At 54.5% G+C, this 706,127-nt stretch carries 642 protein-coding genes, 11 tRNA genes, 2 rRNA genes, 1 other RNA gene and 1 riboswitch (2 of these 657 only partly in view); of the genes, 330 read left to right on the plus strand and 326 right to left on the minus strand.

Annotated features, from left to right (window positions below; genetic code table 11):
* From SAMA_RS15650 to SAMA_RS15660, 3 genes are all read left to right on the plus strand, one after another.
* Positions 1–656, plus strand: the 3' portion of a protein-coding gene (locus SAMA_RS15650) for a hydrolase (RefSeq protein ID WP_011761107.1). The gene continues 322 nt to the left of window position 1, outside the view; the window shows 656 of its 978 coding nt (coding positions 323–978); the start codon falls outside the window, past its left edge; its stop codon occupies positions 654–656.
* A gap of 9 nt (positions 657–665) precedes the next feature.
* Positions 666–917 carry a YheU family protein gene (locus SAMA_RS15655; RefSeq protein ID WP_011761108.1) on the plus strand — a complete coding sequence of 84 codons (252 nt, stop codon included), beginning with the start codon at positions 666–668 and terminating at the stop codon, positions 915–917.
* A gap of 89 nt (positions 918–1,006) precedes the next feature.
* Positions 1,007–1,894 (plus strand): phosphoribulokinase, encoded by an 888-nt coding sequence (locus tag SAMA_RS15660; protein WP_011761109.1) that lies wholly within the window; start codon positions 1,007–1,009, stop codon positions 1,892–1,894.
* 285 nt (positions 1,895–2,179) lie between these two features.
* On the opposite strand, the gene SAMA_RS15665 is transcribed toward SAMA_RS15660, so the two are convergent.
* Complete coding sequence (locus SAMA_RS15665; protein WP_011761110.1) at positions 2,180–2,956, minus strand: tetratricopeptide repeat protein; 777 nt, start codon at positions 2,954–2,956, stop codon at positions 2,180–2,182.
* A 393-nt stretch (positions 2,957–3,349) separates the two neighbouring features.
* On the opposite strand from SAMA_RS15665, the gene crp reads away from it, so the two are divergent.
* From crp to SAMA_RS15685, 4 genes are all read left to right on the plus strand, one after another.
* Complete coding sequence (gene crp, locus SAMA_RS15670; protein ID WP_011761111.1) at positions 3,350–3,985, plus strand: cAMP-activated global transcriptional regulator CRP; 636 nt, start codon at positions 3,350–3,352, stop codon at positions 3,983–3,985.
* Between the two features lie 84 nt (positions 3,986–4,069).
* A complete protein-coding gene (locus tag SAMA_RS19435; protein WP_011761112.1) occupies positions 4,070–4,414 on the plus strand; it encodes a PepSY domain-containing protein in 345 nt (114 codons plus the stop codon).
* The gene (locus SAMA_RS15680) at positions 4,395–5,069 is read left to right on the plus strand and encodes a response regulator transcription factor (protein WP_011761113.1); all 675 of its coding nucleotides are present in this window, start codon (positions 4,395–4,397) and stop codon (positions 5,067–5,069) included. The genes SAMA_RS19435 and SAMA_RS15680 overlap by 20 nt, the downstream gene beginning before the upstream one ends.
* Positions 5,066–6,403 (plus strand): ATP-binding protein, encoded by a 1,338-nt coding sequence (locus tag SAMA_RS15685; protein WP_011761114.1) that lies wholly within the window; start codon positions 5,066–5,068, stop codon positions 6,401–6,403. Before SAMA_RS15680 ends, SAMA_RS15685 begins: the two co-directional genes overlap by 4 nt.
* A gap of 76 nt (positions 6,404–6,479) precedes the next feature.
* On the opposite strand, the gene SAMA_RS15690 is transcribed toward SAMA_RS15685, so the two are convergent.
* The 8 genes from SAMA_RS15690 to SAMA_RS15725 form a co-directional block, all read right to left on the minus strand.
* Complete coding sequence (locus tag SAMA_RS15690; RefSeq protein ID WP_011761115.1) at positions 6,480–7,277, minus strand: DUF1338 domain-containing protein; 798 nt, start codon at positions 7,275–7,277, stop codon at positions 6,480–6,482.
* A 144-nt stretch (positions 7,278–7,421) separates the two neighbouring features.
* A complete protein-coding gene (gene astD, locus SAMA_RS15695) occupies positions 7,422–8,882 on the minus strand; it encodes a succinylglutamate-semialdehyde dehydrogenase (protein WP_011761116.1) in 1,461 nt (486 codons plus the stop codon).
* A gap of 9 nt (positions 8,883–8,891) precedes the next feature.
* Positions 8,892–9,911 carry an arginine N-succinyltransferase gene (astA, locus tag SAMA_RS15700; RefSeq protein WP_011761117.1) on the minus strand — a complete coding sequence of 340 codons (1,020 nt, stop codon included), beginning with the start codon at positions 9,909–9,911 and terminating at the stop codon, positions 8,892–8,894.
* A gap of 163 nt (positions 9,912–10,074) precedes the next feature.
* Positions 10,075–11,289 carry an aspartate aminotransferase family protein gene (locus SAMA_RS15705; RefSeq protein WP_011761118.1) on the minus strand — a complete coding sequence of 405 codons (1,215 nt, stop codon included), beginning with the start codon at positions 11,287–11,289 and terminating at the stop codon, positions 10,075–10,077.
* A gap of 312 nt (positions 11,290–11,601) precedes the next feature.
* Complete coding sequence (locus SAMA_RS15710) at positions 11,602–12,513, minus strand: alpha/beta hydrolase (protein WP_011761119.1); 912 nt, start codon at positions 12,511–12,513, stop codon at positions 11,602–11,604.
* Positions 12,514–12,573: 60 nt separating this feature from the next.
* Entirely contained in the window at positions 12,574–13,716 is a 1,143-nt protein-coding gene (locus tag SAMA_RS15715) for an HDOD domain-containing protein (RefSeq protein WP_041410567.1), read from the minus strand.
* Between the two features lie 162 nt (positions 13,717–13,878).
* Complete coding sequence (locus tag SAMA_RS15720; protein ID WP_011761121.1) at positions 13,879–16,353, minus strand: S9 family peptidase; 2,475 nt, start codon at positions 16,351–16,353, stop codon at positions 13,879–13,881.
* A 132-nt stretch (positions 16,354–16,485) separates the two neighbouring features.
* Complete coding sequence (locus SAMA_RS15725; RefSeq protein ID WP_041409907.1) at positions 16,486–17,061, minus strand: anthranilate synthase component II; 576 nt, start codon at positions 17,059–17,061, stop codon at positions 16,486–16,488.
* Between the two features lie 137 nt (positions 17,062–17,198).
* Between SAMA_RS15725 and SAMA_RS19215 the strand changes: the two genes are divergently transcribed.
* Positions 17,199–18,326, plus strand: a complete 1,128-nt coding sequence (locus SAMA_RS19215; RefSeq protein ID WP_049757937.1) for a GGDEF domain-containing protein — start codon at positions 17,199–17,201, stop codon at positions 18,324–18,326.
* A 45-nt stretch (positions 18,327–18,371) separates the two neighbouring features.
* Here the strand turns inward: SAMA_RS19215 and SAMA_RS15735 are convergent, their stop codons facing one another.
* The 14 genes from SAMA_RS15735 to SAMA_RS15800 form a co-directional block, all read right to left on the minus strand.
* Positions 18,372–18,830 (minus strand): ClpXP protease specificity-enhancing factor, encoded by a 459-nt coding sequence (locus SAMA_RS15735; RefSeq protein ID WP_011761124.1) that lies wholly within the window; start codon positions 18,828–18,830, stop codon positions 18,372–18,374.
* Complete coding sequence (sspA, locus tag SAMA_RS15740; protein ID WP_011761125.1) at positions 18,830–19,459, minus strand: stringent starvation protein SspA; 630 nt, start codon at positions 19,457–19,459, stop codon at positions 18,830–18,832. The genes SAMA_RS15735 and sspA overlap by 1 nt, the downstream gene beginning before the upstream one ends.
* A gap of 94 nt (positions 19,460–19,553) precedes the next feature.
* Positions 19,554–20,252 carry a cytochrome c1 gene (locus SAMA_RS15745; protein WP_011761126.1) on the minus strand — a complete coding sequence of 233 codons (699 nt, stop codon included), beginning with the start codon at positions 20,250–20,252 and terminating at the stop codon, positions 19,554–19,556.
* On the minus strand, positions 20,252–21,466 hold the full coding sequence (locus SAMA_RS15750; protein WP_011761127.1) for a cytochrome b: 1,215 nt from the start codon (positions 21,464–21,466) through the stop codon (positions 20,252–20,254). Before SAMA_RS15750 ends, SAMA_RS15745 begins: the two co-directional genes overlap by 1 nt.
* Positions 21,466–22,056 (minus strand): ubiquinol-cytochrome c reductase iron-sulfur subunit, encoded by a 591-nt coding sequence (gene petA, locus SAMA_RS15755; RefSeq protein WP_011761128.1) that lies wholly within the window; start codon positions 22,054–22,056, stop codon positions 21,466–21,468. The genes SAMA_RS15750 and petA overlap by 1 nt, the downstream gene beginning before the upstream one ends.
* A gap of 326 nt (positions 22,057–22,382) precedes the next feature.
* Positions 22,383–23,309 (minus strand): protease modulator HflC, encoded by a 927-nt coding sequence (gene hflC / locus SAMA_RS15760; protein WP_011761129.1) that lies wholly within the window; start codon positions 23,307–23,309, stop codon positions 22,383–22,385.
* A gap of 3 nt (positions 23,310–23,312) precedes the next feature.
* On the minus strand, positions 23,313–24,446 hold the full coding sequence (gene hflK / locus SAMA_RS15765; RefSeq protein WP_011761130.1) for an FtsH protease activity modulator HflK: 1,134 nt from the start codon (positions 24,444–24,446) through the stop codon (positions 23,313–23,315).
* A 31-nt stretch (positions 24,447–24,477) separates the two neighbouring features.
* Positions 24,478–25,785: a ribosome rescue GTPase HflX gene (gene hflX, locus SAMA_RS15770; RefSeq protein ID WP_011761131.1), complete on the minus strand. Its 1,308-nt coding sequence runs from the start codon at positions 25,783–25,785 to the stop codon at positions 24,478–24,480.
* A gap of 32 nt (positions 25,786–25,817) precedes the next feature.
* The gene (gene hfq, locus SAMA_RS15775; RefSeq protein WP_011761132.1) at positions 25,818–26,093 is read right to left on the minus strand and encodes an RNA chaperone Hfq; all 276 of its coding nucleotides are present in this window, start codon (positions 26,091–26,093) and stop codon (positions 25,818–25,820) included.
* An 83-nt stretch (positions 26,094–26,176) separates the two neighbouring features.
* Positions 26,177–27,097 (minus strand): tRNA (adenosine(37)-N6)-dimethylallyltransferase MiaA, encoded by a 921-nt coding sequence (miaA, locus tag SAMA_RS15780; protein ID WP_011761133.1) that lies wholly within the window; start codon positions 27,095–27,097, stop codon positions 26,177–26,179.
* Between the two features lies 1 nt (position 27,098).
* Positions 27,099–29,051, minus strand: a complete 1,953-nt coding sequence (gene mutL / locus SAMA_RS15785; RefSeq protein ID WP_011761134.1) for a DNA mismatch repair endonuclease MutL — start codon at positions 29,049–29,051, stop codon at positions 27,099–27,101.
* A 14-nt stretch (positions 29,052–29,065) separates the two neighbouring features.
* The gene (locus tag SAMA_RS15790) at positions 29,066–30,373 is read right to left on the minus strand and encodes an N-acetylmuramoyl-L-alanine amidase (protein ID WP_011761135.1); all 1,308 of its coding nucleotides are present in this window, start codon (positions 30,371–30,373) and stop codon (positions 29,066–29,068) included.
* Complete coding sequence (gene tsaE, locus SAMA_RS15795; RefSeq protein WP_011761136.1) at positions 30,370–30,831, minus strand: tRNA (adenosine(37)-N6)-threonylcarbamoyltransferase complex ATPase subunit type 1 TsaE; 462 nt, start codon at positions 30,829–30,831, stop codon at positions 30,370–30,372. Before tsaE ends, SAMA_RS15790 begins: the two co-directional genes overlap by 4 nt.
* A gap of 66 nt (positions 30,832–30,897) precedes the next feature.
* Positions 30,898–32,388 carry a bifunctional ADP-dependent NAD(P)H-hydrate dehydratase/NAD(P)H-hydrate epimerase gene (locus SAMA_RS15800; protein WP_011761137.1) on the minus strand — a complete coding sequence of 497 codons (1,491 nt, stop codon included), beginning with the start codon at positions 32,386–32,388 and terminating at the stop codon, positions 30,898–30,900.
* 126 nt (positions 32,389–32,514) lie between these two features.
* Between SAMA_RS15800 and SAMA_RS19635 the strand changes: the two genes are divergently transcribed.
* On the plus strand, positions 32,515–32,703 hold the full coding sequence (locus SAMA_RS19635; protein WP_157608355.1) for a hypothetical protein: 189 nt from the start codon (positions 32,515–32,517) through the stop codon (positions 32,701–32,703).
* Positions 32,704–32,839: 136 nt separating this feature from the next.
* On the opposite strand, the gene SAMA_RS15805 is transcribed toward SAMA_RS19635, so the two are convergent.
* From SAMA_RS15805 to orn, 7 genes are all read right to left on the minus strand, one after another.
* Positions 32,840–33,295, minus strand: a complete 456-nt coding sequence (locus SAMA_RS15805) for a ferritin family protein (protein WP_011761138.1) — start codon at positions 33,293–33,295, stop codon at positions 32,840–32,842.
* Between the two features lie 279 nt (positions 33,296–33,574).
* A tRNA-Gly gene (locus tag SAMA_RS15810) sits at positions 33,575–33,650 on the minus strand.
* 33 nt (positions 33,651–33,683) lie between these two features.
* A tRNA-Gly gene (locus SAMA_RS15815) sits at positions 33,684–33,759 on the minus strand.
* A 33-nt stretch (positions 33,760–33,792) separates the two neighbouring features.
* Positions 33,793–33,868 (minus strand) — tRNA-Gly (locus SAMA_RS15820).
* A 33-nt stretch (positions 33,869–33,901) separates the two neighbouring features.
* Positions 33,902–33,977 (minus strand) — tRNA-Gly (locus SAMA_RS15825).
* Between the two features lie 33 nt (positions 33,978–34,010).
* A tRNA-Gly gene (locus tag SAMA_RS15830) sits at positions 34,011–34,086 on the minus strand.
* A gap of 170 nt (positions 34,087–34,256) precedes the next feature.
* Complete coding sequence (gene orn / locus SAMA_RS15835; RefSeq protein WP_011761139.1) at positions 34,257–34,802, minus strand: oligoribonuclease; 546 nt, start codon at positions 34,800–34,802, stop codon at positions 34,257–34,259.
* Between the two features lie 110 nt (positions 34,803–34,912).
* On the opposite strand from orn, the gene rsgA reads away from it, so the two are divergent.
* From rsgA to SAMA_RS15860, 5 genes are all read left to right on the plus strand, one after another.
* Positions 34,913–35,968, plus strand: a complete 1,056-nt coding sequence (gene rsgA, locus SAMA_RS15840) for a small ribosomal subunit biogenesis GTPase RsgA (RefSeq protein ID WP_011761140.1) — start codon at positions 34,913–34,915, stop codon at positions 35,966–35,968.
* Positions 35,969–36,004: 36 nt separating this feature from the next.
* Positions 36,005–36,868 (plus strand): archaetidylserine decarboxylase, encoded by an 864-nt coding sequence (gene asd, locus SAMA_RS15845; protein ID WP_011761141.1) that lies wholly within the window; start codon positions 36,005–36,007, stop codon positions 36,866–36,868.
* Positions 36,868–37,749: a DMT family transporter gene (locus SAMA_RS15850; protein WP_011761142.1), complete on the plus strand. Its 882-nt coding sequence runs from the start codon at positions 36,868–36,870 to the stop codon at positions 37,747–37,749. The genes asd and SAMA_RS15850 overlap by 1 nt, the downstream gene beginning before the upstream one ends.
* A 67-nt stretch (positions 37,750–37,816) precedes the next feature.
* Entirely contained in the window at positions 37,817–41,020 is a 3,204-nt protein-coding gene (locus tag SAMA_RS15855) for a mechanosensitive ion channel domain-containing protein (RefSeq protein WP_041410573.1), read from the plus strand.
* A gap of 14 nt (positions 41,021–41,034) precedes the next feature.
* Complete coding sequence (locus tag SAMA_RS15860) at positions 41,035–41,757, plus strand: glycerophosphodiester phosphodiesterase (protein WP_011761144.1); 723 nt, start codon at positions 41,035–41,037, stop codon at positions 41,755–41,757.
* Between the two features lie 30 nt (positions 41,758–41,787).
* Here the strand turns inward: SAMA_RS15860 and SAMA_RS15865 are convergent, their stop codons facing one another.
* Positions 41,788–42,120 (minus strand): DUF3392 domain-containing protein, encoded by a 333-nt coding sequence (locus SAMA_RS15865; protein ID WP_011761145.1) that lies wholly within the window; start codon positions 42,118–42,120, stop codon positions 41,788–41,790.
* Between the two features lie 54 nt (positions 42,121–42,174).
* Between SAMA_RS15865 and SAMA_RS15870 the strand changes: the two genes are divergently transcribed.
* Together SAMA_RS15870 and SAMA_RS15875 are read left to right on the plus strand one after the other, a co-directional pair.
* Positions 42,175–43,101 (plus strand): D-2-hydroxyacid dehydrogenase, encoded by a 927-nt coding sequence (locus SAMA_RS15870; RefSeq protein WP_011761146.1) that lies wholly within the window; start codon positions 42,175–42,177, stop codon positions 43,099–43,101.
* A gap of 277 nt (positions 43,102–43,378) precedes the next feature.
* Positions 43,379–43,570, plus strand: coding sequence for a (2Fe-2S)-binding protein (locus SAMA_RS15875; protein ID WP_011761147.1), 192 nt, complete (start codon positions 43,379–43,381; stop codon positions 43,568–43,570).
* 149 nt (positions 43,571–43,719) lie between these two features.
* Here the strand turns inward: SAMA_RS15875 and parC are convergent, their stop codons facing one another.
* The 7 genes from parC to nudF all read right to left on the minus strand — a co-directional run bounded on the left by parC (position 43,720) and on the right by nudF (position 51,608).
* Positions 43,720–45,990 (minus strand): DNA topoisomerase IV subunit A, encoded by a 2,271-nt coding sequence (gene parC, locus SAMA_RS15880; RefSeq protein ID WP_011761148.1) that lies wholly within the window; start codon positions 45,988–45,990, stop codon positions 43,720–43,722.
* On the minus strand, positions 45,987–47,096 hold the full coding sequence (locus SAMA_RS15885) for a PQQ-dependent sugar dehydrogenase (protein WP_157608404.1): 1,110 nt from the start codon (positions 47,094–47,096) through the stop codon (positions 45,987–45,989). The genes parC and SAMA_RS15885 overlap by 4 nt, the downstream gene beginning before the upstream one ends.
* 65 nt (positions 47,097–47,161) lie before the next feature.
* Positions 47,162–49,048: a DNA topoisomerase IV subunit B gene (gene parE / locus SAMA_RS15890; RefSeq protein ID WP_011761150.1), complete on the minus strand. Its 1,887-nt coding sequence runs from the start codon at positions 49,046–49,048 to the stop codon at positions 47,162–47,164.
* Positions 49,049–49,103: 55 nt separating this feature from the next.
* Positions 49,104–49,679 (minus strand): YqiA/YcfP family alpha/beta fold hydrolase, encoded by a 576-nt coding sequence (locus tag SAMA_RS15895; RefSeq protein ID WP_011761151.1) that lies wholly within the window; start codon positions 49,677–49,679, stop codon positions 49,104–49,106.
* A 28-nt stretch (positions 49,680–49,707) separates the two neighbouring features.
* Positions 49,708–50,547 carry a 3',5'-cyclic-AMP phosphodiesterase gene (gene cpdA, locus SAMA_RS15900; RefSeq protein ID WP_011761152.1) on the minus strand — a complete coding sequence of 280 codons (840 nt, stop codon included), beginning with the start codon at positions 50,545–50,547 and terminating at the stop codon, positions 49,708–49,710.
* A gap of 15 nt (positions 50,548–50,562) precedes the next feature.
* The gene (locus SAMA_RS15905; protein ID WP_041409908.1) at positions 50,563–50,997 is read right to left on the minus strand and encodes a DUF1249 domain-containing protein; all 435 of its coding nucleotides are present in this window, start codon (positions 50,995–50,997) and stop codon (positions 50,563–50,565) included.
* Positions 50,994–51,608, minus strand: coding sequence for an ADP-ribose diphosphatase (gene nudF / locus SAMA_RS15910; protein WP_011761154.1), 615 nt, complete (start codon positions 51,606–51,608; stop codon positions 50,994–50,996). Before nudF ends, SAMA_RS15905 begins: the two co-directional genes overlap by 4 nt.
* Positions 51,609–51,845: 237 nt before the next feature.
* Between nudF and tolC the strand changes: the two genes are divergently transcribed.
* Positions 51,846–53,144 carry an outer membrane channel protein TolC gene (tolC, locus tag SAMA_RS15915; protein WP_011761155.1) on the plus strand — a complete coding sequence of 433 codons (1,299 nt, stop codon included), beginning with the start codon at positions 51,846–51,848 and terminating at the stop codon, positions 53,142–53,144.
* A gap of 58 nt (positions 53,145–53,202) precedes the next feature.
* Here tolC and SAMA_RS15920 read toward each other — a convergent pair whose 3' ends face one another.
* Genes SAMA_RS15920 through SAMA_RS15930 form a run of 3 tightly spaced genes read right to left on the minus strand, consistent with a single transcriptional unit; the run spans position 53,203 to position 55,411 of the window.
* On the minus strand, positions 53,203–53,943 hold the full coding sequence (locus SAMA_RS15920) for a TIGR04219 family outer membrane beta-barrel protein (RefSeq protein ID WP_011761156.1): 741 nt from the start codon (positions 53,941–53,943) through the stop codon (positions 53,203–53,205).
* 2 nt (positions 53,944–53,945) lie between these two features.
* The gene (locus SAMA_RS15925) at positions 53,946–54,917 is read right to left on the minus strand and encodes a DUF2333 family protein (RefSeq protein ID WP_011761157.1); all 972 of its coding nucleotides are present in this window, start codon (positions 54,915–54,917) and stop codon (positions 53,946–53,948) included.
* Positions 54,918–54,931: 14 nt separating this feature from the next.
* The gene (locus SAMA_RS15930; RefSeq protein WP_011761158.1) at positions 54,932–55,411 is read right to left on the minus strand and encodes a copper chaperone PCu(A)C; all 480 of its coding nucleotides are present in this window, start codon (positions 55,409–55,411) and stop codon (positions 54,932–54,934) included.
* Between the two features lie 31 nt (positions 55,412–55,442).
* Between SAMA_RS15930 and SAMA_RS15935 the strand changes: the two genes are divergently transcribed.
* Positions 55,443–56,183, plus strand: coding sequence for an enoyl-CoA hydratase (locus tag SAMA_RS15935; protein ID WP_011761159.1), 741 nt, complete (start codon positions 55,443–55,445; stop codon positions 56,181–56,183).
* Positions 56,184–56,257: 74 nt separating this feature from the next.
* On the opposite strand, the gene SAMA_RS15940 is transcribed toward SAMA_RS15935, so the two are convergent.
* From SAMA_RS15940 to dusA, 3 genes are all read right to left on the minus strand, one after another.
* Positions 56,258–56,455: a PspC domain-containing protein gene (locus SAMA_RS15940; protein WP_011761160.1), complete on the minus strand. Its 198-nt coding sequence runs from the start codon at positions 56,453–56,455 to the stop codon at positions 56,258–56,260.
* A gap of 136 nt (positions 56,456–56,591) precedes the next feature.
* Positions 56,592–56,861 carry a hypothetical protein gene (locus SAMA_RS15945; protein ID WP_011761161.1) on the minus strand — a complete coding sequence of 90 codons (270 nt, stop codon included), beginning with the start codon at positions 56,859–56,861 and terminating at the stop codon, positions 56,592–56,594.
* Between the two features lie 205 nt (positions 56,862–57,066).
* The gene (gene dusA, locus SAMA_RS15950) at positions 57,067–58,047 is read right to left on the minus strand and encodes a tRNA dihydrouridine(20/20a) synthase DusA (protein WP_011761162.1); all 981 of its coding nucleotides are present in this window, start codon (positions 58,045–58,047) and stop codon (positions 57,067–57,069) included.
* 191 nt (positions 58,048–58,238) lie between these two features.
* On the opposite strand from dusA, the gene SAMA_RS15955 reads away from it, so the two are divergent.
* Positions 58,239–58,703 carry a chemotaxis protein CheX gene (locus tag SAMA_RS15955; RefSeq protein ID WP_011761163.1) on the plus strand — a complete coding sequence of 155 codons (465 nt, stop codon included), beginning with the start codon at positions 58,239–58,241 and terminating at the stop codon, positions 58,701–58,703.
* Between the two features lie 47 nt (positions 58,704–58,750).
* Here the strand turns inward: SAMA_RS15955 and alr are convergent, their stop codons facing one another.
* Both alr and dnaB read right to left on the minus strand, forming a co-directional pair.
* Entirely contained in the window at positions 58,751–59,845 is a 1,095-nt protein-coding gene (gene alr / locus SAMA_RS15960) for an alanine racemase (protein ID WP_011761164.1), read from the minus strand.
* Positions 59,846–59,875: 30 nt separating this feature from the next.
* Complete coding sequence (dnaB, locus tag SAMA_RS15965; protein WP_011761165.1) at positions 59,876–61,282, minus strand: replicative DNA helicase; 1,407 nt, start codon at positions 61,280–61,282, stop codon at positions 59,876–59,878.
* A gap of 121 nt (positions 61,283–61,403) precedes the next feature.
* Between dnaB and SAMA_RS15970 the strand changes: the two genes are divergently transcribed.
* Together SAMA_RS15970 and SAMA_RS15975 are read left to right on the plus strand one after the other, a co-directional pair.
* Positions 61,404–63,593: a S46 family peptidase gene (locus SAMA_RS15970; protein WP_011761166.1), complete on the plus strand. Its 2,190-nt coding sequence runs from the start codon at positions 61,404–61,406 to the stop codon at positions 63,591–63,593.
* A 202-nt stretch (positions 63,594–63,795) separates the two neighbouring features.
* Positions 63,796–66,714 (plus strand): TonB-dependent receptor, encoded by a 2,919-nt coding sequence (locus SAMA_RS15975; RefSeq protein WP_011761167.1) that lies wholly within the window; start codon positions 63,796–63,798, stop codon positions 66,712–66,714.
* A 244-nt stretch (positions 66,715–66,958) separates the two neighbouring features.
* Here SAMA_RS15975 and rplI read toward each other — a convergent pair whose 3' ends face one another.
* Genes rplI through rpsF form a run of 4 tightly spaced genes read right to left on the minus strand, consistent with a single transcriptional unit; the run spans position 66,959 to position 68,410 of the window.
* Positions 66,959–67,408 carry a 50S ribosomal protein L9 gene (gene rplI, locus SAMA_RS15980; protein WP_011761168.1) on the minus strand — a complete coding sequence of 150 codons (450 nt, stop codon included), beginning with the start codon at positions 67,406–67,408 and terminating at the stop codon, positions 66,959–66,961.
* Between the two features lie 40 nt (positions 67,409–67,448).
* Positions 67,449–67,676, minus strand: coding sequence for a 30S ribosomal protein S18 (rpsR, locus tag SAMA_RS15985; RefSeq protein WP_011761169.1), 228 nt, complete (start codon positions 67,674–67,676; stop codon positions 67,449–67,451).
* Positions 67,677–67,687: 11 nt separating this feature from the next.
* Positions 67,688–67,993, minus strand: coding sequence for a primosomal replication protein N (priB, locus tag SAMA_RS19440; RefSeq protein ID WP_083766423.1), 306 nt, complete (start codon positions 67,991–67,993; stop codon positions 67,688–67,690).
* Between the two features lie 9 nt (positions 67,994–68,002).
* Entirely contained in the window at positions 68,003–68,410 is a 408-nt protein-coding gene (gene rpsF / locus SAMA_RS15990; protein ID WP_011761171.1) for a 30S ribosomal protein S6, read from the minus strand.
* Between the two features lie 223 nt (positions 68,411–68,633).
* Here rpsF and SAMA_RS15995 point away from each other — a divergent pair, with 223 nt between their 5' ends.
* Positions 68,634–69,380 carry a DUF481 domain-containing protein gene (locus tag SAMA_RS15995; RefSeq protein WP_011761172.1) on the plus strand — a complete coding sequence of 249 codons (747 nt, stop codon included), beginning with the start codon at positions 68,634–68,636 and terminating at the stop codon, positions 69,378–69,380.
* A gap of 86 nt (positions 69,381–69,466) precedes the next feature.
* On the opposite strand, the gene rlmB is transcribed toward SAMA_RS15995, so the two are convergent.
* The 7 genes from rlmB to zapE all read right to left on the minus strand — a co-directional run bounded on the left by rlmB (position 69,467) and on the right by zapE (position 77,275).
* Positions 69,467–70,207: a 23S rRNA (guanosine(2251)-2'-O)-methyltransferase RlmB gene (gene rlmB, locus SAMA_RS16000; RefSeq protein ID WP_041409909.1), complete on the minus strand. Its 741-nt coding sequence runs from the start codon at positions 70,205–70,207 to the stop codon at positions 69,467–69,469.
* A complete protein-coding gene (rnr, locus tag SAMA_RS16005; RefSeq protein ID WP_011761174.1) occupies positions 70,208–72,634 on the minus strand; it encodes a ribonuclease R in 2,427 nt (808 codons plus the stop codon).
* A gap of 39 nt (positions 72,635–72,673) precedes the next feature.
* Positions 72,674–73,288: a tetratricopeptide repeat protein gene (locus SAMA_RS16010; RefSeq protein WP_011761175.1), complete on the minus strand. Its 615-nt coding sequence runs from the start codon at positions 73,286–73,288 to the stop codon at positions 72,674–72,676.
* A gap of 117 nt (positions 73,289–73,405) precedes the next feature.
* Entirely contained in the window at positions 73,406–74,701 is a 1,296-nt protein-coding gene (locus tag SAMA_RS16015; protein ID WP_011761176.1) for an adenylosuccinate synthase, read from the minus strand.
* 348 nt (positions 74,702–75,049) lie between these two features.
* Entirely contained in the window at positions 75,050–75,442 is a 393-nt protein-coding gene (gene rpsI / locus SAMA_RS16020) for a 30S ribosomal protein S9 (protein ID WP_011761177.1), read from the minus strand.
* Between the two features lie 14 nt (positions 75,443–75,456).
* The gene (gene rplM, locus SAMA_RS16025; RefSeq protein WP_011761178.1) at positions 75,457–75,885 is read right to left on the minus strand and encodes a 50S ribosomal protein L13; all 429 of its coding nucleotides are present in this window, start codon (positions 75,883–75,885) and stop codon (positions 75,457–75,459) included.
* 280 nt (positions 75,886–76,165) lie between these two features.
* Entirely contained in the window at positions 76,166–77,275 is a 1,110-nt protein-coding gene (gene zapE, locus SAMA_RS16030) for a cell division protein ZapE (RefSeq protein ID WP_011761179.1), read from the minus strand.
* Positions 77,276–77,517: 242 nt separating this feature from the next.
* On the opposite strand from zapE, the gene SAMA_RS16035 reads away from it, so the two are divergent.
* Both SAMA_RS16035 and degS read left to right on the plus strand, forming a co-directional pair.
* Positions 77,518–78,867 (plus strand): DegQ family serine endoprotease, encoded by a 1,350-nt coding sequence (locus SAMA_RS16035; protein ID WP_011761180.1) that lies wholly within the window; start codon positions 77,518–77,520, stop codon positions 78,865–78,867.
* Between the two features lie 95 nt (positions 78,868–78,962).
* Entirely contained in the window at positions 78,963–80,033 is a 1,071-nt protein-coding gene (gene degS, locus SAMA_RS16040; protein ID WP_011761181.1) for an outer membrane-stress sensor serine endopeptidase DegS, read from the plus strand.
* 104 nt (positions 80,034–80,137) lie between these two features.
* Here degS and SAMA_RS19535 read toward each other — a convergent pair whose 3' ends face one another.
* From SAMA_RS19535 to mlaF, 8 genes are all read right to left on the minus strand, one after another.
* The gene (locus SAMA_RS19535; RefSeq protein ID WP_157608356.1) at positions 80,138–80,311 is read right to left on the minus strand and encodes a hypothetical protein; all 174 of its coding nucleotides are present in this window, start codon (positions 80,309–80,311) and stop codon (positions 80,138–80,140) included.
* 89 nt (positions 80,312–80,400) lie between these two features.
* The gene (gene murA, locus SAMA_RS16045; protein WP_011761182.1) at positions 80,401–81,657 is read right to left on the minus strand and encodes a UDP-N-acetylglucosamine 1-carboxyvinyltransferase; all 1,257 of its coding nucleotides are present in this window, start codon (positions 81,655–81,657) and stop codon (positions 80,401–80,403) included.
* 14 nt (positions 81,658–81,671) lie between these two features.
* Positions 81,672–81,929 carry a BolA family protein gene (locus SAMA_RS16050; RefSeq protein WP_011761183.1) on the minus strand — a complete coding sequence of 86 codons (258 nt, stop codon included), beginning with the start codon at positions 81,927–81,929 and terminating at the stop codon, positions 81,672–81,674.
* Positions 81,930–81,952: 23 nt separating this feature from the next.
* Entirely contained in the window at positions 81,953–82,243 is a 291-nt protein-coding gene (locus SAMA_RS16055; RefSeq protein WP_011761184.1) for an STAS domain-containing protein, read from the minus strand.
* Positions 82,240–82,878 (minus strand): MlaC/ttg2D family ABC transporter substrate-binding protein, encoded by a 639-nt coding sequence (locus SAMA_RS16060; protein WP_011761185.1) that lies wholly within the window; start codon positions 82,876–82,878, stop codon positions 82,240–82,242. Before SAMA_RS16060 ends, SAMA_RS16055 begins: the two co-directional genes overlap by 4 nt.
* A 14-nt stretch (positions 82,879–82,892) precedes the next feature.
* Entirely contained in the window at positions 82,893–83,363 is a 471-nt protein-coding gene (mlaD, locus tag SAMA_RS16065) for an outer membrane lipid asymmetry maintenance protein MlaD (RefSeq protein WP_011761186.1), read from the minus strand.
* 40 nt (positions 83,364–83,403) lie between these two features.
* On the minus strand, positions 83,404–84,186 hold the full coding sequence (mlaE, locus tag SAMA_RS16070) for a lipid asymmetry maintenance ABC transporter permease subunit MlaE (protein WP_011761187.1): 783 nt from the start codon (positions 84,184–84,186) through the stop codon (positions 83,404–83,406).
* Positions 84,173–84,985 (minus strand): phospholipid ABC transporter ATP-binding protein MlaF, encoded by an 813-nt coding sequence (mlaF, locus tag SAMA_RS16075; RefSeq protein WP_011761188.1) that lies wholly within the window; start codon positions 84,983–84,985, stop codon positions 84,173–84,175. The genes mlaE and mlaF overlap by 14 nt, the downstream gene beginning before the upstream one ends.
* 182 nt (positions 84,986–85,167) lie before the next feature.
* On the opposite strand from mlaF, the gene SAMA_RS16080 reads away from it, so the two are divergent.
* The 12 genes from SAMA_RS16080 to mgtE all read left to right on the plus strand — a co-directional run bounded on the left by SAMA_RS16080 (position 85,168) and on the right by mgtE (position 94,424).
* Positions 85,168–86,130, plus strand: coding sequence for a calcium/sodium antiporter (locus SAMA_RS16080; RefSeq protein WP_011761189.1), 963 nt, complete (start codon positions 85,168–85,170; stop codon positions 86,128–86,130).
* Between the two features lie 43 nt (positions 86,131–86,173).
* On the plus strand, positions 86,174–87,151 hold the full coding sequence (locus tag SAMA_RS16085; RefSeq protein ID WP_011761190.1) for a KpsF/GutQ family sugar-phosphate isomerase: 978 nt from the start codon (positions 86,174–86,176) through the stop codon (positions 87,149–87,151).
* Positions 87,151–87,699 carry a 3-deoxy-manno-octulosonate-8-phosphatase KdsC gene (gene kdsC, locus SAMA_RS16090; protein WP_011761191.1) on the plus strand — a complete coding sequence of 183 codons (549 nt, stop codon included), beginning with the start codon at positions 87,151–87,153 and terminating at the stop codon, positions 87,697–87,699. The genes SAMA_RS16085 and kdsC overlap by 1 nt, the downstream gene beginning before the upstream one ends.
* Positions 87,696–88,253, plus strand: a complete 558-nt coding sequence (lptC, locus tag SAMA_RS16095) for an LPS export ABC transporter periplasmic protein LptC (protein ID WP_011761192.1) — start codon at positions 87,696–87,698, stop codon at positions 88,251–88,253. The genes kdsC and lptC overlap by 4 nt, the downstream gene beginning before the upstream one ends.
* Positions 88,240–88,794 (plus strand): lipopolysaccharide transport periplasmic protein LptA, encoded by a 555-nt coding sequence (gene lptA / locus SAMA_RS16100; RefSeq protein ID WP_011761193.1) that lies wholly within the window; start codon positions 88,240–88,242, stop codon positions 88,792–88,794. The genes lptC and lptA overlap by 14 nt, the downstream gene beginning before the upstream one ends.
* A complete protein-coding gene (lptB, locus tag SAMA_RS16105; protein ID WP_011761194.1) occupies positions 88,791–89,522 on the plus strand; it encodes an LPS export ABC transporter ATP-binding protein in 732 nt (243 codons plus the stop codon). Before lptA ends, lptB begins: the two co-directional genes overlap by 4 nt.
* 111 nt (positions 89,523–89,633) lie before the next feature.
* The gene (locus tag SAMA_RS16110) at positions 89,634–91,115 is read left to right on the plus strand and encodes an RNA polymerase factor sigma-54 (RefSeq protein ID WP_011761195.1); all 1,482 of its coding nucleotides are present in this window, start codon (positions 89,634–89,636) and stop codon (positions 91,113–91,115) included.
* A gap of 30 nt (positions 91,116–91,145) precedes the next feature.
* Positions 91,146–91,433 carry a ribosome hibernation promoting factor gene (hpf, locus tag SAMA_RS16115; protein WP_011761196.1) on the plus strand — a complete coding sequence of 96 codons (288 nt, stop codon included), beginning with the start codon at positions 91,146–91,148 and terminating at the stop codon, positions 91,431–91,433.
* 2 nt (positions 91,434–91,435) lie between these two features.
* Positions 91,436–91,879 carry a PTS IIA-like nitrogen regulatory protein PtsN gene (ptsN, locus tag SAMA_RS16120; RefSeq protein ID WP_011761197.1) on the plus strand — a complete coding sequence of 148 codons (444 nt, stop codon included), beginning with the start codon at positions 91,436–91,438 and terminating at the stop codon, positions 91,877–91,879.
* Entirely contained in the window at positions 91,876–92,727 is an 852-nt protein-coding gene (gene rapZ / locus SAMA_RS16125; RefSeq protein WP_011761198.1) for an RNase adapter RapZ, read from the plus strand. Before ptsN ends, rapZ begins: the two co-directional genes overlap by 4 nt.
* Complete coding sequence (locus tag SAMA_RS16130) at positions 92,714–92,989, plus strand: HPr family phosphocarrier protein (protein WP_011761199.1); 276 nt, start codon at positions 92,714–92,716, stop codon at positions 92,987–92,989. The genes rapZ and SAMA_RS16130 overlap by 14 nt, the downstream gene beginning before the upstream one ends.
* A gap of 70 nt (positions 92,990–93,059) precedes the next feature.
* Positions 93,060–94,424 carry a magnesium transporter gene (mgtE, locus tag SAMA_RS16135; protein ID WP_011761200.1) on the plus strand — a complete coding sequence of 455 codons (1,365 nt, stop codon included), beginning with the start codon at positions 93,060–93,062 and terminating at the stop codon, positions 94,422–94,424.
* Here the strand turns inward: mgtE and SAMA_RS19220 are convergent.
* From SAMA_RS19220 to SAMA_RS16150, 3 genes are all read right to left on the minus strand, one after another.
* Positions 94,413–94,844: a hypothetical protein gene (locus SAMA_RS19220; RefSeq protein ID WP_157608357.1), complete on the minus strand. Its 432-nt coding sequence runs from the start codon at positions 94,842–94,844 to the stop codon at positions 94,413–94,415. The genes mgtE and SAMA_RS19220 overlap by 12 nt on opposite strands.
* A 76-nt stretch (positions 94,845–94,920) precedes the next feature.
* Entirely contained in the window at positions 94,921–95,703 is a 783-nt protein-coding gene (locus tag SAMA_RS16145; RefSeq protein WP_041409911.1) for a molybdate ABC transporter substrate-binding protein, read from the minus strand.
* Positions 95,704–95,913: 210 nt separating this feature from the next.
* Complete coding sequence (locus SAMA_RS16150) at positions 95,914–96,582, minus strand: OmpA family protein (protein ID WP_011761203.1); 669 nt, start codon at positions 96,580–96,582, stop codon at positions 95,914–95,916.
* A 376-nt stretch (positions 96,583–96,958) separates the two neighbouring features.
* Here SAMA_RS16150 and SAMA_RS16155 point away from each other — a divergent pair, with 376 nt between their 5' ends.
* Positions 96,959–97,204: a transposase gene (locus SAMA_RS16155; protein ID WP_083766450.1), complete on the plus strand. Its 246-nt coding sequence runs from the start codon at positions 96,959–96,961 to the stop codon at positions 97,202–97,204.
* 354 nt (positions 97,205–97,558) lie between these two features.
* Positions 97,559–99,439, plus strand: coding sequence for a sensor domain-containing phosphodiesterase (locus tag SAMA_RS16160; RefSeq protein ID WP_041409913.1), 1,881 nt, complete (start codon positions 97,559–97,561; stop codon positions 99,437–99,439).
* A gap of 18 nt (positions 99,440–99,457) precedes the next feature.
* Here SAMA_RS16160 and mnmD read toward each other — a convergent pair whose 3' ends face one another.
* The 4 genes from mnmD to SAMA_RS16180 form a co-directional block, all read right to left on the minus strand.
* On the minus strand, positions 99,458–100,150 hold the full coding sequence (gene mnmD, locus SAMA_RS16165) for a tRNA (5-methylaminomethyl-2-thiouridine)(34)-methyltransferase MnmD (protein ID WP_011761206.1): 693 nt from the start codon (positions 100,148–100,150) through the stop codon (positions 99,458–99,460).
* A gap of 85 nt (positions 100,151–100,235) precedes the next feature.
* Positions 100,236–100,766, minus strand: a complete 531-nt coding sequence (locus tag SAMA_RS16170; RefSeq protein WP_232280559.1) for a hypothetical protein — start codon at positions 100,764–100,766, stop codon at positions 100,236–100,238.
* Between the two features lie 164 nt (positions 100,767–100,930).
* Positions 100,931–102,115 (minus strand): winged helix-turn-helix domain-containing protein, encoded by a 1,185-nt coding sequence (locus SAMA_RS16175; RefSeq protein WP_011761208.1) that lies wholly within the window; start codon positions 102,113–102,115, stop codon positions 100,931–100,933.
* A gap of 141 nt (positions 102,116–102,256) precedes the next feature.
* Positions 102,257–103,024 carry an MBL fold metallo-hydrolase gene (locus SAMA_RS16180; protein ID WP_011761209.1) on the minus strand — a complete coding sequence of 256 codons (768 nt, stop codon included), beginning with the start codon at positions 103,022–103,024 and terminating at the stop codon, positions 102,257–102,259.
* A 324-nt stretch (positions 103,025–103,348) separates the two neighbouring features.
* Here SAMA_RS16180 and SAMA_RS16185 point away from each other — a divergent pair, with 324 nt between their 5' ends.
* On the plus strand, positions 103,349–103,909 hold the full coding sequence (locus SAMA_RS16185; protein WP_011761210.1) for an excalibur calcium-binding domain-containing protein: 561 nt from the start codon (positions 103,349–103,351) through the stop codon (positions 103,907–103,909).
* On the opposite strand, the gene SAMA_RS16190 is transcribed toward SAMA_RS16185, so the two are convergent.
* Complete coding sequence (locus SAMA_RS16190) at positions 103,903–104,148, minus strand: DUF3624 domain-containing protein (protein ID WP_041409915.1); 246 nt, start codon at positions 104,146–104,148, stop codon at positions 103,903–103,905. The genes SAMA_RS16185 and SAMA_RS16190 overlap by 7 nt on opposite strands.
* Positions 104,149–104,254: 106 nt before the next feature.
* Between SAMA_RS16190 and SAMA_RS16195 the strand changes: the two genes are divergently transcribed.
* The gene (locus SAMA_RS16195) at positions 104,255–104,905 is read left to right on the plus strand and encodes a glutathione S-transferase (RefSeq protein WP_011761212.1); all 651 of its coding nucleotides are present in this window, start codon (positions 104,255–104,257) and stop codon (positions 104,903–104,905) included.
* A 90-nt stretch (positions 104,906–104,995) separates the two neighbouring features.
* Positions 104,996–105,283 (plus strand): hypothetical protein, encoded by a 288-nt coding sequence (locus SAMA_RS16200; RefSeq protein WP_011761213.1) that lies wholly within the window; start codon positions 104,996–104,998, stop codon positions 105,281–105,283.
* Between the two features lie 7 nt (positions 105,284–105,290).
* On the opposite strand, the gene SAMA_RS16205 is transcribed toward SAMA_RS16200, so the two are convergent.
* The 3 genes from SAMA_RS16205 to SAMA_RS16215 all read right to left on the minus strand — a co-directional run bounded on the left by SAMA_RS16205 (position 105,291) and on the right by SAMA_RS16215 (position 108,962).
* A complete protein-coding gene (locus tag SAMA_RS16205; protein ID WP_049757938.1) occupies positions 105,291–105,803 on the minus strand; it encodes a SixA phosphatase family protein in 513 nt (170 codons plus the stop codon).
* Between the two features lie 94 nt (positions 105,804–105,897).
* On the minus strand, positions 105,898–108,039 hold the full coding sequence (locus SAMA_RS16210; protein ID WP_011761215.1) for a VIT and vWA domain-containing protein: 2,142 nt from the start codon (positions 108,037–108,039) through the stop codon (positions 105,898–105,900).
* A 182-nt stretch (positions 108,040–108,221) separates the two neighbouring features.
* On the minus strand, positions 108,222–108,962 hold the full coding sequence (locus SAMA_RS16215) for a helix-turn-helix domain-containing protein (RefSeq protein ID WP_011761216.1): 741 nt from the start codon (positions 108,960–108,962) through the stop codon (positions 108,222–108,224).
* A 317-nt stretch (positions 108,963–109,279) separates the two neighbouring features.
* On the opposite strand from SAMA_RS16215, the gene SAMA_RS16220 reads away from it, so the two are divergent.
* From SAMA_RS16220 to SAMA_RS16230, 3 genes are all read left to right on the plus strand, one after another.
* Positions 109,280–112,705, plus strand: a complete 3,426-nt coding sequence (locus SAMA_RS16220; RefSeq protein WP_011761217.1) for an MHYT domain-containing protein — start codon at positions 109,280–109,282, stop codon at positions 112,703–112,705.
* A complete protein-coding gene (locus tag SAMA_RS16225) occupies positions 112,705–113,691 on the plus strand; it encodes a response regulator (protein WP_011761218.1) in 987 nt (328 codons plus the stop codon). The genes SAMA_RS16220 and SAMA_RS16225 overlap by 1 nt, the downstream gene beginning before the upstream one ends.
* Before the next feature lie 187 nt (positions 113,692–113,878).
* Positions 113,879–115,441: an MFS transporter gene (locus SAMA_RS16230; RefSeq protein WP_011761219.1), complete on the plus strand. Its 1,563-nt coding sequence runs from the start codon at positions 113,879–113,881 to the stop codon at positions 115,439–115,441.
* A gap of 70 nt (positions 115,442–115,511) precedes the next feature.
* On the opposite strand, the gene SAMA_RS16235 is transcribed toward SAMA_RS16230, so the two are convergent.
* Entirely contained in the window at positions 115,512–117,785 is a 2,274-nt protein-coding gene (locus tag SAMA_RS16235) for a carboxypeptidase-like regulatory domain-containing protein (RefSeq protein WP_011761220.1), read from the minus strand.
* 674 nt (positions 117,786–118,459) lie between these two features.
* Here SAMA_RS16235 and SAMA_RS16240 point away from each other — a divergent pair.
* The 4 genes from SAMA_RS16240 (at position 118,460) to SAMA_RS16255 (ending at position 122,840) form a co-directional block, all read left to right on the plus strand.
* Entirely contained in the window at positions 118,460–119,116 is a 657-nt protein-coding gene (locus SAMA_RS16240) for a methylamine utilization protein (protein WP_011761221.1), read from the plus strand.
* The gene (locus SAMA_RS16245) at positions 119,106–121,412 is read left to right on the plus strand and encodes a bifunctional diguanylate cyclase/phosphodiesterase (RefSeq protein ID WP_011761222.1); all 2,307 of its coding nucleotides are present in this window, start codon (positions 119,106–119,108) and stop codon (positions 121,410–121,412) included. The genes SAMA_RS16240 and SAMA_RS16245 overlap by 11 nt, the downstream gene beginning before the upstream one ends.
* A 76-nt stretch (positions 121,413–121,488) precedes the next feature.
* A complete protein-coding gene (locus tag SAMA_RS16250) occupies positions 121,489–122,367 on the plus strand; it encodes a DUF3034 family protein (RefSeq protein ID WP_011761223.1) in 879 nt (292 codons plus the stop codon).
* Complete coding sequence (locus SAMA_RS16255) at positions 122,364–122,840, plus strand: group I truncated hemoglobin (protein ID WP_011761224.1); 477 nt, start codon at positions 122,364–122,366, stop codon at positions 122,838–122,840. The genes SAMA_RS16250 and SAMA_RS16255 overlap by 4 nt, the downstream gene beginning before the upstream one ends.
* An 89-nt stretch (positions 122,841–122,929) precedes the next feature.
* On the opposite strand, the gene SAMA_RS16260 is transcribed toward SAMA_RS16255, so the two are convergent.
* Complete coding sequence (locus SAMA_RS16260) at positions 122,930–123,403, minus strand: LabA-like NYN domain-containing protein (protein WP_011761225.1); 474 nt, start codon at positions 123,401–123,403, stop codon at positions 122,930–122,932.
* An 888-nt stretch (positions 123,404–124,291) separates the two neighbouring features.
* On the opposite strand from SAMA_RS16260, the gene SAMA_RS16265 reads away from it, so the two are divergent.
* The 3 genes from SAMA_RS16265 (at position 124,292) to SAMA_RS16280 (ending at position 128,334) form a co-directional block, all read left to right on the plus strand.
* Positions 124,292–125,179: a Tim44 domain-containing protein gene (locus tag SAMA_RS16265; RefSeq protein ID WP_011761226.1), complete on the plus strand. Its 888-nt coding sequence runs from the start codon at positions 124,292–124,294 to the stop codon at positions 125,177–125,179.
* Between the two features lie 1,002 nt (positions 125,180–126,181).
* The gene (locus SAMA_RS16275) at positions 126,182–126,721 is read left to right on the plus strand and encodes a HEPN domain-containing protein (protein ID WP_011761227.1); all 540 of its coding nucleotides are present in this window, start codon (positions 126,182–126,184) and stop codon (positions 126,719–126,721) included.
* 302 nt (positions 126,722–127,023) lie between these two features.
* On the plus strand, positions 127,024–128,334 hold the full coding sequence (locus SAMA_RS16280) for an STAS-like domain-containing protein (protein WP_011761228.1): 1,311 nt from the start codon (positions 127,024–127,026) through the stop codon (positions 128,332–128,334).
* A gap of 59 nt (positions 128,335–128,393) precedes the next feature.
* Here the strand turns inward: SAMA_RS16280 and SAMA_RS16285 are convergent, their stop codons facing one another.
* Positions 128,394–129,089, minus strand: coding sequence for a transposase (locus tag SAMA_RS16285; RefSeq protein WP_011761229.1), 696 nt, complete (start codon positions 129,087–129,089; stop codon positions 128,394–128,396).
* A 254-nt stretch (positions 129,090–129,343) separates the two neighbouring features.
* On the opposite strand from SAMA_RS16285, the gene SAMA_RS16290 reads away from it, so the two are divergent.
* On the plus strand, positions 129,344–130,093 hold the full coding sequence (locus SAMA_RS16290) for a hypothetical protein (protein WP_011761230.1): 750 nt from the start codon (positions 129,344–129,346) through the stop codon (positions 130,091–130,093).
* A gap of 537 nt (positions 130,094–130,630) precedes the next feature.
* On the opposite strand, the gene groL is transcribed toward SAMA_RS16290, so the two are convergent.
* Together groL and SAMA_RS16300 are read right to left on the minus strand one after the other, a co-directional pair.
* Positions 130,631–132,268, minus strand: coding sequence for a chaperonin GroEL (gene groL / locus SAMA_RS16295; protein ID WP_011761231.1), 1,638 nt, complete (start codon positions 132,266–132,268; stop codon positions 130,631–130,633).
* A gap of 55 nt (positions 132,269–132,323) precedes the next feature.
* Positions 132,324–132,614 (minus strand): co-chaperone GroES, encoded by a 291-nt coding sequence (locus tag SAMA_RS16300; RefSeq protein WP_011761232.1) that lies wholly within the window; start codon positions 132,612–132,614, stop codon positions 132,324–132,326.
* A gap of 228 nt (positions 132,615–132,842) precedes the next feature.
* On the opposite strand from SAMA_RS16300, the gene SAMA_RS16305 reads away from it, so the two are divergent.
* Positions 132,843–134,210, plus strand: a complete 1,368-nt coding sequence (locus SAMA_RS16305) for an MATE family efflux transporter (protein WP_011761233.1) — start codon at positions 132,843–132,845, stop codon at positions 134,208–134,210.
* 114 nt (positions 134,211–134,324) lie between these two features.
* Here SAMA_RS16305 and SAMA_RS16310 read toward each other — a convergent pair whose 3' ends face one another.
* The 4 genes from SAMA_RS16310 to SAMA_RS16325 form a co-directional block, all read right to left on the minus strand.
* Positions 134,325–134,864: a hypothetical protein gene (locus SAMA_RS16310; protein ID WP_011761234.1), complete on the minus strand. Its 540-nt coding sequence runs from the start codon at positions 134,862–134,864 to the stop codon at positions 134,325–134,327.
* 196 nt (positions 134,865–135,060) lie between these two features.
* Positions 135,061–137,445 carry a zinc-dependent metalloprotease gene (locus SAMA_RS16315; protein ID WP_011761235.1) on the minus strand — a complete coding sequence of 795 codons (2,385 nt, stop codon included), beginning with the start codon at positions 137,443–137,445 and terminating at the stop codon, positions 135,061–135,063.
* A 20-nt stretch (positions 137,446–137,465) separates the two neighbouring features.
* A complete protein-coding gene (locus SAMA_RS16320) occupies positions 137,466–141,176 on the minus strand; it encodes a response regulator (RefSeq protein ID WP_011761236.1) in 3,711 nt (1,236 codons plus the stop codon).
* Between the two features lie 195 nt (positions 141,177–141,371).
* The gene (locus SAMA_RS16325; protein ID WP_011761237.1) at positions 141,372–142,763 is read right to left on the minus strand and encodes a PhoH family protein; all 1,392 of its coding nucleotides are present in this window, start codon (positions 142,761–142,763) and stop codon (positions 141,372–141,374) included.
* A 318-nt stretch (positions 142,764–143,081) separates the two neighbouring features.
* On the opposite strand from SAMA_RS16325, the gene rapA reads away from it, so the two are divergent.
* From rapA to SAMA_RS16340, 3 genes are all read left to right on the plus strand, one after another.
* Positions 143,082–145,985 (plus strand): RNA polymerase-associated protein RapA, encoded by a 2,904-nt coding sequence (gene rapA / locus SAMA_RS16330; RefSeq protein WP_011761238.1) that lies wholly within the window; start codon positions 143,082–143,084, stop codon positions 145,983–145,985.
* Between the two features lie 148 nt (positions 145,986–146,133).
* A complete protein-coding gene (locus SAMA_RS16335) occupies positions 146,134–147,831 on the plus strand; it encodes an amidohydrolase (protein WP_011761239.1) in 1,698 nt (565 codons plus the stop codon).
* 84 nt (positions 147,832–147,915) lie between these two features.
* Positions 147,916–148,827: a DUF3530 family protein gene (locus SAMA_RS16340; protein WP_011761240.1), complete on the plus strand. Its 912-nt coding sequence runs from the start codon at positions 147,916–147,918 to the stop codon at positions 148,825–148,827.
* A 1-nt stretch (position 148,828) separates the two neighbouring features.
* Here the strand turns inward: SAMA_RS16340 and SAMA_RS16345 are convergent, their stop codons facing one another.
* Together SAMA_RS16345 and SAMA_RS16350 are read right to left on the minus strand one after the other, a co-directional pair.
* The gene (locus SAMA_RS16345; RefSeq protein WP_011761241.1) at positions 148,829–149,329 is read right to left on the minus strand and encodes a YqhA family protein; all 501 of its coding nucleotides are present in this window, start codon (positions 149,327–149,329) and stop codon (positions 148,829–148,831) included.
* 96 nt (positions 149,330–149,425) lie between these two features.
* Positions 149,426–150,232, minus strand: coding sequence for a crotonase/enoyl-CoA hydratase family protein (locus SAMA_RS16350; protein ID WP_011761242.1), 807 nt, complete (start codon positions 150,230–150,232; stop codon positions 149,426–149,428).
* 286 nt (positions 150,233–150,518) lie between these two features.
* Between SAMA_RS16350 and SAMA_RS16355 the strand changes: the two genes are divergently transcribed.
* Both SAMA_RS16355 and SAMA_RS16360 read left to right on the plus strand, forming a co-directional pair.
* Positions 150,519–151,526 (plus strand): response regulator, encoded by a 1,008-nt coding sequence (locus SAMA_RS16355; protein WP_011761243.1) that lies wholly within the window; start codon positions 150,519–150,521, stop codon positions 151,524–151,526.
* A gap of 13 nt (positions 151,527–151,539) precedes the next feature.
* Entirely contained in the window at positions 151,540–152,499 is a 960-nt protein-coding gene (locus SAMA_RS16360; protein ID WP_011761244.1) for a sensor domain-containing diguanylate cyclase, read from the plus strand.
* Positions 152,500–152,549: 50 nt separating this feature from the next.
* Here the strand turns inward: SAMA_RS16360 and rraB are convergent, their stop codons facing one another.
* The 6 genes from rraB to SAMA_RS19795 all read right to left on the minus strand — a co-directional run bounded on the left by rraB (position 152,550) and on the right by SAMA_RS19795 (position 157,156).
* Complete coding sequence (gene rraB / locus SAMA_RS16365) at positions 152,550–152,975, minus strand: ribonuclease E inhibitor RraB (protein ID WP_011761245.1); 426 nt, start codon at positions 152,973–152,975, stop codon at positions 152,550–152,552.
* 85 nt (positions 152,976–153,060) lie between these two features.
* Entirely contained in the window at positions 153,061–153,798 is a 738-nt protein-coding gene (locus SAMA_RS16370; RefSeq protein WP_011761246.1) for a 1-acylglycerol-3-phosphate O-acyltransferase, read from the minus strand.
* A 144-nt stretch (positions 153,799–153,942) separates the two neighbouring features.
* Entirely contained in the window at positions 153,943–154,698 is a 756-nt protein-coding gene (locus SAMA_RS16375; protein WP_011761247.1) for a metal ABC transporter permease, read from the minus strand.
* Positions 154,699–154,701: 3 nt separating this feature from the next.
* The gene (locus SAMA_RS16380; protein WP_041410592.1) at positions 154,702–155,607 is read right to left on the minus strand and encodes a metal ABC transporter solute-binding protein, Zn/Mn family; all 906 of its coding nucleotides are present in this window, start codon (positions 155,605–155,607) and stop codon (positions 154,702–154,704) included.
* Complete coding sequence (locus SAMA_RS16385; RefSeq protein ID WP_011761249.1) at positions 155,591–156,784, minus strand: hypothetical protein; 1,194 nt, start codon at positions 156,782–156,784, stop codon at positions 155,591–155,593. Before SAMA_RS16385 ends, SAMA_RS16380 begins: the two co-directional genes overlap by 17 nt.
* 78 nt (positions 156,785–156,862) lie before the next feature.
* Complete coding sequence (locus SAMA_RS19795; protein ID WP_011761250.1) at positions 156,863–157,156, minus strand: hypothetical protein; 294 nt, start codon at positions 157,154–157,156, stop codon at positions 156,863–156,865.
* A 205-nt stretch (positions 157,157–157,361) separates the two neighbouring features.
* Between SAMA_RS19795 and SAMA_RS19865 the strand changes: the two genes are divergently transcribed.
* Positions 157,362–157,484 (plus strand): hypothetical protein, encoded by a 123-nt coding sequence (locus tag SAMA_RS19865; protein WP_269571895.1) that lies wholly within the window; start codon positions 157,362–157,364, stop codon positions 157,482–157,484.
* Here the strand turns inward: SAMA_RS19865 and SAMA_RS16390 are convergent.
* The gene (locus SAMA_RS16390; RefSeq protein ID WP_011761251.1) at positions 157,481–157,810 is read right to left on the minus strand and encodes a hypothetical protein; all 330 of its coding nucleotides are present in this window, start codon (positions 157,808–157,810) and stop codon (positions 157,481–157,483) included. The two genes, SAMA_RS19865 and SAMA_RS16390, sit on opposite strands and share 4 nt — an antisense overlap.
* Positions 157,811–157,955: 145 nt before the next feature.
* On the opposite strand from SAMA_RS16390, the gene SAMA_RS16395 reads away from it, so the two are divergent.
* The gene (locus SAMA_RS16395; protein WP_041410594.1) at positions 157,956–159,557 is read left to right on the plus strand and encodes a mechanosensitive ion channel domain-containing protein; all 1,602 of its coding nucleotides are present in this window, start codon (positions 157,956–157,958) and stop codon (positions 159,555–159,557) included.
* A 66-nt stretch (positions 159,558–159,623) separates the two neighbouring features.
* Here the strand turns inward: SAMA_RS16395 and SAMA_RS16400 are convergent, their stop codons facing one another.
* Entirely contained in the window at positions 159,624–161,306 is a 1,683-nt protein-coding gene (locus tag SAMA_RS16400) for a formate--tetrahydrofolate ligase (RefSeq protein WP_011761253.1), read from the minus strand.
* 170 nt (positions 161,307–161,476) lie between these two features.
* Here SAMA_RS16400 and SAMA_RS16405 point away from each other — a divergent pair, with 170 nt between their 5' ends.
* On the plus strand, positions 161,477–162,367 hold the full coding sequence (locus tag SAMA_RS16405; protein ID WP_011761254.1) for an aldo/keto reductase: 891 nt from the start codon (positions 161,477–161,479) through the stop codon (positions 162,365–162,367).
* Positions 162,368–162,492: 125 nt separating this feature from the next.
* On the opposite strand, the gene SAMA_RS16410 is transcribed toward SAMA_RS16405, so the two are convergent.
* The gene (locus SAMA_RS16410; protein ID WP_041410596.1) at positions 162,493–163,329 is read right to left on the minus strand and encodes a MaoC family dehydratase; all 837 of its coding nucleotides are present in this window, start codon (positions 163,327–163,329) and stop codon (positions 162,493–162,495) included.
* A 243-nt stretch (positions 163,330–163,572) separates the two neighbouring features.
* On the opposite strand from SAMA_RS16410, the gene SAMA_RS16415 reads away from it, so the two are divergent.
* Positions 163,573–164,343 carry a methyltransferase domain-containing protein gene (locus SAMA_RS16415; protein ID WP_011761256.1) on the plus strand — a complete coding sequence of 257 codons (771 nt, stop codon included), beginning with the start codon at positions 163,573–163,575 and terminating at the stop codon, positions 164,341–164,343.
* Positions 164,344–164,359: 16 nt separating this feature from the next.
* On the opposite strand, the gene SAMA_RS16420 is transcribed toward SAMA_RS16415, so the two are convergent.
* Together SAMA_RS16420 and SAMA_RS16425 are read right to left on the minus strand one after the other, a co-directional pair.
* Positions 164,360–164,992 (minus strand): hypothetical protein, encoded by a 633-nt coding sequence (locus tag SAMA_RS16420; RefSeq protein ID WP_011761257.1) that lies wholly within the window; start codon positions 164,990–164,992, stop codon positions 164,360–164,362.
* A gap of 119 nt (positions 164,993–165,111) precedes the next feature.
* The gene (locus SAMA_RS16425; protein WP_011761258.1) at positions 165,112–166,023 is read right to left on the minus strand and encodes a TraB/GumN family protein; all 912 of its coding nucleotides are present in this window, start codon (positions 166,021–166,023) and stop codon (positions 165,112–165,114) included.
* A 42-nt stretch (positions 166,024–166,065) separates the two neighbouring features.
* Between SAMA_RS16425 and SAMA_RS16430 the strand changes: the two genes are divergently transcribed.
* A complete protein-coding gene (locus SAMA_RS16430) occupies positions 166,066–166,374 on the plus strand; it encodes a hypothetical protein (protein ID WP_011761259.1) in 309 nt (102 codons plus the stop codon).
* A 64-nt stretch (positions 166,375–166,438) separates the two neighbouring features.
* On the plus strand, positions 166,439–168,190 hold the full coding sequence (locus SAMA_RS16435) for a bifunctional diguanylate cyclase/phosphodiesterase (protein ID WP_041410600.1): 1,752 nt from the start codon (positions 166,439–166,441) through the stop codon (positions 168,188–168,190).
* A 9-nt stretch (positions 168,191–168,199) separates the two neighbouring features.
* On the opposite strand, the gene SAMA_RS16440 is transcribed toward SAMA_RS16435, so the two are convergent.
* Both SAMA_RS16440 and SAMA_RS16445 read right to left on the minus strand, forming a co-directional pair.
* Entirely contained in the window at positions 168,200–168,724 is a 525-nt protein-coding gene (locus tag SAMA_RS16440; protein WP_011761261.1) for a DUF3016 domain-containing protein, read from the minus strand.
* A gap of 245 nt (positions 168,725–168,969) precedes the next feature.
* Positions 168,970–169,479 (minus strand): DUF4240 domain-containing protein, encoded by a 510-nt coding sequence (locus SAMA_RS16445; RefSeq protein WP_011761262.1) that lies wholly within the window; start codon positions 169,477–169,479, stop codon positions 168,970–168,972.
* A gap of 96 nt (positions 169,480–169,575) precedes the next feature.
* Between SAMA_RS16445 and SAMA_RS16450 the strand changes: the two genes are divergently transcribed.
* The 4 genes from SAMA_RS16450 to SAMA_RS16465 all read left to right on the plus strand — a co-directional run bounded on the left by SAMA_RS16450 (position 169,576) and on the right by SAMA_RS16465 (position 172,212).
* Positions 169,576–169,986 carry a hypothetical protein gene (locus SAMA_RS16450; protein ID WP_011761263.1) on the plus strand — a complete coding sequence of 137 codons (411 nt, stop codon included), beginning with the start codon at positions 169,576–169,578 and terminating at the stop codon, positions 169,984–169,986.
* A 111-nt stretch (positions 169,987–170,097) separates the two neighbouring features.
* Positions 170,098–170,898 (plus strand): response regulator, encoded by an 801-nt coding sequence (locus SAMA_RS16455; RefSeq protein WP_011761264.1) that lies wholly within the window; start codon positions 170,098–170,100, stop codon positions 170,896–170,898.
* 131 nt (positions 170,899–171,029) lie between these two features.
* The gene (locus SAMA_RS16460) at positions 171,030–171,302 is read left to right on the plus strand and encodes an HU family DNA-binding protein (RefSeq protein ID WP_011761265.1); all 273 of its coding nucleotides are present in this window, start codon (positions 171,030–171,032) and stop codon (positions 171,300–171,302) included.
* A 220-nt stretch (positions 171,303–171,522) separates the two neighbouring features.
* A complete protein-coding gene (locus SAMA_RS16465) occupies positions 171,523–172,212 on the plus strand; it encodes a TorF family putative porin (RefSeq protein ID WP_011761266.1) in 690 nt (229 codons plus the stop codon).
* 20 nt (positions 172,213–172,232) lie between these two features.
* Here SAMA_RS16465 and rimK read toward each other — a convergent pair whose 3' ends face one another.
* The 4 genes from rimK to SAMA_RS16485 all read right to left on the minus strand — a co-directional run bounded on the left by rimK (position 172,233) and on the right by SAMA_RS16485 (position 177,500).
* The gene (rimK, locus tag SAMA_RS16470) at positions 172,233–173,138 is read right to left on the minus strand and encodes a 30S ribosomal protein S6--L-glutamate ligase (RefSeq protein WP_011761267.1); all 906 of its coding nucleotides are present in this window, start codon (positions 173,136–173,138) and stop codon (positions 172,233–172,235) included.
* A gap of 78 nt (positions 173,139–173,216) precedes the next feature.
* Entirely contained in the window at positions 173,217–174,947 is a 1,731-nt protein-coding gene (locus SAMA_RS16475; RefSeq protein WP_011761268.1) for an EAL domain-containing response regulator, read from the minus strand.
* Positions 174,948–174,957: 10 nt separating this feature from the next.
* Positions 174,958–175,386, minus strand: coding sequence for a response regulator (locus SAMA_RS16480; RefSeq protein ID WP_011761269.1), 429 nt, complete (start codon positions 175,384–175,386; stop codon positions 174,958–174,960).
* Positions 175,383–177,500: a CHASE domain-containing sensor histidine kinase gene (locus SAMA_RS16485; protein ID WP_157608358.1), complete on the minus strand. Its 2,118-nt coding sequence runs from the start codon at positions 177,498–177,500 to the stop codon at positions 175,383–175,385. The genes SAMA_RS16480 and SAMA_RS16485 overlap by 4 nt, the downstream gene beginning before the upstream one ends.
* Positions 177,501–177,773: 273 nt before the next feature.
* On the opposite strand from SAMA_RS16485, the gene SAMA_RS16490 reads away from it, so the two are divergent.
* Both SAMA_RS16490 and SAMA_RS16495 read left to right on the plus strand, forming a co-directional pair.
* Positions 177,774–177,956, plus strand: a complete 183-nt coding sequence (locus SAMA_RS16490) for a hypothetical protein (protein ID WP_011761271.1) — start codon at positions 177,774–177,776, stop codon at positions 177,954–177,956.
* Between the two features lie 122 nt (positions 177,957–178,078).
* Positions 178,079–179,434, plus strand: a complete 1,356-nt coding sequence (locus SAMA_RS16495) for a flavohemoglobin expression-modulating QEGLA motif protein (RefSeq protein ID WP_011761272.1) — start codon at positions 178,079–178,081, stop codon at positions 179,432–179,434.
* Positions 179,435–179,708: 274 nt separating this feature from the next.
* Here the strand turns inward: SAMA_RS16495 and SAMA_RS16500 are convergent, their stop codons facing one another.
* The 6 genes from SAMA_RS16500 to metB form a co-directional block, all read right to left on the minus strand.
* Entirely contained in the window at positions 179,709–181,088 is a 1,380-nt protein-coding gene (locus SAMA_RS16500; RefSeq protein WP_011761273.1) for an alanine/glycine:cation symporter family protein, read from the minus strand.
* A gap of 112 nt (positions 181,089–181,200) precedes the next feature.
* Positions 181,201–181,755: an SRPBCC family protein gene (locus SAMA_RS16505; RefSeq protein ID WP_011761274.1), complete on the minus strand. Its 555-nt coding sequence runs from the start codon at positions 181,753–181,755 to the stop codon at positions 181,201–181,203.
* A gap of 41 nt (positions 181,756–181,796) precedes the next feature.
* Positions 181,797–181,997 (minus strand): cysteine-rich CWC family protein, encoded by a 201-nt coding sequence (locus SAMA_RS19450; RefSeq protein WP_011761275.1) that lies wholly within the window; start codon positions 181,995–181,997, stop codon positions 181,797–181,799.
* Positions 181,998–182,345: 348 nt separating this feature from the next.
* Positions 182,346–183,236: a methylenetetrahydrofolate reductase gene (gene metF, locus SAMA_RS16515; protein WP_011761276.1), complete on the minus strand. Its 891-nt coding sequence runs from the start codon at positions 183,234–183,236 to the stop codon at positions 182,346–182,348.
* A 174-nt stretch (positions 183,237–183,410) separates the two neighbouring features.
* Positions 183,411–185,804 carry a bifunctional aspartate kinase/homoserine dehydrogenase II gene (locus SAMA_RS16520; RefSeq protein WP_011761277.1) on the minus strand — a complete coding sequence of 798 codons (2,394 nt, stop codon included), beginning with the start codon at positions 185,802–185,804 and terminating at the stop codon, positions 183,411–183,413.
* 13 nt (positions 185,805–185,817) lie between these two features.
* The gene (metB, locus tag SAMA_RS16525; protein ID WP_011761278.1) at positions 185,818–186,978 is read right to left on the minus strand and encodes a cystathionine gamma-synthase; all 1,161 of its coding nucleotides are present in this window, start codon (positions 186,976–186,978) and stop codon (positions 185,818–185,820) included.
* A gap of 214 nt (positions 186,979–187,192) precedes the next feature.
* On the opposite strand from metB, the gene metJ reads away from it, so the two are divergent.
* Both metJ and SAMA_RS16535 read left to right on the plus strand, forming a co-directional pair.
* Positions 187,193–187,507, plus strand: coding sequence for a met regulon transcriptional regulator MetJ (gene metJ, locus SAMA_RS16530; protein WP_011761279.1), 315 nt, complete (start codon positions 187,193–187,195; stop codon positions 187,505–187,507).
* A gap of 64 nt (positions 187,508–187,571) precedes the next feature.
* Complete coding sequence (locus SAMA_RS16535; protein ID WP_011761280.1) at positions 187,572–188,309, plus strand: sulfite exporter TauE/SafE family protein; 738 nt, start codon at positions 187,572–187,574, stop codon at positions 188,307–188,309.
* 21 nt (positions 188,310–188,330) lie between these two features.
* On the opposite strand, the gene SAMA_RS16540 is transcribed toward SAMA_RS16535, so the two are convergent.
* The 4 genes from SAMA_RS16540 to phsA all read right to left on the minus strand — a co-directional run bounded on the left by SAMA_RS16540 (position 188,331) and on the right by phsA (position 193,514).
* Positions 188,331–189,524 carry a conjugal transfer protein TraF gene (locus SAMA_RS16540; RefSeq protein WP_011761281.1) on the minus strand — a complete coding sequence of 398 codons (1,194 nt, stop codon included), beginning with the start codon at positions 189,522–189,524 and terminating at the stop codon, positions 188,331–188,333.
* A 138-nt stretch (positions 189,525–189,662) separates the two neighbouring features.
* Positions 189,663–190,649, minus strand: a complete 987-nt coding sequence (gene nrfD, locus SAMA_RS16545; protein WP_011761282.1) for an NrfD/PsrC family molybdoenzyme membrane anchor subunit — start codon at positions 190,647–190,649, stop codon at positions 189,663–189,665.
* A gap of 2 nt (positions 190,650–190,651) precedes the next feature.
* Positions 190,652–191,218 (minus strand): 4Fe-4S dicluster domain-containing protein, encoded by a 567-nt coding sequence (locus SAMA_RS16550; protein ID WP_011761283.1) that lies wholly within the window; start codon positions 191,216–191,218, stop codon positions 190,652–190,654.
* Between the two features lie 13 nt (positions 191,219–191,231).
* Positions 191,232–193,514, minus strand: coding sequence for a thiosulfate reductase PhsA (phsA, locus tag SAMA_RS16555; RefSeq protein ID WP_011761284.1), 2,283 nt, complete (start codon positions 193,512–193,514; stop codon positions 191,232–191,234).
* Positions 193,515–194,136: 622 nt separating this feature from the next.
* On the opposite strand from phsA, the gene SAMA_RS16560 reads away from it, so the two are divergent.
* The 4 genes from SAMA_RS16560 to SAMA_RS16575 all read left to right on the plus strand — a co-directional run bounded on the left by SAMA_RS16560 (position 194,137) and on the right by SAMA_RS16575 (position 199,266).
* A complete protein-coding gene (locus SAMA_RS16560) occupies positions 194,137–194,466 on the plus strand; it encodes a c-type cytochrome (RefSeq protein ID WP_011761285.1) in 330 nt (109 codons plus the stop codon).
* A 137-nt stretch (positions 194,467–194,603) separates the two neighbouring features.
* Entirely contained in the window at positions 194,604–196,343 is a 1,740-nt protein-coding gene (locus tag SAMA_RS16565) for a DUF3373 family protein (RefSeq protein ID WP_041409925.1), read from the plus strand.
* A gap of 88 nt (positions 196,344–196,431) precedes the next feature.
* Entirely contained in the window at positions 196,432–197,799 is a 1,368-nt protein-coding gene (locus SAMA_RS16570; RefSeq protein ID WP_041410604.1) for a tetrathionate reductase family octaheme c-type cytochrome, read from the plus strand.
* A 345-nt stretch (positions 197,800–198,144) separates the two neighbouring features.
* Positions 198,145–199,266 carry a putative sulfate/molybdate transporter gene (locus tag SAMA_RS16575; protein WP_011761288.1) on the plus strand — a complete coding sequence of 374 codons (1,122 nt, stop codon included), beginning with the start codon at positions 198,145–198,147 and terminating at the stop codon, positions 199,264–199,266.
* A 15-nt stretch (positions 199,267–199,281) separates the two neighbouring features.
* Here SAMA_RS16575 and SAMA_RS16580 read toward each other — a convergent pair whose 3' ends face one another.
* Positions 199,282–201,111, minus strand: coding sequence for a sensor histidine kinase (locus SAMA_RS16580; protein ID WP_011761289.1), 1,830 nt, complete (start codon positions 201,109–201,111; stop codon positions 199,282–199,284).
* Between the two features lie 162 nt (positions 201,112–201,273).
* Between SAMA_RS16580 and SAMA_RS16585 the strand changes: the two genes are divergently transcribed.
* On the plus strand, positions 201,274–201,849 hold the full coding sequence (locus SAMA_RS16585; RefSeq protein ID WP_011761290.1) for a response regulator transcription factor: 576 nt from the start codon (positions 201,274–201,276) through the stop codon (positions 201,847–201,849).
* A gap of 418 nt (positions 201,850–202,267) precedes the next feature.
* A complete protein-coding gene (locus SAMA_RS16590) occupies positions 202,268–202,756 on the plus strand; it encodes a cupin domain-containing protein (RefSeq protein ID WP_011761291.1) in 489 nt (162 codons plus the stop codon).
* A gap of 203 nt (positions 202,757–202,959) precedes the next feature.
* On the opposite strand, the gene SAMA_RS19870 is transcribed toward SAMA_RS16590, so the two are convergent.
* The 9 genes from SAMA_RS19870 to SAMA_RS16630 all read right to left on the minus strand — a co-directional run bounded on the left by SAMA_RS19870 (position 202,960) and on the right by SAMA_RS16630 (position 212,316).
* On the minus strand, positions 202,960–204,042 hold the full coding sequence (locus SAMA_RS19870) for a methyl-accepting chemotaxis protein (protein ID WP_011761292.1): 1,083 nt from the start codon (positions 204,040–204,042) through the stop codon (positions 202,960–202,962).
* A gap of 417 nt (positions 204,043–204,459) precedes the next feature.
* Positions 204,460–204,987, minus strand: coding sequence for a response regulator transcription factor (locus tag SAMA_RS16600; protein ID WP_041410606.1), 528 nt, complete (start codon positions 204,985–204,987; stop codon positions 204,460–204,462).
* A gap of 5 nt (positions 204,988–204,992) precedes the next feature.
* Complete coding sequence (locus SAMA_RS16605) at positions 204,993–206,264, minus strand: sensor histidine kinase (protein WP_011761294.1); 1,272 nt, start codon at positions 206,262–206,264, stop codon at positions 204,993–204,995.
* 124 nt (positions 206,265–206,388) lie between these two features.
* Positions 206,389–209,589 (minus strand): efflux RND transporter permease subunit, encoded by a 3,201-nt coding sequence (locus SAMA_RS16610; RefSeq protein ID WP_011761295.1) that lies wholly within the window; start codon positions 209,587–209,589, stop codon positions 206,389–206,391.
* 14 nt (positions 209,590–209,603) lie between these two features.
* The gene (locus SAMA_RS16615) at positions 209,604–210,761 is read right to left on the minus strand and encodes an efflux RND transporter periplasmic adaptor subunit (protein WP_232280499.1); all 1,158 of its coding nucleotides are present in this window, start codon (positions 210,759–210,761) and stop codon (positions 209,604–209,606) included.
* Between the two features lie 44 nt (positions 210,762–210,805).
* Complete coding sequence (locus SAMA_RS19640) at positions 210,806–210,955, minus strand: hypothetical protein (RefSeq protein ID WP_157608359.1); 150 nt, start codon at positions 210,953–210,955, stop codon at positions 210,806–210,808.
* Positions 210,956–211,220: 265 nt separating this feature from the next.
* Positions 211,221–211,646, minus strand: a complete 426-nt coding sequence (locus SAMA_RS16620; RefSeq protein WP_011761297.1) for a hypothetical protein — start codon at positions 211,644–211,646, stop codon at positions 211,221–211,223.
* A gap of 91 nt (positions 211,647–211,737) precedes the next feature.
* Positions 211,738–211,914 (minus strand): DUF3012 domain-containing protein, encoded by a 177-nt coding sequence (locus tag SAMA_RS19455; protein ID WP_011761298.1) that lies wholly within the window; start codon positions 211,912–211,914, stop codon positions 211,738–211,740.
* A gap of 30 nt (positions 211,915–211,944) precedes the next feature.
* Positions 211,945–212,316, minus strand: coding sequence for a SpoIIAA family protein (locus SAMA_RS16630; RefSeq protein WP_011761299.1), 372 nt, complete (start codon positions 212,314–212,316; stop codon positions 211,945–211,947).
* A 90-nt stretch (positions 212,317–212,406) separates the two neighbouring features.
* On the opposite strand from SAMA_RS16630, the gene arfB reads away from it, so the two are divergent.
* From arfB to SAMA_RS16650, 4 genes are all read left to right on the plus strand, one after another.
* On the plus strand, positions 212,407–212,820 hold the full coding sequence (arfB, locus tag SAMA_RS16635; RefSeq protein WP_011761300.1) for an alternative ribosome rescue aminoacyl-tRNA hydrolase ArfB: 414 nt from the start codon (positions 212,407–212,409) through the stop codon (positions 212,818–212,820).
* A 110-nt stretch (positions 212,821–212,930) separates the two neighbouring features.
* A complete protein-coding gene (gene aroQ, locus SAMA_RS16640; RefSeq protein WP_011761301.1) occupies positions 212,931–213,386 on the plus strand; it encodes a type II 3-dehydroquinate dehydratase in 456 nt (151 codons plus the stop codon).
* Between the two features lie 5 nt (positions 213,387–213,391).
* Positions 213,392–213,814 (plus strand): acetyl-CoA carboxylase biotin carboxyl carrier protein, encoded by a 423-nt coding sequence (accB, locus tag SAMA_RS16645; RefSeq protein ID WP_041410608.1) that lies wholly within the window; start codon positions 213,392–213,394, stop codon positions 213,812–213,814.
* Entirely contained in the window at positions 213,804–215,168 is a 1,365-nt protein-coding gene (locus SAMA_RS16650; protein ID WP_011761303.1) for an acetyl-CoA carboxylase biotin carboxylase subunit, read from the plus strand. The genes accB and SAMA_RS16650 overlap by 11 nt, the downstream gene beginning before the upstream one ends.
* On the opposite strand, the gene SAMA_RS16655 is transcribed toward SAMA_RS16650, so the two are convergent.
* The 3 genes from SAMA_RS16655 to SAMA_RS16665 all read right to left on the minus strand — a co-directional run bounded on the left by SAMA_RS16655 (position 215,136) and on the right by SAMA_RS16665 (position 217,062).
* Positions 215,136–216,176, minus strand: a complete 1,041-nt coding sequence (locus SAMA_RS16655) for an MJ1255/VC2487 family glycosyltransferase (protein ID WP_011761304.1) — start codon at positions 216,174–216,176, stop codon at positions 215,136–215,138. The two genes, SAMA_RS16650 and SAMA_RS16655, sit on opposite strands and share 33 nt — an antisense overlap.
* A gap of 19 nt (positions 216,177–216,195) precedes the next feature.
* Positions 216,196–216,708, minus strand: coding sequence for a phosphatase PAP2 family protein (locus SAMA_RS16660; RefSeq protein ID WP_011761305.1), 513 nt, complete (start codon positions 216,706–216,708; stop codon positions 216,196–216,198).
* Between the two features lie 105 nt (positions 216,709–216,813).
* Positions 216,814–217,062, minus strand: a complete 249-nt coding sequence (locus SAMA_RS16665; protein ID WP_011761306.1) for a YgjV family protein — start codon at positions 217,060–217,062, stop codon at positions 216,814–216,816.
* A 340-nt stretch (positions 217,063–217,402) separates the two neighbouring features.
* On the opposite strand from SAMA_RS16665, the gene rraA reads away from it, so the two are divergent.
* The 13 genes from rraA to SAMA_RS16730 all read left to right on the plus strand — a co-directional run bounded on the left by rraA (position 217,403) and on the right by SAMA_RS16730 (position 228,831).
* Entirely contained in the window at positions 217,403–217,888 is a 486-nt protein-coding gene (gene rraA, locus SAMA_RS16670; RefSeq protein WP_011761307.1) for a ribonuclease E activity regulator RraA, read from the plus strand.
* Positions 217,889–218,051: 163 nt separating this feature from the next.
* A complete protein-coding gene (locus SAMA_RS16675; protein ID WP_011761308.1) occupies positions 218,052–219,089 on the plus strand; it encodes a formimidoylglutamase in 1,038 nt (345 codons plus the stop codon).
* Positions 219,090–219,319: 230 nt separating this feature from the next.
* Entirely contained in the window at positions 219,320–220,075 is a 756-nt protein-coding gene (gene ubiE, locus SAMA_RS16680) for a bifunctional demethylmenaquinone methyltransferase/2-methoxy-6-polyprenyl-1,4-benzoquinol methylase UbiE (protein WP_011761309.1), read from the plus strand.
* On the plus strand, positions 220,075–220,692 hold the full coding sequence (locus tag SAMA_RS16685; RefSeq protein WP_011761310.1) for a ubiquinone biosynthesis accessory factor UbiJ: 618 nt from the start codon (positions 220,075–220,077) through the stop codon (positions 220,690–220,692). The genes ubiE and SAMA_RS16685 overlap by 1 nt, the downstream gene beginning before the upstream one ends.
* Complete coding sequence (ubiB, locus tag SAMA_RS16690) at positions 220,689–222,338, plus strand: ubiquinone biosynthesis regulatory protein kinase UbiB (RefSeq protein WP_011761311.1); 1,650 nt, start codon at positions 220,689–220,691, stop codon at positions 222,336–222,338. Before SAMA_RS16685 ends, ubiB begins: the two co-directional genes overlap by 4 nt.
* Before the next feature lie 62 nt (positions 222,339–222,400).
* Positions 222,401–222,634 (plus strand): Sec-independent protein translocase subunit TatA, encoded by a 234-nt coding sequence (tatA, locus tag SAMA_RS16695; protein ID WP_011761312.1) that lies wholly within the window; start codon positions 222,401–222,403, stop codon positions 222,632–222,634.
* A gap of 6 nt (positions 222,635–222,640) precedes the next feature.
* Positions 222,641–223,018 (plus strand): Sec-independent protein translocase protein TatB, encoded by a 378-nt coding sequence (gene tatB, locus SAMA_RS16700; protein ID WP_011761313.1) that lies wholly within the window; start codon positions 222,641–222,643, stop codon positions 223,016–223,018.
* 3 nt (positions 223,019–223,021) lie between these two features.
* A complete protein-coding gene (tatC, locus tag SAMA_RS16705) occupies positions 223,022–223,774 on the plus strand; it encodes a twin-arginine translocase subunit TatC (protein WP_011761314.1) in 753 nt (250 codons plus the stop codon).
* A 94-nt stretch (positions 223,775–223,868) separates the two neighbouring features.
* The gene (locus tag SAMA_RS16710) at positions 223,869–224,405 is read left to right on the plus strand and encodes a hypothetical protein (protein ID WP_011761315.1); all 537 of its coding nucleotides are present in this window, start codon (positions 223,869–223,871) and stop codon (positions 224,403–224,405) included.
* A gap of 23 nt (positions 224,406–224,428) precedes the next feature.
* The gene (locus SAMA_RS16715; RefSeq protein ID WP_011761316.1) at positions 224,429–225,232 is read left to right on the plus strand and encodes a TatD family hydrolase; all 804 of its coding nucleotides are present in this window, start codon (positions 224,429–224,431) and stop codon (positions 225,230–225,232) included.
* The gene (locus SAMA_RS16720; protein WP_011761317.1) at positions 225,225–227,099 is read left to right on the plus strand and encodes a diguanylate cyclase; all 1,875 of its coding nucleotides are present in this window, start codon (positions 225,225–225,227) and stop codon (positions 227,097–227,099) included. Before SAMA_RS16715 ends, SAMA_RS16720 begins: the two co-directional genes overlap by 8 nt.
* A 14-nt stretch (positions 227,100–227,113) precedes the next feature.
* Positions 227,114–228,124: a porphobilinogen synthase gene (gene hemB / locus SAMA_RS16725; RefSeq protein ID WP_011761318.1), complete on the plus strand. Its 1,011-nt coding sequence runs from the start codon at positions 227,114–227,116 to the stop codon at positions 228,122–228,124.
* Positions 228,125–228,294: 170 nt separating this feature from the next.
* Positions 228,295–228,831, plus strand: coding sequence for a thioredoxin family protein (locus tag SAMA_RS16730; RefSeq protein WP_011761319.1), 537 nt, complete (start codon positions 228,295–228,297; stop codon positions 228,829–228,831).
* A 71-nt stretch (positions 228,832–228,902) separates the two neighbouring features.
* Here SAMA_RS16730 and SAMA_RS16735 read toward each other — a convergent pair whose 3' ends face one another.
* The 3 genes from SAMA_RS16735 to rhlB all read right to left on the minus strand — a co-directional run bounded on the left by SAMA_RS16735 (position 228,903) and on the right by rhlB (position 234,372).
* Entirely contained in the window at positions 228,903–231,908 is a 3,006-nt protein-coding gene (locus tag SAMA_RS16735) for a TonB-dependent receptor (RefSeq protein WP_011761320.1), read from the minus strand.
* Between the two features lie 215 nt (positions 231,909–232,123).
* The gene (locus SAMA_RS16740) at positions 232,124–233,041 is read right to left on the minus strand and encodes a Ppx/GppA phosphatase family protein (protein ID WP_011761321.1); all 918 of its coding nucleotides are present in this window, start codon (positions 233,039–233,041) and stop codon (positions 232,124–232,126) included.
* Between the two features lie 11 nt (positions 233,042–233,052).
* A complete protein-coding gene (gene rhlB / locus SAMA_RS16745; RefSeq protein ID WP_011761322.1) occupies positions 233,053–234,372 on the minus strand; it encodes an ATP-dependent RNA helicase RhlB in 1,320 nt (439 codons plus the stop codon).
* A 151-nt stretch (positions 234,373–234,523) separates the two neighbouring features.
* Between rhlB and trxA the strand changes: the two genes are divergently transcribed.
* Complete coding sequence (gene trxA, locus SAMA_RS16750) at positions 234,524–234,850, plus strand: thioredoxin TrxA (protein WP_011761323.1); 327 nt, start codon at positions 234,524–234,526, stop codon at positions 234,848–234,850.
* Positions 234,851–235,066: 216 nt separating this feature from the next.
* Positions 235,067–236,329 carry a transcription termination factor Rho gene (rho, locus tag SAMA_RS16755; RefSeq protein WP_011761324.1) on the plus strand — a complete coding sequence of 421 codons (1,263 nt, stop codon included), beginning with the start codon at positions 235,067–235,069 and terminating at the stop codon, positions 236,327–236,329.
* 94 nt (positions 236,330–236,423) lie between these two features.
* Here rho and SAMA_RS16760 read toward each other — a convergent pair whose 3' ends face one another.
* From SAMA_RS16760 to SAMA_RS16780, 5 genes are all read right to left on the minus strand, one after another.
* Positions 236,424–237,383, minus strand: a complete 960-nt coding sequence (locus tag SAMA_RS16760; protein WP_011761325.1) for a LysR family transcriptional regulator — start codon at positions 237,381–237,383, stop codon at positions 236,424–236,426.
* Positions 237,384–237,489: 106 nt separating this feature from the next.
* Entirely contained in the window at positions 237,490–238,218 is a 729-nt protein-coding gene (locus SAMA_RS16765) for a fumarate reductase iron-sulfur subunit (protein ID WP_011761326.1), read from the minus strand.
* Positions 238,215–240,254, minus strand: a complete 2,040-nt coding sequence (locus tag SAMA_RS16770) for a fumarate reductase flavoprotein subunit (RefSeq protein ID WP_011761327.1) — start codon at positions 240,252–240,254, stop codon at positions 238,215–238,217. The genes SAMA_RS16765 and SAMA_RS16770 overlap by 4 nt, the downstream gene beginning before the upstream one ends.
* 80 nt (positions 240,255–240,334) lie before the next feature.
* Complete coding sequence (locus tag SAMA_RS16775) at positions 240,335–241,009, minus strand: fumarate reductase cytochrome b subunit (protein WP_011761328.1); 675 nt, start codon at positions 241,007–241,009, stop codon at positions 240,335–240,337.
* Between the two features lie 164 nt (positions 241,010–241,173).
* Positions 241,174–241,905, minus strand: a complete 732-nt coding sequence (locus SAMA_RS16780) for a fumarate reductase cytochrome b subunit (RefSeq protein ID WP_011761329.1) — start codon at positions 241,903–241,905, stop codon at positions 241,174–241,176.
* A 339-nt stretch (positions 241,906–242,244) separates the two neighbouring features.
* Between SAMA_RS16780 and SAMA_RS16785 the strand changes: the two genes are divergently transcribed.
* The 4 genes from SAMA_RS16785 to fis all read left to right on the plus strand — a co-directional run bounded on the left by SAMA_RS16785 (position 242,245) and on the right by fis (position 246,101).
* Complete coding sequence (locus SAMA_RS16785; protein WP_011761330.1) at positions 242,245–243,654, plus strand: DUF4397 domain-containing protein; 1,410 nt, start codon at positions 242,245–242,247, stop codon at positions 243,652–243,654.
* 120 nt (positions 243,655–243,774) lie between these two features.
* Positions 243,775–244,662 carry a 50S ribosomal protein L11 methyltransferase gene (prmA, locus tag SAMA_RS16790; RefSeq protein WP_011761331.1) on the plus strand — a complete coding sequence of 296 codons (888 nt, stop codon included), beginning with the start codon at positions 243,775–243,777 and terminating at the stop codon, positions 244,660–244,662.
* Between the two features lie 147 nt (positions 244,663–244,809).
* Complete coding sequence (dusB, locus tag SAMA_RS16795; protein ID WP_011761332.1) at positions 244,810–245,781, plus strand: tRNA dihydrouridine synthase DusB; 972 nt, start codon at positions 244,810–244,812, stop codon at positions 245,779–245,781.
* 14 nt (positions 245,782–245,795) lie between these two features.
* Positions 245,796–246,101 (plus strand): DNA-binding transcriptional regulator Fis, encoded by a 306-nt coding sequence (gene fis / locus SAMA_RS16800; RefSeq protein WP_011761333.1) that lies wholly within the window; start codon positions 245,796–245,798, stop codon positions 246,099–246,101.
* A gap of 186 nt (positions 246,102–246,287) precedes the next feature.
* On the opposite strand, the gene SAMA_RS16805 is transcribed toward fis, so the two are convergent.
* A complete protein-coding gene (locus SAMA_RS16805) occupies positions 246,288–246,683 on the minus strand; it encodes a c-type cytochrome domain-containing protein (protein ID WP_011761334.1) in 396 nt (131 codons plus the stop codon).
* Between the two features lie 260 nt (positions 246,684–246,943).
* Entirely contained in the window at positions 246,944–248,098 is a 1,155-nt protein-coding gene (locus SAMA_RS16810) for a glycerate kinase (RefSeq protein ID WP_011761335.1), read from the minus strand.
* 738 nt (positions 248,099–248,836) lie between these two features.
* Here SAMA_RS16810 and SAMA_RS16815 point away from each other — a divergent pair.
* Together SAMA_RS16815 and SAMA_RS16820 are read left to right on the plus strand one after the other, a co-directional pair.
* Positions 248,837–249,838 (plus strand): hypothetical protein, encoded by a 1,002-nt coding sequence (locus SAMA_RS16815; RefSeq protein ID WP_011761336.1) that lies wholly within the window; start codon positions 248,837–248,839, stop codon positions 249,836–249,838.
* A gap of 189 nt (positions 249,839–250,027) precedes the next feature.
* Positions 250,028–250,528: a hypothetical protein gene (locus SAMA_RS16820; RefSeq protein ID WP_011761337.1), complete on the plus strand. Its 501-nt coding sequence runs from the start codon at positions 250,028–250,030 to the stop codon at positions 250,526–250,528.
* A 25-nt stretch (positions 250,529–250,553) separates the two neighbouring features.
* Here SAMA_RS16820 and SAMA_RS16825 read toward each other — a convergent pair whose 3' ends face one another.
* Positions 250,554–250,835, minus strand: a complete 282-nt coding sequence (locus SAMA_RS16825) for a hypothetical protein (protein ID WP_011761338.1) — start codon at positions 250,833–250,835, stop codon at positions 250,554–250,556.
* 192 nt (positions 250,836–251,027) lie between these two features.
* Positions 251,028–251,537: a hypothetical protein gene (locus tag SAMA_RS16830; RefSeq protein WP_011761339.1), complete on the minus strand. Its 510-nt coding sequence runs from the start codon at positions 251,535–251,537 to the stop codon at positions 251,028–251,030.
* 360 nt (positions 251,538–251,897) lie between these two features.
* On the opposite strand from SAMA_RS16830, the gene SAMA_RS16835 reads away from it, so the two are divergent.
* The 4 genes from SAMA_RS16835 (at position 251,898) to ric (ending at position 256,749) form a co-directional block, all read left to right on the plus strand.
* On the plus strand, positions 251,898–254,003 hold the full coding sequence (locus tag SAMA_RS16835) for a TonB-dependent receptor plug domain-containing protein (protein WP_011761340.1): 2,106 nt from the start codon (positions 251,898–251,900) through the stop codon (positions 254,001–254,003).
* A gap of 142 nt (positions 254,004–254,145) precedes the next feature.
* On the plus strand, positions 254,146–254,934 hold the full coding sequence (locus SAMA_RS16840; protein ID WP_011761341.1) for a hypothetical protein: 789 nt from the start codon (positions 254,146–254,148) through the stop codon (positions 254,932–254,934).
* Between the two features lie 330 nt (positions 254,935–255,264).
* Complete coding sequence (locus SAMA_RS16845) at positions 255,265–255,651, plus strand: DUF3718 domain-containing protein (RefSeq protein WP_011761342.1); 387 nt, start codon at positions 255,265–255,267, stop codon at positions 255,649–255,651.
* A gap of 393 nt (positions 255,652–256,044) precedes the next feature.
* Positions 256,045–256,749 carry an iron-sulfur cluster repair di-iron protein gene (ric, locus tag SAMA_RS16850; RefSeq protein WP_011761343.1) on the plus strand — a complete coding sequence of 235 codons (705 nt, stop codon included), beginning with the start codon at positions 256,045–256,047 and terminating at the stop codon, positions 256,747–256,749.
* Between the two features lie 23 nt (positions 256,750–256,772).
* Here ric and SAMA_RS16855 read toward each other — a convergent pair whose 3' ends face one another.
* The 4 genes from SAMA_RS16855 to SAMA_RS16870 form a co-directional block, all read right to left on the minus strand.
* Complete coding sequence (locus SAMA_RS16855) at positions 256,773–257,237, minus strand: Sbal_3080 family lipoprotein (protein WP_011761344.1); 465 nt, start codon at positions 257,235–257,237, stop codon at positions 256,773–256,775.
* Positions 257,238–257,351: 114 nt separating this feature from the next.
* Complete coding sequence (locus SAMA_RS16860; RefSeq protein WP_049758041.1) at positions 257,352–258,251, minus strand: DUF72 domain-containing protein; 900 nt, start codon at positions 258,249–258,251, stop codon at positions 257,352–257,354.
* 254 nt (positions 258,252–258,505) lie between these two features.
* Positions 258,506–259,522, minus strand: coding sequence for a porin (locus SAMA_RS16865; protein ID WP_011761346.1), 1,017 nt, complete (start codon positions 259,520–259,522; stop codon positions 258,506–258,508).
* Positions 259,523–259,581: 59 nt separating this feature from the next.
* Positions 259,582–260,919, minus strand: a complete 1,338-nt coding sequence (locus SAMA_RS16870) for an MFS transporter (protein WP_011761347.1) — start codon at positions 260,917–260,919, stop codon at positions 259,582–259,584.
* A 258-nt stretch (positions 260,920–261,177) separates the two neighbouring features.
* Here SAMA_RS16870 and SAMA_RS16875 point away from each other — a divergent pair, with 258 nt between their 5' ends.
* The 4 genes from SAMA_RS16875 to SAMA_RS16890 all read left to right on the plus strand — a co-directional run bounded on the left by SAMA_RS16875 (position 261,178) and on the right by SAMA_RS16890 (position 266,629).
* On the plus strand, positions 261,178–262,437 hold the full coding sequence (locus tag SAMA_RS16875; protein ID WP_011761348.1) for an ABC transporter substrate-binding protein: 1,260 nt from the start codon (positions 261,178–261,180) through the stop codon (positions 262,435–262,437).
* Positions 262,437–264,800 (plus strand): ATP-binding protein, encoded by a 2,364-nt coding sequence (locus tag SAMA_RS16880; protein ID WP_011761349.1) that lies wholly within the window; start codon positions 262,437–262,439, stop codon positions 264,798–264,800. The genes SAMA_RS16875 and SAMA_RS16880 overlap by 1 nt, the downstream gene beginning before the upstream one ends.
* Positions 264,784–266,073 (plus strand): sigma-54-dependent transcriptional regulator, encoded by a 1,290-nt coding sequence (locus SAMA_RS16885; RefSeq protein ID WP_011761350.1) that lies wholly within the window; start codon positions 264,784–264,786, stop codon positions 266,071–266,073. Before SAMA_RS16880 ends, SAMA_RS16885 begins: the two co-directional genes overlap by 17 nt.
* Before the next feature lie 64 nt (positions 266,074–266,137).
* Positions 266,138–266,629 (plus strand): AlbA family DNA-binding domain-containing protein, encoded by a 492-nt coding sequence (locus SAMA_RS16890; RefSeq protein WP_011761351.1) that lies wholly within the window; start codon positions 266,138–266,140, stop codon positions 266,627–266,629.
* A gap of 17 nt (positions 266,630–266,646) precedes the next feature.
* On the opposite strand, the gene SAMA_RS16895 is transcribed toward SAMA_RS16890, so the two are convergent.
* From SAMA_RS16895 to lptM, 7 genes are all read right to left on the minus strand, one after another.
* Complete coding sequence (locus tag SAMA_RS16895; RefSeq protein ID WP_011761352.1) at positions 266,647–267,234, minus strand: HupE/UreJ family protein; 588 nt, start codon at positions 267,232–267,234, stop codon at positions 266,647–266,649.
* Positions 267,235–267,342: 108 nt separating this feature from the next.
* Entirely contained in the window at positions 267,343–268,059 is a 717-nt protein-coding gene (locus SAMA_RS16900; protein WP_011761353.1) for an HAD-IA family hydrolase, read from the minus strand.
* A complete protein-coding gene (gene xerC / locus SAMA_RS16905; RefSeq protein ID WP_011761354.1) occupies positions 268,059–268,949 on the minus strand; it encodes a tyrosine recombinase XerC in 891 nt (296 codons plus the stop codon). Before xerC ends, SAMA_RS16900 begins: the two co-directional genes overlap by 1 nt.
* A 2-nt stretch (positions 268,950–268,951) precedes the next feature.
* Positions 268,952–269,587, minus strand: coding sequence for a DUF484 family protein (locus SAMA_RS16910; RefSeq protein ID WP_011761355.1), 636 nt, complete (start codon positions 269,585–269,587; stop codon positions 268,952–268,954).
* Entirely contained in the window at positions 269,584–270,411 is an 828-nt protein-coding gene (dapF, locus tag SAMA_RS16915; RefSeq protein WP_011761356.1) for a diaminopimelate epimerase, read from the minus strand. The genes SAMA_RS16910 and dapF overlap by 4 nt, the downstream gene beginning before the upstream one ends.
* A gap of 62 nt (positions 270,412–270,473) precedes the next feature.
* The gene (lysA, locus tag SAMA_RS16920; RefSeq protein WP_011761357.1) at positions 270,474–271,718 is read right to left on the minus strand and encodes a diaminopimelate decarboxylase; all 1,245 of its coding nucleotides are present in this window, start codon (positions 271,716–271,718) and stop codon (positions 270,474–270,476) included.
* A gap of 11 nt (positions 271,719–271,729) precedes the next feature.
* Complete coding sequence (lptM, locus tag SAMA_RS19810; RefSeq protein ID WP_086015277.1) at positions 271,730–271,891, minus strand: LPS translocon maturation chaperone LptM; 162 nt, start codon at positions 271,889–271,891, stop codon at positions 271,730–271,732.
* A gap of 80 nt (positions 271,892–271,971) precedes the next feature.
* On the opposite strand from lptM, the gene cyaY reads away from it, so the two are divergent.
* Positions 271,972–272,304, plus strand: a complete 333-nt coding sequence (gene cyaY, locus SAMA_RS16930; RefSeq protein WP_011761359.1) for an iron donor protein CyaY — start codon at positions 271,972–271,974, stop codon at positions 272,302–272,304.
* A gap of 24 nt (positions 272,305–272,328) precedes the next feature.
* Here the strand turns inward: cyaY and SAMA_RS16935 are convergent, their stop codons facing one another.
* A complete protein-coding gene (locus SAMA_RS16935; protein ID WP_011761360.1) occupies positions 272,329–274,758 on the minus strand; it encodes a class I adenylate cyclase in 2,430 nt (809 codons plus the stop codon).
* A 205-nt stretch (positions 274,759–274,963) separates the two neighbouring features.
* Between SAMA_RS16935 and hemC the strand changes: the two genes are divergently transcribed.
* The 11 genes from hemC (at position 274,964) to SAMA_RS16990 (ending at position 300,328) form a co-directional block, all read left to right on the plus strand.
* Positions 274,964–275,896 (plus strand): hydroxymethylbilane synthase, encoded by a 933-nt coding sequence (gene hemC / locus SAMA_RS16940; protein WP_041409926.1) that lies wholly within the window; start codon positions 274,964–274,966, stop codon positions 275,894–275,896.
* A 2-nt stretch (positions 275,897–275,898) separates the two neighbouring features.
* Entirely contained in the window at positions 275,899–276,618 is a 720-nt protein-coding gene (locus SAMA_RS16945) for a uroporphyrinogen-III synthase (RefSeq protein ID WP_011761362.1), read from the plus strand.
* A gap of 57 nt (positions 276,619–276,675) precedes the next feature.
* Complete coding sequence (locus SAMA_RS16950) at positions 276,676–277,866, plus strand: uroporphyrinogen-III C-methyltransferase (protein ID WP_011761363.1); 1,191 nt, start codon at positions 276,676–276,678, stop codon at positions 277,864–277,866.
* A complete protein-coding gene (locus tag SAMA_RS16955; RefSeq protein WP_011761364.1) occupies positions 277,863–279,029 on the plus strand; it encodes a heme biosynthesis HemY N-terminal domain-containing protein in 1,167 nt (388 codons plus the stop codon). The genes SAMA_RS16950 and SAMA_RS16955 overlap by 4 nt, the downstream gene beginning before the upstream one ends.
* Before the next feature lie 316 nt (positions 279,030–279,345).
* The gene (locus tag SAMA_RS16960) at positions 279,346–291,990 is read left to right on the plus strand and encodes an Ig-like domain-containing protein (RefSeq protein ID WP_011761365.1); all 12,645 of its coding nucleotides are present in this window, start codon (positions 279,346–279,348) and stop codon (positions 291,988–291,990) included.
* Positions 291,991–292,084: 94 nt separating this feature from the next.
* Complete coding sequence (locus tag SAMA_RS16965) at positions 292,085–294,256, plus strand: type I secretion system permease/ATPase (RefSeq protein ID WP_011761366.1); 2,172 nt, start codon at positions 292,085–292,087, stop codon at positions 294,254–294,256.
* Positions 294,253–295,635, plus strand: a complete 1,383-nt coding sequence (locus SAMA_RS16970; RefSeq protein WP_011761367.1) for an HlyD family type I secretion periplasmic adaptor subunit — start codon at positions 294,253–294,255, stop codon at positions 295,633–295,635. Before SAMA_RS16965 ends, SAMA_RS16970 begins: the two co-directional genes overlap by 4 nt.
* Positions 295,636–295,664: 29 nt before the next feature.
* Positions 295,665–297,074, plus strand: coding sequence for a TolC family outer membrane protein (locus SAMA_RS16975; protein ID WP_011761368.1), 1,410 nt, complete (start codon positions 295,665–295,667; stop codon positions 297,072–297,074).
* Entirely contained in the window at positions 297,071–297,676 is a 606-nt protein-coding gene (locus SAMA_RS16980; RefSeq protein ID WP_011761369.1) for an OmpA family protein, read from the plus strand. Before SAMA_RS16975 ends, SAMA_RS16980 begins: the two co-directional genes overlap by 4 nt.
* Before the next feature lie 16 nt (positions 297,677–297,692).
* On the plus strand, positions 297,693–298,400 hold the full coding sequence (locus SAMA_RS16985; RefSeq protein ID WP_011761370.1) for a transglutaminase-like cysteine peptidase: 708 nt from the start codon (positions 297,693–297,695) through the stop codon (positions 298,398–298,400).
* 8 nt (positions 298,401–298,408) lie between these two features.
* Positions 298,409–300,328 (plus strand): bifunctional diguanylate cyclase/phosphodiesterase, encoded by a 1,920-nt coding sequence (locus tag SAMA_RS16990; protein WP_011761371.1) that lies wholly within the window; start codon positions 298,409–298,411, stop codon positions 300,326–300,328.
* Between the two features lie 194 nt (positions 300,329–300,522).
* On the opposite strand, the gene SAMA_RS16995 is transcribed toward SAMA_RS16990, so the two are convergent.
* From SAMA_RS16995 to SAMA_RS17010, 4 genes are all read right to left on the minus strand, one after another.
* Positions 300,523–300,599: transfer RNA gene (locus SAMA_RS16995), tRNA-Pro, on the minus strand.
* Positions 300,600–300,676: 77 nt separating this feature from the next.
* Positions 300,677–300,753 (minus strand) — tRNA-Pro (locus SAMA_RS17000).
* A 23-nt stretch (positions 300,754–300,776) separates the two neighbouring features.
* Positions 300,777–300,852 (minus strand) — tRNA-His (locus SAMA_RS17005).
* 35 nt (positions 300,853–300,887) lie between these two features.
* Positions 300,888–300,964: transfer RNA gene (locus SAMA_RS17010), tRNA-Arg, on the minus strand.
* Between the two features lie 216 nt (positions 300,965–301,180).
* On the opposite strand from SAMA_RS17010, the gene SAMA_RS17015 reads away from it, so the two are divergent.
* A complete protein-coding gene (locus SAMA_RS17015; protein WP_011761372.1) occupies positions 301,181–303,769 on the plus strand; it encodes a sensor domain-containing phosphodiesterase in 2,589 nt (862 codons plus the stop codon).
* 12 nt (positions 303,770–303,781) lie between these two features.
* Here SAMA_RS17015 and rep read toward each other — a convergent pair whose 3' ends face one another.
* Positions 303,782–305,794 carry a DNA helicase Rep gene (gene rep, locus SAMA_RS17020; protein WP_011761373.1) on the minus strand — a complete coding sequence of 671 codons (2,013 nt, stop codon included), beginning with the start codon at positions 305,792–305,794 and terminating at the stop codon, positions 303,782–303,784.
* A 144-nt stretch (positions 305,795–305,938) separates the two neighbouring features.
* On the opposite strand from rep, the gene SAMA_RS17025 reads away from it, so the two are divergent.
* The 5 genes from SAMA_RS17025 (at position 305,939) to ubiK (ending at position 313,545) form a co-directional block, all read left to right on the plus strand.
* On the plus strand, positions 305,939–306,505 hold the full coding sequence (locus SAMA_RS17025) for a TetR/AcrR family transcriptional regulator (protein WP_011761374.1): 567 nt from the start codon (positions 305,939–305,941) through the stop codon (positions 306,503–306,505).
* Positions 306,506–306,521: 16 nt separating this feature from the next.
* Entirely contained in the window at positions 306,522–307,640 is a 1,119-nt protein-coding gene (locus SAMA_RS17030) for an efflux RND transporter periplasmic adaptor subunit (RefSeq protein WP_011761375.1), read from the plus strand.
* A 12-nt stretch (positions 307,641–307,652) separates the two neighbouring features.
* Positions 307,653–310,724 carry a multidrug efflux RND transporter permease subunit gene (locus tag SAMA_RS17035; RefSeq protein WP_011761376.1) on the plus strand — a complete coding sequence of 1,024 codons (3,072 nt, stop codon included), beginning with the start codon at positions 307,653–307,655 and terminating at the stop codon, positions 310,722–310,724.
* Positions 310,725–311,004: 280 nt separating this feature from the next.
* The gene (gene katG / locus SAMA_RS17040) at positions 311,005–313,161 is read left to right on the plus strand and encodes a catalase/peroxidase HPI (RefSeq protein ID WP_011761377.1); all 2,157 of its coding nucleotides are present in this window, start codon (positions 311,005–311,007) and stop codon (positions 313,159–313,161) included.
* Between the two features lie 126 nt (positions 313,162–313,287).
* Complete coding sequence (ubiK, locus tag SAMA_RS17045; RefSeq protein ID WP_011761378.1) at positions 313,288–313,545, plus strand: ubiquinone biosynthesis accessory factor UbiK; 258 nt, start codon at positions 313,288–313,290, stop codon at positions 313,543–313,545.
* A gap of 66 nt (positions 313,546–313,611) precedes the next feature.
* Here ubiK and SAMA_RS17050 read toward each other — a convergent pair whose 3' ends face one another.
* Entirely contained in the window at positions 313,612–314,196 is a 585-nt protein-coding gene (locus SAMA_RS17050; protein ID WP_011761379.1) for a HupE/UreJ family protein, read from the minus strand.
* A 28-nt stretch (positions 314,197–314,224) separates the two neighbouring features.
* Positions 314,225–314,533, minus strand: coding sequence for a hypothetical protein (locus SAMA_RS17055; protein ID WP_011761380.1), 309 nt, complete (start codon positions 314,531–314,533; stop codon positions 314,225–314,227).
* Positions 314,534–314,813: 280 nt separating this feature from the next.
* Here SAMA_RS17055 and creD point away from each other — a divergent pair, with 280 nt between their 5' ends.
* Together creD and SAMA_RS17065 are read left to right on the plus strand one after the other, a co-directional pair.
* Positions 314,814–316,253, plus strand: a complete 1,440-nt coding sequence (gene creD, locus SAMA_RS17060) for a cell envelope integrity protein CreD (RefSeq protein WP_011761381.1) — start codon at positions 314,814–314,816, stop codon at positions 316,251–316,253.
* 148 nt (positions 316,254–316,401) lie between these two features.
* Positions 316,402–317,184 (plus strand): phosphatase PAP2 family protein, encoded by a 783-nt coding sequence (locus SAMA_RS17065; protein WP_011761382.1) that lies wholly within the window; start codon positions 316,402–316,404, stop codon positions 317,182–317,184.
* Here the strand turns inward: SAMA_RS17065 and SAMA_RS17070 are convergent.
* From SAMA_RS17070 to ilvC, 7 genes are all read right to left on the minus strand, one after another.
* Positions 317,181–317,897, minus strand: coding sequence for a substrate-binding periplasmic protein (locus SAMA_RS17070; protein ID WP_041409931.1), 717 nt, complete (start codon positions 317,895–317,897; stop codon positions 317,181–317,183). The genes SAMA_RS17065 and SAMA_RS17070 overlap by 4 nt on opposite strands.
* A gap of 85 nt (positions 317,898–317,982) precedes the next feature.
* Positions 317,983–319,113 (minus strand): pyridoxal-phosphate-dependent aminotransferase family protein, encoded by a 1,131-nt coding sequence (locus SAMA_RS17075; RefSeq protein ID WP_011761384.1) that lies wholly within the window; start codon positions 319,111–319,113, stop codon positions 317,983–317,985.
* 133 nt (positions 319,114–319,246) lie between these two features.
* Positions 319,247–320,842, minus strand: coding sequence for a threonine ammonia-lyase, biosynthetic (ilvA, locus tag SAMA_RS17080; RefSeq protein WP_011761385.1), 1,596 nt, complete (start codon positions 320,840–320,842; stop codon positions 319,247–319,249).
* Between the two features lies 1 nt (position 320,843).
* Positions 320,844–322,700: a dihydroxy-acid dehydratase gene (gene ilvD / locus SAMA_RS17085; RefSeq protein WP_011761386.1), complete on the minus strand. Its 1,857-nt coding sequence runs from the start codon at positions 322,698–322,700 to the stop codon at positions 320,844–320,846.
* An 89-nt stretch (positions 322,701–322,789) separates the two neighbouring features.
* Positions 322,790–323,041 (minus strand): acetolactate synthase 2 small subunit, encoded by a 252-nt coding sequence (gene ilvM, locus SAMA_RS17090; RefSeq protein WP_011761387.1) that lies wholly within the window; start codon positions 323,039–323,041, stop codon positions 322,790–322,792.
* Positions 323,038–324,708, minus strand: a complete 1,671-nt coding sequence (gene ilvG / locus SAMA_RS17095) for an acetolactate synthase 2 catalytic subunit (RefSeq protein WP_011761388.1) — start codon at positions 324,706–324,708, stop codon at positions 323,038–323,040. The genes ilvM and ilvG overlap by 4 nt, the downstream gene beginning before the upstream one ends.
* Before the next feature lie 497 nt (positions 324,709–325,205).
* A complete protein-coding gene (gene ilvC, locus SAMA_RS17100; RefSeq protein WP_011761389.1) occupies positions 325,206–326,687 on the minus strand; it encodes a ketol-acid reductoisomerase in 1,482 nt (493 codons plus the stop codon).
* A gap of 215 nt (positions 326,688–326,902) precedes the next feature.
* On the opposite strand from ilvC, the gene ilvY reads away from it, so the two are divergent.
* A complete protein-coding gene (gene ilvY / locus SAMA_RS17105) occupies positions 326,903–327,781 on the plus strand; it encodes an HTH-type transcriptional activator IlvY (RefSeq protein ID WP_011761390.1) in 879 nt (292 codons plus the stop codon).
* Between the two features lie 53 nt (positions 327,782–327,834).
* On the opposite strand, the gene SAMA_RS17110 is transcribed toward ilvY, so the two are convergent.
* Entirely contained in the window at positions 327,835–329,145 is a 1,311-nt protein-coding gene (locus SAMA_RS17110; protein ID WP_011761391.1) for a hemolysin family protein, read from the minus strand.
* Positions 329,146–329,225: 80 nt separating this feature from the next.
* Between SAMA_RS17110 and SAMA_RS17115 the strand changes: the two genes are divergently transcribed.
* The gene (locus SAMA_RS17115) at positions 329,226–330,029 is read left to right on the plus strand and encodes a substrate-binding periplasmic protein (protein ID WP_011761392.1); all 804 of its coding nucleotides are present in this window, start codon (positions 329,226–329,228) and stop codon (positions 330,027–330,029) included.
* Positions 330,030–330,112: 83 nt separating this feature from the next.
* Here SAMA_RS17115 and SAMA_RS17120 read toward each other — a convergent pair whose 3' ends face one another.
* Positions 330,113–331,942: a sensor domain-containing diguanylate cyclase gene (locus tag SAMA_RS17120; protein ID WP_157608360.1), complete on the minus strand. Its 1,830-nt coding sequence runs from the start codon at positions 331,940–331,942 to the stop codon at positions 330,113–330,115.
* A 42-nt stretch (positions 331,943–331,984) separates the two neighbouring features.
* The gene (locus SAMA_RS17125; RefSeq protein WP_011761394.1) at positions 331,985–332,998 is read right to left on the minus strand and encodes an ABC transporter substrate-binding protein; all 1,014 of its coding nucleotides are present in this window, start codon (positions 332,996–332,998) and stop codon (positions 331,985–331,987) included.
* Between the two features lie 219 nt (positions 332,999–333,217).
* Here SAMA_RS17125 and SAMA_RS17130 point away from each other — a divergent pair, with 219 nt between their 5' ends.
* Positions 333,218–334,744: a YifB family Mg chelatase-like AAA ATPase gene (locus SAMA_RS17130; RefSeq protein WP_011761395.1), complete on the plus strand. Its 1,527-nt coding sequence runs from the start codon at positions 333,218–333,220 to the stop codon at positions 334,742–334,744.
* Between the two features lie 260 nt (positions 334,745–335,004).
* Here SAMA_RS17130 and SAMA_RS17135 read toward each other — a convergent pair whose 3' ends face one another.
* Complete coding sequence (locus SAMA_RS17135; protein WP_011761396.1) at positions 335,005–335,865, minus strand: substrate-binding periplasmic protein; 861 nt, start codon at positions 335,863–335,865, stop codon at positions 335,005–335,007.
* 185 nt (positions 335,866–336,050) lie between these two features.
* On the opposite strand from SAMA_RS17135, the gene SAMA_RS17140 reads away from it, so the two are divergent.
* The 3 genes from SAMA_RS17140 to SAMA_RS17150 all read left to right on the plus strand — a co-directional run bounded on the left by SAMA_RS17140 (position 336,051) and on the right by SAMA_RS17150 (position 338,684).
* Positions 336,051–336,971: an acyltransferase gene (locus SAMA_RS17140; RefSeq protein WP_011761397.1), complete on the plus strand. Its 921-nt coding sequence runs from the start codon at positions 336,051–336,053 to the stop codon at positions 336,969–336,971.
* A complete protein-coding gene (locus SAMA_RS17145; RefSeq protein WP_011761398.1) occupies positions 336,964–337,905 on the plus strand; it encodes an acyltransferase in 942 nt (313 codons plus the stop codon). The genes SAMA_RS17140 and SAMA_RS17145 overlap by 8 nt, the downstream gene beginning before the upstream one ends.
* 197 nt (positions 337,906–338,102) lie before the next feature.
* Positions 338,103–338,684 carry a hypothetical protein gene (locus SAMA_RS17150; protein ID WP_041409932.1) on the plus strand — a complete coding sequence of 194 codons (582 nt, stop codon included), beginning with the start codon at positions 338,103–338,105 and terminating at the stop codon, positions 338,682–338,684.
* Here the strand turns inward: SAMA_RS17150 and SAMA_RS17155 are convergent.
* Positions 338,629–339,108, minus strand: coding sequence for a DUF523 domain-containing protein (locus SAMA_RS17155; RefSeq protein WP_011761399.1), 480 nt, complete (start codon positions 339,106–339,108; stop codon positions 338,629–338,631). The genes SAMA_RS17150 and SAMA_RS17155 overlap by 56 nt on opposite strands.
* Positions 339,109–339,454: 346 nt before the next feature.
* Between SAMA_RS17155 and SAMA_RS17160 the strand changes: the two genes are divergently transcribed.
* From SAMA_RS17160 to SAMA_RS17185, 6 genes are all read left to right on the plus strand, one after another.
* Positions 339,455–340,225 (plus strand): GntR family transcriptional regulator, encoded by a 771-nt coding sequence (locus SAMA_RS17160; protein ID WP_011761400.1) that lies wholly within the window; start codon positions 339,455–339,457, stop codon positions 340,223–340,225.
* Positions 340,222–341,106, plus strand: coding sequence for a methylisocitrate lyase (gene prpB, locus SAMA_RS17165; protein WP_011761401.1), 885 nt, complete (start codon positions 340,222–340,224; stop codon positions 341,104–341,106). The genes SAMA_RS17160 and prpB overlap by 4 nt, the downstream gene beginning before the upstream one ends.
* Before the next feature lie 189 nt (positions 341,107–341,295).
* Entirely contained in the window at positions 341,296–342,432 is a 1,137-nt protein-coding gene (gene prpC, locus SAMA_RS17170; protein WP_011761402.1) for a bifunctional 2-methylcitrate synthase/citrate synthase, read from the plus strand.
* 100 nt (positions 342,433–342,532) lie between these two features.
* Positions 342,533–345,118: a Fe/S-dependent 2-methylisocitrate dehydratase AcnD gene (gene acnD / locus SAMA_RS17175; protein WP_011761403.1), complete on the plus strand. Its 2,586-nt coding sequence runs from the start codon at positions 342,533–342,535 to the stop codon at positions 345,116–345,118.
* 363 nt (positions 345,119–345,481) lie between these two features.
* Positions 345,482–346,672 (plus strand): 2-methylaconitate cis-trans isomerase PrpF, encoded by a 1,191-nt coding sequence (prpF, locus tag SAMA_RS17180; protein ID WP_011761404.1) that lies wholly within the window; start codon positions 345,482–345,484, stop codon positions 346,670–346,672.
* A gap of 262 nt (positions 346,673–346,934) precedes the next feature.
* Positions 346,935–351,419, plus strand: coding sequence for an EAL domain-containing protein (locus tag SAMA_RS17185; protein ID WP_011761405.1), 4,485 nt, complete (start codon positions 346,935–346,937; stop codon positions 351,417–351,419).
* 206 nt (positions 351,420–351,625) lie between these two features.
* On the opposite strand, the gene SAMA_RS17190 is transcribed toward SAMA_RS17185, so the two are convergent.
* Positions 351,626–352,711: a branched-chain amino acid aminotransferase gene (locus tag SAMA_RS17190; protein WP_011761406.1), complete on the minus strand. Its 1,086-nt coding sequence runs from the start codon at positions 352,709–352,711 to the stop codon at positions 351,626–351,628.
* Positions 352,712–352,819: 108 nt separating this feature from the next.
* On the opposite strand from SAMA_RS17190, the gene SAMA_RS17195 reads away from it, so the two are divergent.
* Complete coding sequence (locus SAMA_RS17195) at positions 352,820–353,989, plus strand: CaiB/BaiF CoA transferase family protein (RefSeq protein WP_011761407.1); 1,170 nt, start codon at positions 352,820–352,822, stop codon at positions 353,987–353,989.
* 33 nt (positions 353,990–354,022) lie between these two features.
* Here the strand turns inward: SAMA_RS17195 and SAMA_RS17200 are convergent, their stop codons facing one another.
* A complete protein-coding gene (locus SAMA_RS17200; protein WP_041409934.1) occupies positions 354,023–354,847 on the minus strand; it encodes a choice-of-anchor H family protein in 825 nt (274 codons plus the stop codon).
* 260 nt (positions 354,848–355,107) lie between these two features.
* On the opposite strand from SAMA_RS17200, the gene SAMA_RS17205 reads away from it, so the two are divergent.
* From SAMA_RS17205 to SAMA_RS17215, 3 genes are read left to right on the plus strand one after another with little or no spacing between them, the layout of a single operon-like run.
* A complete protein-coding gene (locus tag SAMA_RS17205) occupies positions 355,108–355,410 on the plus strand; it encodes a PepSY domain-containing protein (RefSeq protein ID WP_011761409.1) in 303 nt (100 codons plus the stop codon).
* Positions 355,411–355,412: 2 nt separating this feature from the next.
* The gene (locus tag SAMA_RS17210; RefSeq protein ID WP_011761410.1) at positions 355,413–356,087 is read left to right on the plus strand and encodes a response regulator transcription factor; all 675 of its coding nucleotides are present in this window, start codon (positions 355,413–355,415) and stop codon (positions 356,085–356,087) included.
* Positions 356,087–357,487, plus strand: coding sequence for an ATP-binding protein (locus SAMA_RS17215; RefSeq protein WP_011761411.1), 1,401 nt, complete (start codon positions 356,087–356,089; stop codon positions 357,485–357,487). Before SAMA_RS17210 ends, SAMA_RS17215 begins: the two co-directional genes overlap by 1 nt.
* Positions 357,488–358,024: 537 nt before the next feature.
* Here SAMA_RS17215 and SAMA_RS17220 read toward each other — a convergent pair.
* The 3 genes from SAMA_RS17220 to SAMA_RS17230 form a co-directional block, all read right to left on the minus strand.
* Positions 358,025–358,672 (minus strand): hypothetical protein, encoded by a 648-nt coding sequence (locus tag SAMA_RS17220; RefSeq protein ID WP_011761412.1) that lies wholly within the window; start codon positions 358,670–358,672, stop codon positions 358,025–358,027.
* Positions 358,669–360,657 carry a DEAD/DEAH box helicase gene (locus SAMA_RS17225; protein ID WP_011761413.1) on the minus strand — a complete coding sequence of 663 codons (1,989 nt, stop codon included), beginning with the start codon at positions 360,655–360,657 and terminating at the stop codon, positions 358,669–358,671. The genes SAMA_RS17220 and SAMA_RS17225 overlap by 4 nt, the downstream gene beginning before the upstream one ends.
* 1,314 nt (positions 360,658–361,971) lie before the next feature.
* Entirely contained in the window at positions 361,972–363,117 is a 1,146-nt protein-coding gene (locus SAMA_RS17230; protein ID WP_011761414.1) for an MFS transporter, read from the minus strand.
* A gap of 99 nt (positions 363,118–363,216) precedes the next feature.
* Between SAMA_RS17230 and SAMA_RS17235 the strand changes: the two genes are divergently transcribed.
* Positions 363,217–363,984, plus strand: a complete 768-nt coding sequence (locus SAMA_RS17235) for an AraC family transcriptional regulator (RefSeq protein WP_011761415.1) — start codon at positions 363,217–363,219, stop codon at positions 363,982–363,984.
* A gap of 355 nt (positions 363,985–364,339) precedes the next feature.
* On the plus strand, positions 364,340–365,419 hold the full coding sequence (locus SAMA_RS19225; RefSeq protein WP_049757943.1) for a GGDEF domain-containing protein: 1,080 nt from the start codon (positions 364,340–364,342) through the stop codon (positions 365,417–365,419).
* A 12-nt stretch (positions 365,420–365,431) separates the two neighbouring features.
* Here the strand turns inward: SAMA_RS19225 and SAMA_RS17245 are convergent, their stop codons facing one another.
* Entirely contained in the window at positions 365,432–366,097 is a 666-nt protein-coding gene (locus tag SAMA_RS17245; protein WP_232280500.1) for an SIMPL domain-containing protein, read from the minus strand.
* Positions 366,098–366,651: 554 nt separating this feature from the next.
* On the opposite strand from SAMA_RS17245, the gene SAMA_RS17250 reads away from it, so the two are divergent.
* On the plus strand, positions 366,652–368,103 hold the full coding sequence (locus SAMA_RS17250; protein WP_011761418.1) for a DUF3300 domain-containing protein: 1,452 nt from the start codon (positions 366,652–366,654) through the stop codon (positions 368,101–368,103).
* 160 nt (positions 368,104–368,263) lie between these two features.
* A complete protein-coding gene (locus SAMA_RS19230) occupies positions 368,264–368,899 on the plus strand; it encodes a class I SAM-dependent DNA methyltransferase (RefSeq protein ID WP_011761419.1) in 636 nt (211 codons plus the stop codon).
* A 45-nt stretch (positions 368,900–368,944) separates the two neighbouring features.
* Here SAMA_RS19230 and SAMA_RS17260 read toward each other — a convergent pair whose 3' ends face one another.
* The 3 genes from SAMA_RS17260 to SAMA_RS17270 all read right to left on the minus strand — a co-directional run bounded on the left by SAMA_RS17260 (position 368,945) and on the right by SAMA_RS17270 (position 372,801).
* Positions 368,945–370,489 carry a S8 family serine peptidase gene (locus SAMA_RS17260; protein WP_011761420.1) on the minus strand — a complete coding sequence of 515 codons (1,545 nt, stop codon included), beginning with the start codon at positions 370,487–370,489 and terminating at the stop codon, positions 368,945–368,947.
* A 182-nt stretch (positions 370,490–370,671) separates the two neighbouring features.
* A complete protein-coding gene (locus tag SAMA_RS17265) occupies positions 370,672–372,021 on the minus strand; it encodes an esterase/lipase family protein (protein ID WP_011761421.1) in 1,350 nt (449 codons plus the stop codon).
* A 72-nt stretch (positions 372,022–372,093) separates the two neighbouring features.
* Positions 372,094–372,801 (minus strand): DUF1223 domain-containing protein, encoded by a 708-nt coding sequence (locus tag SAMA_RS17270; protein WP_232280562.1) that lies wholly within the window; start codon positions 372,799–372,801, stop codon positions 372,094–372,096.
* A gap of 150 nt (positions 372,802–372,951) precedes the next feature.
* Between SAMA_RS17270 and SAMA_RS17275 the strand changes: the two genes are divergently transcribed.
* Positions 372,952–373,212, plus strand: a complete 261-nt coding sequence (locus SAMA_RS17275) for a Rho-binding antiterminator (RefSeq protein ID WP_011761423.1) — start codon at positions 372,952–372,954, stop codon at positions 373,210–373,212.
* A 2-nt stretch (positions 373,213–373,214) separates the two neighbouring features.
* Here the strand turns inward: SAMA_RS17275 and SAMA_RS17280 are convergent, their stop codons facing one another.
* Entirely contained in the window at positions 373,215–373,568 is a 354-nt protein-coding gene (locus SAMA_RS17280; protein WP_011761424.1) for a RidA family protein, read from the minus strand.
* A gap of 51 nt (positions 373,569–373,619) precedes the next feature.
* Complete coding sequence (locus SAMA_RS17285; protein WP_011761425.1) at positions 373,620–375,146, minus strand: Na+/H+ antiporter NhaC family protein; 1,527 nt, start codon at positions 375,144–375,146, stop codon at positions 373,620–373,622.
* 172 nt (positions 375,147–375,318) lie between these two features.
* Here SAMA_RS17285 and SAMA_RS17290 point away from each other — a divergent pair, with 172 nt between their 5' ends.
* Positions 375,319–375,522, plus strand: coding sequence for a cell division protein ZapB (locus tag SAMA_RS17290; RefSeq protein WP_011761426.1), 204 nt, complete (start codon positions 375,319–375,321; stop codon positions 375,520–375,522).
* A gap of 4 nt (positions 375,523–375,526) precedes the next feature.
* Here the strand turns inward: SAMA_RS17290 and SAMA_RS17295 are convergent, their stop codons facing one another.
* The 6 genes from SAMA_RS17295 to SAMA_RS19645 form a co-directional block, all read right to left on the minus strand.
* Positions 375,527–375,739: a DUF1107 domain-containing protein gene (locus tag SAMA_RS17295; protein ID WP_041409936.1), complete on the minus strand. Its 213-nt coding sequence runs from the start codon at positions 375,737–375,739 to the stop codon at positions 375,527–375,529.
* Between the two features lie 386 nt (positions 375,740–376,125).
* Entirely contained in the window at positions 376,126–376,740 is a 615-nt protein-coding gene (locus tag SAMA_RS17300; protein ID WP_011761428.1) for a thiol:disulfide interchange protein DsbA/DsbL, read from the minus strand.
* A 115-nt stretch (positions 376,741–376,855) separates the two neighbouring features.
* Positions 376,856–377,833 carry a serine/threonine protein kinase gene (locus tag SAMA_RS17305; protein ID WP_011761429.1) on the minus strand — a complete coding sequence of 326 codons (978 nt, stop codon included), beginning with the start codon at positions 377,831–377,833 and terminating at the stop codon, positions 376,856–376,858.
* A complete protein-coding gene (locus SAMA_RS17310) occupies positions 377,830–378,138 on the minus strand; it encodes a DUF3630 family protein (protein WP_011761430.1) in 309 nt (102 codons plus the stop codon). Before SAMA_RS17310 ends, SAMA_RS17305 begins: the two co-directional genes overlap by 4 nt.
* On the minus strand, positions 378,135–378,434 hold the full coding sequence (locus SAMA_RS19470) for a hypothetical protein (RefSeq protein ID WP_198134288.1): 300 nt from the start codon (positions 378,432–378,434) through the stop codon (positions 378,135–378,137). The genes SAMA_RS17310 and SAMA_RS19470 overlap by 4 nt, the downstream gene beginning before the upstream one ends.
* Before the next feature lie 72 nt (positions 378,435–378,506).
* Positions 378,507–379,307: a hypothetical protein gene (locus SAMA_RS19645; RefSeq protein WP_011761432.1), complete on the minus strand. Its 801-nt coding sequence runs from the start codon at positions 379,305–379,307 to the stop codon at positions 378,507–378,509.
* Positions 379,308–379,572: 265 nt separating this feature from the next.
* Here SAMA_RS19645 and SAMA_RS17325 point away from each other — a divergent pair, with 265 nt between their 5' ends.
* From SAMA_RS17325 to SAMA_RS17340, 4 genes are all read left to right on the plus strand, one after another.
* On the plus strand, positions 379,573–379,962 hold the full coding sequence (locus tag SAMA_RS17325) for a nitrous oxide-stimulated promoter family protein (protein WP_011761433.1): 390 nt from the start codon (positions 379,573–379,575) through the stop codon (positions 379,960–379,962).
* A gap of 80 nt (positions 379,963–380,042) precedes the next feature.
* Positions 380,043–380,894: a hypothetical protein gene (locus tag SAMA_RS17330; protein ID WP_011761434.1), complete on the plus strand. Its 852-nt coding sequence runs from the start codon at positions 380,043–380,045 to the stop codon at positions 380,892–380,894.
* A gap of 68 nt (positions 380,895–380,962) precedes the next feature.
* Positions 380,963–383,005, plus strand: coding sequence for an alpha/beta hydrolase family protein (locus SAMA_RS17335; protein ID WP_011761435.1), 2,043 nt, complete (start codon positions 380,963–380,965; stop codon positions 383,003–383,005).
* Positions 383,006–383,172: 167 nt separating this feature from the next.
* Entirely contained in the window at positions 383,173–383,748 is a 576-nt protein-coding gene (locus tag SAMA_RS17340; protein ID WP_011761436.1) for a YSC84-related protein, read from the plus strand.
* A gap of 90 nt (positions 383,749–383,838) precedes the next feature.
* Here SAMA_RS17340 and SAMA_RS17345 read toward each other — a convergent pair whose 3' ends face one another.
* The 3 genes from SAMA_RS17345 to SAMA_RS17355 all read right to left on the minus strand — a co-directional run bounded on the left by SAMA_RS17345 (position 383,839) and on the right by SAMA_RS17355 (position 386,054).
* Positions 383,839–384,414, minus strand: a complete 576-nt coding sequence (locus tag SAMA_RS17345) for a hypothetical protein (RefSeq protein WP_011761437.1) — start codon at positions 384,412–384,414, stop codon at positions 383,839–383,841.
* Between the two features lie 61 nt (positions 384,415–384,475).
* Positions 384,476–385,525, minus strand: a complete 1,050-nt coding sequence (locus SAMA_RS17350; RefSeq protein ID WP_011761438.1) for an acyltransferase family protein — start codon at positions 385,523–385,525, stop codon at positions 384,476–384,478.
* A 181-nt stretch (positions 385,526–385,706) separates the two neighbouring features.
* Entirely contained in the window at positions 385,707–386,054 is a 348-nt protein-coding gene (locus tag SAMA_RS17355; RefSeq protein WP_011761439.1) for a YkvA family protein, read from the minus strand.
* Between the two features lie 367 nt (positions 386,055–386,421).
* Between SAMA_RS17355 and speFL the strand changes: the two genes are divergently transcribed.
* From speFL to SAMA_RS17370, 4 genes are all read left to right on the plus strand, one after another.
* The gene (speFL, locus tag SAMA_RS19475; RefSeq protein WP_011761440.1) at positions 386,422–386,526 is read left to right on the plus strand and encodes a leader peptide SpeFL; all 105 of its coding nucleotides are present in this window, start codon (positions 386,422–386,424) and stop codon (positions 386,524–386,526) included.
* 225 nt (positions 386,527–386,751) lie between these two features.
* Positions 386,752–388,914: an ornithine decarboxylase SpeF gene (gene speF / locus SAMA_RS17360; RefSeq protein ID WP_011761441.1), complete on the plus strand. Its 2,163-nt coding sequence runs from the start codon at positions 386,752–386,754 to the stop codon at positions 388,912–388,914.
* A 60-nt stretch (positions 388,915–388,974) separates the two neighbouring features.
* Positions 388,975–390,291 (plus strand): putrescine-ornithine antiporter, encoded by a 1,317-nt coding sequence (gene potE / locus SAMA_RS17365; protein WP_011761442.1) that lies wholly within the window; start codon positions 388,975–388,977, stop codon positions 390,289–390,291.
* Between the two features lie 64 nt (positions 390,292–390,355).
* The gene (locus SAMA_RS17370) at positions 390,356–391,510 is read left to right on the plus strand and encodes a porin (RefSeq protein ID WP_011761443.1); all 1,155 of its coding nucleotides are present in this window, start codon (positions 390,356–390,358) and stop codon (positions 391,508–391,510) included.
* Here SAMA_RS17370 and SAMA_RS19650 read toward each other — a convergent pair.
* From SAMA_RS19650 to SAMA_RS17380, 3 genes are all read right to left on the minus strand, one after another.
* Positions 391,498–391,644 carry a hypothetical protein gene (locus tag SAMA_RS19650; protein ID WP_157608363.1) on the minus strand — a complete coding sequence of 49 codons (147 nt, stop codon included), beginning with the start codon at positions 391,642–391,644 and terminating at the stop codon, positions 391,498–391,500. The genes SAMA_RS17370 and SAMA_RS19650 overlap by 13 nt on opposite strands.
* A gap of 35 nt (positions 391,645–391,679) precedes the next feature.
* Positions 391,680–393,095, minus strand: a complete 1,416-nt coding sequence (locus SAMA_RS17375) for a homospermidine synthase (RefSeq protein ID WP_011761444.1) — start codon at positions 393,093–393,095, stop codon at positions 391,680–391,682.
* Positions 393,096–393,206: 111 nt separating this feature from the next.
* Positions 393,207–393,671, minus strand: a complete 465-nt coding sequence (locus SAMA_RS17380; protein ID WP_011761445.1) for a methyltransferase family protein — start codon at positions 393,669–393,671, stop codon at positions 393,207–393,209.
* A 95-nt stretch (positions 393,672–393,766) separates the two neighbouring features.
* On the opposite strand from SAMA_RS17380, the gene SAMA_RS17385 reads away from it, so the two are divergent.
* Positions 393,767–394,360 carry a GNAT family N-acetyltransferase gene (locus SAMA_RS17385; RefSeq protein WP_011761446.1) on the plus strand — a complete coding sequence of 198 codons (594 nt, stop codon included), beginning with the start codon at positions 393,767–393,769 and terminating at the stop codon, positions 394,358–394,360.
* Here SAMA_RS17385 and SAMA_RS17390 read toward each other — a convergent pair.
* Positions 394,349–395,317, minus strand: a complete 969-nt coding sequence (locus SAMA_RS17390) for a hypothetical protein (RefSeq protein ID WP_011761447.1) — start codon at positions 395,315–395,317, stop codon at positions 394,349–394,351. The two genes, SAMA_RS17385 and SAMA_RS17390, sit on opposite strands and share 12 nt — an antisense overlap.
* Before the next feature lie 206 nt (positions 395,318–395,523).
* On the opposite strand from SAMA_RS17390, the gene SAMA_RS17395 reads away from it, so the two are divergent.
* From SAMA_RS17395 to SAMA_RS17420, 6 genes are all read left to right on the plus strand, one after another.
* Entirely contained in the window at positions 395,524–395,919 is a 396-nt protein-coding gene (locus tag SAMA_RS17395; RefSeq protein WP_011761448.1) for a BlaI/MecI/CopY family transcriptional regulator, read from the plus strand.
* Positions 395,912–397,123, plus strand: a complete 1,212-nt coding sequence (locus tag SAMA_RS17400) for a M56 family metallopeptidase (protein WP_011761449.1) — start codon at positions 395,912–395,914, stop codon at positions 397,121–397,123. The genes SAMA_RS17395 and SAMA_RS17400 overlap by 8 nt, the downstream gene beginning before the upstream one ends.
* 293 nt (positions 397,124–397,416) lie before the next feature.
* Complete coding sequence (locus SAMA_RS17405; protein ID WP_011761450.1) at positions 397,417–397,956, plus strand: peptide-methionine (S)-S-oxide reductase; 540 nt, start codon at positions 397,417–397,419, stop codon at positions 397,954–397,956.
* Between the two features lie 20 nt (positions 397,957–397,976).
* A complete protein-coding gene (locus tag SAMA_RS17410) occupies positions 397,977–398,477 on the plus strand; it encodes a hypothetical protein (protein ID WP_011761451.1) in 501 nt (166 codons plus the stop codon).
* Entirely contained in the window at positions 398,477–398,779 is a 303-nt protein-coding gene (locus SAMA_RS17415; protein ID WP_011761452.1) for a hypothetical protein, read from the plus strand. Before SAMA_RS17410 ends, SAMA_RS17415 begins: the two co-directional genes overlap by 1 nt.
* Before the next feature lie 303 nt (positions 398,780–399,082).
* Entirely contained in the window at positions 399,083–399,631 is a 549-nt protein-coding gene (locus SAMA_RS17420; RefSeq protein ID WP_011761453.1) for an HPP family protein, read from the plus strand.
* 54 nt (positions 399,632–399,685) lie between these two features.
* On the opposite strand, the gene SAMA_RS17425 is transcribed toward SAMA_RS17420, so the two are convergent.
* Complete coding sequence (locus SAMA_RS17425) at positions 399,686–400,120, minus strand: helix-turn-helix domain-containing protein (protein WP_011761454.1); 435 nt, start codon at positions 400,118–400,120, stop codon at positions 399,686–399,688.
* A 74-nt stretch (positions 400,121–400,194) separates the two neighbouring features.
* Here SAMA_RS17425 and SAMA_RS17430 point away from each other — a divergent pair, with 74 nt between their 5' ends.
* Entirely contained in the window at positions 400,195–400,686 is a 492-nt protein-coding gene (locus tag SAMA_RS17430; RefSeq protein ID WP_011761455.1) for a DUF2938 domain-containing protein, read from the plus strand.
* Between the two features lie 56 nt (positions 400,687–400,742).
* On the opposite strand, the gene SAMA_RS17435 is transcribed toward SAMA_RS17430, so the two are convergent.
* Together SAMA_RS17435 and SAMA_RS17440 are read right to left on the minus strand one after the other, a co-directional pair.
* Complete coding sequence (locus SAMA_RS17435) at positions 400,743–403,163, minus strand: YgiQ family radical SAM protein (protein WP_011761456.1); 2,421 nt, start codon at positions 403,161–403,163, stop codon at positions 400,743–400,745.
* Positions 403,164–403,307: 144 nt separating this feature from the next.
* Positions 403,308–403,712, minus strand: coding sequence for an MAPEG family protein (locus SAMA_RS17440; RefSeq protein WP_011761457.1), 405 nt, complete (start codon positions 403,710–403,712; stop codon positions 403,308–403,310).
* Positions 403,713–403,859: 147 nt separating this feature from the next.
* On the opposite strand from SAMA_RS17440, the gene SAMA_RS17445 reads away from it, so the two are divergent.
* On the plus strand, positions 403,860–405,080 hold the full coding sequence (locus SAMA_RS17445) for a threonine/serine exporter family protein (protein WP_041410642.1): 1,221 nt from the start codon (positions 403,860–403,862) through the stop codon (positions 405,078–405,080).
* Positions 405,081–405,239: 159 nt separating this feature from the next.
* Entirely contained in the window at positions 405,240–406,874 is a 1,635-nt protein-coding gene (locus tag SAMA_RS17450) for a BamA/TamA family outer membrane protein (RefSeq protein WP_408640217.1), read from the plus strand.
* Positions 406,875–406,969: 95 nt separating this feature from the next.
* Here the strand turns inward: SAMA_RS17450 and rnpB are convergent.
* Both rnpB and rsmI read right to left on the minus strand, forming a co-directional pair.
* An RNA gene (gene rnpB, locus SAMA_RS19275) (RNase P RNA component class A) lies at positions 406,970–407,327 on the minus strand.
* Between the two features lie 65 nt (positions 407,328–407,392).
* On the minus strand, positions 407,393–408,238 hold the full coding sequence (gene rsmI / locus SAMA_RS17455) for a 16S rRNA (cytidine(1402)-2'-O)-methyltransferase (RefSeq protein ID WP_011761460.1): 846 nt from the start codon (positions 408,236–408,238) through the stop codon (positions 407,393–407,395).
* Positions 408,239–408,326: 88 nt separating this feature from the next.
* On the opposite strand from rsmI, the gene SAMA_RS17460 reads away from it, so the two are divergent.
* From SAMA_RS17460 to SAMA_RS17475, 4 genes are all read left to right on the plus strand, one after another.
* A complete protein-coding gene (locus tag SAMA_RS17460; protein WP_041409938.1) occupies positions 408,327–410,156 on the plus strand; it encodes a penicillin-binding protein activator in 1,830 nt (609 codons plus the stop codon).
* The gene (locus SAMA_RS17465) at positions 410,153–410,479 is read left to right on the plus strand and encodes a YraN family protein (RefSeq protein ID WP_011761462.1); all 327 of its coding nucleotides are present in this window, start codon (positions 410,153–410,155) and stop codon (positions 410,477–410,479) included. The genes SAMA_RS17460 and SAMA_RS17465 overlap by 4 nt, the downstream gene beginning before the upstream one ends.
* A gap of 106 nt (positions 410,480–410,585) precedes the next feature.
* On the plus strand, positions 410,586–411,179 hold the full coding sequence (locus SAMA_RS17470; protein ID WP_011761463.1) for a phosphoheptose isomerase: 594 nt from the start codon (positions 410,586–410,588) through the stop codon (positions 411,177–411,179).
* The gene (locus SAMA_RS17475) at positions 411,176–411,742 is read left to right on the plus strand and encodes a BON domain-containing protein (RefSeq protein ID WP_011761464.1); all 567 of its coding nucleotides are present in this window, start codon (positions 411,176–411,178) and stop codon (positions 411,740–411,742) included. The genes SAMA_RS17470 and SAMA_RS17475 overlap by 4 nt, the downstream gene beginning before the upstream one ends.
* On the opposite strand, the gene SAMA_RS17480 is transcribed toward SAMA_RS17475, so the two are convergent.
* On the minus strand, positions 411,732–412,604 hold the full coding sequence (locus tag SAMA_RS17480) for a DMT family transporter (protein WP_011761465.1): 873 nt from the start codon (positions 412,602–412,604) through the stop codon (positions 411,732–411,734). The genes SAMA_RS17475 and SAMA_RS17480 overlap by 11 nt on opposite strands.
* Positions 412,605–412,729: 125 nt before the next feature.
* Here SAMA_RS17480 and SAMA_RS17485 point away from each other — a divergent pair, with 125 nt between their 5' ends.
* Complete coding sequence (locus SAMA_RS17485) at positions 412,730–413,620, plus strand: LysR substrate-binding domain-containing protein (protein WP_011761466.1); 891 nt, start codon at positions 412,730–412,732, stop codon at positions 413,618–413,620.
* Between the two features lie 54 nt (positions 413,621–413,674).
* Here the strand turns inward: SAMA_RS17485 and trpS are convergent, their stop codons facing one another.
* From trpS to rpe, 3 genes are read right to left on the minus strand one after another with little or no spacing between them, the layout of a single operon-like run.
* Positions 413,675–414,673 (minus strand): tryptophan--tRNA ligase, encoded by a 999-nt coding sequence (gene trpS / locus SAMA_RS17490; RefSeq protein WP_011761467.1) that lies wholly within the window; start codon positions 414,671–414,673, stop codon positions 413,675–413,677.
* 12 nt (positions 414,674–414,685) lie between these two features.
* Entirely contained in the window at positions 414,686–415,369 is a 684-nt protein-coding gene (locus SAMA_RS17495; RefSeq protein ID WP_011761468.1) for a phosphoglycolate phosphatase, read from the minus strand.
* Positions 415,369–416,043: a ribulose-phosphate 3-epimerase gene (gene rpe / locus SAMA_RS17500; protein WP_041409939.1), complete on the minus strand. Its 675-nt coding sequence runs from the start codon at positions 416,041–416,043 to the stop codon at positions 415,369–415,371. The genes SAMA_RS17495 and rpe overlap by 1 nt, the downstream gene beginning before the upstream one ends.
* A 231-nt stretch (positions 416,044–416,274) precedes the next feature.
* Here rpe and SAMA_RS17505 point away from each other — a divergent pair, with 231 nt between their 5' ends.
* Together SAMA_RS17505 and SAMA_RS17510 are read left to right on the plus strand one after the other, a co-directional pair.
* Positions 416,275–416,622 carry a hypothetical protein gene (locus SAMA_RS17505; protein ID WP_041409940.1) on the plus strand — a complete coding sequence of 116 codons (348 nt, stop codon included), beginning with the start codon at positions 416,275–416,277 and terminating at the stop codon, positions 416,620–416,622.
* Between the two features lie 32 nt (positions 416,623–416,654).
* Positions 416,655–416,816 (plus strand): DUF2970 domain-containing protein, encoded by a 162-nt coding sequence (locus SAMA_RS17510; RefSeq protein ID WP_232280501.1) that lies wholly within the window; start codon positions 416,655–416,657, stop codon positions 416,814–416,816.
* 28 nt (positions 416,817–416,844) lie between these two features.
* Here the strand turns inward: SAMA_RS17510 and SAMA_RS17515 are convergent, their stop codons facing one another.
* The 9 genes from SAMA_RS17515 to SAMA_RS17555 all read right to left on the minus strand — a co-directional run bounded on the left by SAMA_RS17515 (position 416,845) and on the right by SAMA_RS17555 (position 425,986).
* Positions 416,845–417,687, minus strand: a complete 843-nt coding sequence (locus tag SAMA_RS17515; RefSeq protein ID WP_011761472.1) for a Dam family site-specific DNA-(adenine-N6)-methyltransferase — start codon at positions 417,685–417,687, stop codon at positions 416,845–416,847.
* 51 nt (positions 417,688–417,738) lie between these two features.
* Entirely contained in the window at positions 417,739–419,277 is a 1,539-nt protein-coding gene (locus SAMA_RS19235; RefSeq protein ID WP_011761473.1) for an AAA family ATPase, read from the minus strand.
* A gap of 13 nt (positions 419,278–419,290) precedes the next feature.
* Positions 419,291–420,370, minus strand: a complete 1,080-nt coding sequence (gene aroB / locus SAMA_RS17525) for a 3-dehydroquinate synthase (protein WP_011761474.1) — start codon at positions 420,368–420,370, stop codon at positions 419,291–419,293.
* A 6-nt stretch (positions 420,371–420,376) separates the two neighbouring features.
* Positions 420,377–420,892: a shikimate kinase AroK gene (aroK, locus tag SAMA_RS17530; RefSeq protein ID WP_011761475.1), complete on the minus strand. Its 516-nt coding sequence runs from the start codon at positions 420,890–420,892 to the stop codon at positions 420,377–420,379.
* Positions 420,893–421,102: 210 nt separating this feature from the next.
* Positions 421,103–423,160: a type IV pilus secretin PilQ gene (locus SAMA_RS17535; RefSeq protein ID WP_011761476.1), complete on the minus strand. Its 2,058-nt coding sequence runs from the start codon at positions 423,158–423,160 to the stop codon at positions 421,103–421,105.
* 21 nt (positions 423,161–423,181) lie between these two features.
* Positions 423,182–423,700, minus strand: coding sequence for a pilus assembly protein PilP (locus tag SAMA_RS17540; RefSeq protein ID WP_011761477.1), 519 nt, complete (start codon positions 423,698–423,700; stop codon positions 423,182–423,184).
* A complete protein-coding gene (locus tag SAMA_RS17545) occupies positions 423,697–424,329 on the minus strand; it encodes a type IV pilus inner membrane component PilO (protein WP_011761478.1) in 633 nt (210 codons plus the stop codon). The genes SAMA_RS17540 and SAMA_RS17545 overlap by 4 nt, the downstream gene beginning before the upstream one ends.
* Entirely contained in the window at positions 424,326–424,919 is a 594-nt protein-coding gene (locus SAMA_RS17550) for a PilN domain-containing protein (RefSeq protein WP_011761479.1), read from the minus strand. Before SAMA_RS17550 ends, SAMA_RS17545 begins: the two co-directional genes overlap by 4 nt.
* Entirely contained in the window at positions 424,907–425,986 is a 1,080-nt protein-coding gene (locus SAMA_RS17555) for a pilus assembly protein PilM (protein ID WP_011761480.1), read from the minus strand. Before SAMA_RS17555 ends, SAMA_RS17550 begins: the two co-directional genes overlap by 13 nt.
* Positions 425,987–426,170: 184 nt before the next feature.
* Here SAMA_RS17555 and SAMA_RS17560 point away from each other — a divergent pair, with 184 nt between their 5' ends.
* From SAMA_RS17560 to SAMA_RS17665, 22 genes are all read left to right on the plus strand, one after another.
* Complete coding sequence (locus tag SAMA_RS17560) at positions 426,171–428,711, plus strand: penicillin-binding protein 1A (protein WP_011761481.1); 2,541 nt, start codon at positions 426,171–426,173, stop codon at positions 428,709–428,711.
* 315 nt (positions 428,712–429,026) lie between these two features.
* Positions 429,027–431,102: an ATP-dependent DNA helicase RecG gene (recG, locus tag SAMA_RS17565; protein WP_011761482.1), complete on the plus strand. Its 2,076-nt coding sequence runs from the start codon at positions 429,027–429,029 to the stop codon at positions 431,100–431,102.
* A 101-nt stretch (positions 431,103–431,203) separates the two neighbouring features.
* Positions 431,204–432,091: a DUF3014 domain-containing protein gene (locus SAMA_RS17570; RefSeq protein WP_011761483.1), complete on the plus strand. Its 888-nt coding sequence runs from the start codon at positions 431,204–431,206 to the stop codon at positions 432,089–432,091.
* A 208-nt stretch (positions 432,092–432,299) separates the two neighbouring features.
* Complete coding sequence (locus SAMA_RS17575; RefSeq protein WP_041409942.1) at positions 432,300–433,004, plus strand: beta-ketoacyl synthase chain length factor; 705 nt, start codon at positions 432,300–432,302, stop codon at positions 433,002–433,004.
* Positions 432,997–433,824 (plus strand): lysophospholipid acyltransferase family protein, encoded by an 828-nt coding sequence (locus SAMA_RS17580; protein WP_011761485.1) that lies wholly within the window; start codon positions 432,997–432,999, stop codon positions 433,822–433,824. The genes SAMA_RS17575 and SAMA_RS17580 overlap by 8 nt, the downstream gene beginning before the upstream one ends.
* The gene (locus tag SAMA_RS17585; protein WP_011761486.1) at positions 433,821–434,081 is read left to right on the plus strand and encodes a phosphopantetheine-binding protein; all 261 of its coding nucleotides are present in this window, start codon (positions 433,821–433,823) and stop codon (positions 434,079–434,081) included. The genes SAMA_RS17580 and SAMA_RS17585 overlap by 4 nt, the downstream gene beginning before the upstream one ends.
* Before the next feature lie 4 nt (positions 434,082–434,085).
* Positions 434,086–434,334 (plus strand): acyl carrier protein, encoded by a 249-nt coding sequence (locus SAMA_RS17590; RefSeq protein ID WP_011761487.1) that lies wholly within the window; start codon positions 434,086–434,088, stop codon positions 434,332–434,334.
* The gene (locus SAMA_RS17595) at positions 434,334–434,882 is read left to right on the plus strand and encodes a COG4648 family protein (RefSeq protein ID WP_011761488.1); all 549 of its coding nucleotides are present in this window, start codon (positions 434,334–434,336) and stop codon (positions 434,880–434,882) included. Before SAMA_RS17590 ends, SAMA_RS17595 begins: the two co-directional genes overlap by 1 nt.
* 18 nt (positions 434,883–434,900) lie before the next feature.
* Positions 434,901–436,265: an AMP-binding protein gene (locus tag SAMA_RS17600; RefSeq protein WP_041409944.1), complete on the plus strand. Its 1,365-nt coding sequence runs from the start codon at positions 434,901–434,903 to the stop codon at positions 436,263–436,265.
* Positions 436,258–436,620 carry an ApeI family dehydratase gene (locus tag SAMA_RS17605; protein WP_011761490.1) on the plus strand — a complete coding sequence of 121 codons (363 nt, stop codon included), beginning with the start codon at positions 436,258–436,260 and terminating at the stop codon, positions 436,618–436,620. The genes SAMA_RS17600 and SAMA_RS17605 overlap by 8 nt, the downstream gene beginning before the upstream one ends.
* Positions 436,620–438,278, plus strand: a complete 1,659-nt coding sequence (locus tag SAMA_RS17610) for a glycosyltransferase family 2 protein (protein WP_011761491.1) — start codon at positions 436,620–436,622, stop codon at positions 438,276–438,278. Before SAMA_RS17605 ends, SAMA_RS17610 begins: the two co-directional genes overlap by 1 nt.
* A gap of 37 nt (positions 438,279–438,315) precedes the next feature.
* The gene (locus tag SAMA_RS17615) at positions 438,316–439,872 is read left to right on the plus strand and encodes an HAL/PAL/TAL family ammonia-lyase (protein WP_011761492.1); all 1,557 of its coding nucleotides are present in this window, start codon (positions 438,316–438,318) and stop codon (positions 439,870–439,872) included.
* A complete protein-coding gene (locus SAMA_RS17620; RefSeq protein WP_011761493.1) occupies positions 439,869–440,300 on the plus strand; it encodes an acyl-CoA thioesterase in 432 nt (143 codons plus the stop codon). Before SAMA_RS17615 ends, SAMA_RS17620 begins: the two co-directional genes overlap by 4 nt.
* A gap of 54 nt (positions 440,301–440,354) precedes the next feature.
* Positions 440,355–441,086, plus strand: a complete 732-nt coding sequence (locus SAMA_RS17625; protein ID WP_011761494.1) for an outer membrane lipoprotein carrier protein LolA — start codon at positions 440,355–440,357, stop codon at positions 441,084–441,086.
* Between the two features lie 5 nt (positions 441,087–441,091).
* Entirely contained in the window at positions 441,092–443,491 is a 2,400-nt protein-coding gene (locus SAMA_RS17630; RefSeq protein ID WP_011761495.1) for an MMPL family transporter, read from the plus strand.
* Positions 443,492–444,766 (plus strand): NAD(P)/FAD-dependent oxidoreductase, encoded by a 1,275-nt coding sequence (locus SAMA_RS17635; protein ID WP_011761496.1) that lies wholly within the window; start codon positions 443,492–443,494, stop codon positions 444,764–444,766.
* Entirely contained in the window at positions 444,766–445,434 is a 669-nt protein-coding gene (locus SAMA_RS17640; RefSeq protein WP_011761497.1) for a DUF3261 domain-containing protein, read from the plus strand. Before SAMA_RS17635 ends, SAMA_RS17640 begins: the two co-directional genes overlap by 1 nt.
* Before the next feature lie 45 nt (positions 445,435–445,479).
* The gene (locus SAMA_RS17645) at positions 445,480–446,685 is read left to right on the plus strand and encodes a beta-ketoacyl-[acyl-carrier-protein] synthase family protein (protein ID WP_011761498.1); all 1,206 of its coding nucleotides are present in this window, start codon (positions 445,480–445,482) and stop codon (positions 446,683–446,685) included.
* Positions 446,678–447,181, plus strand: coding sequence for an ApeP family dehydratase (locus tag SAMA_RS17650; RefSeq protein ID WP_011761499.1), 504 nt, complete (start codon positions 446,678–446,680; stop codon positions 447,179–447,181). The genes SAMA_RS17645 and SAMA_RS17650 overlap by 8 nt, the downstream gene beginning before the upstream one ends.
* A gap of 15 nt (positions 447,182–447,196) precedes the next feature.
* A complete protein-coding gene (locus SAMA_RS17655) occupies positions 447,197–447,922 on the plus strand; it encodes a 3-ketoacyl-ACP reductase FabG2 (protein ID WP_011761500.1) in 726 nt (241 codons plus the stop codon).
* A complete protein-coding gene (locus tag SAMA_RS17660) occupies positions 447,919–449,151 on the plus strand; it encodes a beta-ketoacyl-ACP synthase (protein WP_011761501.1) in 1,233 nt (410 codons plus the stop codon). Before SAMA_RS17655 ends, SAMA_RS17660 begins: the two co-directional genes overlap by 4 nt.
* 34 nt (positions 449,152–449,185) lie before the next feature.
* On the plus strand, positions 449,186–449,926 hold the full coding sequence (locus SAMA_RS17665; protein WP_011761502.1) for a hypothetical protein: 741 nt from the start codon (positions 449,186–449,188) through the stop codon (positions 449,924–449,926).
* A 6-nt stretch (positions 449,927–449,932) separates the two neighbouring features.
* Here the strand turns inward: SAMA_RS17665 and SAMA_RS17670 are convergent, their stop codons facing one another.
* Complete coding sequence (locus SAMA_RS17670; RefSeq protein WP_011761503.1) at positions 449,933–451,063, minus strand: HD domain-containing phosphohydrolase; 1,131 nt, start codon at positions 451,061–451,063, stop codon at positions 449,933–449,935.
* Between the two features lie 162 nt (positions 451,064–451,225).
* Between SAMA_RS17670 and SAMA_RS17675 the strand changes: the two genes are divergently transcribed.
* Positions 451,226–451,543: a rhodanese-like domain-containing protein gene (locus tag SAMA_RS17675; RefSeq protein WP_011761504.1), complete on the plus strand. Its 318-nt coding sequence runs from the start codon at positions 451,226–451,228 to the stop codon at positions 451,541–451,543.
* Positions 451,544–451,546: 3 nt separating this feature from the next.
* Complete coding sequence (locus SAMA_RS17680) at positions 451,547–451,753, plus strand: hypothetical protein (protein WP_041409947.1); 207 nt, start codon at positions 451,547–451,549, stop codon at positions 451,751–451,753.
* Here SAMA_RS17680 and SAMA_RS17685 read toward each other — a convergent pair.
* The 7 genes from SAMA_RS17685 to SAMA_RS17715 form a co-directional block, all read right to left on the minus strand.
* Positions 451,750–452,340 carry an FMN-dependent NADH-azoreductase gene (locus tag SAMA_RS17685; RefSeq protein WP_011761505.1) on the minus strand — a complete coding sequence of 197 codons (591 nt, stop codon included), beginning with the start codon at positions 452,338–452,340 and terminating at the stop codon, positions 451,750–451,752. The two genes, SAMA_RS17680 and SAMA_RS17685, sit on opposite strands and share 4 nt — an antisense overlap.
* A gap of 157 nt (positions 452,341–452,497) precedes the next feature.
* Positions 452,498–453,073, minus strand: a complete 576-nt coding sequence (locus tag SAMA_RS17690) for a hypothetical protein (RefSeq protein WP_011761506.1) — start codon at positions 453,071–453,073, stop codon at positions 452,498–452,500.
* A 12-nt stretch (positions 453,074–453,085) separates the two neighbouring features.
* Entirely contained in the window at positions 453,086–454,306 is a 1,221-nt protein-coding gene (locus SAMA_RS17695; RefSeq protein WP_011761507.1) for a S1 family peptidase, read from the minus strand.
* A 144-nt stretch (positions 454,307–454,450) separates the two neighbouring features.
* Positions 454,451–454,894: a thioesterase domain-containing protein gene (locus tag SAMA_RS17700; RefSeq protein ID WP_011761508.1), complete on the minus strand. Its 444-nt coding sequence runs from the start codon at positions 454,892–454,894 to the stop codon at positions 454,451–454,453.
* Between the two features lies 1 nt (position 454,895).
* Positions 454,896–455,333 carry a D-aminoacyl-tRNA deacylase gene (gene dtd / locus SAMA_RS17705; RefSeq protein ID WP_011761509.1) on the minus strand — a complete coding sequence of 146 codons (438 nt, stop codon included), beginning with the start codon at positions 455,331–455,333 and terminating at the stop codon, positions 454,896–454,898.
* A gap of 71 nt (positions 455,334–455,404) precedes the next feature.
* Positions 455,405–456,370, minus strand: coding sequence for an alpha/beta fold hydrolase (locus SAMA_RS17710; RefSeq protein ID WP_049757946.1), 966 nt, complete (start codon positions 456,368–456,370; stop codon positions 455,405–455,407).
* Positions 456,357–457,328 carry a virulence factor BrkB family protein gene (locus SAMA_RS17715; RefSeq protein ID WP_041409949.1) on the minus strand — a complete coding sequence of 324 codons (972 nt, stop codon included), beginning with the start codon at positions 457,326–457,328 and terminating at the stop codon, positions 456,357–456,359. Before SAMA_RS17715 ends, SAMA_RS17710 begins: the two co-directional genes overlap by 14 nt.
* 92 nt (positions 457,329–457,420) lie before the next feature.
* On the opposite strand from SAMA_RS17715, the gene SAMA_RS17720 reads away from it, so the two are divergent.
* Positions 457,421–457,642, plus strand: a complete 222-nt coding sequence (locus tag SAMA_RS17720; protein WP_011761512.1) for a hypothetical protein — start codon at positions 457,421–457,423, stop codon at positions 457,640–457,642.
* Positions 457,643–457,659: 17 nt separating this feature from the next.
* Positions 457,660–458,313, plus strand: a complete 654-nt coding sequence (locus tag SAMA_RS17725) for a DUF2959 domain-containing protein (RefSeq protein ID WP_011761513.1) — start codon at positions 457,660–457,662, stop codon at positions 458,311–458,313.
* A 61-nt stretch (positions 458,314–458,374) separates the two neighbouring features.
* Here SAMA_RS17725 and SAMA_RS17730 read toward each other — a convergent pair whose 3' ends face one another.
* On the minus strand, positions 458,375–459,268 hold the full coding sequence (locus SAMA_RS17730; RefSeq protein WP_011761514.1) for a hypothetical protein: 894 nt from the start codon (positions 459,266–459,268) through the stop codon (positions 458,375–458,377).
* On the minus strand, positions 459,265–460,614 hold the full coding sequence (locus tag SAMA_RS17735; protein WP_011761515.1) for a diguanylate cyclase domain-containing protein: 1,350 nt from the start codon (positions 460,612–460,614) through the stop codon (positions 459,265–459,267). Before SAMA_RS17735 ends, SAMA_RS17730 begins: the two co-directional genes overlap by 4 nt.
* 200 nt (positions 460,615–460,814) lie before the next feature.
* On the opposite strand from SAMA_RS17735, the gene SAMA_RS17740 reads away from it, so the two are divergent.
* The 6 genes from SAMA_RS17740 (at position 460,815) to SAMA_RS17765 (ending at position 468,537) form a co-directional block, all read left to right on the plus strand.
* Positions 460,815–461,114, plus strand: coding sequence for a hypothetical protein (locus SAMA_RS17740; protein WP_011761516.1), 300 nt, complete (start codon positions 460,815–460,817; stop codon positions 461,112–461,114).
* A complete protein-coding gene (locus SAMA_RS17745) occupies positions 461,111–462,670 on the plus strand; it encodes a PepSY-associated TM helix domain-containing protein (protein WP_011761517.1) in 1,560 nt (519 codons plus the stop codon). Before SAMA_RS17740 ends, SAMA_RS17745 begins: the two co-directional genes overlap by 4 nt.
* On the plus strand, positions 462,667–462,996 hold the full coding sequence (locus SAMA_RS17750) for a DUF3325 domain-containing protein (RefSeq protein ID WP_011761518.1): 330 nt from the start codon (positions 462,667–462,669) through the stop codon (positions 462,994–462,996). The genes SAMA_RS17745 and SAMA_RS17750 overlap by 4 nt, the downstream gene beginning before the upstream one ends.
* Positions 462,997–463,109: 113 nt before the next feature.
* Positions 463,110–465,185: a TonB-dependent siderophore receptor gene (locus SAMA_RS17755; RefSeq protein WP_011761519.1), complete on the plus strand. Its 2,076-nt coding sequence runs from the start codon at positions 463,110–463,112 to the stop codon at positions 465,183–465,185.
* 4 nt (positions 465,186–465,189) lie between these two features.
* Entirely contained in the window at positions 465,190–466,260 is a 1,071-nt protein-coding gene (locus SAMA_RS17760; RefSeq protein WP_011761520.1) for a PepSY-associated TM helix domain-containing protein, read from the plus strand.
* 243 nt (positions 466,261–466,503) lie between these two features.
* Complete coding sequence (locus SAMA_RS17765; RefSeq protein WP_011761521.1) at positions 466,504–468,537, plus strand: M20/M25/M40 family metallo-hydrolase; 2,034 nt, start codon at positions 466,504–466,506, stop codon at positions 468,535–468,537.
* A gap of 51 nt (positions 468,538–468,588) precedes the next feature.
* On the opposite strand, the gene typA is transcribed toward SAMA_RS17765, so the two are convergent.
* Positions 468,589–470,403 (minus strand): translational GTPase TypA, encoded by a 1,815-nt coding sequence (gene typA, locus SAMA_RS17770; protein WP_011761522.1) that lies wholly within the window; start codon positions 470,401–470,403, stop codon positions 468,589–468,591.
* A 458-nt stretch (positions 470,404–470,861) separates the two neighbouring features.
* Here typA and glnA point away from each other — a divergent pair, with 458 nt between their 5' ends.
* A complete protein-coding gene (gene glnA, locus SAMA_RS17775; RefSeq protein ID WP_011761523.1) occupies positions 470,862–472,271 on the plus strand; it encodes a glutamate--ammonia ligase in 1,410 nt (469 codons plus the stop codon).
* 145 nt (positions 472,272–472,416) lie between these two features.
* Here the strand turns inward: glnA and SAMA_RS17780 are convergent, their stop codons facing one another.
* The gene (locus tag SAMA_RS17780; RefSeq protein ID WP_011761524.1) at positions 472,417–473,532 is read right to left on the minus strand and encodes an aminotransferase class V-fold PLP-dependent enzyme; all 1,116 of its coding nucleotides are present in this window, start codon (positions 473,530–473,532) and stop codon (positions 472,417–472,419) included.
* The gene (locus SAMA_RS17785; protein ID WP_011761525.1) at positions 473,529–474,707 is read right to left on the minus strand and encodes a PrnB family protein; all 1,179 of its coding nucleotides are present in this window, start codon (positions 474,705–474,707) and stop codon (positions 473,529–473,531) included. The genes SAMA_RS17780 and SAMA_RS17785 overlap by 4 nt, the downstream gene beginning before the upstream one ends.
* A gap of 152 nt (positions 474,708–474,859) precedes the next feature.
* On the opposite strand from SAMA_RS17785, the gene SAMA_RS17790 reads away from it, so the two are divergent.
* The 4 genes from SAMA_RS17790 to ovoA all read left to right on the plus strand — a co-directional run bounded on the left by SAMA_RS17790 (position 474,860) and on the right by ovoA (position 478,975).
* Positions 474,860–475,324, plus strand: coding sequence for an Lrp/AsnC family transcriptional regulator (locus SAMA_RS17790; RefSeq protein WP_011761526.1), 465 nt, complete (start codon positions 474,860–474,862; stop codon positions 475,322–475,324).
* Positions 475,325–475,425: 101 nt separating this feature from the next.
* Complete coding sequence (locus SAMA_RS17795; RefSeq protein WP_232280502.1) at positions 475,426–475,980, plus strand: TFIIB-type zinc ribbon-containing protein; 555 nt, start codon at positions 475,426–475,428, stop codon at positions 475,978–475,980.
* A gap of 18 nt (positions 475,981–475,998) precedes the next feature.
* Complete coding sequence (locus SAMA_RS17800) at positions 475,999–476,625, plus strand: Type 1 glutamine amidotransferase-like domain-containing protein (protein WP_011761528.1); 627 nt, start codon at positions 475,999–476,001, stop codon at positions 476,623–476,625.
* A 220-nt stretch (positions 476,626–476,845) separates the two neighbouring features.
* Entirely contained in the window at positions 476,846–478,975 is a 2,130-nt protein-coding gene (gene ovoA, locus SAMA_RS17805) for a 5-histidylcysteine sulfoxide synthase (protein ID WP_011761529.1), read from the plus strand.
* Positions 478,976–479,284: 309 nt separating this feature from the next.
* On the opposite strand, the gene SAMA_RS17810 is transcribed toward ovoA, so the two are convergent.
* On the minus strand, positions 479,285–480,832 hold the full coding sequence (locus tag SAMA_RS17810) for an AbgT family transporter (RefSeq protein ID WP_011761530.1): 1,548 nt from the start codon (positions 480,830–480,832) through the stop codon (positions 479,285–479,287).
* Between the two features lie 216 nt (positions 480,833–481,048).
* On the opposite strand from SAMA_RS17810, the gene ppnP reads away from it, so the two are divergent.
* From ppnP to glnG, 4 genes are all read left to right on the plus strand, one after another.
* Positions 481,049–481,357 (plus strand): pyrimidine/purine nucleoside phosphorylase, encoded by a 309-nt coding sequence (gene ppnP / locus SAMA_RS17815; protein ID WP_011761531.1) that lies wholly within the window; start codon positions 481,049–481,051, stop codon positions 481,355–481,357.
* Positions 481,358–481,458: 101 nt separating this feature from the next.
* Positions 481,459–481,995: a DUF4124 domain-containing protein gene (locus tag SAMA_RS17820; RefSeq protein WP_011761532.1), complete on the plus strand. Its 537-nt coding sequence runs from the start codon at positions 481,459–481,461 to the stop codon at positions 481,993–481,995.
* A gap of 126 nt (positions 481,996–482,121) precedes the next feature.
* Positions 482,122–483,168, plus strand: coding sequence for a nitrogen regulation protein NR(II) (gene glnL, locus SAMA_RS17825; protein ID WP_011761533.1), 1,047 nt, complete (start codon positions 482,122–482,124; stop codon positions 483,166–483,168).
* Positions 483,169–483,186: 18 nt separating this feature from the next.
* Positions 483,187–484,599 (plus strand): nitrogen regulation protein NR(I), encoded by a 1,413-nt coding sequence (gene glnG, locus SAMA_RS17830; protein ID WP_011761534.1) that lies wholly within the window; start codon positions 483,187–483,189, stop codon positions 484,597–484,599.
* Between the two features lie 65 nt (positions 484,600–484,664).
* On the opposite strand, the gene SAMA_RS19240 is transcribed toward glnG, so the two are convergent.
* The 4 genes from SAMA_RS19240 to SAMA_RS17850 all read right to left on the minus strand — a co-directional run bounded on the left by SAMA_RS19240 (position 484,665) and on the right by SAMA_RS17850 (position 487,701).
* On the minus strand, positions 484,665–485,210 hold the full coding sequence (locus SAMA_RS19240) for a porin family protein (RefSeq protein ID WP_011761535.1): 546 nt from the start codon (positions 485,208–485,210) through the stop codon (positions 484,665–484,667).
* Positions 485,211–485,465: 255 nt separating this feature from the next.
* Positions 485,466–486,035: a porin family protein gene (locus SAMA_RS17840; protein ID WP_011761536.1), complete on the minus strand. Its 570-nt coding sequence runs from the start codon at positions 486,033–486,035 to the stop codon at positions 485,466–485,468.
* Positions 486,036–486,216: 181 nt separating this feature from the next.
* On the minus strand, positions 486,217–487,086 hold the full coding sequence (gene fieF / locus SAMA_RS17845; RefSeq protein ID WP_011761537.1) for a cation efflux pump FieF: 870 nt from the start codon (positions 487,084–487,086) through the stop codon (positions 486,217–486,219).
* A gap of 123 nt (positions 487,087–487,209) precedes the next feature.
* Positions 487,210–487,701: a Spy/CpxP family protein refolding chaperone gene (locus tag SAMA_RS17850; protein ID WP_011761538.1), complete on the minus strand. Its 492-nt coding sequence runs from the start codon at positions 487,699–487,701 to the stop codon at positions 487,210–487,212.
* A gap of 197 nt (positions 487,702–487,898) precedes the next feature.
* On the opposite strand from SAMA_RS17850, the gene SAMA_RS17855 reads away from it, so the two are divergent.
* Positions 487,899–488,585, plus strand: coding sequence for a response regulator (locus SAMA_RS17855; protein WP_011761539.1), 687 nt, complete (start codon positions 487,899–487,901; stop codon positions 488,583–488,585).
* Entirely contained in the window at positions 488,582–489,943 is a 1,362-nt protein-coding gene (locus tag SAMA_RS17860) for an ATP-binding protein (protein ID WP_011761540.1), read from the plus strand. Before SAMA_RS17855 ends, SAMA_RS17860 begins: the two co-directional genes overlap by 4 nt.
* Positions 489,944–489,990: 47 nt before the next feature.
* On the opposite strand, the gene SAMA_RS17865 is transcribed toward SAMA_RS17860, so the two are convergent.
* Positions 489,991–491,799, minus strand: a complete 1,809-nt coding sequence (locus SAMA_RS17865; protein WP_011761541.1) for a sigma-54-dependent Fis family transcriptional regulator — start codon at positions 491,797–491,799, stop codon at positions 489,991–489,993.
* A gap of 275 nt (positions 491,800–492,074) precedes the next feature.
* Between SAMA_RS17865 and exaC the strand changes: the two genes are divergently transcribed.
* From exaC to trmL, 6 genes are all read left to right on the plus strand, one after another.
* Positions 492,075–493,595 carry an acetaldehyde dehydrogenase ExaC gene (exaC, locus tag SAMA_RS17870; protein WP_011761542.1) on the plus strand — a complete coding sequence of 507 codons (1,521 nt, stop codon included), beginning with the start codon at positions 492,075–492,077 and terminating at the stop codon, positions 493,593–493,595.
* 149 nt (positions 493,596–493,744) lie between these two features.
* Entirely contained in the window at positions 493,745–494,788 is a 1,044-nt protein-coding gene (locus SAMA_RS17875; protein WP_011761543.1) for an XdhC family protein, read from the plus strand.
* Positions 494,785–495,396, plus strand: coding sequence for a nucleotidyltransferase family protein (locus tag SAMA_RS17880; RefSeq protein ID WP_011761544.1), 612 nt, complete (start codon positions 494,785–494,787; stop codon positions 495,394–495,396). The genes SAMA_RS17875 and SAMA_RS17880 overlap by 4 nt, the downstream gene beginning before the upstream one ends.
* Positions 495,397–495,399: 3 nt before the next feature.
* Positions 495,400–495,855, plus strand: coding sequence for a (2Fe-2S)-binding protein (locus SAMA_RS17885; RefSeq protein ID WP_011761545.1), 456 nt, complete (start codon positions 495,400–495,402; stop codon positions 495,853–495,855).
* Complete coding sequence (locus tag SAMA_RS17890) at positions 495,852–498,104, plus strand: xanthine dehydrogenase family protein molybdopterin-binding subunit (RefSeq protein WP_011761546.1); 2,253 nt, start codon at positions 495,852–495,854, stop codon at positions 498,102–498,104. The genes SAMA_RS17885 and SAMA_RS17890 overlap by 4 nt, the downstream gene beginning before the upstream one ends.
* 110 nt (positions 498,105–498,214) lie before the next feature.
* Positions 498,215–498,679: a tRNA (uridine(34)/cytosine(34)/5-carboxymethylaminomethyluridine(34)-2'-O)-methyltransferase TrmL gene (gene trmL, locus SAMA_RS17895; protein ID WP_041409952.1), complete on the plus strand. Its 465-nt coding sequence runs from the start codon at positions 498,215–498,217 to the stop codon at positions 498,677–498,679.
* Positions 498,680–498,685: 6 nt separating this feature from the next.
* On the opposite strand, the gene SAMA_RS17900 is transcribed toward trmL, so the two are convergent.
* From SAMA_RS17900 to SAMA_RS17935, 8 genes are all read right to left on the minus strand, one after another.
* Positions 498,686–499,189, minus strand: a complete 504-nt coding sequence (locus SAMA_RS17900) for a hypothetical protein (protein ID WP_011761548.1) — start codon at positions 499,187–499,189, stop codon at positions 498,686–498,688.
* A gap of 16 nt (positions 499,190–499,205) precedes the next feature.
* Entirely contained in the window at positions 499,206–499,781 is a 576-nt protein-coding gene (locus SAMA_RS17905) for a hypothetical protein (RefSeq protein WP_011761549.1), read from the minus strand.
* Positions 499,782–499,946: 165 nt separating this feature from the next.
* A complete protein-coding gene (locus SAMA_RS17910) occupies positions 499,947–501,368 on the minus strand; it encodes a M16 family metallopeptidase (protein WP_011761550.1) in 1,422 nt (473 codons plus the stop codon).
* The gene (locus tag SAMA_RS17915; RefSeq protein ID WP_011761551.1) at positions 501,365–502,696 is read right to left on the minus strand and encodes a M16 family metallopeptidase; all 1,332 of its coding nucleotides are present in this window, start codon (positions 502,694–502,696) and stop codon (positions 501,365–501,367) included. The genes SAMA_RS17910 and SAMA_RS17915 overlap by 4 nt, the downstream gene beginning before the upstream one ends.
* A gap of 201 nt (positions 502,697–502,897) precedes the next feature.
* On the minus strand, positions 502,898–503,539 hold the full coding sequence (locus SAMA_RS17920) for a class I SAM-dependent methyltransferase (RefSeq protein WP_011761552.1): 642 nt from the start codon (positions 503,537–503,539) through the stop codon (positions 502,898–502,900).
* Positions 503,536–503,886, minus strand: a complete 351-nt coding sequence (locus SAMA_RS17925; RefSeq protein WP_011761553.1) for a hypothetical protein — start codon at positions 503,884–503,886, stop codon at positions 503,536–503,538. Before SAMA_RS17925 ends, SAMA_RS17920 begins: the two co-directional genes overlap by 4 nt.
* Before the next feature lie 95 nt (positions 503,887–503,981).
* A complete protein-coding gene (locus SAMA_RS17930; RefSeq protein WP_332249017.1) occupies positions 503,982–504,614 on the minus strand; it encodes a tRNA-uridine aminocarboxypropyltransferase in 633 nt (210 codons plus the stop codon).
* Positions 504,615–504,701: 87 nt separating this feature from the next.
* Positions 504,702–505,904, minus strand: a complete 1,203-nt coding sequence (locus tag SAMA_RS17935) for a multidrug effflux MFS transporter (protein ID WP_011761555.1) — start codon at positions 505,902–505,904, stop codon at positions 504,702–504,704.
* Positions 505,905–506,013: 109 nt separating this feature from the next.
* On the opposite strand from SAMA_RS17935, the gene SAMA_RS17940 reads away from it, so the two are divergent.
* Positions 506,014–506,994 (plus strand): LysR family transcriptional regulator, encoded by a 981-nt coding sequence (locus SAMA_RS17940; RefSeq protein WP_011761556.1) that lies wholly within the window; start codon positions 506,014–506,016, stop codon positions 506,992–506,994.
* Between the two features lie 69 nt (positions 506,995–507,063).
* Positions 507,064–507,399: a hypothetical protein gene (locus SAMA_RS17945; protein WP_011761557.1), complete on the plus strand. Its 336-nt coding sequence runs from the start codon at positions 507,064–507,066 to the stop codon at positions 507,397–507,399.
* A gap of 15 nt (positions 507,400–507,414) precedes the next feature.
* On the opposite strand, the gene SAMA_RS17950 is transcribed toward SAMA_RS17945, so the two are convergent.
* Positions 507,415–508,842 carry a DUF4145 domain-containing protein gene (locus SAMA_RS17950; protein ID WP_011761558.1) on the minus strand — a complete coding sequence of 476 codons (1,428 nt, stop codon included), beginning with the start codon at positions 508,840–508,842 and terminating at the stop codon, positions 507,415–507,417.
* A gap of 12 nt (positions 508,843–508,854) precedes the next feature.
* The gene (locus tag SAMA_RS17955) at positions 508,855–509,556 is read right to left on the minus strand and encodes a hypothetical protein (RefSeq protein WP_011761559.1); all 702 of its coding nucleotides are present in this window, start codon (positions 509,554–509,556) and stop codon (positions 508,855–508,857) included.
* 230 nt (positions 509,557–509,786) lie between these two features.
* On the opposite strand from SAMA_RS17955, the gene SAMA_RS17960 reads away from it, so the two are divergent.
* Positions 509,787–510,329 (plus strand): DUF2780 domain-containing protein, encoded by a 543-nt coding sequence (locus SAMA_RS17960; protein WP_011761560.1) that lies wholly within the window; start codon positions 509,787–509,789, stop codon positions 510,327–510,329.
* A 22-nt stretch (positions 510,330–510,351) separates the two neighbouring features.
* Positions 510,352–510,792 (plus strand): tellurite resistance TerB family protein, encoded by a 441-nt coding sequence (locus SAMA_RS17965; RefSeq protein ID WP_157608365.1) that lies wholly within the window; start codon positions 510,352–510,354, stop codon positions 510,790–510,792.
* On the opposite strand, the gene SAMA_RS17970 is transcribed toward SAMA_RS17965, so the two are convergent.
* Both SAMA_RS17970 and SAMA_RS17975 read right to left on the minus strand, forming a co-directional pair.
* A complete protein-coding gene (locus tag SAMA_RS17970) occupies positions 510,789–511,613 on the minus strand; it encodes an HDOD domain-containing protein (RefSeq protein ID WP_011761562.1) in 825 nt (274 codons plus the stop codon). The genes SAMA_RS17965 and SAMA_RS17970 overlap by 4 nt on opposite strands.
* Before the next feature lie 62 nt (positions 511,614–511,675).
* Complete coding sequence (locus tag SAMA_RS17975; RefSeq protein WP_011761563.1) at positions 511,676–512,431, minus strand: class I SAM-dependent methyltransferase; 756 nt, start codon at positions 512,429–512,431, stop codon at positions 511,676–511,678.
* A gap of 174 nt (positions 512,432–512,605) precedes the next feature.
* Here SAMA_RS17975 and SAMA_RS17980 point away from each other — a divergent pair, with 174 nt between their 5' ends.
* Entirely contained in the window at positions 512,606–513,214 is a 609-nt protein-coding gene (locus tag SAMA_RS17980; RefSeq protein ID WP_011761564.1) for an energy transducer TonB, read from the plus strand.
* Here the strand turns inward: SAMA_RS17980 and yjeH are convergent.
* Complete coding sequence (gene yjeH / locus SAMA_RS17985; protein WP_011761565.1) at positions 513,211–514,467, minus strand: L-methionine/branched-chain amino acid transporter; 1,257 nt, start codon at positions 514,465–514,467, stop codon at positions 513,211–513,213. The two genes, SAMA_RS17980 and yjeH, sit on opposite strands and share 4 nt — an antisense overlap.
* Before the next feature lie 166 nt (positions 514,468–514,633).
* Between yjeH and SAMA_RS17990 the strand changes: the two genes are divergently transcribed.
* The 5 genes from SAMA_RS17990 to menE all read left to right on the plus strand — a co-directional run bounded on the left by SAMA_RS17990 (position 514,634) and on the right by menE (position 520,407).
* Positions 514,634–515,065, plus strand: a complete 432-nt coding sequence (locus SAMA_RS17990) for an Lrp/AsnC family transcriptional regulator (RefSeq protein ID WP_011761566.1) — start codon at positions 514,634–514,636, stop codon at positions 515,063–515,065.
* A gap of 282 nt (positions 515,066–515,347) precedes the next feature.
* Positions 515,348–517,066 carry a 2-succinyl-5-enolpyruvyl-6-hydroxy-3-cyclohexene-1-carboxylic-acid synthase gene (gene menD, locus SAMA_RS17995; protein WP_011761567.1) on the plus strand — a complete coding sequence of 573 codons (1,719 nt, stop codon included), beginning with the start codon at positions 515,348–515,350 and terminating at the stop codon, positions 517,064–517,066.
* Complete coding sequence (gene menH, locus SAMA_RS18000) at positions 517,048–517,881, plus strand: 2-succinyl-6-hydroxy-2,4-cyclohexadiene-1-carboxylate synthase (protein WP_011761568.1); 834 nt, start codon at positions 517,048–517,050, stop codon at positions 517,879–517,881. Before menD ends, menH begins: the two co-directional genes overlap by 19 nt.
* Positions 517,874–518,977 (plus strand): o-succinylbenzoate synthase, encoded by a 1,104-nt coding sequence (gene menC, locus SAMA_RS18005; protein WP_011761569.1) that lies wholly within the window; start codon positions 517,874–517,876, stop codon positions 518,975–518,977. Before menH ends, menC begins: the two co-directional genes overlap by 8 nt.
* Positions 518,974–520,407, plus strand: a complete 1,434-nt coding sequence (menE, locus tag SAMA_RS18010) for an o-succinylbenzoate--CoA ligase (RefSeq protein WP_011761570.1) — start codon at positions 518,974–518,976, stop codon at positions 520,405–520,407. The genes menC and menE overlap by 4 nt, the downstream gene beginning before the upstream one ends.
* Positions 520,408–520,523: 116 nt before the next feature.
* On the opposite strand, the gene tnpA is transcribed toward menE, so the two are convergent.
* The 5 genes from tnpA to ftsY all read right to left on the minus strand — a co-directional run bounded on the left by tnpA (position 520,524) and on the right by ftsY (position 525,496).
* A complete protein-coding gene (gene tnpA / locus SAMA_RS18015) occupies positions 520,524–520,970 on the minus strand; it encodes an IS200/IS605-like element ISSham1 family transposase (RefSeq protein ID WP_011758714.1) in 447 nt (148 codons plus the stop codon).
* Positions 520,971–521,133: 163 nt separating this feature from the next.
* Positions 521,134–521,991: an RNA polymerase sigma factor RpoH gene (gene rpoH, locus SAMA_RS18020; RefSeq protein ID WP_011761571.1), complete on the minus strand. Its 858-nt coding sequence runs from the start codon at positions 521,989–521,991 to the stop codon at positions 521,134–521,136.
* Positions 521,992–522,203: 212 nt separating this feature from the next.
* A complete protein-coding gene (gene ftsX, locus SAMA_RS18025) occupies positions 522,204–523,169 on the minus strand; it encodes a permease-like cell division protein FtsX (protein WP_011761572.1) in 966 nt (321 codons plus the stop codon).
* Between the two features lie 9 nt (positions 523,170–523,178).
* Positions 523,179–523,868, minus strand: a complete 690-nt coding sequence (gene ftsE / locus SAMA_RS18030) for a cell division ATP-binding protein FtsE (RefSeq protein WP_011761573.1) — start codon at positions 523,866–523,868, stop codon at positions 523,179–523,181.
* Positions 523,865–525,496: a signal recognition particle-docking protein FtsY gene (gene ftsY / locus SAMA_RS18035; RefSeq protein ID WP_041410675.1), complete on the minus strand. Its 1,632-nt coding sequence runs from the start codon at positions 525,494–525,496 to the stop codon at positions 523,865–523,867. Before ftsY ends, ftsE begins: the two co-directional genes overlap by 4 nt.
* Positions 525,497–525,670: 174 nt before the next feature.
* Between ftsY and rsmD the strand changes: the two genes are divergently transcribed.
* Entirely contained in the window at positions 525,671–526,300 is a 630-nt protein-coding gene (gene rsmD / locus SAMA_RS18040) for a 16S rRNA (guanine(966)-N(2))-methyltransferase RsmD (RefSeq protein ID WP_011761575.1), read from the plus strand.
* On the plus strand, positions 526,300–526,593 hold the full coding sequence (locus tag SAMA_RS18045; protein ID WP_011761576.1) for a DUF1145 domain-containing protein: 294 nt from the start codon (positions 526,300–526,302) through the stop codon (positions 526,591–526,593). The genes rsmD and SAMA_RS18045 overlap by 1 nt, the downstream gene beginning before the upstream one ends.
* Positions 526,594–526,679: 86 nt before the next feature.
* On the opposite strand, the gene SAMA_RS18050 is transcribed toward SAMA_RS18045, so the two are convergent.
* Positions 526,680–527,243 carry a NapC/NirT family cytochrome c gene (locus SAMA_RS18050; RefSeq protein WP_011761577.1) on the minus strand — a complete coding sequence of 188 codons (564 nt, stop codon included), beginning with the start codon at positions 527,241–527,243 and terminating at the stop codon, positions 526,680–526,682.
* A 475-nt stretch (positions 527,244–527,718) separates the two neighbouring features.
* Between SAMA_RS18050 and SAMA_RS18055 the strand changes: the two genes are divergently transcribed.
* The 5 genes from SAMA_RS18055 to SAMA_RS18075 all read left to right on the plus strand — a co-directional run bounded on the left by SAMA_RS18055 (position 527,719) and on the right by SAMA_RS18075 (position 534,401).
* Positions 527,719–528,168: a hypothetical protein gene (locus SAMA_RS18055; RefSeq protein WP_011761578.1), complete on the plus strand. Its 450-nt coding sequence runs from the start codon at positions 527,719–527,721 to the stop codon at positions 528,166–528,168.
* Positions 528,169–528,224: 56 nt separating this feature from the next.
* Positions 528,225–528,575 (plus strand): heavy metal-binding domain-containing protein, encoded by a 351-nt coding sequence (locus tag SAMA_RS19480; RefSeq protein WP_011761579.1) that lies wholly within the window; start codon positions 528,225–528,227, stop codon positions 528,573–528,575.
* A 103-nt stretch (positions 528,576–528,678) separates the two neighbouring features.
* Positions 528,679–530,184 carry an efflux RND transporter periplasmic adaptor subunit gene (locus tag SAMA_RS18065; protein ID WP_232280565.1) on the plus strand — a complete coding sequence of 502 codons (1,506 nt, stop codon included), beginning with the start codon at positions 528,679–528,681 and terminating at the stop codon, positions 530,182–530,184.
* Between the two features lie 9 nt (positions 530,185–530,193).
* Complete coding sequence (locus SAMA_RS18070; RefSeq protein WP_011761581.1) at positions 530,194–533,340, plus strand: efflux RND transporter permease subunit; 3,147 nt, start codon at positions 530,194–530,196, stop codon at positions 533,338–533,340.
* A gap of 89 nt (positions 533,341–533,429) precedes the next feature.
* Positions 533,430–534,401 carry a ribonuclease T2 family protein gene (locus SAMA_RS18075; protein ID WP_011761582.1) on the plus strand — a complete coding sequence of 324 codons (972 nt, stop codon included), beginning with the start codon at positions 533,430–533,432 and terminating at the stop codon, positions 534,399–534,401.
* A 20-nt stretch (positions 534,402–534,421) separates the two neighbouring features.
* On the opposite strand, the gene SAMA_RS18080 is transcribed toward SAMA_RS18075, so the two are convergent.
* Positions 534,422–535,198 (minus strand): VOC family protein, encoded by a 777-nt coding sequence (locus SAMA_RS18080; protein ID WP_011761583.1) that lies wholly within the window; start codon positions 535,196–535,198, stop codon positions 534,422–534,424.
* A gap of 98 nt (positions 535,199–535,296) precedes the next feature.
* On the opposite strand from SAMA_RS18080, the gene SAMA_RS18085 reads away from it, so the two are divergent.
* Complete coding sequence (locus SAMA_RS18085) at positions 535,297–535,722, plus strand: globin family protein (RefSeq protein ID WP_011761584.1); 426 nt, start codon at positions 535,297–535,299, stop codon at positions 535,720–535,722.
* A gap of 33 nt (positions 535,723–535,755) precedes the next feature.
* On the opposite strand, the gene SAMA_RS18090 is transcribed toward SAMA_RS18085, so the two are convergent.
* The 3 genes from SAMA_RS18090 to plsB all read right to left on the minus strand — a co-directional run bounded on the left by SAMA_RS18090 (position 535,756) and on the right by plsB (position 539,572).
* A tRNA-Gly gene (locus SAMA_RS18090) sits at positions 535,756–535,829 on the minus strand.
* A 63-nt stretch (positions 535,830–535,892) separates the two neighbouring features.
* Positions 535,893–537,149, minus strand: coding sequence for a tryptophan permease (gene mtr / locus SAMA_RS18095; protein ID WP_011761585.1), 1,257 nt, complete (start codon positions 537,147–537,149; stop codon positions 535,893–535,895).
* Positions 537,149–539,572, minus strand: coding sequence for a glycerol-3-phosphate 1-O-acyltransferase PlsB (gene plsB, locus SAMA_RS18100; RefSeq protein ID WP_011761586.1), 2,424 nt, complete (start codon positions 539,570–539,572; stop codon positions 537,149–537,151). The genes mtr and plsB overlap by 1 nt, the downstream gene beginning before the upstream one ends.
* A 151-nt stretch (positions 539,573–539,723) precedes the next feature.
* Between plsB and lexA the strand changes: the two genes are divergently transcribed.
* The 6 genes from lexA (at position 539,724) to SAMA_RS18130 (ending at position 545,847) form a co-directional block, all read left to right on the plus strand.
* Positions 539,724–540,347 (plus strand): transcriptional repressor LexA, encoded by a 624-nt coding sequence (lexA, locus tag SAMA_RS18105; protein ID WP_011761587.1) that lies wholly within the window; start codon positions 539,724–539,726, stop codon positions 540,345–540,347.
* Positions 540,344–540,850, plus strand: coding sequence for a cell division inhibitor SulA (locus SAMA_RS18110; protein WP_011761588.1), 507 nt, complete (start codon positions 540,344–540,346; stop codon positions 540,848–540,850). Before lexA ends, SAMA_RS18110 begins: the two co-directional genes overlap by 4 nt.
* Positions 540,851–541,238: 388 nt before the next feature.
* The gene (gene coxB / locus SAMA_RS18115) at positions 541,239–542,801 is read left to right on the plus strand and encodes a cytochrome c oxidase subunit II (RefSeq protein ID WP_011761589.1); all 1,563 of its coding nucleotides are present in this window, start codon (positions 541,239–541,241) and stop codon (positions 542,799–542,801) included.
* A gap of 10 nt (positions 542,802–542,811) precedes the next feature.
* Positions 542,812–544,407 (plus strand): cytochrome c oxidase subunit I, encoded by a 1,596-nt coding sequence (ctaD, locus tag SAMA_RS18120; RefSeq protein ID WP_011761590.1) that lies wholly within the window; start codon positions 542,812–542,814, stop codon positions 544,405–544,407.
* Between the two features lies 1 nt (position 544,408).
* Positions 544,409–544,975 (plus strand): cytochrome c oxidase assembly protein, encoded by a 567-nt coding sequence (locus tag SAMA_RS18125; RefSeq protein ID WP_011761591.1) that lies wholly within the window; start codon positions 544,409–544,411, stop codon positions 544,973–544,975.
* Positions 544,972–545,847 (plus strand): cytochrome c oxidase subunit 3, encoded by an 876-nt coding sequence (locus tag SAMA_RS18130; RefSeq protein WP_011761592.1) that lies wholly within the window; start codon positions 544,972–544,974, stop codon positions 545,845–545,847. The genes SAMA_RS18125 and SAMA_RS18130 overlap by 4 nt, the downstream gene beginning before the upstream one ends.
* A gap of 2 nt (positions 545,848–545,849) precedes the next feature.
* Here the strand turns inward: SAMA_RS18130 and SAMA_RS18135 are convergent, their stop codons facing one another.
* Positions 545,850–546,065: a DUF2909 family protein gene (locus SAMA_RS18135; protein ID WP_011761593.1), complete on the minus strand. Its 216-nt coding sequence runs from the start codon at positions 546,063–546,065 to the stop codon at positions 545,850–545,852.
* On the opposite strand from SAMA_RS18135, the gene SAMA_RS18140 reads away from it, so the two are divergent.
* The 12 genes from SAMA_RS18140 to SAMA_RS18195 all read left to right on the plus strand — a co-directional run bounded on the left by SAMA_RS18140 (position 546,064) and on the right by SAMA_RS18195 (position 557,964).
* A complete protein-coding gene (locus SAMA_RS18140; protein ID WP_049757948.1) occupies positions 546,064–546,813 on the plus strand; it encodes an SURF1 family protein in 750 nt (249 codons plus the stop codon). The two genes, SAMA_RS18135 and SAMA_RS18140, sit on opposite strands and share 2 nt — an antisense overlap.
* 28 nt (positions 546,814–546,841) lie before the next feature.
* Complete coding sequence (locus SAMA_RS18145) at positions 546,842–547,384, plus strand: hypothetical protein (protein WP_011761595.1); 543 nt, start codon at positions 546,842–546,844, stop codon at positions 547,382–547,384.
* Positions 547,384–548,367 (plus strand): COX15/CtaA family protein, encoded by a 984-nt coding sequence (locus tag SAMA_RS18150; RefSeq protein WP_011761596.1) that lies wholly within the window; start codon positions 547,384–547,386, stop codon positions 548,365–548,367. Before SAMA_RS18145 ends, SAMA_RS18150 begins: the two co-directional genes overlap by 1 nt.
* A 14-nt stretch (positions 548,368–548,381) precedes the next feature.
* Positions 548,382–549,281 (plus strand): heme o synthase, encoded by a 900-nt coding sequence (gene cyoE / locus SAMA_RS18155; protein ID WP_011761597.1) that lies wholly within the window; start codon positions 548,382–548,384, stop codon positions 549,279–549,281.
* Between the two features lie 8 nt (positions 549,282–549,289).
* Positions 549,290–549,925, plus strand: coding sequence for an SCO family protein (locus tag SAMA_RS18160; protein WP_011761598.1), 636 nt, complete (start codon positions 549,290–549,292; stop codon positions 549,923–549,925).
* 168 nt (positions 549,926–550,093) lie between these two features.
* On the plus strand, positions 550,094–550,375 hold the full coding sequence (locus SAMA_RS18165) for an STAS domain-containing protein (RefSeq protein ID WP_011761599.1): 282 nt from the start codon (positions 550,094–550,096) through the stop codon (positions 550,373–550,375).
* Positions 550,376–550,389: 14 nt separating this feature from the next.
* Complete coding sequence (locus tag SAMA_RS18170; protein ID WP_011761600.1) at positions 550,390–550,752, plus strand: response regulator; 363 nt, start codon at positions 550,390–550,392, stop codon at positions 550,750–550,752.
* Positions 550,753–550,771: 19 nt separating this feature from the next.
* Positions 550,772–552,859, plus strand: a complete 2,088-nt coding sequence (locus tag SAMA_RS18175) for a chemotaxis protein CheA (protein ID WP_011761601.1) — start codon at positions 550,772–550,774, stop codon at positions 552,857–552,859.
* Between the two features lie 15 nt (positions 552,860–552,874).
* Entirely contained in the window at positions 552,875–553,414 is a 540-nt protein-coding gene (locus SAMA_RS18180; protein WP_011761602.1) for a chemotaxis protein CheW, read from the plus strand.
* Positions 553,415–553,442: 28 nt separating this feature from the next.
* Positions 553,443–556,025: a methyl-accepting chemotaxis protein gene (locus SAMA_RS19875; RefSeq protein WP_011761603.1), complete on the plus strand. Its 2,583-nt coding sequence runs from the start codon at positions 553,443–553,445 to the stop codon at positions 556,023–556,025.
* Positions 556,026–556,126: 101 nt separating this feature from the next.
* Complete coding sequence (locus SAMA_RS18190) at positions 556,127–556,948, plus strand: CheR family methyltransferase (protein ID WP_011761604.1); 822 nt, start codon at positions 556,127–556,129, stop codon at positions 556,946–556,948.
* Positions 556,945–557,964, plus strand: a complete 1,020-nt coding sequence (locus SAMA_RS18195; protein ID WP_011761605.1) for a protein-glutamate methylesterase/protein-glutamine glutaminase — start codon at positions 556,945–556,947, stop codon at positions 557,962–557,964. Before SAMA_RS18190 ends, SAMA_RS18195 begins: the two co-directional genes overlap by 4 nt.
* Here SAMA_RS18195 and SAMA_RS18200 read toward each other — a convergent pair.
* Positions 557,961–559,010, minus strand: coding sequence for a polysaccharide deacetylase family protein (locus SAMA_RS18200; protein ID WP_011761606.1), 1,050 nt, complete (start codon positions 559,008–559,010; stop codon positions 557,961–557,963). The two genes, SAMA_RS18195 and SAMA_RS18200, sit on opposite strands and share 4 nt — an antisense overlap.
* Before the next feature lie 85 nt (positions 559,011–559,095).
* Here SAMA_RS18200 and SAMA_RS18205 point away from each other — a divergent pair, with 85 nt between their 5' ends.
* Positions 559,096–560,358 (plus strand): MATE family efflux transporter, encoded by a 1,263-nt coding sequence (locus SAMA_RS18205; RefSeq protein ID WP_083766428.1) that lies wholly within the window; start codon positions 559,096–559,098, stop codon positions 560,356–560,358.
* 92 nt (positions 560,359–560,450) lie between these two features.
* Here the strand turns inward: SAMA_RS18205 and nfuA are convergent, their stop codons facing one another.
* Positions 560,451–561,029 carry a Fe-S biogenesis protein NfuA gene (gene nfuA / locus SAMA_RS18210; protein ID WP_011761608.1) on the minus strand — a complete coding sequence of 193 codons (579 nt, stop codon included), beginning with the start codon at positions 561,027–561,029 and terminating at the stop codon, positions 560,451–560,453.
* A 220-nt stretch (positions 561,030–561,249) separates the two neighbouring features.
* Between nfuA and SAMA_RS18215 the strand changes: the two genes are divergently transcribed.
* On the plus strand, positions 561,250–563,745 hold the full coding sequence (locus SAMA_RS18215; RefSeq protein WP_011761609.1) for a M14 family zinc carboxypeptidase: 2,496 nt from the start codon (positions 561,250–561,252) through the stop codon (positions 563,743–563,745).
* On the opposite strand, the gene SAMA_RS18220 is transcribed toward SAMA_RS18215, so the two are convergent.
* Positions 563,742–564,494 carry a ComF family protein gene (locus SAMA_RS18220; protein ID WP_011761610.1) on the minus strand — a complete coding sequence of 251 codons (753 nt, stop codon included), beginning with the start codon at positions 564,492–564,494 and terminating at the stop codon, positions 563,742–563,744. The genes SAMA_RS18215 and SAMA_RS18220 overlap by 4 nt on opposite strands.
* A 26-nt stretch (positions 564,495–564,520) precedes the next feature.
* On the opposite strand from SAMA_RS18220, the gene bioH reads away from it, so the two are divergent.
* Both bioH and SAMA_RS18230 read left to right on the plus strand, forming a co-directional pair.
* A complete protein-coding gene (bioH, locus tag SAMA_RS18225) occupies positions 564,521–565,303 on the plus strand; it encodes a pimeloyl-ACP methyl ester esterase BioH (RefSeq protein ID WP_011761611.1) in 783 nt (260 codons plus the stop codon).
* A 51-nt stretch (positions 565,304–565,354) separates the two neighbouring features.
* Complete coding sequence (locus SAMA_RS18230; protein WP_011761612.1) at positions 565,355–565,855, plus strand: hypothetical protein; 501 nt, start codon at positions 565,355–565,357, stop codon at positions 565,853–565,855.
* Here the strand turns inward: SAMA_RS18230 and SAMA_RS18235 are convergent, their stop codons facing one another.
* From SAMA_RS18235 to greB, 3 genes are all read right to left on the minus strand, one after another.
* On the minus strand, positions 565,856–567,796 hold the full coding sequence (locus tag SAMA_RS18235; protein WP_011761613.1) for an LTA synthase family protein: 1,941 nt from the start codon (positions 567,794–567,796) through the stop codon (positions 565,856–565,858).
* A gap of 165 nt (positions 567,797–567,961) precedes the next feature.
* Complete coding sequence (locus SAMA_RS18240) at positions 567,962–570,298, minus strand: Tex family protein (RefSeq protein WP_011761614.1); 2,337 nt, start codon at positions 570,296–570,298, stop codon at positions 567,962–567,964.
* Between the two features lie 124 nt (positions 570,299–570,422).
* Positions 570,423–570,920, minus strand: coding sequence for a transcription elongation factor GreB (gene greB, locus SAMA_RS18245; RefSeq protein ID WP_011761615.1), 498 nt, complete (start codon positions 570,918–570,920; stop codon positions 570,423–570,425).
* 202 nt (positions 570,921–571,122) lie between these two features.
* Here greB and ompR point away from each other — a divergent pair, with 202 nt between their 5' ends.
* From ompR to SAMA_RS19825, 3 genes are all read left to right on the plus strand, one after another.
* Entirely contained in the window at positions 571,123–571,848 is a 726-nt protein-coding gene (ompR, locus tag SAMA_RS18250; RefSeq protein ID WP_011761616.1) for an osmolarity response regulator transcription factor OmpR, read from the plus strand.
* Positions 571,849–571,863: 15 nt separating this feature from the next.
* Entirely contained in the window at positions 571,864–573,180 is a 1,317-nt protein-coding gene (gene envZ / locus SAMA_RS18255) for a two-component system sensor histidine kinase EnvZ (RefSeq protein ID WP_011761617.1), read from the plus strand.
* 68 nt (positions 573,181–573,248) lie between these two features.
* Positions 573,249–575,192 (plus strand): methyl-accepting chemotaxis protein, encoded by a 1,944-nt coding sequence (locus SAMA_RS19825; RefSeq protein WP_011761618.1) that lies wholly within the window; start codon positions 573,249–573,251, stop codon positions 575,190–575,192.
* A gap of 12 nt (positions 575,193–575,204) precedes the next feature.
* On the opposite strand, the gene SAMA_RS18265 is transcribed toward SAMA_RS19825, so the two are convergent.
* Together SAMA_RS18265 and SAMA_RS18270 are read right to left on the minus strand one after the other, a co-directional pair.
* Positions 575,205–575,678: a peroxiredoxin gene (locus tag SAMA_RS18265; protein ID WP_011761619.1), complete on the minus strand. Its 474-nt coding sequence runs from the start codon at positions 575,676–575,678 to the stop codon at positions 575,205–575,207.
* Between the two features lie 135 nt (positions 575,679–575,813).
* Positions 575,814–576,059, minus strand: a complete 246-nt coding sequence (locus SAMA_RS18270) for a hypothetical protein (protein WP_011761620.1) — start codon at positions 576,057–576,059, stop codon at positions 575,814–575,816.
* A 325-nt stretch (positions 576,060–576,384) separates the two neighbouring features.
* Here SAMA_RS18270 and SAMA_RS18275 point away from each other — a divergent pair, with 325 nt between their 5' ends.
* The 6 genes from SAMA_RS18275 to SAMA_RS18300 all read left to right on the plus strand — a co-directional run bounded on the left by SAMA_RS18275 (position 576,385) and on the right by SAMA_RS18300 (position 580,619).
* Positions 576,385–576,750 carry a nuclear transport factor 2 family protein gene (locus SAMA_RS18275; RefSeq protein WP_041409961.1) on the plus strand — a complete coding sequence of 122 codons (366 nt, stop codon included), beginning with the start codon at positions 576,385–576,387 and terminating at the stop codon, positions 576,748–576,750.
* The gene (locus SAMA_RS18280) at positions 576,743–577,165 is read left to right on the plus strand and encodes a GNAT family N-acetyltransferase (protein WP_011761622.1); all 423 of its coding nucleotides are present in this window, start codon (positions 576,743–576,745) and stop codon (positions 577,163–577,165) included. The genes SAMA_RS18275 and SAMA_RS18280 overlap by 8 nt, the downstream gene beginning before the upstream one ends.
* 420 nt (positions 577,166–577,585) lie before the next feature.
* Positions 577,586–578,146: a GNAT family N-acetyltransferase gene (locus tag SAMA_RS18285; protein WP_011761623.1), complete on the plus strand. Its 561-nt coding sequence runs from the start codon at positions 577,586–577,588 to the stop codon at positions 578,144–578,146.
* A 120-nt stretch (positions 578,147–578,266) separates the two neighbouring features.
* Positions 578,267–579,145, plus strand: a complete 879-nt coding sequence (locus SAMA_RS18290) for a PfkB family carbohydrate kinase (RefSeq protein ID WP_011761624.1) — start codon at positions 578,267–578,269, stop codon at positions 579,143–579,145.
* Positions 579,146–579,302: 157 nt separating this feature from the next.
* Positions 579,303–579,893: a GNAT family N-acetyltransferase gene (locus SAMA_RS18295; protein ID WP_049757949.1), complete on the plus strand. Its 591-nt coding sequence runs from the start codon at positions 579,303–579,305 to the stop codon at positions 579,891–579,893.
* Positions 579,894–579,929: 36 nt separating this feature from the next.
* Positions 579,930–580,619, plus strand: coding sequence for an MOSC domain-containing protein (locus tag SAMA_RS18300; protein WP_011761626.1), 690 nt, complete (start codon positions 579,930–579,932; stop codon positions 580,617–580,619).
* Between the two features lie 113 nt (positions 580,620–580,732).
* Here the strand turns inward: SAMA_RS18300 and SAMA_RS18305 are convergent, their stop codons facing one another.
* The 3 genes from SAMA_RS18305 to SAMA_RS18315 form a co-directional block, all read right to left on the minus strand.
* On the minus strand, positions 580,733–581,110 hold the full coding sequence (locus SAMA_RS18305; protein WP_011761627.1) for a hypothetical protein: 378 nt from the start codon (positions 581,108–581,110) through the stop codon (positions 580,733–580,735).
* Positions 581,111–581,237: 127 nt separating this feature from the next.
* On the minus strand, positions 581,238–583,148 hold the full coding sequence (locus SAMA_RS18310; protein ID WP_011761628.1) for a methyl-accepting chemotaxis protein: 1,911 nt from the start codon (positions 583,146–583,148) through the stop codon (positions 581,238–581,240).
* A gap of 279 nt (positions 583,149–583,427) precedes the next feature.
* Positions 583,428–585,080, minus strand: a complete 1,653-nt coding sequence (locus SAMA_RS18315) for an electron transfer flavoprotein-ubiquinone oxidoreductase (RefSeq protein WP_011761629.1) — start codon at positions 585,078–585,080, stop codon at positions 583,428–583,430.
* 235 nt (positions 585,081–585,315) lie between these two features.
* A riboswitch (molybdenum cofactor riboswitch) is annotated at positions 585,316–585,450 on the plus strand.
* On the opposite strand from SAMA_RS18315, the gene moaA reads away from it, so the two are divergent.
* The 13 genes from moaA to SAMA_RS18380 all read left to right on the plus strand — a co-directional run bounded on the left by moaA (position 585,438) and on the right by SAMA_RS18380 (position 594,462).
* The gene (gene moaA, locus SAMA_RS18320) at positions 585,438–586,418 is read left to right on the plus strand and encodes a GTP 3',8-cyclase MoaA (protein WP_041409962.1); all 981 of its coding nucleotides are present in this window, start codon (positions 585,438–585,440) and stop codon (positions 586,416–586,418) included. (Overlaps the previous riboswitch by 13 nt.)
* Positions 586,419–586,472: 54 nt before the next feature.
* Positions 586,473–587,009: a molybdenum cofactor biosynthesis protein B gene (gene moaB, locus SAMA_RS18325; RefSeq protein ID WP_011761631.1), complete on the plus strand. Its 537-nt coding sequence runs from the start codon at positions 586,473–586,475 to the stop codon at positions 587,007–587,009.
* Entirely contained in the window at positions 587,003–587,479 is a 477-nt protein-coding gene (gene moaC / locus SAMA_RS18330; RefSeq protein WP_041409963.1) for a cyclic pyranopterin monophosphate synthase MoaC, read from the plus strand. The genes moaB and moaC overlap by 7 nt, the downstream gene beginning before the upstream one ends.
* 5 nt (positions 587,480–587,484) lie before the next feature.
* Positions 587,485–587,736: a molybdopterin synthase sulfur carrier subunit gene (gene moaD / locus SAMA_RS18335; protein ID WP_011761633.1), complete on the plus strand. Its 252-nt coding sequence runs from the start codon at positions 587,485–587,487 to the stop codon at positions 587,734–587,736.
* A gap of 1 nt (position 587,737) precedes the next feature.
* Positions 587,738–588,196 carry a molybdopterin synthase catalytic subunit MoaE gene (moaE, locus tag SAMA_RS18340; protein WP_011761634.1) on the plus strand — a complete coding sequence of 153 codons (459 nt, stop codon included), beginning with the start codon at positions 587,738–587,740 and terminating at the stop codon, positions 588,194–588,196.
* Between the two features lie 23 nt (positions 588,197–588,219).
* Positions 588,220–589,008 carry a molybdate ABC transporter substrate-binding protein gene (gene modA / locus SAMA_RS18345; RefSeq protein ID WP_011761635.1) on the plus strand — a complete coding sequence of 263 codons (789 nt, stop codon included), beginning with the start codon at positions 588,220–588,222 and terminating at the stop codon, positions 589,006–589,008.
* Positions 589,008–589,685, plus strand: a complete 678-nt coding sequence (gene modB / locus SAMA_RS18350) for a molybdate ABC transporter permease subunit (protein WP_011761636.1) — start codon at positions 589,008–589,010, stop codon at positions 589,683–589,685. Before modA ends, modB begins: the two co-directional genes overlap by 1 nt.
* Positions 589,669–590,781: an ABC transporter ATP-binding protein gene (locus SAMA_RS18355; RefSeq protein WP_011761637.1), complete on the plus strand. Its 1,113-nt coding sequence runs from the start codon at positions 589,669–589,671 to the stop codon at positions 590,779–590,781. The genes modB and SAMA_RS18355 overlap by 17 nt, the downstream gene beginning before the upstream one ends.
* A gap of 69 nt (positions 590,782–590,850) precedes the next feature.
* Positions 590,851–591,213 (plus strand): YgiW/YdeI family stress tolerance OB fold protein, encoded by a 363-nt coding sequence (locus SAMA_RS18360; protein WP_011761638.1) that lies wholly within the window; start codon positions 590,851–590,853, stop codon positions 591,211–591,213.
* Positions 591,214–591,253: 40 nt separating this feature from the next.
* Positions 591,254–591,778 (plus strand): PepSY domain-containing protein, encoded by a 525-nt coding sequence (locus tag SAMA_RS18365; RefSeq protein WP_011761639.1) that lies wholly within the window; start codon positions 591,254–591,256, stop codon positions 591,776–591,778.
* 19 nt (positions 591,779–591,797) lie between these two features.
* The gene (locus SAMA_RS18370; protein WP_011761640.1) at positions 591,798–592,475 is read left to right on the plus strand and encodes a response regulator transcription factor; all 678 of its coding nucleotides are present in this window, start codon (positions 591,798–591,800) and stop codon (positions 592,473–592,475) included.
* Positions 592,476–592,524: 49 nt separating this feature from the next.
* Positions 592,525–593,784, plus strand: a complete 1,260-nt coding sequence (locus SAMA_RS18375) for a sensor histidine kinase (RefSeq protein WP_011761641.1) — start codon at positions 592,525–592,527, stop codon at positions 593,782–593,784.
* Between the two features lie 3 nt (positions 593,785–593,787).
* A complete protein-coding gene (locus SAMA_RS18380) occupies positions 593,788–594,462 on the plus strand; it encodes a TIGR01621 family pseudouridine synthase (protein ID WP_011761642.1) in 675 nt (224 codons plus the stop codon).
* On the opposite strand, the gene SAMA_RS18385 is transcribed toward SAMA_RS18380, so the two are convergent.
* Positions 594,436–595,617: a GGDEF domain-containing protein gene (locus SAMA_RS18385; RefSeq protein ID WP_011761643.1), complete on the minus strand. Its 1,182-nt coding sequence runs from the start codon at positions 595,615–595,617 to the stop codon at positions 594,436–594,438. The genes SAMA_RS18380 and SAMA_RS18385 overlap by 27 nt on opposite strands.
* Positions 595,618–595,760: 143 nt before the next feature.
* On the opposite strand from SAMA_RS18385, the gene SAMA_RS19485 reads away from it, so the two are divergent.
* The 4 genes from SAMA_RS19485 to SAMA_RS18405 all read left to right on the plus strand — a co-directional run bounded on the left by SAMA_RS19485 (position 595,761) and on the right by SAMA_RS18405 (position 600,256).
* The gene (locus SAMA_RS19485) at positions 595,761–595,928 is read left to right on the plus strand and encodes a YqaE/Pmp3 family membrane protein (RefSeq protein WP_011761644.1); all 168 of its coding nucleotides are present in this window, start codon (positions 595,761–595,763) and stop codon (positions 595,926–595,928) included.
* 141 nt (positions 595,929–596,069) lie between these two features.
* Positions 596,070–596,924 (plus strand): LysR family transcriptional regulator, encoded by an 855-nt coding sequence (locus SAMA_RS18395; RefSeq protein ID WP_011761645.1) that lies wholly within the window; start codon positions 596,070–596,072, stop codon positions 596,922–596,924.
* 33 nt (positions 596,925–596,957) lie between these two features.
* Entirely contained in the window at positions 596,958–599,264 is a 2,307-nt protein-coding gene (locus tag SAMA_RS18400; protein ID WP_011761646.1) for a penicillin acylase family protein, read from the plus strand.
* A 98-nt stretch (positions 599,265–599,362) separates the two neighbouring features.
* The gene (locus tag SAMA_RS18405) at positions 599,363–600,256 is read left to right on the plus strand and encodes a pirin family protein (RefSeq protein ID WP_011761647.1); all 894 of its coding nucleotides are present in this window, start codon (positions 599,363–599,365) and stop codon (positions 600,254–600,256) included.
* 66 nt (positions 600,257–600,322) lie between these two features.
* Here SAMA_RS18405 and SAMA_RS18410 read toward each other — a convergent pair whose 3' ends face one another.
* The 4 genes from SAMA_RS18410 to SAMA_RS18425 all read right to left on the minus strand — a co-directional run bounded on the left by SAMA_RS18410 (position 600,323) and on the right by SAMA_RS18425 (position 603,700).
* Positions 600,323–600,718: a VOC family protein gene (locus tag SAMA_RS18410; protein ID WP_011761648.1), complete on the minus strand. Its 396-nt coding sequence runs from the start codon at positions 600,716–600,718 to the stop codon at positions 600,323–600,325.
* 98 nt (positions 600,719–600,816) lie between these two features.
* A complete protein-coding gene (gene gorA / locus SAMA_RS18415) occupies positions 600,817–602,172 on the minus strand; it encodes a glutathione-disulfide reductase (RefSeq protein ID WP_011761649.1) in 1,356 nt (451 codons plus the stop codon).
* Positions 602,173–602,291: 119 nt separating this feature from the next.
* Positions 602,292–602,897: a hypothetical protein gene (locus tag SAMA_RS19250; RefSeq protein ID WP_011761650.1), complete on the minus strand. Its 606-nt coding sequence runs from the start codon at positions 602,895–602,897 to the stop codon at positions 602,292–602,294.
* 110 nt (positions 602,898–603,007) lie between these two features.
* A complete protein-coding gene (locus tag SAMA_RS18425; RefSeq protein WP_011761651.1) occupies positions 603,008–603,700 on the minus strand; it encodes a hypothetical protein in 693 nt (230 codons plus the stop codon).
* Positions 603,701–604,003: 303 nt separating this feature from the next.
* On the opposite strand from SAMA_RS18425, the gene prlC reads away from it, so the two are divergent.
* Both prlC and SAMA_RS18435 read left to right on the plus strand, forming a co-directional pair.
* A complete protein-coding gene (gene prlC / locus SAMA_RS18430) occupies positions 604,004–606,040 on the plus strand; it encodes an oligopeptidase A (RefSeq protein WP_011761652.1) in 2,037 nt (678 codons plus the stop codon).
* A 139-nt stretch (positions 606,041–606,179) separates the two neighbouring features.
* Positions 606,180–606,710: a thioesterase family protein gene (locus SAMA_RS18435; RefSeq protein WP_041409965.1), complete on the plus strand. Its 531-nt coding sequence runs from the start codon at positions 606,180–606,182 to the stop codon at positions 606,708–606,710.
* Here SAMA_RS18435 and SAMA_RS18440 read toward each other — a convergent pair.
* Positions 606,707–607,360, minus strand: a complete 654-nt coding sequence (locus tag SAMA_RS18440; protein ID WP_011761654.1) for a glutathione S-transferase family protein — start codon at positions 607,358–607,360, stop codon at positions 606,707–606,709. The two genes, SAMA_RS18435 and SAMA_RS18440, sit on opposite strands and share 4 nt — an antisense overlap.
* Before the next feature lie 46 nt (positions 607,361–607,406).
* Positions 607,407–608,306, minus strand: a complete 900-nt coding sequence (locus tag SAMA_RS18445; RefSeq protein ID WP_011761655.1) for a LysR family transcriptional regulator — start codon at positions 608,304–608,306, stop codon at positions 607,407–607,409.
* 115 nt (positions 608,307–608,421) lie between these two features.
* On the opposite strand from SAMA_RS18445, the gene SAMA_RS18450 reads away from it, so the two are divergent.
* Positions 608,422–609,276: an NAD(P)H-binding protein gene (locus tag SAMA_RS18450; protein ID WP_011761656.1), complete on the plus strand. Its 855-nt coding sequence runs from the start codon at positions 608,422–608,424 to the stop codon at positions 609,274–609,276.
* A gap of 46 nt (positions 609,277–609,322) precedes the next feature.
* A complete protein-coding gene (locus SAMA_RS18455; protein ID WP_011761657.1) occupies positions 609,323–610,009 on the plus strand; it encodes a DNA-3-methyladenine glycosylase I in 687 nt (228 codons plus the stop codon).
* Here the strand turns inward: SAMA_RS18455 and SAMA_RS18460 are convergent.
* Positions 610,006–610,740, minus strand: coding sequence for a TorF family putative porin (locus tag SAMA_RS18460; protein ID WP_011761658.1), 735 nt, complete (start codon positions 610,738–610,740; stop codon positions 610,006–610,008). The two genes, SAMA_RS18455 and SAMA_RS18460, sit on opposite strands and share 4 nt — an antisense overlap.
* Positions 610,741–611,102: 362 nt before the next feature.
* Between SAMA_RS18460 and SAMA_RS18465 the strand changes: the two genes are divergently transcribed.
* Positions 611,103–612,239, plus strand: coding sequence for an efflux RND transporter periplasmic adaptor subunit (locus tag SAMA_RS18465; protein ID WP_011761659.1), 1,137 nt, complete (start codon positions 611,103–611,105; stop codon positions 612,237–612,239).
* A gap of 43 nt (positions 612,240–612,282) precedes the next feature.
* Positions 612,283–615,423: an efflux RND transporter permease subunit gene (locus SAMA_RS18470; RefSeq protein WP_011761660.1), complete on the plus strand. Its 3,141-nt coding sequence runs from the start codon at positions 612,283–612,285 to the stop codon at positions 615,421–615,423.
* Between the two features lie 87 nt (positions 615,424–615,510).
* On the opposite strand, the gene SAMA_RS18475 is transcribed toward SAMA_RS18470, so the two are convergent.
* From SAMA_RS18475 to SAMA_RS18485, 4 genes are all read right to left on the minus strand, one after another.
* Complete coding sequence (locus tag SAMA_RS18475; RefSeq protein ID WP_011761661.1) at positions 615,511–615,807, minus strand: DUF6482 family protein; 297 nt, start codon at positions 615,805–615,807, stop codon at positions 615,511–615,513.
* 102 nt (positions 615,808–615,909) lie between these two features.
* Positions 615,910–616,086 (minus strand): hypothetical protein, encoded by a 177-nt coding sequence (locus tag SAMA_RS19655; protein WP_157608366.1) that lies wholly within the window; start codon positions 616,084–616,086, stop codon positions 615,910–615,912.
* A gap of 279 nt (positions 616,087–616,365) precedes the next feature.
* Entirely contained in the window at positions 616,366–617,364 is a 999-nt protein-coding gene (locus SAMA_RS18480; protein ID WP_011761662.1) for a DUF3137 domain-containing protein, read from the minus strand.
* A gap of 53 nt (positions 617,365–617,417) precedes the next feature.
* Positions 617,418–617,867 (minus strand): YaiI/YqxD family protein, encoded by a 450-nt coding sequence (locus tag SAMA_RS18485; RefSeq protein ID WP_011761663.1) that lies wholly within the window; start codon positions 617,865–617,867, stop codon positions 617,418–617,420.
* A gap of 264 nt (positions 617,868–618,131) precedes the next feature.
* Between SAMA_RS18485 and SAMA_RS18490 the strand changes: the two genes are divergently transcribed.
* Positions 618,132–619,484 carry a S8 family peptidase gene (locus SAMA_RS18490; RefSeq protein ID WP_011761664.1) on the plus strand — a complete coding sequence of 451 codons (1,353 nt, stop codon included), beginning with the start codon at positions 618,132–618,134 and terminating at the stop codon, positions 619,482–619,484.
* Between the two features lie 66 nt (positions 619,485–619,550).
* Here SAMA_RS18490 and SAMA_RS18495 read toward each other — a convergent pair whose 3' ends face one another.
* Positions 619,551–621,158 carry an AbgT family transporter gene (locus SAMA_RS18495; protein WP_011761665.1) on the minus strand — a complete coding sequence of 536 codons (1,608 nt, stop codon included), beginning with the start codon at positions 621,156–621,158 and terminating at the stop codon, positions 619,551–619,553.
* A 636-nt stretch (positions 621,159–621,794) separates the two neighbouring features.
* On the opposite strand from SAMA_RS18495, the gene SAMA_RS18500 reads away from it, so the two are divergent.
* From SAMA_RS18500 to SAMA_RS18510, 3 genes are read left to right on the plus strand one after another with little or no spacing between them, the layout of a single operon-like run.
* On the plus strand, positions 621,795–622,364 hold the full coding sequence (locus tag SAMA_RS18500; RefSeq protein WP_011761666.1) for a LemA family protein: 570 nt from the start codon (positions 621,795–621,797) through the stop codon (positions 622,362–622,364).
* Positions 622,365–622,368: 4 nt separating this feature from the next.
* Complete coding sequence (locus tag SAMA_RS18505) at positions 622,369–623,385, plus strand: DUF3137 domain-containing protein (RefSeq protein ID WP_011761667.1); 1,017 nt, start codon at positions 622,369–622,371, stop codon at positions 623,383–623,385.
* The gene (locus tag SAMA_RS18510; protein ID WP_011761668.1) at positions 623,385–624,065 is read left to right on the plus strand and encodes a lytic transglycosylase domain-containing protein; all 681 of its coding nucleotides are present in this window, start codon (positions 623,385–623,387) and stop codon (positions 624,063–624,065) included. The genes SAMA_RS18505 and SAMA_RS18510 overlap by 1 nt, the downstream gene beginning before the upstream one ends.
* A gap of 108 nt (positions 624,066–624,173) precedes the next feature.
* On the opposite strand, the gene SAMA_RS18515 is transcribed toward SAMA_RS18510, so the two are convergent.
* Entirely contained in the window at positions 624,174–625,028 is an 855-nt protein-coding gene (locus tag SAMA_RS18515; RefSeq protein WP_011761669.1) for a 23S rRNA (adenine(2030)-N(6))-methyltransferase RlmJ, read from the minus strand.
* Between the two features lie 134 nt (positions 625,029–625,162).
* Here SAMA_RS18515 and SAMA_RS18520 point away from each other — a divergent pair, with 134 nt between their 5' ends.
* Positions 625,163–625,909 (plus strand): class I SAM-dependent methyltransferase, encoded by a 747-nt coding sequence (locus SAMA_RS18520; RefSeq protein WP_011761670.1) that lies wholly within the window; start codon positions 625,163–625,165, stop codon positions 625,907–625,909.
* 5 nt (positions 625,910–625,914) lie between these two features.
* On the opposite strand, the gene SAMA_RS18525 is transcribed toward SAMA_RS18520, so the two are convergent.
* Positions 625,915–626,790, minus strand: coding sequence for a DMT family transporter (locus tag SAMA_RS18525; RefSeq protein WP_011761671.1), 876 nt, complete (start codon positions 626,788–626,790; stop codon positions 625,915–625,917).
* A gap of 109 nt (positions 626,791–626,899) precedes the next feature.
* Between SAMA_RS18525 and SAMA_RS18530 the strand changes: the two genes are divergently transcribed.
* Positions 626,900–627,382: a MarR family winged helix-turn-helix transcriptional regulator gene (locus tag SAMA_RS18530; protein WP_041409968.1), complete on the plus strand. Its 483-nt coding sequence runs from the start codon at positions 626,900–626,902 to the stop codon at positions 627,380–627,382.
* A 1,003-nt stretch (positions 627,383–628,385) separates the two neighbouring features.
* Here SAMA_RS18530 and SAMA_RS18535 read toward each other — a convergent pair.
* Both SAMA_RS18535 and SAMA_RS18540 read right to left on the minus strand, forming a co-directional pair.
* Complete coding sequence (locus SAMA_RS18535; RefSeq protein ID WP_011761673.1) at positions 628,386–628,688, minus strand: hypothetical protein; 303 nt, start codon at positions 628,686–628,688, stop codon at positions 628,386–628,388.
* 82 nt (positions 628,689–628,770) lie between these two features.
* Positions 628,771–629,517 (minus strand): type 2 periplasmic-binding domain-containing protein, encoded by a 747-nt coding sequence (locus tag SAMA_RS18540; protein WP_011761674.1) that lies wholly within the window; start codon positions 629,515–629,517, stop codon positions 628,771–628,773.
* Positions 629,518–629,764: 247 nt separating this feature from the next.
* On the opposite strand from SAMA_RS18540, the gene SAMA_RS18545 reads away from it, so the two are divergent.
* The gene (locus SAMA_RS18545) at positions 629,765–631,948 is read left to right on the plus strand and encodes an OsmC domain/YcaO domain-containing protein (protein ID WP_011761675.1); all 2,184 of its coding nucleotides are present in this window, start codon (positions 629,765–629,767) and stop codon (positions 631,946–631,948) included.
* Between the two features lie 140 nt (positions 631,949–632,088).
* On the opposite strand, the gene SAMA_RS18550 is transcribed toward SAMA_RS18545, so the two are convergent.
* The 5 genes from SAMA_RS18550 to SAMA_RS18570 form a co-directional block, all read right to left on the minus strand.
* Positions 632,089–632,487, minus strand: coding sequence for an acyl-CoA thioesterase (locus SAMA_RS18550; protein ID WP_011761676.1), 399 nt, complete (start codon positions 632,485–632,487; stop codon positions 632,089–632,091).
* Positions 632,488–632,602: 115 nt separating this feature from the next.
* The gene (locus tag SAMA_RS18555; RefSeq protein WP_011761677.1) at positions 632,603–634,396 is read right to left on the minus strand and encodes an AMP-dependent synthetase/ligase; all 1,794 of its coding nucleotides are present in this window, start codon (positions 634,394–634,396) and stop codon (positions 632,603–632,605) included.
* Between the two features lie 179 nt (positions 634,397–634,575).
* A complete protein-coding gene (locus tag SAMA_RS18560) occupies positions 634,576–635,817 on the minus strand; it encodes a hypothetical protein (RefSeq protein ID WP_011761678.1) in 1,242 nt (413 codons plus the stop codon).
* On the minus strand, positions 635,814–636,668 hold the full coding sequence (locus SAMA_RS18565) for an ABC transporter ATP-binding protein (protein WP_011761679.1): 855 nt from the start codon (positions 636,666–636,668) through the stop codon (positions 635,814–635,816). The genes SAMA_RS18560 and SAMA_RS18565 overlap by 4 nt, the downstream gene beginning before the upstream one ends.
* 10 nt (positions 636,669–636,678) lie before the next feature.
* Positions 636,679–637,050: a GntR family transcriptional regulator gene (locus SAMA_RS18570; RefSeq protein WP_011761680.1), complete on the minus strand. Its 372-nt coding sequence runs from the start codon at positions 637,048–637,050 to the stop codon at positions 636,679–636,681.
* A gap of 89 nt (positions 637,051–637,139) precedes the next feature.
* Here SAMA_RS18570 and SAMA_RS18575 point away from each other — a divergent pair, with 89 nt between their 5' ends.
* From SAMA_RS18575 to SAMA_RS18605, 7 genes are all read left to right on the plus strand, one after another.
* On the plus strand, positions 637,140–638,663 hold the full coding sequence (locus SAMA_RS18575; protein WP_011761681.1) for an alpha/beta hydrolase: 1,524 nt from the start codon (positions 637,140–637,142) through the stop codon (positions 638,661–638,663).
* Positions 638,664–638,666: 3 nt separating this feature from the next.
* Positions 638,667–639,401 (plus strand): ABC transporter ATP-binding protein, encoded by a 735-nt coding sequence (locus SAMA_RS18580; protein ID WP_011761682.1) that lies wholly within the window; start codon positions 638,667–638,669, stop codon positions 639,399–639,401.
* Entirely contained in the window at positions 639,398–640,534 is a 1,137-nt protein-coding gene (locus tag SAMA_RS18585; protein ID WP_011761683.1) for an ABC transporter permease, read from the plus strand. The genes SAMA_RS18580 and SAMA_RS18585 overlap by 4 nt, the downstream gene beginning before the upstream one ends.
* 78 nt (positions 640,535–640,612) lie before the next feature.
* Positions 640,613–640,825 carry a hypothetical protein gene (locus tag SAMA_RS18590; RefSeq protein WP_011761684.1) on the plus strand — a complete coding sequence of 71 codons (213 nt, stop codon included), beginning with the start codon at positions 640,613–640,615 and terminating at the stop codon, positions 640,823–640,825.
* A gap of 194 nt (positions 640,826–641,019) precedes the next feature.
* Positions 641,020–641,190: a hypothetical protein gene (locus tag SAMA_RS19700; protein WP_198134289.1), complete on the plus strand. Its 171-nt coding sequence runs from the start codon at positions 641,020–641,022 to the stop codon at positions 641,188–641,190.
* Positions 641,191–641,351: 161 nt separating this feature from the next.
* Positions 641,352–641,777, plus strand: coding sequence for an Hsp20/alpha crystallin family protein (locus SAMA_RS18600; protein WP_011761686.1), 426 nt, complete (start codon positions 641,352–641,354; stop codon positions 641,775–641,777).
* 511 nt (positions 641,778–642,288) lie between these two features.
* Positions 642,289–643,227 (plus strand): sensor domain-containing diguanylate cyclase, encoded by a 939-nt coding sequence (locus SAMA_RS18605; protein ID WP_011761687.1) that lies wholly within the window; start codon positions 642,289–642,291, stop codon positions 643,225–643,227.
* Positions 643,228–643,245: 18 nt separating this feature from the next.
* Here the strand turns inward: SAMA_RS18605 and SAMA_RS18610 are convergent, their stop codons facing one another.
* Positions 643,246–643,683 carry a DUF6491 family protein gene (locus SAMA_RS18610; RefSeq protein WP_041410698.1) on the minus strand — a complete coding sequence of 146 codons (438 nt, stop codon included), beginning with the start codon at positions 643,681–643,683 and terminating at the stop codon, positions 643,246–643,248.
* Between the two features lie 157 nt (positions 643,684–643,840).
* Here SAMA_RS18610 and SAMA_RS18615 point away from each other — a divergent pair, with 157 nt between their 5' ends.
* The gene (locus SAMA_RS18615) at positions 643,841–644,173 is read left to right on the plus strand and encodes a thioredoxin family protein (protein ID WP_011761689.1); all 333 of its coding nucleotides are present in this window, start codon (positions 643,841–643,843) and stop codon (positions 644,171–644,173) included.
* A gap of 70 nt (positions 644,174–644,243) precedes the next feature.
* Here SAMA_RS18615 and SAMA_RS18620 read toward each other — a convergent pair whose 3' ends face one another.
* A complete protein-coding gene (locus SAMA_RS18620; RefSeq protein ID WP_011761690.1) occupies positions 644,244–644,570 on the minus strand; it encodes a hypothetical protein in 327 nt (108 codons plus the stop codon).
* A gap of 282 nt (positions 644,571–644,852) precedes the next feature.
* Between SAMA_RS18620 and SAMA_RS18625 the strand changes: the two genes are divergently transcribed.
* Positions 644,853–645,092 (plus strand): hypothetical protein, encoded by a 240-nt coding sequence (locus SAMA_RS18625; protein WP_041409970.1) that lies wholly within the window; start codon positions 644,853–644,855, stop codon positions 645,090–645,092.
* Positions 645,093–645,141: 49 nt separating this feature from the next.
* Here the strand turns inward: SAMA_RS18625 and SAMA_RS18630 are convergent, their stop codons facing one another.
* From SAMA_RS18630 to SAMA_RS18650, 5 genes are all read right to left on the minus strand, one after another.
* Entirely contained in the window at positions 645,142–645,747 is a 606-nt protein-coding gene (locus SAMA_RS18630; RefSeq protein ID WP_011761692.1) for a DUF2238 domain-containing protein, read from the minus strand.
* Between the two features lie 78 nt (positions 645,748–645,825).
* Complete coding sequence (locus SAMA_RS18635; RefSeq protein WP_011761693.1) at positions 645,826–646,953, minus strand: ABC transporter permease; 1,128 nt, start codon at positions 646,951–646,953, stop codon at positions 645,826–645,828.
* Complete coding sequence (locus SAMA_RS18640; protein WP_011761694.1) at positions 646,943–647,911, minus strand: ABC transporter ATP-binding protein; 969 nt, start codon at positions 647,909–647,911, stop codon at positions 646,943–646,945. Before SAMA_RS18640 ends, SAMA_RS18635 begins: the two co-directional genes overlap by 11 nt.
* Positions 647,904–648,866: an HlyD family secretion protein gene (locus SAMA_RS18645; RefSeq protein WP_011761695.1), complete on the minus strand. Its 963-nt coding sequence runs from the start codon at positions 648,864–648,866 to the stop codon at positions 647,904–647,906. Before SAMA_RS18645 ends, SAMA_RS18640 begins: the two co-directional genes overlap by 8 nt.
* Positions 648,863–649,504 carry a TetR/AcrR family transcriptional regulator gene (locus SAMA_RS18650; RefSeq protein WP_011761696.1) on the minus strand — a complete coding sequence of 214 codons (642 nt, stop codon included), beginning with the start codon at positions 649,502–649,504 and terminating at the stop codon, positions 648,863–648,865. Before SAMA_RS18650 ends, SAMA_RS18645 begins: the two co-directional genes overlap by 4 nt.
* A gap of 209 nt (positions 649,505–649,713) precedes the next feature.
* Here SAMA_RS18650 and SAMA_RS18655 point away from each other — a divergent pair, with 209 nt between their 5' ends.
* Positions 649,714–650,013 carry a hypothetical protein gene (locus SAMA_RS18655; protein ID WP_011761697.1) on the plus strand — a complete coding sequence of 100 codons (300 nt, stop codon included), beginning with the start codon at positions 649,714–649,716 and terminating at the stop codon, positions 650,011–650,013.
* Between the two features lie 38 nt (positions 650,014–650,051).
* Here the strand turns inward: SAMA_RS18655 and SAMA_RS18660 are convergent, their stop codons facing one another.
* Both SAMA_RS18660 and SAMA_RS18665 read right to left on the minus strand, forming a co-directional pair.
* A complete protein-coding gene (locus SAMA_RS18660; protein ID WP_011761698.1) occupies positions 650,052–650,804 on the minus strand; it encodes a phosphatase PAP2 family protein in 753 nt (250 codons plus the stop codon).
* A gap of 157 nt (positions 650,805–650,961) precedes the next feature.
* The gene (locus SAMA_RS18665; protein WP_049757953.1) at positions 650,962–652,008 is read right to left on the minus strand and encodes a GlxA family transcriptional regulator; all 1,047 of its coding nucleotides are present in this window, start codon (positions 652,006–652,008) and stop codon (positions 650,962–650,964) included.
* A gap of 78 nt (positions 652,009–652,086) precedes the next feature.
* On the opposite strand from SAMA_RS18665, the gene SAMA_RS18670 reads away from it, so the two are divergent.
* A complete protein-coding gene (locus SAMA_RS18670) occupies positions 652,087–652,281 on the plus strand; it encodes a hypothetical protein (protein ID WP_041409971.1) in 195 nt (64 codons plus the stop codon).
* On the opposite strand, the gene SAMA_RS18675 is transcribed toward SAMA_RS18670, so the two are convergent.
* Positions 652,278–653,408, minus strand: a complete 1,131-nt coding sequence (locus SAMA_RS18675) for a response regulator (protein WP_011761700.1) — start codon at positions 653,406–653,408, stop codon at positions 652,278–652,280. The two genes, SAMA_RS18670 and SAMA_RS18675, sit on opposite strands and share 4 nt — an antisense overlap.
* Positions 653,408–654,004, minus strand: a complete 597-nt coding sequence (locus SAMA_RS18680) for an Hpt domain-containing protein (RefSeq protein WP_011761701.1) — start codon at positions 654,002–654,004, stop codon at positions 653,408–653,410. The genes SAMA_RS18675 and SAMA_RS18680 overlap by 1 nt, the downstream gene beginning before the upstream one ends.
* Positions 654,005–654,230: 226 nt before the next feature.
* Between SAMA_RS18680 and SAMA_RS18685 the strand changes: the two genes are divergently transcribed.
* Entirely contained in the window at positions 654,231–656,969 is a 2,739-nt protein-coding gene (locus SAMA_RS18685) for a M16 family metallopeptidase (protein ID WP_011761702.1), read from the plus strand.
* 201 nt (positions 656,970–657,170) lie between these two features.
* Positions 657,171–657,584, plus strand: coding sequence for a GFA family protein (locus tag SAMA_RS18690; RefSeq protein ID WP_011761703.1), 414 nt, complete (start codon positions 657,171–657,173; stop codon positions 657,582–657,584).
* A 16-nt stretch (positions 657,585–657,600) separates the two neighbouring features.
* Here the strand turns inward: SAMA_RS18690 and SAMA_RS18695 are convergent, their stop codons facing one another.
* The gene (locus SAMA_RS18695; RefSeq protein WP_011761704.1) at positions 657,601–658,839 is read right to left on the minus strand and encodes a methyl-accepting chemotaxis protein; all 1,239 of its coding nucleotides are present in this window, start codon (positions 658,837–658,839) and stop codon (positions 657,601–657,603) included.
* Positions 658,840–658,978: 139 nt separating this feature from the next.
* On the opposite strand from SAMA_RS18695, the gene SAMA_RS18700 reads away from it, so the two are divergent.
* Positions 658,979–659,617: a CPBP family intramembrane glutamic endopeptidase gene (locus tag SAMA_RS18700; protein WP_011761705.1), complete on the plus strand. Its 639-nt coding sequence runs from the start codon at positions 658,979–658,981 to the stop codon at positions 659,615–659,617.
* Here SAMA_RS18700 and SAMA_RS18705 read toward each other — a convergent pair.
* Together SAMA_RS18705 and SAMA_RS18710 are read right to left on the minus strand one after the other, a co-directional pair.
* Positions 659,611–661,119, minus strand: a complete 1,509-nt coding sequence (locus tag SAMA_RS18705) for a putative bifunctional diguanylate cyclase/phosphodiesterase (RefSeq protein WP_011761706.1) — start codon at positions 661,117–661,119, stop codon at positions 659,611–659,613. The two genes, SAMA_RS18700 and SAMA_RS18705, sit on opposite strands and share 7 nt — an antisense overlap.
* 216 nt (positions 661,120–661,335) lie before the next feature.
* Positions 661,336–661,935, minus strand: coding sequence for a pentapeptide repeat-containing protein (locus SAMA_RS18710; RefSeq protein WP_011761707.1), 600 nt, complete (start codon positions 661,933–661,935; stop codon positions 661,336–661,338).
* A 295-nt stretch (positions 661,936–662,230) separates the two neighbouring features.
* Here SAMA_RS18710 and SAMA_RS18715 point away from each other — a divergent pair, with 295 nt between their 5' ends.
* Together SAMA_RS18715 and SAMA_RS19255 are read left to right on the plus strand one after the other, a co-directional pair.
* Positions 662,231–664,147, plus strand: a complete 1,917-nt coding sequence (locus tag SAMA_RS18715; RefSeq protein ID WP_011761708.1) for a hypothetical protein — start codon at positions 662,231–662,233, stop codon at positions 664,145–664,147.
* A 279-nt stretch (positions 664,148–664,426) separates the two neighbouring features.
* Complete coding sequence (locus tag SAMA_RS19255; RefSeq protein ID WP_049757954.1) at positions 664,427–666,421, plus strand: GGDEF domain-containing protein; 1,995 nt, start codon at positions 664,427–664,429, stop codon at positions 666,419–666,421.
* Between the two features lie 48 nt (positions 666,422–666,469).
* Here the strand turns inward: SAMA_RS19255 and SAMA_RS18725 are convergent, their stop codons facing one another.
* A complete protein-coding gene (locus tag SAMA_RS18725) occupies positions 666,470–667,804 on the minus strand; it encodes a coproporphyrinogen III oxidase family protein (RefSeq protein WP_011761710.1) in 1,335 nt (444 codons plus the stop codon).
* A gap of 377 nt (positions 667,805–668,181) precedes the next feature.
* A complete protein-coding gene (locus SAMA_RS18730; protein WP_011761711.1) occupies positions 668,182–669,120 on the minus strand; it encodes a LysR substrate-binding domain-containing protein in 939 nt (312 codons plus the stop codon).
* Positions 669,121–669,242: 122 nt separating this feature from the next.
* Here SAMA_RS18730 and SAMA_RS18735 point away from each other — a divergent pair, with 122 nt between their 5' ends.
* Positions 669,243–670,661, plus strand: a complete 1,419-nt coding sequence (locus SAMA_RS18735) for an aspartate aminotransferase family protein (protein WP_011761712.1) — start codon at positions 669,243–669,245, stop codon at positions 670,659–670,661.
* Positions 670,662–671,261: 600 nt separating this feature from the next.
* On the opposite strand, the gene SAMA_RS18740 is transcribed toward SAMA_RS18735, so the two are convergent.
* The 12 genes from SAMA_RS18740 to SAMA_RS18795 all read right to left on the minus strand — a co-directional run bounded on the left by SAMA_RS18740 (position 671,262) and on the right by SAMA_RS18795 (position 685,196).
* The gene (locus tag SAMA_RS18740; RefSeq protein ID WP_011761713.1) at positions 671,262–672,233 is read right to left on the minus strand and encodes a formate dehydrogenase subunit gamma; all 972 of its coding nucleotides are present in this window, start codon (positions 672,231–672,233) and stop codon (positions 671,262–671,264) included.
* Between the two features lie 44 nt (positions 672,234–672,277).
* Positions 672,278–672,847 (minus strand): formate dehydrogenase FDH3 subunit beta, encoded by a 570-nt coding sequence (gene fdh3B / locus SAMA_RS18745; RefSeq protein ID WP_011761714.1) that lies wholly within the window; start codon positions 672,845–672,847, stop codon positions 672,278–672,280.
* 27 nt (positions 672,848–672,874) lie between these two features.
* Positions 672,875–675,727, minus strand: a complete 2,853-nt coding sequence (locus SAMA_RS18750; protein ID WP_011761715.1) for a molybdopterin-dependent oxidoreductase — start codon at positions 675,725–675,727, stop codon at positions 672,875–672,877.
* Positions 675,728–675,739: 12 nt separating this feature from the next.
* Positions 675,740–675,934 (minus strand): hypothetical protein, encoded by a 195-nt coding sequence (locus tag SAMA_RS18755; RefSeq protein WP_011761716.1) that lies wholly within the window; start codon positions 675,932–675,934, stop codon positions 675,740–675,742.
* Between the two features lie 821 nt (positions 675,935–676,755).
* A complete protein-coding gene (locus SAMA_RS18760) occupies positions 676,756–677,772 on the minus strand; it encodes a formate dehydrogenase subunit gamma (protein ID WP_011761717.1) in 1,017 nt (338 codons plus the stop codon).
* A gap of 59 nt (positions 677,773–677,831) precedes the next feature.
* Positions 677,832–678,428: a formate dehydrogenase FDH3 subunit beta gene (fdh3B, locus tag SAMA_RS18765; protein WP_011761718.1), complete on the minus strand. Its 597-nt coding sequence runs from the start codon at positions 678,426–678,428 to the stop codon at positions 677,832–677,834.
* Between the two features lie 27 nt (positions 678,429–678,455).
* On the minus strand, positions 678,456–681,305 hold the full coding sequence (locus SAMA_RS18770; protein WP_011761719.1) for a formate dehydrogenase subunit alpha: 2,850 nt from the start codon (positions 681,303–681,305) through the stop codon (positions 678,456–678,458).
* A 30-nt stretch (positions 681,306–681,335) separates the two neighbouring features.
* Complete coding sequence (locus SAMA_RS18775) at positions 681,336–681,530, minus strand: hypothetical protein (RefSeq protein WP_011761720.1); 195 nt, start codon at positions 681,528–681,530, stop codon at positions 681,336–681,338.
* Positions 681,531–681,619: 89 nt separating this feature from the next.
* Positions 681,620–682,285 (minus strand): TorD/DmsD family molecular chaperone, encoded by a 666-nt coding sequence (locus tag SAMA_RS18780; RefSeq protein WP_011761721.1) that lies wholly within the window; start codon positions 682,283–682,285, stop codon positions 681,620–681,622.
* A gap of 10 nt (positions 682,286–682,295) precedes the next feature.
* Complete coding sequence (locus SAMA_RS18785) at positions 682,296–683,960, minus strand: 4Fe-4S binding protein (protein WP_041409972.1); 1,665 nt, start codon at positions 683,958–683,960, stop codon at positions 682,296–682,298.
* Between the two features lie 133 nt (positions 683,961–684,093).
* A complete protein-coding gene (locus tag SAMA_RS18790) occupies positions 684,094–684,738 on the minus strand; it encodes a DUF3306 domain-containing protein (RefSeq protein WP_011761723.1) in 645 nt (214 codons plus the stop codon).
* A complete protein-coding gene (locus SAMA_RS18795; RefSeq protein WP_011761724.1) occupies positions 684,738–685,196 on the minus strand; it encodes a DUF3305 domain-containing protein in 459 nt (152 codons plus the stop codon). Before SAMA_RS18795 ends, SAMA_RS18790 begins: the two co-directional genes overlap by 1 nt.
* Before the next feature lie 277 nt (positions 685,197–685,473).
* Here SAMA_RS18795 and SAMA_RS18800 point away from each other — a divergent pair, with 277 nt between their 5' ends.
* Together SAMA_RS18800 and SAMA_RS18805 are read left to right on the plus strand one after the other, a co-directional pair.
* Complete coding sequence (locus SAMA_RS18800; protein ID WP_011761725.1) at positions 685,474–686,322, plus strand: formate dehydrogenase accessory sulfurtransferase FdhD; 849 nt, start codon at positions 685,474–685,476, stop codon at positions 686,320–686,322.
* Positions 686,322–687,230 (plus strand): helix-turn-helix transcriptional regulator, encoded by a 909-nt coding sequence (locus SAMA_RS18805; protein WP_011761726.1) that lies wholly within the window; start codon positions 686,322–686,324, stop codon positions 687,228–687,230. Before SAMA_RS18800 ends, SAMA_RS18805 begins: the two co-directional genes overlap by 1 nt.
* Here SAMA_RS18805 and rlmF read toward each other — a convergent pair whose 3' ends face one another.
* Positions 687,231–688,190: a 23S rRNA (adenine(1618)-N(6))-methyltransferase RlmF gene (rlmF, locus tag SAMA_RS18810; protein WP_011761727.1), complete on the minus strand. Its 960-nt coding sequence runs from the start codon at positions 688,188–688,190 to the stop codon at positions 687,231–687,233.
* A 19-nt stretch (positions 688,191–688,209) separates the two neighbouring features.
* On the minus strand, positions 688,210–688,578 hold the full coding sequence (locus SAMA_RS18815) for a flagellar basal body-associated protein FliL (protein ID WP_408640227.1): 369 nt from the start codon (positions 688,576–688,578) through the stop codon (positions 688,210–688,212).
* A gap of 143 nt (positions 688,579–688,721) precedes the next feature.
* Between SAMA_RS18815 and SAMA_RS18820 the strand changes: the two genes are divergently transcribed.
* The gene (locus SAMA_RS18820) at positions 688,722–689,285 is read left to right on the plus strand and encodes a chorismate--pyruvate lyase family protein (RefSeq protein ID WP_011761729.1); all 564 of its coding nucleotides are present in this window, start codon (positions 688,722–688,724) and stop codon (positions 689,283–689,285) included.
* Positions 689,286–689,314: 29 nt separating this feature from the next.
* Here SAMA_RS18820 and SAMA_RS18825 read toward each other — a convergent pair whose 3' ends face one another.
* The 4 genes from SAMA_RS18825 to SAMA_RS18840 all read right to left on the minus strand — a co-directional run bounded on the left by SAMA_RS18825 (position 689,315) and on the right by SAMA_RS18840 (position 697,398).
* Positions 689,315–692,131, minus strand: a complete 2,817-nt coding sequence (locus SAMA_RS18825) for an immune inhibitor A domain-containing protein (RefSeq protein ID WP_011761730.1) — start codon at positions 692,129–692,131, stop codon at positions 689,315–689,317.
* A gap of 235 nt (positions 692,132–692,366) precedes the next feature.
* Entirely contained in the window at positions 692,367–694,520 is a 2,154-nt protein-coding gene (locus SAMA_RS18830; protein WP_011761731.1) for an MGH1-like glycoside hydrolase domain-containing protein, read from the minus strand.
* A 68-nt stretch (positions 694,521–694,588) separates the two neighbouring features.
* Positions 694,589–695,185 carry a YhgN family NAAT transporter gene (locus SAMA_RS18835; RefSeq protein ID WP_011761732.1) on the minus strand — a complete coding sequence of 199 codons (597 nt, stop codon included), beginning with the start codon at positions 695,183–695,185 and terminating at the stop codon, positions 694,589–694,591.
* A gap of 83 nt (positions 695,186–695,268) precedes the next feature.
* Entirely contained in the window at positions 695,269–697,398 is a 2,130-nt protein-coding gene (locus tag SAMA_RS18840; RefSeq protein WP_011761733.1) for a sensor domain-containing protein, read from the minus strand.
* Positions 697,399–697,784: 386 nt separating this feature from the next.
* Between SAMA_RS18840 and SAMA_RS18845 the strand changes: the two genes are divergently transcribed.
* The 4 genes from SAMA_RS18845 to SAMA_RS18860 all read left to right on the plus strand — a co-directional run bounded on the left by SAMA_RS18845 (position 697,785) and on the right by SAMA_RS18860 (position 701,450).
* Positions 697,785–699,311, plus strand: a complete 1,527-nt coding sequence (locus tag SAMA_RS18845) for a ZIP family metal transporter (protein WP_041409973.1) — start codon at positions 697,785–697,787, stop codon at positions 699,309–699,311.
* 72 nt (positions 699,312–699,383) lie between these two features.
* Positions 699,384–700,145, plus strand: coding sequence for an NRDE family protein (locus tag SAMA_RS18850; RefSeq protein ID WP_011761735.1), 762 nt, complete (start codon positions 699,384–699,386; stop codon positions 700,143–700,145).
* A gap of 43 nt (positions 700,146–700,188) precedes the next feature.
* Complete coding sequence (locus SAMA_RS18855; protein WP_011761736.1) at positions 700,189–700,740, plus strand: lysophospholipid acyltransferase family protein; 552 nt, start codon at positions 700,189–700,191, stop codon at positions 700,738–700,740.
* Between the two features lie 86 nt (positions 700,741–700,826).
* Entirely contained in the window at positions 700,827–701,450 is a 624-nt protein-coding gene (locus SAMA_RS18860) for a LysE family translocator (protein ID WP_011761737.1), read from the plus strand.
* Here SAMA_RS18860 and SAMA_RS18865 read toward each other — a convergent pair.
* The 4 genes from SAMA_RS18865 to SAMA_RS18880 all read right to left on the minus strand — a co-directional run.
* Entirely contained in the window at positions 701,440–702,702 is a 1,263-nt protein-coding gene (locus SAMA_RS18865) for a mechanosensitive ion channel family protein (protein ID WP_041409974.1), read from the minus strand. The genes SAMA_RS18860 and SAMA_RS18865 overlap by 11 nt on opposite strands.
* A gap of 450 nt (positions 702,703–703,152) precedes the next feature.
* A tRNA-Asp gene (locus tag SAMA_RS18870) sits at positions 703,153–703,229 on the minus strand.
* A gap of 23 nt (positions 703,230–703,252) precedes the next feature.
* Positions 703,253–703,368: ribosomal RNA gene (rrf, locus tag SAMA_RS18875) — 5S ribosomal RNA — on the minus strand.
* Between the two features lie 191 nt (positions 703,369–703,559).
* A 23S ribosomal RNA gene (locus SAMA_RS18880) occupies positions 703,560–706,127 on the minus strand (it continues 326 nt past the right edge of the window).

A 706,127-nucleotide genomic window follows, 5' to 3' on the forward strand; every position in this document is an offset into this window, starting at 1 on the left:
ACAGTGGCGATACCCAGGACGTGGCCCACAGCATTAACCACATTCGTGCCCGTTATCCAAACAGCCCCATACTGGCCGTGGGTTACAGCCTGGGCGGCAATGTCCTCGGCAAGTTTTTGGGTGAGCAACAAAGTGATAGCCCCATCGCCCGCGCCGTGGTGGTGTCGGCGCCGCTGCGCCTGGCGGCCTGTGCCAAACGCCTGGAAAAAGGCTTCTCCCGGGTGTATCAGTCATATCTCATTCGTCAGCTTCAGGCCAAGCTTGCCTTTAAAGTCACAGACACTCGCCTGGGGCCCGCGATGCCGGTTCACGCCCATGAAGTGGCACAACTCTCGACCTTTTATGACTTCGATGACAAGGTCACGGCGCCACTGCACGGTTTCACCGATGTGCACGACTACTATGACAGGGCCAGTGGCCTGCCATTTCTGCGACGTATCACCACGCCCACCCTGGTACTCCATGCCGCGGATGACCCCTTTATGACCGACGCGGTCATCCCCCGCGCCGATGAGCTTTCCAGCGCCGTGGAATATGAGCTTAACCGCTACGGCGGCCACGTGGGCTTTATCAATGGTGGCAGCCCGTGGCGGCCACAGTTTTACCTCGAGCGGCGTATCCTGGATTTTTTGCAGGCCGTGCCTGCTGCAAAATAAGGACCGCAGATGCTCATTCCCTACGACGCCTTAAGCCAATTGCCATCCGATACCCTGAATAACCTTATCCGTGAATACCTGCTGACTCAGGTGGAAGATGGCGGATTTGACAGTTTGGCAGAAGGTCATCTCGACGAGGCGATTGCCCGCTGCAAAGTGCTGCTAAAGCGCGGTGAGTTGGTGGTGGAGTATTCCGAAGACAACGACAGCGTTGGGATTCGTCATAAAAGCAGCCTGCCGTCACAGCAATCCCAAGACTGACAGCCGACTATTGACCCGAAGCAGTCCGAGCCCGTATAACTAACGGGCCCGCATTTTTATCAAAATTTTTTAACATTTCAGGAAGTGCCATGTCTGCCAAGTATCCCATCATTGCTGTTACCGGGTCATCCGGCGCCGGGACCACGACGACAACCACGGCGTTTAACCATATCTTCCGCCAACTTGATATCAATGCGGCCTATGTGGAAGGCGACAGCTTTCACCGCTACACCCGGGCAGAAATGGAAGTGATGATCCGCAAGGCCAAGGCCGAGAATCGTGACATCAGTTATTTTGGCCCCGAGGCCAATGATTTTGGCCGCCTGGAAAAGTGTTTTGCCGATTACAGTGCCACCGGCCAGGGTGAGACCCGCAGTTACCTGCACACCTTCGATGAAGCCGTGCCCTTTAACCAAATGCCCGGCACCTTCACCCAGTGGCGTCCATTGCCCGCCGACACCGACATGCTGTTTTATGAAGGCCTGCACGGTGGTGTGGTAACCAACGAGCACAATGTAGCCGAGCACGTTGACCTGCTGATTGGCATGGTGCCCATTGTCAACCTGGAGTGGATCCAAAAAATCATTCGCGACACCTCAGAGCGAGGCCACAGCCGCGAGAAAGTGATGAACTCCATCGTGCGTTCCATGGATGATTACATCAACCATATGACGCCACAGTTTTCCCGCACCCACATCAACTTTCAGCGGGTACCCACGGTGGATACCTCCAACCCCTTTTCGGCCAAAGCCATTCCGAGCCTCGACGAAAGTTTTGTGGTGATCCGTTTTCGCGGCATTAACAATGTGGACTTTCCGTATTACCTGTCGATGTTGCAGGGCAGCTTTATGTCGCGTATGAACACCATGGTGGTTCCCGGCGGCAAGATGTCGCTGGCCATGGAACTTATCCTGACACCGCTTATCAAGGCGCTGAAAGAAAAGCGCGAAGCCCTGCATAACGGTGATAATTGTTAACCGGCAGCATGAACGTAAAAATTTTACTTTTAACCGTGATTTCAGTTTCTATTAAGTGACACCAATTATTCTGTGTCTCGTCGGAATTTCAGGCGAAATAACGATAGTTGACATACTCTTGGGAGTGGATTCCCCCATCTTGATCTGTTCGCTCCCTTGAGTATGTCAGCGACCCTAACCAATCTTTTTCCGTTGCTCACCCTTCTTTTTTACGTGTCTGGCACCTTGCCCTGACCCAATAAAAAACCCGGACTTTGCCGGGCTTTCTTTTATCTACTGATTGCTTCAGGGCTGAAGCGGGATCACTTCACGGTAGGGCTTGCCCTGCTGATAATGTTGCAGTCGCTGATGAAACTCCTCTGCCTTGATGTCGGCCTGCTTTTTCAGCTCCAATGCCGAGATGGCTTTCTCCTGCACGGCAACGGCCCGGTTGAAGTCGCCCTGCTCTGCGTAAGCGGCCGCCAGGTTATCCAGATTGGTTGGGTCATTGGCATCGTTTTCCAACAGTTTCAGCGCCAGAGTCACGGCCTTGTTGCCATCACGGTACCGGGCTTCAGGACAGGTCGCCAATATCCAGGCCACGTTGCCAAGAGACACCTCGTCTCCCACCAGCTGGAACTGCTCGACCGCACGGCCGCAATTGCGCTCTACTCCGTCACCGCCGGCAGCATAAATAAAACCGAGGCGAAAATTGGCCCAGCGCTCACCACGCAGGCTCATTTGCAAATACCAATGTTCGGCTTCGGCAAGATTGCGCGCTACCAGCTGGCCTTCAAAGCGCAAGTCGGCCAGTGTCTGTTGCGCCTTGGCGTGTCCCTGACTGGCTGCACGGCCAATCCACTCCAATCCCAGTTCAGGCGCCTTATCCACGTAACGACCGGAGACATACATGAGCCCCAGCAAAAACTGGGCATCGGCATCATCCTGCACTGCACGCATCTCAATGTGCAACAACTTACCAGCAGCCTGGTCACTATCGGGTCTGGGCAATGAAAACGCCTGTGCCGATCCCATATTCAATAACAGCACGGTGGCCGCAGTCACAACTTGCCAGTACTTCACAACTTGGCTCCTTATGCAATTTCCCATGAGTTAGCCAGAAAACCCCCGTTATGTCGAGTATCAAAAGGTACCGCCAAGCTGACCAGCCCGCCATGATATCGGGCTGTTGACCTCTATTCATGATGACGTATGTTAAAAACAATAAGCAGCTCACAAAGCGGCAACAGCAGATGTGACCTGGTCGGCAGACTGGCCGATTATCCAAAGGTCCCATGCGGTATTTGTTGACATGACCGAGTAAACCACCAAAATAAACCATTAATTTTGATGTGTAATTGCGTACATTCGGTTGTTCTGAATTTCGATCTGCATCATGGTTTGACCAGATGCATTGACGTAGAATGTTTATTTAGAACGACCTTACTTAAGTTTTTTCATGCGAGGAACACGGGCATGGCACTGATTGGCAAACCGAAACCCGATCCAACTCTGGAATGGTTTTTATCCCACTGTCATATTCACAAGTATCCGGCCAAGAGCACTCTGATCCACGCCGGTGAAGACTCAGACACCCTCTACTACATAGTAAAAGGTTCTGTCGCAGTTCTTATCAAGGACGAGGAAGGCAAGGAAATGATCCTCTCCTACCTTAACCAAGGCGACTTTATCGGCGAACTGGGCCTGTTTGAAGAACAAGCAGAGCGTACCGCCTGGGTTCGCGCCAAGCAGGCTTGTGAAATTGCTGAAATTTCTTACAAGAAATTCAAGCAACTGATCCAGGTTAACCCAGAGATCCTGATGAAGCTTGCAGCACAGATGTCCGTCCGTTTGCAAAGCACCAGCCAGAAAGTAGGCGATTTGGCCTTCCTGGATGTGGCTGGTCGTATCGCCCAGACACTGCTGCATCTGGCCCGTCAGCCAGACGCCATGACCCACCCCGACGGCATGCAAATCAAAATCACCCGTCAGGAAATTGGTCAGATCGTTGGCTGCTCCCGCGAAACCGTGGGTCGCATCCTAAAAATGCTTGAAGAACAAAATCTTATTCAGGCACACGGCAAAACCATCGTGGTGTACGGCACCCGCTAACTCTGCCTTCAGCTTGTCTTAAGTCAGCTCCGGTAAAGTGGCTCCCGATCTATCCGGAGCCACTTTTTCTTATGAGGAGCATGTATGTCGCGCTGGCTGCCATTAGGCATCATCCTTACATCCATGCTTCACCAGGGAGAGGTGGCTGCTTCGGTTGTCGAGCTTGAGCATTATCAGGCCACGCAATTGGTCAGTTCGGGCCAGATCCTTTCTCTCGACGCTACCCTGCAGCGGGTCGCCGCACATTGCCAGGGTAACCTCCTTGATGCCCATCTGTTTCAAGAGGGTGACAAGTGGCGCTACGATTTGCAGTTTGGCCTCCAACGTGGTCAGATAATCCATCTGAGCGTGGATGCCGCCAGCGGTGAGCTCAATCCTGATTCCACTTTGCCGGACGAATGCAAAAACCATGAAACTGCTACTCGTTGAAGACAATGCCATGCTGGTCAAGGAGCTGCAAAAACAGCTCAAACAGGCCGGCTTTGTCACCGATGTAACCGATAAGGTCGTTGACGCCGATTATCTCATCAAAGAAACCCAATACGACTGCGTGATTCTGGACATCGGCCTTCCCGATGGCAACGGTCTGACACTACTGGAAAAATGGCGTACCGAGGGTATTCATACCCCCGTGATCATGCTCACCGCCCGCAGCCAATGGCATGAGAAGGTGGAAGGCTTTAACGCCGGTGCCGATGACTACCTTGGTAAACCGTTCCACGCCCAGGAGTTGCTCGCCCGAATTCATGCGCTGATAAACCGCGCCCATGGCCGCCCTGCCAGCCCGGGAAAGCAGCTCAGCTACTCAGGCGTCGTACTGGATGAATCGCAGCAAACGGTGCAGGTGGGTGAGCAGGTCCATGAGCTGACTGCCATGGAATTCAGACTGCTGAAGATTTTCCTGCTATCGCCGAAAAAGCTGCTGTCCAAGGCGCAGCTTACCGACAAGCTCTATCAGTTTGACGATGAGAAAGAGAGCAATGTGGTGGAGGTTTACGTGACCCACCTGCGTAAAAAACTGGGCAAGACCGCCATCGAAACCCGCCGCGGTCAGGGATATATCTTCCACGGCCTGGACGCATGATCTCCATTCGGGCCAAGCTGAGCCTGTGGTTAACCGGCCTGGTGATAGTCAGCACTATCATCGGGCTGTTTTTGTTTGAGTCCATGCTCAGACAAGCCTTTCACGACTCCATCATTAATCGTCTCGAAGAAGATCTGGAACACGTGATCCTTGCCACCCACATGCAGGATGGCGACATCGGCATAGACTCCTCCATGCTGTCCGGCTTCTATCGCCCCGCTTACTCAGGCCGTTACTACCAGCTGAACCTGCCCGATGAGGTCATCCGCTCACGCTCCCTGTGGGACCAGCAACTGGCCATTACGCCACTGGCACCGAGTGAAACCCGGGTCTGGCAAGCCCGCGGCCCCAAAAACCACGACATGCAGCTGCTCAGTGTGGGGCTAAAGTCCCAGAATGGCAAGATTCAGGCCACCCTTACCGTGGCCCAAGACTTGAGTATTGGCCGTAGGGTATTCAGCGAGATTTATGGCACCAAGCTGATGGTCAATCTCGGCATGCTGCTTGCCATGATAACGGGTATCTTTCTGGTATTGCGCCAGTCCTTCAAGCCGCTGCGTAAGATTAAAGAAGCCCTGTCACGCTTAAGAGATGGCGACATCGATCGGCTGGCACTGGATAGCATTCCGGCCGAGCTGCATCCCCTCGCAGCCACCTACAACGAGCTATTGGAATACACAGGCAAACAGATTGCCCGTAGCCGCAACAACCTGGGTAACTTAAGCCATGGTCTGAAAACGCCATTGGCGGTGATGCAACAACAAGTGGAAGCCCTGGGGCTCAGCGACCCTGAAATGGCAGACGCCATGCAGCAACAGCTGGATCTCATCCGCAAGATGATCGAGCGCAAGCTCGCGGCGGCCCGGGTCACCGGTGATATGCTGCCTGCGGCGCAAATGCAGATCCCAAGGGATCTGGATAGCCTGACCAACACCCTGAACAAGGTGCATCGCCACAAAGATATCCACTTCAGTATCGACATCGCCCGCGGCCTGCATCGACTGCCCATTCACCGGGAAGACGGCATGGAACTGATTGGCAACCTGCTGGATAACGCCTGTAAGTGGGCAAAAGGGGAAGTCTCCCTGCGCCTCTACCCGCTGGATAATCGCCTATGGCTGGATATTGAGGACGATGGTCCCGGCGTTGCCGACGATGCACTGTCGCAGCTTACAGAGCGTGGCAAACGCCTCGATGAGGCCGTGATGGGCCATGGCATTGGCCTGTCCATCGTGAAAGAAATCTGCGAGCAATATGAGCTGAAATTGGATTTCAGCCGTGGTGTGCGCCTTGGTGGCCTCAAGGTCAGTATAGGATTTGCGCTGACGTCCTGATGGTTCGACTGAGCTCACAACAAAAATCCCGGCCAGGCCGGGATTTTTTATGGCTGACATAGGCCGCAGAAGCCGGTCAGTTTACGTTGGTACTCTCGAAAATCTTGTCGGCAGAGGCCGCCACAAAGCCGGTGTAAAGCTCGCCATCGGCCTTGGGATACCGCAGGGCAAACTCGTAAAAGCAGCTCGGCAGCTCAACGGTTTTATCATCAAACGTCACCGCAATACGGTCGGCCATGGTGGATGACTGCTCAAGCAGCTCGGCAGGTGAGCCTTTCACTTCACCACCGACGGCGTTCAGTACAAAGTCTCCCTGCTTAAGGGTGTCATTCACCTCAAGAATACTGGTGTAACCGGGCAGGTGATTAATCGACACGGTAAAGTGGTTGGCGCGATAACCAAAGGCCGCCACCCAAGCCGCATACTCACTCTCGGCCAAAAGCTTCTCGTAGGTGACAAAGTCCAGTTTCCAGTGACGACCTGAGTAGAGGAAATTCTCAGCCTTGGTCGCCGCCGCATCCACCTGCTCAACCATGTCTTTGACTATGACCTGCAACTGGGGGCTGAACTCTTCCACCAGGAGCTCAGAAATGAAGACCTTTGGCTGTGTGCTGTCGGGATGCTCGAAGTGCTTGGCACGCAGCTTTTTCTTGTCAAAGTTGTAATCGGCACAGGCAACATAGCCAAGCGCCTCAAAGTGTGCAGCCAGCACCTCCAGATTCACCTTGGCAAGGTTAAAGGTACGCAGGGCGATATGGTCGTTGATGATGGCTTCGCCCTTGCCAAGCAGTTTGTGCACCTTGGCCGCAGACGGGGTCATTTCGATATAGTCCTGCCAGAGAGCGGCAAACAAAGCATTTACGTCAGTGTGCATCTATCACTCCTAAACCTAATCACTGAGGGCCATGACATGAAGCCCTGGGTGTCCGGCATTCCGGATGTTCAGTACGTCAGTGGTTTCAACAAATACTCGGTGAACAAAAACGGCGTGTTCCCGAAGGAGCACGCCGCTGATTTTTTATAACGTCAGACCAGGACTCAGGCTGGCGGGCAGCGTGACACTGTCTGCCTCCATGGATGCCACCGGATAGGCACAGTAGTCGGCCGCATAGAAGGCGCTGGCTCTGTGGTTACCCGAGGCGCCCACGCCACCGAAAGGTGCCGCGCCTGATGCGCCTGTGATCTGCTTGTTCCAGTTCACAATGCCGGCGCGAATACGGGCCAGGAAGTACTCATAATCGGCTTTATCATCGGCCAGAATGCCGGCAGACAGGCCATAGCGGGTGTCGTTGGCCAGACGGATAGCCTCGTCGAAACTGGTGTAACGCACCACCTGCAATAAGGGGCCAAAGTATTCTTCGTCAGGCAGTTCAATTACTTCGGTCACATCAATCAAACCGGGAGACACCAGGCCGGTACCGGCTTGCAGATGTGTCATCTCCACCAGGGATTTGGCTCCGAGGTTGAGCAGGTTACGTTGAGCGTCCAGCATGCCTTTGGCTGCGGTTTCCGAAATCATTGAGCCCATAAAAGGCTGAGGGTCAGCATTCCAGGGGCCTACCTTGATTGCTTTAACGGCTTCGACCAAACCGGCCAGCAATTTGTCACCCTCGGCGCCTTTTTCAACGTACAGGCGACGGGCACAGGTACAGCGCTGACCGGAAGAGATAAAGGCTGATTGAATGATGTCGTGGATGGCAGCGCGGGTATCGCTCACACCTTTAACGATGAGTGGATTGTTACCCCCCATCTCAAGCGCCAGAATCTTACCCGGATGCCCGGCATACTGCTGATGCAGCAAGTGACCGGTGCGGGAGCTGCCGGTGAAGAAAAGGCCGTCGAGCTGTGGATGTGACGCCAGCGCCTTGCCGGTTTCCACCTCGCCCTGCACCAGGTTGATAACACCGGCTGGCAGGCCAGCCTTCTCCCATAGCTTCAACATCAACTCGGCCACTTTTGGCGTCAGCTCTGAGGGTTTGAACACTACTGTATTGCCCGCCAGCAGCGCGGGCACTATGTGACCGTTGGGCAGGTGACCGGGGAAGTTGTAGGGACCAAACACCGCCACCACACCGTGGGGCTTATGGCGCAGCACAGCGCGGCCTGCAGCGCCCTCGTTCACTTCGGTGCCGGTACGCTTGTGATAGGCACTGACAGACAAGCCGATTTTGCCAATCATGGCAGCGGCCTCGGTGGCGGTTTCCCAGCGTGGCTTACCGGTTTCCTGGGCTATCACCTCGGCAAGCTCTGCCTTGTTGGCCTCAAGTTCATTGCGGTAGGCTTCAACGATGGCCTGACGGCCTTCAAAGCCCAGCATAAACCATTCAAACTGAGCATCGCGGGCCGCCATCACAGCCGCTTGTACCTGAGCAGGCACAGCGGCCTTACCCTGCCAAATCACCTCGCCGTTGGCGGGGTTTTTTGACTGCATCTCTTTGCCTTCGCCAGCGAGCCACTGGCCATTGATAAATTGCGTCATGTCGAATTCCTATATTGCCAGTACCCGCACCTGCTCGCCGTCACTGACCAGAAGGCCAGCCGCCAGCTCAGGGCTGAGTATCACTTCATCTGAATCGGAGGAAACCATCAGCTCGACCGAGGTTGCACGGTAATCCACAAGCTGGGTGTTGGAGAGAATAAAACTGTCATCTGAGGCGGGCATCTCACCGATGCGAACCGTCAGCAGGCGGCTTTCGCGCACGCCGCGGATATCCTGCAGATTGCACTCCACCGTTGGGCCACCGTCGAATATGTCCACATATCCGCGGCAGCGGAAACCTTCGGCCCGCAGCAAACTCAAGGCCGGACGGGTGTTTGTATGCACTTCGCCAATCACCTTCTGGGCTTCTTCGGGGAGCAAACACACATATACCGGGTTTCTGGGCATCATCTCGGCCATAAAGGCTTTGCGTCCCAAACCAGAGAGATAGTCGGCTTCGACAAAGTCGATACCGAGGAAGTGCTTTTGCAGCCAGCCATAAAACGGGGAATTGCCGTTTTCATCGCTGACACCACGCATTTCGGCAATCACGGTTTCCCCGAAACGATTGGCGTGCTGGGCCAAAAACAGAAAACGGCTGCGGGAGAGCATGCGACCATTGTTGTCTTTGCGATACGCCCCACGCAAAAACAGGGTGCAAAGCTCGGCGGCGCCTGTGTAGTCGTGACAGAGGGTGAGGGTCTCAACTTCGTTGCGCACATTGATTTGCTGCGAATGATATACCTCGGTGCCGAGACGATAATGGTAGAAGGCATCTTCCATCCCCACGGCGGCCTCGAGTGCACAGGTGCCCACCACTTCCTGGGTCTGTGTGTCTTCGAGCACCATCAGGTAGCCTTCATCGTAAGGGGTTTCCACGACCTTTTGAAAAGAGGCTTCAGAGCGCGCTATTTTGCGACGCAACAAGTCTTCGTTAACCGGCAGTGAAGTGAAGCCGTGGCCCGACTCCACCGCAATGCGGTACAGGGCATCAAAATCGCTGGCCCGGATTGGACGAATGATCAACATTTGAGTATCTCCTCTCTGTCCTGCCCGCTGTTTTTTTAAGCGTTTTGACCTTTCCGGCGTGCACCAAGCCTCACCGGCTGGTTCGGTGAAATCGGATGTCGGAGGTTGGGAGCAGGACGTCGCTGGATCGTCAGGGGCGGCAACCGGTGCCGCCCCCGTTATATCAGCCGGCTACCTTGGCAACGGCACGTTCGAAACGGGCCAGACCTTCGACAATATCTGCCTCAGGAATTACCAGAGATGGAGTAAAGCGGACTACGTTGGCACCGGCCATCAGAGTCAACAGCCCCTCGGCAACAGAGGCATTAAGGAAATCGCGGCTACGGCCGGCAAACTGCTCGTTGAGTACGGCGCCAAGCAGCAGACCCTTGCCACGGATTTCGGAGAATACATGATACTTTTCATTAATTTGGGCCAGACCATCGCGGAACAGCTGCTCGCGATGCTTCACGCCGTCAAGCACTTCAGGGGTATTAACAACGTCCATCACAGCGTTACCAATGGCACAGGCCAGCGGGTTGCCACCGTAGGTGGAACCATGGGTGCCCACCTTGAGGTGTGAGGCGATGTCGGCAGTGGTCAGCATGGCTGCGATGGGGAAACCACCGCCCAACGCCTTGGCGGTGGTCAGGATATCCGGCACGATTTCGGTGCCCATATAGGCATAGAGGTCGCCGGTACGGCCTACGCCGGTTTGGACTTCGTCGAAGATCACCAGCGCATTGTGCTTGTCGGCCAATCGACGAACGGCACGCAGGAATTCAGGGTCGCCGTTGATGATACCGCCCTCGCCCTGCAGTGGCTCGAGCATGATGGCGCAGGTATTGTCGGACACAGCCGCTTCCAGCGCAGCGATATCATTGAATGGCAAATGGGTAATAGCGGCAGGCTTTGGACCGAAACCGTCTGAGTAAGCGGCCTGGCCACCCACAGACACGGTGAAGAAAGTACGACCGTGGAAAGCCTTGTCGAACGCAATCACTTCAACCTTGTGTTCACCGAACTTTTCGATTGCATAGCGGCGTGCAAGCTTGAGTGCCGCTTCGTTGGCCTCGGCGCCTGAGTTGGCAAAATACACCCGGTCGGCAAAGGTTGCTTCAACCAGTTTGGTAGCCAGTGCCAGCGCTGGCTCGTTGGTCATGGTGTTGGACAGGTGCCAGAGTTTCTCGCCCTGCTCTTTCAGTGCGCCAACGAGGGCGGGATGACAATGACCAAGACAGTTCACCGCGATGCCACCGGCAAAGTCCACATACTCGGTACCTTGCTGATCCCAGACACGGCTGCCTTCACCGCGGACAGGGATAACCGCAGCTGGTGCATAGTTAGGCACCATTACTTCATCAAATTGGGCACGTGTCAGATTCATCTTGTCAGTCATTCCTGTTCATCCTTTGTTCGTTGCGTGACTTGCGAAGCCACCGGTTTGCCGCTGCGTTTTCTTTTTTGCTGAGGCTTATTGCAGCATGTGCTTGTGTCGGCTGGATGTCATTATTAGCGAAATTGTGATCGAAATACCAGTTTTTCACAATCAGTTGCCGCAAAACGGCGCCTGAAGCTGCATAAAGATTTGCGCTTTGACATTAGAAAAGCGCTATATGCGGGGGATAATGGCATATTTAGTCAGAAAAAATCTTATTTACCGGCAAATTTTCAGACAATGCATAGAATATTGGATAAATAGACATATTATTCACATCAGGCGCCGCCGGATAAATTCGAGGATGAGTTCCCTCGCTTCCCTGGCTTCGGGCAGCATTTCAAACAGCGGAAACACATGGGGCATGTGCGCCAGAAAGTGATGTTCCACATGGGTTCCCGCTTCCTTCAGCCTTTGTGCAAGGCGCTGTGAATCCTCCAAAAGGAGCTCCCGCGTGCCCGCAAGCAGCAGCATGGACGGAAGGCCCCGTAAATCACCATGCAATGGACTTGCCCGGACATCCATGGGATTGGCGCCCTGAAGATAGGCCCCCCTAAGCCTGAGCAGGGAGTCGATACTGAAGAAGGGATCGTCTGCACTGAGCAGCCGTTCACTGTCACCTGTGATCCCAAGGTCCAGCGCGGGGCTGAGCAGCACCGCACATTCGGGCAATCTGAGCCCCATATCTTTGACTTGCAGCAGCAAAGCCATGGCAAGATTACCACCGGCGCTGTCACCCATCACCACAAAGGGGTCTGACCAAAGCGACAGAAATTGCTGATACCCGTCCAGCACATCTTCCAGGGGGGCAGGAAACGGGTGTTCTGGTGCCAGCCGATAATCGGGGACATAGGCATCGGCATCCAGCTCACGACACAGATCTGCGATAAAGCGGCCATGGGCGTTGGGGGTTTTAAAACAAAATCCCCCTCCACGCACGTAAAAGATGGCGAGCCGGGGGCGTTGTGCCGCAGCGGATTCCAGATGATTATGGATTAAGGCGCTGTGGGAGAGGGGCAAATTGTCACTGATAAGCCCTTTGGGCCAGCTAAGATAGCGGCTGTCCAGGGCTTCAAGCCGCCTGCGAATATCGGCCAGTGACAAACGGGCGCCCCGGGCGTGCATTCCGGGTTTGGCAATGTAAGAAAGCACACTGTTAAGCACCTTTGCCTGCCAACTAGCCATACTGAGCTCCTGCTTGTACTGCTTTGCCGGATGTTCGGCTAACGCCCCGAACAACGCGTTTCAGAAGAGTTCCATTCTGCGGTAATTTTGCGCCTTCAAGCGCAGTATTTCCTGCTCACTGAGACCATAGTAACGGTACATTTCCCGAGCCTCCTGGGGTTCGAGCAAATTGCTCTCTTCCAGCGTCATCACCCTGACGAAACACGTGGCCTTGGCCAGAATTTGGGCATCCATGGGCATATCGGTGACAGTGAGGGATTCATCCAACGCCTTGAGATTCAGCGTCAGAGCATGGTCGGCAAAGTTCAGCCTGGCCGGAATTTCCCAGGCGAGCCTGCTGGAATGGAGCAGCACCTCTTCCAGTACCTTTTCCGCGGGAAACTCGGTGGCCATGACCGCATCATAGAGTTCCTTGTCCCGACTGGCACTGGCCTCCCGGAGCCAATTGCCCCAATTTTTTTCATAAATGGCAGATGCAGTACCGAGCACCATGGTAATACCAAACTGCTCGAGGAAGGCGCTGATAAATGCCAGAGTTTCATTGGATTCATGGAGTTTGGCCAGGGCTTTGGCGGCAGTGGCACAGGCCAGCGCATATTGCCATAGCTTGCGATTGGGCCACAGCAGACAGGAATGGCCCGAGGGCAACCAGTTGCGCATGCTGTAATAAGGCACCAACTGACGCAGGTTTTCCACCCCGATAAAGTTGAGCACCAGCTTGATATCGGTCACCCGTACATCGGCGCGCTGGGGATGACGCTGGCGAAATGCGGTGCTGTTGACCACATTGGTCAAGTCACGGGATAACCAGCCAATACCGCTCATGAGCAGGCGAATACGGCCAAGTTCCGGGTTAGCTTTGCAGAGTTGTTCAAACAGCGCGAGCTGAGTCTCGGTCAGACTGGAACGCTGCAGCAATCTGTCCATATCGCCGAGTGTCAGCTTTATCTCATCCATGATGGTATCGGTGAGCTGTTTGGATACGGCTTCGAACACTTCACGGGCCTTTTGCTGCCGCTCGATGCGCTCAAAAACGGCGGCACGCTCGATATCCAGCTTGAAGACAACGGATTCGAGTTCCCGATCCAACTCATCCTGAATTCTGGGCATTTTCTGCTTACCGACAATCAACTGCCGGTATAAACGCCGCTCCAATGCCAGAATACTGCCGGGCTTAACTCCGCCCGTTGCGCCAATAGCCACCTCTGTATACTCCCGCTGGTGTATAAAGCCGATTTCACCTGTCATTTTTAGCATAAATCGGCCAAGGAGAGAGACTGATATTTTGCCAACTTACTGACAGGCGACCAATTTTCAATAAAAAACAGGGCCCGCAGGCCCTGAGTTTAACGACCGTTTGGCCGGTTACTTGAGCTCGGCTTCAAACAGCTTATAAATGCGGCGGTATTCATCGAGCCAACTGGACGGCTCTCGGAAACCATGGGGCTCCACCGGGTAGATAGCGGTTTCGAACATGGGCTTTTCAAGCTCAATCAAACGCTGTACCAGGCGCACACTGTCCTGGAAGAACACGTTATCATCCAGCACACCGCTCATGATAAGCAGCGGTTTGTTCAGCCCCTCGGCATGATAGATGGGTGAGCTGCGTTCAAAGGCAATGGGGTCCACATCCGGTGTATTGAGGATGTTGGAGGTATAAGGCGCATTATAATGTGCCCAGTCGGTTACCGGACGCAGCGCTGCACCAGCCTGGAAGAGCTCAGGCTCGCGGAACAACGCCATAAAGGTGAGGAAGCCACCATAGGATCCGCCGTAAGTGCCCACACGTTTGCTGTCCACATTGGCATTTTTCACCATCCAGGCCACGCCGTCTTTGAGATCCTCCACCTCAGGGTGACCCATCTGACGATAGATGGCGGTGCGCCAGTCACGGCCATACCCCTTGGAGCCACGATAGTCCATGTCCATCACCACATAACCTTGCTGGGCCAGCAGGTTGTGGAACATAAACTCGCGGAAATAGCCGGAGAAACCAAAGTGCGCGTTTTGCAGATACCCGGCACCATGGTTAAAAATCACCGCTGGATACTTGTCTGCCTTGGCAGCATCGTACCCCTCGGGCAGATACACTCTGGCGTAAACAACACCGGCACCATGATTGGACGGCACGGCCACCACGTTGGGCGCTTGCCAGGTATACTTGGCAAAGACCTCTGAGGTGTAGTGGGTCAGGCGCTTGAGTTCGCCACCAATCTCCTGCACATAAAGCTCTTCAGGCTGAATACGGCTGGAGGCAGTCAGCAGCAAGCGTTTACCATCCGGGCTCAAACTGTAATCCAGCGTGCCTTCCCAATGGGTCAATTGCTCGTCTTTGCCATCGGCCAGAGCGACGCGGTACACATTGTAAACGCCGGGATGATCTTTATTGGCCTTGTAATACAGATGCTTGCCATCGGGGCTTAAGGTGACATCACTGACCACGAATTGACCCGATGTCAGTGCCGTTGCAGCCTTGCCCGGCGCCTTGATGTACAGCTGGGAATAGCCAGTCTCTTCTGACAGGAAAAAGAAACGCCCATCTTCGAGCCAACCAAACTGGTTGTAGTCGTAGTTCACCCAGGCGTCGTCATGGAGACGATGCTCTGTGGTTAGCTTGCCGGAGTCCAGATTCACAGATGCAATCCAGCGGTCTTTATTATCCACCGCTTCGAGCATAACCAGCAGCTTGCCATCATCACTCCACTGGATGGCACTCTGGCTCCAGCCCCAATCCTGCATCAGCTGCACTTTGCGGGGCGCTTTCTCGCTTTGATAGCTTTCGCCCCGGGCTTTGGCGTTGTCGGCCTTCACCGCGGCGAGCACATCCTCATCAAAGCCCTGCAGACCTTCGATACTGATGTCATGCTTTTGTTTGTCTTTAAGATCAATCAATACCAGACGCTGACCCGGTGGATTATCTTCCGCTACCCGCGCGCGGGCAGGCACCGCATCCACATAGCCATCCTTACCCAGATAGTTGGGCATGATGTCGTGCTCACTGCGGCCCTGATAACTCTTATCCTGAAGGCTGACGAGCACATAACGACCATCGGCTGACAGAGACAGTTCGACGACAACCTCACTCTCCCCCAAATACCAGGGCTGTGCCGTCATGGTGGTATCGGCTTCAGCCAGCGCCTTTTTATAGTCCTCGCGGGCTTTGGCTTTGTCATGCTGGGCAGCAACATACTGGATGAGCTTTGCCTGCTCTTTAGCCAAATAGGCCTCTGGGGCCTTAACGCCCTTGGGCGCATTGCTCATTCGGATATCGGCAAGCTGCTCTACCATGCCGTTGGCATGCAGGCGGAATACGGCGTTCCCCTGCCAGAAGGCCAGGTCACCATTATCCAAGAAACGCACACCATCCACTGGGGTATTGGTACGGGTCAGCTGTGCGACTTCACCGGTGGACAGCTCTTTAACGAAGAGGTTGCCCTGATAGATGTAGGCCTTGCGCTTTTTCGCCTTATCCAGCACACCACTGCGCTGGGAGACCTGATGTAACTCGCCCAAAGACAACTCACGGGCTTCACCATCCAGCGCCTGAACATAGTAGGACTTAAGCGCCGATGCACTTGGCTGACGCTCAAACAGTACGCTGCCGGCGTCATCGCTCCAGTATGGATTGCGGGCGAATATGCCCATCCAGTCTGGATTGGCCATAATTTGCTTCATGGTCAGGTGTTCGGAGGCAACAGGCGGTGTTGCCAGCTCCACTTGTGACACAGGTGTCTGATTGGCAGCTGATGGAGCAGTTGCGGCGTGTTCGGTGGCAGCGCAGCCGGACAGGATAGCCAGCGCCAACGCACTGACAGCAAAGTGACGGTAAACCGGGTTCATTGTCCTTCCTTTTAGTTTTACGGCCGGGGGCCTTTTTGGAATGGCGCAGTTATACCATATTTGCGCCTGTCACACTGGCGTGGTCACAAAAGGTAAACGAGAAAACTTGTAACAGAAAATCAAGACACGGTGTCAGACGGGGATTTTAAGGAAATTACCAAGCAATTCGAGCCCTTGCTCGGTAAGGATGGATTCGGGATGGAACTGCACCCCATACAGCGGTAAGGACTTATGGCTGATGGCCATGATTTCACGTCCATGGACAGGATCGTCAAACCAGGCATCCATCACAAAGCCTTCGGGTACGGACTCCACCAACAGCGAGTGATAACGGGTGACCCTCAGCGGGTTATTGAGGCCACGAAACAGGCGCTGATTGTTATGGCTGATGTCACTGGTTTTGCCATGCATCACCCTTCCGGCACGGATCACTTTAGCGCCAAATACCTGGGCCATCGCCTGATGCCCCAGGCACACCCCCAGAATGGGCAACTTACCGGCAAAATGAGTGATGGCGTCCAGGGAAACACCCGCGTCATCCGGGGTACAGGGGCCGGGTGAAATCACCAAATAGTCCGGTGCCAGCGCAGCGATTTCCTCCAGCGTAATATCGTCATGGCGACGGACAACCACCTCTTCCCCCAGCTGCTGAAAATACTGCACCAGGTTAAAGGTAAAAGAGTCGTAGTTGTCTATCATGAGCAACATGCTTTTATTCGTCCGCGCGTTGAAATCCAAACAGAACAGGCCGCGAATCCTAGCACAGAGCGGCCTGCGGATCATCCAATGGCCGGAACTATGTCTATGCTTAAGGGATGATTATCAAACCTTCGTCAGTAAACTCTATGGCATTTTGGGGGAAACGGCTGCTCAGTTACGCCAAAACGGGTATAGAGCATTGTCACGGCAAAACGCAGGAACGCCGGCTCATCCAAACAAATATCAGTGTGTTTATTGCGGTCATCACCATATTGGTGTTTAACCTTGCCTTTGTGCTGCTTGGCAATCCGGGGTTGATGTATTCAGGGCTGGTGCAACTCCCATTTTTACTGTTATTACCGCTGGTGCTTTGGTTCAACCGCAAAGGGCGAAGACACGAGGCGACTCTGACCCTGTTTTTATTGGTGATGCTGGATGCGGTTAGCGCGCTTATGCTCGCTCAAGGGGTGACACTTGGACTTCAGTACTATTTTCTGATGTTTGCGGTGTTACCGGCATCCTATCTGGACGCCAAACATTGGCCGACCACCTTACTGCTGTTTTTAAGTAACATTCTGCTATTTGGCTATTTCGAAGTGTATGGCTGGCAAGCTCACCCCAGCATTGCCGAAGTGCCGACATTCACCATCACACTGCTCAGAATAATAATGGTGGGTTCATGCGCAACCACGGTATTGGTGGTTATCCTGATAAGTGAGTACTACGCTGCACAAAATGAACAGGAACTGCAATATCTTGCGGATACGGACTCGCTGACCGGGCTGCCAAACCGGCGTGCTTTCATGGGGCGCCTGGAACGAACCATCAAAGACAGACGATCCTTTAGCCTGCTGATTATCGATGTTGACCATTTCAAGCAGATTAACGACACCACGGGGCACCAGACTGGCGACGCTGCACTGCAATTTTTGGCTAACCAGCTTAATGCGTGCATTCAGGGGGAAGACTTTGCCGGGCGGATTGGCGGCGAAGAGTTTGCTATGGTGCAGTTTTGCGCTTCGCCACTTGAGCATCTGGTCCGTGCCGAAAGTCTGCGAAAAACCATTGCCTCGGCACATCCAGACCTGGGCGTTGGCCCCGTATATTTAACGGTTTCCATCGGTGTGTGCATGGCAACACCGCCGGTGTCACTTATCACACTGATGGCCATGGCAGACAATGCACTCTATGAGGCCAAACGCAGTGGTCGCAACTGCGTCCAGGTAGCCGCCGCAAAATCTGAATCCGTGCCGCCATGGCAGGCAGTTACATGATGGGGATGCCAAAACGAAAAAACCAGCCGATGGCTGGTTTTTGTATTATTTGACCACAGTTAAATGGCCGCGGCGTTTGGGACTGGGATCGTCCGGCCCATCCGGCTCCTCTGTAGTCAGGGCCTCTTCCGGCTCTGACTCAACCACAGACAGCAGCTCGTCTTCACCTTCATCGAGCAGATAGGCATCTTCGGCATCAAATACAGTACCGGCCCCATTTTCACGGGCATAAATGGCCACGATTGAGGCCATGGGTAATACCACCTGATGGGGCACACCGCCGAAACGCGCATTAAACTCGACAGCATCATTGCCCAGTTGCAAGTGCCCCACAGCCGACTCGGCGATGTTCAGCACAATCTGGCCATCACGCACATACTGCTGGGGCACCTGAGTGCCTTTGACATAGGCGTCTACTACTACGTGGGGCGTAAGCTGGTTATCCATCAACCAGTCATAGTACGCCCGCAGCAAATAGGGACGGCTTGGAGTCAAAGGTTTCATTACATACCCATGCGCATTTCGCGCTCGGCTTCAGTCAGTGACGCCTTGAACGACTCGCGATCGAAGATGCGGGTCATGTACGCCTTGATATCTTTGGCCACGCCTGTGTCCAGGTGAATACCCAGAGCAGGCAAACGCCACAGCAAGGGGCCGAGGTAGCAATCAGCCAGGCCGAACTCTTCGCTCATAAAGTAAGGCATTTCACCAAACAGTGGTGAAATGGCGATCAGGCCTTCACGGAGCTCTTTACGGGCGGCATCGGCACGGTCACCTTTCTTGATGCGATCAACCAGCACGTACCAATCGGTATCGATACGGTGCATCATCAAACGGCTTTGGCCGCGGGAAACCGGATAAACCGGCATCAGCGGTGGGTGTGGGAAACGCTCATCCAGGTATTCCATGATGATGCGTGACTCATACAACACCAGCTCGCGATCCACCAGCGTCGGCACAGAGTTATAAGGATTCAGCTCGAGCAAATCCTCTGGCATGTCGTTGGGATCGACCTGTAAAACATCAACGGTGACGCCTTTTTCAGCCAGCACAATACGCACTTGATGGCTGTAGAGATCGTCGGCGCCAGAAAACAGAGTCATGATAGAGCGTTTGTTGGCAGCAAGAGCCATTGATACCCTCCAGAATCGAAACAAATAAAATAAACGAGGGGCTGACGCCCCCCGTTTCAATACGCGGATAGAGTATTTTACCCGCTATTGGCTATCAGTGTACATCCTTCCAGTATTCTTTCTTCAGGAAGTAGGCCACAACAAAGAAGATAAACAGGAAGCCGAGCACCCAAATACCCAGAGCCTGACGCTCCAGTTTGATAGGTTCTGCTGAGTACACCAGGAAACCTGTGATGTCACGGGCAGCCTGATCGTACTCTTCAGCACTCAACTTACCGCCGGTGGCAACCAGACTGCCGTCTGCCTGCTTAACCGCGATACCCTGCAAACCTTCCAACACATGCGGCATACCCACAGAAGGGAATACAGTGTTGTTCACGCCGAAAGGACGGCTTGGGTCTTTATAGAAACCCTTGAGGTAAGAGTAAACCCAGTCTTCGCCACGCACACGGGCGGCCAACGTCAGATCCGGTGGCGCAGCACCGAACCATTTGGCAGCGTCTTTCTCAGGAATGGCGTTTTCCATCAGTTCACCGACTTTGGCACCGGTGAACACGAACTTGGTACGCATCTCATCAATAGAGACGCCCAGGTCGTTGGCAACACGCTCATAGCGCTGATACTGAGTGCTGTGACAGCCTGAGCAGTAGTGCTGGAACAAGTCCAGACCACGAACCAGAGACTCTTTATCGTTCAGATCGATATTGGCCTTTTCCAGGTGCACGTTGTGGCCGCCAGCGGCGAAGCCAAGAGTGGGCACCAGAGCAACCAAAGCAATGAGTAACTTTTTCATTATTTAGTCAACCTCGCTGGAACTGGCTTGGTCTTCTCATTCTTGCTGTACACCCACAGGGCTACGAAGAAGCCAAAATAGGTGATGGTGAACACTTGAGCAGCAATGGTCAGTGCTGGTGAAGCTGGCACGGCACCGAGGTAGCCCAGTACGACGAAAGACACAGAGAACTGAGCAATGTTCAGCTTGTGGATCATGCTGCGATAGCGAACTGACTTCACCTTACAACGATCCAGCCATGGCAGCAGGAACAGTACGGCAATCGACAGACCCATCATGATCACGCCACCCAGCTTGTGCGGAACCGCACGCAGAATCGCGTAGAAGGGGGTGAAGTACCATACAGGTGCAATGTGCTCAGGGGTCTTCATTGGGTTAGCAGCTTCGAAGTTAGGCTTCTCGAGGAAGTAACCACCACCTTCTGGCATGAAGAACAACACGTAGCAGAACACTATCAGGAAGCCCGCCACACCCATGATGTCTTTCACGGTGTAGTAAGGGTGGAAAGGAATACCGTCAACGGGCCAGCCGTTTTCGTCCTTGTTCTTCTTGATTTCGATACCGTCGGGGTTGTTTGAACCCACTTCGTGCAGGGCAATCAGGTGCAGGAACACCAGAACAACCAGCACCAACGGCAGTGCAATCACGTGCAGGGCGAAGAAGCGGTTCAGGGTCGCGCCTGATACCACGTAGTCACCACGGATCCACAGAGTCAGATCATCACCAATAACAGGGATGGCACCAAACAGAGAGATAATTACCTGCGCACCCCAGTATGACATCTGGCCCCATGGCAGCAGATAGCCCATGAAGGCTTCGGCCATCAGCACGAGGAAAATCAGCATACCGAACAGCCACAGCAGTTCACGTGGTTTCTGGTATGAACCGTAGATAAGACCACGGAACATGTGCAGATATACCACCACGAAGAATGCAGAGGCCCCTGTGGAGTGCATATAACGCAACAACCAACCATATTCCACATCGCGCATGATGTATTCAATGGAGGCGAAGGCGCCTTCTGCGGTAGGTACGTAGTTCATGGTCAGCCAGATACCGGTGAGGATCTGGTTTACCAGCACCAACAGTGCCAGCGAACCGAAGAAGTACCAGAAGTTAAAGTTCTTTGGGGTCGCGTACTGACCAACATGACGATTATAGGTCGCCGTCATTGGGATACGGGCATCGATCCAATCGATAATGTTCTTAACCATTATGCAGTCTCCCCGTCGACACCGATGATCACATTCGCATCGTCAAGATACTGGTGTGGAGGGATCACCAGGTTCAGTGGTGCAGGAACACCCTGGAATACGCGGCCGGCCATGTCAAACTTGGAGCCGTGGCAAGGACAGAAGAAGCCAGAGCTTACACCTTCAACCTGCTCGCCAAATGAATCTGGCAGATAGGTAGGAGAACAGCCCAGGTGAGTACAGATACCAACAGCGATAAAGTACTCTGGCTTGATAGAACGTACGCCGTTTTGGGCATACACGGGTTGCTGTAGTTCATCAGACGCAGGATCACGCAGCTGCCCATCGAGCTCGGGAAGTTGCTTAAGCACTTCCTCGGTGCGGCGTACAACCCAAACGGGTTTACCGCGCCACTCTACACGGATCAACTGACCTGGTTCCAGCTTGCTGATATTAACTTCTACCGGCGCACCTGCAGCTTTCGCCTTGGCGCTCGGATTCCATGACTTGATAAAAGGAACCGCTACAGCGACGGCACCAGCACCGCCAACTACAGCGGTTGCGGCTGTCAGGAATCTGCGACGTCCGGAATCGACTGGCGCATTGCTCATCCACATATCTCCCAGCGGGGGTTGGAATTTTTTGTTTTTCAAGAAGTTGCTTTGAGATAGGCCATCCCGAAGCAAAATCAAAGTTTGAGGCGGGGCTCATTATAGCCAAAAAGTGGAGGCGGATCATAGTCAAAAGACACAACTAAGTTGGGGAGATAATGTTTTTTTGATTTGAACGGGGCTTACTGAAACATAATGCCCCACCGAACGGGAAGTTTATACGAACAAAATTGCAGCGATTGGCCGTTTAACCTTGGCTTTCACAAAGCAAAATTCATAAAAAAAGCCCAACTATCAGAGTTGGGCTTTTTTAGTACTGATGATGATTATTTTGGTTTGGATTCTTTCATATAGCGGAAGAATTCACTATCCGGTTCAAGCACCATCATGTTGCCGCTACCAGAGAAGCTCGCCTTGTAGGCATCAAGACTTCTCAGGAAGGCATAGAACTCAGGGTCCTTCTTGTAAGCGTCGGCATAAATCTTGGCCGCTACTGCATCACCATCACCGCGGATCACCTGGGCGTTACGCTGGGCGTTGGAGAGGCGAACCACGACGTTGGCATCGGCGGTTGCACGGATCTTTTCGGCTTCCTCACGACCTTTGGCGCGATGTTCTTTCGCCACGGCCTGACGCTCGGCACGCATACGTTGGAAGATGGAAGAGCTCACATTGGTTGGCAGGTTAATCTGCTTCACCCGTACGTCGACCACTTCAATCCCGAGGTCTTCGGCACTCTTGCGGACATTTTCCAGAGCGTTGCGTTGCAGCTCGTCACGACCGGAGTTTTCCTTGTCGATGGCTTCGCCAGCACGTACGCCGGATACAATTTCCTTAATGGTGCGCTGACCAAACTCGGTACGCAGGTCGCTGTTCACCTTGCGCTGCAGCAGAGCTTCAGCATTGGACTTGATACCACCGTTGGTAGACAGGTAGTACTTTTCGAAGTCCTGGATGCGCCACTTCACGTAAGAATCCACCATCAGGTCTTTCTTCTCGGAAGTCACGAAACGGTCTGCAGCCCCATCCAGGGTTTGCACCCGGGCATCGAGATTACGCACTGTATCGATAAAGGGCATCTTGAAATGCAAACCAGGTTCGAACACCTTGGTGCGCTCGGTACCGTCAACGTTTTCTTTTACGATGGCGTTAAAGCGCGACACGATGGCACGTTCACCCTCGTTGACTACCATGAGAGACGAACTCATCACAGCAATCACCACCACCAGAATAACCAATATTAAACGACTCATAACTTACTCCCTCCCCTGGCGAACACGATCTTCACGGGAAGGACGGCCGCTTACCGGCAGTCCGGTACTGCGCTGTAAGGCGCCGGTATCCAGATGCGTGGTTGACGTGATACCACTGTCGTCTGACGTGGGCACAGCAGCAGAAGGCGTGATCATCTTATCCAATGGCAGATACAGAAGATTACCGTTGTTCTTGGCATCGATAAGCACCTTGTTGTTACCTGAAAGCACTTCTTCCATGGCCTCGATATACATGCGCTGGCGAGTCACCTCAGGCGCTGCCTTGTATTCAGGCAGCAGCTTTTCAAAGCGTGCAACGGCACCCTGTGCCTGCTGAACCACCTGCTCTTTGTAGGCGCGGGCATCTTCAGCAATACGCTGTTCCTGACCACGGGCACGGGGCTCAACTTCACGCTGATAAGCTTCAGCTTCACGGATAAAGCGCTGCTCATCTTCCTGTGCGGCAATGGCATCATCGAAGGCATCTTTCACTTCTTCCGGCGGACGTGCCGGCAGGAAGTTAACGTCCATGATGGTCAGACCCAGCTTGTAAGGCTCAATAATACGCTCAAGCTCGGCCCAGGTATCGGTACGGATTTTGTCGCGGCCAGTGGTGAGAATGTCATCCATCTTAGAGTGGCCCACCACATAACGCAGTGCGCTGTCGGTGGCTTCACGCAGGGAGGAATTGGCATCCACAGCACTGAACATGTACTGGTATGCATCAGTCACCTTGTACTGCACAGCCAGCTCGACCAGCACCACGTTCTCATCGGAAGTCAGAATGCTGCCAGAAGCCGGGATGGTACGACGGGCTTCCACATCGACCGGATACACTTCATCAATAAAGGTGGCTTTCCAGCGCAGACCGGGACCAACTTCACCAATGTACTCACCAAAGCGCAGATGTACACCGCGCTCTGCGGTTTTGATGGTGTAAAAACCGGAGAGGAACCATACAGCAGCACCAAGCGCGATAATTAACCCCAGGCCACCAAAGCCCAGGCCATTGCCCTTGCCGCCAAAACGTTTGGAAATATTGCGAAAGACTTCGTCCAGATCCGGCGGCCCTTTATCGTTGCCGCCTTTGTTTCCCCAAGGGTCCTGCCCCTTGTTACCGGGCTCGTTCCAAGCCATTTAATACTCCATAAGTGGATGATATTAATAGTTAACAAACTACCCTATCAGTCGCTGTATCGACAATAAAGGTTTCCAACTCACCTTGACTCTGTTTAGCCAGCCTGCGCCAATCGGCATCAGGCAAACGAACAGACAAGATACAGTTCCCCAGATCGTCATACTCTTTCTGCTGTATCGCATCCAGTCGATAAAACTGGCCAAGATAATGCCCGGCGGTTGCCGGGATTTTCAGGGTTAGCTCGGCAATGACATTGCCAACCAACTCCTGAACCGCCTGCCGGAGCAAATCCAAGCCTTGGTTTTGCTGGGCAGACAACCAGACCCGGAAAGGCTTTCCGGTATCATCCCGATCGATGGCGGGTTTAATGCCTTCAACCAGGTCAATCTTGTTGCACACGATGAGTTGAGGTATCTCATCGGCGTCGATTTCCTTCAGTACCGCCTGCACTTGCTCTATATTGTCGCGCATCTTTTCATCTGCACAATCAATTACATGTAACAAAAGATCCGCTTCGCGGGTCTCTTGCAGCGTGGCCTTGAAGGCGGCAACCAGGTCATGTGGAAGGTGACGGATGAATCCTACTGTGTCTGCGAGAATCGCGGCACCGTCAGGCAACTCGAGTTTTCGCAGCGTGGGATCCAGAGTCGCAAACAGTTGATCGGCGGCGTACACCTCAGCGCTGGTCAACGTATTGAACAAGGTGGACTTTCCTGCGTTGGTATAACCAACCAGAGAAACCGCTGCCATGTCACTGCGTTGCCTTGCCCTGCGGCTTTGCTCCCGCTGTTTGTCTACCTTCTCCAGACGGCGGTTAATATTCTTGATCCGTCCCCGCAGCAAGCGGCGGTCGGTTTCCAACTGAGTTTCACCTGGACCACGCAGACCAATACCGCCCTTCTGGCGCTCAAGGTGAGTCCAGCCCCGCACGAGGCGCGTTGACATGTGGCGCAATTGCGCTAGCTCCACCTGCAACTTACCTTCGTGGGTCCGGGCACGTTGAGCGAAAATATCCAGGATCAGGGTTGTCCTGTCGAGCACCCGACAACGACACAGGTGCTCCAGATTCCGCTCCTGAGCCGGACTCAGGGCATGGTTAAAAATCACTACATTTGCATCGGTCGCGGCCACCATGGCAGCCAGCTCTTCAGCCTTGCCTGTACCCACAAAAAACTTGCGGTCAGGCGCGCGACGGCTTCCTGTAATAACACCAACGGAGCGTGCACCCGCCGATTCCACCAATAACTGCAATTCGGCGAGATCTTCCCGACTGCCTTCGTCGGTAAAATCGATATGGACAAGAACCGCTGTTTCTCCCGCCTCATAACGATCAAACAAGAAGCAAACCTCTCAAAAATAGACGTCCGGAATTACTGTTCGCCGGCACTGTCGTCTTGTTGGGCATTGTAGTTGCTGCTGCCACCCTGATGACTGCCCACATTGAATGGACGGGATGGAACAACGGTAGAAATGGCGTGCTTGTAAACCATCTGGCTTACAGTGTTTTTCAACAGGATCACGAACTGGTCGAAAGACTCAACCTGTCCCTGAAGCTTGATGCCGTTAACCAAATAGATAGAAACGGGAACACGCTCACGGCGCAGTGCGTTCAAAAATGGGTCTTGTAAAGATTGCCCCTTAGCCATTTGTTATTTCCTTTTTAAATTATAAAAGTCCAATGCAAACGTTTTCTGTTTGAATTGAGTAGTATACAGCAAAAGCAGATTCACTACCGGGATTGCTGCACAAGTTTGTCTAAATTCCCTTCGTCGCCGCTGGCCAACCAGTGTAACTCAGGCCATCCCCGCAACCATGTTAATTGACGCTTTGCCAATTGCCTAGTGGCGGCCACAGCTTTTTCGACCATGGTAGCATGGTCAAATTCACCATCCAGATACTGCCATGCCTGCCTGTAACCTACGCAGCGCATTGAGGGCAGTTCAAGGTGCAGATCCCCGCGAGCCTTCAGGGTTTCCACTTCACCGATAAAGCCTTCGGCGAGCATCTGCTGAAATCGCTTTGCGATAAGACCGTGCAGCACGGTTCTGTCTTGCGGTGCAATGGCAAACTGCACCATATGGTAAGGCAAAGACTCGGCTTTAATTTTAGTCAGCTCTGTCAGTGTCTTGCCACTTATTCGGTACACTTCAATGGCCCGCGACAAGCGCTGGGGATCATTGGGATGAATACGCTCGGCAGAGACAGGATCTATGTTGCGTAATTCGTCATGGAGCGCCTGCCATCCCCGCGCCTCAACCTCGGCAGCAATTTGAGCCCTCACGGCGTCATCTGCACTGGGTAAAGGTGATAAACCATCGAGTAACGTCTTGAAATACATCATGGTCCCCCCAACAAGCAGCGGGGTTTTACCACGGGATAGCGTCTCTTCTATCTCCCTGACAGCATCGGCTCTGAAATCTGCCGCCGAGTAACTCTCGAGCGGGTCCAGGATATCTATCAGCTTGTGGGGCGCCCTCGCCAGCTCCGAAGCTGTGGGTTTGGCGGTCCCTATATCCATGCCACGATAGATAAGCGCCGAGTCGACCGAAATAATCTCACAGTTGTGATGTTCAGCCATGTCCAGCGCCAGCGCCGTCTTGCCTGAAGCCGTTGGCCCCATTAGAAACAGCACCTTGGGCAGGGAAGTCATGTCAGTGTTTGTATTCATCTAGCCATGTCTGCCAGGGCAAATCTCTGGCACTCTCTAAAATCTTATTCCGCTCAGTCGCTTCAAGGGACTGAATACGCTGCCACACCTTGGGGGCCGCATCAAAACCTGTCACGTACTGAGCCAGCCAGTGACACAGGGCTTCGTCGGCTGGCACCTCTAACTTTATCCATTCCAGAAACTCAGGGATAAGCTTTGCCAGCTGACTGTCCCTCAGATATGGGGGCACTTTTTTGATTATCAACTGCTGATACCGAATTGTCAGTTCAAGACCAAGACGCCTGAGCAACGACTCCCGTTCGGCCAATATCATCGTCCAATCCGCATCGGCGGCAACCGCGACCGGCATCAGCAGAGGCTGCCCCACCAATCCCGTTGGCAGCTTGGATAATATTTCCTGTACGACAAGCGCTTTAGCGGCATCGCTAATGGACAACAGGCGAAGATGCTCATCCTGTGCCAACACCCAATAGCGGCCCGCCAGCAAGGGCGGCATGGGCAGACCTGCCTGAAGACTGCCGCTGGTGCTTACCACCTCGGGAGTGTGCAACAGCTCGGCATAATACTGGGCCGCCTGACGCTGTTGCCCGGACAATTGGTCCCGGACATAACGCTGTCCCTGGCCTGCGCCCGAATAGCCACTTCCATGGCGTTCAGATGTTTCAAATGTGGCAGCGTTTCCCGACTGCCCCAATCCGGTTTGAGACGCGCGATGGGCCGATGAACCTTGAGAAAGGCCAGCATCAACGCTACTGCGCTGCCCAGATGCAGCCTTCTCGGGTTGGCGCTGACTTCGTTGAGTGTCCGGCAAACTACTGAGAACACCGGCGGCTTCAGTCGCAGCGTCACGGTTAAAGGTATAGGGCGCGTATCCTGCCGTATGTTCTCTCACCGACGCAGGGGACTCTTGAGCCCTTGGCAGCTCCTCAGCCAAGGGCAAGTCCTGCATCTGGCTTAATGCCGATTGCAACACCTGCAAAATAAAGTCATGCACATATCGGGCTTGGTGAAAACGCACCTCGTGCTTGGCCGGATGCACATTGACATCCACCTGATGGGGATCGAGTGTCAGACTCAGCACGAAGGCAGGCTGTTCAAAGGTCCCGAGCTCACCGAAGGCCTGACGTACCGCGTGATTGACCAATCGGTCGCGGATCAGGCGGCCGTTAACATAAAAGTAATGGCAATCCACCATGTCAGAGAGCGCTGGTGACTGTAGATAGCCACTCAAACCCATGCCATCATGCTGACAGTCGACCTTGATGGCGCTGTCGGCAAACGCCCTGCCTGCCACCTGAGCCAGCCTCTGCAAGTACTGAGTATCAGTCGCAGCGCAACGATACTGGCGCACAGGCTTTCCATTGTGGCTCAGGGAAAAATGCACGTCAGAGCGTATCAGAGCGATACGCTTCAGCCATTCATCAATATGGGTAAACTCGGTTTTGTCACTCTTGAGAAATCGCCGCCGTGCCGGGGTATTAAAGAAGAGATCGGCCACCTCAATGGTGGTACCAACAGGGTGCGCCGCAGGCATCACCCGGATAGCCACCTCCGAGCCCTCGGCATAGGCCTGCCAGGCTTCTGCTTGCTCTGTGGTGCGCGACGTCAGTGTCAGTCGTGACACAGAACTGATACTCGCCAATGCCTCCCCGCGAAAGCCAAAACTCAGAATCGCTTCAAGATCTTCGAGGGTTTGCACCTTGGAAGTCGCATGGCGCGCCAGTGCCAGCGCCAATTCCGCTTTCGGAATACCGCCACCATTGTCGCGAATACGGATAAGCTTGCTGCCGCCCTTATCGATATCAATATCGACCCGGGTAGCGCCCGCATCCAAACTGTTTTCCACCAGCTCTTTTATCACCGAGGCTGGGCGCTCTACCACCTCACCAGCCGCAATCTGGTTTGCCAACTGAGGTGGCAATACCTGAATTGCCATGGGGTATTCCTTGTTTATCCTTTGGGGATCACCAGCTTTTGGCCCACACGCAGGGTGTCGGACTTAAGGTTATTCGCCTGTTTGAGACTGATGACAGAAATGCCATATTGGGCTGCAATCACAGATAAAGACTCGCCGCGACTGACCTTGTGCTGGCTGTTGGCGCGGCTGGCGATAAGCGAGTCACTGGGCGGGTTGGTCTCAAAATACCTCAGCACACCCGTGTGTATCGCTTTGGCAAGGCGTTCCTGATGTGAACTGCTCTTTAGCAGGCTTTCCTCTTTGGGGTTAGAGATAAATCCGGTCTCCACCAGAATAGAGGGTATATCTGGGGATTTCAGCGCTGCCAAGCTCGCTGATTCGGGCAAGTTCTTATGCAGGTCTGTCACCTTGCCCAGCTCTTTGAGCACATCGCCCGCAATGCTGTGACTGATAGCCATGGATCTGTCCATGGACATATCCAGCAATGTCATGGCCAGATACTGCTCGTTATCGGCATTCTGAATAATTTCACCGGCCCCCCCCAAAAGCTCTGAGTGCTTTTCTTTTTGCTCAAGCCAGCGACCAATTTCGCTGTTGGCTCGGCGCATAGACAGCACCCACACTGACGCACCGCGTGGATTGGGCGACGTGAACGCATCGGCGTGAATGGATACCAGCAGATCGGCGCGGTGTTTGCGGGCCAGCTCCGAGCGCTTGTTCGGATGAATGTAGTAATCACCGGTACGGGTTAATACCGCTTTCATACCCGGGGTGGCATCTATCTTGGCCTGCACCCGTTTGGCAATTTCAAAGGCGATTTTTTTCTCATACAGACCTGAGGGGCCGATAGAGCCCGGGTCGTCACCGCCGTGTCCTGCATCAATGGCAACGATAATGTCACGCAAAGACGAAGGCGGTGCTACTATCGCCTTGCTTTCACTTGTTTTTTCTTCAAGGTCTACCACAAGACGGTTGCCATAGGGGGCCGTTGGCGGTAACGAAAACAGGTTGGCATTCACCGGCCGGTTAAGGTCGATAACGAGCCGCAGAATACCTTTGGCAGGCGGTTTGCTCAGGCGAACCCGCTTCACCAACTTGGAATTATTGGCGATTTTGCCGAGCGCCACCTTGGATTGGGTATCGCTCAAATCCAACACCAGTCGGTCCGGGCCCACCAGAGTAGAATGGGTGTAACTGGGTTTGGCAGTGAGATCAAACACTACCCGGGTCGATTCCGGTGCGGCCCATATCCTGACACCATCCAGCTGATTCGCAGCTAAGGCGCCAACGGAAAACAGCAGGGTTAAAACGAAAAAAAGTCTGCTTATTATTCTATTCATTCGCTGAGATTTTCTATCACTGCTCTTCCGGCTGCAGAACCAGCCTGGATACTGAGCTCTCGTCCAGTGCCCGCATATACCAAATGCAGGTGTAAATCGGCTTCAGGCAATAAGCCGAACCCTCTGTCAGGCCACTCTACTATACAAAGGCTTTTGTCGGAAAAATAATCTCTGATCCCCATAAACTCCAACTCTTCGGGGTCTGAGAGACGATAAAGGTCGAAATGGTAAATTTCGACATTCTCAAGCTCGTAAGGTTCCACCAGGGTATAAGTTGGGCTTTTCACCGCGCCCTGATGCCCAAGTGCCTGAATAATGCCGCGGCTGAGCGTCGTTTTACCCGCACCCAGTTCACCGGTGAGGTACAGCGTTAGCGGGGGATGGATATGTTTTGCGAGTTGTTGACCGATGGCAATGGTTTGCTCGTCGGTCTCGAGAAAAATCTTAACGTCTGTCATCTCGGCTCTTGAATAGTCAGCAACAGCGCCAACACCCTTTGCTGGCACTGGCTATATCAATGTTGCCTAGATTAAATCACTATTGACCAATTGGCGAATAAAAGGCATCAGGTCACTGGCGAGCATGCCCCGCTCCCCGGCGAGTGCTGCGAGGTCTGCCGCCTCACCGTGGACCACCACACCAGCGATAGTCGCCGTCATGGTATCGAGCCCCTGAGCCATAAGGGCGGCGATTATACCAGATAAAACATCTCCGCACCCACCACTGGCCAGGCCCGGGTTGCCAACGGGAGCCACCACCAGACTATCGCCGTCATAGATAAGCGTACCTGCACCTTTGAGCAAGACAACGCCCCCGAATCTCTCCTGTAACTGCCTGACAGCAGCAAACCTGTCGACCTCTATCTGGGCAGTGGACACCCCCAGCAGCCTTGCCGCTTCGCCGGGGTGGGGCGTCAAAACGCGATTGACCTGACGACAGGGCTCTTTTGATAACAGGTTCAGCGCATCGGCATCGAGCACACAGGGTTTATCCGATAAACCAACCGCCTTGTACAGGTTATATCCCCAGTCATCCTTGCCAAGGCCGGGGCCAAGCACCAGCACATCAGCCCAACCCAAACGCAGATACACCTCCATGTCCACCAATTCGCACCCCCAAAACATCAGCTCTGGCCGGTTGGCATTCACGGTCAGCTGATGTTCCGGTCGGCTGATAACCGTTACCAACCCCGCACCGGCGCGAAGACAGGCCTCCCCAGCCAACCGCACAGCACCGGCCATGCCATAGTTGCCCCCCATGATGGTAACCTTGCCGGATTTCCCCTTGTGGCTGTCGCGTGGACGACGTCCGAGCAGATCCTTCAGATACCCTGCATCAACCCGCAGGGCCTCTGCCGGGAGCTGGGCGAGAAAATCAGTAAGTCCGAGGGATGCGTAGCGAATAAGCCCAGCAAAATGCCGTGCTCTGGAAGTAAACAACCCTTGCTTTAGCCCGCCAAAACACAGGGTGACATCGGCTTGAATCGCAACCGGATTCACGTTGCCGGTATCCGCATTCACACCGGAAGGCATATCCAGGCTGAGCACCCAGGCTGGCGTCGCGTTTACCGCGTTGAAACACTGCTGCAAGTCATCGCTCAGTTCGCCGCAGCTTCCGGTACCCAGTACCCCATCAATGATGACGTCAGCACCTTCCAGGGCAGATTCGGTAAATGCTTCTGAGACACCACCAGCCTCGACAAAGGCGGCCATGGCTGTGACATATTCCTGGGTTTTGCCTTGCCCAAGCAGCAGCACCCGGGCACGATTGCCCTTGGTCAGCAGCAACCTGGCGACCACCAGCGCATCAGCGCCATTATTCCCCTTGCCCACCAAAATCACTGTGGGGAGATTACAGTGCTCGGACGACTCTAAAATCGCCATAGCAGCACTGCCAGCCTGCTCGACCAGCTCGTACAGGCTACAAGCCCCTGAATTGACTGCATTGACTTCAGCAGCCTTCACCTGGGCGGCCGAATACAGTGTTTGAGGCAAGGACAGGCAAGAATCACTCATACCTTCAACTCCATTTCACATCGGATGCAATCAAATAACGGTGTCTACTGGCGGCGCTGCGGATGACTTTATACACTTACACAGTGAACACCCTTGCGGGTTTTAGCCACTTTTTGGAGTACAAGTATGACTGGCACAAGGACGATGCTGCTCACCTTGTTGATCCTGGTGCTTTCAGTACTCTTGATCAGCTTACCTTTGTCGTCCAACATCCTGATCCAGGCACTGCTGCTGTTGTGCGTGCTTCTGGTGGCCCTTGGGCTATATAAGGCCATCACTCTGCCGGTACAGGATAAAGATAACGATAAAACCTAGAGACAGACCGCTTCACACGATAACAGCATGGCAGTTAAGAAAACTTTGACGTAAATCATGCAAAGTGATTGACCCTTCTGGCGTTATCCATAAAAAAACCGGCCTATGAGGCCGGTCTTTTAAGATGGAATCATCACTAGATATCATCCATCCGGATGGTACTGTGGACGAGTCTTTGCTGCTGAATCTTTTCTACCCTGACCAAATCGGCCAAGGCACTGCGAATTTCTTCGGTTTGCGATGTTTCAGCGGTTTTTTCCAGCAATGCAATCAAACGGTTTTCCAAATCCAGGTGCAGACTCAGCACATCGTCTTCCTGCATATTGGCTGGCAACATAGTGCTTTGACAACGTTTAATAAAGTCTTCAAAAATAAGGTCTTTATACCAAGTATCCAGAAGTCTTGATGGCGCATCGTCCACATAGTCTTCCAGTTTTTTTGCAATATGCTTTTGTTGCTGCTGAAAGTACTCAAGCATCAATTTCACCCTGGAAGAGTCAGCTTGGGCATGCAGCCTTTTGTAAAGTTGAGCCATTTCCAGCCGGCATGTTGCCAGGTACTCCAGAAGCTCACGCAATTGTTGAATACGCATAGGACTGCCTCCATCATCAATGACCCTGTTAAGGCCAATTTCAATTCTGTCTGGTGCCATTATGGAAGCATTTATCGGTGGATTATTTGAATTGCATCATAATTCAGTAAATGCGAAATTCCGCATCTGCGGGCTTTTGATGGTTCTTTGCAGAGGATCACTCTATTAAGGCACTCTGTGCCTGTGCTCACAGCAAGGAGACAAAATGCCCATTCAAAGCCAAGGGAATAATCCGGCATCTGAATTACATATTTATTGAAGGAATACAAGGAAGGAAATTGGAGCGACATATCGGGTTCGAACCGATGACCTATACCTTGGCAAGGTATCGCTCTACCAACTGAGCTAATGTCGCATTCGCTGTTTTATGACTGGCGAAGTCAGAATTTGGAGCGACATATCGGGTTCGAACCGATGACCTATACCTTGGCAAGGTATCGCTCTACCAACTGAGCTAATGTCGCATTTTCGTTTTAAGGCCGAAACGCCTGAGAATTTGGAGCGACATATCGGGTTCGAACCGATGACCTATACCTTGGCAAGGTATCGCTCTACCAACTGAGCTAATGTCGCATTCGCTGTTTTATGACTGGCGAAGTCAGAATTTGGAGCGACATATCGGGTTCGAACCGATGACCTATACCTTGGCAAGGTATCGCTCTACCAACTGAGCTAATGTCGCATTTTCGTTTTAAGGCCGAAACGCCTGAGAATTTGGAGCGACATATCGGGTTCGAACCGATGACCTATACCTTGGCAAGGTATCGCTCTACCAACTGAGCTAATGTCGCATTTTGCGTTCTATGTCAGCTAACTGTAATCGAGGTATTGCCCTTTCTTACTGCAACTGAGCTAATGTCGCGAATTCACCTTCACAGCGTACCACTGCAAAGGTGAGGCCGCATTATATGAAAATTTCCATGGCCTGCAACCCCCCGCCACAGATTTATCTATCGTTTGCTCAAATTTTAAATACTTTGTCGCGATAGAACTGCAGTTCGGCGATGGACTCCTGAATATCAAGCAGCGCCTGGTGGGTACCTTGCTTTTTGAAGCCTTTCATCACTTCTGGATCCCAGCGTTTTACCAACTCTTTGATAGTGCTGACATCGATATTTCTGTAGTGGAAAAAATCTTCCAGTTCGCGCATGTACTTGTTCAGGAAACGTCTGTCCTGCCCTACGCTGTTACCACACATAGGTGAAACGCCCTTGGGGACATGCAACGACAGGAAATCAATTGTCTGGGCAATGGCGTCGGCTTCGGTGTATTGACTGCTTCGTACACGTTCGATCAGACCCGAGGCACCGTGGTGCTGCTGATTCCAATCATCCATGGCCGCCAGCACCTCGTCAGACTGATGAATGGCTATCACAGGCCCCTGGGCCAGGATGTTCAGATCCTGATCGGTTACCAGGGTGGCAATCTCCAGGATCCGGTCCACTTCGGGCTCCAATCCTGTCATCTCAAGATCAATCCAAATCAGATTTTTTGCGTCTGCAGCCATATACCTGCCTTTTGGTTCCCGTGCCGTATTTTCAGGCTTTTTTGTCAAAGACCGTGTATCATAATGCTTTTTATCCCCAACCACATCAGATTATTGACGAAGATAGCTTTGTGAGTAAAAAGAAACCTCTCAGTCATGGCCAATTGCGCCGTATGCGCGCCAATCATGAAAAGCGGCTCAGCCGCGGCAAGCTCGACAACCAAGCACCTGAATTACAGGATAGTTCACTCGGTCAGGAAGAACCCGCGGTGGTCATTTCCCGCTTCGGTCAGCATGCCGATGTGGAGATCAGCAGTGGTGAAATCATTCGCTGCAACATTCGCAGAACCATACAAAGCTTGGTTACCGGAGATAAGGTGATTATCCGTCAGGCGCTGGAAGATGGCAGCGCCATTGGTGGCGTGGTGGAAGCCGTGCATCCCCGCACCTCGTCACTGACCCGACCGGATTTGTATGACGGCGTAAAAATCATTGCCGCCAATATCGACCAGATCCTGATTGTTTCCTCCGTTGTGCCAGCCTTTACTACGCAGATAATTGACCGATATTTGGTTGCCTCGGAAGACACGGGGATTTCGCCCGTTATCATCCTCAATAAAATCGACCTGATGAATGATGAGGACAGAGCCGATATCGAAGCCGCGCTCGGCAGATACCGCTCGCTGGGATACCCGGTATACGAAGTCAGCAGTAAATCAAAAGCCGGTATCGACACGGTAAAAGCATTACTTAACGACAAAATCAGTGTGTTTGTCGGCCAGTCCGGCGTGGGTAAGTCTTCCATGATCAATGCCTTGCTGCCCGATGCAGAACTGCTGACCGGCGAAGTATCCGAAGGCTCGGGCCTTGGCCAACACACCACCACCACCGCCAGATTGTTGCACTTGCCAAGCGGTGGCGATCTGATAGATTCCCCCGGCGTACGCGAATTCGCCCTCTGGCATCTTCCCCCAGACCGAGTCAGCTGGTGCTTCACTGAATTTCGCGACTACCTCGGCACCTGTAAATTCCGTGATTGTAAACACCTGGATGATCCGGGCTGCAGTCTTCGCGAAGCACTGGAAGCCGGCAAAATCCATCAGGACAGATTCAATAATTATCACAGGATCATCGCCAGTCTGGATGAACAGCGTCACGCACGTCATTTCAGACACAACGAAGAATGATCCGGCAACAAATTGAAAGCAAAAGGACAACGACAAGTGGATAAAGTGAAAATCGCCCTTCAATACCTGATGCCCAAACATTTGGTATCACGCATCGTGGGTAAATTTGCCGCTGCCGAGGCGGGTTTTGTCACCACCGCCTTTATCAAATGGTTTATCAAGCAGTACGGCATCAACATGAGTGAAGCCCTGCATTCCAATCCCGAGGCCTACAAAACCTTCAACGACTTCTTTACCCGTGAACTGAAACCCGGTCTGCGCCCTATAGACCAGGCTGAAGACATCATGGTACATCCCGTTGATGGCGCGGTAAGCCAGCTGGGCCCCATCGAGGATGGCCGCATTTTCCAGGCCAAGGGGCACCACTACTCGGCGCTGGCGCTTTTAGGTGGTCAGGCCGATGATGCAGCCCGTTTTGAAGAAGGTGATTTTGCCACCATTTACCTGGCGCCGAAGGATTACCATCGTATCCACATGCCCATCAAAGGCACACTGTCAAAAATGACCTATGTGCCCGGAGAGCTCTTTTCGGTTAACCCACTGACAGCCCGCAATGTGCCTGGTCTGTTTGCTCGCAACGAGCGTGTTGTGGCGATTTTCGAGACCGACAAAGGCCCGCTGGCCATGGTACTTGTGGGTGCTACCATAGTCGCCAGCATTGAAACCGTCTGGGCAGGCACTGTCACGCCGCCAACCGGTAAAAAGGTCTTTACCTGGGACTACCCCACCGAAGGCCCAGAAGCCCTTACACTGGAGAAAGGCGCCGAAATGGGCCGCTTCAAGCTTGGCAGTACAGTGGTGATGCTGTTTGCCAAAGATGCCATCGATGACTTCGCTGACGGCGTAAAGCCTGAAGCGGTTACCCGCATGGGTCAGCCTTTCGCCAAACTGGAGGACTGATGTCCAAGGCCTCGTCGGGACTGCTTGAGTTACACTCTGCCGTATTGCTGTTTGGCGGTACCGCGCTTTTCTCCAAGCTTATCCCGCTCGGGGCACTCGATATCACCGTCTATCGCTGCGCCATCGCCGCCCTGGTGTTGGCGCTCATTGTCAAAGCCACCCGCCATTCTCTCCGGCTTGGCAACAAAAGAGACTATGGCATTGCACTGGCCCTTGGTGTCATCGTCAGCCTCCACTGGGTCACCTATTTTGCCTCTATGCAAATGTCCTCGGTCGCCATAGGCATGATTGCCTTTTTCACCTACCCGGTGATGACTGTGTTGGTAGAACCCCTCATCAACGGCACCCGTCCCCACCTGCGTGATCTTGTCTGTGGCGTGGCCGTACTCACTGGCGTGGCGCTGCTTATTCCCGAGGCCAGTTTGGGCAACGATATTACCCTGGGGATTTTGGTTGGCGTGCTGTCAGCAGCGCTCTTTACCGCCCGCAATTTGCTGCACAAACGCTATTTTGCCCAGTACACAGGCCCCCAGGCCATGTTCTATCAAACCCTCGTTGCCGTACTCTTTCTGGGCAGTTTTGTTGAATCCACACCACCGGAAGTAACCAGTGATGTTTGGCAGTTGCTGATTTTGCTCGGCGTTATCTTTACCGCCACGCCCCATGCACTTTTCACCTCGGCGCTGCGGCATTTAAGCGCCAAAACGGTAGGTTTGGTGTCTTGTCTTCAGCCCTTTTACGGGACCGTGCTGGCACTGCTGCTGCTTGGTGAAACCGTTAACCTCAGCACCCTGCTAGGTGGCCTGTTGGTGGTATCCACCGCCGTGTATGAAACCGCACAGAGTCACCGCCAGCAAAGGCAAAAAAAGGCCTTAGACTGACATACCAATTCCTGCTGGCTTTGATAACATGGCTGAGTTGATTTCACTTCAGCCCAAGTTTGGTGCCATGTTACGTTTTTTGCTGATTGCGTTCTTTTTTTTCCCACTTTTCTCCCTCGCCAACCCCTCTTTGCAGTTGGAAAAACGGCTGGGCTTCTCCCAGGGAACCAACACACCTCAGCCGAGTGTTTCTCAGCAAACACTGGAGCTGACAGAAACCGCCGAACTCCTTGCCCAACAGGCCGCTGAATATCAACAGCAGCTGCTGGGCTTTGTCGATGAAAAAGCCCGTTTGCAAAAGGCGCTGGCGGCGACACAAAAAGACTTGCCATTGGCCAGACGGCAGGATTTGAATCAGCAGGCATCGGCAGCCTATTTACAGCTGTCGACCTTAAAGGAAGAAGAAACCCAACTCATACAGCAGCACAGTACGCTGCTGCAACGTCATAATCAGTTGCCCACCGCGGTGGCAAATGCCAGACAAGCCCTTATCCAGCATCAAAAGGCTCCCCAAGCCCCATTGGACAGCCCCAACGGGGCTTTGCAATTGGCCCAGCGACGCTATTACGAGCAGAACCTGGCCACACTCGAGGCTGAACAGGCATCCAGCCAGAAACGTATAGAACTGGCGCAATTCAAATTGCAGTTGGTACGGGCACAGTTGCGGCAACAGGAACTCTTCATCGAAAAGCTGAACCGCGCCATTAGCAGCCAGCGTCAGGCCGTTACAGACGCGACGCTGGCCAACAACGTCTCCACAGACACAGAGCCCCAGGATGCCCTCTCCCAGCAGCTGCAAACCAACAATGCCCTGCTTGGGCAAAAACTGCAGACCCTGACCCTGCAGATAGACAACGTGGTCGACATGCAGGAAGTGGCCGAAAAGCGCTATCAGGAACAGTCACTGCAAGTCTCCAGCGTTCAGGAACAAATCTCCTGGGTGAAAACCAATTCCGCCTTTGGCGAACGCTTTTTACAGATGTTGCAAAGCCTGCCAAAGCCCCCCAATCCAGAACATTTACAAAATCAAATCGCCGATGCACGTCTGGCCCGTTACCAGATGGAGCAGGAGCTGGCGCGTAATCAGGAACAACTGGATCAAAAATCCCTCTACAGCGAAGCACAGTACAGCCTGCTCCAGGCCGAGCAAAAACTACTGAAGCAGATGCTGCAGGGTTTTGACTTGCTGCTGAGCGAGTTGGCAAAACTCAAGGTGAGCCACACTGAGCTCAATGCCCAATATGTCACCTTGAAAAATACCCTCAGTGAGCACCTGTTTTGGGTACCCAACGCCGCTCCCATCGGCAAGCTCTGGCTGACAGATTTGCATCGCAGCCTGATCTGGCTTGTTCAACAGGCACCATGGCAGCAATTGTCGATGGCACTGGATGAACAGAGTGATTACTGGTCGTGGTGGCTGATTTTACTGGTGCTCTGCTGGGTGATTCAGGATGTGATACGCCCTCGATTTGATAAGGCCATGAATCACTTTTTACAGCCCGTCGGCAACGTGACCCAGGATGATTTCAAGTACACCTTCGAAACCCTGCTGCTGACCCTGGGTTACGCCTTGCTTCGCCCTGCCCCCATTGTTCTGGCCGGCGGCTTTTTCATGCTTAGTCAGTACAATCTGGTGCAGGCCGTGGGTGCCGGTATCCTGGTGTCCGGTTGTGTCTATCTGGTTTACCGCTTTATGTTTCTGCTGTCTATTGAGAAAGGCCTGCTGATAGGCCATTTCCGTAGGCCCAGGGAGGTAATCGAGCATGGTAAGCAGCGCCTTAAGGCGGCGATGCTACTGGCTCTGCCCCTGGTGGCCGTAGTCAGTTTCACCGAAATTCTGGATGTCTCTCTGGTCAGAAACAGTCTCGGCCGGGGCGCCTTTATTTTGCTGTGCCTGCAACTGCTGTGGTTCTATCGCGATATCCTCAAATACGCCAAAGGCTACCGTCAAAGCCACGAGCCCCAGGGAAAGAACCGCCGTCTGCTGCAGCGCTTTTTATGGTTGATGTTGCTGCTGACTCCCGCTATTTGTACCTTGCTGGCGCTGCGCGGTTTTTACTTCACTTCGTTCCAGCTTATGTTGCAGCTGCAGATATCCCTGTTGCTGGCACTGGGCTTTTTGCTGCTGTATCAACTTATCAAGCGTTGGATGCTGATTGAGAGGCGCCGAATCGCTTTTGACCGCGCCAAGGCAAAACGGGCTGAAAAGCTGGCACAGCGGGAGCGGGGTGAAACTGTATCCGCAGACAGCCAGGATGTGTATGAAGAGCCAAAAGTAGATCTCGAAACCATTTCCAGTCAGTCACTTGGACTGGTTCGTTCCTTGTTGATTCTAGCGTTTCTGGCCAGCTTGATTGGCCTGTGGACGCAAACCCACTCGGCGCTGTTTTCCTTCCTCGACGGCATCAACCTCTGGACCAGTACCGCCATTATTGACGGTGGCGAACAGCTGGTGCCCATTACCCTGAAGTCGGTGCTGTTTGGGGTGCTTATCATGGTGTTCTCGCTGATGATAGCCACCAATTTGCCCGGCCTGCTGGAGCTGGTTATTCTGCAGCGACTGGACTTAACCCCGGGCACAGGTTTTGCCATTACCACGGTCAGCCGCTACCTGGTGGTGATGGTGGGCACCCTCGTGGGCTTCTCCACGCTGGGGATGGAGTGGTCCAAGTTACAGTGGCTGATTGCCGCTCTGTCGGTGGGCTTGGGTTTTGGTTTGCAGGAGATTTTTGCCAACTTTATTTCGGGTCTTATCATACTGTTTGAAAAACCAGTGCGTATCGGCGATACGGTGACCATTCGCGATCTCACCGGCACCGTCAGTAAAATTCAGATTCGAGCCACCACCATCATAGATTGGGACAGAAAAGAAATTATCGTCCCCAATAAGGCCTTTATCACCGAGCAGCTGATCAACTGGTCGCTGTCCGACCCGATAACCCGGGTGATCATCAAGGTGGGCGTGGCCAGAGATTCCGATCCCGCCAAGGTCGAAGCCAGCCTTTATCAGGCCATCAAAGAATGCCAGCATGCACTGCACACTCCTGAGCCCGAAGTCTGGTTCGCTGGCTTTGGTCAGCACACCCAGGATTATGAAGTAAGAGCTTATGCCAAGGATATGGGCAGCCGCTGGCCGCTGCGACACGATCTGCACAAACGTATCAGTACCAAGCTGAAAGAAAACAATCTGGAGCTGGCCTATCCCCAGATGGAAATCACCATCAATCAAGGGGGTGTGCCGAGCCGTGACGCCCAAATCCAACTGCGCTGAGCCAAGGAGAACCCATGTTAATTTTTGCTCATCGGGGTGCCAGCGGTTATGCCCCGGAAAATACCCTCAAAGCCATGGCATTGGCACTTGAGCTGGAGGCAGAAGCGGTGGAACTTGACGTGCATAACGTCGAAGGTGAATTAGTGGTATTTCACGATCGGCGTTTGGAAGGCAAAAGCAATGGCAAAGGACTCATCCACCGCCACACGCTGGCCGAACTGGAAAAGCTGTCGGTTCGCGGTGAGCCTATCCCAACCTTGTGGCAGGTGCTCGAACTCCTCAATGCCCGATGCATAGTGAATATCGAATTAAAGGGCATTCATACCGGTGAGCCCATGAAGGCCCTTTACCACAGAGCCGTCGCCGAGCTTGGTTATTCACCCGAGCAGCTGCTGATTTCCTCGTTCAACCATCCTGAGCTGGCCGATTTCAAGGCAGATGTGCCCGAAGCACGGATTGCACCGCTGCTGGGTTCGCTGCCTTTGGATGGTGCTGCCATCGCAGGGCAAATGCAGGCCTGGTCATTGCATCTTGATGTCAGTTTTATCAGCCAGACGATAGTGGACCAGGCACACGCCATGGGCGTGAAAGTGTACGTTTACACCGTGGATGATGGCGATGATATCCGCGCGCTTGCTGCCATGGGGGTAGACGGGGTATTTGCCAATTACCCCGACCTGGCACGAAAGGCCCTTGGCGAGCCGTCAAGCTGCGATTATCGGCACTGGTTTGGCTGACAGTACACAACCCCAGTGCACAGCCTGAGTTTACAACTGACGCTGGCGCTGTGCCCAAACCCCGATAAAGATAAAACTTAATACCAGCACAGGCACCAACCAGGTGCCTGTCAGCCCTCTGAGTCCGGAAGCCAGCTGCGGCGCAAGCCAAACGATGAGTATGCCAAAGCCAAAAGCATTGATAAGAATAAACAGGCTCGTGCGCACCACAAAGTGACGCGCACCCACCAGTCGTTGCAGTGCTCGATTGATATCCGGGGCCAAGACGATGAGCACACACGCCACCAGTGCCGTGGCTATTTCCGACATCCAGGGGTGAAGGGATGCCGCCAACTTATTACAGAGTACTTGAATTGTTTCCATACGACTAAAGTAGTTATGATAGCGCGATAACTACAAGAATAAGGGGAACATACCTTGAGACACAAGCTACTGCTTCTGACCCGCGAAAATGAGCGTTACCGCAGCTTGCTCGCGTCCTGCCATCTGCCGGAGCTTGAGCTGTTGGATGACAATCCGGCCAATATCCGACTGGCTGACATCTGGCTGGCCGAGCCTGGGCTGGCCGCCCCCCTTGTAAACCACGCCTCCGGGCTGCGCTGGATGCAGTCCACCTTCGCCGGAGTCGATCTGTTGGTTAAACCCCGCCAACGTCGAGACTATTTGCTCACCAACGTGCGGGGCATTTTCGGTCCTCTGATGAGTGAGTACCTCTTTGGCTACCTGCTCGCCCGCCAACGGGAACACGACCTCTATAAGAGCCAACAACAACAAAAACTGTGGCTGCCGGGCAGTTACAAGACCCTGCAAGGGTCAGAGCTGTTATTGCTTGGTACAGGCTCCATCGCCAAGCATCTGGCACAAACCGCAAAACACTTCGGCATGAAAGTGGCTGGCATCAATCGCAGCGCCAAGGCCACTGAGGGCTTTGATGAAGTGGCCACCCTGGAGGCCTTGCCGACACTCATGGCAAGGGCCGATGCCATTGCCAGCATTTTGCCGAGTACCGAGGCCACCCGGGGAATTTTAAATGAAAACATTCTGGCCCGGATGAAACCCGATGCTGTGCTGTTCAATCTCGGCCGGGGGGATGTGCTGGATTTGGATGCACTTGAGCGTCAGCTCAGGCAACATCCACAGCAGCAGGCGGTGTTGGATGTGTTCAATCAGGAGCCACTGCCGGAAGATCATCCTATCTGGGGTCTTGGCAACGTCATAGTCACTCCACATATCGCGGCGCCGAGCTTTCCTGAGCAAGTTGCGGAAATCTTCAGCAGCAATTACCACAAGTTTCTGCTCGGAGAGACCCTGTCTCACCGTGTGAATTTCGAGCGGGGCTATTAAGCCAACCCGCTGAACGAAAGCAAGGTTTTGATTTGATATGTTGTAAAAAGGCGCCAATTGCGCTTTTTTGTTTTTGACCAACTTTAAGAGCGAGAAGCGTAAAACCTTACTAACGCCACCACTCATAGCGTTTCTGGCGGTTTTGGGGATTGGGTTAGTCCATTTTCAGATAACCACTAAGTGAGAAATAGCTCACCTATATAAAAAAGCGTTATTGATGATGAGAACGGTTTTTATTTATAATCCACATCATTCAACCGCCGGAGCATTTTTCACCATGTATGTCTGTGTTTGTTATGCCGTGACAGATACCCAAATCCAGGAAGCCGTTCATCAGGGCGATATTACCTTGGCCGCGGTGAAAAAACGCCTGGGTGTTGGCAGCCAGTGTGGTAAATGCATTCAAACGACCCTCGAAGTGATTCAGCGCCAGCTGGACGTCGAGCCCAATTACTACGAAGTCGCCTGATACGGCATACTTTTCTCTCACTCAAGCAGCTGACCCCAAACGGCGCAAGGTAAGGTTTAGCTGCGCAGTCTGCGACTCAGATTCAAATAAAAAAGCACTGCCAGGCAGTGCTTTTTTATTATTGTGTGTCAAACACACGTTTGCAGCGCTTACAAGGCGGGGGTATCCCCTTCCCCCAGCTCGACACTGTCAACCCGCTGCAGGCCCCTTGGCAGCTTGGCACCGCGTCGGCCACGCTCACCCCGGTAATGCTCGAGATCGGAACTCTTCAGCGTCAGCTTACGTTTGCCAGCCCACAGGGTCACGGCCGAGTCGGCTGGCACCAGGTGCAGGTGTATCAACAGCTCTTCTCGGTTTTTGGCCCGTTCACTGGGGATACCGATAATCTTATTGCCCTTACCTTTCGCCAGCTGCGGCAGCGCATCCAGTCCAAAGACCAGCATGCGGCCTTCATTGGTGATGGCCAAAATGGAGGGATTGGCGTCTTTGTCAACCCGACGGGGGGCCAACGCCTTGGCGCCGGATGGCAAACTGAGCAGCGCCTTACCCGCCTTGTTACGGGAAATCATATCGGCAAAAGAGCAGACAAAACCATAACCTGCGTCACTGGCGAGCAGGTAGTGGTGCTGCTCTTCACCCAGGAGCACATGCTCCATGGTTTCGCCAGGCGCCAGATTAAAGCGAGTGGTAATGGGCTCGCCCTGACTTCTCGCCGACGGCAGGGTGTGGGTATCGGTTGAGAAGGCTCGGCCAGAGCTGTCGATAAACACACTCTGCTGGTTGCTGCGCCCTTGCGCCGCACACAGGAAGCCATCGCCCGCTTTATAAGACAGAGCACCTGCGTCTATATCGTGGCCCTTTGCACAGCGTACCCAACCCTTTTCAGAAAGCACAACTGTCACAGGCTCGGTGGGCAGCAACTCCTGTTCGGTAAGGGCGCGGGACTCGCCACGCACGACCAGAGGCGAGCGGCGATCGTCACCGTAGGTTTCGGCATCCTTTTCCAGTTCTTTCTTGATCAGGGTCTTGAGACGACGCTCCGACCCCAGGATCTGCTCCAGCTTATTGCGCTCTTCTTCAAGCTCGCTTTGCTCGGCTTTGATTTTCATCTCTTCGAGCTTGGCCAAATGGCGCAACTTGAGTTCCAAAATGGCCTCGGCCTGACGGTCCGACAGCCCGAAACGCGCCATCAGCTCAGCCTTGGGCTCATCGTGGAAGCGAATGATTTCAATCACTTCATCGATGTTAAGGAAGGCAATCATCAGGGCTTCGAGGATGTGCAGCCTTGCCAGCACCTTGTCCAGACGGAATTGCAGACGGCGACGTACAGTTTCGGTACGGAAAACCAGCCACTCGGCCAGCATGTCCTTCAGGCCTTTTACCTTGGGACGGCCATCCAGGCCAATCACATTCAGGTTAACCCGGTAGCTCTTTTCAAGCTCGGTGGTCGCAAACAGGTGGGCCATCAGCTGTTCCACATCCACCCGATTAGAACGTGGTACCAACACCAGTCGCACCGGATTTTCGTGGTCGGATTCGTCGCGCAAATCCGTCACCATCGGCAGCTTTTTCGCCTGCATCTGAGCCGCAATTTGCTCGAGGATCTTACTGGAGCTGGCCTGATGCGGCAGCGCAGAAATCACCACCTCACCGTTTTCCATCTCGTAAACAGCGCGCATCCTGATGGAGCCACGGCCGGACTCATAAATCTTGGCGATTTCATCGGCGGGGGTAATGATTTCCGCCTCTGTGGGATAATCAGGACCCGGTACGAGCTCCATCAAGCGCTTAAGCTCAGTGGCGGGATTATCAATTAACTCGATACAGGCTCGCGTCAGTTCCCGGGCGTTGTGGGGCGGTATATCCGTCGCCATACCCACAGCAATACCGGTTACCCCGTTAAGCAGAATGTGGGGCAAGCGGGCCGGCAACACCTTGGGCTCTTTCATGGTGCCGTCAAAGTTGACGCCCCAATCCACAGTGCCCTGGCCGAGCTCAGAGAGCAGTACCTCAGAGAAGCGCGACAGCCGCGCTTCTGTATATCGCATGGCCGCGAAGGACTTAGGATCGTCAGGAGCACCCCAGTTACCCTGACCATCCACCAGCGGATAGCGGTAGGAAAACGGCTGCGCCATCAGCACCATGGCTTCGTAACAGGCACTGTCACCGTGGGGGTGATATTTACCCAGCACGTCACCCACCGTACGGGCAGATTTCTTGTGCTTCGACTGGGCATTAAGGCCCAGTTCACTCATGGCATAGACGATACGTCTTTGCACCGGTTTGAGGCCATCACCAATATGGGGAAGGGCCCGGTCCATGATTACGTACATGGAATAGTTGAGATAGGCCTCTTCGGTGAAGCGCCTCAAGGGCATTTGCTCCACACCATCCAGGCTTAAGTCAATGGCGTCACTCATGGTTGCTCTTCCTGCGTTGGCGCCTCTTCTTCGGCTTCATGCCTGTAGAAGAACCGGTAAACGTTGCCTTTCAAATCGTCTGAGATAAACAGTGAACCGTCGGCGCCCAATGCCATGCCATAGGGGCGGGCAACCGGAAACTCACCATCCAGAAAGCTTATCAGTGTCTCGCGGCGCTTTACTTCGCCCTTATCCAGGGTCAGGACGACTATCTGGTAGCCAATTTTGCTCGAGCGGTTCCAGGAGCCGTTTTCTGCCACCAGCAACTGGTTATGATATTCCGCCGGGAATTGCTCGCCGCGATAAAACAGCATCCCCATGGGAGACACGTGAGCTGGCAGCTCATAAACCGGGCTCACAACCTTGAGGTTTTCAGGCTTTTCGTAGGCAGGCTCAATCACATCGCTGGCATGCACATAGGGAAACCCATAGTGCATACCCTTGATATCGATTCGGTTTATTTCATCCGGAGGCAGGTTGTCACCCATCCAGTCGCGGCCTATATCGGCAAACCACAGCTTGCCATCTTGCGGATCCCAGTCCATACCGCGCACGGTTCGTACCCCGGTCGCTATCTGCTCACTGGCACCGGTATCCACATCGATGGCAATAACAGAGCCAAACGGTGATTCAGACTCACACACGTTACAGGGTGAGCCTATGGCGATATAAAGTCTGCCATCGGGACCAAACGCCATATAGCGGGCACTCTTTTTGGTATCGCCGGGGAGTTTGGAGTAAATCTCTTTGGGGCGGCCAGGGCGGCGAAGGCGCTGCTCAATTTCTTCATAACGCAGGATTTTTTCATCCAACGCCACATAAAGATGACCCTTGTGAAAAGCGATGGCCTCAGGATTATCCAGGCCTTTACCCACAACATAGCGGCGATCCACTCGCCCGTCGTTGTTGCTGTCGACCAGGGCCGTGATGGTGCCGCCTTTGCCGGAGCCCACAAACAGGGTGCCATTATCACCGACGGCAAGCTGCTTGGCATCCTCAAGCTCCGAGGCATATTGGGTGATACCAAAGCCCTTGGTGACGGTAATTGTCATCGTTTGCTCGGCCTGGGTCTGCGTCGCTATACAGGCGAGGCAGGCAATCAGCATGCGGCCGAGGTGTGTATTACTCAACATTCTCTTTAGCCTGTTATCGTTATCATGGGCAGGCAACATCAGATGATTGCCAGATCGCCTTTGGTTTCAAGCCAAGTTTTTCTGTCGCCGGAGCGCTTTTTCGCCAGCAACATGTCCATCAGCGCGACGGTATCGTCACTGTCGTCTATGGTCAGCTGCACCAGGCGACGGGTGTTAGGGTCCATGGTGGTCTCACGCAGCTGTAACGGGTTCATTTCACCCAGTCCTTTAAAGCGCGTTACCTGAGGTTTGCCTTTTTTGCCTTCGGCGGCGATCCTGTCGAGGATCCCCTGCTTTTCCGACTCATCGAGGGCGTAGTATACCTCTTTACCTATATCGATACGGAACAGCGGCGGCATGGCGATGTACACATGGCCACGCTCCACGAGTACCCGGTAGTGCTTGAGGAAGAGTGCACACAACAAGGTAGCAATGTGCAATCCATCCGAGTCGGCGTCGGCCAGAATACACACCTTACCGTAACGCAGCTCAGAAATATCATCGCTGTCAGGGTCGCAGCCGATGGCCACGGAGATATCGTGTACTTCCTGAGATGCCAATACCTGTGAAGCCTCAACCTCCCAGGTATTCAAAATCTTGCCCCGCAGCGGCATGATGGCCTGAAACTCGCGATCCCGTGCCTGTTTGGCACTGCCACCTGCCGAATCCCCTTCCACCAAAAAGAGTTCTGAGGTCATGGGGTCCTGACCACTGCAGTCGGTTAGCTTGCCGGGCAAGGCTGGCCCTGCCGTGACCTTTTTACGGGCGACTTTCTTGGCCGCCTTCATACGCTTCTGGGCGTTGGAGATACACATCTCCGCCAGCATTTCCGCCAAATCCGTATGGGAGTTCAGGTACAGGGAAAACGCGTCGCGAACGATGCCGGACACAAAGGCCGCGCTCTGACGGCTGGAGAGTTTTTCCTTGGTCTGACCGGCAAACTGGGGATCCTGCATCTTGATGGATAAAATGAACGCCGTTTTATCCCAGATATCTTCAGGACTGAGTTTTATTCCGCGGGGAATGAGGTTTCGAAACTCACAAAACTCCCGCATGGATTCCAGCAGCCCCTGACGGAAGCCATTCACGTGGGTGCCACCCAGCGGGGTGGGGATCAGGTTTACATAACTTTCGGCAAGATATTCGCCGCCCTCGGGTAACCAGGTAATAGCCCAGTCTGCAGCCTCATTATTACCGGCAAAACTGCCCACAAAGGGCTCTTGAGGCAGCATGGGGGCATCGCCCACGGCACTCTTTAAGTAATCCGTCAGCCCGGCCTCGAAGTACCATTCATGCACTTCACCGGTTTGCTTGTTGGTAAATTTGATTCTGAGCCCGGGGCAGAGTACTGCCTTGGCTTTAAGCAGATGGATCAGCTTGGTAATGGAGAAATTGGGTGAATCGAAATAGCTTGGCTCCGGCCAGAAATGCACACGGGTACCCGTATTACGCCGGCCGCAGGTACCGGTCACGGTCAGGCTTTCCACCTTATCACCGTGCTCGAAGGCCATGTCGTAGACCTGAGCATCCCGACGCACTGTGATTTCAACCCGGCGCGACAGGGCGTTTACTACCGAAATGCCCACACCGTGTAAACCACCGGAAAACTGGTAGTTTTTATTGGAAAATTTACCACCGGCGTGGAGTTTGGTGAGAATGAGTTCAACCCCGGGAATGCCCTCTTCCGGGTGGATATCCACCGGCATACCCCGACCGTCGTCGATGACCTCGAGGGAATTGTCCGTTTGCAGAATAACATCAATACGACTTGCGTGTCCCGCCAGCGCCTCGTCCACACTGTTGTCTATGACTTCCTGTCCCAGGTGATTGGGACGTGTGGTATCGGTGTACATACCGGGACGGCGCTTTACCGGCTCAAGGCCGTTCAGCACCTCAATGGCATCAGAATTGTATAGGTTGGTCATGGCGCACGTTATTCTTCGTTATTCAGGCCATGGTGCGGCCCTGCGAGTCGGTTTGTCAAGGTAACTCTAAAAAAGCGGCGATATCCGGTAATTGCCGCTCAAAACCCACAAAACTGTGGTCTCCACCGGGTTCTATCAACATCCGGCAGCAATAGTATTTGCCAAGGGCCAGTCGGTAATCCAGCACCTCGTCACCGGTTTGTAATAATACAAAAAAACGGTCCGGATTGGCTATGGCAGCAACATCATAGCGCTTGAGGGCTTCGCGGTGAGATGGCAACACCAGATAGTCTTCACCGGTGTAAGGATTATGCTGTGGCCCCAGAAAGGCTTCAAAGAGATCGTAAGGCGAGACCGCAGGATTGATCAGTGCCGCCTTGCCACCGTAGGTTTCAGCAAGATAAGTGGCAAAAAAGCCGCCGAGAGACGAGCCGATAAATCTCAGTGGTTCCCCCCTTGCCTTGGCCTCTTCTGTTATCTCACACAAAAGCGCGACAGCCCGCTCAATATCAGTGGGTAATTGGGGCTGCACCAAGCGAACACCGGGATGGTTCGCGGCAATAAAGTTGGCACTCTGTAGGCCTTTGTCAGACTGCGGGGAGCTGTTGAATCCGTGAATATAAAGCAGCATACATCCTCAGGCTGCGGTTTGCTGAACCTCAGTAACCGCTGGAGCTGTGGTCCGGCGCAAAGCGATTACCCGGCACACGGTAAACATGTGTATGAATGCTACCATCGCTCAAAAGCTCCAGCAAACGGTAGCCAGGCTGCAGATGATCGAGGGCAAAGTAAGGTGACTTGGGTTTGAATTGAATACAGGTAGATGGGGTGGCCATCAGTGGTAGCTGGCCATTGGCCGTGGCATACACTTCATCCACGGCCTGATGCACATGGCCCCAGAGAATGCCCTTCACCTGAGGGTATGCAGACACCCTGGCGAGAAAGTCACTGCCGTTATCCATACAGTGCTGATCGAGCCAGGCGCAATCCATCAGAATGGGATTATGGTGCATCACAAGCAGCGTATGGTGGTTCGGGTATGCTGCGATGGCCTGGTCGATGAGGGAGAATTGCAGCTCCCCCATATGGCCTCCGGGCTTTCCCCGCACGGTACTGTCCAGCATCAGAATATGCCAGTTCCCAATCAGAATTCGCTGCTGCCCGAAGACCCTGGGACCCTGCATATGCAGGTTCATGACCCTTGGATCGTCATGGTTTCCGGGCAAATAATGGCAAGGTAGACCAAGAAATTCGATGGCCTGAACGAAGTTACGGTAAGAATCCGGAGTGTAATCCTGACTGATGTCACCGGTGGCGAGCATCAGGTGCGCGGGATAATGGGTGGCATTCAGGGTATTGAGCACAGCCGCCAGGCTCTGACTGGTGTTCACGCCCAGCAGTTGTCCGTCGTTGCTGGCAAATAAATGTGGATCGGTGATCTGCACCAGACGCGCAGCTTCCCCTTCTGCCAACGAATATTCAACAGCCTCTTTCAGCACTATGTTTACCCACAATTAAGACCGGACAACCGACTGATATCGACAACCAATCTTCAATAACTCTTCCAGGAATGCATTGACCTGGTACTTTTCATCACTTTGGTACATTCGCAAATTGGGGTAATCATACACCGCACTGAGAAGTGAAAACTGCCGACCAGTTAACACTTCTGCTAATTTAGCATCATGATAAATCCGAACCAATACCTTAGGGTCTTCAATTAGTGGTGTTTTTCCAAGTGGGCGGGAAATTTCGACCAATTGGGTGTAGCGGGTATTTTCCACCAGCGTGATTTTAAGGATGCCGTTGCTGCCACGGACACTGGCGGGAGCATCCATGGCCAGCGCTGAGGGTAGCCAGCGCAGCAACAAGGCATAGTTTCGGCCACACAAGGCCAAAAAGCCGTTGAGATCCGGCTGATATCGCGCTTTCACTCCCTTGCCCTTCAAAGGTCACTCCGCATCAGCTTATGTCGGTTTAACTCAAGCCACTGCAGACCAAGCACAGTTGAACCATTATCGATTTCGCCACTTTCCACCATGGCATAGGCGGCTTCGCGGCTCATCACGTGCACCCGAATATCTTCATGCTCATGGGCAAGGCCATGGAGGCCTTCCGCCTGACTGGCATCGACTTCAGCCAGAAAACAATAAAAGCGCTCGCTGCAGCCCCCGGGACTGGAGAGATAACTGCCAATGGGCAGCATCCGCGATGCAGTAAGCCCCGCCTCTTCCATTAACTCTCTGCGTGCCACGTCTTCGGCCGACTCCCCGTCCTCCATCATGCCAGCCACCAACTCCAGCAACCAAGGGAATTCAGAGGTTTCCAGTGCCGGAAACCTGACCTGTTCAATCAGGACCACCTGGTCAGTCACCGGATCATAGGGCAACACCACAACAGCGTGACCACGTTCAAACACTTCCCGCGAGACGACCTCACTCCAGCCGCCGGCAAACAGACGATGGCGAAACTGATACCTGACCATCTTGAAAAAACCCTGATACAGGGTGCTCGAGCCCAGTACTTCAATGTCTTCACGACTGAAGAGTCTGTTAAACATTCGCTGCTCCTTGACGAGGTGATTCACTTATTATCATGGGATTCGCACAAAGATTTAAAATAAAATCTGTTACACTTCGGGTTTGACTCAAAAATGGTTGATTTTTTAGTATTTCAACCATTAACTTTTAGCTGTTTCGGGAAGCGTCGGGAAGCGCGAACCGCCCGGGTATAAGGGCATACCAGTTTAACCCAGTTATTACCCCCCTCGGGGAGAATGTCTCAATAAGGACAGCCAATGAAATTCAAGTTCAGCTCTCTGTGTGCCGCCATCGCTCTGGCAGCCAGTGCATCCAGCGTTCAAGCCGACGACTTGCTGCAAATCTATCAGCAAGCTCTGACCAATGACCCTCTGGTGCTGCAGGCTCAGGCTCAGCGAAATGCGTTATACGCGCAAATCGAAGAAAACCGCGCTCCCCTGCTGCCCACCATCAGTGCCAATGTCGGTTACGATAAGGCCTGGAAAGACCCATCCGAAGACTCCGATGGCTTTACCGGTGGCGTCAAATTAACTCAGGTGATTTATGACCACAGCGCCTGGGTTGGCCTGTCGCTGGCAGAAAAAGCCGCAGCGCAAGCCGATGCCGCCTATGCATCCGCACTGCAAAACCTCATCACCCGTGTGACCAAGGCCTACTTTGACGTGCTCAAGGCCAAGGATAACTATGAGTTCCAGGGCGCCGAGAAGCGCGCTATCGAGCGCCAGCTTGAGCAGACCAAACAGCGTTTTGCCGTAGGTTTGACCGCCATGACGGATGTACACGAAGCACAGGCGCAATATGACCTGGCTTCAGCCACCGAAATTCTGGCTGAAAATACCCTGTCAAACAGCTATGAGGCGCTGCGTGAAATCACAGGTATCGACCATAAGTCTATCAACGTTCTGGACACCAATCGTTTCAGTGCTGCCGCCCCAGCGCCTGCCGCTCCCAATGAGTGGATCAAGATGGCAGAGAACAACAGTACAGACCTGCTGACTCAGCGCATTGGTAAAGACATCGCCGAAGAGACCATTTCCCTCTACAAAGCGGGTCACTACCCATCGTTAAGCTTGAGCGCAGGTTACACCAAGGGCTTTGAGCAGACCCCTGGTCCTGACTATGACAACAGCTCTATCGGCGTGACTCTGTCTATCCCTATCTTTGAAGGCTTCAAAGTTACCTCCAAAGTAGAACAGGCCCAGTATAAGTATGTGGAAGCCAGTGAGAAGCTAGAGCAGACTTATCGCCGCGTGGTGAAGGATGTACGTAACAACTTCAACAACGTTGGTGCCTCCATAAGCTCTATCCGTGCTTACGAGCAATCCGTGCTGTCTTCAGAAAGTGCGCTCGGTGCCACTCAGTCTGGTTTCGAAGTGGGCACCCGTACCATAGTTGACGTGCTCAACCGTACCCGTGACCTCTACGACTCCAAACGTAAGCTGTCTGACGCGCGTTACAGCTACATCAGCTCGGTGCTGGCCCTGAAGCAAGCCGCAGGCACCCTGAACGAAGATGATGTGATTGCCATCAACAACGGTTTGAAGGCTGCAGAGTAATCACAACCAGTATAAAAAAACCGCCTGATGGCGGTTTTTTTATTGCGCTGATACTGACTTAGAAAAGCAGTTCCACACCGGCAAAATAGCCTTTGAAGCTACTGTCAGTGCTAATGCCATCGAAGCCATTCACATCGAAACTGAACTCACGGTAGCCAGCGCGGATACGGGTATCCAGTGCAATACCGTCAAACTCCCAGCCCAGACCCACACTGTAATCGTACACCTGGCTTTCATCCAACCCCGCCATCAGGTCGGCAAAGCCATAGAGACCCAGACCAGGCATACCCACCACGGCACTGGCGTAACCCATGATAATGCCATCGGTAAAGTCCTTTTGCGCAGCAACGCCCGAGGCATTGCTGATGCGCAGTGAACCGTTCATCTTTTTGTAGGCACCGCCCACATCCAGCGACACTATATCGTTGTCCAGCAGCTCGTAGTAAAGCACAAAGTCGGTATTGCTCAGATCCATGGTGCTATAGAGTTCACCATTGAAAGGAATACCACCGAAGGCCAGAGTTGCATCGGCGTTAAAGCCATCTTCTTCGAGGCGATTTTCACGGATCAGCAGGTTAGGCAGCAAGGGCACTGGATGCTCAACGGCAAACCAAACACTTGTCTGACCCGATGTGTCGTAATCAAACCCGTGCAGGTTACCAGCATCGTCAGGCACATTGCCTTTGGCATCAGCATGCCAGTAATCGGCACCGACTTTAAAACCAACAACAGTGGCCGCGTTGGCCGAAAACGCAGCCAACGCTGAAAGCAGTGAGGCAGCCAGAATGGTTTTTTTCATAATTAACCCTGTGAAAGCAAATTGGTTAAATCAATGAGCGCCGCATTGGCGCGGGAGACGTAATTGGCCATGACCAGAGAGTGGTTAGCCACATAGCCAAAGCCTGAACCGTTAAGGACCAGCGGACTCCATACGGTCTGCTGGGTAGATTCCAGCTCACGTATGATCTGCTTTAAACTGACTTCGGCATTCTTCTTCTTGAGCACATCGGCAAAATCGACCTCGACGGCTTTCATGAAGTTAAGCAAGGCCCAGCAAGAACCGCGGGTCTCATAGAAGACATCATCAATTTGCCACCAGCTGGTTTTGATTTGCTGTGCCGCTAAATTGGGTGTGGATTGACGCGCCGAATTATCACCGGCCAGATCCGTATTAAGCCTTTCCTGACCGACACTGGCCGACAGCCTCTGCGACATGCTGCCAAGACGTTTTTGCACCTCTTTCAGCCATTCGTTCAGATTATCAGCCCGGGCGTAAAACTGTGCATCCCTGTTACTGGTGTCTGCAATGCGGGCACGGTAGAGTTTCAGCAATTTAACCGCATCGCTGTACTCACTTTCGGCGCTGGGCACCAACCAGGAGGTGTGATCGATATTGAGCTTGGAGTGCGCCTCCAGCAGGTCGTTATCGGCAGTCGATTGTGATTGAGATCGGCTGAACTCTTTACGCATTACCAGCGCCAGGTCCCGCGCCTGTTCAAGGGCACCAAACTCAAACGCCGGCATATTATCCATAAACACCGACGGTGGCGTAGTATCGTTCGATAACCAGCCGCCTTGTTTGTTGAGCAGGGCTTCAACGGTATTGATCAGAGAGGAAGTCGTGGCATAACCCACTACCTGCTGGCCATTTTCCGCGTTGAGCACTTCCGGCTCAAGCACATCAGGTTCAACACTCCACCAGACACTGACGCCGTACATGATGACAACTATCACAGCCGCCACGCCAGCGACCTTTTTCCATGTCACTTGCATCTTGAATTACTCCTTTAATGATGATGGTGATGATGTTCATCGGCCTGTGCATTGCCAGCCTTGGCGACTGGCAGTTGTATCTCAAGCGTCTGGCCATCTTTGAATGTAAGCAGCAGTGTCACCATGTTGCCTTCGGCCAGCGGTGATGCAAGGCCAAGCAGCATGACATGGTCACCCTGTTCACCCAGTTTCAAGGTACCGTGCGATGGCAGGTCAAACCCTTCAACCTGGCGCATTTTAACTATGTCATTTTCGGTCAGCAGGGTGTGCAGCTGCGCTTCTTTGGCGATGCTGCTCTCAACGGCAACCAACTCGGTGGCCGGACCGTGATTTTCGAGGGTGAAATAGGCTGCGGTATTAGGGGCAGATGGCGGCATGGCACGCACAAAACCATCTTTTACTATAATCTCAGCCATGGCGGGCATGGACAGCAGGCCAATCAGGCCTAAATTAAACATGTGTTTGAATATCGATTTCAATGTCATACACTCCATGTCAAGCCAAGCTATTTTTGAGGACAACCCCATGAGTAAAATACTCGTCAAGGATCTGGATGGCGTAAGGGTAATCAGCTTTAATCGCCCGGAAAAACGCAATGCTTTAGACCTTGATATGTACAGGCAGCTCACAGAATACCTTATGCAAGGTGAGAGCGACAATGACATTCGAGCCTTCTTACTGACCGGTGAAGCCAATTGTTTCACCTCGGGGAATGATGTTGCTGACTTTTTGCAAAACAGTGAATTAGGTCCAAATCACCCTGCCGTGCGTTTCCTGTATTGCTTGCTGGAGCTTAGAAAACCCCTGGTGGCAGCTGTGAGTGGCAGCGCGGTTGGTATTGGCACTACCTTACTGCTTCACTGCGATCTGGTGTATGCCGATAACAGCGCTAAATTCCAACTGCCCTTTGTGAATTTGGCATTGGTGCCCGAAGCAGGTGCCAGTATCTTGCTACCCGAATTGGTTGGCTATCAAAAGGCAGCTGAACTCCTATTGCTGGCAGAGCCCTTCGACGCCGAGACGGCATTGTCATTAAAGCTTATCAATGCCTTGTGTTCCAAAGAGGAATTGCAACAAACGGCGCTGGATAAGGCCCGTAAACTGGCAAGTCAACCGCCGCAGGCTTTGCAGCAAACCCGGCAATTAATGCGCCCCCACAAACACAGGGTGCAGCACCAGATGCATCTCGAACTGGAAGCCTTTGGGGAAAGATTAAAAAGCGATGAGGCCAAGGCCCGCTTTCAGGCATTTCTTACAAAATCCTGAAACCTCTGCCCCTTGCTAACGACACTGCAGCAATACCGTTAACAAGGGGCAGATTCACTCAGCATTTAGCCCCATCAAGCCTCCCACTTATCCATTACCAGCGCCAGGGCGAAGTAAATCAACAGTGTGATAGCCGGATTAATGAGTGTCGACACCATCCAGGCAAGCCGCGTCCACATGCAAGACCAGCCAAACTTGGTTGCCATTTGGGCGGCCACACCACACACCAGACGACGGGGGTTTTTAAGACGCATTTCAATACCCATATTCATGCTTTTCCTTTCACTGAAGTTAAATCCTGTGCCAGCGCATCAGGTAGGTCACCAGGGTACAGGCCAGAAAGCTTGCTACGGGTAACATCAATACCAATGCGGTTTTCATCGAGAGTCCCAGTGTTAACCACATGTCTTACTCCTTGACGGCTACCAGCGCTTTTTTCTGTTCCTCATCTTTGGCCGATGCGGTTTCAGTCAGAGTTCCCCAGGTCTTGGTCAGCTCAGCTTTAAGCTCCAACTCCAGGTCCAAAGCGGCGTTTTGCAGCATTTCCTTGGTTTGGCTCATCACGCTCATTTCGACAGAGCGCAGTACATCAGTAGTTGAAAATTCAGTAGCTTGAGCGTTGTTTGCCATTCCCAGAGTAACCATCAGGGCCAGGGCGGTCAGTGTGCGATTAAACATGGTGTTCACTCCTGTTGTTAACCTATGTCACATCAGGTATTACAAGTGTCGTGCCAAGTTTAATAATATTTTTATGGCAATGTTTTAAAAGGAATTTTTTGAAAAGCTAAAAAGAGGATGAGGTCTGAGGTGGGCGGTAAGATTGGAGACAGGTGAAATTAACCACAGTTGTGGTTAATTTCACCAAATGACGCCCTGGAGAGTCTTAATTGGTGGTAAGCTCCATGGCTTTTATGGCATTTTCAATCACTTCGATACCTGCTCCCGGCTTATGGGCATTTTCACTGAGGTGTCGCCTCCAGGCGCGAGAGCCAGGCAAGCCCTGATACAAGCCAATGATGTGCCGACTGATATGGTTCAGGCGTCCGCCATCGGCAAGGTGTTTCCCGATATAAGGAAGCAACTTCCCGATAACCTCCTCACGGCTGCTTACAACAGCGGGCTTGCCGCAAAGCTCGGTGTCCACCGAGGCTAAAATATAGGGGTTCTGATACGCTTCACGACCCACCATGACACCATCGAGCTGTGCCAAATGGGTTTTAGCCTGCTCTATACTTGTCACGCCACCATTGATACTGATGGAAAGTTGGGGGTAGTCCCGTTTCAGCTGATACACCCGCTCGTAATCCAGGGGAGGAATTTCACGGTTCTCTTTCGGACTCAATCCCTGCAGCCAGGCCTTACGGGCATGAATAATAAAGGTATCGCAACCAGCCGCTGAGACGGTCTCGACAAAGTCGGTGAGAAAACCGTAAGAGTCCTGCTCATCAATGCCAATTCGGGTCTTCACTGTGACAGGTACAGACACCTGCTGGCGCATAGCGTCTACACACTCAGCAACCAACTTAGGCTCGGCCATCAAACAGGCGCCAAAGCGACCATTCTGTACCCGATCCGAAGGGCAACCTACGTTGATATTCACTTCATCATAACCTCGGGCCTCAGCGAGCTTGGCACAGGTCGCCAAATCCTTCGGGTCCGAACCGCCCAGCTGCAATGCCAGGGGGTGTTCTTCTTGGTTGTAGGCCAGATAATCGCCTTTGCCATGGAGAATTGCGCCCGTCGTCACCATTTCGGTATAAAGCAGCGCCTCTTTGGACATCAGGCGTGCAAAATAGCGGTAGTGTCTGTCGGTCCAATCCAGCATGGGAGCGACAGAGAAGGTGCGGTTGAGTGGCGATGGCATGAGCTTTCCCCATCCTGTAGACTGCGTAAAAGGGCGGCTATTTTACACTCGCACAATAAAAAACGACACCCATAATAGCCGCTGTCAGTCGGGGTAAAAGTTCACTCCGGTGCATAAATTCATCTACGCTTATGGGTATGTGGTCACCATCAGGGGGTCGCTCCCAGGCTATCAGCGAGGAATCGCCAAGCATGAATGTCGAATTTATCAATCCGTTTCTACAATCTCTGCTCAATGTTGTCTCAACTATGGCGTCGATGCAGCTCACTCCGGGTAAGCCCCGGCTGAAAACCGATAATCTTGCCAAGGGGGATGTATCAGGGCTGATTGGCATGGTAGGCCCTCAGACCAAGGGCTCTATGTCCATCACGTTTGAGCAAAGTCTGGCGCTGCAGATAATGCAAAATATGCTGGGCGAAAATCCGGGGACCATCAATGATGAGGTCACAGATATGGTGGGTGAAATCACCAATATGGTCACAGGCGGCGCCAAAAATCTCTTGAGTGACAAAGGATACGATTTTGAAATGGCAACCCCTGTGGTGGTCGCTGGTACGGGTCATAGAATTTCCCACAAGGCCGATGGCACCAAAATTATCATGCCATTCACCAGCCCCTATGGCACTGCGTACATTGAGATTTGTTTTGAAAATTAGTGCTGTACTGAAGTAAAACAGGCGCTCACATGAGCGCCTGTTTTATTTTAATCGAGGCAAACTGCCACTCGCGGGGTTAACTTGGTCACCAGCTCATAGGCAATGGTGCCAATTCGTTCAGCCACTTCTTCCACGGGCAATTCCTTGCCCCAGAGAAGTGCCCTGTCACCCACTTTATCTGCGGCGTCAGGCCCCAGATCCACCGTCAGCATATCCATGGAGACCCGACCAACAATGGGTACCCGTCTGCCATTAACCAGCACTGGCGTGCCCTCGGGGGCATTGCGGGGGTATCCGTCACCATAACCTATGGCCACAACACCGAGGCGAGTATCACGACTGGCCGTCCAGTATGCGCCATAACCCACACTCTCCCCGGCGCTGTGCTCCCGCACGGCAATCAATTGCGAGACCAACTCCATCGCAGGTTCAAGACCGTGGTTGCTGCCAAGGTCACCCGCCACTGGAGAAACTCCGTAAAGCGCGATACCCGGACGAATCCAATCGGCCTGGCTTTGTGGCCAGTACAGCACCCCTGCGGAGTTTGCCAGGGTTCTGTCCCCGGGTAACCCCTGGGTCAGAGCGTTGAAATGGGCCATCTGTGTAGCGGTAAAGTCTTTTTGAGGCTCATCGGCGCAGCTGAAATGGGTCATCAGATGCACGGGTTTTGCCACATTGGGGTTTTGCTGAAGCCTCTGGTAAACGTCCTTGAACTCACTGGCATGAAACCCCAGCCGATGCATACCGGAATCAATTTTTAGCCACACGGTGACCGGCTTAGACAGACTGACCGACTCCAGCATGTCCAGCTGGGAGACATGGTGAACGACCGTATCTATGTCATGCTCCACCAACAGGGGCAAATCTTCACTGCGGAAAAAGCCTTCCAGTAATAAGAGTCTGGCAGACACACCACCGGCCCTGACCTCCAGAGCTTCCTCAAGCCTTGCCAGTCCGAAGCCATCTGCGTCAGCATTTGAATGGGCATCGGTTAGCACCTCGGCCACATTGAGCAGCCCATGACCGTAACCGTTGGCTTTCACCACGGCCATGACCTTGCTGCCCGGGGCAATTTGGCGCAGCCTTTTAAGGTTGGCCTTCAGCGCGCGACTGCTGATTTCTGCGCGGGGAAAAGGTTTCAATACATCTGCCTTGTGAGATTCGAGCGATGATCAGTCTTCTTCAAACTGAGGGCCGGCATAATTGTCAAAGCGGGAGAATTGCCCCTGAAAGGTCAGACGCACCCGGCCAATGGGGCCGTTACGCTGCTTACCGATAATGATTTCGGCCGTGCCTTTATCCTGGGAATCGTTATTGTATACCTCGTCCCGGTAGATAAACATGATAAGGTCCGCATCCTGCTCGATAGAGCCGGATTCACGCAGATCCGAGTTCACAGGGCGTTTGTCGGCCCTTTGTTCCAGCGAGCGGTTAAGCTGTGACAGGGCAATCACAGGGATTTCCAGTTCTTTGGCAAGTGCCTTGAGCGAGCGGGAAATTTCGGCAATTTCCAGGGTACGGTTATCGGCCAGCGCCGGTACCTGCATCAGCTGCAGGTAGTCCACCATGATCATCGACAGACCACCCCATTCACGGGCCACCCTGCGGGCGCGGCTGCGTACCTCGGTTGGGGTCAGGCCAGAACTGTCATCGATGTACATCTTGCCCTGCTCGAGCATCAACCCCATGGTGGAAGACACCCGCGCCCAATCCTCATCATCCAGCTGACCGGTACGTACCTTGGTTTGATCAACGCGGCCAAGGGACGCCAGCATACGCATCATGATCTGTTCTGAGGGCATCTCGAGACTGAAAATCAGTACCGGTTTGTCTTCGTTCATGGCGGCGTATTCGCAGAGATTCATGGCGAAGGTGGTTTTCCCCATGGACGGACGTGCCGCCACAATCACAAGGTCACCGCTTTGAAAACCTGCGGTCATACGGTCGAGATCCGAAAAGCCGCTGGATACCCCGGTCACGCCATTGTGGGGGTTGTTATAAAGCTGCTCGATTTTATCGACGGTTTTTTCGAGGATTGCCTTGATATCTTCGGGCCCTTCGTTGGCATTGGCCCGCTGCTCGGCAATCTTGAACACCTTGGTTTCCGCCAGATCCAACAAGGCACTGGAGTCACGACCTTCGGGGTTGTAACCCGCGTCGGCAATCTCATGGGCAACCCGAATCATTTCCCGCACCACGGCGCGCTCACGTACAATTTCGGCGTAAGACAATATGTTACCGGCGCTGGGAGTGTTTTTGGCAATCTCACCTAAATAGGCAAAACCGCCGGCATCGTCCAGCTCGTTATTCAGTTCGAGCTGTTCCGACACAGTAATCAAATCCAGGGGCTGGCCCTGCTCCACCAGCTTTTGCATGGCAGAGAAAATCAATCGGTGAGAGCGGGAATAAAAGTCTTCACGAACCACGGCTTCGGCCACTTTGTCCCAAGCCTCAGCATCCAACATCAGGCCGCCAAGCACCGATTGCTCGGCCTCTATCGAATGCGGCGGCATTTTGATGGCTTCAACCTGGGCATCTTTTAACTTGCCCTTTGGTTTAAAGGCGGCTTCCTGTGACATTCAGTCTCCCAATATCCAACGGATTTGCAAAATATGGTATAAAACTCACCGACTTTGGCATCACCAAAGCCAAACGCATCCCATCCACGATGGACTCACGAACAATAATTAAGGAATCAACATGCGCAACCTAGTGGCAGCGGCTCTGGTGCTTTCTTCCGGAGTGGCACTCGCCGACGAAGGCCAGTGGCAACCTTATCAAATGCCTTCCATCGCAGACAAACTCAAAGCCCGCGGTATAGACATCCCAGCAGAGCAGTTGGCCGACTTAAGCCGCTATCCCATGAACGCCGTGGTGGGGCTGGGCTATTGTACCGCCAGTTTTGTATCCCCCCAAGGGCTGGCGGTGACAAATCATCACTGCGCATTCAGAGCCATTCAATATAACAGCAGTAAAGAGAAAAACTATCTTGCCGATGGCTTCCTGGCGACCAGCATGGATAAAGAGCCTTCCGCTGGCCCCAACGAGCGCCTGTACGTGACCGAAGCCGTGACAGATGTCAGCGCGCAAATCCGTGACGCCCTGCCGGAAGAGCCGCTGGCCCGTGTTGAAGCCATTGAAAATCGTCAAAAAGCGCTCATCAAAGAGTGTGAGAGTGACGATAACTACCGCTGCTCGGTCAGAAGCTTCCACAACGGGCTGGAATACTACCTTATCAAGCAGTTGATGATCCGCGATGTACGCCTCGTCTACGCGCCTCCTGAAAGTGTTGGTGGCTACGGCGGCGATATCGACAACTACGAATACCCTCGCCACAGCGGCGATTTCACCTTCCTGCGTGCCTATGTTGGTAAAGATGGCAAACCGGCACCTTACGCTGAAGACAACGTGCCATATCAGCCAAAAAGCTTCCTCAAAATTAACGCCAGCGGCGTGAAGGCCGGTGATGGTGTATTTGCAGCAGGCTATCCAGGCTCAACCAGCCGCTACCGTTTGACCACCGAACTTGAGTTTGCCAGCGACTGGCTCTACCCCACCCAGGCCAAACGCTTCCAGGCCCGCATCGATACCATCGAAGCCATGGGCGCTGCCGACACTGAATTGGCCATCAAGTACGCAGGTACCGTGGCAGGCATGGCCAACCGCATGAAGAAGCTTAACGGTCTGCTCGACGGCTTTAAGGCCACCGACATTGCCGCCATCAAGCAGCAACGTGAAGATGCCTTTATGACCTGGTATGCCAGCCATGGCGATGCCAAGCAGATGGATGAGCTCAAGGCACTGATTAAAGAAGGCCAAACTCAGTATCAGACCACCTACTACTTCAACAATGCTCAATCGAGCGATCTGCTCACTGCAGCAAACAGCCTGTATCGCCTGGCCAAAGAGAAACAAAAAGCCGATGCCGACCGTGAGCTGGGCTATCAGGAACGGGACATGAAGATGTTCGCCGATCGCCTGAAACGTATCGATTCAAGCTTCGACGTTAAAGTCGACAAGGTGCTGTGGCAGGCGGATATCGAAGAGTATCTCGGTCAAAACCAGCGCGTCGATGTGTTGGATAAGATGCTGACAGTTAAAGAAGGACAGGATCTGTCATCCATGCTGGATGGACTCTATGCAGCCACCGGCCTCACCGACCAGGCCACGCGCCTTGGGTGGATGGACAAAACCCCGGCGGACTTTGAAGCCAGTGACGATCCTTTTATCAAACTGGCAGTGGCGCTCTACGACACCCGTATGGCCCAGGAAAAAGCGGAAAAAACGCTGGATGGTAAGCTCAGTATTGCCCGCCCGGCGATGATGCAGGCCGTGATTGCCTACAACAAGGATAAAGGCTGGCCAGTATACCCGGATGCCAACGGCACTCTGCGTATCACCTACGGTATGGTAGATGGCTATCAGTCACGTGATGCACTCTACAAGCAGCCCTTCACCCGTCTGGAAGGCATAGTAGCCAAACACACTGGCGTAGAGCCATTTAACGCGCCACAAAAGGTGCTGGATGCCATCAAGCGTGGTGACATGGGCAAACATAATGTGGATGACCTCTACCCAGACGCCCGCAGTTTTATGTGTAAGCTGTTCTCTTGCCTGGATAAACCCGAAGCCTTTAATTCGGTACCGGTCAACTTCCTGTCCAGCGTAGACACCACGGGCGGCAACTCAGGCTCTCCGGTATTCAATGGTCGTGGTGAATTGGTGGGGCTCAACTTTGATTCCACCTATGAAGCCATCACCAAAGACTGGTTCTTCAACCCTGAAATCACCCGTGCAGTCCATGTGGATGTTCGCTATATCCTGTGGATGATGGACAAGGTGGATAACGCGCAGAATTTGTTACAGGAACTCACCCTGGTAACTAATTGATAATTAAAATTATAAAAAAAGGCCGCCTTCTAAAGTGGCCTTTTTTATTTCCAAATACACAACCTGAATCATAAATTAACATTGATATAACTTTTAAGTACACTTTATATACATAATGTGAGAAGATTTTCCAGCCAACCTGCATCCATAAGCAGGTAAGCGTATGAATCTAAAATAACAAACGTTCAAAGGAATGCTTCTCATGACTAGAACCAACTTCCGCCGCTCTATGGTGGCAGCATCAGTCTCAGCACTGTTCGCAATCTCTGTTCCAACGTTTGCAGCAAACAATACTTCTGGCTCGATGAAGGGACAGATTGTTGATTCTGTAAGTAACAGTGCGCTCGCAGGTGCTACCGTCACGATTACAAATAAAGCCAATGGCGCAACGACAACAGTAACCGTCAGTCAAAATGGTACTTTCCGTATTCCCTCTTTAGATATCGGTGAGTACAAAATCACCATCAGCAAAGAGGGATACCAAACACAAGTAATTGAAACAGCTAAAGTTTCAATTGGTAGCGAAGTCTCTATCGAAGTGCCAATGGTCGGTGGTGATGTAGAGCGCATTTCTGTTACTGGTGCCCGAGTGGCCATGGTAGATACTGCGACCCCTGAAATTGCTCTGACTATCAGTGCCGATGAGGTTGCCCGCCTGCCTATTTCTCAGGATGTGGTGTCTGTTGCGCTTCTCGCTCCAGGTACAACTAAAGGTGACTCTGCATTCGGCAATCTCGCATCATTTGGTGGTGCATCTGTTGCTGAAAACACCTTTATCATTAACGGCGTTAACGTAACGGGTTTCCGTCGCGGTACCTCTATTGCTGATATTCCATTCAGCGCATATCAAGAATTCCAAGTAAAAACCGGTGGCTATTCAGCTCAGTTTGGCCGTTCTACTGGTGGGGTAGTTAACGCAGTAACCAAGCGCGGTAACAACAACTGGGAATTCGGCGTGGCCGCACGCTGGGAACCAGATGCTCTACGTGAACAGCGTCCTTCTGTTGTTTATCCTGTAGGAGATAGCGCTGGCAGTATCCAACCGTTTGACATGTTTTGGGATAACAGCATGGATAAAACGGATGACTTCGAGGCCGAGTTTTCAGCATCTGGCGCTATTATCGAAGACACATTGTTCGTTTATGGTCTGATCCAACCGCAGAAGTATGAGACCCGAAATGCTGCGGCAAGTGGTAGTGAATACACTGTGAGTGAAAATGACGACCCTCTGTGGCTTGCCCGTGTTGACTGGCAAATCAGCGAAGACCACTCTCTGATGGTGTGGGGATTCTCCGACGGTGAAGACTATGTGGATACAACCTACGACCGTGAAACCAATGAAGTAAGTCGGATATCAGTTCTTAACACCGGTGGTACCACATGGTCAGCCCAATACAAAGGACGATTTACTGATTGGCTTTCTATGGATGCGCTGTATGGCGAAGTTGAATTTAACAGTACTCGCCAAGCCCCTGAAGATGAAAGCTGTCCAGCCATCTACGATAGCAGAAATGGCGGATTGGTAGCCCTGGGTTGCTGGCAAAACTTTACCGCGAGCGCAGAATCCGATAAGCGCGAACAGACCAACCTGAACTTCAACCTCGATTTGTTTGACGATCATGCTATCCGATTTGGTGTGGACTATGAAAATAACACCTCATTGGAAAGCAGCTTCTACTCTGGTCACTCATACTACCGTTACTACAAAGGTGCTGCTGGTCGTATTCTCGACAATGGTCATGTACTGGCTCAAGATACTGAATTCGTCCGTACACGTGTGTATGAAAACGGCGGTGAATTTACCAGCAAATCGTTGGCGTGGTATCTGGAAGATACTTGGAACATCCTGCCAAACCTGACTGCACGTATCGGTCTGCGCTCAGAATCTTTTGAAAACCTGAACGCCAATGATCAAGCATTTATCAAGATTGATAACCAATTAGCTCCCCGTATTGGCCTGTCGTGGGATCCATTTGACGACGGCACATCAAAAGTGTTCGTCAACTGGGGTCGCTATCATATTCCTGTCGCCTCTAACACCAACGTACGTATGGCCGGTGCAGAGCTTTACTATGAAGACTTCCATGTTCTGGATGGCGTAGCAGCAGATGGCACCCCAACTATCGGCGCAGCATTGGGCGATCGTAACGTGTTTGGTAATGGCGAAGCAGCTGACCCTGCAGAAATCCTTGATACCTCAATCGAACCAATGTACCAAGACGAACTCATCTTGGGCTATGAAATGAATCTGGATGAAGACTGGACCACAGGTATTAAATTTACCCACCGTGATCTTAAGCGCATCATTGATGACATCACCATCGATAAAGGTATTGTCGCCAACGGTTGGGAGTATGACCCTAGCCATGGTGGTTACTATGTGTTGACTAACCCTAACACTGACGTGACTGTATATTACGATACTGATGGCGATGGCACCCTTGAACAAGTAGTCATCGGTGCTGATCAAATGGGCTATCCAGATCCTGAGCGTATGTACAACTCGGTTGAACTGACACTGACCCGTCGTTGGAATGATGACTGGACCGTGAACGCGTCTTATACCTGGGCACAAAGCTATGGTAACGCCGAAGGCTATGTGAAGTCAGACAACGGTCAAGATGATGCCGGCTTAACCACCGACTGGGACTTCCCATACCTTATGGATGGTGCTGACGGCTATCTGCCTAACGACCGTCGCCACACCATTAAAGTCTATGGTGCATACAAGGTAGCTGAAGACTTTACCGTTGGTGCAAATATGACGGCTCAGTCAGGCCGTCCTAAGAATGCCTTTGGTGATCACCTGCCTGCGGATTATCCAGATCCATACGAGTATGGCGACACCTACTACCCATTTGGACAGTTGTGCGCTCGTGGTTGTATGGGTCGTGAGGATTGGCGCTTTACCGTTAACCTGAGTGCGACTTACAACCTGAGCTTTATTGATGCCGTTGATGCTGATATTCGTTTAGATGTATTTAACGTCTTTAACTCGCAAAACGTTATCAAGACCAATGAATATCTGGACATTGGTGGTGAGTACAACCCAGCTTATGGCTTGCCAGAAGAGTTTGAAGAACCTCGTTACATTCGTCTGAGTGCGAATATCAAGTTCTGATAGCTCTTAAAAGTGCTAAAAACACCGCCTTCTGGCGGTGTTTTTTTATCGGCTAAACTTACAGCCCGGAACGAGTTGGCCACCACAGGTGACTTATTTCGGGTTAGCCCGCAAATGTCATCATCTTTTGATACCCTATGAGAAATTGAGGGCTGAAGTCGCCAATACAAAATCATAGAGCCGCAAAATCAAAGCATAAAAAAACACCGCCCGGAGGCGGTGTTTTCTTTGAATTCAAATCTGATTATTCAGCAACAACAGTTACTTTAACAACAGACTTAACTTCAGTGTGCAGCTGTACTTCAACTTCGAAGTCACCAGTGGTGCGCAGAGCGCCCAGTGGCAGACGAACTTCGGCTTTAGCCAGTTCAACGCCAGCAGCAGTCACGGCATCAGCGATGTCGCGAGTACCAACTGAACCGAACAGCTTGCCTTCGTCACCGGCTTTAGAAGCGATAACAACAGCTTCCAGAGCAGCGATCTTCTCGGCGCGGTCAGCAGCAGCAGCCAGGTCGGCAGCCAGTTTGGCTTCCAGCTCAGCGCGGCGGGCTTCGAAAACTTTTACGTTTTCAGCGTTGGCAACAACGGCCTTGCCCTGAGGCAGCAGGAAGTTACGAGCGTAACCAGCCTTTACAGACACCTGGTCACCCAGGTTGCCCAGGTTTGCGATTTTATCAAGCAGAATAACGTTCATTATCAAATCCTCTCTATACGATTAGGCTTCAATGCTGGAATTACTGATGCAGATCAGTGTATGGCAGCAGAGAAAGATAACGAGCGCGCTTGATGGCGCGAGCCAGTTGGCGCTGGTACTTAGCGCTGGTACCGGTGATACGGCTAGGAACGATTTTGCCGCTCTCAGTGATGTAGTTCTTCAGAGTAGCAATATCTTTGTAATCGATCTCTGCAACACCTTCAGCGGTGAAACGGCAGAACTTGCGACGACGGAAATAACGTGCCATGTGACAGTCTCCTAAGATTTCAATTCGACATTTTCGGCATGCAGTACCAAGCGACTTTGTCCACTCCGACTCTGTTGAGTCGATAGGAAACCTGTTACCTGGATCTCCATGCCTGCCTGCAATTTATCTGTGATGCACTCAAAGTGCTGACCGCTCATGATTGCCTGAATTTGGCAATATACGTTTCTGGGCAAATCGGCTTCGAAACGTTGGCTTCGGTGCTCTAGCTGAACCACACAGTGTGGGATCCCGGCTGGGCTTTTAAAGCGTCTGACTCTCAATACAGAGCCAGTCAGCACCAAAGAGTTTGCGGTCACAAACAGAAATTACTCGGCAGATTCTTCAGCGTTTTCTTCGACTTCATCAGCCTCAGAAGAGCGCTCACTGATGGCAGCACGACGAGCATCACGCTCATCTTTAGCTTTAGCCATTGGAGAGGCTTCGGTGATGGCACCCTTGGTGCGCATTACCATGCTACGCAGAACAGCGTCGTTGAAACGGAAAGCTGTCTCCAGCTCTTCAACAGACTCAGCAGTGGCTTCAACGTTCATCAGAACGTAGTGAGCCTTGTGCAGATCCTGGATTGGGTAAGCCAGTTGACGACGACCCCAGTCTTCCAAGCGGTGGATCTTGCCGTTAGCGTCGGTGATAACACCAGTGTAACGCTCGATCATACCAGCTACTTGTTCACTCTGATCAGGGTGAACCATAAATACGATTTCGTAATGACGCATTTATTGCTCCTTACGGGTTTGTAGCCTCGTTATTGGCTCAGCCGGACCAAGTTAGAGGCAAGGAACGAATTCAATCGGGCTGATAAGGCGCGAAATATTACATAATGACGGCCGAAAACTCAAGCAATAACTTTGTTCTGGCCACCATCAAAGGTATGATTGCCCGTCGCATCTTCGCCCGGGAGTCCGGGCCTGTAGTCAAACCGGGAATACAGGCTGAATAATGATAAACAAACGCATCCTCTCCATCGGCTGCCTGCTGTTAAGCTTCCAGACGCAGGCACTTGTACCGCCCCAGTATCAGGAACCCGCCACAGGGCTGACCGCAGAAGTGGAAGCTGGCCTCCAGCTCAATACGGGTAACACGCAGTCCACCAGTTTTAACGGTCGCACCAGGCTGATATACGACACCAAAAAAGCCAAACAGGAAGCTTTGTTGAAGGCCTATTTTGCGTCCGATTCAGAAAAAACCACCGCAGAGAAGTACGACGTCCAATTGCAGTCAAACTACAAGGTCGATTCCGGTTACTTCTTTGGCCGCGGTGAAGGTACCTGGGATGAGTTTGGCTCATACACCCGCCTGTACACGGGTTCTGTGGGTTACGGTTTTGATGCTATCAGCAGCTACGCCACCAAACTTAAACTCGAAATCGGCCCCGGTTATCAATACAGCCTGGCGAAAGCCACAACCACCGAACCAGACCCGGATGCCAACACAGATGTCATTGTACGGGCCGCCGCCAAGTTTGAGCAGCGAATTCATGAGTACAGCAGCTTTACGGCCGACCTCACCGCAGAGACTGGGCAAAACAATAGCGCGGTGACACTCGATATGGGTTACAAGAATATCCTGTTTCAGGACTTGGCCTTTAAAGTGGGCATGAACGTGAAATACACAGAAGTGGTGCCCGATGGCACAGAGCAGGTCGATACGGTCACCACCTTTAACCTGCTCTATACCTTCCAGTAAGCAATAATCACCCACAGTTTCCATCAATAAAAAAGGATTGCCTGGGCAATCCTTTTTTATTTGATAAACACCTTGCGGCGGGAAGGTTATCCCAACCGCTGACGCACGGCCTCAAACAAACAGATTCCGGTCGCCACAGAGACGTTGAGGCTGGAAACACTGCCTGCCATAGGGATGGAAATCAGGGTATCGCAACCTTCACGGCTTAAGCGTCTGAGGCCCTTGCCTTCCGCGCCCATGGCAATGGCAAGCGGCCCTTTGAGATTGGCCTCATACAGAGTCGAGTCAGCTTCACCGGCGGTACCGGCAATCCACACGCCGCGCTCCTGAATGCGCTTCATGGTGCGGGCAAGGTTGGTCACTTGAAACAGAGGCACGGTTTCCGCCGCGCCGCAGGCCACTTTACTCACGGTTGGCGTCAAACCGGCTGAGTTGTCCTTAGGCACTATCACCCCATGCACGCCAGCCGCATCGGCATTACGCAAACACGCGCCCAGATTGTGAGGGTCTGTCACCCCATCGAGGATCAGTAAAAACGGGGTTTCGGTGGCATCGAGCAAAGCTTCGAGATCGTTTTCAGTCAACACCTTAGCCGGACGCACCCGAATGATAATGCCCTGATGCTGTGTGCTTTCGGCTTTTTCGTCAAGGGTTTTGCGTGCTGCCTGCTGGGCCTTGATGCCCCAGTTTTGCGCTATTTCCAAGAGTGGCAGCACCCGTTCGTCCTGACGGCCGGTCATCAGCCACAACTCGAGCACGCGCTCGGGGGCATGCTTTAGCACAGACTCGACCGCATGAATGCCAAACACCAATTCCTGTTTTTTCATTTATTTCTTTCTCTTAACTCGTTTAGCGGCCTTGGGCTTGGCTTCTGCCGCCTTTTTGGGTTTCTTACCGTCTTTGGCCTTGGCGTCTCTTTTTTTGGTCTCAGAGCCCCCCAATTTGCCGCCGGCCAACTGGCTGCGCACGCTACCGCCTTTACCGGGCTTGCCGTTACCAGTGCGGGCACCTTCAAGATTGGCTCTGTCACGGGCGGTCGTTGGCTTCTTGCCAGCCTTTTTGCGGCCCGGGCGCTCACCTTCCATCTGCAAATCAATCTGTCTGTCGTCCAGATTAACCGAGGCAACTTTCACGGCCACCGGATCGCCAATCTGGTAGATCTGACCAGAGTTTTCACCGATCAGACGCTGACGCTGAGGGTCGTACTGGAAGTAATCGCTACCCAAACTGGAGATGTGCACCAGACCATCGATAAAGAGCTCATCCAGACGCACAAACAGACCAAAACTGGTCACAGAGGCAATCACACCACTGAAGCTGTCACCCACGTGGTCCTGCATAAACTCACACTTAAGCCAGTCGGACACATCCCGGGTCGCTTCATCGGCACGGCGCTCGGTATTGGAGCACTCTTCACCGAGGAGGTCCAACTCTTCCAGCTGATAGTGGTAGCCACCATCGGCGGTCCACTTCTCACTGGCTTCACCCCGCTCTTTGGCGAGCAGATAACGGATAACCCTGTGCAGCACCAAGTCGGGGTAGCGGCGAATGGGCGAGGTAAAGTGGCTGTAAGCTTCCAGCGCCAGGCCAAAGTGACCTTCGTTATCCGGGGTGTAAACGGCCTGACGCATCGAGCGCAGCAGCATCACCTGAATAAGCTCGGCATCAGGTCTGCCGGCCAACTGAGCCATCAGAGCCAAATAGTCGGCAGGCTCGGGCTCGAGGCCGCCGGTCATGGACAAACCGCGCTCGGCAAGGAAGTCTTTAAACTGGGTCAGCTTTTGCTCTGACGGCTTCTCGTGCACCCGATAAAGCACATGGCCCTTATGTTTAATCACAAACTTGGCGGCGGCCACGTTGGCCAAAATCATGCACTCTTCAATGATCTTGTGGGCCTGATTACGGGCACGGGGCACAATGCGGTCAATCTTGCGCTGCTCATTGAAAATAAACTGGGTTTCCAGTGTCTCAAAGGCAATAGCGCCGCGCTCAGCACGCTGCTCATCCAGACACAGATACAACTCTTGAAGCACCTTAAGGTGCGGGAACAAGGCCTTGTGCTCGTCTTTCACCTCGCCACCTTCCAGCATGGCCGCCACCTGGGTATAGGTGAAGCGGGCATGGGAGTGCATCACCGCTGGGTAGAACTTGTAACCCGACAGACCACCCTTGGCGGAGATTGTCATCTCTGCCACCATACAGAGGCGGTCAACACCCGGGTTCAATGAGCACAGACCGTTGGAGAGCTTTTCCGGCAGCATGGGGATCACCTGCGACGGGAAGTACACGGAGTTCCCCCGGGCGCGGGCTTCTTTATCCAGTGCTGAATCGGTGCGCACATAATGGCTCACGTCGGCAATGGCAACCCACAGGCGCCAGCCGCCACCACGCTTACGCTCGGCATAGACAGCATCGTCAAAGTCGCGGGCATCTTCACCGTCTATGGTAACCAGTGGCAGCTCTCGCAGATCGACCCTGCCTTCCTTGTCTTCATCGGTGACATAATCCGGGATGCGGCGCAGCTTCTTTTCAATCACCGCTGACCACTGGTGTGGCAGGTCGTAATTGCGCAGGGCAATCTCGATCTCCATCCCAGGTGCCATCTGTTTGCCCAGCACCTCAGTCACCTTGCCACCGGCACGCACGTAACGTCCCGGGCGGCGGGTCAGCTCGATCACCACCACATCGCCGTGGCGGGCGCCATTTTTATCTTCGTTGGCAATGAGGATTTCGTGGGGAATACGCTTGTCATCCGCGACCACAAAGGCCATACCGGCATCAACATAGAAGCGGCCCACCAGGGCAGCGCTGCGCTCTGACAAGAGCCTCACAATGCGCGCATCGCGACGACCACGGCGGTCAACGCCGGCTTTTTGCGCCAGCACCTTATCGCCATGGAAGTAGAGCTGCATATCGCGCTCGTTGATAAAAAGATCGTCGCCACCGTTATCGGGGCGGAAAAAGCCAAAGCCATCTTTGTGGCCAAGGACAGTACCACTCATCAAGTCCATGCGTTCGGGCAGGCCGTAACATTGGCCACGGGTAAACACCAGCTCGCCATCACGCTCCATGGCGCGCAGTCGGCGGCGCAGGGCTTCCAAGCGCTCTTCATCATGGATTTTCAGGGCCTCGGCAATACTGTCGCGAGGCTGAGGAGAAGTTTGAGACCTCAAATATTCGAGGATAAATTCCCGGCTGGGGATGGGGTTGTCGTATTTTTCCTGTTCACGCTCAAAATGCGGATCGTTAATCATTCAGTTTCCATTGAGTTCACCCAGGCCCCTGCCCGGGTGTCAGTAATTCCAAAGATGCTCACCCCGGGCTCTGGCCACGGCACTGGCGGGCATCATAGATTCGAGTTTTTGCAGCAGTCCCCAGGCTTGATCTTTAGTTTTTTGATCATTAAATGCCTCGTTGTACAGCCAATGGTAGGCCATCTCATAGTCTCTTGGACTGCCAAATCCTTCGTTGTAAAGACGCACCAGCATCATGCGCGCCTTTTGGTCGCCGTTGGCGGCGGCGGGGTACAGGTATTGTACCGACCTGTGCTTATTTTTTAGCACATACTTGCCATCTTCATAATAGCGGGCCACCTGCAACATGGCTTCTGTGCTGCCCTGCCCTGCGGCATCTTTGAGCAACTGCAGCCCACGGGGCACATCCTTTTTGATGCATACCCCATGGATAAACATCTCGCCCCATAAAAATTGATAGAGGGGCTGCTTGAGCACCTCGGCATGAGCCTCGATGTCCTGCACCAATTGGCAGTCGTCCTGTTTGACCCGGACCAGATGCTGCTCAGAACGAATGAGTGACAGCAATTGCTCCTGAGTGTAGACATCTACAGCCTCGGTAGCCATCAGAGCGGGCGAGACGAGCATTAACAAGACTGAGAAAAGGCGCAACATAAGGAAATCCCGAGGACTGGCAGATAACCAATTTATCGGCAGTATAACTCAAATCTTGAGTCTGTCCCCTCAAGAGACAGACATAAAAAAGGCCGCTAATCGCGGCCTCTTCTTACATCAGTTAAACGGACTGACCCGGATAAAGGTCTCGTTCCTATCCGGACCGGTAGAGATGATGTCGATTGGCGTCTCCAAAATCTCTTCGATACGTTTGATGTAATTAACGGCCGCCTGTGGCAGCTGATCCATGGAAGTCACACCGAAGGTGTTCTCGCTCCAACCTGGCAGGGTTTCATAAACTGGGGTTACCAGCTCATAACCTTCAGCGGCAAGAGGAGTCACAGTGGTAACAGTGCCATCTGGCTGCTGATAACCCACACAGATCTTCACTTCTTCCAGGCCGTCCAGCACGTCCAACTTGGTCAAACAGATACCTGTCAGACTGTTGATCTGGATAGCACGCTTCATGGCAACAGCATCGAGCCAACCTGGACGACGCTTACGGCCAGTGGTGGCACCAAACTCGTGGCCCTTGGTACCCAGATGGTCACCAATTTCACACTCGAGTTCAGTTGGGAAAGGACCGGCACCCACGCGAGTGGTGTAGGCCTTCATGATACCCAGCACATAGTCCAGATGACATGGACCAAAACCGCTTCCGGTTGCAACGCCGCCAGCAGTGGTGTTGGACGAAGTCACGAACGGATAAGTACCGTGGTCGATGTCCAGCAGTGTACCCTGAGCACCTTCGAACAGTATGTTTTCACCGGCTTTGCGGGCCTGATCCAGCATTTCTGTCACGTCAACGCACATAGACTTGAGGTAGTCGGCCATTGCCAGTGCATCGTCGAGGGTTGTCTGATAGTCAACGGCTTCGGCGCCATAGTACTCAGTCAGCATGAAGTTGTGATACTTCATCACTTCTTTGAGTTTCTCGGCGAAGAGTTCAGCATTGAACAGATCTCCCACGCGCAGACCGCGACGTGACACCTTGTCCTCATAGGCAGGGCCAATACCACGACCAGTGGTACCGATAGCCTTGTTGCCGCGCGCCTTTTCACGGGCGATATCCACTGCACAGTGGAACGGCAGGATAAGTGGACAAGCTTCGGAGATCAGCAGGCGATCTTCAACGGGTACGCCACGCTCTTTGAGCATGCTGATTTCTTTCATCAGCGCGTCTGGAGCCAGCACAACACCGTTACCGATAATACATTTCACATTATCGCGCAGGATGCCTGAGGGGATCAGATGGAGAACGGTTTTAACACCATCGATTACCAGAGTGTGACCAGCGTTGTGGCCGCCCTGATAACGAACTACGTATTTTGCCTGTTCAGTGAGAAGGTCGACAATCTTACCTTTTCCCTCGTCACCCCATTGGGTGCCGAGAACAACTACGTTTTTGCCCATTGTTTGCTGCAAGGTTGCGGTTAAAGCAGAATTTTAGCAGATTTCAGGGGGGGATGGGCAAGGGATTTATGAAAAAATAATCAATTGCCGCCTGACGCCTTGGTGTTTTGATAAAGACCATAGCCATTCAACACATTGATAAGAAGACATTATTCCATGTTCAGCTCGCTCACATTGAGCAATACCATAATCTTCGCGAACTGCGACTGACACGACCGGTTTTTTACATTGCCGTTACTTTAACTCGGTCAAAAGGAGCCCTTTGTGCAGGGTTTAACTGACGTAAATAACCGACAGATAATAAAAAACCCGGCCAAGGCCGGGTTTTTTGCAGACTCGAAGCGAAAATTAACGCTTGGAGAACTGTGGTCTACGACGTGCTTTGCGCAGACCAACTTTCTTACGCTCAACCTGACGGGCATCACGGGTAACGAAACCAGCGGCACGCAGAGTAGGACGCAGAGACTCGTCCAGCTCCATCAGAGCGCGGGTGATACCGTGACGGATGGCACCGGCTTGGCCAGTGATACCACCGCCCTTAACAGTCACATAGATGTCCAGCTTTTCAGTCATTTCAACCAGCTCGAGCGGCTGACGAACAACCATACGAGCAGTCTCACGACCGAAATAAACATCCAGAGGACGCTTGTTAACGATGATGTTACCGCTGCCTACTTTAGCGAATACGCGAGCGGTAGAAGTTTTGCGACGGCCAGTGCCGTAGTACTGAGTAGCAGCCATTTACTTAATCCCGTTTAGATATCAAGAACTTGAGGTTGTTGTGCAGCGTGGTTGTGCTCGGCGCCAGCGTATACTTTCAGCTTGCGGAACATAGCACGACCCAGCGGGCCTTTTGGCAACATACCCTTGACTGCTTTCTCGATGATCATTTCTGGCTTGTGAGCCTGCAGCTTTTCAAAGTTGATTTCTTTGATGCCGCCTGGGAAACCAGAGTGAGAGTAGTACATCTTGCCTGCAGCTTTGTTGCCAGTCACAGTCACTTTCTCAGCATTGATAACGATGATGTAGTCACCGGTGTCAACGTGAGGAGTGTACTCAGGCTTGTGCTTACCGCGCAGACGGCTAGCAATTTCAGTAGCGATGCGACCCAGAGTCTTACCTTCGGCGTCAACAACGTACCAGTCACGAGATACAGTTTCTGGCTTGGCAGTAAAAGTCTTCATTATTACAAAAACCCAAAGTTAAATTCTGTCACACATATTATCCGAACCCCGGATAACACATTTGCCTTTTCCAGTACCCCTTCGAGTAGGGAAATCGGCTTTGATTTCCGCCTCTTCGGCGGAGGTAACGTGGGCAGGTCGCGAATTATATCCAAGGCTGGGTTAAAAATCACCTGCTTTTTCAAATCAAAATCAAAAAAGATCGCGAGGATCCGGCGCTTGGCGCTTTACAGCGGCGGGATCGGCCGCGCCTTCGGTGCCCTTTGCTCGCTTTTCTTTTCTAGGGCAGATGCTCCAGCGCCAGGTAGTCGTGAGACTGCATTTCAATTAACCGGGAACGGCAGCGACGAAACTCGAAACTGAGCAGGCCTTCACTATAGATATCTTCCAGGGCAACCTCGGCAGAAATGATGAGTTTCACGTGGCGTTCGTAAAACTCATCCACCAACGCCAGGAATCGGCGAGCTATGTCATCTCCGGTTTCCCGGGCACCCATCTGCTCGACGCCCGACAGCAATACCGTGTGATACAGCCTTGCAAGCTCCATATAGTCACGCTGGCTACGCGGCCCATCGCACAGTGCTCGAAAGTCTGCGAGGAGAACTCCCTGGGCCTGTTTACGAATGCTCAGCTGACGGCCTTCCACTTCAATGGGAGCCGTCTGCACCTCAGACTCAGGGGTCAGCTGGTCAAAATATTTAAGCAGGTTGGTCTCGGACTGGGCATCCAGGGGAAAATGGTAAATCTCGGCCTGCTCAAGCGTACGCAGGCGATAGTCGATGCCGGAGTCCACATTCAGCACGGCGCAGTGGCGGTTAATCAGTGCTATGGCCGGCAAAAAGCGCGCCCGCTGTAGCCCGTTTCGATACAGGTCATCTGGGATGATGTTGGAAGTGGCAACCAGTACTACGCCTTCATCAAACAGGGCTTCAAACAGGGTGCCAAGCAACATGGCATCTGTGATATCCGAGACGAAAAACTCATCAAAGCAAATCACCCGAACCTTGGCAGCCATCTCTTTGGCAATCACCACTAAAGGATCGCGGGTGCCCTTGAGGCGATCGAGATCCAGATGCACCTGATGCATAAAACGGTGGAAGTGCGCCCTGAGCTTGGCGTCAAAGGGCAAGGCTTCGTAAAAGGTGTCCATCAGGTAGGTTTTACCACGGCCAACGCCGCCCCACAGATAGAGCCCCCTGACATGGCGCTTTTTACCGAATCCCAGTTTACTGCCAAGGCGACCAAAAAGTCCGGCGGCCGGTGCACTGGCAATAAGCTCTTCGTACACTTTTTGCAACGCCTTTACTGCCTGCTCTTGGGCCGGATCGTGGGAAAAGCCTTCTTTTAACAAGTCCTGTTGATAATGCTGCCAGGGGGTCAGTTGTGACACTTGAATTATTCTCTGGGGGACATATATGAAATTGGGTGAATGTTAACATGCCGGGGCGACCAAGGTAATAGCCGACGTACCCGACAAACGTCGCCTGAATACTCCCTCGAAAGAGCAGATGAAAGGCGTATTAACCTTTGTTAATCGTGACGAACTTTGTTGTTACACCCGGGTCGGAAGGGTTATACAAGTGCCAAGCCTGTCACTTTGAAACCGATCCCCGAATTGGAGCAATGACTAAGATGAAAGCAAAACTCTCCCTCGTATCCGCCGCTATTTTAGGTGCAACCCTGACCCTTGGCACCCTGCCCGCTTATGCCTCTTTGCCGGTAGCCGTTGACGGACAGCAGCTGCCAAGCCTTGCGCCCATGTTGGAAAAAACCACTCCGGCTGTGGTCTCGGTTGCTGTGTCGGGTACCCATGTCTCCAAGCAGCGGGTCCCCGATGTATTCCGCTATTTTTTTGGTCCCAACGCGCCTCAGGAGCAGGTTCGTGAACGCCCCTTTCGCGGACTGGGCTCGGGCGTCATTATCGATGCAGACAAGGGCTATATAGTCACCAACAACCACGTTATTGATGGCGCAGACACCATACAGATTGGTTTGCTCGATGGGCGCGAATTTGAAGCCAAGCTCATCGGCAGCGACAGTGAATCCGATATTGCGTTGCTGCAAATCAAGGCGGATAAACTGACCGAGATTAAGTCGGCCGACTCAGATGCCATCCACGTGGGCGACTTCGCCGTAGCCATAGGCAACCCCTTTGGTCTGGGCCAAACAGTGACCTCAGGCATAGTCTCTGCCTTGGGCCGCAGTGGTCTGGGTATCGAGATGCTGGAAAACTTTATCCAAACCGACGCGGCTATCAATAGCGGTAACTCAGGCGGCGCACTGGTGAATCTTCGTGGCGAGCTGATTGGTATCAATACCGCCATCGTTGCTCCCGGCGGCGGCAACGTGGGTATAGGTTTTGCCATTCCCGCCAACATGATGCATTCACTGGTGGATCAGATTATCGAACATGGTGAAGTGCGCCGCGGTGTACTCGGCATCTCCGGACGTGAGCTCGACAGTAAACTGGCCGAAGGCTTTGGTCTGGACTCCCAGCACGGTGCCTTTGTGAATGAAGTCATGCCAGACAGCGCAGCCGACGACGCTGGCATCAAAGCCGGTGACATCATCATCAGCGTTGATGGCCGTAAGATTAAGAGCTTCCAGGAACTGCGCGCCAAAATAGGCACTCTGGGCGCCGGTGCCAAGGTGGAACTGGGCATCATCCGCGACGGCAAAAACAAGACAGTGAAGGTCACGTTGGGCGAAGCGTCCAATCAAACAGCCTCCGCTGATGAGTTGCACCCTCAGCTGGCCGGTGCAAATCTCGAAAGCACCTCCAAAGGGGTTGAAATCATGGAAGTACAGGAAGGCTCCCCTGCCGCTCTGAGCGGTCTGCGCAAGGGTGATATCATAGTGGGTGTCAATCGCACTGCCGTGAAAGACCTGAAAGAGCTCAGAGAGCAACTGAAAGAACAGGATGGCGCTGCCGCCCTGAAAGTACTGCGAGGAAAGAGCATCCGTTATCTCGTACTGAGATAAGCTGCTACCCCGGTCATAAGCCCAGCCTCCCGCTGGGCTTATTGTTTTGAAACGTGATAATCTAGTTCAACTTTTTTACAATTCGAATCACCCCAATGAAAAGCGCTTTACTCTATTTAGGCAAAGCCGTGCTCTTTGGCTTAGTGATGGCCGCCGTGTTTCTTCTCGCGCAAAACTACCTGGGTAACGACCATGGCAACCTGTTCCGGGATCGTGGCAATGGTGGCAGCGAACTTTCTTTTGCCAAGGCGGTCAGACGTGCCGCACCCGCGGTCGCCAACATATACAACATCAGCATAGATCAGCGCCAACCGCTCAACAGTGGCGCACTCCAGGGGCTTGGCTCGGGGGTGATCATCAGCAAGGAAGGCTACATACTCACCAACTACCACGTTATCAAGAAGGCAGATGAAATTGTCATCGCCCTGCAGGATGGCCGGCGTTTCAGCGCCGAAGTGGTTGGCTCGGATCCGGAAACAGACCTGAGCGTACTCAAAATTGAAGGGGATAAGCTGCCTGTGGTGCCACTTAACCTCACCACCCCGCCCCAGGTAGGTGACGTGGTGCTGGCCATCGGCAATCCCTATAACCTGGGTCAAACCATTACCCAGGGCATTATCAGTGCCACAGGTCGTAACGGTTTGAGCTCCGGTTATCAGGACTTCCTGCAGACCGATGCGGCCATTAACGCGGGCAACTCGGGTGGTGCCCTGATAGATACCAATGGCGATGTGATAGGCATCAACACCGCCGCCTACCAGATAGGTGATGAAGGCGGTGGACACGGCATCAGCTTTGCGATTCCCATCCGCCTCGCCTACTCCATCATGGGTAAACTCATCGAACACGGCCGGGTGATCCGCGGTGCCCTTGGGATTTCCGGCGAGGCGCTGACACCCTTTATGGCGCAGGTGCTAAAAATGCAGGAAGTTCGCGGCGTACTGGTGACAGGCGTGGATCGCAACGGACCGGCAGCCGATGCCCAGATGCAACCCAGGGATGTGATTATTGAATATGGCGGTGAAAGTGTGGTCAGTGCTGAAATGCTGATGGACCGCATTGCAGAAACCAAACCCGGTACCGAAGTGCAGATGACCATCATTCGCCAGGGCAAGGCTTACACCTTACCCGTGATTATCGGCGAGAAGGCAACCGAGTATAACTAACCGCAGAATACTTGACCTCAGGCAAAAATCCCGGCCACTGGCCGGGATTTTTATTTAATCAATACATGGACATTCACACTCAGACTTGGAGGCATTGCCTGAGCTCAAGGCTCCTTTGAAGGGCTGGCAACATCCACTAACCTTACCCAGAAAGCCATTTCCAGACACACACCCAGCGCCAGCAACACCATGGATGGCAGCGTGGCACCGGCAAGATAGCTCAGCAGCGCCGCAACCAATAAAAGTGCCGGTACCGCCCACCTTGCGATTTTCATCATTTCCCTGACTCCGACCAAAAACAAATATGCAACCATCATATAACAAAAAACCGCCGGTCAAGGCGGTTTTTATTGCTTAGAGATGCAGTTTACTTCACCCGAACGACCTTGCCACCGAGGCCTTCGAACTTGGTCTCAATGTGTTCGTAGCCACGGTCGAGGTGATAGATACGGTCCACCAGCGTAGTACCGTCGGCCATCAAACCAGCAATCACCAGGCTCGCAGAGGCACGCAAATCGGTGGCCATGACCTGGGCACCGCTCAAGCGCTCAACACCGTGTACTATGCAGGTGTGACCTTCCAGCTCCATGTTGGCGCCCATACGCATCAGCTCAGGCACGTGCATAAAGCGGTTTTCGAAGATAGTCTCTGTGATTGTGCCAGTACCTTCGGCCAAACAGTTGAGCACACAAAACTGAGCCTGCATGTCGGTGGGAAACGCCGGATAAGGTGCGGTTTTGATGTTTACCGCTTTGGGGCGCTTTCCATGCATGTCCAGCTCAATCCAATCGTCGCCGGTGTTGATTTCGGCGCCGGCATCTTCGAGCTTGGCGAGCACTGACTCCAGAGAAGATGGGTCGGCATTTTCGCAGCGGATGCGACCACGGGTCACGGCGGCGGCCACCAGGAAAGTACCGGTTTCGATACGATCCGGCATCACGCGGTAATCACATCCATTCAAACGCTCAACGCCGGTAATTTTCAACGTGGCGGTGCCTATACCGCTGATTTGAGCGCCCATGGCAACCAGACAATTGGCAAGGTCGATAACCTCAGGCTCTCGGGCCGCGTTTTCAATCACGGTGACGCCATCAGCCAGCGCTGCAGCCATGAGCAAGTTTTCGGTAGCACCTACGCTTACCATATCCATAAAGATATGGGCGCCCTTGAGACGACCGTCTACCCGGGCCTTGATATAACCTTCCTTCACCTCGATTTTGGCACCCATCTGCTCCAGGCCGTGCAGGTGCAGGTTTACGGGGCGGGCACCAATGGCGCAGCCACCCGGCAGAGACACATCAGCAGTGCCGAAGCGGGCGAGCAGAGGTCCCAAAATCAAAATTGAAGCGCGCATGGTTTTCACCAACTCGTAAGGCGCAACGAAATGATCGATACGCGACGAATCAATGGTGATGCGATCGCCATCCTGAGTGACTTCAGCCCCCAGGCAACGCAGCAGCTTACAGCTGGTATCCACGTCGCGCAGGCTTGGTACATTGGTCAATACAAATGGGGACTCGGCCAGTACCCCTGCCATCAAAATGGGCAGCGCGGCATTTTTGGCACCGGAAATAACCACAGTCCCGGCAAGAGGACCGCCGGACTGAATAGAAAGCTTATCCACGATATCTCTCTTGCTTAGAGCGGCATGTTGAAGATTTTTTCACGCTTCCATTGGGTTGGCGTGAAAGTTTTGATGCTGAGTGCATGCAGGGCACCACTGGTGATGTGATCCATCAGGGGTGCGTATATGGCCTGCTGTTGTTTGATGCGGCTCATACCGTCAAAACACTCACCTACCGCCACGACCTGATAGTGGCTGCCATCGGAAGTCACATGCACTTCCTCGAGACCCAAAGCCTGGGTCAAAATCTCTTCAATCTGTTTGCAATCCATGAATGAACTGAACCTTAGTTGCGCTAGGCTTCTTCCACGAAGAAGGCTTCTAAATCATAAAGGGCGATGAGTTTACCAAGCTGAGGCGATGGAGACATCAGGGTAATACTCTGGCCACGGCTATGGGCACGTTGCCATAATTCCAGCAAAAATGCGACACCGGCACTGTCACTGTAGGACAATTGCCGCAAATCCAAACAGGATGTGTCGGCTGGCACTAAAGTGGCTACCTCCGGCCACAGCTGTTTGACGACAGCCGCATCCAATCGACCGGCCACCGACAGCGTGTTCCCTTGCGGGGTCAGGGTAATCAATTGGCGGCCGCCTTGGTGCCCTTGGTCACAGACGTGGCGGCCTTTTCGTTGAGCATGACTATCACCTGCTCTATGCCTTTCTGGCGAATCAGCCCCGTGATTTCCGACTGTTTCGACTGCAGCAGGCTCACGCCTTCTGCCACCAGGTCGAAGGCTTTCCAGCTGTCGTCTTTGAGGCGACGAGCTTTGAACAGCAGTTTGATTGGTGGACGGCCCGACTCAATGATGCGCACGTTCACGTCCACAATCTTTTCGTCTTTGAAGTCCACTGCCGGGGCATATTCCACCGTTTGATTGGTGTACTCGGTAAACGCCTGGGCATAGGTAGTCACCAGATAACCTTCAAAGGCCTCAACAAAGCGGTTACGTTCGTCCTCGCTGGTCTCTTTCAGATACTGTCCCAGTACCTTGTAAGAAGCATATTTGTAATCCACGTAGGGCATCAACTCTTCGCGCACTATCACCTTGAGGTGATTGGCATCGGCATCGATTTTGGCCTTATCGGCATGAAATCGCTTGAAGGTTTTATCAGCCACAACCTGGATCATGTTGTAGGGGTTTTTACTGTCCACGGTTTCAGCCTGAACCTGAATACAAAAGAGGCTGACAATTAACGTGAGTACTGCTCTAAACATCGTGATTCTCCCGATTAATCCTTGGAACCCATGCTGTAAAGGAATTGCCCTATCAGATCTTCCAATACCAGCGCCGACTTGGTATCAGCAATCCGGTCTCCGTCTTTCAACATGGCAATATCGTCATCGACAAACCCTGGGGTTAAGCCCAGGAATTGCTCACCCAGCAAGCCGGATGTGAGGATAGACAGGCTGCTGGTTTCCGGAAAATTGCGATAGCGGCCGTCCATGGACAGACTGACCACAGCAACCAGCCGCTCGGGGTCGAGTTCAATCTTACTGACCCGCCCCACGACCACACCGCCAACCTTCACCGGCGAACGCACCTTCAGACCGCCCACATTGGCAAATCTGGCATAGAGGGTGTAGCTGCTGTTTCCCGCCTGCACCTCAACATTAGCCACCTTAAAGACCAACACCAAAAAGGCGGCGATGCCCGCAAGCAGGAACAAACCAACCCAAATCTCAACTTTCCGTGACAACATGCTAAAGTTTCACTCCTTGCAGCAAGCTGAACGCCTGGCATTAGCCAAACATGAGGGCGGTCAGCAAAAAATCCAATGCCAGTACGGCAAGACTCGATTGCACCACGGTAGAAGTAGTGGCCTTACTTATCCCTTCCGGGTTGGGCACCACTTCGTAACCGCGGTACAGAGCAATCCAGGTCACCACTACGGCAAACACCAGGCTTTTAATCAAACAGTTTACTATGTCCTGACGCCACTCAACCGACGCCTGTAAAATCGACCAGAAGGCGCCATTGTCGATGCCTTTCCACTCTACGCCCACGATATGACCGCCCCAAATACCCACAGCGGTAAACATCAGCGCCAACAGCGGCATACTGATAACACCGGCCCAGAATCGGGGAGCGATAATTTGCCGCAGCGGATCAACGGCCATCATTTCAAGGCTTGAGAGCTGCTCTGTGCTCTTCATCAGGCCAATCTCAGCAGTCAGCGCCGACCCTGCCCTTCCGGCAAACAGCAATGCTGTGACCACAGGCCCCAGCTCCCGCAGCAAACTCAGCGCCACCATAGGGCCCAGACTTTCTTCGGTACCAAAATCCACCAGAATGGTATAACCCTGCAGCGCCAATACCATGCCGATAAAGAGGCCTGACACCAGAATAATGATCAGCGACTGCACACCGACCACATAAAGCTGCTTTACCAGCAGCGGAAAACCTTTTTGGGGTTTGGGGACGGAAAAGATGGCGCCCCACAACATCACGCCCGCCCGGCCCATGCCGGCCACCTGATTTATGGCGCCACGCCCCAGGCGTGCAACTGCATCAATTAGCGCCACCGGTTAACTCCTTCATATAATCGTTGGCAGGATAATGAAAAGGCACAGGACCATCGGGTTCGCCGCCGATAAACTGCCGCAATCTGGGGTCATGGGATGACTTAAGCTGTGCCGGAGTGCCTTGAGCGATAATGCGCTTTTCCGCAATCACATAGACATAGTCAGCAATACCCAGCACCTCACCCACGTCGTGGGACACCACCACCGATGTCAGATTCAAGGCATCTGACAGTTCACGGATAAGCTTGACCAGTACCCCCATGGAAATGGGATCCTGTCCGGCAAAGGGCTCGTCATACATCACCATTTCCGGCTCGAGGGCAATGGCACGGGCCAAGGCAACACGTCTCTGCATACCGCCGGACAGTTCGCTCGGCATCAACATGGCCGCGCCCCTGAGGCCGACGGCTTCGAGTTTCATCAGCACGATGCGTCGAATAATGGCTTCATCAAGCCCCGAATGTTCACGCAGCGCGAAGGCGATATTGTCAAACACGTTCATGTCGGTGAACAGCGCACCGCTTTGAAACAACATGCTCATACGTTTACGCAGTTCAAAGAGTTCACTTCGGCTGATGTCGTGAATATTCACCCCGTCGAAGAGGACCTCACCGTGATCCGGTACCAATTGCCCGGCAATGAGTTTCAACAAGGTGGTTTTGCCAATACCGCTGGGGCCCATGATGGCAGTGACCTTGCCCTTGGGAATCGACAGACTGATATCTTCATAGATGACACGTTCGCCGCGGCTGAAACCCAAATTACGGACTTCGACCAATACGTCGGACTCATGATTCATTGTGGATCCCTGCGCTTGAGATGAAGTGACATTCGGCCATCCTGGCACCAGATTGAAGAGGGCAAATTGTACGGAATTGCCGGGATTGCGACAACCGCTTACACACTTACAGCCCCGGATACTTTTAATTTGCCCGATTTCCAGCGAAAATGCGCCTTGGTATTCATGGATTTTGTCAATAAATGTTACTCAACATCTTAATGCTTGTTGCAGGTCTGGCGGTTTTGGTATGGAGCGCCGACAAATTTGTTTACGGTGCCGCAGCCTTCGCCCGTAATCTGGGCCTGCCCCCTATGCTCATTGGTCTGACGATTGTTGCCATGGGCAGTTCCGCCCCTGAAATGTTTGTGGCCGCCACTGCGTCTATGGATGGCATGCGCGATACCGCCGTGGGCAACGTGCTTGGCTCCAATGTCGCCAACATCACCCTGATTTTGGGCTTGACCGCCATGATAGGCGCCATCGCCGTCAGCTCTCAAACCCTCAAGCGGGAAATTCCCATGATGCTGGCCGCCACGGCGCTGGCAGGTTATTTTCTCCATGATGGCTTCCTCACCCGCACCGAAGGTTGGGTCCTTATGGGAGCCTTTTTACTGCTGATGCTGTATCTCATCTGGCATGCGCTGACCAACAAGGACCCGGACCCGCTGGCCGCTGAAGCCGATGAAGAGATCCCAAGAGATGTGCCTACTTCCAAGGCCCTGATTTGGCTGGTTGTCGGCATAATACTTTTGCCGCTCTCTGCCGATTGGATGGTGGATGGCGCCGTGGGCATCGCCAAATACTATGGCCTGTCGGATCTGGTTATTGGTCTCACCATTATTGCCGTGGGCACCAGTCTGCCTGAGCTTGCCGCCTGTGTGGCCAGCGCACTGAAGAAAGAAGATGACCTGGCAATAGGCAATATTGTCGGCTCCAACATGTTTAACATCCTGGCTGTTCTCGCTCTGCCCGGCATCATCGCCCCCGGCGTAGTCGATGCACAGGCTGTCAGCCGTGACTTTTACATGGTAATGGCCACCAGCATCGCACTGGCGCTCTTTGTGCTTTTGAGCGGCAAAGATCGCGAACTCAAACGCTGGCACGGCGGTTTATTCCTTGTGGTATTTATCGGTTATCAGTTCGTGCTGTTCCAGGCACACTGACCCTGATCTGTCGGTTTAATCCGGCACAGACAGAGAGACAGATATGGTAGACAGAAAACAACTGCGCCAATGGGGCAGCAAGGTTATCGATATCGAAAAAGCTGCACTGGACAACCTGTACCAGTTTGTCGACAGTGATGCCTTTGCCGACGCCTGCGAGCTTATCCTGCGCTGCACTGGCAAGGTTATCGTGATGGGTATGGGTAAATCCGGCCACATTGGCAACAAGATTTCCGCTACTCTGGCAAGCACAGGTACGCCGGCGTTTTTTGTTCATCCGGGGGAAGCGAGCCACGGTGATTTGGGCGTGCTCAGTGACAACGACATAGTGCTGGCCATCTCCAACTCCGGTGAGTCCAGTGAGATCCTCACCCTGATGCCAGTGATTAAACGCCGTGGTATTCCTATCATCTCCATGACTGGCAAGCCTGAGTCCACCATGGCCAAGCATTCCCTTTTGCACCTGTGTATCAAGGTGCCGGAAGAAGCCTGTCCCCTGGGGCTTGCCCCGACCTCATCCACCACAGCAACCCTGGTGATGGGTGATGCCCTGGCGGTCGCGCTGCTGCAGGCCAAAGGCTTTACCAAGGACGACTTTGCCATGTCACATCCCGGTGGTGCCCTGGGCCGCAAGTTACTGCTGCACGTCAGTGATGTCATGCATAAAGGAGACGAGCTGCCACTGGTACAGGATGATATCTGCATTACCGATGCCCTCTATGAAATCTCCAAGAAAGGCTTGGGAATGACGGCTATTGTGAACGCTTCTGGTGCCCTGGAAGGCATCTTTACCGACGGTGACCTGCGCCGGGTGATTGATGCGCAAATTAACCTGCGTCAAACCAGTATTGCCGATGTGATGACCCGCAACTGCATTACCATTGGTGAGCACATACTGGCTGCCGAAGCACTTAAACTGATGGACGAAAAAAATATCAACGGCCTGATTGTGATTGACGCCGAGCGACGCCCAATCGGCGCGCTCAACATGCTGGATATGGTTAAAGCAGGGGTGATCTGATGCGCGAAGGACTCTACGGCCCCATTGATGATGCCATCTGGAACAAGGCCAAAGATATCAAGCTGCTCATTTGCGACGTAGATGGGGTCTTTTCCGACGGCCGTATTTACCTTGGCAATCAAGGGGAAGAACTTAAGGCATTTCATACCCGTGACGGCTATGGCGTCAAAGCCCTTCAGGGTGCTGGTATCGCGGTAGCGGTGATCACCGGGCGCAAATCCCAGATTGTGGAAAACCGCATGACGGCACTCGGGGTCGCCCATATCTATCAGGGCGTCGATAACAAGTTCGTGCCCTATGAAGAGTTACTTGGCCTCTACGGAGTCAATGGGGCCGAAGTGGCATACATTGGTGATGATATGGTGGATTTGCCTGTGATGAAGGCGGTGGGACTCGGCGTATGCGTCGCGGATGGCCACCCCTTTGTTCGCCAACACGCCGACATGGTCACTACGCTGCCCGGTGGGCATGGTGCCCTCAGAGAACTTGCCGATCTCCTACTGATGAGCCAGGGTAAGTTCGATTCGGCCCACGGGATGAGCGTATGAATCGGGTCACACTCGCCATCATTTTGCTGTTCGGCACCGCCCTGACGCTTTACTGGCAGGTGCAAAGCAAAAAGGCCAGTCAACCTCAGCTCACTGACAGTGTGCAAAAACCTGATTACGTGGCAACCGACCTTCGCAGCATCAGCTACAACGCCGAGGGAAAATTAGAAAGCCGCGTCAGTGCCGCCTACATGGAACACTTCGATGGCGATGCACAAACCCTGTTTACCCAACCTGTCTACACCCTGTTCCCTGAAGATGGTCAGGGTGAATGGCGCCTCACCGCCAAAACCGGCAGACTGGACAAGGCCAGTGACAAAGTCATGCTCGAAGACGAAGTACTGATCGAAGCTCTGACCATAGACGAGCCTTTGCAGCAGCTCAATACCAGTTATCTGGAGTTGGATCTCAAGACGATGATCCTCACCTCCGACAAAGAAATTATAATCAGCGGCAATAACTTCCACTTGAGCGGCCATGGTCTCTATGCTGATCTCAATGCCAAAGAAGTTAAGCTCTTAAGCAAGATTAAGGGAACCTATGAACCTAAATAAGTCGCTCATTCTGGTGCTGCTTTGCACCTGCAGCGCTGTGGCTTTGGCCAACACCAAGTTTGATTTGAGCCAGGAAGTCAAAATTGCCGCAGCCAACAGTTATGCCGATCTGAAAAACAAGCGCATTGTATACGAAGGCCCGGTGACCCTGACCCAGGGCAGCCTGGTGCTTAAGGCGGGTGAACTGAGCTCTTTCACCGACGAGAAAAGCGGTAAACGCATTCTGCTCGCCAAGGGTAACCCTGCCACTTACAGTCAGCAGGTGGAAGATGGCCGCACAGTGCATGCCAGTGCTACGGAAATCAGCTACAACATCGACAGCCGTGTAATGAGCCTCAAAGGCAACGCCAAGGTCGAGCAGGATGGCAGCCAGGTGAGCGCCGACTCCATCGTTTACGATATCGAAAAGCAGCAGCTCACGTCCCAAAGCAGCGGTAAAAAAGACGACCGGGTTATCACCATCATCAAGCCCGAAAATTACCAGCAGGATCTGCAGGATAAAGTTAAGACAGAGCAACCCCAGCAAGAGAAGCAGCAATGACCCAACTGACCCTGAAGGCCAGTAACCTCGCCAAGAGTTACAAAAACCGCCAGGTTGTCAAAAACGTCAGCCTCACCGTCAATACCGGCCAGGTGGTCGGCTTGTTGGGCCCCAATGGTGCCGGTAAAACCACCACCTTTTATATGGTGGTGGGTCTGGTACAGAGTGACAAGGGCAGCATACACATCAATGATGATGACCTGACGCTGGATCCCATGCATCTGCGGGCACGCAAGGGCATTGGCTATCTGCCACAGGAAGCCAGCATCTTTCGCAAGCTGTCGGTGCGCGACAACATCATGGCCGTGTTGCAGATGCGTAAAGAGCTGAACACCGATGAGCGTGAAGAGGCCTTGGAGCAACTGCTGGAAGAGTTTCACATCACCCACATTCGTGACAATCTGGGCATGTCACTCTCAGGTGGCGAACGTCGCCGGGTCGAGATAGCCCGGGCGCTCGCCGCAAACCCCAGATTTATCCTGTTGGATGAACCTTTTGCCGGGGTAGACCCCATTTCCGTTATCGACATCAAAAAGATCATCGAGCAATTGAAGAATCGTGGCCTTGGTGTGCTTATCACCGACCACAACGTGAGAGAAACCCTCGATGTGTGCGAAAAAGCCTATATCGTCAGCCATGGCGATTTGATTGCCGAAGGCACTCCTGCCGAAATCCTCGACAATCAGCAGGTGCGTGCAGTGTACTTGGGTGAGCAATTCAGGCTATAGTTAATTAACAAAGCCCCCTTCTCATATCCGGATAATCAGGGTGGTAAATCACCGGATAACCTGATAGAAAAGCTTTCTACCTGAATAATTTAGTGAAGGATTCGCAGTACAATGAAAGCGTCGCTCCAGCTAAAACTGGGACAACAACTCACAATGACGCCACAGTTGCAGCAGGCCATTCGTCTGCTTCAACTCTCTTCGCTTGAACTGCAACAGGAAATTCAGCAAGCCCTCGACGCCAACCCACTGTTGGAGCTGGACGACGAACTGGGCAGCGATCAGTTTGATGCCGACGGCGGCGATAAAGAATTTGATGACCAGTTCAGCCAGGAGTCCGTCTCAAACGACACCACGGACAGTGCCTCGCTGGAAACCTCAGACGCCATCAATCAGCAGTCCATGCCGGACGAGCTCCCGATGGATACCACCTGGGATGAAGTCTTTACGGCTGCCCCCGTGTCTGGCCCCGGGATCCGTGGCGAAGATGATATGCCGTTTCAGGGCGAAACCAGCGAAGGCCTCTACGAACATCTCGAATGGCAAAAAAATCTCACCCCTTTTTCCGATACCGATCTGGCCATTGCCACTGCCATCATAGATGCCATCGATGACAAAGGTTACTTGACCCAAAGCCTGGAGGAAATTCTCGAGGCCGTGGGCGATGACGAAGTGGAGCTTGACGAAGTTGAGGCCGTGCTCAAACGCATTCAACACTTCGACCCAATCGGGGTGGCTGCCCGTGATTTGGCAGAGTGCCTGCTCATTCAACTTGGGCAGTTTCCGGCGGATACCCCCCACCTGGACAACGCCAAGCTGCTTATCCGTGACCATTTGGACTTGATTGCCAACCGCGACTTCCGCACCCTGATGCGAAAAACACGCCTCAAGGAAGAAGAACTCAGAGACGCAATCGTCCTTATTCAGGGGCTGAATCCCCGTCCCGGTGAGTCGGTGACCAGCACCAAGGACGAGTATGTTATTCCGGATGTCTCGGTCAGTAAAAAAAATGGCCGTTGGGTTGTAGAGCTTAATCCCGATTGTATGCCTAAACTGAGTGTGAACCAGCAATATGCCGCCATGGCGCGCACCAGTCGCAACCAGGCTGACAGCCAGTTTATCCGCGGGCATTTGCAAGAGGCCAAGTGGTTTATCAAGAGCCTGGAGAGCCGCAACGACACCCTGCTGAAAGTCGCCAATTGCATAGTGCAGTTCCAGCAGGGCTTTTTTGAGTATGGTGAAGAAGCCATGAAACCCATGGTGCTCAACGATATCGCCGAAGCGGTAGAGATGCACGAATCCACCATCTCACGGGTCACTACCCAAAAATACATGCATACCCCAAGGGGTATCTTTGAACTCAAGTATTTTTTCTCCAGCCACGTCGGGACCGAAGATGGCGGAGAATGCTCATCTACTGCCATCCGCGCCTTTATCAAGAAACTGGTGGCAGCAGAAAATCAGAAGAAACCATTGAGCGACAGCAAAATGGCGGAACTTCTGGCAGAACAAGGAATCAACGTTGCTAGACGCACCATCGCCAAATACCGAGAGGCGATGTTGATCCCACCGTCAAACCAACGTAAGAGTTTATAACCCACCCAAGGTCTTTGGAGGAAAGTGTCTATGCAAATCAATCTGACTGGGCATCATATCGAAATCACTGATTCACTGCGTAACTACGTAGAGAGCAAGTTCTCCAAGCTTGAACGTCATTTCGAACAGATCAATAATGTCCACGTTGTTCTCAATGTTCAGAAATTGCAGCAAATCGCAGAAGCCAAGCTTCACCTCAACGGTGGCGAGGTATTCGCCACTTCAGAACATGAAGACATGTACGCCGCCATTGACGCCCTAATTGATAAATTGGACCGTCAGGTTATTAAACACAAAGAGAAACTGACCAAACATTAACGATGGAACTAAGTACCATCCTGGCGCCGGAGTGCACTAGCTGTGCCACTCCGGGCAGCAAGAAAAAGGTGCTGGAGCTGATTAGCGATCTCGCTGCTGCCCAGAATCCCTCCCTCTCGTCTCAAGAGATATTCGAAAGCCTGCTGGCCCGTGAAAAAATGGGTAGCACAGGTATTGGTAATGGTATTGCCATTCCCCATGGACGCCTTGGCACTATAGATAAGCCCTTAGCTGTGCTGATCAAGTGTGAAGAAGCCATTGGTTATGACGCCATTGACAAGCAACCTGTGGACATTCTGTTTGCCTTGCTGGTGCCGTCGGACCAGTGTCAGCAACATCTCAGCACCCTGGCCGCTATGGCCGAAAAGCTGAATGACAAGCAGATCCTCAAGCAGCTGCGTAAAAGCCACGATGAAAAGGAACTTTACCAGGTAATCATCGGATGAAACTCGTTATAGTCTCCGGGCGCTCTGGCTCCGGAAAGTCGGTAGCCCTCAGGGTACTGGAAGACTTGGGCTACTACTGCGTCGATAATTTGCCATTACAGCTGATTGGGCCCTTGCTTGCCCAGCTTAAGGGTAATAACGACAAGGTCGCCATCAGCATCGATATCCGCAATATGCCGGAGCAGGAAAAGGCCCTCGAAAAAGAGCTGGCAAGGCTCCCCGAAGGCGTCGAACTCACCAGCTTTTTCCTCAATTCCAGCGACAAGGTGCTGCTCAAACGCTACAGTGAAACCCGCCGTTTGCACCCCCTGTCCCGCAGCAAGGTCTCATTGCAGGAAGCTATCAAGCTCGAAGGCAAAATGCTGGCGCCCATTTCCAATATGGTCGACCACTTCATCGATACCTCCAATCTGAATGTCTATGAACTGGCTGATGCTGTCAGGCAGATACTACTTGGTCGCACAGACAAAGAGCTGGTGATCATCTTCGAATCCTTTGGTTTCAAGCACGGCATGCCCACAGAAGCAGACTTCATGTTTGATGCCCGCTTCTTGCCCAATCCCCATTGGGAACCCGAGCTGAGGCCCCTCACTGGCCTCGATGAGCCGGTTAAGCTGTTTTTGGAACGTCAGGTGCTGGTCAACAAGTACATCTGGCAAATCGAAAACCTGCTGGAAACCTGGTTGCCCCACCTGGAGCGTAACAATCGCAGCTACCTCACCATTGCCATTGGCTGCACCGGTGGTCAACACCGTTCTGTGTATATTGCCGAGCAGCTTGCCAAGCGCTTCGCCAACTCTCACCACAAGGTTGAGGCCCGCCATCGGGAACTGAATGCCAAAGCTTGAACGTGACGTCACCATAGTCAATAAACTGGGCCTGCATGCCCGCGCTGCCACCAAGCTGGCGGTATTGGCGTCGGAATTCAAGGCCAGCGTGACGCTGGTTCAGGGCGCCAAACAGGCTTCGGCCGCCAGCGTGCTGGGTCTCCTGATGCTCGAATCCGGAATGGGCAAAACCATCCATATTATCGCCGAAGGGGAAGACGCCGAGCAGGCCATGGATGCCGTGTGTAACCTTATCAACGCCCGCTTCGACGAAGACTGCTGACCCGGCTTCACTTCGTCCATCCCATTAAATTTGCTAATATATCCCCCAATTCATCTCTTGGGGGAAAGCGATGGCTGTCGAACTTCTGGATAACGAGCAAACCGAGCTGTTGCTGAATCAGCTCAATGAGGCCCTGGGCAGCGGTATGTTTGTGCATGTGCGCCAGATGCTGCTGAACATGGCCGCATCCGATATCGCACTGGTGCTCGAATCCTCTCCTCCCCGTACCCGTCAGGTATTGTGGCAACTTATCGACCCCGAGCTTGCCGGTGAGGTCCTCGAAGAGCTCGGCGAAGAGATGAAAGACAAGTTTATCCGCCAGATGAGCCCCGAGCGCCTCGCCCGCGCTGCCGCAGGCCTGGACACCGACGATCTGGCCTACATACTGCGCTCCCTGCCCGACAGCCTCTACAAGCAGGTGCTGCAATCCATGTCGATTCAAGACCGCAGTCGCGCCGAGCAGGCACTCTCCTACCCGGAAGAAACCGCCGGCGGCATCATGAATACCGACACTGTGACCATACGCCCCGACGTGAATGTGGATGTGATACTGCGCTACCTGCGCCAGCTCGGCTCGCTGCCCGAGGCCACCGATATGCTCTATGTGGTAGACAGACACGATGTGCTGCTCGGGGCGGTAAAGCTCACCGCCTTGCTCACCTGCAGCCCCTCCACACCCATTCGTGAGCTTATCGATGCCGACATTGAGGGGATTCCCGCGACCATGTCGGATACCGAGGCTGCGGCCCTGTTTGAGCGCCACGACTGGGTGTCAGCGCCCGTGATAGACGCAGAGGGCAAGCTGCTGGGGCGAATCACCATCGACGATGTGGTGGATGTCATCCGGGAAGATGCCGAACACTCAATGATGGGGATGGCCGGTATGGACGACGATGAAGACACCTTTGGTCCCGTCCTCAAAAGCAGTTTCCGGCGCTCATTGTGGCTCACTGTTAATCTGTTCGCCGCCCTGCTGGCTGCGTCGGTCAGCAACCTGTTTGAATCGACCCTGGAGCAGTTCGCCACCATCGCCATCCTGATGACCATAGTGCCCAGCATGGGTGGCGTGGCCGGCAATCAGACCCTGGCATTGGTGATTAGGGGTATGGCGCTGGGCCACATAGGCCAGAGTAACTCCCGCTGGCTTATCGGCAAGGAGCTTGCCATCGGTTTTCTCAACGGCCTGCTTTGGTCAGTTCTGGTGTTTGTCGCTATCTGGCTGTGGAAAGGGGATCTGGCCCTGGGGGCACTGATAGGTGGGGCCATGTTGATCAATATGACGGTGGCAGGACTCGCCGGTGCCAGCATTCCCTTGCTGCTTAAACGATTGAAAATAGACCCGGCATTGGCCGGTGGTATGGTGCTGACCACTGTCACCGACGTGATAGGGCTGTTTGCCTTTCTGGGCCTGGCGACGGCATTTTTAATGCGTTGAAGTGTCACTGGGCAGTGGGGTGTACTCCATGGCTTGCTGGCAATCACACCAGCACACCTGAGGCTGCAGCGCCAGGGTGAGCACTGAGATACACTCCTTCTCGGTCACCACCAAAAACTCCCGCGGAGCATGATGGCTGCTGGCCATAAAGCCACTTCGCAGGCTTTCCTGCTCCAGCCAGCCCCCTTCAGACACCTCATACAACCAACCGTTGGACAGGCTCAGCTCTGCCCAGTACTCAAGCAGATCGCCCTCATCCAACATTCTGAATCCCAATAATTTTTCAAATGTCAGCTCACAGCATTGGCCTTCGATATTGAGCGAAAGCTTCAAGGCGTGATCCTGGTATTGCAACGACAGCAAGCGTACATTGTCACCAAGACGCTCAACCGCCATTGCGACTCCACGAGGATGACCCATAGCGCCGGACTCCTGGATAAAAAGTTACTTTTCATTTAAATGATTTATTTTTTATCTTGCAAGTCCGGCAACACAATCAGCGTGGTGGGGCAAACCCATAATCGCCAAGAATGGCCTGTCCGGCCGGTGACAAAATGTAGTCGGCGAGCGGCCTTGCGCGCTCATCTATTACCAAAAGCCCATAATCTGCCCCCACGGCCAGGTTTTCCGGTAAATGCACCAGTTGCAGCTCGGCGTACTCTTTGCGGGCAAGACGACCATTGGTGCAGTAGGTCAGGAAGATATCCGCCTGACGGGTCTTCATCACATGGGCATAGGGATTGACGCCCTTGGGCGGTTTGGCGCTGTTTGGTCCTCCCGTGAGCTGCAGTGCCTTGGTTTTGAGCCTTGTCTCGGCGCCAGGCTCAATCGTTTCGGCCAACTCGAAGACCCGAAACGCGTAGTCGCCTGAGGGGTCTGCCTTGGGCGTGGAAGTCCCCACACGCACGTCCGCTGACAACATGCGCTCCAGCAGGGTGGCCGGGGTCAACACAATCTCGGGCTGCGCCAGCGCACAAAGCTGGTTACGGGCAAACGCTTGTACCTTGTCTCCCATACCTTTTGCCTGCAGGGTTTGCGGGTGTTTCATATTGGCTGAGGCGAACAGGTCAACGTTTTCACCGGACTCGATACGCTCCCGAAGCAGTCCGGAAGGACCAAACTGGGCCACAACAGCCTGCCCCATGTCTTTCTCAAAGGCCTGCACTATGTCGCCCATGGCGGCTTTGAGGCTGCCGGCGGCACGAAGTTCCAGAGGTTCCGCGGCCATGACACTGCCGATGGAAACCAGTATGGATATGAGCAGTATGGATTTTTTCATTTTCTTCCGTGATATAGGTGAGGAGGAAGGCCAGGGTGGCCTTCGCAGAGCTGATAACAGACGCTCAAGCAAACCCCAGTAGCGCTTCACTGGCAAGGAGAAGGATCACAGCCTGTGACCTATCAAACTTTGGGTTGACCCTGTACGCATGGGAAGATACCAATAAAAAAAGGAGACAGAGCCTCCCTTTTTAATTATTCGCTTACCGTATTAGCCAATAGGCGTGAGGATAATTTCTACGCGGCGGTTTTGGGCACGGCCCTCTGCGGTGGCGTTAGACGCGATGGGGCTGGCCTCGCCCATGCCCTGAGTGGATACACGCGCGGCAGCAACCCCCTTGCTCAGCAGGTAATTGCCCACTTCCGAAGCCCGTACCTGAGACAGACGCAGGTTGTAGCTGTCTGCGCCACTTGAATCGGTATAACCCAGTACATTCAAACGGGTCTTGCTGTACTCTTTCGCCACCAGAGCAACCGAGTCCAATACCTGCATGGCGCGTGGGCTCAGATCAGTCTTGTCCACGGCAAAGGTCACGTCGTTTGGCATATTCAGAATGATGTTGTCACCATTGCGGGTCACGCTGACGCCGCTGGCCTGCAGCTGCTGACGCAGTTTGGTTTCCTGCACATCCATGTAATAACCGATACCGCCACCGACTGCCGCTCCCGATGCAGCGCCAATCAGCGCACCTTTACCGCGGTCGCTCTTACTGGAAGAGGCTACGCCCACGGCAGCACCTGCAACAGCACCTATGATGGCGCCAGTGGTGGCATTGGCAGTTTGCTGTTCATTGGTATAGGGGTTCACTGTGCTGCAACCAGTGCCCATAGCAGCCAGGGCAAATACGCCAGTCAGGGTAAGAATTGCTTTCTTGTTCATGGAAATACCTCTTGTCATTTTTGTGGCCAGTATAACGACTGCAAGATGACAGGCAACTGAACGCCGTGCGATTGCCCAATGCTTATACGCTCTACCTCCACCGGGCACCAACTTGGGGCAATTTGCCCCCAAATCAGGCAAATCCACCCTCGATGCTGACATAAATAAATCATAAATATTTGATATTAATACCATTAGCAAATTGACATCAAAGTTGCATACCTCTTTGTGGGTGTTGAATAAAGGAGTCGAACATGAAGTACCTGACATCTGTATTTAACCACTTGAAATCAGAGTGGCACTACATTGGGTCTGCTGGCGTCAGTCAGTGGGAATTAGGACGAGAGGTCAAATTCAGGAGGACAGGGTTATGATCATGTCCGCCACATACGAGACCCGGCGTCAGGAAGCCGTTATGGCCGTACTCGAAGGTGGCCGTTTGCCATCTGAAGTCGCCAGGGATCACGGGATTGCCAGCAAGACCCTGCTCAAATGGATCCGGGAGTCCCATCAATCCCGCAGTAGCCGTCGCTGCAAGCTCGAGCAGGAAATAGAAGCTCTTGAGATGAAATTGTCCGGACTGCGACAGGAAATCTCCAAACTACAAACGTTCAACGCTTGATTGATCTGTCTAAACCCACTGAGCGGTGAGGCAAGATAGCACCTCCGCGCCGTGTCAATCAGAGCAATCATCGCCCCGATTCCGTCGAGTCGGGGTTATCTTTTCTCACCCCGGCCAGTTCTTACACAGGTTTGCCGTGCTTCAGCCGGGTATTTCACTAACCTTGGTTCAACCCACCAGTCTTACGCCCGCCAGTACCACATCAGACGATTAAACCTGCAGTCCTTTCACCTGCAACGCCTTTGGGGTAACGCGTTACTGCAACCGCTGTGGGTGAACTACACTCAATGAGACTGGCGCGGGCACGCCCCGCGATACATGACTTCAACACCATCAGGGATAAACACACTGCCAATGCCACAGATAAATACCAAAACCATCAGTGTGCCCGATGCCATGCTGTGCGGCTGGCAGGAGATTGTTGATTTGGTGGCTGATATCACCGAATGCCCTTCCGCGCTTATCATGCGTATCCATGAAGACGACATTGAGGTATTCGCCAGCAGCCGCTCGGCAGGCAATCCCTATGTTCCCCACGCCCGGGACGCATTGGGTCACGGCCTTTATTGCGAAACCGTGATCCGTGAGCGGCAGCAACTGGAGGTGCCCAACGCCCTCAAAGACCCCGAATGGGCCAATAACCCGGATATCAAACTGGGGATGATTTGCTACTGTGGCCTGCCTATCTTCTGGCCCGATAACACCCCCTTCGGCACCATCTGCATCCTGGACAACAAAGAAAGACACTTCAACGACAGGGTTCACGCTCTGCTGGGGCGCTTCCAATCTGCCCTGGAAGGACATTTGCAGATCCTTTACCACAAGTCCGAGTTGAAAGTGCTTAATGAGGAGCTGGAGCATAAGGTGCAGGAGCGCACCCAGCGGCTTGCCGAGCTAAGCGCCCGATTGCTCAAAGAGATTGAACAGCGCACCGCCGCCGAAGGACATTTGGAGTTTCACCGTACCTTTGACCCCTTAACCCATTTGCCCAATCGTGCAACCCTCACCGAAAGGCTGCAAACGTTGCTGCCGAAACTGAAAAAAGATGAACACCTGACACTTATCTACTTTGGGCTGCGCAATTTCAAATCGGTCAACGACAGCTACGGCTACCTCACCGGCGACTCAATTCTGGTGAGTCTGAGTCAACGACTGAGCCTTAAGCTGCCCGACAACTGGCTGCTGGCACGTATCGCAGGGTCGGAGTTTGTTCTGGCAGCACTGCACAACGCCAGCACAGAGATGACAGAGCAGGTCATTGCACGGGTACTGAGCGACTGCTCAGTACCTTTCACCGTGAACACCAACAGCATTACGGTCCAAACCAACCTGGGTGTGGCCATTGCGCCGGTGGACGCCACCGACTCGGTCAGCCTGCTGCAACGCGCCAGTGCTGCCATGAGCATTGCCAAAAAAGAAGGCGCTGTGGTGTCTTTTTTCGGTCAGGAAACCCAAAAAGCGGCCCACGAGCGATTGCTGCTGGAGTCACATCTGCTGGATGCGCTGCATCAGGGCGAACTCGCGGTGTATTTTCAGCCTCTGGTGTCCGTTCGGGATAAGAAGCGCCTGGTTGGCGCCGAAGCACTGCTGCGCTGGCACAGCCCTGAACTGGGGAATGTTGGCCCGGACCGCTTTATTCCACTGGCCGAAAGTAATGGGCAAATTATTGAAATAGGTAACTTTGTTCTGCACGAGGCGATGAAACATGCCGCCCACTGGTGCAAGCGGAGCAATAATCCCTTCAAGATAGCCATCAATATTTCACCGCTGCAGTTTCGTGAGCGACAGTTTGTCGAGCATATCGAAGATCTGCTCGATTTGTATGAATTGCCCCCCGGCACGTTGGAGCTTGAAATCACTGAAGGCATTTTGCTGCAGGATGAACACCATGCCAGGGCAAGTCTGGCGCGACTGCGTCATCTGGGGGTGCAGATATCTCTGGATGACTTTGGCACCGGCTATTCATCACTGAGCTATCTGCAAAAGTATGCCTTCGATACTCTGAAAATCGATCGCAGCTTTATCAGTAATCTTGAGTTCAACGAACAAAATCGTGAGCTGACCCGGGCCATTATTGCCATGGCGCACAAGCTGAAGCTAAACGTGGTTGCTGAAGGGGTTGAGAATGCCTTTCAGGAGGCCTTTATCCAGGCCGAGGAATGTGATTTTGCCCAGGGCTATCTGTATGGTAAGGCCATACCCGCAGAGAAGTTTGCGGAAAAGTTCACCCATTAATGTCGCAGTGTTCCCCCGTTACAGTCCCTTCCAGGCCCGGGTCATGTGCCTGCGTCCCATAGGGCCTGGGTAACTCTCGACCCTGAACCCTGCCGCTTTCAAATCCCGCTTGAACTGACCATTGGCACAGTAGCTGACCAAAAGGCCCTCGGGTGCCAGTGCATTAAACAGCTTGGTGAAGTTTTCAGCCGCCCACAGTTCGGGTTGCTTCGCGGGGGCGAAGGCATCGAAATAAATCAGATCAAAGCGTTCGGGAGAAAATACCTGCTCCTCAAGCCTGCCCTGAATTTTATGAAGTGTGCTTCCCTGTAATGCCACGTCCTGCCCCCACGGGGCCCGATGCAGCTCGCGGAAGCATTTGGCAAGGGTATCGCGATCACCATAGCCGCCCAGCTCAGCCAGACAGTCCACATAATTCAGTGCCGAGACAATTTCATCATTCAGGGGGAAGGGCTCCAGGGTCGTGAGATGGATATCCAGGCCCATCGCACAGGCCTTTTGCCGGGTCAGGAGCACATTCAGCCCGGTACCAAAACCCACTTCAAGGATTCTCAGCGAGGGCTTTAGTGCGGCCATCGGTATCAGACCCGCATCTATGTAAACATACACAGACTCGGTCAGCGCCCCTTTGAAAACATGATAGCTTTCATCCAGTACGCTGTTGACCAGGGTGTGAGAGCCGTCTCCAGTGAGTGCTAACGTGATATTCATGGAAAGGAATACTGGGTTATTGACGATAAAAACCAGGGGATTTTAGGCAATCGCGCCACCAATTTCCATGGCGTAATGGCTGAAATCAGAGGCTACGCAAGTGGCTTTGCAGCTGGAAACACAGCTCAACATACAAAATAGCCTCGGCCTTTCCCACCTGGAAATCCCGGGCATGGGCAACCTTGTTTCGCAGCCTGCGCAGTTCGGTAAAAAGCTTGCCCTTGGCAGTGTCGAGCCTTTGCCCCATCACCAACAGTTCGCCCATGTGTTTGTACGGCGTATCCGGGCTAAGCGACAGGTCAGGATTATCACGACGCAGCAAGGTCTCGGCAGCATCTTCCACTTCAGCCCATGCGCCCAAAATCGCTGAATTGGGCAGATTTTCCACGGCGGCAATCAACTGCGCCTTGCGGTCAGACACCAGTTCGGGGAATGCCTGGCGCGCATCACGGCTGGCGACTTTGAGTTCTTCACCAAACTCCATTTCGAAGTCTTTGTACTTGAGTTTGCGCGCCTGGGGGAGCAGGGCAACCAGCGGTGCTCTGAGTAAGGCGCAGAGGATAAGCACTATCATTGGCCAGATAAGAGTATCCAGCAGTGACAGGGTAAATTGCATCCAGTTCAAGGGGGCTCTCCATGCAGGTGTTCAGGGCGCTGGCGATAACGGCCAATATGCCCTTGGGACGCGCAACATGATGCCAGCGACGGCTCCCGGCTGCAAAGGCCTTATGCAAAGCTAAGTTAAAAGCACTTTTAAAAGCTAAGGTAAAAGCTCTTGGGTCAGATCCACACCTGACGGGCATAATGGCGTTTTAGCTGCTTATCGCTGGCGGCTTCCAGTTTCCAGCGGGCCAGGCCGTTGAAACGGCAAAACTCAGCCAATGCCTGCTCCATGGGCGCTAAAAAGGGCTGCAGCGACCCTGACTTATCATAGGCGGCATCCTCCAATGTCAGTCGCCTTAAGCGCAGCAATCCCTTCTCCCGGTCGGCCTTCACATCCACCCGTCCAACGAAGGTATCCCGCCAGAGAATGCCCAGACTGTAATAACCAAACCGCCGTTTGGGCTCGGGCACATAGACCTCTATCTGGTAATCAAAGTCGAACCACTGTTTCAGGCGATTTCGCTGAATAAGCAGGTTATCGAAGGGATTGAGCAACCAAACCCTTGAAGGCAGTGGCACAGGCGCAATATTGCGTCTGTAATATCTGGGTTTGCCGTCGCTGATAAAACTCGACAGTTCGCCGTTTTCGAGCATGTCGGCAATGACTCTTTTCACGAGCGGCTTCACATTGCGGCGCAAATAGCAGATTTCGGCCAGGCTGCCATGGCCATGGGCACGCAAAAAGCTCTGCACCAGATAACGACCGTATTCATCGTCGCTGGGCACCCTGTCATCCACGCCCCTGGGCAGCACCCGTTCCGTCAAGTCGTAGACCTTTTGAAACCCGTCACGGCGAGCCACCATCAGATCGCCTTCCATAAAAAGCTGTTCAAGTGCTTTCTTGGCAGGCTTCCAGTCCCACCAGGCACCGGCCTTACCCGGCGGCGCTTCAAAGTCCGATGCCTTTAGCGGCCCTTCGGCCCGAATCCGGCTGAGTACTTCGCGCATTTCCCGGCTGTCACGCTCGAACCAGTGGCGCTCACCGTTTCGAAGTGCCAGCTTCCTTGGCAGACTGAACCTGTAGTCACGCATGGGCAGATACGCCGCCGCATGGGACCAGTATTCAAATATGGACTTGTCGGCAACGGCTCCAGCCAGTGCCTCGGGGCGAAAATCGGCCAGACGGCTGTGAAGCACATGGTCATGAGCCCGGGCAGCTACCTGGATAGAATCAATCTGCACATACCCCAGGCGGGCAATGCACTCGGTCACATCCCCTGGCGCATCAATCAGCCCCTGTGCGGCAATATTGATGGCGCGCCACTCGTCGGCTGAAAAGGGAGAAACGTTTTTGTTGGTCATGGCGCTGGCTATGGGGCTGGCAATAGGGCAGAGATGAACCCATCTTGCCGACGAATGCAGGCCTTCGCAAGGGGAGCTATCTGGGTATCAGCATACCCGGGGTCTCAACGCAAAAGGCGCCACCCGGTATAAAACCTTGCATCATACCGAAGGTGGCTCAGGGCGATTGAGGATTTGCCTGAGTTTGGTTTTCACCGAGCGCCAGTGGGTCATGGGCACGGTGGGAGACTCGGCCAGCACCCGGTCCAAATCTATCTCTGCCAGACTGACCTCGCCGCCGTGTGCCAGCATTACCCGCGCAGGTGCCAGACACTTGAGCTTCATCAGGGAGCTCTTGTAACGGTTGGGATAAAACAGCGGAAAAGGTGGAATGAACCTGCCTTTCACCTTCACCAGCAGATCGGCCACATAGGCACAGCCTTCTTCTTCATGAAGCAACACCAGATCCCGATCAGTATGGCCGGGGCAATGAAACACCCGCCACTCGGGAAACTCAGGCAGACGGCTATCGTCTCCCAGCAAGATATCGGCTCTGAGTTTACGGGAATACCATAGCCAACGCATCGGCTTGCCAAGCCGCTTGGCAACCCAGGCAGCGAGCGCCATATCGGTGAGGTGCATAGCCATACCATCCAGCCCCCGGTACCAGTGGCCGGGTACGTCGGCGGCAACAATACGGGCACCGGTTTTAGCCCGCAGGGCATGGGCGCCACCGGCATGATCCGGATGCATATGGGTCACCACCACCAGCTTAAGTTCAGCCAGGGAACGTTTGAGCTTGTGGCGAATAAAATGGCACACCAGGGCAACATCGGCACGGCAACAGCCATCCAGCAGCACCAGCCCCTGGGGGTGCTCGGCAAGATAGATGGTCTGGATATGGCCCTTGAGGCGATGAAGCTTGTACATAATCGTTCCCTGAATCATGGAAAGATGATTATGGCCAAACTCATCAGACCACTCAAGTCTACTCAGGGCGTGGGAAGCTGCTTCTTTAGTCGAAGCTCCTCTCTCTCTGTGCCAACATTCATACAGGGATTTGTTTTTCGGCTAACTCCACCTATGCCATAACGGTGTCTGAGCACTGGCGATAACGCTTGTCTCCCCCCAGTCCGAACGATAAAGTAAGCGGCACAGCACAGCCCTCAAGACACACCATAGTATTTACCCAGTGCATTCAGGGATGGCGGGTGAATGGCCCGAATCGCTCACACGCATTAACAGGGAAGCAAAATGCAACGCGGCAAATTAATCAGATGGAACGATGAACGAGGTTTTGGTTTTATCAAACCAGAGCAGGACGGCGCTGACGATGTGTTTATTCACATCTCGTCACTGAAACAGATGAGTCGGGCGCCACGTATTGGCGACATCATAGTGTTTCAATTGCAAACCTCATCAGACGGCAAACAGCAAGCCGGTCTTGCCCGTATCGAAGGGGTGGCTATCAAACCCGGCTCACCAATCAAAGCCCGCAAAACCTCAACGACATTTCCATTGGGTAAACTGCTGAAGGGCATGGTACTGATAGCCTTGATAGCCTTTGCGGTGCCTAAATTAGCCCCGCTGGTGGAAGGCTTTATCTCTAAGGATACCCGCTATTCAGTGCCACCCATGGAGAGCGAGACCATAGTGCCATACCCAGAACCAGTATTTCGCTGCGAAGGTAAAACCTATTGCAGTGAAATGCGCTCCTGTGCCGAAGCCACCTTCTATCAAAACAATTGTCCGGGCACGAAAATGGACGGTGACAACGACGGCATCCCCTGTGAATCCCAATGGTGTGGTCACTGATGTTCACGGCCCCAAAGCGTCCGCCATGCCCACACAAGCAGGTGCAGCGCCAGCAGGCCAGTCCAGGCGAAACAAAATAGCAGCAGCGCCAGGGACGCCACACTGGTGATTTGCTCCGAAAAGAGCAGATACCAAAGCGGCCAGCCCAGAATGCAAAGCGCCGTCAGCATCAGCATGCAGCGCTTGCATCGGCCAATCTTCTGGCGAAAAACGGAAGAGTCACAATCATTGCAAGCCATGGGAAGACTCCAAAATACGCTGTAGAAAGCGATAAAAAACGGCAAAGCACCGCCGCAACCATGACCCGTGTTAAAGTGGGGCCAGATTCATTGCCAGCGTTTAAACATGACAGACTCCGCCCTGCTATACAGCTTTCGTCGCTGCCCCTACGCCATGCGCGCCCGTATGGCGCTGATATTATGCCAATTGCCCGTCAGGGTAAGAGAGGTCGCCCTCAAAGATAAGCCCGCCGAGTTACTGGCACTCAATCCCAGGGGCACGGTCCCTGTATTGGTCAGCGGCGACACCCTGCTAACAGAAAGTCTCGATATTATGTTGTGGGCCACTGCGCAGTCCAGCCACCCTTATGCGTCCAGACTCAAACAGCAAGTCCCCGCAGCACTGGCCCTGATAACAGTGAACGACGAGGGCTTTAAACCCTGGCTCGACAAATACAAATACTTCGACCGCTATCCGCAATTCGACCAGAGCTACTACCGTGACAACGCCTGTGAATTTATTGCTGATCTCGATAACAGGCTGCGTCACAGCAGTATGTTGCTGGGTGAAGAGCCAAGCCTCGCGGACGTGGCAATTTTCCCCTTTGTGCGGCAGTTTGCCGGTGTCGAGCCGGGCTGGCTCGCGGCCCGGTACCCCAAGGTCGCGCGCTGGCTGGATAAGCACTTGGCATCAAAGGCATTCTCAGCTTGTATGTACAAGTATCCCCTGTACCAGCAGCAGGGCAACACTCTGCCTTTGGTGCTGGCACAGGATTGAGTGGCGGTGTCACCGGCAGCAGCTGTAGCGGCGTTGCCATAGGCGAGTACATCAGGACAGGTAAAACAGACAGAGCAGATAAGAAGGCAGATGAAAACCGAATTGGAAGCCGAGCTGAAAGCCACCCAAAAATCCATGGCAAAGCTGCAGCTAATTGGTGCTATTGGCAATATCATGCTGGGGCTTGGCCTCTACGGAATCTTTACCGGGGAGGCCGCGTTTCACGCATTTTTAAGTGACCCCTTACACTGCTATGTCCTGCTAAGCATTGGCGGCATGATTGCCCTCTGGGAAGGGCTGAAGATGATTCAACTGGCAAAACGCAGGCAATCACTTAAGACGCAGATAAGGCAAATAACTGACCAGACCAAGGCTTAAGCAAGGATCAGTGCTCAGACGTATCCGATGACAGCTCCTGCAGGATAAAGCCTTGTGCAGCAGGCACAAGATGATAGAGCACATCAAATCTGTCTTCGGGAATGTCGCGTTCAATGCCGGTCAGGTGTTTGAGTAGTTCTGGCGTGGTGTTGCTGTGACCGGCCACGACGACTGTGCCATCGAGCACCCTGATCTTGGCTGCCAACTGTGCCATGTCGGCAGGGTCGTAACTCTGCACCTTCACCCCTGTCGCCTCGGCCAGCGGTGCTATGGTTTCCTGGGTGCGGCGATAATCGGTGGAATAGAGGAGGATGTTATCGCCGGTCGATGGCGCCCTGAGAATAAGCCCGGCAATACGCTGTGCCCGGGCCTGCCCCGCTTCGGTCAGCGCAGGATCCTTTCCCGGCGCCTTTTCACCGTGGCGAAACAACCAGATATCGGCGGCCCAGCCGGGGCTGGCGAGCACGCTCAAAAGCAGACCCAGACCGGCAACTATGACTGCCATTTTATTTTTCAACACTAACCCCCCTCCCACATCGCCACTCCAAGCCGTGTTCGACCCATCCCAAGCCTAAAAACAAGGCTGCCCTCGTCAGTGAGTGCAGCCTCGAAGCTTAACGGCTTGGCCTAACGTCCACAAGCCGCACTCTGCCCAGCAGCAAGAGGACCAGCAGCGTCCACAGGCCCATACTGCCTCCGCCTCCGCCACCGCCAGAGTGGGTTGGCTGAGGCTGCGAGAACATGGGCTGGTGCTTGTCGGCGCGGGTTGGTGCCGGGGGTTGCGTTTCCCTTGTTTTGCGCGCAGCCTGCTCTGTACTGACCCGGCGCCGATTATCCCGCTCGATACCGAGTTGACGGAAGACATCCTCTTCTACCACCAGCAAGGAGGTGTAGTCGGTCAGCAGCCCATACTCGATGGCGATGTCCTCAATGGCTTTTTCCTTGTCGCTGTCTTTTTGCTCCAGGTAGTCCATCTGTTCCTGCAGACCGTTAATGGCAGAGAACGCCCACATCCGCTCAAGTTCTGGGTAGTCCAGAGCAGCCTCAGGCAGCATCACCTTGGTGCTGTATTCGCGGGACTCTGCGCCTATGTCCATGGTGAGGGTGAGTTTGGCCTCACCGGCAGCAAAATAATGGCCGAACAGCACCAATTGCTCGCCCCGATATAGACTCGCTATCTCCTGCGGGGTCAGATCGTTAATCTTCACACCATCCATATCGAGGCGAATATTGCGATAGGCCTGATGAGTCAGCTTGCTGGTGATATTCATCAGATGACCCACGATATCATCGGCGTTGGAGACTGAGGTTGCCACACCGTTGGACAAGCGGGTCATGGGTACCAACAGGGGCGTATTGGCACTGTTGCCCATGATGAAGGTGAACAGGCGAACATCCTGTTGCTGCATCAACTCTAAGAAGCGCCGTTTTTCAGTCACGCCCACATTCGCCACCCCATCGGTTATCAACACCACCCCTGTGGAACGGTCGGCATCCAGTGGAGTCAGAGCACGCTTCAGCCCCTGATACAGATCGGTGCCATTTCCGGGGCTGATGCCCTCAACCCAGGCCAGCGCTTGGTTGATGTTGTTGCTGTCAACCGGCACAAAGCCCTTGCTGAATTCCTGAGTGCTTTCATCGAACAGAATGATCCTGAATCTGTCCTGCGCTGGCAGTTTACCCAGCCCCTGGCGCACACCTTCCACCAGGGTGGCATACTTGCCATTCATGGAGCCGGACTTATCCAGCACAAACACCCAGTCCCGGCCCTGAGTCACGGGCCCTAAATCATCACCGGGTGTAAAGGTCAGCTTTACCGTGCCCTTGGTCGAGACTTTGGGATCGCGATAGGTCACCATGTCCACCCGGCCCGGCAAACCTTCCTGCAGACGCCAGTAAAAAACGATGTCCTTATCGAGCCCCATGGCCCTGGGCTGATGCGAAGCCTTCCCTTCCCCTGCAGCACCACTTTCCGCACCCTGACTGGTATCTTCATTAGCACTCACGCTTTCAATGGCGCCAGTATGGAGGCTCTCAGGCTGACTCGTCAGGCTGGCGCGCCACAGAGCAGCGCCTGCCTGCATCTCCTGATGTATCTCAGCCTCCGGATGGGACGGCAACCTCACACCGTCCACCGGATAAGCCGAGCGCAGGGTGACATTAAAGGAGAAGTCCTGTTCGACCACGGCATTGCGCTGCCAAAAGCTGTCCCGGGCCTCATCCACACCGCCCTCCTCCAAAGGGTAGAGATAACGGCCAACGCCGTGGTCCAGCAAGGCATCCTGCATATACACCAGCCGAACCTTTACCGACTGTTGCGGCTGCACCGGAAATACCCGCATATCAAAGCGCTTGTAGTCGTCCTTTTCAGTCAGAGCTGTGGCATTGCCCTGTGCTTTCTGGTCCTCGTAAATCTCGCGGGCCTTTTGCCGGGGCACAGCTTCGGCAACCACAGGCACATCATTAATCCAATAGATAAACTCGCCGACCACGGCTTGCTGTGGCACCGGGAAGGAGTAGAGCGCCTCCAGTGTATCGGGGTTGGGGTTATAAAAAGTTTGTTCGATGGCGGTGGTGGCATGGCCATCCTGGATAACCACCTCCACATGATGGGATTGAATTTGCATATCTCGGTATTGACTGCCGACGGGTTTCAACAGCCCGGCCGCATCGGCAACAGGGCTAATCCAAATCAGCCCAACAAGGGCAGATCCCAGACACATGGTACGAAACATTTGCGTTAATGGATGACCCATTTTTGCCTCCTTCGTCCTGAGGAAGAGAGTGACCGTCACTCCCGAAAAGGAGCTTGCACTCAGAGGCAAAAGCAAAAAAGTGAGATGACGAGAGTGGCATCATGTGAGCCGTCTGGTATCGCTGAATACCACTTTTGTGACGATCACACACTTGGGGATAGGGCAGAATGCAACTGTTTACCCTATTCCCGGGTGCTGAACTCTTCAAAAAGTGGAAAACGCCAGCGGCGGATGGCGATGATCATCGAGGTGCCATGACGCTCCTGCATCGCCAGACTGTCATCGTTGTCGCAAGCCTGATAAAACTCGTGCACCAATTGCTGCATCCGCTGCTGAAATTTGTGATTACTCGGCAGTGACATCAGGCCCGTGCTCATCATGAGTTTTTCATCATCGGCGGCAAAGTCGGAGCGGAAAAAAGTACGTATCACCTGCTGCTGAAAAAACTGCTGAATGGGCCCACCCGGTATCCAGGCAAAAGACGGGGCCAGCTTCAGCTTTATCCGGTTTTCAGGCAAAAGCTCAATTACCTTAAGTCTGTCCAGCTGGGCCAGCTTTTGAATGACCTGAAATTCGCTAAGGTTGTACTGGCTGAGAATATGTTCAAAGCGGTAACCATTGGTCACACATACGGCCACCAGCAGCAAGGCCTTATCGGCCACCAACTGCTCTTCCTGAGCCCATGTCAGCACGCTGAGTTGGTCGCGTTCATCCGCCACCAGCCTGAAGAGAGCGGGCAAATCCATCTCAAGCAATCGGCAAACCATCGCCAATCGCGCAAGGCTCAGACGGCCACCGTTGGCAAACAGCCGCTTGACTGAGGCTTCGCTCAGACCAAGGGCTGTAGCCACCTGCTGATAGTGAATACCTCTTGCCCTGAGCTGCTTTTTCAGCACCTGAACAACCCTGTCAGACTCCGTCATGTCCTCTCCTCCCTGATGCCTCGGCCTTACTTTTCAACCGCGATTGCTACCAACGCCTGCCCATGGAACATAAGACATAGGGGTGCCGACACGCAATGTGAGCCGCAATGTCGTCAACCGGCGATGGGTGAATATACTGCCTTGTCGTTGCCTGTTTTGTCATTAATGGCTAATGTAAGCAATTGATGCATTTATTTATCAACACCCCGCCAGGACGGCAGGACTATGCCGGCCACCTCTGAGAAACTGCAGCCAAAGTTGCACTCTTGCTGCCGCCAAACTCTGATTGAAGTAACCCACAGACACATGAATTCCCTATGCTGAATTGGATAGTCACCCAGTTTAATATTCCGGAGCAGAGCACCCTCATCTACGGCAATTACAGTGTGCCCATGGTGATCACCTCAGTGCTGATTGCCATTTTTGCCTCCTTTATGGCACTGCATGTGGCCTATCAGGCGGGGCTCACCCGCTCCAGCGCACGCAAACACATATTGCTGTTTATCGGCAGTCTGGCGTTGGGTGTTGGCATCTGGTCGATGCATTTTGTCGGCATGCTGGCATTCGACTTATGCACTCCGGTGCAATACGGAAAGACCCTGACACTGGTGTCCATGCTTCCCGGTATCGCCGCGTCCTGGGTGGCACTGCATCATATCCACCGCCACACAAAAGGCCTTAAACCTCTGATTATTGCTGGCATTCTTGTCGGTGCGGGTATAGGCACCATGCACTACAGCGGTATGGCGGCCATGGAAATGGCACCGTCTTTGCGCTATAGCCTGCCCATGTTTGGACTGTCGATTGTGGTGGCAGTGAGTCTGGCCATGTTATCGCTCTGGGTACGCTGCGGCCTTATCAGCCGGGGCAGCATTCCTTTGTGGTGCGCCAATCTACTCGCCAGCATAGTCATGGGCAGTGCCATTACCGGTATGCATTACACAGGCATGGCGGCAGCTCGCTTTGTTAAACCACCGGGGCTTGAACTGAGCCCCCAGCCGCCGGAAATGTCCTTTTATCTGGCACTTGGGGTGACCACGGCGACCCTGGTAATGACCAGTCTGGTGCTGGGCCTTAGCCTGATTTACAAGTACAAGGATATTTCCCTGCGCGCCTCAGAGAGTAAGCGCAGGGTGCAGGCCATCATGGAAACGGCCATCGACGGCATAGTCACCATCGACAGCCACGGCATTATCACAGACGTTAACCAGGCCACAGAAAAGCTGCTGGGCTGGCGCGCCGATGAGCTGATTGGCCAGAACGTCAAGATACTGATGCCAGACCCCTTTCACTCCGAGCACGATGGTTACCTCGCCCGCTATCTCGCCACTGGCGAGGCACGCATCATTGGCAAGGGGCGCGAAGTCGAAGCCATACACAAAAACGGCCACAAGATTGCTATCCGCCTCGGGATTGGCCATGTCAAAATGGCGGAAGACGACTTCTTTGTGGCCTTTATCTCCGACATTCGCCAGCGCCTGAGCATGGAAATGGCACTGCGGGAAAACGAGCAAAAGTTCCGCTCGCTCATCGGCAATATTCCCGGTATCGCCTATCGCTGTAAAAACGATGAACAATGGTCGATGATTTTTATCAGCAACGCGGTAGAGAAAATCACAGGTTACCCAGCCAGCGACTTTATGTTGCCAAGCCCCAAACGCAGTTTCAGCGACCTGTTCCACCCCGATGATTTAGAGCACATCAATAATGCCGTGCCGCCGGTGGGCGCTTTCAACCTTGAATACCGCATTCTTCATCGCAATGGCGACATCCGCTGGATGATGGAGTACGGCAACCATGTTCGCGATCAGCAAAGCGGCGAGATGTACCTCGATGGTTTCATCATGGACATCACTGAGCGGCGTCAGATGGAGCAGGAACTGCTGGAGGCCAAAGATATCGCCGAGGCCGCCGCCACCGCACGCGCCGCCTTCCTGGCGAATATGAGCCACGAAATCCGCACCCCGATGAACGCCATCATAGGCTTCAGCGACATACTGCTGGAAAGTCAGTTTGAACCCGAAAAACACCGGCATCTGAAAACCATCAACCATGCCGCCAAGTCGCTCCTGCACCTGCTAAACGACGTGCTTGACAGCGCCAAGCTCGACAAGGGCAAGCTGGAGCTTGAAGTCCGCGACTTCTCACTGGTGCAGGAGCTGGATGAAGTGATTTCCACCCTCTGGTTGCAGGCCCGCCGCAAAGGGTTGCAGCTTACGATGGAGGTATCACCCAAGCTGCTGCCCTGTTACGCGGGTTCGCCCGAGCGTATCCGTCAGGTGCTCACCAATCTGGTCAGTAACGCAGTCAAGTTTACCGAAAAGGGCCAGGTCAGGCTCACTGTCAACCCGGGCCAAGGCAACCATGTGGACTTTGTGGTGGAAGACACGGGCATAGGCATGAGCCCAGAACAGCTCGATAAGATATTCGACCCCTTTACCCAGGCCGACGCCTCCATGAGCCGCCGCTTTGGCGGCACTGGCCTTGGCACCACCATCAGTAAACAACTGGTTGAGCTGATGGGCGGCCACATCAGCGCCGGGAGCGAGCTTGGCAAGGGCAGTCGTTTCTGTTTCAGTCTGCCGCTTAACCCGGGTGTGTGCGACGAGCTGGTACCGCTTGAGAACCATGTCAGCCTGCCGCCAATGACGGTACTGGTAGTGGACGATATCGCCCAGAATCTGGAGCTGCTTTCCACCCTGCTGGGGCGCGATGGCCACAGGGTTATTACCGAAAGCGACGGCCAGCAGGCACTGGCACGCATGGCCAGTGAACCCGCGATTGATCTGGTGCTGATGGACGTGCAAATGCCGGTGATGGATGGTTTAAGCGCCTCCAGGGCGCGGCGTGACAAAGAGCAACGCGAAGGGCTGACGCATCTGCCCATCATCGCCCTTACCGCCAGCGTACTGGAAGACGATCGCACCGCCGCCCGTCAGGCGGGCATGGATGGCTTTGCCAACAAGCCCATCGATTATCCGCTGCTGTGCGCAGAAATTGCCCGGGTACTGGGGCTCAAACATGCCCCCATTGAAGCAGCCACACCCCAAAGCCAACCCGGTAAACTCATCGATGAGAAAAAAGGAATGGATCTCTGGGGCTCCCGCGACAGCTACTACCGTCAACTGGCGTTGTTTGTCGAGGAGCAGGCCGAGCAGTTTGAGCGCCTGTCGTCCCAGTGCCATGCCTGCGACTGGCCCGCGTTAAAGCAAACGGCCCACGGCCTCAAGGGGGTGAGCGCCAACCTGTCCCTCACCCGTTTAAGCCGCAATCTCGAAAAGCTCGAGTCGCTGCTGGCAAGCCACCCTGAGCAATGTGCCCTCTTTGTGGCACCCATTCAGCAGGTGTTTGCCGCCGTAAAAGCCGAGGTACAGTCCAGTGGTTATGGTGAAGCCGCCTCCTCAGGGTGCAGCGCTTTGGGCGAGCCTCTAACAGCCCCCGAAAAATACAGCGCTGAGCTTATGCCACTGCTTACCAGCCTCAGGCAACAAGCCGGAGACAACGCCCTCGACGAGCCGCTGCTGGAAAAGCTGTTAAGCTTTGAAGAAGGCGCCTGTGGCAGTCAGATACGGGCCATCTATCAGGCCTTGAACGACTTTGAATTCAGCGAGGCCGAACAGCGTATCGACGCACTACAGCGTGAAATTTCGGCATCCTTGTCCTCATATCAGACAACAGCACAGTCAGCCAATAATCCGGCACAAGACGCGGCGCAATCGAATAACGGCACAAAGGAGCAATAATGCAGGACCTCAAGCCCCTCATTCTGGTGGTAGACGACGAAGCGGCCAACTTAAGGGTGCTCAAACAGATACTGCAGGATGAGTATCAGCTGAGCTTTGCCAAAAGTGGCCAGGAGGCGCTGCGCCTGGTGGGGCAAAAGCGGCCTGATCTTATCCTGCTTGATATCATGATGCCCGATATGACAGGGCTGGATCTGTGCAAACTGCTCAAGGCCAATCCCCAGAGCGCCGGTATTCCGGTGATTTTTGTCACCGCCCTCAACGACGAGGCCGACGAGGCCACGGGCTTTGCCGCCGGTGCAGTGGATTACATCACCAAGCCGGTGTCCAGCGCCATTGTCAGGGCACGGGTGCGGACTCACCTGTCGCTGGTGCAGGCCGAAGAGCTAAAGGTTACCCGGCTTAAAATCATCCAGCGCCTCGGCCGCGCTGCCGAATTCAAAGATAATGAAACCGGCATGCACGTCATGCGCATGAGCCACTATGCCAAGGTGCTCGCCCGTGCCTATGGCCTTGGCGAAAGTCATGCCGACATGTTGCTGCACGCAGCACCCATGCACGATATAGGTAAAATCGGCATCGCAGACCACATACTGCTCAAGCCCGGCAAACTCACCGAAGAAGAGTTCGAGGTGATGAAAACCCATCCGCAAATCGGCGCGGATATCATAGGGGAAGATGACTCACTGCTGATGCAAATGGCCCGCACCGTGGCCCTCACCCACCACGAAAAATGGGACGGCAGCGGCTACCCCAGGGGTATTGCCGGTGAGGCCATTCCGGTAGAGGGGCGCATTGTTGCCATCGCCGATGTGTTCGATGCCCTCACCAGCGACCGCCCCTACAAAAAGGCCTGGAGCATAGAAGACACACTACGCCTGATGCGGGAGCAAAAAGGCCGCCACTTCGAGCCCCTGCTGGTGGAGCTGCTGGAGCAAAACCTCGACAAGATCCTCGACATCAAACAAACCTTTGTGGACGAATAGCCCGGCCCCCCATCAGCCAAGGCGCAGCCCCTTAGTCTCAGTCGATTGGTGCAATGACTTTTACTGCTAGTCTGGGTTAAAAATCCCACTCAAGATGGAGACCCAGCTCCCTTTTCTGTATGGATTCCAACAACCTGATGGGTCATTGTTGTTATACTCTCGTTGGCATTGTGACAAGGAGTAGTAGATGACCAACCCATTGCGGACCTTTGCGTCCCTGTACAGCACCACCCTCTTGACTGTGCTGGCCGGGGGCCTGTTGACCACCTATCTGGGCCTGAAACTGTCGGCCATGCAGGTGCCCCAGATTTGGATTGGTGCCATGATGTCGGCCTACTACGCCGGTCTGGTGGCGGGCTCCAAGATTGGCCACCGGCTTATTGCCCGGGTGGGCCATATCCGCGCCTTTGTAGCCAGTGCCGGTATAGTCACCGCCTCCGCCCTTGGGCATGCCCTGGTCGACGACCTCTCGATTTGGATAGTGCTGCGCCTCTTGGTGGGACTTGGCATGATGTGTCAGTACATGGTGCTGGAAAGCTGGCTCAACGAGCAGGCCGACAACAGCCAGCGCGGCACTGTCTTCGCAAGTTATATGATTGTCTCTTATTTGGCGCTGATTTTGGGTCAGGGTGCCATCAGCCTCTATCCGGATTTGGGGCTGGAGCCACTCCTGCTAATCGCCATCTGTTTTGCCCTGTGCATAGTACCCATTGCCCTCACCCGCCGCATTCACCCGGCGCCCCTGGTACCCGCGCCCCTTAACGTGACTCATTTTTTCAAAAAGGCGCCACAGGCACTCACCACGGTCGCCATTGGCAGCATGATAGTGGGCTCCTTTTACGGCTTGGCGCCCGCCTATGCCAGTAATCTGGGGTTGGATCCGCAGCAAGTGGCGAGCTTTATGACAGCCACCATAGCCGCTGGCCTGCTGGCCCAGTGGCCCATGGGCAAGCTGTCGGACCGGATGTCCCGCAGCCGATTGATTCGAACCAACTGCCTGCTGCTTGGGGTGCTCACCCTGGGCATCGCCATCACCCCTTACCAGCCCACGGTGGCGCTGGTGATGACCTTCCTGTTCGGCATACTCGGTTTTACCCTGTACCCGCTGGCCACGGCACTGGCCAACTCGCGGGTGGAGCAAAGCGAGCGGGTGGGGCTGTCTGCCACTATTTTGCTTACCTTCGGCCTTGGCGCCTGTATCGGCCCCCTGATTGCCTCGACCCTAATGCAGTGGCTGGGCAACAGCATGCTCTACGGCTTTATGTCGGCCTGCACCCTGGTACTCTTTGCCGGGCTTAACTACATCAATGCCCGTCAGAAAGCGGAAGAGCCCTCCACCAATGACTACATCATGGCCACCGGCGACCTGGTATCGTCACCTCTGGCCGCCGCCCTCGACCCCCGTGTGGATATCGAATCAGTTCAGGAGCAGATGACCCCAACTGCCGGTGACGACATTGCCGATGCCAATGCCTACATAGATGAGGATGACTATGTCGATGAGGGTGACAGCGCAGATAACGACATCAGCGACAATGATGAGCCAACCGGCGATATAGACAACGCCACCGACCAGCCCGACGCCTTTATCAACGAACAGGACTTTATCGCCGAACCCGAGCCTGCGATGGTTCAGGAGAAAGCACCTCCAGCGAATAGAGGGACGTCAACCGAAACTGAGCCAGAGGAGGTCCAGCCGGACGATTCAGCCGAATCGAACTGGACTGCTGGCCCGAAGAGTAAAAGCTGACAAACAGCTGATTTCGCAATTAATAAAAAAACAACCTCGCATCGGCGAGGTTGTTTTTTATACAGGACTGTCAGCGGGCCACGTTGGTGTAATCCGCCATATTCCGCTCGCGCTCTATGTTAATCCGCGCCGGAATAAAGGTGCGATAGCCCGGGGCACGGCCATAGGCCTCGCCATTCCGCTCCTCTCGCTCCACCACGTAAAACACTCTATCGCCATCAATCACCTGGCTGTTGATGGGATACCAATAGCGCTCGGCAAAAGGAAAACGCGAGATACTCACATAGTCTGCGGTCACTGCGTAAGGAACAGGTGCATCCTGAACAAAGGGCATACTGCTGAGACCATCGCCATCGGGCGCACTCCAGTCGCCAGCGGCATAGGTGTTTTGCACCTCGGTTGCCCCAAACTGCCAACCCCATAAACGCTCGTAACTGAGCAGCCCCATAGCATCCACCGAACCCGGTATCCAGCTGTTGATTTCCCCCACCCAGAAATGGCTGGCGGAACTTGGCTGCAACTCGTTCGCACCCAGTTGTAAGTTGGCATCGCCTTTCACCCAGATATCGTAGGCTGCAAATCGCTCACCGGCATTTTCAAACACCGAGAAGACCCCCAGCTCAATGCCGAGCTTATCGAGGATCTGGCTGGTTTGGGTCATGCCATCGGGGTAAGTGATCACCAACCTGCCCTCGCCGTCCACCGTCCAGTTGGCGTTCACATTGGAGATTTTGCCACTCACTGTGCCATCCGCCACAAACTGCATGGCTTCGGCATAGGCGGTATTGGGGAGCACATAGTCGTCATACACCCGCGTGCCTTCGGAATAATGATATTGCCCCGCCCACAGGCCGGAGACACAGGTATCCCCCGCGCTGCAATTGCTGACAAAGGGAATATTGCTGATGTCATAATTGGCGCGGAAATTTACGTTCGCGGTTTCCAGCACCAGCTTCGGTTGGGCAATGGTGAGGAATGTGCCATCACTGAGGGGAATGGGCGGTGTGGAGAGCTCGCTTCGCGATTCCACCGACACCACATCCACCAAACTGCCATCCACCACCCTGGTGTAGGCTCTTTGGGTAAGGGTGCGATGGGTAATAAAATTCTCAGTCGCGCCGCCACCTGCATAATAGGCATCGATTTCCGCTTGATTGTCAGTCACATACTCGATGCTGTCCGATAGCTCTTCGGTCATCAGTGGCGCACTGTAACTCACCTCAATGCGACCACTTACTACGGCCCAGCTGAAGTCCTGATTAATGGGCTGGCCGTTCCACTGCAGAAAACTCAGCGCCGTGCCTGTCATGCCCACGTTGTCAAACTCCAGCGCAGAGCCGCTGCGGGACAGATAACCGGGGCTGGTGGTGCTGATGGCGTAATAGAGGCTGGGCACATCGGCAGCGCTGAAGCCTGCCACCAGATTGCTGTCGGCCAGAATATCCGCAAGCGCCTGCTCCAGCGCCTCAGGCGGGGTGCTGGCTACAAAGGTGTCCACCGCGCCCTCATCGGCAATAAAGTCGAGAATGCTGTCATAGCCCTCTGGCAGTTGATAACCGGGATCATCCACAATCAGCTTGATGATGGCCGCCAACTGAAACAGCTCAGTGGCATCCACCGCGGTTTCGGCCTGCTCCAGCTCAGCCAGTGTGGTTGGCTGCTCGCCGCCATTGGCTTCCAGCACCAGGCTGTATTTGGCGGTGGTCAGGTTGGTCACATTGATGGGGTCATCTTCACTGAGCACCTTGGCAAAACTGCCCACCAGATTGACAAAGTCGATGCTATCGCCGGTCTCGCTATTGGTGGCCGAGGATTCAATCAGCAGCAGCTGCTCTATGTTGGTGGTGAGCACATCCAGACTGTAGGCGCCGTTTTCATCCGCCACCGTGGTAAAGGTGTTGCCGTTGAGCGTAACCGACACCGTGGCGTAAGGAATGGGTTCATCGGTGATAAGCCCCCTAATGGTTACTGCAAAACCGCCGCAGCTGCCCGGCACATTTTTCACATCGGCGATGGCCATATTGTCCATGTCGCCGTTCACCACTATGCCTACCTGACAGGGCATGAACGCCAGGCTCGCGGCATCGATTTTACTGTGGATCTGTTTTGGCGTTTGAAAGGCGCTCAATACAAACCCCGGATTGGCGGCATCCACTATCTCGACATAGGCATCACCGGCACCGTCCTGCCCATGGTGGTGACCATCGATTTTGGCCTTCACCATCAGCTGATTGCTGTCGGCATCAAAGTGCACATTCTGAATTTTAATTTGTTCGGCATAAGCCGAGGGAGAGAGCGCCAGCGCACCGAACAGCGCTGCCAACGCAAGTGATTGGAGTTGCATGATAATATCCCTTTTCGTCTTAGAGTAACCTCCTGTCAACCAGACGCATGCCACTGAGAATTTCGCAAACGCATCCTGCGACAACAACCCCTCACAGCCTTGGTCAAGGAGAACGGATAAGGGTAGCCAACATGGGTGGAAATGCCACTTTAGGATTATGCACCAGTTCTTTCTTCTTATTGGGAGCGCCAGCATGTGTCGACTGCGCCGCAGGAGGACCCGCTAAAAGCAACGCCAACCAAGGACCGCAAACGAGAAAGCCAGTGGTCAAAGCTATCTGAGCTTAAAGGTGAAACTGCCGGGCAGGGTTTGTACTCCGCCAAGATGCGTTCTCCTACCCGGCGCTGCATGAGCCTGAAATGAGGCGACAATAAATACTTTAATCCGGCCAGAACGAGTCGTGATGAAACAACCTGCTCGGATGGGTTTTTATGTTATTGTTCTTTAAGTCAATGCGTTAGCTGCCTTTTCGGTGTTATGTTTCCACCATTATGGCTGTCTTTCGAGCGTGATGACGATTGTGCGAGTATAGTTACTACTGTTTTTCGTACTCCAATGTTTGGATTGCATTTTAGATAGATGAGTGATTTCCAACACCACAGTTCCAAATCGTATATTGATGTCGTACGGCTAAGGTATTCATGTATCTTGCGACACTCAACTTGAGGTAATCGATGATCTTAAATCGCGTTTTATTGACATCCGTACTCAGCATCGCAATGTATTTTACGCCGCTATCCCAGGCCGCTGACCTTCGTATTCGCGTGGTGGACTCACAACAACTGGCCATAACAGATGCGGCGGTAGAATTGATTTCAGATGCGATACCCGCCACAACAGCAGCTGGTGAACATTATGAAATGTCGCAAAAAAACCGTACGTTTACTCCCTTTGTGCTGGCGATCCCCAAAGGGGCCAGGGTAGATTTTCCCAATCTGGATCGCACCCGCCACCATGTGTATTCCTTTTCCGAAGCCAAGCCGTTTGAGTTGAAACTCTATGTGGGCAAGGCCGAAGCCCCTATCCTGTTTGATAAACCCGGTCTGGTCGCACTTGGCTGCAATATTCACGACTATATGCAAGCCTTTATTTATGTCGCCGACAGCCCAATGGTGGCTGTGACCGACGAAAAAGGGGAAATCCACTTTACCGATGTGCCCTCCGGCCAATATCGCATCAAGCTCTGGCATCCATGGCAGAGGGAGGTTTCTGAGCCGAGTGAACTCAGCATAACCACAGCGGCACAGACGCTCACGCTGGCCATGGATATCGAACGTCAGGCTAAACCCTCAGCCCCACCATCGGGATTTGGTCAATTCGATGTTAAATAGTTTTCGTGCCCGGCTGATTTTGGTTTTCTTTACCGTGCTGACTTTGGTGCAGTTTGCCACGGCATTTTCGGTGCTGACGGCAACCCAGAGAGATAACTTTTTACAGCAACAAAAGAGCCTTGAAATCGGCGCGAATGTGTTTCGTGAAGTGCTGTCCAATCGCGGTATTCAGCTCAGTCAAAGCCTGTCGGTGCTCAGTGCCGACTTTGGCTTTAAGCGTGCCATTGCAACGAGAGAGCAAGAAACCATTGAGTCGGTATTGTCCAATCATGGTGCCCGTATCGGGGCTGATGCGGCCGTCTTGTTGTCACCCAAGGGAGAACTGTTAACCTCAAGCCTGCCGGGGCTGACGCAGGATGATATACAGTCGCTGTTCCAATTGACCATCAACAACGCCAATGCCCTGGCGATTCTCGAGTTTGACCATGCCAGTTATCAATTCGTGCAGCAGCCCGTGAAAGCCCCAACCCTGATAGCCTGGGTTGGCATGGGCTTTCTGCTCGATGAAAAAGTGGCCAGCCAAGCCAAAGCCATTACCGGAATTGATGTCAGCTTTGTTAATCAAACCAAGGGCCGGACAGAAATAGCCTCCACCTTATCCAGCAGCGAAAAACAGACAGTGATTGCACAGGCAAACCAATTCCCAAGCCTGTTAACGCTGCCCAGCGAGACCATTCCTGCGGACCATTTATCCATGGCAATCAAGCTGTATGAGCATAATGGCAACCAGTTGGCGCTGCTGCACCAGTCAAACCTCAAGTGGCAACAAAGTTATCAGCAGCTGCGCAATAACATGCTCGCTATCTTTGCCCTGACACTGGCGCTGGCGATTGCCGTGGCCATTTGGTTGTCGGGCAGTTTGACTGAGCCAGTTCATCGATTGGTGCTATATGCCCGTCAAATTGGTCAGGGTAAGCAGCCGGAAAGCATTCAGGGTGCCCCAGCGGAATTACGTGTCTTGGCCAAAAGCTTGTCTTTGATGCGGGATGATATTGAGGCGCGCGAAAAAGACTTGGTATACCAGTCTCGCCACGACAGTTTGACAGGCTTGCTGAATCGTTTCGCGGCAAAACAGTATTTAACCGACCTTAAACAGCATCTGTCCGGCACCATAGTATTGCTGGATATCAAGCATTTTCGCCATATCAACGACATTATTGGGTTTGCCAACGCCGATGCCTTATTGCTGCTGTTTGCCCGCCGTCTGGAGCAGCTGGCACCCAAAGCGGATATGCTGGCCCGGTTGGATGGCGATTCGTTTTTACTCCTTTACCGCCAGAGTATTTCGCACGACCTCTTACTCAAATCCCTGGATATGTTGGAGGCGCCCTTTCCTATTCAGGGTTCCAATATCTCCCTTGGGGTGCGGGCAGGATTGCTCGAAATCGATGGCAATGGTGCCGACATTGATGTGTTAATGCGCCGCGCCGAAATTGCCCTCAATCAGGCCTGTCTTCAGGAGCAGCGTATCGTCAGTTATCGTGCAGGCGACGATGAAAAGTACCAGCGAGAACTTACGCTTATCCGTGATTTACCCATAGGGCTGGCCCAGGACCAACTCTATCTGGTGTTTCAGCCCAAAATTGACCTGCGCCTCAATCGCTGCACGGGTGCCGAGGCATTAATTCGATGGCAACACCCAACGCTGGGTTTTATTCCCCCCGATGAATTTATTCAGCTCGCCGAAAACTCGGGCAACATTGATATCATCAGCCAATGGGTATTGAAGCAAGCCATCAAGCAGTTGGTTGCATGGCAGCAGCGGGGGGTGGCGCTGAAATTAGCCATTAACCTCTCGGCCCATGATTTGAGTGATACCCGCTTGCCAAACCAGATTTCCACCCTCTTAAAAGACAATCATCTGCCAAGCGGCGTGCTCTGTATTGAAGTTACCGAAGGCGCTGTGATGACAGACGCGCAAACCGTAGTGGGTGTATTGCAGCAATTCCGCGACATGGGTGTGTCGGTTGCTATTGATGATTTTGGTACCGGGCATTCATCGTTGGCGTATTTGAAAATGTTGCCCGTCGATGAAGTGAAAATTGACCGCAGCTTCATCCAACATATCCACAGCAACAGCCAGGACGCCATGATAGTCAATACCAGTATTCAGCTGATCCACGGCCTGGGTTTCAGCGTGGTGGCCGAGGGCGTCGAAGATGAGGCAGGGGTTGACATGCTTCGCAAGCTTAACTGCGACATCATCCAGGGCTACGTATTTTCCAAGCCCTTGAAAGCGGCCGAATTTGACCAGTGGTTTGACGCCTTTCATGGAAAAGGCACCGGAGAGATTTGAGCGTTTGCGCCTGAAGGCGTTAAACACGGTATTCGCCTTCGAATGCAAGCTAATCGCGTATTGAGTGAGTATACCCATGAACACAATGAAGTTGAGCTTATCGGCCCGGCGCTATATCAGGGCGCTGCTTTGCCTGCTGTGCCCGCTTGGGATAGGGGCCATTGCGCCTGCCATGGCTGAGGACAGCCGCGTGATTGCCACTGGCGGCGCCTCTATGATTGAGGGCAGTGCCGGTGGTGGCATAGTGCCCTGGGCCGTGATCAATGGTTATGGCAGCAGCGAAGAGTGGTCGGCTACCGCCATGGCAACCGGCGTTTATGTGGATGATTTTACGCTGAAAGTAATGGGCGCCTCCGTCAGCTATGACAATCGGTTTGAGCTGAGTGTCGCAAGGCAAACCTTTGATTTGGACACACTGGGCGGCGAGCTTGGCCAGGATATCCTGGGGGTCAAATACAAACTTGCCGGCGAGCTGTTATATACCGCCATGCCACAAATTACCCTGGGCGCCCAGTATAAAAAAGTGGATGACTTTACCCTTCCTCAGGCCGTTGGCGCCCGCAGTGACTGGGGCATTGATGTTTACCTTGCCGCCAGTAAAGTATTTTTTGATGTGGTCGCGGGACGAAACATCCTCATCAACGGCACCTTGCGTGCAACAAAAGCAAACCAAACGGGCCTGCTGGGGTTCGGCACTGAATCCAACAACGATTATCACCTTATGCTGGAAGCGTCTGCAGCGATACTGCTCACCGACAATTTGGCGCTGGGCATTGAATATCGTCAAAAACCGAGTGAACTGGGGTTTGCCCGTGAAGATGATTGGCAGGACATATTTTTAGCCTGGTTTATCAATAAACATCTGTCGGTGGTCACCGCCTATGCTGATTTAGGCAGCATCGCGGGTTTTGATAATCAGCAAGGCTGGTATCTGTCGCTGGAGGGCGCGCTATGAGCCATGTATTACGCAAGTTTCTCCCATTAACCACAGCCCTTTCACTCACGACCGTTTTGCTTGCTGGCTGCACCCTGCCTGATGCCAACACCACAACACCCGGTGAAAACGCCAGCCCTCCAACCCTTTATCAGGCCCTCGGGGGCGAGACCGGCGTAGCGGCTGTCGTCGATGGCTTACTTGCACGTATCGCACGGGATCCCCGCATTGTGCAGCACTTCGAAGAAACGGATATTGCGATATTTCGCGAGCGCCTTATCGAACATCTGTGCGCGGTCACAGATGGCGGCTGCGTCTATCAAGGCGAAAGCATGGCAGACAGCCACAAGGGTTTGAATATCACTCAGGCCGACTTTGATGCCCTGGTGGGGCATTTGATTGAATCCCTGAAGGCACAGCAAATTCCAACATCAACCCGTAATGCGCTGCTGAAGCGCCTTGCGCCCATGTATTCCGACGTAACCTATCAGTAACGGCTATCCATGTTGTCACTGCAACTGATAACTCTGCGGTGGCTCTGCAGCTAAATGTGAGGGGCGGGCTGCCGTTAGCGCAGCCATTTCTAGAGAAGCAAAGACTCATCTATCGGATGAAAGCGGCTGGCGGCCTCCATCAGGGATTTGGCGGTCAGCGATGGCACGCCATACACCTCGGCCTCGACGGCATATTTTTGTCTTATCTTGTCAAGCAACAGGGCAAAATCCCCATCGCCGGAAAGCAGGATAACGGTATCTACCTCGGGCGCCGTCTCCAGCACATCTATGGTGATGCCCACATCCCAATCGCCCTTGGCCGAACCATCGCTGCGCTGAATAAAGGGCTTAAGCTTAAGCTCAAAGCCGATATGCCTAAGGGCATCCTGAAACTTTAACTGACCATCGTCACTCCGATGAATGGCGTAAGCAGTAGCGCTGACTATCTCCCCCTCACTGCAGAGCTGCTGCCAGAGTTTGCGATAGTTAAACTGGCGCTGATAGGCCTCACGGCAGGTGTAATAGATGTTTTGTACATCGACAAAGAGGGCGATTTTTTTCACGGGCGATTCTTATAACAGGCCGATTCATATAAAAGACGAGTAGGCTTTCAGCATTCGGCTGTCAGCGGCAAGACTCTGCGCACTGTAGCACAGGCAGAAGCTAATGGCGCGCACCGGACAAGCTGCACCTGCTTTAAGGAAGGTGCGAATCAGTCCCGTGCTTGCTCTGCGTGTGCGTAGAGTGGATAGATGCAAGGCACAGTTCGCAGCGAATGGCCCTAGTCCTTCGCACCTCTTTGATTTTAAAAAGCAGGTAACGCAGCAGATACCGCTGTAAGCCACGCCCTACGCCTGTGGCTTGCTAATAAGCACTTGCTTTTACTGGTGTCACAGTTTTATTGAGGCGCGCCTTTATATTTTGCTGGCTCATTTACCACGCATTCATCCAGGTTTAATTTAATAACCCAGGCAAGACGTTTTATAATCACAACGCTGACTAAAATGAAACCAACTTAATACACAACGTGAATACATAACACCTTAATAGCACAATAAAAGTTCAATACGCCATACAGAGCCTGGCGACCCACAGTCCTTACTAATTTAAAATATAAAAATCCGATACCATCAATTAATAACAACTTAATAAAAAAACACTGTGCAATATCGATATCACACTGATATCAGGTGGTTTACTTCATTGAGTTCACTCTAAATTAACGCACATCAAATACCTGTAAACTTGATAACTGAAAAACAGATACAATACGACTCAGGCACTTTAGCTAACGGGTTTGAACACGATAAAACTTAAATTAACCTTAAATTAAACTGCAGGCTTTTTAATATTCAGCACTTTCTTATTCATGCGGTTTTTATCACCATTGACATGAACCAACATGACGCTATGATGCCTGCCATTCGGTGTTTAAAATAGAGATGGAATAAATGAAAAAGTTATTCATTATGCTGGCGATGTTTTTTGCCGTCAGCCTGGCAACCAGCCCCGTGGTGGAAGCAAAGAAATTCGGCGGCAATAAGTCTGCCGGTAAAACTCAGCAAACGGCGCAGTCGCAGCCTGCGGCCACCAATACCACGGCCACCAATACCACTGCAGCGCCTGCCACGGCAGCACCTGCGGCGAAAAAAGGCATGATGGGCGGTATGCTTGGCGGCCTGCTGGCAGGTGGCTTACTGGCGGCTCTCTTTATGGGTGAAGGTTTTGAAAACATCCAGATCATGGACATAGTGATCATCGCCTTGCTGGCCTTCGTGCTGTTTAAAGTCATCCGCATGCTGATGGCCTCCAAAGCACAGGCGCAGCCAAGACCAGCCTACTCAGGTGCAGGGCAAGCCAGCACCGCGCCGGGGCAGGACCTTTATCGCCAGCAGGCCGAACCCGCCGCCTTTGGAGGTCTCGGCGGCAACAGCGGCTTCGCCCAGCCCCAGAGCACAGTACCGTTTCAATTACCACCGGGGTTCGATTTAGCCGCCTTTTTGGAAGGCGCCCGCGGCCACTATAAAACCCTGCAACAGGCCTGGAATGAGGGCGACCTGAACAAAATTCAGGAATACGTGTCGATTGAGCTCTTTAACGAACTCAGCCAGCAACGCCGTGAACTCGAAGGCCAGCAGCACACCGAAGTGATGTTCCTCGATGCCGAACTGGTGCGCGCCACCTACAACAACGAGCTTGCCGAAGTGAGCGTAAAATTCAGCGGCCGCTACCGCGACGCCGCTGAAGGCGTAGAGGAAGACATCAAGGAAGTCTGGCATCTGGAGCGTAACCTGCTGCAAGCCAACTCCCCCTGGCTGATTGTGGGCATCCAGCAATAAAAGCGCGCATTAGCATGCTCTTTGCCACGCAGTAACACCAAACAAAACCCCGGCACAGACCGGGGTTTTATTTTTATGGTCCGAAAGTCGATAGCAGCCGTTTGCAGAGCCGCCCTATCTCAAGAAGCAAAGAAACATAGAGAGAAACAAAGAAGCAAGCACTAACCAGCCCCGTATCTGCTTCGTGATTTGCCGCAGCCAAGGCTTGTCTGTTAAAACACCATACGGTAGTCTGGCTTAGCTGTTTGATTGGCGTACTTTCAGCCGATAAGCGTATGATTATCAACGCCAAGCTTAAGCAGTTGCTGAATCACGGCGCAAGCCACACTGGCAGTGCAAAACAGCGCACAGCACTGCGGCACACAAAACAGCAGTACAAAAAACAACAATGTGGATCAGGGAAGAGACGCAACACCGTTAAGACGGCGCAGCAAGGAAGGCTTTCAGTTACTTAATTCCTCCTCGTTTCCCCTCCAATTTAACGCTACCGGCATCGGTGTATTTTTTGACCTTTACCAAGGTTTCGCCTTAGCCAAGCTGTTAGCTTTGATGTTGTTTTAAAAATAGTTTTTTTTGAAGTTGCGTTTCACAGACGGAACGCGCAGTGCGGTAGCCATGTCTGGAGATAAGGGTTACCGCCCTAACAGCGGTTTAAGGGTTAACGCCAAGCTGCGCTTGGCGAAAGTCGTGAGCTCCGCTCACACTGGGCAAGAGGGAATCAGCAGCAATTCCCTCTTGCATCTCCCTTGCCGCCCCAGACGAAGCCGAGCACTTTGGCCTTATGGGCTGAAAACGACCACCGCGTCAGACGCTCATCCCTGATTCGACTGACGCTGCCTCGGCATCCATGCCTCGGCTTGGCCGTTTCACTCAGCCCAACTGCCAAAGCGGCTTCGATGGGGAAAGAAACCAAGCAGAACGCTCCCCCTAAGCGTACCGATGCTGTAAGCCACACCCCTACAACCATAAGTAATGAATAATAAACTCCCTGAGAGATAGACCATGTCAGAATCCATAAAAACCTTTGAACGAGCGTTAAGCGATGCAGAGGCACTGCTCAAATGCTATGACGACTTAAATGAGGTCAAAGACAAATCCTCACCGCCACCGGAAGCCTTAAAGAGAGCATCACTGATCATGATACTCACCGCTTGGGAAACCTATGTGGAAGACATTGCTATGGAGCTGTTCGACAAAAAGTTTAGCTCTATCAGAGGTTGTCAGATTGGCACTTTCATGGAACAGCAGTTTTCCAATAAACTCAAATCCTTCCACAATCCCGACTCGCAAAAAACCAAGCAACTGTTCTCGGAATTTTTCGGCGCAGACGTCGCATCTTGTTGGGTGTTCAATAACTATCCCACCTCTAAAGAAGTGAGCACTCAACTCAATCTATGGATCAGTAAACGTGGCGATGCTGTACATAGAGCACACACAGATAAGCAAGCAACACACATAGTCAAACGCACAGACCTTGATAAGTGCCTGTTCTTCTTCAGAACGCTGGTTAAAGCAACTGACAACTATCTGGCTAAGATATAGACATCTTGGGTATTCAGCCCAGCCGCCAAAGTGGTATCGATAGGACTGCAAGGAAGTGAAATCTTTGGGCGCGGGTTTAAGAAAAGGTGTGGGTGTCCTCACTCTTTTGCAATTATGGGTGTCTCAGTTATTGTAGATAGGCTTCAGACACTACAAGAGTTATGGGTGCCCTCACTCTTTGTTGTGCTTTTTGTGTTAAGTGAAAGAGTTGTGGGTGTCCTCACTCTTTCTAATAGATATCTAATTCTGTAAAGATAACTATAGTCGCACCAAAAATTTTGAAAAAACTAGGAATTAAATAGATGGATTATAACGACACACTAAAAACATTGAAAAATGATATAGAGAAAAATAACAGCGTCAAAATTATAATCCCTAAGAAATTCATTTTTATAGATAATGGCATATACAACTTCAACAACATAACAAAATTTTTAAACTGGGAATTAGAAAACGTTCACGTTGAAATAGACCTTACTCAATGCATAACCACTAATTATCAAGCAGTATCTATCATTATCCTTTATGCATGGAAACTTAAATCACAAAGATGCAGAGTAGTATTCAAAGAATCAGACAATATAAATGGAGCAAGTGAACTTTATAGAAGACTTGGAGGAAGAGGCCTTTTCACAGTATTCACCCATGAAAACATTAACTTTAAAAGCGACAAGTACAAGCCGCTTTTTGCAGTGAGAAATACCAATGACTTCAAAAAGGTAATTGAAGAATCAGAATCATACACCGACGGATTCAACGTAGAGTTCACAAAAACTTTGAGGTATATATTAAGTGAGCTACTTTATAACACACTAGAACACGGTTCGGCCTATTACAAATTTGGACAATCTGATTATAGAATCCCATCCATTTGCCAATTCACATGGTATTCAAAAAGAAATGAGTTAAGCTTTATTATTGGTGATGTCGGCATCGGCATTAAAAGACATTTGGAGCAAACCTACCCAGGGCAAGAGTCTCACCAGTCAGCAATATTGAAAGCAATGGAGCCTAGAGTATCTGGAACTTTTGGCGTTACAGATATATACAAACAGAAAAACAACGCAGGAATTGGACTATTTCTATCAACAAACATTGTACGAAGATTAAATGCAAATATGCATATTATCTCAGGCAATGGTGTTGTTCATATTTCACCAAGAGATATAACGGCAAAAGAAGTTGAGTTAGGGTGGCCAGGAACTCTAATTCTCGTGACAATAAAACTAGGAAAAGAAAGGCTAAAAGAGTCTCTGCATCAAATGATGCAAGAATTCAGAGAATCCGCGTTAAGGGAACAGAAAAAAGCGGATAGAGAAGAGTCAGGAGATTCTTTTTACTTGAGCATCAGAAATTACTTTGGAACATATGCCGAAGATAAAGAAGCCGCAATTAAATTTAGAGATAACAAATTGTTTCAAGCTGTAAAGGATGGGAAAAGAATTGTTATTGACTTTGATGGTGTAGAAAGTGCTCCACATAGTTTTTTAAGTGCACTTTTAGCCTCACCGATAAAATCAATTGGAATGTTTGCTTATAAGCAATTAAAGATTGTTAATTCAAATCAAGAAATTAGGGAAACTATAGATTTCATTTTAGATGAAAACACATAGTAACAATGCAAACATTAGTAATTTTTTGTGCGATAAAGGGGTCGGAGTGAATTAAAAACTCATTCGTTTTTACCAGGCCAAGGTCGCCCGGGTTTTAGATAACCAAGTTTTCGATTGAGCGCGGCTTCAATGTCGGATTTAAAGCGTTCATTGCCCATTAGATAATTGTGGTTAAGGCAGTCGCGAAGGATATGCAGTTGTTCGCTGGAAATGTTGCAGTTAAACAGCTCGCGATAGGCATGTTGGCGTTCGGTATGGGTATTGCCCAGGGATAGGTAAGTTGGGTGGGGAGTCAGGCAGCGAATTGCTTTGCCTGCGCCATTAGCTTGATAGCTAGACCAACGGTATTCGGATGGGTGATCCACCATCCCGGCACGCACTGGATTGAGTTCAATATAGCGCTGACAAATCAGCAGGTACTCTTCACTGTTGATGGGACTGGCCTTGTGCCGACCTTCCCAAAGTGTTCCGGTACGTCGGTAAAGACCATTAATAGCGCGGACATAGGTGCGACCAACGCTTTGCATAACCTTTGAAATGCCTTGAGAATCGCTGGGCGTCATCAATAAATGTACGTGATTGGTCATCAGTACAAAGGCGTGTAGCTGGACGTGGAATGTTTGCAGGGCATCGGTTAGTGCATTGATGTAGATGCCAAAGTCGCTTGATGAAAAGAAGCAGGCGGTGCGGTTATTACTTCGCTGGACAATATGGTATGGGATGTCGGGTAGGTAAAAGCGGGGTTTTCTAGGCATGGTCCTTCCTTGGGCATTGGCTAGGTTGAAGAAGTGTAGCACCTGATTGGGTGTAATTAACTCCGACCCCTTTACGTTGACCCTTTACGTTATCGGACTCCTTTATCGCTTTATCGACCCTTTTATCGCTTTATTAATTAACTCCGACCCCTTTATACAGAGGAAAGTCATTAGAAAATTATAATTAATTTCAATAAATCGTAACAACCTTAATCCACCATGTTAATTAATAACACCACTCATGGAATTTAGCTATGAAATATAAAGGATACTGGATTTTAGTATTTATTATTGCCTTATTGATATCTCTTGCATTTGGTTTGGCCCCATACATACTTTACAGCCTAGGTTTTATCAATCCAGACCATCAAAACGTAATCAAGATTGTAGAGCCTGTAGGTGGAATGTTCGGGCCCGCAAGCGCTTTTTTTTCTGGCTTCGCACTCATAGCAGTGATTATTAGCATTCAGCAGCAGCGAGAAGCGTTGAAAATACAAGCGGAAGAGTTAGAGCTAACCAGGAAAGAAATTGGAGAGTCTACAGAAGCTCAACAAGAAATGGCAAAGCATCAAAAGAATGCTATTAGTCTGCAGGTTATTATGCCATTCATGAATGAGATATCGTCTGCTGAAATGAGAAAAGCAATTATCGAGCTATCTAAGTTTGGAAGAATGGAAAATTTTGATGCCATATACTATGGTTTGCTCCACAGGAATAAGTCAGGGTCACTTGAAGGTGCTGATTTAGAGTTTTTCGAAACTGTTGATAACGCTAGAAGAAAATTTGTTGGACTGTTTCATAAAATGCAAAGACTGTCTGCTACAGGTGTAGTAGACAATGAGATAGTGCGGGTTGTTTTAGGTCCAGACAGTTGCTGGCTTTTGCTAAATATTGTAGAACCTCTCGATGCGAAGATTCGTCCGAATTACTCTACGGTTACTTTTGATTTTGCAAGAGGGCTCTATAGCGCTGAAACTGTTGACGTCAAAGGGAGACATGACTGAAAGATTACTCAAGCGCATCACGATATGCATCAAACGAAAGCTAAAATGACCCTCCTATAGCTGATCCAATAAGTTTTAAGGTCAACTCTGGCATGCTTGCCAGAGTTGATTCGATATGAATGCATCCGTGAAGTGCCGTGAAGCCAAGTTCACATAGATGAACCGAAAGTATTGAATTACATTCACAGCACCTCCCAACAAGATTCCACTCGACCTGCAACCCCAAAAGTCCTGTTTTTAAGTTTAACGCCAGACTTCAAATTTATCAGGAATGCATCCTGCCAATGCACGGCGTTATGAGTAAAGCAGCAATACCGTATGTAGCAGTTTGTCGCGCCGCACAAATTCTCTATAACCGAAAACAAAAACCCCGGACAAGTCCGGGGTTTTCAGTTTTACAGGCTTAAATGAGCCAGCAATACATGTTGCATCTAGCGCAGGAAAAATCGTTTTAGAGCAAGGCATCCTGCCGCGACGTTTAGCTGTCTAAACGAGCGGCAGGATAACGCCGCTATAAACGATTTTAACCAGCTAGAGTTACATCATGCCCATGCCGCCCATACCACCACCCATACCACCCATATCAGGGGCATCAGCCTTCGGCAGCTCGGCTACCATGGCTTCGGTGGTGATCATCAGACCTGCTACAGAGGCGGCGAACTGCAGTGCAGAGCGGGTTACCTTGGTTGGATCCAGGATACCCATTTCCAGCATGTCGCCGTAGCTGTCGTTACCGGCGTTGTAACCGAAGTTACCAGAGCCGTTCTTCACAGTGTTGGCCACTACAGAGGCTTCTTCACCGGCGTTGGTGGCGATTTGGCGCAGTGGGGCTTCCATGGCGCGCAGAGCGATAACTACACCGTGCTTCTGATCTTCGTTGGCAACGTCTACGTTGGCAATCTTGGAAGCAACACGTACCAGGGCTACACCGCCGCCTGGAACCACGCCTTCTTCAACGGCGGCGCGGGTGGCGTGCAGGGCGTCTTCAACGCGGGCTTTCTTCTCTTTCATTTCCACTTCGGTGGCAGCGCCAACCTTGATAACGGCAACACCGCCGGCCAGCTTGGCCATACGCTCCTGCAGTTTTTCACGGTCGTAATCGGAAGTGGTTTCTTCGATTTGCTGTTTGATCTGACCTACGCGAGCCTTGATCTGCTCTTCAGCACCGTTGCCATCGATGATGGTGGTGTTGTCTTTGGTGATCACTACGCGCTTGGCAGTACCCAGATCTTCCAGAGTGGCTTTTTCCAGCTCCAGACCGATTTCTTCAGCGATAACAGTACCACCGGTGAGGATGGCGATATCCTGCAGCATGGCCTTGCGACGGTCACCAAAGCCTGGGGCTTTAACGGCAGCAACCTTCACGATACCGCGCATGTTGTTCACTACCAGAGTCGCCAGGGCTTCGCCTTCCACGTCTTCGGCAACGATCAGCAGTGGCTTGCCGGTCTTGGCCAGACCTTCGAGGATAGGCAGCAGTTCGCGGATGTTGGAGATCTTCTTGTCAACCAGCAGTACGAATGGGTTGTCCAGTTCAACAGCGCCGGTTTCTGGCTTGTTGATGAAGTAAGGAGACAGGTAGCCGCGGTCGAACTGCATACCTTCTACTACGTCCAGTTCGTTTTCCAGCGCCTGGCCTTCTTCAACGGTGATAACGCCTTCTTTGCCTACTTTTTCCATGGCGGTGGCAATGATGTCACCGATGGACTCGTCTGAGTTGGCAGAGATGGTACCTACCTGAGCAATGGCCTTGGAGTCGGCACATTCCTGAGACAGGGCTTTGAGTTCAACCACAGCGGCGGCAACGGCTTTGTCGATACCGCGCTTCAGATCCATTGGGTTCATGCCAGCGGCAACGGCTTTCAGACCTTCGTTAACAATGGCCTGAGCCAGTACGGTGGCGGTGGTGGTGCCATCACCGGCAGCGTCGTTGGCCTTGGAAGCCACTTCCTTCACCATCTGGGCGCCCATGTTCTCGAACTTGTCTTCCAGTTCGATTTCTTTGGCTACAGAGACACCGTCTTTGGTGATGAGCGGCGCGCCGAAGCTCTTTTCCAGAACCACGTTACGGCCTTTGGGGCCCAGGGTGACTTTAACGGCGTTGGCCAGAATGTTTACACCGGCCAGCATTTTTACGCGGGCGTCGTTACCAAATACTACTTCTTTAGCTGCCATGTTCGATTTCCTTTAAATACTTTGAGTTAGACTGAAATTTCACAATTTGAGTGGATTAGTCCACTACAGCCATCAGATCCATTTCCGACAGGATCAGTACTTCCTGACCGTCGATTTTTTCTTTCTTCACGCCGTAACCTTCGTTGAAGATCACCACGTCACCCACTTTCACGTCCAGAGGACGCACGGTGCCGTTTTCAAGGATCCGGCCATTGCCTACCGCCAGCACTTCGCCACGGGTAGACTTTTCAGCCGCGCTGCCGGTCAGCACGATGCCACCAGCTGAAGTGGATTCCACTTCCAGACGCTTAACGATTACGCGGTCATGTAATGGACGAATATTCATCTATGGATTCTCCTAAAGATTTTTTGCCCAGCAATGAGGCGGTTTTGTTGAAGTCGCAGAGTCCCTCACGGGCACGCCGCTTGATGGAACCTATATGGGGACAGGGATGTGTGGTCTCAAGGGGGATTTACAAAATTTTTTGGATTTTTTTGGCCCGGATTTCCATCCCCGGGCGTCATTCCTGCTAGAATCGCGCCTCGAACCGCAAGAAGAGATGACCCGGCCCCGATGAAAGACAGACACGGCCTTTTAACAGCACCCATAGCAGGCGTGCTTTTAAAAATGACCCTGCCCAACATGCTGGGGATTTTAACCATTCTGGGGTTCAGTCTGGTCGATACCTTTTTTGTGAGCCAGCTGGGCACAGAGGCCCTGGCCGCCATCAGCTTTACCTTTCCTGTTACCCTGGTGTTGTCCAGCATTGCCGTGGGCATAGGCGCCGGGGTGTCCACCAATCTGGGCCGTTTGATTGGCTCGGGCCATGCCCCCGATGCCAAAGTATTTTTGCACGACGCCCTGCTGCTGACCTTTGCCATAGTAGGCACACTGGCCTCGCTGGGGCTGATGTTTATCGACCCCCTCTTCAGCCTGCTGGGTGCCAACGAACAAAGCCTGCCGCTTATCCATGAATACATGCTGGTATGGTACCTGGGCAGCCCGCTGTTGGTGCTGCTCATGGTGGGCAATCAGGGGCTGCGCTCCACCGGCGACACCAAGTCACCGGCCAAAATCATGGCGCTGGCGGCCATCATCAACCTCATTCTCGACCCCTTGCTGATTTTTGGTTTGGGCCCTTTCCCCCGGCTGGAAATTCAGGGCGCGGCCATCGCCTCTGTGATTTCATGGGTGCTGGCGATGTCGCTTTCAAGCTACCTGCTGATTGTGAAACGGCATATGCTGGCGCTCACCGAAATCGCCTGGCCCAGACTTAAGGACAACTGGCGCAAACTGGCCCATATCGCCCAGCCTGCGGCGCTAATGAACCTGATGAACCCCATCGCCAATGCCGTGATCATGGCCATGCTGGCCCGCATCGACCATGGCGCCGTGGCCGCCTTTGGCGCAGGCACAAGGCTTGAGTCTGTGCTCTTGATTGTGGTGATGGCGCTGTCGTCCAGCCTGATGCCCTTTGTGGCGCAAAACCTCGGCGCCGGGCAGCACCAAAGGGCGCGGGACGCTTTGATGATGTCGCTGCGCTTTGTGCTCCTGTTTCAGTTTTTGCTGTATCTGCCCTTGCTGCTGCTGGCGGGCCCTATTGCGGGCCTCTTCAGCGATGAGCCCAAGGTGGTGGAATGGCTGACCTTTTACATTATCGCCCTGCCCGCCGCCTACGGGCCGCTGGGGGTGGTGATCATCACCGCCACCGCCCTCAATGCCTTCCACCGGCCACTGGCGTCGCTGATTATCAACGTGTGCCGCCTGTTTTTACTGATGTTGCCCCTGTGCGCCCTGGGCTCCTTCCTTTACGGCGTAAAAGGCCTGATGGTGGCGCTGCCGGTCACCAACGCCCTGATGGGCATTGCCTGTTATTACCTCGCCAGCCGGGTGACCGAGCCTGATACTGTACCGGGCGCGGGCGAGAAGGCGAGGGGCTAGGCCCTCGTCTACCGTCTACCGTCTACCGTCTACCGTCTACCGTTTACCGTCTACCGTTTACCGTTTACCGTTTACCGTTTACCGTTTACCGTTTACCGGCTCCCGCTCAGCGCCTTACAAAAACTCCAGTGAGTCGAGAAACGCCATGGCGGTTTTCCGCTCTCTGGCATCGGAGGCGTAACTGGCCATCAACATCAGCAGATGGTTGTCGTGGGTGTAGATGCGCTGCACCATTTCGCCCTTGTCCCGCCCCAGATTGACCACCAGCTCATAGCCCTTCTTGCCCTGATGTTCGATAAAGCCGCGCCGTACCAGCGCCGCATCCAATCCGGTGTCGGTGCCGAAACGGCGGCTTAAACTGCTCAAGTCTTCACGGGACAAGGCATTGATATCCCGCTCATCAAACACCTCGTAGGCGGTGCCCATGGCCAGCACCAGCAGTGTCATGTCGGCATGGGGCGAACTGGCACTGACAACCTGCTCAACGCTGATGTCACCCGTGACTTTGGAGGCGGTATTGGGCTGGGGCAACATGCGCACCTTAACGGGCACACTGGCCAGAAAATGGCTTTCAAGCGGCAGGGGGGCAAAGAGCTCACGGTAAGCGAAAAACGCGCCCACCAGGGATAACAGCAAAATGACCAGTCGTGTCATGGTTCAATCCTTTGAAGCCGACAGGGAGGTGTGGCCGACCATAGTAACAGCCAAGGCTGTGACACGCGTGAGGCAAAAGGCTGACTTATCCGGCCAACCCCTGATGGACATCATGGCTTGAGAGCCGGGCCACAATGGCGCCGGACAAGAAAAAAGCCCGCAAATGGCGGGCCTCTTTGTTTACAGCGCTTGCGGCTTAAATGGGTGAGCCGGGTGGCATGGGCAATGGTTTGGTGATAATCCGCACCTTGGCGTCATCCAGCCCCCTGGCAACGCCCAGCGCCAAATACTTGAAGTGGGCGGCATCAGCCTCGCTGGAGCGGCTGGCTTTACGCTCCAGCTGCTTGATGGTGTAAGCCAGTTTGGCTCCCAGTACCGCCTTGACCTCGGCACTGGTGTCCTCGTGGTGGAAGGTCTCAAGCAAGGTATCTATCACCACCGCATTGAGGCGCATCCAGACGCCACGCTCAAGGCCTGTTTTGCCTTCCTGATACAGGGTCACGGCCATCAGCTTGTCCAGCAGCTCATTGACCGACAGCTGCTCGCTGTCGCTCTGGAATCCCTGCTCGACACGGTTAAGGCGCTTGGGTGCCAGCAGCGCTTTGAGGGTATGGCGCGACAGCACCTCGGCCATGCCAAGTGGGTCGGCCACTATCCCCAGGCCCGAGGCAAAGCTCTCGCGGCCAGCGCTGTAGTTACCCTGTTTGGGCAGCAGCGACTCCACCAGCTCACGGGACAGGGTCAGCTCGGCGGTATCCAGGGTGACCAACAGGGTGCCCAGCGCCTGTTTTTGCAGCTCGGGGGCCACATAATGCCAGCTGTATACACCATCGTAGCCATAGTCGGTGCCGCCAATCAGCTTGGCCGCCGCCTCGATTTGATAGCGGCTCAGGAGATAAATGGGCACCAGGCTGTCGGCCAGCTCCCCCTGTGGCTCGCCGGGGAGCAAGGCCTCGGGATTAAAATCGGCCAGCGCCTTTTGCCGCACCTGTTGCAGGCGGGCAAGCTCGGCGACCGGATCGGCGCCATTGTCCCACAGGCTGGCGTAGGCGTGGCTGGCATCCGGGCTTCGGGAATCGCTCTCGCCAATGTATCTAAGGCCCTTGGTCTGCACCTCGGCAAGGAGTGTGGACAGGCCTTCGGCCTCGTTATCACCAAAGTCGCCGTAGCCGTAAGCAATGGCAAACTTGTCCCAGGCACCCACGCCAGGCACATAGGGCTGACTGATGTCGATTTTGCCATTGCTGAGGGTCACCATGGGATGGGGGTAATCCATCACGGAGGCATTGTTGTTGCTGGACGCGGCGAAGTTATGGTCCAGGCCCAGGGTGTGGCCAATCTCGTGGGCCGACAGCTGGCGAATCCGCTCCAGCGCGAGGTGCTCTGCGGCCTTGGCGGCGGCGTCTCTGTCTTCCCAGCCTGCGGTGAGGCCACGGGCAATCAGGTGGTCCTGCCTGACCCGCAGGCTTCCCAGGGTCACGTGGCCCTTGATGATTTCGCCGGTGCGCGGGTCGGCAATGGCCGAGCCGTAAGACCAGCCACGGCTGGCACGGTGCACCCACTGCACTACGTTGTAGCGTACATCCTGGGGGTCGGCATCGTCGGGCAAGAGCTCCATCTTAAAGCCATTGATAAAACCGGCGGCGTTAAAGGCCTCTTCCCACCAGCGGCCGCCATCCAGCAGCGCACTGCGGATGGGCTCGGGCACGCCCGGGTCGAGGTAATAGATGATGGGCTCCACCACCTCAGAGGGGGCAGCGCCGGGCGTTTGCTTTTGCAGGCGATGGCGCAGCAGGTGGCGTTTTACCACCGGGGTGTCGATAGCGCTGGCATAATCCAGATATTCATCAGACAGATAGCCACTCTGGGGGTGGTAATTGCGCGCGGTGTAACCTGCCTCTGGCAGGGCAATAAACGAGAAGCGCATGCGGATGGAGATGGCCTTGGGATCCGGCGTGACCTGGGCCACATAGGCGCCGGGCTCGGCGCTGGCAAAGGTCAGCTGCACGTCCAAATCGCTGTTATTGGGGAAGGATTTCACATACTCGGGGATGATAAGCGAGCGTGATTTATCCAGACTGAAACTGCCCTGCCCCGACGCCTTGAGGGCGTCACTCACGCCGTGCAGGTCATTGATGATCAGTGCGCTCAGGGGGGCCAGCGGCGTTTTGCCATCCAGCAGCGAGGCACGCCACAAAATAGAATCGGCAAAGGCCTCTTTGACCGCCCGCTGCTCGGGGGCATAGTCGCTGCCGGCACGATAGCGGGTATTGAGCTCACGCAGGATAAGATCCGGACCTATGCGCTCAAACTGCACCATGCGGGTGCGACCCAGCTGGCCGCGATCGAGACCGATATCGTTGGACCCCACGCCCTGAGGCAGGCTGGTCACCAGCAAGAATGGCTGGTTGAGCCGGTTAGCCTCAACAAAGACCTCGCCCTTGTTGTCGTAGTGGAAATTCAGAAACCCTCTGGCCGATTGGCTCTGTTTGATAATGGCGGCCGGGTTATCGGCGGCCCAGACTGACATGGCCGGTGTGCTCGCAAGCATTAGCGCCAGGGCGAGAGTCGAGGGTTTCATCTTATCTCCTTGTTATGGGGCTAGGGGTTGCCCCTGTGTTTTTCTTTATGTCCTATCCAGTGGCTCAGGGTTTCAAAGAGTTCGTTGAGCACTATGGGCTTGGTAATGTGGGCATTCATGCCAGCGGCGAGGCTCTTTTCCCGGTCGCCGGACATGGCGTGGGCTGTCATGGCGATAATCGGCAGCTCATCGAAGCTGTAGCGCTTACGCAGCTCAGTTGCCGCCGTGAGGCCATCCATCACAGGCATTTGAATATCCATGAGTATCGCATCGTAACTGCGCTTGCCCACCATCTCCAGCGATATCTGGCCGTTGTCGGCCACATCCACTTCATAACCGGCGCTCTTCAAAAGCTCGGTGGCCACCTGTTGGTTGATAAAGTTATCTTCCACCAAGAGCACCACGCCCTGATGTTCACCCTCATCCTCCACCGGCGGTGCGGGCAGCGCTTTGGGGGCGGGCGGGGCAAAGGCGCGGATGATTTCATCGAACAGGCTGGATGCCTTGAACGGCTTTTGCAGCATGGCAAACACGCGATCACTGTCGAGATCCACCTTCAGCGGCTCGGCTGCGTAGGCGGTCATGATGATAATCACCGGCCGGGCAGCAAGCTTGCCTTCGGCCACCATCTCATCGATGGCATCTATCACCTGAATGCCGTCCATCTCGGGCATCATCCAGTCGAGCAGCACCAGATCCACCTGCTGTTTGCAGAGCTTGTACAGGGCCTCGGCGCCGGTGGAGGCGGTTTCCACTTCAAAGTGGAAGTCGCGCATCACACTGGAATAAATCTGCAGCGCCGTGGGGTTATCGTCCACCACCAGGGTACGCAGGCTCGCCAGACGCTCGGGCACCACCATGGGGACGACCTTGGCCTCTTCGGCGATTTCAAAACTCACGGTAAAGCTGAAGGTGGAACCCACGCCGGGCTCACTCTCCACCTGCATGGTACCGCCCATCATGGACACCAGATGTTTACTGATGGACAGGCCAAGGCCCGTACCGCCGTACTTGCGGGTGGTGGAACCATCGGCCTGGGCAAAGGCATCGAACAGCTTGTCCTGCTGCTCGCGGCTGATGCCGATACCGGTATCCCGCACCCAGAACTTGAGGGTGATGCGGTGGTCGCGCTCGCCCACATCTTCACAGCCGAGTTCAATTTCACCGTTTTGGGTAAACTTCACGGCGTTGGACAGGAGGTTAATCAGCACCTGCCCCAAACGCAGCGGGTCGCCCTTGAGCATGATGCCCGCCGATACAGGGGCGTACAGCAGGAGTTCAATACCCTTTTCCTGCGCCCGCAGGGCGTTGAGATCCAGTGAGTGGTCCAGCACCTTGTCCAGCGGGAAGGCGACTTTTTCCAGCTCCAGCTTACCGGCTTCAATCTTGGAGAAGTCGAGGATGTCGTTGATGATGCGCAGCAGCGACTGGGCCGAGAAGCTCGCCTTATCCAGGTAATCCTTTTGCTGCTCGGTCAGGCTGGTGCGCCCCGCCAGTTGCAACATACCTATGATGGCGTTCATTGGGGTGCGGATTTCATGGCTCATATTGGCCAGGAATTCACTCTTGTAGAGGTTGGCCAGCTCCGCATCCTGCTTGGCCTCAAGCAGCGCCACTTCGTTACTCTTGTGACGGGTAATATCTTTGTGGGTACCCACCATCCGCTTGGGCTGGGCATCCTGGGTAAATTCCACTACCCGGCCACGGCTCAGCATCCAATGGTACTGGCCCGTTTTGGCGCGCATCCGGAACTCAATCTCGTAGGCGCCAATGGGGTCTTTCAGGTACTGCTCGCGGTATTCCTGCACCCGGATGCGGTCGTCCGGATGGATCAGGCTGTCGATGGTGGAGAGCAGTGCCGGGAACTCGTTGGTCTTGTAACCCAGCATGGAGTAATAGGCCGGGTTGCAGATGATTTGCTCTGAGTCGAGATACCAGTCCCACAGGCCATCTTCCACCGCGTCCATGGCGAGGTGGTATCGCTCTTCCGACAGCCGTAATTGCTCGGCAGATTCGTATTCTCGGGTAACATCACGCCACACTGCAATCAGGCCCATCAGCTCACCACGGCGATTGTAGAAGGGCAGTTTGAGGGTATCGAGCAGCACAGGTTTGCCAGCCAGTTCGATTTTTTCCTGATAGCGCAGCGGCTTGCGTTCTGTCAGTACCTGCTCGTCTTCGGCACGGATGCGGCTGCCCTGCTCCGGTGATGTCAGCTCCTCGCTGGACAGGCCAATCATCTCGGCCTCGCTGAAGCCCAACATACGCTCGGCGGCCTTGTTACAGCCAAGGTAATGGCCTTCCTTGTCTTTGAAGACAATGGCCTCGGGGATGGAGTCGAGCAAAGAGCGCAGCAACGCGTATTCGCGCTCGCGGCGCTCTGTGGTTTCTTTTAGACGCTCGGTGCGGCGCGCCACCAGCTTGTCGAGGCGCTTATTCTGCTCGGCCAGGTGTTTGGTATATTGCTGGTTTTCTTCAAAAATACGACTTACCAGCTGGAACCATGGCTCCCAGCCCGGGGTGATTTTTTCCGGTACTGCACGGGGTTGCTGGGAGCAGCCTTCGAGGTGTGACAGCAGCCTTGATGCAGGGCTTACGAAGGAGCGGCGGGTCTGCCAGTGCACTATGGTCACCAGCACTGAGAGCGCCAGAACCACCAGAATGAAAGTCAGCTGCAGCTTGTCCCAGCTCTCCTGAAAGAGGTCGTCCACATCCTGTATGTACAGCAGACGCCAGGGCGCATTGTGCAGTGCCACCGAGTGAATGTAGTAACCGTTACGGATAATGCCGCCCTGGGCATCGAAGAGTTCTGACTCCGGCAGCGAGTGCAGCTCAGAGGGGATTTTCTGGCTGATGTGCAGCACCCGTTTGAGGTCGTTGCCCGCCATGTCGGAGTGGGACAGTATGTTGTTGCTCTGGTCGAGCAGGATGACCGTGCCCGGCATCTTGAAGTAGAGACGGATTTGCCGCGCAAGCGACGCCAGGGTCATGTCCAGATTGATGGAGCCAATAAACTCATCTTCGAGGTAAATGGGCACACCCAGGGTGGTCAGCAGCCCCTTGTCGGTGGAGTCGAGATAGGCCTCACTCCAGAACACGCTGCGCTGGGGGTTCATGGCCGGGGTCGCCAACTGGAACTGTTTCTTGTTCAGCAGTTCGTCGCGAAAGCGCTGCTCGTCCAACGGCCAGGGGAAATACGACATCATCCGCCGTTTGGAAATGTAGTAAATGGCCGATGCCTTGGGGGCAGCCTCTTTGGCCACCGGGAAAGACAAAGACAGCTCGAACAGCATTTCCAGTTCCTGATAGAACTTGTCACTTCTGTCCTTAAGGGAACCAATGCCCGTGATGCGGCCCATGTTATTAAAGGGTTTATTGCCCTGGGCATAGTGGGGCTCGAGGGTGAAGTACTGGCCGTCTTCGTTGAATTTTTCGTACTGGGGCAAGCGGTCTTTACGCACCAGCTCGCCAAGGCGCAAATGGTCTACGGCCACATCACGCAAACTCTTTACCGCCCGTATGCTGGACTCCAGCAAGAGGTCGATTTGCAGTACATGGCGGTCAATTTGCTCTTCGCGCTGGGCCAGCTGCTGGGTCTTTTCCCGGTCGAAGAAAAACCAGGCGGTCAGGCACGCCATCACAATTACACCTATGTAGGTGTAAAACACGGCGCGGTTGTAATTGCGCTGAATAGGCGATTTGAGCTGCAAATCCGGCTCAGTCGATTTCATCAAAAACCCTTTGGCATCCCCTGTCGCGAGTCCCTGCACCCGCAAAACTTAACGGATTATAGTAACAGGAACCCATGGGCAGTCACATCAAATAATTGTCATTGAATTTGTTTCAAAGTCGCTGTTTTTGCATCGCATTAAGGATAAAAAACGGACCCGGCGGGTCCGTTTGTCTGCCACACCACCAAGGCTGACTTACAGGTGCTCCTCGGCGAATTCGGCAAGCCGGGATCTGACCACACCATTGAGGTAGACATTGGCACTGCCTTCGAAGTTCTTGAACCTTTCCACAATGTAGGTCAGGCCCGAGGTTACGGCGGTCAGATAATTGGAGTCTATCTGGGCCAGGTTACCCGAGCAGATAAGCTTGGTGCCTTCGCCCATGCGGGTGATCATGGTTTTGATTTGCGATGCTGTGAGGTTTTGACATTCATCCAAAAGCACTATGGCATTCTGGATGGAGCGGCCACGCATAAAGTTGATGGATTTGAACTGGATATTGGCTTTTTCCATGATGTAGTTCATCGAGCCATGGGGGTTTACATCGTTTTTGTGCAGCACTTCCAGGGTGTCAGTGATGGCCGCAAGCCAGGGGGCCATTTTCTCTTCTTCTGTGCCGGGCAAAAAGCCAATGGACTCGGCAATTTCCGGCGTGTTGCGGGTCACTATCACCTTGTCGTACTGATTGCGTTCCACGACAAGCTCCAGTGCAGCCGCCATGGCCAGCAGGGTTTTACCGCACCCAGCGGGCCCCGTAAGGATAACCATGTCGATATCGGGGTCGAGCAGCGCCTGCAGGGCCATGCCCTGATACACATTTTTCGGCCGTATGCCCCAGGCTTCCAGGTTCAGCAGGCGGCTGCGGCCCAGATCCACTATGTGCAGATGGGTATCATCCTTTGAAATCACCCGGCCACAGAAATCGGATTCTTCGTCGATAAGATATTGGTTGATATAGAGATGATCGTCTTCCAGGTCTTTAAGGGGCACTTCATGGATAGTCTGGCGGCCATGGCGGGTAGTGGACACCTTTTCCAGATGCTCCCAGAAGTTACCTTCAAACTGATGAAAACCCTTGGTTAAGAAGCGAATATCATCGATAAGCTGGTCGGTACGGTAGTCTTCTACCAGCTTGATACCGGCGCCCTTGGCCTTAAGGCGCATATTGATGTCTTTGGTTACCAGTACCACGGGGCGTGGCGCGTGAAGTTTTTGTAAGTGCAGCGCAGTATTGATAATGCGATTGTCGTTATGGTCGCCGGGCAGGCCGCCGGTGGACATTTCAAGCTGATGGTCGGGAAAAATGGCGAGTGTGCCTGTGGCTTCGTGGCCTTCGCGGGCCGGCAGGGGCACGCCTGCGATAATTTGTTCCGGGGTGGTTTCGCCGCCGAGGGTATCTTCCAGTGCCCTGATGGCGACCCGGGCGTCACGGCTGACATCCCGCTTACGATCTTTAATCTGGTCCAGCTCTTCGAGGACTGTCATAGGCACTATGACATCGTGTTCTTTGAAGGAATAAATCGCTAAGGGTTCGTGCAATAAAACATTGGTATCCAGTACAAACAACTTTCTGTCGTCTTGTTCCATGGCGCCTCCGGTTTTAGTGACATAGGGCGATGATATTGTGATTGCGCTGGGGGTGTGTCGCTGGGGCGGGTTCCTCCTTGGATGGCTGGAACGGATAGGACAAAGTCACATCCTGTCATTGAGTTAATACTGACACCCTTCCCGGGAAAGCTCAACACTCCATTAACACTCAACCCCATTCAAAGACAAATGTATGACAAGCCCGTGACAGCAGGAAAGTTGTCAGGTGCACGAAGGGGATCTAGGCTGATTCAAATATCCGGGCCGTTGGTATAACATACGCGCCCTTTAAGTTCCCCCTTGAGTTGAGAGAGTAAGATGTCGTTTGCGGTTGGGCAGCGCTGGATCAGTGATACAGAATCGGAATTGGGTTTGGGCACAGTGGTGCAGATAGAGGGCCGCATGGTTACTCTGCTGTTTCCTGCCACCGGTGAAAACCGCATGTTTGCCATGGCCGAAGCGCCCCTTACCCGGGTGATTTATAACCCCGGAGACACCATCGACAGCGCCGAAGGCTGGGGCATGACGGTGGACAAGGTCGAAGAATTAAACGGCCTGGTATTTTATTTGGGCAAGCGCACCGACACCGGTGAAGACACCATGCTGCGCGAGACCCTGCTTGAGCACAATATTCGCTTCAACAAGCCCCAGGATCGCCTGTACGCCGGCCAGATTGACCGTATCGAGCGCTTTGGCGTGCGTTACAAGGCGCAGTTGCTGCGCCACAAGCAAGCCACCTCGCCACTGCTGGGTCTGCAGGGTCCACGGGTTGGCCTTATTCCGCATCAGTTGTGGATTGCCCATGAAGTGGGCCGCCGCCATGCCCCACGGGTATTGCTCGCCGACGAAGTGGGTCTGGGTAAAACCATCGAAGCGGGTCTGATTATCCACCAGCAGCTGATGACAGGCCGCGCCGAGCGCGTACTGGTGATAGTACCGGACACCCTGCGCCACCAATGGCTGGTTGAAATGCTGCGCCGCTTTAACCTGCGCTTCTCCGTGTTTGATGAAGACCGCTGCGTAGAGGCCTTTGCCGATCACGACAACCCCTTCTACACAGAGCAGCTGGTGATTTGCTCGCTGGAGCTGCTGCGCAAGAAACGCCGTTTGGAGCAGGCGCTGGATGCCGATTGGGATCTGATGGTGGTGGACGAAGCGCACCATCTGGAGTGGAGCGAAGACGAACCCAGCCGCGCCTACCAGGTGGTTGAGGCCCTCGCCGAAGTGGTGCCCGGTGTCCTGCTGCTTACCGCCACCCCGGATCAACTGGGCCACCAGAGCCACTTTGCCCGTTTGCGCCTGCTCGACCCTGACCGTTTTTACGACTATCAGGCTTTCCTCGATGAAGAGAAAGGCTACCAGGCCGTGGCCGAAGCCGCCGATGCCCTTGCCAGCGGCATCAAGCTTTCCGATGAGGCCATCAACGGCCTGACTGAGCTGTTGTCAGAGAAAGACATAGCCCCGGCTATTCGCCAGATCCAGGCCGAAAATCTTGACGAAGAACTGCGCCAGGCCGCCCGGGACGAGCTGCTGCAGGAGCTTCTGGACCGCCACGGCACCGGCCGCGTGCTGTTCCGCAACAGCCGCGCCTCGGTCAAAGGCTTCCCCAAGCGCGAATTCCACAGCCACGGCTTCGAACTGCCGGAGCAATACGTAACCGCCATGCGGGTAAACGCCATGATGGGCGGCGCCCGCACTCAGGAAGCCCGGGTGGCACAGGCTCTGAGCCCCGAGCGTATCTATCAGGAATTCGATGACAATAACGCCAGTTGGTGGAAGTTCGACCCAAGGGTCGACTGGCTTATCGACTTTTTGAAATCCCACCGCTCCAAGAAGGTGCTGGTGATTGCCAGCCGCGCCGAAACAGCACTGGCGCTGGAAGAAGCCCTGCGTACCCGCGAAGGCATACAGGCCACCGTATTCCACGAAGGCATGTCCATCATTGAACGCGACAAGGCCGGGGCTTACTTTGCCCAGGAAGAGGGCGGCGCCCAGGCACTTATCTGCTCTGAAATCGGCTCTGAAGGCCGTAACTTCCAGTTCGCCAGCCAGCTGGTGCTGTTCGACCTGCCCCTGAATCCGGATCTGCTGGAGCAGCGTATCGGCCGTCTGGACCGTATCGGTCAGCGCCACGATGTACAGATCCACCTGCCATTCCTCAAGCACACTGCTCAGGAACAGCTGATGCACTGGTACCACGAAGGCCTGTGCGCCTTCGAACTCACCTGCCCCGGTGGCCATGTGCTCTTTGGCGAGTTTAAAGAGCGCCTGCTCAGTGTACTGACCGGCGAGAGCGATGAACTGGACGAACTGATGGCAGACACCAAGGCCCGCTACAAGGCGCTGAAAGCCGCCATGGAGCAGGGTCGCGACAAGCTGCTGGAACTCAACAGCCACGGTGGTGCCAAGGCCGAAGCCATCACAGCAAGCCTCAGCGACGCCGACGAGGATACCGACCTTATCGCCTCAGTTATCCGCCTGTGGGACGTGATAGGCATAGATCAGGACGACAAGGGTGAAAACTCCATAGTGCTGCGCACCACGGAGCACATGATGTATCCCACCTACCCCGGTCTCAACGAGGATGGGGTGACTGTGACCTTCGATCGCAACACGGCACTGTCGCGGGACGATATCGCCCTTATCACTCTGGAGCACCCACTGGTGCAAACCGGGCTTGATCTCATCACAGGCTCAGATACAGGCACCACCTGTGTGGCACTGCTGAAAAACAAGGCGCTGCCGGCGGGCACGATTTTCCTCGAGCTGATTTACCTCGCCGAAACCACCGCGCCCAAGGCCAGCCAGCTGTACCGCTATCTGCCGCCCACGCCGGTGCGGGTGCTGCTGGATAAGAACGGCAATAACCTGTCTGACAAGGTGGACTACGACAGCTTCGATAAGCAGCTCTCCGGGGTGAATCGCCATATTGCCAGCAAGCTGGTTAACGCCTCACAGACCATGCTGCACCCGCTGTTTGCCAAAGGTGAAGAGTTCGCCGGTGAGGCACTTGAAACCCTGACCCAGGATGCCAGGGCGCGCATGGAAAGCCAGCTGGGCGCCGAGCTGTCAAGGCTTGAGGCTCTCAAGGCCGTCAACCCCAGCATCCGCGAAGAGGAGCTGGAGCACCTGCGCAATATGATGCAGGAGTTGTCGGGTTACCTTGGCAACACCCAGTTGAAGCTGGATGCCATCCGCCTGGTACTGGTGAGCCATAACTAAGGCAAACCAGCCAGGATGCCAAGCCAATTCAAAGGCCCGCAGTTGCGGGCCTTTTTTATGCCATGAATGGGGTGACTCTGACGAAGGAGCAATGCTATAACCTTAAAAAATAACAAACTTTAAACATCTTACTGCACAAGGACTCCCCATGGTTGCTCGCCTTTCCTTGCACTCTGCTTACCCCAGTACCCTGCCACGCCGCACCCTGCTCGCTTCCCTGTTGCTGGTTTGCTGTCAGGGCGTCGCCACTGCAGCCACCGTCAAACTGGAAAATATTCGCGGTTACGGTTTTGATGATGAACGTCAGTTGGTCACCTTCGACACCCTCGCCTATGACGATGTCACCGGCAAGGTGCTGGCACGGGGCAAGGAGGCGCAGTCGCTGACCACAGACCAGGTGCACAATGGTGCGGGGAAGACGCTGTTGCCGGGGCTTATCGACGGTCACGGCCATGTGCTGGGACTGGGCCAGGGCCTGAGCCAGGTTGAACTGCGGGAGACTCGCACCGAAGCCGCTGCTGCCAGTCTGGTAAGCAGCTTTGCCCAGGCTCATCGCGAGCAGCGCTGGATATTGGGGCGGGGCTGGAATCAGGAACTCTGGGACAGCCGCGCCTATCCAACCAAGGCCTCGCTGGATGCCCTGATAAACGACAGACCCGTTTGGCTACGCCGTGTTGACGGCCACGCAGGTTGGGCCAACAGCAAGGCCCTTGCCCTGGCGGGCATAGGCCGGGACACACTGGACCCGGATGGGGGTCAAATCATCAAGGATGCCAAGGGTGAACCCACGGGCGTGTTGGTGGATAACGCCATGGCGCTGCTGGAAAACCAGATCCCCGAGCCCGCAAAAGCAGAACGACTTGCCGCCTTTACCACCGCCTTTGACCACCTGCTCTCCCTCGGTATCACAGCCACCCATGATGCGGGCATCAGCGCCGCCGAGCTGGCCGATTATCAGGATTTGCGCCAACAACAGCGGTTACCGGTGCGGATATATGCCATGCTGTCCGCCGCCGATCCGGCGCTGGATTCCTGGCTGAAGCAGGGCCCGATTCTGGATGAAGACGAGCGACTGGTGGCCCGCTCGGTGAAAATTTACAGCGATGGCGCACTTGGCAGCCGCGGAGCGGCGCTGCTGGCCCCATACAGTGACAGACCCGGTGAAACCGGGCTGCTGGTCACGCCGGAGCCTGAGCTGGGAAGCCTGATAAAAGCCACGGTTGCCGCTGGCTTTCAGGCCAATGTGCATGCCATTGGTGACAGGGCCAATCGCATGGTGCTGGATAAATTTGCCCAGCTGGATGACAAAACCCGCGAGGCCGGGCGTCATCGCATCGAACACGCCCAAATCATCGACCCCAAGGATTTGCCCCGCTTCGCCACGCTCAAGGTATTGCCCTCCATGCAACCCACCCATGCCACCTCCGACATGAACATGGCCGGAGATCGCCTCGGTGAGCAGCGTCTGCGCGGTGCCTATGCCTGGCGTACCCTGGTGGATATGGGCAGTCCCATCGTTGGCGGCTCCGACTTCCCGGTGGAGCTGGCCAATCCTTTCCACGGCCTCCATGCCGCCGTGACCCGCCAGGATCAACGCAATCTGCCCGAAGGTGGCTGGCGCCCGGCAGAAAAGCTGACCCTGGCAGAGGCTCTGCGCGCCTTTACCCGGGATGCGGCCTATGGCGCCTTTCAGGAGCAAAAAATGGGCAGCCTGACACCGGGCAGCTTTGCCGATTTTATTCTGGTGGACAGAGATATATTCGCCATCGTGCCTGAGCAGCTATGGCAAACCCGGGTGCTTGAGACCCATGTGGCGGGTAAACAGGTCTATGCTTTGGGACAATAAGACAAAGGCCCGGCACGCTTATGCCGGGCTCAACCTCAAATGTCGGTTTCAGCACTGAGTTATGGGTTCTTTGGGAGGCGCAGTGTGGGTTATCATCAACAGAAACATAGCCTGAAACACGGAAATTCCATGCGCGCCTTCTTCTCCTTCAGCCTCAGTTTTCTGCTGAGCCTGAGTCTGCTGTGGCCCACAACCCAGGCCGCCGAAGACCCGGCATACGATTACCTCAAGAGCCGCCAGATGCGCGCCATCACGGTGGAAGACGCCGAGCTGCCGGTGTTGGTTCGCCCCTGGGAAGGTAAAAATCAGCATGGCGCTGCGCTGATATTTGCCGATACCGGTTTTGGCGCCGATGCCCCGGGACTGGTGGCCTTTTTGCGGGATGGTTTAAGCCCACTCGGTTGGGCCAGTATCAGTATGACGCCCCCCAGTAACCCACCCCACCCGAGTTTTGCCACCGCCCCCGAAGAAGTGGCCAAGGCTGGCGACAAGCAGCTCTCATTGCCTCCCGGCAAGGCCATGGACAAATTCAGCCAAGAGGAATGGCAACAGCATGTGGATACCCAACTGGGCTTTGTGGAAGCAAGCCTTGGACAGCTTGATCAAATAGGCGCGGCGTATCCCGGTAAACGTATCCTGGTGAGCATGGATCGCAGCGCGGCCCTGTTGCTGCAGCTGCTGGCCGATGGCAAGGTGGCGCCACCGGATCTGTTGGTGATCATCAACCCCTACAGCGAATCCCCCGACTTTGACGAACGCCTTCCGGGGCTGGTGGCCATGCAGGAAGTGCCTGTGCTGGATATTCAGTCGCCGGATGGCAACAGAGCAAGCCTCTCGACCGCCTCACTGCGCCGAGCCAACTCGGCCATGAAAGATGCCATGGCCTATCGTCAATTGCCCTTGGCACTCAATATCAGCGAGCCCGATGCCTGGGCCGATGTGCTCAGCGCCATCCGTGGCTTTGCCGCCAGCGTCAAGGCCGCGCCCGGTAACTGATTCAGGCCTGCTTGTCCTTGGTGAGCATAAGCGCGAGGGCAACCAACACCACCACGCCGGCCATATACAGCAGCTCCAGCGCACTCTGTGGCTTAAGCTCGCTGAAAAAAGAAAACAGCTTGATAACCAGCATCATGAGGATGACCTTGCCAAGCTTGCTCTTGAGCGAGTCTATGCTGCTGATAATCAATATTTTACCGCCCACCTGCGATTCGGATGCCGGTTTGATGTCACGGATAAAGAGCTCGTAAAGACCAAAAGCAAAAATCAGCAGTACGGCGCCCAACAAGAAGGTATCCAAAATCTCAATGACCACCATCACCAGGTCGTTACGCACCTCAAGGCTGCCGCTGGCAAGGTAATCCCACAGCAGGTGGAACATGTGCAGCATGTCCTTGGCGCCCATGATAAAAACCACCAGGGCCGCCACAATACAGGCCACCACCCCAAAAATCACCGACAGACGGCTGCTCCACAGCAAACGTTCCAGTTGATTCTTCATTTTTCAGCTCCTTGAAAATACACCTAAAAATAAAGCGCCGATTGTGGGCGCTTTGGTTGGGTACACGCAAGTGCAATCCCGGGGATTGTGAGTGGATTACCAGAATTTTTGCCGTGGTTTGTAGTCTCTGTCGGTTTTACCCTGCTGACGCCGGGCGGCGATGGCAAAGTTTTTCCCCAGCAGCAGACGCACCTGATACCATGACTCCCGCGCCAGCAAACGGCGAATACTGCCACTCCAACTACGATGAATCGAGCCCTTGATGGCAGCCAGAGCATCAGGCGAACGTGTCATTAACTCCCCGGCAAAGGCGAGGGCGTCATCCATAGGCGCAGCCGTGACCCTTGTTACCAAGCCAAGGGAAGCTGCCTCATCGGCCTCGATTACCCTGGCAGTCATCGACAATTCCAGCGCCTTGTCTTTTGGCAGTATCCCTCTGAGGCTCACCAGTCCAGCCATGTCGGGCACAAGCCCCCACTTGGCTTCCATAATGGACAGCTCGGCGTTTTCAGCCGCAAAGCGAAAATCGGCCCCCAGCGCAATCTGCATGCCACCGCCATAACAATAGCCTTCGATGACAGCAATAACGGGGACTGGCAAACGGCTCCAGCCGATGGAGACCCGCTGAGCCAGATTGGCATTACCGGGCAGCCACTTGGCCAGCAGCCCCAGTGGCTGCAGCGGCTTACGGGTGACACTCTTGATATCAAGCCCAGAGGAGAAGTGCCCCTGGGCGCCTTGCAGTATCACCACCCGCACCTGTCTGTTTCGTGCCAGCAGCTTCTGCACCCTGCAGATCGCTGAAAACATCTCATAATTCAACGCATTGAATTTTTCTGGTCGATTTAATGTCACAAAGGCTATGCCATCCTTTATGACCAGAGTGACTGGGGGTTGAGTCATGCCGCATCCTAACTGGTCTGTCCAGAAGAGATGTTAACATATTTGGCATAAATGGCTATTCAACGTAACATAGCCAGACTTTTTGACATCCGTCAGTATTTTGACATCAGGAATTTATTACCGGTTGCACCCCAAACACAGCGGGGTATGATTCGGCCATGGGAAATGCCAACTTCAGGAATCACCATGGGATCCAGCCAGGAAAGGCGCCACGACCCAAAGCAGGATGACAGCAGAAATTGGTGTTATCTTGAATAAGAAGAACAATCGAGGACCTTATTCCAGCATGGCACTTCCAGTATTGATATGTGACGACTCCGCCATGGCTCGAAAGCAGATGGCGCGCACCCTGCCAAAGGATTGGGATGTGGACATTACCTTTGCCACCAATGGTGCAGAAGGCCTGGAGGCCATCCGGGCCGGCAAGGGCGAGGTGGTGTTTCTTGACCTCAATATGCCGGTGATGGATGGCTATGAGGTATTGCAAACCATTCAGCAACAGGACTTACCCGCACTGGTCATAGTGGTGTCGGGTGACATTCAAATTAAAGCGCACGAACGGGTTAAAGCCTTGGGTGCACTCGATTTTATCCAAAAGCCCGTCAGCGCCGAGGCCATAGCCGGCATCCTCCAGGAATACGGTATTCTGGTGCCCGGCGAGGGCGAGGGCGACGAAGCCGAAGACAACCCCCTGTTAAAAGTCGACATGCGCGATGCCTGCCAGGAAATCGCCAACGTCGCCATGGGCCGGGCGGCAGATCTACTGGCCAAGCTGCTTGATGTGTTTGTGGTTTTGCCCATTCCCAACGTCAATGTGCTGGAAGTGAGCGAGCTAACCATGGCGCTTAAGGCCACAGAAACTTCTGCCAAGGTTACCGCACTGTGCCAAGGCTTTATCGGTGCAGGGGTGGCTGGAGAGGCGCTGCTGCTATTCCATGATTCCAGTTTTCAGGACATGGCCAAGCTGATGAAACTCGATGGTCCCGGCGATGAGGCCACCGAAGTGGAAGTGTTGATAGACACAGGCAATGTGCTTATCGGCGCCTTTTTGAATGGCATCGCCGAGCAACTGGACATGCATTTCAGTCAGGCACATCCGGTGGTGCTGGGCCGTCATTGCACGGTCAACGACTTAATCCACGACAATGCCGAGAAATGGCACCGCACCCTGGCGATGGAAATCAACTACCGTATCGAAGATCACAACATTGAGTGCGATCTTCTGCTTCTTTTTACCGAAGACTCGCTGCCGACCCTGAACTACAAGCTCGGCTATATGTTGGATACCGATTGAGGCCAAATCCCTGATGTCCAATGACGCAGACCTGATGAACGAACTCCACTGGCTTATCGATATGGTGCAAACCATAGAGGTGGGTCTGGTGGTGCTGGACAGAAACTTCAATATCGCCCTGTGGAATGGCTTTATGGAAAACCACAGTGGCGTTTCCCCCAACGCCATCAAGGGCAAAAACCTGTTCGAAGAGTTTCCCGAGCTCCCGGCCGCCTGGCTGAAAAAGAAAATGGAGTCCGTGTACCTGCTGAAGAACCGCGCCTTTATCAGCTGGGAGCAGCGCCCTTTTGTATTTCAGTTTAAAAACTACCGCCCCATTACCGGCCGCGCGGAGTTTATGTACCAGAACGTCACCCTGCTGCCACTGGCATCGCTCACCGGGCAAATTACCCATATCAGCATCATTGTGTATGACGTTACCGACGTGGCGGTGAATAAACTGCAGCTGAAAAATGCCAATGAACGCCTGGAGCACCTGAGCCAAACCGACGGCCTTACGCAACTGCACAATCGTCGCCACTGGCAGGAGTGCATGAACCGGGAGTACGAGCGTTTTAACCGCTATGGCGATCCTGTCAGTCTGGTGATGTTTGATATTGACCGCTTCAAGCAGGTGAACGATGAACACGGCCATGTAGCCGGTGACAAGGTTATCCAGCACATAGCCCACCTGCTGAGCCAGTCGCTGCGGGAAACCGACTGCGCCGGTCGCTACGGCGGCGAAGAGTTTGCTGTGGTCCTCACCGGCACCACCGCCGAAGAGGCGTATCACTTTACCGAGCGCCTGCGGGAGAAAGTGGCCTCCTCTGCCATCCAGTTTGGCGGCAAGAGCATTCAGGTCACCATCAGCCTGGGCATTTGCGGTATGGACGACTTTGTCGACAACGAATCCCAGTGGCTTGCGTGCGCCGATCAGGCTCTGTATCAGGCTAAACAGCAGGGACGCAACCGCACAGTGATCTACAGCGAATAAGCCGGTTTACAGGCACAAAAAAGCCCGTCGTGAGACGGGCTTTTTTGTTATCAGTGACGCTCGATGGGGAAGCCATCCTTGTCGTAGTCTTCGTCGTCATCTTCGTCGTCGAAGTCTTCATCGTCACCCATAAAATAGGTGCCCCAGCCGTCGTAATCCACCTTTTGCTTGGCAGCAAGGTTGATCAGCTGTTCACAGGCCTTGTCTATCAGGTCCACGTCCAGAGCATGGTTGGCAATGGCGTCAAAGCAGAGGATCACACTGCCGTCATCCAGTTCCAACTCTTCGGCGTCAGTCACTTCGAAGCCCAGTTTGAAGGCGTCTACCGCAGCTTTTTCAAGGCGATCGAAATTGGTGCTCGAAAAATGATGTTCAATCATGTACTCGGCATCCGGGTCGGAACCATCATCCAGCAGCGACTGAACGATATCACGGGTCTCTTCCTGTTGGGCCTTAAGCAGGCGCTCAATAGACATGGGCTGACTCCAATAAACAAAGCAAGCGCCTGCCCACCACGGGAGGCGCAATCAGGGCGCAGTATAACAGAGATTAAAAAAGGCGTCAGTTGGCCAGACGGGCTCGGCCCATCAGGGCGTCGGCCTCGCGGTTAAGCTGCTCAAGCCTGGCCGACATGGCGGCGTGGATGCGCTCAGACAGTTCCTTGACCTGACTCTTGTCCAGCCCCTTGGTCTCAAAGGGTTCCATCTGCTCGATGATCACCACGCCATTATTCCAGCGATTGAGTTTGATGTGGCACTGGTTGGAGGCCAGCACTGGCACCATGGGCACACCGGCGGCGATCGCCGTGTGGAAAGCCCCGGCCTTGAATGGCAGGAGCCCCCGGCCACGACTGCGGGTACCTTCGGGGAAAATCCACACCGACAGGCACTTATCTTTGATTTTTCTGGCGGTGTTGGCCATGGTCTCAAAGGCGCGGTTACGGTTTTTACGATCAATAAGGATATTGCCCGACAACCAGTATATTTGGCCGAAGAATGGCATCCAGGCGATGCTCTTTTTCCCCAGGCTCACAGTACCTTTAGGCACGGCAGCGGTATGGGTGAACATGTCAAAGTTGTTTTGATGGTTGGCAAGGTAGACGCAAGGCTCACTGCTGGCGGCCTGGGGACGACGCACTATCACCTTAATTCCCAATACCGGCGCGACGGCAGAGAACCATTTGGCGAACATATGTACATTGTCACGGTGCCTTGGGCGCAACAAACAGGCAATGGAACCCACGATGAATGCCATCAGCAGCAATATAGCCAACAGCAAGGATCTGACGATTAACAGCACGACATACTCCCGGTAAAAACTCCTGCGCAGTATAACGACAGAGTATGACGGGAACAATATTTTGTTTACACGTGTGCGCTGATTTATTAATTAATCATTAAATTCATAAAGTTAAAGCCCGCCTAACGGCGGGCTTTTCAGGGTTTATCGCTTGGCTGACACCAGTCGGAATACCATGGCCGATAGCGCCAGGGTTGCCACTATCATGGCGCCACTCGGCAAGTCGAACATGGCCGACAGCAACAGCCCGGCGAGGTAACCGCAAAGACCTACCAGATAAGCCCAGCCCAAGGCTTTGGCGCAGTTGAGTTTATTCACCGCCAGCGCGGGCAAAATCAGGGTACTGAACACCAGATACACCCCCACCAGCTCAACCGACAGGGTGATCACCAGGGCAAACACCAGGTAGAAACCCGCCCCATCGAGTACGGTTGGCCGCGCCACGATAAGCGCCAACACCGCAGCAGATACCAGCGCCGGCAGATAAAGCTGCTCCCAGCTTACCCAGAGGATCTGACCGGACATCAGCTGTTTGAGGAGCTCCGCACCATGGGGGTCATTGGCGAGCAGCAGCATGGCGCCCACGGCCGCCAGCACATACAGGCAACCGATCATGGCCTCCAACTCATCGGCCATGCGCCGCGAGAGCCAGGCAATCCCCCCGGCACCGGCCAGAGCAAAGAGCGCAGGCATCCAGACTCCCGAAAATGGCGCGTCCTCCAGCACAGGGTGCATGTGAGCCACAATGGCCCCCAACGCCGCCACCTGAGCAATGGCCAAATCGATAAAGATGATGCCACGCTTAAGTACCTGGCGCCCCAGCAGCACATGGGTAGATAGCACCAATACCCCGGCGGCCAACGCCGGCAGCAATATGTCCAGCAGATCCCAGTCAAACATAGATCAGTTCGCCCCTTTCAAAAGGTTAATCACGCTGTCGTAGAGACTGAACAGATCCTGGCTTTCATCATTGCCTCCCACAGACATGGGCAGCACCAGCACCGGCAGTCCGGCTTTTTCGGCCAGCCAGTTGGCACCGCGGGTGTCTTGATAGGAGGCCACCACAATCGCCGAAACATCCCCCTTGCGGGCACGCTCCAACAGGCCGGCGAGGTGTCCACTGGAAGGCGGCAGACCCGGTTTGGGCTCCAAATCGGCAACCTGCTCTATGCCAAGCCAATCGAAGAGATAACGAAAGCTGGTGTGATAGGCAATCACCTTGCGGCCGGCGAGCTCCTGCGCTGATGTTTCCCAGCCCGGAATGGCGGTTTGCCAGCGCTCGCTGAAGCGGACAAAGGCGGCATCATAAGCTGCGCTATTGTCCGCATCCAGGCGTTTAAGCCTCTCGGTAACTGCTTCGGCCACCTGCAAAAAGCGGCGTGGCGAAAAGTGCAGATGCGGGTTGCCCTTGGCATGTACATCGCCCATGGAGCGGTCGACCTTATCCAGCTTATCCAGAGTCTCAATGACTTCGGCGGCGTAGAGCATGCCGTCGCTGCCGTCTCTCACGTTGGCATTGGCGGATTTCATCTGCAGCATCGGCAGCCAGCCAATTTCAAGGTCAGCGCCTGCGCACAGGGCCAGATCGGCCTGACGCATCTTGGCTATCAAGCTGGGTCTTGCCTGCACCTGATGAGGGTCCTGCATGGCCGTGGTCGCCGAGTAAATGCTGGCGTCCGGCGCCAGCTCCTTGGCCAGTGCCGCGTATTCGGGCTCACAGGCAAAGATATTCAAACCGGCCACGGCACTGGCGCTGTGGCCCAGAGTGAGGGCCAGCAGGCCCCCGAGCAACTTAGAATTGATGCGCACCATGGGCCCCCAGAGTCATAACATATTGCAGGGTGAACAGATTATCGTCGCTGATGCCGTCAAAGTTGGTTCCCTGTTGACGGGTGTACTGCAAACGCACGGTGGAGAAATGGCTATGATGCCAGTTGAGGCTGACTTCGGTCTCTTTCAGCTTCTGGGCATCATAGTGGTCATCGTGGGCCAGTTGGGTATCCAGCTCGCCATAACGCAAACCGGCAGACCAGCTGGGGCTGAACTGATACACACCACTCAGGTACCAGCCCTGATGGTAGTCCTTGTCATGGGCATGCTCGTGGCCTTCTTCTTCCTCGTGTTCCTCTTCATGCAGCTCTGGCGCCTTGAAATCGTTCACGCGGAAAAACTCGCCGCTCAGGGTGAGGTGTTGATACTTGTAATTGCCGTTTGGCGCCCATTTATAAACAAAGTCAGCCACATAGGTGTTCTCGCCCGTGTAGGCGGCACTATGGCTGTGGTCATGGGCGTGTTCATCTTCCTCATGAACCTCTTCCCCTTCTTCATGGGGGGTGAGGCGGCCATTCTGGTTTTTCATGTAGGCCAGTCCCAGCTGCCATGAACTGTTGTCACCTATATCACCGCCCAACTTGGTGAAGGCGTTGTAAACCCCAACGGTATCGAATTCACGCTCGCCATGCTCGTCTTCGGCACGCATCTTGTCGCCTTTGAAGCCTTCAACGCCGAAGGTCCAATAGAGATCCGTCGGTGCAACCCAGCTCAGACGCAGACCATCATCAAAGTAATGACTGCCAAGAAAAGCGCGGTACACCGCAGGGCGACCGGCAAAGGCATCGCTGTGGAGGTGCTGGTTGTTCAGGTAACCCACATCAGACAGGAAACGGCCCGCGCGCACAGACAGGCCCCCAGGCAATGCCAGAGTCTGGACAAAGGCTTCTTCAAGCTCCAGCTCGGTTTCACCATCGTGCGCCTCAATCACTGCGGTTAACTTGCCATAGAAGAGGTCATCGATATTGGCACTGATGGCCAGCTCACTCTCACCCAGGCCAAAGCCTTCTTCACGGCCACCAAGGGCACGATCGCCACTCTGGTAGTAGCCATCCAATACGGCACTGATGGCGGGGTTACCCAGAGTAGGGGTTTCAGCGGCTGCCGCAGCAGAAATCAAGGCAGATGCCAATACAGACAAACGAAAGGTGTTCATAAATTCTCCAAAAATACAGCAAGACCCCGACGGCGGTTGACCATCGGGAAATAGTTAACTTTTCAATGCAATATGTATTTAAGGAGCGAGTGGTGGACCACGGGCCTGGGGCTGTGGACGGACCGACTCCACTGAAGTAAACAGCGGAGTCTGGGGTTGCTCGAACACCTGTAGCAGGGGCACCTTGGGCAGGTTCACCCCGGGCAGGAGCTTGTTCAGCTGATGCTGATGGAAGCAGAGGGTACAGTGATTGTACCCTCCTTCATCGAGGTGGGTCGTGGCGTGGGCGGCAGCAATAAACGACAAAAGCACCAGTACGGCAGAAAGCCATACAGCGATAAGTCGATGAATTTTGCGCCTTGGAAATTGCACGCACCCTACTCCGGTGATTTGTGAAGCGGCTCAAGTTTACGGCAGCCCAAATAGGCTGGCAACCGTGATCGCAGTAGAAAAGTTACAGAATGTTATTCATTGGGCATCGCACAGGTTTTCGCCTTAATCTTGTGTTAAGCCGCCTGACATACCATGGCGCCACTATTCAGGTACCAGCTTGCTTACTCAATCAGGAGAATGCGTTATGGGTCAATTTTTCAAAGAAAACATCAAACTCATCTTGGTTGCAGCCCTGGTGATCGGCGGTATTCTCGGGGGGATCTGGTGGGTTGAAGCCTCACTCGCCGCTCAGGAAACCGTGCTCTAACGGTACTTTTGCCGCTCATGGCTCTTGTCTTCCACTTCAGGAGCCTCCACCACGATAAGCTGGTCCATCAGGTGCGATATGAGCAGCAGCGCCAGGCACATGGACGCCACCAGCACAGCGACACCCCGCCATGGCGCGTGCAACCACGCCAGCAGCAGCGCCGCCACGCCCAGATAAAATCCCACTAATTTCAACTTCACCAGCACACCGCTGCGTGCCAGCCAGGCATCACAGTGCGGGCACTGGATCTGGGCGTTCAATCCCTTGCCACGCTGGGCCTTTACGGCTGTCACTTTAAAGTTTTTGTGGCAATGACTACAGATCATGATAGGTCCTCAACACCTCGGGGCTGCAGATTCTACCAGAGCCTGACAGGTTTGGGATAAGAGTTCCGCTCCTGACTGCACTGATTGTACGCCCGCGCCATCAGGGGCTATGATGCTTACATCTTACAGCAACAGGATGTTGAATATGCGTCTGTTAATCCCTTTCCTCTTGGGCATGAGTCTGCTGGTTCCCACGGCAGCACTGGCCGTCAGTGATGAGTTTCGCAGTAATGTTGAGCAGCTCGAGCACACAATAGCGCAGGATCTCAAGGCCCTGTCTCAGGCCAAAGGCGAACTGGTTGCCATCAGTGAGTATCGGATAAACCAAAAAACGGCCGAATTGAGGCAGCTTATCAACGCCGAAATTGAAGCCCCGAACACAGACACCGCCTATCTGCAAACGCTGGTGGAAAATCAGCTGAGTTTTATTCAGCAGACCCAAGCCTACCTGGGCAAAGACATTCAAAGGCTTAAAAATGCACTCGGCAGCAGCAATGATGCCGAGCTACTGCTGGCACTGTCCAACCGGGAACGGGAGCGCGACACCAACTTCAAAAAAGAACTGCAAACCCTGGACTGGGGCAGCAAGCTGGGCATGGACACACAGCCACGCCGCACCGAGCTGAAGCAGGCGCTGGCCGAACGGGCTGATCGCCTGGCAAGCCTTGTGAGTTACACCCAGGAACAACTCAAACAGGCAGTGGATGAAGCCCGCACCGCGGGTAAAGATGTCAGTGCCGAGCAAACCGCCAGGGTCAGTGAGCTCAAGGCCCGGCTGGAGCAAAACAGCGTTAGCCTGAGCACAGTGGTCGGCTTGCTCGAAGAGCTGGGAGCCGATACCACGGCGCTGAAACAGGTGCTCTTTACCGTGTCGGGTGATATTACCCAGGATGTGCTGGATATCGACCTGGTGGGCAGTCTGCTGGGTAAGTGGCTCAGCGTCGCCGAATCGCAGGCCATAGAAAATGGTCCACGGATGCTGTTTAAGGTGTTTATCTTCCTGCTTATTCTCTTTGTCGCCAGTCTGGTTGCCAAACTGGTAAAGAGCGTGGTGAAAAAGGCCGTCAGTAACTCCAAACTCAAATTCAGCAAGTTACTGCAGGATTTCTTTGTCTCTCTTTCCGCCAAGGGCGTGTACACCCTGGGGTTACTGATTGCCCTGTCGCAACTGGGTTTTGAACTTGGGCCCCTGCTGGCCGGTTTCGGTATTGCCGGTGTGATTATCGGTTTTGCGCTGCAGGACACGCTGTCGAACTTTGCCTCCGGCATGATGATCCTGATTTACCGCCCCTATGATGTGGGAGACCTAATCAGCGCGGCAGGCGTCACGGGCCGTGTCAGCCATATGAGCCTGGTATCGACCACCATCAAAACATTGGATAATCAGCGCCTTATCATTCCAAACAATAAGATTTGGGGTGATACCATCAACAACATCACCGCCGAGCACCATCGCCGGGTCGATATGACCTTTGGTATCAGCTATGCCGATAATGTCGAGCATGCGGAAAAAATCCTGCTGGATATAGTCAACAGCCATCCCAAGGTGCTGAAAGACCCCGGCGTGACTGTGCGCCTGCATCTCCTGGGTGAATCGTCAGTGGACTTTGTGGTGCGCCCCTGGGTGCGGCCCGATGACTACTGGGAAGTGTATTGGGACGTGACCAAGGCGGTGAAACAGCGCTTCGACGCCGAAGGCATTACCATTCCCTTCCCGCAGCGGGATGTGCACTTCTATCGCGCTTGACCACAGCAAATCGCTGAAAACAGAAAGGCACCCGAGGGTGCCTTTCTTGTCACTCATCTGCATCCATCATCCCAGGCCGATTATTTCGCCCTTGTCATTGATGTCGATATTCAGATAGCCGGGCAGGAGCCCCAACCCCGGCATGGTCATCACCTTGCCTGTGAGCACAGTAATAAAGCCCGCACCGGCACTCAAACGTAAGCCGACCACAGGCAGCTCAAAGCCACTGGGGGCTCCTTTGAGCGAAGGATCATGGCTGATGGACAAAGGGGTTTTGGCCATGCACAGGGGCAATTTGTCCATCCCAAGCTCGGTAATCATCGCCAGATCCCGACGCGCGTCCTCAGACAGACTTACGCCTGCCGCACCATAACGCTCTGCCAGGGTCATCAGGCGGGCACCAAAGTCCATCTCGTCGTCATAGAGATACTCAAAGTTTACCGGCGCATCGCAGGCACGGGCGACTGCAGTGGCCAGCGCCCGAGCGCCCTCGGCACCGTGGCTGAAGGCATCGCTGATTTCGCAGCCAAAGGCCCCTTCTTCAAGGCAACGTTCTTTGAGCCAGTCCAGTTCGGCCATCGCATCGTCGGGGAATCGATTGATGGCCACCACCAACGGCAGGCCATAGCCCATCACGTTTTGCATGTGCCAGTGCAGGTTGGCAAAGCCGGCTTCCAGACGCGCTCTGTCGTCGCCTTCCACGCCTGAGTTGGCCTTAAGCGCCCTTAAGGTCACCACCAACACGGCGGCGGAAGGGGCAATGCCCGAGGCGCGGCTCTTGATGTTGCAGAACTTTTCAAAGCCCATGTCGGAGCCAAATCCCCCCTCTGTCACCACGTAGTCGTGGTGTGCCAGGGCCACCCGGTCGGCGATAATGGAAGAGTTGCCATGGGCGATATTGGCAAAGGGGCCCGCATGAACCAGGCAGGGTGCCCCGCTCAGGGTTTGCATCAACGTCGGTTCGATGGCATCACGCATGATGGCGGTCATGGCACCGGCCACACCGAGATCATCGGCACTGATGGGTTTACCGTCCCGGCTCATGGCCAGAATAACCCGCCCGATCCGGGCACGCATATCGGCGATGTTTTCGCACAGGGCCAGAATGGCCATGAGTTCAGAGGCCGCCGTGATATCAAAGCCCCCGCCGTGAACCGGACCATTGTTATCCCCAAGACCAAGTTCAATCTGGCGCAGGCTGCGATCGTTGTGGTCCACCACCCGGCGCCAGAGAATGCGCTCGGGGTCGATATTCAGCGCCGGTAATCCCGTTTTGGCGCTGAACGATTCACACCCCAGACGGGTTTCATGAAACAGGCGGGCATCGATGGCGGCGGCAGCCAGGTTATGGGCACTGGTGACGGCATGGATGTCACCGGTCATATGCAGGTTCATCACCTCCATGGGCACCACCTGGGCATATCCCCCACCGGCGGCGCCGCCTTTAACCCCGAAAACAGGGCCGAGACTGGGCTGACGGATACAGGCACAAGCCTTGTGCCCCAGCAGATGCAGCCCCTGGGTGAGCCCTATGGTGGTCACGGTTTTACCTTCGCCATGGGGAGTGGGTGTGACGGCGGTGACTATAACCAGCTTGCCACGCAAAGGCGCGCGGGCGGCTTCAAGGCTGATTTTGGCCATGGCATGACCGGCCTCCCGCCACAAATGCTTGCCAAGACCAAAGTCATCGGCAATCCAGCCTATGGGGCGTACATTGGCCTGCCGGGAAATTTCCATATCAGTCAACATAGTGGAGTTCTCGCTGTAGGGTATGCTTGTGATTGTTATTGTGAGACCCTGTGGCGGGTCCTGGCTCAACACAGCCTAAGCCAAAGACCCGGGCTAAAGAAGCTCAAGGAATGACTAATTCATCTTTCCTGAATCCAAATCAATTTCAGTGCACTTTTTTGGGGAGAACCATGGTGTCGACTTCACTCAAACTGTCCGAATTTATTGCCGGTTTCTGGCGACTGGCCGATTGGCAAACCACCTTGTCTGAGCGGCGCGAAATCATCGAAACCTATCTGTCCCTTGGGGTCAGCTCCATGGACCACGCCGATATCTATGGCCAGTACCAGTGTGAGCGACTCTTTGGTGACGTGCTGCGCGAGACCCCTGCCCTGCGCCACCAAATGGAAATCATCAGCAAGTGCGGCATCAAGCCCGCCATTGTCGGAAATCCAGACCGCTATGTGAACCACTATGACACCGGCCGGGATCACATCATCAACAGCGCCGAACAATCGTTGCGCAATTTGGGCACGGATTATTTGGACCTGCTGTTGATCCACAGGCCCGATCCGCTGATGAATGCCGATGAAATGGCCGAGGCCTTTTATGCGTTACGCAAGGCGGGCAAGGTACGCCACTTTGGTGTATCCAACTTTACCCCGAGCCAGTTTGAACTGTTGCAGTCCCGGCTCGATTTTGCGTTGGAGACCAATCAGGTAGAACTGTCACCACTGGCGATGCAGGTCATGCACGACGGCACCCTCGACCAATGCCAGCGCCTGGGCATTCGCCCCATGGCCTGGTCATGCCTGGCGGGAGGAGCCTTGATGTCGGGCATGGATGAGCGGGCGGTGCGGCTGCGAGCCGTGCTTAGCGATATACAGCAACAAACAGGCGCCGACGACCTGAGTCAGCTGGTATACGCCTGGGTGCGGATGCATCCGAGTCGTCCACTGCCCATTATCGGCAGTGGCAACGTTAAGCGTATTAAATCGGCCCTGGCCTCAAGCCATATAGTGCTTAGCAGGCAGCAGTGGTTCAGCATCTGGCAGGCCTCAATGGGGCACAGTGTGCCCTGAGAAGACTAAGTCGCGCACGGTGTGCCTTGAAAAGACAATAAAAAACGGCCGCATATTGCGGCCGTTTTTATTGGGGAAGATGCTGTAGGCTGATCAATCTTTGTCAGCGGATGCATCATTTACCCTCAGTCGTGAAAGGTCACTTCACCGCTGAGATGGGGTCTGCGACCTTTTTGATCTCGAAGTTCAAACCTGAGTCCATCCTCTTTGGCTTCACTGGCAAAGGTCACCTCACCGGGCATAAACAGCGGCAATTTAAAAGCCACATCCAGGGTGCAGGGTCTGTTACCTATCTTGTCCATTAGCTCGGCAACACAGCGCGCCTTGGACCACATACCATGTGCCAGTACCCTCTCAAACCCAAAGCGTTTAGAGAGGAAAGGGTGTAAATGGATGAGATTGAAGTCACCAGAGGCTCTGGCGTAGCGCCAGCCCAGTTTATCGTCCAGAGACCAGGTTTTGGGGTTGTCCCACGCCATGTCGCTGCCCTTCGGGGGACGGGCGCGACGACCTGCGCTTTCAATACGATACAGATAGATAGAGTGGGCTTCCCACACCAGTTCATCGCCCACCCAAACCTTGGAAACCAACTCAAACTCCAATCCGGCATCGGTTTGCTCGCTGGATGCCAGTACGCATTCCAAGCGTACCTGCTCAGACACAGTGACGGGGCGGTACTGAGTGATACGGTTTTTCAGGTGGATCATGCCCAGCAGCGGAAAGGTAATAGCGTCGTGGGTGAAGATCACCGCATGCAGGCGAAACGCCAGAATGTACAAAAAGGTGGGGGGCAGCGTCTTGCCATCGAAGTTGAACCCACACACTTTGGCATAGTCGGACACGACCGCTGGCGACAGAGACACCTGGGGCACAGACACGCGGATCACGGGCAGCGGCTGCTGATCCCAACCGGGCTTACGGCCGAATAAAATCTTGCGATACAAAGACAACAGCGACGGCATCCCATCCAGTGCCACTTGATGTTCCATGGTGTAGGCTCCCCCCTAGCAAAGAGCGGGAATTATACTCTCATTCACTGCAATGTGTACCCTCAATAAAATCACGACCCTATACATTTAATTTTCAACACCTTACATCAATCTCTGCCGAAAAAAACCAGGAAATGGCCCAAACAACGGGAGACTGCCAAAACCGCCCCGGCTGTGAGAAACTAGCGCCCGACCTTCCAGCGCCGGACACTCAGATTGCAAGACAAGAATTTCGATACCCTCGCGGGTAAGTTTGCCAAGAACATCTACGGTACCCTCAAGGGAGATATTCGCGCGGCCGTACTGTGGCGCGACCTGGAAGAAATGCTGCCACTGTTGGGTGAACGCAGGCTCAGGGTACTGGATGCAGGCGGCGGATTTGGCTTTTTCAGTCAAAAGCTGGCGGCACTGGGTCACAGTGTGGTGCTGTGTGATATTTCTGCCGAAATGCTCGCCGAGGCCAAGCGGCATATCGCCCTCAGCCCCACCCCACTGGACATCCAGTGCATTCATGCCCCCATTCAGGACTTATCCCGGGATGCCCTGGGGGAGTTCGACCTGATCCTGTGTCACGCCGTGGTGGAATGGCTAGCCGATGCCAAAGGCACCATGACAAGCCTGTTGACACTGCTCAAGCCGGGCGGCTTGTTTTCACTGATGTTTTATAACCGTGATGCCATGTGTTTCCACTCACTCATTGCCGGTAACTTCGGCTATGTACAGTCAGGATTTAAGGCCAAAAGGGTTAAGCTCAGCCCCAACTTCCCGGTGACAGTGCCCGAGGTGGAAGCCTGGTGTGACGGCTGGCAGATGGACATTCACTGTCGCTCCGGCGTGCGGGTGATTCACGACTATTTGAAAAAAGGCAGCCTTTCCACCGAGTACAGTGATACCGGGCTGATTGAGATGGAGCTGAAATACTCCCGCGAACCTGCCTTTTTACGACTGGGGCGCTACGTGCACTTTGTGGCCCAAAAGCCCCTGTAGTCAGACGCCTGAGTAATCAGAAAAGTTCTATCGAGCCGGGCTCGGGCACCTTGGCATGCTCAGCCACATCGTTGAGATAGGCCTCCTCTTCGCGCTCGATTTGTGCCATGCCGGTCATTTCGAGCCGCTTCAGTCTGACCCTGCCGCTTTGGGGATGAAAAAGCACCTTGCGCGGCCAGGGGCCACCGAGATCTTCTGACATCACGGGTATCCCTTCCAATGCCAGATACTCCCTCACAAAGGCGATATTGGACTGACCCACATTGAGTACAGAAATACGGCCCAGTGTGGCACCGCCGAATATTTTTGCCTTGAGGCGGGATTTAAGCCCGCCCGCGCTGAGGATGCCGTTAATCAATTGCTCCATGGCCCAGTTGCCGTAACGACAGGAGTAGCTGGTGAGCTGGTGCCAATCTTCGTGAAGCACTTTTTCGGGTAACAGGAAGTGGTTTAAGCCACCAATGCCCATCAGTGGGTCCCAGATACAGGCAGCGACACAGGATCCCAAACGGGTATAGATAAACTCATCCTGACAGGAATAGTAATACTCACCGGGGTCAACCCGGGCGACTTGCGACTGTTGTTCGTTGTCCCAGAAGCGTGGGATCTTTTCAAATCCTGGATATACCAGTTGGGTGGGCAAGGCCATGGGTCCTCCGCGGCTGTCTTCCTGAGTATAGCCAACGATGGCGATTACCCCGGTAATTCAGTCACTCGGACGACCCGGCAATGACAATAAGTCAGCTACTCCCTACCTATATCTGCTGCTTACTGGCAGATGCCCTGGGTAGCGGCACAGTGGCCCAAATGCCCCTTCACCCTGATGCCACGCTGGGCCAGAATAGACACCAAACTCTGCTCACCCACAAGATGGCCCGCACCCACCACAACCATCAGACTTGATGGGGTCTCCGGCCGGGTCAGGAGACTCTGCAGCGTATCGGCCATTCCATGGTTTCTGTCCCACAGAAGCGCTTTCAGCAATTGGGTATCATCACCTTCTGCCATGGAGTCGTGCATCAACGCAGCCAGCTCATCACTGTTACCGCCACGCCAACTATCGACCAGGGCGTCAGCATCTTCGCCAGGGGCAGAAATGGCCTCCCGCACCATGGCCCACTGCTGCGACTTGTCCAGCGACGCCATCAGCTTGAACTGATATTCCATGCCCTCCAGCTCAAATATCGCTTTGCTGTTCCGGGCACGGCCCAGGAAGTGCTGATCGACCCCCAATTCAGCCTGATAACCCAACTCGGCAAACCGCAACACAGTAATTTGCGACGCCTGAATCCAGGGAGAAAGCGGCGCCATGGCTTCGCAGACTGGTTTACGGCTGCTGCAGTATGTCTCCACCACGGCAGCGGACTGCGCATCGGGAGTAGATGCATCCACACCATAGGTCATCAAGAGTCGCTGAATATCTGTCCCGGCGGCGCCTATGTCTGCCTCGACGACCAGTGCCTCAGCACTGTCAAATGCACTTTCCACTACCTTTGGCATGGGGTAAAAATCCGGACGGCCCACATGAATGGAGCCGAGCAGATAGACGGTTTTGCCCTGATAGGAGAATTCATAGAAAGGGGGTTTATCTGATTCTTTCGCCAATAGTGGCGCCATCGCCGACAGCATCCAGAGTGCCGCTGCGCCAATGAACCCTGTCCTTAAACTTGTTGCCTTCATCCTTGCCTCTTATAATCCCGAAAAATCTGATTGGAAGCTGTTATGCCATATACCAAGGTCCTTGAGCAACTGACCGAAAATCTGCAACTTGCCTATCGTCAGGCAATCGATGCCGACACCCGTCTGGATGAACTGCAAAAAGCCGGCATGGGAAAGTTCAGCCATATATTCAGCGCGGAAGAAGGTTTTTCAACCCGCAGCAACAGGTTTGGCCCTTACGTTCAGGAGCTGGGTCAGGAATTTGCCAGCCTCAAGTCAGCTGAGCTAACCCCCGAATCATTAGAGCGCGTGGTACGTAAACTCGGCGTATTGCTGCAAACCCTGCAAGCATTCAAATCCCAGAGTAAATAAGCGGTCATCTTTCTGTCATAAGGCTGCCATAGACTGCCGGAACCTTGGGCTCCCGGTACGAATGATGGCCGCCATAGATTTAAAGGCAGAACTGACAAAACTCATTGAAAAGCAAAGCATAGAATCGCTTTTTCAACCCATTTTCAATATCAGTGCCGGAAAAATCCACGGTTTTGAGGCCCTTTCCCGAGGGCCAGTGCACAGTCCTTTATATTCCCCCGTCCCCCTGTTTAAAACGGCTGAGCATGAAGGAAGACTGAGCGAGCTGGAAACCCTTTGTCGCCAGATTGCAGCGGGGCGTTTTGCCGAACGAAAGCTGCCGGGAAAGCTTTTTATCAACATCTCCCCCAAAGCCTTGTTGGACCCGGATCACCCCAAGGGCAAGACCCTGACCATGCTGCAGCAATTGGGCATATCGCCATCACAGGTTGTCATTGAGCTATCAGAGCAGCATCCCGCCGACGATATCGATCTGCTGAAAACCTGCCTGCTGCACTACCGCAACCAAGGTTTTTTAACCGCCATTGACGATCTGGGTGCAGGTTACTCTGGTCTCAGACTCTGGTCAGAATTGGCGCCGGACTATGTCAAAATCGACCGCCACTTTATTCACCAAATCGACAAACATCCTGTCAAACAAGAGTTTGTACGCTCCATTGTGGAGCTTTGCCAAAGCCTGACCTGCAAGGTTATTGCCGAAGGAATAGAAACCGCAGCTGAACTGCAGGTACTCAGACAACTCGGGATCATCTATTGCCAGGGTTTTTTGCTTGGACGCCCGGAGGCCAACCCAAATAAACAGCTCCCCCCGGGACTGAGCCCACAGCCCAATATCGGGCAGAGTACCCACAGGTATATCGAAACCGCCGAAAGCTTGGCATGTGGCGCTGTGACTGTACCCACTGACACAAAACTCAAGACCATCAGCGATCGTTTCAGTAGCCAGCCGGCATTGCAGGCCATGGTGGTAGTTGAAGGCGACACACCTCTGGGACTGATCAGTCGCACAGCCCTGCTGGAGTTATTTTCAACCCCCTACGGCCGCGCCCTGCATGAAAATCACTGTGTTACCGAAGTCATGGACACCCGGGTGCCCCAGTTTGATGCATCAGAGGCCCTCAGCAGCGTCAGCCAACTCCTGACTTCTGATTCGGATCAGCTTATGGCCCAGCAGTTTTTAATTCTGCGTCAGGACAAACTGATAGGCGTGGGCCACACCAAGGACTTGCTGGCCCGGATCACAGAGCACCGAATTAAGGTCGCCCGCCATGCCAACCCTCTCACCGGGCTGCCGGGTAATGTACCCATTCAGGAAGAGCTGCAGCGGTTGAAACAGCAAAGCCGCCCCTTTTATCTGGTTTATTTCGACTTGAGTCACTTCAAACCCTATAACGATATCTATGGCTTTTGCCGGGGAGACGAGGTGATTTGTTATGTGGCATCGCTGCTTGCCGAACACCAAGATGCCGACTGCTTTGTGGGTCACATTGGAGGCGATGATTTTGTGATGATTACTACTGACGATCCCACATGCAGGGTTGCAGGGATCCTCAAGAATTTTGAAGCCGAAAAACGCAGCTTTTTCCAGGAAGCGCATTGGCAGGCACAGTTTATCTCGGCCGAAGACCGCCAGGGTGCGCTCAGTCTGCAGCCTCTGACATCTCTGTGTGCCGGCATACTTTCGCCAAGACACACCTTCAATGCTACCGAACATGAACTGTCGGCACTTAGCGCACGGGCAAAAAAACAGGCAAAGCTCACCGAAAGTGGACTTTGCCTGCTTGGCAGTACCCCGCCTCAGCTGAGGCAGGCCTGATTCAGACAGTTAGAGCTTGGGGGCAACCTGCTTGTCAAACCACTCGGTTAACAGGCGGATTTCATGGGAAAAGGGTCTGTCATTCACTGGGCGAATGTCGTTCATAAAGTTCAGGTTAGTCAGTTTTTCATCACCGGCAATCACCACCTGCTCCCCCTCCAGTACTTGATAACTGAAGCTGATGCGTGGCGGGTAGATTTCTTTCACCACACGTAAATCATTGCTGGTAGCGCCAAAGGTAGGGCGCATATCACCGGCCATATCCACATCTGTTACAACCAGTTCCAGCTTCTGTTCGGGCTTGAGCGACTTCGACGCTTGCTTGTTCAGCTCCTTGGTCAGGGTCTCAAACATACGGTTTTCGAATCTGGACTGAAGTTCACCACTGGACTTAATGTCGCGGAATTTTTTGGGCTCTTGCCAGGTGATTTTTACAGCGCCGTTTTCGGTTTGTGGATCCACAGTGGCTGCTTCATCCGCCATCGCTGAACCCGCAACAAAGATGCCGGCTAACAGAATCATCGGGAATTTCATATGAGCCTCCTTAAGGCCTGTAATCGATTAAATCGCAATCACTTTAGCGAATTCAAGCTGAACCAATACTTAACAAAAACTGCCGTAATCAGACGCCATTCTGAATATAAGCTTCTGTTTATTATTTATTTTAGACAGATTAGTCTCAAATGGTTCCGGTATCAATTTGTATCACGAAAAACCCACCCAAGACTGAGCGCCGTCGTATAGACAGCGCCCGGCCGGTGTCGCCGGGTGTGGCAAGATCAGAAGGGGAACAAGCGGCAAAGCTCGGGATAGTTAGCTTTGAGGTCTTTGGGGCGGGAGCTGAACTTCTTGCCTGCCGGATTCACGCTACCGGACGGTACAAAGGGCAATTCCTCCTGGGTTCTGTCTTCATAAAGCTGCCCGGCAATCAGGTCGTAATCTTCCACAAAGGGATAGGCATAACCGTCCACCGTTGGCCAACCTGGCAGCCCGGCCAGGGCATCGGGCGTGACTATCACACGTTCAAACCACTCTTGCCCGAGGGAGATGAGAAAGCAGCGAAATTCGGCAAAGCCATAATCGGTGTCACAACCTGTGATGACATAGGCGGCGCCCCACAGTGGCCAGGTGTAGGCCCGGCGCATCTGCTGGCCAAACAATTTATCAAACGCCTTCAGGGCGTCGCTATCCATGGCACTCAACGCGTTGCGTAAACGCTCCGCCAGGCTTTCCTGTGATTCATCCGGGCTTTGGCGGCTTACCAGCTGCCAGAATTCTTGCTCAGTCATATCATTGCCTCTGTTTTGGGAGCGCCATTTTACACTGAACTGGACTGTCTCTCTGGCTTTTTCTACACTTGGGCGACTTTTTTGCCGGAACCCACCATGAAACTGCCACCGCTGCCTCTGTGCCTGTTGTTCTGCATTTACCTTGTACTGGCTCTCTTATCCATTACCCGCGTCATCATTACCGGTAATCTGGATATGTTTACGCTTGGGGTATTGCCGGTATTGGTGGGCCTGGTGCTTAAAACCACCTGGGCGCTGTGGGCCGTGCGCATTTATACAGCCATTCAAACCCTTGGCTGCGCTGCACTGGGGGTTACGGCTATTATCGCCAGCCACATCAGCCCTGAAGATACCCGGCTGTTTTTCGCCGGGGCTGAGATCCCCCTGTGGCTGGTTGCGGCCACTCTTTTTGTGCTGCTTTCATTTCAATGGTGGGTGGCGTTTCTCCCCTCGACCCGCACGTATCTGTTCACAGAGTCAGAAACCAACGCTCAACACCACCGCTGAGAATAGGCTTGAATTCAGGCCTGTGTGCATAGGCGGGATGGATAAGCATGCTTGCCAAAGACTGAGCAACTGGGTTAGCGTTACAAACCCGCAACAACAGTCTTAACAGCCATGCATCAATTGTCACCGGGCGAGCTGTCCATCCTACTGGTGGAGCCTTCAGACACCCAGCGTAAAATCATCATCGCCAGCCTGAAAAATGAAGGCATTCTCAACATCGAAACCGCCGGTGGTTTTGATGAGGCCAGGCAAATACTCACAGAGCACAAACCCGATTTGATTGCCAGCGCCATGCACTATAGCGATGGTGATGCCCTCAAGCTGCTGACCTACATCAAGAGTGACAGCCGATGTCAGGATATCCAGTTTATGTTGGTTTCCAGTGAATGCCGTCGCGAGCAGTTGGAGGTGTTCCGCCAGTCAGGTGTGGTGGCCATCTTGCCTAAGCCCTTTTCCAAAGAGCATCTTGGAAAAGCACTCAACGCTACCATTGATCTCCTTTCCAACGATGAGTTGGACCTGGATCACTTCGATGTGCAGGATCTGCGGGTGTTGGTGGTGGACGACAGCCGCATGGCCCGTAACATCATCCGCCGCACCCTGAGTAACCTGGGAATGCGGCAAATTGTTGAAGCCTGTGATGGCGCCGAAGCCATCGAACTTATGCGCGAGCAGATGTTCGATCTGGTGGTCACCGACTACAACATGCCCAGTGTGGACGGCCTGGAACTGACCCAATTTATCCGCAACGAGAGTCAGCAGTCCCATATTCCCATCTTGATGGTGTCGTCAGAAGCCAACGATGCCCACTTATCCAACGTGTGCCAGGCCGGCGTTAACGCCCTGTGTGATAAGCCATTTGAGCCTCAATTGGTGAAACAAATCCTCTATCAGCTGCTGGATGCCAATTAATGTGACAAAACCCACTGGAAAATTGATCCCGAGCGGGATTTGGGCCCCAAAACCGCTTCCCAAACGCTAATGCCTGTGGCATGTTAGGCGAGTTTTAAAACAATAATCACGGAAAGACGAGTATTTAGCATATGAACAGAACTGAACTTATCGCCAAGATCGCTGAGAGTGCTGACCTGACCAAGGCCGAAGCCGGCCGTGCGCTGAAATCCTTCGAAGAAGCTGTGACTGCCGCCATGAAAGACGGCGACAAAATTTCTATCGTAGGTTTCGGCTCTTTTGAAACCAGCACCCGCGCAGAGCGCACTGGTCGCAACCCACAAACCGGCAAGGAAATCAAAATCCCTGCGGCGACCATTCCAAAATTCAAGGCCGGCAAGGCCCTGCGTGACAGCGTAAACTAATCACGGCGCTCATGCAGTCAAAGCCTCCTTCGGGAGGCTTTTTGTTTTGTGCGCACCAAGTATGTGCATTGGCGCACGCAAAGTGTGCATTTTTCGGTCAATTTACAACTCTTTAAAAGACAATCCTTTTGTAAACAGCAAGTTAAAAAATGGCATAACCTTGGCTTTAGTTATTCCCGACCAATACAAGTACACACAATAATCATTGAAGGGGAATATGATGACCAAGGTATCCACACTCGCTCTGCTGCTTTCCTGCGCCTTTGCCGCCGTGCCAGCCAAAGCTGAATTTGAGGGCAATATTGGGATAAGCTCTAACTACCTGTGGCGCGGTATCAGCCAAACTCAGGACAGTACTGCCGTGGATGGCGGACTGGATTACAGCCACGAGAGTGGCTTTTACGCCGGAACCTGGGCTGCCAATGTTGACTTTGGTGATGACACTACCTTCGAGATGGATTTTTACGGTGGTTATAGCGGCGATATCACCGAGGGCCTGAGCTTTGATGTTGGCTACCTCTACTACGCCTATCCAGACGCAGACGCCGACATCGACTTTGGTGAAGTCTATGCCAGCCTCACGTGGCAGTGGTTAACCGTGGGTTATGCCCTTGTGGTCAATGGCGGCGACGATATGGCCCCAGATGACTTGTCCGATGATGATATGGACTATCTCAGCGCCGATGTCGCCATACCGCTGGCGGAAACCCTGAGTCTCGACTTCCACTATGGCTATTCCAGCGGGGATATCGCTTTAGGCTGGTATGGCGAGTCAAGCTACAGCGATTATGCCGTTTCACTGACCAAGAGCACTGAGCTTGGCGATGTCAGCTTTACTGTATCTGACACCGACCTTGCCGAGGATGACCCCAAAGTGGTGCTGCGCTGGTCATACGGCTTCGCACTCTGAGTATTGAGATCTGACTGAAGTCAGGCAATCACCTGGTGGTTGGCCCGGCGGGCCGCCACCACTTTTTCAATATACTCAACGATGGGTTCAGCAACCTTGATACCGGTTGCCTGTTCAATCCCCTCGATGCCCGGTGCCGAGTTCACCTCCAGCACCAATGGACCACGGGCTGAACGCAAAATATCCACCCCGGCAACCACCAATCCCATGGCCTTGGCGGCCGCGACTGCGGATTTGCGCTCCTGCGGCGTGATTTTCACCGGCTCAGCCGAACCACCCAGATGCAGATTAGAGCGGAAGTCGCCTTCCGGGCCCTGTCTGCGCATAGCGGCCACTACCTTATCACCCACCACAAAACAGCGGATGTCGCTGCCATTGGCCTCTTTGATATATTCCTGCACCATGATGTTGGCCTTAAGCCCTAAAAACGCCTCAATCACACTTTCGGCCGCCTTGCGGGTTTCAGCCAGCACCACACCGATACCCTGAGTGCCCTCAAGCAGTTTAATCACCAGAGGAGCACCGCCTACCATATTGATAAGGTCAGGAATATTATTGGGTTTGTTGGCAAATCCTGTCACCGGCATGCCAATACCTTTACGGGACAACAACTGCAATGCCCGCAATTTATCCCGTGAGCGTGCAATGGAAATGGAATCATTGGCAGCAAATACTCCCATCATTTCAAACTGACGCACCACGGCACAACCGTAGAAGGTAACGCTGGCGTGAATTCTGGGAATGATGGCATCAAACATGGGCACCTCTTCCCCTTCGAGATGGATGCTGGGTTTGACCGAGTTGATATTCATGTAGCAGTTGATAGGGTTTATTACCCAGGCCTCATGCCCCCTGGATTCACAAGCCTCCACCAATCGACGTGTCGAGTAGAGCTCGGGGAATTGGGACAACACACCGATTTTCATCGCAGTATACCGTGGCGACTCAGGCGCCAAAGAAAGTTAAGTGAGAAAATTTTGTAGTAATCACCAAGGCTTGGCAAGTTATCTCTGTTGGAATTTGGTAAGTGTTGGCAGCAGGAATTGTGTTTCAAATGTCTTGGCATCCACAGGCTTGCCCAGCAAGTATCCCTGCAGCAGGTTGCAACCATGATCAGTACAAAAATCTGCCTGAGCCTGGGTTTCAATCCCCTCGGCAACCGACACCATGCCAAAGCCCTGGGCGAAATTCAGCAGCGCCGTTAACAGGCGGCAACCTTTTTCATCCTGGGGCACTGTTGCCACCAGGCTTTTATCTATCTTGATAACCTGGATAGGGAAATGCATCAGGTGCTCGAGAGACGAATAGCCTGTGCCAAAGTCATCCAGTGCCATAGTCACCCCCATGCTCTCAATTCTATCGAGCACAGAAGCGATTTCCTCTGGGTTTTTAATCAAGGCGTTTTCGGTGATTTCCAACTCCAGATTGTGCGCCGGCAGGCCACTTTCTGCCAGAGCATGTTCGATAACAGAGACCAGATTTACCGCCGAAATTTGCGACGCCGAGAAGTTGACCGCCACTGAAAAACCAGGCAAATATTGGCCAATCTGTTTCAGCCACAGGCTCACCTGCTGACAGGCTGTGTTGAGCACCCATTTGCCAATTTGCTCGGTCAAACCAACATCCTCGGCAATGCTCAGAAAGGTATCGGGGGCCAGCAGGCCATCGGTAGGATGTTGCCAGCGCAGCAGCACCTCCACACCACTGAGATAGCCAGACAGAGCATCAAATTTACCCTGGTAATAGAGCACAAGTTCATTGTTACTCAATGCAAGTCGCAGCCCTTGCTCAATGCGGGTGCGACGTTTAACTTCATTTTCCAGATCAAGGGAATAAAACTGGATTTGATTTCGTCCCTCTTCCTTGGCGCGATACATGGCAATGTCGGCACATTTCAGCAGGTCATAAGCTGTATTGGCGCACTCACCGTATATGGCGATGCCGAGACTGGCTCCCATCATCACAGCGCTGTCTCCAAGCTGGAAAGGCTCCTCAAAGGTACTGAGTAAACGCTTGGCGAGGTCAAATGGTAAAAAGCGGGTATCCTGATCGCAAATTAGGGCCACAAATTCATCGCCACCAATGCGTGCTATCAGGTCATTTTCACGCAGCGCCGAAGACAGACGTGTCGCCACCTCCACCAGCAGCACATCACCCATCTGGTGGCCAAGGGTATCGTTTACGCCTTTAAAATCATCGAGATCAAGCAAGATAACACTGAGCATACCTCCGGTACGCCGTACCTGACTGAGGGCACGATTCAGACACAATTCAAAGCCATAGCGATTCACCAGCCGGGTGAGGGAGTCGTGTTCGGCAAGCTCACGTAACTTTTCATGACTTCGGCGCAGGGCCCTGGCCATAGAAAAACGCTGCTTTGCATTGATAATGGCACGGCACAAACGACTCGAGGAGACTTCATCCTTAAGCAAAAAGTCCTGCGCGCCCAATTCTATGCAACGCTCAGCCAGTTTTTCATCCTCGTAGCGGCTTATCATCACCACCGCAATACTCTCGTTGCTGATGTCATTGAGCCAGGTCAGGACTTCGAGACCATTGGCATCGGGCAGCATATAGTCCAACAAGATGCCGTCAAAGTGCTGCTGCTTAATTTTGATCATCGCATCTTTGGCATAGCAGGACTCAGACACGGTAAAACCACGGTCTGACTGGGACAGCGCGCGAACTATCATCTCACGATCGACTGCATCATCATCAACCAGTAATAAATTCATGGTTTAACCTTCATAATTTGGGTAATTCCACTATGCGCCAGTACCCATCCAACATATTGATAATTCTTTCAAATTCGTCTTTTATATTACTTTTGACCACATAACCGGCCACATTGAAACTATAGGCCGCCAACTTATCTTCGTCGGCACGGGAGGTAGTCAGCACAAACACCACTGCAGAGGCAAACTGCGGATCGGCGCGCAGGGCTTGCAGAAATTCAAGGCCATTCATTCTGGGCATGTTCAAATCCAGCAGAATCACAAAGGCCCCCTGCACCGCGCCTCCATTGAGCATTTCCAGCGCGGCCCTGCCGTCTCGGGCCCGCACCAGCGGATTCAGCAGGCGCATTTGACGCATCGCGCGTTCCACCGCCATGTAATCCACGTCGTCGTCGTCCACAAGAAACAGCACCACTTCACGGTATTGCGCGTCTGTCATGCTTTTTGCGCCCCCAATTGTTTTGGCCATGAGAACCAGAACTGACATCCTCTCCCCTGAGAAATCAGCCAGACCTTGCCGCCATAGCGTTCTACGGTTTTGCGCACCAGTGATAAGCCCAATCCACAGCCTTCGACTTCATCCCGTGCTTTGAGTGTTTGAAAAATATTGAAGACTTTCTCCTGATACTCGGCTGGGATCCCTGGCCCATCATCGGCCACACAGAACTTCAGCATGTCACCGCAACTTTCGACACTGACACTGATTTCTCCCTCACCCTTATCGTGGTGCTTGATGGCGTTGGAGAAGAGGTTTCTTATCACCAGCTCCAGCGGCACTTTGGCGGTGTTGATAGTGGAAAACTCACCACAGAGTTTAAGATTAAAACCAACAGGTGGTGCCACCAGGGTAAAGATGTCTTTGATGAGGGATTTGACCTCCACCGGTGAGAAGGACTCCTCGGCCCGACCAATGCGTGAGTAAAGCAACAGACCATCCAGCAGCTGAGACATGCGCTGGATACGGCTTTGAATGAGCTGCAGATACTTGCCGGTGGACGGGTCCAACTTGCCCTTTAGATCTTCTTCTATCCATTGTGCAAGTTGCTCAATCCCCCGCAGGGGTGACTTGAGATCGTGAGAGGCTATGTACGCAAAACTGTCGAGTTCTTTATTGATACGCTCCAGCTCCAGCGTATGGGCCATCCTTTGCTCCTCAATATTTCGACGCACCGAAATATCGTTAATGGTGGCCAGCACCGAAATTCCGGAAGCAAAATGAATAGGTGTCAGACCGACTTCCACAGGTACCAAACCGCCGGATTTGGTTCTGCCATAGAGTTCATCCCTGAGCGACATTTTCTTGGCAATGGGATTGGCCAGATAGGACTCCATATGCCCCTGATGCACCTTTGCCAATGCTTCGGGCAAAAGTACATTCACACTCTTACCCAGCAGTTCTTCCCTGGTATAGCCAAATAGCTGCTCTGTGTGCTTGTTCACCAAAGTAATCACACCGCGCCTGTTGGTGATAATAAGGGCGCTGGGCGATGCTTCCACCACCAATCTGAATCGGCTTTCATTGTTCATTATCTCCCGCGAGAGCAGGCTTTCCTGATGTCTGGCTTTAGCGATACTGAGGAGAAAATAGAACATTAACAGCTGAAAAACGACAGCCATAAAAAGCATTAATTGGCTCTGAAACGCTTCCGACTGACTAAGAAAATCTTCATTACTTCCCACATGAAGCAACCACTTCTGCCCCCCCATTTCAATGGGCAACTCAGTTTGAAGACGCCAGCTATCAGCCCGTGGAGAACGAAACATCAGGTTATCTTCGATTAACTCGCCACCATCAAAAATCTCCAGCTGTAACTGGGTAAATCGATTACCCAGGATGCCACGAATCAGGTCGTCCATCCTAAACGCCGCATAAACAGTGCCAAGCAAAGTATCACCGCTTGGCGCATTGTCCCGTGCGTAGAGTGGCAGATACATGAGGAAACCGGCCTGGAGATCTTCGCCGGTTTCCTGTACCAGGGTAATTTTGCCGGAAATAGCAGCGTTACCTGTTTCGGTTGCCCAATCAATCGCCCGCCGACGCCTGGGCTCTGAATACATGTCGTAGCCAAAGGCCCGCTGATTTCGCCAATCAAAGGGTTCGAGATAGAGAATGGAGTGATAGATGGGGCGATCGCCATCGGGGTAAACCTTGAATGCAGGGAATCCCTCAGCTCTGACTGCGGCTTCGAATGCTTGCAGTTGTGGTTTACGCACCACCTGACTGAACCCCACCCCCTGAATGCCGGGATAGTACTTGTCCAGCTTGGCATTGGCCACATAGGTGCGCCACTCGGAACGGGACACACCATTGGATGCCTTAAACAAGCCTACCCCACTGCGCAGCACCTGTTCATAGGCCAGCATACGGGTCTCGATAGCCAATTTCAGCTCCTGCGCCATGTCTTCAAAACGTTCTTCCTTGAGATCGTTGATGTACTGATGAAACTGGTACCAACCTGTGAAGGCAAACGCCATGGACACCAGCATCACCCCCCACACAAAAAGTGGGAGATGAAATCGAGTGGGGTCTTTGGTTGCTGCCTGGGAATTCACCTTAAATCATCCTTGATTTTAAATGGCTAGAGTCATTGTTACTCACTTCATACATGTTTTTAGTCTGGCCGATAAGTGCCAATGTGCAAGTTAAAGTCCGACTTTTTTAGTAGGTCTTTTATTCCAGAGTGATGCCCCCTTTTGGAAATTTATGACCATACTCACAGAGTGGAACAGAGAGAACATTTTTTACCCATTCAACAAATAATTTTTGCTTTTCTCAATCCACCAAAGTGGTTAGAAAGTCCTTAATTAACCCATGAGGAATTCGTTATGGCTCGAATAGTTGAAATCCTGCCCCAAGATAGCGAAATGGAAGAACTGACCTCACCCAAAAATGCTCAGGCAGCAAAAGCCCTCAAGCGCCGACAGGAGGTCAAGCGTCGATTGGATGATTATCTCGAACGCGCCGAATTAAAAAAGGCACTGGGCCTGGACGATGAAGATGACTTTTAACAACGGGGGCAGCTAATCCCTGCCCTGAAGCCCCGGCCAATCTTATAAATTCAGCCGCTTATGTGGTTCTCCATGGCGCTTGTGGCTATGATATTCCCAAGCCGTCCCCAGAGCGTTAATGAATGAACGATGCAAAACTCAGGTACTGTGAACACCTGCGACGCTTTTCCGACCAACTGATCCATCTGCAAGCACCCATCAAGATCCTGGATGCCATTAAGTGGCCCAGGGAGCTTGAACAGCAATTTTTCGATGCCGGAGCCAGACAATTACCGCAGGTAGACAAAGCCTTTTACGACAATCTTCCCCTGCCATTTGACTCCCTCGCCACCCAGAAAGCACTGAAGTCCCTTAAGCAGGACATCCAAAAGACGCTGGGCAAGGACGATGCTTTAGGTAAGCTTCTGGTCGCCAACGTTGACCAATACCGTCTGGTTATCGATATGCTGGGCCACAGGGGAACCCCCCAATTTGGCAAGCTGAGCAAGGCGCTCTACGGCAGCGCCAGCAACAAACTCCACGGCGACAGGCATACCCTCAGGCAGTTGGGTGACCGCCTGAGTTATATCTTCTCACTGCCCGCAGCCGCGCACATGAACAAGCAGCATCCCAAAGAAATTGATGCAGCCAGCGCGGTTGAACACCTGGGGAGCCGTCTGGGCCGTTACTTCCACAGTGATGAAATGCGGGTGCGCCTAAGCGACGGCATTGTGTCTGATGCTGCCGTTGGGGGCGACACAGTTAAAATCAACTCCAAAGCCATGTTCAGCAAGGCCGACCTCAATGTGTATGAAGTCCACGAAGGCTGGGTACACGTTGGCACAACACTGAATGGCCGGGCACAGCCCCACGCCACCTGGCTGAGCGTAGGCTCCCCCAGGGTAGCGGCGGCGCAGGAAGGGCTGGCCGTACTGCTGGAAATGCTCACCCTCAGTTCCACTCCCGGGCGCGCAAGGCGTATCAGCGATCGGGTGGCAGCGGTGGATATGGCCGAAAACGGCGCCGACTTTATTGAAGTCTATCGCTATTTCCGCGACCAAAATCTAAGTAAAAAAGACAGTTACCGCGTGACACAGCGGGTGTTCCGTGGCGGCATGGTGGCAGGCGGCAGCTGTTTCACCAAGGATATTTCCTATGTCCGCGGCTACGTGGAAAACGTGAACTTTATCCGCAGCGCCATTGCCTCGGGGATCCCGGAACTTATCCCCATGCTGTTCCTTGGCAAGCTCGCTATTGAGGATATTCCTACTCTGTATCTTGCCTACCGCGAGGGCATACTTGCAGGGCCAAGATACTTGCCACCCATGTTTGATGATTACAGTGGCCTTTATGCCTGGTTTGGCTTCGCTACCGGACTTGGCAATATCAACCTTAAAGGGGTGCAGCGCCATTTTCAGCGCCAGTTCCGCATCATCCCCAACGTGGAACCCATGTTCCCCTCGGTGGAAGATACCGAATTCGACGCCCCGGCCGACTAAAGGTGCAGCAAACAAAAAAGGATGCCGAGGCATCCTTTTTTATTACTGAGATACTGACTTTAAAGGCCACTCGCGATACGGCTAAACATCTGCGAAAGGCCTGTCGGCACACTCATATCAGCCCATCCTGGCTGTGCCTTAACACGATTTCCTGACTGTATAACGCTGCCGTGGCCTCGCCCAGACTCTGGTGCATCCATCGGCTGGTGTTGGCCAAGGTAGACGAGCGGCCCTCCAGACACAACAGCAACAGGCTCACCGTAAGCTCACTCAGTTACTCCGCTTCTACAGACTTGGTACTGGCCTCATCGCGGCTGGAGAAAAACTCGCGGGTCAACTTGAATACCACAGGGCTAAGCAGAGCCAGGGCAATCAGGTTGGGGATGGCCATCATGGCATTGAGGGTATCGGCCAGAAGCCAGACAAAGTCCAACGACCCCATGGCCCCCAATGGCACCACCAGAGTCCAAATCAGACGAAACGGCATCACCGCCTTCACCCCCAAAAGATACTGGACGCATTTTTCGCTGTACACACTCCAGCCAAGGATGGTGGTAAAGGCGAAAATCGCCAGCGCAACGGCAACAATATAGTCACCAATAGGCAAGGCGTGGGAGAAGGCGTAAGAGGTGAGCGCCGCGCCATTTTCGCCTGAGGTCCAGGCGCCGGACACCACGATGGCAAGACCCGTAATGCTGCACACTATGATGGTATCGATAAAGGTCCCCAGCATGCCCACCAGTCCCTGAGTCACAGGACTCTTGGTTTGCGCAGCCGCGTGGGCAATGGGCGCACTGCCAAGACCCGCCTCGTTGGAGAATACGCCGCGGGCAACCCCCATCTGGATAGCCACCATCACGGCAGCGCCGGCAAAGCCACCCTGAGCTGCTACAGGACTGAAAGCGCTGGAGATAATCAGGCTCAAAGCGGCAGGGATTTCACTGGCATACACCACCAACACGGCAATACCGGCGGTAATATAAAATATGGTCATCAGGGGAACCAGCTTACCGGCCACGATGGCAATACGCTTGATACCGCCCATCAGCACCAGCCCCACCAGCACCATCATCACCACACCCGACACCCAGGCAGGCACACCGAAGTTACTGGTCAGCGCCGAAGCCACAGAGTTGGCCTGCACTGTGTTGCCAATTCCGAAACCGGCAAAGGAGCCAAACAGCGCAAACGCAGTGCCAAGCCAGGTCCATTTACTGCCAAGACCATTCTTGATGTAGTACATGGGGCCACCGATATAGTTACCCTTTTCATCTACTTCGCGATATCGCACCGCCAGCACGGCCTCAGAATATTTGGTGGCCATACCCACCAGAGCGGTACACCACATCCAGAACAGTGCGCCTGGGCCACCCACAAAAATGGCGGTGGCCACACCGGCGATGTTACCCGTACCTATGGTGGCCGAGAGCGAGGTCATCAAGGCGTTGAAAGGACTGACATCGCCTTTCACCTCTTTGCCCTGACCGGGCGTTCTGCCCGACCACAGCAATCTGAAGCCCTTGCCAAGCTTAAGGATGGGTAACAGCTTGAGTCCAAGGGACAGGTACAGGCCGACGCCGAGGATCATGACCAGCATGGGAATACCCCACACCAGACTATTCAGCGACTTTACTAATTCAGTTACAGCTTCCATTCAAACCTCGTCGATGCTTTTCTTCTTATTTATCTTGTTCTTCTCACACCCCGAGCCGGGGCGAGCGCAGCGACCAGATTACAACGAATAGTTAACAATTGGAAAGCCAGAATCATTCAGGCTGGGGCGTCGCCTGCCGCTCCAGTATTTGTTTCAAATTGGCAAGACCGGTATCCAGGTCTTTCAGGATTAAGGACTCAACATCCATCAGGGGAATAAGCAGGTTCATGGGATACGACATATGGCCCACAAAACCCCAGGTCACCAGGGTGCTGCCGTCTTCAATGGGCTCAGTGATGAGATAAGCGCTGTCGTTGGACGTAAAGGGTTCGATAAAACGAAGCGCGTAATCAATTCGCTTACCGGGCACTATGGCGATAATTTCCTGCTCGCCTTTACCCACATCGGGATTGCTGCTCTCCCAGGCACTGACAAAACCGGGCTCTCCATCTATGCCGGTAAAATGCTGCTGCATGTTGGGATCCATCTTGGCCCAGACACTGAATTCATCCTGATGCTTCAGCAATCTGAGGTAGCCAAAGACTTCATCAAGCGGACGGTCGATGGTGCGACTGACACTGACCTCATAATCCGACTTAATAAACAGGGCCACCATAAAGGGGGCGGCTAACAGCAATAAAATCACGATAAGGAATTTTTTCAGCATAGCGGGCTCCTGCTCCAGTGATTGCGGTACAGCCAAATCCGCTACTTCACCTGTTTTATGTCCAATTTATCTGCTTTGGCAAGTCTCTCTGCGCAGCGCTGGCACAGACATGAGGTCCTGTCTTGGGGCAATTGTCGGGGAAATTGGGCGCCCACACACCAGCAAGCGTCAATGGATTTACCGATTTGTACGGCGCAATCATTGTTAGCCTGGCAAAGCGGGCACTGCTTGGGGTTAGTCATTCAAGGTCGCTGTCGGTAGCAATGTTTCAACCTCATCAAGCGGTACAGGAGGCTGCCAAAGGACAGAAGCGCGTAAATCAGCACAGCGCTCCACAGTAGGACACCCGATGGGCTATCAGGCCTGAACTGCAAGAAAAACAAAGCAATAATAATGGATAACGAGATTATCAGCTTAGTCACATCCATGGGAAGCTGCTGTTCCAGCAAGCGGATTTTGTCGTTCATGGTGGTTGGCATCCTTGTCCATCACCCCCTTACCTTAGTGACTAAAACCATAGCGTAAGAACCGCCAAAAACCAAAAAGGCTCCTTCAAAAAGGAGCCCTGCCAGACCTTATTCGGATAAAAATCAGTCCTGCTTCGGACGTACCCCCAAGGTATGGCAAATGGCGTAGCTCAGCTCGGCACGGTTCAGGGTGTAAAAGTGGAAGTCTTTCACGCCTTCACGGGCCAATACCTTCACCATATCGATGGCCACGTTGGCCCCCACCAACTGACGGGTAGCTGCGTCATTTTCCAGGCCCTCAAACTGGCGATGCAACCAACCGGGAATACTCACGTTGGTCATAGCTGCAAAACGCTTGAGCTGGGTAAAGTTGGTCACAGGCAGAATGCCCGGTACGATTTCCACATCAATACCTGCGGCCACACAACGGTCACGGAAGCGCAAATAGGATTCTACGTCGAAGAAAAACTGGGTGATGGCACGGTTGGCACCGGCATCGATTTTGCGCTTGAGATTAACCAAATCCGCCTGGGCATTGGCAGCTTCCGGATGCACCTCCGGATAGGCTGCCACCGATATATCAAAGTCGGCCACACTCTTCAGCAAACGCACCAGATCGGCGGCAAAGCGGGTTGGCTTGGGGCTGCCGGCAGGCAAGTCACCACGCAATGCAACAATATTGCGAATGCCCTGATGCCAGTAATTTTTGGCCAGGGCCAACAACTCTTCATCGCTGGCATCCACCAGCGTAAGGTGCGGGGCGGCAACCAGTTGGGTTTCTTGCTGGATACGCTCAATCACACCGTGGGTGCGGTCACGGACACCCGAGTTGGCACCGTAGGTTACAGACACAAACTTGGGATTCAGCGGCTCGAGGCGGCGGATGGAGTTCCACAGGATCTTTTCCATCTCAGGAGTTGAGGGCGGAAAAAATTCAAATGACACATTGATATCGCCAACCTCAGCCAGATTCTGGTTCAGTGAGTTTGCGTGTTGTGCGTGATGAAATGCCATTGATAACTCCCTCAATTTTTCAAATGGACGTTTGGACGTCTATATGGCCATATACTAGAGATTCCCGTCACTAAGTCAAGTTAAAAAATGGCCCGATCTTGCCCTTTTTGCGAGCAGAAGGCGGAAAAAACACAGGGACTCAAAAGAGTCCCTGTTATTCAATATCTTATAAAATCAATCCTGCAAGAGATCCCGACAGATCTGCACCAGATCTGACTGAACAGCCGCGGCTGTTACCTCACGACCGGCACCGGGCCCCCTGATAATCAAAGGATTACCCTGGTAAAAGGTACTGCGAATGACAAACACATTGTCGCCCGGGGTGAGATTGGCATAAGGGTGGGCTTTGTCGACCCACTGCAACCCTACCCGTGCCATTAACTGACCACCGGCTCTGTCCAGCGCAGCGATATAACGCAGCACCTTGCCCTCGGCTGCGGCAGCCGCCAAGGCATCCGCCATGGGGGCATCGAGTTCATCAATGCGGGCAAGAAACTCATCCAGCGTCAGCTCCGCCAGATGCGGCGGTACAGGAGACTCGACCTGAATATCATCCAGCTCCAGATCCAGGCCAATTTCCCGCGCAAGGATGAGCAGCTTGCGCTGCATATCACGACCGGAAAGATCGTCCCTCGGGTCCGGCTCAGTGATACCCAGGCCGCGGGCCTCAATGACCAAATCAGAGAAAGGACGCTGACCGTCATAGTGTTCAAAAAGCCAACAGAGAGTACCGGAAAATATCCCGCCCACGGCTTCTACGCTGTCGCCACTGTTGTGCAAATCGTTAAGCGCATGCTGCACCGGCAAACCGGCACCGCAGCTGGCGTTGTAGCGCCAATAGAGACGACGGTTACCCAACTGCTGCTTGAGATCGCGATAAAAGGGCAAGGGACCAGAACCGGCCAGCTTATTTGCGCTCACCACATGAATACCACGGGCAAAAAACTCCGGGTACTGCAAGGTCAGGCTGGCACTGGCACTGATGTCCAGCGCAACCAGCTCATCGCAATTCAGTGTCGATAAGGCTTCGAACAACTGCCCGTACTGCCAGTCGGTGGCGTACTCCTCAAATTCGGTTTTCCAGTTCTCCAGGTGCACACCGGCATTGTTGATGTAGGCGCGGGAAGAGCTGACCAGCCCCACGAGTTCAATCCGCGCCTCCAGCTCACGGCACAGACTGCTTTGGGCCCGGCGAAACAGGCTTACCCAGGCTTCGCCGATGTTGCCAACACCAAGGAGAATGACGCCAATACGCTTGCGTGGCCCGGCGCAGCGGCGGTGCACCTTTTGCGTAAGCAGGTTCACCTGCGCCTTTGGCACCAGAGTCACCAGGCTCAGGGTATCATGATACAAAGGCTTGGCCTCGCGACTGAGCAGGCGGGCAAAACTCTTGCGGTACAGTACCGCATCGGCGCTCACCAGTGCCACCAAACCAAAATCGTTGCTGATGGAAACATCGCCCAGACCATATGCCTCGGCGTTCGCCTTTAAAAAGGCGCTGACCTGCTTAAGATTTTCCGGAGTATAGGCCAGTTCCAGCCCACCCCTGGAACCCTGCCAGCTTGCCAACGGCGTTAAGCCAGAGGCAGACAATGTTGCCAACAGGGCATCGGTGTCTGCCTGGGTGGTGAGGCTAAAGAGCGCCACTTCGCTCAGATTGGTGACAACCGGGGCACTGGCCTGAGAGCTGGTTGGAGCAACCAGAGTAAAATCGGTATGAGGCGCGTAGCTTGAGCGCACTGCCATGCTCACCTGGGTGTTGAACAGGGGCTGCAAAGTGCGGCTGTGTAACACAGGAGAACCCAAACGCGCCAGGCGGTCGGCCTCCGCCAGTGACATGCTCTTGAGCAGCTTGGCATCGTTTATCTTATTCGGGTCGGCGTTGAACACCCCTTCCACATCAGTCCAGATGGTGACCCGTTCGATATCTGCCAGACTGGCTATCAGGGTCGCGGAAAAGTCAGAGCCGTTACGCCCAAGCAACAGGGTTTCACCGGCCGGATTGGCGCAGATAAAGCCCGTGATAACAATGCGTTCGTTTTCATGTTCGGCCAGCATGGCAGCTACTTTTTCGCGGGACTCCTGCTCGCGAATATTGGGCACGGCGCCTTCATCTGCCACCAGTATGCTGCAGGCATCCACGTGGCTTGCCGCCACGCCGGATTCACGCAAGAGTGCCGCCATCAACCTGGCGGACCAACGCTCACCAAAGCTCACCACATGGCTGGTCTGATAATCGTTCAGAGTCGCCAATGACAGGAGACTGACCAGCTGAGCCTTGTCGGTCGACAGACGCTCACGCAGATAGCGAGCCTGCTCGGCACTGAGTAACTGTTCAATCAGGTTTTGCTGATAGCTAATCAGTACCTGTAACTCTTCCTGCCACAACTCACCGGCATCACGCAGCGAAAGCAGCTTATACAAAAAGTTGGTGGTTTTACCGGCGGCTGATACCACCACCAGATCGTCGCTGTGGCCCTGGGTCAACAGGATATGGGCCACGCGGCGGTAGCAATCGGCATCCGCCAAACTGGAGCCACCAAACTTATGCAAATGACAACGCGCCATCACTGACTCCTATTCAACAGGCTGCCACGGCAGCCAGGCCGGCTTGGATATCGGCCACTAAATCTTCTGCATCTTCAATCCCCACCGACAGTCGCAGCAGGGTGTCTTTAATTCCGGCCTCGGCGCGGGCTTCTGGCACCATGGCTCTGTGGGTCATGGTAGCGGGCACGGCAACCAGCGACTCAACACCTCCCAGGCTTTCGGCCACACTGAAGTGCTGTAATGCGTCGAGGAAAGCCACCAGTTCTTTTTCACCGCCCACCAGTTCAAAACTCAGCATAGCGCCAAAGCCTTTTTGTTGCCGTGCGGCTATGTCATGGCCTGGGTGGTCTGCAAGACCGGGGTAATACACCTTGCTCACCTGGGGGCTGTTCTTCAGCACGTCCACTATGCGCTGCGCATTGGATTGATGCTCACGTACCCGCACAGCCAGGGTACGGATACCACGAAGGGTAAGATAGCTGTCAAAGGCGCTGCCGGTCAGTCCCAGAGTATTGGACCACCAGTGCAGGGTTTCACCGAGCTCGGCATCCCTGGCAATCACGGCGCCGCCGACCACATCGCTGTGACCGTTAATGTATTTGGTGGTGGAGTGGATCACTATGTCGGCCCCCAAAAGCAGTGGCTGCTGCAAGATGGGCGACAGGAAGGTGTTGTCCACTACCACCAGAGCGCCAACTTCATGACTGGCGTCAGAGATGGCCTGAATGTCCACTACCCGCAGCAGCGGGTTGGATGGGGTTTCAAGCCACACCATGCGTGGCTTTTGGGCAATTACCGCCGCCAGCGCTGCATCATCTGTCTGGTCGACCACAGCCAGCTTAAAGGCACCTTTTTTGGCGAGGTTGGTAAAGAGACGATAGCTGCCGCCATAACAATCGTGGGGTACTACCAGAAGATCGTCCGGTCCCAGCAGGCTGGTCACCAACGTGATGGCAGCCATACCTGTGCATGTAATAATGCCGGTCGCACCCTGCTCCAGCTCGGCCAACGCCTCGCCCAGAATACAGCGGGTCGGGTTACCCGAGCGGCTATAGTCAAATTTGCGCGGATTCTTGTGGCCATCGAAGGAGTAATTGGTCGACAGATAAATGGGAGGAACCACGGCACCATGCTGGGTATCGCTCTCTATGCCCTGACGCACCGCGATGGTGGCTGCTTTGCGCTGTGTCATTTTGTACTCCTCCGATGTTACCGCACGGAAATAAAGATGTCTGGATGGCTAAATTTACCTAAGCACCGGCAACAGGTCAATAGGCATAAAGACGTTTAGACGTCTAAACGTAAGAAAATCTATTGATGTTTGGGGTGATTTCGCAGCAATAATTTGACTGTAGTTTGTAAGGGTTTAAAATCTGCTGCGAATTTTGGAATAAACAGGTGAGTCAATGACTGAGTGGAATGGCGATTACATCAGCCCCTATGCTGAGCACGGCAAAAAGAATGAGCAAGTGAAAAAGATCACCGTGTCTATTCCTTTAAAAGTGTTGAAGATCCTCACTGACGAGCGTACCCGTCGCCAGGTGAACAACCTTCGTCACGCCACCAACAGTGAACTGCTGTGTGAAGCCTTTTTGCATGCTTACACCGGCCAGCCACTGCCAAACGACGATGATCTGTCCAAGGACAAACCCGACTCCATCCCATCAGAGGCGAAAAAACTGATGGATGAGATGGGCATCGAATGGGAAGACATGGAATAACTCTCCCAGCTGTATATCACAAGGACCCGAACGGGTCCTTGTGTCGTTTTTGGAGTCGCTTTTGATGTTTCCCGACCTCATCACCCTGGGCCTTGCCCTGCTGATTATTTTCAGCGGTGCCCTGATTCAAAGCCTGATTGGCTTTGGTCTTGCCGTGGTGGCCAGCCCGCTCTTGTATCTGGTTGAACCCGAACTGGTGCCCGTGCCCGTTATTCTGATGGGCTTCTCCATCGCCCTGCTCACTTTGCTCAGAGAGCGCAGCGCCCTGGAGTTTGCCGGTCTTCAGTATGCCCTGCTTGGACGCATTCCGGGGGGTATTCTGGGTGCAAGTCTGCTGCTCATGGCACCTCAATCCATATTGGGGCTCGCCATAGCCGTGATTGTGGCGCTGGCCATGATGCTGAGCCTGATGAAAATCAGCGCGCCCATTAATCGCCTGACCCTGTTTATCGCTGGCACTGTGTCCGGTATCTTTGGCACCATAGCCGCCATTGGCGGCCCACCAATGGCGATTCTGCTGGCCGGTAAAGACCCCAATAAATTCCGCGCGGCCCTGTCGGCATTTTTTATTTTCAGCTCATTGATAGCCTTGAGTATCCTGGCCTTTGCCGGTTTGGTAACTGTGTCGCAGCTCCAATGGTCAGTCATCCTGTTGCCCGCGGTATTTTGCGGTTATTGGGTAGCAGGTCGCCTCCTTGGGCGGGTCGATAAGCAAAAAACCAGAGTCGCGACTCTGGTTCTTTGCTCAATCAGTGCTTTGGTGCTGGCGGCCAAGTCACTGGTGGTTTTGCTGGCAAGTTAATGCGGCAAAGGTGCTGCAGGCTTAAAAGTGATAGGAGCTTTGCAGCACGGCACCCACTGTGTCTTTATCTCCCCACATACCGGCCAAATCCAGCTTGAATCCTGAACCTATCTGAAAACCGGTACCGAAAGAATAGATATCGGCGGTCATGTCATTGAGATCCTGTCGGTAACCCAACCGCAGTGACAACCAATCCAGCGCATGCCATTCGGCTCCCAAGCGCCAATATTTGGTACCCTCAAGACCAACAAACTTCTCGTTATCCATTAAATCCAGGTCAGTACTCAGCTGCCAATTGCCACTTTGAAACGCGGCGCCAAAAGTGACCATGGGACCTGCCCGATAAATGGCACTGACCCCTTCTGACTCTACGGTATCCAGCTCACGCTCAATCAAATTCCGGCCCACCAGCCCCAGTGTCAATCCGTCCATGGGCATCATGGCAATACCGGCATCCAGGTTAAAGCCCGTATCATCGTTGCGATAATCGTCGCTGTCGAAATCACCGGCATCGAAATTGTTGGCACTGACCGCATAATTAAAGCTGTCGAGCCGCTGCAGTTTGGGAGTCAACCCCACGGTAACGGGCATATTGACTATGGATAACGGCAAGCTGACCGAAAGCGCCAACTCAGATGAAGCGCCGGCAATCACCCGCCCCTGGGAGGTTAAATCGTCCAGCGCCGGCGGAGCCTGTGGGTCGAGGGCTTCCAGAAGCTGGATGTCCGCATCGCTGATGTCCGCCAAGGCAATACCATCGAGGTAACTGCGGTAATAAATACCCCAGCTGATTCCTTTGGTGGGCATGGCAAAGCTGAACCCTATGCCTGCAGAGGCGTACGCGGTATTGCCATCCAGCCCACGTAAATCACCAAGCAAGGCCTGACGAAAGCTATCGATGGCATCCACATCCCCTCTGTCGATTGCGCCGTCCAGGCCGTCGTAATTATCTTCGAGGGTGTCGAACTTGTCGGTCATATTGTCCTGATCAGAGACCTCTGCACCAAGCACAGGAATAAGCAGTCCAAAGTCTCCTTCGGTATAACCGGGTAAAGACAGGAGCGCCGGGTTCATCCAGGGAGCCGCCTCCAAACTGGCCGACGCCACACCCGTGCCGCCCAGGGCGTCACTTCTGGCTTCAAACACATCCTGGGCAGCAAAGCTGTACGGACAGAGTATCAGCCCCAACGAGGCGGCGATGAGTTTCATCTTCATCCTGTTCTCCCTGATTTTTCTGTTTTTGACCCGGCAACAATCTTTTAAAAGCTTAGTTCAGCGTGGAACAACGCGCTGAAATATCATCTAAAAAAAAGCCCGCAAATGCGGGCTTTTTGGGCTAATCGATTAGAGTAATCAAGACAGATAAGATTGACCGGCGTAAAGGATAAAATGCCGCAGTGCCAGCACCCCAATCAGGCTCGCGCAGGCCGCTGTGACCATGGCGCTGCGGCCGTGTTTACCACTGAGGCGCATCATCAGTGGCACCCCAAAGCCGATAGCCACTACCCCAATCCAGAATACAGCTGCCCACAGTCCGCCAGAGATCGATGCCAGCGCCGCTGCCGCCGCGCCACCTTTGAAATACAGCGCGGTAAACAGCATAAACAGGAACAGCATTTCCATGCCCATCACCGGCAGCTCGAAGGCGTGCTGACGCTCAAGGTCACCAGAGAAGCCACCAGAGCGGGAGCCGGAAGCCTGGGGGCTATGCTTATCGCCACCAAACATCGTCACCGCCAGCAGGCTGTTGGCCGCCGCACCCGCCGATAAACCCGATACCAAAAACAGCGCAGGCAGCACCGCGGTATTGAGCATGGGATAGGCGTTCATGGCGGAAATCAGGAAACCTGTATAGGCCCCCACCACCAGCGACAGCACAAAGAGCGCTCCTTCCAGCATGCCGCGAAGCTTGCCGAGGCTATCGGCGAGGCCGCCCAGGAAGCCCAAACCACACTTTGGCAGCTCATCTTTGAGCACCACCAGCGCATAGACAAAGGTCAGCGGAATGTATGCGAGGAGCGCTATCACCCCAATCGACATCACCGAGCTTAAGTTGTAGTTAATCAAAATCAGCCAGAAGTGGAACGGTTTGGTCAGGTCAAACACCAGACACAGCATCCCAAGACAAATGGCGATGGGCGCAATCAAGGCGGCGGCTTTGAGCACGGCGCTTTCAGCACGGCTCTGGCTACTGCCCTGAGTTTGGCCACGATACCAGCGCAGACCAATCCCCATCAACAAGCTGCCCGCCGACAAACCGGCCATAAAGAGGTACACCGCAATCACCCAATGCCAGGTAATGCCGTCGTACTGACTCATATCACCCCAGATATTGTTCATAATCAGATACCTCCACGCTTGGCTGGAATACGGTACAGCCTGGGTTTGGTGCCAAGATGTGTCTTGTCCTGATAACTCACCTTGGTGGCAAGCAGTTTGGACACCTCGCTGGCAGGGTCAGCTGCATCACCGAAACAGAGCGCATCTGTTGGGCATACAGTGACACAGGCGGGCTGTTCACCCCGGGCAAGACGGGTTTCCTTACAGAAGTTGCACTTGTCCGCCACCCTGGTTTCAGGGTTCATAAAGCGCACCTTGTAGGGGCAGGCGGCCACGCAGTACATGCAGCCCACGCACTTCTCGGCCTTGATGGACACAATGCCATCGTCACCAACGTAAGCGGCGCCGGTCGGACACACCTTGACGCAGGGCGCATCCTCACACTGCTGGCACGACACCCGGTTGTACTTGAAGTGCAAATGGGGCGCCTCACCAAAGGGGCCTTCGATGCGCACCTGCAAGCGGCTTACGCCATCGGGTACCTGATTAATGCTGCGGCAAGCCACGCTACAGGCCTGACAGCCGATGCACTTGTTCTCGTCGTGCACCATTACGTATCTTTTGCTCATAGTCCGGGCCCCCTTATGCCTTTTCCAGGATCACACCCGTGGTGTGCACGTTCATGCCGCAGACAGGCGCCGTCATATTGGGCAGCAGGTTTCCACAGTGGATCCCCTTGCCGGAGGCACGCACCAGCTCACGGTTTTTCGAGCCAAAGCCCATGTAAGCAAACAGGGTATCCGGGCGAATGCCCTTAGTGACGAGCGCCTTGCCTTCTTCCACGCCCACGCTGGATTTAAGCCGAATAGCATCACCATCCTTGATACCCAGCGCCTCGGCTGTGCTGGGATGCACCCACACGGCGTTGTCCGACATCAGATTGGCGAGCATAGGGATATTGTGGGTGGCACCATTGGTGTGCACCGCCACCTTACCCTGAATGAAGTAGAGCTCATTGGGCTGTTTTAAGGTCACGGGCCGGTACTTGATGCCGCCGCGGCCCGGGGCCATGGCTTCCACCTTGGGGCTCACCAGTTCTATCTTGCCGCTGGGGGTTTTGAACTTGAGCAGGCTGGCGTAACTGCCGTCCTCATCCGCGACATGGGCGCCTGGATAGGCAGTCACAAACTCCTGCACCATGGATTTTTCACGCAGCATCAACGGCTTGCCATAGCTGACAAAGCCCTTTTCCTTGATGTGATTCAAAAGCGCCACATCCTTGTTGGCCTGCAGCAGTTGCAGGGTTTCCATGGTCTCCCAGGGGTAGTACTTGTCCATGCCCATCTTAAGACCCAGCTCGCGGAAGATTTGCCATGACGGCTTGGTATCGCCAATCACGTCCACCACCCGCTGACGCACGTAGTAGCCGGGGCTCTTGCCGGACTTGTCGCTGATCTCCTCATCGCGCTCAAGGTAGGTGGACTCGGGCAAAATCAAATCGGCCCAGGCGGCGGTTTCGCTGATATACACGTCCACCACGGCCACAAAATCGAGCTTTTTCAGCGACTCAACCACCTTGGCGCGGTCAGTCATGGTTTGCATCGGGTTGGTACGGCACATTACCCAGCCGCGCAGCTGGTAGGGTTTGGCCTCCAGGGTGGCATCGATAACCGACTGATAAATGCCGCCCTCGCTCCACATCATGGCGTACTGCTCATCCATCTGGTCGATACGCTTGGCTGTGGGCTTGGGCATGTCGGCCACGCCGGGCTTACCCAACACAGGCGCCACGGATTCTCCTGCAAGCTTGTTGTACCCGGCCGCCTTCTGGCCAAAGTAGATACCGCCCTTGCGCTCAAAGTTGCCAATCAGTACGTTGGCCGCGTACAGGGCCCGGCGCATATCAAACTCTTCCGGGGTGAAGGTGGCACGGTGGCCAAAGTCCACCACCGCATGGGGCGCGGCCTTGGCAAATTCGCGGGCAATGCGGCGAATGTCTTGGGCGGGCACATCGGAAATGGTTTCTGCCCACTCGGGGGTATAGGCGCTGACTTCGGCGGCAAAGGCCTCGAAGCCTTCCACGTAACGCTCGATAAAGGCCTTGTCGTAGAGGTTCTCGCTAATCAGCACATGGCACAGCGCCAGCGCCACGGCCACATCAGAGCCGGGACGGATGGCATACCACTCATCGGCTTTATCGGCCACGATGGAGAAGCGCGGCTCAAACACCACCAGCTTGGCGCGCTTGTCGGTTTGCGCCTTCATCATGGCGCGGGTTTCGGACATATTGATGCCTTCGTAAAGGTTATGGCCGAAGTTGATGATGTATTTGGAATTACCCAAATCCCGCTTCACCTTTCCGCCAAACATGGCCTTAGCGGCCACCACATAGGCGCCGGGGCAGGTGGTTGCGTGAGTAAACGTATTGGGGCTGCCAAAGGCCTTGGCAAAGTGGAACAGATGCCCCGACAGCGAGCCCGATTTGGATGAAAAGGCCACGGTTTCGGCGCCATGGTCGCGGCGGATTTGTTCGAGCCGCTGGGCAAGAATGCCGTAGGCTTCGCTCCATTCGATTTCCTGCCACTTACCTTCACCGCGCTCGCCGACGCGTTTCAGGGGTTTTACCAGCCGCTGTGGGTCATACAGCAAGCTGTGGCCGGCACCGCCCCGGGCACATACCTTGCCGCCAAAGGACTTGGCTGCTGCGTTGCCTTCGATATACACGGCCTTGCCATCCAAAACCCTTGCCGAAATCGGGCAACGGGTGGAGCACATTTCACAAATACTCGGAATGGCTTTTTCGCTGCCACTGAGGGGTTGGGCCCCCATGGCCGCCAGCGTCCCAGGCAGCGCTGTGGCCAGGGCACACCCCGCCCCGGCCGCACCTGCACCTTTGAGAAAGTCGCGCCTGCAGAGCTCTATCATGGTTTCCTCCAAATGCCCAAAGGGCAGAATGGGATTAGCGTTATCGTTCTTCTGTGGCGAATGACGGGCATTCACCGGCTAATGCCATTGTCGGCAGGGCGTGTTGGCAGGGATATTGTGGAAAACCACATAGCGCCCCCCTTTGTGATGGAGGCAACACTAAAAGTCCGGGCCGCTGTAAACAGCCCCCCTGGAGAAAGCGGGTTTGACACCACACAGGATAGATTGACTCTCGTTAGCGGTGGCTCATTGAATCCGACAGCCCAATTAGAAGTCATTAACAGGACCGACAAAGCAGTGAATTCGACGCCAACACACCCCTAAAGAGGTAGTTAAGTGGAGCATGATATTCAAAAACGTCACATAGATCACACACTGTTAACCAGTGTTTCCGACCATAAATTAGTGATCGTTAATATTTAAAATCACTATTTTTCATAACATTACCAACTATTCATTAGATTTTTTTCAATGAAATTTTTATCAATTAGATAAATTTCATGGATCTGATCCACTTCAAATTTCTCCTTATCGTCCTTTGTTAAATTTTAGCCAACAGGAAATGAGGGAGCCCGGCTCCCCGTTCAGGGAAGAAAACCAGCCAACCCGCGAAAGGAAGATGATGATGAAAACGACCCACTCCATTGGCCTTGGACTGCTCCTTGGCCTGATCCTCGGCAGCAGCGCTATGGCAGCCGATGGCGGTAATCCCAAGAAAGGTAAACACCTGTACAAGAAAGAATGCAAAACCTGCCACAGCAAAGGTGACGCAGCCGGTGAACTCACCCCCATGAGCAAAACCATGGCCCAATGGGACAGATTCTTCGAAAAGGATATGCACAAGGGCAAACCCGAAGTATTCCAAAAGCTGTCTGAGCAGGAACTGAAAGACGTACAGCAGTTTCTCTATGACCACGCTGCCGACTCGGACCAACCGCAGACCTGCGGCTAACCCCAAGCGGATAAGCCTCGCCCGACAATAACGGGCAAACACCAGAAAAAACTTCCCGGGTTGCGGGATGCATGGGGCAAACCCCAGGGCCTGTTACAACCCAAATTCGACCGGCGCGACCGGTCAGGAGCGTGAGTATGCGTACCCTTATCTCTCTGGCAGTGGCAAGTGCACTGGGATTTACTCCCTTACTGTTCACCTCTCAGTCGTTGGCCGCTGACAACACCGCAAATAGCGACCAGGCCAAAATCGAGCGGCTGCAACAAAAAATCGATGAACTGTCCGAAGAACTGGCAGACCTCGATACCCGAGTCAATAAAACCGAACGCCACACAGCACTGGACAGAATCACCTTCAGTGGCGACTTTCGCACCAAGGTGCATTCGCTGCACTACCGTGATGTCACCTGGAACCCCGGCATCAAGATGAACTTTGATGACTTCGGCCGCCGTGCCATGGCCGGTGAATACGGCGATCCCATGGATCCGACCTCCCCCCTTGGCAAGATGATGGCCGCCAACCCGGATATGGCCGCCGCCTTTATGGGTGGGCAACTCTCCGGTGTGATGCCCTGGGCCCTTGGCAGCACAAACACCTACGATATCGACAACGACCTCTTTTACACCACCCGTCTGCGCCTCGATATCAAAGCCAATGTATGGGAAAACGTGAACTTTGCCGGGCGTTTGTCCATGTACAAAAACTGGGGCGACTCTACCGGTGTGCAGGTATTCGATTCCTGGCGTTCTTTCTCCATGGACGGTACCAATTCCGGCAACACCAGCGGTGACTGGCTGCGGGTAGAACGTGCTTATTTCGACTGGAAAAACATCGGTGGCAGCGAGTTCTATCTGTCTATCGGCCGTCGTCCATCCACCTATGGCCCTCCTTCAAATATCCGCGAAAATGAACAGCGCGGCGGCACGCCTTCCGGCCATCTGGTGCACTTTAACTTCGATGGCGCCACCCTGGGTTATAACCTGGGTGAAATCACCGGCATCGAAGGCCAGGTCGTACGCTTCTGTTATGGCCAGGGTTTTGAGTCCCAGTGGGGTAATGGCGAACTGTTTGGCAACCTTGTAACCGAAGACACCCACCTCGGCGGCTTCAACATCGACGTCATCAACGATGGTAACCACTTCGTGCAGTTGACCCTGTTCGGCGCCAAGGACATCAACGATGGCTTCAAGGGCTCCATGGCCTTCCCCAACGAACTGGCGGCCATTTTCGCCCCCACCATGTATCAGGACATGCAAAAGTTCGACAGCTTCAACTTTGTCACCCGGGTACAACCCAGCGGTGTGATTGGTGACATGTTCCTGGGTGGCTTGGGCTACGTGTATGAATCTGATGAAGATTTTAAAGCCTTTGCGTCACTGGGCTGGACCCGCGCCGAGTCAAACGGCAATGCAGGCATGTTTGGCGGCCTGCTCACCGACGCGACCTTTACGGGCAAACTCAGTGCCGATGGCAGCGAGCTGATGATGGTGCCGCTGGCCGCCGAGAGTGATGCCGCCCACGACGGCTACGGCGTCTATATCGGCATGCAAATGCCCGCCCCCTACGGCAAGTTTGGTCTCGAGTATAACTACGGCTCCAAATACTGGAGTCCCTTCACCCAGGCCCAGGACGACCCCATCGGCAGCAAGCTCGCCACCCGTGGCCATGTGGTCGAGGCCTACTACCTGTTCGAGGTCAATCCCCGGATGTTTATCAAGCTCGCTGGCCTTTACTACGACTATGAGTACACCGGCTCTGGCACCCCGGTTGGTGCACCAGTGAAGGTGGATGACGTAATGGCAGGCAGCGCCGTGTCCCTGCTGCCCGTGGTGGATACCGCCGTGGACCTCAACGCCTCACTCACAGTGAAGTTCTAACCTCTCAAAGCCCCGGCACTGCCGGGGCAGGAGTTTGACCATGAGAACAGTTTTCTCCCAATGGGCCCTTGCCCCCCTGTCCGGCGTGATGCTGCTGGGCAGCGGATTGGCGATGGCCGACAATCCCCACAAGGAAGCCATCGAAGGCCCCTTCGCCTCAGGTACCGAGGTGACCCAGCAGTGCCTGGCGTGCCACGAAGATGAGGCCCACGATTTTATGAAAACCTCCCACTGGAGCTGGAGCCTGACCCAGGAGCTGCCCGGTCGCACAGTTGAGCGGGGAAAGAAGAACGCCATCAACAACTTCTGTACTTCCATCGCCGGTAACGAGCCACGCTGCACCAGCTGTCACGCGGGTTACGGCTGGAAGGACAGTAGCTTTGATTTTGCCGACGCTTCCAAAGTGGACTGTCTGGTGTGTCACGACACCACAGGCACCTATATTAAAGATCCCGCAGGCGCCGGTGAGCCACTGGCCAAGGTGGATTTGGAGAAGGTAGCCAAAAATGTCGGTAAGCCAGTGCGCGACAACTGCGGCAGCTGCCACTTCTACGGTGGCGGCGGTGATGCGGTGAAACACGGGGATCTGGACTCTTCCATGGCCTACCCCGACAAAGCCACCGATGTGCACATGGATGCAGATGGCAACGACTTCCAATGTCAGGCTTGCCATACCACTGAGTCCCACGCCATCAGCGGTAATGCCATGGGTGTATCTCCCGGTGGTATCGACCATATTGGCTGTGAAAACTGCCACGAAGGCGCACCGCACAAAAACAAGAAAATCAACGAACACACAGCCACTGTGGCCTGCCAGACCTGCCACATCCCCTTCTTCGCCCGTAATGAAGCGACCAAGATGAGCTGGGACTGGTCAACGGCGGGTCAGGACAGGGAAGAAACCCTGGACGAGTACGGCCGCAAGACCTTCCAGAAGAAGAAAGGCAGCTTCACCTGGGGCAAGATGGTTAAGCCCGCTTACGCCTGGTACAACGGCAAAGCCGGTGCCTACATGGCTGGCGACCCCATCAAGGCCGATGAAGTGACCCGTCTTTCCTATCCTCTCGGGGATATTCAGGATGCGGGCGCAAAAATCTACCCCTTCAAGGTGCACACAGGTAAGCAAATCTATGACAAGAAACACAATATTCTTGCCACAGCCAAAACCTACGGTGCCGGCGGCTACTGGACCGAGTTTGACTGGGATAAAGCGGCAAAACTGGGGATGGAGGCCAACCCGACGCTGAAGGCCAAGGGGATTGCTTACAGCGGCGAATATGGTTTTGCGCCAACTGAAATGTGGTGGAGAATCAACCACATGGTGTCAAAAAAAGAGGAAGCCCTCAAGTGTAATGCCTGCCACAACGGCGGCGACCGTCTCGACTGGAAGGCTCTGGGTTACGAAGGTGACCCGATGAAAAACAAACAGGGCCCAAGACACAACCAGAGCAAGTGACGCAATCGCTCACTGGCACCTCAAGGGGCTGGACAATCCGGCCCCTTACATTCATCACCCTTCCGCCGGGGATAAACGGTGGCATCTCTGCAACAGATTCCAGGCATTCGCTCCTGCCTGAACCGGTTCTCTCTGAGTACCGGTTTTTTTATGGGCCAAGACCCAGCCCGGAGGACAGCCTCAAAAAGTCACAACAATCCGGAACTTAAAGATAATCAGGGTCAAGTTGTCCACCACCATGGTAAATCCATGGAGTTTTTGGGACTCTGGCTACCTATAAAGGTTTATAAAGCTGGCATTACCCTTGCTGTATAAGGGGTAATATTCACTCTTCAGGCAACCTGCATGCGTCCACGCCCCCCAATCAGGCTCACCGAATTTACCGGTGCTTTTGCCGATTTGGGTACCTTTCTGCCACTGGTTCTCGGCCTGATTGCACTCAACCAATTTTCGCCCCAGGGCATTTTCCTCGGCTTTGGCCTGTTCGCCTGTGCCACGGCACTGTTTTATCGCCGTCCCATTCCGGTGCAACCCATGAAGGTAATAGCGGCTCTGGTCATAGCCCAGCAGCTCACACCGGGCATGATGCAGGCCAGCGCCATGCTGATGGGCGTTATACTCCTGGTGCTGGCGGCCTCCGGTGCCATCAGCTGGCTGGCACGACAAATCTCCCAGGCAATCAGCGTCGGTATTCAGCTCGCTATCGGGCTGCAGCTGCTGTGGATGGGACTTACGATGATGACAGACGCCCCTGTGCTGGGCTTTGGCGCCTTTGCGCTGATTTTTGTATCACGCTTCTTTCCCCTGAAATACCTCGCCATGCCACTGGTGATCCTGCTCGGTATGCTGTGGCAGTATCAAAGCGGCGCCGCAATGAGCCCAAGCTTTAACAACACCCCCTGGCATCTGGGCTGGCCCGATGTTTCAGACTGGGGCGCGGCCGCCACCCTGCTGGTGCTACCTCAGCTGGCGCTGACCCTGACCAATGCCGTGATTGCCACCTCTGTGATGGCCAAAGACAAGTTCCCCGAGGATGCCGAGCGTTTCAGCCCCAAGGCGCTGGCCACCAGCTCAGGGCTGGCCAATCTGCTCTTGAGCCCCTTTGGCGGTGCAGCCATGTGCCACGGCGCCGGTGGTCTTGCGGTGCAGTATCACTTTGGCGCCAGACAGCTGTGGGCGGGACTTATTTTCGGCATAACCTGCCTGGCTATCGCTTTGGGGTGGAATGAGCAGGTGGCCTGGCTGTTGGGACTCATCCCCATGGCTATTCTTGGAAGCCTGCTTTCCACCGCAGGGCTGCAACTGGCCTGGTCCAAGCGCTTTCTCGATGGCAAACCCTACTGCCTGTTTGTGATAGGCGCCACCGCCATCGTCAGTCTGGGAGTCAATGCCGCAGCCGGCTTAGCGGTGGGCATGCTGCTGGAATTGGGTCGCCGCCAGTGGCTCAATCAGAGGCAGCTTGACTGAGTCGCTGATAAAAGCTTATACAGACTCATCGTCCGCCAGCAATGGTAACCACACAGTGACCCGGCAACCGCTGCCGTCCTGGCGGTTTTGCAGCTGAATATCACCTCCATGTTGATTGACCACATCACGACAGATGGCAAGCCCCAGGCCCAAACCTTCGTCTTTGGTGGTGGCAAAAGAGAGCATCAGCTCCGCCGCCTCGGCCTTAAGGCCGCTGCCATTGTCCAGGAGTTCCAGCCTCAGCCAGCGCACCCTGGCTGCACTGCCGGGCTTGCTGGCATCAAAGTCCAGCGTGATATCAATTTGCCTAGCCTCAGACCGGACCTCCATGGCATCAAGGGCATTTTTGAGCAGATTCACCAGCAGCTGACTCAACCCCACCGCGTCCCCCAACAGCGGTCGCTCTTCGCCCGCTTGTTTCAGTGTCACTTGCACCCGCTGCTGCTCCAGGGAGCGTTGAAACAAGGCCAGGGCTTCACTCAGCAAGGAACTCATCAGCACGGCTTCCGGGCGGGCACGACGGCGGCGCAGCAGGCTGCGGATACGATGCACCACGGCACCGGCACGCATCGACTGGCGATTAATTTTGCCAAGCACCTCCTCCACTGCCTGCAAACGCAGTTCGGCACTGGCGTGATCTTGCTGCTTCAGCGCCATCAATCCACCCTCGCTGTATTGGGTAATGGCGGCAATAGGCTGGTTGAGTTCATGGGCAAGCCCGGCGCCTATCTCCCCCAAAATAGCGGCGCTTTGCATCCGCTCCAACATGAGTTCCCTGTCCCTTAAGGTGCGCTCGGCCGCTATCAGGCTGTCGCTCTTTTGGCGAAACTTATATTCGAGCCACAGGTGGTAAACCATGCCGGCAAACAGAATAAGCACCAAACTGATGGCGTATTCCAGATTGGCCTTAAGCCAGGCTCGCACCAGCTCCAGTGGTCGGGTGCTGTTGCCATGGAGCAGAAGCTCTTCATAGAGGCGAATAACCGTGAGTTGGCTGATGGGGGCGGTCCAGCCCAGGGTGCGGGCCCGAATGGCGGCTTCTGAGTCTGAGGGCAGTTCAAACAGCGCCTTGGTGACCATCTGGGTGATGCGGGCGGGTACCTTATCGGAGGCGGCAAAGGACCAATTGGGGTACAAACTGGTGCTGATTTCACAGTCATAGCCTTCCGGACGCATGCTGTTAAGCACCCGAAAATCCTCCCGGCGCACCAGGCCCGAGTCCACCATTTCTTCCAGAGTGCAGTAAGGCGTAATAGCGCCATCGACCATGCCGTCGCGCACCTGATACACCAGCGGCTCCAATGGAAACCCCAGAAAACGCACATCGGCAAAAAAGTTGCGCGCATCCAAACCGCGGCGATTCAACAGGCCAATGGTGGCCTGATAGCCACCGAGCGCCTGAGGATCGGAGGCCACGATTCGGGCCCCTTCGAGCTCTTCGATATGCTGCACAGGGCTGTCGCTGCGCACTATGATGGTGGAGCCTATGGCATAGGTGGCACCGTTGTGTTTGCGGCTGCGCATGGTGGCAAGCCAAGAGAGAGGCATCTCGTTGGACAGGCTCAGATATTGGCCCGGATTGGTCACAATAAATTGGATACGCAAGTCCAACAGCTGCTCGCGCATGGCATCAAAATCCAGCGGCTCGACTTCAAAACGAATGCCGGGCACCCTGTCCGACAAATAGTTCATCATGGGTTGCCAGCGCTGTTTCGCCTCACCAACCCCATGATTGGCAAGTACCCCGACTCTGAACACGGCTTCAATGGGCTCATCCCCCATTTCGGCATCGGTAGCCAACACCGACAGGGGCCACAATAACACACACAGCAGCAATGACTTCATCCCATACCTCCACCGCATATTGTGCCTGCGCCACGCGTGCGCCAACGTGAATCCCCCCGCAAAAAATACGCCGCCTGCGTGATCCATCGCCAAAAGCGAGCAAGCAAACTTGAGCCCTTCTCAACACTTTTTTAGGCTGGAAGAAAAACGCGGGAGTAGCCTATGCGCCTGTTTCTGGTGGACGATGATGAAGCCATTCGGGATTCACTGACCTATATGCTGACGCAGTGTGGTCGGCAGCTAACCAGCTTTGCCAGTGCCGAAGCCTTTTTGGCGCAAGCAGACATCACCCTGCCCGGCTGCCTGATCCTCGACAGCCGTATGCCCGGCCTCAGCGGTGAGGCGCTGCAACATGAGCTGGTTAATCAGCAAAGTCCCCTTGGGATCATCTTTCTTACCGGCCACGGCGACCTGCCCATGGCATTGGCAGCGTTTCGCGAAGGCGCCTGCGATTTCTTTCAAAAACCGGTTCAGGCCGCGCCCTTGTGCGACGCTATCGATAAGGCTGAAGCTGAAAGTCAACGGCGCTACGAGGTTGCAGGGCTCAGGTTGAAACTTGCCCGGCTCAGTGAACGGGAGTCCCAGGTGCTGCGGCTGTTGACCGATGGGCTAACCAACAAGCAAATTTCAGAAACCCTTTACCTGTCGCTCAGGACCATTGAAGTACACAGGGCCAGCATGATGAAAAAGCTTGGAGTACACAATCTGGCAGAGCTGGGGCGTTTCGCCTGCCGCTGAATCAGGATGGGGGAAAATCGAGAGGTTCAGTGTCTGCCAGCCAACATAGGCTGGCAGAACGACCCGTTAGCCCTGTGTGGAGAACAGAGACAACAGGAGCAATAGACCCGTTACCCGTGCGGCACCGGCAGACTGAGGCCGTGCTTGCCTGGTATGGCTTTTTTGCTGTGTTGATTTTGGCATGATACACCTGTGGGGTTTAACGCAATGCCCGGTTGGGCGCTGCAAATTACAGCAGTTTCCACCGGTAAAAACAAGGGTTCAGCGCACGCTTTGTGCAATATAATCAACGTGTTAAATATTGGTTTTTAATTTGTTTATTAATTGATCACTGCTGGTTTTTCATTTTTCTCCTGCCATTGCCAAATTTAGCAACCATGTAACAATAAGCCTCTACTCAGCCACCGGAAAAGCGCCGATGAAACCCCTTATCAACCTTAATCACCTTGAGAATGGCCAAAGCAGCAGCCAGGGAATCTATGGCGAAACCTATTTCGTGGTGAGCGATCTCATAGGGGCCAAACGCCTTGGTTACAGTGTCTCTGTGGTGCCACCGGGAAAACGGGTCTGCCCTTTTCACAACCACAGGGTGAATGAAGAAATGTTTTTGATACTCGAAGGCACTGGCACCCTGAGATTTGGCGAGCAAACTTACCCCATAGGCCCCATGGACATCATCGCCTGTCCCCCGGGCGGACCCGAAGTTGCCCATCAGATAATCAACAGCGGCAACACAGATCTCAGATACCTGTGCCTGTCGACAATGGATCCTGTGGAGGTATGTGAACAGCCCGACTCCGACAAGCTGCTGGTGTTCACCGGTCCACAGGAGGCCAGAACCCTGCGTCATATCGGCCGTAAGCAGGATGCGGTTGACTACTGGGAAGGCGAACAAGCCGGGGATTGATGTCCTTCGAATCTGCAGCTCTGCCTCTGAGATATACCGGGTAGCCATCAGCGTATCAGCGACCCGGCAGTAAAATCGCCATCGCCTTCAGCGGCCATATCAGCATAGCGCACTTTGTCTCTGGCAAGCGTTCAGCACGCCTGATGACAAACCCCCGTTAAGGAGCGGGGTTTTGAAGCACCATTCACCATGTCGCCCCGGCGTTAGTGGCGCTGGTTCATTAACCTGTCGATACAGTGCACTACCTGCAAACTGGCGGCCTCCATGGCATCCAAATGATTCACCATGGCCTTGAAATCCCCCTTTCGACGCGCATCCAGTGCCGCAGCGCCCTGTTCGTGCACCCTGCGGTGCGGGGCGTCCAGCTCCCGGTAGCCACTCACATGGGAATAGAGTTCTGCCCCCTGCCCCTGGCTGTACCACTTACCCAAACGGCACTCTTTATGGTCGGTCACATGCTCGTGAAACGCCTGCCTTTCCAGCTTGCGGTAGATATCCGATTTCCACACGGCATGATCCAGCTTGGTGGTATTCAAAAACGCAATCATCGCCGAGTGCTCAATCACCTTCTGCATTTGCTGGCTTTGGATAAGTACATCAGCCACCACAGTGGAAATCTGGGCAGAAGAGGTCGCTACATCAGCGGCACTGCTTTGATTGGCATCGATAATCTGCTTGATGTCCGCCGCCTGAGAGACGATTTTCCTGACCAACATTTCTATTTGACTGCTGGCACTGTGGGCCTTGCTGGCCAACTGACGAACCTCATCGGCCACCACGGCAAAACCACGTCCAGCTTCACCGGCGCGGGCCGCTTCGATGGCAGCGTTAAGCGCCAACAGGTTGGTTTGTTCTGAAATACCCTGAATGGCGGTAACAAACTGATTGATGGCCGAGGTAGTACTGTCCAGCAGCTCCACCGCCGCACGGCTGCGACCGGCCTCTTCATTGATCACGTCGGCTCGGCTGCCCAAACTCTCGACGGCACTGCGGGTTTGTGAGAACAAGGCATCCACCTGACGCAGCGCGTCCCGTTCATGCAGCAACTCGTCTGCGTTGCCGGCCAGGGCATCGCGCACGGTTTGCAGCATGTCGCCCCCCTGATTCTGACAGGCAATGACCTGAGAAAAGTTGTACAGATGCTCTCTCGATAGTTTCTGAGCAGACTCAAAATCGGCAATGACCTGCTTAAGCTCGGCTATCTCAGCCTGATGGCGGCTCGCCTGTTCCTTAAGGCTTTGCCTCAACGAGGCGTTTTCTTCTTTCAGCTTCCTTCCAAAAAACATAATGCCCCCAAAAATAAACCAAAAATAACCAACCGCTGTTCCATTATCGGCAATCTGCCGACATTTTGCAGACGCGGCGCCTAAAGACTGCGACAGACTGTCGCACCTTTGAGATTTTCCTTTGCGCCCGGCTTCGCAACCATCAAAAATGCACAGGTACCGACACAGGAAACACACCCGGTGCCGGTCCTGAATATCGCGCACGGGCGCCTGCCCGGCTTGGGTTCAAGCGTCAGGGACTTTCTCATCATGGCCCTGACATCTTCACCAGACAGCCTTGCCGTCAACGGAGATACAGCCAGACTTCCACTCTGATGAACCACCCCGGGGAATGCCACCCGGGGCTTTTTTTATGTTCGTTCAACGCCCGTGGAGTTCGTTTCTACTCAGCAACTCAGGAACAAAACCGCCTTTGCCTCATGCTGGCTTTTTGGCGAGTTTTCGCTGCAGGGTGCGCCTGTGCATACCGAGCTGACGCGCCGTGGCCGACACATTACCCTCGTTGGCAGACAGCACCTGCTGTAAATGCTCCCATTCGAGCCGCCTCGGGTTCATCGGCACATCTTCGGCCACAACCTCATCATTTGGCGCAGTTGCGCCGGGCATCAGGGCCGCCATCAGGGTGCGGGTGTCGGCAGGCTTGGCGAGATAATTATCGGCACCGGCCTTAACCGCCTCCACCGCGGTGGCAATGCTGGCGAAACCGGTCAGCAGCACTATGGTGGCCCGGGGTAAGCTGCCCCGCAGCGGTGGCAGGAGTTTGAGACCATTGCTGTCTTCAAGCTTCATGTCCAGTAACACATGGCTTGGATGCCACTGACGGGCGCACAGGAGTGCATCCGTGGGCTCACTGACATGGCGACATTCAAATCCCTGCCGACTCATGCGGCGACTGAGTACGGCACCATAGGCCATATCATCTTCAATAATCAACAATTTAGGCATCATGCTCATGAGCTCTGCTCCAGAGGCAAGCGCACGCTGGCAAGACAACCTCCCTCAGGCAGGTTCCCCAAATGCAGCTCGCCGCCGAGACGCTCAAGACTGGCGTGGCTCAACATCAGCGCCATCCCCAGCCCCTGCTCGCTCAAAACGGGTCTGGCACCAAGGGCCGTGAGTTTTTGAGCGTCAATACCAGGACCGGCATCGCGTATATCGAGGCGAATGCACGCCTCATTCACCAAACGGGCGCTGAGCCATACCCGAGCCTCGCCGCCATGTTTTTTGGAGGCTTTGGCGCCATTGTCCACCAGCGCCAACAACGAGGGCAGCAAGCTCACATCCGTTGAAAGCCGTGCCCCTGCCACCTCGTCGCTCAGGCTGATATCCATTACCACGTCCGGCATCAGCAGCAACACCTGCTGCTTGAGTAAGTGCAAAAGCTGTCCGGCACTGACCACCGTCAGTTTGCGCTCCCGTATGGCTTCGGTAGCTTCTCTGAGGCTATTGAGGCTGGTTTCACAGCGCGTCAGGGCAAGATCCATTTCCGCCACCAGCCCAGGCTCAGTGTCGCCCTCGGCCACTTCGTCCAACAACAATCTCAGGCTTGCCAGGGGCGTGGCGAGCTGATGGCTCATCTGCGCCGACGCTGTGCCCAGGGCAATCAGCTGTTCCTGCCGAAGCTGGGACTCCCGCAGCGCCGCCAGCTCTGCATCTGTTTGCCTGAGCCTTCTCGCAATCAGGGCCACGCTGGTGGTAAGTACAAGCGCACTGAGTAAAAAGTTAAACCACATACCCACGTAATGAGAGGCCATACTGCCACCCGCCATATGGCCTGCATGTTCATGGTGTCCCCCCTCCATGGCAGGCACCGCATACAACATCAGGCTATAGGCAAGGGTGGTGATGGCCGCCAGAGTCCAGGGCGCCCAGAAAGGCAGGGTGACGGCGGCAATGGCAATGGGCAGCAACAGCAGGGATATAAAGGCGTTGGTGGCACCGCCGCTGAAATATAGCCAGGAAATCCACAGCAGGGTATCGATAAGAAGGCTCAAAAAAAGCCCGGGTGCACTGAGCACCAGTGCATGCCTTAGCTTGAGTGTCAGCCCCAGAAACAGCAGTTCGAGGCCAAAGATATACACGAGTGCACTCTGCTGCAGCGAGAGCCCAAAGGCATCGGCACCAAAAAAGGTCAGCACCAATTGCAACACCAATCCCAAAGCCCTGAGGGTGATGAGCTGATTGGCAGCCAGCGGTGAATACACAGGTGAGCCCCGCGCCATAAAACATCCTTGCGAAGATAAGAATCGCCATTAGTCTAACGAGTTTGGACCGCCCTGACACTGCGCCAGAACAAATCTGACGCAGTGACTTTAACGTTAACGCTTGAGGCCCTGCGCGCCCCTGTCAGCCCGGCTCTTCGAGCTCTCGATCATTCTGCCGATAAAGCGCCATATACAGGGTCGGCAGTACCAGCAGTGTCAGGGCCGTCGAGCTGAACAGGCCACCAATAATCACCACCGCCAGCGGCTGTTGAATTTCGCTGCCCACACCACTAGAGAGCAAAATCGGAATCAGCCCCAGCGCCGAGGTCAGCGCCGTCATCAGCACCGGCCGCAGACGCGCCGCCGTGCCTTCGTACACCGCCTGATACAGGCCTTCACCACCTGCGCGGCGCTGGTTAATGGAGTCCACCAGCACCACGCCATTGAGCACGGCCACGCCAAACAGGGTGATAAAACCGATGGAGCTGGGCACCGACAGATACGTGCCGCTGACATAGAGCGCCACCACGCCGCCAATCAGCGCCAGCGGCACGTTGGCCATGATGAGCCCAACTTGCTTGAGCGCGCCGAAGGAGAAGTACAGCAAGAGCGCAATAAGACCGATGGACACAGGCACCACCAGCATCAGCCTGGCCTGGGCCCGTTGCTGGTTTTCGTACTGACCACCCACGCTGACGGTATAACCCGGCGGCAAATCGGCCTCAGGCACCAGGGCGTAGATGTCTTTCACCACCGAGCCCATATCGCGGCCGGAAACGTTGGCCTGCACCACCACCCGCCGCTGCACATCGTCGCGGCGAATATTCGGCGGCGCCATTTCCACCACTACATCGGCTACCTCACCCAGACGTACCCGGGCGCCGTTGGCGCCAACCAGCAAGAGATCCGCTATGGCATCTGCACTGGCGCGGGTGTCGGCCTTGAGGCGCACATTGATGTCGTAGCGGGCGTTGCCGTCAATCACCTGCCCGGCGTCGCTGCCACCTATGCCGGTGCTGACGAGGTTCATCACCTCATCGACGCTGATGCCGTAGCGCGCCAGACGGGCACGGTCAGGACGCACCACCAGCTGCGCTTCGCCGCTCACCTGCTCAAGTGACACATCCACGGCGCCGGGCACCTTTGATACCAGTTCCGACAGCTGCTGACCCTTTTCGGCCAGCACATCCAGATCCGGGCCAAACAGCTTAATGGCAAGCTGGGCCTTTACGCCGGATAAGAGCTCATCCACCCGGGTGGCAATCGGCTGAGAGAAGGTAAACAGCAGACCCGGGAACACCGACAGCTTTTCTTCCATCAGTCGCTGCAACTCGGCGCGACTGGCGGCTGACTGCCACTCATCGATGGGCTTAAGGCCGATATAGATTTCGATGTTGCTCACAGGCTCAGGGTCGCCGCCAAGCTCAGGGGCACCGATACGCGACAGCGCATAATCCACCTCGGGAAATTCCATCAGCATGGCTTCAAGCTTGGGCGCCACCATCAGCGAGGTATCCAGGCTCGCGGTGGGCGCCAGGGTGACCCGCAGGTTGATGGTGCCTTCTTCAAGCTCGGGCACAAACTCGGTGCCAAGCCGTGGCAGCAGCGCCATGCTGAGACCAAACAGCACCAGTGCCGTAATCCCCACGGTTTTGGGGCGCGCCATAACGGCGCCCAGCACACGGCGATAGCCTTTATCGATGGGGGTAAGCAGCGGGCTTTGGCGCAGATGCACGCCGCGGCGAAACAGGTACACCGCCAGCGCAGGCACCACCACCAACGCCACCATCAATGCCGACAGCATGGCCAGAATGATGCTGACCGCCATCGGCTGGAACAGCTTGCCTTCCACCCCTTCGAGGGCAAACAGCGGCGCAAACACCACGATAATAATGAGGGTTGCAAAGAAGATCGGGCTGCATACTTCCCGTGCCGCCTGCAAAATCCGCATGGCAATACCGCCATAGCCGCCTTCGCGGTGGGCATCTTCTTCGCTGAGGCCAGGGTCGGTCGGCAAGCCGTTATCAACCCGGCCTTCAGGCTGGGTGAGGTGGCGGAAGATGTTCTCCACCATCACCACAGAGCCATCCACCAGCATACCAATGGCCACGGCAAGGCCGCCGAGGGACATGAGGTTGGCCGACATGCCAAAGTAAGACATCACCATCAGCGCCAGCGCGATGGAAACCGGAATCGACAGGAGCACCAGCGCGGTGGCACGCACATTCACCAAAAACAGCGCCAGCACAGCCACAATAAACATGAAGGCCAGCAACAGGGCGTCGCGCACCGTAGTCACCGCCTTGGTGACCAAATCCGACTGGTCGTAGAACACCTCGAAGGTCACCCCATCCGGCAATGCCTGCTGAATAAGGGCGGTGCGGCTGTTGATGTCATCGATGGTCGCCTTGGTGTTGGCGCCCATGCGCTTCAAAATCACCCCAGCCACCACTTCACCCAGCACCTGCGGACTACCGGCTTCATCACGGCGGGTCATGGTCACGGCACCAACGCGGATTTCACTGCCAAAGGCAACCTGAGCCACATCCATAATCCGCACCGGCGTGCCTTGCCATTCGGTCAGCGGAATTTGCGCAATGGCATCGAGCCCCGCTTCACCGGCAGGCAAGAGGCCATAACCACGCACCACCAGTTGCTCCTGGCCCTTGGCCATAAACCAGCCACCGGCGTTGCGGTTATTGCCCTCCAGCGCCCTGGTCACATCGTCCAGTTTGAGGCCATAAGAGAGCAGCTTGGCCGGGTCGACCTGCACCTGATACTGACGCACCTCACCACCGAACGAGAGCACATCGGTCACGCCGCCCACCGGCATCATGATGAGCTTCACCAGATAGTCGTTGAGGCTGCGAAGCTCGTCAGGCGCTATGCCAGACTCGGGCGCTGCCCGCAGAATGTACTGGTACACCTGCCCGAGGCCAGAGGTGTTGGGGCCGATTTCCGGCACACCCACTCCATCCGGGATAGCCTCTCTGGCCGCCTGCAACTGCTCAAACACCTGCTGACGGGCGAAGTAGATGTCGGTGCCTTCTTCAAACACCACGGTCACAATGGAAAGCCCGGTGCGCGACAAAGAGCGTACTTCGGTCACAGAAGGCAGCGCATACATGGCCGACTCCACCGGGTAGCTGATGAGCTTCTCCACCTCTTCGGCGGCAAGGCCCTCGGCGGCGGTATTCACCTGCACCTGCACGTTGGTCACATCGGGAAAGGCATCCAGATTCAACTTCGGCAACATCACGGCGGCAGCCGCCATGGCCCCGATAAGAAAAATCAGCACTATCAGGCGGCTTCGCACCGCCTGCTCTATGAGTTTCTGTAGCATGGCTTGCCCTCTTATCAGTGGTTGTGGATATCAAAACCAGACTTGGCCAGCTCGGAGGCCAGGAAGAAGGCGCCAGACATCACGACCCTCTGACCCGGCTCCAACCCCTTAACCAGATTCAACCCACGGGCACGGGCCTCGATTTCCACCTCCAGCGCCTCAAAACCGTCGGCGTCTTCCACAAACACCTGCCAGTCTCCATCGCCGCTGCGACTCAGAGCCGCGTCCGGCAGTACTATTCCCTGACGGGAATTCTGAGGCAGCAAAAGTTCGGCAAACTCCCCTGCATGTACTTCGTGGCCAGGATTGGCCATCGACAGCAGCACCTGCTCGGTACGGGTGATGGGGTTAAGCTCGTGGGAGCGGCCAATCACCTTCGCCTTAAGCCACCTACCCGATACGCTCACCCGGGCATAGCTGCCCATGGCAAGACCACGGGACTGCGCCGGCGTCAGCTCGGCTTCGACCCACAAATAGGATTCGTCGGTAAGCTGCATCAGCGGCGAGCCTGCCGCCAATACCTGACCACGACTGGCCACGTCCTGCTGCACCCTGCCATTGATGGGCGCCAGTAACTTGAAGCTGCCGATGCTATCCGGCGCCGCTTCCAGGGCTTTGATTTGCTTGGGTGTCATTTTGATAGACTCGAGGATGGCGCGCTTAAGCTCGTAGTCCACCCGCGCCTGCAGCCTGCTGGATTGGCTCACGGCACTTTCGCCCATGCGACTGATGCGGCTCCACTCGGTCGCGGCATTGATATAGTCGGCCTGCGCCTGTGCTATGGCCGCCCCGCCGAGGGTCAGTAAGGGCTCACCTTGCTTTACTTCCTCACCGGGTACCACATGGCGCTCCAGCACGCGCACCTCAAGTTGCGGCGCCAGGGTAATGGTGCGGTCACGGTCCACCACAAGGCTGGCGGTGGCTACGGCGCTTAAATCAAAACCACTGGACGACAGGGTTTCGACCCGGATGCCGGCGAGTTCGCGCTGGGTTTGGCTGAGTCTCAGCGCCTTGTCTTCATCATGGGCATCTGCGGTTTCAGCGGCGCTTTCGGCCGCGCCGTGACCATGGCCCTCACTTGCCCAGACAGGCTTTGACTGGGGTAACGCAAAAGCGAGAGCAACCAGAAACGCCAGTGCAGATAAAGAGGCTTTCGTATTCATTGCAGACATGGCGTTTGCTCCGCTGATAATTGATTGACTGAAAAAAATGGATTTCATGGCCGCACCTCCAATGTCCCGGTGCCGGAGGCTTTCCCGGTATCGGTGGTCAAGGTCAGCTTGAGTTCATTAAAGAGCGACGCGCCGACGGGCGAAGTGGCGCCAGGCTCGGCCACCAAGGCGGCTGCAAGTAAGGTCTGTTGCATACAGAGTCCTGAATAAAAAGTGACAAAGTCGGTTAACCCGCCAACAAGGCGGTTACGTCATGGGGAAAGAAGAGGACCTTTTTGCGCTTTGGCGGGTGCGGGAGCTTGCCCGGCTTGAGCCTTCACCAAAGCGTGAACAAGCTTCACGGCGACAGCACAACGGGCACATGGTCGGCGAGGGGCAAGGCCGCCTGCAGGCAACACAAAGCCGCGCAAAATCGCTCAGCCAGGCTTAAAGCAGACTTCTTTCCTGAGAATCTCAGGCTCAGGCAATAGGGGGGCGGTAGTCGGGACGGCCCACTACCGAGAGGTAGTCAGACTCATGACCCTGAACCTGGTTGGTAAGGGGGTGATAATCGAGATTAGCCAGGCCTGCCACCAGGCTTGGATGACCGCCATGGCAATGGCAATCAAGACAAAGATCCAGCTGTTTCAGCTCGGTTTTTTCAACCTTGTCGTGTTGATGAGTGTCGCTGGCGACGATTTCCGGTGGGCAAGTGCATTCAATACACTCACCTATGGTGGTCACCTCGGCCATAAAGGTCAGGTGGCTGTGATTCAATTCTTCCTCACTCACATTGCCACTGTGCAACTGGTGCGCGCCCAGGTTGGCACCTGCAAATTGCAGTACCACCACGGCCAGCAGCATCAGGCTCAGTCTGTGCAGAGTGTTGAGGGAAAAACGAATCAAATCAATCCTCGGCTTGGGGAGAGGTGACAAAACACGAGACACACATTAAGACCGGGGAAACCTGAGACAGTTCCCCCGGTTACTGACATGCTTACCTGAAGACGCAGTGTTTGGCGTAATCAGATGCCTCGTTGGCAGTCCAGTCGCCCTTTGGCTTGTCTTCCATCTTTTTACACCAGGCTTCGCTGCCCACTTCAGGGGCACAGGCGGCGAGGCCGGCAACCAGAGTCAGAGCGGCGGCGATCTTGGCCAGTGTCAGCTTATTCATTGTAGCGCTTCCTTGTAATATATTGATTTTTCATGCCTTGATTAGCGATCGCTTTTGGATCCAGGCAATGGCCTTCGCCTTATCCTGCAGGGGAAACCAGGCGATTTCACCGGCCACAAAAGGACCCAGCAGTCGAATGGCATTGCCTACCCAATCGGGACCGCCCACAAACACCAAGGCATCGAACGGGGGTAACTGTACCTCACCGGCGCCGGACAGGGAAGCTTGCTCCCAGCCTTCCAGCAGCACGTCGGCCTCAATATACAAACAGACCTGACCCCAATCCTCCCGATAGCTCTTGATGGCCGGTTGCAAGTGAGTGCGATAATCCTGGGCCGTGATGCGGCCACTGGCAAAAAGACTGATTACGCCCTTAGCAATCTCGGGGATCTGGCATAACATAGAGGTTCTCCCTGGAGCAGGCTCGGCCATGTGCCGAGGTTGCCGATAATAACAAATTCTTTCCGCTCACATTAAGCCAAAACTTAGGCCATGATCACAATCTCACAGCGCGTTCAACTTCAGGACCAGGAAATCGAATGGCAGTTCATCCGTTCCAGTGGGGCCGGTGGCCAGAACGTGAACAAAGTCTCCACCTGCGCCCAGCTAATCTTCGATATCCGCGCCTCGTCATTGCCGGAGTTTTATAAAGAAAAACTGCTGGCCAGGAGCGACCATCGCATCACCCAAAGCGGCAAAATCATTATCAAGTGTCAGGAGAGTCGCAGCCAGGAGGCCAACCGCGAGACCGCGCTGGCACAATTTATTGCCCTGGTGCAATCGGTCAATCAGGTACAGAAAAAGCGTATTCCCACCAAGGCCACCCGCGCCAGCCAAAAGCGCCGGGTCGATACCAAGAAGCAGCGGGCTTCCACCAAGGCCATGCGCGGCAAGGTCAGCTACTGAGAAACCCTTTCCTGCCTGCTTAAGATTAATTGCATTGAAAATGCAGGCAAGTTTGGCGATATTGGGCCTTATTGAGTTCAACATGTCGATAACTGACAAAAAGGATGCCCATGACTGCCAACCAAACTGCTCCCAAGGTATTGCTGATAAACGGCCCCAATCTGAATTTATTGGGAAGGCGCGAGCCGGGTGTGTATGGCAGCCAAACCCTGGCGCAAATCGTCGCCGGATTGGAATCACAGGCAGTCGCCCTGGGCGTAACACTCGAGCATATTCAGTCCAATGCAGAGCATGTGCTGATTGACGCCATCCATAACACAGATGCAGATTTTGTGATTATTAATCCCGCCGCCTTTACCCACACCAGTGTGGCACTGCGGGATGCCCTGCTGGGGGTTGCCCTGCCCTTTATTGAAGTGCACCTGTCCAACGTCCATGCCCGCGAGCCCTTCCGTCATCATTCGTATTTTTCCGATAAGGCCGTTGGCGTGATCCTGGGTCTGGGTCCCAAAGGCTACTCGCTGGCACTCGAAGCGGCAGCGGAGCGGTTGAAAGGGAGCAACTGATGGCGATGGATCTGCGAAAAATCAAAAAGCTGATCGAGCTGGTACAGGAGTCCGGCATCAATGAGCTGGAAGTGAAAGAAGGCGAAGAGTCGGTGCGCATCATCCGCCATGGCAATCTGCCACCGCAGACGGTAATCACTGAGATCAGCCCCAAGGCAACCAGCAGCGTTCAGGCCCATGAAGCAGGCCACAGAGTGCTCTCCCCCATGGTGGGCACCTTTTACCGCGCTCCCAGCCCCGAAGCCCGTCCTTTTGTGGAGCTGGGCACAGAGGTGGCCGTGGGCGATACCCTCGCGGTGATTGAAGCCATGAAAATGATGAACCAAATAGCCGCCGACCGCGCCGGGACAGTGAAAGCGATTCTGGTAGAAAACGGCACCGCTGTGGAGTTTGACCAACCCCTGTTTGTGATTGGTGATGCCGACTGAGGCCCGCTTTAAACGGGTACTGGTGGCCAATCGCGGTGAAATCGCGGTACGCATTATCCGCGCCTGCCATCAACTGGGGCTGGAAACCGTTGCCATCTATTCCAGCGCCGACAAGGGCGCGCTGCACACCCTGCTGGCAACCCACTGCCTGTGCATAGGCCCAGCGGCGGCCAAAGACAGCTACCTCAATATCAATGCCATATTGGAAGCCGCCAAACTCACGGCCGCCGATGCCATACACCCGGGTTATGGCTTTTTGGCCGAGCGGGCCGGGTTTGCCCGGGCAGTGACAGAGGCGGGCCTGGTGTTTCTGGGGCCTGATGCCGATACCATAGCCACCATGGGCGATAAGGTCAGCGCCATCAAATCCATCAAGGCCGTGGGCATTCCTACGCTGCCGGGCTCAGATGGGGCGCTGAATGATGACATGAACGCTGTTGAGGCCCTCGCCACCGACATAGGTTATCCGGTGCTTATCAAGGCCAGTGCCGGCGGAGGTGGCCGGGGGATGCGCCGGGTCGACTCGGCAGACGAGCTGGCATCAGCCATTGCCCTTACCCGCAGCGAAGCCCTGGCGGCCTTTGGCGACAACACCGTCTATCTGGAGAAATTCCTCACGCATCCACGCCATATCGAGTTTCAGATGCTGGCCGATGGCGAAGCTGCGCTGTGTCTCGGTGAGCGGGACTGCTCCGCCCAGCGCCGTCATCAAAAGCTGATTGAAGAGGCGCCGGCACTCGGAATTGCCCGAGAGAAAATACGGGAGATGGCCGATATCTGTGAGGCCGCCTGTCGGCGTCTCGGGTACCGAGGAGTGGGCACCTTTGAGTTTCTCTATCAGGACGGCGCCTTTTTCTTTATCGAAATGAACACCCGTATTCAGGTTGAGCACACAGTCACCGAGATGGTGACCGGGCTGGATCTCATTGCCTGGCAGCTGAAAGTGGCCCTGGGACACCCTCTGCCACCAAGGCCTCAGGTACAGGGTCATGCAATCGAGTGTCGCATCAATGCCGAAGCCCCCCAAAGCCAGTTGCCTTCACCTGGGGTAATAACCCAGCTCAGGGTGCCAGGCGGCCCAGGGGTTCGGTGGGACTCCTATCTCTTCCCCGGGGCAATGGTACCTGCCTTTTACGACTCGCTGATTGGCAAACTCATCTGCCACGGCGTCACCCGCGAAGAGGCCACGGCGCGCCTGCGGCAGGCACTGACAGAGCTTGAAATTCAAGGGATCGCCATCAATAAGTCCCTGCACCTGCAACTCATTGCATGTGACGCATTCCAGCCCTGGCAGCGTGACATTCATTTTGTTGATGCACTCTCAGCGCCAGGTGTCGGGCAGGCGCACCTGTGACCACAGCTGCTCACTGAGTACATCGCCCCTGTGCCATTCTCCCTGCTCAACCCATTGCACCAGGGCGTCGCCCACGGCGGGATAACGCACCGGCTCAGGGCTGGCTGACTTAAGCCAGGAGCGCATAACATCGCGACTCAGGTGCATCATGGTTTGGGCCGCTCCCAACAATTGCAATGCCGCCACGTTGGAGAGCTGCTCAAACTGTCCAAGCAGTGGCTTTACCAAGAGTTTTTTCCCCAGCGTCAGTGCCTCGCTGGCAAGCTCAAACCCCGCATTGGCCACCACACCACCGGCCTCAGCCAGATGACGGCGAAATCCCTCGCGGCAGAAGCCATGCCATTGAATATGCTCGGGCACAGGGCCATTGGGCGACTGGGCGTGGTACACCAAAAACCGATAGTTTTCGAAGGGACGCAGAAAATCAATGATGTCGTCGGCAGCCTCAAAGGGCAGGTAGACCAGGATATCGTGACCATGCTCTTCACTGACTTCACCCACATCCACAAAGGGTGGCAGCAGCGGGAAACCGAAATGATGCCAGTGACAACCAAGCGCCACATCCACGGGGGCAAAGTATTGCAGTAATCGTTCGTTAAACCAGGTGTTGCCCACCTTGGGTACATCAAAGCGCAGCGCCGCCTGATGGCTGATGCCAATACAGGGCACCTTTTGCCGCCGGGCTGCCCAGGCGCTCACGGGCTCAAAATCGTTGAGCACCAGATCGTAAGATGAGAGATCCAGGCCGCGCATGTCCTGCCACCAGCGGCAACTGAGATTATGGCGCACCGTCTCCACCGAGCTGATGCGTCCCGCCTTGCTGATAAAGGTCAGCCCGGTGGCAACTCGGTAGTCACCGAAGATGTCCATATCAAAAAACTGCGATTGGGGTCTGCCACTGAACAGGTAATCAACCTCGGCGCCGCGCTCGGCAAGGGCTTTGGCCATCACCCTCGCCCGGCTCAAGTGGCCATTACCCGTCCCCTGCACTCCGTACAGTATTTTCATGATTTCAATGACATCCTTATCAAATGAATTCGTTGACCCAGACCACAGACAGGCTGCCAAGGGCTGCCCCGGCCAGAATATCCATAGGGTAATGCACCCCCAGCACCACCCGGGACAGGCCAATCAGGCACGCCCAGAGATACAGGGGCAATATGGCAACGGGATAGATAGTGCCGACGGCACCGGCCATCACGAAGGCGGCGGCCGTGTGACCGGACGGCAGACTGAATTTATCCGAGGGTTCAAAACTGCAACCCAGACCTATGGCACTGTGGCATGGGCGGGTACGGCGGATACTGTTTTTCAGCAGCAAATACAGGGGCAGTTCCAGCAAAAACGCAACCAACGTCAGCCGAAACAGCTCTTCTCCCCGGCTGTCGAACAGCATCAGGGCCACACAAAGGTAGAGATAGAGGGGACCATCGCCGGAAGCTGAGACCAGCATGGCCGGTCTGTTCAACCCGTGCACACGGGCACGCTCGACGATGAGGAGATAACTGCGTCTGTCAAACTCGGCAAGGCGTGCCAGCATCCGGCCTCCACAGGATTTATCCAGGATGTCTCGAATGCTAGCTGGGATGCGTGACGGGCAGGTGACACCCACCCGACACTTTTATGACATTCGCCGGGGCGAAACTCAGGCTACAACGGGCTTTTGCGTCTTGGCGCGGTAGATCTTGAAGAGATGGTAAATGTTGATACAGGCAACGAAAGCATTCATGCCCGCCACTGGCCAGGCCGTGATGGCAACACCGTAGGCAACAAACAGGCTGCAGCCGACGAAGTTCAGCCATCTGAGCCAGATAATATCTTTCATCATCAGCGAGATAGCGACCATCACCGAGGCCATATAGCCAACGACTTCTGTCATGTTCAAAGCTTCCATAAAGGCACCTCGATATAAGGCCCTCTGCCTTCCCTGAGCTTACTGGGGGGTCCGTGCCCCTAAAGCGATTTGTTAATTGAAACTGGAATGGGACTGGCGACTATAGTAACAAAAGCCACCACAGAGCTGTAATAAAAAACCGTTATATGATGACAGAAGTCAAAATTCTGCGCTATTAAGTTTAGAAGTGATGAAATTAAACTACATTGCCAGCTGTAGGGCCAGGCTCGCCAATACCGTGATTGATAACACTTTTCTTTTCAAGATTCCCTTATATACTGGCCTAAGTTCAGTGTAGAGCTGCCTAACAGCCTGATTTGGGCCGAAACAGGAGATGACTATGGAATACAACACCTCAGAATTATGTGACATGTTTCTGGACGTCGTGGATGTGGTAGAGCCCATGTTCAGTAATTACGGTGGTGTTAGCTCATTCGGTGGCGCCATCAGCACAGTCAAGTGTTTCGAAGACAATGGGCTAATTGCCGATGTGCTGGCCGAAGACGGTGAAGGACGAGTCTTACTGGTCGATGGCGGGGGCTCACTGCGCCGTGCCCTGATTGATGCCGCAGTGGCAGAAATCGGTGTCAACAATGGCTGGGAAGGCATTATCGTCTATGGCAGCGTGCGCGATGTGGATGCCCTGGAAGAGCTGGATATAGGAATTCAGGCGCTGGCATCCATTCCTGTGGGAGCCGACAACAATGGTATTGGCGAACTCGATGTGCCATGCAATTTCGGCGGCGTCTCCTTCCTGCCCGGCGACCATATTTATGCCGACAGCACGGGCATTATTCTCTCTCCGGAGCCGCTGGATATAGAGTAATCCACAGCTCTTCTGATCCAGCAATAAGCCGGCCAGTGGTCGGCTTTTTCATGCCTTAACCCCAGGCATCCAAAGGAGCTCAACCCGGCAGCCGCTTTCACCGTTGCCTTTTTCGCGCCCTTTGCCACAATAACCTGCAAACAAGCCAACGAATGTACCCCCTATGCAGCACCTTATCATTTTTTCTGCCAAAGACATGACCCCCATCCTCGGGAAGCGCCCCGGCGAAACCCGCCTGGGTAACCACTTTTTGTTGCCCGAAGGACCAACCCTTGTCGCCATCCTTGAGTCCGCCAAAGCCCAGGGCGCCCGATTTGTTCTGCTGGGTGTGGGAGAAGATGCAGGCCCCCGCGCCAACCTTGGCCGAGGCGGCGCGACCAATGCCTTTGAGGCCATGCTCAAGTACTTGGTTAACCTGCAATCGAACCGTTTTTACCGGGGTGATGACTGCCTGCTGCTGGGGCAATTGGACTTTGGCGACCTCCTGCCGGGGGAAGATGCCGATGTGGACGCCCTCAGAGCCGCCGTTGCCGCCATGGATGAACGGGTTATCGAAGTGGCCAGTGCCATTATGGAAGCAGGGCTCGAACCCATAGTCATAGGCGGTGGCCACAACAATGCCTTCGGTTTGCTGATGTCGGTGAAAAACGCCTTCGGCCGCCCGGCGGCCGCAGTGAACCTCGATCCTCACTCCGACTTCCGACTGCGGGAGGGTCGCCACAGCGGCAACGGCTTCAGTTATGCCGCCGCCAGCGGTGCGCTGGACTTCTACCATGTGCTGGGTCTGCATGAACTGAAAAACAGCGAAGCCAATCTCGAGCAACTGGCCGCCTTCGGTGGCAGTTGGCATACGCTGCAACAAATATGGGTGCGCGGCGAGTTGAGTCTCGATGACGCCCTGAAACACATCGGCAAAACCCTGCGGGCAACTGGTTTGCCGGTGGCACTGGAGCTGGACCTGGATGCCATCGCCAATATGCCATCGAGCGCCATGACCGCCGCCGGGGTCCCCCTGCTGGACGCCGCCAGGTACATCAGCCATATCGCACGCCACTGCGATTGCGCCTATTTGCACCTCGCCGAGGCTGCTCCCTCCTGCCACGATAGCGGTGAAGACGCGGGTTTGCGTGAAACGGGACAGAGCCTCACTGAGCTGGTTTACGCCTATATCCGCGGCCGTCACCTGGCACTGGGGGCTTGAAAGGGCCCCATCGGCGAGACGGTTTCAGCCTATTCATTAAATTCGCATATTGTGGTCTAATGCGCAGTCATTACGCGTATGTCAAAACCCTACCGGGCTCACAAGCTTGACATCCAGTGGGTCACTGGATAGGCACTGGATCACAAAGCTGGTGGCTCAAGGATTCAGCTAACCTGCTGCTTTGGCGTACACTCGCGTTTAACAGTTTGGGAAACAATAGGAAAGAGCAGATGTCCGACGGCACATCAAATAGTACTCACTTTGGTTTCAAGACAGTCGAAGCCGATAAAAAGGCGGATCTGGTTGCCGGTGTATTTCACTCGGTTGCAGCCAAGTACGACATCATGAACGACGTGATGTCTTTCGGGATCCATCGCCTGTGGAAGCGATTCACCATCGAGACCGCGGGCGCTCGCCCCGGCATGAAGGTACTGGATCTGGCCGGGGGTACTGGCGATCTGACCGCCAAGTTTTCCCGTTTGGTAGGCGATCGCGGCGAAGTGGTTCTGGCCGACATCAACGACTCCATGCTGAAAGTGGGCCGCGCCAAACTCAGAGATCTGGGTGTGGTGGGTAACGTCAGCTATGTGCAAGCCAACGCCGAGGCGCTGCCGTTTCCAGACAATCATTTCGACATCATCACCATCGCCTTTGGTCTGCGTAACGTGACTGACAAGGACGCGGCCCTGCGCTCCATGCAACGGGTGCTCAAGCCCGGTGGCAAACTGCTGGTACTGGAATTTTCCAAGCCGCAGCACGAAGTGATGCGTAAACTGTACGACCTCTACAGCTTCAAAATTCTGCCCAAAATGGGCGAGTTTATTGCCCAGGATGCCGGCAGCTATGAGTATCTGGCTGAATCCATCCGGATGCACCCGGATCAGGATACCCTCAAGGGCATGATGCAGGACGCTGGCCTGGAGCAGGTAGACTACATCAACATGACCGACGGCGTTGTTGCACTGCACCGGGGTTACAAGTTCTGATGTTAAAGCGGGAGCTGGCACTTATCCTTTGCGGCGCCGTGGAACTCGGCTTTGAAAAATTATTGGCGCAAACCGGTGTCAGCCCCAGACAGTACGGCCTCTATGGCAAACGTATCGCCATAACCCTGGCTGAACTGCCCTTCCCCCTGCACCTGATTTTCGATGACACAGTTACCGTGCTCAGCCGGGACGAGGCTGAGGCTGATGTGTCCGTTAAAGCCTCGGTATCGGCGCTCTATGCCCTGAGCCAGGGTGAAAGCCTGAGCCTGCTTATCAAGAGCGATCGCCTTGATATCGATGGTGATTTAAATGTTCTTCAGGGTTTCAGCCGCCTGCTCAAAGAGCAACAGTTTGATATGGGCGAGCCCCTTTCACGCTATATCGGCGACGGTCCTGCTCACATGGTGCAGTCGGGTAGCCGCAAACTGGGGCAGGAGCTGCAGCGGGTTGGCCAAAAGACCCTCAGCCATTTGGCCCAGCTTTCTACTGAAGAGTACAAACTCGCGCCACATCGCATTGATTTTATTCATCTCAAGGACAACATTGACACCCTGGTTCAGGCGGTCGACGCCATGGAACACAGAGTCAATCAGTTAAGGGACCGCCTCACACCATGACCTTCGCCAGTCTTCGCCGTGGATACCAGGTGATTCGCACACTGCTCCACTATGGCCTGGATGACGTACTGCCTCCCACCCTGCTTCCCGGGTATTTCAAACTGCTGCGCCTGTGCCTGTTCTGGGTACGCAATCGCCACAAAGACAAGTGCGGTGGTGAACGACTCAAACTCGCCATGCAGGAACTCGGCCCCGTATACATCAAGTTTGGCCAGATGCTCTCCACCCGCCGCGACCTGCTGAGCGACGAATGGGCGCAAGAGCTGTCCATGTTGCAAGACAGGGTGCCGGCCTTTGATTCTGCGCTGGCGCGCGAGGCCATCGAGGCCGAACTTAAGGCTCCCATCGATAGCCTGTTCGATGACTTCGATGACACCCCGCTGGCGTCTGCGTCTATTTCTCAGGTGCATACAGCCACCCTCAAGTCCAACGGCCAGCAGGTCGTGCTCAAGGTGCTGCGCCCCAATGTAGAGGCCAACATCAAGGCCGATTTGGAGTTGATGTTACAGGTGGCCACCTGGGTCAATCGCTTACTGGGTGAAGGCAATCGCCTGCGACCGGTGGAAGTGGTGGAAGACTACCAAAACACCATTCTGGGCGAGCTGAACCTCAAGCTTGAGGCCCTCAACGCCACCAAGCTGAGAAACAATTTTCTCGACTCGGACGCACTCTACATTCCCTATGTGTATGAAGAGCTGTGTCACCCCAGATTGATGGTGATGGAACGCATCGACGGCATCCCCGTGTCCGACATAGAGGCGCTCAACGCCCAGGGTACCAACCTGAAATTACTGGCCGAACGTGGCGTGGAGCTCTTTTTCACCCAGGTGTTCCGCGATAACTTTTTCCATGCCGACATGCACCCCGGCAACATTTTTATCAGCCGTGAGCACCCGGAAAACCCCTTCTACATTGGGCTAGACTGCGGCATCATGGGCAGCCTGAACGAAGAAGATAAACGCTATCTGGCGGAAAACTTCCTCGCATTTTTCAATCGGGATTATCACCGTATCGCCCAGTTGTATGTGGAGTCAGGTTGGGTATCGGCGGATACCGACATCCTGGCGTTCGAGCAGGCCGTTAAGCTGGTGTGCGAGCCCATGTTCAACAAGCCACTGAATGAAATCTCCTTTGGCCATGTGCTGCTGGAGCTGTTTCGCACCGCCCGGCGCTTCGATATCGTAGTGCAACCGCAACTGGTGCTGCTGGAAAAAACCCTGCTGTATATCGAAGGTCTTGGGCGTCAGCTCTATCCCCAGCTGGATTTGTGGCAAACCGCCAAGCCATTTTTGGAGCGCTGGATGGCAGAACAGGTCGGGCCCAAAGCGATATTCAAAAAAGTGCAAACAAATTTGCCCTTCTGGTCTGATAAACTCCCGGAGTTTCCAGAGCTTATTTATGACAATCTCAAGCTTGGCCGCAAGCTTCTGGGCAGTCAGCAACAGATGCTCGACAGGTATCTCAAGTATCAGCAAAAGGCGCACAAGAGTAACTTCCTGCTTATCACCTCTGCTGTTTTGTTGATCTGTGGCACTATTTTGTTTGCCCAAACAGATACACTGTGGCTCGCATCTGCTTGTCTTGGTTCCGGCGCATTGGTTTGGGGAGCCGGATGGCGATCCAGACCAAAGAATCGCAAATTTTAGCTAGCACTAAATAATCACAGGTTCATAATAGAATCACTTAATTTTGTAGAGAGGAATTCTTCATGGGTGGTATCAGTATTTGGCAATTGCTCATCATCGCACTTATCGTGGTTTTGCTGTTTGGCACCAAGAAGTTGCGTTCTCTGGGTGGCGACCTCGGTGGCGCTATCAAGGGATTCAAAAACGCCATGTCTGATGAAGAAAAAAAGGCATTGGAAGACAAAGAAGCCGCTGCTCAAACCACACAACAGGCAACTGAAAAGAAGCCTGAGGCCGACAAAAAAGAACAGGCGTAATTCCTTATGTTTGACGGTATCGGCTTTATGGAGCTTCTGCTCATCGCCATCATAGGTTTGGTGGTGCTTGGGCCGGAGAGATTACCTGTTGCAGTGCGTACCGTGTCCGGCTGGATACGGGCCATGAAACGCATGGCCAACTCGGTCAAAGACGAACTGGAACAGGAATTGAAGATTGAGCAGTTACATGCCGATCTGAAAAAGGCCGAAAGCAAGGGGCTTTCCAATCTGTCGCCAGAGCTGCAGGAATCCATTGACCAGCTCAAGCAGGCCGCACAGGAGGTTAACCGCCCATATCAGGTCAGCGAGCCAGCCCCGGAAAAACCGGCAGCGACCGAAACGACCAAAGATCCAGGCGTCGAGCCCCCTAAAGCCAACGGGTAATTCATGTCGTCACATCAACAACCTCTGATCAGCCACCTGCTTGAGCTGCGCACCATACTGCTCAAGTGTATTGCCGGTGTCTTGCTGGTATTTATCTGTTTGGTCTACTGGGCCAACGATATTTACCACTATATGGCCATCCCCCTGATGCAGGCATTGCCAGAAAGCTCCAGCATGATTGCCACCGACGTGGCAGCGCCCTTCTTCGCGCCCTTCAAGCTGACTATGGTGCTGTCATTTTTCATCGCCGTGCCCTATGTGCTGTATCAAATCTGGTCTTTTGTGGCACCGGGGCTCTACAAGCATGAAAAACGCCTGGTGGTCCCCCTGCTCGTGAGCAGTACTTTACTGTTTTATATGGGGATTGCCTTTGCCTACTTCGTGGTATTCCCCGTGGTATTCGGCTTCTTCACCAGCGTGGCGCCCGAAGGGGTGACGGTGGCAACCGACATCAGCAGTTACCTGAATTTTATTCTGAAACTCTTTTTTGCCTTTGGCCTGTCCTTTGAGATCCCCATCGCCGTGGTACTGCTGTGCTGGGCAGGGGTGACCAGTGTCGAAGACCTCAAGGCCAAACGCCCCTATATCGTGGTTTCGGCCTTTATTATTGGGATGTTGCTGACACCTCCGGACGTGATTTCACAAACCATGTTGGCTGTTCCCATGCTGTTGCTGTTTGAAGGCGGATTGCTTGCTGCCCGCTTTTACAGTAAAAAGAGCGAAGACGAACAAGAAGAACAAACACACGCCGACTGACACCAGTGGCATGTGACCCTGTTTTATCGGCCTGTCCCGTCTGGGTTGGGCCGATTTTGTTATTAATGCCAAGGTAGAAATACAAGGACAACTTATGCGCAGCTTATGGCTATTGGCCCTCGGCCTGACTTCTCTCTCTGCATCCGCTTCTGTTGAACAAGGTCTGGCCCAGTGTGCTGCGGTTCAGGATAAACTCGACCGTCTTATCTGTTACGACAAACTGGCTGAAAGTGTGGCCAAGGTGCCAGCGGTGACGGTTGCCCAGCCCCAGGTCGCAGCACCGGTTGCGGCTGTTGCAGCTCCTGCACCTGTGGTCCCCGCGACTGTGAGCGCCGCACCAGTTGCCCCTGTATCTCAAGCCGCGCCAACCGTAGAAGAGAGTTTCGGTAAGGTAAAAAAGACCGAAGCGGAGCCTGAGCGTATTGAACTGGTGATTTCTGCGGTGGACACAGACGCCTATAACAACCTCAAGATAAGCTTTACCAATGGCCAGGTGTGGAAACAAACCGACGGCCGCAAGTTCAAGCTGAAAAGCGGTGAGAGTGTTTACATTGAAAAAGGTGCACTGGGCGCATTCTATCTGGGCCTCGAAAGCCGCAATACCACCATCAGGGTAAAACGCCTTAAGTAACTATTTCATTATCTTAAGTGAATATGCCCCGTTATCTGGACATTGCCGTTAACCTGATTGGCAGTGCCCTCGAATCCGACATTGAGGCCGTAATCGCCGGCGCCGATGCTGCCGGTGTGTCGCCGTTGATTGTTATTGGCAGCAGCCTCGAAGAGAGCGAGGCGGTTCTGGGCGCCTGCCAGCGTTTCCCCGGCAAGCTTTATGGCACTGCCGGGGTGCACCCCCATCATGCCTCGAGCTGGCATCAGCACAGCACGGGACTGCAGCGCCGTCTGTGCGGTGAGAGTGCCATAGTCGCCGTGGGTGAGTGTGGCCTCGACTATAACCGGGACTTTTCTCCCCGTCCCAAGCAGCGTGAAGCCTTTGCCGCCCAACTGGCACTGGCCTGTGAATTGGGAAAGCCTGTTTTGATGCACGAGCGCGATGCCCATGATGACTTCATCGCCATTGTGAGAGAGCATCGCAGCCAACTCAGTGGCGCCCTGTTGCACTGCTTTACCGGCACGGCCGCGCAGATGGAAGCCTACATAGACCTTGGACTGCATCTGGGTATTACCGGCTGGGTTTGTGATGAGCGCCGCGGTCAGGAATTGGCCGCACTGGTGAAAGATATTCCCATCGAACGGCTGCTGATTGAGACCGATAGCCCCTATCTGCTGCCAAGGTCCATGCGGCCCAAGCCCAAATCAGGTAAAAACCTGCCGCAATATTTACCCTATATCGCCAACGAGATAGCCCGCCTTCGAGGGGAGGAGCCGGACGACTTTTCCCGGCAGGTATACCACAACAGCCTCACATTCTTTGGCTTGGACAGCGCCCATGGGTAGACTCCTGCTGCTGTTACTCGCACTGGGATATAGTCTGCTGGCGCAGGCCGGCGCCCCTGCTTTGGTATACACGCAAGAGTCGGGGGATGTGATAGAACTGACCCCCTGGGTAAGCGCGTTTCAGGCCAGCGAACTTATTGATTACCGAGAACTTCCACCCCAGAATGACCCACGCTGGCAACAACTTCCCAAGCAGGGCACCCATGGCATGGGGGCGCAGAATCGCTGGCTCAGGATAGATATTGATGTCAGAACCCATCCGGGCAGCCGGGTGCTCAGTATCAATAACCCCCTGCTGGATAACTTGCGACTCTATCATCTGGTCAATGGCAACCTGATGACTGAACACCATTTTGGTGACAGCTTGCCATTTGATGAACGCCTGCTCCTGAGTACTCAGTTCCTTTACCCGTTGCAGCTGCGGCCATGGGAGCATCACACCCTGCTGCTCCGGGTCGATACCGAAGGTAGCAGCCATGTGCCCTTGACTCTGATGACGCCCGGTCATCTGAGCCAGATGCTCGAAAGCCGTAATCTGGTTCAGGGTTTCCAGCTTGGCATCCTCGCAGCCATCGGTCTGTTCAGTTTATTCGTGGCACTGGCCTCAGGCTCCTTCAGCTACAGCTATTACGCCGCTTATGTGTTGTCCATGACACTCTTGGTTGCCTCCTTGCAAGGGGTGGCATTCCGCTACCTTTGGCCACAATTACCAGCCATGCAAGCCTGGGTTATCCCGTTCCTGCTACCGCTGGTCATGTGTTTTGCGCTCATGTTTGCCGAAAAGGTATTGCAACTTAAATACCTGAATATTCGTATGCTGCGCATTTGTCGCTTCAGCGCCACCTTCAGTCTGTTTCTGGCACTGCTGTCCCCCTTTATCAGCTACAGCCTGGCGATGTATTGCGACCTGGTCGCCCTGCTGGGTATTGCCGTGGTACTGCTCGCCTTCGCTCTGGTGCAGGCCCTGCGGGGACAAAAACTCGCCCGCCTTTACTTCGTCGGTTGGATAGTCTTTCTGGCTAGCGTTATTGTCACCAGCCTGATTTACCTCGGTGCCATCCAAACCACCATGGAACCCCTCAGCCCGGCCATGGCGGGGGTCACCTTTGAAATTGTGTTCATGTCGCTGGTACTGGCCATTCGTTACAGTGACGAGCGCAAAGCCAAACAGCGCATACAGCAGGAAGCCCTTGAGCAGGCCAAGCGTATCCGTGAAGCCCGAGAGGAAGCCCTCAAGGTCGAGGCCGAATCCAACGAGCGCCTGGAAGAGATGGTGCAGGAACGCACCCTTGAGCTGGAAATTGTCCTGCGTGAGCTTAATGAGGTGAACCAAAAACTCACCGAACAAACCACCATCGACAGCCTCACCGGCGTGAAAAACCGGGCTGCATTCAATAAGCGCTTGCAGGCCGAAGGACGCATAAGCCGACGTCAGCAAACCCCCATGGCTCTGCTGATGCTGGACATAGATCATTTCAAGAATATCAACGACAAATATGGCCACCTCGCCGGCGACTACACCCTGAAAGCCATCGCCGATACGCTGAGTGCACAACTCAGGCGCCCAACGGATCTCGTGTCACGTTTTGGGGGCGAGGAGTTTGCTATCATACTGCCATCCACCGATGCTGAAGGAGCCGTCGCCGTCGCCGAACATATCCGCGAAGCGGTAGAAGAGCTCACCATCAAGTGGGAGCAATTTATGATCCCGCTGACCGTGAGCATTGGTGTCAGCAGCAATATTATTGAGAGTGACGAGCATCCGCTGCAGCTGCTTGAGCAGGCGGACAAGGCGCTCTATCAGGCCAAACACGACGGCCGTAACAGGGTGGGCCTTTTTCAGGACATACCCGTTCCCCATCCATAGCCCAGGAGACGATAGTGAACATCATCACCAGTGCCTTCCCACAACGCAGAATGCGCCGTATGCGCAAACACGAGTTCAGCCGTCGCCTGATGGCCGAAAATACCCTGACGGTTAACGACCTGATTTATCCCATGTTTGTGCTCGAAGGTAATCACCGCACCGAGCAAGTGGCCTCCATGCCCGGCATCGAGCGCTACAGTATCGATCTGCTCCTCAAAGAAGCAGAAGAGCTGGTCAAACTGGGGATTCCACTGATTGCCCTCTTCCCCGTGACCCCAGCGGAAAAGAAAACCCTGCTGGCAGAAGAAGCCTATAACCCCGATGGTTTGGCGCAGCGCGCCGTGCGTGCCCTCAAGCGTGAGTTTCCCCAGCTGGGTGTGATGACCGACGTGGCCCTGGACCCCTTCACCACCCACGGTCAGGACGGCATCATCGATGACACCGGCTATATCGTTAACGACATCACCACCGACATTCTGGTGAAGCAGGCTCTGTCCCATGCCGAGGCCGGTGCCGACATTGTGGCTCCGTCCGACATGATGGACGGCCGTATCGGCGCTATCCGTAACGCGCTGGAAGCCGCTGGCCACGTGAATACCCAAATCATGGCCTACTCGGCCAAGTATTCATCCAACTACTATGGCCCATTCCGTGACGCCGTCGGCTCTGCCGGCAACCTCAAGGGTGGCAATAAACACAGCTACCAGATGGACCCGGCCAACAGCGATGAGGCCCTCCATGAAGTGGCACTGGACATCCAGGAAGGTGCCGACATGGTGATGGTCAAGCCCGGCATGCCCTATCTGGATATAGTGCACAGGGTGAAAACTGAATTGGCCGTGCCCACCTTTGCCTATCAGGTCAGTGGGGAGTACGCCATGCACATGGCGGCCATTCAAAACGGCTGGCTGGCGGAAAAAGCCATAGTGATGGAGTCCCTGCTGTGCTTCAAGCGCGCCGGGGCCGACGGCATTCTCACTTACTTTGCCAAGCGTGCCGCCCAGTGGCTTAACGAGCAGAAGTAATACTGCCTGCAGCCAAAAGCCACCCTGGGGTGGCTTTTTTGTTTTCAGCGCAAAAGGTGATCCAGTCCAAAGCCTGAGCCCATCAGGCTTTCTTTCGGCTTACAGCCATGATTGGATAACCCCAGAGTACGTGGCTACAGTCGCTGCCCCTTCGCTTGTGAGGAAACATGATGCACAATAACATCAAAGCTTTATTGGCCACCACGGCCCTATTTTTTACTGCGCCCCTGCTGGCGGACTCAGGCTGTGGTTTCGAGAGTAAATCCGGTGGCGTGTTTGCCACCTGTAGCGAGGAGAAGCAGGAAGTGATCCTGACCGGCATCGTTGAGGCCCAGCGCCTCGTCACTGAATTACCCGAGTTTACCGAGGGTTATAAAACCTACGAGGTGGATACCCCCGCACTTGGCCCTATAAAGGCTGAAACCGAAGCCACCGAAATAGTGGTGATCATCGGCACCTGGTGCCCCGATTGCCACCGCGAAACCCCGCGCTTTATCCGTATTATGGAAGAGGTGGGCAACCCCAATATCAAAGTCACTTACATTGGTGTAGACCGCGCCAAGGCCGACCCTGAGGGCCTGGCCGCCAAGTATGAGTTCAAACGTATTCCCACCTTTATCGTGCTGCAAAAAGGTGAGGAAATCGGCCGTATCGTCGAGCGCCCAACCGAATCGCTGGAAAAAGATTTGGCGAACATTCTGAAGTAAGCTTCAAACACAAAAAGGCCGGCAATTGCCGGCCTTTTTCATGTCCCGAAATCAAAACTCGTAGCGGGTTATCAGAACTCGTAGCGGGCAATCAGCGACATGTAACGGGCTTCCTGACGACCGGTCACCATGCCGTAGTCCGGGTTCAGCTCCAGACCCGAGGCAGTATCGGCGTAACGGGTACGCTCTTCCCACACCGAGGTGGCGCTGTCAGCATTGAGCAGATTGTACACAGTGCCCTTAAGCATTAAATCACCACCAAACAGTTCGGTACTATAGGTCAGCGACAGATCCACATTGGTCACCCAGGGCAGATTACCCGCGCTGCCACGGGGAGATGGGTTGCCGTTCTCATCGTAGTGCGACACATGGTCGTAGTAGCGGCTGATACAATCCTCCCATGGGCTGCCTGCGGCGCAGCTGTCCACACCCTGAGGGTGCTGGGAGAAGTAGCTCTGCGGACGGCCCGAGGTAGTGCGCGCCACCAGACCCAGTACCAGGCTGTCGGTGATGTTGTAAGCACCGCTCACCTTAAACGCATGGCGGTGATCGTTTGGCAGGTCACCATAGCCGTGGTCCATCAGGTCAGCATAGTCGTAGGAGGTCGTCCAACCCGGATCGGCCTGATCGTTGTCGGTCTTCACAAGGCCTTCGGTATTACCGTAGCTGTGTGACCAGGTGTAAGAGCTGTTGATAGTCAGGTCGTCATTCACACGGCCATCCAGAGTCAGCTCCACCGCCAGATACTTACGCTTGGCTTCGGGCAGTTGCAGCTCATCCTGAGTAAGAGTGACATTATCCACCTGTCCATCACCATCGAAGTCGTAGGACATGGTGATGTCTTCACCCGGGTTATTGAGCACGTAGTAAGAGCCCTGACCCACGTTGTCGGCAATGCCGAGCTCCGCCAGCTTCTTCGCCAGCACTGGGCCCACGTCTGTGTCTTCCACGCTGCGGCCAAGGTCGCGGTAAATAAAGCGCACGCCGCCGCTCATGGTATCGAACAGCTCCTGCTGATAGCCGAGGGTAAACTCATCGCTGTACATGGGCTTGAGGCTGCTTGATGCAATCAGCCCCGGCTCAGTGATACCGCGCTGACGCCAGTAGCGGTCACGCAGCATATCGCCGCGGCTTGGGGAGCCATCAGGCAAGAGCACAGGGGCACCGCTGCCATCCACCTGATCCAGCGCGAAATACTCAAACCACTCGATGGAGGACGAGCCCTGGGTGATGTTCATGTTGGCCGACACCGGCTGGAAGTAACGGCCATAAGTGGCGTACACCTTGGCACTGCCGTCGCCGTGCAGATCGTAGATGGCCTGCAGACGCGGGGCGATTTGGTTGTCGATGGACACATAGGCGCGACCATCGGAAACCGTGTTTTCAAAGCCGCTGTAACGCAAGCCAAGGTTCAGCACCAGCTGGTCGGTCACCTGCCAGGAATCGTTGGCATAAAACGCCAGCGAAGTGATTTCTGAGTCGGTGTAGCGGGTGCGTACGCGGCGCTCAATATAGTCTTCGCCGGCCGCAGCGCCGGACACACTGTTGTTACCGGCGGTCTTCACGCCCCACCAGCCCTGGGCATCGCCAATGCCGTTCTGGGCCGAGGTGTAGTCCACCAGCACCCGGGTGTAATCCACACCGAATTGCAGTGAGTGATTGTCCAGATCCCAGTTAAAGTCGATACGCGCCTGATCGCGGATAAACTCCTGCTCAGACACTGACGAGTTGGTGTGCTGGCTGAGGGTGGTGCTGGTGCGATAGTCGTATACCGATGGATTGGAGGAGGCCACCACGTTATCGATATTTTCTGAAGTACGCCCCACCACGGCCGACACCGAGAAGCTGTCGGTGAAGTAACCGTTGTAGTTCAGGCTGTAAACCTTGCCGCCATCGCGGCCGGGAGCGTTTTCACCAATCTGGTCGCCCACCTCGTTGGTTTCCCAGTCGTAGGCGAAGGTGCCTGTATCCCAGGTGCGCTCGTTGCTCATGGCTGACAGGCCAATGGAGTGATCTTCCGAGATGTACCAGTCAAGCTTGGCAAACCAGCGGTCTTCTTCACGCTCTCTGTGACCTGCTGTGGTTTGTCCGGCCCAGTCGCTGTCATCGCGGCGAGGGTTGAACAAACCGTAGTAGAACAACTTATCCTGAATGATGGCGCCGCTGGCCCACAATTGCAGCTCACGGAAATCGTAGCCATCCTGCATGGTGTTGGAGGAAATATTGCCGGCACTGTCGAAAATCGAGTCGTGATTGGCGCGCAGGCTGTCCGGCTCCCAACGTATCTGGGTGCCGAACTTGAATTCATTGTCACCGGACTTGGACACGGCGTTGACGATACCACCCATGGCACCGCCGAATTCTGGGCTGACACCTCCTGTCATCACTTGGGTCTGACTGATGGCCTCCCAGGGCAGATTGATAGACCCCAGACCGGTGCGGATGCTGGTAACGTTCATCCCGTTGAAGTAATAGCCGTTTTCGGCAGACGATGCGCCGCCGAAGCTGGAAGCACCACGGAACGACGAACCACCGGGTGCAGCGGTACCCGGAGCCAGCAGGGCAATGCTTTCAAAACCCGAGTTCACCGGCATCTGGTTTAAGTCTTCCTGAGAGAAGGTCACACCCGAAGTGGAAGACGCCATATCCACCCGGCGGATCATGCTGCCGGTTACCGCCAGACGCTCCATGGAAGTCTCACCTGCACCATACAGCTGGCCGTCGAGGATCAGCGCCTGACCTACTTCAACCCGCACGCCGGACTCTTTGGAATCGCTGTAGCCATCTTTGTGGATGTCGATATCGTATTCGCCCACGGGCACGTTGCGCAGCAGGTATTCACCCTTCTCGTTGGTAGACACTGTGTACACCAAACCTTTGGTTTTGTGCCTTAAAGTAATGGTGGCGCCACCAAGGCCAGCACCTTCAGCACTGACGACCTGCCCCTTAACGATACTGGAACCATCCACCGCCATGGCAGGTGCTGACAGCATCAAGGCCGCGCCCACTGCTGCGGCAGCCAGTGTTTTACGGGCAGAAAAGGCCCCCTTGAGGGCCAGGTTATGTGTTTGATTCATTGTTAAGATTTCCTTCTTCCCTTGCCTGAAAAAGCTTTCGGCCCCAGTCCTTCTTACGGGCATTTTCTGACCGAAAACGGGAAAAACCTTAACACCATTTACATAATGTATACAATCTATTTTATTCTATACTAATAATCAAAAACGATACCTATCGAGCATCAGGCATGTGGAATCAAGGTGAACAGAAAGAAAAAACGCCGCAAAGCGGCGTTTTAATCGAGGAGTTTTTGCGAGAGTTCCAGCAGTACACCCTCTCGCAGGGCACCGCCGGACAAAGCCAGGTTGTCGAGCTCCAGCAATCGGAACAAGGCCAGCAAAATGGCGATGCCTGCGGCAAAGGTTGGCGCTCTCTCGGGGCAGAGGCCATGGATGTCCTGGAGGCTGGCATCTTCATGGAGCAGTATTTCCCGCTTGAGCCCTTCAAGCACAGCCCGGGTAATGAGTTGAGACTCCCCCCGGTGCCCCAGTAATTCAACCACTGACTGCACAGTACCGGAGGCGCCTACCACTGTATGCCAGCCAAGGCGTTTAAGCTCGGCTTCAGCGGGGCCCAAGATGCTGTGCACCTCGGCCTCGGCGTCGTCGAAGTCCCGCTCTTGCAGCGGCAGGTCACTGAAAAACTGCTTTTTAAAGGTCACGCAGCCCATGGGCAGGCTGGTTTTGAACAACAGCTTGTCGCCATCACCAACAATAAACTCGGTGCTGGCACCGCCGATGTCGATAACCAGACGGCGACCATCACCCACTGTGGTGGCTACCATGCCACGGTAGATAAGCTCGGCCTCTCGCATACCGCAGATAACATCGATTGGTACGCCCAAAATCGGCAAGGCTCGGGATTTGAACTCATCAGCATTGGCAATGGCGCGCAGGGTGGCAGTTGCCACTACGGCAACCTGACCGGCGGGAATATGGTGTTTGGCCAGCATCTCGGCGAACATGGAAAGACAATCCAGCCCCCGCTGCATCACACTCTCACTGAGCATGCCATCACAGCCGATCCCTTCGGCAAGACGCACCTTGCGTTTGTATTTGGCTTCAACCCTGGGCTTTCCGGCCACTGTGGTGGCCACCAACATATTAAAACTGTTGGAGCCCAGGGTGATTGCTGCGTATGCGGGTGTCTGCATCTACGGCTGTCTTATGAGTGTCTGCGGGTCCTGTCATGACGGGGAGGACGACCACTGCCGCTGCGATGGGAGCCAGACGGACGTGGCGAACCATTACGATCGCGCAGGTTGCGGCCACCGGCATGGGGCTTACGATGGATTTTCACCGGAGGGGGAATATCAATCAGGGCATCACGGTCATAAGAAGTCACAGGGATACTGTGCTTGATGTAATCTTCAATGGCCGGCAGGTTAAGGGCATATTCCTCACACGCAAAGCTCACCGATACCCCTTTCTGACCGGCTCGACCGGTACGACCGATACGGTGTACGTAGTCTTCGCAGTCATCGGGCAGATCGTAGTTGTACACGTGGGACACATCAGAAATATGCAGGCCACGGGCGGCAACGTCGGTGGCCACCAGAATATCCAGTTCACTCTGGGTGAACTGCTCGAGGATTTTCAAACGCTTCTTCTGCGGCACATCACCGGTCAGCAGGCCCACACGGTGGCCATCAGCCTCCAGGCTCGCCCACAGGTTTTCACACTGATATTTGGTGTTGGCAAACACGATGGCCTTTTCGGGCCAGTCTTCTTCAATCAGCGAGTGCAGCAGCTTGAGTTTGTCTTCCATGGAAGGGTAAAAGATTTCTTCTTTGATATTGCGGGAAGTTTTTTCTTCCGGGGCAATCTCTACCTTCACGGGATCATTCATGTGATCGTACGCCAGCTCCTGCACCTTCATGGACAGGGTGGCAGAGAACAGCATGTTCAAACGCTCTTTGGCGCCCGGCATACGGTTGAAAAGAAAACGGATATCTTTGATAAAACCGAGATCGAACATGCGATCGGCTTCATCCAATACTACGGCTTGGATAGCACCCAGATTAATCACGCCCTGACGCACATAGTCGATGATGCGGCCCGTGGTACCAATAAGTACATCCACGCCCTTGTCCAGCACCTTGCGCTGGGCTTCATAGCCTTCACCGCCGTAAACGATACCCACCTTTAGGCCGCTGTGCTTGGACAGCAGGGTAGCGTCTTTGGCAATCTGAATCGCCAGTTCGCGGGTTGGCGCCATCACAATGGCACGGGGCTGATTCAGTTGGCGATGTTCAGGTACCGGAGTGGTCAGCAGATGGTTAAAGGTGGCAACCAAAAAGGCGAGGGTCTTGCCGGTGCCCGTTTGGGCCTGGCCTGCGATATCTTTTTTCTCAAGCAATACCGGGAGGGAAAGCGCCTGGATGGGCGTGCAATGCTCGAAGCCGTTTTCGTTAAGTGCCTGTTTGACCTCGTCACACAAGGGCAGGTCGGCAAATTTTTGTTGGGTTAAGTGTGTTTCGCTCATAGCGGCAGCATACCAGTTAGGGTTGCAATAAGATACTCGATCGTTTGAAATAGCGACAACAAGTAGGTGGGCACTTGAATTCCTGTAAATCCGCCTCAATATACATGCTAAGCCATTCACAGACCAGCGATGGCATCATTTGGAGAACATCATGAGCGACAAAATTGTAACCCTGAGCGACGACAGCTTTGAAAACGACGTACTGAAGTCTGAACTGCCAGTTCTGGTAGACTTCTGGGCAGAATGGTGCGGCCCTTGCAAAATGATCGCCCCAATTCTGGACGACGTAGCTGCCGAATACGAAGGTAAGGTTACAGTTGCCAAGCTGAACGTTGACCACAACAACGCCTCTCCCGCCAAGTATGGCGTGCGTGGTATCCCAACGCTGCTGATGTTCAAAGGCGGCGAACTGGTTGCTACCAAGGTTGGCGCCTTGTCCAAGACTCAATTGAAAGAGTTCATCGACGCTCAGCTCTAATCTTCGCCTGTTGGCGTGACGCCCGGCACAGCTTTTGGGCTAAAATGTGCCGGGCTGCCCTAAAAATCTGGACGCCTCCCAGCTTAGGTGCTACTTTAATAGCCAGATTCTTATCGATTAACCCACTTCTTCGCAGTTCAATCTTTTCAATACCCTCTGTAAGCATTGCAGATTGAATGCGACAAACTTTTCTCGCGTACAAAAAGACCCATCAACATGAACCTAAATGAACTGAAAAACATGTCCATCGCCGACCTGGTGGCCTTGGCGGAGAGCATGAATCTCGAAAATATGGCCCGTGCCCGCAAGCAGGACATCATTTTCTCCATCCTCAAAGCCCATGCCAAAAGCGGTGAAGACATCTTCGGTGGCGGCGTACTCGAAATTCTCCAGGACGGCTTTGGCTTCCTGCGCAGCGCCGATGGGTCTTACCTTGCAGGTCCGGACGACATCTATGTGTCTCCCAGCCAGGTCAGACGCTTTAACCTGCGAACGGGTGATACCATTGCCGGTAAAATCCGCCCGCCCAAAGAAGGTGAGCGCTACTTTGCCCTGCTGAAAGTCAACGAAGTTAACTTCGATAAGCCCGAAATCTCCCGCAACAAGATCCTGTTTGAAAACTTAACGCCCCTGCACGCCGAAGAGCGTCTGCGCATGGAGCGTGGTAATGGTTCTACCGAAGACATTACCGCCCGTATCCTGGATCTGTGCTCCCCTATCGGTAAAGGTCAGCGTGGTCTGATTGTGGCCCCGCCAAAAGCCGGTAAAACCATGCTGCTGCAGAACATTGCCCAGTCCATCAGCTACAACAACCCCGAAGTGGTGTTGATGGTGCTGCTGATTGACGAGCGTCCTGAAGAAGTGACCGAAATGCAGCGTCTGGTGCACGGCGAAGTCATTGCCTCTACCTTCGACGAGCCAGCAAGCCGCCATGTGCAGGTAGCTGAAATGGTGATCGAAAAGGCCAAGCGTCTGGTTGAACACAAAAAAGACGTGGTGATCCTGCTCGACTCCATCACCCGTCTGGCCCGTGCCTACAACACAGTAGTGCCTTCTTCAGGCAAGGTACTCACAGGTGGTGTGGACGCCAACGCCCTGCACCGTCCAAAGCGTTTCTTCGGTGCTGCCCGTAACATCGAAAACGGCGGCTCGCTGACCATCATCGCCACTGCCCTTATCGACACCGGCTCCAAGATGGACGAAGTAATTTACGAAGAGTTCAAGGGCACAGGTAACCAGGAACTGCACCTGTCTCGCAAGGCCGCCGAAAAGCGCGTGTTCCCAGCGATTGACTTCAACCGCTCCGGTACCCGTCGCGAAGAAAAGCTAACCACCAGTGATGAGCTGCAAAAAATGTGGATCCTGCGTAAGATTTTGAACCCAATGGACGAAGTTGCCGCCATGGAGTTCCTCATCGACAAGCTGGCGATGACCAAGACCAACGACGAGTTCTTTACCGCCATGAAGCGCGCCAAATAAGCATTCAGGTAAAGCAACCCGTAAAAAAGCCGCTCAATGAGCGGCTTTTTTATTCCCGTGAAACTTTCTGGTCTGGGTGAGCCTTGGCGCTGACTCACCCCCATCCCTCATCGGTGGCGGCATTCTCTGGCGGAGGACCCGCCGTCATCGAATTGTCCAGCATGGCCAGACGTTCGGCCACCCGGGTCCTTAACATATCCCGCAGGGCCAACACCGCCGGTGTCACCTGGGCCCGTCCGGGGCACAGCAAATAAAGCTCCAGCGGCTCGGTACCATAATCCGGCAGCAGGGGCACCAGGCGGCCATCGAGCAAGTCAGCGGCCAAGTCCAACCGCGACTTATACACCAGCCCCAGTCCCGCTACCGCCCAGCGCCGCGCTATTTCGGCATCGTTGCAGCTGCGTCGGCCGCTGACACGTACCTTGTGTTCTTCATTACCGCTGAAAAAATGCCACAGGTCGTGGGTCTTATCGGCACGTTTGTATAGCAGGCATTGGTGGGCGGCTAACTCGGCCGGGGTTGTCGGCGTGCCCTCCCGGGCCAAATACCGAGGTGAGGCCGCAAGCTGGCGCGACAGGTGTCCAAGGGAGAACGCCACCGCCTCCGAGTCCTGGGGCATACCGTAGCGCAGTGCTACGTCGATATTGCTGCGAAACAGACTGCTGACCTTGTCCCCCAGCTCCAGCTGCACCTCAAGTCCGGGGTGCTGTTCCATCAGTTCATCGAGCCAGGGTAAAAAGATATTACGACCAAAATCCGACGACACCGAAATCCTCAGAGTGCCTTCCACAGTGCCGCGTTCACTGGACAGCGCCATGCGGCCCAATTCAAGGGCGCTGAGAGCCTCGCGGCAATGGCCCAGATACCGTTCTCCGGCGTGTGACAGCCTGAGACTGCGCGTGGTACGGATAAAAAGCGGCGAGCCCAGTTGTTTTTCCAGCCGCTTGATGGCTGCGCTGGCCGATGCCGGCGTCATATCCAGTTCGGTGGCAGCCGCACTGATACTGCCGGCCTCTGCCACACGAACAAACAGTGCTAAATCTGTGGTCAGCAATTGCAATCCTCGCCTGATATTTACCGGCTAACACTACCCCCAAATGCCCCTTAAAACAAAGCCCGCGCGGGAATATCCGGCGCGGGCTACTTGGGTCAGCTAAAGATCACAGCAGGGTCGAAGCCATCTTGCGGCGCAGATAGGCGATTTGCTGCATATGGGGCAAATCTTTGGGGCAATTGTCCTGGCAGCCCAGCAGGGTCATACAGCCAAACACCCCATCCTGATTGCCAATCACATGGTAGAAGTCATCGGCGCTGCGGCCATCGCGGCTGTCGAGCTCGAAGCGGGCAATCTTCATCATGCCCACAGCGCCCACAAAGGTGTCGCGCATCTGCTTGGTGGCACAGGCCGATACACACACACCACATTCCACACAGCGCTCCAGTTCATAAAGCCTGGCGGCCTCCTGTGGGTCCATGGGGTCTTCCAGACGATGGATGTTGAGATCGTCTCCCTTGGGGTGCAGCCACAGCTTCAAGCGCTCGGCCAGCTCACGCATAAACTTGCCCGTGTTTACCGACAGGTCACCAATCAGCTCAAAACCCGGCAGCGGCATCAAAGTGATTTCGCCCTTGGGGTATTTTGCTGTGAGGGTACGGCACGCCAATGTGGGGAAACCATTGATCACCATGGCGCAGCTGCCACAAATGCCAGCGCGGCACACAAAGTCAAACTGCAGCGACGGGTCCTGCTCCTGACGGAGCTTATTGAGAGCAATGAACACGGTCATACCACTGGTTTCTTCCAACTGGTACTTGACCATTTTGGGCTTATCACCGGCGTCCTGTGGGTCGAAACGGAAAATATTGAATGTCAGAATGCGGCCGCTCATGAATTATCGTCTCCGGCAATGTTGGGCGTAGTTGGGCTCGCTGCGGTGTCAATGTTCACCAGCCCATTGAGGCGGTCGGCCAAGCGTTCGTTGGCCGGTGTCAGTGATTCGGGTAACTCAAAGGGCATCAGAGCCTGCTGGATTGCCTCTCGGCTGGCATTGGGGCCAAGGGCAGCAAGCAGTTCAGCAATTTCGGCCTCGCGTTTGGCGGTGTCCGGGTGAGCAATGGCATTGTCTGCACCATAACCTCGATAGCCCGGCGGTAGCTCCATCTTCATTACATCCAATGGCTCGTAGCTGAGTGTGGGTTCCAGGGCATTGGCGTCGGGCCAGCTTGCCAGGGTGCGGCACAGCCAGTCTTTGTCGTTGCGCTGTGGGAAGTCTTCCCGGGCGTGGGCACCACGGCTCTCGGTGCGGGCCGCGGCGCCGCAGGCCACGGTGAGCGCTACTTTCAGCATGCGGCGTACCCGCAGCGCTTCTACCAGTTCGGGGTTGGCATGGCGTTTTTTACAGCTCACACCCAGATTAACTGAGCGTGCCAGCAACGCCTTAAGCTGTTTTACTGCTTCATTGAGTTCGGGGCCATTACGGAAAATGCCCACATAGTCCATCATCACCCGCTGCATCGCAGACTTGAGCTCCCAGGGGTTCTCAGTACCCTTGCCTTCAATCAACTCATCGATTTCGGTGCGCACCTTGTCCACATAACGTTTGGCCAGGCCGGTATCCAGCACCAAATCGTTATCGTCACAAAAGTCCGCTACGTATTTGCCGATGATCATGCCGCCCACCACGGTTTCAGCGAGCGAGTTACCCCCGAGGCGGTTAAAACCGTGCATATCCCAGCAGGCGGCCTCTCCCACGGCAAACAGGCCCTTGAGCTGCGGGCTCTCACCGGTTGGCGTGGTGCGGATACCGCCCATGGAGTAGTGCTGGGTCGGACGCACCGGGATCCAATCCTTGGCGGGGTCAATGCCGAGGAAGTTTTCGCAGATTTCTTTCACTTCCCGCAGGTTGGTTTCTATGTGTTTGCGACCCAGCAGGGTGATATCCAGCCACAGGTGCGGGCCGTATGGGCTGTCGACGCCCTTGCCCTTGCGCATATGCTCTGTCATGCGGCGCGACACCACGTCGCGGGAGGCGAGCTCTTTTTTCTCCGGCTCATAGTCCGGCATAAAGCGGTAGCCGTCTTTGTCACGCAGCAAACCACCGTCACCGCGGCAACCTTCGGTAGTGAGGATCCCCACGGGCACAATGGCGGTGGGGTGAAACTGCACCGCTTCCATGTTGCCAAGGGTGGCGACGCCGGTCTCCAGCGCCAGTGCCTGACCTACACCCTCACAGATGATGGCGTTGGTGGACACCTCATAAATACGGCCATAGCCACCGGTGGCTATGGTAGTGGACTTGCCGATATAGGCGCGCAGTTCACCTGTGATAAGGCAGCGAGCCACTACACCGTGGCAGCGCTCGCCATCGTGAATAATCGACAGGGCTTCTACCCGCTCATGGACTGGAATGCCAAGGGAAATGGCCTTGTTATCCACCGCATACAAGAGCGAGTGGCCGGTGCCGTCGGCTGTGTAGCAGGTGCGCCATTTTTTGGTGCCACCAAAATCGCGGGCGTTAATCAGTCCATGGGCGGCTTCGGCTTCTTCGATGGTGATGCGCTCGGCATTTACCACCACTTCACGGGGGCCCTTGGTCACCCGGGTCCAGGGCACGCCCCAGTTGGCCAGCTCCCGCACCGCCTTGGGGGCACAGTGGGCAAACATGCGCGCCACGGTTTGGTCGCAGCCCCAGTCTGAGCCCTTTACCGTGTCCTGAAAGTGCACATCTTCATTATCGCCAAGGCCCTTGACCGTATTCCCCAGGCTCGCCTGCATACCGCCCTGTGCCGCCGCCGAATGGCTGCGTTTGGCCGGAATGAGGGATAACACCAAGGTATCGTGGCCCCTTTCTTTGGCGGCAATGGCAACCCTGAGACCCGCAAGGCCCGCGCCCACCACAAGACAGTCTGTATAAATGAGTTTCACGTTTACTCCTTGGCACACTTTTGCAAAGTACAGCGTAAGCAGCGGTTGTTATCCGCCTTATTTTTAACAATATTCATGAATTACACGGGAGTATGGGGAATAAAGGCCAGCAACGCCGCCAGTCCTATACCCACAAACAGCACACTGAGCACCGTCTTGATGGTTCTTAATCTTGCCCGGGTATTGAGATCCCGCGCCGCACCCCATTTCAGCGCCACCCGGTAAAGACCAATGGCAGCGTGCAGCTCGACTGTCAGCAGCAGCGGCAGGTAAATCAAATATCCATACTCACCCCAAATCCGCTGGGCACTGCCCACAGGGCCTATGGTCTCGGGCGCGCTGCCCACCAGCCACAGGTGCACGGGCAACAGCATTAAGATCACAATGCCGGTACCGGCCTGCCAGCTCCACAGGCGAGTATCGCTGTGATTGATCACCTGCATCTGGCTTTTCAGCGCCTTTTGCTGACGCAGGCTCAGGGGCAGCTTATGAATGGCCACCAGCACATGGAAGGCCGCCAGGGCCGCCACACCTATGGCTATCAGGCTCACCACCCAGGGATAGCCATGACCATCATCAGATAAAAAGGCCAGCTCCATATTGCGAGCTACCCAGGTCATGGCCTCGGGGCCAAGCAAAATGGACGACACCAACAACAAGTGGGTCCACAGAAAGAGTGCCAGTACCACTCCGCTGACGCTCTGCCCTAAATCCAGCACGCCGCTCCAGCGTCTTATGTCCAGTTTGCCTGCCATGCTCATCCCTCTTTGCCTGTTATTCTTGTGTCGGTTATGAGTGCCAATGTCGCTCACAAAACCAAGCTAAACCCTGACGCAAATCAACACAATGCTCGTTAATTCATCGGTTACTGAATCAGGATCTGCATCACTCTTTAAAGCAGAGGTCATGCCAGTTCGGCTTAACCCGCCGGTGAAAACGGCGTTACCGGCAATGTCAGGCTACTGCCGATAAACATATAAGCCACCAGGCTCGATGTGCCCAAGCACAAAAGATAGACGATAAGCAGCTTGACCACCTTGCGAAGCGGCTTGCGGTGCACCACCCAGCCCCACTTCACCGATACCCGGTAGAGTCCAATCATGGCGTGCACCACCACCGCTGGCAGCAACAGGGCATAGAGCACCCAGGCATTGTTATGAAACACCCGCTCCGCCGACAGATGCGGGCCAATCTCGGGGTTAAGAATCATGGTAAATAAGTGAACCGGCACCAGGAAAAACAGCACAAAACCTGTGATGAGCTGCCAAAACCAGGCATGGGTATCCTTGTGGGCGATGGAGCCCAGATGGGAGCGCAGCAGGCGCCACTGACCAAGCTGAGTGGGGAAACGGCGCAGCGCCAGTGCCGCGTGCAGGCACACCACAACCAGTACCAGCACAGAGAACGCCTTGGTCACCCAGGGAAAGCCGTGGCCGGTGCTTGAGAACATGCCCCCTTCAAGCAGCTGCACCACCTGATAAAACACCTCTTTGCCCAGCAGAATGCTCGACTCAAAGTGCATATGCAGCAGCAAAAAGCCCCCCAGCATGAGTCCCGTGAGGCTCTGCAACCTGTCTGCACGCGCCGACCAGGGATGCCCTGCCGTGCGTGGATTTAATGTATGTTCTGTCAGTGTGCGTGCGCTGTTCATGCTTGCCTCTCCCCTGTGCCGCGCCCGGGCGACATTACCGAGGAGAACACAATATCAGCTGTAAAAACTGTGGCGAGACGGGCAGAAGCAAAGCGTGAGGCATCTCACCGCCACTGTGGTCATTATTGGAAGCGGATCACAAACAAAGGGGTATAAACAAACAGAGGTCATACCATTTAACCGCATTAAATCATGACGTTAAATGGCTTTTAAAACAAAAAAATATAAGCAGAAACATAAGAAACACCCCTAAAGGGGTAATTGATGAGCAAAAAGTGATCCTGTTTCGTGTCGTTACTCGTAGCTAATAACGCCAATCACCAGCTAAGAGGAAACAACATGAAAAGGATCACTGGCATCATCTTACCGCTAATGGCAACCACATTCATCTTCGGCTGTTCAGACGATGATGACAACCGCACAACCGAACCAGAAACACCCGTGGCCATGGCCGCTGTGCGGGTTATCCACGGCAGTGCCGATGCCCCTATGGTCAATATCAAGGCCAATGGGGCACTGTTTGCCGGGCTCGAAAAGGTCGACTATCTGCAGGGCAGTGGCTTTATCGACGTCACAGAAGGCAGCTACGATCTGGCCGTGGATGCCGTCTTGCCCGATGGCACCAGCGCCGAAGTCTTGTCACTCAATGATGCAGCTCTCGCTGGCGATACCCAGTACACGGTGCTGGCCCACGGGACAGTGGCGGAGGACAACAACAGCGATAACGATCTGGGACTGCTGGTGATTGCCAATCCCAAGCAGGCCATCAGCACTGGCAATATCCGCTTGCAGGTGGTCCATGCCGCCCCCAACGCCCCCACAGTGGATGTACATCTCACTGCCCCCGGAGCTGATCTTGGTGCCAGCGCCGCGACTTTGGGCTATGGCGAATACACCCAACCCATCGAAGTCGCCGCAGGCAGCTATCAGGTGAGACTGGTGCTGCCACAGGGCAGCGAAGGCGCGGGTACAGTAGCCTACGACCTTGACCTGCCACAGCTTGATGCCGGTCAGGACTGGTTTATTGCCGCCCTGCCCAATACAGGAGTTGCCACCTCTCCTGTGGTGTTGCTCGCCAACAACGGTACAGATACCCTGGTGTTCAATGACAAACGCACTGAGGCCAGCATCCGGGTTGCCCACAGTGCCGCCGATGTACCCCAGGTAGACATTCTGGCCAATGGCACTAAGGTGGATGCCCTCAGTGGCGCTGCATTTGGACAGGCCAGTGGCTATTTGAACCTTGCACCAGGCGAATATCAGGTCGATACCGTATTGACCAGCGACAACAGCGTGGTGGGCATCAGCGGCGATTTAACCCTGACTGCAAACCAGATGCTCACTGTGGCCGCCGTTGGCACACTGGCCACCGAGTCGCCCGATGTGCCCCTGGAGTACCTGCCTTTGGATGACAGCCGTCGCCGGGTAGCCACCGAAGCGCAGCTGCGCCTCACCCACGCCCATCCTGCAGTGGGCAATGTGGATATTTATGTCACCGCCGATGGCGTGATAGACAACGCCACCCCAGCCTTCACCGATGTGGCCTACAAGGCGACTACCGGTTGGGTCAGTGTGGCCCCCGGGGACTATGTCGTCAGCGTTACGGCCACCGGCACCAAGACGGTGGCGATTGAAACCCCAACCCTGAGTCTGGCCGCCCTTGGCAAATACTCGGCCCTGGCCGTGGATAACCCCGGCGCCACGCCAGCCAACCTGCTGCTGATGGACGACTTCGTCAGCGCCAACTAACCAGCTGTTGTGACAATAGGGTGAGGATAAGGTGCTACATGCCCTTATCGTCACCCTTGATGCCAGCCAGGCGCTTGTGGGGTAGAATAGGGCTTTTCCTATTCAGCCACAGGATATTCCATGCCCTGGATCCAATTGCGCCTGCATTCAAGCAGCGAACACGCCGATGCCATCAGCGATCTGTTGATGGACGAAGGCTCTGTCTCCATCACCTTTGAAGATGGTAAAGACCAACCCATTTTCGAACCCAAGCTGGGTGAAACTCCGCTGTGGAACGATACCGTGGTGGTGGCCCTGTTCGATGCCGACTTCGATTTGGCCCCCGTGGTAGACATGCTCAAGTCCCTGCCTTTCCTTGGCAGCGAGCTCAAGTACAAGATTGAACAAATCGAAGACAAAGACTGGGTGCGTGAATGGATGGACAGCTATCACCCCATCCAGTTCGGCAAGCGTCTGTGGATTTGCCCAAGCTGGCGTGAAGTGCCGGACCCAGAGGCCGTTAACGTGATCCTCGATCCGGGCCTGGCCTTTGGCACCGGTACCCACCCCACCACGGCCCTGTGCCTTGAGTGGCTCGACAGCCTGGATTTGGCCGGCAAAGACATTATCGACTTTGGCTGCGGCTCAGGCATCCTCGCCGTGGCCGCCCTTAAGCTGGGCGCTGCCAAAGCGACCGGTATCGACATCGACTATCAGGCCATCGACGCCTCCCGCGACAACGCCCAGCGTAATCAGGTAGAAGACCGTCTCGCCCTCTATCTGCCCGAAGACCAACCCGCTGGCCTCAAGGCCGAAGTGTTGGTCGCCAATATTCTGGCTGGCCCACTGCGCGAACTGGCGCCACTTATTCAGGCGCTGGTTCAGCCCGGTGGCAAGTTAGCCCTCTCGGGTTTGCTCAAAGAACAGGCCGCAGAAATCAGTGAATGTTACGCCCAGTGGTTTGACATGGACCAACCTGCCCACAAAGACGACTGGAGCCGCTTGACAGGGGTACGCAAATCGCTGTAAAAGGCGCGCCAACCCGCATGGGGGCGGGAAACCCCGCCCCGTAAATGTCAAGCAAAAAAGTTGTGCCCAGGTCATTTATTGACCTTTTTTTCCCTCAAAAAAAGACGTACTATAGCGCCCCTTTGACGCACAAGGTGAAACGCAACAATGCAAATTGGACCCTATCAACTGACCAATCAGCTGATCGTGGCACCAATGGCAGGTGTCACCGATCAGGCGTTCAGAAATCTCTGTCTGCGCTATGGTGCTGCCATGGCCGTGTCAGAGATGTTGTCTGCCAATCCTGAACTCTGGGATACAGACAAAAGCCGTCAGCGCATGGCACATTCGGGAGAGGAAGGCATACGCTCAGTGCAGATTGCCGGTGCCGACCCCGAACAGATGGCCTGGGCCGCCCGCTTCAACGTGGAGCAAGGCGCACAGATCATCGACATCAACATGGGCTGCCCGGCAAAAAAAGTGAATAAAAAGCAGGCCGGCTCGGCACTGATGCAATACCCCGACCTGGTGGAGCAAATCCTCAGGGCTGTGGTAGGCGCAGTCGAGGTGCCGGTCACGCTGAAGATTCGCACGGGGTGGGAACCGGAACACAGGAATGGTGTTCAAATCGCCCGGATAGCAGAAGATTGTGGCATTGCCTCGTTGGCCGTTCACGGCCGTACCCGTCAGTGCATGTACAAAGGCAATGCCGAGTACGACACCATCCGCGCCATCAAACAGAGTGTCTCGATTCCTGTTGTCGCCAATGGGGACATCGTCAGTCCGGAGAAAGCACGTTTCGTGCTGGACTACACCGGTGCCGATGCCCTGATGATAGGACGGGGTGCCCAGGGACGGCCTTGGATTTTCAGAGAGATCCAGCATTTTCTCGATACCGGGGAGCAACTGGCACCGGTGGGAGATGAAGAAAAGCGTCGTGTGATGCTCGAACATCTCTCCAAACTGTATGACCTGTATGGCGAATTCAAGGGAATCCGTTTCGCCAGAAAGCATATGGGCTGGTACCTGGATCAAGATGAGCAGCGTGATTTCCGTTCCCAGTTTAATGCGCTGGAAACCGCTGCCGAGCAACGTTCCGCTGTGGAACGTTATTTCGACGAATTAGTACAGTATCAATAAAGAGCAGAATACGAATGTTTGATCAGACAACTCACACTGAAGCTCATCCGCTTACCGTAGGCAAAATCGAAACCGCAAACGGCACCATCAAGCCGCAACTGCTGCGTGATGCCGTTAAGCGCGCTGTTAGCAACTTCTTCGCCCAGCTGGATGGCCAGGAAGCCCAGGAAGTCTACGAAATGGTGCTTTGCGAAGTTGAAGCCCCTCTGCTTGATATCATCATGCAACACACCCGCGGCAACCAAACCCGCGCAGCCAACATGCTGGGTATCAACCGTGGCACCCTGCGCAAGAAGCTGAAAAAGTACGGCATGAACTAATCCCTCGGGATTAACATACTGTTGAAGAGGGCCCGGTATTCTTACCGGGCTTTTTTTTGACCGCTGCGATTACGACTGAAATAGCTGCTGCAATAGAAGCTATTTAGACCAGACAAACCAAAAAAAGCAGGGGCTCTCGCCCCAGCTTTTGTCTGCTTCGCCTTGATAGTGTCGATGAGCCTGGGCTCAGTTATTGTTGGCGCCCTGGTCTATCCACAGCTTAATGGTATCTATCTGCTCCTGGCTTAAGGGCTTACCTTCCCCCTGGGCCATTTTGTCTGAGTGGTGGGGCGGCATCTGAATTTTTGGGTCCACATTGTGGGAAATAACCAGATACAGGGTACTGGATGCGGCGCTGCCGGGCACTATCACAGGCCCCATCTTGGTGCCTGCCATCATGCTGCTATGGCTGCTCAGGATTAAGCCCGCATTTTGTGCTCCTTCACCCGCCACATGGCAACTGAAACAGGCGCCCTGCAGTATGGGCAGCACATCGTTTTGATAACTGACCTGACGACTGCAGCCGCTCACGACCATGCCCGTACCCAGCAGCAGTATCAGCGCAATATTTTTCAGTAACATAACGCCTCCTTAGTCAAGGACTTCAGTAGCAAGCGTGGGCACATACGAGCCAGCCGTAAGCGGCCTGCACCTCGAAAAATCACCCCATGCCATAGCCTTAAGTGTAGTTGGAAAGCATCTTTAACCACACACTTTTCATGGATAAATTTGGGTGACAGAAAAGGCGTTACCGCAATGAAATAGTCCATTGCCGAAATGACCGGGCTGGCACTGGGGGTGAACCCGCGGCCGGTGGTTAGCACTGGCCGCGAGCAGAGAGCTTAGCGGGATAAGCAATACAGCGCCGCGACGTTGCGGGCGGTTTGCTCAATATTGGTGCCAGCGGTGGCAAGCGCTTCCGGCAACGTCATGGCCCGGTTAACCACGGCAAATACGGCATCCAAACCATGCTCGTGCACCACGCCGCAATCGTCGCTGAGGCAACCTGCTATGCCAATCACCGGCTTGCCAAACTGCTTAGCGCAGCTGGCAACACCTATGGGGGTTTTGCCATGAATGGTCTGGCTGTCAATACAGCCCTCGCCTGTGATAACCAAGTCTGCATCGGCCAGTGCATCGGCAAGTTTCAGCGCCTCAATCACAATCTGGATGCCGGGCTTAAGCTCGGCGCCAAGTAACCCCACCAGCGCTGCGCCCATACCGCCTGCAGCACCTGCGCCGGGGATGTCTTTGACTGGCTTGCCCAAAGTGCTCTCAATGCAATTGGCATAACGCGCCAGATTGGCATCAAGCAGGGTAACCATCTCCGGAGTTGCACCTTTTTGCGGGCCAAACACCGCCGAAGCGCCCTTGGGGCCGCACAGCGGGTTATTCACATCACAGGCGACGTCAATGGTCAGCCCGGCCAAACGAGGGTCGAGGCCGGTTAAATCAATATGACTGAGTTCTGCCAGGCTACCGCCACCCAAGGCAATCGGGCTGCCATCGGCTTTCAACAACTTGCCGCCAAGGGCCGTTATCATACCCGCGCCGCCATCATTGGTGGCGCTGCCGCCAATGCCCAGAATAAGATGGGTGACGCCCCGTTCCAGCGCCGCCAATATCAGCTCGCCGGTGCCAAAGCTTGAGGTCAGCAGCGGATTACGCAGCTCAGGCGCCACCAAATGCAAGCCCGAAGCAGCCGCCATCTCGATAACGGCGCGCACGCAGCTGTCGCCCTTTTCCTTTGCACTGCCAAGCAGCCCAAAGAAAGCTTCCACCTTATTGCCCAGCGGCGCTGTTACTTCTACCGGCACTATGGTGCCGCCAGTGGCATCCACCAGAGATTGCACTGTGCCTTCGCCGCCATCGGCCATCGGCAGCTTTATATAAGTGGCATCGGGCAATACCCGCTTGAAACCGGCCTCGATAGCATCGGCCACCTCCATGGCGCTCAGGCTTTCCTTGAATGAATCCGGCGCAATTACAATCTTCATATCAAATCCTTAGGCGAGGCCAAACACAGCAAACATCAGGGTGAAGACGGTCGCAATGGTCAGGCCGGCAGCGGTTTTGTAGGGCAGCAACTTAAGCCACTCGCCCCCATATGCACGCTGCCGCCGCTGGCTGAAAGAGGGGCCGTGGGGCGGGCTAAGTATCCACGAAACCAGCCCCGTATTTGTCCAGGATGAGTGACACAGAGCGCATAGACCGGTGCTATTTTATCTACAGCCACTTTATCCGATACAAGACTCTCTATAAAACGCAATGTCAGCATTCGCTCACCCCATCTCACTATGGGGCAAAATTATCTTTGTGACACCGGCCATGTTTGCCGCTATCGGCCGGGGTATACAGCTTGCCCGCATGTCACTTTTATCGTACGCTCCTGTAACTTTATTTTAAAAAACAATGCGTAATCTATTTCTGATTTGTGGTTTATACGCTGCAGGTTTAAAGCTGCAATCACAGGGATGATGTGGGCGCTCGCCTTTCTGGACGGGTGAAGGTAGCGAGGGAGTGCTGCTGCGAAAGTCTCCTTTGGTTCCCCCTGGCATCTCCTCGCTGCTCGCGGGAGAGCTCAGTGTGCTCTGTATTGTTTTTGTCTCTCAATTGGGCTTGGTTGGTGCAACGGAATATACGATGCACTAACGCAGGCAACTCGATGAGATACTTGCATCTGATGCAATGATTTTATCAACATCGCCATTATCAATGGAAAAGGAAATGGAATTATGATTGATAGTTTGCTAGCTGAAAAAGTGCAATTAGGTTTCGATATTGCCACCAGCGTTACCATTATCACGGCATTGGCGACCTGGTGGCTTGAAAGTCGTCGTCGGGTCAAAAACGAACGGGAAGTGGGTATCAACGAGAGAGCGCGCGCTTCATCGCTGGCAAAAGTTCAATCAATTCTCGAAGAATTTGAAAATGCGTTCAGTCAGATTGTGCTTAATGGCACCAAGTTTGAGCGGCCGATAGATATTCGTCTGACAGATAAGGGCGATGGAATAAACTTCTCGAAGCTCGCGTTACACATCGCAAAAAACAGACCTTTTATTCAAACACAGCTTGAATCCTTAAGGGCCTTTATTGAAGGTACCGACCACTATTACGAAACGATTCAAAAGCGTCGCTACACCCTGCTACCCGTGCTCGATTCTATAAAAGACGGACAGAAAATCAGAGAAGACTTTTTCCGTGATATCGAGGAGATCGCGCAAATACATAACAGATTAGGTTCAGGATGGTCTGCACTGCTTAAGGAGTATGTTGATTTACAAAATATTGTGAATGAAACCCTTCACGATCAAACATTATCGAAAGAAGACAGTATCAAAGCGCTGATTTCCAACAGTGATTTTAAAGACAGAGCATTTTCGATACTGTTGGATATAGATTATTTTTCTTGGGTTAGCAGCTTTGTGCCGAGTGGCGAAGAAGAAAATTATAAAGATGCCATCAGTAATAATACAGCAGACCAAATAAGGGATACTGTCTTTGCCACATATATCAATTTAACATCATCAAGCGTTACCAAAGGTGATGAACTCATGGCCCAGATCCTTTATGGCACTTCCTGTGAAGTTCAGGCTGCACGCATTGAATGTAAAGATATCCTTATCAAGCTCAGTGCACTGTCACATAAACTGCTCTCCAACAAAGAAGACAGACCTTTGAAAGAGATAATAACCGACTACGAAGAAGTACTGGGTAAAGATACGTTAATTCGCTGATGCTGTGATATCGACTCAGATTTACGTTGATTGCTTGCTGACTCAACGTGGATCTGAGTTGAATAGCGTTCAGGTTGCATCATCCACATTGTTAATATGCAAGACATACCAGTAATCGATAGACTCACTTGATAGCGACAGCAACCCGCAAACCCTTTATCCAGATTTTCGCTTTTACAAGGAACAAACATGAACGGACTCTTGAAACTTCTCTTGATAGGGGCGCTGGCCTACGGCGGCTACGACCTGTATCAAAAGCACTATGAGGTACAGGCCGAGCCTGAAGTGGTATGGCAATCCTATGTGCTGGACACAGTTAACATCAGCGTGATGTTTCCCAAGGCCCCCACAGTAGAGCGCAAATCGGTGGAAGGGCACATAGTGGAATGGCAAGGCTCAAGGCACGCGGCCGGCGAGTACACCCTGGTTGTGATACAAAACCCGGATGTAACTCTGGGGGACTATTACCCGAACTCCCTCGTTAACAAGGGCGCCAGACTCAAAGACAAGCGCTTCATCATGGTCGATGGTTACGACGGCTACGAATTCACCCTGGACTATAACGACAAGCTGGTCACCCAGCGGATGATAAGCTTCCACAACGCCATGGTGACCCAGACCGCCATTTACACCGACCACGAAGTCAATAACGGCGACACCGAGAAGTTTTTGTCCTCGCTGTCACTGTAAACGGTGAGCCGGGCTCTTCAGGGAGTCATGCTCTGCGCCCGGCCCTGTCTGTCGCTTTATCTGTAGCCTGTTTGCCCGGGCGTTTTGCCAGCTCCTCGCGGCGAACAAACACAAAGGTGAGATACATCTTGGTGGGCAAGGACAGCGCCATGCCAATGGCCACACACAGGGCGCTGAGGATTATCCCCCTCACCCCCATAGCTTCGACGGCATCGTTAAAGTTATGCAGATAAACGCCAAGCAGAATGAGCGAGATGCCTATCAGCATCACGGTTTTCAGCACTCGAATCAGGGTCTCATCACGCATCTGTGATTTCCCGCCTCTGTTGCAGCACCAGCCCAATGGAGTGTTCTGCAAGCATAAGTTAACTCTGATACAGCCCAAGCTAACCTATTGCGGCAAACTTACCCTGATCTGGATCAGTGATGCGGTTATCGCCTACCCAAAATACAATACCCGGCAATTATGCCGGGTATTGTCATCTGCATTGGCTCAGCATCAGAGTGTCAGCGGTAAGTCATACCAGTCGCCATCGGCAAACTTTACCTGCAACATAGGCTCTTCACTGCCTTCGTACTGAATGCTGCCTTCCACCAGCTGTTTGCCAGCCCCTTCACCGCCACACTCACCCACGGCAAGGCTGTCACTGTCGCTTTCTTCGGTCCCCAGAAGCTGAAAGCCGGTAATTTGTCCCTGCTTATTTTTGCGGGGATCCATGGCCACAGTGGCACTTATCGCATCCGCCGATTCAGACACTGTGTGATATTTGCGGTTTTGCTCCGGGCCTGTCCACCATTCACAGAGCCAAGTCACCTTACCCGCACCAATAAATTGAAAACTTAACTGCGCAGCATTTTGCTGCAAGTCGCTGTTGTTCCAATCATAAATAGACTGAATATCGCCCTTGCCCACAAAACCCACACCATGTTCGTCGTAGGTGACCGCAGCCATGGCTGCAGGCAAATTCACCATAGTTAACAGCACGACTCCCAGTGCAACTCTTTTCATCGCCATTCTCCCTGAGTGATAAGTGCAGGTTGCCACATTCTCGGTGGTAACCTCGCGTCCTCAATATCCATTACAGAACAGAATACTGTCAACGGGGCGTGTCAAAAAATTGTCGCACGCTATGCCGTTGACGATACCCGGCTATTCAAGCCAACCTGCCCATAGAGGCTTTATGGCCGTGGGAGATGCAGCACTGGGCTTTTCTATGTGCACCGGAGGCACCCAGGCAAGACACGGCCTGCTAATTCAGCCTTCACTGTTACTGCGACAATTTGCCACACCTTGGTCACATAGGTTGCTGCCTATAATGGCCGCGCTTTTTGCCCATGCCAAAACAACAGCAACAGCGAGGCCCATCCAATGCACAATGCTTTGTTTCTTAAAAATAAACTCTTTATTGCTCTGTCAGTCACCTTAGGCGCTTTCCCCGGTATTTCCCTGGCGATGCAGGCCCCCTTATCCGATATCGAACACCTCGAGGTCGCAGGCCAAAGGCCCGGTGACCATCAGCAGCTTGGCAGCGCCGAGCGTCTCCTCGGTAAGCAGGGGGTGGACTTTTCTGCCGCTGGCGGCATGGCCGCGCTGCCGGTACTGAATGGCATGATGGGCGATCGCATCAAGATACTGGTGGATGGCGCTGACGTATCTGCGGCCTGCGCCAACCAGATGAACCCGCCCCTGTCGTACGTGTCTGCCAGTCAAATCCGCAGCGTCAGCGTGGTGGCAGGCGTCTCGCCGGTGAGCCTGGGGGGCGACAATATTGCCGGTGTGATTAAGGTCAGCAGCCTGGTGCCCCGCTTCGGCCAGTCTGACTCAGTGCAATGGGAACAGGGTTCTCTGTCTGCCGGATGGCGCAGTATCAGCCACAGCCAGACCTATAGTGCCAGCGCCTCGGCGAGCAGCAAAGACTTGAGCTTTGAGTACCGCGGCGCCTTTGAAGATGCCGAAAGTTACCGGGACGGCCATGGCAACAGAGTCACAGATACCCTGTTCCGCGCCCAAAACCACAGCTGGCTCGCGGCTTGGCAGGACGAGGGCCAAACCCTGGCGCTCAAGCTGACCCATCAGTACATCCCCTTTGAAGGTTTTGCCAACCAATACATGGATATGACTGATAACAAGGGCTATGGGGCACAGCTTAATTATGACCGCAAGCTGGCCAGCGAGGGCGAGTTCAGTGCCCAGCTCAACTGGCATCTGGTACAGCACAAGATGGGCTTTTTCAGCGATGAGAAGCCGGGCAAGATGCCCATGGAAACCGAAGGCAGCGACTACAGCTATCAACTGGCCTGGCGCCTGCCTGAGAGTGACGGCGATGTTTGGCTCTGGGGCCATGAGTTTTTTAACCAGCGCCTCGACGACACCTGGCCTGCGGTGCCCGGCTCCATGATGATGGGTCCCATGGATTATGTGAACATTCAGGATGGGCTGCGCCGCCGTGTTGCCCTCTATGGCGAGTGGCAACATAACTTCAGCCCCCGTTGGTGGTTATCATCCGGCGTACGATTTGAATATGTGACCACCAACACGGGTGAGGTGCAGCCCTATAGCCGCATGCCTGTAATGGGCATGCCTAATCCCGATGCCGCAGCGGCATCCACCTTTAACAGCAGCTACCGCAAGCAGTCGGATGCGCTGCTTGATGCCACTGTGCTGGCCCGTTATCAGGGGGGAGACAACTGGCAACTTGAGCTGGGGCTTGCCCGGAAAAATCGTGCCCCTAACCTGTACGAGCGCTACAGCTGGGGCCGGGGCGTAATGGCCAGCACCATGGTGGGCTGGTTTGGTGATGGCAATGGCTATGTGGGCGACATCAATCTGCGCCCGGAAACCGCCCATACCCTGAGCCTGGCCTACAGCTATGCCGGGGAGGATATGCAACTGGGCGCCGCCGCTTGGTACAGCGACATTCGGGACTATATCGATGTGGAGGTAATTGGCAGCTTCAGCCGTGGCGGCACCGATGGCAGCCGTAATCTGCTGCAGTTCACCAATCTGGATGCCAGGCTGTATGGGGCAAATCTGTACGTCAACTATCGGCTTAGCGAAGGCCAGAGCGGCCGCTGGAGCGTCGAGGCCGAAGCCACCGCCCTGAGGGGCGAGCGCAAAGACGGCAGTGAGCCTTTGTACCAAATCAAGCCCCTTGAAACCCGCCTGGCGCTGGCCCATCGTCTGGGTGACTGGCAAACAGCGCTCGAATGGCAATGGGTTGCCACCAAGGATGAGGTAGACAGCCGCCGCCTGGAAAATACCACCGACAGCTATTCACTGCTGAACCTGGAAAGTCGCATCACCTGGCAATCACTGACCCTGACTCTGGCGCTGAATAACCTGCTTGGACACTACTATCAGCTGCCTTTGGGTGGTGTCAGCGTGGCCGACTACCGCAACAACAAGGACGCGGGATTTGCCCCGTTGGCGGGGGCTGGTCGCTCACTGGAGTTGTCTGCAAGCTATCGTTTCTGAGCAGGCTGCGGGTGCCGGAGTATCTCTGGGCCTCAAAGTCCAGGCATAGGTTGGCATTCACCTCTATTATTCAATAAGATAGGCGGCGCACACCGGCGGGCACGACACTCTGCCCGCCAATCCATTGAATAAGGATGTTTCAATGTTAAAAGCTGCCGAACCGATCCTGCCCGCCTTTACCCGCCGCCCGCGATTGAGGTTGGTCAGCGTCGTCGCCCAGGCTGTCACTGCTGAGCTTAATTTGGGTCAGCTTGCCACAGTCTTGCTCGTAATGAGTCTTGGCGGCTGCGGTTATCGCTTTGCCCCCAACGACAATCATTATCCCGAGATAAGCGACCGCATTGTTTCGGCCAAGGTCAGTTTTGTAGGCAGCTTATACACCCCCACCCTGCCCAATCGCTGGCAACTGATGTTGTCCATGGAGTTTCCGGTGACCGGCGGCGTGACCTCAGAAGTCCCCAGCGACAGGCGCTTTTACCTCATTCAGGAATACTCGCCCAGCCTGGCGGGCAAGATGGGTGATAACACAGCCCCCGATGCCTACCCCGCCTCGCCGTTCGATTACCAGGAGAAAAAGTCCCGCAGCGGCCAATGGCGCTTCTCTCCCGAACGCTGCGAGCTTAAGCTTTACACCCGAGCCGGTAACTGGATGGCAACCCTGAGCGGCGACCTTGCACCCTACACCAGTCTTCATCCCCAATGGGGAAAAACCACCAGGCATATGCTCAGGTGGCGCCTTACCGACACCGACAGAGAAGACTTGCAAGGCCTTGCGTTTTATCATGCCGAACGTGCGCTGCTGTGCGACCAGACTAAGGCCTGGCTGGAAGCCAACGAACCGGAGAATCAGGCACTGAAATGGCGCAGGGTCGATTTAACCCTGCCACCGCCAGCCCCCCTTCCTGCGGGTCGGCAATCACTCCAAGACTGAAATCCCGGTGAACAACACCAGCGGTATTGTGCTTATTTATACCGCATCGCCTTAAGCGGATGCGCTTGGCGCCGAACTTTACACCCACGCAGATGTTAAATCTGTTTCTGGCGACATTCATAGACACATTCGCTTACTCAGCGACATTCAGCCATACAGAATTTCCATTCGGATACAAGTCTCCTACAAGCGGTTACAGCTTTTCCCCGTGGAAGTTTCTACAGTGAAATTGCCGTGGAGCATGCCTTTATAGATGAGCCCCACAGGTAAGTCCTACAGCGCCCACCACAGGGTCAGGAACTTGATAGGTCATCATTGAAGGAACAAACTATGAAAGCTCGCATATTATTTATACCCGCATTACTGCTGGGATTAACCGCCACAGCAGGCGCCACCGAATACCGCTTTATCGCCGTCGACAACAGCCCCGAAACTCAGATGTGTGTCGCAGCAGGCAGCAATAAGGTGACCAAGCTGCGGATGCAGTTCAACGAAGCCAGCGGCAGTCCCCGCTACCATGCCAACAGCATTCGCTGCAACGACAGGAGCATTGCCCAGTTCGCTCATGCCTATGGTGCTGACAAGGCCTATGACTATTTGGCCTCTCACTCTCGGGATAAAAACCGGGTGATAGAAAGCGTGACAATTAAAGATCTGTCAGCTGCCGCAAGCCAAAACAGTGACGAGATTGTTTATATCCGGGTGTCTTCACGCTAAGCCGGTTGTAACAATCGACAAGGTCTCCACCGGGTGAACCCCTTGTACGGCCGCGATCTGGCCGACAGGGCCCCGGCGAACCTGATGGGTTATCCGCCTCGCCGCCAGGCCCGTCCACACTCGCTTACGATCGCGTACGCTCACGGGCACGCACACTATCTCTGTCTGCCTTTCTCTGTCTGCCTTTCTCTGTCTTTCTCTCTTGCTTTCTCACTTTCTCGTTCTCGCGCTCGAATCGCAATGCGGGCATCGGTAGTTTGCTGCCACCGCTACTCCTTTTGGCATAAATTGGCCCCAATGCTGTGATTAACCCAGCAAAATACTCAAGTTTATATTGCCGCCGCGAGCGCGCATTTTTAACATGCATACAGATTGCAGCTAAAGGAGCGCATTATGTATTCACAGGCTTTACTCGAATGTTCGGTTGGCGAATTGGTAGCGCAGGACTACAGGCGTGCCCATGTGTTTTCCCGCTTTGGCATCGATTTTTGTTGTGGCGGCGGCCGTCCCCTCAAAGAAGCCTGCGACAGGGCTGACGCTGACCCATCCGAGGTGATGCAGGCGCTGTTACATAGCGCTGCCACTGGCGCTGCTGAAGACCAGCTGGACAAGCTACCTCTGGCGGAACTCATTGATTATATTGAGGCTACCCATCACACCTATGTGAGGGAAAAGGCCCCCTTGCTGCTGGAATATGCCGCAAAAATGGTTCGTGCCCATGGCGAAAACTACAGCGAGATTAAACCGCTGGCAGGTTGGATAAGGGCCTTGGTGGACGACCTGATGCCCCATCTGCTCAAAGAAGAGCAAATCCTCTTCCCCGCTATTCGCGCCCTCGCGGCCGGTGAACAGGTCAATGGCTGCTTCGGTCATATTGGCAATCCGGTCAGGGCCATGGAGTATGAGCATGAAGACGCGGGCAACGTGCTTAAAAAACTGAGAGAGTTAACCGGGGATTTCACACCGCCACCCCATGCCTGTACCACCTGGCGCATCTGCTACCACACACTGGCCGAGTTTGAAGCGGATCTGCATCGCCATATTCATTTGGAAAACAATGTGTTGTTTCCAAAAACACTGAAGCTCACCCAGGGGTGAGCTTCACAAGCTAAACAGGATTATCAGGGCGCCACATGCCAGGGGCCGCCCAAGGTAACGGCTGATTGCTTGTGGGCAAGCAGCTGTTCAACCAGTTCACGGATTTTGGGCTCGGCGTCAATAAACTTACCCATATTGGCGCCCCCCATGCGGGCATCATAAATGGCCTCACCATCCAGTTTACCCTCATGAAAAACTTTGATTTCGGCGTAAACCAGATACAGTGCCAAATCCCATGCCCAGCTGGCTGTATAGGTGGCCGTCCATTCGCAGCCATCCCGGGCATCCAGCTCTTTTACCACCCGATAGTTGATTTGCTTCTCCCGCAGCACCTTTTCCATTTCCAGCAAAAATCCTTCCCGCACATCCGGATTTTCCACAATGCAGATAGCGGCCTGAGTATCGAGATTGACGGGATCGACATGCTGCTTGATGGTGCAGGCAGACAATGCGCCCATTGCCATTACCATGATGATGATATTTTTCATTATTACCCCCAGAAACACTGAGTTCCCCGACGGTCAGGGTCAGGGCTCTTAAGGTCCAACCTGTCGAGCCCTATAACAAATATAAAGCAGGAACCTCTGTCAGAGCGGACTTTATTACTGGAGCCCAAGGCCAATTTGACCACCGTCAGATTCGGCGCTATCGAGCATCACCGAAGGTATAGGCAGTCCGGGGTGCAATGCCTGCAGATGTGCGGCAACCTGCTTCGCCAGCTCGCTTGCAAGCAGTGGGGCATCGCTGTTGTCCGGGGTATGAATAAAGAGATAAGGAGAGCGACCTTCGGCCAGCCAACCGGCCAGTTTGCCAAGCCAGGGGGCGAAAAACGCCAGATTATCGGCGCAGCCAAGGTCGGCGGGTTTGCCCCCCGGCCCCCAAGCTGCAGGCGTATGGGGCTGGGCGATAAAACGCACCACCGGATGGGCCCCCGTGGCAAGAGGATGCACAGGCACCCGTGGTTTTTTCTGGTGGGCATCGGTTATCGCCTCGTTGATGGCTGGCAGGGCAAACACGGGCCGTGTATCCATGATGATGCGATTGATGCCCTTGTCCATCAACAGGCGATTGAAGTCTTTCTCGGCCTCTCCCTTGGCGAAAAACGCCCTGTGGCGTACCTCAACGCCAAGACCAATCCCCTCGGGCAACAATGACAGAAACTGTGTCAGCACAGATAAAGATTCAGGGCCGAAACGGGCCGGCAACTGGATTTTCCACACCCCGGTTTTGGCCATCAAAGGCTCAAACAACCGAAAAAACTGCAGTACTTCCTCGCGGCAATTACGCAGTGAAAGCTCGTGGGTAATGCGTCTTGGCAGTTTGAAAGTAAAACGAAAGTCTTCCGGTGTCGCCCTTTGCCAAATGCTTACCTGCTGCGCCGATGGCAGGGCATAAAAGCTGGTGTTGCCTTCCACTGTGCCAAATACCCGGCTGTAAGCGGTCAGCCGCGCTTCGGCATCCAAACCGGGAAACACGGTTTTCCAACCGGGATGGGACCACATGGCCATACCGATGCGGATTGTTGGGGTCTCGGGGAGTGACATATGGGCTGACGGATAGAAAGGGTTGGCCAACCTTAACCAAAGCGGCGGGGCTTGTCACGACAGCGGCCTGACATGAGCCATGATCAAACAGAAAAACAAGGTAAAAAGTGGCCGTCGGTGAAGAGGCGCCCGACGGCCATTGCCCAGGGTGAAGGAGCAATCACGAGCCAATGCCCGCTTGAGATAGAAGTTACAGTGGAAACAATCAGGGATTAAAAGTCGTAGCGAATCCCCAGGGTGATAAGGTCGTCATCGAGGGAGACATTCACACCATCGAGCAACAGATCACCATCGTAGCGGGTGTAATGACCATAGATTTGAGTGCTCTTGGCCAGTTTATGGTTAACACCCACACTCAGCTGGTTCAAATCGACATCCGCCACTTGAGACGTGCTGCCACTGGTTTGAGACTTGATGAAGTTTGATACGTACTTTCCAAGTCCCGCATCATCGTGGCCGTAGACCAGCTTGAGGTCGGTCTTGCCAATGCTATAGGTCACGTTGGCGTAATAACTGTTGCCGTCCAGGTTGGACTTGCTCTGGTGCTCACTCTGCTGGTACAGGCCGCCCAGCATCAAATCGCCCAGCTTGATTTGCCCTACAACACGACTGGATTCAATGCTCTTCAGACCATCGTTGTAGGCGAACGCCAGATACCAGTCCTGTTTCTTCAGTTTGGCGTCGCCAAGGGTGGCGGAAATGGCATAGGCTGCATTGCTGCTGTCATAATTGTCACTGACGAGGTACGTACCGTTCAGGGTGACCAGCTTTCCGAGTTTAGGGGAGTTGAAGGTCACGCTGTCCCCGAAACGGTCTTGCCCTGGCAACAACTGGTTTATATCTGAGTTGAGACCGTTGAAGGCGTCAACAGTGCCTTCAGCTGTTTTGAAGACGCTGTCGTTGCGACCGAAGCTCACGGCACCGAAATCGGTTTTCACCCCAATGTAGGTGTTACGGGGTTTGAAGGTTTTGCCTGAGTTATCGAAGTTATCCACTCCAAACTCCAGCTTGTAAAACACCTCCAGCCCTTCGCCTATGGCTTCGCTGCCTTTTACCCCAATACGGGAGGAGTTGTTTTCCAGTACGGTACCGGCCTTGCCATTTTGGGCGGCTACGCCCAGGTCAGAGTCGGTCACCGACAGGTTGATACGGCCATAAAAATCCGCATCGGCGGCCAGTACAGCGCTGCCGGGAGCAAGCAGTGCCAGTGCAATAAGTGCTTTGTACATAATGAAATTCCTTACGCGATTGGTTTGCTTCGGGCCACCCGCAGGTGGCCCGGCCGTTATCAGTAATCCACTACCTTCTTGGCATTCCACACACTCATGGCGAGGAACATGGACACCACGGCAGCGGCCAGCCAGAAGTACTGGGCGGTGGAGAAGTCGTAGTGTTTCACGCCGTCTACTTCGTGAATTTTGATAAGCGAGGCAGACACGATTTCCTGGGCAGAGGCGGCGATATAGGAGCACAGGCCGATAAAGCCTTTCACCGCGCCCACGGCAGTCTTGGGCATCAGGTCACAGGCGGTAAGACCGGCCAGGAACACCACCAGACCACCGATGGCATAACCAATCAGACCCAGGGCAACGGCATCCATCACCCGACTTTGAGGGCCCCAGAACATCAGGCACAGACCAGCAATGTTGGCCAGACCGTACAGCAGGGTTGGAATGTGACGGTTGGCGTTAAACACCTTGTCAGAGATAATCCCGGCCAGAATGGCCCCGGCGAAGCCGGCGATGGGGTAAGCCGACATGGCAAAGCCCGCATCAATCAGGCTGTAGCCCTTTTCTTCCTGCAGATACAGCACGGCCCAGGAGCTCATGGCATAGCGGGAGATATACATGGCCGCACAGGCAAGGGCGATGATCCACACGGTAGGCTGCTTGAGGATAAACAGCTGAGCGCGGCGGATTTCCTTGGGGTCAACCTTCTTCTTGATTTCAGCGTCTTCACCATAGGCAACGGCTGGCTCTGGCAGACCATAGGTTTGTGGTCTGTCTTTGAGCACGAAGTACATGGCGATGGCCGCAGCAAAGGTAGCGATACCGGCACCCACAAAGCCCGCTCTCCAACCGAAGAAGCTCACTACGGTGGCAGTCAGAATCCAGGTGATACCCTCACCAATGTTGCGAGAGCCGCCCCAGATGGAGTACACAGAGCCCCGCTGTTTAGGCGAGAACCACTGGAAAATCGACACGCACGAAGGCGCACTGCCCACCGACTGGAACCAACCATTCATCGCCCATAAGAGGATGAAGAAGAAGGTGGCGGTGTTCATACCCATAAACAAACAGGTGATGGCCGACAGACCCAACGACACCGACATAAAGCGACCGATGTTGGCGTAGTCCGACAGGAAACCGTTGGAGAACTTACCCACGGCATAGGTTAAGAAAAATGCCGAGCCTATGATCCCCAGTTCATCCAGGGTCACAATGCCGGCGTCCAGCATAGGTTTTTTTGCGACGTTCAAACTCATGCGGGCGACGTAGAACATGGCATAACCCAGCACCAGTCCCAAGAACACCTGCCATTGATATTTTTTATAAATAGAGCGGATTTTTTCCGGTGTCCCTTCAATCAGGGGCTGATCCGGCCGCGTTTTGAAAAAGTCCAGCATCTGCCTTCCTCCCACGTTTAAGTTGCTCGTTCGCCGGGATCCGGCTCCCGACTCGCCAGCATCTTTTCAGGCACAATCGCAGGGCACAAAAGCAGCAAACTGAGTCAGAATTAACTCAAAAGGCAGAATTTCCGGGTCAAAATTGGAATGGCTACACTCACCCTTGAAGACAGATTGTTGGAAAATAGGCCAACCTTGAGTCATAACCGACTCATCAGGTTGTAAAAAACGTTAAAAATTGATTAAAAAGTTTGAGCCATGACACAAAAAAAACTGCTCGCCCTACTGTTGATGCTCTGGCTTGGCTGGCCAAATACCGGCCAGGCGAAAGAGAATTGCCTGGTGATCCTCACCTCTTTCTCCGAGCTGCCATTTAAAGGATTGGTGGATAAGTTCTCGGCCAAAGAGCAGTGCGAAGTGCGGGTGATATACCGCCGCACCCTGCCTGCCATCCGGCTGCTGACCGACGAGAACCAACCCCGCATCGATTTGGTGGTGTCATCCTCCCCCACTCTGTTCCAGACCCTGCATCAACAACACCTGCTGGCACCTTTAGGGGAACTGCCCGCGGCCCCCGCCTGGCTTAAACGCCACAGTCTGCCAGCTTCCGACTATGTGCTGCCGGTGGCCTATTCAGGGATTGGGCTGATGTTCAACCGCGACTACTTGAATAAACACGGCCTGCCACAACCCCGCAGTTGGCAGGATCTGGCCCAGCCCGGGTTTAACGGCCATGTGATGATGAGTTCGCCCAGCCATTCCGGCACTACCCATATGATGGTGGAAAACATATTGCAATCAGAAGGGTGGGACGCGGGATGGGGACTGTTGATGCGCATAGGTGGTAACCTCGCCTCGTTGTCGGCCCGCAGTTTTGGGGTCAGCGATGCCATCAGCCGTGGCTTGGTGGGCGCAGGGCCCGTGATAGATAACTATGCCAGTGTGGCCCGCAGCCATTTTGATTATGTGGGCTTTACCTATTTGCCCGATACCGTGATTCTGCCCACCTACTGCGGCCTCACCGCCAAGGCTGAACACGCCGCCAAAGCCCGAGAGTTTTTAAGCTTTTTACTGTCGCCCGAGGGGCAGGCTATTCTCACCGAGCCCGAATTTGCCAAAACGCCACTGAGTGACGGCAAGCTGGCCAACAGCACTGCCTTTGTTATCGAAAAACAGCAACTTTTTATACGCAACAACGTGATTAAGGCGCTGTTTGAACAGGCCATCGCCCAGCAACTGCCCAAGCTTCGCTATACCTGGCTTGCCATCATCAAGGCACAGGGTGCCATGAAAGATACGCCGAAAAACCATGAGGTACTGACCCAGGCCATTGCCCTTGCCAGTAGGGTGCCCATCAGCGAGGCCGAAGCCATGTCGCCCGATTTGCAGACGGTATTTGCCGACTACGAGCAACAGCCCTCGGCGCAGATGGAGCGCACCATGCAGGATTGGCGCATGCAGGTGGCACAGCAGCTTGAGCAGGCCATGGCACTGGTTCGCACCCTGGAGTACCCCTGATGTCCAAGTCTCACTCACCCCTTGGCAGAAGGCTCTTTATTGCCTTTTCGGCCATGTTGGGGCTGACACTGTTGGTCGGCCTGACCAGCCTGCTGATGTGGGACCGACTGAGTGCCCGGGTCAGCAGCATCATCAGTGAAAGCGTGCCCACCATCAATGCTACCTACACACTGGAACGTGCCAGCAACAGGCTGTTGCAGCTTTTGGGACAACTGCCCGGCGCCGAGGATGAAATCACCCTGCTGACCATGGAGCGGCAGGTATCCGAAGCCATGGGTGAACTCGAAAATGCCTATCTGGTCAACCTGCACAGCGACGATGAGCGGGCACTGCAACAGGCCCGCTTCGGTGAGCTTGAAGCATTAATCCACAACCAGAGTCAGCTCCTGCGACACCAACTCACCCTGGCGCAGCATCTTTCGTCGCAGCAAAAGCAGCTGGCGCGACTGCATCAGGATTTAACGGATGAAATGACGCCGCTGCTGCAGGAAGTGGCCTGGCACTTAAGCGCCCAGCTTGGCAACCGCACCTCGGCCACTACCATCACTTCTGTGCTGCAGGAATTTTCGGTGCTGCAAAATATCGCCTTGAAAGAAAACGAGATTCATCAGCTCAGCACCGAGATTATCAACCAGCGCCATCAAAGGGAGCTGGAGCATGCCTTCTCGTTTATTGGTTTTCAAATCGACGAGTTGAAGCTGCTCACCACTCAGCTTGCCGCCTACCCATCGACTGTGAGCCATCGCCAGATATTGCAGGAACTGGTGGATCTGGTGAAACCCGGTGGAGCCCTGCATCAACTGCTCGGCGAAGACGTGGGAAACCAACTTAAAATCAAATCATTGCAACCAAAGATCAATGAGCTTATTCAGCCCTATCATGCCCAGGTGGTGACCGCCGTCGCTCAAGCCAACACCAACCTGGAGTCATTGGTGCAAGCCACCAACCGCCAGGTAAGCCAGGGCAAAGCCTGGCTGCTGCTTATCCTCACAGGGGCACTGATCTTAAGCACCTTTGTGCTGACCGGCCTGATTTCACGGCGCCTGATTGGCCGCCTGAATCTGCTTAGCGAGGATTTGGCAAAGGTGTGCAGCAACGACCTGTCGAGCCCTCTTAGCGTGCGTGGTAGAGATGAAATTGGCCGCCTCGGCGAGCAGTTGCTGCAGTTTCGCGCCCAGCGGCAACTGATGGACAAAACCAATGCACTCAACCTGATTAACAACACCCAGGCCTGCCTTATCACCTGTCTGATGGACGGCACCATAGAATCGGTCAACCCCACTGCGAGAAAGTTGTTACCCCTTGGAACTGAACCTGAGCAATCGCTGCTGTGGCAGGCCTTTCCCCCTGCGGCGGCTCAGCAGCTGGCAGACCAGTTTGCCCCCGGCAGTACCTTACAAGGGCTCGGTCAAAGCCATTGTCTGCTGGAGCTGGGCGACGATGATCGGCGGGCCTTCTGGCACTTCGATTTTCGCCGCTATGAGCAAGCGGGGGAGTTTAAGACCATTATCACCATCACAGACATGACCCGTCAGGAGCTGAATGCCCGCGAGCTGTCGGAGCGGGTTGCCGAACGAACCCGGGATCTTAAGGAAAAAAATCAGCAGCTTGAGCAAGAAGTAGAGCGTCGCACCCAGGCGCAGAACGACCTGTTGCGCGCCCAGGATGAACTCATTCAGGCCGCCAAGATGGCGGTGCTGGGCCAGGCCATGACCAGTATGGCCCATGAGTTGAACCAGCCACTGTCGGCTATTTCCACCTTCCTCTACACCAGCCGTATGGCCGCCGAACAAGGCGATACAGCCCTGCTTACCGACAATCTGGAACGTATAGGTCAGCTGAGTAAACGGATGCACCGCATCGTGGGCGCCTTGAAAGAATTTGCCCGCAAGAGCCCGCAAACCCGGGTCAGGGAAGCCGTTTCACTGGGCACCATAGCCGATAATGCCCTGCTGCTGCTCGCCCCCCGGATAAAACGCGAGAATGTGCAGGTAGAAAGCCACCTCGACAGCAGCCTCTGTGTTATCGGCGACCCGGTTGAGATAGAACAGGTGCTGATCAATCTGTTGGTCAATGCGCTCGATGCCATTGCAAGCTGCGAGCAAAAGCACATCCTTATAGAACAGTTCCCACAACCCGGCAGCACCCTTTTAGCCATTCGCGACAACGGCCACGGTTTTCCCGATGCTGTGTTGCAAAAGCTGTTTTCGCCTTTTGTTACCACCAAAGAAGTGGGGCTGGGCCTCGGACTTTCGATTTGCCGAACCCTGATGGAACGCCAGGAAGGCGATATCCGCCTTGCCTGCGCTATGGACGGCAACACCCTGATGCTGTTGGAGTTTACAAATGTCCCATCTGCTTAAACCCAAGCCTAATCTGCTGCTTATAGACGATGATGAAGACGTACTGGACGCTTGCCGCCAGTTGTTTAACTTATCCGGCTATCAGGTGCGGGCAACCAACTCACCGCAGAAGGCACTGGAGGCATTGAGCCGCGACTGGGACGGAGTGGTCATCAGCGACATCTATATGCCCGCCATGCATGGCCTGGATTTGCTGGCAGCCGTGCACCATATTGACCCACAGATCCCTGTCATCATGATCACGGGGCACGCCGATATTCCTCTGGCGGTGAAGGCCGTAAAACAGGGCGCCGCAGACTTTATCGAAAAGCCCCTCGACCCGCCGACCTTTCTTGCCCTGGTAAAAAAGGCCGCCACCCAACGCCATCAATTGATTGGCCAGCGGCAGAACATTCAGGACTCTCTGGCCGGTCAGCTCCTTGGCAGCAGCGCCCAAATCAATGATCTGCGGGAACAGCTCGGGCAACTGGCCTTAACCGACAGAGACGTGATGCTGGAGGGGCCTCGGGGGGTTGGCCGAAATACCCTGGCGGCCTTGCTGCACAAACTGGGCCCCAGGGCAGAAGGGCCACTGCAACAGCTCGAATGCGCTCTGGTGGAAAGTCCGGAAAAACTGCAACAGGCGGTGGACGCGAGCCGCGGCGGCACCCTGATCCTGAGGGAGCTTGAGCATCTACCCACCGACAGCCAGCGCTGGCTGGCAAGCTTTCTCCTCGATCAGGAACGCAGGGGCAACAAAGAAGTGCGCACCATCGCCATTCTGGAAAGTCAGCCCGAAACCCTGGTACAGGAGCAAACCCTCACCCCCGAGTGCTTTTATTATTTCTCCCAGGTCAGGCTGCGTCTGCCGGCCCTGTGCGAACGACCAAGCGATATAGTGCCGCTGTTTATGGCCTTTTTGAAAGAAAGCTGCCGCCGCCTGTCCCGTAAGATGCCCACGGTGGAAAATCGCTACCTGGACAATCTCAAGCAGCACAGCTGGCCCGGCAACGTGCGGGAACTTCGCAACGTGGCCGAGCTCTATGCGGTGGGGATAGTCAAACTGGCCAATGTGCAGCGAATTGCGGCGGCGCCCTCTGTAAAAGGCCCATTGGATGAGCTGGTGGACGACTATGAAAAGCGCCTGATAGAAGATGCGTTGTTTCTGTTCTCTGGCCGGGTATCAGAGGCGGCAGACTACCTTAACGTGCCCCGTAAGAAATTGTATTTAAGGATGAAAAAGTACGGCCTCGATAAGGAATGTTTTAAGCCGGTGAAGCCGGGGCGGGGCTAAGGGTCACTGGCCATGGGGCAAAACCCGTGTTATATCAGGGAAAAGAGCAATTCAAGGACAGCCCATGACCCAATTTGCCCTCGATGATATTCAGCATCTGCGCGAGTCGGTACAGGTGGAGTTTAAACTCGCTGCCGGCCGCGATGGCCAGGGACAGCTGCCTGAAGGCATGTGGGAAAGCTATAGCGCCTTCGCCAACACCCTCGGCGGCGAGATCATTTTGGGGGTGCGGGAGTCTCAGGGCGACTTCTCTATCGAGGGCATAGCCAATCCACTGCCCATGCTGGAAGACATCTGGCGCATTCTAAAAGACCCGCGCCGGGTGTCCTGCAATGTACTGTCCCCCACCGACGTTCAAATTATTGAACTTGCAGGTAAAAAACTGATTCGTCTTCATGTGCCCGAGGCCTCCGTCCATCAAAAGCCGGTTTTCCTCGGACCGGATCCCTACACAGGCACCTTCTTTAGGGTGGATTCGTCGGATATGCGCGCCAGCCGGCGTCAGGTCAGCCAGTTGCTGAAAAAGCAGCGCCGACTGTGCCCGCCGGAACAATAGGCGTCGAGACAATAGCCTCAGAAAAACCACAGCAGCAGCCCAAGGGACGTGATGATCCCCCCAAGCCCACGCAGTAAGGGTTTGGGCTGGTCTATCAGGCTTAAATACCAGGCTACCGCGCCCCCGAATAACATGATCGCCACTGTGCCAACGCTTATCCCCAGGGTGTACCAGACGGGGTTTGCCCCCATGGGAATTTCCGTGCCATGGGCATGACCATGAAACAGAGCGAAAATCCCCACCAGAGCCTGAGCAAACGAGAGCGGTACGTCGCGCCCCATCAGCAAGGCCAGTCCCAACAGGATCCCTGACAGTGCTATGCCCGGCTCTACCCAGGGCATGGGCACCTGCAGCAAACCAATGATGTCACCAAAGATAAAAAACAGTAAAAAGGCCAGTGGCACAGACACCCGCGCCCTTCCGCCGAGCTGCATGCCTATGAGGCTGGCGGCAAAAATGGTCAACAGATGATCAAGCCCGAGGAAGGGATGGATTGCACCCGCCAGAAACCCGCCATTGGCGTAAATATCGTGGGCAGCAGCTGGCCATGCCACCATGGTTAAGATGACAAATACCAATGAAAAAATGACTTTTGGCCTGAGCATGTGCTTTCCCCTTTCCTTTGAGGAAGTTATAGGCTATCAGGTCAGCAATGTTAAGGAAATGATAAATTCAGACTGAATTCGTATCGGGATGCTTGGATGCCCAGCGATTTACAGCAGTGCCAGCAAGGCATCCAGTCGCTGAATTTGCAGGTGAGGCAATGGCGATGCCAGTGGGCCTGGTTCGACTCCTCCATGGGCAGGATTGAGCAGCACGGCCTGACACCCGGCCTTGAGTGCGCCCACCACATCGGCGCTGTGGCTGTCCCCCACATGGAGCAACTGCTCAGACGCTATGCCAAGGCGATTGCATCCCATCCGGAACAAATCGTCCACAGGTTTCATCCTTACACCACTGCCCGCGGCAAGCACAAACACCAGCCGGTCTCCCAGACCTATACGCTCCGGGTCGACATTGCCATTGGTGAGGCCTATCAGTGGGTATTTTTGCCCGAGTTTTGCCAGCAGCTGCAACGAGCTTTCAGGTACCCGAAAGTGGCTGCGGGCCCTGATAAATTCATCCATCACGGCGCCGGCAGCCGTTGTGGCGTCCGCTTCGGACAAACCAAAATAAAGCAGACCTGAATGCAGAGTCAGCAATCGCAGTGCCGTTGGGTCGTGTGCCAGCACGGGATGATGCGCCAATACCCTGAGCTTATGATGGCGCCATTCGTCCCGCCCCCAGGCCTTGGTCACGGGATAATGGCGCGCAAGGTACATCAGCTGCGCCAGCTCCGCGGCCATAATCACGGGGCGGTTGTCGTACAGGGTGTCGTCCAGGTCAAAACTGATGGCGGCAATGGGCTTAAGGCGACGAAATATCTGCATCAATCCCCCTTTTTGCGCGCTCTAGGGTGGGCGCCATCATACACCTTGGCCAGATGCTGAAAGTCGAGACTGGTGTAAATTTGTGTGGTGGCAAGATTGGCGTGACCCAACAATTCCTGAACAGCCCGCAAGTCGCCACTGGACTCCAGCATGTGCGTCGCGAAGGAATGCCTGAGTTTGTGAGGGTGCACTCCAACGCTGAGCCCCTGTATTTGCGCCCATTTCTCCATTCTCGCCTGAATACTGCGATGGGAAAGCCTGCTGCCACGGCTAGACACAAACAAGGCATCGTCCTGGCAAGGCATTTGATTCCTGACCTTCAGCCAATCGCCAATGGCCGCCAACGCGACACTGCCCACAGGCAGGATCCGCTCCTTGCTGCCTTTACCAATAACCCTCACCTCCCGGCTCTCGCGATCAAGGTCTTTCACATCCAGCGCCGCCAGTTCGGCCAGACGCAGGCCACAGGAGTAAAAGAGCTCCATAATGGCTTTGTCACGCAGTGCCAGGCCATCTTCCGGAGGAATATCCAGCAGGTGATTGACCGAATCAGGGTCAAGGTTTTTCGGCAAGGTTTTGGACTGCTTCGGTGCACTGAGGGTGGCCGCAGGGTTGGTGTCTATCAGCCCCTCTTTTAACAGAAACTGACCAAACTGCTTGAGTGCCGACGCGGTAAGCGAAAGAGATCGCGGCGACAGCCCCTGGCGATGCAGCCGGGCCATCAGACCGCTGAGGTCCTGGCGACTCAACTGCTGCCAGCTTCGCTGTCCCAGTAGCGTATCGGCGCGTTCCAGCTCAAAGCGATAATTACGCACTGTCATGGGCGATAATTGTCGCTCGGTGGCAAGGTAGCGGGTAAAACGTTCCAGCCAGCTGGCTTGGTCGGCCATAATCAGAGCCTTGGCAGCAGATGGTCCAAAATCCGCCGTAGTTGATCCAACAGCAAGTTGTCCATCTCGGGATGAAAATGCGCCGGGTCCTGACTGGCGATGGCAAATACCACCTGACCACAATGTTCGGATAAACGTGTCAGTGCCACTGAGCCCACTTCAGAACCAAATAAACGCCGCGATTCACTGGCGGTAAGACGGCCGAAGTAATGACCGCGGGCGAGACGGTTACTCCAGATGGCAGACAGTTCACTGTCCACATCGTGCACAGTGATAAGCCTGACGTGGGTAAAGCCAAACTCGCTCATCAATGCCTGAGACAGAATCTGCCTTACATCGCCCAGGTCTTCACTCTCCAGCAGCTTGAATTGCAAATCGTTGTTAAAGCGAAATATTTTTTCGTTTCTGCGGGCCTGAGTCATCAGGGCAGTAATTTCTTCTTCAAGCTGGGCCACGCGGTTTCGGTACATTTCCTGACGGCGCTCAAGCAGCGATACTGTGCCCCGCTCGGTGTGAGACATGCGCATCGCCAGCAAGAGTTCTGGATAACGACCAAAAAAGTCAGGGTTATCAATCAGATACTCGCGAATTATCTGCTCATCAAAGGGCGCTTCCGTCCTGTGCTTTGGATCTGTCATAACTGGATTTGTCCGTCGTATACCTGTTGTGCCGGGCCTGTCATCCACAGGGGCTTACCTTCACCTTCCCAGTTGATGGTCAAACTGCCACCGGGTAAGTCTACCCGGACACGGCTGCCCAATTTCCCCTGAAGCTGCCCCACCACGGCGGCTGCGCAGGCACCGCTGCCACAGGCGAGGGTCTCGGCGGCCCCCCGCTCGTAGACTCTGAGCTTGATATGGTCTGGGGCCACAACCTGCATAAAGCCCACGTTAACACCTTTGGGAAAACGTTCGTGGCGTGTCAACTGGGCGCCCACGTCTGCAACCGGAGCCTGGGTAATATCATCCACTTCCAGCACCACATGGGGGTTGCCCATGGACACAGCACCACATAAAAAGGTTTGTTGAGCCGACTGAAGCAGATAGGTTTTTTCAAATTTTTTAGCTTTAAAGGGGATTTGTGCCGGGTCGAGAATGGGAACGCCCATATTCACAGTCACGCCACCATCGCGTTCAAGGCGCAGTGTCATCTTGCCTGCACTGGTACTAACCTTGATTTTATGCTTTTGGGTCAGCCCTTTATTGCGAACGAACCGGGCAAAGCAGCGGGCACCATTGCCACACTGTTCCACCTCACTGCCATCGGCATTGAAGATGCGATAGTGAAAATCCAGGTCCGGATCGTAGGGCGGCTCAACCAACAACAGCTGGTCAAACCCGATACCGAAATTGCGGTCGGCCAGACGACGAATTTGTTCCGGCGAGAAGAACACGTTCTGGGTCACACCATCGACAACCATAAAGTCGTTGCCCAGACCATGCATCTTGGTGAAGTGGATCAAGCTATGCTTCCTTAGCGCCGGGCCAGTGCTCCGGCGCCCAAAAATCGGGTACTTTCCCCAGTTTACGGCAGGAGTTGCTCTCCTTGCCAGAGCTGACTGAGTTTTTCCCGCTCGCGCACCACATACGCCTTGTCGCCATCGACCATCAGCTCAGCGGCGCGGGGGCGGGTATTGTAGTTCGACGCCATGGTAAAACCGTAGGCACCGGCGCTGCGTACCACCAGAAGATCGCCACTGCCCGCCGCCAACTCACGGTCTTTACCGAGGAAATCACCGGTCTCACACACAGGGCCAACCACGTCACAGCGGGTAGTCGGCTCATTGGTTTTGACTGCAGGAATGATGTTTTGCCAGGCGCCGTAAAGCGACGGGCGGATAAGGTCATTCATGGCGCCATCGACAATCACAAAGCGTTTGTCGCCATTATCCTTGGTGTAAAGCACCTGAGTAACAAAGATACCGGCGTTGGCGGCAATGGCACGGCCGGGCTCGAAAATCAGCTTAAGCGGGCGGCCATTGAGCTTCTCAAGAATCGCAGCGGCATACACATCCGGATGCGGCGGGGTTTCACCGTTGTAGGTCACACCAAGGCCGCCACCTACATCGAAGTGTTCAATCACAATGCCCTGCTCTGCCAGACGGTCAATCAACGCCAGCATGCGGTCCATGGCATCGAGGAAGGGCTTGAGTTCGGTCAGCTGCGAACCAATGTGACAATCCACCCCCTTCACTGCCAGATTCGGCAACGCGGCGGCGCGGGCAAACAGGGCCTCCGCCTCCTCCATGGGAATACCGAATTTGTTTTCTTTCAGGCCGGTAGAAATATAAGGATGGGTACCTGCGTCCACATCGGGGTTAACACGCAGCGACACTGGCGCCACCTTGCCAAGACGACCAGCCACTTCATTCAGGAGCTCAAGCTCGGCGCCGGATTCCAGGTTAAAGCACATAATGCCGGTATTGAGCGCCAGCTCCATCTCGGCCACGGTTTTGCCCACCCCGGAAAATACGACTTTGGCTGGGTCACCGCCGGCTTCGAGCACGCGGCTAAGTTCACCACCGGAGACGATGTCGAAACCACTGCCAAGCCGGGCCAGCACATTGAGCACCGCCAGGTTGGAGTTAGCTTTTACCGCATAGCAAATCAGGTGTGGATGGCTCGCTACAGCACCATCGAAGGCGTGCCAGTGGCGTTCGAGGGTGGCACGGGAATAAACGTACAGGGGCGTGCCATGTTCGGCTGCGAGACCTGCCACATCGCACTCTTCGGCAAACAGCCGCTCTTCACGATAGAGAAAATGATCCAAGATAGAGGTCCTTATTGTTTGCGCGCATCGGTGCTGGGAGTATCGGCTGCCACTGGCGCTGCCGGTTGCTGGGCCTGATTATCGGGAGCAGGCGGTGTCTTGTAGAGCGGACCTTTCTGGCCACAGCCCAATAGCAGCAGGCTAACAAGCAATAGGGATAAATACAGTCTCATTTTTCTCAACTTCAATGCATAAGGCGCGGGTTTGGCTTTATAATCGCACTCAAGCCCAAGATTGAAAAGGATCAACACACATGGCGATGACAGACACAGAGTTTCACCATTTGGCCGACGAGATGTTCAATATCATTGAAAGCGCCATCGAAAACGCCATCGACAATGAAGATGCTGACGTGGACATCGACAGTTCCGGCGGGGTGTTACAACTGACTTTCGACGATAATTCCAAAGTCGTTATCAACAAGCAGGAACCGCTGCACGAAATCTGGCTGGCAACCCGCTTTGGTGGCTATCACTTTGGTTTTAAAGAGGGTAAATGGATTGACGAGCGTAACGGCGGTGCCGAATTTATGCCGTTTTTGAAAGAATCCATCAAGCGCCAGGCCAATCTGGACCTGTGCTGGTAAGCAGATCACAGCGTCAGTTGGGGGCTAGAACTCGGCCCCCATATCTTCCCTCACCATCCCCACAGGTTGGGCCTTCAGTTCGCCCTGCATCCTCACCAACTGAAAAAACTGCGGCAAATTAAAGCGGCCATGCATCTCGTAAAGCCCCTCAAAGGCATGTTGCTGGCTCACTTTGCTCACCAGAGCCTCCACCGTGGTGCCATGCTGGACATAGTGACTGATTTCGTTTTTGTGATTGAGAATAAAGACATCAATCCCCTCTTCCCTCGGCCTCAGGAAATACTGAATAACATCCTCAGTGGCATAGTCCTGAATTAGCTCAGGCACACTGGCGAACGGATCGTCGCCCAATTCAGGCCTGGGGATAGACAGTAAATGACCACGGCTCATCTGTTTGTATATTGATGGCGCATCCGCAAGGTCTTCGTAGGCCACGCCCAGGGTATTAAAGAAGAGTCCGTAGTTTCGGTTACCTATGCGCAGAGGCTGTACCAGGGTTGATGAAGCGCTTGCCTGACAACTCAGCTTAGCAACCTGTTTCAGCAATGAATGTACCGCCAACTCCAGCTGAAAGGTTAACCGGGCGCTGCAGCCCAGGGTCCGCAGATCCAGCCTGCCCGCTGCCCTGCGGATCCCCGGTGCCAAAAAGGTCATGGCCTTTAGAAGTGCCTGCTCCCCTTCAAAATGGTGTGCATGCCACTCGCCCCAGGAATTGAATGACAGCACATCCAGCGAGCCCAGCATGTTGAGCTGCTTACGCCCCAGAGAAAAGAGGTTCGCATTCATGATATCCACCAGAACTTCCTGCCCTGGCCAATCGGGGGTGGGGTCATGTTCAAGGTTGACCACTAACACCAGCTTTCGATAGTGCCAGGGCTGACAGAGATCCTGCTTGGATACCTTAAGCTCTGTATCCTTAATTGCCTCACGCAAACGTTTATCTGTGGCCGCAAGGCGTGCACCCAACCTGCGCTCCCCGTAACTGAACCACTGGGTCTGGTCATCACACACCTGGTTTATACACGCCCAGAGCAGCAGCGACGCGAGGTTGTCTGCCACATACACTGCCGCTTCACCCTTTAATGCCGACGCCTGTGGCTCCTGACGATAGAGGTAGTGGGTTCCATCAGACTGGCTGGTGATGACAGTTAGCACCGGTTCTTGCAAGCGGCTGCTCCAGAGCGGATTCAACTTGGAAACCAGATGTTTGTCTTCATTAAAGCAGGTATGCAGCTTACGGGTGAGCATGCCCAGATCTTCGACCCTGAGCCCCTCATTAACGCCGTGGTTGGCTGCAAAGCGCAGCAGCTTCTGATAGCTTACCAGCATCAATTCATTCAACTGAGCATTGAACCACTGAAGTTGCCCCGTGTGCCAATCTTCACAGTCATCCAGAGTCTGAATAAGGGCATCTGGCCACTCCCAGGCTGACACCAACAACTGCATTTTCAGGTAGCGCCAATCCTTCGGTTGCTGGGGATGGCTTAAGCGAACGGCGCACTTGAGATAGAAGCAGCGCCTAACAATCTCAAGCCGCCGGTGATCTTCTATCGCAAGCAAATATTCCTCTATCGCCTCGTACAATAAGAAGTAAGGGTCGTTGGCAGTGGAAAAATCCCCCTTGGTCGTGTGAAGCCATACCCTGGTACTCAATTGCTCTGTATTGGGGTAACGCCAGGCGTAGGCCTCAAGCAGCAACACCTTGAGTAATGCCTTGTGGGGTTTGACCAACCCCTTGTAGAGCTGCCACAGGGAGGCACTGAAATACTCGCTGGCGGGCAAGCTTTGTACATCCCCCAACCAGAGGCCGTCACTGCTGGGCCGGGCATCGGGCCACCAATACAAAGGCTTGCCACCGAGGCAAATTTGGGTGCGGTAAAACTCTTCCAGGAGCAGCCAGTGCTGGGCACTGCCACTGTGTTCCACCCCCAGCCTTACCCGCCCGTTACCCGAATAACTTTTGTCGGCTCGAAATTGAAACGGATGCACCAAATAAAAGTTCACCTCAAACTCAAAGCCCGCAAACCATTGATGTAAGAGCACCAACTTATCGGCCAGTGCCTGAATGTCATCGGCCGATAAATTAGGCTCGTGGATAACCCACACATCAACGTCGCTGAAGGGGTTTTGTCCGAAGCTACCGGTACTGCCCATGGCATAAATACCTTCGATGGCATAAGGCCAGTCGGCACGCAGGCTGGGAAGTCCAAGAGACAATACCCTGGCGGCTTCCAGATGGGGTTCCTGGGGTTCAAAACCTGCCAGCCCACAGGGTGTGGCATGGCCGTTGTAGCCGGGAATTCGAGGGCCGTGAAAGTGCAGCAACAGCGGGATCGCGTGAAGAAGATGCCGTTTGAGGGGAGAAAGCAGGGCCAGGGCCCGGGCCAGTCGGACCTTGTTGAGGCGGTCTGACAAGCTCAAAGCAGATGTTGACCACCGACTGTGCGCGATCATCTTGTTGCGTCACCATTCCTTGGACTTAAAGTTACCCCATGCTAGCACCCAAGAGGGCGAACGCAAACATTTGCGATAGAGATCACATTTTTACCGACAGTTTCTCCTTTCACACCACAAAGATGCGACAGCGGTTCCTTACATAGTCGCCGAGGCAATGTTAGCATTGGCGCAACTAACGCAGACCATAAGATGGAAAATCGGCATGTCTCAAAACCTTATTCGTATCGCGACCCGCAAAAGCCCCCTTGCCATGTGGCAGGCTGAGTTTGTTAAAGCAGAGCTCGAGCGCATTCATCCGGATTTGACCGTGGAACTGCTGCCCATGAGCACCAAGGGCGACGTTATTCTGGATACGCCTCTGGCCAAAGTGGGTGGTAAAGGCCTGTTCGTGAAAGAACTGGAAGTTGCCATGCTGGAAGGCCGTGCCGACATTGCCGTGCACTCCATGAAAGACGTGCCAGTGGATTTTCCGGAAGGCCTGGGTCTGGAAGTGATTTGTGAACGCGAAGACCCACGTGATGCTTTTGTGTCCAACACTTACAAGAGTATTGATGAGCTGCCACAGGGCGCCGTAGTCGGCACCTCCAGCCTGCGTCGACAGTGTCAACTGCGCGCCCGTCGTCCCGACCTGATAATCAAAGACCTGCGCGGTAACGTTGGCACCCGTTTGGCCAAACTCGACTCAGGCGAATACGATGCCATCATCCTCGCCGCGGCGGGTCTTATCCGCCTTAAACTTGCCGAGCGTATCGCAGGTTTTATCAGCACCGAAGAATCACTGCCCGCCAATGGACAGGGCGCTGTAGGCATTGAATGCCGTACCAATGATGAGCGTGTCAAAGCCTTACTGGCACCACTGGAGCACAAAGAAACCCGCCTGCGGGTGCTTGCCGAACGAGCCATGAATACCCGTCTGGAAGGGGGCTGTCAGGTGCCTATTGGTGCCTTTGCCGAAATCGAAGCCGACACCCTGACACTGCGTGGTTTGGTGGGTAACCCCGATGGCAGCGAAGTGATCACCGGCTCTGTGACAGGTTCAACTGCTGATGCCATTGCATTGGGTCATCAACTGGCGGACGACCTGCTCAGTCGTGGTGCAAAAACCATTCTGGATGCGGTCTACGCCCGGAACTGACCATGAAGCTGCTGCTCACCCGTCCTGAGGGCAAAAACGCCGCCATGGCCAGTGCACTGGATGCGCTGGCCATTCCTTATTTGGTGGAACCCTTGTTATCGGTGGAGGCAGCAGCCGTCACTCAAGCGCAGTTGGATGAACTTTCACGCGCCGACATACTCATCTTTATCAGTACCAGTGCGGTCAGTTTTGCCACCCCCTGGCTGAAGGACCAATGGCCAAAAGCCACCTATTACGCGGTGGGAGATGCCACTGCCGATGCCCTGGCTTTGCAAGGTATCACAGCCGAACGCTCACCCGCCGACAGCCAGGCCACAGAAGGTTTACTCACACTCCCCTCTCTGGAACAGGTGTCCGGTAAACAGATAGTCATAGTCCGGGGTAAAGGTGGCCGCGAAGCCATGGCCGATGGTTTGCGGCTTCGAGGGGCAAATGTGAGCTATCTTGAGGTCTATCAGCGGGCCTGTCCGCCGCTGGATGCCCCTGCAAGTGTCAGTCGCTGGCAATCCTTCGGTATAGACACCATAGTAGTGACCAGTGGTGAAGTACTGGAAAACTTAATAAATCTGGTTCCCAAAGACAGTTTTGCATGGCTCAGAGACTGTCATATCATAGTCCCCAGTGCCCGGGTCGAAACCCAGGCAAGGAAAAAGGGACTTCGTCGAGTCACCAACGCCGGAGCAGCAAACCAAGCCGCCGTACTGGACGCATTGGGCATGTAAACTTTTGCTGCTTTAGTTTCCCTGAATTGCACGCTTTCTAGCATCAAGGATTGTTTCATGGAAAACCAACAGCAAGAGGCCGCCGCAGCAGAGTCCACTACTTTGCCTGCCACACCGTCTTCTCAACCTAATGACATAGCCCCCAAAAAAGAACCCCGTCATGGCAGCTCGTTGGCCATACGAGTGGGAGTATTGGTGGCATTGCTTATGGGGGGAAGTGCCCTTGGCGGTGGCTACTACCTCTATCAACAGTTGGTGGAGCAGTACCACTACACACTGTCGGTGGAGGAGAAACAGAGTGCCTCGCTGAAAGAGCCGGTGTCACGCCTGAATCAATTGGAACAAAGGTTAAAGCAGATTGGCCAATTGGAGACTGAGCTTGGGCGCCTTACCGCCGATCAGAGTGCCCTCGAGCGTCGCCTGACCAACCTGTCTCAAAAAACGCCCGACGATTGGCTGATTGCCGAAGCTGACTATCTGGTGCGCATGGCAGGCCGTAAACTGTGGCTTGAGCAAGATCCCGCCACTGCGCTGAGCTTGCTGAAAACAGCCGATGAGCGGATCGCCGCCATGCAGCAGCCTTCACTGTTCAGCCTGCGCAAAGCACTGGCGGCCGATATGGAACAGGTGGCCTCTGTACGCAGTACCGATATTGCTGGCAACGTTTATGCGTTAGACGAAATCATGAAACGTATCGAGCGATTGACCCCGGGCCGTAATAAGCAGGAATACACACCACCGACCGATGAGACCATCAGCGACTCTCTGAATGACTGGCAAACCAACCTGGCAAAGAGTTGGAAAGCGCTGATTAATGACTTTGTGACCGTACGTCAACGCACCGGCGATATCACGCCGCTCCTTTCACCGGAACAAGAGTGGTATCTGAAAGAAAACATTCGCACCAAGCTGCTCCAGGCCCAGCTTGCGCTGTATAGACACGATGAACTGAGCTTCCGGGAAGCCATTTTAATGGCAGGTGGTTGGGTAAAACTTTACTTCAGTGTGGACTCAGGTACCGGGGCGCAAATACTTGAGCGTCTCGACTCTCTGGCGTCCCTGCGTATCGATGCAGTACCCATCAGTAAATTCCAGTCCAGCGATATGCTCAGAACCCTGGTTCAGGAAGGCGTCAAGGCACCTCAGCCAATCCCCGATCCCACGCCAATACCGGCAGTGAATCCGCTGCCCGAACCGGATCAGGAACCAGAACCTTCTGCGGCAGCCGAATCGGAGGCTGAGGCATGATAAAAACGCTCATTTATCTTGGCATTATTCTGATTGGGCTCTGCTTGAGCCCCTACATTGTTGGCAACACCGGCTATCTGTATTTGTCAGCCTGGGGCTACGAAATTGAAACCAGTCTGGTGTTTGCCATTGTCGTGCTGGTGATTGCCTACGGCGTTATCGTGATTGCCGAATGGATAGCCGTTAAAAGCATCAGCTTGGTGCTGGGCAGCCGTTATCTGCCCGAACGCTGGCGACGCAATGCCGCCAAACGCCATACCCTGAACGGAGCACTGGCGCTTGCTGAAGAAAACTGGCCCGATGCTGAGCGCTTTATGGCCAAGGGAGCCGCCAAAGGTGAGCTGCCAGCACTGAATCTGCTCGCTGCAGCGAGGGCGGCTCAGCATCAGGGAAAATATGCCGAGCGTGATGACTATCTTGAAAAAGCTGTAACAGAGCCGAATGCGGCGACGGCCGTATTTACAACCCGCACCCGCTATCTGCTTAAACAGGGCCAATTGGAGCGTGCCAGAACTGCACTCAATCATTTGGCGCCGACCAGCAAAAGCAGCGCTGCGGTGATCAAACTTGCCATGGAAGTCTATCTTGCCCAGCAGGATTGGCGGGCAGTGAGAGAATTGTTACCTGCCATCAAGAAGCACGCACTGCTTAATGATGCCAATTTTGAAGATTTATCTGTCAGAGTAAGCGTGAAGCTGCTGGAGCAGGCTGGCAGCAAAGATTGGGACAGTCTGGATAAAGAATGGCAGTGGCTATCCCGCAGCGAAAAACAGCTCAGTGCCAATCGTGCTGCCTATGCACTTGGGCTTGCCAAACAAGGTAAAAAGGCCGAAGCCGTTAAACTGCTTCTTAAAGATCTGGAATCTTTGCCCGATCCTCAAGTTCTGGCGCTGCTTCCCCAAGTCCTAAATGGTCAGGATGAGGCTCCAAGGCAACAGTTGCTCAAGCTGGCACCCAGGTTCGAGGATGTGCATGAATATCACGAATGTGTGGCACGACTTTGCCAGCAAGCCAGGGAGTTTAAGACTGCCTACGAGCATTGGCGTAAAGCCTGTGAGTTAAATCCATCCAAAGAAAATTGGTTGGCACTCGCCGAGCTCGACGAGCAACTGGGCAATACCGACCTGGCGTTACAACATTACCGGAGGGCTGCCAAAGCCTGACGCCACTCCCTAGCAACATTTTAGTAACCTAAACAAGGCGTTTTCGTGGATTTTTCCATGAAAACGCTTTTTTTTCACTTATCGCCTACACTATATATAGGCGTTTCATGATGAATAGACCACCAGATATTCGGTGTCAGAATTAGTGTAAAAACACCAAATAAGACGACAAAAATCCAAGTTTTTTAATAAGTAACGATTCCGTCAAAAAATTGACTTAGAGGTATTTTAGAATTACACTTCACTTCTTAAGTTGGGTAATTTTGCCTGTTCACAGGCAGATTCTGTATCGAATATAAGCCGTTGGGAGCTTGTTATGGGTTCGTATATCACACCGAAAAATGGATTGCTCAAGTCGGTTAATGGGCAAATTAGCATGGTCGCAGAAGGCGCAGAAAAATCAGTTTCTGCTGGTGATGCCATCCCCGCTGGTGCAGTGCTTTGGATTAAGGAAGGCGCTCAGTTTGAATTGGTGCTGGAGGACGGCACCGTTATCAGCGAATCAAACACTCCCACAACGGCCAACCAGCCCGACGTTGGCGCGGAGCAACTTGATCCCAATGCGCTGAATGAAATCGAAGCGCTACAGGCACAAATTGCCGCAGGTGATGACCCAACCGCAGACCTGCCCGAAACCGCAGCGGGCGGCCAGACAGGTAACGAAGGCGGTTCTGGATTTGTCAGCCTGGATAGAACAGGTGGCGAAACTCTTGCAAGCACGGGTTATGATTCAACATTCGACGCCCAATTCCCAGAATCAACAATACTCGAAGCCCAACCCATCGAACCCCTGCTTGTCACACCATTGGTTATTACTGTTGATGCTCCCGACAACTCAACAGACACCACTCCCACAATCACTGGTACCACGGATGCAGAACCCGGCAGCACAGTTACTATCTTAGTAACCGACAGTAACGGCGATACCCAGACCCTGACTACCACAGTCAATGAAGACGGCACTTACAGTGTTGATGTGGTCGAACCCTTACCTGAAGGTGGTTACACCGCCGATGCCAGTGTCATAGACACTACAGGCAACACCGGCACCGCAACTGATGTGGGTGATGTTGTCTCTCCTGAAGTGAGCATCACGGCCAATCAAATCGACGTAGAAGAAGGCAGTACTGCTTCTTTCGTTGTCAGCCTGGATGAAGCCTCAAACGAAGACATTACAGTCACCTTTACTTATTCAGGTGTTGCTGAAGACGGTACCGACTTTATCGGTGTGGCCAGCGTAGTGATCCCTGCCGGCCAAACCAGCGTTACCATTAATATCAATACCATTGACGATAAGCTGTACGAAGTTTCTGAAGACTTCACCATCACCATTTCCAGCGTCACCGGTGGCAATGCCGTGATAGGTGCCGACAACAGTGCCAGCACCAACATCGTCGATGAAGCTGTACCTGGTCCTGAGGATACTGTCACTGTAACTCTGAATGGTCCAACTGCAGTTGCAGAAGGTGATAATACCGGCACCTACACTGTGACCCTGAGTGACCCAGCGCCAGCTGGCAGCATAGTTACACTCACCTATACCTACATCACCGCAGATGGCAACGACATTGTTGAAACAGTACAAGCCATCATTGGTGCAGATGGCGTTACCGCGACGTTCACCATTGCAACCGTTAACGATGACATATTCGAACCAACTGAATCCTTCAGTGTCAGTGTTAGTGGCGTCGTTACGCCAGATGGCACCCCTGTGTTTGAAAACCTCGATCTGACCGATGCAACGGTTACTACTGACATCCTGGATAATGATCTCTCGGCCAGCATCACTTTGGATGCCAATATCACCGCTGATGACATCATTAACAGTGCCGAAGCAGGTCAAACTATCCCAGTCACAGGTGTAGTAGGTGCCGACGTCAAAGTCGGTGACATCGTCACCCTCACCGTCAATGGCAAGGAATTCACCGGCGCGGTATATGATGACAACGGCACCCTGCGCTTCAGCATTGATGTGCCTGGCAGCGATCTGGCAGCAGATGCCGATCGTGTCATTGATGCCTCCGTCACCGCCACCGATGACGCCGGCAACAGCGCCACCGCCACCGACACCGAAGGCTATGGCGTTGACACAGACATCAGTGCCAGCATCACCCTCGATGCCGACATCACCGCCGATGACATCATCAATGCCCAGGAAGCCGGACAGGACATCCCTGTGACCGGTATCGTCGGCGGCGACGTCAAGGTCGGTGACATCGTCACCCTCACCGTCAATGGCAAGGAATTCACCGGCGCGGTATATGATGACAACGGCACCCTGCGCTTCAGCATCAACGTCCCCGGCGCCGACCTGGTGGCCGATGAAGACCATGTGATTGATGCCTCCGTCACCGCCACCGATGACGCCGGCAACAGCGCCACCGCCACCGACACCGAAGGCTATGGCGTTGACACAGACATCAGTGCCAGCATCACCCTCGATGCCGACATCACCGCCGATGACATCATCAATGCCCAGGAAGCCGGACAGGACATCCCTGTGACCGGTATCGTCGGCGGCGACGTCAAGGTCGGTGACATCGTCACCCTCACCGTCAATGGCAAGGAATTCACCGGCGCGGTATATGATGACAACGGCACCCTGCGCTTCAGCATCAACGTCCCCGGCGCCGACCTGGTGGCCGATGAAGACCATGTGATTGATGCCTCCGTCACCGCCACCGATGACGCCGGCAACAGCGCCACCGCCACCGACACCGAAGGCTATGGCGTTGACACAGACATCAGTGCCAGCATCACCCTCGATGCCGACATCACCGCCGATGACATCATCAATGCCCAGGAAGCCGGACAGGACATCCCTGTGACCGGTATCGTCGGCGGCGACGTCAAGGTCGGTGACATCGTCACCCTCACCGTCAATGGCAAGGAATTCACCGGCGCGGTATATGATGACAACGGCACCCTGCGCTTCAGCATCAACGTCCCCGGCGCCGACCTGGTGGCCGATGAAGACCATGTGATTGATGCCTCCGTCACCGCCACCGATGACGCCGGCAACAGCGCCACCGCCACCGACACCGAAGGCTATGGCGTCGACACGGACATCAGTGCCACCATTGACCTCAACCCCATTCTGGTCGGCGATGACAACGTCATCAACCAGGCCGAAAGTGAAGGCAGCGTGACCCTCAGCGGTACCGTCGGCGGCGACGTCAAGCTCGGCGACACCGTGACCCTGACCCTCGATGGCAATGTGATTGCCACCGTGCAGGTGATTGACCTCGGCGGCGGCGTACTGGGCTTCAGCACTTCCGTCGATGCCGCCCTGCTGGTCGGCGCTGACGTGAACAGCATCACCGCCTCCGTCACCACCACCGATGACGCCGGCAACACCGCGTCTGCCAGCGATACCGAAGGCTATGGCGTCGACACTGAAATCAGTGCCACCATTGACCTCAACCCCATCCTGGTCGGCGATGACAACGTCATCAACCAGGCCGAAAGTGAAGGCAGCGTGACCCTCAGCGGTACCGTCGGCGGCGACGTCAAGCTCGGCGACACCGTGACCCTGACCCTCGATGGCAATGTGATTGCCACCGTGCAGGTGATTGACCTCGGCGGCGGCGTACTGGGCTTCAGCACTTCCGTCGATGCCGCCCTGCTGGTCGGCGCTGACGTGAACAGCATCACCGCCTCCGTCACCACCACCGATGACGCCGGCAACAGCGCGTCTGCCAGCGATACCGAAGGCTATGGCGTCGACACTGAAATCAGTGCCACCATTGACCTCAACCCCATTCTGGTCGGCGATGACAACGTCATCAACCAGGCCGAAAGTGAAGGCAGCGTGACCCTCAGCGGTACCGTCGGCGGCGACGTCAAGCTCGGCGACACCGTGACCCTGACCCTCGATGGCAATGTGATTGCCACCGTGCAGGTGATTGACCTCGGCGGCGGCGTACTGGGCTTCAGCACTTCCGTCGATGCCGCCCTGCTGGTCGGCGCTGACGTGAACAGCATCACCGCCTCCGTCACCACCACCGATGACGCCGGCAACACCGCGTCTGCCAGCGATACCGAAGGCTATGGCGTCGACACTGAAATCAGTGCCACCATCGACCTCGACCCCATCCTGGTCGGCGATGACAACGTCATCAACCAGGTTGAAAGTGAAGGCAGCGTGACCCTCAGCGGTACCGTCGGCGGCGACGTCAAGCTCGGCGACACCGTGACCCTGACCCTCGATGGCAATGTGATTGCCACCGTGCAGGTGATTGACCTCGGCGGCGGCGTACTGGGCTTCAGCACTTCCGTCGATGCCGCCCTGCTGGTCGGCGCTGACGTGAACAGCATCACCGCCTCCGTCACCACCACCGATGACGCCGGCAACACCGCGTCTGCCAGCGATACCGAAGGCTATGGCGTCGACACTGAAATCAGTGCCACCATTGACCTCAACCCCATCCTGGTCGGCGATGACAACGTCATCAACCAGGCCGAAAGTGAAGGCAGCGTGACCCTCAGCGGTACCGTCGGCGGCGACGTCAAGCTCGGCGACACCGTGACCCTGACCCTCGATGGCAATGTGATTGCCACCGTGCAGGTGATTGACCTCGGCGGCGGCGTACTGGGCTTCAGCACTTCCGTCGATGCCGCCCTGCTGGTCGGCGCTGACGTGAACAGCATCACCGCCTCCGTCACCACCACCGATGACGCCGGCAACACCGCGTCTGCCAGCGATACCGAAGGCTATGGCGTCGACACTGAAATCAGTGCCACCATCGACCTCGACCCCATCCTGGTCGGCGATGACAACGTCATCAACCAGGTTGAAAGTGAAGGCAGCGTGACCCTCAGCGGTACCGTCGGCGGCGACGTCAAGCTCGGCGACACCGTGACCCTGACCCTCGATGGCAATGTGATTGCCACCGTGCAGGTGATTGACCTCGGCGGCGGCGTACTGGGCTTCAGCACTTCCGTCGATGCCGCCCTGCTGGTCGGCGCTGACGTGAACAGCATCACCGCCTCCGTCACCACCACCGATGACGCCGGCAACACCGCGTCTGCCAGCGATACCGAAGGCTATGGCGTCGACACTGAAATCAGTGCCACCATTGACCTCAACCCCATCCTGGTCGGCGATGACAACGTCATCAACCAGGCCGAAAGTGAAGGCAGCGTGACCCTCAGCGGTACCGTCGGCGGCGACGTCAAGCTCGGCGACACCGTGACCCTGACCCTCGATGGCAATGTGATTGCCACCGTGCAGGTGATTGACCTCGGCGGCGGCGTACTGGGCTTCAGCACTTCCGTCGATGCCGCCCTGCTGGTCGGCGCTGACGTGAACAGCATCACCGCCTCCGTCACCACCACCGATGACGCCGGCAACACCGCGTCTGCCAGCGATACCGAAGGCTATGGCGTCGACACTGAAATCAGTGCCACCATTGACCTCAACCCCATCCTGGTCGGCGATGACAACGTCATCAACCAGGCCGAAAGTGAAGGCAGCGTGACCCTCAGCGGTACCGTCGGCGGCGACGTCAAGCTCGGCGACACCGTGACCCTGACCCTCGATGGCAATGTGATTGCCACCGTGCAGGTGATTGACCTCGGCGGCGGCGTACTGGGCTTCAGCACTTCCGTCGATGCCGCCCTGCTGGTCGGCGCTGACGTGAACAGCATCACCGCCTCCGTCACCACCACCGATGACGCCGGCAACACCGCGTCTGCCAGCGATACCGAAGGCTATGGCGTCGACACTGAAATCAGTGCCACCATTGACCTCAACCCCATCCTGGTCGGCGATGACAACGTCATCAACCAGGCCGAAAGTGAAGGCAGCGTGACCCTCAGCGGTACCGTCGGCGGCGACGTCAAGCTCGGCGACACCGTGACCCTGACCCTCGATGGCAATGTGATTGCCACCGTGCAGGTGATTGACCTCGGCGGCGTACTGGGCTTCAGCACTTCCGTCGATGCCGCCCTGCTGGTCGGCGCTGACGTGAACAGCATCACCGCCTCCGTCACCACCACCGATGACGCCGGCAACACCGCGTCTGCCAGCGATACCGAAGGCTATGGCGTCGACACCACCGCCCCGGCCGTCACCATCACCATCACCGAAGACACCAACAACGACGGTCTGCTCAGCATTGCCGAGCTCGACGGTCAGGTGAACTACCTGGTACAGCTCGGTGCCGGTACCGCCGTGGACGATACCCTGGTCATCACCGATCAGGATGGCAACGTGCTGTTCAACGGTCTGGTGACCCAGGCCATGCTCGACAACGGACTGGCCCTGGCCGTGGATGCACCGGCTGACGGTGACACCCTCACCCTGACCGCCACCGTGACCGACCCGGCCGGCAACAGTGATTCCGACAGCGACAGTGTCACCATTGACACCACCGCCCCGGCCGTCACCATCACCATCACCGAAGACACCAACAACGACGGTCTGCTCAGCATTGCCGAGCTCGACGGTCAGGTGAACTACCTGGTACAGCTCGGTGCCGGTACCGCCGTGGACGATACCCTGGTCATCACCGATCAGGATGGCAACGTGCTGTTCAACGGTCTGGTGACCCAGGCCATGCTCGACAACGGACTGGCCCTGGCCGTGGATGCACCGGCTGACGGTGACACCCTCACCCTGACCGCCACCGTGACCGACCCGGCCGGCAACAGTGATTCCGACAGCGACAGTGTCACCATTGACACCACCGCCCCGGCCGTCACCATCACCATCACCGAAGACACCAACAACGACGGTCTGCTCAGCATTGCCGAGCTCGACGGTCAGGTGAACTACCTGGTACAGCTCGGTGCCGGTACCGCCGTGGACGATACCCTGGTTATCACCGATCAGGATGGCAACGTGCTGTTCAACGGTCTGGTGACCCAGGCCATGCTCGACAACGGACTGGCCCTGGCCGTGGATGCACCGGCTGACGGTGACACCCTCACCCTGACCGCCACCGTGACCGACCCGGCCGGCAACAGTGATTCCGACAGCGACAGTGTCACCATTGACACCACCGCCCCGGCCGTCACCATCACCATCACCGAAGACACCAACAACGACGGTCTGCTCAGCATTGCCGAGCTCGACGGTCAGGTGAACTACCTGGTACAGCTCGGTGCCGGTACCGCCGTGGACGATACCCTGGTCATCACCGATCAGGATGGCAACGTGCTGTTCAACGGTCTGGTGACCCAGGCCATGCTCGACAACGGACTGGCCCTGGCCGTGGATGCACCGGCTGACGGTGACACCCTCACCCTGACCGCCACCGTGACCGACCCGGCCGGCAACAGTGATTCCGACAGCGACAGTGTCACCATTGACACCACCGCCCCGGCCGTCACCATCACCATCACCGAAGACACCAACAACGACGGTCTGCTCAGCATTGCCGAGCTCGACGGTCAGGTGAACTACCTGGTACAGCTCGGTGCCGGTACCGCCGTGGACGATACCCTGGTCATCACCGATCAGGATGGCAACGTGCTGTTCAACGGTCTGGTGACCCAGGCCATGCTCGACAACGGACTGGCCCTGGCCGTGGATGCACCGGCTGACGGTGACACCCTCACCCTGACCGCCACCGTGACCGACCCGGCCGGCAACAGTGATTCCGACAGCGACAGTGTCACCATTGACACCACCGCCCCGGCCGTCACCATCACCATCACCGAAGACACCAACAACGACGGTCTGCTCAGCATTGCCGAGCTCGACGGTCAGGTGAACTACCTGGTACAGCTCGGTGCCGGTACCGCCGTGGACGATACCCTGGTTATCACCGATCAGGATGGCAACGTGCTGTTCAACGGTCTGGTGACCCAGGCCATGCTCGACAACGGACTGGCCCTGGCCGTGGATGCACCGGCTGACGGTGACACCCTCACCCTGACCGCCACCGTGACCGACCCGGCCGGCAACAGTGATTCCGACAGCGACAGTGTCACCATTGACACCACCGCCCCGGCCGTCACCATCACCATCACCGAAGACACCAACAACGACGGTCTGCTCAGCATTGCCGAGCTCGACGGTCAGGTGAACTACCTGGTACAGCTCGGTGCCGGTACCGCCGTGGACGATACCCTGGTTATCACCGATCAGGATGGCAACGTGCTGTTCAACGGTCTGGTGACCCAGGCCATGCTCGACAACGGACTGGCCCTGGCCGTGGATGCACCGGCTGACGGTGGCACCCTCACCCTGACCGCCACCGTGACCGACCCGGCCGGCAACAGTGATTCCGACAGCGACAGTGTCACCATTGACACCACCGCCCCGGCCGTCACCATCACCATCACCGAAGACACCAACAACGACGGTCTGCTCAGCATTGCCGAGCTCGACGGTCAGGTGAACTACCTGGTACAGCTCGGTGCCGGTACCGCCGTGGACGATACCCTGGTCATCACCGATCAGGATGGCAACGTGCTGTTCAACGGTCTGGTGACCCAGGCCATGCTCGACAACGGACTGGCCCTGGCCGTGGATGCACCGGCTGACGGTGACACCCTCACCCTGACCGCCACCGTGACCGACCCGGCCGGCAACAGTGATTCCGACAGCGACAGTGTCACCATTGACACCACCGCCCCGGCCGTCACCATCACCATCACCGAAGACACCAACAACGACGGTCTGCTCAGCATTGCCGAGCTCGACGGTCAGGTGAACTACCTGGTACAGCTCGGTGCCGGTACCGCCGTGGACGATACCTTGGTCATCACCGATCAGGATGGCAACGTGCTGTTCAACGGTCTGGTGACCCAGGCCATGCTCGACAACGGACTGGCCCTGGCCGTGGATGCACCGGCTGACGGTGACACCCTCACCCTGACCGCCACCGTGACCGACCCGGCCGGCAACAGTGATTCCGACAGCGACAGTGTCACCGTTGACACCAGCATAGCGGCCCCCACCGTGTGGATCGTTGACGACGGCACGCCAGGCGATGGTTTGCTCACTCAGGGCGAAATCAGCAGTAACGGCCCTGGGGTTCAGCTGCAGGCGAATGTTAGCCACGCCGATCTGTTGGAAGGTGGTTTCGTAACCCTGACAGTGACGATTGGCAATGCCCAGCCACAAGAATATGAGCTGGAGTTGGTGAATGGCGTACTGCAATTTACCAATGGCGATCCTGCACCAGATTTCGACTACAACAACGGCGTTATCACCTGGACTGAAAATGCACCCGATGCAGGGCAAAGCATTACTGTAACTGTCACTCAAACCGATCTTGCTGGTAATGAATCTGCACAAGACTCTGATACAGCACAGGTATTTGCTCCCGGCAATAATGAAATGACCGTTAATGAAAGCGATCTGCGTGACAATGTGCCCAATGTGGTTTCGCAGCAGATTTCCTTCACCGCTGGCAGTGAGACTCTGACACAATTCCGCTTTGGCGATGTAAACAGCATTCAAGCTGCAACCAACCTTGCAACAGGAGTAAGTATTGCCTGGGCTCTGGCATTGGATGGTAGCTTGGTTGGTAGTATCGGCGGTGTTCCTGTCATCAAGTTGACACTGACCGATACAGATCCAATCTCTGCCAACACGACTGGCAGTATCAGCGTTAACGTGGAATTGCTGGATAACATTAAGCAAGTCAATGGCGCAAATGACATCAACCTCAGTTCGCTGATTGAAGGTATCGTTATTGAAGCTGTTGGTGCCAACAACAGTGTTATCTCTGCGACTCTGGATCTCACTATTGACGACGATCTCGTTGAAGCCTCAGCTACTGACAGCAGTGGTTTGAACGCAGCGGATACCCAAATCAGCGGTACTGTGACCGTAGCAGGTGCAGACGGAAACGATAACGAATCAGCCGATCAATACAGCGCGGATCTGTCTGTGAACATTACAGGTTGGAGTGAGTCATCAACCTTCGCTGATTCCGGTCTGATGACCTCGGGTAAAGCAATTTACTACTATGTCGATCCTAACGACACGTCCGTGATGATTGCGTACACCAGCTCCACTGCAGCCGAATGGGGTGCTGTCGGTGCGATTCAGACCAAAATTTTCACTCTGACACTTGATCCAAACAGCGGTGAATATGTGCTGGATCTTGAAACTCCAATTACCAAGATCACCACAACCAACGCCGATTTGACAGGTAACATTCCAGGCGGTAACGACGCAGATTTGTTCGTCATGCTGAACGGAGCAGTGAAAGGTGAACCTGAGTCTGGTGACGTGGTGCTCTGCACCATTACAGCAACTGACGCGGGTGGTGTTAGCACTGTAAACACCAGCCCCAATGGTATTGGTGTTGGTACAGGTAAGGACATCGGCTCTGGTGAAACCCTCACGCTTGATTTTGGCTTCCCAGTCACGAATTTTACTGGAATTAGCCTCTCCTACAATAACGGTAATCCTTACACTGGCGTGTTTACCATCAACATTGTCGGTAAAGATGCGTTTGGAAATGATCTGGTCAAGACCTTTATTGCCACGCCTGCAACTTTGGCCAATTTGATAGCCTCAGAAGGATTTGCAGAGTTCACAAAGATAGAGCTTTCTACCGCAGCAGGTGGACAAGACTTCAACTTGAAGAACTTCACTGCGAACAGTCTCAGTGTTGACCCGCTGGGAACCGTTTTGAACTTCAATGTTGCCATCACTGACAGTGATGGTGATACGGACTCCAGCAATCCGTTTACCGTCACGCTGAATGTGCCTAACACACTCAACGCTGTCACACCCGCTGCGTTTACCAGCCTAGCGGAAGCCAAACTGGTATCCGATACCATGGATGCCGATACAGATACTCTGGTATTCAAGGCCGGTAGCAGTGACGTTAACAACGTCAGCTTCAGCGCAGACGTGAGCGATATTCAGGTTGAAGGCATTCGCCAGCCTATGAGTTGGAGAATCGAAGGTGGGGTGCTGATAGGCTCTATGCCAGGCCGCGGCGACCTGCTGAAACTGACCTTGGATTGGAACGCAATCGAAGCTGGTGAGCAGGGTTCTGTTGTGGTTGAGGCAGAGCTGCTTGGTAAACTGCCTCACAACATAGATTATGACTCTCTGACAGTTACAGGCATTAAGGTTGTTGCAACCGATGACAGCGGCGACACCGCCAAGGCGGACGTCACAGTAACTGTTGCTGATAGTCAGCATATCGCTGTCGATGACGACAACCAGGTTGATGTACTGATAGACGCCTTTGAAGTTCGCGATATCACAGCCAGGTGGACTGACTGGACCGCTGAGTCAGAAGAAAAATCCAACGTAACAACTTCTGACGGCCCTGATGACGATAATGGCCACGATATAATTCGTTGGGGCGACGTTGGCAACGGACAGCCACGTTCTGGCTACAACTTTGATGAAAACACCAACATTCAGGTGGGTGATGTGGGCTTGAACCAGAATATTGTTCTGGGCACCTTTACGCACGTAAACCAACCTATCAATGGCTACTCATCAATCACTGAAGCCACCCTCGAAGTAACCCTGATGATCAATGGTGTTGCAGCCAAGGTCACTCTCGAGTTTAATCACAATGAAACCGGTGGTTATAACAACCCACCGGATATTGTGACCGTCGCCAACACATCCTCTGAGTTTGTGTACGATGGCGCTCGCTACACACTGAAAGTAATGGGCTTCCTCGATAGCAACGGCGATGTTGTGACCAGTATCAAGACAGCTGAAGGTGCCTCCACCAGCTTCCCATTGGTTGTTCAGTTGATTCCGGGAGATGGATTTGAACTGCCGCTCATCGGTGGCAACGTCCTCCACAACGATATCCAGGGCGCCGATGGCGATATGGAGATCTACGGCGTTTCGCACAGTGGCAACAACGCCACTGAATCCAATGGAACCTTTGTGATTCAAGGCACTTACGGAACCCTGACCCTGTATGGCAATGGCAGTTACAGCTATCAGGTCACAACCGTAGGCAGTCTGATACCGGACAATGCGGTCGACACATTCAGCTACACCATTGAAGACAGCGATGGCGATCTTAGCACTGCGGAATTGAATATTAACCTCAATGCTGTAGAAGAGCTGCCAATCGTTTACGAAGGCACGCAGGGGGTGGATTCGTTCCTGCTGACAAACTCGACTTCAGGAAAAGGCCTGTTTGCCGTGTCTTCCAGTGGTTATGATGCCGTCGCTTCAACAGAATCTGCCAATGTGATCAATCTGGATACGGCCTTGCACATCAAGGCAGGTGACAGTAACGACTATGTCGATCTGGGTATTTCACGGACTGATAACACTGTGGAGACCGGCAGCTCATTACCCAACGTGCCCAGCCAAATGTCCCAAGATGAAGTGCTTTCCAGTAAGTTTATGTCGGCACGCGACATCTTGGATAACGATGGCAAGCTGAAACAAAATGTGTTGGAAGAAGTGCAGCCCAAGACCGATACCGTCAACCTTGGCGTTGGTGACGACACCGTTTATGGCGGTGAAGGTTCCCAAATGGTGTATGGCGGTGCCGGCAACGACTTACTCATCGGCGGCGAGGGTATTGACGGACTGCGTGGCGGCGAAGGCAATGACACCATCATCGGTGGTCTTGGAGACGACGTTCTGCGAGGTGATGGCGGTGCTGATACCTTCGTTTGGAGAGCCGGTGAAACCGGAACTGACCATATCATCGACTTCAACATCAATGAAGATAAGCTGGACTTGAGCGACCTGCTGCAAGGAGAAGAAAATGGCAATCTGGAAGATTACCTGAGCTTCAGCTTTGAGCGGGGTTCAACCACCATTGAAATTGATGCCAACCGCGATGGTACTGTTGATCAGCGCATCGTACTGGATGGTGTTGATTTGGCAGATGAGTATGGCCTGGCCTCAACCGATGAATCCGGGATCATCAACGGTCTGCTGGGTAACGGTACTGGCCCATTGATAGTCGATACACAAGCCGATACAGGTGCAGCCCAGGCTGTGGGCCGTATCTTGTCACTCGATGAGGATCATAAGACCGAGTTGATGCCTTAATACCTCAACCAGGAAAATGCCGGGCTATAGCAATATGGCCCGGCATAACTATACTGGGTCTAACGTCATAAAAATAATAAGGTAAATTTAAACGGTGTCTTTATCTGCTTCCGGAAGCGATGAGCAATGGACTATCGCAGCTTCCACGCGGGTCACTGTCGATCCCCTGTTGGATAGCCTGGTGCTCCTCACTGAATATTTTGGCTCCCCCTGCTCCAGTGAATCATTGGCGGCGGGACTTCCCTTATCTGGAGCCATACTGACGCCTGATTTGGTCCCTCAGGCTGCGGCCAGAGCCGGTCTTAACGCCCGCTTGACCCGTAAAGGTCTGGACCAGATTTCCCCAATAATGATGCCCTGCATCCTGTTGTTAAAAGATAAGAAAGCTTGTCTTCTCAGAGAATTGACCTCTGAAAAAGCTGTCATTCAGTTGCCTGAAACCGGCGGAGAGGAGACCCTCCCCGTTGAGCAGCTCGAAACTCTCTATGTTGGTTATCTGTTTCTGGTAAAACAGCAATATCGGGGTGATATGCGCTTTGACGTGCATCATCACGATAATAAAAGCCACTGGTTACTGAAAACCTTAAAAGATGCGGCGCCAATATACCGGGATGCGCTTATCGCCTCCGTGTTGGTGAACCTCTTTGCCTTGGTTTCTCCTCTCTTTATCATGAATGTGTACGATAAAGTGGTGCCCAACCTGGCATTCGAGTCTCTGTGGGTACTGGCCATCGGTGCAGGCATCGCTTACATCTTTGACTTGGTGATGCGCCAGCTTAGAAGCTACTTGATTGATGTAGCAGGTAAAAAAGTCGACATCATAGTGTCATCACAACTGTTTGCCAAAGCTGTTGGTATTCCACTGTCAAAACGCTCCCCCAGCGTTGGCGGAATGGCCAAACAGCTCGGCGAATTTGACAGCATTAGGGACATTCTGACATCCGCTACCATTACCACCCTGGTGGATTTGCCCTTTGCCGTCTTTTTCCTGATCATCATATTTATTGTGGCTGGCGATCTGGCTGTGCTGCCATTGCTCGGCGGCGCCATCATTATTGGCTACACCTTGTATATTCAACCAAAGCTTAAAGCTGCCATTGATGAGAGTAATAAATTTGCCAGCCTGAAGCATGGCCACCTGATTGAAAGTCTGGCAGCACTGGAGTCCATCAAAGCCTATGGCGCCGAGGGGCTGGTGCAAAAAAGCTGGCAACAGATGATTGGTCATACGGCCAATTGGCAGCTCAAAGCCAAGAAGCTGTCCAACTCGGTATCAAACGTCGCCAGCTTTATGGTGCAGCTAACCGTGGTGGGCGTGGTCATCCTGGGGGTATATAGGGTCGCCGACAATGCCATTTCCATGGGTGGCATTATCGCTGCCGTGATGCTTTCCAGCCGCGCCATGTCCCCGATGGCGCAGTTGGCGAGTTTGTTAACCCGGGCCAACCACACTGCCAGCGCCTTAAGACAGCTTGACCAGATCATGACGCAGGAAGATGAGTTTGAGAATAAAGGGCATTTGGTCAGTAAAACCCGTCTAATGGGTAAAATCGAAGCCGACCATGTGAGCTTTTGCTATCCGGGTTCCGAAAAACCCGTCTTACATCCAACGTCTTTGTCTATTCAGCCGGGCGAAAAGGTGGCCATCATTGGCCGAAATGGCTCAGGGAAAAGTACGTTGGCCAAACTCCTGTGTGGCCTGTATAAACCCACCAAAGGTAGCCTCAGATACGATGGCATTGACAGCGCCCAGATCCATCCCAGCGACCTGCGCAGAAACTTCGGTTACCTGCCTCAGGATGTGGTGTTGTTCCATGGTTCTATCAGAGACAACATACTCTTCGGTACCCGCCAGGTATCTGAACATCAGCTGATCCGCGCAGTGCAAATCTCTGGCGTCAGCCTCTTTACCAATCTCGAATCCGAAGGTCTGGATCAACAGGTCGGCGAAGGCGGACAAGCCTTGTCTCGGGGGCAACGCCAAACTGTCGCCCTGGCCAGGGCCACCCTGAATGACCCACCAATTTTGCTGATGGACGAACCCACTGCCAGCCTGGATGCCAGAGCGGAAAAACAATTTATCAGAGCTATGGAGCATGTCAGTAAAGACAGGACTCTCGTTATCATCACCCACAAGATGCACCTGCTGAAATTGGTCGACCGGGTGATCGTATTAGACAGAGGTCATGTACTGGCCGATGGACCCAAAAACGACGTTCTTGAAAAACTGAGTCTGGGGCTGCTTGCTGGAGGTGCAAAGGGATGAGTAAAGCACTGACAGCAAGGGATCTTGAGATGGTCGATGACGTATATGGCGCCATGATGACCGATGCACCTACCAGCCACAGACTCACTATCTGGGCACTCACATCGTTGATATTTGCCTTCCTTATCTGGGCGTATTTTGCTGAGCTGGATCAGGTTACCGTGGGTACAGGCAAGGTTATCCCCTCGTCGCAAATTCAGGTTATTCAAAGTCTGGACGGCGGTGTACTGCAAGAACTGTTCGTGCGCGAAGGCAATATAGTCGCCAAGGGAGAACCTTTGGCACGTATTGATGACACCCGCTTCCGCTCAGACTTTGCCCAACAGGAAGAAGAGGTGTTCAGCTTACAGGCAAATGTGATCCGTATGCGGACTGAGCTGAACAGTATTACTGTGTCAGATATGGCATCAGACTGGCGAGAGCAGGTTCGAATCGTCAAACAGGAACTGATATTCCCCGACGCTCTTAGCGCACAAAAAGCTGAATTGGTCGCGCGTCAACAAGCCGAGTATAACGGTCGACTCGACAATCTGGAAAACCAACTGGAGATTCTGGCCAGGCAAATTCAGCAGCGTCAGCAAGAAAATGAAGAGCTGACTACCAAGATAGCGACCATGACCACCAGTTTTCAGCTCATCAGCCGAGAACTGGAACTTACCCGTCCCCTGGCGCAAAAAGGCATTGTGCCTGAGGTTGAATTACTGAAGCTTGAACGCACCGTGAACGAACTCCAGGGTGAGCTCAAAGCCATGCGTCAGCTCAGACCTAAAATTAAAGCCACGCTGGATGAAGCCATATTAAAACGCCGTGAAGCCGTGTTTGTATTCGCCGCTGATACCCGTGCCCAGCTAAACGACATGCAAACCCGTTTGTCGCGTATGAGTGAGGCGCAGGTAGGGGCACAGGATAAGGTGAGTAAAGCCGTCATTACTTCCCCCGTGAATGGCACAGTGAAAACCGTCCACATCAACACACTCGGCGGCGTGGTGCAGCCCGGGGTAGATATTATGGAAATTGTGCCATCGGAAGACCAACTGCTTATCGAGGCCAAGATCACCCCCAAAGACATTGCGTTTTTACATGTTGGCTTGCCTGCCGTAGTTAAGGTAACGGCCTATGATTTTACCCGCTACGGCGGGTTACAAGGCACTGTTGAGCACATCAGTGCCGATACCACCCAGGACGAAGAAGGTAACAGCTTTTATCTGATACGCGTCAGGACCGCAGAGTCCAGCTTGGTTAAAGACGATGGCACGGAGATGCCAATTATCCCCGGGATGCTGACCTCTGTGGATGTCATCACCGGACAAAGATCTATTCTTGAATACATACTTAATCCAATTCTAAGAGCCAAAGACACCGCACTTAGGGAACGATGAGGCTCTAACTAAACCGGGAGGGTTTATCAATGAACAAGAAACGCTTGCAACAGTTGCGCTTGGGCGTACTGGCTGCAGCCATAGGCGGCATCATGATGCCTATGGCTGCAAGTGCCATGACGCTTGAACAGGCCGTCGCCCACACGCTGGACAGCAACCCTGACCTGCGTGCTGCTTTCAACCGCTTTAAAGCGCGTGAAGAGCAGGTAAGTCAGGCGATTTCCGGCTATATGCCTACGGTAGATATCACCGGTGGCTGGGGCTGGGAACAAACGGACAGTCCAGCAACACGTCGTCGTTTCGGCCGTGAAGATGGTGACTTTGAACTCAAGCGCGGTGAAGCCGGTATCAGCATCCGTCAGATGCTGTTCGATGGTTTTTATACGGCCAGCGAAGTAGATCGCCTGAGCTTTGAAGCCAGTGCAGATCAGTGGGCCTTGTTCGCCGCTGCTGAGGATATGGCGCTGGATGTGGCGAAAGTGTACGTCAATTACATCCGTGCCGAGCAGGTGATGACGCTGGCGGAGAAAAACCTGGCGACTCACAAAGAAATCTATGACCAAATCAAGCAGCGTACTGATTCTGGTCTGGGTTCTATTGCTGACTTGTCTCAAATTACCGGTCGTTTGGCCCGCGCCAACGCCAACGTGATTTCAGCGCGTAATAATTTCTTCGATGCCAAGGCGCAGTTCGCCCGCGTGGTAGATAAAGCACCCGACGACATGATTGTACCTGTACCGGATGCCGATATGCTGCCAACTGACTTGTCCACCAGTGTATCTTTGGCGCAGGAGAACCATCCGGTGCTCAAGTCGGCCGCTGCCGACATCAACGCAGCCGAGAACGAGCGCTCATCGGCGCAATCGAGCTACTATCCACGCGTTACGCTTGAGCTCGACGGGAACTGGAACAACAACCTTGATGGCGAAGATGGTATCGCAGGCACTGGCGCCTTCCGTACCGATGTTGGTGGTTATAACAACGACCTGGTTGCCATGGTGCGTGTACGTTACAACCTGTTCGCCGGCGGTAAAGATCTCGCCCGTGAAAAAGAAGCTGCCTACAAAATCGGTGAGGCCAAAGAAATTCGCCAACGCGCTTACCGCGAAGTCGTTGAAGGCGTCAACCTGGCATGGAATGCCTATGAAATGCTGACACCACAAAAAGACTACATCCGTGAACATGTGAAAGCGGCGAAGGACACACAAGTGGCTTACACCCAACAGTTCAATCTGGGTCAGCGCACCTTACTCGACTTGCTGGATACCGAAAACGAACTCTTTGAAGCCCGTAAAGACTATCTGCAGGCTGAGTTCGATGAGATTGTCGCCAAGTATCGGGTACTGAATGCCACCGGTCGCCTGTTGGATTCACTGAAGGTAACCAGACCCACGGTATGGCAGGGAGAGCGTGAATATGAAGGGGGAGTAAAACCATGAGAATGACTTTATTGATGTTGGCTCTGCTGAGCCTTGGCGCTTGTTCTATGCGCGATACCGTGAGTATGGATCAGCCTACAACACAGGTATTTGATCTGAACGATCCAGACCGTGACGGCGTAATCGAAGCCCGTGAACGTTGTGCTGGCACCGTAAAGGGTGCCGCTATCGACAACTACGGCTGCGGTGATATCAAAACCATCAACGAACGTCGTGAGCTCAAGGTATTGTTCCCCAACGACTCATCCTACCTTGCCCCACAATACTTCGGCCAAATTGAAGAGCTGGCGTCGTTCATGCGTCAGTTTCCCAATACTAAAGTGACCATTGAAGGTCACTGCAGCCGAACCGGCGGCTACGACTACAACATGGAGCTGTCTCAGCGCCGTGCCAACGCCGTCACTGAAGTATTAACACAGCAATATGGCATCGAGTCCAGTCGCCTCAAAGCTGTGGGATTTGGCTACAACAGCCCGGTTGACCCAAGTGACACCCCTGAAGCACACGATAAAAACCGTCGGGTAATCGCGGAGATTGTTGGAGACGACACTACTGCCGACATGAAGTGGAACATATATACTGTCGACCAGGAAGTGAAATAACATTTGAATCAATAGCATGAAAGGCGGACAAACGTTTACCCAAACAATGCTTAAGGTCTGCCAACACAGCCTGTTGGCAACGGCCATATTGGGAACTTGTCTGTTTGCCCAGTCCAGTACACAGCTGGACAGGAGCAAAATCGTTTCCACTCTGGAGAGCAAATATGGCCCCAGGGCCGGGAAGCGCGCCAATGCTTGGTTTCAAGTGGTTGACTCGGCCCAAGGGCTGAGCGAAATGGAAAAGCTGACGAAGGTGAACACTTTTTTTAATCTGTTCACCTTCGTCGACGACATTAAATTGTGGGGCGATTCCAACTATTGGGCAACACCCATGGAGTTTATCGGGGTTGCCGGTGGCGATTGTGAGGACTTTTCCATCGCCAAGTATTTTACCCTGCTGCAACTCGGTATACCGGACGAGAAGCTCAGGATCACCATGGTAAAGGCAACCTCAGTCAATCAATACCACATGGTGCTGGCCTACTACGAAACACCGGGGTCCGTACCACTGGTACTCGATAATCTGGATAAGCAAATCAAGCCGGCAACAGCCAGGCGAGATCTGCTGCCTGTTTATAGTTTTAACGGTAAACAACTGTGGTTAAACAAAGAAAAGGGACGGGGTGTGCTCGCGGGCTCTTCCTCGCGGCTGGAAAAATGGACCGATTTGACCCACAGACTAGGGGTTGAACGGCTCAGGCAACCCAAGATGAGATTGGAGTAACTAACGATATGACACTGTTTCGACAGCTGTATTCGCTATTGTTTGGTCTGTTTTTATTGGTAATCACCGCCTTGGCTTATGTGCAATTCACAGAAACCAAGAGCTTTTTAACCAAACAGATGGAGTCAGACCTCAATAACGTCAGCAATTCGCTGGGTTTGTTGCTGGTCCCGGCCTTGGAAACCGGCGATATCGCCACCGCCGAGACACTCATTAATGTCATCTTCGAAGGTGGTTACTACCAGCAGGTAAAGCTGACCTGGTTAGTGGATGGTAAACAACAGGAATGGAACAACAGCCTGGAAATCCAGGGCGTTCCCCAGTGGTTCATTAACCTCGGTATTTTCGGCACCATCAAAAGGGAAAGCACCATCACCTCGGGTTGGCTGCAGTTGGCACAACTGGAAGTGACTGCTCACCCCGGTTTTGGTTACCACGAACTGTGGCGCATTCTCACCAACACCATCATCGTCTTCTCTATCCTGTTTTTGGTCGCCATATTCCTCGCTCGCTTTGGCCTCAGCTGGATCTTAAAGCCGCTGCATATAGTCTCTGAGCACGCCAAAAGCATTGCCAATCGCCAATTCGGTCCAGAGCTTGCCATTCCCAAGACCAGTGAGTTAAAGGAAGTGGTGATTGCGTTTAACAGCATGTCTTCCCAGCTCAAACAAATCTTCAGCTCACTGGATGAAGAAGTAACCGCCCTGCGCAAAAAGAATCTGGTGGATCAGGTGTCTGGTTTGCCCAACCGCCAGTATCTGGTGGGGCGAATTAACAGCTGGCTCTCTGAGCCCGGCAGTGGTGCACTCTTTATGGCTAAGTTTGACTGGCTTGAAGAGGTACACGCCAAATACGGTTATCAAGTCCGCGACGAAACCATCAAGCTCCTGTCAGAAAAACTGCAATCCCAACTGGAAGAAATTGCGCCGGGCGTGGTTGCCAGAATTGCCGCGTTTGAGTTTGCATTCCTGGTATTTGATGTGGATAAAGAACTCATCAGTAAGTACCTGCAAACCCTGATACGCACAGTCAATCAGGAAATCTCAAAAGCTGGCGGCAAGCCCAACGAGCATTTCGCCATAGGTATTGCTGAACGCATTGGCTCTATGACTGTGTCTGACATACTGGCGCAATCGGATAATGCGCTGCAAACAGCCATCAAGAGTGGCAAGGTGTATCACTGGTTTGAATCCAGTGAAGAGCAGATGTTTACCCGAGAGCAATGGCGTGAAAAGCTTTCCAGCGCCATCAACGCCAAACTGTTTCAGTTCCGTTGGCAGCCAATTCAGCTCACCGACGGCGCAGGCCTGTTGCAGCATGAGCTTTACTGCCAATTGGAAATTGGCGATAAGCTGGCCCATGCCGGACAATTTATGCCCTATGTAGAACTGCTTTCACTGGGCGCCTTGCTGGATAAGTGTTTGATCCAGAAAGTGCACGATATACATCTGCTGGAGCGGAATTTTGAACCTGTAGCCATTAACCTGACCCATCAGAGCTTAACCGACACTGATTTCCATCAATGGCTGCAGCAGTTCCTGCGCTCAACCCCATTGGCAGACCGTCTGTGCTTCGATATACCTGAATCCGGGGTCTACAGTAATCCCGAAGCCTGCGAGGCTCTGTGCGCCATCATCAGGGACAATGGCGCCAAGTTTGGTATTGATCACTTTGGTCGTCAATTTGGTTCAATGTCTTATCTGCAAACTCTGAGACCCAGCTATGTGAAACTGGATCAATCCTTTGCCTACTATGACGAGAACCAGCACAACGCCGAACTGTGCCGTGCCTTGGTCAACGTAGCCCGTGGCTTGGAAATTCAGGTTATTGTCACAGGTATTCAGGAAAAGCCTCAACTGGATCGCTTTATTCCGCTGAAGACAACAGCATACCAGGGCTTTATTGCTCCACCAGTGAATGTAAGCTGAGTTCATCGACACTGACGCTGTACTGAAGGCACCCTTTGCGGTGCCTTTTTATTGCGTCATTGCAAGCCTTGAGTTTGACAGAATTGCCGCCTACTCATCGACGCCCCAGTCAGCCCTAAAGACGGTTGAGCAAAGGCTTGCATGCATGGCTTACAAAACGGAGTAATAGATGGAGAAGAAACGAAGAAAGGAAGTGGTCGGTGATAGAGGATTCGAACCTCTGACCCTCTGCTCCCAAAGCAGATGCGCTACCGGACTGCGCTAATCACCGAAACATCGAATATCACTATGATTGAAAACGAAAAAATGCCAGGCGGCATTTGTCGGTATTCAAGAATGAGGAGGAAGTGGTCGGTGATAGAGGATTCGAACCTCTGACCCTCTGCTCCCAAAGCAGATGCGCTACCGGACTGCGCTAATCACCGACGAATTTCTTCATCTGGAAAAGTGGGGTGACTGATGGGGCTCGAACCCACGACAACCGGAATCACAATCCGGGACTCTACCAACTGAGCTACAGTCACCACTGAATTTCCTTGCTGACCCGACTTAATCCAACTGGCGCACCCAGAAGGATTCGAACCCTCGGCCTCACCCTCCGGAGGGGTGCGCTCTATCCAACTGAGCTATGGGTGCCCCGCCGTGTCAGCGCCGCATATAGTAGGAGGTATTTGTTCCTGAGTCCAGAGCATAAAATGCTTTTTTTCATCGTTTGCTCAAGTTTTGATTAATCCGCTGGTGCACATGTACAAAAATCCTCCTAAGAATTCCCTTTGAGCCTATTCCATTCGGGAGTATGCTGTTCTTTTAACGTCTCTGTTACCTATTAACTTTACAACTGCGACGAACGATATGTTTAGGGATACTGGATTTAAGGACGAAGCCAATTCCCCGTCAGGGGGAAGCATTGAGCGGTTATTGAAGCGGGTTGACAGGCTCAGACGGCTTGCCGGCAAGTATAAACGTGCCGAAATCATCAGAGACGCACTCTTACAAATTACTCACATCGCCACCGAAGTGAATTCTCCGGAAGACTTCTATGCTGGCGTGCACCTGCATCTCAAATCCCTGATCGCCGCAGATAATTTTTTTATTGCCACCTATAACCACCGTACCGAGCGTCTGGAAATCCCGTTCTTTGCCGATGAAATGGATCCACATCCGGCCCAGATGTACCCAGATAGAGACATACACAGCATATTGATGCGGGGTATCACGGGTTATGTATTTCGCTGCGGCGAAACCATGCTGTGCAACGAAGCCGATTTTGAACGTCTGGTCGCCGAGGAAGCCATTGAGAATTTAGGCAGTGCCAGCCACCAGTGGCTGGGAGTGCCCATCCGTTATCAGGAGCGAACGACCGGCGTTTTAGTGGTGCAAACCTACGATCCCAACGTGAATTACGGCCTAACGGAAATAGAGCTGATGGAATTTATCAGCCACCATATTTCCGGGGTAATGGAGCGCCTACGTCATCAGGAGCAGCTAGAACAATCCATCGACCAGCGGACTAAGGAACTCAGCGAAGCCTACGACAAGCTGAAACTCGAAGTCTATGAAAGACGCCGAGCCGAGCGACTGCAAAAATCCCTGTTTGAAATTGCTGAATTGTCGGCATCGGGGCTGGAGCAGGAAGACTTCTACAGTCGACTGCACAACATTCTCAGCCACCTGATCCCCGCCAGTAACTGCTATATCGCGCTGCTGGACGATACCAATCAGCAGCTGCATTTTCCCTTTTATGTTTCGCAGCTTGGCACGGAGCCCCCCAGCCGTCGTCCCCTAACCGATGGGCTGACTGAATACCTGCTCAGCAGACGCCGCCCGCTGCTGCTGGATCAAAAAGACATCCAGGATCTGGTCAAAAAGGGGGAGATTTATGTCAACACCCCCAATCTCAACAATACGCAAAAGATGCACCAATGGATTGGCGTTCCACTCTTTATTGGAGACGAAGTTCGCGGCGCCCTGACCATTTACAGCCTCAGCATGACCCAGAACTATCAGATCCGCGATTTGGAACTGTTGACCTTCGTGTCACAGCACATAGGCACGGCTATCGAGCGCAAACAGCATGCTGAGTTTATGAAAAAGAGCTACGAGCGGCTCGAATCCAAAGTCGCTGAACGCACCCGCGAGCTGGAGCTGGAAATTCAGCGCCGCCGGGAAGTGGAACAAAAGCTTATTCACGACGCCAAACACGATGCGCTGACAGGCCTGCCCAACCGCAGCATGTTCACCGAACGCCTCGGTCAGGCAGTGCGGCATGTCAGACGCCATGGCCGCGACCAATTCGCGCTGCTCTTCATCGACCTGGACAGATTCAAGCAAATCAACGATACCCTGGGGCACTTGGAAGGCGATCGTTTTTTGATAGAAACGGCCCGCCGCCTGTCCCATTGCATTCGCGAAAACGACACCCTTGGCAGATTGGGCGGAGATGAATTTGTCGTGCTGCTCGACCAAATCAATACCCCCAAAGACGCCGAAGAAGTCGCAGAGCGCATCCTGTCTCAGCTATCAGAGCCTTTCCAATTGGGTGATGCCCTATTCCAGTCCGGCGCCAGTATTGGTATTGCGATCAGCGGACGCAGTCAGCAGGATACGCCCGAGTCCATGCTGAGAGATGCTGACGCCGCCATGTATCAGGCCAAGTCCCGGGGCAAGGGATGCTATGTGGTTTACGACAGCAAACGCCGCGAGGAACATCAGGCCGAGCTACATGATGAGGCATTACTGCGGGACGCATTGGCCCGGGACGAGTTGTATCTCAAAATCCTGCCGGTGGAGTCACTCTCCACGGGGGAACCTCTGGCCTACCGTTTAAGCCTTGGCTGGCGTCCCTCAAAAGGAGGCGAGCTGGCGGAAGACACTATTCTATCTATTGCCGAACGCTCCAATCTTATCCTCGAGCTGGACCGCTGTTTGCTGAGACACCTCAAGCGTCCACTTCCCCTCGAGCTCAACGATGCCGAACTGCATTTGTGTTTATCCAGCGCCCATCTCAAGCACAAACATGCCCTGAGAGGCCTGAAAAACATGGTCAGAGAGCTGAATCTGGATCCCGCAAAGCTGTGGCTATTTTTCGATGAACGAGCCTTGGTGCAAGACACTCAAGGGCACATTGCAGGCTTCGAGGCACTGGGAAAACTGGGGGTGAGTTTCGGGCTATCGGGCTATGGCAATGGCTACAGCTCACTGAAATCCCTCACTCTCATGCCCATCAAGGCGCTACGGTTGGCGCCCACCACAGACAGACTTGGCTCGGAAAAAGTGCGCTTACTTACCGCCTCGGCCATGGCAGCGTCTTCATTGGGATTAACCGTCATCGCCTCAGGCACCGAATGTAGCCTCACCCGCCAGAGTTTGGTGCAGGCAGGTATCGATCACATTCAACAATTGCAGCCACTACATCAGGCGCAGAGCAGCGTCTGCGCCTGATATCCTGAGTCATTATTTTTTAAACATGGCCCTGATATTGGCGATATTGGCTTTGCCCGTTTCCTGCCGTTGTTGCTCTGTTTGGGGCTGCTTGCGACTCTCCCAAATCAAGTCATCCTGGGGTAGCTCGTCCAGAAAACGGCTGGGCTCGCAGCGCATGGTTTCGCCGAACTGACGCCGCTCACGGCACAGGGTAAACCAAAGCTCCCGCTGCGCACGGGTCACCCCCACATAGGCAAGCCGCCGTTCCTCTTCCACGTTGTCTTCATCTATGCTGGTCTGGTGCGGCAGAATACGCTCTTCCATGCCAATCATAAACACGTAGGGAAACTCCAATCCTTTAGAGGCATGGAGGGTCATCAACTGTACCTGATCGCCGGCTTCGTCTTCGCTGTTACGCTCCATCATGTCTCTGAGGGTCAAACGGCCCACCACCTCCGGCAGCGTCATTGGCTCGTCCAGATCGTCCCCATTGAGCATCTCAGTGACCCAGCGATACAGCTCGGAGATATTCTTCATCCGCATTTCTGCCGCTTTGGCGCTGGGGCTGGTCTCGTAGAGGAAGTCCTCGTAATTGATGTTGCGGATGAGCTGCTTGATCGCATCCACGCCTTCACCGCGCTCAGCAATGTCTCCGGTTTCAACGATAAAGCGGCCAAATTGCTCCAGCGCCGACAGGGCACTGTTACCCAGATGGAGCTCCAGCTCAGGCTCAAAAATAGCCGCAAACATGGAAATATGTTTGCTGTTGGCAAAGTTACCCAAGCGCTCCAGAGTTGCCGGGCCGATGCCGCGTTTGGGCAGGTTGACTATCCGTAAAAACGCATTGTCATCATCTGGATTCACCACCAGCCGCAGATAGGCCATGATGTCCTTGATTTCAGAACGGGCAAAAAAGGACGTGCCACCACTGAGTTTGTAGGGAATGCGGTTGGTCATCAGCGCTCTCTCTATCAGACGCGATTGATGGTTGCCGCGATAGAGAATGGCGTAGTCGCCATAACTGGTTTTCCCTACGAAGCGATGGCGAATAATTTCAGCCACCACCCGCTCAGCTTCCTGCTCTTCATTCAGCGCCGTGATAACCCGCATCGGCTCGCCGTAGGCAAGCTCAGAAAACAGTGACTTGTCGTAGACATGGGGATTGTTGGCAATAAGGATGTTGGCCGCGCGCAAAATGCGCTGACTGGAGCGGTAGTTCTGCTCCAGCTTGATAAGCTTAAGGCTCGGAAAATCCTTGCCAAGGAGCACCAGGTTTTGGGGCTTGGCACCGCGCCAGGAATAGATTGACTGGTCGTCGTCCCCCACCACAGTAAACCGGGCACGTTCGCCCACCAACAGTTTTACCAGCTCATACTGACTGCCGTTGGTGTCTTGATATTCGTCCACCAGCAGGTACTGAATACGGGTCTGCCAGCGCCTGCGCACTTCTTCGTTATGCCTCAGCAGCAATGTCGGCAGCAGAATAAGGTCATCAAAATCGAGGGCATTGTATGCCTTCATGTGCTGGGCATAACGCTGGTACAGGAGCGCAAACAACTGCTCCCGCTCATCTTTGGCTATCTTGCGAGCATGATCCGGGATCACCAGCGCCCCCTTCCAGTTGGAAATTGAGGTCGCCAGCAGCTTGAGCAGATCCTTGTCTTCCTGAAGCTCTTTTTCGGTCAGTTCCTTTAAAAGCGCCAGGGTGTCCTGATCATCAAACAGCGAAAACCCGGCCTTCAGCCCTACAGCCTTGTGTTCACGCTTGAGAATTTCCAGCCCCAGAGTGTGGAAGGTAGAAATCCACAGCCCCCGCGCCTCTTTGCGGCCCATGGATTGGGCTACCCGCTCTTTCATCTCCCGCGCCGCCTTGTTGGTGAAGGTCACGGCGGCAATATTGCGAGCCTGATAGCCGCACTTCTGCACCAGATAGGCAATTTTGTTGATGATCACCCGCGTTTTACCGCTGCCCGCACCCGCCAGCACCAGACAGGGGCCGGAAACATAATGGACTGCATCATTTTGCGCGGGATTCAGCTTCATGGGGGCGATATTCAACCGGGTTAACCAAACAGAGGACTGGCGATCATAGCAGATCCCAAAGCGTACAGGCGACCCTGCAGCGCTTGCCAAATGTTTTGTCGCGCCATAAAATGAATGAACGTTCATTCACTACGAGTATCAGTTATGGACAATAAGCGGGAACAAATTCTCAGAGCAGCCGAAAACATCATCGCCAACGATGGTTTACACAATCTGTCGATGCAGAAGCTGGCCAAAGATGCCGGTGTGGCTGCTGGCACCATTTATCGCTACTTCGCCGATAAAGATGCTCTTATCGACGAATTGAGGCGCGATGTGCTGACTCAAATCGCCAACTTTATCCTTGAGGACGCCAGTAAAGGCAGCCTGGAAGATCGCTTTCGGCGTATTTGGTTCAACATCATCCGGCTGGGTGAAACCTGCACTCTGGAGCGGCTCAACTTCGAGCAATACACCCATCTCCCGGGCGCCAACAGCGAAGAGCACCGCAAGTTTGAGCGGGAAACATTCGCTCCCCTGCACTTACTCTTTGCCGAGGCAAAGGCCCAGGGACTGATGCTGGATATGGATGACGAACTCTTGTTTGCGCTGGCCTTTGAGCCAGCCGTAGGCCTGTGCAGGCGGATGCGCCGCACCGGTCTGAACTTTCAACAAAGCGAGCTGGAGCAGGTATGTGACCTGTGCTGGCGCGCCATCAAGCCTCACCAATAAGCGGAGCCAATAGGCAATGAAAAAGTGGATTCTGGTCATGCTGACCATAGCGCTGGTGACTCTGGGGAGTGTCATCGGCTTTAATCTGTTTGTAAAAGGCAAAATTGCCGAGGCCATCGCCAATATGCCGGAAGCCGAGTTTCCGGTCACGGCGCTGGCAGTGAGCCCCACAAAGTGGCAGCCCACCATCGATGCCATCGGCTTTGTCGAGCCACATCAGGGGGTCACCATCGCCAACGAAGCAGCGGGCGTGGTGACCAATATCGCCTTCGAAAACGGCAGCAATATCAGCAAAGACCAATTGCTGGTTGCCCTGGATACCCGGGTTGAAAAAGCAAATCTACAGGCCAAGCTGGTGCAGCTGCCAGCCTCCGAAGCCGACTTCAAACGCTTAACGCGTCTGTACGCACAAAAATCCGTATCAAAACAGGATTTGGACAACGCCGAGGCCAAGTATCTGGCGCTGAAGGCCGATATCGAAAGCCTGGAAGCCACCATAGGTCGTCGCGAAATCCGCGCACCCTTCTCTGGTCTGGTGGGTATCCGCAACATCAACCTCGGTGAATATCTCCAGGTGGGCAGTGACATAGTGCGTCTTGAAGACATCAGCACCATGAAAATCCGTTTCACCATTCCACAAACCCAGCTACCCAGAGTGGCAGTGGGACAAAAAATTCATGTGTATGTGGATGCCTATCCTGAAGAAGCCTTTGAAGGGGAAATCGCCGCCATCGAGCCTGCAGTCTTTTATCAAAGCGGACTGATTCAGATCCAGGCCAGGATCCCCAACGATCATGCTCGCCTCAGAAGCGGTATGTTCGCCCGGGTCAGCGTTCTCCTCGATAAGCTCGAGCAACAAATCGTGCTGCCACAAACAGCCATTAACTTCACGCTCTATGGCAACTCGGTTTATCTCGTTGAGAAGCATGATGAAAACGGACAGGCTGTTTTAAGAGTTCGCCAAATCAATGTGAATGTACTCGAGCGCAGTGGCAACGATGCCTTAGTCACAGGCCCATTGAAGCCGGGCGATCTGGTAGTCACATCCGGGCAGATCCGCCTGTCCAACAACAGCAAGGTCAGCGTGGTGGAAGACAAGGCCATGACCGACGCCGCCAACATGCCCAAGCTCTAAGGAGACATCCGGATGCGCTTTACTGACATCTTTATCAAACGGCCGGTGCTTGCCGTTTCGATAAGCTTCCTTATCCTGCTGCTGGGGTTGAATGCCCTCAAGAGCATGCAGGTGCGGGAATATCCCGAGATGACCAATACCGTGGTCAACGTGGCCACCAGCTATTATGGTGCCGACGCCAACCTCATTCAGGGCTTTATTACTCAGCCGCTGGAACAGGCATTGGCCCAGGCTGACAACGTGGATTTTATGACCTCCGAGAGTTTTCTCGGCAAGTCCAACATCAACGTATATATGAAGCTCAACACCGATCCCAACGGCGCCCTGGCTGATATTCTTGCCAAGGTAAACTCGGTGCGCTCGCAGCTGCCCAAAGAGTCTGAAGATCCGACTGTGACCATGTCCACCGGCTCGCAAACATCAGTGCTCTATATCGCCTTTTCCAGCGATAGCATCAACTCCAGTCAGCTTACTGACTATCTGGAGCGGGTGGTGAAGCCGCAGCTGTTTACCATCAATGGGGTGGCTAAAGTTAACCTCTACGGCGGTATCCAGTACTCGATGCGCATATGGCTCGACCCGGCCCGCATGGGCGCGTTTAACCTGAGCGCAACCGAAGTGATGCAGGTGCTGCAGGCCAACAACTTCCAGTCGGCTGTGGGTCAGGCCAATGGTGTCTACACCCTGTTTAACGGCACCGCCGATACCCAGGTGGCCACCATCGACGAGCTTAAGCGCCTGGTGATTAAGAGTGGTGACGGTAAGGTGGTGCGCCTCGGTGATATCGCCGAAGTGTCTCTGGACAAGAGCCATGATGTTTACCGCGCCCTCGCCGACGGTCAGGAGGCTGTGGTGATAGGTCTGGATGTGACGCCCACCGCCAACCCGCTCACTGTGGCCGCCGATGCACGAACATTACTGCCGGAAATCGAGCGCAGCCTGCCGCCATCCATCAAGGCACGCATCCTCTATGATTCATCCCGCGCCATCGACGAGTCCATCAATGAGGTGATTAAAACCATCGGCGAAGCGGCGATTATTGTGATTGTGGTGATCACCCTGTTTTTGGGCTCGCTGCGCGCCGTGCTTATTCCGATTGTGACCATTCCGCTGTCGCTGATTGGCGTGGCCATTATCATGCAGACCTTCGGGTTCAGCTTAAACCTGATGACCCTGCTCGCCATGGTGCTCGCCATTGGTCTGGTGGTGGACGATGCCATCGTGGTCGTGGAAAACGTCGACCGTCATATCAAGCTCGGTGAAAGCCCGTTTCGCGCAGCCATTATCGGTACCCGCGAAATTGCGGTACCGGTGATTTCCATGACCATTACCCTGGCGGCTGTGTACGCGCCAATCGCGCTGATGGGTGGCATAACGGGCTCCCTGTTTAAGGAGTTTGCCCTGACCCTGGCGGGCGCGGTGTTTATCTCGGGCATTGTGGCACTGACGCTGTCGCCCATGATGTGCTCGAAAATCCTGAAAGAGCACAGTGCGCCGAGCAAGTTTGAGCATGCGGTTGAATCAACCTTGAGTCGCATGACCGACAGTTATTCCCGCATGCTGGCTGCTGTTATGCAAAAACGTGCCGTGGTGGTGGCCTTCGCGATTATCGTGTTTGCCTCGCTGCCGCTGCTGTTTAAATTCATCCCCGCTGAGCTGGCCCCCAAGGAAGACAAAGGTGTGGTGATGATGATGGGCACAGCGCCTTCCACGGCCAACCTCGATTACATCCAGGCCAACATGACGCTGGTTACCAATATGATTGCGGCCCAGCCTGAGTCGGCAGCTTCTCTTGCCTTTGTGGGCATTCCGAACGCCAATCAGGCATTTGGTATTGCACCTCTGGTGCCCTGGAGTGAGCGTGACAAGAGCCAGAAAGAGATGCAGAAGTTCTTTGCCGGTGAGGTAAAGAGCATTCCCGGCATGGCGGTCACCACCTTTGAGATGCCCGAGTTGCCCGGCGCCTCCAACGGCTTGCCCATTCAGTTTGTGGTCACAACCGCCAGCAGTTTTGAGAGCCTGTTCCAGATTGGTACTCAGGTGCTGGAGAAGGTGCAAAAGAGTCCTTATTTCATCTACTCCGAGATGAACCTGAAGTTTGACTCAGGCAGCATGCGCATCCATATCAAGCGCGATCTGGCGGGCACCTACGGGGTGACCATGCAGGATATCGGCATGACGCTGTCGACCATGATGAGCGATGGCTATGTCAACCGCATCAATCTCGATGGCCGCTCCTATGAAGTGATCCCACAGGTGGAACGTAAACTACGCGCCAATCCCGAGTCACTGGCAAACTATTACGTAAAGGCGGCCGACGGTAATTCCATCCCGCTCTCAAGTCTGGTGGAAATCGAGATGGTGGCCCAGCCCCGCTCTTTGCCCCACTTCAACCAGATGAACTCACTCACCATTGGCGGCGTGGCCACTCCCGGGGTTGCCATAGGTGATGCCATCGCCTTCCTTAAGGACATTGGCGACAACCAGTTGCCCAAGGGCTACAACTACGACTTCCTCGGCGAAGCCCGTCAGTTTGTGACCGAAGGTTCGGCGCTTTACAGCACCTTCCTGCTGGCCATTGCCATCATCTTCCTGGTGCTGGCGAGCCAGTTCGAGAGTCTGAAAGATCCTGTGGTGATCCTGGTATCTGTGCCGCTTGCTATCTGTGGCGCCCTGATTGCGCTGGGCTGGACCCATGTGTTCGGACTCTCGTCCATGAACATTTATACCCAGGTGGGTCTCATTACCCTGGTGGGTCTTATCACCAAGCACGGCATCCTGATGTGTGAAGTAGCCAAGGAAGAGCAGCTGCACCGTGGTATCAGCCGTATCGAAGCCATCAGCCTGGCAGCCAAAATCCGTTTGCGCCCCATCCTGATGACCACAGCGGCCATGATTGCTGGCCTTATTCCGCTGCTGTTCGCCTCCGGCGCCGGCGCCGTGGCACGCTTCAACATAGGTCTGGTGATTGTGGCTGGCCTTGCCATAGGCACTGTGTTCACCCTGTTTGTACTGCCGGTTATCTACAGCTTTCTCGGTGAAAAACATAAGCCACTGCCAGAGTTTGTGGAAGCCAATGCCTGATAGCTGAATGCACGAAAAAGCCGGGACCAGTCCCGGCTTTTTTATGACATTTTCATTCTCACTCAACCTCTGCTGGTGCCTACATAACAGGTCGTTGCAATCGTTAAATGTGATTGGAAGCTGACACTGGGCTCTACTAGTATGGTTGAGTCAATACAATGTGCAGCCAAAGGTATCGGCGGCCAATCGCAGCTGAAGACTCAGATGCCAAGCTTCTGTCGATGCCATGTTTTCTGATGGAAGCCCTTAAACAGGGAATGGTACTAAGGAGAGCAGCAACATGAGTAATGAAGGCAAATGTCCGGTAATGCACGGCGGTGCAACCTCTGCCACCCAGGCCGACAATCATTGGTGGCCCAAAGCCCTGAACCTCGACATACTCCACCAGCACGACAGTAAAACCAACCCCATGGCACCGGGCTTTAATTACCGGGAAGCCCTGAAAGGCCTCGATGTGGAGGCACTCAAACAAGATCTCAAAGCCCTGATGACCGACAGCCAGGCCTGGTGGCCAGCGGACTGGGGCCATTATGGCGGCCTGATGATCCGCATGGCGTGGCACTCGGCCGGCACCTATCGCATTGCCGACGGTCGTGGTGGTGGCGGCCATGGTGCACAGCGCTTTGCCCCACTCAATTCCTGGCCCGACAATGGCAATCTCGACAAGGCCAGGCGCCTGCTGTGGCCCATCAAACAGAAATACGGCAACAAAGTGAGCTGGGCCGACTTGATGATTTTGGCAGGCAACATGGCGTATGAATCCATGGGGCTGAAAACCTTCGGCTTTGCCTTTGGTCGTGAAGACATCTGGCACCCCGAGAAAGACACCTACTGGGGCGCAGAAAAAGAATGGTTGGCCCCCAGCGGCGGCGCCAACAGTCGCTATTCCGGGGTTCGCGATCTGCAAAACCCACTGGCAGCAGTGATGATGGGGCTGATTTATGTCAACCCGGAAGGGGTCGATGGCAATCCAGACCCACTGAAAACCGCCCAGGATATGCGCGTGACCTTCGCCCGAATGGCGATGAATGACGAAGAAACTGTGGCACTCACCGCCGGTGGCCATACCGTGGGTAAAGCCCATGGTAATGGTAACGCCGCCAATCTGGGGCCTGAACCTGAAGCCGCGCCTTTGGAAGAGCAAGGCTTTGGCTGGATGAATCATCAAAGTCGCGGCATAGGCCGCAACACAGTCACCAGCGGAATCGAAGGCGCCTGGACCACCCACCCCACCCGTTGGGACAACGGTTATTTCCATCTGCTGTTCAGCTACGACTGGGCACTCACCAAGAGTCCGGCAGGCGCGTGGCAGTGGGAGCCGGTGAACATCAGGGAAGAAGACAAGCCAGTGGATGTGGAAGACCCCAACATCCGCAGCAACCCCATGATGACAGACGCCGACATGGCGCTGAAGATGGACCCGGATTACCGCCGCATCGCCGAAAGATTCTTCCACGATCCCGACTATTTTGCCGACACCTTTGCCAGGGCCTGGTTCAAGTTGACTCACAGAGACATGGGCCCCAAATCCCGCTACTTTGGTCCGGATGTGCCAGCAGAAGACTTGATTTGGCAGGACCCGGTACCCAAGGGTAACAGTCAATATGACCCCGAGGCGGTTAAGGCACGCATCGCCGGTACGGGGCTTGGCGCCGCCGAGCTGGTCGCCACCGCATGGGACAGCGCCAGAACCTATAGAAACTCAGATAAGCGCGGCGGAGCCAACGGCGCACGCATCCGCTTGTTGCCGCAAAAAGACTGGGTAGCCAACGAGCCCGCCAGACTGGCCAGAGTGCTGGAGCTGCTTACCCCCATCGCCAGCGACATGGGCGTCAGCATTGCCGACACCCTGGTGCTGGGTGGCAATCTTGGTGTCGAGCTGGCGGCCAAAGCCGCCGGTTTCAATATCAAGGTGCCTTTTATCCCCGGTCGTGGTGATGCCAGTCAGGCACAAACCGACATCGACTCCTTTGAGGTGCTTGAGCCACTGGCCGATGGCTTCCGTAACTGGCAAAAGCAGGACTTTGTGGTCACGCCGGAAGAAATGCTGCTCGACCGGGCACAACTCATGGGACTCTCAGCGCCGGAAATGACAGTGCTGATTGGTGGCATGCGCGCCATGGCGGTTAACCATGGTGGAACCACACATGGGGTGCTGACCGACAATCCCGGCAGCCTCAGTAATGACTTTTTCGTTAACCTCACCGATATGAGTTATCGCTGGAAACCGGTCGCCAACAATCTCTATGAGATCTGCGATAGGGCAAGTGGCCAGAAAAAATGGACCGCCACCCGGGTCGATTTGGTGTTTGGCTCCAACTCTGTATTGCGCGCCTACGCCGAGTACTATGCCCAGGACGACAACAAAGAGACCTTCGTAAAGGACTTTGTCACCGCCTGGTGCAAGGTGATGAATGCCGACCGCTTCGATGCCTAGGCCAACGATGCCATTCTGAACTGACAACGCCTCCGTAAGGAGGCGTTTCATCATCTACAGAGGCACTTGGGCTTGGGCATTGGCTGGGGTACAATCGAGCCAATTCAAACCAAGGCGGAATGACAGATGCTGAACCCCAAAAAAATCGAAGACTTGGCCAAACAGCTCAGTGACAACCTTCCTTCTGGCCTCAAGCAGTTTGCCGGAGAAGTGGAAGAGCGCAGCAAGCAGGTATTGCAAAGCCAGTTGATGAAACTCGACCTGGTATCCCGGGAAGAATTTGAGGTGCAGCAACATGTGCTGCTGCGTACCCGCGAAAAACTGGAAGCGTTGCAGACCAAGGTCGAAGCACTGGAAAAACTGTTGGAAGACAAGCAGGCCTGAGCCTGTCATTAATTCTCACAGTTAAAAACGCCGGGCAATGCCTGGCGTTTTTCATTATCGACCAGCTTATCCCGGTAACACTGTGCCTATCAGGAACAGGGTACCCATGGCAGCGATGCCAGCTCCGGTGATACGGGTCAGGGGATAACGGCGCTCTTTCATCGCAAGCAATAAACCGGTAAATACACCGATAAGGTGTATCGTAGCTGTGCCGAGGATAAAGCCCAGCCCATACAGCCAGGGACTCGCCAGTGTTGGCATTTCCATACCATGGGCATGACCATGGAATATGCCAAATACGGCTACCGCCAACATGGCAGGCCAAAGCGGCAAAGCACGGTTAAAAGCAATGGCGAGCCCAAGCAGCATTACCGACAACGCAATCCCGGCTTCCACCAGAGGCAAGGCGATATCGGTTATACCAAGCACGGCACCAAGGGACATAAAACACAGGAAGGCGAGTGGCACCTGCCAGATGGCGTGCCTGCCAAGTCGGGTACTGACCATGCCAACACTGAGCATGGCGAGCAAATGATCCAACCCCAGCACAGGGTGGGAAAAACCGGCACCGAAGCCACCACCCAGGGCCACTTCATGGGCCGATGCTCCCGCAGAAAACAGCAAACACCACAACCCAATTCCCTTTCTCATCGGGCCAGACTCCTTCAATGTTTTATAGCTATGCGGCCAGATCGTAAATTTTTGCGGCGCCCTCCCAACCATTTTCCCTTGCTGACTCAATCAGATAATCAAGGTCAAGCTCGCAGCCCTGAGGCATCTGCGCCTGAATGGCATCGATATGGCAGTGGAACGTCTGAGTTTCGTCGGACCAGGCCACAGAGATCACGGGCTCGCTGTTGCCACTGGGCTCCACCAGCTGTAAACCCACAAAGGGCACAAAGGGCAGGGTCAGCTTTTTAGACAGGAATGCCGCGCGTTTACGATCGAAACTGCGGATGGCCAGGGTAAATTGAACCTGAAAGCGCATCTTGGACCTCCTTAGCATTCCCGGGGCACAAGTGCGCACCCGGGCCACACCTGATGTCAGCATATGCCAGTCCACTCGCCTTCGGGGTGACCCCGGTCAAATTTGCTGCATCCTGTATTAACTTTAGTCAAGGATGACAACAATTTGCACAATCGCTGCTTTGTGCATCGCAATTGCCATAATTCTGCCACTATTGATCATGGGTCTGCCCCCCTGTTCAGCCCAGGTTCTGTTTCAATTACTGCAATCTCACCACGAACCAGACTGCAAGGAAGAACAGATGGCGGACATGTTTTTCGGCCTCATGGCGCTCGCGCTCCTCGGGGCCATTGGCTTTGGTGCCTTTGTGGCCATTCGCGCCGGACTGACACGACTTTACGGCAATACCGATAATCCATTATTGCTGAACAGGATCGCCCTCATTCTCAAGGGATCACTCACCCTGATGCTGTGCCTGCTGGCCATCATTCCGCTGACACTGGTACAGGACCTGGCCTCAGACAGAGAGCGTCTGTACCGTGATGTGGTGCGGGACATAGGTCAGGCATGGGGCGAAGAGCAGGTTCTGGCGGGTCCCGTGTTGGTGCTTCCTTATCGCTATTCGGTGCTCACCGAAGAAACCAGCGCCGATGGCAGTCGCAAGCAAAGGCGCAGCAGCATTGAGGATGAGCTCCTTATCCTGCCCGAGCACCTGAAAATGAAGGCGAGCCTCAACCATGACTTCCGCGACCGCGGCATTTACCACTCACTGGTGTATCAAAGTGGCGTTGAGGGGCAGGCCGAGTTTTCCCTGAACCTCCCCCTTATCAGCAATCTGGAAGCTTACGAATTTAATCGCGCCAGACTGGTATTTGGTCTGTCTTCCAATCAGGCCATCGATGGCGTGGATAATTTTGTGGTCAGTGGCGATGGCTTGAGCTCCCACGGCTCGCTGATGTCAGGCACGGGCCTGGCTCAGGAGGCACTTAGTCGGGGATTTCATCAACCGGTGCAGCTTGGACAAAACACAGCCCCCTTCAAAGTGGACTTTAAACTGCGCCTCAGGGGCTCACAGGGTATTGGGTTTCTGCCGCTCGGCGAAGACTCACGCTTCGAACTCAATGCCGACTGGCCTCATCCCAGTTTCAATGGCATTTTGCCCGAAGCCCGCGAAATAAATGCCAATGGCTTTAATGCCAACTGGCACATCAGCCACCTGAGCCGCAACTACCCACAAATCATGCGCGCTTCTCAACCCATGGATCTGATGGAGACCCGGGCACACACGCAGCTGTTTGAACCCGTCACCCACTACGGCAAGGTAGAACGCGCCATTAAATATGGTCTGCTGTTTGTGGCCCTGACCTTTATCCTGCTGCTGATGTTTGAACTTGGGCAGGGACAAGCCTTGTCGGCCTTGCAATACCTGCTGGTTGGCGCAGCCATGACCCTGTTTTATTTGTTGCTGCTGGCATTGTCAGAGCATTTGAGTTTTGGTCAGGCCTTTATGATTGCCGCAGCCGTGCCCGTGCTCAGCATTCCTGCCTATGTGGCCAGCGCCACCCAAAGTTATGCTCGCGGCAGCATCATGCTGGCCATGTTGCTCGGTCTCTATGGTCTGCTGTATTCCATTTTGCGGCTCGAAGACTATGCCCTGCTGATGGGCAGCATGCTCTTGGTTACCGTCCTCTTGGTACTCATGTACCTGACAAGACGCCAGGGTAAATGCCTCCCGCAATAGACCGAATATCCAGTTCATCCCTTGAGCCTTGAACATGAAGGACACGGTGGCCAAATACTTTGTGGTTGCCGTTTTTTTATTTTGAATTTCCGGGAGTTGATGGTTAGTCTGCCTGGATTGTTTTAATTGTTGCCAGAAAGGAGTCTTGATGCAGCATACCCAGGCCCCCCGTTTTGACCGCAGCATTCGCCCCCTGCTCCTGCTCACCCTGTGGCTGTTACTGCTGGTACCTGCCACTGTCCTGACCCTGGCGCAGCTCCCCCTCTTCCCCTGGATGCCATTGGACGGAGCCACTGCTGAGATTGTCTATGCCATCACCTTTACCGGCACAGCGCCCTGGGGCGCCATCAGCGCGGCGGCCGTCATACTGCTGGCCTTTATTCGTCTGTCACACCCCCAAGCCATCAAGTTACTGTTGGCGCTGGCGCTCTCACTCGGCAGCAGCCTCTGGCTCAACGAAAGCCTGAAGACCCACTTTAATGAACCCAGGCCCAATGTATTGTTCCTGGCCGAACACAAGCTGCTGGATACAGATGACTTTTACCGTCTTCACAAGGGCGATCGCCGCGATGTGATGACAGTGCTTTTTGCCAGTAACGCGTCGGATTTACCGCCCATGAGCCCCCGCGTTGCAAACCACTGGCAGCAAGAGGTGGGGTTGTCGTTTCCGTCGGGGCACACCCTGTTCGCCACCATTCTGGCGCTAACTGCGAGCTGGTTTTTTATCGCTTCAGGACACTGGATAACCTGCTCATTTTTAGGCATCTGGGCGCTGGCAATGGGCGGATCTCGCATGCTGCTGGGCATGCACCATAGCCAGGATGTGATGGCAGCCACGGCGTTGTCACTGCCGCTGTGCCTATTGGGCATATTGTTGGCAAGCTGGCTGGGACCGAAGCTATTCAGGACTCGCCAGCCCCAATCAGATTAGTGGAGGAACTGCTTCACCAACGCATCGTAGCGGCCGTTTTCACGAATTTTACGCAGACCTTCGTTGAAGGCATCACGCACTATGGAATTGCGGAACATCAGGCGATAGGCCGTGCGTGGAAACAGCTCGTGGATATCCAGTGCCTTCGAGGTATCCAGCTCCCCTGCCAACCTGAGGTTATTGGCCAAAAACACATACTTTTCAGCCACAGCCACATCAATACGGCCGAGATATAACATCTTGTTTTGATTCTCGGTCGTGTCGAGCTCGCGGTAGATAGTCCTCTTACTGACCTTATAAAACTCGCCCCCCAGCAGTATGGAGGCATCCTCAAAGGCGGCAATGCTGATATTCTGCAAATCGGCCACCCGTTCGAGACGGATCTGCTTCTCGGCAAGACTAATGGCAACATTTTGATAATAGATATAGATATCAGAAGGATAACCGGTTAAATCCAGTGAGCTGTTCACCGTCATTATGCCGTCAAAACGTTCTTTCCCGTAGAAGAGTAACTGCCGTTTGCGAGAGTAAAACTTGAAGCTGGCTTCCATTCCCACGGCCGCAAAGGCAGCACGGATGATTTCCACCTCCAGCCCGGATTCGGCATCTTCCAAAATATAGGGAGGGCGATTTGAAGAAGCGCCAATGCTGATGGTAGAGGCATGCGCCCCAACCATCACCAACAGCAGCCATAAAGTCAAAGGTAAGCGCATAAAATCTCTTAGTATTATCACTGTCATTCACTATAGACACTGACAACCGAAGAGGCCAAAAACCCACAGGTTTTGGCTGCGCGTATTACTGCAGCACCTCTTCCAGAGCCTTCAGGCAAATTGCCACATTTTCGGCCCGTGCGCCATAGCCCATGAGCCCAATTCGCCAAGCCTTTCCTGCCAGGTCTCCGAGTCCGGCACCAATCTCAAGGTTATAACCCTTAAGCAGCTGGCTGCGCACGGCAGCGTCATCCACACCCTCTGGAATGTACACGGCGTTGAGTTGCGGCAGGCGGTAAGCCTCATCCACCACAAAGCCGAGCCCCAACTTTTCGAGGCCGGCTTTAAGCAGCTGATGCATGTGTTGATGTCTGGCCCAGGCGTTTTCGAGGCCTTCTTCGGCGAGCAGCCGCAACGATTCGTGCAAGGCATACAGGGCGTTAACCGGCGCGGTATGGTGGTAAGCGCGCTTGCCACTGCCACCCCAATAGCCCATCACCAGAGTCTGATCCAAAAACCAGCTCTGCACCGGCGTCTTGCGGCTTTTAAGCTTCTCTACCGCTCGGGGTGAGAAGGACACAGGCGATAAGCCGGGTACACAGGATAAGCACTTCTGGCTGCCCGAATAAATGGCATCTATGCCCCACTCATCGACCCTGAGTTCAACCCCACCAAGGGAGGTCACCGCATCCACAATCGACAGGCAGTTATGTTCGCGGGCAAGAGCACACAGGGTTTTGGCGTCCGACAGCGCGCCCGTGCTGGTTTCAGCATGGACAAAGGCAAGGTAGCTTGCATCCGGATGCTGCTTCAGCACACCTTCAACCACTTGCGGGTCGACCGGTGCGCCCCAGGGGAAATCCACCACCACGGCAACACCGCCGCAGCGCTCCACGTTCTGGCGCATCCGCTCGCCAAACACCCCATTGCGGCAAACCACAACCTTCTCGCCAGGCTCCACCAGGTTTACAAAACAGGTTTCCATACCGGCGCTGCCTGGAGCCGATACCGCCAAGGTCACTTCGTTTTGGGTCTGAAAGGCATATTGCAGCAGCGCTTTGAGCTCATCCATCATGGCCACAAACAAGGGGTCCAGATGGCCCACGGTGGGGCGTGACTGGGCCAGCAACACCTCGGGATACACATCTGAAGGGCCCGGGCCCATCAGAATACGGCGTGGCGGCATAAAGGGCGCTATCTTGGGAGCGGCTTGCATGGAAACTCCTTGTAGGTCGTCGCGGCAGGGCCGCGCTGAGGTCTGGGTTATCTCATCATTTCGAGCATTTACCCTATCATATTCCTGATACTAAAACGCCCCTGCCTTGGTCTAAGGGAGGGGCGCGTCATATCTATTTACTGCCCAAAAACAAGCGGTAAGCCGGGCTGTGGGTTTCTTCCTGCCACACAAAGCCAAGCTCGGTGAGGAAGCGGCCAAAAGCCTCGTTGTCGCCCTCCGGCACCTCGAATCCCGCCAGAACCCGACCAAAGGCAGCGCCGTGGTTGCGGTAGTGGAACAAACTGATGTTCCAGCGGCTGCCGAGGGTGGTTAAAAACTTAAGCAGTGCCCCCGGATACTCGGGAAACTCGAAGCTGAATAACCGCTCACTCAAGGGCTCTGTGGGGTGACCTCCCACCATATAACGCACATGCAGTTTGGCGGTTTCATCGCTCGATAAATCCTGCACTTCAAAGCCGCCTGAAGTGAGGGACGCGATGATCTCTTTAAGCTCCGACTGGCCACCGGAGAGCCGGATACCGGCAAACACCACGGCGCTGTCGCGGCCCGAGAAGCGGTAGTTGAATTCAGTCATGGCGCGCTTGCCCAAAAGCTCGCAAAACTTAAGAAAGCTACCGGGCACTTCCGGCACCTTCACCGCCAGCACAGCTTCCTTTTGCTCACCCAGTTCGCAGCGCTCAGACACGTATCTCAGGCTATGAAAATTCACGTTGGCGCCACTCAAAATGGCCGCCACCTTGCGGGCTGGTTTGCCCGCCTCAGCAAGAGCAGGTGTTGTCTGCGCCAGATACTTTTTCAGCCCCGCCAGAGACAGCGCGCCCGCCGGCTCAGCAATGGCACGGGTGTCTTCGAAGATATCCTTCACCGCGGCGCAGATTTCGTCTGAGCTGACGGTCACCACTTCATCCACATAGTGTTTGGCGATACGAAATGGCTCAGCGCCGATGCGCTTTACCGCTACGCCATCGGCAAAGAGGCCCACCTGGGATAAAGTCACAGGTTCACCCGCGGCCATGGCGGCCTTAAGGCAAGCGGCATCCTCAGGCTCGACCCCGATGATTTTCACCGAAGGTCGCACCGCCTTGTAATAGGCAGCGATGCCGGCCACCAGGCCACCACCGCCCACGGGCACAAATACCAGCTCCAGATCCCGCTGCTGCTGCAGCATTTCCTGCGCCACTGTGCCCTGCCCGGCAATCACAGCCTCATCATCGAAAGGCGCGATATAGACCCGGCCCTCGGTTTGCGCCAGATGCTGAGCGTGGGCGTTGGCCTGATCGAAGGACTCACCGTGCAAGAGCACATTGCCGCCACGACGACGCACCGCATCGATTTTGATATCCGGCGTGGTGGTGGGCATGACTATCACTGCATCAATGCCACGGCTTGAGGCCGACAACGCAACGCCCTGAGCATGGTTACCCGCCGAAGCGCATACCACACCGCGCTCGCACTCAGGCTGAGTCAGCTGCGAAATGCGGTTATAGGCGCCACGCAGCTTAAAGGAATGCACCGGCTGCATGTCTTCACGCTTTAAATAAATCTCCTGCCCCAGGCGCGCCGACAGCTTGCCCATATGGGACAGGGGCGTCACCTTGGCCACGTCATACACAGACGACAGCAGGATTTTTTGCAAATAATAATGAGCAAGATCCACAGGCTTCACCTCTGATTTATCTCTGTCACCACAGCCAGAAAAATCCAGCATCTCAGCCCTCCAGTTTGGAGACATCACGCACCGCGCCCTTATCGGCACTGGTGGCGAGCATGGCATACGCCTTCAGCGCCATCGACACAGGGCGAACCCGTGACAGCGGTTTCCAGGCCAGCGGTCCCTTGGCATTCATGGCGGCGCGGCGGCTTTCGAGCTCGGCGTCACTCACAAGCAGCTTGATGCTGCGGCCGGGGATATCGATATCGATACGATCGCCATTTTCAATCAGGCCTATGGTGCCGCCTGAGGCCGCCTCGGGCGAGACGTGACCGATGGACAGCCCCGAGGTACCGCCGGAGAAGCGGCCATCGGTAATGAGCGCGCACTGGGTGCCAAGGCCCCGTGACTTTAAGTAACTGGTTGGGTAGAGCATTTCCTGCATACCGGGGCCGCCTTTGGGGCCCTCAAAACGAATGACCACCACGTCACCGGCCACCACTTCGCCGCCAAGGATTCCGGCTACGGCATCTTCCTGACTCTCATATACCCGTGCCACGCCGCTGAATTTGAGGTTGGACTCATCCACGCCAGCAGTTTTGACGATACAGCCGTTTTCGGCGAGGTTGCCGGAGAGCACGGCCAGGCCACCTTCCTGACTGAAGGCAAACTCACGGCTGCGGATACAGCCTTCACGGCGGTCATCATCCAGGGTATCCCAGCGGCAGGATTGGCTGAAGGCGCGGGTCGTAGGGATGCCCGCAGGACCTGCTCGGAAAAACTCGTGCACTTTTTCATCTTTGGTCAGCACCACATCGAAGCGCTCCAGCACTGATTTCAAGGTGCCATCTTCAGAAGCCACATGGTTTACATCTGTGTGCAAAAGCCCGGCGCGGTCCAGCTCACCCAAAATGGCCATTACACCACCTGCGCGGTGCACATCTTCCATATGGTATTTGGGCGTAGAGGGCGCCACCTTGCACAGGTGCGGCACCTTGCGGCTGATGCGGTCGATATCATCCATGGTGAAATCCACCTCGGCTTCCTGGGCCGCCGCCAGCAGGTGCAATACGGTATTGGACGAGCCGCCCATGGCCACATCCAGCGCCATGGCGTTTTCAAAGGCCTTGAACGAGGCAATGGAGCGGGGCAAAACTGAGGCATCGTCGTCACCGTAGTAACGCTTGGCAAGTTTCATTACCCGGCGACCGGCCTCGAGGAACAGCTCACGGCGATCGGCATGGGTCGCCAGCATGGAGCCATTGCCCGGCAGTGACAAACCCAGCGCTTCGGTGAGGCAGTTCATGGAGTTGGCGGTAAACATGCCAGAGCAGCTGCCGCAGGTCGGGCAGGCACTGCGCTCGATTTTCTCGCTGTCGGCATCGCTGATACGGTCGTCCGCCGCGGCCACCATGGCGTCCACCAAATCGAGCTTAATGAGCTTGTCAGACAGCTTGGTTTTACCCGCTTCCATCGGGCCACCGGAAACAAACACCACGGGGATGTTAAGGCGCAGCGCAGCCATCAACATGCCGGGGGTGATTTTGTCGCAGTTGCTGATGCACACCAACGCATCGGCGCAGTGGGCATTTACCATGTACTCCACACTGTCGGCAATGAGCTCCCGGGATGGTAGCGAATACAGCATGCCGCCGTGACCCATGGCAATGCCGTCATCCACGGCGATGGTGTTGAATTCTTTGGCGATACCGCCCGCCTCTTCGATGGCCGAAGCCACGAGAGAGCCCATGTCTTTTAAGTGCACGTGCCCTGGCACAAACTGGGTAAAGGAGTTGGCAATGGCAATGATGGGCTTGCCGAAGTCGGTATCTTTCACGCCGGTGGCACGCCACAGGGCGCGGGCACCCGCCATATTGCGGCCTTCGGTACTGGTGGCAGAACGTAATTTAGCCATTGAAACTTCCTTTGCTTTTTCAATTTTTCGATGGAAACAGAATATCTAACTTATGTGCTGTGAACTGGCACAGAGATCCGCTACTTGCCTCAGGCGCTGGCCGACTGCGGCATGGCTGGCTGCATCACATGGCAACCGGTCACATCCACCAGCTTACACAGCTGGTTGCTCAAAAGTTCAATCGCCCGCTCGCTGGACACCGACAGTGACAGATAGACGCTTTCATCAGTGAGGCGCATATTCATGTTGGTCAGGGTAAATCCCCTGTGGCGAACAACCCTCAGCACACGCTCAACCACTTCGGGACGCTGTGCCATGGTGACTTCCAGATTATGGTTCATGTGCTTCTCTCCATTTCTTCCATCATATCGCTGTTGGAGGCACCCGGCGGAACCAGGGGCCAAACGTTAAAGGCATCATCTATGGCCACGTGCAAGAGGTAAGGCCCCTTACTGGTGAGCATTTCGGTCAGGGCTTCTTCCACTTCTTCGGCGGCAAAAATGGTGCGCCCGGGGATATCAAAGGCCGACGCCAGCGCAACAAAATCCGGGTTGTCTGACAGGTTGGTTTCGCTGTAACGCTCTTCAAAAAACAGCTGTTGCCACTGCTTCACCATGCCCAAACGCTGGTTGTCGATAAGCAGGATTTTCACCGGCAGCTTGCGGCGTTTGATGGTAGTCAGTTCCTGCACATTCATCATGAAAGAGCCATCGCCTGACACAGCCACCACGGTGGCATCGGGGCGCGCCATCTGAGCGCCTATGGCAGCTGGCAAGCCAAAACCCATGGTGCCAAGACCTGCACTGGACAAATGATCTTCAGGGCGGCGGAAGTGCATATGCTGAGCAACCCACATCTGGTGCTGGCCCACATCGCAGCTCACTACGCTGTCCTCGGGCAACTTGTTGGCCAAACGGCGCAGCATGGCAGGGGCGTAGATGAGGCTGCCGGGGTGGTTGTAATCCCAGCGGTGTTCGGCGGCGAGCGCTTCGACCTCAGCGCGCCAAGGGTCTATATCAAGCTGCATCTCAAGCATTGGCAACACCACACGCAGCTCGGCGGCAATGGCCACATCGGGCTGACGCAGCTTGCCAAGCTCGGCGGCATCTATATCCAGATGCAGCACTTTTGCATTGGGCGCAAATGAGGCCAAACGGCCGGTAACGCGGTCATCGAAACGGGCGCCAACCACCATCAGCAAATCACATTCCTGCACCGCAAGGTTAGCGGCCTTGCCGCCGTGCATCCCCAGCATGCCCAGGTAGCCAGGTGTGCCATGGGGGATAGCACCAAGGCCCTTGAGGGTAGCCACGGACGGCATATAGGTGGCCTTGATAAAATGGCGCAGCGGCTCGACAGCGCCGGCCATACCCACACCACCGCCTACGTACAACATGGGCTTTTTGGCGGCCGCTATCAGGGCGCGGGCGGCATCGATGTCGGCGTCCTGAACTTTGGGTTCATCTGCAACGGCCAACAGCGGCGCTCTGTATTCGAGTTTGGCTATTTGAATATCTTTGGGGATGTCAACCAGCACAGGCCCGGGTCGGCCGGAGGCCGCCAGCTCAAAGGCCCGATACAGCGTGGGGACCAGCTCATCGACTGTTTGCACCATAAAGCTGTGCTTGGTGCAGGACAGGCTCATACCAAGTACATCGATTTCCTGAAAGGCATCGGTGCCGATAACCGAGGTGGACACCTGGCCCGTGATGGCCACCACGGGCACTGAATCCAGCAGAGCATCGGCAAGGGCGGTGATGAGGTTGGTGGCGCCGGGGCCAGAGGTGGCGAAGCAGACGCCGGTTTTGCCACTGGCACGGGCATAGCCCACGGCAGCAAAGCCGGCACCCTGTTCGTGGCGGCACAGGGTGTGCTCGACTTCACTGCCGTAAAGCGCGTCGTAGATGGGCATGATGGCGCCACCGGGATAACCGAATACCGTGTTCACCCCATGGGCGGCCAATACCTTGATGACTGCGTCAGCCCCTCTCATCGTCTGTCCTTCCATCTGATTTCCTGCCCTGCGCCTGTACGCTAGTTTTTTAATGCCCTGAAACGAGAAACCCCCCGGTCCTGTCGGAGCGGGGGGCTTTTCTGCAACTTCTTTCCTGGATTAGGTCTGTCAGTTTGCCATGCGCCGTCCCCGCTGTGATTTAATAATCACTACGGTAATAATCACGAGAATGAGCTTGGCAGCCTGGTTAAACACGTTTGACAGAGTCCTTAGTAACTTGCGAATTCGTTTCTGATTGTCGCCTTTTTCAGCGAGCTTTAAGAATTAGCACAAAGCCCGCTGGGTTTACAACAGAAAATTTTGCATTCCAAAAAAGATTCAGCTTCCCTGCCGAGACAATGCAAACAACAACAGAAAAAGTATCGAGCTTGGCCACAAGCTCAGGTCTTTCGACCTTGCCGCAGTTGTGACTACTCAACACAACTGTTGCAGTATTGCATTTGTTGCAGCCGGGTCGCTGGCTCCTTGAACGGCCCGGCGTGGTGCCCCTGTTACTGGGCAGCGCTGATGCGCTTCATGTCTTTCATGTAGCCACGCAGCTCTTCGCCGATAAACTCAACGGCGGTGTTGCGGATGGCTTGATTCACTTCAATCAAACGCACGTTATCCACGGCGTTGCTGCTGTCTTTCAGCCCACCACCCAAATACTCGGCCGACATGGATTTCACATAGTCGCGCAGCAGAGGTACGGCGGCATGGTTGAACAGATAGCAGCCATATTCGGCGGTATCTGAAATCACCACATTCATCTCGTACAGACGCTTACGGGCGATGGTGTTGGCGATAAGCGGTGTTTCGTGCAGCGACTCATAATAGGCTGATTCTTCGATGATTCCGGCGTCAACCATGGTATCGAATGCCAGCTCAACACCGGCCTTGATCATGGCAACCAGGAAGATGCCCTTGTCGAAGTAAGTCTGTTCGTCGATGTGCTCATTGCTGCTTGGCGCATTCTCAAAGGCAGTCTCGTTGGTTTCGGCGCGCCAGCGCAGCAGATTGGCATCGTCGTTGGCCCAGTCTGCCATCATGGTGCGGGAGAATTCGCCGCTGATGATGTCATCCATGTGCTTCTCGAACAGAGGTGCCAGAATGCCTTTCAATTCTTCAGCCATATCAAAGGCTTTAATCTTGGCTGGGTTGGACAGGCGATCCATCATATTGGTAATGCCGCCCTGCTTGAGCGCTTCGGTGATGGTCTCCAGCCCCTGCTGGATAAGCTTGGCGGCATAGCCAGGCTCAACACCGTCGGCCACCATTTTCTCGTAGCCGAGGATGGCTGAGGTTTGCAACATGCCACACAGGATGGTCTGCTCGCCCATCAGATCCGATTTTACTTCGGCGATAAACGAAGAGTGTAGTACACCGGCACGGTCGCCGCCGGTGGCACTGGCATAGGCCTTGGCAATCTCTAGGCCATCACCGCGTGGATCGTTCTCTGGGTGAACCGCAATCAGGGTTGGTACACCGAAACCGCGCTTGTATTCTTCACGCACTTCGGTGCCAGGGCACTTGGGCGCCACCATGATGACGGTGATATCGGGGCGAACCTGCATGCCTTCTTCAACTATGTTGAAACCGTGGGAGTATGACAGGGTCGCGCCCTGCTTCATCAGCGGCATTACGGTGTTAACCACGTTGGAGTGCTGCTTGTCCGGCGTCAGGTTCAGTACCAGATCCGCCTGTGGGATCAGCTCTTCAAAGGTACCTACGGTAAAACCGTTGTCGGTGGCCTTCTTCCAGGAAGCACGCTTTTCAGCAATAGCCTCAGCGCGCAGGGCATAGGAGATATTCAGGCCGGAGTCGCGCATGTTCAGACCCTGGTTCAGGCCTTGGGCGCCACAGCCGAGGATAACGATATTCCAGCCCTTGATGTAGTCACAGCCATTTTCAAACTCGCTGCGATCCATAAAACGACACTGACTCAACTGCGCCAGCTGCTGCCGTAAATTCAATGAGTTAAAGTAGTTAGCCATAGTGAATACCACTTATCCTTCGTCAATTGGGTTCAAACAATCAGTGTGACCTTAATATCATCAACCGATTGTGATTGAACTCACTATAGAACAGAGATAGCATTGCTCAAAATGATATAAACGAAACTTTATATTTCAATTTTTGCAACAAACTTACCCTGGAAAGGTTTTGATGTGGCGTCCGGCATAGCTATCAGGACACCTGTGAGGTTGGCATGGATATTCGTGAAATAAAGCTGTTTTTAAACCTGTGTGACACCCTGCAGTTTGCCCGCACGGCGGAGCAGATGCATGTGAGCCCATCCACCTTAAGCCGTGCCATGCAACGACTGGAAGAAGAAGCCGGTACCCGACTGTTTGAGCGCGACAATCGCAGCGTGAGTCTGACCTCGGCCGGCGTGGAATTTCGCCGATTTGCGCAGGATATGATGAATAGCTGGGAGCAGCTGGTAAGCCGAATCGACCCCAATCAATTGCAACTAAAAGGCAGGCTGAATCTCTATTGCTCGGTCACTGCAGCTTACAGTCACCTCCCCAAGCTGCTGGACAGATTTCGCCGCGAGCACCCCCTGGTAGAAATCGTGCTCAATACCGGTGATGCTGCCAACGCGGTGGGGGAGGTTCAACAAAACCGCGCCGACATCGCCATTGCCGCCTTGCCAGAGCCTTTTCCCGATAACCTGCATTTTTCGCCGATTGAAACCATTCCCCTGAGTATCATTGCACCCCAGGTGGCGTGCCGCGCGCGGGAGCTGCTCGGTGAAGAGACCGTTCCCTGGGACAAGCTGCCCTTTATCATTCCGGAGCACGGTCCCGGAAGACGCCGCGCCGATGCCTGGTTCAAAGCCATGGGGATCAATGCCAACATATACGCCAAGGTGTCGGGACACGAGGCCATTATCTCCATGGTGGCACTGGGCTGCGGCGTGAGTATCACCCCTGAAGTGGTGATTCAGCACAGTCCGGTGCGCGATCGCATTGCGCTTATTCCAAGCCCGGTGGCCATTGCACCCTTTGAGCTGGGATGTTGTTGCAAGACCAAACGCAGGGACGACCCGCTGATTGCTGCCTTTCTCGCGTGCATTGACTATTAAGTTGAACCCCAACGAAAAAGGCCGCTTAATGCGGCCTTTTTTCATGTTGGTCGTTACTGATCCTCAGCACCGGGTGGCAACTCCACCTTGGTCACCAGCAGCTGATCCACCTTGTATGAGTCGATATCGACCACTTCAAATTTGTAACCGGCATAGACCACAAAGTCGGTACGGCGGGGGATTTTACGCAGCATAAACATAATGAAACCTGCGATGGTTTCATAGTTCTGGCTCTGGGGAAAACTGTCGATGCCAAAGGCACGCATCACATCGGTAATAGGCGTTACCCCATCCACCAGCCAGGACGAAGGATCCCGGGCCACAATTTGTTCTTCACCTTCGGCCAGCGACCAGGTCCCCATCACAGCGCTTTGCAGATCGTTAAAGGTCACCACCCCCAGCACCAACGCATACTCATTGAGCACAACTGCAAAGTCGACCCTGTTGTTACGGAAGTAATCCAGCGCCTCAGACAGGCTCAGGGTATCCGGGATAATGGGGCAGGTTTGTACCAGTGATGGGTCTTTCAGGTTTAATGCCTGACCGCTTATCACCTTGATAAGCAAATCCTTGGAGTCCACATAGCCCTTGATGGCATCCAGCTGGCCATCACAGAGCAGAAACTGGCTGTGGGGGTCGGCGGCGATTTTACGCTTGATGTCTTCTTCGGTGTCGCTTTGCAGAAAGAACACCAGGCTTTCCCTTGGTGTCATGGCTGAGGTCACAGGAACGCTTTGCATTTCAAACACGTTCTCCATCATCTGCTGTTCGCCCTTGTCGATAACACCGGCTTCAGCACCGGCATCCATCACCGCGTAAATGTCATCCTCTGTGATGGCATCGTTACGCTCTGTGGGGATCCGCAGCATACGGAACAAACCATTGGCGAGGCCATTGAACACCCACACCAGGGGGCGCAGCACGGTAATGCACAGGCCCATGGCCCCCACCAATGACACAGCAACACGCTCTGGCATAGCCATGGCGATACGCTTTGGCATTAGATCTGCCAGCAAAATAAACAGGCTGGTCACCAGCATAAAAGACAAGATAAAACTGAACTGGCCCAGCCACTTAGCTGGCACTATACCATCCAGCAAGGCCATGATATGGGGGGTAAAAGCCGACTCCCCCACGATACCGCCCATGATGGCCACCGCATTGAGGCCTATTTGCACCACGGTAAAGAAGCTGCCGGGATGAGCCTGCAGCTCAAGTACTTTTCGGGCCCGCTCATTGCCTTCATCGGCCAACTGTCGCAGCCGAATTTTACGGGAGGCCGCCAGGGCGATTTCCGACATGGAAAAAAAACAACTGATGCCGATAAGCATCAGAATAATCAAACTATTTTCGAAGAAACTCATTTTTCAATCCGTCCTGCAACTGAGGCAATACGCAGATATCTTGCTATACTCAGGGGTGCGGCTAAAGCCGGAGGGGAGTTATGTTTAAGCTATTATATACGCTCGTGTTTTGCAGCTTTGCGACCCTGTTCTCGACCACTGCCAATGCCCAGAACGAGTCCCCCTTGGTGTTTTGTGTCGAATCCACCGAGTTTCCGCCCTTCAACTACTTTGTCCGGGACGGAAAACAAAAGACAGAGACCCTTGCCGGTTACGACATCGAGGTGCTCAAACACGTATTTGAAGATATTCCCTATGAAGTGATAGCCCTACCCTGGCGGCGCTGCCTGATGTCACTGACTACAGGGGCCGTGGACGCCGTCATGAGTGCCTCAATGAATGATCAACGCCGCAGGGATTATATCTCATCCGCTCCCTATTATTATCTGACACCGGGGTATTTTTTTCTGAAACAAAACACTGATGCTCCCCGGGAAGTTGCGGCCGCCGAAGAACTCTGGCAATACGGTGCCCTCTGTGGTCTTGGAGGCCATAACTACGCCAACTTTGGACTGGCGGCCGACAAGGATGTGATGCGAATGGCCAGCTACGAACAGCTGGCGGAGACCCTGAAAATGGGCCGCTGCCGTTTTTATTTGGACCGGCTGGAACTGGTCGCGCCCAAGATGGCCTTGATGGACACCCCGCCCTTGCCAGCCTTGGAGAAAGGCCTGATTAACGGCGCCGCCGCTGAGCCTTTCTATGTGCTGATTTCCCGCAAAAGTCCAAACAGCGAAAATCTGAAACTTCTTTTTGATGAGCGTATTGCGCTGCTCAGAGCATCCGGAAAGCTCGCACAAATCCTGGAACAGGCAAACAAGCAATTGGAACCGGCCACCCGCTAGTTCCGCTATTCATGCCATTGCTATATCTGATCAGTTCCGGGATGGCTACACCAAATCAAAGCCCGCCGCAGAGCGACACACTCTCAGGAAGAAGACATCTGTCTCGCCGCCGGGCTGACATGACCATTGATAACCGCAAGATTACGCCCCTGTTGCTTGGCTAAATAGAGACTGGCATCGGCCTGACTCAGGGCATCGCGCACATTGCTGCTATTCTCCAGGTTTATCGCGCCCAAACTCAGGGTCACTATGCCGAAATGCGATCCCCTGTGCTCTATGGCCAGATTGCGGACATGGGTGAGCAGCCTGTCGCATAATGCCTCAAGTTCGGCTTCGCTCATCACGGGAGCTATCAGGGCAAACTCCTCTCCCCCAATACGCGCCAGCAGGGCGCTGTCTGACAACAAAGCTTGAAGTTCCATTGCCAACTTTTTCAACACATCGTCCCCGGCCACGTGGCCATAGGTATCGTTGTAGCCTTTGAAAAAGTCCACATCTGCCATCAGGAGTATGCCCCCCTGTTCAAGCTGCATCGATAAGCGTTCGGTGAAGGGACGACGATTAGTCAGGCCTGTCAGGGGATCTGTCACTGCCTCTCTGGCAAGGTGCATGTTGGCGCGCATCAGTTCCTGTTGCAGCTCAAACATTCGGTTTTCGTGCCGCTCTCTAAGCCACAACTCATTCAATGCCGAGGCAAACTGGGTCAGTATGTGCGTTTTTTCCGGACTCCAATTCAGAGGCAAGCGGTGGTTGGCCACCAACAGCACCCCCAACAGGGTGTCACCATCTGCAATGGCAAACCCGGCAACCGACACAATCCCCAGTTGCTTCATATAACGGTATTCCTGCGATGACGAATCCTTCAGGCTTTCGACATCCTCAATGACCAGCGTATGACTGTGGCCAAACTTTTGTTTTAAAAGTGGCAGGTTATCAATCACCAACTCACTGGCTGGCGCATCAGATTCATTCGATGACCAAAAGCTGCGATAGGTTGCCTTACCCTTCACAAACTCGAGCACACTGACCCGCTCAACCCCCAACAATGCACCAAGCTCACGGGTGAAATGATTCAGCTCTTTGCTGGCATCCGCACTGGTGGCTGCCAGAAACTGCAGACTCACCTTGGCCAGCAGACTGTTGGCATTGGCAAGCCAGTTCAGCTGTGAGTCCTGTGCCGCCACGGTATGGCTCAGTGCCCTGCCTCTTCTTGCCAACTGGCGCTGTTGCATGCGGATAAGCGCCAAATCTGATCTGAGTCTGTGGTACATGGCCTCAAGTGCCCGGCCCACCGAGCCTATTTCATCCTGTTCATTGGCGGGCCAAAAGGGCTTATTGATACGTTCACCATTGGCCAAACTCACGGTATTGGCAAAGGCCGATAAACGGGCAAGACGCCCAATCACCAAATGTTTGAGCAGCGATAGAATAACGAATGCCATGACCAGGGTTTTAATACCGTTTCCCAGCACCAGAAACACCATCTGCTGCCACAGCATCCGATAGATTTCGCTGTTGCTGAGAACCACCCGCAGTGTGGCAATTGGCTGCTGTTCAAACAGCACAGGCATTTCAATCCGGGCGTTGGGATTGGTCTGCGCCGAATTGGCCGCATTATCCGAACGCACAGTGAAACCATCGAGGCTGGACAATTCAACAAAGCTGACAGCGGGCAAACGCGACACAGCCGAAACCAGATCATTCAGCAGTGGCCTGTCGGCATCCCACAACGCCTGGGCGATAGACGGCAATATCAGCTCGCTGTAACCACGAATTTCGGCCTTGGCGTTGTCCACCGCGCCCAGATAGTTCCACACAAACTGGATAAGCATGGTGACGAGCGCCAACAGGGTGCTGACGCCAATGATCATACCTGTCACCTTGCTGCTGATGGAATGTACTCTGGAGCTCAACAGTTCACCTTTATTCTAATGAGATTGACACCGGAAACGCGCTTACAGACTTCCGGGTATCCTTGTGGGGTCAAGCACCTGATCCAAAAGCCCGGCCCAGTCCCGCTTTTCCAGTGCATCAAACAGCGGCGTGTCGGGCTCTAACAACCGAAACAGTGATATATGCACCTGTGGGTACTCGCCGGTATCCTTGAACTGACGAATATTTGCCAGCGCAATGCCTGCGGCCAGAAAGTGCCCTCCGCCCAGGGCATTTATTTCCCCGGCTCGTCTGAGAGCCAGCACCTGTGGTGAGGTATTTATGGTGGACAGCAACACATCTTTCCCCGGCGTAAGCTGCTTTTCTTTCAGCGCCCGAATGACTCCAAAGGCCATATGATCGTTGGCGGTCCATACCGCTTTTATTGCGGGATAGCGCTGAAGGAGCACCTGAGCCTGCTGATAGGCCTTATCTTCCTGCCACTGCCCATAGACGGTTTGCTCCACAGTGACATCCGACTGTGCCTGAAACACGGCCAGGGCCCCCTGGGTTCGCTCCACTGAGGCGGGGGTGGTTTTATCGCCGGAAATCAGCACCAACTGGGCAGGCTGCTCGCCCAGTTTTTTCACCAGGGCCATCGCTGTCAGGTTGCCTACATCCTGATTGTCCGGGATGACCGCCGGCAGCAAGTAGGTGCGCCAATGGGGATCCTTAAGCAGGTTTTGACGCTCTTCGATACTGATGTCATTGAGGATGAATTGGATATAAACGGGTTTGAGGTAAAAAGCTTCCAGCATCCGAAGACCGCCGTGCTTTTCGTTGACCATCAGCACGAATGCAGGCAGCTTGGCGCGACCGGCCACTTCCGAGGCCTGGCGTATCATATCGAAGTGATTACGGTTTGAGTGCAGGGTCTCGACTTGCATGTCCAAGCGGGCGGCGCTTGCCTCAAGCAAGCTATCCACATCGCCCCAAAAACTTTCGCTGCTGTATCCCGGATTCAGAAACAACACTGGCGTTTTTGCATAAGCAGGGGAAAAAATCAGCCAGAACCCCAAGATAAACAACAGCCGCATGAGCACACCTTAATCTCCCAAGAGCCTTGTATCCGTGCCGGTGGAGCATCTTCCCTGATTATGTTTTACAGTCAATTTAACCATAAATCTCACATTTGATAACACAATGCAATGTAGCAATCGGTGCCCCTGGCTCTTGATAAGATAAAACACCATGGGATTACATTTTCCCGACACCTGCTAAGCTTAGGTCATCTTTGGAACAAAAGGACTTGTCCCATGGCCATTGCCTGTGTCGCCACCCGAGCAAGCCTGGGGGTTGAAGCCCCGGCGGTTACCGTTGAAGTGCATCTGGCCAATGGCCTGCCCGCCTTTAATCTGGTTGGCCTGCCCGAGGCCTCTGTCAAAGAGGCCAGAGAACGGGTACGCAGCGCCCTGGTGAACGCCGGGTTCGAGTTCCCCATGCGCCGTATCACAGTGAATCTCGCCCCTGCCGATCTGCCCAAGCAGGGAGGCCGTTACGATCTTCCCATCGCCATCGGCATTCTCGCCGCCTCCGGTCAAATCCCCCTCACCAGCCTGAAAGACCGCGAATTCGTTGGCGAGCTGGCCCTGTCCGGTGATATTCGCCATTGCCCGGGCCTGTTGCCCGTTATTGTGGCGGCTCGCCGCGATGGACGCGAACTCATATTACCGCTGGCGAACCGCGCCGATGCTGAACTGGTGGATTATCCCGCCATTCGCCTGTGCAGCCAGTTGGTGCATCTGGTGGCCTTCCTTCACGGCCAGCAGTCCCTGCCGGGGCTGGAGCAAGGCGCAGAATGGCTCGATGATACACAGGCCAATGTGCTATGCCTGAGTGACGTTGTAGGTCAGTATCAAGCCAAGCAGGCATTGGAAATCGCCGCAGCAGGCTCGCACAATCTCTTGATGCTCGGTTTGCCCGGCTGCGGTAAAACCATGCTCGCAAGCCGCATCATGGGGCTGCTCCCACCACTTGGCTATGATGAAGCCCTCGAAGTTGCTGCACTGCACTCAGTGGCAGGTCTCAATATCAAACCCGGTGAGTTCCATCGCCGCCCTTTCAGGTCGCCACACCACACCTGCTCAGCCATTTCCCTGGTTGGGGGTGGCAGTGTGCCCAAGCCCGGCGAAATCTCACTCGCCCACCGGGGCGTGTTATTTCTCGATGAGCTGGCAGAATTCCCCCGCAAGGTGCTCGACTGTTTGCGCGAACCCATGGAAACCGGCGAAGTGGTGATTTCCCGGGCTGCCGCAAAGCTTACTTTCGCCAGCCGATTTCAATTAATTGCCGCCATGAATCCCAGCCCCTGCGGCAGCATGGGACCAGGCAGCCGCTCAAGCCCTGATCAGATAAACCGCTACCTCGGCAGGCTATCCGGCCCTTTTCTTGACCGCTTCGATTTGTCCATCGAGGTGCCCCCTCTGCCACCGGGCACCCTGACTCAGGAAGGCAATAATGGTGAAACCAGCCAAAGCGTCGCCCAGCGTGTTCACCGCGCCAGGGAAAGGCAGCTTGCCCGGGCGGGAGTGCTGAATGCCGAACTCTCGGGCAAGGCACTGAAAAACGCTGGGTTTAGCAGCGCAGATCTCAGCTTTCTTGAACAGAGTGTCAATCGCCTCGGGCTGTCGGTGCGCAGCTTTCATCGCCTGCAGCGGGTCGCCCGCACTATCGCAGATTTGGAAAACAGCCACATGGTAGAGAGGCGCCATATCGCACAGGCGCTGGGTTACAGGGCCATGGACAGGCTACTTGCCAATCTTGGGCAGCAACTTGGGCGCTGACTCTATCACATTCCATAAAGCAACAAAGGACTGATTTTTGAGGAATCATTCTTTTTGGATTCTGGGTAAAGAGCCATAAGTATCTCGGATGCAGTACCGCGAAAATAAGGCGGGATTCAGATTGATGATGAGCTCCACCATTCGCTCCTGCCCAGGGATGAGATAATAGTGCACACTTGGCACCGATTATCTGGCCGCCGGGGAAATTGAAGCGCAGGGTAATTGAAGCGCTGGATGATTGAAGCGCGCTGACAGCGACGTCAGTGGTCTTTTGTGTGAAGCTTATCTGTGGCTGTGTTCAGGTACTTTTGGTAAAACGCATCCAGCGTGCCATCGTGCCGCATCTCAGACAGTGCCAGGGCCAGGCGCGCCGGTACACTCCCTGCCTCAAAACGCTGGGGCTGATTCCCCACATTGATGGGCCTTGAGGGGTCGTATTCAGGGTTTGGTTCAAGCTTCGCCCATCTGGACTTTTTGGAAAATCCCAGGCTTGCCCATTCCTCGTCCTTGTGCAGTTGCCGATGCAAGCGCAACCTGGTGCTGCCGCTCTGTGCCAGGGCATATTCAAGGGGTTCGGCCTCATACAGGTAGGCATCTGCTCTCCCCTTCTCAATCATATGAATGGCTTTTTGCAGGTCCATTTCGGCCACATCGACCCGGGTAACACTGGCGGCTCCAAAACCGAGCATCCCCAGATAATCTGGATTACCGAGGACATGAAGTAACACCAACCCATCAAAGTCCTCTACCTGCTCGAGCCGTTTCACCTCTGGGCGGGAAATGGCGTAGTAGTTAACTTTGAGGCCATTGGCCACAAACTGACAATAGCCCTGCCGATTGTCGCTGAAGGTAAATTGAGGATAAAAGTCCACGCTGCCATCCATCAACCCTTTGATAACCCTCACCTTGGGTAAACGGACTATCTGAAGCGACACACCAATACGTCTTGCCGCCTCAAGGTACATGTCTTCAAACAACCCACGATTATCCGGCGCCTCGGCAATGAAAGGCTGTTTTTCGGTGGTGCGGTAACCCATGGTGAGCACGGGTTCTGACGCCGTAGCATCAACCACCAGAAAAGACATTGAAATCAAAACTAAAAAGCGGTTCAACAGAGACATTCAGAGATTTCCACAGTATGAATCAGACGCGTGTTATTTAAGTACAGTGCAATTACCCCCACTAAGCCAGTGCCACCGGTAAAAACCTCGTTACTGGTAGTGCCAGCCGTATTGGCGTGGCAGTACGATTGAGCAATAGGGCATTCACGGTTAACATAGGCCTCCACAAATTTCTGGAGGTATGAATGCGCGCGCTGTTGTCGCTTATCCGAGGCTCATTGGCTTTTCTGGGTTACACACTTAACACCCTGTTTTGGTTTGTGCCTATCCTGCTGCTTGGTCTGGTAAAGCTGCTGCCCATTCCTGCCCTGCGCAAACTGATGTCACATCTGGTGGATGGTTGCGCCTCCAACTGGATTTCAGTGAACGGGTTTATCCAAAATGTGCTGCACCCAGTGCGCATTGAGGTACTCGGTGACGCTGAACTGACCCGTGACGAGTGGTATATGGTAATCGCCAACCACCAGAGCTGGGTCGATATTCTGGTGCTGCAACGTATTTTTAACCGCAAGATCCCCTTCCTGAAGTTCTTCCTCAAGCAACAGCTGCTCTATGTGCCTGTGCTGGGTCTCGCCTGGTGGGCACTGGATTTTCCTTTTATGCGCCGCTATTCCACCGCCGAGCTGAAAAAGAATCCCAAGCTGAAGGGCAAAGACATTGAAATAACCCGCCGCGCCTGTGCCAAATTCAAAGACAAACCGGTGAGTGTAATGAATTTTGTGGAAGGTACCCGTTTTCAGGCCGCCAAACACAAGAAGCAAAACTCGCCCTTCCAACATTTGCTGCGCCCCAAAGCTGGCGGTATGGCGTTTGCGCTCTCGGCCATGGGCGAGCAAATCCACAAGTTGGTGGACGTGGCCATTTACTACCCCGGAAAGGTCCCCAGCTTCTGGGACTTTATTTCCGGCCAGGTGGATGAAATCCGCGTGCACGTGACGGTGGCTGACATTGCCAGCGAGATGCGCGGTGACTACATCAACGACCGAGAGTTTAAGCAGGACTTCCAGGAACAGCTCAACCAGATCTGGGCCCGCAAAGACGGCATCCTGAAACAGCTTTCCGGTGAGAAAGAGATAAAAACTGAGGTTTCTGAACAACATGCTTAACTTTTTGCCGGGGCCGCTGCTGTTTTTCATAAGCGGTAGCTTGCTCATTATCAACACCGCCATCTGTGGTTCCCTGGTGTGCATCGGTGGTCTGTTCAAACTGCTGACGCCCTTCAAGGCGGGCCGTGTCCGGGTCACCATGCTGATGAACCGTTTTATGTGGCTTTGGGCCACTCTCAACGGCGCCATCCTCAAGCTGATTGCCAAAATCGAATGGGACGTCAAAGGTCTGGAACAGCTGGATAAAAACGGCTGGTATCTGGTGATAAGCAACCACTTGAGCGGCTTCGACATTGCGGCGCAGACCTATATCCTTCGGAACCACATTCCCATGCTCAAGTTCTTTCTCAAAAAAGAACTGATTTATGTGCCCATCATGGGGCTGGGCTGCTGGGCGCTGGACATGCCTTTTATGAACCGTACCAGCCCCGAGAAGCTGAAAAAGAATCCCAAGCTCAAGGGCAAGGATCTGGAAACGACCCGCAAGGCGTGCGAAAAATTCCGCGATCTGCCCACTTCCATCATCAACTATGTGGAAGGCAGCCGCTTTACCGAAGAAAAGCGCGACCGGCAAAACTCGCCCTATCGCTACCTGCTGCGCCCCAAAGCAGGCGGTATCGCGTTCGCACTTTCTGCCATGGGTGAGCAGTTCAGCCACCTCTTGAACGTCACCGTGGTTTACCCGGATGCCCCAAAAGACATTCTAGCCGGCGTAATGCAGGGCAAGGTGAGTAAAATTGTTATCAGAATAGAAGCACTGCCGGTGCCCGAAGTGGATGACAAACAGTACTTCAGCAGCGCCGAATACCGGGCCCAATTCCAGCGTTGGCTCAATGACATCTGGCTGCAAAAGGATGAACAAATCCACGAGCTACTGGCCGAGCACAAAGCCAGCACCAGCAGCTACCGTGAACTGGCCGAGCGTGGCCACTGAGTCACTTTGCGCTCAGTGCGAAAATAGCTACTCCAAGACGCGATTCAGGACGGCAGTTGAAATGCTGTCCTTTTTATCTTTTAAAGCCCTGTAAACCGCGCTGAAAACCCTGTTGCCTTACTGCTGTAATCGCTTAATATGCTATAAGCGGGTTAAAAGCGGCCTGCAGTCACAGCGTCATACCAGGGACGGGCACCATGACCAAAATCACTTACGCATTTGTCTTCATTAGCAGTGTGCTCCTCTCGCTGTCATCAGCTGCGGACAGTTCTGAAGCTGTTGTCGCCCCTTCCACGCCATGCAAGCAAACAGCTGAATTGGCGGTAAAAATCGCACCAGGCCATCAGTTACTCAAAGCGCTCGCCCTTAGCAACAGCTACTGTTTCCAAGTGTATATAGGGCAAAGTAAGCAAGGCGCCAACTACTCCCGGGAACAACGCCACAACATTAACCAAACCCATGACACCTATCGTATAGCCTATAAGGCGCTTAATACCGACGAAGCAAAATTGTTGCTCGCAGACCAGTTTCTGAGAGAGGAAGCGCAGCAACATGTGGTGTTTATGGTTGAGCGCAGCGGCAGACTGGAGGTGGTACTTAAAGCGGCAGAATGGGCTGATTATAGTGGTGGCTATGGCTCACGTTTATTTCCCGAGGAAGACAGTGCTCGCTTAACCCAATTATTTATAAGCCAATTGTCACACCAGAGACCGCTGACCCAACTCAATCACCAATCTGCACCAGCCGCTCAGTCAATTGTTGCAGCTGATACTCGGTAAAGACTTCTATGCCGTGCTGACTCAGCAGCGCTGCGGTAATGCCGTCGCCCTCACTCAGGGTACGGGAAAAGCTGCCATCGTAAATCAGCCCCTTGCCGCAGGACGGGCTGCGGGCTTTGAGAATGGCAAAACGAATATTTTCCTTTCGGGCAAGCCTTAAAGCAGCTTCAGCGCCCCGCACGAAGGCATCTGTCACATCCTCCCCCGTCTCTGTGATGACCCGAATGGCCTGCTTTGGGTCTGGCGCTTGTATTTCTGCCGGCGGGCGGGGCGTGGGCAAACCGCCGGCGCACTCGGGGCAGATGCCAACCAAGCGTCCCTGTTGCTGCCAGCCTTGCCACAGGGACGACTCCACCAAATTATCTTTACCATCGTATCGCACCGCTTCGCCCAGCAGACAGGCGCTCACCAAAATCTTTTCCATCGTTTCTTTGCTCTAACAGGGCCGCGGCTTTTGAAGCGAAATACGTCCACCACAGCTACCCTTGATTGGCTGATGGCCACATCATCCCATGCCTTACAGACAAAGTGCAAAACCGCCAGTTGTTGACAATAAATCTTTCTCCCGTGTTGTAACGCAAACAAAACAGCAAACAAGGATTTGATAGACAAACCTTTAATATCAATACTTTAATTAATATTTAAATCAAAGAGCGCCAATACTTAGACTTACGTCTACGTCAACGGATTGTTGACAATCCACCGCAAGAGGTCTAATTTTCAACCATTGTCAGCGACAGGGCCGCAGCCAAAGCGGCAACAAGCACCCAATGAGCCAGAGTACCCCGAAAGATCTCAGCACTGAACGCGGCGCCAGCGAGCGCGGCGCGGCCACCCTGGCCGATCAGATCCTGAGTGCGATTCAAACTGCCATCATCAAGGGCGAACTGGCCCCGGGCAGCAAGATAAATGAGCAGGCACTGGCCGCCCAATTCGGCATCAGCCGAGGCCCCACCCGTGAAGCCCTGCAAACCCTCGAGCGCCAACGTTTGGTGGTACGCATGCCCCATGTGGGTGCCCGGGTGGCACAGCTGTCGGTGGAAGAGCTGAACGACCTCTATGACCTGCGCTCCACCCTGGAAGCCATGGCCTGTCGCCTCGCAGCCGAACGCATTACTGAAGCACAACTTGTCGAATTGCAGGCGCTGCTCGAACGTCAGGAAGCCGCGCTCAAACAGGGCGACACCTATTTTCAGGAGCAGGGTGACGTGGACTTCCACTACCAAATCATCCGCGCCAGCGGCAACAAACACCTGCAGGAAACCCTGATGGGCGGCCTGTACCACCTGCTGCGCATGTACCGTTATCAGTGCAGCAACCACCAGCGCCCAAGCCGGGCAATAGCCGAACACAGACGCATAGTCGAGGCCATTGCCGAGCGTGATGGCGAGCTGGCGGCGCTGTTGATGCAGCGCCATATCGAACAGGGACGCCGCAACACAGAGGCACGTCTTAAAGAACTCAAGGCCGAGGCAAGCGCCCGTGAGCACAGCTCGCTTACCTTCGCCAATACACAGCAATTAAAGGGAGAGACAGCATGACCCACAGCGCAGGCAAGCGTTTTCGCGACGCACTGGCACGCTCCAAGCCACTGCAAATCGTAGGTACCACCAACGCCTATTTCGCTCTGATGGCCGAAAAGACCGGCTTTCAGGCTCTCTATCTGTCGGGCGCCGGGGTGGCTAACGCCTCTTATGGTCTGCCGGATCTGGGCATGACCTCCATGAATGATGTGCTGATTGATGCCGGCCGCATCACCTCGGCCACCCAGCTGCCACTGCTGGTCGACATAGACACCGGCTGGGGCGGCGCCTTCAACATCGCCCGCACCATCAAGGAATTTGAAAAGGTTGGTGTTGCCGCGGTGCATATGGAAGACCAGGTGTCGCAAAAGCGTTGCGGCCACCGCCCCAACAAGGCCGTGGTGAGCACCGAAGAGATGGTTGACCGCATCAAGGCCGCCGTGGATGCCCGCACCGATGAGAACTTCGTCATCATGGCACGCACCGACGCGGTAGCCGTTGAAGGGCTGGATGCCGGTATAGAGCGTGCCCAGGCCTATATCGAGGCCGGTGCCGACATGATTTTTGCCGAGGCCCTGACCGAGCTGCCACAGTACCGCAAGTTCAAGGACGCGGTAAAAGCGCCCATCCTCGCCAATATGACCGAATTCGGTCAAACCGAGCTGTTCGACAAGTCAGCCCTGTATGAAGCCGGAGCCGATATGGTGCTCTATCCACTCGGCACCTTCCGCGCCGCCAACCAGGCCGCCCTTAAGGTGATGCAGGCACTGATGAACGATGGCCACCAGCGCAATGTGCTCAGCACCATGCAAAGCCGGAAAGAGCTGTACGAGTTTTTGAACTACCACAGCTTTGAAGACACGCTGGACCGCCTCTTTGCTGAAGGCAAAAACAAATAAGGCCGCAGGCCTGAACAAGTAAAAGACAAGCAAGGACGAAGACAGCGGGGCATAAGGCCCAGGCAGTAGCTGCTTCCCGCCCCGGCAAAAATCCGTGGCGAACAAAGTAATCCATAAATCAGCGCCGGGACCCCATCGCCCTACCGATGCCGGCAACCAAGAACAAACGAGTTTACGAGGGAATGCAAAATGGCTGAGACAACCGATAAAAAACTGAGTGGTGCAGGCCTGCGTGGTCAGAGCGCCGGTGAAACCGCCCTGAGCACAGTAGGTAAATCCGGCTCAGGCCTCACCTACCGTGGCTACGACGTAAAAGATCTGGCCGAAAACGCCAGCTTCGAAGAAGTGGCCTTTCTCATTCTGTACGGCGAGCTGCCCACTCAACTGGAGCTGGACAACTACCGCGCCAAGCTCAAAGGCCTGCGCGGCCTGCCACAGGCACTGAAAGAAGTGCTGGAGCGCATCCCCGCCAATGCCCATCCCATGGATGTGCTGCGTACCGGCTGCTCTATGCTGGGCAACCTGGAAACCGAACACAGCTTTGCCGACCAGTTTGATGTAACCAACCGCATGCTGGCGGTGTTCCCGTCCATCATCTGCTACTGGTATCGTTTCAGCCACGATGGCGTGCGCATCGAAACCGAGACCGATGACGAGCAAATCGGTGCCCACTTCCTGCACCTGCTGCACGGCAAGGCGCCTTCTGCCCTGCATGCCCGGGTAATGGATGTATCCCTCATCCTCTACGCAGAGCACGAGTTCAACGCCTCTACCTTTACTGCCCGCGTCTGTGCCTCGACCCTGTCTGATATGCACTCTTGCGTAACCGGTGCCATCGGTTCACTGCGCGGCCCGCTGCACGGCGGCGCCAACGAGGCGGCCATGGAGCTTATCCAGGACATGCGCGATGAGCAGCACGCCCGCGACGTACTGGCCGGTATGCTGGAGCGCAAAGAAAAAATCATGGGCTTTGGTCACGCCATCTACCGCGAATCCGACCCTCGTAACGCCATCATCAAAGAATGGTCTGAAAAGCTCGCCAAGGAATATGGCGACGACCGTCTGTACCGTGTTTCCGTGGCCTGCGAAGCCTTTATGTGGGAACAAAAGAAGCTCTTCTGTAACGCCGACTTCTTCCATGCCAGCGCCTATCACTTCATGGGCATCCCCACCAAGCTGTTCACCCCCATATTCGTATGTTCACGGGTGAGCGGCTGGACTGCCCACGTGATGGAGCAGCGCAGCAACAACCGCATCATCCGCCCAAGCGCCGATTATGTGGGTGTGGAACTGCGCAGCGTGACCCCAATCAGCGAGCGCGGCTGATAACAGCGGGGCCGACGAGCAGTCGGCCCCAATAACGCCCGCCGCACAAAAACAACAGCCACTCATTATTCGCGCCCTTTTGCCTGTCTGGAACGCCGTTATGAACACTCAATTCCGTAAGCCGCTGCCCGGCACCAATTTAAGCTTCTTCGATACCCGCGAGGCGGTGGACGCCATCGCCCCCGGCGCCTTCGACAAACTGCCCTACACCTCCAAGGTACTGGCCGAAAACCTGCTCCGCAAGGCCGAGCCCGCGCGCCTGAACGACTTCTTAAGCCAGCTGATTTTCCGTAAGCAAGACCTCGACTTCCCCTGGTTCCCGGCTCGCGTGGTGTGCCACGACATTCTCGGCCAAACGGCCCTGGTGGACCTTGCCGGCCTGCGTGATGCCATTGCTGCCAAGGGCGGCGACCCGGCCAAGGTGAATCCTGTGGTGCCAACCCAGCTGATTGTGGATCACTCACTGGCGGTGGAGCACGGCGGCTTCGAGAAGGATGCCTTTGAGAAAAACCGTGCCATCGAAGACAGACGCAACGACGATCGCTTCCACTTTATCAACTGGACCAAAAAGGCCTTCCGCAATGTGGATGTGATCCCCCCCGGCAACGGCATCATGCACCAGATCAACCTGGAAAAGATGTCACCGGTTATTCAGGTGCGTGACGGCATCGCCTTCCCCGACACCTGCGTCGGCACCGACAGCCACACCCCCCACGTGGATTCCCTCGGCGTTATCGCCATCGGCGTGGGTGGCCTTGAAGCCGAAAACGTGATGCTGGGCCGCGCTTCCTGGATGCGTCTGCCGGATATCGTTGGTGTTGAGCTCACCGGCAAGCCAAACCCCGGCATTACCGCCACCGACGTGGTGCTGGCCTTGACCGAATTTTTGCGTAAAGAGCGGGTGGTGGGTGCCTACCTTGAGTTCTTCGGCGAAGGCGCCAAGGCGCTCACCCTGGGCGACCGTGCCACCATCTCCAACATGACCCCCGAATATGGCGCCACCGCCGCCATGTTCTATATCGACGAGCAGACCATCGACTATCTGCGCCTCACCGGCCGTGATGAAAAGCAGGTCGAGCTGGTTGAAAACTATGCCAAAACCACAGGCCTGTGGGCGGATGCCATGACGGGTGCCGACTATGGCCGGATACTGACGTTTGACCTCTCCAGCGTGGTGCGCAACATGGCGGGGCCTTCCAACCCCCATGCCCGTTTGGCCACCAGCGATCTGGCCGCCAAGGGTATTGCCGCCGACTGGCAAGAAGAATCAGGCAAGATGCCCGATGGCGCGGTGATCATCGCCGCTATCACCAGCTGTACCAACACCAGTAACCCCCGCAACGTGATTGCCGCAGGCCTCATTGCCCGCAACGCGGTGCAAAAAGGTCTGGTGCGCAAGCCATGGGTGAAAACCTCACTGGCCCCCGGCTCCAAGGCGGTGGAGCTGTACCTGAAAGAAGCAGGTCTCTTGCCGTACCTTGAACAGCTCGGCTTTGGCATTGTTGCGTTTGCCTGTACCACCTGTAACGGCATGAGTGGCGCGCTGGACCCAGTCATCCAGCAGGAAATCATCGAGCGGGATCTGTACGCCACCGCCGTGCTGTCGGGCAACCGTAACTTCGACGGCCGTATTCACCCCTATGCCAAGCAGGCGTTTCTGGCTTCGCCGCCTTTGGTGGTGGCCTACGCCATCGCGGGCACAGTGCGCTTCGATATCGAAAAAGATGTGCTGGGCATAGACGATGCTGGCAATGCAGTGACCCTTAAAGACCTGTGGCCAGAAGATGCGGAAATCGATGCCATCATCAAGTCATCGGTGAAGCCTGAGCAGTTTCGCGCCGTGTACGACCCCATGTTTAATCTCGCCGTGGAATACGGCACCGAGAAGCCACTTTACGACTGGCGCCCACAGAGCACCTACATCCGCCGCCCGCCCTACTGGGAAGGCGCCCTTGCCGGTGAGCGGACTTTAAGCGGTATGCGGCCACTGGCGGTGCTGGGTGACAACATCACCACAGATCACCTGTCGCCTTCCAACGCGATTCTGGCAAGCTCCGCCGCCGGTGAGTATCTCGCCAAAATGGGCCTGCCGGAGGAAGACTTTAACTCCTACGCCACCCACAGGGGCGACCACCTGACTGCCCAGCGCGCCACCTTCGCCAACCCCAAGCTCTTTAACGAGATGGTGAAGGATGCTGACGGCAAGGTGAAGCAGGGCTCGCTCGCTCGCCTCGAGCCCGAGGGCAAGGTACTGCGCATGTGGGAAACCATTGAAACCTACATGGAGCGCAAGCAGCCACTGATCATAGTGGCCGGTAAGGACTACGGTCAGGGCTCCAGCCGTGACTGGGCCGCCAAGGGCGTGCGTCTTGCCGGTGTCGAAGTGATTGTGGCCGAAGGCTTCGAGCGTATTCACCGCACCAACCTGGTGGGCATGGGCGTGTTGCCGCTGGAATTTATGCCCGGCGAAACCCGCATGACCTACGGCATAGACGGCACTGAAACCTTCGATGTGAAGGGCGAGCGCACCCCGGGTGCCGAGCTAACGCTCCTTATCCGTCGCCAAAATGGCGAAACAGTGGAAGTGCCTGTGCGCTGCCGTTTGGATACCGCCGAAGAAGTGTCCATTTATGAGGCAGGGGGAGTTCTCCAACGCTTCGCCCAGGACTTCTTGGCCAATTCATAACGCGGCCTGTTGCGCCCAGGGCTTTGTTGGCCGTGCTCATGCAGGACCTCCTGCACTGCGCGCGGCCGCCTCGCCCCACGCGCAACATACCGGCGTCTGAAATAGCCAGGGCCTGAGAAGACGGGAACAGATTTCAGAACCAATTTAAATCATAGGATTCAATGCCATGGCATTTAAACCACAGATCCGCATTCCTGCTACCTATATGCGTGGCGGCCCTGTCGGTCCGGCTTCGCGGTATCAACCGCTTCGCCTTGTCGCTGCGAAAAAATGCGATTTTTCCTTGCCCGCAGGCACTGACATGTCTGGCGGCAGTTCCCTCTGCCGCTGAGGTTCCGCCCCAATCGTTTTTTGGAGATTAAAATGTTTAAACCACAGATCCGCATTCCTGCCACCTATATGCGTGGCGGAACCTCCAAAGGGGTGTTTTTCCGCCTCGACGATTTGCCTGAGGCGGCCCGGGTGCCGGGTGCAGAGCGTGATGCGCTGCTGCTGCGGGTGATTGGCAGCCCCGACCCCTATGGCAAGCACACCGACGGCATGGGCGGCGCCACGTCCAGCACCAGCAAGTGCGTGATCATGAATAAAAGCAGCGTGCCCGGTCACGATGTGGATTACCTCTACGGTCAGGTGTCCATCGACACCGCCTTCGTCGACTGGAGCGGTAACTGCGGCAACCTGTCCACCGCCGCCGGCGCCTTTGCGATTCACGCGGGTTTGGTGGATGCTTCCCGGGTGCCTGAAAACGGTATCTGCGAAGTGCGGATCTGGCAGGCCAATATCGGTAAAACCATTATTGCCCATGTGCCCGTGACCAACGGCGAAGTGCAGGAAACCGGTGATTTTGAACTGGATGGGGTGACCTTTCCGGCCGCCGAAATCGTGCTGGAGTTTGTCGATCCTGCGGATGATGGAGAGGATGGTGGCGCCATGTTCCCCACCGGCAATCTGGTGGACGAGCTGGAAGTACCCTCCGAGGTGCACCCGAGCGGTAAAATCCGCGCGACCCTGATAAACGCCGGTATCCCCACGATTTTCGTCAACGCCGAAGACCTGGGTTATCGCGGCGATGAGCTGCAGGAGGCCATCAATGGCAATCCGGTGGCCCTTGCCATGTTTGAGCAGCTGCGTGCCCACGGCGCCATCAGGATGGGGCTTATCAAGACCCTGGATGAAGCCAAAACCCGCCAGCACACCCCCAAGGTGGCCTTTGTGACCAACCCCATGACCCATGTGGTGTCGAGCGGCAAGACAGTGGCTGAGGATGAAGTCGACCTGCTGGTCCGGGCGCTGTCCATGGGCAAGCTGCACCACGCCATGATGGGCACAGCTGCGGTGGCCATAGGCACGGCGGCCGCCATTCCCGGCACATTGGTGAATCTTGCCGCCGGTGGCGGCGAGCGTCAGGCGGTGCGTTTCGGCCATCCGTCCGGCACGTTACGCGTAGGCGCCGAGGCCAAACAGGTGGACGGCCAGTGGACTGTCACCAAGGCCATCATGAGCCGCTCGGCGCGCATCCTGATGGAAGGCACTGTAAGGGTGCCTCAAGCTTAACCCACCTCTATGCCATATCCTTTTTGAGGGCTCCGCTTATTCCCTTCCGGCGGGGCCTTTTTTCTTTTTATCTTTTTGTGTTACATGCAAATTGACACACCTATCCCCGACGCTAAAATCTAACACTGACAACAAAAATGAAACACCAGGTTCCACCTCTGCAAGGATAGCAGTGCATCCATGCCGCCCGGCACTGTAAATCCGGGTCTTAAATAGACGCAGCCAACTGCGCACAGGCCAATACCTTGAAGATTGGAGAAGCATGTTTCGAGCACTATTTTGCGCTCTGTTGAGTTTGATTCTGCTGTTTGGCACCGTACCCGCCAGCGCAGAACACGGCAGCTATCACTATCACAACACTCTGGAATTTCAGCATTTCAGCAGCAGTGACGGCCTGAATCAAAACACCATCACCCGCCTCTACACCGATAAGGCTGGCATGCTCTGGGCAGGCAGTCAGGATGGTCTGCACTATTTCAACGGCCAGGAATTTGGCGTCTTCTTACCCGATCCCAGCAATACCAACAGCCTGTCGGAAGGCTACATCACAGACATAGTACAGGACCCGGAAGGCTTGCTGTGGGTCAGCACCTACACCCAGGGTCTGAACCGTTTGGATCTGCAAACCGGCAAGTTTACTCGCTACGGTGAAGCCGATGGTTTAAGTGAGCTCAGGGTCACCCGTCTGGCTGTGATAGGCGACAGCCTTTGGATAGGCACAGAAAGGGGCTTGTTTGCCATGCAGCGCAAGAGTGGCCAAATTCGCCCCATTCCCCTTGGCAATGCCCTGACACCCAAAATTACCAGCCTGGGCAATATCGAAGACGAATATTTATTGGTGGGCACCCAGGCCCACGGCACCTATGCCATCAGCAGCAACAACATAGTTAAGCTCAAGTTGCCCTCCACCAGCCCGGTCAACCAAATCCACAGCATCGGCAATGTCGCTTATCTCGCCATCGGCAAAGAGCTGTGGCAGTACGAGATGGATACCCATAGTGCAAAAATACTCTGGCAGAGTGAACCCCAGGGGTTCTTCCATGGTGATATCCGGGACTTTACCCTGGCCTCGGCCGAGGAAATCTGGGCGATAGCACCGGGTGCCGGTCTGATTGAGCTGGAAAAAACCGACCGTTGGCGTGCCCGCTACCACAGAAACGACTCCCGCAGCTTTCGCGACATCAGCGACAACAATCTGATGAGTGTCCTGCTCGACCCCAACGGAGTGCTCTGGCTCGGTGGTAGTTATTCGGGACTGGATAAAATCAATATTCGCCGCCAGTACTTCGATCACCTGTTCGACAACAGCGTGGCATTACCGAAACAAATCAATATGGTGCGGGCCATCTATCAAACCCGCGAAGGAGTCGTCTGGATTGGCACCGAGGGGGCAGGCATAAAAACCCTCAAGCCCAACGAAGATAACTACCAATACCATACCCATCTGTTTGCCGATGCCCTTAACCTTGTCCCCGAAGCCATTTCTCTGGTGGTGCGCGACATTATCCAGGATAAAGAGGGTTCGCTCTGGTTTGCCAGTAATTATGGGCTGGGGCATCTGGCTACTTCCGGTGCCTTCAGGCTGCTGCATCCTCCAGAGCATGATGGCCAGGGGCGCACCCTGGCGCTAGACAAACACGATACCCTCTGGGTGGCGTTCGATGAAGGGCTGTTTTACATGCCTATTTCGGGGACAGAGCTCAAGCGCTTCCCCCTGGATGAAACACTGGGCGACAAGTTGGCGGTGCGCCAGATTCTGGGGCTGGAATTTATCGATGACTGGCTCTGGATTGGCACCCTGGATGGTCTTATCCGCCTCAATCCCAACACCAATGACATTCAGGTGTTTACCCACGACCCGGCCAACAGCAGCAGCCTTGGCAACAATCGTATTCGCGATATCTACAGCGCGGCCAATGGCGACGTCTGGGTGGGCACCCACGGGGGGATCAGCATTTTGCGTCAGGAGCAGGACGGCTGGCAGATTCGCCATCTGACCAGCAATGAAGGGGTGCCCAGCGATACCATTTATGCCATTTTGGAAGACAAACAGGGGCAATTCTGGTTTTCCAGTAACGCGGGCATCAGCCGCTATACCCCAGGTGAAGACAGCATCATTACGTTCAACAAATTCGAGGGGCTGCAGGAGCAGGAATATAACGGCGGGGTGAAATTTGTCGGCCAGGATGGCTATTTCTGGTTTGGCGGCATTAACGGCATTACCCGCTTTCTGCCAGAGCAAATTCCCAAGAGCCGCCAGGAGCCCCCGCTGGCCTTAACCAGCTACAGCCTGGGAGGCAAGCGCACCCGGATACTGGACCTGACCACACCGCCCAGCGTCGAGATGAACTTTGAAGACAAGGTTGTCAGCTTTGAAGTCACATCGCTGGATTTTTCCTATCCGGGCGTTGACCGATTTGCGTACTATTTACAAGGGTTTGACAGCCAGTGGCACAGTGCACAGGCCCAAGCGCAAATCACCTATACCAACCTGAGCCCCGGCAATTACCTGCTCAGGGTTCGCCATGGTCTGGCTGCCAATCCTTTGGGTTACCAAATCCTTACTGTCCCCTTAACCGTGGTGGCTCCCTGGTATCGCACCCCTCCGGCCTATGTGCTTTATACCCTCACGCTTGTCGCCATCCTGGGTTGGTTCTGGCGCGAACGGCGCGTTAAGCGGCGTCAAAGACGCGAATTTGAAACCAGCATCCGCACCTCGGAAGAGCGACTCAAACTGGCACTGTGGGCCTCGGGCGATGGTATGTGGGACTGGGACATTCCCAGCGGTCAGGTGTTCCGCACCCGTATGCATCCCCACACTGAGCAACAGCTCAATGGCCCTGTATTGCTGGACCGTATCCACCCGGAAGATAAGCCCAGGGTGCTCCATGCCATCGAACAGCATATTGATGGCAGCCGCGCCTTCTATGAGGCCGAATACCGCATTGAAAACAAACCCGGCCACTGGATCTGGATCACGGACAGGGGCAAGGTGGTAGAGCGGGACAAACAAGGCAAGCCGGTACGTATGGTGGGCACCCACAAGGACATCACCAGTCGCAAAAACGCCGAAAACGAACTCAGGCTGTCGGCTCAGGTACTGGCCAGCATGAACGAAGCCGTGGTGGTGGGTGGCCTGGATTACCGTATCGCCTCGGTCAACCCGGCTTTTAGCCTGATAACCGGCTTCAACCCGGAACAGGTGCAGGGCAAGCACTTCCTGTTTTTAACCCATGATCGCAAACAGCGACATATTTATGAAGCCATAGAACAGCAGCTGCTGCGCAATAAACACTGGGCCGGAGAGCTGAAAATCCGCACCCGGGATCAGCGCGCCATTCTGATTTGGCTCGAAATCAATCAGGTACTCGACAGTAAAGCCGAAGCCAGCCACTTTGTGGCCGTGTTTACCGACATTACCGACCGCAAAAAGGCCGAAGAGGATCTGCGCCTGCTGGCCTCCTACGACCCGCTCACCAACCTGCCCAACCGCACCCTGTTCCAGGACCGGCTGGATCATGCGCTGGCCCAGGCCCACAGAACCGGCAACATGGTGGCCTTGCTGTTTTTGGATCTCGACCGCTTTAAACACATCAACGACTCCATGGGGCACCATATCGGCGATCTGTTGCTCAAGGCCGTTGCCCACCGGCTGCAAAACTGTGTGCGCGAAGGGGACACAGTTGCCCGCCTCGGTGGTGATGAATTCACCATCATCCTGGAAGGCGTTGCCAAGACCAAGGCCGCCACTGTGATTGCCGAGAAGCTGATTCGCGCCTTCCAAACGCCTTTTATTCTGGAAGATCAGGCGCTGAATATTTCACCCTCCATAGGCATCAGCCTCTACCCCATGGACGCCAGCGACAGTACCTCACTGGTGAAATACGCCGATACCGCCATGTATCACGCCAAATCGCTGGGGCGGAACAACTTCCAGTTTTACACCTTAAGGCTGAACGAATACGCCATGCGCCATGTTCAGCTGGAGGCCGGTATCAAGCAGGCCATCGTCCGTCAGGAACTCAGTTTAGTGTTCCAGCCCAAATTCAGGGTCAGCGATGGCAGCATCACAGGCTTTGAGGCACTGCTGCGCTGGAACAGCAAGGAGCTGGGGCCCATTTCCCCAGCGGAATTTATTCCGCTGGCCGAAGAAATTGGCATCATCAATCAGCTGGGGCACTGGGTCGTCAACGAGGCCTGTCGCCATATGGCGCAATTTGCTGCCGCAGGCTTTGATGACCTGCATGTGGCGGTTAACCTGTCGGCCCGCCAGCTCAAGGCAGATATTCTGTCCACCATCGAAGTAGCCCTGGCGGTGGCAGGCTTACCGGCAAAATGCCTTGAGCTGGAACTGACAGAGTCGATGATCATGAAAAGCCCACAGGAATCTGTGGCCGTATTGCAGCGGCTCAAGGCCCTGGGGGTGTCACTGGCAGTGGATGACTTTGGCACCGGCTACTCGAGCCTGGCGTATCTCAAGCGCTTCCCGCTGGACACGTTGAAAATCGACCGGGAGTTTGTGCGCGACATCAGCACCGACCCGGACGATGCCGCCATCACGGGTGCCATTATCGCCCTCGCCCACAGTCTGGAATTGAATGTCGTAGCCGAAGGGGTTGAGAACGAGGCCCAGCTGGAACACCTGCGCAAACACGGCTGCGATCAGGTGCAGGGCTTCCTGCTGGGCAAACCCATGGCCGCACGGGATGCCATGGCGCTGCTGAAGAGCCGTACCCTGAATACCTGAGCCGCCCCCCGCCCAGATTCGCTCAAATAAGAAGTTGGCTCGCATAACAACTTGGCCAGCATAAGAAGCAGGCTGGCATGAAAAAAGGCTCCCTGGGGAGCCTTTTTGCTGTTCTGGCTTTGCTGTGTGGGCTTCGCCTTGCTGGCTTTACTTTGTGGGCTTCGCTTGCGGGCGAAGTGCCCAGCCAGCAACGGTGGCGCTTATTATTAACTGCGGCGCTCGACCTTGCGTACCCAGCCTTCAGGCGCAGGGCGCAGGCCCTTTTGCATCTCGGTATACACCTTGTAGATGTGGCTGATGCGCTCACCCACCTTGCCATCACCCACGGTGACGATACGGCCATCTTCAAAGATGTAAGAGCCAACCGGCGATACCACAGCGGCAGTACCAAAACCACCGGCCTCTACGATTTCACCGGCTTCGATATCGGCAATAAAATCGCTGAGTTTTACTGTCTCCTGACGCACTTCGCAGCCGAGCTCTTCACCCAGCGCCAGAATCGACTCAGAGGTAATGGAGCGCAAAATGGTATCGGTAAACTCAGGAATAATCAGGGTGCCGTCTTTACGGATATGGAAGTGGTTCATGGCGCCCACTTCTTCAATGTACTGGTTGGTTGAGTCCAGATACAGCACCTGGGCTGCGCCATGCTCGGCGGCAGCCTTACCGGCACGCAAGGATGCGGCATAGTTACCGGCGGCCTTGGAAGCCCCTGTGCCACCGGACACAGCCCGGTGGAACTGAGTGGTGATCAACAGGCGAATGGCATTGAGGTTTTTGCCATAGTAGGCACCGCTTGGGCTCAATACCACACAGAAGGTGTACTGGTTCGCCGGGCTCACCGACAGGCGGTCTTCAGTGGCAAATACAAAGGGGCGGATATAAAGACAGGCGCCTTCCTGACGTGGAAACCACAGACGGTCCACATCAATCAGGGCGTTGATGGCCTCAAGTTGCACGGCTTCCGGAATATTCGGGATACAGACAATGTCGGCCGAGCGATTGAGACGCTGGGCGTTTTTGTCCAGACGGAAGGTGTAAATTTCACCGTCGTCATGCATAAAGGCTTTGGCGCCTTCAAAGATAGACTGGCCATAATGCAGCGCCATGGCGCCGGGCATCATTTCGAAGGGGCCGTAGGGCAAAATACGGGCGTTCTGCCACTGGCCATCCTTGTAGTCCATCATAAACATATGGTCGGTTCTAAGCTTGCCGAATCCCACGTCTCCCTGAGGTTCAAAGGGCTCAGTGCGGCGCTCCGATGCGGGTTTTAAATTGTACTTTATATCCATTGCATACCACCTTGATGACTGACCTTGCAGACTAGGGAGCAGCAGGGATAAAGTCAATAGCGGCGCAAATTCCAACAAAAAGATGCTGTAAACCGTTAAGGAAACTCCATGAAACAACCGCTCAAAGGCCTGCGGGTATTGGATCTCTCCCGGGTGCTGGCCGGTCCCTGGTGCAGCCAGTTACTGGCCGATATGGGTGCCGAGGTTATCAAGATTGAACATCCGGACGGTGGCGACGATACCCGCCACTGGGGCCCGCCCTATGCAGGGGGCCACACACAGGGGGATGCCGCCTACTTCCTTGCCGCCAACCGGGGCAAAAAATCCCTGCTGCTGGATTTGAAAAATCCTCATGATGTGGCACAAATTCAAAAGCTTGCCCGCCACAGCGACATACTGCTGGAAAACTTCAAAGTGGGTGGGCTGGCAAAATACGGCCTGGATTATGGCAGCCTCAAGGCCATGAACCCCCAACTGGTGTATTGCTCAATCACCGGCTTTGGCCAGAGCGGCCCGGACGCACCCCGCGCAGGCTACGACTTTATGATCCAGGCCATGGGTGGCCTGATGAGCCTCACCGGCGCGGCTGATGATGGCGGCGAGCCCATGAAAACCGGCGTTGCCATTACCGACCTCTTTACCGGGCTTTATGCCGCCAATGCCATTCTGGCGGCCATAGTGGCGCGCCAGTCCACGGGCCTTGGCTGCCATATCGATATGGCGCTGTTCGATGTACAGCTCGCCATGCTGGCCAATCAGGCGCAAAACTTCCTCGCCAGCGGCCAAAATCCACCCCGGCTTGGCAATGCCCACCCTAATATCGTGCCCTATCAGGCCTTTGCCTGCGCCGATGGCCACCTGATTTTGGCCGTGGGCAACGATGGCCAGTTTGCCCGTTTCTGCGAGCTGGCAGGATTGCACGAACTGCCCCATGACAGCCGCTTTGCCACCAATGCCGGGCGGGTAAGGCACCGCGAAACCCTGTTGCCACTGATAAAGGCCGCCATGCTGACCAAATCCAAGGGCGAGTGGCTGGCGCTTTTGAACGATGCCGGGGTGCCCGCCGGGCCCATCAATACTGTGTCTGAAGCCCTTGATGAGCCCCAGGCCCAACACCGGCAAATGCAAATCGAGCGGGACTTTAACGGCGAAAGGCTGCCCTTTGTAGGCAGCCCGGTGAAAATGGATGGAGAGGCGCTCAATTCGCCCCTGCCGCCGCCACGACTTGGGGAGCATCAGCAGGAGCTGCTGGCCTGGCTCGATGGGCTTGAGTCGTAACGAGCTCACGGTCTACGGTTTACGGTTTACGGTCTATTTCCGCTCGCGGCGGCGCAGGCAGGCACCCAATGCCAGCAGCGCCAGCGCACCTGCGCCCAGGCTGCCACCGCCTTCCACATCGATCACCACCTCTTCTGTGTCATAGTTGGCGCTCTCCAGCGGCAGGGCATACAAATCATTGGTATCGTCCGAGCTGATGGTGGCCACTATGTCGCTGTAGCCCACTTCATAGAGGTCAATCAGCACGTCGTAATGGTCGGTGCCGTAGCCCTGGGCCAGGGTGGTCAGCACTTCATAGTCATCCAGCTCATTGGCGCCACGGATATAAAAGGTCTCGGTGGTGAAGTATCGCACCCAGTCGCCGCCGTTGCGGCTCAGGTACAGCTCGGCATACACGGGCACCGATTCGTCAGGGTAGTTGGAATACACATCCGCATCGAAGGTCACCGAAAAGCTGCGATGGAAGCCATCGTAGTCGCGGTCTTCAAACAGGCGGGCAAAGGCATTGTAAAAGCTGAACTCATGATACACGCCGTAGCTTTGCTGACGGCTGCGCTGCAGTTTGGCGCTGGTTTCTTTCTGCGCCGCCACCTGTTCGCGGGTCTTGGGCTCGGCGGCCACGGCCTGAATTTGCTGCACTCTGGCCTTGAGTTCACTGGCCATGGCGTCGTCCACATAGCGGCTGCTGTCTGGCTTGTCACTGAGCTGAGTGCCCACCGCCGACACCATGGGCGCACCTATGGGGCTGCCGGTCAGGGTGTCCGCCGAGGCATAAGCAGCGCTGCCCGCCAGCATCATGGCTGCCATGAGGGTTTTGATACTCAGGGAAGAAAGTGTGCCTTGGAATGGAGTCTTCATAGTCGCGTCCTCATACTGACTTGTTGAAGCCATTAAATCCCCCCCGCCATGAACGCTTCCTGAACGCGGTTTTTTAGCACTTTCAGCCAATGTTCAGCCGTTAACCGCTATCAATAGGTCAATGGATTTCCAGAGACGCCCCCGGATGGAGCGACAGCCGTCCTGCTACAGGCTTACTGCGAGTTAAGTTGCTGTTCGTACTTTCCTTTACCGCAGGGGATCTTTTACACTGGCACCATTGATACGCAGAGAGAAAAGACATGACACACCGGTTTTTGCTGACACTCTTGTTTGGCGCCTGTCTGCACCTGGCAACGCCCATACCTGTCCTGGCCAAGGCCTATGCCCAGATGAACAATCAGGGACAGCAGCAGTCGCTCAAAGTCACCAGTGGCGATCAGGCCGCCGGTATGGCCGCCAGCCGCTATCCCGGGCGGGTGCTCAAGGTCAGCCGCAGCCAGGTGGGTGGCAACCCCGGCTACCGGGTCAAGATGGTCAGCGACGACGGTAAAGTCTTTTACGTATCTGTGGATGCCCGTACCGGACGGGTTGGGAGAGACTGACAATGCGCCTGTTACTGGTTGAAGACGATGCGGCCCTGGCCGCCAATTTGGGGGATCACCTCAGAGAAAACCTCTACAGCGTGGATGTGGCCGCCGACGGCGAGCTGGGGCTGTTTCAGGGGCTGGAGTACGACTACGACGCCGCCATTATCGACGTAGGCCTGCCCAAGCTCGATGGCATCAGTCTGGTCACCAAGCTCAGGGCCGAAGGCCGTGAGTTCCCCATTCTTATCCTCACCGCCCGGGACAGCTGGGAAGACAAGGTCGAAGGCCTGGATGCCGGTGCCGACGACTACCTCACCAAGCCGTTCCATCCCCGGGAACTGGCCTCGCGCTTAAAGGCACTGATTCGCCGCAGCGCCGGTAAGGCCAGCCCCGTTATCGAAAACGGCCCTGTTACCCTCAATACCGCCAGCGGCGAAGTATTGCTTAACGGCGAGCGGGTCAGCCTGTCGGCTTCCGAGTTCCGGCTGCTGCAATTTTTGATGATGCACCGGGGCGAGGTGCAATCCAAAACCATGCTCACCGAGCATATTTACGATCAGGACTTCGACCTCGACTCCAACGTGATTGAAGTCTTTATCCGCCGGTTGCGTAAAAAGCTCGACCCGGACAACGAGCTCGGGCTGATTGAAACCCTGCGCGGCCAGGGCTACCGGCTGAACCTGCTGACCTGATGTCACACTCAGCCTCTACGCCCAAGCCAGTGCCTGCAGCCGCACCGGCCCACAAGCAGGCGGCGGCCTTTATCGATCGCCTATCCCTGAAAACACGCCTCTTCGTCAGTGCCGCCATACTGGTGGCATTGCTGCTGCCCGCCCTTGGCATTGCCCTGTTTCAGGCGTTTGAACGTCAGGCACTGGCAGGCAGCCGTGACGAGCTCGGCGCCCTGATTTACTCGGTGCTGGCACAAACCGACGTGATAGACGGCAAGCTGGAAATGCCGCCCTTCCTCAATGAACCCCAGTTCAATGTCGATGGCTCCGGCCTCTATGCCGAGGTGCGCTCAGGCGCAGGCGAAGTGCTGTGGCGCTCAGGCTCCCTCATTGGCCATGGCGCCATCCCGGCACTGCCAAGCCCCGCCCCCGGCGCCGATGCCAAGGTGTTTGGCGAAACCCTGCTTAACGACGAGCCGCTGTTTGTGATGAGCTTTACCGCCGTCTACGAGAGCAAGGGCGTGGACGTGCCCCTGAGTATCCATATTCTTAAATCCCAGCAGCGTTACCGCGAAGCCCTCACCGAATTTGAGTCCAGCCTGTGGCGTTATCTGCTGCTGGCACTGGCGCTGCTCGCCGTGGTGCTGGGCCTGTGGCTGCGCTGGACTCTAAAGCCGCTGTCACGCTTCGAGGCGGAACTCAAAGCGGTGGAGCACGGCGACAAAGAACGCATAGACACCGATTATCCCACCGAGCTTGGGCCGCTGGTGCATCAGCTCAACTCCCTGTTAACCACAGAGCAAAACCAGCGTAAACGCTACCGCAATGCCCTGTCGGATCTGGCCCACAGCTTAAAAACCCCGCTGGCGGTGCTGCAAAGCCACCCGGGGCTGGACGATGCCGTGATGGAGCAGGTGGACAACATCAGCCACAGCATCAGCCATCAGCTTAAACGGGCCCAGAGCGCCGGCGCCGCCTCCTGGCACCAGGGGGTGGAAATCCTGCCCCAGGCAGAGCGGTTAACGCGCACCTTAAGCAAAATCCATGGCGATAAGGGCATCGACTTCGAGCTTAAACTCGCGGCCGAACTGGTGTTTAAGGGCGATAAAGGGGATTTGACTGAGCTTCTGGGCAATCTTTTGGATAACGCCTGCAAGGCCGCCCGCTCTCGGGTGTGCTTAAGCGCCGCCAAGCAGGATGGCAGGCTGCGGCTTATCGTCGAGGATGATGGCCCCGGGGTGGATGAGTCGATGCGGGATAAGATTTTTGAGCGCGGCATTCGTGCCGATACCTACGACAAAGGCCATGGGATAGGCCTTGCGATAGTGCAGGATCTTACCGATGCCTATCAGGGACGCTTGCTGCTTGGCCGCAGTGATTTGCTCGGCGGCGCGCGGTTTGAGGTGTCTTTCCCCCAGTAACTTGTTTTCGCCTGACTTGGCGATGGGAAGTTTTTTGAAGTCGCTTTGCAAGCGACGCAAATCGAAGCCTTCCAGGCTTCACCGGGGCAAAGGGCTTTGCTCGTCCAAAGCCCCTTGCAACCCAAAAGACGCCCCCAACAGTGCCGAAATCCCCTCGGGTTTATGGAGTTGGTCTTGCTACTGGTTCGGACTCACATCCTTGTTCGACCGAACCAGCCTCGACATCCCAGTCTCGGCTACGCGCCCAATTCCAACACCCTCAGCGGCACCGAAGCGGAATTAAGGTGCGGTGCAATCTGCAAGTGAAGTTTTATTGCTGTTCTGACTTTTCGTCAGGGGCACCTCGCAAGTGCATTAAGCGCATGGCCAAGCCCGAGCACTTTGTCAAAACATCAGCTCAGAGCAACACCATTTAAGTCAGTCATCAGCAAACGCGCAGACAGGATGACAGACAAGGCAGACATCGGATGGCTATCCGAGGGCAACACCTTGTGTTCAGTGGAGCGTCCATATATGTCTTAGTTATTCGCTCATATATCACCCGTTAGAGAGATATTTTTTCTCTCTTGAACCATCGATAAGCGCATATAAACAATCGGGATCAGCAATTCGATCCATTCCAATTTTAATTGATGAGCTATTTTTATAAAAAATATCAAAATGATACCTTGGATGAATTCTACCATTTTCGTTATCTTGATCATCATCAAAACGAAAATATCCATGATCATCAGTTAATAAAGAAGCAAAAACGTCAAAATAGCACATAGCTTCTTCGAGTTCTAATCTAAAATTTTCCATTATCGAGTATATAACATCTTCATGTGAGAAGCTGACTTCTTTTAAAGTGCTCGTAGCATTCCTCATAATAGAAATGAATCTACCATCGACTTCTTCACCTATGCTATCACAATTAAAATGTAATCTTTCATTATCAAAAATTACTTGAAATGGGATGGCCATTGAAAAATACCCATCATTCTTCTTAACTATTGCTCTTTTAAAATCTCCAGAAAAAATAACCAAATCAAAATCATTCGGATATTCCTCATCTATTATTGGAACAGAATTATTTACAATCTCTACAACTTTTAGCACATTAAGGAAATTATCACATGAATTTCTTACTGCACAAAATCCAGATATAAAATAATCAGGAACATCCCTATATACATAACAACTCATAACTTGACATTCCTTTCATATTCAAGCTGTAGAAGTGAATCTAAATAACCCTGATCATAGTCATCATCACCCGTAATCGTTGTAATTCTGTTTATTAATTTACCAACTAATCTTGGAGTTGCTTTTCTTTCCTTACACCAACTTCTCACATAATCTTCTATTGATAATTTATCCTCCCAAATAATCAAATCGTCTTGATTAGCGATCTCATCATCTGGTGGAATTCTAATATCCATATATCCATTTGTGTTTATACAGTCAAGTCCATCATTCAATACTTTTACAAGTTCAGCATTGTATAACTCATTTACAACTAAATGGCTTTCTAAAAAGGATCTAGCCATCATTGTGTAAAGCGCATTACGGAAAGTTCTTGTTCTATGAAGATCTAATGAAAAACAGATAACAAATGGAAACTCTAATCCTTTTGCATTATTAATATTTGAAATAAAAAATCTATCAGGATCGCTTCTTTTGGTTTCAAATGAAACATTTGCTTTCCAACCCAGTCTAGCTGCAACTAGGCTCTTTAATTGTGAGATAGCATCATAAATATACTTTTGTGAGTCTAAAAAAATTACTGCTATATCCCCTTCAGCTATCGTTTCATGCCGACCAATAATTTCTTGTATCACTTCGAAAATTGAAAGAGAAATTGACTCTCTGTTTCTAATAGTATGTATATAAGTAGAGCTAAAGTCATCAGGCATATCTTCAAATCTTCTTAATGGATCTCTATTTACAATAGCCCTATTATTTTTTTGCACTGTATAATTGTAGCCGCAAGCTTCCCACTCATGAGGCTTTAACCATCTTAATACTGGCTGTTCATATAAACCCATTCCTAAAGCATGGGAAAACATTAGGTTCCGAGGATCTGTCCGATAGCATTTTTTAAGAACTAAATCTGAACGAGCAACAGATGCATCAATTGGTCTAAATATATTCTGAAAGACATCACCTGCGACAAAAAGTTTCTTTTCAGTTACAAGATCGCATAAATCTATAAAACTCTCAGAGAAGTCTTGGCTTTCATCAATGAATACATAATCGAAAATGAATTCAAATTCTGATGAAGGAATTGACTTAATTTCTTCAATAGCTTTCTCACATAAATATTCAAAACTTCCTGCTTGCATATTACCAAAAGGTATGCCATAGCTATGACATATATATCTATACATTCCAGAATAAGGATCTCTTGAACTTCCCCATGCATGGAAGCAGAATAGTTTATTATCCCAATCAATTTGACGCTCAACTCTCATAAAGTCAAAAAAATCTGGAATTCTACTTTTCATTGATGATGCCAATATTTTATTGTAGCAAGTAAATGCTATACGAGCATCTTGTTCTGAAGAATATATTTCCTTTAACTTATGCAATAGTAATTCAGTTTTACCTGAACCAGCTAAACCTTGAATCACATATTTTTTCCCAGCATTGGATTTAAATACAAAACCAGTTTGATCCGTGTCAAACAAAACAATTTTTGACTTTACCAACTCTAAAAGACTTTCTGCTTCGATGTTAATTTTATCAACATCGTTAACACTACCTATAACCAAAGAGGTTAATAGATCTGAAACTCTTTTTTCTGATGGTTTTTCTAAACTTAAAGAAGCTAAATCCAACTCATCAGCTGTACAACAATCAAATAAATCGATCCAATGTTTTTTTCTTCCTATTTTTGTCCTATATTTAAATTTTTCAGACAAAAATGAAATATCATCAAAGAAGTCTTCAATATAATCATCAAATTTATCTTTATTATCGTCCAGATCAATAAAGCAAGGTCTAGAACCTGATGAAAATATTACTACAGCACATTCATAATCATATTCTGAATCGTCTTTAGATAACGGTTTAACTAAAACATATGTCTGCTTTCTTTGAGCTTCAGCATAATCCTCTATTTTTTCTTTGATGCCAGCTTTCTCGGCTAATTCTTGTGTCTCCGGTGCAAAAAAGCAGTAACCAGACATAATAAAACCCCTTATTTAAAAATAGTTTATTTTCTATCAGCTTTAGAAAGTGGCTTATCTAATTGATTTTGATTCGATCCAGAGCAATACACATTGCATTGCCAAATTTTAAATTTAAAATTTTTCTAAAAGTAATCTATTCACTTTTTCTAACTATTTTATTTCATTTGTTAGCTGTTCATTCTTCAATTGAGCATCTTTTAATGATGAAGGCAGAGTAGTAACAACAGCTTATCCAGTCGAGATAGCTTTTTTCTTATTTTCATATGCTAACTTTATTCGATTATGTCTCACCAATCTTTGCCTTGTTGTGGGCAATTTTAACTTATGCTCATACTTTTGACATAACTTATCCCAAGTGAAGGCTTCGTTAAGGTCCCATGCATCTATCAATTCTAAATAAAAAGTGAGGACACCCTCAACTCTTCCCGCCGACGCATTTGCCGAAGGTTACGTCGCTCCCGCTTGAAGCGGCCGCAGGGCATTGGTGTCCGTTGCGTGGCCGAGGTATGGATACCGAGGCAGCGTCAGTCGAATCAGGGATGAGCGTCTGACGCGATAGCGATAGGACACCAAATGCCCAAGGAGTCGTCCGCTTCGTTGCGGGTCGCAGGGGGATTGGACAAGGGGGCAAGTCGATACTGCCCCCTTTCCTCGGGTGTGGGGTGAAGCCCCACGATTTTCGCCAAACGAAGTTTGGCATTCCCACTAAACGCCCTGTGTTGGCGCTAAACACCCGAATTTCGGGTTGGCTACCGCACCGGCACTTGCAGCCTTAGCGCGTCCTGACCAACTGGCTTGGGTTAGAAGCTGTTTTTAAAAAATCCAACGAAAACAACAGCAAGTTAGCAGCTTGGGCGGTGGCAAATCTGGGCATAGGTCAAGTTTTGTGCAGTACCTTCTGTTTAATGCTGCTTAATGCTGCTTAATGACCTACGGGTGCCACAGGGCCTTGTGCGAACTTGGCCTTATGAGATGAGGGAGAGGCTGAAGGGTGAGCGGGCTTTTAGCTTAATTGGCGCTTGTGTCGCGAACGTGGCTGGCGCTGTCCCTGCTTTGCTGGCCTTGCCTGTGAAGGCGTGGCTGAGCGGTTCTTCCCTGATCTACATGGTGGTACCGTTTACCGTTTACCGTTTACCGTTTACCGCGTGCTTAATAACCACTGTAATTCATCATCTTAGGGTTAAAAAGTCTTGCCAGTAACAGATTTACCCAAGGTACAACAAAGGTTGATGGGGAGCAAGGCGCTGTAGCTGCTTTGGGCGCGGCACACTCAACGCCAGTTGGCTCCCGTTGATTATTGGCGTGGGCCAGTTAGCGGCGGTGGATAAGCGTAACGGCCCAGGCCGCGACGGCGCAGCCAAGCAGCACCCAGCCAAGGTGCTCTATTAACCCGGCCAGTGCCAGGCCAGCGCCGATAAGCAGGTAGTACATCAGGCCAAGCAGGGCACCGGCACTGCCTGCATACATCTTATAGTCACTCAGGGCCATACTCAGCACATTGGGGATAGCCACCCCGAATGCCATCACCACCAGGCACATAGGCAGCACAAACCAGACACTGCCCTGCAGCAGGCACAGGGAAACAGCGCCCAACAGCAGCAGGGTTGCCGCCCCGAGAAGCCGTCGCTGTAGACTGACCTCATTGGCAATCAGCCTGCTATTGAGATAACTGCCGACGCAGGAACCCAGCCCCAGCAGCAGGCCGCTGTAACCGAACACCTCCGGGGTCAACCCCAACCGGGCAAAGGCAAATCCGCCCAATTGGTAATAGCTGAACAAGCCGATGTTATAGATGGCGACCAGCAGCGCCGAGCGCCAGATGTGCCAATCTGCCAACATTCGCTTTGCCAGCGCCGATAACGGAAACGACTGATTCGTGCCCTGAGTCCGGGTAACAGTTTCGGGAAACGTCTCCGGTAAAAAACGCACACAGCAGCCAAGCAGTACCAGTGCCATGAATAACAGCAACGTAAACACCGCGCCATGGCCACCGAGCAGCACCAATTGGCCGCCGGTAAACATACCTATGACGGGACTCAGGGCGATGCCGAGCCCCATCAGGCTGAATACCTTGCCCAGCGCATCCCCATCAAAGCTGTCCCGCAGCATGGTTTGGGTCACAATGGAGCCAACGGCAATCCCAAAGGCGCTGCAGGCTCTGGCCAGCATGAGCACGGCGAAACTGTCGGTTTGCAATGCAACCAACGCCGAGATGCCATAGACACTCAGCCCCAACAACATGGTCGGCCGTCGGCCCCAGGCATCGGCCACTATGCCCCATACCGCGACCCCGAGGGCAAAGGCAATAAAGTAAATCGACAGAGTCTGTGATGCCTCGGTATCAGAGACAGCAAACGCCTGCGAAATCGACACCAATGCCGGGCTGTAAAGGGTTTCTACTATTTGTGGAAACATCAATAACAGCAGCATCAGCCACAAAGAAGGTTTAGTTTTCATCCAATCTGCCACCCTGACTTACGTTTGCGGGCAGTGTAGACTTAATTCACCACAGCCAATTATCAACATTCAGACCAAAAACATTTAAATAAGGACACAATGGCGATTTTGCAGCTGGGCATGGCCTTCGATGCCGACGCCTTCTCGGCCAGCGTCATCGGTATCGCGGCCGATGTAGGCTCACACGACTCGGGCGTTCATCGTCATGGCAAGGGGCAACTGCTTTATGCGCCCCAGGGCTGCATCACTTTTGCATGGGAAGATGCTATCGGTATCCTGCCGCCCACCAAGGCGGTGTGGATCCCGCCTCACACCCCCCATAGGGCGGTGATGACCAATGTAGTCGCCTACCGTTCACTTTATTTCGACTGCAGTCGCATCGTGGCCCCAGCAAGCGTCACCATGGTGGACGTCAACCCTCTGCTGAAGGCGCTGATAGATAAGATGGCGTTCTGGCCATGGGATACTCCCGAGGCCAGTATGACCCACAGCTGCGCCCTGTTTTGGGAAGAATTTTATGCCGCCAGGTGCCATTCGTTTCGGCTGACCATTCCGGTAGATCGCCGTTTTCATGGCTTTCGCCAGCAGCTGTTCAGGCCCGAATTCCTCCCCCCAGATATCGATTCTTTGGCAGCGACGATTGGTGCCAGCACCAAGACGGTTACCCGTTTGTTCAAAAGAGATACAGGCATGTCGTATCAGGAATGGCGCCAGCAGTGGCGCCTGCTCAAGGCCATCGAATTATTGTCCGGCGCCCTGCCGGTGAGCGAAGTTGGTTTTAGGTTGGGTTTCTCATCCGACAGCGCTTTTATTGCATTTTTCAGGAAACAAACCGGAAAAACACCAAGACATTTCATGCAGGGATAATCTGGACAGTAAGCAGACTGGCAGCCCTTGCTTTGTTGGCGCCGCTTGCTGCTGGCAAGGTGATTCAACGTGTAACCGCCATCGATTTCACCGGCGCGGGCTGAACAATGGCCGCCTGTGACCAGGGGATGGGGCTTAATGCACACTCTTGCGACAATTTCTTTCTTTGCCGGGTTTATGGTCGGGGCCGGGCGGCATGTCAGGCGGGGCGCTGAGTCCGGGCGGTTTGGATGCAACGGATGCCCCGGATTTTTGGGGTTAATAACCCTGGAAAGGCTTAAAAATCAGGCCTGAATATGCTGTCGACTACGACTATAATGGTGAGGATAAAAACCGGATATCCGAGCGGGGTCATTTGGAATACTCAGATAACTATCAGAAAACCTATGTAGAGGGCCTGTGGCAGTCATTGCTGTTACTGACTCTGGTGGGTTTGCCCCTCTCGGCCATGCGTGCCTTCGAGTTTCAGCAATTTGTTGAACCCTGTGTGCACCTGGTGCTGGCAATGATGGTGCTTGTGCTGAACCGCTATAAGGCGTCGTTCAAGCTCACACACCAGGTGCTGGTGGTGGCCTTTATCATGGCCCTGGTGGGGATAGTCGGCCTGACGCGTTATGGGCTCTTCAGTGCCGGGTTGATCTGGTTGCTGTTTTCCGCTTTGAGTATGACCTTTTTTTTCCCCCGCCTCGCACGCAAACTGATTATCGCCTTTGTTTGCACGGCACTGTTCTTCGCCCTGGCCCATTCCCGGCAGTGGTTTGACATCACCAGGACTGTCAGCCCGGAGAACGCCGCCAGAAGCATTGTGGTGTGGTTGTCGGTCATACTGCCATTTGCAATTTTGTTGTATTCCTTTTCCAAAGCCGTGGGTGATGCCTATAAAGAAATGCGCCAGGATAAGCTCAATCTTGGCATTAGAAACAAAGAATTACACAGCAAGGCCCACACGGACACCCTAACTGAGCTCCCCAACAGGGCCTTTTTTTACCAACAACTGTTACAGAAAACCCAGCAACCGGGGCTGGCAAACGCCGGCTTGGCGCTACTGTTTATCGACCTGGATGGATTTAAAGCGATTAACGACACCTGGGGGCACGAGGCAGGCGACACAGTACTGCGTATTACCGCCTGGCGCATGCAGCATCGGCTGCGCGACTCTGACATTATTTGCCGTCTTGGGGGTGATGAGTTTGTGCTGCTGTGTAACAACATTAGTTCAAAAGCGGCTTTGGCGAGTTTCGCCGAGCAAATCAATGTCACTGTGACTGCGTCTATCGATTTGCCCGAAACGCTGGTGAATTTGTCCTGCAGCATCGGCGGCGTATTGCTCCCCGAAGATGGCAGCGATATCGATGCCCTGCTTTCTCTGGCAGACAAGCGTATGTACAGGGCCAAAAAGGCCGGGAAAAACCAATACTGCTTAACGGACGAGTAACCCGGCAAGTGACTATTGGTTCACCTCGAGGTCAAATACCACACCGACAGAGGCCGAAAACACCATGTTTTCCTGCAGGTATTTTCCCGTAACACGGGGCTTTGCCAGTCTGGAACCTGTTACCTCTATGCGCTCTATGCCACTGTTGGCGCCATAGCGGCCATAACTGCCATCCTCGGCAGAGCCAATACTGTAGACGCTGCCAAGTGTTGCCCCAAACGCGCTGGCCAGCATACGCCCTTTTTCTGTTGCATTGGCAACGGCCAAAGCACTGGCCTCATTCTTGAGCTCGACTTCTTTTGACGATTTAAGCTCTACCCGATCTATTTCATCAATCTTCACACTGAGAGCGAAATCCATCAATGCATTAAGGTTATCCAGTTTATTCAGGGTTATCGTTAAATTGCGGCTGGCACGGTAACCATCCAGCACGCGCTTGTTGTTGTCGCCGTAGGAATAAACTGGTGCCGTGGCGATGCTGGATGCAGAGACATTTTTCTCATCCACCTTAAATTTGCCAAGGCCCGCCAGCAGCTTGTTGACTCTATCATCGACATCCGTCTTGGCCTCGGCACTGCTGCCTTTTAAGCTTTCAACTTCGAGGTGGATCACAGCAATATCCGGTGTGGCACTGATCTGCGCATTGCCGACCACAGCTATGTGGCGGTTGTTAGGCAAACTATTGTTTGCATGTGATAGAGCAGAAAAAGCCACCAATGCTAACAAACAGAAATACTTCATAAAACCTCCATGTAGACATCCCATCAATGTAACCTAATTCACCACTGCGACGATAGCACCCAGACCCGCTCAACGTGGCCGCAGGAACACCACCGAGATTGAAGCTAGCACCGTACTCATCCCCGTCCGACACTGCTGAGGGTGTTATTGAAAATGGCGTAGCGAGGCATGGATGCCGAAGCAGCGACAGTCGAATCAGGGATGAGCGTCTGTCGCGTTAGTCAATTTTCAATATAAGACCGAAGAGTTTTCAGTGTCGGTTGGGGCGCCCTTTGGAGTGCAGAGGGCTTTGGGCGCGCAAAGCCTTCTGCCCAGGTGAAGCCTGGAAGGCTTCGACCTTCCGTCGCTTGCAAAGCGACAAAACCCGCAGGGTTTTACAAAAAAAGTACATTCTGCACTCAGAATACACTCTTCAGCCTTCGTTCATCTTCGGCCATGTAGCCTGTAATCAAACTGGCATCATGCCCGTGTGAAACAATCAAGGAGGCCCTATGAACAGGTCTATCAGAATACAACTTGTGTCGGCCCTGATGTGTTTGCCCCTGTTTTCCGGCTGCACCTCGGTGGCCCAGGCTGAGCCGAGTGAATACAGCAGCAGTATCCGCGCCGAGCGCTTCAGCGAAGCTGAGCTGGCACGGCTGCTGGCACCCATTGCCCTTTACCCAGATACCCTGCTGACCCATATCCTGATTGCCTCCAGCTATCCGCTGGAAGTGGTGGAAGCCCAACGCTGGCGCGAGAAAAATCGCAAGCTTGGCGATAAGAAGCTGATGGATAAGGCCGAGAAGCAGGGCTGGGATCCCAGCGTCACCGCGCTGATTGCCTTCCCCAATGTGCTGGAGCGCATGAGTGATGACCTCAACTGGACACGGGATCTGGGGGATGCCTTCCTCGCCGATGAAGAGGCGGTGCTGGACAGCATACAGATGCTGCGCCGGGAGGCCGACCGCGCCGGTAATCTGGACGGCGGCGATAATCTGGTGGTGAAACGCCAGCCGACGCAAATCATTATCGAGTCGCCCAGCCCTGAAATCATCTATGTGCCTTACTACGACCCACGCGTGGTGTATGGTCACTGGCGCTGGAACCGCTATCCACCTGTGTACTGGGCGCCCTTCCCCGGCTATGTGAGCTACCATCGTCACTTTGGCTGGCATTCGGGTATCAGCATCTCCTTTAACTTTTACTTTTCCAATTTCCATTGGTACGACAGACACGTGATAGTGCATCACCATCATCACTATCGCCGCCCACCGGAGCCAAGGTACGCCATCAGCCAGGGCGCCCAGCGCTGGCGCCATGACCCGGGCCATCGCCACGGTGTGGCCTACCGCAGCGCCGATGTCCGTCAGCGCTTTAATGTGAGCACGCCCAGCCGGATTGAGCGCGACCACAGACGCCATGATGAGTACAGCCGCGTTGTGTCGCAGCAGCACAATCCACAGGTACGCTCACGTGAGCTCAGCCAAAGCCGCGAGCAGGAGTTCAAGGCCCGTATGAACAGCAGCGAACGCCGCTTTGAAAACAATGGCAACAGTTCCCGTGAACGGGACGTGGGCAATAGCTCCCGCGAGCGGGACATGGGCCATCAATCCCATGACCGTGAGTTGCGTCAGCAGCTGAACAGCCGTGAGCGGGCAGACAGCCGTGAGCGCATGGACAATCGTGAACGCATGGAGAGCCGTGAGCGCAGCCAGCCGCAACAGCGTGGATTCGAGCAGCGCGAACCGCAGCGCGAGCGCCAGCAGTTCCAGGAGCGTCAACGTGATGCTCAGCCAGCCCAGCCACGGGAGCAACAAGTCCAGCGTGAACGCCAGCGCGAGGCGCAGCACGATGCCCGCCAGCAACGTCAACAGCCCCGCGAGCATCAGCAGCCCCAGCGGGAACGCCCTCAGCCACAGCGCGAGCGTCACAACGACCATCCCCGCGAGCGCAACCTCTAACCGGGCCATATCCAATTGCCAGACCACTGAAAATATGCCAAAAACAAAGACCGGCCCTGCCGGTCTTTTTTTATTGCTTACGTTTTGCACTCAAGCCTTTAAGCACCATGCTGACAAAGGCAAAACCGCGAATGGAGCCGCATCAGCTAGGGAGCACATTATGTCAGGCCACATCAGCGCCGCCGAAACCGCGCAAACCGTTACCACCTTCGACAAACATGCCAGGGCCTACAAAGACGCCTTTGTGGCACTGCCAGCTTACCTCGCCACCTTCGATGTACTGGCCGATATGATGTGTTCTGGCCACACGCGCTTGTTGGATTTAGCCTGCGGCCCGGGTACCTTGAGCCTGCATCTCAAGTCACGTTTCCCCCACCTTGCCATCACGGGTACCGACTTATCGCCACGTATGCTGTCGCTGGCCAAAGCCGCGCTGCCCGATGGCGAGTTCCATTGTCTTGATCTTCGCGATACCTCACGGCTTGCGGGCGAGTTTGACGTAATTGCCTGTGCCTTTGGTTTGCCTTATCTCGATAGCCAAAGCGCCGCGCAGTTGTTACAGGACTGCGCCGCCAAACTGGCGAAGGGAGGCCTTATGTATCTGAGTTTTATCGAGTGCGACACCACTCCCCACAGCCAAACCAACAGCCACGGCGACAGCGTGTGGCGTCAGGGCCACACTGCCGAGGGCATAGACTCGCAACTGAGTGCGCAGGGACTTAAGCCGCTGTGGCAGCATCACACAGTAACCCGCGGCGAAACCGAGCACTTTGTAATCGCCATTAAAGGCGAATAAAAAAAGCCGGTCGGTGACCGGCATTTTTAACTCTAAGGCTAAGGCTTACTTACAGTTACGGCCCTTACAGGTACCGCCTGTATTGCCGCCGCCGCTGCTCTGACCGTCGCAGCCATAGGTGGTCAGGTAATCCACGGCGTCTTTGGCTTTCACCAGACCATAACCGTAGGAATCATCACGACCGGCTACGCCCAGATCTTCGGCAGTGGCACGCAGCGCCGCACGGATTTGGGTGTTGGAACACTGAGGGAAATGGCTCCATACCAGCGCAGCCACACCGGCTACGTGTGGGGTGGCCATGGAGGTGCCGTCGAAGTAGGCATAGTTACCGGCGCCGATGCTGACGCTGGCGTTGCTGCCCACCTGAGCCAGCATGGCCGCGCCGTCTACGTCACTCACACCCACAGATGGGATAGAGGTGGCCACGCCGCCCATGGTGCCGTTCAGGGCACCGGATACGTTGTTGTAGATGATGGCCGCAACACCGCCGCCGTTTTCACAGGCCTGCACCTTCTCGGCGAAGGAGATCACGCCGCGCTGGATAAGGCACACCTGACCATTGGCGTTACAGGCTGTCTCGCCGGTACCGCAGTCGGCCAACATGCCAGAGGCATCGCCAGTGGGTGAACCTTCCATGCCTATGGCTTCATAACCTGTGCCAGCCACTGTGGTGCTGGCAACCAGAGCCGTGCCGGTTGGCACAGAAGAGAGCACGCCTACGCCAGGACCAGAGAGTTCAACCTGGCTGGTCTTTTGGGAGAAGTCGGCAACCACCTTGTTGCTGTCGATGGCAGCAACAGATACCACAGAGTTGTAAGAGGCTGGGTAAGAGTGACGGGTGTTGCCATCGTTACCGGCAGCAGCGATAGACAGTACGCCACGGCTTTCAGCGGCGGCAAAGGCCGAGTCTTCGGTGCGGCTTGAACGGCTGCCACCCAGGCTCATGTTGATTACCTTGGCACCGGCCTGCTCACACTTGTTCAGCGCCGACACCAGAGAAGAAGAGTAGCCCCAACCATCGGCATTGAATACCTTGATGATGTGCAGGTTGAGGTTGCCGTTGGGGTTGACACCCACCACGCCTGTGTTGTTGTTCAGGGCGGCGATGGTACCTGCCACGTGGGTACCGTGGTGATTTTCGTCGGTGAACCAGTTGCCGGTGCCGGCATCGTTGGTGCCTGTTACCTGGTTACCGGCCAGATCTTCGTGGGCCAGCTCATAACCAGAGTCGATGATACACACTGTGGTGTTGGAGGTGGCGGCGTCGCTCAGCAGATCGGCCTGCACCATGGGGATACCGTAAGGCACAACCTGACCCAGAGGATAGCGCTTGGCATCCACTTCAACGTATTCCACGTTGGGATTGTTTTCGAGGCCTTTCAGGGCCTTGGCTGGCAGGGTAAAGGCAGCGGCATTGTGGCTGCTCAGATCCAGCGCCATCTTGCCACCCTGAGACTTCAGCTGAGCCATCACGCTCGGGCCCTTGCCTTCTTTAAACTTAACGATATAGCGCTCTTGTTCGGCAGCATAAGCGCCAGAACAAAGCGCCAGAGTCACAGCCGCGGCCAGTGGTTTGTAAATGGATTGCATTGCTTACTCCTGTGCATATTCAAAGCGGTCATCTGATGGAACAGTCAAACGCCATACAGACCTTGTTATTATTTTTTATTACATTTGTAACACTTTTGTATCACAAAGGCCTGTTATACGCACAATCCATGGCAAACACAAGCGGTCGCCGACAAAGATATCGTTAAAGCGCTTACATCAGGTTAAACCTCTGCCAGCTGTCTGAAGTCCCCCTGTTCATTTGCACCGGTCAGGCTGAATACATGGGGATGAAGATGCCGTGTCAGGTGCACATCCAACATCAGGGTCTGGTCGGCCACAAGGTAGTCGGCAAGGTGTCCGGCGCAGCGAAACTCCACTTGCCGATAGTGAGCAAGCCCCCTGTCCGGGCGGGGAATAATGCGAAAACCCCAGCAGCCTTGGGCGGTTTTCAGCATGCGGTCATGGTTCAGGTAGAGGGTCAGGGCATTGCCACTGCGCTGATTTTTTTGTCTGTCCTGAAAAAAGCCTTTAGGCAGCTTACCGGGGTCGTAGTCAGGCCCTGCCAGCAGCAAAAAATCGAAGTCGCGGATGGGCTCACCTTCGTTGTCCCACAGCCGCACCACCAGTTGGGTAAAGCGCGGGCCGGTTCTGGGGCGGCTGTCAGCCATTTTCTGGCAAAGGGCGCTGTAATCCCCGGCCGACCCCACCTGCAAACATTGCAGGATACGGCTGACCACAGGTTTGGGCTTTGGCGAGCGACCATTGACCGAGGTCATGATCCCAAGCTTGTTGCCGCTGTGGCTGGCCCTTGGCAGCACTTCAAAGCCACAGGCGGGCGCCATGACATCGGCCGTGATGGACAGCTCAGCCCGGCCGGTATCGTCCAGGGTTGGGGTTTCGGCAAGTTCAAGGCTGCGATAGTTGAGATTGGCGCCGGCGAGGCGAACGACACCATCGCTGCCCGGCTCGGCAGTGTAACTGTTGAGGAAGTCATAGAGGTTACTGTCGATGGTTTCGCCACTTATCACAAAGGGATACAGACCATCGGCCACGGGGTTCTGGCTGAGCCAGTAGCGGCTCAGTTGATGTTGCCCCTGGCTGCCCAGCTCCAGCCAGTCGAGGATTTGCTGCCCCGGCTCTACCCCATCAAACCAGGATTTGAGCCGCCCAAGGCGGGATTTACCCAGCTGCGCCAGTGCCGAGCCATGGTTGGCGGGGGCAAGCATAATCAGGTGGCTCAGCGGACATTGGTTCAGTGCCTTTTGCCCCTGCTCGCCCTGAGGCAATGCAGCATAGTAGCGGGCAAGCCAGGTGCGGATAACCGGCGCGCCGGTGGAATGGGTCACTACGGCAAAGCGTTCATCCTGCAAACGCTCCTGCCTCGCGCGCTCGAACGCATCCGCCACATCCGTAATGCGCACCTCGTCATTGAAGCTGATATAGCGGCCCAGAAAGATGTGCTCGATATCCAGCGCCAGCGATTCAGGGGCAAAGCGAGCCAGCGCCTCAGGCAAGCCCCCATACACCCGGGTATCTGTGACGCTCCAGCCATGCACCATCACCAGTTTCACTCTGGCATCCTCCCTGAAAAAGCCAATCAATTGAATGCCATAAAAGAACACAAACCGCAGGCACTGACAAGCTCAAGGCAGTATCCAATCCCCAAGGGCCTGCAGCGGCAGCGACTTGTCTTCCACCCAGACAACCAGCGCAAGGCGGCTCGCCTGCTGCCATTCAGGCCGGGATATCAGCTCAAATGCCTCCGTGAAATGGACGCCTGAGTCAGCGGCTGTGCCCTTGAATTGCCAGTGTTGCAGCACCACAAAGTCCTGTGTGAGCCGCTTATCACGATTTTCTCCACGGGCGATTGCGCTGACCAGCCCCATACCAACCACCGCCAGATGCAGGGTATCGGCCTGCCCGTTAAAGCGTGCCTGCAGCCGCTGTCCATCAAGCTTTACCCAGAACGGCCCCGCCCCGGTTGATGACACCTCACCGCCGCGCCATTCCCACCCGCCAATAAAGATTTGCGGTGTGTACACCCCATTACTGTGTTTACGATTCCAGTGGGCATATTGGCGCTTGCCGTGGGCAGGGTCAGCGAAGGGGTCTTTCCAGCCAAGGTAATCCCAGTAACTGACATGAAAGGCCAGCGGAAAGAGACTGCGCCACAGCCCGGTCTCATTCGCCAGACCGGACAACCAGGCCTCGGCCGGTGGGCAACTACTGCAGCCCTGTGAGGTGTAGAGTTCAATGATGTTGGGCTCAGTGCCCTGGCTTTTCGCTTCAAACTCAAAGGCCGCTATCGGCGCAGCAACAGGCAAGATCAGCAGCAGGCCAAATAGGAACATGGCTTTCAAGGTGAACACTCCAACGTCAGCGGATATGGAGTAAGACCTTGCCGCCCCGCAGCGGATTTCAGCGGCTGACTTGAAAAATACGTTTAACTCACTAAGGTTAAATCGACGCCGTCTGCCACCAGATGCTATTCATGGAGTTTTATGCAAGATTATCAACGTATTGCCTGCGACCGCTATGATGTGCTGGAACTGGCCTGTATCCGCAGGTATCCGCTGCTGCTGGAGCTCAAAGATGAGGGGCGCATTCACGGGCGGGCGGTGACCACAGAGACCCGCGCCGACAAGAGCGAGTGGCTGCTGATAGAAACCGCCACTTCCCACAGGGCCATCAGACTCGACCGCATCATCGCCATCACCCCGGATATCGAGGGCGCCGAGTTCGGTCGGGTACTGATAGGTTAACTTCAGGCCTTCTGGGCCGCGACCACAGAAATTTCTACCAGATACTCGGGCTCGGCGATGGCGGCTTCCACACAGGCCCTTGCCGGGGCATGCCCTTTGGGTACCCAGGCATCCCACACTTCATTCATGGCATCGTAGTCGGCCATATTTTTCAGATAGATGGTGCAGCTCAGCAGATGCTCACGGCTGCTGCCCGCCTGGCTCAGCAGGGTGTCCACTTCTTCCAGCATGGTTTGGGTCTGGGTGCGGATGTCGGTCAGCTTGTCTTTGGCCACCTGACCACAGAGGTACACTGTGCCCTGATGTATCACAATGCTGCTCATGCGAGCGCCTGTATCCATTCGAATGATGCTCATGGGGTTCTCCATCGTAAAAGACGGGATTGTAGCCGCACATCCCGGCGCTGGCTAAGCCTGTCCATCCTGCTTGAGTAAATTTCCACTGCTTTGCTTAAGCTGCCAAAGCAACAGCAGCCCAATTCCCACCATCAGCGTCATTGCCCAGGCCAGCCACCAGGACGCCCCCAGATTAAGCAGCTGAAAGCCACACAAGGCCGCGATGGCCGCTATCAGGGCAAAGGGCAACTGGGTGGTCACGTGCTCATGTACGGCCGCACCACTGGCGGTGGCACTGAGAATACTGGTGTCGGATATCGGCGAGCAGTGGTCACCAAACACAGAGCCTGCCATCACCGCGGCCAGCGCAGGTAACAAAAGCTCAGGGGCCATGCCCTGCGCCACCTGAGCACAGAGGGGGATCATGATGGCAAAGGTGCCCCAACTGGTGCCGGTGGCAAAGGCCATAATGGCGCAGAGGGCAAAGATGCCGGCAAGCAGCAGACTGGGTGACAAGAGATCATTGGCGAGGGCCGAAATGCGCGCGGCGCTGCCCAGATCTTTGATAAGAGCGCCTATCATCCAGGTAAGCAGCAAAATGCCCACCGCCAGCGCCATGGACCTGAGCCCCACCAACATATCTATCATCAGTGGATGCAGCCCGCGCCCACACCAAAGCGCCATCAAGGCCGCCAGCACCACTGCCGTCAAACTGGCATTGCGCATGGCAGCACCTACATCCGCAGCTGCCAGCCAGGCAGCCATGCCCGGCTCCTTGGCCAGTGTGACGCCTGAGGCCAGGGTGAACGCCAAGGCCCCAACCAGCAACCCCAGCAGGGGCAGCATCAGTGGCCAGGGAGAAGGGGTTTTCGGCCGCTGTGCTTGTTGATGGGCATTATCAACACCAGCAGCCTGCTCTGTAGCATCCACGGCATGCTCAGACCACCCCCAGTTAAAGAGGCTGCCCAGCCCCACCAGTACCAGGGCCGATACCGCATAAAAATTAACAGAGGCGATGGCGATAAAGGCGTCCAGCGCCGAGACAGGCAAAAAGCTGATAGCGGCCAAAAGCGCCATCACATAGGGGCCCCAGCTGGCCACGGGCACCAGTGAGCATAAGGGAGACGCAGTGGTGTCGACCATGTAGGAGAGCTGCGCCGGTGACATGCCATATTGGCGCGCAATAGGGCGCCCGACACTGCCCACGGCCAAACAGCTGAAGATACCGTCGATAAACACCAGAAAACCCAGGCCAATGATACCCATTCTGGCCTGACGGCGACTGTGCACCCGTGCCGACAGCCAGTGGCCAAACTCGTCCACGGCGCCGCTTCGGCCCAGCAAACTGGTCATTATCCCCAGCAGCAACATGGCAAAGAGCACGTTGAGATGCCACCACTGCCATTGGCTCTGCTGATAAAACTGCGACGTCAGGGTATTAAGTAGGTATTTAAGGCTGGTTACCGGTGAAAAATCATTCAGAATCAACGCGCCCAGCACAACGCCTGCGCCAAGTGCAATAAGTGTGCGCCTGAGCAGCAAAGCCAGCACCAGGGTTAGTATCAGAGGAATAAGTTCCAGCAAGTCAGTCACATCCATTCGCAGCGTCTGTCGGATAGTGTCAGCATAACTGCCGCGGGGAATATGGCAAAGAGGAGAACCGGCTGAAAACGGATGTCAGAAAGCGTGAAAATGCTTATTAGCGCTAGGTCCGGCGCCATGAGCCTGCTAGAATCTGGGCTCCATCCAGAACCTTTACAGGACCTTTCCCATGAGCCTCGAATTATTGTCCCAACTGGAAACCAAAATCCAGACCGCCCTGGAAACCATTGAGCTGTTGAAACTTGAACTCGACGAAGAGAAAGAGAAAGCGGCCAACCTGGCGGAGCAAAACCATCAGCTTAAGCAGGAGCTGAGCTCCTGGAATGACAAGATCACTGGTCTTGTTGGTTTGCTGAGCAACCAGGTTGACTGATCTATCAGGCCGTTTTGACCTCTTGATTTTGAGCTTCTATTAGCTCATTCAATTCCAGAATCGCCTGCTTAACCTGAGGCAGGCTCTTTCTGGGCAGTAAAAATCTTCCCTTTTCAAACTCCAGCCTTCCCAGGTCCTTAACCCAGATTGCGCCCGTCAAAAAAATCCGTACGTGTTTGACGATGAGCTTGGGAGCATACACAGGAAAAACCCTCACAAGACCCTCCTTTATTGTTTTATTTTTAATGAACACATCAATTGGACACCAGTTTTAGCAGCCGAGTTTCATCCGGTACAACAGAAATTTCCAATTTCCCCATTCACCTTACGTAAGCTGCTGATTTACCTCTTGGCCGAACGGATACTTTTTTATCACGTCAATTCTCTGGCGCTTGCCAAGCTTCTGACTTATTGCTACATTTGTCGCGTTACTCAGGGTAAAACTGAGCCAAATGGCTCTATGCCGTGCTTCTTGCGACCAGGGAGTACGGTTTTTTTTTGACTCAGGGTTTTCATCGACTTACGGCCTGAGCCCCCTCTCTGAGCCCCTTTGGGGGATAAAAAAAGCGCCTCTGGGGCGCTTTTTTCGTTGAGTGTTTAAACTCAGTCCTTTTTGGTAGCCAGGTAGAAAGCGATATCCAGCATTTCTTCGTAGCTCTTGATGGAATCGGTCAGTACCTTGTACTTGCCGTTAACCACCAGGGAAGGCACACCGGACAGCTTGGCGTTTTCGGTATCACGCTTCATCTTCGACATCTGGGCGTTCACCATAAAGGAGTTGGCAGCAGAATCGAAGTCTTTGCCATCCACACCATTGGCCACAAACAGGGCACGCACGTCGTCACGGGTGGTGAAGTGCTGCTTTTTGTCGTGGATAGCGGCAAACAGGGCCTTTTCCATTTTCTTTTCGACTTTCAGCTGATGCGCCACGGCGAAGGCGCGTGACATTTCCGGGCCCATTTCACGGCCGATAAAGTCAACGTGAGCCTGATTGAAGGCAACACCTTCAGGCTTTTTGGCTTCGATCATGGGAACAACTGTTTTGGAGAAGTTGTAGCAGTGTGGGCAGTAGAAAGAGAAAAACTCGGTGATTTCGGGCTTGGCACTGCCAGGACCTTCGTTAATGACTTCGTAATGCACACCTTCTTTGAAATCGGCGGCCATGGACATCAGGGGAGCAACCAGCAGCGCAGCTGCCATCAAGAGTGCTTTTTTCATGTTATTTCCTTGCTTAGCGGGTCCGGTGGACCAAATCTCATTGGGCGATGCCTAAACTAATACGCTTTTTGATGCCATCTCAAGCCCCTAGTTCAACTTTGTGTTACAAAACACGTCAAAAAGGCTGCAAACTCAGGGGTGGCTCGGCAATTTGCGCCACCTGCGCCTGCATGTCGCGAATTTGCCGCTGCCAATAAGCATCCTCGGCAAACCACGGAAAGTACATGGGAAAGGCCGGGTCATCCCAGCGGCGACTGATCCACGCCATGTGGCTGAGCATACGCAATCCCCGCAGGGGTTCTATCAGCGCCAACTCTCTGGTGTCGAATTCACAAAATTCCTCATAGGCCCCCAGCAGGGTATCGAGCTGCATGCGGCGCTCGTTGTCATCGCCTGCAAGCATCATCCACAGGTCCTGTACCGCCGGGCCACTGCGGGCATCGTCCAGATCAACAAACCCCGGACCATCAGGGGTCCATAGAATATTGCCCGGATGCAGATCGCCATGGAGACGCAGGATGTCTGTCTTTATCCAGGCCGACTCAATGGCACTCACCAGCGCCTGCCCTGCAGCGGCAAAGTCTGCCATCAGGGAGTGCGGCACGTGGGGAGAGGCCAGCAGTACCTGCAAGGCATCCCTGGCCATGGCCGAAGACAGGGTTTCGCGCTCGCTGAAATGCCCGGCTTTACCCACCTGATGCAGACGACCGATAAAGTGGCCAACGGCATCCAGTTGGTCAAGATTATCCATCTCGAACTGGCGCCCACCGATGGACGGGAAAAGCGCAAACCTAAAGTCCTCAAAGTGAAACAGGCTCTGGCCTTCTATCACCACGGGCGCCGCCAGGGGTACTTCGGCCTCAGCCAACTCAAAGGCAAAGGCGTGCTCTTCCAGTATTTGCTTATCAGTCCAGCGCTGTGGTCGGTAAAACTTGGCCACATAACGATTGGCGCGATCGCAGCGAAACTGATAAACACGGTTTTCGAAACTGTTCAGTGGCGTCAGGCCGGTTTCCGGGTAAACCCCCACGGACTCGATGGCATCGAGTATGGTGTCCGGCGTCAGGGTGTGAAAATGAAAGGCCGCGCTCATGGCTGCTCCTCCCTAATCAGGGGCTTCAGCAGGCTGGCGAGAAATTCCAGCACCTCAAGGTCCTCTTCTCTGTCGCTGGCAAGCCAGGCTACATCGCCGTAGAACTCAAAGTTCAACCACAGGCGGCAGCCTTCAAAGTCGAGCAGCCACTGATGACGGTCGGCGCCCCACTGGCGCTCAAGTACCCGGCAATCCAAAGCCACGGCCAGGGGTTCGGCAAAGTCGTCAAAGCGGTCAACGTCGATATCACCGCGAATGGCCAGACTGACGGCCTCTTTATCGAGTCGGACTTGATAGATGTTCATTGGTTGGCGTGCACCATTGGGGAAAGTGTCGAAGGGGCGATTACAGCGCAGCTGAGCTGGCCCTGCTCGGCCTCGCATTGCTGCCCACATTGGAACTGGCCTTTGTCGCCGTTCAGGCGCTTGAGTCCATCCCCCTTGGCCTGACATTGTTCGAGCGTATGGTAGTGGCCGGCAACCTCACTGAATTGCCAGGGGGCATCAGAGGACTCAGCCCTGAATGCCAGCGTCCACTGATCAGATTGAGTACAGGCGCCAAGCAAGAGGACAACAAGGGGCACAAGTGCGATGCGTAACAAGGGCATCTCCCAATAAAAAAGGCGGTGCCAAATGCACCGCCCTCTATTTTATCCTGCTCGAAGGCACAGTGACTAGCCTGCGGCCTTGTCGCGCGCCTTTTCGATACGGGCAATACGCCCTTCAAAACCGGTGACAGTGCCGTCTGACAGACCATGATCAACAGCCTGACGACAGAGCTCGATGGCACCGTTAAAGTCGCCTTTATCATTGAGCAGAGTCGACAGCTGCATAAAGCCAACGCCTTTTAACGGCTTGCCCATGCCCAGCACCTTGATGGCGAGTTTGGCATAGTCATCGGCCAGGCTGGCGCCAAAACCCAGATAGGCGACGTCTTTGCGCTGTTTGTAACACTCATTCACGGCCACCAGCAGATGCTGATGTTTCATCTCATCGGTGGTGGCGCTGATCATATCACCGATGGCCCGGGCGAGGGTTTCATTGGCAAAGTCAGGCACGGCAATTCCCTTGGCAACCGGGGCAGGCGTTTCTATGACTGGCTCTGGCTCTGGCTCTGGCTCTGGCTCTGGCTCTGGCTCTGGCTCTGGCTCTGGCTCTGGCTCTGGCTCTGGCTCTGGCTCTGGCTCTGGCTCTGGCTCTGGCTCTGGCTCTGGCTCTGGCTCTGGCAGCGTGTTTTTCACGGGCTCTGCGGCAACCACAGGCTCAGTGGCAACCTCAGGCTCTGCTGCAACCACAGCTTCGCTTGGCGTTTCTTCAACCGGCTTGGCAGCGTCAACCTCCGCTGTGGATGTCTCGCTTTGGCCCGCATAGGTACGTGTCTTGTGTACCTGTTGCTCTTCGTTGGCCAGGCGCTTGGCGCGTTTGTAGAGGAAGACCCCAAGCAGCACCAGCAGGAAGAGTACGACGTATTTCATGGTGTGTGTCCTGTTTCTCTTGGCAGCCGAGCCGCCATTCCCCAATGTCCGGCCCGCTTCAGGCGCCGGGAGCAGTGGTTATTATTAGAGCATTTCAGCTGTTTAAATCAAGTATTTATCCACTTCACGCCATGCCGGACATCAAAATTGCCACCAACGTCCAAAGGCTCTTTTTGTGCGCATCTTCATGCTTTGGCGATCCACTTTTGAGTTGGCCGGGCGCCGGGACTAAGATAAAACCAAGTAAATTACTTGGGTATTAATCATGTCAGAGTCCTTCAGCTTGAGCGGTAATCTGGGACGGGAATTTGCCACCATTTGTGCCATGGTCGCCATCTATTGCCGGGACCATCATGGCGGCAAAACACCCTGTACCGAGTGTCAGGCCTTTATGGAATACGCCAAGACCCGGCTGGACCGCTGCCCCTACGGCCAGGAAAAACCCACCTGCAACAAGTGCCCAGTGCATTGCTACAAGCCAGAGCCCCGGGAGCTGGCGCGCCAAATCATGCGTTATGCTGGCCCCAGAATGTTACTGCCCCACCCTATCATGGCGATACGGCACCTGTTGCTGGAGCGTAAACCCGCCCCCGAAAAGCCACCCAAAAATCTTTCAAACCGACATTTGCGGTTACAAAAAGCCGCATCAGAATAAGGCAGGATTGCCACCCGTGTGCACTTGGGCTAAAAGAGGACGTCGAAGAGTCGCTTTTTTAATCACACGAGTGTACCCACATGATGGAGTTTCTGGAGCAAACCTTTAAGTGGCTATCGCTGCTTGGCGCCCTCCATTGCCTGGGTCTGGGAATCTATCTGCGCTATCTCTATCGCTCAAACAGCGGTAATCACAGGTTGCTCGCCGGGATTTTTTCGCTGCTGTCCCTGACCTTCTTCAGCGGTCTGCTCACCCGCGACACAGTGTCGTTACCCATGCCGCTCATTTATAGCCTGTTTATTCCGGGCTACTTTTTGTTGATGCCGCTCCTGTACCAGTACTGTCGCCAGGCGCTTGGCAAGCACTGCGGCCGATTCTGGTATCACTATTTGCCTGCGCCCCTGATTGCCATTGGTGTAGCCACAGACCAACTGCTGCGCCCCGGCCTGATGATCTCAAGCGGTACGGACAAAGTCTCCCTCGCTGACTACAGCCCACTCGCCGCCGTGTTAACCCTGCTGCTGTTTTTCCAAACCTGCTGCTACTTCATGCTGATTTTCAGATTATTGCTCTCTCATTCCAGTCGCAGCGCCCGCGCCCATGAACAAAGCCTGCAGGACCTCCGTTTTCGCTGGCTGATGACCCTGTGCCTGGCGCTGATGTTCAACTGGCTCCTCAGAGTAGTGCTGACCCTGATCCCCATTTATTTCGGAGATGGTGTCACGTCCCTGATGCTGATGCTGCCAAGAATGATTTTACTGCTGAGCCTCTACCTGCTGGCGTTTTACGGCCTGCACCAAATTACTCGCGCGGCCTACCTTCGCGGCCAACTCAGCCTTCCGCCAAACGTCACCCAGAAATCCAGTAGCCAACTGCTGAGTGCCGATGAACTCAACTACCTGCAAGACTTGCTTCGTGAGGAGAAAAAGTAAGTTTTTCATGGTGATTTTGTATTCAACCCGATAAGGTAAAAGCACTTTCAGCAATCGGGGGGATCCAGATGTCACCGCTTTACCCACGCCTATTTTTAGCCAGTTTGTTGGCTGCACCGGCGGCCATGGCCGCGCCAAGCCACCAGATTACCCTGGATGACTTTTTCGACATCGCCAACATGGGCACAGTGAAGCTGAGCCCCAATGGCAACCACGCTCTCTGGCTCGAAGGCCGTTGGAACAAAGAGCTGGATAAGAGCCAGAACGACCTGTGGCAAATCGATATCAAGAGCCGCCAGCCAACACGCCTGACCTTCACCGACGAGAGCGAGTCCAGCCCAGTGTGGAGCCCGGACGGCCAGTTCATCTACTTTATCGGTAAGGAAAAACGTAACGATGCCAAGGCCCCTTTCAATGGCAAGGCACAGGTGTTCCGTATTCCCGTCACCGGCGGCGAAGCCGTGCCCATGACCCGGGAAGCCGAAGGTGTGTCCGCCTTTGAGTTGGCTCCCAACGGTGCCAGCCTGTATTTCCTCACCCACAAAGACACCAAGGACAAAGACCGCTGGGCCGGCATGCGTTCAGGCCACAGCGCGCCTCAGTATGGCCACGGCAAGCGCGACACCAATCCGCTGTACAAGTTGGATCTGGTCAACTTCCGCCAGGAGCTTGTGCTGGACGATGACAAGGTGGTGTGGGATTTCAGTGTCAGCCCCGATGGCAACCACATCGCCCGCATCACCACCGAAGACAACGAACTGGTCTATCTCGAAGGCTGGTCGCAGGTGGAAGTGTTCGATACCGCCAATAAGCAAAACCGGGTACTGGAAGACAGCGCCTGGCGCCAGCAGGCAGCATCGCCCTATGGCTGGCTCGAGGGGCTGGCCTGGCATGGCGACAGCAAACGCCTGGCATTTCGTATTGATTTTGATGGCCACCCCGGTCGCTTGTTTGTGGTCGACACCGATGGCAAAGGCCAAATGGAGCTGAGCCGCAGCGGCAAAGTTACCCTCAATGGGGCCGATATCCAGTGGCGTCCGGGCAGCGATGAAATCTGTTACCGGGTAGCCGATGCCGCCAGAGTCAAATTGCAGTGTACCGAAATCGATGGCTTGCAGCAGGACGATACCCGAACCCTGATTGAAGGGGATACAGTAATTGGCAGCTACAGCTTCAACAGCCGTGGCAGCCAGGTGGCATTCAGCCACAATGGTTTGGATCATTTCACCGATCTGTTCGTGGCCGACGCCAATAGCAAGCGGGCCTCGGCAAACCGCCTGACAGACATCAACCCCCAGAGTGCCGACTGGCAGCTGCCACAGATCAGCATCTATAAGTGGCAGGCACCCGATGGCAGCGACGTCGAAGGCATACTGGAACTGCCCTACGGCTGGGACAAGTCCAAGGGCAAGCTGCCTTTGGTGGTGCAAATCCACGGAGGCCCTACCGCCGCCACACCATACTCGCTGCAACACCGCAGCTACGGCCGCGCCAGCTTCCCGGCCCAGGGTTGGGCGCTGTTGTCACCCAACTACCGCGGTTCCACCGGCTACGGCGATAAGTTCCTTACCGATCTGGTTGGGCGCGAACACGACATCGAAGTCAAAGACATACTCTCGGGCGTCGATAAGCTGATTGCCGATGGCATTGTGGACGGCGACAAGTTGGCGGTGATGGGCTGGTCCAATGGTGGCTACCTCACCAACGCGCTCATCAGCACCACTGACCGCTTCAAGGCCGCAAGCTCAGGCGCCGGAGTGTTCGATCAGCGTCTGCAGTGGATGCTGGAAGACACCCCGGGCCACGTGGTCAACTTTATGGAAGGCCTGCCCTGGGAAAAGCCCGATGCCTACACCCATGGCTCGTCCCTGACCCACGCAGACAAAATAAAAACGCCAACCCTTATCCACATAGGTGAGAAGGATGCGCGGGTACCGCTGGGCCATGCCCAGGGTCTTTACCGCGCGCTGCACAACTATCTGGGCGTCCCTGTAGAACTGGTGGTCTATCCCGGCGAAGGTCATGGTCTGTCCAAGTATCAGCACCGCAAGGCCAAGATGGAGTGGGATTTGAAGTGGTTTAACTATTATGTGCTGGGCATCGAGCCCTGATATATCAGTCGTGCAACGCATCGTTCAGGGCCGTTTTCCTGAACCCCGGCTGACACCAAAACAGAAAAAGCGCCTTTCGGGGCGCTTTTTTACTGAATGCTATTCACTTTTTCTGCTCCATGCCTATGCTGGTGTCAGTCACCCCCTCACCCGAAAAGGAGAGTTCCATGAAATCATTCAAGCATTTGTTGCTTGCTACTCTGATGCTGCTCGGTATTGGACAAGCCTTCGCCGCCGAGGATGACGTCAAATATCAGGATGCACTTGCCACCTTTAAGCAAGCCAGTGAAACCCACAAGTTTTTCAATAATGCCTACGGCTATGCCCTGTTCCCCACCATAGGCAAGGGGGGTATAGGTATCGGCGCCGCCTACGGCAAGGGCCGGGTTTATCGACAGGGTGCCTATGTGGGCGACTCCAGCATGACCCAGGTTTCCATTGGCTTCCAACTGGGGGGCCAGGCCTACAGCGAGATTATTTTCTTTAAAGATGAAAAGGCCTTTCGCGACTTTACCAGCGGCAGCTTTGAGTTCAGTGGTCAGGCGTCCGCCGTGGCCATCAACGTGGGTGCCAATGCCCAGGCAGGCACCACGGGTAACTCGGCCGGTGCAGGTCAGGCAGGCGGCGCCCAAAATGCCACCGCAGCCTATATCAATGGCATGACTGTATTTACCGCAGCCAAGGGTGGATTGATGTTTGAAGCCGCCCTGGCGGGCCAGTCGTTCACCTTCGAAGGCAAGTAGCCGGTAAAAATACTCAGAGTAAAAAGGCGACCCTTGGGTCGCCTTTTTCATTAATGCCTGTTGTGCATAACCGCGTCAGTTATAAGCGCGTTAGTCATGGCCCCAGGGGGCTTTGGGTGTAGCGACTGGCTGGGTTAAGTCAAACTCCACCAGAAAGTCTCGGTTTTCACGGGTGAGGCGATAACTGAAAACCTCCCCGGTCAATCCCAGATGCCAGACGTTGGTCACTGACTTGTCCAGCCCATTTTCCTGGAAGTTGGCAATGGAATAGGCATCCACCGGAAAGGATTGCCACTCGCGGCTGCCTTCATCCCGGGTGTCACCGCCGTATTGGGTGACCTTGTCTTCACTGCCATCCTGATGGCGATGGTCGTGTTTAAGCCTGAGCCCGGTATCGGTTTTGCTGATAACCCAGGTGCGGGAACTGTCGTCACCCACATGGAATGGCACCTTGATTTGACTCTCGGAGCACTCACGCACATGCATGACCAAACGCTGGTTGGCAAACGCAGAGTCGGCCTCGTTCCCTTTGGCCACCTTACCTTCGAATGCCTTGCCGCACAGGGCGCCGAGCCTGTCGAAAAAGTCCGTTGCGGTCGGTTTATCCCCGGCGACGGCGCTGGCGCTGACGGCCAGTGACGCCATCAAAATCAGTGTCTTTTTCATGTAATTCACCCCAACCCAAAAGACAGCAGCCTAGCAAGTCAGGGTGAATTGAGTCTGAATCTTACCAGCCTATGTAACTGCGGGAGCGATCGCCCAGTTTTGCCTTGATGGCCCTGGCGGTGAGTACGCTGCCCACCAGCAAAAACACAAAAATCCCCATCGACAGGCCCAGACTGGTCCACATGTTGCCGGGGGCCAGCTTGAACCGCAGCAATCCTGTGATCACGCCAAAAAGGATAGAAAACAGCGGATGGATAAAGAAAATGGCAAAACTCATCTCGGCCAGCGCATTGAGACTCTTTTGGGTGCGCTCGGAGAGCGATCTTTGGGACAACCACAGACACAGCCCAACAGCGAGGATCACCAGACTAAACTTTTGCACAAACTGCCAGTCTACCCCGCCCCAACTGAGGGCCTCTTTATGATAGTTGCCCACATGGCCCTGGACATAGGTTTGCATATACAGGCTTACAAGGGTGCCCAGCAGCGCCAGCCACAGCAGCGGCACAGCTCTTTCTTTGAGCCACTCTTCATGGGCCGAATACAAAATCCCCATCAGGTAGAAGGGGGTGAAATACACCACAGAATGCAGCACGTTGATGTTGCCGATGGGGCGGTGGATCAGCAGAGCTATCACACAGCTCAGCGCCAGCAATGTCCAGCGCGCGGCTGCGCTCATGCGGATATAGGCCGAAAACACCGGCGAGATGGCAAACACCGCCATAATAAAGGGAATGTACCAATGGGGATAAAGCACATAGCCATTGCGCACCGTGTAATAGATGCCCTTGGCAACCTCAGACAAGGGTCTGCCGTACATCAGGCTCCACTGGGCTGCGAGCATGACAAGGCCCACCAGTGACACCCATAAAAATGGCAGCAACACGTTGCGCAGCTTGCTGACCATAAATTCTTTGTACACCATGCGCGGGTGGAAAATCCGGTGATAAAAGTAGCCCGAGATAAACACAAACAAGGCGGTGCCGCCCCGTACCAGATTTTCCAGCGGTAGAGGAAAACCGGCGCCCGAGTTGTAAATACTGTGCCCGGCCACAATCCACAGAATGGCGATGGCCCGCATGTAGGTAAATTCAAGTTGTTGTTTTCGCATGGGACACACCTAGCAGCAGAAAGGTGCAGTGAACACGGAAGGAGCAAAAGCGTTCATTGATGATCTCGACAGGGCTGCAGGGCGCAGCGTGGGCACAATATAGCCCCGGTTTGGTAAAACTGGAATAGGGTCAACAGAATATTTTTTGACCCGAAAAGAACGCCTGATAAATCCTTTACAATCATTTAGTTGGTTTATTATCGGTGCCAAACCAAGCCTCCAGTTTTTCGGCCGCTCTGGCGCGGGTGCCATCGTCAATATAGACGGCCACCATGGTCAGCGCCGCGGCCAGCGCCCCGAGATCATCGGAGAACCCCATCAAAGGGGTGAGATCCGGAATGGCGTCCAACGGGGTAATAAAGTAACCCAGAGCACCATAGATGATGGTTTTGGCCCAGGTGGGGGTCTCGGGGCGCTGGGCGGCATAATAAAGCCACAGTGCTTTCTCTATCACCTCACGGCCCGCCTGCCTGGCAAAGTCCTTCACCTTTTGCCAAAAACCTGTGTCGCTGTACTGAGTGTCGTTCACGGCCAAGCCTCCCTTGCTGCGACTTCATTCATGTCACTGTACGTCAAAAGCGTGCCTCTGTCAGCGAGGCAACATCAGTGCGCTACGTGATTATTCACTTCAACCATATAACCAGTCAGATAAATGCGAACAAATAAAATTTAAATGCATATTGTCGAATTATAAAATAATAAATGAGTACGAATTTAATTAACCAAGAATAAATTAATAAATAAAATCACACAGATTACATGGAGTTACATTTAGTAAAAGACTTTGTTTTTTATGATTCACTTCAAATTATCTTTATGTCGACACAGATAAAATCACCTCGCCAAATGAGGCATTTTCTTTCAATGGTTTCTTGCTGTTCGTAATGGAGTTGTATATGAGAAAGAAATCAAAGATCATGGCGCATATTCGCCGAACGAGGCATATCATGATGCCTGAGCAACGCGACTACTTCGACTATTCATTCTTCTTCCTGCTTTAATCCTGCCTTCGCCGGACGCCTTGGGCTATCTGTCGCCCGAGAGTCTATCGCATAAAAATACAATTTATCTGCCAGCCTTGGACTGACTCTGTCAGGGGATAACTGCGTCTTTTCATTAATTCGCAGCCCTTATTTGTCAGCACCCGTTCGGCTGCCCGGAATTTACCATGTCGATTTAATAAATATTGACAGGGGTCCGGCTAACCAAAATTAATCAGGTTAATTATGAATTCGTTAAAAATTGCCGCCAGTTTATCTGTTCGCGCCTGTTTTGATACCAAACGGGAAGTCGTCAACGTATTAACCACTGACTTTTGCGATGTGGGTGCCGCCGTTGTTTCTGTTACTGATGTAAATAACGGCATTGTCGACAAAATTAAAAATACCGGTTTGAATTTACCGATATTTGTTTCTGTATGCTGTGAAGAAGCTTTCCCCGATGATTTTTGCGATACCATCACCGGGGTATTCGAACTCTGTAATGCCAAAACTGACTTTTATGGCAAACAGGTCGAAACCGCGGTGCGTCGCTATCAGGAATCCCTGCTGCCCCCCTTCTTCGGTACCCTGAAAAAGTACGTTGAAATGGGTAACTCCACCTTTGCCTGTCCGGGGCACCAGGGTGGTCAGTTCTTCCGTAAACACCCCGTTGGCCGTCAGTTCTTTGATTTCTTCGGCGAAACTGTGTTCCGCTCGGACATGTGCAATGCCGACGTGAAGCTGGGTGACCTGCTCATACACGAAGGCGCACCCCACGATGCCCAAGCCTATGCGGCCAAGGTGTATAACGCCGACAAAACCTACTTTGTACTGAACGGCACTTCCGCCTCCAACAAGGTGGTGTGTAACGCCCTGCTCGCCCCCGGCGATCTGGTACTGTTTGACCGCAACAACCACAAATCCAACCACCACGGCGCCCTCATTCAGGCCGGTGCCACTCCCGTGTATCTGGAAACGGCCCGCAACCCCTTCGGTTTTATCGGTGGTATAGACTCCCACTGCTTTGATGAAGCTTACCTGCGGGACGAAATCGGTAAGGTTGCCCCTGAGCGGGTACAGGCAGCGCGCCCATTCCGCCTTGCCATCATCCAGCTTGGCACCTATGACGGCACCATATACAACGCCCGTCAGGTGGTGGACCGCATTGGCCACCTGTGTGACTACATCCTGTTTGACTCTGCCTGGGTAGGCTACGAGCAATTCATCCCCATGATGAAAGACTGCTCGCCGCTGCTGCTGGAACTCGGCGCCGAAGACCCGGGTATTATCGTCACCCAGTCGGTGCACAAACAGCAGGCCGGGTTTTCGCAAACCTCACAAATCCACAAAAAAGACAGCCATATCAAGGGACAGGAACGCTACTGCAACCATAAACGCTTTAACAACGCCTTTATGATGCACGCCTCCACCAGCCCCTTCTATCCGCTGTTTGCAGCACTGGATGTGAACGCCAAGATGCACGAAGGCGCCAGCGGCCGTTACCTGTGGCGCGAGGCAGTGAAGGCCGGTATCGAAGCCCGCAAGTTGCTGCTTAAAAAGTGCAAGTACATCAAGCCCTTTATCCCCACCACAGTGGAAGGCGAGCCCTGGCAGAGCTTTGATACCGAGCGAATGGCCGACGATCTGCGCTTCTTCGAGTTCGAACCGGGCCTTAAATGGCACGCGTTCGATGGCTACGAGAAGGGCCAGTATTTTGTCGACCCCTGTAAGTTCCTGCTCACCACCCCCGGCATCAACGCCGAAACCGGCGAGTACGAAGACTTCGGTATCCCGGCCACCATCCTTGCAAACTTCCTTCGTGAAAACAACATCATACCGGAGAAGTGCGACCTTAACTCCATCCTGTTCCTCATGACCCCCGCCGAGGACATGGCCAAGATGCAGCATCTGGTGACCCAGATTGCCCGCTTCGAGAAGCTGATTGACGAAGATGCACCTTTAAGTGAAGTGCTGCCCAACGTCTATCGCACCAATCGCGAGCGTTATGAAGGCTACAGCATCCGTCGCCTGTGTCAGGAAATGCACGACCTCTATGTCAGCCGTAACGTGAAACAGCTGCAAAAAGAGATGTTCCGTGCTGCCCATTTTCCCAAGGCGGTGATGAATCCACAGGACGCCAATATCGCCTTTGTGCGCGGCAAGGCCGAGCTGGTGCCCCTCAGTGAAATCGAAGGCCAGATCGCGGCCGAAGGCGCCCTGCCTTATCCACCCGGCGTGCTCTGTATGGTGCCGGGGGAAGTCTGGGGCGGCGCGGTGCAGCGCTATTTCCTGGCCCTCGAAGAAGGCATCAACCTGCTGCCGGGCTTCGCCCCCGAACTGCAGGGTGTGTACCTGGAGCGCGCCGATAATGGCCGGGTTCAGGCTATGGGTTACGTCCTCAAACGCTGATCAACGCGGGGCGGCAAGGGTACGCCGCCCCCTAAAACCATAACGAATCGAGACACTATTATGAGTAAATCAAACAACAAGATAGGCGTGGTTCAACTCACCATTCTCACCATAGTTAACATGATGGGCTCAGGTATCATCATGCTGCCGACCCAGCTGGCACAGGTGGGGACCATTTCGATATTGTCCTGGCTGGTTACGGCCGCAGGCTCAACGGCGCTGGCCTTCGCTTTTGCCAAGTGCGGCATGTTCAGTAAAAAGTCCGGCGGCATGGGCGGCTACGCCGAATACGCCTTCGGCCGCAGCGGTAACTTTATGGCCAACTACACCTATGCGGTGTCGTTGCTGATTGCCAACGTGGCCATTGCCATCTCGGCGGTGGGCTATGGTGCCGTGCTCTTTGACGTGGAGCTGAGCCCCATCGCCACCTGTCTGGCCACCATAGGTGTACTGTGGCTCGCCACGGTCGCCAACTTTGGGGGTGCCCGCATCACGGGTCAGGTGTCCAGCATCACTGTGTGGGGCATCATTCTGCCGGTGATTGGGGTGTCGCTTATCGGTTGGTTCTGGTTTGACTTTGACCTCTACAAGTCAGCCTGGAATCCACACGATCTGCCCTTCTTCGAAGCGCTGGGCGGCTCCATCGCCATGACCCTGTGGGCCTTCCTGGGCCTGGAATCTGCCTGTGCCAACTCAGAAGCGGTTGAAAACCCAGAGAAGAACGTTCCTATCGCGGTTATGGGCGGCACCCTGGGCGCGGCACTGATTTATATCGTGTCCACCAACGTGATTGCCGGTATTGTGCCAAACGGTGAGCTGGCGCTGTCCAACGCGCCTTTCGGTCTGGCCTTTGCCCAGATGTTCAACCCCACCATTGGTGCCATCGTCATGGCCTGCGCCATCATCAGCTGTACCGGCTCGCTGCTGGGCTGGCAGTTCACCATTGCACAGGTGTTCAAGGCCTCTGCTGACGAAGGCTTCTTCCCCAAACTCTTCTCCAAGGTGACCAAGGCCGACGCCCCCGTGCTGGGCATGCTGGCGATAGTTTCAATCCAGTCTGTGCTAAGCCTGATGACCATCAGCCCCTCGCTGAACAAGCAATTTGAAGCCCTGGTAAACCTGGCAGTGGTGACCAACATCATCCCTTACATCCTGTCTATGGCCGCCCTCGGCGTGATGCAAAAGCAGATGAAGATCCCGGTCAGCAAGGCCCGCATCGCCAACTGCATGGCAGTAATGGGCGCGCTCTACAGCTTCTATGCCCTGTACAGCTCGGGCGAGACCGCCGTGATGCTGGGCTCCATTGCCACCTTCTTCGGCTGGACCCTGTATGGCGTGATCTCCAAGAAAAACGAACTGCGCCTGCAACAGGCCTGAACACAACACACATAAGGCCTCGTCTTGTGGCGAGGCCACAACAAAGAAATTCAAAGGTGGAATCATGAAAAAATCACAATTGGCACTCTTACTGCCACTGCTTATTGGCGCCTCGTCCGTCAATGCCATGGAGCTATACAACGACAACAAAAACAGCCTCGGCCTCACCGGCTGGCTCGGTTTTAACGCCCTCTACGATGGCGACGAAACTGCGGTGAACGACAACCTGTCGCAGCTGCGCTTTACCTTCGAGCGGGAAGAGCGCAACGGCTGGCGTGCCTATGCGGTGACCGAATGGGGCGTGAATATCGTTTCAGGCAACGAAGATTTGGTCATGCAGGGCGGCAAGCTGAATGCGGAAAAGAGCGGTGACTTCCTCAATAACCGCCTGGGTTATGTGGGTCTGTCCCATGACAATTACGGCAGCCTGACTTTCGGCAAGCAGTGGGGCGCTTACTATGATGTGGCCGGCACCACCGACCTGCCCAACGTGTTTGCCGGTTACAGCGTGGGCGCCTACGGCTTTGGTGATGGCGGCCTGACCGGCACCGGCCGCGCCGACAGCGCCTTTTTGTACCGCAACAGCTTTGGCCCCGTCTCCATCGCGTTGCAATACGCCGCCAAAAACAACGGCGATATCAGCGTGACCGACAGCGACGGCAATCAGATTGACGATGCCGAGCTGAGTTTTGACAACAGCTACGGCGCCTCCGTGACCTGGGCGGTGACCGATAAATTCAGCCTGCTGGCGGGCATGAATCGCGGTGACATTAAAGGCCATATTGGCTCCAGCGAAATCGATGAAGCCAATCAAATCATCGGCATAGGCGCCATGTACGGCAGTTACTACCATTATGCCGATGAGCGCAAGGCCGACGGTCTTTACCTGGGTTTCAATGCCCACAAGAGTGAAAACAACGAGCAGGTAAATGGCGATTTGTACGATGCCACCGGCGCCGAGCTGATGCTGGCATGGCAGGCCGATAACGGCTTTGTGCCCATGGCAGTGCTGACGTATCTCGATTTGGACACAGATGAGAGTACCCCCATCACCGGTAACTGGACCCGCCGCTTCGCCATGGTGGGGCTGCACTACAGATACAGCCTGGATACTGTGATGTTTTTCGAAGCCAAACTCGACTTCTCCGACATGGACGACAAGTCGCTGGAAGCGCTGGAAGACAACCAGTTTGCGGTGGGCATTAACTACTTTTTCTGATTACGCTCCACAAAAAGCGGCGTGACACACGCCTTGATGACCGCCACGTCCGGGGCCTTCGCCATGAAGCCCCGGGTATCAGCGCCGACCTCCACTTCCACCGGCGCTGCGGTTTGGTCATATCCTCTCGCCACGGGGATTTCCCGTGGTGCTTTTTGTTTTTTAGGCGCTACACCCGCACGTTTTTGAATTGCCAGGCGTAGTCGTCATCCACATCTTCCGGAAACAGTTCGCCACGCTGATAGAGCGGTGTCCAGTCGGTGTACTCCCCCACCACAGGACCAAGATAAGGCGCCATGATCTCAAGATTGCGGCGATAATCCATCTCGTCCGACTCCACCACCCCGGCATTGGGGTTTTCCAGCGCCCAGACAATGCCCGCCAGCGCCGCCGAGGTGACCTGCAGACTGGTGGCACCATTAAAGGGAACCAGGGCCCTCGCCTCATCAATAGACAGCTGCGAGCCATACCAGTAGGCATTCTTCTTATGACCTGCCAGCAGCACCCCCAGCTCGTCGATGCCGCTGACAATCTCGTCCCGCATCAGCCGCTGGCGCGACTGCATCTGGAAGTTTTTGCCGTTGAACTCATGCAGCGACATCACTGCATCGTCGCAGGGGTGGTAGGCATAATGGCAGGTGGGCCGATACACCAACTTGCCCTCTTGCTTGAGGGTAAAGAAATCGGCGATGGAGATGGCTTCGTTATGGGTGATCAAAAAGCCGTGAAAATGACCGTAGTTAGGGGTCCAGGTGCGCACCTTGACCGTGGCGCCGGGGCATTTTAAGTAAATGGCCGCGCCGCAGCCTTCCTCGTGGCGACCAGCATCACGGGGGAAGTGTTTCTCGTGGGTACCCCAACCCAGTTCGGCTGGCTGAGCGCCTTCGCTGACAAAGCCATCGCAGGACCAGGTATTCACAAACTCATCCATGGCCTTGGCCTGATTGGCCACCTGGGTGTCGCGCTCAGCGATGTGAATGACCTCGATGTTGAGGTCGTGGGCGAGTTTGGCCCACTCCTCGCGGCTTTTGGGTTCACTCTGGGTACCGAGAATATCCTGCTGCAGGTTCATCAGCGCCTGTTTCACCAGATGGGACACCATGCCCGGATTGGCCCCCTGAGCCACCACGGCAGTGGGGCCGCCGCGGTATTTGTCTTTCAGCGCCAGCACCCGCTCACGCAGGGCATAGTTGGAGCGGGCGGCAAAAGACTTGCTGGGGTCGGTGTAACCGCCCGCCCAGGGCTCGATACAGGTATCCAGATAACGGGCGCCACGGGCCTGACAAAACTCAACCAGGGCGATGGAGGACACGTCCACCGACAGATTCACCAAAAAGTCATCCTTGCCCACCAGCGGTGTGAGTTCACTCTGGTAATTCTTGCGGGTCAGGGGCATCTCGATAAAACGAATACCCAGTTTCCCGGCCTCTTCGCGGCCTCTGTCGTCGGCGGTAATGATGCAGATTTTTTGGGGTGTGATATCGATGTGGCGCAGGATAAGCGGCAGCAGTCCCTGACCTATGCTGCCAAAGCCGACTATCAGGATGCGGCCCGGGGCTTTGACGTACTTGATTGGCTCAGTCATGTTGGTGAGAAACCTCCTTCCAGCAATGCCTGTATATCCGAGGCCATGGAATATTCATCGGCGGATGAACGCAAATTCCGCCTGCCAGACATTCAACCTGGCTCTGTGACACTACAACCAGCGCCTGACCCTGACCTTATACTCGGTAAAGGCAGCACCAAAACGTGCCTCCACCATGGCTTCTTCGGCAGGAATACGCTGGGTGTTCATCAGCACAAAAAAACACAGTGGTGACAGCAGCGTCAGTGGCCGCCCAAGCAAACACACCTCGGCCACCAGCAGCAATAACATCCCAAGATACATTGGGTTACGCGTCAGCCCGTAGATGCCATGGGTAACCAGCTCATCCGGCGACTTGGTTGGGTCTACCGTGGTACCAACGCGCCTGAAGAGGCCCGCTGCGGTTAACAACAATAAGGCGCCTGCCAGCCCAAGCGATGCTCCCATCAGCAACAAGAATCCGTTTCCGGCCAGCCAGGGCTCGCCATCCAACAAGCCGATACCAGCTGCTGCAGCCAGACCCAACATCAAAAACAGTGGGTATCTGGTCAGTGCTGCAACCATCATCTTGCCCATTCAGAGTCCTTATGCGTTTGGCTATGGCGTTACCCGAGTGTAACATCGCAGGGATTAAAGAATGCTTGAATTTTACCCGCCACCGGAACGCCGTCATGCCAAATCCGCCAGTCACCCTCAGTCAGTGCCTCAGCCAGCACCAGAGTAAAGCCGCTGAATTTGATGCCCAAAATTGCACAGTACGGCTGATCCGCGAGAAGGATGCCAACTCGGTTGCAGACTACTTTGGCCGTAATCGTGCCCACTTTTTGCCCTGGGAGCCGCTGCGGGAGGCGGACTACCACAGCGCCGCCCAGTGGCAGACACGCATCAGGGCATCGCTGCTTGAGACGAGCAATTGCTGCTATCTGGTACTGGCCGACCCGGCGCATATTTACGGCATGGCAACCCTCAGCAATCAGGTGCGCGGCCCCTTTCAGGCCTGTTATTTGGGCTATGGCATTGACCAGTCGCTGCAAGGTAAGGGATATGCCACCCGGCTGTGTGAAGCCGCTCTCGCCTACGCCTTCGAAGAACTTACGTTGCATCGGGTGATGGCCAACTACATGCCATCCAACCACAGATCCGCCGCCCTGCTAAAGCGGCTCGGCTTTGAAAAAGAGGGCCTCGCCCGCGCCTACCTTCAAATCAACGGCCAATGGGAAGACCATGTGCTTACCGCAAAGCTTGCTCCCGGGTCAGCCCGTTAAGTTACCCAATTTCGCAAAACGCCTGGCACTGTTTATGGCCGTTCGCGGCGAGCTTTCATATTGCCAGGGCTCTGGCAGGTATTTGTCCCTCACCTGCAGCAGGTATTTGCTGGCCAGCATTTTTTCGCGCCCTTTAAAAAAGGCAAAGGCATAGAAGTTTACCGCAATATTGGCGAGATACTTGTCAGCGCCGGAGAGGCAGGTGTCGGTAATGGCCAAGGCGCGCAGCTCATCGAGAATATGCTCCTGCATAAAATAGTGGTCGGCGAATGGGACTTCTTCCTGCATGGCACTCAACCAGCGCTCCACCCATACAGAGACCAGCAGCGAGTTGTATGCGGGATTTCTGGCGGCCAGCGCCCTTGCCACCTGTTCGTCTAACTCATCCTCGCCAAACCATTTTTCATTGAGAATTTGCATCAGAGTCATGCCAAGCGGCAGATCTGCCGTTTCACTTTCAAACAGCATGGCAAGGGTCTCCTGGGCCAATACCCAGGCATCCCCGGTGGCGGCCTGGGCCCACAACAGTTCTTGTCGCACCCGCATATCCCGGGGCGAGATATCCCTGGCGTGCTGCAGCACATTCACGGCCTGATTCCCCCAGCGCTGCCATTTTCGTACCGCGCTTTGGGGCAGATAGTCTATTGTCAGGCCGGAGCGCTCTTTCCAGGCCCGAATGAGTAAACGTCGCCCCTCAAACAGGGCTGGGATCGGGCTGGACGAGGCACGAAGCCAGGGTCCAAACCAGCGTTCGGCGTCGGACTGAACGGCAAAATAGCCAATCAGCACTTCCTGCTCGCCCCGACTGACGGCATCGAATGTGGTTTCAAACTGCGGCCAATCCCGATTGCGAAGCCACCCCTCAAACTCGGCTATTCGGCCGTAGCCGAGGGCAGGATCATGATCTGTTTTTCGTCCAAAGATTCGTACATACCAATACATGAGTGGCTTCAGCATCTTCATTCCCTGAATGCGTAGAAAAATACAGCCTACTGAAAATCAATAATAAATTCACCATCAACCTGTGGTCCAAGCCGCTTTTTCAGGCAATTCCGCTTCCACAGCCTGGCAAAACACAGGCGCATAAAAATTATGCTTGCCATAGCGATTACATCTGTAATATTAATAGTATTACACGTGTAATTGATTAAACAGGCAGCGCCATGACCCAACCCGAATTAAAGGACATCAGCCCCACCGAACTGGAAGTGCTTAAGGTGCTGTGGCAGCAAGCCCCCCTCAGCGCCAATGACATAGTCGAGGCACTTAACCGCGAGGGAGAGTGGCATGAGAAAACGGTCAAAACCCTGATAAACCGCTTGGTGAACAAGGGGGCATTGGGGTTTGAAAAGGATGGCCGGGCGTATCTGTACTTCCCAAAGCTCGCCGAACATTCCTATCAACGCAAGGAGAGCCAGAGCTTTATCGAGCGGGTGTTTGGCGGCAAGTTGGCACCACTGGTGGCTGGCTTTGCGGGCAGCAACAAGCTCACCGAAGAGGATGTTGCCGAGCTGAAGCAACTTATCGATGCCTGGGAAAAGGAGCAAAAGCATGATTGAGCTCGTTCTCAGGCTCACGCCGCCACTGACGCTGCTGCTGGCACTGCTTCTGTTGCTGCGCCCCTGGGTACTTGAGCGTTTTGGTGCCCGTTTCCAATACGGTCTGTGGCTGGGTGTGCCCGTCCTGCTGCTGGCTCTGCTTGTGCCGAGCATCAATCCACCCAATGGCGGTGCCATGGAAACCTATAGAGTCACTCTGGGCGAGCTTTCCCACGGCGCCAGCAACACCGATTGGCTGAGCGCGGCTTATATTACAGGCCTCTTGATTGCAGTCGCGGCTATCGGCTTAAGCTTACTGCGCCTTACGAAGCTCATCAGACTCGCCAAACCTGCCGCTGACACCAAGAGCACAGGCGCGCGTTTACTCACCTCCACCGAAACCGAGGGCCCCTTTGTGTTCGGGGTCTTTCGCCCCACTGTTGTGCTGCCCGAAGGTTTTGAAGCGCGTTTCAGCAATAAAGATCAGCAGCTTATCCTCGCCCACGAGCTCAGCCATTGGCGCCGGGGCGACCTGCACTGCAACTTACTGGCGCTGGCGCTTGTGTGCCTGTGCTGGTTTAACCCCCTGTGTCTGCTGGCGTATCGCCGCTTCAGACAGGATCAGGAAATGGCCTGCGACGCCGATGTCACCATCGAGCTGAGCCAGGCCGACCGCATTGCCTATGGCCGCGCGCTCATTGGCAATGCCGCCACGGTTGCCCGGAGTTGGCAGCCGCTTTCACACCACTATGGAGATAAACACACCATGAAACAAAGACTCATACAGCTCAAACAAATCAAAGGTTTCAGCGCCGCGTCACTGCTGACACCACTGGCACTGGTTGCCGCCCTCGGGATCTGGGCCCAGGCTCCGGCCATGGCTGGCGACAGTGCCGAACTCAGCAAACCTGTTGTTCGTATTGAGCCCAAGTACCCCGTAGATGCCGCCAAACAGGGTATCGAAGGCTATGTACAGGCAAGGTTTGATATCGATGCCAAGGGCACTGTATCCAACGTGGTGATTTTTAAATCAGAGCCCGAAGGCCTGTTTGATAAGGTGTCCATCGATGCGCTGAACCAATGGCAATATGAACCCAAGGCCAACAAAGGGGTTGAGGTACAACTCGACTACAGGCTGGCACCACCAGAGCCCATCAGTCAAAAGGCGGGTGATGGAGCGCGCGAGCGCATCGCGGTGCTGCCACACAACGAAGCAAAACACTGATATCTCCGCCCTAAGTAACCCCCTCTGACGTTCCGGCAATTGGCCAAACTGCCGGTTAGGCAAACGCGATGCAACGCCACAAGCGGGCCGGCCCTTGTGGTATTGCACTGCCTTTCGACCTACCCCGCATTCTACTCTCCCTGTTTACATCTCTCTGGTAATAGCATCACGCCCATCCCTGCGAACGCTTGTCGCCGAACACTTTTCACCTAACGCTGGCCAGCAGAAACGTCACCTGCTGGAAAGTGAAATCCGCTATGGCGGGTCTTATTAATTAACAAATGGAGAGGCCTATGATGCACAGTTGCCGCACCACAAAGTTGCCACACTCCGCCGCCGATGGCGCAACAAACTTGGCTGGCATTACCCTTGGCGGCGGTTGCCATTGGTGCACCGAAGCTGTGTTTCAACGCCTGAGTGGGGTAATTGAGGTCGAGCAGGGCTGGGCACGCTCTAACCCGCCCGCTGATGAATGGTCAGAGGCAGTGACGGTTCACTTTAACCCAGAGCAAATCAGTCTGACGGAGCTGGTTCGGGTGCACCTGTACACTCACTCCGCCACCAAAGCCCACAGCCTGCGAGGCAAATACCGTTCGGCGCTTTACTCCTGCAATGAAAGCCAGCAGCAACAGCTGACTGAGATCCTGGCGACGCTTGCGGACGAATTCCTACAACCCCTCGTCACCCTGATTTTGCCGCTGGAAGGCTTTAAAGCCTCACCGGCCGAATACCAGAACTATTATCAAACCGACCCAGACAGGCCATTTTGCCAGGTTTATATTGCCCCCAAGCTTGAAAAGCTGGCGCGGCTATTGGAGGATGACAAGTCGTGATTTAACCGCAAGGGACCGCCATGGAATACGCACAGGAATACACCAAGCGGGAGAAATGGACGCGGGTGTGCCTGTATTCGCTGCTTGGATTGCTGCTGATTATGGGCCAGAGGTTGTGGTTCAATCCATTTATCGAGGACTTCGCCAATCGCCCCCACTGCTATCAGCTTGCTGGCCTGAATGGTGCCGACTATTTCTGGCAGCTCATCTTTGTGGGTATTCCAGTACTGGCGCTTTTACCCATGCTGTTCACTCTGGTGCCGATGGCCATCCGGGGGCTGATGCAAGGTCGCTTTCCCCCTGAGGGCGAGAAAGTATATAAACCCACATTGGTGGTCCGAGGCGCCAAAGCCTATGTCAAACCTGTACTCTACCTGACCATAACGGTTGCCTGCGTCCTCCTGATCTGGTGGGGGCATCAGCAAGCCGCTATCATGCCTGCGCTCGACAGCGATAAGCTGGACCCCGCTCTGTGTCAGTCAGACACGGAATCAATTCAGAATGGTTTAGGAGAAACCTGATGTCCTGGATTTGCAAACATTGCCACACCAAGGTGGAAGACGACGCCTTTGAAATCTGCTGGCAGTGTAATACTCCCCGTGATGGCGAAGCGCCTGCACCAAAGGCTGCAATCACTTGTTTACGTTGCCATACTCCCCTGCGTTTTGTCGGCAGAAAGGACTTCCATGAGGGCAGCCGTTGGGGCGTACTGGGCGAGCTGGGAGAGCTTTTCGTCAGCAAAGAAGCCCTCGATATGTATGCCTGCCAGGACTGTGGGAAGGTGGAGTTTTTTCTCACTGGTTACCAGGGCGATGACATTTAACCTCACCCAATTAATGCCAACCGGCTGGCGCCGAGATAACGGCTTAACAGCGCTATACGAGAACCCAAATGATCCCTGTGTGCCTGAGCCCCGCCCACTTCAAAGCCGGACTCGCCAGCCCCACAGGTTTTCGATTTGATGAGCGTCAAATACACCCACCGCAGGAAATGACAAGGTGGCGCTGCCGTATGTGGGCGCTATCGACGGCCCGTATTTATATTGGCAACCGCACAGAGTGCCAAAGCAGGCTGAGCAGTTGCCCAATTCCAACCCAACCACCCGCCTCGGGAGATACACCAGTCAATGAAGTTTTATTTACGCCGTATGAAGCCCAAGGCGGCCTGTCCACCGCGCCCGCCGATGAAAAAAATCCTCTGGTCCTGGCTCGGTGCCTTTGTCGGCATTTATCTGGTAGCCAATCTGGGGCAATGGATGGGACCGGTGGAGCCCGGGCACATGTTTGTGATTGGCTCCTTTGGCGCCTCGGCGGTATTGGTGTACGGTGCGCCCATGGCGGACTTTTCCCAGCCCCGCAATCTGATATTGGGCAACCTGTTTTCAGCCCTTATTGGGGTGACAGTGTGGCAGCTTGCGGGCGATAACCCGGTGCTCGCCTCGGCGCTGGCGGTATCGCTTGCCATTGCCGTGATGCACCTGACCCGCACCATGCACCCACCGGCGGGCGCCGCGGCGCTGATTGCCGTGATTGGTGGTGACAGCGTTCAACGCCTCGGCTATCTGTATGCCATTACCCCGGTACTGCTCGGCTCGCTGGCCTTGTTATTGGTGGCGCTGGTTATCAACAACCTGTCCTCCAACCCCAAACGCCACTATCCGCGCTACTGGCTCTAAGCAGCTTGCCTACGACTGCCGTGGTTGCGAACGCTGTCGTGAGACAAGCTGGCGTTAGCGTGGGGGCTTGTTCTGCCGGGCAGCCCCGGACTGGCGCTGCTTTTTGTCAGCTTTCGCAGCATGCTGCATCAGGCGCTGAAACTTGGGGCATTCCAGATAACTGGGGGCGCTGCACTGGGCGGCATGCCTCAGGCCATCGCGCATGGCGCAAAGCCGTTTGATGCGCCCATCCAGTTCATCAGCCTTTTCCACCAGCCTGGCTTTGTCTATTTCCGGATTGCCATCACGGCCGAGCATGCCGGCAATCTCGTCCAGCGAGAACCCCGCCGACTGCCCCAACGCAATCAGGGCCAAGCGCTCCAGAATGCCGGGCGAAAACACCCGCTTAAGGCCATCGCGGCCGATGGCGCGGATAAGTCCCTTTTCCTCATAATATCTAAGCCTTGAAGCCGCCACGCCCGACTGCTTCGCTACCTGCGAAATGTCCATCACATCCCCTTGACCTCAAGTTGACTTGAAGTTGTACCTTGCAGATTATTTAACCACAAGGACGGAAGATAAGAATGCTACTTTTGCTGCAGATACTGATAATTGGCGTGGGTGCGACCCTGATGATGGATCTCTGGGCAGGGCTCAGACTCAGGCTATTTGGGGTACCTTCGCTGAACTACGCCATGGTTGGCCGCTGGCTGCTGTGGATACCCAAAGGACGTTTTATTCATCGACCAATAGCAAGCTCTGAGTCACAACAAGGCGAGGTCCTGGTTGGCTGGCTCGCCCATTACGCTATCGGTATCACTTTTGCCGGACTGCTGCTGCCGTTTGCCGGAGCAGAGTGGTTTACCGAGCCTTCAGCGGGCCCTGCTGTTGCACTGGGCCTTGTCACTGTTGCTGCACCTTTCTTTTTGCTGCAACCAGTGCTGGGCATGGGGATGGCGGCGTCACGCGCCCCCAATCCCTGGGGTACCCGGGCACACAGCCTGATAACTCACGCCGTCTTTGGGCTTGGTCTGTATCTCAGCGCCCTTGTGAGCAAGGGCATGGGTCTGGTGTAGCACAGGGAAAGTATGGGATAAAAAACGCCGCTGAATCGCGGCGTTTGTATTGGGCATTATGCTGGCTTTCGCGCCTTGGGCGCCGAACTGCCACCACTGGGCTTGCCGCCACCGGACTTACCAGCACTGGATTTACCAGCATTAGGTTTACCAAAGACTGGCTTGGCACCGGGGCGGGCATTGTTGCCGCCTTTACCCTGAGACTTGCCCTGTGTTTTCCCCGGAGTACTGCCATTGGCGTTGGCAGCGCCCTGCGTCTTACCCTTGGCTTGAGTCTTGCCCTGAGGCTTTCCTTTCTCGCCGCCCTTGCGGTCGTCAAACTGATTACCGCTGAAACGGGTAAAAGCCTGCTGGCCTTTCTCGGCCTTTGGCTTACCACCCTTACCACTGTTGCCCTTACCGGCCCACTGCTCGGCGCGGCCTTCCGGCGGCACCAGATGCTGGGTTCCAGTACCAATCAGGTGTTCCTTACCCATGGCAATCAGGGCTTCGCGGATAAGCGGCCAGCCAGCGCTGTCGTGGTAACGCAGCAGTGCCTTGTGCAGGCGGCGCTGACGCCCCTTTTTCGGTACCGGCACTTCTTCACTGCTGTGCTTGACGTTTTTCAGCGAGTTCAGCTCTGTGTGATAGATGGTAGTGGCATTGGCCATGGGCGACGGATAGAAGTTCTGCACCTGATCCAGCTTGAACTTGCGCTCCTTGAGCCACAGCGCCAGATTGACCATGTCTTCATCCGTGGTACCCGGGTGAGCCGAGATAAAGTAAGGGATCAGATACTGCTCCTTACCCGCCTCTTTCGAGTACTTGTCGAACAGCTCCTTGAACTTGTCGTAGGTGCCCATGCCGGGTTTCATCATCTTCGACAGCGGGCCTTCTTCGGTATGTTCCGGCGCGATTTTGAGGTAGCCGCCCACGTGGTGTTTGGCCAGTTCCTTCACATAACGGGGGTCTTCGATGGCAAGGTCATAACGCACGCCGGAGGCAATCAGCACCTTTTTGATACCGGGCACGTCACGGGCGGCGCGGTATAGGTCAATGGTGTGCTGATGGTCGGTATCCAAATGGCCACAGATACTGGGGAATACACAGGACAGGCGGCGGCAGGTCTTTTCAGCCTTCTCGCTCTTGCAGCCCAAACGGTACATGTTGGCTGTGGGGCCACCCAGATCGGAAATGACCCCGGTAAACCCCGGCACCTTTGCCTGGATATCCTTGATTTCTTTTACGATAGATTCCTTCGAACGGCTCTGGATAATACGGCCTTCGTGCTCAGTAATAGAGCAGAATGAACAGCCACCAAAGCAACCCCTCATGATATTGATGGAAGTCTTAATCATGTCGTAGGCAGGGATTTTTTCCTTGCCATACACGGGGTGTGGCACCCGCTGGTAAGGCAGGTCGAACACCGCATCCATCTCTTCGGTAGACAGGGGCCATGCCGGAGGATTCACCCAAATACCGCGATCGCCGTGTGGCTGGAACAGGGCACGGGCACAACCCGGGTTTTGCTCCTGATGCAGAATACGCGAGGCATGGGCGTACAGGTATCTGTCTTCGCTCACCCGCTCGAAGGCGGGCAGAAGCACATAGGTCTGCTCCCAGGGACGCGGTTTGGGCGGCTGAATGCTGATGGGCTTGGCAACGTTGACACCATCCGGTGCCGTTTCATCGTTAAACACCTTGGCATCGGTGGGGCCGGATAAATTCTGACAGCCCACATCGTCGGCACCATAGGGGTTGGGTATGGGGTCGATTTTATGCAGCTGATCTATTTTGCGCGAGTCCATGCCACGCCATCCGGGCATGGGTGTCTTGCTGATAATGGCAGTGCCACGAATGTCGGTCAGCTGGGATGCCGCTTCACCGCCGGCGAGGCGGTGAGCAATCTCGGCAAGTGGTCGCTCGGCATTGCCGTACACCAGGATGTCGGCCTTGGCGTCGAATATCACGCTGCGACGCACCTTATCAGACCAATAGTCGTAATGTGCGATACGGCGCAGGCTGGCCTCAATACCGCCAATCACCACAGGGACGTCTTTAAAGGCTTCTTTGCAGCGTTGAGTGTATACGGTCACTGCGCGGTCGGGGCGCTTGCCACCCACGTTGCCAGGGGTATAGGCATCGTCGTGGCGCAGTTTACGGTCGGCAGTATAGCGGTTGATCATCGAGTCCATGTTGCCTGCCGTTACCCCATAAAAGAGGTTGGGCTTACCCAGCTTCATAAAATCGTCTTTGCTAGACCAATCGGGCTGGGAAATAATGCCCACGCGGAATCCCTGCGCCTCCAGCATCCTGCCAATCACTGCCATCCCAAAGCTGGGATGGTCCACATAGGCATCGCCCGTGACTATGATGATGTCACAGCTGTCCCAGCCAAGCTGGTCCATCTCGGCCCGGGACATGGGCAGGAAGGGGGCAGTGCCGTAGCACTCGGCCCAGAATCTGGGATAACTGAAAAGGGTGGCTTCAACACGCATCACACTGACCTGACGACTCAATCACTCTGGCATCATCCCCGGATGACGCCGTTTCAAGGGCGCGGAGTATAACAGGACTCCGCCCTTAAGTGTGACTAAAAAACAACCAAAGACCGAGTTTTTTCGTAGGATGTTATGGCGAAATTACCACCCCGGGCCAAAGCCCCATTGCGCCAGGTTTATCAGTGCCAACACCAGTACCAGTATCCAGGTACCAAGGGTGCCAAGGAAGCGCCCGGCATGGTAACCGCCGCGGCCCTGAGTCAGGCCAATGCCATGCAGCACCCTGGCTATCAGCCAGCTTGCGCCTAATAAATGCAGATACAGGGGCGATAATCCATTGAGTTCAGCACAGGCAAGCATAAGGAGCACGAGGGGAGCATATTCCATAAAATTGCCATGCACCCGAATCGCCACTTCAAGTGCCTTGCTGTGCCCGGCCCCCAAACCGATTTTTTCACTGCGCCGCAGCCGGACCACCCCCCATGCAAACACCAGCATTAGGAGGGCGGACAAACTTAAATATAAGGCTGTAACCGGTAGTGGCATATTTGTCTCCGAAAGGTTGATGGATTGGCATTACTCTTTGAAATGTCATTAAATCCGGTTAACCCCCCGGTTGCAACTTGGGGTATGATCCGCGCGCCCGTGCAGTCGCGGGCAGGCCGACTAATCTACAGGGTGGACACACAAGGCGTGGACAACGCAGAATTTATCGAAAAGCGCAGGTTTATCATTAAGTTGGGAAAGGCTCTGCACAAATTTGGCACGCCGGCCTACCGACTCGAAACCCACTTGCAAAATGTATCCAGAATGTTGGGTATCGAGGGATATTTCCTGATATCCCCCACCTCCATGACCTTCGTCCTGCAACACGATGCCGATCAGGAATATAACCACGTCGCCCGGGTGAAGCCCGGTGAGCTGGATTTGGGCTCCCTCGCCCGCACCGATGAACTGGTGGATGAACTGATCAGCGGCAAGCGCACTCTGCAGGATGCCATGGACCGCCTGGAAGAAATCATCAATAAACCCAACCCCTATGGCCCACTGCTGACCTTGCTGGCGTTCGGCTCGTCGGCTGCCGCCTTTGCCATGCTGATGGGTTCGGGTTGGAACGATGTACTCTGGTCGGGTCTGCTCGGGCTGATAGTTTATGCGCTGGTGTACCGGGCCGAGCGATCCAAACGTATGGCGGAGATGCTGGAGCCGCTGGCCGCCATCGTCTGCGCCCTGGGCGCCACCTTTATCAGCCAATACGATCCGGGCATCAATATTCCCGTGGTTATCCTGTCGGGCATCATTATCTTCATTCCCGGCCTCGCCCTGACGCTGGGATTAGCAGAGCTCGCCGCACGGGATTTGATGTCCGGCACCATGCGTATCATGGATGCGGTCATGCTGCTGTTTAAGCTGTATTTTGGTGCCATTCTCGGGCTGGTTGTGGGCAAGGCCCTGTTTGGTGAGGCCATTTATATGGAGTCTCAGCCCGTTCCCCGGTTGGCCATCTGGTCGGCGGTACCCATTTTGTCCATGGCGCTGGTGATTATCTTTAAAGCCCGAATGAAGGACGCGCCATGGGGCGTGCTGGCCGGCATTGTGGCCTTCTTTTCCGCCATGGCCGGCGGTATCTACCTTGGCGACAGCATAGGTATTTTTATCGGCGCCTTCGCCGTGGGTATTTATTCCAACCTGTTCGCTCGCTGGATGAAGGCACCGGCCTCCATTGCCCTGCTGCAGGGGATCGTTATTCTGGTTCCCGGCAGCAAAACCTACATAGGCCTGAACGTGCTTATTTCGGGTGAGACTATGCTCAATCAGGCGCATCTGGGCTCGCAGATTTTCCTGATTTTCATGTCCCTCATTGCCGGGCTCATCTTTGCCAACGTGGCAGTGCCACCGCGCAGAACCCTCTGAAAAATAGGGGTTGATGGCCAATGTCATCAACCCCGAAATCCATCCATAGTTGCACTTAAGCTTAAGTAAAATTTTAAGTTTTTTATTACCTTGCCTTGACTATCCCTTCGCTTGTGGTGTTAATAAAATGTAGAGACCAAGGTGGCAGAGGGGATGAAAATGGCAACAGAGCTTCGACTGAAAGGCGCGTTGTTGTTGGCCCTGCCGATGGCCTTCGGTGCGCAGGCCGAAACGCCCTCGGAAGCCACTGCCGATGGTGCAGACAGCGCCGAGGTTGGCAAAATACTGGTTATCAGCCATCCCATTTTTGATGAGTCAGATCCCGACACCTTTTTTATTCATCGCTGGGCTAACTTCCTGCACATCAATACCCGGGAGTCCACGGTAAAAAGCCTGCTCAGCTTTAACGAAGCCGATGCCGTTACGCAAAAAGACCTGGATGAGGCGCAGCGCTTATTGCGGGCCGAACCCTACCTGCGGGATGCCACCATCAAGTTTGCCGAAAAAGACCCGGACGCCGATGAAGCTAACGGCCACAGAGATGTGGTGGTCGAAACCTGGGACAACTGGTCATTGCTGCCTACGGTCAGCGCCAGTCATAACGGCGGCGACACCAAATATTCATTCGGTATCAAAGAAGACAACCTCTTGGGTACAGGGATAAAAACCCGCCTTAAATATCAATCCGAACGCGACAGAACCGGCTACAAGGTTGCCTTTGATATACCACTCACTATAGTACCCCATGGCAGACTGGCCGCCGATTTCTACGACAACAGCGATGGGGAAGCCGCTTACCTGTATTTCGACCGTCCTTTTTATACCCTCGATGGCAAGCTGATGTATTCAGCCGAGGTGCTCCACGACAAGCGCACCGATACCCTGCGCCAAAATGGGGTAGAAGTGAATGAATTTTCCCACAGCGTCGATTACATTAACTTGCGTTATGGCTGGCTTTCCGACAAAAACAGTGACCACCTGACTCGGTGGATAATCGGGGTCACCGAAGATAAACACAGTTTTGAACCCACAAATCTCTACCCAGCCGCCGAACTGCCAACAGACAGAGACTTTCTCTACCCCTGGATAGGTTGGCAGTATATTCAGGATGACTACCGGGTCTTAAGAAACGTCCACCTCATCAACTACAACGAAGACTTTAACCTGGGCTGGCAGCATTATTTCACCGCCGGACTGGAGGTTCAGGACACTGATGGGGATGTACCGGGTGTGCATTTGAGCATGGCCTCTTCCCGTGGTTTTGCCAGCGAAGACAGCCTGCTACTGTTATGGCTCAAAGGCAGAGCCACATTAAATACCACCCAAAAAGACAATTATCAGCTGCAGGGCATCGCCGAGTACTTTTATCAGATTAATCCCAAATGGACAGCTTACGGCAAGGCAGTGCTGGGCACCTCCAACAACACCTACGGGGATGTGACCATTGCCCTCGGTGACGAAACCGGACTCAGGGGCTATCCAAATGACTACCAGCATGGGGACCATCACTGGCTAGTAAGCGCCGAAATCCGCAACTATCCCAATATCAACCTGTATCAACTGGCAGAACTGGGTTGGGCGGCGTTTATCGATGTAGGACAAGCCTTTGGCGGCCCCGAGGCAGAGCTGAACGAAACCCGGGACCCCATAGCCTCTATTGGTATTGGGGCCCGAATCTATTCATCCCGCTCAAGCTACGGCAATATCGCCCACATTGACCTGACGGTGCCTTTCGGCAGTGGCGAGCATGTGGACAGCTGGGAGTGGCGATTCCTGGTAAAAAATCATTTTTAGGGATGCCGCTGCCACTGATACAGGAAGACAACAACAGCAAAATAATATATTGATCTAAAAAGCAAAAAGGCCGCTCGAAAGCGGCCTTTTCTAATGTGGTGAGCCGACCTGTAAGCCGGGTTCTGTTCTCCCCGAAAGGAGTGGCAGCCATTCCTCTAGGCCTGCAATCGCTCGCAGGCTCAAGCAATCTACCCGGTTCCAACGCGAGCCACGCCATAAGGAACCCTATTTGATCTTGCTCCGGGTGGAGTTTACCTTGCCACGAACTGTTGCCAGTCGCGCGGTGCGCTCTTACCGCACCGTTTCACCCTTACCGGCCCGAAGGCAGGCGGTCTGTTCTCTGTTGCACTTGTCGTCGGCTTACGCCGCCCAGACGTTATCTGGCACCCTGCTCTATGGAGCCCGGACTTTCCTCCCCGCTCTTGCGAGCGCAGCGACTGCCCAGTCGACTCGGCGCGGATTATAGCCTAAGCATCCCAGCTCACCAAGGGCTTTCGACCTCCCCCTCGGTTCAGATGTTACAATCCGGCATCCAGACCCGCTTTATAGAGGGCGTTTTTCTTCAAATCATGAATTTGTGCAGCCATGGCGGCGGCCTTTTTCAGTGGCAATTCAGTGGCCAGTAGTGCCAGTGTTTCCATCGCCTTGGCCGGAATGGCTTCTTCAGTTTCCTCGGCCACAAAGCCGTGGCACATCAGCACCATCTCACCTTTTTGCTGATTGTCATCACTCTTTACCTTCTCCAATACCTCGGCCGCAGTACCACTCAAAAAAGTTTCGAAGGTCTTGGTCAGCTCCCGCGCCATCACCATGGGCCTTTCGCCACCCAGCACAGCCACTATGGCTTCGAGTGTTTGCAGAATACGGTGGGGGGATTCGTAAAAAATCAGGGTGCGCGGATCTTCCCGCAGCGCAGTCAGCTTATCGTTGCGGCCCTTGTCTTTGGCAGGCAGGAAGCCCTCAAATGAGAAGCGGTCGGAAGGCAGGCCAGACGCACTGAGCGCAGTAATCGCGGCGCAGGGGCCTGGCAAAGGGATCACGGCAAATCCAGCTTCACGCACCTGGGACACCAGATGATAGCCGGGGTCAGATATCAGCGGCGTGCCTGCATCACTCACCAGCGCCACGGCGTCACCCTGACTCAGTTTCTCAATAATCCACTGGGCACGGGCACGCTCGTTGTGATCGTGCACCGACGTGGTACGGGTGCTGATACCAAAATGGCTGAAGAGTCGACCCGAATGGCGGGTGTCTTCGCAGGCTATCAAACTCACGGATTGGAGGATTTCAACGGCCCTCGGGCTCATGTCTCCCAGGTTGCCTATGGGGGTCGGAACGATATAAAGCGCTGGGGGCAGGGACATAATTACCTCTGGAGTATGATGGCCAAGGCTTTAACCCCGGGCCGGAGAAGGTTAAACTGAGCTCAGCATATTACCAGAGTGAAGCCAAGTGTTGAAAAGCCGGAATCAATTGAAATTAGCAGGTGTTGCGTTGTTTCTGTCGTTATTGGCAGGTTGCGCAGGCACTCCAGGGACAGATGTCAGCCAGCCACAGGGACCCGTTTCTTTGGTAAAGGCCGAGCTGTCTTCCAGCCAATATCTGGCGCTGGCCGATTCGGCCAAAGATGCCGCCTCCCGCAGCCGCTACCAGTTACTGGCCGCCCACGCCCTGTTGAATGAATCCAATCCCCAGGGCGCGGCCCAACTGCTCGGCGCCATCAGAGGCAATCTGGCGCAGGACACGGAAATCCAGGCCGAATTCAAATACCTCACCGCCCGGACACTGGAACAATCCGGTGATACTGCGGCGGCGCTGAAAACCCTGGTTTATCCCAGCCATTGGAAGCTGCCGGATTGGCAGTGGGTGTCCTATCATCAGCTGCGGGCACAGCTTTTCCGCCTTAAAAAGCAGCCCATGGACGAGGTGCGAGAACTGGCCGAGCTGGGCAAGTATCTCAATGCCACCGAAGCGGCCGAAGTGAATGATCGCCTGTGGGGCATTCTGGCGCCCATGCATGAAGAGACCATTGAAACCTTTATGCAAGAAGCCACATCGCCAATGTACAAGGGTTGGCTGCAGTTGGCCTTTATCGCCAAACACTATGCCGTTGACCCGCAAACTCTGGTACGTTTCCTGGGTGACTGGCAGCGGGAAAACCCATTCCATCCAGCCGCTAACCGTTTACCGTCAGATTTGGACCGCGCCCTCAACGCCAAGCCTTATCAGGCGCGCCACATCGCCGTGCTCTTGCCCCTTTCCGGCAGCGCGGCCTCTGCCGGCTACGCCATCAAGCAAGGCATACTGGCGGGTTATCTGGCGGCAGATGACAGCAACACCAAGGTGAGTTTTTACGACAGTGGCGCCAATGCCGTTGCGGCTTATCAGCAGGCGCTTGCTGAAGGGGCCGAATTTATTATTGGCCCGCTGCTGCAAAGCAGCATCGAAGCCATCGAAGCCTTGCCAAAAGCACAAGGACCCTCGGTGCCTCAGTTGTATCTCAATCAAATTGGCACTTATCAGGCCAATGTCGATAAGTTTTACTTTTCCCTGTCGCCGTCGGAAGAGGCCAGCGATGCAGCCGAACGCCTGTATCGTGATGGCGTAGAAAAGCCGCTGCTACTCGCCAGCGCCGACGCCACCGGCCGCCGTATGGCCGAAGCCTTTAACCAAACCTGGCACAAACAAACCGGGGACGTGGCCGAAGTCCACTATTTCGAGCAAGGTAATGAAATGAAGCTCACGGTTCAGCGCGCCTTGGGCGTGATGGACAGTGAGGCCCGCATCGCCCGCATGAAAGAGATCCTTGGTCGCAGGCTTGAGGCCGAGTTCCGCTCCCGCGAAGACGTGGATGCCATTTATATGATTGCCAGCCCGCAGGAGATACAGCTGCTCAAACCCTTTATCGATGTGAGTTTTTCGGTATTTGCCGATCCTGTCCCTATGTACACCTCAAGCCGCGCCAGACCCCAGGACAACGCCCGTCAGGTGCCACAGGAATTCAATAATGTCATGGTAAGTGACATTCCCTGGCTGATGCACCTGAGCGGTGAGTCAAGGGATATCAATGAGTTATGGCCAACCTGGAACAACGGGCAGAAACGCCTGTTTATCATGGGCTGGGATGCACTGGATCTGGTGGGTAAACTGGCGCAAATGCGCGCCTTCCCGGGTTTCCAGTTCCAGGGACGTGGCGGCGTACTGTCGGTGACCCACGACGGACTCATCAAGCGTCAGCTCTCCTGGGGCAAAATCCAGCGCGGTGTATTGAGGCCTCTGTGAACCCGGGCCAGCTCGCTGAAGACAGAGCAATGAAGCACCTGTGCGCCCATGGGCTGAGGCTCGAGGCGCGCAATGTGCGTTACCCCTTTGGCGAGATTGATTTAGTAATGCGGGAAGGGCGCGTGTACGTGTTTGTGGAAGTCAAATTCCGTACCCCAAAAGGTTTTGGTGATGCGGTGCAGGCGTTATCTGCCGCACAGCAGCAAAGACTCAGGCGTGCGGCCACCCATTACCTTCAGTGCCATCGTATCGATGCCCCCTGCAGGTTCGATATGGTGGCCATTACAGGGGATAAATTGGAATGGATTAAAGATGCATTTTGATACCAAGCCACCCGCCACATCCGTGCACAACAATTTCACCCCCTGCCCTCTACTCGCGCGCCGCTTTGTGGCATGATAGCGGCAGTTTATTTTGTAAGGATCCACCATGTTAGAACGTATCAAAGACAGCTTTACCGAGTCGATTCAGACCAAGATCGATGCCGCAGAAGCTCTGCCGGATTCTATCGCCAAGGCGGCTGAGATGATGGTGGCCTGCCTGTTGGGTGGTAATAAGATCCTCGCCTGCGGTAACGGCGGCAGCGCCGGTGATGCCCAGCACTTTTCCGCCGAGCTGCTGAACCGTTACGAAGTAGAGCGCCCACCACTGCCTGCCATCGCGCTGACCACAGATTCATCGACGCTCACTGCCATCGCCAACGACTACAGCTACGATGAGGTGTTTTCCAAGCAGATCCTTGCTCTGGGCCAACCCGGCGACATACTGCTGGCCATCTCCACCAGCGGCAACTCATCCAACGTGATTAAAGCCATGGAAGCCGCCCTGAGCCGCGACATGACCATCGTGGCCCTGACCGGGAAAGACGGTGGCGCCATGGCTGGACTCCTGGGTGCCAGCGACGTGGAAATTAGGGTACCGTCCAATGTGACAGCCCGCATCCAGGAAGTGCATCTTTTGGTGATCCACTGCCTGTGCGACAACATCGACCGCACCCTGTTCCCTCAGGACGAAAACGCATGATACGACTGCTGCTGACCGCACTTGCCTGTATCACACTGACCGGCTGCGCCGGTGCCGTGATGGTAGGCGCCGTCGGTGGCGCCGTGATGGCCAATGACGAGCGCTCTATTGCGACCCAATTGGACGACACCAACGCCGACTTTGTGATTTCAAGCGCCTTGATGAAAGATGAGGAGCTGAAGGCCAAAACCAATATCACTGCCGTGGTCATGAATGGCAACGTGCTGATGATTGGTCAGGCGCCCAATTCCACCCTAAGGGATAAAGCGGTGAAAGTGGTCCAGGACCTCAAGCTAGGGGGCAAAATCCACAACCAAATCCGCATCGGCAATCCCACCTCATTCACCACCCGCAGCAACGACACCTGGATAACCACCAAGGTGAAGGGGCGGATGCTGAATGAGAAGACCCTGGATATCACCCGGGTCAAGGTGGTCACCGAGAACGGTGAAGTCTTTCTGCTGGGACTGATTCCACGCTCTCAGGCTGAATTGGCGGTAGAAGTGGCCCGTAACACAGCCGGTGTGCGTAAAGTCATTAAGGTTTTCGAGCTCATCGAATAACCTCAACGTCACTGATAGCCTGCCACAGGTGGGCTATCAGTGGTGAAATCAGCGATGGCAGCACCACCAATGCGGCTCCCCACCACACATGCTCCCCCGGCCACTCATCGAACCACCACCATCCCAGCGCCACGATAAACAAGAGGCCGCTGTACTCGCCAATGGCAATATCTGCCGCCCTCGCCCTGCGATAGGCCAGCACACAAAACCAATGATACGCCATTAAGAACAGGTTGCTCGCCAATGCCACGCCGAGTAATGCCCAGCTGAATCCGGCAAAGTTATTGAAAGCGGCAAAGATAAGCGCAATCGGCAAGCCCAGCAGGTTATAAAGCAATATGGTTACAACAGGGCTTTCGGTGGCGGGCAGCTTTCGAAGCAGCAGCTGACACACAGAGAAAGTGACGGCAGCGCCAAGCACCATCAGTCCTGACCAGCCAATTTGGGTGGGCGCCAGGATCAGCAAGATCCCACCAAATCCCAGGATGGCGCACAGCCACTGGCCTGCACTCACACGCTCACCCAGCAACCACCATCCAAGCAACATGATGATAAGAGGGGCGGAATAGAACAGCGAACTGACGGTCGCCAGTGGCAAGGCCATCAGCCCCAGAATTAAAAAAAGCGCGCCAACAACACCAACACTGGCGCGCCAAAGGTGGATTGGTAAATGTTGCGTTTGAGGACGGCCCGCCAGCCACCACAGTGGCAACAGCATCAGGCCGGAGGTTAGTTGTCTGAGAAGCAAGAAGCTGCCGGCGTTGGCATCTTCGGGCAGCCACTTCACAGACACATCGTACAGGGCGCTGAACACATTACCCACCAGCAACAACAACAACCCGGCCAGTACAGCTCTTTGCACCTTTAATCACCTCAGCTCATGAAACTGAGCGCATGATATAGCCCACAACTAACTAAGAAAAATGATGTTTTTTTATCAATCATGAATTAGATTCATGCTCAACCATCTCTATTCAGGCTTTTCGGATGCGTAAACTCCCTCCGCTTCGTGCACTGCAGGTTTTTGAAGCTGCGGCCCGTCATCTGCACTTTTCCCGGGCCGCTGAAGAGTTGTGCCTGACCCAAAGCGCCGTTTCACATCAGGTCAGGGGATTGGAGCAACATTTGGGGCAAACCCTGTTTGCACGACGGGGCCGCGAACTGGCGCTGACCCCCAAGGGAGAACAGCTTTTTCTGGCGGTGCAGTCGGCGCTGGATGGTCTGGATAGCCTTTGTCGCCAGTTGAATGAGGCTGAAAGCCGTGAACTTCGGCTGGCGGTGTACAGCTCCTTCGCCGTGAAGTGGTTGATACCGAGACTGGGCGACTTTCGCCGTCAGCATCCGGGGATCAAAATTCACCTCGAGATGGTCAGCGGCGACCCGCCGTTGTCGGATCAGGTGGCGGATATGTTTATCTGCGGTGAGCAGCATCAACGTGGGTTTTGGCAGACACTGCTGAGGCCTGAGCGGCTTATTCCCGTGTGCAGTCCGGCATTGGCCAATGCCCTTGGCGAAGCCCTGGTCATGCCGCTGCGACTTGACAGCCTGCCGCTGCTTTCAGTTGACGAAGCAGACATAGGACCAGACTGGGCACGCTGGGCAAAGTCACAGGCGCAAACTCTGACCCAGGCGCAGTTGCAGAGCTACAGCCATGTACTGCTGGCGATAGAAGCGGCCATTGCCGGTCAGGGCATAGCTCTGGCATCGGATTTCATTGTGGAAGGCGACATCGCCGCGGGAAAGCTGATGGCGCTACCCTGGCCGGCACTGGAAACCGGGTTTGGTTTTCACTTCTGTTGCCGGGAGCGGCGTTTGAAAGAGCCTGCAATGGCCGCCTTTGCCGAATGGATCCAGCAACAAGCCGCGATGGCCGGATAGCAGACATAAAAAAATCAGCCTCGTGGGCTGATTTTTTAGCGAAATCGACTGGCGTTATACCAAGAGGCCGATTTTTTCGTATACCTGTTTCAGGGTTACTTCGGCACGCGCCTGGGCCTTCTCGGCGCCGTCACGCATAACTGTATCCAGGTAAGCCCTGTCTTCACGGAATTGACGATATCGCTCCTGCAGCGGCTCCAGCATGCCAACAACGGCTTCGCCACAGGCTACCTTAAGATGGCCGTACATCTTGCCTTCGAAATCGGCTTCCAGCGAAGCGATGCTCTGCCCTGTCACACCAGACATCAGGCTAAGCAGGTTGGACACGCCGGGTTTGTTGTCTACATCGAAACGTACCACAGGCGGCTCATCACTGTCGGTCATGGCCTTCTTGAGCTTTTTCAATACCGCCTTGGGATCTTCCAACAGACCAATCACGTTATTGCGATTGTCATCTGACTTGGACATCTTCTTGGTCGGGTCCTGCAGTGACATCACCTTGGCACCCACGGGTGGGATGAAAGGCTCTGGCACGGTAAAGGTGTCGCCATAGGCGTTGTTGAAACGAATCGCGATATCGCGGGTCAGCTCAAGGTGCTGTTTCTGATCCTGACCAACGGGAATTTGATTGGCCTGATAGATAAGAATGTCTGCTGCCATCAGTACAGGGTAGCCAAACAGGCCAACGTTGATATTGTTGGCATGCTTTTGTGACTTGTCTTTAAACTGAGTCATGCGCGACAGCTCACCCATCTGGGTGTAGCAGTTGAGCACCCAGCCAAGCTGAGTATGCTGTGGCACCTGAGACTGGATAAACACAGTGCTCTTTTTCGGGTCAACACCACAGGCCAAGTAGAGCGCCAGAGTGTCAAGGCAAGCCTCACGCAGGGCCTTGGGATCCTGGCGCACGGTAATGGCATGCAAATCCACCACACAATAAAGACAATCATGACTGTCCTGCATCGCCACCCACTGACGCAGTGCACCCATGTAGTTGCCTATGGTCAACTCGCCTGATGGCTGCGCGCCGCTGAGAACGATGGGTTTAGTCATGTACTTACTCCGTTAGTGTGTCGCCGTCAGGCGAGTCAAGATATCTGCAAAGGTGTTACATACGGCGTCTGGGCCAGAAAGCCCAATATCTTCACCGTAGTTGTAGCCGTAGGTCAAGCCAAAGGATGCAATTCCAGCCGCTTTGGCGGCCAGTATATCGTTGCGGCTGTCGCCCACCATCAGGAGTTCGTCACGGCCGAGCTGCCAGCTGTCCAAAATGTGAGTCAACGGCAGGGGATCAGGTTTCATTCGTTCCAGCGAATCACCACCGAGCACCAGCTCAAAATGGTCATCGATGCCAAACGCCCTGAGCAATGGCAGGGTGAATCTGTGGGGTTTATTGGTAACGATAGCCATGCGGATCCCCATGGCAGCAAGCTCGTTGAGTGTCTCGATAACCCCATCATACAAACGGCTGTGACACTCCAAATGGCGTTCATAATGGCGCATAAAGAGCGGCATGGCATCGTCGAGCATAGAGCCGGTCACATCGCGCCCGAGTGCATGGGTCAGGGCACGAGCCATCAAGACCCTGGCTCCATTCCCCACCCATGTCCGCACTTCGGCTTCGGTGCACTGGGGCAAATTCAGCTCGCGAAGAGTGTCATTGGTGGCCGCGGCGAGATCCGGCACACTGTCAACCAAGGTGCCATCCAAATCAAAAGCAATGGCACGGATACGATTCATCAGTGTCATCAGCCAGCTACCTTGGCCAGCTCCGCACGCATGCGGTCAACAACGGCCTTGTAATCCGGTTTGCCAAATATGGCACTGCCTGCCACAAACATGTCGGCACCGGCTGCCGCGATTTCAGCAATGTTATCTTCTTTCACACCGCCATCCACTTCGAGGCGAATATCGTAGCCACTGGCATCGATACGCCCACGAACCTGCTTAAGCTTGTCGAGAGTCGCAGGGATAAAAGACTGGCCCCCAAAGCCCGGGTTGACCGACATCAGCAGTATCACATCCAGCTTATCCATCACATAATCAAGGTAGTGCAGCGGCGTGGCTGGATTAAATACCAGTCCAGCCTTACATCCGTGGTCACGAATAAGCTGCAGGGTGCGATCAACATGCTCCGAGGCCTCCGGATGGAAGGTAATAATAGAGGCTCCCGCCTTGGCGAAATCGGGAATAATGCGGTCCACCGGCTTAACCATCAAATGCACGTCGATGTCGGCGGTAATACCATAGTCACGCAGCGCTTTACACACCATGGGGCCAATGGTCAGATTAGGCACATAGTGGTTGTCCATCACGTCGAAGTGAACCACATCGGCACCGGCATCCAATACAGCTTTAACGTCATCCCCCAAACGGGCGAAATCGGCAGACAGAATAGAAGGAGCAATCAGGTAAGGGCGCATATTCAGAGTCTCTGGCATGGGTTGAGAGGGCGCGTATTTTATCCGATTTCACTATTTTTTTCCGCACTTTCTGTCGATTTTATGGCCTCCAACACAGCAAACGGGACGATTCACTGCCTATGGCTGTATCAATTGAAAGAAACTTGTTCAAAAAGCGTGCGCTTTTGTTATAATCGACAACCAAGCTGGACCTGACCAATGGCTTTAACGTCTCTCTCAAAGGAAATGACGATGGGAACCACGAATCCGCAACAAGCGCCTCGTCGCTTAGCTAACCTGAAGGCCGTCATGGTGTTATCCACGACAGTGTCTGTGGTGGTTGCTGGTTTGATTTTCCAGTCAGAAGCAGGCGATCAGAGTGCCACAGCCTGTGTGTGCAGCCCAAATACCAGCTACAACAACAGCTTACCAGCAAGTCATCCTAACAATCGCTGCGCCACCCAATCGCAGGATCTGAGCTGGAAATCCTGGCTCACCGGTAGTAGCCGCACTACACAGTTCCACTTCCTCGATTTACTCGAACTGCTGCATGGCCATAACAGCCAGCCAGCCGAAAGCCCAGCAGCCAACCAACGTTAAACCCCGCTACCATGACCGGATTCCTGAAAATATTGAGCAGCACTCTGGCCGCTTTTTTTGGGGTTCAGTCTGAAGCCAATCGGCAACAGGATTTCAGCGGCAAGTCACCCATACCCTATATTCTGATGGGCTTGTTATTGGCAGCCTGTATGGTGTTTGGTCTTATCTGGGTAGTGAATCTGGTATTGAGTTAATAAAGAGCGGCTCCAGCCAAACCGCAGATCAATCCAGCGCTTCCAGATGAAAGGTTTCATCATAGAGCGCCATCAGTTCATCCACTTTATTTCGCCCACTGCCTTTTTGGCTGATATTGCGCTGCACCTTTACCGTTTCCAGTTTGGCGCCCAGGTATAAACCGCGGGTCAATGGGATATCGTGATTACTGATGAGCACAGGTATGCCACGCTCGACAGCAATGTGACGTGAGTGACGGGCCAACAACGCCTGATCGTCTAAAGTAAAGCCCGCCCCCACATAGGTGGTAAAGCTTGCCGTAGTCGATAAGGGTGCATAGGGCGGGTCGCAATAAATCACATCGCCGCTGGTCGCAAGCTCAAACGCCTGCTCGTAACTTATACAGCGAAACTCGGCTCGCTGCGCCTTGATAGAAAAGGCCCGGATTTCCTGCTCGGGAAAATAGGGCTTCTTGTAAGAACCGAAAGGAACGTTAAATTCACCCTTACGGTTGTAACGACACAAGCCATTGAAACCATGACGGTTCAGGTACAGGAAATAGACGGCGCGGCTAAAGGGATCTTTGGATTTATTGAAGCGACTACGAATATCGTAGTAGGCGTCTTTGGCATTCATCTCATCACAAAAGAGCGCCCTGGCTGCACGAATATACTCCTCGGGCTGCGCCTTAACTATCTTATAGAGGCCAATCAAATCCTGATTGATATCGCAAAGTAGATAGGCATCGTATTGGGTGTTGAGAAAAACCGAACCTGCGCCAACAAAGGGTTCAACCAGGCGTTTTCCTTCAGGCAAATGGCGACGCAGGTCGTCCATCAGCTTGAATTTGCCACCGGCCCATTTTAGAAAGGCCCTTTGTTTCATGGTCATGATCGGGAAACGCCGCCGGAAGAGATAAAGAAGCCCCTGATTGTACTTTGTTTAATTTGAAATTTCACCGCCGGATACCGAATCCAGCGGTCGATAAGAGGTCAGGTCCTTCCAGGCGCGAACCCAGGGTTTACCTCCACCGTAACGTTCCATAACCAGTTTGGCCTGATCGTTTGCCTCAACTTCACTGGCATAATTGCCCTGCAGTATTACCAACTTATCTTTATAGTGCACCAATCTGAGCTCAGGCTCAGACGCCATACGTCGAAATATGGTGGCAGCAGAGTCCCGTTTGCTGACCGTTGCCAACTGTAAGGTAAAGCCTTTGACAGGCAACTTCTGAATTGATCTTTGGTACCAGGTTTCGGCCGAAAAAGCAGAATCATCACCCTCAACATGTACTTTTGCATTTGGTGGCAATTGAGCAGCAGCGTTAGTGCTCAGGATTTTATGAGCCTCTGAAGCTGAGGACTGCGCAGACTCGTTCTCTGGACTGCTGGCCACGGGCTCATTGAGTACAGTCCTTTCTCTCTCACCCTCTACAGCTTCACCAGGCTTAAGTGCTGCGCTATCCGAATGCAAAGTATCTGCAGTCTGCACTTCGGCTAAACGTCTGGCATCATCAAGAGTGGCCTCATCGGCCCGCCGCTGCACTTCTTGAGCAGCCTGTGCGGCGCCCTCCAGATGCGTGTCATCAAATGCGGCCTCTTTTGCGGCTGCTCTTGCGACAAAATAGCCGGTCAACTGTGTTTTGCCCCAAGGGGCCAATAATCCGGTTTCACGATACTCATGCTGCTCGGCCTCAGGATCATCACCTGGATGACTCTGAATCAGATACCAAATCCCCAAAGAAACACTGGCGGTCAGCATGGCTGCGCCCATCGTACGCCAAAGATGCTTTTTATCCGGCCGCATTTGCTCTTCAGGCCGCAGGGCTCTTTCCAACAGGGCAACCACCTCACCCGGCCATCCCTGTTGCTGCTCCAGTTGCGACTTTACAATATCCCGGGGCACATAGGGCACGTCGTCAGTACGGCTTATCAAGGTGTAGTAGAGCGCTTCGCGCTCCTTGACATCGAGCGGTTCAATGCCAATTGGCAACATGAAATCGCGTTGCACTCCAGTCAACTGACTGTATATGTGCTTTGCAATTTCAGGAGTCGCCGCCAAAGTGATGGCGATGGGACGGCCGGCACAAAGCTGCTTGGTCAGCAACAAGCATTCTGCCCAGAGTTCCAGCGGTAGATGATGTGCATCATCTATCAATATATGAAGAGGCTTGGTTAGACGCTTTGATAACCGATGAAGCGTATTGCCCAGCGGCTCTTCGTCGTCAAACAGGGGGTCGGCAAGTAATTGGATAAGGATTTTGCGACGGATTTCGGCGGCATCAGCATGCATGGGACACACGACCAACGCCGAGTTGTAGTCTTCGAGTTCACTAACCAATGCCGTGAGCAAGGTGGACTTACCGGCGCCTTCAATCCCCTGAATAACCACCAATTGCTGGCTATAGCTAGCAACATGCTGCATTCGAAGCAGCAGGGCCTCTTGAGAGGGAAGCAGTACTGAAGGAGGAATAAATGTCATGTTGCACCCGATGTCAGGGGCGGCGAATGACCTCTGCCAGCTCGGCATCAGAGGCCTGGCTGCTGACTTCAGCGGCGCCAATGCCCAACGGCAAAACCAACCTGAGCTGGCCACCCAATACCTTTTTATCTCGCCGCATATGCTTAATAAAGCTATTAAAGTCCATGGACTCCGGAGCCTGGACGGGCAAATCGAATGCCTGAATAAGTGCCGCAATACGACAAAGAATTGACTTATCGATTAGCCCCAGTGTTACCGAAGTTTGTGCAGCAAGTACCATGCCAGCGGCAACAGCTTCGCCATGCAGCCAATTGCCATAGCCCATTTCGGCTTCAATGGCATGACCAAAGGTGTGTCCCAGATTGAGCAAAGCGCGAACGCCCTGCTCTGTTTCATCTTCTGATACTACCTCGGCTTTGATTTCGCAGCAGCGGGCAATAACGTGGATAATGGCATCCTGGTCCAGTGCTTTAAGCGCTGAAACGTTTTGTTCCAACCAGGTAAAGAGTTCACTGTCACGAATAATGCCGTACTTAATCACCTCTGCCATACCGGCTGCAAACTCTCTGGCTGGCAGAGTTTTCAGGCAATTAATATCAATGACCACCAATTTGGGTTGATAGAAGGCTCCTATCATGTTTTTACCCAAAGGATGGTTCACAGCAGTTTTGCCACCCACAGAGGAGTCGACCTGGGATAACAGCGTGGTAGGAATTTGAATAAAATCAACACCGCGTTGATAACAGGCCGCAGCAAACCCGGTCATATCGCCAATCACACCACCACCGAGTGCAACCAGAACACAATCGCGGGCAAAATTTCCTTCAAGCAGAGCGTCAAAAATCTCATTGAGATAGTCGAGTGTTTTGTATTGCTCGCCGTCAGGCAGGATCACAGAAGCCACCTGAGCCGCGCGAGCGGACAGGGTGGCACTGATCTTATCGAGATAGAGGGGAGCAATCGTCTCGTTACTGACAACGAGTACTTTTTTGCCACTCACCACAGGCGCAAAGAGCTCCTGATCTTCAAACAAATTCGGGCCAATGTGGATCGGATAACTTCGATTTGCCAAATCAACCTGAATTTGCTTCATGGTGCGTCAGAATCCCAGCTGTTCGATGATTTGATTGGCAACGACCTTGGCACTTTGGTCATCGGTTTTGACAATCACATCAGCGATTTCTTCATAGAGTGGATTACGGCTCTCGGCCAGTGTCTCTAGCACTGAACGAGGATCATCAACCTGCAAAAGTGGACGACGTTTGTCTCTTTGGGTACGAGCAACCTGCTTATCTATGGTTGTCTCGAGATATACCACAATCCCTCTTGCGGACAGATAGTTACGTATATCTTTGCTTTGTACTGAACCACCACCGGTTGCCAGCACAATACCCTGCTTTTCGGTTAAGTCGGCTATCACCTGCGCCTCGCGGCGACGGAAACCTTCTTCACCTTCAACATCAAATACCCAAGCAATGTCAGCCCCAGTACGGCTTTCAATTTCTTGGTCAGAGTCATGGAATTCCAAGTGCAGCATTTGAGCCAGATGACGGCCTATGGTGCTCTTGCCCGCGCCCATAGGGCCTACCAGAAAAATATTTCGTTTTTCAGCCATTTCTTATACGTCTGAATCGTTTATGAAGTGTCTACCTATGCCATTCCAAACAGGATGGCGATCTCAGTACCTTGCTCTAAAGAGACTTGACCGGGGATTATCTCAGTAGAAAGGTGGGGAAGGCAAGTCAGTAGAAGATCAAAACCAAGAAAAGCTGCGAGAGTTGAAAACAAAAGGGCCGGTTATCCCGGCCCTTTTACTGTCTGAAGATCAGATTTTTTCTGTCACGATTTTAGGCGTCACGAAGATAAGCAGTTCCTGACGTTCATTTTTATCTGACGTGTTGCGGAACAGGAATCCCACCAGGGGAATATCACCCAAGACCGGAACCTTGCTCACGCGGCTGATAAGATTTTGCTGGTAGATACCACCCAGCACTATGGTTTCACCGTTGTCTACCAGCACTTGAGTACCAATACGCTGCGTATCGATTGCCACAGCGCGGCCGGTCGCAGTATCTACTGTTTCACCGCGACTGTCTTGGGTGATTTCCAAATCCAGAATAACTCGATTATCCGGAGTGATTTGCGGCGTAACGCGAAGAGATAGCACCGCCTTCTTGAACTCAACCGTCGTAGAACCGCTGGAAGAGGCTGATACATAAGGAATTTCAACACCCTGCTCGATATACGCAGCTTTTTGATTCGAGGTGGTGATACGCGGGCTTGCTATAATTTCACCCTTGTTTTCCTGCTCTAATGCACTTAGCTCCATGTCCAATACGGTGCCATCGGCAAGTTTTGCGACGTGAAAAGCAATACTGGCGGCATTGGTGGGCGCTGGCAAGTTAACATTCAAACGGTCGCTGATGGCCGGAATGACGCCGCCAGCAATACTCTCAGCACCTTCGAGTGAACCCGAGGTCCCCTTGGTGCCTTGCTGATCGGTGACCCCCCAACGGATACCCAAGTCTTCCGCGACGTTATCCTTCACGGTCACCATGCGGGATTCTATCAGTACCTGACGAATTGGGATATCAAGCACTTCTATCATGCGCTGCACATTTACCAGCGTCTCAGCAGTATCTTTAACCAGCAGAGTGTTAGTGCGCTCATCAACCGCGACACTACCTCTATCACTAAGCAGGCTCGAACCTTCGCTTTTCAGCAGCTCTGCAATATCAGTCGCTTTGGCGTAGTTGATTTGCATGTACTCGGAATAGAGTGGCGCCAGCTCCTGCACTTCCTGTTGGTTGCGCAGTTCCATACTTTCACGTACGGCAAGCTCTTCAGCTGGAGCGACCATCAGGATGTTACCTTCAATGCGTTTATCCAGCCCTTTAGTTTTCAGGATTAAATCGAGTGCTTGGTCCCACGGAACGTCGTCCAGAACCAAGGTAATGTCGCCCTGAACCGAATCACTGGTTACCAGATTGAAGTTGTTGTAGTCGGCAATTAACTGCAGCACGGTACGCACAGAAATATTTTGGAAATTCAACGACAAAGTCTTGCCGTTATATTTCTTTTCCTGCTTCACAGATGCCTGACGTACAACCTTGTTCATTGACAGTTTGAACTGACTGGCTTCCTGAACGTAGTTGTATTCGTACTCACCGCCAATATCGACCTGAATACGGGTAACCAAGTCTTCCTTAAAAGTTTCAAAGCTCTTTACCGGAGTAGCAAAGTCCTGCACATCCATGACATACAACATGTCTTTTGGAATGTCTGTGTTAAAAAACTTCACCTCTAACTTGGCGCCAATTTGTTCGACATTGGCCGCAACCTTGGTGTTATTCAGCTGAACAATAAGCTCGCCGCCACCCTTACCGTTACGACGAAAATCAATATTTTTAATGCCGTTAACGTAAGCACTGGATGACGAATTGGTATCAGTGGCTTTGGAAACCACCGCATCATTTACCGTTAAGCGATAGCTGTTACCGACCACGGCACCTTGGTAAGGAAGTACCTTGGACAGATTCACGCCAACCACTAAATCTGAGTCCTGCTGCTGAGTATTCACCTCTGTGACACCGCCTCGGTTAACTGGCAGTGCGTTTGTCGCCAGTCCGGAAATACTGTCATCAAATGAAAGCAGTATTTGAGCCGGTGTCGCATTGAGATTGATCTCAGGCTCAACAATGGGGTTTTCAAACACCAACTCGAGTTCCAATTGGCTGTCTATCACCGAGTGATATTTAACATCGACCAGCCGATTGGCCGCTACGGCTGCTGTGGTTACACCGAAAAACAACGCAATACCTACCAAGGCTTTTGCCAACCCCGGCTTGTTGGTGCGTGTTATGAACGCGGCAGAAGATTCCATCATTCCCTCATCCTTCGCAGGTTATTCTCCAGCCAATTCCAGGGTGCTTGAGCGCTCTGCCCAGCAGCCGGAACCGTCCGGAATTAATTCTATTACTTCAACATTTTGTGGTGTGACTTTACTAATACGGCCATGGTAAAGCCCCAGATAGTCTCCCACACCCAAGCGGAATACATTGCCATCATTGGTTTGTACCAATGCCCAAATGCGTTTGTCCTGGGTCAAGGTGCCCCGCATCTTCAGATTATCCAATGCATAGGTTTCCAGTCTTCCCTTACGACGCTTGAGATCGGGTTGAGTACAATCCTTGGAAGCATCCACCGCTTCTTCGGTCAGCTCCCTTGAGGGAGGAACGAAGGGACTGCGGAGCAATTCCGCCTGATAAGCAAAATGCTCAAATGCAGGTGGCTTTTTCAACGGTGGAATCTTGGCAACGTGCTGAGCTTTGGTTGTAGTAACAAATAGTTCCAAATCGCTACGATCGCCAATACAGCCTGTCAAAAACAGTAAGATAGTGGCTAACGGCAAGACTCGTTTCATTTCTTGCCTCCCTTAGCTTTGTTGGCGTCTTTTTCTGGAGGCAATTCCGCCCCTTCTTTAAAGCGATAAGTTTTGGCCAGAATATCCATGGTCAGAATGTCGCCATCCTGATGTTTAATCACAAAGTCATGCAAGCTGACAATACGGGGCAGTTTAGCCACCCCACTGACCATACTGCCCATTTGATGATAATCGCCGCTCACCACCATTTTGATGGGGAACTCGATATAAAAATCACGTTGGACTGCGCCTTCCCAGTCAAGACTCTCAATATGGAGTCCCGAGTCGGTGGCCACAAAGGTCACATCATCAAGTAAGCCATCCATTTCATTTTCTGACGGCAACATCTTCAGCAGCTCGGCAAACTGGGCTTCCATCTCCTTCAACTGCTCTCGGTAAAGCTTAAGGTTGGCAGCCAGTTGATACTTACTTTGAAAATCCTGCCTCAGTTGTACTTCCTTATCCTGCTCTCTCTTCAAGCCATCAATGGCATCAGAAATAAACAGAAAATAACTGGCAACACCCACAATCACAGCCAGGAGAATGGCAAATACGACCTTTACCTGGGCTGGCCAGCCACCAATATTCTCAAAGTCAATGTCGTTGAATTCGCTCAGATCCAGCTTCATTTTGCCGCTCCTTGTTTACTGGCGGCCGCTTTTTCCAGCTCTTGGGCGGCTTTATCAACGACGGTTACCTTAAGACTGAAGCGCTGCAGTTTTCTAAGCTCGTCGTTCTGAGACACAATGCTTTGCATCACTGGGTCATCGAGCCAAGCAGAGGTCTTCATTTTACGCATCATGTTGGCAACGTTGTTATTGGATTCGCTACGTCCCTCAATCCATACCATGGCGCCTTTCTTTTCAATACTTGAAAGATAGATGCCGGGCGGCACAACACGCACCAGCTCATCGAGTACGTGAGTGGGAAGATTTCTTGCCTGCTGCAGATTCAAAATAATATCTGTGCGACGCTCGATATCTTTTTTGCGTTCAGTAATCTTTTTAATCTCGGCGATTTGCTTTTCGAGCAGCTGAATTTCAGTAGTCAGAAACGCGTTTCTCGCTTTCTGCTCATCAGTCATCATGTCGATGACCTGTAAACAAGCAAATACCAAGAAAGCCGACAACAGGAATACCAGTGCCAGTGCGCCAATATAATCACGTTTTTGTTTTTCTCTGGCCTCTTCACGCCAGGGCAACAGATTTATGTTCGCCATTGACCGTAGCTCCTTAATGCCAGGCCACAGGCAACCATGTATTTACTGATACTGGGTTGCAAGGTGGATTTAACAGAATCGTCGGCATGCAAATTTCCCTGCAAAGGGTCGGCAATTATCGTATGTACACCCAGTTCGTTGGTCAGCAAATTTGCCATACCTTCAAGACGGGAGGTTCCACCGCACAGCACGATGTAATCCACTTTATCTCTGCCGCTGGATGTGCAGTAGATTTGCAGCGTTCTCTTTATCTGCTGCAAAAGCTGTGTTTGGAAAGGAGATAACACCTCGAACATATAGTTACGGGGCAAATCGCCTTCTACTTTGGCTTTTTCAGCTTGCTCATAGGACATGCCGTAAAAAGACAAAATAGATTGAGTGAACTGCTCGCCACCGAAGGCCTGTTCGCGAGTGAAAGCGGTTTCCCCTTGGTCGACAACAGCAAAGGTGGTCATGTTGGCGCCAATATCGACCATGGCAACGACCTTCTGGCTCGCTCCCTCTGGAAGTTGGCCAAAAATGAGCTCTGCCGAACGGCCCAGCGCATACCCTTCGATATCGACAACCTTAGTTTCAAGGTCAACTTCGTCCAGCGCATCCACCCTGGCATCGATATTCTCTGTTCGACAAGCGCTCAGGAGCACATCGACTTTGCTGGGGTCAATACTGTTAACGCTCAGGGTTTCAAAATCGATGCTGACTTCATCGAGAGAGTAAGGGATAAGGTTATCGGCTTCGATCTCAATTTGCGCTTCCATTTCAGCTTCGCTTAGCGAAGCATCCATGTAGATCACCTTGGTCATCACCGCAGACCCAGAGACTGCTACAGCTGCAAATTTGCAACTCTTTGGGAGGGTGCGCCTGAGTTGACGCAAACAATCAACAACGGCCGCAGCATCACGAATGTCGTGATCGTTTACGGCTCCCTTTTTCACGGGAACAGCAGCGTGACTTACAATTTTATAACCATCAGCCGTCTTGCTCAGCAGAATCGCTTTGACTTCATGGGAGCCAATGTCGATCCCCACCATCTGCGGAGCCTGACGCTTCCATAGATTTGAAAGCATAGTCCATTGTCACTTTAGTTTTAGGTTGCAGAGATAGAGTAGCACAAAATCAACTCGTTATACTTATTTGTATAGAATGTTTATAGGTTTTACAAATGGCAATTTTTTGACGCTGCTTTTTACTTCACCCTAGCCATTTGCCCTTATATACTGTGGCCTTCGTAAACTATTTTGGAATTATCTGGTGAAGTGGCTAAAACGTATTCTCATTGCCCTCTTTAGTTTAGCCCTACTCGGAGTAGGCGCTATTATTGCGGCATATTTTTATGTTTTACCTGATCTGCCTGATGTTACGACCCTTAAAACGGTTCAGTTGCAAACACCGCTGAAGATATACAGCCAGGACGGCAAGCTCATCTCTCAATACGGTGAAAAACGCCGTATTCCAATGAAGCTGGAAGATGTACCCAAGCCGTTGCTTCAGGCTTTTTTGGCCACCGAGGATGCACGTTTTTACGAGCATCAGGGGATAGACCCCATAGGCATCATTCGTGCCGCCTTTGTGCTTGCCGCTACCGGCGAGAAAAAACAGGGGGCCAGTACCATCACCCAACAGGTGGCGCGTAACTTCTTTCTCACCAGAGACAAGACTATTATCCGTAAAGTAAAAGAAATCTTTATTTCTTTTCACATTGAGGAATTGCTCACAAAAGATGAAATCCTCGAGCTTTATGTAAACCGTATCTATTTAGGTCAGCGTGCTTATGGTGTAGGTGCAGCGGCGCAGGTTTACTATGGCAAAGATTTGAAAGATTTATCACTCGCCGAATTGGCGGTGATTGCCGGTCTCCCCAAGGCTCCATCAACACTGAACCCCATTACCTCACCCGAACGAGCGATGAGTCGCCGTAATATTGTGTTGATGCGGATGCGCGAAGTGGGCTACATCAACGACAGCGAATACCAGCTGGCGATATCCGAACCCAACACCGCCTCTTATCATGGCGCTGAGATAGATCTTTATGTGCCTTACGTCTCGGAAATGGCACGGGACTACATGATTCAAAAGTATGGCGAGGAAGAAGCCTATACCGGCGGTTATAGCGTATACACCACGGTAGATTCTGAGCTGCAGTTAAAAGCACAGAAAGCGCTGCGTAACAACATATACGCCTATGACGAGCGTCATGGCTATCGCGGCGCAGCGCAGGTACTGTGGAAAGATGAGGCTCCCGCAACGGATACCATTGTCAGCACCCTGAAAAAAGTCGCATCGGTGCAGGAGTTGGAACCCGCAGCCGTCATCAATGTGCAGGAACAGCAGGCCACCGTACTGCGAAACAACGGCGAAACCGTCACCCTACCATGGCAAGGCATTCAGTGGGCACGTAAGTTTATCAGCGACACCCGTCAGGGTGCTGCCCCCAAAACAGCCACCGATGTGCTAACAGCCGGCGAGCGTGTATGGATCCGTCACAATGGAGAAGACTGGCAATTATCCCAGGTGCCGGAAGTATCCAGTGCCATAGTGTCACTCGATCCCCACAATGGTGCTATCCGTGCTCTGGTTGGAGGTTACAGCTTCAGTCAGAGTCAGTTTAACAGGGTCACACAAGCCAAACGCCAGCTTGGTTCCAACATCAAGCCTTTTATCTACGCCGCCACGTTGGAAAAAGGCTATACCCTGGCAACGCTTATCAACAATGCGCCCATCAACAAACCTGACTTGAGCCAAGGTACGGCCTGGCGACCCAAAAATTCGCCGGACACTTACACAGGTCCCACCCGTCTGCGAGTTGGCCTGGCACAGTCGATTAACGTGATGGCCGTCCGGGCACTTCGCTACTCAGGCATAGATGCAACCGTTGAGCTATTGACCCGTTTTGGATTTGATCCCAATGATTTGCCACGTAATGAATCACTGGCACTGGGCTCGCCTTCCGTTACACCGCTGCAGGTTGTCAGGGCCTTCACTGTGTTCGCCAACGGTGGTTACCTGGTTGAACCTTTCTTCATTGACAGAGTCGAGTCTGCCACCGGAAATCTGGTCGAAAAGACTCAGCCAGCATTAGCTTGCGAAGCGCCGATTCCGGAAGAGGTGTCTGAGGACATGGCGACGACCGAAGCCTCTGCTCCGCCGGCTATGCTGAATGCAGCAACGCCAGCTGATCCTTCCAGTCAATGTGGCGATCCTGCTGCCCGTTACGCAAATCGGGTGATATCCGAGCAAAATGCATTCCTTATTACCGAAGCGCTCAAGAGTGTGATTTGGGGTGGCGGTGACTTCAGTAAGGGCACTGGTTGGAATGGTACCGCATGGCGCGCTGCTCGTTTGCTGAAACGCCATGATATTGCTGGTAAAACGGGTACAACTAACGAGTCTCGCGATACCTGGTTCAGTGGTTTTAATCCTGATTTGGTGACCACTGTTTGGGTTGGCTTTGACGATCATGGCCGCGAGCTTGGCCGTACTGCCTGGAACGCCAATGGCGCCAAAGACCAGATATCCGGGGCAGAGGCGGGCGCGAAAACTGCAGGTCCTGCCTGGAACGAATTTATGTTTATGGCGCTTGCAGACACGCCAGAAAAGCCCATGCCGGTCCCTGCAGGCATAGTCTCTGCCCGTATCGATTACAGTTCGGGCAAGCTGAGCCGCCGCACCGACTACACAAGCGGATTTGAATACTTTGCCGCTGGTACAGTGCCAACAGATTACGCCAATTCTGCCATCGCCGAAGATGACACTACGGCCCCGGAAACAACCGCTGACGACCTGTTTCAGTAAGTGTTGAGTGTATAAAAGAAGGGCCTTCGGGCCCTTTTTTATTGCTGTTTTTCACCTACAACCTCAGCTGGAGCAATGAATAAGCTCACGCAGTAAGGCGTGGCTTAACCACGCAAATCCACTCATAGACAGAGAGCCCTTTGCACCGAGGTGACCGGGCGGACGGGGACTCGTCGCCAAGTAATTCCCTGTTCGGCGCAGATAACCGAGGAGAGATAGGGCGAAACGGGGAAATGAAGCAGTTTGCGCTAAGTTGCTCCGAAAAAATTCTCTGTTAGTATATGTATAAATTCACAGTAATCCGGTGCCAAGGCATTGCAAAGACTGGATCTTGTTCCCGTAACCGAACTCAAGGGCGTGGCGGCCCGGGTCGCAGAAAAACTCAGTAAACTGGGGGTGAATACCGTCCAGGATTTACTGTTTCATCTGCCGCTGCGTTACGAAGACAGAACCCGCATCTATGCCATTGATGAACTTATCCCAGGCACCACAGCCACCATCGAAGCCGAAGTCATTTCCAGCCAGATCGTCAATGGCCGCAAGCGCATGCTCACCTGCAACGTGCGCGACGCCAGTGGTGGCCTGACCTTACGTTTTTTCAATTTTTCCATGGCGCAAAAGAATGGCTTGCAGCCAGGCATGACTATCCGCGCCTTTGGGGAAATCCGTACCGGCAAGCATCAGCTGGAAATCATCCATCCGGAATACAAGCTCACGGCGGCCGGCGAATCACCTAGCCTGGCCGACACCTTGACGCCCATCTATCCCACTACCGAAGGCCTGAAGCAAGCCAGCTGGATACGGCTTACAGCACAGGCGCTGGAGCAATTGGAAGAAGGAGGGCTTCCGGAGCTTCTGCCCGAGTCATTACAGCCCAACCGTTTAAGCCTGGCCGATGCCGTGCGCACCCTGCACCGCCCTCCGGCGGATGCCGAACTGTGGCAGTTGGAGCAAGGCCAGCACCCGGCGCAGCAGCGGCTGGTGCAGGAAGAGCTGCTGGCCCATAACTTAAGCATGTTAAAGCTTCGGGAGCGCAGCAATCAGGATGCCGCTGAGCCCTTGGCTGCCACGGGTCAGCTTATCCCCCGTTTTCTTGAGAGCCTGCCATTTGCCCCAACCAATGCCCAGTCACGGGTAGTTGCTGAGATCCATGCCGATATGACCAAAGCCACCCCCATGATGCGTCTGGTGCAGGGTGACGTGGGCTCGGGCAAAACCCTGGTAGCGGCACTATCTGCGCTGGCGGCCATCGAAAATGGCTGTCAGGTCGCCTTGATGGCCCCCACCGAGCTTTTGGCCGAGCAGCATGCCGCCAACTTTGCCCGCTGGTTTGAGCCGCTGGGGCTGAAAGTTGGCTGGCTTGCCGGCAAACTCAAAGGCAAGGCCCGCACTCAAACGCTGGAAGACATCGCCTCCGGCGCCGCCCAGATGATAGTGGGCACTCACGCCATTTTTCAGGAACAGGTGAGCTTTTCCCGCCTCGCCCTTACCATCATCGACGAGCAGCACCGCTTTGGCGTACACCAGCGTCTGGGACTGCGTGAAAAAGGCATTCAGCAGGGCTTTTTCCCTCATCAGCTGATCATGACCGCCACCCCCATCCCCCGCACATTGGCAATGACCGCCTATGCAGATCTCGACACCTCGATTATTGATGAGCTGCCGCCGGGGCGAACTCCCATCACCACGGTTGCCATTCCCGACACCCGCCGGCTGGATGTGATTGAGCGGGTGCGACAGGCCGCCTTACAGGACAAGCGTCAGGCCTATTGGGTGTGCACCCTGATTGAAGAGTCGGAAGTACTCGAATGTCAGGCCGCCGAAGACACCGCTGGGGGTCTGAAAGAAGCCCTGCCAGAGCTTGGCATTGGGCTGGTACACGGCCGGATGAAGGGCGCCGAAAAGCAGGCCATCATGGCCGACTTCAAAGCAGGCAAGCTCGACTTACTGGTTGCCACCACGGTTATCGAAGTGGGTGTGGATGTGCCCAATGCAAGTTTGATGATAATCGAAAACCCCGAACGGCTGGGGCTTGCCCAGTTGCATCAGCTGCGGGGGCGGGTTGGCCGCGGCGCAGTGGCCAGCCACTGCGTACTGCTGTACAAGGCGCCGCTCAGCTTTACCGCTCAGGCGCGTCTTGGGGTGCTGCGGGAAAGTAACGACGGCTTTGTGATTGCCCAGAAAGATCTGGAGCTGCGTGGCCCCGGCGAGGTGCTCGGTACGCGCCAGACGGGGCTTGCGCAAATGAAGGTGGCCGATTTGGTACGGGATCAGGCGCTTATTCCCCACATCCAAAAACTGGCGCGGCATCTGATGACCCAGGCCCCCGACAATGTGGATGCCATAATTGAGCGTTGGCTTGGCGGCCGCGAGCAATACGTACAGGCCTAGCCTGCATTAAATATTGTTTTTGTTCAGCCTTGGACTATGGACATCGACCGGCGAACTGGGACAATGGGTGTTTCACGGGTCAGTCGCAACAAGGAACCAAGATGCAAGTCAATCCCGAAGACAGAATCACCCCGCAGGAAGAAACCTCCCAGCGCAGCAACCGTCTGTCGGCCCTGCTGATCCTGGCTCTGATAGCCATTGCCGCCGGCCTATGGATGTATTTTACCCGCGCACCCGAGCCCGCGCCTGTGGTGGACGTGCCGACAGAAGCCCCCCAGCCAACGCCTCTGCCCGAATCCGCGGTGACTGCAATCGAACCCGAACCCGAGCCGGAGCCTGAGGCCCAGTTCGAGCCAGAACAAGTGACCAATACACCCGAAGAAGTCATACCTGAAGTCACTGTAGATCCCATTCCTGAGCTGGCAGAAAGCGATACTTTTGCAACCCAAAAAGCTATCGCATTGGCCGGTAGTCTGCCGGTCGAACCCATCATTGCCCAGCAAGATCTGGTACGCCACTTCGTGGTCTTTATGGATAACCTGGCCGAAGGCCAGCTGGCACGCAAACAAAGCCCACTCAAGGGCCCTGAAACAAAATTCACCGTCAGCGAAATCACCGCCAAGACCTATTTAAACCCCGACAGCTACAAGCGCTACGATTTGTATGCCAATTACATTGCCAATTTAAATGAAGAGAAACTGCTGGAAACTTATGCCCAGATGACACCCATGCTGGAGCAGGCCTTCGATGAATTGGGTTACGGTAATGTCAGTTTCAAAGAACGCAGCCTCAAGGCCATCGATCAACTGCTGGCAGCACCCATCATCGAATCACCCATAGAACTGGTCACCTTCAGCGTCAACTACAAGTTTGCCGATCCCGAGCTGGAAGCCCTGCCACCGGCACAGAAACTGATGATACGCATGGGCCCGACAAACAGTCGCAAGGTGAAAGCCGCGCTGAAGAAACTGCGGCCATTGTTGCAATAAAATCCTGTCTTTTAACAACTTGCCCCCGGATACCATGCGGTCTCCGGGGGCTTCTGTTATCAGGGTGTTTTGATATAGAATATTCAGTCCAAAATAGACGGACTTAACATTAAGCAGTCCGCAAAATCGAGCAATAACGATTCCTGCCCAATGCGGCTCAAGTGATGGATAACTTACGACGCCTGGCAACAGCGTCAGAGGCAATGCAGTGCATTTAACTTTCAGCGTGATGGCGTGGGGGGGATGGTCCCCGGCTTATCAAGACAGGGATAGCTGGGCCGCTTGGCAAAAATCGCTCTCTGAACCGAGCAGCACTGTTGCGCCTGCGCTGCCTCAGGTGCCTGCCATGCAGCGTCGTCGCTTTAGCCGTTTGAGCCGCATGATGCTCGACGTGGCTTTCCAGTGCGAACCCGCCCCCCAGTGCCGCAGTGTGTTTGCCTCACGCCACGGCGAGCTCAATCGCACCATAGACCTGCTCCACAGCGTCATCGTCCGCGAGCCCTTATCCCCCATGGGTTTTAGCCAGTCGGTGCATAACACCGCCAGTGGCCTGTTTGGCATACATAGCGACAACCGTGCCGCCTCCACCTCAGTCGCTGCGGGTACAAGAAGCCTGTCTCAAGCCATGATCGAGGCCTATGCCCAGCTCATTGAAGACCCAAGCCCGCTGCTTTTAGTGTTTGGCGACGACCCTGTGCCGCCGGTCTATAACGACTACACCGAAGAATTCGAACTGCCACTGGCCTTGGGCATGGTGCTGGCGCCCGCTACCTCCGGCGCCCCAAAGCTGACGCTCACCAACCAACAAAAGCTAGCGCCCATGAGCTACGGTCAGTTGCTGGCAAGCCTTGCCAAAGGCGAAAACTGCCGGGGCCATCTTTCCGGTTTTGATTGGAGCCTCAATCATGACTGAGCACACCCAAAAGCTTGCGCGCCGCTCGCCCTGTCAGCACCGACTGACCGGACTGGCCTATGTGCCGCGCTGGCTGGGTGGCATGCTGTGCTACATCTGTTTTGGCCTCGGCGGTCTGCTAAGCTCGCTGACTATCTTACCGCTGCTGAAATACTGGCCCGGCAAACCCGAGGTTCGCATCAAGCGGGTACAAAAAGCCGTGCACCTGATGTTTCGCGGCTTTGTGCGCATGTTGTCGGCAGCTGGCGTGATAAAACTGGAAACCAAAGAGGTGGAGCGGCTCGCCAATGCCGAAGCCATGCTGGTGATTGCCAACCACCCCACCCTGATTGATGTGGTGGTGTTGATAAGCCTGATGCCCAACGCAGGTTGTATCGTAAAACAGGGGCTTTGGCGCAACCCTTTTATGCGTGGCGTGGTGTCGGCGGCAGGTTATATCCCCAATCGCGGCGCCGAGCTGCTGCTGGATGATTGCCGCGACGTACTCAGCCGTGGTACCAATCTGATTATCTTCCCCGAAGGCACCCGTACCGTGCTTGGCGAGCAGATAAACCCCTTTGCGCGTGGCGCGGCCAATATCGCCCTGCGTACCGGCAGTGACATACTTCCTGTGTTGCTGCACACCAAGCCCCCTGGTCTGACCAAACAGGACCCCTGGTGGGAAATTCCCCGGCGCACCATTGGCATGACGGTAGAGGTGGGAACACCCATATCCGCCATGGACTACAAGGCCGAGGAAGGAGGAGATGCCAGGATGGCGCGGATACTGACCAGGGAAATGGAAAATTATTATAAACAAAGACTTGAAATAGAATTATGACATTACATGACCAAATCAAACAGCTGATCATCGACTGCCTCGACCTGGAAGACGTGACCATTGCTGACATAGAAACCGATGCGCCCCTGTTCGGCGACGGTCTGGGACTTGACTCCATCGATGCCCTCGAACTGGGTCTGGCTATTAAAAAGCAATTCGATGTAAAGATTGAAGCCAACTCCGACGCGACCAAGGCACACTTCTACAGCGTGGCAACTCTGGCCAGCTTTATCGAATCTCAGCGTGGTCAGGAGTAAGGCTATGGATAATCGCGAGCAAATTCTGGCAAAGCTGACCACCATTCTGGTGGATGATTTTGAAATCGACGCCGATGCCATCAGCCTCGAAGCCAACCTGTATCAGGACCTGGATCTGGACAGCATCGATGCGGTGGATCTGGTGATCAAGCTGCAACAGCTCACCGGCAAAAAAATTAAACCCGAAGAGTTCAAATCAGTACGCACCGTGGCAGATGTGGTTAACGCCATCGAGGCTTTGGTTCAGGGCTGATGCGTGCTATTGAGGTATTGACGGCAGCGCTGCTGCTCGTCTACCCGCTGGCGGTTTGGCTTGGGCTGAATTATCTACCGCCGGGTATGCTGGCTGGTCTGCTGTGTCTGCTGCTGTTGCTGCGACTGGTGTTAAAGCGCCAGCAACTCAAAGCCATGGTGCTGCCGCTGCTGGCCGGAGTGATTCTTACCGCCGGTAGCCTGCTGGCCAAGCGCCAGGACTGGCTGCTCTACTACCCGATAGTCATTAACCTGACCATGCTCGGGGTATTCGGCCAGTCACTGCTGAGCGGCCCCAGTATGGTTGAGCGACTGGCGCGCCTCGGCGAGCCTGAACTGCCCAACGAAGCCATACCTTATCTTCGCAGGGTGACGGCGCTTTGGTGCCTGCTTTTTGTGGTAAACGGCGGCATGGCCTTTTATACCGCCCACTTTACCAGCCTGGAAATCTGGACCCTGTATAACGGCCTGATTGCCTACATTCTTATGGGCATGCTGGCTGGCGGGGAGTGGTTGTACCGCACTTTTATTTTGAAAAAAGGTGCCTGACATGTGGATTGCATCACGATGACATCTCTGCTCTACAACGCCCTGACCCGCGGCCCAGCGGCACAGCAGCTGATAAGCTTCAATCACCACGATATCCTCACCGGGGCGCTGTTTACCACCCAGGTGCATCATCTGTGGCAAACCCTCAGCCAAAAAGAAGAACAACGCTGGCTACTCTCCTGCGAGAGTTCCGACTTGTTCGCCATTGGTCTTTGCGCCGGCTTGCTGGCGGGCAAAGAGCTGGTACTGCCACCCAATACCCAAAGCGGCACCTTAAGTCAGCTCACCCAGAATTTCGATGCCGTGCTCTCGGATGTTCCCCTGTGTGAAGGCCACGACTGGGTTGCCCTGAAAAAGGAAACCGCCCAAACGCCAGCCGTCTGGCCCGATGCCAAACCGACCGGCAGCCTGACCCTGTACACCTCAGGCTCCAGTGGCGAGCCCAAACCGGTGAAAAAAACCCTCGAACAGCTCGACGCCGAAGTCAGCACCCTCGAGGCCACGTTTGCTGCTGCCCTGCCCCATTGCAGCGTTATCTCCACCGTTTCTCATCAGCACATCTATGGCCTGCTGTTTAAAATTCTCTGGCCTCTGGCAGCCGGACGGCCGTTTTTAAGCGATTTGGTAGAATACCCAGAGACCCTGAGTTACTACACGGCGCTGCTGCCCAACCTGTGCCTTATCAGCAGCCCGGCACAGCTCAGTCGTCTGCCGGATGCGCTGGATAATGAGCGCCAATTTCACTCACCCAGCCTGGTGTTTTCCTCGGGCGGCCCATTGAGTGAAGACGCTGCCAGGGGGATCCAGAAGGTTTATGGCAGCCTGCCCATCGAGGTCTATGGGAGCACAGAGACCGGCGGCATTGGCTGGCGCAGACAAGCCTCGGCCGCCGAGGCCTGGCAGGTCTTCCCCGGCATAAAGATAGCCAGCGCCGACGATGGCGCCCTGCTGCTGCGCTCGCCTTACCTCGACAATCCGAACCAAATCTTGCGCTGCGAAGATAAAATTGCCATTGATGACAATGGCCGTTTTGTGCTGCAGGGCAGACTGGATCGCATCGTTAAAATTGAAGAAAAGCGTTTGTCGCTGGTGCAGATGGAATCCCTGCTGGAGAGTCATCCGCTGGTAAGCCGCGCCGCGCTGGTGCTGCTGACCGAACCCCGCACCCAGCTCGGCGCCGTAGTGGAGCTGTCGGATGAGGGTAAGGCGCTGCTTGCCGAAGAGGGTAAACTGGCCCTCAACAATCAACTGAAGGCCCATCTATTAACCGAATTTGAACGGGTTACCCTGCCGAGGCGTTGGCGTTACCCCTGCGAGCTGCCGCTCAACCAGCAGGGCAAGCGCGTATATCAAACTTTGATTGAGCTGTTCACCCATGATTAAGTCATTGCTGCCGCACGTGCTCTCCCGCGAAGAGACAGATACAGAGCTGAAACTCAGGCTCGCCATCGATGCCCACCTGCCGTTTTTCGATGGCCACTTTCCGGGACAAAGCGTACTGCCGGGGGTAACCCAACTCGATTGGGCGGTACGTTTTGGCTGCGAGCATTTTGGCTATAATGCCAGCGTGGCGAATCTGGAAGTGCTTAAGTTTCAACAGCTGATACTGCCCGGCACTGAAGTGGATTTGCTGATAAGCAACAACGCCGCCAAGGGCAAACTCACCTTCGCTTACAGTGATGGTGAGCGCCGATTCGGCTCAGGTCGGATAGTGATTGCCGCGCACGGGGACAGCTGATGCGCGTTGCCATAATCATCCCCAATTACAATCATACCCATGCCATCGAGCGCACTCTGGAAACGCTGGAGCCTTTGGGGCTGCCGGTGTTTCTGGTCAACGATGGCAGCAACGAGGCTACCTGTCATCTACTGATGGTCCTCGACGCCAAATACCCCTGGGTCACCCTGCTGCACCACCCCTTTAACCGGGGTAAGGGCGCTGCGGTAATGACCGGCCTGCGTGCAGCCTACAAAGCGGGCTTCAGCCATGCGCTGCAGGTGGATGCCGATGGTCAGCACACCCTCGATGACATTCCAACACTGTTAAGTGCCGCCAACGAGCACCCCGAGGCGGTGATTTCAGGTCGTCCCCAGTACGATGACTCTGTGCCCAAGGGTCGCCTCTATGGCCGCTATATCACCCATTTCTGGGTGTGGGTCGAGACCTTGAGTTTTGATATTCAGGACAGCATGTGCGGCTTTCGGGTCTATCCGCTGAAGGCCACCGAGGCACTGTTTTTAAGTGAACAGCTTGGCGAGCGCATGGACTTCGATATCGAAGTGCTGGTCAAGCTTTACTGGCGCGGCGTTGACGTGATTCACGTGCCCACGGCGGTGATTTACCCCGAAGACGGTGTCAGCCATTTTCAGGGCTTTGCCGACAACGTGCGCATCAGCGCCCTGCACACCAGACTCTTTTTCGGCATGCTCAAACGCCTGCCAAGCCTGCTTGGCCGGGGCAGAAAGCAAACCCACTGGTCGTCCATCAGCGAGCGTGGCAGCTATTGGGGCATCAAGCTTTTGGCCGAGAGCTACCGCTTCGGAGGCCATTGGCTGTGCCGCGCCATCATGTACCCCGTGATTGCCTATTTCTTTATGACCGGCGGCGCTGCCCGCAAGGCCTCGATTGAGTTTCTGGAGCGGGTGCAGGCACTGGAGCCAAATCATCCCCAGCTGCAGCCAAGGGTCAGTTGGCGCCACAGCCTTAAGCACTTCCTCGCCTTTGGCAATGCCGCACTCGACCGAATCGACGCCTGGTGCGACCGCATCAAACTGAGCGAAGTCGATTTCCCCGAGCGGGCACTGCTGGCGGATATGCTCACCCGAGGCCAGGGCGGCGTGCTGCTGGTATCCCACCTTGGTAACCTCGAGCTTTGCCGCGCCATTTCCATCCACCAGCGCAAGGTAAAAGTGAACGTGATGGTGATGACCGCCAACGCCGAAAACTTCAACAAGGTGCTGAAGCAGCTAAACCCAGACAGCGACCTAAACCTCATTCATATCAATGAGCTGGACCCATCTACCTCTATCATGCTGGCAGACAAAATTGCCGCAGGTGAACTGGTGGTAATAGCCGGGGATCGCACCGCCAGTGGCAATGCAGGCCGGGTTGTCGAAGTGCCCTTCCTTGGCGAAACGGCGCCTTTCCCACAAGGGCCCTTTATTCTGGCAAGCCTGCTCGATTGCCCGGTATTTCTGATGTTTTGCCTGCGGGAGCAGGGCCGCTACCGGGTGCATGTGGAGCCCTTTGCCGACACCCTCAAGGGCCCCAGAGCCGGCAGAAGTGAACGTATTCAAAACGCGGTCGAACGCTATGCTGAAAGGCTTGAGCACTACGCCCGCAAAGAGCCACTGCAGTGGTTCAACTTTTTCGATTTTTGGCGCCGCGGCCAATAAGGCTTTAGGCCCGGGCAGACGCCACAGGAACGGTAAAATGACTAACCAATCAACTGAAATGAAAGAGACTGTTAAGTTTGGCTACGGCGCACTGACCATAGAGCAGGTAGTCGCCATCGCCAAAGGCGCCAGGGTTGAACTCAGACGCGACCAGGAATACGTGGAATACATCCAGCGCGGCGCCCGCTTTATCGACAGTCTGCTGGCCGAAGAAGGCGTAGTGTACGGCGTAACCACAGGTTACGGCGACTCCTGCACTGTGACAGTAGGGCTGGATCTGGTGCACGAACTGCCGCTGCACCTGTCGCGCTTCCACGGCTGTGGCATGGGCCGCGAGCTTACGCCAATGCAGTCCCGCGCCGTCATGGCCTGCCGCTTGAACTCTCTGGCCATCGGCAAGTCCGGGGTCAGCTTCGAATTGCTCGAGCGCATCGAAACCCTGATTAATGAAGACATCTGCCCGGTTATCCCGGAAGAAGGCTCGGTGGGCGCCAGCGGCGATTTGACTCCGCTGTCTTATCTGGCCGGCGTGCTGATAGGCGAGCGTGACGTGTTTTATCGCGGCGGCCGCCTGCCCAGCAGTGAAGTGTTCCAGAAGCTGAATATCACCCCGCTGAAGCTGCGCCCGAAAGAGGGTCTGGCACTGATGAACGGCACAGCGGTGATGACGGCACTGGCTTGTCTTGCATATGACAGAGCAGACTACCTGACCCGTCTGTCCTCACGCATCACCGCCATGGCATCCTTGACCCTCAAAGGCAACTCCAACCATTTCGACGACATCCTGTTTGCCGCCAAGCCCCACCCGGGTCAGAGTCGGGTAGCCAGCTGGATCCGTGATGACCTCAATCACCACGAGCATCCCCGCAACTCTGACCGCTTGCAGGATAGATATTCCATCCGCTGCGCGCCCCATATCATAGGCGTGCTGGCCGATGCCCAGCCAATGTTGCGCCAGTTTATTGAGAACGAACTTAACAGCGCCAACGACAACCCGATTGTGGATGGCGAGGGCGAGCACATCCTCCACGGTGGCCACTTCTACGGCGGCCATATCGCCTTTGCCATGGACAGCCTCAAGAATCTGGTGGCCAACATCAGCGACCTGATTGACCGCCAGATGGCGCTGGTGATGGATCCCAAGTTTAACAATGGCTTGCCAGCGAATCTCTCCGGCGCCGAAGGTGCCCGTCGCCCCATCAATCACGGCTTCAAGGCGGTGCAGATTGGCGTATCGGCTTGGACCGCCGAAGCGCTCAAACTCACTATGCCTGCCAGCGTGTTTTCCCGTTCTACCGAGTGCCACAACCAGGACAAGGTCAGCATGGGCACCATTGCCGCCCGTGACTGTTTGCGGGTGCTGGAGCTGACTGAGCAGGTGGCTGCCGCTGCGCTGCTGGCGATGACCCAGGGTATGCGCCTGCGCATCCGTCAGGGCGAGCTGTGTGAGTCGTCACTAACCGCTTCGGTTGCCAAAACCCTGGCCCAGGTCAGCGAGGCTTGCCCGCTGGTGACAGAAGACAGGCCACTCGAAGCCACGCTGCGCCAGACGCTGGCACGCATTCAGGCCGGTGAGTGGGAGGTGTGTCGATGAAATCTCTGCTTCACGCCGAGACAGAAATCATCATTCCCTTCCACGATGTGGATCCGATGCAGATCACCTGGCACGGTAACTACCTGCGTTACTTCGAGATTGTTCGCTGTGAGCTTTTGGACAAACTCGACTACAACTACCGCCAGATGCAGGAGTCCGGCTTTGCCTGGCCGATAGTGGATGTGCAGATCAAGTATGTTCGCAGCAGCACCTTCGGTCAGAAAATTCGAGTCAGTGCCGATCTGGTGGAGTGGGAAAATCGCCTGAAAATCAATTATCAGGTTCGGGATGCCGAAAGTGGCGAGCGACTCACCAAGGGGTACACCATTCAGGCCGCCGTGGACATGAGTAATAACGAACTCTGCTTTGTCACGCCCGAGGTATTTCAGGCCAAAATTCGCCCGCTGCTGGGCGAAGCGGACGCCTGAGCTTTGGCTGAAAATAGCCGCAATGTTGAACCCCTAGCATATAAAGAGGTAACTATGGGGCTGATTGTTAAGTTTTGCGTTGGAATACTGGCATCTATGCTGGTCTGGCTGCCAGCGCAGGCAGATGAAGCCCTAAGCCAGAAGAGTATGACCCAGAACGCCGACGTCAATCTCGGGGCGCTCAGCACTGCCCTTAAGCCACAGGGAGCGGTGCGCGGCGAGTTTGAACAGACCCGCACCCTCAAGGCGTTAAAGCGACCTCTGGTCAGCCGTGGCAGCTTTGTGTTCTCACCCGACCAAGGCCTGATGTGGGCACAAAACCAGCCCTTTGAAAACTTACTGATTTTAAGCGAAACGCGCATGTTGAGCCGCGACAGCGAAGGCCTGTGGCAACAAACCGAGGTCAATGCCAAAGCGGGCCCAGCTACCTTAATGCCCATGCTGGTGAAGGCCATGATGGGCGGCGATATGGCTACGCTGGAGCGACATTTCTCACTGGCATTAAGCAGTCAGGAGAATCACTGGCAACTGACCCTCGCCCCAAAAGATGAGGATATCAAGGCACTGTTTGCCGCTATCGAGCTTGAAGGCAGTTTTATCGGCGATGCAGGCACCACGCAGCAAACAGGCACCCAGACCAGAACAGACAAGGCCAGTACAAACAGGCTGAAACTTATCAGCCCCAATGGCGATGTGAGCGATATCCGCTTCAGCAACCAGCAAAGCGGGCCGCTGTCGGAGCAAGAACTGCAGGCCTTTATCCCGCAAATTGAGTCGGGGCAATAAGTTAGATGGCGCTTGGGGGAAGCAAAATCACAGATAAGCCACAGACTGCAAGCCGCGCAGGGCTCAGGCTGGCCCTATGGCTGCTCTTGCTCGCCGCAGCCCTCGTTTTCGGCATTAAGACTCTCAAGCACCGCGATGTGGTTGAAACCGACATTCTGGCCATGCTGCCCCACTTGCAGCAGGATGCCCTCACCAGCCGCGCGCTGGACAGTCTCGAAAGTCGTCTGGCTAACGAAAGCTATCTGGTGCTGACGGGGAAAGACAAGGCCGCAACCATCGAAGCCGCCAAGGGCATGATGGCCGAACTTGCCAGTTCCCCCGCATTCGTATCGGTTCGCAGCGGCAGCGAACTCGATCCCAAAGAGATTTACCGGCTCTACTTTCCGGCCCGCTTCAACCTGCTGACCGAATCACAACGCTCACTGCTGGAAAACGGCAAACTCGATGTACTCATCAAGCAAGCGAAAATTGCCCTCTACAGCGCTTTTGGTTTTGCCAACAGTGAACTTATCAGCGAAGACCCCTTGTTACTGTTTCCGGCGCTGATGCAAAGCTTTGGCAAAGGCCACCGCCTCGGTGAGGAAGGTGGCATCTTGCTTGGCAACTCAGATGGCCAAACCGCCGCAATCATCATGGCCAAGGGCAAAGACAGCGTATTCAGCCCCAAGGCGCAGGAAGCCCAAATCAGTGCCATCAATGCCGCCTTCACCAAGGTAAACCTGGGCAAGCAACTGAGCCTGCTAAAGGCCGGTGCCCTGTTTCATGCACTTGAGGCCACTCAAAGCGCCAAGGCAGAAGTATCACTGATTGGCTCACTGTCGCTTGCGGGCGTGGTAGTGCTGGTGCTTTTGAGCTTCCGTTCGCTGATGCCGCTTTTGATGGCAAGCCTTACCCTCGCCAGTGCTATGGTGAGCGCCAGCCTGTTCACCATCCTCATTTTCGGCAAGTTACACCTGCTCACTCTGGTGTTTGGCACTTCTCTGATTGGCATTGCCATCGACTACAGTTTCCATTTTTATGCCGAGCGCAGTGGCCGTGATGAGAGCGCCAGCCAAACACTGAGCCGCATCTTGCCCGCACTGACGCTGGCCCTTGCTACCAGCGTGCTCGCCTATCTGGCGCTGGGCTTCACTCCCTTCCCGGGGATGCAGCAGGTAGCGGCCTTTTGTGGCGGCGGCCTGATTGGCGCATACCTCACGCTGTATCTTGCTTACCCCATGCTGGCAGACAGCCGCATTCAGGCCGCAAGCGCGGCCATCACCCTGGCCAGCCGCTTTCTTACCCCGTTCGAAGCCGCAGGCTCCAAAGCCTTGGTGATTGGCAGCCTGACAGTGCTCTTGGTGTGCATCCCTGGACTTGGCCAACTGGACAGCCGCGACGATATCCGCAGCCTGCAACAGGGCTCGGCAGCACTGATGGCTGAAGAAGCTAACGTGAGAACCTTGCTCTCGGGTGGGGTGGATAATCAGTTTCTGCTGGTACGGGCAGAGTCGATGCAGACGCTGCTCGCAAGACTCGAAGCCCTTGCGCCTGTACTCGCAAAAGCCGAAAAAGACCAACTGCTGCAAAGCCATGTGAACTTTGCCGATTACCTGCCATCCCAGGCGCGGCAGATGGCCGACCATAACCTGCAACAGCAAATCTATGGTCATGAACTGGGTGAAATACTCGCCCGCTTGGGGCTGGAGCCTGAACTCGAACCTGATCTCAGAGCCAAATACCAGGCCGGTGCACAAACGCCCATCGAAGCGGATGCCTTTTTTGACACCCGGCTTGGGGCAAACCTCAAGCCACTGCTGCTTGAGCCCACGGCTAACGAGGCCAACCATCCAGAATCAACTGCCCGGGAATGGGGCGCCATGGTGCTGCTTGGTGGCATTCAGAACTTACCGGCACTTAACCAAGCGGTAGCGACTTTGCCGGGGGTAACTCTGGTGGATAAGGTGGGCGACATCTCCAAACTGATGGGAGAGTACCGCCACACCACCCTGTGGCTGCTGGTGCTGGCGCTGCTTATTGCCTTTGGAGTCTTTGCCCTGCGTCACCCATGGAAACTTGCCGCCGCCATGGTGGCAGTACCGGCGCTGGCGGCACTGCTCAGCTTGTCACTGCTGGGGCTGCTGGGGTCGCCACTGACTTTATTCCATGCGCTGGCGCTGCTTTTGGTATTCGGCATTGGCGTTGATTACAGCCTGTTTTTCGCCAAGGATGAAAACCGGGAGCATGGCCACAGAGTTATGCTGGCTGTGCTGCTGTCAGCCAGCTCCACCACCCTCGCCTTTGGTCTGCTGGCGCTCAGTAACACCCCGGCAATACACTATTTTGGCCTCACGCTGGCCCTCGGGATTGGCTTTACCCTGCTGCTCTCGCCCCTTATTCACACTTTCAAAAGGAAACTGAAGTAGATGCACTCTGGAAATAGCAAGCCCAACGATATGGCGGTGGATGTGGTGATTATAGGGGCTGGTCCCTCCGGCGCTATAGCCGCCAGCCTGCTGCACAGGGCGGGTAAACGGGTGCTGGTGCTGGAACGTCAGCACTTCCCGCGCTTTTCCATCGGCGAAAGCCTGCTGCCCTGCTGCATGAACTTTATCGAAGAAGCGGGCATGTTGGAGGCGGTCAACGCCGCCGGTTTCCAATTCAAAAATGGCGCTGCGTTCCGTCGCAACGGCGCCTACACCACCTTTGACTTCACCGATAAGTTTACTCCAGGCCATGGCACCACCTTCCAGGTGCAGCGCGGCAGCTTCGACAAGTTGCTGGCCGACACCGCAGAGGCCCAGGGCGTGGAGATCCGTTACGGCCATACGGTTCAGAGCATAGACATCAGCGCCAAGCCCGGCCTCGTTGTCAGCACTGAAGCAGGCGACAGCTATCGGGTGGAAGCCGAATTTATGCTGGATGCCAGTGGTTTTGGCCGGGTGCTGCCACGGCTTTTGGATCTGGAGCGCCCCTCCAACCTGCCGTCACGGATGGCGATTTTTACCCACGTTGAAGACAGGATCAGCGATGCCAATTTCGACCGTAATAAGATTCTGATAAGCGTGCATCCGGAACATCAGGACATCTGGTACTGGCTTATTCCCTTCAGCAACGGCCGCTGCTCTCTGGGTGTGGTGGCAGAGCCTCATCTGCTGGAACGCCTCGATGGCAGCCTGGAAGACAAGCTGATGCAGGTGGTGCTCGAAGAGCCGGGCCTTAAAGAGCTCCTCAAAGATGCCGTAGTTGTGCAGCAGTGCGCCGAACTTAAAGGCTATTCGGCCAATGTAAGTCAGCTCGCCAGCAACAAGTTCGCTCTCTTGGGTAACGCTGGTGAGTTCCTCGACCCGGTGTTCTCCTCCGGGGTGACCATTGCCATGCAGTCCGCCTCACTCGCCGCCCGCACCTTGCTCAAGCAACTGAATGGCGGACAGGTCGACTGGGACAGCGAATATGCCAAGCCGCTGATGACAGGCGTGAACTGTTTCCGCACCTATGTGCAGGCTTGGTACGAAGGCACTTTCCAGGAAGTGATCTTCTTTGATGATCCCAACCCCACCATCAAGCAAATGATTTGCTCCATCCTCGCCGGATACGCATGGGATACGGAAAACCCCTTCGTGAAAGAATCGCAAAGACGGCTGAATATGGTGGTAGAATTGTGCCGCGAAGCCAGGGCTGAGGCTCAAGGGAAGGCATAATGAAATTACGACTGCTGCTGACATTTTTAGTGCTTTTGGCCGCCACAGGCTGCACCCAGCTATTGCTGCGCCAAACCTGTCTCGGCCTGTCCACCAACGTCAATTACTGTCTGGCGCCCCTCCCCGTGCAGGCCAGGGAACTCAGGGAAAAGCCAAATGCCCCAAAGCCGCAACGGGCTCCCAAGGCACCCGCAGCAACGCCAGCGCCAACAACGAAGAGTCAGAGTCAGAGTCAAAGCCAGACCCAGAAAGTCAGCATAGAAATTAATGGCAAACGCCACGAACTCTTAAGCCAGCTCGAACTCGATGGCCATCGCCTGTCGGTCGTAGGTCTGGCCCCCATGGGGCAACCGCTGTTTGACGTAAGCTTTGATGGCAACCAATTGATAAGTGAGCAGAGTGTGCTGCTTGGTGACAATTTCCGCGCCGAGTACCTGATTGCCCTGCTGCAACTTATTTATTGGCCCGAGCCAGCGCTCAATGCCGCCCTGTCGGGTGGGCTGGTGAGCGAACAAGCCTGTCCTCAGCGTCGATGCCGGGTACTGACATCACCGGAAGATGGCGGCATAGTGCACATCAGTTACAGTCATCAGGAACCCTGGCTCGCCACAGTAATACTGGAAATGCCTTCAGCCGGGATGAAGCTGAAAATTACGCCGCTTGCTTGACCAGGACAGGGGCATTTTCAGCTGTAAAGTTTAGGAAGAAACACAGTGACCCAGATAGCCATCACAGACACAGGTTTATGCACTCCCATTGGGATGAGTGCAGCCGAGATCCTGCCTCGCCTCCTCGCGGGAGACACCAGTGGTATGGTGCTGCGTGCCGATCTGCTGGCAACTGGCCCCACCCTGGTGGGCGAAGTGGCGCAAGACTTACCACAACTGCCCGACGCCATGGCGCAGTTTGACTGTCGCAACAACCAATTGCTGCTGGCTGCTGCCATACAAATCGCCCCCACGGTTGTCCAGGCTATCGCCAGTTTTGGCAAAGATCGCATCGGCGTTGTGCTCGGCACCTCCACCTCCGGCATTGCCAAGGGCGAAGAAGCCCTGGCCTACCGGGCCGAGCACGGTAAATTCCCCGCCGATTATCATTACTTCCAGCAGGAGCTTGGCAGCACCAGCGACTTTTTACGTCAGTACTTTGAACTCGATGGTCCCTGCTACACACTCTCTACCGCCTGCTCATCCAGCGCCAAGGTATTTGCCAGCGCCAAGCGATTACTCAATGCCAATTTGTGCGACATGGTGATTGTGGGCGGCGTCGACAGCCTATGTCGCCTTACGGTCAATGGCTTCGATGCGCTGGAGTCGGTGTCCAAAGGCCACTGCAATCCCTTCAGCGCCAATCGCGATGGCATCAACATTGGTGAGGGCGCAGCGCTCTTTACCCTGGTGCGCGGCGACGGCCCAGTGCTGCTCAGTGGCTGCGGCGAGTCCGGCGATGCCCACCATATCTCGGCGCCGCACCCCGAAGGACGCGGCGCTATCGACGCCATGGGCGCAGCGCTCAAAGACGCAGGCCTAAAGCCCGCCGACATCGATTACATTAACCTGCACGGCACCGCCACGCCGAAAAACGATGCCATGGAGAGCCGCGCGGTTTGTGCCGTATTTGAAGGCCATTTGCCTCCCTGCAGTTCCACCAAGCCGCTCACCGGCCACGCCCTCGGTGCCGCAGGTGCTATCGAAGCCGCCTTTTGTGTATTGCTGCTGAGCGAAGGCAATCGCGCTCTGCCGCCTCAGGTGTGGGATGGCATCGCCGACACCAACGACCCGCAATTACCTCTGGTTCCCATGCCGCATACGCAAGATCCCGGCAACGGTCACGATATCCGTCATGTGATGAGCAATTCTTTCGCCTTTGGCGGCAGTAACGCCAGTTTGATTTTCAGCCGTGGAGGCCAGCATGACTGACAAACTCTGGGATGGCGCGCCGCTTTCCAGCATTGACGTTGAAACCTTTTTGCCCCATCGCCGCCCCATGGTGCTGATTGACGAGGTGCTGGAGCACGGCCATGACAGCCTGCTCACCGCCACCCATATCAGCGACGCGAGTCCCTATTTTGATGAGGCGCTGGGCGGCGTGCCCAATTACGTGGGCATTGAGTACATGGCGCAAAGCATTGCAGCGCTCGCCGGGGTCGAAGCCACACTGCGCGGCGAGCCGATTCAGGTTGGATTTTTGCTGGGGTCGCGCAAGCTCTCCATGCCGCTTGCGGTGTTTGCCAGGGGCGAAACCTACACCACTGAAGTGAAACGCCTCTATCAGGAAGACACTGGCCTTGCGGTATTCGACTGCCGCATTTTCCACGGCGCCACCCAAGTTGCCGAGGCCAACGTCAACGTGTTCCAGCCTCAGGACACAGACGCCTATATTCGTGAGAGCCAAGGCTCATCTACCCGTATCTAGCACAGGAGCATAATAATGACTAAAAGAGTCCTGGTGACAGGTTCCAGCCGCGGCATTGGCAAAGCCATTGCCCTGCGCCTTGCATCTCAAGGCTATGATGTTGCAGTGCATTACCACTCAAACCTCACTGCTGCCGAAGCCACTGCCAGCGAAATTGCCGACCTCGGCGTGAAGGTGAGCCTGCTGAAATTTGATGTGGCCGACCGCGCTGCGGTGCGTGCCGCCATCGAGGCCGATATCGAGGCCAACGGCGCTTACTACGGCGTGGTGCTCAATGCCGGCATCAACCGCGACACCGCCTTCCCGGCCATGACCGATGATGATTGGGACAGCGTAATTCACACCAACCTCGACGGCTTTTACAACGTGGTGCAGCCCACTGTGATGCCGATGATCCAAAGCCGCAAGGGCGGACGCATCATCACGCTGGCATCGGTATCCGGCATTGCCGGTAACCGTGGTCAGGTAAACTACAGCGCCTCCAAGGCCGGGCTTATCGGCGCCACCAAGGCGCTGTCGCTGGAGCTGGCCAAGCGCAAGATCACCGTTAACTGCATCGCCCCCGGCCTGATTGAAACCGACATGGTGAGCGAATTCCCCAGCGAAATGGTCGACCAGCTGGTGCCGATGCGCCGCATGGGCAAGCCGGAAGAAATCGCTGCACTGGCGGGCTTTTTGATGTCCGATGATGCCGCCTACATTACCCGTCAGGTGATTTCGGTGAACGGAGGCATGCTGTGAGCCGCCGGGTTGTGGTCACAGGCTTTGGCGGCATCAGCAGCCTTGGCCATGACTGGTCATCGATTGCGGCCAGCCTTAAGGCCATGCAAAACAAAGTGGTACGCATGGACGAGTGGGACAGGTTCGATAATCTCAATACCCGCCTGGCGGCGCCCGTGACCGACTTTGAAGTACCAGCCCACTATTCGCGCAAGAAAATTCGCTCCATGGGACGGGTATCTTTGATGGCAACCCGCGCCAGTGAGCTGGCGCTGGAAGATGCAGGCCTGCTTGACAGCGACTTTCTGACCTCAGGGGACGTGGGCATAGCCTACGGCTCGTCTACCGGCAGCACAGATCCCCTGATTGGCTTCGGCCGCATGCTGGATACAGGCGATATGTCCGGCATCGATGCCACCAGCTATATCCGCATGATGGCACACACCACGGCGGTGAACGTAGGCGTGTATTTCGGTCTTCAGGGCCGCATTCATACCACTTCCAGCGCCTGCACCTCTGGCAGCCAGGGCATAGGTTACGCCTATGAAGCCATCAAGTACGGTATGCAAACCGCCATGTTGGCCGGTGGCGGCGAAGAGCTGTGTCCCAGCGAAGCCGTGGTGTTCGATACCCTGTTTGCCACCAGCACCAAAAACGATATGCCCGCGAGCACACCACGGCCGTTTGACAAGAATCGTGATGGTCTGGTGATAGGTGAAGGTGCCTGTACTCTCGTGCTGGAAGAAATGGAGCACGCCATGGCCCGCGGTGCCCATATTTATGCCGAGCTGGTTGGCTTTGGTACCAACAGCGACGGTCAGCATGTGACCCAGCCCAACGTAACCACCATGGAAGGGGCTATCCGTCTGGCACTGAAAGATGCCGCACTTACCGCCGATGCCATCGGCTATGTCAATGCCCACGGCACCGCCACTGACAGAGGCGATGTGGCCGAAACCCGTGCCACCGCCGCCGTGTTCGGCAGCCGTATGCCCATTTCGTCGCTGAAGAGTTATACCGGCCACACCCTGGGTGCCTGCGGCGCGCTGGAAGCCTGGTGCAGCATCATGATGATGAACGAGGGTTGGTTTGCGCCGACCATCAACCTGAACGATATCGACCCCGACTGCGGCGAGCTCGACTATATCCGCGGCGAACTGCGCGAGCTTGAAACGGATTATGTGATGAGCAATAACTTCGCCTTCGGCGGCATCAACACCTCGCTGATTTTTAAACGCTGGCGGGCATAGCGCAGCCAACTCCAACAGGACGACAGGAGAACACATGAAGAAAATTGCACTGATGTTATTACTCAGCATGGCTTGGTTACCGCAGGCCATGGCGGCCAAGGAATACACCAAGGCGGAATACATCGAGATCTTCAAAGGAAATAATGAGGTAGCCCAGCACAGAGCCATCGAGACTCTGGTGCTCACAGGCCTCAGCGATCCCGAGATTTTTGACCAAGTCGAGCAGCGACTCATTGAAAGCCTGCCCTATGCCACCGACAGGGATGGTGTGGATGAAAGCGCCTGGCTGATGAAAGCCCTCAGTTACTCAGGCAATCCCAAGTACGCTGCAACCCTTAAGAATATTGAGCAAGGTGACCATCACCGCAAAGTGCGTGGCTATGCCAAAAAGTCACTGGAGGAGTTACAGCGGTTTGAAATCTGGAATCCTGTGATCACCAACGCTGCCACCTTCACCGAAGGACAGAGCCAACGCACCAATATGCTGGCCAATGGCCTCAAGAGTGACGATTTAGGGCTAATGGCCAGATCGGTGCGTTACATGGCCAATCAGCGCAATTCCGAGCCATTTTTGATGGACATTATTGCCGCAGAACTGGAAACCCCACGCCTGCTGACTCAGGACAATGAATCCCAGGATGTATACGCCTGGTATGCCAAGGTGCTGGCGAGCAGTGGTGACGAAAAATACAAACCCCTGCTGCAAAAGCTGACCCTCAGCCCTTTCAAAAAAGTCGCCAAGCACACCAAAAAAGCGCTGGCACAATATTACTGAACGCTGTCATGGCGCGTCGCGCAGGCGCGCCATGATGTCTTCTATTTCCTGGCGTGATGCCTTCAGCGCCGCCACACAGCGTCCCTCCAATTTACCTGCTGCCACCATGCGCTCCAGCTCATCAAAGCACGCCGCCAGTGGCCAGGCGGCTTTATAGGGGCGTTGGCAACTTAAGGCATCAAAGATATCGGCCACTGTGACGATTCTGGCTTCAATGGGTATCGCGTTGCTCTTTAACCCTCGGGGATAACCGCTGCCATCCAGATACTCGTGATGACACGCCACAATATTCAGCATGATCTGCGAATCGGGTACCTCACTTAAGCCAAAGTCACCCAAAATCTTGTGGATGATCTTTTCGCCCTTTTCTACGTGGGTTTGCATCAGGGCTCGCTCATCAGCATCCAGGGTTCCGGCTTTAAGAAGTACACGGTCCGGGATCCCAATTTTGCCCACATCATGGAGCGGAGCAAACAGCGCAATATGCTCAATTTGCTCATCACTGAGCCCTTCTTCATCCGCTATAAATCTGGCAATCAACCTGGAATAAGCAGCCATTCTGTCTAAATGCGAACCGGTTTCGAAGTCACGTAAATCGGCAAAGTCGCGGGCCACCAGAGCCGATGCCTGAATGATACGCACCGCGTTGAGCTCGCTGCTCAGGGTCATATTGACCAGATTGGCATATAACAACATGTCCCGCTGTTTCCGGGTATCAAAGGCGCCCAGCCGGGAAGAATCAAAAAACAGAAATCCAATAAAATGGCCATTGTCGTACAAAGGGATCGTAAAAGAGGATTGGTATCCCTGCTGCAATAGCCACACCGAGTGAGGATTGTCTGGTGCTACCGTCGCGTGAATATTGTGGATCACCCGACACTCGGCAGCGCTGGCCAATTCACTTAAAGACAGGCTGTCTTTCAGACGATATTGGTAGCCGTGAATGGCTTCGCCTCTGCGGGTACTGTTGATAAAGGTCTTCAGCAAATCGGTATTGGGATCGTAGAGTGCGCAGGCTATACGGTCGACCTCTGGGTACGCCTCCAGCAGGCGGTCGTGGATGCGGGCGAGGCGGTCACTGGCACTACTTCCCTGTTGCCACCAAATGGCAGGAATAGCCATGGCAGAATTGAACATATACCAATCCCTGTAGAGAACGAACTCACAGAATAACTATAGGACGCAGTCCATAGGACGGGCCTGTTCAATGCCAAAAAAGAGCGCTCTGTCACGATAATTGCATTTCTCAATTCATCAGATTACTCTTTATGAACTTTTTCTAATTGAAATGAGGTTAGCATGCTGCACTCTATGCTCGCCAGATTATCCGGCAGCGCTCAGCCCGCCGAATGCTGGCAACTGGTGAAACATGGCGCCACCCTGGTGGATGTCAGAAGTCCGGCGGAATTTGCCCAGGGCCATCTGCCCCAGGCACTCAACATCCCCCTGGATACGCTGGAACACTGGCAATCGGCTCAGGCCGATAAGGCCGTGCCGCTGGTGCTCTATTGCGGCGCCGGTATTCGCGCCCAAAAAGGATGCGACATCCTCAGAGCCAAGGGGTTCAGCTCTGTGATCAATGGCGGCGCCATCAAGGATTTACTGGCGGGCGCTTAAGCCATGACAACACAGACGCCCAAAACTCCAATTCCCGGGTTTGCCTTCAGCACGGGGCGCAACGCCTCAAGAAAGGTACGTTACGTGGAGTACAGTCAGACTGAGCAGGGTTGTGCCATGTGCCGCCCCATGCTGGCCGACGGCGATAAAAAAATGCCCCTCAAACAGGAGGGGCAAAAACAGGATGATGAGAAGGAAAGTCGGGATTAACCCACCAGCGCCAGCTGGTCACGGGCATCCTTGATGCCACGCTCTGCCGCTTCCGGCCCCATGCTCAGGGCTTCGGCGTACACGGTATCCACATCAGTGATACCGATAAATCCGAGTACGGTTTTCAGATAAGGCACCACATGGTCACTGCCTGAGCCCTTGTGTACTCCGCCGCGGGTCGTGATCAGCATGGCCTGCTTGCCCTGGATAAGTCCCTGTGGACCTTCGGCTGTGTAGGTAAAGGTCACGCCGGCACGGGCCACCAGATCTATCCAGTTTTTCAGCTGAGTGGGGATACTGAAGTTGTACATGGGGGCCGCTACCACCAGTTGATCGTGCACTTTGAGCTCGGCAATCAAGGCATCGGACAGTGCCAATGCTTCTTGCTGACGGGGACTTAAACTCTCGCCACCACGCAGACCCGACGCAATTTCACCGTCAAGCACCGGCAATGGCTCGGCAGCCAAATCGCGCACTGTCACTGTATCGCCACTCGCGCGGCGCGCAGCAACCCATTCATCAATCAAGCGGCCAGACTGGGAAAAATCACCAAGAATGCTGGACTTGAGCACTAATACCTTTGACATAAGACCTCCAAGAAACTGTGAATATCCCCACTGGGGTAACTTGATGGTTGCAGTGTATTAGCCCACAAAATTGAAAAAAAGCAGATTAAATCAGATATTCCATTCTAAAAAATAGAAAAGCCAGTCAGAGACTGGCTTTTCCGCTTCCATCCGCACATCAACTGCCGAAGTAGAAGTTGTACTCTTCCACCAGGGTTTTCACTTCCTGATTTTCTACCAGATCCGCCACAAACTTATCTGTGGTGGACAGCACCCAAGCCATGGTGTCCTTGTCCAGGCCACCCAACTGGTTGGAGTACATGTTTTGCGCCTGGGTAAAGTTCTCGCGGTATTCGATGCGGCTGACCGATTTACCGTGCACGCGGAAATCATAGGTCAACACCAGATCGTTATTGGTTACCACGGGCAAAATCCCCAGAGAACTGCCGGCGAGGATAGCCGATGTCAGTCCGGCTGCGGTGCCACCCGCCGTGGGCTGCAGTTTGTAACTCACAACAAGGCGCAGCGGAGTTCCCAGGTTTTCTTTATCGATGTTGCCGAGCTGCTGACTGGATTTGAGCTTGTCAAACAGCTCAGTACTGTCAAAGGTGCTGACAAAGAGCACGGGGGGCAACACGATCGTCTGGGTCTGGGTCTGGGTCTGGGTCTGGGTCTGGGTCTGGGTCTGCTCCTGAGCCATCGCAGACGTCATCAGTCCGGTCAGTGCCAGGGCACCAAATATCATTCCTTTCATGTCACTGACTCCTTATTGATAACAGGCCAACTGCACTACAGACGACAAAGCCGCATCGTTGCTGATACGAATATCCCCTTTCAGATTCGGCTCTACCTGATGAAACGCCACCTGATGCTTGTCGAGGAATCGGGCAACGTGCCTGGCATCGAGGGCAAAGTTCACATTCTGTGGCAGGGCGCCGGATTCAATCAGCTTGGCTGCGTTGAGCGTGGCAACTGTCACTCCCAGCAGTTCACCACCATCTGATACCACGGGCCCCCCGCTGGAGCCGGGCTGAATAGGTGCCGAGAACTGGAACTGGCCAACGGAACCTTTGAGGGCATTCATGGAGCTGACGTTACCTCGGGTCAGGTTTGGCGACGCCGCAAGCAGGCCCTGCAGGGGGTAACCCACGTTGGTCACGGCTTCACCGAGGAAGATTTCACTGCCCTTACGCAGCGGCAAGTAGCGCTCAGCTGGCGCACCTGTACTCACCACAGCCAGATCCAAAAGGGTGGAGCTGGCATCCACAGTGGCATCGTAAGACTGAGTTGGTGTCTGCACCTTGGTGACCATGCATTCCCGCAGCACATGGGCAGCCGTCAGTAACTGTCCGGTTTCATTGATATAAAACCCGGTACCACTGCTCACTGGCTTCTCCATGTTGGCCAATTGTAGCGGGTTGGTCGCCTTCATGGCCAGCTGCGCCGGATACCCGGCCGCTGTGGGTTTGAGGCTATTGAGCACGTCTACAATGACCAGTTGGGTTGCCCGCATCGCCGCGTTGTACATGCCAGAGTTGTCGCCCACATAGCCAATGTCGGCCTTAAAGGTTTTCTTACCTTCTTTCAACGGTTTATCACCACCATTCAGCACCTTGTAGCTCAAGGTCATCACGGCTTTGCCAGAGACGAACTCCCATTCGGGATCCAGATCTATCACCAGGCCAACGGCGTCATCGCTTGCACGGTCCAGCAGGACGGCATTGCTGAAGTAAGCATTGAAGGCATCACGCACACCGTCCGACAAGGCGGAGCCCGGCTCTACCCAGATATTCCACTTCTCCAGATAGAAACGACTGTCCATTTGAATTTTGGGCACGTAGTAAGCCACAGAGACATCTACCGGCAGGGTGATGGACTTGTTGACCGCCACACCTTTTGGCAATTTATTGGCATTAAGTCGGGTGTTGGCACACCCAGAAAGGTTGGCACAAAGCGCAACCGCCAGTGCCAGACAAAGAAAGCGCATACTGATGTCCTTACGATGCAGTTTCGGCCACTCCATACCGTACGAGCAACCAAATATTTAACATTTTTTTAACCGGACGATTCTAGGGAATCACCGGCGCAACATCAATAAGGTCCATCAGAAGTTGTAAAAAAATTCCCGGCCTTAGTGCGGCAGACTGACATAACGTCCTTCAAAGCTGGCACACAGCTCTCCTTCACACCAAAGTTCGACAACCAGGGTCACCTTGACTCTGCGCCCGGTGGCGAGGGGCATGATATCGTCACCCGACCAGCTGACCCTGGCGAGAGGCGCGCCCCTGACGGGCGCCAGATAGCGCACGGCCGCATCGGCCAGCACTATGCTGCCCTCCACACCCGCTTCGCGCTGTTTAAGCCACAACATTCCCCAGCCCGTCAGGGTCATCAGGGTATAGATGCTGCCCGCGAACATGGTGTGGTGTAGATTGATGTTGGGCTCGAGAGGTGCACTGACTTCAAATTGGATGCCATCGTATCTGCGTGGACAGATTTGCATAAAGGCGCTCAGGGGGATGGTGCTGTGCCAGGTGTCCGCCAGCTCCTGCAGTAAGGTCTGTTCTGGTGTCATGCTACACCTGCAAATGGAAGGTCACGGGCCCGTCGTTCAGCAGTTCCACCTTCATATCGGCGGCAAAACGTCCGGTTTGGGTGGGCACACCCTGCGCGCGGCAATGGGCCACAAACTCGTCGTACAGACGCTCGGCTTGCTCTGGAGTGCCGGCACCCGAGAAACTGGGGCGCAGCCCACGGCCCGTATCGGCCGCCAGGGTGAACTGGGAAACCACCAGCAAGCTGCCCCCTACCTGGGAGACATTGAGATTCATCTTGCCATTTTCGTCGGAAAATACGCGATAGTTCATGACCTTGTGCGCCAATTTCTCCAGCTTGGTGCGGTCGTCATGCTGCTCAACCCCCAGCAACACCAGCAGCCCCTGATCGATGGCGCCGGTGATTTCACCGTCCACGGTGACGCTGGCACGGCTGACCCTTTGTATCAATGCAATCACAGATTATTCCTTGCCTGATGGAAGACCCGGCGATTGTGCCATAGCCTCCACCTGAATCCCATCCGCAGGCTTCAGCAGTGTTGATGCCACACCGACAGCATCCAGTTTGCTGCTGCGCACACCGCCTTGTGCATGCGACCATCGGCGAGGGAGTGATAACCACCGACCACGGTAACCAGCTCAAAGTCCCGCCCCAGTCGTGCTTCAAGGGGCCCGTAGTGCCTTGCTATCTCGGCAGGGCACACCCAATCACATTCCCCCTGAAGGATGCGGGTATGGGCACGGATGTCGGGTAATGCCGCCACAAAAGCGGTTTCTGCGTCGAAATAGCCACTTCTGGCATAGTGTAATTCGATAAGTGCCAGCACCCGGGAGCGCCAATCGATGGGACCGAGCAAGTGATTGCCGGGATAGGCCAGTGCCAGCTCCCAATCCAGCCAGCGCCTGAACGCACGCTCGGACACGGCCTGATTGGCATGCACAAACCCCTTGCTGAAATACTCAAACAGTAATGACAACCAGCCCTTTACCGGGATCCCGGCACTGAAGCTGTTGTATTCATCAGGAAAAAGTCGGGCTGCTCCCGCCGGGCCGTATAGCCAGGCCATCCCCTCACTGGAAGGGATAAACAGCCCCCAGTAACTCTGGGCGATAACGCGGTCGGGATGGCGCCCACTGTAGATAAGTCCGAGAGTGGCACCGAAAGAGCCACCTGCGAGACACCAATTTTCGATACCCAGAGTTTCCCGCACCACTTCCATATCGGCCAGCAGCTGTGTCAGGCCATTGTGCTCCAACCCACCACGGGGACGAGATAAACCGGCACCGCGTTGATCAAGCAGCAAGATACGCCAGTGGCGACCATCAAACAGCAGGGCATCATCACTGCTGCAACCGGCACCGGGCCCTCCGTGGAGATACAAAAGTGGAACGCCATTGGGATTGCCATACTCCGCCAAATGCAGACTATGACCATCACCAACGGCAATCCACTTGCTGCTGATGAGCGGCGGCGGTGCCTGTTCAACCCGGGTCATTGTCGGTTTTGGGTTTGGTGGAGGATGAAGAGGAAGGATTTTCCTTTGGCGATGACAAGGCTTCACCCGAAGGGGCATCCTGGCAGCCCTGGGCGTCTTCGTCGCCGCCGTCATCATAGTCCAGATATTCAGGCAGCGCTGCGGCAATCACACCGCCAAAGAGCACTATGGTCCAGGAGAGATACACCCAGACAAAGAGGATGGGAATGGTCGCCAGGGTGCCGTAAATGGCCTCATAACTCGGAAAGGTGGTGACATAAAGGGCAAAACCACGCTTACCGGCCTCAAACAACAAGGCTGCCACCAGGGCACCGAGCAGCGCATGGAGAAATTTCACCTTTTGATTGGGCACCGCCATATACAGCAGCAAAAATGCTGCAACAGAAAACATCAGCGGCAGCTTCTCTATCAGCATGGGCACCACCCCATACACATCAGCCTCACTGAGTACTTTCAGGGATACCAGATAAGACGTCACGGCAATACTGGCCCCCATCAGCACAGGGCCCAGGGTCAACACCATCCAGTACATGGAAAAGGCCACCATAAAACGGCGCTTTTCTTTGGTGCGCCAAATGGCATTGAGTGACTTATCGATGGCCGAAATCAACATGATGGCCACTACCACCAGAAAACCAATCCCCACGGCCGTGCCTTTGGAGGCGTTTTTCACAAATTCGTTGATATAGGTTTGTACCGTGTCACCGGCGGCGGGGATCATGTTTTCATACACGAAGGTTTCTATGGTGCCGCGAATACCCTGAAACACCGGGAATGCCGATAATACCGACATGGTCACGGCCACCATGGGCACCAGCGACAAGAGGGTGACATAGGTAAGGTGCCCTGCGCGCACATTAATTTGGTCTTCTTTCAGGCGAGAGACAAGATGGAGCACAAATCGCCAAACCCCCAGAAAAAAGCTCTGTATCAGGCTCACATCTATCTTATTTTTCACTGGTTTTCTCTTGCCGCTTATCACAGGTACGGTTTATGTTCGTACAATAAAACGTACAATACCTGCTTTACAAGTGTTAAAGGAGCGATTCAATGTCACAACAAGGATCGGCGGGCAACGTCCTCGCCGCAGGGGTTAACCTCTTTTTTCCCGGCCTTGGCCAATTGCTTCAGGGGCGTATTATGGCGGCCCTGCTGTTCTTTGTTATCACCGTTGGCGGCTATGCGCTCTGGTGGTTGATAGTGCCGGCCATCATAGGGGGTATTGCCCATCTGTGGTCCATCATTGATGCCGCCCGCTTTAAAGCAGACTGATGACAGGAAGCCAAACCATGAAACAACTTCTCTCGCTGGCGCTGCTTGGCAGTGCTTTATTACTCGGTGGTTGCCAGAGTGCTTACTATGGCGCCATGGAAAAGGTGGGCTATCACAAGCGCGACATCATGGTTGACCGGGTGAAAGACGCCAAAGAGTCCCAGGAAGAAGCACAGCAGCAGTTCAGTTCGGCACTGGAAGAAATGCAGGCCTTGCTGAACCACGATGGCGGCGATCTGGAAAAGGCGTACAACAAGGCCAAAGACGAGTACGACTCAGCCCAAAGCGCGGCCGACGACGTATCAAACCGCATCGACAAAGTCGAAGACGTAGCCGAGGCACTGTTTGATGAGTGGCAGGCGGAAATAGCCGAAATCAGCAAGGCCAGCCTGCGATCAAAAAGCCAGAGCAAGCTGAAGGAAACCCGCCGCAATTACGAATCGCTGATGCGCAGCATGCGCCGTGCAGAAAGCAAGATGCCGCCCATACTGACATCAATGAAAGACAACATGCTGTACCTCAAGCACAACCTCAATGCCCAAACCATTGGCGCCATCAAGGGGGAATTTACCAGCTTGAAGACAGACATAACCGGGCTCATCAAGGAGATGAATCGCTCCATTGCCGAGTCCAATAAGTTTATCGCCGCCATGGAAGCCGCAGGCCAGTAACTTTATCGCCTCCATGTAAGCTAAAAGCCCCCAAATGGGGGCTTTTTTGTGGCTGTGCGGTTCACTGCTCGAGATGCGCTATCACTTCATCCTGCTGCTTTAACACCTCGGCCGGCATCGCCGATTCGGGCAAGAGAGGATTATCGAGCGTCATCAGTTTGCGCCGATGCAGCTGCGCCTGCTTCAGCGCCGCCTTGTGGGGTGCAAAGCCATAAAAGAGCTGATCAAAACTGCCATCTGCCATGGCGGCTTTCAAGCCGTACTCCAGCCTTTCCGCCAATAAGGTATCCTGTTTGGCAACGAAGAAATACATCACTGCCGGGTAACGGATCAGCAGGTGGCTTTCTCCCGCCAACTCACTGATATTGCGACTTTCAGTCTCTGAATACAGCTCGGTGACCGCCCTGGGGAAAAGGTAACCGGGGTGGCGGCGGGTAAACTCGTACATGTCGCCTTCAGATACGTCCGTCGAGACTTCCAGCCGGTTGAGTCTGAGGATTTGTGTATCTGGCCAATCGCGCCCCTGAAGAAAGGTGAAGGGCGCAAAATCGCCCAGGCTCTGCACACCGGCAAGTGTTGCCAGATCATGCTCGTTGGCAGCCAGCAACCTGAGCCCATAAACCCCCTTCATAAGGGGGACACGTACCGGCAGGGCATCGAGTTCGCGGCGATAATTGGTCATGGTCCAGAACACATTGATAACACCATTATTCAGTTCCCTGAAATGGCGCCGCTGAGAGATATCTATGTCGAGTGGAGCCAGCTGATATGGGCCATATTTCGCTTTGGATTTCTCCAGCGCCAGTTGCAATAGCTGACCAAAATAAGCGTTGTTCGGATTGCGCTTCATCACGCTGGCATCCACATAGCGTACCGTCAGTGGCTCTGTGGCTGTACTGGGCAAACTCAGCGACAACAACAATGCAGCAAGGAATTGCCTTTGCAGCTTCATCATCTTTCCCCTTTGATGCGCTGCTTGTCTTCGTACATGGCCTTGTCGGCAACATGCAGCAATTCAGTGATATCCTGTCCATCCTCAGGATACCGGGCCGCCCCCATACTGATACTGATATTGAGGGTGATGTCTGCCATTTGCAGCGGCTGCTCGCAGGCCGCATGGCGAACCTTCATCAGTACATGGCTGATATCAGCGGGAGAGGTTAATCGGGGCAAAATCAGTAAAAATTCATCACCTCCCAATCGGGCAACCATGTCGCTGTTTCGCAGCACTGACTGCATGCGTTTGGCGACCGCCTTTAACATGGCATCGCCGGCGGCATGACCAAAACTATCATTCACCTGCTTGAAATAATTGAGATCCACGTTAATAACGGTAAAACGACCGTTAGGTGCCTGAATAAGCTTATTGAGCAGCGACATAGCAAATCGCCTGTTTGGTAAACCTGTGAGCACATCCTGCAATGACACCAGACGGGCCATACGGTAGGCATTGGAAACCATCAGAAAGCTCAGGAAGATAAACAGGGTTACACAGTATCCGATGAGACGCACCACATTGGTTGCACCCCAGGACCTTAACTCTGCTGGCTCGGCCAGCGCAATCTCCCAGGTGGCCCCCAGTAAATGTACCTGAGCAACAGCCCGCGCATTGTCGAAGTCGCTGCTTTGCCCAATGAATATGGGACCACGTTTATCGGGATACAGCAGCGTCCGAATGCCCAGCGTCATGCCTTCACCCAGATCAACGTCCCGAATACTGTTTATCAGGCGGTCGAGATCTATCACTATGCTGCAAACGCCCCAGTATTGGGTATTGGTGGGCGGGTCGGCAAACACAGGCGCACGGGCAATCAAGCCAATTCCCCCCTGGATCAGTGTGATGGGACCATCGAGGGTGATTTGTCGGGACATCCTCGCCTCCAGCACCGCCGGCATCTGCGCCGGGGTTTCCCGAAAATCAAGCCCCATCACAGACTCATTACCGGCCAGCGGATACACCAGAGCAACCACATCATTGGGGGCAATACTGATGCTGCGAATATATTCACCCTTGCTGGCCAGTTGGCCTGCGAGCAAAGTCCATTTGCTGTAGGGGACGTCGGGATTAAAGCTCAAAATGGTTGCAAGACTGTCTGCCAACAAAATGTCGGCATTCACCTTGGCCTCGATGTTGGCCCGGATAAGGGCCAACTTTTGCGAAAACCATTGTTGTTGTTCAGCCAGATAATCCCTTAAGTAACTGCGGTGTAAATATTCCACCGTAAACAATGACAGGAACCAGTACACAATGGCGAACGCCACAATCCAGAGTTTGGTACGGGCTAAATGGGTACTCTGCATAAACCACGTTTCAATAGAAAGGCTTACCTAAAGCATATCTGTATATCGGCATCCTGAGAAACCCCAAGCTGTAAAAGTACCAACCGGTTTTGCCGTCCAAGCCACAAAAAACTTACATTGTAAATTTTAATTGAGAATGTTTATCATTTGACTGCAATCTTTTAGGATCGGCTTCTTTTCTGTCTTTCTCTGGGGTCACCATGTCAATCCTGTCTGCCGGCACCTGCAAACTATTGGGTCGCAGCTTGTTGGCGATTTTGGGTGGTTATGGCCTTGCTGCCCTGTTTGCCGCTGCTCTGCCATTGTGGCTACCCCAGATAAGTGGCATGTCCCGCGCCGACGCAGCCTTGATTGGCATGATGCTGTCGTTTTTGATCTTCGCCCTGTGGATACTCTTCGCCTTTGCGGCCCGCAGCGGCACCAGGGCACTTATGCTGCACCTGCTGTTAAGCGCGCCACTCTTGTTGAGTCTGATGCTTCTGGAGGCGCCGGCGCCATGAAAGAGACCTTTTTTCGCACCATGACCTGGTTGCACACCTGGGCTGGATTGTTGGTGTGCTGGGTGTTACTGCTGGTATTTTTTGCCGGTACCCTGAGCTTCTTCCGCCACGAGATAAGCCTGTATGCCACACCCGAACTGCACAGTCAGGTGCTGGGCAGCGGTGTGAATACGAGTCTTGAGCAAAATCTGCGGCAGGGACAGGCTTATTTGTCTGCCCGGGTGCCAGATGCCCCCGATTGGTATATCGCCTTACCGCAGGAACGCCAGCCTTACCTGGCATTCCAATGGTCTGAACCGCGGGACAAGCAGCGACCACTCATCCACTCACAGCCGATAACCCTCAGTGGTGAACTGGCAGATGAACCCCGCCAAACCAAGGGGGGTGACTTTTTCTATCGGCTGCATTTCGATCTGCACTATATATCGGCGCTGACCGCCCGATACCTTGTAGGTATCTGCACCATGTTTATGCTTATTGCCCTGATAACCGGTGTCGTCATACATAAGCGCATCTTCAAGGATTTCTTCAGCTTCCGCCCACGCAAGGGCAGTCGTTCCTGGCTGGACGCCCACAATATCAGTGCGGTCATGGCCTTGCCGTTTCATCTCACCATCACCTACACGGGGCTGATTACCCTGATGCTGATGTATATGCCTTGGGCCACCCTGAGTGTATGGAACGGCGACACCAAAGCAATGCGTCAGGAACTGTCCCCGAGATTCGATCAACAAAAGGCCAGTGGTCAGCCACAGGACACCCTGGACCTCACCCTGCTGTTACCGCAGGTGAACCAGTTGTGGGGCGAGACCGCCGCCGTGAAGAATGTCAGGGTTCAGCATCCGGGTGACGCCAACGCCCGCATCTTTTTCACCCGGGATACCGGACAGGACATTACCGACGAGCGGGTACAACTGATATTCGACGGTGTAACAGGCAAGCTGCTTAATCCCGGCGCCCACCACGCTACTGGCAGTCAGCAACTGCACGATACTCTGATGGCGCTGCATACCGCGCGCTTCGCTGGCTGGCCATTGCGGATACTGGGTTTTGTGATGGGGTTGATGGGCTGCGCCATGATAGCCAGCGGCTGCCTGCTCTGGGCCACCAAGCTCAGGGAAAAACGTAAAAATACCGCCGGTCTCAAACTGGTCGAAGGGCTCAATCTGGCCGTGATCATGGGACTGCCGCTCGGCACTGTGCTGTTTTTCTATGCCAACCGTTTACTGCCAGCCCCAGCCCCTGGCAGGGCCGAAGACGAAGTGCTGGCCTTTTTCCTGGGCCTGCTGCTGTGTGGCGTGACTGCTCTGTGGCGCCGGGATGCCGCCGTATGGCGCGCCCTCCTTGGGATAACGGCACTGCTGGCGTTGCTGATGCCAGTGCTGAACACTCTGACATCCCCACAGGGTCTGGTGGGTAATCTGCTCAGTAATCAATGGGTATTGGTGTCGGCCGACCTGCTTTTTATTGTACTTGGCATCACCTGCCTCTTTGCACGTCGTAAGTTCGTTGTGCCTGTCCGGGCAACAATGCCAGCAATGGAGCGCACCGCATGATGGCTCTGGCGCTGTTTTTTCTGAGTTTTGGCAGTTTCGGCTTGCTGGCTGCCTCCCAGTTTGGCCATCACAGAACAATTTTCGGCGTGCCACCATCGGATACCAGGGCCAGGTGGCTGCAAGTGGCAGGGCTTGGCATGCTGGCGTTGGGAATGGCCTTGGCCATCGCCCTGGATGGCGGCTATGGGCTGATTCTGTTAATTACCCTGATGGCGCCCGCAGCTCTGGGACAAAGTGTGCTGCTTAACCTCAAACCCCGGGCGCTGAGGCTCTCGTTCTGGCTCGCACCGGCCGCACTCTTACTGCTGGTTCTTGCCGTCCGCTGAACACTGACAAGGATCTGTGTCGCAATCTTTTTGCATACACTCAATTTTTAATGATAATTATTTTTATTTAGTTTAGTATCCTTGCGAATTTACCACTCGAGGATACTAAAATCATGTCCAGCTCCAGCCTCTTCAGATTGACCGGGCTGTCTGTGGCACTGATGTCAGCCATGGCTGCCCATGGTCAGGACACTTCTGACATCAGTATCGAAAGGATGATCGTCACCACTAAAGCCACTGCACCTTCCACCACCAAGGGCGACTTCAGCTTGCTGAAGGCACCGCAGAACATTCAGATCTTGTCCAAAAATTTCCTTGATGATCAGGGTGTCGTGCATTTGGAAGACGCGTTGAAGAACGTGGCCGGGATACAACCCGGTGGTTACTATCAGGGTTACGACTACTTCCGAATCCGGGGTTTCGATGCCTCGCAAAACATCTATCTCGACGGTCTGCGCCTGAATGACAATGGCCTGGGTGCCAATGTGGAGCAGTCGAATCTCGAAACCCTTGAGGTGATGAAAGGGCCTTCCTCCACTCTTTACGGTGCAGGTGCCATCTCGGGTATGGTGAACCTGGTGACCAAACGGCCAACCCAAACCGACATGGGCAGCGTAAGCTTGCAGGGTGGCAATCTGGGCTACCGTGAGCTGGATGCCGACATTAACCGCGTACTGAGCGACGATGGTGACATCTTCGGCCGTGTTGGTCTGGCGTACCGAGAAGCGGCCAACAGCGTGGACCATATTGACGGACAACATCGCTTCTTTATCGCGCCGTCGCTCACCTTTAATCTGGGTGAAGACGCTGCTCTGACCCTGCTCACCAGCTACACAAAAGACGATAATCAGTTAGGCATGCCACTGCCTGCCATGGGAACTGTGCTGCCGTCACCGCTGGGTGAGCTGGATAAGGATCTCTTTTACGGCAACATCAAAGATCCCGGTGCCATCAACGACGAAACCTATCGTCTGGGTTACGAGCTGCGCTGGGACCTGACCGACAACTTGCAGCTGCGTCAGAATGTCCGATTCCAGGATGCCTCCAGCGATTGGCACAATCTCTACTATCCCAGCAGTTACGATGCCGACACCGGCGATTTGAACCTGTACAAATTCAGCTATCGCACCCAGTGGAAAACCTGGGCACTGGACACCGGACTCAATGGCCGCGTTATGCTGGGTGAAACCGAGCACCTGTTTACCGCAGGGGTGGATATCTTTATGTCGGATCTCTACACCAGCGGCGCCCTGGGCAGTGATTTCCCCACCATCAATCTCTACCAGCCGGATTACAGTGTCTTCCCTGATACCGAGGTCAATCAGTTCGGCCCCGAAAGCAAGGTTGAGAATCGTATTCTGGGTCTGTACGCCCAGGATCAAATTAATCTGGGAGAGCACTGGAGCTTTACACTGGGTGCCCGTTTCGATCGCTACAAGCAAGCCTACGTGGAAGACTACGAAACCAAACTGAGCCCGAGAGCCGGTGTCAGCTACGCTTTCAACGACGATTGGGTGGCCTTTGCCAGCTATTCTGAAGCCTTCACCCCCCAGTCCTATGTGGACAGTAATGGCAAGGTTCTCGACCCGGAAGAAGGCCAGCAGTGGGAACTGGGCCTTAAGAGCCGCGCCTTTAACGGTGACCTGAATGCCACTGTGTCCCTCTATGAGCTGACCAAAAAGAACATAGCGCTGGCCAATGTGGATGCCGGTGGCAACTTTACCTACTCCGCATCCGGCGAGCTGCAAAGTCGTGGCATAGAGCTGGATTTGCAGTGGCTGCTGACACAGGATCTGCAGCTGATTGGCCACGGCGCATACACCCATGCCGTCGATACCGAGCACGACAAGTGGGTCGCCAATGTACCCCGTTATGCCCTGGGTGGCTGGCTAAAATACAACTTGGATGACATGCTCGATGGTCTGAGCGTGGCGGCCGGTGTCAATCACTACGGCAAGCAGCAAGGCAACGTACAGGCGGTACTGACTGACAGCAGCGAAGGCGACTTTTACCTGCCAGCCTACACTCTGGTTGACCTGAACCTGACCTACAGCTGGGACCAGTACGATCTGCGCTTTATCGTCAACAACCTGACCGATGAAGACTACTTCTCTGGCTCCGACAGTCTGCTGCGGGTACTGCCGGGCAGCGGCCGTGAAGTGAAACTCAGCTTCACTGCCAACTGGTAATCCCATGCGCAGATTACTGTGGAAATGGCACGGATTGGCAGGGCTGATTACCGCCCTGCCGCTCTTTGTTATCGCACTGACGGGCAGCTTGCTGGTGTTTAAGGCAGAGCTCGACAGTCTGTTAATGCCAGAGGTGGTTAACGCCAGCACCGGGCCGCGCCTGACGATGAATCAATTGGTGGCCAGTGCCAATCAGCAGCTGTCTGACAGTGAGATCCTTGGCTGGCAATTTGGCCAGAGCGGTGAAGCGGATACCCTGTTTGTGGCCGCCATGGGCAGCTACGATTGGCAAAAGGTGTGGCTCGACCCTGCCAGCGGTTCGCTGCTGACACCGCCGGTATCCCTCACCTGGGCCATCACCGACTGGCTGCTGGATCTGCACTACATGTTGCTGCTGGATCACGCCGGTTTATTGATTGCCGGCATCATGGCCTTGCTGTTTTTGTTTCTCGGCATTTCCGGCATAGTGCTGCACCGGCAGTTCTGGCGAACCTTCTTCACCCTGCGCTGGCGTAAGGGATTGCGCCTGTTGCTGAGCGATACCCACAAGCTGCTGGGTATTGTGGGGGCGCCGGTATTTTTAGTGCTCGGTTTTACCGGCGCCTGGTGGAATCTGGAACACTTCTACGAGGAGGAGCTTTCGGGCCACGACGACAGTCAGTACATCATTAGCCAAAGCTACTACAGTCCGGCGCTGGATTTTGATGCGCTGCTGGCCGACACCCGCCGCCAACTGCCCACGTTCGTGCCAACGTATCTGCGTTTGCCCGACGCCAGTTATCCCGGGGTGCATTTCTTTGGCTATCGGGAGGATGGTGGCGTGCTGCGAAGCCGCTTCGGCTCAATTGTCAGCTATCACGATCAATCGGGGGTACACACCAGCACTCTGGATGTGGCCGGGGCGCCTGCCCTGTACCAGTTCACCGACAGTTTCAGACCGCTGCATTATGGTGATTTCGGTGGCCTCACAACCCGTATTCTCTGGTGCATCATCGGCTTCTTTCCCTGCCTGATGGCGCTCTCCGGGTTCTGGATGTGGCGCCAGCGCAGTGCTCGAAAAGTGCCGAGGCGCTGACAGCCCCTTTTAAAAACGCCGTACAGAAGACGCCATCCGGCGTCTTTTTCTTTTTACTCAGTATGTTAATAGAACGCCATTCTAACCACAGGTACTAGTACTGTGGCGAAAAATCATCGCTTCGCCTTATGTGGCCCCGCCCGCTCCCCCGGCACACTTGTCAGGCGCACAGACCGCCTGTGGCACCAGCAATGGATTGTCGGTCACGCTCTCATATAACAACATCAATAAAGGAACTGACCCATGAAAACGAAAAAGCGGCTGCTGAGTCTGGCACTCTTGCTGTGCCCCCTCGGCGCCATGGCGGACGAGCTGTGGATTATGACCGACAAGGACGCCGGATACAGTCTGCAAAGCCTGCTGCAAAGGCATAACCTCCAGCCTCAGCTGCGGGAAAGCCATGGCAAACTCATTACGCGTCTCAATGAAGATAAGCTGCTGGAACTGAGCGCCCTGATGCACAAGGAGCACAATCGCTGCGGCGGTTTCAGTGTGCATGCCAGCGAGGCCGATGCCCTGGCCGCCAGTCTGGTGCCAGTGAGCCAGGCGACGTTCAGTTTCCCCGGCGAGCCCAATCAGGCGGCGCGGGTGGCGGACATTCTGCCAAGACTTATGGCCAGCAATATCAAGGATACCGTCACCAGCCTCGAGACCTTCACCAACCGCTACTACACCACCAGTCACGGTGAAAATGCTGCCAATTGGGTAAAAGACAACTGGGCAGCGTTGGCTACCGGTAACAGCTGGGCCAATGCTGCGGTGTATGACCATGCCGACTGGCGGCAGGACTCAGTCGTCCTTACCCTTACGGGCAGTGAAGCGCCGGATGAGGTGGTGATCCTCGGCGGCCACCTCGACTCCATCAATGGCTACACCACAGAAACCACCCGCGCCCCCGGCGCCGACGACAATGCCTCGGGCATGGCCACCATCACCGAGGTCATTCGTGCCTTTATGAGTCAGGGCCAGCCCAAGCGCACCATCAAGTTTATCGGCTATGCCGCTGAGGAAGTGGGTCTGCGTGGCAGCGCCGAGATAGCCGCACAGGCCCGCAGCCAGGGGCAAAATGTGGTGGCGGTTATGCAGCTGGATATGACCGGCTTTAATGGCAGCACCGAAGACATAGTGCTGATGCAGGACTACACAGATTCGGGCCTGAATCAGTTTTTGATTAAGCTGATGGATACCTACCACACCGAAATCCGCTATGGCCTGGATGTGTGCGGCTATGGCTGTTCGGATCATGCTTCCTGGCACAATCAGGGCTACCCTGCAGCCATGCCGTTCGAGTCGCGCTTCAACGACTACAACCCCCATATTCACACCGCTCAGGACACCCTGGACAAACTCGACCCCACCATGGAGCACGCACTCAACTTTGCCAAGCTGGCCTCGAGCTATCTGGTGGAGCTCAGCTTTAACACCGGTGGCACCGGCCCCGAAACCGGCGAGCTTGAAAATGGCGTGGCCCTCACCGGGCTCAGCGCCGCCAAGGATGCCCAGAGCTATTTCACCCTGGCGGTACCGGCCGATGCCGAGAATCTGCGCTTTGTCACCGCCGCGAACAATGGCGATGCCGATCTGTACGTGAAGTTTGGCGCGCCGCCGTCGACCTCAGATTTTGACTGCCGCTCCTGGAATAACGGCAGCAATGAGAGCTGCGATCTGGCCCAGGCTACCGAGGGCACCTGGCATGTGATGCTGAAAGCCTACAACGCTTACTCTGATTTAAGCCTCACCGGCAGCTTTGATGTCTCGACCCCAACCCCCAACCAGCCTCCGGTGTCCAACTTCAGCGTCAGCTTTAACGGTGCAACCGGCCAGTTTGTCTCCAGCGCCAACGACAGCGATGGTCAACTGGTAAGCTGGCAGTGGAGTTTTGGTGATGGCAGCAGCGCCAGCGGTGCCAATGTCAGCCACACTTACAGCCAGTCTGGCCGTTACACGGTTTCGCTTACTGTCACCGATGATGATGGCGCCAGTGCAACCAGCAGCCAGAGCGTCGATATGACGGTGCCAGAGCCGCCACAGGGCGACATTGAGCTCACGGTAACCAAGGCCACCAAATCGCGTCTTGGCAGTGTTTATGTGGCGCTGAGTTGGGACACTGGCTCCGGCGATTACCGGGTGCTGCGTGATGGCGTACAAATTGGCACAAGCAGCCGCAGCAGCTATACCGACCGCTTTAAAGTCGGCAAAAATGAGGCTGTCTCGGTAAGCTATCAGGTATGTGACAACAGCAATGCCTGCTCGCAAATGGTGCAGGTAAATCTGTAAAAACAAAAACCCCCGGCAAGCCGGGGGTTTTCATTAGTCCATTATCAGGGATTAGCCCTGACGGCTGGCACGCTTACGGTCGTTCTCAGTCAGGAACTTCTTACGTACGCGGATGCTCAGCGGAGTCACTTCTACCAGCTCGTCATCATCGATGAACTCCAGCGCCTGTTCCAGGGTCATCTGGATGTGCGGAGTCAGCACCTGAGCCTCGTCGGTACCAGAGGCGCGCATGTTGGTCAGCTGCTTGCCCTTGAGGCAGTTTACGGTCAGGTCGTTTGAACGGCTGTGGATACCGATCACCTGGCCTTCGTACACTTCAGCGGCATGGCCAATCATCAGACGACCACGATCCTGCAGACCGAACAGGGCGAAGGTCAGAGCCTTACCGGTAGCATTGGAGATCAGTACACCGTTGTTACGCTGACCGATGTCGCCACCCTTGTATGGACCGTAGTGGTCGAACGTGTGGTACAAAAGACCGGTACCAGAGGTCGCAGTCATAAACTCGGTTTGGAAACCAATCAGGCCACGGCTTGGGATAACAAAGTCGATACGGACACGACCTTTGCCGTCCAACTGCATGTCTTTCATGTCAGCCTTACGGGTACCCAGCTTTTCAATCACAGTGCCCTGATGATCTTCTTCCACGTCAACGGTCAGCTGCTCGTATGGCTCGCACTTCTCACCGTCGATTTCCTTGATGATTACTTCCGGACGGGATACCGCCAGCTCGTAACCTTCACGGCGCATGTTTTCAATCAGGATAGACAGGTGCAGTTCACCACGGCCAGACACGCGGAAACGGTCAGGGCTGTCGGTTTCTTCTACACGCAGGGCCACGTTGTGTACCAGTTCCTGTTGCAGACGTTCAAGAATGTTACGTGAAGTCACGTACTTACCTTCTTTACCGGCAAACGGAGAGGTATTTACCTGGAAGGTCATGGTCAGGGTTGGCTCGTCTACAGACAGAGGAGGCAGAGCCTCAACGTTACCTGCGGCACAGATGGTGTCAGAAATCTTCAGCTCACCCAGACCTGTGACGGCAACGATGTCACCGGCGTTGGCGGTGGCCACTTCGTGACGCTCAAGGCCCATGTAACCCAGTACCTGGCCGATTTTACCGTTACGGGTTTTACCGTCGGCACCGACAACAGTGACCTGCTGGTTGGTTTTGACGCTACCGCGCTTGATACGGCCTACGCCGATAACGCCCACGTAGCTGTTGTAGTCCAGCTGAGAGATCTGCATCTGGAAGGCGCCTTCGGCGTCAGCATCCGGAGGAGACACTTTTTCAACGATGGTCTGGAACAGAGGAGTCATGTCTTCGCTTGGCTCATCGGGATCCAGAGTGGCAAAGCCGTTCAGGGCCGAGGCGTATACGATAGGGAAGTCCAGCTGTTCGTCGGTGGCACCCAGATTGTCGAACAGGTCAAATACCTGATCTATTACCCAATCAGGACGGGCGCCCGGACGGTCAACTTTGTTGATAACCACGATAGGCTTGAGGCCCTGGGCAAATGCCTTCTTGGTTACGAAACGGGTTTGCGGCATTGGGCCATCAACGGCATCCACCAGCAGCAATACAGAGTCCACCATAGACAGTACACGCTCAACCTCACCACCGAAGTCGGCGTGGCCGGGTGTGTCTACGATGTTAATACGGTAGTCATTCCACTTGATGGCAGTGTTCTTCGCCAGAATGGTGATGCCACGCTCTTTTTCCAGGTCATTGGAGTCCATCACGCGCTCGGTGGCTTCGCCACGGCTTTCCAGGGTGCCGGACTGGGAGAGCAGCTTGTCAACCAGGGTGGTTTTACCATGGTCAACGTGGGCAATAATGGCGATGTTACGCAAATTTTCTAACACGGTTAGCCTCTTACCATCTTGTTTCAGTGTGCGATGTTCCTATATGGGCGCGCCCAGGAACGGCCGGATTTGTTGCCGGCGGGGGTGGGAATATGACGTTTTTCTGAACTATTCCCCAGCCCCTTGCGTTAAAAAGCGTGCCATTCTACTCTAGCAGCGTCCTCACGGACAGGATTATTTTTTGGCCGTTTGGGAGAGCCAGGCCTTGCCCGACTGCACCTTTATCATGCACAGCCACAGAGTGCGCACCAACATTGTGCGCAGCATGCCCCGATTTGGTGCAAGACCTGTCCATTCTGGCCACCAGCTAAACACCATTTCTCTTATAATCAGCAAGTTATCATCTTGGCACGTTACTGGCTTTATCTGTGCCAAGTTTCGGTGCAGCCTGCAAAAGCCACCACCGACAAAAGTAATGATAGTAAGGGAAGACCCTTTACCCTACCGGAGACTCAAGCATGTCAGTTGAAAATGTGTTGAAGCAGTTGAAAGACCTGGAAGTGAAGTTCGTGGATCTGCGCTTTACCGATACCAAGGGTAAAGAACAGCACGTGTCTATTCCAACGCATCAGGTAGACGCCGACTTCTTTGAAGACGGTAAAATGTTCGACGGCTCATCCATCGCCGGTTGGAAAGGTATCAACGAATCTGACATGGTACTGATGCCAGATGCGACCACCTTCGTGCTGGATCCTTTCACCGAAGAAACCACTGCCATCATCCGCTGTGACATCCTCGAGCCAGGTACCATGACCGGTTACGACCGTGACCCACGCTCCATCGCCAAGAAGGCCGAAGAATACCTGCGCGCCACCGGCATCGCCGACACAGTGCTGATGGGTCCTGAGCCAGAATTCTTCCTGTTCGACGACGTACGTTTCGGCACCGACATGAGCGGCACCTTCGTGAAGATCGACGCCAAAGAAGCCGCCTGGAACTCAAGCACCAGCTACGAAGATGGCAACACCGGTCACCGTCCATTCGTGAAAGGCGGTTACTTCCCGGTTGCTCCGGTTGACTCTTCTCAGGACCTGCGCTCTGCCATGTGTCTGGTACTGGAAGAAATGGGTCAGGTAGTTGAAGCCCACCACCACGAAGTGGCCACTGCCGGTCAGAACGAAATCGCCACCCGTTTCAATACCCTGACCAAGAAAGCCGACGAAATCCAGATCCTGAAGTACGTGGTGCACAACATGGCCCACGCTTACGGCAAGACTGCTACCTTTATGCCTAAGCCAATCGTTGGCGACAACGGATCTGGTATGCACGTTCACCAGTCTCTGGCCAAAGATGGCGTTAACCTGTTTGCTGGCGACAAGTACGGCGGTCTGTCTGAAACTGCCCTGTACTACATTGGCGGTATCATCAAGCACGCCCGCGCCCTGAACGCTTTCACCAACCCAAGCACCAACTCTTACAAGCGTCTGGTACCACACTTCGAAGCCCCGGTAATGCTGGCTTACTCAGCCCGTAACCGCTCTGCTTCTATCCGTATCCCAGTGGTACCAAGCCCTAAAGGCCGTCGTATCGAGACCCGCTTCCCAGACCCAACTGCCAACCCATACCTGGGTTTCGCGGCTCTGCTGATGGCTGGTTTGGACGGTATCCAGAACAAGATCCACCCTGGCGATGCCATGGATAAGGACCTGTACGATCTGCCAGCCGAAGAAGCGGCCGAGATCCCAACTGTAGCCGAGTCTCTGGACGTGGCACTGGCGGCTCTGGATGCAGACCGCGAGTTCCTGACCAAGGGTGGCGTATTCAGCAACGACTTCATCGACTCTTACATCCGTCTGAAGACTGCTGAAGCCGAGCGCGTGAACCGCACCACTCACCCACTCGAGTTCGAAATGTATTACAGCCTGTAATACCCTGCAAAACCGTCCCTTTATCTGCGGTTAGCAGATAAAGTTGGCGGAAAACAAAAAAGACGCCCCGGACTCAGGTCCGGGGCGTCTTTTTTGGGCTTATGACAACCAAGACAACTATGTCGCCTCCACCGTGCCATGCGCCTTACAGTGCGCCTCGTACGCACTCAATAAAACGCTGTATATCGGCCTCATCGTTATAGAGATGCGGTGATACGCGCATACCGTAGCGACGATTGTCGACGCTGATACCGGCATCATTGAGGGCGGCCATCACCGCTGCAGTGCTGTCTCCGAATTGCAAAATGGCAGTACCGCTGCGGCTTTGTGCCTGCAAAGGGCCTGCACCATACTGGTGCAGCTCATTATAAAGCATTGAAACCAAAGCCTGATTATGCGCTCTCACCTTGTCGGCACCCAGGGTCGCAAACCAGCCAATGCTGTGTGCGCCAATCACATAAGGCGCCACAGAGGGGGTCCCACCCCAAAATCGCAGCGCCGACGGATGGTAGCGAAAGTCGTGAATATTGAACTCAAAGGGGTTTTCATGGGAAAACCAACCCACATCCACAGGCTCGCATTCCGCAAGCCTTTCGGGATTCACCCACAGGTAGGCAGCGCCCGGCCCGGAGCAGAGCCACTTCACCGCCGAGCCAATCAGAAAGTCAGGTGCCAGCTGAGCCAGTGATAAGGGCACGGCCCCCGCCGACTGGGCCACATCCACCAGAGTCAAGCTCCCCAGCTCACGACAACGCGGAACCAGCGCTTCCACTGGTGACAAGGCTCCAAGGTTGGAATACGCATGGCTGATAAACACCAGATCCAGTCCCGGGGTTAAATACGCCTCCCAGGCATTGGCATCTGTAATATCGATACCCGCTGGAATGAATTCCAGACGGGCATGGGGCAAGGCCCGCTGCAGCGCAAACCCCATGGACGGGAAGTCTTCCTCGCACATCAGAACGCGCGCGCCCGGCACGTTAAGCCTTGGATGCGATAACACCAACTTGGTCAGTGCCGACGACAAATTCACCTGTGGACAAAAATCCCTGGCGTTACCATCAAAGAGTTGTCCCAACGCCGTGCGAAACGCTTCAACGCCAGACAACCAGTCACCCCAGGGCTCTCGCCCCGATTGACACCATGGCTGCCAATAATCCTGCTCGAATCCTTCCTTGGCAGATTTGAGCGGTCTGCCAACCGAGTGGCTCAGCAGATAGGTGCCATCGGGTAGAAAAAATGCTGATTTATGGTCACTCATAACAAGGTCGCCTTCAGTCGCGCCACATCCTGCCAGGCAGTGCGTATATCGCTGCGCTTTGCCGCGGCGCGTCTATCCCTGAGTTTTTCCAGCGCACCAATGAGCACATGCAGTGGCGGGCCACTGGCGGTCACCTTGGACATATGTTGCTGTTGCATGTTCACCGACGGCTCGGCAATGTATTTGTGCACCAGTTGGTCGTGATGCTGGATAGCGGTTTGGCCATGGAGCTCACACACCTCAAGGAACAGGCTTAAATTGTCCTGATACCAGCTCTGCTCCTTGGCGCCCGTGGCGGCCAGGAAATGCTCCATCAGGCTGCTGCGGCGCATGCAGTCACGCAAAATGGCCTGATCTTCCGGCATCATGTAGAGAAACTTATCCACCAGCATCTGGGAATAGGAAGGCTCGTTGGCGTAACAAAGCCCCAGCAACAGATCTATCACGTTGATGCCTGCGAAATCCCCCGCGTTGGCGCCCCGATACACCTGACTGCCCACCCGGTAAGGCTTGTAGTATGGGCGCACACAATAGAAGAAACGGTCGGTATCCAGCTCGTTGAACAGGGTAGTATTTGAATCCATCACATCCTGCAACGCCTGACGGGCGACCTTGAGCAAGTCGGCGGTGATGGGGTGAGATACCCCCAGCGGCAGGATTTTCAGCAGCGCATCGGCGGCGCGCTTATAGGCCAGAATACCCTTGGTGTTGTAGTCCACAAATAGACGCTCATCGGGCAAATCGGTAAATCGCTTGTATTTGCCATCCCGGGCCAGGTTATGGGTAGTCAGGTGCGCGGTGGCAAACCGCGGCGTTACGCCGATGGAGGCACCTATGTGCATCGCCAGCGCCGATGCCTCCACCAGCGGGGACTGGGTCTCCCGTGTTGGCTCGGTAATTTCGTGGCGGCGGCAAGCGGCCATATACAGGCCCACATTACCAAGCAAATCGAAGGCAGCATCGAAGCCTTCATCGGTATTGCCTTCATCCAGCAGAGCACAAATATGCTTGCGACCCTCGGTTTCCAGCTGTGCCTTCAGGTCATCACCAACACCAGTCACATTGGCTTTATCGGTTTGCAGCCAATAGAGGTGTTCGAGTTCATTATTCAGTTCTACAAAACGGGTACGAAGCCAGTCATCAAAAGCTTCAACATTCAGTGTCATGGGTTTCATTATTATCGTTCTCCATGCTCAGCCATTCGGGCAGAGCCTGTATCAGCCTAGCACAGAGAAACGGGGCATTTTCACCAAAGCGGGGCGACAAAGCTCTGTCTATTGGAGATAATCAATAATAATTAAACAATAAATATCGGATTTCACTCATCATGGGCCAGCTGGATAAGAAAGACCTCGCTATCCTTGCCGCACTGCAACGCAATGGCCGTCAGAGCATCACGGAACTCGCCGCCTCGGTAAACCTATCTGACACCCCCTGTTTAAGGCGTATTCGTCGCCTCGAGCAGGAAGGCTATATCACGGGGTACAGCGCCGCCATTAACCACAGGAAAGCGGGCTTCGAGGTGATAGTCTATGCCTCGGTCAGGCTCAGCGAAAACTCCGACAGGGCCGCCGAACAGTTCGAAGCTGCGGTTGCCCTGTTGCCGGAAGTGATGGAGTGTTCGGTGATAACCGGGGCCCACGATTACCTGCTCAAAATCGTTGCCAAAGACCTGCTGGCCTACGAGCGTTTCGTCAAAAAATCCCTCGGTAGCCTGCCGGGGGTATCGGGCATCGAGTCGACTCTGGTGCTCAAACAAACCTTTTGCCGCACGGCACTGCCATTGGACTGACCAATCATTGCCGGTCTTGAGCGGCAACTGAAAATCCCCTAGTCTGGGAAAGCTTTCAAATTTAATGTCCCCAAGCCACGTAAAGCTCATACAAAGGATTGATGATGCACTGCAGCGCCTGTAAACACGGTAGCCTGGTTCCTACCCGGCTCGACAACCTCTTCTCTGCCCACCGTTGTAATCACTGTGGCGGCCACTGGGTTCTGATTGACGACTTTGTCACCTGGAAGCAAGCCAATCCCGACACCGAATTTGAGGCCATTACGGCCGTAGAAGACAGTGAAGATAGCCCCATGGCGCTGTTTTGCCCAATGAGCCATACCCTGATGCGCAAGCTTAAAATCAGCACAGACACAGACCACAGGCTCGACTACAGCGCCGCTGTGGGTGGCGTATGGCTGGATAAGGGCGAATGGCCATTGCTTAAGTCCATGGGGCTTGCCAGCTGCCTGAATTTACTGGTGACTCAGGAGTGGCAAAATCGCTTAAAACAAAGCCAAACTCAGGCCAATTTTGGCGAACACTACCGCCGCAAGTTTGGTGACAGCACCTACACTGAACTTAAAAGGATCCGCGACTGGTTACAGGGCCAGCCCAATAAAGCCGAGCTCAAGAGTTACCTGCTGGCAGACGATCCCTACAGCACCAAACGATAAAGGAGTAAGGAGCAAAAGATGTCGCTGCTGTTACTGAGTGATACCCGCGCTGACGAAATTCGGGCCTGTCTGGGCAATTGGCTGACCTCCATCGGTGACAATCCCAGCGTGGGCTACCTGGCCTCCAGCGCCGATCCCACCCGTGAATACTTTCAGCCCATAGTCGAACTCTACGATAGCCTGGGCGCACAGATAACCGCTTTTGCAGAACCTATCCACGGACCGGACTGCGAACTCTACGAGCCGCTGTTTGCCTGCGACATCATTCATCTTTGCGGTGGCAACAGCTTTGAATACCTGCACCATCTTGGTGCGAGCGGTTTGGATGAGCGCCTGAAAGCCTTTGTCGCAGCTGGCGGCCATCTGGTGGGTGTCAGCGCCGGAGCCATCCTGATGACACCGGACATTGCCTCCGCGGTCTACTGTGGCGACGAGCCCGTCGTACCCTTTCAAATCACTCAAGGCCTGGGGCTGGTCCCCTTTGGGGTCATCCCCCATGTTCAGGACAAGGCAGCGCTGGCAGCCAGGCTCCAAGACAGTGACGTGAACGGCGACCTGTACCTGATGGCAGACACAGATGCCATTGAGCTGAGGGGCAGTACGCTTCACACTACAGGCACCCCCACTCTTTTGGCAGCGGAATAGCCGGGGCCGGGTTAAGGCCCATGCCCAGGGACTAACCATTCGGCACAGGTTATGGGTGTGCCGATTAATTGATGCGCATTGAAAGCCATTATCGGATGACAAGGTCTATCAAGCTGATCCGCACATCAATTCTGGCCGTAATGCCTCGCTGTCATTCTCAGCACTTATATTGATTGGCACAGCTGCCGACAGCCATATCCGTACAGGGGAAAAACTTGCCATGGAACTACTGACCGCACCGCCCACGCCTTTGCTCAGCGGCGAGGACACTCAAATCAAACGCGCTGAAATCAAAGCCTATTTCCAAAACAGCTGGGCTCGGTATGAATCCCTGTTTTCCCTGATTTCCAATGACGATGCCTACTTTAAGAAAGCCGAGCCACTGCGCCATCCACTGATTTTCTACTTCGGCCACACGGCAACTTTTTTTATCAATAAACTCAAGCTGGGCAAATACATAGACGAGCGCATCAACGACCATTTCGAGTCAATGTTTGCCATTGGTGTGGACGAGATGTCCTGGGACGACCTGAACGACGCCCATTACGACTGGCCACAGGTTGATGAGGTGCGAGCCTACCGCAATGCGGTGCGAGCCCTGATTGAAAGTCTTATCGACACCATGCCACTGGAGCTGCCCATCGGCCAAAGCAGCCTCGCCTGGGCCATATTGATGGGCATTGAACACGAGCGCATTCACCTCGAAACCTCCTCGGTTATTATCCGCCAGTTGCCCCTTGAAGATCTGACGCCTTCAATGCAGTGGCCCGAGTGTCGGGATTATGGCGAGGCGCCCGATAACCCGCTGATACAGGTCAAAGGCGGTGATATCAGCCTTGGCAAAGTCGATGAAGATCTAACCTACGGCTGGGATAACGAATACGGCCGTAGCCGTCACCACATCAGCGATTTTCGCGCCAGCGAAAAACTGGTGTCCAACGGCGAGTTTATGGCCTTTGTTAAGGCCGGTGGCTACAAGGAGCCAAAGTGGTGGAGCGACGAAGGCAACGCCTGGCGTGAATACACCAACGCCAATATGCCGCGCTTTTGGCGCCACATTGACGGCCGCTGGTATCAGCGCAACCTCTGCAGTGAAATCCCGCTGCCACTCAATTGGCCGGTGGAAGTAAACCAGCTGGAAGCCAAGGCGTTTTGTAACTGGAAGGCGGCGACTACTGAGCGCAGTATCCGTCTGCCCACCGAGGCCGAATGGTATTGGCTAAGGCGCGAGCTTGAAGGCGATATGACCGCCATAGGCACAGCCCCTGCCTGGCGCGAAGTGCCGGGAAATCTCAATCTCGCCCACTACGCCTCATCCTGCCCGGTGAACCGTTTCCGTCAGGGACGCTTTTTCGATCTGGTGGGCAATGTGTGGCAATGGACCGAGACTCCCATCGATGGCTTCCCGGGTTTTGCAGTGCACCCGCTGTATGATGACTTTTCCACCCCCACCTTTGATGGTAAACACAACCTCATCAAAGGCGGCAGCTGGATTTCCACCGGCAACGAGGCCATCGCCGCCTCACGCTATGCGTTTCGCCGTCACTTCTATCAGCATGCTGGCTTCCGCTACGTGGAGTCCAGCCAATCACCGGATGAGGGCGTGAAGATGAATGTGTATGAAACCGATGAACTGATCTCCCAGTATCTGGAATTCCATTACGGCCGCGAGTACTTCGGCGTCGCAAATTTCTGCGTCAAAGGTGTGCAGGACGCACTGGCCGAAATCAACCTTGAGCGCCACACCAGGGCGCTGGACATCGGTTGCTCCGTGGGCCGCGCCAGTTTTGAGCTGGCACGCCATTTTGATGCCGTGGATGCCATCGATTTCTCCGCCCGATTTATCCAGCAGGCCTATGCCCTCAAGGAGCAGGGTGAAAAGCGTTACACCATTCGCACCGAAGGTGAACTGGTGGAATACCGCACCGCATCGCTCGCAAGCCTTGGCTACAACGAGGTGAAGCACAAAATCGACTTCCTGCAGGGTGACGCCCTTAACTTAAAGCCCCGCTTCAGTGGCTATGATTTGGTGTACGCCTCCAACCTTATCGACAGACTGAATGAGCCCAAGGCCTTCCTTGAGCAAATTCACAGCCGCATCAATGCAGGGGGGTATCTGGTGATTGCCTCGCCTTACACCTGGCTTGAAGACTACACACCCAAGGCCAATTGGCTCGGTGGTATCAAGGTTAACGGTGAAAACTTCACCACCCTCGATGGCCTGACAGAGACATTGATCCCCCACTTCGAACTGGTGGCGGTGAAGGAAGTGCCCTTCGTCATTCGCGAGACCAAACGTAAGTTCCAGCACAGCCTGTCGGAGATGAGTATCTGGCGCAAACGCCAATGAGTTTCTGCAGATAGACAAACGCCCGCAATTGCGGGCGTTTTTATTAGGGTCGCACAGCTCTGGCTTTGATAGCAGCGACAGTTCAAGGCATTCAACTGAGGGCATGCCGGGGCCTGCTGAAGTTGAATAACGCCGAAATAGTGTTGCTATCAAAGCCCCGCAGGGCGCGGCTTAAAGCGGTATCTGCTACGTTACAGTTCTTGCGAAGGACTAGGGCCATTCGCTGCAAACTGTGCCTTGCATCTATCCACTTTAAGCACACGCAGAGCAAGCACGGGACTTATTCGCACCTTCCTTAGCTTACGTAGCCTACAGACCGTAGGTGTAGCTCGCCTGCAGGCCCAGCGGGAAGCCCAGGGTCCAGTACAGCAGCAGGAAGGCGGTCCAGCCCACCAGGAACACCACCGAGAACGGCAGCATCATGGCAATCAAGGTACCTATGCCGGTGTTTTTCACATACTTCTGGCAATACACCACCACCAGCGGGAAGTAAGGCATCAGCGGGGTGATGATGTTGGAACCTGAGTCGCCCACCCGGTAGGCCGCCTGGGTCAGGTCGGGGGAGATATTCAGCTGCATCAGCATGGGCACAAAAATCGGCCCCAGCAGCGCCCACTTGGCCGAGCTTGAGCCCACAAACAGGTTCACAAAGGCGGTGAGGAAGATAATGCCGACAATGGTCACCGCACTTGGCAGTGCCAACGCCTTAAGCACCTCGGCCCCTTCAATGGCCAGCAAAGCCCCCAGATTGGACTGGCTGAAAGCCGCAATAAACAGGGCACAGAAGAAGGCCATCACTATGTAATAGGCCATGCTGCCCATGGACTTGGACATGGCATCTATCATGTCCTTGCTCTTTTTGAAGGTGCCCACATAGAAGCCGTACACGGCGCCGGGGATCCAAAACAGCAGGAAAATCAGCGGCACTATCGATTGCATCAGGGGCGCACTGAAGTCAGACAAATTACCGCTCTTGGCCCTTAGCGGAGAATCCGCCGGGCTTGCCGCCAGATACAGGAGCACCAGCCCAGCCACCATCACGGTTACAGCCAGCAAAAAGCCCTGCTTCTCACGTGTGCCAGCCTCGTCGAACTTGGGTAGGTTGGAAGTATCTCCATCGATTGGGGTATTCGCCAGACGCGGCTCAATCACCTTGTCGGTGAGATACCAGCCCAGCAGCACAATCAGCAGGCTCGACGCCGAGGCAAAGAACCAGTTATTCAGCGGGTTGATGGCGATTTCCGGGTCGATGATTTGCGCCGCGCTCTGGGTAAAGCTTTGCAGCAAGGGATCCAGCCCCGAGGGCACAAAGTTGGCGCCAAAACCGCCGGAGACCCCGGCAAAAGCCGCAGCAATGCCCGCCAGTGGATGACGACCCATGGCGTAGAAAATCACTCCGGCAAGCGGGATAACCAGCACATAGCCCGCATCCGTCGCAGTGTGGCTGACGATGGCAATCAGTATGATGGATGGTGTCAGCAGCCTGGCCGGTGTCACCTTGAGCATCATCTTCAGGCCGGTATTGATAAAGCCCGAATGCTCGGCCACCCCAACCCCCAGCATGGCCACCAGCACCACCCCCAGCGGCGCGAACGAGGTGAATGTTTTCACCATATTGGCGAGGAAGCCCGCCAGCGAATCACCGGTCAGCAGGTTATGCACCACAATGGCTTCGCCGGTGCGGGGGTCAATGGCGCTGAACTCAAAGCGGGAAAACAGCGCCGACAGACCCCAAATCAGCACCATGGCCAGCAAAAATATCACTGCCGGATCCGGCAGCTTATTCCCGGCCTTCTCGATGCCATTCAAAAACTTGCCAAGGAGGCCTCCCTCCCGGGTCGCCGTACCTGTCTCCATGCTGTTGCTCCCTTTATTGATTTTGGTTTTGTTAAATTAACCCACCATCCTAGAACGGAGGAATGAAATACAACTTAAGGAAAGTCACTTTTCCAGCAGTAGCCACACCGCCACGCTGGCCGAAATCCAATCACATTACAGCATCAAATTATTCATTGGCCTGTAGCCGCGTTGCCCTTTATATTCGAGTAATCGCAGCTAAAGGAGAGGAAAACTATGAAGGTTTTGGAAAACGTGAACGTCGCCCTTAAGGCCAATGTGTACTTTGACGGTAAGGTCACCAGCCGTGCCATCTACGTTGGCGGACAAAAGCAGACTATCGGCGTGGTATTACCGGGCGAATATGAGTTTTCCACCACTCAGCCTGAGCAAATGCAGGTGACCAGCGGCTCCTTTGAGGTGCTGCTGCCGGGGGAGAGCCAGTGGCAAACCTTCGCTGAAGGCAGCACCTTCAATCTGGACGCCGATGTCAGCTTCTCAATTCGTGCGACGGACGTTGCCGAGTACCTCTGCAGTTATCTCTGACGCCGTATTTATCCTTCAGCGTGCAGAAACACCCTGAGTTTGGCGACTTTCTGCACGCAAACCGCTATCTTTAGTCACATGTGAAACTACAGGATAGGCTTATGCGCACCTTTACCCTTCTTGGCATGCTGGCCCTTAGCTTGAGTGTTCAGGCGAATGTCTATAAATGGGTCGACAAAGACGGCAAGGTTCATTACAGCGATAAACCCCAGCCCAACGCCGAAGTTGTTGAGCTGAAAGAGACTTCCTCCAATCAAATTCGTTTGGACGTGCCCGCTGCCATTCCCAAGGCAGACACCAAAGTGGAAGCCATCGAATACCAAGTATCCATTCTGACCCCCGAAGCCGACGAAACCATTCGCAATAACGAAGGCAAGTTTGAAGTCACGGCCACTGTCACCCCCGAAAAGCCAGCCAACGCCCTGTGGGTGTTACGTATTGACGGCAAGGTGTGGGGCGATGCGATGGACGTGCCGCTGTTTCGGGTCAGCGAACTGGACCGGGGTGAACACAGCATTGAAGTACAACTGATTGCCAGAAATGGCAAACCGATTGCATCCAGTGGCAGTAGAACCCTGTTTTTGCACCGTACCACCCTGTTGCAGCAACCCAAGGCGGTTCCCATTTCGGGCAATTGATAAAATAAAAACAACTATAACAATAAGTTAATCAAACCCAACTCACGCCAAAGGCCACTGCTGACACTTGCGGACTGCACCATATTGGTGCACCATATTGGTGCAGACCCAGTCAGGAAAGGCCCGATGGATACTCAAAACCTGCTCAATCACCTGGTGACCGCTGTACTGGTCATAGACTCAGGTCTAAAACCCTGCTTTGCCAATGCTGCTGCCGAGCAGTTGCTTGGCACCGGCAGTCATCGCCTCAGCGAACAAGCCCTGACCGATATTTTTCAGTTGCAGGAAGTACCTGCCACCATACTGGCCGATGCGGTACGTCAGGGACTGGGGCTGACGGTCAACACCGCCAGCCTGGTCACCTTCGATGGCCAACACCACACGGTGGATCTCACCCTGATCCCACTGGAAAATGAACCCGGCCTGAGTTTGCTTGAGCTGCGTCAGGTGGACCAGCAGCGCCGTATCCACCAACAACTGACCCAGGATGCCCAGCAGCAGGCGGCACAGTTTCTGGTGCGTAACCTCGCCCACGAGATAAAAAATCCCCTCGGTGGCCTGCGGGGCGCGGCGCAGTTACTGTCCCGGGAGCTGGAAGATGAATCACTCAAGGAATTCACCACCCTGATTATCGAACAGGCCGATCGCATGCGCGCCCTGGTGGATAAGCTGCTGGGGCCACAAAAGCCCACGGCGCATCTGCCGCACAACATCCATGAAGTCGCTGAAAAAGTGATCAAGCTGGTTGAACTGTCCACGCCTGCCAATATCCGTGTCATCAGGGACTACGACCCTTCCATTCCCGACATAGATTTGGACGCCGACCAGATGCAGCAGGCGCTGCTCAACATAGTGCAAAACGCTGTGCAGGCACTGGAAAACAGCGGAGGCACCATCACGGTGCGCACCCGCACCAGCCACCAGGTCACCATAGGCGCCCAGCGTCACAAACTGGTGCTGATGTTGTCTGTTATTGATGATGGCCCGGGGATACCGCCGGAATTGATGGATACCCTCTTCTACCCCATGGTAACCGGCCGCGAACAGGGCTCTGGCCTGGGGCTGTCCATCGCCCACAACATCGCCAGGCTTCATGGTGGCCGCATCGACTGCGACTCAGCCCCCGGTCACACCCAGTTTGTGCTCACCCTGCCCATTAAAACCGGAAAATAGGACCCAAAAGGAGACTGCATGAGTATCAGTGAACAGGTTTGGATCCTCGACGACGACAGCTCTATCCGCTGGGTGCTGGAAAAAGCCCTCAAGAGCGCCCGCATCACCAGCGCCAGCTTCGCCGCAGCAGAGTCTCTGTGGCAGGCATTGGAGCTGAGCCAGCCGCTGGTGATAGTGTCGGACATCCGCATGCCCGGCACCGATGGCTTAACGCTGCTGGAGCGTATTGGCCTGCATTACCCCCATATTCCGGTCATCATAATGACGGCGCACTCGGACCTCGACAGCGCCGTGGCCGCTTACCAGTCCGGCGCCTTTGAATACTTACCCAAGCCCTTCGACATCGACGAAGCCATCGCCCTGGTGGAGCGGGCACTGACCCATGCCAGTGAACAGGCGCCCCAGGCCAATACCAGTGAACCGGTCAAGGCACCGGAAATCATCGGTGAGGCCCCTGCCATGCAGGAGGTGTTTCGCGCTATCGGCCGTCTGTCACGCTCATCCATCAGCGTACTGATCAACGGCCAATCCGGTACGGGCAAGGAATTGGTGGCAGGGGCGCTGCACAAACACAGTCCCCGCAAGGACAAGCCCTTTATCGCGCTGAACATGGCAGCCATTCCCAAGGACCTGATTGAATCTGAGCTGTTTGGCCACGAGAAAGGTGCCTTTACCGGCGCTGCCGGTGTGCGTCAGGGCCGCTTCGAGCAGGCCAACGGTGGCACCCTGTTTTTGGACGAGATCGGCGACATGCCCCTGGATGTGCAAACCCGGCTGCTGCGGGTGCTGGCCGATGGTCAGTTTTACCGTGTTGGTGGCCACTCACCGGTGCAGGTGGACGTACGCATTATTGCCGCCACCCACCAGGATCTGGAGCGGTTGGTGCAACAGGGGCAATTCCGGGAAGACCTGTTTCACCGCCTCAATGTGATCAGGGTGCATCTGCCACCACTCAGGGAGCGCCGTGAAGATATTCCGCAACTGACCCGCCACTTTCTGGCCGCCGCCGCCCGGGAGATTGGCGTTGAAGCCAAGATACTTGCCAAAGAAACCGCCGCCAAACTGCAGCAGCTACCCTGGCCCGGCAACGTGCGCCAGTTGGAGAATACCTGCCGCTGGCTCACAGTAATGGCATCGGGGCAGGAGATACTGCCACAGGACCTGCCACCGGAGCTTTTTAAAGATCCGGTCGTCCATCATGCCGGCGCCGTGGTGGCCGGAGACTGGGAGAGTGCCCTGAGGGATATAGTCGATAGACGCCTCGGTGAAGGGGAGTCGGATCTGCTGGCTGACATGCAGCCCACCTTTGAGCGCATCATGCTCGAAGTCGCGCTCAAACATACCCAGGGCCATAAACAGGAAGCCGCACGACGTCTCGGCTGGGGCCGTAACACCCTTACCCGCAAACTCAAAGAGCTTGAGATGGATTAGCACCTTTTGAGACACAAAGAAAAGGGACGCAGCATGCGTCCCTTTTCGTTAAACAATCGGCTGACTCAGAAGCGCCAGTGCAGGCCCACGCCATAATGGTCCATGCGCGTGTTGGCAAAATAGTTGTTCAGCTCATCGTGCTCGGGCTCAATTTCACTGAATTCATAGAATACCCGCATGGCCAGATTGCTGGAGAAACTGATATCTACGCCAGCGCCAAGCAGGTAACCCGTACCCTGATAGTCATCGTCCAGGCTGTCGTCACTGGCAATCACCTGATACACCACACCGCCTTTGAGATAAACAGTGACAGTGTCGCTGAATGCATGGCGCACAGTGGGGGCAAAAGTCAGGCCCACGACCTGCAGGTCGACACCATCAATAAAGCTGTCGGTACCGAACACGCTGGTTTCGAGACCAAAGCTGTCGTTGAAGTTATAACCGCCATAGGCACCCAGGCCCCAGGCCGACTCATCGAAGGGGCCAATTTTATCATCGAGATTGGTGTTGCTGACGTAGCCACCGGCGTAAAAACCGAGATCTTTGGCGGCAAAAACAGGCGAAACGGCACACAGCATCAGGGCTGAAGCCAAAAGACACTTGAGTTTCATCGGACATCCTTTTTCTGTTGAATTGGGCATCCCACTGTGTCTGCCCACTATTCCTTGGTTGCAGTTGCCTATTTTAGCGCCTATCTCCTGAAAAAATAAACCTTTAGCATGCTCTGGGCACTGGTTTCAGGGGTACCGGTTTCAGGGGAACTGTATTGTGTTGAAGCGCACTGAGCTGCCAGCCTTAGCGTCAGGCGAAAAAAAAGGATGCCTTGGCATCCTTTTTAAGTGCGACACAGCCTGATTAACACGCGGTCAGAACTGGTAGTGCAGTCCCAAAGAGATCTGGGAAATCTTCACGTTGTCGATTTCACCATTGTAGTAATCGTTGTCGAACCAAAAACCATCTTCATCCAAATCGCCACGGGTTTCATCGTAGCTCAGGCGCAGGTTCAGTTTTTCGGTCAGCGCAGCGTTAACGCCTACACCCCAGGTTAGGCCCCAGCCGGTGTAATCGGCATCGAATGGGCCATAGTCCACCACCACGGCCATGGAAGCCACACCCACTTTGGCAAAGGCAGAGAAGGTATCATTGAAGTGGTAAGTAAATTTTGGGGTAAAGGTCAGGGCGCCCGCACCGACATCCACGCCGTCCTCTCCCAAATCGCCACTGGCAAACAGGTTGGCTTCCAAACCAAACCATTCGTTGAAGTTGTAGCCGCCGTAAGCACCAAAACCTACGCCATCGGACGAGCCTTCACCGTCACCGGAGGCTTTCACCTGATTGATGGCACCCCCCACGTAAAAGCCGGTGTTATCGGTTTCCGCCATGGCACCTGTGCTGGCGATGAGTGCGGCCAGGGCCGCCAGTTTCATTTTGTTCATTGGATTTCCTTTCACGACATTGCTGGAGTTATGCCGGAGAATATCGTCCAAGTCTGCTGAACAATTGCTGAATGTATCAATACGTTAAGAAATAATTATTTCACAACAGTAAACCGGGTTAACCCAAGGTTTCCTGGCAGCGCAAGACCACACGCCGAGGCCACATTCACTAACACAGGGATTACACCGGGTCCTGGTGAATGATGATTTCCGCCTCGGGGAAAGCCGTACGGATACGCGCCGAGGTTTTGTCCGATAGGCGGTGTGCCTCACGAAGCGGCAAGTCGCCATCGAGCTCCAGATGCAACTGAATAAAGATAGTTTGGCCAGCCTGGCGGGTCTTGAGGTCGTGCACACCTCTCACCCGGGCATCTTCTTTGGCGAGGGTCACAATGGCGCTGCGCATGTCCTCATCGAGTTCCCTGTCCAGCAATGCCTGAATCGAGCGATACCCCAGTCCGAAGGCTTGCTGACCGATATAGAGCGCTATCAACAACGCAAACAGACCGTCGGCCCACCAGAGTCCGTACTGGGCCAGCACCAGTGCCAGCAGCACAGCGCCGTTCAAAAACAAATCCGACTTGTAGTGCAGCGAGTCGGCCTCCACCACAGTGCTGCCGGTGGCGGCCAACGCCTTCTTCTGTAATGTCACCAGCGCGAGCGTGAGCACAATGGCAATGGCGGAGACCCAAATACCCAGGATGGCATGCTCCAGCGGCGCGGGACTCAGGAGCCGTTCGGCGCCATGAAACAGCAACAGGAAGGCAGATCCCAAGATGAACGCCGACTGCGCCAGGGACGCCAACGGCTCAGCCTTACCGTGGCCATGCCTGTGCTCATCATCTGCCGGTGTCAACGCATAACGGATGGCAATGAAATTCACGATGGACGCCAGGGCATCGGCGAAGGAGTCGGTAAGCGATGCCAGCATACTGGCCGAGCCGGACCAAAGCCAGGCCAGCAGTTTTATCACAATCAGTGTCAGGGCCGTTGCCACCGCCGCGCGGCTGGCAAGCTTGACCCAGAAGGCATAATTTCGTTCCGCAGACATAAAAAGAACCACACAAAGCAGGTGGTTCTCTTATAACAAATTTTGTGCAGCTACGCCCGTTCTGGGTCGGGAAACGCGAGCCGGCGCAAGGCGCCGGTGTGTCAGGGCAAGCTGTACCTTGGCTTAAAACGCTTCCTGGCGTTCTTTACGACGCTCTTCCCGGTCGGCTTTGCGCTCGTCAAACCGGGCCTGAAACTTGGCTTTTTGCTCAGGGGTCAGCAGTTGATACATCTGATGCTGCAGCTTCATGGCTTCCAGTGCACGGGCTTCACCCTTGGCCTGGCGCTCGGCAATCAGGGCCTTGGCCGCCGCTTCGTCGAAGGTCGCCGCACTCATCAGCGCTTTCATCTGCTCATGATGAGCCGTGCGGGTGGCCTCATCTTTGCCTTCGCGCTGGGCTTTGCGCTCGTCTTTATGGGCCTTCATCAGCTCACGGAACTGAGTCTTTTGCTCATCGGTCAGATCCAGGCCACGGAACATGTGGCGCATATTGTCCATCATGGGGCGACCTTCATGACCCCCTTCGTGATGGGGATTGGCCATGGCGACACTACCGAGCAGCGCACTGCTGGCAACCAGCGCAATCAGACCACGTTTGATCATTAACTTGTTCATATATCACCTCATTGTGATTGGTGGGACTTGTGTGTTTCGACAGTTCCCAGTGTATTGTGGTCAATGTCAACAAGGGTGTCGCACGGGTAAAAAAGTGTAAAGATCGGCGCCGCCTGCTTCTTTACACAGACTTACAAAGGTAAAACACCCATTGACGTACGGCTGGTTATACTGGGAGTCCTGATCCCGGAGGTTAAATGAATCACTTGTTGCTTGTTGATGACGATCCAGGTTTGTCTGAGCTGTTAAAAGAATTACTGGAGCTGGAAGGCTTTGTCCTCACCCTCGCCCACGATGGCGCCGAAGGACTCAGCAAGGCCGTCAGCAGCCACTTTGACCTCATTCTGCTGGATGTGATGCTGCCTAAATTGAATGGCTTTGAAGTGCTTAAACAGCTGCGTAACCACAAACAAACGCCGGTGCTTATGCTCACCGCCCGCGGTGATGATATCGACCGGGTCGTGGGGCTTGAAATCGGCGCCGATGACTATCTGCCCAAGCCCTTCAACGACCGCGAGTTGGTGGCCCGCATTCGTGCCATTTTGCGCCGGGCTCAGCCGGGCACACCACAGAGTCAGCCACCGGAAGAGATACAACTTGGTGACCTGAAATTAGATCCCAGCCGCCAGGAAGCCTGGTGCGCCCAGAGCCTTATCAATCTCACAGGTACCGAATTTGCCCTGCTGCTGCAGCTGGCTTCACAGGCAGGCGAACTGGTGAGTAAAGAAACCCTGAGTGAAACCGTGCTCGGCAAGCGCCTGATGCCCTTTGACCGCAGCCTGGATATGCACCTGTCGAACCTGCGCAAGAAGTTGCCCGAGCGCAGCGATGGTCGCCCCAGGGTAAAAACCATCCGTGGTAAGGGATATATCTGGCTGAAATGAACACCCAAACCCTGCCCAATCGCCTCTTTATCAAACTGCTGCTCGGTTTCTGGCTATGCAGCTCTGTGGTGCTGGTTGCCGTAGGCAGCCTGCCACTGCTGCAACAGCAGCGGGAATCCACCCCCATTCCCAAAGAGCTGCAACAGACTCTGGATAAGATTGCCAGGGCGATTGAGCGGGAGCCTGAACTGATGGAGCCAGAGCGGATGCGGCGCTGGGAGCGCTCGCGTCACGCCGACGGCAAGCCCATGCGGGTATTTATCACCAATGAGGAAGGCCGCATTCTCGGCGAGCGCCAACCCCGCTCTCTGCGTAAATTTATCCTGCTCGCCGAAGAAGCCGAGCGCCCCATCATGTATCAGTTCCGCGATGAAATGGTGTTTGGCCCCAAGGAGTTCCATGTCGATGGTAAGGAATACCACCTCTATGGCCGGGTGCCAGGGCAGCATCCACGGCCACTGTTCCTGTTTTTTATCGAGCACAAGTTGCTGACACTGGGGCTCGCGGTGTTGGTCTCGGGGCTCTTGTGCGGCCTGCTGGCATGGCACCTTGGCAGGCCCCTTAAGATGTTGAAACAAAGCGCCGATGCCTTGGCACGGGGCAACCTTGGCAGCCGGGTCGATGAAGCCACCCTGAATCGCCGGGATGAGTTGGGCCAGCTGGGCCATGCCTTCAACGCCATGGCCGAAGCCATTGAGCAGCAGGTCAACAATCAGCAGCGACTGATGGGGGACATCAGCCACGAGCTGCGCACCCCCCTGACCCGGCTGCAGCTGGCGCTGGCATTGGCACGCAAGCGAGGTCAGGACAGTAATGAGCTAAACCGTATTGCCCACGAGGCCGAGCAGCTCGATGCCCTGATAGCCGAGCTGTTGACTCTCTCCCGGGTGACCATGGGCGCCACCGAGGCCAAAGTTGACATCGAACTTGCCGAGACCCTCGGCCAGGTATTGGATGATGCGGAGTTTGAAGCCAGCGAATGCGGCAAGCATCTGGCCATTGAAATGGACGACAACCTGCTGTTAAGCCACACCCCCAAGTTATTGGCACGGGCGGTGGAAAATTTGCTGCGTAACGCCATCCGCTACGCCAGGCTGCAGGTCAGTCTGACTGTGACAGACACTCAGGACCGCATTGAAATTCAAATTTGTGATGATGGCCCCGGCGTGGCTGACGCCGAACTCGAAGCCATCTTCCGTCCTTTCTATCGCACCGATAAGTCCCGCGAGCGTGAGAGCGGCGGTTGGGGGCTTGGCCTCGCCATTACCGCGGCGGCCATCGAAGCCCAGGGCGGCAGCATCAGCGCCCAAAACAGGCCAACCGGCGGCCTGTGCGTAACGATTTGCTTGCCGCGTTAACTTTCTGAACTTGCGTCCGACAATCGGCTGTGCCTTTGGTGTTGCGGCTAACTGTCGGTACGCTTAAGACTGCGGTAAATCAGGTTGCGGCTTACCCCAAGGCGGCGAGCCGCTTCACTGATATTGCCGTCGCAGTCGGCCAGGGTGTTTTGAATACGCCCATCAAGCTCTGCCTTAAGGCTTGATTCTGCTGAGGATTGGCTGCTTTCCGAGTTCATCCTGCCCGAATAAAAGGGACGCGCTTGCATCAGTGCCCTTCTGTGGGCATCACTCAAGTGCGCCTGACTCAGCTCGCGCTCGCCTTCAGCCATCAGGCAAGCCACCTGCATCAGGTTATCCAACTCCCGCAGGTTGCCAGGCCAGGCATATGCCTCCAGCAATGCCAGCAACTGTGGGCACAGCCGCTGCTCATCTCCCGGCGGATTGACCCGGTACTGTCGGTGCAGCTTGTGGATCAGCCGTGACTTATCGGCCCGCTGCCTCAGTGGCGGCAGGCTTACCTGCAGACCATTGAGACGGAAATAAAGGTCTTCACGAAAGCGGCCATCGCGCACCATCTCGGCCAAATCCATATGCGTGGCTGCGACCACCTGAATATCTACCCTATGGCTTTTGAGGCCACCCACAGGGGTCACTTCACGCTCCTGCAGTACCCGCAACAGCCGGCCCTGTGCCGCCAGCGGCAACTCACCAATTTCATCCAGAAACAGAAAGCCACCGTCGGCCTGACGTACCTTGCCAAGGTGCCCCTGACGTGACGCGCCGGTAAAGGCGCCGCCCTGATAACCAAAGAGTTCGGCCTCTATCAGCTCGGTGGGCAAGGCGGCACAGTTCACCGCCACCAGCTCGCCATCGAGGCGACTGTCCTGATACAGCTGGCGCACGAAGTGCTCTTTACCCACCCCGGTTTCGCCCTGTACCAGCAACGGGATCTTACGGCTGACGACCTTGCGCGCCTGCTGCCAGGCGGTTTCCAGCTGTGGATCGTGAAAGCGCAGAGGCTTGACACCGTGCAAACTGCTGGCCTTATTGGTTTGAATCCATAAGGCGCCCTCGCCAATAGCCGAGGTGGCCAAATGCAACTCGCCGCGAAGGCACTGCGCCTGCTGCGCACGCCAGTCGTCCCCCAGCAGCTCTCCCAACTGCATACCGGGCGAGGCGCCACCAAGGTACTGGCGCGCCATGGGATTAAGCCCAAGCAGGCGGCCCTCATCATCGGCAATCAGGATGCCCTGCCAGCCGGAACTGAGCAGTTGACGACTAGCCGCCAAATCCACCCGAAAGCGGCCACCGGGCAGCGAACACAAGAGTGCGGTTTCCACCTGCTGCGCCAGGCTGGAGATAAGCAATAAGGTTTGTTGATTGTGCTTGAGCCGCTCGGAGGTAATGTCGAGGGCGCCAATCAGTTCGCCGGACGGCGAAAAAATTGGGCTGGCGGTGCAGCTCATAAAGCGGTGAGGGCGGCAAAAGTGCTGCTCACCCACAACAGAGAGCGCTTCTTTGGCCCTGAGCGCTGTGCCTATGGCATTGGTGCCCTTGTGCTCTTCGAGCCAATTGACGCCGCAGTCCAGCGCCACGTTGGCCAGACGGTCGGAGTAACGCGACAGTCCCCAGTGACGCAGCACAAAACCCTCGGCGTCCGACAAAATCAGCCTGCTGTCGGTGTGGGCCATCAGACGGGTAAACAGCGGCAAGGCTTCGGATTCCACCAATGCGATAAGCTGACGGTGGCGCTCACAACGCTCATCCAGTTCGACCCGGGAGAGCTTGAGTTCTCCGGGCCGGGTTTCACTGAGACCGGCACCTTCACTGCGACGCCAAGAGTCGGCAAGCCAGGGCTGTACGGCAGATTTCATCGGTGTGCTCCTGTGTTCCGTTTCAGCACAGTCACTTATAACAACTGTGCCAAGGCGCAACAATACGACTTCGGTCGCCACGCCAATCCTTCGGCTGACCCGCTGCTGCGTATATTCGAAAATAAGATTTTCATCATACTGTTAGGTCGAATTGCCGACAAGTTGAACAATTATGGCCCATCCTTTGCGATAGAGGTGGTTCACCAACGGGCTGATTGCACCGTCGGAACAATCACAACAACAAGACACTCTCAACAGCAAAAAAGGACAAGCAGATGATTTACAGCGCTCCGGGCACAGCGGGTGCCATCGCTTCATTCAAGGCCAGATACGACAACTTTATTGGCGGCAAGTGGGTGCCCCCCGTGGGTGGCGAGTACTTTGATAACGTCTCGCCTGTGGATGGCAAGGTGTTTTGTCAGGCGGCCCGCTCTGACTATCGCGACATCGAGCTCGCCCTCGATGCCGCCCATGCCGCCAAAGACAGCTGGGGCAAAACCTCGGTAACCGAGCGCAGCAATCTGCTTTTGAAAATTGCCGATAGGGTCGAGCAGCATCTCGAACGTCTCGCCGTGGTGGAAACCTGGGAAAACGGCAAAGCGGTGCGCGAGACCCTGAACGCCGACCTGCCTTTATTTGTTGACCACTTCCGTTATTTCGCCGGTTGTATCCGCGCCCAGGAAGGCAGCGCGGCAGACCTTGATGCTAATACCGTGAGCTACCACCTCCCTGAGCCTTTGGGCGTGGTCGGGCAAATTATCCCCTGGAACTTCCCCCTGCTGATGGCGGCCTGGAAAATCGCCCCGGCGCTGGCGGCGGGTAACTGTGTAGTGCTCAAGCCTGCCGAGCAAACACCGGCCTCCATCATGGTGCTTTTGGAGACTATCGAAGATCTGCTGCCCCCCGGCGTACTCAATGTGGTTAATGGTTTTGGCGCCGAAGCCGGTGCCGCCCTCGCCACCAGCAAGCGCATCGCAAAACTGGCCTTTACCGGCTCCACTGAGGTGGGTAATCACATCCTCAAATGCGCCGCGGAAAACCTGATCCCCTCAACCGTGGAACTTGGCGGCAAGTCGCCCAACATCTACTTTGCCGATGTGATGAACCACGAAGACAACTACCTCGACAAGGCCATCGAGGGGATGTTGCTGGCCTTCTTCAACCAGGGCGAAGTGTGCACCTGCCCAAGCCGGGTACTGGTGCAGGAATCCATTTACGATGCCTTTATTGAGAAGGTCATTGCGCGTGCCAAAACAATTCGTCAGGGCAGCCCGCTGGATACCGACACCCAGGTGGGCGCCCAGGCATCCCGCGAGCAATACGACAAAATTTTAGGCTATCTGGACATTGGCCGTGCTGAAGGCGCCAAAGTACTGATGGGCGGAGAATTCAAACTACAGGACGGCCCCGAAAAAGGTGGTTATTACATCCAGCCCACCATCCTCAAAGGCCACAATAAGATGCGGGTGTTCCAGGAAGAGATCTTTGGCCCCGTGGTATCGGTTACCACCTTCAAAGACGAAGCCGAAGCATTGGCCATTGCCAACGATACCCAGTATGGCCTTGGTGCCGGTGTCTGGACCCGCGACATGAATCTGGCCCAGCGCATGGGCCGCGGCATTCAGGCTGGTCGGGTGTGGATTAACTGCTACCACGCCTACCCTGCCCACGCTGCCTTTGGTGGCTATAAAAAGTCGGGCATCGGCCGTGAGACCCACAAGATGATGCTGTCTCACTACCAGAACACCAAAAATCTACTGGTGAGTTTCGACACCAATCCGCTGGGATTCTTTTAACCTTCATCAACCCGCTCGAAACCCCGACCCCGGTCGGGGTTTTGTTTATTAAGAAAGTTGAAAGAAACATTTGGCAAAACTTAAGCGCCTTCTAAATTCAGGCACCTTTTGCTAGGTTAAAACTTTACGCCAACAGGATGCAGGGACAGATGGCCAACCGTTTGGATTCACTCTTGGATGCCTGGCGCAGCGACCCGGATGCCAATTGGGTACTGGCGGTGATTGCCTCGGTGGAAGGCAGCGCTTACCGCAAATCCGGCGCCATGATGCTGTTTCACCCCTCAGGGCCAAGCCTTGGCATGTTAAGTGGCGGCTGTCTTGAGGCCGATCTTCGTCGTCAGGCCCAAAAAGCGCTCGCCGGAAACTGCGCTGTGCTTGGCCGTTATGATGCCAGAGACGAGACTGATGCCAGCTACCGTCTTGGCTGCGGCGGCTTGGTGGATATCTTGCTGCTGCCCTTAACCGCAACCAATCAGCAATTGCAATTCGCCGCCATGAGCGATGCCCTCGCCAGCGGCAATGGCGGGTTTTGGTGCCTGGTTCTGCCGCAAAACCGTGTGTCTGCCGACAATCTTCGCGCCCACTTTTATCCTGACGCAGACGCACCTTTTCCTGCAGCGGACTTCAGCCGTCCCGGCCGCTTAATGCTCAATCCGCAAAGCGGCAGTCAACAATCTGAGCTGCTGGTGGTGCCGGTTCGCCCAAGGCCACACCTGGCCATCTTCGGCGGCGGCATGGATGCCCGGCCACTGGCACAAATGGCACGCCAGCTCGAATGGCGTATCAGCATTGTCGACCCCCGAACCAGCTACGCCCGCCCCTGCGACTTTGAAGGCTGTGAACTGCTAAAAGCGGAAGCCGATGCGCTGACGCCTGACTTTCTTGCCAGTATCGACATGGCGGTGGTGATGCACCACAGCCTGGAGCTCGACGCCGCTATATTGCCCAAACTCAGTCCCTTGCCGCTTACGTACCTTGCACTCCTGGGGCCCCGCCACAGGGGAGAAAAACTGTTAAAAACGGCAGCTTTGCGCTGGGATGATTTTTGCTGCTTACCGGCAAGCCCGGCAGGTATGGACTTAGGCGGCGAACTGCCGGCGGATATAGCCCTGTCTATCCTCGCCGCCTGCCAGGCGAGCCTGTTCGGCAAAAGCTCGTCCGTTGGCAAATTCAAAAGCGGAGGCCTTGCATGAAACTCTTACCCGTCTTGCTCGCGGCAGGTGGCTCGCGCCGCTTCGAAGGGGTCAAGCTCGCTATGCCGCTGCCTGGTGGCACCACCTTACTTGGCCGCAGCTTTAACGCGTTGAGCCAGGTGCGCAGCAGCTGCGATACCCAGATCCTGCCGGTGCAGGTATGCCTCGGTGGCCACGGCGCCACATTAAGGCAACTTTTACCCAAGGATACCGCCATTATCCCCTCCCCCGATTGGCAGCTGGGGCTTGGCCACAGTATTGCCACAGCCGCGAAAGCGGCGCTCGGCACAGACGCCGACGCCTTGCTGCTGGCACTGGCCGACCACGCGCTATTGAGCTCTGAAGACTATGAGTCCCTTATCCAAAGTTGGCAGGAGTCCGGTAAAACCACCGCCTCCTGGTATCTGGATGCCCCCGGTGCACCGGCGATTTTCAACCGTGCCGACTTTGGTGAGCTGACCCGTCTCAGCGGCGACAGAGGCGCCAAGGGGATTTTGAAATCTTTGCAAAAACAACAACAACTGGGATGGATGGCGCTACCCGGCGCCAGCATCGATATAGACACCCGCGCCGATTTCGGGCGCTTCGTGAGCACAAGGAGCGAGTGACCCATGACATCACTTAAAATCAACGGCCGTTTGTTCACCCTGGACGCCGACCCCAAGATGCCGCTCCTGTGGGCGCTCCGGGATCTGATGGGGTTAACCGGCACCAAATACGGCTGCGGCGCAGGGCTTTGCGGTGCCTGCACAGTGCATGTTGACGGCGAGCCGATGCGCGCCTGTCTCACCAGCATCAAAAGCCTGGAAGGCAAATCGGTGACCACCATCGAAGGCTTGGCGGATGAACAGCTTAAAGACAGCTGGCGCCGCCATAAGGTGCCCCAATGCGGTTTTTGTCAGGCGGGCCAGTTAATGTCAGCGGCTGCACTGGTCAGCAAGCATCCACGTCCCAGCGACAGCCAGATTGACGAGGCCATGGCAGGCAACATCTGCCGCTGCGGCACCTACACCCGTATACGCGCCGCCATCAAGGACTATCAGGGCAAGCAGGAGGCCAAGTCATGAGCAAGTTTACTGCCATTGAAAACTTCAGCCGCCGCGATGTGCTCAAACTCTTTGGTGCCTCGGGCGGCGCCCTGATGCTGGGGGCTTCGGGCCTCGGCTGGAGCCCCATGCTGGCGGCGCAAACCGCCGCTTTTGGCGATGAACAGCGGCTCAACCTTTTCATCGCCATCGGCGAAGACAACCGGGTCTATCTCACCTGCCACCGCTCAGAGATGGGCCAGGGCATACGCACAGGTATTGTGCAGGTTCTGGCCGACGAGCTGGAAGCCGACTGGGACAAGGTCGTCGTAGTGCAAGGTCTCGCGGACAAACGCTACGGCAGCCAAAACACCGATGGCAGCCGCAGTATCCGCAAAGGCTTCGATAAGATGCGCGAGATGGGCGCCATGGCAAGACACATGCTGGAGCAGGCTGCCGCCGAGAGCTGGCAGGTGCCTGTAAGCGAGGTCTATGCCAAGGCCCACGCAGTACATCACAAGGGCAGCGACAAACGCTTAAGCTATGGCGAGCTCGCCATGGCCGCCGCCAAACTGCCCATGCCGGATGCCAAAACCCTTACCCTCAAAACCCCGGATAAGTTCACCCAAATCGGCAAAGGACACACCATTGTCGACATGGACGACATGCTGGGTGGCCGCGCCATCTATGGCGCCGACAACCGCCCCGAGGGGCTGGTATACGCCGTCATAGCCCGTCCACCAGTGTTTGGCAGTCAGCTTGAGTCCTTGGATGACAGCGCCGCCCGCAAGGTGGCGGGTGTGCTGGATATTGTCACCCTACCGGTACCCAAAGGCGCACCGGCGTTTCAGCCGCTGGGCGGCGTGGCCGTGGTGGCCAGCAATACCTGGAGTGCGTTGGAAGGCCGAAAAGCCCTCAAGCTCAGTTGGAGTAAAAGTGCCAACGACACCCATAACAGCAAGGCTTATCTCGATACCCTCAAACAAAGGGTGCAGGAGCCTGGTAAAGTGGCCCGAGAGCTTGGCAGCCAACCTGCCAGCTGGCCAGAGGACAAGATGGTCAGCGCCACATACACTGTGCCCTATCTTGCCCACGCGCCCATGGAGCCACCGGCGGTGATTGCCAGCGTGGATAAAAATGGCTGTGAGCTGTGGGCCAGCAGCCAAACGCCCCAAAGCACTCAACAGAATGTGGCTGGCATGCTGGGTATCGACGAAGACAAGGTGAAGGTAAACGTGACCTTGCTCGGCGGCGGTTTTGGTCGCAAGTCCAAGCCGGATTTCAGTGTCGAAGCCGCGTTTATTTCCAGCAAAATCAACAAACCTGTGCTGGTGCAATGGAGCCGGGAAGACGAACTCAGAAACGGTTATCTGCACGCCATCAGCGCCCAGTACTATCAGGCCTGCATCGATGAAAAGGGCAAGGTGCAGGCGATGTTGTCGCGCACTGCCTTCCCCTCCATCGGCAGCACCTTCGACAGTGCTGTGGATACCCCGCAGCCGTTCGAACTGGACCTGGGCTTTACCGATATCCCCTGGGATATCAATGCCGTGCGCTGCGAAGCCGTCAAGGCCGAAACCCACACCCGCATCGGTTGGTTAAGGTCGGTAAGCAACATTCAGCACGGCTTTGGGGTGGGCAGCTTTGTGGACGAACTCGCCATTGCCAATGGTAAATCCTGCACCGCCCAATGGCGGGAACTACTCGGCAAGGCGCGGGTTGAAAACTTTGCCAATCAAGGCTTTGAATATGGCAACTATGGTGAAGAGCAGAGCCGTCATCCGGTGGATGTGGGCCGCTACCTTAAGCTGATTGACCGCGCCGAAGCGCTGACGGCACAAAAACCCGCCGGCAAAAACGAAGGTTGGGGCTTTGCCATTCACCGCAGCTTTGTTGCCTATGCCGCCGTGGCCATCAAGGTACGACTTGAAGGTGACAAACTCACCGTGGTGGACGCCATCGCCCTGATGGATGCGGGCACCGTGGTTAACCCCGACCGGGTGGCCGCCCAGATGGAAGGCGCAGTCGTGTTTGGCTTAAGCCTTGCGCTCTTTGGTGAAATCGATTTCGACCAGGGCGCCGTGACCCAGTCAAACTTCCATGACTACCCGCTGCTCAGGCTGCCACATTGCCCGCCAATTGCCACCGAAATCATCGCCTCCAGCGCCGTGCCCGGCGGCGTGGGTGAGCCCGGCGTGCCACCGGTCGCCCCGGCACTGACCAACGCCATTGTGGCAGCCGGTGGCAAACGGTATCGTGAACTGCCGCTGTCGAAGCACCTTAAACTCTAACCTACTGCCGTTTAATCCAGGCTCCCAGTCATACTGGGGGCCTGTTTTTTTGGGCGCAGCCACCCGGCTTTGTTATACTCCAGCCCAACTCAGATCTGATGCCGGCATCCATGTTCCACATCGCCCTCTATGAACCCGAAATCGCCCCCAACACGGGCAACATTATTCGCCTGTGCGCCAACAATGGCTGCGAACTGCACCTGATTGAACCTTTGGGGTTTGATTTAGAAGAGAAAAAGCTGCGCCGCGCCGGGCTGGATTACAGCGACATGACCCGGGTAACCCGCCATAAGGACTTCCCGAGCTTCCTTGAAGCCATGGCGGGGCGGCGCATTCTGGCCTGCACCACCAAGGGCAGTCGGCCCCATACTGAGCTTGAGTATCAAGCAGGCGATGTACTGCTGTTTGGCCCCGAGAGCCGCGGCCTGCCAATGGACATCATCAACTCGGTGCCCACCGAGCAGCGGTTGCGTATTCCCATGGTGGAATCGAGCCGCAGCCTAAACCTATCCAACGCAGTAGCCATTATCAGCTACGAAGCCTGGCGTCAGCAGGGCTTTGGTGGTGCACGTTAATGGCCCCTAGTTAACCTCAAGGCCTTGACTCCCTGTTGAGGCCGGTAAAGGCTGCAAAGATACCCCACGGTAGAGCCTGTACTGCTCAATATCATCGTCGAGAAATCGGGATTGCTGCAGCCACTGCCAGCCCTGGTCTTTGGGTTCAAACAGCAGCTGTATCAGAGCCGGGCGCTCATTCACCACACCCTCACCCAACAGTGAGTAACCGCCGCCGCGACGATAGAGGCTGAACTCCTGCCCCTTGTCTTCGGTAACGCCATTAAAGTAAGTCAGCAGGACTCTGTCTCCCTGACGGCGAAACCACCAGGTTTCACTGTTGGAAAAACGCGCCCCACGGCTAACGCTGAAAATAAGCTGCTGGCGATCGGCACTGCACATGGCCTGGGTGGTTACGGACTTTGGCACCTCACCGGGACGGGCGCCGGTGCCCTGCCATTGCCCGGCAAGACTGGTACACCAATCGGCAAAGGGCATCTCTGCTGCCGCCAGCGGCAGCGACGCAGACAAGGCAAGAAGAGCTGAGCTAAAAGAGTTCGATATCGTCTTTGCGGTAAAGATGTTCATCCCGATACAGCGCCAAGGCTTCATGAAGTGGCATACCCTGGAGCACAAGATCGAACATTTTGCGTTCACATTCAAGGGAGTATGTGGATTTAATCTGCTTTTGTACCCGTAGCCACTCCTCACCCTGCAAGCGCTTTTTATCGTCACAGAGCAGATCCTCCGTGAGGGCAAGCCCGGTCACTACATGTTGCAGCCGCTGGGACAGGCGGTCGTAAAATTGAAAGGCCACCACCCCCTTGTCGATTTCGGTTTCGAGCATGATGCCGTGCTTGATAATGTCTTTCGGCGTGTCGGGTTGATTGGCCAGATAAAGATTTACCTGCCGCAGGTGAGACGCCATATCGGTAAACTGCTGGCCCAAGCCGGTGACATTGTAATCCCCATCCGTGAGAGTCAATTCTATCTGGGCCATGGAAAGCAGTAACAATTTGACCGTTTCCTGCACATGCAACCAGTCGCCCTCTCCCAGCAAGGCCGCTTCCAGGCTTTCCATAGACAGCGAATCTTCATCTTGGGCATGTTCTTGATTTTTCATGACCTTCTTCCATTCCTTCTTGGTCTGGATTGAATCCCGGCCACATTCCGACTGCAGCCACCATCTTGGACTTAAGTGTAGAACAGATAATTCTCTTCGCCGCGCTGCCCAGAAAATGAAAAGGGCCTGCAACAGCAGGCCCTTTTTCTCTGAAGGGATTCGGTGTTAGCCGCCGAATCCTACATCCTTGATGTTCACCTGGTTGACTTCCCCGTATTTGGCGGCGATAGGTGCCACCTTGGCCGCATTGCCAATCAGCACAAACTGCAGCTTGTCTTTGGGGAAGTAGGTATCAATCAAACGCTGCGTTTCCTCCAGGGTCAGGCTGTCAACTTTACGCTCGAAGTCATTGATATAACTGTTATCAAAGCCATAGAGGTACATGTCAGACAACAGCCCGGCCAGCTGGCCGCTGGTTTCAAATCTGGGCGGGAACTGACCCTTCACGTAGGCCTTGGCGGAATCCAGAGTTGCCTGATCTATGCCCTGCTCCCACAGGCGGGCGTAGGTCTTGAGCGCCAGGTCGATGGCCGCTTCCGTGGTGTCGGTTTTGGTGAAGGTGCTTATCTGGAACAGACCACTGTCGCGGTAAGACGCAAAACCGGAGCGGGCACCATAGGTCAGACCGGCATTCACCCTGAGCTCGTCATTGAGCCAGGAGGTAAAGCGACCACCCAGAATAGTGTTTACCACGGTTAAGCCCACAGCGTCGGGGTTATCTTCAGAAATGCCCATGCCACCAATCAGGAAAGTGGTCTCCATGGCGTCTGGCTTGTCCACCAAGAGCACACGGCTCTTTGCCAGCACCGGCAGACCTTGTTTCAGGGATTGCTGTTGGGGAGCTGCATCTGAGCGCCAATCACCGAAGGTGCGCTTCAGCTGGGCCTTCATGTCCGCCACATCAAAATCACCCACCACGGAAATAGAGGTGTTACCGGGCTGATAGAAGCCGGTATAGAAGGCACGAACCTGTGGCAGAGTAATAGCGGCAACCGACTCACTGTTACCACCGCTGGCGTTGCCATAGGGGTGCTGGCCATACACCAGTTTGCCGAAGTAGTTGCCAACCACGGCTCTTGGGCTTTCTTTGGCCTGGATCAGTCCACCCACTTCGCGCTGCTTGAGCTTGTCGAATTCGGTGGCATCGAAGTCGGGACGCAGCAGCACATCGGCAAACAGCGGCAGCATGGTGTCCAGATCTTTGGCCATGAACTTGGCACTGATATAGCTGCCTTCCTTACCGGCTTCTGCGCTTAAGCTGGCACCCAGAAAATCCACCTGGTTTTCGATATCACGCTTGGACTTGCCAGCGCTGCCGAGCATCAGGCCTTCGGCCGTCAGCGCAGAGATACCGGCACTGGTGTCGTTCACCGCACCGGCACGTACTACGGCGTTTACTGTGATCAGGGGCACTTCTTTTTGCTGCATCAAAAACACCGTCAGGCCGTTATCCAGGGTCACCTTTTCATAGGCGGGCAGCTGAAAGGCTGCGGCAGCAGGTTCCTGAGTGTGCTTAACGTCCTGGGTAGCGGCGCAGCCGGCCAGGGCCAGAGCTGCCACAATCAACAGAGGTTTATATTGCATCATTTGTCCATTTCCTCCTCGGCAGACAGCACGGCCACACTGCGGTTGGCCCGTTTCAGATAGGTTTGCGCCACGCGCTGAATGTCGGCGATGGTAACCTTGTTGTAGGCCTCAGGGGCATTGAACAACTTATCGAAGCTGCCAAAGAAGAGTTCGTAGGTACCCAGGGTATTGGCTTTACCGTTGATGGTTTCCATGGTGCGATAGAAATCCATCAGCTTGATGTTTTTGATTTTTTCAAGCTCTTGCTCGGTTACACCCTCGGCGGCGATGCGATTGGTTTGGGCAATAAGCTCCTGCTCAAGCGCATCGGCCTTCACACCGGGAGCACCCACGGCGTAAAGGTAGAAGAGGTTGGGATCGAACGACATGGGGAAATAGGTATCTGCTTCCAGCGCCAACTGACTGTCGACCATAGATTGATACAGGCGCGAGCTGTTACCGGCGCTCAAAATGCCCGCCAGCAATTCAAGAGCATAGTAGTCTTCGTGGGATGTTGCTGGAACATGGTAGGCCATCATCACGTTGGGCGTGCTGGCAGAAGGCTTGTGAATAAAGGTTCTGCGCTCACCCTTTTGCAGCGGCTCCACGGTTTTCACTTCACGGGGAGGTGCCTGGGCAGGAATAGGGGCGAAATACCGGTTTGCCAGGGACTTAACTTCGTCCAGTTTCACATCACCGGCAATCACCACGACGGCATTGTTGGGGGCGTAGTAAGTCTTGTGATACTGCACCAGGTCGTCCAGGGTCCAGGCGGCAATATCTGACTCATGGCCAATCACGGGCCAGCTGTAAGGGTGAGCACGGAAAGCTACACCTTTAAGCTCCTCCATCAGGGCGCGGATGTTGGAGTTTTCAAGGCCAGTGCTGCGCTCAGACGTCACCACGCCGCGCTCGCTTTCAACCATGTCGGCATTGATGTCCAGATTGGCGATGCGGTCGGCTTCCAGGTCGAAAATGGTTTCAAGGCCCGAGGCGGGGAACCAGTCGGTGTACACGGTCAGGTTTTCGGTAGTGTAGGCGTTGTTGGCGCCACCGGCGGCTTCCATGGTCCGGTCAAACATCTTGGGACCGTACTTTTTCGAGCCGTTAAACATCATGTGCTCGAAGAAGTGAGAGATACCGGTAATACCCGGAGCTTCATTGCGCGAGCCCACTTTCCAGAACAGATACATGTTGGCGTTGGGGATGGATGCATCTTCCAGCACCATGATTTTCATGCCGTTATCCAGAGTAAAACTCTTGATATCGGCGGCAGTGGTGGCCTGGCTCATCATGGGGGCCATTGCCAGCCCCATTGCCAGAGCCAGGGCTGATAGCGTTCGCTTCATCTCGCTTCCTGCTCCAAGTAGTTAAATGGTGTATTTCTTTGGTTAATCCGCCATTTAAAAGCAATTTCACCAGCGCCAGCAAGGGAGGACAGCAAGATTGAGGTTTAAAAATTGTAAATGAAAGTGATACCGGCTGGCTGACGCTATCCAATCCATGGGTGAGACTGGGCCAACCATCACAGCAAAGACGTTGTATCCCCGTCAGTTTGGGGAGCGTAAAAACACCACGTCTTTATCGACAATTTCCAGTGCCCAGCCACGCTCCGCCGCTATCCAGGCAAAGGTTTCATCAGAGTAGAAATTGATATGAGTGGGGTCGTTTTTATAGTGCCAACGGCCAAACGCCTCAGCCGAAAGCACCCGCTTGGTCATGATGGCAAGCAAGGCCCCCGGTGCCAGCAGACTTGAGAGCTCATCCAACAAGGCGCGGGCGTCGGCTACGTGCTCAATCACTTCGGTGAGGGTCACGCATTGATACCGGTCTGTCAGCACGGCGCGGTCCGGAAAGTAGTAGAGATCGTACGCCGCAAACTCAAACCCTTGCTCTGCGGCCATTTTAGCGAGCAGAGCGCCGGCGCCGCAGCCATAATCCAAGCCTTTGTCGCCGGGGTTAAGACGTGGCAACAAGGGGGTGAGCGTCCGGCTTAAAAAGCTGCGATAACCCGGACTGTCTTCGCCATTGTCATGTTTGTCGTACTCGGCCTTTTCCTCTTCAGCGCTTAAATGAAAAGGCGCAGGCACCTGCACCAGGGCGCAGCAGCGGCAGCGGTAATAGGGGCGACGTCGGTCTTCGGCAAATAGATATAAGTCGTTGCCACCACACAGGGAACAGGAAAAACTCATGGTTTGGGTATCTTGCGCTCTTTTTTGGCCGCTTCTTGTGCTTCCCGCAGGTATTTTTGCTCGCGAGTTTCACGTTCATCGAACTGGGCTGCGGCCTTATCTCGCTGCGCATCCTCCCACTCGCCCAGCTGCTGACGTTTCAGCACATCGGCCTCACGGCTTGAGGTCTCGGCCGCGGCGGCGCGGGCCTTTTCCAGCTGCTCCGCCTCGGTTTTCTGCGCCTGTTCCCGGGCCTTATCGGCCTTCATCACCAACCGGGGTTTGCTATCGTCGGCGGCGTGCAGTGGCGCTGTCACGGCAACAGCTACCCAGAGCGTAAGCAGCAGTTTTGATACAGTCATATACATCCTTCCCTTGGAGTTTCCCGCAGCTTATTGTCCGGCCAGCGGGCAGGGATCGCAACTAAAAAGAGGCTTTCATCGGGTAGTGACGCCCTGAGCACTCATCTGTCAGTTTCGCTTTCAGAGTCAGCCAAATACCTTTTACGCACCGCTTCCGGCATGGCATCGAGGCGCTTGCTTATCATGGCATCGAAACACCTGAATAAGGGACTGGTATCCAATTCGGGTTCCAGCACGGACAAAGCACAGGCCGCCGCTTCCAGGGTGGAGAGACTGTCACTGCGGCTGGCTTTGCGGATCCGATACGCCGATGGTGTGTCCGGCGTGAGCGATAACTTGGGTAAGGCATGCAGCCAGGGGTTGAGGTGATACATTTTCAGCGCCTTACGCCAGGTTCCATCCAAGAGCAGCAGCACCCTGGAGCCTTGCTGACTGTTCGCGGTTAGAGGACTGATTACCTCACCTTTAACCGCCGGATACACCAACACAGGCGCTAAGTTCTCCGCCTCAAGCTGTTGTCGCAGCTGTGCAAAATCCGCCTCAGACTCGCCAACAAAAATCCTGGCCGTGTCGAGGATAAGTGGCAGCAATCGCGCGCTGTTTTTCCCATGTTCCACCTCGGAAGGATGCTGCAAGACCCAGACCCGGGTGTGGGCAGCAACGGGCGATATGGCATCACACACGCAGACCCTAAGGGGAAAATGACACTTTACACAAAAATCCCGGGACACCATTAACACCCATTACAACGCATTTTGCCCATAATAAAAAAAAGCCCGTCACGGGGAAACCCGGACAGGCTAAAGGGTGATAACTGGGTATCAATGAGTACTTGGTTCCTGATGCCAATGGCCAAACCGTGGCATCAACATGATGGCCAGCAGCACCAAGGCCAGGCCGCCCATGGTGTAACCAATGGCATAAGGTGCGGTCATCGGTGTGAGTTGAACCAGTGCGGTAATCACAGACGCCCCACTCATTTGAATAAAGCCCAGCAGCGCCGTGGCGGTACCGGCACGCTCACCGAAGGGTGCCAGCGCCATACTGGTGGCGGGACCAAGCAAGAATGCAAAACCCACACACAGCAGCATCATAGGCAACATAAAAGCAAAAGAAGCAGCCATGGGTGATGCCCATGCAGGCAGTTGCAATACCAGCTCCAGCACCGATGCCAATATCATTAAGCCCAGCGCCACCAACACGGTTGGACGGTTCCCTAACTTACGGATCACCACGGGCGCTGCAAAACAGGCCACCACGTTCACCACGGCATTCAGACCGAAGAGCCCCGAAAACGCCAGTTCAGACACACCCAGTTTGCCAATCAGCCAAATGGACGAATAAGAAACGTAGCAAAGGATCGCGGCCATGGCGGCCATGCAGGTCACGGCATAAAACATGAAATGGCTGTTTTTGAGCACAGGGGCATAACGTCCCCAGCGGTACAGAGGACCTGCGGATTCAGTATGGGCTGGACGGGTTTCCGGCAAGCGGTAGCCCACCACCAACAACATCACCAACCCATAAAAGGCCATAAAGGCAAAGGTCGAACGCCAGCCAAACTGAATAGCCAATAAGCCACCGAGGGTAGGTGCCAGCGCCGGGATCACGCAGATGGCACCATTGAGGTAACTGTAAATACGGGCGCTGTCGGCAGAACTGTAGCTGTCCCGCACTGCGCTGAAGGCAACGATGGAAGTGGAGCAGGCTGCAAGCCCCTGTAGCAGGCGGGCCAGTTGCAGCAATTCAAACTCCAGAGCGGCCATGGCCAGCAGACTGCTGATCACATAGAGCACTGTGCCGAAGAGCGCCACCGGACGACGACCGTAACGGTCGGCCAATGGGCCTATCAATACCTGGCCAACGCCCATGGCAAACAAAAACAGCACCAGAGTCGACTGCACCTGCCGCTCGTCCACGCTGAAATCCAGCGCCATGGCAGGCATTGAGGGCAGATAGATGTCGATGGCCAGCGGGCTTAACAGCACCAGAGACATCAAAATAGGCAGCAGATTTCGTTGCATGGACAAGTCACAGGTTGGTAAAGAAAAATTATAGATGAAGTTTACTCCTGCCATGGTATGAACAGAAATGGTATAAATTACTTTTAAAAATTCCCCTTTGGAATATCACATGCAACTGGACAAGCTGACACGCATCGATCTGAATTTGTTGGTGGTACTGCAGGTACTGCTGGAAGAACAAAGTGTCACCCGCGCTGCTGTGCGCCTGAATCTCAGCCAGTCAGCCCTGTCCAAGAGCCTGAGCCGACTGAGGGAAACCCTGGGCGATCCGCTGTTTTCCCGTACGGCCCACGGGCTGAAACCCACGGCCCACGCACTGGCATTGGCCGAGCGACTGCCTGGAGTATTGCAGGCGCTGAATCAGCTGGTGATGCCACCCAGTTTTGATCCCGCCAGCAGTACCCGCACCTTCAGTTTTGCCATGGTAGAAAGCGCGTACGAGACGTTGATCCCCGGCTTTATCGGCCCCCTCTTGTCCATGGCGCCGGGTCTGCGACTCAATTCCTACGTGTGGAACGAAAAATCCATCAGCGATCTGCAGCTGGGGCAGATTGATTTTGGGATAGACGGTATCGATTTGCAGCCCGAAGCCAACTTTCGTATCGACAGCCTGCCGGAAGGCATTTGCCATCAGACACTCTATCAGGACCAACAAATTTGTTTGGTACGCAAGGGCCACCCGGCCATAGCGCTGCTTGGGGAAGGAAAGTGGGACCTCAGCCGCTACCTGGAGTTGGCTCATGTGCAGGTACGCTGCGAAGGTAACGATTGGTGGGCGTTGGATTACTATTTGGCGACCCAGGGTAAGCAGCGGCACCTATGCGCTACCGTGCCCGACTTTTATGGCGCCGCCAGCGTGTGCGCCAATACCGACCTGGTGTTCACCCTGCCTCAGAGCTTTGCGCGCCATGCCTCCAAACTCTACGCCTTGGAGATGCTGCCACTCCCCTTTGACTTTATGCCCCTGGCCTATGTGCTCTTGTGGCATCAACGAAATGACGGCGATCCCGGCCACAGATGGATACGCGAGCTTATCACCCAAAGCGCCCGTAAAAGCTTTGGTGACAAACTCAAATGGACGCAAGATTAACCATATTTCACGTGATTATGGTGCACATTTTACGCAGACTGTCAGCACGACATTCGCCCAGGAGGCATTATGATCTACAGTCAATTCCACACTCCCCCCTTGCGTGAGCGCTTCAGCGGATTCCGCGGGCTGGCCATGTTTATCGCAGGATTTGTGGTGCTGGGTCTCAGCCTGGTGATGCTGCCCTTTATCTTATTGGCAGGCGCTGTGGCTTTTGCATTACTCAGTGTGTTTGGCAGGATTTGGCTTGGCAAACTCCAGCGCCGGGCTCAGCAAGCCCAGGCAGCGCAGTCATCCCAGAGTACCGTCGATGGGGAAGAAGCTTTTGTTCGCTTTCGTGACCGTGATCTGTTCCGCCCGCGCCCCCATCAGGGACGCACCTTCGAACACGATCCTACCGAGTAATGGCAAGTAAAGATATCACTGCTCCGGGGCACTCTCACCCTGCCCCGGCATCTCCAACAGCAGTTCTTTGGCTCTCTCCAGGGCCTTTTTTTCGTCTGCATTAACAGAAAGCGGCAGCACATTTTCAATCTGGGTCGCCAGGGATTGCCACAGCGGCGTAATGATGGCGAGCTCTTCATCACTGGCAAGCCGTGCAGCCTCACCGAGCAGGGCTGCCGCCTCCACCACATCGATGCGTCCGAGAATGCCATCGGCCAGGGCCATAGACAGCTCCAGCATGGCGGGCACATTCCGACTGAATCGGATGACTTTACGCAGATAATCTTCGGCGAGGGTTAAATCACTGCCAAGGGTGGCTTCATCATGGAGCATATGCCGGGCACGCAGCAACATGGCATCAAGCTGCCCTTGCTCGGCGGCCTCAGCAAGCCAGCGCTCGGCACCAAGGGGGTCAATCCGGCAGCCTTCACCCCGACTCAACATCAGGGACACATGATACTGCGCCTGTGGGAAACCACCCCGCGCCGCCGATTCGATATGCCGGTATGCTTCTTCGAGGCGCCCCTGCTGGTACCTGAGTACCCCAAGGTTAGCTTCGGCCTCGGTATGGCCGGCTTGTGTGGCCTCGGTCAGCAGAGACTCGGCCCTCGGCAGATCCACGACCATACCCTGCCCCGTCAGGGCAAAGTATCCCAGCAAGGCCTTGGCATCTTCCACCCCTTGAGTGGCAGCATCGGCAATCAGGGAAATACCTTTGGCCTCATCTGCTGGTCCCTGATATGCATGGAGAAACGCCACACCCAATTCATAGCGGGCCACAGCAAGGCTGCTTGCCGCCTGGGCAAACCAATATTGCGCCTTCGCCAGCACCGCTGACGTTGTGGGCTCATCAACCAAGCCTTGCTGCGCATCCCGTGCCAGTAAGCCCTGGGTTTTAAAGGCCATCCCCAGCAGATACTGTGCCTCGGCATCATCCGCCATCACGGCCCTGTAGCAGAGTTCTCTGTTACTGAGATCATCAAGAGGCTCAAATTCGAAGTGGGCTGTATCCGCCCCCTTGCCCGACAACTCGGACACCAGCTGACAAAAATTCAGCAGCGCCTTGTTTGCCAGTGCAAGCAGTGACGCCTCATCGAGATGATATTTTTCCGGATGGGCACCACGGTTACCGTCGGCCCTGAGCCTGTGCATGGCGCGAGCCTGACGTACCCCCAGCAAACGCGCCTGCGACAAGGACTCGATGCGGTTGTAAAGATTGGGGCTGTCGAAGGTCAGGCGGCCAGCGGCCAGAATACCTGTGAGCTTGTAGAGGGCGCTGCGCAGTGTCAGCAGCGCCTGGGCAGGAACATCTTTGGCAAAGCGTCTGGCGCGGCGATATTCCTCGGCAAGGCCGGCATCGAAGGCCGCTATCATCGCGGTATCTGTCAGTCCCTTGCCAGCCATCCGCTTTACTCCTTAAGCCTGAGTTCTGTTAACCATGTAGAGGCGGAACAGCGCCACGTTAACAAACAGAGCAATAAAGGAAAATCCTGCATCTACAATCAGTTGAAGCGGAAGCCCAACACCGGCCACCAGTTGTGACAGGGTACCGCCCACCAGAGACAGGGGCACATACAAGAGCAGCAGGGCCACGGTTTTAGATACGATGGAAGACGAAAAGCGGAAGCTTGCCTTGATGGCTTCGAGGGGCGTCAGACGTTCCACCACCACCATAAAGTTGACATAGGCCAGGCGAGCAAAAAGGTAGAGACTGATACCCAAACCAATCAGCCACAGGGGGCCAAATGCGGCGGCAATAATTACGGGCGCCGCAATCGCCATGCCGGAAAACACCCCCGCCAGCAACAGCGGTGGCACAAACGGCAAACTGGCTTTGAGCACAGCGCCAGTGGACAGTTCATGGCCTTCGCTGCGCAGCTGCAAGTACAGCGTCAGGGCGGCAATCAAAACGGAGAAGATGATGAGCATCATCATCATGGCAAAAAAGTGTGGTGAGCCAAACTGCGGATTATTGACATCAACTTTGGCAAATTCACTGCCCAGCCACAGCTGGATGCCTGTCTGCGCCAGCAGCAGCGGAATCGTCAGAGCCGCGAGTTGACCCAGGTGATTGCGAAAAAAGTTATAAGCTTCGCTCAATATAACGGACAGTGACATATGTCTTTCCAACCGATTAACGTTAAATTTAATCCGGACGACAGACTCGGCTGCCTGACCGGAAATGGACCCCTTATTTTAAGCGCCTAGAATACCCAAAAACCCCCTTGCATGCACAGGCCTTAAGCAGTTATCCACCATGATATGACGCAAATTCCGTGCATTTTTTACCGCGCTTTGTCTAGAATAGCCCCCTGACTTTGGATGAATCACCTACAGGACGTCCCTGAATGAAACGAATCACTGCCCTTTCTCTGTTTTTCTCCGCTATGGCACTGTCTTCTTCCGCCAACGCAGTGGATCTGGGCTCACTGGCCTCCGACACCCTTAAGCAAGTGAGTAGCGCCACCACCCAGGCAACCGCACCGAATACTCAGGCGCAAAGCAGCGACTTACTGGGAGACTTGATGGCTCTGGGGTTAAATCAAAACCAGGCCGAGGGTGGCATGGGTGCACTGCTTAAAATGGCTCAGGGTGGCCTCAGTGGCAGTGAGTTCTCCAGCCTCACTGATGCCATTCCCGGCGCTGAGCAGATGCTTTCAGCAGTCCCGGCCCTGAACAGCAACAGCGGTATGTCTGGCCTGCTGTCCAAGGCCGGTGGCCTTGGCAGTTCACTGCAAGGCAGCGCCATGGTGTACGATGCTTTTGAAAAACTTGGTATTTCCCGTGAGTTGGCTGCTCCCATGGTGGATGTTGCCAAAAACTATCTTCAAAGCACTGCCGGTGATGATACTGTTGGCTTACTGATGAAAGGCTTGGGAAGCCTGCTGTAACTCATAATCTGCCCAGGAGGTCATGATGATTAGTGCACTGAAAAAGTTGCTGAACCAGCGTCTGGGTGACACTGGCCCCCGTTTGACGCAATCAGAAGCAGCGGCAGCACTCTTGATTGAAGTGGTCTTGGCCGACGAAGATCTGTCCGGCAGCGAACAGCGTCTGTTGCCGGAATTCATTGCAAGGCTTACCGGAGTATGCGTTGATGAAGCACACGCACTCATGACAAACGCCATCGACCGCCATCAGCAGGCGATTTCCTTGTTTGAATACACAGATCTTATTAACAAGCAGTTTGATTTGGCCGAGAAACAAGCCCTGATCCTGGCCATGTGGCAACTGGCCTTTTCAGACGGTGAACTGTGCCAATACGAAGAGCAGATCATCCGAAAGACGGCCGATCTGCTCTATCTCAAACACAGTGAACTGATACAGCTGCGCAATCAGGCCAAACCCGATTAGGCCAGCTGCTTACCCATTTCCATGCCCTGGCCATGCATCTTGGCCAGTTTCTCGGCCAGCCCACCCAAGTCCACCTTAATTCCGGCCAGAATATTAATCTGTGCCAGCCAGCTGGTGCGCTCGTCATCGGGAATTTTGTCCCAGTCGGCGGCAATTTGCTTCGCCATGGCCAACATACCGGCGAGTTTAGAGTAAGGTTCGGCGGATTTTGGATGATTCTGAAACTGAATCCCCTTCACCAGGTGAGGCGTGAACTTCCAACTCTGGGCCAGCAGAGCGCCTATTTCTGCGTTGTCGTACCCCAGGAGCTCTTTCTCCATTAAATTTCGATCTGCACCGTCGGCAACGGCAGCTGAGATGGTGGCTGCGACGGCAGGATCACCATTGACTATCAGTAACTCTCCGATGGAATGCAAAATGCCGCAGGTAAAGGCCTCTTCAGGCAGGGTGCCGAGACGTTTTGCCAGCTCCTGACAGATAATTGCCACTTCAAAGGTATTACCCCAAAAATCGGCCAGATCGAAGCCTTCCACCTTGGGAACCGCGCCGACAACCGCCGACGCAATCACCAAGGTTCTCAGGGTCTGCATGCCCAGGCGAACTACGGCATCATCAATGGTACCCACTTCCCGTGAGCACCCGAAACGGGCCGAGTTGGCAAGCCTCAGCACCCTGGCGCTGAGCACTGGGTCATGGGACAGCTTCTCTGAGACGGCTTTAACGGTGGAATCTTCGTTATTCACTACGTCCAGAAGTTCGGCTATGGCTTTGGGAAGCCTTGGTAATTCATCAACTTTTTGAAGCAGTGCGGCTGAATGCATGGGACTTTCTCCTCTGGGTAACAGATAAACTATAGTCCAGAAGATTCAGCCACCAGCCGGGTTCAGGGTTTAGTAAACTTAAGTACGAATCTGTCGCTGTGGCCCCGTATTCTTTTATCAAATACTGAGATATCCAGCGGATCGGCCTTGTTGGCCAGCGCATCCAGCTCTCCATCGAACCTGAAACCTGCCTCGGTCATTTTTTTTATCACCAGGGCGGGATCCATACGATGCAGCTGCTCTGCCACTTCAGCACCGCTGCCGGGCTTTGCTCTGTGGTCAATAATCGCAACCTGACCACCGGGCTTAAGCGACTGCTGCATCAAGGCCACCAGCTTATCCACGTCGATAGCAGGCCAATCCTGGGTGCTGTAGAGCGCATCATGAAATCCCAGCACGAAAAAAATCCGGTCAAAACTCCCGTCAACAAAGTGCAGGTCATTCGCTTCTGCCAAGAGGGTTTCCACGTTAGGCAGGCGGGCAGCGTAATCCCTTTGCTTGAGTTCTTCTCCGGCAAACGGCAGATAAGCCTGGTTGTTATGGGCCACCACCCGGCCACCGCTTCCAACTGCACGGGCAAGCAGCTCGGTGTAATAGCCACCACCGGAAAAGAGGTCCAGTACCTTTTGCCCGGGTTCCACCTCAAAGTAACTCAGGATGAGGTCCGGCTTACGCTGAATATCCCGCCCCCTGTCTGCTTCCGGCCGGGCGTTATCGGTCATGGCATTTCGAATATGCGGTCCGATTTCCCGTGCATCGACCGACGAACTCGCCCAAAGGCTCAAGGCCAACAAACTCAATACAGTGACAGTTTTCATATTTTCCCCCAAAAGTGATTCGCACCACCATTTTGGTAAATAAAAGGTTTTTTATCTGTTTATTATTTGTAAATATTTGCTTTTATTGAGGAAAAATGTAAGAAAATGTTTGCTGATTAAATTTCGAACTGTTAGCTATATCAGTGAAAGCCAATACAACACAGGAAGGTGGATATGGGTAAATCGCTGATGCAAAAAGGTACGCTGGGCATGTTGGGCGCTTTGGTCACCCTGGGGCTGTTCGTCTTTATGGCCTATCTGGTCAAACAGTCTCCGGTGGAGTATCAGGAACCCACAGCAACACCTGAGCTCCAGGTTACTATGCCGGACAGAGAAGCACTCAGGCCTGTTCGAAACACCACACCTCCGCCCATGCCAGAGCCGATAAAACCGGTGGAAATCGCCACAACCGGGGAAAACTCAGGAACAGGGGTGCCCATAGACTCCCCCACCATAGAACTGCCCCCCGTATCCCAGGGCGGTTCAAACTTTGGCAGCTCAGATTATGATGCCGTGCCCGTTGTACAAATCCAGCCCAACTACCCCATCAGCGCCGCCCAAAACGGCAAAGAAGGCTTTGTGGTGGTGGGCTTTGATATCGCTGCCGATGGCAGCACCTCCAATGTGCGGGTGCTGGACGCCAACCCCAAACGCACCTTCGATGCTGCTGCACGCGACGCGGTGAAGCGTTGGAAGTACAAACCCAAGATGGTCGATGGCAAACCCGTGGGTATGAGTAACCAGCAAATTCGCCTAGATTTCAGTCTGGATCAGCGGATTTAACAGACACCGCCCGCTTTACGCTGCAAATGCCCCTTCTGCCACCACAGCAGGGGCAACACCAGCATCAGCAGAAGCACTGCATAAAACATACGCCCACCGAGCGCTACCCCGAGCGCCACGCAAAACCCAAGCCCCAACAGGATCCAGAGACGGGAAGATGCACCGAGTAAACGCCAGGCAGCGAGCATGGACATGGCATAGATAATCACAAACACCCCATTGCTCCAGGCGATAAGCTGCTCCAGATCCTGCTCAAACACAAACACCAGTGTCAGCACCAACGCCATGGAGCCCAGAATAGCCGTCTGCGCACGAACGGGTACACCATGGTCATTCAGGCGTTGAAAGTAACGGGGCATGATGCCCTCACGGCTGAAGCTCCACAGCAAACGTGCAGCACTGCCAGCATAGACGTTTACTGTGGCAAGGCCCGCTGACACGCCCAGTATGCCGATTACCTGAGCACCACCGGCGCCAAGCAGGGTGTCGAATACCCCCATCATGGCGACGCCCGTGCTGGAGGGCACCAGCCACAGTAAACTGGTGCAGCCAAGATAAATCAGCCCCACCAGCACTGTGCCGAGCATCATCGCCGGGATCATGTCTTTTTCCGGCTCACGAAAATCGTGGGCCAGATGAGTCATGGCCTCGACCCCCAGAAAGCTCCAGAAGGCGATACCCGCTGCCAGCATCATGGGGCCGGTCTGCCAGGCTGATTCAAAATCCGGCAATTCGACGGCATGATGCTGCACACCCAGTCCCATAAACAGCGCAAGCACCACGGCCACTATTCCCAGGGTCAGTGCAAATTGGGCCTTGGCCGACACCTGCAAGCCCTTTAAATTGGCGAACCACAGGAGACCTATGACCAAGAGCTGCGCCAATAGCAGCTCAACGCCCGCCAATGGCAACAAAGCGGTGACAAACTGAAATGTCATCAAAATGGCGGCGGGAGCGCCCATAGGGATCACCAACAAAAAGATAAGTCCGATACTGCGCCCCAGGGTGCGGCCAAAGGCTTTTTCCACAAAGAAGGCCGGCCCGGCTGCATGGGGAAATCGGCTTGCCAAACGGCCAAACACCAAAGTCACCGGAATAATGGCCAGAGTGAGCAGTGCCCAGGCCCAAAGCGCACTGGTTCCGGCTTTTGCCAGTGTCATCTGCGGCAAGATAAACACCCCGGTACCCAGTAAAGTGGTGGCCATGAGTCCGGCGCCTTGCCAGCGTCCGATCGTTCCTTTGATATGTTCCATCTGTTAGATTATTGCTGTGGAAAGTTAGGCAAAGTATAGCGGTGAGCAGAGCCACATTCTGCCGCCCTTTTCCTGCATTAGGTGGCCTTAAACCGTCATTTTGGCGGTTATTAAAGATAAATCCGGCATTTCGTCGGCAAGCTCAAATCATCAAGGAGTTTTCAGGTTGGATAAGTTTGATCAGGCCATTATTCAGGCCCTGCGCCAGGACGCCAGAAGAAGCATTTCCACTATTGCCGACGAAGTGAATCTGTCGCGCAGTGCAGTCTCAGAACGTATAAAAAAACTTGAGCAATCCGGCGTTATCCGCGGCTACCAGGTTCTCCTGTCTGAATCGCAAAAAGAAGGAGTTTCGGCCTACTTTGAAATTCAGCACAAGTGCCCGCGCTGTGCCGATGTGGTGCACGTGTTCCACGCGATTCCCGAAGTACTGACCTGTCATGGGATCTCCGGTGATATGGACCTGCTGGTGTATGTCCACGCCCCATCCATGCGCCGCCTGCACGAAATCCGCGAATATATCGACACCCATACCGACATTGTCAAAATCAAAACACACGTTGTCATGAGTGAGTGGATTAACAATCTCGCCCCCTAAGCCAAACACACAATCAGCGCAGGTGAGTATGGCATTCAGCACTCTGAGGGCTGGGAGTGCACGCATGATTCATCTGGCGAGCCCCTCATACTCACTCCGGGGAATGGTGGCCATGAATCAGCAGTCCTGTGACAAGCGGATGCTCAATCCGAATGGTTTGATGACCAACCCGTTGAACGCGGAACAATTAGCGAGACCTAATGCTAATTCTGACAAAATTAGCCTGTTAACCAGCAGGGTTAGGGGTACACTAAGGTCACTGTTATCCAATCCCTTTTCACCATGGATCACTTGCATTCGAGTACTGCCGAACTCAATTTGTTGTGGGGCTCTTTGATTCTGGAGGAGCTCACCCGCCACGGTGTAATGCATCTGTGCATGGCACCGGGCTCCCGCTCGACGCCACTGACTCTGGCGGCCGCCGCACAGGATAAGCTGACCCGGCATCTGCATTTTGATGAGCGGGGGTTGGGGTTCCTTGCCCTCGGGTTGGCGAAAGCCAGCCAGGCCCCCGTCGCCATCATCACCACATCGGGTACCGCCGTGGCCAACCTGTATCCGGCCATAGTGGAAGCATCCCTCACCCACGTGCCCCTGATTATTCTCTCCGGCGACAGACCCTGGGAACTGATTGGCTGTGGCGCCAATCAGGCCATTGAGCAGCTTGGTATTTTTGGCGGTTACGCCCGCCAGCTCAATCTGCCGACTCCCGACCTGCGAATTGGTCCGGAAGTGCTGCTCAGCGCCCTTGATGAACAATTGGCCAATCTCGACCGGCCGCTGCATATCAATTGCATGTACCCCGAGCCCCTGTATCCGTCAGAACACAGGTTCGATCAGTTCGACAGTTATTTGAGTCGTCTTGGCCAGTGGCAGGATACTCAGGTGCCTTATCTGTCGGTGGCCAATGCCAGCCTCAGCGCCTTCCCTCCCCGGGATGCCATGATGCGCTTTGTCCATGGCAAAGGGGTGATAGTGGCGGGCACCCTGACCGAAGCCGAAACTCCGACAGAACTCATTACCTTGTCGCAAAAACTGGGTTGGCCACTGCTGACCGATGCTCAAAGCCAGCTGCGCCAGCATCCGGGGGCCATAGGGCATATCGATCAGCTGCTGCTCAATCCCAGGGCCCGCGCCCTGTTGGATCAGGCCGAACGGGTACTGGTATTTGGCGGCCGACTCCTGTCGAAACGCCTAATCAGTTATCTGGCTGAAAAAGACTGGCACAGTTACTGGCAGGTATTACCCCATCAGGAAAGACTCGACCCCAGCCACAGCAACAAGCAACTTTGGCTCGGCCGGGCTGGTGATGTCTGCGCCCTGGAATGGCCACGCTCATCCGAGGCCAACTGGGCGGCGTCGCTTATCAGCCTGAATCAGTCAGTTGAGCAGGACTTTATCCATCATATTGATGGCGGCGAATTCGGTGAGGCTCAGGTTATTCGCGCCATCGCCGCCAGCCATACCGCCGAGCAGCAACTCTTTATCGGTAACAGCCTGCCGGTGCGCCTCTATGATATGTTTGCGCCCATCGGCTGCTGCGCCGCGTCTACCTATACCAACAGAGGTGCTTCCGGCATCGATGGTCTTATTGCCACCGCCTGCGGTGTCGCCCGTCATAGCGGACGGCCCACCACCCTGATTCTCGGGGATTTGTCTGCGCTGCACGATTTGAACTCTCTGGCGCTCGCCCGGGATTGCCAGTCACCCCTGGTCATAGTTGTGCTCAACAATGATGGCGGCAATATTTTTAACTTGTTGCCGGTTCCCACAGAAGAGCTTCGCAGCGACTTCTATCGCCTCAGCCACGGGTTGGAATTTGGCTACGGCGCCGCCATGTTTGGCCTGCCCTACGACCGTGCCGAAGATATGGAGGCCTTTATCGATGCCTATCAGGCGGCCCTGGAACATCCGGGCGCCTCTGTGATTGAAGTGACAGTGGCCCAGGATCAGGCCAGTAATCAGATAAGGAGAATGGCAGAGTGGATACGCAGCCGCTGAAGCCCTGTCTGCTGTTGTTACATGGCTTTTTGGGCAGCGGCAGCGATTGGGATACATTGGCTCCCGAACTCGAACCCCATTTTCGGCTGCTGACACCGGACCTACCCGGGCATGGCTCAGCACCGTTTGACGTGCGCTTCGACGATAAGGCTGAGAATCAGCCTGACGGCAAGGGCATAAGCCCGTTTGACAAGGTTAGCCTTGCCCTGCTCGACTGGCTCGCCAAGCAGGACGTGACCGAGTTTCACCTGCTGGGTTATTCCCTCGGTGGCCGCCTGGCCCTGCATCTGGCGAGTCTGGCCCCAAAAAGGCTGCTGAGCCTTAACCTTGAATCCTGTCATCCGGGCCTTGAGAGTGACAGCGCAAGGGGCGAGCGGCTCGCCGCCGACAGCCTCTGGGCCAAACGACTGGCCACTGAGCCCCTGCCTGAGTTTCTCGATGCCTGGTATCGTCAAGGCGTATTTGCCCATCTCGATGACAACGCCCGCCAGGCTCTGGTAACAAGGCGCTGTGCCCAGCATCAAGACAACAACCGCCAGGCGCTGTTGCAGATGTATCTGGCCACCTCGCTGGCAAATCAACAGGATCTCAGAGCCGTACCAGCCAACTTGCCCTGCCCGGTGAATCTTTATGTGGGCGAGGAAGACAACAAATTTACCGCCCTCGCCAACCAGTGGCAGCAGCAAGCGGGTATTCACGTATATAGAATTGAAGGCGCCGGCCACAATTGTCATGCCGAGCAGCCGAGCCTGTTTGCACGCAGTCTGCTTCAGGGCATATTCCATCAATCCAGCGCGGATCAATCGCATGTCTGACTCTTCTTTTGCCCTCTATCCCTATCGCATCGCCCTCAGCCGCCCGCTGCCCGTGGGTAAGCAGCGTATTATGCATCGCAGCGGCTTGGTGATAGAGGTACGCACCGGCGAGCGGAGCGTCTTCGCCGAAATAGCGCCCTTAAGCGGCCCGGATATGGATGGTGCCCCTATCCTTGGCTTCAGCTCCGAGTCGCTGGACGAATGCATTCAGACACTAAAAAGCAGTCTTGCAGGCATTAGCCCGGCGACCGAAGCCGAGTGGGGAGCGAGGCTTGAGACTTTGGCCGATTCCGCTCCGGAAGCGTCAGTCGCCTGGGGGCTGGGTATACTGGCCGCTCAGCTCAATGAGCAGCTCTGTGTGCTGTCACCTGATAGTGCCCAGCAGCCGGATGATAGTGCTCACCCAATGCTGGGCATCCCACTCATTTATCTTGCCCAGGACGAGCCACTGGAGAGCATACGAAAGCGCGTTAAAGCGCTGCCAGATCACACCCGATTCGTAAAGGTGAAGGTGGGCCAAACCTCCATGGAGACCGAGCTGAACCTCATCCATGCGATTCTTGCAGAGCGGCCACAACTGAAGCTGCGTCTCGATGCCAATCAGGGCTTTGAGTTGGAAGATGCCATTGATTTTTGTGCATGCCTGCCCAGGGGCGCCATCGATTATATCGAAGAGCCCTGTCGTAATCCGGCCGACAATCCAGCACTCTTCCGGGCTGTTGGCATCAGCTATGCCCTGGATGAGTCTCTCATCCTGTCAGACTTTCACTTCCCGGATGATCCCCAGTCTCAGGGGCTCAGGGCATTGGTGTTAAAGCCCATGCTGCTCGGCTCGCCCGCCCGGGTGCAGGCGTTTATTGAGGAAGCCCATTCGCGGGGCATTCGCTGTGTTATCAGCTCGGCACTGGAGTCATCTCTGGGCATAGCCGCGCTGGCGGCCTTTGCCAAACAGGTCACCCCGGACGAAGCGCCGGGGCTAGATACCCTGTTTCCCTTTGAGGCCGACTGCATCGTCTCACAAGGCCAAAAGCGTTGCCTCACCCCAGACGCCCCGGGGCCTGTGCTTGGCTGTGAACTCGGAGCCTCGCTGCTGTGAGCCCTCAGCGTTCAGTCAGGCCTCAACTATCCATCTCGCCCCTGCAGCAAGCATCGGCCACCTGGCCCGACGCCCATGCACTGATAACGCCGGAATTCACCTTGTCTTTCGAGGTGCTGGGCAAGCTGGTGCGTGAGGTTGCCAGACAGCTTAAGACACAAGATATACAGCGCCTCGGGGTGATTGGGCCCAACAGTGTTGAGCAAATTGTCCTCTACTGGGCCTGCGCCGAAGCAGGTGCCCTTTTTTGCCCCCTGTCATGGCGCTTTCCGGTTTCTCAGCTGGAGATTCTGATACGGCGTTTTGCCCTCGATGCACTGCATGCCCCGACGCTTGAAAGCCTTTGCCCTGCGTTACCCCGTATTCATGTTGCCGACATGATTGGCGGAATAGGGGCAAGCTCCCTGACGACTCCGGCCAGCGCAGTATTGGACCTGTCGCAGCCGGTTAATCTGGTGCTGAGTTCAGGCTCCACGGGCGAGCCTAAAGCCGCAGTACATGCTCTGGCCAATCATATTGCCAGCGCTGAGGGTGCCCGATGCCTTATCCCGCTGTCACCGGGCGATCGCTGGCTCCTGTCATTGCCGCTGTTTCATATCGGCGGTATCGCCATTCTCAATCGATGTGCCCTCGCCGGGGCTGCGGTGGTGTTGCCACAGCAGCAAGCATCGACAAGACCACTGTCGATGGCGCAGGCCATGTCAGCACTGTCACCCACCCATGTCTCTTTGGTGGCGGCGCAGCTCACTGCGCTGCTTGAGGATTCGCCTGACTCACTTAGCTCAGTTAAGGCGTTGCTGCTGGGGGGCAGCGCCATAGGTGGCGCGTTGCTTTCACGACTTGAAGCACTGGGGATACACGCTTTTACCAGCTACGGCATGACAGAAATGAGCTCGCAAATCACCACAGGCCCCGCCAATAGCGAGGGCGCAAGCGGCACCCTGTTGCCGGGACGGGAGCTCAGAATCCATCAGGGGGAAATTCAGGTACGAGGCGAGACTCTGTTCCTTGGGTATCTGGAGGATAACGGTCTGAGATTACCGCTCACCGATGACGGTTGGTTTGCGACCAAAGACTGCGGCCATCTGGACGAAGCCGGCAGACTTTTTGTGGCGGGGCGGCTCGACAACATGTTTATCTGCGGCGGAGAAAACCTGCACCCGGAAGAAATTGAAGCGGCGCTGTGCCAACATCCTCTGGTGCTGGAGGCCATCGTTTATCCCAAAGCTGATAACACTTTTGGATTCTTGCCCCATGCGCTGCTGCGCTGCCGCAATACCATGCCCTCCCAAGGGGAATTGGATGACTTCCTTGCAAGCCGTATCGCCCGCTTTAAACGGCCTCGCAGTTATCAGGCATGGCCACAGATGGCAAGCAGCGGCCTGAAAACCAACCGCAAGGCGGTGGTGGCCGCAGTGCTGCGCCAGTGAATCACAGTGAATGCCAAGGCGCCAAAACCTGTTAATGCCTGACGGATAACCACAAGTAAAAATCCACCTGCATAGCAGGTGGCTTTGACACGGCCCCCTAAAAGGGGGCTTAAAAACTAACCTTCTAGCCCCAATGCTATCTGCCGTTTCTCTTCTTCTTTGGCTGTCTTTTCTTGGTGCCGTACATATCTGCGGATTATCTCTTCATTCGCTCCTACCGAGTCAACAAAATAGCCTCTTTGCCAAAAGTGATTCCCCCAGAGCTTTTGCTTTCTCAAATACGGAAATTTCGCAAACATTCTGATTGCCGTTCTTCCTTTTACAAAACCCATTAAGTCCGACACGCTTAGACTCGGTGGAGTTCTGACTACTAGATGAACATGATCTTCCTGCACATTCAGTTCTACGACTCTGCATTTCTTCATGTTGCAGTAAACATAGATACTTCGATAAAGCTCTTTGCCAAGATTACCTTTTAGGATTTTGTACCTGTACTTCGGTGTCCAAACGAGGTGATACTGACAGCGATAGAACACGTGAGACGCGGATTCATATCTGCTCATGCTACTTACTCCTTGATTTGCTGGTAACAAACCGAGGGAGTATTTAGCATGGGCATTCTACGGGCAAAGCCCCACTAGAACGATCACCACCTCCATAGGAGGTGGTTTTAGAGTGACAACAAAAAAACCGGCCATTGGGCCGGTTTTCTTTTATTGAAGCTTATCAGGCTTCCATACGCGCCTTGAGCTTGTTCATGGCGTTCTTTTCAAGCTGACGAATACGCTCAGCTGACACCTGATACTGCTCCGCCAGCTCCTGGAGAGTGACCTTGTCGTCATCCAACCAGCGGGCACGCAGAATGTGCTGGCTGCGCTCATCGAGAGTCTTAATGGCAGCAATCAAACGATTCTGGGCATTGGATTCCCAATTGTCGTTTTCGATGTTGGCGGCCAAATCGGAAGAGTGGTCTTCCAGATAGTGCACTGGAGCAAAGCCTTCATCGTCGTCGTGATCGTTGACCAAATCGAAGGCTTGATCCTGAGCCGCCATACGCGACTCCATCTCGGTCACATCGTCTTTGGACACACCCAGGTTTTCTGCCACCATGGCCACTTCGTCATCCGAGAACCAACCCAGACGCTGTTTGGCTTTACGCAGATTAAAGAACAGCTTGCGCTGGGCCTTGGTGGTGGCCACTTTAACAATGCGCCAGTTTTTCAGCACATATTCGTGAATTTCTGCTTTGATCCAATGCACGGCAAAAGACACCAAACGCACACCCACATCAGGGTCGAAACGTTTAACGGCCTTCATCAGGCCTATGTTGCCTTCCTGGATCAGGTCGGCCTGTGGCAGGCCATAGCCTGAGTAGCTCTTGGCCACATGAACCACAAAGCGCAGGTGGGACATAATCAGCTGCTTTGCTGCCTGCAGGTCACCGGTTTCCTGCAAACGCTTGGCGAGCTGATACTCCTGCTCCGCCTCCAGCATGGGCATGCTGTTGACCGAGTGAATATAAGCTTCAAGACTACTGGCTCCCTGGGGGACCATCAGTGCCATTGATTGCGTTTGTCCAGTCATTGGTACTCCTGATTACTTCTCACATTTGCCCGTAGCTGACGCCGGATGGCGGCCAAACCGGGCTGATGAACTATCGGCCATCTGACATGTCATGTCAAGCAAGCATCCGGCATACCGGATCCGCGTGCTGGACACAGGTCGCTATTTTGGCTCTGCAGGTTGGACATCACAAGTGAACATTCGTTCATTTATCAGCCAATGCACCCGCACTATCAGGACGGTTCTATCGCCCTAAGATGCTGACGCACGGATAAATATGAGCCAAGCCAGCCGAGGAACGAGGCCAAAAACACCAGCTGAACCAATTCGGTAAAGCTTAAGGAAGCCATTTCGATATCGCTGCCGTAGAGCCCGAGCAGCTCGGCAATGGCGCCATCGAGATACCACACCAGCAGGTTGATAATGATCCAGGCCAGCATGCCGCCGATCACCCCATACCAGATGCCGGTGTACAAAAACGGCCGTTGAATAAAGGCTTCGGTAGCCCCAACCAGCTTCATCACCTCGATTTCGTTGCGCCGATTCATAATCGCCAGTCGAATGGTATTGCCTATGATAAGTACCACGGCCACCACCAGGAGCGCGGCAATGGCAAGCACAGTGCGTTCCAGTAAGCGCACCACGGCCTGCAGTCGTTCCAGCCATTCGATGTCGAGGCGGCCAAAGCTGACGCCCTGCTCGCGCTCAAGCTTGGTCAACAGCTCGCGGGCGCCTATAGGGCTTGAGAATTTCTCGGTGGGCAGCACAGTCACCACTGCAGGCAGTGGATTGGACTCGAGATACGACAGGGCCTCGCCAAAGCCTGAGAGACGCTGAAACTCAGCCAGTGCTTCGTCCCGATTAATGTAGTGCACCTCAGCTACCTCCGGGTACACCTTGATGCGGGAGATCAGACTTTGAATTGCCTGCTCGTTCTTGCCTTCTTCAATAAACAGCGAGATCTCAGCGGCGTTGTTCCAGGACTGAGTGATGGTGTCGGCGTTTTTAACCAGTACCTGCAGCGCGGCAGGCAGACTCAGACTCACCCCCAGCACCGCCATGGTCATCAGTGACGATACCGGATTACGCCACAGCTCACCGATACTGGCCATACCCTGCTGGATGTGGCGGATGAAAAACATCACGATTTGCCCACTGATGGGCAGCTTGCTGCGGGTCAGTTCGCCATGTTCGCGCATCTTGGCTCCTTATACACCCGGACGCAGAGGCTCGCCGATTTCGCGCGCCCCCAACATGCGGCCCTGACGCAGAGTCAGGGTGCGGTATTTCATCCGGGCTATCAGCCCCAAATCGTGGGTAGCAATCAGCACGCTGGTACCGGCATCATTAAAGGTTTCGAATAATCGGAGGATGTCCATGGAAAGCTTGGGGTCCAGGTTGCCCGTGGGCTCGTCGGCCAGCAACAGGGCCGGCTTGTTGACTATGGCTCGGGCGATACCGACGCGCTGCTGTTCACCGCCGGAGAGCATGATGGGGTTATGGCGCTCTTTGCCATACAGACCCACCATATCCAGCGCAGCGGCGACCCGCTTTTTAATTTCACCGTGGCTGAAGCCTTCTATCACCAGGGGCAGCGCCACATTGTCGAACACGCTTCTGTCCATCAACAGATGGTGGTTTTGGAAAATCATGCCAATTTCACGGCGCAGGTAAGGCACGTGGTGGCGGCTGATATCGGCGATATCGTGACCGTTGATAAACACCTTACCGGCACTGGCACGTTCGATAACGGTAATCAGTTTGAGCAGGGTGCTCTTTCCCGCCCCCGAATGGCCGGTGAGAAACGCCATCTCGCCTCGGCGCAGATGGAAATTCACATCGGACAGGGCCTTCTGCCCCCCGGGGTAGACCTTGCTGACCTGCTCAAATCGAATCATGTGTTATCCGTTTTCTCCTGACTGAACAGGGCATCGATAAAGTCGCGGGCGTTAAATACTCGCAGATCGTCTATCTGTTCGCCAACACCTATGTAACGGATAGGAATACCAAATTTATCGGCAATGGCAAAGATCACCCCGCCTTTGGCGGTACCATCGAGCTTGGTAATGGAGATACCGGTTACACCGACGGCTTCCTGGAACAGCTTGGCCTGGCTGATGGCATTCTGGCCCGTGCTGGCATCCAGCGTCAGCATCACTTCGTGGGGCGCGCTCTCGTCGAGCTTCTTCATTACCCTCACAACTTTTTTCAGCTCTTCCATCAGATGGTTTTTGTTCTGCAGACGACCGGCGGTGTCGCAAATCAACACATCCACACCCTTGGCCTTGGCCGATTGCAATGCGTCAAACAGCACAGAGGCACTGTCGGCACCGGTATGCTGGGCAACCACGGGAATATTGTTGCGCTGCCCCCACACCTGCAGCTGCTCAACGGCAGCGGCGCGGAAGGTATCACCTGCAGCCAGCATCACGCTCTTGCCCTGACTCTGGTACTGCTTGGCAAGCTTGCCAATGGTGGTGGTTTTACCCACACCGTTTACACCCACCATCAGGATCACATAAGGACCCTGCGCATTTTCCGGCACCAGAGGCACGCTGACCGGCTCCAGAGTGCGCTGCATTTCTTCACGCAGCAGTTCGTATAAAGCCTCGGCATCTTTCAGCTGTCTGCGGCTGGCATGCTCGGTCAGGCTCTTGATCAGCTTTGAGGTGGTTTCTACACCCACGTCGGCAATCAGCAGCTGCTCTTCCAGCTCTTCAAACAGCTCATCATCAATTTTCTTGCCGCGGAACAGGCCGATAAAGCCACTGCCAATATTCTCGCTGGTGCGCATCAGGCCACGCTTCAGACGAGCAAAAAAGCCCTCTTTCACCGGCTTGGCCTGAGGCTCTGGCTGAACTTCTTCTGCCTGTTCAGTTTGCACCGATGCGGCTTCAGCAGCGCTCTGCTCAGCAGCAATGCGTTCCTGCTCTGCCTGTTCGGCGGCAATGCGCTCGGCTTCCAGCTGCTCTGCTGCAAGACGAGCTTCTTCCTGGCGCTCAGCTTCCAAGCGGGCAGCTTCGGCTGCGGCCTGCTCGGCAGCAATGCGTTCCTGCTCGGCTTGTTCGGCGGCGATGCGCTCGGCTTCCAGCTGCTCTGCTGCAAGACGAGCTTCTTTCTGGCGCTCAGCTTCCAAGCGGGCAGCTTCGGCTGCGGCCTGCTCGGCAGCAATGCGTTCCTGCTCGGCTTGTTCGGCGGCGATGCGCTCTGCTTCCAGCTGCTCAGCTGCAAGACGAGCTTCTTCCTGGCGCTCAGCTTCCAAGCGGGCAGCTTCGGCTGCGGCCTGCTCGGCAGCAATACGTTCCTGCTCGGCTTGTTCGGCGGCGATGCGCTCGGCTTCCAGCTGCTCAGCTTCTAAACGTGTAACTTCAGCTGCCGCCTGTTCAGCGGCTTCACGCTCCGCTTGTTCGGCCGCAGCGCTTTCTGCCTGAACCTGTTCGACAATCGCGTGTTCTGCTTCGGCCTGTTTTGCGGCCGCATCATCCTTGTCCCGGCGGAACCAGGAGAAAAAACCTTTCTTTGACATCTGTGGTACCGGTCTGTGTTGGCACTGGGCCGTTTTCGAAGCTAAGGCTTCATCGGTCATTCCATGCCGTCTGGGAAGGTATCCCTGAGGATACGCTTTACGTTAAAATGACGACCTTTTACGGGGTGGCCTAGTCTACCACTTTCTTTCTTCGGGCAAAATGACGGGAAATCAATGAGCAGAAATCGTTCATCGGCTGGGCGCGGACCGGGCACCAAACCGAGCGGAGCCATGGGTTCGGGGCAGGTTCGGATCATTGGCGGTCAGTGGCGTTCACGCAAGCTGCCCATCAAAGATTTGGAGGGGCTGCGCCCCACCACTGACAGAGTGCGTGAAACCCTGTTCAACTGGATAGCGGCCGACCTGCCCCATGCCCGGGTACTGGATTGCTTTGGGGGCAGTGGCGCCCTGGCGCTGGAAGCCCTGTCCCGTTATGCCAGCTTCGCCAAGGTGTTTGAGCTGCAACGGGACGCTGCCAATCAGCTGAAAATCAACCTGCAAACCTTGAAGTGCGACTGCGCCGAGGTGGTCAATGGCGATACTCTGGCGTTACTGGCCGCAGGCACCGCAGAAGGATTCGATATCGTCTTTATCGATCCCCCCTTTCGCAAAGGTCTGGCAGAAGCAACCCTGCTGGCGCTCAAGGACCATGGCTGGCTGAAAGAGGATGCGCTGGTGTATCTCGAAACCGAAAGTGAACTCGCTGCCATGCCGCTGCCACCAGGCTTTACAGAGCTTAAACACAAGACAGCCGGCCAGGTCTGCTATCGCTTATTGCAATTCAACCAGGGAGAGCAAGCATAATGAAGTGGCTGATCATGTTTGGAAAGCTCGCCACCCTCGGTGCCTGGGTAATGATGGGCTACAACCTGCTTACCCCGTTCGATGGCAACATAGGTACCCTACTCAAGATTTTACTGGGGGTCACCGTGGTGATGCACAGCTTCCAGTTGGGGGTGTTTCATTTACTGTTCAAAAAGTTGCTGCCACTGAAGGCGAGCGATTATTTGCAGGTGTTTGCCTTTGGCGTATTTGCACTGCTGGAGTACCGCGCCATAGCTTTGGCTAAGTTTGAAGCCGAGGCCCGCAAGGGCTAGAGCCACCCAACAAAAAAGCCCCGTAATCGGGGCTTTTTGCTATCGGGTTATTCCTGGCGAAAGTGCCACTATCGCAAGGGCTGTTATCAACTCTTTGGATAGGGGTGGGCAACACCCTTGTGGCAATCGATACAGGTCTTGCGACTTTCAGGATCTTTCTTGAAGTTGTTACTGTGCATGCGCACGGCCATCTTGCTCATGTTCTCAGACTGATTTTCGTAAATACGATTGTGGCAGTTCTGACAGGTGGATGAGTCGATGGAACGCAGATAGTCACGGGCCAGGTCCGCTTGTTCTTTACGGTTTGCTTCCAGCCATTCCTGAGTGTTGAAACCATCGATGGTCAGGAAACCGATAACGTCCTTGGATACGATGATTTTCTTCTTCAGGTAAGCGAAAGGTTCCTGAGCAATGTGGCACTGCTGACACTGCACAACAATACCGTTTTTATTGTTGCCGTGAGCCGAGGCCAATACTTCGTCTTTCAGTGAATGGTTGCTGTGACAGCTCATACAGAACTCGTCTGTACTGGTCATATGCAAGGTGGTTTGAGTCGCAAAGTAGCCCACCACGCCAACCACAACACCTACCAACAGCAGGGCAAATATTGAGTATTTCGCGCTGGGTTTGAATAGTGCACGCCAGTTCATCACTCTATCTCCTAAATTTTTAGGGTTATTTTTTTAGTAGCCCCATAGTAGGGTAATTTTGGTTGAAGAAATTTGATGCTAACCGGGATTTTATAGCGAATAGCCAAATTTTGTGTGGGATTGAGATCCAGCGCAAACTTTGCTAGTTCGATAACGTCTTCCCTGATGTTTCAACATAAAAACCTAAAGTAAAGGCAAGAAGCTTGCAAGCCGTACAGCGTCCGTGTTGTAGAGAAGCCCTTTGATTATTCATTGAAAGTTTATCCCCACCCCTAATGGGAACTTTTGTCTGACGAACCCGGTCTGATAAAACACAAAGAAACTGTGCCCTACAGCACAAGCTTCACCACTCTGTCATGCCCCTTGCTGGTCATCATGTCAACAGCGCACTGATAGCTGCGGGTTTGTGAGTAAAATCAATATCCAATTAATGGCACTGTGCTAATATCGACGCTGTTCATAGTTTGAGGTCATTATGTCGCTGATGCTGCGTAAACCATTGCTGGTGATGATTACCCTGCTTGCCCTTGTGGGACAGGCATTGGTGGGTAATGGCCACGCCATGGTAATGCAACCCGACATGGCCAAGCCTATGGATAGCGCCGTCATGGCTCAGCACCCTGAAATGGCCGACACGACCCATGATTGTTGTGACAGCCTGGACATGCCAACGCTTCCCGACCACAGCATGTCTTCCTGTTGCGATGGTAATGGGTTTTGTACCGGTGATTGCAGTCATTGCCTGACTATTTCGGTTAATCTGAGCCTGCCCATTGGCAATGTCTGGCCATTTTCCTATGGTCCGGAAGAAGCCATGGCGCTGCCCTTGCCTCATTTCCACTCCATTGCGCCCACTGCCGCCTTCAAGCCCCCCCAGGGCCTGAACGCACACCTCAAAAATACGCAATTAATTCAGTTTCTTTGAATATAAGGTCGTTGCAGCTTTTCTCATTCCGCTGCTGACCCGAGTGGAGTATCTCTATGAAAACACTGATTGGCCTGTTTTTGGCCGCCCTTTTATCTGTCACTCTGTCCGTTGACGCCCAGGCGACACCTGCCCATGAGCATCACGCCCACCAGGCAACCGCCGCCGAAGCAAGCCATGCCTGCCCCATGCATCCTGACGTTACCGGTAAAGCCGGCGACAGCTGCCCCAAGTGCGGCATGGACTTGGAAGCAAAGCATACCCACGCCTGCCCTATGCATCCGAAAGTAACCGGTGCTGCCGGTGATTCCTGCCCAGACTGCGGCATGGATCTCGAGCCGGTTGCCGCCAAGGGCGAGCACTGCGCCAACTGTCCTAAAAAAGCCATGAACCATCAGCATCACTGACAGGCCAAGGGTGGAAATGAGGTTTACTATGAACACGAAAAAGCAAAAAAGTGCCCTGCTGCTGATGGGTGCCAGTCTGGCATTCGGTCCCGGCATGCCTGCCATGGTATTGGCTGAAAGCCCACAGCAGTCTCCCGCATCGGAGGCCGCAGCAGCCGCCGTTTATCACTGCCCCATGCATCCCGAGGTAGAAAGCCACGAGCCGGGGCGCTGTCCCAAGTGCAAGATGTTTCTGGTACCCGGTGCAGGCATCTCTGGCCAGTCCAGCGAGCCCTTGGCTGAGGCGCACAAGACCTATATTTGCCCCATGCATCCCGAAGTGGAAAGTCATGAACCCGGCCGTTGTCCCAAGTGCAACATGTTCCTCGTTGAAAAAGAAGAGGAAGAAGAGGCTGACCCTCAGCCAGAGCATAAGTCGACGGAAGATCACAGCGCCCATCTGGCCGCACAAAACGATATTTTCGCCACCCCTGCAGCCAGTCCAATCGACGGTGGCAAGGTCAAATATGTGTGCCCCATGCACGCCCATATCATCAGCGATGAGCCCGGCACCTGCCCCATCTGCGGTATGGACCTCGAGAAGGTAGAACTCGGCGGGGGCCAGGAGGTTCTGGTCGACGTATCCGGTGGCATGCAGCAGGCACTGGCGCTCAGGGTTGCCAAAGCCGAACGCCAAACCCTGTGGAAATTTGTCGATACCGTTGGCCAAATCGAATACGACGAGCGCCAAATCCACCATGTGCACGCCCGCCTGAACGGTTGGATTGAAACCCTCAAGGTCAATGCCGTTGGTGACAAAGTCAGTAAAGGGCAATTGCTGTACGAAATCTATTCGCCGGATCTGGTTAACGCTCAGGATGACTATCTGCTTGCACTGGATACCGTTAAAAAATCCGGTGATTCAGGTCGTTACAAAGAGTTGCTGCGAAAAGCCAGTCTGCGACTTGAACTGCTCGGCATGAATGAGGCGCAAATCAAAGAGCTTGCCAAAACCCAAACGACCCAATATCGGGTGCCCTTCTACGCCCGCCAGGATGGGGTGATCACCACCCTGAATACCCGTGAAGGCATGTACATTCAACCCATGAGCGAAGTGCTCGCCCTGACAGACATCAGCAAGGTATGGGTCATAGCCGACGTATTCGAAAATGAGCAGAGCTGGCTCAAAGTAGGTCAGCCCGCCGAAGTGGCGGTACCTGCCATGGGGCTCAGCGGCATCAAAGGCACCATAGATTATATTTATCCCGAGCTGGACCCTGTCACCCGCAGCCTGCGGGTACGGGTAGTGCTGGACAACCCAAACCAACAGCTGCGCCCCAATACGCTCGCCAAGGTCAAACTTTATGGCGGGCCCGAGCGAGACGTTCTGACCATTCCCCAGGAAGCGTTGATTCAAACGGGTAAGGAAAACAGGGTGATAGTTCGCACCGCAGATAACAGCTTTGCCGCCCGCCAGGTCACTGTCGGCATGTATTCCCAGGGCAAGGTTGAGGTGCTGTCTGGTCTGAGTGACGGTGAAGAAGTCGTGACATCCGGGCAGTTTTTGCTGGACTCCGAAGCCAGTCTCAAGGGCAGCCTGATGCGCCTTGGCAGCGGCCATCAGCACTAAGGAGGCCTTATGTTGGATTACATTATCAAGTCTTCTATCCGCCAGCGATTTATGGTGCTGGTGGTGGCGCTGATGGTGACCCTTTGGGGCATTACAGAACTTAAACGCACACCGCTGGATGCACTGCCGGACTTATCTGACGTGCAGGTGATCATCAAAACCAGCTTCCCCGGGCAAGCGCCACAGCTGGTGGAAGAGCAGGTTACCTATCCCCTGTCCACTGCCATGCTGGCTGTGCCGGGGGCCAAGACCGTACGGGGCTTCTCCATGTTTGGAGACTCCTACGTTTATGTGATTTTTGAAGACGGCACCGATATTTACTGGGCCCGCTCGCGGGTGCTGGAATACTTAAGCCAGGTACGCACCCGGCTGCCAGCCGGGGTTGAGCCGTCCCTCGGCCCCGACGCTTCCGGTGTAGGCTGGGTATATGAATACGCCCTTGTCGACCGAAGTGGCAACCTGGACCTGTCACAACTCAAGAGCTTGCAGGACTGGTACCTGAAGCTGGAACTGCAAAGTGTTGAAGGTGTGTCTGAAGTGGCAACCGTCGGCGGCATGGAGCAGACTTACCAAATCGTGCTGGAGCCCGACAAGCTGGCTATCTATAAGCTCGACATCGCCACCATCAAGGCCGCCATCACCCGCGCCAACAGCGAGGCCGGTGGCAGTGTGGTGGAAATGGCCGAAGCCGAGTACATGGTGCGAGCCAAAGGCTACCGCCAAACGCTGGATGACTTCAGGGAAATCCCCCTTGGGATCACCACAGGTGCCGGCACGCCGCTGTTGCTTAAAGATGTGGCCACCATTCGCAAGGGCCCGGCATCCCGCCGTGGCATCGCCGAACTCGACGGCGAAGGCGAGGTGGTGGGGGGTATTATCGTGATGCGTTACGGTGAAAATGCCCTGGCCACCATAGATGCGGTCAAAGCCAAGCTGGACGAACTCAAGGCAGGTTTACCTGATGGCGTCGAGATTGTGCCTACCTACGATCGTTCGCAGCTCATCCAAAACTCGGTGGACAACCTGCTCACCAAGGTGGTCGAAGAGATGCTGGTAGTGGGCTTGGTGTGCCTGCTGTTTTTGCTGCACGCCCGCTCGACCCTGGTGGCCGTGTTTACCCTGCCATTGTCGATTCTTATCGCTTTTATTGTGATGAATCACATGGGCATCAATGCCAACATCATGAGTCTTGGTGGTATTGCTATCGCCATTGGTGCCGTGGTGGACGGCGCCATTGTGATGATTGAAAACCTGCACAAGCACCTGGAGCACTTCAAACGGCAACATGAACGCGAGCCAAGCACCCGCGAGCACTGGGAAGTCGTGACCCAGGCATCGCTGGAAGTGGGGCCCGCGCTGTTTTTCTCGCTGCTGATTATTACCCTGAGCTTTATTCCTGTGTTTGCGCTGGAAGCTCAGGAAGGCCGTCTGTTTGCCCCCCTCGCCTACACCAAAACCTTTGCCATGGCCGCAGCCTCAGTGCTGGCCATTACTTTGGTGCCGGTGCTCATGGGCTATTTTATCCGCGGTAAAATCCCGTCGGAGGAAGCCAACCCCATCAGTCGCTTTTTGATTGCTCTGTATAAACCCGCGCTGAACAAAGTATTGGCCTTCCCCAAGTTGACCTTGTTGGTTGCGCTCCTGGCACTGGCCAGTGTGGTGTATCCGGCAAGCCGAATGGGCAGTGAATTTATGCCCGAACTGGAAGAAGGGGATTTGTTGTACATGCCCACGGCCCTGCCGGGGATAAGCGCGGGCAAGGCCGCCGAAATACTGCAGCAAACTGACAGGCTGATAAAAACCGTGCCTGAAGTGGCCAGAGTGTTCGGCAAAATTGGCCGCGCCGAAACCGCCACGGATCCGGCGCCACTGACCATGCTGGAAACCACCATCATGCTCAAGCCTCGGCAGGAATGGCGTGAAGGCATCAATCTGAACGATATCGTGGATGAACTGCAGCGTACCGTGAAGGTACCAGGGCTCACCAATGCCTGGGTGCAACCCATCAAAACCCGCATCGACATGCTCTCTACCGGCATAAAAACGCCGGTGGGCATCAAGATAACCGGGGCCAATGTGGACGAGTTGCAGCAAATTGGTGCCAACGTCGAGGCCATTCTGGCCGCATTGCCCAACACCCGTTCCGCTTACGCAGAACGGGCCGGTGGAGGACGCTATATCGACATCGCACCCAAGCTGGATGTAGCCTCCCGCTACGGCATGACCCTCAACGACATCCAGGACGTGGTGCGCTACGCCATTGGTGGCATGAATGTAGGTGAGTCAGTGCAGGGCGCCGAACGCTATCCCATCAACCTGCGTTACCCACGGGAACTGCGCGACAGCCTGGAAAAACTGCGGGCATTGCCGGTTATCACCAAATCAGGGCACTATCTGCCTTTGGGCAATCTCGCTGACATCCAAATCAGCGATGGCCCTCCGATGCTCAAGAGCGAAAACGGTCGGCTGATCTCCTGGGTGTTTGTGGACATTCAGGGCACATCAATCGGTGAATACATACAGACAGCCAAATCGGCACTGGAAGCTGAGCTGAACCTGCCCCCCAGATACAGCTACAGCTTTGCCGGCCAGTATGAATATATGCAGCGAGTCGATGCCAAGTTAAAGCAGGTGGTCCCCCTCGCCATCGGCATCATCTTTATCCTGCTGATGCTGACCTTTGGCTCGGGCAAGCAAGCGAGCATGATCATGCTCAGTCTGCCTTTTGCGCTGGTTGGCAGCACCTGGTTGCTATATTTGCTGGACTACAACCTGTCGGTCGCAGTGGCCGTGGGTATGATTGCCCTCGCGGGGGTTGCCGCCGAGTTTGGTGTGGTGATGCTGGTGTATCTGAACAACGCCATCAAAGACCGCGATGCGCTGGGCCACTACCACAACGAAAGCGATCTCAAGGCCGCATTGGTTGAAGGTGCAGTCATGCGTATTCGTCCCAAAGCCATGACGGTAGCGACCATCTTTTTTGGTCTCCTGCCCATCATGTGGGGCGCGGGGTCAGGCAATGAGGTGATGCAGAAGATTGCTGCACCTATGGTTGGCGGCATGGTGACGGCACCATTGCTGTCGCTGTTTGTGCTACCGGCGCTCTATTTGCTGGTATACCGCAAACGCTTCGCCGCCAAGGGTGACGAACAGTAATGTATTAGTCTACTTATTGATATGTAAGGCTTCCTCTTATGGGGAAGCCTGATACACTGGGCTAATTTTTCTTTCGGGTAATGCCTCAAGTGACGTTTTTTCTGCGCCTGTTACCACTGCTCATCGGTGTTTTATCCCTGCCAGTTGCTGCCGATACCTTTGTTGCCAAACAAAGCTGCCCCCTGTACCAATCCAAAAATAAACTGACCAATCCCAATGAGGTGATGACTGTCCCCGGGCAGGCATATCCGGTATTGGAACTGCTGGGTAACCCAAAACGGCCAGACTGGGTGCGAGTCACCACGGCGGCGCTGGAGTCCCCCGAACGTTGGGTCGCGGCAAAGTGCGGAAATCTTGAGAGCCACCCGGCCAAAGAGGCACCAGCCCGATGTGACATTAGCGGTGAGCAGGACAGCCATGTGCTGGCACTGAGCTGGCAAGGCGCCTTCTGTGAACTCTTTGGCAAAGGAAAGCCCGAGTGCAAGGCTCTGGACGACACAGCCACATCGACTCGCTGGTTGTCATTGACACTCCATGGCCTGTGGCCCAACAAGAGCGCCTGTGGCACCGACTATGGCTTTTGTGGTGAGGTAAAGCACAAGGCCAAGGGATTTTGTAAGTATCCCGACATTGCACTCAGCGATGCTGCAAGGGATAAGTTGGCTCTGGTGATGCCATCGGCCGATTTTGGCTCCTGCCTTGAAAAACATCAGTGGTGGAAACACGGCAGTTGCCAGCAGATGCATGCCGATCAGTACTTTATCGAAGCTTCCAGGCTTACCGGCTTAGTTAATGAAAGTCGCATGGCAAAATTGCTGGCAGACAGCAGCGGCAAAATGCAGTCAACGGCAACCCTTCGTCAGGCGTTTACCGACGAATTTGGTAAGCAGAGTGCAAAGCGGATTAGCTTTCATTGCAGTCGCGGCTTGTTAACGGAAATCCGTCTGAGCCTGCCGGCAACCCTCGATGCTTCTTTGGAACTCAAACACTTGCTGGCCCGCCAGGCGCCGGAGCTCAGAGACAGCTGCCCGGCTAGCTTTCTGGTTGATGTGCCCGGCTAGCACACCTTTGGCGGCGTATTTCAGCCACCGTGGATGGCAATGACAGAAAACACACCGCCATCCGGGTCGTTGAGCACAGCGAAGCGCCCCACCCCGGGAATATTGGTAGGGGGTACACACAGAGTGCCCCCCAATTCTTGCGCCCTCCTGGCAAAAACATCGCAGTCCACCACCTGGAAATACAACATCCAGTGTGCGGGCATTTCGCCCCACTCTGCCGTCATCTCCAACATGCCGCCAAGGGCCTCGTCAGCAACCAACCATTCCCGGTAAGGCATGTCTTCGTTTGCGGATTCCCGGCAGTCCCAGCCAAAAACCTGACTGTAAAATCCCTGAGCCCGTGAGGGGCTCCGACAGGCAAGTTCTACCCAACACAGGGCTCCGGGTTCGCCGCGGCGCTTGGCTCCAATGTGCCTTTTGCTCTGCCACACGGCAAAGCGGGCTCCTTCGGGGTCAGCCAACTGCGCCATCCAACCGGCATGACCCACCTCATGGGGCCCCATAATAAGCTCTCCCCCCGCCGCTTTAACCCGTTCAATGGCCGCATTCACATCTTCTGTCGCGAAGTAAATTCCCCATTGGGTCTTTACGCTGCCAGCCAATGCAGAAGGCACCTGATAGATGGCTCCGAGGTCGTCCCCATCGAGAGTAAACATCGAGAAAGCACTGCCGGGCATGGCCATATCAGCCATCTCCCAACCAAACAACTTATGATAAAAGTCCTTGGCACCCTGCCAGTCATGGGTGGCCAGCTCACTCCAGCAAGGCTGACCCGGTGCATATTCGATTACACGCATGCCCCTGACTCCTTCAGGTAAGTGTATGGAATTCAAGTTAAGTAGTCTTAACTAACTTTGTCTATGCTTAGGGAAACAATTTCAGGGATGGAATCTCTATGTCACTGACCAACGACCAAATATCACTCATCAACCAGTCTTTCGGCCTGGTTCGCCCCATTGCCGATGACGCAGCGGCACTTTTCTATCGCAACCTGTTCGAAATAGACCCATCACTGCGGTCATTATTTAAATCCGATCTCAAGATTCAGGGACGCAAGCTGATGGCGATGTTGGATGCCGCAGTAAAGGGACTGAATAACCCGGATAAGTTAGTCCCTGTCTTGCAGGACCTGGCCCGGCGGCATGTGCAATACGGAGTGAAAACCCATCATTTTTCTCCCGTGGGCAACGCACTGCTGTATACCCTGGCCGAAGGCTTGGGTGACAAGTTTACCAAAGAAGTGAAAGACGCCTGGATAGCGGTATTACATTTGGTCGCAGATGTGATGAAGGCGGAGATGAAAAAGCAGGGCTGTGCCTAGTCAAGTGAAACGGGAGAAGTGGAGCAATTGGACTGGAGCGGGTGAAGGGAATCGAACCCTCGTATGCAGCTTGGGAAGCTGCCGTTCTACCATTGAACTACACCCGCCTTTTACGCGTTATAAATTACTGAAATCCATGCCTTTGTCAAGCAAAGGCATGGCAGTATCCTTTAACGGTATACAGGTAACAGCTCAGCCATTGCGAGCAGATGGCAAGCTGCCGTCAGAATACCGAAACTTATCACCAGATAGATAACACCAGCGCCACCTGGCACCCTGAAACCGGGGTAGTCCGGTTGCTGCTTTCTGAGCTTCAACGCCATGACTCCGGGTACAAGCAGGGTCCAAACGGTAGCCGCCAGCGCAGCAAAGCCGATGGCGACCAAAAAGCCGTCGGGAAACAGCAGCCCCAACAAGGTCGGCGGCAAGAAAGTGACGGCAGCGGTCTTAAAACGCCCTTTAGCGTCATCGGCAAAACCAAAGAGGTCTGCCAGATAGTCAAACAATCCCAGGGTCACGCCAAGGAATGAAGAGGCTACAGCAAGGTTGGCAAACAGGGTCAGCATTTTGCCGAGCCAGTCGTTGGCCATGACCTCCGACAGGGCCGACACCAACACGCCCATGTTGCCACCCTGAGCTATGATATCACTGAACTGACTGCGCGGCAGATTGCCCATGGCAGCCAGCAGCCAGCACACATAAATCACCAGTGCGATAAAGGTGCCGATACAAATCGCCTTAATGATGACGGACGGATTTTTACCGTAGTATTTCACCAGAGAAGGCACGTTGCCGTGGTAGCCAAAACTCGCCAGCCCGAAGGGAATTGCTGCCCACAAAAACGGGGCAAAGCGGGCTTCGCCATCGGGCGAGAATAAATTGCTCGGCTGCACCTCAATCAGTAGGTTTCCGACCGCCAGGAAGAAGGTCATTATCATGCCACCCAGCATAATGGTGGTGATTCTGTCCACCGCTTTGGTACTTATCATAACGATGGCCGCCAATACCGCAGCAAACACCAACCCAGCCACACTTTGTGGCAGGCTGATGCCCATTCCCGACAGGCTGTGATTCACGATGGAGCCACCACCACTGATATAGGCGTATGTCAGGATATAGAGCACGAAGGCAATGGAGAGCCCGTTGACGATACGGCCAAAGCGTCCCAAGCTGTCGCGGGTAAGGGTATCAAAGCTGGCACCCGGCTCGAACCTCAGGTTAGTTTCCAGCAGCAGTAATCCCGACAACAACATGCACAGCCAAATCGCCACCATCAGCAGCAGCGAATAGCCAAACCACATGCCGGCGCCCACCACAGGCAGGGAAAACATTCCTGCTCCCACCGTAGTACCGGCGATAATCATGGCGCCACCCAGCAGCGATGGAGTTTTGACCGGATGCCTGGCGGCATTCATGTGGTTAGCCATCAGTCGTCCTGCTCCTGATTCAGCGTCTCAATAATGGTCTGACGCACTGAGCTTCTGAGGAGCCCGTTGGCATGATCACGGATTTTACGCACCTTGTCGCCATCTGCCTTATCAGACAGATAACCCAGATCTTTCAGCTTACTCGACAGCAATGCATAGAGCTTTTTGTCGTAAAACTCAGGTGCCATGACCCCATGAATGGCACCGAGGCGACTGGCCAGACGATGGCTGTGATGCTCGAGGTCGGCGCGCTCCATTCTGGGTTGCTCACCCAAGAGGTTGAAAATAATGGCGTAGCGTTTGAGAGTTTCACCTACCACACCGGCCAGCAACAACAGCTGATTGATACGGTCGTCGACCAGTTTCAGTCGGTTATCGCCGGTAATCAGGCCCTCTGACTTAAAGCACTCCACCAGCGCATCCACATAGGCTGGCAAATCGGTAACACCCATAAAGAGCTCTGCCTTGAGCAGCGGATAGAACTCGGCAACCAGCTCCTGCAGTTCTTCTCTGGAGACTTCTTCATGGCGCACCATTACTGTGGCAATCAATGAGGGGATCACAAACAAGTGGATGATGTTGTTGCGATAATAGGTCATGGAGATGGCAAGGCTATCATCAATGGAGATGATGGTACCCAAATCATCCTTGGTTTCGGTCAGCTTGTTCAGCTCAATGCCGCGATCGACCAGCTCCTTGCCACAACCCTCTGTCACTGATGCGTACGAGGTATAAGGGACGGATTTCAGCAGGCTCAGATACAAATCAATCTGGCGCTCCAGCTGGTTGCGCTCCAGCGCATTTTGCTCCGAGGCCAGCAATACCATGCTGGAGAGCGTAACAGAACTGGCGGCTGCGGCATCATTGATACGGGTCATCACCCGATTGGCCAGTGCATTCACCACCGGGGTCAGCCAGGAAGGTTTTTGTTCGGGATCTTCACCCACTTCCTCGCGCCAATTGGGAACTTTTTCGGTCAAAAAGTTCTGCAGGGTGATGGGCTGGCCAAAATTCACATAGCCACGGCCAAAATTACCCAGTTTGCGTATGGCACCAAATACCTGCCACACGGATTCCTTTTCTTTTTTCTTGCCCGACAGCTCTTTGTGATAAGTAGCCACTTCCATCACATGGTCGTAACCCAAATACACAGGCACCAGAGTCACTGGTCGCTCAATGCCACGGATAACCGAAGACAAGGTCATGGCCAGCATGCCGGTTTTAGGCGCCAGCAGACGACCGGTACGGGAGCGGCCACCTTCGGTGAAGTACTCCACCGAATACCCCTTTGCGAACAGCTGATCCAGATATTCACGGAATACTGCGGTGTAGAGCTTGTTGCCGTTGAAGCTGCGGCGGATAAAGAAGGCGCCGCCACGGCGGAACATGGGGCCTGCTGGCCAGAAATTCAGGTTAATCCCGGCCGCAATGTGGGGCGGCACCATGCCTTCGTAATAAAGGATGTAAGACAGCAACAAATAATCCATGTGCGAGCGGTGGCAAGGCACATACACAATCTCATGACCGTCGTGGTGCAACTGGCGAATTTGCTCGGCACCCTTGATACTGATGCCCTTATAGAGCTTGTTCCACAGCCAGGTGAGGAAGCGCTCGGCGATACGTACCAGGCTGTCGGAGTAGTCGGCAGCAATCTCATCCAAATATTGAATGGCAGTTTCACGGGCCTTTTCTTCTGAGATTTTCTTACTGGAGGCCTCTTCAGCAATGGCTTTTTTCAGGTTGTCAGATTTCAGCAGGGCATGGAACATGGCTTGACGATTGGGCAACACAGGTCCGGTCATCACCTTACGCTGACGGCGGAAATGGACTCTCGCGACCCGGGCAAGCTTGTGGGCAATGCGCTTATCGGTGCCATGTTCATCGGCCATATGACGAAGTGACACAGCACGGGAAAACTGCACAAAGTTATGACGACCCAGGAACAAAATCATCAAACACTTACGCAGCCAGGTCGGATCTTCCCGTTCGAGTACTGCCGCACGCATGGTGTCATCCTCTTTACCCGGGGTACGTCCCCAGTAAAGACTCACAGGCACCAGCTGTATATCGAGTTCTTGCTGCTGACGGTGCAGGGCCAGTAATTGCTGGAAGGTCTGCAAAAAAGGCTCATTACTGTCACGCTTTCCAAACAGCGGCTTTCGGCCTTCCAGACACACGACCCTAGGGGTCTTGATCCCATCAATTTCCAGCATCTGATAGGGGCTGGGTAATCCAAGCTTGCCAGTTATCTCATGGAGCGCAGCGATATCGCTCACAGACTCGGTTTTCATGACGTAAACCAAGGGGCGGGAGGGATCGAGATTCAAATCGGCGAAGGGATCCTGAGGTACCACTATGGTGTGTACCAACTGCTTTTGGATCCACCGCAAGGACTTAAACCAAAAAGACTCGTGTGCTGACATTCTGATATTGGGAACCTGGCTTCAATCAATAGCGCAATAGAATATCAGACAGCCGCAGCCATTAGCCAATAATCTGAAAAATGGTTAATACTTGCGCTGATTAAAATACTGTATATACTGACAGTAACTGTATAGAAAAACAGGAATGACCATGAGACCGCTCACGCCTCGCCAGGCCGAGATCCTGGACCTAATCAAACGCAACATCGCCGAAACCGGCATGCCCCCAACGCGGGCAGAAATTGCATCCAGACTCGGCTTTAAAAGTGCTAATGCCGCCGAGGAGCATCTTAAAGCGCTCGCCAAAAAGGGCTGCATTGAGATTATGCCCGGCACCTCGCGAGGTATCAGGCTGGCGGGTGATGAGTTGGAAGATCAGCCAGACCCGGGTTTGCCCTTGATAGGTCAGGTGGCTGCCGGTGAACCCATTCTCGCCCAAGAGCATGTTGAGCAGTATTATCAGGTCGATCCTGCCATGTTCCGCCCCCATGCCGATTTTCTGCTGCGGGTTCGCGGCGACAGTATGAAAGACATAGGTATTCTCGACGGCGACCTGCTGGCGGTGCACAAGATGAACCAGGCCCGTAATGGCCAGGTGGTGGTTGCCAGGGTGGAAGACGATGTCACGGTAAAACGCTTCGAGAAGCAAGGCAATGTGGTGTACCTACACGCAGAGAACGAGGCATTCGCTCCTATCAGAGTGGATCTTGCCAACCAGAGTCTCACCATCGAGGGCTTGGCTGTGGGCGTTATCCGTAATGGAGACTGGCTATGAACAAGCTGATTGGTAACGCACCCCGTCATCCAGGTTTATGGACAGATTCCGCAGCCAAAGACGTTTGCCCCACATCGCAGGTGATTACCCAAAGCACTCAATCCCAAGGTCGCCAAGAGATGCAACAGCTCGCCCCAGAGCTTGCACGCCTGAGTCTTGAGGGGCGCTGGATAGTGCTTATCAGCCCACCCAATATCGGGCTTAAATCTACGCTGGCCCAGGCGGGTGTGCGCATGGACCGTGTGCTGCTGGTGCATGCCAAAGACGAAGTGGAAACCCTTTGGGCGATGGAGAAAGCGCTAACCAACGGTACCTCAAGTGCCGTGCTGTGTTGGACCAACGAACTGGATCCCAGAGATAAACGCAGATTGGCACTGGTAGCCAAAAATGCCGTGGCACTGGGTGTTATTTTTGAAAATGTAAATGCTCACTCACATGCCAGCGCTTTTGCTGTCAGACCCGAGTTAAGCCATACCCTTCGCGGTGCATCACCGCTGCACTGATCACCTCTTCATCCCTTTAAGCCCCTTTATCGGGGCTTTTTTTCGATAATTTTTTCAGATAATTAGAAAATAAAGTGATCTTGATCAATATTTAAACTGCAAGTAATGTAGTTCAGGTTAACAACGATTTGTTTGTTATATCCGGGCGATTATGTCGTCGCAGTATCTGAGGCTTGCGCCATGGATATTGTGTATTTGACCGATATATTCAGCTGTAGGTGCAAGTGTGGTGAACAAGGCTGTAATTCATTAAATAAGATACCAACCGCCAACGCACTTTGAAGTCATCGTTGCTTTTTGTGGGAACCGAAGAGTTTGCATAGAGCAGAGACTTACTGTGTGGCTCTTCTTTGTAGTTGCTTGATGCAATTGACAGAGGAGATGTCTTGTGAAGCAATGGTTGTATTGTTTCGCGGCGGCTTTATTGGCCCCGCCCATCTTTGCGGCTGACATGCCGCTCAACATGACACAAGGTGTTACTGAGATAAGTGGCAAGGTCTATGGCCTGCACATGACTATCCTGTACATCTGCTGTGCCATAGGTGTAGTGGTTTTTGGCGCCATGATTTACGCCATGATAAACCACCGCAAATCAAAAGGGGCGGTTGCCGCCCAATTTCACGAAAGCACCAAGGTGGAAATCGCCTGGACTCTGGTGCCCTTTCTCATCCTGATTGCCATGGCTATTCCGGCAACCAAGACCCTTATCGCCATGGAAGATCCGTCCAATGCCGACTTGACCATCAAGATCACCGGCTCCCAATGGAAGTGGCACTACGATTACTTTGACCACGACTTCGGTTTCTACAGCATCCTGGCTACACCCAGAAGCCAAATCGAAGGTGCAGAAGCAAAAGGCGATCACTACTTGTTGGAAGTGGATAAGCATCTGGTGCTGCCCACCAACCGCAAGGTGCGCTTTTTGATGACCTCCGACGACGTCATTCACTCCTGGTGGGTGCCCGCGTTTGCCGTTAAAAAGGATGCCAATCCGGGCTTTATCAACGAAGCATGGACCCGAATAGATAAACCTGGGATTTATCACGGCCAGTGTGCCGAGCTGTGCGGCAAAGACCACGGCTTTATGCCAATCGTGGTTGAGGTTTTGCCCGAAGCAGAGTTTGACACATGGGTTGAAAACCAGAAGCAACTGGCAAGCAACGCCGCTGCCGAAGCCGCTGCGGCATTGAACCAAACCCTTTCCATGGAAGAACTGATGGTGCAGGGTGAAAAGGTGTACATGGCCAGCTGCGCCGCCTGTCACCAACCCAATGGTATGGGCCTGCCCGGCGTATTCCCCGCTCTCAAGGGCAGTGCTATTGCCATGGGTCCGGTAGACAAGCATCTCGACATAGTGATCAACGGTAAATCCGGTACAGCCATGCAGGCGTTTAACAAGCAGTTATCTGCCACAGAGATTGCCGCTGTTGTGACCTATGAGCGTAATGCATGGGGCAACAATACCGGTGATACGGTGCAGGCATCTGATGTCAACGGCCATGGCAGTGACAGCACTCCCACCGCGCAAACCGGGATGCAAGAAACTGATCAGGCGCCCCCCGCCAGCGCAGCCGAGACATCGACCGAAGCTCCCCCTGCTGCCGAATCCACTGCCGACGAGCCTTCAGCCGATGAGCCCATGTCGATGGATGCTTTGATGGCCCGTGGTGAGCAAGTGTACATGGCCTCTTGCGCGGCCTGTCACCAAGCCAATGGTGCCGGTTTGCCCGGTGCGTTTCCCGCCATCAAGGGAAGCCCTATCGCTACAGGCCCCATCGCCAATCACCTCGACATAGTTATTCACGGCAAAGCCGGAACGGCTATGCAGGCCTTTGGCTCAATGTTGTCTGCCAGGGACATTGCTGCGGTGGTGACCTATGAACGTAACGCCTGGGATAACAACACCGGCGATAGCGTTCAGGCCACCGACGTAAACAATCATGGAAAGTAGGGGAACGATAATGACAACCACGACCCACGATACCCATCAGGGCGTCCATGACGAACACCATCATGGCCCGGCCAAGGGCATAATGCGCTGGATATTAACAACCAATCACAAGGATATAGGCACGCTCTACCTCTGGTTCAGTTTTATTATGTTCCTGACCGGTGGCGCCATGGCTATGGTGATCCGTGCCGAGTTGTTCCAGCCCGGCTTACAACTGGTTGAGCCCAACTTCTTTAACCAGATGACCACGGTACACGGCCTTATCATGGTGTTTGGTGCCGTCATGCCAGCCTTTACCGGGTTGGCGAACTGGCTGATCCCCATGATGATTGGGGCGCCAGATATGGCATTGCCCAGAATGAACAACTGGAGTTTCTGGATCCTGCCCTTTGCCTTCCTCATCTTGCTCAGCTCGCTGTTTATGGAAGGCGGAGCACCCAACTTCGGCTGGACTTTTTACGCTCCTCTGTCCACCACCTACAGCCCCGACAGTACAGCACTGTTTGTGTTTTCGGTTCACATCATGGGGATTAGCTCCATCATGGGTGCCATCAACGTGATAGTCACTATAGTCAACCTGCGCGCTCCCGGTATGACCTGGATGAAACTGCCGCTGTTTGTCTGGACCTGGCTTATCACCGCATTCCTGCTGATTGCGGTGATGCCGGTGCTGGCCGGGGTTGTTACCATGGTGCTCACCGACAAGTACTTCGGCACCAGTTTCTTTGATGCCGCTGGCGGCGGTGACCCTGTGATGTTCCAGCATATTTTCTGGTTCTTCGGTCACCCTGAGGTGTACATCATGATCCTGCCTTCATTTGGGATCATCTCGGCGATAGTACCGGCATTCAGCCGTAAAAAACTCTTCGGCTATGCCTCCATGGTTTACGCCACGGCCAGCATCGCCATCCTGTCGTTTCTGGTGTGGGCACACCATATGTTTACCACTGGGATGCCTGTGTTTGCCGAGCTCTTCTTTATGTACTGCACCATGTTGATTGCAGTGCCCACGGGGGTGAAGGTGTTTAACTGGGTCGCGACCATGTGGCGTGGTTCAATGACCTTTGAAACGCCTATGCTGTTTGCCATTGCCTTTATCATCCTCTTTACCATTGGTGGTTTCTCGGGATTGATGCTCGCCATCACGCCGGTGGATTTCCAATACCACGATACCTACTTTGTGGTGGCACATTTCCACTATGTGCTGGTATCCGGTGCCATTTTCTCGATTATGGCGGCGGCCTATTACTGGTTACCCAAGTGGACCGGGCACATGTATGACGAGAAGCTCGGCAAACTGCACTTCTGGTGTTCGGTGATTTCGGTGAACGTGCTGTTTTTCCCAATGCACTTTCTTGGCTTGGCGGGTATGCCAAGGCGAATTCCTGACTATGCGATTCAATTCGCCGATGTAAACCAGATAGTCTCAATAGGCGGCTTTGCCTTTGGTCTGTCGCAGCTCATTTTCCTGGCTGTGGTTATCAAGTGTATTCGCGGCGGCGAACCTGCAACGGCCAAGCCATGGGAAGGCTCTGAGGGTTTGGAGTGGACGCTGCCAAGCCCTGCCCCCTACCACTCGTTCAGCACTCCTCCTGAGGTGAAATAAGATGACGGCGCCCGGGGTTTCTCACCGAAAGCTCATTATCGGACTCTGCCTTGGCTGTGTTGGTATGTTCGGTTTTGGTTTTGCCCTTGTCCCCCTTTACGACGTGCTGTGCGAACAACTGGGGATTAACGGCAAAACCAGTTCCGAAGCCGCGCAATACAGTCAGGTACAGGTAGACGAAGCCAGAACTGTGACCGTGGAGTTTATGGCGCAGGTTCAACCGGGGATGCCTTGGGAATTTGGTCCGGCGGTTAAGCGTATGGAAGTACATCCGGGGCAACTGGTACGAACCGATTTTCTGGCACGCAACCTATCGGCAAATGCCCTGGTTGGCCAGGCTATTCCTTCGGTATCCCCCGGACAGGGCGCCGCTTATTTCAACAAGACTGAGTGTTTTTGCTTTAACCAACAGGTGTTGGCAGGAAAAGGCAGTGCCAATTTGCCACTGATTTTCTTTGTGGATCCGGATTTGCCTGAGTCTATCCATACCCTGACCCTCTCTTACACCCTGTATGACATCACAGACAAGGATCTGGCCGGTGCCCTGCAGGCGGGAGCCATGAAATGACAAGCAAACATCAAAACTATTATGTTCCCAGCCAAAGTGGCTGGCCCATTATCGGCGCAATTGGTCTGTTTTTGATTGCCTATGGCGCAGGTAATTTTGTCCATCAACTCAAATCGGGCGGCAGTTGGGGGGGATATATTCTGCTCGCCGGTGTCGCAGTGATCCTGTTCATGCTGGTTGGCTGGTTCAGAAACGTGGTTGATGAGTCCATGTCGGGGCTTTACTCAAGCCAGATGGACAGATCTTTCCGTCAGGGGATGAGCTGGTTCATCTTCTCTGAGGTTATGTTCTTTGCCGCATTCTTCGGGGCACTTCTTTACGCCCGCACCATAGCTGTGCCCTGGCTTGGTGGTGCTTCCAACAACGCCATGACCCACGAAGTACTGTGGCCGGCCTTTGAAGCAGTGTGGCCACTGGAAACCACACCCGACGGCACCAAAACCCAGGCCATGGGCTGGACGGGTCTGCCGCTTATCAACACCATCCTGCTGCTCACCTCCTCCTTTACCCTGCACTTTGCCCATATGGGGCTGGAGAAGGGTAAACGCACGGCGCTGACACTCTGGCTCGGGCTCACCATCTTATTGGGATTGGGCTTCCTGTCGCTGCAGGTTGAAGAGTATATCCATGCCTACACCGAGATGGGGCTCACCCTGGCGTCCGGTGTATATGGCAACACCTTCTTTTTACTCACTGGCTTCCACGGCCTGCACGTTACCCTCGGCACCATCTTCCTGCTGGTGTTGTTTTTCAGGGTACTTAAGGGCCATTTCAGCCACGATAACCAGTTCGCGTTTCAAGCTGGCAGCTGGTACTGGCACTTTGTGGATGTGGTTTGGCTCTGCCTGTTTGTATTTGTTTACGTGCTGTAAGTTCAGTAAGGCCTGGGGTGAGGTGTTATCCACCCCAGTGCCAAAGCCACCAGCAGCAAGAGTATGACCAAGGCAGACAGGGCGACACGGCGGCCCAAATAGCGGCTCATGGGGACACTGCCATCCCCCTTGACCATGATGTAAAGGGCGCGGCCGAGATTGAAGATGATAAAAAGCAGCAGCAATACCAGCACAGATTTAAACACAAAGGCGGTCATGGATTCTCCGGATTCCAGGCCGGGGTATGCCGGCAAGTTGCTGATGTTATTCACTCTGGTGCTGTTTGCGGTGCTCGTCAAGTTGGGATTTTGGCAACTCGAACGGGCAGAGGAAAAACGAGAGTTGTTGGCTTCGTTGGCAGAACACCAGCAGGCATCGCCCTTATCGATGGACAGTTTGCTGGCAAGGCAAGCCAGTTCAGACGACCTCGAAGGTTACCGACTGGAAGTGACCGGGGAGTTTATCCCCGAGATAACTGTGCTGCTGGACAATCAGGTGCTGGATGGTCAGGTGGGATATAAGGCGTTTCGTTTGCTGCGGGTGAATGGTTTTCAAAGTGTGTTGTTGGTGGAGTTGGGGTTTGTGCCGGCGGGCAAGGATCGGGCAGCGCTGCCACGAATTGAACCAATTGATGGCCAGCTAAGCGTCAAGGGCCGGATTTATCGGCGCAAACTGAATCCACTGAGTGATGACCTGGCAGCCGAAGCGGGCGACCCAATGCGAATTCAGGCGCTCAACATACCCTCGCTTGCGGCTCAGCTGCAGCTTGGGATTCTAGACCTGGTGCTACAACCAGACAGCCTGCCGGGCACGCCCTTAATCAGGCGCTGGATGCCGGTCAATATGCCACCGGAAAAACATCTGGGCTACGCGGCACAGTGGTTTTCCCTGGCGGCAGCATTGGCTCTACTGGTGATTTTTTATGTTGTGAAGACAAGGAAGAAGCAGAACGAGTTAAGGGACTAATCATTCATAAATGTAAGAGGAGAGAGACATGAACTCCCAAAAATTCAGTGCGCGCCCCCTGCTTATGCTGTTGCTGGCATTCATACTGCCAGTGGCGCTGGCAAAGCTGGTGCTCAGCCAACACTGGTACAACGAAGGGGTAACCAATCAGGGGCAACTCTTCAGCGAGGAAACCAGTTACCAAAGCCTTGGCGCCACCAACCCGGCACCACAACGCTGGCAAATTCTTTATCTGATGCCTCAAACCTGCGATCAGATGTGCAAAGACAGGCTCTATGTCATTCATCAAAGCCACACCGCGCTTGGCGCTGAGCGAAGCAGGGTTACCCCTCTGGTGCTGGTGTCTGACACGAGCGACATCAAAGCCCTCGACGGCTCCGACTTGCCCACTGCCTCAATGCCACAGGCACTGGACCCCTTGCTGGCCTCACAGGAGTTTATCCTGGTCGACCCCATGGGCACTCTGGTGATGCGCTATCCCTCGGTCAGAGGGCAAGAAGCCAATATCTCCCAAGGCAAGGCCATGTTGGCCGACCTGCGTAAACTGCTTAAATTATCGAGGGTTGGCTGATGACACTGAGAAACCTGCTCAAACTCACCCTCGCCTGCACCCTGATGGTGATTTTACTGGGGGCTTATACCCGCCTGTCGGATGCCGGCCTGGGTTGCCCCGACTGGCCCGGCTGCTATGGTCACTTTAAAGTCCCCTCTGCGGCGCACGAGCTGGCCAAAGCCGAGTCGCTGTTTCCTGAGCATACGATTGATCCCGCCAAAGCCTGGCCGGAAATGATCCACAGGTACATTGCCAGCAGCTTGGGCTTACTGGTGATCTTGGTGCTGGTAGCCTGTTACAGATTGAAGGAAGCACCGCGCAAACTGCCCATATTTATCCTGCTGCTGATTTTGTTTCAGGGCGCGTTGGGGGCCTGGACTGTCACCATGAAGCTCATGCCCGTGGTAGTCATGTCGCATTTGCTTGGCGGCTTTACCCTACTGTCGCTGCTGACCTTGCTGTATTTGCGCACCAGTGGTTTCCGCATCCCTGGTGGAGATCCGGGCATGCGTCAGTATCAGCGACTGGCGCTGGCCTGTGTTGGGGTATTGGTTGCGCAGATCCTCCTGGGTGGCTGGACCTCATCCAACTACGCGGCCCTCGCCTGCACAGAGTTACCGTTTTGCGAGGGCGATTGGACAACCAACCTGAAAATTGCCGATGCCTTTTCTCCCTTTCAGGGTACGCACCCCAGCTTTGAATTTGGTGTGCTGGACTATCACGCCCGCATGACCATACACATCGCGCATCGCTTTGGTGCCATGATTACCGCGGCTCTGCTGGGGCTGTTGGCGTTTCGCATCATAAACCGGGCCCATAGCAAGGTGCTGCGCAATGCCGGTTGGGTACTGGCTGGTTTTTTGGTGCTGCAACTTGGCCTGGGTATTTCCAACGTCGTGCTGCACCTCCCTCTGGCCATTGCCGTTGCCCACAATCTGGGGGCCGCATTTTTGCTGGTCACACTGGTCTTTATTAATTACGCACTGTGGCGTAAAGCCTGAAAAAAGGAGTTGTTATGGCCAAATCTCTCTCCATTACCCCTGTGTCAGGCCTGTCCCGTTTACCATGGCGCGCCTATTTGGAAATGACCAAACCCAAGGTGGTTACCTTGATGCTGCTGACAGTGCTTGTGGGCATGTGCCTGGCATTGCCGGGGGCCGTACCACTGCAGCCATTGATTGCCGGCATGCTGGGGATCGCCATGATGGCGGGCGCCGCAGCCGCGATGAACCATCTCATTGACCGTCGTATCGATGGTCTGATGGCACGCACCTATAATCGTCCGCTCCCCAAGGGCAAGGTGCCCGTCAGCCATGCCGCTACCTTTGCCGCCCTGCTGGCACTGCTTGGTTTTGCCTGCCTCTACTGGTTGGTTAATCCACTCACTGCCTGGCTGACACTGGCGAGCCTGCTTGGCTATGCTGTGGTCTACACCGCTTACCTCAAGCGTGCGACACCACAAAACATTGTGATTGGCGGACTCGCCGGCGCCATGCCCCCCTTACTGGGCTGGACAGCGGTGACCAATGATTTCCACGGCCATGGGTTGCTGCTGGTGATTATTATCTTCGCCTGGACCCCACCCCACTTTTGGGCGCTGGCGATACATCGTAAAGCGGACTACGCCAAAGTCGACATTCCCATGCTGCCCGTCACCCACGGCGTGGCATTTACCAAGACCTGTATCTTTCTTTACACTATCTTGCTTGCATTGGCCTGCCTGCTACCCGTATTGGTTGGCATGAGTGGGGCCTTGTATTTGCTGGGTTCAACCTTGCTGAGTATCGGCTTTATCTACAAGGCATGGCAGCTTAAGTATCATGAGACCCCAGGCATGGCGATGGACGTGTTCCGCTTTTCTATCTATCACCTGATGCTGCTGTTTATCCTGCTGCTGGTTGACCACTACATATAGGGGCAAGCATGAAAAAATCCTGGATGATGGCCGTCTTCTTCCTGGTGGGGATGGGCGGTCTGACACTGCTGATAAACTCGGGCGACACCAGTGATAGCCAGACACCACCCACACTGGACACGGGTTATGTGTTTCCTGCGCCCAAGCCGTTACCTCCTTTTAAACTGACCGATCAGCTGGGGCAAACCTTTGACAATCAAAGGCTCATGGGCAAGTGGAGCCTGATTTTTCTGGGTTACACCTCTTGCCCTGACATCTGTCCAACGACCATGTCAAAGCTGGCGGCGGCTTATCCTGAACTGAATCAGGAAAATTCGCTGCAGGTGATTTTTCTCTCTGTCGACCCGGCGCGGGACACGCCAACCAGGCTGGCCCAATATGCGGCCTTTTTCCATCCGGATTTTCTCGCCGTCACCGGAGAGCACAGCGAGTTATATTCGCTTACCCGGTCTCTGGGCATGGTGTACACCATGGTAGGTGATGGCCCCGACTATCAGGTCGACCACAGTGCCTCCATCGTTGTGATTTCACCCAAAGGTGAAAGGTACGCCGTATTCAAACCCAAGAACGATGGCCAATCCATTCCACAAATACGCAATCAGGCGCTGATTTCTGATATGCGCCTGATTCGTCATCAATACTGACCATCCTATGAACCCGGGGCAAAACACCCGTTTTGCCCTTGATGTTGCCCCCAAATCATCAAACGCCTGTCCACAAGAAAAAATCCTTGTAAATGAGGCAACAGTCCAAAATGGCGTCTATCTTTTGTGTGTAAAGGAACTCAGGTCCAGCACTCAAGGGATGCCTCTATGTCAGAAAACACGGTAGAGCTCGGAAGCGAGCTGACCATCCGCAATATCCAGCCTATCTACAGCCAGTTAGCAGATCTGCTGCATCAGGGCAGACCCGTCACCCTGAATGCCGCCAGACTCATCAAGGCAGACACGGCTGGTCTGCAACTGCTGCTGTGCCTGCAGTCCCATTGTGAAAACAGCAGTATCCCATTGAACTGGAAAGGAATAACTACAGAACTTGTCGCTCAGTTCAAGCAGATGGGCATGCAACTTCCGGGAATAACCAGTCAAGCGTAAAAGGACAACAACCTATGAAGAAGATTCTTGCCGTTGATGATTCGGCCTCAATGAGACAAATGGTGGGGTTTACGCTGAAAACCGCCGGATTTGATGTCACCGAGGCGTGCAATGGCGATGAAGCCTTAAAAGCAGCTCAGGCCGGTCAGTACGATCTGGTTATTTCGGATGTAAATATGCCCGTGATGGACGGCATAACCCTTATCCGTAACCTGCGAACCCTCCCTGCTTACAAATTTACGCCATTGTTGATGCTGACCACAGAATCAGGTGGCGATAAAAAGCAGGAAGGACGGGCAGCAGGAGCTACAGGTTGGATTGTGAAACCCTTTAATCCGGAACAGTTGCTGGCCACAGTGCGCAAAGTGTTGGGATAACCCGCAGAGAGACTAGGGAATGGACATAGATCTTAGCCAATTCAGTCAGGTGTTCTTCGAGGAAAGTATCGAGGGCCTGGCGATTATGGAGTCTGAGCTGCTGAAGCTGGACGTGGCGGCGCCGGACCCAGAAACCATTAACACCATTTTCAGAGCAGCACACTCCATCAAAGGCGGCAGTGCCACATTCGGTTTTATGCAGGTGGCCAACTACACCCATCTGCTTGAAACTCTGCTTGACGAAATCCGCGATGGTCGTCGGCAGATGCAGCCTGACCATGTTGACATGCTGCTGCTTTCGGTGGATTTACTCAGGGGCATGTTCGAAGCCCTGATGAGCCAAGCCGAATTCAACGACCCCAAGTTACCCGAGCTTGAGTTGCGGCTGAATAACACCCTGGCCAATCAACCAAGCCAAACGCAATCGATTTCTCCCCCTCAGGCAACAATGGCCTCAGACTCAAAAACGCTGTGCTGGCAGATTGATTTCAAGGCTGGCGCAGACATTATGCGCTGCGGCAACGATCCCATGTTGATGTTTGCTGAGCTGGCCTCCAAGGGCACACTGACGGCCGAGCTCCTGCCGGTTTCCTTTCCCGCATGGGACGACTTTGACCCCGAAGCCTGCTACCTGCACTGGCGCTTAAGATTGATCACAGACGAGCCACTGGAAAAACTCAAAGAGGTGTTCGAGTGGGTCGAAGATGAATGCGAAATCAGTTACCAACAAACAGCAGCAGCCCCTTCTGCTGATACCTCCACAGAGATGCTGTCGCCATCACCACAATCCGAAGTCGACCCGCCTGTAGCAGCCCCTGATGTCATTGCGCTGACGCCCCAGGTTCAGGCTCTTGCCACAGACAAAGCCGTAGCCAGCCAAAAACAAAGCGCTGCAGCCGCCAAGAGTGGAGAAAGCAGCTCCATCAGGGTCAGCACAGAAAAAATCGATATGCTCATCAATATGGTGGGTGAGCTGGTGATAACCCAAGCCATGCTGGGCCAAATAGGTCAACAGGATGAAATCAATCAGGAGTCGCTGTTACTGCTGCAACAGGGACTAGAGCAGCTGGCTTCCCATACCCGGGATTTGCAGGAAAGTGTCATGCAGATTCGCATGCTGCCCATCAGCTTTGCGTTTAACCGCTTCCCCCGCTTGGTCAGAGACATTGGCCAGCAGCTGGGTAAGAAAGTAGAACTCATCCTCAAGGGTGAAGACACTGAGCTGGATAAAACCGTCCTTGAAAAAATTGTCGACCCCATGGTGCATCTGGTGCGCAATTCGCTCGACCATGGGCTGGAATCACCCGAAGCCAGATTGGCACAGGGTAAGTCTGAAACCGGCACCATCATGCTCAATGCCTATCATCAGGGCGGCTGCATCATCATAGAAATAGCGGACGATGGCGCCGGGCTGAACACCCACAAGATCCTTGAAAAAGCCCGTCAAAAAGGGCTGGTCGGCGCCGAGGAAGAGTTATCGGAAGAAGCCATCCACCAGCTGATATTCAGACCTGGCTTTTCCACCGCCGATGCAGTGTCAGACCTCTCAGGGCGTGGCGTGGGCATGGATGTGGTCAAGCGCAATATTCACGAGCTCAATGGCTCCATTGAATTGAAATCCGAGGCGGGTAAAGGCAGCCGTTTCACCATTCGACTTCCCCTGACGCTGGCCATACTCGACGGCCAGCTTATCCGCATCGGCAAGCACATATACGTGGTGCCACTGGTGTCCATCTACGAATCGTTGCAGGTGCCCACCAACCGTATCAATCGGCTGTCCGATGGCCATGAGCTGATCCGTCTGCGGGATGAATATTTACCGGTAATCAAGATGTATCGAGAGTTCAACCACGATGCTGACGCGCGGGAAATCAAAGATGGCCTGGTGATGGTAGTGGATCATAACAATGAAAAGGCCGGCCTGCTGGTGGACGAACTTCTCGCGCAACAACAGGTTGTAATCAAAAGCCTGGAGGAGAACTACACCCGTATTCCGGGCATTTCGGGCGCCACCATACTGGGCGACGGCACAGTCGCACTCATCATAGACGTTGCCGGACTGGTCAAGTTGGCCGGTATAGGCAGCAGCAATGAACACGCCGCGTAAAAAGGAAGACTCGATATGGCTGACATTTCCATCGAACAGGTCAAGCAGGGTAATCAACAGTATCTGAGCTTCATCATGGCCAACGAGGAGTACGGCGTGGACATCCTCTCCGTACAGGAAATCCGCGGCTGGGAACCCACCACTGTGCTGCCAAACGCCCCCGACTATGTCAAAGGCGTCATCAACTTGCGGGGCACCATAGTCCCCATCATAGATCTGCGGCAAAAGTTTGGGATAAAGACCCTGGAATATGGCGCAACCACTGTGGTGATAGTGGTCAAGGTGACCATGGATGAAACCCAAAAGGTGATAGGCATAGTGGTAGATGCCGTATCAGACGTGTTCAGCATCGAAGAAGAAGAAATCCGCCAGGCCCCTGACTTTGGTCACGGCACCGACCTGCGGTTCATCAAGGGGCTGGCAAATGTGCAGGACAAGATGGTCATTCTGCTTGAGATCAACCGGTTACTTGGCTCCGCCATCTTACCGGATCCCGAGACACTGAATCGGATCATCGGCAATCTCGAACAACAAGCTCAGGTAATGACTGCCTGAAATGGACACTAAAGCAAGAGGAATCAACATGGACGCAGGCAATAAAAAGCTGATGGGGCCAGCCCCATTTACCTTGGCCGGCATGGTGATAGTTGCCGTTTCTTTGGTACTCAGCCTGATGGGGCAATCCGGCAACATGGTCAGTGCTGCCCTGGTTGTAGCGCTGATTGTTTTGGGTATTGGTTTAAGTCAGGGCGGCCCAAGAGTCGCAGAAGCTCTGGCAGAAATACGTCAGGCACTGCGAAGCCATAACAGACCCAAACTTGGCAGTTACGATATCCCTGGCTGGCAGGAGTTCTCTGAAGAATTTGCCATCTTCTGGGACGAGCAGCAAAAAGGCCGCGCCACTCTCAAAGCCCTGGATATCTGCCAGGCTAACGTAATGCTGGCGGACCCCAACGGGGAAATCCTCTACTTTAACGACTCGCTCCGCACCACACTGAGCGATGCAGAAGCGGATATTCGCAAAGAATTACCCAACTTTGATGTGAGTCGCCTGCAGGGCGCCAACATGGACAGCTTCCATCGGGATCCATCCCATCAGCGCCGTCTGATAGCCGGGTTAAAATCCACCTACTCCGCCAAAATCAAGGTCGGTACCCGTACCTTCAGCCTGATAGCCTCCCCCGTGTTCGATGAACAGCATCAACGTATCGCAACCGTAGTGGAATGGCAGGACTTAACTGAATCCCTGGCACGGCAGCAAGCCGAAGAAAAACTGATCCGCGAAACCAACCGTATCAAGCAGGCGCTGGATGTGTGTCAGGCGAACGTGATGATGGCCGATGAAAATAACAACATCATTTACTTCAACCACTCCCTCCAAGCCATGTTGGCCGGTAATGAGGAAAAGCTGCGCGAATCCATCAACCGATTTGATGTTTCCACCCTGATGGGCACCAACATAGATATCTTCCACAAACACCCCGAGCATCAGCGCCAGTTACTGGCCAAGCTCACCAGCTCGTACAAGGCCCGTATCAAGGTAGCAGGCTTGACCTTCGACCTGATTGCCACACCGGTATTCGACAATGGCAAACGCACAGGCACCGTAGTGGAGTGGAGCGACATTACTGCACAGTTGGCCAGGGAAGAGAAAGAACGGGCTCTCGCTGCCGAAAATGCCCGAATCCGTCAGGCGCTTGACAATGTATCGTCAAACACCATGGTGGCGGATGCAGACTGCAACATCATCTATCTCAATGATGCCGTTAAAAAAATGTTCAGCATTGCCCAATCCGACATTGTCAGGGATCTGCCCAATTTCAACAGCAATAAGCTGATGGGTGCAAATATCGATGTGTTCCATAAAAACCCTGCTCACCAACGAAACCTGCTGGCTAACCTCACCAGTACTTACACCAGTCAACTTAAAGTCGGTGGTCGCACCTTCCGGATCATCGCCAACCCTATCAACGACACCGATGGCACCCGCATAGGGACTGTGGTTGAGTGGGCAGACCGCACCGCTGAAACGGCCATCGAGCATGAGATTGATGGCATCATCGCGGCCGCAAGCTCGGGCGATTTGTCACAGCGCATTGCCACCCATGATAAAGAAGGCTTCTTCCTCAATCTCTCCAACGGCCTCAACAGCCTTGTCGGCATTGCCGATAACGTTATTTCCGATGTCGTTGATATGTTTGACGGTTTGGCCAAGGGTGATTTAACCCGCAAGATTAATGGCGAATATGAGGGCCAGTTCGGCAAGCTCAAGGCCGACGCCAATGCTACCGTCAGCCGCCTGACCGAAGTCCTCGGCGGCATCAGCGAATCAGCCAATACCGTCACTTCAGGCGCCGAAGAAATAGCTCAGGGCAATGCCGATCTGAGCCAGCGCACCGAAGAGCAAGCCGCGTCACTGGAAGAAACAGCCTCCAGCATGGAACAGATGACGGCCACCGTAAAACAGAGCGCCGAAAACGCCACCCTGGCTAACACCCTCGCCAAAGAAGCCTCTACCAAGGCAGATCATGGCGGCAAGGTAGTCAAGCAGGCAGTCACCGCCATGGAGGCCATTAACGAATCCAGTAAGCGCATTGCTGACATCATAGGTGTCATCGACGAAATCGCCTTCCAGACTAACCTACTGGCACTGAATGCAGCGGTAGAAGCAGCCCGCGCCGGTGAACAGGGCAGAGGCTTTGCCGTGGTGGCTGGCGAGGTTCGCAATCTCGCCCAACGCTCAGCGGGGGCGGCCAAGGAAATCAAAGAACTTATCCGCGACAGCGTCAATAAGGTCAATGACGGTACCTCGTTGGTGAACCAATCCGGTAATACCCTGCAGGAAATCGTGCATGCGGTATCCAAGGTGGCTGAGATGATTAATGAAATCAGTGTCGCAGCCGAGCAGCAGGCATCAGGCATTCAGGAAGTTAATAAAGCAGTGTCTCAAATGGACGAGATGACCCAGCAAAACGCGGCACTGGTGGAAGAAGTATCCGCAGCTGGTGATGCCATGGCCGAGCAGGCCCGCAATATGCGACGTCAACTCGGGTTCTTCAGAACCGACGTACAGGCATCCTCAGCGGCGCCACTGGCATTGGTCGCTGGCGGCGAAAAACGGCCGACCAAATTTAAAGCCAGTAAAGAAGAATGGCACGAGTTCTGACCTGACCACCAACAAGGGGCTCGTCAGAGCCCCTTGTTGTCAGAGATGCTTTTGGGGCCAAAGGAGGCGCTTTGGAATTCACATCCGAACGGGAGTTTCCGATGACTCAAAGGGATTTTGAGTTCATCCGGGAGCTGGCCTACAACCAAACAGGCATTGTCTTACCTGAACGGAAGCGCCATATGGTGTATTCCCGCCTTTGCCGTCGCCTGCGCGCACTGCGGATGCGCACCTTCTTCGAATACTGTGGCTACCTGCAACAGGAGCCCGATGAGATGGGCCACTTTATCAACGCCCTGACCACGAACCTCACCGCCTTCTTTCGTGAGAAGCACCACTTTCATTATGTGCGGGATCATCTGGTACCCAAATGGCAGCAAAGGCGCAGTCGTCGTCTGCGGGTCTGGTCTTCTGCCTGCTCAACCGGTGAAGAGCCCTACTCCCTCGCCATGACCTTAGCGCCCTTTTTTCCACGCACTCAGTGGGATTTGAAAATTCTGGCGACCGATTTAGACACGAATGTCTTAACCAAGGCCGAGGCGGGGTTCTACCCCCCAGAAACCCTCGAAAATCTGCCTCCAACACTGGCAGAACAGTATTTCACGGCTCAGGGAGGCATGGCCAAGGTAAAGGACTCGGTGCGGGAACTGGTGTTTTTCCGCCAGCTTAACCTGTTGGAGAGCTGGCCAATGCAAGGCCCCTTCGATGCCATTTTTTGCCGTAATGTACTCATTTATTTCGATAATCCGACAAAGAAAAAAATCATTCAGAAGTTCAGACAACTGCTCAGCGATGATGGGTATCTCTTTATTGGCCATTCGGAAACCCTGCACCTGATTTCCGATGACTTTGATCTCATTGGCCAGACCATATACAAACCCAGAATAGGCAGCATTTCGGGACTTAACGGGGAAAGAAAATGATAAGAGTACTCATCGTCGATGACTCTGCTCTGGTTAGGAAATTGCTGAGCCATATGCTGGCGCAGGCAGAGGACATCGATGTGGTGGGCTGTGCAGAAGATCCCTATCAGGCCAGGGAGATGATTAAGGAGCTCAACCCGGATGTGATAACTCTGGACATTGAAATGCCCCGCATGGATGGCATCGCATTTTTACGCAACCTGATGAAGCTGCGCCCCATGCCCGTCATCATGATTTCCACACTCACGGAAAAGGGGGCCGCCGTGACTTTGGAGGCCCTGTCTCTTGGGGCCGTGGACTTTATCAGTAAGCCCAAACATGACCTGACCAACAAGCTGCTCGACTATCAGGATGAACTGCTGGAAAAAGTCCGTCAGGCGGCGGTCAGCAGGGTAAGGGCCCTTTCTGCACCACCACCTGAGTCTGAGAGCTCCGGCAAGCTGAAAAACCGGGTAATTGCCATAGGTGCTTCCACCGGCGGCACAGAAGCCATTCAACGACTCATTTCCATGCTGCCAGCCAACTTCCCGCCTGTGGTTATCGCACAGCACATACCCGCTGCCTTCAGTGCTTCCTTTGCCAAACGTCTGGACCTGAACTCGCAGATGCAAGTGGTTGAGGCCATCGGCAATGAGCAATTAAAAGTCGGCAACGTCTATATCGCCCCGGGTCACGCCCATCTGGTCATTCGCCGGGTAGGCGCCCACTTTCGCACCGCCATTTTGGACACAGACCCGGTGAATCGGCACAAACCCTCGGTGGATGTGCTGTTTCACAGTGTGGCAGAAGTCGCAGGCAGGGCTGCAGTGGGCGTGATTCTCACCGGTATGGGGCGTGATGGCGCCCAGGGACTGCTGCATATGCGGGAACAGGGAGCCTACACAATAGCTCAGGATGAAGACAGCTCTGTTGTGTGGGGCATGCCGGGCAGCTCCGTTGAGCTGGGTGCCGCCTGTGAGCAGCTCCATCTGGACAAGATTGCACCCAAGCTGCTCAGTTTACTCAAATCAGATTAGGGCTCTTTTGGCCAGCTGCCATCTTTGTTGGGCCTGAGCCAGGCCTGGGAAAACCAGTAAAATCCCTTTTGTGTTTTGGATGGTGCGGTGCAGTTATAGCGCGAACGCCCCGGCGGCAGAGGTTTGTCCGCCTGCACCTCAAAACTGACATCATCCAGCCAACGTGGTGATACCGCCTCCTGATTGGGCAAAAAGCATCGCATCCCGGCTTTATTGATATCGGCCACCTCTGCGAGAGTGACTTTCATGCGCGGTTGCCAGTCCTGCAATAACAGGGGATCTGCGGGCGATATGGTCGCCACCGGCATGGGCAAGCTGTACAGTTTTTCTTTCAGGGTCTCCAGGCTCGCGTAACGCCCACCCACAGGAAACCTCGGCAAGGCGGTTAAGGCGCTGTACCGCCCAAGCGCACCGGATTGTTGGCCGAATGCCACCATCCCAAGCTCCGAGGCCAAAGACTGCAGCGCAGCGTTATATTCGCCGAAGGGATAGGCCAACATAGGTTGTGTCGTTTCACCACGAATACGGATCAGTGCGGCTTCGGTTTGCAAAAGTTGAGTCTTTATCCGCAATAGCCAGGCGGATTCATCCTCCCCTTCCAAGCGCCGTACCAGATGGCCGTGATCGTAGCTGTGATTGGCTATTTCGGCGCCTTCAGAAGCCAACTGTTTCAGAGTCGCTTCACTCATCATCCCCTTATGCCCCTCCACCATGGGCGCGATAGAGACAAACAATGTGTAGGGAAATCCATATTCCTTTAAGATAGGAACGGCATTGTCAGCAATGTTTTGATAACCATCATCAAAACTGATGGCGACCGCTCTCAGGGGCGGTTTTTCACCCCGCTTGATTTGAGCAACCAGATCAGTCAGAGGCACCACCTTAAAGCCATTTTTTGCCAAAAAGTCCATATGGCTGCGAAACTCGGCAGGCGTGACGCTGGTGACCCGGGGCGAGGTCTCAGACACATGGTGATACTGCAGCACCACAGCCGCCTGAGCCAGGCCCGAGAACCAAGCACATACAAACAGCAACACTTTATGCATTAAGAGGAACTCTCTGATTAAACTTGTGAATTATTTGCCATTGACCTGGTCAGCCCATCAACGTCTGTGGGCCCTGGCGCTACCCATGATGCTGTCCAATATCACAGTGCCGCTGCTCGGGCTGGTGGATACCGCCATCATGGGTCACCTGAGTGAGGCCTATTATTTGGGCGCGGTTGCACTGGGGTCAACAGTGTTCACGCTAATCGTCTGGTTGCTGGGGTTTCTGCGGATGGCCACCACAGGCCTGACCGCCCAAGCCTGGGGGGCAAGCCAGGGGGAAACCCAGAAGCGAATTCTTATGCAAGGGCTAACTCTGGCGCTGGGCGCAGGGCTATTGGTATTGCTGGTGCAGCCTGTTTTGCTTAATACGCTGCTGGGCTGGTCAGATGCCAGCGCAGAAGTACGTCAATACTGCCGGGACTACTTTGCCATTCGTATCTGGTCATTGCCGCTGGCGCTGGCCAATCTGGTCATGCTTGGCTGGCTTCTGGGCCGCCAACAACCCAAGGTAGCCATGTGGCAGCTGATCCTGGCCAACCTGGTCAATATCGCACTGGATGTCCTGTTTGTGTTTGGCTTTGGCTGGGGGGTTGCAGGTGCCGCATTGGCGTCCGTCATCGCTGATCTGTGCGCCTTTTCCATCGCGGCTTTTTTTACCGCCAAGGCCTGGCGAACGCTTGCCTGCCCATCCCCCGTACTGCGTGACATTATGGCGAATCTCGGCCAACTGTTCAGACTGAACCGGGATATCTTTATTCGCAGCCTTTGTCTGCAAGCCACCTTTGCCTTTATGACTTTCAAGGGCGCTGGCCTGGGAGACACTACAGTGGCCGCCAACGCAGTACTGCTTAACTTTTTAATGCTGACATCCTACGCACTGGATGGGATTGCCTACTATGCCGAGGCCGAAACCGGCGCCGCCGTGGGGCGTCGCGACCCGGCTGCACTCGATAGTACTGTGGCATTGGCCTTTGCATGGTCGGCGGTTTTTGCCTGCCTGTTCAGCGGTGGGTTTGCCCTGTGGGGAGAATGGCTGAGTACTTTGATGACCGACATTAGTGCAGTTCAGCAGCTCGCCAATGAGTTTTTGCCCTGGCTGATTGCCATGCCATTACTGGCGTTCGGCTCCTACCTGTTCGATGGTGTATATATCGGCGCCACTCAGGGAAGAGTGATGAGAAACAGCATGCTGCTCTCAACCGTCGGGGTATTTTTTCCACTCTGGTGGGGATTTTCCGATTGGGGGAACCATGCACTTTGGCTCGCCATGGGCGGCTTTATGTTGTGCCGCAGCCTGAGTCTGGGCTGGCACTTTGTGCGCTATCGTCACGGCTTTGTTGCCTGAAATATGGCCGAAAATGGTTTAAATTGAACGAGAGCTATCTGTTAGTCCAATAAAAAACGCGGCCATCGGGCCGCGTTTTTTATTGTCAGGCATCACTGGTAAGAGTGACTACCGTGTTGGTGCTCAGTGGCATCGCGCACTTCGGTCAGCTCACCCGGGAACATATCCAGCAGCTGTTTCTCGATACCATCCTTCAGAGTGACATCCACCATGGAGCAACCGTTACAACCACCACCGAACTGGATAACGGCCACACCATCATCAGTCACTTCCACCAGCAGAATGTTACCGCCGTGGCTCGCCAGCTGCGGGTTGATTTCAGCCTGAATGACGTATTCGATACGCTCGACCAGAGACGCATCAGCCGACACCTTGCGCATTTTGGCATTGGGCGCCTTGAGCGTGAGCTGTGAGCCAAGCTGATCAGTGACCAAATCTATGCTGGCATCTTCCAGGAAAGGAGCGCTTTTCTCATCAACCATGGCATTGAAACCGTTGAACTCCAGTTCAATATCATCATCTTCCACGGCATCTGGCGGGCAGTAGGACACACCACACTCCGCTTGGGCAGTACCAGGACTAATCACAAATACGCGGATGTTGGTACCTTCTGGTTGATCGGCCAGCAACTTCACAAAGTGGGCCTGAGCCGCTTCGGAAATGGTAATCATGTAGAGCGCTCCATCAGGGAAACCTGAGTAAATTACTAAGAATTACCGGCTATGATACTCCGGATAGAAACCAGATTGTAGTCCTGGCTTATACGCCACCCGGGAATTTTGTCGGGTAGATCTCACTGTACGCCTTCCAGGATAGTTAAGCCTTGGTGGTCAATGAATCAACAAACTGCTAATTTGTTCAGCAATACAAAAAGATAATAAAGAGTAGAACATGTCATTTCTGTCGATTTTCGCCTCCCTTGGCAGGGCACTTTGTTACTGCATGTGCCTCTCGCTGCCCCTCACCGCATACGCTACCTCTTTGGAAGCCTATCTGGGTTATCCCCTGGGGGAATGGCACGTCAGACACGATCAGGTGAATGGCTTTCTGGAAAAACTGGCCGCTGACAATCCCAGAGTCTCACTGGAGGATACAGGCTACAGCCATGAAAGGCGCAGGCAACTGACGGCGGTAATCACCTCACCAGCCAATCAGGACCGACTCAACGGGATTGTGGCCGACAGGGCGCTGGTCAAACAGGGGAAAGCGCAGCCAATGTTGGTGATATGGCTGGCGTATTCAATTCATGGCGATGAAGCCAGTGGTGCCCATGCCGCTTTGGCGCTGGCGCAGCATTTGGCATTGAGCCAGGAGAGCTGGATTACCGACCTGCTCAGCCAGAGTGTGGTACTTATCACCCCCAGCCAAAACCCCGATGGACTCGACCGTTTTGCCAACTGGTCCAACAGCTACCGTGGGATAGCTGTGCCTGTGGCGGATGAAAACCATAAGGAACACAATCAAAACTGGCCTGCCGGACGCTATAACCATTTTCTGGCCGACCTCAACCGTGACTGGCTGTTCTTACGACATCCGGAGAGCCGGGGCAGGGTCGCATTACTCCATAAGTGGCAACCTCAGTATGTGGGGGACTTCCATGAAATGGGTCATAACCAAAGCTACTTTTTCCAGCCCGGCGTCCCCGAGCGCACGCACCCACTGACAGAACAACGAAACCAGCAACTGACTGAGAAATTAGCCCATTTTTACCGTCAGGCTCTGGATGCCAAGCAGCAGGCCTACTTTAGCCGGCAGGGATTCGATGATTTCTTCTATGGCAAAGGCTCCACCTATCCGGACATCAATGGCGCCGTAGGGGTATTGTTCGAGCAGGCCAGCGCCCGCGGCCAGGTACAGGACTCGCAATACGGTGGTATCAGCCTGGCCGAGGCCATCGATAATCAGTTAACCACCTCCCTTGCTGCACTCAAAGGCGCTCACCAACTCCGCCAGGAACTCATCAGTTTTCAAAACGATTTTTACGCTGGTAAAGGTAAAACCGGTAAACAGGGTCGCCTGATCTCGACCCGGGGAGACAGACAGCGACTGCTGGTATTGGCTGATCTCCTGAACCGCCATGGCGTGGTTTACCGCTATCTGACGCAGGACATGAAAGAAGGCAAACAAATATTCACAGCTGCTGATAGTCTGTTCATTCCCAACGAACAGCCTCAGTCTGTTTTGGTAGAAGCCCTGTTTGAGCGACGCACCCGATTTGAAGACCCCACCTTCTACGATGTCAGCGCCTGGGATCTGGGCAGCGCCTTCAATCTGGCCATCGCAGAGAACATACGGCCTGCTGCGAACCAGCTCAGCACAGATGCACCAGCGTTTGGGCAGCCGGCACTGACAGAAGACACGGTTGCCCTCCTGATAGACTGGCAGCAAAGTGGCGCGGCCCCTTTGTTGGCGCAGCTTCACCGGGATGGCATAGCCGTCAGGGCCTCGGTAAAACCCTTTACTCCCGTGGCCAGCGCCCGTGCATTTGCCGCTGGCACCCTGATGATAAGTACAGCCCAGAAGCAAATGACGCGGGACGCATTACTGCCTTATCTCACCGACCTTGCCAGGCAATATGAGGTCCGCCTGTTCCCGGTCGTTTCATTCGCTTCCGCAACAGGAATTGATCTTGGCAGTGGCGACTTTGTCCCACTCAAGCCAGTGAACGCCTTATTGGTGAGCGGTCGTGGCACCGATGCCACCGAGGTGGGGGAAATCTGGCGCTATTTGGATTTGGAGCTGAAACAGGGCGTGACTCTGGTGGACTCAGACAGACTGGCACGGATTAGCCTTAACCGTTACAGCCATATACTGCTCGCAGACGGAAATTATGATCACCTGGACGATGCCCTTGGACGCAAACTCGGTGAGTTTGCCGAACAGGGCGGCGTCATTGTGGCCCAGAAGCGGGCACTCATTTGGCTCAATAAACGCAACCTGCTCAGAAACACAGTATTGGAAGACGGGTTTTATAAGCAGCAGTTTTCCACGGCTGGGCTTGGCTTTGATGACAAAGAAGCCCTGCGTGCCCGCCAGGCCATTGGTGGCGCCATACTCAACTGGCAACTGGATCCGGCTCATCCACTGGCATTCGGCATGCCATCTGCCACTGTGCCCGTGATGAAAAATGAAGTACTGGGCTTATCCGACACCAGCGAGCCATTTGTTATCGCCGCACGCTATCCACAAAACCCGCTGGTCTCCGGCTACCTCTCTGACGAATACCAAAGGGCATTCGGTCTGAGCAATGCCCTCTTGGCAGAGCCCAAGGGTAAGGGCGTCGTGGTGGGAACAACCGATAACCTGCTGTTTCGCAACATCTGGCTCGGCACTGAAAAAATCTACACCAATGCGCTCTACCTGTTACCTGCGGCCATGAGCCGCTAACTGAACGTGTCCAGCAGCCCGGGGGCTTCCGCCCGGGCAAGACACCATACCTGCACCCTGACACCCTGAAGCTGTAACATGGTGGCTATTTCATTGGCCGTACTGCCGGTGGTGACTACATCGTCCACCAAGGCCACTGAGCCCTGATGACAGCTCCCCGTGAGCTCAAAGGCGCCCAATAGGTTTTTACGCCTCGCTTTACCGGTAAGGCCAGCCTGAGGCTGGGTATCACGTCGCCGCCGTAACAGGTCATCGCACAGAGGGATACCACTGAGCTTTGACAGCAAGAGCGCTATTTCATAGGCCTGATTAAAGCCGCGGGTTTTGAGACGTTTGGGGTGAAGGGGAACCGGCAGGAGTAAAGAGACAGGGGGGATTTCGCCCTCCTCTGTCAGTTGAGTCACTCTGGCCATCAGTGCTCGGCAAAGAACATCCAGCGCTGCAAATTGCCCCTGATATTTAATGGCGGCAATACTGGCTCCCAGGCCTTGGTGGTAGCTGCAGGGCGCGATAACAGGCAGCGCGCCCAACACCCGACAGGCACCACAAAAGGCACCGTCATTGACCAGGCTGCGACCACAACCCAGACATACGGGGCCGTGATACAGACAGCGTTGCAGACAAAGGCTGCAGACCCCAGAGCCTTCGATTACCGTTTGGTGGCACAGCAGGCAGCGGTTGGGTAAACTCTGCGCCAAGGTGGTAACGACATACGTCCATGCTCGGCGCCACACGGATACTTCATCCATGGCATCATCCCTGACTAGAGGCACAAGTGACACAAGGTTCACAGGCACATATCCATATCGACACCCATGGCACAGGCAAAAACCTGGTGATTCTCCACGGCTGGGGCATGAACGCGGCTGTGTTCACGCCCCTTATGGGTGCCTTTCCCGAGTATAGGCTGCACTGCCCCGACCTGCCGGGATTCGGCCATAGCACTATGTCTGGTGATACCCTGGATGATTGGGTCGACACCCTGATGTTGGCGCTGCCCGAGCAGATGGTGCTTGCGGGTTGGTCACTTGGTGGCTTGGTGGCGACCAGAGCTGCACTGCGCTACCCCCAGCGGGTTGAGGCGCTGATAACCATTGCCTCATCCCCTTGTTTTATGGCGCGGGAGGAAGAAAACTGGCCCGGCATTCCACCCCAGGTATTGTCGCAATTTGGCGCAGAACTGGGCAAAGATCTGCCCAAAACCATAGAGCGTTTTCTCGCTATCCAGGCCATGGGCAGCGAAACAGCGAGGGAAGACATCAAGCGCCTGCGGGATTTGGTGCTGTCACGCCCCCTGCCCCAGCCAGCGGCGTTGGATCAGGGGCTGAACATGTTAAAAGACGTGGATTTACGCCCCGAGCTGGCAAACCTGAGCCAACCCTGGTTGAGAGTGTGGGGACGCCTCGATGGGCTGGTTCCCAAGCGGGTCATGCCGGCCATGCCAAGCCCTGCCGGTACCTGCGAGGACCTGATGCTCGCCAAAGCATCCCATGCCCCTTTCTTTTCTCACCCCACTGAATTTGTGACCGGGGTGAAAGACTGGCTCTTCAGGCTTTAATCTGCTCAATCGAGAGGTTATTATTTAATCAGCCTGTTTTTGGAGTTCGTCATGCTGGTTGTCACCAACTACCCTCAAGTGCCATTAGCGACCAGTAATGTTGCGACGGACAGCGCTCGGGTAGAAAACCAGCAGCGCCCCCCCATAGTGCCGCCACCTCAGTTGACCAAGGGGCACGAAGAGAGAGCCTTTAATCCGCAACATGAACGCACTGCCGACGAACCTCAGGTTCAGGCCAGGCTGCAAAAGCGGGTAGAAGAGAAACAGCAACAACACCAGCAGCAACAGCATAAAGATGCCGAGCAGCAATCACAGCAGGCGCTACCCCGCCCGCTGAAACGCCCCGCCAAAACCACCGGCGCCCTCAGCCGCAGTGATCTTAAAGTTAAAAGCCAGCCACAGGAACCGAGGCACCCGCTGGGGAGTAAAACCGCTTCTCCACAAGCCGGGCTCCCCGATAGCTTTTATCGTGCCATCGCATCCCACGTAGACAGCTTTTATCATCACACCAGCGAGCCCAGGGCCGAAAGTACCCTCTCCTCCTGGGTGTGATCACTCCTGCCTGAATAACCCTTTCTGATAGGCAAGACTTCCCCACAAAGCCCAGGCCAAGGCGGTTTTTTGCATACTCTTGGGCTGTGGACTTGGCAGCAAGCTGCCATCTTCCGGTTGATAGGTAAAACCTTCGGGGTCGCGCTCAGGCTGCAGGATCACCAAATCCTGACCACGCATATAGGCAAAGTTCTTGTCGTACTGCATCAGCGCCCGCCCCGGCCAATTATCGGGTGTGCGGGTCAAATCTTTCCCCAGCATGGGGTAGCGGCCAGAAACGCCTATCAGCGATAACAAGGTCGGCGCCAAATCGATTTGGCTCACCACCCGCTGGTCGCGCTTGGGCGCCACCCCATCGGCAATGATGAGGCCGGGAATACGAAAGCGATTTACCGGCACCAGATTGGCACCGCCAACACGACTGTCGTGATCCGCCACCACCAAAAATACCGTGTCCTGCCAGTAGTCGGCATTTTTGGCGAGCTTAAAGAACTCACCTATAGCGAAATCCGCATACTTGGCGGCGTTATTACGGGTTTGCTTCGGCTGCTCATAGAGTTCGATGCGATCATCGGGAAACTCGAAGGGATCGTGGTTACTGGAGCTGAACACCAGACTGAAGAAGGGCGTGCCCTGCTGATGCAGGCGCTTAAACTCACTGTCGGCGCGGCGCATCAGGTCTTCATCTGATACCCCCCAACTGCCCACAAAGGCCGGATTCTGGTAGTCATCCTGGTCGACGATACGGCCAAAGCCATTGCCCAGGAAGAAACTGCGCATATTGTCAAAATGGCTTTCACCGCCATAGATAAACGAAGTGTCGTAACCCTGGCGACGTAAGAAATCGGCAATGGTGAAAAAGCCCTGTTGGCTCTTGCCCAGTTTGACTACGGCCCTGGCGGGAGTGGGGGTAAAGCCCGTGGTCACAGCCTCGATTCCGCGTACCGAGCGGGTGCCTGTGGCGAAGAGATTATCGAAGTACCAACCTTCCTGAGACAGCGCATCGAGATTGGGCGTCAATGGCAAACCACCGAGGCTACCGACAAAACGGGCACCCAGGCTTTCCTGCAGAATAATCACCAGATTGCGGGGCTTGCCCTGATAGGACGCTGGGTTATCCGAAAGACTGGGCAATAGGTCTGAAACAAAACGCTCAGCAGACCTGCCGCTGTCCTCGCGGATAGCAGCAATGATTTCCTCGTCCGTCAATTGACCATACATCTTGGCGGCATTTTCTTCCTGACCCATCTGAGTCATGGCAAACACCAGTGAATAGGCCGAATTTACCGTGAGCGAATTCACCAGAGGATCGTCGCAGAAGGCCACCATGGCCGGATTGAGCGGCCTGTGCCCCAAGGTCGAGCGTGCTCCCATCAGGGTCACAATAATCACCAGGAGTGCAAACACGGGTCGCCAGTACCAGCGCGGATAAACCAGATGGGTTGAAAGACGCCCGGATAAACGCCACCCCCCCCAGAGAATACCGGTGGACGCCAGCAGGCCAAATACCAACTCCATCGGTCTGCCACTCCAGAGCATGGACAGGACTTCTTTGGGGTAAATCAGGTATTCCACATAGAGGCGATTGGGGCGAATGCCGTATTCCTCGATGAAAGAAGGCGTTGAAAGTTCAAGAAACAGCATCAGCCACAGGCCAAGCACCAGCCAGCCTCTGAGCAGCACCAGCCACACACGGCCTATGGCGTGATTGCCGGCAAAAATCACTGTGCCCAGGGCGGCAATGCCCCACAGCCAGCACAGGGTGGCAATATCGACCCGCGCGCCTTGCAACAGCATATGGGTCCATCCCTCAGCGGCTGCCACTCTGTCACTCTGCCACAGACCAAGTCCAATACGGCTTGCCGTCAGGGCAACCATGGCCAACAGACCAAAAATGGCTATCATCCGCCAAATGCTTTGTGGCGGTTTTGTGCTTCTCATTGTGTTACTCCAAAATCCCGCTCTTGATGGCGGTGTGTCATACGCGGGTTGTATGATACAGAACGACAACAAAAGTTCATGAAAGATTCACACAATTTTTCGATTTGACCGTAAAAAGCAAAAAACGCGGCCAAAGCCGCGTTTTCAACCGATTGAAGCTAATACTTATTTCTTCATTTTGGCGAAAGCATCTGCAAACGCATTGCCCATGGCCGCATTGATAGCCTGAGGCTTCTGGGGTTTGGACTGGGGCTTGCCACCCTTGGCCTGGGCTGTTCTGGCGGCAGGCGCCCCCTTGCCCTTAGCGGCCTGAGCTGGCTGAGGTTTTTCATCGAGCCGCATCGACAGGCCGATACGCTTACGCTCGACGTCCACTTCCATCACTTTCACCTTCACCACATCACCGGCCTTCACCACGGTATGGGGGTCGCTGACAAACTTGTCCGACAAGGAAGATATGTGTACCAGACCGTCCTGATGCACGCCCACATCCACAAAGGCACCGAAATTGGTCACGTTGGTCACCACGCCTTCGAGGATCATCTCCGGCTTCAGGTCACGAACTTCAGTCACGCCCTCTTTAAAGTGCGCCGTTTTAAACTCGCCTCGGGGGTCGCGACCGGGTTTGTCCAATTCCTTGAGAATATCCGTCACCGTGGGTAAACCAAAGGCGTCTGTGACAAAATCCCCTGCCTTCAAGGTACGGATAAGCTCGGTATTGCCGATGAGATTAGCCAGCGGCACTTCACGGGTTTGAGCGATGGTTTCCACCAGTGAATAGGCTTCGGGGTGCACTGCCGACGCATCGAGGGGGTTATCACCCTCGCGGATACGCAAAAAGCCGGCGGCCTGCTCAAAGGCTTTGGGCCCGAGTCGAGGCACCTTGAGCAGCTCTTTTCGGCTCTTGAACTGGCCGTGCTCGTCGCGGTAGTCCACCAGATTTTTGGCCAGCGTCTTGTTGAGGCCAGACACCTGGCTGAGCAGGGGAACAGACGCCATGTTAACGTCCACACCCACACTGTTTACGCAGTCTTCAACCACGGCTTCCAGCGACTGGGACAGTTGGCTCTGGCTCACATCGTGTTGATACTGACCCACGCCAATGGACTTGGGCTCAATCTTGACCAACTCCGCCAGCGGGTCCTGCAAGCGACGGGCGATGGACACGGCGCCGCGGATGGACACATCCAAATCCGGAAATTCATTGGCCGCCAGCTCAGACGCCGAATAAACAGATGCGCCCGCCTCACTTACCATGACCTTGGTGAGCGTTGGGTGATGTTCTTTGACCGCCGCAATCAATTCAGCCGCCAGCTTGTCGGTTTCGCGGGAGGCGGTGCCATTGCCCACGGCAATCAGCTCCACCTTGTGCATACTCACCAGGTTAGCCAGGGTTCTCAGCGACTTATCCCATTGATTTTGTGGCTCGTGAGGGAAAATGGTGCTGTGAGCCACCAGTTTGCCTGTGTCGTTCACCACGGCCACCTTCACGCCGGTTCTCAGCCCCGGGTCCAGCCCCATGGTCGCCTTGGAACCGGCTGGCGCCGCCATCAGCAGATCGTGCAGATTACGGGCAAAGACCTTGATGGCGTCGTCCTCGGCCTGTTCACGCAAACGGGAAATAAACTCGGTTTCCATCTGCAGCGCCACCTTGATACGCCAGGTACCGGTAACCACTGTCTTGAGCCACTTATCGGCCTCACTGTCGCCCAGGGTCAAGCCCAGATGGTTGGCGATAATGACCTCACAATAACTGCCGCTGCCGGGTTCTGAGTCCGGGTCGGCAACCATGCTCAGGCTGAGAATGCCCTCATTGCGGCCACGCAACATGGCCAGCGCCCTGTGGGAAGGAACTTTGGCCAGCAGCTCGCTGTGTTCAAAGTAATCGCGAAACTTAGCCCCTTCTTTTTCTTTGCCTTCAATCACCTTGCTTTGCAGCACGGCCACTCCAGACAGGTGTTCACGCACCTTGCGGATCAGCTCGGCATCTTCGGCAAAGCGTTCCATCAGAATGTAACGGGCACCGTCTAGCACGGCACGGGTATCGGCAAAACCGGCCTCGGTATTGATAAAGGCAGCGGCTTCGGCCTCGGGGTTTGCAGGCCGCTGCTGCAGCAAGAGGTTCGCCAGCGGTTCGATTCCGGCTTCGATGGCAATCTGTCCCTTGGTGCGGCGCTTGGGTTTATAGGGCAAATAGAGATCTTCAAGACGGGTCTTGCTGTCAGCACCCAGAATAGCGGCCTTGAGTTCGGGAGTCAGTTTGCCCTGAGCGTCGATGGAGGAGAGGATCACGTCCCTGCGGTCATTCAGCTCACGCAAATAACCAAGACGGCTGTGCAGAGTACGCAGTTGGGTGTCATCCAGCCCCCCTGTCACTTCTTTACGATAGCGGGCCACAAAGGGAACCGTGGCACCGTCATCCAGCAGGGCGATGGTGGCAGTGACCTGCGCCTCACGGACATTCAGTTCATCGGCAATGATCCGCGCAATATTCGATGTCATCTGTTTTACTCGTACGTCTTAAGTGTCAATAAACACATGAAAGGATCGGCAGTGGCCCAAGAGTATCACGGCCACCCCGCAGTTTCATGCAAGTAGGCCTGCCATACCGCTTTTTGCCTGCGACCTAAGCTTCCATGCCATCAAAGGGTTGATAGCGAATCTCGTTGATAAACCATTCTTTTCGTCCCGACGGGGTTTGCACCACCACCTCATCATCCACCTGTTTGCCGATAAGGGCCCGGGCCATGGGTGAATCTATGGTGATATAGCCTTTTTTGGTGTCTATTTCATCCTTACCAACAATCCGGTAACGCACAACAGCCCCTTCATCGTTTTCCAGCTCCACCCAAGCGCCAAAGAAGACCTTGCCTTCCTGCTGGGGGGAATAATCAACGATTTTAAGTACTTCAAGACGTTTGATGAGATAGCGCACCCGGCTGTCTATTTGCCTGAGCAGGCGCTTGTTGTAGGTATAATCGGCGTTCTCGGAACGATCGCCCTGGGCCGCAGCTTCCTGCACCTTGAGGGTGATTTCGGGACGGTATTCTTTCCACAGGTACTTGAGCTCTTTGTCCAGAGCTTCCCAGCCCTTGCGGGTAATGAGATGGGCTTTTTCTGTCATGGATATCTTGCATGGCCAACAAATCTTGAGACAGGGTTCCAGAACCGTGACTGGCTTTCAAGCCCTGCGGTGCTCAGATGATTATTGAATGTTACAAAGTCCCGGGTGCTTTTTGCGTACAAAGTGGCTAAATTTAGGATATTCGGTCACTTTTTCGGTTAAGATTCCGAAAACTTGCGTGCCAATTTGAGGGGAAGGATACATGGGACAGGAAACCTCCAAGATTCTGGTCGTTGATGATGATATGAGACTCAGAGCCCTGCTGGAGCGCTATCTGGTGGAGCAGGGATTTCAGGTCAGAGCAGCCGCCAACGCCGAGCAAATGGACCGGCTGCTGGAGCGCGAGAATTTTCATTTACTGGTATTGGATTTGATGCTGCCCGGTGAGGATGGCCTGTCTATTTGCCGGCGATTGCGCCAGACCGGCAGCCCCCTGCCTATTATCATGCTCACTGCCAAAGGCGATGAAGTCGACCGCATTATCGGCCTTGAGCTGGGTGCAGATGATTACCTGCCCAAACCCTTTAATCCACGGGAACTGCTGGCGCGTATCAAAGCCGTGATGCGCCGTCAAACTCAGGAAATTCCCGGTGCGCCGGCGCAGCAGGAAGAAGAAGTGGGTTTTGGTGAGTTTCATCTCAATCTGGCTACCCGCGAAATGTATCGCGGTGACGAGTCCATTGCTCTCACCAGCGGCGAGTTTGCCGTGCTTAAGGTCTTGGTGACGCATCCACGTGAACCCCTCTCCCGGGATAAGCTGATGAATCTGGCCCGGGGCCGCGATTATTCGGCACTGGAGCGTTCCATCGACGTGCAGGTATCCCGCCTTCGACGCCTGATTGAAAAAGATCCCGCCAATCCAAGGTATATCCAAACCGTGTGGGGCCTGGGCTATGTGTTTGTACCCGACGGCAGCGCCCGTCGTTAAGCCCGGAGCAAAATCATGAAACTTCGCTGGTGGCAGCGCTTGCTGCCCCGCAGCGCCTTCAGTCAAACCGTGATGCTGATAGGCTGTTTGCTGTTGATTAATCAGCTGTTTTCCTATGTGTCTGTGGCGCTTTACGTCATCAAACCCAGCTATCAGCAAATCAACCAGCTCATTGCCCGGCAAATCAATTTTTTGTTTACCGAAGAGGCGGTCATTGGCCGCGAATATCTGAGTTTGGTGGATGCCCTCAATGCCAAGGTCGGCGATGGCAGCATGCACGTTTTCAACCAAAAGCAGGCCAGGGAAGCCGGCATAGACAGCGCCACCTATTACGGTTTGCTGTCGAATCAGATGTCAGAATACCTCGGCGGCAGCGCCGAAGTACGCATCACCCAGGGCGAAACAGTGCAGATTTGGATCCGCCCGCCACAGGCGCCCAGTGTTTGGATACGGGTACCTCTGTCGAGTTTCAACGAACTGGAAATGTCGCTGCTGACCCTGTATCTGATGGTGATTGGTGCGCTCAGTGTCGCCGGCGGCTGGCTGTTTGCCCGCCGCCAGAGCAAACCCCTTAAGGCGCTGCAGAAGGCCGCCATCAATGTATCGCGGGGGGAATACCCCGAAGCCATTCCCCCTGCCGGCTCCAGTGAAATAGTGGAAGTGACCCACGCCTTTAACCAGATGGCCCACAGCATGCGAATGTTGGAACAGGACCGGGCGTTGATGATGGCGGGGATCTCCCACGATCTGCGCACACCCCTTACCCGAATTCGTCTGGCCTCTGAAATGATGGTGGATGAGGATGCCTACCTCAGAGACGGCATCATCGCCGACATCGATGACATGAACGCCATCATCAATCAGTTCATCGCCTACATACGCCAGGATCAGGAAGCTGTTTGGGAGAAGGCCGACATCAATCAGCTGGTGAGCGAATATGCCCAGGCCGAGTCCAAACGTGATGGGGTAATTGAACTGGCACTCGGCCCCTGTATAGGGATCCCGGTGCAGGTTATCGCCATCAAACGGGTGCTGGGTAATCTGGTAGAAAACGCCTTTCGCTATGGTCGGGGCTGGATACGCATTTCAACCCGGATGGAGAAGTCCTCTTTGGTGCTAACCGTGGAAGATAACGGCCCCGGCATTCCGGTTGATCAAATCCCCAAACTCTTTCAACCCTTTACCCAGGGCGACATGGCGCGGGGCAGCCTTGGCTCCGGTCTGGGGCTGGCCATTATCAAGCGCATTGTCGACCGCCATCAGGGCAAGGTGAAACTCAGTAACCGGGTTGAAGGTGGTCTGAAAGCCGAGGTATTTTTACCGCTGGAATAAGTCAGCTTCATAAAATTGTCATCCTATCGTCATAAGCTGATGAAAATCGGCCTTAAACGTGAATCCGGATGAAAATTTCGACCCTGTCTCTGGGCGCATCTGCCTTGCTGTTGGTACTGGCAAGCCTGATGGCCGCCACCCTGTTGTGGACCAGCAATCAGCGGCAGCAACTGGAATTCCAAACCAGCGAGCTCAATCGACTGCAGCAACACTTTGTCATTGATGTCAGGCGTTTACTCGAGTCATACCTCACCAGTGGCGATGCCAGCCGCTTGGAGGACGCACGCAATCAATTAGCCGAAATGAGCACATCGCTGGCAGTATTGGAGCCCTCCCAGGCCAGGTTACTGGCAAGCAGGCTCGACATCTTTGGCACCGAACTCGATGGCAAATACCGCGCAGCCGGCAAGCTGGCCGGTAACCCACGCCAATTGTTATCCCACGCTGAGACTGAGCTGCTCGACTTTAACCGCCTGTTGGCCGCCTATGCCCGTGAAGGACTGGAAACCTCGCCCGACAAGGCAAACCAACTTCTTGACCTGACTGCCGAACTCCCTCCCCTTGTTTACGCCTTGTCCCAGCAAACCCACGGCTATCTTATTGACAAAGATACTCGTCTTAAGGGCATTCTGGATTCGAGTCTGGACAGCCTCGAGCAATGGCGCGCTGCGCTCACCAAGGCGCCTTTACTTGGGCTACTGGAAACCCTGGATGAAGATTCTCTGATGCCCGGCGAAGCCCCCCCACCGGCACAGGACAGGGCCGAAGGCCTGATAGCCGAACTCGACAGTCTCAGCGGACGCTATCGCCGTGAAATCGACAATACCCACAAGCTGCTGACCGACAACCAACAAACCCAGGCCGCGCTGCGCACAGCCATTGCCGATACCGAAAGTCTGCTACTCGCCATGGTTGACGAGCAGGATCAGCGCAGCCAACGCCTCAAGCAGCAAATGCAGCTTATTCTCTATGCCATGGCAGCTGCACTGGCTATCTATGCCTTCTTCTATCTGGTGATACAGCAAAAAAGGGTGGTGAAGCCACTCAAACGACTCAATCAGGCGTTTATGCAGCTCACAGAAACCGGGCAGCGGCAGCAATTGGATGTCCGCAGTCGTTGCGAAACCGGTCAGATAGCCGGCCACTTTAACCGTCTGCTGCACCGCTTTGAAGAAGAAGACGAAGCGCAGCGGCACAGGATCAGCGGCATTTCAGCCACCCTCGACCAACTCAGACGCCAAATCGCCGACATGGCCAACAGTGCCGAGGCCACAGGTGAGATTGTCACCCAGGCGCAGGAACGCACCGACGAGTTAAAAATGCTGGCCAGCGAGGTCAGCGACAACTCCACCCAGGTGGCCAGCGACGCCAACATCACGGTGGAGCGTATGACTCAAAGTCAGGCGGGTGCAGAAGAAATGCTGAGCGCAATCAAGGAAACCCGCGGTGCCGTTGAAGATTGCAATAGCTCACTGCTGAGCCTGAACGGTTCCGTCAGTAAGGTCGCCGGCATCATAGACGTGATTGGAAATATCGCCGAACAAACCAACCTGCTGGCCCTCAACGCCGCTATCGAAGCTGCCAGAGCCGGAGAACAGGGGCGCGGCTTTGCTGTGGTGGCCGATGAGGTACGCAGCCTGTCTCAGCGCACCCAGGTTTCGCTCAAGGAAATCCAGAATATTCTGGGTGAACTCAAAGGCGCCAGCGATCAATTGGCACTGAGAGTGAATGGCATAGATTCAGCCACGGGAACACAGCAACAAAAGGCCAGCCAGCTGTGGGAAGCGGCCGAGGCTGTCCGGGAACATGCTGGAGTGATGGCGGGCACCGCCGAAGAGGGGCTAAACAATGCCAGAACCCAAATGCTCTGCCTTGAAGCTTTTAACGACGCCATGACCGCCCTGTTGGCCCAATCAGGTCAGGCAGTCAAGGATAGCCAGGCCATTGCCGCCGAAGTTGCCACCCAGGTTGCCGCCATCGAACACGCCCTGAGTGGCAAGGTACAGACCTAATCCAGACCCGGCTTACAGAGCGGCCAACACCACTTCGGCTTTGCTGACTTCGAAGGCTTTTGGCGCTTCAACATTCAGTAAGGTGACCACGCCATTGTCTACCACCATGGCATAGCGCTGCGAACGCACACCGCCGAATGCCCCGGTGTCCATGGTCAGGCCCAAAGCCTGGGTAAATTGACCATCGCCATCGGCCAGCATCTTAATCTCAGCGGCATTCTGGGCATCACCCCAGGCCTTCATTACAAACGCATCGTTCACGGAAATGCAGGCGATAAAGTCGACACCTTTGGCCTTTATCTCGTCGGCCAGCACCACGTAGCCGGGCAGGTGAGCCGCCGAGCAGGTAGGGGTGAAAGCACCGGGAACGGCAAAAACGACGGCTTTTTTGCCGGCAAACAGGCTTTGTACATCATGGTTCACCATGCCATCGGCGGTGAGTTCGGCCAGCTGGCCCACAGGCAGAGATTGACCTGTCGTGATCATAATAAGCTCCAGAGAGGGATTGTTTTCACCATGCTACTCCCTTTGACGCGGCACAAACACCGAGAAAAAGCAGGGGCAAAAAACACAAACGGCACCCTAGGGTGCCGTTTGTTACAGAGTTGACCGTCAGGGCCATTATTCTCCCTGTTCAGGAGACTTGTTCCCGGCCTTATTACAGGCATAGGGGTCAACACATGCTGCCGTTTCTCGCTCGTTTCGATAAGCCGACAGGCTCTTGGCATCACCCACCTGCTGGGCAACAGCCTGGCGAAGCAGAGGCTGCATGCCTTCAAGGTTAGTGTCCTGCAGTGTGCCGTTGATATCCTGATAAGTAAGCCAGGCGGCATACGCGAGAATGGCATAGCAAATCTGCCGTTTCATGACAATATCCTTCAATTCTTCCAATTTGTTAGTCGAGAATAGATTCCGCTCTACTCACGGCGAATTTTGTTCAAAAAAATCAGTACTTTCAATAGTAGTTTTTTTGACCAGTCAAAATTATGACGAAATAGATTGCGCGCAATATATTAATGGCTTTTTATACAACCAGTTACAAAATCAGGTGCGTTTAAAGGCACAAAAAATTTTTTTATATTTTTTTTCAGGCATGCTATTCCTGTTGGTTGTTAAAGCAGCAATAACGCCCATGACAAGCGGGATAGCGCCATATGCGCAACGACTTATTTACTCAGAAAAAGGAATCAAAATGACACCGGAGCAATTGGTGCAAGGGCAGCTGGACGCCTATAACGCCCATGACCTGGACGCCTTTTTACGCTTTTTCAGTGACAAGGTGGCAGTTATCCGCCCGCCCGCATCCAAGCCTGTATTGCAGGGCAAGACCGAATTTACCGAGTTTTATCGAAAGGAACGCTTTTGTGTGCCCACACTCCATGCCGAAGTCAGCAATCGCATGGTGCTGGGAAATAAAGTGATAGACCATGAGCACATCACAGGCTTGGGCCCCGATGCATTTGAAGTGGCTGTGGTGTATGAAATTCAAGACGGTCTTATCCAAACTCTGTGGAGTTTTGGCGCAGACAAAATTCAGGGAATACCCAGTCATGACTGATTTCAGGGTTACCAGCACACTTGCCGACATGAACCTGTCCGTCATCCACGGCTTCTTACAACATTCCTATTGGGCCAAAGGGATCCCGGAAGCCACATTACGCCGCGCCCTGGAAAATAGCCTCTGTTTCGGGCTCTTCTGCGGAAGTGACCAAATTGGCTTTGCGCGTATGATCACCGATAAGGCAACCTTCGCGTATCTGGCCGATGTTTTTGTGCTGGAAAGCCACCGCGGACGAGGCGGCTCCAAGGTACTGATGCAGGCCGTGATGGCGCATCCAGAACTCACCGGGCTACGACGCATGATGCTGGCCACCAGCGATGCACATGGTCTGTATCGTCAGTTTGGTTTTACCGACCTGGGCAACCCGGGGATCATGATGGAGATACACCGCCCGAACGTATACCAGCCCTGATTCGTTCGACTTCAAGGCGGATTTCGGCTACGTATTTGTCGTCGTAGTCCAAACGTTCAAATTCCTCGAGGCAGGCCAGGTACATCGCCAGCCTGCGCTCTGCGGTCAATGTCGGTAAAAAAAGAAAATCCATTTTCTACATCACATCCATGTGATCACTCGGCATAGGTTGAAGTCTGTAGTTTAGAGCAAAATCTCCACTTTCAGTGGATCCGATCGCTTTAGCAGCGAGAGTTGCCAGTTTAATAAAATTATAATTTACAATGCGTTAGAAAAATAGCGTGGGATACCGCCTTACCAGGGTGGCAAATATCGCACAGCAATTGGCGCAGAGGCTTACGCCAAGAGAAGACACACATCGCAACGTGTTGATTTTAATTAAATTACAACATGCCGACCGGTTAGAACCAAGGACATTCCATGCTCACAGCTCCCCAACTTAAGGCAACGCGCTTGGCGCTGCGCCCACTGTCCCAACAAGACCTGGCGGCGTTCACCCTCTACCGCCAACAGCCAGAGGTAGCCCGCTATCAAAGCTGGTCAGATTACGACATGGGCAAAGCCCAAGCCCTGCTGAATGCACAGCTGGGCGGTACATTCGGCGCTGCCGGTTCCTGGTTTCAGATAGCCATAGTCGACAAAGACACGGATGCTTTGCTGGGCGACCTGGCACTGCATTTTATCGACGAGAACCAGCTGGAAATCGGTTTTACCCTGGCTCCCCGACATCAGGGCCAAGGCCTGGCGAAGGAAGCCGTCACCTGTCTGCTGGATTGGTATCTGCTACAGAATGGGGGCCACAGGGTGACTGCCATCTGTGATACAGAGAACCTGGCCAGTTGGCGACTGCTGGAAGCCCTGGGCTTCAGGCGCGAAGCCCACTGGGTGGAAAATATCTTTTTTAAAGGGGCGTGGGGCTCAGAGTATCAATATGCCATGCTCGCCCGGGAGTGGCGCTCTCGCTCTGTGAATCGCTTTTAAAACCAAAGCGCGACCCAGATCAGGAAACCGTACGCCAATCCCCCGAGTCATTCACGCCACACTTTGCAGCCCCGCCAAGGGCGGTTACCATCAAACCATGACTGTTTTCGGAACTTCAGCATGGCCAATGTTTTACTGGTAGCCAACCTCAATTGTGACCGCATCTTGTTGCTGGATAAACCACTCACCAGCGGCGGGCGTTTTCATTACCACGATGGGGGCCAACGCCTGGGAGGCGGCGGCGCCAACACGGGGCTGGGGCTGGTATGGGCCGGGCACAGGGTAGCTCTGGTCAGCCAGGTCGGCAGAGATAAGGTGGGCGACTGGCTGCTCGCCGAAACCAGCACTGCCGGTATTGATTGCCACCTCATTTCGCGCCGCCCCGGCAATACCTGCGAGATGTTACTGATGATGACCCCTAACGGCGACCGAACCATCATGCGGCCCCAAAGGCCCATCTTTGAGTTGCCGGTGCCGCCCCGCTGGCAGCGCTGGGACGTGCTCTATATCAACTCGTCTGCCGAAGGCGCCGTCAGCTGGGCCAAAACAGCGCTGGAACATTGTCTGGTGGTTGGACAATTGGCGAAAGACGAACGTCAGCGCCCCTGTCATATCCTGATTACCTCGGCATCGGATCTCGCTGGCAGAGCCTCGGGTGACCTGTGGCAGTATGCCAAAGGCATTGCCGGTGACAGCCTGCAGCATTTTATCGTGACCGATGGCCCCAAAGGGGCGAAGGCCTACAGCGAAACCGGGACTCTGCATGTTCCGGCCAGACCTGCAAACGTGGTGGATACCACAGGGGCTGGTGATGTGTATGCCGCTGGGCTGATCCATGGTTTGGTCTCGGGTCTTGCGCTGCAGCAAGCCATGGAAGAAGCCGCCATTTGGGCAGCAATAGCAGTGGAAAGTGAAAGCTCTACCCCCGGTGAAGCACTTAAAGATCATTTGGCGGAAAAAGAGGCTGAATGTCATACAACTGCAACCAAGTCCCTCTAGTATAAGCCCCGTGAGATGCATGATTTTGGGTTTGCGCTCCTGAACTTCCCATTTGTCAGTTGTTTGCTCGTTATGTCGCCCCGTCCCCCGAACGGGGCTTTTTTTTGCGCAAAGTTTGGTCTATGCCCCTGCGGTGTTTTAGAATTGCCAAAACAGCATGATTAAGCCTTCCGCCGACACTGAGGAACACATGCCCTCCGAACTCTGCCTTGCCCTGACCCCAAGATTGGGATTACGCCGCTTTACTGCAGACGATGCGACTGATTTTTACAACCTGAACAGGGATGCAGAGGTACTCAAATATACGGGGGATCTGCCTTTTGAGAACGCCATTGCTGCCCGGGATTTTATCCTGGGGTATCAGCATTACCGCGACCATGGATTTGGCCGCTGGGCCATACAGCTTCATTCGGGTGAGTTCATCGGTTTCTGTGGTTTGAGGCAGCACGGGGACGCCAGTGTCGACCTGGGATTCAGGTTAATGCGCGATTATTGGGGCCAAGGCCTGGCCGCCGAAGCGGCCAGAGCCGCCATGGTGCTGGCAATCGATAAATATGGCCTGACTGAGCTGATTGCCCGCGCCATGGCGGGTAATGGCGCCAGCATCGCCCTGCTGGGCAAACTCGGATTCACGCCAAAGGCCGGGTTGGATACTCCACCCTGGCTGGGCTTTGCCGCCAATCTAACCCAGGGAGCCCTGGTGGATGACTTGGCTCTGTGGCGCACCGCTGTTACTCTTTCGCCCTAGTCAGGGTTCAGGTTCACAGCAAAGGGGAGCGCGTCATTGTCCGGCACATTCATCACTAAATCTGTCCTCTACTGCGGCGCAGACAGCAGCCAACTCGGCCCGGTATCCAGCGGTATTGCACACAAAAACCGCGCAGCAACACTGCAAGTCACAGAGCAAGGCATTGTGGGCGATGCTCAGGTGGATACCCGCCACCATGGCGGACCAGACAGGGCCGTGCATCATTTTCCCCGGGAACATTACGGTGAATATCGCCGAAGAGACATGTTCCGGGGTTTTGTAGACGCCCCGTCAATGGGTGAAAACATCAGTACCGTTGGCATCACAGAACAAACACTGCATATTGGCGATATTTTGAGCTTCGGCAGTACAGTGCTGCAGGTATCTCAGCCCCGATCTCCCTGTTTTAAACTGGATTTACGCTTCGCCTACCCCGGCTTTGCACTGGCGATGCAATCTCTGGGTAAAAGTGGCTGGTTTTACCGTGTGCTGGCCCCCGGTGAAATCACGGAAAACGATAGTCTGCAGCTGAAAGAACGCCTGTCCGACATCAGTGTGGCAAATGCCATGCAGTGTTATTTCGCACCTGAATTTAACGAAACGGGTTATCGGCGATTGCTGGCGTGCCCGGGCCTCGCCCAAAGCTGGCGTAACAGCCTGGAAAAGCGCCTTGCAAGCGGTAAGATTGAAGACTGGCGCCCGCGCTTGATGGGACCAGGGCAGTAAAGCTACTGTGGTTGTTGGCAGGCAATATCTGCGTGGTGAGCAAGAGCTGACACTGAGTCTTTAAACGCGAAAAAGCCCGGCAATGCCGGGCTTTTAACAGAGAACCTGCTGACTTAGTCCACGTAAGTTGTGTCCCAGTCGCCGTAATTGGCATCACCCGCATAAATGGTCAGCGGCAGATCGCCAAACACACCGCGAATACTCTCAGCAACAGTATTGGCGACTTCGGCCACGCTGCCCTGTCCGGAGAAAAAACTCACAGATACATGGTAGCGGTCGTTGTAATAGGCAATCAGCAGGTCCCAGCCGTTTTCGATTTCCTGGTTGGCCAGTGCTTCATCCAGCGCCTCGAACTTGTCTTCATCGGCCTGAAAGCGAAATTCGATACAGGTTTCAGCCCAAGGCCCCAGCGCCAGCTTCTTCAGGTGACGAGCCTTGTGGTGGGATTTAACTTGTGGCCTTTCCAGCTCCGGGACGGCGATTACTGACATGGTATTTCCTCTGATTTAGTGCCACGACAGGGCACCGATAATTGCAGTAGACCCGGGCAGGTTACGCCACTCTGGCCCGGGTCGCAAGCGCTTGTGTCCAGCGCTGCGAGCCCGGCCCAGCGATGGTTTACACCTTAAAGCGGGCCACCAGCTGATCGAGGCGAGTGGCAAGGGCATTAAGATCTTTACTGGCTCGGGCAGCTGCCTGTGCCGTTGCAGCGGTGCGCTGGGTGATATCGTTAATCTCGGTCACATTGCGGTTAATATCCTCCACGACGGTCGACTGCTCTTCGGTCGCGGCGGCCACCTGAATATTCATGTCGCTGATAAGCCCAATCTGATCGGAAATGCCGCTCAGGGTATTGCTGGCTTCATCCACCGCCGACACCCCTTCCTGGGAGCGGCTGCGGCTCTGGGACATGGCATTGACAGCCCTGGCGGATTCAGATTGCAGCTTGTCTATCATCACCTGTACTTCATCGGTGGAGGCTGCTGTGCGCGATGCCAGATTACGCACTTCGTCGGCCACCACGGCAAATCCACGACCGGCTTCCCCTGCACGGGCCGCCTCAATGGCAGCGTTGAGCGCCAACAGGTTGGTTTGCTCTGAAATCGCGCGAATCACGTCCAGAATACTGCCGATGGACTTGGTGTGGGTGGCCAGGGACTCAATTACTTCACCCACCTGAGACACATCTTTGGAGAGCTGATTGATGGTATCCCGAGCCTGGGTCACCACCTTCTGACCCGAGCCAGAGGCCCGGTCGGCGTCCTTGGCCGCTTCAGCTGCCTGGGCTGCATTCGCTGCAATCTCGTTCACAGTGGCGCCCATCTCATTGATGGCGGTCACCACCTGCATGGTGCGATCTTTCTGGTCCTGACTGTCTTCCAGTGTTTGCTGCGCCTGGCGCGACACATCGATGGCCGATTTGCCGAGCTGCTCGCTGGTTTGGGCCACTTCAATCACAGAGTCCTGGATTTTACTGATAAAGCTGTTAAAGCCACTGGCCAGCTGCGCCAATTCATCTTCACCCTGCACCGGCAAACGCTGACGCAAGTCCCCCTCGCCTTCACCTATGTCACGGAACATACGTGCCACGGCGGCGATAGGCTTACTGACACTGGACGCCACAAAGCCAGACAACACCACAAAGGCGAGCGCAATCAACAAGGTAGAAAATAGAATTTTCAGCGCGGCTTCATCCAGCAGGGCGAACACTTCGGCCTCGGGCACCTGGGCCACCAGGTACCAATCGATGGAGGGCAAATAGCTGCTGGCCACCATCATAGGCTGGCCGTCCACTTCCACTTCCATGTAGTTGAAATCGGCCCTGGACAACAAGCTGCCGCTTTTACCATACAAGGAGTTGAGGGTGGCTTTACGAATTTTGCCAGGATCTGAGTGAAGCTGCACTTCACCCTTGGCATCGACCAGATAGACAAAGCCAGATTCTTCCAGCTTAAAAGACGTGAGCCGCTGAACCATGGCATCCAGCGACTTGGCCAGCCCCGCAAGGCCGCGACCATTGAGCTGCTGATAGTTGATAAACAGCTTCACATCACCGTTGGCTTCGGTAAATACATTCAAACGTTGTTGCACACCACTGCTGCGGTAATCGAAAAACCAGCCATCCTGCTCCGGGGTCAAAATGCGTAAAAAGCCACTCTGGGTGTAGTAGGCACCGGTTTCACGGTCGGCATAGGAGGCCTGTGCCAGCTGGTATTGGCTGGCGACGTCCTGCAACTGGCTCACCACTCGGGACTCATCTTCTGCAGGACGGCCCTGCTCCAGCCATTTGCCCAACATACGGCTGTCGGCCAGCTGCTTGGCAGCGTTAAGCAGGCTTACCATGTCTTTTTCAAGCTCGTTGCGGATACTCAGCATTTTGGCAGGCATTTCCGAGCCCAGCATCCGCTGCTCTACCACGTCTCTGGCGCTGTGCTGCCCCAATAGCCCAACCGCGACGGTGGAAAGGATTACCGCCAGTGAAACGGTAAGCAAAATCTTTTGTTTGATGGTAAGCATGTTTAAGTTCATTGCCTTATTCTTCCTGAAGCTGAGGAAATAGGTACAAATTCTCCCTATGCAGTATTGACCCTAATAAGCGTTTTTTCCGCTCGGTTCAGAAATAATGCATAAAAAGTAATAACGCCGCCCATTGCGGTGACATGGGGGCTGACAGTGGGCACTGAAGAAAAAATGAACTTATGATTTTTAGGCGGCGAATTATGGCGAAAGATTGGGCAATTCGCAATTGCCTGATATAAAAAAGCCGGAGAATTTCTTCTCCGGCCAATGAGTTGCCTACCACCAACTTTACATGTTGGGATAGTTGGGGCCACCGGCGCCTTCTGGCGTTACCCAGGTAATGTTCTGGCTGGGGTCCTTGATATCACAGGTCTTGCAGTGGATGCAGTTCTGGCCGTTGATAACGAACTTCTTTTCACCCGCTTCTTCGACCACTTCATACACACCGGCAGGGCAGTAACGCTGAGCCGGCTCATCAAACCTTGGCAGGTTTACCGCCAGCGGAATGGTGGCATCCTTGAGGCGCAGATGGCAGGGCTGATCTTCCTCATGGAAGGTGTTGGACAAATAGACAGACGAGAGTTTGTCGAAACTCAGCTTACCGTCGGCCTTGGGATAGTCGATTTTGGGGTAATCACTCGCCAGCCCCATTTGGGCGTAATCCGCTTTGTTGTCACGCAGGGTAATGGGTAACTTGCCGCCGAAGATATTCTGGTCGATAAAGTTGAAGGCGCCGCCCAGGAAGGTACCGAACTTGTGCATGGCCGGGCCAAAGTTACGGGAGCGGTGCAGTTCATCACCAAGCCAGCTCTGCTCAAATCGCTCCTGGAAGCAATCCAGATCCTTACCCCCCTCGACCCCAACAAACAGGGCTTCGGCCAGGGTTTCAGCCGCCACTATGCCACTCTTCATGGCGGTATGTGTGCCTTTAATCTTGGCAAAGTTCAGAGTGCCTGCATCACAGCCAATCAGCAAACCACCGGGGAAACTCATCTTGGGCAGAGAGTTCAGGCCACCCTTGGTAATGGCACGGGCGCCGTAAGAGATGCGCTCGCCGCCTTCCAGATACTGGGCAATCACCGGATGGGTCTTGTAACGCTGAAACTCATCGAAGGGGCTCAGGTGCGGATTCTGGTAATTCAGGTCGATAATGAGGCCAACCACCACCTGGTTATCTTCCATATGGTAGAGGAAGCCACCACCGGATGACTTGGACTCGGTCAACGGCCAGCCACCGGTATGCACCACCAGTCCCGGCGTGTGCTTGCCTTCGGGTACTTTCCACAGTTCTTTGAAACCCAGACCGTAATGCTGTGGGGTCTTGCCGTTGTCCAAGTGGAACTTTTCAATCAACTGCTTACCGAGATGACCGCGACAGCCCTCGGCAAACACAGTGTATTTGGCGTGCAGCTCCATGCCGGGCATAAAACTGTCTTTGGGCTCACCATTAGCGCCTATGCCCATGTCACCGATGAGGATGCCTTTAACGCTGCCATCGTCGTTAAACAGGAGTTCACTGGCGGCAAAGCCCGGGAAAATTTCCACACCCAGCTCTTCGGCGCGACCGCCGAGCCATCGCACCAGGTTGCCTACACTAATGATGTAGTTGCCTTCGTTGTGCATGGTTTTGGGCACCATGGCATTGGGCATCAGTTTGCCGTCCTGGGGGGACTTGAGCAGATGGATTTCATCGTGGGTCACGGCGGTATTGAGCGGAGCGCCCGTTTCACGCCAATCAGGGAACAGCTCATCCAGCACATTGGGCTCAAACACGGCGCCCGATAAAATATGTGCGCCGACCTCAGAACCTTTTTCAACCACGCAAACGGTCAGTTCCTTTTCTGCATCACGGCTAATCTGCATTAAGCGGCAGGCTGTCGCCAATCCGGCAGGGCCTGCACCCACGATAACAACATCGAACTCCATGAATTCGCGTTCCATCTTTCACCTCATTCCTGTACTTGTGCCCCCGATGTAAACGGGTGTTTTATATTCTGTAACTCAACCACCTTACCCGAAATCCGCTCGCAGGCACAGTAGATAGCTGAACGGGGCAGTGCAAACCGCCACAATATTCTGAGTGAGCGGCGTCACAATTTGTTCACGGCAGTATGATCCAGACCAATAAATACACGTTTAGAGGTATGGTTCGGTCATGCTTTAGGCCTATAATCCCTCAATGACGGTTCTCCGAGCTCCTGCACCTAAGTCAATGGATATGGTGTTTGAGCCGTGGCGCGGTGCCACCGGGGTGGGGTGCAGAAATGGCTTCACCTCCCGATACTTGGAAAGGTGATCATGTCTCAACTTCAAGACAGCTTTGGTCGTAAGTTTCACTATTTGCGGATGTCGGTTACCGACGTTTGCAACTTCAAATGCAGCTATTGTCTGCCCGACGGCTACCACCCGGATGGTAGGCCGAGTTTTCTGACCCTCAGTGAAATCGAAAATCTGATTGCCGCCTTTGCCAAGGCCGGTACCCGCAAGGTGCGCATCACTGGCGGTGAGCCAACCCTGCGCAAAGATTTTACCGATATCATCCGGGTCATCGCAGACAACCAGGCCATCAGTACCCTGGCCACCACCACCAACGGTTATCGCCTGGAGCAACACGCAAAAGAGTGGTTTGATGCGGGATTACGCCGTATCAATGTGTCGGTGGACAGTCTCGACCCCAGAATGTTTTACCAGATAACGGGTGAAAACAAATTTGATACCGTGATGCGGGGTATTGATGCCGCGCTGAATGCTGGCTTCGAGCGGGTCAAGATTAACGCTGTGCTGCTCAAGGGGCTCAACGATAAAGATTTGCCACGCTTCCTGCACTGGATCAAAAACACTCCCATCGATCTGCGTTTTATCGAGCTGATGGAAACCGGTCTTGGCCGCGATTATTTCCAGGCCCACCATTTGCCCGGTAGCCAAATCAAGCAACAGCTGCTTGCCGATGGCTGGCAGTTGGATGAGCGCGGCGCCGAAGATGGTCCGGCACAAAACTTCAGCCACAGCGATTATCAGGGCCGCATCGGGCTAATCATGCCCTATGAAAAGAACTTCTGCGCCAGCTGTAACCGCCTGCGGGTGTCCGCCAAAGGCAAGCTGCATCTGTGCCTCTTCACTGAGCAGGGGCTGGATCTCAGAGACCTGCTGCAAAGCCCAGAGCAACAACCCGCGCTGCTGGCAAGGCTGGAAGACCAGCTCAGGCTAAAAAAAGAAACCCATTTCCTGCATCAGGGCATTACCGGAGTGACCCAGCATCTGGCGTCCATTGGCGGCTGAATTCAGCCGCTACCCCTGATCTGTTTCAGTTCACCCAGTGCCGAAGGAGACACCATGGGACACTGCCGCGAAACCGAATTCAAACCCCTGAATATTGCTGTGCTGACACTGTCAGACACCCGGGATGAGTCCAACGATACTTCGGGCGCCTTCCTTGCCGATGCCGTTACCGAAGTGGGACACAAGCTCGTTGCCCGGCGCATTATCAAGGATGACAAATATCTCATCCGCGCCCAAATCTCCGCCTGGATAGCCGACCCTGAGGTGCAGGTCATTATCAGCACCGGCGGTACTGGCTTTTCGGGTCGCGACAACACACCGGATGCCGTGATGCCACTCTTTGACAAGGCCATTGAAGGGTTCGGCGAGCTGTTCCGTTACCTGAGTTTCCAGGAGCTCGGCACCTCCACGGTGCAATCCCGCGCCTTGGGCGGCGTCGCCAACGGTACCGCCATTTTTTGCCTGCCCGGCTCCACCGGTGCCTGTCGCACCGCCTGGCGTGGCATACTCAGCGAACAACTGGATGCCCGCCATCGCCCCTGTAATTTTGTTGCCCATCTTAAATCCGCCAAGGAGTTGCCATCATCATGAGTGCGTTTACCCATTTGAGTGACAAGGGCACGGCCCATATGGTGGACGTCACGGACAAAACCGTGACCGAGCGCGAAGCACGCGCCGAAGCTTACATAGAGATGGCCCCGTCCACCCTGGCGATGATCCTCGAAGGCAAGCATCACAAAGGTGACGTATTTGCTACCGCCCGCATCGCCGGAATCATGGCCGCCAAGAAAACCTCCGACCTTATTCCCCTCTGCCACCCGCTTGCCCTGACCAAGGTGGAGGTGGAACTGGAGCCCGAGCCGGAACAGAACCGGGTCAGAATTACCAGTTTGTGCAAGCTGTCAGGAAAAACCGGAGTGGAAATGGAAGCCCTGACCGCCGCCTCTGTAGCCGCGCTGACCATTTACGATATGTGCAAGGCAGTCCAGAAGGACATGGTGATCTCTCAGGTACGTCTTTTGGAAAAACGTGGCGGAAAATCCGGCCACTTCAAGGTGTAACTCATATGATTAATGTGCTTTTTTTTGCTCAGGTACGTGAGCTCTTGGGTGAATCCTCTCTGACACTCGATGCCGGTGAAGGCACGGCAACCGCCGATGCTCTGCGCCAAACTCTGGCAAGTCGCAGCGACAAATGGGCCAGGGTATTAGCCTCTGACAAGCTGCTGGTTGCAGTAAACCAGACCCTGTGCCACTGGCACACGCCCATCAAAGATGGTGACGAAGTGGCCTTTTTCCCGCCGGTCACCGGAGGTTGATATGAGCCAAAACCGCATTCTGGTGCAAACGGCCGATTTCAGTGTGCCCGAAGAATACCAACGCATTGCCGCCGACAATCAGGATGGCGCTGTGGTGACCTTTGTGGGCAAAGTGCGTGACTTCAACGAAGGCAATCAGGTGAGCGACCTGACGTTGGAACACTATCCCGGCATGACCGAAAAAGTGCTGGACCAAATCGCCGACCAGGCCCGCGAACGTTGGCCGCTGAATCACCTGACCATCATTCACAGGGTCGGCACCATGCACCTGGGTGAGCAAATCGTGTTTATTGGTGTCAGCAGCGCCCATCGCAAAGCGGCATTCGCTGCCTGCGAATTCCTGATCGACTTTCTCAAGACCAAGGCCCCCTTCTGGAAACTGGAAACCAGTGACAAGGGCCAGGGCTGGGTCGAGGCCCGCGATGCCGACGATCAGGCCGCCAAGGCTTGGGAGCAATAAACAACCCCCGCGAAGGACCGAAGATGATGTTAATGCGTCTGCTTGTACTGCTTACCCTGCTGGCGTCAGGTGCATTGGGATTTGCCCGTGCCGATACGGTCACAGTGGCGGCGGCAGCCAACATTAAGTTTGCCATGGAAGACATAGTCCGCGGTTTTGAGCAACACTCTGGGCATAAACTCAGGGTCAGTTACGGCTCATCGGGGAACTTTGCTTCTCAGCTGCGCCACGGCGCCCCATTCGAGCTGTTTCTTTCCGCCGACGAGCAGTATGTAAGCCGGCTGCAAGAGGCAGGCGTGGTGCAAGACAAGGGCGTTATCTACGCCTATGGCCGGTTGGCTTTGGTGGCAGCCAAATCCTCGCCGCTGACGCTGGACAATGAGTTTGACGGTTTGCGGCAACTTCTGAAAACCGGCGAGCTCAAGCGCTTTGCACTGGCCAATCCGGATTTAGCCCCCTATGGCGAACGAGCCAAGGCCCTGCTGCAACAGGCAGGTCTGTGGGATGCCATTAAAGACAAATTGGTGCTGGGAGAAAACGTGTCCCAGGCGGCGCAATTTGCGATTTCCGGCTCGGCTCAGGGCGGCATAGTGGCACTGTCGCTGGCGGTAGCGCCCCAGTTTCGTGCCAAGGCCAATTACCTCCCTATCCCGGAAGACCAGCATCAACCACTGGCACAGCGCATGGTGCTATTGCCCGGAGCGTCTGCCGCCGCCAATGCATTTTATGTGTATTTACAGGGTGACGAGGCACGTAAAGTCTTCGCCGACTATGGTTTCTCACTGCCACCAAAGGCACACGGAGCGCCCTGATGGATTGGCAGTCGCTTTGGCTCTCAGGCAAACTGGCGCTGGTGACAGTGCTAATCCTCCTGCCACTGTGCGTATTTGCCGGACGCGCCCTTGCCTACCATCAGTTCCGCGGTAAAAGCCTGATTGAGGCTCTCATCATGGTGCCACTGGTATTGCCCCCTACAGTGGTAGGTTACTACCTGCTGGTCAGCTTCGGCAGCGAGAGTTGGCTCGGCCAATGGCTCAGAAATACCTTCGGCATTGAGCTGGTGTTCCATTTCTCTGGTCTGGTACTGGCATCAATCTTGGTCAATATCCCCTTTGCCTTGCAGCCCATACAGCGGGCCTTCGAAGCCATTCCCGTGGATGTTCGCGACGCGGCTGCCTGTTGTGGCATGAGTAAAAGTAAAATCCTCACCCGTATTGAACTGCCGATGATCTGGCCCGGCCTGGTCACGGCGTTGGTGCTCACCTTCTCCCATGTACTGGGAGAATTTGGTGTGGTGCTGATGATGGGTGGCAATATCAGCGGCGAAACCAAAACCATCTCCATCGCCATCTACGACAGCGTCCAGGCGTTTGACTTTGATGCCGCCGGGATCATGTCACTTATCCTGCTGCTTTTTGCCATCAGTGCCCTGGCGCTGACGACCAGTCTTTCTCGTCGAATGGGAGGTCAGCATGAGCGGCAGCACTGAGCTTCGGGTCCAGATTAGGCAAACCAAAGGCATACGTATCGAGGCCGATTTTAGCTGCCGTGCCGGTGAATTTTTGGCTGTGGTTGGGCCTTCGGGGGGCGGCAAAACCACGCTGCTCAGGATGATTGCCGGGCTCGCCAAACCCGAGAATGGCAGCATTCGCTGCGGCAAACGCATCTGGTTTGACAGTGATGAGGGCATTCACTGTTCACCCCAGAATCGGCATATAGGTTTTGTCCCCCAGCATTTTGGCTTGTTTCCCAAACTCAGCGCCCTTGGCAACATCATGGCTGCCCTGGACCATCTGCCCAGCCAAGAACGCAGGCCCAGAGCCTTGGCTGCGCTTGAAAAGGTTAATCTGCATGGTTTGACCGATCGCCTGCCTTCTCAGCTTTCCGGCGGCCAAAAACAGCGCGTTGCACTGGCAAGAGCACTGGCGCGGGAACCCAGGGTATTACTGCTGGACGAGCCCTTCTCAGCCGTCGACCGTGAAACCCGGGAACGCCTTTATCTGGAACTGGCCAGACTCAAGGCAGAACTCAATATTCCGGTGATTATGGTCACCCACGACCTGAATGAAGCCTTGCTGCTTGCCGACAGTATGCTGCTGATTAGTCAGGGACATATGCTGCAACACGGCACGCCACAGGACGTCTTTTCCCGCCCCCGAAACGAAGCCGTAGCCCGGCAAATGGGACTGCGAAATATCTTCAATGCCCATGTCGTCGCCCAGGACTGTGCCAAGGGGGTGACCTGGCTGAAATTCGGTGACCGCCTGATTGCCTCCGACAGCCTGCCCCGCGTCAACATTGGCGACAAGGTGCGCTGGGTGATCCCCAATCAGGGAATACGCTTCAACTCCATTGCCAGCGGCCGTTTGTGTCGCAGTTTCAATATCCTGCCAATCCATATCGACAATATGCTCACCCTGGGAGAATCGGTTCGACTTGAAGCCAGTGTTCAGGACTCCGGAGAAAGACTCAACGTCGAGATCCCGTTGCATTTGGCTCACAAGTTGGCGCTGACCCAAGGCGCCGCCACCGAGGTAGCACTCAAGTCAGATCAGGTGCACATCCTGGAGATGATCAAAGCTTAATCTTGCCGCCACCCTCATTTCAGTCCCAAGCCGTTAGACTGCTGCCATAGTCTGAAATGAGGAGTGCCCATGCGTATCATAATGCCATTGGTTCTGGCGCTGGGGCTGATTACAGCCACGGCCACTGCCCTCACCCATGCGGCCAATGCCGAGCAGGCTGCCCGCCAGGTAAGTAACACCCATGACGCCCTCAAGGCCGCCGATGGCGCCCGGGCGATACTGAATGGCCAACTGGTTAAACGTTTGGACAACGAGCACTTTGTACTGCGTGACGCCAGCGGTGAAATCAAAGTGGAAATCGACCCGGTTTTACTGCGCACCCTGACTCTGAGCGACCAGACTCAGGTCGAGCTCAGGGGCAAAATCGACAACGGCTGGCGCGGCCCGGAAGTGGAGATAGACAGCATCCGCGTGGTGACATCGCCGGGATAGTCTTTTAGGATACCGACACTGGTTTTTTACGGAGGCATCAATGAGATATTGGTTGCTTGGAGCAATGATGGTGACAGCCGGCGCCTCGGCCAACACCAGTTTGTTCAACTTGCTCAATACGGGTGACAGAGTCAACCCTGTGGCCATGATGGAAAGGGTGGAGACAGACCATCCCGGCTATATCGCCGATTTTGAGCTTGATGTGCAGGACGGAGAACTCAGATATGAGTTCGACGTGATCAATGCCGATGAAAACACCCTTACAGAGCTGACCTTTCGCGCCGCCGATGGCACACTGGTGCTGCAACGCAACAGTAAGCTGGAAGCCGATGACCACGACGAGCTGGAAGCGGTAAAGCTGCTCGACCGCAAGCAACTGCGTTTTTCCGAACTGGTGCGCATGGCCAGCGATCAGCACGAAGGCAAGTTGATGGGCGCCCAGCTGGAGCACGATCTGGGGATCAGCTACCTTGAATTCAAAATGGTGGATGAAAACGGCAAGCGCAAACACGCCTTTGACATCCAAAAGCTTAAACCCTTGCCAATGCTGCAATGGGAACGCTGAGCCACACTAAGGAGCAACAGTGAAAATCCTTTTGGTTGAAGACGACAACACCACTTCAGAATACATAGTCAAAGGTTTTTCCGAACAGGGACACAATATTGAAGCGGCCGCCGATGGTCACCAGGGCCTGTTGCTGGCCACCAGCAACCAGTATGACCTGATTATTCTCGACCGCATGCTACCCGGTCTCGATGGGCTGGCACTGCTGGCGGCGCTGCGTGCCAACGCCAATCAAACCCCGGTGCTTATCCTTTCAGCCTTGTCCAACGTGGACGAGCGGGTAAAGGGCCTGCGCAGCGGCGGCGACGATTATATGACCAAGCCTTTCGCCTTCTCAGAGCTTCTGGTGCGCGCCGAAATTCTGGTGTCCCGGGGGCAAACCGCGCCGGTGCAGACACACCTGCAAGCGGGCCCACTGGAAATGGAGCTGCTCACCCGCAACGTGACTCTCGATGGCCACGAGCTGATGCTGCAACCCAAAGAGTTTCAACTGCTCAAGTACCTGATGGAACACCCTAATCAGGTCATAAGCCGTACCCTGTTGTTCGAGGCTGTGTGGGATTATCACTTCGATCCGCGCACCAATGTGATCGACGTACATATCGCCAAACTCAGACGCAAGTTTGAAGAGCTGGGCTACGGCGAGCTGATAGAAACAGTCCGGGGAGCGGGTTATCGTCTTCGCCAAAGGCATTAAGCCTCACCAAAGCTCCATTTGGGGCATCACCCTGATATTTACCGCGCTGGTGACCCTGATCACCGGCGCTTTGCTGTTCACCCTGTACCGTCAGTTGGTCACAGAGCAGCAGTATCAGATAGAACAGCATCTGGAAACTGAAAAGCAGCGCTATATTCAACTGGCCCAAACCGTTGACCGGCGAAGCTTTGCCGCCCAAATACGGGCAGCCGATCCCAAATCCGTATTGGTGGCCTGGCGCAACAGCTTCGACATAGTCGGTTCCCTGAGTCTGATGCCGGAAGATATTCCCCTGCTGCCGGAAACGGTGGAGTTTCCCATTCTGACCGGCGGCCCGGACAAGCTGCACATACTCACAGGTGGCCTCGTTATCACCCGCTACGGGCCTGTGCTTATCGCCACCCGTACCGACCAACTGGCGACCCTGATTAAGAAATTTCTGCGGGCTGCCGTGACCACCATGACCCTGACCATAGTGCTGACCATGGCCCTGGGATATCTGTTTTCCAAAGCCATTCTGCGCCGCTTGGTGCAATACAACCGGCTGGCACAGCGCATCGAGCGCGGCCACTACGATACCCGACTGCCGGTGAGTTGGCGTCAGGATGAATTCGATATGCTGGCGCGCCAGTTTAACCGGGTACTGGACACCCTCGAAGCCAACCTCCAGGCAGTGCGCGGGGTAACCGACAATATCGCCCACGACCTGCGCACCCCGCTGTCTCACCTTCGCATCGGGCTGGAACAACTGAGAGATAAGCCCCAGGAAGAACGCGCAGATAAAGCCGAGCAGTTGATCGAAGAGCTGGACTTTTGTCTCGCCACCTTCGATGCCATGTTGTCTTTGACCCGTATCGAAGAAGGGCAGCAACAGCTGGATTTGCAACAGTTAAGTCTGTCGCAGTTGTGTGCCGATTTGGTGGAAATGGCCGAATTGCTGGCCGAAGAGCGCGGTCAAACCCTCAGTCTGGAACTCGGCCGTGAATGCACGCTGCAGGGCGATAAGCATTTGTTGTTTCAAGCGCTGTTTAATCTGGTGGACAACGCCATCAAGTACGCAGGTGACGGCGCGGCAATCAGCATCAGCCAGAATGGCCGAGAAGTGGTGATTGCCGACAATGGTCCCGGGATCCCGCCGGAAAGCCGTGAGCGGGTGTTCGAGCGCCTGGTGCGACTCGACCCCAGCCGTCATCATCAGGGCACGGGGCTTGGCCTGTCTATGGTGAAGGCGATATTATCGCGCCATCAGGCCCATATACGCCTCGAAGACAACCAACCGGGTCTGAGAGCCGTCATCGAGTTTCAATAAGTTATGTATCGCATCATCGCCGACGAGACGGACTTTCTCGTTATCGACAAGGCACCGGGCGTGCACTTTCACAGCCAGGATGGCAGCGCCGGTGTAGTGGCGCAGGTTGAATCCGATTTGGGGATAGATCTCTACCCCGTGCATCGATTGGACACCCTCACCTCTGGCCTGATCATACTGGCCAAATCCAGTGCCGCTGCAGCAGACTTTACCGAGCTGTTCAGCCGTCACGGGGTGCAGAAATACTATCTGGCGCTTGCCAAAGGCAAGCCAAAGAAGAAACAGGGCAAGATTGCAGGTGATATGGCCAAGTCACGCCGCAGCCAATACAAGTTACTGCGGACCATGGAAAACCCGGCCGTCACCCAATTTTTCTCTGCCTCGGTGGCCGAGGGATTAAGGGCCTACCTGCTCAAGCCCCTCACCGGAAAAACCCATCAGCTCAGAGTGGCTCTGGCAAGCCTGGGCACCCCCATACTCGGTGATACCCTTTACGGAGGCGAGAGCTCAGACAGGGGGTATTTGCACGCCTGGCAACTGGAGTTCCAATTTCGAAGTCGGGATTACCGTTTTGAAAGTAAGCCCTCGGTGGGCGAAGCCTTCTGTTCAGACACCTTATCACAACAGCTCAAAAACGACTGGTGCAATCCATCAGACCTGGAGTGGCCCGGCCGCTGAGTCCATCACGCAGTTGCGGCCACCTGCCTTGGCCTGATACATGGCGTGGTCGGCTGCCGAAATCAGCTGAGAGACACTCATCCCATCCACCATCGCGGCGCAGCCAAAACTTGCGCTCAATACCACTTCATCGTCATCCCAGCGCAGCGCCGTTGCAGCCAGACTCTCTCTCAGTTTTTCGGCCACCAGATGTGCCTGCTTAATGCCGACACCGGATAAAATAACCAGAAACTCCTCGCCGCCAAAACGGCATAACATATCGGTTTCTCTGAGACTATGGCTTAATATCAGCGCCGCTTGCCGCAGCGCCGCATCACCGGCCTGATGCCCGAGCTTATCGTTGATTTTTTTGAAGTGATCCAAATCCAGCAACACGATGGCAAATGGTTCTCGCCCCTTCTGCCAGCGCAGGTTGAGCTCTCTTAGCCTCAGTTCTGCGCTGCGACGATTCCACAGACCTGTCAGCATGTCTCTGTCCGCCAGCACCCTGATTTTTTGCACCAGGCGGGTAAGGGCATTGCCCATGGCAACGACATTGATACTGAGGCTGAGCACCAGATAAAACCACAGCATGGGCACAGCTTCAGCGGTATGGATGGAAATAAAACGGGCTTCTGCATCTTCCTGGGTCATGATAAGACCGAGCCGCACTAAAAACAGCACAGCCGCCAGTATCAATGGCATCACCAGCAGCAAGGTGATGTTATGGCCGACACTGGGCAGAAGTCCCTTGTAGGTTGATTCACCCAAACGTACAAACAAGAGGGCCGCCGCCAGCGAGAACACGATGCCGAGATAATGCTGTGACTCCACCGAAGGCGGTACCATCAGCATGGCAAATATCACCACAGCCAACAGCAACAGCTCAGGCTTGTAGTTTATTGGTAGTCGAAACAGGAATACTGTGCCAAAGCGCATCATGATGATGCCGGCAATGAGGCTTAAATCGGCGCCGAACCAAGTGATATAGCTCGCCCCCTCCGTGCGTAACGCATTGAGAATCAGCCCCAACATCAACAATCCATTGGCCACCGCGTACTGGCGACATGCCTTTGGCGCTATGCGTAATGGGCCCGCCAGCAGAGCCCAGGCTGCGGCACAGGCGGCCGTCAACAGCACTATGACCTCAATGAGGATCTCAGCTTGGATGTCCATTAAACCCCGAGAGTTTTTATTTTTTTTTTAGTGGCGTTACTATAGCCGTCGTAAGGGGAGAATGTCAGTTTTTTGTCCGACAAGTCTTGCCATTTTTCGGCCCAGTTGCGAAGTTAGCCAGGTAGTCCAAGCAAGGAGATCTTATGGATACCAATAAACTACTGCTGGTGATCATCGCCATATTGCTGCCTCCCGTGGCGGTATTTTTAAAAGAAGGTGCGGGAAAGCATCTGCTGATCAATATTATTTTGTGTCTGTTTTTCTGGGTTCCCGGCCTGTTGCACGCCCTGTGGGTCGTAACTAAAAGCTAAAACACCCTCAAATGCACTGTGAGATGACAGCCCCGTAGCGGGGCTTTTTTATGGATGAATTTAGTTAATCCAATTTGTGGACATTCGCTGTCTAAGAAAGCATTATTTCTTTTATGAATTTTTTTTATTCATCTATAAACCATGTTTGCTCATCTGCCTTCTCTCAACGGTTTACGGGTTTTCGAAGCAGCGGCCCGTCATCTGAGCTTTAAACTCGCGGCCAAGGAGCTTGAGCTCACACCGACCGCTGTATCACATCAAATCCGCAATCTGGAAGCGCAGCTGGAGATTCAGCTGTTTATTCGCCACACCCGGGCGGTGGAGCTCACAGCTGCGGGGCAAACATTATTTGATACCAGTCGCCAGGTTCTGCGCCAAATAGAACAGACTCTGACCAATCTTGGGGTCGGCGACGAAACCGACATCCACATCAGTGCGCCCCACGGTTTTGCGGCCCTGTGGCTGGCACAGCGTTTACCTTACTTTCAGCGCAGATTTCCCGAAGTGCGGGTGTCAGTCAGCCAATCGGATGCCCCCGATACCCAGAGCGGACATGTTGCCATTGTCCCCGCAGCCTCACCCCAAGATGCTACCCTGCCGGAGTACTTTGGCATTTACGCCAGCCCCGCCTATTTGTCCCGCAAACACTCACAGCAAACACTGATGCATGTGCGCCGTCATACTGGTGTCACACAAATCAACTGGGATAGTTGGCAGAAAGAGTACGGCAAGTTCAAAGAAGCCCAGCTTATCGAGTTTGATCGTGAAGACCAGCTGGTACAGGCCTGCCTCGCCGGGCAAGGACTGGCACTGACCAGCTCCCTATTGGTGTCATCACTGGTGGAAAAAGGCTGGTTGAAATCTTGTCTGCCAGACAAGACTCTGCCGGGCTCCGGCTACAACATCCGTCTGCAGCAGGACTCCCACAAAAAGCGCCAAATTCAGCAATTTACAAGCTGGCTGGACGAGCAAATCGGCACAGATGCCGACCAATAACCGCCGTGGCAATGACTATCAAGGAAGAACCCCATGTTAAAAGCCATCAAATGGGCACTGCTGCTGGTATTCGTGGTGTGCGCCAGTCTGTATTTCGCCTTTCGCGCCAGTCTGCCTGAACTCAGTGGCAACACTATCGCCCCAGGGCTGGAGCAGGCTGTCGACATCGAGCGCGATACTCTGGGTACGGCCATCATTCGGGCTCAAAGCCGACGCGACGCAGCCTTTGGGTTGGGCTATGCCCACGGACAGGACAGATTTTTTCAGATGGATTTGCTGCGCCGCAACTCAGCTGGCGAGCTGGCCGAGCTCTTTGGCGATGGGGCGCTGACCCTTGATGAGCGCCACCGCTTTCACCAATTCAGAAAGCGTGCCCGGGCGCTGCTGTCGCGCCTGCCTGCAAAAGACAGAGCCGTGCTGGAAGCCTATAGCCTCGGCGTCAATCAGGCACTGTCGCAGCAAACCCTGCCCAGTTTTGAGTACCTGCTGAGCGGTGGTGAAATCACGCCCTGGCAACCCGAAGACAGCCTGCTGACTATCTTCTCCATGTATCTGGATTTACAGGGGAACACGGTTGAACGTGAACTGGTACTGGAGCGCATCAAACAGCTTTATGGTAATGAAATGCTCGCCTTCGTCAGCCAGAACGATCCTATTCAGGCAGCATTGGACGGCAGTACCTTACCCACCCAGGCAATGGTGGCGCCCACCTTATCGGCCACCGCGCTCGATAGAGCACAGCAAAGCCCCATTGGCAGCGAACTCGATGCCTTTGTTAAGGGCAGCAACAACTGGGCGGTCACGGGTCAACTTACCCAGTCCGGACACGCCATGCTGTCGGATGATATGCACCTCGGCCTCGCGGTCCCCATTATCTGGTACAGAGCCCAACTCAATTACCGCCATCAAGGCGGTGAAACCGGCGAGCGCGACATTCAGGTCACAGGTGTGAGCCTGCCAGGCGCTCCTGTGATTGTGGTGGGCACCAATGGTCGTATCGCCTGGGGCTTTACCAACGGCTATATCGACACTGCAGACTGGATTGAGCTGGACGGCAACGAAGAAACAGAGATCGTCACAGAACAGCTCAAAAGCAAAGGCACGGGTAAAGAGATGGCGCTCAAGTTATCCCGCTTTGGCCCGGTAAAACGCCTCGGCGACAAAGACTATGCGCTGTCCTGGGTGGCCCACGGCGACTTTGCCATTAACCTCAACCTGATGCATCTGGAAACCGCCACCCACGTGGATGAGGGACTTAAACTCACCCGGCACACGGGGATCCCGGTGCAGAACATGCTGATAGTGGATGAGGCCGGTAATGCGGCCTGGCGCCTGACCGGTGCCATTTCGGCGCGGGATAACCCGACTCAAACTGCACAGTCAGCCGATGGCTGGCAAGCCGATAGGTGGGCAGTACCTGCTGAAGATGTGCCCGTTGTCAGTAACCCCGCCAATCAACGGCTATGGAGCGCCAATAGCCGTGTGCTGTCGGTATCAGACACCCAACGCTTCGGCGATGGCGGTTACGCCATCGCCAGTCGTGCTGCGCAAATTCGCGATACCCTGCAGACCAAAGACAGTTTCGACGAGCGGGACTTTCTCGCGATGCAACTGGATAACCGGGCGCTGTTTCTTGCTCCCTGGCATCAGCTGTTGACCGACACACTGGAAAAGCAACAGGATGAATTTGCGGATGACCTCAAGGCGCTGGCCAGTTGGGGCGGCTGTGCCTGCAGCGATTCGGTGGGCTACCCCCTGGTAAACAGTTTCCGTATTCGGGTCATGGACAGCCTGTTTGCCCCGTTGCAAACCCGCCTCGCCGAAGAAGGTCTCAGCCTGAGCAAAATCAAGGGGAATCTGGAAGTGTCCGTATGGCAATTGCTCCGCCAACAGCCAGAATCCTGGCTTCCCGAGAAAATGGCCGACTGGGACAGCTACCTGCTGCAGATTTACCGCCATAATCGGGCTGAACTGCTAAGCCGCCATTCTCAAGCAGGTAAGCTTGCCGATCTCAATTGGGGCAAGGTTAACGCGCTCAAAATACAGCACCCTTTCAGCAAGCAGATCCCGCTGTTGGCGCCGCTGTTGGACATGCCACAGGTGCCGGGTTTTGGAGGCCACTTCGAACCCGCAGTACAAAGCTCAGGCTTTGGCGCCTCCCAGCGTCTTATCGTGCAGCCGGGGCGCGAATCCAATGGCATCCTGATGGTACCGGGCGGTCAATCGGGCCATCCGTTATCGCCCTATTACCGCAGTGGCTTTGACGATTACGCCAATCACAGGCCAACACCCTTACTGCCTGGCGAGGTAAAACACATGCTGCGTTTATCCCCGCAGTAAACCAAATCAACAGGAACGCCTGCCAACTGGCCCGATGATTTGCCAAAACCGTGGAAATGTTCGAGTCTGAGTAAACAAGATTCAACAGGGCATTAGCCATGGAAACAGAAGCAACGCAGCCAGTCACAGAGCGACTGCTCCCCAGAACCAGCGACGTTGGTGGCATACCTGTGGCCAGGGCCATTCCCCAAAAGGCCAGACGCCTGATCGGTCCCTGGTGTTTTTTGGACCATCTCGGCCCAATTTCAGGCCCGGCAACCGTGAATGTGGGTGAGCACCCGCACACGGCACTGCAAACCTTCACCTGGATGATGGCAGGTGAGATATTGCACCGCGACAGCCTCGGCAGTGCTCAGGTGATACGACCCGGCCAGGTGAATCTGATGACGGCAGGCCATGGTATCGCCCACACCGAAGAGTCTTTGCCAAATCAGACCCATCTGCACGCCGCTCAGTTTTGGATAGCGCTGCCTGCTGCCCACAAGGACACAGCACCCAGGTTCGATCATTATCCCACACTGCCCCGTTGGCAGGATGCCGGGGCAAATTTCACCCTGCTGGTAGGTGACTGGGGCAATCATCGCTCGCCGGTGCTGCACTTCTCACCCATATTGGGGCTGGAGATTTTCCACAGTGCCGACACAGGGGCGCCTGTGACCCTGACGTTGCCCCTCGAGCCAACATTCGAGTACGGGCTCATGCCACTGGAGGGCAGCTTCCAGTTGGCAGGCGAGAGCTTCAGCGATAACCAGCTGGCGTTTGTGAACAGGGGCGAGACATCAGTGACCATCCGCTTGCAGGCAGGATGCCGCCTGCTGCTTATCGGTGGTGAGCCCTTAACCGATGACATCACTATCTGGTGGAACTTTGTTGGTCACAGCAAAGCCGACATCGCAGAGGCCCAAGCACAGTGGCTTGCACAGGATCCCCGCTTCGGACCTGTCACCGGTTATCAGGGGCAACGCCTGGAGCCGCCACCCATCCCCTGGTGACACGTCTTTTGGCTGCAAGATATAAAAAGACCGCCGAATGGCGGTCTTTTTACATTGGGTCAGAGCTTATTCCGGCGTATGGCAGACCGCTTCCACATTGTTGCCATCGGGGTCCAGCAGAAACGCACCAAAATAATGCTCATGGTAGATGGGCCTTAAACCGGGAGCGCCGTTGTCTTTACCTCCAGCAGCCAGGCCTGCAAGGTAAAACCCGGCCACCGCAACACGGTTTGGCGCCACAAAAGCGGTGTGCCTGGGCGAAGCCGGCTCACGGCTTTCAATCACCCAGAAAATGGGTTTTCCTTCGGGACCAAAGGCGCACATGCGTCGGGTCGGCCAGGTTGGATCCCAACTGGTCGCCTCTTCAAACAACAGTGGGTAAGCCAGGGGCGCAAAGGCGGCGCTATAAAAGTCGCGGGTGGCGATGTAGTCGGTGGCGTAGGTACTCAGATGGTCAATCATCTCTGGGGTTCCTTGCTGAGGCAAATAGTGGCAGTGTGTCGAGCGCACAAGTTAACCATAAGACAGAAAAAAGCCGCTCATTGAGCGGCTTTTTAATTTCAGCGCATAGTAACAAACTCTTCGGCGCCGGTGGGATGGATAGCTACCACGGCATCGAAGTCGGCCTTGGTGGCCCCCATCTTGATTGCCACGCCAAAGCCCTGGAGGATTTCATCCATCCCAAAGCCAATACCGTGGATACCCACAACTTTTTCGTCCGGACCGGCGCACACCAGCTTCATTTTGCAGGGTTGGCGATGCGCGGTCACGGCGGTGTACATGGAGGTGAAGGTCGAGGTGTACACCTTCACCTGATCCTCGCCGTACTGCGCCTTGGCATCGGGCTCACTCAGACCCATGGTGCCTATGGGGGGGTGGCTGAATACCACGGTTGGCACCAGGCTGTAGTCCATTTTGGCATTGGGCTGGCCGCCAAAGAGGCGCTCAGACAGGAAACGTCCGGCTTTCACGGCCACTGGCGTAAGTTCAATACCGCCAGCCATGATATCGCCGACGCAGTAGATACCTTTGGCGCTGGTTTGCTGCCATTCATCCACTATGACGTAACCCTTGTCGTCCAGGGTTACATCTGTATTTTCCAGACCGATTTTATCGGTGGCAGGCTCACGGCCGATGGCCCAAATCAGGCAGTCCACGGTAATGGATTCGCCGTTTTCGAGCTGCAGCGTCAGACTGCCATCGGCATTTTTTTCCACCGCCTTGGGTACGGCATTGGTATGCAGAGTGGGGCCATTTTCGGCCATGGCATCTGTGAGCGCCTGACTCAGCATGGGGTCGAAGCTACGCAGCGGTGAGTGCTTACGCACACACAGGTGGGTTTCGCTGCCAAGGGCATGCAGCACACCGGCAATCTCCACTGCAATATAACCGGCGCCCACCACCACAACCCGCTTGGGCTGTTCGGACAGGGCAAAAAAGCCATTGGAGTCAATACCATGCTCTGCGCCCGGAATATTGGGGATGCTTGGGCGGCCACCGGTGGCAATCAGAATATGATCGGCCGTGTATTCTTCACCGTTTACTTCTATGGTGTTGTTATTCTTAAACTTACCATAGCCTTCCACCAGGGTAACGCCGTTGCTGGCGAAGCCACGGCCATAGGCGGCATGTACACGGTCAATATAGGCTTCACGGCTGGCTACCAGAGTGTTCCAGTCGAAGTTTTTCACATCCACATCAAAGCCATAGTCTTTGGCGTAAAGATGCATGGCCTCGGCAACCTGAGCACCGTACCACATCACTTTTTTCGGCACACAGCCAACGTTTACGCAGGTACCGCCGACATGCTTGGCTTCAATCAATAAAACCTTGGCGCCACGGATGGCGGCGCGATTGGCGGACGCAATACCGCCACTGCCTGCGCCCAGGCAGATGTAATCGTAGTGTTGGGCCATGTAACTCTCCGTTGTGAACGACCGGCAAAGGCTCAATTGTAGGGAGCTTTTTGCACCTAGACCAGAGCAAAGACCGGCCTGTGAGTCAGTTTGTCACAGGACTGGGGCTCACAGAGGGCTCAGCGGCGGTATTGGCAGCGCGAGTGGTCACCTTGCTTTGGGCCGTCGGCGCCGCACTTGAGGCAACGCCACTCTCCCATTCTCGCCTTCAGTTCATCCTGATGGTGGGCACCGCCGCCACTGGAAGCAAGTAAGTCTTCCAGCTGCGAAATCCGGGTATCCAGCCAGCGGCAGTTAGGATCGTTGGCAACCTTACCACGACCTTTGTCCGATGACGTTTTGGATACCTTGCTGCGTTTGTCTGTGGAAACCGGTTTATCCCTGCTACCTTCCCACTGCCAGTCACGGGATTCGGGCCCAAATTCCATGGCAGGCTTGACCTCTGTGGGTATGGCAAGCGGACGCCCTTCACTGTCGAGGGCCGTTTCTCTGCTCTGTTGGCGCGGCCTGAGCAAGCTTTGATTATTCAGCACCTGAGTGTCGGCAGCAGACTGACCCGGTACAGACTCTTCCGGCGCCGCTGGTGTGGCCTTGATAAGGGATTCATATTCGCTGGCGCCTTCGTCCACGACGTGGCGGGCAAGCAGGGTTGAAGGCGCGCCCACCCATAAGGTGACCAGCAGCCATGGCATAAACCAAAATGAAAGGCGGTTGAGAGGTGACATTCCCTGTCCTCCTGTTGGTGATGCAGGCGCTGACGTTTACCTGCGGCATCTGTCTGCAACCATGGGGCAATCCGGCCCCATCTGTGTTTCACAAGTGTAGTTCAGACCCTTTAAAACGCCCAGGCAAGGCGGACACCGGCAAAGGTTTCATCCCTTGCCTCATCGCCCATGTCGACCTCGATATCTTTTCCGGCAATGACCCGGCTGACATGGGCCGAAGCCGTCAGGTTGTCAGCAAATGCCCAGGCGGCTTCGAGGCCAAATTGCAGGTGATTGGCACCATTATGGGCTTCGGTAACATATTGAAAGTCGAACCCCTGAGTCAGGTAGGGACTCAGGGTGACTTGTTCCCCAAGATGCCAGTTGCTGTGCAGACTCAGCTCCACAAAATAGCCGCCCGCTTCGGTGTTGTAGGTGTAAGCAATGGATGGCACCAGGTAATCCCAGCGGGTCCAGGCAAGTTCGGCAAAGAGTTCATTGTCGCTGCAGCGCAGATCTCCATAGGCTTCTATGCGCTGTACGCCCACGATGGCCTCCAGCGTTTCGTGCAAATGCAGCTGGTATTCCACGCCAAAGTTCCACTCGGTAAAGTGCTCGCTGTCGGCACGCCCAACCAGCGCAAAGGCGCTGACATCGCCCACTGTGGCAGAAGCACCGGCCCAAGCTATTCCGCCTTGGGGCAGGTTATTGCGTCCTTCAGACACATATTTGCTGTCCCACCCCAGCTCCATGGCAAACTCAGGCGCTGCCGCCATTACCGGCAATGCCATAAAGGCGATTAGGGCAATCGCTGTGCGTTTCATACCACCCATCCTGAATCTGTTTTACTCTTGGGCGAATATTAATACTGGGCCAGCGCCAGTAAATGAGAATTGATAGCATTTGCGGAGCGGTCAACAAAGTTGACAATGTAAACTGCAAAAGGATGCAAAACCCGATACAGATCAATGAAAATCTGCCGCGTCCAATGCAGTCAACTGGCTGGTGGATTGCTTTACCTTGATAAATCCGGCGCCAGCCCTTATGTATGCTCCATGGCCCAGGCCGCAACTGCTTTGCAAAACCTGCTTTGCACGACACTATTTGCACGATAATAAGGGATCTCCATGACCAATCCACTGCTTGCGGCCAACGCGCTGCCCCCCTTTTCGGCCATCAAGCCAGAGCATATTCAGCCAGCGGTCGAGCAGGCCATAGACCACTGCCGGGCAGAAATTGCACGGGTACTGGAACGTGGTGATTTCAGCTGGCAGGGACTGGTTGCGCCCCTGGAGGAAGCTGACGATCGCCTCAGCAAACTTTGGTCACCGGTATCGCACATGAACTCAGTGCTCAGCACAGAAGCATGGCGCGCGGCCCACGACGCTTGCCTGCCGCTTCTGTCTGAGTATGGCACCTTTGTGGGCCAGCATCAGGGGCTGTATCAGGCCTATAAAACCCTTAAAAATTCTGATGAATTTCAAGGTCTGTCCAAGGCGCAGCAACAGGTGATTGACCATGCCCTGCGAGACTTTGAACTCTCGGGTATTGGCTTGGATGACGACAAAAAGGCCCGTTATGGCGAAATAGTCAAACGCCTGTCGGAACTGTCGAGCAGCTTCTCCAATCAGGTGTTGGATGCCACCCACGCCTGGCAGAAGCTCATCACCGATGAGTCCGAACTTAAGGGTCTGCCTGAATCGGCCCTTGCTGCAGCACGCGCCATGGCAGAAGAAAAAGGCGAGCAGGGGTATCTGTTCACCCTCGACTTCCCATCGTATTTGCCTGTGATGATGTACAGCGAAAACCGTGAACTGCGCCAGGAGTGCTACACCGCCTTCGTGACCCGCGCCTCGGATCAGGGCCCCAACGCCGGTGAATTTGACAATGGCCCCTTGATGGAAGAGTTGCTGGCGCTGCGCCACGAGCTGGCCACCCTGCTCGGTTTCGACAGCTTTGCCCACAAGTCGCTGGCCACCAAGATGGCCGAAACACCGGGCCAGGTTATCAGCTTCCTGAATGAGCTGGCCCTGCACTCTCGTCCACAGGCCAAACAGGAGCTGGATGAGCTCAAGGCCTTCGCCGCGAAAGAATATGGCCAAACCGACCTCAAGGCATGGGATTTAAGCTTTTACGCCGAAAAACTCAAACAGCACAGATACGAAATTTCCCAGGAAGAACTGCGCCCTTACTTTCCCGAAAACAAGGTACTGAGCGGCCTCTTCCACACGGTAGAGCGTCTCTTTGGCATGAAGATAGTCGAGCAGCAGGAATTTGACCGCTGGCATAAGGACGTGCGCTTCTTCCACATTATGGACAGCGAAGGCGAGCACAGAGGCAGCTTCTATCTGGATCTCTACGCCCGCAGCGGTAAACGCGGCGGCGCCTGGATGGACGAGTGCCGGGTTCGTCGTCAAACCCCCGATGGGCTGCAAAAACCCGTGGCTTACCTCACCTGTAACTTCAATGGTCCCGTGGGCAATAAACCAGCGCTCTTTACCCATGACGAAGTGGTTACCCTGTTCCATGAGTTTGGCCATGGCATCCACCATATGCTGACCAAGGTAGAGGTAGGCGGTGTATCCGGTATCAATGGTGTGCCCTGGGATGCCGTGGAGCTGCCAAGCCAGTTCCTCGAGAATTGGTGCTGGGAAGAAGCAGCCCTCGGCGAAATCTCCGGCCACTACGAAACCGGCGAGCCGCTGCCCAAGGCCATGCTGGACAAGATGTTGGCGGCCAAAAATTTCCAATCCGCCATGATGATGGTGCGCCAGCTGGAGTTTTCGCTGTTCGATTTCCGCCTGCACCTGGAATACAACGGCGAAGACGGTGCCCGCATTCAGGAAACTCTGGACGAAGTGCGTCAGCAGGTGGCCGTGGTGATCCCCCCCAGCTTTAATCGCTTCCAGCACAGCTTCTCCCATATTTTTGCCGGGGGATATGCCGCAGGTTACTACAGCTACAAGTGGGCCGAAGTACTGTCGGCCGATGCCTTCTCGCGGTTTGAAGCTGAAGGTATCTTTAATCCAGATACGGGGCGCGACTTCCTTACCCATATCCTTGAGATGGGTGGCAGCGAAGAGCCCATGGAACTGTTCCGCCGCTTCATGGGCCGGGAGCCCAATACAGATGCGCTACTGCGCCACAGCGGCATTCAGCACTGAGATTGATTTCATCTTAAAGGCGCTTCGGCGCCTTTTTTATTACTCCGACAGGAAGGCCTTGTGGCTACACTGACAGTTGCCCGCTGGTAGGACCTCTGTTAGCCTTTCTCTTTACGCAAAAACTCTAAACTACGAATCCATGAACCTGTATTTCAGACTTATCTGGTTGTTTTTATGGCGTGTTCGCCACTGCCGCTCCATTGGTTTTCTCGACACCAGCCTCATTGAGTATCGCGCCTTACCATCAGACTGCGACATCAATATGCACCTGACCAACAGTCGTTATCCGGCCTTTATGGACCTGGCCCGTACCTACATGCTGGCGGAAATGGGGCTGTTAAAGCGTTTTCTCAAGCTAAAATGGATGCCCATAGTCAACGCCGCGGAATTCACCTATATCCGCGACATCAAGCCACTGCAGAAATTTACCATCGAGAGCCGTGTAGTCGGGTGGGACGAAAAATATTTTTATATTGATCAGCGCTTTGTCAGCGAACGTGGACTGCACTGCATAGTGCATGTGCGCGGGGTTTTTGTGTGTAACCGCAAGCAGGTGCCCATCAGTGAACTGGTGCGTGAAGCGGGCTATGAAGGCGACGCACCTGAGTTGTCGCCCGAAGTGCAGAAATGGAAGGCTTTTTTGCAGCTCAAGAAAGAGCGTAACAGCTAAGGAATGAGTTTGAGTCCGCTAGTCTCTTCGGCGGCGGCGAGCTGTGCCTCCTCGGCCACCAGCTCCCAGGCGCCGCGGATTTTTGCCTGCTGGCGGTAACGGCAGAGGTTTTCCAACTCCAGCAGGGACAGAAGCTCAAACGCGGGTTCAAGACAGGGCACCAGGGCGCAGTCAGCCAGGGTAAAGCCATCCCCCACCAACCAATGGGAATTGGCCAGTTCATCATCAATGCTGGCCAATACCTGCAGCAAACGCTGTTTGACCTGTGCCATGGCCAGCTCATTGCGATGTTCAGGTGCCATGCTCAATTGCTGCTCCAGCAAAAACAGCTGATTGCTGATGTCGTTATCGATAATCCTGTCCCATAAACGCACCCTCAGGCAGTCGGCGCTGTCTTTTGGCAACAGGCGGGTTCCGCCGGGTATATGTTGATCCAGGTATTCGATGATGATGGTCGATTCGGGTAACAGGCTGCCATCAGAGCATTTAAGCAGTGGCAGCTTGCAGGGAGGGTAAATCTTGCTGAATGTCTGACGTTGTATGGGATCCCTGAGCTCAGTGACCCGGGGATAAAAGTTGACCTGCTTTTCATACAATCCAAGCAGAACTTTTTGGGAATATCGCGACAACGGGTGGTAAAAGAGCTCCATGGAATCCGGCTCCCAATCAAACGCCCTTTGTTTAATTTAGTTGGTTTTAGCGGGATTGGATCAACCGCTCCTTCAGAAAGTCGAGAAATACCCGCACTCTGGGGGGAGTATTCTCTTTATAGGGATGCAGGGCATACACGCCGCCTTCGCGTAAATGATAATCCGGCAAAAGCAGTTCCAAGGCCCCGGACGCCAAATGCTCGTTCACCAGATTATCGGGCAGTATTGCCACCCCCAGCCCCTGCAGCGCCATGGCAATCAGGCCATTGGTACTGTTGCAGCTGATAAATGGAGTGATCCTGACCCGAAACTCCTCACCCTGACCATTGTGCAACGTCCAGGTTTTCGGCAAATGGCCGGACGCATGCGCCAACCATTGATGATGCTGTAAGTTGTCGGGGTGCAAGGGCTTTCCATGAGCCGCCACATACTCGGGGCTGGCCACCAACTGCTCATCAAAACTGCCAAGCTTAATGGCCCTGAATTCTGAATCTTCCGGCCAACCTGCCTGTATGGCCACGTCAATTTGATGTTCGAGGAGGTTGAGCTTGCTGTCCTCCAGCATCAATGTCAGACGAATGTTGGGGTAACGGCGATGAAAGTCGCCGATAAGGGGCAGCAGGTTATGTTCTCCCAGACCAACCGGCGCCGTGACCCTGAGGCTACCGTGAAGATGCTCATCCGCCGGGCGGGTCACAGCCTCTGCCTGCCTTGCCAGCTGCAATAGTTCGCCGCAGTAATGAAAAAACTCCCGCCCATCTTCGGTCAGGCTGATACGCCTCGTGGTGCGGTGAAGCAGCTCGCAGCCCAACCGCTCTTCCAGCTTTTTCAGGTGCTGGCTCACCATGGAGCGGCTGATCCCCAACACTTCTGCGGCCATGGTCAGTGACCCTTGCTCTACAACCGAAGCAAACACCAGCATGCGGTACAATTGTGAAGCGTCCATGGGCGACCTTTTGTTAAGTTTGAATTACCAAAGATATAAGTAAATCACTCATTATCCGATTTCGCCACGGGAATAAACTGAGCACCTCATTCATACCAACCCTGAGGTACTCAAGATGATCCTGATACTCGGCGCCAGTGGTGAACTGGCCACCCTTACTGCCAATGCCCTGAACACTCTTGGCAATACCGAAATTGTACGACTGGGCAGCCGCTCACCGGACAAACTGGATGCGACACTTGGCCATGTTGTGTTTGCCGACTATGACCAGCCAGACTCTCTGGATGCAGCCATGGCGGGAGCAGACAAGGTACTGTTTATTTCCGGTAATACCCCCAATGATATCCGTCTGGGTCAACATCTGCGGGTTATCGCCGCCGCCAAAAAGGCCGGGGTTGCCCAGCTGGTATACACCAGTTTTCAATCACCCTCGCTGGACAGCGCCTTCAGTTTCGGCGCCAGTCATGCCGCCACCGAAGCGGCCATCAGCGCGGCAGCCATTCCCGCCACTGTGGTACGCAATGCCTTTTATGCCGAGCTGCAACTGATGGGCCTGAGCCACACACTGGAGACAGGCGTACTGACCCATGCCGCAGCAGAGGGCCGCTTTGCCCCCGTAAGCAAACAGGATTTGGCCGAGGCGCTGGCGCGAATATTGATGACCGATGGCCACACAGGCAAGATTTACGAACTGACCGGGCCTGAACTCCTGTCCTATGCGGACATCGCCGCCCTGATTGGACAGCTCAGTGGTAACGCCATCAGTACCCACCTCATTTCGGCCCAGGCCCAAGTCGATACGCTGCTGAATATGGGATTACCGGCATTTTTAGCCACGGCACTCGGCGGGGCCAGTCGGGCCATTGCCGCAGGGGAATATGATAAGCGCAGCGATGATTTAGCCCTGCTGCTTGGCCGCGCACCCACAAGTTTGGCCACTGTCATCAAAGGAGCGTTGAAGCCAAACTGAGTGTGCAAGTACACTGGCAAGGCCATTCACAGTTTCAGGGAAGTCCATGAAAATTGAATCCTTTGCCAGTATTTATCAGCGCGCCGCCGAGCGCAAAGGCGGCGCCGATGCGCTGGAAGCCCTGCTGCCTCAGTCTTTGTCTGCCGACGAATATCAGGAGTATTCCGACGACCGCCTGCTGTCGGCCATGAGCAAACAGATATTTCAGAGTGGCTTTGTGTGGAAGGTAGTAGATGCCAAGTGGCCAGCCTATGAAACAGCGTTCTTTGGTTTCGATCCGCTGAAAGTGCTGTTGATGTCACCGGAGCAGCTCACCGCTCGGGCCAGCGACCCTGGCCTTATCCGCCATGCCAAAAAGACCCAGGCCATTTACGACAATGCCCTGATGATAAAAGACATTGCTGCTGAACATGGCAGTTTCGCGCGCTATATCGCCCTCTGGCCCGGGGAAGAGATCACCTCGCTGTGGCAGGTGCTCAAAAAGCGTGGTGCGCGGCTTGGGGGCAATACAGGCCCTTACTTCCTGCGCGCCACAGGGAAAGACACCTTCTTGCTGACTTCAGATGTGGAAGCTTATCTGAGGGCAACAGGCCTGGTGGATGCCGGGATGGCCACCCAAAAGGGGCTGACCCAGGCTCAGGCCGCCTTTAACCACTGGCAGGCTGAATCGGGCCGGACGCTGGCACAAATCAGCCGCATTATTGCCTGTGGCGTGGGTGACAACCGGATTTAAAATGCCTTGCTGATCCCAACCACAAAGCGGTCGTCGAAAATCTCGGTTTGGGTACCGTAAACCTTGTGGTCTGTGTCTACCGTACTACCGTGGTATCTCAGATCCAGGGTATAACCTGCCCAGGATTTGGATACACCCAGGTTCCAGTGGCCCCAGCCCTCGGCGCCTTCGCCATCCAGGTCCTGATAACCCACAGAGCCTGACAGCTGAACACCGTTGTCAAAGGAATAGCTTGGGTGAATCGCATAGTTGACCCCTTGCCAGCCAGCTACGCCAAACCAGTCATCAAGGGTGGGGGTGACTTCCAGCTGCATATTCAGTTGGCCGAACTGTCTACCGACTTTCAACCACAGCTCGGTGTAATTGCTGTAAGACGCGCCGGGATAGAGGTAAGAAAACACCATCACATCATAGGTGAAACCTGATTCACCAAATTCACCGGCCTTGCCGATAAAAGGCCCTGTTACCACTTCCAGATTCGGATCGGCAAACTTGATATTGGAGCCAAAGAAGCCGGCATACCAACCCGCATCGTTGCTCCAGCTCAGGGTGCCCTGAATCGCGGGCACGTCGCCGTCCATGGTTTCGGACTCGCCACGGAACACGTAGTCGCTGGCGATGGTCAGCTTGCCACCCAGGGTGCCGCCGAATACTTTGGCTTCTTCTGCCATCACGCCACTGGAACACGCAATGGTGGCCAAGACCAACAGGGTTTTATTCAATTTCATCATCACTGCCTCTTAATGTGGGGTTTCCCGCTGAAGGCAATGATAAAGCGCGGTTATGAATGGCCTTGATGAGACGCGTGAACAGCTCGCGACAGTTTATGAAGAAATATGAATAACTGATGACACAGGTTATCGAGTACCTTTCTGGCCGCACCAAATGTTAATAAATCGCTAAATACATGCAAATAAAAGAGATTTTTGCATTCCTTTACACTTTTCAGCCATTAGCTGACTTGAGCTGCCGCCCCCTGTGTGAGATAACTGGCTGATCATAAATTCAGTATTAAAAATGGGCGATTTGTCTGGGTATCGAGCGCTTTTTATCCGCACAACCCCGTGAGCCCAGACATAAAAAGGAGATTTCAATGCGGCAAATGTTAAAAATTGCCTCGGCCATAGGCATGGTCTTGTGGGTCAGTGCCTGCCAGGAAGATGCTCAGCAAGCTGCCAACCAGCAGCAAATGCCTCCCATGGAAGTCGGCACAGTGCAGGTCACTGCAGCGCCTCAAAACATCATGGTTGAGCTGCCCGGTCGCAGCCGCGCTTTCCTCGAGGCCGAGGTTCGCCCTCAGGTTTCTGGCATCATCATGGAGCGTAACTTCGTTGAAGGTCGTGAAGTGAAAGAAGGTCAGTCACTCTACAAAATTGACGATGCCACCTATAAGGCCACCCTCGAAAGCGCCAAGGCCGACCTCGCCAGCGCACAGGCCTCATTGGCCAGTGCCAAAGCCCGCGCCGCCCGCTACGAAAAGTTGGTGAAAACCAATGCCATTTCCAAGCAGGACTTCGACGAAGCCGATGCCGCCTATAAGGAAGCACTCGCCCGGGTGAAAGTGGCCGAGGCCCAGCTGCATACCGCCAATATCAATCTGAACTACACCGAAGTGCAGGCCCCAATTTCAGGCCGCATCGGTAAATCGTCCGTCACGCCTGGTGCGTTGGTAACCGCCAATCAGGGACAGGTACTGGCCACTATTCAGCAGCTGGACCCCATCAATGTGGACATCACCCAATCCAGCGCCCAACTGCTGGCCCTCAAGGCCAAGCTGCGAGCCGGTAAGCTGCAGGCGGCCGACAACGCCGAAGTGCAGCTGGTACTGGAAGATGGCACAACTTACGAGCACAAGGGCAAGCTGCAATTTGCCGAAGTGAGCGTGGATGAAAACACGGGTTCTGTGATTCTGCGGGCCGAGTTCCCCAACCCAGACAACGTGTTGCTGCCGGGTATGTATGTACGCGCCATGCTGAACACCGGGGTAGATCCCAACGCCATTCTGGTGCCGCAAAAGGCCATTACCCGCAATACCCGTGGTGAAGCCGTGGCCATGGTGGTGAACGCCGAAAGCAAGGTTGAAGCCCGCACCGTGACCACTGCCGAGGTTATCAACCACCAGTGGCGTATTACTTCGGGGCTGAATGCAGGCGATAAATTGATTGTAGAAGGGCTGCAGAAAATACGCCCAGGTGCACCGGTCACTGCCACAGCGGCGCAGGCCAAGTAATTGGCAAAGGACCCCAGGAACCCGCGAAATTCAGGATTAAGCTATGGCACGTTTTTTTATTGATCGACCCATTTTTGCATGGGTGATCGCGATTTTGGTGATGCTGGCAGGGGTATTGGCTATCAAAAGCCTGCCCGTGTCCCAGTACCCGAACATCGCACCACCCACCGTGGTGATCTCCGCCAACTACCCAGGCGCCTCCGCCAAGACGCTGGAAGACTCGGTCACCCAGGTGATAGAGCAGCGCATGACGGGCTTGGACAACCTGCGTTATATCAACTCCACCAGTGACGGTTTCGGTAATGCCGAAATCACCCTGACCTTTAATGCCGAGGCCGATGCAGACATCGCCCAGGTACAGGTTCAGAACAAGCTGCAATCGGCCATGCCACTGCTGCCACAGGAAGTACAGGCGCAGGGTGTCAGGGTGAACAAGTCCACCTCGGGCTTTTTGATGGTACTGGGTTTTGTGTCGGAAGACGGCAGTCTGACCAAAAATGACATCGCCGACTATGTGGGCTCCAACGTCCAGGACCCCTTAAGCCGGGTTGCCGGTGTGGGTGAAATTACCCTCTTCGGTGCACCTTATGCCATGCGAATATGGCTAGACCCTCTGAAACTGACCCAATATAGCCTCACCACACAGGACGTGATTGCCGCGATTCGCGAGCAAAACGCCCAGGTGTCTGCAGGTCAGCTTGGTGGTGCGCCTGCGGTACTCGGCCAGGAGCTGAACGCCACAGTATCCGCCCAGAGCCGTTTGGAAACCCCGGAGCAGTTCCGCAAGATTATTCTCAAGTCCGATACCAATGGCGCCAAGGTGTTCCTCGGCGACGTAGCCCGGGTTGAGCTCGGCGCCGAAAGCTATGTGGTGGAGTCGTTCTACAACGGCCGTCCGGCCGCGGGTCTTGCCATCAGCCTGGCAACGGGAGCCAACGCCCTGGATACCGCGACCCGGGTGCGGGAAAAAATCGCCGAAATGAAGCCCTTCTTTCCGGCGGGCCTCGATGTGGTTTATCCCTACGACACCACCCCCTTCGTTAAGCAATCCATCGAAGGCGTAGTGCATACTCTGTTGGAAGCCGTGGTACTGGTATTTGTGATCATGTACCTGTTCCTGCAGAACTTTCGCGCAACTCTTATCCCGACGATTGCCGTACCTGTGGTACTGCTGGGCACCTTCGCCATTCTGTCGGCCTTTGGTTTCTCCATTAATACCCTGACCATGTTCGCCATGGTACTGGCCATCGGCCTCTTGGTTGACGATGCCATCGTGGTAGTGGAAAACGTTGAACGTGTGATGCAGGAAGAAGGCCTGGGGCCGGTTGAAGCGACCCGCAAGTCGATGGACCAAATCACCGGCGCCTTGGTGGGTATTGGTTTGACCCTGTCGGCGGTATTCGTGCCCATGGCCTTTATGTCGGGTTCTACCGGGGTGATTTACCGTCAGTTCTCTATCACTATCGTGTCGGCCATGGCGCTGTCGGTACTGGTGGCCCTGATCCTGACGCCCGCCCTGTGTGCCACCATGCTCAAGCCACTCAAGCCCGGCCATTCCCATGGTCAGCATGGCTTCTTTGGCTGGTTTAACCGCAGTTTTGAAAAGATGACCTCGCGCTACGAAGGCAGCGTGGCCGCTATTCTCAAGCGCTCCGCCAGGGTGATGGCGATATATCTGGCATTGGTGGTCGCAACCGGCTGGATCTTTATGCGCATGCCCACCGCCTTCTTGCCCGATGAGGATCAGGGCATCCTCTTTGCCCAGGTGATCCTGCCGACCAACTCCAGCCAGGAGTCCACGGTGAAGGTGCTGGAAAAGATGGACAAGTTCTTCCGCGAAGATGAAAAGGACAACGTGAACTCTGTGTTCTCGGTGGCCGGCTTCTCCTTTGCGGGCATGGGTCAGAACATGGGTATTGCCTTCGTTGGCATGAAAGACTGGGCCGTGCGTGAAGGCGAGGGTCAGGATGTGTTCTCTTTGCAGGGCCGAGCCATGATGGCCTTCTCCCAGATTAAAGAAGCCTTCGTGTTTGCCTTTGCGCCACCGGCAGTTATTGAACTCGGTACCGCCAACGGTTTCGACTTCTACCTGCAGGACAAAAATGGCCAGGGTCACGCCAAGCTGCTGGAGGCCCGTAACCAGCTGCTGGGCATGGCGGCACAAAATCCCAACCTGGTGGGTGTGCGCCCCAATGGTCAGGAAGATGCGCCCATGTACCAGCTGGATATAGACCATGCCAAGCTGCGCGCTCTGGGTGTGGATATCTCCTCGGTGAACAGTGCCATAGCTACCGCCTGGGGCGGCAGCTATGTGAATGACTTTATCGACCGTGGACGGGTGAAGAAGGTGTACGTACAGGGCGATGCCGAGTACCGTATGCAGCCTGAAGACCTGAACACCTGGTATGTACGTAACGCCAACGGAGAAATGGTGCCCTTCTCGGCTTTCGCCACTGGCCGCTGGGACTTTGGCTCACCCCGTCTGGAACGCTTCAACGGCCTGCCCGCCATGAACATCCAGGGTGCCACTGCCCCGGGCTACAGTACCGGTGATGCCATGAAGGACATCGAAAAGATTGTTGAGCAGTTACCACCGGGCTTTGGCGTCGAGTGGAATGGCCTGTCCTATGAAGAGCGACTCTCGGGCAACCAGGCTCCGGCCCTCTATGCCCTGTCGATTCTGGTCGTGTTCCTGGTACTCGCGGCCCTCTACGAGAGCTGGTCAGTGCCCTTTGCCGTTGTGCTGGTTGTGCCGCTGGGGATCATCGGAGCCCTGCTGGCCATGAATGGCCGCGGCCTGTCCAACGACGTGTTCTTCCAGGTGGGCCTCTTGACCACTGTGGGTCTGGCCACCAAGAACGCCATTCTTATCGTGGAATTCGCCAAGGAATACTATGAGAAGGGTGCCGGTCTGATTGAGGCCACCCTGCACGCAGTTAGAGTGCGTTTGCGCCCGATTCTGATGACCTCACTGGCCTTTGGTCTGGGGGTTGTGCCGCTGGCTATTTCTACCGGTGTGGGTTCCGGTGCCCAGAACGCCATAGGTACCGGTGTACTCGGCGGTATGATGAGCTCGACCTTCCTCGGAATCTTCTTCGTGCCGCTGTTCTTCGTGATTGTTGAGCGTATTTTCAGCAAGCGCGAGAAACAGGCCCAAACCGGCGCAGGGGCTGGCAAACACTGAGTCAGCTACCCCATCGAATAAGATGAAGCAAAAAGCCCCGCACTGCGGGGCTTTTTATTAAGGCTGGGGTTATAAGCCTGGTTACTCTCACGCGACGCGCAGGGGAATTTCCATGGCATTGTCACCGTGTCGCACCGCCTGCCCCACCATTTCATCATAGGCACTCTCCTGGCGCAGCACTGTCTCGCGAACCGACAACCCCTCAAGCAAGGCCTGCATCTGGCACAGATTCAAACTCCTGAGCATGCGATCCTCTTCATCGGTGACATACAGTTCGGCGCCCTCTATCACCACAGACAGCTGGTAAAGGGACATGTCCAGTGAGTGAATGCAGGCCTTATCGATGCAAGGCAGAACTTTCAGGCTTGAGTAGCGAATAGTCATGGCAAGGCTCCTTGGCTTGGGTTGCCACAATGGATACGCCGCCAGCGACTGAATGGATTAAAAAATAAACCCCGCTTTTGGCGGGGTCTTAAAAGGCTCGGCTCAGAGGGCTGATACGGCTTTTCTTGGATTGGCTGCCTTGCCCGGCATCACAGAACGATTCTTGTGGCCGGACACTGCCTCGGCTTGCTGCACTTGTGGAGTGGCAACCTGCTCGCTGCCGGTGGTGGCACAGCCGCTGGCAAAAATAACAAGGAGCGCTGCAAAAGCGTACTTCATGGGTGTCCTCGAAATGAAATCTGACATTCTTATTTGAGCCCGTGGGCGTTGCTGGCTTTACGGCTTCCGACGGCCAACTTCTCAGGCGCGGCGAGCTGTTCAAAGCCCCCGGCGAGCTGCCGGGCGGGCGCAATTTACAGGGCATCCGTTCAAATGTCGAGCGAAAACCACCATCAATTGTTCATATCTCATGCAGCAAAGGAATAGTTAACACAAACAGTACGTTATATTGTTTTTTGTACATCAAATAAGTCATTGAAACTGGGCATTTTGCCCGAGTTACAGCCCCGTATGGCGCGCAATCGCCAGCTCGTCGGCAATCCCAAAAATAAAGCCGAGATCGGCAAAGATCTCTTCAATGGGCTCTTTAAAATCGATGGGCTTTTCATGGTCCTGGAAGTGGGTAAAGAAATCCCGCGAGGTAGGCAGACGGATAAGCAGCTTGTTGTCTTTGAAGCAGGCCTCCAGCCCCTGGCCAAAGTGGCTGTCGAGCTCAATAAAGCGCTCCATCATGCCGGGGTTCAGCAGATAACGGGCCTCTACCTGATCCGATGCAAATACCTCAAAACTCGCCTCAAAGCGGGGATCTTCGAGCTTCACCCTGTCGAGCCCCCGCTGTCCCAAGTGGAGCCAGAAGCCACCATCGCGCACTACCCGGGTGGTGGCCTTGAAGGCTTTTTTCAGGGAGAAAGCCAGCAACACACCTTTGAATTTCAGCTCGTACTTATCGTCGTTTTTCTTTTCGTAAAAACCCACATTGAAAAACTCGAACGGTACCCCGTGGTGGCTTCCCTTCAGGTGGCTGAAGCAGCTCGACTTATCGTGTTTCGGGAAGATGCCGTAATCTTCATAGGCTCGGTGCCGCCCGGCCACCTCATTGCCCCACTTGATAACAAAGTCCTCGCCAAAATACGCCAGCACCCGGGGATAAAGCTTGTCGATGCCTTCATCCATAAAGCTGGACAGTTCATTGCCTGCCCACCAGGCCAGTGCGGCCATGCCAAGCATACTGACAAAGGCCAGACCAAACCCGATGAAAATCCACTGTGTTGGCAGAACGCCAAAAAAGCCCAGCGCACTACTGCCAAATGAAAGCAAAATCATCGGCCAGATCAACCGGGTAAATGGGCGGATTTCAGCCATCCGAGCCTGCTGACGGGCCACAATGGGCCCGCGCCTTGCCTCCAACTTTTTACACAACGGCCAGATAAATTGCTGATAGTGCTTGGCAAACGGCTTTCGATGTTCGAATGGAATATTAAAGTCTGAGGTGGCCATCTGACTCCCTGATGGTCTGAGATTAAAAAACGCCCACTCCCGGGCGGTGGATGTTACTTGGGTAACCTGGCGAGCCAGCGATCCAACTGGTTGGCAAAGGCCTGGCGGTCGGCCTGTGACAGGGGGGCAGGGCCACCACTCTGGATCCCGCTGGCACGCAGGGTTTCCATAAAGTCACGCATATTCAGCCGGGCCTTAACGTTCTCTGCAGTGTACAACTCACCACGGGGATTGAGGGCCAGCGCCCCCTTGGCAATCACTTCATCCGCCAGCGGAATATCGGCGGTGATCACCAGTTCACCTTTACTGACGCGTTTGACGATTTCGTTATCGGCCACATCGAAACCCGACTCGACCCGAATCGACTTGATAAAAGGAGATGGCGGCACACGTACACTCTGGTTTGCCACCAGAGTCACTGTGATTTGTCGCCGCTCGGCGGCACGAAAAAGCACCTCTTTAATCACCGATGGACAGGCATCGGCATCGACCCAAATTTGCACAGAGACTCCGCAAACACAGACTGTATATGGCACGACTCACTTTCGCGGCCGCAGTTGTCGCAACCCCTTGGGCTACAGGGCAAATTATGCCAGAGCCGGGGGCAGGGGTACACGGGTAACGATGGTTAATAAATTGTTATAAAACCGTACACTTTTTCGCCCAATGCTTGTATGTTCAGATCTCCGGTCAAAAAAGCCGGGCACGTAAATCACGTGAATAAGAAGTATAAAACCCTGATAACAATACTCTTTAGGAGATTAAGCATGCAGATTAAGACTCGCGTTTCTCTTGCCGTTGCCATTGCGCTGGCCAGCGCCGGCTCCCTGGCTGCCGACAATCACAAAGCAATGCAAGGGCTCAAAAATGGTCGCGCCCACGTTGCCGATGAGCTGATTGTCCAATACCGCGCCGACTCCAACGACAGCCAAAAAGAACGCGTCCTGTCCCGAGTTCAGGCTAACCACATCGAAACCCTCGGCAAAAATCAGCGTGGTGAACTTCACCTCGTCAGCCTGCCCGTTGGCAAGGACATGGCAGCAGCCATGCGCGAACTTGCCGCGGATCCCAACGTGGAATTTGTTGAACCCAACTGGATTTACCAACATGCCGATGCGGCCAATGACACCTACTACACCAATGGCTCGCTCTGGGGCATGTACGGTGACGCCACCAACCCCGCCAATGGCTGGGGCTCACATGCGGGTGAGCAATGGAATACCGGTAACACAGATTGCAGCGATGTGGTCGTTGGGATCATCGACGAAGGCTACATGTACGAACACGAAGATCTGGCAGACAACGCGTTTCAAAACCCCGGCGAAATCCCTGGGGACGGCATAGACAACGATGGCAATGGCTATGTTGATGACGTTTATGGCTGGGACTTTGACAGCAACGACAACTCTGTCTTCGACGGCACCATAGACGATCACGGCACCCACGTAGCCGGCACCATAGGCGCTGTCGGTGGTAATGGCAAAGGCGTGGCGGGGGTTTGCTGGAACGTGAAGCTGATGAGCGGCAAGTTCCTCGGTCGCCGCGGCGGCACCACGGCCAACGCCGTTAAGGCGGTGGACTACTTCACCGATATGAAACAGCGTCATGGGCTTAATCTGGTTGCCACCAGCAACAGCTGGGGCGGCGGTGGATATTCTCAGGCGTTGGAAGATGCCATTGGCCGTGCCAATGATGCAGGTATCCTCTTCATCGCCGCTGCCGGTAACGACAGCTACAACTGCGACTCGGGCTCCAACTGCTATCCGGCTGAATACCCAAATGACAACATCATTGCTGTGGCCTCCATCACCAGCAGCGGTGCCATGAGCTCCTTCTCCAGCTATGGTGCTACCACTGTGGATATCTGTGCCCCGGGCTCAGGCATTTACTCAACCGTGCCCAAGAGCAGCAAGGGCCAGGTGATTTCGGGCTACGCCAGCTACAACGGTACCTCCATGGCCACGCCTCACGTATCAGGCGCTGCCGCTCTCTACAAAGCCCTGCACCCCGGTGCCAGCCACATGGACGTGAAGGACGCATTGCTAGGCAGTGCGACTCCCACCGGTTCCTGCCAGGGTAAAGTCTCGAGCAATGGTCGCCTCGATGTCAGCAGCTTTTAATCGCTGACGGCGCCATTACTCGCCTTAAAAAAGCCCCGCTCTGGCGGGGCTTTTTGTTGGGTACTCTTAAGGAGTGTAGTAAGTGGCGGCGCCCGGCCCCACAGGTAATCCAAAGCCGAACACCCACAGGAAGAAGAAGCTGGTCCAACCGACAAAAAACACCAGGGTATAAGGCAGCATGGTCGCCACCAGAGTGCCGATGCCCATGTCTTTTTTGTAACGACAGGCCACCGCCAGAATAAGACCGAAATAGCTCATCATGGGGGTAATCAGGTTAGTCACCGAATCACCAATCCGGTACGCCGCCTGAATGGTTTCCGGGGCATAACCCACCAACATCAACATGGGCACAAAAATCGGTGCCGTGACCGCCCATTGCGCCGACGCCGAACCCAGCATCAGGTTGATAAAGCCGCACATGGCGATAAACAGCAAAAACAGCAACGGGCCTGTCAGCCCGATGGCGCTCAGGGCATCAGCGCCCATCACCGCCAGCACGGCACCGAGATTGGTCCATTTGAAAAACGCTACAAACTGGGAAGCGAAGAACACCAGCACTATGTACATGCCCATGGTACCCATGCTGTGGCTCATGGCATTGATCACATCTGTGTCTTTCTTCATGGTGCCCACCACCTTGCCATACACCAGGCCCGGAATGGCAAAGCAGATGAAGATGAACACCACAATCCCCTTGAGGAAGGGGGAGCCTGCCACCAGGCCTGTATCCGGATGACGCAGCGGCGCACCTTCAGGAACCACGGTCAATGCCAGAATGACGCCCAGTACCAGAACAGCCAATCCCGCCATTTTCAGGCCGTGGCGCTCGATGTCAGTGACCTGCTCCATGGCCTGACCGTCGAGATCGACTGAGGCTTCGCTGGGGTCGTACTTGCCCAACTTGGGCTCGACGATTTTTTCGGTTACCCAGGCGCCCATAAAGGACACGACAAAGGTAGAGGCAAACATGAAGTACCAGTTCACCTCCGGGCCGACCACATATTCGGGGTCAATCATACGGGCAGCAGCTTCGGTGATGCCCGACAGCAAGGGGTCTATGGTGCCCAGCAGCAAGTTGGCACTGTAACCACCCGAAACCCCGGCAAACGCGGCAGCCAAACCGGCTAAGGGATGTCTTCCAAGGGAGTGAAAAATCATTGCCGCCATGGGGATAAGCACCACATAGCCAAGCTCGGAGGCCGTGTTGGAAACGATACCGGCAAAGACGATGGTGACGGTTACAAGGCGGCGGGAGCGGCCAATTACCAGTGCGCGCATGGCAGCGCTGAGCAGCCCTGAGCGCTCGGCAATGCCCACCCCAAGCAGGGCAACCAACACAGTACCCAGGGGCGTAAAACCGGTGAAATTGGTCACCAGGTTGGAGACTATAAGGCGCAGGCCCTCGGCATTCATCAGGCTGACGACCGAAATGATGCCGTCGGCACTGCGACCTGAGGCGCCTTCGGGGCGGGGGTCTGTCACCGAAAGTTCGAAATAGCCCAGGATCCCGGACAGCAGCACCACAGCAACACAGAACATGGCAAACAGGGTGATGGGATGGGGTAAGAGGTTCCCCAGACGTTCCACCAGATTCAAAAACCGGACAAACCAGCCGCTTTTGGCGATGTCTTCCGGTGTTTCAGAGGCCATCGCCTCCCGGGAGTTGGTGCTCATGTTCTTTCCTTCGGCCTGGCTGCTTGGCAGCACTCGTTATCATTAATTCATTCAGCAGCAATGGGCATCATAATCGCCAAACCGGCGTCAGCTGCGGGCTCGAAACCCTATCACAAACGAGTTAAGTCAAACTTAAGCTGAAAAAAAGGGATCCCTCAGGGGATCCCATCACGGCAAATTGGTCGCCAAATCCAAATGTTGTGCAGCTGTAACTCTATTGTATTAAGGCTGAACTCGAGCTGAACTAAATGACTGATTACAGGCTTTTACGTCTTGCTGACTTGTTAAATTGCCGAATCTATTCCTTTACTTGCCGGGAAATCGCTGGGGGCGGCCAGCCCCCTTGTAAGGATGTCGTTTTTTTACCCAACAAAAAATAATATTTTCCACATAAATACAATTAGATAAAAAAGTTTAACCTGCAATTGGCCAGGTTAAGTGTGAGATATGACAGGCCAATATCAAATCCGGCGTAAAGTCATAAATATCAATAGTTTTTGGCACGATAAAACCTGAAATTCCAGTGCCATGATGTCCAACCTGTTTAGATTTCACCCGCCACGGGTGCAATTTGGCCCGATTTGTGGTTATCTTGGGCAGCAATGGCCTGCAGGCACCCCTTTGAAAGGATTGATGATGGAAGGATTATTAATAGGTCTGGTTTTAGTATTGATAGTGGCCTACCTCTGGTATGTAAGCCTGATCAAGAAACGCAATACTGCCCGAGAGGCATTGTCAGGTATCGATGTGCAGCTTAAAAAGCGTGCCGATCTGGTTCCCAATATTCTGACCATAGCGCAGAAATTTATGGACCACGAAAAGTCACTGCTGACAGAGATCACGGCGCTGCGCACCCAGCTCACCGCCGGTTACGACAAAAATGACGCCGATGCTGTACGCCAGCACCTGGCGCAGGCCGATGCCCTAAACAGCAAGATGGGTCAGCTGATGGTGACGGTTGAAAACTACCCTGAACTCAAAAGCGACCAGACCATGGTGCAGGCCATGCAAACCTATAACGAGGTTGAAGCGCACATCAGTGCCGCCCGCCGTTTTTACAACTCGGCCGTGTCTGAACTGAACACCGCAGTGGAAATTTTCCCCGGCTCACTGATTGCCAACATGGCATCGGTTAAAGCCATGCCGTTTTTTGAAGCTCAGGAAGCCGACAGGGCACCGGTAAACGCCAGCGACTACCTGAAGTAACCCTATGAACATGCTCTCATTTCTGTTCGGTGCGCCCATCAGGGCGCAGCGGGCAGCCACAGGGCTTAAGGCACACAGAGACGATCTGCCCCGCCTGCAGGCCTATTACGATGCCGAAATCGCCCCCCTCAGCCGTAAATTTGAAAACCAACGCATCAGGGCGCTGAAACAAGCACGGCAACGCATCTATCTTGGGCTGGGTGTATTCGTTGCACTGCTCATCGCCTCTCTGCCGCTGATAAAACCCGGCGCCCAGTTTGTGCCCTTCAGCTGGATTGCTGCCGCAGGCATCGCCTTTTTAATCTGGCGCTGGGCCAGCTCGCCGATGCGCCAATATACCGGGGCGGTACAAAGTGAAATTTACCCGAGGATATTTCGGTTTTTCGGCCCTGACTTTGTGTTCGCCAAGGGGCAGGACATGGGGATCCGTATGTTTAAAGAGGCCAAAATTTTGCCCTCTTATGACAAGGCCCGCTTCGATGACTGTGTGCTTGGCAGCTATCTGGGGGTCAGCATCGGCATCAACGAAGTGCATTTGCTGAGGGAACAAAGGGACAAGGATAAAAACCGAGACGTGACTGTGTTTCGCGGCTTATTTATCTCACTCTCCAGTCACAAAGCCTTCAGGGGCCATACGGTGGCCATTCGCTCCCGGGGTTCTTTGACCAATTTTTTCTCTGACAGCCATGGCGGACTGGAACGGGTGCACCTGGAAGACCCGCAGTTTGAAAAAATGTTCGATGTGTTTTCAACGGATCAGATTGAAGCACGGGTGCTGTTGACCACCGCCTTTATGGAACGACTTATGGCACTGGCGCAGTTTTTCTCCAGCCGGATCCAGTGTGCATTCCACCGTGATCGCCTGCTTATCACCATAGAGAGCAGCCAAAACCGCTTCGAGCAGTCGTCTATTTTCAGCGCCGCCACCTTTGAAGACGAATTCAGCCGGATCCACGGCGAAATGAAGCAACTCTTTGCTATCATAGAATTACTTAAGCTTAACGAGTACACAGGTCTCTAATGTCATTTCGCTGGTCGCTGTTTTCCCTGCTTTTAGTTGCTATCGCCGGCACCAGCGCCGGTGCTTCTGATACTCAGTCATCCAGCGCAGAGAAGCCCCGCATTACCGCGCGCTACTCCGAAAATGGCACCAGCACCCAAACCAAGGTATATCAGTATGTTCAGCCCAATGGCACTGTGGCATTCAGCGACAAGGCCCCTGTCAGTGGCAAGTATGAAATCCTGCTGTTTGACTGTTATGCCTGTAATCCCAAGTCCAAGGTTAATTGGCGCACCATTCGTTTGAATCGCAGTTACGAGAAAGACATTTTACTGGCTGCCAAAACCTACTCGCTGGAACCGGCGCTGATACGAGCCGTAATCCACGCCGAGTCCAACTTTAATCCCAAGGCGATTTCCCGCACCGGCGCCGTGGGACTGATGCAACTGATGCCGGGCACAGCCAAGGACATGGGCGTGCGTAACTCTTTCCTGCCCCAGGACAATATTCTGGGTGGCAGCCGTTATCTGTCGCAGATGCTGGACCGATTCCAGGGGGATTTAAATCATGCCCTCGCCGCCTATAACGCCGGGCCTACCCGGGTTGAGGAATACAGTGGTATCCCCCCTTATCCAGAGACCAAAGCCTACATAGAACGGGTCAATATTCTCCTGCAGCGCTATCGCAATTTACGCACTTGAGGAGCTTGACCCGCGGTAAAAGGTCCATGGAAGTATTCCCATCCAAGACCTGCGGCCAATAAAAAACGGGCAATAAGCCCGTTTTTTATTGGAATCGACGGCAAGCCGTTACTCGCCCACTTCCCACTCAACCTTGACATAACCGCCGTCAACATTGAGCACAGGGTGCAAATAGTCCAGCATCTCTGTGGCTATGGTGTCCAGTTGCCAGGGCGGGTTAATCACCCAAAGGCCAGCAGCCGTCATGCCGAACTCGTCTGAGTCGGGCTTGATGCCCTGCTCAATCCTGAGCTGCCGACGAATGCCGCTGTCTTTGAGCTTTGAGAGCATGGCCTCGGTTTGTGCACGGTTTACCACCGGATACCAAAGCATGTATACCCCAGTGGCAAACTTGCGGTGAGCCTTGATGATGGCATCAGCCACGGCTTCATAGTCGGTCTTGATTTCAAAACTTGGGTCTACCAACACCACGCCACGACGCTCCAGCGGCGGCACGCTGGCCAGCAGACCGCTTAGACCATCCCATTTACTGACCTGTACCTGGCGGGCATCTTCAAAGTATTCATTCAGGAGTTCAAAGTCGGTACCGTGCAGTTCGTGCAACACCATACGATCGTTTTGCCGAAGGTGCATATCCACAAACGCCGGCGACCCCGGATACCAGGAGAGATCTTCGCTGGTATTTTCGTTGCCTTCATTGAAATGGCGCACGGCCTCAACATAGTGTTTGAGCGATGCGGGCAAATCGGTTTTATCCCACAAACGGGCAATACCGTCTCTGTATTCGCCGGTCTTTTGGGCAAATTCATCCATCAGACTATAGCCACCCGCCCCGGAATGGGTGTCTACGTACACAAAAGGCTTATCCTTTTTCTGCATTAAATCGATAACTTGCAGCAAAATGGCGTGCTTTAGCACATCCGCATAGTTGCCAGCATGAAAGCCATGGCGATAACTCAACATAGGGGATCCCGGGATCTGTACTGGGTTGAAAACTGCCAACATTATAACTGCTTGCCAAGCCACTGTATGCTTTTGTTCCGGCGCGCCCGGGTTGGCGTTATACTGCCGCGAGTTTCATTAAAGGACATCCAGCCTTGTTCCCCATCCAGATAGCGCCAAACGATCCACGTCTTACGCAAATTTGTGCCCGTTGGGACCTTACGCCCAATGACAATGCCGAATTTTCCCTGCTGTTTGAGGAAGACATACTCACGCTGAAAAAGCGTGATGAACCCAAGCTCGGTGGCATTATGGTCGACTTTGTCTCTGGCGCCGTAGCCCACAGACGCAAGTTCGGGGGGGGCCGTGGTCAGGCCATTGCCAAAGCGGTGGGCCTTAAGGCCGGGGCAACACCCACAGTGGTGGACGGCACTGCAGGCCTGGGGCGGGACGCTTTTGTGCTGGCGAGCCTCGGGTGTCGGGTACTCCTGATTGAACGCCATCCTGTGGTAGCGGCCTTACTTGAAGATGGCCTGCGCCGAGCCTATCTCGATGGCGAAATTGGCCCCTGGATGCAGCAGCGTATGCAACTGGTACATGGCTCCAGCCTCGAAGCGCTGGACAATCTCGAGGACAAACCCGACGTGGTGTATCTGGACCCCATGTATCCACACAGGGAAAAATCCGCGCTGGTGAAAAAGGAGATGCGGGTATTCCAGTCGCTGGTTGGCGCCGACACAGATGCCGATGGTCTGCTGGCACCGGCGCTGAGGCTGGCGCAAAAACGGGTGGTGGTAAAGCGGCCCGACTATGCTGAGGATCTCGATGGCGTCAGACCCAGTACCCGCATCGAGACCAAGAAAAACCGCTTCGACGTGTATGTCAAAGCGGCCATGGGCTGATTGGCTTAGTTAGCAGGCCGTTTAAAGCGCTGCCACAGGCTGGGTAAGAGTGAAGACACTATCATACCGGCCATTAGCATGTACTGGGTGTGACTGTACTGTTCGCCCATCAGCAGCACACCCAGGGCAATACCCGTAATGGGGTTGGCGATGCCACCAAAGGTAAAGTCGACAATACTCATCCGCTGCATCAAAAACACATACAGACCATAGGCAAGCACAGTGTTGAAGAGCACAATCCAGGCGATGCCGGCAAACTCCCGGCCACTGATACCATCTGCCACAGCCGCAAATCCACCTGGTGCAATCAACCACTGACCGGAGCCTATCAACGCAAGCAAGGCGCCCCCCAGAATCAATTGCCAAACCAATACATCCCACCAATGCATCCTGCCACTCAGGGTTTGGGTCATGCGACTGCCCAGAATGATGCAGCTTATGGCCGCAAACATCGCGACAAGCCCAACCGGATTAAGAGACAGACTGGCGGGATTAAAGAGCATCAACCCCAAAACCAACAATAAAACACCAGCCAATATCTGCGCCCCTGAAGGCTTATGCTTGAGCACCACAAATTGGAAGATCATCGCAAACAGCGGAACTGATACCATGCCCACACCCGAGATAGCGGATGGCAGGGTATGGGCCATCACAAAAATCAGACTGAAGAAGAGAGCTATGTTTACAGCCCCTAATTTCAGCAGTGCCAACCCATGCTCACGGACGGGAAATCTGGGACGAAAACACCAGAGAATTATCCCCGCCGGCAACGCGCGAATCGCCCCCAAAAGTAAGGGCGGCCAGTCGGGTAAGGTGTATTGAGTCACCCCATAAGTGGTTCCCCACAGGGCCGCTGTCAACATGGCTAAAATTATGTTCATGCAAAGTATCTTTATATTGAGATTGTTTTCAGGCTAACGCAGAAAAAACTTCTCGTAAAGTATCTTTATGCTAAGATAATTTTATATCGATGAAAGTATGAGATTTTACATGGACGCCGTAGATAAAATTCTGGCGCAGTGGGCAAAAGAGAAACCCGACATGGATACCCTTTCAATGGGTATCATGGGTCGCCTGGCAAGACTCACCAAACATCTGGAGCAGGAAATTACGCTTTGCCACAAAGCATATGGCCTCAAACCCGGCGAGTTTGATGTACTTGCCACCTTGAGAAGAAGCGGCGCTCCCTATCGACTAACACCATCGGATTTGCTGTCTGCCATGATGCTCACATCCGGGGCCATGACCAACAGACTCGACCGCTTGGAGGCCAAAGGTTTTATTGCCCGTGAGCACTGTCAGAAGGACAGACGCAGTGTCGAAGTTTGTCTGACTCCCAAGGGAATTTCAACCCTGGCGCAGGTACTCTCGCGTCATGTCGAGACGCAAAATAGGGTACTGTCCAAATTGGGGCGGGATGAGCAACTGCTCCTCAGCCGACTATTGAAAGACTGGCTTGCTCATTTTGAGTAAATCTTGTCGGGAGCCACTTTGACGACTCAGACTCCCTGCTGTCCTGTAACTGTTCGTTGCTTTGCGCGCTTAAGTCCGCATGACCTGACTTAAAAGCAGCGATATTAAGCCTAACGTTTGAGTCTTTCTTTTGTTTAAGACGATAGTACTGACCCTAAAACTGGCTTAGTCCCCCAGAGAGGTCAGCAAACCTTCCAGTGCCTTAATCTCCGGGCTGGCATCCGTGAGCCACGGACAAAACAGCAGGGACTCCTCCTCTGGCATATTGGCAGAATCACCTCAAAAAGCTCTCGATTCAGATAGACAACACACCGCAATATAGATAAATAATATTCACCCATTTAGCTTTAACGCCCTTCTTTAAAGCAGGATTACCCAGGGCAAATGTGCAACCAAGTTAGGTGTGAATGAACATGTATCCGTGCATCGTCCCAAGGTTCAGTCTTTCGCTTGAGCAAGGGTTCGAGCTTGGGCCTGAGTGGTCAAAGGTCACTAAAGACTCTGACACCGGCACGATACAACAATTTGAGACCTGTGGCGATTTCGAGCTAAGCTCATCACACTAATCACGCCCAGATGAAACCAAATAATGCATTCTGCAAATAAAAATTCACAATACTGTCAAAATAAACAAATACTTAGATAGTATAAATTGGCATGTGAATGAAATATATTGCTCTATAGGCAATAAAAACTATTGAAACACTATCAAACGTCTTCCCATTGCATCAGATGGAACCAAAGCGCTTAACACACAACAAAAACGGATCGGGAGCGGTATCCGGTCGATTCTCAGTTTTCATTTGGTGTCTGCAACACGCGCATCACGATACTCTGGATGCAACAAAGGGAAGTCTCGGGTTGAAGGTCTGGCTCCGTAGACACCTCAGAGACTTCTCCTATGCTCCAAAAGCAATAGGTGAAAATAATTCATCAATATATGGATAATGCCGTCCGCACCCGCTGGGATAAACCCAGACAGAATTGGCCGCAGAAATCAGACTCAGGAGAGTTTCACTCCGTACTTTTTGAAGTACCAAAAGATGGCGGGCAGTTCGAGCACAAAGTAGCTAACCAGGGTGAACCAGAACCAATTCACCTCAGTAAACAGCAGATTAAAGGCTGCTCCTGTGCCCCAGTATTTCATCCCCACGGTCAGCAAGGCCAACCCAGAGGCACCCAGGTCACAGAAAGAAATACGTTGAAAATCACTGCCTGCGACGCTTGGATATACCAAGCCGTAAGCCAACACTATGATCGCCAGATTCAGTAATACCACTGCCAACTCGGGCGTAAGACCGCTCATGCCACACTCCACCAACTGCTTATGGGCCCATCATACCCCTTGGTGTCATAACAAAGCCACGTCATAGGCCAATTGGAACAGATTAAGGACTGCTGCCAGCTTCCAAAGCCTGACGTCGGTAGGACTCAATTAACCCTTCCCGGGTCATGCTTCCCAACACCTTTTCCAAGGGCTTTGCCAAGGCAGCATTCTTTGGGTGCAGTATGGGGTAGCCATAGACTTTTTCCAGTACCCCGGCCATTTTCAGATTTGTGTTGGGGAAGGCGCCGCTGGCAAGGAGCGAGATCACATCGACCTCTATATCCACATACACATCGGTTCGGCCAGCGAGCAGTTTGCGGATCCCCGTTTCCCAGTCATTGGCGATGGACAGATTTTCCGGCTTGATGAGAGGCACCAGGCGCGTCTCAGCCAAGACGGCACCACGGCGGTATTCCACTTTTAAATCATACAGGGCCAAATCTTCCCACTGTTGCAATACCAAGTCTTCCCTGGTGGTGAAAGCTGCCACATTGCTCCATGCCACCGCCACAGGCACCAAAATGAGATTGGGGTGCAATACAATAAAATCTTCGGTTCTGGCCAGGTCGCCATCGACAATACCCTGCGCCAATAAAAGCTCTCCCCGCTTATCGGGATAGATGCTAACTTCATACTCCTTACCCAACCGCTTAAATGCTTCGTCATACACGAGCTGCAGCCATTGATAACCACTGTTGTGTTCGCCTCTGGCGTTGATAAACACCAGAGGCGCCTCTTCACTCCTGACACCAAAAAACAGGCTGAAAAACATCAACAAAACGCCAAAAAAACCACAAATTTTTGCCACTGTTAACCCCTTGGTATTCCTTACGCTCGAGAGGGTGACTGCACCATCATGGGCAGGGCCTTTAGCCTGTTCTCAGTATAGGACGGCTTAAGTCAGGGTCAGGGCAAACTTTAGCATCAATCGGACAGTTTTATCCCCGCACAATTAACCCAAGACTAATGGGGCAAAAAAGCCGATAATTGCGCTAATTTTTCAGCGGTTTTGCCGCGGGGCAACTGCATATGCCCGCAACATCTGGAATTATCCCATGGAAATCAAAGTTAATTTTCTCGATAACCTGAGACTGGAAGCCAAGTTCGACGACTTCACCGTGGTTGCCGACCAACCCATTCGCTACAAGGGCGATGGCTCGGCCCCCAGTCCGTTCGACTACTTCCTGGCTTCCTCCGCCCTGTGTGCCGCCTACTTTGTGAAGGTGTACTGCGTGTCGCGGGATATTCCCACCGAAGGTATCCGCCTGTCGCAAAACAACATTGTTGACCCGGAAAACCGCTACAACCAGCAGTTTAAAATTCAGGTTGAACTACCAGAGAGCATCAGCGACAAAGACCGCGAAGGCATTCTGCGCTCCATCGACCGCTGCACCGTGAAAAAAGTGGTCCAGACCGGCCCCGAGTTCGTTATCGAAACCGTGGAAAACCTCGACGAAGACGCCCAGGCCATGCTGATGGTGACGCCCGATGCCGACCACAGCACCTTTATTGTGGGGAAAGACCTGCCGCTGGAGCAGACCATCGCCAATATGACCGCCAAGCTGGCGGAGCTGGGAATGAAAATTGAAATCTCCAGCTGGCGTAACCTGGTACCCAACGTCTGGTCACTGCATATCCGTGACGCCGCCTCGCCCATGTGCTTTACCAACGGCAAAGGCGCCACCAAAGAAAGCGCCCTTTGCTCGGCATTGGGTGAATTTATCGAGCGTCTCAGCTGCAACTTCTTCTATAACGATCAGTATTTTGGTGAAGAAATAGCCAATGCTGAGTTCGTGCATTACCCCAATGAAAAGTGGTTCCCGCTGGAGGAAGACGACTCGCTGCCAGCAGGTCTGTTGGACGAGTATTGCCTCGATATCTACGACAACGATGGCGAGCTGTGCGGCTCTCATCTGGTGGACACCAACTCGGGCAACTATGAGCGCGGCATCTGCGCCATCCCTTACATCCGCCACAGCGATGGCGAGACAGTGTATTTCCCGTCCAACCTGATTGAAAACCTATTCCTCAGCAACGGCATGAGCGCGGGCAACAACCTGGCCGAAGCCAAGGTGCAGTGCCTGTCGGAAATCTTCGAGCGCGCGGTAAAGCGCCAGATCATCGAAGAAGAAATTGCCCTGCCGGACGTGCCCAAGGACGTGCTGGCCAAGTACCCTTCCATAGTGGCGGGCATCGACGCGCTGGAGGCCCAGGGCTTCCCGGTGGTGGTGAAAGATGCCTCCCTCGGCGGCCAGTTCCCGGTGATGTGCGTAACCTTGATGAACCCACGCACCGGCGGCGTATTTGCCTCCTTTGGCGCCCACCCAAGCCTCGAAGTGGCGCTGGAGCGCAGCCTCACAGAGCTGCTGCAGGGCCGCAGTTTCGAAGGTCTTAACGACGTGCAAAAGCCCACCTTCAACAGCATGGCGGTGCAGGAGCCAGAGAACTTCGTTGAGCACTTTATCGACTCGACTGGGGTGATCTCCTGGCGCTTCTTCAGTGCCAAACACGACTATGAGTTCGTGGAGTGGGATTTCTCCGGCACCAATGAAGAAGAATCCACCGCCCTGTTCGGCATCCTCGAAGATCTGGGTCTTGAGGCCTACATCGCTGAATTCACTGCTCTGGGCAGTGCCTGCCGTATTCTGGTGCCCGGTTACTCAGAGGTGTATCCGGTCACCGACCTGATTTGGGATAACACCAATAAGGCGCTGGATTTCCGTGAAGATATCCTCAACCTGCATCGCCTGAGTGACGATGAGCTTGCTGATTTGGTTGAGCGCCTCGAAGAAAGCGAGCTGGATAACTACACCGACATCATCACCCTGATTGGTATCGAATTTGATGAAAATACCGTTTGGGGTCAGCTGACTATCCTTGAGCTCAAGCTGCTGTGCTACCTGGCGCTGGGCGAGCTGGAAGCGGCCCAGGAACTGACCGAGACCTTCCTTCAGTACAACGACAATACGGTAAAACGCGGCCTCTTCTATCAGGCCATGTCAGCGGTGCTGGAAATCAGCCTGGATGATGAGCTGGCGCTGGAAGACTACCGCCACAACCTCACCCGCATGTTCGGTGAAGAAACCATGGACGCCGTAATCGGCTCGGTGGAAGGTTCGGTGCGTTTCTATGGCCTCACCCCAACCAGCATGAAACTGGAAGGACTGGACCGTCATCAGCGCTTGATTGAAAGCTATAAGAAGCTGCACGCCGCCCGCGCCAAACTGGCGGGGCTGTAATTCGTTGTTCTGACATTTTCCGGTCCTGACATTCTCCGCTCCTGCCATAGTCAGGCACTGATTTTACAGGTTACGGAAGCTAACCGGACATCAAAAAGCCAACCCTGAGGTTGGCTTTTTTGTTGGCGAGAAAACTTGCCTCAGACAACGAGGAAGGTGCCAAGCTGCTCGCGGATATCGGCGGGAATACCCACGCTTTTTTCGGTCTGGTAATCGTAATGCACCAGGGTGGTTTTGGCTTCGGCGGTCATTTTGCCGGCCTGAAAACTCTGCTGCAGCACTTCAAAACTGGAATTACCGATGCGGGAGATGCGGGTAATCACCTCAACCGGCTTGCCGTAATAGGTGGGCGCGGTAAAAGCGATGGTAAACCCGGCCACAATCAGGTTCCAGTGGTTCAGGTCCAACTCGGGGTTGAAGATGGCAAAAATCGGCTCGCGGGCAGCTTCGAACCAGACGGGGATCACCGTGTTATTGATATGGCCCAATCCATCGGTTTCGTTGAATCTGGGCTGAATACTGAGGTCAAACTGTGCCATAGGTTACTGTTCCTGTTGGATTTTGATTCTTATAGGCGCCAACAGTATATCAGGCTCTTAGAGCCACGGCAGAAAATAACAGGCCGCCAGTAGGCGGCCTGTTATCTTATTGAGTTCAGTTGCCATACATGGCACTGATTTCCCGCTGATACTTATGATAAATCACCTTGCGCCTCAGCTTTAACGTAGGAGTAATCAGGCCAGATTCCGTTGTGAAGGCATCTGGCAGCAGGGTGAACTTTTTGATTTGTTCAAAGCCTGCCAACCCTTCCTGCATCAGCTTAAGCCGGGCTTCAAAGTGCTCCAGCACGTGGCTGTGGCGGATAAGCTCCAATGGGGATTCGTACTTGAGCCCTTTTTCCCTGGCCCAGGCCTCCAGCGCCTCATAGGCCGGCACAATCAGCGCGGTCACATAATTGCGGGCATCGGCAATCACCGCCACCTGCTCTATAAAGGGGCAACGCCCCACAACACCTTCCACCCGCTGGGGTGCGATATATTTGCCGTTACTGGTCTTCATCAGCTCCTTGATGCGATCGGTAATAAACAGGTTACCGGCCTCATCCAATCGCCCGGCATCACCGGTTTTAAACCAGCCATTGTCAAAGGCGCTGGCTGTATCTTCGGGGCGCTTGTAATAGCCGGTCATCACGGTATCGCCACGAACCAGGATTTCATCGTTTTCACCGATGCGGATTTCCACCTCGGGCAAACACTGACCGTTAGATCCGGGTACCCGGTTATCCAGGGTATTGCAGGTTACCGTGGCAGTGGTTTCGGTGAGACCATAGCCACATAACACAGGCACGTTTACCGCATTGAAAAATGCGCCCACATCGGTGTTAAGCGCCGCGCCGCCACAGGGCATAAATTTGAGTCGGCCACCCAGCACATCACGAATCTTGCGGCCCACCAGCTTATCGGCCAGTCTGGCCTGCAGGGACAACAGCACGCCACCTTTGGCGCGGCCCTGAGCCACCTCAAAGCGGCGCCCACCCACTGACATGGCCCAGGCAAACAGGGCCTTACGGGATGCCGGCGCACGGGACAACTTGTCCTGCACCGCGCTGTAGACTTTTTCAAGGAAGCGAGGCACCACGCACAGGGTGTGAGGGCGCACCGCCGCTATGGCTTCTTTCACGCGATTGGTGTCGGTCAGATACACATTGCAGCCGCCGCGCCCAAGCACATAAAAACTCCATGCACGTTCAAAAATATGGCTCAGTGGCAAGAACGCCAGCGACACATCACCTTCGGTAAAGGCCAGGCGTTTGTCGTGCTGGCGAATGGTGGACGCTATGGCTCTATGGGGTAACATCACACCCTTGGGTTCCCCTGTGGTGCCCGAGGTGTAGATAAGCGTCAGCAAATCGTCCAGATTGGCCTGCGCCAGGCGGACTCCCAGCTCCTTGGCCGCTTCGCCATCGGGCACAGCCATCAAAAGTTGGCTCAGGTGGAGGTCATTGCCGTGAGCAAGCGTCACAGCGTCATCAAACACCACTATCGACTTAAGCTGTGGGCACAGGGCACGCAGCTCGCAGGCAAGCCCATAGCGCTCGGCATTGTCCACAAACAGCCAACTGGCTTCGGCATCATTGAGTATGTAAGCCGCCTGCTCGAGGGTACTGGTGGGATAGATGGGCACGACCACGGCGCGGGCCTTGAGAGAGGCCACATCCGCAACCGTCCACTGTGGACAGTTGTTCGACATAATGCCCACCCTGGCCTGCACGCCCAACCCACCGGCAATCAATTGCATCGCCAGACTGTCGCTGCTGTGATCGAAGGTCTTGCGGCTAACAGCATCCCAGGGAGCGGCCATTTCAAAGCCTTTCAGGGCGATGGCATCGGGATTGTGTTGAGTCTCGGCTTTGAGCAGCCTGACCAGATGAAATTGCTCGAGTGACATGAATTACCTGCCTGATAAACCGGGGACCTTGCAGCCACTTTAGCTTACAAGTGTTCCTCTTTTTGGCGGCATTTTAGCCCAAGGCACACACAAAGGTAAGAGTTATTACTCTAAAATTGTCGAAAGAGTGAGCGCCACCCACGGCGTTTATGGGTGGCGCAGTTGTGAGTTGGGATAGATTATGCCCTTGGCAGACGTCCTGCGGTAGCCCGCATCAACAGCAGGCTAATTACCACAAAACCTGCATTCACCCCCAGCCACAGCCCGGTATCTATCTCACCTTTGAGGCTGAACCGAATGGCAATGTCCACGGTCACCAGAGGTAAAATCATCAGTAACATCAGTGCAGTAGTATGCAAACTGTTTTGACAGAACACCCCAAGAGCCATGATCAGCGCCGCGCCCCAGACAGTCGCCATTAGGGTGAGCAGCCACAGCCAAATGGGTAACGCAAACAGGCCAATTACCACAGCCGCGGTCAGCGCCATGCTGAGCGCTGTCAGCAGCAAAAAACGCAACTGTGCACGATAATAGCGCCGACAAAAATCATCCCAGCCCGAAAACAGTGGCAGCATCAGCAGGCCATCCACTGAATGCCAGCGCATGGTGCGCGTCCAATGCGCCATGGCGCTCATCATCACCGAAAACTGTACCCAAAGGTGCAAAAAGCTGGTGTCGCTGCCTTTTAGTTTAAGCAGGACACTGACAAGCAGCGCTATCACAGGGATTAACAGTAAAAAGGCGTTAATAGCCGGGCCACCGAAATAACTGAAGGGAAACAACCAGGCATCAACAACCCGGGTCGGTCGCAGCCATTGCCAGTTTGGCAGGAAAAAGCCCCCCGTGGTCATACCGTTACAGTAGATCCCCACAGCGCCGTTCTGCCACCGGGTATGCCAAAGCCGGGCATCCAGCCATATCCAGGCCACCAGCGCCAATGGCAGGGACAGGATGTTCAGAATGGGCGCCAGCGCCAGCAGGGGTTTAAACAGCACTATGGCAAAAAAGGCCACCATGGACAGATAAAAGTTGCCGGGACGACGGCTGCACAGCCACAAAAACCCAGCGCCCAGCAGCAGCGCCAGACCACCATAACCCAGCGGCACATCCAGCCATATCCAGCTGGCCAGAATAATCGCCACACTGACGCCAATCAGCGCCAATGACTGTTGGCGTACCATGGCCGGAAAACCGGGATTAATCAGACTCCATTCGGCGGCATGCAGGCGGTTCCACTGCCAGGCGATAGCGCTGGAAAAGCCGATAATGGCAAAGCCCAACATAAAGCCCGCCTCATCGATTTTGCCAAGCAGTAAGGCCATGGGCACAAACACCACAGCAAACAGGGCCCCCATGCCAATAAAGCTGGCGCTGCCAACATCTTTGCACCAGAGCGACCAAAAGCTTGTCAGGGCTCTCATGGGTGCAGCTCCATAAAGAGCTGCTCCAGATTCACAGTGTCCACACCCAGCAGACCGGGGAAGGATTCACCGCGAAAGCCATCCACCAGCACTCGGTTACCCTGTCGCCCAAGTACCCGGTATGCATCCGGCAACTGGCTGCCCTCAGCCAGCGTCAGCAAGCGTACCGATTCACGCACGGCGTCCAGCTCGCCCATGATAAGCAACTGCCCGTCTTTGAGCAGCGCCACATGGCTGGCCACCCGCTCCAGATCCGACGTAATGTGGGAAGAGAAAATCACCGCCGAGCCCGACTCCAACGCCAGTTCAAACAGGTCGCCCATAAAGCGACGACGGGCAGAGGGATCGAGGCTCGCCACCGGCTCATCGAGCACCAACAGGCTTGGACGGTAGGCCATAGCCATGATGATGGCGAGAGACTGGCGTTGCCCCACGCTGAGGCGATTCACCTGCGCCTTGGGGTCAAGACCAAAACGTTTCATCCAACTCTGCTCAAGCTTTGGATCCCAGTCTGGATAAAAGCTGGCATGGAGCGACAGCGCCCGCTCAACACTGAAGCCTTCGTAGCCATAATGTTGCTGCGGCACATAACCGATGCGGGCCTTGGTACTGGCCGAGAGGGTGGAAGGCGCTTGCCCCAGGGTGCAGATTTCACCTTCGTCGGCATCAATCAGACCCAGGATACAGCGCATCAAGGTAGATTTACCGGCACCATTTTCCCCCAGCAAACCCACCACCATGCCGCTTTCCAGGGTGAGATCCACGCCATTCAACGCCGTCTTGTCACCGAAGCGTTTTTTCAGTCCCCGGATTTCAAGCAGCGGGCCATCGTTCATCAGTTCCATGTCCATCCTTCAGGCCTCATTGCCAGATGCTGTCGAGCAGAGATTTAAGTTCATCAAGGTCTACGCCCAGTTGCCGCGCCTGCTGACAGAGCTTTTCCAGCTCAGGCGTCAGCAGCTGCGCCCCCGAGGTGGCGTGGTTGCCGCTGCTCTCAGCCACCCGGGTAGCCTGACCGCGGCGGCGTTCCAGATAGCCCTGATCCACCAACTGCTGAATGGCGCGCGATACCGTCATGGGATTGACCGCCAGATATTCCGCCATCTGGCGCACAGACGGCAGCACTGTCTCCGGGGATAACTGCCCAGAGACAATAAGTCTGACTATCTGCTCGTGCAGCTGCCGGTAAATCGGCTCACCACTTGAGGGGTTGACATTGAGAAGTTCTAACATTAGCCTTGAATCACTGTATTAATACATTGATACACCGATACACTATAAACTAACACAGTCGGCCAGGATTGCAAAAAGGAATAGGTCTTATGAAGCTAAGGAATTTACGCCAACTTGCCCACAAGGCTCCCCGGCTCGCCGGTGCAGCCCTGTTGGCGATGATGGCCTTGAAAAGCCATGCCATGGCGACAGACATACTGGAAAGGCCCGCAAGCGACGGGCCACAGAGCTGCTATCTGAAAGACATAGCCGATCGTGCGTTGTGCGGCCTGGTCACTGTGCCGGAAAACCCTGCCAAACCCGATGGCAAACAAATAAATATCCACTATGCCGTGCTGCCCGCCATCAAGCCCAGCTTTCCCGGTGAGGCCTTTCTCGCCATCGCAGGAGGCCCGGGCCAATCCGCCATCGACAATGCCGCGGGTTTTAACAACATGTTCCGCAAGGTTCGTCAGACCCGGGACATACTGCTCATCGATCAGCGCGGCACAGGTCGCTCGAATCTGCTGGCGTGCAGCGACAAGGGTCTGGATCCCCTGGCCATCGACGATGAAAACGCCGACATGATTGCCGAAACCCGCAAATGTCTGGCGGCTCAGGATGCCGATATCAGTCAATACGGCAGTGTCACTGCACTGGGCGACTTTGAAGCGGTACGAAAAGCGCTGGGTTACCAGAAGCTGCACATTTACGGCGTGTCTTATGGTAGCCGCATGGGGCAACTGTATCTGCGCCATTATCCTGAAGCTCTGGCAACCGTCACCCTGGATGGCGTAGTGCCCATGCAGCAATCGGTACTGGCCATTGGTGAAGCCATCGATCGCGCCGTGGAACTGATGCTCAAAGACTGTCGCGAAAATACCGCCTGTCAGGCGCGCTTCCCGGCCCTTGCAGACGAGCTGGCGGCCGTTCACAGCCGCCTGGCTCAAAGCCCGGTGGATATCGGCGTCAATCACCCACTCACAGGTGAGCCTCAGCAGTTTTTGCTCACCCGCAGTAAGTTTGCCGGGGTAGTGCGTTTGGCGCTTTACTCCCCCACGACCCGCGCCCTGTTGCCACTGGCTATTCACGAAGCCGCCAAGGGCAACTATCAAAGCATTCTCGGTTTGTACGGCATGACCCTTGGCAGCCTGGATTTAGCCAGCGGCATGCATAACTCAGTGGTGTGCGGCGAAGACATGCATCGCATTGATGCCGACCTGCAACAACGCCTGCAGCAGAGTTACTACGGCAAGCTGATGCTCGATGGCCTGCAAAAAGCCTGCAGTGTTTGGCAGGTACCCGCCATGGAGAGCAACTTCGCCGAGGCGGTAGATACCAAGCTGCCCGTGCTCCTGCTGTCCGGTGAGCTTGACCCTGCAACCCCGCCGAGCTGGGCCGAGATGGCCATGGCAGAGATGCACAACGCCCGTCATCTGGTAGCGCCCTACTCGGGCCATGGTATCGCCCGCGAATCCTGTGCCAGCGGCATCATTGCCGAGTTTGTCAGCGAAGGCGCTGTCGATACGCTGGAAACCGACTGCCTGCAAAAGGATATCCGTCGGGGCTTTTATCTCAATGCCAGCACGGTCGAGCCGCTGCCTGTTGTAACCCCTTTGGCCAACAAGGAATAAATCATGATTAAAGTGAATGGCTTATACAAAAAAATTGGCCAGGTGCAGGCGCTCAACAACCTCAGTTTTGAGGCCCGTGACGGCGAAATCACAGGACTGCTTGGCCCAAACGGTGCAGGGAAAACCACCTGTTTGCGCACCCTGTTTGGTCTGCTGAAACCCGATGAAGGTAATGCCATTATCGATGGGGTGGATGTGGCCGAGCAACCGATTGTTGCCAAGCAGGCGCTTGGTCTTTTTCCGGACCCTTTTGGCCTCTACGAGCGCTTAACTCCTCGGGAGTACATACGTTTTTTCGCCGAACTGTCAGGCATGAATGGCCGCACTGCCGATGAGGCTACCAGCCGGGTGCTGGCACAGCTCAATATGCAGGACATTGCCGACCGTCGCTGTAAAGGCTTCTCTCAGGGGCAAAGGATGAAAACCGCTTTGGCGCAAGCCATAGTGCATCAACCACGCAACATCATCCTCGATGAGCCCACCCGAGGCCTGGATGTGATGAGCACCCGGGTGCTGAGGGGCATGCTGAGTGATTTGCGCGCCCAGGGCCACTGCGTCCTCTTCTCAAGCCATGTAATGCAGGAAGTCGCCGCACTTTGCGACCGGGTGATAGTGATGGCCCGTGGCGAAGTGGTTGCCGTGGGCAGCCCCGCCGAGCTGTGTGAGCAAACCGGACACGCTTCTCTGGAAGAAGCCTTTATTCAACTGATTGGAACCGACGAAGGAATAGCCGCATGAAACGGATACTGACAATGCTGCGCAAAGAGTTTCTCGATGCGCTCCGGGACAAGCGCTCCGTGATGGCGGGCCTCTATTACGCCATAGGCACGCCACTTATCATGTCTGGTCTCTTTATGGTGCTGATTAACCAGCTCTCCAGCCCGGATGATCTCTTCATCAAGATTGAAAATGCCGCCAAGGCCAAGGATCTGGTGCATTACCTCGAAAGCAAAGGCGTCAGCCACAGCGATGATGCGACTCAAGCCAAACCCATACGCCTCGTCATCGCCGAAGAATACCCGGCGCAGATGGCCAAAGGAGAAGCGGCACTGGTGACCCTGGTGGCCGACAACTCAGATGAAAAACTGCAGAAATCTATCCGCCGTCTGCAGGCACTGCTGCAGCAATACAGCGCCGAAATGGGCAGCCTGCGGCTCATTGCCCGCGGCATTGACCCAAGGGTAGTGCAGCCCCTCAATGTAGAGCTGCAGGATGAGGCCACCGCCGACTCCAAGGGCGGTATGATCCTGGGCCTGGCCATTTTCACCATGATTTACTCGGTGTTTATCTCTGGCATGAACCTGGCCATCGACACCAGCGCCGGTGAGCGCGAGCGCAACAGCCTGGCATTGCTGCTGAGTCATCCCATCAGCACCCGCGAGCTGGTGTGGTCGAAAATCCTGGCGGTTACCGGCTTTGCCATGCTGGGCGTCATCCTGATATTGCTGGTGTCCAAGTTTGCCTATGCCATGGTGCCCTGGCAGGAACTGGGCTTTGCCATCAATCTGGACCCCAAATTTATGTTGGTGATGCTGCTGGTTGCCCTTCCGGTTGCCCTGCTGGCCGCCAGCCTCGAGTTGGCCGTGTCCTTTATGGCCAAAACGTTCAAAGAGGCACAGTCGTATCTCACCATGGTGCTGTTCGTGCCCCTGGCACTGGCCATGACCTCGACCTACCAGATTGCGCCGGATGTATTGGCCTGGCTGCCTATTTCGGGTCAGCAGCAGGCACTGATGGAACTGGTAAAGGGTAAAGACTTGCCAATGATGCAGTTACTGGTGACTTCGGCCGGGACCCTGGCCATCGCGCTGGTACTGGCCTTCACCATGGAAAGATCGCTCAAGAGTGAAAAGGTGGTGTTTGGTCTGTAATGGCCAACACCCCAGGTTGCCGGGGAGCTTCCCCGGCAATAACCACAGATAACACTTTAAATATCAAGGAGACACCTTATGGATAAGTTAACCGCCGTCACCCTGATCATGGTGGCCGCTTTCGCAGCCCAGGTACTGACCAGTTATTTTCGAAGCCAGCGCACTCGCGTCCCAAGCAACATGAAAGCCCTGTCCGATGAAAATACCGACCTAAAGGCCCGTATCGCAGCGCTGGAGGCCATAGTGACCGACCCCGGCTACGAGCTGAAGCGGGAAATCGCCCGCCTGTAGTCCAAGCGGCGGTCAATACTCCCCCGGGCATAAAGGCGCATCAGTTGCAAGGACCGTTCAGGCGCGTCAGGCGCCAAGTGGTGGCCTCTGGCCTGGAGAGCCTGATTGGCTTCCACATCGCCCAGGCTGTGCCGCCCTGCCCAAAGCAGCCAGGACATTTGCCCCCACAGACGCACAGCATCAAGGACGACCAGATGAAAACCAAACTCACAGCCTTGCTCTCAGCGCTGGGACCCGGGCTCGCGATAGGCATTGCCTGTGGCGTGGCCATGGACAGCCTGATAAGCGGTCTTGGCATGACCATCGCCATGACCCTTGGCTTTTACCATTCAGCCAAAGTCAAACAGCCGCCCCCTGACCGCTGAAAACCTCACTCAAAGCTGGCAATATTTCTGGACAGTCAAGGGGCATAACTGCATGGACGCCGCCTTGAAAACCCCGGCACAAAGACCATAATTTTTCAAGGGAGATATAGCTCTCCCCTTCGTTGAAGTGAGACAGGACGGACGTCTGTAAGGAGGACATCATGAAACTGCGTCCCTGGAATCCTGCTGAAACTTTCGACGACATGCTGCGCCGGTTTGAGCCCATGTTGCACTGGCCCACCGCCATGGTAAATGGCCAGCGTAACTGGTTACCTGCGACCGATATCAGCGAAAACGCCGAAAGCTATCAGCTGAAAGTCGAAATGCCCGAGATCAGCAAGGATGATATCCAATTGGCCGTCGAAGATGGCTATCTGGTTCTCAGTGGCGAACGCAAGTATGAGCACACCGACGATAAGCAGCATCTGAACGAGCGATTCCACGGGCAATTTACCCGCCGCTTCCAGTTGCCTGACAACGTTGACGATACTGCCATCGATGCCCGATTCGAAAACGGCATGTTATACCTGACCCTGCCAAAGACAGAGGTCAAAAAAGAACGCTGCCAACGGATTGATATCCACTAGAGTCATGGCTCATGGTACGAAGAAAAGCGCCGCCATTGCGGCGCTTTATTTATCACTGAACTGTGCTGTTCTCTTGTTCCAGTACCTTGTACCGGTAAGGCGTTTCACCCAACCACTCAATCAGACAATCGCTTCCCGCACCTCGAGTCACAACAGACTGGACTCTGGGTAAGCCAGATACCCGTCGCAGAAGCCAGCGGATAATCGGTCGGTGCCTACATAACGGTCTTTAATTTACTCACATTCCATCGCTGCCACTGCAATGGAGCCAGGGAGCGTACTAAAAACCTGACGCCACCGGTTAGCGTTGCGTCGACAATCACGACGGGCGTGCTTGCCATGAAGGGCCTAGCTTGGCATGTTTGCACTGATGCCAGACTCACGGGTAAGAGTTCCACGCAGTGCCAACGCACTCGAACATGGCAAAATTCGACTTTATACAACGCCAGGTGGCCGGTGTTCATTCACACTCGGCCGCTTGTTTACTGTTACGGCCGCCGGGGAAGATTGAATGAATGATGCCGCTCTGCTTGAAACAACCACCTTTGCCGACAGCGCCCTGTGCCTGCAGGCACTGCTGAATTCGGTTGAAGATCAGGTGGTTGTCATCGACATCCAGGGCACCATAGTCTACACCAACCTTGCCTGGAACAAGTTTGCCGAAGAGAACGGCATGACACCGGGATACAACTGGCTTGGTACCAACTACTTGCGGGTTTGCGATGGTGCGGCCGAGTCATTCAGCAAAACAGCCGCCGAAGGTATCAGGCAGGTGATGGCAGGTGCAGAAGCGCAGTTTTACCTTGAATACCCCTGTCACAGTCCCACAACCCAACGTTGGTTTATGATGCGGGTCACCGAAATTGCCGGTCTGGAATCGCGCTATTTTGCCATTGCCCATGTCAATATCACCGAGCGGAAGCTGTTGGAACTGAAGGTTGCCAAGCTGTCGATGCATGACCCGCTGACCGGCCTCGCCAATCGGCGTTTATTCAACAGCTTTTTACACAACGAATGGCGCAGAAGCCAACGGGAACAGGTCCCACTCACCCTGATTTTACTGGATTTGGACCACTTCAAATCCTGCAATGATCATTTTGGCCATCTGGTGGGAGATGAGCATTTACAGCAGGTCAGTCAGGTGCTCTTGTCGGTATGTCAACGCCCCACAGATCTGGCCTGCCGTTTTGGTGGTGATGAGTTTGCACTGGTGCTTGGCAATACAAACGCTGCCGCGGGGCTCGGGCTTGCCGAAAAGGTGCGCAGTACAATCGAAAACCTGAATATCAAAATAGAAGATGGGCTGCGTCTAACGTCGAGTCTCGGTATAGCGACCCTGGAGCCGGGGCAGCAAATGGAACAGGAAAACACACTCTGTTCCTTGGCAGATTCTGCGCTCTATCAGGCCAAAGCGGCAGGAAAGAATTGCTGCAAGCAACTGTCCTGCTAACCGCCTGCGGTTGGCGGTCTAGTCTTCAGCGGCCTGCGTATCCAGCGCCAGCAAGGCTTTATCCTGTTCCCTGTTTAGGGGATAGATAGTCTTTATCCGGCACTTTATATGCGGCTCCTGGACGGTAAACACCGAATCAAAGCCCGCATCCAAACTGGTAGGCATAGTCTGGTCAAGCATCAGCGCTCTGGCAAAGTGGAGTTGCGGACACCTGGCATCCAGCTCAACCAAGTACGGCTTGCTTGGACTGGTACGCAGGATCAGATGCTTTTCCCCCAGACTGGCCCAGCTGTCGAGCCTGAAGGTATTCACCTTTTTCACACTCTCCAGTTGCCACTGGCTGATGGAGTCGTTCACCTTCAATTCCCACTCATCACGGCTGAGATGAGTGGTTGAACAGGCCTGCAGCAAGAAGAACAAACTCATCACAGTGGCGGATGTAAGCGCACTTTTCATCGGGCATCTCCTTTTTGGAATACCAAGCTTTTCAGCCATTCAGTGTAGCGCCAACACCGGAGGGATACCGTCGGTTAAAAGTGTCAAATTGCATCCAAGCCGGCTTACGAAAACTGTGGCAAAATGTGCCATCACACTCAGATTGAGAGACTTTGACATGCTTACGCTGGAAACGCCGCAACAACTGGCCGAGGCACTGGCGCAACATCCGGGGCTATTACTGTTGATTGGCGGAAAAGACTGCGGCGTATGTCAGGTGCTCAAGCCAAAAATTGCCAGTTTGCTGGTAACTGAGTTCCCTGCCATGACGCTGGCCTATATCGATTGCCAGGCCTCCGGGGAAGTACTTTGTGGGCAGATTGGGGTGTTCTCACTGCCGGTTGTGAGAGTGTTTTTCCATGGGGACAGTTTTGGTGAGTTGACGCGGGTGTTTTCTATGGCCGATATCAAAAACTTGCTCGAGCGGCCCTATTCCCTGTGTTTTAACTGACGACTTTTTCTGTCACCACCGGGCCATGGGAGAGTCACGGCTCCGGCGGCATAAGCAGATTTCATAACGCTTAATCCCTCGCGCTCAAGCGCACGCCATCGAATGAATCCGGCAGCAAACCGCTGACCGATTCCAGCGGCAGGGCTTGCATCTGCACCCGGCTATCTACCATGGAGTCTGTTGACATCGTGGGCGTCAGCACTGAAAAAGACTGGCTCTGCTCTATGCGAATATCACTTTGTTCGCTCACCAGCCCCTGCTGCTGAACCTGCTTCAGGCTCTGGCGAATTTCCCGCTCAAGCTGGCCCACATCAGCACTCTGGCAAAATGGCGCCACACAGACGCTGGCCAGCAGCAAACCCTTTACGGTCAGATTTTTTATTGTCAGGTTTTTCATGGTAAAGCTCCTTGGGTTAATTGTTCGTCCCTGTTGGACAGACAGACTAATCAACTCCCGTGCCAAACATGTAACACACTGACTATGATGATTTTTTAGCAAACTTAAACAACGCCGGACACTCACGCTGGCTGTCCGTTCACCCATCGCGGACACTCAAGGCTGTCCGTCCGGACAGGCGGACACTGCAACTGACCGCACCATCTACACTTGATAGTTGGCGATTCAATACCATATCAACGCCATAAGGACATATTGCCGACTGCCGACAGGAAATTGCCTATGGATGAGCAGCCACTCATTGGCTTTGTCATACTGGTGCTGGCGGTACTTCCATGGCTGATGTGGCGCCTGTACCGCTGGGCGAGAAACATGCCCAGGGGAGCCTATCTCTTTCTGGCATTCTTTCCGCTGATATCGCTTGTTCCCATCCCCACCGAATCCCTGAAACAGCTCGATGCGGCCAAACAGGAACAGCGCAAAAACAAGGCATCTCCCAGCGGCGATGATGAAAAAGACTGACATCTAAAAGAAAAAACCGCCCCAGGGCGGTTTTAAGTATCTGTTGTTATCAGGCCCTGGATGTCAACGCCGTCAACTGGCGGTCATGCCACCGGCTTAAACTGAGCAGAGCCACTATGGCGCCAAGCAGAGCAAAGCCCATGTCAGATTGGGTGTCCCACACATACCCCTGAGTCCCCAAAAAGGCCTCTGCGCCCTCACCGCTTGCAATGGCCACCCACCACTCGATGAGTTCGTAAAACGCACTCAGCGCCAGGCAGAAACACACCACAAAGAAATTGCACCAGTTGCCCTTTTGCATCACACCAAGTCTCAGCACCAATTCACGGGCAATCATGGCGGGGATAAAACCCTGGGCAAAATGCCCCAGCTTGTCGTAATTGTTGCGCTCCCAACCCATGGGCTCTTTCAGCCAGTCAAACAGCGGCACCTCAGCATAGGTGTAATGACCGCCCACCATCAGGATCACGCAGTGGATAAGGATAAGTCCATACACCAGAGGCGTGAGCGGGAAACGCCGCTCAGTGGCTGCGAGGATAGCAAACCCGATCAGCGCCGGTACCACTTCCAGAAACCAGGTAAAGCGGTCAAAGGGGCCCACCGCCGACCAGAGGAATACGGCAAAAAACACCAACAGCCAAAGCATCCTTCCCATGGAGAAACCTCAATTCAATCAAGAGACTTTGGCAGTGTAACCCCGAAGCGTCCGCTTGTCAGTGCCAGGCACCCAGCTTCAATCCAGTCGTTTGTTAAATTTGAGGGTAGCCACCAGCAGCCCCAGGGCACAGAAACCCAACAACCAGAGCGCATCGAATCCCAGCTGCGTTACCTCGGCATCCCGCAGAATAATTGCCCGGGACATGCGCATAAAGTGCGTTGCCGGCAGAGCTTCGGCAATCCACTGCGCCGGTACGGGCATGGCTTCGTAGGGAAACATAAAGCCGGACAGCAGTATGGATGGCAGCAGGATAAACACCGTCATCTGCATGGCCTGCAGTTGGGTACGGGCTATGGTGGAAATCACCAGGCCAAGGGTGAGACTCGCCAGAATAAACAGCATGGCCGCCAACGCCAGCGATTCAAGGCCTCCCCGTATGGGCAGGGCGAACAACAACTTACCTGCTCCCAGAATAATGGCCACCTGCACAAAGCCCACCAACACGTAGGGCAAAATCTTGCCCAGCATCAGCTCCAGCGGCTTGACCGGCGTGGTGATCAAAAACTCCATGTTACCCTGCTCCCGCTCCCTCACAATGGCGGCCGAGGTAAAGAGCACCATAGTCATGGTCAGTATTACCCCGAGAAGACCCGGGACTATGTTGACCACGGTACGTTGCTCGGGGTTGAAGTACATCACCACCTCCATGGTGGCGGTGCTCTCGGGCACCGGCAGCCCAAGCACTTCAGATAACGGCATGGTTCTGAGTGACTTGATGGTAGAAGCCACCACCGTATCTGAACCATCCACCAGCCACTGTGCCACCGGGCGCGAAAAATAGGCCCCCTGGCCGGTCTGTGCCTGTGGATGGCTAATCAGACGGGAACCAAAGTCAGCAGGGATCACCAGTGCAGCCTTCACATGTCCGGCGGTAATCGCCTCCTCAGCCTGGGCAATTGACTGATAAGACTCAATAAAGTCGACCACTTGCGTGGCAGAAACGGCCTGCACCAGAGCTCTGCCCTGGCTGTTGCCGCTCATATCCACCAATCCGGCGGGCAGATGCCTGGCATCGGTATTGATGGCGTAACCAAACAGCATCAGCTGTACCAGTGGGATCATCACTATCATGCCGAAGGTCATGCGATCCCGTGACAGCTGTTTCAGCTCTTTGGTGAGGATGGCCAGAATTCTAAGCCACATGGGCACCTCCTTCGGCTCGCTGACCGGTGCAGGTCACGAACACATCCTCAAGGCTGGGGCGGACCTCGTCCATTTCTCTAGTGCCGACGCGCTGGCCAAGCCAGGCTATGGGGTCATCAATTTGGCTACGTATGAGCACCCGCAGCCGACTGCCAATCTGAGCCGCCGACAATACCGGCGCCTCAGCCAGCAATTGCTGCTTGAGCACTCTCAAATCCTGGCCACCGATTTCCACCACCCTGGCCCCCATGGCCTGCATCAGTGCTTTGGGCGAGCCGTCGGCGCGCTTGATACCGCGTTCCAGAATGGCAAGCCCATGGCAACGCTCGGCCTCATCCATGTAGTGGGTGGACACCAAAATAGTGCACCCCTTGGCCGACAGATCAAACAAACGTTCCCAAAACTCGCGGCGGTTTTCGGGGTCCACCGCTGAGGTGGGCTCATCAAGAAACAGCAGTTCTGGCTCGTGTATGGTGGCTGCCGCCAGCGCGAGCCGCTGTTTCTGACCACCACTCATGGAGCCCGCCATCTGGCTTTCGCGGCCTTCGAGACTGTAGAGGGACAAGAGCTGCTCTATCCTGTCTTTGGCTTTATTACCTTGCAGTCCATAGATGCGCGCCACAAATCTCAGGTTCTCCAACACGGTCAGGTTTTCGTAGAGGGAGAATTTCTGAGTCATGTAGCCAATGCGGCGGCGCAGTTTTTCCTCTGCACCCTTAAGGGGCTCGCCCAACACCCTGATCTCCCCACTGGTCGGCTTAAGCAGTCCTGTCAGCATACGGATGGAAGTGGACTTGCCACAGCCATTGGGGCCGAGAAATCCGTAAATGCTGCCGCGGGGAATCGCCAAATCCACACCATCCACGGCTTTGAGGGCACCAAATTGCCGGGTCATACCGCGGGTCTCGATGGCGAGGGGGGCCGTGGTGAGGGTTTGGGGCGCGAGCACCTCACTCATGGTTTGCCTCCGGCAACAAGACTTCCACAGCAAGCCCGGTGGCCAACCCTGCGTCCACAGGCAAGTCGATATCGGTCAGGTACATCAGGCGAGCCCTGTCACGCTCGTTTAGTGCATAAAAAGGGGTAAAGGCGGGTTCGCTGCGGATATTGCGCACCTTGCCCATGACCGGCTCCGGCCGCCCATCCACCCGCACTCCAACCTCGGCGCCGGGAAGCAGTTTATCGAGGGCAGAGGCAGGCAGATAGACCCGGACATAGGGAGCATTCTGGACGAGCAAGCCCACCAGTTGGCTCCCCTGATTCACTCTGTCCCCCACGCGCCAGGGCAACAGGTCAACCACGGCATCCCGTGCGGCCATCAGGGTTAAATCTGACTTAAATTTTTGTTCAAGTGTCACCTGAGCCTGGGCGGCCTCCACTGCGGCAGCGGCCTGAGATAATTGTTCGCTGCGGGTACCGGCAATTAATTCCTTCAGCGCCTGGCTGGCACTGTCGACATCAGCCTGAGCCCTGTCTTTCCCGGCAACGGCTCTGTCGAGGTCGGCAGCGGTCAGGACCTTCTCAGCGACCAGACGAACTGTGCGTTCATACTGGGCCCTCGCCTCACTCAGGGTGGCCCTGGCTCCGGCGAGTCGTGCCTCTGCACGCGCCAACTCTTCGTCCCGGGCGCCCTTGGTGAGCTCCGCAAGACGGGCTTCTGCCTGGGCGAGATTGGCCACTGCCTGCGCCAGCCTGGCGTCGGCGGCGCGGCTGTCTAGCTGCAGCAGCACAGTACCTGCACTCACCCTGTCCCCCTCACGTACCTTGATCTCGGCTATCAGTTCTGTGGTGGGCGCCGTCAGGGTTAAGCGGTCACGTTCCACGGTGCCATACACCGCAGACGAAGACTCACCGCAAGCCGTGAGGCACAGGGCAAACAGAGCAACCCAGTGGGGGGATTTGATTAACTTCATGATTTATCTCCGGCATCACTTGCCAAAATACCTTGGCTCAGTACAGCGATATGATGGGGCACCAAGCGCATCAGCCCCTCTGGGCTGGTGTCTATCCCCAGCGAATCGACCAGGGCAGGCGGGGCAATCAGGGGGAACACCATCAGGCTGATGAGACTGAGACGAGCCAGCTGCGGATCCACGTCGGCGCGAATGGCGCCATTGGCCACCAACGACTGCATCAACCAGCTGTGTGACAGGCGCAATACGTCACCAAAGACTGACATCAGCAACCTGAATGCCTCACTGCTGTGGCCTTCGTGCAATACCGTCAGTATCAATCGGGGCAATCTGGGGTGAGCACCAATGGCGCGGTAATAGGTTTGCATCAGCGCCGTCAAATCCGACGGTGCGCCTTGCTGCGAGAGGCTCTGAAACCTCGCCAGTACGGGGGATAAGACTTCCCTGACCATGTGTTCAAAGAGCCCGGGTTTGCCACCGAAGTAGTAACGGATCATGGCGGCATCCACGCCGGCTGTGCGGGCGATGCTGCGGGTGGACACCGCCTGATAGCCCTGCTCAGTAAAACACTCTATCGCCGCGGCAATTAATCTGGCTCTGGCGTCACTGTCACCCTTGGGGCGGCCCGGGTCCGACATACTCAACTCCCGAAATTCCTCTCTTGATGAACATACTAGGAGAAAGGCCGGGTAAATGGCAGTATGAAAATTCTCCATTTTCTTTAATAATGAGGAATTTGTCGCACGGGGTAGTGCTTGGGTTATAACGCGGCAAACACGTGGAAAACAAAGCAGAAAGAATGGCAGTCATGGAGACGGGCCAGTATTTATCAGGGAGGAAAAATCACATGCACGCAGCTGATTATGTCATTTATCTGGTTCTGGCATTACAGGTACTGGACCTGGGTGCCTGGCGCAGCCTGATAGCCCACATCAAGTGTCACTACCCACATATCTGGCATCAGGCCTATAGCTTCGACCGCCATCCTGGCACGCAGGTAAGAAGTAATTACATCAAGGAAGCCTTAAAACAGGGTGAGCTGAAAGACAGCCAGGATACGCCTGTGGTTGTTTACCTCAGATTCCACAAGGCCGCCATTGGACTCTCTTCGCTGCTACTGCTGCTTGGACTGCTATCTCAATTTTAACGCCGCGACATCAACACTGCTGTTTGCCACATTAAGACTCAGTCTGGTTTGGCGACTGCGTTAGCCGGGATGCCAGTGTCAGCCTTAAAACCATGGCGCCAAAACAGTGGATAAAGCAGGGTGGCCACCAACCAGGATAACAACAGACTGGTAATGTCGTGGGTTAAAAAGTGCGCACCACGAAGCTCCTGAGTCAGGGCAAACACGGCCCCGACTGCCAGCACTGAGGCGAGCACTCGCCAGCGCCAACGGGGGAAGTAAGCCATGGCAAAGTAGTAGAGTGCGACCCAGGCAAAGGCGCCACTGGAATGGCCACCGGGGAAGCATTGCCCCCCAAAGCCCGGACCTTCCATGCTCGCCGGAAAAGGCACATGGGGATACTTGCCACCGAACAAGGTTAAATCCCAGGGGCAATTCACCTGAGTCAGCGACTTGCCCCAACGCACCAGCAGCACGCTGAGTGCCACTGAGCACAAGAGATACAGAAATCCACGCAGATACGGCTTAAAACGCTTGCTCAGCGCGGCGGTTACCGTCAACGCCAGTAACAATAACGATGCCAGTAGCACCAAATCCCGCCCGCCGGTATGCAGCACCTTCTCGGTTAACCACCAATACCTCAGCGGCCAGGAATGCACGCCGCCTTCCAGGCGGAAAAGTGCTGAAGACACAGAAATATCCCAGTCCCAATGGGTCGCCAACACCAAAAACGCCAGCCCCAGTAATAAGGGGATGTGCAAATGGCGAAGCCACCAATGGCGTGGACTGATATCAAAGTGAATCCGGGGCATGCAAACTCCAACCTGTTACGTCTTGGTTTTTAAGGCCGGAGTTTACAACGAAAGTTCCAGTGCAAAGGGGGAAAGACCCTGCCGAAATGCCCATTTCCCGCCGCTTTAGGGCATATGTCCGATGCTTTTGCCCCCTTGCCGGATGATATAGGCCACCCTATTGGTCGCAACAACGCTCGCCGGGGCGAAACTTCTCCCGGTAAGCCTTGGGCGTGAGACTGGTATGTTGGATAAAGAGCTTTCGAAACGAGCTGACATCCTCATACCCGAGCTCAGGCAGGATACGTTCCAGAGGTAAATCGGTGCGCTCCAGTAAGCGCTTCGCCCTGTCTATGCGCAGTTTCTGTATGTAGCTCGACGGGGTGTCGTGCAGCGCTGCCTTGAAGCGGCGAATGAGGGTGCGCTTACCCATGGCAAAACGCTCGGCCAGCGACTCCAGGGCCAAATCTTCTGTGAGGTTATTGCTTATCCAGCGCATGATATCGGCCACCTGGGGATCGGTATGCAGGGGCTGAAGCGGCACCTGATCCATAAACACCCGCTGGGAGCTGCGGTTGGGGTCGATTAGAAAGACTTTGGCCATGGCCTGGGCAAAGTGCTCATCCACCAGCTGCTCTAACAAAGCCAGTCCCAGGCTGTAGCTTGCTGTGGAGGCCCCTGCAGTAAAAAACAGACCATCGCGTTCGACCAAAGACACCATCGACAGCCTAACCTCGGGAAAGTGTTGTTCAAACAACGGCGCCAGCCACCAGGCTGTTGTGGCCTTGCGACCATCCAGGAGTCCGGTGGCAGCCAATAAGAAAGCGCCGGCGCAGCAAGCAGCAACGGGCACGCCATTGTCTGCCAATGCCTTGATATGATCTTCAAAGGCCTTGAAGCTGGCCAGTTCGCGATGCAAATCGCGGCCATCCAGAATAAGCGGCGCCGAGATAACCAAGGCATCGACCTGCGTCAGGTCCAACGCAGACACGGGCACGGACTCTATCCCTATTCCTTCGGCGCTCACCCAGCCTCCCCGGGCCGAATACACCCTGGGTTCCACATGGGGTACACCTGATTGGCCGGTGCGTTCTGCATAGGTATTGGCATGACGAAACAGATCCAAAAAGGCCGTCACACCGCTCATGACCGGCGTCTCGGGTATCAGAATTGCGATATTCAGGGTGGGGAGAGTGGTCTGAGTCATCATGTCACTTTTAACCATAAAACTGTCATTAACGACACTTTAAGGCCTATTGATGTTTTTTTAAACTCTTTTCATCGCCACCAAGGAGGTAAGGCCATGAAAAAGTTTTCTCTGACTCAGGTTTTGATGGGCAGCGGTTATTTGGGTGTCAGCTGGTATCTGTTGCTGTGGCTGAATTTTCAGCTGGCAGCCTCACCCATGGTGCACTTTGTGGTGTTACCGACCCTGATGCTGATCACCGCCCTCGGCGCCGGGTTACTTTGGCGCCGGGGCTGTGACTGCGCCGATTAAAAGGTTTGCACCAGAGCATCAAGCTGCTCGACTATGCCATGGAGCTTGCGGTCGACCGTCAGTCCTGATTCCAGGTGCGCCAGACTCTCATCCAGCTTGTTTTTGATAACACCGGCTATCCAGACTTCCTGCTCTTCCGACAGCCCCATGGATACAAAGCCGGTTTCAATTTCCAGCATTAACTGATTCATGATTGCGAGGTTTTTTTCCTTGTGGTCTACCTGAAAGTCCTTGATTTCCTGAAGGGCTACCCTGGACTTGTCGATGGTGTCCATCATGAGGGAAAGCCGCTGCTGCGCCACGCTGGTGTCGGCGGTGATCCGCTGATTGAGGTCGTGTGCCGCTTCCATCAGGATAAGCAAATAGTCTTTAAGCTCACCGGCCCGCGAAGGTTCTTCCGGCAGATTTTTCACCAGCATCACCACGGATGAAAACTTTAAAATCAGCCGATTACCTTTTTCCAGCATACGGCATTCAAACTCCGAAGCCCTGTCCATCAACACCTGCTCAAGGGGCTGCACGGCCCCCTGACTGGCGGCATAAAAGGGTTTTTCAGCCACGCCCACAATACGACTGCACACCTGCACCCCAAAATTGGCACTGGCACGGCAGATTTCCTGCACCAGGGCCTGAGCATCCCTGTGCTTGGTACAAGCCCGCAGAAAGTTCACCACTACACTGATATCAGCCGCACTGTTCATGGCGGCCATCACCATGGCTGTGGCTTCCCTTTTTTCGCTTGAGAGTTGCAGCCGCTGCGCTGTCTGTGACAGGGTAAGCCGTACCTTACGCAGCAATATCTTGGGCTCAAAAGGTTTGGTGATGTAGTCCTGCCCGCCGGCAGCAAAGCCTTTGAGGATTTCATCGGTTTCCGTATTCGCCGACACAAATATCACCGGCAATTCGGGCCAGTCCAGCTTAAGACGGCTACAGGCCTCATAACCGTCCATGGGTTCCATCACCACGTCCATCAACACCAGATCAGGGGTGGTTTCGGCAATCATCTCCAGCGCCTGGGCACCATTGGTGGCCACGTTGAGACGATAATCCTGCTTGAGAATTTCCATCAAAATACGAATTTCGTTGGGAGAGTCATCCACCAACAAGAGTTCCGGTTTATCACGCATCAGGTTTCCCTCCCCAGCATTCTGGCCAAAACCGATTTGGCTCCGCGCACATCAAATGCATCGAATAGTTTGATAAACAGGTTGAAATCATCCTGGTATCTATCAGGCACCCGCTGTTGCCTCAGTTCGAGAAACATGGCGTCTGCCGCGGCTAAATCGCTGTCGATCAGCGCCAACAACCGGTTCAGTCGCACCAGCATTTCAGTGAGACTCATAGCGACCGACTCTGGCCCCTGCTGGGCTTCGAGTATGGCGTCAAGTGCATCCGATAATTCCTGCCAGGCATAGCTGCATTCCTGGCACATCTCTGTAGATAAGGCCCCAGTACCGGTTTTAATCTGGCTTTCGATGGCAGCTGCGGCGCTGCTCAGGCGCCCGGCACTGATGTTGGCGGCACTTCCTTTGAGAGTGTGAGTAAGTATCCTGAGTTCGTCCCATTGGCCCGCTTCAGACAGGCTAAGTAAGCGTTGTGGAAACGTTTGAAAATCTTCAGCAAACTTTGCCAACACGGCATTCAAGAGTCCCTGATTGCCGCCAAGCCGCCTCAGGGCTGCATCATAATCCAGCGCTTGTTGTGGTCTCTCGGGCCTCGGCATGGTCTGTCTCCACGGGCTGTCCATAAAATGGTGACAACTGAAGTGAATGAATTACTTGCATAAAAGTGCAATCGCAGTCTGAAAGTATAGCCAGCTCTCCTGATAGCAGCAGATTTTCATCTCCGGAAGTTGCGTTGGCACGCCACAGCGCAAAAAACTGGATTGTGTTATTAGGGCTTGTTAATGTTGATTTTTTAATCCCTTCAACAAGGAAAAGGACGTCTCAATGCAAACCACTTTCAAGCGGCGCCTGCCAAGCCTGGCCACCGCCATGGTGCTGGCCCTGTGCAGCCTCACCCCCATTCAGGCATTCGCCGACCTCCAAAAAGTCACCGAGGTAGAAGGTATCAGCGAATATCGCCTCGACAATGGTCTCAAGGTACTGTTATTCCCCGACCCCACCAAAGAAACCGTGACAGTGAACGTGACTTATAAAGTCGGTTCCAAGCACGAAAACTACGGTGAGACCGGCATGGCCCACCTGCTGGAGCACCTGGTGTTCAAAGGTACCCCCAAGCACAAGGACATTCCGGCAGAACTGAGCTCCCACGGCGCCCGCCCCAATGGCACCACCTGGACAGATCGCACCAATTACTTCGAGACCTTCGCTGCTACGGAAGAAAACATCGACTGGGCCTTGTCGATGGAATCGGACCGCATGGTCAATTCCTTTATCGCCAAAAAAGATCTCGACAGTGAAATGACTGTGGTACGCAACGAGTTTGAGCGCGGCGAAAACAGTCCTTTTCGCATCACACTGCAACGCATGATGGCGTCTGCCTTTGAATGGCATAACTATGGCAAATCCACCATAGGAGCGCGCTCTGATTTGGAGAATGTCTCCATCGAACGTCTGCAGGACTTTTACCGCAAGTATTATCAGCCCGACAACGCCACCCTGATTGTGGCGGGTAAGTTTGCACCAGAGGACATGCTCAAAAAGATTGAAGCCACCTTTGGCAACATCCCCAAGCCAAACCGCACCATTGAACCACTGTATACAGTCGAACCGGCACAGGATGGCGAACGTCAGGTTACCGTGCGCCGGGTTGGCGACGTGCAACTGCTCGGCACCATCTACCACGTGCCACCGGGCGCCCATGAAGACTATGCCGCCATCGATGTGCTCAATGAAGTACTGTCGGCCACCCCCAACGGCCGCCTCCACAAGTCGCTGGTAGAAGCCAAGCTGGCCTCCTCTGTATTTGGGATGAACTTCCAATGGCAAGATCCCGGTGTGGCCATTTTCATGGCCGAGATGGACAAAACGGCCGACATGGATGCCACCCAAAAGGCCCTGCTGGATACGCTGGAGTCCATTCGCAATACGCCCATTACCGATAAGGAAGTAGAAACGGCCAAGCGTACCCTGCTGAAAAACCTGACTCTTGCCTTCAACTCCTCCGAGCGCGTAGCGCTGGAGCTGTCTGAGTGGCTGGGTATGGGCGACTGGCGTTTGCTGTTTTTAAATCGTGATCGCCTGGAGAAGGTCAGTGCCGCTGAAGTACAGCGGGTGGCTGAATACTATCTCACCCAGAATAACCGCACCCTGGGGCGCTTTATTCCAGCCGAGAAGCCGGCACGGGTAGAGATTCCTCTGGTGGCCGACGTCGATGCGCTGGTGAAAGACTATAAGGGCCGCGAGCAGGTGGCACAGGGTGAAGCTTTCGACCCGTCACACACCAACATCGACAGCCGCACCGAAACCCTCACGCTGAACTCAGGCACCAAGGTGTCTTTGCTGCAAAAAAAGACCCGCGGCGAATCCGTGGTGGTGAGGATAAGCGGCCAGTTTGGCGATCTGCGCAGCCTGTCTGGCAAGAATGCCGTTGGCGATGCCGTGGGTGAGATGCTGCTGCGCGGCTCAAGCAAGTACAGCCGCGAGCAAATCAAAGAAGAGCTGGATAAGCTGCAGGCGAGCCTGCGCATCGGTGGCAGCAATGGCAACCTGTTTGCCTCGGTAGAGACCACCAGGGCCAACCTGTTGCCGGTGCTCGATATCGTCACAGACGTGCTGCGAAACCCAAGCTTCCCTGAAAAAGAGTTTGAGCTGTACAAGACTGAAACCAAGGTGGCTATTGAGCAAAACCTGCAGGATCCACAGTCGCTGGCCTTCAATGCCTACAGCCGCCACCAGTCGCCCTATGGCAAGGACGACCCGCGTTACGTGGGCACTTTCGAAGAGCAGTTGGCCGAGCTGGATAAGCTCACTCTCAAGCAGGTGAAGCGTTACCACGGCGATTTCTACAATGCCAAGCAGATGCAGGTGTCCATTATCGGTGACTTCGATAAAGACGCCACAGTCAGCGCCCTGGACACCCTTACCAAGGGCTGGAAGAGCAAGCAGACCTATCAGCGTATCGCCTCACCTTATGTGAAGCTCGATGCCTCGCCCATCACCTTCAACACGCCAGACAAGGAAAACGCCACCTTTGTGGCCTCCCTCAGCCTGCCTGTGGGTGACATGGATGCCGATGCGCCTGCACTGACCCTGGGTAACTACATCCTTGGCGGCGGCTTCCTAAGCTCGCGCCTGGCCACCCGTTTGCGCCAGAAAGATGGCCTGAGCTATGGCGCCGGTTCTTTCCTGCGCTTAAGCAGCGAAGATCAGCGTGGCTCCCTGGGTGCCTACGCCATCTGCGCGCCACAAAACCTGGCCAAGGTTGAACTCGGCTTCCGGGAGGAGATTGCCAGGCTGCTGAAAGATGGCTTTACCGCCGACGAAGTGGAAGCCGCCAAGTCTGGCTTGCTGCAGGGCCGTAAGGTTAGCCGCTCGCAGGACAAAGAGTTGGTAGGAACCCTGGTGGGCAACCTCAAGCTCGATCGCTCCATGGCCTTTGATGCCGACTTTGAAGCCAAACTGGCAGCACTGACGGCAGATGATCTGAACAAGGCCTTCCGCAAATACATCAAGGTGGACGATTTCGCCCTGATCAAAGCGGGCGACCAAAGCAAGGTCGAGTAAACTCTTACTCTGACAAAACCGGACGCCTTGGCGTCCGGTTTTTATTTTGATGCCGAACTCTCCATCAGGTATTGGGCCTTTTGCTTTGTCCAGCAAACTGGCGCTTTTGACACCCAATCCCACGCATTTTACTTGCCCGCTCTCGGCTTCATCCGTACCTTAAGACTTCTCATTGGCTCTGCACCCGGGGGATGTGCTGCGATGATTAAACAGGTGGGTGATACACAAATACGGGAAAAACATCTTGCCAGCTGCCATTGTGGTGCCGTGGTGTTGGAGCTTTATTTACCCAATGGGATAGTGAATCCCCGCCGTTGCAACTGCTCCATGTGTCGTCGCCGGGGCGCCATTGCCGCCAGTGTGCCTTTGGCCGGTCTGAAAATTCTCAAAGGTCAGGACGCGCTGCGCCAATACCAATTCAACACCTGCACGGCGAAGCACTTCTTTTGCGGCAACTGCGGCATTTACACTCATCACCAACGTCGCTCCAACCCAGCCGAGTTTGGTTATAACCTGGGATGTCTGGAAGGCGTTGACCCCTTTCTTTTGGGCGAAATTCCCGTTTGTGATGGCGTCAATCACCCCTCTGATCATAAGGCGACACCAACCAACTAACCTCAAGCAGACTCGGCTAGAACAGCTCCACCCCGGAAGAGTCTGCCGCCGAAGCGTCAGACTCATGACGGCTTTGGCTTCGGCGCACAAAGGTTTTGCTGTCGGGGTGCTGTGACAGTGTAAACACCGCCATCTTGTCATAGAGATGGTTCGCCAGCCGGGTCAGGTCATCCGCCGAAACTGTGTGCAGCTGCGAGCCTGTCAGTGCATCCCGATTCAACTCCTGCAATCCGTCAATAGACTGGCGAACATGTTTGGCGGCCCTGGTCTGCTCTTCGATGGCCTGAGAAATCTCGGCGACTGCGCCATTGGTTTCCTGCACGGCCTCGGCGATGCCGGACAGGGACACTTCCACCCCATCGATTTGTTGCTGGGTCACAGAGAGTTCGTTGTGTGATTCATGAATGTGTTGGGACAACATACTGACCGCCCGCAATATCTCATCGGTAATGGCACGCACCTCGTGGGTAGACTCGGCGGTGCGACCAGCCAGAGAGCGTACTTCATCGGCCACTACAGCAAACCCTCTGCCAGCCTCTCCGGCCCTTGCCGCCTCAATAGCTGCGTTCAGTGCAAGCAAGTTTGTTTGCTGTGAAATCGAGTTGATCACCTCGAGAATGCCGCCAATTCTGTCACTGCTTTGTTTGAGTTGTTCCACCTCTGCAAAGGCTTTTTCAAGGCGTTTGGTGAGATCATGAAAACTCGTCAGGGCAACCTGAGTGGTGCTCATGCCTTGTTTGACCTTGTCATCACTGGCATTGGAGGCCACCACAATGCGCTCTGTCATGGCCTGCACATGCAAACAGGCCTGCCACATAGACTCCATGTCGGTTTCTATGGCACCGCTGACTTGATTTTGCAGGCTGACCTTTTGGGTCATATTTGAGTATGACTCTGATAATTCGGAAGAGATAGGAATGAGACGCCCCACAGATTCAGACACCGACAGGAGTTGCACATCCATAAAGACCCGCAGGGCGTTGCTGGCCTCGATACATTCACGCAGGGAGGAATGGTTCGCGGTATCGAGCCGGACTTGCAAATCGACACTGCCGTTTTGAATGTTCATGGACCGTGCCAACAACTGGGCACTATCGGCGAACTGGCGCCTGATAACCCAGGCAACCAGGGCACCAAATGCCGCCATGAGCAGCAAACCGGCCTGCCACAAGCCGAGTATCCAGGCTCCCGCAAACAGGGCTCCCAAGAGCCCATAACCCAACAGAATAATCAGCCACACAGTCTTTGATGTCATATTGGGTCCCGGCCTCCCTTTCTGGCACTTGAGTATGACCGTAGGTTGAATTTATTGCCAAAAAATTCCGCAACCCAAGATGGCGAAACAGGACATCACGTCCTGTGCTAGTGTTGTTAGGTACCCATGGGGGAAAGAAATGACAAGCCGATTACTGCGCTGGGCAGAGTTTGTCTGCATGTTTGTGCTTCTGCCATTCATCGCTTTTCACTATCGACACCTATTGAGCAACTGGTTGCTACCGGTGCTGTGTCTGCTGGCGCTCTTTTGCCTGTATTTGATCCTGAACGACAGTCGCTTCAAGCGTTTTCGCCTGACCAACTATGCCAATTTGAAACACCTGCTGTGGTACTCTCCGACGCTGTTTGCTCTTGGCGTATTGATATCCGTCCTGGCTCTGTCTGCTTATGCCCCGGAGCAGATTTTTGTACTGCCCACCCGCGATTTTTACAGCTGGTGTTTGCTGCTGGCCCTATATCCGCTTTTTTCAGTGATCCCACAAGAGCTGATATTTCGCACTTATTTATTTCATCGATTCAAAGGGATTATGCCAAGCAAGACGCTGAGGACCTGGGTCAGTGCGGCGGTATTCGCCCTGGCCCATATTATTTATGCGAACTGGATTGCCGTAGTACTGGCGTTTATTGGAGGGCTGATGTTTGCCTATACCTATGCCAGCTCCCGCTCCACCGCAGCCTGCGTGCTGGAACACAGCCTCTGGGGGCTGTGGCTTTTTACCCTGGGCGCTGGCCAGTATCTTAGCCTCGCCCCTCAGTGAGCTGCGCTGAACTCGGTGGCGTCTTGATTCAGATGCTTCACCAAATCATGCAATGCCATGGGGCGTCCCAGATAATAACCCTGAGCCTGCTGACATCCCATATCCTGCAAAATTTTCAGCTGCGCGGCATTTTCGACCCCTTCCGCCACGATATGAATATCAAAACTCTGGGCCATGGCAACAATAGCGCTGACAATGGTGCGTGATCGCTCGTCCTGCTCCACCCCTGAAACAAAACTGCGGTCGATTTTAATCTCATCAACAGTCAGGTCTTTTAGCATCGCCAAAGAGGTGTAACCGGTACCGAAATCATCGATGGAAAAGGTGATACCACTGGCCTGCAGGTTGGAAATAATCTCCACACTCTTATGCATATCTGTGAGGGTGGCGGTTTCAGTAATTTCAATCCGCACAAAGGGTGCCAGGGCCTTTTTACTCTTGATAAATTGGGTCAATGCATACATTTCGTCGGCGTTATTGAATTCGTCCGCCGACACATTTACGGCCACATGCGCCAGACTGCCGTCCAGCAAACCTGCACTGCCAAGCTCCGCAGCCGCTTTGTCGACCACCAGCTTGGAGATGGCGGCTGTCAGGCCGATTTCCTCTGCAAGCGGAATAAACACATCGGGAGCAATATACCCCTTCACCGGGTGATGCCAGCGCACCAGCACTTCAACGCCACAGGCAGTGAGCGTACTCAGATCATATTTGGGCTGATATACCAGCGACAGGACTTCGTCACTGATGGCTTGGCGTAAATCCATAACCAACTGGCGGCGTTGCAAGGCTTTTTCGCTGAGCGCCTTATCGTGGTACTGGATGGCATTTTTCTTCTTTTTGGCCATATTCAGCGCTTCGGTGGCCGATACCATCATATCTTTGGCATTGGTGCCATCGGCTGGAAACAGGGCGACACCGATACAACAAGTGGCATCAATCCCATGTTGCCTGGCCCGGTGGGCGAATAAACGTTGAAATCCCCGTACATGGGCTTCCATATCCACCGAAGTATCCAAGCGAACAAAACTGGCAAATTGATCTGCGTGTAAGCGTGAAACCACAGAGCCTGGCAGGGCGGCATCAGTGATGTCGTTGGCCAAATCACGCAAGAAAGCATCGGCACGCTCATAGCCAAAGTTGTCGTTGATTTGCTTGAAATCGTCGATGTCCAGATAACCCAGAATAAGGCGTTCATTGGTTTTAAGCTTGCGGATGGTGTTATTCAAGGAACGAATAAACACGCTGAGACTGCAAAGGCCGGTGAGGCTGTCCATTTCATTGGCTTTTTCCAGCGCCCTGTTACTCCTGAGCACCAACATCAGCAGCAGGGTTGCCGTGATGATGACAAAGGCCAATCCCTTGTACGTTTGTGCTATAGCGCGAAGCTGTGGACTGTCGAGCAGTATTTCGACGGCGATATCTGAAAACAGGATCCAAAACCCGGCAAAAACCGCATAAATGATAGATACCCGGAAGGCCGAAGTGACAGCTCTGTGCATGATTGACTGAACCTGTAACTTAGTCGTTTGCTCAACGTATCACAGCCACCAATAAAAATCGCACAATAAAAATGGTTATGCTGACAAGATTCTTATTTTCATATGGTTAACAGAGAACAATCCAATAACATTGTTGTTGGCTCTGCAACTTCACCTCAATCCCTTCCCTTGAAAATGACAAGATGCTGCTCAACTGATAGCCGAATTGGCCCAAAGCTAATCCACCAGCTCAATGCCCAGCGACTCAAGCAGACTCAAGGCATCGAAGCGCGAAAAGGTTGCGCCCTTGAGGGTGTTCTCGAGCACATTGATATTAAAACCTTCAGAGCCGCTGAAGTCGGCACGACTTAAATTGGTTTGCACAAATAGACTGCCGGAGAAGTCGCAGTGGGTGAGACTGGCGCCGCTGAAGTTACTGTGGCGAAAATCCACTTCCTGCACCCGGCATTCGGCCATCATAAGCTGCTTCATTGTCAGGCCGTAAAATGACGAGTCATTCAGGATGCACCGCTGGAATGCCAACTCAAAATCCCGATGAAAGTCGGGCCAATCAGCTCGGGTCCAATCCACGCCGATGAGTTTGCTCTCAACAAAGCTCACACCAAACAAACGGCTGGCGGCAAACACCACCAGGCTCAGGTTGCAGCGCTCAAAGCGGCATTGGTTAAAGCGGCAGTGTTGAAATCGGGCAGCCGAAAAGTCGCAATCTGAAAACACGCAATCTTCAAACTCCATGTCCCGAAAGCAGGCATTCGCCATGTCCAGTTGCTCAAAGCGCGTATCGTAATAGAGCTCGCCGTCGCTTAAATCAGGCATATTCAATCCAGTATCTTCGTAAATGATGCATCTTTATCAAAACAGACCTGCTCCGTCATCTCTTGAACTGCGCCTCACCACACATGCCCCCCACAAAGGACTTTCCGTGGGCGGGCGTTTTACCGGAAAAGCCGGGAAACCCGATGGTTTCGCCCCTTGAATCAAAGGTAACAGTATGAAAACATGAGTGCTTTAAGTGAACTCGAATACGGCAAGGACCGCCAGAACTCAGCCACGGCGTGATACCAGCGCAACAGCAACATGGCGGCAAATAGCTCGCGTTACAGGGATTGTCATGAATAAAACCCAAATCACCTTGGCCATCGCCGCCATCCTGGGCATTGTTGGCGCGTTAACCTTACTAATGCCAACACACACCACCTCAGTTTCGGGTGAGAAAGTGGCGTCCGAGAACGCCCCATCAACCCCGGAAGAAGCCGCTGGCGCTATTTCAACCGCAAACCAGCAAACGGAGCTGCAAACCTTCGACGATAGCCCGTTGGAGACCGGTCTCAGTGCCGTCGAGTGTCTGCGGGCTGCAGGTCTGGGCGCTGATGCCCAATACAAACAGCAACAGCAGCGCACTCTGATGGCGTGGCAACTCTACGAGCAGGGCGAACCACTCTTGGATGTAGCCGATGCATTGGCTGTGGACGACTTCGATAAAGGCCGGGATTTCTATCGATTCGTCAAACTACGTGAGGCGGTGTTAACAGCTGAGTCTTTTCTGTCTCAAAGTGAGCCGGGCCGTGAATTGCTGCGATCGGCAAACAGCGTCTTTCAACTTCCTGCAACCAGCGACCTGGCGCTCAACCTGTCAGTTCTGGAGCGTATGTTAGCCGAAATGTGGCAAACGCAATTTCCTGACATTTGGAACAGGGTGCCAGACAAAGGAAATATTGATACCTATATTTCCCAATTTCGCGGTGCTTCTGTGCCTTCCGAAATACTTGAAAACCGCTATTTAAGCCCGGTACCACGCTTTTATATGACGTCGCTGCAGGTTGGTGACCTGACATCTGCCGCTACCTTACTGGATACCTTTCCAGCCCTGCTGCAATCCGATGCTGCGTACGAAAACCAGCTGATGTACGCCACTCTCAATGGTCTACATTTGGAAATTACCGAGAAGCTTGTTAGCACTGAGGCCTTTACCAAGCTTTGGGAAAAGTTACCCCAAGCGCAGCCGGTGATGCTGAGCAGAGCCAAAAAAATGCCATGGGGTGGACGAGCAACTCGCACAGTAAAAGTTCTGGAAGAACAAGGATTTTCTGTTCACGTAGCGTACACAGATAGCTATGACGTTACCGCCAGACAAGACCTTTTGCAGCAGCTTGGGAATATCGGCAGCGCTCTGGACGACGACACCAGGGCACGTATAACGCAATGTGAACAGCGGCAGGCCTGGTTTGATGCCCGCCAATTCACCCCGGAGAAACTCGCTCAATATCGCGAATCGCCTTTTATCGACAAAGTGAAAAACTCCCCCGAAATACGCCACTGCACCGAGAACATCTGGTCTTCTGATACCAGTCTGCCTTCGCAAATGAACGAGCTAATTGCGCCCCTGCGGGATGCCATGCAACAAACAACAGACTGGCAGCAATACCCCGTTGACGCATTACTGGCACAGGCTTCCTCAGAGGAAAACAGGTCATACATGGTGCTGCTCAGCAACACTTTTTTAGCACTTAACTTCAATATGCCCAGCCTGGAAGTCGCTCAGTGGTTAAAGCAACAAGGTGCTCAGCCGGACCGCAAAACACTGCTGGCGATGTTGGGGCAGCTGGATTCAACCGCATGGCTTTTTTGGGCCAGTGATATTCCCTGGACCGACAAGGAAATCAAAACCATTGCGCTGGCGGCGGCTAAAATGGGCGAGCCGCATGTCTATGAAAGTATCAGCGGCAGCCATCCCAACCTCGAATGGCACGATGACGAACTGGATCCGCTCTACTTTACCATCAAGTCCTTCTCTACAGGTTCCTTCACCATGTTTGGTCTTAATATCGACAGAGAAAGGGTGATGAATGTGATAGAACAAAACCCCGGCGGACTCAAGGAACATCACCTGAGAGCCCTGTTTGAGTTGCAGCACCGTAAACCGGCTGCTTATGAAGAACTGATTAGCCTCTACCCCAGATTTACCTTAAGCACAGCGCCGGAATATTTCGCCGTCTCCTGCGATACCGAGAAACGAGAAGAAGGCTAATACGGAATCAAGCCACAAGGGGATAACAAGTGCGCTGCTTTAAGTAGCGCCAGTTATCGGGAGCATCCCATGCCAGAGCAAAAGGTGGGCAGGCGAAGTTCAGCGTTCGGATAGTCCCTCGGACTTTAACACCAGGGTAATTAACGAATATTTCGACATTGGCTGTGGCTTCGTGTGGAATGACAACAAACAGACATTTTGTTCACAAAACAAGCAAAATACGACAGCCTATTTTTTGATTATATGTAACATTGTATAAAACTTGCTATTGGAGTGACTTTGTTGATCTTCAGTGCTTTGCTCTATTCGCGTTTTAAGTCTGCTATCCACATGGATAGTGATAAGTTCATGCTGCGTTTTATTCGGCTCGTCATTGCAGGGATGATGTCACTGCTGGTAACACAAGCGACCCTGGCACAAGAGCGATACGGCATGGCAGAGCTTCAGGAAGAGCTGGCACAATTGGACAAATCACTCTCACAAGATAATCTGGACAGCGTTATCGCTAAGATAGACCTAAGCATTAACAAAGCAAAATACGAGCCTGTAAGAAAAGCCGCATTATTAACTTTTAAAGCAGAAAAACTGCGGTTCCATGGAATATTTTATATTAATGAAAGCTTATCTAAAGCATTTGATTTGATTAGTTATGATAAACAACCAGAGCTATACATCTATGCTATGACAGTTAAAAGCTATGAAATATATGCCTATCAAAACAACCCTGAACTGGCAGTAAAATTACTTGAAGATTTACAAAAAAAACCTGAACTAGAAAACATACCGTATATACATGTTATTTTTTTAAAACACTTACTTGAAACATATTATAAACTTCAACTTTTTGAAAAAATCCCACAACCTCTCTTTCGTCTCTCACAAATTTCAAAGGAATTTGAATTAAGTACAAACAGCAAAGACCTATTATTTTATCTTGAAGAAGAGCTAGCATACCACAGCAGTTTGATTGGTGACACGGAACAGGCCATTGAGCAATACGGCAGACTCGCACAGCACTATGAGCAGAAAAATCACTCGGAACACATCGCAATTATTTACTGCAACATTGCCAATATGTATTTTCTGCCATTCGAGGAAAAGGTTCGTTATGCACAGGCTTCACTGTCTGCTCACAATAATATCGCCTGTTCAGATGTGATGGAGAAAATTGTTTGGCTCGCCGAAATTCAGCAAGGCGACTTTTCCAATGTAAATCGATTAATGCACTTCAATCCCGTGCAGCAAATACCGCACCTGAATGATAGCTCTGCATATTATGCGGGGCTATCGTACCTATTGCTGGGGAATCTGTCAGCGGCGCAAGCAATGGCTGACAGAATTACAGCAGAAGATAATTGGGAGCGTCAGGATCTACTGCAACAAATTTACCAGAAACAAGGTCATTATCAGGCAGCACTTGAAGCCTCTCAGCGTTATCATCAGTTAAGAACCGCAAAAGACGCAGAGGCGCGGTCATTAATGTTAAGCAGTTTTCAAACCCGCTTGGCGTTGGCTCAAGAAGAAACACAGGCCGCAGAGCAAGAAAAACAAGCAGCCCGTATTGCAGCGGCAGAACAAAAAGCAAAATCAAGACTGCATATTACACTGATAGTGATTAGTGCAGGCGTCATGATCACCCTGATATTGTCGCTGTACCTACTTCGCAGCCGCCAACACAGGATAAAACTGCAACAACTCTCGGATACGGATCCCTTAACGGGATTGCTTAACCGACGTGCTTTTTTGCATCAGGCCCGTCAGATGCAGCGTCTTGCCGAACGTCAGCAGTTCCCATTATCCGTTGCTCTGTTGGATCTGGATTTTTTTAAAGCCATCAATGATAAACATGGGCATCACGTCGGTGACGCCGTCTTGCGGGCATTTGCTCATGGGGCGAAAACGACGTTGAGGCAAACAGACATTATCGGTCGCTTTGGTGGTGAGGAGTTTATTCTGCTGGCGACGGAGAAAGACCCCATCATATTTGCAGGCCTGCTACAGCGTGTGCAGCGCGCATTTACTCATGCGTGTCAGCAGGATCCCGCCATTGGCTTTAGCGTTAGCTTCTCAGCCGGTATTGCTGCTCTTGAGGATAACGGCGCAACTGAAATCCCTGACATTGAAGAGGCGATTCGTCAGGCTGATGAACTGCTTTACCGGGCAAAAGCCAACGGTCGCCAGCAGGTTTGTACAGACAGCTTATGTCAGCGGCTTATGGACACAGATTGCGACCTTGTTGCACCAGGCCATCCCGTAACCCTTAGCGCAGAGTAAACGCTGTATTATTGAAGGCCGCTAACCGCCTCCAGGTACAAGCACGTCTTACATATCGCAATTCTTCAGCGGTTGACGCAGCTGTGCCCGTACGTTATCCATGCCGGAGTAAAACTCCTTCATCATCAGCAGGCCCATCAGATTGCCGTTGTCGGTAACCAGGAGTTCCTCTGGATTGGCTGGGTCGTTTTTCAGGGCGCCAATCAGCTTCATGGCGGCCATTTCCTTGAACAGCGCGGTATCAAGGTTAACGCCAAAGGTGTCGCGGAAATACTGGCGCGACAGCCTGCCCGAGAAGAGCCCCAGCAAGAAGCGGTACTGCATGATGGCCTTGGTGTCGTAGCGTTTTTGCTGCTCGACGCTCATCTTGCCCGCCTCAATGCGCTCCTGATATTTGCGCAGCGAGAAGGTGTTCACATACAGGGTGTCGCCGAGGAAGCTGAACGAACCCGAACCCACACCAAGATATTCATCATAATCAATTACATACTCATCAAAGCCCTCATCGTTGGCTTTGCCGAATGCCCAGCTCGACAACTGGTTGTACTGGCCACGCAGGCTGGTGAGGATTTGGCTGTACTGACGAGCCAGATCCGCCTGGGGCGCCGCCAGCTTGCCCTTTACACTCTTACGGGTCTGATGGGTGATCATCAGCGGGTAGGTGGTGATCTGCCTTGGGTCGAGGCGGCGGGCCATGTCGAGATCCCGCTGGATCACCTCTTCGGTTTGGCCCCGGAAGCCGAAAATCAGATCCACGTTGATGATGGGGAACAGCTCCTTGGCCGCCTGAATACGGTCGAAGGTTTGCAGCCCCGAGCCAAACTTTTCGAAACGGTCAGTCATCTTGAGGATGCCGTCATCGAAACTCTGCACCCCAATGGACATGCGGTCAACCAGCCCCTTGAGCTGACGGAACTCGGGGCTCGCCAGGTGGCGCGGGTCTGACTCGCAGGAGACTTCCTTAATGGAGGGGAACAGCAGTCTGGCATGCTCAATGGTGCGGGCCAGCTCGTCTTCCAGCACAGTGGTGGTGCCGCCACCGATATACATGGACTCGAAGTCGTAACCGAGCTCCTTCGCCATGGTCATCTCTTTACGCAGGGAAATAAAATAAGCGCGAGCCTTGTCTTCCTTGAAGGTAAAGCGGTGGAAGGTGCAGTAAGAACAGAGGGTATGGCAGAAAGGCACATGTGCATAAAGCATGTACTTTTTACCGGGCACTGGGGCGGGCATGGTATCAACAGACAGGTTATCGAGCCGCAGATTGCGATCAACATAGAAGTTCATCACCCGTTCGGCGGTGCCCAGCAGCCATGCCGGCAGAGTAATATCGACTTGCGCCTGATGGGCGGCGGTAATGGCTAAGGTTGAACTGCTGGTCATAGGGCTTCCTGTCAAAGATTATCTGAAATGGATCTTTTTGAAATAAAAAGAAAACATTTCGAGTTTGCTATCCATAGCCTACCCATTTAGACATAGGTAAAATGTGAACTTCCACCAATTTGGCCGTTGCAGCAAGTTTAGATTACCGTTTTTGTTAAGCAGCGCATATTTTAGCCATCACGAATACACAGTTCGTTTATCGCACCATTACAACAGAGAAACAAACGCCATGGATTGTGACTCGGTATTGGTCAGCTGGCATGCTGGTGCCAAGGATGGCAACGGTGCCCAATAATTCGTGAGCACCTGGGATATGACATAAATGCCAAGGCGGTTACCCCCTATTTTTTAGCCGGCTATCTCGTTGGTACTTGTGGTTATTCGTGATAATCCCCCAGGCTCGATTTGAACTCCTGCATGCTGCCGAGCAACCAATCTCTAAAGGCGACGACAGGGGCTTCCTGCCTCTTTTCGGGTTTAATCAGCAAACTAATCCAGTGTGCCGTGATCAATTTATGTGTTGTGGGCCGAACCAGCTCACCATTTTTAATGTGATCGAGTGTCGAAATATGATCAGCCAAGGCAATCCCCTCACCTGCCAGCGCCAGCTTAATACACTGGATTTGGTCGTATACTATGGGGCCGTGTTTGGCGGGCTGTTGTTGGCAACCCGCACTTTTAAACCATTCAGACCACCAGTGGGTGGAGCCCTCATGCAGCAGAGGGAATTTACGCAATTCGCTTACCTTGGTCACATGACCTATCCGTTTGAGTAACGACGGGCTGCAGACGGCAAAATCCTGGATCTGAAACAAGCGGTCACAGAGAAACTCATTGTGAGTCGCGTTGCCGGTATAAATCTCCAGGTCAACGCGCTCCAATGGCGCTTCCAGAAGTAAGTTGTGATTAACGTGCAACTCCAAGTCGATATTTGGATGTAATGCCCTGAATTCTCCCAAGCGTTTGGATAACCAGTATTCGGCAAATACAGGGCCCACCCCTATTTTTAACACTTGCCGGAAACCATAACGCGTAAGCGGTGGGAAAAGTCGTTCGGTCGCCTCACTCATAACATACAGCCCCTGGCTGAGCGCCCTGGAATAATGCTGGCCGACATCCGTTAGCTGGGAGTTACGCCCAACCCGCTCTAACAATTTCACGCCCAAATACCCTTCCAGTTGCTTTAACTGCCGGCTCACCGCCGACTCTGTTACGCATAACTCTTGCGCTGCATCCCGCAAATTAAGATGGCGGCTAAAAGCTTCAAAGGATTTCAATGCGTTTAAAGGGGGCAAGTTATAGGGGCGTTGGGTCATGTATTTGTTTTAAGGTGGAATCGACTATATTTGACTAAAACTCAAACGAGCTTGGATATCAAATCAATTTTTATCTTGTTATCAACTTCATATATTGAAAGCACACACGGTTAAGAGGCTTCATGATGAATTCGATAATGAAAATGAACTATAAGCTCCCGGGCCCGAAATCAAAGGCGATGCTGGAGCGGGGCATTCCCTTGTTCCGCAACGGGTTACGTTATGAAGAAGAGTGTAAGAAAGCGGCACGCCGTGGCTATAGAGGGGCAAGCCAGGTTGTGGTGGGCCGCGCTCAGGGCAGCTTCGTGTGGGACCTGGATGACAACCAGTACATCGATTTTCAAAACGGTTGGGCATCCAATCCCTTTGGTAATGCGCACCCTGAAATTGTCGAGGCAGTACATTGGGCCCATACACGTTATGGCTTTCACTATGACACGCCTCATCGTTATGAATTGGCCGAAAAGCTCGTGCAAATCATGCCAAATAGGGCGTTAACAAGAATTAACTTTGAAATCTCAGGTACTGAGGCGGCAGAGGCCGCAGTTAATTTAGCCCTCACCCACACCAAACGCCGTTATATTATTTCCTTTAGCTCAAGTTTCCATGGCGAAGCTCTGGGGTCAAAAATGCTCTCGGGCACCAGTAATAACAATCACTACATGGAAGCCTGGTCCGGCGGGGTGATCACAGCGCCTTATCCCTATAGTGGTGAAATTCCCGCAGGCATGACCCAGGAGCAATATGTCGAGTATTGCCTTTGGTACATCGACAACCACATAACCAGCAGCATTGTACCGGCAAATAACATTGCCGGACTCATCATTGAACCCGGCTTAGCCGAAGGCGGGAACTGGATCCCACCCAAGCGATTTATGCAGGGCTTGCGTGAGTTATGCAATAAACACGACTGGGTCATGATAGTGGATGAAGTGCTGACCGGCCTGGGGCGCACTGGCAAAATGTGGGCCATAGAGCACTACGATGTGATCCCGGATGTTTTGGTGTTTGGCAAAAATATTTCCGGAGGGATTGAGCCTTGTGCCGGCATCGCCGCCCGAGATGAAATAATGGGAGACAATGAGCATTATCATACTGGCTCAACCTATGCCGGCTCACCGGCCGCTTGCTGTGCCGGGCTTAAAACGCTGGAGCTGTATGAGCGGGAAAACATCGTGGAATACGTGGCGTACCTTGGCGAGATTGCAAAAGGGATCATGCAGAAATGGACCCGCTACAGCATAGTGAATGAAGTACGCTGCAACGGTTTATTACTCGGTGTCAATTTTGTCAGCCCGGATGAACATCAAAAAGATTGGTGGTTTGCCCGTGAAGTACGCAGCCGCATGATGGAAAACGGCGTTTGGGCCATCAATGATCGCCAAACCAATGTTCGCTTGTACCCGGCATTAAACATGGAAGAATCGGTATTACGCGAAGGCCTGGCCATTATGGAAGAGGCCATTGCCCATGTGGATAGCATCAGGCAATCCTCGTTTGGGGACAGTCCCGCCTGGCCCACTGGTGACGCCGGCTTTTAGCAAGCATGGCGCACGAATAACTGACTCCTCTTCGCGCCGGCGACTGAGTGCAGGTGTAGTAGCCACCGCTTTATGCCAGACAATTCTGAACACATTGTGAATTGGGATAGCTTGTCTATCAGGTGTTTCATGAGCTTCGGCGCGAAGAGAAAGAGGAAAAGTTTAAAATTTCTCTCAGAGCAGTAAGCTCTCTTTGTTTGGCAAGTTGAAGACAAGTTACGCATCCCCCTTCCGAAGTTGCCGGAGGAAAATGTCTTCAATAGCAAGCTCCGTCAGGGACGACGGAGCAGGCACCGTTGAGCCATGGATGGTGAGTCGGTGCCGGTTGCGTGCATTGAAGGCATTTTACGCAGGGTAACAACTTCGGTGGGGCGCCCTTTGGAGTGGAGGGGGCTTTGGGCGAGCAAAGCCCCTTCCCCGGGTGTGGGCGGGACGCCCACGACCTTTTGCAAGACGAAGCCTTGCCAAATCAATCAGCGATAGCTGATCAACCCCATGGCAGTGTGGCTGCCCACCAAAACGATCATTCCCAATTGCCGACAGGCAATAAAAAACCCCGCATGTTAATGCAGGGTTTTTGTGTACCTAAAGGTTAAGGACTTAGTCCTTATACTTCAAAGTACCGTTAGCTTTGATTTCATCAAACCACAGGTTGTGATGCTGCGTAGCCCAGTTCTCATCACAGTAGCCCGACACCATACACTCCATACCGCCCTCAGACATCACGGTCGCCATAAAGATGTGCACTATGGAGAAGGCACAAATAATGATGGCGCTGATGCCGTGCAGGATCAGCGCGGTCAGGCTAAGGGTGCGGCTTGGCTCGAACAGATTAGGGAACAGCAACAACATACCGGAAGCAGAGATCACCAGCCCGAACAGGGCAAAGGTCCAGAACCACATCTTCTCACCGGCGTTGGCAAAGCCGGCATCGGGATGCTGATTCTTGAAGGGGCCAAAGTTGATATAGCCACCCACCACCATAAACCACTTGATGTCGTACATTTTCGGCAGCTGATTTTTGGCCCACATCAGGGTCATCAGTGCCCAGCCAATCATAAATGGAATGGCCATGACATCGTGCACCTGCTTGGCAGCATACACCAGACCGGCCCACACGCCTTCACCCAGCCAGGGTTGGAAGAAGAAGCGGCCTGCCAGCAGTACCAAACCTGTGAGGATCAGCAGCAAGCAGGGAATGGCGCCCAGCCAGTGAATGCTTACATCCAGCTTGGACCAGCGATACACCATCTTGCCCGAAAAACCATGGTGCAACCTGGAGATACCATTGACCATGATGAACAGGGCAAACACCACTATCATGCCAAACAGTGCCGCCATCAGCCCCGGCGCCAACCAGGTGCCGCGCGCCTCCAGCAGTCTGGGATCGTAGGTATTGATAGGCTGACCATGAAACTCACTGGTCGAGGTGGTGTAACCCACAGCGCCATCTTTCAGCTCGGCCCACATCTGGGCATCCCCCAGTTGGGCGTTGGCGTCGGCCGCATGGCCAAGCCCCATCCCCAGCATGAGTAGCACAGCCACGGCCAGGATTTTGAACCAATTGTTCATTGTTAACCTCCGTTGGGGGCGAACAGGCCGCCCCCTGGCTGTAGTTACTTCCAGGCACCGTTGTCGGCACCACGATAGGCGACGCGCTCACGGAAGATGCTGGAAACCACTTCCGCATCACCGGCGAGCAGCGCCTTGGTGGCACACAGCTCAGCACACATAGGCAGCTTGCCTTCCGCGAGACGGTTGCTGCCGTACTTCTGGCGCTCGGCATCGGAGAAGTTTTCTTCCGGGCCACCGGCACAGAAGGTGCACTTGTCCATTTTACCGCGGCTGCCGAAGGCACCCTTTTTGGGAAACTGGGGCGCACCAAACGGACAGGCGTACAGACAGTAGCCACAGCCGATACAGGTGTCCTTATCGTGCAGCACTATGCCTTCTTCTGTTTTGTAGAAGCAGTTGGCCGGACACACCGCCATGCAGGGGGCATCGGAGCAATGCATGCAAGCAACCGAGATGGAGGCTTCACCCGGCTCACCATCACGGATGGTGACCACGCGGCGGCGCTGGATACCCCACTCGAGGGCGGAATCGTTTTCGTTTTTACAGGCGGTGACGCAACCGTTGCACTCGATGCAGCGCTTGGTGTCACACAAAAATTTCATTGTAGCCATAATGACTTATCTCCTAGATTACCGCGCTCAGGCTTTTACTATCTGACACAGGCTCGACTTGGTTTCCTGCATTTGGGTCACAGGGTCGTAGCCATAGGTCAGCGCCGTGTTGGCGGATTCACCGATGACGTAGGGCACGGTGCCTTCCGGATAGTTGGGGGCCAGACTCTCGCCATGCATCACACCGGCGAAGTGGTAAGGCATAAAGGTCACGCCGGGTTTTACCCTGGGTGTCACCAGTGCCTTGATGAGGATGCGGCCACCCTCTGGGCCTTCCAGCCAGACATTGTCATTGTTGCGAATACCCCGGTCGGCAGCGTCGCCCGGATTGATTTCCACAAACATCTCCTGCTGCAGCTCGGCCAGCCAGGGGTTGGAGCGGGACTCTTCGCCGCCACCCTCGTACTCCACCAAACGACCGGAGGTGAGCACCAGCGGGTAGCTGCCGCTGAAGTCTTTTTCCTGAATCGATTTGTACAGGGTAGGCAAACGGTGCACCTGCATGTCGTCGTAGGTGGGGTACTTGGCCACCAGATCGCGACGGGCTGTATACAGCGGTTCACGGTGCACAGGCACAGCATCGGGGAAGGTCCACACCAGGCAGCGGGCACGGGCGTTACCGAAAGGAATACAGCCGTGCTTGATGGCAACGCGCACGATGCCACCGGACAGATCCGTCTTCCAGTTTTTGCCTTCGGCCTCGGCTTTTTCGGCCGCGGTCAGGTCGTCCCACCAGCCCAATTGCTTGAGCATATCGGCGGTAAATTCGGGATAGCCGTCTTCAATCTCGGCGCCCTTGGAGAAGGAGCCCTCGGCCAGCAGATTTTGGCCCTGATACTCAACGCCATAACGGGCACGGAAGTTGCCGCCGCCGTCTTTCACATGTTTGCTTGTGTTATAGAGAATCTGGGTGCCCGGGTGTTTCATCTCAGGCGTGCCCCAACATGGCCATGGCAGACCGTAGGTTTCGCCCTTACATGGGCCACCTTCGGCTTCGAGGCTCTTCTGCGAGAAGGTGCCCCAGTTCATGGTGTGGGCCTTGATACGCTCAGGGCTCTGACCTGTCATGCCGATGGTCCACATGCCGCGGTTGATTTCGCGGGTGATGTCTTCAATCAGCGGCACACCATTTTCTTTGCTGATGCGCTTGGTGTATTGCTCGGCAATACCCAGCTTTTCCGCCAGACGGTACATGATTTCGATGTCGGTCTTGGACTCAAACAGCGGCTCGATAACCTGTTCACGCCACTGGATAGAGCGGCCCGAGTTGGAGATGGAGCCACGGGTCTCAAACTGGGTAGCTGCAGGCAGCAGGTAAACGCCGTCTTTACGGCGGTGCATAACACCGGCCATGGTTGGGAAGGGGTCAACCACGACCACTGTGTCCATCTTGTCCAGTGCATCACGGACTTCGCGCTGACGGGTTTCGGTGTTAACCGACTGCCCCCAGAAAAACGCCAGACGGATATTGTCTTTCTGCGCCAGCTTGGCCTTGTCTTCCAGCACACCATCGTGCCAGCGGGAGCAAGGAATACCGGGGGTGGTCATGGGCTCGCGGCCCAGGTAGGTGCCGTGGTCGAAACGCCCCTTGACCCATTCCAGATCCAGATCCCACACGTGAGTCCAATGCTGCCAGGCGGCGCTGGTCAGGCCGTAGTAGCCGGGCAGGTTGTCAAACAGCAGGCCCAGGTCGGTGGCGCCCTGTACGTTGTCGTGACCTCGGAAGATGTTGGTACCACCACCGGATACGCCCATATTACCCAGCGCCAGCTGCAGAATACTGTAGGCACGGGTATTTGCGTTACCCACATGGTGCTGGGTACCGCCCATACACCACACCACGGTGCCGGGGCGGTTATCGGCCATCAGTTTGGCAGCCTGATAAATGGCCTCTTCAGAGACACCCGTGATATCGGCCACTTCTTTTGGCGGAAATTTTTTGGCTTCTTCGCGAATCTTGTCCATACCAAATACGCGCTGGTCGATAAAGGTTTTGTCTTCCCAGCCGTTTTCAAAAATGTGCCACAACATGCCGTAAATAAACGGAATATCAGTGCCGGGGCGAATGCCCACGTGCAGGTCGGCATGGGCCGCTGTGCGGGAGAAGCGCGGGTCGACCACGATTATCTTGGCGTTGTTGCGCTCTTTGGCAGTCAGAATGTGCTGCATGGACACAGGGTGTGCCTCGGCAGGGTTGGCGCCGATAAAAAAGATGGCGCGGGCATTCTGAATGTCGTTGAAAGAGTTGGTTTGCGCACCATAGCCCCAGGTGTTGGCCACACCGGCTACAGTGGTAGAGTGACAAATACGGGCCGAGTGGTCGACGTTGTTGGTACCCCACATGGCCGCGAGCTTGCGGTACATATAGCAGCCTTCGTTGGAGAACTTGGCCGAGCCCATGAAGTACACAGAATCCGGGCCTGACTCCTGACGAATGTTGAGCATCTTGTCGCCCACTTCGTTAATCGCCTGCTCCCAGCTGATACGCTTCCACTTACCGCCTTCAAGCTTCATCGGATACTTGAGGCGTTTTTCACCATGGCCGTGCTCACGCAGCGCAGCACCCTTGGCACAGTGACCACCGGCGTTGAAGGGGTGATCGAATGCCGGCTCCTGGCCGGTCCAGACGCCATTTTGCACTTCGGCATACAGGCCACAACCCACGGCGCAGGCACTGCAAATGGTGCGCTTGATTTCAATCGGCGCATCATGGGGTACGTCTTTGGCCTCGGCGCGGCGCATCATACCAGTGCCAAGCATGGAGGCTGCAGCAATGCCGCCGGTGGCAATACCGGCCGTTTTCATAAATTGACGGCGGCTCATGCCCAGTGGCTTGGCCTCGACCTTGGCGGCCACGTCTGAGGTACGGGTAAGTTTCATTACTGACTCCTTTTACTCGCCGCGTAAGCTGGCGTAATAACGGCGGACATGGTCTGTCTCGCGATAGCCCTTGGACTGGGCAGGCGCAGACTCGAGTGGCTGTGCCACCGCGCTGCCACAAGTGGCCACTGCTACACCGGCAACACTGCCCATGGCCATGGTCTTGAGAAACGCCCGGCGCTCTGCGCTGTTGGGGGTTGTTTTCATATCGACTCCTGAGTTGGTCAGCCTGGCTGACCCACCCTGTTAACAAAAAGCATGATTATTGTTGTAAAACTCACTTTTATTAGTGAGTTAGGGATTTTTCGCCGCCACTCTAGCCGCGCGCGTGAGACGCAGACTTGATCTGGCGCAGTGTTGTGGCCTAGCGCAGCCATTGAGAGTCGCGTTCTGTTAACAAACGCAAGAATTCATCAAAAAGGTGAGGAGGTAACCCTTTGATACAACAATTCAAAATCGTTAAATTTGTGAAAATCTTGTGCGGCATGAGCGCCATTGAAAGAGTGTATTGGCAAGGAGATGGACAAGATGGAAGAGCAAAGCAGAAATGAGAGGCCAGCCGTTTGATAGCGTCAGAAGGTTTGGTGGTCTCGGCGGCAGAGGCCCCCTTGCAGACACAAAAAGGCCCAGTCAAACTGGGCCTTTTCAGCAATGGACTAAACGTCAGTCCTTGTATTTCAAGCTGCCATTGGCTTTGATTTCATCGTACCAGAGGTTGTGGTGTCCGATTGTGCAAAAAGGCCCAGTCAAAACTGGGCCTTTTCAGCAATGGACTAAACGTCAGTCCTTGTATTTCAAGCTGCCATTGGCTTTGATTTCATCGTACTAGAGGCTGTGGTGTCCGATTGTGCAAAAAGGCCCAGTCAAAACTGGGCCTTTCTCAACACTGGACCAGACATCAGTCCTTGTATTTCAAGCTGCCATTGGCCTTGATTTCGCTGGATGTTGTAAAAAGCCAGAGGTTGTGGTGCCAGATTATGTAGAAAGGCCCAGTAAAAACTGGGCCCTTTTCAACACTGGACTATAGATCAGTCCTTGTATTTCAAGCTGCCATTGGCTTTGATTTCATCGTACCAGAGGTTGTGGTGTTGAATAGCCCAGTTTTCATCACAGTAACCGGACTTCATACACTCCATACCACCTTCGCTGAGCACTGTCGCCATCCAGATATGCACTATGGTAAAGGCGATGATGATGATGGCACTGATGGCGTGGATCAGCAGGGCCGCCATTGAGGCTTCCCGCGGCAGATCCAGGCCTGGCAGCACCAACATCACCCCGGTCACGCTGATAAACAGACCGAAGATGGTCAGGGTCCAGAACCACATCTTCTCACCGGCATTGGCGAAACCACTGTCGGGATGCTTGCCCTTGAAGGGGCCAAAGTTGATGTAGCCACCCACCAGCAGGAACCATTTAAGGTCATACAGCTTGAAGGTTTGCAGCGGCATCCACTTCACCACACACAGTATCCAGGCCAACATAAACACGGGCCCGGCAAAGTCGTGCACTGTCTTACTGCCGTAGATGAGCGATGCCCACAAACCCGAGCCCACATAGGGTTCGAGTACATGGCGCCCCAGCATGATGGTTAAACCGGTGAAGATCAGCAGCATACAGGCAATGGCCATCACCCAGTGGATAGTCAGATCCGCCTTGCTCCAGCGTGCCACCAGCTTACCCGAGAAGCCGTGATGCAGCTTCGAGGGGCCGTTGACCAGATAGAACAGCAGGAAGGCACCGAACACACCCACTACAGCAAAACCCATGACGGGGGTCAGATACTGGTTGCGGACTTCCTTACCCTGATTACCGGCCACGTTGATGAGCACGCCTGCCTCAACGCCCTGGGCGGTGGTATAACCGGATTCACCGGCTTTTACCGCACGCCACAGATCGGCATCACTGGTTTGCACAGCCTGTTGTTGGCTGGATTGCTCATCGGCGGCCCAGGCACCCGAAACGGGTCCCATCACCAGAGCTATCGCCAACAAGGCCACAGACCAGAGCTGCTGCAGTGACTTGTTAAACGTTTTGGATAACATTTTCACTCCTATAGCGGCAACAGAGCCCATTTAAGGCGCCCTGTTGCCACAGCTTGGCCTCAGTTAATCTCACCTGTCTGAGGGTTGTAGCCCCAGATCACGTTGGGATTGCCGCGGGCAGCCATACGCTCACGGTAGATGCTGGATACGACATCTGCATCACCGGCGAGCAGCGCCTTGGTGGCACACAGCTCGGCGCACATAGGCAGTTTGCCTTCGGCGATACGGTTGGCACCGTACTTCTGGCGTTCGGCGTCGGAGAAGTTCTCCTCAGGGCCACCGGCGCAGAAGGTGCACTTGTCCATCTTGCCGCGACTGCCAAAGGCGGTCTTTTTCGGGAACTGCGGCGCACCGAACGGACAGGCGTAGAAGCAGTAGCCACAACCGATACAGGTATCTTTGTTGTGCAGCACTATGCCGTCGTCGGTTTTGTAGAAGCAGTTCGCCGGACACACCGCCATACAGGGCGCGTCGGTACAGTGCATACAGGCAACCGAGATTGAGGCCTCGCCGGGTTCACCATCACGGATGGTGACTACACGGCGACGCTGAATACCCCACTCGAGAGCGGAGTCGTTTTCGTTCTTACAAGCGGTGACACAACCGTTACACTCGATGCAGCGCTTGGTGTCACACAGAAATTTCATGACTGCCATAATGGCTTTCTCCTCATCAAGTTACGGTCAGGCTTTAGTGATTTGGCACAGACTGGACTTGGTTTCCTGCATCTGGGTCACAGGGTCATAACCATAGGTCAGTACTGTGTTGGCAGATTCACCCTGTACGTAAGGCACTGTGCCTTCAGGGTAATTCTTAACCAAGCTCTCACCTTCAAAGATGCCCGCAAAGTGATATGGCATAAAGCATTCACCGGCAATCACCCTTGGGGTCACCATGGCTTTAACGGTGATCACAGCGCCTTCTGGGCCATGAACTTTCACGTCGTCACCATCGCGGATACCACGGTCAGCGGCATCCCCCGGGTTGATTTCGATAAACATCTCCTGCTGCAGCTCTGCCAGCCATGGGTTGGAGCGGGTTTCTTCACCACCACCTTCGTATTCCACCAAGCGGCCAGAGGTCAATGCCAGAGGGAAGTCCTTGGAGAAGTCCTTCTCCTGGATTGACTTGTACAGGGTTGGCAGACGGTGAACCATGCGGTCGTCGTAGGTTGGATACTTGGCCACCAAATCACGACGTGGGGTGTACAGCGGCTCACGGTGCAGCGGGATATCGTCCGGGAAGTTCCACACGATACAACGGGCCTTGGCGTTACCGTAAGGAATACAACCGTGCTTGATGGCAACGCGCTGGATACCGCCGGATACGTCGGTCTTCCAGTTCTTGCCTTCGGCGTATTTCTTCTCTTCTTCGGTCAGGTCATCCCACCAGCCGAGCTGCTTGAGCATGTCAGCGGTAAACTCGGGGTAACCGTCCTGAATTTCAGCGCCCTTGGAGTAGGTGCCTTCCGCCAGAAGGTTGTTACCTTCATGCTCCACACCGAAGCGGGCACGGAAGTTACCACCACCGAAACGCACTTCACGGTCGGTACGGTAAAGGATTTGGGTACCGGGATGCTTCATCTCGGCTGTACCCCAACATGGCCATGGCAGACCATAGGTCTCACCCTTGGCTGGGCCACCGGGTGCTTCGAGGCTGTTCACATCGAAGGTGCCCCAGTTTTGCTGGTGCATCTTCAGACGCTCAGGGCTCTGGCCTGTGTAACCGATGGTCCACATGCCGCGGTTGAATTCGCGGGTCACATCTTCCACCAGCGGCTCGTCACCGTTGACCTGGATGTGCTTACAGAATTCTTTTTCCACGCCCCACTTCTTGGCCAGTTTGTACATGATCACGTGGTCAGGCAGTGATTCGAACAGCGGCTCAATGACCTTATCGCGCCACTGCAGCGAACGGTTGGAGGCAGTTACCGAACCATAGGTCTCGAACTGGGTGGCGGCAGGCAGCAGGTACACACCGTCAGTGCGCTGGTGCATAACACCGGCCATGGTTGGGAAGGGGTCAACTACGACCACTGTGTCCATCTTGTTCAGTGCTTCACGCACTTCACGGCCACGGGTTTCGGTGTTGACTGACTGGCCCCAGAAGAATGCCAGACGAATGTTGTCTTTCTGGGCAATCTTGGTCTTGTCTTCCAGCACACCATCGTGCCAGCGGGAACAAGGAATACCAGCGGTGGTTTGTGGCTGCTTGCCGAGGTACTCGCCCTGATCGAAGCGGCCGGATACCCAGGCAGGATCCAGATCCCATACGTTGCTCCAGTGCGCCCAGGCACCGGAAGTCAGACCATAGTAACCTGGCAGGTTGTCGAACAGCAGACCAAAGTCGGTGGCGCCCTGTACGTTATCGTGGCCACGGAAAATGTTGGTACCGCCACCGGACACGCCCATGTTGCCCAGAGCCAACTGCAGAATACAGTAAGCGCGGGTGTTGGCATTACCTACGTGGTGCTGGGTACCACCCATACACCAAACGATGGTGCCTGGCTTGTGTTCGGCCATCATCTTGGCCACGCGGTACATTTGTGCCTTGGAGACACCCACCACGTTTTCCACTTCTTCCGGCGTCCAGCGCTTCACTTCGTCCTGAATACGTTCCATACCGTATACACGGGACTTGATAAAGGCCTCATCGTGCCAGCTGTTTTCGAAGATATGCCACAGCAGACCGTAGATGAAGGGGATATCGGTACCGGGACGGATATGCACGTACTCGTCGGATTTAGCCGCAGTACGGGTGAAACGTGGGTCAACCACAATGATTTTGGCGCCGCGCTCTTTACCTGTGAGCACGTGCTGCATGGCAACGGGGTGCGCTTCGGTTGGGTTGGAGCCGATAAACATCATGCACTTGGAGTTGCGCATGTCGTTGAAGGAGTTGGTTTGCGCACCATAACCCCAGGTGTTGGCCACACCGGCTACAGTGGTAGAGTGACAAATACGGGCCGAGTGGTCGACGTTGTTGGTGCCCCACATGGCCGCGAGTTTGCGGTACAGATAAGATTGTTCGTTGGAGAACTTGGCCGAACCCATGAAATACACGGAATCGGGACCGGATTGTTCGCGGATGCTGAGCATCTTGTCGCCAATCTCGTTGATGGCCTGATCCCAGCTGAGTTTCTTCCACTTACCGCCTTCAAGTTTCATTGGGTACTTGAGGCGCTTTTCACCGTGGCCGTGTTCACGCAGAGAGGCACCCTTGGCACAGTGGCCGCCCTGGTTGAAGGGGTGGTCGAAAGCCGGTTCCTGACCAGTCCACACGCCATTTTGTACTTCGGCGTAGATACCGCAACCCACAGAGCAGTGAGAGCAGATGGTACGCTTCACTTCGGTTGGGGCATTGTGTGGCACGTCTTTGGCTTCGGCGCGGCGCATCATGCCGGTACCCAGCATGGAGGCAGCGGCGATACCACCGGTGGCAAAACCGGCTGACTTGAGGAACTGACGGCGATTCATGCCGAGGCTGGGCTTTTCTGCCTGACGGGCCTCGGTGGAGGTGCGTGTCAATCGCATCTTAATCTCCTTGGTTAAAGGTTACCTGGCTCAGTTGCGCAGGGTGGCGTAGTAATTGCGGATATGTTCAGTCTCGCGGTACTTGTCGCTTTGCGCTTCAGGTGCGGCTTCGGCTGGGGCTGCAGTAGCGCTGCCAGCCACTGTGGCCGCTGCCACGGCACCACCGCCAATGGCCAGAGCCTTGAGCAGTTCGCGACGACTCATTTCGGAAGCTTGCTTCTTCATGTTGTCTCCTTGTTGTTATCGCACCCGGCCTCGCCGGGCAGTGTTTTGTGGCGGCTCTCGCCGCCGGTTTCTTGTCCTGCCTGTCAGAATTAATGCACTTCAACCGCTTCCTGACTGGCGGGGGCAATCTCGGCCGAGCCCGGGCAATTTACAGGGATGTCCAGACTCAGCTGTTCAAACTCATTGGCTTCCACGGCAAAAAAGGCCTTGGCAAGCTGGGCCACGGTGGCGTAGAAGGCAGAACTTGGCGCTTTGGCCACGGCATCACAGAAGCGGTCTATCCAGCTGCCAATATGGCGCTGATAGAAGGCCAGTTGGCGATAGCCTGGGGCTTCGAGGATAAGCACGCCCATGACTTCGCACAGGGCTGCCACGTGATCTTCGGGCTCCTTGACGTTTTCCTCACGCTCAAAGCCCATCTGGGCCAGATCCTGGCGCAGAAGCGCCAGCGGCGTGTCCATCAGGGAGCCTGTCATAAACCAGCTGCCGTAGGGCAGGATTTCACCGCAGCCCACGCCAAGAAACAGCACGAAGTACTCGTCTTCCAGCTGCTCCGGTGTGAACTGACCTGCTGCCAGCTTGATGGCGGCCCAGGCACGGGTCATGTCGTTATCCAGTTCGTCCTCAACGTCCAGGCCCTGTAAAAAGGCCAGCAGTTCGGCTGAGGGGGCACGGCGCAACAAGGCCGCCAACAACTGGTATATGTCTGCCCGGAACTGATCGTTCTCTGATACTTGTCGAATAGCTTGGGTCATAGCGCGTCTCTTATCTCAGTTGCTTTTCCGGATCTTGAAGGATGTCTTCAAACATGTCTTTCACGCGGCAATCGCCACACATCTTGAGTCGTTCGATGTTGGCGGAAAATGCCGAGTGCATGCCGACCATATCCAGCATCCGGTGCACCATGGATTGGGTCGCAAAGGGCGCGCCGCAGCGCACACACTCAAAGGGTTTTTCTTCCTTGAGTACCCGCGCCGCCTGACGGCTGGGAGCATCAAAATTCACCTGGGGCACCAGGCTGATAACCTTCTCGGGGCACGCAGCTTCACAGAGGCCACACTGCACACAGTTTTGTTCGGTAAACAGCAGCTTGGGTTCATCTCCGCCGTCCTTGAGGGCGGCTGTGGGACAAATAGCCACACAGGACATACACAGGGTGCAGTTATCGGTGGCGACGGTGACCTTACCGAAGGGGATGTTGCCCATGGGCAGAATGCTGTTGATATCGGCAGCCTGACTGTTGAGGTGATCAATCGCGGCATACAGGGTGTCGCGCTTGCTGCCACCGCCAAAGGCGGCTGGAACCGTCACCGGCCAATCCAGACTGATATCCAGTGCAGGCGTCAGCGCAGCCAGCTCAGCCTCGTCAATCAAACGCACGCGCTCTGGCTGACCCATTTCGGCCAAAATACGACAGGCCAGTGCAATTTCGCCCTTGAGCATGGTGGTGAGGGTGGGCGCTGTGGCCTGGGTATTGAGCACCAAGACTTCGCGGGCACCCCACGCCAGAGCCGCCAGCCAATGGTCCATTGACGCCACGGTGATTTCTTCCAGTGCTACCGGCAGAACCTCTCCTGGCAAGGTGTCATTGATGAGCGCTGCGCCCTGATTCTGGTCGTGGAACAGGATCACCGGCGCTTCGAGGGCCTCATCGCGAAAACGGGAAACCAGTTTGTTGAGGAAACTGTGCAACGCCTGAGGGTTTGGCAAATCGTAACTGATGGCACCCGTTGGACAGGCATTGGTACAGCTTCCGGCACCGTGACACAGGTAAGGGTCGATTTCGATTTTCTTTTCCACGCTCTGAATGGCATCAGCGGGGCAGAAATTGAGGCAGCGGTTGCAACCATTGAGCCCATTGCGGTTGTGGGCGCACAGGTCGGCATTCACCTTCACATAGCGGGGTTTGTCGAACTGGCCGACCAAATCGGGAATTTGCGCCACCGCATCAGCCAGTTTGGCTTCGTCCTGCCCAACATGAAAATAGCCGGGTGGCAGCAGTTCCAGCTGAATGGCAGGCTCAATGGACAGATCAAGCACTATGTCGAAATGGGGGCGGCGAATCGCCACGGTAGACAACTGGGCCTGGGTGCCATTTTGCTCCACCGTAGCCTGAAACTGACCAAGAAAGCCCTTGATGGACACCAGCTTGTTGTAATAACTCTCGACATCGGGGGCGGCATTCATCACCCGCTCGAGGTGCGCTTCATCCTGACTGGAAATATCGTCGGTGGCCAGAATCACCAGGCTCGCCATGGCAGACAGCTTGCCTGCGGCCAGACGGGCCAAGTCCTCTGCGCCGAGAATAAGGACATGTCCCTCGGTGGAATAACTCACCGTGGGTGGGATCAGGTTCCCGAGGATCCGGGTTTGTGCCAATACCTGACTGCGGATATCCGCGTGTCTGGCCCTGCGTGTTGTCTCTATCATGCTCACGTTGCGTTCCTGAACAGTTCTTTGGCTGTTTCTGTACGTAAGGGTCGGTGTTTTTCTGTTTATTTTGCGCAACTTGCGCCACCTGACCGCACTATTTACAGCAATTCACATACCAGTTTTATGGACATTAAACTCGGTTAAACTGACCCTGAGCGACAGGGCTCTCTGCCTCTGTAACTTCCTCCAGGTCATTTTGGGACAACTGCTCTGGCTCCTCAGGCAAATTGTCCTCCGCATCGGCCAGCACCTCTCCCCTGGGGGCGGACGTTGCTGCGACCTGAGGCTCTTCCTCTTCGGTGGTGGCTTCCATCACGTGCCTGAACACCTTTTTCGCCAGCTCCATCGAGGCATCGGCGCTCAGTTTGGGCTGATTGGAATAGTCGAGTGCATACTCAATCAGGCCGTCGATATGGTTGTACTGGGGTTGCTTCCACAGGGCGCGCAGGGCAGCCGTGCGGGTCAGTGGATCGACATCGGTCGACATAAAGCGGGCAAAACTGCCGCCCACCTCGATGGAATCGGGATCCGGCAAGGGTTCAGCGGGCACCTCGGCAGCGCCATCAGCTTCAACCTCCGCGCTTAAGTCCGCTGGGGTATCAGCCACTTTGGGGGCATCAGTCAGCGCAGCATCAGCCGTCGGCAGGACCTCAGGAGCAGTAATCGATGCGTCGGTAAGCTCTTGCGTGTTCGCAAGCTCAGCGGCTTCTTCGGCGGCTACCGCTTCACGCCGGGCTTGCCAGCGTCCCAAAAAACCGCGGGAAGTATCACTCATCAAGACCTCCTGGCGTTTGCTTCAGCCAGTTCCTTACGGCGGTTAACGTGTTTGCGGCGGTGGGCGCTGATTTCCACTTCACCGTGACGGGTGATAAAGGCTTCAATCCAGCAGGCCACAGCTTCGGGCATGGCCATGTTCAGCACCGGGGTATCGCCTTCCAGACACCCGGCTGCCACGTTTTGATCGGCACTGATACTGGCTGGCACCCAGGTACCGTCGGCAAGCTCGTCACAAACGATGTAAAGCATGGGGTTATTCATATCCAGATTCAGGCGATAACTCGCGCGCTCGTCCAGATACAGCTCGAGCAGAACCAACTGCCCTTCTGCGTCGCGTGCCTGACTGGCAGGGATGACTGAATCCAGTTCCCAGGTGGTGGAGGTCCATCGACCCACCTGTTTTTCAACTTTTTTGAGCGACACATACATGGGCCAAACGCTTTGGGTGTGTTGCATCTTCTCATTCCTCTGGGTTGGGTGCGGCCAGGGAGCCCGCACCGGCTCTTCACCCCAGACTGCAAAAAGGGTGCCAGCCGAAGGGCCGGAGAAGTTTGAAGTGGATCATCAAATCCTTGGTATTTATAGGACAATTTGTCCCAAGCTGTTAAGGAAGTGGGACATAACAACACGCTCGACGGAAAATCTGTCGGAAAACTGCGGTGGCGGATCACAAAATCCAGACAGGTACGATACTTGCTAAGCATCTGAGTAAGTTACCCCTTTGAGGTTCGCCATGACGGCTGCAAAACCCCACACCCGCTTTATCAAGACCAGTGCCGAGGCCCCCTTAACCATTGCCGTGACTGCGGTGGACGAGACAGGCGCCGTGCTCGACAAGCAAATCGCCTGTGAGCGCCCCCTGACCCTGTATCTTAACTGGCGTCCCATAGTGACTCTGATGACCCTGGGAGCCCGCCCCGAAGCCCTGGCACTGGGATACATGAAAAATCAGGGATTTATCAAAGACCTGGCACAATTGGAGTCTGTGATTGTGGATTGGGCGGTCAGCTCGGCGGCCATCATCACCCGGGAGCAAACCGACGATCTGGACAAAAAGTTATCGGAAAAAACCGTCACCACAGGCTGTGGTCAGGGCACGGTCTATGGCGATCTGATGGCGGGGCTCGACGACATCAAACTGCCGGTGCCCAGCCTCAAACAAAGCACCCTGTACGGGCTGCTGCGAAACATCAATGATTACAACGAAACCTATAAAAATGCCGGCGCAGTGCACGGCTGTGGCCTGTGTGAGGGTGAACAGATACGCTCCTTTGTTGAGGACGTGGGTCGCCACAATGCGGTAGACACGCTAGCCGGCGAGATGTGGCTAAAGGATGAAGTCGGCAGCGACAAGATTTTCTATACCACAGGCCGCTTAACCTCGGAGATGGTGATAAAGGTGGCCAAAATGGGCATACCTGTATTGTTGTCCCGCAGCGGCGTGACCCAAATGGGTCTGGAGCTGGCCCAACAACTCGGAATCACCCTCATCGCCAGAGCAAAAGGCCGGCACTTTTTGGTATATCACGGCGCCGAGACCATAGATTTTGATGCAACCCCAGGGAAGACAGGACAAGGATAATGACCGACGAAGTGCAGCTGGTGTATATGAGCGCCAAACAGGTGGCCGAATATTTGGACCTCAATGAGAAAAAGGTCTACGCCATGGCCAATGACCGTATCTTGCCCGCCACCAAGGTAACAGGCAAGTGGTTGTTTCCAAAAGTGCTTATTGACAGATGGGTAATGGACTCCTGCCATAGCGGCATGCTCACCGATCGCCTGATTATCACCGGCAGCGATGATCCCCTGTTGTCGATGCTGGTAGCCAGACTCATGGGAAAAGTAGGCAGTCGCGAACTGGTGAGTTACAGCGCCACTGGTTCACGTCTGGGACTGGAACTGCTCGCCAAGGGTTATGCCGATGTCTGTACCCTGCACTGGGGTAGCTTTGATGAGCGCAACATCCGCCATACCGGGCTGCTAAAAGGCTATCAAAACCACCAGCAATGGATACTGGTCCACGGCTACAAGCGCGCTCAGGGGCTGATAGTGAGGCCGGAGATGCATCACAGGGTGCAGGATCAGACAGAACTCTTTACCCAGCCGCTGCGTTGGGTAAGACGCCAGAATGGTGCAGGCAGCCAGCAGCATCTGGAGCATTGGTTGATGACAAGGGGCATAGCCGCATCTGAGCTGGACGTGCGTTTTACGGCGTTGAGTGAACGGGAGCTGGCGGGCTATATAGCCCGTGAAGACGCCGATATTGGCTTTGGCTGTCAGGCGGTGGCCAGAGAGAGTGGCCTGGCCTTCGTGCCACTGCTGACCGAGTCCTTTGATTTTGTGATGTCGCAGGGCATCTATTTCCGCCGCCAGTTACAACAACTGCTGGGCATGCTGACCGCCCCCGACACCCGCCAGGTAGCGGCCATGTTGGGCGGTTACGACTTAAGTGGCTCCGGGCAGCTGCTCTGGTCCCAGGGACAGTAATCAGGTAACAGACTCAAAGCGCCAGGCCAGTATCCGGGTGATTTTTTGCCCCTGCTGCATTTCTATCACCTTGATTTCACTGGCGCCGCGCTGCTCCAAACGTCGCTTGCAGGGGCGCAGGTTATCGCTTTTGGATACCAGCGTCGTAAACCACACGCACAAGTCCGGCAGACGGGCACTTTCGTCAATCAGGCGCAGCAGAAAGCTGCGCTCTCCGCCATCGCACCACAGCTCGGCATCCTGACCACCAAAATTGAGTGTCTGCGGCTTACCCGGCCCACTGATGTGGCGCTGACCACGGCTCTTGGCCAATCCTTCGAGTTTACGGTTAGTCCCCAAGGCCGCTTCGGCGGCACTGGCATGAAACGGCGGGTTACAGACGCACGCTGCGAACTGCTCGTTTGTCTGGGTTACGCCGGTAAGAATATGCCTGGGATTGCTTTGAAAACGCAGACTAATGCGTTTTTCGAGCCCTGGATTGGCTTTGAGTATGGTCGCCACATTGGTGAGCGAGGCCTTGGCAATATCCGTTGCCACCACGGCCCGGCCGAATCGGCTCGCCGCCAGCAGCGCATAAATACCATTGGCTCCCGTGCCTATATCCAGCAGGGGTAATCCATCGGTTCCCGGTGTTTGCCTGAGCAGATCTTCAAGATGATGCAGATAATCTACCCGGCCCGGGATTGGGGGGCACAAAAAGCCCTTGGGAATATCCCAGCGGCTGATGCCATAGTGATGCTTCAGGAGGGCGCAGTTGAGCGCTTTCACCGCCTCAGGGAGGGCAAAGTCGATGGACAAATTGCCATAGGCGTTGGCGCGCACAAAGGGTTTCAGCGGAGGATGACTCGCCACCAGCGCGGAAAAGTCATAGCCATCGCGATGGGCATTGTCAGGATGCGGCCCCTTAGGCAGCCCCTGGGATTGTTTTTTTGAGGTCATAGCAGAGAAAAACGGCGCCATCCGGCGCCGCCTTTGGCCTTTAATCGTACAGGTATCGGGTAAAAAGCAGGTTTACTATCAGTGCTTTGCCCGTTTCACCTTCGATGAGTCGGTTGACGGCGGCATAGCATTCACGGCGAATTTCTTCACGGCCCGTGAGTGACTTTATTTTCTCTTCCGGCTGGTTACCGAGAATTTCGATAATGGCCGCCCTGAGCAGTGGGTCGTGACGCTCAATTTGAATGAGGTCATCGGGATTTTTCACCATCAGCTCCACGCTGATGCGCACGAAGCCCAGTTTTTTGCGGTTGGAAATATAGTTGGTGACTATTTCCGGCTCAAAGCCGTAATAGGCATATTCTTCCAGTTTTTTTTCCTCTTCTGCCCAGGCGGGCATACCAAGAGACATCACCAGCAATACCAGAGTGAGTAAGTACTTCATCGAAACCAGAACTCCTTATGGACGAATAAGCCTCAGGTCAGCAACTATCGACCGCCACATCAACATGATAGACTTGGCCCGTTGTAATTTTCTATTGTAGCGAGCAACCCATGAGTGTGACCAGTCTCAGTTTTCCTTACGGTGAATCCATTTGTTGGTATTCGCCGGATGAGCTGGACAGGTTGCCCGACGGTGCCCTTGCCGATTGGCTACTTGCCAGTGGCAGCCTGACGGCCAGGTTAAGAGCCCACTGCAGCCAGTTTGAGGTCCGGGTACTCGGTGAAGCCATGCTGCCAGGCCTGCCCGGCGAACCCCAATTACCCCATACCTGGGTGCGGGAAGTCTTGCTTATCCTCGACGGTACTCCCTGGGTGTTCGCACGCACTCTGGTGCCAGAAGCCCTGCTGACCCGCTGCGGAGATGAATTAACCGCACTGGGAGACAGACCCCTTGGCGAACTCCTCTTTTCCAGCAACCTCTTCACACCGGGCCGAATCGAAATCGCTGGCTTTCATTCCTGCGGCACCCTGGCTCGCCTCGCCGAGAGCCTGGGACAAAATGTCCATGGTCGCCTTTGGGGCCGTCGTCGCTACTTCGAGCGGGAGGGGGACGAGCTGATTGTCAGCGAAATATTTCTCCCTGCTGCCATGGATTATATCCTCGGACCTCAATAAAAAACGCCCCAAACGGGGCGTTTTTTACATCAGGCTTGTCTGCGTCTTGCCATACCGGCAAGCACCAGCGCCAGGGTGGCCAACCATCCCAGGCTGCCACCACCCGAACCACCATCTGAAGGTGTTACTGCAGGTGCGCTAACGGTTACGCTGGCGCTGCGGGTAGAGGAAACCCCCTTGCCATCGGTCACAGTGAGGGTCACAGTGTAGCTGCCCGCCGCTGCATAGGTATGGCTTGGCGAGGCAGCTGTGCTGCTTTGGCCATCACCGAAGCTCCAGGTGTAGCTAAGGTTTCCATCACCACCACTGCTGCTGTTGGTAAAACTGACGGTTAACTGACTGACGCTCTGACTGAAACTCGCCGTGACGGGCACAGTTACCGACAATTGCTGAGTCACAGTCACCCCAACACCTTTGCCATCGGTCACCGTCAGGCTGATGTCATAGGTTCCGGTATTACCGTAGGTGTAACTCGGGTTGGCCTGAGTAGAACTGGCGCCATTACCAAAGTCCCAGAAGTAGCTGTAATTACCGTCGCCACCGGTGACAGTGCTGGTAAAGTTTGCCGTAGCACCAGAGAAGGTGACCCCCACGCTGACGTTCATGTCCGTTGGCTCAGGCACACTGCCGTCGTGTTTCTTCAGTCGTACCGTTGCCGTGCTGTTATTGGCGGCGAGCTGGATCACTTCCATGGTCAGGCCGAGCTCAGGCAATATCATCCCCGCCTGGGGCTTGAGCGGCGCACTGTAATCCAGTGAATCATCGAACAAACTCACAGGGCCGAGGTTGGTATCACCGGCGTACGCTGTTTGCTGACGGATACTGAAGGCCGCATCGCGAATCTGCACATCTGTGCCACGGGTACCAATCAGGTTCTGATCCGCATCCACTACCCCAATCAGGCCATAGCCGGGGTGCTCAGTGGTGTTGTTATCGCTGTAATCGAAGTTTTCAAACCATAACACCACACCGGGACTGTAGCCGTGGCTTGCCAGCCCCTTGTCGATACCGTTTTGGCTGCGCAGTTGGATCAGATAGCGGCGGTCATTGCCCGGACGGGTATCCGTGGTGCGAACAAAGCCTGCCAACATCATCTTGTCGCTGGTTTCGGCATCATCGCTGTAAAGGGTTTCACTGCCGGAGACGATAGACAGGTTATCGATGGCGATACCGTAACCCCCTTCAAACTCGTCGGTTTTGTACACTATGCTGATCTGCTTGCTCATGCCCTTGTAAGCGCTGAGATCGTATGTCAGCTCAACCCAGTGATCAGGACCTTCGTTTCCGGCAATATTGGCTGAGCTACCGGTAATAACATTGCGTCCTGCCTCGTAATAACTGGTGGCCTTTGTGTGGTTGCCCGGAATGGGCGTACCATCCACCTGCACCTGCATATAGTCGAAGTCGAACTCGATATCCCAGTGGGCGCGCATTTTCAACGTGAGAGAATCCACCACAGGCAGGGTCACGTTGAAGGACATGGCATTGTTCAGCTTATGCCCCTTATTGGAGTAGTACTGATAGTCTCCGGCATAGGGCGCCTTGAACGGCAGAGGCTCGCTGGGCACCTTAAGTGACAGCTGGTTAACCCCGTTGGCATTGACCCCTTCCACCAGATTGAAATCGGTGCCGGCAGAATTCAGGCTATCGAGGCTGATTTCCTGTTCCTTAACCCATTTACCCTTGTATTCGCGCTGCAGGAATGAGCGCGCATAAGGACTGAAACCCACTGGCTCCGAACCCGCCACAGTACCAGTCCAACTACCACCGGACATCAGCGACCAGCTACCCACAGGCGAGCCATCACCGTCCGGGTCGTAGTCATATTCATCGGGCAGACCAAGATCATGGCCAAATTCGTGGGTGCACACCCCGGCAGCGGCATCTATGGGCTGCACCGTGTAGCCATAGGCTCTCAGGTTGGTGCCGGGAATGGCCTTGCCGTACGCAGAGGGATCACTCTGGATAAAGAATCTGTGTGACCAGATAGCATCGGCGCCGAGCACGCCACCACCGGCTTCTTCACCAATGCTGGAATGGAACAGCATGATGTGGTCGATAATGCCGTCTGGTTCGTTGAGGTTGCCGTTACTGTTGATATCGTATGGGTCTTCCACGTCATAGCTGGCAAGCTCGGAGGCACTCATGCCAGCCACTGCCTTGGTGACAGCCTCCAGCACCAACTCGGGCACAGCCTTGTCGTTGTCTTCGTTGCTGGGGTCGTTACCACCATAGTAGGCGGCGTTGTTGTCGGCCCGCACCCAATCACGGACTGCGCCGGTGAAGAAAAAGGTGTTGCCCGAAGCCTGCTGGAAATATTGAAACCCGGAAATCAACGTCTGGTTGGACGGTCCGGTAAAGCCCGAAGCAGAAAACAGCATCTGGGAATAATGAATTGCCGGATAGCTGGAGTAATACATGTCAGTATCACCCGCTGTCAGGCGGTTATTGTTGTAGGGCAGATCCGGAAAATCCACCAACACGCCAAGTACCTTAACGGTTTTGGTGACATCGGCGTCATCCACCTGCTGGTATTGGCTGCGCAGCTTTTGAGCATAGCGAGCCTTACTGGCAAGGCTTTGCTCCTGAGCTTTGATTTGCTCCATCGCGGGTGTGGACGATTTGGCCCGGGCCACGAACGCAGCCACGGCAGCGGCTTTGGTTTCGTCACTGGCATCTTCGGCAATTTCACCACGCTTGATAAGCCAGTAAAGCACGCGCTCTTTATTGATAACGCCACTGTCGGCCGGTGAACCCATGGCAGGTGCCGCCAGCGCCTGACCACCGGCCAGCGCCAGTAGAATCCCCAAGGCACAGAGCTTGGGCGTATTAAATCGTTTGACCATTGATAACCTTCCTTTCCGGCCGGGCTGTGACGACCTTTTACTTCGACCCCGAAACATCAGGGAATGTTCCAATTGTAGTCGCTGCCCCCCGGCATGTCCGGGTATGGAACTGACCCAGGATCACAACCAACAAAGCAACAGCTTGGGAACAGAACATTAACAGCGCACCGGATTTGTCTCAATCCTCGCCAACGGATATCTGCGAGCCATTCAGGGAGGATTCAGCAAATTTGGCTCACTGCGTCGTGGATTGTGCTTGAGATGGCTTTGGTTGCCCGGCCGCTTCAACCAACCATTGCTGATGGGCCAGCAGAATGACAGACGCAGACCAGCTGAAATTGGTGGCATGGAGACCCTCACCCGTCAGCGGCTGGTAATTTTCCCGTATGGGTGACTGTCCCAATATTCCCTCGCCTCGGGTAAAGAGCCGCCTAGCCAGAGTTTTGGCCTGCTGTTGAGCGCCGTATCTTTCCAGCCCTGCCAGCGCAAAATACAGCTGATCCAGCCAAACCGGACCGCGCCAGTATTTGTTGGGCGCAAAGGCTGGATTGTCGGCACTCACGGTGGGAAAAGGGATCGGGGTGCCAAAGGTGCCCGCAGATAATTGGCGTCCAATCATCACCTCAGCCTGCTGCTGGGTGGCGACACCGGCCCACAACGGAATCCAACCCTCAACCCCTTTACCGCTGCCCAGCAGGGGCTTGCCGGTCAGGCTATCGAGGTCGTAAAAGAAGCCTGTGGATTCATCCCACATCTGCTCCCGAATGAGCTTGCCCAGGTTATCAGCATCTCTGCGCCAGCTTTTGGCGTGTTCCTCATCCCCCAGGGCATCGGCGAGCTTGGCCAGAAGCCGCTTTTCTGCATAAAGATAGGCATTGAGATCAACGCTCTCCTGACTCAGAGAATAACCAAGGAGCCGACCATCTGCGGTACGATTCTCAAGTACGTTGAGCGTGTCGCGCGCGTCAAATCGGGGCGCATTGTCCATGCCCGACTCCCACGCCGCCGCCTCGAGGATGGCTTTGGGGTTGGCCTTGCCATCATGGACATGAGCGGGATGGACATTGGCGCCGTATTCGGCCAGACCGTTGCCATTATGATCCCGGTTGCGATACCACCAGCTGTGATAGGCAACCAGTTTGGGATACATACGCTTGATAAAGTCCAGGTCGGGCGCATGAGCATGTATCTCCCATACCGCCCAGGCAGCGAGTGGCGGTTTGCCATTACGCTCGTTCCAGTTGCCGCCATCGCCACCACGTTCAGGCCCCGGATTATAAAAAATGGCATCGGGGAGATTACCGGCATCCTGGGGTCTGACAGGGTCATCTGCGCCGAATTGATAGTCGAACATAGCCTCGACATTCGACTTTGCCAGCAAAGTATCGAATCTTGCCAGCGCCACCGCCTGCTTCCAGCTATCCCAGGCCCAGACGCCATTGAACCACTTGTAGGTAATGGATGGCGTGACGGCATCCCGCTGCAAAGCACCGGCGGCTGAGCGCCAATTGTGGGCTAAGGTCATAACGGCCTTGGCAGCAGCCCTGTCGAGCGTCGGATCTCCTGAAGCTACCAACTGGTCGAAGCGATGCTGCCAGCGAGTTCGGTTTGCACTTAATGCAGGTGCAACGTCAGCCCACAAGAAATGACCGGCAGAGGCTTCCTGCTCTGTGTGAAAATAGCTGTGGGCGGTGCGGTACTCACGACTTTCACCTGGGCCAAGATAAACGTCAGTTTTTACAACATAACCTTTGTCAGCTTCCAGCCGGGCCTCCCGTTCTCCCTCAAAATCCAGCCGATACGAGGCCCCATCGATAAGGCGATTCCAGGTATCTCTTGCCGGCAGCATCGACCAACTTAACCTGGGCCCGGATGCCGTTTTCTGCAACTGTGGCGACAGGGTAAGCGGCTGTGAATTGTGTGTGTCGAAGGGGGCGCCGTGCCACTCAAGCGTCAGGGTTTGTGGCTCCCCGCTCGTGTTTCTCACCTTGGTGGTAACTATGGCTGTACGGTTATTAAAGTACGAGAGCGACATTTCAAGTTCTGTACCTGGCCAACTCAGTCGCTGGAATAAGCCCCACGGCAGGCTCTGTGTTTGCAACTCAGCCTGCTCCAAGGGCTTTTCGTCCCGCCCAATGCTGACTGCCTCCATGGCGGCCGACAGATGCAGGCTGTATTCCTGTGCGATAATCAGCGGGCCGGGAAAACTTCCTGCGTGGCGCTCGTCTGGCAGATGAAAGCCGTGCCAGGCGCCCCTATCGGTATAAACAGCAGGAATACTCAGATTACCGCGGGCATCGCGGGATTCGGCAGAGTCAGGCACGCCTTGATAAGGCAGAAGATCTCCCCCGGGCAATCCCAGAGCGCAAAGCAACAGGCAGGAATACATAGGCTTTATTTATTTGGATACAATATTCAAATAATCGCATTCCCACCTGCCACTGGCAAGGAAGGGTTTTAACTGACCGATTTATTGAGGTAGTTGGCCACGCCATCGAGGAACATCTGCACCGAAATCATTACCAGCACCATGCCCATCAAACGCTCAACGGCGGTTAAGCCTTTTTCACCGAGTATCCGGGTAAAGCCTTTATAAAACATCAAAATAAAGGCGCTTACCCCCCAGGCAGACACCAGGGCTATGGTCCAGTCCAACATACGGCTGCTGTCGGTATGGGCCAGCAGGATCAATGCCGCCAGAATCGAAGGGCCGGCCATCAATGGAATCGCCATGGGCACGATAAAAGGCTCTTCCCCTGCCGGCAGACCTGTTACGCCTCCCGGACTTGGGAAAATCATCTTAATGGCAATCAGAAACAGAATGATGCCCCCGGCGATACTCACAGATTCGGAGCGCAGATTAAGGAAATTGAGTATGGCTTCACCGGCAAACAGGAACATCAGCATGATGACGAGCGCAAACAGCAGCTCACGGATCAACACCTTACGACGTTTTTTAGGATCAATATGCCGCAAAATAGAGGCAAATATGGGCAGATTGCCCAGAGGATCCATAATCAAAAACAACATTACGGCGGCGGAAAAAATATCCATAGCAATTAGTTATCGAAAAATACCAACTTGGAGGCCATTGTAATAGCTATTATAGCGACAGCGAAATGCAAGTTTACGAATGATTAGCCTTGTCTGATATGTCTGCTGACCGGCTCCATCAGATCCATAAAGCTGCTAGCGAACAGCTCTATCGCGCAGGGTTTGCCGAACAAATAGCCCTGGAAATAGCTGCAGTCATGGGCCAGTAAGAAATTTAATTGATCTTCGGTTTCAACCCCTTCAGCCAGCACACCCAAGCCCAACTTTTTAGCCAGTGTAATAATAATCTCGGTAATTACTGCATCATGTTGATTTAAAGCTATTTCTCTGACAAAAGACTGGTCAATTTTGAGCTCTGATAAGGGGAAGCGTTTAAGGTAACTAAGAGAGGAATAGCCTGTACCAAAATCATCTACTGAAAAGCGAACCCCTCGCACTCGTAGAGCATTCATTTTTAAGATGATTTCCTCAACATTCTCAGCCATCAAACTTTCAGTTAATTCCAGCATAATGCGCGCAGGATTGGCGCCGCAGTCATCAATTATTGCCAATACCCGTTCAACAAAATTGTGGTCTCGAACCTGATTCACACTGACGTTAACCGACAGTGAGATTTGTGCCAGGCTCGGATGACTCTCCCATTCAACCAAAGTCTCACAAGTCTTGCGCAATACCCATTCCCCTATAGGTATGATCAGGTCGGTTTGCTCAGCCAAAGGGATAAACTGGTTGGGCATCACCAGGCCTCGAACCGGATGCTGCCAGCGGATCAACACTTCACCACCACACAGCCTGCCACACGCGTCAACTTGAGGCTGACAGAAAAGCCTGAACTCGTTTTCCAACACCCCGTTGCGTAAATCATTTTCCAGCGCAACCCGCTCCTCCACCGCAGCCTGCATAGCCGGATCAAAGAAACGCAAAGCATTTTTGCCTGCTTCCTTTGCCTGATACATAGCCACATCCGCCTGTTTGAGGAGTTCCTCCAAGCCAGGGCGGCCCTCGGCAAACAAGGCTATCCCGATGCTGGGTGAGGTTCGAAGCTGCTTTCCAGCCAACATAAAAGGGTCGTTCAATAAGCCCCGGACCTTTTGGCCAACCGATTTGGCTTTAAGCGCTGCTCCCCGCTCATCAATGCCCAGATTTTCCATAACAATAACAAACTCATCACCACCCAATCGGGCGACCAGCTCGCAGCGTCGAACCGCTTGAAGCAGACGATCAGCCACCATTTTTAATAACGCATCGCCGACATCATGACCCATGGTGTCATTGAGAATTTTGAAATTATCAAGATCGATAATCAACAGCGCGCCAATCTGTTTACTGCGCTCACAGAGTGCGATGGCAGCCTTGAGACGCTCCATTAACAAGGTTCGGTTGGCCAGACCGGTTAACACATCGTAGTAGGCCAATTGATAAATTCGCGCTTCTGATTCTTTACGCTCTGTTAAATCCATATTAGTGCCAGACATCCGAAGCGGTGTTCCATCAGCCCCACGGAGAATAACCCCTCTGCAAAGCACGGGTAGGTAACTACCCGACTTGGTCTGCAATCTAAATTCGGTATCAAAGGAAGAAGGGCCGGATCTATCGAACAACCCATTCATTTTGTCCATGACTTTTTGATAATCGTCCGGGTGCAACAGCTTGACCCACAAGTCCTCTGTGGGTTCCAGCTCGTCGGGTTCTCTACCGATCATCTGCCACCACCTGGGAGAGTAGTAAACGGTGTGTTGGCGAAGATCCCAATCCCATGCCGCGTCATTGGCACCTTGCAGCATCAGGTTCAAGCGCTCTTCGGAGGCTTTAAGGGCCTCTTCGGCATGCTTAAGCGCTGAGATATCGGTAAAACACGTAATGACCTGTAAGACTTCGCCATCCTCGCCGATACTCGGAAAGGCGTTACACAACACCCAGGCAACATCCTTAGCAACAGGCCTGTGCACTTTCAGAATCATTCCCCATACACCTTCCTTGCACTTAAGCACCCGGTTTACAGGGTAATCTGCAAGGCTCATTGGGGTGCCATCGGGAAAGTCGAACCGCCATGCGGGGTCAATATCTACCTTCCCCAGCATCTGCGCAGTGCTCAGGCCGAGAATTTCAGATGCTCTGTCATTGGCATACAAAATTTCTGATTGAGGACCATGGACGACAATCCCCACTGGAATATACTCAATCAGGTCACTGAAAAGGTTATAATTTATCATTACTTTGCTAACGCATAAGGGCGGGTTGTCAGCTCAATCTTCCCAACTACCCATCAGTGCCGACGAGTGCATGAACTGCGAATGCAAAAAACCTTCCCTAGTGCATCGGAATCCTTAAGTCAGATATTTATCAAGAGTATAGATTCAGATAATCCACAGCTGCAGAGAATCTCCAGTTTAATTTTTATTCACCACATAATTGGCCGAGCCCCTTCATAAATCCATTCACAACGGTCAAGTGAACGGCTATTGGCGTAGCTGCCTGCCAGAAGAGACTCACGGCGCGGCGAAAGTGACTCTACACAATGGTAAATAACGAAATGGTCGCTGCTCATTTAGCTGGCAACTGGTATACTACAGCGTTTTTCACACCGCACCGGAAATCCATGTTCTATCTGCTTGCCAGCTGCATCGCCCTTCTCCTGGGCCCTCTGTGTTATCGCCTGATTGCCAACGGCAATGGGCTGCAGAAGGGGCTGGATGGCTTTATCTTTGTTTCTCTCGGTGGTCTGGTGCTTATCCACATCTTGCCCGAGCTGCTGGCCCACGGTGGTGTGCTGTCACTGCTGTTTGTGGTGCTGGGCCTTTGGGGCCCCACTGCCAGTGAAAAATTATTTCATCGCTATTCCGAATTGACCCATAACCTGACCCTGGTATTGGGGATCGGCGGCCTGATGCTGCATACCATCACAGATGGTGGTGCCATGGTGCTGGCAAGTCAGGGCAATGGCACTGCACTGCTGGCTCTGGGTGTGGTATTGCACCGGCTACCAGTGGGGCTGGCCATCTGGTGGCTGCTCAAGCCACAAATAGGCGCTCGCTGGACACTGGCCATACTGCTTAGCATGATGCTGCTGACTGCATTGGGATACTTTGGCGGCGCCCATATCATCGAACAGCTGAGCCTCGAGAACACCGTTTATCTGCAAGCCTTTGTCACCGGCTCCATATTGCACGTGGTGTTGCATCAACCCCATGGTGAGTCATCAAACGATGACAATCGCCACGAATATCAGGCCGGTATCGGCAGCTTGCTGGGTATGGCACTGTTGTTTGTGCTGCTGGCAGTGGCTGATGGTGGCCATGAACACGAACATCACGGCAGCGACCAACTGCTGCATTGGCTGATGCAGCTTTCGCCAGCAATCTTATTGGCTTACGCCGTTGCTGCACTCAGGTTTCGATTCGGGATACAGCCGGGCACATCCAATAACGCTTTGGCCTGGCTGCAACGCCTCGCCGGGCCCGAAGCTCTGGTGTTGACAGCCTGGATGCTTGGCCCTGTTTACGCACTGGCGCAGGCCGTGGGGTTATTGCTGCTCGGCACTGTGTTCAGCACAGCAGAGGTTAAGCCTGTTGATCCCCACGGGAAAATCCCCAATAAGGCATTGGTGTTTGGATTCAGCCATCTGGTCGACCGCAGTGCGCCCTGGGTGCTGCTGAGCCTGGTGCTCGCCAATCTTATCGGTCATCCATCTGTTCCTCTGGCCAATCCCTGGCTGCAGGCAGCTGTGCTGGTCGTGGTGCTCTTGCCCATGCGTTTTTGTAATTTGGGGGGCGCCGTCCTTGCCATGTCGCTGGCATTCAGTGGCTGGTCAGCACCGGCTGTGTTACTCGCCTTGCTGGCAGCGCCCTGGTTAAGCCTGAGACAACTGTCTGTCATGTCCCTTCCCGTTAAGGTGGGTGCACTGGCATTGCTTGGGGCTCTTCTGGCTGTCGGCGCAAAATTGGCACCAGAGGCATCGCCGCTGTTCCATCTGCCACACGATTTGGAATGGGTCGCCATGGCACTGCTGGCACTGCTGTTTGCGGCCAGCCTGCTGCGCCTTGGTCCACGTAAATTTTTGCGTCGTTTATGGCATGGACGCGAGGCCAAAGCTCATCATCACCCACATGGGCATCACCATCACTGACACTGAAAAGACTGTTCAAAGCGGGCAATGCTGGTTAGGCTGACTGAAATCATCGACTGACCATCATTGCCTATGTGCATTCTTTTTATGGCCCTTGGGGTAAACCCCGATTACCCGTTGATCCTCTGTGCCAATCGGGATGAATTTCACCACAGACCCACGGCTCCGGCACATTTTTGGGCTCCCGATAATCATATTCTGGCCGGTCAGGACTTATTGGCCGGAGGAACCTGGCTGGGCACCCACAGGCAAGGCAGGGTGGCAGCACTGACCAATATTCGCAGCCCTCAGCACCACAGCGACAACCGCGCCAGCCGGGGTGAGCTCATCCCCAGATACCTGCAAGACCCCAACAATTTTCCCCCCTGGCTGATGACCCACGCGGCCAATTACAACCCGTTTAATCTGATCTTTGGCGAAGGTCAGCGTTTCTTTTGTTTCAACAGCCTGAAGCAGGAACAGACTGAACTGGCCCCCGGCTGTCACGCCATCAGCAACGGTGCCATGGACGATATCTGGCCCAAGATGGCCAGTGGACAGCGGGCACTGGAGGCCCTGTCCGCCAAGCCGGGGAAACCGGACGAGACACTGCTGCTTGAGATGATGAGGGACGAGTCCAAACCCGACGACAGCAACCTGCCACAGACCGGTGTAAGCCTCGAATGGGAGCGGCGCCTGTCATCCATCTACATCCGCCATGAAGAATACGGCACCCGCTCAACCAGCCTCTTGCTCATCGATAAAGCAGGTCAGCAGGAATTCACCGAGGTGAGGTACGATGGCAAGGGGCGAATTCTGGGTACAGATCGCTTTACCATAGGCAGCGGCCGCTGATTAACGCTAAACTCTTTGAAAACCAACAACAAGAATTCACATCATGTTTAATGCTTTTTGCCGCTTGCTGATGAAACTCACCGGCTGGCGCTTCGAGGGTGAGTTGCCAGCCCTGCCCAGTTACATCATCACCGTTGCGCCCCACACCAGTAACTGGGACTTTATTGTGGGCGTAATGGCCCGCGGTGCCCTGGGCGAGCGCATTCACTTTTTGGGTAAACATCAGCTGTTCATCCCGCCCTGGGGTTGGTTTTTCCGCGCTATTGGCGGCAGCCCGGTGGACAGACGCAAAAACAACAACCTGGTGGATGCGGTAAGCGCCCTGTTTGAAGAAGACAAGAGCTTCAAACTGGCGCTGGCACCTGAGGGTACCCGCAGTAAGGTTACCCGCTGGAAGACAGGCTTTTATCATATTGCGGTCAAGGCCAATGTGCCTATCGTCACCGTGGGGCTGGATTTTGCCGAGCGAAAGGTAGTGTTGGGCCCGGCGAGAGCCACCACAGGCGATATGCAGGCCGATATGGATGCCATCATCGCGTTTTATCGCGGCATCAAGGGACGCTTTCCCAAACACATTCCGGATTATGTACCCTAGGAAAAAGACAAAAGCGGCAAATAGCCTTTGCCTGCGGTGGCCGAACTGGCTATAGTTCGGCCAATCGTATTTTTGTATACAATTCCATGAGTCTGGATACCTTTCTACTCTACCTTGCCGCCATTCTCTTGATTGCCATTTCCCCGGGCCCCATGGCTATGCTGTCCATGTCCCACGGCATGCACTTTGGTAAAAGGCGCTCACTCGCCACAGCTCTGGGCAGCGTGCTGGCAGCTCTGTGTTTAATGCTGGCGTCAGCAGCTGGCCTCGGTGCGCTGCTGGCCGCGACCGAATACGGTTTTGTGCTGCTAAAATGGTGTGGTGCCGCTTACCTTTTGTATCTGGGGATGAGACTGCTGCTGACCAAGCCACAACCAAGCGATTTCAAGCTTGAGTCGCCAAAAGGAAAGGGACGGAGAAGGGATCTGTTTCAGCAGGCGTTTCTGGTGGGAATAAGCAATCCCAAAGACTTGCTGTTTTTCGCAGCACTGTTTCCGCAGTTTATCGATGTGAGTGCCCCTCAGGGGGCACAGCTGGCGATACTGGCCAGTAGTTGGGCGATAGTGGACTTCAGTTTTGTGATGATTTACGCCAGCCTGGCCAGTTTGCTGGCACCCAAACTCAGTGCCAGCAATCGTCTGCATTGGTTCGACAGAACCAGTGGCGGCGTCTTTGTCAGCCTCGCTGCCCTTCTGGCTATCAAGAATTAACCGGCCGTAAACTGCGAATATCTTCCCCGGTGGGATTTTGGAATGCCGTCAAACCAAATTCCGGCAGAATCGCAAAGATGTGGTCAAAAATGTCTGCCTGGATCCCCTCGTAAACCACCCAACGGGTGTCGTTGGTAAAAATATAAAGCTCCAGCGGCAGACCTTCAGTGGTGGGCGCAAGCTGACGCACCATCAAAGTCATATCCTTGTGCACCTTGTCGTGATGACGCAGATATTCAGTCAAATAAGCACGAAAGGTCCCCACATTGGTGAGACGCCTGCCGTTTACAGGTACATCGATATCGGCAATGCCGGCATTGGCTTCCGTCACCTCAATTATCTTACGGGGCAGGTAGTCTTTCAGGTAATTGATGCGCGACAGTCGTACCCTGTCTTCTTCAGTCAGAAAACGTATGCTGTTGATGTCGATATTCAGCGCCCGCTTAATACGACGGCCACCCGACTCAGACATGCCACGCCAGTTACGGAAGGCATCGGAGACCAGAGCATAGGCCGGGATCATGGTCAGGGTATTGTCCCAGTTACGCACCTTTACCGTGGTGAGTGATACTTCCTCCACGGCACCGTCGGCACCGTACTTGTCCATCTGGATCCAGTCACCCTTGCTCACCATACGGTTGGCGGCAAGCTGTATACCCGCCACAAAGCCCAGGATGGTGTCCTTGAACACCAACATCACCAAACCAGTCGCCACACCCAAACCGGAAAGGAAGATGACCGGTGACTGATCGGCCAGCACCGAGATGCCGATAATCACCCCAACAAAGAACAGGAAAAGCTTAATCAGCTGCACAACACTTTTTACCGGTAAGCGGCGACTGATATCACGGATTTCCGCAATTTCATTCACAGCGTCCAACGCCGAATAAATAGCTCTGATAAGCAATATTACCAAGGCGACATTAATAAGACGGTCGGCCAGATTCGCAGCCAGTTTGTGCTCAGCCAGCACGATGGGCAGCAACAAATCGAGCACCATGGCAGGTACCAGCATGGACAGCTTTTCCAGTACCTTGTACTTCATAAACACATCGTCCCAAGTCACACTGGAACGCTGGATGACCAGGTTCATGGCCTTCACCACACCACGGCGAACTATAAGATAAGCAACTGCAGCGATGACGAAAGAGACACCCAACATGGCGATCATAGAGATCCCCTGCGAGTCCTCTGGCCGCAGCCCCATCGAAGTCAGCCAATTCACCAGTTCGTTTCTGTATTCCTGATCCACTGTCTTATCCCGACAAATACTCAATAAAAGCCGAGTGTAACATTCAAAACGAACCCGACGGATGACAGATAGCAAAATCAGACAAACAGGGGGGCTGTAAGGGATCGTTACCGGGAAATAGAAAGGTGTGAAAATTAAGCAGTCTTATTTTCAAGAGCATGCAGTGGCTTTCGTCTTTAATTGGCGGGTGAAATATAGCGCAGCGATGAGCTCATGAGCGAGCGGCATGGTGAGCTTGGCGAAAGCCATAGCTTGCGAACGAGAGGCAAGGATGGCCGAACTGGCTCTTGTATAAGGATATATTTTGCCGAACCTGGCTGTTAAGCAAGGGCGCCGTTGGACGGAACCGCAGGTCCAGCAGGCTGGCCCGAGACCCAAAGTGCGCAGGACTCGGTCACGGATAACAAATAGCAAAAAGCCCCATCCGAAGATGAGGCTTTTCACTTAAGTTGGCGGAGCGGACGGGACTCGAACCCGCGACCCCCGGCGTGACAGGCCGGTATTCTAACCAACTGAACTACCGCTCCTTTGGGCTAGGCCCAAATTAGGCGCTTGGCAATGACCTACTCTCACATGGGGAGACCCCACACTACCATCGGCGCTGCTCCGTTTCACTACTGAGTTCGGAATGGGATCAGGTGGGACCAGAGCGCTATTGTCACCAAGCAAAATTTTGTCCGGAACAAAATTTCACGCACTTCAGTGCGCCCGTTAGGGTCAAGTACATGGATGTACTTGATACAATTCTGAACCAGGTAATTTAGAAAGCTGATGCTCTATCGAGCTTGAGTTATCACTTCAATCAAGTCTGGTCTCTTCAAGACTATCTACTACCATCTGAAACCCATCTGGGTTGTATGGTTAAGCCGCACGAGTCATTAGTACAGGTTAGCTCAACGCCTCACAACGCTTACACACCCTGCCTATCAACGTCCTGGTCTCGGACGGCTCTTCAGTGGACTCAAGGTCCAAGGGAAGACTCATCTTGGGGCTCGCTTCCCGCTTAGATGCTTTCAGCGGTTATCGATTCCGAACGTAGCTACCGGGCAATGCCATTGGCATGACAACCCGAACACCAGCGGTTCGTTCACTCCGGTCCTCTCGTACTAGGAGCAACCCCCCTCAATCTTCCAACGCCCACGGCAGATAGGGACCGAACTGTCTCACGACGTTCTGAACCCAGCTCGCGTACCACTTTAAATGGCGAACAGCCATACCCTTGGGACCGACTTCAGCCCCAGGATGTGATGAGCCGACATCGAGGTGCCAAACACCGCCGTCGATATGAACTCTTGGGCGGTATCAGCCTGTTATCCCCGGAGTACCTTTTATCCGTTGAGCGATGGCCCTTCCATGCAGAACCACCGGATCACTATGACCTACTTTCGTACCTGCTCGACGTGTCTGTCTCGCAGTTAAGCTGGCTTGTGCCATTACACTAACCACACGATGTCCGACCGTGTTTAGCCAACCTTCGTGCTCCTCCGTTACTCTTTGGGAGGAGACCGCCCCAGTCAAACTACCCACCAGGCACTGTCCCTAGTCCAGATTCATGGACCGAGGTTAGAACATCAACACTACAAGGGTGGTATTTCAAGGTTGACTCCACGAGAACTGGCGTTCCCGCTTCAAAGTCTCCCACCTATCCTACACATGTAGGGTCAATGTTCAGTGCCAAGCTATAGTAAAGGTTCACGGGGTCTTTCCGTCTAGCCGCGGGTATACGGCATCTTCACCGCAATTTCAACTTCACTGAGTCTCGGCTGGAGACAGCGTGGCCATCATTACGCCATTCGTGCAGGTCGGAACTTACCCGACAAGGAATTTCGCTACCTTAGGACCGTTATAGTTACGGCCGCCGTTTACCGGGGCTTCGATCATGAGCTTCTCTTGCGATAACCCAATCAATTAACCTTCCGGCACCGGGCAGGCGTCACACCGTATACTTCCTCTTGCGAGTTTGCACAGTGCTGTGTTTTTGATAAACAGTTGCAGCCACCTGGTATCTGCGACTGCCGTCAGCTCAGGGAGCAAGTCCCGTCACCAACAGCAGCGTACCTTCTCCCGAAGTTACGGTACCATTTTGCCTAGTTCCTTCAGCCGAGTTCTCTCAAGCGCCTTGGTATTCTCTACCCGACCACCTGTGTCGGTTTGGGGTACGATTCCTGCTAACCTGAAGCTTAGAAGATTTTCCTGGAAGCATGGCATCAACCACTTCGTCACCGTAGTGACTCGTCATCAGCTCTCGGTATATGTGTGCCCGGATTTGCCTAAGCACACTACCTACCACCTTAAACACGGACAACCAACGCCGTGCTGGCCTAGCCTTCTCCGTCTCTCCATCGCAGTTAGCAGAAGTACGGGAATATTAACCCGTTTCCCATCGACTACGCCTTTCGGCCTCGCCTTAGGGGTCGACTCACCCTGCCCCGATTAACGTTGGACAGGAACCCTTGGTCTTTCGGCGAGGGGGTTTTTCACCCCCTTTATCGTTACTCATGTCAGCATTCGCACTTCTGATACCTCCAGTGTGGGTTACCCCTTCACCTTCAACGGCTTACAGAACGCTCCTCTACCGCGTACACGTTATCGTGCACACCCGTAGCTTCGGTGAATTGCTTAGCCCCGTTACATCTTCCGCGCAGGCCGACTCGACTAGTGAGCTATTACGCTTTCTTTAAATGATGGCTGCTTCTAAGCCAACATCCTAGCTGTCTAAGCCTTCCCACATCGTTTCCCACTTAGCAATTACTTTGGGACCTTAGCTGACGGTCTGGGTTGTTTCCCTTTTGACGACGGACGTTAGCACCCGCCGTCTGTCTCCCGGATAGCACTCTTTGGTATTCGGAGTTTGCAAAGGGTTGGTAAGTCGGGATGACCCCCTAGCCTTAACAGTGCTCTACCCCCAAAGGTGTTCGTCCGAGGCGCTACCTAAATAGCTTTCGAGGAGAACCAGATATCTCCCGGTTTGATTGGCCTTTCACCCCCAGCCACAAGTCATCCGCTAATTTTTCAACATTAGTCGGTTCGGTCCTCCAGTTGATGTTACTCAACCTTCAACCTGCCCATGGCTAGATCACCGGGTTTCGGGTCTACGCCTTGCAACTAAACGCGCAGTTAACACTCGGTTTCCCTACGGCTCCGCTATTCGCTTAACCTCGCTACAAAACGTAAGTCGCTGACCCATTATACAAAAGGTACGCAGTCACGGTCTCAAGAACCGCTCCCACTGCTTGTACGTATACGGTTTCAGGTTCTATTTCACTCCCCTCACAGGGGTTCTTTTCGCCTTTCCCTCACGGTACTGGTTCACTATCGGTCAGTCAGGAGTATTTAGCCTTGGAGGATGGTCCCCCCATATTCAGACAACATATCACGTGTGCCGCCTTACTCGATTTCATCTTTGGTTAGTTGTCGTGTACGGG

This window comes from Shewanella amazonensis SB2B (assembly GCF_000015245.1).
Taxonomy (GTDB): domain Bacteria; phylum Pseudomonadota; class Gammaproteobacteria; order Enterobacterales; family Shewanellaceae; genus Shewanella; species Shewanella amazonensis.

Bases quoted from the DNA above. Each gene is read 5' to 3' on its own strand.
- SAMA_RS15655 (WP_011761108.1), top strand. From the start codon at position 666: ATGCTCATTCCCTACGACGCCTTAAGCCAATTGCCATCCGATACCCTG.
- SAMA_RS15660 (WP_011761109.1), top strand. From the start codon at position 1,007: ATGTCTGCCAAGTATCCCATCATTGCTGTTACCGGGTCATCCGGCGCC.
- crp (WP_011761111.1), top strand. From the start codon at position 3,350: ATGGCACTGATTGGCAAACCGAAACCCGATCCAACTCTGGAATGGTTT.
- SAMA_RS19435 (WP_011761112.1), top strand. From the start codon at position 4,070: ATGTCGCGCTGGCTGCCATTAGGCATCATCCTTACATCCATGCTTCAC.
- SAMA_RS15680 (WP_011761113.1), top strand. From the start codon at position 4,395: ATGAAACTGCTACTCGTTGAAGACAATGCCATGCTGGTCAAGGAGCTG.
- SAMA_RS15685 (WP_011761114.1), top strand. From the start codon at position 5,066: ATGATCTCCATTCGGGCCAAGCTGAGCCTGTGGTTAACCGGCCTGGTG.
- SAMA_RS15690 (WP_011761115.1), bottom strand. From the start codon at position 7,277: ATGCACACTGACGTAAATGCTTTGTTTGCCGCTCTCTGGCAGGACTAT.
- astD (WP_011761116.1), bottom strand. From the start codon at position 8,882: ATGACGCAATTTATCAATGGCCAGTGGCTCGCTGGCGAAGGCAAAGAG.
- astA (WP_011761117.1), bottom strand. From the start codon at position 9,911: ATGTTGATCATTCGTCCAATCCGGGCCAGCGATTTTGATGCCCTGTAC.
- SAMA_RS15705 (WP_011761118.1), bottom strand. From the start codon at position 11,289: ATGACTGACAAGATGAATCTGACACGTGCCCAATTTGATGAAGTAATG.
- SAMA_RS15710 (WP_011761119.1), bottom strand. From the start codon at position 12,513: ATGGCTAGTTGGCAGGCAAAGGTGCTTAACAGTGTGCTTTCTTACATT.
- SAMA_RS15720 (WP_011761121.1), bottom strand. From the start codon at position 16,353: ATGAACCCGGTTTACCGTCACTTTGCTGTCAGTGCGTTGGCGCTGGCT.
- SAMA_RS15725 (WP_041409907.1), bottom strand. From the start codon at position 17,061: ATGTTGCTCATGATAGACAACTACGACTCTTTTACCTTTAACCTGGTG.
- SAMA_RS19215 (WP_049757937.1), top strand. From the start codon at position 17,199: ATGGCATTTTGGGGGAAACGGCTGCTCAGTTACGCCAAAACGGGTATA.
- SAMA_RS15735 (WP_011761124.1), bottom strand. From the start codon at position 18,830: ATGAAACCTTTGACTCCAAGCCGTCCCTATTTGCTGCGGGCGTACTAT.
- sspA (WP_011761125.1), bottom strand. From the start codon at position 19,459: ATGGCTCTTGCTGCCAACAAACGCTCTATCATGACTCTGTTTTCTGGC.
- SAMA_RS15745 (WP_011761126.1), bottom strand. From the start codon at position 20,252: ATGAAAAAGTTACTCATTGCTTTGGTTGCTCTGGTGCCCACTCTTGGC.
- SAMA_RS15750 (WP_011761127.1), bottom strand. From the start codon at position 21,466: ATGGTTAAGAACATTATCGATTGGATCGATGCCCGTATCCCAATGACG.
- petA (WP_011761128.1), bottom strand. From the start codon at position 22,056: ATGAGCAATGCGCCAGTCGATTCCGGACGTCGCAGATTCCTGACAGCC.
- hflC (WP_011761129.1), bottom strand. From the start codon at position 23,309: ATGAGTCGTTTAATATTGGTTATTCTGGTGGTGGTGATTGCTGTGATG.
- hflK (WP_011761130.1), bottom strand. From the start codon at position 24,446: ATGGCTTGGAACGAGCCCGGTAACAAGGGGCAGGACCCTTGGGGAAAC.
- hfq (WP_011761132.1), bottom strand. From the start codon at position 26,093: ATGGCTAAGGGGCAATCTTTACAAGACCCATTTTTGAACGCACTGCGC.
- miaA (WP_011761133.1), bottom strand. From the start codon at position 27,097: ATGACTTCCCTGCCCAAGGTGCTGTTTCTAATGGGGCCAACGGCTTCA.
- mutL (WP_011761134.1), bottom strand. From the start codon at position 29,051: ATGGCAATTCAGGTATTGCCACCTCAGTTGGCAAACCAGATTGCGGCT.
- SAMA_RS15790 (WP_011761135.1), bottom strand. From the start codon at position 30,373: ATGAATAGAATAATAAGCAGACTTTTTTTCGTTTTAACCCTGCTGTTT.
- tsaE (WP_011761136.1), bottom strand. From the start codon at position 30,831: ATGACAGACGTTAAGATTTTTCTCGAGACCGACGAGCAAACCATTGCC.
- SAMA_RS15800 (WP_011761137.1), bottom strand. From the start codon at position 32,388: ATGAGTGATTCTTGCCTGTCCTTGCCTCAAACACTGTATTCGGCCGCC.
- SAMA_RS19635 (WP_157608355.1), top strand. From the start codon at position 32,515: ATGACTGGCACAAGGACGATGCTGCTCACCTTGTTGATCCTGGTGCTT.
- SAMA_RS15805 (WP_011761138.1), bottom strand. From the start codon at position 33,295: ATGCGTATTCAACAATTGCGTGAGCTTCTGGAGTACCTGGCAACATGC.
- orn (WP_011761139.1), bottom strand. From the start codon at position 34,802: ATGGCTGCAGACGCAAAAAATCTGATTTGGATTGATCTTGAGATGACA.
- SAMA_RS15850 (WP_011761142.1), top strand. From the start codon at position 36,868: ATGTCCAAGGCCTCGTCGGGACTGCTTGAGTTACACTCTGCCGTATTG.
- SAMA_RS15855 (WP_041410573.1), top strand. From the start codon at position 37,817: ATGTTACGTTTTTTGCTGATTGCGTTCTTTTTTTTCCCACTTTTCTCC.
- SAMA_RS15860 (WP_011761144.1), top strand. From the start codon at position 41,035: ATGTTAATTTTTGCTCATCGGGGTGCCAGCGGTTATGCCCCGGAAAAT.
- SAMA_RS15865 (WP_011761145.1), bottom strand. From the start codon at position 42,120: ATGGAAACAATTCAAGTACTCTGTAATAAGTTGGCGGCATCCCTTCAC.
- SAMA_RS15875 (WP_011761147.1), top strand. From the start codon at position 43,379: ATGTATGTCTGTGTTTGTTATGCCGTGACAGATACCCAAATCCAGGAA.
- parC (WP_011761148.1), bottom strand. From the start codon at position 45,990: ATGAGTGACGCCATTGACTTAAGCCTGGATGGTGTGGAGCAAATGCCC.
- SAMA_RS15885 (WP_157608404.1), bottom strand. From the start codon at position 47,096: ATGCTGATTGCCTGCCTCGCCTGTATAGCGACGCAGACCCAGGCCGAG.
- parE (WP_011761150.1), bottom strand. From the start codon at position 49,048: ATGACCAACCTATACAATTCTGATGCCATTGAGGTGCTGAACGGCCTT.
- SAMA_RS15895 (WP_011761151.1), bottom strand. From the start codon at position 49,679: ATGCTGCTTTATATTCACGGATTCAACAGCTCCCCGCAGTCTGACAAA.
- nudF (WP_011761154.1), bottom strand. From the start codon at position 51,608: ATGTTTAACAGACTCTTCAGTCGTGAAGACATTGAAGTACTGGGCTCG.
- tolC (WP_011761155.1), top strand. From the start codon at position 51,846: ATGAAATTCAAGTTCAGCTCTCTGTGTGCCGCCATCGCTCTGGCAGCC.
- SAMA_RS15920 (WP_011761156.1), bottom strand. From the start codon at position 53,943: ATGAAAAAAACCATTCTGGCTGCCTCACTGCTTTCAGCGTTGGCTGCG.
- SAMA_RS15925 (WP_011761157.1), bottom strand. From the start codon at position 54,917: ATGCAAGTGACATGGAAAAAGGTCGCTGGCGTGGCGGCTGTGATAGTT.
- SAMA_RS15930 (WP_011761158.1), bottom strand. From the start codon at position 55,411: ATGGAGTGTATGACATTGAAATCGATATTCAAACACATGTTTAATTTA.
- SAMA_RS15935 (WP_011761159.1), top strand. From the start codon at position 55,443: ATGAGTAAAATACTCGTCAAGGATCTGGATGGCGTAAGGGTAATCAGC.
- SAMA_RS15940 (WP_011761160.1), bottom strand. From the start codon at position 56,455: ATGAATATGGGTATTGAAATGCGTCTTAAAAACCCCCGTCGTCTGGTG.
- SAMA_RS15945 (WP_011761161.1), bottom strand. From the start codon at position 56,861: ATGTTTAATCGCACACTGACCGCCCTGGCCCTGATGGTTACTCTGGGA.
- dusA (WP_011761162.1), bottom strand. From the start codon at position 58,047: ATGCCATCGCCACTCAACCGCACCTTCTCTGTCGCTCCCATGCTGGAT.
- SAMA_RS15955 (WP_011761163.1), top strand. From the start codon at position 58,239: ATGAATGTCGAATTTATCAATCCGTTTCTACAATCTCTGCTCAATGTT.
- dnaB (WP_011761165.1), bottom strand. From the start codon at position 61,282: ATGTCACAGGAAGCCGCCTTTAAACCAAAGGGCAAGTTAAAAGATGCC.
- SAMA_RS15970 (WP_011761166.1), top strand. From the start codon at position 61,404: ATGCGCAACCTAGTGGCAGCGGCTCTGGTGCTTTCTTCCGGAGTGGCA.
- SAMA_RS15975 (WP_011761167.1), top strand. From the start codon at position 63,796: ATGACTAGAACCAACTTCCGCCGCTCTATGGTGGCAGCATCAGTCTCA.
- rplI (WP_011761168.1), bottom strand. From the start codon at position 67,408: ATGAACGTTATTCTGCTTGATAAAATCGCAAACCTGGGCAACCTGGGT.
- rpsR (WP_011761169.1), bottom strand. From the start codon at position 67,676: ATGGCACGTTATTTCCGTCGTCGCAAGTTCTGCCGTTTCACCGCTGAA.
- rpsF (WP_011761171.1), bottom strand. From the start codon at position 68,410: ATGCGTCATTACGAAATCGTATTTATGGTTCACCCTGATCAGAGTGAA.
- SAMA_RS15995 (WP_011761172.1), top strand. From the start codon at position 68,634: ATGATAAACAAACGCATCCTCTCCATCGGCTGCCTGCTGTTAAGCTTC.
- rlmB (WP_041409909.1), bottom strand. From the start codon at position 70,207: ATGAAAAAACAGGAATTGGTGTTTGGCATTCATGCGGTCGAGTCTGTG.
- rnr (WP_011761174.1), bottom strand. From the start codon at position 72,634: ATGATTAACGATCCGCATTTTGAGCGTGAACAGGAAAAATACGACAAC.
- SAMA_RS16010 (WP_011761175.1), bottom strand. From the start codon at position 73,288: ATGTTGCGCCTTTTCTCAGTCTTGTTAATGCTCGTCTCGCCCGCTCTG.
- SAMA_RS16015 (WP_011761176.1), bottom strand. From the start codon at position 74,701: ATGGGCAAAAACGTAGTTGTTCTCGGCACCCAATGGGGTGACGAGGGA.
- rpsI (WP_011761177.1), bottom strand. From the start codon at position 75,442: ATGGCTGCTACTCAGTACTACGGCACTGGCCGTCGCAAAACTTCTACC.
- rplM (WP_011761178.1), bottom strand. From the start codon at position 75,885: ATGAAGACTTTTACTGCCAAGCCAGAAACTGTATCTCGTGACTGGTAC.
- SAMA_RS16035 (WP_011761180.1), top strand. From the start codon at position 77,518: ATGAAAGCAAAACTCTCCCTCGTATCCGCCGCTATTTTAGGTGCAACC.
- degS (WP_011761181.1), top strand. From the start codon at position 78,963: ATGAAAAGCGCTTTACTCTATTTAGGCAAAGCCGTGCTCTTTGGCTTA.
- SAMA_RS19535 (WP_157608356.1), bottom strand. From the start codon at position 80,311: ATGATGAAAATCGCAAGGTGGGCGGTACCGGCACTTTTATTGGTTGCG.
- SAMA_RS16050 (WP_011761183.1), bottom strand. From the start codon at position 81,929: ATGGATTGCAAACAGATTGAAGAGATTTTGACCCAGGCTTTGGGTCTC.
- SAMA_RS16060 (WP_011761185.1), bottom strand. From the start codon at position 82,878: ATGTTTAGAGCAGTACTCACGTTAATTGTCAGCCTCTTTTGTATTCAG.
- mlaD (WP_011761186.1), bottom strand. From the start codon at position 83,363: ATGTTGTCACGGAAAGTTGAGATTTGGGTTGGTTTGTTCCTGCTTGCG.
- mlaF (WP_011761188.1), bottom strand. From the start codon at position 84,985: ATGAATCATGAGTCCGACGTATTGGTCGAAGTCCGTAATTTGGGTTTC.
- SAMA_RS16080 (WP_011761189.1), top strand. From the start codon at position 85,168: ATGTTACTCAACATCTTAATGCTTGTTGCAGGTCTGGCGGTTTTGGTA.
- SAMA_RS16085 (WP_011761190.1), top strand. From the start codon at position 86,174: ATGGTAGACAGAAAACAACTGCGCCAATGGGGCAGCAAGGTTATCGAT.
- kdsC (WP_011761191.1), top strand. From the start codon at position 87,151: ATGCGCGAAGGACTCTACGGCCCCATTGATGATGCCATCTGGAACAAG.
- lptC (WP_011761192.1), top strand. From the start codon at position 87,696: ATGAATCGGGTCACACTCGCCATCATTTTGCTGTTCGGCACCGCCCTG.
- lptA (WP_011761193.1), top strand. From the start codon at position 88,240: ATGAACCTAAATAAGTCGCTCATTCTGGTGCTGCTTTGCACCTGCAGC.
- lptB (WP_011761194.1), top strand. From the start codon at position 88,791: ATGACCCAACTGACCCTGAAGGCCAGTAACCTCGCCAAGAGTTACAAA.
- SAMA_RS16110 (WP_011761195.1), top strand. From the start codon at position 89,634: ATGAAAGCGTCGCTCCAGCTAAAACTGGGACAACAACTCACAATGACG.
- hpf (WP_011761196.1), top strand. From the start codon at position 91,146: ATGCAAATCAATCTGACTGGGCATCATATCGAAATCACTGATTCACTG.
- ptsN (WP_011761197.1), top strand. From the start codon at position 91,436: ATGGAACTAAGTACCATCCTGGCGCCGGAGTGCACTAGCTGTGCCACT.
- rapZ (WP_011761198.1), top strand. From the start codon at position 91,876: ATGAAACTCGTTATAGTCTCCGGGCGCTCTGGCTCCGGAAAGTCGGTA.
- SAMA_RS16130 (WP_011761199.1), top strand. From the start codon at position 92,714: ATGCCAAAGCTTGAACGTGACGTCACCATAGTCAATAAACTGGGCCTG.
- mgtE (WP_011761200.1), top strand. From the start codon at position 93,060: ATGGCTGTCGAACTTCTGGATAACGAGCAAACCGAGCTGTTGCTGAAT.
- SAMA_RS19220 (WP_157608357.1), bottom strand. From the start codon at position 94,844: ATGGGTCATCCTCGTGGAGTCGCAATGGCGGTTGAGCGTCTTGGTGAC.
- SAMA_RS16145 (WP_041409911.1), bottom strand. From the start codon at position 95,703: ATGAAAAAATCCATACTGCTCATATCCATACTGGTTTCCATCGGCAGT.
- SAMA_RS16150 (WP_011761203.1), bottom strand. From the start codon at position 96,582: ATGAACAAGAAAGCAATTCTTACCCTGACTGGCGTATTTGCCCTGGCT.
- SAMA_RS16155 (WP_083766450.1), top strand. From the start codon at position 96,959: ATGTCCGCCACATACGAGACCCGGCGTCAGGAAGCCGTTATGGCCGTA.
- SAMA_RS16160 (WP_041409913.1), top strand. From the start codon at position 97,559: ATGCCACAGATAAATACCAAAACCATCAGTGTGCCCGATGCCATGCTG.
- mnmD (WP_011761206.1), bottom strand. From the start codon at position 100,150: ATGAATATCACGTTAGCACTCACTGGAGACGGCTCTCACACCCTGGTC.
- SAMA_RS16170 (WP_232280559.1), bottom strand. From the start codon at position 100,766: ATGCAATTTACCCTGTCACTGCTGGATACTCTTATCTGGCCAATGATA.
- SAMA_RS16175 (WP_011761208.1), bottom strand. From the start codon at position 102,115: ATGACCAACAAAAACGTTTCTCCCTTTTCAGCCGACGAGTGGCGCGCC.
- SAMA_RS16180 (WP_011761209.1), bottom strand. From the start codon at position 103,024: ATGTACAAGCTTCATCGCCTCAAGGGCCATATCCAGACCATCTATCTT.
- SAMA_RS16185 (WP_011761210.1), top strand. From the start codon at position 103,349: ATGCAACGCGGCAAATTAATCAGATGGAACGATGAACGAGGTTTTGGT.
- SAMA_RS16190 (WP_041409915.1), bottom strand. From the start codon at position 104,148: ATGGCTTGCAATGATTGTGACTCTTCCGTTTTTCGCCAGAAGATTGGC.
- SAMA_RS16195 (WP_011761212.1), top strand. From the start codon at position 104,255: ATGACAGACTCCGCCCTGCTATACAGCTTTCGTCGCTGCCCCTACGCC.
- SAMA_RS16200 (WP_011761213.1), top strand. From the start codon at position 104,996: ATGAAAACCGAATTGGAAGCCGAGCTGAAAGCCACCCAAAAATCCATG.
- SAMA_RS16210 (WP_011761215.1), bottom strand. From the start codon at position 108,039: ATGGGTCATCCATTAACGCAAATGTTTCGTACCATGTGTCTGGGATCT.
- SAMA_RS16215 (WP_011761216.1), bottom strand. From the start codon at position 108,962: ATGACGGAGTCTGACAGGGTTGTTCAGGTGCTGAAAAAGCAGCTCAGG.
- SAMA_RS16220 (WP_011761217.1), top strand. From the start codon at position 109,280: ATGCTGAATTGGATAGTCACCCAGTTTAATATTCCGGAGCAGAGCACC.
- SAMA_RS16225 (WP_011761218.1), top strand. From the start codon at position 112,705: ATGCAGGACCTCAAGCCCCTCATTCTGGTGGTAGACGACGAAGCGGCC.
- SAMA_RS16230 (WP_011761219.1), top strand. From the start codon at position 113,879: ATGACCAACCCATTGCGGACCTTTGCGTCCCTGTACAGCACCACCCTC.
- SAMA_RS16235 (WP_011761220.1), bottom strand. From the start codon at position 117,785: ATGCAACTCCAATCACTTGCGTTGGCAGCGCTGTTCGGTGCGCTGGCG.
- SAMA_RS16240 (WP_011761221.1), top strand. From the start codon at position 118,460: ATGATCTTAAATCGCGTTTTATTGACATCCGTACTCAGCATCGCAATG.
- SAMA_RS16245 (WP_011761222.1), top strand. From the start codon at position 119,106: ATGTTAAATAGTTTTCGTGCCCGGCTGATTTTGGTTTTCTTTACCGTG.
- SAMA_RS16250 (WP_011761223.1), top strand. From the start codon at position 121,489: ATGAACACAATGAAGTTGAGCTTATCGGCCCGGCGCTATATCAGGGCG.
- SAMA_RS16255 (WP_011761224.1), top strand. From the start codon at position 122,364: ATGAGCCATGTATTACGCAAGTTTCTCCCATTAACCACAGCCCTTTCA.
- SAMA_RS16265 (WP_011761226.1), top strand. From the start codon at position 124,292: ATGAAAAAGTTATTCATTATGCTGGCGATGTTTTTTGCCGTCAGCCTG.
- SAMA_RS16275 (WP_011761227.1), top strand. From the start codon at position 126,182: ATGTCAGAATCCATAAAAACCTTTGAACGAGCGTTAAGCGATGCAGAG.
- SAMA_RS16280 (WP_011761228.1), top strand. From the start codon at position 127,024: ATGGATTATAACGACACACTAAAAACATTGAAAAATGATATAGAGAAA.
- SAMA_RS16285 (WP_011761229.1), bottom strand. From the start codon at position 129,089: ATGCCTAGAAAACCCCGCTTTTACCTACCCGACATCCCATACCATATT.
- SAMA_RS16290 (WP_011761230.1), top strand. From the start codon at position 129,344: ATGAAATATAAAGGATACTGGATTTTAGTATTTATTATTGCCTTATTG.
- groL (WP_011761231.1), bottom strand. From the start codon at position 132,268: ATGGCAGCTAAAGAAGTAGTATTTGGTAACGACGCCCGCGTAAAAATG.
- SAMA_RS16300 (WP_011761232.1), bottom strand. From the start codon at position 132,614: ATGAATATTCGTCCATTACATGACCGCGTAATCGTTAAGCGTCTGGAA.
- SAMA_RS16305 (WP_011761233.1), top strand. From the start codon at position 132,843: ATGAAAGACAGACACGGCCTTTTAACAGCACCCATAGCAGGCGTGCTT.
- SAMA_RS16310 (WP_011761234.1), bottom strand. From the start codon at position 134,864: ATGACACGACTGGTCATTTTGCTGTTATCCCTGGTGGGCGCGTTTTTC.
- SAMA_RS16315 (WP_011761235.1), bottom strand. From the start codon at position 137,445: ATGAAACCCTCGACTCTCGCCCTGGCGCTAATGCTTGCGAGCACACCG.
- SAMA_RS16320 (WP_011761236.1), bottom strand. From the start codon at position 141,176: ATGAAATCGACTGAGCCGGATTTGCAGCTCAAATCGCCTATTCAGCGC.
- SAMA_RS16325 (WP_011761237.1), bottom strand. From the start codon at position 142,763: ATGGAACAAGACGACAGAAAGTTGTTTGTACTGGATACCAATGTTTTA.
- rapA (WP_011761238.1), top strand. From the start codon at position 143,082: ATGTCGTTTGCGGTTGGGCAGCGCTGGATCAGTGATACAGAATCGGAA.
- SAMA_RS16335 (WP_011761239.1), top strand. From the start codon at position 146,134: ATGGTTGCTCGCCTTTCCTTGCACTCTGCTTACCCCAGTACCCTGCCA.
- SAMA_RS16345 (WP_011761241.1), bottom strand. From the start codon at position 149,329: ATGAAGAATCAACTGGAACGTTTGCTGTGGAGCAGCCGTCTGTCGGTG.
- SAMA_RS16350 (WP_011761242.1), bottom strand. From the start codon at position 150,232: ATGACTCAACCCCCAGTCACTCTGGTCATAAAGGATGGCATAGCCTTT.
- SAMA_RS16355 (WP_011761243.1), top strand. From the start codon at position 150,519: ATGGCACTTCCAGTATTGATATGTGACGACTCCGCCATGGCTCGAAAG.
- SAMA_RS16360 (WP_011761244.1), top strand. From the start codon at position 151,540: ATGTCCAATGACGCAGACCTGATGAACGAACTCCACTGGCTTATCGAT.
- rraB (WP_011761245.1), bottom strand. From the start codon at position 152,975: ATGTCTATTGAGCGCCTGCTTAAGGCCCAACAGGAAGAGACCCGTGAT.
- SAMA_RS16375 (WP_011761247.1), bottom strand. From the start codon at position 154,698: ATGTTTGACTGGGATCTGCTGGACATATTGCTGCCGGCGTTGGCCGCC.
- SAMA_RS16385 (WP_011761249.1), bottom strand. From the start codon at position 156,784: ATGAACACCTTTCGTTTGTCTGTATTGGCATCTGCCTTGATTTCTGCT.
- SAMA_RS19865 (WP_269571895.1), top strand. From the start codon at position 157,362: ATGGGTCAATTTTTCAAAGAAAACATCAAACTCATCTTGGTTGCAGCC.
- SAMA_RS16390 (WP_011761251.1), bottom strand. From the start codon at position 157,810: ATGATCTGTAGTCATTGCCACAAAAACTTTAAAGTGACAGCCGTAAAG.
- SAMA_RS16395 (WP_041410594.1), top strand. From the start codon at position 157,956: ATGCGTCTGTTAATCCCTTTCCTCTTGGGCATGAGTCTGCTGGTTCCC.
- SAMA_RS16400 (WP_011761253.1), bottom strand. From the start codon at position 161,306: ATGTTGACTGATATGGAAATTTCCCGGCAGGCCAATGTACGCCCCATA.
- SAMA_RS16405 (WP_011761254.1), top strand. From the start codon at position 161,477: ATGGTGTCGACTTCACTCAAACTGTCCGAATTTATTGCCGGTTTCTGG.
- SAMA_RS16410 (WP_041410596.1), bottom strand. From the start codon at position 163,329: ATGCCGTCGCTGTTGTCTTTGTATCGCAAGATTTTATTCGGCCGTAAG.
- SAMA_RS16420 (WP_011761257.1), bottom strand. From the start codon at position 164,992: ATGGCCTTGCCCACCCAACTGGTATATCCAGGATTTGAAAAGATCCCA.
- SAMA_RS16425 (WP_011761258.1), bottom strand. From the start codon at position 166,023: ATGAAGGCAACAAGTTTAAGGACAGGGTTCATTGGCGCAGCGGCACTC.
- SAMA_RS16430 (WP_011761259.1), top strand. From the start codon at position 166,066: ATGCCATATACCAAGGTCCTTGAGCAACTGACCGAAAATCTGCAACTT.
- SAMA_RS16435 (WP_041410600.1), top strand. From the start codon at position 166,439: ATGGCCGCCATAGATTTAAAGGCAGAACTGACAAAACTCATTGAAAAG.
- SAMA_RS16440 (WP_011761261.1), bottom strand. From the start codon at position 168,724: ATGAAATTCCCGATGATTCTGTTAGCCGGCATCTTTGTTGCGGGTTCA.
- SAMA_RS16445 (WP_011761262.1), bottom strand. From the start codon at position 169,479: ATGACTGAGCAAGAATTCTGGCAGCTGGTAAGCCGCCAAAGCCCGGAT.
- SAMA_RS16450 (WP_011761263.1), top strand. From the start codon at position 169,576: ATGAAACTGCCACCGCTGCCTCTGTGCCTGTTGTTCTGCATTTACCTT.
- SAMA_RS16455 (WP_011761264.1), top strand. From the start codon at position 170,098: ATGCATCAATTGTCACCGGGCGAGCTGTCCATCCTACTGGTGGAGCCT.
- SAMA_RS16460 (WP_011761265.1), top strand. From the start codon at position 171,030: ATGAACAGAACTGAACTTATCGCCAAGATCGCTGAGAGTGCTGACCTG.
- SAMA_RS16465 (WP_011761266.1), top strand. From the start codon at position 171,523: ATGACCAAGGTATCCACACTCGCTCTGCTGCTTTCCTGCGCCTTTGCC.
- rimK (WP_011761267.1), bottom strand. From the start codon at position 173,138: ATGAAAATCGGTGTGTTGTCCCAATTCCCCGAGCTCTACTCGACACGT.
- SAMA_RS16475 (WP_011761268.1), bottom strand. From the start codon at position 174,947: ATGAATTTATTACTGGTTGATGATGATGCAGTCGATCGTGAGATGATA.
- SAMA_RS16480 (WP_011761269.1), bottom strand. From the start codon at position 175,386: ATGACAGACGCGCAATACCGTGAAGTGGTGCTGTTTCTTGTGGACGAC.
- SAMA_RS16490 (WP_011761271.1), top strand. From the start codon at position 177,774: ATGGCTCGAATAGTTGAAATCCTGCCCCAAGATAGCGAAATGGAAGAA.
- SAMA_RS16495 (WP_011761272.1), top strand. From the start codon at position 178,079: ATGAACGATGCAAAACTCAGGTACTGTGAACACCTGCGACGCTTTTCC.
- SAMA_RS16500 (WP_011761273.1), bottom strand. From the start codon at position 181,088: ATGGAAGCTGTAACTGAATTAGTAAAGTCGCTGAATAGTCTGGTGTGG.
- SAMA_RS16505 (WP_011761274.1), bottom strand. From the start codon at position 181,755: ATGCTGAAAAAATTCCTTATCGTGATTTTATTGCTGTTAGCCGCCCCC.
- SAMA_RS19450 (WP_011761275.1), bottom strand. From the start codon at position 181,997: ATGACTAACCCCAAGCAGTGCCCGCTTTGCCAGGCTAACAATGATTGC.
- metF (WP_011761276.1), bottom strand. From the start codon at position 183,236: ATGGCATTTCATCACGCACAACACGCAAACTCACTGAACCAGAATCTG.
- SAMA_RS16520 (WP_011761277.1), bottom strand. From the start codon at position 185,804: ATGGCGCGTTGTCATTTGCATAAGTTTGGTGGCTCCAGTTTGGCGGAT.
- metB (WP_011761278.1), bottom strand. From the start codon at position 186,978: ATGACACAGCGCAAAGCAGCCACCATCGCGGTGCGTCAGGGCATAGAG.
- metJ (WP_011761279.1), top strand. From the start codon at position 187,193: ATGACTGAGTGGAATGGCGATTACATCAGCCCCTATGCTGAGCACGGC.
- SAMA_RS16535 (WP_011761280.1), top strand. From the start codon at position 187,572: ATGTTTCCCGACCTCATCACCCTGGGCCTTGCCCTGCTGATTATTTTC.
- SAMA_RS16540 (WP_011761281.1), bottom strand. From the start codon at position 189,524: ATGAAGATGAAACTCATCGCCGCCTCGTTGGGGCTGATACTCTGTCCG.
- nrfD (WP_011761282.1), bottom strand. From the start codon at position 190,649: ATGAACAATATCTGGGGTGATATGAGTCAGTACGACGGCATTACCTGG.
- SAMA_RS16550 (WP_011761283.1), bottom strand. From the start codon at position 191,218: ATGAGCAAAAGATACGTAATGGTGCACGACGAGAACAAGTGCATCGGC.
- phsA (WP_011761284.1), bottom strand. From the start codon at position 193,514: ATGATAGAGCTCTGCAGGCGCGACTTTCTCAAAGGTGCAGGTGCGGCC.
- SAMA_RS16560 (WP_011761285.1), top strand. From the start codon at position 194,137: ATGATGAAAACGACCCACTCCATTGGCCTTGGACTGCTCCTTGGCCTG.
- SAMA_RS16565 (WP_041409925.1), top strand. From the start codon at position 194,604: ATGCGTACCCTTATCTCTCTGGCAGTGGCAAGTGCACTGGGATTTACT.
- SAMA_RS16570 (WP_041410604.1), top strand. From the start codon at position 196,432: ATGCTGCTGGGCAGCGGATTGGCGATGGCCGACAATCCCCACAAGGAA.
- SAMA_RS16575 (WP_011761288.1), top strand. From the start codon at position 198,145: ATGCGTCCACGCCCCCCAATCAGGCTCACCGAATTTACCGGTGCTTTT.
- SAMA_RS16580 (WP_011761289.1), bottom strand. From the start codon at position 201,111: ATGAAGTCATTGCTGCTGTGTGTGTTATTGTGGCCCCTGTCGGTGTTG.
- SAMA_RS16585 (WP_011761290.1), top strand. From the start codon at position 201,274: ATGCGCCTGTTTCTGGTGGACGATGATGAAGCCATTCGGGATTCACTG.
- SAMA_RS16590 (WP_011761291.1), top strand. From the start codon at position 202,268: ATGAAACCCCTTATCAACCTTAATCACCTTGAGAATGGCCAAAGCAGC.
- SAMA_RS19870 (WP_011761292.1), bottom strand. From the start codon at position 204,042: ATGTTTTTTGGAAGGAAGCTGAAAGAAGAAAACGCCTCGTTGAGGCAA.
- SAMA_RS16600 (WP_041410606.1), bottom strand. From the start codon at position 204,987: ATGCCTAAATTGTTGATTATTGAAGATGATATGGCCTATGGTGCCGTA.
- SAMA_RS16605 (WP_011761294.1), bottom strand. From the start codon at position 206,264: ATGGCGCGGGGCTCACCTGTGTATTCACCGCTGGCTGCCAATCAGCTC.
- SAMA_RS16610 (WP_011761295.1), bottom strand. From the start codon at position 209,589: ATGCTACAGAAACTCATAGAGCAGGCGGTGCGAAGCCGCCTGATAGTG.
- SAMA_RS16615 (WP_232280499.1), bottom strand. From the start codon at position 210,761: ATGTCTGCAATGAATACGAAAGCCTCTTTATCTGCACTGGCGTTTCTG.
- SAMA_RS19640 (WP_157608359.1), bottom strand. From the start codon at position 210,955: ATGCAACAGACCTTACTTGCAGCCGCCTTGGTGGCCGAGCCTGGCGCC.
- SAMA_RS19455 (WP_011761298.1), bottom strand. From the start codon at position 211,914: ATGAATAAGCTGACACTGGCCAAGATCGCCGCCGCTCTGACTCTGGTT.
- SAMA_RS16630 (WP_011761299.1), bottom strand. From the start codon at position 212,316: ATGTTATGCCAGATCCCCGAGATTGCTAAGGGCGTAATCAGTCTTTTT.
- arfB (WP_011761300.1), top strand. From the start codon at position 212,407: ATGATCACAATCTCACAGCGCGTTCAACTTCAGGACCAGGAAATCGAA.
- aroQ (WP_011761301.1), top strand. From the start codon at position 212,931: ATGACTGCCAACCAAACTGCTCCCAAGGTATTGCTGATAAACGGCCCC.
- accB (WP_041410608.1), top strand. From the start codon at position 213,392: ATGGATCTGCGAAAAATCAAAAAGCTGATCGAGCTGGTACAGGAGTCC.
- SAMA_RS16650 (WP_011761303.1), top strand. From the start codon at position 213,804: ATGCCGACTGAGGCCCGCTTTAAACGGGTACTGGTGGCCAATCGCGGT.
- SAMA_RS16655 (WP_011761304.1), bottom strand. From the start codon at position 216,176: ATGAAAATACTGTACGGAGTGCAGGGGACGGGTAATGGCCACTTGAGC.
- SAMA_RS16660 (WP_011761305.1), bottom strand. From the start codon at position 216,708: ATGCTGGCACGCCTTGCCGAGTTTGACAGACGCAGTTATCTCCTCATC.
- SAMA_RS16665 (WP_011761306.1), bottom strand. From the start codon at position 217,062: ATGGAAGCTTTGAACATGACAGAAGTCGTTGGCTATATGGCCTCGGTG.
- rraA (WP_011761307.1), top strand. From the start codon at position 217,403: ATGGAATACAACACCTCAGAATTATGTGACATGTTTCTGGACGTCGTG.
- SAMA_RS16675 (WP_011761308.1), top strand. From the start codon at position 218,052: ATGCAGCACCTTATCATTTTTTCTGCCAAAGACATGACCCCCATCCTC.
- ubiE (WP_011761309.1), top strand. From the start codon at position 219,320: ATGTCCGACGGCACATCAAATAGTACTCACTTTGGTTTCAAGACAGTC.
- SAMA_RS16685 (WP_011761310.1), top strand. From the start codon at position 220,075: ATGTTAAAGCGGGAGCTGGCACTTATCCTTTGCGGCGCCGTGGAACTC.
- ubiB (WP_011761311.1), top strand. From the start codon at position 220,689: ATGACCTTCGCCAGTCTTCGCCGTGGATACCAGGTGATTCGCACACTG.
- tatA (WP_011761312.1), top strand. From the start codon at position 222,401: ATGGGTGGTATCAGTATTTGGCAATTGCTCATCATCGCACTTATCGTG.
- tatB (WP_011761313.1), top strand. From the start codon at position 222,641: ATGTTTGACGGTATCGGCTTTATGGAGCTTCTGCTCATCGCCATCATA.
- tatC (WP_011761314.1), top strand. From the start codon at position 223,022: ATGTCGTCACATCAACAACCTCTGATCAGCCACCTGCTTGAGCTGCGC.
- SAMA_RS16710 (WP_011761315.1), top strand. From the start codon at position 223,869: ATGCGCAGCTTATGGCTATTGGCCCTCGGCCTGACTTCTCTCTCTGCA.
- SAMA_RS16715 (WP_011761316.1), top strand. From the start codon at position 224,429: ATGCCCCGTTATCTGGACATTGCCGTTAACCTGATTGGCAGTGCCCTC.
- SAMA_RS16720 (WP_011761317.1), top strand. From the start codon at position 225,225: ATGGGTAGACTCCTGCTGCTGTTACTCGCACTGGGATATAGTCTGCTG.
- SAMA_RS16730 (WP_011761319.1), top strand. From the start codon at position 228,295: ATGCACAATAACATCAAAGCTTTATTGGCCACCACGGCCCTATTTTTT.
- SAMA_RS16735 (WP_011761320.1), bottom strand. From the start codon at position 231,908: ATGAATCAAACACATAACCTGGCCCTCAAGGGGGCCTTTTCTGCCCGT.
- SAMA_RS16740 (WP_011761321.1), bottom strand. From the start codon at position 233,041: ATGCAGACACCCGCATACGCAGCAATCACCCTGGGCTCCAACAGTTTT.
- rhlB (WP_011761322.1), bottom strand. From the start codon at position 234,372: ATGAGCGAAACACACTTAACCCAACAAAAATTTGCCGACCTGCCCTTG.
- trxA (WP_011761323.1), top strand. From the start codon at position 234,524: ATGAGCGACAAAATTGTAACCCTGAGCGACGACAGCTTTGAAAACGAC.
- rho (WP_011761324.1), top strand. From the start codon at position 235,067: ATGAACCTAAATGAACTGAAAAACATGTCCATCGCCGACCTGGTGGCC.
- SAMA_RS16765 (WP_011761326.1), bottom strand. From the start codon at position 238,218: ATGAGCGGCCGCATTCTGACATTCAATATTTTCCGTTTCGACCCACAG.
- SAMA_RS16775 (WP_011761328.1), bottom strand. From the start codon at position 241,009: ATGGCAGGCAAACTGGACATAAGACGCTGGAGCGGCGTGCTGGATTTA.
- SAMA_RS16780 (WP_011761329.1), bottom strand. From the start codon at position 241,905: ATGAACAGCGCACGCACACTGACAGAACATACATTAAATCCACGCACG.
- SAMA_RS16785 (WP_011761330.1), top strand. From the start codon at position 242,245: ATGAAAAGGATCACTGGCATCATCTTACCGCTAATGGCAACCACATTC.
- prmA (WP_011761331.1), top strand. From the start codon at position 243,775: ATGCCCTGGATCCAATTGCGCCTGCATTCAAGCAGCGAACACGCCGAT.
- dusB (WP_011761332.1), top strand. From the start codon at position 244,810: ATGCAAATTGGACCCTATCAACTGACCAATCAGCTGATCGTGGCACCA.
- fis (WP_011761333.1), top strand. From the start codon at position 245,796: ATGTTTGATCAGACAACTCACACTGAAGCTCATCCGCTTACCGTAGGC.
- SAMA_RS16805 (WP_011761334.1), bottom strand. From the start codon at position 246,683: ATGTTACTGAAAAATATTGCGCTGATACTGCTGCTGGGTACGGGCATG.
- SAMA_RS16810 (WP_011761335.1), bottom strand. From the start codon at position 248,098: ATGAAGATTGTAATTGCGCCGGATTCATTCAAGGAAAGCCTGAGCGCC.
- SAMA_RS16815 (WP_011761336.1), top strand. From the start codon at position 248,837: ATGATTGATAGTTTGCTAGCTGAAAAAGTGCAATTAGGTTTCGATATT.
- SAMA_RS16820 (WP_011761337.1), top strand. From the start codon at position 250,028: ATGAACGGACTCTTGAAACTTCTCTTGATAGGGGCGCTGGCCTACGGC.
- SAMA_RS16825 (WP_011761338.1), bottom strand. From the start codon at position 250,835: ATGCGTGATGAGACCCTGATTCGAGTGCTGAAAACCGTGATGCTGATA.
- SAMA_RS16830 (WP_011761339.1), bottom strand. From the start codon at position 251,537: ATGAAAAGAGTTGCACTGGGAGTCGTGCTGTTAACTATGGTGAATTTG.
- SAMA_RS16835 (WP_011761340.1), top strand. From the start codon at position 251,898: ATGCACAATGCTTTGTTTCTTAAAAATAAACTCTTTATTGCTCTGTCA.
- SAMA_RS16840 (WP_011761341.1), top strand. From the start codon at position 254,146: ATGTTAAAAGCTGCCGAACCGATCCTGCCCGCCTTTACCCGCCGCCCG.
- SAMA_RS16845 (WP_011761342.1), top strand. From the start codon at position 255,265: ATGAAAGCTCGCATATTATTTATACCCGCATTACTGCTGGGATTAACC.
- ric (WP_011761343.1), top strand. From the start codon at position 256,045: ATGTATTCACAGGCTTTACTCGAATGTTCGGTTGGCGAATTGGTAGCG.
- SAMA_RS16855 (WP_011761344.1), bottom strand. From the start codon at position 257,237: ATGAAAAATATCATCATCATGGTAATGGCAATGGGCGCATTGTCTGCC.
- SAMA_RS16860 (WP_049758041.1), bottom strand. From the start codon at position 258,251: ATGTGGTCCCATCCCGGTTGGAAAACCGTGTTTCCCGGTTTGGATGCC.
- SAMA_RS16865 (WP_011761346.1), bottom strand. From the start codon at position 259,522: ATGTACAAAGCACTTATTGCACTGGCACTGCTTGCTCCCGGCAGCGCT.
- SAMA_RS16870 (WP_011761347.1), bottom strand. From the start codon at position 260,919: ATGCTGGACTTTTTCAAAACGCGGCCGGATCAGCCCCTGATTGAAGGG.
- SAMA_RS16875 (WP_011761348.1), top strand. From the start codon at position 261,178: ATGACACAAAAAAAACTGCTCGCCCTACTGTTGATGCTCTGGCTTGGC.
- SAMA_RS16880 (WP_011761349.1), top strand. From the start codon at position 262,437: ATGTCCAAGTCTCACTCACCCCTTGGCAGAAGGCTCTTTATTGCCTTT.
- SAMA_RS16885 (WP_011761350.1), top strand. From the start codon at position 264,784: ATGTCCCATCTGCTTAAACCCAAGCCTAATCTGCTGCTTATAGACGAT.
- SAMA_RS16890 (WP_011761351.1), top strand. From the start codon at position 266,138: ATGACCCAATTTGCCCTCGATGATATTCAGCATCTGCGCGAGTCGGTA.
- SAMA_RS16895 (WP_011761352.1), bottom strand. From the start codon at position 267,234: ATGCTCAGGCCAAAAGTCATTTTTTCATTGGTATTTGTCATCTTAACC.
- SAMA_RS16900 (WP_011761353.1), bottom strand. From the start codon at position 268,059: ATGCAGATATTTCGTCGCCTTAAGCCCATTGCCGCCATCAGTTTTGAC.
- xerC (WP_011761354.1), bottom strand. From the start codon at position 268,949: ATGGCCGACCAAGCCAGCTGGCTGGAACGTTTTACCCGCTACCTTGCC.
- SAMA_RS16910 (WP_011761355.1), bottom strand. From the start codon at position 269,587: ATGACAGATCCAAAGCACAGGACGGAAGCGCCCTTTGATGAGCAGATA.
- lptM (WP_086015277.1), bottom strand. From the start codon at position 271,891: ATGAGACTGTATTTATCCCTATTGCTTGTTAGCCTGCTGCTATTGGGC.
- cyaY (WP_011761359.1), top strand. From the start codon at position 271,972: ATGGCGATGACAGACACAGAGTTTCACCATTTGGCCGACGAGATGTTC.
- SAMA_RS16935 (WP_011761360.1), bottom strand. From the start codon at position 274,758: ATGATCGCGCACAGTCGGTGGTCAACATCTGCTTTGAGCTTGTCAGAC.
- hemC (WP_041409926.1), top strand. From the start codon at position 274,964: ATGTCTCAAAACCTTATTCGTATCGCGACCCGCAAAAGCCCCCTTGCC.
- SAMA_RS16945 (WP_011761362.1), top strand. From the start codon at position 275,899: ATGAAGCTGCTGCTCACCCGTCCTGAGGGCAAAAACGCCGCCATGGCC.
- SAMA_RS16950 (WP_011761363.1), top strand. From the start codon at position 276,676: ATGGAAAACCAACAGCAAGAGGCCGCCGCAGCAGAGTCCACTACTTTG.
- SAMA_RS16955 (WP_011761364.1), top strand. From the start codon at position 277,863: ATGATAAAAACGCTCATTTATCTTGGCATTATTCTGATTGGGCTCTGC.
- SAMA_RS16960 (WP_011761365.1), top strand. From the start codon at position 279,346: ATGGGTTCGTATATCACACCGAAAAATGGATTGCTCAAGTCGGTTAAT.
- SAMA_RS16970 (WP_011761367.1), top strand. From the start codon at position 294,253: ATGAGTAAAGCACTGACAGCAAGGGATCTTGAGATGGTCGATGACGTA.
- SAMA_RS16975 (WP_011761368.1), top strand. From the start codon at position 295,665: ATGAACAAGAAACGCTTGCAACAGTTGCGCTTGGGCGTACTGGCTGCA.
- SAMA_RS16980 (WP_011761369.1), top strand. From the start codon at position 297,071: ATGAGAATGACTTTATTGATGTTGGCTCTGCTGAGCCTTGGCGCTTGT.
- SAMA_RS16985 (WP_011761370.1), top strand. From the start codon at position 297,693: ATGAAAGGCGGACAAACGTTTACCCAAACAATGCTTAAGGTCTGCCAA.
- SAMA_RS16990 (WP_011761371.1), top strand. From the start codon at position 298,409: ATGACACTGTTTCGACAGCTGTATTCGCTATTGTTTGGTCTGTTTTTA.
- SAMA_RS17015 (WP_011761372.1), top strand. From the start codon at position 301,181: ATGTTTAGGGATACTGGATTTAAGGACGAAGCCAATTCCCCGTCAGGG.
- rep (WP_011761373.1), bottom strand. From the start codon at position 305,794: ATGAAGCTGAATCCCGCGCAAAATGATGCAGTCCATTATGTTTCCGGC.
- SAMA_RS17025 (WP_011761374.1), top strand. From the start codon at position 305,939: ATGGACAATAAGCGGGAACAAATTCTCAGAGCAGCCGAAAACATCATC.
- SAMA_RS17030 (WP_011761375.1), top strand. From the start codon at position 306,522: ATGAAAAAGTGGATTCTGGTCATGCTGACCATAGCGCTGGTGACTCTG.
- SAMA_RS17035 (WP_011761376.1), top strand. From the start codon at position 307,653: ATGCGCTTTACTGACATCTTTATCAAACGGCCGGTGCTTGCCGTTTCG.
- katG (WP_011761377.1), top strand. From the start codon at position 311,005: ATGAGTAATGAAGGCAAATGTCCGGTAATGCACGGCGGTGCAACCTCT.
- ubiK (WP_011761378.1), top strand. From the start codon at position 313,288: ATGCTGAACCCCAAAAAAATCGAAGACTTGGCCAAACAGCTCAGTGAC.
- SAMA_RS17050 (WP_011761379.1), bottom strand. From the start codon at position 314,196: ATGAGAAAGGGAATTGGGTTGTGGTGTTTGCTGTTTTCTGCGGGAGCA.
- SAMA_RS17055 (WP_011761380.1), bottom strand. From the start codon at position 314,533: ATGCGCTTTCAGGTTCAATTTACCCTGGCCATCCGCAGTTTCGATCGT.
- creD (WP_011761381.1), top strand. From the start codon at position 314,814: ATGGCGGACATGTTTTTCGGCCTCATGGCGCTCGCGCTCCTCGGGGCC.
- SAMA_RS17065 (WP_011761382.1), top strand. From the start codon at position 316,402: ATGCAGCATACCCAGGCCCCCCGTTTTGACCGCAGCATTCGCCCCCTG.
- SAMA_RS17070 (WP_041409931.1), bottom strand. From the start codon at position 317,897: ATGCGCTTACCTTTGACTTTATGGCTGCTGTTGGTGATGGTTGGGGCG.
- SAMA_RS17075 (WP_011761384.1), bottom strand. From the start codon at position 319,113: ATGCAAGCCGCTCCCAAGATAGCGCCCTTTATGCCGCCACGCCGTATT.
- ilvA (WP_011761385.1), bottom strand. From the start codon at position 320,842: ATGCTGGATTTTTCTGGCTGTGGTGACAGAGATAAATCAGAGGTGAAG.
- ilvD (WP_011761386.1), bottom strand. From the start codon at position 322,700: ATGGCTAAATTACGTTCTGCCACCAGTACCGAAGGCCGCAATATGGCG.
- ilvM (WP_011761387.1), bottom strand. From the start codon at position 323,041: ATGAACCATAATCTGGAAGTCACCATGGCACAGCGTCCCGAAGTGGTT.
- ilvG (WP_011761388.1), bottom strand. From the start codon at position 324,708: ATGGAAGGACAGACGATGAGAGGGGCTGACGCAGTCATCAAGGTATTG.
- ilvC (WP_011761389.1), bottom strand. From the start codon at position 326,687: ATGGCTAACTACTTTAACTCATTGAATTTACGGCAGCAGCTGGCGCAG.
- ilvY (WP_011761390.1), top strand. From the start codon at position 326,903: ATGGATATTCGTGAAATAAAGCTGTTTTTAAACCTGTGTGACACCCTG.
- SAMA_RS17110 (WP_011761391.1), bottom strand. From the start codon at position 329,145: ATGAGTTTCTTCGAAAATAGTTTGATTATTCTGATGCTTATCGGCATC.
- SAMA_RS17115 (WP_011761392.1), top strand. From the start codon at position 329,226: ATGTTTAAGCTATTATATACGCTCGTGTTTTGCAGCTTTGCGACCCTG.
- SAMA_RS17125 (WP_011761394.1), bottom strand. From the start codon at position 332,998: ATGCGGCTGTTGTTTATCTTGGGGTTCTGGCTGATTTTTTCCCCTGCT.
- SAMA_RS17130 (WP_011761395.1), top strand. From the start codon at position 333,218: ATGGCCATTGCCTGTGTCGCCACCCGAGCAAGCCTGGGGGTTGAAGCC.
- SAMA_RS17135 (WP_011761396.1), bottom strand. From the start codon at position 335,865: ATGTCTCTGTTGAACCGCTTTTTAGTTTTGATTTCAATGTCTTTTCTG.
- SAMA_RS17140 (WP_011761397.1), top strand. From the start codon at position 336,051: ATGCGCGCGCTGTTGTCGCTTATCCGAGGCTCATTGGCTTTTCTGGGT.
- SAMA_RS17145 (WP_011761398.1), top strand. From the start codon at position 336,964: ATGCTTAACTTTTTGCCGGGGCCGCTGCTGTTTTTCATAAGCGGTAGC.
- SAMA_RS17150 (WP_041409932.1), top strand. From the start codon at position 338,103: ATGACCAAAATCACTTACGCATTTGTCTTCATTAGCAGTGTGCTCCTC.
- SAMA_RS17155 (WP_011761399.1), bottom strand. From the start codon at position 339,108: ATGGAAAAGATTTTGGTGAGCGCCTGTCTGCTGGGCGAAGCGGTGCGA.
- SAMA_RS17160 (WP_011761400.1), top strand. From the start codon at position 339,455: ATGAGCCAGAGTACCCCGAAAGATCTCAGCACTGAACGCGGCGCCAGC.
- prpB (WP_011761401.1), top strand. From the start codon at position 340,222: ATGACCCACAGCGCAGGCAAGCGTTTTCGCGACGCACTGGCACGCTCC.
- prpC (WP_011761402.1), top strand. From the start codon at position 341,296: ATGGCTGAGACAACCGATAAAAAACTGAGTGGTGCAGGCCTGCGTGGT.
- acnD (WP_011761403.1), top strand. From the start codon at position 342,533: ATGAACACTCAATTCCGTAAGCCGCTGCCCGGCACCAATTTAAGCTTC.
- prpF (WP_011761404.1), top strand. From the start codon at position 345,482: ATGTTTAAACCACAGATCCGCATTCCTGCCACCTATATGCGTGGCGGA.
- SAMA_RS17185 (WP_011761405.1), top strand. From the start codon at position 346,935: ATGTTTCGAGCACTATTTTGCGCTCTGTTGAGTTTGATTCTGCTGTTT.
- SAMA_RS17190 (WP_011761406.1), bottom strand. From the start codon at position 352,711: ATGGATATAAAGTACAATTTAAAACCCGCATCGGAGCGCCGCACTGAG.
- SAMA_RS17195 (WP_011761407.1), top strand. From the start codon at position 352,820: ATGAAACAACCGCTCAAAGGCCTGCGGGTATTGGATCTCTCCCGGGTG.
- SAMA_RS17200 (WP_041409934.1), bottom strand. From the start codon at position 354,847: ATGAAGACTCCATTCCAAGGCACACTTTCTTCCCTGAGTATCAAAACC.
- SAMA_RS17205 (WP_011761409.1), top strand. From the start codon at position 355,108: ATGACACACCGGTTTTTGCTGACACTCTTGTTTGGCGCCTGTCTGCAC.
- SAMA_RS17210 (WP_011761410.1), top strand. From the start codon at position 355,413: ATGCGCCTGTTACTGGTTGAAGACGATGCGGCCCTGGCCGCCAATTTG.
- SAMA_RS17215 (WP_011761411.1), top strand. From the start codon at position 356,087: ATGTCACACTCAGCCTCTACGCCCAAGCCAGTGCCTGCAGCCGCACCG.
- SAMA_RS17220 (WP_011761412.1), bottom strand. From the start codon at position 358,672: ATGAGTTGTTATGTATATAGGGATGTTCCTGATTATTTTATATCTGGA.
- SAMA_RS17225 (WP_011761413.1), bottom strand. From the start codon at position 360,657: ATGTCTGGTTACTGCTTTTTTGCACCGGAGACACAAGAATTAGCCGAG.
- SAMA_RS17230 (WP_011761414.1), bottom strand. From the start codon at position 363,117: ATGAAAACTAAACCTTCTTTGTGGCTGATGCTGCTGTTATTGATGTTT.
- SAMA_RS17235 (WP_011761415.1), top strand. From the start codon at position 363,217: ATGGCGATTTTGCAGCTGGGCATGGCCTTCGATGCCGACGCCTTCTCG.
- SAMA_RS17250 (WP_011761418.1), top strand. From the start codon at position 366,652: ATGAACAGGTCTATCAGAATACAACTTGTGTCGGCCCTGATGTGTTTG.
- SAMA_RS19230 (WP_011761419.1), top strand. From the start codon at position 368,264: ATGTCAGGCCACATCAGCGCCGCCGAAACCGCGCAAACCGTTACCACC.
- SAMA_RS17260 (WP_011761420.1), bottom strand. From the start codon at position 370,489: ATGCAATCCATTTACAAACCACTGGCCGCGGCTGTGACTCTGGCGCTT.
- SAMA_RS17270 (WP_232280562.1), bottom strand. From the start codon at position 372,801: ATGTTCCTATTTGGCCTGCTGCTGATCTTGCCTGTTGCTGCGCCGATA.
- SAMA_RS17275 (WP_011761423.1), top strand. From the start codon at position 372,952: ATGCAAGATTATCAACGTATTGCCTGCGACCGCTATGATGTGCTGGAA.
- SAMA_RS17280 (WP_011761424.1), bottom strand. From the start codon at position 373,568: ATGAGCATCATTCGAATGGATACAGGCGCTCGCATGAGCAGCATTGTG.
- SAMA_RS17285 (WP_011761425.1), bottom strand. From the start codon at position 375,146: ATGGATGTGACTGACTTGCTGGAACTTATTCCTCTGATACTAACCCTG.
- SAMA_RS17290 (WP_011761426.1), top strand. From the start codon at position 375,319: ATGAGCCTCGAATTATTGTCCCAACTGGAAACCAAAATCCAGACCGCC.
- SAMA_RS17300 (WP_011761428.1), bottom strand. From the start codon at position 376,740: ATGAAAAAAGCACTCTTGATGGCAGCTGCGCTGCTGGTTGCTCCCCTG.
- SAMA_RS17305 (WP_011761429.1), bottom strand. From the start codon at position 377,833: ATGAGCGCGGCCTTTCATTTTCACACCCTGACGCCGGACACCATACTC.
- SAMA_RS17310 (WP_011761430.1), bottom strand. From the start codon at position 378,138: ATGAACATCTATCAAGTCCGACTCGATAAAGAGGCCGTCAGTCTGGCC.
- SAMA_RS19645 (WP_011761432.1), bottom strand. From the start codon at position 379,307: ATGAAATACGTCGTACTCTTCCTGCTGGTGCTGCTTGGGGTCTTCCTC.
- SAMA_RS17325 (WP_011761433.1), top strand. From the start codon at position 379,573: ATGTCAGAGTCCTTCAGCTTGAGCGGTAATCTGGGACGGGAATTTGCC.
- SAMA_RS17330 (WP_011761434.1), top strand. From the start codon at position 380,043: ATGATGGAGTTTCTGGAGCAAACCTTTAAGTGGCTATCGCTGCTTGGC.
- SAMA_RS17335 (WP_011761435.1), top strand. From the start codon at position 380,963: ATGTCACCGCTTTACCCACGCCTATTTTTAGCCAGTTTGTTGGCTGCA.
- SAMA_RS17340 (WP_011761436.1), top strand. From the start codon at position 383,173: ATGAAATCATTCAAGCATTTGTTGCTTGCTACTCTGATGCTGCTCGGT.
- SAMA_RS17345 (WP_011761437.1), bottom strand. From the start codon at position 384,414: ATGAAAAAGACACTGATTTTGATGGCGTCACTGGCCGTCAGCGCCAGC.
- SAMA_RS17350 (WP_011761438.1), bottom strand. From the start codon at position 385,525: ATGCGAAAACAACAACTTGAATTTACCTACATGCGGGCCATCGCCATT.
- speFL (WP_011761440.1), top strand. From the start codon at position 386,422: ATGAGAAAGAAATCAAAGATCATGGCGCATATTCGCCGAACGAGGCAT.
- speF (WP_011761441.1), top strand. From the start codon at position 386,752: ATGAATTCGTTAAAAATTGCCGCCAGTTTATCTGTTCGCGCCTGTTTT.
- potE (WP_011761442.1), top strand. From the start codon at position 388,975: ATGAGTAAATCAAACAACAAGATAGGCGTGGTTCAACTCACCATTCTC.
- SAMA_RS17370 (WP_011761443.1), top strand. From the start codon at position 390,356: ATGAAAAAATCACAATTGGCACTCTTACTGCCACTGCTTATTGGCGCC.
- SAMA_RS17375 (WP_011761444.1), bottom strand. From the start codon at position 393,095: ATGACTGAGCCAATCAAGTACGTCAAAGCCCCGGGCCGCATCCTGATA.
- SAMA_RS17380 (WP_011761445.1), bottom strand. From the start codon at position 393,671: ATGGGCAAGATGATGGTTGCAGCACTGACCAGATACCCACTGTTTTTG.
- SAMA_RS17385 (WP_011761446.1), top strand. From the start codon at position 393,767: ATGCCAAATCCGCCAGTCACCCTCAGTCAGTGCCTCAGCCAGCACCAG.
- SAMA_RS17390 (WP_011761447.1), bottom strand. From the start codon at position 395,317: ATGCTGAAGCCACTCATGTATTGGTATGTACGAATCTTTGGACGAAAA.
- SAMA_RS17395 (WP_011761448.1), top strand. From the start codon at position 395,524: ATGACCCAACCCGAATTAAAGGACATCAGCCCCACCGAACTGGAAGTG.
- SAMA_RS17400 (WP_011761449.1), top strand. From the start codon at position 395,912: ATGATTGAGCTCGTTCTCAGGCTCACGCCGCCACTGACGCTGCTGCTG.
- SAMA_RS17405 (WP_011761450.1), top strand. From the start codon at position 397,417: ATGATGCACAGTTGCCGCACCACAAAGTTGCCACACTCCGCCGCCGAT.
- SAMA_RS17410 (WP_011761451.1), top strand. From the start codon at position 397,977: ATGGAATACGCACAGGAATACACCAAGCGGGAGAAATGGACGCGGGTG.
- SAMA_RS17415 (WP_011761452.1), top strand. From the start codon at position 398,477: ATGTCCTGGATTTGCAAACATTGCCACACCAAGGTGGAAGACGACGCC.
- SAMA_RS17420 (WP_011761453.1), top strand. From the start codon at position 399,083: ATGAAGTTTTATTTACGCCGTATGAAGCCCAAGGCGGCCTGTCCACCG.
- SAMA_RS17425 (WP_011761454.1), bottom strand. From the start codon at position 400,120: ATGGACATTTCGCAGGTAGCGAAGCAGTCGGGCGTGGCGGCTTCAAGG.
- SAMA_RS17430 (WP_011761455.1), top strand. From the start codon at position 400,195: ATGCTACTTTTGCTGCAGATACTGATAATTGGCGTGGGTGCGACCCTG.
- SAMA_RS17435 (WP_011761456.1), bottom strand. From the start codon at position 403,163: ATGCGTGTTGAAGCCACCCTTTTCAGTTATCCCAGATTCTGGGCCGAG.
- SAMA_RS17440 (WP_011761457.1), bottom strand. From the start codon at position 403,712: ATGCCACTACCGGTTACAGCCTTATATTTAAGTTTGTCCGCCCTCCTA.
- SAMA_RS17450 (WP_408640217.1), top strand. From the start codon at position 405,240: ATGGCAACAGAGCTTCGACTGAAAGGCGCGTTGTTGTTGGCCCTGCCG.
- rsmI (WP_011761460.1), bottom strand. From the start codon at position 408,238: ATGTCCCTGCCCCCAGCGCTTTATATCGTTCCGACCCCCATAGGCAAC.
- SAMA_RS17470 (WP_011761463.1), top strand. From the start codon at position 410,586: ATGTTAGAACGTATCAAAGACAGCTTTACCGAGTCGATTCAGACCAAG.
- SAMA_RS17475 (WP_011761464.1), top strand. From the start codon at position 411,176: ATGATACGACTGCTGCTGACCGCACTTGCCTGTATCACACTGACCGGC.
- SAMA_RS17485 (WP_011761466.1), top strand. From the start codon at position 412,730: ATGCGTAAACTCCCTCCGCTTCGTGCACTGCAGGTTTTTGAAGCTGCG.
- trpS (WP_011761467.1), bottom strand. From the start codon at position 414,673: ATGACTAAACCCATCGTTCTCAGCGGCGCGCAGCCATCAGGCGAGTTG.
- SAMA_RS17495 (WP_011761468.1), bottom strand. From the start codon at position 415,369: ATGACACTGATGAATCGTATCCGTGCCATTGCTTTTGATTTGGATGGC.
- rpe (WP_041409939.1), bottom strand. From the start codon at position 416,043: ATGCGCCCTTACCTGATTGCTCCTTCTATTCTGTCTGCCGATTTCGCC.
- SAMA_RS17505 (WP_041409940.1), top strand. From the start codon at position 416,275: ATGGGAACCACGAATCCGCAACAAGCGCCTCGTCGCTTAGCTAACCTG.
- SAMA_RS17515 (WP_011761472.1), bottom strand. From the start codon at position 417,687: ATGACCATGAAACAAAGGGCCTTTCTAAAATGGGCCGGTGGCAAATTC.
- SAMA_RS19235 (WP_011761473.1), bottom strand. From the start codon at position 419,277: ATGACATTTATTCCTCCTTCAGTACTGCTTCCCTCTCAAGAGGCCCTG.
- aroB (WP_011761474.1), bottom strand. From the start codon at position 420,370: ATGAAGCAAATTCAGGTTGATTTGGCAAATCGAAGTTATCCGATCCAC.
- aroK (WP_011761475.1), bottom strand. From the start codon at position 420,892: ATGGCTGAAAAACGAAATATTTTTCTGGTAGGCCCTATGGGCGCGGGC.
- SAMA_RS17535 (WP_011761476.1), bottom strand. From the start codon at position 423,160: ATGGAATCTTCTGCCGCGTTCATAACACGCACCAACAAGCCGGGGTTG.
- SAMA_RS17540 (WP_011761477.1), bottom strand. From the start codon at position 423,700: ATGAAACGAGTCTTGCCGTTAGCCACTATCTTACTGTTTTTGACAGGC.
- SAMA_RS17545 (WP_011761478.1), bottom strand. From the start codon at position 424,329: ATGAAGCTGGATCTGAGCGAATTCAACGACATTGACTTTGAGAATATT.
- SAMA_RS17550 (WP_011761479.1), bottom strand. From the start codon at position 424,919: ATGGCGAACATAAATCTGTTGCCCTGGCGTGAAGAGGCCAGAGAAAAA.
- SAMA_RS17555 (WP_011761480.1), bottom strand. From the start codon at position 425,986: ATGCTTTCAAATCTATGGAAGCGTCAGGCTCCGCAGATGGTGGGGATC.
- SAMA_RS17570 (WP_011761483.1), top strand. From the start codon at position 431,204: ATGCAAGTCAATCCCGAAGACAGAATCACCCCGCAGGAAGAAACCTCC.
- SAMA_RS17580 (WP_011761485.1), top strand. From the start codon at position 432,997: ATGACTGAGCACACCCAAAAGCTTGCGCGCCGCTCGCCCTGTCAGCAC.
- SAMA_RS17585 (WP_011761486.1), top strand. From the start codon at position 433,821: ATGACATTACATGACCAAATCAAACAGCTGATCATCGACTGCCTCGAC.
- SAMA_RS17590 (WP_011761487.1), top strand. From the start codon at position 434,086: ATGGATAATCGCGAGCAAATTCTGGCAAAGCTGACCACCATTCTGGTG.
- SAMA_RS17595 (WP_011761488.1), top strand. From the start codon at position 434,334: ATGCGTGCTATTGAGGTATTGACGGCAGCGCTGCTGCTCGTCTACCCG.
- SAMA_RS17600 (WP_041409944.1), top strand. From the start codon at position 434,901: ATGACATCTCTGCTCTACAACGCCCTGACCCGCGGCCCAGCGGCACAG.
- SAMA_RS17605 (WP_011761490.1), top strand. From the start codon at position 436,258: ATGATTAAGTCATTGCTGCCGCACGTGCTCTCCCGCGAAGAGACAGAT.
- SAMA_RS17610 (WP_011761491.1), top strand. From the start codon at position 436,620: ATGCGCGTTGCCATAATCATCCCCAATTACAATCATACCCATGCCATC.
- SAMA_RS17615 (WP_011761492.1), top strand. From the start codon at position 438,316: ATGACTAACCAATCAACTGAAATGAAAGAGACTGTTAAGTTTGGCTAC.
- SAMA_RS17620 (WP_011761493.1), top strand. From the start codon at position 439,869: ATGAAATCTCTGCTTCACGCCGAGACAGAAATCATCATTCCCTTCCAC.
- SAMA_RS17625 (WP_011761494.1), top strand. From the start codon at position 440,355: ATGGGGCTGATTGTTAAGTTTTGCGTTGGAATACTGGCATCTATGCTG.
- SAMA_RS17630 (WP_011761495.1), top strand. From the start codon at position 441,092: ATGGCGCTTGGGGGAAGCAAAATCACAGATAAGCCACAGACTGCAAGC.
- SAMA_RS17635 (WP_011761496.1), top strand. From the start codon at position 443,492: ATGCACTCTGGAAATAGCAAGCCCAACGATATGGCGGTGGATGTGGTG.
- SAMA_RS17640 (WP_011761497.1), top strand. From the start codon at position 444,766: ATGAAATTACGACTGCTGCTGACATTTTTAGTGCTTTTGGCCGCCACA.
- SAMA_RS17650 (WP_011761499.1), top strand. From the start codon at position 446,678: ATGACTGACAAACTCTGGGATGGCGCGCCGCTTTCCAGCATTGACGTT.
- SAMA_RS17655 (WP_011761500.1), top strand. From the start codon at position 447,197: ATGACTAAAAGAGTCCTGGTGACAGGTTCCAGCCGCGGCATTGGCAAA.
- SAMA_RS17665 (WP_011761502.1), top strand. From the start codon at position 449,186: ATGAAGAAAATTGCACTGATGTTATTACTCAGCATGGCTTGGTTACCG.
- SAMA_RS17670 (WP_011761503.1), bottom strand. From the start codon at position 451,063: ATGTTCAATTCTGCCATGGCTATTCCTGCCATTTGGTGGCAACAGGGA.
- SAMA_RS17675 (WP_011761504.1), top strand. From the start codon at position 451,226: ATGCTGCACTCTATGCTCGCCAGATTATCCGGCAGCGCTCAGCCCGCC.
- SAMA_RS17680 (WP_041409947.1), top strand. From the start codon at position 451,547: ATGACAACACAGACGCCCAAAACTCCAATTCCCGGGTTTGCCTTCAGC.
- SAMA_RS17685 (WP_011761505.1), bottom strand. From the start codon at position 452,340: ATGTCAAAGGTATTAGTGCTCAAGTCCAGCATTCTTGGTGATTTTTCC.
- SAMA_RS17690 (WP_011761506.1), bottom strand. From the start codon at position 453,073: ATGAAAGGAATGATATTTGGTGCCCTGGCACTGACCGGACTGATGACG.
- SAMA_RS17695 (WP_011761507.1), bottom strand. From the start codon at position 454,306: ATGCGCTTTCTTTGTCTGGCACTGGCGGTTGCGCTTTGTGCCAACCTT.
- SAMA_RS17700 (WP_011761508.1), bottom strand. From the start codon at position 454,894: ATGACACCAGAACAGACCTTACTGCAGGAGCTGGCGGACACCTGGCAC.
- SAMA_RS17710 (WP_049757946.1), bottom strand. From the start codon at position 456,370: ATGACCCGGGTTGAACAGGCACCGCCGCCGCTCATCAGCAGCAAGTGG.
- SAMA_RS17720 (WP_011761512.1), top strand. From the start codon at position 457,421: ATGTCACAACAAGGATCGGCGGGCAACGTCCTCGCCGCAGGGGTTAAC.
- SAMA_RS17725 (WP_011761513.1), top strand. From the start codon at position 457,660: ATGAAACAACTTCTCTCGCTGGCGCTGCTTGGCAGTGCTTTATTACTC.
- SAMA_RS17730 (WP_011761514.1), bottom strand. From the start codon at position 459,268: ATGATGAAGCTGCAAAGGCAATTCCTTGCTGCATTGTTGTTGTCGCTG.
- SAMA_RS17735 (WP_011761515.1), bottom strand. From the start codon at position 460,614: ATGCAGAGTACCCATTTAGCCCGTACCAAACTCTGGATTGTGGCGTTC.
- SAMA_RS17740 (WP_011761516.1), top strand. From the start codon at position 460,815: ATGTCAATCCTGTCTGCCGGCACCTGCAAACTATTGGGTCGCAGCTTG.
- SAMA_RS17745 (WP_011761517.1), top strand. From the start codon at position 461,111: ATGAAAGAGACCTTTTTTCGCACCATGACCTGGTTGCACACCTGGGCT.
- SAMA_RS17750 (WP_011761518.1), top strand. From the start codon at position 462,667: ATGATGGCTCTGGCGCTGTTTTTTCTGAGTTTTGGCAGTTTCGGCTTG.
- SAMA_RS17755 (WP_011761519.1), top strand. From the start codon at position 463,110: ATGTCCAGCTCCAGCCTCTTCAGATTGACCGGGCTGTCTGTGGCACTG.
- SAMA_RS17760 (WP_011761520.1), top strand. From the start codon at position 465,190: ATGCGCAGATTACTGTGGAAATGGCACGGATTGGCAGGGCTGATTACC.
- SAMA_RS17765 (WP_011761521.1), top strand. From the start codon at position 466,504: ATGAAAACGAAAAAGCGGCTGCTGAGTCTGGCACTCTTGCTGTGCCCC.
- glnA (WP_011761523.1), top strand. From the start codon at position 470,862: ATGTCAGTTGAAAATGTGTTGAAGCAGTTGAAAGACCTGGAAGTGAAG.
- SAMA_RS17780 (WP_011761524.1), bottom strand. From the start codon at position 473,532: ATGAGTGACCATAAATCAGCATTTTTTCTACCCGATGGCACCTATCTG.
- SAMA_RS17785 (WP_011761525.1), bottom strand. From the start codon at position 474,707: ATGAAACCCATGACACTGAATGTTGAAGCTTTTGATGACTGGCTTCGT.
- SAMA_RS17790 (WP_011761526.1), top strand. From the start codon at position 474,860: ATGGGCCAGCTGGATAAGAAAGACCTCGCTATCCTTGCCGCACTGCAA.
- SAMA_RS17795 (WP_232280502.1), top strand. From the start codon at position 475,426: ATGATGCACTGCAGCGCCTGTAAACACGGTAGCCTGGTTCCTACCCGG.
- SAMA_RS17800 (WP_011761528.1), top strand. From the start codon at position 475,999: ATGTCGCTGCTGTTACTGAGTGATACCCGCGCTGACGAAATTCGGGCC.
- ovoA (WP_011761529.1), top strand. From the start codon at position 476,846: ATGGAACTACTGACCGCACCGCCCACGCCTTTGCTCAGCGGCGAGGAC.
- SAMA_RS17810 (WP_011761530.1), bottom strand. From the start codon at position 480,832: ATGGAGACAGGTACGGCGACCCGGGAGGGAGGCCTCCTTGGCAAGTTT.
- ppnP (WP_011761531.1), top strand. From the start codon at position 481,049: ATGAAGGTTTTGGAAAACGTGAACGTCGCCCTTAAGGCCAATGTGTAC.
- SAMA_RS17820 (WP_011761532.1), top strand. From the start codon at position 481,459: ATGCGCACCTTTACCCTTCTTGGCATGCTGGCCCTTAGCTTGAGTGTT.
- glnL (WP_011761533.1), top strand. From the start codon at position 482,122: ATGGATACTCAAAACCTGCTCAATCACCTGGTGACCGCTGTACTGGTC.
- glnG (WP_011761534.1), top strand. From the start codon at position 483,187: ATGAGTATCAGTGAACAGGTTTGGATCCTCGACGACGACAGCTCTATC.
- SAMA_RS19240 (WP_011761535.1), bottom strand. From the start codon at position 485,210: ATGAAACTCAAGTGTCTTTTGGCTTCAGCCCTGATGCTGTGTGCCGTT.
- SAMA_RS17840 (WP_011761536.1), bottom strand. From the start codon at position 486,035: ATGAACAAAATGAAACTGGCGGCCCTGGCCGCACTCATCGCCAGCACA.
- fieF (WP_011761537.1), bottom strand. From the start codon at position 487,086: ATGTCTGCGGAACGAAATTATGCCTTCTGGGTCAAGCTTGCCAGCCGC.
- SAMA_RS17850 (WP_011761538.1), bottom strand. From the start codon at position 487,701: ATGAACAAGTTAATGATCAAACGTGGTCTGATTGCGCTGGTTGCCAGC.
- SAMA_RS17855 (WP_011761539.1), top strand. From the start codon at position 487,899: ATGAATCACTTGTTGCTTGTTGATGACGATCCAGGTTTGTCTGAGCTG.
- SAMA_RS17860 (WP_011761540.1), top strand. From the start codon at position 488,582: ATGAACACCCAAACCCTGCCCAATCGCCTCTTTATCAAACTGCTGCTC.
- SAMA_RS17865 (WP_011761541.1), bottom strand. From the start codon at position 491,799: ATGAAATCTGCCGTACAGCCCTGGCTTGCCGACTCTTGGCGTCGCAGT.
- exaC (WP_011761542.1), top strand. From the start codon at position 492,075: ATGATTTACAGCGCTCCGGGCACAGCGGGTGCCATCGCTTCATTCAAG.
- SAMA_RS17875 (WP_011761543.1), top strand. From the start codon at position 493,745: ATGGCCAACCGTTTGGATTCACTCTTGGATGCCTGGCGCAGCGACCCG.
- SAMA_RS17880 (WP_011761544.1), top strand. From the start codon at position 494,785: ATGAAACTCTTACCCGTCTTGCTCGCGGCAGGTGGCTCGCGCCGCTTC.
- SAMA_RS17885 (WP_011761545.1), top strand. From the start codon at position 495,400: ATGACATCACTTAAAATCAACGGCCGTTTGTTCACCCTGGACGCCGAC.
- SAMA_RS17890 (WP_011761546.1), top strand. From the start codon at position 495,852: ATGAGCAAGTTTACTGCCATTGAAAACTTCAGCCGCCGCGATGTGCTC.
- trmL (WP_041409952.1), top strand. From the start codon at position 498,215: ATGTTCCACATCGCCCTCTATGAACCCGAAATCGCCCCCAACACGGGC.
- SAMA_RS17905 (WP_011761549.1), bottom strand. From the start codon at position 499,781: ATGAAAAATCAAGAACATGCCCAAGATGAAGATTCGCTGTCTATGGAA.
- SAMA_RS17910 (WP_011761550.1), bottom strand. From the start codon at position 501,368: ATGATGCAATATAAACCTCTGTTGATTGTGGCAGCTCTGGCCCTGGCC.
- SAMA_RS17915 (WP_011761551.1), bottom strand. From the start codon at position 502,696: ATGAAGCGAACGCTATCAGCCCTGGCTCTGGCAATGGGGCTGGCAATG.
- SAMA_RS17920 (WP_011761552.1), bottom strand. From the start codon at position 503,539: ATGAGTTTTTCCTGTTCCCTGTGTGGTGGCAACGACTTATATCTATTT.
- SAMA_RS17925 (WP_011761553.1), bottom strand. From the start codon at position 503,886: ATGTATATGACTGTATCAAAACTGCTGCTTACGCTCTGGGTAGCTGTT.
- SAMA_RS17930 (WP_332249017.1), bottom strand. From the start codon at position 504,614: ATGGTGTCCCGGGATTTTTGTGTAAAGTGTCATTTTCCCCTTAGGGTC.
- SAMA_RS17935 (WP_011761555.1), bottom strand. From the start codon at position 505,904: ATGCAACGAAATCTGCTGCCTATTTTGATGTCTCTGGTGCTGTTAAGC.
- SAMA_RS17940 (WP_011761556.1), top strand. From the start codon at position 506,014: ATGCAACTGGACAAGCTGACACGCATCGATCTGAATTTGTTGGTGGTA.
- SAMA_RS17945 (WP_011761557.1), top strand. From the start codon at position 507,064: ATGATCTACAGTCAATTCCACACTCCCCCCTTGCGTGAGCGCTTCAGC.
- SAMA_RS17950 (WP_011761558.1), bottom strand. From the start codon at position 508,842: ATGGCTGGCAAGGGACTGACAGATACCGCGATGATAGCGGCCTTCGAT.
- SAMA_RS17955 (WP_011761559.1), bottom strand. From the start codon at position 509,556: ATGTCACTGTCCGTTATATTGAGCGAAGCTTATAACTTTTTTCGCAAT.
- SAMA_RS17960 (WP_011761560.1), top strand. From the start codon at position 509,787: ATGAAACGAATCACTGCCCTTTCTCTGTTTTTCTCCGCTATGGCACTG.
- SAMA_RS17965 (WP_157608365.1), top strand. From the start codon at position 510,352: ATGATGATTAGTGCACTGAAAAAGTTGCTGAACCAGCGTCTGGGTGAC.
- SAMA_RS17970 (WP_011761562.1), bottom strand. From the start codon at position 511,613: ATGCATTCAGCCGCACTGCTTCAAAAAGTTGATGAATTACCAAGGCTT.
- SAMA_RS17975 (WP_011761563.1), bottom strand. From the start codon at position 512,431: ATGAAAACTGTCACTGTATTGAGTTTGTTGGCCTTGAGCCTTTGGGCG.
- SAMA_RS17980 (WP_011761564.1), top strand. From the start codon at position 512,606: ATGGGTAAATCGCTGATGCAAAAAGGTACGCTGGGCATGTTGGGCGCT.
- yjeH (WP_011761565.1), bottom strand. From the start codon at position 514,467: ATGGAACATATCAAAGGAACGATCGGACGCTGGCAAGGCGCCGGACTC.
- menD (WP_011761567.1), top strand. From the start codon at position 515,348: ATGGATCACTTGCATTCGAGTACTGCCGAACTCAATTTGTTGTGGGGC.
- menC (WP_011761569.1), top strand. From the start codon at position 517,874: ATGTCTGACTCTTCTTTTGCCCTCTATCCCTATCGCATCGCCCTCAGC.
- tnpA (WP_011758714.1), bottom strand. From the start codon at position 520,970: ATGAGCAGATATGAATCCGCGTCTCACGTGTTCTATCGCTGTCAGTAT.
- rpoH (WP_011761571.1), bottom strand. From the start codon at position 521,991: ATGACTGGACAAACGCAATCAATGGCACTGATGGTCCCCCAGGGAGCC.
- ftsX (WP_011761572.1), bottom strand. From the start codon at position 523,169: ATGCGCGAACATGGCGAACTGACCCGCAGCAAGCTGCCCATCAGTGGG.
- ftsE (WP_011761573.1), bottom strand. From the start codon at position 523,868: ATGATTCGATTTGAGCAGGTCAGCAAGGTCTACCCCGGGGGGCAGAAG.
- ftsY (WP_041410675.1), bottom strand. From the start codon at position 525,496: ATGTCAAAGAAAGGTTTTTTCTCCTGGTTCCGCCGGGACAAGGATGAT.
- rsmD (WP_011761575.1), top strand. From the start codon at position 525,671: ATGAGCAGAAATCGTTCATCGGCTGGGCGCGGACCGGGCACCAAACCG.
- SAMA_RS18045 (WP_011761576.1), top strand. From the start codon at position 526,300: ATGAAGTGGCTGATCATGTTTGGAAAGCTCGCCACCCTCGGTGCCTGG.
- SAMA_RS18050 (WP_011761577.1), bottom strand. From the start codon at position 527,243: ATGAACTGGCGTGCACTATTCAAACCCAGCGCGAAATACTCAATATTT.
- SAMA_RS18055 (WP_011761578.1), top strand. From the start codon at position 527,719: ATGTCGCTGATGCTGCGTAAACCATTGCTGGTGATGATTACCCTGCTT.
- SAMA_RS19480 (WP_011761579.1), top strand. From the start codon at position 528,225: ATGAAAACACTGATTGGCCTGTTTTTGGCCGCCCTTTTATCTGTCACT.
- SAMA_RS18065 (WP_232280565.1), top strand. From the start codon at position 528,679: ATGGTATTGGCTGAAAGCCCACAGCAGTCTCCCGCATCGGAGGCCGCA.
- SAMA_RS18070 (WP_011761581.1), top strand. From the start codon at position 530,194: ATGTTGGATTACATTATCAAGTCTTCTATCCGCCAGCGATTTATGGTG.
- SAMA_RS18080 (WP_011761583.1), bottom strand. From the start codon at position 535,198: ATGCGTGTAATCGAATATGCACCGGGTCAGCCTTGCTGGAGTGAGCTG.
- SAMA_RS18085 (WP_011761584.1), top strand. From the start codon at position 535,297: ATGTCACTGACCAACGACCAAATATCACTCATCAACCAGTCTTTCGGC.
- mtr (WP_011761585.1), bottom strand. From the start codon at position 537,149: ATGGCTAACCACATGAATGCCGCCAGGCATCCGGTCAAAACTCCATCG.
- plsB (WP_011761586.1), bottom strand. From the start codon at position 539,572: ATGTCAGCACACGAGTCTTTTTGGTTTAAGTCCTTGCGGTGGATCCAA.
- lexA (WP_011761587.1), top strand. From the start codon at position 539,724: ATGAGACCGCTCACGCCTCGCCAGGCCGAGATCCTGGACCTAATCAAA.
- SAMA_RS18110 (WP_011761588.1), top strand. From the start codon at position 540,344: ATGAACAAGCTGATTGGTAACGCACCCCGTCATCCAGGTTTATGGACA.
- ctaD (WP_011761590.1), top strand. From the start codon at position 542,812: ATGACAACCACGACCCACGATACCCATCAGGGCGTCCATGACGAACAC.
- SAMA_RS18125 (WP_011761591.1), top strand. From the start codon at position 544,409: ATGACGGCGCCCGGGGTTTCTCACCGAAAGCTCATTATCGGACTCTGC.
- SAMA_RS18130 (WP_011761592.1), top strand. From the start codon at position 544,972: ATGACAAGCAAACATCAAAACTATTATGTTCCCAGCCAAAGTGGCTGG.
- SAMA_RS18140 (WP_049757948.1), top strand. From the start codon at position 546,064: ATGGATTCTCCGGATTCCAGGCCGGGGTATGCCGGCAAGTTGCTGATG.
- SAMA_RS18135 (WP_011761593.1), bottom strand. From the start codon at position 546,065: ATGACCGCCTTTGTGTTTAAATCTGTGCTGGTATTGCTGCTGCTTTTT.
- SAMA_RS18145 (WP_011761595.1), top strand. From the start codon at position 546,842: ATGAACTCCCAAAAATTCAGTGCGCGCCCCCTGCTTATGCTGTTGCTG.
- SAMA_RS18150 (WP_011761596.1), top strand. From the start codon at position 547,384: ATGACACTGAGAAACCTGCTCAAACTCACCCTCGCCTGCACCCTGATG.
- cyoE (WP_011761597.1), top strand. From the start codon at position 548,382: ATGGCCAAATCTCTCTCCATTACCCCTGTGTCAGGCCTGTCCCGTTTA.
- SAMA_RS18160 (WP_011761598.1), top strand. From the start codon at position 549,290: ATGAAAAAATCCTGGATGATGGCCGTCTTCTTCCTGGTGGGGATGGGC.
- SAMA_RS18165 (WP_011761599.1), top strand. From the start codon at position 550,094: ATGTCAGAAAACACGGTAGAGCTCGGAAGCGAGCTGACCATCCGCAAT.
- SAMA_RS18170 (WP_011761600.1), top strand. From the start codon at position 550,390: ATGAAGAAGATTCTTGCCGTTGATGATTCGGCCTCAATGAGACAAATG.
- SAMA_RS18175 (WP_011761601.1), top strand. From the start codon at position 550,772: ATGGACATAGATCTTAGCCAATTCAGTCAGGTGTTCTTCGAGGAAAGT.
- SAMA_RS18180 (WP_011761602.1), top strand. From the start codon at position 552,875: ATGGCTGACATTTCCATCGAACAGGTCAAGCAGGGTAATCAACAGTAT.
- SAMA_RS19875 (WP_011761603.1), top strand. From the start codon at position 553,443: ATGGACGCAGGCAATAAAAAGCTGATGGGGCCAGCCCCATTTACCTTG.
- SAMA_RS18190 (WP_011761604.1), top strand. From the start codon at position 556,127: ATGACTCAAAGGGATTTTGAGTTCATCCGGGAGCTGGCCTACAACCAA.
- SAMA_RS18195 (WP_011761605.1), top strand. From the start codon at position 556,945: ATGATAAGAGTACTCATCGTCGATGACTCTGCTCTGGTTAGGAAATTG.
- SAMA_RS18200 (WP_011761606.1), bottom strand. From the start codon at position 559,010: ATGCATAAAGTGTTGCTGTTTGTATGTGCTTGGTTCTCGGGCCTGGCT.
- SAMA_RS18205 (WP_083766428.1), top strand. From the start codon at position 559,096: ATGATGCTGTCCAATATCACAGTGCCGCTGCTCGGGCTGGTGGATACC.
- nfuA (WP_011761608.1), bottom strand. From the start codon at position 561,029: ATGATTACCATTTCCGAAGCGGCTCAGGCCCACTTTGTGAAGTTGCTG.
- SAMA_RS18215 (WP_011761609.1), top strand. From the start codon at position 561,250: ATGTCATTTCTGTCGATTTTCGCCTCCCTTGGCAGGGCACTTTGTTAC.
- SAMA_RS18220 (WP_011761610.1), bottom strand. From the start codon at position 564,494: ATGGATGAAGTATCCGTGTGGCGCCGAGCATGGACGTATGTCGTTACC.
- SAMA_RS18230 (WP_011761612.1), top strand. From the start codon at position 565,355: ATGCTGGTTGTCACCAACTACCCTCAAGTGCCATTAGCGACCAGTAAT.
- SAMA_RS18235 (WP_011761613.1), bottom strand. From the start codon at position 567,796: ATGAGAAGCACAAAACCGCCACAAAGCATTTGGCGGATGATAGCCATT.
- SAMA_RS18240 (WP_011761614.1), bottom strand. From the start codon at position 570,298: ATGACATCGAATATTGCGCGGATCATTGCCGATGAACTGAATGTCCGT.
- greB (WP_011761615.1), bottom strand. From the start codon at position 570,920: ATGACAGAAAAAGCCCATCTCATTACCCGCAAGGGCTGGGAAGCTCTG.
- ompR (WP_011761616.1), top strand. From the start codon at position 571,123: ATGGGACAGGAAACCTCCAAGATTCTGGTCGTTGATGATGATATGAGA.
- envZ (WP_011761617.1), top strand. From the start codon at position 571,864: ATGAAACTTCGCTGGTGGCAGCGCTTGCTGCCCCGCAGCGCCTTCAGT.
- SAMA_RS19825 (WP_011761618.1), top strand. From the start codon at position 573,249: ATGAAAATTTCGACCCTGTCTCTGGGCGCATCTGCCTTGCTGTTGGTA.
- SAMA_RS18265 (WP_011761619.1), bottom strand. From the start codon at position 575,678: ATGATCACGACAGGTCAATCTCTGCCTGTGGGCCAGCTGGCCGAACTC.
- SAMA_RS18270 (WP_011761620.1), bottom strand. From the start codon at position 576,059: ATGAAACGGCAGATTTGCTATGCCATTCTCGCGTATGCCGCCTGGCTT.
- SAMA_RS18275 (WP_041409961.1), top strand. From the start codon at position 576,385: ATGACACCGGAGCAATTGGTGCAAGGGCAGCTGGACGCCTATAACGCC.
- SAMA_RS18280 (WP_011761622.1), top strand. From the start codon at position 576,743: ATGACTGATTTCAGGGTTACCAGCACACTTGCCGACATGAACCTGTCC.
- SAMA_RS18285 (WP_011761623.1), top strand. From the start codon at position 577,586: ATGCTCACAGCTCCCCAACTTAAGGCAACGCGCTTGGCGCTGCGCCCA.
- SAMA_RS18290 (WP_011761624.1), top strand. From the start codon at position 578,267: ATGGCCAATGTTTTACTGGTAGCCAACCTCAATTGTGACCGCATCTTG.
- SAMA_RS18295 (WP_049757949.1), top strand. From the start codon at position 579,303: ATGATTAAGCCTTCCGCCGACACTGAGGAACACATGCCCTCCGAACTC.
- SAMA_RS18305 (WP_011761627.1), bottom strand. From the start codon at position 581,110: ATGTCAGTAATCGCCGTCCCGGAGCTGGAAAGGCCACAAGTTAAATCC.
- SAMA_RS18310 (WP_011761628.1), bottom strand. From the start codon at position 583,148: ATGAACTTAAACATGCTTACCATCAAACAAAAGATTTTGCTTACCGTT.
- SAMA_RS18315 (WP_011761629.1), bottom strand. From the start codon at position 585,080: ATGGAACGCGAATTCATGGAGTTCGATGTTGTTATCGTGGGTGCAGGC.
- moaA (WP_041409962.1), top strand. From the start codon at position 585,438: ATGTCTCAACTTCAAGACAGCTTTGGTCGTAAGTTTCACTATTTGCGG.
- moaB (WP_011761631.1), top strand. From the start codon at position 586,473: ATGGGACACTGCCGCGAAACCGAATTCAAACCCCTGAATATTGCTGTG.
- moaD (WP_011761633.1), top strand. From the start codon at position 587,485: ATGATTAATGTGCTTTTTTTTGCTCAGGTACGTGAGCTCTTGGGTGAA.
- moaE (WP_011761634.1), top strand. From the start codon at position 587,738: ATGAGCCAAAACCGCATTCTGGTGCAAACGGCCGATTTCAGTGTGCCC.
- modA (WP_011761635.1), top strand. From the start codon at position 588,220: ATGATGTTAATGCGTCTGCTTGTACTGCTTACCCTGCTGGCGTCAGGT.
- modB (WP_011761636.1), top strand. From the start codon at position 589,008: ATGGATTGGCAGTCGCTTTGGCTCTCAGGCAAACTGGCGCTGGTGACA.
- SAMA_RS18355 (WP_011761637.1), top strand. From the start codon at position 589,669: ATGAGCGGCAGCACTGAGCTTCGGGTCCAGATTAGGCAAACCAAAGGC.
- SAMA_RS18360 (WP_011761638.1), top strand. From the start codon at position 590,851: ATGCGTATCATAATGCCATTGGTTCTGGCGCTGGGGCTGATTACAGCC.
- SAMA_RS18365 (WP_011761639.1), top strand. From the start codon at position 591,254: ATGAGATATTGGTTGCTTGGAGCAATGATGGTGACAGCCGGCGCCTCG.
- SAMA_RS18380 (WP_011761642.1), top strand. From the start codon at position 593,788: ATGTATCGCATCATCGCCGACGAGACGGACTTTCTCGTTATCGACAAG.
- SAMA_RS18385 (WP_011761643.1), bottom strand. From the start codon at position 595,617: ATGGACATCCAAGCTGAGATCCTCATTGAGGTCATAGTGCTGTTGACG.
- SAMA_RS19485 (WP_011761644.1), top strand. From the start codon at position 595,761: ATGGATACCAATAAACTACTGCTGGTGATCATCGCCATATTGCTGCCT.
- SAMA_RS18395 (WP_011761645.1), top strand. From the start codon at position 596,070: ATGTTTGCTCATCTGCCTTCTCTCAACGGTTTACGGGTTTTCGAAGCA.
- SAMA_RS18400 (WP_011761646.1), top strand. From the start codon at position 596,958: ATGTTAAAAGCCATCAAATGGGCACTGCTGCTGGTATTCGTGGTGTGC.
- SAMA_RS18405 (WP_011761647.1), top strand. From the start codon at position 599,363: ATGGAAACAGAAGCAACGCAGCCAGTCACAGAGCGACTGCTCCCCAGA.
- SAMA_RS18410 (WP_011761648.1), bottom strand. From the start codon at position 600,718: ATGATTGACCATCTGAGTACCTACGCCACCGACTACATCGCCACCCGC.
- gorA (WP_011761649.1), bottom strand. From the start codon at position 602,172: ATGGCCCAACACTACGATTACATCTGCCTGGGCGCAGGCAGTGGCGGT.
- SAMA_RS19250 (WP_011761650.1), bottom strand. From the start codon at position 602,897: ATGTCACCTCTCAACCGCCTTTCATTTTGGTTTATGCCATGGCTGCTG.
- SAMA_RS18425 (WP_011761651.1), bottom strand. From the start codon at position 603,700: ATGAAACGCACAGCGATTGCCCTAATCGCCTTTATGGCATTGCCGGTA.
- prlC (WP_011761652.1), top strand. From the start codon at position 604,004: ATGACCAATCCACTGCTTGCGGCCAACGCGCTGCCCCCCTTTTCGGCC.
- SAMA_RS18435 (WP_041409965.1), top strand. From the start codon at position 606,180: ATGAACCTGTATTTCAGACTTATCTGGTTGTTTTTATGGCGTGTTCGC.
- SAMA_RS18440 (WP_011761654.1), bottom strand. From the start codon at position 607,360: ATGGAGCTCTTTTACCACCCGTTGTCGCGATATTCCCAAAAAGTTCTG.
- SAMA_RS18445 (WP_011761655.1), bottom strand. From the start codon at position 608,306: ATGGACGCTTCACAATTGTACCGCATGCTGGTGTTTGCTTCGGTTGTA.
- SAMA_RS18450 (WP_011761656.1), top strand. From the start codon at position 608,422: ATGATCCTGATACTCGGCGCCAGTGGTGAACTGGCCACCCTTACTGCC.
- SAMA_RS18455 (WP_011761657.1), top strand. From the start codon at position 609,323: ATGAAAATTGAATCCTTTGCCAGTATTTATCAGCGCGCCGCCGAGCGC.
- SAMA_RS18460 (WP_011761658.1), bottom strand. From the start codon at position 610,740: ATGATGAAATTGAATAAAACCCTGTTGGTCTTGGCCACCATTGCGTGT.
- SAMA_RS18465 (WP_011761659.1), top strand. From the start codon at position 611,103: ATGCGGCAAATGTTAAAAATTGCCTCGGCCATAGGCATGGTCTTGTGG.
- SAMA_RS18470 (WP_011761660.1), top strand. From the start codon at position 612,283: ATGGCACGTTTTTTTATTGATCGACCCATTTTTGCATGGGTGATCGCG.
- SAMA_RS18475 (WP_011761661.1), bottom strand. From the start codon at position 615,807: ATGACTATTCGCTACTCAAGCCTGAAAGTTCTGCCTTGCATCGATAAG.
- SAMA_RS19655 (WP_157608366.1), bottom strand. From the start codon at position 616,086: ATGAAGTACGCTTTTGCAGCGCTCCTTGTTATTTTTGCCAGCGGCTGT.
- SAMA_RS18480 (WP_011761662.1), bottom strand. From the start codon at position 617,364: ATGGCCACCTCAGACTTTAATATTCCATTCGAACATCGAAAGCCGTTT.
- SAMA_RS18490 (WP_011761664.1), top strand. From the start codon at position 618,132: ATGCAGATTAAGACTCGCGTTTCTCTTGCCGTTGCCATTGCGCTGGCC.
- SAMA_RS18495 (WP_011761665.1), bottom strand. From the start codon at position 621,158: ATGAGCACCAACTCCCGGGAGGCGATGGCCTCTGAAACACCGGAAGAC.
- SAMA_RS18500 (WP_011761666.1), top strand. From the start codon at position 621,795: ATGGAAGGATTATTAATAGGTCTGGTTTTAGTATTGATAGTGGCCTAC.
- SAMA_RS18505 (WP_011761667.1), top strand. From the start codon at position 622,369: ATGAACATGCTCTCATTTCTGTTCGGTGCGCCCATCAGGGCGCAGCGG.
- SAMA_RS18510 (WP_011761668.1), top strand. From the start codon at position 623,385: ATGTCATTTCGCTGGTCGCTGTTTTCCCTGCTTTTAGTTGCTATCGCC.
- SAMA_RS18515 (WP_011761669.1), bottom strand. From the start codon at position 625,028: ATGTTGAGTTATCGCCATGGCTTTCATGCTGGCAACTATGCGGATGTG.
- SAMA_RS18525 (WP_011761671.1), bottom strand. From the start codon at position 626,790: ATGAACATAATTTTAGCCATGTTGACAGCGGCCCTGTGGGGAACCACT.
- SAMA_RS18530 (WP_041409968.1), top strand. From the start codon at position 626,900: ATGGACGCCGTAGATAAAATTCTGGCGCAGTGGGCAAAAGAGAAACCC.
- SAMA_RS18535 (WP_011761673.1), bottom strand. From the start codon at position 628,688: ATGAGCGGTCTTACGCCCGAGTTGGCAGTGGTATTACTGAATCTGGCG.
- SAMA_RS18545 (WP_011761675.1), top strand. From the start codon at position 629,765: ATGGAAATCAAAGTTAATTTTCTCGATAACCTGAGACTGGAAGCCAAG.
- SAMA_RS18550 (WP_011761676.1), bottom strand. From the start codon at position 632,487: ATGGCACAGTTTGACCTCAGTATTCAGCCCAGATTCAACGAAACCGAT.
- SAMA_RS18555 (WP_011761677.1), bottom strand. From the start codon at position 634,396: ATGTCACTCGAGCAATTTCATCTGGTCAGGCTGCTCAAAGCCGAGACT.
- SAMA_RS18560 (WP_011761678.1), bottom strand. From the start codon at position 635,817: ATGAGAGCCCTGACAAGCTTTTGGTCGCTCTGGTGCAAAGATGTTGGC.
- SAMA_RS18565 (WP_011761679.1), bottom strand. From the start codon at position 636,668: ATGGACATGGAACTGATGAACGATGGCCCGCTGCTTGAAATCCGGGGA.
- SAMA_RS18570 (WP_011761680.1), bottom strand. From the start codon at position 637,050: ATGTTAGAACTTCTCAATGTCAACCCCTCAAGTGGTGAGCCGATTTAC.
- SAMA_RS18575 (WP_011761681.1), top strand. From the start codon at position 637,140: ATGAAGCTAAGGAATTTACGCCAACTTGCCCACAAGGCTCCCCGGCTC.
- SAMA_RS18580 (WP_011761682.1), top strand. From the start codon at position 638,667: ATGATTAAAGTGAATGGCTTATACAAAAAAATTGGCCAGGTGCAGGCG.
- SAMA_RS18585 (WP_011761683.1), top strand. From the start codon at position 639,398: ATGAAACGGATACTGACAATGCTGCGCAAAGAGTTTCTCGATGCGCTC.
- SAMA_RS18590 (WP_011761684.1), top strand. From the start codon at position 640,613: ATGGATAAGTTAACCGCCGTCACCCTGATCATGGTGGCCGCTTTCGCA.
- SAMA_RS19700 (WP_198134289.1), top strand. From the start codon at position 641,020: ATGAAAACCAAACTCACAGCCTTGCTCTCAGCGCTGGGACCCGGGCTC.
- SAMA_RS18600 (WP_011761686.1), top strand. From the start codon at position 641,352: ATGAAACTGCGTCCCTGGAATCCTGCTGAAACTTTCGACGACATGCTG.
- SAMA_RS18605 (WP_011761687.1), top strand. From the start codon at position 642,289: ATGAATGATGCCGCTCTGCTTGAAACAACCACCTTTGCCGACAGCGCC.
- SAMA_RS18610 (WP_041410698.1), bottom strand. From the start codon at position 643,683: ATGAAAAGTGCGCTTACATCCGCCACTGTGATGAGTTTGTTCTTCTTG.
- SAMA_RS18615 (WP_011761689.1), top strand. From the start codon at position 643,841: ATGCTTACGCTGGAAACGCCGCAACAACTGGCCGAGGCACTGGCGCAA.
- SAMA_RS18620 (WP_011761690.1), bottom strand. From the start codon at position 644,570: ATGAAAAACCTGACAATAAAAAATCTGACCGTAAAGGGTTTGCTGCTG.
- SAMA_RS18625 (WP_041409970.1), top strand. From the start codon at position 644,853: ATGGATGAGCAGCCACTCATTGGCTTTGTCATACTGGTGCTGGCGGTA.
- SAMA_RS18630 (WP_011761692.1), bottom strand. From the start codon at position 645,747: ATGGGAAGGATGCTTTGGCTGTTGGTGTTTTTTGCCGTATTCCTCTGG.
- SAMA_RS18635 (WP_011761693.1), bottom strand. From the start codon at position 646,953: ATGTGGCTTAGAATTCTGGCCATCCTCACCAAAGAGCTGAAACAGCTG.
- SAMA_RS18640 (WP_011761694.1), bottom strand. From the start codon at position 647,911: ATGAGTGAGGTGCTCGCGCCCCAAACCCTCACCACGGCCCCCCTCGCC.
- SAMA_RS18645 (WP_011761695.1), bottom strand. From the start codon at position 648,866: ATGAAGTTAATCAAATCCCCCCACTGGGTTGCTCTGTTTGCCCTGTGC.
- SAMA_RS18650 (WP_011761696.1), bottom strand. From the start codon at position 649,504: ATGTCGGACCCGGGCCGCCCCAAGGGTGACAGTGACGCCAGAGCCAGA.
- SAMA_RS18655 (WP_011761697.1), top strand. From the start codon at position 649,714: ATGCACGCAGCTGATTATGTCATTTATCTGGTTCTGGCATTACAGGTA.
- SAMA_RS18660 (WP_011761698.1), bottom strand. From the start codon at position 650,804: ATGCCCCGGATTCACTTTGATATCAGTCCACGCCATTGGTGGCTTCGC.
- SAMA_RS18665 (WP_049757953.1), bottom strand. From the start codon at position 652,008: ATGGTTAAAAGTGACATGATGACTCAGACCACTCTCCCCACCCTGAAT.
- SAMA_RS18670 (WP_041409971.1), top strand. From the start codon at position 652,087: ATGAAAAAGTTTTCTCTGACTCAGGTTTTGATGGGCAGCGGTTATTTG.
- SAMA_RS18675 (WP_011761700.1), bottom strand. From the start codon at position 653,408: ATGCGTGATAAACCGGAACTCTTGTTGGTGGATGACTCTCCCAACGAA.
- SAMA_RS18680 (WP_011761701.1), bottom strand. From the start codon at position 654,004: ATGCCGAGGCCCGAGAGACCACAACAAGCGCTGGATTATGATGCAGCC.
- SAMA_RS18685 (WP_011761702.1), top strand. From the start codon at position 654,231: ATGCAAACCACTTTCAAGCGGCGCCTGCCAAGCCTGGCCACCGCCATG.
- SAMA_RS18690 (WP_011761703.1), top strand. From the start codon at position 657,171: ATGATTAAACAGGTGGGTGATACACAAATACGGGAAAAACATCTTGCC.
- SAMA_RS18695 (WP_011761704.1), bottom strand. From the start codon at position 658,839: ATGACATCAAAGACTGTGTGGCTGATTATTCTGTTGGGTTATGGGCTC.
- SAMA_RS18700 (WP_011761705.1), top strand. From the start codon at position 658,979: ATGACAAGCCGATTACTGCGCTGGGCAGAGTTTGTCTGCATGTTTGTG.
- SAMA_RS18705 (WP_011761706.1), bottom strand. From the start codon at position 661,119: ATGCACAGAGCTGTCACTTCGGCCTTCCGGGTATCTATCATTTATGCG.
- SAMA_RS18710 (WP_011761707.1), bottom strand. From the start codon at position 661,935: ATGCCTGATTTAAGCGACGGCGAGCTCTATTACGATACGCGCTTTGAG.
- SAMA_RS18715 (WP_011761708.1), top strand. From the start codon at position 662,231: ATGAATAAAACCCAAATCACCTTGGCCATCGCCGCCATCCTGGGCATT.
- SAMA_RS18725 (WP_011761710.1), bottom strand. From the start codon at position 667,804: ATGACCAGCAGTTCAACCTTAGCCATTACCGCCGCCCATCAGGCGCAA.
- SAMA_RS18730 (WP_011761711.1), bottom strand. From the start codon at position 669,120: ATGACCCAACGCCCCTATAACTTGCCCCCTTTAAACGCATTGAAATCC.
- SAMA_RS18735 (WP_011761712.1), top strand. From the start codon at position 669,243: ATGATGAATTCGATAATGAAAATGAACTATAAGCTCCCGGGCCCGAAA.
- SAMA_RS18740 (WP_011761713.1), bottom strand. From the start codon at position 672,233: ATGAACAATTGGTTCAAAATCCTGGCCGTGGCTGTGCTACTCATGCTG.
- fdh3B (WP_011761714.1), bottom strand. From the start codon at position 672,847: ATGGCTACAATGAAATTTTTGTGTGACACCAAGCGCTGCATCGAGTGC.
- SAMA_RS18750 (WP_011761715.1), bottom strand. From the start codon at position 675,727: ATGAAACTTACCCGTACCTCAGACGTGGCCGCCAAGGTCGAGGCCAAG.
- SAMA_RS18755 (WP_011761716.1), bottom strand. From the start codon at position 675,934: ATGAAAACAACCCCCAACAGCGCAGAGCGCCGGGCGTTTCTCAAGACC.
- SAMA_RS18760 (WP_011761717.1), bottom strand. From the start codon at position 677,772: ATGTTATCCAAAACGTTTAACAAGTCACTGCAGCAGCTCTGGTCTGTG.
- fdh3B (WP_011761718.1), bottom strand. From the start codon at position 678,428: ATGGCAGTCATGAAATTTCTGTGTGACACCAAGCGCTGCATCGAGTGT.
- SAMA_RS18770 (WP_011761719.1), bottom strand. From the start codon at position 681,305: ATGCGATTGACACGCACCTCCACCGAGGCCCGTCAGGCAGAAAAGCCC.
- SAMA_RS18775 (WP_011761720.1), bottom strand. From the start codon at position 681,530: ATGAAGAAGCAAGCTTCCGAAATGAGTCGTCGCGAACTGCTCAAGGCT.
- SAMA_RS18780 (WP_011761721.1), bottom strand. From the start codon at position 682,285: ATGACCCAAGCTATTCGACAAGTATCAGAGAACGATCAGTTCCGGGCA.
- SAMA_RS18785 (WP_041409972.1), bottom strand. From the start codon at position 683,960: ATGATAGAGACAACACGCAGGGCCAGACACGCGGATATCCGCAGTCAG.
- SAMA_RS18790 (WP_011761723.1), bottom strand. From the start codon at position 684,738: ATGAGTGATACTTCCCGCGGTTTTTTGGGACGCTGGCAAGCCCGGCGT.
- SAMA_RS18795 (WP_011761724.1), bottom strand. From the start codon at position 685,196: ATGCAACACACCCAAAGCGTTTGGCCCATGTATGTGTCGCTCAAAAAA.
- SAMA_RS18800 (WP_011761725.1), top strand. From the start codon at position 685,474: ATGACGGCTGCAAAACCCCACACCCGCTTTATCAAGACCAGTGCCGAG.
- SAMA_RS18805 (WP_011761726.1), top strand. From the start codon at position 686,322: ATGACCGACGAAGTGCAGCTGGTGTATATGAGCGCCAAACAGGTGGCC.
- rlmF (WP_011761727.1), bottom strand. From the start codon at position 688,190: ATGGCGCCGTTTTTCTCTGCTATGACCTCAAAAAAACAATCCCAGGGG.
- SAMA_RS18815 (WP_408640227.1), bottom strand. From the start codon at position 688,578: ATGTCTCTTGGTATGCCCGCCTGGGCAGAAGAGGAAAAAAAACTGGAA.
- SAMA_RS18820 (WP_011761729.1), top strand. From the start codon at position 688,722: ATGAGTGTGACCAGTCTCAGTTTTCCTTACGGTGAATCCATTTGTTGG.
- SAMA_RS18825 (WP_011761730.1), bottom strand. From the start codon at position 692,131: ATGGTCAAACGATTTAATACGCCCAAGCTCTGTGCCTTGGGGATTCTA.
- SAMA_RS18830 (WP_011761731.1), bottom strand. From the start codon at position 694,520: ATGTATTCCTGCCTGTTGCTTTGCGCTCTGGGATTGCCCGGGGGAGAT.
- SAMA_RS18835 (WP_011761732.1), bottom strand. From the start codon at position 695,185: ATGGATATTTTTTCCGCCGCCGTAATGTTGTTTTTGATTATGGATCCT.
- SAMA_RS18840 (WP_011761733.1), bottom strand. From the start codon at position 697,398: ATGATAAATTATAACCTTTTCAGTGACCTGATTGAGTATATTCCAGTG.
- SAMA_RS18845 (WP_041409973.1), top strand. From the start codon at position 697,785: ATGTTCTATCTGCTTGCCAGCTGCATCGCCCTTCTCCTGGGCCCTCTG.
- SAMA_RS18850 (WP_011761735.1), top strand. From the start codon at position 699,384: ATGTGCATTCTTTTTATGGCCCTTGGGGTAAACCCCGATTACCCGTTG.
- SAMA_RS18855 (WP_011761736.1), top strand. From the start codon at position 700,189: ATGTTTAATGCTTTTTGCCGCTTGCTGATGAAACTCACCGGCTGGCGC.
- SAMA_RS18860 (WP_011761737.1), top strand. From the start codon at position 700,827: ATGAGTCTGGATACCTTTCTACTCTACCTTGCCGCCATTCTCTTGATT.